The sequence below is a fragment of the Mycobacterium noviomagense genome, assembly GCF_010731635.1.
Taxonomy (GTDB): domain Bacteria; phylum Actinomycetota; class Actinomycetes; order Mycobacteriales; family Mycobacteriaceae; genus Mycobacterium; species Mycobacterium noviomagense.
Genome location: NZ_AP022583.1, coordinates 2,337,922 through 3,246,502, shown reverse-complemented (window position 1 = coordinate 3,246,502; position 908,581 = coordinate 2,337,922). Strand labels below are relative to the sequence as shown.

Below are 908,581 nucleotides of genomic sequence, written 5' to 3'. Positions count from 1 at the left end.
CTTTTTGACCTCGATGCGGATGGATCTGACCGTCACCGACTATCCCAACCGCACCGCACTCAACCGCTACATCAAAGGCTCAGCGGAAGCGATTGGCCTGCAGCTACTTCCGATCCTGGGCACCGTCGTCCCGGCTGATGAGGCCGCACCATACGCGGCCGCGCTCGGCACAGCTTTCCAGCTCACCAATTTTCTGCGCGACATCGACGAAGACCTTGTGCGCCAACGGGTTTACCTGCCCGCCGACGAGCTGGCCGCCTACGGCGTCGACCGTGAGGTGCTGATGTGGTGTCACCGCCACCGCCGCACCGATCCCCGGGTACGCCGCGCCCTAGCCGACCAGCACCACCGTACTCGACAGATCTACCGCTACGCGGCCGACGGCGTCGCGTTGCTTGCGCCACGCTCGCGACCTTGTGTGGCAACCGCATTGACGCTGTACTCGGAGATTCTGGACCGCATCGAGGCCAGCGACTTCGCGGTGTTCAGCCGACGCGCCACCGTCGGCACTGCCCGTCGGCTGCGGGTCGCCGGCGCCGGCCTGATCCATTCGTGGCAAGCTCGCGCCCTGCGACCAGCCGGCGCTAACCCACCAGGCAGCTCCTGATGGATCGGTGGCAATACCTACTCGTCCTTGCCGCATGTCTGGCGATCACGGCGCCGCTGGAGCTGTTCGGCCCCGGCGTGTACCGCCAACCAGGTCGGGTCGCCCGCGCGGTGCTACCCGTCGCCGCAGTGTTTTTACTGTGGGACGAGGCGGCAGTGGCCGCGCACGTGTGGACGTACAATCCCACGTACGTCCTCGGCGCCTTCGTCCCCGTGCATGTGCCGATCGAGGAGGTGCTGTTCTTCATCGTCATTCCGCTGTGCGCGCTGCTGACCTACAACGCGGTAAGCGCCATCCTGGACCGGGTCAACCGGCGATGATCGGCTATACCGCGCCCGCCGTCCTCGCGGTGCTCGCCGTGTGCACGCTCGAATTCGCCGTGCTGCACACCGGAATCTTCCGCCGCAGCGCCTACTGGTTGTCGATGCTGATCGTCTTTGGATTTCAGATCCTGGTCGACGGATGGTTGACCAAACTTCGTGCTCCGATCGTCATGTACGACGACCGCCACATCACCAGCCTGCGATTCCCGTTCGACATCCCGATCGAAGATTTCCTGTTCGGCTTCGCCCTCGTCACCGCCGTGCTGCTGCTCTGGGAGCGTCAACGTGCGCGCCGGTAACACCCGCCTTTCCCCCGCCGACGTGCCGGCCGCGTTCGACGCGGGCGCCGCAGCCTACGACCGGCTCGTCGACGCCAATCCCGAATACCATGCTCACCTTCGCCTTTCAGCACGACGGTTGCGGCTGCCCGACCGCGGCCGAGGGCTACGGCTCCTCGACGCCGGATGCGGCACCGGGGCATCGACGGAAGCACTGCTGACCGTCGCCCCGCACGCCGACATTGTCGCGGTCGACGCGTCACAAGGCATGCTCGACGCGGCGCGGGCGAAACAGTGGCCGCCGTCCGTGCGCTTCGTGCACGCGCCGGTCGAAGAACTTGCCGAACACGGCATCACTGGACCGTTCGACGCGATTTTCGCGGCATACCTCGTGCGCAACCTGGCCGACCCGGATAGTCAACTTCGGGCCTTCCGCACGCTGCTGCGAGCTGGCGGCACCTTGGCGGTCCACGAGTACTCGGTGCGTGACTCCCAGCGCGCTACGTGGGTATGGCATGCGGTGTGCTGGGGCATCATCATCCCCGCCGGCTGGTGGCGTACCCGCCACACGGCGCTGTACCGCTATCTATGGCGCAGCGTTTTGGGCTTCGATGGCGCATCTCGGTTCCGCGACAGGCTAATTGACGCGGGCTTCACCGCGGTGCACAGCGAAACGATGCCCGGCTGGGAAACCAACATCGTGCACACTTTCCTCGGGTATGCGCAATGACCGATCACCGTCGCCAGATTCATCCGGCGCCGCCCGGATTGACCAGTGCTGACGCGCTGCCGGCCCGGCCACGCGCTGTCGTGGTCGGCGCCGGCATCGCTGGGCTGGCCGCCGCTACCGGGCTCGCCGAACGCGGAATCCAGGTGGACATCGTCGAACGCGAGCACTACCTCGGCGGACGGGTCGGCGGCTGGACCGAGCAGCACGACGGCGCACACTGGCCGATGAACCGCGGATTTCACGCCTTCTTCCGCCAGTACTACAACTTGCGGGCGCTGCTGCGCCGCATCGACCCGCAGCTATCCATGCTCACCGCAGTTGACGATTATCCGCTCATCGACGGCGCCGGCCGCCGCGACAGCTTTCGCGGACTGCCCCGCACGCCTCCCTGGAATGCGATCGCATTTGCGTTGCGCAGCCCCACTTTTCGGCTGCGGAATCTGGCCCGGCTCAACGCACGGGCGGCGGCACCACTGGCCGCGGTGTCGGTGCCGGAGATCTATCGGCGGCTCGACCACCTCGACGCCGAAACGTTCCTCAAGGCCATCAACTTTCCTGACGCGGCACGCCATCTGGCCTTCGAGGTGTTCTCGCGCAGCTTCTTCGCCGACCCGGGTCAATTGTCGGCCGCCGAGTTGGCGACGATGTTTCATATCTACTTCCTCGGCTCCAGCGAGGGCCTGATTTTCGACGTCGCCAACGCGAACTTCGACACCGCCCTGTGGGCGCCGCTCCAGCGCTACCTCTCAGAGCAGGGTGCAGGATTTCGCCCGGGCACCAAGGTGACCAGCGTCGGCCGCCGCCAGGAGAACCGCTTTCGGGTGTATACCGATTCCGGGGAATACCTCGACGCCGACGCCGTCGTGCTGGCCACCGATGTGTCCGGTCTGCAGCAGATCGTCGCGGCGTCACCCGAACTCGGCGACGACGTGTGGCGGGCACGGATACGCAGACTGCGCACCGCGCCGCCGTTTGTGGTGCAGCGGCTGTGGCTTGACCGGCCGGTCGCTTCGCAGCGGCCTGCCTTCTTGGGGACCGCCGGCCATGAGCCGCTGGACAACATCAGCGTGCTGGAACGCTACGAGCGCGAAGCGGCCCGCTGGTCACAACAACATCGCGGCTCGGTTGTGGAGCTGCACTCCTACGCCGTGCAATCCACGGTGTCCGACAACAAGATGCTGCGGCAGCTGCACGCGATCTATCCGGAAACCGTGAGCGCACAGGTGGTTTGGCGAAAGGTGCTGAGCCGAAGCGATTGTCCGCTGTTCGCGCCGGGTACCCATGCTCACCGGCCGGGCGTGACGACACCGCACCCGGGCCTGGTGCTGGCCGGCGACGGCATCCGCATCGACCTGCCGGTCGCGCTGATGGAACGCGCGGCCACCACCGGATGGTCGGCCGCAAACCAGTTGTTGACGCAATGGGGACTCGCCGGCCACCCGCTGTGCACGGTTCCCAACCGGGGACGTTCGACGCTGCTGGGCCGGCTGGCCACTGGGGAAAGGCGGTGGAGCTGATGAACATCGGCGGTCACATGCGCCGGCGGTGGCCCAAAGACTGGCCCGTGCAACACCTTCCGAAGTCCGAGTGGGCCGCGCAGCGCCCGACATACGGCGACGCCCAACCGGCGATCATCGACGCCGCGCTGAACCGATCCCAGAGTCGGCCGACCGGCAACTGGTATGCGTTCGCAGCAAGTCGAGAAGTGCGCCACGGCCGTCCGTTCGGAACTCGCGTCGCCGGCGTCGAACTGGTCGCCTGGCGAGGAGACGATGACGGGCTGCATGTCGGCCCGGGGGCCTGTCCGCACTTGGGCGCCGATCTGGCCACCGCGACAGTGCGCGAGGGCGCGTTGGTCTGCCGCTGGCACGGGCTGACGCTGGACCCCCACGCAGAACGATGCGGCTGGAAGACCTTACCGAGTTACGACGACGGTGTGCTGTCGTGGGTGCGTCTCGACGACGCGGGCGGCGAGGCGCCGCTGGAGCAGCCGGTGCTTCCCGCTAGGCCCAGCGGCGACGTCCTGCACGCCGTCACACGGGTGGTCGGTGTCTGCGAGCCGCAAGACGTCATCGCCAACCGGCTCGATCCATGGCATGGCTCCTGGTACCACCCGTATTCGTTCACCCAGCTGAAGGTGCTGACCACTCCGACCGAGGAGGCCGACCAGTTCCTGGTCGCAGTGACGTTCCGCATCGGCCGCCTGGGCGTACCGGCCGTCGCCGAATTCACCAGCCCAGAGGCACGCACCATCGTCATGCGCATCGTGGACGGCGAAGGAACAGGCAGTGTCGTCGAAACCCACGCCACCCCAATCGGTTCCGACGCCACCGGCCGTTCCCGCACCGCAGTGATCGAAGCGGTGATCGCACGCTCCGACCGTCAGGGCTTTCGGCAGGCACGCCGGGCCGGCCCGCTGATCGCGTGGCTGATGCGCCGTGCCGCCGCCCGGCTCTGGCACGACGACTTGGCTTATGCCGAGCGGCGTTACCGGCTGCGTACCGGTGCAACCTAGCCGTGGCGCGACCACCGATGAACAAGCTGTATTGCGTCGTGGTCGGCGCCACCGTCGGCGTCCACTTCGCCTACTTGATCTATCTGCCGAGCGGCGGGTTCTTGGCGCTGCGTTGGCCGCGCGGCATCCTGCTGCATATACCGGCCGTCCTCTGGGGTGCCGGCGTTGTCGTCTTGGGCTTCCCGTGTCCGCTCACCCAGGTCGAGCAGTCGGCGCGCACGCGAGCCGGCATGAATCCCTTACCCGCGTCCGGTTTCGTCGACCGCTACATCGCCGGTGTGTGCTATCCCGCGAACCGCACCGGAATTGCGCAGTTGCTCGCCTTCGTGGCGGCCGGCGTCTCGTGGATCGTATTCGGCTGGAGCCACTTACGCCGAAAGTGCTAAAGCCCGCCGCTGGCGCCGCGTGAGGCAGCAACAGCCGCGCGGTGATCGACAATGCGGGACGGATAGTCCGGCGCCGCGTTCGGCTCGAGTTCCCACGGCCTGTGCACTTTCGCCGTGGTGATGTGGGCGAGTTCGGGAACCCAACGTCGCACATAGTCGCCGTTGGCGTCGAAGCGTTCGGCTTGCCGCACTGGGTTGAGCACGCGGTAGGGACGGGTATCGGTGCCGGTGCCGGCCACCCACTGCCAGTTCAGTTGGTTGTTGGCCACGTCCCCGTCGACAAGCAGGCTCATGAAATGTTGCGCGCCAAGGCGCCAATCCAACCGCAGCGTTTTGGTCAGAAAGCTTGCAGTGATCAGGCGAGCCCGGTTGTGCATCCATCCTTCCGCAGCTAGTTGGCGCATCCCGGCGTCAACGATGGGATACCCGGTCTGGCCCCGACACCACGCGTCGAACAGGGCGGGGTTGTGCTGCCAGCCGTCGTTATTGCCGCGGTAGTCTTTGCGAGCGGTGTCCGGCCGAGCGGCCAGCATCTGGGCATAAAAGTCCCGCCAAGCGATTTGGCGGATGAACGCCGCGCATCCCTCGGTCGAAGACCGGCTGCGATAGACAAGCTCGACCGGCGAGATGCACCCGAAGTGCAGATATGCCGACAGCCGCGACGTGGCGTCGGCGCCCAGGTCGTCGTGGTATCTGTGATACTCGTCGACCGGGGCCCCGAGCCATGTCTTCACCAGCCGCCTGGCAGTGGTTTCCCCGCCAACAGTCAATTTGGGCGATGCCGGGTGGGTACACAGTTGCCCTCCGGACGGAAGCGGCTCGCTTTGCGTGTCAACGACTTTCAGCCTCGACGGCGCAGGCAGCACACGGCGCGTAACGGCATGTAGCCATTTGCGGTAGTACGGCGTGAAAACCGAGAAGTGATCTCCCCCGGCCGGCGTCAGCTCACCCGGCTCGGACAAGGTGACGCTCGACGAGTGCACTTCGAGGCTGCATCTGTGCCGGGCGAGCCGCTCCCGCAACCGGTGTTCACGGCGCGCAGCATACGAGCTGACGTCGGACGCCACATGCACTTCGGTGATCGAGTGTTCCACCACAAGGCGCTCGACTTCGCTCACCACCGATCCGCGACGCACGATCAGACGTCCGCCACGGCGGCGTAGCTCGCCGTCGAGTTCGGCGAGGGCAGCGGCCAAAAAGTGGGCCTTGTTGGATGTCATATAGCTGCTGGACAGTATTGCTTCGTCGAGCACAAACACCGGGGCTATCCGCTCACCCGCCCGGTGGGCGGCACTGAGAACCGGATTGTCATAGACGCGCAGGTCTCTGGTGAACAATGCCATTGTGACGGCCATAGTGGTGCCCTTTCTGCGCAGGCGAGAAGCATTGCAGCGCGGTGCGTTACACCTCTGCGCGGTGCGTTACACCTCTGCGCGGTCTTTCAGCTGTGCGCCGGCCGCCGTGATGTCGCGGGCGATACCGCCGAAGATCACGTCACGAAACGGTGCTGACGCCGCCCAGAACGCTTCGCCGCCAAGGCCGTAGGGCTGGAAGAGCGCGCGCTGTCGGTAAATGCTTCCGCCCTTGCCGTCGTCGCCCACCGACAGCTCAAGCCATAGCCGACCTGGCAGCGGGACGTCTGCGCGCAGCCGCACCAGATGTGGCCGGTCGACGTGTTCGACGCGCCACCAATCCAGCGCCTCACCGGAATGCAGTCGGTGCGGATGGCGACGTGCCAACCTGATCCCGGCCATGCCGGCGACTCGGCCAAACCACCCTCGCAGTGCCCACGCCAACGGCGCCGCCGGCCAACCGTGGTCGGTGCCGATCGATTCGACGCCATGCCAGAGGGTGGCCGGATCGGCGTCGAGGCGGCGTTCGCACAGATGCGTGTGCAGCGACCCGCCGGCCCAGTGCGGATCGGTCGGCAGTGGCCGCGATGGTGATTCGGCGGCGTCGGGCCGAGACCAGCGGGTGTGCAGCTCACCGTCGCGCACGCACGCCAATGCGAGTTCTACCGCCTCTTCGTAGTGGGTCAGCCCGCCCGGCGGATCCGGAATGTATTCGGCGATGTCGTGGTCCGCGCACACGACGTCGTTTTCCAGCGACTCCATCAGTGACGCGGCCAGCATGCGCGGGATGGGAGTTATCAGGTTCACCCACTGCGAGGACAACCACGGCGTCAATACCGGTACTGGAAGCGCGATGCGGCGCTGCAGCCCCGCGATCGCGGCGTATTTGCCGATCATCTGGGTGTAGGTGAAAGTGTCGGGACCGCCGATGTCGAAGGACCGGTTCACTTCGGGCGGCAGTTCGGCCGCCTCCCTCAGGTAGTACAGGACGTCGCGGACCGCGATCGGCTGAACCCTGGTGCGCAGCCACCGCGGAGTGACCATCAGCGGCAGCCGTTCGGTGAGGTAGCGCAACATCTCGAAGCTCGCCGACCCTGCGCCGATGATCGCTGCCGCCCGCAGCTCTACGGTGGGGACTCCGGATTCCCGCAACAGCCGTCCGACTTCGGCACGCGACGCCAGGTGGTCCGACAGCCGCTGCTGGTCGGGGATCAGGCCGCCCACATAGACGATGCGCGACAGTCCGGCTGGACCGGCGACGCTGGCGACGGTCGATGCGGCTTGCGCGTCGAAGTCGACGAAGTCGGGCCGCAGCAGTGAGTGCACCAGATAGTAGAGAACCTGTTGGCCATCGAGCGCTCGTCGTACCTGAGCGCTGTCGGTGACGTCGCCTTCGATCACTTCGACGCGGCGGCGCCACGGCACGCGTTCGAGCTTTGCCGGCTGGCGGGCCATGACCCGCACCTCGTGTCCGGCCGCCAGCAGTTCGGGAACCAGGCGGGTGCCGAGGTAGCCGGTGGCCCCTAATATCACGCAGCGCATCGCTTCACTCCTCTGTTGGGTCGGGGACCGACTCGGGCGGGGCGGCGCGGTGTGCCCGGGGGCCGTGCATGCGCCGCTGCTCTTTGAGCTCTGCTTCGAAGACGTGGCGCCGGCCAGCCGTAAGTTGTTGCCGCACCAGCCTTTCCATGTCCCGAAAGCACCGGTAGTAGGCGTCGTCGTAGTCTTCGACGACCTGGAAACTCCACCTGCCTGGAAGCACGTTGCGGCCGATCAATTCTTCGCAGATGTGCTCGGCCGCCCGCGGGTGGCCCGCCTCGCGCAGCAGCTGCACGGCGTCGTCGAGCAGCAGGTCGGCACGGCCGGTGAGTTGATGAAAGGAGTAGAGGTGCCCGCGGGCCCGCTCGGTTGTCTCCAACGCCTCCGTCACCTTGCCCGCGGCACGGACCGCGGCGTCGTCCGCGCCGTCGGGACGCCCGCGCGCACCGCCGCGAGCTGAACCGTCTTCGTGCTGTGTCAGTGTTGGTCCTTCATGGGCAGCTTCCGCGCCCCATTGAGCGCTGCGATACGCACCGAGTGATGTATTTCAATAGCTTAATAGTTAAGATTGTGGTGTCAAATGCGGGGCGAAGGTACGCCATGGCATCGCGACACGACATGCTGTGTGGAATTACTGGCTGCGCTGGTCGTCCAGGGGATTCCGATACGCTGTTCGGCGTATCGGCGGAAAAGGATGCGGTGAGGTGACCAAGCGCGGGACTAACAATCCACCGCCGGGCCGAGCTGAGCTGGAGAAGCTGATGTCGGCCGATATGCGGGCGATCACCGCGCAGTCCGATCGCATAGGCCGGCACTTCGCGCGTCAACACGAGGTAAGCGGCGGCGACTTCCATGCGTTACTGCACATCATGGTCGCCGAAACAGCGGGAAAACCCTTGACGTTGGCACAACTGCGTGAACGCATGAACGTGACCCCTGCGGCGATTACCTACCTCGTCGACCGCATGATCGAGGCGGGTCACATCCGACGCGAACCTGACCCCGCGGACCGGCGAAAGTCGCTGCTTCGCTACGAAAACAGCGGTATGGCGTTGGCGCACGAGTTTTTCAGCCCGCTCGGCGCCCATCTGCGCGCCGAGCTCGCCGAGTTGCCGAACAGGGATCTGATTGCCGCGCACCGTGTGTTCATGGCGATGATCACCGCGATGTCGACGTTTGAAGACGAACTGCATGCAGAGCGTCGCGGATCGTCAACCGCGCAGCGGGCCGCTCCAAAAGCCAACAGAGGTCGCAAGATCACGCGGTGACGGCCCTATTCGGCAGCCGCCGTTCGCGTGGTCGAGCCGAGTAGGCGGTGCTCGATCAAGTGGGCTCCGCGAGCGACACCTCCGGTGGCGTGTAAACCGGCTGCCACCCGCCGTGCGCCGTCGCGCATCGTCATCGCCTCGTAAACCGCTGTGCGTAGCCGAGACGCGGTGAGCTTCTTCGCCGGCAGCCGGGTACCGCACCGAGCCACTTGCACCCGGCGCGCAACCTCCGCCTGATCACGCGCAAACGGCACAACGCAAACCGGCACACCGCGGTCCAGTGCCTTGAGCGTGGCACCCATCCCCCCGTGAGTGATGGCGCAGCAGGCGCGATCGAGCACCACGCCGTGCGGGACGAATCGGCACACGGTCGCATTGGACGGCGGATACAGCCGCGCTGGCACACCCGCGGGGAAGGTCGCGACGACGTGGACCGGGTCATCGGCCAGTGCTTGCAATGCGGTTTCCGCCAGCACCGTATCGGCCTGCTTGATCGACGACGTGGTAACCAGTACCAAGGGTCGATCGATGGCGGCGGCCCAGTCGTGCGCCCTGGTCGGCGTGGGCTCGAACGCGCACGCACCTATCAGGTGCACCGCGTCTCCCCAGCCAGGGTGCGGATACTCGAACGGTTCCCCACCGACAGCCAACACCAGTGGCGCGCGCCGCATCAATTCGTCAACCGTTTTGACGGCCGCCAAGCCTAAGTCCGCGCGAACAGCGTTGATACGCGGCAACATCGGTCCGTCGAACAGGTGCCTGACGAACGGGCGCATCGACGCGTCGCGGGCAGCACCGATGATTCCCGGCAGTGGGCGCAGTCCGGGGCCGAAGGGGGGTACGCCCGGAGACCGCAGATAAGGGGTGAACGGTGAAAACACCAACCAGGGGATGCCGGCTGCCTCCGCGACGGACATGGCGCCCCAGCAGTTCGCGTCGACGATCACCGCGTCGGGCCGCACCCGATCGATCGCAGTACGCAGATCCTCGACTTCCAACACCGCACGCCGGCAAAGCACGTCGATCGACATTTTCAACACGCCAAGAGCGCTGTGCGCCAGCCAGTCGCGGGCGACGACAGCTTCGATCTGCGGATCGACGGGCTCGGCGTGCAGTCCGCCTTGCCGAATCCTGCGCACCTCGTCAGCCATCGTGTACACGTGGACTTGGTGGCACCGCTGCGCGAGTTCGCACAGCAGCGCGTTGAGCGGAAAGAGATGGCCGACTGACGGTGAGCTGTATGCCAGGATTACTGCCATCGATCACCCGGCTTGTGGCGACGGCGCCAACGTCACACCGACATCGCGCAAGCCATGCAGATCCGGCGCGCCGCAGCCGTGCAGGCAGATCCGAAGCTCGTCGATGAAGCGATGCAACCAAGTCGTTGCGGCAGCGGCAGATTCAATCGCCGGGGCAAGAAGTGGCCGGGCAACCGCCACCACGTCTGCGCCCAACGCGAGCGCCTTGGCAGCATCCATACCGGTGCGGATGCCGCCGGAGGCAACAAGGGGGATAGCCGGCAGCGCTTGACGCACCTCCACGATCGCGCGTGCAGTCGGGATACCCCATTCGGCCAGGTCGGGGTAGCGGATCTCGCCGTAGCGGACGAACTGCTCGACCCGCGACCATGATGTGCCTCCCGCACCGGCGACATCGATGGCCGCCACCGCCGGCTCCCCGGCAGGACCCAGCAACTGGGCCACCGCATCGGCGCCTATCCCATGCCCAACTTCCTTGAGTAGCATCGGAAATCGGAGGTCGGCGGCGACGTCGCGCAACCTCTCGAGTGATCCCGAGAAATTGGTGTCGCCGTTGTACTGGACCGCCTCCTGCAACGGATTCGTATGCACGGCAAGTGCATCGGCGCCAACGCGGTCGAGCGCCTTCTCGATATCCGGCACCGCGCACTTCGTCAGTTGCGCTAAGCCGATATTGCCGATCAGCAAGATATCCGGTGCCAGATCGCGGACGGTGAAACTGGCTGCGGCCTGCTCACCGAGTGCGTTGTCGAGCATGATCCGCTGCGACCCGAGCATCATGCCGATTCCGAGCCGCTGCGCTGCTGCGGCCAGGTTGCGGTTGATCGTGGCCGACAGATCGGAGCCGCCGGTCATTGCGCCGATCAGTACCGGGGCCCGTAACCGCGCACCGAGAAAGTCGGTGGACAAATCGACCTGCGCCAGGCTGGTCTGGGTCAGCGCATTGTAGGGCAGCTGATAGCGCTCCAGCCCGGTCGTGACACCACGGTAGGAAACGTCGTCACCGAGGCACACGTCGATATGGCGTCGCTTCCGGGTGGGCAGTGCGGACTCGTCAAACGTCATGGCATCCGGTTTTGTCGCGGCAGCGGGCCGCCGTCGGGTTGCTGGTGCTCGGTGCATGGTGCTCTTTCGGTGAAGCCTGTTGACGTGGTATTGCCACCGACGCGACGGCTAATCACAATCGCTGCCTTTCGGGGTGCGACATCTCCACATCCCCGGAGGTCATTCAGTTGATTAATACTTAAGTAGCTGAAATAATAGCCCCTCGGGCAGACGCCGCACAAACAAAAGGCACCATGACGATGCGCACCTTGGGAGCAACAACGCTGGGCGTCGCTGCGGCCGCAGCGGCCGGCAGCATCGCCAGCCGCACGCATACATCTGCCTGGTACACGCGGCTGACCAAGCCTGCGTACGTCCCCCCAAGTGGTGTGTTCCCGATCGCCTGGACTTCGCTGTATGCCGACATCGCGGGAACCTCGGCGGTGGTCATTGACCGGTTGCGCACCGCCGGCCAACCTCGCAAGGCACGCCGCTACATCTCTGCGCTGGTCGTCAATTTGCTGCTCAACGCGGGATGGAGTTGGTTGTTTTTCCGCTACCGCCGACTCGGCTTGTCGGCGGTGGGCGCCGCTGCGCTGGCTCTCAGCAGCGCCGACTTGACCAAGCGCACCGCCGAGGCCGAGCCGCGGGCCGGGCTGGTGCTGTTGCCGTATCCGCTGTGGTGTGCTTTCGCCACCGTCATGTCCGCCCATACCTGGCGGCTCAACCGCTAGCGGGCAGCTTTTTTGCGTTCGATGTCGGCCAGCGCCGTCGCCAGTTCTGCACGCTGCGCCGCCGAGGTCTCCCACGCCAGCTGCCGATTCTTGACCACCTTGGCCGGTGCGCCGACCGCAATCGAGTAATCCGGGATGTTGCCCTTGACCACGGCGTGCGATCCGAGCACACACCCGCGGCCGATCGTGGTGCCGCGCAGCACGGTCACCTTCGCGGCTACCCAGGTGTCCGGCCCGATCCGTACCGGGCTCTTGACGATGCCCTGGTCTTTGATCGGCATCATGATGTTGTCCATCCGATGGTCGAAATCGCAGATGTAGCACCAGTCGGCCATCAGCACCGAATCGCCGATCTCGATATCGAGGTAGGTGTTGATGACGTTGTCGCGGCCAAGCACCACCTTGTCGCCGAACCGAAGTGACCCCTCGTGGGCGCGGATCGTGTTCTTGTCGCCAATGTGGACCCAGCGGCCGATCTCCAGCTGTGCCAGCTCCGGGGTGCAGTGAATCTCGACGTCTTTCCCGAGGAACACCATGCCGCGGGTGATGATGTGCGGGTTGGCCAGCTTGAATTTCAGCAGCCGCCAGTAACGCACGAGATACCACGGGGTCCACGCGCGGTTGGTCAATACCCACTTCAGCGATGCCATGGTCAGGAACTTGGCCTGTCGTGGGTCGCGCAGCATAGATCCCCGCCAGCGCCGATGCAGCGGTGCTCCCCACATGGTGGTCATGGCCGAAAAGCCTAGCCCGATGACGACGAGGGACGCACAGCGTCCCGAGGAGGAGTCGGCCCACCAAGCCTAGCCCGATGACGACGAGGGATCCGCGCCGCGGAGCCGGGCAATAGGGCATGACTAGAGCGGCACCCGCTACTCTCGGCACCGTGTTCTGGCGACTCCCCCGCCGTCGTACGACGAGCGTGCGGGTTATGGAGGCATATAACGCCATCTTTCGCCGTAGGGAGCGCAATCGCCGCGCACCGCGGGCCGTTGCGGTACTTGCGGTGATCACGCTCGCCGGGTGCGGCAACACCGACTCGTGGGTGGACGCCGCGCCCGCCCAGGGTTGGCCGGCCCAGTACGGCGATGCGGCCAACAGCAGCTACACCTCGAACGCGGGCGCCACGACGCTGGCGCTGCAATGGACTCGCTCGGTCAAGGGCAGCTTGGCGGCGGGTCCGGCGCTCAGCACGCGCGGTTGGCTGGTGCTCAACGCGCAAACCCCAAGCGGCTGTTCGCTAATGGAGTGGGAGAACACCGACAACGGCCGGCAACGCTGGTGCGTCCGATTGGTTCAGGGCGGCGACTTCGCCGGCCCCTTGTTCGACGGCTTCGACAACGTCTACGTCGGTCAGCCGGGGGCGATGCTGTCGTTCCCGCCCACGCAGTGGACTCGCTGGCGCGCCCCGGTTATTGGGATGCCTTCTACCCCAAGGCTTGTCGACGGAGGTCGGCTGCTCGTAGTCACGCACCTCGGCCAGGTCGTGGTGTTCGACGCGCATCGCGGCACTGTGGTCGGCAGCCCGCTCGATCTGGTGGACGGCGTCGACCCGACCGATCCGATCCGAGGGCTGACCGATTGCGCTCCGGCTCGGTCAGGCTGTCCGGTCGCGGCGGCGCCGGCCTTCGCCCCGTCTAGCGGGACAGTGGTGATCGGCCTGTGGCAGCCGGGCGCTAAGGCTGCGGTGCTGGTGGCGCTGAAGTACCACCCTGCGCAGAATCCGCTGTTGACCCGGGAATGGACCAGCGACGCAGTCGCCGCCGGGGTGCTGGCCAGCCCGGTGCTCTCCGCTGACGGGTCGACGGTTTACGTCAATGGCCGCGACGAGCGGCTGTGGGCGCTCAACACCGCCGACGGCAAACCGAAATGGTCTGTGCCGCTGCACTTTTTGGCCCAGACACCGCCCGCGGTGTCGCCGGGCGGATTGATTGTGTCCGGCGGCGGCCCCGACACCCGACTGGCCGCTTTCAAGGACGCCGGTGACCACGCCCAACCGCTGTGGCGCCGCGACGACATCAGCCCGCTGTCGTCGTCGAGCCTGGCCGGCGCAGGCGTCGGCTACACGGTGGTCACCGGTACTCCCGGCCCGGGCGCGCCGGGATTGTCGTTGCTGGTCGTCGATCCGGCCAACGGCCATACCCTCAACAGCTATCCGCTGCCCAAAGCCACCGGCTATCCCGTGGGCGTGTCGATCGGCCACGATCGCCGCGTGGTTACAGCTACCAGCGATGGCCAGGTTTACAGCTTCGCGCCGAAGTAGCGCCGCCTCATATCGTCAGCGCTTATACCGTCAGCGGCGGGACCGCGTTGCGCGGCACCCGCACCTGGCTGGCGCCGGCGGCCGGTGGCAGCAGTTCACCCGGTGCGAAGTAGAAGATCAGCTCGTCGTCGGTGATGGCGAAGTTCTGGTAGTGGGAAGAGTCTCGGCCCACGCCTGGTGGTACCGCCCCGCCGAGCCCGCTTTGGCGGCCCAACTCACGCTGCACGATCGGATAGATGCTGTCCAGCGGTTTGGCCCCGGGCACGAACAGCGTGTCGAACGTCACCGCCTGATGCCGGGTCAGGTCGTAGTTGAACCCCTTGTAGAAGGTCGACGGACGCGGGCCCCCGAGATCCTCGAACACCTTGAGCACCACGCTGCGGGTACGCGGCGGCTGGCCGGACTGGTACTGCTCGGAGGTGACGTCCATCTGGTACGGCACGTCGCGCGGCGCTGACGTCTGCGCCACGCTCACGAACCCGTCACGGTTCTGGGTGAGGAAATCGGTCATCGCCTGCTCGTCGGGATAGTCGGCCGGAAAGCTCATATTGACCGCGTAGGTGGGGTTGGACGCCTGCACCTGGCACATCTGGCCGTCGACGGTTCCGCCCAGGCTTGCGCACGGCGACTGCGCGCGCACCGCTGGGCCGACGCACCAGGTCACCAGCATCGCAGCAGCAAGCACCGCGGCCACTATCCAATTACGCATGCGTCGAATTATCCCCGCCAAGACAAAACGGCGTGAGCGCCGTCAGAAAAGCAACTGCCGCCAGCCTACCTGGGCGCTATCGCGAGGCACGACAAACGAACGCCGTCGCACTACCCGCAGACCCCGAGCCGATGCGGGTCACCACCACTGACAGCGGTTGGCTGCCGCCTAACCGCAGCCGACGCCGCAGCGCGTCAGGGTCCAGATCGACACCGCGCACCAGGATCTCCAACGGGCCGCAATCCCGTGCGGCCAGCGCATGCCGCAGCCGCTTCTTGCTGAACGGCAGCTGCTCGAGAACCTCGAAGCCACGGTGCCCGAAAGGCAGCTGGTCGCCGGAGAGATAGGCGATCTGTGAGTCGAGTTGCCACAGCCCGTGCCGGGCGCCGTAGTGGCGGACCAGGCCCGCGCGCACCACAGCGCCGTCGGGGTCGATGATCCACCGCCCGGCGGGCCGCACCGGGCAGTCGTCCGGCTCGGCATCAGTGATCTGCTCGCAGCGGTCAAGGATGCTGGCCCGGCGGCGCACCCCCGACTCGGCCAGCCCTGCCGACCACAGACAGGCTTCTCGCACGCTGCCGTCATACGACGTCACCTCGACCTCGCCGTCGAACTGTAAGCGGTCGAAATCGATTCCGGGAGAACACTTTACGACTAAATCCCGATCACGGTAGACGTCGAGCAGCTGATCGAGTGGGGGCCGGTAGTTGCGTGGGTCAAACCGCCGCCGACCGCTGTCGCGCCGGCTCGGGTCGACGACCACTGCGGTGTCGCGGGTCACCGGATGTAGCGCGTCGGCGCGGCACAGGTCGACCGCGTTCCCGAGGTTGTGCTGCGCCATCGCCAGCCGTACCGGGTCGATGTCGCTGCCCACCGCCCGCGGCGCCACGGCGCGCAGCGCAGCAAGTTCCGTCCCGATCGAGCACGTCACGTCGTGCACCACGCGACCGGCCAGCCGGCTAGCCCGGTGTTTCGCCACCGGGCCCGCGGTGGCCTGCTGCAGCGCCTCGTCGGTGAACAGCCAGGTCGACACGTCGCACAACCCGGCCAGCTTGGCTGTCGACCGGCGGCGCAGCAGGGTCGTCTCCACCAGCACCAGCGCGCGCTCGCCGAACCGGGCCCGCACCGCGGCGATATCTGCGACGCGGGTGGCCTCGGCGAACGCGTACCCGGCGACCGCTTGCAGCGCCGCGGCGCCCGATTCCGATCGCAGGTAGGCGACGTCGTCGAGCCCGAACTTCAGGACGGCTTTACCCCGGTGACCATGACGTTGTAGAACCAGCCCTTGGGCACCAGCCGGCGCCAGAGGTTGGCGTCCACCCAGCTCAGCGTTTTCCAGCCGGTGAACGCGAACTTGGCCCAACCCCAGCCCAGCCGGCCGGGCGGCACCGCCGCCTCGATGGTGCGCAGCGGCCAGCCCAGCATCGCTGCGCTGAACTCCTCGGTGGCGGTCTGAACTTGTACGGCGCCGGCGTCGACGGCCATCCGCTCGAGTTCGCCCGGTGTGAAGGTGTGTAGGTCGACGAGAGCTTCCAGCGCGGCGGCGCGTGAGGATTCGTCGAGTTCGGCTTGCGGGCGCCGCCAGCCGCCCAGGCCGGGCAACCTGGTGACGTTGGTGGTGATGCGCCAGGTCAGCGTGGATAACGTGCGAGCGTAGCGGTCGCCGACGGTGGTCGGCTCGCCGGCGAATACGAACCGCCCTCCTGGCCGCAGCACCCGGAGAGCCTCTCGCAACGACAGCTCGACTTCTGGGATGTGGTGCAGCACAGCGTGTCCCACCACCAAGTCGAATGTGTTGTCGTCGTAGGGAATGCCCTCGGCGTCGGCGACGCGGCCGTCGATCTCCAAACCCAGGGACCGCCCGTTACGGGTGGCGACCTTGACCATGCCCGGCGACAGGTCGGTGACCGAACCGCGCCGGGCAACCCCCGACTGGATCAGGTTGAGCAGGAAAAACCCTGTGCCGCAGCCTAACTCAAGCGCCCGGTCGTAGGGCAGGACGCGGATCTCCTCTTCTGGCACGACGGCATCGAAGCAGTGCCGCGCGTAGTCCACGCAGCGCTGGTCGTAAGAAATCGACCACTTCTCGTCGTAGTTCTCGGCCTCCCAGTCGTGGTAGAGCACCTGGGCCAGCTTGCTGTCGTGGCGGGCCGCCTCTACTTGTTCGGCCGTGGCGTGCGGCTGGGGCGACGGTTCGCCGGCGACTTTGGAACTCCTCGTCATGAGACGCCAGCCTAACCGTCGTCTTGGTGGCAGGTGCGGGCGAACACCTCCAGGTAGCGGCGCCGCTCAGCGGCGAGCCGTTCGGAGCGACTCAGCTCGAAGACGTCGTCGACGCCGGCTTTGGCAGCCGCCAGCGCGTGTGCCGGGCCTTCGACGAACCGGCCTGCCCACGCCGCGGCCGCGTCGTAGACGTCGTCGGGTGCCACCATCTCGTCGATCACGCCGAGCATCAACGCCTCTTCGGCGCCGAAGAAACGCCCGCTGTACACCAGTTCTTTGGCACGGCTGGGCCCAAGCGTGCGGGTCAGCCGCGCCATCGCCGCGCCATCGGGAATCAGGCCGGCCAGGATCTCGGTCGCCCCGAACTTCGCGTTGTCCCCGCTCACCCGCCAATCGGCGGCGAAGGCGAGGGTCAGGCCGGCGCCCAGCGCGTAGCCGGTGATCGCAGCGACAGTGGGCTTGGGTATGGCGCCGACGGCCTCGATAGCCTCGTGGCGCACCCGCGCCCAGGTCTCGGCCTCCTGAGGGCTCAGCGCCCGCAGCGCGGGCATGTCGTCGCCTGCGGAGAAGATCTCGTGGCCGCCGAACAGGATCACCGCCGCCACATCGTCGCGCCGGCCCAACTCGGCAGCCGCCGCAATGATCTCCCGATACACCTGGCGGGTCATCGCGTTGGTGGGCGGCCGCGACAACACCAGAGTGGCCACACCGGGATGGTCAGCCCCCAGGTAGACGCTGACGAACTCGCTCACGGCCACCGCCGGCCACGCGCCTGGTTGTAGCGATCGGAGTCGAAGAACTCGATTTCCCAGTTGTCGCCCTTGCGCGCCAGGTCTGGCTGTACGGGGACGATCCGGCGCTCGACCGCCAGCACCTCGGCGACGGTGTGACCGGCCAGCGAATCCAGTTGGGTCCAGGTCGGCGGTAGCAGGAAGGTGCGTCCGGCAGCGAAGTCCACGATGGCGGCCTCGGGCGTGGTCCAGCCGGCGCGGTCGGATTCGGTGTTTTCCCCGTCGGCGAGCTGCCCCTCGGGTAGCGCTGCGACGAAGAAGTAGGTGTCGTAGCGGCGGGTGCGTTCGGCTTCCGGGGTGACCCAGTTCGCCCACGGACGCAGCAAATCGGCGCGCAGCACCAGGTTTTCCCGTCGCAGGAAGTCGGCGAACGACAGCGTCCCGTCGGCCAGCGCGCGGCGCGATTCGCCGTACACCGAGGCGTCGCTGACGATGCCGTGCTTGTCGTCGACCGGCCCGGCGAACAGCACCCCGGATTCTTCGAAGGTCTCCCGCGCGGCCGCGCATACCAGCGCCTCGGCCAGGTCGGTCTCGATGCCGAACCGCTGCGCCCACCAGCTCGGTGCCGGCCCGGTCCAGGCGATGTCGGCGTTGCGGTCGCGGTCGTCCACGCCGCCGCCGGGAAACACCATGACCCCGGCCGCGAACTCCATCGCCGAGTGCCGCCGCATGAGGAAGACGGCGATGCCGTCTGGGGTGTCACGGACCAGCATGACGGTCGCGGCGGGCCGCGGTGTCAACGGAACGAACTGCTCGTCCGTCGGTGCGGTCATAAGTGTCTCCGGTGGGCTGCGCGGGCGCGGGTCCGCCGGGCGAAGTAGCGGCCGTCGATGACGTCCACGGCGATCGACTGGCCGAACGCCGCCGAAAGATTCTCGGCGGTAAGCACGTAGGGCAGCAAGCCCGCTGCGACCACCTGCCCTTCGGAGAGCAGCATGCAGTGGCTGAAGCCGAGGGGGATCTCCTCGACGTGGTGGGTGACCAGGACGAGCGCCGGGGCGTCGGGGTCGGCGGCCAGGTCGGTCAGCCGCGCCATCAGCTCTTCCCGCCCGCCCAAGTCCAGTCCCGCCGCCGGCTCATCGAGCAGGAGCAGCTCGGGGTCGGTCATCAACGCTCGGGCGATCAGCACGCGCTTGCGCTCACCTTCCGAGAGCGTGTCGTAAGTGCGGTCGGCCAGGTGTTCGGCGCCCAGACTCTCGAGCATGTCGATGGCACGGTTGTAGTCGACGTCGTCGTAGCGTTCGCGCCATCGGCCCAATACCGCATAGCCCGCCGAGACGACGAGGTCGCGCACCGCTTCGTCGCCGGGAATCCGTTGCGCCAACACCGACGAGCTCAACCCCACACGAGAACGCAGCTCGGTCATGTCGACCCGCCCCAGCCGTTCGCCGAGCACGTAGGCGACACCCGACGACGGGTGCTCGGCTGCGGCGGCGATCCGCAGCAGCGACGTCTTGCCCGCACCGTTGGGTCCGACGATCACCCAGCGTTCGTCGAGCTCGACTGCCCAGTCCACCGGGCCCACCAGAACACGTCCACCCCGGCGTAGCGAAACGCGTCTGAAGTCGATGAGCAGATCAGGGTCGACTGCGTCGCTTCCGGTTTCGGGCACCCGACCATCGTGCCGTACCCCCGGCGAGCAGACGCAAAAGGCCCCAATTTCCGCAGGAAATGGGGGCTTTTGCGTCTTTTCGCGGAACTATCCGCCGGGTCACCCGGCTATTCGGGCGGGATTTCGACCCGTCGCAACACGCCGTCGACCGCGTCGGCGGCCTCGATCTCGCCGCGGGTGACGCCCAGCAGAAACAGCACGGTGTCGAGGTAGGGGTAGCTCAGCGAGGCGTCGGCGACCTCGCGCAGTGCGGGCTTGGCGTTGAACGCCACCCCGAGGCCGGCCGTGGCCAGCATGTCGATGTCGTTGGCGCCGTCGCCGACGGCGACGGTCTGCTCCAGCGGCACCCCGGCCTGGTGCGCAAAATCCCGCAGCGCCTTGGCTTTTCCGGTCCGGTCGATGATCGGGCCGACCAGCCGGCCGGTGAGTTTGCCGTCGGCGATCTCCAGTTCGTTGGCGGCGACGAAGTCCAGCATCAGCTCGTGCGCGAGCGGTTCGATGATCTGCCGGAAACCCCCCGATACCACGCCGATGTGATAGCCCAGCCGCCGCAGGGTGCGCAGTGTGGTGCGTGCGCCGGGGGTCAGCTCCAGCTGCTCGGCGACTTCGTCGAGCACCTCGGCGGGCAGTCCCGCCAAGGTGGCGACCCGCTGCTGCAGCGACGCCGCAAAATCGAGTTCGCCGCGCATCGCTTGCTCGGTGATCGCCGCGACCGCGTCTTGAGCGCCCACCCGAGCGGCCAGCATCTCGATGACCTCGCCTTGGACGAGGGTCGAGTCGACGTCGAACACGATCAACCGTTTGGCGCGTCGCTCCAAGCTGTAGTCCTCGACCGCGATGTCGACGCCTTGCTCGAAGGCCACCTGCGTCAGCGCCGCCTGCAGCCGGCCCCCGACACCGGGCGGCACCGAGACACGCAGCTGCAGGCCGGTCACCGGGTAGTCCGAGACTCCGCGGATCACGTCGATGTTGACTCCCAGCGCGGCCACTTCGCGCGCCACCGCCCCGAACGCGTCGGCGGTGATGGGCCGGCCGAGTACGACGATGGTGTGCGTCGACGGTTCGCGGATGACCGGCAGGTCGTCGCTGCGCTCGATGGTGACGTCGAGACCCTTGGCGTGAACGGCGGCCTCGACTTCTTCCCGCAGCGCTTTGCCCTCGGCGGCTTCCAGGGTGGCGGACACCAGTACGCCCAGCGTCAACCGGCCGCGGATCACCACCTGCTCGACGTTGAGCAGCTCGACCTTGTGGCCGGCAAGCACCTCGAACAGCGCGGACGTCACACCTGGCTTGTCAACACCGGTGACAGTGATCAACACTGACACCTTCGGCGGTGTGCTCACCCCAGATTGCCGCCGCTGCAACGCATTACGTGCGAACGCTTACGTCGTCGGCTCGGGTGACGTCGCCGCCTTCGGGGCCGTGACTGCGGCCGATATGCGCTTCTGCACGCAGCCGCTCCACCATGTGCGGGTAGTGCAGCTCGAAGGCCGGGCGCTCGGAGCGGATGCGGGGCAGCTCGTAGAAGTTGTGCCGCGGCGGCGGGCAACTGGTGGCCCACTCCAGTGAGTTGCCGTAGCCCCACGGGTCGTCGACGGTGACCGGTTCGCCGTAGCGCCAGCTCTTGAAGACGTTCCAGGTGAACACGAGCATCGACGCGCCGAGGATGAACGCCCCGACGGTCGAGACGACGTTGAGCGGCTGAAACCCGTCGCTGGGCAGGTAGTCGGCGTAGCGGCGCGGCATGCCTTGGTCACCCAACCAGTGCTGCACCAAAAACGTGGTGTGGAAACCGATCAGGGTCAGCCAGAAGTGCAGCTTGCCCAGCCGCTCGTCGAGCAGCCGACCGGTCATCTTCGGGAACCAGAAGTAGATCCCGGCGAAGGTGGAGAACACGATCGTGCCGAACAACACGTAGTGGAAGTGCGCGACCACGAAATAGGTGTCGGTGACGTGGAAGTCCAGCGGCGGGCTGGCCAGCAGCACACCGGTCAGCCCACCGAGCAGAAACGTGACCGCGAAACCTATCGCGAACAGCATTGGGGTTTCGAACGTCAGTTGACCCTTCCAGATGGTGCCGATCCAGTTGAAGAACTTGATCCCGGTCGGCACCGCGATCAGATAGGTCATGAACGAAAAGAACGGCAGCAGAACAGCTCCGGTGGAGAACATGTGGTGTGCCCACACCGCCACGGACAACGCTGCGATCGACATCGTCGCGTAGACCAGCGTGGTGTACCCGAAGACCGGTTTGCGGGAGAACACCGGGAAGATCTCGGTGACGATGCCGAAGAACGGCAGCGCGACGATGTAGACCTCGGGATGGCCGAAGAACCAGAACAAATGCTGCCAGAGGATCGCGCCGCCGTTGGCCGGGTCGTAGATGTGGGCGCCCAGGTGTCGGTCGGCTGCCAACCCCATCAGGGCCGCGGTCAGCAGGGGAAAGGCAATGAGCACCAGGATAGACGTGATAAGGGTGTTCCACGTGAAGATCGGCATCCGGAACATCGTCATGCCCGGCGCGCGCATGCACACCACGGTGGTGATCATGTTGACCGCGCCGAGAATGGTGCCCAAGCCGGCGACTGCCAGTCCCATGATCCACAGGTCGGGACCGGCGCCCGGTGAGTGGACGGCGTCGGTCAGCGGCGTATAGGCGGTCCATCCGAAGTCGGCGGCCCCGCCCGGAGTGATGAATCCGGCCATCGCGATCAACGAGCCGAAGAGAAACAGCCAATACGAGAATGCGTTGAGCCGCGGGAACGCGACGTCGGGTGCGCCGATCTGTAAGGGAAGTACCAAGTTGGCGAACCCGAACACGATCGGTGTGGCGTAGAACAGCAGCATGATCGTGCCGTGCATGGTGAACAGCTGGTTGTACTGCTCGTTGGAGAGGAACTGCAGACCCGGTGCCGCCAACTCGGTGCGCATCAACAGCGCCAATAAGCCGCCGATGAAAAAGAAGACGAAGCAGGTGACCACGTACATGATGCCGATCATCTTGTGATCGGTCGTCGTGATCAGCCGGTAGACCAGGTTGCCCTTGGGACCCATCCGGGGCGGGAACGGACGACTGGCCTCCAGTTCTCCCAGCGGGGGCGCTTCGGCTGTCAAGGGCTCCTCCAAACATCCATCCGGGGCAGACGCCCCTGGGATCTTCCCTGGAATCCTAGCGTTCGATTAGGTCCGTGGCCGCACTGGTCCTACAAACCGTCGTAATGCCGTAATGCCCGGCCACCGTCGCAACGCTGCCGAACTGAACCGGTCGGCGCGGGCAGCCGGATGTTACCGTCGAGCCCGTGCTGTTCGGCCCTGTGCGACCCGGCGTTCTGCCGACCGCAGCTGCCGTGACGACAGCCGTCATGGTGACATTGTGTTCGAGCTGCAAGCCCGCGTCGCTGGGCGGCCAGCATCCGTCGTCGACCCGCTCCGTGATCACCAGCACCACCACCATCGCCGGGGCAGGGGTTCTGGGCAACCAGCGCCGGCCCGACCAGTCATGTGCGCCGCAACCGGCGCCGGCGGATCCGGGTCCCCCGACGCGGTCGGCGCCGAACGCCGCCGGCGTGAGCCCGGAGAAGGCCGACGTCCCCGCCGACCCGCAGCGCATCCTGGTGCTCTCCGGCGACCAGCTCGACGCGTTGTGCGCGTTAGGGCTGCAGTCGCGAATCGTCGCCGCCGCGCTGCCGGACGGCTCCTCGAGCCAGCCCTCCTACCTGGGCGGCGGCCTGCACCGGTTGCCCGGGGTGGGGCCGCGCAGTGCACCGGACGTGCCTGCCATCGCGGCGGCCAAACCGGACCTGATCCTCGGCTCGGTCGCCCTGACGCCGCACTTGTATCCGGCGCTGGCGGCGATCGCGCCGACGGTGTTCACGGGGCCGCCGGGCGCGGCCTGGGAGGACAACCTGCGTGGCGTCGGCGCGGCGACGGCCCGTGCGAGTGCCGCCGACACCATCGTCAAGGACTTCGCCGCTCACGCCGCCCAGACCGGCGCCGCGCATGACGCTGCTCACTACCAGGCGTCGATCGTCCAGCTGACCGACAGCACGCTGCGGGTCTACGGCGCCAACAACTTTCCGGCCAGCGTGCTCACCGCGGTCGGTGTCGACCGGCCGGCGTCTCAGCGGTTTACCGACAAGCCGTATATCGAAATCGGGACAAGCGATCTCGCTGGCTCAGCGGATTTCTCGGCGGCCGACGCCGACATCGTCTACGTGTCGTTTGCATCGCCGGCCGCCAAAGACCGCGCCCCGACCGTGTTCGACAGCAACCCGTGGCGCAAGCTGTCCGCCTACCGCGACAACCGGGTGTTCGTGGTGAACAACGAGGTGTGGCAGACCGGCCAGGGTGTCGTTGCGGCCCGCGGCATCGTCGACGACCTGCGTTGGGTCAACGCGCCCATCAACTGACAGGCGGCGTTCTGGCGGGTCCGTAACGTGGCGATGGGAGCGCGCCGCAGCCTGTGATGTTGCCCTCACGGCCAGGGAATACATAGCCTGCCTATGCTATTCTGGGTGACGTTGCCTCAAACACCAATTGCTGAAATTGACGCACTCAGAGGTTTGCCATGAGCACTGTTTCTGCCTACGCCGCGACGTCGCCGACCGATCCGCTGACCAAGACCACGATCACTCGCCGCGAACCCGGCCCGCACGACGTGGTGATCGACATCAAGTTCTGCGGGATCTGCCACTCGGACATCCACACCGCCAAAGGTGAATGGGGACAACCGAATTACCCGGTCGTGCCCGGCCACGAGATCGCCGGTGTGGTCAGCGCTGTGGGCTCTGACGTCACGAAGTACAAGGTCGGCGACCGCGTCGGCGTCGGTTGTTTTGTGGACTCCTGCCGCGAGTGCACCAGCTGCCTCGCCGGTCTGGAGCAGTACTGCAAGCCCGGAATGACCACGACCTACAACGCCATCGGCCGGGATGGCCAACCGACCCAAGGCGGATACAGCCAAGCGATCGTCGTCGACGAAAACTACGTACTGCGCATCCCCGACGCGCTGCCGCTCGACGCCGCGGCGCCGCTACTGTGCGCGGGCATCACCCTCTACTCACCGCTGCGGCATTGGAACGCCCGGCCCGGCAAGCGGGTGGCGGTCATCGGCCTAGGGGGCCTCGGCCACATGGGAGTGAAGCTCGGCAAGGCGATGGGTGCCGAGGTGACGGTGCTGTCGCAGTCGCTGAAGAAGATGGAGGACGGGCTGCGCCTGGGCGCCAGCGAGTACTACGCGACCTCCGATCGTGAGACCTTCCGCAAGCTGCGTGGCAGCTTCGACCTGATCCTGAACACCGTTTCGGCCAACCTCGATCTGGGCCAATACCTGAACCTGCTCGACGTCGACGGCACGCTCGTCGAACTGGGCATCCCGGAGCACCCGATGCCGGTGCCGGCCTTCGGCCTCGTGCTGATGCGGCGCAGCATCGCCGGGTCAAACATCGGCGGTATCGAAGAGACTCAGGAGATGCTGAACTTCTGCGCCGAGCACGACGTGCGGCCCGAAATCGAGGTCATAGAAGCCGACTACATCAACGAAGCCTACGAGCGCGTGTTGGCGAGCGACGTGCGCTACCGCTTCGTCATCGACACCTCAACGCTGTAAGGCTTCCGCTTGACAGGCCGCCTGTTCAGCTGGCCGTGGCACGGCCCGCGTCGTCGCCGGCCCGGGTGAGGTCGACACCTTGCAGCGGCCAGCCGGCGGCGGCGAGCGTGCCGGCGACGCGCCGGATGTTCTCCGGGCCCGCGTCATAGTGCGTCATGTCGGAGACAAACTCGGCGATGTCGTCGCTTTCGCCCGTCCCATCGGCGAGTGCTGCGGATCCCGGCGTGGTGATTTTCTGTACCACCTCGCGGACCTGATCCTCGGTCAGATCGGTGCCGCGCAACAGCGCCAGAAGCGGTACACGGTCGGGCCCCGGCACGCCATCGGGATAGCCCGTTTGTAGCCACTCCAACACCGAACTCAAAAACGACTCGCTCGCCATGTCACCAGTTTTCTGTCGCGTACTCACCAGCGCCACTGTGGCGGTGCATAATTGGCACAATTCACACGCCGTTCACAGCCGACGCGGCATGCCGCTGCTCCGCGATGTTCTAGAAGTCCCAGTCTTCGTCTTCGGTGACGACGGCCTTGCCGATCACATACGACGATCCCGAACCGGAGAAGAAGTCGTGGTTCTCGTCGGCGTTGGGGGATAGCGCCGACAGGATCGCCGGGTTCACGTCGGTCTCGTCGCGTGGGAACAGCGCCTCGTAACCAAGGTTCATCAATGCCTTATTGGCGTTGTAGCGCAAGAACTTTTTGACGTCTTCCGTCAACCCGACCTCGTCGTAGAGATCCTGGGTGTACTCCACCTCATTGTCGTAGAGCTCGAACAGCAGCTCATAGGTGTAGTCCTTCAGCTCGGCCTGCTTGGCGGCGTCCTCGAGCGCCAGCCCACGCTGGTACTTGTAGCCGATGTAGTAGCCGTGCACGGCCTCGTCACGGATGATCAAGCGGATCATGTCCGCGGTGTTGGTCAGCTTGGCCCGGCTCGACCAGTACATCGGCAAGTAGAAGCCCGAGTAGAAAAGGAAGCTTTCCAACAGCGTCGAGGCCACTTTGCGCTTGAGCGGCTCGTCACCCTTGTAGTACTGCATCACGATCTCGGCTTTGCGCTGCAAGTTGGGGTTTTCCTCCGACCAGCGGAACGCGTCGTCGATCTCGGCGGTCGAGCACAGTGTGGAGAAGATGTTGCTGTAGCTGCGGGCGTGCACCGACTCCATGAACGCGATGTTGGTGTAGACGGCTTCCTCATGCGGCGTCAACGCATCGGGGATCAGGCTGACCGCCCCGACGGTGCCTTGGATGGTGTCGAGCAGGGTCAGCCCGGTGAACACCCGCATGGTCATCTGCTTCTCGCCGGGAGTCAGCGTGCTCCACGAGGGGATGTCGTTGGATACCGGCACCTTTTCGGGCAGCCAGAAGTTTCCGGTCAGCCGGTCCCAGACCTCGGCGTCCTTTTCGTCTTGCAGCCGGTTCCAGTTGATCGCCGAAACACGGTCGATCAGCTTCACGTTGTCGGTCACCAGCACCCCACTTCACCAGGACATTTGTCTGCTGTGTTCAGGCCTCAAACACTACCCCTGGGGTGTGACAACTTGCTGCAGCACAACACCTTGTGTCGTGCGTATTTTGCGGCCGCGACAGCTAGTCGGCGACGGCAAGCTCCGCCCGCTCGCCCGGCGAGCCGACGCCTACCCCGAAGAACTGGTATTCGGCCGGTTTGAGCGAGCGGGTAGCTAACCAGTACTGCCACGTCATGCCGCTCCACAGTGTTCGGTTGACACCGTGCTCGTCGAGGTACCAGCTGCTGCAGCCGCCGGTGTTCCACACCGAGCCGGCCAGCTTGTGTTGCAGCTCCTCGTTGAACCGGTCCTGCGCGGCACGGGTGGGTGCCAGCGCCTGCGCGTCGAGTCGGTCGCAAGCCGCGATCGCCTCGGCGGCATAGTGGATCTGCGACTCGATCATGAACACCACCGAGGTGTGCCCCAGACCGGTGTTCGGGCCCAGCAGGAAGAACAGGTTGGGCATGTCGGCGACGGCGATCCCGCGGTGTGCGACGACACCCTCGCGGTTCCACCGGTCCACCAGGTCTTCCCCGCGGGGGCCCTTGACGTCGACGTAGGTGTAGGAGTCGGTGACGTGAAAACCGGTGGCATACACGATGACATCGACCGGGTGCTCGACGCCGTCGTCGGTGACGATACCGTCCGGGCTGATGCGCGTGATCCGTTCGGTGATCAGCGTCGTCTTCGGGTTAGCCACCGCTCGGTAATAGTTATTGCCGGAGTAGAGGATTCGTTTGCAGCCTGCGCGGTAGCGCGGCGTGAGCTTGCGGCGCAATTCCTTGTCGTGGACATTGCGCCGGATGTTCCACTTGCCGATCGCCTCGATAGCTCTCAGCAATCCGGGCTGCTGCGTCATCGCGTATCCGACGGTTTCCAGCCCCCAGTAGATGCCGGAACGTACCGCTAGACGCACGCCGGGGACGGTCGCGAATGCCTGGCGCAACGCGTTCGGAAGCGGAGCGAACGGCACTGGCACCACCCACGGCGGAGTGCGCTGATACACGTGCAACTGGGCGACCTCGTTGACAATCGCCGGGACGATCTGAATCGCGCTGGCACCGGTGCCGATCACCGCGACCCGCTTGCCCTTTAAATCGACGCTGTGATCCCACTGCGCCGAATGGAAAGCGGCACCGGCGAATTCGTCGATGCCGTCAATGTCCGGGAGGCGCGGGATGTGCAGCGCCCCGGCACCCGAGATGACGAACTGGGCCACGTACTCCTGTCCGGACTCGGTGAATACATGCCAGCGGTATTCGCCGTCATCCCAGTGCGCGCGGTCCACCAGCGAACCGAACCGGATGTAGCGGCGCAGCCCGTACTTGTCGGTGACGCCCTTGAGGTAGTCCAGGATCTCCGGTTGCGGGGAGAACAGCTTGCTCCAGGTCGCCTTCGGTTCGAACGAGAAGGAGTACAGGTGCGACGGCACGTCGCAGGCACAACCCGGGTAGCTGTTGTCGCGCCAGGTGCCGCCGACATCGTCGGCCTTCTCCAGGATGAGGAAATCTACGCCCTGCTTCTGCAGCGCGATGGCCATGCCAAGACCGGAGAATCCCGTCCCGATGATCAACGCGCGGGTGTGCACAGGCGGTGGTTGCGTGGCGGGCTGTGGCATCGGCTCGGCAACGGTCATGGCGAGTGGTCTTCCTGTTCAGGGTGTTGTTAGCGGCGAGCGCGTGAAGCGCCTTGCGACGCAAGTACCCGGTACCCGGGGTATCGGATGAGTGTTGCCGATCGCAGCAGCGATGTCAACGCCGGCTACCCCGCAGCGGAGTTGCGCGGCACCACGTGGTGGATCGGCAGGTCAGGGTCCATCGTGATGCCGAGCACCTCGGCGGTGCTGCTGATCACGCCCATCATGATCGTCGTCAGGTGCGCCACGAACTCGTCACGCGGCATCCGACGCGGGCTGTCCGGGCTGGGGCCCAGCCACCAGTCGGTTGCCGACTGGGCCGATCCGAACGCGGCGAATGCGGCCAGTTCGATCGCGGCGCGCTCGAGGTCCATTTCCCGAAGCTCGTTGTTGAACATCTCCGCCATCGCGAGCGTGATCTCACGACCTTCGTTGAGCGTCCGCATCGTCGCCTCGGACTGCTCGGGGAAGCGGCCCTGGATGAAGAACCGCAGCACGTTGGGATGCTGGTCGACGAGGTTGACGTACTCCTCGACCGCGCGGCGGACGACGTCGCGGGCAGAGTTGGTGGAGAAGTCGACCGAGGGGAAGATCGCCGCCCACAGCATGTCGCGCAGCCGTTCGCCGATCGCCTGGAACAAATCGGACTTGTCGGTGAAGTGGCGGTAGATCTTGGGCTTGGCGGTGCCGGCCTCCTCGGCGATCTCGCGCACGCTCACGTCGGGGCCTAACCGGTCGATGGCGCGGAAGGCCGCCTCGACGATCTCGCCGCGTACCTTCTTGCGGTGCTCGCGCCAGCGTTCGCTGCGCGCGTCGACCTTCACCCCAGGCTTCGCGCTCGGGGCGTGGGGTCGGGGAATTCTCACCACGTCAAGCACTTTACCGCGTTGCCGTCGCTGACCTGGGCAGACTGCCTGGTCTTCGGGACTCGCGACGCGTCGACGCGCTCCCCGAGTGTGAATTTGCCGACGCGACACGCCGTGAAACCGCCGTGAGGTTCACGCTCGGCCGGCGGGTCACAGCATGCAGGAGACGCAGCCTTCGACCTCGGTGCCTTCCAAAGCCATCTGGCGCAGCCGTATGTAGTACAGCGTCTTGATGCCCTTGCGCCAGGCGTAGATCTGCGCCTTGTTCACGTCGCGAGTGGTCGCGGTGTCCTTGAAGAACAGCGTCAGCGACAGCCCTTGGTCAACGTGCTGGGTGGCCGCGGCATATGTGTCGATGATCTTCTCGTAGCCGATCTCGTAGGCGTCCTGGTAGTACTCCAGGTTGTCGTTGGTCATGTACGGCGCCGGGTAGTAGACGCGCCCGATCTTGCCTTCCTTGCGGATCTCCACCTTCGACACGATCGGGTGGATCGAGCTGGTGGAGTGGTTGATGTACGAGATCGACCCGGTCGGCGGCACCGCCTGCAGGTTCTGGTTGTAGATACCGTGCGCTTGCACCGACTCTTTCAGCCGTCGCCAATCGTCTTGGGTCGGAATGCGGATGCCGGCGTCGGCGAAGAGTTGGCGCACCTTCGGCGTCTTGGGTTCCCAGACCTGGTCGGTGTATTTGTCGAAGAACTCACCCGTCGCGTACTTCGACCGCTCGAACCCCTTGAAATGGGTGCCGCGTTCGATCGCAATACGATTCGACGCCCGCAGCGCGTGGTAGAGCACCGTGTAGAAGTAGATGTTGGTGAAATCGATGCCCTCTTCTGACCCGTAGAAGATACGCTCGCGGGCCAGGTAGCCGTGCAGGTTCATCTGCCCCAACCCGATGGCGTGAGACTCGTTGTTGCCCTTCTCGATCGACGGCACCGAGTAGATGTGGGTCTGGTCCGACACGGCCGTCAGCGCCCGGATCGCCACCTCGATGGTCTGCGCGAAATCCGGCGAGTCCATCGTCTTGGCGATGTTCAGCGACCCAAGGTTGCACGAAATGTCTTTGCCCACTTTGGCGTACGACAGATCGTCATTGAAGTATGACGGCGTCGACACCTGCAGGATCTCCGAGCACAGGTTCGAGTGAGTGATCTTGCCCTCGATAGGATTAGCCCGATTCACCGTGTCCTCGAACATGATGTAGGGATAGCCGGACTCGAACTGCAGCTCGGCCAGCGTCTGGAAGAACTCCCGCGCCTTGATCTTGGACTTGCGGATGCGGGGGTTGTCGACCATCTCGTAGTACTTCTCGGTCACCGAGATGTCGGCGAACGGCACACCATAAACCCGTTCGACGTCGTACGGCGAGAACAGGTACATGTCCTCGTTGCGCTTGGCCAGCTCGAAGGTAATGTCGGGGATCACCACACCGAGGCTCAGCGTCTTGATGCGGATCTTCTCGTCGGCGTTCTCGCGCTTGGTGTCCAGGAAGCGGTAGATGTCGGGGTGATGCGCGTGCAGGTACACCGCTCCGGCACCCTGGCGCGCGCCGAGCTGATTGGCGTAGGAAAACGAGTCCTCCAGCAGCTTCATGATCGGGATGACGCCCGAACTCTGGTTCTCGATGTTCTTGATCGGCGCGCCATGCTCGCGAATGTTGGTGAGCAACAACGCAACTCCCCCACCACGCTTGGACAGCTGCAGCGCGGAGTTGATGGCCCGCCCGATGGACTCCATGTTGTCCTCGATGCGAAGTAAAAAGCAGCTCACTGGCTCGCCGCGCTGCTTCTTGCCCGAGTTGAGGAACGTCGGGGTGGCCGGCTGGAAACGGCCGTCGATGATTTCGTCGACCAGCTTCTCAGCCAGCGCGGTGTCGCCGGCGGCCAAGGTGAGCGCCACCATGCACACCCGGTCCTCGAAACGCTCCAGATAGCGCTTGCCGTCGAACGTTTTCAGCGTGTAGGAGGTGTAGTACTTGAACGCGCCCAGAAACGTCGGGAACCGGAACTTCTTGGCGTAGGCCCGGTCGAGTAGGGACTTGACGAAGTTGCGCGAGTATTGGTCGAGAACCTCACGCTCGTAGTAGTTCTCGCGGATCAGGTAGTCGAGCTTTTCGTCGTAATTGTGGAAGAACACCGTGTTCTGGTTGACGTGCTGCAGGAAGTACTGGTGCGCGGCTTCCCGGTCCTTGTCGAACTGAATCTTGCCATCGGCGTCGTACAGATTCAGCATCGCGTTCAGGGCGTGGTAGTCCGTTTCGCCCTGCGCCGGGCTGCGCCCGGCAGCAGCTACAGGCTCTGCAGCTGTGAGAGTCGGTGACACGTCTCGTCCTTCCAGAAGTCAGCCAGGCCCGCGCGGACGGCTTGGACGTCCTCGTCGGTTCCCATGAGTTCGAATCGGTAGAGGTAGGGAACGCCGCACTTGCGCGAGACCACCTCGCCCGCATAGCAGAATTCCGCACCGAAGTTGGTGTTGCCTGCTGCGATCACGCCGCGCAACAACGCTCGGTTGTGCTCGTTGTTCAAGAACGCGATGACCTGCTTGGGCACATAGCCGCCGTCGTTGATGTTGGGGGTCGCCCGACCGCCACCGTAGGTGGGCAGCACCAAGACGTAAGGCTGATCCACCTCGATGCGGCCATGCAGCGGTATGCGCGTGGCGGGGATACCGAGCTTCTGCACGAATCGGTGGGTGTTCTCCGACACGCTGGAGAAATACACCAGGCTGGACGACGGCACCGCAATCTCCTTACGCGGTGAGCGCGGCTCCCGCGAGCGCCTTGATGCGGTCGGGACGGAAACCGGACCAGTGCTCGTTGCCCGCCACGACCACCGGCGCCTGCAGGTAACCCAGGGCCATCACGTAGTCCCGCGCCTCGGAGTCCAGCGTGATGTCGACCGTCTGGTAGGCAATACCCTGCTTGTCCAGCGCCTTATAGGTGGCGTTGCACTGCACACATGCGGGCTTGGTGTACACGGTGATGGTCATCGGCGGTTCGGCTCCTCTGCAGAACGACTGGGCGGACTGGCAACTTCTTGGGCACTACCTCTGCACGGCTACTCGGCAGACCGTCAGACCCCGAAATCCCGGTGCCTCGCACCGCCGCGCTTATGACGCGCCGATACCGGATTTCCGGAACCTCACCAAGCTGGACCGGCGTGGCGAGCCTGGGGTCTGTCGGTCGCTCAAACACTACACCTAGTGGGTGACAATAAGAAGAGATACAAGATGTTCTGAACAACATTCGTGAAATTCCCTGGTCGTAAGCACAGTCAATGGTGCCGCGTCGGCGTGTCGTAGATCACAATTCGGGCCCACTGTGGCCGCATCATTGCCATGCCGACAGACTTACCACCTGCCACTGACATCGGCGGTGGTTAAGTCCTGGCCTGCGCGGCTACAGCAAAGCCGCCGGCGGGCCCATCGAGGCCCCCCGGCGGCTTCGTCACATCGGGTTAGCTCACTTCGGCGGCCAGCTTGCCCACCACATCGCGCACGTTGGACACCAGTTCGGCGTTCTCCCGCGGGTGCTTGCCATCAAGCGACTGGAACGGCACCGAGAGCTTGATCGCCTCGACGACGCGCGGCCCGGCAATCCCGAACGACTTGCGGGTCTCGTCGTGCGCCCACACCCCGCCATAGCGACCCAGCGACCCGCCGATGACCGCCAGCGGCTTGTCTTTCAACGCACTGTTGCCGAGCGGCCGCGACAGCCAGTCGATCGCGTTCTTCATGACACCGGGAATGCTGCCGTTGTATTCGGGCGTCACCACCAGGGCAGCGTCGGCGTCGGCAGCGGCGGCACGCAGCGCGGTCACCGAAGCCGGTACGTCGGCGTTGTCGATGTCCTCGTTGTAGAAGGGCAGCTCACCGAGTCCGTCGAACACGGTGACCGTGACGCCCTCGGGGGCGACCTCACTCGCCAGCTGCGCGATCTGACGGTTGACCGACGCCGCGCGCAGGCTTCCCACCAGTGCGAGCACCTTGATGTCCGACTTGCGATCCGACATGTGGTCCCTTTCCGTTGTTCCTACATCCTTGCACGACCGAACCGGACCGTGGTCCGATTTATTCCGGTCGCGCTACAGTGCAGAGGTGAGGCTCGTCGACCACACGCGTGAGCTGCCCGTTTCCGCGCCGCAAGAGCGCGGGGACGCGGCACGCAACCGCACCCTGTTGCTCGATGCGGCCCGCCGGCTGATCGCCGAACGCGGCGCCGACGCGGTGACCATGGACGACATCGCCGCTGCGGCCGGGGTGGGCAAGGGCACGGTGTTCCGGCGGTTCGGCAGCCGCGCCCGTCTGATGATGGTGCTGCTTGACGAAGACGAGCGCCGCCTCCAGGAGGCTTTCCTGTTCGGCCCGCCGCCACTGGGCCCGGATGCGCCGCCTCTCGATCGCCTGCTCGCATTCGGTCGCGAGCGGCAGCGCTTCGTCCATACCCACCACGCCCTGCTCTCCGCGGCCAGCCGCGACCCGCAGACCCGCCACAACGCGCCGGCAATGCTGCTGCTGTACACCCATGTCCGGATGCTGCTGGCCTCGGCTCAGAGCACGGGCGACCTGGATGCCCAGACCGACGCGTTGCTGGCGCTTCTCGACGCCGACTACGTCGAGCACCAGCTCAACGATCGCGGCCACACCGTCGCATCGTTGGGCGACGCGTGGGAAAGCCTGGCGCGCAAGCTATGCGGGCGGTGAGCACGGGCTGGGTGCTACACGTCGACCTCGACCAGTTCCTGGCAGCGGTCGAGTTACGTCGTCATCCCGACCTGGCCGGGCTGCCGGTCATTGTGGGCGGCAGCGGCGACCCGAACGAACCCCGCAAGGTCGTCACCTGCGCCTCGTATGAGGCCCGCGAATTCGGGGTGCACGCGGGCATGCCCTTGCGCACCGCGGCCCGGCGCTGCCCCGACGCCACCTTCCTGCCATCGGATCCAGCCGCCTATGACGCGGCCTCCGATCAAGTGATGGAACTGCTGCGCGACCTCGGCTACCCGGTCGAGGTCTGGGGCTGGGATGAGGCGTACGTCGGAGTGCCCGCAGGCACCGACGCTGTCGACGTCGCCGAACAGATCCGCACCGTCATCGCGGCCGAAACCGGGCTCTCCTGCTCTGTCGGAATCAGCGACAACAAGCAGCGCGCCAAAGTCGCTACCGGATTCGCGAAACCGGCCGGCATCTACCAGCTCACCGATGCCAATTGGATGGCCGTGATGGCCGACCGGCCAGTCGACGCGCTCTGGGGTGTAGGCCCTAAGACAGCGAAAAAGCTTGCCGGTCTTGGAATCACGACGATCGGCCAGCTTGCGAACACCCACGCTGAGCTGCTCACCTCGACCTTCGGGCCGCGAATCGGACTATGGCTTCTGTTGCTGGCCAAGGGCGGCGGCGACACCGATGTCAGCGCCGAGCCATGGGTGCCGCGATCCCGCAGCCACGTCGTCACGTTCCCGCGTGACATTACCGCCCGAGCAGAAATGGACTCCGTTGTAACCGAATTGGCGCGGCAAGCGCTGGCTGACGTGGTGGCCCAATCTCGCATCGTGACCCGAGTTGCCGTCACAGTGCGCACGTCGACGTTTTATACCCGCACCAAAATCCGCAAGCTCGATGCGCCGACCACCGACGCCGACATCATCGTCGCCGCCGCGCTGCGAGTGCTCGACCTCTTCGAACTTGACCGGCCGGTGCGGTTACTCGGTGTGCGCCTCGAACTACAGATGCCGCCGTAAGAGTGCCGTTCGAAACTGCGCTCAGGCCGCCCATCCTGCGCCCATGGCGACCAACGGTGCGAAAACCGCGCCGTCACCGCAGTTTCGGTGCGCTATGGAGCCGCCGATGGCCGCAGCGCGCGGGTAAAGACCACGTTCACTTGACGCATCGCGACGCTGTAGGGCCACCACGCCATCCGTTTGAACATATACAACGCGCGAATATCGGCGGACGTGTAGATCAGGAACCGGTTTTTCGCGACGCCGGCCAGGATCTTCTCAGCGGCTTTCTCCGGCGTCACGGCATGACCACTGAAGCGGTCCACCCAGCGCTTCACTCTGGGGTCGTCGCGGTCGACCCCCGCGATTTCGACCGTGTTGACCAGCGGGGTGTTGACCGCGCCCGGCACCACCACCGACACGCCGATACGGTGGCGGGCCAGATCGAAGCGCAACACTTCGGAAAGCCCGCGCAAGCCGTATTTGCTTGCGCTGTAAGCGGCATGCCAGGGCAAAGCAACCAGCCCGGCTGCCGAGGACACGTTGACCAGGTGTCCGCCGCGACCGGCCGCCATCATCGGCGGGATGAACGACTCGATCACGTGGATGGGACCCATCAGGTTGATCGCGACCAGCTTGCTCCACTGCTCATGGCTGAGCTGGTCGACCGTTCCCCACGCCGACACTCCCGCGATGTTCATCACGAGATCCATGCTCGGGTGCCGGGTGTGGATGTCGGCGGCGAACGAAGCGACCTCGTGATAGTCGGCGACATCCAGCGAGCGGTGTTCGGGCACCTGCGCACCCAGCGCGCGGGCGTCGGCCACCGTTTCGGCCAGACCCTCGGCGTTGCGGTCGGTCAGGTACAACTCGGCGCCCTGGGCGGCCAGCCGCAAGGCGGTCGCACGGCCGATGCCGCTGGCCGCGCCGGTGAGAAAGCACCTCTTACCCCCGAAATACCCGCGTGGCTCTGTTTGCGCCATGGCGGTAGACGATACCGGCGAAGCGCTAGTCGCCTGCCGGACCGCCCCACAAGGCGTTGAGCCAGAGCTGCTCGAGCACCCTGATGCCGCGCTGCACGTCGCGGTCAGGCCCCAAAAACGTTGCGTCGCCGGAGAGCATCAGCGCGGTTGTCGCCGCCAATGTGCGGACCAAGGCGGGGATATCGTCGCTGATCGGATGTGCGGTGCCGGCTTTGATCTCCTCCTCGACCACGCCGATGATCTGCGCGATCACCGAGTCGACCTGCTGATCGAGAATCTCGCGGATCTCGGCGTCTGTGTTGCGGGCCGCGTTGCACGCCGACATCACCGGGTCGTTATTCGCGTAGACCGCAGCGGCGCTGCCGACCATCCGTTTGGCAAAAGCCGCCGGCGACTCGTCGGGCCCTCGGGGCGCGAAGTAGTGGGTGAGTTCTTCGAGCTCGTGGGTGGCTTCTGCCAGGATCTGGGCGAGCACCGCGTATTTGGAGTCGAAATAGAAGTAGAAGCCGGAGCGGGCAACACCGGCGCGGTCGCTAATGGTGCTGACCGACAGTTCCGCGAAAGGCTTTTCCTCCAGTAGTTCACGCACCGCTTGCAGGATCGCCTGTCGCTGTTTGTCGCCCCTCCGTTGTGGAGTTGACGCGCCCCGGTTCCGGGAGCCCGCGGCGCGGCTGTCCTGCTGGGTGCTCACTCTTCGACGATGCACCACGGCGAGCCAAAAGAAAACTTGACAGCCGTCAAGTCTGGCCGAAAAGATGGGTGACAGTGACGGCTGCCACAAACCGGGTAAGGAGCGTCGATGGCGACCATCAGCACCCCGCATTATCTGCTCGATCAAGCCAAACGGCGGTTTACGCCGTCGATCACCAACTTTCCCGGCATGGGCGCCGTCGAACGCCGACTGCTGCGTACCGAGTTTCCGCAGAAGAAGCTCGCCGACCCACCCCCTGGCAGTGGGCTCAAGCCGGTCATGGGTGATGCGGGACTGCCGATTCTCGGCCACATGATCGAGATGATGCGCGGCGGACCGGACTACTTGTTGCACCTGTACAACACCAAAGGCCCTGTCGTGTACGGGGACTCGCCGTGGCTGCCGGCGGTGGCGGCGCTGGGCCCCGATGCCATCCAGACCATCTACTCCAACCGCAACAAGGACTACTCACAGCAGGGCTGGGTCCCGGTGATCGGGCCGTTCTTCCGCCGCGGCCTGATGCTGCTGGACTTCGACGAGCACCTGTTCCACCGGCGGATCATGCAGGAGGCTTTCGTCCGCTCCCGGCTGGTCAGCTATGTCGAGCAGATGGACAAGGTCGTGTCACAAGTGGTGGCCAACGACTGGGTGGCCAATGACGCGCGGTTTTTGCTGTATCCGGCGATGAAGGAGCTGACGCTCGACATCGCCTCGATGGTGTTCATGGGACACGAACCGGGCACCGACAAGGAACTGGTGACCAAGGTGAACAAGGCGTTCACGATCACCACCCGCGCAGGCAACGCGATCATTCGCACCAGCGTGCCGCCGTTCACCTGGTGGCGCGGCCTCAAGGCACGCGAGCTGCTGGAGAATTACTTCCGCGAGCGAGTCAAGGAACAGCGCGGGAAGAACGGCAACGACCTGTTGTCAGTGTTGTGCCAGACCGAGGACGAGGACGGCAACAAGTTCTCCGACGAGGACATCGTCAACCACATGATCTTTTTGATGATGGCCGCGCATGACACGTCGACGTCGACAGCCACAACGATGGCGTACCACCTGGCCGCCCACCCCGAGTGGCAGGACCGCTGCCGTGACGAGTCGGATCGGCTCGGCGACGCCCCGCTGCACATCGAAGCGCTCGAGAAGCTCGAATCACTCGACCTGGTGATGAACGAGTCGATCCGGATCGTGACACCCGTGCAGTGGGCCATGCGCCGGACGGTGCGCGACACCGAGCTGGTGGGCTACTACCTTCCCAAGGGCACCAACGTCATCGCCTATCCCGGGATGAACCATCGTCTGCCGGAAATCTGGACCGACTCGCTGAAGTTCGACCCAGACCGTTTCACCGAGCCACGCAACGAGCACAAGCGGCACCGCTATGCGTTCACGCCATTCGGTGGGGGCGCGCACAAGTGCATTGGGATGGTGTTCGGCCAGCTGGAGATCAAGACGATCCTGCACCGGCTGCTGCGCCAGTATCGGCTGGAGCTGCCCGGCCCGGGGTACAAGGCGAAGTGGGACTACGGCGGCATGCCGATTCCGATGGATGGCATGCCGATCGTCCTGCGGCCGCTCTAGGCGCGAACAGACGTAAAAGCACCCCAAAACGCCATTTCAAGGGTGCTTTTGCGTCTGCTCGGCACAGCTCAGCCGGTTGGCGCAGGCGATGACGGCCCGCAGCGCCGATTGCGTGCGATCGTCCGACCAGGCCATTGCCCACTCGGCGCGCAGTCCGTTGCTGCCGCAGATGAACGTTGCGGTGTGCTCGACGGACTGCACCTGGTGGAATCGCAGCATCTCCAACCTGATGCCGCGCTCGTGCAACATCGCGGTCAGCGCGGCCACCGGACCGCTCCCAGCGGCTGTCCACGTGCTGATGCGATCGCCGTCGGCGACAACGGCCCGGAAGTTGCGGGACTGCGGGCCCAGGCGGGTGGCCGGCCGCTCGGTGTCGATGCAGGCCCAGTGGCCCAGCCGGAGGGGACCGGAGCTTGGGCCAAATGTGTCGATGAAGCGCTCCCACGACATGACATCTGCAAGTTGGTTTACGCGTTGCTTGACGCGCCGTCTGCAGCCGCGGACACCTCTTGCAAAGCCTCTTGCAGGAGCCCGGTGACGGCGTCGGCGATCTCCCCCAACCTGGGCTCGTTGGTCACGTCGGCCATCAACTTGGGATGCATCGCGTCGACGATGACCGTATCCGGCGACTCGGGATCTCGGCGGACCACCACATTGCAGGGCAACAGCACCCCGATCTGCCGGTACAGGTTGACCGCCTGGAGCGCGAACTGCGGGTTGCAGGCACCCAGGATCAGGTAGTCCTCAATGTCTTCGCCAAGCTTGGCTTTCAGCGTGGCCTTGACATCGATCTCGCTCAGCACGCCAAAGCCATTGTGTGCCAGCGCTTCCCGGGTGCGTTTGACGGCGTCGTCGAACGAGGTGTGCAAGGTGGTGGATAACGCAATGCCCATGATCGGCTCCTCTCTTCTCCCATTGTGCTTCCAACTGCACATCGCTGGGGCCGCCGTCTTGCGCCAGCTCGGCCACCCCGATGGGCTCAGCGGTGTAGAACGGGCTCATGAGCCTCGTCAGCGCTCACGGCTCGGCGACGACGGCGGTGACCCACCGTGCATGAGCTGTCGCTGTGCCAAGCGATCGCCGGGGCGGTCAAGCCGTATGCCGACGGCCGCCACGTCGACGTCGTGCGCGTCAAGATCGGGGCGCTGCGCCAAGTGGTTCCCGAATCGCTGTCGTTTTGCTGGACGCTGGTCCGCGACTATGAGGACATGCCCGACGCCGAGCTGGAGATCGAGTTCGTCACCGCGGAGGTGCAGTGCCGTGGCTGCGGACTGCGGTCCGCGATCACGTCGCGGTGGTCACTGTTGTGCCCGCAGTGCGCCAGCGCCGACGTCGAGATATTGCGCGGAGACGAGTTCCTGGTGACGTCGCTGGACGTCTCGTGAAAGGTACGCGTCATGGGTAGGTTTCACCGGCACGACGACGGCACCGTGCATACCCATGAGCATGGCGATCACCCGCACGAGCACGGGGACCACAGCGAGTACGAAACCGGCTCTCAGCGCATCGAGGTGCTGGAGTCGATCTTCGCCGAAAACGACATCCGCGCCGGTTACAACCGAGAGGCGTTCGAGCGCAACGGAGTTCGAGCACTGAACCTGATGAGTTCCCCGGGCTCTGGCAAGACGACGGTGCTGGCCGCCACCCTCGACGAGTTCGCCGGCGAGATCGCCATCGGGGTCATCGAGGGCGACATCGCGACCGACCTCGACGCGGCCAAGCTCGGCGGCCGCGGCGCGCAGATATCCCTGCTCAACACCAGCAACGGGTTCGGCGGCGAGTGCCATCTCGACGCCCCCATGGTCAACCGCGCCCTGCAGAGCCTGGACCTCGCGCGCCTTGATCTGGTCGTCATCGAAAACGTCGGAAACCTGGTGTGCCCGGCGGAGTTCGACGTCGGCGAGCACGCCAAGGCGATGGTGTACTCGGTCACCGAAGGCGACGACAAACCATTGAAGTATCCGGTGATGTTCCGCGCGGTGGACGTGGTGTTGCTCAACAAGATCGACTTGGTTCCCTATCTGGACGTCGACGTGGACAGCTACACCGCCCACATCCACCAGGTCAACCCGACCGCGACCATCCTGCCGGTCAGCGCGCGCACCGGCGACGGCATGTCGGCCTGGTTCGGCTGGTTGCGGCGCTTCGCGGCAGGTGATTCGCCATGACGACCTCGCCGCGAAGACCCCGCATCCTGGTGGCCGGCATTGGCAACATCTTCCTCGGTGATGACGGCTTCGGTTCTGAGGTGCTGCGTCAGCTCCCGGGCCGGCTGGGGTCGGAGTCGGTACGGGTTACCGACTACGGAATCGGCGGCATGCATCTGGCCTACGACCTGCTGGAGGAATGGGACGCATTGGTCCTGGTCGACGCGCTGCCCAACCGCGGTTCCCCGGGCACCCTGCACGTCTTCGAGGCCGACCACGGATCGCTCGCGCCCACGCCGGGGCTCGACGCGCACAGCATGGACCCCGCGGCGGTGTTCGCGAGTCTTAACGCCCTCGGTGGGGTGGCCCCGAGGACTATCGTGGTGGGGTGTGAGGTCGCCGACGTCGCGGACGAGATGGGCCTGAGCGAGCCCGTGCGGGCAGCGGTGCCGGACGCGGTGGCGGCGGTCGAGTCGGCGGTGGCGATGCTCGTCGACGCAGCGGCGCGAGAGGTTTGACGGCGATGTGTTTGGGGATTCCCGGTCAAGTCGTCCGGATGCTCGACGGGTACGGGGACCAACTCGCGCTGGTCGATGTCGCGGGCGAGAACCGCAAGGTGAATGTGGGCATGCTGCCGGAGGAGACATTCGCGCCCGGCGACTGGGTGATCATCCACATGGGCTTCGTCGTCGAGAAGACCGACAGGGCTGGCGCCGAGCAGGCGATGGCCGGTTTGGAGTTGATGGGCCGCGGCGCCAGCGACCCGGACGCATTGGGCTAGAGCTTTAGCACTCTGCCGCAAGCAAACTCAGCAAGTCAGCAGCATGCAACCGGCGATCGGGCCGCCGCCCACCGCCACCGCGGCTACCTCTGGGCGCCTCGGCACCTGCCGCTGCTCGGCGTCACCGCGCAGCTGCAGACACGCCTCATGCAGCACCCAATAGCCGTGCATGCGCCCGGCAGATAACTGGCCGCCGTAGGTGTTCAACGGCAATTCGCCGTCGCGGGCGATCCGAGTGGCGCCCTCGACAAAAGGACCGGACTCGCCGTCGGCGCAAATGCCGAGGGCTTCCAGCCACGCAAACGTGAGAAAGGTGAACCCGTCATACAACTCGGCGAGTTTGACGTCGGAGGGCCTCAGGTCGGTTCGCGACCACATCTGCGCCGCAGCGTCGGCCGACGCCATCTTGGGATAGTCGTCGCGGTGGAACCAGCCACCGGCGCCGTTGGACCCGCCGATCGCGTCGACTGTCACCGGGCGGTGCGGGCAGTCGCGGGCATACTCGACGGCTGACACCACCACGGCGATCGAGCCGTCGACGGGCACGTCACAGTCGAACAGCCCGAACGGCGACGACACCGGCCGCGCCGCCAGATAATCGTCCATCGTCATTGGTTCGCGGTATACCGCACGCGGATTCAGCGCGGCGTTGCGCCTGCTGTTGATCGCGAGCCAACCCAGCTGCTCCTTCGTGGTTCCATACAGCTGCATGTGACGGCGGCAGTTCAACGCCAGCCAGTTCGCCGCCGAATATGCATGCGCCGCAACCAGTTCGCCCACATCGTCCATCGGACCGATGAGCGGTCGATCACCGTCGCCGTGCGATTCGACGATTCGCGCCAGCGCCGGGCGCGGCGCATTCGCCGATGACGGCGACGTGGGCACCGTGCCGCCGATCATCTGCACCGTCCGGTAGACCAGCACGTGGCGGGCCCGACCCTCGGCGACCGCCAGGCACGCCGACATCACCGGACTCAACAGCCCACCGGTGTCGAATCCGGTTCCGCAATCGGCTGGTTCGATGCTCAGCGCGGCGCTGACCTCGCCGACCGGCGTGTCGCCCAGCGTGGCGATGCCGTCGATGTCACGGGGCGTCAAGCCCGCGTCGTCGATCGCTTGGCGTGTCGCCTCCAGCGTCAGCTCAAGTCCGGGAATGCCGGTGCGGCGGCCGATTCGGGAGATGCCAACGCCCGACAGGATCGCGTCCTTCTCGAAATAGCGCATCAGCTCCGCCCGCCAAAACCCACGAAGGATCAAGCGTACTGTATTGGGCGTGTCGACCGAGCCGAGATCGTCGCCTCCCCCACGCATGCTTCCTGATGACCGCGCCTTGTGGGCACGCGACGGCGACGGGCAACTGCTGATCGAGTACTGCGAGCATTGCGCGCGCTGGATCCATCCTGCCCCCGGGCACTGCCCGCACTGCGGCGGCACCCTGATCGCCCGGCCGGTGTCTGGGCGCGGCACGGTGTTCACCTACACGGTGAACTTCCATCCGTACAACCCCGCTGTGCCGACACCGTACGTGATCGCCATCGTCGAGCTCGCCGAGCAGCCGGGACTGCGTCTGGCCACCAATATTGTTGACTGCGAACCTGACTCGGTGGTGTGCGGTTTGCCTGTCGAGGTCCGATTCGAGCAACACGGCACGGACGCCGACGCGAAGTTCATGCCGGTCTTCGCGCCGATCGAAGCGCGAGCAGACGCAAAAGCACCTGAAAACAGCTGATTTTTGGGGCTTTTGCGTCTGCTCGCGGGGCTACCGTCTACTTGATCAGCGGGTCGCGCGGCATCCCGAGAATCCGCTCGGCGATTTGATTGCGAGTCACCTCAGAAGTCCCGCCGGCGATCGCCATACCGCGGGCGCCCATCACCATTCGCGCGATCAGCCCGCCGGCACCTTCGGCCAGCGCGATGTCCGGGCCTAAGAGCGCCGATGCGATCGCGCCACCTTCAACCATGTGCTCGGCCAGCTTGAGCTTGGTGATGTTGCCTTCCGGCCCGGGACCCGCACCCTCGACGCTGCGGGCAGCGCGACGCAGGTTCAACAGCCGCAACGCCTGATCCTCGGCCAGGAAGGTGCCAACGCGAATAGCCGCGCCCCCCAAGCGGTCTGCGTGCTTTTGCGCCAATTGCACCAGCTGCGGTGCGAGGCCTTCGTAGAACGAGCCGCCGCCGCCGATGCTGACCCGCTCGTTGCCGAGCGTTGCCCGTGCCACGGTCCACCCGGCGTTGGGTTCGCCGACAACGTCTTCGTCGGGGACGAACACGTCGTTGAAGAACACCTCGTTGAATTCCGACCCACCGGTGATCTGGCGCAGCGGGCGCACTTCGACGCCGGGCGACTTCATGTCGATGATCATCGTGGTGATGCCGGCATGCTTGGGTGCGTCCGGATCGGTGCGCACGGTGGCTAACCCGCGACGGCAATACTGTGCGCCGCTGGTCCACACCTTCTGCCCGTTGACCTTCCAGCCCCCCTCGACCCGGGTGCCGCGGGTCTTGATGCCCGCGGCATCGGATCCGGCGTCAGGCTCGGAGAACAGCTGGCACCACACCTCGTCTTGGCGCAGCGCGGCAAGCGCGAATCGTTCGATCTGCGAATCGGTTCCGTGCTGGATCAGTGTCAGGATCACCCATCCGGTGATCGAGTAGTCGGGCCGCTTGATGCCTGCCGCACTGAACTCCTGCTCGATCACCAACTGCTCCACCGCATTGGCGGCGCGTCCCCACGGCTTTGGCCAGTGCGGCATGACGTAGCCAGTTTCGATGAGCTTCGCCAACTGTTCTTTTTTATCGAGCTTCGCGATTTCGGCGGCGTCGGCGCGGATCTGCTTGCGCAACTCCTCTGCTTCGGCCGGCAAGTCGAGGCTGTTGGCGCGGGTGACGCCAGCAGCGGTGCGGTCGAAGACATCTCGCGCGGGCGCGTCCCCGCCGAACAGCGCACGCACGGCCAGCGCCCGGCGCAGGTGCAGATGAGCGTCGTGCTCCCAGGTGAACCCGATCCCGCCGTGCACCTGAATATTGAGTTCGGCGTTGCGCGCGTAGGCCGGAAAGGCCAGCGCGGCAGCCACTGCCGCCATCAGCCGGAATTGCTCTTCGTCCTCGCCCGCGGCGCGGGCCGCGTCCCATACCGCGGCGGTTCCCGATTCCGCGCCCACCAGCATGTTCGCGCAGTGATGCTTCACCGCCTGGAAGGTCGCAATCGTGCGGCCGAACTGCTGGCGCACTTTCGCATAGTCGACGGCAGCGTCGACGCAATCCGCTGCCCCACCGACCGCCTCAGCGGCCACCAGCGCACGCGCACGCGCCAGCGCCGATTCGCGGGCCCCGGCCACAATGTCGTCGTCTCCGATGCGGACATCCTTCAACGTGACCCGCCCCGAACGCCGCGTGGGATCGGTGTTCTTGGGTACGTGCACCGACACGCCGTCGCGGCCGCGGTCCAGCAGCAGCACGTCGTCACCGGCGGCGATCAGCAGCAGGTCAGCCAGCCCCGCGCCCAACACGACGCCGGCCTCGCCGTTGGCGACCCCACCGTCGACCGCGACCTCGCCGTCCAAGCCGACGCCGGCAGTGACCGTTCCGTCGACCAGTCCCGGCAGCAGCCGCGCCTTCTGCTCCGCGCTCCCGGCATGCGCGATCACCGCCGAGGTGATCACTGTCGGCACAAACGGTCCCGGTGCCACCGCCCGGCCCAGCTCCTCGACCACCACCACCAGCTCGGGCAACCCGTAGCCGGACCCGCCGTGCTCCTCGTCGATGTGCAGGCCGAGCCAGCCCAGCTCGACGAGTTCCTGCCAGAACGGCGGTCGAGGTTCGTCGGCCGAATCGAGCAGGGCCCGCGCCGCCCAGCGTGCCTTTTGGGAAGTCAGGAACCCGCGGGCCACTTCGGCGAGTTCGCGATGGTCGTCGGTCAGTGCGATACCCATCAGGGCCCTCCTCGTGGCGGCGTGGGTTTGAGTGTACTTAGCTGGTTATGCCGCGAAGCAGAAGCCAGGGCTGTGATCCGGCAGATGATCACGACTGTGGCTTCTGTCCGGCGGTTACGAGATCACTTGGGCGCGAACCGTTGTCCCGCGTCGAGCCGCAAGCATTGTCCGTTGAGCATCGGGTTTTCCACGATGGCCGCAACCAACTTCGCAAACTCTTCGGGCCGGCCGAGGCGCTTGGGGAATGCGGCGTCTTTGGTCAGCGCGGTGGCATATTCGTCCGGAATGCCCTTGGTCAGCCCGGTCGCGAACAGGCTCGGCGCAATCGCCAGCGCCCGGATGCCCAGCGACCCGAGGTCGCGCGCCATGGTCAGGCACATGCCGGCGATGCCGGCCTTGGCCGCGGTGTAGGCGACCTGGCCGATCTGGCCCTCGAACGCCGCGATCGAGGCGGTGTTGATGATCACCCCGCGTTCTTCGTCCTCGGGTTCGTTCTTGCTCATGTGCCAGGCCGCCAACCGGCTGATGTTGAAGGTGGCGATGAGGTTCAGATCCACGACCGAACGGAAGGATTCGAGATCGTGCGGACCATCTTTGGTCAGCGTGCGCTTGGCGATGCCGCCGCCCGCCGTCGTCACGCTCACGTGCAGCCCACCGAGATCGTCGACCGCGGCTTGCAACGCCTTTTCGGTGCCGGCGAAGTCGGTGACGTCCACCGCATAGAACGGCCCGCCGAGCGCAGTGGCAACTTCCTTGCCGTCGGAACCCTCGCGATCGAGTATCGCGACGCTGGCGCCGCGCGCGGCCAGCAGTTCGGCGCTGGCGCGCCCCATGCCGGAGGCGCCGCCGATGACGACCACCTTCTTGCCGTTGATCTCCATTCAAACCTCCTTGTTTGATGTCGCCCCAGTCTCCTGCACGCTATCGCGGCCGTGCATGACGTTGTCGGCCAGCCGTGTAAAGCTGAGCTGTGCTGCTGATCGACGTGGCAGCCACGTCGCTGGACGTGGCCGGCGCATCCGCGCGCCGCGCCAAGGTCGCGCGCATCGCCGAGCTGCTCAACCGCGCCGCACCCGATCCCAGGCTGGTCGCGATCGTCGTCTCCTGGTTCTCCGGTGAGTTGCCCCAACGCCAAATCGGTGTCGGCTGGGCCGCTTTGCGCTCCTTGCCGCCACCGGTAGCGCACCCCGCATTGACCGTGGCCGACGTCGACGCCGCGTTCTCGGAGATCGGCGCGGTATCCGGTAAGGGATCACAAACGAGGCGGGCAGATCTCGTCGCCGCACTGTTCGCCGCCGCGACCGAGACCGAGCAGACCTTTCTGCGGCGGCTGCTGTCCGGTGAGCTGCGCCAGGGCGCGCTGGCCGGCATCATGGCCGACGCCGTCGCCACCGCCACCGGGATCCCGCCGCAGAAGGTGCGTCGCGCGGCGATGATGGGTGGGGATCTGCCCGCGGTGGCCGCAGCCGGCCTCACCGGCGGGACCGCAGCCCTGGACACCTTCACACTGCGAGTGGGCCGGCCAGTGGGCCCGATGCTCGCGCAGACCGCGACCGGCATTGCCGATGCGCTCGAAAGACTCGGGAGCACAGCGGTTTTCGAGGCCAAGCTGGACGGGGCCAGAGTCCAGATCCACCGGGCCGACGACGAGGTCACCGTCTACACCCGAAGCCTCGACGACGTCACCGCCCGGCTGCCCGAGGTGGTGGAAGCGGCGTTGGCGCTGCCAGTCAACGAGCTGATCGCCGACGGCGAGGCGATCGCACTACGGGCCGACAACCGGCCACAACCGTTCCAGGTGACGGCGTCCCGATTCGGACGCTCGGTCGACGTCGCGGCCGCCCGCGCCGCGCAGCCGCTGTCGGTGTTCTTCTTCGACGTATTGCGCTGCGACGGCACCGACCTGCTCGACGAGCCGACCAGTGACCGGCTCACCGCCCTCGACGAGATCGTGCCCGCGCGGCATCGGGTCGCTCGGCTGGTCACCTCGGATCTGTCCGCGGCCAGCGACTTCCTGGACGCGACGCTGGCCGCCGGCCACGAAGGGGTGATGGCCAAGTCGCCGGCCGCGCCATACGAAGCTGGCCGCCGCGGCGCGGCCTGGCTGAAGGTCAAACCGGTGCACACCCTCGACCTGGTCGTGCTCGCGGTGGAGTGGGGCTCGGGGCGGCGCCGCGGAAAGCTTTCCAATATCCATCTGGGCGCGCGTGACCCGGCCACCGGTGGCTTCGTGATGCTGGGTAAGACGTTCAAAGGGATGACCGACGCCATGCTCGAGTGGCAGACCCAGCGGTTCCTCCGGCTGGCAGCGGGTCCCACGGACGGTTACGTCGTGCCGCTGCGGCCCGAACAGGTCGTCGAGGTCGCGTTCGACGGAATCCAGGCCTCGCCACGCTATCCGGGCGGGCTGGCGCTGCGCTTTGCGCGGGTGCTGCGCTACCGCGACGACAAAGCCCCAGCCGAGGCCGACACCATCGAGACGGTCCGTGCCATGCACCAACGGCACACCTGAGTCGTCACTCGTCGGATAAGTCGCGTTAACTTTCCGCGGCCCTGCCGGTGCGAAGATCACCGGAAGCAAAAAGCTGCAGTGTCGTCGAGGGAGGCGCCGTGGCGGTACCGCCGGACGGAAAGCACAACGGACACCTTCACTACGTCCGCACCCATGCCCACCTGCCGCCCGTCGCCGTTATCGACCGCTCCCCCATCACCATCCGGCACAAGATCCTCTTCACGCTGATCGCCGCCGTCGGGGCCATCGCCTGGGCCCTCATCGCGTTCGTCCGCGGTGAGACGGTGAACGCGGTCTGGTTCGTGATCGCCGCGATCTGCACGTACATCATTGCTTTCCGCTTCTATGCGCGGCTGATCGAACGCAAGATCGTCCAGCCGCGCGACGACCACGCCACACCCGCCGAAATCTTCAACAACGCCACCGACTACATGCCGACCGACCGGCGGGTGCTGTTCGGTCACCATTTCGCCGCGATCGCCGGTGCGGGGCCACTGGTTGGTCCGGTGCTGGCCACCCAGATGGGCTACCTGCCCGGAGCCATCTGGATCGTCGTCGGTGCGGTGCTCGCGGGTTGTGTGCAGGACTACCTGGTGTTGTGGCTTTCCACTCGGCGACGCGGCCGGTCGCTGGGTCAGATGGCGCGCGACGAGCTCGGCGCGACGGGCGGGGCCGCCGCGCATCTCGGGGTGCTCGTGATCATGGTGATCGTGATCGCGGTGCTCGCGCTGGTGGTGGTGCGGGCGCTGGCGCAAAGCCCGTGGGGCGTGTTCTCGATCGCGATGACGATTCCCATCGCGGTTTTCATGGGTGTGTATCTGCGTTTCTTGCGACCGGGCCGGGTGTCGGAGGTGTCGCTGATCGGTTTCGGGCTGTTGCTGCTGGCGGTCGCCTCCGGCAACTGGATCGCCGAAACATCCTGGGGTGCAACGTTTTTGAACCTCTCCCCGGTGGCGCTGTCGTGGTTCATTGTGCTCTACGGTTTCGCGGCCTCGGTGCTGCCGGTGTGGGTGCTGCTCGCGCCGCGTGACTACCTGTCGACGTTCATGAAGGTCGGCACCATCGGGCTGCTGGCGATCGGCATCGTGGTCGCTCGTCCGGTGATGCAGGCGCCCGCGGTATCGCATTTCGCGGGGCGCGGCGACGGCCCGGTGTTCGCCGGCTCGCTGTTTCCGTTCCTGTTCATCACGATCGCGTGCGGCGCCTTGTCCGGATTTCACGCGCTGATCTCATCGGGAACGACACCGAAGCTGCTGGAGAAGGAAAGCCAGATGCGGCTGATCGGCTACGGCGGCATGATCACCGAGTCGTTCGTCGCCGTCATGGCGCTGATCACCGCGGCGATCCTCGACCAGCACCTGTACTTCACCATCAACGCGCCCGCAGCCCAGACCGGCGGCACCGCGAGCAAGGCCGCCCACTACGTCAACAGCTTGGGTCTCTCCGGAGGCCAGGCCACCGGGGAGCAGATCAGCGACGCCGCGGCCAGTGTCGGTGAGCGCTCAATCGTGTCGCGCACCGGGGGCGCGCCCACGCTGGCCTTCGGCATGTCCGAAGTGCTGCAGCGGGTATTCGGCGGCACCGGTCTGAAAGCGTTCTGGTACCACTTCGCGATCATGTTCGAGGCGCTGTTCATCTTGACCACCGTCGACGCCGGCACCCGCGTAGCGCGGTTCATGCTCTCCGACGGGCTGGGCAACCTGGGCGGTCCGCTGACCCGGCTGCGCGATCCGAGCTGGCGCCCGGGCGCGTTAATCTGCAGCCTGGCCGTCGTGGCGGCGTGGGGCAGCATCCTGCTGATCGGGGTGACCGATCCGCTCGGCGGCATCAATACGCTGTTTCCGCTGTTCGGTATCGCCAACCAGTTGCTGGCTGGGATCGCACTGACCGTGATCACCGTCGTCGTCATCAAGAAGGGCCACCTGAAGTGGGCGTGGATACCCGGGGCTCCGCTGCTGTGGGACCTGGCGGTAACGCTGACCGCGTCGTGGCAAAAGATTTTCTCCGCTGACCCAGCCGTGGGCTACTGGACTCAGCATTTCCAGTACGTCGCCGCTCAACGAGCCGGCAAGACGGCCTTCGGTTCGGCGAAGAACGCCCACCAGCTCGCCGAGGTCATCAGAAACACATTCATCCAGGGCACCCTGTCGATCGTGTTCGCGACAGTGGTGATCATCGTGTTCGTGGCCGGAGTCGTCATGGCGGGCAAGGCAGTCCGCGGCAACGGCAAACCGCCGAGTGAAGACGATCCGGTGGTGTCGAAAATTTTTGCGCCCTCGGGACTGATCATGACCGCTGGGGAACGAGAGGTGAAACGGCAATGGGACGCCCTGTCCTCGACCAGCGCATCGGGTGTCATGAGCGGAAGCTGACGGCCGCTGACCCTGCGCGACTCCGACTCTCCCGGCAAGCCATCACGCCGCGCTCAGGTAACACACAGGCAAACCCTGCCTGAACCGATCCGGCATGTCGGGTGCCGGCGCGCCGGTCGGGCAAGGCAAGATGGACGCGCGTGTGTTCCGTCGTGGGTGGGAAGTCTGCTTTGGTGCCATTAACGACCGACCGCAAAACCGAGGAGTTCAGGCGCGAATCACAGTCCGTAGTCGCCAGGCTCCTTCGACACATAAGCGGTCGACGCGCGGGATCGACCCAGCCCCCATCCGATGACACCGCCACGCCCCAAGATCGTCGACTGACCGTCGCGCGTCGCCTGGCGATCGCGACCTGGGCGCTGGTTGTGGTGTACCGCAGCTGTACGGCCGGGCTCGCATTCAACCGGGAGTGGCTGCTGGTCTACATCGCCACCGGACTGATCGCCGCGAGCATCGGGCGTCGCCGCAAGGTGCTGCTGGTGGTTCGCGACTGGCTGCCGTTCGCTGTCGTGCTGGTGCTGTACGACTTGAGTCGGGGCGCGGCGACATTGGTCGGGGCTCCTACGCTCTGGCAGCTGCAGCCCGCGATCGACCGATGGTTGTTCTTCGGGGTAATGCCCACCGTCTGGTTGCAGGAGCACCTCAAGATGCCGCAGCCACCCTGGTGGGAAGTGATCATCAGCACGGTCTACATGTCGTTTTTCGTCGTGCCGTACGTGGTCGCCGGGTTGTTGTGGCTGCGCGACCGCGACGACTGGAAAGCGTATACCTGGCGTTTTCTCACGCTGTCGTTTGCTGCGCTGGTCGTCTATGTCGTCTTGCCGGCGGCGCCGCCGTGGGCGGCGGCCCGCTGCACCGCCGGCGACGTCGCCGACGGCCCGTCCTACCCGGCCTGCATGTTCCGGCACCCGGCCGGTGTTCCCGATGGCGGGCTGCTAGGTGCCATGCACTTGAGCCAGCCCGGGGCCAACCAATTCGTGGAGCGAATCTCCACCCGCGGCTGGGGCACGCTGCATCTGCAATCGGCAGGGGTGCTGATCGACTCGGGACAGGCCAGTGTGAACCTGGTAGCCGCTATTCCGTCACTGCATGCCGGACTTTCGGCCATGGTGGCGTTGTTCCTGTGGCGCCGTGTCCGGTGGCGATGGCGGGCGCTGCTGGTGGCGTACGTGGTGACCATGGCGTTTGCCCTGGTGTACTCGGCCGAGCACTACGTCATCGACATCCTGCTGGGCTGGGCGCTCGCCGCGGTCGTGATGCTGGTATTCGGCAGGCTGGACGCGCGCCGGTCGAAAGCCTCAGCTGCCCCGGCCGCTGAATTCGACGAGCCAGCGGGCGATCTTGGCGGCGGCCTCACCATAGAACGTCCGGTAGACCCGGTCGGCGACGTAGCCGATGTGCGGAGTGGCGATCACGTTGTCCAGCGAGCGCAACGGGTGCCCGGGCGGCAGTGGTTCGATGTCGAACACGTCGAGTCCCGCGGCGGCGATCACACCCGACCGCAATGCCTCGACCAAGGCCTCCTCGTCGACGATTGGCCCCCGCGAGGTGTTGACTAGCACCGCTGTCGGCTTCATCAGCCCGAGTTCGGCAGCGCCCACCAGGCCGCGGGTGCGTTCGCTGAGCACCAGATGGATGGTGAGCACGTCGGCCCGGCTGAACAGTTGGTCCTTGGACACGTAGGTCACCCCGGCCTGTTCGGCGGCGTGCGGTGTCAAGTTGGTGCTCCACGCGATCACGTCCATGCCGAAGGCAGCGCCGACCCGCGCCACCCGCGTGCCGATCCTGCCCAGCCCGAGCACACCGAGCACCGCGCCGCCGAGCTGACGGCCAACCGAAGTCTGCCACCCGCCGGCACGCACCGACAAGGTCTCGTCGACGATCCGGCGAGCGGCGGCCAGGATAAGCGCCCAGGTCAGCTCGACCGTCGACTCGAGGTAGCCGCCGGTGGTGCTCACATAGATGCCGCGCTCTTCGGCGGCCGAGACGTCGATGGCCGCGTTGAACGGCCCGGTGGAAGCGATCATCTTCAGCCGCGGCAGCCGCTCGATGATGGTGCGGGGCAACGGTGTGCGCTCCCGCATGACGCAGACCACGTCGAATGGCGCCAGTCTCTCGACGACGGCATCCGGATCGGCCAGGTGATCGTGAAAGACGGTGATCTCGGCCACGGCCGCGACCGCCGACCAGTCGGCCATGGTCAGCGCAACGTTCTGGTAGTCGTCGAGGATCGCGACTTTCATGATGGTTAATCTTTCATGGCGACGTGGTCAATCACCGAATAAAATCTCAAAAATGAAGCCGCACAAGCATTCTGTTGCGCTGGTGATCAAGAACGACAACGCCGAGCTTCTCATCGTCGAACGTCCTGACGACGAGGACGGACCGCTTGCGGGGGTCTGGGGATTTCCGGCAACAACGCTAAGGGAAAACGAGACGGAGATCGAAGCTGCTCGTCGCATCGGACCCACCAAGTTGGGTGTCGAGGTAACGGTCAGCGCCAAAATCGGTGAACGAAGCGGGGAACGCGAGAGTTATACGCTGCACCTAAGTGATTACGAAGCAACGGTTTGCGAAGGACAGACACCCCACGTCCCGCAAAGCGATACAACCCTCACCCAGTATGCGGATCTCAAATACACCTCGGATCCAAGGGAACTGTTCGTAGCGGCTCAACGAGGATCCGAGTGCGCGCGAATCTACTTGCAGTCAATCGGTATCGATTGGTCTACTTTCCGCCGGTGATCTAGAAGAACGGGTTGCTGTTCGCCTGCCACTCGGCCTCCTGTGGGCGCGGCCCGTAGCGCTGGATGTAGTCCTCGTGCATCTTTGCGTCTTTCTGGCGTCTGATCGCATCCACCAGATTCGGGTCCAGGCCGTGCTGCGCCAGCCGGTGGCGGCGCCACACCTTGTTCAGCGCAAGCGAAACCAGCAGTGCCCAGACATAAATCGGCACCGTCATCTCCAAGTGCACATAGAGCGCGTTCTGGGCGGGCAGCAGCCAAAACGGGGCGAGAACCACAAACGGCGGTATCGCTGCGCGGACCATGAACCGGCGGACCGCTCCTTTACCGGCTAGATCGTGAGCGACCCACTCGCGCATCGAATCGGGAAGGCGTCGGTGCGTGTACGCGTATGCGATGTACTGCCGGGCGTTGGGTCGGGTGCTTGACGTGATGGCTCCTGGTAGGTGCGGGGGCGGCGAAGGCCGTCAAGCACCAAGCCTAGCGGCTTCGATGATCCGGAAGCGTTGCGCTTCATGTCGTGGTGTTGGCGATGGCGAGCTTCGAGCGGACATGCACCAGCGGCGCATTGGGATTGTTCGGTTGGGGAAGGGCCGCGACGGCGAAGTCGGCAATGGCGCCGGGGCGAAAGACGAGGCAGTACGTCGAACCGCCGTATTGGAAGTAACCGAGTTCGTCACCTTTGGCCAGGTGGTGACCCGGCGCGACGTGGTCATCGATGATGCACGACGAAACGTCCGACATACCGATCCCGACGAACGCCATGAGCCCGATGACCGGATCGTCATCTTCGATCAGGATGATCGCGCGTGCGGCGACATGCGCCAGATAGGCTTGGGAGACCGGCGGATTGACCGCTTCTTTGCCTTCGGTATCGGCCTCGGAGAAGTACGTTCCCGGCAGGTTGAACGCCCGCACGACTGTCCCGCCGACCGGACTGTGCCAACGGTGATAGTCGGTCGCGCTCAGAAACGCCTGGTATACGGTGCCGCCGGTGAACTGCTCAACGGACTCGTCGTTGCCGAGCATGTCCCGCAGCGAATACGGCTGGCTTTTGATCCAGAAGCGATCCTGTTGTTTGACGCCCATAGCGATGCGGTAGGGAGTGGACTCACAAGCGCTGACGACCACCTTGTCGTCGTCCGGCGAGGCGACCGGACGCTGGCCCTCCTTGAAGCGCCGGGTGAAGAAGTCGTTCCACGAGGCGAAGCCCCAGTGCTCGTCGGCCGGGTCGTACTGGAACTGCTCGATGCCGATTGCCTGTTGGGCCGCGGCGCATTTCCAGCCCGACGGCGAATCGTTGAGCACGTACAGCGAGTCGGCGCTATCGAGAAATGCGCACCACGCGTCGAGGATCTTCTTGAGCATCTCGTTGACCCGCGGATCGCGGTAGGCCGCGAACCCCGCGGGGGTGCCCATCGTCCAGTCGAGTATCGCGCCGAGTGGCGTCATCACCATGCTGTCGCCGAATTCCGGCGCCATCGTCAGCACCTCGTTGATCAGGCGCAGCATTTGTTCGACGCTCTGCAGATGACGCTCGCTGTACTGCCGCCCATGGGGCACCTCGGTGATCATCCGCTCGATGTACATGCGCACCAGGGGGTCGGTGGCGATCAACTCCTGAAATTCCGTGATCACGGGATGCAGCTTCGCGTCTGCGCCCCGCGCCTCTACCCGCTGCCGGTGACCGGTCAGCCATGACTCCAAGTCATCCTGTTCGGCCGGCAACCAGCCCGCGTTGCGCCGCACATCAAGACCATCAGAATCCATCGTCACAAGAACCAAACCTAGGCTCACGACGCGGCCGCCGACCGCCAGATCGCTCGAATGCACGCGGCCGGCGCCGCCGTCCACGGCGATGTCAAGTACTCAACATTTGGGCTGGGGTGCGTTATGACTGGAGCGGTGTTGGCGACGTCGAACCGCTCTTCGCCGCGCCGCTTTACCCATCGTTTTATAGGACGGGGACGGTTATGCGCCCGGAGTGGAGGGCCTGATGCGAGTTGGTTTGATGGTCGGTTCCGACAAGGAACGCGCCCGTGCCGATCGGTTGTACAAGCTCTTCGACGATGGAAAGCCGCCGAAAAGCCGAGGTTTCGCGTCCGTTGCCTGATGAGTGCCGAGCTCTTTGACGAGGCGCAGCCACGTCATCTCCCGGGCTCGCCCGTCGGCGAGCAGCTTGTCGGTCGCCTCCAGGACCAGGCGGTCCGCTCCGTCGAACTCGTCGCTGCCACGGGCGCGGGCGACGCCGGACTTCGGGATCGGCAAAGAATCCGGCAAACGGGCGCGCCCTCGTTTGACGTAGTTAAGTGGGTATCGCAGTTTGCCGAACCGCCCTATGCTCAGTGAATGCGCGACCGCGACACGATCGACTTTGAACTGCGGTTCATCGCTCTTGCGCGTCGATTTGTCCGTGAGCAGGGCGGTCAGCCGTCGTGCCGAGAGGCCGACGAGTTGCTCGACGAGCGCCTAGGCCACCGCGCGGACATGGTGGAGGCGTCGTCCGAAACCGCGGGAGTTGAAGCGTGTACGACTGAGGTTAGCGCCGACACCTGTTCGCAGTGCGACGAGACCGACGACGTCACGCGTGACGGATGTAAGCATGTGCTGCGCCGCTTCGGCACGCTCGCGGCGTTGCCACTGTCTCTCGCAGCCACCGCCGCCGTGTGGGCGGTGCCGTTCGCGGTCAACCACGCAGACTCAGCGGCGCAGCAGACGGTAGTCCCGCCGTCGGCCGCCGAGCCGTCCAACCCGGTTGCGCAGCAGACGGTACTCCCGCCGTCGGCCGAGCCGTCCAACCCGGTTGCGCAGCAGACCGTAGTCCCGCCCTCTGCCGAGCCGTCCAATCCAGTTGCGCAGCCGCCGGTAGTCCCGCCCTCTGCCGAGCCGTCCGACATCAGTGCGCAGCCGGCTGTAGTCCCGCCCTCTGCCGAGCCATCCAACCCGGTTGCGCCGAAAGCATCCGCTCCGCCGTATCGGATCCGCGACAGGGCGGTCATCGACGGGTCGAAACAGTACGAACCTGCCAGCCCGGCCGAGATACAGCAAACAATCCAGAATGCTCTCTCGGGTCTGCAAGCCATCCCTGGTCTCCAGGACATCCCCGGTCTGCAAGCCATCCCGGGTCTGCAGGGCATTCCAGGCCTGCCAGCTCTGCGAGGCGTTCCAGGCCAGTAGTAATCCCGGTCATTACGACACCCAGGCCGTGCAGAAGCCCGAACTGGCGTGGTATCGCAAACCGTTGGTTAGTGCGCTCGGCTGGTCACTGTGGACATTACCTGCGGGTTCCTGTGGAGCTAAGGGGCTCGAACCCCTGACCCCCACACTGCCAGGAGCGGGCAGGGGTGCTGACCAGGCACGATAGGTGCATTTTGGTGCTGTAGCGGTGGTAGTTGAGGGAGCGACTGTCGTCACAACTGTCGTCAGGACAGCGATGTTACGCGACCTCCTGAAATCTAGGCTGGTCCACACATCGCTTTCCGCGTGCTACGCGCGTAGTACGCTGGAACAGTGTTCGGCGAAGTGCTGTGGACCGAGGACTCCGAGGCCCACATCGCCCGCCACGGTGTCCAGCCTTCGGAAGTGGAGCAGGCGCTCTACGGCCGTCCACGGTTGAGCACCGCAGGACGCATGGGGACGACGTTGGTCTTGGGCACCAGCAACGAAGGACGGCACCTGTTGGTTGTCGTCGCTGAGGCCGCTGACGGTCGAGACTTCGTCGTCACCGCGCGCGACATGACTGACAGCGAGAAGCGCCTGTTCCGCGAGAAGGGGCAATGAGCATGAACCATGACGAGCTGAACGAACTCCGCGACTACTACGACAACACCGACGTCGCCAGCGAGTTCGCTGGCGCGGAACTGGACACCCGAACGACCGACGAGGTGATGGTCTCCACCTCGATCCGACTCCCCCAGTCGTTGGTCGACAAGGTGCGCAAACAGGCGGCGGTCCTGGGCATCCCCTCGACAACGCTGATGCGACAGTGGGTCATCGAGAAAGCGACAACCCCACCGCCCAATGCGGTGGTTTCCGTCGCCGAACTCGAGCGGTTCATTGCGGAACACAACCGACCAATCGCCTCTTAAATGATTCCCGACGACGAATACGAGTTCTACGCCCGCCCGAAAAACCAGGAACCCCAAGGACCAGGGCGCCGCCGGCTGACCGCCACCGTGCCCGTTCACTTCCCACCCGAGCTCCTGGAGCAGGTACGCGCTGCGGCCGCGGCAGAGGACCGCTCGGTCTCGTCTTGGATTCGCCGCGCAGTCGAGCGCGATCCGCCACCCGGCGTAGACGTCGAACACGTGACCAACGGATTCGCTGTTGGCTGTTGTTGACGATTCGCGATAGTGCCCGTTATCTGCTGTGCGCCAACCAATTCGACTATCTTTGACTGTCGTTGATTCCCGTTGAATCGCACCGATTCCCGCGCATATTCACCGAATAAACGCCGACCAAGTTCGTCCGCGAACCCTCGGAGCGAGCCGTCGGCGGGGTTCGTGACGTCGAACCCAGCCGATGAACGTACCGCATTGGCCAGTTCGATGCTCGCGCCATCGCTAACGCGCACAGCGCGATAGTAGAAGTTTCCAGGACCAATTTGACACACCACAAGCACTGACAGGGTCGTCCGGGCCATGACGGCGGGCTCATTTCCAGGATCGCAACGCGCACCTGGATAGCCGATGAAACCCAGATTGTCGGTATCGGGCAAGGTGTTAATCGCGTGAGGCGAGGTCGGAAGCGTGGCCAACCGGCTTGATCCGGCATCAGGGCTGGTACTGGCATCAGGGCTGCCACTCGGACTACCGCCGGAGTTTTCGCCGAAACTGAGCCATAGCGCTCCCAGGAATGCCCCGGTGAACATGGCTGCGGCCGCGGCAGTCAGCACGATCCGACCCGCCCCGAAACCCCTTCTCGGGTGGGGCGTTTCAAGTTCTTCGACGTCCTCTCTATATGGGGTGTAACCGGTTCCCTCTGGATCAGGCCAATATTGAGAGAATTGTTGAGTGGCCCGGGGTTGAGAGCGGCGACCAGCTGGCACCGTCGGGAGAGGCGCCGACGCGCCGATATCAGCGGTGCGGCCTGGCTCGCCCGAAGCGGCGCCTGGGTTGGTTCTCAGCGCGGCGCGTGCCGCTTCGGCAAGGCCCTTTGCGGTGGCGAAGCGTCGGTCGGGTTCTTTGGCCATACCAGCGGCGATCACGTCGTCCATTGCTGTGGGTATGCCGCGACGCTGTGCCGACGGTTTCGGGGGTGGGGTAGTCATGTGCGCCATTGCAACCTGCTCCGGGGTGGCGCCGGGGAAGGGCGGTTGACCGGTGAGGGACTGATAAAGCACGCACGCCAGGCCGTAAATGTCGGAGCTCGGTTTTATTTCTCCGGCACCGAATCGTTCGGGAGCCATGTAAGCCCAAGTGCCGATTGTCACCCCGGTGGGAGTTATTCCAGTTCCCCCGCGGCGCGAGCGATGCCGAAATCGATGAGATAGGCAAAGTCATCTTCGGCGACCAGGATGTTGGACGGCTTGAGGTCGCGGTGCACCAGCCCAACCTTGTGAGCGGCTTGTAGTGCCGAGGCGATCTGTTCGGTGATCCCGACTGCGCGGTCAGGGTCTATTGGGCCGTCACTGAGCAGTGTCTGGAGGTCCTCGCCGTTGACCAGCTTCATGGCCACATAGAGGCGACCCTCAATTTCACCGACGTCATAAATGGGCACTATGTGCGGGTGGTCCAGACGTGCTGCCGTGTGGGCTTCGCGGCGGAAACGGTGCTCGAACGTCGTGTCCTGGGCGAAATGCGGGAGCAGCATCTTGATCGCGACGATCCGGTCAATGACGCCGTCGTAGGCGCGCCACACCTCACCCATACCGCCCCGACCCAGCAACTCTACGAGGCGGTAACGTCCGAACGGCCTGCCCTCCACGTGAGCTGTCCCCCTGGAATGCGTTTGAGCAACACCATAAGCCGCGCCCGGGACCAACGCGGAAAAACAAAGGCACCGGTTATCCGCCGGTTTGCTCGGTGGTTGTTGAGGCTGCCGCTCATCTACCGCCTGCGGGAAGCTCGTTCGTCGCAAAATCGAGCGGGCGCGTGCACAGCACCACCAAACGGCTACACCAAAAAGGACAGCCACGAACCGGTAGTTTAAGGAGTAGCTTGCTACCTCTGAGGCTGGTAGGACCGGGACGACGGGCGGCATCCAGAAGCGGAAGTGATCCGGTCATGAAACGGCGCAAGATGCTGGGAGTTGCAGGCACGACCTACTTCAGCGAGGACGGCGAGTGGACGATCCTCACCCTAAAACCAGGTCAGCACCGTCTGTTTCGGAAGCAACAGCCCGTCGGTGACTTTCTGAAAAGTGCGGCTCGCGAAAAAGGACGCCGCTGAGGCGACGGATGCGTGACATCGATTTATCGCTTTAACCTGCAAGGTTTCGGGTGGAGCTAACGGGACTCGAACCCGTGACCCCCACACTGCCAGTGTGGTGCGCTACCAGCTGCGCCATAGCCCCGTGCAGTCGTGCCCATCGAAGCTACACCACAGCCCACAAGCGTTCAAAGTCGCTGGTCACGGCACTTCAGCCGATGACTTTGTCGACCACCTGCTGCGCCGCCTGCTGCACCTCGGCCAGATGGTCCGGCCCGCGGAAGGACTCGGCGTAGATCTTGTAGATGTCCTCGGTGCCCGAGGGCCTGGCGGCAAACCAGGCGTTGGCCGTCGTCACCTTCAGCCCACCCAATGGCGCGCCATTGCCGGGCGCGGCGGTCAGCTTCGCGGTGATTGGCTCCCCGGCCAACTCGGTCGCGGTCACCTGATCGGCCGAGAGCTTGGCCAGCCGAGCCTTCTGCTCCCGGTCGGCCGGCGCGTTGATGCGCGCATAGGTCGGCTCGCCGTATTTGCGCGCCAACTCTTGGTACCGCTGCGACGACGTCGCGCCGGTGACCGCCACCATCTCGGCTGCCAGCAGCGCCAAGATGATGCCGTCCTTGTCAGTCGTCCACACCGAGCCGTCACGGCGCAAAAACGACGCCCCCGCCGACTCCTCGCCGCCGAAACCGATCGCGCTTGTCAGCAGGGGTTCGACGAACCACTTGAACCCGACCGGCACTTCGAGCAGCTCCCGGCCCATCCCGGCAACGACCCGGTCGATGATCGACGAGCTGACCGCGGTCTTGCCGACCGCGAGGCTGGCCGGCCAGGACGGCCGATGGGTGTAGAGGTAGTCGATGGCCACCGCCAGATAATGATTGGGGTTCACCAGCCCGGCGTCGGGCGTGACGATGCCGTGCCGGTCGGCGTCGGCGTCGTTGCCGGTGGCGACCTGGTACGAATCGCGGTTGGCGATCAGCGAGGCCATCGCGTCGGGCGAACTGCAATCCATCCGGATCTTGCCGTCACTGTCCAGCGTCATGAACCGAAACGTCGCATCCACCAGCGGATTGACCACCGTCAGGTCAAGCCCGTGCCGGTCGGCGATCACCTCCCAGTAGTCCACGCTGGCCCCGCCCAGCGGGTCGGCGCCGATCCGCACTCCGGCGTCGCGGATCGCGCGGATGTCGACCACGTTTTGCAAGTCGTCAACATAGGCGTCCAGATAGTCGTGGCGCCACGCGCTGCGCAGTGCACGGGCCAACGGCACCCGCTTCACCCCCGACAACCCGTCGCGCAGAATCTCGTTGGCGCGCTTGGCGATTGCGTTGGTCGCCTCGCTCTCGGCCGGGCCACCGTTGGGCGGGTTGTACTTGAAGCCACCGTCGGCCGGCGGATTGTGCGACGGTGTCACGACGATCCCGTCGCCCAGGCCGTCGGCGCGGTCGCGGTTGTAGTTGAGGATGGCGTGGCTGATCGCCGGAGTCGGCGTGTAGCGGTCGGCAGAGTCGATCATCGCGACCACGTCGTTGGCGGCCAGCACCTCCAGCGCCGACACCCACGCCGGCTCGGAAAGAGCGTGCGTGTCGCGGCCGATGAACAACGGCCCGGTCGTGCCCTGCGCGGCGCGGTACTCGACGATGGCCTGGGTGATGGCCAGAATGTGGGCTTCGTTGAACGCGCCGTCCAGCGCAGACCCCCGGTGCCCCGACGTCCCGAACACCACCTGCTGCGCGACGTCGTTTGGGTCCGGTTCTTTTGTGTAGTACGCCGTCACCAGATGCGGCAGATCGACGAGGTCTTCGGGCTGGGCCGGCTGGCCGGCGCGCGGATGAGCCACCATGGTGTCAATTCTGCCCACCGTAGCGCGATAGGGTCCGGGGCGTCAGCACGCTCGGCCAGTGAAAGGAATCATTCAGTGGCAGGCCAGGATTACCGCGAGCTGGCGGCGATCTTTGCGGGCGGGGCGCTGGGCGCACTGACCCGCGCTGCGCTGAGCACCCTGGTGCCCGCAGACCCGACGCGGTGGCCGTGGCCGACGTTCGCTGTGAACATCGTCGGCGCATTCCTCGTGGCCTACTTCACGACCCGGTTGCTGGAACGGTTGCCGTTGTCGAGTTATCGCCGCCCGCTGCTGGGCACCGGACTGTGCGGTGGGCTGACCACGTTTTCGACCATGCAGGTCGAGATCCTGGCGATGATCGAGCACGGCAAGTACGGGCTGGCTGTCGGCTACGGCGTGGCCAGCATCGGACTGGGACTTCTGGCGGTGTACCTGGCCACCGCGCTGGTGCGCCGGGTGTCGGTGCGCGGATGACGGTCGCGGTCTGGGCCGGCGTGCTGGTCGTCGGCGGCGTCGGCTCGGTGCTGCGTTTCCTGGTGGACCGGGCGGTTGCGCGCCGGGTCGCGCGGTCGTTTCCGTTCGGGACGCTGACGGTGAATATCAGTGGCGCAGCGTTGTTGGGCATTGTCGGGGGCTTGGTGTTGAGCCCGCAGGCGGCCCTGCTGGCCGACACCGCGTTCATCGGCTCCTACACCACGTTTTCGACATGGATGCTGGAAACCCAGCGCCTGGGCGAAGAACGCCAGGTCTGGGTCGCGCTCGCCAACATTGTCGTCAGCGTCGCACTGGGCATGACTGCGGCGCTGCTCGGACAGTGGATCGGGAACCAGCCATGAGCGAGCCGTGCCTGAAGCTGACCACCTACTTCGGTGAGCGTCAGCGCGCCGTGTCCGACCGTCGCGGGTTTCTCGCCGACGCGATGCTCGATCTTTTCGGCGCCCGCGAGGTGGCAACCAGTGTGATGTTGCGCGGTATCAGCAGTTTCGGGCCACGGCATGTGTTGCGCACAGACGAATCGCTGAGCTTGTCCGAAGACCCGCCGGTGACGATCGCCGCCGTCGACGTGGAGTCGAAGATCACCGAATTAGTCGACGAGGTGATCGCGATGACCGCGCGCGGACTGGTGACCCTGGAGCGTGCCCGGTTCGCCACCGGCGACGTAGACGTGGCCAATGACTTCGACGAACCCGACGCCGTCAAGCTCACCGTTTATGTGAGTCGCCAGGAACGAGTCGCCGGGATGCCCGCCTACCGCGCGGTGTGCGATCTGCTGTATCGGCGTGGATTCTCCGGAGCCTCAGTGTTTCTCGGGGTCGACGGCACCGCGCACGGCGACCGCTACCGAGCCCGGTTCTTCAGCCGCAATGTCAATGTGCCGCTGATGATCATTTCGATCGGGACCGCGGCTCAGGCTTCGGCCGCGGTCGCCGAACTGTGCGCCACCATGCCCAAGCCGTTACTGACCGTCGAACGGGTTCGGGTGTGCAAGCGCGACGGAGCGTTGTTGGCGCGACCGCATCGGCTGCCCACGATCGACCCGCGCGGACGGCCCGTCTGGCAGAAGCTGATGGTGCACACCAGCGAAGCCACCGGGCACGGCGGTTTGCCGATCCACCGCGCACTGGTCCGCCAACTGCTGGAGTCGGGCATGGCCCGTGGCGCGACGGTGCTGCGCGGCGTCTGGGGATTTCACGGTGACCATGAACCGCACGGCGACAAGCTGTTCCAGCTAGGCCGGCGGGTGCCCGTGTGCACGATCATCATCGACAAGCCGGAGTGGATCGTCCGCAGTTTCGACATCGTCGACGAGTTGACGGCCAACCACGGACTCGTCACGAGTGAAATGGTTCCGGCGGTGGTATCGATCGACGGATCACGCCGCCCCGACGGTGTCCACCTTGCGAGCTACGACTACTGATTCGGCTGCGCCCGCAGCCGCGGTACGTCGTCGGGCGAACGCACCAGCGCGTACAGCGCCATCCGTCGATTTCGCATGTCGTGTTCGCCAAGGAATACGCAGCCGGCGCGCTCACAGAACCGGCGCCCCATCTGGTTGCGGTGGTCGGGGTCGAACATGATTCGGCGGCAGCGTGGTTCGTACTTCAGCACGCTCAACGCGAGGTGTGGCAGCAGGGATTGCACGATTCCCTTTTTCAAGACCCTCTCGTCCGGCACCGCGGCGTGTATGCCCACATCGTAGGGGTCGGCTTCGTAGCGCGTAGCGATGGAATCTTTTGCAGCCCAATAGATTTCGAAATAAGCTCCGTCTATTCCGTCGAGGCTGCCGATGAACGGCCGAGAATAGCTGCCATCGAGTTGAGCACGCAGGTAGCGATACCAACGCGACGTAGGCCAGGCAGATTCCCATGCATCGGCCAGCAGCGGTTGATTCATCCACTCGGCGATCATCTGGGCGTCGGCGTCAGGATCAGCGAGGCGCATAGCGAATGGTTCGGGCAGCTCGAGCGTGCTCGGCGGTGGTGGAAGGTTGCGGACCTCGTCGGGCAGGTCGTCGGTCAGTTCCCGCGGCAAGATTGGATCGGTCTCGGCCATATCAAGCAGCGAGCCTACCGAAGCCGGTGCTGGTCAACGGCGTCGCAGCAGCTTGGCCAGCACCGCCGCCTGACTCTCCTCCGGATTGCGGGTGGCGGTCACCAGCGTCACGGTTCCGCGCTTGGCCAGCTTGCGCAGTTCCGCCAGCGCGTCGCTGCCCTGCAGCTCTTTCTCGTAGCGCGAAGCGAACTCGTCGAAGCGTTCGGGCTTGTGGCCGTACCAGCGGCGCAGTTCATTCGACGGTGCGACATCTTTGAGCCAGGTACCCACCCGCGGATCGTCCTTGCGAAACCCTCGTGGCCACACCCGGTCGACCAAGACGCGTTGCCCGTCGTCAGCGCCCGGCTCGTCATAGACCCGCGCCACCCGAACACGGCTCTTGGCGCTCATGCGGCCAGCGTAACGCCGGGCGCAGCGACGGGTGGGCATGAATTGGACCCGCTCGAAGGCCCCACCAGCGCTTGAGAAAGCACTAGTGGGGCCTACAGGATTCAGTTAGGCACGCGGCGTTTGGCCGCGGGAGCCGGGACCCGCAACTCCTGCTGCGGTAGCCGTCTCTTTGCGCCGCATCAGTCCGGCGAGCCCACCCAATCCGAGCAGGCCGACCAGTCCCCACAGCCCGCTGTGGTCACTCTTCTGATTGTTTTGATTGTTGTCTTGTTGCGCGACTGTAGTCGTGGTAGACGACGGGACGGGCGCGCTCTGCAAGGCGGCATTTGCCACCCCGGCACCGCCGAACAACAGCGCCCCCGTAGCGGAAACGACAGCAATGGTCTTACGCATGAACATCCTCCAGGTAACAGGTAAGTAGGAGTGCCGGAATATCGATCGGACAGGTGGCTGGCCTTCCGGCACGGACGACAAAGAAGGCCCGAGTTCAAGGTCGAACGCACGTCGCTTGTACCCTGCGGCAACTTCTCGCAAACATCAGCGGCGACCGTTGGATCCCTGCAGGGCTGTCTATCCGCCGCCGCTCGCGGGAAGGTGTTTGGGCGCTTTCCAAGGCTGGGTATGCGGTGGCAGCGAGCGGTGCGCAGCCCATAGCACGTTCGTCAATTCCTGACTCTGGAGGTGTACCAGCATGGCCGAGATGATTGTCCAATCGCCTGAAGAGGTCATCGCGTTCCTCAAAGCGCAGCACAACCTCATCGAGGACATGTTCGACGAAGTGCTGCATGCCTCGGACCCGAAAGCGCGTGAGAAGCCGTTCATCACACTGCGTCAGTTGCTCGCTGTGCACGAAACAGCCGAAGAAATGGTGGTGCATCCCCGGGTGCGCCGCGAGGTGACCAAGGGTGACGCAATCGTCGATGCGCGGTTGCAAGAGGAGCACGACGCAAAGGAACTGCTGTCGAGCATCGAAAGCCTTGACATCACCTCACAAGAGTTCGTCGACGAGCTCAGCAAGCTGCGTGACGCAGTGCTCGAGCACGCCGAGCACGAAGAGACGGAGGAATTCCCGAAGTTGGAGCGGAAGCTCGACGCCGATGACCTCAAGCGGATGGGCACAGCGGTGCGAGCCGCTGAGGCCATCGCGCCAACGCGGCCGCACCCCGGTGTCGAATCGGCGAAGTTGAATCTCGCTGTCGGACCGTTCGCGTCGATGCTCGACCGCGCGCGTGACGTGATCCAGCAAGCCATCGGCTAGCCGATAGCGGTACCTGGCCGCCTCGACACACGCTAGCTTTTGCAGGTGGCCCTCATTCGCGCGCTGCAGCTGGCAAGGCTGAGTCGCCAACATCGGCAGGCCCAAGCAACCCATGGCTAACGACACGGTCAGGCTGACCGATATAGCGGTCCGGATTCCGGCTCTGTTGGTGGACGCGCCGGTAATCCTGCGCGGCGTCTTGACTGCCTTCTTGACTCGACCGTCGGCTAAGACCTCGATCGGCAAGGTCTTCCAGCACCGTGCGGCACGGCACAGCGGTGACGTCTTCATTCGATTCGAAGACGAAGTCGTGACCTACGGTCAGGCCAACGAAACCGCCAACCGGTACGCCGCCGTGCTCGCCGCGCGGGGAGTACAGCGCGGCGACGTCGTCGCCATCATCCTGGAAAACTCCCCTCTCACAGTGCTGTTGATACTCGCGGTGGTGAAATTGGGCGCGATCGCCGGGATGCTGAACTACCACCACCGCGGTAGCGTGCTGGCCCACAGCGTCGAGCTGCTGAAGGCCAAGGCACTGATCGGCGACGACACGCTACTCGAGGCCGTCGCCGAATCCGGCGCGAAAGTCGGCCAAACCATCAGCGCCGGCGAACTCGAACGGCTCGCCGCCGACGCGCCATCCGAGAATCCGGCAGTGACGTCGACGGTGCGTGCGGAAGAGCCGGCTTTCTACATCTTCACCTCCGGCACCACCGGCGCACCCAAGGCCAGTGTGATGACGCACTACCGGTGGCTTCGGGCGCTCGGCGGGTCCGGCGCCCTTGGCATGCGGCTGAAAAACAGCGACACGTTGTACTGCTGCCTGCCGCTGTACCACAACAGTGCGCTGACCGTCGGGGTCTCGGGGGTGCTCAGCGCCGGCGCCACACTCGCGCTGGGCCGCTCGTTTTCCGCTTCCCGGTTTTGGGACGAAGTACGCCGCTACGACGCCACCGCGTTCCTCTACATCGGCGAAATCTGCCGCTACCTGCTCAACCAGCCCGAAAAGGACAGCGACCACCGACATCGGGTCCGCGTCATCGGCGGCAACGGGTTACAGCCCGACATCTGGGAGGAGTTCGTCACCCGCTTCCACATCCCTCGAGTCTTCGAGTTCTACGGGGCAAGCGAGAGCAACACCGGTTTTGTGAACCTCTTCAACATCCCCAAGACCGCCGGCGTCTGCCCGACAGCGGTAGCTTTCGTCGAGTACGACCCGGAGACCGGCGACCCGGTTCGCGATGAGAGGGGCCGGGTGCGCAAGGTCCGCGGCGGCACGCCGGGGCTGTTGCTGAGCAAGGTCACCAAGAAGCAGCCGTTCGAGGGCTACACCGACGCCGAGGCGACTGAAAAGAAGCTGGTGCGCAATGCCTTTCGTGTAGGTGACGTGTGGATCAACACGGGAGATCTGATGCGTCCACAAGGTTGGCGCCACGCCGTGTTCGTCGACCGGCTCGGCGACACGTTTCGCTGGAAGGGAGAGAACGTCGCGACGACGGATGTCGAAGCGGCAGTGTCGAGCGACCCGACCGTCGAAGCAGTGACGGTTTTCGGGGTACAGGTGCCCGGCACCGACGGGCGCGCCGGGATGGCGGCGGTGGTGCCGAAGGAGGGTCAGTCGTTCGACGGTGCGTCGCTGGCTAAGACGGTGTACGAGCAACTGCCCAGCTACGCGATGCCGCTATTCGTGCGAGTCGTTGACTCGCTGGAGCACACACCGACGTTCAAGAAGAAAAAGGCCGATCTGCGCGAACAGGGCTACGGCCCCGACCTCACCGATCCGCTGTACGTGCTGGAAGGTCGCGACGAAGGCTATGTCCCCTACTACGACGAGTACCCCGGCAAAGTAGCGGCCGGCTCCCGACCGAAAAGCTGACGAACCGTCCACAGCTGCGCTCAGTTCGCGTCGATGCGGGCGGCGTGCTCCAGTTCGCGCAGCGCAGGTTCGATGCCGTCGGCCAATTCGTCTATGTCGTTTGCGATCTCAGGCGTGGTGACGAAACCGAAGTCCACCGATCCGCAGTAGCTGAAGCACGTGACGTTCAGCCCGACGTCCATGACCAGGGGACCGATCGGCACCAGCGTTTCCACCACGGCGCCGGCCATGTAAATCGGGAAATCGGGTCCTGGCACGTTGGAGACCACGAGGTTGATCGGGGCGACGTTTCGCCCGAGCCGGCTGGCGGTGTATGCCCGCGCTGCCAGTCCCAGCAGCCCGGGCGGAGTCGTCTCGGTCAAACCCATTATCTGGTGTGCCGTAAGGGCTTTCGCCATCGACTTGGCGCCCTGCGTGCTGGCATGGATGGCTTTCATCCGCTCACCCGGATCGGCCATATTGGTCGGAAGGCTGACCGTCATCGAGCTGATCTGGTTTCCGATATCGCTGTTCTCGCGGCGGGTGGACACCGGCACCTGGGCCAGCAGCGGCCGGTCTGGCAGCTCTTCTCGATCATCCAAGTAGCTGCGCATGGCTCCGCACACGATCGCCAGCACGACATCGTTGACCTTCACGGCGAAGGCGTCTTTGACCGCTTTGACGCGGTTCAGCGGCACCCTGCTGCCGCTGATGCGCCGGTGCGGCGATACCGGGGCGTTGAAGCGTGTGATCGGCGCGTCGAAATAGCGGGGCGGCTTGTTGTTCAGCCCACGCACCGCTAGCTGCTGGCGCGCAACCTGCTCGACCATGCGCATCATCCGATAAGGCGTCCGCACGGCGAGGTTGAAAAGCCCGCCGACCGCGCGGATTTCGAAGCGCGGGATGCCGATACCGACAAGCGAGTCCTTCGGCTCATCGGCGGGCGGGCGCGGTTCGGGGGTGGCGTCAAGCATGATTTCGCTGAGCCCGGCGCCGGAGACGCCGTCGATGAGGGCGTGGTGCATTTTGGTCAGGGTGGCCACTCGGCCGTGTTCGACGCCTTCGATGAACCACATCTCCCATAGCGGCCGGCCGCGATCCAATTTGTAGGACATCAACCGCCCGATCAGGTCGTCGAGTTCTTTGCGGCCGCCCGGCGGCGGTACCGCGATGCGGCGGATGTGGAAGTCGATGTCGAGGTCGGCGTCCTCAACAAACCATGGCCGGTCTAACCCCAGCGGTGCCCCGGCCACCCGATAGCGCAGCTGCGGCATTTCCGGCAGACGGCTGGCCAGTAGGTCGCGGACCGTGTCGAAAGAGAAGTCCGGGGCATCCGACGGATCGCAGATCATCAAGCCGCCGACATGCATATGCCAGCCCGGCGTTTCTGCAAACCAGAACGCCGCATCAGCGCTGCCAAGCCGTTTCATGTCCATAGCCTAGGGACGCGTAGCGGACACCGACGCGAATTCGCCATCGCCTGAAGGCCCGCTAAGTCGCGGACTCGTTTCGCTGATAGTCATTAGGCTCGGTGACATCCGATCTCTTGCCCGGCCGAAGCCGGGCAGTAGGGGGTGGAGATGGACGAGAGGGCCGAACACACGATCCCGTCGGCTTCTCCCTCGGGTCACCGGGGACGGGGGTTTTCGGATCAGCGGCGCGCCGTTACCGGTCCGCTGTGGCAGGCGCTGGGGCCGTTCACCCGGACCGGTGGTTTCTACGCGCGGTCCTGGGCTGACTACTTGGATCGTCAGCCTGGCGAGCTGCCCGTGGGACGACCCAGTATCACGCTGGCGGCTCAGGCGTTCCTCGACGAAATCGTGCTGCTGGGTTTTCACGTGCTGCGGTCGGCGCCCGACGCGCCGACACAAGAACGCATCCACCGCGAGGTGATCGCGGCACTCGACCTGTATGGCCAAAAGGGCTGGCTTGAGCATCCCGAGGGCTTTTTCCCCACACCCGCACCACCCAGCCGCGTGTCGATCAGTCCAGTGAACAGCCGCGGTCGCACCTACGAACGCATGGCCTTCGACAGCGAATATGAGCCGCATCCAGGAGAACCGGGGCGAGAACGCTGGCTTGGCTATGTCTCCAACAACCGCGTGTACGCCTTGATGCTGCGGCACAGCGAGCCCCGACCATGGCTCGTCTGCGTGCACGGCGCGGAAATGGGAAGGGCGGCACTCGACCTCACGCTGTTTCGAGCGTGGCATCTGTACTCCGACCTTGGCCTGAATGTCGTACTTCCGGTGCTTCCCATGCACGGCCCGCGCGCCCGCGGCCTACCGAAGGGCACCTCGTTCCCCAGCGCAGACGTACTCGACGACGTTCACGGTGTGGCGCAAGCGGTTTGGGATCTCCGGCGCCTGCTGTCATGGATCCGGTCACAGGGACCCGCCGCAATCGGGCTAAACGGCATCTCCCTCGGCGCCTACCTCACATCGCTGGTCGCCAGCCTCGATGGCGACCTGGCTTGCGCGATTCTCGGTGTTCCTCCCGTCGACCTGGTCGAACTGGTCAGCCGCCATACCGGCCTCAGCCACTACGACGCGCTCGCTCGAACGCTGGAACTGGCCAAGCCGATCGGCCGGATGATCTCTCCGCTTGCGCTGACTCCCCTGGTGCCCGAGCAGGGCCGCTTCATCTACGTCGGGATCGCCGACAGATTGGTACACCCACGCGAAGAAGCGACCCGGCTGTGGCAACACTGGGGCAAACCCGAGATCTGTTGGTACCCCGGCGGCCATACCTGGTTCTACCGCTCGCGGCCAGTACAGCGATTCGTGGACCATGCGCTGGCGCAGTCCGGGCTGCTCGACCGTTGAACGCAGCCGCCGCCCGTAGCCTGGTGACGTGAGCGTTGCACCGGATACAACCGTCGTCCTGCAGGACCGCTTCGCCCGCGAGTTGCCGGAGATGGGTGTGCGCTGGCAAGCCGAGACGCCTCCCGACGCGCAACTGCTGGTGCTCAACGAGCCGCTGGCCGCCCACCTCGGGCTGGACGCGGGCTGGCTGCGAACGCCTGACGGGCTGCGTTTCCTGGTGGGCAACCGGCTTCCCGCCGATGCCACTCCGGTAGCCCAGGCCTACGCCGGGCATCAATTCGGCGGCTACGCCCCGCGGTTGGGCGATGGTCGAGCCTTGCTTCTCGGGGAGCTGGTCGACGGCAACGGCGGCCTTCGGGACATCCACCTGAAGGGGTCCGGCCCGACGCCGTTCGCGCGTGGCGGTGACGGCCTGGCCGTCGTTGGACCGATGCTGCGCGAATACATCGTCAGCGAGGCGATGCACGCGCTGGGTGTTCCGACGACGCGATCGCTGGCCGTGGTGGCCACGGGGCGTCCGGTACAGCGCGAGACGCTACTGCCTGGCGCCTTGCTGGTCCGCGTCGCCAGCAGCCATCTGCGAGTGGGCAGCTTCCAGTACGCCGCGGCTACCGGCGACGTCGACCTGCTGCGACGCCTGGCCGATCATGCGATCGGCCGTCATCATCCGGGCGCCGCCGCAGCCGAGCGTCCCTACCTCGCACTGTTTCAAGCCGTCGTCGCTGCCCAGGCGTCACTGGTGGCGCGATGGATGCTTGTCGGGTTCGTCCACGGCGTCATGAACAGCGACAACATGACCATCTCCGGCGAGACCATCGACTACGGGCCCTGCGCCTTCATGGAGGCCTACGATCCCGAGACGGTCTTCAGCTCCATCGACTTTTGGGGCCGTTACTCCTACGGCAACCAGCCGGAGATGGCCGCGTGGAACCTGGCCCGATTAGCTGAAGCGCTTCTCCCGTTGATTTCGGACGACGTCGACGAGGCGTTCGCCCTCGCCGAGGAGGCATTCGGCGCATTCCGCCCGCAGTATCAGGCCGCCTGGTCGGTGGGCATGCGAGCCAAGCTGGGCTTTTCTGCGGACCTCGAGGCCGACGTCGTCGCAGCACTGGCCGACGAGTTGCTTCACCTGCTGCGGGAGAGCCACGTCGACTACACCTCGTTCTTCCGTCGCCTCAGCCAAGCGGGCCGCGCCGAGGCGGAACCCGTGCGCCGTCTATTCATCGACCTGGCTAGGTTCGACGGCTGGATGTCGCGCTGGCGAGCTCTCGAGCCGGACGTCGAGTTGATGGACCGCGTCAACCCGATCTATATCCCGCGCAACCATCTCGTCGAGGAGGCGTTGACCGCGGCCATGGCGGGTGATCTCGATCCCGTTCACCGACTCCTTGCCGCAGTGACCGCGCCCTACGACGAACGGCCGGGCCTGGAGCGGTATGCGTCCCTTGCCCCAGAGGATTTCGGCGCGTACCGAACGTTCTGCGGCACCTGACCATGCGAGTCGGCGCGCCAACAATGGTGTCGCTGGGTTAACCGTTGTAAGGACGATCGTCCGCGCAGAACAATGAATATGTGACTAGCCGCTGGCGGCGACCCGACACCGTCGTAACTGGTGTTAAGGGCAAAAGCCCTCAGCGCGCTGTTGGTCTGGCCATCCTGATCGCTGGGCTCCTTCTGATCCTGTCTGTCTTCCTGGAATGGGGCCGCATCGCGATCGGCGCTGAGTCACACAGCCTCGCGCAGGCGTCGGTGTCTGGGGCAGGAACAGTTTCGATCACGATGCCTCAGGATGACCCGGAGTTCGAGCGGTACGCCGCGAAGTCTCTTGAACACGTGGTGGGTCACGGCGGCTTGTGGGTGGCCATAATCGCTGTCTTGATTATCGCCGCCGGCGCCGCGTATCTGTGGCTGCCCCCACGCGAAGAGGCCGCTATCGCTGTCGCCCTGCTAGCCAGCATCGGTTCGGTTCTTTGCCTGGCGTCCGCGCTGAACGTACGGAGGATTTTCGGTGACGCCTTCGACGTGGCCGCAGCGCACTATTCTCTGGGCTACGGTTTGGCGCTCGCTTGCATCACGACGATAGTTCTTATCGCACTGGGTGTAGCGGGGTTAGTCTTGGAGCGTCCGGTGGCCCGATAGCTGCCATTTCGGCAGTTTGCTGCCCAAATAAGTAGTGAGCCGAAAATGTCGCGGTTAGTGCGAATCAGCAGGGGTAACGGTCGCGCACTCTTTTCATTCTGCAAACACATGGCATTTGCTGCTGTTTCATTCCAGGCGGCCGAGGCAATAGGTTGGGCCTGTCGGTTCCGTAGTTCCGACAAACGACAGGAGAGGAAACCATGCTCAAGAAGTTGCTGACGGGTGTTCTGGCAGCAGGCGCCATGGCAGTTCCGCTCGCGGCGGCGGCGTGGGCGGATCCACCGCCTAATCCAAATCCGCCCGCTGTGCCAGGGGGCAACGACCAGGGTCCGGCGAATCCCGCTGCGCCAGCGGGTCAGGGTACCAATGGACAGGGCCCGGTTTGCGTCGTCGGCATCAATCCTCCGGCCCCTGGGACTCCCGTCCAGGGCGCATCCGCGCAGGGCACTCCAGTCCAGGCGGCTCCCGGGGCGACGTGGCAGCAAGTCGCCACGCTGCAAGGTCCCGTCGCTTCGAACCTCGGGCTGCCCGCCGGACAGCAAATGAATGTGTTCTGCGCGCCAAGTGGATCGCAGAATCCGCAGAGTCAGCCGGCCGGCTACCAGCCGGGCCAGACGAACCCGGGTCAGAACCCGGCTCAGGGCCCGCAGAACCCAGCGCCGGGCCAGACCGGGCCGGAGAACCCAGCGCCGGGCCAGCAGTAGACCGTTCGCGCACAACAGAACAGGATTTGCCCCGTCAGCTTCGGTGAGGAGCTGGGCGGGGCGAATTCTGTTACCGACCAACGGGGTGCGACGAGGACCTAGTGTCCTGAGTCATTAATTCGTGGGTTCTTGTTAGTATGGGTGATGCCGTCACCGCATGCCGCGCAGATCGTGTTGACCAAGGATGAACGCGCCGAGTTGGAGAGCTGGGTGCGGCGGCGCAAGAGTGCCGCCGGGTTGGCCCTTCGAGCCAGGATCGTGCTGGCTGCCGCCGATGGTGGATCCAATGTCGAGCTTGCAGACAGGTTGGAATTGGATCGGAACACGATCCGCAAGTGGCGCAATCGGTTCGCAGAGAAGCGGTGCGACGGACTGCTCGACGAACCTCGACCGGGCCGGCCCCGGGTGGTGGGTGACGAGCAAATCGAGGTGCTGATCACCGCGACGTTGGAGTCCAGTCCAGCTGATGCCACGCACTGGTCGACCCGATCGATGGCCGAGCACCTGGGCCTGTCGCAGTCGATGGTCTCTCGGGTGTGGCGGGCCTTCGGATTGGCTCCGCACAAACAGGATTCGTGGAAGCTGTCCAGGACCCGCTCTTCGTCGCCAAGGTCCGCGACATCGTCGGGCTGTACCTCGATCCGCCGGAACGAGCGATGGTCTTGTGTGTGGACGAGAAGACCCAGATCCAGGCACTCAACCGCACCGCACCGGTTTTCCCGATGCTGCCGGGCACCCCGGCACGCGCCACCCACGACTACGTCCGTCACGGCACCTCGAGCCTTTATGCAGCCCTGGACCTCGCCACCGGCAAGATCATCGGCTCACTGCACGCCCGCCACCGCTCCCAGGAGTTCCTGGCGTTCCTCAAGAAGATCGACGCCGAGGTGCCCGCCGATCTGGACTGCCACGTCGTGCTCGACAACGCATCCACCCACAAGACGCCCGCGGTGAAGCGTTGGCTGACAAACCATCCGCGCTTTGTGCTGCACTTCACCCCAACCAGCTCATCGTGGCTCAACCTGGTCGAGCGCTGGTTCGCCGAACTGACCACCAAGAAACTGCGCCGCGGTGCCCACACCTCGGTGCGGCAACTCAATGCCGACATCCGCGCGTGGATCGAGAACTGGAACGACGACCCCAAGCCCTACGTCTGGACCAAGACCGCCGACCAAATCCTTGAATCCGTTGCCAACTACTGCAAACGAATTAATGACTCAGGACACTAGGCAAAGAGTTCCGGGTGTGCGGCGACGTACTGCTCGACCGTCTGCGCGGGTTGACCGGTGATGTGCTCGACGTCGTCGGTCGAGCGGTCGTACCGGTTCTCCTGATGTAGACGCGCCATGGCGGCCAGATGCTGCTGAACCAGGTCGGATAGCCCGGAGTTCCGCAGGTACTGGTGAACCCAGTCGTCGTGGGGGATGTCTTCGGCCGTGATCGGGCGGCCCAGCGCGTGGGAGTACTGCTCGGCCAGACCATGGATGTCAAGCTCCTGCGGACCGGTCAGACCGTAGACCTGCCCGGTCTTCGGCGGGGCGAGCAGGAGGGTAGCAACCACCCGCGCGACGTCGTCGGCGGCGATCGGCGAGGTGCGACCGGCGCCGAACGGCAGAGCAAGAACGCCGTGTTCGCGCACGGATCGCCTGGCCAGCACCGTGAACAGCGGACTGTCCAGTAACACGGTGGGACGCACATGCACAACCGGTAGGCCCGACCAGTTCATGATCTGCTCGGCGAGCCAGTACAGCCGGTGCGCACGAGACTCCTGGGTGCTCGTCAGTGTCATCTGCGCCACCGTCATCTGGGACATGTTGATGACCACCTCGACGGCGCCCAGTTCGCGAGCCGCGGCGCAGACAATCGCGGTTTCCTGCAGATACTCCAAAGAGACGCGAGTGTTGAACAAGATCCGCCTGATACCCCGCATCGCGTCGGCAACATGCCCAGAACTAGTGAGATCTGTGACCACGACTTCGGCCCCGAGTTCGCGAAGTCGACTGGCGCGGGCATCGTGGCGACGCACCACTACCCGCACCTGCTCACCGTTGCCCAGGAGCAGCTCGACAACCAGGTCGTTCACTCTGCTCGAAGCCCAAGCATCCCCCACGATCAGATACACACAGTGAACCTATCGACCGCTGGCTGAAGACACGTCCAAAACGGACGCGACCGTCGACCTACACAGTTGAGTGGTTCGGGCAGCGGCCGGTGCTCCGACGCTGTCCTGGCTCGATTAGCCAGACGTATGCTCCCCTGCATGAGCAGGCTCGCAACCGACGCACCCGTCTTGGTACGCGCGGAAGGGCAGGTGGCTCGCATCACCCTCAACCGACCGGAGAAACGCAACGCGCTCAGCCTCGAGCTGACGGAGGAATTGATCGCCAGGCTGCGCCGGCTCAGTGAAGATCCTGGCGTGCGGGTGATCGTCATCGACGCGGTAGGGCCGGTGTTCTCCGCGGGGCACGACTTGAGCGAGATGGTCGGCCGCGACGTCGCCTTTTACCAGCGCCTGTTCGAGGTATGCACCGACCTCATGGAGACTATTCACCGCCTGCCCCAACCGGTGATCGCGAAGGTCGAGGGAATGGCGACAGCGGCGGGCTGTCAGCTTGTCGCCGCCTGCGACCTCGCCGTGGCGACCCACGCAGCACGTTTCGCCACCCCGGGGGTGAAGCTCGGGCTGTTCTGCTCGACCCCGATGGTGCCGTTGTCGCGCGCGATCGGCAGGAAGCGTGCCCTGGAAATGTTGCTTACCGGCCAACCGATCTCCGCTGAGACCGCCCACGAGTGGGGCCTGGTGAATCGCGTGGTGCCTGCGGACTCGATTGACGACGAACTCGGCGCCATCGTCGACGCCATCGTGGCATCCAGCCCGCTGACCGTAGGGATCGGCAAGGAAGCGTTCTACGCGCAGATCGAGCTCGACGAACACCGGGCCTACGATCTGACGAAGGCGGTCATGGCCATGAACGCCCGCGCCGACGATGCCCAAGAGGGCATGTGCGCATTCCTTGAAAAGCGTCCAGCAACGTGGGCTCGACGCTAGCCGCCGTCAGTAGTGGTAGGTGTCCGAAGGCGCGGGCCGGTGAACCGGTTCGTCCTCGAACTCAGCAGCTTCGATCCCGTAGGCACGAGCCAGATCCAGGATCTTGGTGGCTCTGGCGATGCGCGGAAGATCGGACCCGTTGCGAATCTCTCCCCCGTCGCGTTCGAACTCAGCGAAAAACTCTTTGGCCCAGGCGATTTCATCCTGTGATGGGGATAGTCCGTCATTGACCACGGAACATTGGTCCGGAGAGAGGCAGATCTTGCCCGTCATCCCAAACTCCGCGGAGACAGCGGTCGCCTCGATCAATTTCAGCGGGTTGGAGCCGATAGTCGGCCCGTCGATGGCACTGGGCAGGTTGGCCGCCTTGGCGGCGATGGTGAAGCGTGAGCGGGCGTAAGCCAGCGTCGCCGGGTCTTCTCCGAAACCAGTGTCGCGGCGGAAATCGCCGATCCCGAACGCAAGCCGGAAAGTGCCCTTGGCGGAAGCGATCTCAGTGATGCGTTCCAGGCCCCGGGCTGTTTCGACCAGCGCCACGATTGGCACGTTAGGCAGTCGTTTCGCTGTCTCGGTCACATGGTCCACCGATTCGACCATCGCCAGCATCACCCCGCCGACCGAGGTGTCGGTCAGCATGCCGAGATCGTCCGCCCACCATGGGGTGCCGAAACCGTTGATGCGAACCCAATCGGTGTTTCCGGCGCGAAGCCAACGCGCCACGTGGTCGCGAGCTGCCGCCTTGTCCTTGGGAGCGACCGCATCCTCGATGTCGAGCACGACGATGTCCGCAGGAGAGCGCGCAGCGTCTTCGAACCGGTCGGGATGCGCGCCGTTGACCAATAACCAACTCCGGGCGAGAACCGGATCGATGCGTGAACCGACGCCAGTGGCGTCCGGCGCGGTGGTGTCGATCTGTTCGTACATCGAGTGATCTGCCGTCTCTTCGTTCGGTCGCGGTCTACCTGCTTCTATGCCACAACCGTAACGGCATCGCAAACCGCCTGATCCGCAGGTACCGCACCGACAGCACGAACGATGCATGAGTGTCGAGCGCACCGATTTCGACAACGCCGTCACAGCCGATCTCCTATCGTCGCTTCGTGAGGCGTCGAACGGTGCTCAAGGTGCCGCTGCTGCTGGCGGCAGGCCCGGTGCTGACCCGAGTCCCTCGCGCCGCCGCAGAGCAAAGCCGATGGTCGCCTGACCGGGCCAACCGCTGGTACCAAGCGCAAGGTTGGCTTGTCGGCGCGAACTACGTCACCTCTAACGCGATCAACCAGCTCGAGATGTTTCAGGCCGACACGTTCGACCCCCGCCGCATCGACACCGAGCTGGGCTGGGCCCAGATGCACGGGCTCAACGCTGTGCGGGTCTTCCTCCACGATCAGCTCTGGGCCCAAGACCAGCGAGGCTTCCAGAAACGTCTCGCGCAGTTCGTCACGATCGCGGCGCGCCACCGCATCAAACCACTCTTCGTCCTCTTCGACTCATGTTGGGATCCGTTCCCCAAGCCGGGGCGGCAGCGTGCACCAAAGCCCGGGATCCACAACTCCGGTTGGGTGCAAAGCCCAGGCGCCGAGCACCTCGATGACCTGGATTACCGCCGCACTCTGCTCAACTATGTCACGGGAGTGTTGAACCAATTCCGCACGGATGACCGGGTTTTGGGCTGGGATCTGTGGAACGAGCCCGACAATCCCGCGCGCGTGTATCGCAAGGTCGAGCGGAAAGACAAGCAGGAGCGTGTCGCCGACCTGCTTTCCCTGGCGTTCGGGTGGGCGCGTTCGGTTGATCCCTCTCAGCCGTTAACCAGTGGCGTATGGACCGGTGAGTGGGGAGATCCGCAGCACCGCAGCGAAATCGCGAACATTCAACTGGAGAACTCCGACGTCGTCACCTTCCACTGCTACGGCGAACCAGCGGCATTCGAGGGCCGGATCGCCGAATTGTCCCCTTTGGGACGGCCAATCCTCTGTACGGAGTACCTGGCTCGCACACTTGGCAGTACCGTCGACGGGGTTCTGCCAATTGCGAAGCGGCACAACGTCGCTGCGATCAATTGGGGTTTTGTCGCCGGGAAGACTCAAACGTACTTTCCGTGGGACTCCTGGGATCACCCGTACACGACAGTCCCGAAGCCCTGGTTTCAAGACTTGGTCCAGCCCGACGGACGGCCCTACCGGGACACCGAAATTCAAACGATCAGCAAGCTGAGCAGGCTCTGATGGCCGGCGAGGTCGTCGGTGGCCGCTACGAGTTGCGGGGCGTCCTGGGCCGCGGCGGCATGGCGGAGGTCCGCGAGGCGTGGGATCGCCGTCTGCGGCGGGTGGTCGCCGTCAAGCTGCTACATCCGGCCCTGACCGACGTGTCCGAGAAACGGCTGCGATTCGAGGCGGAGGCGCGGGCAGCCGGCGCACTTGCCAGTCCGCACATCGTGGTTGTGCACGACTGCGGCGAGCACAACGGCACTCCGTTCATCGTGATGGAGCGACTACCCGGTGCGTCACTGGCGGATGAGATCGCCCGAGGTCCGCTGCCGCAACCACTCGTGCGTGACGTGCTCGCCGACGTCCTGGCGGGGTTGGAGCTGGCACACGATGCCGGCATCCTGCATCGCGACATCAAACCGGGAAACATTCTGTTCAGCGGATCCGGTGGGGTGAAGGTCACCGACTTCGGCATCGCGAAGACCGCCGAGGCGGCTTACACCATGACGGGGCAGATCGTCGGCACGCTCGCCTATCTCAGCCCTGAGCGAGTGTCAGGACGGTCAGCGACCGTATCTGATGACATCTACGCCGTCGGTGTGGTCGGCTACGAGGCGCTGACTGGTCGCAGGCCGTTCATCCAGAAAGAGATCGGCGCGTTAGCGCATGCCATCCTGACCGAGCAACCGCCGCCGATCGCAACGCTGCGGCCGGATGTGAAGCCGGAATTGGCGGCCGTGATCGAACGCGCGATGGCACGCGACCCCGCACAGCGGTTCGGCAGCGCGCGGGAGATGCGCGCCGCCCTGTTGGGCGGTGAGCCGTTGACGGCGCCGCCGGCGCAGCGCGACATCCCGGTGCCGCCGCCCGACGTCCCGCCGCCCGTGCGGCCGCCCGACGTCCCGCCGCCGCCTGTGCGGCCCGCCACTAAGGTGCTTGACGCGCCGCTGCCGCCGCCGACCTACCCGCCGCCCACGCCGACTTACGCGCCGCTCATCACCCCTGCTCCGGCGACCAGTCGGGCGCGCAAACTGTGGGCAGCTGGCGCAGTTGTCGCCGCCCTCGTGCTTGCGGTGATCCTCCTCGCGCTCGGCCCGCCATCGTCGTCGCCGCCGACACCGGTAATCAACACCACGGCACCGGTTGCGACAACAACCACCACAACAACCACGACCACGACCCCGACGTTCGCCCCGGAGCCGCTACAGCCGGCGCCGCCGCGGCATCCCGGAAAGGGCAAGGGCAGGGGGCAGGGCGGCGACTGAGTCCGCTTGTGGTTGCATGGGGAATGATTTGGCGATTTGCCGGACGCTCTCTCGGGTCTCAGGACAGCCGACCAAGACCGACGAAGTCGTGGACAATTTGCACAGATCGATCCGTGCGCCGGTGCCCTAGCTGTTGCGACTGTTAAAACCTATTTGCGGCGTTGCTGGCCGTCAGGCTCTCGGTGGTCGTCGTCCCAGTCGACCCATTCGAGCAGAGGGGTCGTCGGCATGTTGCCGCGGATTGACGCCTCGAATTCAGGTTGTCCGTCTGTTCGCCGCGACCAGCTCGGGTCACCGCGATTGGCTCGAGATCGCCGGAAGCCCACTATCAGCAAGGTCGTCAAGCCGATCATTAGCCAAACAACGAGCAACACTTCGACCAGGGTTAACCACATATCATCGTCACCTATCTACCAAGCTGATCTGCCAATTCATCCCGTCGCGGATCCACCATTTAGTCCTACTCGTTTGCGTATCGTTTCGTTCTCTGTTCTTGACGCCGTCAATGGTCGAGCGGCTTGTATGAGCCGACAGTGATCTAGCCAGGGCTAATGGCCAGACCACACGCAGTCTGAAAAGACAACACGCGAGCGGAAATGACGTCCGTATCGTGAGGCCCATGGATGTGCCCTGCCCAAACCGACCCGATGAGGGCGCGGATGTCGTCAACCGCCGCCAGTTCCTCCGGCTGGCCGGCGGCATCAGTGTGGCGTCAGTGGTCAGCGCCTGCCCAAGTCAGGCACGTAGAGACTCTGCCTCGGCATCCACGAGCGCCTCGATGCAAGCCTCGACTCCGAATCACGCTGCAACGGCAACCGCTGCCAGCCAAACGCAAAGTCCGCCGCTAGCCCCCGTAACGTCGCCCCCATCCGCCCCGGCTACTACGTCGGTTCAGTTGTTATGCCGCGATGCCTGGGGCGCACGACCGGCCCGCGCCGGGGGACGGCGCCACACCATCACTCGTTTGACCCTGCACCACGAGGCCGTGGTCCTCGGCCAAAACAGCAACGCCCCAGAGCATTTGCGCAAGGATCAGCGATACCACCAAGACCAGCTGGGATGGATCGATATTGCCTATCACGTCGGCGTCGACCGCAATGGCAACATCTACGAACTGCGGAGCACCGAGATTGCCGGTGACACTGCGACGGACTACGACACAACAGGCCATTTCCTGGTCCTCTGCGAAGGAGACTTCGATCAAGAGGCCGTGCCGGACGCCCAGCTTCAGGGGGCAGCTCTCGCGTTCGCATGGGCCGCACAGAACTTCGGCGTCGCGACCGATACATTGGCGGGCCATCGAGACCTAGCCAAGACGTCATGCCCGGGTGCGAACCTCTATGCCCACATCTCCTCGGGCGACCTCAAGCGCCGCATCGACGATCTGCTTGCCGCTGGCCGGGTAGACCTCCAGCGCTTTTGCGGACCCGATGCTGCCGCAAGAGTCGCGGCTATCGAGGCGGGCAACTAACCATTCGCCCACCCCGGCAGGCGCCCGTCAAAAGGACCGCAATCGCGCCGTGCTACCACGCAGGAACTCAAGCGGCTCAACAACTCTCGGCCCCCAGGTGCCCACCGCGTCGAGCAACACGCGACGAGCCAGGAACCTCCGCTGGATGCGGCGTGCAGTCATTAACACGAGCAAGCTAATCGCGAGTCGGCCCAGCGCCACCCGACTCGTTCGCTTCTTCCAGGTCGAAGGCGTCGAGCCGGCGCGCCGGCCAAAGTAGTAGCCGACGCACAGTGCTGTTATCAGCGCGGACATCACCGCGAGCACTGTCATGGAAACGAGCGTCCTTCATCGCTGTCGCGAGAAAGTCACATGCGAGATACACCTCGGCTTAGAAATGACCGGCGCACAGGGTGATAACCGATCGGGCACGCCGCGTCAGCGGCCTCGAAACCGAGGCTCCCTCTTCTCTACGAACGCCCGCGCCGCTTCCCGGTGATCTTCTGTCAGGCCCGTATGGATGTGGTGTGTGACCTCAAGGTCCATGCATTCCTCGAGGCTGCCGTGGACCGCCCGGTTGAGGTTCTCTTTCATATAGCGGTAGGCGATCGACGGGCCCTCGGCTAACCTCCGGGCCCGTTCCATCACCTCTTTCTCGAGCTCATTGACCGGGAAAACGGCGTTGACCAAACCCAGCTTCTCGGCCTGGTCGGCGGTGAGCCGCTCCGAAAAGTAGTACAGCTCCTTGGCCTTCGCCGGGCCGACCAGTCGGGTCAAGAGCCAGGTTCCGCCATAGTCGCCGGCGAAGGCAACACGAGCGAAAGAGGTTGTGAATACGGCAGTTTCGGCCGCGTACCTGAGATCGCATGCCAGGGCGAGCGCGAGGCCGGCGCCGGCAGCCGGGCCGGGAATATGCGCGATGGTCGGTTTTGGCATCCGCCACAGCTTCCCGCTGGTCGCCTGCTGGTTCAGACGCTGCCGGTGAATCGCCACGTCGACCGGCACCGGCGGCGCGCCTGCAGAACTCCGGTCTGCCATGGCCTTCACGTCGCCCCCGGCCGAGAAGGCGCCGCCTGCTCCGGTCAGCACCACGCAACCCACCTCGTCGCTGAGTTCGACCTGGGCCAGGATGCGTCCCAACGCGTCGAGCATGTCGTTCGAGAAGGCGTTGCGCCGCGACGGCCGATTCATGGTGATCACAGCGACGCCGTCGTCCACCTCGGCCAGGAGGTCTTCGGTGCCGGTGTCAAGAGCCGTCATGGTGCCCGCACCACGAACCGCACCCCGCCGATCTCGGCGACCGGCCCGCTATCACTCGGCAGACCCGGCAAGCCTGGGCTCAACCAGATTTCGGTAATGCCTTCGGCCCGGCCGTCGACCGTCGAAATGAACCTTAAGGATTGGTCCGCCGCATCCAGCCGGACCTCGGCTGGTCCAGCGTCCACCTCGGCGTGGAGACCAAGAACCTGTGCCCACCGCTGGGCCGCTCCGGCCGGGTCTTTCACCTCGACCGTTATGCCGGCAATGCCGCCCGCCGGGTGATCAGGCGCTGTTCCGGTCCATGCCGGTCCCGCCCATCGCCACGAGTTGGTTGGCGACGCCCAGTCGAGGGACACGATCGCCCCCGGGATGTCCTTGGGGTGCAAGTGGGTGCCGGCAATGTCGTCGAGTTCGGCCTTCCACACGACCCGCACTCCCAGATCGGTCACCCGCCGGCGGGCGTCTTCGAGCGACGGCATCTGGAATATGGCCATGTAGCCGCTGTCGGATCCGCGACGGGCTAGATAACGCCCGGCAGTGGTGTCGGGTCGTACTGGAGAGACCACCTCCACGAAGGTGTCGCCCACGGGGAACACGGCGTTGACGAGGCCGAATTCTCCGACCCCTGGATCGTGGAACGGATTTGGCCAGCTGAACGTCTTTTGGAGAGCGGTGGCGGTCTTCTCGCAGTCATGGGCGACCAACGCCACCTGGCGTAGACGAGGACCGGGCAATAGGTCTGGCAAAGCACTCTCCCATGGCAGCGACGTACGACCACCGTACCCGGGCTCGAATTGAACGGGGCCCCTCTTACCAGGGCGCCCCAAATGAGTCGAACCATCCAGCGGCCATCTGTACAGCGGACCAATCCAACTGCTTTACCAGGCCGGTAGACGAACTGTTCGACGAATGCGGCGAACTGTACAAGCTGTGAGCACGGACGGGGCACGGGGCGGTAACAAAACCAGCTCGGGCGACGGAGGTGGGTTGCATGGCCCCAGCTCAATCCATCACGCTCAGCGTCATGCGCGATCGAGAAGCCATCGACTCAGAACTACGACTCCTGGCCGCCGTGCGCCGCTCAATTCGCGAGCATGGCATGGAGTCGGCTAGTCGACTCGTCGACGAATTGCTCGATGAACGCCTAGCAACTCGGGGACGGGTCGGCTAGGACGTGGCAGTGGATACCCTGGCCGCCTGTGACCGGTTGGCGTTCGTGGTGGAAGGCGAGATGGTTGCAGATGAGGCATGACACGATGGCCGGTATGCCTGAGCATCCTGGTTCAGCAATAAGCACCAGCGACACGCAGGCCGCCCTGCGCCAATCGCGGCGACTACCTGCTCTATGGGGCAAATACGCCAGGGTCCTCTTGACGGCCGGTGCCGAGGCTGAGGAGGCAGGCGTCGACGTTGCGCTCACTCCCAACGACGCCCGCGAGCTGGCGAGCGCACTACTCGCTGCTGGCGAAGCGTGGGGCGACGACGAAACTCATCGGACGCTAAGTAGCAATCCAAACCTGCCTATTGTGGCAGCCGCGTATTCCAGGCTAACCGCAGCCGTTGAAGATGGGGAAAACAACGGAGCTGAACAAATAAGGGTCGCCACACCCGACGTCGACGTTCTGCTTACTTTCGCGCAGATGCTCTACCAAGAGATAAAATCGCGCGCCTCAGAATCGGCGGAGAGCCATCACCTTTGCCCCCACTTGGAGAATGCGCCGTCATCGAAAACTGGTTTCTGTCATAGCGAACGCCAATAAGCAGTGTCGGCTTACTTGCGCACACTATGCCGACCGTCAACTGCGGAGTCTAGTGCCAACTGGACCACGCGCAATTAGGTGCCTATGGTGGCGCTAGCGTCTCAAGAAAAGGGGCTAAGAAGGGTGCCATGAAACAGCTCTGTGACGACATACGCGAATTCGCCGTTCAGGTCCGCCAGATCGGATTCTCCCTGAATGGGGGCGTGGGTGAATGGGAATGCCTCGACCTCAGTGAGCGCATGCTCGCGGCGGTAAAACAAGCTGAGAACAGAATGGTCAGCTAAATTCACCCCTGCTGGTGCCTAAGCCATCCGAAACACCAATCAGCCATTGCCAGCGCTGACCGGAGCTTCTCTCGTGGAGCTGCCGGGAATCGAACCCGGGTCCTACGGCATACCCTCAAGGCTTCTCCGTGCGCAGTTCGCTTTGCCCTTACTCGGATCTCCCGGTCTCGCGAACTAGCCGGGACGGCGATCCCAGTCGCTGTTTGGTGTCCCGCTAGGTTCCGCGACCGAACCTAGCGGTTGATCCCTCTAGCTGACGCCAGGATCCGGGTCGAGGGAGTTCCCGGTCTGACGGACTAGCTGTCGCTTAGGCAGCGAGAGCGTAGTCGCGCTGATGTGAATCGGCGCTTATTGAGTTGCAACGACGCTTACGGTGGTCTCTTGCCTGCACCGGCACGCTTCCCTTGATTCGATGCGCGAAGTCGAAACCGTTCAGCCCCATGTCTTCGTGCATCCCCGCCGACTTTCGGCAGGACATTCAATATTACGCAGGTTGTGCAACAACCGGCCAGCAAATATTCATCCGCACAGAGGCGTGGCTCAGATCACGTAGTTGATGTGCTCGACCACGCACGCCGCGACATCCTGGTCGCCGCCGAACTCGACGCCGTCGGTACTGCTGGTACGACCTCCCGCAAGCCGGGTGAACAGAAGGCCGTCGAGCCGGATCGTCGCCGTCGGCTGCTGGCCGCCGAAGTCGTCGACCAGCTGGCCCCGCCCGTTCACCGCCACCCGGATCGTGCGCGCCAGCGGCCCGGTCAGCTCGATCAGGATCCGCGACCCCTCAGGGGCCTTGCCGAGTTTGCCGACGACGTAGCCCATGCTCGCCGTCATCTCGTCAAGTGCCAGGCGCGCGGCCGGCCCGTGAAGGTCTTCATCGGACGCCGGTCGGTCCAGCGCGTCACGGATGTCCTGCTCATGCATCCAGCAGTCGAAGGTCCGGATCCGCATGAACCGCCCGTAACTATCCTTGCCGGCCGGTGTTGGGGTCACCGCGTTCCAGTCGTCCTCCGACATCTGCGACAGCATCTTGCGGCGATCGTTGGTCACCGCCACGAACCGCTCCCGTAGGGCAGCACCCGATTCCCCGCTGAGATGACGCACCCAGCATTCGTTCATCGCGCCGAAGTCGTTGCGGACGTGCTCCAGAGCAGCCACGTCGATGTCGGCCTCAGGTGTGGCAATCCCCATCAGCATCGATTCGGTGCCGATGAGGTGCGACACCACGGCACGCACGTTCCAGCCGGGCAGCGGTGTCGGCGCTTGCCAACCTGACTCCGGCAAGCCGTCCAGCAGTCGATCGATCGCATCCCATGCAGCGAAGAGACCCGACAGCAGATCGGACTTGTCCAGTTGGGTGACAGGGCGAGCAGGGCTGGTCACGAAGCTGATGCTAGACGGCCTCAGCTGGCGGCGATCATTGTCACCGACAACATGGCCAACACCATGCCGACCGCCTGCCAGCGGGTCACGCGTTCACGCAGGACGATGATGGCCAACACAACAGTCACCGCCGGATACAGCGAAATCAGAACGCTGGCCAGCGACAGCAGCGAGCCGTGCAGCGCCAGCAACATGGTGATATTGGCACAGGTGTCCAACAATGCTGCGGCCACCGCGAGCCGCATCGGTGTTCCCGACGGCAGGCGCAGGTGGCGGGTCATCGCGGCCACCACCAACACCAGCACCGTCGCCGATATTCGGGCGAAGACCAACGGCCAGAGCCGGCATTCCGCCGGCGCTTGGTGGATGAACACGAAGTTGAACCCGAAGGCTATCCCCGAGCCGATCGTCAGCCAAGCCACTTTGGTGGTGAACCGGTGCGGCCGGATGTCCTCGTCGGTAGCCTCTCTGCTCACCAACGTCACGGCCAGCATCGCCAGGATCACACCCGCCGAGGCGGCATGTCCCGGCCGCTCCCCCAGCGCCATCCCGACACCGACCGGTACGGCCGCATCCAGCACCGCCGCAAGAGGAGACACCACGGAGATCGGCCCCGATCCGAGCGCTGCGTAGAACCACCACGCGGCCACCCCCTGGCTGACCCCGCCGAGCACACCCCACAGCACAGCGCCGGGGTGGACGGGCCCGCCCACGATTGCGGCCAATGCGCAAAGCAGCACACCGGTGATCGGGTAAGACACCAGCACCACGCGAAGCGCGGCTACCCGCCGTGAGGCGATTCCGCCGGCAAAGTCGCTTACGCCGAAGCTGACCGCAGACAGCTGGGCGTACGCGGCCCCGATCAGCTCATGCCCTTTACGTGTCGACCCAACTCTCGCACCACTTCTCGTTGCGCGTCGCGGCGCGCCATGTCCTGTCGTTTGTCGTGCGCTCTCTTGCCGCGCGCCAGTGCGAGTTCCACCTTGACTTTTCCGTGGGAGAAGTACACCGACAGCGGCACCAGCGCGAGGTTACCATCTCTGATCTTGCCCACCAGATGGTCGATTTGGCGGCGGTGCAACAACAATTTGCGGTTGCGTCGGGGATCGTGGTTGGTCCAGCTTCCGTGGTGATACTCCGGGATATGCATGTTGCGCAGCCACACTTCGCCGTTGTCGACGGTGGCGAACGCGTCGACCAGAGACGCGTGCCCCTCCCGCAGACTTTTCACCTCGGTGCCGACCAGCGCGACCCCTGCCTCGAAGACTTCGAGAATCGAGAAATTATGCCGCGCTTTGCGGTTGGTGGCGATGATCTGTCTGCCGTCGCTTGCCTTTGCTCCGGGTTTCTTGGCCACCGCTACCGCCGCACATATACCCGCAGCGTGAGGTACGCCGTCACGCCGGCCATCCCCACGCCCACCAAGAACAGCCAGGGCGAGATGAAGATGATCCGGGCGTAGTCGATGGGGGCAATGAGGTTGGCTTGATAGAACTGGCTCAGCGCATTGTCCAAAAACCATGCGCGCACAACAATTAAACCAATCACCGCAATGGCGACGCCGACCGTCGCCGCTACCATAGCCTCCAGCAGAAACGGCAACTGGGTGTACCAGCGACTGGCGCCGACCAGCCTCATGATGCCCACTTCCGTGCGTCGCGTATAGGCGGCGACTTGGACCATGTTGGCAATCAACAACACTGCGCCGATCGCCTGCACCAGCGCCACCGCGAACGCGGCACTACTCAAACCGTCCAACACAGCGAACAACCGATCGATCAGCTCCTTTTGATTGAGCACCGAAAGCACACCGGGTTGGCCCTGCATCGCAGCATCAAAATCCTTGTGCTGCTCCGGATTCTCCAGCTTCACGATGAACGATGCCGGGAATGAATCCTTGCCCGCGACATCTTTGTATTGCGGGAATTTGCGGATCGCGTCGTCGTAAGCGTCGTCCCGGTTGAGAAACCGCACCGATTTGACGTCGTTGCGCGCTTCTATCTTCTCCCGCAACGCTTTACAGGCCGGGCTGGCACATGTGGGGTCGTTCGCGGAGACATCGTTGGTCAAGAACACCTGCGTCTCCACACGATCGAGGTAGATGTGGCGGGAGTCGTTGGCTAACTGCACAACCAGCAGACCGCCGCCGAACAGGCCGATGGAGATGGCGGTCGTTAAAATCATCGCGATCGTCATGGTGACGTTGCGACGAAGACCAGTGACGACCTCGTTGAACAGGAAGCTGAATCGCACTTAGCGATCCATCCCGTATACGCCGCGCTGTTCGTCTCGCACCAACCTGCCCAGCGACAGCTCGACGACACGCTGGCGCATCGAGTCGACGATGTGATGGTCGTGGGTGGCCATCACCACGGTGGTCCCGGTGCGGTTGATCCGCTCCAGCAAATCCATGATGTCCTTACTGGTCTCCGGGTCGAGGTTGCCGGTGGGCTCGTCGGCCAGCAGCACCAGCGGCCGGTTGACGAAGGCGCGCGCAATTGCGACGCGCTGCTGTTCGCCACCGGACAGCTCACTGGGCAGCCGGTTGGCTTTGCCGGAGAGGCCGACCATCTCCAGCACGTCGGGCACCACACGGTTGATCGTCTCGCGGCGCTTGCCGATCACCTCCAACGCGAACGCGACGTTTTCGTACACCGTCTTCTTCTGCAGTAGCCGGAAGTCCTGGAACACGCAGCCGATCACCTGCCGCAGGCTTGGGACGTGGCGGCCGGGCAACGCGTTGACGTGGAACTTCGACACCCGGATGTCGCCGGTCGTGGGTTTCTCCTCGGCCAGCAGCAACCGCATGAACGTCGACTTGCCGGAGCCAGAGGGGCCGATGAGGAAGACGAACTCACCCTTGTCGATTTTGACGTTGATGTCATCCAGCGCCGGGCGCGCCGACGCCTTGTACTGCTTGCTGACATGGTCAAGGGTGATCATCACGGCTCGCCAGTGTAGCGATGAGTTGCACCGCGACAGCCGGGCAAGCCCGGCTCACTCGACGGGGCGGTCACGGCAGCGGGATGGGCCCCGGCCCCGGCCCGGGTCCGGGCGGCGGTGGGCCGGGCGCTGGGCTGGGGCCTGGCGGTGCAGTGGTTGTCGGGGTGGGCGGGCCGAAAAGCGGCGGAAGCACGAACGGCGGCGGCGCCGGCGTCGAGGAAGGGGTGGTCGTGGTGGTGGGTGGCGGAGTCGTCGTCGGCGTCATGGTCGGCGTCTTGGTCACCGTCACGGTGGAAGGCGGCTGCTGCAACCTGCTGCGCGGCACCCACGTGTAGTTCGGGTCGGGCACGAACCCCGGCGGCACCACTTGCGTGGCCGGTACCTGCGCAGGTCTTTTCGGCGTCGGCTCGTACGTGTCGTGAAGCCACCACACCGCCAGGAACAGAAGGACCAAAGCCACGGTGGATGTGCGCACATGACCGCCGAACAAGTAGCCCGGCCAGCCCCGCTCCGCCTCGTCGCCGGCCCGCTTGAGCGCGTGCAGTGTGAAGTTCAAAGCTCTCGGCATCGCTAACTTCACCGGCTCTGCACCGCCCCCTGCGTCTCCTCCTCGGCGCCTTCGGCAGTCGACGGATGAACAATCGCGCCGACCATCCCCGGGTCGTTTGCGGCTCGGATCCCGGCGCGCGCCAGCGCGCGGACCACCAAAACACGTAATTCGCGGCCCGCTTGGAACTGCTTGCCGGGCAATGTGCGGGCCACCAAGCGCAGGGTCACCGTGTCGACCTCGATGCTCTCCACTCCCATCACCGTGGGCGGGTCAAGCAGCAACTCTCCCAGCACGGCATCATCGCAGGCGTGCTCACACTCCTGGCGCAATACATCGTTGACCTGGTTCAGGTCGGCGGTGGTGGGCACCGGGATGTCCACGACCGCACGGGCCCAATCCTTCGACAGATTCACCGACTTCACGATCTGCCCGTTCGGCACCGTGAATACTTCGCCATCGGGTGAGCGCAGTTTCGTCACTCGCAATGTGACGTTCTCGACCGTCCCGCTGGCGGGAGTGTTCGCCCCGGTGATTGTGAGCTCAACCAGATCGCCGAACCCGTACTGCTTTTCGGCGATGATGAAAAACCCGGCCAGCAAATCTTTGACCAGCTGTTGGGCGCCGAAGCCAAGCGCAGCGCCCAGCACCGTGGCCGGGGCCACCAGCCCGCGCACCGATAACTGCAGAATGTCGGCGATCTGGACAGCAACAGCCACCGCGATGAGCACGACGGCCACCCACGAAATCACCGCTGCCACTGCCTGCCGGTGTTTGGTGGCTTCCGACCGCACCAGCGCGTCGCTCTCGGTGAACCCGACGTCAAGGCGCTCGGTCACCTTTTGCGCCGCCCAGTTCACGAACCGGCCCGCCAATACAGCCCCGATCAGCAGCAGAACGATACGCAGACCCTGATTGAGAATCCAGTCACGGATGTCTGCCCGCCACAAGTCATGCCAGGGCTGCGCCGTCGATACCGCGAGAAGTGTGGTATCAGTCATCGCCTCTTTGGTTGCGCCACCGGATCCCCGCTTCCAGGAATCCGTCGATGTCCCCGTCAAGTACGGCCGTCGGATTGCCTACCTCATACTCGGTGCGCAAATCCTTCACCATCTGGTACGGGTGCAGAACATAGGACCGCATCTGGTTACCCCAGGAGCTGCCACCGTCACCCTTCAGCGCATCGAGCTCAGCGCGCTCTTCTAACCGCTTGCGCTCCAACAACTTTGCCTGAAGCACCCGCATCGCTGCAACTTTGTTCTGCAGCTGCGATTTTTCGTTCTGGCAAGTCACGACGATACCGGTCGGAAGGTGGGTAAGTCGAACGGCCGAGTCAGTGGTGTTCACCGATTGGCCGCCGGGACCGCTGGAGCGATAGACGTCGACGCGGATATCGCCTTCCGGAATGTCGATGTGGTCGGTGGTCTCCACCACCGGAAGCACCTCGACCTCCGCGAACGACGTCTGCCGGCGGTGCTGGTTGTCGAATGGGCTGAGCCGCACCAGCCGGTGGGTGCCCTGTTCGACCGACAACGTGCCGTACGCGTACGGCGCGTGCACGGCGAAGGTCGCGCTTTTGATCCCCGCCTCTTCGGCGTAGGACGTGTCGAACACCTCGACCGGGTAGTTGTGTTGCTCGGCCCAGCGGATGTACATCCGCATCAGCATCTCGGCCCAATCGGCGGCGTCGACCCCGCCGGCGCCGGAGCGGATGGTGACCAGCGCCTCACGTTCGTCGTATTCGCCGGACAACAGGGTCCGAACTTCCATGGCTTCGATGTCGGCGCGCAGCGCCTTGAGCTCGGCGTCGGCTTCCGCGAGGTTCTCGGCGCCGCCTTCTTCTTCCGCAAGCTCGTACATCACCGGCAGATCGTCTAGGCGGCGTCGGAGCTCTTCGACACGCCGCAGCTCGCCCTGAGCGTGCGACAACTCACTGGTCACCCGCTGTGCGCGGGTCTGGTCGTCCCACAATTTGGGATCGGACGCCTCGTGCTCGAGCTTCTCGATCCGGGTGCGCAGACCGTCGACATCGAGCACCCGCTCCACCGTGGTCAGCGTGGAGTCGAGAGCTGCGATATCGGCTTGACGGTCAGGATCCACAGCTGCTCACGTTACCGGCGCCCTAATCAGACGTGCGACTAGCGGGCCTACGCACGGGTAGCCGTTTAGCATCGGGCTGTATGCGCCCCTACCACGTCGCGATCGTCGGCTCCGGCCCCTCGGGATTCTTTGCCGCGGCATCGCTGCTGAAGGCCGCCGACTCCGCCGAGGACATCGACGTTGCGGTCGACATGCTCGAGATGTTGCCGACGCCGTGGGGTCTGGTGCGCTCGGGCGTCGCCCCCGATCATCCGAAGATCAAGTCGATCAGCAAACAGTTCGAAAAGACGGCCGAAGACCCGCGGTTTCGGTTTTTCGGCAACGTCGTGATCGGCGAGCACATCCAGGCCGCCGAGCTCGCCGAGCGCTACGACGCGGTGATCTATGCCGTCGGCGCGCAATCCGATCGAGCGTTGAACATCCCCGGTGAGCATCTGCCGGGAAGCATCGCCGCCGTCGACTTCGTCGGCTGGTACAACGCCCACCCGCACTTCGCGCAGATGGCCCCCGACCTGTCCGGTGCGCGCGCCGTCGTCATCGGTAACGGCAATGTCGCCCTCGACGTCGCCCGCATTTTGGTGAGCGACCCCGACGAGCTGGCGCAGACCGACATCGCCGACCACGCGCTGGAATCGCTGCGCCCACGCGGTGTCGAGGAAGTGGTGATCATCGGTCGGCGCGGTCCGCTGCAGACAGCCTTCACGACGCTGGAGCTGCGTGAGCTGGGCACTCTCGCGGCACTCCAAGGCGTCGACGTGGTGGTCGATCCCGCGGATCTGGAAGGCATCAGCGACGAGGACGCGGCCGCAGTCGGCAAGACGTGTAAGCAGAACATCGCGGTGCTGCGGGATTATGCGAGCCGTGACCACCGCCCGGGTCACCGCCGACTCGTGTTCCGGTTTTTCACCTCTCCTATCGAAATCAAGGGCGAGGGCAGGGTCGAGCGCATTGTGCTCGGCCGCAACGAGCTGGTGACCGACGACAGCGGTCGAGTGGTGGCCAAGGACACCGGCGCTCGAGAGGAATTGCCTGTCCAGTTGGTGGTTCGGTCGGTCGGCTATCGGGGTGTACCCACGCCCGGCCTACCGTTCGACGAGCGCAGCGGAACCATCCCGAACACCAACGGCCGGGTGGAAGGCAGCCGCAACGAGTACGTCGTCGGGTGGATCAAGCGCGGGCCGACCGGGGTGATCGGCACTAACAAGAAGGACTCCCAAGACACCGTCGACACGTTGCTCGCCGACCTGGCCGCGGCCCAGTTGGCTGACTTTCCAGAGGACCACGCCGACAAGCTCGCCGACTGGCTGCTGTCACGTCAGCCGAAGCTGATCACCGCCACGCACTGGCAGGCCATCGACCAACACGAGCGCTCGGCCGGCGAACCGCACGGGCGCCCGCGGGTCAAGTTGTCGAGCCTCGACGAGCTATTGCGGATAGCGCACGGGTGACGTTCGGGTCAGAGGACGGTGCTGACCTTCCGAAGCACTATTATTCCGCGGGTGCGTGCTACCCCTATGCCCGTGGACTACCTGGCGCAGATCAGTGTTACGTACTGAGCAAGGACCATCAGCGGCTGCGGCGGAACCAGCCGGTATCCGCCAGGCGGTACGGACCCTCAACCCCGGTTATTTCGCGCTGGTTATGGCCACCGGGATGGTGTCGATCGCGATGTATCACCACCGCGCCTATTCGGTCTCCGTTGCGCTGCTGTGGCTGACCGGCCTCGCTTATGTTGTCCTCGTCATCCTCAATGGCGTGCGAATCACATTCTACCGCAAAGATGTTGGCGAGGATTTGGGCAATCCCGGCCGGGCTTTCGGGCTCTTCACCTTCGTCGCCGCCACCGACGTGCTCGGTACCCGGCTCGCTGTCGACGCCCACTACCGGCTCGCCTTCGCACTGTTGGTCGTCGGCTGGCTCAGCTGGCTGGTCCTGGGTTACCTGGTGCCCTGGACGGCAGTGCTGCGGCATCGTCACCAGCCCGTGCTGCAGGCCGCGAACGGCACCTGGTTCATCTTCGTCGTCGCCAGCCAGTCCCTGGCCGTGCTTGCAGCCGTGGTGGAACCCGCACTCGGAAACGAACGCCGGGAATTGGCTCTGCTGGCAGTGTTTTCCTGGTCGGTCGGTGTGTTCCTGTACGGCGGTACCGGTGTCTTGGTCACCGCCCGCATGCTGCTCTACCCACTGCGGCCAGAAGACCTCAATCCGCAGTACTGGGTATCGATGGGGGCCACCGCAATTACCGTTCTCGCTGGTGCGCGCATCGTCGAGATGGCCAATGCGCCGATGGTCGCTGCTACCCGAGGCCTGATCGCCGGAACCTCGGTTGTCTTCTGGGCGTTCGGCACCTGGCTGCTCCCGCCGCTGGTTGCCGCCGGCTTCTGGAAACACATCATCCACCGCATCCCGCTGCGCTACGAAGCAGGACTGTGGAGTGTGGTGTTCCCGCTGGGTATGTACGGGGTCGGCGGGCACTACCTCGGGCGAGCCGACCATTTGCCGCTCGTCAAGCACATCAGCGACGTCGAGAGCTGGATTGCCTTGGGGGCGTGGGCGATTACGTTCCTTGCGATGTTGCACCACCTGGTGACCACCGTCGGCGGAGCGGCCCGCAAACGCGCTAAACAGAGGGTTGTTCGGGCGGGGCGAACGCCCACTTGTCCGGATTCCTCTGCGAGTACACCACGGGCAAAAGTTGACCCATCGTCGGCCACTTAGCGACGTTGACGACCATGCGCTGATAAACCGTGTGCTCGTTGACCGTCGGCCCGTTGATGACTCCGGTGATCGTGACGTACTGCTCACCGGTCGCATCAGGTCGCGGGCTGACGCCAGTCACCAGCAACGTGCCGCTCACTGCGTCTTGGCCCGGGCCGCGTCGCATGAACCGCGGCGCCAGCAACACCGCCAACGTCGCAATCAGCAAGAACAGCACACCGATTTCCCAGCCCACATGGCCATGGTAGGACTGCTGTCGTGAGGCGCACCGACGACGATTTGGCGGTGGCGTTGGCGCTGGCAGACCGCGCCGATGCGGTGACGCTGGCCCGGTTCGGCGCGCTGGATCTGCGGATTGAGACGAAACCAGATCTGACGCCGGTCACTGATGCCGATCGAGCGGTCGAATCCGAGTTACGAGAAGCGCTGGCACGCCAGCGGCCTGACGACAGCGTGCTAGGCGAAGAATTCGGCGGAGCAACGACTTTCAGTGGTCGGCAATGGATCATCGACCCGATCGACGGCACCAAGAACTTCGTGCGCGGCGTGCCGGTGTGGGCGACGTTGATCGCGTTGCTCGACGACGGGGTGCCGTCGGTCGGGGTGATCAGCGCGCCGGCGCTGCGGCGCCGGTGGTGGGCAGCTCGCGGTTTCGGCGCGTTCGCTGCCGCCGACGGCTCGCCGCCACGCCGCCTGTCGGTGTCCTCGGTGGCGGAGCTGGGGGCGGTAAGCCTATCGTTTTCCAGCCTGTCGGGATGGGCGCAGCTGGGTTTGCGGGAACGTTTCCTCGCACTGACCGACGCGGTGTGGCGAGTCCGCGCCTATGGCGACTTTTGGTCCTATTGCCTGGTGGCCGAAGGCGCCGTCGACGTCGCGGCCGAACCGGAGGTGTCGGTGTGGGACCTGGCCCCCCTGGACATCCTGGTGCGCGAAGCGGGCGGCGCGTTCACCAGTCTCGACGGCAGCGCCGGCCCACACGGCGGTAGCGCGGTGGCGACCAACGGCTTACTTCATGACGAGGTGCTGAACCGACTGCGCGCGTAATCTGGCGGCTGAGCACGCCATGAGTCACCCATTCACGATCGCGACGAAGCACTGGCACCGCCTCGACGACGGTCGGATTCAGTGCGACGTATGCCCGCGCGCCTGCAAGCTGCACGAGGGCCAGCAGGGACTGTGTTTCGTCCGCGCCCGCATCGATGATCAGATCAAGCTCACCAGCTACGGGCGCTGCAGCGGATTCTGCGTCGATCCGGTGGAAAAGAAGCCGCTCAACCATTTCCTGCCCGGTTCGGCGGTGTTGTCGTTCGGCACAGCGGGTTGCAACCTCGCCTGCAAGTTCTGCCAGAACTGGGACATCTCCAAGTCCCGCGAAGTCGACACCCTTGCCAGCCGGGCCACCCCCGACGACATCGCTCGGGTCGCCGGCGAATTGGGTTGTCGCAGCGTGGCTTTCACCTACAACGACCCGACGATCTTCTGGGAGTACGCCGCCGATGTCGCCGATGCCTGCCATGACCGCGGCATCAAAGCTGTTTCGGTGACCGCCGGCTACATGTGTCCGGCGCCTCGAGCGGAGTTCTATCGGCACATCGATGCCGCCAACGTCGATCTGAAAGCGTTCACCGAGGACTTCTACCGCAAAGTGTGCGTCGGGCACCTCGAGGACGTGCTCGACACCCTGCTCTATCTGCGCCACGAGACCGATGTGTGGTTCGAAATCACCACGCTGCTCATCCCCGGGCGCAATGACGGCGACGCCGAAATTGCCGCCGAGTGCGAGTGGATCCGCGAGAACCTCGGCATCGACGTGCCGGTGCACTTCACCGCATTCCACCCCGACTACAAGATGACCGACACGCCGCCGACCCCGGCGACCACCCTCCGTCGGGCCCGGTGCATCGCGCTTGATGCAGGCCTGCAGTTCGTCTACACGGGCAATATCCACGATGCCGAGGGCGGCACCACGTCGTGTCCCGGCTGCGGTGCGGCGGTCGTGGTTCGTGACTGGTATGCGATGCGGCATTACGCGCTGACCGATGAGGGCCACTGTCGAGCCTGCGGCTATCGGTTACCCGGCGTCTTTGACGGGCCGGCCGAAGGCTGGGGCCCGCGACGGCTGCCCCTCTGGGCCAGCCTGTCGCAGGTGTGAAGTAGTTAACAGTCCTCGCTATCTTACTCCGGAGTAAGATAGGGTTATCGCACTGGCCCCAACGACCGAGGCTGCTGACATGACCAACACGTCCACCACCAACGGCTCGCCGGCACGGCCCAAGAAAACCGGCCGCAAAACCGCCGTCGGCGAATACAAGCACAAGCGGACCGGCATCGATATCGCGCTGGGCCTGCTTACTCCGATTGTCGGCCAGGAGTTCCTGGACAAGTACAACCTGCGTGATCCGCTCAACCGGACGCTGAAATATGGTGTCAAGACCGGCTTTTCGGTTGCGGGTGCCACCAGCCGTCAGTTCAAGCGTGTCCAAGGCCTTCGCGGCGGCCCGACCCGGCTGAAGGCCAGCGGCAAAGACTACTTCGACCTGACCCCCGACGACGACCAGAAGCTGATTGTCGAAACGGTCGAGCAGTTCGCTCAGGAGATCCTGCGGCCTGCCGCAGCCGAAGCCGATGAGGCCGCGAAATATCCGCCGGACTTGATCGCGAAGGCAGCCGAGCTGGGCGTCACCGCGGTCAACGTTCCCGAAGACTTCGAGGGCATCGCCGCCCATCGCTCCAGCGTGACCAACGTCCTGGTGGCTGAGGCCCTGGCTTACGGCGACATGGGGCTGGCGCTCCCGATTCTGGCGCCCGGCGGCGTCGCTTCGGCGCTCACCCATTGGGGCAGTGCCGATCAGCAGGCCACCTATCTCAAGGAGTTCGCGGGCGAGAACGTCCCGCAAGCCTGCGTCGCGATCGCCGAACCGCAGCCACTATTCGACCCGACCAATCTGAAGACCACCGCCACGCGCACCCCGAGCGGCTATCGACTGAACGGGGTGAAGTCGTTGGTGCCGGCAGCCGCCGATGCCGAGCTGTTCATCGTCGGTGCGCAACTGAGCGGAAAGCCGGCCCTATTCATCGTCGAATCGTCCAGCAACGGTCTGACCGTCAAGGCCGATCCGAGCATGGGCATTCGCGCGGCGGCGTTGGGTCAGGTGGAGCTCGATCATGTGTCGGTGCCACTGAGTGCGCGGCTGGGCGAGGATGAGGCCACCGACGACGACTACGCGGAGGCGATCGCGCTGTCCCGGCTGGGCTGGGCGGCATTGGCGGTAGGCACCTCGCACGCCGTCCTCGACTACGTCGTCCCCTACGTGAAGGAACGCGAAGCATTCGGGGAGCCGATCGCCCGGCGGCAGTCGGTGGCGTTCATGTGCGCCAACATCGCCATCGAGCTCGACGGGCTGCGGATGATCACCTGGCGCGGTGCGGCACGCGCCGAGCAGGGCCTGCCGTTCACCCGCGAAGCAGCGCTGGCCAAGCGGCTCGGCGCCGACAAGGGCATGCAGATCGGCCTCGACGGCGTACAGCTGCTCGGCGGCCACGGCTACACAAAGGAACACCCCGTCGAGCGCTGGTACCGCGACCTGCGAGCCATCGGCGTCGCCGAGGGCGTCGTCGTCATCTAATTCGCGAGCGAAAGACCAATCATGGCAATCAATCTGGAACTCCCCCGCAAGATGCACTCGGTGATCGACAAGGCACATCAGGGTGCCGCCGAAATGATGCGGCCGATCGCCCGCAAGTACGACCTAAACGAACACGCCTACCCGGTTGAGCTCGACACGCTGGCCCAGCTGTTCATGGGCGCTGCCGAGTCGAACACGTTGGGGCTCACCGGCGCCGAGGCGTTCCGAGAGGGCGAAGGCAAGGAGGAAAAGCGCAACGGTCCCAACATGGCGGCGGTGCTGCAGACCATCGAAGCCAGTTGGGGCGACGCCGCGATGATGCTCTCGATGCCCTATCAAGGTCTGGGCAACGCGACCATCTCCGGCCTGGCCACCGACGAGCAGCTGCAACGGTTGGGCAAGGTCTGGGCGGCGATGGCCATCACCGAACCCGGGTTCGGCTCGGACTCGGCCGCGGTGTCGACAACCGCGAGGCTGGACGGCGACGAATACGTGATCAACGGCGAAAAGATCTTTGTCACTTCCGGTTCACGGGCCACCCACATCGTGGTCTGGGCGACGCTGGACAAGTCGAAGGGGCGCGCTGCGATCAAGCCGTTCATCGTGCCGCGCGAGCATCCGGGCGTCACCGTCGAGCGGCTGGAGAAGAAGCTCGGCATCAAGGGCTCCGACACGGCCACCATACGGTTCGATAATGTCCGCATCCCCAAAGAAAACTTGCTGGGCAGCCCGGAGATCGATACCAGCAAGGGCTTCGGCGGTGTGATGGAGACGTTCGACAACACCCGCCCGATCGTGGCCGCGATGGCCATCGGGATCGCCCGCGCCGCATTGGAAGAGCTGCGCAAGATCCTGACCGACGCCGGGGTGGAGATTTCGTACGACAAGCCCTGGCACGCCCAAAGCGCCCCCGCCGCTGAGTTTTTGCGGATGGAGGCTGACTGGGAAGCCAGCTATTTGTTGGCGCTGCGCGCGGCGTGGCAGGCCGACAACAGCATTCCCAACTCCAAAGAAGCGTCGATGAGCAAGGCCAAGGCCGGCCGGGTGGCCAGCGACATCACGCTCAAGGCCGTCGAATTTACCGGCACCACGGGCTATTCCGAGCAGACGCTGTTCGAGAAGTGGGCGCGCGACTCGAAGATCATGGACATCTTCGAGGGCACCCAGCAGATCCAGCAGCTGGTGGTCGCCCGCAGGCTGCTGGGCCTGTCGTCGTCGGAGCTGAAATAGCGCGAGCAGACGCAAAAGTCCCCGAATTTCGTTGAAATCGGGGGCTTTTGCGTCTGTTGGCGGCTCACTGGCCGACCTCAGGTTGCTCAGCAATCTCTTCAGTCGCTCCGGCAGGGATTGACGCCTTCTTGAACTTGATGTCGTATGTGATATCGCGCCGGAGGGCTCGGTCCGCTGCATCGCGGGTTATCCACAGCTCGACGGCAGGCGAGCAGATATGTCGGTCGTCCGACTTAGCATGCGGTCATGACTAACTGGATCAACACGGTCAGCCGTGACCATGTCGCACAAGGAGTGCGAGGTCGCTTCACACAGGCCAACCACGGCAAACCGCACATGCTGCGCAAGATGGCTCGTGGTGACTGGATCATCTTCTACTCACCGAAGACCGTCTACCCCGACGGTGAGCCGCTTCAGGCCTTTACCGCCATGGGCCGAGTCGCCGACGATGAGCCATATCAGGCGGAGATGACGCCCGACTTTCACCCGTGGCGCCGCAATGTCGACTTCCTCGAGTGCACCGAGACACCGATCCGGCCGCTGATCGACCAACTTGAGTTCATCGAAGACAAGGCTCGGTGGGGCTACAAATTCCGATTCGGGGTATTCAAGATCAGCGATCACGACTTGGAGGTGATCAGGTCGGCGATGACGGGCTTGTGAATGTCCAGGCTCCTTGAAGTCAGCAACACGCTGAGTGGCCTGTGTCGACAGCCCGTCGTGCGGATCAGGCGGCCGAACCCGGATGTATCAGCTCGTCAAGGTTCGGCAGCGGCCGCTGGCAAATTTTGCAGGCCTGCTGCCGCGGCAGGCCCAACAACCGCAAGATGTCTTCGGTGACCTGGTCGGTGGCCTCGGCGTCGTCACGCTCGGGCTCATCGTGTAGCAGTTGGGCCAAGCCGAGTAGCGCTCCGCCCACCACAGCTACGGCCAGCTGCGGGTCGCTGACCCGGAATCGGCCGGCCTCCGTCGCGGCAGCGATGTCGCGCCTGGCACGTGGTGCCAACCCTCGGTCTGAGCTGATCAGCGCCAGCCCGCTGTTCAGCAGGACCCGGCTGATGTCCGGACGGCGCCGAATCAATCGACCGGTTAGCCGGTAGCTCAGCGCAAAGGTTTCGGCCGGGTCCTCCATGGCAGCAGTTACGGCGTCCAGCATCGCTCCGTGCGCGTCGAGAACCTCGTTGAGCGCGACCTGGAAAAGTTGTTCCTTGCTTTCAAAGTGGTTGTAGAACGACCCAACGCCGACGTCGGCTGCGTGGCTGATGTCCTGCACCGGTACGTTGAAGCGGCCCGCGGCAATGAAGTCCTGTGCCGCCTGGATCAATGCGGCGCGGGTGCGCTGCTTGCGCCGCTCGAGACGATTGGGCGGTCGGCCATCCTCCCCCACGTGGACCTCCTGCCCCAGCGGTTCCCGCCGACTATCGACAGGGTACATCACTTCTGAACTTCTCTTCAAAATCTCTTGACTGAAGTCTAATTCTTAAGTGAAGATGGCTTCAGTTAGGAGGAGCCGAGATGACACGTCATGTCGACGTCCCTAAGGCCCTGCACAGTGAGCAGGGCGCGCGAAGGGGCGAACACCCCGGACGGTCGCTCAACCCTGTCATCAAGGTCCACGACCTGGCATGGCTCAAGTTCGAGAAATCTAACCTTCAACGCGCCGAATCGTTCGCGCGCGCATTCGGGTTCACCACGGTCTCACGGACACTCGACGAGCTGCAGTTGCGCGGCAGCGATGCCGGCACACCGTGCGTGATCATTCGCCGTGCTGCGCAGTCGCGATTCGTAGGGGCGGCGTTCAAGGCGCAAGACGAAGCCGACGTGCTGCGGCTGGCCAACACGACAGGCGCGCCGACCCGGCGATTGCCCGACGCCGTTGGCGGAGTGGCGGTGGACCTCGTCGACCCCAGCGGAATTCCCGTCCATGTAGTCGCCGGCACGCATGACCTCAACGCGCTGCCCGGGCAGCGGGCCCACGCCTTCAACTTCGGGTATGAGCGGCAACGCACCAACGCGACCCAGCGCCCGCCGCGTGAGCCTGCACGCGTGCAGCGGCTCGGTCATGTCGTGGTGCAGACCAACAAGTACGTCGAGGCCGTCAACTGGTATCTCGACAACCTTGGAATGATTGTCAGCGACTTCCTGTACTTCCCGGGTCAGCGTGACCGTGGGCCGGCGATGAGCTTCATCCGCTGCGACCGCGGCATGACCCCGGCCGACCATCACAGTTTGGCGATAGCGTTGGGGCCGGCCAACCGCTATATGCACTCGGCGTATCAGGTTTGTGACGTCGATGCGCTGGCGGCCGGCGGCGAGTACCTGAAAGACCTTGGGTACCACCGGTCCTGGGGTGTCGGACGGCATATCCAAGGTAGCCAGATTTTCGACTACTGGCGCGACCCCGACGGTTTCCTGGTCGAACACTTCAGCGACGGTGACATGTTCGACTGCACGGTCGAGCCGGGCTGGGCGCCGTTCACCGCCTCCGGGCTGGCCCAATGGGGGCCTGCGGCAACCAAGGACTTCCTCGGCATGAGCCCCAAATTCCTTCCGCACGAAGCGCGCTCGATTATCGGGGCGCTACGCGAAAACAACGAATTCGATTTCCACCGCCTGATCGGCCTGATGAAAGCAGCACACTCATGACCATTTCGATCCTGCGCACCGCCGATGGCTGGTGGGTTCAAACCGCCAAGGGTGCGGCCAAGATCGACACCACCGCTGCCACGACGAGGGAGTTGCTCGCTGAGCACTCCGCCATCGAAGCCGCTGCCCATGGCAGCGACACCGTGCCCCTCGAAAGCCTAAAGCTGCTTTCCCCCGTCACCAGCCCGTGCCGCGTGGTCGCCCAGATGACCAACTTCGTCTCCCATGTCAAGGACGCCGGCATGGACCCGAAAACCATTCCCCTGACCTTCTTTCGCAAAGCCTCGGGCTCGATCGCCGGGCCATTCGACGACATTGTGAAGCCGGACCATGTCCAATTTCTCGACTACGAAGTGGAGATCGGCTTGGTGATAGGCCGCGATATTCCAGTGGGCACGACGATCACCGCTGCCAACCTCTCCGACTACATCGTCGGCCTCGTGGTTACCAACGACGTCTCGGCGCGCGACATCCAGCTTCCGCAAACCCAGTTCTACGAAGCCAAGTCCTATCCGACCTTTACCCCGGTCGGTCCCGCGCTGGTGCTGCTGGACCCCGACGAGCTCAAGCGATTCGGCAACTTGCGGCTTCGACTACGCGTCAACGGACAAATCCGTCAAGACATGATCGTCGACGGCGACATGATCTATACGCCCCTGCAGGCGTTGCAAGCATTGACCCGGTTCCAGCGGCTCGACGCCGGCGATCTGATTTTGACCGGTACCCCGGTCGGCACCGCGCTCAGCGCACCAGCGAAACCGCTTCAGATCATCGCCTCGCTGCTGCCGCCCGCGCTGAAATGGAAGACGTTTTTCAAACGGCAAACCGACAATCCCAAGTACTTACACGACGGCGACGTCGTCGAAGCAAGCAGCGCCACTGACGACGGCGCCATCGACCTCGGTGCCCAGCGCACCATTGTGCGATTCGTGCAATGAGCACAGACTCGGATTCCCCGGCGTACAAGCACGCCGAAGTATCGGTGCCGGTGGTCATCGTCGGAGCTGGCCCTACCGGCGTCACCGCCGCAACGTTGTTGGCCCAGTACGGTATTCATTGTCTTGTCCTGGAGCGCTGGGATGACGTCTATCCGCAACCCCGCGCTGTGCACCTCGACGACGAGGTCTGTCGTATCCTTTCCCGGCTGGGCGTCTATGACGAATTCGCCGCCATATCCCGTCCGGCGATGGGCCTTCGGCTACTGGATCCCCACCTTGGAGTGCTCGCCCAATTTCACCGTGATCCGACCGAAAGCATCCACGGATTCCCGCAAGCCAACATGTTTGACCAGCCGGACTTCGAGGCGCTGCTGCGCAGGAACCTGAAGAACTTTCCCGCCGCCGCCATCAGAGGCCACTCCGAAGTCACCGATATCAGTCAGACCGAGTCCGGGCGGGTGCGGGTGACCTACGCCGACCGCGCCACCGGCAAAGGACACATCATCGATGCTGCTTACGTTTTGGGCTGCGATGGTGCAAACAGCGTCGTGCGTTCCTCGATCGGAGCCGCAATGCAGGATCTGCGGTTCGAGCAACGCTGGCTGGTCGTCGATGTGGCCACCGACATGGACCTCAATCAATGGGACGGCGTGCACCAAGTATGCAGCCCAGTCCGTGCCGCAACGTACATGCGAATCGGAGCGACCCGCTACCGGTGGGAATTCCGGCTGCTCCCCGGCGAAACAGCCGACGACTACCGCAGCTGCGCCGCCCTTCGGCGCCTGATCTCACCATGGGTCGGCCACGTACCCGACGATGGGCTCGAGCTTGTCCGAGTGGCCGAGTACACCTTCCGGGCCCAACTGGCGAACCGATGGCGTGACCGCAATGTTTTTCTTCTCGGCGATGCAGCCCATCTGACACCGCCGTTCATCGGCCAAGGGATGGGCGCAGGACTTCGCGACGCAATGAACTTGGCCTGGAAGCTCGCGGGCGTACTCCAGGGAAATTTTCCCGAGAAGGTATTGGATACCTATGAGCAAGAGCGGAAACCACATGCACGCATGTTGATCGGCCTAGCCCTCGGGATGGGTTGGGCCATGACGGCGGGCGGGCGCACAGGGGACGCGATCCGTCGCACCGTTGTTCCGCGCCTGCACCTGATTCCCGGCATGCGGACGCGGTTGCTCAAAAGCCGGACGCCAGCCCTGCGCAGATCCGCGTTCGTCGTCAAGGGGCGGCGACCGCGGCAGTTGGCGGGGACGCTATGCCCCAACCCCCTGATGCCGGAGGGCAGTCGACTAGATGCCCTGCTGGGCACCGGTTTCGCAGTGATCATGACAGCACAGTTCACCGCGCAACAGCGCGAACAGCTGCACCAACGCGGCGCGGTTGCCCTCACCGTGGATGCCGCTAGCGAGTTGGGCCGCTGGTTGCGGCACGGGCGTGCAACCGCAGCGATGATCCGCCCCGATCGCACCGTGATGGAGGCCGGTCGCCGAGTGTCGAGCCTGTGCGACGCTGTGCCGCGGTTCACGCCGGCTGTCAACGCAGAAAGGACAGGCTCGTGCTAATTCGCAAGAACGACAGCAAAGTTCCCGAATATAACGTCGACATCTATAGTCCACAGGCCATCGCCGATCCATACCCGCACTACGCGCAGTTACGCCAGATCGGACCCGTGGTGTGGCTGCCACATCAGCGGGTGTACGCACTGCCGCGCTACACCGAGTGCAAGGCCGTGCTGCGTGACGACAAGACCTTTCTGTCGGGAACCGGGGTCGCGCTGAATCCGATCAGCAACCGCCTGTCCCGCGGTACGACGCTCAACAGCGATGGGGTCGAACACGATCAGCGACGAAAGCGCCTCGCGCACCGGATGCTGCCGCGCGCACTGCGGGCAATCAGCGGCAGCGTTGACGCCATGGCGGCGGCGGTAGTCGATGCCGCGCTCGACAAGGGCCAGATCGACGGCGTCGACGACCTCGCGGCCGCGCTACCGCTGGCCGTGGTGCCCGACCTCATTGGCTGGCCCCGAGATCAACGCGGTCACCTTATCGACTGGGGTGGAGCCACTTTCGACGTCCTCGGGCCGCTCAACGGGCAAGCGATCAAAGCGATGCCCGGCGCGTTACGAATGCTGCGCTTCGCCCGCCGCGTCGTACGCGACCGCAGCGTTCTCGCGGGCAGCATGGCACATGAGTTGATTGCCGCCGCCGACGAAGGCAACCTCTCGCACGACGAATGTCCGCCGCTGATGGTCGACTACCTTGCCCCATCGATCGACACCACCATGAGCGCCATCTCCAACGCGTTGTATTTGTTCGCGAGGTATCCCGACCAATGGCAGCTGCTCAAAGGTGAACCGACGCTCATGGCCAACGCCATCAACGAAGTCATCCGCTACGACCCACCGCTGCGTGCATTCGCACGCCGCGTGGGTCAGCCGACCCAAATTGCCGGAGCCCGGATAGCTTCCAGCGCGCGAGTCCTCGTGATGTACGCCTCAGCCAACCGCGACGAACGCGAGTGGGATGATCCTGACGTCTTCGATATCCGCCGTGACGCGGGCCGACACCTCGCCTTTGGGCACGGCGCCCACGCCTGCGCCGGTCAAGGCCTGGCGCGCTTGGAGATGACAGCCATGCTGGGCGCGCTCATCGAGAGGGTGGACCGCATCGAGCTCACCGGCCCGCCAACATGGGCAATCAACAACATCATCCACCGCCACGAACGCCTACCGCTCAAGCTGATCGCCGCATAGCGATCACCTCTTCGATTGGAGACCCATGCACGTCGCATTCACCGTCATATCTGCATTCTTGGCGCTGGAGATGGCCGTAGCTGGGGCATCAAAGCTACTGCAGCTCAATGCTGTTCGGGCCAGTGCGGAGCATCTCGGCGTGAGCGTCGGCCTCCACCGAATGATCGGAGCAGCCGAGATTGCTGCCACAGCAGACTTATTGGCTGCAATCGCGTTTCCCGCACTGTCGGTCGTGATCGGCGCCGCGGTGTGCGGTCTCATGTTGGGCGCTGTCGCTTACCACATCAAAGCGCAAGACACGGTCTTCGTCATGCTTCCCGCCGTGCTGACCGCCGCGGCTGCTGTCGCCGTGGTGGCGCTGGCCACCGCCGCACCGAATGGATCGGTGTCAACGGCCCTGTAAGTGGCGAACCGTCGTAGATGTCAACCTGATGGGCACCTGGAATACCTGCGCGGCCGTGCTCCCCCACCTCGTCGAGCGCGGCGGCAGCATCGTCAACATCAGCTCGTCGGCAGGCATCAAGGGCACGCCGCTGCACACGCCGTACACCGCGTCCAAGCACGGCATCGTGGGCATGAGCCTGGCGCTGGCCAATGAGCCTGCCGCGCAAAATGTTCGGGTCAGCACGGCCCACCCGACCGGTGTCGCAACGGGAATGAAGCCCGAGTCGATACATCGGCTACTCGCCGAAGAGCGGCCCGATTTGGTGCCGATCTTCCTCAACGCCCTGCCCGCAGTCATGGCGGAGCCGATGGACATCAGCAATGCGGTGCTGTTTTTGATCTCCGACGAATCGCGGTATGTGACCGGTCTGCAGTTCAAGGTCGATGCCGGCGTCACGATCCGCTAGCGGCCGAAAGGCAAACATGACAACAGCCGAAACAGAACGCGCGGAGCGCGGCAGACGCCACTTCGCTGAGGTGATGACGTTTCCGCCGCCCGACGATGCCGACCTGACCGACAATGGCCTCATCGATTATGTCTTCGGCGAGATATGGTCACGCCCCGGGCTCAGCCGGCGGGATCGGCGTTTTGTCACGCTGCCATGCGTCGCAGCTGCCGACGCCCAGGAGCCCTTGGACCAGCACGTGTACGCCGCGCTCAACAGCGGCATGTGACCATCGCCGAAATACACGAGACCGTCACTGGCGCGGGCCGACCGCTCGCAAGGTGATCCAGTCGGCAGCCGAGAACTTGACGCCCGTGGTTGCCGAGCTTGGCGGCAAATCGGCCAACATCGTGTTTTGACGATGCCGACCTCGATGTTGCGGCGCAGCGGGCAGCTTTCCAGGGCCCGCTCGTTCAGTCCGGGCAGAGCTGCGCGTGCGCCAGCCGCGTGCTCGTGCAGGAATCGGTCTACGACGCCTTCATGGAGAAGTTCGTCGCCGTGATCCGATCCGCCACCGTCGGTGACCCGTTCGATCCCGCTGTCAGGTTCGGGCCGGTAATCAGCCAGGGCGCCGCCGATCGCATTCTTGCCGCGATCGACGAAGCCGTCGCCCACAAAGCTGGAGAGTTGGTATGCCGCGGCAAGAGGATTGGCGGCGACCTCGCCGGCGGCTACTACATCGAACCGACGGTGTTCGGTCGTGCCGACAACCCGTCTGCGCTGGCCCAAACCGAAACCTTCGGACCGGCCGTCGCGGTGATGAGATTCGGTGACGAAACCGAAGCGGTGCGAATCGCCAACGACACCGTGTACGGCCTGAACGCCTTCGTTCAGACGCGCGATCTGGGCCGCGCCCACCGGGTCGCACGCCAACTGCAAGCCGGCTCGGTGTGGATCAACCAGCTCAGCGACATTTCACCGCAGGGACGGTACGGCGGCTACAAGCAAAGCGGGTTCGGCCGCATCGGCGGCCTGGAGGGGCTTTATGAGTTCTTGCAAGTCAAGAACATTCGGATCGGAATGAGTTAGGTGTGGCGTCAGACGGTTAGGAAGAGACTTCGTAGCGGTCGAGATAGCGCCCGATGAACTCGCGAACCTCGTCATGGCCGCGCTCGATGCCGAGGCTCTGCTCGAGCAGCATGATCCGGGCGAGGCTCGTCAGGATCATCGACATCACCACCGGCGGGAACTCCGTCATATCGACACCATGCGCGCGCATGGCATCGGTCAGCGCTGCGGCCTCCAAGCCCCCGTACCGCTCGGCATACGCGGCGATCTCACTGCGAATTGCCTTGCGATGATTGGCCAAAGCCATGAACTCGAGCATCAACTGGGCACCCTGCGTGCTGTTGAGCCGCCACAGCTCGTGCAGCGGCTTGTCGCCGGCCAATGCCTGGCGCTGACGCTCCAGCGTCGCCTCTGCCCCGGCCCGCAGCACGGCCACAAACAGGTCATCCATGCTCGGGAAGTAGTAGTGCACCAATGCCGGCCGCACACCCGCCTTGGCTGCCACCCGGCGCGACGTCGCGGCGGCGTAGCCCTCTTCGATGATGGTCTCGGCCGTCGCCCGGATCAGCGCGCGCCGGGTCTCCGAATCGCGGGAGCCAACTCTTGACCGACGGGCCGCTGGGCTGCTAGACATGTGGTCAGCATAGTAATTGGGCGATCGCCCAAACAAGTGGGAGGAAAAATGGCGGGCCGCGTTGAAGGCAAAGTCGCGTTCGTCACCGGCGCGGCGCGCGGTCAGGGACGCAGTCACGCAGTCCGGTTGGCGCAGGAGGGCGCCGACATCATTGCGGTCGACATCTGCCAGGCGTTCGACCGCTCTCCGGCACCCGGCTCGACGCCCGAAGACCTCGCCGAAACCGCCGAGATGGTCAAGAACCTGGACCGGCGCATCGTCACCGCACAAGTCGATGCCCGCGACTTCGACGCCCTGAAGCACGCTGTCGACGGTGGTGTCGAACAATTCGGCAAGTTCGACATCATCGTCGCCAACGCCGGCATCGGCACCATGGGCGACAAACTGCACAAGGTCGACGAAGCGTTGTGGCAGGAGATGATTGACGTCAACCTCGGCAGTGTGTGGAAGACCGTGAAGGCCGGTGTTCCGCATCTGCTGGCCGGTGGCCGGGGTGGTTCGGTGATCCTGACCAGCTCGGTCGCCGGCCTGAAGGCCTACCCCTACATGGGCCACTACAACGTCGCCAAACACGGTGTCGTCGGCCTGATGCGCACGTTCGCAGTCGAGTTGGGCCCGCACTTCATCCGGGTCAACTCGGTGCATCCCACGCATACGGCCACCCCGCTGCTGCTGAATGAGGGCACCTACCGCGGCTTTCGACCCGACCTGGATAACCCCGGCCCAGACGACCTCGCACCCGTCTGCCAGACCTTTCACATCCTGCCGATCCCGTGGGTACAGGCCGAGGACATCAGCAACGCCGTGCTGTTTCTGGCCTCTGACGAATCGCGCTACATCACCGGCGTCACGCTGCCTGTCGACGCCGGAAGCTGCCTGAAATAAACACGCAGACAGAGGAACCCGTTATGACGATTGCCAACGACACCGAGGTCTACTACGACCCCTACGACGTCGACATCGTCGCCAATCCGTACCCGGTCTATGCCCGGCTGCGCGAGGAAGCGCCGATCTACTACAACGAGCGCTACGACTTTTGGGCACTTTCCCGGCACTCCGACGTGGAAAAGGCTCTGGCGAACTGGGAGACGTTCTCCAACAGCCGCGGCGACATCCTCGAACTCATCCAATCGGATTTCGACATGCCGCCCGGCGTGATGATGTTCCAAGACCCGCCGATGCACACCATGTTGCGTGGGCTGATGTCGCGGGTGTTCACCCCGCGGCGGATGGCGGCAATCGAGGACCAGATCCGGCGCTACTGCGTGCGATGCCTGGATCCGCTGGTCGGCGCGGACAGTTTCGACATCATCGCCGAACTGGCCTCGATGATGCCGATGCGGGTGATCGGCATGCTGCTGGGTATACCCGAAGAGGAGCAGATCACTGTCCGCGATGCCAACGACGCCAACCTGCGCACCCGGCCCGGCGCGCCGATGAAAGTGGCCGACCCCGATGCGATTGCGGACGGCCGGATTTACGCCGACTACATCGACTGGCGGGCCAAGAACGCTTCCGACGACCTGATGACCGCGCTGCTCAACGTCGAGTTCGAAGACGAGCACGGAGTGACGCGCAAGCTGACGCGCGACGAAGTACTGCGCTACACCCAGGTCGTCGCCGGAGCCGGCAACGAGACGACCGGCCGGCTCATCGGTTGGTTGGCCAAGGTATTCGCCGAGCACCCCGACCAGCGCCGCGACGTTTACGAAGACCGGTCATTGCTGACGCGCGCCGTGGACGAGACGCTGCGCTTCGAGCCGACCGGTCCGCACGTCGCACGTTGGATGGCAAGGGATTTCGAGTGCTACGACACCACCGTGCCGGCCGGCAGCGCGATGCTGCTGCTGTTCGGCGCGGCGAACCGCGACCCGCGCCGGTTCAGCGAGCCCGACACGTTCAACATCCACCGCAACGAGGGCGCGCACCTGACATTCGGTAAGGGTTTGCACTACTGCCTGGGGGCCAACCTGGCGCGCCTGGAAGGCCGAGTCGCGCTCGACGAATTGCTCAACCGCTGGCCGGAATGGGACATCGACTACGAGGCCGCAAAGCTGGCACCGACCTCGACGGTCCGCGGGTGGGAGCGCCTGCGGATCGTACTGCCGTGACGCGTGTTAGCGCCGCGTGATGGTCGACCTACCAGCGCGGCGGAGCAGCCGCTGGCCCGATTCCGTTAACCTGGTTCGGACTTCGTCGACGTCTACATCCGCCAAGGCATGGTTTCGCTTGCGCCAAAGACCTGCGATCATCACGGCTTCGATGTCAGCGATGCTGGCGTGTAGCCCCGCGGCGAGCGGGTCGTGCACGGGCCAGAGATTGAGCGCACGGGTATCGATGGCGACTAGGTCGGCCTGCATGCCTGGCTCGAGTCGGCCGACAAGATCGGTGAGGCCCAACGCTTTTGCGCCCTCGACGGTCGCCCACGATAGCGCCTGCTTGCACGTGATGGACGGCGTTGTCGACATCATGCCGGTCGCCTGGCGATGGCGGTCGTGGTCGAGGCCGCGCCGGTGGGCCAGCGCGATCCGGGCGGCGGTGAGGATTTCGCCGGACACTGCGGTTTCGGTATCGGTGCCCAACGATGGTGCCGCGCCGAGGCGCAGCAGTTGTCCTGTGATGGGCGAACAATGGCCGTGGCCGAGCTCGTTTTCCGGTGTCGTGGTAAAGGTGGCGCCCGCTTCCACCAGAGCGCTCGCCCAATCGTCGGTTAGACCTGCGCCGTGCACAATGTTGGAATGCGGTCCGAACAGTCCGGCCGCGCGCACCGCTTCCCACGCAGCCGCCGGTTGTCCGCCGCTTTGATGCAAAGACGCGAGGAGACCCCGCTCGTGTGCTGCACCCAAATCGGCTACTGCCACACCGGATGTTGAGTATTGCGGGCCGGCGATGGCCATCCCGAGGGTTAGCAACTTGTGCGCCCGGATGGACCCGTCGAGCAGTCGGTCGATCTCGGCGAGCGGATGGCCGACATCAGGGTCCCGGTTGGGTGTGCCGTGGAAGAAGACGGCGCGAATGCCGGACTTCTGCAGGGCTTCTATCGCCGCGTCGCTGTGCTCGGGCGTGGGGTTGGTATGACACCAGTCACCGAGTGTCGTGGTGCCGCAGTTGATTTGGTTGAGCGCACCTGCGAGATTGCCGATGTAGATGTCGTCGGGAGTGTAGTGCTGGGCGACGATACCGTGCATCCTGTGCAGGTATTCCAGCAGGGTCCAGTCGGCGCCCGCGAGACGCAGGGCGCTCTGCCAGGTGTGCAGGTGTGCATTGATCAGGCCGGGAATGACGATTCGCCCCGACAAATCGACGGTTTCCGCATCGGTCCGGTCGATTTGCTTACCGATTTCGGCAATGCGGTCGCCCTCGATGACGATATCGATACTTTCGGCGTTGGGCCTGCCCGGGGACATGGTGACCACCTGCGCCCCATGCAGCAACGTGCGGATCATGGGCGAGCCGCCTCAGGCCGGGTCCGACGCGCCCCACGGCACAGTGCCTGCAATCCAGTGGGTGATTCGCTCTTCCTGATCATTGCGATACAGGTGCCGTGGCGGCTGCGCGAACGTCGCGTAGGGCCGACAACGAATGACCACGCGGTCCTCCTCCTCGGCCATCGCCTCGACGACCGGGCGGCCTTCATCAGGTAGTGGCTGGCCCGACATCCGTCCGGCGACTGCCATCATCACATCCACGACCCGGTCGCGGTCGCGCTCGATCACCGCGTCGGCGTACACCTGCAGGTAGGCAAAGGGCCAACGTTCGTCTAGTACGCACAAACTCACCTTGCCGTCCTGAGCGATGACCCGAGCCTTGCCGCGTCCTCCCATTGTGGACACCAGCAACTCGTCATCGTCGGTGGGAATGTAGTACACGACCGACATGGCGGGACCATCGTTTTTGCGGCGGTAGCCGAAAACGCACGTGCGATGTGTGCGGACGAATTCGCGCCGCTCCGAAGGGAGCATCTCGCGATCTGTCGGAGCCGTGAATGGCTCCGTCGCAAGCGGTAACAGCATGAGCAGGTCCTTTCTGTATCTCATTCGCGGCCGGCGTGGCGACGCCGGGTGCCCGACATAATGGATACAGCGTTGTCGAAATTGCGGCGGCTGTCAAGAGCGGCAATACTGGGGCCGTGACAACCGCGCGCCACCGTGTAATCCCGAAAGACATCGAGGCTCGGCGCTCCCCCGGGCGCCCACCGGTCCCGGTCGATCGGATTGTTGATATGGCGCTACAGATCGTGGATGAGGAAGGCGCTGACGCGTTGTCGATGAGAACGCTTGCGCAGCGGCTCGAATCGGGGACGGCCACGCTCTATCGCCACTTCGGCAACCGGAGGGAATTGATCGCCCGGGTCGTGGACCGCGTGTTCGGCGAGGTGGAATTCAGCGCCGAAGAGCTTGCCGCAAAAGGGTGGCAGCTGGCGTGCGACTCGTTCGCGCAGGGCATGTTCGAGATGTTTCGCCGCCACCGCAACGTGACGCCCCTGCTGAGCGAGCAGGCGCCGATCGGCCCTAACGCCATGGCACAGCGCGAACGATTGTTAGCGGTCCTGCTCGACAACGGGTTCACACCGCAGCTCGCGGCGCGCTCATATGCAACCCTGGCCCGCTATGTGTTGGGCTTCGCCATCCAGCTCGCTGGTCACGAATTCGACGATGCCAAACTGACCAACCACATTGACATGCTGGACCCGCAGGCGTTTCCCGCGACCCTGACCGTGGCCGGCCATCTCCCTGTGCCGTTGGACGAAGAATTCGCGTTGGGACTCGAACTGATAATTGACGGGCTCGCCAAGATGCGTCGCAGCACAAGGCGATAGCGCATGCCTCTTTCTCGTAGCGGGTCGGATGGGTGCCGACATCAGGCGGCGATCGCATTTAGCTCGGCAACGGTGTCGTTGTCGAGCTCGATATCTGCGACCGCCATGTTCTCCTCGAGGTGTCGCACCGACGAGGTGCCCGGGATCAACAGCACGTTGGGCGCCACGTTGAGCGTCCATGCCAGGGCGACTTGAGCCGGCATGCAGCCCAGCCGGGCGCCCGCCCTCTTCACCAGATCATGGCCGAGGACCGGATTGTCCGGCGAAAACGCCGATCCGAGTGGGAAGAACGGCACGAACGCAATACCGCGCGCGGTGCACTCCTGCAGCACCGGGCCGGAGGACCGGTCGACAAGGTTGAAAGCGTTTTGCACACAAGCGATGTCAGTGCGCTCCAAGGCGTGCAGCAGATGCTCACGGGTGACGTTGCTCAGCCCGATCCCGTCGATCAAGCCTTCGTCGCGAGCGGCGATCAGCACCGAAAGCTGGTCGTCGAGGCGCTGATCCGGGCCCTCGCTGTCCATCAGGCGCAGGTTCACGACGGTCAGCCGGTCGACTGCAAGGGTGCGAAGGTTCGCCTCGATGTCGCGGCGCAGGTCGGCCGGGTCGAGAACCGGCAGCCACGCGCCGGCGTCGTCACGGCGACCGCCCACCTTGCTCACCAGCGCCAGGTTCTCCGGATACGGACACAGCGCCTCGCGGATCAGTTCGTTGGCGACTTTCGGTCCATAGAACTGCGCGGTGTCGATGTGGTCGACGCCGAGCTGCACCGCGCGCCGCAGCACGGCCAGCGCCTCGTCATGGTCTCGCGGCGGCCCGAACACCCCCGGGCCCGGCAACTGCATCGCGCCGAAACCGATGCGGGCCACCGAATACCGACCAAGCAGAAAGGAATCCATGCAATGAGGCTAGCGTCGAGCCATGGACACATTTCAGGCGCTTATGGCACGCAAGGACGGCGACCAGATTAGGACAACGGTGGAGACACTCACCGCAGCCGAGTTGCCGCCCGGCGATGTGACGATCCGGGTGCTGTATTCCAGCGTCAACTACAAGGACGCATTGGCGCTGACACCCGGCGGCGGTGTGGTGCGCGAGTATCCCGTCGTGCCGGGCATCGATCTGACTGGCGAAGTCGTCGAGTCGCAATCACCCGATTTCGCGGTCGGCGACGCCGTTCTGGCTCACGGGTACCAGATCGGTACCGGCCACCACGGCGGTTACGCCGAATATGCTCGGCTGCCCGCCGACCAGTTGGTGCCGTTGGGCGCGCTGAGCCCGTACGACGGCGCCGCTATCGGGACCGCCGGGTTCACCGCCGCGATGAGCGTGCAGGCACTGCAAGATTGGGGTGTCGCGACCGACGCGGGTCCCGTTGTGGTGACCGGCGCGTCGGGCGGGGTGGGGTCGATCAGCGTGGATCTACTCGCAGCCGCCGGCTATCAGGTGGTGGCGTCGACGGGTAAGGATCATGCGGCTGAGCGGCTGAAAGAGCTTGGTGCAACAGAGGTTATCGGCCGGCTGCCCGCCGACCCCGACGCGAAGCCGAGGCCGCTGGCCAAGGCGCGCTGGGCGGCCGGCGTGGACTGCGTGGGCGGCGCGACGCTAGCGGACGTGCTGAGTGCGGTGCACTACCACGGCGCGGTGGCCTGTAGTGGGCTGACCGGTGGCGCGGCGCTACACACCACGGTGATGCCGTTCATACTGCGCGGTATCGCGCTGCTCGGCATCGACTCGGTGCAGCTACCGATCGGCCCGCGGCGAGAACTGTGGGCGCGTCTCGGCGATTCGTTGCGTCCGCGTCATCTCGCGGCGATCACCACCGACGTCGACGTCAAAGACGTGGTCGGTGTGCTCGACCAGCTACGAGCGGGGACATTCTCGGGCCGGGCAGTGGTGCGGGTGACCGGCGGTTTTTAATGCACCAGCTGTTGCATGCAACGAGCGTTTCATGGAACAGCTGACGCATGGGCACATCAACACAGCGGGCTGGCGAATACCGCCGTCGTATGCGTGACCGCAAATACCGGCCGGTTCAAGTCTGGGTGCCCGACGTTCGGTCGGAGCGGTTTGCTGCAGAGGCACACCGCGAATCGCTGGCGCTTGCCGAAGCAGACCGGCAAAGCGACGACATGGAGTTTGTCGAGGCGATCTCTGAACTAGCCGACGACGAGTGAACCGTGGCGAGCTCTGGACCGCCTCTGGTGGCGTCTACGCCGCCCAACCTCGCCCGGCGCTGATTGCCCAAGATGACCTTGTTCTCTGCAACGGAATCGGTTGTCGTCATCTCGCTGACCACCACCGTGGTGGACGCGCCGATAACGCGCGTCGCGATACCCCTGTCGACCGGAATTGCCCAGCCCAGCTTTGCCATGGTCGACAAGATCACGACAGTTCGCCGCTCGAATCTTGGTGCGCGGATCGGTCGCGTACCTACGACGGTTATGGCGGACATCGAACGCTCACTCATGGTGTTCCTCGGCTTGGCGTCTTGAGCGGAGTCCGAAAGATGATCCTTGCAGGTGCACAAAAGAGAAAGTAACGTCACTTTCACTTCTACTTTTCGCCCCGAGCCGGAGCCGTCCATGGAATCCTTCGTCCACTTGCGCAAAGGCCGCACCCCGCGACGTCTGCACGCCGACCTCGACGGCCTCAAGGACGACGAGCTCGGCCGCGGCGGGTTCACCGGCCGGACCGCCAACCTGTACCGCCGCCACGACCCCACCGCCTAACCGTCATCGTGTTCATGCACCCGATCGGCGGCGGCGCCTACCTGCCGATGATCAACGCGTTGGGCCGGGCCGGACATCACGTCATCTACTGCAACAGCCGGTTTCGGGGCACCGACTCGGCGCTGCTGATGGAAAAAGTGGTCGAGGACCTCGGCAAGTGCATCAAGGATGCCAAGAAACGGCTGGGCTACCAGAAGGTGGTGCTGGCCGGCTGGAGCGGCGGTGGCTCGCTCTCGCTGTTCTACCAGCAGCAGGCCCAGGACCCCACGGTGACCTGCAGCCCGTCCGGTGACGGGCCCGACCTCACCCAACTGGACCTGCCCGCGGCCGACGGCATCATGCTGCTGGCGGCTCACATCAGCCGCCACGGCACGCTGACCGAATGGCTGAATGCATCCATCCTCGACGAATCCGACCCGAGCAACCGCGATCCCGAGTTGGACCTCTACAACCCGGATAACCCGAACCAACCGCCTTACAGCGAAGAATTCCTGGCGCGCTACCGGCACGCCCAGATCGAGCGCAACCGCCGCATCACGGCATGGGTGAAAGACAAGCTGTCAGAGCTCAAGGCAGCCGGGCGCCCGGATGACGAATTCTGTTTCGTCGTGCACGGCACCATGGCCGACCCACGCTGGCTGGATCCGAGCGTCGATCCCAACGAACGCACCCCGGGAAGCTGTTATCTGGGCGATCCTCAAGTGGTGAACATGAGCCCGGTCGGGCTGGCCCGCTTCTGCACCCTGCGCAGCTGGCTTTCGCAGTGGAGCTACGACGACGCCCACGGCGACGGCATCACGTGCGGATGTGACATCGCCGTGCCCGCGCTGGTCATCGGCAACCTTGCCGACGACGCCTGCACACCCAGCCACACCTGCCGGCTCTTCGAGGCGATCGGCCATCCAAACAAGGAGATGCACGAAATCCCGGGCGCCACGCACTATTACGCGGGTCCGGACCAGCGTGACAAGCTGGGCCAGGCCGTCGACATCATCAGCGACTGGCTAGCTCGCCACGACTTCGCGGAGACCCAATGAACCCAGCCGGCGCGCTGGACGGCATCCGGGTGCTCGAGCTCGGCACGTTGATTGCGGGACCGTTCGCCGGCCGACTGCTCGGCGACATGGGCGCCGAGGTCATCAAGGTGGAACCACCGGGGGCGCCCGATCCGTTGCGCACCTGGGGGCAGGCCGAACTCGACGGGCACCACTTCTTCTGGACCGTGCACGCCCGCAACAAGAAAGCCGTGACGCTCGACCTACGCAAAGACCGCGGACGTGAGCTGTTTCTCGACCTCGTCGAAAAGTCCGACATCGTGGTGGAGAACTTTCGGCCCGGCACTTTGGAGAAGTGGAACCTCGGCTATCAGGTTCTATGCGAACGTAACCCGGGCATCATCCTGGTGCGAGTATCCGGCTACGGGCAGACCGGCCCCGAGGCGCACAAGGCCGGCTACGCCTCGGTGGCCGAGGCGGCCAGCGGGCTGCGTCACCTCAACGGATTTCCCGATGGACCACCGCCGCGGCTGGCGTTGTCACTGGGCGACAGCTTGGCCGGGATGTTCGGCGCGCAGGGTGCGCTGGCGGCACTGTACCGTCGCAGTGTCAGCGGTCGCGGTCAGGTCGTCGACGTGGCACTGACCGAATCCTGTTTGGCCATCCAGGAATCCACCATCCCTGACTACGACGTCGGCGGGGTGGTGCGCGGGCCGTCGGGCACCCGGCTCGAGGGCATCGCGCCGTCCAACATCTACCGTAGCGCCGACGGCACGTGGGTGGTGATCGCGGCCAACCAGGACACCGTGTTCGTTCGGTTGTGCCAGGCGATGGGGCGACCGGACCTGGCCACCGACGACCGGTTCGCCACGCACGGCGCCCGCGGCCGCAACCAGGACGAACTCGACAAGATCATCGGCGACTGGGCCGGGCAGCGTCACCCGAACGATATCATCGAAACACTCAGCGCAGCAGGCGTTATCGCCGGTCCTATCAACACCGTCGCCGAAGTGGTCGAGGATCCCCAGCTGCGAGCCCGCGGAATGATTGCCGATCACTGGGATGAACGGGTCGAGAGATCCGTTTTGGGCCCCGGCATCGTCCCGGTGCTCTCCGAGTCGCCGGGCAGCATCCGCAACGCCGGCCCGGCACGGCCGGGACACCACAACGACGACGTCTACGGGGGCCTGCTCGGCCGGACCACTGAGGAGCTCGAACAACTGCGTGCCGAGGGGGTGCTATGAACCCACATGTCACCATTCGGGAAGTCGCGCTGCGAGACGGGCTGCAGATCGAGGCGCCAATCCCGTTGTCCGCCAAGCTGCAGCTGCTGGACGCGATAGCCGCCACCGGGGCGCGCGAGATCGAAGCCTGCGCGTTCGTGTCTCCATCGAAGGTGCCGTCGATGGCCGACGCCGCGGAGTTGGCCGCCGAACTACACCGCTTTCCAGGCATCGAGTTCTCGGCTTTAGTGGCCAGTCCCAACGGCGCCAAACGCGCTATGGCGGCCGGACTAAACGCGATCCAATACGTCGTGGCGGCCTCGGATGCGTTCAGTCACGCCAACGTCGGGCGCAGCAGTGCCGACGCCACCGCACAGATCGGCGAGATCGTCACGATTGCTCATGACGCCGGCGCCACCGCAGAAGTCATCATCGCCACCGCGTGGGACTGTCCGTTCGAGGGACCCACTGCGCTGCAGCGGGTACTCGACATCGCCACCACCGCCTGTGAGCAGTGCGTGGACCGGATCTCGATCGCCGACACCATCGGCACCACCACGCCGGGGCGGGTCAGCTCGCTGATGGCCGCGCTGCGTCCGCGGATCGGGACCACGCCGCTGGGCGGCCATTTCCACAACACTCGCGGTGCCGGGTTGGCGTGCGCCTACGCGGCCGTCGCAGCGGGTATCACCCGGCTGGATTCCTCGGTCGGCGGGCTGGGCGGTTGCCCGTTCGCGCCGGGCGCCACGGGCAATATCGCGACCGAGGACCTGGTCTATTTGCTCACCGATAGTGGTATCGATGTCGACATCGACCTGCACGCCGCCATCGCCGCAGCTGACGTTGCCAGATCACTTGTGGGCCACGACCTCCCCGGCGCACTGCTTCACGCCGGCGACCGGAAGCGGCAGTGATGGCCAGCGAGGCGCTGAGTTCCAAAGGTCGCCAAACTCGACAGGCGATCGAGCATGCGGCGCGCAAGCTATTCGCAGAGCGCGGCTTCCACGGAACGACGCTCGCCGACATCACGTCGGCAGCCGGAAAGTCTCCGGCGGTGTTCTACCGCTACTTCACCGACAAACAGGATCTGCTGGCCGCGCTAGCCGAGTCCTTTCTCCACGACGTGTTGGCGCCCGCACGGCTCTCGGTGCGCCTTCCCGACTCCCCGGACGACGCCGAATTTTTCACTTCGGTGGTCACCGGGTACTGGAACATATTCAAACAGAACATCGGCATCATGGTGGCCGTCGCCCAATTGGGCGCCACCCAGCAACGGTTCGCCGTGTTGCAGAACGAGTTCCGACGCTTCGGCATGGACATCGTCGCGGCGTCTGTGCGACGAGCACAACAACACGGCTACGGCAGCGAACTTCATCCGGACCACATCGCTGCCGCCATCGCGCTGCTGTTCGAGAACTTCACCGCGGTCGTCGTGGGCCCATCCGCCCTGGGCCTCCGAATCAGCGACGAAGAGGCCATCGCCACGCTGTCGACCATATGGAAAAAGACCCTCTACGGCGCCTGAGGAGGCCAGAAGTGGATTTCACGCTGCCCGAACATCTTCCGCGGCTGCTAGCCGACATCGATGCTTTCATCGAAGCCGAGATCGCTCCGCTGCAGGCCGAGCACATGCAGTACTTCGACCACCGGCGGGAGTTTGCCCGCACCGACTTCGACAACGGCGGCATTCCACGTCGAGCGTGGGAGGACCTTCTCGACGAGATGCGCCGGCGCGCCGACAAGGCCGGTTGGCTGCGCTACGCATTACCGTCCTCGCTGGGCGGCCGGGACGGCACCAACCTCGACATGGCCGTCATCCGGGAACACTTGGCGCACAAGGGCCTCGGCTTGCACAACGACTTGCAGAACGAATCGTCGATCGTCGGCAATTTCCCGCAAGTGATCATGATCGAGCGGTTCGGCACCGACGAGCAACGCCGCGAATGGTCCGAGGCGCTGATCACCGGGGAACGCTCGATGGCGTTCGGGCTCACCGAGCCGCAGCACGGTTCAGATGCCACCTGGCTGGAAACCCGGGCCGAGCGCGATGGCGACAGCTGGGTGATCAACGGCGCCAAACGCTGGAACACCGGCGTGCACCGCGCCACGCACGACCTGATCTTCGCCCGCACTTCCGGTGAGCCCGGACAGGCAACGGGCATCACCGCGTTCCTCGTGCCCACCAACACACCGGGTTTCACCGTGCCGTTCTACTGGTGGACATTCAACATGCCCAGCGATCATGGCGAAGTCGAACTCAGAGACGTCAGGATTCCCGCCGATGCTGTGCTCGGTGAGGTCGACCGCGGGTTGGACGTGGCACAGACGTTTTTGCACGAGAACCGGATTCGGCAGGCGGCCAGTAGCCTGGGTGCAGCACAATACTGCATCGACCGCGCCGCGGACTACGCCGGCAGGCGAACAGTGTTCGGCAAGCCGCTGTCGGTCCATCAGGCCGTGCAGTGGCCGCTGGCCGAACTGCACACTGAAGCCCAGATGGTGCGGCTGCTGGTGTACTACGCGGCCTGGCACTTAGACCGCGACCACCACCTGGAGGTGTCGGACAAGGTGTCGATGGCCAACTACCGCGCCAACCGGTTGTGCTGCGACGCCGCGGACCGCGCCATGCAGATCTTCGGTGGCCTCGGCTACAGCCGCCATGAGCCGTTCGAACACATCTACCGCCACCACCGCCGCTACCGGATCACCGAAGGTTCCGAGGAAATCCAGATCCGCCGAGTGGCGCAGCGGTTATTCAAGTTTGACAAGGCGCGTCGGTGACCACTGCGGAGCGGCTACAGGCCGCCCTGCCGGCTGTGCTGCGCCCTCTGCTCGGCGCTGACGTGGCGATCGAGAACTTGCGTGCACTGACCGGTGGCGCCAGCCGGAGCACTTGGGCTTTCGACGCCGTCACCCCTGCCGAACGCCGCTCGCTGATTTTGCGCACCGGGGCGACCGACGACGTGCATGCCGGCATGGAGCGCGAAGCGCGAGCCCAGGCGGCCGCGGCAGCGGACGGAGCTCCCGTCCCGCGAATCCTCGCTGCCACGGATTCACCCGCGGCGCTGGGCAATCCGTTCTTGATCTGCGAGGAGGTCAAGGGCGAGACGATTGTGCGGCGCATCGATCGTCAGCTCGACGATGCTGGCCGGGCCCGGCTGCTGCGCCAATGCGCCCACGCGCTGGCCGCCATCCACCGAGCCCACCCGAGCGATGCGGACCTCGATCAGCAAGACCAGCTCACGGAATGGCGGGCCCGGCTCGACGCGATGGCCGATACCACCGCGACATTCGAATGGGCATTTCGCTGGCTGGCCGCCCACCGGCCACCGCTGTCGCCTGCCCGCCTGGTGCATGGCGACTTCCGGATGGGCAACCTTATCGTCGACGGTTCCGACCTTGCGGCCGTTTTGGATTGGGAGCTAGTGCACATCGGCGAGGTGTACGAGGACCTGGCCTGGTTTTGTATCCGCGCCTGGCGGTTCGGCGCACCGGCAAGCCGCGGGGCCGGCGGGCTGGGCAGCATCGAAAGCTTCCTTTCGGCTTACGAAGAGGCCAGCGGCATGCCCGTCGACCGCGGACGTTTTCACTGGTGGCTAGTGTTGGCCACACTGCGCTGGGGAGTCATCTGCCGATACCAGGCACATCGTCACCTGAGCGGTCAAGTCCGCTCAGTAGAGCTGGCCACAATCGGCCGCCGGGTCTGCGAGACCGAGTGGGATCTGCTCGAACTGCTCGACCCCAGCGGCGCCGCCGATGCCCATCCCCCAGCGGCTGCCCGCGGATCGATACCGGCCCCGAACACCCTGTACGGCCGCCCCACAGCAGCCGAGCTGGTCGCCGCGGTCGCCGAGTTTCTCGAAACCGATGTCCGGCAAGCCACCACGGGGCAGGTCAACTTCCACGCCAGGGTCGCGACGAACGCACTGCGCATCGTCGAACGCCAATTACTTGTCACCGACGACTCTCCGCGAGCGACGATAGCGCAACTCGGCTTCGCCGATGAAGCCGAGTTGGCCACAGCCATCCGGGCCGGTGAGCTCGAGGAAAAGCCCCAGGCCGTGCTGTCGTGTCTGCGGACCATGGTACGGCATCGGTTAGCAGTCGCCCATCCTGGATACGACCAGCCTGACGAGAAGGGATAGGCGCAAGCCTGTGCCGAGATCAGTTACAGCGCAAGGTATTTGCGCGGTAGCACTCGACAAAGTCGCCGTAGCCACACGTTTCCGCCAACGCCAGCTCACCTTCGCGATCAGGCTCTTCGAGATCTTCCATCCACTGCCGAACAAGACCGGCACCAGTTTCACGTGCCGCCGGCGAGGCGTGCGGAACAGCGCGCAATCGGCTGAGGCGCCGGATGTACTGGTCGGCTAGTGTCAGCCGATGCACACCTGTCACCAAATCGATCGCCTCACCGGCCCATAACCGCACCATGCGCCGATAGGCGCAGATTTCTTCCGCCGGTAGACCGGCGGTACCGAGAACGAACCGTGCTTTGCCAAGCTCAGACAACAGCCCGGCGCGGCGCTGTTTCAGATTCTCGCGTGAGATCAACAAATCGGCTCCGATCCGACCCTCGGTAACCGGGGCGGGTGGTCGGCTCAGCAAGGGCGGATGTATCGCCGGACCGACGTCAACACGTGCCCAATCGCCGAAACTCTCTGCCCACAAGCCGAATTCGCCGATAGCGACGTTGAGCTCAGCCCGGTGACGGTCGAGGTGCGCAGCGAATTTACTCCGGCCCTTGGCGGCCATCAACTGCGATGCCTGGACGGCGGCCTGGGTGAACGCGCCGTGCGCCGCAACCAGTGCGCTGATCTGGTCGCGGCCGCGTTGCCTGCTGTCGATGTCGGTCACTGCTGCGTGTGCTGGTCCTTCGCGGTTGTGGCTTCCTGCGCGGCCAGCGCGCCGGCGGTGGCCTCGCAGCTATCGAGATCGAACTCTTGGATGTGGCTCAGCACATTATCGACGAGGGTATCCATCCCAGCGCGGGCTTCAACATCAGCGAGTCGCCCGACCGTGGTGTAGGTGGCCACCCGGCGTGGCAGAAACAGCTGGCAGCAGTCCTGGTCACGCAGGACAGAGATTTCGGCGGTGCCAATCTGTCGCGCTTCGTCGAGAATCTCCACCTTGTCGAAGGCAAGCAGCGGTCTCAGCACGGGCAGGCCGGCGGCTTCCTCGACGACGGCGAGGTTAGCCAGAGTCTGGCTGGACACCTGTCCCAGGCTGTCGCCGGTGACCAGAGCCTGCGCACCGACGCGGCGGGCCAGCGCATCCGCCACCCGCACGTACAGCCGACGCTGCGCCACGATCTGCGCTTCACCGGCACCACTGGTGGCCAGGGTGCGCTGGGCGCGACCCACGGCGGCCACGTACAACCGGGAGCCTGGCTGGAAACGGCTCAGCTGGCGTGCCAAGGCATACGCCTTGTAGGTCGAGGTCGCGTCGGTAAACGGCGCGCCGGTGCAGTGCAGGAAATCGCAGCGCAACCCCCGGCGCATCGCCCGATAAGCTGCGACCGGCGAATCGAATCCACCCGAAAGTAGCACCAGCGCACGGCCACTGGATCCCACAGGCAGGCCACCTTGGCCGCGATGTCGGTCTACGCCGAGGAAGATTTCCCGCCGGTCGACCTCTACCCCGAGCTCCACGTCGGGATGCTTCAAGTCGACCCGCCAGCCCAGTTCGGCGCATACTCGCGCGCCGATGCTTGCCGCCAACTGCTCCGAGGTCAACCCAAAACGCCTGTCGCGCCTTCTGCAGCGCACCGCAAAAGTGGGTGCAGGCGGATCTGCGTCGCGCTCACGGAGCAGCCGCACCGCCGCGGCTTCAGCCGCCGCAGCTGATTTGGCGACTCGCCATACCGGTTGAACGACACTGATGCCGATGACATCACGGGCCCGCTGCACCACTTCGGCGTGAGACAGCGGCGGCGCGGAGACCGCCAAAACACCGCTGCGCCGCCGTAATCGCACGCGCGGAGCTGTGTCGGTTCCGTGAGCCAGCGCATGCCGCAAGTTGCGCACCAGATGCCGCTCGAACCGCTGCTGATTACCACGCTTGAGCGCCAGCTCGCCGTACTTCAGCAACACGCACGGCTCGACGCGCAGCTGGGCCGCCGACGATGTTCCGCTAGCCACAACCGGCTCAGAAAAAGCGGACGTCATTCCTCCACAATGCCCGCAATCCGGACGATGTACACAGTAGGCATTTGCGCTCTCGGTTTAACCGCCAAGGCTATCTCCTCTGCGTGCCGCGCACGCACCACCGGCATGCCCGAGGCAATGTATACCGCGCCCGCTGCCACGCCGGCTCCGGGGTGAGGGTGGCCGCCCACGTACGCCGCGCAGCGCCACCGGTGGATGGGCCGCCGTGCCCACTTATGCCGCGCGAAGCCGTTCCCGACAGAGCGGTGCAGGCGGTCAGTGCTGTCGCGCTCACCGGACGAGCGGTGTAATGAGCGGAAGGCGCACCGAAACATGTTGGCGCGCTGAATGGTTCATTACCCAGATCCACCATCGGCCGGCCCACTGTTGGACCGGCCGGTAATAAACGGTGAAAACAGCTGAGCCGCTGAGCAATCCGCCGCCGGCAATACCCTGGTTCGCTGAGCGCACCAACGCCGACGGCGGCTCGGCTCGTCGCGCTGTGAACTGATCGCCTCCCCAACCTCCCGCAGCAGACGGGCCGTCCGCGCCTGCGCGCGGACGGCGACACTAAGCCGTGGGCCGAGGCGCCGCTTTAGGCGCTGATGGCCTGCTGGGCGGCGCCCGACTGGATGGCGATCTTGCGCGGCTTGGCCGCCTCGGCCACCGGGACCGTCAGCCGCAACACCCCGTCGGTGTAGTCGGCGCCGACGTGCTCGGTGTCCAGCTGGTCACCCAGGAACAGCTGCCGGCTGAACACACCGTGCGGGCGCTCGGCGGCCACCCAGTCATGACCCTCGTCACCTGCGTACGGGCGCTCGGCGCGCACCGTCAGCGCGCCCTGGTCGACGGTGACATCAATCGAGTCTGGCTTGATGCCCGGCAGGTCGAGCTCGACGACGAACTTGTCGCCTTCGCGCCAGACATCCATTGGCATCACCGCCGGACGCGTGGCGGTTCCGACCGGATTGCCCCATAGTTGCTGCGTCAGTCGGTCAAGGTCACGGAAGAGTGGATCAAACCTCAGCATGGCTATCACCTCCTCGTCGCTTCCGACGTAGATCTTGCTGTTGCCACCACAGAAAACCTCTCTTGCTGAGAGCATATTCCCTACCGCTGCCGGAGAACGGTGAAAATTTTTTGAGGATGAGGCCACGCCACCTCTGGCCGTTGATGCCCGAGCCAGCCGGGTCAGATAACGCCACGCGTTCGCCGACGGGTAGCGTCATGCTGCGCAGCTTTTGTCCCCGATCTCGTAGCGGCCGTGCCTGCCGAGCACGCCCTGACGACATTTAGGAGCTGCCATGCCCGCAGCCGACACCATCGCCGAGGTGGCCGATCAGCTGTTCGCAGCGATCGAAAGCAGCGACACGGCAGCGGTGGGTCGCCTGTGGAGCGACGACATCGCGGTCTGGCGGGTCGGCGCCAGCCGGGACCGCGACAAGGCGCGGGCGCTTCGTGTCATCGACTGGTTCGTCGGTGCGACGTCGGAGCGCCGCTACGAGATTCTGGACCGAGTGCTCTTCGACGGCGGGTTCGTCCAGCAGCACATCCTGCATGCCGCGGGCCGCAGCGGCGTGTCCATTGCCATGCGGGTGTGCATCGTGATCAAGGTAGGGGCAAATGGGCTCATCAGTCGCATCGACGAGTACTTTGACCCAGCCGAACTCGCTCCGCTGCTGCGTTAGGCTCGGCGACGATGCAGAGCGCGAAGCGCGATGGGGAGGAGCCGGGCAATTCAACCCGAGCTCGGCGACGATGCAGAGCGCGAAGCGCGATGAGGAGGAGCCGGGCAATTCAACCCGAGCTCAGGCCGCGCATAACAGGCCGCGCATAACAGGTAGGTGTTCATGACGACTCTGGAAACACTGCTGAGCGATCCCGACACGGCCGGCGTGTGGAACCTGGTACCCGAGCGGTCGGCCTTCACCTTCAAGATCAAAAACTTCTGGGGCCTGATGAGCGTCAAGGGCCGGTTCAACGATGTCAGCGGAGACGGCCAGATCACCAGCAAGGGCGCAGTCTTCGGGCGCCTGGACATCAAAGTTGCATCGCTGAGCACCGGCATCCGCAAACGCGACGAGCACCTGCGCTCGGCCGATTTCTTCGACGCCGAGCGCTTTCCGGCGATCAGCGTGGTCGTCACCGCTTTGCAACCGACCACCGGCAACGCAGCCGACCTGCGCGCCAGCTTGACCATCAAGGGCATAACCGCAGAGCTGCCACTGCCGGTCACGATCAGCGTGCTCGCTGACGGCTCGGTCCGGATCTCGGCGAAAACCCAGGTGGATCGGGCCCAGTTCGGGATGGACTGGAATCGGGTGGGCATGATCGGCAAGGCAGCGACGGCATCGGCCGACGCCGTCTTCGTGCGGGCCCCTTGACCACTGCCCCCGCCATCCCCGCCGGGCAGTACCATCTGCTCCGTGCCCGCTTCGACACCCGCTTCAACTGGGACCCTGCGGATCCTTGTCTACAGCGACAACGCCAATACGCGCGAAAAGGTGAGGTTGGCGCTGGGCAAGCGGCTGCATCCTGACCTACCTGAGCTGAGCTACGTCGAGGTCGCTACCGCACCGATGGTGATCCGGCATATCGACGCCGGCGGGATCGACCTGGCCATCCTCGACGGTGAGGCCACCCCGGAGGGCGGGATGGGAATCGCCAAACAGCTGAAGGACGAAGTCGCGCAGTGTCCACCGATCGTGGTGCTGATCGGACGCGCCGACGACGCCTGGTTGGCCAGTTGGTCGCGCGCGGAAGCCGTCGTCGCCCACCCGATCGACCCGATCGTGTTGGAGCGGACGGTGCTCGGGCTATTGCGCGCCCCGGCAGCCTGACCTGAAGCGCCGCGGTAGCCGATTCGCCTGCGGCCGTTGCGGTTTCGCCATCCCGCCACTGACGCCGGCGTAAATCACGGATCCCCGGGCAGCCTGCTCGTTTCAGCTACCGCAAGTTGTGTCAGAGGTCACAGCCAGACCCCTGAGCGGGGCGTCGCACAAGATCGTTAGGCTGTGGTTGACCTCACAGTCAGTGTCAAGGAAGACAACATCGAGGGAGAGCGACTTCGCAGGATGAATGTCTACACACCCATCCTGGTTCTGGGGGGGATCGCCACAGCCTTCGCGGTGTTCTCGGTGATCGTGGCATTACTGGTCGGCCCCACTCGCTACAACCGCTCGAAGCTTGAGGCATACGAGTGCGGCATCGAGCCACCCGAATCGGTTTCGGCGCGCACCACCAGCGGTCACCGGTTCCCGGTGAAGTACTACCTGACCGCGATGTTGTTCATCGTCTTCGACATCGAAATCGTGTTCCTGTACCCCTGGGCCGTCAGCTACGACGCGCTGGGGCTCTTCGCGCTTGTCGAGATGGTGGTGTTCGTGTTGACGGTGTTCGTGGCCTACGCCTACGTGTGGCGCCGCGGCGGCCTGACGTGGGATTGAGGTAAGACGTGGGCCTGGAAGAGAAACTGCCCAGCGGTTTCCTGCTGACTACCGTGGAAAAGCTGGCGGGCTACTTTCGCAAGAGTTCGTTGTGGCCGGCGACGTTCGGGCTGGCTTGCTGCGCGATCGAGATGATGTCGACGGCCTCGCCGCGGTTCGACATCGCTCGCTTCGGCATGGAGAGGTTCTCCGCGACCCCTCGCCAGGCCGACCTGATGATCGTCGCCGGGCGGGTCAGCCAGAAGATGGCGCCGGTGTTGCGCCAGATTTACGACCAGATGGCCGAGCCGAAGTGGGTGCTGGCCATGGGCGTGTGCGCATCCTCGGGGGGCATGTTCAACAACTACGCGGTCGTGCAGGGCGTGGACCACGTTGTCCCGGTGGACATCTACCTGCCCGGCTGCCCGCCGCGCCCCGAGATGCTGCTTTACGCAATCCTCAAGCTGCACGACAAGATTCAGGAAATGCCGTTGGGCGTGGACCGCGAGCGCGCCATCGCCGAAGCCGAAGAGGCGGCGCTGGCAGCCAAGCCCACCATCGAGATGCGCGGGCTGTTGCGATGAGCTCACCGGAACAAGACCCGCAGGAGGCGATCCGCCGCGCCGACGAAGAAGTGATCGACGTGCGCCGCGGCATGTTCGGTGTCTACGACACCCCAGACACCTCGGGTTACGGACGGCTGGTGCGCGCGGTCACGCTGCCCGGCAGCAGCCCGCGACCGTACGGCGGCTACTTCGACGAGGTGGTCGATGTGCTGTCGGCGGCGCTGAAAAGCAACGGCGTCGAATACACCGACGCGATCGAGAAAGTCGTGGTGTACCGCGGCGAGCTGACCCTGCACGTGCGCCGGGAGAAGCTAATACAAGTCGCCCAGCGACTGCGCGACGAGCCCCCGCTGCGCTTCGAACTCTGCCTGGGCGTCAACGGGGTGCACTACCCGCACGAGACCGGACGCGAACTGCACGCCGTCTACCCGCTCAAGTCGATCACCCACAACCGTCGCGTCCGGCTCGAAGTCGTTGCGCCGGAAAGTGACCCGCATATCCCGTCGCTGTTTTCGGTTTACCCCACCAACGACTGGCACGAGCGCGAGACCTACGACTTCTTCGGAATCATCTTCGACGGCCACCCGTCGCTGACCCGCATCGAGATGCCCGACGACTGGCACGGGTATCCACAACGCAAGGACTACCCGCTCGGCGGCATCCCGGTGGAGTACAAGGGCGCGAAGATCCCCCCGCCCGACGAACGGAGAGCCTACAACTGATGATCGAACCCACCGAGACAGTGTTGATGGCCGGCGGCCAGGATTGGGAAGAGGTTGTCCGGGCGGCCCGCGACGGAGATCCGGGCGACCGCATCGTCGTCAACATGGGACCCCAGCACCCGTCCACCCACGGCGTGCTGCGGCTGATCCTCGAAATCGAGGGCGAGACCGTCACCGAGGCCCGCTGCGGAATCGGCTACCTGCACACCGGGATCGAGAAGAACCTGGAATACCGCTACTGGACCCAGGGCGTCACGTTCGTGACCCGGATGGATTACCTGTCACCGTTTTTCAATGAAACCGCCTACTGCCTGGGTGTGGAGAAGCTGCTCGGCATCACGGATCAGATCCCGGAGCGCGTCAACGTCATCCGAGTGATGATGATGGAGCTCAACCGGATCTCGTCGCACCTGGTGGCATTGGCGACCGGCGGCATGGAACTAGGCGCGATGACCGCGATGTTCCTCGGCTTCCGGGAACGTGAACTGGTGCTCAACCTGTTCGAGTTGATCACCGGATTGCGGATGAACCACGGCTACATTCGCCCGGGCGGGCTGGCCCAAGATCTTCCGGACAACGCCGTTGACGAGATCCGCAAGTTTCTGGACCTGATGCCGCGTCGGCTGCGCGACCTCGAGGACCTGCTCAACGAGAACTACATCTGGAAGGCCCGCACCCAAGGCATCGGCTATCTAAACCTGGCCGGGTGCATGGCGCTGGGTATCACCGGGCCGATCCTGCGCTCCACCGGGTTGCCGTACGACCTGCGCCGCGCCGAACCGTATTGCGGCTACGAGAACTATGAATTCGACGTCATAACCGACGATGGTTGTGATGCGTACGGGCGCTACATCATTCGCGTCAAAGAGATGCATGAGTCGTTGAAGATCATCGAGCAGTGCCTGGATAAGTTGAAGCCCGGACCCATCATGGTCGAGGACCGCAAGATCGCCTGGCCCGCCGACCTGAAAGTCGGCCCCGACGGGCTCGGCAACTCGCCGGAGCACATCGCCAAGATCATGGGCAGCTCGATGGAAGCGCTGATCCATCACTTCAAGCTGGTAACCGAGGGCATCCGCGTGCCGCCAGGCCAGGTGTATGTCGCGGTGGAGTCGCCGCGGGGCGAGCTCGGCGTGCACATGGTCAGCGACGGCGGCACCCGCCCCTACCGGGTGCACTACCGCGATCCGTCGTTCACCAACCTGCAGGCTGTCGCCGCGATGTGCGAGGGCGGCATGGTTGCCGACGTGATCGCCGCGGTCGCCAGCATCGACCCGGTGATGGGCGGGGTCGACCGGTGACCGGCCCGCAAGGCGAGCCGGTGTTCCTCCAGCTGGGCCCTCCACCCGAAGAGCCCGGACAGTTCGTCGTGGAAGGCGCACCCGAGTCATATCCGCCGGAAGTCAAGGCACGGCTGGAGGTCGACGCCAAGGAGATCATCGGCCGCTACCCCAACCCGCGCTCGGCGGTATTGCCGCTGCTGCACCTGGTGCAGTCGGAGGACTCCTACCTGACGCCGGCGGGTTTGGAGTTCTGCGGCGAGCAGCTGGGGCTCACCGGCGCGGAAGTGGCTGCGGTGGCGAGCTTTTACTCGATGTATCGCCGCGGGCCCACCGGCGACTACCTGGTCGGGGTGTGCACCAACACCTTGTGCGCCATCATGGGCGGCGACGCCATCTTCGAGACGCTGGTCAACCACCTCGGCGTCCGCAATGACCAGACCACGCCGGACGGCAAGATCACGCTGCAGCATGTCGAATGCAACGCCGCGTGCGATTACGCGCCGGTGGTAATGGTCAACTGGGAGTTCTTCGACAACCAGACACCGGAGTCGGCACGCGAACTCGTCGACGCGCTGCGCTCCGGTAAACCGCCGACGCCCACTCGCGGCGCTCCGTTATGCCGCTTTCGGCAGACCGAACGCATCCTCGCCGGCTTTCCCGACCAGCGTCCCGACGAAGGTCAGGGCGGCGCCGGCGACGCCACCTTGGCCGGTCTGCGGGTGGCCAAGGAAAACGACATGCAGGCTCCGCCACCGCCTTCCGGGGACGGCCGCTGATGGCTATTTCCACGCCGTTGACCCCGGTGCTCACCCGCTATTGGGATGACCCGCAGTCGTGGACGGTGGAGACCTACCGCCGCCACGACGGCTACCGGGCCCTGCAGAAAGCGCTCGACATGGAACCCGACGCGGTGCTGCAGACCGTCAAGGATTCGGGGCTGCGCGGCCGCGGTGGCGCGGGTTTTTCGACCGGGACGAAATGGTCGTTCATTCCGCAAGGCGACGAAGGGCCGGCCGCCAAGCCGCACTATCTGGTGGTCAACGCCGACGAATCCGAACCCGGTACGTGCAAAGACATCCCGCTGATGTTCACTACCCCGCACGTGTTGATCGAGGGCAGCATCATTGCGGCGTACGCGATTCGGGCCAGCCACGCCTTCATCTATGTGCGCGGCGAAGTGGTTCCGGTGTTGCGCCGGCTGCAGAATGCCGTGGCCGAGGCATACGCCGCCGGGTTCTTGGGCCGCGACATCGCCGGTTCCGGCTACAACCTCGAGATGGTGGTGCACGCCGGTGCGGGCGCCTACATCTGCGGCGAGGAGACTGCGCTTTTGGACTCGCTGGAGGGCCGGCGCGGCCAGCCCCGGCTGCGCCCACCGTTTCCGGCAGTATCCGGGCTCTATGCGTGCCCCACGGTGATCAACAACGTCGAAACCATCGCCAGCGTGCCGCCGATAATCCTCCACGGTGTCGACTGGTTCCGGTCGATGGGCACCGAGAAATCGCCCGGCTTCACGCTGTATTCGCTGTCGGGTCATGTGACTCGCCCCGGGCAGTACGAGGCGCCGCTGGGCATCACGCTGCGTGAGTTGCTCGGCTACGCCGGCGGGGTGCGGGCCGGGCACCGCCTGAAGTTCTGGACACCGGGCGGATCGTCGACGCCGCTGCTTACCGACGAACACCTCGATGTGCCACTGGATTACGAAGGCATGGGTGAGGCCGGCTCCATGCTGGGCACCAAGGCGCTGGAGATTTTCGACGAGACCACCTGTGTGGTGCGTGCGGTGCGCCGCTGGACGGAGTTCTACCAACACGAATCCTGCGGCAAATGCACGCCGTGCCGGGAAGGCACCTACTGGCTGGAGCAGATATACAAGCGACTCGAAACCGGCAAGGGCACCCACGAGGATCTCGACAAATTGTCGGACATCTCCGACACGATCTTGGGGAAGTCGTTCTGCGCGTTGGGTGATGGCGCGGCCAGTCCGGTGATGTCGTCGCTGAAGTACTTCCGCGACGAGTACGTCGCCCACGTCGAGGGCGGCGGTTGCCCCTTCGACCCGAGAGAATCGATGCTCACGCCGAACGGAGAGAATGCGTGACGCGCGCTGAAACCGATAAAACCGTCGCCGAGACCGAGATGGTGACGTTGACCATCGACGGCAACGAAATCAGCGTCCCCAAAGGAACGTTGGTGATCCGCGCCGCCGAGCTGATGGGCATCCAGATCCCCAGGTTCTGCGACCACCCGCTGCTGGACCCGGTCGGCGCCTGCCGGCAATGCCTGGTCGAGGTCGAGGGCCAGCGTAAGCCGATGGCCTCGTGCACCACCGTCGCCACCGACGACATGGTGGTGCGCACGCAGCTGACTTCCGAAGCTGCCGACAAAGCCCAGCACGGGGTGATGGAACTACTACTGATCAACCATCCGCTGGACTGTCCGATGTGCGACAAGGGCGGCGAGTGCCCGCTGCAGAACCAGGCGATGTCCAACGGGCGCCCCGATTCCCGCTTCACTGACGTCAAGCGCACGTTCGCCAAGCCCATCAACATCTCGTCGCAGGTGCTGCTGGACCGCGAGCGATGCATTCTGTGCGCCCGCTGCACCCGGTTTTCCGACCAAATCGCCGGCGACAACTTCATCGAGATGTTGGAGCGCGGTGCGCTGCAGCAGGTCGGCATCTACGCCAACGAGCCATTCGACTCGTACTTTTCGGGTAACACCGTGCAGATCTGTCCGGTGGGCGCGTTGACCGGGACCGCCTACCGGTTCCGGGCCCGCCCGTTCGATCTGGTCTCCACCCCGAGTGTGTGTGAGCACTGTGCGTCCGGGTGCGCCCAGCGCAGCGATCACCGCCGCGGCAAGGTGATGCGCCGACTGGCAGGCGACGACCCGGAGGTCAACGAGGAGTGGAACTGCGACAAAGGACGGTGGGCATTCACCTACGCCACCCAGCCGGACCGGATCACTACTCCCCTGATCCGAGAAGGGGATTCGCTGGTCCCCGCGTCGTGGTCGCAGGCACTGGAGGCGGCAGTGCGGGGACTAGGCGCGGCCCGCGGACGCACCGGCGTCCTGGTGGGTGGCCGCATGACGTGGGAGGACGCCTACGCGTACGCCAAGTTCGCGCGAATCGCGTTGGGCACCAACGATATCGACTTCCGCGCCCGGCCCCATTCGAGCGAAGAGGCGCAGTTCCTGGCCGCCCGCATCGCCGGACGGCCTATCACGGTCAGCTACTCGGATCTTGAATCGGCGCCAGTCGTGCTGCTCGTCGGCTTCGAACCGGAGGACGAGTCGCCGATCGTGTTCCTGCGGTTGCGCAAGGCCGCCCGCAAAAACCGGGTACCGATATACGCCGTCGCCCCTTTCGCCAGCCGCGGACTGCAGAAGATGTCCGGCCGGTTGGTCAAAACCGTGCCCGGTGCCGAGAAGTCGGTGCTGGAGGGGCTCGCCGACGGTGAAGTCGGCGAGCTGCTGCGCAAGCCCGGCGCCGTCATCATGGCCGGCGAACGGCTCGCCACCGCTCCCGGTGCGTTGACCGCTGCGGCGCGGCTCGCCGACGCGACCGGCGCGCGGTTGGCGTGGATTCCGAGGCGGGCCGGCGAACGCGGTGCGCTGGAAGCCGGTGCGCTGGGCGGATTGCTACCCGGTGGTCGGCCGGTGGCTGACGACACCGCGCGGTCCCAGGTCGCAGCGGCCTGGCATGTCGACGAGCTGCCGTCGTCGCCGGGCCGCGACACCGAAGCGATACTGGGCGCTGCCGCTGACGGGACGCTGAGCGCGCTGCTGGTCGGCGGTGTCGAACCCGACGACCTGGCCGACCCGCAGGCCGTGCTGGCCGCGCTGGATGCCGCGGGTTTCGTCGTCAGCCTCGAGCTGCGGCACAGCGCTGTCACCGAACGCGCCGACGTGGTGTTCCCGATCGCACCGGCCGTGGAGAAGTCCGGCACCTTCGTCAACTGGGAAGGCCGCTATCGCGGTTTCCCGGTCGCGTTGGGCAACACCGGGGCGATCCCGGATCTGCGGGTGCTGGACAGGCTGGCCGACGAAATGGGTGTGGACCTGGGGCTGCCGACGGCCGAGGCGGCCCGCGACGAACTGGTTGCGCTCGGCCCGTGGGACGGCCAATTCGCCGCCGATCCCGACGTTTCCGCCGTCGAGCCACCGCAGCCGGACCAGGGCGAGGCTGTCTTGACCGGTTGGCGGTTACTCCTGGACCGCGGCCGCTTGCAAGACGGCGAACCGCACCTGGCCGGCACGGCTCGCATCCCGGTAGTGCGGCTCTCGGCGGAGACGGCGGGCGAAATCGGCGCAGCAGACTGGGATCTGGTCACCGTCAGCACCGAGCGCGGCGGGATCACGCTGCCGCTCGCGATCACAGACATGCCCGAGCACGTGGTGTGGTTGCCGCTGAATTCGCCGAATTCAGAGGTGCACCTGCAACTTGGCGTGACATCGGGCAGCGTCGTACAAGTCCGCGTCCGCGACGATGCAGAGCGAAGCGATGAGGAGGAGCGGCGCCAATGACCGGATTCGGGCATGACACCTGGTGGCTGATCCTGGCCAAGGCGATCGCCGTGTTCGTGTTCCTGGTGCTGACGGTGCTGGCGGCGATCCTGCTGGAACGTAAGCTGCTGGGCCGCATGCAGATGCGATACGGACCCAACCGGGTGGGTCCATGGGGATATCTGCAGAGCCTGGCCGACGGGATCAAGCTGGCGCTCAAGGAGGCAATCGTGCCCGCCGGCGTCGACCGCCCCGTCTACCTACTGGCACCGATCATTTCGACCATCCCCGCGATCACGGCATTTGCGTTCATCCCGTTCGGGCCGCAGGTGTCGGTGTTCGGGCACCGGACACAGTTGCAGCTGACCGATCTACCGGTGGCGGTGTTGTTCATCCTGGCACTGTCGGCAATCGGGGTGTACGGCATCGTGCTCGCCGGTTGGTCGTCGGGTTCCACCTACCCGCTGCTGGGCGGCGTGCGCTCCACCGCGCAGGTGATCTCGTATGAGGTCGCCATGGGTCTGGCGTTCGCGACCGTGTTCCTCTATGCCGGGACGATGTCGACATCGAAGATCGTCGCCGCACAAGACCGGGTGTGGTTCGTGTTCCTGCTGCTGCCGTCGTTCCTGGTCTACCTGGTGTCGATGGTCGGCGAAACTAACCGCGCCCCATTCGATCTGCCGGAAGCCGAGGGGGAGCTCGTCGCCGGCTTCCACACCGAGTACTCCTCGCTGACCTTCGCGATGTTCTATCTTGCCGAGTACATCAACATGACCACCGTGTCGGCGTTGGCCGCGACCCTGTTCTTCGGCGGCTGGCACGCGCCCTGGCCGCTGAACATGTGGGATGGGGCCAACAGCGGCTGGTGGCCAGTGCTGTGGTTCACCGCCAAGGTATGGACCTTCCTGTTCGTCTATTTCTGGTTGCGGGCCACGTTGCCGCGGCTGCGTTACGACCAGTTCATGGCGTTGGGTTGGAAGGTCCTCATCCCGGTGTCGCTGGTGTGGGTGCTGATCGCAGCGATCATCCGAACCCTGCGTAACCACGGCTATCCGCACTGGACCGCGACGCTGGTGATCGCCAGCGCGGTCGTCGCCGTGGCGCTGCTGACGTTGCTACGAAGACCGCTGTTCGGGTTGGAAACCCGCGAGCAGGACCGGGCGCGCATCGGCGCACCGCCCGAAAAGCCGGTCACCGAACCGGCATTCCCGACACCGCCGTTAGAAAGCAATGCGTTGGTCGCAGCGACCCAGGAGGATTCGAATGGCTAAATTCTGGGACGCCATCGCCGGATTCGGTGTCACGTTCGGCTCGATGTTCAGACGGCCGATCACCGAACAGTATCCGGAGCAACCCGGCCCAGTGGCGCCTCGCTACCACGGCCGCCATCAGCTCAACCGGTATCCCGACGGGCTGGAGAAGTGCATCGGTTGCGAGCTGTGCGCCTGGGCCTGCCCGGCCGACGCCATCTACGTCGAAGGCGCCGACAACACCGAACAAGAACGGTATTCCCCGGGCGAACGCTACGGGAGGGTGTATCAGATCAACTACCTGCGGTGCATCGGTTGCGGCCTGTGCGTAGAGGCCTGCCCGACCCGGGCGCTGACGATGACCAACGACTACGAGATGGCTGACGACAACCGAGCCGACCTGATCTACGAGAAGGATCGTCTGCTGGCCCCGCTGGAGCCGGGAATGACACCACCGCCGCACCCGCGGGCACCGGGCGCCACCGACATCGACTACTACCTGGGCAACGTGACCGCGGAAGGCTTGCGCGACAAGGAGAATGAGCGCCAACAGCAGCCGACGGGCGGGGTGCGGTGACCGCGCTGCTGGCCAGTGGACTGGCCACCGACGCGATTACGCGCACCTCTACCGGTGAGGCAGTGACCTTTTGGGTGTTGGGCGCGCTGGCGCTCATCGGCGCAGTCGGGATGGTGATGGCCGCCAACGCGGTGTACTCGGCGATGTTCCTGGCGATGACCATGATCATCCTGGCGGTGTTCTACATGGTCCAAGACGCGTTGTTCTTAGGCGTGGTGCAGGTGGTGGTCTACACCGGCGCGGTGATGATGCTGTTCTTGTTCGTGCTGATGCTGATCGGTGTGGACTCGGCGGAGTCTCTCGTGGAGACGCTGCGCGGTCAGCGGGTCGCCGCGGTAGCCGCCGGTGTCGGATTCGGCATCCTGCTGATCGCCGGCATCGGCGCTGCGACGACCCGAACCTTCGTCGGGCTGACCAAAGCCAACGCCGGCGGCAACGTCAACGGCCTGGCATCGCTGATCTTTTCCCGCTACCTGTGGGCATTCGAGCTCACCAGCGCACTGTTGATCACCGCAGCTGTCGGGGCGATGGTGCTCACGCACAAGGAGCGCTTCGAGCGGCGCAAGACTCAGCGGGAGCTGGCAATCGAACGTTTTCGCGCCGGCGCATACCCCACGCCGCTGCCAGGGCCGGGCGTCTATGCCCGCCACAACGCGGTAGACGTCGCCGCGCGGTTGCCCGACGGCTCACCGTCGAAACTGTCAGTGCCCCAAGTGCTTCAGCAGCGCACGGTCGGCTCGGGCGACGGTTCCGATTCGGACGGTGAGTCATGAACCCACTGAACTACCTCTACTTGTCGGCGCTGCTGTTCACCATCGGCGCCGCAGGTGTGTTGTTGCGGCGGAACGCGATCGTGATGTTCATGTGCGTCGAGTTGATGCTCAACGCCGTCAACCTTGCTTTCGTCACGTTCGCCCGGATGCACGGACACCTCGACGGGCAGATGATCGCGTTTTTCACGATGGTGGTGGCTGCCTGTGAAGTCGTCATCGGCTTGGCGATCATCATGACGATCTTCCGCACCCGCAAGTCCGCTTCGGTCGACGACGCAAATCTGCTCAAGGGGTAGGGCCACGCGATGACACATCTCACCTGGCTGCTCGTGGCACTTCCGGCGGCGGGTGCCGCGATCTTGCTGCTTGGCGGCAGGCGAACCGACCCCTTTGGCCATCTGCTGGGCTGCGCCGCCGCCGTCGCGGCGTTCGGGGTCGGTGTGGCGCTGCTCGCCGACATGTTCGGCCGGCCCGGTGACGATCGTGCGATCCACCAGAACTTGTTCAGCTGGGTGCCCGTCGGCGCGCTCCACATTGACTTCGGGCTGCAGATCGACCAACTGTCGATCTGCTTCGTGCTGCTGATCAGTGGCGTCGGGTCGCTGATCCACATCTACTCGATCGGCTACATGGCCGAAGACCCGGACCGCAGAAGGTTTTTCGCTTACCTGAACCTATTCCTGGCCGCGATGCTGCTGCTGGTGGTGGCCGACAACTACCTTGGGTTGTATGTCGGCTGGGAAGGTGTCGGCCTGGCGTCCTACCTGCTGATCGGCTTCTGGTATCAGCGGCCGTCGGCGGCCACCGCAGCCAAAAAGGCATTCGTGATGAACCGAGTCGGCGATATCGGGCTCTCGCTGGCCATGTTCGCCATGTTCGCCAACTTCGGAACCTTGTCGTTCACCGGGGTGTTTTCCGCTGCGCCGGGTGCCGGACGAGGCGTGCTAACCGCGATCGGGCTGCTGATGCTGCTGGGCGCATGCGCCAAGTCGGCACAGGTTCCGCTACAGGCCTGGTTGTTTGACGCGATGGAAGGCCCCACCCCGGTGTCCGCGCTGATCCACGCCGCCACCATGGTGACCGCCGGTGTGTATCTGATCGTGCGGTCCAATCCGCTGTACAACCTCTCCCCCGACGCTCAACTGGCCGTGGTGATCGTCGGGACGGTCACGTTGTTGTTCGGCGCGATCGTCGGCTGCGCCAAGGACGACATCAAGCGGGCGCTGGCGGCGTCGACGATCAGTCAGATCGGCTACATGGTGCTGGCCGCCGGCCTGGGCCCGGCCGGTTACGCGTTCGCGATCCTGCATCTACTCACCCACGGCTTTTTCAAGGCCGGCTTGTTCTTGGGATCAGGCGCTGTCATTCACGCCATGAACGACGAGCAGGACATGCGCCGCTACGGCGCACTGCGCGCTGCCCTTCCGGTCACCTTCGCCACCTTCGGGCTGGCGTATCTGGCCATCATCGGGGTGCCACCGTTTGCGGGCTTCTTCTCCAAGGACGCCATCATCGACGCGGCACTGGCCGACGGCCCGGTCCGTGGCCCGATTCTCGGCGGCGCCGCGATGCTGGGCGCCGGAATCACCGCCTTCTACATGACCCGGGTCATGCTGATGACGTTCTTCGGCGAAAAGCGTTGGGAGCCGGACGCGCATCCACATGAAGCGCCGGCGGTGATGACCTGGCCGATGATCCTGCTCGCCGTCGGCTCGGTGTTCTCCGGAGGCCTGCTGGTCCTCGGTGGCGGCCTGCGGAATTGGCTCGAGCCGATCGTCGGAGCGCATGAAGCCGGCCACCCCGTCCCGGTGTGGCTGACCAGCCTTGTGACGTTCATCGTCGTCGTGGTCGGCGCCGCGGTGGCTTATCGGATATTCGGCACGCGTCCGGTGCCGGCCGCGGCCCCCGAGAAGGTGTCGGCCCTGACCATGGCCGCGCGCCGAGACCTCTACGGCGACGCCTTCAACGAGGAGGTGTTCATGCGCCCGGGCGGGCACGTGACCGATGCGCTGGTCGAAATCGACAACAGAGGTGTGGATGGCTCGGTTCTCGGGTTGGCGGCGCTGGTGAGCCGGATCTCGGATGGGTTGCGGGGCTTGCAAACTGGGTTTGCCCGCAACTACGCGCTATCGATGTTCGCGGGCGCGGCACTGGTTGCCGCGGCGATCCTGGCGGTGCAGCTGTGGTGAACAGCAGCTTCCCCTGGCTGAGCGTGCTGTGGCTGGTGCCGCTGGTCGGCGCTGGGTTGGCGATCATCGTGCCGCCGGCGTGGCGGCAATTCGCAAAATGGCTCGGGCTGACTGTCGCCGTGGCGGTGCTGGCGCTGGCGGTTATCATCACCGTCGGCTTCCGACCCGGCGGCCAGCAGTACCAGTTCGTGGAAAAACACCCCTGGATACCGGCTTTCGGCGCCGGCTACACCCTCGGGGTCGACGGCATCGCGGTGGTGCTGGTGCTGCTCACCGCGGTGCTGGTGCCCCTGCTGATGCTCGCGGGCTGGCATGAGGGCAGTGAACGCTCCCGCGGTGTGCACGCCTACGTCGCGTTGACGCTGACCGTCGAGTCGATGGTGCTGATTTCGCTGATCTCGCTGGACGTGCTGCTGTTCTACGTGTTCTTCGAGGCCATGCTGATCCCGATGTACTTCCTCATCGGTGGGTTCGGTCACGGCGCCGGGCGCTCGAGGGCCGCGGTGAAGTTCCTGCTGTACAACCTGTTCGGCGGCCTGATCATGCTGGCCGCGGTGATCGGGTTGTACGTGGTGACAGCGCAACACATCGGCGGCACCTTCGACTTCCGCACGATCGTCGCCGCGGTGTCCTCAGGCCGCCTGGGTGTCGATCCTGCGGTGCTCAAGGCGCTATTCCTCGGGTTCATGTTCGCGTTCGCTGTCAAAGCCCCGCTGTGGCCGTTCCACCGCTGGTTACCCGACGCCGCAGTGGAGGCGCCTCCGGCCACCGCCGTGTTGATGATGGCGGTGATGGACAAGGTCGGCACGTTCGGCATGTTGCGCTATTGCCTGCAGCTGTTTCCTGACGCCTCAACCTATTTTCGTCCGCTGATCGTGGTGCTATCGGTGATCGGCGTGGTCTACGGCGCGATCGTGGCGATCGGGCAGACCGACATCATGCGGCTGATCGCCTACACCTCGATATCGCACTTCGGGTTCATCATCCTCGGCATTTTCGTGATGACCACCCAGGGGCAAAGCGGGTCGACGCTGTACATGGTTAACCACGGTCTGTCCACCGCTGCGGTATTCCTGATCGCGGGATTCCTGATCGCACGCGGTGGCACCCGCTCGATCGCCGACTACGGCGGTGTGCAGAAGGTGGCGCCGGTGCTTGCGGGAACGTTCTTGGTCTCGGCGCTGGCTACGCTGTCGCTGCCCGGGCTCGCGCCGTTCATCAGTGAATTCCTCGTGCTGCTGGGAACTTTCAACCGCTACTGGCTGGCGGCGGCATTCGGGTCCACCGCGCTGGTGCTTTCGGCGGTCTACATGTTGTGGCTCTACCAGCGGGTGATGAACGGGCCGGTGGCGCAAGGGAACGAACGGATCCGTGACCTGGTACCGCGTGAAGTCGTCGTCGTCGCACCGCTGATCGCGCTGCTGCTTATTCTGGGAATCTATCCGAAACCGGTGCTGGACATCATCAACCCCGCGGTCGGCCACACCATGGCCACCATCGGCCAGCACGATCCCGCCCCAAAGGTTCCGGTCACGGCGGTGCACGATCACAGAACAGCTGAAGGACCGCACCGATGAGTATGCCCACGCCCAGTGTCGAGTACTTCGCACTGTCCCCGATGCTGATCGTCTTCGGTGCAGCGGTGGTCGGTGTCCTGGTCGAGGCGTTCCTGCCCCGACGCTTCCGATATGCCAGCCAGGTGACGCTGGCGCTCGCCGGTCTGGTTGCCGCATTCGTCGCGGACGTCATGGTGGGCAGGAGGATTCCCGCTTCGGGTGAGACTGCGGTGATGCGGGCAGTGGCGATCGACGGCCCGACGTTGGTTCTGCAGGGCACGGTGCTGCTGGTCGCGATATTGGCCATCCTGTTCATCGCTGAGCGCAGTGCCGTCACGAACGCTCCCGTCGGCCCGGGCGCGGCCACGGTTGCGCAGCGTGCCGGATTGAATTTCTTCTCTCCGCAGGCATCCGCAGTACCCGACAGCGTGGCTGAGCGCCAAGCAATTCGGGCCGGGTTCGCCCAGACCGAGGTATTTCCGCTGACGATGCTGGCCGTCGGCGGCATGCTGGTGTTCCCGGCCGCCAACGACCTGTTGACCATGTTCGTCGCGCTGGAGGTGCTCTCGCTGCCGCTGTATCTGCTGTGCGGGCTGGCCCGGCATCGCCGCCTGCTCTCCCAGGAGGCGTCGGTCAAATACTTTCTGCTCGGCGCCTTCTCGTCGGCGTTCTTCCTCTACGGTGTGGCGCTGCTCTACGGTGCGACCGGCACGCTGACCCTGGCGGGTATCCGCGATGGGCTGGCCCAGCATCACGACAACTCAATGGCGTTGATCGGCGTCGGGCTGCTGGCGGTCGGCCTGCTGTTCAAGGTCGGCGCGGTGCCGTTTCACTCGTGGATTCCCGATGTCTACCAAGGCGCGCCGACCCCGATCACCGGATTCATGGCCGCAGCCACCAAAGTCGCCGCGTTCGGCGCGCTGATGCGGGTGGTGTATGTCGCACTGCCGCCGCTACATGACCAGTGGCGGCCGGTGCTGTGGGGCATCTCGATCCTCACGATGGCGGTCGGCACAATCACCGCGGTGAACCAAAACGACGTCAAGCGACTGCTCGCGTATTCCTCCGTCGCGCACGTCGGATTCATCCTCACCGGCGTGATCGCCGCTGTCCCATCTGGTGTCTCAGGGACGCTCTTCTACTTGGTGGCGTACAGCTTCAGCACGGTGGGCGCGTTCGCCGTCGTGGGATTGGTCCGGGGCGACGACGGCGACGAAGACGCCGACATGACCCGCTGGGGCGGGCTCGGACGCCGCTCCCCCATTGCCGGCCTGCTGTTTTCGATGTTTCTGTTGGCATTCGCCGGTATCCCACTGACCAGCGGCTTCGTCAGTAAGTTCGCGGTGTTCAAAGCCGCCGCCCAAGGCGGTGCGGTGCCGTTGGTGATCATCGGTGTGATCGCCAGCGGTGTCGCGGCGTACTTCTATGTGCGGGTGATCGTGCTGATGTTCTTCACCGATCCGCCCGCCGAAGCCCCGCACGTGGTGATCCCCGGGATATGGACCAAGGCAGCGATCGCGGTGTGCGCCGCGGTGACCGTGCTGTTGGGCATCTTCCCGCAGCCGCTGCTGGATTTGGTCGAGCGGTTCGCGCAGTTCGTGGGATGACAATGCCGACCCGGCAGTGGGTTCTCGTCGAGGACGACGGCGCGGTCCGCCTGCTGGCCATGAACCGCCCGGAAGCGCGAAATGCGTTGAATGTCGGGCTGATCGAAGCGCTCGATGCGGCGTTGTGCGAGGCTGACGCCGAGCCGTTGATTCGCGCGGTGGTGCTCACCGGCGTCGACCCCGCCTTTTGCGCCGGGGTGGACTTGAAGGAGGCCCAGCGCGAAGGCATGTCGTACTTCGAGCGCTACCAGACGCACAACTGCATCACCAAGGTGGCCGAGATGGCGACCCCGGTGATCGGGGCAATCAACGGCCCGGTTTTCACCGGAGGACTCGAAATGGCCTTGGGCTGCGACTTTTTGATCGCATCAGAACGCGCGGTGTTCGCCGATACCCATGTGCGTGTCGGCATCCTGCCCGGCGGCGGGATGACGGCCCGGCTGCCGCAGCTTGTCGGCGCGGCGATGGCGCGACGGCTCTCGATGACCGGCGAGGTGATCAACGCGGCCCGAGCCGAGCGGATCGGTCTGGTGACCGAAGTGGTGCCGCACGACCTGCTGCGCGCCCGCGCCGTTGAACTCGCTGCCCAGGTTGCGGAGGTGCCGGGGCCAACCATGGCCGCGCTCAAGGAAATCTACGCGACCGGCTCGGCCGCTGTCACCGGCCCGGCGCTTGCGGCCGAACAGGCTATCGCCGGCACGCAGCAGACGAACACCGCGGAGCTGGCTGCGCGTTACGCCGAGATCAGCGAGCGCAACCGCCGCCAGATTGGGCGCTAGCCGACGTCGAACAGTACGGGAATAGACGTCGGCGACCGGAACACCTGGCCCCGGATATGTGGATCGTCGCCGTCGGGGTCGAGGCGCAGGTTCGGCAACCGATCGAACAACAGGTTCAGCGCAACGCGCATTTCCAGCCGCGCCAGGTGCATCCCCAGACAGACGTGGACTCCGTGGCCGAAGCCGATGTGCGCCCGCGGCTGACGGAAGATATCGAAGCGATCCGGGTCGGGATACCGGTCCTCCTGCCGGTTAGCCGCGCCGAGCACGGGCATGACCGCCGAGCCGGCGGGGATCGACACACCTGCCAGCTCGGTGTCGCGCGTCGCGACACGGGTAATGGTGAGCAGTGGCGGCTCCCAACGGATCGCCTCCTCGATCGCCTGCGGAATCAACGACCGATCCGAGCGGACGGCATCGAGCTGATCTGTATTGGACAGCAGCGCAAGCAGCAGGTTGCCCAGCGAGCGATACGTGGTCTCGACACCAGCCGGCAGCAGCAGCCGCAGAAACGAGAAGATCTCCTCGTCTGACAGCCTCTCGCCGTCGATCTCGGCTTGGGCCAAGCCGCTGATCAGGTCGTCACGGGGCTCCTGTCTGCGATCGGCAAGGATCGGAATGAAGTACTCCCGCAATGCCTCTGACGCAGCGAGGCCCCGCTCGCGCTCGAACAGGATGCTGAGCAACGCCACGGACCAGCGCTGAAACTGCGGATAATCCTCGCGCGGCAAACCCAGGAGGCCGGCAATGATTTGAGTGGGGTACGGGAAGGTGAATTCGCTTCTCAGATCGGCATGTCCGCGATCGGCGAACCGGTCGATCAGCTGGTTGGCCACCTGTCCGACGAGTTCGTGCTCCCAGCGCGCCAATGCCTTCTGCGAAAAAGCTTTGGAGACAAGAGCTCTGTGGCGACCGTGCTCGGGCTCGTCCATTCCGAGCATGACATGTTTACCCAGCGCATCACCGAACGCGTCGATGATGATCGCGGAGGAGAACGTCTCGTTGTCCCGCAGCATCTGCTGGACCTCTTCGTGGCGGTACACCATGAAGACGGGCTTGGACTCTTCGTGCGGCATCGTCGAGGTGTCCAGGCGTTGCACGGGTTGTTCGCGCCGCATCAGGGCCAGCCCGGTGTATGGGTCCCGGACATCGCCGGACACCACGTCATCGAACTTCCCAAAGTCCTCGAGATCGTCAAACAGGTCCACTCTGCTGTCTCCTTCAGCCGGCGGGGTAGCCCACCGATTTGATCTCCGTGTATTGGTCGAACCCGGCCACGCCGTTCTGGCGGCCGATGCCGCTGTACTTGTAGCCGCCGAACGGTGTATCGGCGCCGTAGGGTGCGGCGCCTTGCGCGCCGATGAACCCGGCCCGTATCCGGCGAGCCACCGCCAACGAGTGCTCGACCGAACCCGACATCACGTTGCCGGCAAGGCCGTACATGCTGTCGTTGGCGATGCGGATCGCGTCCTCTTCGTCGTCGAATGGAATGACGGAGAGCACCGGCCCGAATATCTCTTCCTGTGCGATGGTCATCTTGTTATCGACGTCGACGAAAAGCGTTGGCTGCACCCAGAATCCCTTGTCGAATCCGGCCGGTGGCTCGGTGCCGCCGACGAGGCAGGTGGCGCCCTCGTCGATGCCTTTCTGGATGTAGCCGAGCACGCGCTTGCGCTGCTTGTCCGAAATTACTGGACCGCAGAGGGTTCCAGGATCCTGCGGGTCTCCCGGGGAGACGTTCTCGTACATCGCCTTGAGGTTGGCTACGCCTTCGTCATACCGAGACCGTGGCAGCAACAACCGGGTCGGGTTCGCGCAGCCCTGTCCGGCGTGCATGCACGGCGCGATGCCGATCGCACATGCCATCGCGAAATCGGCGTCCTCCAACACAATGGTGGCCGACTTGCCGCCGAGTTCGAGGAACAGGCGCTTCATCGTCGCTGCGCCTTTCTCCATGATGCGCTGCCCGACCACGGTGGAACCGGTGAACGAGATCAGGTCGACCTTGGGTGACAGCGTGAGTTCCTCCCCTACCAGGTGATCCGACGCGGTGACGACGTTGACCACACCGGCGGGGATGTCGGTGGATTCGGCGATCAGGCGCCCGAGCCGGGTCGCGTTGAACGGGGTGTCGGGGGCCGGTTTCAGCACGACGGTGTTGCCGGTGGCCAGCGCTTGGGCGAGCTTGTGGATGGTGACTTCGAACGGGAAGTTCCACGGCGTGATCGCGCCTACCACCCCCACTGGTTCGCGCCACACCTTACGGGTGGTCATCTGACCGGTCACAGCCACGAGCGCGTCGCCAAGATCGGTCTCCCAAGGGTATTCGTCGATCAGCTTGATCGGGTACCGCAGCGCATCGGCCAGTGGGGCGTCGAGCTGTGGCCCGTAGGTGATCGCGCGCGGGCAGCCGACCTCGAGGATGAGCTCTTCGCGCAACGCTTCCTTTTCGGCCTCGAGCGCTTCCTGGAACTGCTCGAGGCAGGCCTTGCGAAAACCGGGGCTGGTCGACCAGTCGGTTTCGTCAAACGCCCGCCGCGCCGCGTCGATTGCGCGGTGCATGTCCGCCTTCGACGCGTCGGCGACTTCGCCGAGCACCTCCTCGGTGGCCGGGTTGATGTTGGTGAACGTGCCGGCCTCGCCGTCGACGAGCTTGCCGTCGATAAGCATTCGCGACTCGAAGCGGACTTTCGTTGTGTCAGCCATGATGCTCACTCTCTTTCTCCGGCGTTGCGCAGGGCACCGGGGCGTGGGAGACCCATCGCCAGACGGGTCACATGAAAAAGTAGCCTGCCCGGCAGCACGCGGGTGGCGATCAGCAACATACGCGCATCGATGCCTATCGCGTGCCGCGCGAACGGGGCGCGCTCGTCGAGAACCTTGGCGAGCCGTCGCGCGAAGCGTTCCGGTGGGTTGGCAAGGACACGCATTGCTAGCCGACCGCGCCGATCGATCTTGGGATGGTGCGCGCCGTACGGGCCCTCGAAATCGCGATGGTCAGAAGTGCCAGCGTCGGTGATGATGTCGGTGTCGAACGTGCCGGCCACCACGACGGTGACGCCTAACCCGAACGGTGCGATTTCGCCGGCCAGCGATTCGGCCCACCTCTCCAAGGCGCCCTTTGCGGCGGAGTAGGCGGCGATCGAGGGCATGCCGCGGACACCGCCCTGGCTGGAGATCACCACGATCCGGCCGCGGCCGGCGGCCCGCATCGAGGGCAGCAATGCCTTGGTCAGCATCACCGGTCCGAAAACGTGGGTGGCAAACATCCGCTCCCACAGGTCCATCGGTGTTTCCTCAAGCATTCCCGCCGCCGATATCCCGGCATTGTGCACCAGCACATGAGGCGCCCCGACGGTCTCCTCCATCGTTTTGGCCGCGGCTGTGATCGATGCGGAGTCGGTGAGGTCGAGCTGCACGCCGACCAAACGTGGATCACCGGCGGGTGCGCCCGTTGCCGCCCGTAGTTTTTCGAGCCCGGCGTCGGGGGTGCGCATCGCTGCGACGACCCGCCAGCCTTGCTTGTAGAGTTGGACCGCGGACGCGAAGCCGAGGCCTCGCGACGCGCCAGTGATGACGACCGTAGGCGGCTCACCCATGGCCGGGCCCACACGGACCGCCGCCTGCGGGCGGCTCTACTTGCGGCCGCCCGTGAGGCTGTGCGCTCATCCACGTCGACCAGATGCCCACCGAGTATGGGCCGGGCGATCCTGCTTTCTCGTAAAACCCTTGGGGATCATAGACTTTGGCTTCTGGATAGGGCCACGGGCAGGCGACCGAGGTGGCGGTTCGGGTCCACTTGATGATGGCGAACCCGGTGCCGTAGCCGAAGTAGGCGATGTTGATGATCACGAACATCACCACGAACATGCCCAGCGTCGGGTGGCCGGCGAAGACGCGAACCCGTTGAGCGAGCTTTTCGGCAACTGTGCGGCCGGTGTCGTCGCGATACAGCAAGACACCCGCCGGAATCATCACGAATGTCACCATCACGGTTTCCCAGATGAACGGGAATTGGTATGTCTTGCCGGTGAATACCGAGCCGAACGGGATCACTTGGGAATAGATGTAAAAGCCGGTGCGCACCAGCGTGACCTCGAGCATCGCGTCGATCACTATCCCGACAGGCAAGATGATCGCCGCCAGACTGATCAGCGGGTGGCGCCAGACGAACGAGTCGAGGGGCCGACGCGCCTGGATCTTGCGCAGGATCCAGATTGCCGGGAAGTAAGGACCGAGGTAGAACATGATGTAGCCGATCACCAGGAACGGCTCCACCGTCGGTGACAGCGACACCAGGGGCCAATCTTCCGGCCAGTGCCACAGTTGCGGGTTGTAGACAGCGTAGGGCGACCAGTTCATGATGGGGTCCTGCCAGACGATCAGCGTCGTCACGATTCCCATCAGCAGTACGGGATGAGCGGGATGTCTGCGCCACGCCACCACGTAGACCGCGATGATGATCGACATCGAGATGATCGTGAAGATCTGAAACAGCCCCAGCCAATGGTGATAGCCGAATAGGGGTTCCACCGGTCGCGGAGCGCCAATGACGTTCGGATTTCGGATTCGTTCGGAGACAGCGCCTTTGCGCGCAAAGTACGCGACGACGGCGAGCACCACAACCGCGACGAAGACCCAGAAGACGGTCCAAACGGACCCCTTCTTCGGTTCGGCGGTCTGACGCGCGGTGGACGGCTGCGCCTGCTCGGTGGTCATTGGTCACTCCTCACCGAAGCGGGCGACAAGATGGGAGGTGACGCCGTCCGCGTCGAGTTTGCGGGCTACCAGGTAGCCGGCGCCCATCCAGGCCCGTCGTGTCCAGTTGCCAAACGAAACCCTGGTACCGGGTGCGCCGGAGGCGGCCGGCATCATCTTCACCCGCTCCAGTGCTTCTTTTACGCCCCTGGGGCTTAATGGATGTGCGTCGCTCAATGCACGCACTAACGTCATCGCGATGTCGCGGTTGACGACCGGCACGCACCACTCCGGGCGCCGACCGTAGGCCTCGTTGTATTCGTCGAGGAACTTCTGTCCCACCAGGTTGCCCTCGTCGTATTGGTCGATTCCGACCCAGCCCATGAATGCGTTCCACATGATCGGGTTGAGCCACGCGTTTTGGAACGCGGTACTGGTGAAGCGAGGCGGGTCCCAGTCCAGCGCTTCGAGGGCAGGGTTGATGAACACGATTCCGAATCCGAAGCCGCAGTGCACAATCGCCGGTGCTTTCGCTTCGTACAGTGTCCGTACCGCCTCCGAAATGTCTTGGCCTGTCTGCGCGATCGATGCCTCCGCCACGATGCGGATTCCCTTGCGCTTGCAGGCCTCGCGGAAGTTCGCCAGGTAGGTCTCGCCAACCAGTGACCGCTCCTTCAGCACACCGACCTCGGTGTGGCCGCCTTTGGCAAGCAGATCCGACCAGAAAATCGGCTCGTCTGTCAGCGATCCCATCGGGAAAGAGAAAAACCATTCTCCAAGCGCTGCGTCTGAGCCGGTGACGCTGATTGCCGGCACCTTGAAACGCTCCTCGATCGCCTCTCGCGTGGGAACCGCATTGTCCGTGATGCTCGGGCCGAAGATTGCCAGACAGCCCTCGTCGCACAGTTCGCCGTAAGCATCGATGACCGCCTTGACCGACCCCTTGGGTAGTCCTTCCACCTCCCGGTAGATGATTTCGATGGAACGGTCGAGCAGGCCGTGTTCGGTGGCTTGTTTGAAGACCAGGTCGAATGGCTGCGTCAAGTCCTCGAAGTACGTCTCCGGAAAGCCCTCGGGCAGCCGGAAGTCCATCAGGTAGCCGATCTTGATCGGCTCGGCGGTGCTCTCGTAGGACATCTGACCTCCGGGTCTCTGGCGGTCTGCGCAACGACTGTGCGGTACGACCTAATATTTGTTCTGACCCTAGCGGTGGCTGTGGCGACCGTCAATCATCGTCAACTGGGGTGGTCGCTCAGGTACACGTCGATCATCTCGACGAGCCCGCTCGACACCACGGAGTCGTCGGTGAGGGGCCCGGCGATCGCAGCGCGTGCGGCTTCGCGCAGGGTCAGTCCTTCGGCCACCAGCTGGCCCGCCGCAACGAGCACTCTCGTCGAGGCCACCTCGCGCAGCCCCGCGGTTTCCAGGCGGCGGATCGCCTGGCCCAACCGCACCAGCTCGGCAGCCTTGTCGTGGTCGATGCCAGCTTCGTGCGCCACGATCTTCTCCTCGACGTCCGGCGCGGGGAAGCCGAATTCGATCGCGACCATTCGTTGCCGCGTTGAGTCTTTGAGATCCTTGAGCACGCTCTGGTAGCCCGGGTTATACGACACCACAAGGCAGAATTCCGGCGCGGCGTCCAGTGTGATGCCGAGCCGCTCGATCGGGAGCTGACGGCGGTGATCTGCCAAGGGATGCAGGACGACGGTGGTGTCTTGGCGGGCCTCGACAACCTCGTCGAGGTAGCAGATCGCGCCTTCGCGCACGGCCCGCGTCAGTGGGCCGTCGACCCACTCCGTCTCGCCGCCTTTCAGCAGAAACCGCCCGACCAGATCCGCGGTCGTCAAGTCGTCGTGGCAGGCTACGGTGATCAGCGGCCGGTCCAGGTCATGCGCCATGGCTTCGATGAATCGAGTCTTGCCGCACCCGGTCGGTCCCTTGAGCACAATCGAAAGCCTCTGCCGGAAGGCAGCTTTGAAGATCTGCTCTTCGTTGCCGACGGGTACGTAGTAGGGTCGCGGTCCGCGCATTTCGCTACGCCACCCGCCGTCGAACATCAGCAGAGCCCAGCGCCGAGCGAAACAGCGGTCCGATGGCCTGACCGAGTTCCTCGAGCCGCGGAATAGTCGCGTGCGCGGCGCTGCCGAATACCCGCTGCAGGTCATCGACATTCGTACTGGCGCCGACCGTCAGGCACAGGCATCCGATGCCCCGGCGGCGGGCCTCGGCAAGCGCACGGTGCGCGTCGGCGGCGCCGTACACGCGTTCATAGCCGTGGTCGTACGCCAGACCGTCAGACAGCACGACCAGCAGCCGACGTGGCGTGCCGCCCCGGCTCTCCAGCACTGCGGCGCCGTGCCGGATCGCCGCCCCCAGCCTGGAGTACGCGCCTGGTTTCAGCCCGCTGAGTCGCCGCATCACCAGGGCGTCGAGGTTGTCGTCGAAGCGCTTCACCGGCATCAGGTGCACCGCCGAGCGGCCCTGCGAGTGAAAGGCATACAGCGCCACACGATCACCGAGATCATGGAGAGCAGACGTCAACGCAGCCGCCGCCGCGCGCTGTTGCGTGTGTACGGTCTCACCGATCGCGCCGGGCTCGGCCACCGAGCCGGAGACATCGAGCAAAAGCAGCGCGGCAAGGTCGCGGCGGCGGCGAAGGCTGTCGACGTACACTGCCTCGTCGGGGGCGGAGCCGGCCATCAGCTCCACGCGTTCTTCGACCGCGGCGTCGATATCGATGTCGTCGCCTTGAGGCTGTCGGTGGTACCGGTCCAGACCCAGCCCGAGGCGGGCGAGCGGTCGACGCACACCGTAACCGCCCCACATTCCCGTCGATGTGCTACCCGTAGGCAGCGGCTCCACCTCGTGCACCGTGCACCAGTCCGGCCGGTACCGGCGCCGGTAGATGTCCCATTCGGGATACTTTGTGCCGCCGGTTTCTTCCTCGGCCCCGTCCACCGCTGGCGCCATGCGGTTGGAGACGACGGCGCTGGCGCCACCTCGCGGAGTGGAGCGCTTCCGGTGCGTCGGGGTATCCGCCCCGGGCTGGCCGCCCTCACCCAGCCGGCGCACCGCACCGAGCATCTTCTGGAACAACCGGCCCAGCGCACCGCCGCCGCCGATCGGGCTTGAGAACATATCGACAGCGTTCCCGGCGTTGTCGTCGTCGAGTTCGGCGAGTACCTGGTCACGCTGCTGACGCGGGATGTGCTGGCCGGTCGTGTGCAATTTCTCCTTGAAAGCCAATAGTTTTCGCGCACGAATCTCTCCGAATACCATGGGCGGGTCGGCGATCGCCTCGCGGCTCCGCGCAGCGGCCAGCGACGCGGCGGGCGAATCGGTTCGCGCTGCGAGCTCCCGGTCGATCAGCGGGCGCACCGACAACGGCAGCAGATCCTCGTTTGTTGTCAGCGCCCGATGGCCTTCGATGGCCAAGTATCGCCGCGCCACCGCGGAGCGCCGGTTGAGCCTGCGCGTGATCGCAGGTTCGAGGCTTCCGGCTGCGAGCAGCGACGCCTGGATGGCTAGCGCTTCGAGCTGGAATCGGACGCTGGTGGCCGGGTCCAGGAAGATGAGGCTGCCGTCGGTCCAGGCCGGCTCGCCAGGCATGCCCGCTGCGACCTGCACCGTGCGGCCTGCGAGCGCGGAGGCAAGCAGGTTGAAGCGCCGCAGACTGTCTGCTTCTTCCACGGAGCCCTCTTCCGGCAGGGTGGCGTCTGGTTGACCAAATATCTGTTCCACCGTAGAGTTCGGCTTGGCCGCAGTCAAACGTGTGAGGCCGACAGGACACCGTGGATTTTTCATACCCTGCCGAAGTGGAGCACTTTCGCAATGAATTGCGGGCGTGGCTGTCTGCCAACCTGACCGATGACGTTGTGGCCGCGGGCCGCATGGGCGGCCGCGACGATGCTGCATTCGAGACGCTGCGGGCATGGAACGCGACGATCGCGGACGCAGGCTGGGCGGCCGTTTCTTGGCCGCGTGAGTACGGCGGTCGCGGCGCGACGGTGCTGGAGCAGCTCGTGTACGCCGAGGAGACAACTCGGGCACGGATGCCTGTCCCGCTCAACGTCATCGGGATCAACAACATCGCGCCGGCGATCATGCAGTACGGAACCGAGGAGCAGAAACGCACGCTGCTTCCCCGGATGGTTCGCGCCGACGATATTTGGTGTCAGGGAATGTCGGAACCTGAGGCTGGATCGGATCTCGCCTCGCTGCGTACTAAAGCGGTGCGGGTCGGAGACCATTTCGTGGTCAACGGTCAGAAGATCTGGACTTCGCTTGGGCACCGAGCTGATTGGTGCCAGCTGTACGTGCGTACCGACCCGGAAGCGCCGAAGCACAAGGGGATCTCATGCCTGATCGTCGACATGGCATTACCGGGCATTCAGGCCCGGCCTCTCGTGACCCTCACGGGAGAAGCCGATTTCGCCGAGCTGTTCTTCGACGATGTGCGGGTGCCGGCGGATGCGCTGCTCGGCCCGCAAAACCAGGGTTGGCAGGTCGCCACCACCACGCTCAGCCATGAGCGTGCCGGAGCAGCGCGGCTATACGCCGGATTGCAGGTGCAGCTCGAGGATCTGGTGGCCGATCTGGCGGGGATCGCGGTCAACGGCCGGCCGGCGCTGCAGGATCCCGTGACGCTGCGCCGCCTTGGAGAGCTGGCGGTGCGGACCAAGTACCTGGAAGTGCTTTGCCAGCGGTCGATTTCGGCGATGCTGCACGGTGGCGACGCCTTCGCGTCGGCCAGCCTGGCCAAGACGATATGGGGCGAGCTCGGGCAAGACCTTGCCGCACTAGCTTTCGACGTGCTTGGGCCCGTCGCCGCCAATGGTCGGTGGGCTGAGCGCCGGCTGGCCTCGCGCTCGCTCACGATTGCCGGCGGCACGACGCAGATCAACAAGAACGTCACCGCGCAACGCGTCCTGGGGTTGCCGCGCAAATGAACCTCGAGATGGGCGACGAGCAGCTGGCCCTTCGCGACACCGTGCGGCGGTTCCTTGCCGAAAAAGCCACGATCGCCGGTCACGTGCGCCCTCTACTTGATGATCCGACGGGCATGACATGGGACGTCTGGCGAGGCCTTGCCGACCTCGGAACCACAGGGCTTTTGGTGCCGCAACGGCACGGCGGTGCTGGCATGAGCATGGTGGAAGCCGGGATCGTCCTCGAGGAACTGGGTGCGGCGCTTTACCCGGGGCCTTGGCTATCGAGCGCAGTCGCGGCGACTCGTGCGCTGACCCGATTTGGCGCTGAGGAAGCCGCGCTCTTGGCCGGGATCGCGGCCGGCGCCACGATTGCCACGGTGGGCCCTTTGGACTTCGACCGATCGCTGCCGAGGGCCAGCGAGGAAGGCGGTCGGGTGGCGCTGCATGGCGAGATCGCCCAGCTACCGGACGCTGCCGCGGCACACGTGCTGCTGGTGCTGGGTAACGACCCCGACGGCACAGCGCTTTTCGCAGTGGAGACCTCCTCCCCCGGTGTCGCTGTAACACCGCAGCCGGGAATCGATCAGACCCGCAAGCAGTTCCGCGTCGCACTTGACGATGCCCCGGCGCAGCGTCTCGCCGTCGGCTCCCCGGATACGGTCGACGCGCTCATCGACGACGTGCTGATCGCCTCTGCCGCCGACGCGCTCGGCGCTGCCCATGCGGTCATGGATTCAGCAGTCGAATATGCCAAGGTGCGCAAGCAATTCGGCCAACCGATCGGTTCGTTCCAAGCGATTCAGCATCTGTGCGTCGACATGTTCGAAACCGTCGAGCTGGTACGTGGCGGTGTCATGCACGCGCTGTGGGCTGCCGACGCCGCTGAGTCCCACGAGCGGCACTTGGCCGCCGTGCGCGCCAAGGCATTCGCCTGCCAGCTGGCCTCCGTCGGCGACACCGCGATCCAGGTTTTCGGCGGTATCGGCTTCACCTGGGAGCACGATGCCCATCTCTATCTCAAGCGCCTTCTGAACTGGCAGTCGTTCCATGGCGGACCCGACCGCTACCTCGAGGAGGTCGGTGCGCAACTCGTACACCAATTGGCAAGGAGCAACGCATGATCAACTTCACCGACCAGGTCGCCATCGTCACCGGAGCAGGGCGAGGCCTTGGCCGGCTGTACGCGATCGAGCTGGCGCGCCGCGGCGCCGCTGTGGTCGTCAACGATCTCGGCGGAACCATGCACGGAGAGGGGTCGGACGCCACGGTCGCCGACCAGGTCGTCGAGGAGATCGAGCGGGCGGGCGGCACCGCAGTGGCGTCGCATGATTCGGTCGACAGCCCCGAAGGCGGTGAGACGATCGTGCGCGCCGCCCTCGACCGGTTCGGCCGCCTCGACGCGGTGGTGAGCAACGCCGGCATCTTCAACAGCATCCCGTTCGAGGAGCTGTCGCCTCAAGACTGGCGACGCATGCTCAGCGTGCATCTCGACGGCGGTTTTTATCTGAGCCAGCCCGCCTATCGGGTGATGAAGACCCAGGGCTACGGCCGGTTCGTGTTCATCTCCTCGTCCGGCGGGATGTTCGGCCAGCCACTCGAAGCGCATTACGCCGCGGCCAAAGCCGGCCTGGTCGGGCTGACCAACGTCATCGCGATCGAAGGCGCCGAGCACGGGATCCTGGCCAACACCGTGCTGCCGTTCGGGTTTTCCCGCATGGTCACCGAAACCGTCGGCGACGCGAAAGCGCTTGAAGAACTGGGCTTTCTGAAAGTCATCCAGCCTGAACTGGTCGTCCCCATGGTCGTCTTCCTGGCCAGCCGCGAGTGTGACCTCACTCATCAGAATTACTCCGCCTGTGCTGGGCGCTTCGCGCGGGTGTTCGTCGGGCTCGGCCAGGGCTGGCTCGCCGAGCCGGGAAGCAAACCGACCGTCGAAGACGTCGCTGAGCATCTGGCCGAGGTGTCGGCCACCGAACCGTTCACCGTGCCGGGATCGATTTTCGAGGAAGTCTTCGGCGTCTGCGAGCGGCTGGGAATCACTACGTAGTTACTGCGATCGCCTACCGGGGCTGGTTCGCTACACCGGGGAACAACTGTGCCGTGGGGCCGGCGGTCACCCAACCGGCCAGCTTGGTCACGAGATGAGGCGCGAAAACAGCTCCGTAGAGGACGTTTCCGATGACGACGACGGCGATGACGGACAGAACCGACGATTGAAGTCGGCTCGTCGACCTCTTGTCGGCCCACATTTCAATGACATTTCGTCCTTCGGAATCCGTCCGCCCAAGCAGGTAAGTGAAGACCATCATCTGCACGCCCATCGCCAGGGAGTCGTAGATCGGGTACTGGTGCTTGGTCCCTTCCCACAGTCCCAGCCCTGGGATCACACGGCCGTAGTAGAAGACGCCCAACCGGGCTCCCACGATCGCGTTGAAGAGGAAGGCCCAGCAGAACCCGACGACGAGCCCGACAGTAAGGAGCGTGGCGGGTCTGCGCCAGCGAAACTTCGCGCTCAACCATCGACCGAGCGTCGCGCCGATCACGGCGGGCAGCACGAAGTAGGAGATGTAGCCGATCGGCACGGACGAGGGCAGCCCGCCCCACGTCATGTTCAATGGCCACCACGACGGCATGCGAGGCAGCGCAGGGGGGAACTGCGCGTACATCGCCCAGTCGTAGGGGGCCTCGATCCACGAGAACGAGATCGCCGAGATGCACAGGAGCAGGAGTGGGTGCAGGCGGCGCTGGCGATAGCTCAGGTACACGCCAATTGCGACAAACGCGACGCCTCCGACGTAGGCGAAGCCGATCGCCGCCTTCAGCAGGGACGTCAACTCGGCGCTCATCGATCACGCTCTTGGCTCGGAGCACGACGTGCTTCCGGGTCGAAGTGTTGCACCAGACCGAATATCAGGACGATCAATCCGAATAGCGTGCCCAACATGATGACAGCGCCCACGGCCCGATCTCCCGACTTTGTTGACCAAATATCTGTTCCACAGTAAAGTCGCGCTCGTCGGACGCACAAGGAGCAGACACCATGAAAATGGACGACTTCATCCTGGTCTCCGTCGACGACCACCTCGTCGAACCCCCCGACATGTTCGAGGGTCACATCCCCGAGAAATACAAGGACGATGTGCCCAAGCTGATCCAGCGACCCGACGGCACGGACGCCTGGGTATTCGAAGGGCAGGAAGCGACCAATGTCGGTCTGAATGCGGTCGCTGGCCGCCCACCGGACGAGTACGGCGCCGAGCCAACCAAACTCAGCGAGATCCGCGAGGGCTGCTACAACATCCATGAGCGGATCCGCGACATGAACGCCAACGGTGTCGTCGCCGCGATGAACTTCCCGTCCTACCCGCAGTTCTGCGGTCAATATTTCGCTCGCGCAAAGGACAAGGGCCTCGGCCTGACGGTTCTGCGTGCCTACAACGACTGGCACATCGACCAGTGGTGCGGCACGTACCCCGGTCGCATGATTCCGCTCGCGCTGCCGCCGATCTGGGACCCGCAGTTGATGGCCGAGGAGGTGCGGCGGGTGGCCAAGAAGGGCTGCCACGCGGTGACGTTCTCCGAGAACCCGGAAAAACTCGGGTATCCCTCACTGCACAACCCGCATTGGGATCCGTTCTGGCAGGCCTGCAACGACGAGAACACGGTCGTCTGCCTGCACATCGGCTCGTCGTCGTCAGTAGTCATCACATCGATCGAGGCGCCAGTCGACACGATGATCACCCTGCAGCCGATGAGCATCGTCAACGCCGCCGCCGACCTAGTGTGGTCGCCGGTGCTGCGCAAGTTTCCCGACCTGAAGTTCGCGTTGTCCGAAGGCGGGATCGGCTGGATCCCGTACTTCCTCGAACGCATCGACCGCGTCTACAAGATGCACCGGGCCTGGACGCATCAGGATTTCGGCGACAAGTTGCCCAGCGATGTGTTCAACGAGCGGATCATCACCTGCTTCATCGACGACGGCTTCGGCATCGAGAGCCGCCACAAGCTCAACATCGACATGATCACGTGGGAATGTGACTATCCGCATTCCGATTCCACCTGGCCGGTCGCGCCGGAGACGCTGGCCATCTACCTCGACGGTGTGCCCGACGACGAGATCAACAAGATCACCCACGAGAACGCCATCCGGCTTTTCTCGTTCGACCTGTTCAAACACATCCCACGTGAGCAGGCCACCGTCGGCGCCCTGCGGGCGCAGGCCAAAGACGTCGACCTGGGTTACCGATCCTCCGCACGGCTCAAGAAGACCGGCACGGACACCGTGACAGTGCTGGACCTTGCCGCGAAGCTACCGACGTCGAACTGACTGCAGTCTCGTGGACATCGAGCACCTACTGACCGCAACCCGGTCGGCCCGAAAGTCGCTCGATCTGGATGCGCCCCTCGACCTCGGCGACATCCGTGACTGCCTTCGCATCGGATTACAGGCGGCCAACGGATCCAACCAACAGTCCTGGCGCTGGCTCGTGGTCACCGACCCCACGCTGCGCGAGAAGATCGCCGGGCTGTACCGCGACGCCTACCTGCTGCGGGTGGGCGGCCAGATGGTCGCCGAATTGGTGCCCGCCGACACCCCTGGTGGGCGTCTGATGTCGTCGACCGAGTGGCTCGTCGAGAACATGGCGAAAGTGCCGCTGCTCGTAATCCCCTGCTATGAACCATATTTGCCACGCATCGACGGCGACGAGTCGTTCCACCAGGCCACCCTGTACGGCTCGATCTTCCCGGCGGTGTGGAATTTCCAGCTTGCCCTGCATACCCGCGGTTACGGGACCTGCGTGACGACGCTGCACCTGCACCACGAGGACGCCGTCCGCGAGCTGCTCGGCATCCCGGACAGTTACGTGCAGGGGTGCCTCCTTCCGGTTGGCCGTCTGCGCCACGGCAAGACGTTTCACCCGGCACGTCGACGGCCACTCGAGGAGGTGGTCGCCGTCAACGGGTGGGACGGCCCGACCATTTAGACGTAGCACTGATGAACGTGTCAGGCGCCTTGACAGCAAACCCGACATAGCTACGGGGTTCGGGCGGCGCGTGCCCGTTCAGCGGGCGCACAGCGAGGTTACCCTCTGGTAGCGTAAACCAAAAGTTGGGTCGGCGTTTCGGCCCGACCAGGACGCAATCCGGCGCCGTGGAGGTGTTGTGGGGCTTCAGCAACCGGCCCGGGCTACGGTCTCCGCGAACCCTGCCCGCCTAGAGGCACGCGACAACAAGGTGCCGGTACGGGCTGGCCGCTCCCGCTCTGGGGCTGCCGGCAAGGATGCCGGAGGAGCCTACGACGACGGGACGCGGCGGACCGAAATCCTCCAGACCGCTGCTTCGTTGATCGCGTCTTCGGGCTTACGGACGTCGCTGCAGGAGATCGCTGACGCCGCGGGCATTCTTCCCGGAAGCCTGTATCACCATTTCGAGTCCAAGGAAGCGATCCTGGTCGAACTGGTCCGGCGATATCACGCCGATCTGGAGCGCATCGGCGAAATCGCCCACGACAGACTGGATGACCCCGGCTCGCGTCCGATCTCCGAACAGATCGTCGAGCTGGGTGCGGCGATCGCGCGGTGTGCCGTGCAGCATCGCGCCGCGCTGCAGATGTCGTTCTATGAGGCGCCGAGCGCCAATCGGGAACTCGTTGCACTCCTGCGGCAGCCACCCACCGCCGTGCAGGAGGCGATGCTGCAGACGTTGCGGGCCGGCAGGTGGAGCGGCTACATCAGAGCCGATATCGATCTGCCCACGCTGGCCGACCGCATTTGCCAGTCGATGATGCATGTCGGGCTTGACATCATCCGGCACACCGCTGTCGCCGACCAGGCCGCAGCGCTATTGTGCCGCATCATGTTGCAGGGGCTCGCAAGCCGACCGCCCAGTGACCAGGAATTGAACAATTCCAAGGCGTTTGCGGTCGCGGAAGAAGCCATCGAGACATGGGTCGAGGAGACTAAGTCTGAGGTCGACGACAAGGCCGCGTATGTCCGCGCGGTCGCGCGAGCCGAATTCGGCCGCAAAGGTTACGAAGTCACCACCATCAGAGACATCGCTTCGGCCGCTGGACTCGGCACCGGCACCGTCTACCGACTGATCGGCTCGAAGGACGAACTTCTCGCGTCGATCATGGAGTCGTTCGGCCACAAGGCCGGCGGAGGATTTGCCAGCGTCCTTCGCGCTGATGCAACACCCGTCGAAAAGCTCGACGCACTGACCTGGATCAACATCAATGCGTTGGACCGCTTCCCGGACGAGTGGAAGATCCAGCTGGCATGGATGCGCCAGTCTCCACCGGATACGCCCAATCCCGGCTTGTTGTTCACCATGCGGCTGCGACAACTCAAATCGTTGCTATCCGACGGGATTAGGTCTAAAGACATCCGCATTGACAGCCCCTCGCTCGAGATGCTCTCGCGCTGCGTCATGGACGTTCTGTGGATGCCCGAAAACATCGTTCGGACCCAGGGGAAACAGACCGCGCTGAGCCTTGCGCGCGACACGGTGGTGCGCGGAGTCGCCGAGCGCACGGGCTGAACGCCGAACCTATTGAAACCAAATATATGTTCCGCGTAGAGTGCTTTTGTGCTTCTGCAGTAGCCTCAGAGAGGAGAGCCATGACGGCCATCGATCAGTTCCGATACGACGGCAAGCGGGTGCTCGTCGTCGGCGGCGCCACCGGAATGGGCGCTGCCGCAGCCCAGACCGCGGCGGAGCTCGGCGCCCATGTGGTCGTGATGGACTACGCCCCGGTGCCGTACGAGGTTGCGCAAACGGTGCAGGTCGACCTGTCTGATCGCTCGTCGATCGACTCCGCTCTCGAGCAGGTCGACGGACCTGTCCACGCCATCTTCTCGGCGGCCGGCGTGGCGGACGGGCCGAAGCTGATGCGTATCAACTTCATCGGGCACCGGCATCTGATCGAGACGATGCTGGCCGATGGCCGACTCCCCCGCGGTTCGGCGATCTGCTTTATCTCATCTGTGGGCGGCATCGGTTGGGAAAGTGATTTGCCGCGGTTGCAGGAGTTCCTGGCGACACCCGACTACGAGTCGGCCGACGCCTGGGCGAAGGCCCATGAGCCGGAAGGGATCATCCACTACGGCTTCAGTAAGCAGGCGATCAACGCATACGTCGCGACAAAGGCGTACCCGTTCTTGGCCAAGGGTGTGCGCATCAACGCGATCTGCCCGGGCCCGACCGATACGCCGCTTGCCCGGGCGAATGCCGATCTCTGGCTGACCTTTGCCCAGGACTACCGGGATGCGACCGGCTGCGAGATCCACACGCCGCAGCAGATGGCCAACGCGATGGTTTTTTTGAACAGCGATGCCGCGTGCGGCATCAGCGGCGTCACTCTTCTCGTCGACAACGGTCACGTGATGTCGTCGCTTACCGGGTCGTGGGCGCCCGGTAAGCCGATCATCGACCTGATCATGGGGCGCGTGTCGCTGACGTAGCTGTTATCGGCGCGCGAGACGATCATGGAGTGGTTGTAAGCCGGGTCCCTCGAGCTGGTGAAGTAGCGCGCTGCGGCCGCAGACCGTCATCATCAACGCCGCTACCGGCCCCCGGATTTCCGCTCCCGTTCCCCAAGACCGGTCGATATCAATGGCACACAAGCGAATCCCGCACAGGAAGCCTATTGGCACGAAACCGAATCGCCATGGCTTTGTCAGGAAATCAAGCGCGAGCGCTGCGCGTTCCCGGTCTGGATTGAAGGCCATACCGAGCGGAATCCTGATGTCGCCACCATGCACCAATATGTCGGCCAACGGGTCAAGTGGTCCGAATACCGGTGGACTGACCCTGCGGTCAGCGTGGCACCGCAGTGCGGCGGCGATCCGTGTGGCTGGTAACTGCGCGCGCCGTCGCGCCAGCTCATCGATAGCGCGATCAAGACTCCCGCGTCGCAGAGCCATTCCCTGGAACGTCCAGAAGCTGTCAGTGCACACGCTGAGCAAATGTGCGCCAACCGTCTTGATGTCCCAACCTGCGCATAGGCTTGGCGTCGACAGCTGCGTATCGTTCAAGTCGTCGAGCAGCGTCGCCATCTGGCGCCGCTCGTCCGCGACTGCAGCGAACACAAGTTCACGATCGATTCGCATCGTGATTCTCGTGCGCCTATTCGACGGCGTGGCGGGGCAGAGTTAGCGGCAGGTCGAGCGAACTGAGCAGTCCCGCTGGTGCTTCCACCACGTAGGGAACGGCGTTGACGACGCGCGTTGCGGTAGCCGTCATCGCGCCCCGCCCGGCCCCGTGACCTTGGACATCGCCGAGCGTCATGGCACAGTGAATGTCGGGATCACCCTCGATGTCCACGCGGTAAGTGGCGTCGTGTTCGGAGCTCAACCAGTCGGGCGCCACGTCGCGGGCCATCCGGATGATGTGCTCGATCACAATTGCCTCCCGACCCTCGACAACGCCGGCAGCCCGGGTGCAGACCGCCCCACATGTCCCCGCTTTGATCGTGCCGAACGCGACTTCGATGTCCCGATCGGTCAACTGCCGCTCGAGTGAGCCGTGTAGCTCCTGCACTTTGACCCCGAGGCCGTCGGCGATCAGGTGTATCGGTGCGCTCCAAGCCATTTCGATGAACCCGGGCGTCTTCAGCATCGGTTCGAAATCAAGCGGCCGGCCGAACCCCATCCCGTCCATCATGACGCTGGCCACCGGGTAGTGGTCGTTAAGCGCCACCTCCGTCGCCTTGACGGCGCGGATTCTCTTCGACAGTGTCGTCAAAACCAGAGCCAGCTGGTCCGAACCGAACCCCGGGAAGATTCCGGATGCGTAGAACGAGGCCTCCCCGGACGTCGCCGCTTCTTGGAGCTGGTCGCGCCATTCGGCCGCAAAGTATGCCGGCGGGTAGACGAGACTTGTTGAGGTGGTTGACACAACGTTGATCCCCGCCTTGAGCAACCGCAGATAGTCGGGCACCGCGTCGGCATCGCGCTGCGGGCCGCTGGCGGCATACACGACGCAATCTGGCTGCAGCGCGATCAGCGCATCGGCATCGTTGGTCGCGGACACACCGATCGCCGGGCCGCCGGCCAGCTCGCCGGCGTCGCGCCCGACCTTCGCCGGGGAATGCACCCAGACCCCGACGAGCTGAAGGTCCGGCCGGCGCCGAATCGCGTCGATGGCGATGGAGCCGACACCCCCGGTCGACCAGACCACGACGCGAATGTGATTCACGGCCATCTCCCTCCCTCTGTTGTTGGCTTTCAGGCGTTCTCGTGCGCTTGTGCCGCTGCCGATGCGGCTCGCTCAAGGTATGGCCAGGCGAGGCCGGGCGGTAAGCCGCCGCACAGCGGTAGCAGTGGCAAGCTGCGGCCGCCACGCACATACTCGGTTGCTTCATCGGTCGTGAAAATGCGGTAAGGCCTTGGTGCGGCACGCAGTTCCTCCACAGTCTGGGCCCGGGAAATGCTTGCCACGGTGTCGTCGCCGTGCCGATATGCCGCCGCCGTCATTGCATCGTGAAGCAGATACGGTCCCAGCTCATTCCACGCGCCATCCACGTCGTCCGCGACGAACACAGCGGTCGGTGCGCTGCCGTCGGGGAACTGCGTAAACCCGGGCGCGTGTCCGTTGGCCCGGCATTGCGACTCATAAAGCTCTTTCAGTGCAGGGTTATTCGTCTGCGAAATGAAGCCAAGGCCGTGCTTCGCGGCGCGCTTGACGGCAGCCGGGCTGCCACCCGCGAGCATGATATTCGGGCCGCCGTTGGTGGCGCACCGCGGCGTCACGTGGATACGCCGGCCTTCGTGGATCACCGCCTCTCCCTTGAGCAGTTCGAGCAGCAAGGCCAGATTCTCGCCCGCGAGCCGCCCGCGTCGGCGCATGTCCACGCCGAAGTGCTCGTATTCTTCAGCCCGATGCCCAATACCGAACGCATAAGTGACGCGGCCGTTGCTGATGATGTCCAACACGGCCATCTCTTCGGCCAGCCGGACCGGATCCCAGAACGGGATAGGCACGGCGACAAGGATGATCGCTAGGCGCTCGGTCCGAGCAGCGGTCGCCGCGGCGAATATCAGCGGAGAGGGTAGATGTCCGTCGTCGGTGCCATGATGCTCGGAGAGCACCGCGACAATTGCGCCGCGTGTTGCTGCCCACGCGCACATCTCGATCGCGGCGGCGTAAAGATCGCTCGGCCGAGCACCTTTCTCAGGCGCCCGCATGTCGAACCTAAGCGTGAACATCAGTGTTGCCGATCGATTCGGATTGCTCCAAGCATTTCGCGTGTAGTCCCGCGAAAACACGCCGACTATAACCTAATTTTTGTTCAGAATGAAGCGCTCGAGGCGCGTCTCGGTAACAACCGGCGTAGTTATCGTACGAACGGCCGGGTCGCCAACACATAGATGGCGAATACGGCCAGCGGCGCCAACACGGGCAGCCACGGTAGTTGAAGCGGAAACGATACCGCGACCAACCCGACGAACGTAAACCCCACCGCGGCAATCATTGTCGGCGGTGTCATTGTCATCGCTGAGGCGCCTGGCCCGGGCGCGTGTCGCAGCACCAGATAGGCGGCAGCTGCCAGCCCGGACACAGCGACAACTACGGAGGATGGCTCGGTGAACGCGACTACCACCACGGTGAGTAACACCGCGAGCGTCGCAGCCGGGCGGAACACCATGCCTGCCATCACCGCCGCCACCGCCGCCATCGCGGCCACGAACGCCGGCCCCTGCGACCCGACAGCAATGCCCGCCACCATCAGCAGTCCGAAGACGGTCGAGAAGATACGGATCATCATGTCAGCGGGCCCGTACCGGGCGGCGGTGGTCAGGCACCGCGCGCATCGATTGATCCAACGTCTGATCCGGCCGCCAGGCCACCACGTCGACGCCGATCGTGGCCATATCGCGATACATGGCGGACCGCTGCAATGCCCACAAACGGGCGACCAGCGGGTCATCTAGATCCTGGAACGGCGCCCCCTGCAAGACATCGACGGCGACCACGACGTGCCCGCGCTTGCGCAAGTCGATCAGCGCCAGTGCGAATTCCGTGTCGAGCATCGTCGAAAACGCGACGACGATCGCACCGGGAGGCATCGCCGCCCGCGGCGCCAACGTTCCGCTGGTGGTTTCGAATCCATCACCTGCCGCCAGCACGGTGTCGAGGACACGATAGAACTGCCGCTGCCCGATATCGGCGCCGAGCCAGCGCGGTTGGCGTCCACCGAGTGCGACGATGCCGGCGCGGTCGCCGCTGCGCAGCGCGGTTTGCACGACCTGAGCCGCGCCTCGCGCGATTCGCTCGGTGGCCTCTGTTGCCGGTCCCGGAGGCTGCGGATAAGTGTCGATCAGGACCACAACATCTGCGGCCCGGTCGGTCAACCGTTGGGTCACATGCAGTCTGCGGCGGCGGGCGCTTACCGGCCAGTTGATCGTGCGCAGCTGGTCGCCCGGCACATAAGTGCGAATGTCGGCGTACTCGACGCCCGGGCCGATGTGCCGCGTAAGGTGGGTGCCCAGGCGATCAAGCAACTCGGTCTGCGGGATCGAGGTCGATTGTGGCGGTGCGACTGGGAAGACGATTACCTCGGCGACATCAACGGTTGCTGTGCCTGCGAGCAACCCACCGCGCGCCACCACGTCGACCCGCGCCCGGATCGGGTATTTGCCCCACCGGCTGGCCGACACGGCAACAGATTTCCGTTGACTCGATGCGTTTTCCAGAATGTCGAGCTGCATGCCATCGATGGTTAGAATGCTGAGATACACCGTGGCGCCATTTGATTCGGCAGTGACCCACACACTGAGCTGTACCTGTTCGGCTTCGAAGCATCGCTGTGAACCGGGTTGGGCGTGTGCGTTGACGTTGGGTACCCGAGGCTGCCAGCTAATGGAGCACAGCACGCCGATCAGCGGCGCAGCGAAGGCGATCAGCTGCCAACGTGAGCCGACTACCGCGGCCGCCAGTGCAAAGCCCGCACAACTGGCAATGGCTATGGTCAAAGGAGATGCGCGCCAACGCAGCTCGACATCACAGGTATTGGGTGCAGTCATTCAGTCGTCCCGCGTGCGCGCGGTACCGGCACCCGTCGCAGCAGCTCTTCGATGACATCGGAGCCTTGGATCTTTCGCACCCACATTTCGGGCCGCAGCGTAATCCGGTGTGCCATCGCAGGTACGGCGAGCGCCTTGACGTCTTCCGGTATCACGTAGTCGCGGCCCAACAGAAGCGCACGGGCACGGGAAAGTTGTACCAGATCGAGTTCGGCTCGTGGGCTAGCGCCGACGGCAACCTGCGGGTGATGCCGGGTGGCGTTGGCCAGCGACACCACATAGTGCAGGACGTCGTCATGCACGGTGACCTGTTCGACGGATTCACGCATGGCCAAGAGGTCGTGGGCGTCGACGACTTGATTGACTGTCGGCTCGGCCGACCCGCGTTCAAGGCGGCGGCGCAGCATAGAGGCTTCGTCGTGCTCAGAGAGGTAGCGAAGTTCCAGCCGGATGGCGAATCGGTCCAGTTGCGCTTCCGGGAGTGGATAGGTGCCCTCGTACTCAATCGGATTGTCAGTGGCCAAGACGATGAACGGGGTTGGCAGCTTGTGGGTTTCGCCGTCGATACTGACCTGGCCCTCGGCCATCGCCTCCAGCAGCGCCGCCTGCGTTTTGGGCGGGGTTCGGTTGATCTCGTCGGCGAGCAGAAGATTGGTGAAGATCGGTCCGGGCCGGAACTCGAAGCGACCGGACTGCATGTCGTAGATCGTCGAGCCGAGAAGGTCGGCCGGCAGCAGATCGGGTGTGAACTGTACGCGGGTGAAGGCCAGTCCCAATGCAGAGGCGAACGATCGGGCGATCAGAGTCTTGCCGAGGCCGGGAAGGTCTTCGATAAGGACGTGGCCACGCGCCAGGACTGTGGTGAGGATGAGCGTGAGTGCGGCCCGCTTTCCCACCACGACTCGCTGGATTTCGTCGAGCACCGCCTCGCAGTGCGCGGTGGTGGTCGCAGCCGGTCCCGCCAACCCTCCGGTCATGTCTGCTCCAAGCGTTGCAGAATTTCCTCCAGCGTCTCACGACCCGGCCCGGGCTGCTTAGCCCCGGCACGCGCGATGTTGTCCGGATTTACCCATCCCCACAGTTCCGGGCCGAAAAGCATTCTGCCGGCCGCCTGAAACGCTGCCCGATCTTTCGCTTGCCTTTGACCAGTGGCGATTTCGAATCTTCGGGCGAGGATGGGGCGAAGATGACGATCCCAGTCCAATCGGGTGGATTCCGACCAGCGAATCATGGTCTCGGTTCGAGTCAACCAGCTGCGTAGCGAGTTTCCGAACAGGTCGGCGCTGGGCTCGGCCGGTCGGGGTGAGATGTCGCGGCCTACGAACCGGCGGACAGAGAAGATGGCGAAAGCCGCAGCGGCGCCCGACGTCCACAGCACAAGCCGTCGGTCGTGCAACGCCAAGGCCAGCAGCTCTGTCCCTACGATGATGCAAATACTCGACACCACAATCTTTTTCATGCGGCGCTCCGCAACTCTGCCAGCACCAGCTGCAGCGCCTGTACAGCGACCTCTCGGTGCCTCTCGTTCATCACATGCGGACTGAACCGGGCCTCGGCGAACAGGTTTACCAACTGAGCGGCGTTGTCGGCATGCAGCGCGTGGTGGTCGACGGCTCGGGCCAGCACCTCCGTCGGGGTGTCGAATGCTTGCGGGACCGCATCGGGGAAGTGCGCAAGTTCGCCTTCCATCGCGGCATAGCAGGCGATGATCGCCTCCCGCGGTTCGCGGCTGAGATCTCCGATCTCAGCAAGGCCGAGTTCTGCTGCGCGCGCGAGAGTTTGGGCAGCCTTCGGCGCGGGTTTGGGAGGCTTCTCGGTCGGGACGAACGGCGCAGCGATGCGTCGTTGTCTGCGAAAGCCGAAAGCCGCGGCCGCCGCGAGCAGCACCACCAGCGTCACCGTCGACGCTGCGAGGTAGCCCAACACGTCGCGGCCCCCCTCATGCCGCGACGGCGGTGGGATGGTGCTGTTGGCGGGCGGCTTTGGCGTGCTCGACGGCTGCGGAGGTTGAGGGCCAAGCTGAACGGTGTCGTGGCCGGCGAGCAAACGCGTCAGCGCCCAAACGATCGCCAGCCACACGACGAGCACCGCCAGCGCTACCAGCACCACACGCCAGCTCGGCCGTCCCCTGCCACCACCGAGCGCGTCCGGCAGAGCGCCGGCACCGGTTGCCGTTTTGCGTGGCTCCTGCAACCGAGTGATCAGGGCGATCACCATGATCGCCAGGGTCACCGTGAGCAGCGCCATCACGATTACCATGCTGAGCGGGCTGCTCGTCTGACGGGGCGCGCGTCCATGCTCAGGGATGTATCCGCGCAACGACGCAGCGACGACCATCAAGAGCACGATCACGGCGACCGCGCGCCCTGTCGCCTTGTCACGCATTGGCACACCACTCAACCGGTTGCCTGACGCCGTTGCGGCATCGGCGTTGCCCCATACTTGCACGTCAGCTGTCTGGATTGCCAGCAAATAGTGGCAGTTGCCGGGCGGTGCGGTGGGGCTGCCGTCTAGCCGCGCTCGGCGATCTCGGCGAGGCGATCCAGCGACGCCCGCAGTTTATCCGGCGCTGTGCGGCGGGCGCGGGGAATGCGGTTGCGATCGGTCAGCTGCGTCCAGTCGTAGGTGTGAGTAACCCGCGTATGGGTTGTGTCGATGGGGTCGAGCTCCCAGCGCCACAGGTGTCCCGGTGGGCGGCGGCCCTTTTCGGCAGGGCGCCAGGCGATGCGCCGGCCCTCCTCGAACTCCACAACGTGGTTCTCGCGGACGCTGCCGAGGGTCAATTTCATGATGAATACGTCACCTAGGCGTCGGACACGCTGTCCGGGTGGGGCTTCGGCGAGGTTGTCGTTGCCATCCCACTGAGGTTGCTGAGACGGATCGGCGATCAACTCGAAAATTTCTTTCGCCGCCGCGGCGATCTCGCGGCTGGCACTCACCACACGAGGCACTTCGGCGTCATCGGCCATGGCCTGATCCAAGCACTGGGCTTCACGGGGCGCTTGCGCGGGAGTCGTGGATAGTAGCTTGCGGTACCGACACTTCTTCCTCTGTCTTCCTGTGACGGCGCGGGCTCGGCCGGGTTATCCACAATTGCGGGCTTGTCCACAACTTTTGTTTGACGACGTGCCGCCACCGGATATTTGTCCCCGGCGCTCCATAGCTTCGAGGCATGAGTCGACGGGTCAGCGCCGCGCAGGCACGGGAGCGGATCACTCCTGCTCTCGGCGTCATCGACGCTGCCCACGACGTTTTGCGTGACACGTCGTCGACAGTGGTGGGCAACAAATTCCGCGTCGACGTCGCCGAACGGTTGGAAACCCAACATCGCGTCAACCGCGGGCTGACGTACCGGTTCTTCGGCGAGCTCGCCGACCCGCCAGACGAGACCGGCGCGGTCCCGGCGGTGCGCGACATGCTGTGGGCGCGGCTGCGGATCACACCGAAAGAAATCACCCGCCGCTTCAGGCTCGCGGCGCGGATCCGACCTCGCCGCTCGCTGACCGGTGCCCCAATGCCGCCGGAGCTTCCCGAGTTAGAGGCCGCGATCCAGGCGGGCACCGTCGGCGAGGACCACATCCGCGCGGTGTGCCGAGCGGTCGACGAACTGCCCAGCTGCGTTTCGCCAACTGATGCGGCAAATGCTGAGCGCACGCTGGTTCAGCATGCAGCCAAACTCGACGCCGGCATCGTCGCCAGGTTAGGTCAGCGCATCGCCGACCACCTCAATCCGGACGGTCACTTCGACGACCACGACCGTGCCCGGCGCCGAGGGCTGCGCTTGAGCCCGCAGGGCGCGGATGGGATGTCACAGCTGAGCGGGCTGATCGATCCCCAGACTCGCGCCTATTTCGAAGCCATCGAAGCGGTGGTGCGGCCCGGCCGGCACCGACGCGAAACCGATCCGGAGCAGCGTGATCATCGGACCCCCGCCCAGCGCTGTCACGACGCGCTCAAACTCGGGCTGGAAGCCGCGATCTGCTCCGGCAAGTTCGGCTCGCACCGCGGCCATCCCGTCACTGTGATCGTCACGACCACGCTGGCCGAACTTGACCGGGCCGCCCACGCGGTGGCGGACCCGTCGATCCAGATGCCGGCGCCCGCACGCACCGGCGGCGGTTCTCGGCTGCCGATGCGCGATCTGATCCGTATGGCCGCCAAGGCAATTCACTACCTTGCGGTGTTTGACAACCACACCGGACGTCCGCCTTACCTGGGACGGCAAAGTCGGATCGGCCACTGCCGACCAGCGGCTGATCTGCTATGCGCGCGACCGCGGCTGCACTCATCCCAACTGTCTGGAACCGGGCTATCACTGCGAAGTTCACCATTCGCCGGACTGGGGCGGTCGGACCGATGCCGACAAGCTGTACTTCGGCTGCGGCTGCCACCACGGCATGGCAAGCCGCGGCGAGCGTCGCACGCAGGTCACCAAGAGTGGCCGACTGGGCTGGACCGACGGCACCGGTCCACCGGAGATCAACCATGCCCACCACCCCGAAGAACTTCTGCGGGGTGACCCCGACCCGCCCGACGGCGATGAAAAGTGGGCGGGCGCCTTAGCCTTTGGGCCGCCACACGCCGATGCGCCGTCAGCCCGAGGCGACGCTGTGCCGGTATGGCCGGAAGCTGCCGTCGAGAACCTGCAGATGTCCGGTTGTCCGCCCGGTGACCTGCTGAGCATCCACGAGCGCCAGGCGCACCGCTGCTTGCGCGAATTCGTCGGCGGAGGCCACCTCGTCGAAATCGCGGGCGTAATAGGCAAGCCCGGGGGTGAGGATCGGTTTCGACGGCGAGAGTGCATTCACGGCGATGTTGCGGTCCTGCAGGTCGAACGCCGCACATTGGGTCAGGTGCTCCAGCGCGGCTTTCGATCCACCGTAGCCGGGCAGCACGCCGCCGCTGCGGTCGCCGTACGGCCCGTCGCCGGGCAGCCGCGACGCGACAGAGGTGATGTTGATGATCGAGCCGAAGCCGGCGGCGAGCATGTCCGGGCACACCAACTGCATCAACTCGTAGGCAGCGAACACTGCGATCTCGAAATGCCGCCGATACGCGCCCAGCGGTGTGCCAAGGAACGGCGGCCAGTCCGGTTTGTCTGGGTCAGAAGCGGCGCGCATCGGTTTGGGGCGCGTCTCCTCCCCCGGTTTCGGCGGCCGGCCAGGAGCGGTGAATGCCGCGTTGTTGACCAGAATCGTGATGGGGCCCAAAGCTTCTCGGGTCTGGTCGACCAGACGGGCGATGTCGTCATGGTCCAGCAGGTCGGCGCGGACGGGCACCGCTCGCCCGCCGGCGGCCTCGATGTCGGCGACCGTCTCACCGATGGTGCCGGCGAGCCTGCCATCCCATACCTGCTCGGTACGCCCGACGACTGCGACCGCCGCGCCCTCGGCCGCGAGCGCCAACGCGATCGCACGGCCCAGTCCGCGGCTAGCGCCGGTGATGATCGCGGCGCGCCCGTCGAGTCACCCTGTCACCGGACTGACCCTACTGTGACGCCGTGGACGACGATTGCGCTCGTCTGGTCCACCCACGCGTCGTCGAGTTCTTCGTCCGGGCGCAGCAGCAGCCGCAACAGCGTCGCTCCCCCGATCAACTCGATCAGCCGGTCCGGGTCGACGTCGGAGTGCACCTCGCCACGCTCGACGCCGTCACGCAATCGTCGGCGCACAGCTGCGAACAGGTCGGCGAAGCGCGACATCACCCGCGCGTTGAGCTCTGCGTCGGCGGTCATGTCGGCGACCAGCCCGGGCAGCGCGGCACGCACCACCGGGCTGGTGAACACGTCACGCGTGGCCGCAATCATCGCTCGGACGTCAGCGGCCACATCGCCCGCCGGGGCGGCCAGCGCGGTGGGCGCTGCCGGGAACGCGGCCTCGTGCACCAGTTCGGCCTTGCTGGACCACCGGCGATACAGCGCTGTCTTGGTGGTTCCGGCGCGCTCGGCCACGGCCGCCAGCGTGAGGTTCGAATAGCCGATTTGCACAAGCAGTTCCGCGGTAGCCGCCAATATGGCAGCGTCGATACGTGGATCCCGGGGGCGTCCGGCGCCGGGGGCCTTGTCAACAGTGGACGGGTCTGCTTTCATAACGCTACCCACCGTATCGTAATTGCCTCGTCGAGGAGGCGTCTGTGCCAACTGAACCGGCTATCGACAACGTCAGCCGACTCCAACGCTCCAGCCGCGACATCGCCAGCCTGCCGGCGGTGCTGTCGCGCTGGCTGTCGACCGTACTGCCCGGCGGCGTGACGCCGGACGTCACCGTGGAGAGCGGTGTCGATGCGACGGGGATGTCGTCGGAGACCATCATCTTCACCGCGCGTTGGCAGCAGGACGGCCAGCCGATCGACCAGAAGCTGGTGGCCCGGGTCGCGCCCACCGCGGCGGACGTGCCGGTGTTCCCGTCGTATCGGCTGGACCACCAGTTCGAGGTGATCCGCAAAGTCGGCGAGCTCACCGACATCCCGGTGCCGCCGGCGCGCTGGCTCGAACCCACCGGCGATGTGCTGGGAACACCCTTCTTTGTGATGGACTACGTCGAGGGCCAGGTGCCGCCCGACGTCATGCCGTACACGTTTGGCAACAACTGGTTCGCCGACGCTCCCGCCGAACGGCAACGCGAACTGCAAGACTCGACCGTCGCCGTGTTGGCCAAGCTGCACTCGATTCCTATCGCAGACAAGACGTTTGAATTCCTGTCCAGCGGTGAGGGTACCGCGCTGCGCCGCCACTTCGACTGGGTGCGCTCCTGGTATGACTTCGCGGTCCCCGACATCGGCCGATCGCCGCTACTGGAACGCGCTTTCGATTGGCTGCAGGCGCGCTGGCCCGACGAGGCGGGGGGCGAGACCGTGCTGCTGTGGGGCGACGCCCGGATCGGCAACGTGCTGTATCGCGATTTCCGGCCGGTGGCGGTGCTGGACTGGGAGATGGTGACGCTGGGCCCGCGTGAGCTGGATGTGGCGTGGATGACCTTCGCGCACATGGTGTTTCAGGAACTCGCCGCTTTGGCGACGCTGCCGGGTCTGCCCGAAGTGTTGCGGGAGGACGACGTTCGCGCCACCTATCAGCAGCTCACCGGAGTCGAACTTGGCGACCTGCACTGGTTCTACGTGTATTCCGGCGTGATGTGGGCGTGTGTCTTCATGCGCACCGGTGCGCGGCGGGTGCACTTCGGCGAAGTCGAGAAGCCCGACGATGTCGAATCGCTGTTCTACCACGCTTCGCTGCTGAAACGCCTTATCGGAGAGGACGATTGATGCTCGGACCACTTGACGAGTTCCCGGTACATCAGCTTCCGCAGCCGATCGCGTGGCCGGGTTCGTCCGACCGCAACTTCTACGACCGCTCCTACCTCAACGCCCACGACCGCACCGGCGACATCTTTCTGATCACCGGAATCGGCTACTACCCGAACCTCGGTGTCAAGGACGCCTTCGTGCTGATCCGTCGCGGCGACACCCAGACCGCGGTACACCTCTCCGACGCCATCGACCAGGACCGGCTCAACCAGCACGTCGGCGGCTACCGGATCGAGGTGATCGAGCCGCTGCGGCAACTGCGGGTGATTCTCGAGGAAACCGAAGGCATCGCGGTCGATCTGACCTGGCGGGGCCTGTTCGACGTGGTCCAAGAACAGCCGCACGTGCTGCGCTCCGGTAACCGGATCACGCTTGACGCACAACGCTTCGCCCAGCTGGGCAGCTGGAGCGGCCGGATCGCCGTGGACGGTGAAGAGATCACCGTCGACCCCGCGACGTGGATCGGCAGCCGCGACCGGTCGTGGGGCATCCGACCGGTCGGCGAGCCGGAACCGGCGGGCCGGCCGGCCGATCCGCCGTTCGAGGGCATGTGGTGGCTGTACATGCCGATGGCGTTCGACGACTTCGCCGTCGTGCTGATAATTCAGGAGGAACCCAACGGGTTTCGCTCGCTCAATGACTGCACGCGGATCTGGCGCGACGGCCGCGTCGAACAGCTCGGGTGGCCTCGGGTCAGCACACGGTACCGGTCCGGCACGCGGACTCCGACCGGGGCGACGATCGAGGCAAGCACCCCCGACGGCACACCGGTGCGCTTCGACGTCGAATCCAAACTGCCGGTGCCGATCCACGTCGGTGGCGGCTACGGCGGGGATTCGGATTGGCTGCACGGCATGTGGAAAGGCGAGAAGTTCACCGAGCGGCTCACCTACGACATGACCGACCCGGCGATCATTGGGCGGTCAGGATTCGGGGTGATCGACCATGTGGGTCGCGCGCTGTGCCGCGACGGTGACGGCGAACCGGTCGAGGGCTGGGGGCTTTACGAGCACGGGGTTCTGGGCCGCCACGACCCGTCGGGCTTCAAAGACTGGCTGACGGTCGCGCCGTAGCGCGGCAAGGGGGCGAGCCGGCCAATCTGACTCAAGCGGCTTCCTCGGCCGCCGCGCGGCCGAAGACCATGTGGTCGTCGTCGACCGGGCGCAGCCGGTAGTCGAGCACGTCGCGCAGGAAGTCGTGGCTGACCACCCACGGCCGGCGAGTGCCCGACTTCGGCAGCACATCCAAAGCACGCAGCACGTAACCGGACTGCAAGTTCAACGTCGGCTGCTCGGGCATGTCGGCGTCGCCGAGGTGCGGATAGGCGCGGGTGTAGCCGTGAGAGTTCATGTACTCCAACAACTTTGCCACTGATTGTGCAGTCATGTCGGCGCCTAACGTCCAGGATGCGTTGACGTAGCCCACACACCAGGCTGCGTTGGGCACGTCCTCCAACATGTGTCGCTTGTAGACGAAGCGGTCGTGGGGGTTAATCTTTTCGCCGTCGAGGCTCAGCGTGATCCCGCCCAGCGCCTGCAGCTGCAGCCCCGTCGCGGTGATGATCACATCCGCGTCGAGGTGCCGAACGGACTTCAGCACGATGCCGGTGGCGTCCATGTGGTCGATGTGGTCGGTGACGACGTCGACCGCACCATCGCTGATCAACTTGTACAAATCGGCGCCCACCAGGAAGCACATCCGCTGGTCCCACGGGTTGTACGGCGGCCGGAAATGGGTGTCGATGTCGTAGCCCTCGGGGAGGTTGCGCTCGGCAATGCGGCGAAGGTGTCGCTTCATGACCTCCGGGGCGCGGCGCGACACCTCCCACAGCAGCACGGCGACAAGCGCGTTGCGCCAGCGCACAAGCCAGTGAGCAACCCTCAGTGGCAACCACTTTCGCATCGCGACGGCCGTCGGCTCCACCTTGGGCGCGGAGATCATGTACGACGGCGTGCGTTGCAGCATCGTCACGTGAGCAGCCTGCTCGCACAGCGCGGGAATCAGGCTGACTGCGGTGGCGCCGCTGCCGATCACCACGCAGCGCTTGCCGGTGCAGTCCAGTGACTCCGGCCAGTGCTGCGGATGCACCACCTCGCCGGTGAACTCCTCGATGCCGGGAAATGTTGGCGTGTAGGGGTTGTCGTAGTCGTAGTAGCCGGTGGCGAAGAACACGAACCGGCCGCGGTACGTCGTCTCGACACCGTCCTGTTCGGTCCGGATCGCCCAGGTGTCGGTACTCGAATCCCAGTCGGCGGAGCGCACGTAGGTGTTAAAGCGGATGTGCTCGTCGATGTGATGCTTGCGGGCGGTCTCGTCCAGGTACTGCCAAATGTGCTCACCGTCGACGATCATCTCCGGGCGGGTCCACGGCTCCCACGGGAAGCACAGTGTGTAGATGTCACTGTCGGACCGCACCCCCGGATAGCGGAACAGGTCCCACGTCCCGCCGAGACGCTCCCGTCGCTCCAGAATCACGAACCGAAGCTGTGGGTTGCGCTCCCGGATTCGGTAGGCGGCGCCAATCCCGGAGATCCCGGCACCGATGATCACTACGTCGAAGAACGGCTCGTCGGTCATCGAGAAACTCCCTCGCCCGAGTGGTGTCTGTACCTACCAGACTAAGTTCACATTCGACAGGAAGAGGTGGCGATGCGTGCAGTACAGGTTTCCCGGCTCGACGGCCCCGAGGCGGTGCGGGTAGTCGAGCTCGACGAGCCGGCCGGCGACGGCGCGGTCGTCGTCGACGTGTACGCGGCAGGTGTCGCGTTTCCCGACGCGCTCCTGACCCGCGGGCTCTACCAGCACAAGCCGGAGCTGCCGTTCGTGCCCGGCGCCGAGGCGGCCGGCGTCGTGCGCAGCGCACCCGCGGGAGCGCAGGTCAGCGCGGGTGATCGGGCGGCGGCGCTGACCATGCTCAGCGGCGGCATGGCGCAGGTCATCGCATTGCCGCCCGAGCAGGTGTTCCCGCTGCCGGACACGGTGTCGTTCGAAGCCGGCGCCGGGCTGCTGTTCAACGACCTCACCGTGCACTTCGCGCTGACCCAGCGAGGCCGGCTCAGCGACGGCGAGACGGTGTTGGTGCACGGCGCGGCCGGTGGCATCGGCACGTCGGCGCTGCGGCTGGCGCCCGCACTGGGCGCGGCGCGGACCATCGCGGTGGTCAGCACGCAGGACAAGGCCGATATCGCCCGAGCGGCCGGGGCCACTGACGTGGTGCTGGCCGACGGGTTCAAAGAGGCGGTGCGAGACATGACCGCTGGAAGCGGAGTCGACATCGTGGTCGATCCGGTCGGCGGTGACCGGTTCACCGACTCGCTGCGGTCGCTGGCCCCGGGAGGCCGGCTGCTGGTGGTGGGCTTTACCGGCGGCGACATTCCGACGGTGAAGGTGAACCGCTTGCTGCTCAACAACCTTGACGCGGTCGGCGTGGGCTGGGGCGCGTGGGCGATGTCGCATCCGGGTTATCTCGCGCACCAGTGGTCGCAGCTGCAGCCGCTGCTGGCGGCGGGCACGATTGCGCCGCCGCAGCCGGAGGTCTACTCGCTGCAGCGAGCCGCTGACGCGATCGCGGCGCTGGAAAACCGCAGCGCCAGGGGCAAGGTCGTGCTCAGAATGCGCGACTAGCGGACATGTCGCAGTGGAATGCAGACGTCGTGGTGGTCGGCGCTGGTTTCGCCGGCCTCGCCGCGGCCCGTGAGCTGACGCGTCGCGGTCTCGACGTGCTGGTGCTCGAGGGCCGCGATCGGGTGGGCGGACGCTCGCACACCGGGACCGTCGCGGGCGTACCCGTCGACCTGGGTGGCACCTTCGTCGGCCCGACCCAGGACACGGTGCTGGCGCTGGCCGCTGAGCTCGGAATTCCGACCGTGCCCACTTACCACGACGGCGCCAACCGGATCCGGTGGCGCGGGCGGGTCCGGTCGTATCACGGCACCATCCCGAAGCTCTCGCTGCCCGGACTTGTCGACATCGGCCGTGTGCGTTGGCAATTCGAACGGCTGGCACGCACGGTGCCGCTGGGCGAGCCGTGGACCGCCCAGCATGCGGCGCAGCTGGACGCCCAGTCGCTGGGCGGCTGGCTTCGTTCGGTGCGCGCCGGCACCACCGCACGTGACTTGCTGGCCATCATGTCCCGGGTCACCTGGGGTTGCGAACCCGACGAGGTGTCCATGCTGCACGCGGCCCGCTACGTCCGGGCTGCGGGTGGGCTGGACCGGCTGCTCGACGTCGAAGCCGGCGCCCAGCAGGACCGCTTCCCGGGCGGCACCCAGCAGATCGCCGACAAGGCGGCCGCCGAACTCGGCGAGCGCGTCGTGGTGGGCGCCCCGGTCCGCCGCATCGACCAAAACGATGCGAGTGTGACGGTCACATGCGAAAAGGGCCAAGCTGCAGCGCAATTCGCCATCTTCGCGATTCCGCCCGCTCATCGGGCGACGATCGAGTTCACTCCTTCGCTGCCCATCGAATACCAGCAACTGGCGACCTCTTGGCCGCAAGGGCGGCTGAGCAAGGCCTACGCCGCCTACCCGACACCGTTTTGGCGGGCCGACGGCTGCTCCGGGCAAGCCCTCTCCGACGAAGGCCCGGTGTTCATCACCTTCGACGTCAGCCCGCAGCCCGGTGGGCCGGGCATCCTGTTGGGCTTCGCCGATGCCCGCACCTTTGATCCGTTGCCGGCCGACGAGCGCCGCCGACGCGCGCTGGCCGGGTTCGCCGCGCTGTTCGGCGATGCCGCGCTGGAGCCGCTTGACTACGTCGATCATCGTTGGGGCGCTGAGGATTTCGCGGCAGGTGGGCCGACTGCGGCGGTGCCGCCGGGTTCGTGGACTCGCTACGGGGCGTGGTTACGCCGCCCGGTCGGGCGTATCCACTGGGCCGGCACGGAGACCGCCGACGAGTGGACGGGGTTTCTCGACGGCGCCGTGCGCTCCGGGCAGCGGGCAGCCGCCGAGGTAGCCGGGCGGCTATGAGCTGATCCGCCGTACCCCGCTGGCTTTTGCGGCCGCCGCGGCCAAGGTCCGCAGCTGCCGGTTGACCTCGACGGGGTGCTCGAGCATCGCGCAGTGGCCGCCGGGCAGTTCGACGAGGCCGACGAGATTCGGTGCGGTGCTTGCGATCCGGCGCGACTGGCTGATCGGGGTCAGCCGGTCGCGCTCGCTGCCAATCACCAGCGTCGGGACGGTCAGGCCGGTCAGGCTGATGTGCCGTCGTCCCAACGTGTCGGCGAGCATCCTGGCGCAGCCGCCTCTGGCTGCCGGTGGGGTGGCGGTGAACAACTCGTAGATCAGCGCCGCAACCGCTGGGTCGGCGTCGGCGCCGACCGCTAGCATCGCGATGAAGTCGCGGATCGGACCGCTCATCAAACTGGGCGCCGCAAAACCACCGAACGTGGCGATCAGGCGGCGGCCGGCCAGCACACGCGCCGCCGCAAGCTGTCGCGGGAACGGAACCAGGTTCACCTTGCGCACCAGATCCCCGGTCGTGGTGTTGATCAACGCAACTGCGTCGGCGCGGTGCTCGACCTTGTGGCGGTAGAGGTCGGACCAAGCGGCGATCGCGATACCGCCCATCGAATGCCCGGCGAGCACGGCACGCTCCCCCGGCGCCAGCGTGGCCTGCAGCACCGCCTCGACGTCAGAGGCGAGGTGGCTGAGGCTGTAACCGCCACGCGGAGGGGCCCCGCTGCGTCCGTGGCCGCGATGGTCGAAGGCGATCACCCGGTAGTCGGCGGCCAGGTCGGCGATCTGGTATCCCCACACCCGGATCGCGCAGGTGATGCCGTGCGCCAGCACGATCGGATAGCCGTCCGGCGGTCCGAACACCTGGGTGTGCAACCGGGTCCCGTCGGCGGCACGGACGTTCACGGTGCGGCTGGGCGGCAAGACCTCAGGCAGCGCACCGGGTGTGCTGCCCCGAGCCGATCGCCGAGTACTCATCGCCGCTCTCCTCGGATGCGGCGACGTTGCCGCACCTCGTGCCGGAAGTTTAGCCGGGTAACGCTGTGACAGGTGTTAGATCACCAAACGACCCGCCGACGCGAAACTTCCCGCAACAACCGGCTGCCAAACACCGCGCCGCGGCAAGGGATGCGTTTTGCCCAGCGGTGTGGCGGAAACCCACACCGGGTGACGCGCCGGGCCCGAGCCCGCTGACCGGCCTCGACAGACGCCGGAGGTATGTGATGCGGCACCCACGCAATTCACCGATCTCGCCGCCGCACGTGGTGGTCCTTGGGGACAGCGTGCTCGACGTGTGGCTGTCCGGGACGTGTCGGCGACTGTCCCGCGAAGGACCGGCCCCAGTCGTGGACGTCGAACAATCCCGTGTCCGTCCGGGCGCGGCAGCCAACACCGCGGCCAACCTGGCCGCGCTGGGCGCCCAGACCGAGATCGTGACGCTCATCGGCGATGACGATGTGGGCGTCTCATTGTGGCGCGAACTGCACCGCCACGGTGTCGGCACGGAGCATGCGGTGACCGCGGCCGGGCGCACGACGCCAAGCAAAAGCCGCGTCGTCGCCGCCAATCGCGTGCTGCTGCGCTTCGACCAAGGCGATCCGCCGTTGGCAGCGGCTGGGGAAGCCTTGGCCAATGGGCTCACTGCCGCGCTGGAGGCCGCGGACGCGCTGGTGATCTGCGACTATCGCAGCGACGTCGCGCATTCCCAGGTTTTCGCCGCAATCGATGCGATCCGCGACCGCCTGCCGCTGCTGGTCGTCGACGGCCACCGGCTGGGCGCGTGGCGGTCGGTGCGGCCCGATGTGGCGACGCCGAGCGCCGCGGAGTCGATGGCCCTGTTGCCCGACGCGAAAGCGGACGGTCAGTCGCGGGCCGACTTCGTCGTCGCGCACCGTGGCCAGCTGGCGGACGCGACCGGGGCGGGCACAGTCGTCGTCACCCTCGACAGCGAGGGCGTCGTGTTGCTCGACGGCGATCGCCCCCCGTACCGCACCTCCGCCCGACGTGCGCCGGAAGAGAACTGCGCCGGCGCGGGCGACACTTTCGCCGCGGCCATGACGCTCGGCCTGCTGCAAGGGATGTCGGCGGAGCACGCCACCGACTACGGCCAGCGCGCCGCCGACATCGTCACCACGCAACCGGGCACGTCGGTGTGTACCAAAGCCGAGCTCGACGAACGGATGGTCGCCGAAAGCGGTGCGCCTATTTCGTCGGATGAGTTGGCGCGCAGGGTCCTTCGCCACCGGAGTGCAGGGGACCGAATTGTGTTTACCAATGGCTGCTTTGACGTGCTGCACCGCGGCCACGTCGCCTATCTCAAGCAAGCCAGGCAGGCCGGCGACGTGCTGATCGTGGCAATCAACAGCGACGAGAGCGTGCGCCGACTCAAGGGCTGGATGCGACCGATCAACAACGAGATCGACCGGGCGGCGGTGCTCGGCGAGTTGAGTTGTGTGGACTACGTGACGGTGTTCGACGACGCCACACCGGCGTCGCTGATCCAGCGGCTGCGGCCCGACATCTACGTCAAGGGCGGCGACTACACCGCCGAAATGCTGCCTGAGGCACCAGTAGTGCGCGCCTACGGCGGCGAGGTTCGCACATTGGGTTACGTCGCCAATCATTCGACCACCGAGACGATTGCGCGGATCCGGGCGTCGGCCGACTGCTAAACCAACAAGTCGCGCAGCTCCTTCATCACCGCATCGGGTGAAATGTCGGACACGAACGAAGAATCGTGACTGCACGGGGCAGCAGACACACAGTCTCGGTCGCACACGGTGCAGCGGCTGGTCCACGACATCAACACCCGATCTCGCGAGCGTCCCAACGGCGCGTAATGAAAGACGTTGGGCAGCCAGAAGATTCCCACTGTTGCTGTGCCGACAGCCTTGGCCAAGTGACGAACTCCGCTGTCGTTGCCCACCAGCACGTCGCAGCGGGCCAATACTCCGCACAGCGCCGAAAGGTCCAGGTCGCTCAGCGTGACAACCGCATCGGCGTCCGCGCAAGGCACCGTTGCGCGCGCTCGCTCGGCGATCTCGCGCATCAGCTCCTGCTCGTGCGGTGTGCCGACGATGACCACTCGGGCGCCGTCGTTCACGCATTGGCTCACTACCGTCGCGAAATGCTTTGCCGGCCAACGGCGTCGAGCATCACGAGCGCCTGCGTGAACGGCCACCACCGGACCGGAAGACGACGGCATGACCTGTTCGGCGCGCTGCCGGTCGGCGTCGGTAACCGCGATCGACGGTTCCAGCGTGACAGGTGGCGCCCCGGCCAGCCCGGCGACTTCCAGCCAGCGCAATACCTCGTGCTGATAGAGCCGGTACGGAATCCATCGGGTGAGTGGCTCGGCGTCGTCAGCACGCGCTCCGACCGTCCATTTCGGGCGCAGGCTTTTGACAAAAGGATTCGACGATGCGCCGCCGCCGTGTAGTTGGACACCCAAGTCGATCGGGTGGCGTCGCATCCAGTCCCAGAACCTGTCCTGCTCCGGCGGGTAGCCGCCGTCGTTGGCGGGGTCGTAGATGCCAGGGACCTGCGGCAGGGGCAGCGCCCGGCTCACCGGCGACGGCCGGGTGGTCAGCAGTGCGGTATGCGGCGGCGCACACAGCAGCACCAGCTCGGCGTCGGGATAGGCAGCCCCCAGCGCCTCCATCGCGGGCACGGCCATCAGCAGATCGCCCAGCCCGCCGCCGCGCAGGACAGCGATCCGCCGAACATCAGGCCAGCGCTGTTCGATGGCCCCCACCGCCACCGTCGGCACCGGCACGCTCGCCCTCTTCCACTCCGACTGCGATTGATGTGGGGCGGTTACCCGACCCGCATCGCTCAGCAAACTCGATGACACGGCGGGCCTCTTCCCAGCATGGCGCCGACCTCGGCAAACGGCGGTTACAAGAGAGCCGACCTGGCTATTCTGCGTTTCGTCATGACACATCGGGCGGACGCCCAAGGCGATGCAAAAGCTCGTTCACGGGCGTCCGGGACGCAGCATCGTCGGTACCGCAGCCACTCCGTCGTGGTCGGTGCCAGGGTGCTCGCTGCGCTGACGTCGACTGTGGTGATCGTCGTGACGGGTATCGCGTGGAGCGCCTATCGCACCGCATCAGCTGGCATCACCACGTCCGACGCACTGGCCGGTGCACCGGAATCGACGGGGAGCGAGCAAAACATCCTGATCATGGGGCTGGATAGCCGACGAGACCAGCGAGGCCAACCCTTGCCGCCAGACATCTACGACGCGCTGCATGCAGGCGATGAAGATACCGGCGAGAACGACACCGATGCGCTGATCCTGTTGCATTTGCCGGCCGGAGACGCTCCGGCGACGGCGATCTCCATCCCGCGCGACGACTATGTCGACCTGGCTGGCTGCTCAGGGTCGGACTGCCGGGGCAAGGTCAAGGAGGCCTACCGGCTGGCCTACGAGGCCGTCATGGATGGCTCGGCCAACGCACACTCCGGCGCCCCCGGCGCGCACAGGCAAGATCCCGCGATGAAAGAACAAGCCGCGCGTGAGGCGGGCCGCAAAGCCGAGATCAGCACGGTCAGGCGTCTACTGCAGGTCCCGATCGACCACTTCATCGAGGTCACCCTGGTGGGGTTCTTTCAGATCGCCAAGGTGGTCGAACCCATCACGGTGTGCGTGAACCAGGACACCTCGGATCGTTACTACTCCGGAGCGGACTTTCATCGGGGCCGCCAGCAGATCAGTGCGGCGCAGGCGATGGCGTTCGTGCGGCAACGCCGCGACTCCGACAATGCGGCGTTCACCGACCTTGATCGGACGCGCCGCCAGCAGGCCTTCATCGCCTCGCTGGTAAGCGCGCTGCGCCGCAGCGGGGTGGTGTCCAACCCCGTGCGGCTGCACAGACTCTTCGAAGTCGCGAAGCAAAACGTGGCCGTCGACGCGGGCTTCGACCTTGAGGAATTCCTGCGCAACGCGTCGTCGCACCCAAGTCGACCGGTCGCGCTGTACACGCTTCCCGTCACGGATTTCACGGAAACCTCCGACGGTGAAGACGTCAATGTCATCGACGTTTCTGCTGTTCGCACCATCGTGCACAACCTGGTGGGCAACGATTCGCCACCGGCGGGCGCCTCGACAAGTGACAGCACGTCCGCGCTGCCCTCGGCGGGTGGCGTCAAGCTCGACGTCGTCAACGCCTCCGGAAAAGAAGGACAGGCTGCGGACCTGGAAAAGTCATTAGCCACAGGGCTTTTCACGGCCGGGTCGGTCAGCACCGCCCCGTCCACCAAGCAGAAAAGCTCGATCGCCTACGGGCCCGGCGCGAAGTCGGCCGCCGCCGACCTCGCGGACGAGTTGAACATCACGGCTACCGCCTCCGACACCGTCGCCCCCGACACCGTGCAACTGACCGTGGGAACGGATTTCAGCAGCTCTGACTACCCGAACAACACATCCACATCGCCGACCACAACCTCCGCAGAGCCTGTCAGCACGGTGCCCGCCACCGGCAGCGGCACACGAGAACCGACGCCTAACAACCTGACACGGATGACCGCCGATGACATTCCCTGCGTGAAGTGATATTGAAGGAATATGAAACATCTTGTGTTGAGCGCGATGCCTGCGGCCACTTTCACACTCGCGGCGGCGGTGATGATCTCGGCGGCACCTCTTGCCCACGCGCAAACCGATATTGAGAACAGCTGTAAAAGTTCCGGCGGCCAATACACGTCGGAGCAGGTACAACCTCACTGGGGTGCCGATCCCGTTCTCATCGAGACATGCTGCACCGGTGGTGCATCGGGGCAATGCACGACGTACCGCGACGGCGTGCCGGGGCCCACATACGGAGGCAGTTAGGCGGAAACGCCGATCCCTGCCGCACAGTGGCATTGACGCATTTATCCGGTTGAGTCGTTACAGATTGCTGATGGCTGTCTTCGCGACATAGTTGACGTCTTCGAACGCGTGGCTGGTCACCTCGAAAACGCAGGTCGTTGTAGTCGCCGTCGCTGTGCCGCCAGCTACCTTCGCAAGCCAGGCGTGGTCTGAACCTGCGTGGGCTTCGCCCAAACCTGGCGTAGCAATTTTGTTATGCATGTTTGTCCCAACTGTCGCATGGGTAACTCCAGTAACAGGGTCGGCCTGGCCGGCCCTCCACAACAACAAAGAAAGAGCGGAATGGAACATCCATATGAATACTGTCCTGTACTTCAGCCCCACGGGCCTCGCCTTTGAGACCCGTGCGTTCAGCAAGGCCGACATAGCTGATCTCGTTAACGACTGTGGCCTTGAAAGTCTGACCAGCACCGACGGACAATTCGACTTCTGGTTCACCCCCTCGACCCAGCGGTGCCAACGTCGGCCCAACCGTAGTGCTACTGAATTGCTCTTGGCGACAACCAGGTTCACGGCCAAAACAGTGCCGCTGCTCCGCGGCGGAGTGGTTGTCGCCACCCATGACTCAGACGGCGACCTCGACGGGCTCAGCTGGCAGCAGCTGGACCGTTTGGTTCAGCGCAGCCGCTCACTGACCAAGCGCGACGACCGGGTCCTCAACCGCCGGATCATGCGCGATCTTCGCCGCCAGCGCCGCCACATCGCTCAGTCCGCGGCCAGTCGCCAGCAGACGAGTGTGCATGGTACGCAGCCGGCTGGCCCGGTACTCATGTGGCACTGACACCCCCGGCCGCCTGATCTGCCAGGTCTGGCGGGCAGAGTGCTCCGAAGGGCATGAAAACAGCCCTCGGAGCGTTCTCCGAGGGCTGTTTCGTTTGGTAGCGGGGACAGGATTTGAACCTGCGACCTCTGGGTTATGAGCCCAGCGAGCTACCGAGCTGCTCCACCCCGCGTCGGTAAATGCAAGGTTACCGAAGACCCGCCACGGCGGCCAAATCCATCGCGCTAGGCCTGTCGGCGCGCCTGGCGAGAGTGCGCACAATGCCACGGTTTACGGCGTGTCGGCGTGCAGACACGCACGCTCGCGGAAAGGGGGCGGCTCGCTACTTGGTGTTGTTGAACTTGGTGATGGCGTCGTCGAGCCGCTGCAGTGCGGCGCCGTAGGCGGCGAAGTCGCCCTTCTTCTGCGCGTCGCGCGCCGCGCCGATCGCCGACTGGATCTCTTTGAGCGCGGCCGCCTTGGCCGCCGATAAGGTGCTGGCCCCGTTGGGTGACGGGGGCACGGCCGCCGCGGCCGGTGGTGGCGGGGCCGTCGGAAGGGAATCGGCGGGCGCCCGGGATCCCCCTGCCGGGCTGGGCGGCGCACCGGCGTCGGCCGGTGCGATTTCGGTCGCGGTGGCGCCTGCGCCCGGGCCGAATATCCCGGTGAGTGCGTCGCTGACCGTAGGCCCGTAGCCGACCTTGTCGTTGTACATCATCGCGACTCGGATCAGCCGCGGATACGACGAGGCGGCATCGCTGGCGCCCGGAGAGGCGTAGACCGGCTCGACGTACAGCAGCCCGCCCTGGGCCACCGGCAAGGTGAGCAGATTGCCCCAGCGGATGCGGTTTTGGTTGTCACGTCCGATCACGCCGAGGTCCTGCGACACCGCGGTGTCGGTGGTGATCGCGTTATTAGCCAGTTTGGGTCCGTTGACTTGTCCCGGGATGGTCAGCACGGTGATCTTGCCGTAGGTCGCCGGATCAGAGCTGGCACTGATGTAGGCGGCCAAGTAGTCGCGTTTGAACCGGTTCATCGCGCTGGTCAGCTGATACGACGCCGAATTGTCGCCTTTGGCAAGGTTTTTCGCGACGATGTAGTAGGGCGGCTGGTAGCTGCTCGCGGTCGGGTTCGGGTCCAGCGGCACGTCCCAGAAGTCCGACGTGGAGAAGAACGTCACCGGGTCGTTGACGTGGTATTTCGCCAGCAGCATCCGCTGAACCTTGAACAGATCCTCGGGATAGCGCAGGTGCTCGGCGAGGTCTGGAGTGATCTCGCTCTTGGGTTTGACGGTGCCGGGGAACACCTTCATCCACGCTTTGAGCACCGGGTCCTTCTCGTCCTGCGCGTAGAGCGTGACGGTGCCGTCGTAGGCGTCGACGGTGGCCTTCACCGAGTTGCGGATGTAGGAGACCTGTTTGTCGGGAGCAAGCCGGTTGAACGCCACCTCGTTGGAGTCGGCGGTCGCCGAGGACAGCGAGGTCAATTCCGAGTACGGGTAGTTGTCCAGCGTGGTGTAGCCATCGACGATCCACACCAGCCGCTTGTTGACGATCGCCGGATACACGCTGCTGTCGGCGGTCAGCCACGGCGCCACCGCTTCTACCCGCTGCGCGGGATCACGGTTGAACAAGATCCTGCTGTTGGAGCCGATCACGTTGGAGAACAGGAAATTACGTTCGGCGAACTTGGCCGCGAACACGCTGCGCGACAACCAGCTTCCGATCGGCACTCCGCCGGTGCCGGTATAGGTGTAGTTCTTGGTTTCGGTGTTGGTCTCGTAGTCGTATTCTCGGTCTTTGCCGTTCTTGCCGACGATCGCGTAGTCGGCTGCGGTGTTGGAGATCACCGGTCCGAAGTAGGTGCGCGGCTGGTCCAGCCGAGCCGGGCCGTCGGAGAGCACGGTGCCGTTGGCACCGACGACATTGACGAGAAACTCTGGGTAGCCGCCGTTTTGGTTGGGATCATTGGCAATACCGCGGACCGTGTTGGCCGGTGACGCGATGAACCCGTTGCCGTGCGTGTAGACGGTGTGCCGGTTGATCCAGTCCCGCTGGTTGTCGATCAGTCGGTCCGGGTTGAGTTCGCGGGCAGCGACGACGTAGTCGCGCAGGTTGCCGTCGCGGTCGACATAGCGGTCAATGGACAGCTGGTCGGGGAAGTAGTAGAAGTTCTTGCCCTGCTGGAACTGGGTGAACGCGGGGCTGACGATCGTTGGGTCGAGCAACCGGATGTTGGAGGTGGTGGCCCGGTCGGCCGCGACCTGCTGGGCGGTGGCCTGAGAGTCGCCGCTGTAGTTGCGGTAGCTGACGACGTCATCGGTCAGCCCGTAGGCCTGCCGCGTCGCGGTGATACTTCGGCTGATGTATTCGCTTTCCTTTTGCGCGGCATTGGGTTTGACGCTGATCTGCTCGACAATCAGCGGCCAGCCCGCGCCGACGATCAGGGAGGACAGCAGCAAGAGCGCCAGCCCGATCGCCGGGATCCGCAAGTCCCGCAGCGCGATCGCCGAGAACACGGCGGCCGCGCATATCAGTGCGATCGCCACCATGATCAGCTTTGCCGGTAGCACCGCGTTGATGTCGGTATAGCCCGCGCCGGTGAACGGCTTGCCGCCGCGGGTATGGGAAAGCAGCTCGTAGCGGTCCAGCCAGTAGGCCAGCGCCTTGAGCAGCACCAGCGCCCCGACTAGGCTCATCAGCTGGATCCGGGCCGAGCGGCTCAGCGCGCCAGTACGCCCGGCGAGCCGGATCCCGCCGAACACGTAGTGCGCCACCAGGTTCGCCACAAACGCGAGGAAAACGGCGACGAACAAATAGCTGAGCACCAGACGGTAGAACGGCAGCTCGAACGCATAGAAGCCGAGATCCTTGCCGAACTGCGGATCTCTGATCCCGAAGTCACCGCCGTGCAGGAACAGCTGAATCCGCACCCAGTAGGTCTGCGCGATGATCCCGGCCAACAAGCCGATCACCGCAGGGATGCCGATGGCGAGCACCCGCAGCCGCGTCATCACCACAGCGCGATACCGAGCCACCGGGTCGTTGCCGTCGCTGGGTACAAACACCGGCCGGGTGCGGTACGCGAGCGCCAGACCGCCGAACACTATCCCGCCGACCAATAGTCCGGCGACCAGAAACACCACCAGCCGGGTGACCAGCACGGTGGTGAACACCGAGCGGTACCCGAGTTCGCCGAACCACAACCAATCCACGTACCCGTCGATGAGTCGCGGCCCAATCAGCAGCAAGACGATGACAACAAGTGCGATCGCGATGAGTGTCCGGCTGCGCCGGGTCAGCTTTGGCATCCTCGCGGCGGGCCGCATCGCCACTAGCTACGCTCCCTGCTCGATGTTGACGGTGGCCGTCGGCGGTTTGGTGGATGGTCACAACTGTACGCACCCACGCGCGCGTCGTCGCCGGGCTAGCAGCTCGGCGGTTGGCCGCCCGTGGCCAGGGTGTGCAGCGCGTCCACTGCCTGACCCAGAGTGTCGACCTTCACCAGTTGCAGGCCGGGGAGGTTGTCGGCATTGGCCTCGTAGCAGTTCTTCGCCGGCACCAGAAAGACGCTCGCCCCGGCCTCGCGCGCGGCCACCATCTTGTGCACGATTCCGCCGATCGGGCCCACCTTGCCGTCGGCAGTGATCGTGCCGGTGCCCGCGACGAACTTCGAGTCGACCAGGTCTCCGGTCGTCAGCTTGTCGATAACGGCCAGGCTGAACATCAGCCCCGCCGAAGGGCCGCCGACGTTCGCGAGGTTGAAGTCGATAACAAACGGTGCCCACGGCGCGTCCAGCACCGCGACACCTAAAAAGCCGTACCCGCGACCTGGCTTGGAGCCCAACGTTATCCGCGCAACGCCTGCAGGCTCATTCTTGCGGCGGTAGTCGATCAGCACGAGCTGACCGGGTTTGGTGTTCTTCAGCATCGACGTGAACTGGTCCACGCTGGTCACCGGTGTGCCGTTGACCGCGTCGATCGCGTCGCCGGCCTTGAGTTTGCCCACCGACGGGCCGGGATCGGTGACCGCGGCAACAGTGACGGCCTGCGGGTACTTCAGGTAACCCAGTGCGGCGTACTCGGCGCTGTCCTCGGATTCCTTGAAGTCGGCGTTGTTCGCCTTGTCGACTTCTTCGCGTGACTTGCCAGGTGGGTAGACGAGATCGCGCGGCACCAGTTGCTCGCGTCCCGACAACCACAGCGTCAGCGCTTCCCCTAAGGTCAGCCCGTCGCGCTGGGACACCGTCGTCATGTTCAAGTGACCCGACGTCGGGTGCGTTTGGGTGCCCTCGATGTCGACCACCTGTTTGCCGTCCACTTCCCCGAGGGTGTCGAAGGTCGGACCGGGACCCAGTGACACGTAGGGCACCGTCACGACCGCGAGGAGCACACCGAACACCACGATCGGCACCAGCGCCACAATCAGCGTCAGAATCCGCCTGTTCACGTTGCTAACCCTAAAGGGGTCGGCTGAGTGGCCTGTTTTCTCGGCGGGCAGCGGTTCACTCACAGCGTGATGGCGGACGCGCACCGAGCGTCCCCGATGAGTAACGTTGAGGTCATGGCTGACCTGCCGTTCGGCTTCTCCGCCGGAGAAGACCCGGACCGCGACAAGGGGAAGAATGACCCCGAATCCGGCTCCGGCTCGTCTGACCCATTCGGTTTCGGCGGGAACTTCGACATGGCCGACCTGGGCCAGATCTTCACTCGCCTGGGCCAGATGTTCAGCGGTGCCGGCAGCGTGATGACGACCGGCCAGGCGGCCGGCCCGGTGAACTACGACGTGGCCCGCCAGCTCGCGAAAAGCTCGATCGGTTTCGTGGCGCCGATCCCGGCTGCCACGAACTCGGCCGTCGGCGATGCGGTGCATCTGGCCGAGACGTGGCTGGACGGGGTGACCGCCATCCCGGCGGGCACCACCAAGGCCGTCGCCTGGTCGCCCAACGACTGGGTGGACAACACGCTCGACACGTGGAAGCGGCTATGCGATCCGATGGCCCAGCAGATCTCCACGGTATGGGCGGCGGCGCTGCCCGAGGAAGCCAAGAATATGGCTGGTCCGCTGCTATCGATCATGTCTCAGATGGGCGGCATGGCGTTCGGCTCGCAGCTGGGCCAGGCGCTGGGCCGGTTGTCGCGCGAAGTGCTGACCTCCACCGATATCGGCCTGCCGCTGGGACCGAAGGGGGTCGCGGCGCTCCTGCCCGAGGCTATCGAGGCGTTCGCTGACGGCCTCGAGCGGCCGCGCAGCGAGATCCTCACGTTTCTGGCGGCGCGTGAGGCCGCGCACCACCGGTTGTTCAGCCATGTGCCGTGGCTGGCCAGTCAGTTGCTCGGCGCGGTCGAGGCCTACGCCAAGGGCATGAACATCGACATGGCGGGGATCGAGGAGTTGGCCCGCGACTTCAACCCGGCCTCGCTGACCGATCCGTCGGCTGTCGAGCAGCTACTCAACCAAGGAGTCTTCGAGCCCAAGACCACACCGGAGCAGGTGCAGGCGCTTGAGCGGTTGGAGACTCTGCTGGCGTTGATCGACGGCTGGGTGCAGGCGGTGGTGAGCGCGGCGCTGGACGACCGGATTCCCGGTGCCGCCGCGATCAGCGAGACGCTGCGCCGGCGTCGCGCCACTGGCGGGCCCGCCGAACAGACCTTTGCGACGCTGGTCGGCCTGGAGCTGCGGCCGCGCAAGCTGCGCGAGGCTGCCGCGCTGTGGGAGCGTCTGACGCAGGCCGCCGGTATAGACGCGCGCGACAAGGTATGGCAGCACCCCGATCTGCTGCCGGCATCGGAGGATCTCGACGAGCCGGCCGCCTTCATCGACCGGGTCATCGGCGGCGACACCAGCGGTATCGACGACATGCTCGCCGAATTCGAGCGCGGCATCGACGAGGGCCACGACGGCCCGGACGGCCCTGTGGACAACTGAGCGCCGGGTAGCGCCCGGCGTGACACAGTCAGCTGTGCCGCAATCGAACAACCCGCCGGCGTCGGTGTACGCGCTGGACCCGGCGATGCCGGTGCTGTTGCGTCCCGACGGTGCCGTGCAAGTGGGTTGGGACCCACGACGGGCAGTGCTGGTACGCCCGCCGCGCGGGCTGACGGCTGGAGGGCTCGCCGCGCTGCTGCGATCCATGCAATCGCGGATATCGCTGACCGAGCTGCAACGGCAAGCCGCCGACCACGGTCTGGCGGATGCCTACGAGCTTGCCGGGTTGATCGCCCAACTCGTCGGCGCCGGCGTGGCGACGCAGCGTCGCCCGCAACGCAGGGGACGGTCGCCGTCGATCCAGGTGCACGGCCGCGGGCCGCTGTCGGACCTGCTAAGTGAAGGTTTGCGCTGCTCGGGTGCGCGTATTCGGCGCAGCAGCCAGCCGCACGCGGCGCCGACCGCCGGGCGCACCGACCTGGTGGTGCTGTCCGACTACCTGGTCGCCGACCCACGGATGCTGCGCGATTTGCACAGCGACGGCGTCCCGCATCTACCGGTCCGGGTGCGCGACGGAGTGGGCCTGGTCGGTCCGCTGGTGATACCCGGGATGACCAGTTGTCTCGGTTGCGCGGACTTACACCGGCGTGACCGCGACGCCGCGTGGCCAGCGGTCGCCGCGCAGCTGCGTGACACCGTCGGCGCCGCCGATCCAGCAACGCTGATGGGCACGGCAGCGCTCGCGCTGAGCCAGGTCAACCGGGTGATCGGGGCCGTGCGCGGCATAGACCCGCCCGACCCAAGCCCACCGGCGGCGCTGAACGCGACGCTGGAATTCGATCTGAACGCCGGCTCGATTGTGGCGCGGCACTGGTCCAGGCACCCAATGTGTTCCTGTTGACATCCGTCGTTGCCAGATCGATGCCCTCGAGTTGACGCCCGTCATGGATGATGGATCTGTGACAGACATCAAACGTGGGCGCGCGGCCCGGAATGCGAGGCTGGCCGGCCTGTCGGTCGGCATCGCCGGCCGCACCGCGCTCGGGTTCGGCAAGCGACTGACCGGCAAGTCGCAAGACGAAGTCAACGCCGAGTTGATGGAAAAGGCCGCCAACCAGCTGTTCACCGTGCTAGGTGAGCTCAAGGGCGGCGCGATGAAGGCCGGCCAGGCGCTGTCGGTGATGGAAGCCGCGATCCCCGAGGAGTTCGGCCAGCCGTATCGCGAAGCGCTCACCAAACTGCAGAAGGACGCTCCGCCGCTGCCGGCCCACAAGGTCCATCGGGTGCTCGACGCGCAGCTGGGCACCAAGTGGCGCCAGCGATTCATCGACTTCAACGACACCCCGGTGGCCTCGGCCAGCATCGGGCAGGTGCACAAAGCGGTGTGGCACGACGGCCGCGAGGTTGCCGTCAAGATTCAGTACCCGGGTGCCGACGAAGCGTTGCGGGCCGACTTGAAGACATTGCGGCGCATGACCGGAGTGGTCAAGCAGCTTGCTCCGGGCGTGGACGTTCAAGGCATCGTCGACGAGCTGATCTCGCGCACCGAGATGGAACTGGACTATCGGCTGGAGGCCAACAACCAGCGCGCGTTCGCCAAGGCCTATCACGACGACCCGCACTTCGTGGTGCCGCACGTCGTTGCCAGCGCGCCCAAGGTGGTGATCCAGGAGTGGATCGACGGCATTCCGATGGCCGAGATCATCCGCAACGGCACAGTCGAACAACGCGACCTGATGGGCACCCGGCTGGCTGAGTTCACCTTCGACGCGCCGCGGCGCCTGGAGATGATCCACGGCGATGCTCACCCCGGCAATTTCATGTTGTTGGCCGATGACCGGATGGGTGTCATCGACTTTGGCGCGGTGGCACCGCTGCCCGGTGGTTTTCCCGTCGAGCTGGGTATGACGATCCGGTTGGCCCGCGAGAAGAACTACGACCTGCTGTTACCGACGATGGAGAAGGCCGGCTTTATACAGAAGGGTCAGCACGTGTCGGTGCGCGACATCGACGACATGCTGCGCCAGTACGTCGAACCGATCCAGGTCGAGGTCTTCCACTACACGCGCAAATGGCTGCAGCGGATGACGGCACGCCAGATCGACCAGTCGGTGACCCAGATCAAGACGGTGCGGCAGCTGGATCTGCCGGCCAAATTGGCGATCCCGATGCGGGTGATCGCGTCGGTGGGCGCGATCCTGTGTCAGCTGGACGCGCATGTGCCGATGAAGGCGCTGTCCGAGGAGCTGATCCCCGGCTTCGCCGAACCGGACACGGCAGTGGTCTAGCTTCGGCGTCAGGCGGCGACGACCTCCTTGCGCGGACGTCCGCGGGGCCGCTTGCTGCTCACAATCGTTCCGCGCTCGAGGATCTGACCGCCCCACACACCCCACGGCTCGGCGCGTTCCAGCGCCTCGGCCAGGCACCGACGCCGGATGGGGCAATGCGCGCAGAGCGCCTTGGCTCGCTCGAGATCGGCTGGGCTGTCGGCGAACCACAAGTCGGGGTCGCGATTACACGGCAACTCCGGCCGGGTCTCTTCGCCGACGGTCAGGGTCGACATGTGGGTTCACCTGCTTCCTGGTCGAGGTGGGTGTCTTGTCGGCAGATCCGGACCAGGTGGTGAGCGAAGAAGACAATGGCCACGGGATCTTTCGGGTCCGTGGCCAGCTGTACTGGTTAGCGGGTACTTACGTGAAGCCCCGACCCACGGACGGGTCGCTCGCGGCGGCGGTGCGACGCTTGCGCGCTGCCGCTGATGCGGCGACCGCGGTGGCGGGATGGGCGGCATGCAGGGCGCCGGGCGCGACTACGAACACGTCGCGGTTGATCATCGTGGCGCCCTCCTCTCCGGCATGCTTGACGCGCGCAGCGTCGTGAGTGTGGCTCGAGGCTAACCGGTAGCAGGCCTAACCGACAACCGATTTTCTGAGCTGGGGATTTGGTGGCGATTCTATTGGCTGCCGTTGCGGACTAGCTCCAGGACATCGGGCCCGAACTGCTCAAGCTTGCGGGCACCGATGCCGGGGATTGCGACCAGCGCCGCCTCGTCGGCGGGCCGCATCTCGGCGATCGCGGTCAGCGTGTTGTCGGTGAAGACGATATAAGCGGGAACCTTCATGTCCTTGGCGGTGCGCAGCCTCCAGTCCTTGAGCCGCTGCAGCAATGCCTCGTCGAGATCGCCGGGGCATGTCTCGCAACGACGTAACAGCACCGCCGCCGGGGTGGTCAGCACGCCATTGCAGATCCGGCACCGCGGCGCAGCACCGCGAGCCCGCCGCGGCTTGGCCGGCGTCGTGTCGGCATCCGTCTGCGGTGCGATGCCGTTGAGGAACCGCGACGGCTTGCGGCTCTGCCGCCCGCCGGGATTGCGGGCCCTCGCCCAGCTCAGCGCCAAATGCACACGCGCCCGGGTGATTCCCACGTAGAACAGTCGGCGTTCCTCTTCGACCGGTTCGCTATCGGCGCCGTGGGCCAGCGCATGCGAGATGGGCAGGGTGCCGTCGGTCAAACCGACCAAAAACACCGCGTCCCACTCCAGTCCCTTCGCGGCGTGCAGGGACGCCAGCGTGACGCCTTGCACCACCGGCGGGTGGCGGGCGTCGGCGCGCACGCGAAGTTCGGCCAGTAGACCCGGCAGATCCAGCTGCGGGCGTTGCGCCACCTCGTCGTCGACCAGTTCGGCCAGCGCGGTCAGGGCCTCCCAGCGTTCGCGGGCCCGCGTGCCGGCCGGTGGCTGCGCCGTGAGCCCTAGTGGTTCGAGCAGGCCGCGCACCAGCTGCGGCAGCTCGCCTTCAGCGCCGCGGTCCGCTGCTCGCTGCAGGGCCAGCAACGCCTGCTTGATCTCCTGGCGGCTGAAGAACCCTTCGCCACCGCGAATCTGGTACGGGATGCCCGCCTCGGTCAAAGCCTCCTCGTAAACCTCCGACTGCGCGTTGATGCGATACAGCACCGCGATCTCCGCAGCGGGCGTGCCGGCCTCGATGAGCTTCGATATCGACGCCGCCACTGCCGCGGCCTCGGCGACCTCGTCGGGGTATTCGTGAAACGACGGGCTGGGGCCGGGGTCGCGCTGCCCGGTCAAATGCAGCTTGCTGCCCGCCATCCGGCCGCGGGCCGCGGCGATCACCCGATTCGCCAGCGACACCACCTGCGGGGTGGACCGATAGTCCCGCTCCAGTCGGACCACGGTGGCTTCGGGGAATCGCCGCGAGAAGTCGAGCAGGTAGCGCGGCGTGGCCCCGGTGAACGAGTAGATGGTCTGGTTGGCGTCACCGACGACGGTCAAGTCGTCGCGATCGCCCAGCCATGCTGAGAGCACCCGCTGCTGCAGCGGCGTCACGTCCTGGTATTCGTCGACGACGAAGCAGCGGTAGCGGTCGCGGAATTCCTCCGCGACCGCGGCGTCGTTTTCGATGGCGGCCGCGGTGTGCAGCAGCAGGTCGTCGAAGTCGAGCAGAGCCACCCCGTCGCCGCGGGTCTTGAGGCTCTCGTAGGCCTCGTACACGGCCGCGACTTGCGCGGCAGACAGCGGGATGTCCCGGCCGGCCTGCGCCACCGCCGACGGGTACTGCTCGGGGCTGATCAGCGACGCCTTGGCCCACTCGATTTCGCCCGCGAGGTCACGCACGTCGTCGGTGGTGGTCTGCAGCCCGCTTCGGTTGGCGGCGCGGGCGACGACTGCGAACTTGGTGTCCAGCAGCTGCCAGCCCCGGTCTCCGACGACCCGCGGCCAGAAGTACCGCAGCTGGCGATGCGCGGCGGCGTGAAACGTCAGCGCCTGCACGGCACCGACCTTGGCGCCGGTCTGGGCGGCGGCGTCGAGTGCGCGCAGCCGCGAGCGCATCTCCCCCGCGGCACGCTGGGTAAACGTGACCGCCAGCACCTGGCCGGCAGCGACGTGGCCGTCGGCGACCAGGTGCGCGATCCGGTGGGTGATGGTGCGTGTCTTGCCCGTTCCGGCCCCGGCCAGCACACACACCGGTCCGCGCGGTGCCAGCACTGCCTCGCGTTGCTCGTCGTCAAGGCCGGCGATCAACGGGTCTGCAGTCACCGGCATGGTGTCCATCTTGGCAGCGGCCACCGACAAACCGGCGGCAGCGCCACGCCGCGGTCTGGAGTTGGTGCAATAGCGACGGCCTCATTTATGTTGGACCGGCTATGACTGATGCTCTTACGGCTCCGCTCACGATTTATACGACGTCGTGGTGTGGGTACTGCCATCGGCTCAAGACCGTGTTGAAGACTGCCGGCATCTCCTACGACGAGGTCGATATCGAACAAGACCCTGCAGCGGCGGAGTTCGTCGGTTCGGTCAATGGCGGCAACCGGACCGTTCCCACCGTCAAGTTCGCTGACGGGTCGACGCTGACCAACCCCGGTGTCGGCGAGGTCAAGGCCAAGCTCGCCGATCTGAGCGGTTAGCTCGTCAGTCCCGGGCTGCCCACGACTCGATGATCTGGCGGGCGATCGAAACCGACCCCGGCAGAAGGAGTTTGGACTCCGAAGCACTTGTCCAGTCACCGGCGTCCAGCGAATCGCGTACTTCGTCGCGGGTGAACCACTCGGCTTCGGCGATCTCGCCGTCGTTGAACGAGAACGATTGATCGGGGTCGCCGATGGCGTGGAAACCTACCATCAGCGAGCGCGGAAACGGCCACGGCTGGCTGCCCAGGTAGCGCACATCGCGCACAGTCAACCCGATTTCCTCGCGGACTTCTCTGACGACACAGAGCTCGAACGACTCGCCGGCTTCGACGAATCCGGCCAGCAACGAAAACCGGCGCTCCGGCCAGACCGCCTGGCGGGCGAGCACGGCGCGGTCCCCGCCGTCGTGGACGAGGCAGATCACCGCGGGGTCGATGCGCGGAAACTCCTCTTGTCCGGTGAGCGGGTTGATTCGGGCCCAGCCGCTCCTGGCGGGCTGGGTCGGCGTGCCGTCCACGGGCGAAAAGCGCGCGCTGTCATGCCAATTCAGCAATGCGGTGGCGCACGACACCAGCTGGGCGCTGAGGTCGTCGAACAGCTGCCCCCCTCGGCGCAGGTCGGCCACGCGTACGTCGGCGTCGTCGGGCGCCTGCAGCGGGCTCCGGATCGCCCAGACGTGGCGGCCGCCGTGGATGCGGCCGAGGAACACCGCATCGCGTGGCGGCTTGTCGCCCAGCGCGGTTGCTGCGTCGAAGAGCACTCGGCCGTTGGCGACGAGCACCTGATTGCGTGAATCGACCCGCAGCACAGCGGCTTCCGCCCAACCTGCAATGGCGGCTTGGACGTCGGTGCGCACGTGATCGGCTCGGTCGGCGCCCACTCGAGACAGCAGCGGAACGCTGCGCAGCTGAAAGTCGGCCACTAGTGACCCGCGCTGCGGATGTACAACAGCCGGTCGGTGGCCTCGATCGCGTCCACCTCGGGGGCGTCGACACGCAGCAGATTGCCGTCGCGAACCACGCCGAGCACGATGTCGCGCAGGTGCCGCGCCGACCCGCCCACCTCGCTCTGCTCGACTTCGCGTTCAGCGATAGCGAACCCCGCCTCCGGCGTGAGGAGGTCCTCGATCATTTCCACGACACTGGGCGTGGTCGTGGCGATGCCGAGCAATCGGCCGGCAGTCTCCGAGGACACCACCACCGAGTCCGCGCCTGATTGCTGCAGCAAGTGCTGGTTCTCGGCTTCCCGGATCGAGGCGACGACCTTGGCCTTCGGCGCGATCTCTCGCGCCGTAAGGGTGACCAGCGCGGCGGTGTCGTCACGGTTGGCGGCCACGACGATTGAGGCTGCATGCTGCGCCCCTGCTAAGCGCAGCACATCGGCTTTGGTCGCGTCACCGTGCACAGTGACCAGGCCAGCGGCCGACGCGTGGTCCAGGGCGGCTTGGTCGGTGTCGACGACGACGATGTCGCTGGGTGCCGCTTCGTCGCTGAGCATGGCGGCGACCGCGGTCTTGCCTTTGGTGCCGTAGCCGATGACGACGGTGTGGTTGCGCACTCTGCTCCTCCAACGCTGGATCTTCCATCCCTGCCGCGACCGCTCGGAGAGAACCTCGAGCGTCGTGCCGACCAACACGGCCAGGAACGCGATTCGCAGCGGCGTCATGACCACGACGTTGACCAGGCGGCTGTATTCGGTGATGGGCGTGATGTCGCCGTAACCGGTGGTGGACAGCGACACCGTGGCGTAGTACACGGCGTCCAGGAAGGTCAGCGGGCCGCCCTTCAGGTCGCGGTAGCCGCCGCGGCCCAGATAGACGATCACAGCGGCGGCGAGCAATACCACCACGGCGATGACGACCCGGCGCACGATGATGCGCACCGGGCTGACAGGGCTTTCCGGAATTCGCAACACGCCGACCAATGCATGCCCGGGTCGGGCGGTCAGCGTGTCATCGAGACCGGCCAACCTATCTTTCGCCATGGCCATCCGTCATCACCTGGCGCACGACACAAATGTAACCATGACACCTACACCGAGGTGTCGGTCACCAGCCCGGCCAGCTCCTCCGGTCCCGCCAGCACCTCCGGTTCGACGGTGACTCCGGTGCGCACGTAGTGGAAGGCCGCGCGGACCGCGGATTCCGGACAGCCCTGCAAGCCCGCCCACGCCAGCCGGTAGACGGCGAGCTGGACCGCGGCCTGCCGCATGGCCTCCGGCCCGTCCGGTGGTTCACCGGTCTTCCAGTCCACCACGGTGGCCCCACCATCTGGGTCGGCGAACACCGCGTCGATGCGGCCACGCACCACGGTCTCGCCGATGGCCATTTCGAACGGCACTTCGACCGCGACCGGGGTGCGCGCCGCCAACGGTGACCGGGTGAACGCCGCCTGTAACGCAGCCAGCTCCTCGGCGTCGGCCTGTGCGGCGCCAGTGTCGGCGCCTGGCAGGTCGTCGAGGTCGAAGAGCCGCTCAGCGCCGTAGAACCGCTGGACCCAGTCGTGAAATGCGCTGCCCAGCAAGGTATGTGGCTCGGGCCGTGCCGGTAGCCGCCGGGTCAGCCGCTGCCGCGCGGCGCTCGGGTTGCGGCCCAGCTCCACCACATCGCTGACCGACAACTGGTTGGGCAGCGCCGCAGCGGGTTGCTGCGGGTCGCGTGTCCGCTCGGCAAGCAGGGCATCGACGTCGGCCACCCACTGGGTGATGTCGGCGCCCGTCGGCGCGTCCGCTGACATCGCCGCGGCCACCAGCGCCGCTCCCCGCTCGACGTCGCGACGGCGCGCGCCCAGCGGGTCAGCGGGCCAGACTGCTTCAATCACCGTGTCGCGCAAGGGGTTCGGTTCTCCCGTGGCGGGTGGTGGGGCCCACTGTTCCACCACTCCGCAGGGCTCGCCGGCGGCGGCCGACCGGTCGACGACGTCCTTGAGTTCGCAGAGGAAGTCCGACGGTCCGCGTGGTTTGATGCCGGTCGCCCCCCAGTGATGGCCCGATACCAGCAGGGTGTCTTCGGCTCGGGTGATGGCCACATACAGCAGCCGACGCTCTTCGTCGACGCGGCGTTGCTCGAGTTGGCGGCGATGCGCGGAGATCGTGTCGGACAACTGCTTTCGGTTGGTGACGTCCGACGTGTCCAGGACGGGGACGCCGTGTGCGCCAGCCGACGCCCGGTCGCCGCGCAGCAGCGGCGGCAGGTCGGCGGGGTCGGTGAGCCAGGTGCGTGTCGACGCGGTGGAGGCAAACACGCCGGCCGACAGGTGCGGCACGGCCACCACCTGCCACTCCAAACCCTTCGCGGCGTGCACCGTGAGCACTTGGACGCGGTCTGCGGCGACGGTGAGCTGCGCGGGCGGTAATCCGTTTTCGACGACCGCAGCCGTATCCAGGTAGGCCAGCAGACCGGCCACCGAAGCCGGGCAGAGGGCCGGCGACGTGACGGCCCGCTCCGCATACGCCGAGACGACATCGGCGAACGCGTCGAGATGCTCGGCACCGGCCCACTCGGCGCGACTCGGCTGCAACGCGCGGGCCTCGCAGTCGACGCCCAGCACTCGCCGCACCTCGGCGACCAGCTCCGGTAGCGGGTGATCCAGGTGGCCGCGCAGTCCGGCCAGTTCGTCGGCCAACGCGAGGATGCGCTGATATCCGGGCGCCGAATACTCGCCGGCTGGGCCCGGGTCGCTGATCGCGTCGGCCAGGCATGCGCTGTCGGCATCGGGTCCGGACTCCGCGGCGAGCTGCTCGGCCGTCAAGGCCGGCCCGCGCTGCGGGTGGCCGCCAAGTTCTTGCGCGCGCCGCCACAACGCCGCGATGTCGCGGGCCCCGAGTCGCCACCGCGGACCGGTCAGCACCCGCATCGCCGCCGCCCCGGCGGTCGGGTCGGCAACCAACCGCAGCGTCGCCACCACGTCGGCCACCTCGGGAATGGACAGCAGCCCGGCCAGTCCTACCACTTCCACCGGGACGCCGCGGGCACGCAGCACATCGGCCATCGGCGCGGCGTCGGCATTGCGCCGGACCAGGACCGCGACGGTCGGCGCTGCAACGCCGCCGACGCGGCAGCGCTGGTAGAGGCGGTGCAGATGGTCGGCGATCCACTCGCGTTCAGCTTGCACGTCGGACAGCAAGGCGACGCGGACTGCGCCCGGCGGGGCGTCTGGGCGCGCGCGAAGGGCTCGCACGGCGACCGAGCGGCGCCGCGCTTCTGCGGAAACGGCGTTGGCCAAGTGAAGGATTCTCGGCGGGTTGCGCCAGCTTGTGCGCAACTCGAGGATCGGCGCGGGGCTGCCGTCGGATCGGGGAAAGTCGGTGGCGAACCGCGGCAGGTTGGTCGCGGAGGCACCGCGCCAGCCGTAGATCGACTGGATTGGGTCGCCGACGGCCGTCAGCGCCAGTTCGTCGTCGACCCCGCCACCGAACAGCGTCGACAACGCGACGCGCTGGGCGTGCCCGGTGTCCTGGTATTCGTCGAGCAGCACCACCCGATAGCGTTCGCGCAACTGCGCACCGACTTGGGGGAAGCTCGATGCCAGCCGCGCCGCTGAGGCCATCTGCAAACCGAAGTCGACCACCTTCTCGGTGAGCATCCGCCGGTGCAGCGCGTCAACCAGCGGCACCAACTCCGCGCGCTCGGTCTGCGTGGCCAGCAACCGCAACAGCCACTGACTGGGGCCCCGCTCCCGCTGGTATGGACCGGCCGGCAGGGTGTGAACCAGCTGTTCTAACTCCAGATGGGTGTCGCGCAGCTGATCGGTGTCGACGAGATGCTCGGTGAGCTGACTCCACAGCCGCAGCACCATCGCAGTTACTGCGGCCGGACTCTTGTCCGTGCGCAACTCGCCGCGGTAACCGCTGACCACGTCAAAGGCGAGCTGCCACAACTCGGTCTCGCTGAGCAGCCGGGAGTCGGATTCGACCGGCAGCAACAGGCCATGTTCGCGCAGCAGCGAACCGGCGAACGCATGGTACGTGCTGACCGCCGGTCCCGCGGTCGGCTCCTGGGCTGCCCGGCCTGCGGTTGCCATACCGACTCCGGCCAGCCGGGCCAGCCGCGACCGGACCCGGCGCAGCAGCTGACCGGCGGCCTTGCGGGTGAACGTCAACCCCAACACCTGATCGGGCGAGGCATAACCGTTGGCGACCAGCCACACCACCCGCGCGGCCATGGTCTCGGTTTTGCCCGCACCGGCCCCGGCGATGACCACCAGCGGACCCGGCGGCGCGGCGATCACCGCGGCCTGCTCGGCAGTCGGCTCCAAAAGACCTAGGGCACAGGCTAATTCGCTTGGACTGTAGCGCGGCGTCGGCGTCACTGCGGGCTCCCCAGATGTGCCGGGCAGCTGGGCCGTATCGGGCAGTGCGTGCAGCCGTCGTTGATCCGGGCGATGAACCGCGGGCCGGCTGTGGCCGCGGCAGCCTCGTGGACAAGTTTGCGCCAGTCCTCGCGCGTGGTCGGCGTGAGCGAATCCTGCTCGCGTTCGGTGGCGCCGTTGGGTCCGCTCCTGCCCAGGTAGACCAAGCGGGCGCCACCCGGCTCGTCGCCCTGGGCTACCAAGCCCTCGGCGATCGCCAGCTGATACATCGCCAGCTGCGCGTGCCGTTGCGCATCGTCCTTGCTGACCGGTGTCTTGCCGGTCTTGACGTCGACGATCACCAGCCGCCCGGCGGCGTCGCGCTCGATCCGGTCGACACGTCCGCGCAGCCGGACCCGAGCGCCGCCCTCTGTCTCGATGACGCCGTCGACGTCCACCTCGACACCGACCTCAGTCAGCTCCCGACGGCTCTGCGCCCGCCAAGCCAGGAACGTCTCGACCATCGCACGGTGGCGGGTCAGCTCGTTGGCCGAATACCACGGCGACTCGAATGGCAGGTGCTGCCAAGCCCGTTCGAGCTCGGCCAGCAGCTGCGCGTCGCTGCCGCCCGGTTCGGCGATCAGCGCGTGCAGCAGCGACCCGATGGTGGCGCCCAGATCGCGCGGGCCGGTTCCGCCGTGCCGCTCGGCCAACCAGCGCAGCGGGCAGTCGGCGAGCGTCTGCAGGCTCGACGGCGTCAGCGTGACCACGTGATCGTCGCCGCTGCACAGCGGCTGCTCCGTGCTGACGGGAATGAGGCCATACCACTGGACCGGGTCCGCGCCCGGCACACCAGCTTTGGCCAGCCGCGCCAATTGCCTTGCGGCGCTAGCACGTTCGACTTCGTCGACAGCACCATCCGGCGCGCACACCACGCCGCGCAGCCGGCCCACCACCGCCGACGCCGACAGCAGCCGCGGCGACGTCGCCGGCGTGAGGTCAAGATCATCCGTGGCGCATTGGGCCACTTCGAAGAAGAACGGCGACGGTAGTTCGGAGTCGGCTGCCGCGGCGACGTCGCCTGCTTCGGCGTCCACGGCGGTCACGACGAGCCGCCGACGGGCGCGACCCATCGCCGCCACCAGCAACCGGCGCTCGTCGGCCAGCAGCGGAGCCCATATCGAGACGTCCTGCCCGATACCGTCGATAACGTCGAGCAGCCGCTGGGTGGCCAGCACTCCGCCGCGTGGGATGGTGTTGGGCCACAAGCCATCTTGCAGGCCGGCGATGACGACCAGGTCCCACTCGTGTCCCAGCGCAGCGTGCGCGCTGAGCACACTGACCTGCTCAGCCGGTGCCCCCGGCTCGCGGCGGGCGGCGGGAAGCTGCAGACCGCAGACGTGGTCGACGAGCCCGCGCAGCGAGGCTCCAGCAGTTCGCGAGACGTACTCGCCGGTGACGTCAAACAGCGCCGTCACTGCATCGAGGTCCCGCGCCGCCTGAGCGCCGGCCGGGCCGCCGCGCTCAATTGCCGTCAACCACCGACGCTGCAGACCGGAGCGGTGCCAGGCCGCCCACAGCGTGTAGCACGGATCCTGGCCTGCCCGATGGCAGCGGGCGGCAGCACCAAGTACCGAGCGCACCCGGCGCAGCGGGCGCGCCTGCACCGCCGACAGCCGCAGCGGCTCGTCGCTCGTCAGCGCGGTCACCAGCAGGTCACCGAAGTCTGACTCCGAGCCGCCGCGGCGCAGCGCACGCCGCAGTGCGCGCAGCGACACCGGATCCACCCGCCCAATTGGTCCGGTCAACAGCGTCATCGCCTGGCTGGCGTCCAGGCCATCGGCCGTCGCTGCCAGCACAGTCAGCAGAGCCCGCGCCGCGGGCTGTTCGGGCAGCGAGCCGCCGATGGACGGCATCGCCACCGGGACACCGGCCCTGGCCAGCGCGTGCGGCAACGTCGCAGCAACCCGCGACACCGACCGGACGATGACCGCCATCTGTGACCACGGCACTCCGTCGATCAGGTGTGCGCGCCGCAAGGTATCGGCGATGATCGTGGCCTCCGCATGCGGCGAGGCCGCCAACTGTACTGCCACAGAACCGGAATCGGCGGCTGAGCCGGTGACCGTCCCGCCAACTCCTGCGGGAAGCCGGCGCGCGATCGCCGTGATCGCACCGGCCACGGCCGGAGCGCAGCGCTTCGACACCGTCAACCTCACCGACGGCGAATCGTCGGCCAACAATGCGGCCGGATCGGCACCGCGAAAACCGAACACCGCCTGGCTGGGATCCCCCGCGATCAACGCGAGATCCGCACCCGCAGCAAGCATTCGAACCAGCTGAGCCGCCTGCGGGTCGAGCTGCTGGGCGTCGTCGACCAGCAGCAGCCGAACCCGGGCGCGTTCAGCGGCCAGCAGCTGCGGGTCGGCGGCGAACGCGTCCAGGGCCGCTCCGACCAGTTCGGCTGCACCCAGCGCCGGAACCCTCGCTTGCGGGGCGGCTGTGCCGACCGCGGCGCGCAGCAGCATCACCTGCTCGTATTGTTGCGCGAATTGGCCGGCGGCCACCCATTCCGGGCGCCCGTGCAGCCGGCCCAGCCGCCGCAGTTGCACTGCATCGACTCCGCGTTCGGCGCACCGAGCCAGTAGATCGCGAAGCTCAGCCGCGAACCCGCCCGTGCCCAACGCCGGGCGTAACTGCGCCGGCCAGTTGACCATTGCTGCCGGCCCGTCGGCGATGTCACCGGCCAGCAGTTCCCGGATGATCGCGTCCTGTTCGGCATTGGTGACCAGCCGCGGCGGTGCATCACCGGCCCGCTGGGCGGCGAGCCGCAGCACCGCAAACGCATAGCTGTGCACGGTGCGCACCAATGGCTCGCGGGTCACCGCCGGTTGCCGGCCATCCGCGCGCGAGCGCAACAACGCGGCCGTCAATGCACTGCGCGTACGGATTCCGACTCGACCCGAACCGGTAAGCAGCAGAACAGATTCCGGATCGATCCCAGCGGCGATGTGCGCTACCGCGGCATCGACCAGCAGACTGCTCTTGCCGGTTCCCGGGCCGCCGAGCACACGCAACCGCCCACGCAGGCCAGGATGCAACGCCACCCGAGCCTCAACATCCCAGCGATCCATGCCGGCATGACACCACTGGGGTCTGACAAGTCAGGCCTGCGCGGCCAGCACTGCAGGTCAGGCGCATTCAGCGATGCCAGCGGACCGGCCCCGCCCACAATGGCGGCCGATCGTCGGGGTAGCCGATATGGGTGACCGTCACCGGCGCCGGAGGAGGGCTTTCCTCGACGGCATAGGTGCGGTCGTAGTCCGAGCGGCGACGCGGGTCACGCAACAACGCGTAGGCGGCCAGGATTTGGCGCAGCCGCTCATCGTCAGCTGAACTCGGTTGCGCCGAGCGCACATCGGGGTGATGCGCACGCAATTCCCGCCGGTAGGCGTGCGTGATTTCGTCTTGACTAGCGCTCGGCGATACACCGAGCACCGCGTATGGGTCCGTCATCTTCGGCCACCGCATCTTTTACCGCGCCGACGCAGGTGCGCAGGGTGGGCGCGCCTTCGGGTGCCATCGTATGCGCGCCCACCCTGACGTCTGTGCGGTCCGCAGCCAGAGCCACGCTCAGTGGCGGTGCGCACGCAGTCGTGCTGCGTCAGTCGCGCCTTGGGTACGTAGCAACATTCGCGGACGCACGAGTGTCACTGCGTGGGTTTTTAACCGTTGTAACCGTCCCAAACAGTCGGGGCATCACCTCCTCGAGTGTTTGTCAACCACTGCCGCGAACGCGCCGACCGGCGGGGGCGATCGCGGCCCACCCGCCGATGCGGCGCGTAAGCGGAGGCCGTCAGGCCTTGATCGCCGTGCGCTCGGCGTCGCGGTTGATCTCGATGCGGCGGGGCTTTGCCTTCTCGGCCACCGGGATGGCGAGCCGCAATACCCCGTCGTGGTAGCTGGCCTCGATTCTGTCGGTGTCGAGGTTCTCGCCAAGGAATAGCTGACGGCTGAACACCCCTCGTGGCCGCTCAGCCGACACCATCTCCCGGTTCTGGTCGAGGTCGGGTCGCTCGGCACGGACGGTCAGCACGTTGCGTTCCACGTCGAGGTCGAGCGAATCCGTGTTCACGCCAGGCAGATCGAACTCCACGATGAACTTGTCACCCTCACGCCAGGCGTCCATCGGCATGACCGCGGGCCGGGCCGCCGTACCGAGCACCTGCTGAGTCCAGCGGTCGAGATCCCGGAACGGGTCTGTGCGCATCAAAACCATATTTCACCTCCCAGATACAGCAGATGATCTATGTCTGCTGACATAGCTTTGTGATACCACGCATGGTATGGTTGCGCAAGTAGTAATAGCGTTTGATGTCGAGATGGAGAAGGGTTGACCGAGGACGCGTTACCCCGTTCCGCGCGCGGGGTGTACGGCATTTCGGTGATGTCCGAACTGTCCGGGATTGCGCCCCAGACGTTGCGGCTCTACGAGCGTCGAGGACTGCTCACGCCGTCTCGTACCGACGGCGGCGTGCGCCGCTACAGCGACGACGACTTGCGGCGTCTGGAGCGGATTTCTGAATTGGTCGCTCAGGGGGTGAACCTCGCCGGCATCGCACGCATACTCGACTTGGAGAACAGGAACAGTCAGCTCGAGTTCGATAACACCCAGCTCCAATCCGACAATGCGAAACTCAAAGCCGGCCGAAAGCGCGCGTCAGGCGCCACCGCAGGAAAGAAGGGGAGGAGGGATCATGGCGGAGGTCGAGAAGATCCTGCCGGTTGACGAAACACCTGAAGCCGACGCGATCGACCAGCACCGAACAGTTGATGTCGGCGACGAAATCGAGTTGGACACAGAGTATGTCGCAGACATCAGTGACCGGGAGGCCAACGAAGCCGACGTGATCGACCAAGCCACCATCGTGCCGCTGCCGGACGACGACGTGGGAAGCCAAGTGTGAAAACCTGCGATTGTGCTAGGCGTCGTCCTCGCCGGGGAAGTTGTTCGTGTGCTCGGCTGCTGCCCCAACTCGGTTGTCGCCGCTGAACAGGTGACCCCAGGTACTCAGCGCGACAGCGGCAGCCGCGTCGTCGACATCAGTGCTCAGTCCGTCCTCGGCGAGGGCGACCAACGCGTCAGCAAGGCTGAGTGGGTTGAGGCCGTGGTGCTTAGCCGTCTGCATGATTTCGACGAACGCCCGGTCAAGCCGGTACCGGCGTAAGGCGACGAGCACACCTTCGGCGGTGTCGAGAATCCGTGCGCCGGCCCGGCGTGTCTGCGGCGGCCGACGGTAGTCGCTCATCGATTCTCGCCTCCTTCGCGTCCGGATCGCCGGTGAACTGGTTTGCGCGGCAGGGCAATCAACATGGTCATCGCATGGCGGCCATGCACGCTTGCCACATATAACCTGTGCCCGTTGTCACATATTTCGCGGTCTGGTGGGCTCACTAACCCGGCCCGGTTCACGTCCTGCGCGCGGGCTGGCACGATCGACGCGTGACCGACGATCTTCATATGCACCAGTACGGCCCGCCGGGACCGGTGCAAGTCGTGGCACTACACGGCCTCACCGGGCACGGTCAGCGCTGGCAGCGGTTAGCCACTCACCACCTACCCGAGATCAGCATTGCCGCACCGGATTTGATCGGGCACGCCAGGTCGTCGTGGGCCGCACCGTGGACCATTGATGCCAATGTCAAGGCGCTGGGGGCCTGGCTCGACCAGCAGACCGATGGCCCCGCCGTGGTGGTCGGCCATTCGTTCGGCGGTGCGGTGGCGCTGCACCTGGCCGCCACCCACCCGGACAAAGTGGCGGCGCTTGTGCTGTTGGACCCGGCGATCGGCCTGGACGGCCAGTGGATCCGTGAGGTCGCCGAGGCGATGCTGGCCTCACCCGACTACTCCGACGTCGAGGAAGCGCGCGCGGAAAAAGCAACCGGCTCATGGGCCGACGTCGATCCAGCGCTGCTTGACGCCGAGCTCGAGCAGCACCTGGTGGCGCTGCCGGGCGGACGGTACGGCTGGCGGATCAGCCTGCCGGCGATGATGTCCTATTGGAGCGAGCTGGCCCGTGACATCGTCTTGCCGCCCAAGGGAACTGCGACGACGCTGATGCGCGCGACGTGGACCTCGCCGGCGTACGTCAGCGAAAAACTCATCAGGGCACTGCGCGGGCGGCTTGGGCCCGATTTCCGCCTGGTCGATGTGGAGTGCGACCACATGGTGCCGCTGGCCAAGCCCGCAGAAGTTGCCGCGGTGATCCGCGAACGGCTGGGCTGACCATGGCAGCGGTGACCGGCGAGCAGGTGGAGCGAGTGCGGGCGTTGGTCGCCGCGATTCCCGCTGGCAGGGTCGCCACATACGGCGATATCGCTTCTGCCGCAGAGCTTTCCAGCCCGCGCATCGTCGGTTGGATCATGCGCACCGACTCCGCCGATCTGCCCTGGCACCGGGTGATCACCGCCTCAGGTCGGCCGGCGCGGCATCTGGCTGCGCGGCAGCTGGAGCTGCTGCGCGCCGAAGGGGTGCTTGCAGTCGACGGCAGGGTCGCGCTGGAGGAGGTCCGTCACCGCTTTTAAAGCAGCAGCCGGACCAACGCCGCCGTGCGGGCCAGACCAGGGAATGCCGCCGCCGTCGACCGCGGGTGCAGCGCATGCACTGCCAACCGAAATATCAAGGCGCGCAACAACATCTGCGGCCACTCCGGCAGCGCATCCCATCGCTCGATGAGCCCGTCGTCGGCCTCCCCCCATGACAGCGCGTCAACCACAACCACACCCGCCGCCCATGATGCGGGCCGCCAGTACGGCGTGATGTCAGTGATGCCCGGGGCGGCCGTTCCCGCGAAAAGCACCGTCCCATAAAGATCCCCGTGCACCAGCTGGCTAGGGCTCTTGGTCGGTCGGCGCAATCCCGCAAGCTGGTTGATCAGGTCGATTGAGCGCTGGGTGTCGGCCGTCGCCGGGGCTATCCGCGCCGCAGGCGGCACTGAATGCAGTGGACGCTCCTCCCAGGCGGCACGGTCGGCGGCGATGAACACATCGACCTCCGCCCACGGCGCGGTCGGACCCTGGGTCAGAAAACGTGGACGTTCTAGTTTGCTGGTCGCCTCGTGTAACCGCACGGCCACGGAGACCACTTCGTCGTGGCGGGGCTCAGGCCTACCGGCGACGAACGTGTCGGCGCGCCAGCCGGACACCACATATCGGCCATCGGTCGAACGGACCGGACGGGCCAGGCGCACTCCGTCGACGAACAGCGTCTCGCGTACCCGGGCCGACCACGCCGCACGGGCGTGGTCGGCCACCATCGACAACACCACCTCGCCGCACCGCCAGCCGCCTTCCCAGCAGTCACCCAGCGGTACCGGGCGCACTCCACTTAGCCCGAACGCCGCCAAAACGTGCTCGGGCGGCCGCTCGACAGTCACAGGGTCAGGGTAACCGCGCTGACGACGGGTAATGCCGCTAGACACGACGCGCCAGCAACCTTGAGCCGCATCGTTACCGCGCTAAACACGATGGCCCGGCTCCTCCTTAGGCCGCTACGCGCCCTGCATCGTCACCGGATCAATACATCACCATGTCGGGCTGCATCTGCTTGGCCCACGCCACGATGCCGCCCTGCAAATGGACGGCGTCGGAAAACCCGGCCTTCTTCACCGCGGCCAACGCCTCAGCCGAGCGCACGCCAGTCTTGCAGTACAGCACCGGCATCCGGTCGTGCGGCAGCTTGGCCAGGCCCTCACCGGAATTGATCGACGACTGCGGGATCAGCTGCGCGCCGTCGATGTGGTTGATGTCCCATTCCACCGGCTCGCGCACGTCGATCAATGCGAACTTCTTGCCGGAGTCCATGAGCTCACGTAGCTCGCGTGGGGTGATGGCAGAGCCGGCGGCCGCATCCGTGGCGTCCGCGGACACCCCCCCGCAGAACTCGTCGTAGTCGATCAGCTCGGTGATCTTGGGCGTCGACGGATCCTTGCGGACGGTGATCGTGCGATAGCTCATCTCCAGCGCGTCGTACATCATCAGCCGGCCGAGCAGTGGCTCGCCGATCCCGGTGATGAGCTTGATCGCCTCAGTGCCCATAACCGACGCGATCGAGGCGCACAGGATGCCCAGCACACCGCCTTCGGCGCACGACGGCACCATGCCCGGCGGCGGCGCTTCGGGGTAGAGGTCGCGGTAGTTGAGGCCCCGGCCGTTGGGTGCGTTCTCCCAGAACACCGAGACCTGGCCTTCGAAGCGGTAGATCGATCCCCAGACATACGGTTTTTTCGCCAGCACCGCGGCGTCGTTGACCAGATAGCGGGTCGCGAAGTTATCGGTGCCGTCAAGGATCAGGTCGTATTGCTTGAACAGCTCGACGGCGTTGCCCGGCTCCAGCTTCGTCTCGTGAAGTCGCACCTGCACCAGCGGGTTGACCTCGGCGATCGAGTCGCGCGCGGACTGCGTCTTCGGTCGGCCGATGTCGGACACCCCGTGGATGATTTGGCGCTGCAGGTTCGATTCGTCGACGACGTCGTAGTCAACGATGCCGATGGTGCCCACGCCGGCGGCGGCCAGGTACAGCAGCGTGGGCGCTCCGAGCCCGCCCGCGCCGATCACCAGCACTCTGGCGTTCTTCAGCCGCTTCTGCCCGTCTACCCCGAGATCCGGGATGATCAGGTGGCGGCTGTAGCGCGCAACCTCCTCCCGGGTCAGCTCGGCTGCTGGCTCGACGAGCGGCGGCAACGATGTCGACACCGGATATCTCCTTGGTCTAACTTCTCAGGTCCGTCAGCCACAACCATCACAGCAGTTGTCTTGCTCGACGGCAAACAGATCAACCGTGCGCTGCCCGCGATGCTTCCCGCGGCCCACCCGCTAGGCGATCGGATAGGGCCAGGGGTTGAACCGGCAGGTTTTCCCGTCCGGTTTGACCCACTCGGGGTCGAACTTGGCCTCGTCGTTGTTGGCCGTGGAGAACGTCTGCTGCATCATCACCGGCGCTAAAGCGCCTTGCTTGTCGCAGGGCTCGTGGCGCTGGTAACCGATGGCGTGGCCGACTTCGTGGTTGATCACATACTGGCGGTAGGAACCAACGTCGCCTTCGAAGGGAACAGCTCCGCGGACCCAGCGTGCCTCGTTGATGAGGACCCGCGGCTGCGACTCCCTCCCGAACACCGGGTTGTAGCACGAGGTTTCCAGCGGAATCTCATAGCCGCAGCCATCGCGTATCGTCATCGGCGAGCTCAACGAGATCCGGAAATCGGGATTGCCGCTGTCGATCCGCACGAACGCGAATTGCGGATTGTGAGTCCAGCTCTTGGGATTGGCCAACGTCTCGTCGACCATCCGCACGAATGCGTCGTCGCCGCCGAACGTCGTGGTGTCGATCCCGTTCTCGACCTCGACCGTGTATCGGAACACCTTGGCCGTGCCCTGCCCCAATTGAGGCATGGTGCCGGGGACGATATGCCACGTCTTGTCACCGGCCGGGGTGAAAGGGCCGCCGGCTGGCAACAGCCCGGTCGGAAGATTGGCGTCGAACTCGGTCAGGCCGCGAGGAGGCGAGTCGATGATCGAGGTGCCCACCGCCCCGATCGTCGGCGGCCCCTGCGCCGGATCCTGCGAGGCAGGTGCGGGCGCACCGGTGCCGGTCACGGTCTGATACAGCACCACCACGGTGACGGCGGTCAGCACCGGCAGCGCGTACGCGCGCCAGCCGTAGGTGGACACAAAGCGACCCAGCCAAGTTTGTTTGCGCCAGCGGCGCTCCCTGTCGCGATTGGAGCGTGGCCGACCAGCGCCCCAGGCGAGCGGATCACGCTGAGCGCGCAGCGGTTCTCGCCACTCGTCGCGGAGGACGGGTACCCGAGTTCCCCCGTGCTGCGCCGAGTCGTAGGTCACTGCCCTAGGATGGCACAGCTACCGCGAGCTGGGCCTCTGGGCGCGCCCGTTAGGCGCCGGCGCACGGTGCTGCGCCGACGCCTAATCAGTCGCTGGCCGTCGGGAATTCGCGGGTCCGGTCGACCTGGGTAGTAGTGTCGATCGGACAAGCCGTGTGCGGCGACGCCGCCGTGATGTGGCCGACAACCCAGATTGAGGACTGATGAGCGATCTCGCGAACGCGACTGCACGGAGTAGCGCCGAACACGTCGACCGGTCACTGGGCAGCGGCGGGACGGCGAACCGCCGCGGTAACCGGCTTCCCCGCGACGAGCGGCGCGGACAATTGCTGATCGCCGCGAGTGAGATTTTCGTCGACCGTGGCTACCACGCGGCCGGCATGGACGAGATCGCCGACCGGGCCGGAGTGAGCAAACCGGTTCTCTACCAACACTTCTCCAGCAAGCTGGAGCTGTATCTAGCGGTGCTGCAACGGCATGTGGAGAACCTGGTGTCGAGCGTGCGCCAGGCGCTGCGGACGACCACCGACAACTACCAACGGTTGAGCTCGGCGGTGCAGGCATTCTTCGACTTCATCGAGCACGAAAATCAGGGCTACCGGCTGATCTTCGAGAACGACTACGTCACCGAGCCTCAGGTCGCCGCCCAGGTCCGGGTCGCTACCGAGTCCTGCACCGACGCGGTCTTCGACTTGATCAGCGCCGATTCAGGGCTGGATCCGCACAGGGCCCGGATGATCGCGGTGGGTCTCGTGGGCATCAGCGTCGACTGCGCCAGGTACTGGCTGGACGCCGATCGCCCGATCTCCAAAGAAGACGCGGTGGACGGCACGGTGCAGTTCGCCTGGGGCGGCCTGTCGCACGTGCCGCTCACCCGCTCGTAGCCGACTCCAGCCCGATCCCAAAGCCAACACGGCGCGACTCAGCGACACCGATCTCCACGTAGGCGATCTTTTCGGTGTTGATCAGGAATCGGCGGCCCCGCTCGTCGGCCAGGCTCAGCACGTCCGACTGCTTTGCTAATGCGGCGGTGACCAGTTCCTGGACTTCGTCGGGCGTCTGCGCGCTGGTGAAGACCAGCTCGCGCGGGCTGTCCGTGATACCGATCTTGACCTCCACGTCAGACGCCTCCGTTCGAGTTCACCGCAACTGCGTTCCCGCATGCAGGCTAGTGGAAGCACCACCGACCGCGCGCACCAGCCACTGACCGTCCGCGAAGCTCCAGCGGCGGCAACGTCACGCCGACACGCCCGCGCCGCGTCACAATCGGCAGCCTCCAGCCGATACCATCAGCATCATTAGCATCATTGATCACTCTGATACCAACGTCCACGACTACCCGGACGAGGAGATCTACGCCGGCGCCGACCACGACGCCGGCGTATTCGACCATCGCTGGCGGCCGATAGCCGCGATCGCCGGTGTTGTTCTGGTGCTCGCTGTGATCGCCACCGCGCTGATCCTCTACGGCGGTGACAGCACGTCGACCACAGCCACGGTGGGGCCGCCACCGACGCGGCATGTCATCGCCACACCGCCGCCAAGCATCCCGACGGCGGCGCCGCCGACGTCGCTCCCGCGCGAGACGGTGACGACCTTGACGCCGTCGGCCGCGCCCACCACGGCGCCGTCACCGGTCCCCACCGTAGAGCCCAGCCCGTCGTCGGAAGCCAGCCCGCCTGCGGTCAATCCACGCACGATCGTGTATTCGGTAACCGGGACAAAGCAGCCGTTTTTCGACCTGGTAACCGTCATCTACACCGATGCGCAGGGGTTGCCGCAGACAGACTTCGATGTGTCGTTGCCGTGGAGCAAGACCATCGTGTTGAACCCGGGCGTGCAGACAAAATCCGTCATCGCCACCAGCCTGGCCGGTCATCTCAACTGCGCGATCAACGACGCCGCCGGCCAGACGATCGCGGCCTCAACAAGCAACGCGATGATCGCCACCTGCGCACGTTAGACCGACGATGCCGCCCCGCTCGAGGCACCAGCCACCTGCGGAGCCTTTAGGTCAGCCCGAGTTCGCGCATCCGTTCGTCATGGGTGCGCTGCACACGGTCAAAGAATCCCGGAAGCTGGGTCAAGCCATCGGTTCCCGACACCACCAAGTCGACCAGCTCGTCATGCTCGGCCAGAACGTATTGGGCCTGGGTGATCGCCTCACCGAGCAGGCGGCGCGACCACAGCGCCAGTCGGCTGCGCTGTTTGCTGCTGCGGGTCACTGCGGCACGCACCTCGGCGACGACGAACTGCGAGTGCTCGGTTTCGGCCAGCGCCGCGCGTACCACGTCGGCGACTTCGTCGGGCAGCCCGTCGGCGATTTCCAGGTAGAAGTCGGCGGCCAGCGCATCACCGACATACGTCTTCACCAGCGCCTCCAGCCAGGTGCTCGGCGTGGTCAGCCGGTGGTAGTTATCGAGGGCCGACGCGAACTCCGCCATCGCGGGCACCACGTCGACGCCCCGGCTTTCCATGGCGTCACGCAGCAGCTCGTAGTGACCCATCTCCGCGGCCGCCATGCTCGCCATCGAAATCCGGCCGCGCAGGTTGGGCGCCATCTTTGCCTCCTCGGCGAGCCGGTAGAAAGCGGCGATTTCGCCGTAGGCGAGCACGGCGAAGAGCTTGTCGACGCCGGGATGGTCCGCGGAAAGCCGCGGCGACTGCGGATCGGCCGCCTGCTCGGCGCGCGAAGGCGAAGTCATGGCAACACTCTATGCGTGCTGGTGGCGACCCGCTGCGACCGGCTTCGCCGCCCTGGCGATCGCCACGAAGGCGTGCTGGTGGCGACCCGCTGCGACCGGCTTCGCCGCCCTGGCGATCGCCACGAAGGCGTGCTGGTGGCGACCCGCTGCGACCGGCTTCGCCGCCCTGGCGATCGCCTTCGCCGCGCCGACCGGACGGCGACAGGCGGGCGCCGCAACGCGCCAGCTATGATGGAAGTCGGTAGCGGCTGTACAGCTACCGAACGATTATGTGCGTGCATGCAGTTGGCCCGCCTGTGCAGCGCAGGGCCCGCGAATCGGCAACGTATTCGGAGTCAGAACCTCGTGCGCGCCCGGAACTCGACGAACCGCGACGAGATTTGACCGAACCTGACACCGAAAGGCTTATCGCCCACGCATGACACCCCTTGTCACACCCCATCTGACCTTTGCCACCCTGGGAGTTCGCGACGAAATCGTCCGTGCATTAACCGATCAGGACATCGAACGCCCTTTTGCCATCCAAGAACTCACCCTGCCGGTGGCCCTTGCCGGCGAGGACCTGATCGGCCAGGCCCGCACCGGCATGGGCAAGACCCTTGGGTTCGGCGTGCCGCTGCTCCAGCGCATCACCGCCACCGCCGGCGACTTGAGCGGCGTGCCTCGAGCGCTCGTTGTGGTGCCCACCCGCGAGCTGTGCCTGCAGGTCTCCGAAGATCTGGCCGCCGCCGCCAAATACCTCAGCGCCGATGACGGCCGGCCGCTATCGGTGGTGTCCATCTACGGCGGTCGTCCTTACGAGCCGCAGATCGAAGCGCTGCGTTCCGGCGCCGACGTTGTGGTGGGCACGCCCGGTCGGCTGCTCGACCTGGCCCAGCAGCGACACCTGCAGCTGGGCGGCCTGCGGGTGCTTGTGCTCGACGAAGCCGACGAGATGCTCGACCTGGGCTTCCTGCCCGACATCGAGCGCATCTTGAGCCAGATACCCGACGACCGCCAAGCGATGCTGTTCTCGGCGACGATGCCCAACCCCATCATCAAGCTGGCCCGCACGTTCATGAACCAGCCCACACACATCCGCGCCGAGGCGCCCGACGCCTCGGCGGTACACGACGCGACCGACCAGTTCGTCTACCGCGCGCACGCACTGGACAAGGTGGAGCTGGTCAGCCGAGTCCTGCAGGCCCGTGACCGCGGCGCCACCATGGTCTTTACCCGCACCAAGCGCACCGCCCAGAAGGTGGCCGACGAGCTGGCCGAGCGGGGCTTCGCGGTCGGCGCGGTGCACGGGGATCTGGGCCAGGTCGCGCGGGAAAAAGCACTCAAGGCCTTCCGCAGCGGCGATATCGATGTCCTGGTCGCCACCGACGTGGCCGCCCGCGGGATCGACATCGACGACGTCACCCACGTCATCAACTACCAGTGCCCCGACGACGAGAAGACCTACGTGCACCGCATCGGCCGCACCGGCCGCGCCGGGCGCACCGGCGTCGCGGTCACCCTGGTCGACTGGGACGAACTGGCCCGCTGGGCGATGATCGACAAGGCGCTGGGGCTCGGTTGCCCGGAACCGCCGGAGACGTACTCAAGCTCCCCGCATCTGTACACCGAGTTGGGCATCCCGGCCGAAGCCGGCGGCAGCGTCGGCAAGCCGCGCGCAACCCAGGGCAAGAGCAACGGATCCGCACCGCGGAACAGCAACAGGTCGCGGCGGCGCACTCGCGCCGGCAAACCGGCCAGCGGCCACCCGACGACCAACGGTGAGACGGCCGCCGAGACGCCCACCGGCGACGGCACGCACAGCGTCCGCCGCCGCCGTCGCCGGCCGCGCAAAGCGGCAAACGCCGCGCCCGTCAACTAAAGCGGCCGCCGCTGCCCGATGGTCAGACCCGAACGCCGCACCAAGGCCGACATCGTGGCCGCCGCGGCGATCGCGGTGGTCGTTGCGGTAGCCGCGGTGCTGATCTGGTGGACCAGCGACGCCCGGGCCACCATCAGCCGCCCGGCCGCCGTTCTGCCGCCCAATCCGACGCCTGCGCGGGCGGTCCCGGCGTCGCTGCGCCAACTCTGGACCGCGACCAGCACGAGCACCAGCCGCCCCGTGGTGGTCGGCGGTACGGTCGTCACCGCCGACAAGCGCACGGTCAACGGGCGCGACCCGGGCACCGGCGAGTCGCGGTGGACTTACGCCCGCGACAGCGATCTGTGCGCGGTGTCGTGGGTCTACCGCTACGCCGTCGCCGTTTACCGGGACGACCGCGGCTGCGGGCAGGTCAGCACCATCGACGCCGCGACCGGCCGGCGTGGACCGGCCCGCAGCAGCTACGCCGACCCTCACGTCACAGTCACGTCAGACGGCACGACGGTGCTGTCGGCCGGCAACACCCGGCTCGAATTGTGGCGGTCGGACATGGTGCGGATGCTGTCCTACGGCGAGATCGACGCGAGGCTCAAACCGTCATCGCACGGCGTGCACGCCGGATGCACGCTGACGTCCGCGGCAGCCAGCTCCGCGGCGGTATCCGTGCTCGAAGCCTGCCCCAAGGCCGCCGACCTGCGGCTTACCTTGCTGCGGCCGGCCAAAGAAGAGGACGAACCCGAGCAACGCTTCGTGCCCGAGCCTGGGATTGGCCCCAGGTCAGGTGCGCGGGTGCTGACCGTCTCAGACACCAACACCGCGGTATACCTGCCGTCACCGCAACCCAGGGTCGACGTCGTCGACGAGACCGGGGTCACGGTGGCGAGCACGCTGCTGCCCAAGCCGGCGTCGTCGAGTGCCATCTCCCACCCCGGCAACCTGGTGACATGGTGGACAGGCGATGCCGTGATGGTGTTCGACGCGGCGAACCTGACCTACCGCTACACCATTCCCGCAGCAGGCCAGGCAGTTCCGTTGGGGCCTGCGACGATGATGGCCGGCCGGCTGCTGGTCCCGGTCACCGACGGCATCGGCGTCTATGACCCGACCACCGGGACCAACGAGCGCTACCTACCAGTGAGCCGGCCAACAGGAACGTCGGCGGTGATCCCCGCCGTTTCCGGCACCAAGCTGATCGAGCAGCGCGGCGACACCGTGGTAGCGCTCGGCGGTTAAACCTCTGGGGTGAAGGTCGGCAGGGGCTTGCCGGACTTCCAGTGCTTGAGCAGCGCATGCGCCAACTCCCGGTAGGCCAACGCGCCCTTGTTCTTGCGCCCGGCCATCACGGACGACCCGGAGGCGCTGGCCTCGGCGAAGCGCACCGTCCGTGGAATTGGCGGACCGAGCACCGGCAAGTCGTAGCGGTCAGCGACGTCGAGCAGCACGTCACGGGTATGGATGGTGCGCGGGTCATACAGCGTCGGCAGCGCACCCAGCAGGCGCAGCCGGGGGTTGGTGATCTGCTGCACGTCGGCGACCGTGCGCAGGAACTGTCCGACGCCGCGGTGCGCCAGCGTCTCGCACTGCAGCGGCACGATCACCTCGTCGGCGGCGGTGAGCCCGTTGAGCGTAAGAACTCCCAGCGACGGCGGGCAGTCGACGATCACCACGTCGAACCGGTCGTTCAGCTTGTCCAGCGCACGCTTCAACGCATACTCGCGGCCCGCGCGCATCAGCAACATCGCCTCCGCGCCGGCAAGGTCGATGTTGGAGGGCAACAGCGTCATCCCCTCCGCGGTGTTGACCAGCACCGCGTCCGGTTCCACCTCCCCTAACAGCACTTCATGCACCGACACCGGGAGCTTGTCGGGATCGTGGCCGAGCGAAAAGGTCAGACAGCCTTGGGGATCCAGATCGACGAGCAGCACTCGCCGCCCGTCGTCGGCCATCGCCGCACCCAACGACGCCACCGTCGTCGTCTTGGCCACCCCGCCCTTCTGATTGGCGACCGCCAGCACCCTCGTGTCAGTCATATGGCGCCGCCCCTCCTCATCGCTTCGCTTTCGCATCGCGCATACGGGCCATCCTGGCATCTTCCCCGCTATGCCCGCGCGGCGATCGCAATGACTCTCAGGCAGAATCGGGCGACATGGGCGTCGAGGACCATCGGCTGGTGTTGCTGCGCCACGGCGAGACCGAGTGGTCGAAGTCCGGACAGCACACCGGCCGCACCGAACTTGAGCTGACCGAAGCCGGCCGCGAGCAAGCACAGGCCTTGAAGGAAACACTCGGCCGCCTTGGGCTGGACAACCCGATGGTGTTTAGCAGCCCGCGGCGGCGCGCTGTCGTCACAGCCGAGTTGGCCGGTCTTACCGTCGACGAGGAAACCGAGTTGCTCGCCGAATGGGATTACGGCTCCTACGAGGGTCTCACCACGGCGCAGATCCGCGAATCGCGCCCCGACTGGCTGATCTGGACTCAGGGTGCCCCCGACGGCGAAAGCCCTGCGCAAGTCAGCGACCGCGCTGACCGTGCTGTCGCGTTGGCGTTGCAGCACATGGAATCTCGCGACGTCGTATTTGTCGGACACGGCCACTTCTCTCGCGCGGTGATGGCCCGCTGGGTGGAGCTGCCGGTTGGTGACGGCCTCCGCTTCGCGATGAACGCCGGAGGCCTGGCGGTGTGCGGCTTCGAACACGGAGCGCGCCAGCTGGCGCGCTTGGACTGAGCAGCTATCGCGTATGGGTGGCCAGCCGTCGTTCGTGCTGTGCGGGCCGGACGGGGTGCTGGTCGCCGACGGGGTGGCCGGCAGCTACTCGGAGGTGTCGGCGGCGCAGGCGGCGCTGCGCACCGGTAACACCCGAATCATTGTGGGAGCGTTGCCATTTGACATCGGCCATCCTGCTGCGTTGCTAGCGCCGCGGAGCATACGGGATGTCGAAACGCTGCCCGACTGGCCGAGCGGTCCGGGGCCGGCGGTGCGGGTTGCTGCCGCGATACCGTCGCCCGAACAGCACCGCAGCCGGGTGCGACGGGCGCGCGACCAGCTCGCCGCGCCGGGTGCCGCGCTGAGCAAAGTGGTGCTGGCGCGAGCCTTGCGGCTGGTCGCGGACGCACCGCTGGACGCCCGGGTCATTCTGCGCCGGCTGATCGCTGCCGACCCCGCCGCGTTCGGCTACCTGGTCGATTTGACGCCGGCCGGCGGCCGCTATGCGGGTGCGGCGTTGGTCGGCGCCAGTCCTGAGTTGCTGGTGGCCCGCGACGGCGACCGAGTGACCTGTCGACCGCTGGCCGGCTCGGCGCCGCGCGCCGCCGACCCACGGCTCGACGAGGCAGCCGGCGCGGCGCTGGCGGGTTCGGCCAAGAACCGCCACGAACACCAGCTGGTGGTCGACACGATGCGTGGGGCGCTGCAGCCGTTGTGCCGCGAGCTGACAATCGCGCCGGCTCCCGAGCTGAGGCGTACCGCGACAGTGTGGCATCTAAGCACACCGATCAGTGGCCGGTTGCGTGACAGTGCAACGACTGCAATGGATTTGGCATTGGCACTGCATCCCACCCCGGCGGTCGGCGGGGTGCCTACCAAACAAGCGTGCGAGCTCATCGCCGCGCTGGAAGGAGACCGCGGTTTCTACGCCGGCGCCGTGGGCTGGTGCGACGCACGCGGCGACGGCCGATGGGCTGTGTCGATTCGCGGGGCGCAGCTGTCGGCTGACCGCCGCAGCGCGCTCGCGCATGCCGGCGGCGGCATCGTCGCCGAATCCGATCCTGATGAGGAAGTCGACGAGACCACTACGAAATTCGCGACGATCTTGACCGCGTTGGGAGTCGCGCAGTGACAGGGCGCATCCGGCGGGCCACACCGGCAGACACCGCCGACATCACCGGCATAGTCCATGAGCTAGCAGCCTTCCAGCACGTTGGCGATTTGTGTGTCGTCACCGAAAACCAAATGGCGGCAGCTCTTTTCGGCGATGCGCCAACAGTGCACGGCCACGTCGCAGAGGTGGATGGCGAGGTTGCCGCGATGGCGCTGTGGCTCACGAATTTCTCGACATGGGACGGCGTGGCGGGCGTGTATCTGGAGGATCTATACGTGCGCAGACGATTTCGCCGACGTGGCCTGGGTCGCGCGCTGCTGTCGGCGCTGGCACGCGAATGCCTCGACAACGGCTATACCAGGCTGTCGTGGGCGGTCTCGACTGGAATTCCGACTCGATCGCGCTGTACGAGGCGATCGGCGCGCGGGCCCAGCCGGAGTTGATCAGCTATCGCGTCTCGGGTCCGGAGTTGGCGGCGCTGGCCGAACCGCGCTGACCACCAGCCGCCCATCGTAGCGCGGGTGGACTGAACAGCAACACCAACGCAGTCACCGCCAACAGCGCCGCCGGCGCTCCGAACAGCGGCCGGTGCGAGCCCACCGCCAGATACCAGGCAACAGGCAGCACCAACAGCTGTGTGAAGACCGCGAAGCCGCGGCCCCCGCGCTTGCCGCGCAACAGCCCCCATCCGGCGGCCAGCACAGCAGCACCGATCAAAAAGAACCACACCGCGGTGCCAATACCGTTGACCACACGCTGGTCCGCTCCGGCGAGCGCCCGCACCACGAAGACAGCCGCGACAACCAGTCCCGCCGCGCCTTGTACGGCGACGATCAGTCCCGCCCCCCGCACAGTCGCAGGGGCCGGGCGCGCCTCCCGGTCGCCGGGCACCGTCACAGCGCCAGCGTAGCCACCCGTGGCGCCGGTGATTCCGACGATCCGGCGGTTAAGCTCTTGCCACATGCGTGCTGTGCTAATCGTCAACCCCACCGCGACCTCCACGACCCCCGCGGGCCGAGATTTGTTGGCGCACGCGCTGCGAAGTCGTCTTCAGCTGACGATCGAGCACACCACCCACCGCGGCCACGGCGGCGAAATCGCGCAGGCGGCCGCTGAAGCCGGCGTCGACCTGATCGTGGTGCACGGCGGCGACGGCACGGTGAGCAATGTGGTCAACGGCCTACTCGGACCGCCGGGCCCATTGCCGACCGGCCATGTGCCTGCGGTCGCGGTGGTGCCGGGCGGCTCGGCCAACGTCCTGGCCCGCGCGCTGGGCATCTCACCCGACCCGGTCGTCGCTACCAACCAGCTTCTCGGACTGCTCGACAAGCACGGGCATCAGCAGAACTGGCGCCGCATCAGCCTGATCGACTGCGGTGAGCGCTGGGCCGTGCTCAACGCCGGGATGGGCGTCGACGCCGAGGTGGTGGCCGCGGTCGAAGCTCAACGCGCGAAAGGCACCAAGGTCACCCCGCTGCGGTACTGGCGCGTGGCCATACCCACCACGGTCGCCTACGCGCGTCGCGAGCCGACATTGACGCTGCAGCTACCCGACCGCGAACCCATTTCGGGGGCGCATTTCGTTTGGGTGACCAATACCAATCCGTGGACATACAGCAACAACCGTCCGATGTGGACTAACCCGAACTGCACCTTCGAGACGGGGCTGGGTGTGTTCGCCCTCACCGGGATGAAGGTGATTCCGACGCTGAGATTGCTGCGTCAGATGCTGTCGAAGCGGCCGAAGCTGGAGGCCAAGCACCTCGTCCGGGACGACGACGCGGCGTGCCTGAAGGTCACTTGCAGCGGCCCGCCGATCGCGAGCCAGTTCGACGGCGACTACCTCGGCCTGCGTGAGGGCATGACGTTCCGGGCGGTGCCCGACGCGCTGGCCGTGGTCGCTCCACCCGCAGAAAAAGATTCTGACCTGCAGCGATAAGACGTCGCGCCGATCGTGGGCGCAGGTTAGCGTTCAGCGTAATACACCGGTTCGTGGGTTTTGCCAGCAGATCGTCGAAGTGAGATTGCCCACGTGCTGACGTGGGACTATTGACATCTGTTGTGCCTATGAAACGATCGAACGATCGCGTGCAACGGTACGGAAACTTTTGTTGTGCCCGCGTTAACAGCCGAAGAACATCTGTGCGCTCTGCTGCGCACATAGTGAGGAGTAACAACGTATGGATTGGCGCCACAAGGCGGTCTGTCGCGACGAGGATCCGGAGCTGTTCTTCCCGGTGGGGAACAGCGGGCCGGCGCTTGCGCAGATCGCTGACGCGAAACTGGTCTGTAACCGCTGCCCGGTGACCACGGAGTGTCTCTCCTGGGCTCTGGAGACGGGCCAGGATTCCGGCGTGTGGGGCGGAATGAGCGAAGACGAGCGGCGCGCGCTGAAGCGTCGTAACGCCCGGACGAAAGCACGAACCGGAGTCTGACCGAATTTCTCGGCATTGCGGCCTCGACAAATGTCGGGGCCGCAATATTGCGTGCCGGGTTATTGCGCTAACCGCGCGCGCCGACCGATCGGGACACGCAGCACCACGTCGGTGCCGCCGGTTGCCGCGGCCTGCATATGCAGTGACCCGTCCAGCTCGGCCGATACGAGTGTCCGCACGATCTGCAGGCCCAGCCGGTCTGAGGCCTCCAGGCTGAACCCGTTCGGCAGGCCACGGCCATTGTCGTGGACCACCACGTCGAGCCAGCGTGCGGAGCGCTCAGCATGAATAGTCACGCACCCCTGCCCGGCGTCCGGCTCGAAAGCGTGCTCGATCGAGTTCTGCACCAGCTCGGTGATCACCATGATCAGCGCGGTCGCCCGGTCGGAATCCAGCACTCCCAGCGCGCCGACCCGGTTGACCCGGATCGGCGTGTCCACGCTGGCCACGTCGTTCATGATGGGCAGGATGCGGTCGATCACCTCATCGAGGTTGACTTCCTCGTCCACCGACATCGACAGCGCGTCGTGCACCAACGCGATCGACGACACCCGGCGTACCGATTCCAGCAGAGCTTCGCGCCCCTCTGGGTTGGTCGTTCGGCGTGCCTGCAGCCGTAGCAGCGCGGCGACGGTTTGCAGGTTGTTCTTAACCCGGTGGTGAATCTCTCGAATCGTGGCGTCCTTGGACATCAGTGCGCGGTCTCGGCGCTTGACCTCGGTGACGTCGCGTATCAGCACCGCGGCACCAGCGGCCGACCCATGCACCACCAGCGGCAGCGTCCGCAGCAGTACGGTGGCTCCGCCGGCGTCCACCTCGATGCGCATGCTGGCGCCCCCGGCCAGCGAGTCGCGCACATGATCGGCCAGTTCCTGCGCTTCGAACGGATCGGAGATCAACGGGCGGGTGACCTCAATGAGGTTGTGGCCCTTCAACTCTGACGTCAGCCCCATCCGGTGGTAGGCCGACAATGCGTTGGGGCTGGCGTAGGAGACGACGCCCTCGTTGTCGAGGCGGATAAAGCCGTCACCGGCTCGGGGACTGGAGCGCGCCATCGCCACGTCGCCGACATTGGGAAACGTGCCCTCGGAGAGCATATGGACAAGATCAGCGGCGCAGTCCAAATATGCAGTCTCCAGCGGGCTGGACTTGCGGTTGGCCGCCAGAGCTGTTTGGTGTGTGAGCACCGCGACCACTTGTTCGCCGTAGCGCACCGGCACCGCTTCGACGTTCAGGCCGGTCTGCTGCCACGAAAAGTGTTGTCCCGCAGCGTTTTCGCGGCCGATAGTTCCGGACGTGAATGCCGCGGCGACCAGCGGCAGCTGCTCGGGCGCGACCACCGTGCCGACGGCGTCAGACAGCAGCACGGTGGGAGCGGTGTTCGGCCGGCATTGCGCGACGCACACCAGCGCGCCGTCATCACGGCGCACCCACATCAAATAATCGGCGAACGACAGGTCGGCCAGCAGCTGCCACTCGCCCACCACTGCGTGCAGGTGGTCGACGGCGCTACCCGGCAGCACAGTGTGTTCGGCAAGCAGGTCACCCAGAGTCGACATCTCTTACTCGCGAACAGGTCCGGTACAGCAGCTAGGAATGCGTCGGCGCCTAACTGATCACCGCGATGAGGTCCCCGGCCTGGATGACATCGCCCACCGACACGCTGACTTTGCTGACCGTGCCGGCGACTTCGGCTAGGACCGGGATCTCCATTTTCATCGACTCGAGCAATACCAGGGCGTCCCCCTCGCCGATTTGATCGCCCTCGTTGACCATGACTTCCAGCACGCTGGCCACGATCTCCGCCCGGACGTCCTCGGCCATCATCACCCCGTTCATCGCTAGCCGATGGTTGCGCAATCTCGCCGCTCCATCGAACCACAATCGATCGCCATCGGTGCGTTGGAGTGAGCCCAGCGCCGCCGGAGCCGCGAGAGTAAGCGAATCCGAAGGTTACTAAGCAAATCTATAGAGTTCGATCCGTGATCGTGTCGTGTTCCTGCTGTGACTATTGAGCTGAATCGTTACCAAAGTGATTTCTGTGTCGAAACCACCTTCTGCGGCTCAAGAGTGAGGAGTATCCGGATGTCCCTGAACACGCGTACGAACCCGCGGTCCCGCACCCCGCTGACCCGCGTCACCGCCGGTGTAGGACTCGCGCTGGCGACGGTCGGCGCGCTGACGTTCGGCAACGGAGTGGCCTCCGCCGCCCCCGCGCCTGTGCTGGTCGACGATCCCGCTCCGGCTCCCGTTGCGGACCCGACTTCCGCTGTCAACGCCGCCAACACGATCTTCGGCGTGCTGAATTCGCTGCTGAATTCGGTGCTGCCAGGTAGTGGTTCGCTCATTCCCTCAACCACTCCCGGCAGCTCGTTGTCGCCCGGCGACGGCAGCTACCCGAGCTCGTTATCGCCAAGCGGCGGCTACCCCAGTTCTCTGTCGCCAGGCGGCGGCTACCCCAGTTCGCTGCTGCCGGGCCAAACCCCTGCGCTGCCGGGCCAGACGAGCCCGTTAGTGCCAGGGCAGTCGCCCGCTTTGCCGGGGCAAACTAGCCCGCTCTCGCCGGGGCAAGGTACTGCCCTGCCAGGCCAAACCAGCCCGCTCTCGCCGGGGCAAGGTACTGCCCTACCGGGCCAAACCAGCCCGCTCTCGCCGGCTCAGACGCCGGCAGTGCCGGGCCAGAGCACCTCGCTCTCGCCGGTCCAGACCACGCCTGTCGTCTAGGCCGGTTGCAGCCGGCGACGACCGCAATGAAAGACTGGGCCGCACGTCAAAGCTGCAAGGAGGTTCCGGCATGGCCAAGCGTGGCCGCAAAAAGCGCGACCGCAAGCACAGGAAGGCCAACCACGGCAAGCGGCCCAACGCGGGCGGCTAGCCGCGGAAGATGGTGGTCCGGCTAATTTCCAGCCGCAGCCGCTCGAGCAGGTGCTCGGGGGCCTTCTCGCCTTTGCACTTGCGGGCTATCAGCGCTTTGATCCGCTCCTCGAGCCCGTAATGCCGCAGGCATTCGGGGCACGCCTCGAGGTGTTCCCGCAGCTTGTCCCGAGCTTCGGGGGTGCATTCGCCGTCAAGCAGCGTCCAGATCTCAGCGATCACTTGCCTGCAGTCGGCGTACATGTCCCGATCGCTGCCGCCACCCGAGCAGGAGGAGCCGCTCACGACGACACCTCCTCAGCTGCCTGATCACCGCGTATGAAGCCACGCTCTTTGGCCACATTGGCCAACAGTCCCCGTAGTTGGCGCCTGCCGCGGTGCAGCCGCGACATCACCGTCCCGATCGGCGTGTCCATGATTTCGGCGATCTCCTTATACGGGAATCCTTCGACGTCGGCGTAGTACACCGCCATCCGGAACTCTTCAGGCAATGCCTGCAGTGCTTCCTTGATCTCGGTGTCGGGTAGCGCCTCTAGGGCTTCCACCTCTGCTGAGCGCAGGCCGACCGACGAGTGCTCGGCGTTGGCGGCCAGCTGCCAGTCGGTGATTTCCTCGGTCGGATACTGCGCGGGCTGGCGCTGCTTCTTGCGGTAGTTGTTGATGTAGGTGTTGGTCAGGATGCGGTACAGCCAGGCCTTGAGATTGGTGCCCTCGCGGAATGACCGGAACCCCGCGTACGCCTTGACCATCGTCTCCTGAAGCAGATCCTCGGCGTCGGCCGGATTGCGGGTCAGACGTAACGCACCACCGTAGAGCTGGTCCAACAAAGGAATCGCGTCGCGCTCGAAACGCGCCGTCAGCTGTTCGTCGGTCTCCTCGGATCGGACGGGCCCCGACGGCTCGTCGATCTCCGGCATCTCCCGTTCGGTTGCGTCGTCGCTGTCGGCCATCTTGGTTCGCACAGTCCCTTCTGCCACGGTGTCACCGAAGAGCCCCGACAGCGACACCCGACGCTCGAGGCAGCGAGCCGGCTGCTCTTCTTCCAGCAGGCTCATCGCCGCTGACACCCGACGCCCCTCCTCCCAATCTAGAGGTTGTGACAGACAGACTGTTCTTCGGCGGCTCCGGCCTGGCCGCGAGCTGCGCCACCGATGAACCGCATCAATCAACAGCATTAAGCATTCCGCTATTTCCGGTGTCGTATTTGGCCTGAATCGCCCAAAGCCAGACCGCGGACCACTGGCCGTCAAAGCGGGGTTAGTGTGACGCCATGTCCCTCTCCGGTAAGACCATGTTCATCTCAGGTGCCAGCCGCGGAATCGGCCTGGCGATCGCCAAGCGCGTCGCACGCGACGGCGCCAACATCGCGCTGATCGCCAAGACCGCCGAGCCGCACCCGAAGCTGCCAGGCACTATTTACACCGCCGCCAAGGAGATTGAGGAGGCTGGCGGCAAGGCGCTGCCGATCGTCGGCGACATCCGCGACGGGGATGCGGTGGCCGCAGCGGTAGCCCAGACCGTGGAGCAGTTCGGCGGCATCGACATCTGCGTCAACAACGCGTCCGCAATCAACCTTGGATCCATCAAAGAGGTGCCGCTGAAGCGCTTCGACCTGATGAACGGCATCCAGGTGCGCGGCACCTACGCGGTGTCGCAGGCATGTATCCCGCACCTGACCGGCCGGGAGAACCCGCACATCCTGACGCTGTCGCCGCCGGTACTGCTCGATCCCAAGTGGCTCAAGCCGACGCCGTACATGATGGCCAAGTTCGGGATGACGCTGTGCGCGCTGGGCATGGCCGAGGAACTGCGCGAGGACGGGATCGCTTCGAACACGCTCTGGCCGCGCACGCTGGTGGCCACTGCCGCAGTGCAGAACCTGTTCGGCGGCGATGAGGCGATGGCGCGGGCGCGCAAGCCGGACGTGTATGCCGACGCGGCGTACGTCATCCTCAACAAACCCGCCACCGAGTTCACGGGCAACACCCTGTTCTGCGAGGACGTGCTGGTCGAGTCAGGGGTGACTGACCTGTCGGTCTACGACTGCACGCCCGGGGGCAACCTGCAGGTCGACCTCTGGGTGGAAACCGCCAACCCGCCCGGATACCGCGCGCCGTAACCAGCTTCGCCGCGAGCAGACGCGAAAGCACCCGACACGCCGGCCAGATGAGGGCTTTTGCGTCTGCTCGTCGAGACTAAAGCAGGGTCGGCTGTTCGGGTTGCGGCTCGGCCGGCTCGATCAGCTCGGGTCCGTTGTTGCGCACGTTGTTGACCAGGGTCGATATCTGGCGCATGCGGATGCCCCGCACGTCGGGCGGGGTTTCCAGCAGCTTGCGATCCGGCGGGGCGTCGGGGTCCAGCCACCGGTCCCAGTCGCTTTCGGCCACGACCAGCGGCATCCGGTCATGGATGCGGGCCAGCTCGCCGACCGCGTCGGTAGTGATGATCGAGCAGGTCAGCAATGGCGGCGCGTCTTCGGCAGGCTTCCACACTGACCACAGGCCCGCCATGAACAGCGGTTCGCCGTCTTCGCGGTAGATGAAATACGGCGTTTTGCGGGCTTTTTTGCCCGGCTCGCGATTGGCGTGCCATTCGAAAAATCCGTCCATCGGCACCAGGCACCGCTTGGATTTCGCGCTGGCGCGAAACGCCGGCGAGCTGGTGACTTTGTCGGCGCGGGCGTTGATCAGCTGCGGCCCCTTGGAATCTGGCGCGCCGTCGGGCCCCGGCTTGACCCACGGCGGAATCAGCCCCCAGCGCATCAGCCGCACTCGCCGCGTCGGTTCGTCCTCGGGCTCGTCGTGGCGACGAACCACGGTCGCGATCGTCGTCGTCGGCGCCACGTTGTAGTTCGGCGCGGTCTGTGCAGCGTCAGAGCCGGTGGCCTCGTCGATCGCCTTGATCTTCTCGGCCAGCTTCGCCGGATCGGTCGTCATCGCGAATCGTCCGCACATACCTTCCATAGTGCCGGGCCTATCCGCAGGACAGCCGCCGACAAGCCATGATGGAGCTGTGACCAGCCAGCTTTGGACGGCGCCCTGCACGCCCTCACCGGTGTCTGCGACCGTGACCGTGCCCGGCTCGAAGTCGCAGACCAACCGGGCTTTGGTGCTGTCGGCGCTGGCGGCCGCGAGCGGCCAGGGCGCCTCGTCGATCGGGGGCGCGCTGCGCAGCCGTGACACCGATTTGATGATCGGGGCGCTCACTACTTTGGGCGTGCACGTCGACGGATCCGGCACGGACCTGACCGTCAGCGGCGGGCTCGCCCCGGGTCCCAACGCCCGGATCGACTGCGGGCTGGCCGGGACGGTGCTGCGGTTCGTGCCGCCACTGGCGGCGCTGACCGACGCGACGGTGGAGTTCGACGGCGACGAACAGGCCCGCGCCCGGCCGATCGCGCCGTTGCTGACTGCGCTGCGCGGGTTGGGTGTCGACGTCGACGGCGACGGCCTGCCGTTTCGGGTGCGGGGCGCGGGCCAGGTCACCGGCGGCACGGTCCGCATCGATGCGTCCGCGTCGTCGCAGTTCGTGTCGGGCCTGCTGCTGTGCGCCGCTGCGTTCAGCGAGAGGCTCATCGTCGAGCACACCGGACCGACCCTGCCGTCGGCGCCGCACATCGCCATGACGGTGGCGATGCTGCGCCAAGCCGGGGTCGACGTCGACGATTCGACGCCGAATCGTTGGCAGGTGCGGCCCACCGCGGTGGCAGCTCGGCATTGGGACATCGAGCCGGACCTGTCCAACGCGGTTCCGTTCCTGGCGGCGGCCGTGGTCAGCGGCGGCGCCGTGCGAATCACCGACTGGCCGTCTATCAGCATCCAGCCGGCCGACATCATCCTGGATATCTTGAAGCGGCTTAATGCCGTTGTACTACAAGCGGCTTCGTATCTGGAGGTGCGCGGGCCGCGGGAGTACGGCGGCTTCGACGTCGACTTGCGCGAGGTCGGCGAGCTGACGCCGACGGTGGCCGTGCTCGCGGCGCTGGCCGCCCCAGGATCGGTGTCCAGACTCACCGGCATCGCGCATCTACGTGGCCACGAAACCGACCGGCTCGCGGCACTGAGCACCGAGATCAACCGGCTCGGCGGAAATTGCGAGCAGACACCCGACGGTCTGGTGATCACCGCGACCCCACTGCGCGCGGGCGTTTGGCATTCCTACGCCGACCACCGGATGGCGACAGCGGGCGCCATCGTCGGCCTTCGGGTAGCCGGGGTGGAGGTGGAAGACATCGGCACCACCGCCAAGACACTGCCCGGCTTTCCGCAACTGTGGGCCGACATGCTGCCCATTCAGGGGTCTTCGGCTTGAGGCCAGGCGACTTCGACGAGTCCGACGTCAAGGTCCGCCCCGGACGAGGCTCGCGCCCGCGCACGAAGGTCCGCCCCGAACACTCCGACGCGCAGCTGGCCATGGTGGTCAGCGTCGACCGCGGGCGCTGGCGGTGTGCGCTCGACGGCGATCCGGACCTTCGCGTCACCGCCATGCGGGCACGCGAGTTGGGCCGCACCCCGATCGTCGTCGGCGACGACGTCGACGTCGTGGGCGATCTGTCCGGGCGGCCGGACACCCTGGCGCGCATCGTGCGCCGCGGACCCCGGCGAACAGTGTTGCGACGCACCGCCGATGACACCGATCCCACCGAACGGGTGGTGGTCGCCAACGCCGACCAACTGATGATCGTGGTGGCGCTGGCCGACCCGCCGCCACGCACCGGCCTGGTGGACCGGGCGCTGATAGCTGCGTACGCCGGTGGGCTGCAACCGGTCCTGTGCCTGACCAAAACCGATCTCGCGCCGGCTGGGCCGTTCGCCGAGGAATTTGCCGACCTCGAGCTGGCCGTGGTCGCGGCCGGTCGCGACGATCCGCTGGATGCAGCGGTGGAGCTGCTTGCCGGAAGGCTCACCGTGCTGCTCGGCCACTCCGGGGTCGGCAAGTCGACTCTGGTCAATCGCCTTGTGCCAGAGGCGAACCGGGCTGTCGCTGAGGTGACAAACATCGGTAAGGGGCGGCACACCTCGACGCAGTCGGTGGCGTTGCCGCTACCGGGCGGCGGCTGGGTGATCGACACGCCGGGTATCCGCTCGTTCGGGTTGGCCCACATCGCACCCGACGACGTGCTGATGGCCTTTACCGATCTGGCAGAGACGATTCAGGACTGCCCCCGCGGATGCGGTCACATGGGACCACCCGCCGACCCGGAGTGCGCGCTGGACGCTCTCAGTGGACCCGCTGCGCGGCGTGTCGCCGCGGCCCGGCGGCTGTTGGCTGCGTTACGCGAGACATAGGCCGAGAGTGCGTGTTTGTACAGCGACGCGCCGCTCATGGCGTACAACTGCGCACGCTCGCGCGAAAGGGCTTTAGCTCGCCAGCGCGGTCAGGTCGGGGCGCCCGCCGAGCCGCTGCACGGTGGAACTGGCTGCGGCGACGGCCAACTCGCCGGCCGCAGGTGGCGGCGCATCTTTGCGCAGGGCGGCGATCAGGCCGGCGACAAACGCGTCGCCGGCGCCGGTGGGATCGACCACCTCAACTTTAGACAGCGGGAAGAGCCGGCTGCCGTCACGCCAGACGATCAGATCACCAGCGTCGGGGATGGCCACAGCGACCAACTCCGGTCCGGCGTCGAGCAATCGGCGGGCCCAATCCGTTGCGGCATCTTCCGAGTCGACGGCCTCACCGGCCATCAACTCGGCCTCCTTGGCGTCGGCGCGGATGACCTGCACCCATTCCATCAGCTCATCGCGGATGCTCTCCTCAGGAGCCCCGTCGGCCACCACTCGTGCTCCACGCTCGTGGGCGCGGCGGGCAGCCGCCAGCACGGTTTCAGGCGGCTGCTGCAGTTGCAGCGACACGATGTCGGCCCCCTCGAAGACAGCGGCTGACCGGTCGAGGTCGTCGACGGTGACCAACGAGCTGTCCGGGATGTCTTCCAACAGCCGCCGGTTGCCTGGTGCGTCGACCAGGTCGACCAGCAGTGCGGTGTCGCCCCGCTGGGCGACTCCGCGGATGTCGATGCCGTCGTCAGAAGCTTGTCGCAGCACCGCGGCTCCCGGCGGGTCGTCGCCGACCACACCGATCAGAGCGACCGGCACACCGAGTTGGGCGAGGCCAACCGCCTGATTGGCGCCCTTGCCGCCCAACATTTCGCGCCGCTCCACGACTGGCGCGGATCCGCCGCTCTCGGGCAATTCGGCGCAACGCAACACCAGATCACGGCCGATCTGGCCGACCACGACGACACTCATGGTGTCTGAGTGCCCGTCGTCGGCTCAGTTGACGCGCGGCACTCAGACGAGCACTCAGGCGGCCAGGTCGTCGCCGAGTTGGGCGGCGAGTGCCTTGGCACGCTTGCTCCGTCGCCAGCCCCGGACGGTGGCGATCGCGGTCTTCAGCCCGCGACGGCGACCGGTGGCCGGATCGGTGCCGCCGAAGCCCTCGAGCTCGGCGAACATCCGCTCGCTGCGAGTCTCCGGAGCGTTGTCGGCGGTGTCGCGCAGATATTTGTTCGGCAGCGACAGCTTGGCGATGGTCCGCCACGTCTTCGCGTACTGCAGCAGGAACGGGCCGGTCGTGTACGGCAGGTCGTACTTGTCGCAGACCTCACGCACCCGCACGGATATCTCGGCGAGCCGGTTGCTCGGCAGGTCGGGATACAGGTGGTGTTCGATCTGGTGGCACAGGTTGCCGCTCATGAACCGCATCACCGGCCCGGCGTTGAAGTTGGCACTGCCCAGCATCTGCCGCAGGTACCACTGCCCTTTGGACTCGCCGGCCATGTCGGTCTTGGTGAACTTCTCGGCTCCGTCGGGGAAATGCCCGCAGAAGATCACCGCATTGGACCACAGGTTACGGATCACGTTGGCCGCCAGGTTGGCCTTCAGCGTGGACATGTACGTCGCTTCCGGCGACAGGGAGGTCAGCGCCGGGAATGCGACATAGTCCTTGACGAGCTGCCGACCGGCCTTGCGCCCGAACTCATGGATCCGAGCCCGGGTCTCCTCCGGGGCCGCCCGGCCTTTGAAGATCTTGCCGAGCTCCACGTGCTGCAAGCCGACGCCCCATTCGAACGCGACCGCGAGCATCGTGTTGAATACCAGGTTGAACAGGTTGTGGCGCTTCCAGCGCTGGTCGCGGGTGACGCGCAGCAGACCGTAGCCGACGTCGTCGTCCATGCCGAGGATGTTGGCGTACTTGTGGTGCACGAAGTTGTGGTTGTACCGCCAGTGCTTGGAGGCCCCGAGGTTGTCCCACTCCCAGGTTGTCGAGTGGATCTCGGGGTCGTTCATCCAATCCCACTGGCCGTGCATGACGTTGTGGCCGATCTCCATGTTCTCGACGATCTTGGCCACACCCAGCGTTACTGCGCCTGCCCACCATGCCGTGCGTCGTGAGCTGGCGGCCAGCAACAGGCGACCGGCCACTTCGAGTGCGCGCTGCGCTGCGATGGTGCGGCGGATGTAGCGGGCGTCCCGCTCGCCGCGGGAATCTTCGATGTCCTGGCGGATTGCGTCCAGTTCGACGGCCAAGTTCTCGATGTCGGCATCCGTGAGATGGGCGAATACCTCGATGTCAGTGACGGCCATACATTGCCTTCCTGCAGTCGTGGACTCGCTGACCTACGCTATCGTAACCTACGAAACCGTAAGTTACCACCGGGTAGCGGCTAAGAATCGCTTAAATATCGAGGACGCAGTCACCGGACGCGGCCGAAACACAGGTCTGAACCCGCGTGCCGGGTTCGTGTTCCACCCCGGTCCTCAGGTCGCGGACGTGGCCGTCGGCCAGCGGGATCACGCACGATCGGCAGATGCCCATCCGGCAGCCGAACGGCATCTGCACACCCGCCCGCTCGCCGGCGTCCATCAACGACGTCGCCGCATCCGCCACAACGGTGCGACCACTACGGGCGAAGGTGACTGTCCCGCCCGCGCCGGCGGGCGCTGCCCGGGACACCGCGAACCGCTCCAAGTGCAGCCGCTCGGCCATACCCGCCGACGACCAGACCTTCTCCGCCTGGTTCAGCATGCCTTCAGGGCCGCACGCCCAGGTCTGCCGGTTCCGCCAGTCGGCCACTTCTTCATCGAGATGCGCGAGGTCGAGCCGGCCTTGGGTGCGAGTCGTGCGCAGCCGCAGCTGGTAGCCCTCGTGTTCGCGTTGCAGCTCGGCGAGTTCGGCGGCAAACATCACGTCGGATTCGGTCGGCGCCGAATGCAGGTGCACGATGTCGGTGATCTGGTCACGGCGCACCAGCGTCCGCAGCATCGACATGACCGGCGTGATGCCGCTTCCCGCGGTCAGAAACAGGATGGCCGGCGGCGCCGGGTTGGGCAGTACAAAATTCCCCTGCGGCTCGGCAAGCCGGACGATCGTCCCGGCCGCGACACCCTCAACGAGGTGGGTGGACAGAAAGCCTTCCGGCATGGCCTTGACGGTGATCGTCACCGTGCGCGACGCCGTCACCGGGCTTGACGTCAGCGAATACGACCGCCACCGCCAACGCCCGTCCACCAGCAACCCGATGCCGATGTACTGACCGGGCTGGTAGTCGAAGCTGAAGCCCCAGCCGGGTTTGATGACCAGGGTGGCCGAGTCGCGCGTCTCGCGGCGGACCTCGACGACCCGACCCCGCAGTTCGCGGGCCGACCACAGCGGGTTGGCCAGGTGCAGATAGTCGTCGGGCAACAGTGGCGTGGTGATCCTGGTGGCGATCCGGCGCAGCATGTTCCAGCCCGGATGTTTGTCCGCGCCGACGACGCTCGGCTGTTCAGTGTCGACGACGTCGGCGGTGATTTTCGCGATCTTCTTCTTCGTTGGTTCCATAGGAAGCTCCTGCTGACTGTGCGGCATGCGGCTTCCGCCCACCCGATTAACCTACGGTACCGTAACCTACGGCTCCGTATCCAGCTTGGCTACAGCAGCTCCAGCAGGAACGGCAGCTCCTGAGCGGCGTACCAGGCCAGATCGTGGTCCTGGGCGTCGCCGACCAGCAGTTCGGCATCCTCGTCGCCCAAGTCGGCGGCGTCGATGACCGCGATCGCCGCTCTCACAGCGGCTTCCGCCGCCGCATTGTCGACAAAAACGGCGACGACGTCATCGATGGCAACCGGTCCACCCAGCCGTACCACCGCGTGGTCGAGATCCGGGCGAAGCGTCGCATCGTCGACATCGGCGACCAGTACCGCGCGCCGAGGTGGCAACTCGTCGTCGGAGTCCTCGGAGCCGGTGGCCAGCAGCCGCAGCGAAGCCAGTGCGGCCTCGCGCAGCGCGACCTCGCCGAGTTCGTCGTCGTCACCCTCGGCATAGGACTCGCGCAGCGCCGGTGTGACCGCGAATGCGGTACCGTTGACGGGCCGCAGTGAACCGTCGGCGACCAACCGCTGCAGCATCGCCAGCGTCGCCGGGACGTAGACCCGCATCAGCTGACTGTAACGGCCTACCCGCGCTCGGCCAGCAACGTTGCGACGTGATCGTCGACATACCTCGACAATTCGCGCGGCGGACGCTGATAGTTGCCACTGAGCACCGGGCGGGCGGGCAGCTTCACTTTCGGCTTTTCGACTTCCTGGTAGTCGATCGTGGACAGCAGATGCGCCATCATGTTGAGCCGCGCGTGCCTCTTGATATCGGATTCCACGACATACCAAGGGCTGAGCGGAGTGTCGGTGTGCACCATCATTTCGTCTTTGGCGCGCGAATAGTCTTCCCATCGGTACAGCGATTCCAGGTCCATCGGGCTGAGCTTCCATTGCCGCACCGGGTCGTTCAGCCGCGCCTTGAACCGGCGCAACTGCTCGTCTTCGGACACCGAAAACCAGTACTTGCGCAGCAAGATCCCGTCTTCGATCAGCATCTGCTCGAAAATCGGTGTCTGGCGCAAAAACAGGGCATGCTCTTGCGGCGTACAGAAACCCATGACTTTCTCAACGCCGGCGCGGTTGTACCAGGACCGGTCGAAAAGCACGATCTCACCTTTGGCGGGCAGCTGCGCGATGTAGCGCTGGTAATACCACTGGCCGCGTTCGCGATCGCTAGGAGCGGGCAATGCGGCGATGCGCGCAACCCGGGGATTGAGGTATTCGGTGATCCGCTTGATCGTGCCGCCCTTGCCGGCTCCGTCGCGGCCTTCGAAGATCACTGCGATACGGGCGCCGGAATCGCGTACCCACTCCTGCAATTCCACGAATTCCGTTTGCAACCGGAACAATTCGGCCTCGTAGAGGTCGTCGGGAATTTTCGCCGCCTTGGGCTTCGCCTTCGCCTTGGCGGAATTCTTGCTCACACCAGCAAATGGTAGGTGCGTGCGTCGACTACTTTGCGGCTTCCAGCAATTCTTCGAGCGACTCAGCTAACAGCGACGGCAGCACGTCGACGTCGCTCATCGCCTCGCGGTCGGCGTTGATCCCGAAATACAGCATGCCGTTGTAGGACGTCACACCGATGGCCAGCACCTGGTTGTTCAGTAGCGGCGGAACTGCGTAGGTCTCCAGCAGTTTGGCCCCGGCGATATACATCTGCGACTGCGCGCCGGGCGCGTTGGTGATCAGCAGGTTGAACAACCGCGCCGACATGCTGGTGGCCACCCGAATCCCCATGGCGTGCAAGGTCGGTGGCGCGAAACCCGACAGGGTGACAATGCTGTGGGCGTCGACCAGGCTGGCCGCGGTGGGGTGCGACTCGGTGGCATGGGCGATCTGGGACAGCCGTACCACGGCGTTGCCCTCCCCCACCGGCAAGTCGATCAGGAACGGCGTCACCTGGCTGATCGCCTGGCCGGGGCTGGAGACGTCGAACTCGTCGTCGGGGTAGACCGACATCGGCGCCATCGCGCGGATAGCTGCGGGCGGGGCCACCACCTCACCACGCGACAGCAGCCAGTTCCGCAGTGCGCCGGCGATGACCGCCAGCACCACGTCGTTGACGTCGCAGTCATAGCGTGCCCGTATCGCGCGGTAGTCCTCGAGCCGCCCGCGAGCGACCGTGAACCGCCGGTTGCGCGACACCGGGGCATTGAGCGGGCTGCTGGGCGCCGTGCCGCGCGCGACCGTGCGCACGACGTTGACCAGCCGCCGGCCCACGTCGATCAACAGCCCCGAATTGGTTACCGCCTCGATAAGGCCGGAGCGGACGGCCTGCAGCTGAGCCCCGGGCCGCGACACCCAGTCGCCGATGGCGCCCAAGAGCAGACGGGTGGTGCCAGGGTCGCGGCCAGGTACCCAGAAGTCCTCGGGGAACGTCGGCGGCCGTCGCGTCCGGTCGGCGATGACGTGGCCGATCTCCAGGGCATTCATGCCGTTGATCAGTGCTTGGTGCGACTTCGTGTAGAGCGCGATGCGGTTCTTGGCCAGCCCTTCGACCAGGTACATCTCCCACAGCGGGCGGGACTTGTCCAACGGCCGGGCAGCCAGCCGGGCGATCAGCTCGTGCAGCTGCTCGTCGCTGCCCGGAGAGGGGAGCGCGGAGCGCCGGATGTGGTAGGTGATGTCGAAGTCACGGTCGTCGATCCACACCGGCCTGGCCAAGTTCATCGTGACTTCGCGGACTTTCTGCCGGTAGCGCGGGATTTGCGCCAGCCGCTGCTCGACGGTTTCCAGCAGCGTTTCGTAGCTCAGCCCGGTGCGCGGGCGCCGCAGGATCGACAGCGAGCCGACATACATCGGCGTGGCGGTGTTCTCCAGCCGATAGAAGGACGCGTCCGACGTGGACAACCGCGGCACAGCCCGTCCCCCTTGATGTTTCGTGCACTTCACCTACCGGTCGTCGCTCACCGTAACCGGCAGCTCAGGGGCTGTGCAGGGCGGGTACGCGGAAACGCCGATTGTGCGATGATCATCACACGCGGCGATCGCAAGCGTTGCGCAGCCAGGCGCAGCGGGTCGCCGCAACACAAACGTCTGCCACTCTCCAGCAGGCCTGCTCCTGTTCGACCGACCGCTGGAGGCTGCACTCTTGACCATTGATCTCGACCGCTGCGCTGCCGTCGTGCCCGTCGTCGACTACGAGCCGCCGCCGCGCGACGTGCAGCACTGCAGGCCGGTTTCCTCGGCGGCGCTGCGGCGTCCCGGCCTGCGGGCATCAGGCCGCTCAGCCGGCCACCACCCGGCAGCGGCGATGTCGCCGACGCTGCGGGCGGCGGCGGATTTCGCCGATGCAGCGCTACGCCGTGTACTGGAAGTCATCGACCGGCGCCGGCCGGTCGCCCAATTGCGACCGCTGCTGACACCGGGACTTGTCGAGTCGGTGCTCGCGCTCAGCCCCGGTTCGCCCCGGGGCCACGGGGCAGCGGTGCTGCGCCGGGTCCGGCTACAAGCCGTCGGACCGGACGACGCGGCGAACGCGGTCGAGGTGTTCGGCACCTACAGTCGGGGCCGGCGGGTACATGCCATCGCCTGCCGCGTCGAACGAGTGGCCGAGGGAAACGGCTGGCAAGTGGTGGCCTTGCACATCGGTTGACCGGCGCGCTCAACCTCCCGTCGGCTCCACGAACACGCGGCCCATCGCGAAGACCCCCCGCTGGGGGAAATAGAAGTCGGCCATGTGCGCTTGCTCGGCGAGTGGCCCGACCGGGCCGAGGTCCTCGCCTTCAACGACTGCGGTGCTTTCGGTGACACACCAGATCCGCAGCGGATTGGCATCGAAGTGCTGGCCGTTGGACGTCTGGCCGCTCAGCCTGAGCTTGCCGACGCCGAGAACTGGCCCCGCGACATGGCCCATGAGTGAGAGGAACGAACGCGAACGCCACAACCGGTCGGGCGTCGCGGACCCAATCAGATTCATTGCGCGAGTCACCGGCGTGGAGCCGAGCTGGATCGTCCAGTCGACCGCGGGGCCGTCGACGGTACGAATCCGCAACCGCCGCGGCGTTTCCCAATCCAGCCCGATCGATGCCAGTCGGTTGCGCTGCACGTCGGCACCGAAGTAGCGGCTACACGCGACGTCGCAGGGCGCCGACTCGTAGAACGTCCACCTGCCGGCCGGATCACGATGCCAGATGGACGTGAAGCCCGGGCCCACGGACGACGCGGTCCATCGGCGCAAACCGAGCACGTGCCCCGAACGAAAGGCCAAGCCCATCACTCCGTAACCGGAAACCCGCTCGCAGGTCGCCGCGGGCAGTATCGGATAGTCCTCGGCGTGGCGGGCGAACTCCGCGGGCTCGGTCATGTTGACGGTCGTAGTCATGCCCACGATGCTGCAGCGCGCGCGGCGCGGGCACATGAGGCGTTTGCCTCAAATCCTCGACGTAAAGGGCGGTTACCGCTTCTTCGCTGATTTCGGCGGCTTCGGTCCGCGGCCTTGCCGGCGTGCGGCTTCCCGTCGCTCGCGTCGACTACCGCCGCCAGGCACCCCGGCCGGCGCCTTCTGCGCGCCGCCATTGCGCTGCACTTGAGCCGACCCGTCCTCGGCCGGACCGGAATACGTCAAGGCGGGCGATTCGGTGTCAATACCCTTGGCGCGCACGGTGTTCGGGGCTGCTTCGCGGGCTCCGACGCCGACGCGCTGTTGCGCGGTGGCTGCCGCGGCGGTGGCGAACTCGGCAAGGTCTTCCGCATCTGCCACTGGTGCGGCCTCCGGTGCGGGCACCGGCTCGACCGCGACGTTGAACAAGAAGCCGACCGACTCCTCTTTCAACCCCTCGAGCATGGCTACGAACATGTCGTAGCCCTCGCGCTGGTATTCGACCAGCGGATCGCGTTGGGCCATCGCGCGCAGGCCGATGCCCTCTTTGAGGTAGTCCATCTCGTAGAGGTGTTCGCGCCACTTGCGGTCGATGACGTTGAGCAGCACGCTGCGCTCCAGCTGGCGCATCGCCCCGTCGCCGGCCAACGCTTCGATCTCCGCTTCCCTTGCGGCGTAAGCTCTTTCGGCGTCTTTGAGCAGCGCGTCCAGCAGTTCCTCGCGGGTGAGCTCTCCGGGCTCGCCGACCGCGTCGGGGTTGAACAGATCCTTGTGGTCAATGCCGACCGGATACAGCGTCTTCAGCGCATCCCACAGCTTGTCCAGATCCCAGTCCTCGGCGTAGCCTTCGGCCGTCGCGCCGTTGACGTAGGCGGTGATGACGTCGCGCACCATGTCGAGCGCCTGCTCTTTGAGGTTCTCGCCTTCCAGGATGCGGCGGCGTTCCTCGTAGATCACCTTGCGCTGCTGGTTCATCACCTCGTCGTATTTGAGGACGTTCTTGCGGACCTCGAAGTTCTGCTGCTCGACTTGGGTCTGCGCGCTCTTGATCGCGCGGGTCACCATCTTCGCTTCGATCGGCACGTCGTCGGGCAGGTTTAGCCGGTTGAGCATCGCCTCAAGGGCGGCGCCGTTGAAGCGGCGCATCAGTTCGTCTCCCAGCGACAGGTAGAACCGCGACTCGCCGGGGTCGCCCTGGCGACCGGAGCGACCGCGCAGCTGGTTGTCGATGCGCCGGGCCTCATGCCGTTCGGTGCCCAGCACGTAAAGACCACCGGCCTCGATCACTTCCTTGGCCTCTTTGGCGGCCTCGGCTTTGACAATGGGCAGCTCTTCGTGCCAGGCCTCTTCGTATTCGTCCGGGGTCTCCACCGGGTCGAGGCCGCGCTCGCGCAGCCGCTTGTCGGTGAGGAAGTCGACGTTGCCGCCGAGCACGATGTCGGTGCCGCGGCCGGCCATGTTGGTCGCGACGGTGACGGCACCGCGCCGGCCGGCCTCGGCGATGATGCCAGCTTCCTGTTCGTGGTATTTGGCGTTGAGGACGTTGTGCGGGATGCGGCGCTTCGTCAGCAGCCGCGACAGGTACTCCGACTTTTCGACGCTGGTCGTGCCGATCAGCACCGGCTGGCCCTTCTCGTAGCGCTCGGCGATGTCGTCGACGACCGCGAGGAACTTGGCTTCCTCGGTCTTGTAGATCAGGTCGGACTGGTCGGCGCGGATCATCGGCTTGTTGGTCGGGATGCTGACGACGCCGAGCTTGTAGATCTCGTGCAGCTCGGCGGCCTCCGTTTGCGCGGTGCCGGTCATGCCGGCGAGCTTGTCGTAGAGCCGGAAGTAGTTCTGCAGCGTGATGGTGGCCAGCGTCTGGTTCTCGGCCTTGATCTCGACGTGCTCTTTCGCCTCGATGGCCTGGTGCATGCCCTCGTTGTAGCGGCGGCCGTAGAGCACGCGGCCGGTGAACTCGTCGACGATCAGCACCTCGCCGTCGCGGACGATGTAGTCCTTGTCGCGGTGGAACAGCTCCTTGGCTTTCAGCGCGTTGTTGAGGTAGCTGACCAGCGGCGAGTTCGCGGCTTCGTAGAGGTTGTCGATGCCGAGCTGGTCTTCGACGAACTCGACGCCGATCTCGTGCACGCCGATGGTGCGCTTGCGCAGGTCGACCTCGTAGTGGACGTCCTTTTGCATCAGCGGGGCGATGCGGGCGAACTCGGTGTACCAGTTGGTGCCGCCCTCGGCCGGGCCGGAGATGATCAGCGGGGTGCGTGCCTCGTCGATCAGGATGGAGTCGACCTCGTCGACGATTGCGTAGTGGTGCCCGCGCTGGACACATTCCTCCAGCGAATGCGCCATGTTGTCGCGCAGGTAGTCGAAGCCGAACTCGTTGTTGGTGCCGTAGGTGATGTCGGCGGCGTAGGCGGCGCGGCGCTCGTCGGGGCCCATGCCGGCCAGGATCACGCCGACGCCCAGGCCGAGGAACCGGTGCACACGGCCCATCCACTCGCTGTCGCGTTTGGCCAGGTAGTCGTTGACCGTGACGATGTGGACACCCTGGCCGCCGATCGCGTTGAGGTAGGCCGGCAGCACCGAGGTCAGCGTCTTTCCTTCACCGGTCTTCATCTCGGCGACGTTGCCGAAGTGCAGCGCCGCCGCGCCCATCACCTGCACATGGAAGGGACGCTGGTCGAGCACTCGCCAGGCTGCCTCACGGGCCACCGCGAACGCCTCGGGCAGCAGGTCATCCAGGCTTTCCCCGTCGGCGTGACGCTTCTTGAACTCGTCGGTCTTGGCCCGCAGCTCGGCGTCGGTGAGCTTGGCGACGTCGTCGGACAAGGAGTCGACATAGTCGGCGACCCGCGCCAGGCGTTTGACCATGCGACCTTCACCAAGGCGCAGCAACTTCGACAGCACAGCTATGTCCCCTGTGGGTAGGCGGAGTTTCGGGCGTCCTCCATGGTAGGGGACGAGGTGGCGGTGTCCCCGATCCTCAGGCCAGCCGGATCAGGCCGTAGTCGTAGCCGCGCCGGCGGTAGACGACTGAGGGCTTATCGGTCTCCTTGTCGTGGAACAAGAAGAAGTCGTGGCCGACGAGCTCCATCTCATACAGCGCGTCGTCGACCGACATGGGTTTGGCGGGATGCTCCTTGACCCGCACGATCTGGCCGGGCTCGTGGTCGGTGACGGGGCCGTCGTGTGTGTGCGACGCCGTTTCCTCGGTGCTGAACGCCGCTTCGTCGTCGGTGAGCACCGGTTCGGGAGCGCGCGCCGTTCTAAGGGCGGGCGCCGCTTCGAGGGTGGGCGCCGCCGGGGCGACATCACACAACGCGACCGGGGTTTTGTCGCCGTAGTGGACTTTGCGGCGGTCTTTGACCCGTCGCAGGCGGTTCTCCAGTTTGTCGACGGCCGTCTCGAAGGCGGCGTAGAAGCTGTTAGCGCAGGCCTCGGCACGCTTCACCGGCCCCCGACCGCGAGCGGTGATTTCGACCCGTTGACACGACTTGCGCTGACGCCGGTTGGGCGCATGTTTGAGCTCGACGTCGAAAAGATAGATGGAACGATCGAGCCGCTCGAGGCGGGCGAGTTTCTGCGAGACGTAGACGCGGTAATGATCGGGGATCTCGACGTTGCGGCTCTTGACGACCACCTCAGCTCGGGGTGCCGGTTCGGCCTGCTCGTCTGTGTCGGCCAGTGCCTGGCCGGAATCCACGGTTTGCCTTGACATTCTTGACAACTCGTTTCTCTCGCGTCGCACGCGTTCGCGTGCCCGGCTTGCAGATGCGCGCCGACGGGGTTCACGGATTTCTATGCAGGCCGCCCGCCGGTGCAAGGGTGTCGAGGACTCACCTCCTACCGTTGTCGGCGACGTGGCGCTTGCTTCTCTAGATGAGCGCCGCCGTGAGGTGTTCACGGATGCTTGACCCGACCGTAGCCCGTGTTCAGGTCCCAGTGCCAGTCCTTTCGTCCACCTGTTGCAAGTTGTTCACGATTGACCCAGGCGCCCCAGCACGGGGTTATCAGGCAGCGGCGATCGCGAGCACCGCGGCGACCCGTACGCCCGCGGTTTGAAGGACCCGGACGGACTCGCGGGCGGTCGCGCCGGTGGTGACGATGTCGTCGACCAGTAGGACCTCGTGACGGGTCGGCAGCCGGTGACGCCGCAGCAGCACCCGGCCCGCGATATTGCGCTCACGTGCGCTGGTGCCCAGGCCAGCGGAGTCGCGGGCGAACTCCTTCATCCGCAATGCCTGCGTCACCGCGATGTCGGGATGGCCGGCGACTGCCGCGGCTGCCATGCGCGCGACGGGGTCACCGCCGCGGCGACGCGCTGCCGACTTGCGCGTCGGCGCGGGCACGATCGTCAATGGGCTGTCGACCATGCCCCAGGTGAGCAGTCGATGCAGTCCAACGGCGAGCGCGTGCGCCCAGGGTCTGATGAGGTCGGTGCGACCGTGCTCCTTCATCGCCACGATCGCCTGCCGGCGGGCACCGGCATAGCGGCCGAGCGCGAACACGGGCACCTGCGGGTCGACGCGCGGGCTCACTACGTGCGGCGCATCCGGGGCTACCTCCAGCTCCTTGGCGCATGTTTCACACCAGCGCGTCGACGGCGCGCCGCAGCCGCCGCATTCCAACGGGAGGAAAAGATCGAGCATGCGTGAAGTGTGATGGGGAGGAGTGACAGCCAGGGCAATATGGCACTCCCTGCCGATCTCTAGTACCGGAACCTGGCCACGCCCTCCCCGAATTGGAACACCGACAGCGGGTCTGCTGCGTGGACCGGCTATGCGCACCGTGTCCGCGGACGCCTCGGATGGCGGCCTTCTGGCAGCTGGTGCCGATGCACCCCGGGCCTTGCGTTGAAGGGCCGGCTATGGAGCCAGACTGCCCCGGTTGCTCGCCGGCGAGGCGGGTAGGGCCGGTGCTACCGGAGGCTAAACAGCGGCTTTCCTTCGGGATCAAGAAATGACGCGACGATGTCGTCGATGGTCGCGGTCACATACACCGACAGCCTCACCAGTCGGTCCGTTCCTGTCCACACGTCTCTGCTGGAGACTGCCACCACCGCGCCGGCAGAATCGATCAACGCCATCCGGTCCTCAACCCCTTCAAACGTGCGTGTGCCGAGGCTGAATCCGGGCGCTAGCTCGTCCCGAGACAGAGGCTCGCGCACGTCCGGCAGTCTGAGATGCTCCCTGACGGATGAGCCGAGATCCCCAAAAAAATACCTCTCGATCGTCTCGATCGAGGGCGCCGCTAAGACGAGATGCTCGGGGCCGCCGCGGTCTAAGTGCGTAATGACGAACCAGCCGTCGCCGTTTCGCCTGACCAAATATTGCAGCTGCCCGCCCTCTTTCCAGAACATCGGGCGCCCGTCTTCGGCCTCGGACAGCCGCCAACCGCCGCTGCGCGCCCACTCCTCCAGTTGCGTAGAAACCTCGATCCGCTTCGTCATTGCAATACGCCCCATTTCTTTCTCAGGTCTCTCACGCTCACTGGCTCACCGTCGGCGTTGAGTATTCGCACTTGTGGCGCGCCCCCGGGCTGGCCCAGCCCCGGTGCAACCTCGGACACTTCGATGCGCCAACCGTCGGGGAGGCGGTCGAGGCGGTAGGCGTTTCGAGGGTCGCCGAGGGAGTCGACGTGCATCGCGCGTTCCTCCCACGATGCCGGCATGCCGTCTTTCATAACCGCGAGATACGCGCCATCGTCCCCTCCGATGCGGTCCACCTGGTCGCCGAAGTATCTCTTGAATTGGTCGAGGTTGCTGAAAGCGACCTTTGTGTGCACTACTGCGCCGTCGTTGCCGGGGAAGTTGTACCAGTGCTCGCCATTCGGCCCCAGCTGATTGAATCGCTCTGCGTATTGCTGTTGGGTGTACGGGTGCCCTTGCGGGTCGCGGCCGAACGGCCCGTCCGGGTCTTTCATGATTTCGGCGACGTCAGGATTTATCCGGCTTGGGCCTGCCGGATTGTGGTCATAGTCCCAATGCTCGTCCAAGGGCTCGCCGTATTGCGGGTCAATGTCATCCTTATTGGGCAATCGCTCCCATCCCTCGCCCGAGGGCTCGTGGGAATGCAGCGGGTCATGTGCGTCACCGTGGTCGCCGCCTCCGCTGTGGCTGCCTTCGCCCCTACCGTCGGCGCCGTCTTCGCCGCCGTGATCACCGCCACCACCGTGGCCATCACCGCCATCAGAACCGCCAGCTCCGCCAGCTTCGGGTGGGGGCTCGTCGAAGGGGTGCACACCACCCGGATAGGAGTCAGGAATCGGCTTGTGGGGCGCTGATATTGGCGCGGATTGCGGTGAATGAGCGCCAGCCAGGCTCGGTTGGGCCGGGATGCTCTCGGGCGTGATCGGCGTGCGCGGCGCTGATGGCACCTCGGCGCCGGGTGCGAGCGACTGTTCAGCCGGCGCGGCGGCTGCAGGTACGGAATGTTGGCCTGGGGACGACGGGACCGGTTCATGCGCACCGTCCGGCGCCGAGGGTTGAGCAACAGTCGCCGGTTCGCGGGGGCCGATGGGCGGCTCGGCCCCATGTGGCGTTGTGGGCGCCGGCTCTTGCGGGCGCGTCGGGGTGGGCGGCTCCGCCCTAGGCGCGGGCGCTGGTTCGACGGGGCGGGGTGCCGGTCCAACCGGCGGTTCACCCTGTCCCGGCGGCAAACCCCCCGGGCGCCCACCAGCCGGCGGGTGGGTCTTGGGCAGATTGCTACCGACATTCTGAAGATCTTTCGTTAAAGCGTCGGAGGTCTTGCTGACATCACCTAATGCGCCGGTGGCCCGACCCATCTCCCCGGCCTCGCCCAGTGCGCGCCCACCGCGGCCAGCCGTCGTGGCGGTCTCGACCTCCTCAGCGGCCCTGCCGGCGGCGCCGGCCGCCTCGGTGCCCCGAGCCGCCGCGCCAGCTTCACCGAGACCGGGGACACCCAGCATCAGAAGGTCACCAATGTTTTCCCCGGCGCCCAAACCGGGCCGGTCACCGCGCCAATCATCGATGTGGAGCAGCCCCTTCGCGAGGTTAGGGCGCGCCTGCGGATCGAGCGCATCCACAATGGGAGCCGTCATCGGATCGCCCAACAACGGCAGCTCGGCTAGGCCCTTCCAAGTAGCCGCGGCGCCCTTGGGGTCGTAGCCGAACCGCAGCGGGTTCAGTGCCTGAACGCCTTGCGGCAGCCCAACAACGTCTTTGATGAGGCCCTCGCCGACGTTGGTGTAGATGTCGAAAGCCGTTGCCAGCGGGTTGCCGACGTCCTCACCCACAAAATGGGTGATCTCGCTGCGCATGTAGATCTGCAGACCGCGGACTAAACCGTCGAGCATCTGCATCCCCTGGCTTAGCTCCTGCTCGCGGGCCTGAGCCTCGCGCATGAGGTTGCTCAGCACCGCCTTGATGTCGTCGGCGATCTTTTTGACCTCGTCGAGCCCGTGGCCCTTGAAGACTTCTACCACCTCATGGAAAAGGCCCGACGGAGAGCCCAACCGGTGCAATAAATCCCGGATCGCATCTTGGGTTCGCTGCACCTGGTTGGCAAAATCGCCCAGACTCTTGGCCAGTTTGTCGCACTCTGCGCCGATACCGGCCATGTCGTCGCCAAGCTTGGAAAAAGCCTGCTGAATCAACCCGCCCTCAGGCATCTGCTGCGCGCCGACCACTGAATTAGGCCCGGCCAACGCATCTTTCGCGCCATGTAGCGCCGCACCGAACGTCCGCCAGCAACCCGCGGCAGCATGGATCTGCGCCGCATTTCCATTGGGCCACAAGTCGCCGACAAACGCTTCCACCACCGACCACAACAGCGGCTCAGGCACCCCGGGACCCAACGTCCCCGGCGCCCCCGGCGCCGCAAAGTCAGCCGGCTGTGCCGGTGGCGGCAACACATCGGCACCACCACCCAACGTCGAAGCAGCCTCCGCCTTGGAGTAATTCGACGCCCCAACCCGCACCTTGAATCCAACGCTGCGGCACGCATTAATCGCCGCTGCCGCCGCCTTCAACGTCGACTCTGCGGCGTCCTGGTATTTCAGTCCGAACACCTCACCGGCGGCGTCCTGACCCGTGTTCGCCCCATATCCGGCCGTCAACGCGCCTACCGCAGCAGCCAGACCGTCACCGACGGCGGACACTGCGGACCCGGCGCCGTCTAACGCAGCGGGATCAACGCCCAGCGGCGCCATCAGCTCACGACCACATGCCTACGTTCTTGGCCATGGCGCCCGTGTAGTTGGCGTGCGCGGTCTTGGCTGCACCTTGCAGCTTGGTCAACGCTTCGCGCATCATCGCCTCACCTCGGCTCCAATGCCGGTGCGCCTCCGCGTGCGCCGCAGCAGCCTCACCGGTCCAGGTGGCGTGCAGATTGCTTACCATTGAATCGATTTCGCTGAGCATGCTTTCGGCATAGCGCTGAAACTCGCTTATGTGCTCGACCGCTTCGGCCAACGCCTCGGGATCGACACGGAATGCCTCAGCCACCCTTGACCCCTCGCAGCGCGTGAGCTGAGGCCGACTCGTTGTGCTGGTAAGCCGTACCGGCTTTGCCGACCGCCTCCGCCAGAATGGACAATCCCAGCATCACCTCGCCGGCGCCGCGATGCCACAAGTCCCACGCCGAGGAATAGGCACGGCCAGACGTTCCCTGCCAACCCCCCAGCATCTCCCCGACCTGGCCATCCAGTTCGGCCAACCTGCTCCGCAGGGCCTCCGCAGCACCGCCCAGCGCCTGGGCGCAACCAGCCATCGCCGCCGGATCTACCCGCAAGATCCCATCGGAATCCACGCAGCAAAACTAACGATTCACCTCGTCGCCCACAACTCAGCCCGGCAGCACGGGCACCGCGCCGGGCACCGTGAACCCCGGCACGTCGTACCACATCTGTTCGTTTTCAGCGGCCGAGCCCGAAAGCTGGCGCACCCCACGAGGATCGGCGACATACACCGCCGACGGATTGGCCGCGATCATCCCCACCGGCGTCTGCAAACCCCTGCTGGGCGCATCGGAGTTGACGCCGTCGAGGTTGACATACGACACCGGATGCTGCGGATCGGTGCGACTCACCGCAAGGTCATCGCCGGTTCGCCACGACAACGACACCACCGACGACCCCAGCCCGAAGCCCAACCGACGGGGATACGTCAGCGCGAACTGGCCGGCCTGCGGCTGCTCCACGCTGGCCAGGATGACCTGTCCGGCAATCACCATCGCGGCGCGCGTCCCGTCCCGAGACAACTGCAGTTCGCTGATCGGACCGGGGAAGCGGCCGGATACCGCGCCCGAATCCACCGGGATGCGCGCGGGCTGACCGGACGCCGGTTCCTGAATGACCCGCAGATCGTTGTTGCCGTCCAGCACCACCCACACCGCGTCGTCGAGCGACCAGCTCGGCCGCGACATGCTGTGGCCGTCGGCGGACGGCACCGCCTCGCCGCCGAGATCGCCAATCCACAGTGTCGCCGCCATGTCGGGTGCGCCCGGCCGCTGCGTCACCACCGACGCCACCCGATGGCCGCCGCGGGACAACGCAGCCGCGGTTTGATCGGGCATCTGCCCGAACGCACCGGCCACCGGGGTGGATCGCTGACCGTCCAGCGACACCAGCGAGCCGCCCACCAAGCCGTGCACGCCCGCGCCGGCACCGTCGGCGACCCCGGGGTCGGTGGCGGCGACATCGGAGGTGGTCCACCCGTCGGTGAACCTGTCGTCCAACGCGGCGCCGTCCGTGTTGATCACATACGGGCCCTTGATGTCCGCCCGGGCCAAGGTCCAAATGATCTGTGCCGCAAGCAGTAGGCGGCTGTGCGGGTCGGTCGTGGACAAGCTTTCCAAATCGATCCGCGCGCCCCCGTAACCGCGGCCCACGCCGGTCTTGCCGCCGTCGGCCCGGGTCACCGGTCCACGCAGCCGCAACGGCGGCGAAAGCAAATTGCGCACCGCCCGGGCCATCTCCGGGCGCGGGCCGGCGATCACCTTCGAAACCAGTTCCGTAGCAAGCTGATCCGGGTCGGAGACGGCGACGTAGCGCGGGTCCGGGACCACAGTCTTTCCGGTCGGGTCGGCGAAGTAGAGCACGTTGCGCTTGTAGGTCGCCTGGAACTGCTGCCAGTCCAAGAACACGCCGTTGGGCAGCCGGTCGATACGCCAACCACCGGACGTCTTGACCAATTCGATCGGGCCGGGATCGGGCAATACACCCTCGGCAGTCTCGAACACTCCCATGTCCGACAGCGAGCCCAAGATGTCCGCCTTCATGTTGACCGAAACTCGTTCGGCACTACGGGTTTCCACAAATACGACGTGGTCGATCAGCAGCGAGCTACCCGCGTCGTCCCAGGCGTTGGACGCCGACTGGGTCAGAAATTGTCGGGCAGCCAGATGCCGGTTGGCGGGATCGGCGGTGGCCTTGAGGAATTCGCGCAGCAGCACGTCGGGGTCCATGCCCGGGGTCGGCTTGGGCAGGTTCGACGGCGCCGGCCGCGCAACCGTGCCGATGGCCTGCGGCGCCGACGACCTTGGGACAGCCGCACATCCGGCGAGTACCACGGCGACCACGGCCACGCTCAGCAGCGCCGCGAACCGGCGCATCACGCGCCCCTTTCGGCGTGCTCCCGCTGGCGGGGTGGGCGCTCGCTGCGTTCGGCCGCAATCGGTTTCATCGGCAACGGGCTGGTGGTGACCTTGTGACCGCGGACCAGCGGCAGCGTCAGCCGGAAGCAGGCGCCCTTGCCGGGTTCGCCCCAGGCCTCCAGCCGGCCCTGGTGCAGCCGAGCGTCCTCGACGCTGATCGCCAACCCCAGTCCGGTGCCGCCGGACCGCCGCACTCGGGACGGATCCGAGCGCCAGAACCGGCTGAACACCAGCTTTTCCTCACCAGGGCGCAGCCCAACGCCGTAGTCGCGCACGGTGACCGCGACGGTGTCTTCGTCGGCGGCCATCCGAATTCGCACCGGTTTGCGCTCGGCGTGGTCGATGGCGTTGGCGATCAAGTTGCGCAGGATGCGCTCGACTCGGCGCGTGTCGACCTCGGCGATCACCTCGCGAGGCGGTAGGTCCACGATCAGCTTTACACCGGCGTCCTCGGCCAAGTGGCCCACATTGGCCAGCGCACTGTTGACGGTCGCTCGCAGGTCCACCGACTCGACCGACAACTCGGCCACACCCGCGTCGTGCCGGGAGATCTCCAGGAGGTCGCTGAGCAGTGTTTCGAACCGGTCCAGCTCGCTGACCATCAACTCGGTGGAGCGCCGCAGCGCGGGGTCGAGATCGGCGCTGTGGTCGTAGATCAGATCGGCGGCCATCCGCACTGTGGTCAGCGGGGTGCGCAGCTCATGGCTGACGTCTGAGGTGAATCGGCGCTGCAGGTTGCCGAACTCCTCGAGTTGGGCGATCTGCCGCGACAGGCTTTCGGCCATGTCGTTGAACGACATGGCAAGCCGCGCCATGTCGTCTTCGCCGCGCACCGGCATTCGTTCGGACAGATGACCCTCGGCGAATCGCTCGGCGATCCGCGACGCCGACCGCACCGGCACCACCACCTGGCGAGAGACCAACCACGCGATGCCCGCGAGCAACACGAGCAGCACGACACCGCCGGTCGTCATAGTGCCGCGCACCAGCGAGATCGTGCTGGATTCGTTTGCCAGCGGAAAGATCAGGTACAGCTCCAGGTTGGTCACCCGCGACGGGGTCGGGGTGCCGATGATCAGTGCAGGCCCGGAGAAGCCTTCGGTGTGCACGGTGGCGTACTGGTAGGCGACCTGCCCCGCCTTGACGAAGTCACGCAGCGACGTCGGCACCTGATCGATGGGCCCGGCGGTGGTCGCGGCGCGCGGACCGTCGCCGGGGACGAGAAGGGCCGCGTCGAACGCACCGGCCAGCCCCGCGCCGGACGACGGGTCGGTTTTCGACGTCAACGTGTTGCGGGCCAGTTGAAGGCTGCTGTCCAGCGAGCGAGCCTCCTCGCCGCTGACGATCCCGCTAACCGTGTTGCGTGCCCGCTCGATCTGTTCGATGGCCGCGCGGACCTTCACGTCGAGCACTCGGTTGGTGACCTGGCTGGTCAGCACGAAGCCCAGCGCAACGATCACCGCGAATGACATTCCGAGGGTCAACACGATCACGCGCAACTGCAGCGAGCGGCGCCAGGCGACGGCTACCGCCCGGCTTAACGCACTCATACCGCGCATCAGCGGTGTCGAAGGCCCCCAACGACTCCGGATGCGTCGCCGCGAGCCCCACATCACAACTGCCGCTCTCCCCCGCAAGCCGGCCGGGCTCCCGATTCGTCACGCGGCCGTGCATCTGCACAGGCGCAGATCACGGAGGTCCGGCCTTGTAACCCACTCCTCGAACGGTCAGGACAACTTGCGGATTCTCCGGGTCCTTCTCGACCTTGGCCCGCAGACGCTGAACGTGCACGTTCACCAAGCGGGTGTCCGCTGGGTGACGGTATCCCCACACCTGTTCGAGCAGCACATCACGAGTAAACACCTGGCGCGGTTTGCGTGCCAGCGCGACCAGCAGGTCGAACTCCAGCGGGGTCAGCGAGATCTGCTCGCCGTTGCGAGTGACTTTGTGGGCTGGCACGTCGATGTCGACGTCGGCGATCGAGAGCATCTCGGCCGGCTCGTCGTCGTTGCGCCGCAGCCGCGCTCGGACCCGGGCCACCAGCTCCTTGGGCTTGAACGGTTTCATGATGTAGTCGTCGGCGCCTGACTCCAGGCCCAGCACCACATCCACGGTGTCGGTCTTGGCGGTCAGCATCACGATCGGCACCCCGGAGTCGGCCCGCAACACCCGACAGACGTCGATGCCGTTCATGCCGGGCAGCATCAGGTCCAGCAACACCAGATCGGGGCGCAGCTCACGGACCGCGGTGAGCGCCTGGCTGCCGTCACCGATGACCGCGGTATCGAAGCCTTCCCCCCGCAGCACGATAGTGAGCATCTCGGCCAGCGAAGCGTCGTCATCGACGACGAGAATCCTTTGCCTCATGGTGTCCATGGTGTCACCACATCGCGATAAAACTCAGCTATCACGCGGGCGTTTCTTCTCGCGGCTCACCCGGCGAGCAACGTGGCGGCCAACTTGCCAGGGTCGACGTCGGCGCCCACCACTTGCCAACGGCCACCCCAGCCCGCGGCGGCCAGCCCGGCGTACACCGCGCCGGTGCGCTGTTGAAGGTCGTCGTCGCGTTCATAGGCGTCGCGGTCGCGGCCCGCTTCCTGCACCGCCCGGTTGCGTGCCCGCTGCCTGGCAAGTTCAGCCGAAACATCAAGGAGCACTTGGCAATCCGGCACCGGAAGGTGCAGCCGGCCGTATTCGATGTCGTGCACCCAAGCGGCTACCTCACCGGTGGCGTCCTGATGCAGGCGGGCGGCGCTGTAGGCGGCGTTGGAGGCCACATAGCGATCGAGGATCACCACGTCGTAGTCGTCACGCAGCCTTTCGATCTGGGCTGCTGCCCCGGCGCGGTCCAGCGCGAACAGCATCGCCATCGCGTAGACGCTCGACGCGAGGTCGCCGTGCTGGCCGCGTAGCGCCTCAGCGGCGACGTCGGCCGGCACGGACTGCCCATAGCGCGGGAAGGCCAGCGTGGCCACCGACTTTCCGCCGGCCTCGAAGGCCGCTTGCAGGCCCCGCGACAGTGTTCGCTTGCCTGCGCCGTCGACCCCTTCGATCGCGATCAGCACGGCGCGAGCCTAGCGCGCTCGCTGGGCAGGCGAGCCTGCACTCATAACGTCGAGACTGCGTTCGTAGCGCGCCGGCGCGCGGCGAACGAGCCATCACCGCAGCGTCGACGCGGTGAACGCAGACTCGATAGGGAGCGCTCAGTAGCGGTAGTGGTCGGCCTTGTAGGGGCCGTCGACGTCGACGCCGATGTATTCGGCCTGCTCTTTGGTGAGTTTGGTCAGATGCCCGCCGAGCGCGGTGACGTGGATGCGGGCCACCTTCTCGTCGAGGTGCTTGGGCAGCCGGTACACCTCGTTGTCGTACTCGTCGTTCTTGGTCCACAGCTCGATCTGGGCGATCACCTGGTTGGAGAAGCTGTTGCTCATCACGAACGACGGGTGGCCGGTGGCGTTGCCGAGGTTGAGCAGCCGGCCCTCGGAGAGCACGATGATCGACTTGCCGCTGTCAGGGAAGGTCCACAGGTCCACCTGCGGTTTGATGTTGGTTTTCCTGGCACCGGAGCGTTCCAGCGCGGCCATCTGGATTTCGTTGTCGAAGTGGCCGATGTTGCCCAGTATGGCCTTGTCCTTCATCGCCCGCATGTGCTCGAGCGTGATGATGTCCTTGTTGCCAGTGGCGGTGACGACGATGTCGGCCTCGCCGATCACGTCCTCGACCGTCTTGACGTCGTAACCCTCCATCAGCGCCTGCAGCGCGTTGATCGGGTCGATCTCGGTGACGGTGACCCGCGCACCCTGGCCCGCCATCGATTCCGCGCAGCCCTTGCCGACGTCGCCGTAGCCGCAGATCAGCACCTTCTTGCCGCCGATCAGCACGTCGGTGCCGCGGTTGATGCCGTCGATCAGCGAGTGCCGGCAGCCGTACTTGTTGTCGAACTTGCTCTTGGTCACCGAGTCGTTGACGTTGATCGCCGGGAACGCCAGATCCCCGGCCGCGGCGTACTGGTAGAGGCGCAGCACGCCGGTAGTGGTCTCCTCGCTGACGCCCTTGACCGACTCGGCGATCTTCGTCCACTTGTTCTTGTCGGTCTCGAAGCGGTTGCGCAGCAGGTTCAGGAACACCTTGTGCTCGGTCGAGTCGTCCTCTTCGGCGGGCGGCACCACACCGGCCTTCTCGTACTGCATGCCGCGCAGCACCAGCATGGTGGCGTCTCCGCCGTCGTCGAGGATCATGTTCGCGGGCGCGGCGGCGCCCGCGATATCAGGCCACGTCAGCGCCTGCTCGCAAGCCCACCAGTACTCCTCGAGCGTCTCGCCCTTCCACGCGAAAACCGACGTGCCCTTGGGCTCCTCCGGGGTGCCGTGGGGGCCGACGACCACCGCGGCGGCGGCGTGGTCCTGGGTGGAGAAGATGTTGCACGACGCCCACCGGACTTCGGCGCCGAGCGCGGTCAACGTCTCGATAAGCACCGCGGTCTGCACGGTCATGTGCAGCGACCCCGAGATGCGGGCACCTTTGAGCGGCTGCACTTCGGCGTACTCACGGCGCAACGACATCAGCCCGGGCATCTCGTGCTCGGCGAGCTCGATCTCCTTGCGGCCGAAGTCCGCCAACGACAGGTCGGCGACCTTGTATTCGATGCCGTTGCGGACGTCGGTGCTCAGCGCGTTTTCGGTGGTCGTCATGGTCTGCACCCAATCCTCGTCGATTCAACTAGTTAGCTTGCATACACATTAGTCGTGATCCGGCGCCGCCATCATGCCGGGTCATTGCGCTTCTATGACGCCGTACCGTTCGGCAGCCGGGGTGAACAGCCGCGCCAGATCGGCGGCGACGTCGTGGTCGGCTTCCGGCGGCATCGAGACGTAGCTGATGGCCAGCCGCACGATCGCCCGAGCGAGTATTCCCGCGTCGTCTTCGCTTGCGTTGACCCAGCTGTGGATGAACGAAGACGTCAACCGGTCCGAGCAGTGCGTGATGATGGGTCCGCTGTCGGTGGTGATTAACTGGAGCAGATCGGGTTTGGCCACTCCGGACAACAGCGAGATCACCAGCGGGTCGGCGGCTGACTCGGTGAAAAACGCCCGAAAGCCCTCGAGAAACGCCGCGTAGATGTCGCCGACATTGTTGTAGATCGCGGCCTCGACGAGGTCCACCAGTCGATCCGCCAGCCGCAGCGCATACCCCTGCGCGAGGCCTTGCCGCGACCCGAACTCGTTGTAAATGGTCTGCCGGCTGATGCCCGCTTCGCGCGCCACGTCGGCCAGCGTGATGGCCGACCAGTCGCGGGTCAGCAGTAGTTCGCGCATCGCGTCGAGCACCGAATCGCGCAACAGGGCCCGTGACGCCTCGGCGTACGGGACCCGTTTCACATGCGCGAGGGTAGCTGTCATGAACGCGCGACTTCCACCATCTCGAAGTCGGACTTGGCGGCGCCGCAGTCCGGGCAGCTCCAGTCGTCGGGGATGTCGTCCCAGCGGGTGCCAGGCGCGATGCCGTCTTCCGGCCAGCCCAGCGCCTCGTCGTACTCGAAGCCGCACTGCACACACACGAACAGCTTGTAGTCGGTCATCTGCTTGCTCCTATCTTTTCGAAGTCGATCTTTTCCCGTACCCCGCAGTCGGGACAGCACCAGTCATCGGGGATCTGATGCCAGGGTGTGCCGGCCGGAAAGCCTTCCCGCTCAGCGCCTTTGGCTTCGTCGTAGACGTAGTCGCAGACCGGGCAGCGGTAGGCGGCCATCATGCTGCCGCCCCGTAACGGGCCAGCAGCTCCTGCCGGCGGCGGGGATGGACGTTGACGCGGGTGATGTCGCCGCCGTAGTGGGCCAGCACGCGGTGGTCCATGACCTTGCGCCACAGCGGCGGAACGTAGGTCAGCGCGATCATCGACGCGTAACCACTGGGCAGGCTGGGCGCGTCGGGGAAGCTGCGCAGCGTCTGGTAGCGCCGCGTCGGGTTCGCGTGATGGTCGCTGTGCCGCTGCAGGTGATACAGGAACAGGTTGGTCACGATGTGGTCGGAGTTCCAGCTGTGCTTGGGAGTGCAGCGCTCGTAGCGGCCGTTGGCCGTCTTCTGCCGCAGCAGCCCGTAGTGCTCGAGGTAGTTCACCGCTTCCAGCAGCGAGAAGCCGAAGACTGCCTGGATGACCACGAACGGGATGAGCGCCGGGCCGAACACCGCGATCAGCACGCCCCACAACACAACCGACATCAGCCAAGCGTTGAGCACGTCGTTCGACAGGTGCCATGGGCTTTTGTTCAGCCGCCGCAGCCGCTGGGCCTCCAGTCGCCAAGCCGAGCGCAGGCTGCCAAACACACTGCGGGGCAAGAACTCCCAGAATGTCTCACCGAAGCGGGACGATGCCGGGTCCTCCGGCGTGGCCACCCGTACATGGTGGCCACGGTTGTGCTCGATGTAGAAGTGCCCGTAGCAGGACTGGGCCAGCGTGATCTTGGACAGCCACCGCTCCAGCGACTCCTTCTTGTGGCCCATCTCGTGCGCCGTATTGATCCCGACCCCACCGAGCGTCCCCACCGTGAGTGCCAGGCCGATCTTGGCCGGCCAGCTGAGCGACCCCTCGAAGCCCAGCCAGCTCAGGTCCGACGCCGTGAACAGATATGCACCGACCACGACGCTCGCGTATTGGAACGGGATGTAGAGATAGGTGCAGTAGCGGTAATAGCGGTCGTTCTCCAGCCGCTCCGTGACTTCGTCCGGCGGGTTTTGCCCGTCGGGACCAAAGCGCAGGTCCAGCGCGGGCAAGACGATGTACAGCAGAATCGGACCGATCCAAAACAGCACTTGGGAGGCGGTCTGCCAGCCGGCCTGGTTCATTGCCCACACGATCGGCAGGGTCACCAGCAGCGCCGTCGGCGCGATCAACCCGAGCAGCCACAGGTAGCGCTTCTTGTCTTGCCACACCACCACGTCGGCATCGGCTTGCTTGGCCACGTCACCGGCCATATCGTCCACCCTCCTCGTGAGTCAGAGCACGTTGAGAATGGACAATACAGGTGATTGTGTCTTCTGACTAGACACAAAGCCATAGTTTGTATACGGAAGCTATGGCGCCGCCGGTGTCGGTTCGGGTTCCGGGCTGGTGTCGTCGCTGGGTGGCCGATTGGCCAGCACCGAGTGTTGGCGGCCGTAACCGAGATAGATGGCGACGCCGACGACCATCCAGACCGCGAATCGAATCCACGTCAATGCGGTGAGGTTGAACATCAGCCACAGGCACGCACACACCGACAGGACCGGCAGCAACGGCGACCACGGAACGCGGAAACCCCGCCGCAGCTCTGGACGTGTTCGGCGCAGCACGACGATCCCGGCCGACACCAAGACGAACGCGAACAGCGTTCCGACGTTGACCATCTCCTCGAGCTTGGCCATCGGGAACACTGAGGCCGCCACTGCGACAAGCACAGCGACCAGCACCGTGATCCGCACCGGCGTGCCGCGTGGTCCCGTCACAGCCAGTAGACGCGGCAACAACCCGTCTCGGGACATCGCGAACAACACCCGGCACTGGCCGAGCATCAGCACCATCACCACGGTCGTCAGCCCTGCCAGCGCCCCGATCGAAATGATGTGGGAAGCCCAACGCACTCCGTTTGCGGTGAAGGCGGTCGCCAGGTTCGCGTGCCGGCCATTGGGGGTGTCCCGCAGCTGGGTGTATCGAACCATCCCGGACAGCACCACCGAGACCGCGACGTAAAGCACGGTGACGATGCCCAGCGTGGCCAGGATGCCGCGCGGGACATCGCGGTGCGGATCCTTGGTCTCCTCGGCCATGGTGGCCACGATGTCGAACCCGATGAACGCGAAGAACACGATCGACGCGCCGGCCAACACTCCGTACCAGCCGTAGTGGCTGGTTTGCGCGCCGGTCAACAGCGACAACACCGATTGGTCGACACCGGTTCCGCCGTGCTCGGTTTCGGGCGGGGGGATGAACGGCGAGTAGTTGGCCCTCTTGATGTAAAAGGCCCCGACGATCACCACCAGCACCACCACCGAGATCTTGATAGCGGTGACGGCGGCGGAAAAGTGGGACGACAGTTTGGTGCCCAGCGCCAGCAGGGTCGCCACGAGCGCGATGATCACCAGCGCACCCCAGTCGAGGCTGTAAGGGCCGAAATTCACTGTCTCCTTGGCGAATCCGAACACCATTCCGAAATAGCTCGACCAGCCCTTGGCCACTACGGCCGCGCCGATGGCCAATTCCAGGACCAGATTCCAGCCGATGACCCAGGCCAAAAATTCACCGAAGGTGGCATAGGAGAAGGTGTAGGCGCTGCCCGCGACGGGCAGCATCGAGGCAAACTCGGCGTAGCACAACGCTGCGAGCCCGCAGGTGGCCGCGGCAATCAGAAACGATATCCATATCGCCGGGCCGGTGATGTTGCCGGCGGTCGACGCGGTGACGGTGAAGATGCCCGCGCCGATCACCACCGACACGCCGAACACGACGAGGTCCCACCAGGAGAGGCCCTTGCGCAGCTGGGTGCTCGGTTCGTCGGTGTCGGCGATGGACTGTTCGATTGACTTGGTGCGCCATCGACCGGCCATGAACCGGGACAGTACCGACTACTCTCCGAGCATGCGCGCCGAAAACACGCAGCGACATGCCGTCGTGATCGGCGCCAGCATCGCAGGATTGTGTGCCGCCCGGGTGCTGTCGGATTTCTACGACCGGGTGACGGTGTTCGAGCGCGACGACCTGCCGGGCGCCCCCGTCAACCGCACCGCGGTCCCGCAGGGCCGACACTTGCACTTGCTGATGGCCCGCGGGGCCCAAGAGCTGGACGACTTGTTTCCCGGTCTGCTCGCGGACATGGTCGCCGCGGGCGTACCCATGCTGGAGAACCGGCCCGATTGCATCTACTTCGGTGCCGCCGGACACGTGCTGGGGACAGGGCAAACGCTGCGTGAAGAGTTCACCGCCTACGTGCCGAGCCGGCCACATCTGGAATGGCAGATCCGGCGCCGGGTCGGCGGCATCGCCAATGTCGAGATCCAGAAACGCTCGGTCCGCGAGCCACGATTCGACGCTGCCGCGCAGCGGGTGACCGGGGTGCTGCTGAATTCGGGCACCGAGCCCGAATTTGTTCCCGCTGACCTGGTCGTCGACGCGACCGGCCGTGGCAGCAGGCTGCCGTTGTGGTTGTCGCAGTGGGGTTTTGCGCAGCCCCGCGAGGACGTGGTCGAGGTGGGCATCGGCTACGCGTCACACCAGTTCCGGATGCCTGACGGCCTGATTCGGGAGAAGGTTGTGGTTTGCGGCGCGTCTCGGCAGCAGCCGCTGGGCCTGGGCATGCTGGCCTACGAGGACGGCATCTGGATTCTCACTACCTTCGGTGTCGCCAAAGCCCAACCGCCACAGAGCTTTTCCGAGATGCGTGTGCTCGCCGAGAAGCTGCTGCCCGCACATTTTACTGCCGCGCTCGAGCAGGCCGAACCGGTCGGGGAGGTGGCGTTTCATCGCTTCCCGACCAGCAGATGGCGTCGCTACGACAAGCTGGACCGCTTCCCGGCGGGGATCGTACCGCTGGGCGATGCGGTGGCCAGCTTCGATCCGACCTTCGGCCAGGGCATGACGATGACGTCGCTGCAGGCCGCGCATCTGCGCCGCGCGCTGGTGCATGGCCCGCGCAGCAATGTGTCGCGCGAACTGAACCGGGCCACCGCCAAGTCCATCTATCCGGTGTGGCTGATGAACGCGGTCGGCGATCTCACCTTCCACCACGCCAGCGGGTCGGCGCCGTGGTGGTATCACCCGGTGGGTGAGCTGTTCGACCAGTTCCTCGGCGCCGCAGAAACGGATACTGTTCTCGCTGAATGGTTTTTGCGTCGGTTCTCGCTGCTCGACAGCCTCTACATGGTGCCGTCGCCCGCGCTGATCGGCCGCGCCGTCGGCCACAACATGCGGCTGTGGCTGGCCGAGCGCCGGCAGCAGTGGCGAGAGCGCTACCGCGACAGCGCGCGATCCAAGTCGGGCTCGAGGTAGATCACCCGCGCGGACGGCACCGCCGCGCGGATGTTGGCTTCGGCTGCGTTGATGGTGGCCGCGATGGTGGCCAGCTCGACCTGCGGTGCCACTGCGATCTTGGCGGCCACCAGCATCTCGTCGGGGCCGAGGTACTGGGTGCGAAGGTGGATCAGGCGATCGACGTGCTCAGTCGATTCCAGCGCCGATTGGATCGCGTGGATCTGTGCAGTGGTGGCGCCTTCGCCGATCAGCAGGCTATGCATCTCGACCATCAGGACTATTGCGATCAGGCCAAGTAGCACGCCGATGCCGACCGTGCCGATGCCATCCCACACCGGGTCGCCGGTTGCGATGGTTAACCCGACGCCGGCCAGCGCGAACATCAGGCCGACGAGTGCGCCGGTGTCTTCGAGCAGCACCACGGGCAGCTCGGGATTGCGCGAGTTACGGATAAAGCGCCACCAGCTACCGCTGCCTTTCAGCGGCCGCGACTCAACGATCGCCGTGCGAATACTGAAGGCTTCCAAGCCGATTGCGACCGCCAGAATTACCAGCGCCACCACGGGCGAGCTGAGATCGGCGGAGTGGGCGATCTTGTGGTAGCCCTCGTAGAGTGCGAACACCGAGCCGAGGGTGAACAGCACAAGTGCCACGACAAACGACCAGAAGTAGCGGCTACGGCCATGGCCGAACGGGTGCAGGGCGTCGGGCTGTTTGCGTGCGGCACGCTGACCGAACAGCAGCAGTGCTTGGTTACCGGTGTCGGCAACCGAGTGCACCGACTCGGCAAGCATCGATGAGCTGCCGGTGACCAGAAAGCCGACGAACTTGGCAGCGGCGATCCCGGCATTCGCCGCCAGGGCGGCCAGAATCGCACGGGTACTACTGGCGGGCGCCGCCGTCACAGGCCCACGGTGGCACAGAACAGCTTGCTCGGCTCGCGGGCGACCAGCCTGATCGGCCCGTCGTCAGCTGCCACCCAGGCCGCCATGCCGCGGTTGAGCGTCAACGCCCGGGATTTCCCGTGCACGGTTGTCGATCCTTCGGTGCACAGCAAGATCTGCGGGCCCTGGGAACCAGTGTGGCGCGACGGCGCGTCGACCTGGTGGCCGAGGTGTTCGCCATCGAGCGTCAGCACCGACGCCGCGAACTCGGTTGCCGGGGTGTCGTAGATGAGCTCGAGTCCGTCGCGGTGAACCGGCGGTCGCAGCTGTGCCTCCGTGGTCGGGTTGAAATCCAGTACCCGCAGCAACTCCGGCACGTCGACGTGCTTGGGCGTCAACCCGCCGCGTAACACGTTGTCGGAGTTGGCCATTACCTCGACCGCGACACCGCGCAGGTAGGTGTGCAGATTGCCGGCCGGCAGAAAGATCGCTTCACCGGGAGCGAGGCTGATGCGGTTGAGCAACAACGCCGCCAGGACACCGGCGTCGCCGGGATACTGCTCGCCGAGCTCCAAGACAGTCTTGGCTTCTGCGGCGAATTCCGTTGTCCCGGACGTGAGGTAGTGGATGGCGCCCTCGATCACCGCAGGTACCAACACGTCGATGTCGGGCTGTGGCGCGGTAATCCAGGTGGTGAACAACGCCCGCAATCCGTCGGCATCGGATTGGTCGTTGAGCAATTCGATGTAGGGGTCTAGGTCCGAGACGGCCAACGCCCGCAGCAACTCGATGGTGCGGCCCACCGGGCGGAACCCGGCCAGCGCCTCGAAGGGCTGTAGAGCCACCAGCAACTCGGGCTTGTGACGGTTGTCGCGATAGTTGCGGATCGGCGAGGAGACCGGAATACCGAGCCGCTCTTCGCGTAGGTAACCATCGATCGCCTGCTCGGCACTCGGATGGGCTTGCAGCGACAGCGGCTCGTCGGCGGCCAGCACCTTGACCAAGAATGGCAGCGCATCACCGAATCGGGCGCGGGCGGCCGAACCAAGTTGCCCCTCCGGATCGGCGACCAGCGCGTCCAGCAGTGAGCTCTCGCCGTTTTCGGTTTCCAGCCAGGCCGGGTCGGCCGGATGTGCGCCGAGCCAGAGTTCGGCCTCAGGATGGGCAGCCGGCACCGGCCGGCCGGTGAATTCGGCAATAGCGGTCCGCGATCCCCAAGCGTACGTCCGTATCGCGCCGCGTAGCAGTTCCACTGTCTGTGTATCCCCGGTTTATCCGCGCACCAGTCGCATGTAAACAGCAGCCATCTCCAGCCGGACAGCCAATATCGCCAGTTGCTGCTCGACACCGAGCCCGGTTGCCGCGCTGGCGGACGGCTCCTGCAAATCCGGAACATCCTCAGCGGCGACAAGGTCGACATCGAACCCGCCCACCCGTGCCGCCACCACCGTCCGCTCGGCGGCCAGCGTCAGCGCCAAAACCCGCAGCCGCTCCGGCAGCGGTCCGTCGATTTGTTCGTCGTGGAACAGCGCGTCCGCCGCATCGGGGAACCCTGCGTGCAGCGCCGCTACCGCGTCGGCAAGGCCGGTGGCGGCGACCACCCGGTGGGCGAAGCGCAGCAGGACCGACGAGCCATGGCGGGCCAGCGCCAACGTGGCAGCGCAGTCGCCCGCCAGCGCGACTCGGTGACCCGCCATGCGCTGGGCGAGCGCTTTGGCCGGGTTGGTGAACACTTCACGGGCCGCGCTGTTGCGTAGTGCTTCGCTGTCGAGTTCGTCGGCAAGCCGCGCCAAGTCGATTCCTAGGCTGGGGTCAACCCCGGTCAACACGCCCAGCCCGGCGGCCAGATAACGGCATAGCAGGAACTCGTCGGACACCGGTAGGCGGGGTTCCAGCACGGCGACCCGTCCAGCGGTCGTGTCGCGCAGCGGGCCCGAATAGGGCGCCGAGACAACCACCCGTGCGCCCCGGCGCACCCCGGTTGCTGCGGCCCCCACCAGTGCGGGATCGCCGGGATCGTCGCCGGCCACGATCAGTACATCGAGCGCCCCGATCCAGGGCGGCGCCTCGGCGGCTACGACGATCGGTTCGCCGGCCGAACCGCCCAACGCTGCGGCCAGCATGGCTCCGGCTGTCGCGGCGGTGCCGCGGCTGGCTACCCAGACGACCGTGCGGGGACGCTCTCCGCCGCGGATCGAATCCAGTGCGCCTTCGTCGCATGCGGCCGCGGTGGCCCGGACTTGCGCGCCGGCCATCGATGCGGCCCGCAGCAACCCCTCGCGGTCGGCGGCGATCAGGCCTTCGGTGTCGTCGAGGTCGATGGTGGCGCGGATGGCGTTCACGACACGACCTCCGGCTGGCCCGCGATCTGCGCGATTTCGGCGGCGATCTGCTGGACCACCGCCTCGACGTCTTCGGCGCAGCGGCCCTCGACGTTGAGCCGCAGCAGCGGCTCGGTGTTGGAGCTGCGCAAGTTGAACCAGCTGCCGTTGCCCAAGTCCACCGTCACCCCGTCGAGATGATCGATGGAGTGGATCCGGGTGCCGAACGACTTCAGCACGGCCTCGACATATACGGACGCGTCGATGGTGCTGGTCAGGGGGAAGTTGATCTCGCCGGAGGATGCGTAGCGTTGGTAGTCGGCGGTCAGCTGCGATAGCGGCCGCTCCTGCTCGCCCAGCGCGGCAAGCACATGCAGCGCGGCCAGCATCCCCGAGTCGGCGCCCCAGAAATCGCGGAAGTAGTAGTGCGCGGAGTGTTCGCCGCCGAAGATCGCGCCGGTGTCGGCCATCAGTGCCTTGATGTAGGAATGCCCGACCCGGGAGCGCACCGGTGTGCCGCCGCGTTCGACCACCAGTTCCGGCACGGCGCGCGAGGTGATCAGGTTATGAATCACGGTTGCGCCGATTTCCCGGTTGAGTTCACGCGCGGCCACCAAGGCCGTCACCGTCGACGGCGAGACCGGCTGGCCGCGTTCGTCGACGACGAAGCAGCGGTCGGCGTCGCCGTCGAAGGCCAGTCCGATATCGGCCCCGGTGTCGCGCACGTACGCCTGCAGATCGACCAGGTTGGCCGGGTCCAGCGGGTTGGCCTCGTGATGCGGAAACGAACCGTCGAGCTCGAAGTACAGCGGCAGCAACGTGATCGACTCGATGGGACCCAACACGGCCGGCGCGGTGTGGCCGGCCATTCCGTTGCCGGCGTCCACGGCGACCCGCAGCGGACGCAGGTCGGACAGGTCGACCAACGAGCGCAGGAACTCCCCGTAGTCGGCCAGCACATCGCGATCGGTGAGAGAGCCGGCGGCCCCGTGGTGCGCAGGAACACCGGCGATCAGTTCGTCGCGGATGGTGGCCAGCCCGGTGTCGGCTCCAACCGGCTTGGCGCCCGCGCGACACATTTTGATGCCGTTGTAGGCGGCCGGGTTGTGGCTGGCGGTGAACATTGCGCCGGGACAGTCGAGCAGGCCCGACGCGAAGTACAACTGGTCGGTGGACGACAGGCCGATGCGGACAACGTCGAGACCCTGCCGGCTCACCCCGGCGGCAAACGCAGCTGCCAGCGACGGCGAACTGTCCCGCATGTCATGGCCGACCACCACTTGGCGAGCCCCTTCGTCGCGCATCAGCCGCGCGAAAGCCGCACCGACATCGGCGGCCAGGGACTCGTCGATCTCGTCGCCCACCAGGCCGCGTACGTCATACGCCTTGATTACACGGTGGACAGCCGCAGCGGGCCGAGACATGACAGGGCTCCTGACGAAGGGACTCTTGGTCGCCAGCCTAACCGCTCTGGTCGGCCTCGCTGTACGTACGCCAGCGCGCTCGTCGCCGGCTACTCCGGCTGTTCGCGCGGTGGGTCTGGCAACACCCGCAGATGACCGCGACGGCGTCCGGTTCCGGTCGATGGCTGCGCGGTTGGGGCGAGCACGCCGGCACTGGGTACGCCGACGGGCGCAGCTGCATGGTGGCCGGCGGGATCGGAGAAGCCGTTGACCGGCGGACGGCTCGCTAGAACGCCGCGGCCCTCGCGCACCGCATCAGCAAGTGCCACCAAGTCGTCCTCGTCAGGGTTGATCGTCAGCGGTCCGGGATGGCGAACGAGTTCCCAGCCCCGCGGCGCGGTGATCCGGCTGGCGTGCCCGACGCAAAGATCCCACGAGTGCGGCTCTCTCGCGGTGGCCAGCGGACCGACGACCGCCGTCGAGTCCGAGTAGACGAACGTCAGCGTCGCCACCGCATAGTGCGGACACCCGGGCCGGCAGCAGCGACGGGGAGCAGTCACGGTCGAGAGGCTATCGCGCGCAAACGACCCCACAGTGCCGGACACGCGCATTCGGCTGGTCCACGATGTCCAACCGTTACCATCGGCGCGTGGGCGAATCCCCCGGCTCTCGGCGAGGCGGTCGGTCGGCACGCAGGTCGGCAACAAGCCGGGGCCGCGAAATGCGCGGGCCGCTGCTACCGCCGACAGTGCCGGGCTGGCGCAGCCGCGGCGAGCGATTCGACATGGCGGTGCTGGAGGCCTACGAACCCATCGAGCGCCGCTGGCAGGAGCGGGTGTCCGCGCTTGACGTGGCGGTTGACGAGATCCCACGCATGTGCCCGAAGGATCCCGACAGCGTGCAGTGGCCGCCCGAGGTCGTCGCCGACGGGCCCATCCCGCTGGCCCGGTTGATCCCGGCCGGCGTCGACGTGCGCGGCAATGCCACCAGGGCACGAATTGTCTTGTTCCGCAAGCCGATTGAGCGACGCGCGAAAGACACCGTCGAACTTGGCGAATTGCTGCATGAGATTCTGGTGGCTCAGGTGGCGACGTATCTCGACGTCGAGCCGACCGTCATCGACCCCACGATCGACGACGACTAGTCGCGCAGCGGGTCGTCCCCGCCGCTAGCCCCCGCGGCTAGCCGGAGCCGCTAGATTATGCCGCGCTTGAGGCGGCGGCGTTCCCGCTCGGAGAGGCCGCCCCAGATGCCGAAGCGCTCGTCGTGCGCCAGCGCGTACTCCAGGCACTCGGTGCGCACCTCGCAGCCCAGGCAGATCTTCTTGGCCTCGCGAGTGGACCCGCCCTTTTCGGGGAAGAACGCCTCGGGGTCGGTTTGCGCGCACAAAGCGCGGTCCTGCCACTGGTCGCGGCTCACCGGTTCCAGCGGAAATACTTCGGCCGCATCGGAAACCAAGCTCAAGTGGGGCCGTGACGCTGCCCCCGTCGTCGCCGACACGGCATTGGTGTGCGGTGTCCCTCCCACTACGCCCCGAAGGTGCTCATAGGACATGTCCGCCTCCTCACCGGATTCGTTGATGGTGAATGTCGCCACTCTTGTGATGTGTTGTGCGGCCAACTCTATTTCGAACAAGTGATCGAATCTCGGTCTGCGACACCGCAACCGGCCGGCCAACCGGGAAATGACACTGATGTGATTACACACGGGTTACTTGCCGCGGTCAAGCGCTGAAACGAAATTCCATATCATGTCGTGATCAAATTTCAGCGCCATTGTGTCGATTGCGGCCGCGGCGTGTCGAGCGGGTCGCCCCGTCCGCTCCCCTAGAACCGCAACCTTGCCGACCCGCGGACACCATCTCGCCGCCCCCAACTCGACTCCGGCTTCGGCTAGGTCCGCCGCGCGAACCGCATCGTCGCCGAGCGTACTGTCGTGCGATGTGAAGGTGACGGTTCTGGTCGGCGGAGTGGGCGGCGCCCGCTTCCTGCTTGGTGTGCAGCACTTGCTTGGCCTCGGCCAGTTCGCTCCGAGTGACCGCCCGACCGCCGAGCATGAGCTCACCGCCGTAGTCAACATCGGCGACGACGCGTGGATCCACGGGGTGCGCGTGTGCCCGGACCTCGACACCTGCATGTACACGCTGGGCGGCGGCGTCGACCCGCAGCGCGGCTGGGGTCGTCGCGACGAAACCTGGCACGCCAAAGAGGAACTGGCGCACTACGGTCTGCAGCCCGACTGGTTCCAGCTCGGCGACCGCGACCTGGGCACCCACTTGGTGCGCACCCAGATGCTGCGAGCCGGCTATCCGTTGTCTCAGGTGACAGCGGCGCTGTGCGACCGCTGGCAACCCGGCGCGCGCCTGCTTCCCGTCAGCGACGACCGCTGCGAAACCCACGTCGTCATCACGGACCCCGGCGACAACGCCCAGCGGGCCATCCACTTCCAAGAGTGGTGGGTGCGCCACCGCGCCCAGGTGCCCACCCACAGCTTCGCCTTCATCGGTGCCGAAAACGCCAGCGCTGCAACAGAAGTCGTGGACGCGATTGCCGACGCCGACGTGATCATGCTGGCCCCATCAAACCCGGTGGTGAGCATCGGTGCTGTCCTCGCCATTCCCGGCATCTGGGCAGCACTGCGCTCCACGACCGCTCCGGTGGTCGGCTACTCGCCGATCATCGACGGAAAACCATTGCGGGGCATGGCTTACGAATGCCTCTCCGTGATCGGGGTCAAATGCACGGCAGAGGCCGTGGGCCAACACTACGGGGCACGCCGCGCGACCGGAATCCTGGACTACTGGCTGGTCCACGAGGGTGACCACGCCGAAATCGACGGCGTCGCGGTGCGACCCACACCGCTGCTGATGACCGACCCCAAAGCAACAGCCGACATGGTGAGGGCCGGGCTGGAACTCGCAGGCGTGTCAGTATGAGCGACACGACGGCGGATCACGGCGCCGCGTCGACAGTCGAGATCATGCCTGTCACCGGGCTTCCCGAATTCCGCCCCGGGGACGACCTAGCCGCCGCGATCGCCGAGGCCGCGCCCTGGCTGTGCGACGGCGACGTGGTGGTCGTCACCAGCAAGGTGGTGTCCAAATGCGAAGGCCGCATTGTAGCGGCCCCGGAGGATGTCGAGGCGCGGGATGAACTGCGCCGCAAGCTGATCGACGACGAAGCAGTTCGCGTGCTGGCTCGCAAGGGTCGCACCCTGATCACCGAGAACCGGCTCGGGCTGGTGCAAGCCGCGGCCGGAGTGGACGGCTCGAATGTCGCTGCGGCCGAGCTGGCTCTGCTGCCCGTCGATCCCGACGCCAGTGCCGCGGCCTTACGCGCCGGACTGCACGAGCGGCTCGGCGTCACGGTCGCGGTGGTGATCACCGACACCATGGGCCGCGCGTGGCGAAACGGCCAGATCGATGCCGCCGTCGGCGCCGTCGGTCTGCCCGTGCTGCACAGTTACGCCGGAGCCGTCGACCCGCACGGTAACGAATTGGTAGTTACAGAAGTTGCGGTCGCCGACGAAGTCGCTGCCGCCGCCGATCTGGTCAAGGGCAAGCTCACCGCGATACCGGTGGCCGTGGTGCGCGGGCTGGCGATAACCGATGACGGCTCCACGGCGCGGCGGCTGATCCGCGCGGGCACAGAAGACCTCTTCTGGCTGGGCACCGCCGAAGCTCTCGAGCTCGGCCGCCAGCAGGCCCAGCTATTGCGCCGCTCGGTGCGGCAGTTCAGTCAGCAACCGGTGCCGCAGCAGTTGATCGAGGCCGCCGTCGCCGAAGCGCTGACCGCACCGGCGCCCCACCACACCCGTCCAGTGCGGTTCGTCTGGCTACAGGATCCGGCCCGTCGCACCCGGCTGCTTGATCGGATGCGCGACAAGTGGCGGGCCGACCTGCTCGGTGACCGCAAGCCCCCCGACGCCGTCGAGCGGCGCGTGGCACGCGGCCAAATCCTCTACGACGCACCCGAGGTCGTCATCCCGATGCTGGTTCCCGACGGCGCGCACAGCTACCCCGACGCCGCTCGCACCGCGGCCGAGCACACCATGTTCACCGTCGCGGTGGGCGCGGCCGTGCAGGCGCTGCTGGTCGCGCTGGCGGTGCGCGGCGTGGGTAGCTGCTGGATCGGCTCCACGATCTTCGCCGCCGACATCGTCCGCCAGGAGCTGGAGCTGCCGGGCGACTGGGAACCGTTGGGCGCCATCGCGATCGGCTACCCCCTGGAGCCGCTACAGCCCCGGCCTCCGGCGCCGCTGGACGGGTTGCTGGTGCGCAAGTGAGCGTCCGCGATTCCGCGATCGCACTCCTGACGCGTTGGCAAGCCCCTGACCCGGGCCAGGAGTCGCTGCGCCATGCGGTTCTGGCCTTCGTGCATGCGCGCGACGATGCCTGCCGCCGCGACTGCGTTCCCGGTCACGTCACCGCGTCCACGCTGGTGCTCGACGACGCCGGTGGCCAGGTGCTGCTCACCCTGCATCCACGGCTGGGCCGCTGGGTGCAGCTGGGCGGACACTGCGACGACAGCGACGACGACATCGTCGCCGCAGCGCTGCGGGAAGCCACCGAAGAATCGGGTATCGACGGCTTGAGCATCAACCCCGAGCTGGTGGCCGTCCACGTCCATCCGGTCACCTGCTCGCTGGGTGTGCCGACCCGTCACCTCGACCTGCAATTCGTCGCCCACGCGCCCGTGGGCGCGCCGATCGCGATCAGCGACGAGTCGCTGGACCTGCGGTGGTGGCCTGCCGATGCCCTACCCGAAAACGCCGACTATGCGCTGGCGCACTTGGTCGGCCGGGCGTCCAGTGGCCAGTTATGACACGCGAAACACGTTGCGGCGTGTCATAACTGGCCGTTCGGCGGCGAAAAGCCTAGACGTCGCTCGAGTAGCGGATCCCGCCGTCGGGGATGAATACCCCGGGCCACACCCGCGCGCCGCGCAGCAGCTCACAGCGCGCGCCGATGTCGGCGCCGTCCCCGATCACCCCGTCGCGGATCAACGCGCGCGGACCGATGCGGGCGCCGAAACCGACGATCGACCGCTCGATCACGCTGCCCGCCTCGACCCGCACCCCGTCGAAAATCACCGCGCCGTCCAACCGCGCACCGGGGCCGATCTCGGCCCCCCGCCCGACGACCGTGCCGCCGATCAACACCGCTCCCGGCGACACCGCGGCGCCGTCGTGCACCAACGACTCGCCGCGGTGCCCGTGCAGGGCAGGCGACGGCGCGATGCCGCGCACGAGGTCCGCTGAGCCGCGCACGAAGTCTTCCGGCGTGCCCATGTCACGCCAGTAGCTGGCGTCGACGTAGCCGCAGATTTTGACTCCGTCGGAGAGCAGCGCCGGAAACACCTCACGTTCGACCGAGACCTCACGGCCGCGCGGAATCCGGTCGATGATCTCCCGCGAGAACACGTAGCAGCCCGCGTTGATCTGGTCGGTCGGCGGATCCTGCGTCTTTTCCAAAAATGCTGTCACGATGCCGTTTTCGGTCGGCACACAACCGAATGCCCGCGGATCGGACACCCGCACCAAATGCAGGGTTACCTCGGCTTGATTGGCGCGGTGATACTCGAGCAGTTGGTGCAATTCGGCGCCAGAGAGCACATCGCCGTTGAACACCATCACGGTGTCGTGCCGCAGCCGCGAGGCGACGTTCGCGATGGCCCCGCCCGTGCCCAACGCGCGTTCCTCCGGCACGTACTCGATTTGCAGGCCCAGCTTGGACCCGTCGCCGAATTCCGCCTCGAACACCGCCGGCTGATATGAGGTGCCCAAGATGACGTGCTCGATGCCCGCCGCCGCGATCCGCGACAGCAGGTGAGTCAACAACGGCACCCCGGCGATCGGCAGCATCGGTTTGGGTGCCGACAGCGTCAACGGACGCAGCCGAGTGCCCTTGCCGCCGACCAGGACCACTGCATCGACTTGTGTCACCGTGCCCGCCGCCCTTCTGCAACTCTGCGTCGCGAGCTGCGCACCATCAGACGTTCGCGGGCCACCAATCCGGCCCGCATCAGCCACCGCAGCGGAGCCCGCCACCAACCCGGATGCCGATCGGCAAGGAATATATAGGTGCTTCGGTGATGGGCCGCCAAGCTGCTGGCCGGATCGCTGCCTGTGACGTGGCCCTTGTGATGCAGGACCTCGGCTGAGGGCACGTAGACGTTTTGCCAGCCGGCCTTCTGCAGCCGGTCGCCCAGGTCGACGTCCTCGAAGTACATGAAGTAGCGCTCGTCGAAGCCGCCGACCTGCTCGAACGCCGCGCGGCGCACCAGCAGGCAGGACCCCGACAACCAGCCCACCGGCCGCTCGGTGGGCTCGAGCCGCTCCTGGCGGTAGGCCGTCGACCATGGATTGTTGCGCCAGATCGGGCCGACGACGGCGTGCATGCCGCCGCGGACCAGGCTGGGCAGGTGACGCGCCGACGGGTACACGCCGCCGTCGGGATCCCGGATCAGCGGGCCCAGCGTCGCTGCGCGGGGCCAGCGCGCAGCCGCCTCCAACAACGCGTCGATGCTGCCGGGACCCCACTGCACGTCCGGGTTGGCCACCACCACCCACTCATCGGCGTCGCTGAGCCGGGCGATGGCACGGTTCACCGCGGTCCCGTAGCCGAGGTTGCCGCCGGTGTCGAACAGCCGCACGTTGGGATAACGCTCGACGGCGGCTTGCGGTGCGCCATCGGTGGAGCCGTTGTCGGCCATCAGGACGCTCACCGACCGGTCGGTGGCCAGCGACAGCGAGGCCAGGAAACGCTCCAGGTGCGGGCCCGGGGAATAGGTCACCGTCACGACCGGCAGCACGTCACTCACGGGGTAGAGGGTAACGGTCTGGAGGCGATCGCAAGCGCGGCGGAGCCGGGCGCAGCGGGTCGCCGACCGTCGGCCTGGAGGCGATCGCAAGCGCGGCGGAGCCGGGCGCAGCGGGTCGCCGACCGTCGGCCTGGAGGCGATCGCAAGCGCGGCGGAGCCGGGCGCAGCGGGTCGCCGACCGTCGGCCTGGAGGCGATCGCAAGCGCGGCGGAGCCGGGCGCAGCGGGTCGCCGACCGTCGGCCTGGAGGCGATCGCAAGCGCGGCGGAGCCGGGCGCAGCGGGTCGCCGACCGTCGGCCTGGAGGCGATCGCAAGCGCGGCGGAGCCGGGCGCAGCGGGTCGCCGACCGTCGGCCTGGAGGCGATCGCAAGCGCGGCGGAGCCGGGCGCAGCGGGTCGCCGACCGTCGGCCTGGAGGCGATCGCAAGCGCGGCGGAGCCGGGCGCAGCGGGTCGCCGACCGTCGGCCTGGAGGCGATCGCAAGCGCGGCGGAGCCGGGCGCAGCGGGTCGCCGACCGTCGGCCTGGAGGCGATCGCAAGCGCGGCGGAGCCGGGCGCAGCGGGTCGCCGACCGTCGGCCTGGAGGCGATCGCAAGCGCGGCGGAGCCGGGCGCAGCGGGTCGCCGACCGTCGGCCTATGCGCTCAATGCCGCGGCCAGCGCGTCGCGCCATCCCCGCAGCGGTGACAGCCCCGCTTGTACCGAGAACCGGTTGGATAGCGCGGAGTACGGCGGCCGGCGCGCCGGGCGCGGCATGTGGTCGCTTTTGACCGGCCGGACCCGATTCGGATCGGCGCCGAGCTCGTCGAAAATCGCGCGAGCGAGCTCGTAGCGTGTGACCGCGCCTTCGTTGGCGACGTGCAATACCGGCGAGTCTGCCCGCCCGTCGGCCACCTCCAGCAATGCCGCGCACAGGTCGGGGACATAGGTAGGCGACCCGGTCTGGTCGTCGACTACCTCCACGCTGCCGTCGCCCGCGGCCAGCCGGCGCATGGCGGCCACGAAATCTTTACCAGTCCCGCCGGTGTAGACCCAGGCGGTGCGCACGACGGTGGCCTGCGCCAGCGCCGCCCGCACGGCGAGTTCGCCGGCCAGTTTGGTCAGCCCATACACACTGAGCGGGCCGGTTTCGTCATCGGGCTCATACGGGCGCGGCGCGGAGCCGCCGAAGTCGCCGCTGAACACGTAGTCGGTCGAGATGTGGATCATGTCCGCGCCGACACGTGCACACGCCCGCGCGATGTATTCCGGGCCTGTCACGTTGACGGCGTGCGCGGTCGCCTGGTCGCTTTCCGCCCCGTCGACGTTGGTGTAGGCCGCGCAGTTGACCACCACGTCGCCGCGCTCGACGAACCGCTCCGCGGCATCGGGGTCGGTGATGTCCCACTGCGACGACGTCAGCGCCAACACGTCACGTCCTTGGCGGGTGGCCTCGGCCGCCAAATAGCTGCCTACCTGCCCACCGGCCCCGGGGATCACAATCCTGGCTGCAGTCAATTGCGCCGCTCCTCCTCATCGCTGCGCTCTGCATCGTCGCCGGCGGGGATCATCTGCGCCGCTCCTCCTCATCGCTGCGCTCTGCATCGTCGCCGGCGGGGATCATCTGCGCCGCTCCTCCTCATCGCTGCGCTCTGCATCGTCGCCGGCGCGCACGCTCCCGAGTCTGGCACGCCGATCCCGGCCTCCCCCGAAGACGGCTGTGACATAAGTAGTCTAAAGTGATGCCTGCGCAACGTGTGGTCCGCGCCGTTGCGACAGCGGCGGCCGTCGCCGTCGTTCTCGGAACCGGCGTGGCATGGAGCAAAGTCCGATCGTTCGAAGACGGCATCTACCACATGTTCGCCCCCTCGCTCGGCCAGGGCGGCGACGACGGTGCGATCGACATCTTGCTGGTCGGCATGGACAGCCGCACCGACGCGCACGGCAACCCACTCTCCAGCCAGGAGCTGGCGACGCTGCGGGCCGGCGACGAGACCGCCACCAACACCGACACCATCATCCTGATTCGGGTCCCGAACAACGGAAAGTCGGCCACCGCGATCTCGATTCCCCGTGACTCCTATGTCTCGGCACCCGGCCTGGGCAAGACCAAGATCAACGGCGTCTACGGCCAGGTCCGCGAAGAGAAGCGGGTGAGCCTGGTCGAATCGGGGATCTCCGAAACCGAGGCCGAAGCGCGTGGCACCGAGGCCGGCCGCGAAGCCCTGATCAAGACCGTCGCCGATCTCACCGGCGTCACCGTCGACCACTACGCCGAGATCGGGCTACTCGGCTTCGCATTGATCACCGACGCGCTCGGCGGCGTCGACGTCTGTCTCAAAGAGCCCGTCTACGAACCCCTTTCAGGCGCCGACTTTCCCGCCGGCTGGCAAAAGCTCAACGGCCCGCAGGCACTGAGCTTCGTTCGCCAGCGTCACGACCTGCCGCGCGGCGACCTGGACCGGGTGGTGCGCCAGCAGGTGGTGATGGCCGACCTGGCACATCGTGTGCTCTCCGGCAAGACGCTGTCGAGTCCCGCGACACTGGAGCGGCTGCAAGGCGCCATCCAGCGCTCGGTGGTGCTGTCGTCCGGGTGGGACATCATGGACTTTGTGAAACAGCTGCAGAAGCTGGCCGCCGGCAACGTCGCCTTCGCCACCATCCCGGTGCTCGACGAAGCCGGCTGGAGCGACGACGGCATGCAAAGCGTCGTGCGGGTGGACCCGCACCAGGTGCAGGAGTGGGTGGCCAGCCTGCTGCACGACCAGGACCAAGGAAAGACCGAGGAGCTGGCCTACAGCCCGGCCAAAACCACAGCCGACGTGCTCAACGACACAGACATCAACGGCCTGGCCGCCGCGGTGTCAAATGTCTTGGTAGCCAAGGGCTTTACCGCCGGAAACGTCGGCAACAACGAAGCCGCGCACGTGAAATCCAGCCAGGTGCGCGCCGCCAAGGCCGACGACCTGGGCGCCCAGCAAGTCGCCAAGGACCTCGGCGGATTGCCCGTGGTCGCCGATCCGGCGGTGCCGCCGGGATCGGTGCGGGTGGTGCTCGCCAACGACTACACCGGCCCGGGATCCGGCCTCGACGGCGGCGCGTCGGCGACACCGGCGGCCTCGTCGCATTCCGCAGCAGGGGCATCGAAGGACACCACCGCTCCCCCGCCGTCGCCGATTCTCACCGCGGGCGCCGATCGTCCCGAGTGCGTCAACTGACGTGACCAACCTCAGCGAGGCGATTCTCGAGCCGATGCTGCGCACCGACCCGGTCGGCCCGCGGATCACCTACTACGACGACGCCACCGGAGAGCGCATCGAGCTGTCGGGGGTGACCCTGGCGAACTGGGCCGCCAAAACCGGCAACCTGCTGCGCGACGAACTCGGCGCCGGGGCGGCCAGCCGGGTCGCGGTGTTGCTGCCGGCGCACTGGCAGACGGCCGCGGTCTGCTTGGGGGTGTGGTGGATCGGGGCCGAAGTGATATTCGGCGGCCGGGCCGACATTGCGTTGACCACAGCTGCTCGGCTCGACGAGGCCGACAGCACCGGAGCGACCGAGGTGGCGGTGTTGTCGCTGGATCCGCTCGGCCGCCCAGCGCCGGATCTGCCGGTCGGCGTCACCGACTACGCCACCGCGGTCCGGGTGCACGGCGACCAGATCGTCGCGGAGCGCCGTCCCGGCCCGGCACTTACGGGCCGCTCCGTGGACGAGGTGCTCGCGGACTGCCAAATACAAGCTGCGACAACGGGTTTGACATCCGATGACCGGGTGCTGTCGACGAAGTCGTGGACGACGCCCGACGATCTGGTCGACGGCTTGCTGACCGTCCTCGCCACCGGCGCGTCGCTGGTGCAGGTGGCCAATCCCGACCCGGCAGCGCTGCCGCGCAGGATCGAAACCGAGAAGGTCACCCGGGTTCTCGAGTGACGCGCGAAACCCTCGCCCATCCGGACGGCCCCCTGAATACATGTTGGTATCGCAATATTTCTATGTTAGCGTCGTGCGAAGGCGGGCTGAACTCAGCGAGAGAAAGGTTAAGCGATGGCGGTGCACGGGCTACTTGCGAAGGCGGCCACCACGGTAGTCACCGGGCTGGCCGGGGTGACTGCCTACGAGGCGCTGCGCAAAGCGTGGGCCAAGGCTCCGGTTCACGAGGCGGCGGTGACGGCCGCGGAGTGGGGCCTGCGGGGAACCCGGCGCGCGGAGGAAGCCGCCGAGTCGGCGCGCCTCAAGTTGGCCGACGTGATGGCCGAAGCGCGGGAACGCGTCGGCGAGGAGGCCCCGACCCCGGCCGTCAGTGCAGCCGACCACCACGAACATTGATTGCGGCCGATGACCGCAGCCGTCGATAGCGACCTGGTCGTCGTCTCCGACGCCGCCGGGCGGATGCGGGTCGAGGTCGCGTGGGTGCGCTCGAATTCCCGCCGCGCCGTTGCGGTCGAAGAGGCGGTGGCTCAACAAAACGGGGTGCGCGTCGTCCACGCCTACCCCCTCACCGGATCGGTCGTGGTCTGGTATTCCCCGAAGCGCTGTGAACGCTCGGCGGTGCTGGCAGCCATCAAGGAGGCCGCGCATACCGCCGCCGAGCTGATTCCGGCCCGCGCACCGCACTCGTCGGAGATCCGCAACGCCGACGTGCTGCGCATGGTCGTCGGCGGCGCGGCACTGGCCTTGCTGGGTGTGCGCCGTTACGTGTTCGCCCGCCCGCCGCTGCTCGGCCCGACCGGCCGGCTGGCCGCCACCGGCGTCACCATATTCACCGGCTACCCGTTCCTGCGCGGCGCGCTGCGATCATTCCGCTCCGGTCGCGCGGGCACCGACGCCTTGGTGTCGGCTGCGACGGTGGCCAGCCTGGTGCTGCGCGAGAACGTCGTCGCGCTCACGGTGCTGTGGCTGCTCAATATCGGTGAGTACCTGCAGGATCTGACGTTGCGGCGCACCCGGCGGGCGATCTCCGAGCTGCTGCGCGGCACCCAGGACACGGCCTGGATTCGCATGGCCGACGGGAACGAAGTGCAAGTGCCGATCGACACCGTGCAGATCGGCGACGAGGTGGTGGTCCACGACCATGTGGCGATCCCGGTGGACGGCGAGGTGGTCGACGGCGAGGCGGTCGTGGACCAGTCTGCCATCACCGGGGAAACGCTGCCGGTCAGCGTCGTCGTCGGCTCGACGGTGCATGCCGGTTCGGTGGTGGTGCGCGGACGGCTCGTGGTACGCGCCCGCGCGGTGGGCAGCCAAACCGCCATCGGGCGCATCATCACCCGCGTCGAGGAGGCCCAGCACGACCGTGCGCCGATTCAGACTGTCGGAGAGAACTTTTCGCGTCGATTCGTGCCCACATCGTTCATCGTCTCCGCGCTCACGTTGGCGATCACCCGAGACGTCCGGCGCGCGATGACGATGCTGCTGGTGGCATGCCCGTGCGCGGTGGGCCTGGCCACCCCGACCGCGATCAGCGCCGCGATAGGCAACGGCGCCCGCCGCGGCATCCTGATCAAAGGCGGCTCGCACCTCGAAGAGGCCGGCCGGGTGGACGCCATTGTCTTCGACAAGACCGGGACGCTGACCGTGGGGCGACCGGTGGTGACGAATATCGTTGCCATGCACGATGACTGGGAGCCAGAGCAAGTGCTGGCCTATGCGGCCAGCTCGGAGATCCACTCCCGTCATCCGCTGGCCGAGGCGGTGATCCGCTCGACGGAAGAACGCCATATCAGCATCCCGCCGCACGAGGAATGCGAGGTGCTGGTCGGCCTCGGCATGCGGACGTGGGCCGACGGCCGGACCTTGCTGCTGGGAAGTCCGTCGCTGCTGCAGTCCGAAAACGTCGCCGTATCACAGGAAGCGGCCGACTGGGTGGCCAGGCTGCGCCGGCAAGCCGAGACCCCGTTGCTGCTCGCGGTCGACGGCACATTGGTGGGTCTGATCAGTCTGCGCGACGAAATCCGGCCGGAGGCAACTGACGTGCTGAAGAAGTTGCGCACCAATGGAATTCGCCGCATCGTCATGCTCACCGGGGATCACCCTGAGATCGCCGAGGTGGTCGCCCGCGAGCTGGGCATCGATGAGTGGCGCGCCGAGGTCCTACCGGAGGACAAACTCGAAGTGGTGCGGCAGCTGCAAAGCGAGGGCCATGTGGTCGGGATGGTCGGCGACGGCATCAACGACGCCCCGGCGCTGGCGGCCGCCGATATCGGAATCGCCATGGGGCTGGCCGGAACTGACGTCGCCGTGGAGACCGCTGACGTCGCGCTGGCCAACGACGACTTGCAGCGTCTGCTCGACGTGCGAGACCTGGGCGCGCGGGCAGTGGAGGTCATCCGCCAGAACTACGGCATGTCGATCGCGGTCAATGCCGCCGGGCTGCTGATCGGCGCCGGTGGCGCGTTGTCACCGGTGCTGGCCGCGATCCTGCACAACGCGTCGTCGGTTGCGGTGGTGGCCAACAGTTCCCGGCTAATCCGCTACCGGCTGGACTAGTGGCAATCGCAAGCGCGGCGAAGCCGGGCGCAGCGGATCGCCACCAGAAGGAACAGGGTGCGATCGCAAGCGCGGCGAAGCCGGGCGCAGCGGATCGCCACCAGAAGGAGCAGGGTGCGATCGCAAGCGCGGCGAAGCCGGGCGCAGCGGATCGCCACCAGAAGGAGCAGGGTGCGATGGCAAGCGCGGCGAAGCCGGGCGCAGCGGATCGCCACCAGAAGGAGCAGGGTGCGATGGCAAGCGCGGCGAAGCCGGGCGCAGCGGGTCGCCACCATCATCTACGCGGTTCTGCGCTGCCGCCTCCAGTGAGGGAAATATCGTGAACTGCTCACCGACACCGGTTGCCTGCAGCGGTCGCAACACGGCCCGGTGATCGGCCACCACCGAAAAATCCAGCGCGCGCTCTCGGCAGCGCCGCTGGCCGCGCACCAATGCGGTGACGCCGGCAACCGACAGGAAATCGACCGCTGTCGCATCGACCAGAACCTGGCCCGCATCCGGGGTAGCGCGGCACGTTTCCCGCAGGGCGCACTCGAGTTGAGCGACGTTGCAAAGGTCGACATCCCCACGCAGGTGCAAGACGACCAAATCATTAACCGTTGTGCGTTCGACATGTAACGCTGACACAGGCTCCTCCGCTTGTCGGTGGTTCGAGAAACCGACGTCAGGGGCACCACGGTCGCGACAGCGCTGCAGCCGCAAAGCGTAGTTCGGCGATCGAGTACACCGAACGTCGCGGGCTGTGGTCTAACCGCATTTTCACCGTATCACTGTTCGACAACTGCACCTTGCGAGAACACGTAGCCTGGGCCAATGAATGAGGACTTGCACTCGTTGTCGCGAGAGCTGGCCGAGGTGGGCCGGCTCGTCGACGACGACGATGTGACCAGCGTGGTCGACCGGATGGTCAGACGCGCTGTGCGCACCATCCCTGGCTGTGAACACGCGACGGTGACCGTGGAGGTCAGCCCGGGAAAACTGGAAACCGTGTACGGCGGTGAGATCACCGCGCTGGCGCACACTGCGGACGAACCTCGCCCCTGGCCAGGCCCGATTCTGGACGCTGTGCGCTACCGCGAGCCGCGCCGAATCGAGGATGCCGAGACCGAACAGCGCTGGCCCGGGTTTCCGGAGCGGATGCGGCAGGCTGGGTTTCGCAGTTGCCTGGCATTGCCGCTACCGGCGTATCGCCGGCCGTCGGTTGGATGCACGCTGTTCTCGCCTCGCCCCAACCAGTTCACCGAGCACGTGATGGACCTGGTAATGCTGTTCGCTTTGCACGCCGGTACCACATTCGACAATGCCGCCCTCTACAACGATTCACGACAGCTGGTCGACCACTTGCATTCGGCGTTGGCCACGCGAGATCTGATCGGGCAGGCCAAAGGGCTGCTGATGCGCCATTACTCCTGTGACCCGGATGCTGCGTTCGATATGTTGCGGCGCGTTTCCCAGCATCGCAACGTCAAGATTCGGCATCTGGCCGCCGAGCTGGTCGAGGCGCACCGACAGGGCAGGCTCGAACCGTTGTTGCACACCTGGTTCGAGGAGCATCCCGACTTCGCAGCGGCGACCTAACGTCCGTCAGCAGCCGCAGTCGTCGCCGTGCCAGGAGCGCACACCCTGCCACACCGCGACCGCGGCGATCGTCAACCCGACCGCGGGGTCCAACCACCAACCGCCGGGCCACGCGGCGGTGACCACCAGGCCGACCAGCACCGCGGCCGCCTGCGCACCGCACAAGTGGTTCTGAATTCCTTCACCAGTGGTGGCCGCCGAACCCAGCATCGCGCCGAGTCGCTGCTTGGCCCGGCCCAGCATCGGCATCACCACCAACGCGGCGGCCGTCAAGACGATGCCGATCACCGACCGCTCAGCGTGATGCCCACCAAGCAGGTCGCGCACTGATTCAGCGGCGATGTAGGGGGCGGTCAGCCAAAACGACACCGCCACCCCGCGCTGGGCGCGTCGTTCGGCGGTCTCGGACAGCGTGCGCCACCCGGTGAACCGCCACAGCACCATCACGCTGGCCAGGGCCTCCGGCGCGCTGCCCAGCGCCCATCCGGTCAACGCGATAGACCCGACGGCAAGCCCTTGCCACAGCCCCAGCGCACCCTCGGCCAGCATCGCGGCCAGGCTGATCCACGCCAGCCGCCTGGCCCATCGCGCAGCCCTATGCCAGGCCGCATCCCGGGACGGCGCCGTCGGCGTGGCGAGCTCAGTGGGACGAGGGGTGGTCACCACGCGATAGTAAAGGCAGATCCGAGGGTCTCTCGACCGGCGCGCTCGGAGCAGCGCCTATCCGGTAGCCGGGCGCAGTGAGCCAGGTTTAGTACGCGCGGGGTATGGCCGAAACCGAGTTCGAAAAGTTTGACGACGCAGCTTCCGTGGAAGCGATCAGCGGCTCGAGCACCGCGGCGCACATGCCCCTTGCGTACGTAGACGTCTGTGCGCTGTGGAGTCGACCATGCGGCCGCGTCTTTCGACGGTCAGCAAATTTCTAGAATGTCACCGCACTGGCGTCGGCGCTGGCTACGCTTTTATTACGCGGTTTTCGGGGCTGCTCCAACAGGTTCGACAGGAGCTGACAATGACCGAGTACAAAAACCCAACCAAGCCCCAAAAGAAACAGGGTGCGCACGCACCAATCATGGAAATCTCCGGGAAGCGTCTTAAAGCCCGGGCAAGAAGCGCCCAGAACTTCGCAAACTTCTAAAGGCCGGGCATACGGCGTCGATCAAGGATTCCGACCGGCACTTCGCCTGGTCGGCCTCTGCCACCCTCCAGCACGACTGAGGAGGTCACAAATGAGGAGGTCACTAGTTGTGGCGACAATCGCTGGCACGAGTGCGCTAGCTATCTTCGCCGCTCTACCGGCAATTGTCATAGGAGTAGCCCGCGCCGACGAGTACTCCTTCTTGGAGGACATGGAGTCGGCTGGCTTCGTCAACCAAGGTGGGAACGGCGCCGAAATCGGGGTGGGCTACCACATCTGCGCGGAGATCGCTGCCGGCACATCGCCGTCGCAGGCTGCGCGCGAACTATGGCTGGACAGCCACTTAAACGAGTACGAGGCCGCACAGTTCGTGCGCATCGCGGTCCATGATCTCTGCCCGGAAACCGTGTGAGGTTGGTTAGCGAAGACTTGGCGTAGGACACACAAGCCACCGGCATAGCGAAGCTTCCAGGGCTTCACCGCACCGGCGGAGGTAGTAGTTCGCGCTCCGCTCCGCAAATCGTCGCTGCCCAAGCTTGCCGACCGGCATGAGAACGACGACAAATGCTTAGGCGATGAATCTGATTGCTGCGCTTGTCGTTAGGCTGACGACCATGGCGCGCACCGATAACGACACCTGGGACCTGGCAACGAGCGTGGGGGCCACCGCCACCATGGTGGCCGCGGGCAGAGCCCGCGCCACGAGAGCGGGACTCATCGACGATCCGTTCGCCGAGCCGCTGGTGCAGGCCGTCGGCATCGACTTCTTCACTCGTTGGGCGGCCGGCGAACTGGACGCCGCCGAAGTCGACATCGCCGACCACCCGTGGGGCATGCAGCCGATGACCGATCTGCTGGCCGCACGAACCCGGCTCATCGACACGTTCTGCGCCGATGCGGTGGCGGCGGGTATTCGTCAGGTCGTCATCCTGGCCTCGGGCCTCGACGCCCGCGGCTACCGGCTGTCGTGGCCGGCGGGAACGACCGTGTTCGAGATCGATCAACCGCAAGTCCTGGAGTTCAAGGCCACCACGGTGGCCGCGCTGGGCGCCGAGCCGACCGCCAACCTGCGGACGGTGCCGATCGATCTGCGACACGACTGGCCGTCGGCACTGCAGCACCCAGGGTTCGACGCCAACCGGCCGACGGCCTGGATCGCCGAGGGACTGCTGGCATTCCTGCCGCCGGAAGCCCAGGACCGCCTGCTGGACAACATCACTGCGCTGAGCGCCGGCGGCAGTCGGCTGGTCGCGGAGATCTTCTTGAACTCGCCGGAATGGCTGGAGGTCATGCACGCCGCAGCGCAGAAATGGTACGAGCACGGCCTGGACGCCCACATCGACGACCTCTGGTATTTCGGCGAGCGTCATGACGTCTCGACTTACCTGGACCAGCACGGCTGGCGCACCGTGCGCACCCGCTCCAGCCAGGTGTTGGCCGACAACGGATTACCAGTGCCGCCGCCCATCAACGGCGAGACCGAAAACTACTACTGCACCGCGGTGCGGGGCACAGACTGATGCCAAATTGCAACGCGCCCAAGCCACTTGACGGGTTTCGGGTGCTCGACTTCACCCAGAACGTGGCTGGTCCGCTGGCGGGTCAGGTGCTCGCCGACTTGGGCGCTGAAGTCATCAAGATCGAGGCGCCGGGCGGTGACGCTGCCCGGCAGATCACCGCTGTCCTTCCCGGACGCCCACCGCTGCCCACGTATTTCCTGCCCAACAATCGGGGCAAGAAATCGGTGACCGTCGACCTGGCCTCCGACGAAGCCAAGCAGCAGATCCTGCGACTCGCCGACACCGCCGACGTCCTGCTCGAGGCCTTTCGTCCCGGCGTCATGGAAAGACTCGGGTTAGGTCCCGACGAATTGCGTTCGCGAAACCCGAAACTCATCTATGCGCGGCTAACAGCCTATGGCGGCAACGGCCCCAACGGCGACCGGCCGGGAATCGACCTGATGATTCAGGCGGAGGCCGGCATGACCTCGGGGATGCGCACCCCCGATGGTAAGCCGCAGCTCATCCCGTTCCAGTTGGTCGACAACGCCAGTGGTCACGTGCTGGCCCAGGCAGTGCTCGCCGCTCTGCTCAACCGCGAACGACACGGCGTCGCCGATGTCGTCAGCGTGGCCATGTACGACGTCGCGGTGAACCTGCAAGCCAACCAGCTCACCATGCACCTGAACCGGCCCACCGGCCAGACCCCGGTTACTAAGCCAAAGCCGAAGGGGCGCAAAACTGTTGGCTTCGCCAGCCAGCCATCGGATGCGTTCCGCGCCGCCGACGGGTACGTCGTGATCAGCGCCTACACACCGAAACACTGGAAGCTGCTGTGCGAAACCATCGGTCGCCCGGACCTATTGCAAGACGAGAGGTTCCACGACCAGCGCTCGCGGTCCATCCATTTCGCGGAGCTGACCGAGGAGCTGGAATCCACCCTGACCACTAAGACGGCCGCCGAGTGGGTTGATTTATTGTGCGGCAGAGGGCTAATGGCATGCCTGGTTCACACCTGGAAGGAGGTCGTGGACACTCCGCTCTTCGCGGAAAACGATCTGGCGCTGCGCGTCGGCTCTGGTGAGGACACCATCACGGTGATCCGCACGCCGGCGCGGTACTCCACCTTCACCGCCGCCGCCACCGACCCGCCACCGGCGGTGGGTCAGAACAACGACGAATACCTCAACGCACCGTAGCCTCAGCGCAGCACGTGCCGTGACATCACCACGCGCTGAATCTGGTTGGTGCCCTCGTAAATCTGGGTGATTTTGGCGTCGCGCATAAACCGCTCGACCGGAAAGTCGGTGGTGTAGCCGGCACCACCGAACAGCTGCACGGCGGACTCCGTCACATCCATGGCGGTGTCAGAGGCAAAGCACTTCGCTGCGGCGGAGATGAATCCGAGATTCGGCTCGCCGCGTTCGGCGCGGGCGGCGGCGTTGTAGACCATGAGCCGGGCCGCTTCGACTTTCATCGCCATATCGGCGATCTCGAATTGCACACCCTGGAACTCCGAGATCGACTTGCCGAACTGCTTGCGGTCCTTGGTATAGGCAATCGTGGCGTCCAACGCGCCCTGCGCAATACCCACGGCCTGCGCACCGACGGTCGGGCGAGTGTGATCAAGGGTCTGCAACGCGGTCTTGAACCCTGTGCCGGGTTCACCGATGATCCGATCGCCCGGGATGCGGCAGTTCTCGAAGTACAGCTCGGTGGTCGGAGAGCCCTTGATGCCCATCTTCTTTTCCTTGGGCCCGATGGAGAACCCTTCGTCGTCCTTGTGCACCATGAACGCCGAGATACCGTTGGGGCCCTTGTCCGGATCGGTCACCGCCATCACGGTGTACCAGGTGGATTTGCCGCCGTTGGTGATCCAGCACTTGGTGCCGTTGAGAATCCAGTCGTCGCCGTCGGCTTTGGCTCGGGTCCGCATCGATGCCGCGTCGCTGCCGGCTTCGCGCTCACTCAATGCGTAGGACGCCATCGCCCCTTCCACCGCCAGTGACGGCAACACCTGCTTCTTGAGCTCCTCCGAGCCCTGCAGGATCAGGCCCATGGTGCCCAGCTTGTTTACGGCCGGGATCAGCGAAGCAGAAGCGTCGACACGCGCCACTTCTTCGATCACGATGCACGTCGCCACCGAGTCCGCGCCCTGTCCGCCGTACTCCTCTGGCACGTGCACCGCATTGAAGCCCGCCGCGTTCAGTGCCGACAGCGCCTCCTCGGGGAACCGGGACTGCTCGTCGACCTCGGCCGCGTACGGTGCGATCTCTTTTTCCGCCAGCGCGCGGATCGCCGCGCGCAGTTCTTGGTGTTCCTCGGGCAGTTGGAATAGGTCAAACGACGGATCTCCGGCCCACCGAGCCATGATGGCCTCCTTGCACTTCGACTTGATTGCCCGGCCCCTGCTCGGGCCGCTGTCCGGCCCGCATCATCAACCGAGCAGTGCTTGCTTTGCCCGGGCTATCCCTCGGGCTTGCTGCCCGGCCCGCATCGTCGCCGGGCTCTGCTTGATTGCCCGGCTCCTCCTCGGGCCGCTGCCCGGCCCGCATCGTCGCCGGGCTACCGGCCGGTAACTTTACCGTGCCGGCTTTTGAGGTCCGCATCCTTGGCTCGCACCGTCTGCGCCAACTGCTCCTGAAACGCCACGATCCGCGACCGCAACCCTGGATCGGAGCACCCCAGAATCCGCACCGCCAGCAGGCCCGCGTTGCGGGCACCGCCAATCGACACCGTCGCCACCGGCACCCCGGCAGGCATCTGCACTATCGACAGCAGCGAATCCAGGCCGTCCAGCCGGGCCAGCGGCACCGGCACCCCGATGACCGGCAGCGGCGTCGCCGAGGCCACCATTCCGGGAAGGTGGGCGGCGCCACCCGCGCCGGCGATGATCACCTCGATGCCACGGTCGGCGGCCCCGCGGGCGTAGTCGAGCATCAAACCGGGCGTGCGATGCGCCGAGACCACGCCGATCTCGAACGGCACCTCGAACTCGTCGAGCGCAGTGGCGGCGTCCTGCATCACGGACCAATCGCTGTCGCTGCCCATGATCACCCCGACCCGGGACGTGTTAGCCATCTGAGTCCCATCCGTCTTGCATTTAGCGCCGCTCCTCAGCATCGCTGCGCTCTGCGTCGCCAGCGAGCCACTGCCCGTGTGACAACCAGTGTGCCGCCAGGGCGGCGCGCTCACGAAGATTCGCCACGTCTGCAGGGTCGGAGCCCAGGAAGTTGACGTGCCCGATCTTGCGGCCGGGCCGCTCGCCCTTGCCGTAGAGGTGAACCCGTGCCTCCGGCATCCGCGCGAACAAATGGTGCAGCCGCTCGTCGACCGTCATCGTCGGCGTTTGCGCGGCGCCCAGCACATTGGCCATCACCGTCACCGGCACGGTGGCGTCGGTGTCGCCGAGCGGATAGTCCAGCACCGCGCGCAGGTGCTGCTCGAACTGGCTGGTACGGGCGCCATCCATAGTCCAGTGCCCGGAGTTGTGCGGCCGCATCGCCAGCTCGTTGATCAGTAACCGGCCGTCGGTGGTCTCGAACAGCTCGACCGCCAGTACCCCGACGACGCCCAGTTCGGCCCCGAGCCGTAACGCCAGGTGCTGCGCCTCGGCGCCGAGGTCGTCGTCAAGCTCGGGCGCCGGCGCGATGACCTCGACGCAGATGCCGTCGCGCTGCACGGTCTGCACCACCGGCCAGGCCGCGCCCTGACCGAACGGCGAGCGCGCCACCAGCGCGGCGAGCTCGCGACGCATCTCGACCCGCTCTTCGACCAGCACCGACACGCCGCTGGCCAAAAACTCGCCCGCGATGCCACGGGCTTGGGCCAAGTCGCCGGCCATCCGCACACCGCGGCCGTCGTAGCCGCCGCGCACCGCCTTGACCACGATCGGACCGCCGACTCGAGCGGCAAAGGCGTCAATCGCGTCCAAGTCGTCGAGGCGATCGACGCTGGCGTAGCGCGGCACCGGGGCGTCCAGCGCGGAAAGTCGCTCCCGCATCACGAGCTTGTTCTGGGCGTGCACCAACGCATGCGGCGGTGGTGCCACGTTGACGCCCTCGGCGACCAGCTTCTCGAGCAGCTCATTGGGGACGTGCTCGTGGTCGAAGGTCAGCACATCCGCGCCGGCGGCAACGCGGCGCAGGTCATCCAGGTCGGTGTGCGATCCGACAACCACGTCCGGGCTGACCTGAGCGGCGGGGTCGTCCGGCGCGGCGGCCAACACTCGCAGCGTCTGGCCCAGGGCGATCGCAGCCTGATGGGTCATCCGCGCCAGCTGGCCGCCGCCGACCATGGCGACCAGCGGTGCAGCGATGGGGGTACCGGGCACGCAATCATCGTGTCATGACCGGCTGAGCGGGGCATTTAGCGGCGTTAACACGCACCGCGACGCACCGGTGGCCCGCAATACGTAGACTGCGACATTGTGTCCTTTGCCGATGCCACGATCGTGCGGTTGCCGCGGGTGGTCCGGTCCTACGTCGAACGCCATCACGAACTGATCAAGTTCGTCATCGTCGGGGCCACCACGTTCGTCATCGACTCGGCGACCTTCTACACGCTCAAGCTGACCATTCTGGAGCCCAAGCCGGTGACCGCCAAGGTCATCGCCGGCATCGTCGCGGTCATCGCGTCGTACATCCTCAACAGGGAGTGGAGCTTCCGGCATCGCGGCGGCCGGGAACGCCACCACGAGGCGCTGCTGTTCTTCGCGTTCAGCGGGGTGGGCGTGTTGCTGTCGATGGCGCCGCTGTGGTTCTCGCACTATGTCCTGCAGGTGCGGGTGCCGACGGTGTCGCTGACCGTGGAGAACATCGCCGACTTCATCTCCGCCTACATCATCGGCAACCTGCTGCAGATGGCCTTCAGGTTCTGGGCCTTCCGGCGCTGGGTGTTCCCCGACGAGTTCGGTCGTAGCTCGGAGAAGGCTCTGGAATCGGCGCTGACCGCCGGCGGGATCGCCGAAGTCTTCGAGGACAACATCGAAGAAGGCGGCACCGTCACGCTGCTGCGTGCGTGGCGGTCGCGCCGCAACCGGTTCGCTCAGCTGGGCGATTCTTCGGATCCGAGTGTGTCGAAAACCTCGTGATACAGCAGCGCGTGCACTTGCCGTACGCGCGGAATGTCGTAGAACTCCAACGGCTCTTGTGACGCCGATTCGATGATCAGCGTGCCGGCGCGCAACATCCGGTCGACGATGCCGTGCCGGAACTCCACGCTGTTGATCCGGGCGAGCGGGATGTCGATTCCGCTGCGGGTCAGCACCCCGTGCCGATACATCACCCGCCGGTCGGTGATGACGAAATGCGTTGTCAGCCAAGCTAGGAACGGCCACAGCGTCAGCCACCCGACGACCACAAGCCAGATCGCCCAGATGACCGCGAAGATCACGTTCTTGGCGCTCGGATCCCAGTGCTTGGTGTTGATGAATCCGGCGACGAAGGACGCCAGACCGGTCGCCAGGATGATCACGGTGACCGCTCCGATCAGGCGCTTCCAGTGTGGATGGCGGTGCAAAACCACCTGCTCGCCGTCGGCCAGCACGTTGTCGGGGTAGCGCATCAGTGCGCGGCCCGCAGGTGGGTGATGTCGCCGGCCGATATCGCCACGGTCTGTCCACCGGTGTCGACCAGCAGCCGGCCCATCTCGTCGACGGCTTGGGCGATGCCGAGCACTTCACGGTCACCGGGCAACGTGGCCTTGACCCGGCGCCCTAGCGTCAGGCTGTGGCGCTGGTAGTCGGCGAGCAGTGCCGGGTCAGCGCCGGCCGCGGTGCGCCAAGCATCGATACGGCCAGCCAGCTCGCGAAGAATCCTGTGCGCCAACGTGTTTCGATCCGTCATCGATGACCCCAGCATCGCCAGCGAAGTCGCGGCCGGATCCGGTGCTTCGTCGGCGGTCAAGGTCACATTGAGCCCTAGCCCGATCACGATCACCGGCCCGGCGCCACCGACTTCGGTCAGGATCCCGGCCAGCTTGCCGTCGTTGACCAGCACGTCGTTCGGCCATTTCACGCCGGCCGTGACGTCGGCCACCGCGGCCAGTGCGTCGACCACCGCAAGCCCGGTCGCCAGGGGCAGCCAGCCCCACGCCGATCGGGCGACCGAGGCGCCGTTCACGCCGACCGACATCGCGATCTGCGCGCGGGGCGGTGCCAACCAGTGCCGGCCATGACGGCCACGGCCGGCGTTCTGGTATTCGGCGAGCAGCACACACCCGTCGATGTCTTCGCCGGCCGCCACGCGGGCCAGCAGATCGGCATTGGTAGAACCGGTTTCCTCGACGACGTCGAGCTGACGCCACGGCAGCCCCGGCCCGACCAAGCCGTCGCGCACGGCTGCGGCATCCAATGGCGGGCGGGGCATGTCGGTCCTCGAGGGTGAGCTCAGGGCTTCCACTGTGCGCTGACGGCGGAACTTTCGCAAAGATCCCGCCCTAGAAACGCACTCGACGCGATTAGGATCGCAATTTAAGGGACCGCTAAGATCGGCAGCCATGACGAGCGCTACCGATCACCACGCCGAACCCGCTGCCGAGCACACCGTCGACATCCACACCACGGTCGGCAAGCTGGCTGAACTGCGCAAGCGCCTCGACGAGACGCTGCACCCCGTCGGCGTCGAGGCCGTCGACAAGGTGCACGCCAAGGGCAAGCTGACCGCCCGCGAGCGCATCTACGCGCTGTTGGACGAGGGGTCGTTCGTCGAGCTCGACGCCTTGGCCCGGCACCGCAGCACGAACTTCGGGCTGGACGCCAAGCGTCCGCTCGGCGACGGTGTGGTCACCGGCTACGGCACCATCGACGGCCGCGACGTGTGCATCTTCAGCCAGGACGCCACCGTGTTCGGCGGCAGCCTCGGCGAGGTCTACGGCGAAAAGATCGTCAAGGTGCAAGAGCTGGCGATCAAGACCGGGCGGCCGCTGATCGGCATTAACGACGGGGCCGGCGCGCGCATCCAGGAAGGCGTGGTCTCGCTTGGCTTGTACAGCCGGATTTTTCGCAACAACATCCTGGCCTCCGGCGTGATCCCGCAGATCTCGCTGATCATGGGCGCCGCGGCGGGTGGCCACGTCTACTCCCCCGCCCTGACCGACTTCGTGGTGATGGTCGACCAGACCAGCCAGATGTTCATCACCGGCCCGGACGTGATCAAGACGGTCACCGGCGAGGACGTGACCATGGAGGAGTTGGGCGGCGCCCACACGCACATGGCCAAGTCAGGGACGGCGCACTACGTCGCGTCCGGCGAGCAGGACGCGTTCGACTGGGTTCGTGAACTGTTGAGCTACCTGCCGCCCAACAACTACGCCGATCCGCCGCGCTACGCCGTGCCGATTCCCGAGGGCGCCACCGAGGACAACCTCACCGCAGAGGACCTCGAACTCGACACGCTGATTCCGGATTCAGCGAACCAGCCCTACGACATGCATGAGGTGATCACCCGCATCCTCGACGACGATGAGTTCCTCGAAATCCAGAACGGTTATGCCCAGAACATCGTCGTCGGGTTCGGTCGCATCGACGGCCGCCCGGTGGGCATCGTCGCCAACCAGCCCACCCAATTCGCCGGCTGCCTGGACATCAACGCGTCGGAGAAGGCCGCCCGCTTCGTGCGGACCTGCGACTGCTTCAACATCCCGATCGTCATGCTGGTCGACGTGCCAGGTTACTTGCCGGGCACTAATCAGGAATACAACGGCATCATCCGTCGCGGCGCCAAGCTGCTCTACGCCTACGGCGAAGCCACCGTGCCCAAGATCACCGTGATCACCCGCAAGGCCTACGGCGGTGCCTACTGCGTGATGGGGTCCAAAGACATGGGCGCCGACGTCGCGGTGGCCTGGCCGACGGCGCAGATCGCTGTGATGGGCGCCTCCGGCGCAGTCGGATTCGTCTATCGCCAGCAGCTCGCCGAGGCAGCCAAGAACGGTGAGGACGTCGACGCGCTGCGGTTGAAGCTGCAGCAGGACTACGAGGACACCTTGGTCAACCCCTATATCGCGGCCGAGCGCGGCTACGTCGACGCGGTTATCGCGCCGTCGCACACCCGCGGCTACGTCGCGACCGCCCTGCGGCTGCTGGAACGCAAGATCGCCCAGCTGCCGCCCAAGAAGCACGGGAACATACCGCTATGAGTGAGTCGCACGACGGCCAAGGCCACGAGCTGCAGCACGACGGGCACGAGCCGCACATCGAGGTCGTCAAAGGCAACCCGACCGAAGAAGAACTCGCCGCGCTGATCGCGGTGCTGGGCACCGCAAGTGGCGGCCCAGCAGAGCCTGCGCGGCCCGAACGCAACATGTGGGGGCATCCCGTCGACAAGCTGCGGTACCCGGTCTTCAGCTGGCAGCGCGTCACGTTGCTGGAACGGGTCCACATGAAGCGGTGACCCGCTTGGTCCTGGGGTCCGCTTCACCGGGCCGGCTAAAGGTGCTGCGCCAGGCCGGCATCGAACCGCTGGTGCGCGTATCCGGTGTCGACGAGGACGCGGTCACTGCCGAGCTCGGCCCGAATGCCTCACCCGCGCAGGTTGTCTGCGCGCTGGCCCGCGCCAAGGCCGAGCGGGTTGCGGCCATCCTGGAGCCCGCGTTTGCAGCGGATTGCGTTGTGGTCGGCTGTGATTCGATGCTGCACATCGACGGCCGGTTGTGCGGCAAGCCAACTGCTGCTGACGAGGCGCGCCAGCAGTGGCAGGCTATCAGCGGCCGGTACGGACAGCTTTATACCGGTCACGCGATCCTGCGGCTGCTCGACGGTGAGTGCATTCAGCACGCCGACGAAACAGCCACTACCACAGTGCATTTCGGTGTACCCACCGCAGAAGAGTTGACCGCCTACATCGACAGCGGCGAACCGTTGCACGTGGCCGGCGGATTCACCATCGACGGCTTGGGCGGCTGGTTCGTCGACAGTATCGACGGCGACCCGTCCAACGTGATCGGCTTGAGTCTCCCCCTGCTGCGCCGGCTTCTGGGCCGCGTCGGATTGTCGGTCGCTGCACTGTGGCAACGGCGTTGATCGTGACCAGATCGCAATAGGACCGCAACACAACCGAAGCGGGGCGCCCCGAACGCGCTCGCGCGGTTATCCGGTCCTGCGCCCGACACTTGAGCGATGCCGGTGGAAGAAACCATGTGGGACATTCGGGTATCGCCCGATATCGACCGTTATGACGTGGCACGGCTTCGCGTGGCGCTGGCCGAGGCCATCTGCAGACAGTTAGCGCCAGGCAAGCGACTTCTGCGAGTGGTCACTTGGTCACCCAACGGCGGCGCATTGTTTCGGCCGGCGCGCGATGCTCAACGCTTCGCCGTGGCGTACGAAGTCGCGCTGAGCGTCTGAGGTAGTCCCGCCCCATCGCCGAGGCGCCAGTGTCGATCTCGGCGCTTGTCCTGCGGCTGGCCGTCGTGAGTAGGCTCAAGGTGTGCCGCTGCCAGAAGATCCCAGCCCCACACTCGCCGGCTACGCCCACCCCGAACGACTGGTCACCACCGACTGGCTGGCAGCCAATCTGGGCAGACCCGGCCTGGCGATTGTCGAGTCCGACGAAGACGTACTGCTCTACGACGTCGGCCACATCCCCGGCGCGGTCAAGGTCGACTGGCACACCGATCTCAACGACCCGCGAGTGCGCGACTACATCAACGGTGAGCAGTTCGCCGGGTTGATGAACCGCAAGGGCATCCACCGCGAGGACACGGTGGTGATCTACGGCGACAAGAGCAACTGGTGGGCAGCGTATGCGCTGTGGGTGTTCACGTTGTTCGGCCACCCGGACGTGCGGCTGCTCAACGGCGGACGCGACCTGTGGCTGGCCGAAGGCCGCGAAACCACCCTGGATGTGCCGAGCAAAACCTCCACCGGTTATCCGGTGGTGCAGCGCAACGACGGGCCGATCCGCGCGTTCAAGGACGACGTGCTCGCGTCGCTGGGTTCCCAGCCGCTGATCGACGTGCGCTCACCACAGGAGTACACCGGCGAACGCACGCACATGCCCGACTATCCGGAAGAGGGTGCGCTGCGCGGCGGCCACATTCCCACCGCGATCCACATCCCTTGGGGCAGAGCGGCCGACGAGAGTGGCAGGTTTCGCAGCCGCGAGGAGCTGGAGAAGATCTACGGCTTCATCAAGCCCGACGACAAGACGATCGTCTATTGCCGCATCGGTGAGCGATCCAGCCACACCTGGTTCGTGCTGACGCATCTGCTCGGCATCCCCGAGGTGCGCAACTACGACGGATCGTGGACGGAGTGGGGCAACACCGTGCGGGTGCCGATCGTGGCCGGCGAAGAACCGGGAGAAGTAGCGGTCCTATGAGCTTGCCCGCTCCGCTGGCTGAGGTGGTGTCCGACTTCGCTGAAGTCCAGGGCCAAGACAAGTTGCAGCTGTTGCTGGAATTCGCCAATGAGCTGCCGCCCATACCCGCCGATCTCCAAGAAGCGGCGATGGAGCCAGTGCCCGAATGCCAAACCCCGCTATTCCTGCATGTCGACGCCAGCAACCCGCAGCGCGTGCGGCTGCATTTCAGCGCGCCGGCCGAATCGCCCACGACCCGCGGTTTCGCCTCGATCCTGGCCACCGGTCTCGACGAACAACCGGCGGCCGACATCCTCGCGGTGCCGGACGACTTTTACGCCGACCTGGGCCTGGCGGCCTTGATCAGCCCATTGCGGCTGCGCGGTATGTCGGCGATCCTGGCCCGTATTAAGCGGCACCTCCGCGAGTCGAATGGGGCACTGGCTGATCCACCCGCCAGCCGCCGCTAAACTTCCCCCGGCATACTTGTAAGAAATTTTCTTAGAGACGCCGAACAGACCCTCAGACAGGAGGCGCAGTGCCTAGTCACGCCAGCTCGAAGATCGCCAAGGTACTCGTCGCCAACCGCGGTGAGATCGCCGTCCGGGTGATCCGCGCGGCCAAGGATGCCGGCCTGCCCAGCGTGGCGGTGTATGCGGAGCCGGACGCCGACGCGCCGCACGTCCGCCTGGCCGACGAGGCGTTTGCGCTTGGTGGTCAGACGTCGGCGGAGTCCTACCTGGACTTCGGCAAACTGCTCGACGCCGCCGCGAAGTCCGGTGCCAACGCGGTCCACCCCGGCTACGGGTTCCTTAGCGAGAACGCCGACTTCGCGCAGGCGGTCATCGACGCGGGCCTGATCTGGATCGGGCCCAGCCCGCAGTCGATCCGCGACCTCGGGGACAAGGTCACCGCGCGACACATCGCTGCGCGGGCTCAGGCGCCGCTGGTGCCGGGCACCCCGGACCCGGTGAAGGACGCCGACGAGGTGGTCGCGTTCGCCGAGGAGTACGGGGTGCCGATCGCGATCAAGGCCGCTTTCGGCGGCGGCGGTAAGGGCCTCAAAGTGGCCCGCACGATCGAGGAAATTCCGCACCTCTACGAGTCGGCGGTGCGCGAGGCGGTCGCAGCGTTCGGCCGCGGCGAGTGCTTTGTCGAGCGCTATCTGGACAAGCCGCGCCACGTCGAGGCGCAGGTGATCGCCGACCAGCACGGCAACGTGGTGGTGGCCGGTCTGCGCGACTGCTCGCTGCAGCGCCGCTACCAGAAATTGGTCGAGGAGGCGCCGGCACCGTTCCTCACCGACGCCCAGCGCAAGGAGATTTACGAAGCGGCCAAGCGTATCTGCAAGGAAGCCCACTACTACGGCGCGGGCACCGTGGAGTTCCTGGTCGGTCACGACGGGCTGATCTCGTTCCTGGAGGTCAACACCCGGCTGCAGGTCGAGCACCCGGTCACCGAGGAAACCGCGGGCATCGACCTTGTGCTGCAGCAGTTCAAGATCGCCAACGGCGAGAAACTCGACATCACCGAGGACCCGACGCCGCGCGGGCATGCGTTCGAGTTCCGCATCAACGGCGAGGACGCCGGTCGCAACTTCCTGCCCGCGCCGGGTCCGGTGACGAAGTTCCACCCGCCGTCCGGCCCGGGCGTGCGTGTGGACTCCGGCGTCGAGACCGGTTCGGTGATCGGCGGGCAGTTCGACTCGATGCTGGCCAAGCTGATCGTGTACGGCGCCGACCGCGAGGAGGCGCTGGCGCGGGCCCGCCGCGCGCTCGATGAGTTCGAAGTCGAGGGCCTGGCCACGGTGATCCCGTTCCACCGGGCGATCGTGCGCGACCCGGCGTTCATCGGCGACGAGAACGGCTTCTCGGTGCACACCCGCTGGATCGAAACCGAGTGGAACAACACGATCGAGCCGTTCACCGGCGGCGAGCCGCTGGACGAGGAGGACGCCCGGCCGCGGCAGAAGGTGGTCGTGGAGGTCGGGGGTCGTCGGCTGGAGGTGTCGCTGCCCGCCGACCTGGCGCTGTCCAACGGCGGCGGCTCCGAGAGCGGTGTTATCAGGCGCAAGCCCAAGCCACGCAAGCGCGGCGCACTGGCCGGTGCCGCGGCCTCTGGTGACGCCGTGACCGCCCCCATGCAGGGCACCGTGGTCAAAGTCGCCGTCGAAGAAGGCCAAGAAGTCAGCGCCGGTGATCTGGTCGTGGTCTTGGAGGCGATGAAGATGGAAAACCCGGTCACCGCGCACAAGGACGGCACCATCACCGGGCTCGCGGTTGAGGCCGGGGCCGCGATCACGCAGGGCACAGTTCTCGCGGAGATCAAGTAGCCGAGCCGGACATCGAGCCCCGTCCGGCGACCGATGCAGAGCGCAGCGATGGGGAGGAGCCGGACTTGGAAGCTATCGAGATCAACGCCGGGCGGTGGTACCTGCGGGCGCTGCATCTCGATGACTGGTCGTCGGACACCCGGTACACCTGGGCGATCTGTGAGGCGACGACGGGCCAATCGCTGGGCGAGGTAACGCTGAGCCCGGCGACTGGCGCCATCGATACCCGAGCAAGCGAGGGCCATACCGCAGCTGCAGCAGCCGCCGCCGACTCGGTGCGGCGGTTCGCGACCGCCGTCGTTCCTGGTAATCGGGGCAATCGCGGCGAAGGCGTTGTCGGCCCATCCCGGTCCGAGTAAGGTTTTTGGCAGGTTGAGTTCACAGCCGCCTGGACAACGTCAATGACGTGCAGGGAGGCGAACTCCCTGCCACGAAGGGGCAATCCTCTTAATTGACCCTCTTAATTGACGTGATCCACAGCACGAATTTTCGTCGACTGATGGAGTCACCTATGCCTGTCGTGAGGACCGCAGGGTCTGCGGGCGCGACTGCGGGCGCAGACGCCGCATTTCCGTCTCAACCCTGGGAAAACCGCACCGCGCGTTTTACCGTCCACTGGGGGCCGTCGGCCGCCGTGATCGCCGCGCACGGCGAGCTCGACGCCGCCAATGCCGGTCAGCTCGCCGATTACGTGCAGCGCTGCGCCGCCTTCTCCAAGCTGCTGGTCTTGGACCTCAGCGGCGTGGAATTCTTTGGGACAGCAGCGTTTTCGGCCCTGCACACGATCAATGTGCGCTGCGCCGGAGCCGAGGTGCGCTGGGCGGTAGTGCCCAGTCGCGCGGTTTCTCGGCTGTTGCGGATCTGCGACCCCGAGCACGCGCTGCCGATCGCGGAGTCAATGGATGCGGCGATGGCCGCCGCCGACGAACCGCGCCGCCTACTCCAGCTGGTCCCGCAGTCTCGCTAACGATTTAGCCAGCAGACGGGACACATGCATCTGCGAGATGCCGACCCGCTCGGCGATCTGGGTCTGCGTCATCGACTCGAAGAACCTGAGCACCAACACCGTCCGCTCCCGTTCGGGCAGCGCGTCCAGCAGCGGACGCAAGGCCTCGCGGTTTTCGATCCGCTCTAGGCCGGTGTCCACGTCACCGAGGGTGTCAGCGATGGCGCGGGCATCATCGTCCGCGCTGCCGCCGCCACCGCTGTCGATCGACAACGTGTTGTAGGAGCTGCCCGCAACCAGTCCTTCGACGATTTCCGTACGGTCCATGTCGAGTTCGTCTGCGAGCTCGGTGGCGGTAGGTGCTCGGCCCAGCCGTTGAGACAAGTCGGCGGTAGCAGTGCCGAGTCGCAAGTGCAGTTCCTTCAGGCGCCGCGGCACCTTCACTGACCAGCTGTTGTCGCGAAAGTGTCGCCGGACCTCCCCCATGATGGTGGGCACCGCGAACGACACGAAGTCCGAGCCGGCTTCGACGTCGAAGCGGACCACCGCGTTGACCAGCCCGACCCGCGCTACCTGAACGAGGTCGTCGCGCGGCTCGCCGCGGCCCTCGAATCGGCGGGCGATGTGATCGGCGAGTGGGAGGCAGCGCTCGACGATTTTGTCGCGCTGCCGCTGGAATTCCGGTGAGTTCGGTGGGAGGCTGGCCAGTTCACGGAACAGGTCGGGAACGTCGGCGTACTCATTCTGTCGTGAACCAGAACCGCCGACAGCTCGCGCTGTCACCTGGTGGAGCCCGCCCGTCGTGTGGTCAAGGTGATCCCGAATACGCCCCCGCCTTCCGGCTGGCTGCCGTCACGGAAGGTCTGTACGCCATCCGTCAGCGAAGTCAGGACATGCCAGCTGAAGCTACCGGGAGTCACCACGTCGTAGGTTTGACAGGTGGTCGACGCCTCCACCACGAGCTCGTCGTCTCGCGGGTCCACCACCAGCACCAACGTCGCCTCCGGTGTGGCTGAGCGAATCAACCTGGTACAGACCTCGTCGACCGCCAGCCGCAAGTCGGCCACCGCATCGAAATCGAGGTCTTCGAAGGTGCCAACCGCCCCGACCAGTGTGCGCAGCACTGCCAAATTCTCCAGCCGCGCAGCGACCCGGAGTTCGACCGCACGGTCGCCTCGTTGCTGCTTTTCGCCGCGCGCTTCTGCATCGGCCATGTGGTCTCCCAGCATTGTGTGACCGAGATTATCTCCAAGGCGGAGCCGGTTAGTCATGACCACCTCCGGGTATGCGGTCCGCATGGACGAGGCCGACACAACCGGCACGGCCCGCACGCGCAATCTTGGGCGCGTGGCGCTGATAGCAGTAATCACGCTGGTCGTCTTGATCCTGGTTGCGGTAGGTATCTATGTCATCGCGTTTGTGATTCTGTCCCCAATGATGGGCTGACCACGGCACTAGGACATAGCCGACCGCCTGCGAGTTCGTCATCGTGCACAGTTCATACCCGCTCACCGTCGTTTGTAACCAGTGATCCGGGCCGCAGTTTCGGCTAGGGCGGCCAGGGGAAAGGAGACACAGATGCCCGAACGCACCGACGAGACGCCCGTCGCCGACGCCGTCGAGCAGGACCAAGAAACCGCGCCGGAGCCAACCAGCCCGGCGCATGCCGACATTCCCATCGAGGTCCCCATGGAGGCCAATGCCATGGATTGGCAGGAACAACTGCATGAAGTCGTCGAGGATGACCGCGACGAGTATCGGTAATCGCCGGGCGATGTGTTTGCGGGCAGCCCGCGGTGGGAAATCTCGCTGACGGTCGGGGATAGCGGCTGCAGAGGAGGCCAAGATGTCGCAGGCACGTGACCGAAGCGTCGCGACCGTGTCGACCGCCTTCCACTCCGTAGCGTGCAGAACCGCGCGACGCTCAAGAAGAGGGCGAAAAGCTCGGTACGCCTACGCAAAGCCACGAGGGCGTGCCATTAACGCGGAAAGGAAGATACATGGGTGAGAACAGTGGCCCCGGCGAAGCCGTGCGGGGCATCGTTGAGGGCGTCAAAGGCCTGGTCAAAGAGGTCATAGGCACGGTCACTGGCCGCGACAACCTGTCCCAGGAGGGTCAGGCGCAGCAGGACAAGGCCAGGGCGCACCGCGATGCCGCCCGCAAGGAAGCCGAGGCTGAAAAGGCGCGCGCTGAGGCCAAAGCCAAAGAGCAACGCCAGAAGGCCACCCAACAGCGCGAGCAATAAGACCCGCCTGAAAGCAAAAGGCCCAGCCGATCGGCTGGGCCTTTTGGCGCTCGAAACACCCGGGATCAACCGCACGCCGCCGCCCCACTAAAACCGACGTTTTGATCGTTCAACGCTGCCGTAAAAGTGAGACCAAGACACCTAGGCTTAGTTGATATGAGTGGTGAGCTGAGGCAGATCCTGCTGCGGACTGTTGTGCTTCTGGCGTCCTGGGCGGTCGGATTGCTGGTGGCGGCGTGGGTGGTTCCGCGGGTTTTCCTGTCGGCCCCCGGGTTCATCGCTGCCGTAGTGATTTTCGCGGTCACGCAGGCCGTGCTGTCATGGTGGATTTTGAAGTTGCCGCGTGCATACGCCTCGCTGCTGCTGGGCAGCACCGGCTTGGCGTTGACGCTTCTCGCGCTGATTCTCGCCTCCGGATTTACTGACGGGCTGCGCATCAGCGGGATCGCGCCATGGGTGGCCGCGACGCTTGTGGTCTGGCTCGTGACAACGGTCGGAGCAGTTTTGCTGCCCGACGTGCTAATCCGCGACCAAGCCGGGGTCACGCGCCCGATTGCGCAACATGCGCCAAGTGACGAATAAGTAGCAAAATGGTCGTTATCTCGTCCGGCGACGGAGGGAGGCGTGGTGGGAGACATCCATCGAGATCCCATTGATCATTTCCGGACCACGCAACCGCATGCCGGGATCACGATGAAAGACAACCTCTTCTGGCCCGGCTTCATCCTGCTGGTCATCGCAGTACTGGGGGTGGTCAGCACGCTGGCCGCCGCCGCCTACCGCCATTACGAGTGGCTCCCCACGACGGTGCTGGTTGCGGTGCTGGGAACGGTCAACGGGGCGCTATGGCTGGTGTTGGAGCGTCGGCGCGTGCTCCGCATCGACGAAGAGTGGCGCGTGGAACGCCGGCCGGGGCAGCGCACTGTCTAACGGCGTAGCCGATGCCGGTCAGCCGGCAAGTGCTGGGCCCGCGATTGGCGGGACGCCCATGGTGAGCGTCAGCAACATCAGCATCAGCAAGAACCAGCCGGCGCCCTGCCAGGCCCACCAGGTGCCGCGGTCACGCCACACTCGGTAGGTGCGCAGAAACGCCCAGCCTCCTCCTGCCAATAAAATGACTGGCCCGCCGAAAGCCAACAGCGCCCGTTGCGGCGCCCCACACGCCGCGGTGTCCAGCGCCATCTGGCCTTTACAGGTGCTGACCCACAAAGCGGCCACGATAAGAAAACCGACGCCGGCCGCCGCCGCCAAAAGCGCAAACCGCACCGCCGCCTGGACCTCGCTGTCCTCTTGGCCGAGGCGGTCACCGGGTGAATGCTGCCGTGGGTTTTGCATGGTCGATCACTTGTCCTGCTGGATTGCTCTTACATCATCGTCTGATCCGGCGCATCAGTTACATCGCGCTGACGCCTCCTGGCCCTGACTGCTTAGAGCGCACATCGGATACCCGCCGGTTACCGCAGGTAAACCGTCCCGAGACCAATCAAGCGAGGTCCTCGAGCGCGTGGCGGACAGCGGCCACCGCCTGGTCGATTTCGGCACGCGATACCGTCAGCGCCGGGCGGAAACGCACGCTGTCGCAACCGCTGGGCAGAACGATCACCCGCCGCTGCCATAACCCGCGGATCAACTCGTCGCGGGCGGTGGTGGTCGGCACGCTGAACGCGCACATCAGCCCGCGGCCGCGGACGTCGAGCACTAAACCCGGAAACTCGGCGGCGAGTTCGTCGAGTCGGGCACGCAGATAGCGGCCGTGTTCGGCGGCGCGGGTGAACAGGCCGTCGGCCTCGATGACCTCGAGGATGCGCCGCGCCCGCACCATGTCGACGAGATTGCCGCCCCAGGTCGAGTTGAGCCGCCCGGGCACGCTGAACACGTTGTCGGCGATCTCGTCGACCCGCCGCCCGGCCATCACCCCGCACACCTGCGTCTTTTTGCCGAACGCCACCACGTCCGGCGCGACTTCCAGTTGCTGGTAGGCCCACGGGCTCCCCGTCAACCCGCACCCGGTCTGTACTTCGTCGAAGATCAGCAGCGCGTCGTATTCGTCGCACAGCTCGCGCATGGCGGCGAAGAACTGCGGCCGGAAGTGCCGGTCGCCGCCTTCGCCCTGGATGGGTTCGGCGATAAAGCAGGCGATGCCGTTCGGGTGCGCCTCGAACGCCGCCCGGGCCTGGCGAAGCGATTCAGCTTCCAGCGCCTCCATATCGGCCCCGGGCCGCACGAACGGCGCGTCGATGCGCGGCCAGTCGAACGTCGGGAAACGCGCCACGTTGACCGGCCGGGTATTGGTCAGCGACAGCGCATAGCCGCTTCGGCCGTGAAACGCCCCGCGCAGGTGCAGCACCCCGGTACCGAGCGCGGGGTCGATGCCGTTGGCCTCGTTGTGCCGGCTCTTCCAGTCGAACGCCACCTTGAGCGCGTTCTCGACCGCCAGGGCACCACCCTCGATGAAAAACAGATGCGGCAGCGCCGGGTCGCCCACGACGCGGGTGAAGGTCTCGACGAAGCGGGCCATCGGCACGGAGTACACCTCGGAGTTGCTGGGCTTGTTCACCGCGGCCTCGGCCAGTTCGGCACGGAACGCCTCGTCGTCGGCCAGCGCCGGATGGTTCATGCCCAACGCCGAGGAGGCGACGAACGTGAACATGTCGAGGTAGCGCCGTCCGTCGCGGGCGTCGACCAGATATGAGCCGGCCGAGCGGCGCAGGTCCAGCACGAAGTCGAAGCCGTCAAGCAGGATGCTGCGTGCCAGCAGATCGTGGACGCGGCCGGCTTCCAACTGTTGGTCCGTGCGCGCCAGAACAGTCATATCTGGATGATAGCTGGCCGGATATCGTAAAAATTACGGTACAACCTGCCGTCCACTGTAAAACGTCCGTAAAATGATCGTGCTGCGGGTTTGGACATTCGCGGTGGTCCGGATCCGTTGCAGCAGGTCCTCCAGCGCCCGCGCGGACTCGACGCGCACCAGCAGGATGTAGCTCTCCTCGCCGGCCACCGAATGGCACGACTCGATTTCCGTGAAGTGCTCGAGCAGGGCAGGCGCATCATCAGGTTGAGAGGGATCGAGAGGGGTGATGGCCACGAACGCCGACAGCATATTGCCCACCGCCTCGGGGTTGATCCGCGCCGAGTACCCCAACACCACACCCCGAGACTCCAGCCGACGCACCCGGGACTGCACCGCCGACACCGACAGCCCCGCGCTGGCAGCCAACTCCGAAAGCGTCGCCCGTCCGTTGACGACGAGCTCGCGCACCAGAGTCCGGTCGATGTCGTCGAGCTTGTCACCCATGGCCGGAGAGTATCCCAGCAGCGAGGCCCGATGAGCCGCTCCAAAAGGTTGGAAATATGGCAGCTGCGGGCGAGATTCGCCACCGCGCTGTCGGCGATGTACGGCGCAGAAGTTCCGGCTTACACCATGCTGGTGCGGGTAAGCGAGCAGGTCAACCGCGACTACCTGGCGCGCCATCCGGCCGCCGAGCGGCTGGGCTCGCTGGAGCGGGTCACCGCCGAGCGCCACGGCGCCATCCGGGTCGGCAGCCCGGCCGAACTCGCCGCAGTCGCCGACCTGTTCGCGGCGTTCGGCATGGTCCCAGTCGGCTACTACGACTTGCGTACCGCCGCGTCGCCAATCCCTGTGGTGTCCACCGCATTTCGCCCGGTCGACAACGGCGAGCTGGCGCGCAATCCGTTTCGGGTGTTCACGTCCATGCTCGCGACGCGGGATCGCCGGTTCTTCGCTGACGAGCTGCGCCGCCGGGTGGAGACCTTTGTGGGTCAGCGTCGATTGTTCGACCCGGCACTGATCGCCCGCGCTCGCCAGATCGCAGCCGACGGCGGATGCGACGCCCGCGAGGCTGACGAATTCGTGGCGCAAGCGGTGGCGGCGTTCGCGCTCTCCCCTGAGCCGATCGATCGTGATTGGTATGACGAGCTGTCGCGGGTGTCCGCGGTGGCCGCCGATATCGCCGGGGTCGCATCCACCCACCTCAACCACCTGACGCCGCGGGTGCTCGACATCGACGAGCTGTATCGGCGGATGACCGCCGGCGGCATCGCGATGATCGACACCATTCAGGGACCGCCTCGCACCGATGGCCCGCAAGTTCTGTTGCGCCAGACGTCTTTTCGAGCGCTCGCCGAACCGCGTCGGTTCCGGTTGGACGACGGGACCGTCATCGAGGGCACCTTGCGGGTGCGGTTCGGTGAGGTGGAGGCCCGCGGTGTCGCGCTGACGCCCAAGGGCCACCGACGCTATGACGCGGCGATGGCCGCCCCTGACCCAGCGCAGGTGTGGGCCCGGTACTTTCCGTCGACCGACGTCGAGATGGCTGCTCAGGGGCTGGCCTACTACCGCAGCGGCGACCCGTCGAAACCCGTTGTCTACGAAGACTTCTTGCCGGCATCGGCAGCCGGCATCTTTCGCTCCAACCTCGACAGCGACGCGGAGGCTGCCCAAGTCGCCGACGATTCCGGCTACAGCCTGGGATGGCTAACCGCCGCGATCGACCGACCCATCTACGACCCCTACGCACTGTACGAAGCATCCGCCCAGGAGACTGCCGCATGAGACTGCCCACCGCAGAAGATTTACGCGCCCGGGTACGCCAGGCGCTGGAGGCGATCGGCGCCGACGTGATCCTGGGTGCGCCGGGCCAGCCCGGCCTGCCGGCACGCACCCCAATCACCGGCGATGCGCTGTTCACCATCGCGCCCAGCACGCCCGCAGAGGTCGATCAGACCATCGCAGCTGGCGCACAAGCGTTTTCGACGTGGCGAGCCACCCCTGCGCCGGTACGCGGCGCGCTGGTGGGCCGCCTTGGCGAACTGCTGACCACACACAAGGCCGATCTCGCCACCTTGGTCACCGTGGAGGCCGGCAAGATCACCTCCGAGGCGGCAGGTGAGGTGCAGGAGATGATCGACATCTGCCAGTTCGCCGTCGGCCTGTCGCGCCAGCTGTACGGGCGCACCATCGCTTCCGAGCGTCCGGGACATCGGCTGCTGGAGACCTGGCACCCGCTGGGTGTGGTTGGGGTAATTACCGCATTCAACTTCCCGGTGGCGGTCTGGGCGTGGAACACCGCGGTGGCGTTGGTGTGCGGCGACACCGTGGTGTGGAAGCCCTCGGAGCTGACGCCGGTGACCGCGCTGGCCTGCCAGGCGCTGGTCGCCCGGGCGGCCGAAGATGTGGGCGCACGGTCCGCGGTCAGCGGCCTGCTGCTGGGCGGTCCCGACGTCGGCCAGCAGCTGGTGGACGACGAACGCATCGCGCTGGTGTCGGCGACCGGCTCAGTGCGGATGGGCCAGCAGGTCGGCCCCCGGGTGGCACGACGCTTCGGGCGAACGCTGCTCGAGCTCGGCGGGAACAACGCCGCGATCGTGACACCGTCGGCCGACCTTGAGCTGGCGGTGCGCGCCATCGTGTTCGCCGCGGCCGGCACTGCCGGGCAGCGCTGCACGACGTTGCGCCGGCTGATCGTGCACCGGTCGATCGCCGACGAGGTGGTGGAACGCGTCCTGGCCGCCTACCGGCAGCTGCGCATCGGTGATCCGTCGGCGCAGGGCACGCTGGTCGGGCCGCTGATCCACGAGAAGGCCTACGCCGACATGGTCAAAGCGCTGGAGCAGGCCCGCGGCGACGGCGGCGAGGTCGTCGGCGGTGAGCGCCACGGGCCACAGGGTGCGTATTACGTCTCGCCGGCACTGGTGCGGATGCCGGCGCAAACCGCGATTGTGGCAACCGAGACGTTCGCGCCGATCCTCTACGTGCTGATCTACGACGATTTCGACGACGCAATAGCGCTGAATAACGGCGTCCCACAAGGGCTTTCCTCGGCGATCTTCACCGCCGACGTGCAGGAGGCCGAGCGTTTCATCGACGAATCCGACTGTGGCATCGCCAACGTCAACATCGGCACTTCGGGGGCGGAGATCGGCGGAGCGTTCGGCGGCGAAAAGCAGACCGGCGGCGGGCGCGAATCCGGTTCCGATGCATGGAAGGCGTATATGCGTCGCGCCACCAACACCGTCAACTACTCGTCGCAGTTACCGCTTGCCCAGGGCGTGCGGTTCACATGAGCCTGTTCAGCCGCTAACCAGCCTCTAATCAGCGTCGCGGCCTTCGCGGCTGCGGTCATACGCGCGCCGCCTTAAAGAGGTCAGCCAGCCCGGCGCGAGCGTGACGTCGGGCGGCGCATTGATCGTGGGATCGAACAGCACGTCGTGCGACTCGTCGTCAGGCAGCAGCCGATTCACAGAAAGCACGGCCAACGGCTCGAATCGCCCTGTGCCGCAGGCTTGTTCGATATTGAACTCAATGCCACCCTGATCGATGTGCTTCCTGATGCTCTCCAACGACACGCCTGGCTCACCGATCTTGCTGCTCAGTTGCGCGCGGATCCACCAATACCGCTGCTCGTAGCACAGCGGCATCAGACTCGACATCGACGCCGACCACGAGGTGACCGGGTGCAACGCGATCCGGGCCAACCGCCCGGCACCCGCGGACGCCAACAGCACGTCCCAGCCGTTTGGCGGAAACACCGTGGGTGGCATCTTCCAGGCCAGCCCGATGATGTCGGGCAGCGCACCCGGAGTGCCGGCGCCCTTGGAGATGCGGGCGACGACGTCGCACGAGCGGATCGGCAGCCCCTGATCCGGCGGCGCCAGCCGTTCCAGCGAGCCGCCGGCCAGGACGCCGACCGGGTGAAACACCCGGCGATGGCGCAGGGCGGATCCCCACTTCAGGGGCACCGCGACGATGTCGGAGAGGTTCATGGCGGTTATGCCGGAACCATCGCGGTGTCGCGGTCCCACACGCGGTGCTTGGCAAGCACCGCGGCGAAGGCGTCGAAGAACTCGTCCGACATGCTGTCTTCGGCCGCCGTCGTCGACACAACACCCCTCGACGACACCACGTCCGCGCCGTCGGCGAGTTGCTCAGCCACCCCGGCTTTGCGCAGCAGATCGATTCCTGCGCCGAACGCGCCCACCGGCTTGAGGTGCTTGTATGCCTCGGTCACGAAGTTCACCGCATATCCGTCATTGGACAATGCGGCCACCGATTCCGGTCCGCACGGCACAATCACCGCGTCGTAGAGCACCGACGCCATGGTGTTGATCGCCCGGTCGACGGCAAGTTCGCCGCCCGACCCGCCGGTCAACGTGCCGCCACCGATCGGCGCCAGCACCTCGGGTATCGCGCCGCGTTCCCGCATCGCGCGAAGCAGCCGGTCCGTGCCACGCACGTCGACGCCGTCGGCCGCCAGCACGGCGATCTTGCGGCTTTCGATGCTGTCGGTGGCGGTGTTCAACTGCGAAAGTGCCGGGGAGGCCGGCATCTTGTCGTCGACCGGTTGCTCGTCGGGCACCGGCAGCCCCAGCTTGCCGGCGACTTGCGCGGCCAGCTCGTGGTCGACCAAGTTCAGCTGGTCGACCACCCGCGAGCGGATTTCGCGAGTCTCCACGTGGCCGAGCTCGAAGGCGAACGCGGCAACGATGTGCTCGGCTTCGACCGCCGACATGCTCTTCCAGAACATGCGGGCCTGGCTGTAGTGATCCTGGAAGCTCTTGGCGCGCTGCCGGATCTTGTGGCCGTCCACTTTTTCGGTGTAGTGCCGGAACACGTCTTCGTCGGCAAGAGCCGGGCAGCCCCCACCCACCGTGTTCTTGAAATAGCTGGATTGGCCTCGCGGAATGGCGATTTGGCCGTAGCCGTCGTGCTGGTTGTTGCGAACCTCGGCCACCGGCCGGTTGACCGGTAACTGGGCGAAGTTGGGGCCGCCCAGGCGAATCAGCTGGGTGTCCAAATAGGAGAAGTTGCGGAACTGCAGGAGCGGATCGTTGGTGAAGTCGATGCCGGGCACCACGTTGGCGGTGTGGAAGGCGACTTGTTCGGTTTCGGCGAAGAAGTTGTCCGGGTTGCGGTTGAGCACCATCTTGCCCACAGGGCGTACCGGAACCTGTTCTTCGGGAATGATTTTCGTTGCGTCGAGCAGGTCGAACTGAAACGAGAACTCGTCGCGCTCGGGCACCAGTTGCACCCCGAGCTCGTACTCCGGGTACTGGCCCGCCTCGATGGCCTCCCACAGGTCACGCCTGTTGAAGTCGGGATCCTTGCCGGCGACTTTTTGGCATTCGTCCCAGATCAGCGAGTGCACACCCAGCCGCGGCTTCCAGTGAAACTTCACGAACGTGCCCTCGCCGCGGGCGTTTACCAGCCGGAAGGTATGCACGCCGAAGCCTTGCATCATCCGGAAGCTGCGCGGCAGTGCCCGATCCGACATCAGCCACATGATCGCGTGCAGCGTCTCCGGCTGCAGCGACACGAAGTCCCACAGGGTGTCGTGCGCAGATTGCGCCTGCGGGATCTCGTTGTGCGGCTCCGGCTTGACCGCATGAACGAAGTCGGGGAACTTGATGCCGTCCTGGATGAAGAAGACGGGAAAGTTGTTGCCTACCAAGTCGTAGTTGCCTTGGTCGGTGTAGAACTTCGTCGCGAACCCGCGGACATCACGAACGGTGTCAGCCGAGCCGCGGGACCCGGCGACCGTGGAGAACCGCACGAACACCGGTGTTTGTTTGCCCGGCGTGGTCAAGAACTTCGCGACGGTGTAGTCGGCCAGCGAATCGTCGTAGGGCTCGAAGTATCCGTAGGCGCCCGCACCGCGGGCGTGTACCACCCGTTCGGGGATGCGCTCGTGGTCGAAGTGGGTGATCTTCTCCCGCGCGTGGAAGTCCTCCAGCAGCGTCGGCCCGCGCTCTCCGACGCTCAGCGCGTCGTCGGTGTGATCCACGCGAACACCCTGCTGCGTGGTCAGATACCCGCTCGCGCGGTCGACCCGATATTGGTCTAACTGCTCTTGCTTTGGGTTTTGGTCGTTAGTTGTCATCACGTCCCTCCGACACAGGAATTCCAAGCCTGGGTAACCCGTGGCGCAGTTCGACAAACGGAGTCCTCACCGAACGGCTCGACCGGGATATAACCTCACCTTTCTGGGTATGCCGCCGGGCACGCCGACGGACCGGAGAGGCTGCGATGAGCGAAGGCGTACAGACCGGCACGATCACCACGCAGGTGCCCGCTCGGCTGGACCGGCTGCCCTGGTCGCGGTTTCACTGGCGGGTGGTCGTCGGCTTGGGCGGTGTCTGGATCCTCGACGGTCTCGAAGTCACCATGGTGGGCAATGTCGCGGCCCGGCTGATCGAGCGGGGCAGCGGCATCCAGATCACCGCAGCACAGATCGGCGCCGCCGCGGCCTTCTACATCGCGGGCGCCTGCAGCGGTGCGCTGTTTTTCGGTCAGCTCACCGACCGCTTCGGTCGTAAGAAGCTCTTCATCGCCACACTGGCGATATACCTGGTCGCCACCGCCGCGACGGCTTTCTCTTTTGCGCCCTGGTACTTCTTCGTTGCGAGATTTTTCGCAGGCGCAGGCATCGGCGGGGAATACGCGGCGATCAATTCGGCGATCGACGAGCTGATTCCCGCGCGCCTGCGTGGACGTGTCGATCTGGCCATCAACGGCTCCTACTGGTTGGGATCGGCGTTGGGCGCCGCGGCAGCGTTGCTGTTTTTGAACACGTCCCTGTTTCCGCTGAACATCGGGTGGCGAATCGCGTTCGGCGTCGGTGCCGTGTTCGGGATAGCGGTACTGATCGTGCGTCGCAACGTGCCGGAAAGTCCGCGCTGGCTCTTCATTCACGGCCAGCAAGAGGAAGCCGAGCAGATCGTCGACGACATCGAGGCCGACGTCGAGCAGGAGAAGCACGAGAAGCTCCCGGAACCGGAGGGATCGCTGACCGTGCGCCAGCGCAAGGTCATCTCTTTCCGGGAGATCGCCAAGGTGGCCTTCACGCTGTACCCCAGTCGCGCGGTTTTGGGCCTGGCCCTCTTCATTGGGCAGGCGTTCCTGTACAACGGGGTCACGTTCAACCTCGGCACCTTGCTCAGCGGGTTCTACTCAGTGGCTTCCGGCATGGTGCCGGTGTTTTTCATCCTGTGGGCGCTCAGCAATTTCGCCGGGCCGGTGCTACTCGGGCCACTCTTCGACACGGTTGGGCGAAAACCGATGATCTCGCTGACCTACCTTGGCTCCGCCGCGGTGGCGGTCGTACTGGCCGGCATCTTCGTGAGCCAATTCGGTGGCGTCTGGACGTTTCTCGCTGTACTCATGGTGTGCTTCTTCCTGGCCGGTTCCGGCGCCAGTGCCGCTTACCTGACGGTCAGTGAGATCTTCCCGATGGAGACCCGGGCGTTGGCCATCGCCTTCTTCTATGCGGTCGGTACCGCGATCGGCGGTATCACCGGTCCGCTGCTGTTCGGCGACCTGATCGAATCCGGGAACCGGCATCAGGCCGCGCTGTCATTTCTGATCGGCGCGGCCGTCATGGCAATCGGAGGCGTGGTCGAACTGGTGCTGGGAGTCAAGGCCGAGGGTCAGAAACTGGAGGACCTTGCAATGCCGCTGACCACCGCGGAGGCTGCATGACCGCAGCGCCATGGCTATGTCGGCTCATGGGACATCGACCGCGTTTCCGTGTCGACGGCGCAACGATGTACTGGGAATGTGAGCGGGGGTGCGGCCAAGCCAGCGACAGTAAGACGTATGCGACGGCTGAGCAGGCACGCCGCTACGCCGCCGCCTTCGATCGGCGCGATAACAGCGAGTTGGGCAAAAGGGCACCGTTGATCGGGCTGCTGCCACTTCGGGTGTGGCGTCGACTCAACGGCCCGTCTACAAGCCGAACGCGCTCACCGCGCCGATTATGAACAGCGCGAATGCATTCGCACGCTGACTCGGCGCCGCTGGGGCCGGCGCTGACTGCTCAACACCGCGGCCGCCCTCCAGCTCACGCCTCACAGCGAGCCCGATGCGACCGATCTGACACCCGCCGCTTAATTGGGTGTTCCCATGCGGGCGGGGATGGTAAACGATGGTCGTTGAGTTACATGTGCTTTGAACGCTGGCCACATAGGCGGTAAGTGAGATCATCTTGGCATCACCAGGCACCCCCCGGTCGATGAGAAGCTCATTTCACGAGCAACTTTCGGCGCTAACGGAACAGCTCGCGGAATTGTGCGACTCGAGTGGTCAAGCGATGCGCCGCGCCACCGACGCGCTTTTGCAAGCGGACCTTGCTCTCGCGGAAAGTGTCATCGCCGGACATGACAAAATCGCCGCGGAAAGCGCTCAGGTCGACCAGACAGCGTTCCTGTTGCTCGCTCTGCAGTCACCGGTAGCCGCGGATCTGCGCGCAGTCGTCACCGCTATCCAGATCGCCGCCAACGTCGAGCGGATGGGCGGCCTGGCTGTGCATGTGGCCAAGATCGCCCGGCGACGTCATCCACAACATGCCGTGCCCGCAGAAGTCAGCGGGCACATCGCTGACATGGGTGATCTGGCTGTGGCATTGAGCGCTGGTGCGCGCGACGTGTTGCTGTCGCGCGACCCGAAACGAGCCTCCGAGATTCGCCACGACGATGACGCGATGGACGAGAAGCATCGCGAACTGCTGACGGTGCTTATGGACCGAGGGTGGACGCACGGTGTCGGTGCAGCCGTTGATGTCACCCTGTTGGGGCGGTTCTACGAACGGTTCGCCGACCACACCGTGCAGATCGCTCGCCGAGTCGTCTTTCAAGCAACCGGGCGGCACGAGCCGTATCGTAGCTGAGCAAGCGAAAATCTCTGCCGCACAACGGTTATGCTGTTCTCACGCGGCGGCTGGCGGCCTAGTGCAGATGGTTTGCTTCGTGGTCGCTAGCTGACTGGGTAGCGCGTCGGCGCACTTGTGCAGCGCGCTCGCGCGCCTGGCTGGCCGCTTCGTGGGTGCGTGCGGCCTGCTCGTGGATCTCAGCGGCACGCTCGTGGACGGCGGATGCTTGTTCGTGGCGTTGAGCAGAGGAGCGAGCGGCAGCTTCAGCACCGACCTGAGCCTGCGCGGCCCGTTGTGCGGCACGGTCGGCGTCTTCTTGGGGGACGGACTGTCCCGGTTCCACCTCGGCACCTTGGGCGGCAGGTTCGTGAGCTCCCGCGGCAGCGCGATCACCTGCGTTTTCAGGCATATAACCACGCTAGCCGAGGAATCGGGAACCGTCGACGTCTCTGAGCCCGAGGACCAATTGCGAAGGCACGCAATCAGATTGCTCGGAGCTAAGGATTAAGGCGAGACTCGGGCGGCACGAGCCGCCATTTCGTGCCTGCCGCCGAATCGTTCTTGCGCACCGCAACATTACAGAGCAGCTATCGATTTTGCCCCGTGCGAAGACTATGAAGTTCTGGCAAACACCGGTCAAGACCTGTGGTGTAAGTAACATCGGTCGCATGCGAGCGACACGGCGGCGGTTGTCCCCGGAGGACCGGCGTGCGGAGTTGCTGGCGCTGGGCGCCGAGGTGTTCGGCCAACGCCCCTACGACGACGTCCGCGTCGACGAGATCGCCGAGCGGGCCGGGGTGTCTCGGGCATTGATGTACCACTACTTCCCCGACAAGCGGGCGTTCTTCGCCGCCGTGGTCAAGTTCGAGGCGGAGCGGCTGATCGAGGCGACCAACCACTTGCCGCTGCCGGGCCAGACACTGTTCGAAGAGGTGCGCACCGGCGTGCTCGCGTACATGGGGTACCAGCAACAGCATCCGCACTCGGCATGGGCCGCCTATGTCGGCATCGGCCGCTCCGACCCGGTACTGCTCGGCATCGACGACGAAGCCAAGAATCGCCAGGTCGAACATGTCATGAGTCGGATCAGTGACATCGCGCACCCCGGCAGCGAGCTGGACCCCGAGGTCGAGCGCAATGTCCGGATGGTGGTGAACGGCTGGGTCGCGTTCACCTTCGAGCTGTGCCGGCAGCGCATCATGGACCCGACCAGCGACATCGGTGTCCTCAGCGACGCGTGTGCGCATGCGCTGCTCGACGCGGTGACGCGAATCCCGGGCATTCCTGCGAAACTGGCCGCGGTGATCGCGCCGGATCAGCGCTGACCTCGCGGGAGCGCACCGCAGACCCGTAGTTTTGCTGGCCGTCAATTTCAAATTAGACGTCTGTCGAATCGCTTGTTCGTAACATCGAAGTATGGAAGCGACAAGGCGGCGACTGTCCCCCAAGGACCGGCGCGCGGAGTTGCTGGCGCTGGGCGCCGAAGTGTTCGGCCAACACCCCTACGACGAGGTCCGCATCGATGAGGTAGCCGAACGGGCCGGCATATCGCGGGCGTTGATGTACCACTACTTCCCCGACAAGCGGGCGTTCTTCGCCGCCGTCGTCAAGTACGAGGCGGAGCGGCTGTTCGAGGCGACGGAGATCGCGCCGAATGCGGGTGACACCCTCTTCCAACGAGTCCGTGCCGGTGTGCTCGCGTACGTGGACTACTACCAGCGGCACCCGCGCGCAGCCTGGGCCGTGTATGTCCGCGCGGGCCGGTACGACCCAGTCCTGGTCGAGATTGACGACGCCACCAAGAAACGTCAGATGGAACGCGTTATGACCGCTGCCAACGCGTTGGTGCCCGGAGGGCTTGGAGACGGTCTGCACTCACAGGTGGAGCGTGACCTGCGGGCCACGGTCTACGGCTGGCTCTCGTTCACCTTCGAGATGTGTCGGCAGCGGATCATGGATCCCTCGATCGACGATGAGTATCTCGGCGACGCTTGTGCGCATGCGCTGCTGGACGCGATTGGGCGGGTGCCGGGCATTCCGGCCGAGTTGGCCGACGCGGTGGCGCCGGACAAACGCTGACCGGCTCACCCGGCTCCGGCTATGAAGGCCAGGCTCAGGCAGATCAGCACGCTGAGCGTCAAAAGTTCGCGCCACGGTCGCCACGGGTTGTCCTGGATCGCGTACGACATGGTCTTGATCGGTGACAGGGGCTCAGGCGCCGCCCGATCCGCGGGAACCGGCGCATGAAACTCGTGAAAGTACAGCTGAATCAGGGTGGCGCCGATCCAGATGCCGCCCAGGAAGCTCACGGCTTCGATTCCCCGCCACACCAACAGCGTCGCCAACACGATCGTGAACAGCAGCATCACGGTGTCAGACGTCGTGGTGGCTGAACGCCTGCCGTGGTAGCTCTTGTCCAGGGCGGCTCTGCGCCTGCGGTACGGCAGCGCAAAGAAGGCGAACTTCACAAGAGCGTGAACGCCGAGCACGGCGACGAGCACGGTCGTAATCGTGGTGCGCACGCAAACCCCTTCCCGACCCTGACTGAACGGTCGTTCAATATACTAAACCATTGTTTAGCACACGGGTCGGCCGACGTCGCGGCACTTGTCGGTGGTGATTGGCACGATGGCTAGGTGAGCGCTTCGCCGCCGACGGACCCGCTGGCCCGCTTTTCTCTCCCGACGCGGGAGTGGTTCGCCGGCACCTTTTCCGCGCCGACACCGGCGCAGGACGGCGCGTGGTCGGCGATCGCCGACGGCCACAACACGCTCGTCATCGCGCCAACCGGATCCGGTAAGACGCTGGCGGCTTTCCTGTGGGCCCTGGATAGCTTAGGCAGCCTGGCCAGCGCGGCCGGGCATGAACGCGTGCCAGGCACCCAGGTGCTCTACGTGTCACCGCTGAAGGCGCTGGCCGTCGACGTCGAGCGCAACCTGCGCGCTCCCTTGAGCGGGATAACCCGGGTCGCCCAGCGGCGAGGCATCCCCGTTCCTGAGATCAGCGTGGGCGTGCGATCCGGTGACACCCCGCCCGCGCGGCGCCGCCAGCTCATCGCACAGCCGCCGGACGTGTTGATCACAACGCCCGAGTCGCTGTTTTTGATGCTCACCTCGGCGGCACGGCAGACGCTCAGCGCGGTACGCACCGTCATCGTCGACGAGGTGCACGCCATCGCGGGCACCAAGCGCGGCGCACACCTGGCGTTGTCGCTGGAGCGGCTTGACCAGTTGCTGCCGCGGCCGGCGCAGCGAATCGGGTTGTCGGCGACGGTGCGTCCGCCCGAGGAGGTGGCCCGGTTCTTGTCCGGGCAATCGCCCACCACCGTCGTCGCACCCCCGTCACCCAAGACCATCGATCTGACGGTGGAGGTGCCGGTCCCTGACATGACCAACCTGGCGAACAACACCATCTGGCCCGACGTCGAGGCTCGCCTGGTCGAGCTGATCGAGGCGCACAACTCGACGATCGTGTTCGCCAACTCCCGGCGGCTCGCCGAGCGGCTTACCGCCCGGCTCAACGAGATTCACGCCGAACGCTACGGCCTGGAGCTGCCCGAGAGCGCCAACCGGCAGGTGGCCGGGGGTGCACCGGCCCAGTTGTTGGGCAGTGGCCAAACGTACGGTGCGCCAACCGTTCTGGCGCGCGCCCACCACGGTTCGGTCAGCAAAGAACAACGTGCTGCCGTCGAAGACGACCTCAAAACCGGCCGGCTCAAAGCCGTCGTGGCGACATCGAGCCTCGAGTTGGGCATCGATATGGGCGCGGTCGATCTGGTGATCCAGGTGGAAGCGCCGCCGTCGGTGGCCAGCGGCCTGCAGCGCATCGGCCGGGCCGGCCATCAGGTCGGCGAAATCTCGCAGGGCGTCCTGTTTCCCAAACACCGCACCGATCTGATCGGCTGCGCGGTTGCGGCCCAGCGCATGCTGGCCGGGCAGATCGAAACCATGCAGGTGCCAACCAACCCGCTCGACATCCTCGCGCAGCACACCGTGGCGGCGGCCGCGCTGGAGCCACTTGACGCCGACCGCTGGTTCGACACCGTGCGGCGCAGCGCATCGTTCGCCACGCTGCCGCGCAGCGCGTTCGAGGCGACACTGGATTTGCTCTCCGGCAAGTATCCGTCGACCGAATTCGCCGAGCTGCGACCACGATTGGTCTACGACCGCGACACCGGCACCCTGACCGCGCGACCCGGTGCGCAACGACTTGCGGTCACCTCCGGCGGAGCGATCCCCGACCGCGGGCTGTTCACCGTCTGGCTCGCTACCGAAAAGCCTTCGCGGGTCGGCGAACTCGACGAGGAAATGGTCTACGAATCCCGCCCGGGCGATGTCATCTCGCTGGGCGCGACCAGCTGGCGGATCACCGAGATCACCCACGACCGGGTGCTGGTGATCCCCGCGCCGGGCCAGCCCGCCCGGCTACCGTTCTGGCGGGGCGACGACGTCGGGCGTCCGGCCGAGCTGGGCCGCGCGATCGGCGCCTTCACCGGCGAGCTGGCCAGTTTGGACCGCAAGGCATTCGAAACGCGCTGCGCTGAAGTGGGTTTCGATGCTTTCGCCACCGACAACCTGTGGCGGCTGCTGGACGACCAGCGCAGCGCCACCGCCACGGTGCCCACCGACACCACGCTGTTGGTGGAACGGTTCCGCGACGAGCTCGGCGACTGGCGGGTGATCCTGCATTCGCCCTACGGGCTGCGGGTGCACGGCCCGCTCGCGCTGGCGGTGGGCCGGCGGCTGCGGACACGCTACGGCATCGACGAGAAGCCGACCGCCTCCGACGACGGCATCGTGGTGCGCCTGCCCGACACTGACTCGGGCGACAAGCCACCGGGCGCAGAGCTTTTCGTGTTCGACCCCGACGAGATCGACCCGATCGTCACCGACGAGGTGGGCGGTTCGGCGCTGTTCGCGGCGCGCTTCCGGGAATGCGCCGCCCGGGCCCTGCTGCTGCCGCGGCGACACCCCGGCCGCCGCTCGCCGCTGTGGCATCAGCGCCAGCGCGCCGCCCAGCTCCTCGACGTCGCCCGCAAATACCCCGACTTTCCGATCGTGCTGGAAACGATCCGCGAGTGCCTGCAAGACGTCTATGACGTGCCGGCGCTGACCCACCTGATGGCTGACATCGCTTCGCGGCGCGTACGGGTGAGCGAAGCCGAGACCGTCACGCCGTCGCCGTTCGCGGCTTCGCTGCTGTTCGGTTACGTCGGCGCGTTCATCTACGAAGGCGACAGTCCGCTGGCCGAGCGCCGCGCCGCCGCGCTGTCACTGGACACCACCCTGCTGGCCGAGCTGCTCGGCCGCGTCGAGCTACGCGAGCTGCTTGACCCCGACGTCATCGCCGCAACCGGCCGGCAGCTGCAGCACCTGTCCGCTGACCGGATGGCCCGCGACGCCGAGGCGGTGGCCGACCTGCTGCGGCTGCTGGGTCCGCTGGCCGAAGACGAGATTGCCGCCCGCGCGGGCGGGGCCGATGTCGGCGGCTGGCTGGAAGGCTTGCGGGCCGCCAGACGCGCGCTGACGGTATCGTTCGCCGGCGCGACCTGGTGGGTCGCGGTCGAGGACATCGGCCGGCTGCGCGACGGCGTGGGTGTCGCCGTGCCGGTCGGCGTGCCCAACAGCTTCACCGAGGTGGTCGCCGACCCGCTCGGCGAGCTGCTCGGCCGCTACGCGCGCACCCATACCCCGTTCACCACCGCCGACGCGGCCGCCCGATTCGGCCTGGGACTCCGGGTGACCGCCGACGTCCTGGGCCGGCTGGCCACCGACGGGCGTTTGGTGCGCGGCGACTTCGTCGCCGACGCCGCCGGCGACCAGTGGTGCGACACCGAGGTGCTGCGGATTCTGCGGCGCCGATCGCTGGCGGCGCTACGGGCGCAGGTCGAGCCGGTCAGCACCGCCGCCTACGCCCGCTTCCTGCCGGCGTGGCAACACGTCGGCGCCGAAACGACTTCCGGCATCGACGGGTTGGCGGCCGTGCTCGATCAGCTCGCCGGTGTACGCATGCCTGCGTCGGCGATCGAACCGCTGGTATTGGCGCCGCGGGTGCGCGACTACTCCCCCGCCATGCTCGACGAGCTGCTGGCCTCCGGCGAGGTGATGTGGTCCGGTGCCGGAACGATTTCCGGCAACGACGGCTGGATCGCGTTCCACGCCAGCGACACCGCGCCATTGACGCTGACCGTCGGTGCCGAGATCGAGTTCACCGACGCCCATCGCGCGATCCTGGACACGCTGGCGGGCGGCGGCGCGTTCTTCTTCCGCCAGCTCGGTGACGGCGCCGCTGAGCTGAAAGCCGCGTTGTGGGAACTGATTTGGGCCGGCTGGGTCACCGGCGACACGTTCGCGCCGGTGCGCGCGATGCTCTCCGGCGGCCCGGGCACCCGCAGGCGCGCCACACCGGCGCACCGGCACCGGCGGGCCCCACGGCTGAGCCGCTACAGCGTCGCGCACGCCCAGACCCGCGCCACCGATCCCACCGTGGCCGGCCGGTGGTCGGCGCTGCCGCCTCCCGAGCCTGACTCCACGCTGCGTGTCCACCACCAGGCCGAACTATTGCTGAACCGCTACGGCGTGCTCACCAAGGGCGCAGCTGCCGCCGAAGGCGTGCCGGGCGGATTCGCGACGCTGTACAAGGTGCTGACCGCATTCGAGGACGCCGGGCGCTGTCAGCGCGGCTACTTCGTAGAGTCGTTGGGCGGCGCGCAGTTTGCGGTCGCATCGACAGTCGACAGGCTGCGCGGCTACCTCGACAGCGTGGACCCCGAGCGGCCGCATTACCAGGCGGTGGTCCTGGCCTCGGCCGACCCCGCCAACCCCTACGGCGCGGCACTGCCCTGGCCGACCCGGGCCTCTGAAGACGAGGGCGCCGCACGTCCAGGTCGCAAGGCCGGGGCGCTGGTCGCGCTGGTGGACGGCGAGTTGGCGTGGTTTCTCGAGCGCGGCGGGCGCTCGCTGTTGAGTTTCACCGACGATTCCGAGGCCCACCATGCGGCTGCCGGCGCGCTGGCCGATCTGGTGGGTGCGCGCCGCGTCGATTCCGTCCTGGTCGAGCGGGTGAACGGTGTACCGGTGCTACAGCTGCGGGATTCGCCGATCCACGCCGCGCTTACCGCGGCCGGCTTCGCGAGCACACCGCGCGGATTGAGGCTGCGCTAGCGAATGCCTGAGGGCGACACGGTTTTTCACACCGCGGAGATACTGCGGCAGGCGCTCGCCGGTCGCAGTCTGACACGCTGCGACATCCGGGTGCCGCGATACGCCACCGTCGACCTGTCTGGGCAGGTGGTCGACGAGGTGCTCAGCCGTGGCAAGCACCTGTTCATCCGCGTAGGACCGGCCAGCATCCACTCACATCTGAAGATGGATGGCAGCTGGCGGGTAACCACCGGCCGCGCGCGAACCGATCACCGCGTCCGAATCATCTTGGCAGCAGGCGACATCCAGGCCATGGGTATCGACCTCGGTGTACTGGAGGTGCTCGACCGCGCCCACGACGGCGACGTGGTGGCCCACTTGGGACCCGACCTGCTCGGTGACGACTGGGATCCGCAAATCGCGGCCGCTAACCTGCTCGCCGAGCCGGACCGGCCGCTGGCCGATGCGCTACTCGACCAGCGGGTGCTGGCCGGGATCGGCAACGTCTACTGCAACGAGCTGTGTTTCGTCAGCGGGCATCTGCCCACCACTCCGGTACGCGAGATCAGCGACCCTCACCGCCTGGTATCGCGAGCCCGAGACATGCTGTGGGCCAACCGCTACCGCTGGAGCCGGTGCACCACCGGCGACACCCGGAACGGTCGGCAACTGTGGGTCTACGGGCGCGCCGGGCAGAGTTGCCGTCGGTGCGGCACGCCCGTCAACTATGACAACTCCAATGCGCGGGTGACGTACTGGTGCCCGGCCTGCCAACGTTGAACGCTCAAGGCGTGTCTGCCGCGTTAACGATCACGCCTGCGGGCTAGCCGGTGCGCCGCGGCATGCAATGATCGCAATGACACCGGCTTGGCTTGCCACCAGCCACCGCTCGCGCTTCAGCGTTGTGGAGAACTTCAGCGATGACGACGAACCAGGTCCGCGGCCTTGTCTTGGCGGCCGCGATGCTCGGCGTTGTGGGAGCAGTGGCGATTCCGAGCGCGCATGCCGACGCCGTGGACACCAACTTCTTGCAACCGCTGAAGGCCAAGGGCATCAATTCGCCTCCGCGCAATCCGCGATCATCGCCGGTCACGAGGTCTGCGATGAACTCGACCTCGGTAGGCAGCCGTCCGACGTCGCCTCCGACGTAATGAAGAACAGCAACCTGGACGACTACCACGCCGGGTTCTTCGTCGGCGTCAGCATCGCTGCGTTCTGTCCGAGATATTCCGGCTAAACGGTGACGGCGCCCGCGTGGCATGCATCCCGCGAACTGTGCGGCGCGCTGCGCGGTCATCCCGCGGATGGTGGCCGTTGCATCACTGTCCCCTTGAGTGCCCAGCGTTACAACGTGACTGAGCCGCCGCGTTCCAGCTCGATGATCCGATCGGCCATGCCGCGCCGCTGCATTTCACGGATGAAATCGCTTACGTCCCGCCCAGGTGCAGCCGACCGAGGTCGATACTGTCGAAACGCACGGGAATGTCGTCGAGCTCCTCGATAAGCAAGGTGTCCCCGGAGATGTAGAGCCGCCGCCGCGAGGAACCGTCAACCGGCCCGAACTCGACCATAGTGCCCATCACCGGTGGCAGCAGTCGATGTCCCCACACCGGCGCGTGCCGGCCGGGTAATGACGTCATCGCGACACTGGTGTCGCCTTTGGTGATGGCGTGCGATTGCCAGGTCGACATCCCGAGCGCTTCGCCGAACCCGCGTCGATGCAGCCGGTTAGCGGCGTGCGGCGTGGTCAGGATCGTCAACCCGTGGTCGAGACGCTGCTGCGCCACCCGGTCCCAGTGATCGCCGTGCATGTGCGACAAGACAATTGCATCCAGCGGCGGCAACTCCTCGACGCTCAGGGCAGGTTCCTTGCGGCGCTTGGACACCAGCCCGTAGCCGAGGTAGGCGTGCTGGCCGCGGTGCAGGAAGTTCGGATCGGTCAACAGCGTCACGCCGCCGGCCGCTATCAGCGTGGTCGCGTTGCCGACAAACGTCACCGTGATTTCCATACTGTCGGCTACCCCCGATCGTGCGGACGCAGCCGGATGAGTTGCTCGGTGGGGTTCGACGGCGCCGGAGAGACAGCGGCGATGGCCTGTTGGGCGATACTGCCCAGGTACAGCGCGCCGTCGTGTTCGCGGACGCCGGTCACCATGCGGTAGCCGCACCGGCGACCGCATGCCATCCGCGCGACCGCGGTTCCGTCGCGGTTGATCGCCAGCACCCGCGCCGTCGCCGCCGGCGCGTGGTTGACCGCACTCGCCGCGCGGCCGATGAGCCTGCGGGCCGGACGGGGGGTCCGCTGGGCCAAGCGCAGCGGCCGTATCCCAGTGACGGGTAGTGCTACCCAGATTCGTCCTAACGTACCGGTCGACAGGTTGTCGGGCAGGCCCGGCAATCGGTCGACCAGCACCTCGGATTCGCCGCAGCGCGGTCCGTGCAACCACACTCGGTGAATGCGTCCGGTTGCGGTTTCGGCGACCGCGACGAAGGATTCATCGTCAGCGAGCGCGACGCCGTTGGCGAACTCCAGGTGATCGAGCAAAACCTGAACTTCACCCGCCGGGTCGCGGCGCAGCAGCCGGCCGGTGGCGGTGCGTTCAATGACGTCGGTCTGGAAGGCCTCGAGCCCGTAGCGGCGCGAGGAATCGGTGAAGTAGATCGTTCCGTCGGCCGCGACAGCCGCGTTGTTGCAGAGCTTCATCGGCTCGCCGTCGACCGTGGTGACCAGCGACTCAATCGAATCGGCGGCGGGATCGACGCGCAGCAGGCCCCGCTGCGCATCGCAGACGATCAGCCGGCCGTCGGGCATCGCCTCGACGCCGAGCGGGCGACCGCCGGTGTCTGCCAGAACTTTGATGTCGGTCCCGTCTTTGGCGATGCTCAGCACCCGGCCGTCAGCGACGCCGGTGACCAACCGATCGTCGAGTACGGCAACGTCCTCCGGCCCGTCTCCATCTACCTCTAGTCGATACAGCTCAGGCGTCGGAATAACGGCCATGCTGCGATTTACCCGGCGTGGCAGCAGACCAACCGTCGGACACGAGACGAAGCGGGCGCCTGTCAGTGGGAGGTCGCGTAGGCGGCGGCGATCTCTGCGGCCAGCCCGGCGTTGTCCGCGATCAGCTGCTGGTTGACTGCGACGCTGCGCCCGTCGGTCAACTCTTCGACCAAGGCCAGGACGGCCGGGGTCACCGCCTGACCGGTGATCCCGGCTTGGTGGACCTGGCTGACCGCCTCGGCGACCACAGGCTCGATGTCGAGCTCGGGCTCCGGTGGGCGGCCCAGCAGCAGCCCGGCGGACCCGGTGAGCTCCCAGTGGATCGACGCCAGCTGTGCCGTCTCGGCGACGGTATCCACGCGTGCGGCTACCGAGGGGCCACCCTGGCTGCAGTAGAAGAGGGGGAGCGTGTCCGTTCGCCAGCCCAGGACCGGCACGTTCAGGGTCTCCAGCAGTTCTGCCGTCGCCGGAACGTCCAGGATGGCCTTGGCGCCGGACGACACCACCACCGCTGGGGTGCGGGCCAGTTGAAGCAGGTCACCTGAGATATCGAGGGTTTCGGCGAACCCGCGGTGCACGCCGCCGATCCCACCTGTGCCCATGAACCGGATGCCGAGCAGGCGGCAGATGGACAGGGTTGCGCCGACGGTGGTTGCGCCGAGCGTCCGCCGGGTCACACAGGCCGCAATGTCGCGCGCACCCGCCTTCTGCGCGTCGGCCCCGGCTTGGGTGAAGCGATCAAGTTCGGCAGCGCTCAGCCCGGCCCGAACGAAGCCGTCCACGATGCCGACCGTGCAGGGCACTGCACCGGCGGCGCGCACGCGCTGCTCCGCCTGCTGCGCGGCGAGCAGTCCACGTCCCTGCGAAAACCCGTGCGAGACCAGCGTGGTCTCCAGCGCGACCACCGGGCGACCCGAGCGCAGCGCGTCGGCGACTTCGTCGGCCACCCGCAGGACGTCTTCCGGCGGCCTCACAGGCCGAGCCCTCGCCGGCTGACAAACCGGCGCCGCAATCCGCTGACCGGGTCGTCGAATTCCAAGCGGTACGCCAACAACTGCAACGGCGTGGTGAAATCATCCGGTGCTACGTCGATGATCCTCGGATACAACGGATCCCCGTGGATCGGTATCACCAGCGACGCCATGTGCACCCGAAGCTGATGGGTGCGGCCGGTTCGCGGCGTCAACCGGTAGAGGCCGGTCGGCGAGACAAGCTCGATCAGCGTCTCGGCGTTCGGCTCACCCGGCTCCTCGATGGCCTGTAACTGCCTGCGCCGCTTGATGATTCGGCTGCGCACCACGCGAGGCAGAACCAGGGCAGGATCGACTGCGGCCCGAGCGAGATAGGTCTTGCGCACCGCACCGCGCGCAAACAGGGTCTGGTATGTGCCGCGCAGCTCGCGGCGGGTCGTGAACAACAGCACCCCGGCGGTCAACCGGTCCAGCCGGTGCGCCGGGCTCAGCTCCGCCAAGCCGAGTTCGCGACGTAACCGCACCAGCGCTGTCTGCGCGACGTGACGGCCCCGCGGCATGGTGGCCAAAAAATGTGGTTTGTCGACCACCACGATGTCGTCGTCTCGGTACAGCACCGGGATGTCGAACGGCACCGGCACTTCGTCGGCCAGGTCGCGATACAGGTACACACAGGCACCCGCCGGCAACACCGTCGTCTCGTCGACCACGACACCGTCAGCGGTAACAACCTGTCCGGCAAGGAGTCTCGCGCCGTCAACCGCTCCGAACCTTGCCGTCAGCTCGGCCAGCACAGGGCCGCCACGCAACCGCAATCGTGCGGGTCCGAGCCCGTCACGCACCGGCAACGGCGCCGGTCTCACGTTAACGGCACCGGTTCCAGAATTTCCGCGCGCGCCTCGGGAGCGGACGCGCGCAGGGCGTCCGCCGACGCGTCGTCGGGCTGGGTTTGCGACAGGATCTCCGCTTCCACCCGCGCGTTGTAGGTCTCGACCTCGCGGTCGATGTCCTCCTGGGTCCATCCCAGTATCGGCGCGACCACTTCAGCCACCTCGCGCGCGCAATCGACGCCGCGGTGCGGGTATTCGATGGAGATCCGCATCCGGCGCGCCAGGATGTCTTCCAGATGCAGCGCGCCCTCCACGGCGGCGGCATAGGCGGCTTCGACCTTGAGGTAGACCGGCGCGGCGCTGATCGGGTTCAGCAGCTCACGGCGACCGTCGGCCATCGCCAGCACCTCGCTGATCAGCGACCCGTAGCGGTCGAGCAGATGGCGCACCCGGTAGGGGTGCAGCCCGTTGAGCGCGCCGACATGTTCGGCCTGGTTGATCAGGGCGAAATAGCCGTCGGCGCCCAGCAGCCGCACCTTCTCGGTGATCGACGGCGCCACCCGTGCTGGAATGTATTGCGCCGCAGTGTCTATCGCGTCGACCGCCATCACCCGATAGGTGGTGTACTTGCCGCCCGCGATGGACACCAAACCCGGAGTGGGCACCGCCACGGCGTGCTCGCGCGACAGCTTGGACGTCTCGTCGCTTTCCCCGGCCAGCAACGGCCGCAGCCCGGCGTAGACGCCGTCGATGTCGTCGTGGGTCAACGGGATGGCCAGCACGGTGTTGACAGTGCTGAGGATGTAGTCGATGTCGGCCCGGGTGGCCGCCGGGTGCGCCAGGTCGAGGTTCCAGTCGGTGTCGGTCGTTCCGATGATCCAGTGGCTGCCCCACGGGATGACGAACATCACCGACTTCTCGGTGCGCAGGATGATCGCGACGTCGCTGACGATTCGATCCCGCGGCACGACGACGTGCACACCCTTGGAGGCTCGTATCTGGAATCGCCCGCGCTGTTTGGATAACGCCTGGATCTCGTCGGTCCAGACCCCCGTCGCGTTGACGACGACGTGACCGCGAACATCGGTGATCGCACCGTCCTCGGAGTCACGCACGCGTACCCCGGTCACCCGGTCGCCCTCGCGCAGCAAGGCGATCACCTGGGTCGAGGACCGCACCACCGCGCCGTAGTGGGCGGCGGTACGGGCAACTGTCAAGGTGTGCCGAGCGTCGTCGACCACGGTGTCGTAGTAACGGATACCGCCGATCAACGAGTTGCGCTTGAGACCAGGACAGAGCCGCAGAGCGCCGGCCCTGGTCAAATGCTTTTGCGGCGGAAGGGATTTGGCGCCGCCGAGCTGGTCGTAGAGCAGCATGCCCATAGCCACGTACGGTCGCTCCCACCAGCGCTTGGTCAGCGGATACAGAAACGGCAGCGGCTTGACCAGATGCGGCGCCAGCGTGGTCAGCGACAGCTCGCGCTCGTAGAGCGCCTCACGCACCAGGCCGAATTCCAGCTGCTCGAGGTAGCGCAGCCCTCCGTGAAACATCTTCGACGAGCGGCTGGACGTACCGGAAGCGAAGTCACGTGCCTCGACCATCGCCACTTTGAGCCCGCGGGTGGCTGCGTCCAGCGCGCACCCCGAGCCGACCACGCCGCCGCCGATGACTACGACGTCGAATTGCTCGGCGCCCAGCCGTTCCCAGGCTGAGGCACGTTGCTCCGGCCCAAGGATGGATGCCGGCCAAAATTGCCCGCTTCCCGGTGCGCTCACGGAACAGCACTCCTCGGTTACTCGTCAGTAGGACGCTGGCTCCCAAGGCTACCTGGACTCAGTCCAAATCGTCGTGCGCCATCAGCCGCCGGGCGGCCTCGGTGATCGAACCGGACAGCGACGGGTAGACGGCCAGCGTCTGCTCCAACTCGTTGACCGTGATCCGGTTTTGCACCGCTACCGCGATCGGCAGGATCAACTCCGATGCGATCGGCGCGACCACTACCCCGCCGATCACCACGCCGGTAGACCGCCGGCAGAAGATCTTGACGAAGCCGTGCCGCAGCCCGGACATCTTGGCCCGGGCGTTGGTCCGCAACGGCAGCATGATGGTCCGCGCCAGGACCGAGCCGTCGTCGATCATCGACTGCGGCACCCCGACGGCGGCGATCTCGGGCCTGGTGAAGACCGTCGCCGCCACGGTGCGCAGCCGGATGGGGCTGACCGCTTCGCCGAGCGCGTGGTACATCGCGATCCGGCCCTGCATGGCGGCGACCGATGCCAACAGCAGCAGGCCGGTGCAGTCGCCGGCGGCGTAGATACCGGGCACCGATGTGCGTGAGACCCGGTCCACGGTCAGGTAGTCGCCGCGCCCGAGCTCGATGCCGACCCGCTCCAAACCCAGCCCACTGGTGTTGGGAACCGAGCCGATCGTCATCAGGGCGTGGCTGCCTTCGACGGTGCGGCCGTCGGTCATGGTGACCAGCACTCCATCGTCGGTGCGGGTAACCGATTGGGCACGTGCGTTTTTCACCAGTTTGACGCCGCGTTCGGCGAACGATTCCTCCAGTACCAGTGCGGCGTCGGCGTCCTCGTACGGCAGCACGCGATCGCGGCTGGCCACCACGGTCACCGTCACCCCGAGTTCGGTGTAGGCGTTGACGAATTCGGCGCCGGTGACACCGGAACCCACCACGATCAGGTGGTCGGGCAGCGAGTCGAGGTCGTAGAGCTGTCGCCAGGTCAGGATCCGCTCGCCGTCAGGCTGGGCGGACGGCATGATCCGCGGGCTGGCACCGGTGGCGATCAGCACGACGTCGGCGTCGTGCACGCTTGTGGTGCCGTCGGGAGCGGTCACCTTGATGCAGTGACGGGCCAGGCCGGGGGTCGCGTCGACCAGCTCGCCGCGTCCCGCGATGACCTCGACACCTACGTTCAGCAGCTGCTGGGTGATGTCAGCGGACTGCGCGGCGGCCAGCGACTTGACGCGCTGGTGGATCTCGGTCAGCGAGATCTTGGCGTCCTCGATGTCGATGTCGAAGCCGAGCTGCGGGGCGCGCCGCAGTTCGGTGCGCACCCCGGTAGAGGCGATGAACGTCTTCGACGGCACGCAGTCGGCCAGCACCGCGGCGCCCCCGATGCCGTCGGAGTCGACGACGGTGACCTGGGCGTCGCGCGCCGCGGCGACCAGCGCCGCCTCGTAGCCGGCCGGGCCTCCGCCGAGGATCACAATGCGGGTCGCCACGGGTTCAACCTAACCAACTTGTCGGATAGGCGCCGCGCGGACGGGCGCCGTTTAAGCTTTCCCCGTGCCGCTCTACGCCGCCTACGGGTCGAACATGGATCCCGAGCAGATGGCTAAGCGTGCACCGCACTCGCCGATGGCGGGGACGGGCTGGCTGCACGGATGGCGGCTGACGTTCGGCGGCGAGGACATCGGCTGGGAGGGGGCACTGGCCACCGTTGTCGAGGATCCGGATTCCAAGGTGTTCGTCGTGCTCTACGACGTGACACCGGCCGACGAGAAGAACCTGGATCGCTGGGAGGGCTCCGAGCTCGGCATCCACAAGAAGATCCGCTGCCGGGTCGAGCGGATATCCTCCGACACCACAACCGATCCCGCCCTCGCGTGGCTGTACGTGGTCGACGCCTGGGAGGGCGGGCTGCCGTCGGCGCATTACCTGGGCGTGATGGCCGACGCCGCAGAGATCGCCGGTGCGCCCGCCGATTACGTGCACGACCTGCGCACCCGCCCCGCGCGAAACATCGGCCCCGGCACGTAGCGAGCACCCACCCTTTGCCGCGAGCGTGCGTGTCTGTACAGCGACACGCCGCGGTTGGACGGCATTCTCCGCGCCCTCGTGAGCGGATCACGCAGCCATGGCGCGCCCGAGCTGGATCTCGATCCGGCGGACCAACTCCCATGGCCGACGTCTGACGTCCTCGGCGACGATCGGCACCGCCACCCAATCCGCGTCTTGGAGCGCAGCTGTGCGCCTACGGTCCCGCAGGAAAGCCTCTGGCCCGCTGTGCCAGTCGACGCCGTCATATTCAGCGGCTACCCGGTACTCAGGCCAGGCGAAGTCGACCCGCCAAACCCGCTGGCCGTTGTCGACTATTTCGTACTGCAACACCGGCGCGGGCAAACCGCCGTCGATCATGACCAACCGGGCTTCGCTTTCCATGGGCGATTCTGCTTTTGGATTAGCCAGTGGAAGCAACCCCCGGACGGCGACGATGCCGCGCCGCCCGGACTGCGCGGCGACCGCTCTGCGCAAGTCGTCGGGGTCGCATGTACCGCTGCGCAAAGCAGCGTCCAGCGTTGCCAATGCGCGAGGTCGACGCAGGCTTCGGGCCACCTCGATCGCCGTCCACGCAGGCGTGGTAGCCGGCCGTCCGGCGACCATGGTCAGCGGTGCGCCCGTCGTCGATGCACGACCAAGCCGTCGGCCGACCGCAGTTGTTGGCGGCGTGGATTGAGCACATGCAAGTCAACAGTTTCCTCGGTGTCGAACCCGTACATAGCGGCTGCGGTGCCCAGGCATGCGGCAACGGGTGTGCCGGTAGCGAGATCCAGCCCGCGCAGCCGTAAACTGGTGTCAACGTCGCCGGCGGCATAGATCCCATACCAAATCTTCTGCAGCCCACCGTGATTCAGTTCTCTTTCCAGGCCGCGACGGGTCAGGAATGTCAGTGCCTGAGCGGACGTGACTACTCCGCCTTGCTCCCCGAGAAGCTGGGTGAGCTGTTGGTTCACGGCGGTAATCGTCGGTTCACCGGAGCCACCGCCGCGTTCACCTCGGATCCGCGATGGCCGATCTGTGCACAAAGCCGGCGCTGTGGATACTCCACGTACGCCGCGAGTGTGCGCAGATCGCCAGCCTCTGCGGCGTGTCGGCGTACAGACACGCACGCTCGCGCTAAGAGGAGCTAAGAGGAGCGGCGGCTAGAAGGCGGCGGCCTGCTCGACGATGTTGACCATGACCCGCACCCCGATCGCCAGCGCCCGCTCGTCGAGATCGAACGTCGGCTGGTGCAGGTCGAGCTGCGGGCCGCGGCCCGACCAGACGCCGAGGCGCGCCATCGCGCCGGGAACTTCCTCCAGATACCAGGAGAAGTCTTCGCCGCCGCCGGACTGGCGGGTGTCGGCCAGCACATCCGGGCCGACGGCTTCGATGGCGTGGGTGAGGATGCGCGTCGAGATCTCCTCGTTGACCACGGGCGGCACCCCACGGTGATATTGCAGCGTGTGCTCGATGCCCAGCGGCGACAGCAGCGCCGACACAGTCTCACGGATGATGCCCTCGAGGCTCTGCCAGGTATCCCGGCTGGCGGTGCGCACAGTGCCCGCCAGCACACCGGTCTGCGGAATCGCATTGGCCGCCGCGCCGGCGTTGACCGCACCCCACACCAAGATGGTGCCCTTGCGGGGGTCGATTCTCCGCGACAGCACACCGGGCACCCCGGTGATCAACGCGCCGAGCCCGTAGACCAGGTCCGCGGTCAGGTGCGGGCGGGACGTATGTCCACCGGGCGAATAGAGGGTGATCTCTAGCCGGTCGGCGGCCGACGTGATCGGACCCTGCTTCACCGCCACCTTGCCGACGGCAAGGCGCGGGTCGCAATGCAACGCGAAAATCCGGGTGACCCCGGTCAGCACTCCGGCCGCGATCGCGTCGATCGCCCCGCCCGGCATCAGCTCTTCGGCGGCCTGGAAGATCAGGCGCACGCCGACAGGCAATTCGGGCGCCGACGCCAACGCCAGCGCGGTGCCGAGCAGGATCGCGGTGTGCGCGTCATGTCCGCAGGCGTGCGCGACGTTGGGCATCGTCGACGAGTACGGGGCTCCGGTGCGCTCGGCCATCGGCAGCGCATCCATGTCGGCGCGCAACGCGATCCTGGGTTCGTGCTCCGGGCCGAAGTCGCAGGTCAAGCCGGTCCCGCCGGGCAGCACCTTGGGGTTGAGCCCGGCGTCGGCCAACCGCTCGGCGACGAACTGGGTGGTGGCGAACTCCTGGCGGCCCAGCTCGGGGTAGCGGTGGATGTGACGCCGCCACTCGACCAGCTCGTCGTGGTGGGCGGCCAGCCAGGACTCGGCGCTATCTATGAGACTCATGACGCCGCCCGCTGCTCACGAGCCGCCAGCACCCGGTCGCGTTGGGCCGGGGTTTCGGCGAGGCGAACTACCGTGCGGGCCAACATGATTGCGCCCTCCACGACTGCGCGGTCGGCGCTGGGCCCGACGGCCGCCTCGGCGAACGCGGCCTGGTGCACGGTGGCCCCGCCGGCGTCGACGCCGATCACCGGGTGAATGCCGGGGAGCACCTGGGTGACGTTGCCCATATCGGTGCTGCCCAACGGCAGGCTTGCCTCGATTTCGACCGGCAGTGGTTCGCGTCCGAGTCGGCGCATCTCGTCCCGGCATGCCTCGGCCAGCCACGGATCCGGCTTCAGCTCCGCGTAGGGCGGTGCCATGTCGTCGATCTCGTGCTCGCAGCCGGTTGCCAGCGCGCCGGCGGCGAAGCAGGACAGCACCCTGCCCCGCAACTCCTGCAGTGACTCGGAGTTGAGCGCCCGCATCGCGTATAGCAGGCTGGCCTGGCCGGGGATGACGTTGACTGCCTGGCCGCCGTCGGTGACGATGCCGTGCACCTGTTGCCCGGGCGCCAGCTGCTGGCGCAGCAGTCCGATGGCAACCTGGGCGACGGTCACGGCGTCGGCCGCGTTGATCCCCAGGTAGGGAGCGACGGCGGCGTGGGATTCCCGGCCCCGATAGCGGACGCTGACCTCTGCCAATGCCAGCGACCGTGCCGCTGCGATGTCCGCCGGCCCCGGATGCAGCATCACCGCGACTGCGACGTCGTCGAACACGCCGGCCTGCAGCATCAGGGCCTTGCCGCCGCCGGACTCCTCGGCCGGGGTGCCCAGCAGCGCGACCGTCAGGCCCAGGTCGTCGGCGACCTCAGCCAGCGCCAACGCGGTGCCCACCGCCGAGGCGGCGATGATGTTGTGCCCGCAGGCGTGCCCGATTCCGGGCAATGCGTCGTATTCGGCGCAGATTCCGACGACAAGTTGGCCACTGCCGAAGTCGGCGCGAAACGCCGTGTCCAAACCTCCGGCGCTTGCGGTGATCTCAAATCCTCGTTCTGCGACCAGTTTCTGTGTTTTGGCGCAGCTGCTGTGCTCGTTGAATGCCAGCTCCGGCTCGGCGTGGATCGCGTGGGAGAGCTCGACGATATCGCCGCCACGACGGCGCACCGCATCTTCGACGGCATCCAATGCGGTGGTGGGCATGCTCGCAGTCTAAGCTCGGCCGCTGTGACCGATGGTCCGCCCGATCCGGATGCACTGGCGAAGCGGGCGGCGCAGGTCATCGCCGAGCGCACCGGTGTCGCCGCGCACGACGTGGCGATCGTGCTGGGGTCGGGGTGGGCGCCGGCCGTCGCGGCGCTGGGCTCGGCAACCGCGGTGCTGCCCATGGCGGAGCTGCCCGGGTTCAGCCCGCCCACCGCCGTCGGGCACACCGGCCAGCTGCTGTCGATGCGCATCGGTAGCCACCGGGTGCTGGTGTTGGCCGGCCGCATCCATGCCTACGAAGGCCATGACCTGCTGCACGTGGTCCACCCGGTGCGCACCGCCTGCGCGGCCGGGGTCCACACGATCGTGCTCACCAATGCCGCCGGCGGGCTGCGCCCCGATATGCAGGTCGGCCAGCCGGTGCTGATCAGTGACCATCTGAACCTCACCGCGCGCTCGCCGCTGGTTGGGCCGCAGTTCGTCGACCTGGTCGACGCCTACGCGCCGCAGCTGCGGGAGCTGGCCCGCCAGGTCGACCCGACCTTGACGGAGGGCGTGTATGCGGGCCTGCCGGGGCCGCACTACGAAACGCCGGCCGAAATCCGGATGCTGCACATCCTGGGTGCCGACTTGGTGGGCATGTCGACGGTGCACGAGACGATCGCGGCCCGCGCAGCCGGGGCGCAGGTGCTGGGGGTATCGCTGGTGACCAATCTGGCAGCGGGCATCACCGGCGCCCCGCTCAGCCACGTCGAGGTGGTGGAGGCCGGGGCTGCCTCGGCGGCCCGGATGGGTTCGCTGCTGGCCGGCGTGGTGGCCCGGCTCTGACGGGAGCGCTGGTGACGCCCGAGGAGTGGATCGCACACGACCCCGATCCGGTGACGGCCGCCGAGCTGGCCGCCTATGAGCCCGGCGAGCTCGCTGCGCGGTTCGCCCGGCCGTTGAGGTTCGGCACGGCGGGTCTGCGGGGGCCGCTGCGCGGCGGACCGGACGCGATGAACCTGGCCGTGGTGCTGCGTGCGACATGGGCGGTGGCACAGGTGCTCAAAGAGCGTGGGGTGGCCGGCTCGCGGGTGATCCTCGGCCGCGATGCGCGGCATGGTTCAGCGCTCTTCGCTGTTGCTGCGGCTGAAGTCTTTGCTGCTGAGGGCTTTTCGGTAACGCTGTTTCCCGGCCCAGTGCCCACGCCAGTGGTCGCGTTCACCGTGCGACACAGCGGCGCGGCGGCTGGAGTACAGGTCACCGCGTCACACAATCCGCCGGGCGACAACGGGTACAAGGTGTACGGCGACGGCGGCCTTCAAATCGTCTCACCTACCGATTCCGCGATCGAATCCGCGATGGCCGCTGCTCCGTTCGCCGACCAGATCGCCAGAGCCCCAGTCGAACCCATCGACGACGCCATGGTTGACCGCTATATCGAGCGCACAGCCTGCCTGCGGCGCTCGTCAGGATCGGTGCGAGTGGCTTTGACACCGTTACACGGCGTCGGCGGCGCGGTCGCCGTCGAAACGCTGCACCGCGCCGGTTTCGGTGAAGTGCACACTGTCGGCGTGCAATACGCGCCGGACCCCAACTTTCCCACGGTCGCGTTTCCTAATCCCGAGGAGCCGGGCGCGACCGACGAGCTGTTGCGCCTGGCCGAGGACGTCGACGCCGATATCGCGATCGCGTTGGACCCTGACGCGGATCGCTGCGCGGTCGGTATACCCACGCCAGCGGGTTGGCGGATGCTGTCAGGTGACGAGACCGGTTGGCTACTCGGCGACTACATTTTGTCGCATACCGAATCTCCGCAGACTGCCGTGGTGGCCAGCACGGTGGTGTCGTCGCGGATGCTGGCGGCGATCGCCGCGCACTACGGCGCGCGCCACGTCGAAACGCTGACCGGGTTCAAATGGCTGGCGCGCGCCGACGCCGAGATGCCCGGGTTCAGGCTGGTCTACGCGTACGAAGAGGCAATCGGGCATTGCGTCGACCCTGCGGCCGTGCGCGACAAGGACGGCATCAGCGCGGCCGTGCTGGCCTGCGATCTGGTGGCGGCGCTCAAAGCGCAAGACCGTTCGGTGCTTGACGCGCTCGACGAGCTTGCCCGTCGTCATGGGGTCCACATGGGCGCGGCGGTGTCGCGCCCAGTGGCCGGGCCCGACGAAGCAGCCGGCGTCATGCAGCGACTGCGCACGAACCCGCCAAGCCACTTGGCTGGATTGACTGCTGCGACAACGGATTTAGTGCAGGCAGACAACACAACTGATGCACTGGTCTTCTTCGGCGCCGACGCCGACGTGTGGGCCCGGGTCGTGGTGCGACCGTCCGGCACGGAGCCCAAGTTGAAGTTCTACGTCGAGGCGGGCTGCCCGGCGGGCGAAGATCTTCAACGTGGTCGTGAGCGCGTGGGCACGCTGCGTGACGAACTCGTCGCCTCGGTGCAGCGCTGGTAGCTCAGCGTGGCCCGAACTGGCGATCACCCGCATCGCCGAGACCGGGGACAATGTAGGCGATTTCGTTGAGCCGTTCGTCGATGGCCGCCGTGTAGAGGCGCACGTTGGGTGCCGCATTCTCCAGCGCCGCCAAGCCTTCTGGTGCAGCGACGACGCAGAGCACGGTGATGTCTGTTGCACCGCGGCGCAGTAGCAAGCCGATGGTGTGGGCCATTGAGCCGCCGGTTGCCAGCATGGGGTCGAGCACGATCACCGGCTGGGCGCTCAGCTCGTCGGGCAGCGACTCCAGATATGGCACCGGCCGGTGGGTTTCCTCGTCCCGAACGACGCCGACGAATCCCACCCGGGCCTCGGGTATCAGCGCGTGAGCTTGATCGACCATGCCCAGACCAGCTCGCAGTACCGGCACCAGAAGCGGTGGTTTGGCAAGCCGCACCCCGGTGGCCTCGGCGAGCGGGGTGCGCACGTGGACCGTTTCGCTGGGCGCGTCGCGGGTGGCCTCGTAGACCAGCATCAGCGTCAAGTCGCGCAGCGCAGCACGGAACGCGGCGTTGTCGGTGCGTTCGTCGCGCAATGCAGTGAGCCGGGCGGCGGCCAGCGGATGGTCAATCACGTGCACTTCCACAAATGTTGACCCTAGCTGGGCGGCCACCGCGTCGAAATGGCCGGCAGAAATGCTCAGTTATTCACTTGCCTGGGTTGTGTGGCTGCCGGTGTAGCAAATGCAAAGGAAAACGCGCGCGGCGATTCGCGGGTCAGCTTCGTCACCGTGCATAAATGCGCTAGCAGCTGGATCGTCGGTTGATCTTGAAATACCTTCTCGCCTTTCATGATTTATGAAGTTGACACGCCGACCGCCATTAAGCGGGATGGTCAAACCGGTTCCTATACTTCCCGGCATGATTGGTCCCGGATCGCGTAAATCCATGGGATATCGAATCGCCGGACTGTGCGGCGCGTCGGCGTTCGTCGGCGCGCTGCTTCTCTTTGTGCCAGCGCACGTCGGCAAAGTGGCGCCGCCCGTGGACATCGCGGCGGCCACGATACCGACTCCCGCCCACGTCGTAATCGTGATGGAGGAAAACCACGACCCCGACGACGTCATCGGCAACACGTCGGCTCCGTACATCAACGCGCTGGCCACCAATGGCGCATATATGAGGCGAGCCTTCGCCGAAGCACACCCGAGCGAGCCGAACTACATGGCGTTATTCGCCGGGCGCACGTTCGACCTGATATGGGATTTCTGCCCGGTCAACGAAGGCAACACACCCAATCTGGGCGCTGAATTGCTTGCCGCCGGACTCACCTTCACTGGTTTCGCCGAAGACCTGCCAGCCGTGGGCTCAACCGTCTGTACATCGGGCAACTACGACCGCGCCCATGCGCCGTGGGTCAACTTCAGCAATGTTCCGGCATCCGACTCCGTGCCGTTCTCGGCATTTCCCGCCCCGGCCAATTACGCCAGCCTGCCGACGGTCTCGTTCGTCATACCCAACCTCGTTCACGACATGCACAGCGGCACGGTCGCTCAAGCCGATAGTTGGTTGCAGCAAAATCTGTCGTCGTACGCCGAATGGGCAAAGGCCAACAACAGCCTGCTCATCGTGGTGTGGGACGAGAGCAACGACTACTTCTTCCCCAACCGCATTCCGATGATCTTCTACGGCGCGAACGTCAAGCCCGGAACTTACGACGAGCAAATAAACCACTACAACCTGTTGTCGACCCTCGAGCAGATGTACGGGCTACCCAAGACGGGAAACGCGGCGAACGCTACTGCAATCACCGACATTTGGGGCAGCTAGCCGCTCGGTCGCATCAGGAGTCAACCCCCGACGCTCATCACGAGCTCCCGGATGCGATCAATTTCCATGCCGCTCACGGGCGCGTCCATACCCGGCGGCATGCTATAGCGAACTTATACTCGCCGCATGCGGCGCCGACCATGGCGAAAAGGCAAGGGACAAACAGTCTCGCTGTTCGGCATTTTGGCCGTCTTCGCCGCGGCCACATCATTACCCGCGCATTTAACCGGCACAGCGGCTCCGGTGAACTATGCGGCGGCAGCCATCCCGACTCCGGCGCACGTAGTGATCGTGGTCGAAGAGAACCGCTCGCAAGCCAACATCATCGGCAACAAGTCGGCGCCATTTCTGAACTCCCTTGTCGCCAACGGCGCAACGATGACGCAATCCTTCGCCGAAACGCACCCGAGCGAGCCCAACTACTTGGCGCTGTTCGCCGGCAACATGTTCGGATTGAAGGAAAACCGGTGCCCGGTCAATGCCGGCGCCGCGCCCAACCTCGGTTCTGAATTACTTGCCGCCGGCTACACCTTCGCCGGTTTCGCCGAAGACCTACCCGCTGTGGGCTCGCCGGCCTGCAGCGCAGGCAAATACGCCCGCAAGCATGTGCCCTGGGTCGATTTCAGCAACATCCCGCCGAACTACTCGCTGCCGTTCTCGGCGTTTCCCGCACCCTCGAATTACGCTAGTCTGCCGACGGTTTCGTTCGTCATTCCCAATCTCGACAACGACATGCACGACGGTTCGGTCGCTCAAGGCGACACGTGGCTGTACCAGAACCTATCCCCGTACGCCGCCTGGGCGAAGACCAACAACAGCCTGCTCATCGTGACCTGGGACGAAGACGACAACACCGCACGTAACCAGATCCCGACGATCATCTACGGAGCCAACGTCAAACCCGGCGCCTACCCCGAACCGATCAGCCACTACAGCGTGTTATCGACGCTCGAGCAGATGTACGGGCTGCCCAAAACCGGCTACGCTGCGAACGCTCCTGCCATCACTGATATCTGGGGAGCCTAAGGCCGGCCCGCGTCGCCCCGGTCGGCCCTCGGTCGGGCCGGACGGGCACTCGTCGTTATCCTGTGCCGCATGGCTGCTGAGCTGGTACCTATCCGACTAAGCCTGACCGTTGGCGACCGCTACACGCTGTGGGCGCCGCGCTGGCGCGACGCCGGGGACGAGTGGGAGGCGTTTCTCGGTAAGGACGAGGACCTCTACGGGTTCGAAACCGTCGCCGACCTGGCGGCCTTCGTCCGCACCGACACCGACAACGATCTGGTCGACCACCCGGCATGGAAAGACCTCACTCAGGCCAACGCCCACAAACTGAATCCGGCCGGTGACAAACAATTCGACCTGGTCACCGTTGAGGAACTCGTCGCCGAAAAGCCGACCGAAGAGTCGGTCAACTCCCTGGCGGCCACGCTCACGATCGTGTCGTCAATCGGTTCGGTCTGCGAATTGCCGGCAGTCAGCAAGTTCTTCAACGGCAACCCGACTCTGGGCACGCTGGCCGGCGGAATCGAGCACTTCAGCGGCAAAGCCGGGCTCAAACGCTGGAATGCGATCGCCGAGATCATCGGGCGAGGCTGGGACGACGTTCTGGCCGCAATCGACGAGATTGTGCGCACCCCGGATGTCGATGCCGCGGCCTCCGGGCGGGCCGCCGCCGAGTTGGCCGAACCTCCCGAGGATGACGACGAGGAAACCGTCAGCGACGAGGAGGAGACGGCGGTAGACGCCGGCGTCAGCGAGGAGAGCGAGGACGCGGAGGAGGCACCTGCTAGTGCCGAGGGTGTGGTGCTGGGTAGCGACGAGGACTTCTGGTTGAAGGTCGGCATCGACCCGATCCAGATCATGACCGGCGCCGGCACGTTCTATACGCTGCGCTGCTATTTCGACGACCGCCCGATCTTTCTGGGGCGCAACGGGCGCATCAGCGTCTTCAGCTCGGAGCGGGCACTGGCCCGCTATCTCGCCGACGAGCACGACCACGACCTGTCCGACCTGAGCACCTACGACGACATCCGCACCGCGGCCACCGACGGCTCGCTGGTCGTCGATATCACCGACGACAACGTCTACGTCTTGACGGGCCTGGCCGACGATCTGGCAGACGGACCCGATGCGTTGGACCGCGAGCAGCTCGACTTGGCCGTTGAGCTGCTTCGCGACGTCGGCGACTACGCCGAGGACAACACCGTCGACAAGGCTCTCGCTACCGACCGGCCGCTGGGCAAGCTGGTGGCGTATGTGCTCGAACCGGACTCGGTGGGCAAGCCCACGGCCCCGTATGCGCAGGCGGTAAGGGAGTGGGAGCAGCTGGAGCGGTTCGTGGAGTCGCGGCTAAGGCGCGAGTAGCGCCGCGAGCCGGCGACGACATTGAGCGTGAGCGTCGCGGCTAAGGCGCGAGTAGCGCCGCGAGCCGGCGACGATATCCGGAGCGCAGCGCAATCACCTAGGGCGACAAGGTAATTCGACTGCAAGCGCCCGTCGCGCCAGCGGCGAGTTTAGTCACTCGGCTCGGCTATATCCACATGCTTGCGGTTAACGTTCTGTGTCTATTTGAGCGTTTGACGGGCAATCCAGATTGCTTTTTACTGACCGCAGCGTTCGCAGGCGTCCCACATGGGCGCCCAGAGGTGGAGGTGCTCCGGTGGCGCTCAGAGGCGACCTGCTGCCCGATTGGCACGCTGCATGACACTGCCTGGCATTGGTCCACTACCGCTATCCGGGTTTCAACGCCCCGAGATGTTGCTGTTTGGCTTGGTGCCGCTTGCCCTGCTCGTCGTTTATCTCGTCGTCCAGGCGCGACGCCGACAGCGGCTGCGCCGGTTCACCGAGGCGAGCGTGCCACAGTCCTTCTGGCAGCACATTCCCATAGGGGTCGCGCTTGTCTGTCTGGCCCTGTTGACGGTGGCCCTGGCTACCCCCAGCCAGAGCATCCGAATACCCCGCAACCGCGCCGTCATCATGCTGGTGATCGACGTGTCGCAGTCCATGCGCGCAACCGATGTTCCGCCCGATCGCCTGAAGGCTGCCGAGCAGGCGGCCGGACAGTTCGCCAGTCAGTTGACGCCTGGCATCAACCTCGGCCTCGTCGCGTTCGCAGGGACGCCGTATCTCCTGGTGCCCCCGAGCGTGGACCATCAAACCACTCTGGACGCGCTGAACCATCTTCAGTTCGCCGACAGTACGGCGACCGGTGAGGCGATCTTCACGGCATTGCGTGCGATCGCGACCACAGCCTTGGTCGGCGGCGGTGGCCCGCCACCGGCCCGCATCGTGCTTCTTTCGGATGGCGGTGAGAACAAGCCGGGCGATCCGAACGATCCCCGCGGGGCCTACACGGCAGCGCGGCTCGCCAAGGATCACGGGGTGCCCATCTCCACGATCTCGTTCGGGACGAAAGGCGGCTCCATCGAGCTGGACGGGCAGCGCATGTCTGTCCCGGTCGAAACCGACCAGATGACGACGATTGCTCGGCTGTCGGGAGGGCAGACCTATACCGCCACCAACCTCAGCGAGCTCAATCGAAGTTACGACGCCATCCAGCAGGAAATCGGGTATCGCACGGTGCCGGGCCCAGCCACTGCCGGCTGGCTGCGCCTCGCGGTCATCACCGCCACGATCGCCACCGTGTTGGCGGTCCTGATCAACCGGCGGGTGCCCGCCTGATCCTCACGCCGGAATCCTGCGGTTCAACAGCAGCCCCGCCAGGACCGCGCCGGCCATGACGACAGCGCCCAGCAGGATCCACCCGGCGCTGGCGTCGCCACGCACGGTTTGAAAGCCGATCTGCTGCTGCAGCGTCGAGTAGACGTTCTCAAGCGCGTCCAGGCTGTCCGCGTGGAACGCTTGACCGCCTGTGATCCGACAGATCTGCTGCAGGGTTTGGTCGTCCACGGGAACCGGCAAGGTGGCGCCCTCGTAGACAACGGTGCCGTTGGGTGTGCCGAAGGAAATCGTGGAGATCTGCACGCCTTGCGCTTTCGCCGCTCGGGCGGCAGTGAAGGCGCCCTGCGGGTCGTTGGGGTTCATCGGTACGTTTTCGGCGCCGTCGGATTCCAGGACGATGCGCGCGGGCGGTGGGCCGGGGCCGCCGCCCATTACCGCGCCGACCGTGGCGATCGCCTGCAGCGCGGTGAAAATACCTTCTCCAGTAGCGGTTCTCGGCGCTGGCCGCAGGCCGTCGATCGCCGCCTTCACCGCGCCGCGGTCAGTTGTCGGAGCAACCAACAGCGTTGCAGTGGCTGCGAACTCCACCAAGCCGAGATTGATGCCCGGCGTCAACTCGTCAGTGAATTGCTTACCCGCGACCTGTGCGGCGGCCAGCCGACTCGGCGCGACATCGGTGGCAGCCATCGATTCGGAAACATCGATGACCAACATCACCACGGCACGGTTGAGCGGAACCCGGATGTCGTGAGTGGGCCCCGCCATCGCCGTCGTCAACAGCACCAACGATGTGGCCAGCAGCGCGGTCGGCACATGGCGCAAGCGACTCGGACGGCGGGGCGCGACGCTCTCCAACAGCTCCATGTTGGCAAATCGCAAAACCCGCCGACGACGGATCAAACGTCCTGCGACATAAAGCGCGACGAGTAACGGCACAACGAGCAGGAACAAGAAGAACCAGGCGTCTTGGAAGCCCGACAGTGTCAGCGGACCCAATAGCGGCAGCGTCATCGCCGTCAAGTACAAACGCGCATCGCTCGGCCGTCAAACGGTGGCGGCCCGGCGTCAGGCTTTGGCTGTTGTGCGCCGGCGATCCCGAGTTTCCGGACGACGGGCCAGTGGCAGCAGCCGATGGTCGCGGGTGAACACGCGACGCACCAGGCCGAGCGCAACCACGACCGTGGTCACCGCGACCGAGCCCAAGATCAAAAACATCACTACCGCCTGCACGAGCACAGCCTGCACCGGCGAAACCCCCGCAAGGATGAGCCCGGTCATCGCGCCTGGCAAGAACACCAGCCCGGTGGCTTTGGTGGTTTCGATCTGCGGAGAGACGGCCGACCGCAACGCCGTTCGCAGGTAGGGGGCGGCCGCCTGACGGTAGGGCTGACCGAGGGCCAGCCGCGCTTCGACCTCGTCGCGTTTGTCGCGAAGTTCGTCGACCAGACGGCGAGCCACCAAGACGGTGGCTGTCATCGAGTTGCCGATCATCATCCCGGCGATCGGCACCAGCGTGCGGGGCTGCAGTGGGAACACCCGCAGCCCGAATATCACTCCAAGCGTCACCACCGCCGCAGTGGCGAACGCGATGATGGCCAGCGGCGCCAGCCGCGGCACTTCTGGGGCCCGCCTGCGTGCGACGTCCCCCGCGTAGGCGACCATGCCCGCCGTCCACGCCCACGACCACCACAGCGAGCGACCCGGCTCGAACAGCAGCGCTAACGCGCTGCCCACGAGCAGCAACTGGACCAGCGCGCGGATGGCCGCCCACACCACCTGGCGCTCCAGCCCGAGGCGCTGCCACAGCGAGATGGCCGCCGCGAATCCGACTAACGCCAACGACGTCGCCAGACCAACCCATCCGACTTGACCGTTCACCGCATCACCTCCCCGTCTTCCGGCTTGGACGCCGCCGGTTGGATGCCTGTGCAGCGGCCTTTGTCGATATGGACGACTCTGTCGGCAATGCGCTCGGTCTGTGCCGAGTCGTGGGTGACCCACAGGGCCGGAATTCCCTCGTCGGCAAGGTCACGTACCGCCTGTTCGATCACCCTCGCGGCGGCGGCGTCGACCGCAGAGGTGGGTTCGTCGAGCAGCAGCACCTGCGGTTGGGCGGTGAGTGTGCGGGCCAGGCACATCCGTTGCGCCTCACCGCCGGACAGCGCGGTCGCGTCGCGGTCCAGCCATGATCCGGTCAGCGCTACCCGCGTCAACGTTTCGGTTATCTGAGCATCGGACGCGTTCGGGTCGGCGGCCCGTAGGTTGTCGGCGACGGTGCCGGGAAACGGGGTTGGACGCTGGAAACACATCCCGACCTGGCGTCGTAACCACAGCGGGTCTATTCCGGCAATATCGTTGCTGCGGAAGAGGACTCGGCCGCTGGTCGGCACCTCCAGTCGATTGCACAGTCGCAGCAATGTCGACTTGCCCGAACCTGATGGGCCGAACACCACCGTCACGCCCTGCCCTGGGATAGCCGCGGTGAATCGGTCCAGTGCGCGCACCCCTTTGCGCTCCACCACGACGTCGGAGAACTCGAATACCGCGTCCACATTCACCACTGCGCCTCCTGACCTGGGATCTGCAGCCGGCATTGACGATATCGACATCCCAGGCCTTTAGTCGGTCGCGGCGGTCTCGGGACGGATGTAGGAAGTTGGAGATGCTGATGTGGCCGCTGTGGCTGTTGGCTCGCTGAGCCGGCCGAGCGGAGCCGTGCCTGGATCGCCTCGTTGAGGTGTCGGCCGCCGTTTGCCCCGCTTCGTGATGAGAGAATTTCATACATGACAGAGGTCGCCGCACGAACCGCCGAAGCCATCGAGGCATTGCGGAATCATGGAGCCTTGTTCGCATACTTGCACGGCAGTCGAGCCACACATACTGCGCGCGAAACGTCCGATATCGATATCGCCGCGTACTTCGGCGGACGACGGCCGCAGGGATTCGACATTCTGTTACCGCCGGGCGTTGACTTGCTTGTGCTAGATGACGCTCCCCTCGAACTTGCCGGTCGAGTTGCCTTATTCGGGTCGCTGCTCTTCGAAACAGATCTCCGTGCCAGGGTGGTGTGGGAAGCGACGACACGCAAGATCTACCTCGACGAACTGCCACGAATTAACCGGGCTCACCGGGAATTCGCGGAAGCGGTGCGCCGTGGTCGATGAGGCTCGTGTCCTCCGACTGCTGCGTGGTATCACCGACGACCTGGAGTTTCTGCGTCGGGAATCCGCGGCCGAGCTGGCCCGCCGCGCCGACCCGATCTGGCTGCGGGGCGTCAAGTACACGTTCATCACGGCAATCGAAGCCTGCATCGACATCGCGCAGCATATTTGCTCGGCGCAAGGTTGGGGACCTCCAGCCGACAACGGCGATGCGATGCGGCTGCTGGGGAGTCACACAGTACTTACCGCCGATCTAGCCGATGCGATGCGCAAGGCCGTTGGATTTCGCAATGTCCTTGTACACGAGTACATCACGGTTTCGGACGACATCGTCACCGCCCGGCTCGAAAACCTCGGGGATATCGAACGATTCGTTGAGTCCATAGCAGCATTTGTTGCCGAGCCCACCAAACCCTAGCAGCGACGCCCTGTTGGAAGTGCTATCGCATGCGCTATCGCTTTGAGTGCGGGTGTCCGACTTCTGAAGTCCGATGTGGCTGATGCGGCTAGTGGGGTGCCATTGGCCACACCTATCCGATCAGGACCGCGTAGCGCGGCTTGATGATCTCGTCGATGATCGCCAGCCGCTCGTCGAAGCCGATGAACGCCGACTTCATCGCATTGATGGTGAACCGTTCCAGGTCGGTCCATCCGTAGCCGAATGCTTCTGCCAGCCGGTGCATTTCGCTGCTCATCGAAGTGTCGCTCATCAACCGGTTGTCGGTGTTGATGGTGACCCTGAACCGCGCCCGGGCCAGCAGATCGAACGGATGCTCGGTGATGCTGTCGACGACACCGGAATGCACATTGGAGCTGGGGCAGAGCTCCAGCGGAATTCGCTTGTCCCGCAAGATCGCAGCCAGCCGACCAAGCCGTACCGTGCCGTCGTCGTCGATGTGGATGTCGTCGACGATCCGGACCCCGTGGCCCAGCCGGTCGGCACCGCAGAAGGCGATCGCCTCGTGGATGGACGGCAACCCGAATGCCTCGCCGGCATGAATGGTGAAGCGAGCGTTGTGATCTCTCATGTACTCGAAGGCGTCCAGATGCCGGGCCGGAGGGTAGCCGGCCTCCGCGCCGGCGATGTCGAAACCAACCACGCCTTTGTCGCGGAACCTGATCGCCAGCTCGGCGATCTCTCGGGACAGCGCGGCGTGGCGCATCGCGGTGACCAGGCAGCGCACCGTGATCGTGCGGCCCTCAGCGGCTGCGGCCTTCTCGCCGTCGGCAAAACCGGCCAGCACCGCGTCGACCACTTCGTCGAACGACAGCCCACGATTGATGTGCAGCTCGGGAGCGAACCGCACCTCGGCGTACACCACGTTGTCGGCGGCCAAATCCTCCACGCACTCATAGGCCACCCGGTGCAGCGCTTCGGGGGTCTGCATCACCGCGACGGTGTGCGCAAACGGCTCGAGGTAGCGTTCCAGCGAGCCGCTGTAGGACCGGGTGTGAAACCACCGTCCCAGCTCGTCGATATCTGTGGCAGGCAGGTCGTCGTAGCCGATCTGGCCGGCGATGTCGAGCACGGTAGCCGGGCGCAGACCGCCGTCGAGGTGGTCGTGGAGCAGCGCCTTCGGCGCCTTGCTGATCATGTCCAGGGTCAGCGGTGTCGTCATGGTGTGATCCGATCAATGACCAGGGGCCGTTGGGGCGGCGGCGTGTCGGCGACGCTCCAGCCGCCGTCCAGCTCGGCCATGGCGGCGCCGAAGCGTTCCGGGGTGTCGGTGTATAGCGTGAACAGCGGCTCGCCGGCCGCGACCGGTTCGCCGGGCCGGCGGTGGATCCGGAGGCCGGCGCCGGGTTGCACCCGTTCGCCCGGGCGGGTCCTGCCCGCGCCGAGTCGCCACACCGTCATCCCTATCGCCATCGCGTCGATGTCGCCCATTGTGCCGCCCCGGTCGGCCGTCACGGTCTCCGAACACGCGCCCACAGGCAAGGGCGCCGCCAAGTCGCCGCCTTGTGCGGCGACCAGCGCGCGGAATCGATCCATCGCGGTACCGTCACGCAAGGTGGTTGCCGGATCGCGTGCGTCAAGCCCCGCGAGCTCGAGCATCTCGCTGGCCAGCGCGACGGTCAGCTGCACCACGTCGGGCGGTCCGCCGCCGGCCAACACGTCCAGGGCTTCGGCGACTTCCAGCGCGTTGCCGACGGCGGTGCCCAGCGGGCGGTTCATGTCGGTCAGCAGCGCATGGGTGGGCGTCTCGTGCGCTGCACCCAAGTGCACCATGGTCCGCGCCAACTCACGGCACAACGGTTCGGACTTCAGCAGCGCGCCGGAGCCCACCTTGACGTCGAGCACCAGTGCACTGGCGCCTTCGGCCAGCTTCTTGCTCATCACCGAGCTGGCGATCAGTGCAAGCGACTCAACCGTGCCGGTGATGTCGCGCAGCGCGTAGAGCTTGGCGTCGGCCGGCGCCAACCGGCCGGCGGCGAAGATGGCCGCGCCGACCTCGCGGAGCTGTTCGCGCACCTGGCCGCTGGGCAGGTCCGCAGTGAACCCGGCGATGGATTCCAGCTTGTCTAGGGTGCCGCCGGTGTGCCCGAGTCCGCGCCCGGAGGCCTGCGGCACCGCGGCCCCGCATGCGGCGACGACGGCCACCAGCGGCAGCGTGATCTTGTCCCCGACTCCGCCGGTGGAGTGCTTGTCCACGGTCGGCTTGCTGAGATCGCTGAAGTCGAGCCGCTCGCCGGAGGCCAGCATCGCCGCGGTCCACCGTGCGGTCTCGGCGTGGTCCATGCCGCGCAGGTAGATCGCCATCAGCAGCGCCGCCATCTGCTCCTCGGCGATCCGCCCGTGGGTGTAGGCATCGACGACCCAGTCGATGGCGGCGTCGGAGAGCCGGCCGCCGTCGCGCTTGGTCTTGATCACCGTGGGCGGGTCGAATGTGAAGCGGCTCACGGTTATTGGAGAGGGAGGTCGTCGGGGCCGAACGCGTCGGGCAGCAGGTCGCCGAGCCGACGGGGCCCGGCGGGATGGTCGATGAGCAGTTCGGGTCCGCCGTGCTCGAACAACACCTGCCGGCATCGCCCGCAGGGCATCAGCAGCGTCCCGCTGGCGTCGACACACACCAGCGCGAGCAGCCTGCCGCCGCCGGTCGAATGCAGGGCGCTCACCACGCCGCACTCGGCACAGAGACCTAGGCCATATGAGACATTCTCCACATTGCATCCGGTGACCACGCGGCGATCATCTACCAGTGCCGCCGCGCCTACCCGCAACCGCGAATACGGTGCATACGCTCGGTATGCCGCTTGGATTGCCTTGTCCCGCAGTGTATTCCAATCAATCTCGTCGGTCATGTCAGCGATGCCCGCCATGTTCTGAACGCATAGGGCAGCCCCGTCCAGCCGTCGATCAACCCAGAAGTCACCATAACGTTGCGGCCGATGCGGGTGCGCCTGGCTGCTTAGCCGTTATCCGACCCGACAAATTGGGTCTAGATTGAATTGCCCGGCTAGACACTGCGTGCCGATCGCAAGCGCGGCGAAGCCGGGCGCAGCGGGTCGGCACCATACTGGAGGGCTGATGACGACGACGTCTGCAGAGCCGGCACAGGGATCCTCGCGCCCGCGGGCGGTGCGAACCCTGTATCGCGGCGACCCCGGTATGTGGTCGTGGGTCCTGCACCGCATCACCGGGGCGACCATCTTCTTCTTCCTGTTCGTTCATGTGCTCGATACCGCGCTCGTGCGGGTGGGCCCGCAGACGTACAACGAGGTCATCGAGACCTACAAATCACCGATCGTCGGTCTGATGGAGCTGGGGCTGGTGGCGGCAGTCCTGTATCACGCGCTAAATGGCGTGCGGGTCATCTTGATCGACTTCTGGTGGCAAGGCACCCGCTACCAGCGGCTGATGCTGTGGGTCATCGGCGTCGTCTGGCTGCTGGTCATGGTTCCGGCCACGATGGTGCTTGCCATCCACTTCCTCGGGCGGTTCGGATGACCGCGCCCCAGCCCGCCCCGGTATTGACCCGCAACCACGATCGCCCCGCCGGCCTGGACAATCCGCGCGCACCCCGCCGGCGTTCAGGCATGCCCAATTTCGAGAAATACGCCTGGCTGTTTATGCGGTTCTCCGGCATCGTGCTGGTGTTCCTGGCACTCGGCCACCTGTTCGTGATGCTCATGTGGGACGACGGTGTGTACCGCATCGACTTCAACTACGTGGCCCAGCGCTGGCATTCGCCGTTCTGGCAGACCTGGGACCTGCTGTTGTTGTGGCTGGCACAGCTGCACGGCGGCAATGGGCTGCGCACGATCATCGACGACTACTCCCGCAAGGACTCCACCCGCTTCTGGCTGAACAGCCTGTTGGCGGTGTCGATGGTGTTCACCCTGGTGCTGGGTACCTATGTGCTGTTGACCTTCGACCCGAACATCTCATGATTACGCCGCCTCCTCCTCATCGCTTCGCTCTGCATCGTCGGCGGCGGTCATGATCCATCAACATCGCTACGACGTGGTCATCGTCGGCGCCGGCGGCGCCGGCATGCGGGCCGCGGTCGAGGCCGCACCCCGGGCGCGCACTGCCGTGCTGACCAAGCTCTACCCCACCCGCAGCCACACGGGCGCCGCCCAGGGCGGGATGTGCGCGGCGCTGGCCAACGTCGAAGAAGACAACTGGGAGTGGCACACCTTCGACACCGTCAAGGGCGGCGACTATCTGTGCGACCAAGACGCGGTTGAGATCATGTGCCGCGAAGCCATCGACGCGGTGCTGGACCTGGAGAAGATGGGGATGCCGTTCAACCGCACCGCGGAGGGGCGCATCGACCAGCGCCGCTTCGGCGGGCACACCCGCGATCACGGCAAGGCCCCGGTGCGCCGATCCTGTTATGCCGCCGACCGCACCGGCCACATGATTCTGCAGACGCTGTACCAGAACTGCGTCAAGCATGACGTGCAGTTCTTCAACGAGTTCTATGTGCTGGACCTGGCGCTTACCCAGACGCGCAGCGGGCCGGTGGCCACCGGGGTCATCGCCTACGAGCTGGCCACCGGCGACATCCACATCTTCCACGCCAAGGCCGTCGTGATCGCAACCGGCGGGTCGGGCCGGATCTACAAGACCACGTCCAACGCGCATACCTTGACTGGCGATGGCATCGGCATCGTGTTCCGCAAGGGACTTCCCTTGGAGGACATGGAGTTTCACCAGTTCCATCCCACCGGCTTGGCGGGGCTGGGCATTCTGATCTCCGAAGCCGTGCGCGGCGAAGGCGGCCGCTTGCTCAACGGTGAGGGCGAGCGCTTCATGGAGCGCTACGCGCCGACGATCGTCGATCTGGCGCCGCGTGACATCGTCGCCCGGTCCATGGTGCGCGAAGTGCTGGAAGGCCGCGGCGCCGGCCCGCACAAGGACTACGTCTACATCGACGTTCGCCACCTCGGCGCCGACGTGCTGGCGGCCAAACTGCCCGACATCACCGAATTCGCCCGCACCTATCTCGGGGTGGACCCCGTCAACGAGCTGGTGCCGGTCTACCCGACGTGCCACTACCTGATGGGCGGCATCCCAACGACGGTCACCGGACAGGTACTGCTGGACAACACCACAACGGTGCCGGGTCTGTACGCGGCCGGTGAATGCGCATGCGTGTCGGTGCACGGGGCCAACCGGCTTGGCACCAATTCGTTGTTGGATATCAACGTCTTTGGCCGCCGCGCCGGAATCGCCGCCGCCAATTACGCACGGGGCCACGACTTCGTCGAGCTGCCGCCGCAGCCGGAGGCGATGGTAGTCGGCTGGGTCGCCGACATCCTCTCCGAGCACGGCAACGAACGCGTCGCCGACATCCGGGGTGCGTTGCAGCAGACGATGGACAACAACGCCGCCGTGTTCCGCACCGAAGAAACACTCAAGCAAGCGCTCACCGACATCCATGCTTTGAAGGAACGCTATTCCCGAATAGCGGTGCACGACAAGGGAAAGCGCTTCAACAGCGATCTGCTGGAAGCCATCGAGCTCGGATTTCTGCTGGAGCTGGCCGAGGTCACCGTGGTCGGTGCCTTGAACCGCAAGGAATCTCGTGGCGGGCATGCCCGCGAGGACTACCCCAACCGCGACGACACCAACTACATGCGCCACACCATGGCCTACAAGCAGGGCAGCGATCTATTGTCCGATATTCGACTGGATTTCAAGCCTGTCGTGCAGACCCGCTACGAACCCAAAGAACGGAAATACTGATGGCCTTGATCGAGACCGGGCAAGCAGGCGACCCGCCGCTGCCGCCGGTCCCCGAGGGTGCGGTAATGGTCACCGTCAAGATCGCCCGCTTCAACCCTGAAAACCCCGACCAGTACGCCGATTCCGGCGGCTGGCAGAGTTTCCGGGTGCCGTGCCTGCCCAGCGACCGACTGCTGAACCTGCTGATCTACATCAAGAGCTACCTCGACGGCACGCTGACATTTCGGCGCTCGTGTGCGCACGGGGTCTGCGGCTCTGACGCGATGCGGATCAACGGGGTCAACCGGCTGGCCTGCAAGGTGCTGATGCGCGATCTGCTACCAAAAAAGCCGGGCAAGCAGCTCACCATCTCCGTCGAACCGATCCGCGGGCTGCCGGTGGAAAAGGACCTGGTCGTCGACATGGAGCCGTTCTTCGAGGCCTACCGTGCGGTCAAGCCGTATCTCGTGACCAGCGGTAACCCGCCGACGCGGGAACGCATCCAAAGCCAGGCCGATCGCGCCCGCTACGACGACACCACGAAATGCATTCTGTGCGCGGCCTGCACGACCAGCTGCCCGGTGTTCTGGCACGAGGGCAGCTACTTCGGGCCGGCGGCGATCGTCAACGCACACCGGTTCATCTTCGACAGTCGCGACGAGGCCGCCGCCGAGCGCCTCGACATTCTCAACGACGCCGAGGGGGTGTGGCGCTGCCGCACCACGTTCAACTGCACCCAGGCGTGCCCACGCGGCATCGAAGTGACCAAGGCGATCCAAGAGGTCAAGCGCGCGCTGATGTTCGCGCGCTAGTTGTGCGAACAGACGCAAAAGCCCCTATTTTGTGGCGAAATAAGGGGCTTTTGCGTCTGCTCGCGCCGCCTCCCCGGGTCCACGACATCGACGGGATTCTCGACGCCGCCGAATCGCTGGCGGCCGCAGCCGGGCCATCCGCTGTGACCATCCGCGCGGTGGCCACGGCAGGCGGGGTGTCTAACGGCGCGATCTACCACACCTTCGGCTGCCGGGCCGAGCTGTTGGCCCGCACGTGGCTGCGTGCGGCGCGCCGATTCCTCGCCACCCAACAGGCGCTCGTCGACGACTCACTGAGCCCGCGTGACGCCGTGGTCGCCGCAGCGGAGGCGCCGGCAGTTTTCGCCGAGCAGTATCCACAGTCGTCATCAGTGCTACTGGCAATGCGCCGCGAGGAATTGATCGGCGAGAATATTCGGCGCGAACTGGCGAGCGAAGTAGCGGCTACCCAGACCGAGCTCGTCGAGCTGATGGTCATGCTGGCGACCGCGGTGTGGGACCGCAAGGACGCTGCAGCGGTAGACGTAGTCACCACCTGCATCGTCGACCTGCCGACAAGCATCCTTTTGCAGCGCAACAGAATCCACAATCCAACCGCGATCGAGCATCTTCGCGCAGCCGTGCTGGCGGTGCTCGATGTCGGACCCGCTCCGGTGAAGCAGAAAAGGAGACCACGATGAAGCTCAACCATGACGGGAAGATCGCTGTGCTCGACCTCGGTGACGACGAAAACCGGTTCTCGCCAGACTTTCTCGATGAGTTCGACGCCCACCTCGACGACGTGGTCGGCGGCGGCGCGCAAGGACTCGTCACGACAGCTAGCGGCAAGTTCTACACCAACGGTCTCGACCTCGACTGGTTGATGGCGCACGGCGATCAGACGCAGCGGTATGTAAACCGCGTCCAGGGACTGCTCGCCCGAGTATTGACGCTCCCGGTGCCGACTGCAGCGGCTCTGCCGGGGCACGCATTTGGGGCGGGAGCAATGCTGGCACTCGCACACGACTTCCGGGTCATGCGCGCCGACCGCGGCTTCTTCTGCTTTCCCGAAGTTGACATCCGCATCCCGTTCACGCCCGGGATGGCGGCGCTGATCCAGGCCCGACTCACACCGCAGGCCGCGGTGGCCTCGATGACGACGGGGCGCCGGTTCGGCGGCACAGATGCCGAAGCGGTCGGCATCGTCGACGCCACCGCGCCCGAGGGAGCCGTCACGGCTGCGGCCGTCGAGATGCTCAAGCCACTCGAAAACAAAGACCAAGGCATTCTTGGTGCCATCAAGAACACGATGTTCGGGCCCGTCGTCGCGGCGCTCACCCAAGCCTGACCAGCCGCTCGTCACACTTTCGCGGGCTGGCTCGTCTGAAGGGTATGACACAGAAAACACGTATCGAACCATTGCCACCCAAGAAGGCCCCGCTGTGGGTCCGCGCCGCCTACCGCTACGCCAAGCGGCGGTTCGGCGAAGTGCCCGAGCCGTTCGCCGTCATCGCGCACCATCCGGGACTGCTGTTCGCCAACGCGGTCCACGAGACCGCGCTGGAACGCGCACCGCACAAACTGCCGGCGACTGTGCGTGAGCTGGCGGTGTATTGGACCGCCCGCACCGTCGGCTGCTCGTGGTGCGTGGACTTCGGGGCGATGCTGCAGCGCCTCGAGGGCCTGGATGTCGAACGGCTGAAGGACATCGACAACTACGCCACCTCACCGCGCTACACCGAGGACGAGAGGGCGGTGATCGCCTACGCCGACGCAATGACAACCGACCCGCATTCGGTCACCGATGAGCAGGTCGCCGACTTGCGGGACCGTTTCGGTGACGCCGGCGTGATTGAGCTGACGTATCAGATCGGCGTGGAAAACATGCGAGCGCGGATGTATTCGGCGCTCGGCATCACCGAGCAGGGCTTCAATTCCGGTGACCCGTGCCGGGTTCCGTGGATGATGGAGGTCGGCGGGGCGAACGAAACCCCAGCGCAGGGCTAAAGTGGCGGCATGCCGGTCTGGGAGCTGGGGTCGGGCCTGCTCATGGTTGCCGGCGGCTTTTCCGACCTTGCCGTGCACCATCACCCCGCGGTTCAGATCACCGTCGGCGGGCGCGGTCGGTTAACGGTTACCGGCGACGGCGATACGTACGACACGTGCCGGCTTGTCGTGATCGCCAGCGGAGCACGGCATGCGGTGCGCTCGGATGCGGAATCCGAAGCGTTAACGCTCTACCTCGGGCTACAGACACCGCACGGCATTGCGCTGAACACGTGGAGCCGCAGCCACGGTCAGCACCAAGGCATTTGGATCGTCGATGACGCAGAGGATCTGGCGAAGGCGGCAGTAGCGTCGCTGGACGCAGATGGTCCGCACGCCGCGGTTGAGCTTCTCGTCGACGGACTGTGCGCGATGGGTGACCGGGGCTCTGAGGGTCCTCGACCGGTTCACCCGCAGCTGCGGCAGGCGATCGAAGTGGTCTCGAGTCGCGTGCCTGATCGGGTCGACGTGACTTCGGCGGCGGGCGCGGTCGCGCTGTCACCCGACTATCTGGGACGGCTGTGCAAACAGCAGACCGGCGTTTCGTTCTCCGCCACGATCCGCTGCGAGCGGCTGGTTGCCGCGGTGAGCTACCTCCTCGATGGTTACTCGATCACCGACGCCGCCCATCTCGCTGGGTTTGCCGATGGATCGCACGCCAACAAGGTGTGCTGGGAAATGACCGGGGCAACCCCACGCGAACTCGCTGACGCGGTGCGCAAAACCCAAATCTGACGGATCCATACAAGTGCTCCGGTAGTGGTTGACCCACGCTTGGGCCATGCGCGCGATGTCACGATTCGAACGTAGCTTCTCTCGGTTCCCCAATGATCCGCTGCGCACGAAATGGCTTCGCCACCAGCCTGCGGTCGCGTCGCCGCGGCACGTCACGCAATTCGCTGCAGACAAGAGCACGGAGGAGTTCTGGTGTCATCGTTGAATATTGGTGCAAAAGCGAAAATCATCAGCGGCGTCTTCGCGTTGCCCACCCCGGTCCGGCGGTTCTTGGCTGGCCCGCCCTTGGGGATCGACGGGCAGGAAATGGCGCTCGACGCGCAGCTCATGATCCGACTCAAAAACCGTTCCAACTCCGATGTTTTCGACGGCCCGGTCAACGAGGCCCGTGCTCGATATGACGCGCTTCCCAGTATTATCGGCTACCAGTCACCGGCGCCCGTCGCGACGCGAGAGATCATCATTCCCGCCGCACCCGACGACATCCCGGCCACCCTCTATACCCCTGCAGACCTGCCTGAGCCGTCCGGGCTGCTCGTGTATACCCATGGCGGCGGCTTTTCTGTCGGCTCCCGGCTAAGCCACGACCCCGTCGCCCGCTATTTAGCGAGTCACGCCGGTGTCCGAGTGCTGTCGGTCGAGTATCGACGCGCACCCGAGCACCGATTCCCCGCCGCGGCGGACGACGCACTCGCCGCATACGAATACGCGCACGGCCACGCCGGAGATCTGGGCGCTGATCCCGACCGCATCGCCGTCGGCGGCGACAGTGCGGGTGGCAATCTCGCTGCGGTGACTGCACAACAGGCGGTGCGACGCGGTGGCCCGGTCCCCGCTTTTGCGCTGCTGATGTATCCGGCGACCGATCTGAGCACCCGCCGGCCGTCGCGCGACCTGTTCGCCGAGGGTTCGACCTTTACCGACCGCAATCTGCAGTGGGTGATAGCCAACTACGTACCTACGGGAACCGATTTGAAGGATCCGCGACTTTCACCGCTTCATGGTGATGTCACCGGGGTACCGCCGACCTATATCGCCAGCGCCGGTTTCGACCCGATCCGTGACGACGGCGAAGCTTACGCGGACAAGCTTCGCACTGCAGGAATCCCGGTGGCGTTGACTCGTCAAGCCGACCTACCGCACGGATTCCTCAACTTTGTCGGCCTGGGCGGCCGGTTCGCCGAAGCTGCAAGCGAAGCAGCCGGTGCACTGCGACTCGGCCTCGCGGTGTGTTCAGGACGGCCGGCCCAGCGGAGAGCCGGTGAACTTGTCGGGGTTCGCGATATCCCATAAGGCGCAGACTTTTCCGTCGCGCACCGTGATCGCGAGGATACGCGGCAGCATCTCCCGGTAACCTTCACCGCCGGGACTGCCCGCGGTGAAGACGCCCAGCTTGCCGTTGACGCGGGCCGGCTGATTCGCAGTGAAAAACGCGGGCCCGTAGCGACGCGCCAAGCCGAAGACGAACCGTGCCACCTTGTCGGCGCCGTGAATGACCTGAACCGCCGTCGGCGCCTTGCCATTCGAATCGCCGGTGAAGGTCACGTCCGGGTGCAGCAGCGACACCACCGCCTCCAGGTCACCGGCGGCCATAGCGGTCATGAGGCGACCGATCACCTCGTCGTGGGTCGGATCCGGCTCAGGCGGCGGCTCGGCGCCTGGCCCGTTCATGGCCCGCCTGGCCCGCGACGCCAGCTGGCGGGCCGCGGTCTCGCTGGTGCCCAGCACATTCGCCACATCGGTGAACGGCACCCCGAACCCGTCGTGCAGCACGAATGCGACGCGTTGATCGGGGCTGAGCCGTTCCAGCACCACCATCGCTACGTAGCGAGCGTCCTCGTTGGCGACCACCGTCGACAGCGGATCGGCGCTGTCGAAACCGGTCACTATGGGTTCCGGAAGCCATTGGCCCACATACGTTTCCCGGCGGTGCACCGCCGACCGCAACCGGTCAAGGGCCAGCCGGCTCACCACGGCGGTCAACCAGGCGCGCAGGTCGCGGATATCCGGGTCGTCGGTAGCGTTCCAGCGCAGCCACGCCTCCTGGACGATGTCTTCGGCGTCGCCCACCGTCCCGGTCAGCCGGTAGGCGACCGCCAGCAGATGCGGGCGCAGCGCTTCGAAGTCGTCCACCTGCTGAACCGAAGTCACGACCCGAGCGTAACGTTCGCGGAGATGACCTCAGACCTCTCCGCGACGGCGAACCGCCACTTGTGGGGCCATTTCGCGCGGCACGGCGCGGGCATCACCCCACCCGTCATCGCCCGCGGCGACGGCGTCACCATCTGGGACGACCGCGGCAAAAGCTACCTCGACGCACTCTCCGCGCTGTTCGTCGTGCAGGTCGGGCACGGCCGTGAAGAACTCGCCGAAGCCGCGGCGCGGCAGGCCGGCACGCTGGCGTATTTCCCGCTGTGGTCGTATGCCACCCCGCCCGCCATCGAGCTCGCCGAGCGTCTCGCGGACTACGCACCGGGCGATCTGAACCGGGTGTTTTTCACCAGCGGCGGCGGCGAGGCCGTCGAAACCGCCTGGAAGCTGGCCAAGCAGTACTTCAAGCTCACCGGCAAACCCGGCAAGTACAAAGTCATTTCGCGGGCTGTCGCCTACCACGGCACCCCGCAGGGCGCGCTGGCACTGACCGGTGTGCCGAAGTACCAGGCGCCGTTCGAGCCGTTGACGCCGGGCGCGGTGAAGGTGCCCAACACGAACTTCTACCGCGCACCCGAACCGCTGCGCTCCGACGTCAAGGCCTTCAGCCGGTGGGCCGCCGACCGGATCGCCGAAGCCATCGAGTTCGAAGGGCCCGACACCGTCGCCGCAGTGTTCCTAGAGCCCGTGCAAAACGCCGGCGGCTGTATTCCGCCGCCGCCCGGCTATTTCGAACGCGTCCGCGAGATCTGCGACGACTACGACGTGCTGCTGGTCTCTGACGAGGTGATCTGCGCCTATGGGCGCATTGGGTCGATGTTCGCCTGTGACGACTTCGGCTACGTGCCCGACATGATCACCTGCGCCAAGGGGCTGACGTCCGGCTATTCGCCGATCGGCGCGATGATCGCCAGTGACCGGTTATTCGAACCGTTCAACGACGGCACGACGATCTTCCCGCACGGCTACACCTTCGGCGGGCACCCCGTGTCGGCGGCGGTCGCACTGGCCAACCTCGACATCTTCGAGCGCGAACGCCTCAACGACCGCGTCAAGCACAACGCTGCCGCGTTGCGCGCCACCCTGGAGAAGCTCTACGACCTGCCGATCGTCGGAGACGTCCGCGGCGAGGGCTACTTCTACGCCATCGAACTGGTCAAAGACCAAGCGAGCCGGGAAACCTTCAGCGCCGACGAGCGCCGGCAGCTGCTTCCCCGACTGTCCTCGGCTCTCTTCGACGCCGGGCTATATTGCCGCATCGATGACCGCGGCGACCCGGCGATCCAGATCGCGCCGCCACTGATCAGCGGCCAGCCCGAGTTCGACACCATCGAATCGATCCTGCGCAGCGTCCTGACCGAAGCGCGGTGACCATGCCAGCTAGCTAGTCACTTGCGCAACACTAGCCACAACTCCGGGGAATTCCGCCGCTAATCGCCTACTCTGCTCAAACGATGGCTTTCCTACGATCCGCGTCATGCCTGGCAGCCGCGCTTTTTGTAGCGCCCACGGCGCTGGGTCTGCCCGTCGCGGCCGCCGAGCCGAATGCCGGACCGGCAGCTGACACCTGCCGGTACAAGGTCGCTACCCCACCCGCGGTCGACTCCTCGGAGGTTCCCAGAGCCGGAGATCCGCCGGCGCCGCTGCCGGTGCCCAGCTCGCCGGTCGGGGGCAATGCGCTGGGCGGCTGCGGCATCGTCACCGCACCCGATACCCCGCCGGTGCCCGGCGACATCTCCGCCGAGGCATGGCTGGTCGCCGACCTCGACAGCGGCGCGGTGATCGCTGCCCGCGATCCGCACGGCCGACACCGGCCGGCCAGCGTCATCAAAGTGCTGGTGGCCATGGCCTCGCTCAACGAGCTGAACCTCAACAAGGCCGTCGACGGCACCCCGGAGGACGCCGCCGCCGAGGGCACCAAAGTCGGCGTCGCGCCCGGTGGGCGCTACACCGTCAACCAGCTGCTGCACGGGCTGCTGATGCATTCCGGCAACGACGCAGCGCACGCGCTGGCCATGCAGCTCGGTGGCATGCAGGTCGCGCTGGAGAAGATCAACGTGCTGGCGGGCAAGCTCGGCGGGCGCGACACCCGCGTCGCCACACCGTCCGGCCTCGATGGACCCGGCATGAGCACTTCTGCCTACGACCTCGGACTGTTCTACCGCTACGCCTGGCAGAACCCGACGTTCGCCGACATCGTCGCCACCCGGACCTTCGACTTCCCGGGCCACGGTGATCACCCGGGCTACCAGCTGGAAAACGACAATCAGTTGCTCTACAACTATCCGGGCGCGCTGGGCGGCAAGACCGGCTACACCGACGACGCCGGGCAGACCTTCGTCGGCGCGGCCAACCGGGACGGCCGCCGGCTGGTGGCGGTCTTGCTGCACGGCACCCGCCAGCCGATCGCGCCGTGGCAGCAGGCGGCGCATCTGCTGGACTATGGGTTCGCCACCGCGCCGGGCACCCGGGTCGGCACGCTCATCGAGCCGGATCCCGCGCTCGTGGCACCCAAGCCCGATGCCGCTGCCGACGACGCCGGTGCCGCCTCCCGGGCGGCGGGGATCATGCCAGCCGCGGACGCTATGCCGGTGCGGGTGGGGGTAGCCGTTATCGGGACCATCATCGTGTTCGGCTTGATCATGGTGGCGCGGTCACTGAACCGTCGGCCGCAGCATTAAAGAGTGTCGAATAGGGCGCTGGCCGTCGGTCTCACCGCGGCAACCGTGGGCGTCATCTACGGCTATGACATTTCCAACATCGCCGGCGCGCTGCTGTCCATCACCGACCAGTTCCACCTGACGACACGACAACAAGAACTGATCACCACCGCGGTGGTGATCGGTGAAATCTTCGGCGCGCTCGGTGGTGGCCTGCTGGCCAATGCGATCGGGCGGAAAAAGTCCATGGTGCTGGTAGTGGCGGGCTACGCGGCCTTCGCGGTGCTGGCCGCGCTGTCGGTATCGGTGCCGATGCTGCTGGCGGCACGGCTGCTGTTGGGCCTGACCATCGGAGTGTCCGTCGTGGTGGTCCCCGTCTTCGTCGCCGAGTCGGCACCGGCCGCAGTGCGTGGTTCTCTGCTGGTGTCCTACCAACTAGCGACGGTCGTCGGCATCATCGTCGGTTACCTGGGGGCCTATCTGCTGGCCGGTTCACACAGCTGGCGATGGATGCTGGGACTGGCCGCCATGCCTGCCGCGGCGGTATTGCTGTTGATGCTGCGCCTGCCCGACACCGCCCGCTGGTATCTGCTCAGGGGACGCGTCGGCGACGCCCGCGAGGCGTTGCGGCGAGTGGAGCCAGACGCCGACGTGGAACACGAACTCACCGAAATCGCTTGCGCCCTAGAAGAAGAATGCGGCGGAGTGCTCGCGGAGATGCTGCGACCGCCGTATCGGCAGGCCACCATCTTTCTGGTTGGGCTCGGCTTTTTCATTCAGATCACCGGCATCAACGCGATCGTCTACTACAGCCCGCGGCTGTTCGAGGCAATGGGCTTTAACGGCAACTTCGCGCTGCTGGTGCTGCCGGCGCTGATTCAGGTCGCGGCCTTGGCCGCGGTAGTGATTTCGCTGGTTCTGGTCGACCGGCTAGGCCGCCGGCCGGTTCTGTTGTGCGGCATCACCGTGATGATCGCCGCCGACGCCATGCTCATGAGTGCCTTCGCTACAACCACCGGCGGTGCATCGATGTTGGGTTTCGTCGGTGTGCTGATCTTCACGATTGGCTTTACCTTCGGCTTCGGCGCCCTGGTGTGGGTATATGCGGGTGAGTGTTTGCCGTCCCGCATGCGGTCAATAGGCTCCAGCGCGATGCTCACCGCCAACCACGTGGCCAATGCGATTGTCGCCGGTGTCTTCCTGACGACGCTGCATTCACTCGGTGGTGCACGGACTTTCGGAGTATTCGGTGTGTTCGCGGTGGCCGCCTTTGCCTTCGTTTACCGGTTCGCTCCGGAAACCAAGGGCCGACAGCTGGAGGAGATCCGGCACTTCTGGGAGAACAGGGGTAAATGGCCCGCCGAGCCGGTCCGCGCGGAGACGAGTGAGCTGCCATGACTCTGATCGCCGCCGGCACAATGGTCCTCGACGGCCAGATCTGCCGCCCCGGCTGGTTGACGGTTTCAGGCCGACGAATCGGCGATTGCGGATGCGGTGCGCCGCCCCACCCACCAGATATCGATTACCCCGACGCCACCACCGTGGTTCCCGGCTTCGTCGATATGCATGTGCATGGCGGCGGCGGCGCGTGGTACACCGACGGGCATCCAGATGAGATTGCCTCCGCTGCAGGCTTTCACTTACGACACGGCACCACGACCACGCTGGCCAGCCTGGTCACCGCCTCGCCCGACGACTTGCTGGCAGCGGTTCGCGGGCTCGCCGAGGCGACCCGGAAAGGCGTCATCGCCGGCATCCACATCGAGGGGCCGTGGCTGAGCCGGGAGCGATGCGGGGCCCACGATCCCGGGCAGCTGCGCGATCCCGATCGCGCCGAGATCGACGCCGTGCTCGCCGCTGGCGACGATGCGATCCGGATGGTGACGCTTGCACCGGAACTTCCCGGCAGCGCCGCCGCAATCAGACGCTTCGTGGACGCGGGAACGGTTGTCGCCGTTGGTCATACGGATGCGACGTACGAGCAGACCCGGCAGGCCATTGCCGCGGGCGCGACGGTCGGAACGCACCTGTTCAATGCGATGCGCCCGCTGCACCACCGCGAGCCCGGCCCCGCGTTGGCGCTGTTGCAGGACCCGGGGGTGACGCTGGAGCTGATCGCCGACGGTGTTCACGTCCATCCTGCCTTGGTGCGTGGGGTGATCGAAGCCGCAGGAGCGGACCGGGTCGCGTTGGTCACCGATGCCACCGCTGCCGCCGGTTGCGCCGACGGCTCATTTCGGTTGGGAACCCAGGAGATCGACGTCGTCTCGGGCGTGGCTCATGTGCACGGAACGTCGACGCTTGCTGGCAGTACCGCCACGATGGACGGGCTTTTCCGCAATGTGGCGGGGCTGTCTTCCGACCCCGATGAGGGGCTGGCCGCCGCCGTGGCGATGACGTCGACCACGCCGGCTCGGGTACTCGGACTCGGCCATGTCGGCAGTCTGCGCAGCGGCATGGACGCCAATCTTGTTGTGCTCAGCCAGGTTTTGGAGATCAGCTCCGTCATGGTCAACGGCGGCTGGGTGAGCGATCAGGGATCACACTGGCCGCGCGCACAGCCGCCGAATTAGCGTTGGGCAGCACACATGCGACGTGCGTGCGACGACATGACAGGGCGGTGTGATGGCCATCAAACCGCATTGTGTGGTGTGCGGTTTCAGCAGCGATGCCGTGGGCACCGTCCAGTTCGCCGACTACGACCCCAACTGGCAGCCTCCCCCATACGTCGGCTGGTCGAATTCGCTTGGCGTCACCGCACCCCCGGGTGTCGGCCTGTTCTGTCGGTACCACCTCAAGCAGGCGCAAAAACTCCGTCGGCTCCCCGCCGAAGAGGCTGTCGCAAAAATGGGTCCACCGGGGCCAAGGCGAGTGCGGCAAACCGGGTGGCTCCGCAGACTATTCCGCTAGCCGGTCGTCACCGGTCGCGCCGGCGCACAAGCCGTGAAAGACCCAGCGCAGCAACAGCTCCCAGTCCCGCCGCAGTCAATGCCTGCCGAGCGCTTAGACCTTCGTCGGCCTGCACCCGCGGAGTGATCACCGCCGGAGCCGGCGGCGGCGCCGGCGCCGCCGCCGCGCGCACGTTGGCCGGCGACGTCGCCGCCCACGCGGTGGCGAACAGAACCAGCCGCGCGGTGATGTACGCGAACACCATCAAACCCAACACCGGACCGAACGCGGCACCGGCCGGACTGCGCAACACCGACCGCAAGTAGATCGACGCGAGCTGCTTGAACACTTCGAAACCAACAGCCGCCAGCAGCCCGGCCCGCATCGAGGCGGCGAAGCTGACCGGCTCCCGCGGCAGCCGGGCGATCATCCAGGTGAACAGCAGCCACGACACCAGCAGCGACATCAGCAGCGAAACGCCGCGCAAGATGATGTCCAGCACCAGGGCGTAGTGCAGCCCAAGCCAATCCAGCACCTTGGCCATCGGCGCAGCGTCAGCGAGTGCGGTCAGCGCGATAGTCGCCGCGATCGCCGCGAACGCGGAGAGCATCGCCACAAGATCGGACAACTTGGTGCGGACGAAGCCGGGCGATGTCACATGCTCAGCCCACATTGCACTGAGCGCCTCACGCAGATTCGCCATCCACCCCAGGCCCGCCCACGCCGACCCGGCGAGGCCGATGATTCCGACCGAACTGCGCGATGCGATCGCCGAGTTCATCGCCTTGATCAGCTGTTTGCCGAACTTGCCCGACACCGCGGTGCGGATTCGATCCTCGATGTCGGCCAGCAACTCCGGTTGGCGCGCCAGCACGAATCCGGCGAGCGCGAAACCAACCATCAACAAAGGGAATAGCGAAAAGATCGTGTAATAGGTCAGGCCCGCCGCGAAGAAATTGCCCTTGCGGTCGTTGTACCGCTGGTTGGCGCGCATGACGTGGTCGAACCACCCGTATCGCGCCCGCACCCGATTGAGGAGCCCTGGTTTGGCCGCGTCGCTCATGTGTGTCTAGGGCCGCGGCGGAAGGAAGCCGAGCCGGTCATAGACCCGCTGGACCGTTTTGCCCGCAACATCCTGGGCGCGCGCAGCGCCGGCGGACAGCACCGCCTCCAGTTCGGTTGGATCGCCCATCAGCTCCTCGACCCGATTCCTGATGGGCGTCACGAATTCGACGACGGCCTCTGCGGTGTCCTTCTTCAAGTCGCCGTAGCCGTGTCCCGCGTAGCGCTCGACAAGTGTGCCGACGTCGACACCTGTGACCGCGGACTGGATGGACAGCAGGTTCGACACCCCGGGTTTGGCGTCGAGATCGTAGCGGATCTCCCGCTCACTATCGGTTACCGCTGAGCGAATCTTCTTGGCCGACGACGCCGGATCGTCGAGCAGGCTGATCAACCCGGCGTCGGTGGCCGCCGACTTGCTCATCTTCGACGAGGGATCCTGGAGGTCGTAAATCTTGGCGGTCACCTTCGGAATGAGCACCTCCGGTACGACGAAGGTGCCCGGGAACCGGCTGTTGAACCGCTGCGCGACGTCGCGCGCCAGCTCCAGATGTTGGCGCTGGTCCTCACCGACCGGAACCAGTTCGGTGTCGTAGGCCAGCACGTCGGCGGCCTGCAGTACCGGATAGGTGAACAAGCCCACCGTCGTCGACTCGGCGCCCTGACGCGTCGACTTGTCTTTGAACTGCGTCATCCTCGACGCCTGACCGAACCCCGTGAAACAGCCCAGTACCCAGGACAGTTGGGTGTGGGCGGGTACATGGCTTTGCACGAAGATCGTGCTGCGGTCAGGGTCGATCCCCAGCGCCAGGTACTGCGCAGCGGTGATCAGCGTGCGGCGCCGCAACACCTCAGGGTCCTGGGGAATCGTGATCGCGTGCAGATCCACCACGCAGAAGAACGCGTCGTAGTCGTCCTGCAGCGCCACCCAGCGGGTCACCGCCCCCAGCGCGTTGCCGAGATGAAGCGAGTCGGAGGTGGGCTGCACGCCGGAAAAGACTCGGCGGGTTGGACTTGCGGTGCTCATGATGACTCGATCTTTTCACGCCGTCGCCGGCCCGCACTCCACACGCTTGCGATACCGCCGGTATCACCATAATGTCGCGGTCATGACGACTCGCGAGCCTATTCATCTCGGGTCGGGTGAACCCGTCCTGCTGCTGCACCCCTTCCTGATTTCGCAGATCGTATGGGAGACGGTGGCCCAGCAGCTGGCCGACACCGGCCGCTACGAGGTGTTCGCGCCGACGATGGCCGGCCACAACGGCGGACCCTACGCCGGCACCAGGTTCTTGAGCTCGGAAGTGCTGGCCGACCACGTCGAGCGCCAACTCGACGAGCTGGGCTGGAACACCGCACACATCGTCGGCAACTCGCTGGGCGGCTGGGTGGCGTTCGAACTCGAGAGCCGCGGGCGGGCACGCACCGTGACCGGCATCGCCCCGGCAGGTGGTTGGACGCGCTGGGCCCCGACAAAGTTCGAGGTGATCGCCAAATTCGTCGGCGGTATGCCGCTATGGGCGGCGGCGCGCTGGCTCGGGCCGCGTGCGTTGAAGCTGCCGCTCAGCCGCCGCCTGGCCACCCTTCCGATCAGCGCGTCACCCGACGGGGTCAGCGAAAGCGAGCTCCATGCGATCATCGACGACGTCGCGCATTGCCCGGCCTACTTCCAGTTGCTGGTCAAGTCGTTGCTGATGCCCGGCTTACTGGACTTGGCGCAAACCGCCGTGCCCGCGCACCTAGTGATCTGCGAGAAAGACCGCGTGTTTCCCGGGCCGCGATCCCACCGGTACTTCCGCGCGCAACTCCCCGAGGGCACCCGGGTGACCGAGCTTGACGGCGTCGGGCACATCCCAATGTTCGAGGCGCCGGGCCGGATCACCGAAGTCATCACCGACTTCCTCGACGAGTACTGCATTGCTGGCGAAAAGACGCAAAAGCCCCCATTTACTGCGTAAATACGGGGCTTTTGCGTCTGCTCGCGCTACCCGTTGAGCGCCTTCTCCAGGTTCTCGGCGATCGACCCGAGAAACTCCTCGCTGTTCTGCCACTGCTGGTGGGGACCGATCAGGATGGCCAGGTCCTTGGTCATCTGACCGTCCTCGACCGTTTTGACGACCACCTCTTCGAGCTTCTGCGCGAACTCGGTCACCTCCGGGGTGTCGTCCAGCTTGCCGCGGTGCTGCAGCCCGCGCGTCCAGGCGAAGATCGACGCGATCGGGTTGGTGGAGGTGGGCTTTCCCTGCTGGTACTGGCGGAAGTGGCGGGTGACGGTGCCGTGGGCGGCTTCTGCCTCCACCGTCTTGCCGTCGGCGGTCATCAGCACCGAGGTCATCAGCCCCAGTGAGCCGTAGCCCTGTGCGACGGTGTCGGACTGCACGTCGCCGTCGTAGTTCTTGCAAGCCCACACATAGCCGCCCTCCCATTTCAGGCAGGCGGCGACCATGTCGTCGATCAGCCGGTGCTCGTAGGTCAGGCCGGCGGCTTCGAACTGGTCTTTGAATTCCTCGTCGTAGATGCGCTGGAACTCGTCTTTGAACATGCCGTCGTAGGCCTTGAGGATGGTGTTCTTGGTGGACAGATATACCGGGTAGTTCTCTTGCAGCCCGTAGGCGAACGACGCCCGCGCGAAGTCCTGGATGGATCTTTTGAAGTTGTACATCCCCATCACGACGCCGCCGTCGTCGGGGATTCGCACCATTTCGTGCACGATCGGCTCGCTGCCGTCCTCGGGGGTGAAGGTCAGCGTGACGCAGCCGGGCCGGTCGACTTTGAAATTGGTTGCCCGGTACTGGTCACCGAACGCGTGACGGCCGATGATAATCGGCTTCTTCCAGCCCGGCACCAGACGCGGAATGTTCGAGATGATGATTGGCTCGCGGAAAATGGTGCCGCCCAAGATATTTCGAATGGTCCCGTTGGGTGATGACCACATGGTCTTGAGGTTGAATTCCTTGACCCTGGCCTCGTCGGGCGTGATCGTCGCGCACTTGACGCCGACGCCGTGCTTTTTGATGGCGTAGGCCGCGTCGATCGTCACCTGGTCGTCGGTGGAGTCCCGATTTTCGATCCCCAGGTCGTAGTAGGCCAGATTGATGTCGAGGTGCGGGAAGATGAGCATGTCCTTGATGAGCTTCCAGATGACGCGCGTCATCTCGTCACCGTCGAGCTCTACTACCGTGCCTTCGACTTTGATCTTGTATCCGCTGGACATGTCCCAACACTACAAGCGGGACCGGTATCAGCCTGCCGCCGCGAGTGCATTGTTGAATGTCTTACTCGGCCGCATCACCGCTGTGCTCAAGGTGGGATCGGGCGCGTAGTAGCCGCCGATGTCGACCGGTTTGCCCTGGGTCGCGTTGAGTTCGGCCACGATGACGTCTTCGTTCTCCGTCAACGCGTCGGCCAGAACTGCGAAGTGCTTCGCCAACTTCTTGTCGTCGGTCTGGGCGGCAAGTTCTTGCGCCCAATACATGGCCAGGTAGAACTGGCTGCCCCGGTTGTCTAGTTCGCCGGTCTTTCGCGACGGGCTCTTGTCGTTGTCCAGCAGTTTGCCGATCGCGGCATCGAGTGTCTTGGCCAGAATTTTGGCGTGCGCGTTTCCCGTCTTCGCGCCCATGTCTTCCAGGCTGGCGGCCAGCGCCAGAAACTCGCCCATCGAATCCCAGCGCAGGTGATTCTCCTCGACCAGTTGCTTGACGTGCTTGGGCGCCGAACCACCCGCACCCGTCTCGTACATGCCGCCGCCGGCCAGCAGGGGCACGATCGAGAGCATCTTGGCGCTGGTCCCAAGCTCCAGAATCGGGAACAGGTCGGTGAGGTAGTCACGCAGGATGTTGCCGGTCACGGCGATGGTGTCCTTGCCGCGGATGACGCGCTCGAGCGTGTAGCGCATGGCCCACACCTGCGGCATGATCTGGATCTCCAGGCCCTCAGTGTCGTGGTCCTTCAGGTAGGCCTTGACCTTCTTGCGCAGCTCGACCTCGTGCGGACGTTCGGTGTCCAGCCAGAACACCGCCGTCATGCCGGACAGCCGCGCGCGGGTGACGGCCAGCTTGACCCAGTCCCGGATCGCCGCGTCCTTGACGATCGGCATGCGCCAGATGTCACCGGCCTCCACGTTCTGCGTCAGCAGCACCTCGCCGGTGTCGAGGTCGACGATGTTGGCCACACCGTCCTCGGGGACCTCGAACGTCTTGTCGTGGCTGCCGTACTCCTCGGCCTTCTGAGCCATCAGGCCCACATTGGGCACCGTGCCCATGGTGGTCGGATCGAACTGGCCGTGCGTCTTGCAGAAGTTGATCATCTCCTGGTAGATGCGGCTGAACGTGGACTCCGGATTGACGGCCTTGGTGTCCTTGAGTTTGCCGTCGGCGCCGTACATCTGGCCGCCCGCGCGGATCATCGCGGGCATCGAGGCGTCCACGATCACATCACTGGGCGAATGGAAATTCGAGATTCCCCGGGCCGAATCGACCATGGCCAGCTCGGGACGGTGCTCGTGGCAGCGGTGCAAGTCGTCGACGATCTCGTCGCGTAGCGAGGCCGGCAGCGACTCGATCTTCGCGTACAGATCGGAGAGCCCGTTGTTGACGTTGACGCCCAGCTCGTCGAACAGCTTCTCGTGCTTGGCGAAGGCGTCCTTGTAGAAGACCTTGATCGCGTGGCCGAACACGATCGGATGGCTGACCTTCATCATCGTCGCCTTGACGTGCAGCGAGAACATCACGCCCGTCTCGTAGGCGTCCTCCATCTGTTGTTTGTAGAAGTCGCACAGGGCCTTGCGGCTCATGAACATCGAATCGATGATGTCGCCGTAACCCAGCGATACCTGGGGCTTGAGCACCAGCGTTTCACCGCGCTTGGTCACCAGCTCCATCTTCACGTTGCGCGGGCGGTCCAGCGTCATCGACTTCTCGCCGTGGTAGAAGTCGCCGTGCTTCATGGTCGCGACATGGGTGCGTGAGGCCATCGACCACTTGCCCATGCTGTGCGGGTGCTTGCGGGCGTAGTCCTTGACCGCCTTGGATGCGCGACGGTCCGAGTTGCCTTCCCGCAGCACCGGATTCACCGCGCTGCCGAGGACTTTGGCGTAGCGGTTGCGGATTTCGCTTTCCTGCTCGGTCTTCGGGTCGGCCGGATAGTCCGGGATCTTGAAACCCTTGTCCTGCAGCTCCCTGATGGCTGCGACGAGCTGCGGCACCGAGGCGCTGATGTTAGGCAGCTTGATGATGTTGGTGTCGGGCAGCTGCGTCAGCCGGCCCAGCTCACCCAGGTTGTCCGGGACGCGCTGCTCCTCGGTCAGGTAATCGGGAAACTCGGCCAGGATCCGGGTCGCCAGCGAGATGTCACTGAGCTTGACGTCGATGCCCGCCGGCTCGGTGAAGGCACGAATAATCGGCAGAAACGCATAGGTCGCCAGCATCGGCGCCTCGTCGGTCAGCGTGTAAATGATGGTCGGCCGCTCGGCGCACATGGTCCTTCTCCCGCGTTTCCAGTCGGATCTGATGGTGGCGAGTATCCCGCATGCCGTATCGGCAGCGCGGCGTAGCCGGGGACGGTGGCAGGGGATCGGCCTAATACGATAGGCTTCCTATGGGTCATGAGCGCCAGCGCCAAGCCCCGGCTTGCTGGCCGGCAACCCTCCAACCGCGGTGGGGTGCCCCGGGTGATGACCAGGTTGAGTAGCCACGACCGGCTACGCGGCAAGCGCGGGTCCGCCATGACGGGCCCCCTGAGTAGACAGGGATACCTGATGCGTACCCATTCGGGTTGGCCCATCATGTGGCCCCCCAGGCCTCGGGGTCGTTAACCCATCGCCACTGGCTGACGTCATCAAGTGATGGCGTCCAGGCGACTGCGAGCACGACACCTATCCGACTCCAGCAGAAAGCAGCCACATGAGCACCGACAGTGAACCCGACCCGACCGCGCACTGGTCGTTCGAGACCAAACAGGTCCACGCCGGGCAGCGGCCCGACTCGGTAACCAACGCCCGGGCACTGCCTATTTACCAGACCACGTCCTACACCTTCGACGACACCGCGCACGCCGCGGCCCTGTTCGGCCTTGAGGTTCCCGGCAACATCTACACCAGGATCGGCAACCCGACCACCGACGTCGTCGAACAGCGCATCGCCGCATTGGAGGGCGGGGTGGCCGCGCTGCTTCTGGCGTCCGGCCAGGCGGCGGAGACGTTCGCGATCCTGAATGTGGCCGGTGCGGGCGACCACATCGTGTCCAGCCCGCGGCTCTACGGCGGCACGTACAACCTGTTCCACTATTCGCTGGCCAGGCTCGGCATCGACGTGAGCTTCGTCGAGGATCCCGACGACCTTGATTCCTGGCAGGCCGCGGTGCGCCCGAACACCAAGGCGTTCTTCGGCGAGACCATCTCCAACCCGCAGATCGATGTGCTGGACACTCCCGGGGTCGCCGGGGTTGCCCACGACAATGGCGTGCCCCTGATCGTCGACAACACCATCGCCACCCCGTATCTGATTCAGCCGATCGCGCAGGGCGCCGACATCGTCGTGCATTCGGCCACCAAATACCTTGGCGGGCATGGCGCGGCGATCGCCGGCGTGATCGTCGACGGCGGCACGTTCGACTGGAGCGGTGACCGCTTCCCCGGATTCACCACCCCCGATCCCAGTTACCACGGCGTGGTCTATGCCGAGCTGGGACCGGCAGCGTTCGCGACCAAAGCCCGGGTACAGCTGTTGCGCGACTATGGATCGGCCGCCTCGCCGTTCAACGCGTTTCTGATCGCCCAGGGTCTGGAAACGCTGAGCCTTCGGATGGAACGCCACGTCGCCAACGCCCAACGTGTCGCCGAATTCCTGGCCGACCGCGAGGAAGTGCGATCGGTCAACTATGCGGGCCTACCGAGCTCGCCCTGGCACGAGCGGGCAAAAAAGCTGGCGCCCAAGGGAACTGGCGCCGTGCTGGCATTCGAGCTGGTCGGCGGCGTGGAAGCGGGCAAGGCGTTCGTCAACGCGCTGAAGCTGCACAGCCACGTCGCCAACATCGGCGATGTGCGCTCGCTGGTCATCCATCCAGCGTCGACCACCCACTCGCAGCTGACGCCGCAGGAGCAGCTGTCCACCGGTGTCAGCCCGGGACTGGTGCGGTTGGCGGTGGGCATCGAGGGTATCGACGACATCCTGGCCGACCTCGAACTCGGGTTCGCTGCGGCGCGGGCTTACCGAGATTCCGCCGGCGACCCGCAGGCCGTGGCAGCGTTTTGAGGACATCTGAGGTGACAATCTCCGAAGTGCGCACTCACACACTCCCCCCCGAAGGCGAAGTGGGGTTCGTCGACATCGGCCCGTTGACGCTGGAAAGCGGCGCGGTGATCGATGACGTCTCTATCGCCGTGCAACGCTGGGGCGAGTTGTCGCCCACACGTGACAACGTCGTGGTGGTATTGCATGCGCTCACTGGTGATTCGCATATCACCGGGCCTGCCGGTGCTGGCCATCCGACACCGGGCTGGTGGGACGGCGTGGCCGGCCCCGGCGCGCCCATCGACACCGACCGGTGGTGTGCTGTGGCCACCAACGTGCTGGGCGGCTGTCGCGGCTCGACCGGGCCCAGTTCGATTGCCCATGACGGAAAGCCTTGGGGCTCAAGGTTTCCGCGGATCACAATCCGCGACCAAGTGCAGGCCGACGTCGCTGCGCTGGCCGCGCTCGGCATCACGGAGGTCGCCGCTGTCGTCGGCGGATCGATGGGCGGTGCCCGGGCGCTGGAATGGATTGTCAGCCATCCCGATCAGGTCCGGGCCGGGCTGCTGCTGGCGGCCGGCGCGCGGGCAACCGCCGACCAGATCGGCACGCAGAGCACCCAGATCGCGGCCATCCAGGCCGACCCGTACTGGCAGGGCGGCGACTACTACGACAGCGGCCGCGAGCCGGTGGCCGGGCTGTCGATTGCCCGGCGCTTTGCGCATCTGACGTATCGGGGCGAAATCGAATTGGACACCCGTTTCGCCAACGACGCTCAGGGCGACGAGGATCCGGTGACCGGCGGCCGCTATGCGGTGCAGAGCTACCTGGAGCACCAAGGCAGCAAGCTGGTGGCGCGGTTCGACGCCGGAAGCTACGTGGCGTTGACCGAGTCGCTCAACAGCCACGACGTCGGCCGCGGCCGCGGCGGGGTCGATGCGGCGCTGCGCGGCTGTCCCGTCCCAGCGGTGGTCGCGGGGATCAGCTCCGACCGGCTGTATCCGCTTCGCCTGCAAGAGGAGCTGGCCGAGCTGTTGCCCGGCTGTACCGGACTGCACGTTGTCGACTCGATGTATGGGCACGACGGCTTTCTGGTGGAGTCCGAAGCTGTCGGCAAGTTGATCCGGCAGACACTCGAGCTGGCCGAAGGCGTGCGTGCCCGGTGACCCGCTCCAGGCAAGACCGCTCGCTGTCGTTTGGTTCAGAAGCGGCTGCCTACGAGCGGGGCCGCCCGTCCTATCCGCCGGAGGCAATCGACTGGCTGCTTCCGGGCGGTGCTCGCCACGTGCTGGACCTGGGTGCCGGTACCGGCAAGTTGACGACCCGGCTCGTCGAACGCGGGCTGGACGTGGTGGCCGTCGACCCGATTCCCGAGATGCTGGACGTGCTGCGCAAGTCGCTGCCGGACACCACGGCCCTCTTGGGCACCGCAGAGGAAATTCCCTTGCCGGACAACAGCGTCGACGCGGTGCTGGTCGCGCAGGCGTGGCATTGGTTTGATCCGGCGCGCGCAATTCCGGAGGTGGTTCGCATACTGCGCCCCGGCGGGAGGCTGGGACTGGTCTGGAACACCCGCGACGAACGGCTGGGGTGGGTGCGCGAGCTCGGGCGGATCATCGGCAGCGATGGCGATCCGGTCAGCGACCGTGTCGTGCTGCCCGATCCGTTCACCGACGTGGAACGTCATCGAGTCGAGTGGACGAATTACCTTACGCCGCAAGCACTTATCGATTTGGTAGCGTCGCGAAGCTACTGCATCACCTCGCCCGCCGATGTGCGCACCAAGACACTGGATCAGGTGCGCGAACTGCTGGCCACCCATCCGGCGCTGGCCAACAGCAACGGCCTTGCGCTGCCCTACATTACGGTCTGCGTCCGCGCGACCCTTTCGTGACTTACCGCGAGTGGCCACTTATTGCACGGTTTTTCGCGTCAGGCTCAAGTGATCGCTGCAACACCTTATCGGGAGGTGTTGGGGCCGAATGGGTTATCAGACGGGGTTTCGGGGTCATGGTGTTCATCTGAGCGTCGAGTCGGCGGCTTTGGTGCGGGAGGAGTTTTGGAGGGCTGTTGGATCGGGGTTGTCGCCGACGGCGGCCGCCACGGTGGCGGGGGTGGCGGGTACCACAGGCCGAAAATGGGCCAAGGCCGCGGGATATCAGACCAATAGCAAGCACCACGGCATCCGGTATTCGCAGCAGGTCAGGGACGTATTTTGGGAGGCGCTGCGGTCGGGTTGACCCGGCGCAGGCGGCGGTGGGTGCCTGCGTGTCGGAGCACACCGCGCGACGCTGGGTCGATCAGGCTGGCTACGTGCCCAGAACACCAGTTGTTGCTGATCTAGAGCCGGCCGCGGCGTCGCGGTTGTTGTCGTTTACCGAGCGGTGCCGACTCGAAGAGTTGCTGGAGGCGGGTTTCCCCAGGCCGACATCGCGCGGCTGTTACAGCGTGACGCCTCGACGATCAGCCGGGAAAAAGCTCGAGGAGCAACCAGCTGTGGCTACCGGGCCCGGGTCGGCCAAGACGTCGTGGATGCGGCCCGGCTCGCCCCAAGCCGCGCAAGCTGGAGTCCAACCCGGCCTTGTTGGGCGAGGTTGTGCAACGCTTGGAACAGCGGCACAGCCCCGAGCAGATCGCGGGCCGGCTGCGCGAAGATTTCCCCGACGATCCGGAGATGTGGGTGTCTCACGAGACGATCTATCAGGCCATGTATGTGCAGCCCCGGGGGGAACTGGCCCGCCAGGTCAAGGCCGCGCTGCGCACCGGCCGGACCCAACGGAAACCTCAGGGCCGCAGCACAATCGACACTCGGGGCCGGATCAAGGACATGATCAACATCAGTGAACGCCCGGCTGAGGCCGACGATCGTGCGATCCCGGGGCATTGGGAGGGCGACTTGATTATCGGCCAAAACCAGGCCTCCCAAATCGGCACCCTGGTCGAACGCACCACCGGGTTCGTGATGCTGCTGCACCTATCCGAGGACCGCAGCGCCGCCACCGTCGCTGAGGCGATGAGCGCGGCGATCCCGAAGATTCCCGAGGTTTTGCGTCGCTCGCTGACCTGGGACCAAGGCAAAGAGATGGCCTTGCACACCAAGATCACCGAGGCCACCGGGTTGCCGATCTACTTCTGCGACCCGCACAGCCCTTGGCAGCGCGGCACCAATGAGAACACCAATGGTTTGCTGCGCCAGTACTTCCCCAAAGGCACCGACCTGTCCTTTCACGGACCCGGGATCCTCGACAACGTCGCCGCCGAGCTCAACGCCCGCCCCCGCAAACGCTTCAACTGGCGCACCCCTGCCGAGGAACTCGATCGGCTACTCTCAGACCCGTCCGCATCTGTTGCAGCGACCGCGTGAATCCAAGCGCGAATTGCGTGCCATAAGTGGCCACTCGCCGGGCGAAACGTCAGAAGCTCAATCCCGAGAACATGACTCGGCCCGGGTCATACTTCTGCCGCACCGCGGTCAGCCGAGCCAGGTTCGGGCCGAAGTAGCGCGACGGGGGGTCATTGGCCTCCAGATAGTTGACGTAGCCGCCCACTGAATACGCGCGTACCGCTTGGTGTGCCGTCTGCAGCCAGCTGGTGGCCGCCGCTGGGTCACCGGATGTTTCGACGTACCACTGCACCAGCGCGGATTCCAGACGCCACGGAAAGGCGGTGGCCGCCGGTGCCACGCCCGCGAGCGCACCGTCGAGAGCATGCATGATCGCCAACATGCGGCCCGCGCCACGGGGGAAGGCGTTGACCGCCGATGCGATCCCCTGAGCTGCGCCCGCGTTGATGGTCGGGAAAACATCGGATCCGCCTACGTATCCGAGCGGCGACGGGTTGAGGTTCCCGACGGCCAGATACCTCACCAGGTCCAGGTAATTGAACGTGTGATTCTCGGTAGCGGTCGGTTGCATTCCGACGGCTGAAATGACGGCGCTCGCCACGCTCTTGCCCGACCCGGCCGGGCAAGTCGCCATGATTCGGCACTGCGTACCCATCGCGTCGGTGGTGCTGTCGGCCAATGCCCAACTGCTTCGGTCGGCGGTACGCAACCAGTTCTGCCAACCGACCAGGACCTGCGGGAATGACTGCGGCGGGAAGTTGAGGTTCACCACGTCGACGTCGCCGGTGGGGAACGTGGCGAAGCTCAGCGACGTCGTCACCCCGAAATTGCCGCCACCGCCGCCACGTAACGCCCAGAACAGATCAGGGTTGTTGGCGGCCGACGCGGTAACCGCCTGGCCGCTGGGCAGCACCACCGCGGCCGACGTCAATGCGTCACACATCAGGCCGGCATGTCGCGAATGCGCACCCAGTCCGCCGCCCAGCGCATGCCCGGCGGTGCCGACTGATGGGCAGGTACCGGTCGGGATGCCCCGGCCGGCCGCAGCCAGCGCCTGGTGCAGCGCGTACAGATCGGTCGCGGGTGTCACCGTCACCTGCCCGCTGGCGGCGTCGTAGTTGATACCCCCGGGCAGCTGACGCAGGTCGAGCACCATGGTCCCGTTTGCCGTGGACGCCCCCACATAGGAGTGCCCACCACTGCGCGGAGCGACTTTGAGGTTGTGCGCGGCAGCGAATGCCATTGCCTTCTGCACGTCGGCCGCCGACGTGGGAACCACCACCGCCGCCGGCGTCGAGCCGTTGTAATTTGTGTTGAAAACTTGCTTGGCCGTTGCGAATCCGCCGTCGTCCGGAGTCAGCACCTGTCCGCCGATTGCGGCCTTCAGACCGTCCAAGCCGGAAGACTTCGGGTCGGCGGTCGCCCGGACCGATCCGAAGACCGCGCCGGCCGCTAACGCTCCGGCAGCACCTCGCAGAAACGCCTGCCGGGAGATCTCACGCGCCATCGTCGGGCTCCCGCGATTGCGTCATGTCCGGCATTCTCAGCCACAACACGACAAAATCGCGGTGCCGCAAGATGTGTCGCTTGAAACGTGCGCAAACCGTTATACCAGCTGGCTACGGTAGCGTTCGGAGGGTCTTCGACGGCCGACTGCAGGGGGTTTCCGTGACGATGGACTCGGGTTTGTACGGGTTTCTCACTCTGCTCGCCCTTGCGCTTGCGCTAGTGTTTGCCGCCGTTGCTTCAGCGTTCGTCAGGCGGATGGAGCGCCGAGCACCTACCGCTATCAGCGAACAGATCGGGAGCGCCAAAGCGGTGATCAAGAAAGTGCGTAAACGCGAACCGCTGTCGCAGGATGAGCTGGATTACGCGAAACAAATTGTCGGTGATCGCAGTTCCTTGATGGCGTTCTGCATCCCCGGCGCTTTGTTCATGGTGGGATGCTTCTACGTGTTCGGCAGCCTTTACCACTTGCATGGAGCGACACCCTCCGAACGGACATTTCTCGGGGTGTTCCCGATGTTGGCTTCGATGAACTTCACCACTCAGCTTCTCCGCAGCGCACGGCTGAAACGGCGGCTGCAGAAGATGTCTTGACGCATCGCGATGCACGTGGTGCGTTCACCGGCGGACCGTAGTCGACGCCGTCGCGGTCGCGCTCCGACCGCGGTGCCGCTACTCTTTGCAGATCATATGTCCATTATGGACATGACCGTCTACTATCTGCATTGGCCTAGGCACGGGAGCGGGGAGAACACCATGCGCCCACCGAGATCCGAAAGGTGATCGAGTGAGCCCCCGTTCCCTCGGCAGGACCGTCTTGGCGCGAGTCTGGATGCCGTTGGTTGCGGTCGTTGCGGTCGGCGCGGGAGCAGCGGGTATGTGGAAGGTGCACCAGTTCTCTGCTCCGCCGCCCGTCATCACGGTCAATGGCCCGGCAGCGCCCGAGCAGACCACTCCCAAACAGCTCACCTACGAGTTGTTCGGTTCGGTCGGCGAAGGCGGGATGCTGGTCTATTTGGACATCGACGGACACCCGCATCGGGTTGACCTGACGACCTTGCCGTGGTCACACACCGAGACGACGACGCTCACGGTAGTGTCCGGCAGCATCTCCGCGCAGGTTCATGGTGGTCAACTCGGCTGCCGGATGCTGGTGAACGGCGTTGTCCGCGACCAGCAGTCCGACACCCATGCCGATGCGCATGTCATGTGCAGGGTGAAGTCCGCATGAGTGAGCCTCGGCCGAAGCGCCCCTTCATACCCAGAACGGTCCGGCTTCTCGCAATACCGATCATCGCTTTCTGGGCGCTTCTCGCGGTGTCGACGAACACCTTCATGCCGCAGGTCGAACGGGTCGCAGAGGAACTCGCGGGGCCGATGGTCCCGCACTACGCGCCGTCACAGCGGGCGTTGCTGCGCATCGGCGAGAAGTTCCACGAATCCAATTCGACCAACTTGACCATGCTCGTGTTGGAAGCCAACCGGCCGCTAGGCGATGTCGACCATCGCTACTACGACGATCTGGTGCGCCGGCTGAAGCGTGACCCCAAGCACGTGCAGTACGTCATGGACCTGTGGGGAAAGCCGATCACTGCGGCGGGGGCGCAGAGCGTCGACGGCAAGGCCGCATATGTGCTGCTGCGTCTGGCGGGCGACATCGGCCAGATGCAAGCGAATTACTCCGTTGCCGCGGTTCGCGATATCGTCGCCAAGGACCCGCCGCCACCCGGGCTCAAGGTCTACGTCAGCGGGGCGGCGCCACTTGCTTCAGACACGGTGGCTATTGCCAATTCGAGCCTGAACAACATCACGATCGTGACGATCATCCTGATCGTCACGATGCTGCTGCTGGTATACCGCTCGATCAGCACCCTGCTGGTGCCCTTACTCGGGGTTCTGATCGAGATGCTGGTCGCCAAGGGAGTCATCGCGACCCTCGGGCATCTCGGCTACATCGAGCTCTCGTCGTTCGCCGTGAACATCGTCGTCGCGCTGACGCTGGGAGCGGGAACCGATTACGGCATCTTCTTGATGGGCCGCTATCACGAGGCGCGGCAAGCCGGCGAAAGCCGGGAGGACGCCTTCTACATCGCGTACAAGGGTGTCACGCCGATCATCGTCGGCTCGGGCCTGACGATCGCCGGGGCCTGTTACTGCCTGACATTCGCGCGACTCAACTACTTCCACACCATGGGCCCGGCGGTCGCCATCGCGATGCTGTTCACCATCGCGGCGGCGCTGACGCTCGGCCCGGCCATCTTGACGGTGGGGAGCCTGTTCGGGCTCTTCGACCCGAGACAAAAGGCCAAGGCGACGTTGTATCGGCGGATCGGGGCGAGCGTGGTGCGCTGGCCGGTGCCGATCCTCGCAGCCAGTGCCGCCGCCGTGATGTTCGGGGCGGTCTTCGTGCCGACGTACCGGCAGAACTACGACGACCGTGCCTACCAGCCACACGACTCACCCGCCAATCAGGGTTTCGCGGCGGCGGATCGGCACTTCCCGAAGAGCAAGCTGTTCTCCGAGATGCTGATGGTCGAGACCGACCATGACATGCGCAACTCGGCTGACTTCATCTCATTGGACCGGGTGGCCAAGAGTCTGATTCGTCTTCCCGGTGTTGCGATGGTGCAAAGCATCACCAGGCCACTGGGCCGACCTTTGGAACATGCCACGATCCCTTACTTGTTCACCACGCAGGGCAGTGGCAACGGCCAGCAGCTCCCGTTCAACAAGCAGCAGAACGCGAATACGGACCAGCAGGCTCAGATCACGCAGCACAGTGTCGCGGTCTTGCGCAAGGAGATCGTCTTCTTCCAACGCATGTCCGACGAATTGCACAAGACGGTTCTCACGGTCGAGGATCTGCAACGGATCACCGAGGAGATGAACGAGGAGATCTCGAACGTCGACGATTTCTTCCGGCCGATCAAGAGCTATTTCTATTGGGAGCGCCACTGTTTCGACATTCCGATCTGCTGGGCGTTCAGATCGCTGTTCGACGGGCTCGACAACATCGACCACTTGGCTGCCGACATCAAGGACGCCAAAACATCCCTCGAAGCCGTCGACAGGCTACTGCCGCAAGTCATCACGCAACTGAAACTGACCGCCGACGACTCGGAGGCGTTAGCCGCCCTGTTGGTCAGCTCCTACGGCCAGGCGGCGCTGCAGTCCATCCAGACCGACCAGACATTCGACGACCTGGTCAATGTCGGGCTCGACTTCGACCGGTCCCGCAGCGATGACTTCTTCTACATCCCCCACGAGGGTTTCGACAACGACGACGTCAAGACCGGCATGCAGCTCATGATGTCGCCGGACGGCAAGGCCGCTCGGTTCATCGTCACCCACGAGGGCAACGCGATGGGCCCCGAAGGCGTGCAGCACGTCGAACAGTTCCCCACGGCGATAACCACGATCTTGAAAGAGACGTCGTTGGCCGGCGCGAGAGTTTATATCGGCGGTTCGGGATCCAACGACAAGGACATCAAGCAATACGCCGCATCGGATCTGCTGATCGTGGCGATCGCCGCCTTTGTGCTGATCTTCTTGATCATGCTGTTCCTGACGCGAAGTCTGATGGCGGCCTTGGTTATTCCCGGCACCGTGGCATTCTCGTACGCCGGGGCGTTCGGGCTCTCCATACTCGTCTGGCAGCACCTCATCGGCCTGCCCCTGCACTGGTTGGTGCTGCCGCTGACGTTCATCATCTTGGTGGCCGTGGGTTCGGACTACAACCTGCTGTTGATCGTCCGAGTCAAAGACGAACTTCACGCCGGGCTGAACACGGGTCTCATCCGCGCGCTCGGAAGCACCGGCGGTGTGGTGACGTCGGCGGGCTTGGTGTTCGCGTTCACGATGCTGGCAATGCTGACAAGCGATCTGCGAACCATCGGCCAGGTCGGTTCCACCGTGTGCATCGGCCTGTTGCTCGACACGCTGATCGTGCGCTCGTTCGTCGTGCCGTGCATCGTCAGAATTCTCGGGCCCTGGTTCTGGTGGCCAACACTGGTGCGGTCCCGTCCGCTAGCCCGCTACGGCCAATCAAGCTAATATGGCTATATTGGCTGTTTCGCCCCCTCCCGAGGAGACTTCCGATGACGACGTCGACGCTGACCTTCCGCAACCGCGACGGCAAGTTGGTCGACGTGCCGACGGTGCCCGCTAGCCGGTTCAAGAACCAGTTCGGCGCGGTCTTCGAGCAGGCCGCCGTCGACGGCGCGGTCGCGATCACCAAGCACGACACTCCGAAGGCGGTGCTGCTGTCGGTCGCCGAGTTCGAGGCGCTGACGAAATCGCGTGAGCCGGCGCTCGACGAGCTGAGCGAGCAGTTCGACGATCTGCTGGCACGCCTACAGCAACCGAAGGCCAAGGCAGCGCTGGCGTCGGCGTTCGACGCGTCACCGACGCAACTGGGGCGCTCGGCAGTGAAGGCGGCGCGCGCAAAGCGGCGTTGACCGCCACGTGGCACGCCTGTACGTGCTTGCTGGTGTCAACGGTGCCGGCAAGAGCAGCATCGGCGGTGCGACGATCCGCGCGTCCGGCGCCGACTACTACAACCCCGATGAGGCGGCGCGCGCACTACGTGCGGCATATCCCGGCATCGAGCCGGTCCGGGCGAACTCCCTGGCCTGGCAGCAGGGCAAGCGCCTGCTTCAAGAAGCGATTGACGAACGCCTGGATTTCGCCATCGAAACGACACTCGGCGGCAGCACCATGCTGCGGTTGCTCATGCACGCGGCTGCCCTCGGAATCGAAGTGCGCGTCTGGTACGTCGGGCTGCCCAGTGCCGAGGCACACATCGAACGCGTGCGTCAACGCGTTCGCGCCGGCGGCCACGATATTCCTGAAGCCGACATCCGACGACGGTACCGGCACAGCCGCCTGAATCTGGTGCGGTTGTTGCCAGCGCTCACCGAGCTGCGCGTCTACGACAACTCGGCAGACGCCGACCCCGCCGCCGGCCACGCGCCGCGGCCCGTGCTGGTGCTGCACGTCAAGCAGGGGCGGATCGTTAACCCCGATGATCTGTCGTCGACGCCCGAATGGGCCAAACCTATCGTCGCTGCCGCACTCAAACTCGAAAAATGAACCGTACGCAAACCTTTACCTCGCTGTGTTGCGAATGTGACGGCGGTACAGCACTGTTCATTGCAGTCGACGAGATGAGGAGCGGCCGATGCCGGCACTGCGGAACCGGCGCATGAGGATTTGTCTTGCGGCATGTGTAGGTATGGTCACGTCGGCGGCGGCATTGGCGGCGCCGGCACAGGCGAATCCGCTTGACGACCAATTCCTCTCGTCTCTGAGCAACGCCGGTGTCAACTACGGGGATCCGGGCGGTGCCGTGGCGTTGGGCCAGTCCGTCTGCCCGATGCTGGCACAGCCGGGTGGAACGTTCGCCGCGGCCGCGTCGAACGTCAGCGGCCATGGCGGCATGTCACCGGGGATGGCGCAGATGTTCACAAGCATCGCGATATCGATGTATTGCCCGTCGATGATGGCCTCGATCGCCAACGGCAATATGCCGAACCTGCCGCAAGTGCCGGGCATGCCAGGTATCTAGCGCGTTCCCAACGGGTCGATCGTCGCGGCGATGTAGCACATCGCAGCCCCCACCGTCGCGAGTGCGACGAAGTCAATTCCCTTGCTGCGCACGGCTAATAGCCCGGCCCGTTCGTCGGGCAGAATCAGCCGCAAAGCCGCGGCCAGCCCGACGCTGATGCCGATCAGCAGCGCACCGCGTCGCCAGAAGTTCAAGCCCGCCAACGCGAACGCTGCGACGAAGATCAGCACGACCACCAGGATGGGCCACTGCGCGGCCACGATCCTGTGGGTGTGGTCCCGCACGGTCACTGCGCGGCCTCGGCCAATTCGACGACGTTCGTCAACAAGAACGCCCGCGTCAACGGGCCCACGCCACCGGGATTCGGCGACACGTAACCGGCGACCTCCCACACCTCCGGATGCACGTCGCCGACCAGCCCGTCGTCGGTGCGGCTTACCCCGACGTCGACGACGGCGGCGCCCGGCCGCACCATGTCGGCGGTCACCAGGTGCGGTACACCCACCGCGGCCACGATGATGTCGGCTTGCCGGGTGAGCGCGGGCAGATCACGAGTCCCAGTGTGGCACAACGTAACTGTCGCGTTTTCGGTGCGGCGGGTGAGCAGTAGTCCCAGCGGGCGACCGACAGTCACCCCCCGACCGATTACGACCACGTGGGCGCCGGCGATCGGCACCTCGTAGCGCCGCAGCAGATGCACGATGCCGCGTGCGGTGCACGGCAGCGGCGCTGGAGTGCCGAGCACCAACCGGCCCAGGTTGGTCGGGTGCAGACCGTCGACGTCCTTGGCCGGGTCGACACGTTCCAACGCCGCGTTCTCGTCGAGCTGGTTGGGCAGCGGCAACTGCACGATGTATCCGGTGCAGTCGGAGTTGGCGTTGAGCTCGTCGATGGTCTCGTCGAGCTTGGCCTGGCTGATGTCGGCCGGCAGGTCGCGGCGGATCGAGGTGATGCCGACTTTGGCGGAATCAGAGTGCTTGCCGCGGACATAAGCGTGGGATCCGGGATCGTCGCCGACCAGGATGGTGCCCAGTCCGGGGGTGCGGCCCGCTGCGGTCAACGCCGCGACACGTTGTTTGAGGTCGACGAAGATCTCGTCGCGTGTGGTCTTGCCGTCCAGCCTGATCGCACCCACGCCTGACAGTGTGGCACGTGGGGCGACGGTGCCGATGATGGCGACCCGCTGCGCCCGGCTTCGCCGCGCTTGCGATCGCCATTTAGGCTGCCGCTATGCCTCCGGACGTGTTCGCCCCGGCCAAGCTCGGTCCGCTGACGCTGCGCAACCGCATCATCAAGGCAGCCACGTTCGAGGCCCGCACGCCTGACGCGCTCGTCACCGACGACCTGATCGAGTACCACCGGCTGCCGGCCGCCGGCGGGGTCGGGATGACGACCGTCGCCTACTGCGCGGTGTCCCCCGGCGGGCGCACGGGCGGCAACCAGATCTGGATGCGGCCCGAGGCGGTACCGGGGCTGCGCCGGCTCACCGAGGCCGTACACGCCGAGGGGGCGGCCGTGAGCGCACAGGTCGGCCACGCCGGCGCGGTCGCCGACGCGCGGTCCAACAAGGCCACGGCGCTGGCGCCGGTGCGATTCTTCAACCCGATCGCGATGAAGTTCGCCAAGAAGGCCAGCCGCGAAGACATCGACGACGTCATTGCGGCCCACGCCAACGCCGCCCGGCTGGCCGTGGACGCTGGCTTCGACGCCGTTGAAATCCATTTGGGCCACGGGTATCTGTGCAGTTCGTTCCTCAGCCCCATGATCAACCGCCGCGACGACGAGTTCGGCGGGTCGCTGGAGAACCGGGCCAAGGTGGCCCGGGGTGTGGTCACGGCCGTGCGTCGCGCCGTGGACGGTCAGATCGCGGTGACCGCCAAACTCACGATGTCCGACGGGATCCGCGGCGGCATAACCCTCGACGAGGCACTGCAGACTGCGAAATGGCTGGAGGAAGACGGCGGTCTGGACGCGCTCAAGCTGACCGCGGGCAGCTCACTAGTCAATCCGATGTACTACTTCCGTGGCGACGCCCCCATCAAAGAGTTCGCCAAGGTGTTCAAACCGCCGATGCGCTGGGGTGTGCGATTGATGGGGACGAAGTTCCTGCGCGAATACCCCTACCGCGACGCCTACCTGCTGCGCGACGCCAAGCTCTTCCGGGCCGAGCTGTCGATGCCGCTGATCCTGCTCGGCGGCATCACCAACCGCGAAACGATGGACCTGGCCATGGCGGAGGGGTTCGACTTCGTCGCGATGGCGAGGGCGCTGCTGGCCGAGCCCGATTTGGTCAACCGGATCCGCGCCGAGCGCTCCGTGCAGTCTGCCTGCATCCACTGCAACCGGTGCATGCCGACGATCTACAGCCGCACCCACTGCGTCGTGACCGGCGCGCCGGACTTGGTCACAACGCACTGACTCCGCTCGCTTCGGAACCTGCCGCAGCCCAACAGATACAGTGGGCCAAGTGAATCAACCGGCTACAGTTGGTGCGATGAGTCAAGCAGCGCCGCCCGTGCTGACCGTTCGGTACGACGGATCCCAACGGACGTTCGCGCCTGGCCATGACGTGGTCATCGGACGCGATCTCCGTGCGGACATGCGTATCACGCATCCACTGATCTCACGTGCGCATCTGCTGCTGCGCTTCGACCAGGGCAGGTGGCTGGCCATCGACAACGGCTCGTTGAACGGGACGTTCGTCAACGGCCGTCGTGTGCCGGTCGTCGACATCCACGACGGCCAAAGCATCAACATCGGCAACCCCGACGGACCGAGGCTGACCTTCGAGGTGGGACGGCACCAAGGCATGGCCGGGCGGCCCCCCCAGACCGCGTCGATGCGCGCCGTGCAGCCGTCCGGGGCTCCGCCGCGGTCCGCAGCTCCCCCGCCCCCGCGCCAGCCCGGCGGAGGCTGGCCGCCGCAGTCAGCGCCGGTGCGGTCGCATCCGGGCGGTCCGCCGCCGCACCAACCGATGTATCCGCCCGGCGGCGGGCAGCGTCCAGCAGCGTATGCGGGCAGCGGCGGGCATCCGCCTGCCTATCCGAGCAGTTCGCCGCAACCTGCGCCGGCCGGCCCTCCGAAGACTCAGATGGCCCCGGCCGCAAGCAAGCCGCCCGAGGTCTCCAACCTCGCGACCAAGATGATTCAGGCTTTCCGGCCCAGCGCAGCCGCGCCGGAGAAGCCAGCCGGTTCGCTCACCATCGGTCGCGCCACCGACAACGACATCGTCATCCAGGACGTCTTGGCGTCGCGCCATCACGCGTTTTTAATGCCCTCGCCGCTGGGCACCGAGATCCGGGATGCACGCAGCATCAACGGCACGTTCGTCAACGGGGTCCGGGTAGGCTCCGCGGTGCTGAACGAGGGCGACGTGGTCACGATCGGCAACGTGGACCTGGTTTTCACCGACGGCACCTTGGTGCGGCGCACCGAAGCCGCCGCTCGCACTGGCGGCCTCGAGGTCAACAGTGTGCACTTCAAGATCGACGGCAAAGAACTGATCGACAACATCTCGTTCACCGCTCGGCCCGGGATGCTGACCGCGATCATCGGCGGCTCGGGAGCGGGCAAGACCACGCTGTCCCGGCTGATCGCCGGCTATACCCGCCCCAGCCAGGGCTCGATCACCTTCGAGGGTCACGACATCCATCGCGAGTACGCGACCATGCGCAGCCGAATCGGCATGGTCCCGCAGGACGACGTCGTGCACCGCCAGCTCACCGTCAACCAGGCGCTGGGCTACGCCGCCGAATTGCGGCTGCCCCCCGACACCAGCAAGCAGGAGCGGGCCCAAGTCGTCGCCCAGGTGCTCGAAGAACTCGACCTGACCAAGCAGGCCGACACCCGGGTGGACCGGCTATCCGGCGGTCAGCGCAAGCGGGCGTCGGTGGCACTGGAACTGCTAACCCAGCCGTCGCTGCTGCTGCTCGACGAGCCGACCTCCGGGCTGGACCCAGCGCTGGACCGTCAGGTCATGCTCATGTTGCGCCAGCTTGCCGACGCCGGCCGCACAGTGCTGGTGGTGACCCACTCGGTGTCCTACCTCGACGTCTGCGACCAGATCCTGCTGGTGGCCCCGGGCGGCAAGACGGCGTTCTGCGGCCCGCCCGACCAGGTGGAGTCCGCCTTCGGAACCCGCAACTGGGCGGAAATCTTCGCCAAGGTGGGTGCCGACCCCGACGAAGCCAATCGCCGCTTCCTGGAGAGAGCCAAGCAACGGCATGAGCAGCCGGTGCGGGTCGCCGAAGAACCCGGAGACCTCGGCGAGCCGGTGCATACCGACGGGCTGCGCCAGCTTTCGACGGTTGCGCGACGCCAGGTTCGGCTCGTGCTGTCCGACCGTGGGTACACGGTGTTCCTGGCGGTATTGCCGTTCCTCATGGGCGCGCTCTCGCTGACAGTGAAAGGGCCCAAACCGGGACTTGGGTTTGCCGACCCAACAGGCCCCGCACCTACCCAGCCGCAGTACATCATGGTGCTGCTGAACATCGGGGCCGTGTTCATGGGCACCGCCTTGACCATCCGCGACCTGATCGGCGAACGCCCAATTTTCCGCCGAGAACAAGCGGTCGGCCTGTCCACCACCGCCTACCTGCTGGCCAAGGTCCTCGTTTTCTCCGTTTTCGCGACCATCCAGGCAGCGATCGCGACCATCATTGTTCGACTCGGCAAGGGCGCGCCCACGGCGCATCCGCCGTTCTTCGACAGCGCGACGCTGTCGCTCTTCCTCACCGTCGCCGCAACCTGTGTGGCGTCTGCGATGCTCGGCCTGCTGCTGTCTGCTCTCGCGAATTCCAACGAGCAGATCATGCCGCTTCTGGTGGTGTCGATCATGTCGCAGCTGGTGCTCTGCGGCGGGATGGGGATCCCGGTGACCGGCCGGTTCGGCCTCAACCAGCTGTCCTTTATCACGCCGGCACGCTGGGGGTTCGCGGCCGGGGCCTCGTCGATCGACTTCCCGCACCTGGTGAAAGTTCCGCAGGTGCCAACCGACGACAGGTGGTGGCAACACTCGAAGCACATCTACGTGTTCGACATGGCCATGCTCGCGGTGTTGTCGGTCGTCTACGCCGGCTACGTGCGGTGGCACATCCGGCTGAAGCGCTGACGCTCAAGCACTAAGGCTCAAGCACTAAGGCTGGTCAGCGCATACTCGCTGACGGCGATCAGCGCATCGGTCGCCGAGCGGCGGTCGCGGGCATCGATGTTGATGACCGGGATGTGCTCGGGCAATGCCAGCGCTTTGCGCACCTCGTCAACCGGATACCTTGGCGCGCCGTCGAATTCGTTGACCGCGATCAAGAACGGCAGCCCGCGGTGCTCGAAGAAGTCGACAGCGGCGAAGCTGTCCTCCAAGCGCCGGCAGTCCACCAGGATGACTGCGCCGATCGCGCCGCGGACCAAGTCGTCCCACATGAACCAGAACCGGCGCTGGCCCGGTGTGCCGAACAGGTAGAGCACCAGATCGTCGTCCAGGGTGATCCGGCCGAAGTCCATCGCCACCGTGGTGGTGCTTTTGGCCGGAGTGGCCTCGAGCATGTCGACGCCCGTGGAGGCATCGGTGACCATCGCCTCGGTGCGCAGCGGCATGATTTCCGAAACGGCACCCACGAACGTGGTCTTGCCGGCCCCGAACCCGCCTGCGATGACGATCTTCGTCGAGGCGGCGTTGCGCCTCTCAGAGTGCTCGTAGGCCACGGAGCGTCCTTCCTATCAATTCGCGGCGTTCGTCGTTGGTGGATTCGTCGTTCAGAGTCGGCCGTACCTGAAGGTAACCGGAGGTCACCAGATCACCGACCAGGACGCGCGCAACGCCCAGCGGCAAATCCAGCCGGGCCGAGATCTCGGCGACCGAAGGGCTTTTCACGCACAGTTGGACGATCCTTCCTCGCATGTCGTGGGGCGGCCAGTTGTGGAACAGGGCCGACTGCAGCGTCTGCACCGGCGCTTCCAAGGGAAGGTCGACGTTGGTGTTGGTGCGTCCAGCGGTCAGCGTGTACGGGCGGACCAGGCTCGCCTCATGTGCGCGTGGCGGTGGTTCGCGGCTGTCCATCGCGGCTCACGAGTGTAAGGGTGCCCGCCGCGACGACTGCACGACGCCGCCGACCCGTTCGACGAGGATGGCCATCTCGTAACCGATCTGACCGATGTCGCATGACGTCGCGGCCAGCGTCGCCAGATGCGAGCCGTCACCGACCCGCATCAGCAGCAGATAGCCGTTTTGCATCTCGACCACCGACTGCAGCACCTGTCCACCCTCGAACAGTTGGGCGGCGCCAGTGGCGAGGCTGGCCAGCCCGGAAGCGACGGCGGCCAGCTGGTCGGCGCGCTCGCGCGGGAGATGCTCGCTGGCGGCCATCAGCAGGCCGTCGACGGACACCAGCACTGCATGCGACACTCCGGGGACCTCGCGGGCGAAGTTGGACAGCAGCCAGTCGAGCGAGTTGTCAGACGACGGGTAGGTCATTCGTTTTCGGATCCTTCGGTTGTCTCACGGGCGTGCGACCGCCCTGCGCGTACACCGCCGAAGTGGCTGCTGATGGAGGCGCGGATCGCTTCGGGGTCTCGCGGCGCGGCATGATGCCGGCCGGAGTGAAATCCGCCGTTCGATGCTACCCCGTTGCGCTGCTCGCCCCCGCGGTGCTTGGGGAATTCGGCCGTCCCGTTGGCGGGTCTCGGCGCTGACGGGTCGGGCGCTGCGGCGCCGGGCACAAGGCGGGCGCCGGGTTCACGCACGGGAAGGCCATGGGCGGTGTGTGACTCGACGGGCACGTTGTCGACCTCGGCAGCCGCCGACCAGCCGTGGTCCCACACCGACTTCCAGTCCAGGTCGGGGCTGCGCGCAATGTCGTGCGGGTCGACGAGCCACTCCGAAAGCATCCGCTGGTAGATCACATCTTCCTCGGGCAGCCCTTTGGCGGGTGCCGGGATGGGTGCGGCGACGCTGTCGGTGTCGCGGGCGGCGGTGTCCGGAGGTTGGGGGCTGGTCGACGAGCGGCCCCACCAAGAAGCGGCGTCGTCGGGAACAGCAGGCGGTTCCTCGCTCGAAGGCCTCGCAACATCACCCGCAGCTCGCGACCGCGACGAGAAGTACGCCGAGGTGTTCGAAGCCGCTTCCGCTGCTGGCTGTTTCGGCGCCTCCTCAGCGCCGGTCTGCCACCACGGCTCGGACCCCTCACGTCGTGGTAGCCGCTCGGGCTCTGCACCGGCAGCAGGCGGGGCGGAGACGCCGGTGATGCCGCTGGAGCCGGGCTTCCGGCGCGGCAGCAGCGTGCCCGGCGATTCGCTCGCATACGACCCGTTGCGGTCGGACGGCTCGGCGAGCGCAGCAGTGCGTTCCGCATCGCGAGCACGGACAGCCCGCGCGGGCGGCGGCTCGCCCGCGGCTGGCGTCCGGGAAAACGCCACGCCCGTCCGGGCCCTGGGCGGGGCGCCACCTTCGCCGACCAGCACGTTCGGCGGAAGGTAGACCTCGGCCGTCGTACCGGAACCGTCGTCGGTCGCCGGGCCTCGCAGCCGAACCCGCATGCCGTGCCGATCAGCCAGCCGGCCCACCACGAAAAGACCCATGTGGCGGGCGTTGTCGGGGGTGACGTCACCGCCGGCGCGCAACCGGATGTTGGCGATCCGCCGGTCGCCGTCGGTCATGCCCAGGCCCGAGTCGACGATCTGGACCAGAACGCCGGCGTTGCCTTGCCGCACCGCGGAAACGCGCACCGGTGAGGCGGGCGGGGAGTAGCGCAACGCGTTGTCGATCAACTCGGCGAGCAGGTGGACGATGTCACCCGCGGCGGCACCGATGATGGTGCAGTCAGGCACTCTCGCGGTCTCCACCCGGCGGTAGTCCTCGACTTCGGAGATCGCGGCGTCGATCACCGTCGACAGCGGCAGCGGCCCGCGCTGCTCGCGGGTGATTGGCGCGCCGGCCAGCACCAGCAAATTGGCGCCGTTGCGGCGCATGCGCGCGGCCAGGTGGTCGAGCCGGAACAGGCTGTCGAGCCGGTCGGGGTCTTCCTCGTTGCGCTCCAGTCGGTCGATGAGCGACAGCTGCTGGTCGACCAGCGAGCGGTTGCGCCGCGACATGGTTTCGAACATGTCGTTGACCAAGAGCCGCAATCGAGCCTCGTCGCCGGCCAGCAGCAGCGCCTGGGTGTGCAGCTCGTCGACCGCGTGCGCGACTTGCCCGATCTCCTCGGTGGTGTACACCGGCAGCGGCTCGGGTCCGCGCTCGTCGCCGGCCCGCACCCGGGCGATCTCGCTTTCGAGGTCTTCGTGGGCGACCTTCAACGCGCTGTCGCGCAGCACCCGCAGCGGCTGGATCAGCGACCGCGCCACCAGCCACACGACCACCAGCGCAGCCACGATCGCGGCCAGCACCAGCACGGTGTCGCGGATGGCGGCGTCGCGGCGGTTGTTGGCGCGATCCTCCAGCGACTTGGTCACCGATGCGGTGGTGTCCTTGATCAGCTGTTCGGCGATCGCGTCGGTGGTCTGGATGGACTTGAGCAGTTCCGGATTGTTGACCACTGGGGTGGCGGGATTGGACATGAGCGCCATCCGGCGCACCATTTCCTGCTGCAGCGTTTTGGCCTGATTTGAGCCGACGCCTAGCACCTCGGCCATCCCGAACAGTGTCGACGGTTCGGTACCGGCCAGCGTGATCATCGAGGTGCGCAGCTCCGGTTCGGGGAGGTCGGCGCCGCGGGTGATGAGCAGCCGCTGCATCATCATCTGGCCGCGGGCCCCGATCGCGCGGCTCAAGCCCTGCGCTGCGGCCCGGATCTTCTCGTTGTCCACGCGCACCGATCCGTCGACCGCGTTTTCGGCCGTCAACAGAATGGGCGCATACATGGTCACCCGGTCCCGCAGACCGATGCTGTTCGACGCGATCCTGTCCAGCAGCGCCTGCCCGCCGTTCAACAGAGAGCCGACCCCGGTCCGCACGTCGGGGACCACGTCGGTGTCTGCCAGCCGCGCCTGCAGCTCGTATTTGCGCGCGTCGTAGTTCTTCTTGGCTCCCTCGACGTCGGAGCCCGTGGACATGGCGATCACCGCGACATCGAGCGCCGACATGTACTTGGTGATCGCGGGAACCACTTCGGCGCGGTCGGCGGCCAACCGCAGGTTATGGGCGTCGGTCGTCGCCGCATAGACGCGCAATCCACCGAAGCCCATCGCCAGCACCAGCGGCACCAGCGCGATCGCGAAGACTTTCCACCGGACCGGCCAGTTGCGCATCGACCACCGCGGCGGGCGTTTCTCAGGCGTGGGCTCCGCGGTGGGGGTATCTGGGTTGTTATCTAGACCGTCTTTGGGTGCCGGCGAAACCACCCTTTTCGGGTGGGCAAACATCGTCATCGGACCGCGGTCGTGCTACCGACCGCTCCGCTGACATACAGTGCTCGCGCGTCGTTCATAAGGCTTCCTGCTAATTGCGACGCCACCCCAGGGGCATACGGGTGGGCGAGATACGCATGGCAATTCGACGAGTATGCCAGCCTCGGGCCGCGGTTACCACAATTCTTACTGAACAACCAGAGTTCACCGGCGCACGCTCGGCACCGCAAACCGCGGTCGAGCAAACTGTCGGCGGTCGCCTGTCATGATCGACAGATGTTCCGGCTGATGTTCGTCTCGCCGCGCATCGCACCGAACACGGGCAACGCAATCCGCATGGTCGCGGCCACCGGCGCCGAACTGCATTTGGTCGAGCCGCTGGGCTTCGACCTGTCCGAACCCAAGCTCCGCCGCGCCGGGCTGGATTACCACGACCTGGCGTCTGTCAGCGTGCACGCATGTTTGGAGGACGCCTGGGATGCGTTGGCGGCGGAGCGGGTCTTCGCTTTCACCGCACATGCCACCACGGTGTTCACTGACGTCAGGTACCGACCCGGCGATGTGTTGATGTTCGGTCCGGAGCCCACCGGCCTGGATGCGGAGACACTGGCCGACGCCCACGTCACCGAGCGGGTGCGCATCCCGATGCTTCCCGGCCGGCGGTCACTGAACCTGTCCAACGCCGCGGCGGTCGCTGTCTACGAGGCGTGGCGCCAGCACGGGTTCGCGGGCGCCCGCTAGTTACCAGGTGTCCCAGTGCGTGACGGCCTCGGCGGGCAGCCGCTTGGCGGGTTTGAAGTCGATGCCCTTGGTGTAGGCGATCGGAAGCAGCGCGCCCTGGCTGTACTTGTCGTAAGGAATCCCGAGCACTTCGGCGGCCTGCTTCTCTCCGTCGCCGAGCAGGTGCAGCGTGGTCCAACACGAGCCCAGCCCGCGGGAGCGCAATGCCAGGCAGAAGCTCCAGATCGCCGGGAATAGCGACGCCCAGAATGACGCACTGAGCCCGAGCGGCGCCTGGTCGACCCGGCCTTCCAGGCACGGGATCAACAACACCGGCGCCTCGTGCATGTGCTCGGCGAGATAGGAGGCGGAGTCACGCACATGTGGCATGCGCTCACCGCGGGTGTCGCCCTCGGGGTATTCGGGTCCGGGCAGGCTGAGGTAGCCCCTGGCGTTGGCCAGGTAGATGTCGGCGATCGCCTTCTTCTTGTCTGGGTCCGTGACGAACACCCATTGCCAGCCTTGCGCATTGGAACCGGTGGGCGCCTGCAATGCGAGTTCCAGGCATTCCGTCAACACCTCTCGGGGCACGGGCTTTTCGAAGTCGAGGCGTTTGCGGACTGATCGGGTGGTGGTGAGGACTTCGTCGACGGACAGGTTCAAGGTCATGGGCGAAGACTACATTTGCGGCCATGCGCGGGTGTGGACGACGCCGACCGGGTAGACCGCCACAGGCGGCGAGCGGGTGTGTTTGTGCGCGACACGCCAGGAATTGGCGGCATTCTGCGCCCGCTCGCGACGGAATTACCGGAAGTCGCGGGACTTCGATCCCATCCGCAGTGTCAGCTTGGCCAGCCGTTCCGCCACGACAGTGACTGCGCCGCTGGCGTTTTGGACCTGGCCGCGGACCAGCAGTGCGGGCGCCGTCTGCGCCAGCTTGCGGTGCCGCGCCCATACCCCCGGCGTGCACAGCACATTGACCATCCCGGTCTCGTCCTCGAGGTTGAGAAACGTCACCCCTTGCGCGGTTCCCGGCCGCTGCCGATGCGTCACTGCCCCAGCGATCAACACCCGGTCACCGTCGGGCACGCGGGGCAGCTTCTCGGCGGGCAGCACCCCCAGCGCGTCGAGGTCAGCCCGCAAGAACTGGGTCGGATAGCTGTCCGGAGAGATACCGGTGGCCCACACGTCGGCAGCGGCCAGTTCCAGCTCGCTCATTCCCGGCAGTGTCGGGACGTGCGACGACGACCCGACACCGGGCAGTCGATCCGGCCGCTGGGTGGCCGCCGCCCCGGCCGCCCACAGCGCCTCGCGCCGGGATAGCCCGAAGCAGCCCAGCGCCCCGGCGGTGGCCAGCGCTTCGGTCTGCGGCACCGAAAGCTGCACCCGCGATGTCAAATCCAGCAGAGAAGCAAACGGGCCGTTGGTGTTTCGCTCCTCGACCAGCCTTTCGGCCAAGTCTTCTCCGATATGACGCACACCGGCCAGCCCGAGCCGGACCTCGCTGCCCGCGTTCTCCAGCGTGGCGTGCGCCAGGCTGGCGTTGACGTCGGGTCCATGCACCGTCACTCCGTGCCGGCGGGCGTCGGCCACCAATGACTGCGGTGAATAGAAGCCCATCGGCTGCGCGCGCAGCAGCGCCGCGCAGAACGCAGCCGGGTGGTGCAGCTTGAACCAGGCCGAGTAGAACACCAGCGACGCGAAGCTCAGCGCGTGGCTTTCCGGGAAACCGAAATTAGCGAAGGCTTCCAGCTTTTCGTACACCCGCTCGATCACCTCGTCGGGAGCGCCGTGCAGCGCGCGCATGCCGTCGTAGAACCGGCCCCGCAGCCGTCGCATCCGTTCCGCCGAACGCTTGGATCCCATGGCGCGACGCAGCTGGTCGGCTTCGGCGGCGGAAAACCCGGCACAGTCGACGGCAAGCTGCATCAGCTGTTCCTGAAACAGTGGCACACCCAACGTCTTTCGTAACGCCTGCTCCATCGACGGGTGGTCGTAGACGACCGGGTCGACGCCGTTGCGCCGCCGGATGTACGGGTGCACCGAGCCGCCCTGGATGGGCCCGGGACGAATCAGCGCCACCTCGACCACCAGGTCGTAGAACTCGCGCGGCCGCAGCCGCGGCAGGGTGGCCATCTGTGCGCGCGACTCCACCTGGAACACCCCGACGGAGTCGGCGCGCGCCAGCATCTCGTAGACCGCCGGTTCGGAGAGGTCGAGCTTGGCTAGGTCCACGTCGATGCCTTTGTGCTCGGCCACCAGGTCGATCGCGTAGTGCAACGCCGAAAGCATTCCCAGCCCCAGCAGGTCGAATTTCACCAAACCGATTGCGGCGCAATCATCTTTGTCCCACTGCAGCACGCTGCGGTTTTCCATACGCGCCCATTCCACCGGGCACACGTCGGCAATCGGGCGGTCGCAGATCACCATGCCGCCGGAGTGGATGCCCATGTGCCGCGGCAGGTTCTGGATCTGGGTGGCCAACTCAACCACCTGCTCGGGGATGTCCTCGATGTCGGGGGAATCGGCGAGCCCGTTCCAGTGGCTGATCTGCTTGCTCCACGCGTCCTGCTGACCCTGCGAGAAACCCAGAGCACGGGCCATGTCGCGCACCGCGATCCGCCCCCGGTAGGTGATGACGTTGGCGACCTGCGCGGCGTACTCCCGGCCGTATTTGTCGTAGACGTACTGGATGACCTTTTCACGCTCGTCGGATTCGATATCGATGTCGATGTCGGGCGGCCCGTCGCGGGCGGGCGACAAGAACCGCTCGAACAACAGCTCGTTGGCCACCGGGTCGACCGCGGTGACGCCGAGGGCATAGCAGACCGCGGAGTTGGCCGCCGATCCCCTGCCCTGGCACAAGATGTTGTTCTCCCGGCAGAACCGGGTGATGTCGTAGACGACCAGGAAGTATCCCGGAAACTTCAGCTGGGCAATGACATTCAGCTCGTGCTCGATCTGCGCGTAGGCCTGCCGGGCCCGCGCGTACGGCCCGTAGCGGTCGCGGGCACCGGCCATCACCAGCTCGCGCAGCCAGCTGTCTTCGGTATGCCCGGCCGGAACGTCGAACGGCGGCAGCTGTGGAGCGATCAGCTGCAGCCCGAAGGCGCATTGCTCGCCGAGTTCTGCTGCGGCGGTTACCGCCTGAGGGCACCACGCGAACAGCCGGGCCATCTCCTCCCCGGAGCGCAGGTGTGAGCCGCCCCGCGGGGCCAACCAACCGGCGGCCTCGTCGAGGGACTGCCGGGCCCGGATCGCGCCCATGGCCATTGCCAGCCGAGCGCGCGACGGCGCGGCGAAATGCGCGCCGGTGGTGGCGACCACGCCTACACCGAAACGCCGGGCGAGCGCGGCTAATGCGGCGTTGCGTTCGTCGTCAACGGGCGCGCCGTGATGCGTCAGCTCGATACTGACCCGCTGCGCCCCGAACCGGTCCACCAAGTCGGCCAGCGCAACCGCGGCCGCCTCCGGCCTGCCGTCGGAAAGCGCTTGGCGCACATGACCTTTGCGGCAACCGGTCAAGATGTGCCAATGGCCGCCCGCCGCGTCGGCCAGCGCGTCGAAGTCGAAGCGCGGCTTGCCTTTCTCACCGCCGGCCAGATGCGCCGCGGCCAGCTGCCGTGACAATCGTCGATAGCCTTCCGGGCCGCGGGCCAGCACCAGCAGGTGCGGGCCCGGCGGATCCGGTTCGTCGGTGCGGGCAACGGACCCCAAGGACAGTTCGGCGCCGAACACGGTAGCCACGTCCAGTTCTGCGGCTGCCTCGGCGAAACGGACCGCGCCGTAGAGCCCGTTGTGATCGGTCAGCGCGATCGCGCGCAGATCCAGCCGTGCAGCCTCTTCGACCAGCTCCTCGGGCGTGCTGGCCCCGTCGAGAAAGCTGAACGCCGAATGCGCGTGCAGCTCGGCGTAGGCGATCGACGAGCGGATGGTCCGCTCATCGGCCGGAGGCTCGTATGCGCCGCGCTTGCGTGACCACGGGCCGTCATCCACCGGGTCGCCCCCCAGTGGCATGCCGGATCGACGGGGCTTTCCCGCAAGCACCCGCTCCATCTCAGCCCAGCTCGGCGGACCATTGCTCCAGCCCACTCCATCAGTGTATCGAACTAACGTTCGAATGACGACCGTCTGGTTGGAGCGCAGCATGAATACCCATGCCGGCACTGCTGTGGGATCAGCACACCTGTCTGCCGCTGCGGCCAGACGCAGACATCTCGGAGCTGACGCGCTATCGCCGGCCCGGCGGCGTCTTCGTCTCGGTCAACGTCGGCTACGCACCTCAACGCCTCGACGATGTGCTGACTCTTCTCGACCAATTCCGTCGCGGTGTTCAAGCCCATCCCGACCTGACGCTTGCCGACACCGACGCCGTCGCGGATACCGACAAGATCACGGTGGCGTTCGACCTCGAGGACTGCGCGCCGCTGGACGGCGATCTCGCCAACCTTCGCCGGTTCGCCGAACTGGGTGTTCGCACCATGTTGCCCACCTACAACTACGCCAACATCGCCGGCTGTGGTTGCCTCGACACACACGACACCGGGCTCACCGGGTGGGGACGCACGCTGATCGCCGAGATGAACGCCGCCGATATCGTGCCCGACGGTTCACACTGCAGTATCCGCACCGGATTCGACATCTGCGAGACGACGACTCGTCCGGCCGTCTACAGCCACTCCTGCATGCGCACCATCTGGGACCATCCGCGCAACATCACCGACGACCAGGCGAAGGCCTGCGCGGCCACCGGCGGCGTCATCGGCATCACCGGCGTGGGCATCTTTCTCGGCCCGAACACCCCAACACTGGAGGCGATGACACGTCACATCGAGTACGCCCTCGAACTCGTCGGCATCGACCACGTTGGAATCAGCACCGACTTTTCTTTCGACCATGCCGATTGGTATGACGAAATCGCTGTCAAATCTGGGCTTTTCGACGAAAACTATACCCGCTGGGGCCCCATCCAATGGATGACGCCCGAGACGTTCATCGGGATCGGCCACCACCTTGCCGAGCGCGGCTGGGACGACGCCGACGTCGCCGCGGTGCTGGGCGGGAACTTCCGGCGCGTCGCGGAGCAGACCTGGCTGTCGCCGTGAAATGCCAACGGCATTGTGACGCAATCGACCACAGTTGTTTACACAATTTAATCTCGACGCCACCTGCCGGCTGGCTTACAGCGGAATACTCCTACGAAGATCGACGGCGGACGGCGGTGGCGGGCCATGGAGCATCTGGGAACGCTCGATGCAGGTTTCCTGATGGCCGAAGATTCCGACCGGCATGTGAGCCTGGCGATCGGCGGGATCGCAATCGTCGACGGCTCTCCGCCCGACGATAGAACGTTCAAACGCATTCTGGCAGAGCGCATCACGGCGATACCGCGATTTGTCCAGATGCTGCGGATGCAACCATTCGATGTCGGAGCTCCGGCGTGGGTTGAGGACCCGGACTTCGACCTGTCACGTCACGTCCGACGGATTGGAGTGCCCCGACCTGGAGACGACTCGGAACTGTATCGAGTGGTCGCTGATGTGTTGGAGCGCCGGCTGGACCGGGACCGTCCGCTGTGGGAATGTTGGCTCATCGAGGGCCTGGCAGGTAATCGGTGGGCGATCCTGATGAAAATCCACCACTGCATGGCCGACGGAGTTTCGGCGACGCACATGCTTACCCGGCTCTGCGACGATCTCGGCGAGGCGAATTCCGTCAACCGCGTCCGGCCCAAGTCGACCGGAGCAGCGCGTCCATACCTGCATGCGGTGCCCGAGCCAACGACGCCGAACATGGTCGAACGCCTCTGGCGCACAGCGACGTCCACCGTCAATGCGGCCAACCGAGTGGTGTCCGGCGCAGCGGAAATCGCCACCGGCCTCGTCCGGCCGACTGCCGGGTCCTCACTCGTCGGCCCGGTGACCACAATGCGGCGCTATCGCGCGGTGCGCGTCGGCCTTGCCGACGTCGAAAAGGTGTGCTGCAAGTTCGACGTGAGCGTCAACGACGTTGTGCTGTCCGCGATTACCGATGGCTTCCGGGAGGTTTTGCTACACCGCGGTGAGCACCCGCGCGCTGACTCGCTGCGGACGCTGGTGCCCGTCTCGATACGGTCTTCCGACGCGGTGCACCAACCAGGCAACCGCATCTCGGTCATGCTGCCCTATCTGCCCGTCGAGCAAGCCGACCCGATCCAGCAGCTGCGAATCGTGCACAGCCGGTTGACCCGGGCAAAACAGGGGGGCCAACGGCAAGCGGGAACGCTATTCGTGTCTGCGGCGAATTTCATTCCATTCATGGTGTCTTCGTGGGCGATCCGGCTGCTGACCCGGCTACCTCAACGCGGCATCGTGACCCTGGCTACCAACGTGCCTGGGCCGCGCCAGCCGTTGCGGATGATGGGTCATCAGGTGCTGCGCTTGATGCCGATCCCGCCGATCGCACTGCAGCTGCGTACCGGTGTCGCCGTACTGAGCTATGGCGAGGATCTGGTTTTCGGCATCACCGCCGACTACGACACCGGTCCCGACATCGACGAGCTCGCCGACGGCATCGCCCGCGCGGTGGAGCGTCTAGCAGCCGTGAGCGACGATTCGCTGCTGCTGTTCGCCGCCGAGTAGCCCACCTCACCGAGGGCCGGCGCCGACACGCCTTCCTCCTCCCCCGCTCAGACCGTGACACCGGCCTGACTAGCGTGGCGAACGAAGCGATCACCGAGGAAGGCTGTCAATGTCGGTCACCATCGACCCGCGTCGCCACGACGCGGTGCTGTTCCACCTCGAGAACTTGGCGGCCGACACCACGCTGACACTGCGACACCAACTGCGCCATGCGCGGGTCGGCACCGGCGACGTGACCGGACAACCGGAGCCCACAACCTTCGTCGATGCTGCCCACCGGCTGCAGGCGCGGCCGGGCCGGTGCGCGGTCGTGACGGCCACCCCCGTAGCTGTAGCAGCCGCCCGGTCTGGCGGATTCGCGCTGGTGATTGGTATCGACGCCGCCGGGGATGGTGAGGAACTGCGCCGCCACGGCGCCGACGCGGTGGTCAAAGGGCTGGGCGAGGTCAGCGTGCGCACCGGCGATCGGCGGATGTCGGAGCTTCCGGACGGGCTGCAGGCTCTGGACACTGTGGCGGCGCGACGTCCGGCGGTGTTCTTCGACTTCGACGGAACCCTTTCGGACATCGTCGACGACCCCGGCGCCGCGCAGCTAACTGATGATGCGGCCGAGGCGCTGAGATCGTTGACCGCGCAGTGTCCGGTAGCGGTGCTGTCCGGACGGGATCTCGCCGACGTGCGGCAGCGGATCGGTGTGCCGGGAATCTGGTATGCGGGCAGCCACGGTTTCGAGATGACCGGTCCCGACGGCGCACATCACCAAAACGAGGAGGCCGCCGCTGCCATCCCGGTGCTCGAGCATGCGGCCCGCGACCTTGGTGAACAGCTCAGCCAGGTCGCCGGTGTTGCAGTGGAACACAAGCGGTTCGGTGTTGCCGTGCACTACCGAAACGCGGCGCGCGATCGGGTCGGTGAGGTGATGGCCGCGGTGCGGGCCGCCGGTCAGCGCAGCACACTTCGGGTGACGACCGGGCGTGAGGTGATCGAGCTGCGGCCAAACGTGGACTGGGACAAGGGCAAGACGCTGCGCTGGGTGCTAGATCATGTCAGCGATGCCGAGTCCGCGCCACTGACGCCTGTCTATCTGGGCGACGACATCACCGACGAGGACGCATTCGACGCGGTGCGCGACGACGGCGTCGCAATCGTGGTGCGCCACACCGAGGATGGTGACCGCGCCACCGCCGCACAGTATGCACTGGACAGTCCGCAGCGGGTAGTGGTGTTCACCGAGCGGCTGGCACGCGACATCAGCGCGAACAACGAAAGGTTGGGTCAAGATCAGCTATGACGATCTGCCGGCGCCTGGGGTCTGTGGTGTCCATCCTTGCCGTGCTCGCGCTCGCCTGCTCGCCTAAGGGCAACCCCCCTGCCCCCGGGTGGTGGGGCGCTTCCCCTGATCCCGCCAAGGCCCAAGCGGTGATGATGATCGTCCGCGACACGATGTCGCAGGCGCACCTGAAGGCAGCGATCGTCCGAGTCACCGTAGACGGCAAGGAGATCGTCACCCAAGCGCTCGGCGAGTCCATGACCGGCGTGCCGGCCATGCCGAGCATGTTCTTCCGAAACGGCGCAGTGGCGATCTCCTACATCGCCACCCTGCTGCTCAAACTCGTCGACGAAAAGAAGCTGAGCCTGGACGACAAACTGTCCAAGTGGCTTCCCCAGATTCCCAACGCCGATCGGGTGACGTTGGGCCAACTTGCGCACATGACCTCCGGCTACCACGACTACGTGCTGGGAAACAGGGAGTTCAACGCGGCCCTGGCCGCCGACCCCTTCCGGCAATGGACGCCCGAAGAATTGGTCGGCTACGCCGTCAACAAGCCGTTGCTGTACGAGCCCGGGACCAACTGGAACTACGCCCACACCAACTACGTGCTGCTGGGCTTGGCGCTGGAAAAAGCCACCGGCCAGCAGCTGCCGAAGCTGTTGCACGACAAGGTGCTCGGCCCCCTCGCCTTGATCAACACCGCCAATTCATTCACCCCGGACATCCCGGTGCCCACCTTGCACGCGTTCAGCTCCGAACGTCGCAAAGCGCTCGCAATACCTTCCGGCACATCGTTTTACGAAGACTCCACCTACTGGAATCCCTCGTGGACAATGACCCGGGGCGCGGTTCAGACCACCAACATCTATGATCTGGAAGCCACCGCGGTCGGCGTCGGGTCGGGCAAGCTCCTTTCGCCGCAGTCGTATAAGGCGATGGTGTCCACGGACCTGCGTGGGCACACCACTGTGCCGCCGGGCTGCAGCACCTGCCGGGTGCAAGACAACGTTTACACCTACGGGCTCGGGATCGTGATCTCCGGGAATTGGCTGCTGCAAAATTCGATGCTCGCCGGACAGTCCGCGGTCGAGGGCTATCTGTCGTCGCAAAAGATCGCGATCGCAGTCGCAGTCACCTACCGTCCGGAGGCGTTCGACGACCAGGGCAACTACCGCAACGAGGCCGAGACGCTGTTCCGAAAGCTCGGCGCAGAGATGGCGCCGAACGACGCGCCGCCCGCGCGTTAGTCAGCTCTCCTTGTCTTTGTCCTCGTCTTTGCCCTTGTCTTCGTCTTCGTCGCTGTCTTTGTCCTCGTCTTTGTCTTCGTCTCGGTCCTTGGCGGGGACCAACTCAAGGGTGGCCCAGTGGCTCGGGGAGACGAAAACCGTCCACTTTCCTTCCTCACGTCCCATCTTGAGCACACCGGCTTCGACTTCCCACTTGGTGTTGTCGTCGTAGTCGGTCTCTTGTCCATCGCTGTAGGTGAGTTTGAACGCCATGATCCGCAGCCTGCCATGACGGTCCGCCGCAGGGGTGCGGAGCGGAAAAATTCGTTACTCCGCCAGGTATTCCACCGCGCCGTCGTCGAGCACTATCCGAGCGTCACTGCCGTCGGCGCCAGAAGCCTCGGTGCGGTACACCGCCTTGCCGGGTTCGGTGCGCCAGATCAAGGTGGTCAGGGTTTCGCCGGGAAATACCGGAGAGGTGAATCGGGCGGCGATAGCGGTGATCTTGGCGGCGTCGCCCTTGCCCAACTCCGCGACCAGGGCCCGGCCCGACACCCCGTAGGTGCACAGTCCGTGCATGATCGGCTTGGGAAACCCGGCCATCTCCCTGGCGAACCATGGGTCGCTGTGTAACGGGTTGCGGTCGCCGGAGAGCCGGTAGATCAGCGGCAGGTCCTCTCGGGTCGGCAAGGGGATTCGCGCGTCGGGCTCGCGGTCGGGAAATTCCGGCGCGGCCGGGCGCTGACCCGGCTCTCCCCCGAAGCCACCGGCTCCGCGGATGACAAGCGTGGTGAGCGTTTCAGCGACCAGCGTCTGTGAATCGGGATCGGTGCCCCGGCCGCGCAGCACCACGATCGCGTTTTTACCCTCGCCCTTGTCTTGGATGTCGGCCACTTCGGAAACCACGGACAATTTCCCCGCGGGTGGCAGCGGCGCGTGCAGCCGGATGGCCTGAGAGCCATGCAAGAGCATGGCCCAGTTGAACGTTCCGATCTTCGCCGCGGCACCGAAAGCGGGACAGCAGATCACCGCGTAGGTGGGCAGCACCTGCTGGGTGACGCCATGGCTGTTTTCCGTGGTGAAGGACAGATCATCGGTCCCGGCGCCGACACCGAGCGCGTAGAGCATGGTGTCGCGGTCGGTCCACTCGAACAGCATCGGCTCCGTCACCGCGCCGATGGCATTCGGGTCGATCGCCATGCGGGTCTCCTCTCGCTTGTGGGCGTCGCCCATCGCACGCCCCTGATCAAGGCCTCGTTGGTGTACCACGCCCATTTAGACACACCAACCGCACCAAACCCACCACATCGAGGCAGCCGGCAAGGCAGGCTATCGCCATGCCCAACCGCATCCGTACCGTCATCTGGAAGGCGGCGGCCGTACTGGCTGCGACCGTGGCCGTCGGCGCCTGTGGTAGTACACCGCAGCCGCGCACCATCACCCTGACCTTCGTCCGGCACGCTCAGTCCCAAAGCAACGCCGACAACATCATCAACACCGAGGTGCCCGGACCCGGCCTTACCCACGACGGCGAGGCGCAGGCTCAACAGATCGCCCACCAACTCGGCCGCAACGGGTACGACGGCATCTACGCCTCCACCATGGTCCGAACACAACAAACCGCTGCGCCGCTGGCCGACGAGCTCGGCAAGCACGTGCAGATCCTGCCCGGGCTGCGGGAGATCAGCGCCGGCTGGTTTGACGGCAAGCCGCAGTCAATGGCCAACTCGACGTACATGCTGGCGCCGAAGGACTGGCTGAAGGGCGATCGCAAAGACGGCATCCCCGGCTCGATCGACGGCAACCGATTCAACGATGAATTCACCGGGGCCGTGCAGAAGATCTATGACAGCGGCAACAGCAAGCCGGTCGCGTTCTCGCACGGCAACGCGATCATGGTGTGGACGCTGATGAACGTGAAAAACGGGCGAGACGACCTGCTGACCAACCATCCGCTGCCGAACATCGGCAAGGTCGTGATCACCGGCAGCCCATCCTCCGGCTGGACGCTGGTGGACTGGGACGGCATCCGCCAGTTCTAGTAGGCCAGCGCGGGCGAGGGCCGATCGCGTCACACGTTGTTGACGGCTCGTCGGCGAGCGGTCACGATGGCTTCCATGCGCTATGTCGTTACCGGCGGTACCGGGTTTATCGGGCGCCGGGTGGTGTCCCGGCTGCTGGCCACCCGAGCGGACGCCGAGGTATGGGTGTTGGTGCGCCGCCAGTCACTGAGCCGCTTCGAGCAGCTCGCCACCGAGTGGGGTGAGCGGGCCAAACCGCTCGTCGGCGACATCGCCGCGGCGGACCTCGATCTAACGGAACAGGCCATCGCCGAGCTGGGCGACGTCGACCATGTAGTGCACTGCGCGGCCATCTACGACATCACCGCTGGGGAGCCGGAGCAGCGGGCCGCCAACGTCGAGGGGACCCGCTCGGTGATCGAGTTAGCGCGCCGGCTCGATGCCACCTTGCATCACGTGTCGTCGATCGCGGTGGCCGGCGACTTCCGCGGCGAGTACACCGAAGCGGATTTCGACGTGGGTCAGCGGCTGCCGACGCCGTATCACCAGACGAAGTTCGAGGCCGAGCTGCTGGTGCGCTCGACGGCGGACCTGCGTTACCGCGTGTACCGTCCGGCGGTCGTGGTCGGTGATTCGCGCACCGGCGAGATGGACAAGGTCGACGGGCCGTACTACTTCTTCCCGGTACTGGCCAAGCTTGCTGCGTTGCCCCGGTTTACGCCGATCATGCTGCCGGACACCGGGCGCACCAACATCGTCCCTGTCGACTACGTGGTCGACGCGCTGGTTGCATTGATGCACGCCGAGGGTCGCGACGGGCAGACGTTCCACCTGACCGCACCGAAAACCATTGGGCTGCGCGGGATTTACCGCAGCGTCGCCGAGGCGGCCGGATTGCCGCCGCTGCGCGGGTCGCTGCCGCGCTCTGTCGCGACGTCGGTGCTCAAGGTGCGCGGCCGCGCCAAGGCGGTCCGCAACATGGCGGCCGCCCAACTGGGCATCCCCGGCGAGGTGCTCGACGTCGTGGACCTGAGACCCACGTTCATCTCCGACGAGACGCGAAAGGCCTTGCATGGCAGTGGGGTCGAACTACCCGAGTTTGCCTGCTACGCGCCCAGGCTTTGGCGGTACTGGGCCGAGCACCTCGACCCCGACCGGGCCCGTCGTGGCGACCCCGCCGGGCCGCTGGTCGGGCGGCACGTCATCATCACCGGTGCGTCCAGCGGCATCGGGCGCGCCTCGGCGATCGCGGTGGCCGCGCGGGGGGCGACGGTGTTCGCGCTGGCCCGCAATGCCGAAGCGCTCGACGAGCTGGTCGCCGAGATCCGCGCGGCCGGCGGGCAGGCGTATGCCTTCACCTGCGACGTCACCGACTCGTCATCGGTCGAGCACACCGTCAAGGACATCCTCGGCCGGTTCGATCACGTCGACTATTTGGTCAACAACGCCGGCCGGTCGATCCGCCGCTCGGTGGTCAACTCCACCGACCGGCTGCACGACTACGAGCGGATGATGGCGGTCAACTACTTCGGCGCCGTGCGGATGGTGCTGGCGCTGCTGCCGCACTGGCGGGAGCGCCGATTCGGCCATGTCGTCAACGTCTCGAGCGGCGGTGTGCAGGCCCGCAATCCCAAGTACAGCGCCTACCTGCCGACCAAGGCCGCGCTCGACGCGTTCGCCGAGGTGGTCGCCGCCGAGACGCTGTCGGACCACATCACGTTCACCAACATCCACATGCCGCTGGTGGCCACGCCGATGATCGCGCCGTCGCGGCGGCTCAACCCGGTGCCACCGATCAGCGTCGAGCATGCGGCGGCGATGGTGGTGCGCGCGCTGATCGAGAAGCCGGTGCGCATCGACACCCCGCTGGGCACGCTTTCGGAGGCCGGCCACTACTTCACGCCCAAGCTGTCGCGGCGGATCATGCATCAGATTTACCTCGGCTACCCGGATTCCGCTGCGGCGCTTGGGCTGGCGCCGCCGGAACCTGTTGCTGTTCGGCCATCGTCGCGGCGCAGGCCCAAGCGGCCGGTCCGCGCCGTCACCCGCATGCGGGCACTAAGGCCGGTCACAAGGCCGGTCAGACGGGCGGTGCGGTTGGTGCCGGGCGTGCACTGGTAACCCGCCAGGGTTTAGTTGGATCAGCTGGCAGGTACACCCGCGGCGTGGGTGATGATCCGATCGCAGCCGCCACCCGGGCGCTCACGTCGACGGGCGCGTACGTGATGCCGCCGTCGGATCTGACGAGCATCCTGGGCGTGGACGACGACGTATGGTCCCGGTTTTCCGCATATTGGGAGGACTTGGCACCGGACCGTTACGCGGCCGAATTGGGCCTGCGGCGGCTGCGCCGCTACGGCCGCTACAGGTTCACCGACGGGGTGGCGACGCCGATGTCCAACGGTGCGTTCGTGCAGCCGCAGGACTCGAATCCGCTTTACATCGACCGGGATCGCCACTTCGAGCCGCTGACCGACGCGTTCATGTCCGATCCGCTGGTTAGCCGGTTGCTGCGGCTGCTGGGCCGATTCGCGACGGCCCTCGACGACGCCGCGGAATGGGTCGCCAAAGTCCATCCGTTCCGGGTTCTGGCCTCCGCGGACGGCGAAGGGCAACCGACACCCGAAGGCTTACACCGCGACGGTGTCACGCTGGTCACCTCGCTTTTGGTCAGGCGGCATAATGCCGTTGGCGGCCAAAGCGCGGTGTTCGACTTCGCCGGTCAACCGCTGCTGGCGGCGACGCTCGCCGAGCCCGGGACGCTGCAGCTCGGCGACGACCGTCGCACCGTGCACGGTGTCTCGCCGATCCGGCCAGTGGACGTCGCCGAGCCGGCGCTGCGCGACGTCCTGGTGATCACGTTCGCTCCCGAGCCACCGGTATCGTCACCGAGGTGAACGCAGCCGCACCGGTTTTGGCCGACGTCGACACCGGCGTCGACGACGCCATCGCGCTGGTCTACCTGCTGGCCAGCCCGGCCACCGAACTGGTCGGCATCGCCTCGACTGGCGGAAACGTTGGCGTAGAGCAGGTTTGCGTCAACAACCTCGGTTTGCTGGAGCTGTGCGGCGTGAGCGAGATACCGGTGTCCAAGGGGGCCACGCAACCGCTGAGCTGCCCGATGTGCCCTCCAGGAAAGTCTCACGGGCCCAACGGTTTAGGGTATGCTGAGCTGCCGGCGAGCGATCGCCGGCTCACCGACCACGACGCCGCTACTGCCTGGGTCCGGGCGGCACACGCCCATCCCGGAGAGCTGATCGGCGTGGCCACCGGGCCGCTGACCAACCTGGCGCTGGCTTTGCGCGCCGAGCCGGCGTTGCCGACGCTGTTGCGTCGGCTGGTGATCATGGGTGGCGCCTACGACTACCGCGGCAACACCAATCCGGTGGCCGAGTGGAATATCAAGGTGGACCCCGAGGCGGCGGCCGAGGTCTTTGCCAGCTGGAACGTTGAGCCCCAACGGCTTCCGATCCTGTGCGGATTGGACTTGACCCGGCACATCGCGATGACACCGGAGATTCTTGCCCGGCTGGCGGCTGCCGCGGGCTCCTCGACGACGATGGTGATGAGCGCAGACGACGAACGCGGCAGCCGCTCGTCGGCCTCCAATCCGCTGATCCGGGTGATCGAAGACGCGATGCGGTTCTACTTCGAGGCCCACCTCGACTACGGCCACGGCTATCTGGCGCACCTGCACGATCCGCTGGCCGCCGCGGTCGCGCTGGACCCCGACCTGATACAGACGCAGCCGGCCACAGTGGACGTCGAGCTGACCGGGACATTGACCCGCGGCATGACGGTAACCGACTGGTCGGGCAGCTGGGGCCGAAAGCCCAACGCGCTCATCGGCGTCAGCGTGGACCCGGCGGCATTCTTCGACCGGTTCATCGACCGGGTTGGCCCGTTCGCGCGGCGGATCGGCGCTAAGCCTGCTTACTCGTAGATTCCCTCCAGGTACCACCGCCTTTGCCGGTAGCACAGCAGCAGCGCACGCTCGCTCTCCAGCAGTACCTGGGCGCGGGCGGTGCGCCCCCTGGCCTGCTCGGGATCCCACCACCGCTCGTCGACGGGCCAGGGCCCTGCCCACCACTGCAACCTGTCGTCACGACCGTGCGCGGTCAGCCGCGCCGGATCTGAAGAGAACACGCCCCGGCTGGTCACCCGTATCGGATTGCCTTGAGCATCAGCCAATTCCACCGGATCGTCGAGCAACACCGTGGGCGACGGCTCGGGCAGCTGACCGGGCCACGGCCGGTGCGGATCGGCGCGGGGCACCGGCTCGTCGCCCAGCGGCGTCAGCGTGATGCGTTCGGCTGGCCCGCGACCACCGGACAGCACCGGCACCTGCACCGCCTCCGGGCCGAGCAGCCCCTGCACCCGCACCAGCGCCCGGCGCGCTCGCAGCCGGTCCTCCTCACCGAGACCGCCCCAGAGCGGCAACTGCAGCGCCCCCGCCGACACCACCTCCACCGGCTGCAGCCGCAGCAGCGTCACCGGGGCGGTAGGCCGCTGCGCGGCGGTCCGATTGTTCAGCCAGCCGTCCAGCTGCCAGCGCACCCGGTCGGCGGTGGCATCTTCAGTCAGCGGCTCAGCGCAGCGCCACACACGTTGCAGCTCTTCGCCGTTGGCGGTGACGGCGTGAATGGCCAGCCGGGTGCATCCCACCCCGGCGGCCATTAACGTCTGGTGCAACGTGGCCGCCAGTGAACGCCCGGCGAAGGCCGCGGCGTCGACCCGGTCGATCGGCGGATCGCAGTGCAGCACGGCGTCGAGCTCCGGCGGCGGCTCACGCCCGGATGGCGCGCGCTCCGGCTCGCCGCGGGCGAACCGGTGCGCGGCCAGCGCGTCGGCGCCGAACCGGGAAACCACATCGGTGCGCGACAGTGCGGCGAACTGCCCGATAGTGCGAATTCCCATCCGCCACAACAGGTCCACGAGGTCTTCCCTTCCGGGACCGGACAGGCTGGGCTCGGTGGCCAGTTGGCGGATCGACAACGCTGACAAAAACCGCGCGTCTTCTCCCGGCTCCACGATCCTTCCCGCTCGCGCGGCGAAGACCGCGGTGGACAACTGGTCGGCGATGCCGACCTGACATTCGACGCCGGCCGCGGCCACCGCATCGATCAGCCGCTCGGCCGCCTGCTGCTCGGAGCCGAAATAGCGGGCCGCCCCGCGCACCGGTAAAACCACCAGTCCGGGCCGTAGCACCTCGGCGCGGGGCACCAGATCGTCCACCGCCGCGATCACCTTCTCGAATAAGCGGGCGTCGCGGTCGCAGTCCGCAGCGACGACATGCAGTTGCGGGCAGCGGGCTGCCGCCTCCCGCCGCCGCAGGCTGCGCACCACTCCCGCCGACCGGGCCGCAGACGAGCAGGCAATCACCCGATTGGCGAGGGTGACCGCGACTGGGGCCGTCGCGGGCAGGCCCGCGGCCCCCGCCGCAGCGACCGCAGGCCAGTCCATGCACCAAATCGCCAGTACCCGGGCGGACACCGAACCCGCCTCACCCGGTACGCGCCTTGAACGCGCGTCCCTGCGTGCGGACCTCGAGCCGAACCTTACTGATCCGCCCGAACCCGGGAGTGGCTGTGCCACAAGTGGTTTCGTAACCGCAGACCCGGGCGTCCAGACGCATCGACGCCCCATGCCAGTCGCCGTCGGTGACCAGCAGGGTGCAGCCTTTCTGGCGGGCGCGGGCCGTCACCGCCCGCGCCCGGGTCAACGACACAAAGCGCCCGCCCATACCGAGGACAACCAGGTCCATCCCGTCCATCAGCACTGCGGCGACCTCCACCGGATCGGTTCCGGGATCCGGGATCACCGCGAGCCGGCTCAGGTCCGCACCCATCTCCACAGCGGCCAGCAGCCCGATGTCCGGCTGACCGACGATGGCCGCGTTCCCACCGCCGGCCGTCACGGCGGCCACCATGTTCAGCAGCAGCGACCGGGCTCCCGAGACCACCGCCACCGTTCCGCGCGGCAACGCGGCAGGCAGCGTCTCGGCCAGCAGCTGCGGGACCGGCAGCGCGGTTTCCGACTCCGGTAGCAGCTCATCGGAATGGGCGTATCCACGTCGCCCGGCGCCAACTTTCCCGGACACCTCCGCGATCTGCCGGCGCAGCAGTTTCAGCTTCTCAACGCGGTCACCGTGCCGCTGGTCGAGGGCAAGAGCGCTCGTCATGATCTGCCCTCCTGGGCACGGTCGAACGGTCAACTGTGTTCGAATATATGTTCGATACAGTCGAGTAAACACCTCCCCCCCGACAAGGTCAAGCGGGCTCTGAGCAGATCCTCACGACATCGTTTTCGATTGCCCCACATGCCTCTTCGGCCTCGAAGATCACATCCGTCACTCGCGGGAGGCAATACCCGTTGTGCCCGCCTTTGAGCGATTAGGTCATCTAAGAATCGCTCGAAGGCGGGCACAACGCACACCCCCACCCCTGCCGAGACTGGTGTGACGGCTGCCGCCTCGCCGCCGAGCCTGCTACTCCCACTCGATCGTGCCGGGCGGCTTACTGGTGAGGTCCAGCACGACGCGGTTGACCTCGGCCACCTCGTTGGTGATCCGGGTCGAGATGCGCTCCAGCACGTCGTAGGGCACCCGGGTCCAGTCGGCAGTCATGGCGTCCTCACTCGACACCGGCCGCAGCACGATCGGATGCCCGTAGGTGCGGCCATCGCCCTGCACCCCGACCGAGCGGATGTCGGCCAGCAGTACCACCGGGCACTGCCAGATCTGGCTGTCCAGACCCGCCGTAGAGAGCTCCTCGCGCGCGATCGCGTCCGCGCGCCGCAGCGTGTCCAGCCGCGCCGCAGTGACTTCCCCGACGATCCGGATCGCCAACCCTGGTCCCGGAAACGGTTGGCGCGCAACGATTTCCTCTGGCAGACCTAACTCCCGACCGACTGCGCGCACCTCGTCTTTGAACAACAGCCGCAGTGGTTCGACCAGTTTAAACTTCAAGTCGCCGGGCAGCCCGCCGACGTTGTGATGGCTCTTGATGTTGGCGGTGCCACTGCCTCCCCCGGACTCGACCACATCGGGATACAGCGTGCCCTGCACCAAGAACTCGACTTCGGCCCCGCTACCGCACACCACGTCACGCACCGCGCCTTCGAAGGCCCGGATGAACTGCCGGCCGATGATCTTGCGCTTGCCCTCCGGGTTGGTCACTCCGGTCAGCGCGTCGAGGAATGTCGCCGCCGCGTCGACCGTGACCAGGTTGGCGCCGGTGGCGGCGACGAAATCGCGCTGCACCTGCGCGCGTTCACCCGCGCGCAGCAGCCCGTGGTCGACGAACACACAGGTCAACCGGTCACCAATGGCGCGCTGCACCAGCGCCGCCGCCACCGCCGAATCCACTCCACCGGACAGCCCGCAGATCGCGTACCCGTCGCCGATCTGCGCCCGCACCTGCTCGACGAGCGTTTCGGCGATATTGGCGGGCGTCCACTCCACACCGATGCCGGCGAACTCGTGCAGAAACCGGCTGAGCACCTGCTGCCCGTGCGGCGTGTGCATCACCTCCGGGTGGTACTGCACGCCTGCCAGGCGTCGGGCGCGGTTTTCGAATGCGGCCACCGGGGAGCCCGCGCTGGTGGCCACCACGTCGAAACCATCCGGCGCGGCGGTGACGGCGTCGCCGTGACTCATCCACACCGGCTGCGTCTCGGGCAGGTCGGCATGCAGATCGCCGCCGGTGACCGTCAATTCGGTGCGTCCGTACTCGCTGGTGCCGGTGCGCGCGACAGTGCCACCGAGAGTCTGCGCCATGGCCTGGAATCCGTAGCAGATGCCGAACACCGGGACGTCGAGATTGAACAGCGCCGGGTCGAGCTGCGGGGCGCCGTCCGCGTAGACGCTGGCCGGCCCGCCGGACAGCACGATCGCCTGAGGGTCGCGCGCCTTGATTTCTTCCACCGCGGCGGTGTGCGGGATCACCTCCGAGAACACCCGCGCTTCGCGCACCCGTCGGGCGATCAACTGGGCGTACTGCGCACCGAAGTCGACCACCAACACCGGCCGGGGTGATGCTGATTCCACCGGCTCAGTCTATGGGCGCCGCGACAACCAGCCGAGCCACTAAGCGGCGACTTGGTGTCGCGCGCGTGAAATCGCCGCCCAGGGATGCGTGGCATGGTGAAGTGGTATCGCCGCAACTGCGTCAGCCGGAAGTGAGGTTGCCTGTGCTGGGTTTACCGGAATCGGTGCACGCCTGTCTGTTCGACCTCGACGGTGTGCTCACCGACACCGCGAGCGTGCACACCAAGGCGTGGAAGACCATGTTCGACGCCTACCTACGCGAGCGTGCCGAGCGCACCGGCGAAAAGTTCGTGCCGTTCGACCCCGTCTCGGACTACCGGGAATACGTGGACGGCAAGAAACGCGAAGACGGGGTCCGGTCCTTTCTGTCCAGCCGCGGTATCGAGCTGCCCGAGGGAGAACCCGACGATCCCCCTGACGCCGAGACAGTGCACGGCCTGGGCAACCGCAAAAACGACGCCTTCCAAAAGACGCTTCACGACGACGGTGTCGAAGTGTTCGACGGGTCGCGACGCTATCTGGAGGCGGTCACCGACGCGGGACTGAAGGTGGCAGTGGTCTCCTCCAGCGCCAACACTCGCGACGTTCTCGAGGTCACCGGCCTCGACCGGTTCGTCCAGCAGCGAGTGGACGGCGTGACGCTGCGCGAAGAGCACCTGCCCGGGAAGCCGGCCCCGGACTCGTTCCTGCGCGCGGCCGAACTGCTCGGCGTCGAACCCAGCGCGGCAGCGGTGTTCGAGGATGCCCTCTCCGGCGTGGCTGCGGGCCGCGCCGGGCACTTCGGTTTCGTGGTCGGCGTCGACCGGCTCGGCCAAGCCGAGGACTTGCGCCGCAACGGCGCCGACGTCGTCGTCACCGACCTGGCCGACCTGCTGTAGGGCGCGGTCATGATCACTGAAGAAGCCTTTCCCGTCGAACCCTGGCAGGTGCGCGAAACCCGGTTGGACTTCAACCTGTTGGCGCAGTCGGAATCGCTGTTTTCCTTGTCCAACGGACACATCGGAATACGCGGCAACCTCGACGAAGGTGAGCCGCATGGCATTCCGGGCACCTATCTGAACTCGTTCTACGAAGTGCGGCCGCTGCCCTACGCCGAGGCGGGATACGGGTTCCCCGAAGCCGGCCAGACCATTGTCGACGTCACCAACGGCAAGATCATCCGGCTGCTGGTCGACGACGAGCCTTTCGACGTCCGCTATGGCGAATTGATCGACCACGAGCGAACTCTCGACCTACGGGCGGGAACACTGACCCGCCGCGCGCACTGGCGCTCGCCGGCGGGCAAGCAGGTGAAGGTGGTGTCGACCCGGCTGGTGTCGCTGACCCAGCGCAGCGTCGTAGCTATCGAGTACGTGGTCGAGGCCATCGACGAATTCTGCCGCGTCACATTGCAATCCGAACTGGTCGCCAACGAGGACCTGCCGGAGAGTTCGAGCGATCCGCGGGTGGCTGCGGTGTTGGACAATCCACTCGAGGCGGTCGAGCAGGACTGCTCCGAACAGCGGGCCATGCTGATGCATCGCACCCGGGCCAGCGGGTTGATGATGGCCGCGGCGATGGACCACGAGATCGAGGTCCCCGGCCGGGTCGAGTTCGACACCGACACACGTCCGGATTTGGCGCGCACCACCGTGATCTGCGGGCTGCGCCCCGGCCAGAAGTTGCGCATCGTCAAGTACCTGGCCTACGGGTGGTCGAGTCTGCGGTCACGTCCCGCGCTGCGCGACCAGGCGGTGGCGGCGTTGACCGGCGCACGTTACAGCGGATGGCAGGGCCTGCTGGACGCCCAGCGCGACTACCTCGACGGCTTCTGGGACAGCGCGGACGTCGAGGTCGAGGGCGACCCCGTCGTCCAGCAGGCGGTGCGGTTCGGGCTGTTCCACATCCTGCAAGCCAGCGCCCGGGCGGAAGTCCGGGCCATCCCGGGCAAGGGTCTGACCGGCAGCGGCTATGACGGCCACGCCTTTTGGGACACCGAGGGATTCGTGCTCCCCGTGCTCACCTATACCGCGCCGCACGCGGCAGCCGATGCGCTGCGGTGGCGAGCCGCGACACTGGACCTCGCCAAGGATCGCGCGGCCGAACTCGGCCTGGAAGGCGCAGCGTTCCCGTGGCGGACCATCCGGGGCCAGGAATGCTCGGGCTACTGGCCGGCCGGCACCGCCGCGTTTCACGTCAACGCCGATATCGCAATGGCATTCGAGCGCTACCGCATCGTCACCGGCGACCACGGGCTGGAAGAAGACTGCGGGCTGGAGGTCCTTATCGAGACCGCCCGGCTGTGGCGCTCGCTCGGACACCACGACCGGCACGGCGTGTGGCACGTCGACGGTGTCACCGGCCCCGACGAATACACCGCGGTCATGCGCGACAACGTGTTCACGAATTTGATGGCGGCACACAACCTGCGCGTCGCGGCTGAAGCATGCACCCGCCACCCCGAAAAAGCACGCGCCTTGGGGGTCAGTACCGAGGAGACCGCCACCTGGCGTGATGCGGCCAACGCCGCGCACATTCCCTACGACGAGGAGCTGGGCGTACACCAGCAGTGCGAGGGCTTTACCACGTTCGCCGAGTGGGACTTCGACAAGAACACCACGTATCCGTTGTTGTTGCACGAGCCCTACGTGCGCCTCTACCCGGCACAGGTGATCAAGCAGGCCGACCTGGTGCTCGCGATGCAGTGGCAAAGCCACGCGTTCACACCCGAACAGAAGGCCCGCAACGTCGACTACTACGAACGGCGCACAGTGCGCGACTCGTCGCTGTCGGCCTGCACGCAGGCGGTGATGTGCGCCGAAGTCGGGCACATGGAGCTGGCCCATGACTATGCCTATGAGGCGGCGCTGATCGACCTGCGCGACCTGCACCACAACACCCGCGACGGGCTGCACATGGCGTCGTTGGCCGGCGCCTGGACCGCGCTGGTCGCCGGGTTCGGCGGACTGCGTGACGACGAAGCGATCTTGTCACTCGACCCGCAGCTGCCTGATGCGATGGCGTGCCTGCGGTTCCGGTTGCGCTGGCAAGGCTGCCGGCTGACCGTGTGCGCCACCCACGACGACGTCACCTACACCTTGCGCGACGGGCCGGACGGCAAGCTGACGATCCGCCATGCCGGCGAAGAGCTCGAGCTCACCACCGAAGAGCCGACGACCGTCCCGGTGCGGGTCCGAGAACCGCTGCTGCCGCCGCCGCAGCAGCCGCCGGGCCGGGAACCGGTACACCGGCGCACCGTGGCGTCACGCCGACTGGCGATGCAGACAGGGCCGTCGCGAGCGGCTGAAGCCTGACGCACGATCCGGGGGTCAGTGCGGTTGGATGATCCGGGCCACTTCGGCACCCACCGCTTGCCGCAGCTCATCGTCTGCCATCTCTTCGATACCGGCAGCTGAGCGCAGGAACGGCTCGAATAACCGCCAACCCAGTTGCAGCGCAACGGCATTCGCGACAGCCAAGCGTGCCTCGCGGTCGCTGTCGTGGCGTGGCCGAACCTGATCCAGCAGCTGAGACACGCCGGGAAACCGGGTCTGCAGTTGCCCCGCCGGATAGCCGTCGAGCAATGCGCGGGCCATCACCCGCATGTGCCGGTCGAAAGCCTGCTCCACCTCGGCCGCCGGCGCACCGGTCTGTAACAACGTCGTCGTGGTCATGCCCAAGTGATCGAGCACCGCGCCAACCAACTGCTCCTTGGTGCCGAAGTGTCGAAAAACCAAGCCGTGGTTGACCTTTGACCTGGCGGCGATATCGCGGATCGACGTCGCGGTCGGACCGCGCTCAGCGAAGAGGTCAGCTGCGGCCGCCAGGATCGCCGCCGCAACCTGTTCCCGTCCCACCGGCATCTGGTCACGCGTTGACATCGCCGTAGTCATATGACTACAGTACCGTATGTAGTCAAGCGACTACACAACGGCGCAGCCAAAGGACCCAGCATGACCACTTCTCCGATTACCATCACCAAGCTCGGCAGCCGGATCGGCGCCCGAGTCGACGGCGTACGCCTGCGCGGTGACCTCGACTCCGCCGCGGTCGACACGATTCGCCGGGCACTGCTGGGCCACCGGGTGATCTTCTTCCGCGGTCAGCACCATCTCGACGACGCCGAGCAGCTGGCGTTCGCCCGGCTGCTGGGCACTCCGATCGGGCACCCGGCCGCGAAGTATCTCGCCGCCGAGAACGCGCCCGTCATCACCCCGATCAACTCCGAGTACGGCAAGGCGACCCGCTGGCATACCGATGTCACGTTTGTCGCGAACTATCCCGCCGCATCGATCCTGCGGGCCGTCGAGCTGCCCAGCTACGGTGGCTCGACGCTGTGGGCATCGACGGCCGCGGCCTACGCGGCGCTGCCCGAACCACTCAAGTGCCTCACTGAGAACCTGTGGGCACTGCACAGCAACCGATTCGACTACATAAGGGCCGAGGCGCTCAGCGAGGAACAGCGCGCGTTTCAGGAGGCGTTCGAAAAGCCCGATTTCCACACCGAGCATCCGGTGGTGCGGGTGCATCCGGAGACCGGCGAGCGCACGCTGCTGGCGGGGAATTTCGTGCGCGGGTTCGTCGGTCTGGACAGCCACGAGTCACATGTGCTGCTCGAGCTGCTGCAACGGCGAATCACCATGCCGGAGAACACGATCCGGTGGAATTGGGAGTACGGCGACGTCGCTATCTGGGACAACCGGGCCACCCAGCACCGTGCCGTGGACGACTACGACGACCAGCGTCGGCTCATGCACAGGCTCACGTTGATGGGCGATGTGCCCGTCGATGTGCACGGGCAGCCCAGCCGGGTGATCAGCGGAGCGCCCCTTCAGGCGATAGCAAGCTAGCCGGCCGAGCTGATCGGCTCGATCGGCAGCCACCGCAGCGCACCTGGCGCGTCGGCGGGCACCACCGGGTGTTTGGGCGCGATCGGCTCCAGCCGACGGTAGGGCTCATTCTGGCCGGGCCGCAGATCGTCCTGTCCCTTGTTGGGCCACAGCGAGGCAGCCCGCTCGGCCTGCGCGGTGATCGAAAGTGACGGGTTCACACCAAGATTCGCCGAGATCGCCGCGCCGTCGTGCACGGACAGCGTCGGATAGCCGTACACCCGCTGATACGGGTCGATGACGCCGTGTTCGGGGCTGTCGCCGATCGCAGCGCCGCCGAGGAAGTGCGCCGTCAACGGGATGTTGAACAGCTCGCCCCAGGTGCCGCCGGCGACACCGTCGATCTTCTCCGCGATGCGCCGAGTCACCCTGTTGCCGACAGGAATCCACGTCGGGTTGGGCTCGCCGTGACCCTGCTTGCTGGAATACCGGCGGCCGAACAACCCACGCTTGGTGAACGTGGTGATCGAGTTGTCCAGGTTCTGCATCACCAGCGCGATCAATGTCCGCTCGCTCCACTGGCGCACGTTGAGCAACCGCATGGTGCCGCGCGGATCTTCGCCGGCCTGCCGGATCAACTGTCGCCACCGCGGCACGTCGGTGCCTTCCGGGCCTGGCCCGTCGGTCATCAGCGTCTGCAGCAGCCCCATCGCGTTGGAGCCTTTGCCGTAGCGCACGGGCTCGATGTGGGTGTCGGAGCTCGGGTGGATCGACGACGTGATCGCCACCCCATGGGTGAGGTCGAGATCCGGTGAGACTTCGAGCTTTCCGGCACCGACGATGGATTCCGAGTTGGTTCGGGTGAGCACGCCGAGCCGCTCGGACAGCTTGGGCAGCTTGCCCTTGTCGCGCATCTTGAACAGCAGGTGCTGGGTGCCCCAGGTTCCGGCGGCCAGCACCAGGTGCGTCGCGGTGAACGTCTTCTTCTGCTTGCGCACCCAGCGGCCGGTGCGCACGGTCTGCACCCGCCATGTCCCGTCGGGCAGCTGCTCGAAGCCGGTGACCGTGGTCATCGGATGCACTTGGGTCCCAGCGCTTTCCGCGAGGTAGAGATAGTTCTTTACCAGAGTGTTCTTGGCGCCGTGCCGACAGCCGGTCATGCACTCGCCGACTTCGCGGCAGCCGGTGCGGGCTGGGCCCGCGCCGCCGAAATAGGGGTCGGGCACCGTCTTGCCGGGCGCTTTCTTGCCGTCCGGACCGAAGAACACCCCGACCGGAGTGGGCACCCAGGTGTCACCGAAGCCCATTTCGTCGGCGACCTCTTTGACGATGCGGTCGGCGTCGGTGAATGTCGGGTTGCGCACGACGCCGAGCATGCGCTGCGCCTGCTCGTAGTGCGGCATCAGCTCGGCGCGCCAGTCGGTAATGTGCGACCACTGCCGGTCGTTGAAGAACGGCTCCGGCGGCACGTACAGGGTGTTGGCGTAGTTCAGCGATCCGCCGCCCACGCCGGCCCCGGCAAGGATCATCACGTTGCGCAGCAGATGGATGCGCTGGATGCCGTAGCAGCCGAGCTTGGGCGCCCACAGGAACTTGCGCAAGTTCCAGGAGGTCTTGGCGAACTCGTGATCGGCGAACCGGCGACCAGCTTCGAGGACCCCGACGCGATACCCCTTCTCCGTCAGCCGAAGCGCGGTGACGCTGCCCCCGAAACCCGAACCGATGATCAAGACGTCGTAGTCAGGTTCCATCGGCCCAGCCTAACCTTCAGCTGCCGACGGTCAGCCCGACCTTCTGGAATTCCTTGAGGTCGCAGTAGCCGGCCTTGGCCATCGACCGGCGCAGCCCGCCGACGAGGTTCAGGGTCCCGAACGGATCGTCGGACGGACCGCCCAGCACCTGCCGCAGCGGCGCCCGCTCCCCGACCGCCACTTGCAACAGCGCGCCCCGGGGCAGCGACGGGTGCGCGGCCGCCGCGGGCCAGAACCACCCGTCACCAAGCGCCTCGGCGGCCTCGGCCAGCGGCGTGCCCAGCACCACCGCGTCGGCGCCGCAAGCGATGGCCTTGGCCAGGTCGCCGGAGGTGTGGATGTCGCCGTCGGCCAGCACATGCACGTAGCGGCCGCCGGTTTCGTCGAGGTATTCGCGGCGGGCGGCGGCTGCGTCGGCGATGGCGGTGGCCATCGGCACGCTGATGCCCAGCACTTCGTCGCTGGTCGTCACTCCCTGGGTGGAGCCGTAGCCGACGATGACGCCAGCAGCACCGGTGCGCATCAGATGCAGAGCGGTGCGGTGGTCGAGCACACCGCCGGCCACCACGGGCACGTCGAGCTCGGCTATGAAGGTCTTGAGGTTGAGCGGCTCGCCGTCGCTGGCCACGCGTTCGGCGGAGACGATCGTGCCCTGGATGACCAATAGGTCGATCCCCGCCGCCACCAGCGCCGGCGTGAGTGCCTGAGCGTTCTGCGGGCTGACCCGCACCGCGGTGATCACCCCGGCTTCGCGGATGCGCGCCACCGCCGCCCCCAGCAAGTCGGGGTCGAGCGGCGCGGCGTGCAGCTGCTGCAGCAGCCGGATGGCCGCCGACGGCTCGGGCTCTTTTTCGGCGGCTTCGATGACTTGGGCGATCTTGGCCTGATAGTCGGCATGCCGGCCGATCAGCCCTTCGCCGTTGAGCACCCCGAGCCCGCCCAGCCGGCCAAGCTCGATCGCGAACTCCGGGGACACCAGCGCGTCGGTGGGGTGCGAGACGACGGGAATCTCGAACCGGTACGCGTCGAGCTGCCACGCCGTCGAGACGTCCTTCGACGAGCGGGTGCGCCGGCTCGGCACGATGTTGACGTCGTCGAGTTCATAGGTGCGACGGGCTGTGCGGCCCATGCCGATCTCGACCATGTCACGCATGTGGGACCAATTCACCGCACGTAGTAGTTCGGCGCTTCGACGGTCATTGTGATGTCGTGCGGGTGGCTCTCTTTGAGGCCAGCCGCGGTGATCCGGACGAACTGCGCCTGCTGCAGCTGCTCGATCGTCATGGCGCCGGTGTAGCCCATGGCCGCGCGCAGCCCGCCGGTCAGCTGATGGATCACCGTCGACAGCGGCCCGCGGAACGGCACCCGGCCTTCGATGCCTTCGGGAACCAGCTTGTCCTCCGACAGTGCGTCGTCGGCGAAGTAGCGGTCCTTGGAGTACGACTTGCCCTCGCCGCGGCCTTGCATGGCGCCCAGCGACCCCATGCCGCGGTAACTCTTGTACTGCTTGCCGTTGACGAAGATCAGCTCCCCGGGAGCTTCGGCGGTTCCCGCCAGCAGCGAGCCCAGCATCGCTGTCGACGCACCCGCCGCCAGCGCCTTGGCGATGTCGCCGGAGTACTGCAGCCCGCCGTCGGCGATCACCGGCACACCGGCCGGGCCGCACACCGCGACGGCTTCCAGAATCGCCGTGATTTGTGGTGCCCCGACGCCGGCGATGACCCGGGTGGTGCAGATCGAGCCGGGCCCCACCCCGACCTTGACCGCGTCGGCGCCGGCCTCGACCAGCGCCGCGGCCGCCGACCGGGTGGCGACGTTGCCGCCCACGACCTCGACCCGGTCGCCGATTTCGGCCTTGAGCTTGCCCACCATCTCGAGCACCAGCCGGTTGTGGGCGTGCGCGGTGTCGACGACCAGCACGTCGACCCCGGCGTCGACCAGCGTCATCGCCCGTGCCCACGCGTCGTCGCCGACCCCGACCGCGGCGCCGACCAGCAGCCGGCCATCGCTGTCCTTGGTGGCGTCGGGGTGTTGTTCGGTCTTGACGAAGTCCTTGACGGTAATCAGCCCGGTCAGCCGGCCACGGCCGTCGACGATCGGCAGCTTCTCAATCTTGTGCCGCCGCAGCAGACCCAGGGCCGCATCGGCGGTCACGCCTTCCTGAGCAGTGATCAGCGGCGCCTTGGTCATCACCTCGGAGACCGGCTTGGACTGGTCGACCTCGAAGCGCATGTCGCGGTTGGTGATGATCCCGACCAGCGCGCCGGTGTCGTCGACCACCGGTAGCCCAGAGATCCGGAAGCGAGCGCACATCGCGTCGACTTCGGCCAACGTGTTGTCCGGCCGGCAGGTGACCGGATCGGTGACCATGCCGGCCTCAGACCGCTTCACGGTCTCGACCTGGCCGGCCTGTTCGGCAATGGACAGATTGCGGTGCAGTACGCCCATCCCGCCGGCGCGGGCCATCGCGATGGCCATCCGCGACTCGGTGACAGTGTCCATCGCCGAGCTGACCAACGGCACCTTGAGCCGGATCTTCTTGGTGAGCTGGCTGGAGGTATCCGCATTGGCGGGCACCACATCGGAGGCAGCCGGCAACAGCAGCACGTCGTCGAAGGTCAGCCCCAGCATCGCGACCTTGTGCGGGTCGTCACCACCGGTGGGCACCGCGTCTTCGGCCAGGCCACCGACGCGGGCGTAGGGGCTGGCGATCAGGTCGGCGCTGCCTTCGTACACGCCATGAGACATCGGCGGGGCCTCCTTATGCGGAGCGAGAAGCCCATCCTATCGGCTCAACCCCCTGCGGTGACGACGCGCGCCGCGCGGCATCGCGGCAGCTTGCTGCGGCCCGGCGGTTCCGCTGGCGCGATGGCAGCCACGCTGCGTAATGTGGAGGCGTGCGCGACTACCTACCACCGGGTTTGCCGCCCGACCCGTTCGCCGACGACCCCTGTGACCCCTCGGCGGCGCTGGATGCCGTCGAGCCGGGTGAGCCGCTGGACCCGCAGGAAAGGATGGCGGTGGAAGCCGACCTGGCCGACCTCGCCGTATACGAGGCTTTGTTGGCGCACAAGGGAATCCGCGGCCTCGTGGTCTGCTGTGACGAATGCCAGCAGGACCACTACCACGACTGGGACATGTTGCGCGCCAACCTGCTGCAGTTGTTGGTCGACGGCACTGTCCGCCCGCACGAGCCGGCCTACGACCCGGAACCGGACGCCTACGTCACCTGGGACTACTGCCGCGGATACGCCGACGCCTCGCTCAACGAGGCGACCTCCGACAGCGAGGGTTATCACGGGCGCCGCTGAGCGCTCGACGACATCTCCTGCGCGCTAAGCGCATCCGTGTAACTGCTACCCGCCCGCGCCCGGAACCGGCTGCGGACTGGGGGTGAGCACCGGGCTGGTAGCGGCAGCCGACGTCTGCGCCGCCGTGTCGCCCGCTTTGGGCACGCTGGTATTGGCGGAGGGGGCGGCCGACGGCGTCGCGGGTGTGACGCTAACTACTTGCGAAGGTGATTGCGCGGGCGCGGAATTCGGCGACGTGGTGCCCGCGGTCTGCTGGAGTGGCGACGACGGTGCAGACGTAGGCGACGACGACGCGGCCGGGCTGGTGCTCGGCGACGACGACGCGGCCGGGCTGGTGGTGGTCGCGTCGGTGGCCGATGGGCCGATGCTGGTGCTCGAGGTGGCTTCCGGCGGTGCCGATGCGGTGGTTGACGACGCCGCCGACACCGACGCCGAGACGGACGGTGAGCCTGTGCCGCTGGTTGGCGCAGAGCTGGGTGTCAGCGTCGCGTTCGGGTCGCGGGTCGCCACTTTGGCGTTCAGCTGGTTGACCTGATCGATCAGGCCCTGTTTGCGGTTGGAGTCGTTGACGGATTGCACGGTGCTACTGACCGCGGCCAGCTTGTCCTGCGCCTGGTCCCATTGGCCTTGCGCGATCATCTGTTGAACCTGTGCGAGTTCGGTCTTGGCGGCCAATTCGACCGCGTCGTCGTGGGCGGACGACGGCTCACCGAACAGCATGGTGTGCACCCCGTATAGCGCGTCGCCCGGATGAGCGGTACCCACCATCGCGCCAGACCCGCCGAGCGCCAACACTGCTGCGGCCACCGACCCGACCATCGCCAACGCGCGCCGGGTGCGCTGCCGAGCAGCCAGCCCGATCTGCAGCGCAACGGCGGCCTCCTCCTCGGAGACCAGCGCACTCGCCTCTGGCCAGCGCAGGTCGTCGCGCCACTCTTCGAGCAGCGCGGCCAGCACCTCGTCGTCGGGGTCGGCGACGTCGACCGACTCTCGGGTGGCCAGCGCGTCGAGGAACCGGTCGCTGCGGGCGATCGCCTCCAGCGACGGCTGGTCCGCCGGCGACCGACCGAAATCCGAGGTGAAATCAGACATAATCACGCCCCGCTGCGACGATCTCAGACTTCAGTCGGCTCAGCGCCCGATGCTGAGCCACCCGGACCGCTCCGGGAGTGGTGCCGACGGCGCTGGCAGTTTCCTCGGCGCTCAAGCCGACGACGACGCGCATGATGATGATCTCCCGTTGCTTCTCGGGCAGGACGTCGAGCAACTCGTTCATTCGGGCGACCGATTCCGCCTCGAGAGCTATCTGCTCAGGGCCGGCCTCGGCCGAGTGGGCTTCGGGAAGCTCTTCGGCGGGATAGGACAGATCGCGGCCGGCGGCGCGGTGCGCGTCGGCAACCTTGTGGGCGGCGATGCCGTACACGAAGGCCAGGAACGGGCGTCCCTGGTCCCGGTAGCGCGGCAGCGCCGTGATGGCGGCCAAGCACACCTCCTGAGCCACGTCATCCGCTGAAAGACCGCCCCGTTCCGCGGTACCGATCCGCCCGCGGCAGTATCGAACCACGATCGGCCGGATGGTCTCCAACACCTCTCGAAGCGCATCCCGATCGCCCGCCACAGCCTTGGCAACGACGGCGTCGAAACGCTCTCCGTCAATTGTCATCGGCCGCGGTCTCTCCAACGTTACGAACCGGACACATCCCGGCTTTGTTGCACAGATTGACGATAACGGCCGATCGGCGCTTCAACCGTTAAGGCGCGCACCAGGTTCCGCCGGCGTGGCGCACCCATTCCACGCAGGTTTCCCGAAGCTCACGCAGCTGTTGCGTTGTGTGCGTTGCGCTTTGGATGTCGAGCAGCAGGCAGGCCAGCGCCCAGCGCAGCGGCACCAAACCCAACCGGGCGGTCGCCTCCAGCGTGTCGTCACCGACTGTGCGGGCCCGATCGAGATCGCCGGCGCTGCACAGGGCCGCAGCCAACACCACGTCGCTCTTGGCGCGGTGCCGCGCCGACACGAAGCCACCGGCGTTTGCCAAGGCGACGGCCGCTTCGGCATGCCGTACCGCAGTGGCGCCCTCACCGGTCACCATCGCCAGCTCGGCCGCAACCCAGGCGTGGCGCACGGCCAAGCGCTGCACCGGAATCTCGGCTGCAGACAACACCTTGTCCGCCCGGGCCAGCAGCGTCTCCGCCGCGGCGAAACGCCCGAGCCCGAGGGCGTCGGCGGCCAGCCCGATCAGCGCGTCGGCAGTGGCCTCAGCGTCGTCACCGGCCACCGCCAAAGCCCGACCGTCCCAGTGCCGGGCGAGCGCATGCCAGCCGAGCTGGCGCAAAAACGAGCCCTGGGTGCTGTGCGCCAAGGAGGCCAGCCGCCCAGTGGGTGCGCTGCGCAGCAGCGCCGCGAGGTCGCTGTGGGCGCTACCGTAGCGACCTTGGCCGCCGGCGGCGACTGCGCGCAACCACCGTTGGTACGGTGTGGTCGCGGTCGGCAGCGGCCAGCAGCCGGGCCGGTCGCCGAACGCGGCGGCGCTCAAAGTTGACTCGGTCAATACATCGCGGCCAATATTCGCGGGACACATTAGTTAAAAGTTTGTGGTTTCTCGGTTACCGCAATATTAACCAGCTGACGCCGGTCGGCTTATAAATGGTTCGATACCGGTCGACCCGAAGTCGAAATACCAGCATCACCCGGCCCCTCATTAGCATGCTTGCACGGGTGAATGCATCACACGGATGAACGTGAAGTAAATTCTCAAGCTGCGGCAACGCATTCCGCGGGCCGCGCCGCTGTTGACTGGAATTCGGCTCCGCTCCTAGGTTATTCGTGCCGAGTTGTCATCGCCGACACCGCTCGAATCAGTTACATGGGTCATGCGTTCGCGTACGCGCTTACCCATGGACGTGTAGAGAGGGAATTAAATGCCACAGCCGGAGCAGCTACCTGGACCCAACGCCGATATCTGGGATTGGCAACTGCGCGGCCTGTGCCGGGGTGTCGACTCGTCGGTGTTCTTCCATCCCGACGGCGAGCGTGGCCGGGCCCGTCTGCAGCGTGAGCGTCGCGCCAAGGAGATGTGCCGACGCTGCCCCGTGATCCAGCAGTGCCGCGAGCACGCGCTCGCGGTCGCCGAGCCATACGGCATCTGGGGCGGGCTGTCGGAAACCGAGCGCGACATTCTGCTCAAGCGCGACATCGGTCGCCGCCGCACCGCCTAGCCGCCGCGCGCGCCGAGGCACAACCGCCCCGTTTGGCCGTTGACCCGGGGTCAGCCATGTACTGGTGCTTAGGTCGGGGTTGTGAAACCCCTCGTGATGTTGTTCCGCGACACGGTCGCGGTTCGGATAGTGGTTGCCGCCGTGCTCGGAGTTGCCGTCGCTCTGGCGGCGGGTAACACGGCCGGCTGGCGATTCGCGCTTGTCGGCTGGGTCGTTGCCGCCGGTGTCTATGTGGTGTGGACGCGGCTCACCCTTGGCGGAATGGATGCCGATCAAACCTGCGAATATGCAACCCGGGAGGACCCCACCCGGTGGGCATCCGACGCGGTCATCGTGTCGGCAAGCGTTGCGAGCCTGGGCGGAGTCGGTTACCTGGTGGCCGCCGCGTCGCGCTCAGTTCCCGGAGCCATCGAAGCCGCCATTGTCGGCATACTGACCGTCGCTGCATCCTGGTTCGCCGTGCACACATTGTTCGCCGTGCACTACGCGCGGCTCTATTACTCGGGCGAGCCGGGGGGAATCAACTTCCACGACTCGGAGCGACCCCGCTTCCGGGACTTCGCATATGTCGCCTTCACTGTCGGCATGACCTTTCAGGTGTCGGACACCGAGATCGGGTTGACGTCCATCAGGGCGACGGTGTTGCGCCATGCGCTGCTGTCGTATCTCCTCGGCGCGGTCGTCTTGGCGGTCACTATCAACCTGATCGCGGGACTGGGTTCGAAGTTGTGATGGAGGTGGTGGGCCGCAGTGAACGTCACGAATCTCTTTGCGCTGCACGGCAAGAGCGCTCTCGTGACCGGCGCATCCAGCGGTATCGGCAAACACGTGGCGCTGGCCTACGCGCAAGCCGGGGCGGCAGTGGCGATCACGGCGCGACGTCACGAGCCGCTGCAGGAAGTGGCCGCAGAGATCGTCGCCGGCGGCGGCAAGGCGATACCGATCACCTGCGACGTCACCCAGGCCGAGCAAGTAGCGCCCATGCTGAAGAGAGCTGACGACGAACTGGGCGGCATCGACATCGCGGTGTGCAACGCCGGGATCATCAACTTCAATGGCCTGCTGGACATGCCGCTGGAGGAGTTTCAGCGCATCCAGAACACCAACGTCAACGGTGTGTTCCTCACCGCCCAGGCCGCGGCGAAGGCCATGGTCGCCCGCCAACGCGCCGGGAGCATCATCACCACGGCGTCGATGTCCGGCCACATCATCAACACCCCGCAGCCGGTAGGCCACTACTGCACCTCGAAGGCCGCTGTCATCCACCTGACCAAGGCGATGGCGATGGAGTTCGCACCCCATAACATTCGGGTGAACAGCGTCAGCCCGGGATACATCCTCACCGAACTGGTGGAGCCCTACGCCGAATATCACGCGAAGTGGGAGCCGAAGATCCCGCTCGGGCGCCTGGGGCGGCCGGAGGAACTCGTCGGCGTCTATCTCTACCTCGCGAGCGACGCGTCGAGCTATATGACCGGTTCCGACCTCGTGGTCGACGGCGGCTACACCTGTTGGTGAATAACTGCCTAAGCCGCGGGGGCGAGACCGAAGACCCGTACAGCGGCTGACTTGCCTTTCAGCTCGTGACATCCGCGGTCGACCAGTCCGGGCGGTGGAGGATCCAGGGCGTCGAGGGTTTGGTTGGTGAGAAGAATTGTGTCGCCGGTGGTCTTGGTCAGCTGCTCGACGCGGGCAACGACGTTGACGGTGTCACCGATCAAGGTGAACTCGAGCTTGCTTCCGCCGCCGATGGTGCCTGCGATCACCACACCAGTATTGATCCCGATGCCGATTCGAAGCGCGCCGCCGAATCGCTCCGCGACGAGGCTATGGACCAACACAGCCGCCGACACAGCCGAGTCAGCATGCCGCACAAGATCATTCGGCGCACCGAAGACAGCAAGCGCGCCGTCGCCGAGGAACTTGTTGACATGGCCACCGGCCTCGACAACGGCCGGCACAACGATTTCGAAGAGGGCGTTGAGGCGGGCGACCGTGTCCTCGGCGGTGTTCGCCTCGGCGAATGGCGTGAAGTCGCGGATATCGACGAACATTACGGTCACCTGCCGGCGTTCACCCTTAAAGACGTCATCACCCTGTTGCAGTAACCGCGCTGCCAGGGCTGGGTCGACGTAGGTGCCGAACGCCGCCTGGAGTCGTTGCCGTTCGGCTAAACCGGCCTGCATGCGGTTGAACGAAGCGGTGAGCACGCCCAGGTCATCATCCTGAACCACCGGCAGACGCTGGCTGAAGTCACCGGCCGCAACGCGTTCCGTGCCTTCGTCGAGATCGCGAATCGGTCGAAGGGAAGCCGACAACGCAGTGCCCACGGTCAGCGGCAACCCGAGGCCAACCGTCAACACACATCCGATCGCGACGAAGAGCACAGGTTCTGCACGGGCCCGATCGAACACCGCCGTGACCATTGCGCCATAGACCGCGAACACGAACACGACCGCCAGCATGGACATGCTCGACCACGCGGCAAAGGTCGGACGAGCGCGGGGCAGTGAGTCACCGACCCCCGTATCACCGGCGATCGCGAGCCTGACTGTGCGCGCAACTGCTTCTGCGATGCTGTGCACCCCGGGCAGCAGCACGGCGACTCCGATTACGGCGCCCAGAATCCCGTATTGGGCGAGCCGCCATCCAGTCGCCCCGGCGATCGCACCGACCATGACCGACAACAGGCCGACCCAGACGGCGGCGGATACCAGCCCTTGAACAACGGCCGCGCGGGTCCAGGCGTAGGTGGCTTCCAGCGCCCCCACCCGATCGACCTCGTGGCCGGCCGCCCACTGTTCGACCAGGCGACTCGGCCCCGATCCGGGACGTACCACCACGTAGGCCAGCACCGGCACCGCGGCGACCGTGACGGCGGCCGCCGCCAGGTAGTCACTGGACTGCTCGACAGCAACGATGAGAAGCGACCAAACGACGTAGATCGGAAGTCCCACCGGGGCAGCGACGGCGCAGATCGCCCACGAATACCTCCCGCCGTGCCGATCCCACGCCCACTGCCAGATGCGGTCCATGCTGCGAGACGAAGTTGTCGTAGCCGTTAGCTGCGGCTCTTGGGTGCAGTTGGACGGAATCGAATGCCGCACTCGGCAACGGCCAACGCGAAACACCCCGGCGATAAACGGGGGTGTTTGGCGTTGGGTGTTTCTAGTGGTGATGGTGACCGTGCCCGGCCTGCTCATCTTCCTCGGCCGGCTTCTCAACCACAGCCGTCTCTGTGGTCCAAGATGTACCAATGCTCTCTGCACTCCCCGCGCGGGCTCTCATCGTGATCCGGCTCAGCCGGGTCACCGACTCATCTCGGATTGTTACCGGCGTCTTCTTACGACAGAGAGCGGCGGCAACCCAAGCTGGCAGGACTATCTGAGTAGTGCGGAGGCCCGTCAACGGCGCCCACCTACTTGGCGTGCCGCCAAGCAATCACGAAATTATCTGGCGGGGTGTGACTCTAGACTTTTCGCATGCCCAAGGACGGACGATTGCTCATCGTCCGTTTTTCACCATTCACCGCAGAGGGATGTACGAAAAACGCTCAGGACACCTTCGATGACGACCTCGATGAGGGGCGGCCGGGTCGATATGGCTTATCAACCAGCGGGATTATTGTGCCTACAGCAGAATCAGTCGATGATGCGATCATTCGTCTACGTTCGATCGTTCCCCTCAGGGGAAGGCACATCGCGCCAGTTTGGGCGGACGACCTGGAACATAGCGGCTGGGTCGTGGTCCCTGATATGCCGCCTGCGGCGCACTACTTGGTAGGGAAAGGTGACCTATCCGATATGCCCGACTTTACCGACCTAGCGCTAATCTGGGCTGACGCGAAGCGTGTATGCCCGACCTACAGAAGAGGAGGTGACCAGCGATGAGACGGCTTCAGATCGACATCAACCGGCGTAACCGCGCTGGGCAAACTCTCACGTCCTACGTAGGTCCGACCCCCGCCATTGGTGAACGAGTTGTCGTCTTTGAGCCCGAGGACGGCGTTTGCGCCGATGCTGTGGTCGCTGCTGTAAACCCCAACCGCTGTCTCGTTGCCCTTGACGTGGATTGGGACTCTATGCGGGATGACGTGCTCATGCGCCATGTCACTACGCTCACTGGCAGTGCGCTGCGTGCCGTGGTGCCGGTAGGCGTTCCAACCGGCGGAGCCACCAAAGGGGTTGCAGTGCTTGTCGACAACTGCTAGGAGCTTGCGTGAACCTGACGGTTCTACTCGCGGACTCCGCGCAGATAGATGCCAGCAACAAGGTCTCCGCGTTGGGGATGGGTTGGACTCATACCACTGCGCCGTCTCCCCCCATGGCTGTTGTTGGATTTGTGGAAATGGAGCAGAGCGACCTCCCGTTCATTCTTGGCATTCGAATGGAACTGCGGGATGCGGACGACACCCTCGTGACGATGGAAACCCCGGAGGGACCGCGTCCTGTGGTGATCGAAGTTCAAGCGCAGGGCAACCCCTTAGATGAGTCCCGCGCGGGCGAGCCCGTGCTGGTGCCTATCGCCGCTCAATTCGGTGCGGGCATGTTCACCAAACCGGGCGTATACGCCATCCACGTAACAGCGACTCGTGAGAAGGACGGCGAATCGGTCCACGGCATACGCGATTTCCTCGTTTTGCCGCCCGACACGGGCTCTGACGCGGGCGCAAAAGACTGAGACCCTCTGGCATCTACGCGGCAGTCAATCGCCAACTAGTCACATTCGAGATGCTCCTGGTCTACTCAGGAACCTAGATGGTCGAAAGTATGCGTGATTTCGTCTCGCTTTTTCGACAGCTCGTTCTCGATGTAGAAGGCGTTGGCCAGGGAGATGGCCAGGAGAATGCAGGCGACAACGCGGGCTGCTTTCGCGGCGCGCAAGAAGAACGCGAGAGCTACGGCACCGCCCACGACGGCAACCCCGGTCCAGACCGGTCCTGAACCGGTCATCAGGCTGACTGATTGCATCGACATGAATAGGCCGACGACAGCGAGGACGCCGACACCGATTGAAACAGCAGTCTTCCCGCTGCCGCTGGAGCCATTTGCCGGAGATGCTGCCAGCGGCAAGTTCGGCGCTGACGCTGGCTGAGGGGGTCCGCTCCAAGCGGTGCCGTTCCAGTAAATTTGCCGCCCAGGGTCCGACGGATCAGGGTACCAACCGGGTGAAGGAGATGGCGTGGTCACGCGGACAAACGGTACAACGGGCCACCGACGACATGCGCCGTTTTTGGCATGGCCACCTCGGGGCCAGAGAGGGGTCGGGATCCGGTGAAGGTCCCGACCCCCCTTCGTCAGTCATCAGTGAGCGTGACCGTGGCCGGCGTGCTCATCTTCCTCGGCGGCCGGCTTCTCAACCACAGCCGTCTCGGTTGTCAGCACCATCCGGGCCACCGATGCGGCGTTGAGCACCGCAGAGCGGGTGACCTTCACGGGGTCGACGACGCCCTCGGCGGCCAGGTCGCCGTAGGTCAGCGTCTCGGCGTTCAGGCCGTGCCCTTCCGGCAGCTCGCTGACCTTATTGACGACAACCGAGCCGTCCAGCCCGGCGTTGGCGGCGATCCAGTACAGCGGCGCGCTCAGCGCTTCGGAGAACACATCGACACCGAGGGCCTCGTCACCGGACAGCGACCCCCGCAGCTCGGCCAGCGCCTTACGGGCATGCAGCAGCGCGGTGCCACCGCCGGCGACGATGCCCTCCTCGACCGCGGCTTTGGCAGCCGCGACCGCGTCCTCGACGCTTTCCTTGCGCTCTTTGAGCGCGGTTTCGGTGGCCGCACCCACCTTGATGACGGCAACCCCGCCGGCCAGCTTGGCCAGGCGCTCCTCGAGTTTCTCGCGGTCCCAATCGGAATCGGTGGTCTCGATCTCGGCGCGCAGTTGCTTGGCGCGCTCGGCGATGGCCTCGTGAGTGCCGCCGCCGTCGACGATCACGGTGTCGTCCTTGCTGACCACGACTCGGCGTGCGGAGCCCAGTACTTCCAAGCCCGCCTCGCGCAGCAACAGTCCGACATCGGGGTCGACCACCTGGCCGCCGGTGACCACGGCAAGGTCCTGCAGGAAAGCCTTGCGGCGATCGCCGAAGTACGGCGCCTTGACCGCAACCGCCTTGAGCGTCTTGCGGATGGCGTTGACTACCAATGTCGACAGGGCCTCGCCTTCGACGTCCTCGGCGATGACCAGGAGCGGTTTGCCGGCCTCGGCCACCTTCTCCAACAGCGGCAGCAGATCCGGCAGCGAGCTGATCTTCTCGCGGTGCAACAGGATCAACGCGTCCTCGAGCACAGCCTCCTGCGCGTCGAAGTCGGTGACGAAGTACGCCGAGATGAAGCCCTTGTCGAAGCCCACACCTTCGGTGAATTCCAGTTCAGTGGATAGCGTCGAGGATTCTTCGACGCTGACCACCCCGTCATGGCCGACCTTGGTCATCGCCTCGCCGACCAGCTCACCGATCTGCTCGTCGCGCGACGACACGGTGGCAACCTGCGCGATGGCGTTCTTGTCCGACACCGGTGTGGCCGCTGCCAGCAATGCCTCCGACACCGCATCGGCGGCCTTGCTGATTCCCAAGCCCAGCGCGATCGGGTTGGCGCCGGCGGCCACCAGGCGCAGCCCACCCCTGATCAGCGCTTGCGCCAGCACGGTGGCGGTGGTGGTGCCGTCGCCGGCGACGTCGTTGGTCTTGGTGGCGACCGACTTCACGAGCTGGGCGCCGAGGTTCTCGAAGGGGTCTTCCAAGTCGATCTCACGGGCCACGGTGACACCGTCGTTGGTGACCGCCGGCCCGCCAAATGCCTTGGCCAGCACCACATGACGGCCACGCGGACCCAACGTCACCCGCACCGCGTCAGCGAGCTTGTCCACGCCGGTCTCCATGGCCCGGCGCGCGGTTTCGTCATACTCAAGCAGTTTGCTCATGGCTCAAATCCTGTCCCCGGCAATGTTGTAGCCGCCCCGGAAATCGCCCGCGGGTGTCGCGGGGATCGCCGGGGCGGGACAACGGTTTCTACTTGTTGACGATGGCCAGCACGTCGCGGGCGGAAAGGATCAGGTACTCCTCGCCGTTGTACTTGATCTCGGTACCGCCGTACTTGCTGAAGATGACGGTGTCGCCCTCCGACACGTCCAGCGGGATCCGCTTTTCGCCTTCCTCATCCCACCGGCCGGGGCCGACAGCCACGACCTTGCCTTCCTGCGGCTTTTCCTTGGCGGTGTCGGGAATGACCAGACCGGAGGCGGTCGTGGTCTCGGCCTCGATGGTTTGTACGAGGATCTTGTCCTCGAGTGGCTTGATGTTCACGCTCGCCACGATTAGAGCCCTCCACTTAGTTGGTAGCAGGTCCGGGGCGGCTGCCCCGGCCTGTCCGAATTACCAGGTGCTTCGGCATTCGTCCGTGCCCTCGCGTCGTCGTCGCGGGTGCCGACACAGGGATTGTCCGATTGCCATCTAGCACTCTATACACGAGAGTGCTAGCACTCAAGGCCGCCTCGCTGCTTCCTGCGGGCATGGGGCCGGGCGGGCCTGGCGTGCGCAGTTCGCAAGGTGCACCGCGGGTCGTCTCCCGGAAGGAAACCGCAGGCAGAGGGCGTAGCGGGCCATTTCCAAGGATTCGTCAAGGGCCAAATGCTAGTAATAACTCATGTTCCGCGGCATCTTCCACGCAACCCGCATCGCCGGCGTGGCCATGCTGTTCTTCCTGGCCGCCGCGGGGTTCGCCGGGGTCGGCAGCGGATTGGCCGAGGCCGACCCGAACGGCCAAATGTACGGTGACCCGCAGGCCGCCGCCCCCTACTGGCGCTACCAACACGGGCAAGACTGCGGCCTGATGTCCGCCGCCGACGTGATCGGCCAGCTCACCGGCAAAGAACCGTCCGAGACCGCCGTCGTGCTACGTGGGGTGTTCACCAAAAGCCAAGTCCACCATGGGGATATCTACCACTTCGACGGCACCTCGCCCCAAGATTTGGTCGTGCTGCTGGGCAAATACGGCATCCAGTCCAACCTCACGACCGGCAACACCATGCAGACGCTGGAGCAGGACCTAGCCGGCGGCCACAAGGTGATCGCGGGGGTCAACGCGGAAACTATCTGGAACTATCCTCCGGGCCAGGGTCAACGCACCAACGCCGACCACGCCGTCGTCGTGACCGGAGTCGACACCCGCAGCGACATCGTGCATCTCAACGACAGCGGCACCCCCAACGGCCGCGACGAACAGATCCCGATGGACACGTTCAGCCAAGCCTGGGCCACCGGCGACAACCTGCTGATCGTTACCCAACAAACCAGCGGCCGATAGCCGCGGGGCGTCAGCGATCAGGGCAGCTGTCCGCGTATCACGGGCAGGCCCGGATCGCTGGGGACGTCCAGCGGTGACGGCGATGCCCCCGCCGCCACCAGATGCGCCGCAAACGAAGCGATCATCGCGCCGTTGTCGGTACACAACCGCGGCCGGGGAATCCGCAACGTCAGGCCGGCCTCGCGGCAGCGCTGTTCGGCCAGTTCCCGCAGTCGCGAGTTGGCCGCGACTCCGCCGGCGATCAGCAGCGTCGACACACCGAGTTCGGTAGCGGCCCGCACGGCCTTCATGGTCAGCACGTCGGCGACCGCCTCCTGGAAGCCGGCGGCGATGTCGGCGGTGGCCACATCGGGGTGGCTCTCCACGTAGCGTGCGACCGCCGTCTTCAGGCCGGAGAAGCTGAACGCGTGCCGGTCGTCGTTGGGCCCGGTCATGCCGCGCGGGAACACGATTGCGTTGCGGTCACCGGTGCGGGCCAGGTCGTCGAGCACCTTGCCGCCCGGGTAACCCAGACCCAGCAGCCGCGCCACCTTGTCGTAGGCCTCGCCGGCGGCATCGTCGACGGTGCTGCCCAGCTCGACGATCGGCTCGCCCAGCGACCGCACGTGCAGCAGGTGGGTGTGGCCACCGGACACCAGCAGCGCCACGCACTCGGGCAGCGGACCGTGTTCGTAGACATCGGCCGCCAGGTGCCCACCGAGGTGGTTGACGGCGTAGAACGGCACCGCCCAGGCAGCCGAATATGCTTTGGCCGCAGCCACTCCCACCATCAGCGCGCCCGCCAGGCCGGGTCCGATGGTGGCCGCGACGACGTCCGGTTTGGACACGCCGCTAGCCGCTAACGCACGACGCATGGTCGGGCCGAGTGCTTCGAGATGCGCCCGCGACGCGATCTCCGGCACCACGCCGCCGAACCGGACATGTTCGTCGACGCTGGAGGCCACTTCGTCGGCGAGTAACGTCACGGTGCCGTCGTCGTCGAGCCGGGCGATGCCGACACCGGTTTCGTCACAAGAAGTTTCGATGGCCACAACGACGGTCATTGCGGGTCCCGCCGCATGGTGTAGGCGTCGGCGCCGCTGACGCGGTAGTACCGCCGGCGCAGGCCGACGTTGATGAATCCCACGCTGCGGTACAGCGCGATCGCCGCCTCATTGTCCGTGCGCACTTCGAGGTAAACAGGTCCGTCGGCGAAGCGCAGCAGCTCGTTCAGCAGCCGACGGCCGATCCCCCGGCCCTGGTACGCCGGGTCGACGCCGATGGTGTGCACTTCGTACTCGAAGGGCGGTTTGCGGCCCAGCCGAGCGATACCGCCGTAACCGACGAGGGTGTCGGCGCGGCGGGCGGCCACATAGTGATTGTGCTTGGCGGCCAGTTCCCGGGCGAAGGCCGCCACCGACCACGGATCGTCGCCTGGAAACAGCTCGGCCTCCAACTGCGCGCACCGCTCTGCGTCGGCGATGGTGAGCGCATCGACGGTGATCGGCTCGGCGTCGTGGGCTGTCACCGCGAGACCACCTGTGGTGCAAGTGCTTTGGCATCCGGACGGCGCAGGTACAACGGCAGCAGCGGCGCCGGGGGTTCCGACCAGTCGGCCACCGCGCGGACCAGGCCGCCCGGTGTCGGATACACCGGCTCACACCTCGGCAGGTCGAACAGCGCGGCATGCTCCGGCGAGCCCGCCACCGCCTGCGCCGTACCCGGGTCGACGTCGGCGGGCGCGTTGACCGCCGGACCGTCGACGCGAACACCGTCGCGGTAACGCGCCCAATAGATTTCGCGGCGACGGGCGTCGGTGACCACCAGCGTGTCGCCGCTGGTCTGTACGCCGATGGCGTCCAGGCTGCACACGCCGCGCACCGGGATGCCCAGCGCATGCCCGTAGGCGGCGGCGGTCGCCATACCTACCCGCAGACCGGTGAACGGCCCGGGTCCGCAGCCCACTACCACGGCATCGAGGTCGGTCATGCCGATCCCAGCGTCGGCCAACGCCGCCAGCACATTCGGGGTGAGCCGTTCGGCGTGCGCCCGGGAGTCGACGGTGACCTGACGAGCCAGCACCTCGAGCCGCTCACCAACGCGCCGCACGACGCCCGCGGTGACCGCTGGGGTGGCGGTGTCGAGGGCCAGCACCAGCAGGCCGGTCATGCGGCCCACCGCCAAGTCGCGATCCGTACATCGGAGTTGCTGACGCGCTCCAGCCGGATGTCGAGGTGCCGCTCGGATAGGCGTTCGGCGAGTCCCTCGCCCCACTCCACCACCACGATCGCCTCGTCGAGTTCGGTGTCCAGATCCAGCGAGTCGAGCTCAGCCAGCAGGTCGGCGCCGCTGTGATCCAGTAACCGGTACATGTCGACGTGAATCATCGCCGGAGCGCCAGCGCGCCGGGCGCGGTGCACTCGCGCGAGTACGAAGGTCGGTGATATCACCGGCCCGTCGACGTCCAGTGCGGCTGCGATTCCCTTGGCGAGCACGGTTTTCCCGGCACCGAGCGGGCCCGAGAGCACCACCACGTCCCCGGCGCGCAACTGCTGCCCGAGTCGCGAACCCAGCGCGACAGTGTCCTCGACGCTGGCAAGCGTCGCGGTGCCCGATCCCAGCTCAACCATTGCGGCGGGCTCGCTCACGCCACCTCCGAGTGAACGACTTCAGCCTGCTCGGCGGGTTGACTCGCTTGACGAGTCGGACCAACCCTTCGTTGACGACCTCCGGCTTTTCCAATTGCACCAAATGACCGGCGCCCTCGACGATGAGCAGTTCCGAATCCGGCAGCGCGCCGGCCATCTCGCGGGAATACTCGGCCGGCGTCAGCATGTCGCGATCGCCGCACGCGATCAGTGTCGGGATCTGCGCCAGTGTCGGCAGCGCCTCGGTCTCGTCCAAGGTTTCCAAGGCGTGCAGAAACTCCACCATCGTGGTGACCGGTGTGCCGTACATCATCTTCTGCGAGAACGCCACCACGCTCGGGCTGATCTTCTCGTCGCCGTAGGACGCCGCCACCAGGATCGGCTTGATCAGGGACCGCGCCGCTCGTCTTCCGCGATGCACCAGCTTGGGCGCCGAGCGGGCAGTGAACCGGACCGCTTCCAGCGCAGGGTTTTTCAGGATCTCCCCCAACAAGGATCGGGAAACCCCTTCGGCCGCCGAGGAAATCAACGCCGCGCCAACGATCCGGTCGCCGTAGTAGTGCGGGTACTGGCGCGCATGCGACAACACGGTCATGCCCCCCATCGAATGGCCAACCAGCACGACCGGCCCCCGCGGGGCGATCACCTGCAGCACGGTTTCCAAGTCCCTGCCGAGTTGGGCCACCGTGTAGGACTCGGGCGGGGCTTCGCCGGAACGGCCATGGCCGCGCTGGTCGTAGAAGATCATCCGGACCTGCGGGCCCCATTCGTCGCCGAGCCGCATGCGCTGAAAATGGAAGGCGGCCATGCGTAGGCAGAAGCCGTGAGCGAACACCACCGTCAGCGGCGCATCCACCGGCCCTGCCTCGCGCACCGCCAGCGGAATCCCGTCCGGGGTGGTCACCACGTAGCTGCGGTCGCTGTCCAGCGCCTCGAAATTCTCGCCGGCATAAGGGTCGTCGATGCCGGCGCGCTGCATCATCGAGCGAGCCACCGACACCGCGGCGATCGTGCTCACCGCCCCCAGTCCCGCCGCTCCGGCTAGCCATTGTGCCTTGCGCGCATGGCCTTCGTCGTCACCGCTCAACGGTTTGGGCCTCGCGGTAAGTTCGGGTGATGCGCCCTCGCGGGCCGGTCACCACCTCGTAGTGGATGGTGCCGAGCAGATCTGCCCAGTCCTGCGCCGTGGGTTCGCCGCCGGTGCCCGGCCCGAACAAGATCGCTTCGTCGCCCTCGGCGACGTCAAGCTGGCCGGGCCCAAGGTCGACGACGAACTGGTCCATGCAGATCCGCCCGACGCTGCGCCGCCGTTTGCCGTTGATCAGCACCTCGAGGCGCCCGCCCAGCATGCGGAACACTCCGTCGGCGTAACCGATGGGCAACAGCGCCAGATTGGTATCGCGGTCAGCGATGAATGTATGCCCGTAGGACACGCCCTCGCCGGCGCGGATCGAACGAACCAGCGCAACAGGGCATTTGACCGTCATCGCGGGAACTAGTCCCATATCACCACGCTCGGGGATAGGGCTGAGCCCGTAGACAGCGATCCCGGGCCGCACGATGTCGAACGCGAAATCCCGGCGGGTCAACGTCGCCGACGAGTTCGCCAGGTGGGCTACCTCGAACCGCACACCGGCGCTGTGCGCCTGGGCCAGCATGTCGCAAAACCGTTGATACTGAAGTTCATTGGTGGGGTGGTCGGGCTCGTCGGCATACACCAGATGCGACATGATGCCGTGCAAGTGGATGGCGTCCTCAGCGGCGGCTTGGCGCAGCGCGGTCAGGATGGCCGGGTATTGCGCCGCGCCGACGCCGTTGCGGTTCAAGCCGGTGTCGACTTTGACGGTCAGCGTCGCCGTGTGGCCGGTCCGGCGCACCGCGTCGAGCACTTCCTCGAGCTGGCGCACCGAGGACACCGCGATCTGCACGTCGGCGGTCAACGCCGGGGCGAAGTCGGTTCCGGGCCGGTGCAGCCACGCCAGCACCGGTGCGGTGATGCCGTCAGCCCGCAGTTCGAGCGCCTCGGCGATGGTGGCCACCCCGAGCTCGGTCGCCCCGGCCGCCAACGCGGTGCGAGCAGCCCGCGCGGCGCCGTGGCCGTATCCGTCGGCCTTCACGACGGCCATCACCTGCGCTGGTCCGGCGTGCTCGCGCAGCACCCGCACGTTGTGGGCGATGGCTTCGAGGTCCACCACGGCCTCGGCGATCAGGTCTTCGGACTTCGGGACCAAGGGAGTCGTCTGCATCGTCTCGATTGTCCCAGACCCGTGTGCCGGGCGGTCAGTGCGCGAAGTGCTGCTCGTCGAAGTGCCCGCCCGGTTTGAGTTTGTCCAGTGTGGCCAGCGCGGTCACGGTGTCGTCGTGCAGCGCCCGCGCCAGGTCCGCGGAGAGCCCTTCTCGCACCACAATGCGCAGGACAGACATGTCGGTGGCGTTGTCCGGCATGGTGTAGGCGGGCACCTGCCAGCCGAAGGTTCGCAGCTCGTGCGAGACGTCGAACTCGGTGTAGCCGCGGTCGCCGGCTAGCCGGAAGGCGAGCACCGGGATGGCCGACCCGTCGGAGATCAGCTCGAAGTGTTCGCCCGCGTCCAGCTGCGCTGCCAGCCAGCGCGCCGTCTGTGACAGCGACTGCATCACCTGGGTGTAGCCTTCGCGACCCAGCCGCAAGAAGTTGTAGTACTGCCCGACGACCTGGTTGCCCGGCCGCGAGAAGTTCAGCGTAAAGGTCGGCATGTCACCGCCGAGGTAGTTGACGCGAAAGACGAGGTCCTCGGGCAGGTGCTCGCGGTTGCGCCACACCACGAACCCGATGCCGGGATAGGTTAGGCCGTACTTGTGGCCGCTGACGTTGATCGACACCACCCGCGGCAGCCGGAAATCCCACACCAGATCTGGGTGCAGGAACGGCACCACGAAGCCGCCGCTGGCCGCGTCGACGTGCACGGGGACGTCCACACCGCCACCGGCAGCCAACCGGTCCAGCGCCGCGCAGATCTCGGCGACGGGTTCGAGCTCCCCGGTGTAGGTGGTGCCCAGGATGGCCACCACCCCGATGGTGTTCTCGTCGACCGCCTCCACGACCTGTTCGGGGGTGATGACGTAGCGGCCCTCCTCCATGGGCAGGTAGCGGGGTTCGACGTCGAAGTAGCGGCAGAACTTCTCCCACACCACCTGGACGTTGGAGCCCATCACCAGGTTGGGGGTGCGCTGCTTCCAGTCGGCGCCGACGCGCTGGCGCCATCGCCACTTCAGCGCCAGCCCGCCCAGCATCACCGCCTCGGACGACCCGATGGTCGATACCCCGATCGCGCTGTGCGGGTCGTCGTCGCGCAAGCCCTCGGCGTGGAACAAGTCGGCCACCATGCAGACGCAGCGCTGCTCGATGGCCGCGGTCGCCGGGTATTCGTCCTTGTCGATCATGTTCTTGTCGAAAGCCTCGGCCATAAGCGTCTCGGCCTCCGGATCCATCCAGGTCGTGACGAAGGTGGCCAGGTTCAGCCGCGAGCTGCCGTCGAGCATCAGCTCGTCGTGGATGAACCGGTAGGCCGCCTCCGGGTCCATCGATTCCTCGGGCAGCCGCAGCGCCGGTATCGGCGCGGTGAACAAGCGGCCGGTGTAGGCGGGGGCGATGGAGTGGGCAGGGACGGACGGATGGTGCGGCACGACGGATCCTTTCTCGGGCGCTACAGGCTGGCGAGGGCGCTTCGGATGTGCGGGATGATTCGCGACGCTGACGTGGGCGCGTACCCCGGGCCCGGGTCGGCGGCCGACAGGTTCGCCGCGCGGGCGTGCACGAATGCCGCGGCTGCGGCCGCGTCGCCTGCGGGAAGTCCCGCGGCCAGCAGCGCGCCGATCATGCCCGACAACACGTCACCGGATCCGGCGGTGGCCGCCCAGGATTGCCCGGCCGGGTTCAGGTAGACCGCGCCGCCGGGTTCGGCGATGACGGTGACGTTGCCCTTGAGCAGCACGGTGGCGCCGAATGCGTCTGCGAGCTTGCGGGTGGCGGCGATACGGTCCTCGCCCGGGGGGGCACCGGCCAGGCGCGCGAATTCGCCGGCGTGCGGGGTGAGCACCGTCGGTGCGTCGCGGCCTGCGACGAGGTCGGGGTGGGCTGCGAGCAGCGTCAGCCCGTCGGCGTCGACGATCACCGGCAGATCGGTGTCCAACGCGAACCACAGCGCGGCGGCTCCGGTTTCCTCGGTTCCCAGGCCCGGTCCCACCACCCAGGACTGCACCCGCCCGGCCGAGGCGGGGGTGGGCGATGCGATCACTTCGGGCCAATGGGCGAGCACCTCGTGATGTGCACTGCCGGCGTAGCGCACCATGCCGGAGGTTGCCGCGACCGCGGCCCCCGTACACAGCACGGCAGCGCCGGGATACGTCGACGAGCCCGCCAGGATGCCCGTCACTCCCTGGGTGTACTTGTCGTCGTGGGGTCCGGGCATCGGCCAACGCGCCTTGACGTCGGCGGCCTCGAAACCGAGTACATCGGCGTCGGGCAGGTCGAGCCCGATGTCGACCAACCGGACGCGGCCGCAGTCACCGAGCGCGTGCACGGGTTTGAGTCCGCCGAAGGTGACGGTCAGTGCGGCGTGCACGGCCGGGCCGGCGACGGCGCCGGTGTGCGCGTCGATGCCGCTGGGGATGTCGACGGCCACGACCGGGATTCCGGCGGCGTCGACGGCGGCGAACACGTCCGCGGCCGCCGGACGCAGCGCGCCCTTGCCGGAAATGCCCACCACCCCGTCGATGACCAGATCCGTTGTCGGCCCGACACTGTCGACGACGCGACCGCCCGCTTTCGTGAACGCCACCAGCCCCTTGCGGTGGGTGCGCTCGGGATTGAGCAACACCGCGTCGGCGGCGGCGCCGCGGCGGCGCAGAAAGGTCGCCGCCCACAGCGCGTCACCGCCGTTGTCGCCGGAGCCGACCACCGCGCACACCCGACGGCCGGCAACTCCGCCGGTGCGTGTGGTCAGCTCGCGGACGATCGCGGTGGCCAGTCCGAACGCCGCGCGTCGCATCAGTGCACCGTCGGGCAGGCTGGCCAGCAGCGGCGCTTCGGCCTCGCGGATTGTCTCGACGGAGTAGTAGTGCCGCATCACAGTCAGGATTCCATGCCATGCCGTGAGCCGCGGCCAGCTTGCGCGTTCAATCCCGAGGCGTACAGTCGCGTTCGACACAGTTAAATGAGCTAAGCACCACTCGTAAGGAGCGGACATGCCACGAACGGACAACGACACTTGGGATCTCGCCACCAGCGTGGGCGCCACGGCAACCGGAGTCGCGGTGGGCCGCGCCTTGGCCAGCCGGGGCCCCAACCCGTTGATTGATGACCCGTTCGCGGAGCAGTTGGTGCGCGCGGTCGGAGTGGATTTCTTCACCCGGCTGGCCAGCGGCGAACTGGATCCGACGGAAGTCGACGACAACGGCGAGTGGGGAATGCAGCGGATGAGCCAGATGATGGCCGTCCGCACCCGATTCTTCGACGACTTCTTCATCGACGCCGCCGCGCGCGGTATCCGTCAGGCGGTCATCTTGGCGTCCGGGCTGGATGCCCGCGCCTACCGGTTGCCGTGGCCGGCCGGAACCACCGTGTACGAGATTGACCAGCCGAGGGTTCTTGACTTCAAGACCGAGACGATGGCGGACCTCGGCGCTACTCCGACCGCCGACCGCCGCGCGGTAGCCGTCGATCTGCGCCATGACTGGGCGACCGCACTGAAAGGCGCCGGTTTCGACCCCACTCAACCGGCCGCGTGGAGCGCCGAGGGCGTGCTGCCGTTTTTGCCGCCCGACGCCCAGGATCGCCTGCTGGACAACATCACTGCGCTCAGCGCCGCGCACAGCCGGCTGGCCACCGAGAACATGGCCAACGCCGCGCAGGATGTGCCGACGATTGTGGATCGGATGCGGCAGGTTACCGACCGTTGGCAAGAGAATGGCTTCGACGTCGAGATGACCGATCTCTGGTATCCCGGTGAGCGGCAGGACGTGGTGGATTACCTCAATTCCCATGGCTGGGACGCGACGGCTACCCGGGCCGCTGATCTGTTTGTCGCTCATGGTTTTTCGGTGCACACCGCTGACGAAGAGGAGCAGGCAACGGTCGGGTCGCTGGCCTACGTCACCGCGACCCGCGGATAGCCGCCCGGCCCGCGAACCACCGTGCCGGATTCAACAGCGGGGCGTCGCGGCGTCGGGTCAGCGGGTAGCAGCACAGACCGATGGCGATCGCCGAGCAGTGGCCGATCCCGGTGAAGTCGGGGTTGGCGACGAATCCGGCGCCGTAGTAGACCACCACCGCGGCCAGGTAGCACCACTGCCAGGGCGGGGCGATGTGGTAGGTGAGCACCGCCATCACGCCGACCATGAAGTAGCTGACCCCGACGTCGCGGACGTGCACCATTCGTTCCGGCTCCAGGTGACGCTCGATTGCCAGATACAACAAGCCCTCGCTGACATACGTCGCGACGACATGCGCGGTGAGTCCCACTGCAAGCCAATGTATCTGGCCTAGCCACCGCTCGGCCGGCGCGACGAACAAGCTGAACAGCACCAGGCACGGTAACCACTTTCCGCCGTCGATCCAGAACAAGCTGGCGAACAACACGTAGAGCGGGTCGGTGCTCAGATGCGCAATGTTTGTGGAGCGGTGCACGAGCAATGTATGCAACTCGTGGCGGCTGAGCTGATGCTGGATGATCGTGGTGATCAGCAACACCGCGAGCCACAGATACGTCAGCGGCGCGCTACGGATGAACCGCCATGCGGCGGCCGGCCACGTCTTCACGGCGATGCCGGTGATCTCGTTCGTCTCACCCTTCTCCGCCTCTGTGTCTACGTATCCGTCCCAAGGTAGGTCCTTGATCAGTGATGACGTCCCGCGTATCGTATCGACCTATTCCGAAACTCTGAGTAGCGTAATCGACGGGAAGGATCGGGCTTGATGCGCAGCCGCTACGCCGGCCAACCGTTCACCACGCCCACCGCCGAGATCGCCGCCGCCCTAGAGCAGGTCAGCATCCCGACGCTGCTGCTCTCGCTGGTCCATATCACCGGTGACCCACGGTTCATCCGCGAATTCAAGCCGGCCGGGATTTTCCTCAACGAGGTCCAGGGCTTCATGTCGGAGGACGATAAGGCTCGCGCCCGCGCAGCTGCGCTGCCGGTGATCACCGACTACCGCGACCGTGGCTGCCCCGAACCCGCGCCGCTGCCCCGCGAACTGATCAAGGAAATGATGGACTGGGCCGTCTGCGAGACGGTGCCCGCCGACTACCTGCCGCTGCTGTTCGAGGAGCTCGACTTCGACGGCGTCGATCCGCGTCGCCCGGCGCCGCTCAAACCGGAGCAGGCCGCGGGGGTTCCGGTGATCGTCATCGGCTGCGGCGAGTCAGGGATCCTGGCCGGGATCCGGTTGAAGCAGGCCAACATTCCGTTCACTATTCTGGAGAAGAACCCCGGACCGGGCGGAACCTGGTGGGAGAACACCTATCCCGGTGCGCGTGTCGACGTCGCCAACCACTTCTACTGCTACAGCTTCGAGCCCAGCAACGACTGGACGCACTTCTTTGCCGAACAGCCCGAGCTCCGAGCGTATTTCACCGCGGTCATGAGTAAATACGGTATCGGCGAGCACGTGCGCTGGCAGACCGAGGTGCTTGCGGCGGACTGGAACGACGACGACGGCGTCTGGACGGTCAGCGCACGATCGCACGACGGCAACATCACCACTATGCGGGCCCGTGCCGTGATCACCGCCGTCGGGCAGCTGAACCGGCCCTACCTACCGGACTTCGACGGTGCAGACAGCTTCGCGGGGCCGTCCTTTCATTCCGCGGCCTGGGACCATTCCGTCGACCTGACCGGCAAGCGGGTGGCGCTGATCGGCGCGGGCGCAAGCGGTTTTCAGATCGCCCCGGCCATCGCCGACGCCGTCGAACACCTCACCGTCTTCCAGCGCACCGCGCAGTGGATGTTCCCGAACGCGATGTATCACGAGTCCGTCGGCGACGGGGTGCGGTGGGCGATGGATCATCTCCCCTTCTACGGTCGCTGGTACCGGTTCCTGGTGATGTGGCCGGGCGCCGATAAAGGTCTCGACGCCGCGCGGCTCGACCCGAACTACCCGAATCAGGACTATGCGGTCAGCGAGATCAATGCCGCCGCCCGGCTGATGTTCACCGACTGGATCACCAATCAGGTTGGGGACGACGAGGATCTGCTGGCCAAGGTGTTGCCGGATTATCCGGCCACCGGCAAACGCACACTGCAGGACAACGGTAGTTGGCTGAACACCCTGCGGCGAGACAACGTCGAACTGGTGCGTGCCGGTATTCAGCGCATTACTGAAAGTGGTGTCGTGACCATCGACGGCGTCACTCACGACGTGGATGTCATCATCTATGCCACCGGGTTTCGGCACACCGACGTGTTGTGGCCGTTGGCGATCACCGGGCGCAACGGCGTGAACCTGCGCAGCCTATGGGGACAGCGCCCCTACGCCTACCTCGGCATCACCGTTCCGGGCTTCCCTAACTTCTTCATGCTCTACGGTCCGGGCGCCCATCTCGCGCACGGCGGGAGCCTGATCTTCAACTCCGAATTGCAGATGCGCTATATCAATAGCTGTTTGGCGCACTTGGCCGAGAACGGCCTGCATTCCGTCGAACCGACTGCCCAGGCTGCCGCCGACTGGCATCGACGGACCCAAGCCGAGATCAAGAAGATGGTGTGGTCACATCCATTGGTCAAGCACTCTTACTTCAAAAACCCCGACGGCGAAATCCACACCGTTAGCCCGTGGCGGCTCAACGAATACTGGGCGGTGGTACGAGAACCCGATTGGTCACAGTTCTTGACGCGGGAAAGGGTGCCATGAGCGGAGTGGTCGTCACCGGAGCCGCATCCGGTATCGGCCGGGCGTGCGCCGAGGCACTGGTCGGCGACGGTCGACGAGTTGTCTTGTGGGACATCGCCAACGCCGTGCAGCAAGTGGCTGACGACATCGGGATGCCGGGCGCGGTCGTCGACGTCTGCGACGACGCAGCGCTTGCCGACGCCGTCGCCGCTGCCGCCACCGCGCTCGACGGTCTCGACGGCCTGGTGCACGCCGCTGGGCGTGTGCTCGCCGAACCCGTCGGCGCCTACACCGGCGAATCCTGGGACGCCATCCTCGACGTCAACCTGCGCGCACAGGCGATGCTGGTCCAGCTCATGCTGCCGCATCTGGAGGCATCTGCGCGCGCCGGCCGTTCACCAGCGGTCGTCGGCATCTCCAGCATCGAAGGGCTGACCGCCAACCCGTTTATCCCCGCCTACTGCGCGTCGAAGGCCGGCCTGCTCGGGTTGACCCGCTCAATGGCCGCGCAGCTGGGCCCCGCCGGAATCCGCGTCAACGCGGTGTGTCCCGGGTTCATCCACACCCCGATGCTGCAGATCGCGCTCGACGTCGAGGAAGTCCGAGCCGGTTTCGTTCGGGCGGCGCCGCTGGGCCGCATCGGTGAGCCCGCCGAGGTCGCGCAGGCGGTGGCCTTTCTGATGTCGCCGCGGGCGTCCTTCATCACCGGCACCCACCTTGTCGTCGACGGCGGCGTCACGTGCCGACACCCTTGAGCTTCACCGGGGCGACCGCTGGGCGGCCGCGACCTCGGGCCATCGGGTAGAAGCAGAGGCCGATAAAGATCGCAGCGAAATGCCCGACGGCAGTGAAGTTTACGTGCAGGATCAGCGGGACGGTGAAGACGGCGATCAGTATCACCAGATAACCCCAGCGCCAGGGCTTAGCGATGTGATAGGTCAGCACCGCCATCACGCCGACCATGAAGTAGCTGACCCCGATATCGCGGGCGTAGACGAGCTTCTCCGGCTCCAGGTGGTGCTGGATCGCCAGGTATAGCAGGCCCTCGCTGATGTACGTCGCGCCGATGTGTGCGGTCAAGCCTACAGTGAGCCAACGCAACTGACCAAGCCACCGCTCAGCCGGCGCGACAAACAAGGTGAAAAGCACCAAATACGGTGTCCAGTAGCGGCCGTCAATCCACAGCAGGCTGGTGAACAACACGTCCAGCGGATCCCGGGCCAAGTGGTAGAGGTTGGTCGAGCCGTGCACGAGCTCCGAGTGCAACTGCCGCCTGGTGAGATGGTGCGCAATAATGGTGGTGACGAGTAATACGGTCAGCCAGGCATAGGTCAACGGCGCGCTGCTAACCCAGCGCCACACAGCAGCCAGCCATAGTTTCAGCCGTCGCATGCCTGCACCGTCATTTCGCCGACACTGCAACTACATACACGACACGCCGAGCAACTCCGCAATGGTTGCAGTCTCGACGCGAGAATCACTCGACGGTGACGGACTTGGCCAGGTTGCGCGGCTTGTCGACGTCGTAACCGCGGGCCTGCGCCACCGAAGCGGCGAACACCTGAAGCGGGATGGTCGACAGTAGCGGCTGGAAAAGCGTTGAGACAGCCGGTATTTCGATCAGATGGTCGGCGAAGGGACGGACCGTGTCGTCGCCCTCCTCCGCGATGACGATGGTGACCGCGCCGCGGGTCTGGATCTCGCGAATGTTCGACAGCAGTTTGGCATGCAGCGTCGCAGAGTTCTTCGGCGACGGCATGACGACAATGACCGGCAGATCGTCCTCGATCAGCGCGATCGGCCCGTGCTTGAGCTCACCGGCAGCGAAACCCTCGGCGTGCATGTAGGCCAATTCCTTGAGTTTCAATGCGCCTTCCAGCGCTACAGGGTAGCCGACGTGGCGGCCCAGGAACAAAATGGTCGACGAGTTGGCGAATCGGTAAGCCAATTCGGCCACCGGCTTCATACCCGTGAGCACGCGGGCCACCAGCTCCGGCATCGATTCCAGCTCGCGGTACTCGCGCTCGACCTCGTCGGGGTATTTGGTGCCGCGAGCCTGCGCCAGCGCCAGCCCGAGCAGATAGTTGGCGGCAATCTGCGCCAGAAAGGTTTTCGTCGAGGCCACGCCGATTTCGGGTCCGGCGCGGGTGTAGAGCACCGCATCGCATTCCCGCGGGATCTGGCTGCCATTGGTATTGCAGATCGCGAGCACTTTGGCCTTCTGCTCTTTGGCGTGTCGCACCGCCTCGAGGGTGTCGGCGGTCTCACCGGATTGGCTGATGGCGACCACCAGCGTGCTGCGGTCCAGCACCGGATCGCGGTAGCGGAATTCGCTGGCCAGCTCGACTTCGACCGGCAGCCGGGTCCAGTGCTCGATCGCGTATTTGGCCAAGAGCCCGGAGTGATATGCGGTGCCGCAGGCCACCACGAACACCTTGTCGACTTCGCGCAGCTCCTGGTCGCTCAAACGCTGCTCGTCGAGCACGATCCGGCCGTCGACGAAATGTCCGAGCAGAGTGTCGGCCACCGCGGCGGGTTGCTCGGCGATCTCCTTGAGCATGAAGTACTCGTAGCCGCCCTTCTCGGCGGCCGAGAGGTCCCAGTCGATATGAAAAGGACGAGCTTCGCCGGTCAGGTCGTTGCCGTGGAAGTCGCTGATCCGGTAGCCGTCGGCGGTGATGACCACCGCCTGGTCCTGGCCCAGCTCGACCGCCTCGCGGGTGTACTCGATGAAGGCGGCCACGTCGGATCCGATGAACATCTCGCCGTCGCCGAGCCCGACCACCAGCGGGGTGGAGCGGCGTGCGGCGACGATGGTGCCGGGCTCGTCGGCGTTGGCGAATACCAGCGTGAAGTGGCCTTCCAGCCGGCGCAACACGGACAAGACCGAGGCAGTGAAATCGCCAGCAGTCGGTCCTTTCCGGTAGGCCTGCGCCACCAGGTGCACGGCGACCTCGGTGTCGGTGTCGCTGGCGAATTCCACCCCGGCGGCCTCCAACTCGCGGCGCAGCACCGAGAAGTTCTCGATGATGCCGTTGTGGACGACGGCGATCTTGCCGGCGACGTCGCGGTGGGGATGCGCGTTGCGGTCGGTGGGGCGTCCGTGGGTGGCCCACCGGGTGTGACCGAGGCCGGTACTACCGGTCAACGCTGCGGCGTCGGTGTCCTCGAGCGCCTTCTCGAGGTTGGCCAACCGGCCCGCGCGGCGGCGCACGGTGAGCTTGCCGTGCCCGTCGAGCAGGGCAATCCCGGCAGAGTCATAGCCGCGATACTCCATCCGGCGCAACGCGTCGACGATGACGTCGCAGGCCGACCGCTGCCCGACGTAGCCGACGATTCCACACATAGCCCATCAGGGTAATGCAGGCAGCCGGTTACCCCGGCCTGCGCACGGCTCCCACGGGCGATGCGGAAAGCGGCCGGCGCATGTTGGGCAGCGGATACGATCGCCCGGTCATGCCTGAAGACACGATTAATGGGATTCCCCGCGCGGATCCGCGCGCACGTCGTGCGGCATGGAAGCGCGCATTGTTGTCGCTGGTCGCGACCAAGCCCGGGGCTGCGGTGCACCGGGCGATCGCAGCCCCGCTGGACGCGGCGATCATGCGGGCAACACGCGGTCGCGTGAACCTGGGGGCAGGCGCGCTTCCGATGGTCGTCTTGACATCGACCGGCGCACGCAGCGGCCAGCGGCGCGAAACTCCATTGGCGTATTTCACTGATGAAGATGCCGTCATCCTGACGGCTTCCAACTACGGCGGCCAGCGGCATCCGAGTTGGCTCCACAACCTGCTTGCCCATCCGGAATGCGAATTGCACATCGGCGACCGCGGCGGCCGTTTCATCGCACAAGAGGTAACCGGCGCCGAGCGCGACCGGCTGTTTGCACTCGCCGCCGATCTTTACCCGGGCTACGCCAACTACGCCGAGCGGATAGACGGCATCCGGACAATCCGAATGATGCGGTTGACGCCCGGCGCATGACCACACCGCGCGGCGCTGGGATGCACCGCTGTGCCGCGGTCAGTAAAGGTAGTGCAGCCGCCCCCAAGAACGGCTGCACTAGTCCATCGCGGCGGTCGGCCTGGGCGAGCGGCCGTGCCGCCCGCCGTAAGTTAGTGCCCGCCGGGCCCGCCACCGGGGCCGCCAGGTCCGCCTGGTCCGCCATCGGGGCCAGGGCCGGGGCCGCCGTTGGGCTGCCAGTTGTCCGGGTGCCATGGGCCTTGACCGTGCCAGTGCGCCTGGTCGTGCGGGTCGCCGTCGTAATACCAGTCATCGTGGCAACGACCCCAGTCCCAGTTGTTACCCCAGCCTGGATCCCAGTACTGACCTGGGCACCAGTGATAATTCGGGAACGGTCCCGGTTGCGCCTGGGCCACGGCAGCGGAGCCCAAACCGGCGAGGCCGAAGCCGGCAGCAAGGACCGCTGCTGACGCGGCGATACATGTCGAATTTTTCATATGACACGTCTTCCCTGGAATACCCGATGCAAACCTGTGAGATCCCTGACAACCGCAAGGAGGACGCAGTGCCAAACGACGGTTTCCACCCCGACCTGCGGCCGAACAACCGGTCCACGCGTAAGCGCGTGCGCCATGTGAGGTCGTCGGAACTCGATGACGACACCTCGCAAAGCGAAGGCATGCACCGCTTCGCGGCGATCAGCGGGCGTACGGTCGGGTCCGAGAAGCTCTGGATGGGTGAGACGCACGTCGCCCCTGCGGTCGCTTCGGCCAACCATCACCACGGCGAATCCGAAACAGCGATCTTCGTGCGCAGCGGGCACCCAGACTTCGTCTTCCACGACGGCACAGGAGAAGTCCGGGTGTCGACGAATCCCGGCGACTACGTGTTCATCCCGCCGTATTTGCCGCACCGCGAGGAGAATCCGAGTCCGGACGAGCCGGCCGTGGTCGTCGTCGCTCGTAGCACACAGGAGGCAATCGTCGTCAATCTTCCAGAGCTCTACTCGCTGTAATCCAGCCGGTGTCGACCGTGCGCTAACGTCAACGCGTGGCCCGTACCCGCAAACTGTTCGCCGCCCTTACTCGTCGGGGCCCGCACCGTGTTCTGTGCGGTGATCTCGCTTTCGCCGGGTTGCCGGGCGTCGTGTACACGCCCGAATCGGGGCTGAATCTGCCCGGAATTGCGTTCGGCCACGACTGGCTGACCGGTGTTCACCGCTACTCCGACCTCCTGGAGCATCTGGCGTCCTGGGGCATCGTCGCTGCCGCTCCCGACACCGAGCGGGGATTGGCTCCCTCGGTGCTGAATCTGGCCTTCGACCTGGGCACTGCGCTTGACATCGCCGCCGGGGTGCGGCTCGGGCCCGGCGAGATCAGTGTGCATCCCACGAAGCTGGGGCTGGTGGGCCATGGTTTCGGCGGTGCCGCAGCGGTGTTCGCCGCGGCCGGCATGCCGGACAAGCCGAAGGCGGTTGCGGCGATTTTCCCGACCGTCACCAAACCGCCAGCCGAGCAGCCGGCGGCGACGCTGAAGGTGCCCGGCGTGGTTTTCAGCGCGCCCGGAGACGAGAAGACGTTGCAATCCAACGCTATCCAGCTTTCCCAGGTGTGGGGCAGCGCCACCTTGCGGGTGATCAGCAAAGCGAAGGCGCGCGGACTGGTCGAGGGACGCAGCCTGGCGACGGCGTTCGGGCTCGGCGGCCCACACCGCAAGACACAGAAGGCGGTTCGGGCGCTGCTGACCGGCTATCTGCTGCATGAACTCGGCGGTGACAAGAAGTATCGGGAGTTCGCCGATCCCGACGTGCAGCTGCCCAAGACCCAAGCCCTGCCGGTCGATGCCGCACCCGTGAGCCCAGAAGAGAAGATCGTCGCGCTGCTCAAGCCGTGAGCGCAGCGGCCAACCGGATGGGTGCTAGAAAGTCATGATGCGCCTTGGCATAACTCTGAACTACTCCGGCGGCTTCAAAGAAGCGGTCGGCCACGTCGTCGAGCTGGAAAAGGTCGGTGTCGACATCGCGCTTGTCGCCGAGGCGTATTCCTACGACGCAGTCAGCCAGCTCGGCTACCTCGCGGCAAAGACCAACAGCATCACGTTGGGCTCCGGAATACTGCCCATCTACACGCGCACTCCTACCCTGCTGGCGATGACCGCTGCCGGGCTGGATTACGTATCCGACGGCCGATTCCACTTGGGTCTCGGCACCTCTGGACCGCAGGTGATCGAGGGGTTTCACGGTGTCGAATTCGAAGCGCCGCTGGGCCGCACGCGTGAGGTAGTCGACATTTGCCGACGGGTCTGGCGGCGCGAACGAATCGACTACGCCGGCAAGCACTACCAGGTGCCGCTACCGCCGGATCGCGGAACAGGGCTGGGCAAGCCGCTGCATCTTATCAATCACCCTGTCCGCGAACGGATTCCGATTTCCATCGCCGCGCTCGGGCCCAAGAACGTCGAACTGACCGCGGAAATCGCCGAGGGCTGGCAGCCGATTTTCTTCTATCCGGACAAGGCCGAGTCGGTGTGGGGTACTGCCCTGAAAGCCGGCTACGCCAAACGGAATCCGCAACTGGGTCCACTGGACGTCATGGTCGGCGTGTCGCTGGCCATCGGCGACCACGTCGACGAGCGACTGGCCTGGGCCAAACCGCAGCTGGCTCTCTATATCGGTGGAATGGGCGCCAAAAACCGCAACTTCTACCACAACCTGGCCACCCGCTACGGGTTCGGCGAGGTGGCGAACCGGATCCAGGAGCTGTACCTGTCCGGCCGCAAAGACGAGGCCATCGCCGCCGTGCCGGACGAACTGGTGCGCGGTATTTCACTGGTCGGGCCGCGCGGATTCGTCGCTGAGCGCGTGGCGGCCTTCGCCGAGGCTGGGGCGACGACGCTGTTGGTGGCCCCCCTCACGGCTGACCGCGGTGAATCGGTGCGCTTTGTCGAGCAACTACGGGAGCTGCTGCCGAGCTGACGTGTCACTGCCCTGCCTGCGGTAAAGCGTCGGCAGCGATTTCACACGGGGTCGAGCCTTCCTCTTGCGGAGCCGGCGCCGTCGGCTCGGCGGGCGCCGGCGCGGCCGCCGGCTTATCGACCGGTGCAGCCGCGCCGGCCTGCCCACTCGGCGGCTCAGCGCCGTTCGGCGCTGCTGGCGGGATTGTGCCCTCCGGTTCTGGGACGCTGTCCTGGGCGCCTTCACCGGTATCAGTACCCGTACCGGTCTCCTGCGGCTCGGCGTCTTCGTCGGGCGTCTCCGCGGAGTCGTCGTCCGTGTCGTCCGGGTCGCCATCGTCGGTGTCAGCCGCGTCGGCAACCGGGTCGTCAGCGTCCAGGTCGTCGCCCAGCGGGTTGTCGGCGCCCAGTAGATCGTCGGGCCCTGAAGGACCGGCAAGCCCATCGGTCAGGGGACCCCACCAGACCACCGATCGCGTCGACGATCTGACCGGCCAGACCCACGAGGCCACCCAGCCCGCTACCCAACCCGCCTCCACCGCCAAGGCCGCCGAGCCCTCCTCCGCCACCGAGGCCGCCGAAATCGCCCGCGCCGCTCGACAGGCCGGCGGGATCAGCCAACGGGGCGTCCAACGCCGACGTCGGCGGCATGGGCGGCAGATCATCCAGCAGATCCGCCGGCGGGGCCGTCGGTATCGGCGGCGCCGGAGTCGCCGCAGCGGCCGGCATGGTGTTGTCGGGCGGCAACGGAGTCGCCGCAGCGGCCGGCACGGTGGTGGCGGGCGCTGGTGGGGCAATGGCAGCGGCGGGTTCAACCGGCGCGCTGGCCGTCGGCACCATCGGCTCATCCCATAGGTGTCTGTCGGCAAGACCGGCAGCGGCTTGGAGCCACACCGCTGGCGCAGCGGTCAACGCGTCGGTGACGGTGTCGTAGGACTTCTCCACCGAAGCCATCGCCGAGCGCATCGCGGTGAGCCAGTCGGTACGAATGTCGTTGTCTACATAGGGTTTTACCCGCCGCTCCACCATTTCATACGCGGCCGGCTGGTCGCCCACGCCGCTTGTCACCAGTTGTGCCGCCGGCAACCAGGCTGCCCGCTCGGTCAGCCGGCGGTCATCGATGTCAACGGCGGCCGCGACTTTGGCGTCGACCGTCTGCCACAGGTTGTCGCGCAAGGCCTCGCATCCTTGGGCGGCCGCTCGGATCGCGTCGACGACTGCGTTCGCTGAATTGCAATGCTGGCGCAGTGATTCCATCGCGGCGTCGGCTCCTGCTCCGTTCCACGCCGCAGCGAGGTAACTGAGTTGCGCGCGCTGCATGGCCAGCGCTTCTTCGATTTCGTGGACCGCTGCCCACAGGTTTGCGCAGTCGTCGTCAAGCGCGAACAGGTCGAGGCCGTCTTCGCTGTCGTACCAGTCGCGCACCTGGGAACCATGCGCGGTCAGGTCGGGATGCTGATAGCCCAGGGCATGGCAGGCCCACACGTAGTTTTGGGTGTGCTCCACCGCGGGCCGTCCCTCAGCAAGCCGACCCGAGACGTCAAACCGGCTCACGGGTCAGCCGATTCGGGCCGCGGCGCGCAGTTCGGCGTCGGCGTAGTGGTCGGCGGTGGCGCGCAGTGCGGCGGCGATCTCGACCGTCGCGCGTGACAACTGGCTGAGCTGCGCCGACACGCGATTCAGCGCACTGCGCAACGCGTCCCCGCGTGCGACATGGGCGCGGCCCGCGCGGGCGCCGCTAAAGGCCAAGTGTGCCATATGGTTACGGACTGCGCCGTCGATGATTTCTGCCGCGCCGTCAAACCGGTTAGCGACCGACCGCACCGCGGCGACGTCGATCCAGGTACGGCAATGTTGGTCCATACCCGCTACGACGCGCTAGTGACGCGAGCGGTTCCCGGTTAGGCGGTAACGGATTCGGCGACGCGCAAAGCAAGCCGACGAGCGACATCTTGGTCGGCCGCTTCCACCATGACACGGATCAGCTGCTCAGTTCCGGACGGACGCAACAGAATTCGCCCGGTATCGCCGAGTTCCTCCTCGGCTTCGCGCACCGCAGCCCGCACCTCCGGCGCCGCCACCGCGGCGGCCTTGTCGGCGACCTCGACGTTGATCAATACCTGCGGCAAGGTTTGCATCGCTGACGCGAGGTCCGCCAGCGACGACCGGGTTTGGGCCATCCGCGACATCAACCGCAGGCCGGTGAGGATGCCGTCGCCGGTGGTGGCCAGCGCGGGCATGACGATGTGGCCGGATTGCTCACCGCCGAGGCTGTAGTCGCCGGCCCGCAGTTCCTCGAGCACGTAGCGGTCGCCCACGCCGGTGGTACGCACGGTGACGCCGGCCGCGCGCATGGCCAGGTGCAGCCCGAGGTTGCTCATCACTGTGGTCACTAGGGTGTTGGCGGCCAGTTCGCCGGCCTCCTGCATTGCCAGTGCCAGCACCACCATGATGTGGTCGCCGTCGACGACCTCGCCGCTGGCATCGACTGCCAGGCATCGGTCGGCGTCGCCGTCGTGGGCCAGGCCGAGGTCGGCACCATGCGCCAGCACCGCCGAGCGCAGCGACTCCAGATGCGTCGACCCGCAGCTGTCGTTGATGTTGAGCCCGGTGGGTTCGGCGTTGATCGCGATGACGCGGGCGCCGGCGGCGCGATAGGCGCGCGGCGCCGCCACCGACGCCGCGCCGTGCGCGCAGTCGACGACAACGGCCAGGCCGTCGAGCCGGACGGTGCTGGCCTTGGCGAGGTGACGCAGGTAGCGCTCCAGTGCATCGTCAGCGTCGACCACGCGCCCGATGCCCGCGCCGACCGCGCGCAGCCCGGGCCCGGCCGCGACCAGTTCTTCGATCTCGTCTTCGGTGGGGTCGTCGAGCTTGTGACCGCCGGGGCCGAAGATTTTGATGCCGTTGTCGGGCATCGGGTTGTGCGATGCGGAGATCATCACGCCGAAGTCGGCGTCGTAGGCGCTGGTCAGATAGGCGACGGCGGGTGTTGGCAGCACTCCGGCCCGCAATGCGGTCACACCCTCGCTGGTCAGCCCGGCGATCACCGCGGCTTCCAGCATTTCGCCGCTGGCCCGCGGGTCGCGGCCCACCACGGCGACCGGCCGGCGGCCCGTGGCGGTGCTGGCCAGTCGCCGGGCCGCCGCAGCGCCCAGGGCGAGCGCCAGCTCAGCGGTCAACTCGCGGTTAGCCACCCCGCGGACGCCGTCGGTGCCGAACAGTCGACCCATGCGGACAAACCTCTCACATTTGACAGCCGTGCAACGGGCATACCCTTTTCTGGCCGCGAGTGTGCGTGTTTGTTCACCGACACGCCGAAATACGCGTACAACGATGCACGCTCGCGGCCAGACCGTGACCGATCAGCGCTTGCTGTACTGCGGAGCCTTGCGGGCTTTCTTCAGACCGTACTTTTTGCGTTCGGTGGACCGCGGGTCGCGGGTGAGGAAGCCGGCCTTCTTCAGCGCGGGCCGGTCGTCGGGCGAGACCAGGATCAGCGCCCGGGCGATGGCCAGGCGCAGTGCGCCGGCCTGGCCGGACGGGCCGCCGCCGCCCAGGTGGGCATAGATGTCGAAGCTGTCCACCCGGTCGACGGTCACCAGCGGAGCTTTGATGAGCTGCTGGTGGACCTTGTTGGGGAAGTAGTCCTCGAGGCTGCGGCCGTCGAGGTCGAATTTGCCGGTGCCGGGCACCAGCCGAACCCGAACGACGGCCTCCTTGCGTCGCCCGACTGTCTGGATGGGGCGCTCGAAGACGAACGAGTCGGCGGCCTTTCCAGGCGCCGGCGTCTCAGCAGCCGCGGTGTTGCCGGTGTCGGTCTCTGCCGTCTGGGTCATTGGGTCACCTGCTTGATCTGGTATGGAATCGGCTGCTGGGCGGTGTGGGGGTGTTCGGGACCCGCGTAGACGCGCAGCTTGCGCTTGATCTGGCGGCCGAGCTTGTTCTTGGGCAGCATGCCGACGATCGCCTTCTCGACGACCCGATCGGGGTGTCGTTGCATGAGGTCGCCGAGGGTGCGCTTGCGCAGCCCGCCGGGATAACCCGAGTGGCGGTAGACCGGCTTGTCCTGCAGTTTGTTGCCGCTGATCGCGACCTTGTCGGCGTTGACGACGATGACGAAATCGCCGCCGTCGACGTTGGGAGTGAACGTCGGCTTGTGCTTGCCGCGCAGCAGGGTGGCTGCGGCGACGGCAAGGCGGCCAAGCACCACGTCCGTGGCGTCGATGACATACCACGACCGCGTGGTGTCACCGGCCTTCGGCACGTATGTAGGCACAGCGCTTACTTGCCTTTCTCTCGGGTTGAATCCCGGTATGACCCGGGTGCCGGTCAGGCGTCGACGGGCGGGGTGCTCTCGGCGACCGACAGTGACCCGAGCCCCGGCAGACCGCACGCCAACCCAGCAGCTTACCGGCGCCCATCCGCGCAGGTCAAAACGCCGTGGCGGGGCAACCGGTGCTGCGCATGACTGTGTGGTCCCGACGGCTCCCCTCCATCGGGACCCACACAGGGTCTGTTGGGCCCTATCGCCTCCAAATGCTGGCCGCTTGGCGGTCGGCGCTCGCCACGTCGTCGGAGCCCGCCCGGACCGCGTTGCCGAGGTCGACCAGCATCTCGTTGAGCGCGGAAGCCGCTTGCTGCCACCTGAGCTGTTCGACGCGGTAGGCGGCAGCGGCTTCGCGGGTCCAGAGTTCTTGCAGTGGAGCGATCTGCGATCTCAGCTCTTCCAGGGCGGCGTTGAAGCGAGCTGCCGTGGTGTGGATCTCCTGGCGAACGCTGTATTCGATTTCGGCGAAGTTGTACGACAGCACGGGGTCCATGTTGATCGCCCTGACTCACAGGTTCCCGCCGGCGGTGGCGATGCGGTGAGCATGGCTCTCCCCGGCTTCGCGCAGCGTCGCCTCGTTGTAGCGGATGCTCTCCGCGATGCCGTGCAATGCGTGATACAGCTTCATCGATTCGGCGTTCCAGCGCTCGACCACCTCCTTGAAGCGGGTAGCAGCGAGCCCGCCCCACACCGACGGCGGCACGCTGCTGACCCGCCCGATGAACGCCTGCAGCATGCCGCGGATCTCTTCGTTGCAAGCTTCCGTTTTGGCGGCGACCGTGTGCATCAGGTTGAAGTCGGTGCTCAACGTGTTGGGCGTGCTCATACCATGTATGACTGCGTCGGCTCGGGTTCGGTTCCATGCGTCCGTATTTAGGCGGTCACCGCGTGGGCAGACCGCACGGCCTGCTCGCACACGTCGAGGATGGCCGCTGCCCCTCCGGCGCGGCTCTGGCAGCCGATGCTGATCCGCACGGGACCGTCAAGAAGCACTGTCCAGCGGATCTCGTGCCCGGGGCGAACTTCCCGATAAGTGACTGCGGGCCGCCCGGCGCTGGTTCCCGATGGGCTGAAGTCGATGAAGACACCCGACGGCTCGGCGTCGATAGCGCGCTTCAGCGATTCCGCAGCCGCAGTCAGCGTTTCGTGGCCAACCGGGGATTGCGTCACATGCAGCGCCACTTCCGGATCAGACGGCGACGTGAGCTGGACGCGCGCCGAGCCGGGCCCACCGACGACGCGCTCGACGCGCCATTGCGCGGGAACGCTCAGCGCTACCCGGCCCTCCACCAGAAACGTCGTCGGAATTGCGCCAGGTGGCGGCGCGCTGTGGCGGCTGACAATGCCGACAGCGAGCATCGCCCCGGACGCCGCCGCGGTCACGAGAACCGCTGCAGCGACACGTTTTCTGCGTCCCCATCCGCCTCGAGCCCGAGCCGGTGCGTCATCCTCCTCACGGACCGACAACGCCGCAACCGCAAGTTCCTTCAACCGCGCATCGTCGACCTGCACCACCGTCAGATCGGCACGGCTGCGGAGCAGGCCGTCAGCGATCATGCTGGCCAGCGTCGCGGCCCCGGCGATCGTGGTCGGTGCATCGATCACCGCGGTCGATGTCTTAGTTGCCATTCCGGCAATGGCCCGCGTGACCGACTCAGCAACTGTGTCCGGTTGGCCGCGGCGAGCTTCGGCGACGACCGCCGCGGCGGTGATGACGACGAAACGCTCAGCGATTTCGACGATCACCGGCGACTGGTCTGGTGACGCCTGGCTCAGCAACCACGACCGTGGCTGTACGACGACGCTGTCGGCCAGCTGCTGTGCCGCCGCGTTGACGACGTCGACCCGTGATGCCGCCCACCACGACGGATGCACGACGGCGACGCGGCATAAGGGTCCGCCGAGCACGGACTGCAGGACCGTGCGCCACAGCGAATCAACCGAGACCGGCTGGTCGTCGACCAGTACCACCTGGTCGTCTATCGCGTCCAGTGCGGCAGCCGCCATCGCGCCATCGAACGCTGGTGTGGCGCAATCCAATCGACGGACAGTCGCTGGCCCGGCTTCGATGATCGCAGGTGCGGTCACGGTGGCGGGCTCCAGGCGACCTGCACCTTTTGTGTGCGGCCGCGCGTGACCAGGGTGCCGCGCCCGGGTGGCAGCCGCGTCGGGCGGACGGAACCGATCAGTGGACCTTCTTCCGAGTCGGCGCTCATCATCAATCCCATGCAGCCCAGCTCGCGCAGCCCGGCCAGCAGTGGCTCGAACACGGCACGGGCCGCACCGCCACTGCGCCGGGCCACCAGCAGATGCAGCCCTAAATCGCGTGCGTAAGGCAAGAATTCGACGATCGTCGCCAGCGGGTTACCGGCAGCATTGGCAACCAGGTCGTAATCGTCGACGACAAGATATAGGTCGGGGCCTGCCCACCACGATCTGGCTCGTAACTGTTGCTGGGTGGCCTGCGGTGGAGGCATCCGGCGTTTCAGCACGGTCAGCAGTCCGGCAAGCAATCGTTCGAGCGCTTGTGCCGAAACAGCGTAGCCAGCAAAGTGTTCGGACTCGACAACGTTGAGCAGGCTGCGCCGGAAATCCACGATGACAACTCGAGCCTGCGCGGCAGTTTTGGTCCGCGTGATTTCGCGGCATAACGTGCGCAAAGCTGCGCTCTTGCCGCACTGGTTGTCCCCGAGGACCAGCAGATGCTGCTGCTGGCCGAAGTCGCATGGGCATGGGTGTAATTCGTGTTCCTCCAAGCCCAGCAGGATATGTTCGCGAAGTTCGTCGCTTGCTCGCTCGAGCAGGGCCTGATGCTCGACGTGGGCCGGCAAGAGCGGTACCGGCGCCGCACCGGCTTCTCCGTAGCGGCGTCGAAGCACCTCCCCCACCTGGACCGCGGCCTCGGCCAATCCCGTGCTCGACTGTATGCCATCGAGTCGTGGCAGCGCGATGACCATGTGCAGTCCGTCCGCCGTCAGGCCGCGGCCCGGTCTGTCTTTGGGTACCCGTTGCGCCTGTTTGCGATCCACTTCGGAATCTGCGGGATCACCTAGGCGTAACTCGATTCGGGCGCCGAGCTGATCCTTCAACCCGGGCCTGATGTCGGCCCAGCGTGATGCCGACACCACGACGTGTACACCAAACGACAAACCTTGAGCGGCAAGCGCGATGATAGATTCCTCCAGCACCGGGAACTCCTGGCGCACGACCGCCCAACCGTCGACAACCAAGAAGACGTCACCGAAACGATCACCAGCTGCCGTCGTCGGTTGCTCGCACCGCAGCCGTCGATACCTTGCCATCGATTCAATACCGCGCTCGCGGAACACAGGTTCGCGCCGTTGGATGATCGACTCCAATTCGGCCACCGTGCGCATCACCAGGTCGGGTTGGGCTCTGCCGGCCACCGACCCGACATGCGGAAGACACCGCATGGATTCCAGCGCCCCTCCGCCAAAATCCAAGCAGTAGAACTGCACCCGCCCCGGATCGTGCGTAGCGGCCAGCGCCACGATCAGCGCGCGCAGGGTCGTCGACTTGCCCGACTGAGGGCCGCCCACCACGGCGACGTTGCCTGCCGCCGCGGACAAGTCGACGGTCAACGGCGTGCGCTGCTGCTCGTACGGGCGATCCACGACGCCGATCGGGACAGTGAGATCTGACGATGCGGCATCGCCGACGGTAAGCCCAGCGGCGCGCAGCACACTGTCCAGTGCCGGCGCCGCCCCGAGCGGCGGCAGCCACACCTGGTGCGCGGCCGGGCCGCACCGCGAAAGCCCATCCACCACTGCCTGCAGAACAGTACGCGCAGACATCTGACCCACCCGGTCGACGTGCGTTGCGGTGACCGGTCCCATCGGCGCAGCAGTGAACACACGGACGACGGGCGTCCCGTGGCCGCCGCAGGATTCGCAGTGCACGGTGTCGGACCGACAGGGACCGGACACAAAGGCTGTCTGGAACCGGATGGATTCGGCGCTTGCTGTTTGCAGGAATCCGGCGCCGGGGATGTTGGGCAACTCGAAGGCATCTGGCTTCCCAAGGACTACCCGTGAGTCGTTGGCGGACAACGTTTTCAGGCATATCCGGTAGGAAAGGTGAGATTCCAGCCCGCGTAGTCGGCCCTCGTCGAGACGTTGGCTGGCCAGCAGCAAATGCATCCCCAAGGACCGGCCCAAACGGCCGATAGCGGCGAACGTTTCGGCGAAATCGGGGTGCTGGCGCAGCAACTCCGAATATTCGTCGACGATGATGAACAATGTCGGCAGCGCCGCCAATTGTGCACCCGCGCGGCGAGCATGCTCATAGGCATCGACGCTGACGAGGTTGCCTGCCCTCCTGAGCATTTGTTGGCGCCGGTTGATCTCGCCGGCCAGCGCGTCGCTCATCCGGGCAACCAGCGCCGCCTCGTCGGAGAGGTTGGTGATGACGGCGGCGACATGCGGGGCGCGCTCCAAGCCGAGAAAGGTTGCGCCGCCTTTGAAGTCAATCAGAACAAGGTTCAGTATCTCTGGTGAGTGCCGGGCCAACATGCCCAGCGCGACAGTGCGAAGCAGTTCCGATTTGCCTGAACCGGTAGCGCCGATGCACAGCCCGTGCGGGCCCATGCCCTGTTCGGCGGCCTCCTTGATGTCGAGTTCCAAGGGTGTCCCGTCGACCGTGGTGCCGATCGGAACACGAAGCCGGTCACGATAGTTCAGCGTGCGCCAATGGGCCGACGGGTCGAAGGCAAAGTCGTCGATGCCGAGCAGATGCTGCCAGCCCCGGCAGCCTGCCCGCGTGCTATCCCCACTCGATCGGTCGAGGCGGTAGGCAGAGAGCCGCTGGGCGCACACCAGCGCGTCGCCAGCATCGAGCTGATCAGGCTGGGCAACCACGTCATGCCGATCGGCCTCGCGCACGGTGACAGCTGTGGCGCTTACCCGCAGCCTGAGCTGCCCCGCATCGCCAGCCCCTACCTTCAGAACCGTCAGCCCGGGTGTTGCTGCCCGGCTCTCGATATCACCGTCCACGACCGCAACCACCAGGCGTTGGCCCAACAGGTCGCCAACCGCGGCATCGAGTTCGGCGAGGGTGCGATACTGCATTCGGGCCGGACCACCCTCGTCGCTGGCGTCCGGATGCTGGTTGTGCGGCAACCACTTGAGCCACTCCCAGTGGCATTGCATGGCGTCGCTGATTGCGGCCGGGATCAACAGCTGGTCCGGGGCGTGCAATACCGCCAGTTGACAGATCATCGCCCGCAGCAGCGCCCGTGCGTTAGCGGGATCCCCGTCGATGGTCACCGTCGGCGCTCCGCGTAGCCCGATTGATGCAGGCGCAGACGCGATCGTGGAATGCACGCCCAAGAAGCGGTGCAACGCGCTAACAGTGACCGGATCCATCCGCTCCGAAGGCTTGTCGGGTGGCACCAACCGACTGGCGATAGGACGGATTCCGGTGCCGATGCGCACCTGACCGAAGTCGGCGTCGGCAGGGCGGCGCTCCCACATCCGCGGTCCGCCGATCAGCGTCCACAGCGATTCGGGATCGGGATGACGCCACATCAACGAGGAGCATTGGGCCGCAGCGGTTTTGACCACCGATCCGCGGAGGCCGGACAAATAGCTCAGGTAGTCCGCACGGTCGCGGTCAAGCTCAGCGGTACGCCGGCTGTCACGTCCGGCCAGCGCCGTGATGACCGCGGAGATCAGCATCATCGCCGGGAAAGCCAGAAACACCGGATTGCGGCTGATCGCCGAGCGTGAACCGAATGCGGCGGCCATCATGCCGACCGTAGCGACGGCCATCACGACCGGCAACAGTCGAATCAGCAGGCTGTTTCGCGCTGGACCGGTAGGCGTCGGCGGCGGCGCAACCGTAATCTCGTCGGTGGAAAATGTCGGCGGCGGCAGCCGCGGCGCCAGCTCAAAATCCGTCGTGCTTGTGGTGTCGCACTGGCTCATCGCCGACCCTCCCCCGGTGAATCGCAGCCACCGTATGCAGGCGTCCAACCGCGGGCAAGTCACCTGTGGATGCAGGAACGCACCGGCTCATCCAACGCACTACCGTCTCGGCTCGGCGAAAACAACAAGCAAAAAGGGGACGATGGTGCCGGAGGCCAGCCTGTGCCGGGTTTCCGTGCACGCCGACGGCGTCAATGTCGATCTGGCTTTGCCGGCGACAGTTGCCGTCGCGACGCTTATCCCGTCGATCGTCGATGTCCTCGCGACCGCGGGTAGTCCCGGCGACCGCTCGGGCGCCGTCCGCTACCGGCTATCCCGTGTGGGCGGTCCGGCGCTTGCTGCGTCGAAGACATTAGCGCAGCAGCATATTCGCGACGGAACAGCTCTCGTCCTGACTCGCTCGGCCGTCGAGCTGCCACCACCGCGATTCGACGACGCCGCCGAAGCGGTGTCACGCACGCTCGACGGGGTTGCACCATCGTCGACCCGGCAAGCGGCACGGCTTACCGGTGCGCTGACGGCTGGCTGGCTGGCCACGATGGGCGACGTGGTGCTGATCCGCACCGTCAGCATTAACGATGCTCGGCATAGCGCCGGCGCAGCCGGCGTCGCTGGGATCGTCAGTTGCGCCGCTCTATTCGCGACGGCGGTCTCCCACCGCGTGTATGGAGATCGCATCGCGGCCATGACGCTGGGTCTACTGGCCACCGGATTCGCTGCAGTCGCAGGTTTATTGGCGGTTCCTGGCGGCCCCGCCGCACCGAACATGCTGCTTGCCACGATGGCTGCGGCCGTAACGTCGACGCTAGCACTCCGCGTAACCGGATGCGGCGCCGTGACGTTCACCGCGACAGCATGCTGCGCCATCGTCGCCGCCGCCACTGCACTGGCGGGTATTGTCACGGCCGCACCCCTACATACGCTTGTGCTGGCGCCTACCGTGGCATCGTTAGGGCTGCTCGAGTTCTCTGCGCGGCTGTCGGTAACGTTGGCAGGGTTATCGCCCCGGCTAGGGACAGACGACGCTGCCACGCCACCATCTCTGGACCCAGATCTGCTCTCGGCCAAGGCGATCCGCGCCGACGAGTGGCTGACCACTCTCGTCGCCTCATGGTCGGTAGCCGCGGCGACGGGCGCTGCGATCGAGGCGACGAGCGCCGGCATTCCGCGGACCGCCAGGATCGCATTCGCCGCGGCAACTGCTGCGGTGCTGTTGCTGCGGGCACGCGCGGAGGTCCATCTGGTAAGGCGTGTGGTGCTCACCGTGACTGGAACTGCCGCGCTTACCGCGGGTTTCGTGGCCGCGGCCGCGGTGGCACCGGGGTTGCCATGGATCCTCGGGGCAGCCGCCCTGCTCGCCGCCGCCGCGTTGTGCCTCGGGTTCGTCGCGCCGGCGGTCACGTGGTCGCCGACGGCGCGGCGGGGCATCGATCTGCTGGGGTACCTGGCGTTGGCCGCGATCGTGCCGCTGGCCTGTTGGCTGGGCGGGCTGTACGGGGCCGTTCGTGGCCTGAGCCTGCCATGAGCGCACGCGGCACGGGTAGCGCGATTTTCCTAACGCTGATCGCCTTTTATGCCGCATCACCCGCTCATGCGGTATCGCCGCCACCCATCGACGACAGTCGGTTACCGAAGCCGGCGCTGCCGGCGCCTCCACAGCCCACGGTGCAGCGCGAGCTGTGCAGTGTGCCGTCGGCCGAGCCTGGCTTGGGCGACATCGACAAGTCCGGACAGTTGGCGGGTCTCGACCTACCGCGGGTATGGGAGCTCACGCGTGGCTCCGGCCAGCGGGTGGCGATCATCGACACCGGCGTCTCGCCGCACCGGCGGTTGCCGGATATGGTCGCCGGCGGTGACTACGTGTCCACGGGCGACGGCACCCAGGATTGCGACGGCCATGGCACTATCGTGGCGGGAATCGTCGCAGCGCGGCGGGATCTCAAGGCTGCAGACCATTTCAGCGGTGTCGCACCAGAAGCCACCGTGATCAGCATCCGCCAGTCCAGCACCAAGTTCGGATCCGTCGCCAGCGGATCCAGCACAGGCGTCGGTGACGTGGACACGATGGCCAAGGCCGTGCGGACGGCCGCGGATCTGGGTGCAGCGGTGATCAACATATCGACGGTCGCGTGCATGCCGGCCGAATCCACCTTTGACGACAGGTCTCTCGGAGCCGCGCTGGCGTACGCGGTTGATGTCAAGAACGCCGTCGTGGTGGCCGCGGCAGGAAACACCGGCGGTGCGGGACAATGCCCGGCTCAGCCCCCGCAACCAACCTGGGACACCGTGGCGGTCGCGGTCAGCCCGGCGTGGTACGACGACTATGTCCTGACTGTGGGTTCGGTAAACGCGCAAGGCGACCCGTCGGCGTTCAGCATCGCCGGACCGTGGGTGGATGTGGCAGCCCCGGGTGAGGCCGTGACATCGCTCAGCCCTGTGGGTGACGGGATGGTGAATTCAATTGTCAGCCAAAGCGGCCCGGCACCGCTGTCCGGCACCAGTTACGCCGCACCCGTCGTCAGTGGACTGGCGGCGTTGATCCGATCGCGCTTCCCGACGTTGACCGCACGCCAGGTTATGAAGCGCATCGAGGCCACCGCACACCGCCCGCCCGGCGGATGGAATCCCGTCGTCGGCAACGGAGTCATCGACGCGATGGCGGCGGTCAGCACCGACGCGCCACCGACCACCACTACCCGCCCACCGCCGGAGAATCCGGTGGCGATTCCGGCACCTGCCGTGCCGCCAAGGCGCCACCGCACCGCCAGTCAGATCGCGGTCACCGGCGCGGCGATCTGCGTCGTGGTGCTTGCCGCGGCGGTGAGCACCGGCAGCGCGACCGCGAAAAGCCTACGGCGGTTTCGGTCTCCGCCCGCCGCCGGTAGCGACGACGACATCGCGTGCGACTGAGGCGTTTTGCCTACTGAGTTCCGGTCCCTCGGGCAACGTGGCCAGCACCGGCCACGGTGCAGCTACCGCCGCCGCAAGGCCGAGGGCGTGGGCCGCCTCGTCGTCGTGCACGGCGAACCGCACCCCGGTGTCGGCGACGAAATAGCGGGTGCCGCTGGGCGTCGGGTGACCGGATAGACCGGCGGGACGCACATAGGCGCTGCGGGCCGGCGGAACGTAGACCGCGTCCACAGCCGGCCCTTGTCCGTCGGCCTGCGCCAGCGCCACGGGCGCCTGCCCGGCTGGCACGGGAAGTCCGCCTGTCAAGAAATGAAGGTCGGCGTGACCGGAACCTGCCTGCGCCCATGCCAAGCAGAGCGTGGTCTCCTCGGCGCCCACGGGTGTTGGGGCCGAGCCGGGAAACGTGGCGACTGGCAGAGTATTGACAACGGCGCTGGCGCCGATGACATCCGGAGCCACCGAAACAATCGTGCGCGCGCCGTGTGAGTTGTTGAGGCGCAACAACTCTGCAGCGAGTGGGCCAATGCGCTGGACGCCGTCGCGCAAGACCACGTAGTACTCGTCGCTGTCGGCGCGGGCGATGCGGAGCACGCTGCCGACCGGGAATCCAGGAAGGGTTGCCGGTCCAGGCCCGCCAGCGCCCGGGATTCGCGGCGCAGTGATCGCCGGCACCTCCGGTACCGCATTCAACAACGACCGCGAAACAACGCGTGGCACAACACCGTCCAACCGCAGTGCTCGCACGATCGCCGGGTCGGCCATATCGAGCACGGCACGACGTCCGTTGTACAGCAGGTATGTCGGTGTACGGGATTCGGGTGTAGCCAGGATGGTCTGCTCGGCGGCCAGCCGGCGAGACAGCGGCCCGGCCGTGGAACCGACGACGACGGTGGTGCTCGATGGAGTCTCGCCACCCGTGTCGCATACCGCCCATCCTGATTCGCCGGCGCCCAGTGGTTCACCGACAAGCTCAGGAGCCCCCGGGATTCCGAGCAGGGGACCACGTTTGATGCGGCCGAGATCCACCTCGCGCACCGGGCGTGGATTGGTGTTCGACGCTGCGATCAGCTGAGCGGAAACCAAGTTCAGCACCGGGTGCCAGGTCTCGCCCATTCGCACGTAGAGTGCGCCGGACTGCTGACCCATGACGATCGGCGCACCTTCCAGCGCCGGGTGCGGCCGCATAAACGCAAGGACTGCGCACGCCGCGACGACGACGATCGCCAGCACACAGCCTAACGCGAATGAGGCCGTCTGGGCGCGCATCGGTTCGTCGACCGTATTGAGGTTGCGCCGCAGCAGCGCGCATTCAAGCCGGCGCAGCAGGAATCGATACCCGCTGACGTGCAGCCGCGTCGTCGGTTGCGATGCCATTGATTTTGCTCGGCTCCTTACTCGTGAGCTCTGCTCACTCGCCGTCGCCTTCGGTTCGCCCCCCCGCGCGCCGACTCGGCTTCACGATATGGGGACACCCGCAACGGCCGTCGCATCTTTCCACAGCACAGACGTCCGATCGGTTCAACTAAGCCTCATTCCCAGCGAACCGGTACCATCTTCGGCGTGCACAACCACGACTTATGCGCTCCACAGAACCGTCGACGGTCAGCGGGCCGCTGGGCCGGATTGGGCGCCGCCGCGGCGGTGGCCGCCGGCGTCGTGCTGGGCGCATCGAGCGCCATTTCAGCAACCGTGCCAACAGCATCCGCGGTCGATTGCCCCGATGTCGAAGTGATCTTCGCCCGCGGTACCAGCGAGCCGGCCGGGGTCGGGCGCGTCGGACAAGCTCTGGTCGACTCGCTGCGCCAGCAGACCGGACTCAACATCGACGCCTACGGCGTGAACTATCCCGCCGGCAAACTGCAGCTGGGCGGCGGCGATGGCGCCAACGACACCATCAAGCGGGTCAAAGACGTGGTCCAAGCCTGCCCGAACAGCAAGATCGTGCTCGGTGGGTACTCGCAGGGCGCATCGGTGATGGACATCGTCGCCGGCGTTCCCGTCGGTGGCGTGACCTGGGGTAGTTCGCTGCCCCCGCAATATGTCGACAACATCACCGCCCTTGCCACCTTCGGCAATATCGCCGACCGCTCGGGTACCCCGATTTCCAGCCAGAGTCAGCTGCTGGGGGCCAAAGCCATCGACCTGTGCAACCCGGGAGACCCGATCTGCCACGCGGGTCCCGGCAACGAGTGGAGCGACCACACCGACGGTTATGTGCCCACCTACACCACCCAGGCTGCGACGTTCATCGCGGCCAAGCTGCTAACCGCCGGACCGGGCTCGCTGCCCTGGCCCAGCGTGACCCCGGGCCCGGGGTCGCCGCTCGGCCCCGGATCGACCGCCGGTTCGGACATCGCGTCACGAACCGTCGTTCGGTAACGCGCCGGTCACAGCGCCCGATACATCGGGCATGAGGTTCCGCCCGGCCGCGGCGCTGTCCGGTCTGCTGATGTTTGTCGCACTGGCGGTGCCCGCGTTCACGTCGAGCCCGGCAGCCGCGGCGGCGTGCCCGGATGTCGAGGTGGTATTCGCCCGGGGCACCGGCGAGCCACCCGGCATCGGCAGTGTCGGCAATGCCTTCGTCAGTTCACTGCGCTCGCAGATGCCGGGCAAATCCGTCGGGACGTACGGGGTCAGTTACCCGGCCAGCTACAACTTCCTTGCGGCTACAACCGGCGCCAACGACGCCAGTGGACACCTCCAGGACATGGCCAACAAATGCCCGGACACCAAGCTGGTGCTCGGCGGCTATTCGCAGGGCGCCGCGGTGGTCGACATCGTCACCGCCGCGCCGGTGGGGGGCGTGGGCTTCACGCGGCCGTTGCCGCCCGACGTGGCTGATCATGTCGCGGCGGTCGCGGTCTTCGGCAACCCGTCGGATCATTTGGGCGGGGTCCTGAGCAGCCTGAGTCCGCAATACACGGCCAAGACCATCGACCTGTGCACCGGCGGTGACCCGGTCTGCTCGAATGGCAACACCTGGAGCGCCCACACCGGCTACGTGCCCACGATGACCACTCAGGCGGCGCGTTTCGTCGCCGCCAGGGTTTAGTCGTCCGTGCGTGAGCGCAGGTCGCGGGTGATCAGAACGCGCGCCTCGAGCTGGTCCTCGGGCGGATAGTCGACCCCGACCAGCGTCAAACCGTGCGCCGGCGCGGCCGCGAAGTCACTCGACCGGGACGTCACCTTCAACAGGTCGCGGCACCAGGCGGCGGTGCGCCGGTGTTCACCCACGGCCAGCAGCGCCCCGACCAGCGACCGCACCATCGACCAGCAGAACGCATCGGCGCTGACTTGCGCGGTGATCGCATACCCGTCGCGCGACCAGTCCAGCCGCTGTAGGTCGCGGATGGTGGTGGCGCCCTCACGCTGGCGGCAGAACGCGGCGAAGTCGTGTAACCCGAGCAGTTCTCGCGACGCCGCAGTCATCGCCTCGACGTCCAGCTCACGCGGCCACACCGTGACATAGCGAGCCTGGTCCGGCTCCGCACCGTAGGGGGCCGTGGTCAACCGGTAGATGTAGTGGCGGCGCAGCGCCGAAAAGCGGGCGTCGAAACCCTTTGGGGCTCGACTGATTTGGCGTACTCGGACATCGACAGGAAGAAACCGGCCGAGTCGCCGCACCAGCGGCAGGAATTCGGGTTCAGCGCGGCGCGGTGCACGCGGATAGGCATGGGGCAACGCCTCTGCAGGGACGTCGACATGAGCCACCTGTCCGGTGGCATGCACACCGGTGTCGGTGCGCCCCGCCGCATGTAGGCGCACCGGCGTCCGGAACACCGTCGACAGCGCCTCATCCAGCACACCGGCCACAGTGCGGTGACCGGCTTGCACCGCCCAGCCCGCGAAATCGGTTCCGTCATAGGCGATGTCGAGCCGAAGACGAACGTGCCCGCCACCGTCGTCGATGGCGGGCACGTTCATGACGTTGTCAGGACTCGTCGTCGGCCTGCTCAGTCGCTTCGGCTTCGGCAGCCGGGGCAACCTCCGCGCTTTCGGCCTCAGCGGCCTGGCCGCTATCGGCCTCCGCAGCATCCTCGCCGACCACTGCCTCCGGCTCCACCGCCGCTTGCGGTGCAGCCGCGGCCGCCGCTTCCTTCGACTCCGACTGCTTGCTCTTGGCCTGCGCCACCGCCACCCGCCGAGCCCGGTTGGCCTCTGCGGTTACCGTCTTCTCCTGCACCAGTTCGATCACCGCCATAGGGGCGTTGTCGCCCTTGCGGGGCTCGACCTTGATGATGCGGGTGTAGCCACCGTTGCGGTCGGCGAAGTGCGGACCAATCTCGGCGAACAGGGTGTGCACCACATCCTTGTCGCGGATCTTCTTGAGCACCTCGCGCCGATTGTGCAGCGTGCCCTTCTTGGCGTGGGTGATCAGCTTCTCCGCGTACGGCCGCAACGCCCGCGCCTTGGGCTCGGTGGTCTTGATCCGGCCGTGCTCGAACAGCGCGGTGGCCAAGTTGGCCAGAATCGCCTTCTGGTGCGACGACGATCCGCCGAGATGACGGCCCTTGGTCGGCTTGGGCATTGCAGACGCTCCTGTCTTGAATCAGAACGTGTTACAGCTGTTCGGTTTCGGCGTAGTCCTGGTCGTCGTAGCCGCTGTCGTTGGACCACGTGCCGGTGGCCGCGTCGTATCCGGCGACCTCCGACGGGTCGAAGCTGGCCGGGCTGTCCTTGAGCGACAGGCCCAACTGGTGCAGCTTGACCTTGACTTCGTCGATCGACTTCTGGCCGAAGTTGCGGATGTCCAGCAGGTCGGATTCGGTGCGCGACACCAGTTCCCCGACTGTGTGCACGCCCTCACGCTTGAGGCAGTTGTACGAGCGCACGGTCAGGTCCAGGTCGTCGATCGGCAGTGCAAACGAGGCGATGTGGTCGGCCTCGGCCGGTGACGGCCCGATCTCGATACCCTCGGCTTCGATGTTGAGTTCGCGTGCCAGCCCGAACAATTCGACCAGCGTCTTACCCGCTGAAGCCAGGGCATCGCGCGGGGTGATCGAGCTCTTGGTCTCGACGTCGAGGATCAGCTTGTCGAAGTCGGTGCGCTGCTCGACACGGGTGGCGTCCACCTTGTAGGTGACCTTGAGCACCGGCGAGTAGATGGAATCGACTGGAATGCGCCCGATTTCGGCGCCCGACGCCTTGTTCTGCACGGCCGGCACGTAGCCGCGGCCGCGCTCGACGATGAGCTCGACCTCGAGCTTGCCCTTGTCGTTGAGTGTCGCGATGTGCATGTCGGGGTTGTGCACCGTGACACCGGCGGGCGGCACGATGTCGCCGGCGGTGACCTCACCGGGACCTTGCTTGCGCAGGTACATGGTCACCGGCTCATCCTCCTCGGAGGACACCACTAGGCCCTTGAGGTTCAAGATGATGTCGGTGACGTCTTCCTTCACGCCGGGCACGGTGGTGAATTCGTGCAGCACGCCGTCGATGCGGATGCTGGTGACCGCCGCGCCGGGAATCGACGACAGCAGCGTGCGCCGCAGCGAGTTACCAAGCGTGTAGCCGAATCCCGGCTCCAACGGCTCGATGACGAACTGCGAACGGTTATCGGTGATGACCTCTTCGGACAGGGTTGGTCGCTGTGAGATCAGCATGGTGTTTTTCTATCTCCTTCTCGGCACCCGCTATTTGATGCCGTTAAGTCCGCACCGGGTGGTACGGAAGTATTACTTCGAGTAGTACTCGACGATGAGCTGCTCGGAAAGCGGAACGTCAATCTGCGCCCGCTCGGGCAGCTGGTGGATCAAGATGCGTTGCCGCTCCCCCACCACCTGCAGCCAGCTCGGGATCGGCCGATCACCGGCGGTCTCGCGTGCGATTTGAAACGGCACGGTGTTCAGCGACTTGTCCCGCACGTCGATAATGTCGTACTGCGAGACGCGGTAGCTGGGGATGTTGACCTTGACGCCGTTGACCAGGAAATGGCCGTGGCTGACCAGTTGGCGGGCGTGCCGGCGGGTCCGCGCCAGCCCGGCGCGGTAGACCACGTTGTCGAGCCGGCTTTCCAGGATCTGCAGCAGCTCCTCACCGGTCTTGCCGGGACGCCGCACCGCCTCTTCGTAATAGCGACGGAACTGCTTTTCCATCACGCCGTAGGTGAAGCGCGCCTTCTGCTTCTCCTGCAGCTGCAGCAGATATTCGCTTTCCTTGATCCGCGCGCGACCGTGCTGGCCGGGCGGATAGGGACGCTTCTCGAACGCCTGGCTGCCGCCGACGAGGTCGGTGCGCAACCGACGCGATTTGCGGGTAACGGGTCCGGTGTAACGAGCCATCGGTTCTTGTATCTCCTAGACGCGACGCCGCTTGGGCGGACGGCAACCGTTGTGCGGCTGGGGAGTGACGTCGGCGATCGCACCGACCTCCAGACCCGCGGCTTGCAGCGACCGGATCGCGGTCTCGCGGCCCGAGCCCGGACCTTTGACGAACACGTCGACCTTGCGCACCCCGTGCTCCTGGGCCTTGCGCGCGGCGTTCTCGGCAGCCAGCTGGGCAGCGAACGGTGTCGACTTACGCGATCCCTTGAAGCCGACGTGGCCCGACGACGCCCATGCGATGACGTTGCCCTGCGGATCGGTGATCGTCACGATCGTGTTGTTGAACGTGCTTTTGATGTGGGCCGCCCCGTGCGGGACGTTCTTCTTTTCCCGCCGACGGGTCTTTTGCCCCTTCTTGGGCCCAGCGGTGGTCTTCTTGGGTGGCATGGCTTACCTGGCCTTCTTCTTGCCGGCGATGGTGCGCTTGGGCCCCTTGCGGGTGCGCGCGTTGGTCTTGGTCCGCTGGCCGCGCACGGGCAGGCCACGACGGTGGCGCAGGCCCTGGTAGCAGCCGATCTCGATCTTGCGGCGAATGTCGGCCTGCACCTCGCGGCGCAGATCACCCTCGACCTTCAGGTTGGCTTCGATGTAGTCACGCAGCTTGGTGACCTGGTCGTCGGTGAGGTCCTTGGTGCGCAGGTCCCGGTCGATGCCGGTCGCGGACAGGATCTCGTTGGAACGGGTACGGCCGATGCCGTAGATATAGGTCAGGGCGACCTCCATGCGCTTATCGCGCGGCAGATCGACGCCGACAACTCGGGCCATGTGTGGCAATCCTCTTTCTTTGCGGAGGTCTGGTCCCAGTCCGTCCCGCCTATCGGCGGGGCCCGGCCTCCGTCCGGGCGAGATGAGCGGCCCATCCGCTCACAGGTACTGGGAGGTCTGCATTCAGTTGTCTATAGCGCTGGCTAGGGGCGCTTGCGATCGCCGCTCAGCCCTGGCGCTGCTTGTGGCGCGGATCGGAGCAGATCACCATGACCCGCCCGTGCCGACGGATCACCCTGCACTTGTCGCATATCGGCTTGACGCTCGGGTTCACCTTCACGGCTGTGTCGATCCTGTCCTGTCGTTTTCGTCGTTGACGTGGTGTTTCGGGCGCTGGTTACTTGTACCGGTACACGATGCGGCCCCGGGACAGGTCGTAGGGCGAGAGCTCCACCACCACCCGGTCCTCGGGCAGGATGCGGATGTAGTGCTGCCGCATCTTGCCGCTGATGTGGGCGAGCACCTTGTGGCCGTTTTCCAGCTCAATGCGGAACATCGCATTGGGCAACGGCTCGACCACTCGGCCCTCGACCTCGATGGCACCGTCTTTCTTCGCCATAAGCTTCCGGCGATCCTCCTAGATCAGTACGCCCGTTTGGATGCGAGCACGGGCACCGACTGCAAAACGTGAGCAGGGATCAGGAAGTTCCGCGAAATTCCAGCGCTGGACACGCAAGAGCCGGCACGGATGCCCGCACCAGCGTCCCAGGATACTCGCATCGGCGCGCTGGACCAAAATGACCGTCTCGGCGGCTCTACCGCCTGCGACCAGCGCGGAATACCGCTCGTGGGCTGCCGGGTTGGAGCAACCATGACCACTTCTGCTGACAGTAAGCCCAACCTCGGCCGGTTCGGATCGTTCGGCCGCGGTGTCACGCCCGAGCAAGCCAAGGAAATCGAGTCACTCGGCTACGGGGCCGTGTGGGTGGGCGGCTCGCCGCCGGCGGAGCTGGAGTGGGTGGAACCCATCCTCGAAAAGACGACGACGCTGCAGGTGGCCACCGGCATCGTCAACATCTGGACAGCGCCCGCCGACGCGATCGCCGAGTCGTTCCATCGCATCGACAACGCCTACCCGGGGCGCTTCCTCCTGGGCATCGGCGTCGGCCATCGCGAGGCGCATACCGAATACCGCAAGCCCTACGACGCGCTGACGCAGTATCTGGACCGGCTCGACCAGCACGGCGTGCCGGCCAACCGCCGGGTGCTGGCGGCGCTGGGCCCGCGAGTGCTGAAGCTGTCCGCGGAGCGCAGCGCGGGAGCACACCCCTACTTGACGACTCCGGAGCACACGGCACAAGCGCGCGAGCTGATCGGCCCGTCGGCGTTCCTGGCGCCCGAGCACAAGGTGGTGCTGACCACCGATGCGGATAAGGCGCGGGAGGTCGGGCGCAAGGCGCTCGACATCTACTTCAACCTCGCCAATTACCGCAACAACTGGAAGCGCCTGGGCTTCAGTGAGGACGAGATCACCCGCCCTGGCAGTGACCGCCTGGTCGACGCCGTGGTCGCCCACGGCACCACCGATGCCATCGCCGCTCGGCTCAAGCAACACCTCGAGGCCGGCGCCGACCATGTGCCCGTCCAGGTGCTCACGCGGGGCGACAAGTTGGTCGAGGCGCTCGCTGAATTGGCCGGACCGCTGGGGTTGACGGCGAAGGGCTGACCGCCTGGTTAGGGTTTGACCATGCGGTTGCTGGTCACCGGGGGCGCGGGTTTCATCGGCGCGAACTTCGTGCACAGCACGGTGCGCGAGCATCCCGAGGATACGGTGACCGTGCTCGACGCGCTGACCTATGCGGGCAGCCGCGAGTCGCTGGCCCCGGTCGAAGACGAGATCCGGCTCGTGCAGGGTGACATCACCGACTCCGAGTTGGTCTCTCGGCTGGTAGCCGAGTCCGACGCCGTCGTGCACTTCGCCGCCGAGACCCACGTCGACAACGCGCTGGCCCAGCCGGAGCCGTTCTTGCACACCAATGTCGTGGGAACTTTCACTATCCTGGAGGCGGTGCGGCGCCACGGCGTGCGACTGCACCACGTCTCCACCGACGAGGTCTACGGCGACCTAGCGCTCGATGATGCGCGACGGTTCACCGAATCCACGCCGTACAACCCGTCGAGTCCGTACTCCGCCACCAAGGCTGCGGGGGACATGCTGGTGCGGGCCTGGGTGCGTTCGTATGGGGTGCAGGCAACGATTTCGAACTGTTCCAACAACTATGGGCCATACCAGCACGTCGAGAAGTTCATCCCCCGCCAGATCACCAATGTGCTCACCGGGCGGCGGCCCAAGCTCTACGGCACCGGCGCCAACGTGCGCGACTGGATTCACGTCGACGATCACAACGACGCCGTCCGCCGAATTCTGGAACGGGGCCAGATCGGCCGCACATATCTGATCGGTGCCGAGGGCGAGCGAGACAACTTGTCGGTGCTGCGAATGCTGCTGCAGATGATGGGCCGCGATCCCGACGACTTCGACCATGTTGTCGACCGCGCCGGCCACGACCTACGGTATGCCATCGACCCCTCGCCGCTCTACGATGAGTTATGTTGGGCCCCAAAGCATACCGACTTCGAGGAAGGCTTACGTGCCACCATCGACTGGTATCGCGCGAACGAATCATGGTGGGGTCCACTCAAAGACGCCGTCGAGGCCCGATACAAAGAACGCGGTCAATGAAGGTACGTGAACTTGACATCCCCGGCGCGTGGGAGATCACTCCGCAGTTGCACGGCGATTCGCGTGGGATGTTTTTCGAGTGGCTCACCGATCATGAGTTCACTGCGTTCGCCGGTCACCGTCTCGACGTGCGGCAGGCCAACTGCTCGGTGTCGTCGGCCGGTGTGCTGCGGGGCCTGCATTTCGCCCAGGTCCCGCCGAGCCAGGCGAAGTACGTGACATGCCTGCACGGCTCGGTGTTCGACGTCGTCGTCGACATTCGCGTCGGCTCACCGACTTTCGGGAGGTGGGCCTCAGTTCTGCTCGACGATCGAGACCGCAGATCGGTGTACATATCCGAAGGCCTCGCGCACGGTTTTCTTGCGCTGCACGACAACTCGACGGTCATGTATTTGTGCTCGGCCGAATTCAACCCGCAGCGCGAGCACACCATCTGCGCCACCGATCCCGCGCTGGCGATCGACTGGCCGATGCCCGACGGCGACCTGCTGTTGTCGGATCGCGACGCCGCCGCGCCGACACTCGACGAAGTCGGCGCAGCCGGCCTGTTGCCCACTTGGGATGAGACTCAAGCGTTTATCGCCGGCTTGCGGGCCACTTAGAAGGGCGGTGGCTCGTTTGGGTCGCCGAATGGGGCTGCTCGGGCGAGGCGGTCGGCGCGGTTTTGGTTGCGTTCGGTGGTGATTCGTTGTGATCGTTGTTGGGCGCGGGTGCGCCGCCTGGTGGGCATCATCGCTGTGCGTTCACCGCAGCGGTCGTTGACCGGTGGCGCCGGTTCGGGCAGCTCGCCGTTGGGCACGCTCAGCGCGGGAAACAGGATGGCGCTGCCCGGGCTGGTGACGTAGGTGCGCCCATCCGGGAGCGTCCAGATCAGCGTGCCGTCAGCCAGCTGCTTATCACGCCAGCCCCAAAAAGTCTTGAGCAAGTGATGCTTTCGGCATAGCGCCTTCAAATTCGAGGGATGCGTGGCGCCACCATCGGCATAGGGGATGGTGTGGTCGATGTCGCAGTACACCGCCGGTTGACTACAGCCCGGAGCACGACAGGTCAGATCGCGGCAGCGCACAAACTCTGCCAGCTTGGCCGAGGCCACATACCCCGGTTCTGGTGGGGCATCCAGCGGATGGACTACCGGGCACAACCGCGCCGATTTGGCCAACTCGGCGATCACCTCGGCGGGGATCAGCCCGTCCGCACCGGCCATATACCCCGGCGTGGCCCCGGTACCGGCGACGGTGTCGTGCTGGGCGATGACGTGAATGACCGTGGTGTGCGGCCGGCGAGCACCCCGGCTTTGGCTGCAGTCGGGTTCACCGCAGGTGCAGGCCAGCCGATCCGCACCGGCCACCAGCGCATCGAGCGCATCGGCGCGCCGCTGCGCGCGGGTGCGCGGATCAGCCGCACACACCGTGGCCGCTAGCTCATCCAAACGCCGATCCAGCGCCCGCCCGGTGCTGGCGAACACATTGCCGTACACCTCGGCGATCCCGGACTGCAGTTCCGACACATCCAGGTAGCGGTCCTTGATTTCTTTTTTGGTGCGCCGCACCGCGTCCGGATCGTGGCGGGCCACAATGGCATCGACCCGCATCGCCAGGCTGGAGCGGCTCAACTACGGCCAGCGCGGTGCCCGGGCAGCAATCTGCGCGTCGACCGCGGCGAGGGCTGTGGGGTCGGTGATCAGCGTGGTGCGGTTGGCGATGGTGTTAAACATCGGGTAGTTGATGTCCCCGGCCACCAGGCATTCCCCGACTTTGGGCAGGCGTTCGCGCAGGATCAGCGCATCGGTCATATAGCCCGAGGCCGTCTTGGGCCCCACCCGCAGCGCCGCGGCCAACTCGCGGGCGATCTCATCCCACAAATCCGCCGCCCACTCGGGCTGCTCGCCATACTGGCGATCCCGCAACGCAATCAGGTCCGCCACCGCATTCAACCGACGGCCAGTGGCCTGGGCCTCACTGCGCGCCGCCGCACACACCTCATCCATCAACGCCACCGACTCCGCCGTCGCCGACAACACCATCGACTCGAACATACTTGCGATGGTAGTAGAAGGGGGTGACATTGAGCGGCTCGCGGCCCCGGAGTCGCGCGGTTGTGAACAAAGAGCCAACTGTGGACAGAGCAGCCGCTGCAGTGGGTAGACCATGGACGGAAGGAGACACCATGACCGTCAAGACTGAGCAACCACTCACCAATCTCCCGCTACGCGCCGGTCTTTGGGCGCTCACTCTCGTACAGTTCGCCGTGGGCATCCTGGCCACAGTGACGCCACGGTCCTTCTACGACCATGTTCCGTGGGTAGATCTCGCGCCGCCGTATGCCGAACACCTCATGCGCGACTTCGGGTCGATGAACCTCGCGTTGGCAGTGGTGTCACTGGTCGCCGCGATCACCATGGATCGACTGCTGGTTCGTACCATGCTGGCCGCCTATGTCGTGTTCGCCATCCCGCACCTGATATTCCACGTCACACACCACCAGCACTACGGCACTGGTGCAGCGGTCGGCGAAACGACTGCGCTCGTCGTCGCTGCGCTACTTCCCCTGGCGCTGCTGGCACTGACCTTTACTCGGCCCACGCCTCCACCACGCTGAGCGGTGATGCAGTCTGTACCACCCGCGTCATCCGAAACCCCGCCTGGATCAACAACATCCGATATTCCGCTGCAGTGCGCTCGCGCGAGCCCAGATTTAGCAGCATCTCCAAATCCGACCACTTCCCGGGAAAGTCACGATCGTGCTCGGGAATGACTAATTCGACCAGTAACACCGTGGTGCCGGGATGGGCTACCGAGCGCACATTGCGCAGGATCTGCACCGCCTTCTCGTCGGGCCAGTCGTGGACGATGTTCTTGAGGATGTATGCGTCTCCACCGTCGGGAACACAGTCGAAAAACGATCCCTCCGCTATAGATACGCGGTCGCAGACATCCTGCAATGTCTTCGGGGCGCTGCCGACCACCCATGGCAGGTCGTACAGGACGCCGCGTGAACTCGGTGCCGCCGCCAAGATGGCGGCTAAAAATTGGCCCTGGCCGCCGCCGACGTCGACGATCGCACGAAAAGCGCTGAAGTCGTAGCCCGCAACCACTGCCTCCGTTGTCAGCTCCGAAATACTCGTCATCGTCTGGTTGAAAAGGTCTGCGAGCTCGGGCCGTTCGGCGAAGTAGTCGAAGCTGGCTTTATCGCGCAACGCCGGAACGACGGAAGCTCCGGTTCGGATTGCATCCTCCAGCCGCGTCCAGCGTTCGCGCTGCTCCCGCGACCCGTAGAAGCGCGCCGCGCACGCCATCGACACCCGCGCATCAGAACGCAGCGTCTCGCCAAGCCAATTCAGCTCGTAGCGACCGTCACCGCGATGACGGAACACGCCGCGGCTGATCAACGCTCGCAGCAGGCGGTGCAGCGCGTCCGCGTCCGCGCCCACCTTGGCCGCCAACTCGTCGATAGTCAGCGGGCCGCCAGCAAAGGCATCGGCGACACCGAGTTCGGCCGCCACGGTGATCGCCTGCGACGTCCAGCCGGCAATGATCATCTCCATCATTGCTGCCGGCGCGGGGGTCAGGCGTTGATTGAGCCGATACAGACAGTGGCGGATCCGCTCGACACCACGAGCCACTTTGGCGGGCGGCACTTTCGACGCAGGACTCATCGCATCCATGCCGGTTTGACCGGCAGGCCATTTCGGTGACGGTATTCGGCAATGGCCTTGAGGTTATTGAGCTCCAGCCGATGGCCAGCGCCGAACATGTCCCAAAAGTCGCCGACCCACACCGGCCGTTGTGGCGGAGCGGTTTCCGGATAGGGGTTGTGGTCGTAAAACGGGTGATGGCAATTGGTCCACAGCACCACCGAACCCGGCTTGTCGAACACCACCTGCGCATCGATCACCCGCATCATGTAAATCATCCACAGATGCTTGCCCTGATCCCACGCGCAGTGATAGTCGACCGTGCGGGCCTGCTCGTTGGCTACCGTGCGCGTGTAGATCGTGGTCTCCGACCCCAGTCGGTCGTAGGCGAGCCACAGCCCCGGTTCGTCGGTTGGCGTGAAATCGCGCAGGCTGTACGTCCACTCTTCCAGGCTGCGGGTGTCGGCCATATATTCGAACAGCTCGTCCGGCGGGCAGTCGATGTAGTCGTTGACCGTGCAGTACTCGCCGAACACCTGGTCGTGCGGGTACACCGACCGCATCATCTCCATGATGATCGGAGTGGCCTTTTGCCTGGGGCTGGTCTCGATGCGAGTCACCCCGTCGATGGGTTCGCTGGTGCCGGCATGGTCGGCAATATCTTCAAGAGCTGGGAGCGACATCGGTCCGGTCTCCTTCGTGATTGGGATCTGGTGGCAATGGTTGAACCCGGCGACGTCCGTGACGTCACCGGGTATCGGCCCGGGCAATATCGCTGCGACCATCCTGCGCTTCCGGGGCATCTGCTCACCTAGGTCGCGACGATGCCTGCGGCATGTCCGCGACGCTGTCAGTAGCACGAGCCACAAGCGGCTTCGGTTCACCGCGGTCGGAGAATCGTCGAACTGATCGGGGGTCGGGTTCGTGTATCCAATACGACCGCCTTGCGGCGCGTTGCTCGCGCGGCCCCTGGCAGTCGATCGCTGAGGAGGCGTGGCCATGGTGGACCAGCTGGCGCGGTCCCGCCGCAGGACGTTCATCCGACGACGCACCACCCCGGATACGCCCGAGTGCGAACTGAGCATCGAACTGCGCAATGTGGTGCGCGAGTATCGGGTCGGCGGTCAATCGGTGCGCGCACTCGACAAAATCAGCCTGCAACTGCGGGGCGGGCAGTTCGTGTCGGTCGTCGGGCCGTCGGGGGCAGGCAAGAGCACCTTGCTGCATCTGCTCGGCGCCCTTGACTCCCCTGATTCCGGGTCGATCATCTTCGACGGCGAGGAGATCGGCCGCCTCAGCGACAAACAGCAATCGGAGTTTCGCCATCGTCGCGTGGGGTTCGTGTTCCAGTTCTTCAACCTGTTGCCGACTCTCTCAGCATGGGAGAACGTAGCCGTCCCGAAGCTGCTGGATGGTGTCCGACTGGGCAAGGTCAAACGGGACGCGATTCGGCTGCTGGACCGGGTCGGACTCGGTAACCGGAGCCAGCACCGACCCGCGGAACTGTCCGGCGGCCAGATGCAGCGGGTCGCGGTTGCGCGAGCATTGATGATGAACCCACCGCTGATCCTCGCCGACGAGCCAACTGGCAACCTCGATTCCGCAACGGGCGCTTCGATCCTCGCGCTGCTTGCCGAGGTGGCGCACGAAGACGGCAGCGGTCGGCTAGTCGTGATGGTGACGCACAACTCGGATGCTGCGGCGGCGACGGATCGGATGCTCACACTGCAGGACGGAAGGCTCGGTTCCGACGTGACGGTGGGCCGCAATGGATTCGCCCGATTCTGGGTCGATCACGGCCGGCGGCGACGAAATGGGTCCTCACGGTGATGAGCCCGGGCTCGGTGATAGCGGCCGCGGCGAGCCGGCTACGGCTGTTCAGTCTTCGCGAGCTCGCCGTACATCGTCGGCGCACCATCGCTTCGATCGCCGTAATGGCGGTGTCTGCAATGTACTTGGTCGCAGTGTTGGGCATCTTCGGGTCGATTACCGGATCGGTCAGCCGGCTGGCGGACGGGATTGCCGGCATCGCCGCGCTCGAGGTGTCGGGCGTTACCGATGCGGGATTTCCGGACACGATAACCGCCGATGTAGCCGCTGTTCCCGGCGTCGGGACCGCGGCACCAATGATACGGACGTCTGCGTCCACGCCGTCGGGGCCGGTTCTGCTGTTCGGTGCAGACGAGAAGAGCGCCGCCTTGCGCGGCGCGTTGAAAGATGTCGTCGGAGGGCAGCTAACCGCGCCATCCGGAGAGCCGAACGGTGTGCAGGTGGGGCCGGGTGTCGGCTATGCGAAAGGCGAGACGTTCCAATTGGGCTCGGGTCCGGTCAAAGTCACTGAGGTGCTGACGAGCAAGCAACTTGCCGATCTCAACGGCGGGCACTATGTCCTTGCCCCACTTGGGTTGGCACAGAACATTACCCACCGCCGTGGTCAGCTCGACTCGATACTGATCACTACCAAGCCGGGCACTGACCTTGCCACTGTTCGTTCCGCGGTCACCGCCGCCGTGAACGGTCGAGCAATCGTCGCCGACCCGAGTATGAGGGCGACTCGGGCCGGCGACGGTGTCAAGCTGATGAACTACATGTCCCTGATGGGCGCTGCGATTGCTTTGGTGGTGGGCGCGTTTTTGATCTACACCACGATGACCATGGCGATCACGCAGCGCCGGCCGGTCATCTCGATGCTGCGCGCGATCGGCGGCCAGCGCGCCACCATCGTGCGAGACATGCTCTTCGAAGCCGCGATTCTGGGAATGATCGGCGGAGTTATCGGATCCGGCCTCGGAGTACTCCTGGGCCGCAGTGCAATTGGCCGATTACCTCCGACGATGACCCAAGGGCTGGAAGCCCGCGTCGAGTACTGGTTGCCCAGCTACGCGATACCGGCCGCGCTAGCGGCGACCGTGCTCACCAGCGTGGCCGCGTCGACGATGGCTGCGCGGCAGGTGTACAAGGTTTCACCGATCGAGGCATTGGCGCCTGTCGGTGTTTCAGCGGCCGACCGCGTGCCCCGGTGGCTGCGGAGCATAAGTGGGGTCGGGGCCGTCGCAGTGTTCGCGGCGTCAGTGATACTCGCCTTCAGCAGGCACGGCACCTTCGCGTTCGCCGCCATATTTGCCTTGTTCTGTGCCGAGATCGCGTTTGGATTCGCGCTTGCCGCATCGATGGTCGACGTCACCGCCGCAACGGCCCGACTGTTCGGATCGGTCGGCGCACTCGCGGCAGCGACGATAGAACGCTCCCCACGGCGAGTCTGGGCCACAGTGATGACCGTGCTCATCGCGGTCGTTACCACTGTCGTGATCACCGGTACCAACGCCGACATGATCCGGTCGGCCCGTGGCATCTTCTCGCCGGTCGCGGATGTGGATGTGTGGGTAAGCGCAGATCCTCCCGACAGCTATCCCACCGATGCTCTGCCGCAAGGCCTTACCGCAAAGGTGGCCGCACTGCCGGGTGCAGCACATGTTGTGGAGGGTGCGCTCGGCTTCGCCGAGGTCGGTGGCACCCGCGTGCTGCTCGACGGGTTTTCCGCCCGGACCCACGATCCGCTCTATCGCGCGCTCGACGAACGGGTACGCAACGAGGTGCTGGCTGGCCGAGGCGTAGTGCTGACGCAGAATCTGGGCAAGACTCTTCACGTCCGCGCCGGCGACCAGCTTGCGCTGCAAACACCACACGGCCCGCGGCAGACGGCGGTGCTGGCCTTGGTGCCGTACTTCTCGACGGTGATCGGCGCGGTGGGGATCGGCCTCGATCGTTTGCGGGCCTGGTTCGACCGCCCGTCAGCCACAACATTGCAAATCTCCGCGACCGCCGGTGTGGATCACAGCCGCCTCCTGGCCGACGTCCGCCGCATAGTGCCCACGCCCAACTACGTGTACGACGGCCGGGTAGCCCTGGCAGGCCTCGAGGCGCCGCTGCATCAGAGCATGTTCATCGCCAACGCCGTCTGGATCATCGTCGTATTCGTCGCCGCGGTCGCGCTTCTGAACACCCTGACGCTCTCGGTACTCGAAAGGCGCCGCGAAATTGGTGTGCTGCGGGCAATGGGGTCCAGTCGGCGGTTCACGTTGCAGATGGTCCTGGCCGAAGCCGCGAGCATCGGGGTGATCGGCGGTGTCTTAGGACTTGTCTTCGGCCTGACCGACCAGTGGCTCTACAGCCTCGTCAGCGGCGACGTCATGAACTTCAACGTCGGTTTTCGGCCGAGCCCGATGGCCCTGGTCTTCGCTATCGGCGGGCTGGCGCTCAGCCTGCTCGGATCGGTGTCGCCCGCCCGACGCGCCGCGCGGCTGAACATCATCGAAGCTGTCAGCGTCGAGTGAGGCACGTGATCCGAGATCCATTCGGAACGGCGGGTATTCGTCGCGCATCAACGAGACATACACGGCCACCCGGTATCTCCATCGCACCATGCCCATGAGGAAGTCGAACATGCCCTGCGGCACCGTGCCGGTGAACAACAACCACACCGGGGCGATGACGCAAACCAGCTGCAGCAAGGGCTCCATCGCCCAGCACACGAGTATCTGAGGGAGTCCCAACAGCCACCACTTCACCAGCACCCCCCACCGACTGAGGTGCTGCGGGTAGTCGACCTCGAGATCGCCTGGGTAGTCGGGCCGAGACGCGAGCGTAAAAGGCGGGTACTTGTCGGTGGTGTTCATCGGAAATCGGTAATTCATCACTCGCCACGACCACCGCAGCACCCCGACGTTGAAGTCGAAAATCGGGCGCGGATACCGGCCGGTGAACAAGATCGTAACGCCCGCAACGACAGTCAGCAGCGGATACACCAAGTAGAGAAAGATCAATATGGGATAGTGCGGGGCGGCCAGCACGCACCACTTGACAAGCCAGAGCCAGCGCGAGGGCGCTTCGATCTCACCTCGTACACGTACGGGGTCATCCAGGTAATCCGTGGTCCTGTTCATGCGACGGGAGTGGTCGCCGCGGCGAGCTCTCGGCTGATCTCCGCAGACATTCGCCGATGACTTATCGAATGCAGAAACGTCGCCAGCACCCAGGTCATGAACCGGTCGGACATCATGCCGGCCGGTCGCAGCACGGACTCACTGCGGGACACCTGCAGCGTGGTCACCCAGGACACGGCCTGGACCTTGCGTCGCCGCGTGTTCTCGTACCAGCGCAGCGCCCTCGCGAGATCAGCGTTGCTGCAGTTCATTTCCCGCCGGCAATCCCAGAGCGCCTTACACAGCACCATCGTGTCGAGCAGCGCCTGATTGGCTCCCTGCGCAAGGGTAGGCGGCATCGTGTGTGCCGCATCGCCGAGCAACGTGACCGCACCGCGGCCCGGGCGGGGAATCGGATGCCGGAAATGTGGGAACGGCGAACGGGCCAGATCATCGTCGGTCAATGTCGCCAGTACACGATCGGCGAAGTGGGACCATCCCGTGAAATTCGCCCGGATCATGTCGATGGGACGGTGCGGTCTGACAAAGTCGGCCGACCACGGCAAGTCGAACCACCATTGCAGGGCGAAGCCGCCCGCCGGCCACAAGCCGAGATTTCCATGCTCGCCGATCATCATCAACGCGACGTGCTTGTCGGGGACCTCTGCAAGGTTGACCAGACCCTGCCAGCTGCACCAGCCCGTCGGCTGCGCCGGCCGGCCGCCGACGATGTCTCGAACCATCGAGTGCAGGCCATCCGCACCGATCAATACGTCTCCTTCGGCCCAGCTGCCGTCGTCGAATTCGACCCGCACTCCGTCGTCGCTGTTGACCACCCCGACCGCCCGGGAGTTGCACCGGATGCGTTCGGCCGGAAATCCATCCAGCAGCCGATAGAGCAAGACCCGCCGGGGGACCATCCGAACGGGTGCGCCGAGCCGGTCCACGATCGCGGTCAGGTCGAGGGTCGCGACCGGGCGGCCGCTAGCTGTTACGACCCGCACAGTGGACAGCAGCTGCCCGGCCCCGTCCATGTCAACATCCAGTTGCCGCAACACCGTCGCACCATTGGGCCAGATGGTCACCGCCCCGCCGCCGGCCATCACCTCCGGCCGCTGCTCGAAGACGGTGACGTCATGCCCATCGCGCAGTAATCCCCGGGCGACGGAAATACCGCCGACACCCGCACCGATGACGAGTACCCGAAGCGCGCGAGTTGAAATTGCATGCGGTATCGGCATCTCGACCTCCTGGTGCTAACACGCTCGAGGTCTACGAGAAGTTCACCGCCGCGCTACTCGTGTGTGGCGCGTCGGGTTCGCACCAGATACGCCGCCACCACGGCGACGGTCAGCAGCTCGGCCGCCACGCTGATCGCCGCATGCGGTGACGGCTGCCAGCCGCGTTCGGAGAAGCCGAAAATGCCGGTGGTTCGCGACAAGATGAACGCCACCAGAGCGCCGCCGGCTACAGCGGCCGCGGCCCCACGCAACCATGCCGGGCCACCCGCCAGGATCAGCAGCGCCACCGCGAAAGATACGCTCGCTTGGATCAGGAACGCGGTACCGATGGCGGGGATGTGGCGATAGCCATGCTCGTAAAGCAACGCGTGGACGAAGCCGCCGACGGCCAGCGACGCCGCAAGGCAGCTTCGAAGGGTAACGCCCGCCAAAGTCATTGCAGGCGCTGTCCTTTCAGCGCCAGAGCATGCTGCCCGGTGGTGTAGCTGACCTCACGGATGCCTAATGCGTCGCGCAGCTTGCCCGCCGGCAGGGTGACCGGTTTGGGGTCAGGTCCGTCGCCGGGATGCGGTAGCGGATAGGCGGTGGTGGTGCCGCTGTAGAAGGCGACGTTGCCTTCGGTCTTGGAGAAGACCTGGTGCACATGCCCGTTGAGACAGGTGACCGAAGAGAACCGCCGCAGATAGCTGAGCGCCTGCGCGGCGTCGTCGGTGGCCCAACCCCAGGCCGGGTACATCGCAAACAGCGGGATGTGGCTGAACACAATGACCGGGGTGTCGCTCGACAACCCCGCGACATCCTGTTTGACGAACTCCAATTGCTCGACGCCGAGGTGACCAAGTTTCTTCAGGTTCAACGTGTTGACCAAGGCGATTACGTGCACGCCGGCAATGTCGAAGCTGTACCACCCGTCGCCGCGGGTTCCGGCGCCAAATGTGCTTCGGTATTTCTGGCCGGCGTCGTCGACCGAGTCGTGTTCGCCGGGCACTGTGAACACGTGCGGTGTGCTCAGCCCGGTCATCATCTGCTTGACCCGGTCGAACTGCTCGGGGGTGGACAGGTGGGTGAGGTCGCCGGTGTGGACGACGAAATCCGGTGTGTAGCCGAGGTTGTTGAGGCGGTCGATGGCACGGCTGAACGAGTCGGCGACATTCGGATTGGCCGTACCGGAGAATCCGATGTGGCTGTCGCTGACTTGCGCGAATCGCACCGTGGGCCGGGCCTGCGTGCGCTGTGCTCCCGCCGAGCCCGCGACATGAGAGATGACCTCGCCGCCGACAACGGCTAGGCCGACCGCCGCGCCGAACCATGCGGTGTGACGGATGAGTTGACGGCGGCTCATCGGCTGCGGATCGCCTGTCATGGCGTCACCACCACGGTCCCGCGCATAAAGGGGTGGATCGAGCAGACGTAGTCGAAGGTGCCAGGGACGGAAAACGTGTGGGAGTAGCTGGCTTGCGCATCCATACCGGGTGAGTGAAACGAGCCGTCGCTTGCCGCCACGGTATGTGGCTCCTCGTCGTGATTGATCCAGGTGACGGTGCTGCCGGCGGCGACCGCCAGCTTCGCGGGCACGAAGGCAAAGTTGTCGATGCTGACCGCGTCGCCGTTCGCCGGCGCCGGCGGCCCGCTTGGCGACGCCGTGCCCGACGGTGCGCCCGGCATCGACGGCATGGCGCTCATGCCTGGCATCCCGGGCGTGGCACTGGTGCCCGACCCGAACGTCACTGACGGATGAGACTCGCGTTGCGAGGCCGAGCATCCGGCCAGCAGCAACACACCGGCTAGGAGCACGATGTGGGCTCGTGAAGACACGACAATCCACCTCCATGGTCGCGAGAACAGCCACGGGCTGCGGGATTCTTCGCCCACAGATACGGAGGGGGGTTACACGGCTTAGGCGGGCTCACCGGGCCGCAGTGGGGCGAAAACCTCGATTGCGCCGTTGATTTCGCGAACCATCAAGGCTGGCAGCGGTTTCGGAGCGATCGGCAATTGATGGCTGACCACCCGGCCGGTGGGTGCAAACGACGTGGAATGACATGGGCAGCGCAACTGGTCATCCGGGGCGTCGAACCACAGTCGGCAGCCCTGATGAGTGCACACTCCCGACACCGCTTCCGGTTTACCGTCGACCCGGCGGACGAATCCGATCACGCTGCCGAGGTCGAACGGGTGCATTTCCCCGTCGGCGACCTCAGAGCTGGCGGCCACCCGCATCCAACGCCCGTTGTTGGGTGTGAGCGCCTGGTCTGAGCCGCCGTACGTGTCAGCGGGGCGCCGGCCAATGGCGAATCGATCGATCGAGACGCCGGCCGCCGCGGAAACCGCCGCCGCTGCCGACGTCCCGAGTACGACCTGTCGGCGAGTAGCTCCGGACTTCCCCTGCGGTACGGCCTGCGGCGTTTCCTCGAGTTGCGCCTTCAGGCGCCGGTGCAGATCGGTGAGAAACTCCTGCCGCGGCGCATCACCGCCCATTCGAGCCGCAGTCAAGTCGATCGCCGTGCGGATCTGTGCCGCCTCGAAGTCGTCCGGCTGGAAGGGCTTTGGGCGGCGTCCCCTCAGCAGGTCGTCGACGTAGCGGCGCAACCTCCCCGCGTTCATGATCCGTCCTTCTCGCTCACGTGTGCCGCCAGCCGCAGTGCGCGATGTTGGAGCACTTTGGCGTTGCTGACGCTGATCCCGAGTTCGGCCGCCGATTCCTTGACCGAGCGGCCCTGCAAGAACCGCAATTCCAGGATCCGGCGGTATTGGTCGGGCAACGTCTGGAGAACCTTGGCAACGCGCTGGGGGGCGGTGCTGATCGCTTCTTCGCTGTCGGGTGGCTGTTCGATGTCCTCGATCGAGGTGATTTCACGTCCCAGCGTCTCGCGCCAGTGGGCGGCCAGCACGGTCCGCGCAGTGGCCCGCAGGTAGGCGCGCACCTCACCCACACTGGCGGACAACCGCAGCGGCCGCAGCGCCGCCAGAAATACCTCCGCGGTGAGGTCCTCGGCGTCGGCCCGGTTGCCGACGCGAGCGAAGATCGTCCGATACACCCAGGTCGCGTTGTCCTGATACACCGCCTCCCAGTCGGGGTAGCCGCCGTCGCGGACCACGCGCAGAGGTCGCGGGTTGACCGGGTCGCATGGTGCCGTCACCTATCGCCTGCCTTCTCACGACTGGTCGTCACCAGTCCATAGCGGGCCTGGTTACAGCCGACTCGACTTGCCAGCCGACCGAGGCGCTTACTAGGATATCCTAGTAAAAGCACTTCTCCTTACCCGAGGGCATCCATGACTGCACAGATTCCGCATTTCATCGACGGCCACCGCACGGCCGGGCAGTCGCAGCGCACGGCCGATGTGTTCAATCCCAACACCGGCCAGGTGCAGGCGACGCTGCCGATGGGCGGCAAAGCAGATGTCGATGCCGCAGTGGCATCGGCTGTCGAGGCGCAGAAGGGCTGGGCGGCGTGGAACCCGCAGCGCCGGGCGCGGATCATGATGCGGTTCATCGAGCTGGTCAACCAGCACACCGACGAACTGGCCGAGATGCTCTCGCTCGAGCACGGCAAGACCCTGGCCGACTCTCGTGGTGACATCCAGCGCGGCATCGAGGTCATCGAGTTCTGCATCGGCATCCCGCATCTGCTCAAGGGTGAATACACCGAAGGCGCCGGCCCGGGCATCGACGTCTACTCGATCCGCCAGCCGCTGGGTGTGGTCGCCGGCATCACCCCGTTCAACTTCCCGGCCATGATCCCGCTGTGGAAAGCCGGGCCAGCGCTGGCATGCGGAAATGCATTCATTCTCAAGCCATCCGAGCGTGACCCCTCGGTCCCGGTCCGGCTGGCCGAACTGTTCATCGAAGCGGGCCTGCCGCCCGGAGTGTTCCAGGTGCTGCACGGCGACAAGGAAGCCGTCGACGCCATCTTGACTCATCCCGACATCCAGGCGGTCGGGTTCGTCGGCAGCTCGGATATCGCGCAGTACATCTACGCGACCGCTGCCGCGCACGGGAAGCGCTCCCAATGTTTCGGCGGCGCCAAGAACCACATGATCGTAATGCCCGACGCAGACCTCGACCAGGCCGTCGACGCACTGATCGGTGCGGGATACGGAAGTGCCGGCGAACGCTGCATGGCGGTCAGCGTCGCGGTGCCGGTCGGCGAGTCGACCGCAGAACGGTTGCGCGGCAGGCTGGTTGAGCGCATCAACAACCTGCGGGTGGGCCACAGCCTCGACCCCAAGGCCGACTACGGTCCGCTGGTCACGGAGGCCGCGCTCAAGCGGGTGCGCAACTACATCGGCCAGGGCGTGGCCGCGGGCGCTGACATCGTGGTCGACGGGCGTGAACGCACCAGCGACGACCTGGCCTTCGGGGACGCGAACCTGGAGGGTGGTTTCTTCATCGGCCCGACGCTGTTCGACCATGTCACCCCGGAGATGTCGGTCTACACCGACGAGATCTTCGGGCCCGTGCTCTGCATGGTGCGCGCCCACGACTACGAAGAAGCGCTGCGGCTGCCGTCGGAGCACGAGTACGGCAACGGCGTCGCGATCTTCACCCGCGACGGCGACACCGCCCGCGACTTCACCTCACGCGTGCAGGTCGGCATGGTCGGTGTCAACGTGCCGATCCCGGTGCCGGTCGCCTACCACACCTTCGGCGGCTGGAAGCGCTCGGGCTTCGGTGATCTCAACCAGCACGGCCCGGCGTCGATCCAGTTCTACACCAAGGTCAAGACCGTGACGTCGCGCTGGCCGTCGGGCATCAAGGATGGCGCTGAGTTCGTCATTCCCACAATGAAATAACGCAACGATGGAATTCTTCGGTCTCGACGACGACGAGCGGGTGATCACCGAGACGGCGGCCGCGTTCGCCGAGAAACGCCTCGCCCCGTATGCGCTGGAGTGGGACGCAACCAACCACTTCCCGGTCGACGTGCTGCGTGAGGCGGCCGCGCTCGGCATGGCGGCGATCTACTGCCGCGAGGACGTTGGCGGCAGCGGGCTGCGCCGGCTCGACGGGGTGCGGATCTTCGAGCAGTTGGCCACCGGCGACCCCACGACGGCCGCGTTCTTGTCGATCCACAACATGTGCGCGTGGATGATCGACACCTTCGGCACCGAGGAGCAACGCAAAATCTGGTTGCCGCGGTTGGCGTCGATGGACGTCATCGCCAGCTACTGTTTGACCGAGCCGGGCGCCGGTTCGGATGCCAGCGCGCTCAGCACCCGCGCCGTCAAGGACGGTGGCGACTATGTGCTCGACGGTGTCAAGCAGTTCATTTCCGGTGCCGGCGCGTCGGATGTGTACGTGGTGATGGCGCGTACCGGCGGGGAGGGACCGCGCGGGATTTCGGCCTTCATCGTCGAAAAGGGCACTGCCGGGCTGAGTTTCGGTGCCCACGAGGAAAAGATGGGCTGGAATGCGCAGCCCACGGCCCAAGTGGTGCTGGACGGAGTGCGGGTGCCCGCCGATGCGATGCTGGGCGGCGCCGACGGCGAAGGCGCCGGCTTCTCGATCGCGATGCAGGGGCTCAACGGTGGGCGCCTCAACATCGCCGCATGCTCGCTCGGCGGTGCCCAGGCCGCCTTCGACAAGGCAGCGTCGTACCTGCTGCAACGGCAGGCGTTTGGCAACACGCTGATCGACGAGCCCACCATCCGGTTCACGTTGGCTGACATGGCCACCGCGCTGGAGACCTCGCGAATGCTGTTGTGGCGGGCGGCAAGCGCACTGGACGCCGACGCCGCCGACAAGGTCGAACTGTGCGCGATGGCCAAACGCTATGTTACCGACGCGTGCTTCGACGTGGCCGACAAAGCGTTGCAGCTGCATGGCGGCTACGGTTACCTGCGGGAGTACGGTCTGGAGAAGATCGTCCGCGACCTGCGCGTGCACCGCATCCTGGAGGGAACCAACGAAATCATGCGGGTGGTCATCGGCCGAGCAGAAGCCGCGCGTGTCCGCGCCACCGCATAGGAAGGCCACGGCGATGACTGATATTTCCAGGGTCGCTTTCCTTGGGCTGGGCCACATGGGCGGCCCGATGTCGACCAACCTGGTTGCCGCCGGCTATTTCGTCAGTGGCTTCGACCCGCTGTCCACCGCGGCGGCAGCCGCCACCAAAAACGGTGTCGCTGTGTTCGATTCCGCACCTGACGCCGCGGCCGATGCCGACGTGGTGATCACCATGCTGCCCAACGGCGACGTGGTCAAGCGCTGCTACGCCGAGATTCTGCCTGCTGCGCAGCGCGGCGCGCTGTTCATCGACAGCTCGACCATCTCGGTCAACGACGCCCGCGAGGTACATGCGCTGGCAGAGTCGCACGGCTTCGCCCAGCTCGACGCGCCGGTCTCCGGTGGGGTCCGGGGCGCGGTCGCCGGGACGCTGGCGTTCATGGTCGGTGGTGACGAATCGGCGCTGGAACGGGCAAGACCGGTGCTAGAACCCATGGCCGGCAAGGTCATTCACTGCGGTGCCGCCGGCGCGGGCCAGGCCGCGAAGTTGTGCAACAACATGGTGCTTGCCGTCCATCAGATCGTGATCGGCGAAGCCTTCGTGCTGGCCGAAAAGCTCGGGCTGTCAGCGGAGTCGCTGTTCGACGTCATCACCGGTGCGACCGGCAACTGCTGGGCGGTGCACACCAACTGCCCGGTACCCGGCCTGGTTCCGACGTCGCCTGCCAACAACGACTTCGAGCCGGGTTTCGCCACCGCGCTGATGAACAAGGACTTGAGCCTGGCGATGGACGCGGTGGCCTCGACCGGTGCAGCGGCGCCGCTGGGCAGCCACGCCGCCGACATCTACGCCAAGTTCGCGGTCGACCACGCCGACAAAGACTTCAGCGCGATCATCGAGATGCTGCGCCGCAGCTGAGTAAGCGCTTCCGGGCGATCCACCATCGCCGGTGCACCTCTCGGCAGCCCGCGGCCAGCAGCGGGTCGGCGCCGTCGTAGCCCGACCGTACGGCAGCCGCGCGACTGAATTCGCTGTCAGCGTCAGACGTGACGAGCAGAGCGGGCAGGCCGGCGGCGGTGGCCGCCCGCAACCCACGCGCTGAGCCCTCGACGGCAAGTGCGCTCTGCGGCGTTATTCCGAACTCCCACAACGCCAGGCGGTACAGCTCGACATCGCTGTCGGCTCCGTCCAGGTCGTCAGCGGTCACGATGGTCGCGACCAATCCTTCACCAACCAGTTGACGCACCAGGGTTTCCGCCCAGGTCCGCTCGCGGGCACTGACCACACCGACCCAGATGCCGGCGACGAACAAATTCATGACCAAGTCGATAAGACCGGCGCGCGGCACCAGATCGCCGTCGCGTCCGACGTCAGCCAGCGCGGCGTCCGCGTCGAAGATCACCGCACGCAAAGGTGCAACGTCAGCATCGACAGGACGGGCCCGATCCCACCAGAACGTCCGCCGTCGAAGGGTATCCGCCGGCATGGTCACACCAATAGCCTGGTCGCGCGCCGCTGGCGGAGCTTCCCCCATTAGGGGGATTCCGGGTGGCGATCTTGACTCGTCGTCCCGCGGGCGGCTCTATGGTGATGCCATGGCGGCTTTGGACACGGGTCAGGCCACCAAACCTGTTCGGCTGGTGCTTGTCGACGACCACGAAATGGTCATCGAGGGCCTCAAAGCAATGCTCGCCGCGTTCAAGGACCGCGTGCAGGTGGTCGGTCACGCGGTGGGCGCCGAACGCGCCATCAGCGTCATCGACAGCCTGCAGCCAGACATCGTGTTGTGCGATGTCCGCATGCAAGGTTCCAGCGGCCTGGACCTGTGCCGTGAGCTGCGCGAACGCGACCCGAACCGCAAGGTGGTCATGCTGTCGGTGTACGACGACGAGCAGTATCTGTTCCAGGCGTTGCGGGTGGGCGCGCGCGGCTATCTGTTGAAGAGCATCAGCAGCGACGAACTGGTGCGCCAACTCGAGTCGGTGCACAACGGGGAAACTGTGATCGACCCGGGAATGGCGGCCCGCGCGGCGGACACCGCCGCGCGGATGCAGCGTGACGAGTTCTGGCCCGGCGCGCGCCAAGGCCTGACCCAGCGCGAAAGCGAGATCCTGTCTTACATGGTGACCGGGCTGTCCAACCGCGGCATTGCCAACAAGCTCGTCATCGGCGAGGAGACGGTCAAAAGCCATCTGCGCTCGATCTACCGCAAGCTTGGCGTCAGCGACCGCACGGGCGCGGTGGCTACCGCGCTGCGGGAAGGGATCTACCAATGACCGGCCGCACCCGTCCGTCGAATGCGGTGCGCGATGTCGTCGGCGCAGACCGCGAGCTGGCCCTGCTGCGCGAACTCATTCAGGCAGCTTCCAGCGGGCCCGGCGTCGAACCGCTGGCAGCCGCGGCTGCGCGGATGATCACCGCGGCCACCGGAACCGACGTCTGTTTCGTGCATGTCCTCGACGACACCGACCGCTCACTGACGTTGGCCGGCGCGACGCCGCCGTTCGACGGCCAGGTGGGGAAGATCCGGTTGCCGCTGGGGTCCGGAATTTCCGGGTGGGTAGCCAGCCATCGCGAGCCGGTGGTGATCACCCACGACAAGGAAGCCGATCCACGGTACTTGCCGATCCAGTCGCTGCGCGGACGGGATTTCACGTCGATGGTGTCGGTGCCGATGGAAACCGACCCCGGGGGCTTGGTCGGGGTGCTCAACGTACACACCGTGGAGCGACGGGAATTCACCGACGATGACGTCGAGCTGCTGCGGGTCATCGGCCGGTTGATCGCCGGCGCATTGCACCAGGCCCGACTGCACCGGCAGCTCGTGGCTCGGGAACGCGCACACGAGTTGTTCGTCGAGCAGGTGATCGAGGCGCAGGAAATCGAACGGCGACGACTGGCCGGCGACATTCACGACGGCATCTCGCAGCGGCTGATCACACTGTCGTACCGGCTTGACGCCGCCGCGCGGGCCATCGGCCACGACGACCCGGCCGAAGCCTCTCACCATCTCGACGAGGCCCGCGAACTCGCCCAACTGACGCTGCAGGAAGCGCGCGCCGCGATCGGCGGGTTGCGCCCACCCGTTCTGGACGACCTCGGTTTGGCGGGCGGGCTGGCCAGCCTGGCGCGCTCGATGCCGCAGCTGGATCTGGAGCTCGACCTCTCCGATGCGCGGCTGCCGGAGCACATCGAGCTGGCGCTGTACCGCATCGCGCAGGAAGGTCTGCAAAACGTCGTCAAACACGCCGACGCCACCAGGACACGGCTGCGCTTCGTCGTCGACGACGATGTCGCGCGGCTCGAAATCGTCGACAACGGAATAGGTTTCGACACCTTCGAGAACCCGTTGGGCGGCGACGAGATGGGTGGCTACGGTGTGCTGTCGATGGCCGAGCGCGCCGAGCTGGTCGGCGGCCGGCTCAACATCCGTTCACGCCCCGGCACCGGCACGGCGGTGACGGCAACAATTCCACTGCCCCCGACTTTGGATTAGCGCTCAGAAGTCACCGGCGCCCCGCCGCAATGTTTCGATCGCCGACACCAGCGCCTGCGATTCGCCATCGGACATCCCGATGTCTGCGAACACCTGCTGGTTGAGGGTGACGGTGGCGTCCTCGACTGTCGAGCGGCCCAGCTCGGTGATCTGTACCAGCGTGGTACGACCGTCGGTTGGGTGCGGTATCCGCTGCACCAGCCCGTTGGCTTCCAGCAGGCGGATCGCGTGGGTGACGCTGGTGACGTGGACCTGCAAGCGGTCCGACGCTTTGGTGATCGGCAGCGCACCCGTGCGGCTGAATGCCAGCAGGCGCAGCAACTCGAAGCGGGAGAAGCTCAGGTCGTAGGGCCGCAACGCATTTTCCACCCGGGCCAGCAGGATCTGGTGGGCGCGCATCACCGACGTCACCGCGACCATGCCCTGCGCGACATCGCCCCATCCGGCGCGCTCCCAGTTGGCCCTGGCTTGCGCAATCGGGTCGCGGGTGTCGGATCGCTTGTCGGGTTCGTTGGCGGCCACGCCCTTTCTTACCGCACTTCGGCCCCCGATTCCCGCGACCCGGGACAATGCACTCGACCCAGTCGCGCGATTTCACGGACTGACGGAGGTAGCAATGCGCTGGCGCGGTGTTCATCACGTCGAATTCGCGGTATTGAACTACGACGATTCGCTCGAGTTCTACGATGGGATGTTCGGGTGGCTCGGGTATATGAGCTTTTCGACGCTGGACATCGAGTACCGCTCGACCTATTACATGGCTCGGTTCCCCGCTCCGCATAGCTACATCGGCATCCAGCCTGCCCGCTCAGGATCGAAGCTCACCCACGCCGACCAAGCGGTGGGTATCAACCACATCGCCCTGTGGGCCCGCAGCCGACACGAAGTGGACAGTTTCTATCGAGATTTCTTGGTGCCGAAGGGAATACGCGTGACCAATGAGCCGACGGAGTACCCGCACTACACGCCCGGCTATTACGCCGTGTTCTTCGACGATCCGATCAACGGCATTCATTGGGAGCTCGCACGTCTGCCGATCATTCCTTCTCCGCGCCAGGCCTGGCGGTCCTATCGCGCACTGCGTGATATCGCTTCAGAACGACCGGACTTACCGCATTCTGTTTCGCAGCTGGCCCGCCAGGCACGTCGAACGCTACCATCGCGGCACCCGCACTAACGCCGCGTCGCTTCTCTCACTTTCTTTTCCATCACCGACAACACCGCCAGGCTGGACGTGCGGCTGCCGACAGTGATCCGCGCGCCGCCATCCGAGTAGTACCGGACCTGCAACCCGCTGTCGGCCAGTACCTCGCGCCACGGCCGACCCCTCGACGGTAGGTACACGAAGTTCGCATGCGCGTCAGTGCTGTAGATCCCCATCGCGCTCAGCTGCTTTTGAAGGTAGCGTCGTTCGGCGGTGATCAGCCGAACTCGCTTCAGCAGTTCGCTTTCGGCGGCATAGGACGCCGCGACGGCGAGCAGCGCGGTGCTGGCTATGCCGAACGGCAACTGCTTGGTCCACAGCGCCCTGGTCAACTCCGGCGACCCGATTCCATACCCGATCCGCAGTCCGGCCAGCCCGTACGCCTTGGAAAACGTCCGCACCACCACAACATTGGGGAAGCGGGCCACCAACGCGGCAGCGTTGATCCGCTGTTCGGCCGCAGCGAATTCGACATACGCCTCGTCGAGCACGACGATGGTGTCGCGCGGTATCTGCTGCAGAAACCGCATCACCTCCACGGCGGACTCCATAGTGCCGGTCGGGTTGTGCGGGCGGCACAACACGACCACCCGGGCCGCGGCGGCAGCGTCGGCCAGCGCATCGAGGTTGTGGTGACCGTGCTCGTCGAGCGGAACCGTCACGGGGATCAGCCGCGCGATCGAAGCGATGATGGGATAACCGTCGAATGTCGGTGACGCCATGACCATCGTGTCACCCAGATAAGTCAGCGCCTGCAGCACGTGCATCACCACGCCCGTCGCGCCGGCGCCGAGCACCACCTGTTCCTCGGGCAGCCCGATGTGGTCGGCGATCAGACGACGCAGCCGCTGAGGCAGGAACTCCGGGTAGCGGTTGGCGGCGTCGATCGACTTGATCAACGCTTTGCGCACGGCCCGCAGCGGCGGAAACGGATTCTCGTTGAGCGACAAGGCAAAAGGATCGACCGCCTGTGGCAGTGCGCCGAGGATCTCGGCGGTGATCGAGTCCCTCTGCGCGGCCATGGTCATCAGCCGCGTCCGCCCCAGCGCAATGCCGCCGCACCGGCGAAGTCACCGGCGTGGGCGAAGGCGGCCATCAGCACCAGATCGCCGGCTTTGACCTGGCCGTCGGAGATGGCGCGATCCAGGTTGACCGGGATACCAGCGGCGAACAAGTTGCCGCACTCATCAAAGGTATCGACGTGTCTCGATTCTGGTATCTCGAGTGCCTCGCGCCAATTGCGCAGGAACACCCTATTGGGCTGGTTGGTGACGAGCAGGTCAACATTCTTGGACGCCAAGCCGATTCGATCGCAAACCGCTAAAGCGACCTCGGGGACCTCGCGGTTGCCGCGGGCCAGCACTTTGGTGATCTTGCTTTCAGTGAACCCGATGCAGCCCTCCCCCGGGCCGGGTTGCCACCATTTGCGGGGTGGGTCCGTGATGTACGTCATGTCACCGGAGTACTCACCATAAGTGCGGCACTCGACATCGAGGATCGGCGATTGGTCCGATAGCGTGACCAATCCGACCGCGGCGCCGTCACCGGGAACCGACGCCTGCGCCATGCCTCGCACACCGGGCTGGTCGAAGACCTGCCCGGCAGCGTTTTGCGCTATCGCGATCAGCGCGGTCCGTCCTTCGCCCGCAGCCAGCAGTTGACGAGCAACCTTGAGCCCCAACACGAATGCAGCGCACCCCCCGTTGTGCAGATCCAACACCCAGGACGGGCGCATGCCCAGCCGGTGCGCGATGCCGCCACCCGCACCATAGAACGGCATGTCCGGTAGCTGGGTGTGGGTGATCAACACGTCGACGTCGGCGATGAGATCCTCTCCGTGGCGTTGGACCAGCTTCTGCGCGGCGTGCTCGATCATGTCGATTGCGGTCTCGTCCGGGCCGACGTGGTGGCGGAACTTGGGCGCGCGGAACATCAGGTTGTCGCGCAATTCGTCGGATCCGGCGAACTGCGCGTAGTAATCGGCGCCTATCGGCTCACCCGGCAAATAGGTGGAGACGTCGATAAGACTTGCGGCGCGGGGTTGGCTCACGATGCCCTCATCTCATCCATGCCGGTGTTATCGGCAGGCCGTTGCGGTGGCGGAACTCCGCGATTGTCTTGAGGTTGTTCAGCTCCAACGCGTGTCCGGGGCCGAAGATGTCCCAGAAGTCGCCGACCCAGCCGGTTCGGTGTGGCGGAGCAGCCTCTGGATATGGGTTGCGGTCGTAGAAAGGGTGACGGCAATTGGTCCACAGCACAACCGAACCCGGCGTGTTGAGCACCACTTGCGCGTCGAGGACGCGCATCAGATAGATCATCCAGAGGTGCTTGCCCTGGTCCCACGCGCAGTAGTAGTCGACAGTGCGGGCTTCGGTGTTGGCATGCGTTCGGGTATAGATCTTGGTGTCCGGCAGCAGCCGGTCGTAGGCCAGCCACAGGCCCGCCTCGTCGGTGGGCGTGAAGCCGCGGAGGGTATAAGTCCACTCCTCGAGGCTGCGGGTGTCGGCCATGTAGCCGAACAGCTCGTCGGGCGGGCAGTCGACGTAGTCGTTGACCGTGCAGTACCGGCCGAAGATTTCGTCGTGCGGGTACACCGAACGCATCTTCGCCAGGAATTTCGGCGCGGTCGCCTCCAGTGGCGAGTTCTCGATACGGACCACTCCCTCGATCGGCTCGGTGCTGCCGGTGTGGGTGTAGATATCGTCAAGCGCTGGCAGCGACATCGGCGCGGTTCTCCTTTGTGGTCGGGCTTTCTTGGTTGACAGCGTGTCTGGTTGACGGAGCGCTGAGAAATGCTGCGAACGGCGGGATTTCGTCTGCTGCGCATTCCACGCTGACCACCGACGGCCCGTCGATGTCGAGCGCAGTGTGCATCGCCGCCGCCAATCCGTCTGCGTCGCGGACGTCGACCGACGGCAGTCCGGGGAACATCGCCGCCAGGCCGGCCCCCAACCGGCTGGGCGCAAACCGGTTGTAGCTGTACCGGTCGCCGTAAAACAGCTGTTCTCGGGTCACGCACATGGCGTGGGCGTTGTTGTTGAACAGCACGAACGTGATCGGCAATCGGTACTGCACAGCCGTGTGGACTTCCATGCCGTGCATGAAGAATGCTCCGTCGCCCGCGACCACCACGACCCGGCGCCCCGGCGACCGCCCCTTGGCACGGCCGAAGGCCATCCCGATCCCGGCGCCGAAGCTGTAGCCCATGCCACCCATGCCGAGCGCGACCAGGAACCGGCCCGCGCGTCGCACCGGCAGGTGGTGGATCGCCGCCGCCCCGGTGTTGCCGGCGTCGACGACGACGTCCACGCCGTCGGGCAACACCGCGTCGAGCGACGCCATGGCGTCGCGGTAGCGCACGCCTGGACCGTCGAACGCCGGCGGTGTCAGCTCGGTGTGCACCACCGCATCCGGCACCCGCACACCCGTCGGCCGCCCTCGACCGGATAGGGCAGCGGTCAGCATACGCAGCGACGCCCGCAAGTCCTCGGTGTGCACGTGAGTGCACGGAAGGTACGGGGGCGCCGACCCGATCGATACCACACGCGCAGCTGCCAGCGCGTCGTCGAGACCGGTGCGGGCGGTCACCGACAGCCGCGTACCCACCACCAAGCACAACGCACTTTTTGCGACCGCCTCGGCAACGCCGGGGTGGCCCATCACACCCGTCAACCCGAGCGTCGACGAGGAGCCCAATCCGGGTGTGCCGGCGACATCTTTGGCGTCGGGCACGCACGCCACTCGCGCGCGCAGAATTGCGCGCAGCCACTCCAGCTCGGAGCGGGCATCATCGCGAGCCACCTGCTCTCCGGCGATGATCGTGATCGGTCCGGTCACCTGACGCAGCGCGCGCGCTATCGGATGGGGATCACCGATAGCGCGCTGCGGCTCACGACCATATGCAGCGTAGCCGTTAATGCTGACGGTGGATTGCTGGATGTCCTTGGGCAACAACAATACTGCTGGCCCGCCAGTTCGCGCTGCGGCGAGGGCGGCGGGTAAGGCGGTGAAAATGTCGGCAGGCTTGCGCACCCGGTGGCAGAAAACTGACACTGCGGAAAACAGCGCCACGGCATCGAGGGACCCGTTGCGGCCGCTGGTGTCCTGAAAACTGCCGCGACCGTCCATCGTCGTCGCCGGTTGGCCCACCAACGCCAACACCGGTACCCGACTGGTCAGCGATTCCCCCAACCCGGGCACCAGATTCAGCGCTCCCCCACCCGACGTCGCCGCCACCACTCCCAATCTCGGCCCACTGCGGCTGTACCCATCAGCCATGGTCGCAGCGGAAAACTCATGCTTGGCCAGCACCGCGGTGATATCCGACCGGAAGTATGCGGCGTCGTAAAGATCTTCGATGTTGGCCCCGTCGACACCAAAGATGTAGTCGACCCCGGTTGCCGCGAGGCACTCGACGATGTGGTCAACCACTCGTTGCTTGCCTGGCATACGGGTTACACGACTAAGAGCTGGTTTCAGTTCACGGCGGATATCGCGAGTTGCGGTGAACCGCACGCAGCTCTGCACCGTATTACTGGGAAAGCAGCGGTAAGGAGTCGTGCCGATGATGACCACCGTCGTTGTCATCGGGGCGGGGCCGTCTGGGCTGGCTGTTACGCGCCAGCTCGAGCATCGCCACCAGATCAAGACGCTTGTCCTCGAAAGGGCTTCAACGCCTGCGATTGCCTGGCGCACCCGCTACGACGACTTTCGGCTCAATACAAGCGGTTTCTTGTCGCATCTGCCCGGACAACGGATTCCGGTGACGGCGGGCCGCTGGCCCACCAAAGAGGACATGGTCCGCTATTTCGACCGCTACGTGCGCACGCAGCACATCCGCCTTCAGCTCGGCTGTGAGGTGAACCGTGTCGAGCGTGCGGCGCAGGGCTGGCGACTCGACACCTCGGCGGGAGAGATCGAAGCAGCTGTGATCGTCTTAGCCACCGGCAACTACCGCACGCCCACGATCCCTAGCTGGCCGGGTCTTGGCCAGTACAACGGCCAGCTGGTTCACTCCGGCGAGTTCTGCAACGCGTGGCCTTATCGGGGACGCGACGTCCTGGTAGTCGGCGCCGGCAATTCGGCCGCCGACATCGCGGTGCACTTGGCCTACGACGGCGCGCGCAAGGTCTGGCTCGCTGTTCGCACACCGCCGCATCTGGTGCGGCGCGCCATCGGAGGAATCCCGTCGGATATCTTCCTCGAGGTCTTCGCGCGTGTGCCTGCACGCAAGGTTGACCCGCTGATCGATCGCGTCAATCGTCTCATGTGGGGAGACCTGTCGGACTATGGGTTTCACCGGCCGCCGCTCGGGTTGAAGGCGACGGTCGAACTGCGAGGCCGCATCCCCACCCTGGCTGACGAGCTCATCGGCACGGTGCGCGCGGGACGCGTGCAAGTGGTCGCGGCCGTGCAGGCTGTCGAATCTCGGCAGGTGATTCTCGCCGACGGCAGTTCGGTAGCGCCACAGGCGATTATCGCCGCCACCGGGTTCCGGCCGGATCTCGACGGCTTGGTCGGCCATCTCGGTGTGCTGGACGAGCGCGGCAACCCGCGCGGCGGCTTCGCGTCGCACCTCGGCGAGGGCATGTTCGCGATCGGATACGGGATTCCACCCAACGGTCCACTGCGCGCGATCCGCCGTGCCGCCACGCCACTGGCCCGCGATATCGCGGCCTATCTGTCAACCACACGTCATCGAATGAACATCGGGGTAACTCAATGACTTGCCTGCCCGCCGAAAAGACCTTCTTCCGCGGTGCAGCAGGCTACGAACTCGCCCGGCGGCAAACGGTGTGGAACGGCATTGTGCCAGAGCGTTTTCCGGACGTGATCGTCCAAGCGCGCGACGCCGACGACGTCGTCGCAGCGATCCGATACGCGCGCGACCACGACCACCAGGTCGGTGTGCGTTCGGGCGGGCACAATTGGTCGGCCAGCCACCTTCGTGACGAAGGCATGCTGCTCGATGTCAGCCGGCTGGACCACTGCAGCGTCGACGCCGACCAGATGACCGCGGACGTCGGGCCAGGAAAAGTCGCCAGCGTCTTTGCGACCGAGCTGGATTCGCAGGGCCTGTTCTTTCCCGCGGGCCATTGCGAAGGCATTTGCATGGGCGGCTACCTGTTGCAGGGCGGCTACGGCTGGAACAGCCCGATGCTCGGCCCGGCGTGTGAGAGCGTGCTGGGGCTGCAGGTCGTCACCGCCGACGGCGAACTGCTGTACTGCGACGCCGACAACCACCCGGATTTGTATTGGGCCGCGCGCGGCTGCGGGCCCGGCTTCTTCGGCGTGGTCACGGCGTTCACGTTACGGGTTCACCTGCGCCCGCCGGTGTGGGGCACCTGCCTGTACATGTACCCGATCGACGTCGCCGACGAAGTGTTCACCTGGGGACGCTCGATCGCTACGGAGGTCGACAAGGGCGTCGAACTGCAGATCCACACCGCGCGCAGCTTCCCCGGGGCGGGCCTAGACCAGCCTGGAATCACGATCGCCTCACCGGTTTTCGCCGGGTCCGAAGAGGAGGCTGTCAAAGCCCTTGCACCACTACGCACTTGTCCGGTCGCCGACAAAGCGATCGTCAGCCTTCCCTATGCGCCGACCACGTTGGCCAACTGGTACACCGCGGTGATGACGAATTATCCCAAGGGGCACCGCTATATCGCCGACAACATGTTCACGTCGGCGTCGGCCGAAGAGCTGCTGCCCGGCATCCGCGCAATCATCGAGACGATGCCGCCACATCCGTCGCACTTCATCTTCACAGGCTGGAAAACGTCTTCGGCTCGCGCGGACATGGTGTACGGCCTGGAAGACGAAATCTACTTGGCGCTCTACACGATCTGGAAAGATCCGGCCGACGACGACCGCTACCGCGACTGGGCCGCATCCAACATGGCCGCGATGTCGCACTTGGCGACGGGCATCTCGCTCGCCGACGAGAACCTCTGCCGACGCCCGGCGCGGTTCATCACCGAGCCCAACATGGCGCGCCTGGACGAAGTGCGCTCGACCTACGACCCCGACGGCCGGTTCCACCGCTGGATGACGCGCTGCTAATCCAGCTCACAGCGCGCGCTCCAGCAGCACGTGACCGGTGTCGGCCAAAACCACTTGTACGGAAGCGATTTGGTTTACCGGCGTCGCGATGCTGCCGGCTGGTGTCGCTGTATGACCTGGCTCTGCCACCCAGGTTGCCAGCTGGCTGCGGCTGCCGTCGCGGCGTACCACCACCATTGCCAATGTGTCGTGGTGTGCGTTAACCGGAGCCAGGCACACGCATTTCATCGCGATGAAGGTTCCCCATTGCTCGCCCGACACCGAGATCGTCGATGCCAGGTTTTTGGTTCCGACTTGCGCCATCGGCATTCCCGACGTGCTCGCCTGCGGCGGCGTGGGCGCGGATGTCGAGAAATGGCCCGCAACGCCGACGAACACACCGATCGCCAGCACCACAGCTGCGGCGGCGCTGGCCGCCCAGGTCATCACGCGGGAGCGGCGCCGTCGCCAACCGACCTTCGCCAGCAGTGTCGGCAGCATCTCGGCGGGCAGCGCAGGCGCATCGCCGGTGCGGTCGGCCTCGTCGATGGCCGCCAACTCGTCGCGGTCCAGCTGCGAGAGCAACGCCGGCATCCCGCTGAGTTCGGCGACGGCGCTACGGCATGACGGGCAGGCATCCATGTGCGCCTCGAATTCCCGCCGGTCGGACGGTGACAGTGAGCCCAGCACATAGGCGGCGTCCCACATCGCGTACTCGTGGTCGCCGGGAGCTTGGTCGCCGGGCCGGGCGCCGTCACCGGGCGGGCTCGGACCCCATAGCGTCTTCATCGTGTAACCCCCATCTTGTGCTGCGTCTGGTATTCGGAGCCGACCGCTGCGCGGATTGGATGTCGCGCAATCATCTGGTCACCCCCATCTCTTGCAAGGTCAGTCGCAGGGCCCGCACAGCGTAGTGCAGGCGCGACTTCACGGTGCCTTCGGCGATCCCGAGATCGGCGGCGATTTGCGCGGTGGTCCATCCCCCGTAGTAGGACCGGCAGATCACCGCGCGGTGTTCGGCGGAGAGCTGGGCGTAGGCATCGGCGATCAGCAGCCGGTCGAGCGCCGCGTTGACCTCGTCCGGTCCGGCCGGCTCGGGCGCCTTGTCCAGCGAATGGACTTCCGAGCGGGCCCGTGCGCTGCGGCTTTCGTCGATGATCAGGTTGCGGGCGACGGTGAACAGCCAGGCCCGTGCCGACCGCTCGGTGTCGCCGACGACCTCAGGATGCTGCCAGGCGCGCAGCAGCGTCTCCTGCACGACGTCTTCGGCGCGGGTCCGATCGCCTATCAGCCTCAATGCGTATCGCCATAAGGCCGCGGCGTGCTCGTCGTAGAGCGCCTTCATCAAGGCGGCTTCGGGAGCCGCCGGGCTGGCGACAGTAGGCACTTGCACCTCCTGGAGGTGACACGAATTCAGCGCCCGTCCGGTTCATACCGGCACACCAGCCACGGTTAGCCGAGAGTCAAGATGCGCGGCTCGTCCTCGGTCACCGCCACGGTGTGCTCCCAGTGTGCCGCACGCGATCCGTCGGCGGTAGTGACCGTCCACTGGTCGTCGAGTACCAGCGTTTTTCTGGTTCCCAGAGTCAGCATCGGTTCGATCGCCAGCACCGAGCCGGGGCCCAGTAGCGGGCCCCGGCCGGGAGCTCCTTCGTTGGGCAGGAAGGGGTCCATGTGCATTTGCCGGCCGATGCCGTGCCCGCCATAGCCCTCGACGATGCCGAAGGTGCAGCCATAGCGAGCCTCGGCGGAGTGGGTACCGGTTTCGATGGCATGCGATACGTCCGTCAACCGGTTGCCGGGCCGCATTGCAGCGATGCCGGCTTCCAACGATTCCTTGGTCGCCGCCGACAGCGCTTCGTCGGCCGGATTCAGCGTGCCGACGCCGAACGTCACCGCCGCGTCACCGTGCCAGCCGTCGAGGACTGCGCCGCAGTCGATGGACACCAGGTCACCCGGCGACAAGACCTCGGCCGCGGAGGGAATCCCGTGCACCACACGGTCATTGACGGACGCGCAGATCGACGCTGGATATCCGTGGTAGCCGAGAAACGACGGTGTGGCGCCGGCGTCGCGGATCACCGCTTCGGCGATGCTGTCCAGGCTCAGGGTCGACGCTCCGGGCGCCGCGGCCGCTTGGACCGCCCGCAGTGCGGCGGCCACCACGGCTCCGGCAGCGGCCATCGCGTCCAGCTCGCCGGCGCTGCGCTGTGGCACGACCTTGCGACTGCGCAGCCCCGCCAGGGCGATCATCGTTACTTTCCTAGCGCCTGCAGCGCGCGGGTGAACACTTCGTCGACGGTGCCGACGGCGTCGACCGTCTTCAGCTCGTGCTCTTGTTGGTAGTACTCCAGCAGCGGCGCGGTTTGATCGCGGTACACCTTCATCCGGTTGAGGATGACGTCGTCGTTGTCGTCGTCGCGGCCGCGGCCTTTGAGCCGTTCGAGCAGTACTTCCTCCGGTACCCGGAACTCCAGCACCGCATCGAGTTGGGTTCCTCGACGTTCGAGCATGTCGTGCAGGGCCTTGGCCTGGTCCAGCGACCGCGGGTAGCCGTCGAGGATGAAACCGGCGGCCGCGTCGGGCTCGTCGAGCCGCTGGTCGACCAGCTTGTTCGTCACTTCGGAGGGCACCAGGTCACCGGCGTCGAGGTAGCGCTTGGCCGCCATACCCAGCTCGGTGCCGTGGTCGATGTTTTGCCGAAACAGCTCGCCGGTGGAGATCTGCGGTACACCCAGTTTGTCGGCCAGCTTGACAGCCTGCGTGCCCTTGCCGGCCCCCGGCGGTCCCAGCAAAACAACTCTCACTTCAAGAACCCTTCATAGTTGCGCTGCATCAGCTGGCTTTCGATCTGTTTGACCGTATCCAAACCGACACCGATCATGATCAAAACCGCGGTACCGCCGAACGGCAAATTCTGCACCGTCCCGGTATTGCCGATCTGCAGGAAAAGGTTGGGCAGCACTGAGATCACGCCCAGGTAGATCGAGCCGGGCAAAGTGATCCGGCTCAGCACGAAGCGCAGGTAGTCCGCGGTCGGCCGGCCCGGCCGAATACCGGGGATGAACCCGCCGAACTTCTTCATCTCGTCGGCACGCTCGTCGGGGTTGAACGTGATCGACACGTAGAAGTACGTGAAAAAGATGATCAGCCCGAAGTAGATAGCGATGTAGACCGGATCGGCGGGATTGGATAGATAGTTGCCGACGAACTTGTCCCACCACGTGTTGCCCACTCCGCCGGCGCCGCTGCGGACGAGCTGCGTGATCAGGTGCGGGATGTAGATCAGCGACGAGGCGAAGATGACCGGGATGACGCCGGCCTGGTTGACCTTCAGCGGCAGATACGTCGACGTGCCGCCGTACATGCGTCGGCCCACCATCCGCTTGGCGTATTGCACCGGGATGCGGCGCTGGCCCTGCTCGACGAACACGACGCCGACGATGATGATCAGCGCCGCCACGCACACCGCGGCGAAAATCACCCCGCCCCGGCTGTCCAGGATGGACTTGCCCTCTGCGGGGATACGGGCGGCGATGCCGACGAAGATCAGCAGCGACATGCCGTTGCCGATACCGCGCTCGGTGATCAGCTCGCCCATCCACATCACCAGCCCGGCGCCTGCGGTCATGACCAGGACGATCACCACCAGGGTGAAGATGCTCTGGTCGGCCATGATGTCTAGGCTGCAGCCCTGCAGCAGGCCGCCGTTGGCCGCCAGCGCCACGATGCTGGTGGCCTGCAGGATGGCCAGCGCTATCGCCAGGTAGCGGGTGTATTGGGTCATCTTGGCCTGGCCGGCCTGGCCTTCCTTGCGCAGTTCTTCAAAGCGCGGGATCACCACGGTGAGCAACTGCACGATGATGCTGGCGGTGATGTAGGGCATCACGCCGACCGCGAACACGGTCAGCTGGAGTAGCGCGCCGCCGGAGAACAGGTTGATCAGCGAGTAGATCTGCGCGGCCTCACCGCCGCTGACCTGCGCGATGCACTTTTGCACATTCGGGTAGTTGATGCCGGGTGAGGGGATGGACGCACCCACCCGGTAGAGGACGACGATGCCGAGGGTGAACAGGATTTTCCGGCGCAGGTCGACTGTTCGCAGCGACGAGATGAAAGCCGAAAGCACTCTTCCTCCTGCGCAGCCGGGCTCTGGTCACGGCATGCCGACGGGCTGGTCGGGCCAGCATTGGGTTAAGTCTGCGTCACACGCCGAGCACCCGCAGGTCCCGACGTGCGGAGTCGCGCGTCAAACAGTCTACGAGAGTAACAGCGCCGGTAACGGTTGCCGGCAGCCTGGTGGACCGCCCTGTTGACCCGCGTGGCTGCAGTCAGGGAACGGGCGTACAGTTTCACTCGGGTAATTAACCTGGCTAAGTATTAGGCTTGCAACAGTCGCAAACGCCATAGGTTATGGAGGACGCGCATGGGCAATGCACGCTTCGACGGCGATACGTGGGATCTGGCCTCCAGCGTGGGAGCCACCGCCACCTTGGCGGCCACCGCTCGGGCAATCGCCAGCAGAGCGCCGAACGCCATAATCGACGATCCGCTCGCCGAACCGCTGGTCCGCGCAGTAGGTATCGACTTCTGCACCAAACTAGCCAGCGGTGAGCTGGAACCCAGTGATGTCAACGACGAGGCGGCACGGAGCATGCGGGCGATGACCGACTGGATGGCGGTGCGCACCAAATACTTCGACGACTTCTTCAGCCACGCCGCGCGCGCCGGCATCCGGCAGGCTGTCATCTTGGCATCCGGCCTGGATTCGCGCGCCTACCGGCTGCCGTGGCCCCCCGCAACCACCGTGTTCGAAGTCGACCAGCCGCAGGTGATCGAGTTCAAGACGACGACATTGGCCGGGCTGGGCGCGCAGCCGACGGCGGATCGCCGCACCGTGGCGGTCGACTTGCGCAGTGATTGGGCCACCGCGCTCAAGCAGGCCGGCTTCGACCCGACACAGCCGGCCGCCTGGATCGCCGAGGGACTGTTGGGCTATCTACCCGCCGACGTGCGGGAGAAGTTGCTCGACCAGGTCACCGTACTGAGCGTCCCGGGCAGCCGCTTCGCCACCCACTGGCTGCCCAACGTCAAGGAACTCGACGAGGACAAATTACAGCAGCGCATGCAGAACCAGTCCGGCTGGTGGCATGGCCTTGGCTTCGAGCTGGATATGACGGAGCTGATGTACCTGGGCGAACGGACCGACGTGGCCGACTACCTTGCGAGCAGGGGCTGGAAAATCACCGTCTGCAGCACCGCGGAGCTGCTGGACGAGCAGGGACTGCCTGCTATCGACGCCGAGGAGTTCACGTTTCCGGAAATGGTTTACCTCAGCGGTGAGCTGACACAGCGCTGAGACAGGGGCAGAGGAGGGCATATGGCACGCACCGACCGCGACAGTTGGGATCTCGCCTCCAGCGTGGGCGCGACGGCGACGATGGTCGCCGCCGCGCGGGCGCTGGCCACCGAGGAAACCAATCCGATCATCAACGACCCGTTCGCCGCGCCGCTGGTGCGGGCGGTCGGTGTCGACTTTTTCACCCGCATGGTCGACCACGAGATCACCCCGGAGGAAATGGCCGACGGCGCCGGGGGGGACATGGCGCGCGAGACCGATTCGATGGCAGTGCGCACCCGGTTCTTCGACGAATTCTTCCTCAACGCCGCAAACGCTGGTGTTCGCCAATCGGTGATCCTGGCCGCGGGGCTCGACTCGCGTCCATATCGGCTGGCATGGCCACCCGGCAGCATTGTGTACGAAGTGGACCAGCCGAAGGTCATCGAGTTCAAAACCGCCACTATGTCGGCGCTGGGCGCCGTCCCGACGGCGGAGCGGCGGACGGTCAGCGTCGATCTGCGGGAGGACTGGCCATCCGCGTTGCGCGCCGCTGGTTTCGACGCCAACCGACCGACGGCCTGGAGTGCCGAGGGTTTGCTGATGTACTTGCCGCCGGAAGCCCAGGACCGGTTGTTCGACAACATCACCGCGCTCAGCGTGCCGGGCAGCCAACTCGCGACCGAATATCACCCCGATAGCGGCGCGGCTGCGGCCGAACGCGAGCAGGCCGCCACCGACCGCTGGCGCAATCTGGGCTTCGGCGTCAACATGTCGGACCTGGTGTATGTCGGCGACCGAAGCCCTGTGGTCGACTATCTGAGCGCTCGGGGCTGGCAGGTCACAACCCGTACTCGTCAGGAGTTGTTCGCAGCCTATGGCCGCGAGTTTCCCGACTACGACGACGATGCGCTGGCCTCGTTCCGCAATGTCATCGCCGTTACCGCGACCCTCAGATAGGCCTCAGCGGATGGCACATACCAAACGGCATGACAACGACAGCTGGGATCTGGCGTCCAGCGTGGGCGCCACCGCTACCGCCGTGGCCGCCCGGCGGGCGCTGGCATCCAAGGGCCCCAACGCGTTGATCGACGATCCCTTCGCCGAGCCGCTTGTGAACGCGGTCGGCGTGGACGCCTTCATCCGGATGATGAACGGCGAGATCGAGCTGGCAGACGATGATCCCGCCTTCACGCCGCGGCGGTTGGCCGAGGGGATGGCGGTACGCACAAGGTTTTTCGACAAGTTCTTCACGGACGCCGCCGATGCGGGTGTGCGCCAAGCCGTCATTGTGGCCGCCGGGCTGGATACGCGGGCTTACCGACTGCCGTGGCCTCCCGGGACTGTGGTCTACGAGGTCGATCAGCCCCAAGTGATGGAATTCAAAAACCGGACGCTGGCCGGCTTAGGCGCGGTCCCGGCCGCCGACCGCAGACCAGTGGGCATCGACCTGCGTGATGATTGGCCCGATGCCTTGCTGCGCAGCGGCTTTGACCCGATACAACCGACAGCTTGGAGCGCTGAGGGATTACTGGCGTATTTGCCACCGGAAGCGCAGGACCGGTTATTCGACAACATCACCGCGCTCAGCGCTCGGGGCAGCCGCGTCGGCACGGGCTATGTCCCGGACATCCGCGAGCGCATCGCGAAACGGGGCGGAGAGGTCAGCGAGCGCTGGCGCCGGCTCGGACTGAATCTCAACTGGGCCGATTTGGTGTACGACGGCAAGCGTAACGACGTTGTGGAGTATCTGGCGAATTTGGGCTGGCGAACAACCGTGCGGGATACGCCGGAGCTCTATGCCGACAACGGTTTCGAGTTCCCGGAGGGCCAGACGATGGTCGCGTTCGGCGACATCAGATATGTCTTCGCCGAGTTCTGAATGCCATGCAGTAAGGAGTCTTTCGATGGCACGCATTGATAACGACACCTGGGACCTGGCCTCGAGCGTGGGAGTTACCGCCACCATGGTCGCGGCATCGCGCGCGATAGCTTCGCAGGGCCCTGATCCGCTGCTCGACGATCCGCTGGCCGATCCGCTGGTGCGTGCGGTGGGTCTCGAGCCGTTTGTCCGGTTGATCGACGGCGAGCTCGACGTCGACGATGACCCGTTGATGAACCGGAAGACCCGAACTGAGCGAATTACCGTCAGGACAAGGTTTTTCGACGACTTCTTCGTCAGCGCCGGTGAAGCGGGCCTGCGGCAGGCGGTGATCTTGGCCTCCGGCCTGGACACCAGAGCCTACCGGCTGCCGTGGCCGGCGGGCACGGTGGTCTACGAAATCGACCAGCCGGGTGTCATCGAGTTCAAGACCCGTACCCTGGCCGATCTCGATGCCACTCCGGCCGCCGAGCTGCGCGTGGTGGGCATCGACCTGCGTGACGACTGGCCAACAGCGTTGCGCCAGAGCGGTTTTGACGTAAACCAGCAGACAGCGTGGAGCGCCGAAGGGCTACTGCCGTATCTGCCGCCCGAGGCGCAGGACCGGCTCTTCGACCACATCACCACGCTCAGCGCGCCCGGCAGCAGGCTGGCCACCGAGCATTTTCCCGAGCGCAACGCCTTCTCGGACAAGCGGGCACAGCGTCTCACGGAACAGTGGCACCGCCTCGGCCTGGACCTCGACGTGTCCGACCTGTTCTACCTCGGCGAACGCAGCGTCGTCATGGAGTACCTGACCAGTCACGGCTGGCAGGTAACCGCCTATCCCGCGCGAGAGCTCCACGAGCGCAACGGGTTCGAATTCCCCGAAGACGTTCTGGCCGCCTTCGGTGAAATGAGCTACGTCAGCGCGGAGCTGCGCTAGACGTAGACGGTCGCCCGGCCAGCTCCAGAAATCTGCCGTAACGCTGTTGCATAGCGGTGGCCCAGGCCGGGTCCGGCTCGACGATGCGCTCGGTGGCGGCCCACCGCGCGGCGTCGGCTATCGACGATTCCAGGCCCACCGCCATCCGGCTGAGGAACGCCGAGCCCAGCGCCGCGCCCTCGGCCACCGCCGACACCTCCACCGGCCGGGCGGTGGCGTCGGCGATCGCCTGCAGCCACGGCTGGACCCGGGTGCCACCGCCGGCCGCCACGATGCGGCCAGTGGGCACTCCACTGAGCTCGAGGATCTGGCGGACAACGAACCCCGAGGCCTCGTAGGCAGCCCGGCGCAGCGACGCCGCGTCGTGGGTCAGATCCAGGCCGTCGAGTACGCCGCGACGATCCGGATCATGAAAAGGGGTGCGCTCTCCGCGCACATACGGCGACCACACCGGTACCCGCCACGGATCGACGGTCGATGGGTCTCCTTGTCCGACAAGGCGATCCACCCAGCCGAGGAACAGGCCGCCGGCGTTGCTCGCTCCCCCGATCTGGTACTTCCCCGCCGCTGTGTGCGGGATGGTCCACAACCCCGGAACCCGGCGAAATTCCGGGACCGTCGTCCACACAATCAACGTCGTGCCGCACAGCACGAGCACGTCGCCGTCATCGTCGGCCCCGGCCACGATCTGCTCGCATAGCGCATCAATCGCACCGACCGCCAACACGGCGCTGCTTTTACGCACCTGGCCGACGGCTGCGCCGGTCATCGCCACTCGGGGCATCTGGTGCACCGTGGCGCCGCAGTCGGCGCACGCATCGGTGCTCCAGCCGGTGCCGTCGAACAGGGGAAGGGCGGTGTAGGCGGTGGCGTGATCGACCACCGCTTCGCCGGCCAAGGCGTAGTTGGCCACCGCGGGCGCCGGCCAGTACCCGGCCGCCTCCGGCGCTTCGGCGGCGGTCCAGCGTAAGAACTCAACCGCTTCGCCAACCGGCGGAAGGGGTTCGTCGGGCGCCGCTGCCACGCGGCCCCGGCTGTCGCCGTACAGCAGGCCGGGCGTGATCGGTCGGCCACCGGAGTCGACGGCGGTCAGCGACGGCACCATCGCGGAGACGGCCACCGCTCGGGCGCTGGAATGGCCCAATCGATCGAGCGCTTCCAGCGGACCGCGCCGCCACGCCTCGTCGGCGTCGTGTTCGAGTCGGTCGGGTGCCGGCACTCGCAGCTGATGCGGCACACGCGTCCGGGCCACTACCCGGCCGTCCGCGTCGGCGGCCACGGCTTTGACAGCGGTGGTGCCGATGTCGATGCCGATTGTGACGTCTTTGCGTGACACGGGCGTCACCGTACGCCAGCATTGGCAATCGTGACGCGTGCTTTGGTGACGGCTCCTTTGCGCGGCGACGGGTTCGAGAAGCTGCGGCGGCTGGCCGACGTGGTGTACGACCCGTGGATCGACCAGAAGCCGCTGCGCATCTACACCGCCGAGCAGCTAGCCGTGCGGATTTCCTCGGTGGGAGCCGATGTTGTTGTGGTAGAAAGCGATTCGGTCGGCGGTCCGGTGTTCGAGCTAGGGCTGCGCGCCATTGCCTCCACTCGCGGCGATCCCAACAATGTCGACGTAGCGGGCGCCACCGCGGCCGGTATCCCGGTGCTGTTCACTCCTGCCCGCAACGCCGACGCGGTGGCCGAGATGACACTGGCGCTGCTCTTCGCCGCCACCCGCCACGTGCTGACCGCCGATGCTGACGTGCGGGCCGGACAAGTGTTCCGCGACGGCACGATTCCGTATCAACGGTTCCGGGCCTGGGAAATCGCCGGTTTGACCGCCGGCTTGGTCGGCTTGGGCGCGGTGGGGCGTGCGGTGAAGTGGCGGCTGTCTGGACTGGGGGTGCGGGTCATCGCCTGCGACCCGTACAACGACGATGCGCAGCACGGCCTCGACGAGTTGCTCGCCGAGGCCGACATCGTCTCGATGCACGCGCCGGTCACCGACGACACGGTGGGGATGATCGGCGCCAAGCAGTTCGCCGCCATGCGTGACCGCGTGGTGTTCCTCAATACTGCGCGGGCCCAGCTGCACGACATCGACGCGCTCGTCGACGCGCTGCGCAACGGCAAGGTGGCCGCAGCGGGTCTGGATCATTTTGCCGGCGAATGGCTGCCTGTCGACCATCCGCTGACGGGCATGTCGAATGTGGTGCTCACTCCGCATATCGGCGGGGCGACGTGGAACACTGAGGCGCGACAGGCGCAGATGGTGGCCGACGACCTGGAAGCGCTGCTGTCTGGCCGTAACCCTGCGCATATCCTCAACCCGGAGGTGCTGGCCTCATGAGATTCGTCGATAACCCTGAGGCCGCGGTGCTGGCCGCTGCCAAGGACATGCTGCGGCGCGGGCTGGTCGAGGGCACCGCAGGCAACATCTCGGCCCGCCGCGAGGACGGCAACCTGGTCATCACGCCATCGTCGGTCGACTATGCCGAGATGACGCTCGCGGATCTGGTGGTGGTCGACCCCGACGGCGGTGTGCTGCAAGCCGCCGACGGACGCTCCCCGTCGACGGAGATGAAGTTGCACCTCGCCTGCTACAAAGCTTTCGACGACATCGGCAGTGTGATCCACAGTCATCCGGTGTGGGCTACGATGTTTGCCATTGCGCACCAATCGATTCCGGCGTGCATCGACGAGTTTGCGATCTATTGCGGCGGGGACATCCGCTGTACGGAGTATGCAGCCTCCGGCACCCCCGAGGTCGGCCAGAATGCGGTCAAAGCGCTGGAAGGCCGGGCGGCCGCGCTGATCGCCAACCATGGCCTGGTCGCGGTCGGTCCGCGCCCCGACCGCGTGCTGCACGTCACCGCCTTGGTCGAGCGGACAGCGCAGATCGTCTGGGGTGCACGAGCTCTCGGCGGTCCAGTGCCCATCCCTGAGGATGTCAACGCCGGATTCGCCGGAATCTACGGCTATTTGCGGGCCAACCCGATGTAGCCGGCTCCTGCACCACCTACTCGGCAGCGACGTCAAGCAGCCGCAAGCCCTTTACCCTGTTGAAGTGCTTGCTGTTTCGCGTTGCGAAGGGCAAGTCGAAGTTCAGGCAAATGCCCGCCTGCAAGCAATCGGCAAGGCCGATGTCTTGACCGGCGGTTCGTAGTGTCGCGGCCACTTCGCCTGCGCGAAGTGCACTAGCCGGATCGAGCGGGAACGTCCGCGAACGCACGAGCCGAAGGATCTCCTCGCGGCGTGCGAGAAAATCCGTACCGACACGCAGTTCGAACGCAGTTATCGCGGTGAGACGCAGGCGATGGCTGACGATCAGCTCACGAACCAGCGACACTCCAGGTCCCTTGCCCCGGAGGAAGTCGATGACAAGGTCGGTGTCAACGACTACGAGGCTCGCCATCGACCTCTCACGTCGTCAATGCGAGAGCGGATCTCTTGTGCCTCCGACTCAGTGATTGCACCCTCGAGCCGCAAGAGTATGTCCACCTCATCCGTGCCCAGACTCGCGAGGTAACCATCTAGCGCTTCCTGGACGAGCACCGAGAAGCCACGTACTCCGCGGCGCTGGGCAATCGCACTGAGCGCGCGATGCTGCTCGTCAGTAATCTCCACCGTAGTCCGCATGCATGCATGCTAGCACATGTCTGAGCCGGGAAGTAACGGCGCAGATCCGCCCCTCCAACTACGTGGCGACGTGGCGTGGGTGCGTCGGAACAGCCGGCTGAAATAAGCCGGGTCGAAAACCCCTATGCGCCTGGCAATTTCGCTGACCGAGAGATCGGTTTCGGCCAGCAATTTGCGGGCCTCGGTCATGCGACGCTGGATGATCCACTCTTGCACGGTGCGACCGGTGCGACGGCGCACAAGTGTAGTCAAGTGTCCGGGTGTCATCCCGATCTCGCGGGCCACGTCACGCAGGGACAGCGGCTCGGCGTAGCGGCGCTCGATGACCGCGAACACATCGGCCAACAGTGGCTCACCGCTGCGTCGTAGATCCCCCACCACGTCGCCAGCCAGACGTGCGAGGTCGATAAGCAGCAGCGTGAGATGGGCAAGTGCCGCCTGCCGGTAGCCGTTTTGTCGCGCGGCCAGCTCGGTTTCGATCGACGCGATCATCATGTCCCATGCCGGTTGCCGTTCCGCCGGCACGTCCAAACACAGCAGGCCTCCGGATTGTCCGTGCAGGAACGGGAACAGCAGCGGGTGTGCCCGCCACGCCGGCCATGGCGATCGCCCGTCGCCGCCCAGCGCCGCCGGATCGAAGGACACGGCCACGCCACCGTCTATGCGGCCCACCTGTGCGGGGTCGATCACTTCCCCTGGTGCCACGACATATACAAGCCCGATCGGGCGCGCGTACCACAGCGCCGGGAAGTCGTGAATGTGGCGACCACGCACGCCCAGATCCTCGGTTGCGGCCCGGACCACCGACACCGGAGGTGTGTCCAGATCGGCTGGGTACGCATAGATGGGCACCCCGCCGCGGTGGCGGACCAGACGGGCTGCAGACGTCATGTCGCTTAAGTTAGTCCTACTTTAACCAAGGATCGCAAAATTCCTCAGGGGCTCAATGGTTCACCATAAGGGTATGACCGAACATCGTCCACATTCTGCCCTCATGGCCTTTGGTAAGCGCCACGATTACCTGCCCGGTGCCGGCAGGGACATTTTCCTTCCCGGGTACGACCTGATGGCCCGCCTCCTGGGCATGAATAAGGTTTACGAAGCACTCATTGCCCAGGCCGACCTCGCTGACGCCCATCGTGTGCTGGAGATCGGCTGCGGCACCGGCAATGTCAGTACCCGCGCTAAACGGGCCCATCCGACAGTAGAAGTGGTTGGGGCTGACCCCGATCCGCTGGCACTGCGTCGGGCGCAACGGAAAGCGCGTGGACTCACCGGCATCAGCTTCGGCCGTGCCTATGCTCAGAAGCTGCCCTATGCGGACGGCGAATTCGACCGGGTGCTGTCATCGATGATGCTGCATCATCTCCCCGACGACGCGAAACCCGACGCGGCAGCAGAAATCTTTCGCGTGCTGCGGCCCGGTGGCAGCCTGCACTTGGTGGACGTCGGCGGCGACATGAGCGCCCGTGACGGTCTCGCGGCACGCCGGATGATGCGCAGCCACCACGTTGCCGGCAACCTCGGCGACGCGATTCCGCGACTCCTGCGCACCGCCGGGTTCGACTGCAGCGAGGTGGCCAGCCATCGGCAACGCTTCACCGGCCGCCTCACCTACTATCGGGCCACCCGTCCGGCCTAGCGCTGGTCGAAGGCAACCTTGACTGCGCCACTTTCGCCCTGGTTGGCGATCGCGAGGAAGGCCTCCCGCCACTGCTCAAGGCGGAAGGTGTGAGTAAGCATGGGCCGCAAGTCAATACGGCCGCCGGCTACCAAGTCGACGTAGTGTTCGATCGCATGCTTGCGCACGCCGTCGACCTCCTCGACGCCGAAAGCGTTGGAGCCGACCCAGCTGATCTCCTTGAAGTACAAGGGGCTCCACTCCCAGCGCCCGGGTGCGTGAACGCCCGCCTTGACCAAAGTGCCGCGCGCCCGAAGGACCCGGACGCCGACTTCGAAGGTTTCCGGTTTGCCGACGGTGTCGTAAACCACGTCGATGGGCCCGGGAAACGCCATCGGTAGTCCTTGCAGCGGCTGGTACAGCCGGCCGCCGCCCCAGGCGACCAGCTCCTCGATCACCGCCAGGCGCGGCTCGTGGGCCAGCACTTTTGTGGCACCGAACCGGCGGGCCAGTTGTGCCTGAGCGTCGAAGCGCGCCACCACCGCTACCGCGACGTCGGGATACAGCGCCCGCAACAAAGCGACGGCGCACAATCCCAACGAACCGGCGCCGTACACCAAGACCCGGCCCGACGGAGGCGGCGGGTGGCGGGTGACCGCATGCAGCGACACCGAACATGGGTCAGCGAAGACAGCGAGCTCGTCGGGCACCGAATCGGGCACGGGAAACAGCATGCTGTCGTGGGCGGGCATCAGCTCGGCGTAGCCGCCGGTGACGTCGGCCGATACCCCGGTGTGGATGCCGGGTTTGATGTCGCCGTCACAGAAACTCCAGCACAAGCTGTAGTCGCCGGCTTGGCATGCGGCACAATGTGGTTCGATGCCACGCGGTCCGCACGACAGCCACGGGTTGAGCACTACGCGCTGTCCGACCTCCCGTCCTCGCGCCTTCGGCCCGACCGCCACCACGTCGGCGACCACCTCGTGACCCATGACTTGCGGGAAAGAGCAGAAGGCGGCCAGCGCGTTGTCGGTGTCGCCCTCGCCGAAGTCGAGCAGTATCTGCTTGGAATCCGACCCACAGATCCCGGTCAGCCGCGGCCGGGTGATCACCCAGTCGTCGTGCAGCAACCCAGGATTCGGGATGTCTTGCAGCGCAACCGGACTGTGGGCAAGGGCGTCCGCCGGGCCATCGAACGGCTCCGGTGGAACCCCGAAAACCAGCGCCTTCATCGACGTGCCATCGCGGCCGCGCCAGCGATGTAGGCGTCAATGCCGGCGTTTTTCGCGTCGACGACCGCCTTCATGTCCGGCAGATAGTGCTCGAAGCGGTCGCTGCCCAGCGCGGCGATGATGCCGTCGGCTACTTCCTGCGCCGGAACTTTCGGACCGCTGTAGAGCGGTTCCTCGTTGCCGGGCTGGTCCCAGATCTCGGTGTCGACGGGACCCGGCTGGATCAGCTTCACCGAGACTCCGGTGCCGTGCAGGTCGACGGCCATCGACTCGCTCCAGCCGCACAGCGCGAATTTGCTTGCGCAGTAAGCGGCTTCGTGGATGATCCCGAGCCGCCCGCCCACACTGGCCACGTTGACGATCGTGCTGGCGCCATGCTCCAGCATCCGGGGCAGCACGGCCAGGGTGAGCCGCATCGGTGCGAAGAAGTTGGTACGCATGACGGTCTCGACCTCGGCGGGATCCAAGGCGGTGACGGCCCGTCGCTTCGGGATGGCGGCGTTGTTGACCAGCACGTCAATACCGCCCAGGGTGTCCCACGCCTCCAGCGCCAGCTGGCCGACCGTCACAGTCTCGGCCAGGTCGGCCACCCACATCGTCGACGCCGACGACGTCGTCCGGCAATCGGCAAGGACCTCGGCGAGACGCTGCGAGCGGCGGGCGATCAGCCCCACCACCGCGCCCTGGGCGGCCATTCGCCGAGCCAGCGCGGCGCCCACGCCAGACGATGCCCCGGTGATCAGCACCCGTTTGCCCGCCACCACGTACCCCATGGCCAAAGCCTCGCGCGAGTGGCCAGTTATGACACGAATTTCGAGCTTGGATTCACGCGGTCGCTGCAACAGATGCGGACGGGTCTGAGAGTAGCCGATCGAGTTCCTCGGCAGGGGTGCGCCAGTTGAAGCGTTTGCGGGGGCGGGCGTTGAGCTCGGCGGCGACGTTGTCGAGGATCCCGGGTCCGTGAAAGGACAGGTCGGTGCCTTTGGGGAAGTACTGGCGCAGCAAACCATTGGTGTTCTCATTGGTGCCGCGCTGCCAAGGGCTGTGCGGGTCGCAGAAGTAGATCGGCAACCCGGTGGCCTCGGTGATCTTGGTGTGCAAGGCCATCTCTTTGCCTTGGTCCCAGGTCAGCGAGCGACGCAAAACCTCGGGAATCTTCGGGATCGCCGCGCTCATCGCCTCAGCGACGGTGGCGGCGCTGCGGTCCTCGGATAGGTGCAGCAGCATCACGAACCCGGTGGTGCGTTCGACCAGGGTGCCGATTTGGGAGGCCTGGTTTTGGCCGATAATCAAGTCGCCCTCCCAATGCCCCGGGATCGCACGATCGTCGGCCTCAGCCGGGCGTTCACTGATGTTGATCATGTCCTTGATCCGGCCCCGAGTGTCGATTGTGCTGCGGCCCTGAGGTTTCCGTTGGGTCCGGCCGGTGCGCAGCGCGGCCTTGACCTGGCGGGCCAGTTCCCCCCGGGGCTGCACATACATGGCCTGATAGATCGTCTCGTGAGACACCCACATCTCCGGATCGTCGGGGAAATCTTCGCGCAGCCGGCCCGCGATCTGCTCGGGGCTGTGCCGCTGTTCCAAGCGTTGCACAACCTCGCCCAACAAGGCCGGGTTGGACTCCAGCTTGCGCGGCTTGGGCGAGCCGGGCCGCATCGACGACGTCTTGGCCGACCCGGGCCCGGTAGCCACAGCTGGTTGCTCCTCGAGCTTTTCCCGGCTGATCGTCGAGGCGTCACGCTGTAACAGCCGCGCGATGTCGGCCTGGGGAAACCCGCCTCCAGCAACTCTTCGAGTCGGCACCGCTCGGTAAACGACAACAACCGCGACGCCGCGGCCGGCTCTAGATCAGCAACAACTGGTGTTCTGGGCACGTAGCCAGCCTGATCGACCCAGCGTCGCGCGGTGTGCTCCGACACGCAGGCACCCACCGCCGCCTGCGCCGGGGTCAACCCGACCGCAGCGCCTCCCAAAATACGTCCCTGACCTGCTGCGAATACCGGATGCCGTGGTGCTTGCTATTGGTCTGATATCCCGCGGCCTTGGCCCATTTTCGGCCTGTGGTACCCGCCACCCCCGCCACCGTGGCGGCCGCCGTCGGCGACAACCCCGATCCAACAGCCCTCCAAAACTCCTCCCGCACCAAAGCCGCCGACTCGACGCTCAGATGAACACCATGACCCCGAAACCCCGTCTGATAACCCATTCGGCCCCAACACCTCCCGATAAGGTGTTGCAGCGATCACTTGAGCCTGACGAGAATTTGCGTGCCATAAGTGGCCGCTCGGCGAACCAGAGAAATTCTTGTTACGTTGGCTAAGTAACGAGCGGAGGGTTGGAGATGGCGCGTACAGACAACGACACCTGGGACTTGGCCTCCAGCGTGGGGGCAACGGCAACGATGGTCGCGGCATCCCGCGCCATGGCAACCAAGGCCGAGCACCGGCTGATCGACGACCCATTCGCCGAACCGCTGGTGCGCGCTGTGGGTGTCGACCTGTTCACCCGCCTGGCGACCGGCGAGCTGAAGCCCGAAGATCTCGAGAACGGCGCCGGCACGAACCGGATGGCCGACAATATGGCGGTCCGCACCAAGTTCTTCGACGAGTTCTTCCTCGAGGCGACCAAGGCAGGTATCACGCAGGTGGTGATCCTGGCCTCGGGACTGGACTCCCGGGCCTACCGACTGCCCTGGCCGGCCGGCACCACGGTGTACGAAATCGACCAGCCGCAGGTCATCGAATTCAAATCCCGAACGCTCGCCGAGCTGGGCGCCAAGCCCACCGCCTACCGGCGCACCGTCGCCGTCGATTTGCGCGATGACTGGCCGGCGGCGCTACGCGCCGCGGGTTTCGACCCGGACAAACCGACGGCGTGGAGCGCCGAGGGGCTGCTGGGCTACCTGCCGCCGGACGCCCAGGACCGTCTGCTCGACACCATCACCGCGCTCAGTGCGCCGGGCAGCCGAATCGCCACCGAAAGCGCACCCAACCGGGACCCGGCCACCGAGGAACGAATGAAGGAACGGATGCGAAGCATTTCCGAGCGCTGGCGCGAACACGGACTGGATCTCGACATGACCGAGCTGGTCTACTTCGGCGACCGCAACGAGGCGGCGGCATACCTGGCCGACCATGGTTGGCAGATGAGCGGGAACAGCATCCGGGAACTCTTCGCGGCCAACGGGCTGCCGCCAATCGACGACGACGACGTGCCGTTCACCGACCGGCTCTACGTCAGCGGCACGCTCGGATAGGGTTCGCCAGTGGCACGAACGCATAACGACACTTGGGATCTGGCGTCCAGCGTCGGCGCGACCGCGACCATGATCGCCGCGGGCCGCGCCATGGCGACCAACCACGGCCTGATCGACGACCCGTTCGCCGAACCACTGGTCCGTGCGGTGGGTCTGGAGTTCTTCGTCAAGATGATCGACGGCGACATCGATTTTTCGGCGTTCGAGAACGCATCGCCGGAACGGATGCAGGCGATCATCGACGGGATCGCAGTCCGCACTAGGTTTTTCGACGACTATCTGGTCCACGCCATGAACGCCGGTGTGCGCCAGGCGGTGATCCTCGCTTCGGGGCTGGACTCGCGCGCCTATCGGTTACCCTGGCCGGCCGGAACGGTGGTATACGAGATCGACCAGCCGCAAGTGATCGACTTCAAGACGACCACACTGGCCGGTGTCGGCGCAGAACCCACCGCAACACGGCGCACGGTCAGTATCGACCTGCGTGCAGACTGGCCGACCGCATTGCGGGCTGCGGGGCTCGACGCCACCGCGCCGACCGCGTGGGTCGCCGAAGGCTTGCTGATCTACCTGCCGCCCGAGGCCCAGGACAGGTTATTCGACGACATCACCGCGCTCAGCGTGCCGGGCAGCACCATCGCCACCGAATATGTGCCTGGCATCAAGGATTTCGACGCTGAGAAGGCTCGCGAGCTGTCCCGTCCACTTCGGGAGCAGGGAGTCGACATCGACATGCCATCGCTGGTGTACGCCGGCGAACGCAACCACGTCGTCGACTATCTGGCCGCCAAGGGCTGGGGCGTGAGCACGGCGTCGCGCGCTGAACTGTTCGTGCACAACGGATTCAACGTCCCTGCACCCGAGGACGACGACCCGCTCGGTGAAATCTTCTACGTCAGCGGCACACTCGGGAGCTAGAAGCGGGTCTCCCCCGGCCACAGCAGGCTCACACCGCTCAGCGCTCGCTCACTTTGCTCGATGATCGCGGCCACCGACCGGCCCAGCAACGCGGCTACCGCGTCCGGCAGCGAAACTGCGGCCGGCTGCGAAGACGGACGAGGCCGCACGAAATCCCACAGCGACGAGCTCGGGTAGCTCAGAAGGCGCACGTCGGCGTCTTCGTCAAGGCCGGCCAGGATCTTGGCGCGACGCAACGCTGCGCGTAGTCCACCGAGTTCGTCGACCAAGCCGCGCTCGTGGGCGTCTTCGCCGGTCCAGATCCGGCCCCGAGCGACCGCATCCACTGCCGCCGTGCTCATTTTGCGGCCCTGCGCAACCCGCTGCACGAAGTCGGTGTAGCACAGGTCGGCTTCGGCCTCGACGAGGGCCTGCTGCTCCGGCGTGAACGGCGCATTGATGGACCAGGCGTCGGCATTGGCGTTGGTCCGCACGGCATCGAATCCCACACCGAGTTTGGTCTTCAGGTCACGGGCGATGAGTTTTCCGGTCACCACACCGATCGAGCCCGTGATGGTGCCGGGGTTGGCGACGATCGCGTCAGCTGCTACCGAAACGAGGTAACCGCCGGACGCGGCAATCGTTCCCATCGACGCCACCACCGGCTTGCCGCGATCGCGGGCTTTGTTGACGGCGCGCCATATGGTTTCCGATGCATTGACCGTGCCGCCCCGGCTGTCGACTCGCAGCACGATCGCCGACACCGAATCGTCGGCGGCCGCCTCACGCAGCGCGGCTGTGATGGTGTCGGCGCCGGCAGCGGAGGTGCCGAAGGGCAGTATCCGGTGCCCGCCGCGTCCGCTGACAATCGGTCCGGACACCGTGACGACGGCGACCGCGGGCTTGGGTTTGCGGCCCGGAACCGGCGGCACCGGCGGTGCCAGCCGCGGCCCGCCCATCCGGGCGTAGCGCGACAGGTATAGCCGGGGTGGCGCATTGTCGGCCGCGTCGGCGTCACCGGTTTCTGGTGATATCCCTTCTACGCCAATAAGTTCCGCGATGCGCGCGTAAGCTTCGTCGCGGAAGCCGATCCTGTCGACCAGGCCCGAGGTCACCGCGTCGTCTCGCAGTAGCGGCGCGCGGTCAGCCAGGGCGTCGACGGCTTCGGGGTCGATTTTGCGCGACTCCGCGACCGCTTGCCGCACCTGGCCGTACAGGCTTTCGATCAACCGAGTTTCCGCCTCGCGGTCGGCATCGGTGTAGCGGTCCTGGGTGAAACGGTTTGCCGCAGACTTGTATTCGCCCCTGGCCACGAACTGCGGCTCGATGCCGGCCTTGTCGAGCGCTTGCCGCAGGAACAGGGCGTTGGTGGCGAAACCGACCAGCCCGACCGTTCCCGCGGGCTGCATCCACACTTCGCTGAACGCCGATGCCAGGTAGTAGGACAACGTTCCCGGATAAGTCTCGGCCCACGCCAGCGACGGCTTGACCGCACTGAATGCTGCGATGGCCTCGCGCAATTCCTGGACCGGCCCGGGCGCCGCCTCTGGGAGCTGCACGCGGGCAACCAGTCCTGCCACCCGCCGGTCTTCGGCGGCGCGGTGGATTGCGGCCACGGCTTCGCGGAGTATCAGCGGTCGACCACCGCCACTGATCATCGCCAGCGGGTCAAAACCGCCGGTTTCCGGTGGCACGGATTGCAGGTCCAATTCGAGCACACAGCCATTCGGGACCCCGTGGTGGCGGGCGGTGTCGACGCGGCGGGCCAGGGCCCGCACGTCGTCGACCCCGGGAACGCCAGGCAGAAAGGTGAACATGGACCGAGCCTACCGACGTCTCGGACAGCGCTGACGGCTCCGGCCGTACGGTGGTGGGGTGAGGTTCTCGATCTCGATTCCGCAACTGGATGCCACCGGTTTCGACGGCGCCGGGCTGCGGTCCTATCTCGCCCGCGCCGAGGAGCTGGGTTTTGAAGGCGGCTGGGTGCTCGAGCAGATTGTCGGCAAGGCGCCGCTGCTGGCCCCGCTTGAGCTGCTGGCGTATTCGGCGGCCTGCACCGAACGGCTCCGACTGGGCGTCGCTGTCTTGGTCTCATCGCTGCATGATCCGCTGCAGCTGGCTGCCGCGGTGACTGCGGTCGACCGGCTCAGCCACGGCCGACTCGACGTCGGTGTCGCTCCCGGCGGCGGCTTTCGTCAGTTTTCGGCCTTCGGGGTCGACAAGGCGACGTTCGTGCGGCATTTCACCGAAGGCCTGCAGCTGATGAAGGCGGCTTGGTCAGACGAACCGAGAGTGACGTTTCACGGCCGGTTCCGTCAGGTCGACGACCTGCCCATCCAGCCCAAGCCGGTGCAGCGCCCGCATCCGCCGATCTGGTTCGGCGGTCAGGCACCCAAGGCGCTGGCCCGCGCGGTGCGCCACGGGGACGCCTTCCTCGGCGCCGGTTCGTCGACCACCGCGAACTTCGCCGAAGCGGTGAAGACAGTGCGCCACGAGCTTGACGAGCAGGGCAAGGATCCGGCGCAGTTTGCCATCGGCAAGCGGGTCTACCTCATGGTCGACGACGACGCGGGCCGGGCTCGCGAACGGGTGCTGGCGGGCCTGCGCCGTATCTACGGCACGATGCCGGGTGTGGAGGACGTGCCGGTGTCGGGCACGCCAGACGACGTCGCGGTTGGATTGCGTGAGGTCATCGATGCCGGCGCGCAGATGATCCTGCTCAATCCGGTCGGCGACGACGTCGCTCAAGACCGCAAGCAAATGGAACGCCTTGCCGCAGAAGTGATTCCCCAGCTGGTATAACCACCCCATGGTCCTCAAAGTCACCGTGTCGCCGGATTTGATCGGTGGAGACGTCGACGAGGGTTACGGCAAGGTCGCGGATGCCTTTCGCGCCAACTTCGCCTGCCGCCGCGAGGTCGGCGCGGCCGGGGCGGATACCGCGACGGCATCACCCAGGCACCGTGGCAGCAGGACACCCTGATCAACATGTTTTCGACCACGAAAGGTGTTGCGTCTCTTGCAGTTGCTGTCGCCGCCTCGCGCGGGCTCATCGCCTACGACGCCAGGGTCGCCGACTACTGGCCGGAGTTCGCGCAAGCTGGCAAGGCCGATGTAACCGTACGGCAGTTGTTGTCTCATCAGGCCGGGTTGCCCGCGCTGGATGCGCCGCTGCGGCTGGCCGACTTGACCGACCCGGACAGGGTGTCGGCGGTGCTGGCCGCACAGGCCCCGGCCTGGCCGCCCGGCACCCGGCACGGGTATCACGCCCTCACGTTGGGCTGGTATGAATCCGAGTTGATCCGCCACGCTGATCCGGGCGGCCGGACGCTGGGACGGTTCTTCGCCGACGAGATCGCCGGGCCGCTGGGACTGGACCTGCACATCGGTTTACCGGCCTCGGTGGACCGCGACCGCGTCGCGTATTTACACGGCCGGCCCCGCGCCGAGGCGCTCGCGCATCTCAACACGCTGCCGACGCGCCTGGCGCTGGCCCTGCTGAATCCCTTCAGCCTCATCAGTCGGGCCGCCAACCTGCCCAACGGCATCGACCCCACGCGCAGCGACTACAACCTCGAAGAGATGCGCACCGTCGAGATACCCGCCGCCAACGGATCGGCACGGCACGCCCGGTCGCGAAAGCCTACGGCTGCGTGGCTACCGGTGGTAGCGACATCGGTCTGACCTCAACCACTCTCGACGCGCTGACTCAGCCGGCGATCACGCCCAGCCGCGGACTACGAGACAAAGTGCTGCACGTTGATTCGGTGTTCTCGTTGGGTTACTGTAAACCCGTCCCGCACTTCTGCTTCGGGTCTTCCGACCGCGCTTTCGGCACTCCGGGGCTAGGTGGCTCGTTCGGGTTTCGCCGACCCGGACACCGGCATCGGATTCGGCTACGTGATGAACCGGTTGGGTTTTCACCTGTGGAGCGATCCACGAGAACTCGCGGTGCGCCAGGCGCTGTTCCGCGACGTGCTGGGCGCACGCCCGCAGACTTAGAGCTCGGTGACCGAGCCGCCAGCGGCGGTGATCTTCTCTCGGGCGCTGCCGCTGAACTTGTTCGCGGTGACGTCCACCTTGACCGTCAGCTTTCCGTCGCCGAGCACCTTCACGAGCGAGTTCTTACGAACGGCTCCCTTGGCCACCAGCTCGTCGACCCCCACGGAACCGCCCTCGGGGAACAGCCGGTTGATGTCACCGACGTTGACGATCTCGTATTCGGTGCGGAACCGGTTGCGGAAACCTTTCAGCTTGGGCAGCCGCATGTGGATCGGCATCTGCCCGCCCTCGAACGTCACCGGCACGTTCTTGCGGGCCTTGGTGCCCTTGGTGCCGCGGCCGGCGGTCTTGCCCTTGGAGCCGTCACCGCGCCCGACGCGGGTCCGTTTGGTTTTCGACCCGGGAGCGGGCCGCAGGTCATGAAGTTTGATGGTCACTTCTTATCCTCCACCGGGTCGACCTCGACGAGGTGGCGAACCACCGCGATCAGCCCGCGCGTCTGGGGGTTGTCGTCGCGGATCACCGAATGACGGATCCGCCGTAAACCCAAGGTACGCAAGCTTTCCCGCTGCTTCCAGCGGGCACCGATAGTGCTGCGCACCTGGGTGATCTTCAGCTGTGCCATGGTTACGCCGTTCCCTCACGCGCCGCACTCGCGGCCAGCGTTTCGCTTTCGCGCCGCGCCTTGAGCATGCCGGCCGGTGCGACGTCCTCGATCGGCAACCCGCGGCGAGCGGCCACCTCTTCGGGACGCTGCAGCAGCTTGAGCGCGGCCACGGTGGCGTGCACCACGTTGATCGCGTTGTCGCTGCCCAGCGACTTGGCCAAGATGTCACGCACGCCAGCGCATTCCAACACCGCGCGCACGGCGCCGCCGGCGATCACACCGGTACCCGGGCTGGCGGGACGCAACAGCACCACACCCGCTGCCGCCTCACCCTGCACGGGATGGGTGATGGTGCCGCCGATCAGCGGCACCCGGAAGAATCCCTTGCGGGCCTCCTCGACGCCCTTGGCGATCGCGGCCGGAACTTCCTTGGCCTTGCCGTAGCCGACGCCGACCATGCCGTTGCCGTCGCCGACGATCACCAGCGCGGTGAAGCTGAACCGCCGGCCGCCCTTGACCACCTTGGAGACGCGGTTGATCGCAACGACGCGTTCCAGGTAATTGCTTTTGTCGCCGTCCCGTTCGCGACCGCGGCCGCCGTCGCGGCTCCTGCGGCTTTCGCGGCCTTCGGCGCGTCCTTCACTACGGGGCGCACTGCCGGTATCCGGAGCGGCGCCCGCTGCAGTCGGCTGCTCCGTCATACTGCAGTCCTTCCAGTCTCGTTCGAAAAGCCAATCATCAGAACTTCAATCCGTTTTCCCGGGCAGCGTCGGCCAGCGCCGCGATGCGACCACCGTATTTGTATCCGCCGCGATCGAACACCACGGTCTCGATTCCGGCGGCCTTGGCCCGTTCGGCGATCAGCTGGCCGACCCGCACGCTGCGGGCCTTCTTGTCGCCCTCGACGCCGCGGACGTCGGCCTCGATCGACGAGGCGGCGGCCAGGGTGGTTCCGTTGAGGTCGTTCACCAGTTGCACGTGGATGTGCCGAGACGACCGGTGCACCACCAGCCGCGGACGCTCCGGGGTGCCTGAAATCTTCTTGCGCAGCCGCGCGTGCCGGCGCAGCCGGCTGGCCCGACGGGCGGCAGAGACGCTCTGTCCCACCAGTTTTCCCGGCGCGGTCCCCGATTGTGTTGCAGCCATGACTACTTACCTGTCTTTCCGACCTTGCGGCGCACTTGCTCGCCCTCGTAGCGCACGCCTTTGCCCTTGTACGGGTCGGGGCGGCGCAACCGGCGGATGTTCGCCGAGATCTGGCCGACCTTCTGCTTGTCGATCCCCGAGACCGAGAACTTGGTGGGCGACTCGACAGCGAACGTGATGCCTTCGGGCGCCTCGACCACCACGGGATGGCTGTAGCCCAAGGCGAACTCCAGGTTGTTGCCCCGCAGCTGCACGCGGTAGCCCACCCCGAAGATCTCCATCTTGGTGGTGTAGCCCTGCGTCACGCCGGTGACCAAGTTGGACACCAACGTGCGCGAGAGCCCATGCAGCGAGCGGCTGCGCCGCTCGTCGTCGGGACGGCTGATCACGATCGCGCCGTCGTCGTTGCGCGACACCGTGATTGGCTCGGCGACGGTCAGTGACAACGCACCCTTGGGGCCCTTCACCGACACGTTCTGGCCGTCGATCGTGACGTCGACGCCGGCGGGAATCGGAATCGGCTGCTTACCAATACGCGACATAGCCCAAGCTCCTCCTCACCACACGTATGCGAGGACTTCGCCGCCCACGCCCTGTCTGGCTGCCTGACGGTCGGTGAGCAGGCCCGAGGACGTCGAAATGATCGCCACGCCCAGGCCGCCGAGCACCCGCGGCAGGTTGGTGGATTTCGCGTAGACCCGCAGTCCCGGCTTGGATACCCGGCGTAAGCCGGCCAGGCTGCGCTCGCGGTTCGGCCCGTATTTGAGCTGGATGACTAGCGCTTTGCCGACCCGAGCATCTTCGACGCGGTAGTCGCTGATGTACCCCTCGGTCTTGAGGATCTCGGCGATGTTCGCCTTGATCTTCGAGTGCGGCAGCGTCACTTCGTCGTGGTACGCCGCATTGGCGTTGCGCAGACGCGTCAAAAAATCTGCGATCGGGTCCGTCATAGTCATCGAGCGCTACTCCTCTTCATCGCTGCGCTCTGCATCGTCGATAGCGCGGTCATGACAGCCGTGTCACCTTTCCCGCAGCGGTTCCCGATTCGGGCCTGCTGCGTTTCACCAACTGCTCTTCTGCACGCCGGGCAGCTCACCCGCGTGCGCCATCTCGCGCAGGCAGATCCGGCACAGCCCGAACTTGCGGTACACCGAGTGCGGGCGGCCGCATTTACTGCAGCGGGTGTAGGCCCGCACCTTGAACTTGGGTTTGCGCTGAGCCTTGTTGACCAGTGCCTTCTTTGCCATCTGTTCAGTTCTCCTTGAACGGGAAGCCGAGGGCCCGCAACAGCGCGCGTCCTTCCTCGTCGGTCGCCGCCGAGGTGACGACGCTGATGTTCATGCCTCGGGTCCGGTCGATGGTGTCCACGTCGATCTCGTGGAACACCGACTGCTCGGCCAGCCCGAACGTGTAGTTCCCGGAGCCGTCGAACTGCGCAGGCGACAAGCCGCGGAAGTCGCGGATACGAGGCAGCGCAATGGAAGTCAGCCGGTCCAGAAACTCCCACATGCGATCGCCGCGCAATGTGGCGCGCACGCCGATCGGCATGCCCTCACGAAGCTTGAACTGCGCGATGGATTTGCGGGCCCGCCGGATCTCCGGTCGCTGCCCGGTGATCAACGACAAGTCGGTGACAGCGCCGTTGATCATCTTGGCGTCGCGGGCGGCCTCCCCGATACCCATGTTGACGACAACCTTGACTACCGTCGGGATCTGCATCACGTTGCGGTACCCGAATTGCTTTTGCAGCGCGTCGCGGATCTCTTCGCGGTAGCGGACTTTGAGCCGCGGCTGAACCTTTTCTGCGGTCGTCATCAGATGTCCTTGCCGTTGCGCTTGGAGATGCGGACTTTCTTGCCGGTCTCCTCGTCGACCCGGTAGCCGATGCGGGTGGGCTTGCCGTCGGAGTCGACCACCATCACGTTGGAAACGTGGATGGGCGCTTCCTGGGTGACGATCCCGCCCGAGCGCGCGCCGCGCTGGTTGGTCGAGATGGGCGTGTGCTTCTTGATCCGGTTGACGCCCTCGACGAGCACTTTGTTCTTGGCTGGGTATGCCTTGAGCACCTTGCCCTTGGCGCCTTTGTCTTTACCGGAGATGACCAGGACGGTGTCGCCCTTGTGCACCTTCATCTACAACACCTCCGGGGCCAGCGAGATGATCTTCATGAAGCGCTTCTCCCGCAGCTCGCGGCCGACAGGGCCGAAGATGCGGGTGCCGCGCGGGTCGTTGTCGGGCTTGATGATCACTGCCGCGTTCTCGTCGAACTTGATGTAGCTGCCGTCGGGGCGGCGACGCTCTTTTGCGGTGCGCACCACCACGGCCTTGACCACATCGCCGCGTTTGACGTTGCCGCCGGGGATCGCGTCTTTGACCGTGGCCACGATGACGTCGCCGATTCCGGCGTAGCGTCGCGATGAGCCGCCGAGCACGCGGATGCACAAGATCTCCTTGGCGCCGGTGTTGTCGGCCACCTTCAGTCGCGATTCCTGCTGAATCACCAGATCTCCTCAATCCTGTCCCGGCCACTCCGCTGCATCCCTCGCTGCAACCGGGTTGAACATGTGCACGGCAGGCCGTGCCGTCCCGGTGGGCAGTGCCCACCAAAGACCTGGCGTGCGTGGTCTTCGTCGCCGAAAGGCACGCGGGGCCGTCACCTTGCGCCGGCCGAGGTCTGCCCACGGCAACCCCTAGAGTCTAGGTGACGACCTGCTCAGCGCCAAATTTTCCGCTAGCCGCTTAAGCTGGCGATCCTGCGGATATCGCCGAGGTGGTGAATGCCTTCGTGCATCGCTTGGCGGACGAGCCAACGAGCCGTGCGCTGCTCGTCGGGCAACCGGGTGATGACGCGGTCCCAGTCGCGATCTTTCATGCGGGCCACTTCCTCGCAGAACCCGGATGCGGCTGCTGCGAGCTCGGCCAGCGTGGCAGCGAGGTCGCAATCGTTGTAGCGGAACCGTCGCGCCCGTAAGTCATTGAACATCGGTTCGACTGCCGGGCAATCCTCCTTGCGCGCGCGGTGCAGCCGGATGGTGAAGCTCATGTACACGTCGCGCAGATGGCAGACGTATTCGGCGACCGACCATACCTGCGGGCTGGGGCGCCACCGCCGCGCCTCGGGGGGAATACCCAGGACGGCCTCACGCACCGCGGCCGGTAGGTCGGCGATCGCAGTGACGGCGTCGTCGACGCTGATCCGCTGGTAGACCATGTCGCACACATCGCAGGTGTGATCTTCGGCAGCGAGCTGCGGCAGCTCGAGGCGCATCTGGCTATCCTGCACCACCCAAAAGGCGAGGGCTCGTCGTCGTCGGTGCGGGTTGGGTCGGTCGAAGTAGCTGAGGCGTTTTTCTCGGTTGGCGATGCGGGCGTTGTGGTTGTGGCGGCGTTCGGTGGCGATGCGCTGGGCTCGGTCGTGGGCTCGGGTGCGCCGGCGTTTGGGCAGCATCGCCGTTCGGTCGCAGCAGTAGTCGGGTGGCGCCCCGGCTGCGGTGACTGGGCCATGCGGATTGAGGGCTAGCGAATGAGGCTAACTTCGATCGGCAGGTCTAAGTCCGCCCAAAAACGGTCGGCGGTCATAACGATCGGCGGCGTACTGCGGATGGCCAGGGCAAGGCAGCATCGGTCGCCGAGAGAGAGTTGTTGGCCGCCCGTGATAGCACGCAGAGCGCCGGCAAGCTCCGCGTCATCGGCGGTCACCGGTTCGATGGTGACACCAGCGGCGACCACAAGTTGGCGGACAGCAGAGGCGTCAATGTGCACGTCCACAAGTTTGCCGATCACCTCGGCAAGATTCGGCGTGCCAATGATCGATCCGGTCAGCGCCTGGGCGACCAGGTCGGCACCGGGCTCTTCGTGAACCAACGCCAGCAGCGCCGACGCGTCGAGAACGGTCATTTGTCGTGCGCCTCGGCGCGGCGCTCTGCGAGGAGCTCCTCCACGAGGGAACGATTCGGCGCCTTATCCCGGCCAAGTGCACGGAGTTCGTCGATCGCGTCTGCTGGCCTTTCCATGACGATCCGCAGTCCGTCAAGGCGGACGTGGACGCGATCACCCGGTGCTAGCCCAAGTGCCTCGCGTATCTCAGCAGGTATGACGAGTCGGCCTTGCTTGCCGAGCCGAAGTGTGGCATCCATGCATGAATTGTGCCACGTGCATCGTATTTGTGCCACACCTCGACGGTCCCCGTTTCATCGCGCGATCGACCACCGGCCATGACCGTGGCGCGCATTGCGGCGCTGACCCGGGGTTACTCTCTGTTCGATCCCGCCGCCACCCAGCGCCAGATCCAAGCCCTGGTCGCCCGGCTGCTCGCCATCACCACCCGCCAGGCTGGACCCACCGCCAAAGGGCAAGTCAACAAGCGCGCACGTTCACGTGAGGCAACAGGCCGACACGACAATAACCGCAGGTAACCGTCGCTCAGGACACGCAGCGGAATCCGATATGCGTCGTCGCGGTGTCCTGCGACTGGGGCGAGCGCGCGGCGGGCCGGTAGCGGTGGCAGTACTCCGGTGCGCACAGGTGAGAACCGCCCTTGAGCGTCTGATTGACGGAAGGATCGGCGGGGCCGCTCGGTGTGCAGCAGGCCTTAGGTGGCTGATCGAGCCGATGGTGGGCCCCGAATTCGGTGGTGGTCCACTCCCAGACGTTGCCGATCATGTCGAGCAACCCGAACCGATTCGGCGGGAAAGTTCCTACAGGCGAGGTCCCCGTCCAGCCCAGGGCGCCGTCGTTGCGGTACGGGAATCTGCCCTGCCAGGTGTTGGCCATCAATTGGCCGCCGGGCTTCTCCTCGTCGCCCCAGGCGTAGGTGGTGGAGGTCCCGCCGCGGGCCGCGTATTCCCACTCGGCCTCAGTGGGTAGCCGCCGCCCTGCCCACTGCGCGTAGGCCGCGGCATCGGGATAGGCGATCTGCACCACCGGGTGATCGGCCCGCGCGCCGACATCGCTGTCGGGTCCGAATGGGTGGCGCCAGCATGCGCCCGGTACCCAGTGCCACCACTGCCGCCAGTCGCGCAGGTCGACGGGACCCGACGTCGGGCGGAATACCAGCGCGCCCGGGACAAGGTCGTCGGGATTCGCACCGGGATACTGCGCGGGATCGATCGGTTGTTCCGCGACGGTCACATAGCCTGTGGCAGCGACGAATTCGGCGAATTGCGCGTTGGTCACCGGATGCCGTTCCATCGCAAACGGGGCCACGGAAGCAGTGTGGATGGGAGCTTCTTCGGGGTAGGAGCTCGTCGAGCCCATGCGAAACGCTCCGCCGGGCAGCTCAACCAGCTCGGTCAGCATGATTCAGGGTATGACAACTGCGAAGTCGGCCATCAGCGCGATTTTGGCCGCGTCGAAACCAAGCAGCCCGGTAGGCCCTTCCTGGTGGATGGCGACCAGATAGCCCTTCGTGTTGGTCCAGATATGAGCGATGCGGTCGGCGAAGGCGATTGCGCCTGACGATCCCCGGTACGTCCCGGTCAGCTGCTGGCTGCTGTACCCGCAGAAGGGCGCCGGGGTGATGGTTACTTCGGCACCGGCCTTCGATCGCATCATCGAGTCGTATTGGGCGAAGGCCGCGGCAGGCGTGAGGATCGTCGACGCGATAGTGACCTTTCCCGTCATGCCGTCCGGTCCTGCTAACGCCAGGGCCACGTCACCGTCGCCGGGGGTCGACGTCCAGCCGTCCGGCACGCTGATGGTGATTTTGGGCGCGGCCGGGTCGGCCACGGTGGCGGTGGTTGGCTTGCCGACAACGGTGGCCGGCGGTAAGCATTCCAGTGCATCGGGCGGTATCTGAGCGGGCAGCGTCGTCTCGACACCGGGAACGCCGGTAATTGGATCTGGCTGTGGCTGTCCAGCGCTCGTCGGGGAACTCGCCCCCGGCGCCAGAATCGCCGTGCCCCCAGTGGTTTTGACACAACTGGCCAAGGCGGCCGCCAGAAGGGCCGAGCAGAGCACGACACCCCAGCGCCTCGCCATCTCAGTCGCGCGAAAACGCCAGGGCTAGTTTGTTTCCGAGATCCGTGTAGGCAGCGCCAGAGAGGTCGACCGTGACGTGAGCAATCGCTCCGCCGGTGAACGCGAACGGCGCGTTGTAGCGGCTCGACACTCCGGAACCGCTGTTGCGTCCGACGCTAATCGCGGCCCCGGCTAAGCCAAATGTGCCGGGATGAGTCTTCATGTCCGGCAACGCCGCGACCGCGGTGTCGTCGATGTAGAGCGTGGATTCGCCCAGTGGGGTGTGGCTGTTTTCCACGGTGCCAGTCCGGACGTATTGGACGCCAAACAAGTGTCGGCCCAGCGGAACCGCGCCGGGTGAGGACACGATCTGCTCCTGTTCACCGAGGAAGTTGTAGACGTAGTGGAGCCGTCCGCCCTGGATGAACAGGACGTGTCCGCCGTGGGCACCGCCCTGTTTGAACAACACCCCTTCGGCACCGGTGGTGTCCACCGTCACCTCGGCCAGCACCGAGAATGACCGGCCGTGGATTTCGACGCCTGCCCCAATGCCGACGTCGGCGGTGTTGGGATAGTAAGTGTACGTGGACCGTTCGCCGGCCAGGTAGGGCCGCCAGCGCGACAACGTTTCCAGCAGGTTGAAATCCGCGAGCGGAAGCCCGTTGTATTTGGCGGCTTCGGAAAACCACAGCGCCTTCAGCTCCTCGAGCTTCTCGGGCTGCTCGGCGGCAATGTCGCGGCATTGGCTGCGATCGGCTTCGATGTGGAAGAGTTCCCAGCGATCAGCGTCGAAGTGCGACCAACCGGCGGGTGTGGCGGCGTGGACGGTGTTGGCGAACCAGCCGTTGTGCCAAATGCCCCGTGTGCCCAGCATGGTGTAGAACTGCGTTTCCTTGACCACGGCACTCGGATCTGCCAGGGCAGCTTTGAAACTGACGCCATCCAGCGGACGCTGGGCGATGCCTTTGACCGTCTCCGGCGGCGTGATGCCGAGAAGATCGTAGACGGTCGGGGTGATGTCGCAGACGTTGACGTAGTTGTCGCGCACCTCCCCGCGTACGGCAATCCCGTTGGGCCAAGAGATGATTGCTGTATCGGCGATGCCGCCCTCATGTGAGGCGTAGCGCTTGAACAACTTGTACGGCGTGTTGAACGCCATCGCCCACCCGATCGGATAGTGGTTGTAGGTCTCGGGCCCACCGAGCCGGTCGAAATATTTCAGGCTCTCTTCGACGGTGTCGATGTACCCGTTGAAGAACTTCGTCTCGTTCACCGAGCCGTTCGGTCCGCCTTCACCGCTGGCGCCGTTGTCGGAGATCACCACGATCAAAGTGTTGTTCAACTGCCCGGAGTCCTCGAGATAGTCGAGCACTCGGCCGATCTGAGCGTCGGTGTAGCTCAAGAAACCGGCGAACACCTCGGCCATCCGGGAAAACAATCTCTTCTCATCGGCGGCCAGCGAGTCCCAGGGCCGCACCGTGTCTTGCAGGGGCCACGGTTCGCCTTGCGGCCCTTTCACATCCAAATACGGATTAACAGGCGACAGTTCGGTATCCGGCGGCACGATGCCCATTGCCTTCTGTCGCTCCAGCACGATGTCGCGGTACTTTTCGTACCCCATGTCGAAGCGGCCGGCGTATTTGTCCGCCCATTCCTTGAACACATGGTGAGGGGCATGGCCTGCGCCGGGGCAGACATACGCAAACCAAGGCTTGTCGGGTGCGATCACCTTTGCGTCGCGAATGAACTCGATCGTCTTGTCGGCGATGTCCTTCGACAGGTGGTAGCCGTCTTCAGGACTAGCCGGTGGCGCCACCGGGTGGTTGTCGTAGACCAGATCCGGATACCACTGGTCGGTCTCCCCGCCCATGAAGCCGTAGAACCGCTCGAAACCTCGCGAAAGCGGCCAATTCCGTTTAGTCGAAGCCAGATTCGACTCCTCAAGCGGTGTGAGATGCCATTTGCCGACGCAGTAGGTGTTGTAGCCGCGCTCGGCCAGCACTTCGGAGAGCAACGCGGTGTCGACCGGGATGCGGCCGTTGCAGTTCGGAAAACCGTCGGTGAACTCTTCGATGGTGGCCATGCCCACTGTGGTGGCGTTGCGACCGGTCAGCAACGACGCCCGAGTCGGCGAGCACAGCGCTGTGGTGTGAAACTGCGACAACCGCACACCGTTGTCGGCGATTCTGCTCATGGCAGGCATGTCCACCAGCCCGCCGAAGCAATCCCATGTCGCTATCCCGACGTCGTCCCACACCACGTAGAGGATGTTCGGCGCGTTTTCCGGTGCGGTCGGTGCGGCGTATGGACCCCAATCCGGCTCGGAGTCACGGATATCCAGCCCGATCTTGCCCTGAAACTGCGTTGCCATCACCCGCTCCGTTCTTCTCGGTGCCGCGAGCCTATACCCGTCACATGTCGAATAGGGGTAGAACTCGGGCGCCCGGACGGCGCGCAGGTATGCCGTCTCGACCAGATAGCCGAGAACCAGCCGCAGTTCGGTCTTACTTGGCCTTTTCGAGGATCTCGACCAGCCGCCAGCGTTTGGTCGCCGACAGCGGACGGGTCTCCATCAGCGAGACGCGGTCGCCGATGCCGGCGACGCTGTTCTCGTCGTGTGCCTTGACCTTTTTGGTGGTGCGGATGATCTTGCCGTAGAGCGAGTGCCGCACGCGGTCCTCCAGCTCCACCACGATCGTCTTCTGCATCTTGTCGCTGACGACGTAGCCGATCGCGGTCTTGCGCCGGCCCCGCGGCTTCGGTGTACGCGGAGTGTGCTTGGGACCCTTTTCTTTCGGCGGCGCGGCATCTTTGGCAGCCGCCTTCGTCGGAGCGGCCTTCGACGCCTTGGTGGCGGCCTTCTTCGCTGGGGCCTTCGTGCCGGTCTTAGCCTCTGCCATTACGATTCCTCACCCCCGGGCCCGGACGCCAGACCCAGTTCTCGTTCGCGCAGCACGGTGTAGATGCGTGCGATCTCCTGACGCACGGTCCGCAGCCGACGGTTGTTGCTGAGCTGGCCAGTCGCCATCTGGAACCGCAAGTTGAACAGCTCCTCCTTGGATTCGCGCAGGCGCTCGACCAGCTCGTCGTCAGTGAGCTCACGCAGTTCGCCGGCGGAAACGCCCACTGCCATCAGAACTGCTCCTCTCGGGTCACGATGCGGGCTTTGATCGGCAACTTGTGTATTGCCCTGGTGAGCGCGGCCCGGGCGACGGCTTCATTGGGGTAGCTCAGCTCGAACAGCACCCGGCCCGGTTTGACGTTGGCGATCCACCACTCCGGTGAACCCTTCCCCGAACCCATGCGGGTCTCGGCGGGCTTTTTGGTCAGCGGGCGGTCCGGGAAGATGTTGATCCACACTTTGCCGCCACGTTTGATGTGCCGGTTGATGGCGATACGCGCGGACTCGATCTGCCGGTTGGTGACGTAGGCGTGCTCTAACGCCTGGATGCCGTAGTCGCCGAAGCTCACCGTGGTGCCGCCGCTGGCGATACCGCGCTGGCGGGGATGGTGCTGCTTGCGGTGCTTGACTTTGCGGGGAATCAACATGATTCAGCTCTCCGTGCTCTGCGTCTCGAGGGCCGGCTCAGCGGCCGCGGGAGCGGCAGCCTCCTCAGCGCCTGCGGCCCGTCCCGCCTCGGTGCTGGTTCCCGTCGTCCCTGCAGCGCCGCTACGACGTGGACGGGTACCCGACGGGCGCTCGCGGCGCGGACGGTCGGCGCCCGCTGCGGGTGCGGCCAACTCACGCTTGCCGCCGACGATGTCGCCTTTGTAGATCCACACCTTGACACCGATGCGCCCGAAGGTGGTCTTGGCCTCGTACAAGCCGTAGTCGATGTCGGCGCGCAGGGTGTGCAGCGGGACGCGGCCTTCGCGGTAGAACTCCGAGCGGCTCATCTCCGCACCGCCGAGGCGGCCCGAGCACTGCACCCGGATGCCTTTGACGTTGGGCTGACGCATCGCCGACTGGATGGCCTTACGCATCGCCCGGCGGAACGCCACCCGGTTGCTCAACTGCTCGGCAACCCCCTGGGCCACCAACTGTGCTTGGGACTCAGGGTTTTTCACTTCGAGGATGTTGAGCTGGACTTGCTTGCCGGTCAGCTTCTCCAGGTCGGCGCGGATCCGGTCGGCCTCGGTGCCGCGACGTCCGATGACGATGCCAGGGCGCGCGGTATGGATGTCGACGCGAACCCGGTCACGCGTGCGTTCGATCTCGACGTCGGCGATACCGGCGCGCTCGAGCCCGCTGGACAGCAGTCGCCGAATCGCGACGTCCTCCTTGACGTACTCGGCGTACTGCTTGTCGGCATACCAGCGCGACTTCCAGTCGGTGGTGATGCCCAACCGGAAGCCGTGCGGATTGATTTTCTGGCCCACTACTGCGAGCCTCCCTTCGCTTCCGAAGTCTCTGAAGAAGTCTGCGAAGTCTCGCTCGACTTCGTGGCGGATGCTTTCTTGGCGGGCGCTTTCTTCGCAGGCGCCTTGGCGGCGGTTGCCTTCTTTTCCGGCGCCTCTTTCGCAGGCGCCTTGGCGGGCGCTTTGGCGGCCGTCTTCTTGGCCGGCGCTTCCTTGGTGGCGGCCGCCTTACTGGCCTGGGCGCGGCGGGACCGCGACGACTGAGCGGCCCGCTGATCCTTGACCGGCCGGCTTTCCACCACCACCGTGATGTGGCTGGTGCGCCGGCGGATCCGAAAGGCGCGCCCCTGGGCCCGCGGGCGGATGCGCTTGGCGGTGGGACCGTCGTCGGCGTGGACGGTGGCCACCACCAGCGTGGTCGGGTCGAGGCCATTGTTGTTCTGCGCGTTGGCGGCAGCGCTGGCGATCACCTTGGCCACCGGCTCGCTGGCCGCCTGCGGCGCCCAGCGCAGGATGTCGAGCGCCTCGGCCACAGGCTTGCCGCGGACCAGGTCGATCACCCGGCGCGCCTTGCGCGGCGACACCCGAACGAACCGGGCTTTGGCGACCGCCGAGGGGAATTCGGTAGCGGTGGTCATCGGCGCCTGGCCTTCCGGTCGTCTTTGATGTGTCCCTTGAAGGTGCGCGTCGGCGCGAATTCGCCCAACTTGTGGCCGACCATCGCCTCGGTGATGAACACCGGCACATGCTTGCGCCCGTCATGGACGGCGAAGGTGTGGCCGACGAAGTCCGGAATGATGGTCGACCGGCGCGACCAGGTCTTGATGACCTGCTTGGTGTTCTTCTCGTTCTGCGCGTCGACCTTCTTGAGCAGATGGTCGTCGACGAACGGACCTTTCTTCAGGCTGCGTGGCATCGGCTACTCCTAGCGCGAGTGTTTCTTGCCGGTGCGCCGGCGTCGGACGATGAGCTTGTCGCTGGGCTTGTGCCGCCTGCGGGTACGGCCTTCGGGCTTGCCCCACGGGCTGACCGGGTGACGGCCACCGGAGGTCTTGCCCTCACCACCGCCGTGCGGGTGGTCCACCGGGTTCATCACGACACCGCGGACGGACGGGCGCTTGCCCTTCCACCGCATCCGACCGGCCTTGCCCCAGTTGATGTTCGCCTGCTCGGCGTTGCCGACCTCGCCGACCGTGGCCCGGCACCGCACGTCGACGCGGCGGATCTCACCGCTGGGCATCCGCAGCGACGCGTAAGTGCCTTCTTTGCCGAGCAACTGGATGCTCGACCCCGCCGAGCGGGCCAGCTTGGCCCCGCCCCCTGGCCGCAGCTCCACGGCGTGGATCAACGTACCGGCGGGGATATTGCGCAACGGCAGGTTGTTGCCTGGCTTGATGTCTGCGTTGGGTCCCGACTCCACCACATCACCCTGCGAAAGACCTTGCGGGGCAATGATGTAGCGCTTTTCACCGTCGAGGTAGTGCAGCAGCGCGATGTTGGCGGTGCGGTTGGGGTCGTATTCGATGTGCGCGACCTTCGCGTTGATGCCGTCTTTGTCGTTGCGGCGGAAGTCGATTACTCGATAGGCGCGCTTGTGCCCACCGCCGCGGTGGCGGGTGGTGATTCGTCCGTGCGCGTTACGCCCACCATGGCCGTGCAACGGGCGCACCAACGACTTCTCCGGGGTCGAGCGGGTGATCTCCGCGAAATCGGAGACGCTGCCACCGCGACGGCCAGAAGACGTCGGCTTGTACTTGCGAATTCCCATCTCTGCTAAGTCTTCCTATCCTCGGCTACGCCGGTGCCCCGAACAGGTCGATCGGCTTGCTGCCGGGCGCCAGGGTCACGATGGCGCGCTTGGTGTTCTTGCGCTTGCCGTAGCCGGTCCTGGTGCGCTTGCGCTTGCCTTGCCGGTTGGCGGTGTTCACCGACACGACCTTGACGGAAAAGATCTTCTCGATCGCGATCTTGATCTGCGTCTTGTTCGAGTCGGGGTGCACCAAAAACGTGTAGACGTTGTCGTCGATCAGCCCGTAGGACTTCTCCGAGATGACCGGCGCCAGGATGATGTCGCGGGGGTCGGTGACGGTCGCCATCAGGCCGAAACCTCCTCGGCGTTATTTCTGTTGGCGGCGATGTAGGCGTTGAGCGCCTCGACGGAAAACACCACGTCGTCGGCGCGCAGCACGTCATAGGTGTTGAGTTGGTCGGGCGCCAGGACATGCACATTCGGTAGGTTGCGCACGCTCTTGGCTCCGGTTTCGTCGCTGCGCCCGATGACCACCAGCACCTGCTTGCGATCGGTCAGCGTGGCCAGAAACGCCTTGGCGCTCTTGGTCGACGGGGTCTGACCCGACACCACTTCGGTGACCGCATGGATGCGGCCGTTGCGGGCCCGATCCGAGAGCGCGCCGCGCAACGCTGCGGCGATCATCTTCTTCGGGGTGCGCTGGCTGTAGTCACGGGGCTTGGGACCGTGCACGGTGCCGCCGCCGGTGAACTGCGGGGCCCGCACCGAGCCCTGCCGGGCACGGCCAGTGCCCTTCTGCCGGTACGGCTTTCGGCCGCCGCCGCGCACCTCGCCGCGCGTCTTCGTCGAGTGGGTGCCTTGGCGCGCGGCCGCCCGCTGCGCGGTGACGACCTGGTGCATCAGCGGGATGTTCACTTCGACGTCGAACAGCTCGGCCGGCAGTTCGACCGACCCCTCGGTCTTGCCGTCCGGCGTCTTGACGTCAACCTTGATGCCTGCCATTACTTTTCACCCTTTTTGATCGCGGTGCGCACCATCACCAGGCCACCTCGGCGCCCGGGGATGGCGCCCTTGATCAGCAGCACGCCGTTCTCGGCGTCGACCTTGTGCACCAACAGGTTCTGGGTCGTCACCCGGTCGTTGCCCATGCGGCCGGCCATCCGGGTGCCCTTGAACACCCGAGCAGGCGTGGCGCAACCACCGATCGAACCGGGGCGTCGGTGCACCGCCTGAGCGCCGTGGCTGGCGCCCTGCCCGCGGAAACCGTGCCGCTTCATGGTGCCGGCAAAGCCCTTGCCCTTGGACGTGCCGGTCACATCGACGTAGCTGCCGTCGGTGAAGATCTCGGCGGTCAACTCCTGGCCCACCTGATACTCGGCGGCCGCCTCCGGGTCGTCGAGCCGCAGCTCGGCCAGGTGCCGGCGCGGGTTCACACCCGCGGCGTTGTACTGACCGGTCAGCGGCTTGTTGACCTTACGGGGACTGATTTCGCCGTACGCCAGCTGGATGGCGCTATACCCGTCGCGCTCGGGGGTGCGGATACGCGTCACCACGTTCGGCCCGGCCTTGACCACCGTCACCGGGACAACCCGGTTGTTCTCGTCGAACACCTGCGTCATGCCCAGCTTGGTGCCGAGAATGCCCTTCCTCGCCATAGCTCTGCAGACTCCTACTGGATGTTGACGTCGACGCTGGCCGGCAGATCGATGCGCATCAGCGCGTCCACCGTCTTGGGTGTCGGGTCGAGGATGTCGATCAGCCGCTTATGGGTGCGCATTTCGAAGTGCTCCCGCGAGTCCTTGTACTTGTGCGGGGATCGAATGACGCAGTACACGTTCTTTTCGGTCGGCAGCGGCACCGGACCCACCACGCTGGCACCCGTCCGCACGACAGTCTCGACGATCTTGCGCGCCGAGGCGTCAATGGCCTCGTGGTCGTAGGCCTTGAGCCTGATGCGGATCTTCTGTCCCGCCACGCTTCTCCTACCTCACTCTTCCCATGTCCGGACCGTGTGCCCAGCGCGCCGATCGACTTTGGTCGATCCAGCGTCGCGCCGGATATTGCGCCGCTGTTTACCTGTCCTGGTCCACCGGTCCCCGCGCTCGGGTATGTCGCCCACGCGCAGCCTCGTTCGCGATCGAAATTCGTCGCGCTCCGAAGTTGGGACCGGACGCGCCCGTGCGGACGCCGGTCGGATGCCTGGCCAGGCGCGAACCCGGCGCAAGGCAACCTGAACAGTATGCCCTAGATCATGGTATCGGCCAAATCTTCGGCGGCCTGAGATCAGCGGTTTCTTACTCCCGAGTAAGGTACGTCACCATGACCGGTCCGAGCACTACATATCAGGCTTGGCGGCGCCTCTCTCGCCTGCCGGGCGGCACGCACCTGTTTTCGGTGGCGACGATGGCGCGGGTGCCGTATTTCGCCTCGATCCTTCCGCACGTGGTGCGTATGGAACCGGGCTTCGCGGAGGTCAAGGTGCCCAAGTGGTTTTTGGCCTACAACCACTTGCACACCGTGCACGCCATCGCATGCTGCAACGCCGCGGAGGTCGCCATGGGAATGCTCATGGAGGCCACCGTGCCGAGCAGTCATCGCTGGATCCCCAAGGCAATGAGCGTGCAGTACCTGGAGAAGGCGACGACGTCACTGCGGGCGCAGGCCTGCCTAGACCCGCCGGACTTCGCTGCGATCACCGACGGCGTCGACGTCGTGGTGCCGGTCAGCGTCACAGACCGCGACGGGACCGAAGTGGTGCACGCCGACATCACCACTTGGGTGACACCGGCGCCATAGAGCGAGCGTGCGTCAGCGGCATCGAGACTGCGGTGGTGGCGTCGAGGCTGCACACACCGCGCGTGTCGAGCACGATTGCGCGCCATGACCGCAGTCTCGGCGCCATGACCGCACTCTCGGCCGGGCCCGGCGAGCCCGTCAGCGCTTTCCCTTCAAGCTGGCCCAGAACGGGCATTGGTGCGACTCAGCGAAGTTGCTGACCACCCTGCTGCCGTCGGGCCGCAGCGACATGTAAGGGGTGTGCGCTGGGTCGCCGCCCAGCGACGGCCAGCCGGGTTGGCCGGCTGCCTTGGGTACGCCAGTGGTGACGAACTGCGTCCAGTAATCGATCATCTGACCGGACAGCTGGCGCTGAGCCGGGCTCAGCGGCGGCGCTCCACCGACCCCGAACAGGTACCGCAATTCCAGCGAATGGCTCGCACCAACCGGGAACGGCGCCCGGCGTAGCGGGTCAGGCGCCGGAGCCCCGCGGTCGTCGAACTCGTAGGCATACACCGGCGATCCCCGCCGCAGCGCCTCGGCCATTCGGTAAGCGACACAAGCGAATACGCCGTCGGTAACCGCGGCGGAGTAGGCGAGCGACACGTCGCCGACGTAGCGCTCAGGCGGATAGTGCGACACCACTGCCCGACCGTCGGGACCGAAAATGTCGGTCAGCACACGCGGATACTCCGCGGCCGTCATGGTGCGGCCCAGCCGCAGATACCGCAGCGCGGTGAACATCGTGAATTCGTCCTGGTTGGTGCCGATCAACACCGGAACCTTGGCTGCGCGGCCGGCGGCGATCGCCGCGACCGGGTCGACCGGCAGTATCGCCGTCCCGGTCGCCGGGCCCGACAACGAGTCGGAATCGCCGATACGCATATACCAGGGCGGCCGGGCCAGCTTCGTGGCGGGGAGCGTGCGCAAGCACTGCGCGGCGGTGCCCGGATCCGTGCATCCCACCGACGCCGCATAGTCCAGGCTGGTGCGCTGCTCCGTCGCCAGATCGGCCTGCGCCTGGCACGGCCCGCTTTGCATGATTGCCGCGCGGAACAGCCCCACCGATCCCGGTGCCACCAGGTGATCGCACACCGACATCGCGCCTGCCGATTCCCCGGCGATGGTCACTCTGGTCGGATCCCCGCCGAAGTCGGCGATGTTGTCTCGAACCCAACGCAGCGCCGCTTGCTGGTCGGCCAGACCGTAGTTGCCGACGTGATCACCCGCGCCGAGGGAAGGGTGGGCCAGGAATCCAAGCGTGCCCAGCCGGTAGTTGATCGTCACGACGACGATGTGGCCCTGCGACACCAGCCACCGCGAGTTGTAGATGTCGCCGCTGCCGTTGACGAAGCCGCCGCCGTGAATCCACACCATCACCGGGTGTTTCTCAGCGTGGGCCTTGAGCGGTGGGGTCCACACGTTGAGCGTCAGGCAGTCTTCGCCGGTCGCCTTTCGGCCGCGGCTTTCCTGCATGCATTGCGGACCCGGCTTACTGCCGTCCCGCATCCCGTGCCACGCCGCCGGAGGGCGCGGCGGCTGCCAACGCAGCGGTCCCACCGGGGGCGCCGCATACGGAATGCCTTGGAACAGCCGGTAATCCGCGGCGACCTGGCCACGAACCAAACCCAAAGCGGTGCGGACCACACCGGCGTCTGCCGGGCCCGTGCGATCCGGCACGGACTTTTGCCGTGGCGCGACGCCGCCGTGACCGCATGCCGCCACCAACATCGCGGTCAGCAACACCGCGACGGCCCCCATGCGTGGTAGTGCGATTCGCACGAAACCGAGCCTAGGACAAGGTAGGGCCAGCGGATCGACGCAAACCGCTGCCGCCGCGTCGCCCATCACTGACACTGATGACAGCCCGCGACGCGAGGAGTCCGATGAGCGCACCGATCATTGACGAAGCCGCGAAAGTCTTCGCCGATCCGACCGCCTACGCCGACGAGCCACGCCTGCACGCGGCACTGACTCATCTACGCGCCCACGCGCCGGTGTCGCTGGTCGACTGTCCGCCGTACCGGCCGTTCTGGGCAATCACCAAACACGCCGACATCATGGAAATCGAGCGGGCCAACAACTTGTGGATCAACGAACCCCGGCCGCTGTTGCAGACCGCGGAGAACGACGACATCGCGCGCGCCCAACTGGAGGCGGGTATGGGCCTGCGCACGCTGATCCACATGGACGACCCGCAGCATCGGGTGGTGCGCGCAATCGGCGCGGACTGGTTTCGGCCCAAGGCGATGCGGACGCTGAAGGTCCGTGTCGACGAACTGGCCAAGATCTACGTCGACAAGATGGTGGCGGCCGGCAACGAATGCGACTTCGTACAAGAGGTTGCCGTGAACTACCCGCTCTACGTCATCATGTCCCTGCTGGGCCTGCCGGAATCCGATTTCCCGCGGATGCTCAAGCTCACCCAGGAGCTCTTCGGCGGCGACGACGCTGAATTCAAACGCGGCAACACGCCCGAAGAGCAACTCCAGGTATTGCTTGACTTCTTCGGCTATTTCAGCGCTCTCACCGCTTCGCGACGTGAGCACCCAACCGAGGACCTGGCGTCGGCGATCGCCAATGCCCGCGTGGACGGTGAACCACTGTCGGACGTCGAGACCGCCTCGTACTACGTGATCATCGCCACCGCTGGCCATGACACCACCAGCGCGACCATCGCGGGCGGCCTGCAGGCGCTGATCGAAAACCCCGATCAGCGAGCGCGACTCACCGAGAACCTGAATCTGATGCCGCTAGCGGTCGAAGAGATGATCCGATGGGTCACGCCCGTCAAGGAATTCATGCGCACCGCCACCGAGGACACCGTCGTCCGCGGCGTGCCGATCGCGAAAGGGGAGTCGGTGTATCTGTCCTATGTTTCCGGCAACCGCGACGAGGAGGTGTTCGACGATCCGTTCCGCTTCGATGTCGGGCGTGACCCCAACAAGCACTTGGCTTTTGGGTACGGTGTACACTTCTGCCTTGGTGCCGCACTGGCCCGGCTGGAGGTGAACAGGTTCTTCACCGAGCTACTGCCGCGGCTGAAATCCATTGAGCCCAGCGGTGACCCGCAACTCATCTCGACCGTGTTTGTCGGTGGTCTGAAGCACCTGCCGATCCGCTATCAGTTGCGGTAATGCTCTTGCTTTGCTGGCGCTGCACGTAGAGGAATCCGTCGACCGCGGCGCGGGCACACTCGCGGTAGTCGAAATCGGGCAAGGTGCTCATGCGGCCCAATACCAGCGGGCCGATCAGCAGCGCGATCGCCTGGGAGCGGTCGATGTCACCCAGCTCGGCAGCCTCGGGGCTATCGAAGATGGCGTCGAACGGCGCCGCGTACTGCTGGGCAATGCGCTCGCGCAGGTTGCTGAGAGCAGGGCTATCAGGGGTCTGACGCGGTTCGGGCAACTGTTCTAGCTCACCGCCGAGCGCCATCCAGGACATCGCGGACAGCATGAAGGGCGCCTCAGCGATCAATTCCGCCTCTGCCAACACCAAGGCGATGAGCCGGTCGCGCAGCGAGCCCTCTTCAGGCGGCATCGGCGCCGGCGGGAGCAGGCTGTTGAATGCGGCTGCCAGCAAATCGTTTCCGCTCGGGAAGTGCCGATATAACGTCGCTCGGGCTACGTTGGCGCCGCGAGTGACCGCATCGATGGTCACCGCCCGGGGCCCGCCGGAGCGAAGCAATGCGGTGGCGGCTTCCAGCAAACGTGCGCGAGAACGGGCGGGGCGCGGATCGGTACTGCCTGTCGTGATCTGCACCACCTCCCGTTTGCGAACAAGACTATCCGTCTGCCACCGAGACGGTTAGTCTCAAAAGTGTCTCGGCGCCGAAGGGAGCGCGCCCATGCTCGATCTCCTGCCTCAGCTGACCAGGGTACTGGCGCGCCGCCCGGTCCTGCGCTCATAGGGGGTCGCCCTCGAATCTGGACGATGGGCGTGGCGTGCATGGGCGTATCCCTGGTTATCGCGTCGATGGTCGCGCTGAACACGGCGTTGGGGGATATTGCAGTGGCGACCTCGGCCACCCAGTCGCAACTCACGTGGGTGGTCGACGGCTACACCGTGGTGCTGGCCTGCCTGCTGCCCGCCGGGGCCATCGGCGACCGCTATGGGCGGCGTGGAGCTCTGCTTGTCGGCTTGGCCATCTTCGCAGTTGCCTCGGTGGTGCCGACTGTCTTCGCCAGCCCCCTGCCGATCATCGTGTCTCGTGCGGTCGCTGGCGCCGGCGCGGCGTTCATCATGCCCGCCACCCCGCTGCCCACCGGAACGACGAACGCACGAAAGCGGTGGGCATTTGGGCAGGTGTCGCCGGGTGCGGCGGCGTCATCGGCATGCTCGGATCCGGAACACTGCTGCATTTCCGGTCGTGGCAATCGACCTTCTGGGCTTTCTCTGGTTTTGCAGGGCTGATCTTCGTGTTGGCATGCACGGTGTCGTCATCACGCGACGAGGAGGCAACCCCGTTGGATTGGGTAGGCGCCGCTGTGATCGGCGCTGCTGTCGCGGTTTTCGTCCTCGGTGTAGTCCAAGCGCCGGCTCATGGATGGGGCGACCCGTTGGTCTGCGGGTGCCGTGCCGGCGGAGTCGTATTAGCAGTGATTTTCGGATTCGTCGAAGTGCGCCGGCGCCATCCCCTGCTCGATGTCCGGCTGTTCAGCAGACCGGACTTCGCCACCGGCGCCGCCACCATCACGACGTTCTTCATGGCGATGTTCGGCTTCTTTTTCGTGATGATGCAGTTCGTTCAGCTCGTGATGGGCTACAGCCCGATAAGACCGCCTTGGCCTTCACCCCGCTGATGCTGCCGATGTTGACGCTGTCCGCGTTGTCCCAGTGGTATCTACCGCGATTGGGGCTGCGGCTGGTGGTGTTCACCGGCCTGCTGCTGATCGCGGCAGGCTTCTTCTCAATGCGTGTCCTCGAGGTGCACTCGCCATATTGGGACATGGCCTGGCCGTTGCTCGTGATGAGCACCGGAATCGGCTTCTGCACCGCCCCAAGCACATCGGCGATCATGGCAGCGGTGCCTGATGAGAAACAGGGCGTTGCGTCGGCCGTCAACGACACCACCCGCGAAGTGGGGGCGGCGCTAGGCATCGCGCTGGCCGGGTCAATCTTGGCTGCGTGGTATGGACACATCGTCGCACCGCTTGTCGCAGGGTTTCCCGAATCGATCCGCGAGCCGGCTTCGCACTCATTGGCTCAGGCCCTCCAGATCTCCGAAAGACTTGGCCCGCAGGGCAGTCCACTTGCCGAGATCAGCCGCACTGCGTTTCAGCAAGCCATGGAGTCATCGTTTCTGGTACTGGCGATCATCATCGCAATAGCGGCACTGGTCATCGGCGCGTGGGCCCCCGGCCGCGACGTCCGCCACTACGGCTCGTCCGAACGCTATTGGACAAATTCGGCAGCCCGGTGCGCGAGCATCACGATGGTGGCGTGCGGTCCGCGGCTGGTGATTGCCGGAAGGATTGAGCCGTCGACCACCCAGAGGCGCTCGATACCTTTTACCCGACAACGATGGTCGACCACGGCAGCGGCGTCGTGCTGATCGCCCATCGGCGCACTGCCGCATAGATGTTGCGACGTCGACCATAACGGTTCGCCGACTTGCACGGCCGCGCCGGCTAGTTCAAGTGCAAGTTCGCTGCCCCGACGCAAAGCGGCGACGTCATCGGGCTCGCTGTCATAGCGTTGCTCGATGCGCGGGGACACAAGCGGATCGGCGGAGACCAGTGTGATGCGCCCGCGCGCGCGGGGCTGCATGAGCGCGACACCAATATGCGGCCAATCCGGGTGACCCTTTCCGCGGTCGCCGACCATCGCCACGAATCCTCCTGTGTATGGCCGTATTTCAATGTCATCGGCAGTGCTGAGGACCACTTCCAGCACCGCGCGCGACGGGACCACGGTCCAACTGGTGGGCAGCACCCATTCGGGGTGGTCGCTGCACTTCATCCCGACCGGCAGCGGTACCAGTACGCGCACGCCGACGGCCCGCAACATGGCCTCGTTGCCGATGCCCGAAAGCATTAATATGTGCGCTGATTCGATTGCCCCTGCGCACAAAACGATTCGATCAGCGGCTGCTGTAACGGGTCCGTCGGGCCCGATCGCATCGACGCCGACGGCGCGGGTGCCGGAAAACCGCAGCCGTGTCGCCCGTATTCGCTCTAAGAGCGTCAGGTTGGCCCGTTTCAGTGCGGGCAGCAGGAATCCGGCGCCTGACCCAGTGCGTACACCGTCGACGATGTTGAGCGGCACGGCACCCACGCCCGCGGGCATCCCGCAGCCGAGTCCGACGTCGTTGAGATCGTCGATCCACGAGAAACCGGCGTGCTGGGCTGCGGCTACGAACGATTCTGTGGTGCCGACTATTTCGTTCGTGCGCCGTACCGGGATGGGGCCGTTACGGCCGTGCGCTGGACTGTCGAAATCCAAGTCTGTCTCGATCGCACGAAAGTGGTCCAGTACATCGGCCCATCGCCATCCCGGCGCGGCGATCCTGTCGAAGTCACGTGGCAACCCACGGCAGAAGTAGCCGCCGTTGACCGCGCCCGAACCGCCGACAGTCGCACCGCGCACAATCGGCATTCGGCGAGCCGGCCGCTCGGTCAGCTGCGCATCGTAACGCCGGACGAGCGGGCTGGCTGCACCGATCGGCAACTGCAACCCGTTGGTCGTCTGCGACAGCAGATCGGGATCGGTAAGTCCTACACCGGCCTCTAATACCGTCACCGCGCATCCGGGGTCACGGGAAAGCCGTTCCGCTACTACAGATCCAGCACTTCCCGCACCCACGATCAGCACATCGCTGTGCGGGATGGCTGCGGTCAAGGCCGCCGTCAGGTCCGGATCTGCGGCTTGAGCGGGCCGAGGTTGCGCTCCCGCACCACCCCGCCCCACACACCGAGGCCGTAGGCCAGATCGTCGAGTCGCTTCAGCACTAGGTAGGGCAGCAGCCCTACCGGTTTGATGTCGCCGTCGCTGTCGATCTTGTGATTGGCCCAGTCCACGACCCCGTCGATGATCGCCGCGATGATCACCGCCCGTCGACAGTGCCGGGACACGATGGCAGCGGCCAGCGCGATAGGCCAGTAGTGCCGGCAAACGGCCGACGCCAATTGCAGCGCGGCTGACCACAACCCGCGTGCCGCGACGGCCACGACGTCCCAGATTTGCGTTTCGGCGCCGTGCATCTTCTTGGCTATGCGTCGGCCGGTGAGGGCAGCGACGGCCAGCGACGCCACGTACCCGATCGTCGAACCGATCGCCAGCAGGATCCACATCGCGAGCGCCGAACCGGAGATCACCAGCGGCGCTGTTTTGTCTGGGTGGCGAGCCGATAGCGGAGCCGCAGAGCTGCCGTAAAAGGCTTTGCGGGCAAGCCAATCCCGCAGCTGCGTGCGGTGGTCGTGCGCAACCAGCGCGATCGGCTCATAGCGCAGCCGGGCGCCGGATTCGACCAGGCGCCAGCACAAGTCGACATCCTCGCCCGCCCGTAGAGTCTCGTCGAACCCGCCGACCTCTCGGAGCGCTTTGGTCCGGCCGATGATTGCTGCGCTCGGGACATACGACACCGGCCCGTACGGGATCACCGGCGCTTCCCGCTGACCCAGGTCCAGGGACGAACGCACCGCTTCGTAGCGTGCGAGCAGATGGTCGCTTTGCGGCAGACCGACGATCCGCGGCGCTACGAGCGCGACGGTAGGGTCGCAGAAATGGCCGAGCAGGGCCTCCAGCCAGCCGCGGCGCGGTACCACGTCGGAATCCAGAAAAGCGACGAAGTCGGTCGAGCAAGCGGCTAGCCCGGTGTTGCGGGCGGCGGCCGGTCCTCTGCTCTGAGCATGACGCAGTACCTCGACATCCGCGCCCGTCCCGGCAAAGTCGTCTTGCTCGACGGGCACGGCCGAGCCGTCGTCAACGATGCTGATGTGCAGGCCACGCAGTGACGTCACAAGCCGTCGTAGGCCAGAAGCGTTGTCGCGCACCGGGATCACAACTGTCACGTCGCGGTGTGACGGCCCGCCCGCCGGACGGGGATGAGCCACGGTCGCGTCCAGCAGGGTCCGGGCCAGCTCGGCGCTGACCGCGTCATGGACCTTCAGTCGGCCACCGTCGAGCATGTCTCGGGCGGCCGGGGCCAATCGCAGCAGCCGCGTCGGGGATCCGCCGAGGAGGGCCGAGCCCTCGCCGAGTACCCGGACGCGGCGGTCGACTTGTACAGCGAACCCGTCTGGCAGCCGGCTCTGGGTCATGTCAGCATCCCGTCGGCGCCCGGAGCCCAATGCACGATCCGGCGCACACAGCCGTCGACCATTTCAGCAAGGATCCGCTCGCCCTCCGCGGCGGTCGCGGTTGTCGGGTCGCCCAATACCCCAGCTTCGCTGACGGCTGCGACCCCGCCGCGGCGCATCGACGGCAACAGCTCTGGCAACGGTGCACCGTTACCGGCGCGCAACCGGTCGGTCCGCACATCGGCTGGCGAAAGATGCAGCAGCACAGACGTTTCGGTGTGGCCTGCATGTGCGTCGGCATCATTGGCGGCGCACGGGCACCACCCGACGTTGCGCCCTTCGCTCCGCAGCCGGGTAACTGCCTGACGTAAAGCGGTCACGTTGCCACCGTGGCCGTTGACGAAGACAAGACGCTGGGCCCAGCAGGTGGCTGACCTGCCGTACTCCACCAGCAACGTGGTCAGCGCCTGGGTACCGATGGAGATGGTTCCGGCAAAGCTCTGGTGCTCGCCGGAGTCGCCGTACGCGATGGCCGGCGCCACCAGCCAGTGCGCCGCGTCTGGCAGCTGTGCAGCGAGGCGCGCGGCGGCATCGCGAGCGACCGCGGTCGCGATGCGGGTGTCGGTGTCCAGCGGGAGGTGGGGGCCGTGCTGTTCGGTGGACCCCACGGGGATAAGGACTGCTGGCAGCATGGTGTGTAGCTGGCTCGAGGTCAAGCACCCGAGTTCGGCGAGGACAGCCACTTGCCGATGGTAGGACGAATTCACCTGGCGTGCATCGGTTGTTGTTTCTCCGGACGGATTTTTTGCCGTCACCTCAGCCACGGCCGCCCCGTCCGCATCAGAATTCCCCCGCGACCGATCTGGAGGCCTAGCCGTCCCCGGTGGCGGGGACGCCGAGCGGACGGGAAAAACCCGGGGGGACCACGACGTCATCTGGGCCAATGTCGTGCACCGAGGCGTGACCGAGGCCCATCAACGCGCAGTCGATTCCAGCCCGAAGGATGTCGAGCACGTTCTCCACGCCCGGCTGGCCGGCCGCGGCCAGGCCCCACAGGTAGGCGCGGCCGATCATCACCGCACGGGCACCCAGCGCCAGCGCCTTGACCACATCGCTGCCGCGCCGGATACCGCCGTCCAGCAAGACCTCGATCTGGTCGCCTACTGCGTCGGCGATGGCGGGGAGCGCCCGAATGGTGGCCGGCGTACCGTCCAGGTTGTTGCCGCCATGGTTCGACACCGAGATCGCCGAAACCCCAATGTCCGCGGCTATTTTAGCGTCGTCGACCCGGATGACGCCTTTCAGCATGAACGGGCCGCCCCACAGTTCTCTCAGCCAGGCGATGTCCGCCCAGGTGGGTGGTGGAGTCGCCATCCATTCCCCGTAGGCGGCAAAGAACGGTGGACCGGGCTCGCCGGGCTTGGCCTGGTTGGGGACCCGCAAGTTCGGTGGACGCATGGTCTTGGCGTACTTCCACAGCCAGCCCGGCCGAGTGATCGCTTCCGGCGACAACCGCAGCATGGTGCGCATGTTCATCTCTTCGGGAATCTTCGGGCTACCCCAGTCGCGTCCGTGCGAGAACGTCCAGTCGGTGGTGACGATCAAGCCCACTGCGCCGGCTTGACGTGCCCGTTCCACCCGCTCGGCGATCGCGTCGCGGCCACCGAGCCAGTACACCTGGAAGAACAATTTGTCGCATGCCGCGATGACTTCCTCGATCGGTTTGCTCGCAAACGAGGACAACCCCATCGCGGTGCCGCGCGCCGCGGCCGCTCTCGCTACGGCGATCTCACCGTCCGGGTGCACCGCTTGCACACCGGTGGGAGAGATGATCACGGGCAACGAAATATGTTGCCCCATAACCGTTGTGGAAAGATCGCGCTTGCCCGCAGCACCGACGACGTGGGGCGCGAAACCAAGCTCGCTGAACGCCTCGACGTTGTCGGAGACGGTCACACCCTTTTCACTGGCGGCGACCAGCGATGAGTAGACCGATTTGGGCAGCCGGCGCTTGGCGCGCTGCTGCGCGATGGCAACCGTCTCAAACCAAAGATCGCGGGCCATGACTAGACCGGGCTCTCGTTGCAGAGGCGTTTCGGCGGGCGAGTGGTCAATGTCAGCGGCACCGGTCGGGAGCCTCGATGCGAGTGGTCGCCGGCAGGGCGCGGCTTGACGCGGTCGCCGGCCAGCGCGGCCACGCCGTAGCCCTGCACGCATTCCGGATCCGGTCCATCGATCGGCAGACCGGTGAAGAACTTGGCCGCCATGCAGCCACCCCGGCAGCTGTCGTAGTGGCCGCAGCTGCCGCACGCGCCGGCAGACTGCGGGTCGCGCAGCTCACGAAAAAGCGGAGCGTTCCTCCAGATATTGTCAAACCCGCTGTCGGACAAGATGTTTCCGGCAAGGAAGCGCTCATGGATGGCGAACGGGCAAGCGTACACGTCGCCGACCGGGTCGATCAAGCACACCACCCGTCCGGCCCCGCACATGTTGAGGCCGGCGAGCGCACCGGGAGCGCCCAGCCCGGACAGATGAAAGAACGAGTCGCCGGTCAGCACCCGTTTGCCCTTGGCGACCAACCAGCCGTAGAGCTGAATCTGCTGGTCGGCGGTTGGGTGCAGCTCGTCCCAGACATCCGCCCCCCGACCGGACGGGCGCAGCCGGGTAATTCGCAGCGTGGCGCCGTACCGGCTGGCCAGCGCGGCGAAGTCGTCGAGCTGGTCGACGTTGTGGCGGGTCACCACGACGGAGAGCTTGGCGTCGGAAAAGCCGGCCGCAGCAAGGTTTTCCAAAGCCCGCACCGCCATGGCGTACGAGCCGGGCCCGCGGATGGCGTCGTTGACTTCAGCGGTCGCGCCGTCGAGCGAAACCTGGACATCGACGTAGTCGCTGGCGGCCAACCGCGCGGCTACTTCGGGGGTGATCCGTACGCCGTTGGTGGAGAACTTCACTCCGACATGATGTGCGGTCGCGTAGTCCACCAATTCCCAAAAGTCCGGCCGTACAGTAGGTTCCCCGCCGCCGATGTTGACGTAGAACACCTGCATGCGTTCCAGCTCGTCGATGATGTCCTTGCATTGCTGCGTGGAAAGCTCCCGTGGATCACGTTTGCCCGACGACGACAGGCAATGCACGCACGCCAGGTTGCAGGCATAGGTCAGCTCCCAGGTCAGGCAGATCGGCGCGTCGAGTCCGCGTTCGAACTGCTCGACGAGCCGCGGAACAGCCGTGGTCATCGGGTCTCCCGCGCGACCAGCATGTTGGAGGTGGCGAGCACGCCCAGCGCGTGCAGGTAAGGGGCAAGCTCAGTGTCGTCGAGTCCGGCTGCGCGGCAGGCGGATCGGACGTCGGGGTGGTCACCCAGCGACTGCACCACCGCGAGCATGGTGTGGTTCTTCAGAAACGACAGCTTGCGGGTACCGAAGTGATACAGCAGCGCGCCGAATGGCTCGGGTCGAACCGCTACCTGCGGATGCAGTCGCCAGCCCAGATCGGGATCGAACCCCGCACGGGCCGGCGCGGGGGCGGGCACGGTCAGTAGACCCCGCACATGCCGTCGATGGACACCTCTTCTACCAGGGTCTCGGTGACGAGCTCGGTGTCGGTGTCGATCTCGTGTTCCATGAAGCCGCCTTCCTTAAAGACTCGACAAGTCGGGGTCGAGCTGGTCACAATCTTGGTCAGAATATGGCATCGAGTGCCGAAATGGAAGGGCGGGGTCTATGGTGCCTGAGTCCCGGGTGGGCCGGCGCCGCTCCACGACACCGCACCACATCTCCGACGTCGCGCTGCGGCTGTTCGCCGCCCGTGGTTTCGAGAACGTCAGCGTCGACGACGTCGCCCAGGCCGCCGGGATCGCCCGTCGCACGGTTTTTCGCTATTACGCCTCCAAGAACGCGATCCCCTGGGGGGACTTCGACGGCCATCTGCAGCAGTTGCGCGAACTGCTCGACCAGGTCGAACCCGAAGTGCCGCTGGGCGAGGCGTTACGGGCAGCGTTGTTGGCGTTCAACACCTTTGACGAGTCGGAGACCCTCCGGCACCGGCAGCGGATGCGGGTCATCTTGCAAACTGCCGAATTACAGGCCTACTCGATGACGATGTATGCCGGATGGCGCGAGGTCATCGCCGCGTTCGTGGCCCGCCGGTCGAACACCAAGACCACCGACTTGCTGCCCCAGACCGTCGCCTGGATGATGCTCGGCGTCGCGTTGAGCGCCTACGAGCACTGGCTGGACGACGAGTCGGTCTCGTTGCCACAGGCGCTTGGCGACGCGTTCGATGTCGTCGGCTCCGGCCTGGACCAGCCGGACCGGTGAGCGACATTGAGCACCTGCTGGCCACCCTGCGTTCGCAGGGTCGGACATGCGCGGCGCTGGGCTCCCCGATGTACGGGGACCTGCTCGACCGCGTGGCCGCCGATGTCCAGGCTGGCGGTGTCTTCGCGGCCGTGTTGTCGGGCCACGAAAACGACCCGGGTCGACTGGCGGTCCCTCTTCGACTGCTCGGCGGCCTGCACCGGCTGGTGCTCGACGGCCGCGCACCGGCGGTGCGCCGCTGGTACCCGAGCACCGGCGGCAGCTGGGACGCCGACGCGGCGTGGCCGGATATCACCACTACGGCCGCCGAGCACATCAGCCCGCTGCGGGCTGCCCTTGATCAACCGCCGCAAACCAACGAGGTGGGCAGGTCGGCTGCACTCATTGGCGGCCTGCTGATCCTGAGACGCCAATTCCCGCTGCCGGTAAGGCTTTTCGAAATCGGATCCAGTGCCGGGTTGAACCTACGCGCCGATCACTACCGCTACCGCTACCCCGGCGGTCAGTGGGGCCCGACCGACTCGCCGGTGATCATCGACGACGCCTGGCGCGGCAAACTGCCGCCTGCCGGTGCAGTGCCGATAACCGAACGGCATGGCTATGACATCGCGCCTATCGACGCCACTAGCCCCGAGGGCGAACTGGCGTTGCTGAGCTACGTCTGGCCCGACATGACCGTCCGCATGGACCGGTTGCGTGGCGCGATCAGCCTGGCCCGCAAGGTTCCTGCCAGGCTTCAGCGCAGCACCGCGGCGGACGCAGTCGCCGAGCTCGCCGTGGCCGACGGCGCGCTGACCGTGCTGTGGCATTCGATTACCTGGCAATACCTCTCCGCTGATGAGCAAAACGCGGTCCGTGCCGGTATCGATGCGGTCGCTGCCTGCGCGACGGTCCGCTCTCCGTTCGCGCATCTCATGCTGGAGCCGCAGCGCCGCACCCCCGATACTCCGCATGCCTTCTTGCTGCGGGTCCGCAGCTGGCCGGGCGGCGACGACCGGGTGCTGGCCGACTGCGCGCCGCACGGCCCGCCGGTGATCTGGGAATAACGTCGAAGAAGTTTTAACCCAGCACTTCTGAGATCGGCGCGGCCACAGCGATTTTGGCGCGTGTCTTCATGACCTTGCCGGGCATGCCGCCGCCGACGACTCCGGCCACGATGCCGTCGCGTTCGTAGTAGGCCAGGAATTTGCGGCCGTCGTCTTCGACCAGGTGCACGATGTCAGTGGCCTGCGGCTCGCCGAGGCATTGGATCTTGACGTCGTACTGGTCGCTCCAGAAGTAGGGGACGACCACGTGCGACGGCGCCTGTTGACCGAGCATGGCGGGCACCACGACCCTGGCTTGTTCGGCGACGTTGCTCCAATGTTCCACGCGCACTTGGTGTCCCATCGGGTTGCGCCAGGATGCGACGTCGCCCAGCGCCCATACGTTGGGTGCGCTGGTGCGTCCGGCCTCGTCGCAGATGACGCCGTTGTCGACTTTGATTCCGCTGCCGTTCAGCCACTCGGTGGCAGGCCGCGACCCGATGCCCACCACGACCAAATCGGCTGTCACTTCGGCGCCGTCGGTAAGTACGACGGAGTTGACATGGCCTTGACCGCGAACTTCGGCCACCGCGACTTCGGTGCGCACGTCGACACCCTCGGCGCGGTGCAGCCGCGCCACGAGTTCCCCGATCTGCGTGCCGAGCACCCCTGCCAGTGGGGCCGGCTGCGGCTCGACCAGCACAACGTCAACGCCAAGCCCGCGCAGGCTGGCAGCTACCTCGCAGCCGATGAAGCCGGCACCGACTACCACGGCGTGACGCGCTTCGGTTGCGTGCCTGCGCAGGGCGATGCTTTCGTCATAGAACCGCAGCACCCGGATGCCCTCGAGGTCGGGAAATGATGGGATGCGCCGCGGCACCAGGCCGGTCGCGATGACGAGCGCGTCGTAACCCAGCACGGTCCCGTCCTCGAGGGTGACCGTCTGTTCTGCGGTGTCCAGGCCGGTGGCGGCCGAACCGAGCCGCAGCGTGATGCCGTGCTCGTCGTAGAACTCGCGCGGCTTAAGAGTCACGTCGTCGACTTCGCTGCGCAGCACTTCCTTGGACAGCGGGGGGCGATCGTAGGGCAGATGAACTTCGTCGCTGACGATGGTGATCGGACCGGTGTAGTTGGCCCGGCGCAGTTGCTCGGAGGTGCGGGCCGCAGCAAGGCCGCCGCCGACGATCACTATTCCTTTTCCGGCTCCACGTCCGCCTGCGCTAGTGGTCACGTGCAGTTCATACACGATTGCGGCGCGGGACCGTTGGCCAGCCCGCGATATTGGCGGACGCCGTCAGTACTTCAGCACGCCTTTGTCGACGGGAATCTGGGCGCCCGACAGCGTGCCCGACCCGTCGCCGGCCAACCAGACTACGACGTCCGCTATCTCCTCGGGAGTCATAAATCCCTTGGGCTGCAACGGCATCGGCGGGAAGCTGTGTCGGTAGTTGGGATGCTTGGCCAGCAACTGGATCAGCGCGTCGGTCTCGATCATGGGCGTGTCGACCGAATACGGATGGATGGAGTTGACGCGGATGCCGAACTCACCGAGCTCGAGCGCCAGCGTGTTGGTCAGCCCGACGAGTCCGTATTTGGCAGCTGAATAATGACCGTTGCCCGGCGTGGCCTTGACGCCCGACGCTGAGCTGACCACCACGATGGAGCCGCCGTTGCCGGCCTCGATCATCGCGGGCACTACCGCGCGCAGGGTGCGCCAGGTGCCGGACAGGTTGACCCCGATGACGGTGTCCCATTGTTCGTCGGTGAGTTCCCAGACTCGGCCCCAGCTGAGGACGCCGGCGTTGGCCACCAGGATGTCGAGTCGGCCGAACTGCTCAACGCCGTCGTCCACCAGTTGCCGCAGTGCCTCGTCGTCGCGGATGTCGACCTCGCGCGCCAGCACTTTGCGCCCCTCGGCTTCGACGGCGCGCACGGTCTGCGCGAGGTCCTCCGGGGTGGCCGCCGGGTAGGTGATGGTTTCGGAAACCGGTGCGCAGATGTCCGACGCGATGATGTCGGCGCCTTCGCGGGCCAGCCGCGGGCCAGCCGCACCGCGTGCGCGCGTCCCTGGCCGCGAGCCGCACCGGTGATAAATGCCACTCGTCCCTGCAGCGTGCCGCCTACGCCAGCCATCGCCCGTCCTTTCGTCGGTCCGGGATCAGGCTAGCAGCGAAACTGAAACGTGTTCTAGCCGCGGGCCAGTTAGATCACGGCGATGATCGCGGCCCGCTTGCTGGCGTATTCCTGGTCGGTCACCGCTCCTGCGGCATGCAGCGATTCCAATTCCTGCAGCCGCTGGGCGATGGTCTGTTCCGGTGGCATGCCGCCCGGCGCGGTCGCGGCTGCGGGCGGCCCCGTTGCAGCCGTCGCCGTTTGCGCCTGCTGGGCCGCCGCGCGCCGAACCACCGTTTGAATCTGTTGGCGCAGAATGGGATTGGACCGAATGTCGACCATCCGGTTCAACGGAACGTTGTTGGCCTTGAGGATCTGCAGTATCTCCATCAGCGGTCCGGCCTGCCCGCTCAAGTCGTACGTCGTGTTGTCCTCGGCCAAGGTCAACTGTGCCGGCACCAGACCGTTGACCAAAGCGCTTCGCTCCCAATCAATCCGGTATTCCCGGGTGGCCGGGTCGACGAGCACCACCAACTTTCGGGAGGTGATGTTGCCGAGCCGGCTGACGCTGGCGATCACCCGGTCTTGACTGTCGAAAGGCTCGAAGCCGGCTCCAGCAATGTGTAGATCCAGTTTGACCAGCGGTTGCTCGTTGATACGCGTCCCGGTCTCGGTGATGCCCGTAATTTGAGCGAGCGCCAGCACTCCGCTTTGTTCGAGCGCGGCGGTTTTGGCGGCCGATTTGGCGCCGTAGTTGGTGAGCACGAGCGCGATCAGCACATCGGCAGCGGTGATCAGCAGACCGGCGTAGAACATCCACTTCATCAGGTCCATCTGGCCCAGTGCGAAGTACGTGAGCAAAAAGATCGGTCCGACCAGCCCGCCGCACAGCAGGACCATGAGCTGACATTTCAGGTACCGCCACCACATGGCTAGCTTGCCGAGCAGACGCAAAAGCCCCCGAAAATCCGAGATTTCGGGGGCTTTTGCGTCTGCTGGGGCAGAGAACTACTTGATGATCTTGGTCACCCGGCCGGCGCCGACGGTGCGGCCGCCCTCGCGGATAGCGAAGCGCAGACCTTCGTCCATGGCGACGGGCTGGATCAGCTTGACCTTGATCGTGGTGTTGTCACCGGGCATCACCATCTCGGTGCCCTCCGGCAACGTCACCACACCGGTCACGTCGGTGGTGCGGAAGTAGAACTGCGGACGGTAGTTATTGAAGAACGGAGTGTGCCGGCCGCCCTCGTCCTTCGACAGCACGTAGACCTGGCCCTCGAATTCGGTGTGCGGCGTCGTGGTACCGGGCTTGGTGACCACCTGGCCACGCTCGACGTCCTCACGCTTCACACCACGCAGCAGCAGACCGACGTTGTCACCGGCCTGACCCTGGTCGAGCAGCTTGCGGAACATCTCCACACCGGTGACGGTGGTCTTCGTGGTGGTCGGGCGGATGCCGACGATCTCGACTTCCTCGTTGACGTTGATCACGCCGCGCTCGACACGACCGGTGACCACCGTGCCACGGCCGGTGATGGTGAACACGTCCTCGACCGGCATCAGGAACGGCTTGTCGGTGTCGCGGACCGGGTCCGGAATCGACTCGTCAACCGCGTTCATCAGCTCGACGATGCTCTCCACCCACTTCGGGTCGCCCTCGAGCGCCTTCAGCGCCGATACGCGGATGACCGGAGCGTCCTCGTCGAACTCCTGGGCGGCCAGCAGTTCGCGGACCTCCATCTCGACGAGCTCGAGCAGCTCCTCGTCGTCAACGGCGTCGGCCTTGTTCAGCGCGACCAGGATGTAGGGCACGCCGACCTGACGGGCAAGCAGCACGTGCTCACGAGTCTGGGGCATCGGGCCGTCGGTGGCGGCGACCACCAGGATCGCGCCGTCCATCTGGGCGGCACCCGTGATCATGTTCTTGATGTAGTCGGCGTGGCCCGGGGCGTCGACGTGGGCGTAGTGCCGTTTTTCGGTCTGGTACTCCACATGCGCGATGTTGATGGTGATACCGCGCTGACGCTCCTCAGGCGCGTTGTCGATCTGGTCGAACGCCTTCGTCTCGTTCACGTCGGGATACTTGTCGTGCAGAACCTTGGTGATAGCCGCGGTCAGCGTGGTCTTGCCGTGGTCAACGTGACCGATGGTCCCGATGTTGACGTGCGGCTTCGTCCGCTCGAACTTCGCCTTCGCCACTTTTGTGTCCTCCTGGACTTGTTGGTGCTTGTAAAAGCAGTGTTGATGTGTTCAGTTGTGCCGCGGTAACGACGGGGAGCTTACTGGTTTACTGGCCCGTCGCCTTCGCGATGATCTCCTTCGACACCTGCGCCGGCACTTCGGCGTAGGAATCGAACACCATGGAGTAGTTCGCTCGGCCTTGAGTCTTCGACCGCAGGTCGCCGACATAGCCGAACATCTCCGACAGCGGCACGTGCGCCTTGACGACGCGTGTGCCTGCCCGCTCCTCCATGGCCTGGATCTGACCACGGCGGGAGTTCAGGTCACCGATCACGTCGCCCATGTAGTCCTCCGGGGTGAGGACTTCGACGGCCATGATCGGCTCGAGGATCACCGGCTGAGCCGCTGCGGCTGCTTTCTTCAGCGCCTGCGCGCCGGCGATCTTGAACGCCATTTCCGAGGAGTCGACCTCGTGGTAGGCGCCGTCTTCGAGCGTCACCTTGAGGTTCACCAGCGGATAGCCGGCCAGCACACCGTACTGCATGGCGTCCTGGGCGCCGGCGTCCACCGACGGGATGTACTCGCGTGGGATGCGCCCACCGGTGACCTTGTTCTGGAACTCGTAGGTCGCGCCGTCTTCGCCCTTGAACGGCTCGACGGTGATGATGACCTTCGCGTACTGGCCCGAGCCGCCGGTCTGCTTCTTGTGGACGTACTCGACATGCTCCACCTTGCGGCGGATGGTCTCCTTGTACGCCACCTGCGGCTTGCCAACGTTGGCCTCGACCTTGAATTCGCGGCGCATGCGGTCGACCAGGATGTCCAGGTGCAGCTCACCCATCCCGCCGATCACGGTCTGGCCGGTCTCTTGGTCGAGGTGCACCTTGAAGGTCGGGTCTTCCTCGGCGAGCTTCTGGATCGACGCCGAGAGCTTCTCCTGGTCGCTCTTGGTCTTGGGCTCGATGGCCACCTCGATCACCGGGTCGGGGAAGGTCATCGACTCCAGCACGACCTGGTCGTTGGGGTCGGACAGGGTGTCACCGGTGGTGGTGTCTTTGAGGCCGATCACCGCGTAGATGTGGCCGGCACTGGCCCGGTCGACCGGGTTCTCCTTGTTGGAGTGCATCTGGAACAGCTTGCCCAGGCGCTCCTTCTTACCCTTGGTGGCGTTGATGACCTGGCTGCCAGAATCCACCGTTCCGGAGTAGACCCGGATGTAGGTCAGCTTGCCGAAGAACGGATGCGTGGCGATCTTGAACGCCAGCGCGGAGAACGGTTCGTCGGTGCTCGCGTGGCGGACGACCTCCACGTCCTCGTGGCCGGGCGCGTGCCCGGTCGCCGGCGGCACGTCCAGCGGGGACGGCAGGTAGTCGACCACCGCGTCCAGCATCGGCTGCACACCCTTGTTCTTGAACGCGCTGCCGCACAGCACCGGGTAGATCTCGCTGGCGATCGTCAGCTTGCGGATCGCGGCTTTGATCTCGTCGACGGTGATCTCCTCGCCACCGACGTACTTCTCCAGCAGCTCCTCGTCGGTCTCGGCGACGATCTCCAGCAGCTTGGTGCGGTACTCCTCGGCGCTCTCGGCCAGTTCGGCCGGGATGTCGACGACGTCGTACTTCTCGCCGAGCTTCGTTTCGCCGCTCCACACCTTGGCGTTCATCTCGACCAGGTCGACGACGCCTTCGAACTCACTCTCGGAGCCGATCGGCAGCTGGATCGGTACCGCGTTGGCGCCGAGCCGCTCCTCCATCGTCTTGACGGAGAAGTAGAAGTCGGCGCCGATCTTGTCCATCTTGTTGACGAAGCAGATCCGCGGAACGTTGTATTTGTCGGCCTGCCGCCACACCTGCTCGGACTGCGGCTCGACGCCTTCCTTGCCGTCGAAGACGGCGACGGCACCGTCGAGCACGCGCAAGTTGCGCTCCACCTCGACGGTGAAGTCGACGTGGCCTGGGGTGTCGATGATGTTGAGCTGGTTGCCCTTCCAGAACGTGGTGGTGGCGGCGGAGGTGATCGTGATCCCCCGCTCCTGCTCTTGCTCCATCCAGTCCATGGTGGCGGCGCCGTCGTGCACCTCACCGATCTTGTAGTTGATACCGGTGTAGTAGAGGATGCGCTCGGTCGTCGTCGTCTTGCCGGCATCGATGTGCGCCATGATGCCGAAGTTGCGGACCTTGCTCAGGTCGGTCAGCACGTCCTTCTGTGCCACAGAAGTCTTCCCACTCTTTGTCGTTGCTTCTAGTTCGTCGTTCGCTGTTGTTGTCGTCACCGGCCTCGCTGCCGGTGCCTCTCACCAGCGATAATGCGCGAAGGCGCGGTTTGCCTCGGCCATCTTGTGGGTGTCCTCACGCCGCTTGACTGAGGCCCCGAGGCCATTGCTGGCATCCAAAATCTCGTTTGCCAGGCGCTCGATCATGGTCTTTTCACGACGTTGCCGGGAGAAGTTGACCAGCCAGCGCAGTGCCAGCGTGGTGGACCGATCCGGGCGCACCTCGACGGGCACCTGGTAGGTGGCACCGCCGACGCGCCGGCTGCGAACCTCCAGCGCTGGCCGGACATTGTCGAGAGCACGCTTGAGAGTGATGACCGGGTCGGTGCCGGTCTTCTCACGGGCATGTTCGAGCGCACCGTAAACAATGCGTTCGGCGAGCGATTTCTTCCCCTTCAGAAGAACTTTGTTCACCAGCTGGGTGACCAACTGCGATCCGTAGACTGGGTCGTTGACCAGCGGACGCTTGGGCGCGGGCCCCTTGCGCGGCATCAGCTCTTCTCCTTCTTGGCGCCGTAGCGGCTGCGAGCCTGCTTGCGGTTCTTGACGCCCTGGGTGTCGAGCGAGCCGCGGATGATCTTGTACCGCACACCGGGCAGGTCCTTCACCCGGCCGCCACGCACCAGGACCATCGAGTGCTCCTGCAAGTTGTGGCCCTCACCGGGGATGTAGGCGGTGACCTCAACCTGGCTGGTCAGCTTGACGCGCGCCACCTTCCGAAGTGCCGAATTCGGCTTCTTCGGGGTGGTGGTGTACACGCGGGTGCACACGCCACGGCGCTGCGGGCTGCCTTTCAGGGCCGCGGTCTTGACCTTGGCGATCTTGTCGCGACGACCCTTGCGGACCAGCTGCTGAATGGTTGGCATCTACCGGCTTCCTGTGTTGCGCTCTCGATTCAAGTCTGTGTACTGCAGTTATGCCCCGTTGCGGTCCCCCGCGGCCGGGAGTGTCGCATGCGCTTGCCCCGGAATTTCATCCGTTGCGTCGTGGACATGCGAATTGGCCCGGCGTGCGCGCCTTACCAGCGCCTTGAGCCGCCAGGCACGAGCAACCACAATACCCGCCGCTGGACGGGCAGGTCAAAGTGACGAAGAACGCCCGGTTTCCAGGTCACTTCCGGTCAGTCCGCTGCGCCGCTCCAGGCCGGCCGCCAGCCGCAACACCATATCGGAGAACACCACGTCGGTGTCGATGTCGTCCATGACGCCCGTCATTTCCAGCAGCACGAACCCGTGCAACGCCGACCAGAACTCCAGCGCCGCGTAAAACGCCTCTTCACCGTCGAGACCGTAGGACGACAACACCTCGATCACCGGCGCCGCCGCGGCCTTGGTTGCGGCGGTGTACTCGGGGTCGTCGCCGCCCAGCGGCATGCGGGTGAATGCCGCGTAGCGGCCCGGGTGGTGATGGGCATAGCTGCGGTAGGCGCCGGCCATTACCAGCACCGCGTCGTCGCGGGCCCGGCCCTCGCCCACCCGGTTCAGCATCGTGATGATGTCGTCGATGACCCGCATGCGCACCGTGCGGCGCAAGTCCTCCAGGCTGTCGACGTGGTTGTAGAGCGACGGGCCCTTGGTTCCGAGTTGGGTCGCCAACGCGTTGATGGTCAGCGCGTCCCAGCCTTCGCGGTCGAGGAAAGTCAGCGCGGCGTTGACGATGATCTCGCGGCTCAGCTTGGCCTGGCGCGCCGGAGTCCTGCCCGCCGAACGCGGGCGAGCGCCCGCTGATGGGGGGTGTTCCGGCTGAGCTGCCATGGTGATCGCCCTTCGGGTCGGGTCAGCCCTTCGATGGGATGCGAGGTCAGCAAAGAACTCTAGTCCGACGACGACGAGCGCCGGGTAGCGGCGCGAGGAGGAGTCGGACCAGTCAGATCCAGTCGACGACGACGAGCGCCGGGTAGCGGCGCGAGGAGGAGTCGGACCAGTCAGATCCAGTCGACGACGACGAGCGCCGGGTAGCGGCGCGAGGAGTCATTTAGGGGCGCTACGGCAGCTTGCGCCAAATGGACGAAGTCACCCATCGCCTTACGGGAGGAACGTAGGCTCAGGCGGTCAGAGCAGATGCTATGGCGAGAGGGGCTCGCGGTGAACTGGAGAACCGTCAGCAGCACGCTGGCTGTCTGCCCCGTCGCCATCCCGGCCGCGCTGGCCGTCGGTGCACCGGCCGCCCATGCCAAGAACGGGGACACGCACATCACCGGGCAGGGCGTCAATCAGACCGTGGATTGCAATGATTCGACGCTTTTGGTCGACGGCACCTCCAATACCGTCAACGCGTTGGGAACGTGCTGGGCCTTGACGATGATGGGCTCGGGTAACACCGTCGTCGCCGACACGGTCGTCAACGACATCACGGTCTACGGCTGGGACGAAACGGTGTATTACCACAACGGCGAGCCGGTTATCTGGGACCGCGGCCGCGAACTGGGGATGCCCAACCGCATCGGCAAGGTGCCGGCTTGAGCGCCACTACATCGACCAACACCCATTGATCAGCCGACGAATCGAGGAAGAATGCGCACCGTCCCTAGATTGGCAGCGGCGGCGCTTGTTTCGGCATTGTCGATCGTGCTTCCGGCCGCCGGGATTGCCGGATGCAGTCAGAAGAACAACACCGCGAACCCGTCAACCACAACCAGCAGCGCGGGAAGTTCCACCGCCCAGTTTCAAGTGGGCAACACGCTCAATTACGGATCGTTCGGGACCACCGCCGACCTCGACTGTGGGGACGGTAAATCGCTCAACGTCGGCGGCTCCAACAACACGCTGACCATCAAGGGCACCTGCTCATCGGTGAGCATCGGCGGCGCCGACAACAAGATCACCTTCGACAAGGTCGACAAGCTGCTCAGCGTCGTGGGCCTCAACAACACCGTTACCTACCACAACGGTGACCCGAAGGTGGAAAACCTCGGCTCGGGCAACACGATCAACAAAGGCTAGACGGCCGGGGTTCCGTGACGACCGGCGCCGGCGGCGAAGCGTCCCGCGCCTTCCATGGCCTCAGCGGAGACCCGGGAAATGCTGGCGAACTCGAAATCGAGCGCCTCGGGCTCCGGCAGGCCCCACTGATGCAATGCCGACAGCCGATCCGAGCGCATGCACTGTTGCGGCAACGCGGCCAGCTCGGCGGCCAGTTCTTCGGCGGCCTGACGTGATTGCCCTTTGGGCACAACGCGATTGGCCAGCCCGATCGCCAACGCTTCGTCGGCCTTGACGCCGCGGCCGGTCAGGATCATGTCCATCGCGCGACTGTGCCCGATCAGCCGCGGCAGGCGGACGGTGCCGCCGTCGATCAGGGGGACACCCCAGCGTCGGCAGAACACCCCGAACACGGCGTCTTCTTCGGCCACCCGCAGGTCGCACCACAGCGCGAGTTCCAGACCTCCGGCGACCGCGTAACCGCTGACCGCGGCGATCACCGGCTTGGACAACACCATCCGGGTCGGCCCCATCGGCCCGGGGCCGGTGCGGTGCACCGCGTTAGCCTCGGGAGTACCGAACGCCTTCAAATCGGCGCCGGCGCAGAACGTTCCGCCCTCTCCCCACAACACCGCCACCGAAGCGTCGTCGTCGCGGTCGAACTGCTCGAACGCTGCGAACAACGCAGCAGCCGTCGGGCCGTTGACGGCATTGCGGGCCTGCGGGCGGTTCAAGATCACCGTGGTCACCGGGCCGGTGTGCTCTACGCGTACCTGGTCGCTCATCTCGCCTCCGCAAGTTGGGTTTGGTCGCGCCGCCTCAGCAGCTCGGCGGCGAAGTCGTTGTAGGCGGCGCGGAGCCGGGCGCCGGGCCAATCGTCGGGCAGCAGCTCGTTCGGCAACACCGGATCGGTCAGCAGGTGCCGCACAATGGCCGCGGCCACTACGAACCGCCCGGGAATATCTGAGGCGGCGGACATCTCGTCGAGTAGGCGGTGCCCAGTTCGTGTCCAGCCGCTCAAGTCCCACAGAAGCTCGGCGAGCTCAGCGGGTGCGTCGTCGCGAGCCTTCAGGATCCTCACTCGCGCCCGGACCTTCGACTCCAGCTCTAGGTCGAGGTTGTCGGGGCGCATCCATACCCCTTCGCGTAGCTCGCCGAAGCGCTTGTCTTGCAATGTTGTACGCAATGCGGCACGGGTGCGTGCATCGTTTCCCACGCTGGTGACGACGACGGTGGTCCAGTACCCGCGCCACTGGCGCACCCGCGGGCTGATGGCCTCGTCCTGGCGCCGCTGCCGGGCCAGCAGCCGATCGGAGAGCCGGTAGCCGTCAGCGGACCGGACGAGGTCGCCGGCGCTGACCATCCGGGTCAGCGCGACCCGCAGCGTGGTGTCCTTGATACCGAAATCGCTGGTGAGCCTGATTAATTCGGCTGCAGTAGCCCAGGCGGGATGGGCACCCAACAAAACGGACAGCACCACTGAGCGGGCCGTCATGCGAGCCAACCCTTCCAGCATCGGCTACACCCCGGAAGCTTGACGGCCGTAATCGCCGAACGGCTCGTCACGGTGACGCACCGCCTCGCGGAAGCCGTGCTCGACGGCGTCGGCGACAAACGCATGGCCTTCGGGTGTATGCCGCGCGACGCCGTCGAAGACGGTGCTGACCATTCTGCTGGTCGCCACACCCTGTTGCAGCAGCGCCGAATTCAGCGCGAGCTTGACCATGACCAGCTGGTTGACCGGCACCGCGGCGATTCGCTCTACCAGCCGCTCGGTGCGCTCGTCGAGCTCGTCGGGTTCGGGCGCCTCGACTGCCAAGCCCCATTCCGCGGCCTGCTTGCCGGTGATGCAATCCCCGGTCAGCAGAAGGCGTTTGGCGCGCTGGTCGCCGAGCCGGTGCGCCCACATGCCGGCGGCAGGAACGCCCCACACCCTGGTCGGCGGGTAGCCGATCTTGGCGTCGGCGGCGGCGATGATCTGATCGGCGTGCAGAGCAATGTCGGTGCCGCCCGCCACGCAGTAGCCGTGGATCTTGACCACGGTGGGCTTATCGGCGTGCATCAGGCTGGAAAACCCGCGTACGAACCGGCTCATCATTTGATAGTCGATCATCGGGTCCCACGGCTGGTTCGGCAGATGGTTGATCGCCTGCGTCTTGCCGTCGAGGACCGTGCCCTTGTATGCGCTGCCACCGCCTGCCGATGCCGTCCGGTCGGCGTAGGCGCTCAGATCGAAACCGGCGCAAAACCCTTCACCGCGACCGGACACCAAGATGACGTGGACACCTGCGTCCAGGTCAGCCCGCTCGACCAGTGCCGAAAGTTCCAGCGGCGTATCGGCGATGATCGCGTTGCCCTTCTCCGGCCGGTTGAAGGTAATCCGCGCAACCCGATCGGTGACCTCGTAGGTCATCGTCTTGAGGTTGTCGAAGTCGACCGGCCTGATTGAGTGAGTCATCCTTTGACCAGCGCCCGCTCGAGGATCGGCGCAAGATCGAGACCCGTGGGCATGGTTCCGAACGCACCGCCCCACTGGCCGTCGAGGCGGGTGGCCAGGAACGCCTCGGCGACGGCTGGATGCCCGTGGCGCACCAGCAGCGAGCCCTGCAGCGCGAGGCTGATGTGTTCGGCGATGCTGCGGGCACGGTAGTGGATGGTCTCGTAATCGCCGAACTGCGGCTTGAGCTGCTCGACGTAGGCGTCCAACCGCCCGTCTTGGCCGGCGGTCTTGGCCAACTCAGCGAACAACACGTCGACGCATTCAGGCCGAGTTGCCATGGCGCGCAAGGTGTCCAGGGCGCTGACGTTGCCGGAGCCCTCCCAGATGCCCATCAGCGGCGCCTCGCGGTACAGCCGCGGCATCCCGGAGTCCTCGATATAGCCGTTCCCGCCCAGGCACTCCATCGCTTCGGCCGCATGCGGGGTGGCCCGCTTGCAGACCCAGTACTTGCTGGCCGCCAATCCGATTCGCCGCAGAAGCGTTTCCGTTTCGTCGCCCCGCACCGCGCTGTCGGTGGCGCCGGCCATCCGCATCGCCACGATCGTGGCGGCCTCGGCTTCGATAGCCAAGTCAGCCAAGACGTTTCGCATCAGCGGCTGGTCGATCAGGTAGGCGCCGAACGCCTTGCGGTGCTGGGCGTGGTGGATGGCGTGGGTGACGCCGGTGCGCATGCTGGTGGCGCTCGCCAGCGTGCAGTCCAGCCGGGTCAGGTTGACCATCTCGATGATGGTCGGCACGCCGCGGCCCTCCTCGCCGACCAGCCACGCGGTGGCACCGTCGTACTCGACCTCGCTCGAGGCGTTGGCGTGATTACCGAGCTTGTCCTTGAGCCGCTGCAACAACATTCGGTTGCGAGTGCCGTCGGGCAGCACGCGGGGCAGCAGGAAACATGACAAGCCACCCGGCGCCTGGGCGAGCACCAGGAGGATGTCGGACATCGGTGCCGAGGTGAACCACTTGTGACCGGTCAGGCTGTAGCTGCCGTCGGCGTTGCGGATGGCCTGGGTGGTGCCGGCCCGCACGTCGGAGCCGCCCTGCTTTTCGGTCATCGACATGCCCGCGGTGATACCGGCTTTCGTCGTGGGCACCGTGAGCTCCGGGTCGTATTCACGGCTGGTCAGCAGCGGCTCGTAGACGGCGGCAAGTTCGGGATTGTTGCGCAGCGCCGGGACGACGGCATAAGTCATCGAAATCGGGCACATATGACCGGGTTCGACATTCCACACGCCGGTCTTGGCGGCGCGGACGACGTGGGCGCCCGGTCTGTCGTCGGCCCACGGTGCGGCATGCAAGCCGTGCTGGATCGCCGTACGCATCAGCTCGTGGTAGGCGGGGTCGTACTCCACCTCGTCGATACGGTGGCCGTAGCGATCGTGCGTGTGCAGGATCGGGCGGTTGCGGTCGGCAAGCTCGCCCCAGCGCTGCGCTTCACGGCTGGCCGAAACGGCGCCGAGTTCGGTGACTTCGTCGAGGCCCCACTGTCCGCCTTCGCGGATCAGCGCCTCGACCAGCACCGGGGAGGACGCAGGATTGTAGTTCTCCAGCGGCGGAACCTGGTTGGTGACGACATGGGTGTCTGGCATGCGTTCAGTGTTACACTTTGCCGACAACCGCACAAGAGACGTAATACTGCTACCGGTGGTGGGCAGCGAAAAACTGCCAGAACGTCTCGGTGGCGTTGAGCGCATCCGACGGCGGGTCGAGGCCTAATGCGCGCTGTACGGCGGTAAACCCGCTGCCCGGCCATTGGTGGCCCGCGCCGTCGATGGTGATGAGGACGACGCTGCGGCCGTCGGGGCAATCGGCTGTGGACGTGGTCAGCGATCCGCGGGTATCGACGACTGCCGCCGGGCACCGGTCGACGTTGCGCCAGAACGCGCTGACGTCCGGGACGGGCGGACCGTTGATGCGCGCGGCGCCGTCGCCCTGTCCGCCGGTATAGCGGATGCGGGTGTCGGCGGTGCCGTGGATGTGCATGACCGATGTCGGATGTGGAGAGCGGCAGGCATCGAGTTGGGTGGCGGAGTCGGGGCCGATCGCGGCGAAGACGCCGGTGTTGCAGGCCAGCGTGTAGGCCATGATGCCGCCGTTGCTGATGCCCGTGGCATAGATGCGAGCAGCGTCGATGCCGACGTTCTTGGTCACGTCATCCACGGCCGCGGTAATGAAGCCGACGTCGTCGACACCCTCACGGGCGGGACGGCCACAGCAGCCGCCGCCGGTGTTCCACGCGTGGCCGACTCCGTCGGGGTAGGCCACCACGAATTTCGCGCTATCGGCCAATTGGTCCCAGCCGTAAGCTTTTTCGGCCTGTTCCGTGCTGCCGAAACCGCCGTGCAGCATGACGACCAGCGGGGCGGACGCGGGCAGCCCGCCTGGCTTGTAGACGCGATATGACCGGTTCAGCCCACCGACGCTGACGGTATGGACGCTGGTACCGTCCGGGAACTCGGGTGTCGCCGGTCTGGTCGGGAACACCGAACACCCCGACATCGCGACAAGCACACCGAGCAGCGCCGCAAGCCGAGCGACCACGGCGTCCTAGCAGACGTGGTCGCGGAGAAAGGCGATGTCGTCTTTGCGGCCCTCATCGGCCGTCTCGCAGACGACCGGCGCGCCAGCGGCTTTCACCACCGCCACCAGCAGTTCGGGATCGATCTTGCCGGTGCCGATGTTGGCATGCCGGTCCGCGCCCGAGCCCGCCGCGTCCCGGGAGTCGTTGCAGTGCACCAGATCGATGCGGCCGGTAATGGACTTGATGCGGTCGACGGCGTCGATGAGCGCCTCACCCGCCGCCCAGGCGTGGCAGGTGTCCAGGCAGAAGCCGATACCCGTGTCGCCGATGTCGTCCCAGAGGCGGGCGATGGTTTCGAAATGGCGGGCCATCGCGTGGTCTCCGCCGGCGGTGTTTTCCAGATAGACCGGGACGTCGGTCTCCAGCCGCTCCATCGTCTTGCGCCACCGCTCGCAGCCGGCAGCGATGTCGTCGTCGTCGGCGTGGCCGCCGTGCACGATCACTGCCGTGGCCGCGATGTCGGCGGCGGCGTCGCAGGTGTCCTGCAGGATCTTGCGCGAGGGGATCCGGATCCGGTTGTTGGCCGAGGCGACGTTGATCAGATACGGCGCATGCACATAGATCGGCAGGCTTGACGCTTTCAGCCGGTCAGCGTCGTCGCGCGGTCTGGGCTTCTTCCAGCTCTGCGGATTGCCGAGGAAGATCTGCACCAGGTCGGCGCCTTCGGCTTCGGCGGCGGCGAGCGGGTCCTTCGGGCTTACGTGCGAACCAATGAGCACGTCGGCCAGTCTACTTAGCGCGAGCAGCTGCCAGGGGGGCTTCGCCCCGCGGTGGAAGATGAAAATTAGCACTGGCCGTTCGGCTGGGTGGGTGGTTGCTTCGCGGGCCGGTGCGGGTTGACGCTTTAGGGGTGTTTCGGTGACCCCGTTGCGTCTGTGTTGCCGGTGAGCACGGCGAGCAGCTTGGTGGCTGGAGGGCACCCCCTGGTGGTTGTGCGGGGGCGGTGGATTGTTGCCTGTGAGCACGTGAGTGAGACTCCTGTTTTGTTTTCGCCCTCTCCGAAACACGCTCCAACACAAGATATCTGGACGGAAAGGGTGTGATCGGCCATGGAGGTGATCCATCCGCGGTGCGCGGGCATTGATGTGTCGAAGAAAGACGCGAAGGTCTGCGTTCGGGTTCAGGGCCGAGGGCGGCGTGGCACGTCGACAACGGTCAGTACGTGGGGGTCGACCACCGGCGAGATCCTGGCGTTACGCGAGCATCTGCTCGCTGAGCGGGTGTCCTGTGTGGTGATCGAATCCACCTCCGATTACTGGAAGCCGTTTTACTACCTACTCGAAGGCCAGCTGAACGTGATGCTGGTCAATGCCAAGGCGGCGCGCAATGTGCCCGGGCGCAAGACCGATGTCTCGGATGCGGCGTGGCTGGCCGATCTGGGCGCCCACGGGCTGCTGCGCGCCTCGTTTGTGCCGCCGGAGCCGATTCGGGTGTTACGCGATCTGACCCGGGCTCGCACCACCATCACCCGGGCGCGCACCAAAGAGATTCAGCGGCTGGAGAAGCTGCTCGAAGACACCGGAATCAAACTCTCCGCGGTGGCCTCCAACATCGTCGGAGTCTCCGGGCGGGCAATGCTAGAAGCGCTGATCGCCGGCCAACGCGATTCGGTGGTCCTCGCTGATCTGGCCAAACAACGGATGCGTCAAAAGATCCCAGCGCTCACCGAGGCGCTGCGCGGACGGTTCACCGAGCATCACGCCTTTATGGTGCGGTTGTATTTGGATCGCATCGATGCCCACACCGCCGATATCGCCCGCCTGGATGCACGCATCGAGGAGGCGATCGCTCCCTTTCGACCCATCCGGGAGTTGCTGATGAGCATCCCGGGCTGGTCGCGGCTGGTGGCCGATGTGTTCATCGCCGAAACCGGTGCGGACATGAGCGTATTTCCCACCGCCGCGCACCTGGCGTCGTGGGCCGGGTGGTGCCGGGCTGCGACGAGTCAGCAGGCCGGGTCAAATCGGGCGCCACCCGCCCGGGCAACCGTCACCTTAAAGCCGCGCTCGGCGTGGCAGCCCTGTCGGCCGCTCGCACCAAAGACACCTACTACAGCATCCGCTACCGGCGCATCGCCGGCCGGCGCCGGGCCGCCCAATCGCGCAGAGACAAAACCGCCGGTATGTCGATCGCCGGCCAGATCGCCCTAGTCTCCATCGAACACAAGATGCTCACCGACGCCTGGAACATGCTGACCAACGGCGCCTTCTACCGCGATCCCGGCCCCGACTACTACACCCGACACCAGCCCGGCAAAGCCAAGGCACGAGCCATCAAGCAATTGGAGAGCCTGGGATACAAAGTCACCCTCGAGCCACCCACCCAAGCCGCCTAACACCTAATGCCAGCGACTCATCAGCAAGGGGTCGCCTCATTTTCGAGTGAGACGCAAAAGCCCCTAATTCGGGTGGCGGAATGGGGGCTTTTGCGTCTGCTCAGCCAGCTAAGCGAGGCCTCAGCAACTGGGCGTTGATGCGCTCAACAAGCCCGATCGGGTCGCCGCGGACGTCATCGACGGTCATCGGAATGGTGGTCCAGCCGCATTCCTGGAGTCGGGCGGTTTTCAGCCGGTCGTGGAGCAAGGCGTCGCGACCCACGTGCCATTCCACACTGTCGTATTCGGCGACAACCATCGCTTCCGGCCAGGCGAAGTCCACACGCCAGAGTCGGCCGTAGTGGTCCACAATGCTGTACTGCAACTGTGGCACCGGCAATCCGCCGTCGATGAATACCAGTCGCGCCTCGCTTTCCATCGCCGACTCGGCGCGGCCATCGGCGTACCCAATCAATTCGCGGACTTTGACGATGCCGCGACGGCCTTTCTGCTCGTGTATCACAGCATGCAATTCGCCTGTGGTACAGGCCCCTACATGCAGGGCAGCGTCGAGCGTCGCCAGCGCGCGCGGTCGCCGCAAGGTCCGCGCGACTTCTACCGCCGTCCACGCCGGTCGTGCCCCGTGGAGTGGTGTAAGTAAAGCGGGCGTTTCGCCTGAGGCTCTGCGGTTGTTCACTATGCCGTGAGGGCTGCCGATGTGGCAACGTTCTGCTCGGGTTTGGTGGCGGGATTGAGCAGGGCGAGTGTGGTTTCGGAGAGGTAGCGTTTGTCGGCGACCTGCCATTCGTCGTGGGCCTCGACGAGCACCGAGCCGGCGAGCCGCAACAGTGCGGCGGGGTTGGGAAAGACTCCGACGACGTCGGTGCGGCGCTTGATCTCTTTGTTGAGGCGCTCGAGTGGATTGGTCGACCAGATCTTTTTCCAGTGCGGCACAGGGAAATCGGCGAATGCGGTGATGTCTGGGCCGGCATCGCGCAGCATCGTTTCGACTTTAGGAAATTGGCGGCCAAGCATGGTGGCGATGGTGTCGAGCTGCTCGCGCACGTGCTCGGCGTCGGGTTGGGCGAAGATGGTGCGGATCGCTGCGGCGACCATCTCCGCCGAGCCTTTGGGAACCTGAGCCAACAGGTTGCGCAGGAAATGCACCCGGCAGCGTTGCCAACTCGCGCCGATCAGGATCGCCTCGATGGCGTTGCGCAGTCCGGTGTGGGCATCGGAGATCACCAACTGCACCCCAGACAGACCCCGCGATTTCAGCGAGCGCAAAAACGCCGTCCAAAACGCGCCGTCCTCGGAATCGCCGACATCAAAACCCAGCACTTCGCGGCGTCCGTCGGCGGCGACCCCGGTCGCGATGACCACCGCTTGGGAGACCACGCGGTGGTTGACGCGGGCCTTGCAGTAGGTGGCGTCTAAGAAGATGTACGGGAATCGTTGATCGGCCAGCGGCCGATCCCGAAAGGCGGCGACTTCGGTGTCCAGATCAGCGCAGATGCGCGACACCTCGGATTTGGAGATACCGCTGTCGGCGCCCAAGGCTTTGACCAGATCGTCGACCTTGCGGGTGGAGGTGCCGTGCAGGTAGGCCTCCATGACCACCGCGAACAGGCACTGATCGACCCGGCGGCGCCGTTCCAGCAGCGCCGGGAAGAACGATCCGCTGCGGAGCTTGGGGATCCGCAGCTCCAGATCCCCGGCCACTGTGGAAAGCGTGCGCGGCCGTGAGCCATTGCGCTGGTTGGTGCGGGCTTCGCTGCGCTCGTAGGGGCCAGCGCCGATCACCGCGGTCAGTTCGGCGTCGATCAACGCCTGATAAATGGTTTCGGCGGCCTGCTTAATCCGGCCAGCGGCATCGGCATTGCGTAGTGCGTCCAACACCTCCAGCAAGGCAGACTGATCCAGGGCCATCGCGATGTTCCTCTCGGTAGTGATACTTGGCGGTTTCACCACAGAGACTCACGCGATGGCCCCCTCTACATCAGAACCGACACGCCGCCATTTCCACCACACCCAGGGACGTCAACTCCACGCCGGCCCTGTGGCAAGTCGAGCCTCGACTCGCCGCAGCGGAGCGCCGATTCGCTGATGCACCATCACGTTTGGCGACGGTCGCATCCGTACGCCTGGATCAAGCACGTGAACGCGCGACGTGCTCTCGATATCAAAGCCGTACAACGCTGCCGCTGTTCCCATACAGGCGACGATCGGCTGACGAGCCAACAGATCCAGTGCCGTCAACTTCAGCAGCACATCGGGCTCCCTGAACGTATAGACGCCATGACACACCCGAATGAGCTTGCCCATCTTGACTAATTCGGCCAAGCGTTTGCGGCTCATGACGTCGAGCAGCTGACGTCTGGTGAAGATGTCGTCGTCGAACATGCGGCGAATGGTGCCGTCGGCGCTCGCTGGTGGAAAGTCAGTGCTGGGGATGATGTGGTGAGCAGACGCAAAGGCCCCCGACACGCCGTGCGTGCGGGGGCCTTTGCGTCTCACTCGAAAATGAGGCGACCCCTTGCTGATGAGTCGCTGGCATTAGGTGTTAGGCGGCTTGGGTGGGTGGCTCGAGGGTGACTTTGTATCCCAGGCTCTCCAATTGCTTGATGGCTCGTGCCTTGGCTTTGCCGGGCTGGTGTCGGGTGTAGTAGTCGGGGCCGGGATCGCGGTAGAAGGCGCCGTTGGTCAGCATGTTCCAGGCGTCGGTGAGCATCTTGTGTTCGATGGAGACTAGGGCGATCTGGCCGGCGATCGACATACCGGCGGTTTTGTCTCTGCGCGATTGGGCGGCCCGGCGCCGGCCGGCGATGCGCCGGTAGCGGATGCTGTAGTAGGTGTCTTTGGTGCGAGCGGCCGACAGGGCTGCCACGCCGAGCGCGGCTTTAAGGTGACGGTTGCCCGGGCGGGTGGCGCCCGATTTGACCCGGCCTGCTGACTCGTCGCAGCCCGGCACCACCCCGGCCCACGACGCCAGGTGCGCGGCGGTGGGAAATACGCTCATGTCCGCACCGGTTTCGGCGATGAACACATCGGCCACCAGCAGCGACCAGCCCGGGATGCTCATCAGCAACTCCCGGATGGGTCGAAAAGGGAGCGATCGCCTCCTCGATGCGTGCATCCAGGCGGGCGATATCGGCGGTGTGGGCATCGATGCGATCCAAATACAACCGCACCATAAAGGCGTGATGCTCGGTGAACCGTCCGCGCAGCGCCTCGGTGAGCGCTGGGATCTTTTTGACGCATCCGTTGTTTGGCCAGATCAGCGAGGACCACCGAATCGCGTTGGCCGGCGATCAGCGCTTCTAGCATTGCCCGCCCGGAGACTCCGACGATGTTGGAGGCCACCGCGGAGAGTTTGATTCCGGTGTCTTCGAGCAGCTTCTCCAGCCGCTGAATCTCTTTGGTGCGCGCCCGGGTGATGGTGGTGCGAGCCCGGGTCAGATCGCGTAACACCCGAATCGGCTCCGGCGGCACAAACGAGGCGCGCAGCAGCCCGTGGGCGCCCAGATCGGCCAGCCACGCCGCATCCGAGACATCGGTCTTGCGCCCGGGCACATTGCGCGCCGCCTTGGCATTGACCAGCATCACGTTCAGCTGGCCTTCGAGTAGGTAGTAAAACGGCTTCCAGTAATCGGAGGTGGATTCGATCACCACACAGGACACCCGCTCAGCGAGCAGATGCTCGCGTAACGCCAGGATCTCGCCGGTGGTCGACCCCCACGTACTGACCGTTGTCGACGTGCCACGCCGCCCTCGGCCCTGAACCCGAACGCAGACCTTCGCGTCTTTCTTCGACACATCAATGCCCGCGCACCGCGGATGGATCACCTCCATGGCCGATCACACCCTTTCCGTCCAGATATCTTGTGGTGGAGCGTGTTTCGGAGAGGGCGAAAACAAAACAGGAGTCTCACTCACGTGCTCACAGGCAACAATCCACCGCCCCCGCACAACCACCAGGGGGTGCCCTCCAGCCACCAAGCTGCTCGCCGTGCTCACCGGCAACACAGACGCAACGGGGTCACCGAAACACCCCTAAAGCGTCAACCCGCACCGGCCCGCGAAGCAACCACCCACCCAGCCGAACGGCCAGTGCTAATTTTCATCTTCCACCGCGGGGCGAAGCCCCCTGGCAGCTGCTCGCGCTAGGGAACGCTACCGGTAGTCGCTGTAGCCGTAGTCGTCCAGCGGCACCGCGGCTCCGGTGGCCTGGCCGAAGTCCGGGCTGTAGTACTGATCCTCGTACGACGGGATCGTGTACGCGGCGGCCCGGGCCTCCTCGGTCGGCTGCACCTGGATGTTGCGGTAGCGGTTGATCCCGGTTCCGGCCGGGATCAGCTTGCCGATGATCACGTTTTCCTTCAGACCGTTGAGCTTGTCGCTACGGCAGTTGATCGCCGCGTCGGTCAGCACCCGGGTGGTCTCCTGGAACGACGCCGCGGACAGCCACGAGTCGGTGGCCAGCGACGCCTTGGTGATTCCCATCAGCACCGGGCGACCGGCGGCGGGCTCGCCGCCTTCGGCCACCACCCGCCGGTTCTCGGCCTCGAACTCCGCGCGGTCGATCAGCGAGCCGGGCAGGAACTCCGTCGAGCCCGAGTCGATGATGGTGACCCGGCGCAGCATCTGGCGGACGATCACCTCGATGTGCTTGTCGTGGATCGACACACCCTGCGCCCGGTAGACCTGCTGGACCTCCTTGGTGAGGTGGATCTGCACCTCGCGGGGGCCCTGCACGCGCAGCACCTCGTGCGGGTCGGCCGAGCCTTCCATCAGCTGCTGGCCCACCTCGACGTGGTCGCCGTCGGCGAGCACACGCTCGCTGCCGTCTTCGTGCTTGAACACGCGCAGCCGCTGACGCTTGGAGAGCTTGTCGTAGACCACTTCTTCGCCACCGTCGTCGGGGACGATCGTGATCTTGTAGAAACGCTCGCCCTCCTCGAGCCGGATACGTCCGGTGACGTCGGCGATCGGCGCCTTGCCGCGCGGCACCCGGGCCTCGAACAGCTCCTGCACCCGTGGCAGACCGCTGACGATGTCCTCACCGACACCACCCTGGTGGAACGTGCGCATGGTCAGCTGCGTGCCGGGCTCACCGATGGACTGCGCCGCAACGATTCCCACAGCCTCGCCGATGTCGACCAGCTTGCCGGTGGCCATCGAGCGCCCGTAGCAGGTCGCACACACACCCATCCCGGTCGCACAGGTGAGCACCGAGCGCACCTTCACGGACGTGATCCCGGCCGCCAACAGCGCCTCGATCTCTGGGTCGCCCAGGTCCCGGCCGCGTTCGACGATGACGTTGCCGTCCGTGTCGACCGCGTCGGTGCCCAGCGTGCGGGCGTACGCCGAGGTCTCGATGAACGGGTCGCGGATCAGCGTGCCGTCGGCTTGGCGCTCGGCCAGCTCGACGGTGATGCCGCGCTCCGTGCCGCAGTCGGCTTCGCGGACGATGACGTCCTGCGATACGTCCACCAGCCGGCGGGTCAGGTAACCCGAGTCGGCGGTACGCAACGCGGTGTCCGCCAAGCCCTTTCGCGCGCCGTGGGTGTTGATGAAGTACTCCAACACCGTCAGGCCCTCACGGAACGACGACTTGATCGGCCGCGGGATGAACTCACCCTTCGGGTTGGTCACCAGGCCCTTCATTCCGGCCAGCGTCCGGGTCTGGGTGAAGTTACCGGTCGCACCGGACTCCACGATCGTGATGATCGGGTTGTCGTCGGGGTAGTGCTCGCGGAGCGCCTGACCGACCTCGTCGGTGGCTTCCTTCCAGATCTCCACCAGCGCCTCGTTGCGCTCGTCGTGGTTCAAAGCACCGCGCTGGAACTGCTTTTCGACCTTGTCGGCCCGCTCTTCGTAGGCGTCGAGGATCGCTTGCTTGTTCGGCGGCACCAGCACGTCGGCCATCGACACCGTCACACCGGAGCGGGTGGCCCAGTAGAAGCCGGCGTCCTTGAGCTTGTCGACGGTCTGGGCGACCACAATCATCGGGTAGCGCTCGGCCAGGTCGTTGATGATGGTGGCCTGCACCTTCTTGTGCATCTGCTTGTTGACGAACGGATAGCCCTGCGGCAGCAGCTCATTGAACAGCACTCGGCCCAGCGTGGTCTCCGCCGTCCAGGCATCGCCTGCGCGCCAACCGTTTCGGCCGAACAGCTCGTCCTCGATTTCGACTGGCGGGCGCAGCTGGCTCAACCGCACCTTGATCTTGGCCCGCACGCTCAGGGCGCCGCGGTCCATCGCCATGATCGCCTCGGCCGGCGAGCTGTACACGCCGCTTTCCGGCGAATCCTTGCCAGCCGGCTGGTATTCGCCGGTGTCGCCGGGCACTTCGGTGGTGAGGTAGTACAGCCCGGTCACCATGTCCAGTCGCGGCATGGCCAGCGGCCGGCCCGACGCGGGCGACAGGATGTTGTTCGAGGACAGCATCAGGATGCGGGCCTCGGCCTGTGCCTCGGCGCTCAACGGCAGGTGCACCGCCATCTGGTCGCCGTCGAAGTCGGCGTTGAACGCCTCACACACCAAGGGGTGCAGCTGAATTGCCTTGCCTTCGATCAGCATTGGCTCGAAGGCCTGGATACCCAACCGGTGCAGGGTGGGTGCGCGGTTCAGCAGCACCGGGTGCTCGGCGATGACCTCTTCGAGCACATCCCACACCTGCGGACGCTGACGCTCCACCATCCGCTTGGCGCTCTTGATGTTCTGCGCGTGGTTGAGGTCGACCAACCGCTTCATCACGAACGGCTTGAACAACTCCAACGCCATCAGCTTGGGCAGGCCGCACTGGTGCAGCTTGAGCTGCGGGCCGACCACGATCACCGAACGGCCCGAGTAGTCAACACGCTTACCGAGCAGGTTCTGGCGGAACCGGCCCTGCTTGCCCTTGAGCAAGTCGCTCAACGACTTCAGCGGACGGTTGCCCGGCCCGGTGACGGGACGGCCGCGACGGCCGTTGTCGAACAGCGCGTCCACCGACTCCTGAAGCATCCGCTTCTCGTTGTTGACGATGATCTCGGGCGCGCCGAGGTCGATCAGCCTCTTGAGCCGGTTGTTGCGGTTGATGACCCGGCGGTACAGGTCGTTCAAGTCCGACGTGGCGAACCGGCCACCGTCGAGCTGCACCATCGGGCGCAGTTCCGGCGGGATCACCGGGACGGCGTCGAGCACCATGCCCATCGGCGAGTTGGACGACTGCTGGAACGCCGCCACTACCTTGAGCCGCTTCAGCGCACGAAGCTTCTTCTGGCCCTTGCCGCTTCGGATCACCTCACGCAGCGAGTCGGCCTCGGCCTCGATGTCGAAGGTCTCGATCAGCTTCTGGATCGCCTCGGCGCCCATGGCGCCGGTGAAGTACTCGCCGTAGCGGTCGACCAGCTCGCGGTAGAGGTTCTCGTCGACGATCAGCTGCTTGGGGGCCAGCTTGGTGAAGGTGTCCCAGATCTCCTGCAGCCGGTCCAGCTCACGTTGCGCACGGTCGCGAATCTGGCGCATCTCCCGTTCGCCGCCGTCGCGAACCTTCCGTCGCGCATCGGCTTTCGCGCCTTCGGCCTCCAGCTCGGCGAGGTCGGCCTCGAGCTTTTGGGCGCGGGCCTCCAGCTCGGCGTCGCGCTGGTCCTCGATCTGCTTGCGCTCGGTGGCCATCTCCGCCTCGAGCGTGGACAGCTCGTTGTGCCGCATCTCGTCGTCGACCTCGGTGATGACGTAGGCCGCGAAGTAGATGATCTTCTCGAGATCCTTCGGCGCCAGGTCAAGCAGGTAGCCCAACCGGGAAGGCACGCCCTTGAAGTACCAGATGTGCGTGACCGGTGCGGCCAGCTCGATGTGGCCCATCCGCTCGCGGCGCACCTTGGCGCGAGTCACCTCGACACCGCAGCGCTCACAGATGATGCCCTTGAAGCGCACGCGCTTGTACTTGCCGCAGTAGCACTCCCAGTCGCGAGTCGGTCCGAAGATCTTCTCGCAGAACAGGCCGTCCTTCTCCGGCTTCAGCGTGCGGTAGTTGATGGTCTCCGGCTTCTTGACTTCACCGTAAGACCATTGCCTGATGTCCTCCGCGGTGGCGAGGCCGATGCGGAGTTCATCGAAGAAGTTGACGTCTAGCACGTAACTCCCTTTCCCCTTGCGGGTTTAGTGACGAAATCGAAAGATCACGCTAAGTCTTCTACAGAGGCAGATTCGTTGCGCGACAAGTTGATTCCCAGGTTGGCGGCGGCGCGTTCCAGGTCCTCGTCTTCGCCTTCACGCAGCTCGATGGCCGCGCCGTCGCTTGAGAGCACCTCGACGTTGAGGCACAGCGACTGCAGCTCTTTGAGCAGCACCTTGAACGACTCGGGGATCCCCGGCTCGGGGATGTTCTCGCCCTTGACGATCGCCTCGTACACCTTGACCCGGCCGACGGTGTCGTCGGACTTGATGGTCAACAGCTCCTGCAGCGTGTACGCCGCGCCGTAGGCCTGCATGGCCCAGCACTCCATCTCACCGAACCGCTGACCACCGAACTGCGCCTTACCGCCCAGCGGCTGCTGGGTGATCATCGAGTACGGCCCGGTCGAGCGGGCGTGGATCTTGTCGTCCACTAGGTGGTGCAGCTTCATGATGTACATGAAGCCAACCGTCACCGGGTACGGGAACGGCTCACCGGAGCGCCCGTCGAACAGCACCGCCTTGCCGTCGCCGTCGACCAGCACCTCGCCGTCGCGGTTGGGCAGCGTGGCCGACAGCAGCCCCTGCAGCTCGGTCTCCTGGGCGCCGTCGAACACCGGTGTGGCGACGATCTTGTTGGGCTCGGCCTCCAGCAGCTCCTCGGGCAGCCTGGACGCCCAGTCCGGCACGCCGCCCGCGGTGTCGATCTTCCACCCGCTGTGCGCGCACCAACCCAGGTGCGTCTCCAGGATCTGGCCGATGTTCATCCGTCGCGGCACCCCGTGGGTGTTGAGGATGATGTCCACCGGGGTGCCGTCCGGCAGGAACGGCATGTCCTCGACCGGCAGGATCTTGCCGATCACACCCTTGTTGCCGTGCCGGCCGGCCAGCTTGTCGCCGTCGGAGATCTTGCGCTTCTGGGCCACGTAGACGCGGACCAGCTCGTTGACCCCCGCCGGCAGCTCGTCGTCGTCCTCGCGGGAGAACACCCGGATGCCGATGACCTTGCCGGACTCGCCGTGCGGCACCTTCAGCGAGGTATCGCGAACCTCGCGGGCCTTCTCGCCGAAGATCGCCCGCAGCAGCCGCTCCTCCGGGGTCAGCTCGGTCTCCCCCTTCGGGGTGACCTTGCCGACCAGGATGTCGCCGTCGCGGACCTCGGCGCCGATGCGCACGATGCCGCGCTCGTCGAGGTCGGCCAGCACTTCGTCGGAGACGTTGGGGATGTCGCGGGTGATCTCCTCGGCGCCCAGTTTGGTGTCGCGGGCGTCGATCTCGTGCTCCTCGATGTGGATCGAGGTGAGGATGTCCTCCTCGACGAGCCGGTTGGAGATGATGATTGCGTCCTCGTAGTTGTGGCCTTCCCACGGCATGATCGCGACGAGCAGGTTCTTGCCCAGCGCCATCTCGCCGTGCTCGGTGCACGGGCCGTCGGCGATCACCTGTCCCGCCTCCACCCGGTCGCCTGTGTCGACGATCGGACGCTGGTTGGCGCACGTGCCGTGGTTGGAGCGGGCGAACTTGCGCAGCCGGTAGGTGTGCCGGGTGCCGTCGTCGGCCATCACCGTGATGTAGTCGGCCGACACCTCTTCGATGACGCCGCTCTTGTCGGCGACGACGACGTCACCGGCGTCGATCGCGGCGCGCAGCTCCATCCCCGTGCCCACCAGCGGTGCCTCGCTGCGCACCAGCGGGACCGCCTGGCGCTGCATATTGGCACCCATCAGGGCCCGGTTGGCGTCGTCGTGCTCGAGGAACGGGATCATCGCGGTGGCCACCGACACCATCTGGCGCGGCGAGACGTCCATGTAGTCCACCTCGGAAGAGGACACGTACTCGACCTCGCCAGCCTTGCGGCGCACCAGAACTCGCGGCTCGGTGAACCGGCCGTTGTCGTCGATCGGCGAGTTGGCCTGCGCCACGACGTGGCGGTCCTCCTCGTCGGCGGTCAGGTACTCGATCTCGTCGGTGACCACACCATCGACCACCTTGCGGTACGGCGTCTCGATGAACCCGAACGGGTTGACCCGCGCGTACACCGACAGCGAGCCGATCAGACCGATGTTCGGGCCCTCCGGGGTCTCGATCGGACACATCCGGCCGTAGTGGGACGAGTGCACGTCGCGGACTTCCAGCCCGGCCCGCTCACGCGACAGACCACCGGGACCCAGCGCCGAGAGCCGGCGCTTGTGGGTGAGGCCGGACAGCGGGTTGTTCTGGTCCATGAACTGCGAGAGCTGGCTGGTGCCGAAGAACTCCTTGATCGCGGCGACCACCGGGCGGATGTTGATCAGGGTCTGCGGCGTGATCGCCTCGACGTCCTGGGTGGTCATCCGCTCGCGCACCACGCGCTCCATGCGGGACATACCGACCCGGATCTGGTTCTGGATCAGCTCGCCGACCGTGCGCAACCGCCGGTTGCCGAAGTGGTCGATGTCGTCGGTTTCCACCGGCACCTCGACGCCGCCGGGGACGGTCATCGTGGCGTGGCCCTCGTGCAGGCGGACCAGGTACTCGATGGTGGCGACGACGTCCTCCTCGGTGAGCGTCGTCGTGGTGGGTGCGTTCTCGGAGTTCAGGCCGAGCTTCTTGTTGACCTTGTAGCGACCCACGCGAGCCAGGTCGTAGCGCTTCTCCTTGAAGAACAGGTTCTCCAGGAGGGTCTGCGCGGACTCCTTGGTCGGCGGTTCGCCCGGGCGCAGCTTGCGGTAGATGTCCAGCAGCGCCTCGTCGGTGCCGGCGGTGTTGTCCTTCTCCAGCGTCGACATCATGATCTCGGAGAAGCCGAACCGCTCGGTGATCTGCTCGTTGGTCCAGCCCAGCGCCTTGAGCAGCACGGTTACCGGCTGGCGGCGCTTGCGGTCGATGCGCACCCCGACGGTGTCGCGCTTGTCGACGTCGAACTCCAGCCACGCGCCGCGACTGGGGATCACCTTGACGCTGTGCAGCGTCTTGTCGGTGGACTTGTCGATGGTCTCGTCGAAGTACACGCCGGGCGAGCGCACCAGCTGGCTGACCACGACCCGCTCGGTCCCGTTGATGATGAACGTGCCCTTCTCGGTCATCATCGGGAAGTCGCCCATGAACACCGTCTGGCTCTTGATCTCGCCGGTGTTGTTGTTGATGAACTCGGCGGTGACGAACAGCGGGGCCGCGTACGTCATGTCCTTGTCTTTGCACTCGTCGACGGGTGCCTTGACCTCGTCGAAGCGCGGGTCGGAGAAGGACAGCGACATCGAGCCGGAGAAGTCCTCGATCGGCGAAAGCTCGTTCAGCACTTCTTCGAGCCCACCGACCGGATTCTCTTCGCCGCGAGCGATAGCGGCCTCACGCCAATGCGGCGATCCGATCAGCCACTCGAACGAGTCGGTCTGCACGTCGAGCAGGCCCGGAACCTCGAGTGGTTCACGCAGCTTGGCGAAGGAAATTCGGTTGGGTGCTCCCGGAACGGAGTTGTAAGAAGAATTCTGAGTACCTGAGGGGTTTTTCTTGCTCTGGCGGGAGACTGCCAAGATGCATCCTTCCAGCACCTCGTGCGGCTCGCCGGTGTCGAACCTGTTCGCCGCGGTAACTATGTCGGTTCGGCTGGCGAACGATCCGACCGGATCTCCACGCACGCAACTAGATCGCTGAGCCAGAAATGGGACTCAGGCTAAGACCACGGTGTCAGGTAGCGGTGAGATGGGCAGGATGCAGCCAGCGCAACGTCCAACAATAGCGCAGGACTGCGCATTCCTCAACTACCGTGCACGAGCGGTATCCGCGTATCGGGCGCTGGCTGGCGTCTCGACCAATCGTGCACGCATGCTGCCCAACAGACTGACCCGTTTGCGCCCGTCCGTCAAGAGGTGACGCGCCTAGTTGTCGTGGAGTTTATTGAGGACTTTCCTTCCGGGCGGACGGCTGGCTGTCGGTTACTGCCGCTGCGCGGGCATCGTCGCGGTCTCTTCCTCGTCGCCGCGATGGCGGCCGCTGTCACGGTCGTAGTCCTGCCGCGAGCCCACGTCTTCGACGCCCTCGTTGCGGAACGATTCCAGGATCGCTTCTTGGGCATCCTTGGGCAGCAGGTGCAGGTTGCGCCGGACGCGCTCCTGGCGGCGCTTGACCGCCTTGCGCTCCGGCATGCCCGGCGTCGCGGTGATCTGCGGCGGCACACCCTCAAGCTCCTCGACACCACCGCCGTGGTGGCCGGCTTCGATGTGGGCCTGCTCCTCGGCCATGGTGGCCTCGTCCTTTTCCTCGGACATCCCGATCGGGCCGATGCGGCGGCCGTTGAGGAACTGGCGCACGACCGGCTCGTCGCTGGTCAACAACACTTCCCGAGGACCGAACATCACCAGCTTGCGGCGGAACAGCATGCCCATGTTGTCCGGGACGGTGCGGGCGATGTTGATGTTGTGGGTCACGATGAAGATCGTGGCGTCGATCTGGGCGTTGATGTCGATCAGCAACTGGCTCAAGTAGGCGGTGCGGACGGGGTCCAAACCGGAGTCCGGCTCGTCGCAGAGGATGATTTCCGGGTCCAGCACGAGCGAGCGGGCCAGGCTGGCGCGCTTGCGCATACCACCGGAAATCTCACCCGGGAACTTCTTCTCGTCACCGGCCATACCGACCATGGCCAGCTTCTCCATGACGATGTCACGGATTTCGCTTTCCTTTTTCTTGGTGTGCTCGCGGAGCGGGAATGCGACGTTGTCGTAGAGGTTCATCGACCCGAACAACGCCCCGTCCTGGAACATGACGCCGAACAGCCGGCGGATCTCGTAGAGCTCCTTGGCCGAGCACTCCGTGATGTCGGTGCCGTCGACGACGATCGAGCCGCGCTCCGGCTTGAGCAAACCGATCAGACACTTCAGGAACACCGATTTACCGGTACCGGATGGGCCCAGCAGCACACTGACCTCACCGGGGGGGACCTCCATGGTGACGTCTTCGAAGACTCTCGCGGGTCCGAAGGACTTGGTTACTCCCTCGACTTCAATAGCGGTACCCATGGGAAACCCTTCCTCCGACGTCGCTCCCCGCCACCTAGCCGTGGCCTGTGGTATGAGTCACTGTAGCGCACCCGGCTAAGCATTGCCTTAGGCCGCCACAAGCTTCCCACGCATCACCTATTCGGCGCCCAATTGCCGTGAAATCCCATCGGTACGCGCTGCGGCAGATGCACGGTGGCAACCGATTCACATGTCTGGGCGTCGAGGATCAGCAGTTGCCCCTCGTCGCTGCCGCGGTGGTGGCCGTAGCCCATCAAGATGCCGTTGTCTTCAGCGTCGCCTTGCGCACCGCCAGTCGGTGCTGGCACGAAGCACATCTCCCCGATCATCAGATCCGGGTCAAGAGGAGCGACGGTCGCGGACCCGGTCTGGTAGTCGTGCTTGTACAGCGAGGTGCGCATCGCCGACGCGCCACCAACCAAGTATCCGTCGTCCAGGCCCACGGTGTAGCCGAAGCGGTGCCGACGGCCGGTCAGAATCTCGTTGATTCGAGGGAACTCTTGCGAGCGGTCGTCCCATCGTTCCGCTGTCACCGACCCGGTTGCCAGGTTGACGGTCCAGCGATCCAAGGTCGGCCGGCTGTCTCCGGGTCCGCGCCGGTCACGCTCGAACATCCGGTCGTAGCGCACCACGTCGAGGACGAGGACTTCGGCGCCTTGGCGGGTTTCCGAGTACGCATTGACCGGGTGAAAGACGTAGCACGGTTCGATGTCGAACCACCGGATGTCGGCGTTGCTGCCCTCTCGTGGCATGACGCCAATTCGGGCCTGGTACTTCGGGTTCCACGCATACGGGTAGCGGTTGCCACCCTTCGGGTCGCGGTTGATCCTGGCCAAAATCGGGCTCGGCATCTGGACGCGCCCGATCAGCGACTGCAGCACCAGCCGGGCAGGTAAGCCAAGCCAGCGCGGAACGTTCGCCGGTAGCGCCTGCACCGGATCGAACGTCACCGGCAGGTCGTAGATGACGACGTATTTGTCGGTCAGCGAAAAGTCGTGGATCGCCGGCGACCCACCCACTTCGATGTCGACCGTGCGGCGTGCCCGTCCGTTCGTGTCGATCACCGAATACTGGACGGTGTTGCCGCGCGCGAAAGAATAGGAAACCGCGTGCAGCTCCCCGGTTTGCGGATCGCGGTGCGGGTGAGCGGTGTAACCGCCGGTCAGGGTGCCGTCGAAGTCGCACGTGCCGACGGTGTCGAGGTCTTCGGTGAGCTCGTAGTTGGCGGCGCCGCCTTCCACGAGCGCCAGCGTGCGGCCGGCGTGGGCGAGCACGCTCGTATTGGCGCCGAGGGACAGCATTCCGGCGCGCGGGCTAAGCCGAGTGGGCGCAGGCTCGCCGAGGACCTTGGCCACGCGCGGGCTTCGGATCCAGCGGTTGCGGTACCAGGCGGCCTTGCCGTCGCGCAGCGCCACGCCGTGAACCATGCCGTCTCCGCTGAACCAGTGGTAGGTCGCCGGGTCGACCTCGGCGACCGGATTCGGACCATTGCGCAGGTAGCGCCCGTCCAGGTAGTCGGGAATCTGGCCGGTGACCGGTAAGTCGGTGGCGGTCACTTCGGTGTGGACGGGCGCCAAGAAGCCCTGCAGGTACGGGTTGTCGGGCGCAGCGCTCTGACGGATCGGCGAAGCAGACGTAGCGGTCACAGGCACTCCTATAACGGTGGTATAACGATGTTATTGCACCGTAGACCGTCTGTGTAAGGATGTCAACGATGAGTTCGGCGAGTGAGCCCAGCGTGCGCGACAAGCTGCTGCATGCCGCTGTCGGATTGCTTGACGAACACGGCCCGGATGCGCTGCAGACACGCAAGGTGGCCAGCGCCGCGGGCACCTCGACGATGGCGGTGTACACGCACTTCGGCGGGATGCGTGGGTTGATCGCCGCCGTCGCCGAGGAGGGGTTACGTCAGTTCGACGCCGCGCTGGCGGTGCCGGAAACGCCGGACCCGGTCGCCGACCTGGTGGCCATCGGCATCGCCTATCGGCGGTACGCAATCGAGCGTCCGCATATGTATCGGCTGATGTTCGGCAGCACCAGCGCGCATGGCATCAACGCACCGGCACGCGATTTGCTTGCGCTGAGCGTGGCCGAGATCAGCGACCACTACCCGAGTTTTGCGCACTTGGTGCGGGCTGTGCACCGGTCGATGCAGGTTGGCCGGATTACCGCGGGGTCGCCTGACGACGACGCCGCGGTGGTGAGTGTGGCCGCCCAGGTCTGGGCGCTGATTCACGGGTTCGTGATGCTGGAGTTGGCCGGCCACTACGGGGCCGACGGTGCAGCAGTGGGCCCGGTGCTGGCCGCTGGAGCGTCCAATCTGCTTGTCGCCCTGGGTGATTCACCAGAGCAGGTGCAGCAGTCGCAGCGGGCGGCGATTCAGGTCGCCGCCCGCCGTTCGGGTCGACTTACTTGACGGTGACGGTGGCGCCGGCGGCCTCGAGCTTGCTCTTGGCCTCGTCGGCGGCCTCCTTGGCCACCTTCTCCAGCAGCGGCTTGGGCGCGCTGTCGACGAGGTCCTTGGCCTCCTTGAGGCCCAGGCCCGAGACGATCTCGCGGACCACCTTGATCACGCCGATCTTCTTGTCGCCAGCCGACTCCAAGATGACGTCGAACTCGGATTGCTCTTCGCCGGCTTCCTCGGCAGCCGCTGCGGCGCCGGGAGCGGCGGCCACGGCGGCAACCGGGGCGGCCGCGGTGACCTCGAAGGTCTCCTCGAACTTCTTGACGAAGTCGGAGAGCTCCAACAGCGTCATTTCCTTGAACGCGTCGAGCAGTTCGTCAGTGGACAGCTTTGCCATGGTGGGGGTCCTTCCTTATCTCTTATTGCGGTCTGGGGGTCTTGGGGTTATTCCGGGCTCTCTGCCGGGGCTTCGGCGGCGGGAGTTTCCGCGGGCGCAGGTGCGGGTGCGGCCTCTTTCTTTTCCTGCAGTGCGGCGGCAAGCCGGGCCACTTGCGATGCCGGCGCGTTGAACAGTCCGGCCGCCTTGGCCAGGTTGCCCTTCATCGCGCCCGCGAGCTTGGCGAGCAGCACCTCACGCGACTCGAGGTCGGCGATGCGCTCCACCTCGGCGACGGTCAACGGGTGCCCGTCCATGTAGCCGCCCTTGATGACCAGCGCCTTGTGCTCTTTGGCGAAGGTCTTGATGGCTTTGGCCGCATCGACCGGCTCACCGCTGACGAAGGCGATGGCAGTCGGGCCGACAAACAACTCGTCCAAGCCCTCGATGCCAGCCTCCGTGGCAGCGCGCTTGACTAGCGTGTTCTTGGCGACCGAGTAGGTGGCCGAGCTGCCCAGTGAGCGGCGCAGCTCGGCCAGGTTGGCCACCGTGAGGCCGCGGTATTCGGTGATCAGAGTCGCCGTCGAGGCCTTGAACTGCTCGGCGATGTCTGCAACGGCGGTGGCCTTCTCAGCCCTGCCCATGCATACCTCCTGAGGTGAAAGTCCTTGCAGGTCCACGGCTTTGACCGGACGGCCCCGGAAATGACGAACGCCCCGACGCAGGATGCGGTCGGGGCGCGAATGGTCGGCGTGCGCCGACCTGGTGGCCTCGTCCTCCTGCGTGGGCCGCCGGGATATCCCGGGCTTTCAACCGATTCCTCGGTGACCGACGGTCTTCGGTGGATCGGCCACCACAATAGCGTGGTCGCCGCCATCAGCCAAAACGGCGATCCCCGCTCAGAGCCCGGCGAGTATGGCCGCACCGATCAGACCGGCGTCGGCGCCTAGCTCTGCGGGCACTACGCGCAGCCCGGTGAGGTAGTCCAAGCCGGCGTGTTCGGCCAGCGCCGCGCGCAGCGGGTCGAACAGCAGCTGGCCCGCATTAGCCACTCCCCCGCCGATGACGACCCGGTCGAGGTCGCACACCGCCGCGACCGAGGCGATCATCGCCGCCAGCGCCTTAGCGCCGCGACCGAATGCCTGCCGGGCCACCGGATCGCCCGCGGAAGCGGCGTCCGCGAGGTGTTTGGCGCCTGCGTCCGGTGAGCCACGCCAGCCGTTGGCCCGCGCCCATCGGACCAGGGCCGGGCCGGCTGCCAGAGTCTCGACGCAGCCGCGGCCCCCGCAGGAACAGGGCTGACCGTCCGGGTCCACGACGACGTGGCCGACGTGTCCGGCGTTGCCGGTGCGGCCGGGGTAGCCGCTACCGTCGAGCACCAATCCGCCGCCCACACCGGTGGAAACCACGATGCCGAGGAGGAAACGTGCGCCGCGCCCGGCGCCGTGGCAGTGCTCAGCGAGGACCATGCACAGTCCGTCACCGGCCAGGCGCACGGGCACGTCGGGTACGACGGCCGCGACCCGATCGCGCAACGGGAAGCCGCGCCAGCAGGTGATGTTGATCGGGCTGACGGTGCCGCTGGGGACGTCGATCGGGCCGGCCGACGCTATGCCGACCGCGCGCACAGCACCGTCGGCCACGGTCATCGCGTCGGTGATCAGCTTCGCCACCGGAGTCCAAATATCTTCTGCGCGTGGCGAATTCGGTGTCGCAACGATGGCCGAATGTACTAGGGCACCGACGGGGTCGACGAGTCCGGCGGCGATAGTGGTGCCGCCGATATCGAGGGCGAGAGTGAGCATGTGATCAGTGCCGGTGGGTGTTGTCGGGTTGGCGCGGGTCGCCGGGGTGCTCGTAGCCCGGAGCCAGCTGAACGAGCGCGGCTCGGCGCTCGTCGAGCCACACCCGGAAGGCGCGGCGCCGCGCGGCGCCGCGCAGGTGTTCGGTGATCGCGGGCCGAACCTGCGCCAAAGGCGGGGCAACCAAGGCCGATGTGCGCCAGCCGTCACCGTCGCGTGGTGCTACAGCGAATCGCATCGGGTTGCGGGCGTGATAGTCGGCGACCTCCTCGTCGCTGACCTCCACCGCCGCGGTGACATACACGAACAGCGCGCGAGCCGTCGGGTCCCGCAACGCCGCCGCGGCGATGCTGCCGATCTCCAGCCGAGCCGACATGTCCGGCAGCACTTCCGCCTCGGTCGGGGCGTGCGCAGCGGTCAGGCCGAGAGCGTCGGCCTCGGCGGCGACTACCCGCTCGGTGACAATCAGCTGGGTCAGCCAGCGGCGCAGCTGGCGGCCTTCGCTGGTACCGCGCGCGGGGAGCGCGCCGGCCAGCGGACCGTCACGCAGCGCGCTTTCGCGTGCGTCGACCTCGTCGACACTGACCGGCACGCCGCCGACGGTCGCGGCAATCATCGGATCCTCACTTTCACCGCGAGTGAGTACAGCAGCCGCCCGGCACAGCCCACCCGGATCAGGGCCCACCACTTTCCGGCGGCAGCCGACAGCGGCGGGGTGACGTTGAAGCCAAGGGTGACGGTGCCGCGGGCAGGCAGCACGGCACCGCACGCCGCCGGGCCGATCCAGTCCCACGTTCCCCACGGGCTGATCAGATGCGCCTCGAGCGCGAGATCGGCGTGCGCGTCCGTGCCGACAGTGACGGTCAGGCGCGTCCGACCGCCGGCGGTGAGCTCGGCGTCGGCCGGCCCCTCGACGAGGTAGACCAGCCGCTGCTCAGCTGACGCATCCACAGCGACCGTGCAGACGTCTTCGACGACTTGCTGCCAGGCCCGGGGCAACTGCTCGCCGCTGAGTCGGAGTTGGGCGCGTATCGGGTAGAGGCCCGGCTCGGTGCCCGGCGGCATGGTCACGACCACGTCGGCTTCCCGGTATGCGCCGGGCCGCAATGTGAACGGCAGGCGCGCCGGGCTGGCCGCCCAGCCGTGCGGGCACAGCAGTGTGACGGTGCCGCACACAGCGGCATCGGTGCAGTCGCTGGCGGCGGTCAGCCGCAGCACCACCTCTGACCCCGGCTCGGCGGCGACCGTGTGCGGGTGCAGGTAAGCGACGGCGGGCAGCCCACCGAGCGGCGCCGGGCCGCGGTTGTGCAACCAATATCGCGCGTAAAGCGGCTGTGCCGCTTCGGTTTCCGGAGCCAGCGCGGCGTCGTCGGCGTCGAGCACCTTGGGGATGTCGAGGCGGGCCGTGACAGTGGCGATCTGGTAGCCATGCAGGGCGCTGGTGGGGCTGTGCGGCTGCGGGTTTTCCAGCAGGTCGGCCGCACACACGTCGGACACCGTGCCCACTGTCGAGCCGAGGACGACGTCGGTGTCGGTGCCGGCGGTTTCGACAAGCCGCACGGTGACGGTGCCGGGGTCAACGGGCTGCGCGCGTCCACGAGCGAGCGGGTTGCCGGCCGCCTTGAGCGCGCCGAGCTGTACCGCGCCGGCCGGCTCCAGGTGCAGCAGCGAGCCAGTCGGGGTCAGCCGGCCGGCGCCCTGTCCGCCCACGGCGAGCAGCGGATGGGAGAACTCCGCGCTACGGGCACAGATGCCGGCGCGCCGCCAGTCGCCGTTGTCGGCAACCAGCGCGTAGTCGAAGTCGTGCGTCCAGTGCTGGAGCTGGAAGGCGGAGCCGTCGGGAACGCTGCGGCGCGGCTCGTCGATCCAGATGCCCGACGGCCAGCCGGTGCAAGACCGCATCAACGCGGTGTGCAGGGTGCCGTCGGTCTCGACAGCGAAGCTGGGTACTCCTCGGTTCAGTAGCGCTATCGTGCGCGCCTCGAATGCTGGCAGCTGGGCGGGCACCTGCTGGGTGACGACGACCTCGGCATCGGCGAGGTCGTCGGCGAGCGCTGTGACCGCAGCGGCCAGATCGCAGTCGTCGCGGCCGGCGATCACCAGCACCGGCAGCGCCCGCGGATCGCGCAGGTCGGCGCCGGGCACCCAGGCTCTGACCAACGGCGCCGCCGCGGGCACCCAGACTCGGGCCCGACCGGTCTGACCCAACTGGCGGTCAAGCTCTGCGCTGTAGGACGGGTCGGCTGCGGCCAGCACCGCCTTGGTGAACACGTTGCGGTCCGGCCCGCCCAACGCGACGCGGGTGTCGGGCAGGTTGGAGTCGACGCCGAGATGACCGTAGCGGGGTTTGTCCGCGCCGCTGCAGGTGGCCGTGACCCCGGAGCGCACCAGCGCGACCATCAGCTCGCGCGCCAGCGGGCCCGATGCCGTCTCCGACGGCGACACCACCTCGGCCACCGACACCGCGCGCACGGCGTTGCCGACCCGGAGACGCAGCGCCGACGACAGCCCGAACCAGCCGTAGGCTGGGTTGTCCAACGTCCACGGATGCCGCGCGGTGTCCACCGAGCGCCCGTCGTCGTGCAGTAGCGCGAAGCCGCGGCCGACGACGGCGTCGCCGACCTCGCTGACTGGCATCGCGCCCGCAACCGGGCATGGCCAGCGCAGGCGCGCCAACCGATCAGCCCCGGTGAACTCGTCAACGCTGGTCCGGCAGTCCACCCGAGCGATCCCGCGCCACAGGGTCAGCGTCTGGGTGTAGTGCAGCAGCGTGCCGATGCGGCCGCGTATGACGAGCCGCTGGCCGACCGGGCACCTGTAGGCACGCACCTCCGCAGCTGTTTCCGACGAGCACACGACCGGGCCTCTAGGGAGCAGGTGCCACGGCCCTTCGCCGCCGGTCGGATGCGCCGGGTACTCCTCGTACAGGGCCAGCTCGTTGCCGACCCGGCCGGCGCCGATCAGCTCGTGACCGTCGTGAATCCAGGAGGACACCCCACCACCGCGGGCCGGGTCGACGGTCAGCCGGTAGTGCTCGTTGCCAATCACGTTGCCCGACAACGGCTCCCAGGCCGGTGGCTTACCGGGCACCACCCGATAGGCCCGCCACCCCTGCGACGGCACGTCGTGCGCCAGAAACGTCACCGAGCGTCCGTCGTGCTCGACGACCGCGGGCAGCGCAACACCGGCCGCGTCAACAATTCGCGCCGGCCCGTCGAGGCGGACGGTAACCACATCAGTTCGCTTGTGCGACAACGAGTTCCACACCACGAGATCACCGTCAACCGCACGGGACAATAGCGCTAGCGACCGATCCCGCACTGTGCGGCCCAGTTCCCACGCCTCGCGCCAGCCGGTGAGCAGGTCGAGGTAGACCTGGTCAGATTCCGAGCCGGTGATGGCGTCGTGGTGGGCGCCGTAGGCCAGCTGCACCCACGCCTTGGCCAACGCCGCCTGCGGATACCGCGCGCCGGTCAGCAGCGCAGCGAACACCGCGAACTTTTCCGCGTCCAGAACCGCGGTTTCGGCAGCCCGGTTGGCCTGTTTGGTGTCGATAAACGACACGTCCTTGCCGGTATAGATCGGGTTCATGTCACGCGTTTGCGGCGACGCCGCCAGCCGGCGAGCGTCCAGTTCGCCCCGCACTGCGGCGAAAAACTCGCGCGGCAGCGCGCACGCGAACCGCGGCCAGGTGTAACGGGCCGCCCAGTCGCGGTGAATCGCGGTGACCCACTTGTTCGGTGGCGTGTAGTCGGTGCCGACCGGCAGCAACACGTTGCGGGTCAGCGCGACCTGTTTGAGCTCCTCGAACAGTCGGTAGGTGGCCTGCTCTGCCTCGGCTAGCGACGTCGACTCGTCCATCCACCAGCCGGCCGAATAATGCGCGGGCATGTAGTGGGTGAGCAGCCCGCGCCCCGACGGCGCGATCCACTCGAACTCGCTGCAGAACTGCATGCCGGAAAGCCCTGTGTCGCTGTGCATCGGCCCCCACTGATGGTGTGGCCCGCGGGCCCACGAACTCGACGTCAGACCGGCGTCGGCGGCCATGCCGGGAAACTGCGGGTCGTGGCCGAACGCATCGAGCTGCCAAGCCGTAGCCGGCTCGGCGCCCAGCACGTCGCATTGAAAACCACGGCCGTTCACGAAGTTTCGGATCGTCGTCTCGGGACTGGTGAGGTTGGTGTTTGGCTCGTTGTAGGTGCCGCCCATGATCTCCACCCGGCCGTCTGCAATGAACCGCCGCAGATCGGCGCGGTCCTCGGGATGGCTGTCCCAGTACGGCTTGAGGTAGTCGACTTCAGCGAGCACGAACTTGTAGTCAGGGTCGCGGCGGGCCATCTCCAGATGCGCGTGGACGAGCTCGAAGCCGTTGGTCTGCCGGCAGCGTCCGGGCGGGTCTTCGCACCACACGCTGGTGTAGGCGCCCTGCGTGTTCCACCACACCGGGTCGTAGTGGAAGTGGCTGATCATGAACATCGTCCAGCCGGGTTCGGCCACGGTGAAGGTGAACTCCACCGCCGAATCGGCGGCCCATACCCGCGCACCATGCAAAGCGCCAACAATCGGCTCTGCCACTGCGACCGGGATTTCCACCACACCGTCACCGGCCGCCGCGACTGCCTCCCCGGCCAGGCCGTGGCCATCGACGCGGATCGGTGTCGGCTCGCTGCACCCGCCGTAGGTCGCCCGCACCACCTGCAGCGGCGCGTCGGGCGGCCCGACGAACAGCTCGGTGGACTCTGCGGAAAGCACCTGCATTCCCGCACTTTACGACCAGAACTCAGCGGCGCGAGACGTCGACGACCAGCGGGCGGTGATCGGAAATCGTCAGCTTGGCCGTCGACACATCGTCGGCGGTCAACATCCGGTCGTCGGTGAGGATGTGGTCGAGCTGACGTTCGGGTGCGTCGGCGGGAAACGTCGGCGCTGTTGCCAGCGGCCGCAGTCGTGACCAACGCTGCGGCGACGGCGGGGTCATGTTGAGGTCGCCCATCAGCACTCGCGGGCCGGGAAAGCCGCGCAGATCGCGGGTCAGCCGGCGCAGCTGGACCCGGTTCCAGCCGGGGACGAACGACAGGTGGGTATTGGCCACGGTCAGCGGGCCCACGTCGGTGTCCAAGCGCGCGATCACCGCGGCGCGGGGTTCTTCGTCGACGATCTGCACCCGCCCGGGCCCGGGCAGATACATCGGGAACTTCGCCGGGATTTGCGGCAGCCGCAGCACCTGCCAGGTCGTCGCCGGGAATCGCGACAGCAGCGCGATGCCGTACGCGGCAGTACCGGGCTGCTCGTCGCCGGTCGCGGCCATCCACGTCGCGCCCGGGGTGCCCGAGATCGCGGCGACGAACCGGTGGCTGACCGCGCCCATCGCCTCCACCGCGACCGCGGTCAGGTCGGCCATCGCCGAGCGCGGCTGCTCGCAGTCGACCTCCTGCAACGCCAGCACATCGGCGTCCAGCCGCCTCACGCAGTCGGCGAGCCGGTCCAGGTCCACCTCGCCGTCGTCGAGGTTGCGTCCGTGCAGGATGTTGAAGGTCGCCAGCCGCATGGGTACTACCTACCCACCATGACGAGCACCGGATCATCCGAGACTGCGGCGGAAGCGCGCAGTGACGACTTTCGTGAGGCGTTGCGACGCGCCGCGTCGGCGCTCAAGGCGCATGGCCCGGAGTTCGCGCTCGCGGGCAGCTATGCGCTGTGGGTGTTCGGCGGCCCGGAACCGGTGCACGACGTCGACTTCGCCGTCGCGGAGTCCGACGCCGACGCCGCGGCCATCACCTTGGCCACCGCCGGGTTCAGCATCGACCGCACGCCGGAGGACTGGCTGTTCAAGGCCTGCCTCGACGACGTGGTCGTGGACGTGCTGCACCGGATCAACGGGGTCCCGGTCGACGACGCGATGATCAAGTCCGCAAAGAGCTACGAGGTCTTGGCGATCCGCATGCCGGTGCTGTCACCGACCCAGGTGATGACCGAGAAGCTGTGCTCGTTGAATGAGCACCGCTGCGACTTTGCGACGTTGCTGCCCGCCGCGCGAGCCGTGCGCGAGCAAGTGGACTGGGACAAGGTGCGCGCAGACACCGCCGACAACGACTTCGCGGCGGCTTTTCTCGTGCTGACCGATCGGCTGGGCATTACTGTCTAGCTCACCATGCCTGCCCTCGCCCCACCCGTCGCCGACGAACGCCAGGCGCTACGGGAATACCTTGCCTATCACCAGAGTGCGTACTTTGCGGTGTCCTACGGTCTGACCGACGAACAGGCCCGCTCCACGCCAACGGTCAGCGCGCTGTCGATCGGCGGGTTGATCAAACATGCCACCGGCATGCAGCGGACGTGGATGGCGCGAGTCGCCGCCGCGCCCGAAGCCCCGCCGAAGGACACCCGCCCGTTCGAGGAAATCGCCAAGGAGTTCGCCGACCAGCACGTGATGCACCCCAGCGAGACGCTCGCCGGGCTGCTGAGCGCCTTCGAGGAGCAGAACGCTAAGACGCTGCACCTGGCGGAAACCGCCGCCCTCGACGCGGCGGTGCCCGTGCCGGAAGACATTCCGTGGTTTCCGAAGAACATCGGCGCCTGGTCGGTGCGCTGGGTGATCCTGCATGTGATCAACGAATTGGCCCGCCACGCGGGGCACGCCGACATCATCCGGGAAAGCATCGACGGCGCAACGATGTACGAGCTGATCGCCGCCCGTGAGAACTGGGAACCGCAGGCCTGGCTGACTCCGTGGCGGCCACGCGACGCGACGTGAGCGGCCCCGCGGCGCGACGTGAGCGGCCTCACGCCGATTGGGAGTTGACAGCGACCCTTTGGCACACTTGCTGGAATGACCACCAACCACCGCGAGGTAGCCAAGCTTGATCGGGTGCCCTTGCCGGTCGAGGCGGCCCGCATCGGCGCGACGGGGTGGCAGGCCACCCGGACCGCGGCCCGCGTCGTCACCAAACTGCCGGGCCGTGGTAGCTGGCAGCAGAAGGTCATCAAGCAGATGCCGCAGACCTTCGCCGACCTGGGGCCCACCTACGTCAAATTCGGGCAGATCATCGCGTCGAGCCCGGGCGCATTCGGGGAATCGCTGTCCCGCGAATTCCGCAGCCTGCTCGACGCGGTGCCACCCGCGAAACCCGCCGAAATACACAAGCTGTTCAAGGAGGACCTCGGCGCCGAGCCGTCGGAGTTGTTCGCCGAGTTCGATGAGGAGCCTTTCGCCTCTGCGTCAATCGCGCAGGTGCACTACGCCAAGTTGCACACCGGCGAAGACGTCGTCGTCAAGATCCAGCGCCCGGGCATCCGCCGGCGGGTAGCCGCCGATCTGCAGATCCTGAAACGCTTCGCGCAGCTCGTCGAGCTGGCCAAGCTGGGCCGGCGGCTATCCGCCCAGGACGTCGTCGCCGACTTTGCCGACAACCTCGCCGAGGAACTGGACTTCCGGCTGGAAGCACAGTCGATGGAGGCGTGGGTGTCGCATCTGCATACCTCGCCGCTCGGCAAGAACATCCGGGTTCCGACCGTCTATTGGAACTACACCACCGAGCGGGTGCTGACCATGGAGCGGGTGCAGGGCATCCGCATCGACGACGCCGCGGCTATCCGCAAAGCCGGGTTCGACGGCACCGAGCTGGTCAAGGCGCTGCTGTTCAGCCTGTTCGAGGGCGGACTGCGACACGGCCTGTTCCACGGCGACCTGCACGCCGGCAACCTCTACGTCGACGAGCAGGGCCGCATCGTGTTCTTCGACTTCGGGATCATGGGCCGCATCGAGCCGCGCACCCGCTGGCTGCTGCGAGAGTTGGTCTATGCGCTGCTGGTCAAAAAGGACCATGCCGCCGCCGGCAAGATCGTCGTGCTCATGGGCGCCGTCGGCACCGTCAAGCCCGAGGCGCAGGCCGCCAAGGACCTGGAAAAGTTCTCCACCCCGCTGACCATGCAAACGCTGGGCGAGATGTCCTACGCCGACATCGGCCGCCAGCTCTCGGCGCTGGCCGACGCCTACGACGTCAAGCTGCCCCGCGAGCTGGTGCTGATCGGCAAGCAGTTCCTCTACGTCGAGCGGTACATGAAGCTGCTGGCCCCAAAGTGGCAGATGATGTCGGACCCGCAGCTCACCGGCTACTTCGCCAACTTCATGGTCGAGGTCAGCCGCGAATACGACCCCGACAGCACCGGTGTCGCGCATGGCGGATGAGCCCCTGGCCGAAGCAGCCGCGCGGTCTGGCATCGCCCGCTCCGGCGATCTCGACATCTATTACGAGGACATGGGTCACCCCGACGACCCGGCCGTGCTGCTGATCATGGGGCTGGGCGCGCAACTGCTGCTGTGGCGCAAGGCGTTCTGCGAGAAGCTGGTAGCCGACGGGTTTCGGGTCATCCGTTACGACAACCGCGACGTTGGCCTGTCCACCAAATTCGATCGGCAAAAGGCCGGAGGATCCCGGACCGTTCGGATGATCAAGTTCTGGCTGGGTCTGCCCGCCAAGTCGGTCTACACGCTGGAAGACATGTCCGACGACGCCGCCGCGGTGCTCGACCACCTCGGTATCCAGCGAGCCCACATCGTCGGTGCCTCGATGGGCGGGATGATCGCGCAGATTTTCGCAGCGCGCTTTCCAGAGCGCACGCGGTCGCTGGCGGTGATCTTCTCCAGCAACAACCGGCGCTTCCTGCCGCCGCCGGCGCCGCGCGCCTTGATGGCGGTGCTCAAGGCGCCGCCACCCAGCTCGCCGCGGGAGGTGATCGTCGCCAACGCGGTGCGCGTCACCCGCATCATCGGTAGCCCGGCTTACCCGGCGCCCGAGGAGCGCATCCGCGCCGAGGCGATCGAGGGCTACGAACGCAGCTTTTACCCGTGGGGTGTACCGCGGCACTTCGGGGCGGTGCTGGCCAGCGGCAGCCTGGTCCGCTACGACCGGCGGATCAGCGCGCCAACGGTCGTCATCCATGGCAAGGCCGACAAGCTGATGCGGCCCTCGGGCGGGCGGGCGGTGGCTCGCGCCATCCGCGGGGCCCGCCTGGTGTTGTTCGACGGCATGGGTCATGAGCTGCCCGAACAGCTGTGGGATCGGGTGATAGGCGAGCTCAAGAGCAATTTCGCCAGGGCCGCCCAGGTCAGTTAGCATGCCTCGGATGGCAGACAAGCTGACCCCGCACTTCGAGGACGTGCAGGCCCACTACGACCTGTCCGACGAGTTCTTCGCGCTGTTCCTCGACCCAACCCGCACCTACAGCTGCGCGTACTTCGAGCGCGACGACATGACGCTGGAGGAAGCCCAGATCGCCAAGATCGACCTAGCGCTGGGCAAGCTCGGTCTGCAGCCGGGTATGACGCTGCTGGACGTCGGCTGCGGCTGGGGCGCCACGATGCGCCGGGCCATCGAGAAGTACGACGTCAACGTCATCGGCCTGACGCTGAGCAAGAACCAGGCCACCCACGTGCAGAAGACGTTCGACGACATGGACACACCCCGCTCCCGGCGGGTGCTGCTGCAGGGCTGGGAGCAGTTCGACGAGCCCGTCGACCGGATCGTGTCGATCGGCGCGTTCGAGCACTTCGGGCACGACCGCTACGACGACTTCTTCAAGATGGCCCATGAGGTGCTGCCCGACGACGGCGTGATGCTGCTGCACACCATCACCGGGCTGACCGGACCGCAGTGCGTCGAGCGCGGCATCCCGCTGACTTTCGAGATGGCCCGCTTCATCAAATTCATTGTCACGGAGATCTTTCCGGGCGGCCGGCTGCCCTCGATCGAAATGGTCGAGGAGCGCTCGGCTAACGCCGGTTTCACGCTGACACGTCGCCAGTCGCTGCAGCCGCACTACATCAAGACCCTCGAGCACTGGGCCGCAGCCCTGGAGTCGCACAAGGACGAGGCCATTGCGATTCAGTCCGAAGAGGTCTACGAGCGCTACATGAAGTATCTGACCGGCTGCGCGAAGGGATTCCGTACCGGCTACATCGACGTCAACCAATTCACATTGGAAAAGTGATTCACGGCATACCGAGTTTCAGGGCGGCAACGTAGGCGTCGGGTAGGGTTGCACGTCACTGCCCGACGTTTCGTGCGTGCACCAGCCACTGAACATCGACCAGGAGAACAAGACGACCATGTCTGACCAGCCGACTGGCACGACGAAGACGCGGACGCGCCCCGAAGACATCCAAGCCCACTACGACCTCTCCGACGACTTCTTCGGCCTGTTCCAGGACGCGACCCGGACATACAGCTGCGCCTATTTCGAGCGCGACGACATGACGCTCGAAGAAGCCCAGATCGCCAAGGTCGACCTGAACCTGGACAAGCTGGACCTCAAGCCGGGGATGACGCTGCTCGACGTCGGCTGCGGCTGGGGCACCACGATGAAGCGGGCCATCGAAAAGTACGACGTCAACGTCGTCGGACTGACCCTGTCGAAGAACCAGCGCGACCGCTCGCTGCGGGTTTTGGGCGAGGTCGACACCAACCGCTCACACCGCGTGTTGCTGCAGGGGTGGGAAGACTTCGACGAGCCCGTTGACCGGATCGTCTCCATCGAGGCCTTCGAGCACTTCGGTTTCGAGAACTACGACGACTACTTCAAGCGGTGCTTCAACATCCTGCCCGACGACGGGCGGATGACGATCCAGAGCAGCGTCGGGTATCACCCCTACAACCTGGCCGAGCGCGGAAAGAAGCTGACCTTCGAAGTCGCGCGGTTCGTCAAGTTCATCATCACCGAGATATTCCCGGGCGGCCGCATCCCGACTACCGAGATGATGGTCGAGCATGGCGAGAAGGCCGGTTTTATTGTGCCCGAGCCGCTTTCGCTACGGTCGCACTACGTCAAGACACTCACCATCTGGAGCGATTCGCTCGAAGCCAACAAGGACAAGGCCATCGAGATCACCTCCGAAGAGGTCTACAACCGGTACATGAAATACCTGCGCGGCTGCCGGGACTACTTCGCCGACGAGTGCCTCGACTGCAGCCTGGTCACCTACCTCAAGCCCGGAGCGGCGGCGTAACTTTCTCCGCGCTGCTGTCGGATTAGGACTGCGCCGTTCGTCGGAGAGGTAGAGAGTGGAACAGCGGGTTCCGCTCACTACCGGAGGTGACGACACATGCAGTACTTTGCCCTGTTGATCAGCCAGGAGGACTACCTCACGCCCGACGAGCGGGGCTCGGTGATGGCGGCATTCGAGAGCTTCCACGCCAAAGTCGGGTCAGCAATCCGGGCCGGCGATGCGCTCTTGCCGCAAGCGACGGGCGCCCAGATCACGGGTGGCCCGGACGCGCCGGTGGTCACCGACGGCCCGTTCGCCGAGTCCGCAGAGGTGGCCTGCGGCTACTACGTGTTCGAGGCCGAAAACCTTGACGACGCTCTGGCGTTCGCGCGCGACGTCCCCGTCGCCCAGTACGGCGCGGTCGAGGTTCGACCGACCTACCATACTTTCGATCCCGAGTGGTCACGCGCCAGCGGTGCGCAGTGGCTGGCGCTGCTGCTGGAGCCACCCGCATCTGCCAACGTCCCCGGCACACCTGAGTGGCAGGCGGAAGCGGCGCGGCACGGTGAATTCGCCACTGCCGCTGGGGATCACATCGTCGGCGGCGCGGCGCTGCATGAGCCGGCGACCGCGACGACGGTGCGTGTCCGAGATGGCGAGGTGCTGTTGACCGACGGGCCGTACCCGGAAAGCGCCGAGATCGCCACCGGTTTCTACCTGCTGTCCGCCGCCGACCGTGACGAGGCCGTCAAGCTCGCGTCACAGATCCCTGCGACGACGGTCGAGTTGCGCCAGCTTGCCGGAGTCTCTGGCCTTTAGCCACGCGAATGGCTGACCTGGACAGCGTCTTTCGGCGCGAATGGGGTCCGGCCGTGGCCACGCTCGCCCGCTGGTCCGGCGATCTCACCGTTGCCGAAGACGCTGTCCAGGAAGCCTGCGCCGAGGCGCTGCGGGCGTGGCCGCGCGACGGTGTTCCCGAGCATCCCGGCGGTTGGCTGGTGACGGTTGCCCGCAACCGCGCCCGCGACCGGCTGCGCCGCGAATCGGTGCGCCCCGGAAAGGAATTGGCAGCGGTGGTCGACGAGATCCGGGCCCGCACCGAGCACACCGATCCGCATCCGGTGCGTGACGACGAGCTGCGCATGATGTTCACCTGCGCGCATCCGGCGCTGGACCGGGCGTCGCAGCTGGCACTGACGCTGCGGCTGGTGTCCGGGCTGACCGTCGCCGAGATCGCCCGCGCGCTGCTGCAGACCGAGGCCGCGGTCGCTCAGCGAATCACCCGCGCCAAGAACAAGATTCGGCATGCCAACATCCCGCTGCGGGTGCCGCCGGCGGAGTTGCTGCCCGAGCGGACCCCGCATGTGCTCAGCTGCATCTACTCCGTTTTCACCGAAGGGTACTGGTCGACCGCGGGGCCCTCGGCGATACGAGACGAACTCTGCGACGAGGGTGTGCGGCTGGCAGGCGAGCTGTGCGCGCTGATGCCTGCCGAGCGTGACGCGCATGCGTTGGCCGCGCTCGTCCTACTTCATGATTCGCGGCGGTCGACCCGAGTGGATGCTAGCGGCGCGTTGGTGCCATTGGAGGAGCAGGACCGCAGCCGGTGGGATCGGGCGCGGATCGCCCGCGGCCTGGACCGGCTGCGCCTGGCCGAAGGATCGACCGGGCCGTATCTGCCCCAGGCGGTGATTGCGTCCCTGCACGCGACCGCCCCGTCGTGGGAAGACACCGACTGGCGGGCCATCTGCGCGGCTTACGACTGGCTGCTGCAGGTGACGAACTCGCCGGTGGTGCGGGCGAACCGCGCCCTGGCGGTGGGGCTGCGGGACGGGCCGGACGCTGGTCTGGCCGCGCTGGAAGAGGTGGCCGGCGATCCGCGAGTGGCCCGGATGGTGCCGTCGATCCGCGCCGATCTGCTGCGCCGCGCGGGCCGGCTTGGCGAAGCGCTCACTTGGTATCGAAAAGCCTTGGACGCCAACGGCTCCGAAGCGAGTCGCGAGTTCCTGCGCCGGCGCATCGCCGAATGCGGCGGCTAGTTTTTCTGTGCCCACCAGACGCAAAAGCCCCCGACACGCCGAGGATGAAGGGACTTTTGCGTCTGCTCGCGCTCGAGAAACTACACCTCCGCGAAGTTGCGGGTGACGGTCGGGTCGACCGGAATGCCCGGGCCGGTGGTCGTCGACATGGTGACCTTCTTCAGGTAGCGGCCCTTCGACGTCGACGGCTTGGCCCGCAACACCTCGTCGATCGCTGCGCCGTAGTTCTCCGCCAGCCGCTTCTCGTCGAACGAGGCCTTGCCGATGATCAGGTGCAGGTTGGCCTGCTTGTCGACCCGGAAGTTGATCTTGCCGCCCTTGATGTCGGAGACGGCCTTGGCGACGTCGTTGGTGACCGTGCCGGTCTTCGGGTTCGGCATCAGGCCGCGCGGACCCAGGATCCGAGCGATACGCCCAACTTTGGCCATCTGGTCGGGTGTGGCGATCGCGGCGTCGAAGTCCAAGAACCCGCCTTGGATTTTCTCGATCAGGTCGTCGCTGCCGACCACGTCGGCGCCGGCCGCCTCGGCCTCGGCCGCCTTCTCCCCCACGGCGAACACCGCGACGCGCGCGGTCTTACCGGTGCCGTGCGGCAGGTTGACCGTGCCACGGACCATCTGGTCGGCCTTGCGGGGGTCCACCCCAAGCCGGATGGCCACCTCGACCGTCGCGTCCTGGTTCTTCGACGACGTTTCCTTGGCCAGCTTGGCCGCTTCCAGCGGGGTGTAGACCCGGGTGCGGTCCACCTTCTCGGCGGCCGCGCGATATGCCTTGCTTTTCTTGCTCATTCGATATCCATCCGATCAATGGTTGTGGTGACGATGCGGGCCGAAGCTGGCCCTCCCACGGCTTGGGTGACTATTCGACGGTGATACCCATCGACCTTGCGGTGCCGGCGATGATCTTGGCGGCCGCGTCGATGTCGTTGGCGTTGAGATCGGCCTTCTTGGTCTCGGCGATCTCGCGCACCTGGTCCCAGCTGACCTTGGCCACCTTGTTCCGATGCGGCTCGGCGGAGCCTTTCTGCACGCCTGCGGCCTTGAGCAACAGCTTGGCAGCCGGCGGCGTCTTGAGCGCAAACGTGAAGCTGCGGTCCTCGTAGACGGTGATCTCCACCGGGATCACGTTGCCGCGCTGGTTTTCCGTGGCAGCGTTGTAGGCCTTGCAGAACTCCATGATGTTGACGCCGTGCTGGCCGAGCGCAGGGCCAACCGGCGGCGCAGGGTTGGCCTGCCCCGCCTCGATCTGCAGCTTGATCAGCCCGACGACCTTCTTCTTCGGGGCCATGTGTTCCTTCCGGGTTCTAGAGCTTGGAGACCTGGGTAAAGGTCAGTTCCACTGGTGTCTCGCGGCCGAAGATGGACACCAGCACCTTGAGTTTCTGCTGTTCGGCGTTGACCTCGCTGATCGTGGCGGGCAGCGTGGCGAACGGCCCGTCCATGACGGTGACGGACTCGCCGACCTCGTAGTCCACCTCGATGACCGGGCGCTCCAGCCCGCCCTCGCTGGCCGCGGCGGGGGCGCCGGCGGCGCCCTTGGCCGGCTTCTTCGCGGCCTTCTGCGGCAGCAGGAATTTCACGACGTCGTCGAGCGACAGCGGCGACGGACGCGACGTCGCGCCGACGAACCCGGTCACACCCGGCGTGTTGCGCACCGCGGACCACGAGTCGTCGGTCAAATCCATGCGCACCAGGATGTAGCCCGGCAACACCTTGCGGTTGACCTGCTTGCGCTGGCCGTTCTTGATCTCGGTGACCTCTTCGGTGGGCACCTCCACCTGGAAGATGTAGTCGCCGACGTCGAGGTTTTGCACGCGGGTCTCGAGGTTGGCTTTCACCTTGTTTTCGTAGCCCGCGTAGGAGTGGATGACATACCACTGGCCCGGCTTGCTGCGCAGCTCCGCCTTGAGCGCTTCGGCAGGGTCGAGCTCCTCGGCCGGCTCACCGGCCTCCGCTTCGGTCGCACCCGGCTCGGCAGAACCCGGCTCACCGGCAACAGGCTCACCGGCAACCTGCTCAGCCACGTCGGGCTCGGTTGCACCTACGTCGTCAGCCACCGCGTCGGGGTTGACGTCAGCCTCGACTGTTTGCAGGTCGACCGCTTCACCCGAGGGCATATCGCCGTCGAAGGTAGTCAAGGTTCTTCGTCCTCTCTAATAACTTTCTGCGGCCCTAGCCCTGCGGCCCTAGCCGAATACCAGCAGAACCAGCTTGGCCAGGCCAAAGTCCGCCAACCCGATCAGCGCCACCATGAACGCCAGAAACGCCAGCACCACCGATGTGTAGGTCATCATCTGCTTGCGGTTCGGCCAGATCACCTTGCGCAGCTCGGCAACAACCTGCTTGAGGTAGGCGAACACGAACGCGAACGGGTTGCGGGACGGCCCGGCCGCCTTCTTGGCGGTCTTGACCTTGGTGTCGGTACCGTCCTTGCCGAGCTCGACAGCCTCGGAAGCTTCCGCGCGCACCCGCGACCGCTTGCCGGTGGGCCGCTGCGGCCGCGTCACCACGGCCGTCCGGCCGCCGCGCCCTTCCTCAGTGTCGGTGCCGGCGTCGGCATCGACGCGCTCGTCGCTCACCGCCTGCTCCTTTGTTCGCCTCGTCGGTCTGCCCTATGGTCACCCTCCAGTGTCCACCATGACACGGATCCAGCAGGGGCGACAGGACTTGAACCTGCAACCTGCGGTTTTGGAGACCGCTGCTCTGCCAGTTGAGCTACGCCCCTTCGCGGTTGGTCGGCCAACCTGCGCTGCTGCGGGGCTCTACATCAGCGCCACTCCTCAGCATCGCATCGCTTAAGCCTCGTCGTCGGCGCGCATGGCGCGCGCGCCACCCGTCTTAGGACCGGACAGCGCGCTGGTGATGGGCAAACCCCGAGGTGCGAGTGTACATCGGAGCAGGTCTCAGGTACTAATCACGCAATCCGGACGACCTGCCCGGTTTCCCTGTCCCACTTGATCATGGCGGAGCCCTCGCCCTGCTGGCCCATCAGCGTGGTGTAAGCCTCCAGAACCAGTTCGCCGTCGTCGTTGGTGCACAGGTTTCTGGTGACGACGATGTCGGCGCCGAACCGCTCGTCCACCGAATGGATGTCCATCCGGGCCCACAGCTTGTCGCCGGCCTTGATCGGCTTGTGGTAGACGAACTTCTGGTCGACCTGCACGATCTGCATGGTTTCGTAGCCGGTGTCGACATGCCTGAAAAAGTCGTTCTGGACGAGTTTGGCGAAGATTGTCGCGAAGGTCAGCGGCGCGACGATGTTGTCGTAGCCGAGTTCGGCGGCCGCGTCCTCGTCGTAGCTGGCGGGGTCGTCGCACTTGATCGAGTTGGCGAAGGCACGGATTTGCTCGCGGCCCACGACGAAATAGTCCGGATACCGCCAGACCATCCCCCGGATGTCGGTTTTGATCGCGCTCACGGCTACGCCAACTTTGCTGAGGCGATGGCCCGGCCGAAGATCTTCTTGCCGCCAGTGGTCGCCGTCAACGCGATCGTCACCGACTTGCTCTCCGGGTCGACCGACTTCACCCGGCCGTTGAACACGAGCTCAGCGCCCTTGCCGTCGTTGGGCACGGGCACCACCGCAGTGAAGCGCACGTTGTATTCCGTCACCGCACCCGGGTCGCCGACCCATGACGTGACATAGCCGCCCCCAATGCCCATGGTCAGCATGCCGTGCGCGATCGCGGTGTCCAGACCCACGTGCTTGGCGATTTCGTCGTCCCAGTGGATCGGGTTCAGGTCGCCGGAGACTCCGGCGTAGTTCACGAGATCCTGGCGAGTCAGCGGATACACCTTCTCTGGAAGCTGATCACCCACCTTCACCGAGCTGAACTCACGCAGCGCCATCTGAAAAGCCCTCTTTTCCTTCTCCATCCGCACGACCCGCCAAGGTCGTGAAGGTCTCCATCACTATCTCCCCCGCGTCGTTGGTGCAGACGTTCTTGGTGACGATGATGTCGGTGCCGTGCGCCTTGCGCACCGAATCGACGTACACATCACAATGCAGCTTGTCGCCCGCCTTGATCGGCTTCACATACTTCACCATTTGGTCAACTTGGACGATCTGGGCGTCGTGTATGGCGATGTTCGCGTACTCGAAGAACGCCGATTGGGCTTGGTAGCCGAACACCGAGACGAACGTCAGCGGCGCGGGCAACCCGTCATAACCGAGCTCAGCGGCAGCCTTTTCCTCGAAGAATGCTGGGTCGTCGTGTTTGACGGCTGCTGCGTACTCGCGGATCTTTTCCCGCTCCACCTCGTAATGGTCGGGGTAGCGGAAATGCATCCCGACGATGTCTGCGGTCAATGGCACGGCTTTAGAACCTACCTGCTCAGGCGTACTGACAGTTTCAGGGTTGGCGCTACCGCGTTTCGCGGTGCGGCTGGTGCTTTCCGCAGTTCGGACAGAACTTCTTCAACTCCATCCGGTCGGGGTCGTTGCGCCGGTTCTTCTTGGTGATGTAGTTGCGGTGCTTGCACACCTCGCACGCCAAAGTGATCTTCGGCCGGATGTCAGTGCTGGAGGCCACGTCGTATCTCTTTCAGGAGGTCCGTTGTTGTCTTGTAGCGATGGCCGGACTCGAACCGGCGACCTAACGATTATGAGTCGTTCGCTCTAACCGACTGAGCTACATCGCCCCAGGGCCACATTGCCTTCATTATTGGGCCGCCAGCCTGCTCGGCGTCCGCCGAGCCCCCTAACGGAATCGAACCGTTGACCTTTTCCTTACCATGGAAACGCTCTGCCGACTGAGCTAAGGGGGCGCGGGCCCTAACCGTGCTGCGGGCCTAAAAGAGGGTACAGCCTGCTCCGCAGCGCGGCCAAACCATGAGCCGGCGCCGATGCGACAACGTCGGCCAGTCAGCAGGAAGCCACTCGCGAAGGTCGTCAGGTGTCGCTGGATCGCTGCGGGTGCAGCGCGCCAAGACCGAACGGGTCTTCCTCTTCCAGCGAAAGCTCTTCCTCGTCCGTTCCGCGGACGAGGGTCCGCAATGCAAGGTGGACGGCTTCCCGGGGACCGTGTACGTGATATCGGCGTATTGCCTCGTTGAGGAGGTCCTCATCAATCTGGATCTCATACTTCCGAAGCGCCATATTCAAACGATACCCACGTAATTCCGCAGTCAACCAGCCCTCGTGGCAAACAACCGGGGCGACTTCTCGTACCATCCGGCCAGTCCTAATCTTGAAGACGTGCCAGACACCGACCGGCTCTATTTCCGCCAATTGCTTTCCGGCCGCGACTTCGCGCCCGGTGACATGTTCGCGATGCAGATGCGCAACTTCGCCTACCTGATCGGCGACCGACAGACCGGCGACTGCCTGGTAGTCGACCCGGCCTACGCCGCCGGGGATCTGGTCGACGCGCTCGAGGCCGACGGCATGCACCTGTCGGGTGTGCTGGTCACCCATCACCACCCCGACCATGTCGGCGGCACCATGATGGGATTTCAACTCAAGGGACTGGCCGAGCTGCTGGAGCGCACCAGCGTGCCGGTCCATGTGAATACCCATGAGGCGCTGTGGGTTTCGCGTGTCACCGGGATCAGCATGAGCGACCTGACCGAGCACTTCCACGGCGACAAGGTGCAAATCGGCGACATCGAGATCGAGCTGCTGCACACCCCCGGCCATACGCCGGGCAGTCAGTGCTTCCTGCTCGACGGCCGGCTGGTCGCCGGCGACACGTTGTTCCTGGAAGGCTGCGGACGCACCGATTTTCCCGGCGGCGATTCCGACGAGATGTATCGCAGCCTGCAGCAACTGGCCAAGCTTCCCGGCGATCCGACCGTGTTTCCCGGCCATTGGTATTCGGCCGAGCCGAGTGCGTCGCTGTCGGAGGTCAAACGCTCCAACTACGTCTACCGCGCCTCGAATTTAGAGCAGTGGCGAATGCTGATGGGCGGCTGAACCCACCGGATTTACCTGCGGCAATGCCTCCCCAGAGCCTTTCCTTCCCCGTCAGCGAATGAGCCGGTGCTGTGATATAAGCGGAGGGTGGATTCGACGGGATGGATCCAGGACCGCTGGCACGACGTCATCAACGCGGGCTGGGGCACCTGGTTGGCGTGGGCCGCGTGGGCCGCATTGCTGCTCGGCGTGGTCGCGCTGGTCGACATCAACCGCCTGATCCAGCGCCGCAACCGGTTGACCGCGGAGCAGACCCGTCCGCACATCGCCATGTTCATGGAACCGCATGCCGCCGACTGGCATGTGATCGAGCTCGTGGTGCGCAACTTCGGTAAGACCGCGGCCTACGACATCCGGTTTTCGTTCACCAACCCCCCAACCGTCGCCGAGTACGAGAACGCCCACAACGGCTACGCCGACGTCGTCGAGCTGCAACTGCCCAGCGAACTGCCGATGCTCGCGCCCGGCCAGGAATGGCGCATGGTGTGGGACTCCGCGCTGGACCGCGCCGAGCTGGGCGACGCGATCGAGTCCCGCTTTTCGGGCACGGTGACCTACTACGACCGCCCCGAGCAGCCGCGCGGCTGGCGGTTTTGGCGCCGCCCGCGCCAACCGCTGGAAACCAATGTGGTGCTGGACTGGGATGCCCTGCCGCCGGTGCAGCGCATCGAGTTGATGACGACCCACGACCTGGCCAAGCGGGAAAAGCAGAAGCTCGAGCTGCTGCGCGGACTGCTGACCTACTTCCACTACGCGAGCAAGGAAACCCGCCCCGACGTGTTCCGCAGCGAGATCGAGCGCATCAACCGCGCGGCGCGCGAGACCCAGGATCGGTGGCGCACGCGACAGCTCGAGGAGCCCACCGATGTCAGCCTGCGGTGGGGCGAGGCGGAACAGGAATTGGGCAAGCACCACGGCCAGCGGGTCTAGATGAGCAGCATGGTCAGCTATCACTACGACGACCCGATCGCGGTCATCAAGATGGACGACGGCAAGGTCAACGCGCTGGGCCCGACTATGCAGCAGGCCCTCAATGAAGCGCTCGACAACGCCGACCGCGACGACGCTGGCGCTGTTGTGATCTCGGGCAATGATCGGGTTTTCAGCGGCGGATTCGACCTGAAGATCTTGACCTCCGGGCAGGTGGAGCCGGCTCTCGACATGCTCAAGGGCGGCTTCGAGCTGGCCCACCGGCTGTTGTCGTACCCCAAGCCGGTGGTGATGGCGTGTACCGGGCACGCGATCGCGATGGGCGCATTCCTGCTGTCCAGCGGAGACCATCGAATCGCCGCGCCGGCGTACAACATTCAGGCCAACGAAGTCGCGATCGGGATGACGATTCCGTACCCGGCGCTGGAGATCATGAAGCTTCGGCTGACGCCGTCGGCGTATCAGCAGGCGGTCGGCCTGGCCAAGACGTTCTTCGGGGAGACCGCGATCGCGGCCGGCTGGCTCGACGAAATCGTGCTGCCCGACGTGGTGCGCTCCCGCGCCGAGGAAGCCGCCCGCGAATTTGCGACACTTAGCCAGCGGGCCCACGCCGCGAGCAAGTTGCGGACACGCGCCGAGGCGCTGCAAGGCATTCGGGCCGGGATCGACGGAATGGCAGCCGAGTTCGGGCGGTAAACCGCCCAAGGTTTCGAATGCCCAGGTAGGGGTACGCATCCCCGCGTGGGGGCAATAGACCGGATCGCGGAACCCTGGGGCTCGCGCACCCCTTACGCACCGGGCACAACGTGGCCGCAGCGGATCGACTGCTACCTCGCCGACGGGATCACTCCGGAGGCTGTGGACCGGTGGGTGCAGTCGGCGGCCGTGTTGCACTCCAACGGCGACGGATTGGACATCGCGGTCAAAGACGGACGGATCGCCGGAGTCCGCGGTCGCGGTAACGACCGGGTCAACCACGGGCGACTGGACCCCAAAGATCTCTTCGGCTGGCAGGCCAACGCATCCGCTGATCGGCTCACCACCCCGCTGGTCCGCATCAAAGGGAAGTTGCAGCCGGCCGACTGGGACACGGCCATGGACCGGATCGTGGCGCGCAGCCGGGAACTGCTTGCCAGCCATGGCCCCAGCGCGATCGGTTTCTACACCACCGGGCAGCTGTTCCTGGAGGAGTACTACACCCAGACCGTCATCGCCCGCGGCGCGATCGGCACCAACCACCTCGACGGCAACACCCGGCTGTGCACGGCAACGGCTGCTGCGGCGCTCAAAGAGTCGTTCGCCTGCGACGGCCAGCCCGGGTCCTACACCGATGTCGACCACGCCGACGTGATCGCGCTGTTCGGCCACAACGTCGCCGAAACCCAGACGGTGCTGTGGGCACGCATGCTGGACCGGCTGGCCGGCGATCAGCCGCCCGCGATCGTGTGCGTCGATCCGCGGCTTACCCCGGTAGCCCGGCAGGCCACCGTGCATTTGGCGCCGCTGCCAGGAACCAATGTGGCGCTGATGAACGGAATCTTGCACGAGATCATCGCCCACGACTGGGTCGACCACGACTACATCGACACGCATACAATCGGTTTCGAGGAGCTGCGCAAACGAGTCGACGAGTACCCGCCGGAGCGAGCCGCCGAGATCTGCGGTGTCGACGCCGACGACATCCGACGTGCAGCGCAGGTGATCGGCACCGCCGAGCGGTTGTTGTCGACTGTGCTGCAAGGCTTTTACCAGTCGCACCAAGCCACCGCGGCCAGCGTGCAGGTCAACAACATCCACCTGATCCGGGGCATGCTCGGCAAGCCCGGCTGCGGTGTGCTGCAGATGAACGGACAGCCCACCGCGGAGAACACCCGGGAATGCGGCGCCGACGGGGACCTGCCCGGCTTTCGCAACTGGGCCAACGACGACCACGTCACCGATTTGGCGCGGGTGTGGAACGTTGAGCCGCACCAGATTCCGCATTATGGACCGCCGACGCACGCCATGCAGATGTTCCGCTTCGCCGAAGAAGGCACGCTGCAGATGCTGTGGGTGACCGGAACCAATCCCGCGGTGTCATTGCCGGAGCTGGCGCGGATCCGCGACATCCTGTCCCAGGAGCGGCTGTTCTTGGTGGTGCAGGACATTTTCATGACGGAGACCGCGGAGCTGGCCGACGTGGTGCTGCCCGCTGCGGCGTGGGCCGAGAAGACCGGCGCCTTCACCAACGCCGACCGCACGGTGCACCTGTCCGAAAAAGCCGTCGAGCCACCGGGTTCGGCGCGTAGCGATCTCGACATCTTCCTCGACTACGCCCGACGGATGGACTTCCGCGACAAGGACGGCCAGCCGCTGCCGGCGTGGACCGATCCGGAGTCGGCGTTCGAGGCGTGGAAGAAGTGCAGCGAAGGCCGCCCCTGCGACTACACCGGCCTGAGCTATGAGAAGCTGCGCGGCAGCAGCGGAATCCAATGGCCTTGCAACGCAGAGCATCCCGATGGCACCGAACGGCTGTACACCGACGGCAAATTCTGGGCGCACCCCGATTACTGCGAAACGTTCACCCGAGACCTGGTGACCGGAGCGCCGATGGAGCCCGATGAATACCGGGCCATGAACCCCTACGGCAAGGCGATCATCAAGGCGGCCCAATACCTGCCGCCGCACGAGGTGCCCAGTTCCGATTACCCGTTCGCTCTGGTCACCGGGCGCACCCTGTATCACTTCCACACCCGCACCAAAACGGCTCGGGCACCGCAACTTCAAGACGCCGCGCCCGAAGTGTGGGTGGAGGTCTCCGAGCGCGACGCCGATCGTCTCGGAATCGCCGAAGGCGACGCGGTCGAGGTGAGCACGCCGCGGGGCAGCGTCACGTGCGCGGCCCGGATCTGCGGCATCCGCGACGGCGTGCTGTTCCTGCCGTTCCACTACGGCTACTGGGACACCGACGGCGACCGAGGCCATCATCGCGCCGGTAACGAACTCACGCTCACCGACTGGGATCCGGCGTCCAAGCAACCGATCTTCAAGACGGCCGCCGCACAACTGCGCCGCCGGCGCCGCTTCCGCCGCGGCAACGGCGTCGTCGACCGCGCGCCGACCACCACCGCATCCGCTCCGGTCAACGGCCACGTGCCCAGCACGGCGGGAGGACCAGCGGCCACGGCGGCTGAACTCACGGCAACCGGAGGTCAGTCATGAAAATCAAACTGGCGCTTCGCGAGCTGCATCGCTCCGAACGCAAACTGGCTCACGAGCTCAACGTGGTGGCCACACGGCACCACAGCGACCAGGAGATCTATCACCTGGCGCGCGACTTGGCCGGCTGGTCGCAGGAGCACGTGCGCGAACTGGCCGAGCATGGCCACCACTACGGTCTGCGGCTGACGGCGCGCCCGCGGACCGGCGCGGCCACCGGGTTTCTGCAGACCCGCACCAGCGGCATGCTGCGCCACCGCCCCGAACCGGGTCTGCTGCTGGTCGCCGACCTGCGGCGCATCCACAAGCTGGCCGCAGCGGTGTCGGTGGATTGGGAACTACTGGGTCAAGTCGCCCAGGCCACCAAGGACGAGGAACTGTTGAGCCTGACCAAGCGCTGCCACCCAGAAACGCTGCGTCAAATGCGCTGGGCCAACGCGATGCTCAAAGAGCTGTCGCCGCAAGTGCTGACCAACTAAGCCCTCGCCTCCTCCCGCGGGCAAGTGTGGCACCCGCGCGTCACTGCGTCACTTCACCTCAGCGGCAACACTGGAGCGGTCGCCAGGTGAGCGGAAGCGGTCGAGGTACGCAGGCCAGTTCCATGTCGACAGAAACCGCTGTCCTGCCTCATAGCCGTTGTCGTACAGCGCTTCAAGGCTGGCCCGGGAGACATTGAAGTCGAAAATTCCGACATCCGATGTCGGTACCTCGATTGCACGAGCGCGGACCCAGGGCAGGTTGAGGTACGCCTGGTCGTGACCGACCAGCAAGGTGGTGATCAGGCTTTCCAACAGTGACGGCGGCCCCAGTAGACGCAGCGGGCGCAACGCCGGGACCACCTTGTGAATGCCACCGGTCAGCGTCGGGATCACGGTGATTCCGATGGTCGGCCAGCGCGGCCGTTTGCGGTCGGGCCGGTCGAAGGAATCGATCGGAAAGTTCGACAGCATGCCACCGTCCACCAGGGTGGAGGTTCGGCCCTCGGCGCTGGTCAATTTGACCGGTTGGTAGAAGAACGGAATGGCCATCGAGGCGCGAACCGCATCGGCCACCAGCTGCTCGTCGGGGTCCAGCCCGTACACACGCTGGTAATCCCACGGCAGCCGGACCAGCTGGCTTGTGGTCAGGTCGGCGACGGTGACCGCCAGCTTGTAGCGGCGCTCCTTGAGTATGTATTCGTCATCGAAAGCCAGGTCGCCGAACGTGGTGACGCCGAGGTTCTTCAGCTCGCCGCGAATCCAGTTGTAGGCGAAGTCGCCCCGGTAAAGGCCGCTGCCCGACAGCATCCCCCACGCCGGACCGACGATCGGAACGGGCCCGGCGTCGCGCCATTTGCGCAGCGGCACCGACAGCGCAAGCTCCTTGACCTCCTCGCTGGTCAGCTGGTCGCCCTTGGACGCGGCCGCCAAGATCGCCCCGACCACCGAGCCGGCCGACACCCCGGACACCCGCTGGACCGAATATCCGGCGTCCATGAGGGCGACGACGGCTCCTACCAGTCCGATGAATTTGACCCCGCCGCCGGAGAGGACGAGGTCGACCTCTTTTGGCTGCTGGCCCCTCGACCGATCGTTTGCCATGGCTGCCTTCCCGAGTGCCGTGCATCAACGTTTGGCGGATACCCATTCGTAGGGCAAGAATTTCCCGTCGAACGTCACCACGACACGATCACCTGACGGATGTGGCTTCTTCTGCAGGTCGACGCTGAAGTTGATGGCGCTCATGATCCCGTCGCCGAACTGCTCGTGGATCAATTCCTTTATCGCCAGCCCGTACACCTGCAGGGCTTCGTAGAAGCGGTAGATGGTCGGGTCGGTCGGTACCGTCGTGGGCAGCCCGCCGCGCATCGGCGCGGCCGCCAGCACCGGCACCACCGACTCGTCGAGGCCCAGCATTTCGACGAGCACCTTGGCCAGCTCGACCGGAATCGGATGCTGGCCCAGCAGCGCCGACGTGGTCCACACGACCGGCCTGCCGATGGCGTCGGCCAGCTCCTGCCAGGACAGGCCTTTTTCCAAGCGGGCGACCACGATCTGTTCGGTGATCTCATTTCTGGTCATGGACCCAGCATGGCACCGTCGGCGGCTCACGCCGGCTTGGTCGCCGTCACCAACCGTGTCGCCGCCCACGGTCCGCCGTACCACATGCGCCATCCGAGGTTGCGCCGCTGCACGTCGCCCCACCCGAGTTCGCGCAACTGCCGGGCATGCTGGCGGGTTTCCCATAGGTCCGCAATAGCCAGCCGGCCGCCCGGACGCAGCACCCGGACCGCCTCCATCAGAGCAAGACGGCGGCCGTCGCGGCTCGAAATGTTATGGATGGCAAGGCTACTCACGACCACGTCGAAGCTTTCGTCGGCGAACGGCAGCGCGGTCATGTCGGCGGTGCGCACCTCGACGCGGTCGGCGACGTTCTCCAGCTCCGCATTGATCATCGTGGCCGTCGGCGAGTTGTCGGTCTGGTCGGCGCGCCACAGGTCGATGCCGATCGCATGTCCGCACGGCAGCCGCTTGGCCGCGGCCAGCAGCACCGCGCCGCGTCCGCACCCCAGATCGAGCAGCGTTTCATCGCCGCGGAGGCGCAGCTGGTCGAGGATCTCGTCCCACACCGCGAACTTGCCCACCCGGGTCGCGTGCAGGTACAGCGCAGTGTTCGCGATCATCGTGACACCAGACGCCCCGGCCAGCGCAGCGACTGCCCGTCTACCGCGGGCAAGACTGACGCCGGCCCACAGCAGCAGGCCGGCGGATTCGACCGCGATACCGACGCCCTGCACGGGGGCGGACAGGGTGTGGAATGCCCCGTCGATTCCGTACTCGCCTTTGCGCGCGGCGGCTGCGCTCGAGGCCATGAGGTCACCAATGTCCGTGGTGGACGACCTCTTCGAACGGCCGCCGCTTCGGTTTGCGGATCGGGGTGAGCGGGCGATCGGCGGGATATCCGATACCGAGCAGGTACGCCACCAGATAGTCGTCGGGCACACCCAGAATCTGGCGTGCTCGTTCCTGGTCTCCCACCGAGGAATGCCCCGTGCCGATCCCGAGGTCCGTGGCCGCGAGCATCATCGCCATCGTCGCCTGACCGATGTCGTACTGGTCGGTGACCTTGCGGCGTTCGCTGGGCGGTTCCGGGATGACCAACGCGATCGCGGCCGCAGCCGAGGCGATATGACCGGCGCCCTGCCACACGGTGGACAAATCCTGCAGCTGCCCGCGGTCGGTGACGATCACGAAGTCCCATGCCTGGCGGTTTTTCGCCGACGGTGCCCGCCATCCGGCCTCGGCGATGCGGTTCAGGTCGGCTTCGGAAACCGGCTCCGGCCGGTACTGGCGTACATTGCGCCGGGCACAGATCGCATCCCAGGTCTCCATTTCGTCCTTCTCCGTTCTGCCTCGTGTTCGAGTGCCTCGATCGCGAGTTAGGTTGGTCGTCGACCATGGTGCCACCACCATCGACCGGCAACTGCGACCGCGGGCCGGTGTATTCCCGACCGTCGGGCCGTTCGGGGTTTGGCGCATGGTTTGCAGCGCCTGACCGAAAGTTTCCGGACGACTAAAGTTCACCGATCCGAAAACGTTGAAAACCGCTGCCGGCAATAGAATTTACCGGCGTACCTTTCGGGTGGCTATTTGCCGACTTTATCCGCAACGGAGGCGGCGTTGCGATGACCAAGAACGCCTCGCGCGACGGGGTTCGGTCCAACCGGCGCGTCGACAAGCCGCTCATTGTCACCAAACGCGGAAAGATCGCTCGGCTGGAGTCGAGCCTGACCCCGCATGAGGCGCAAATCGAGGACCTTGTCTTTCTGCGGAAAGTTCTCACAAAGGGCGACATTCCGTTCTTGCTGATCCGCGACCACAAAAACCGCCCGGTCCTCGCGATCGCCATCGAGCTGCGTCCAGCGGTCGAGCGCGAGTTGATTACCGCATGCGCCGCAGAGCCGATGTACGCTAAAACCGTTGATGCGCCTGGGCTTTCGCCCGTCTTGGTGGCCGAGGACGGGCTATCCACATCGTCTGATCCGCGCATCGTGCGGTTGTATCGGCGGCGGATCGCGCCAGGCGGTTTCCGGTACGGCCCCAGATTCGGTGTGGAGCTGCAATTCTGGGAATTCGAGAAGACCGCGGTCCGCGCTCCGGTGGAGAACTCGCTGACCCGTGCGGTGCTGCCGCGCGAAGAATTGGCACCGGCAACCGTAAAGCTTTACGGGTATAAGTGGCCGACGATCGCGGGAATGTTCGTCCCGCATACGAGTGACGTGACGTTCGACATCGACATGGTGTTCTCGTGGGTCGACGGTGGCGATCCGGAGTTCCGGGCACGCCGGGCGGCCCAGATGTCGCAGCATGTGGTCGGTGAAGGTGACGAGGCCGAAGCTCGCTTTCGCCAGATCGATGAGTTGAAGTACGCCCTTAGGTCGGTGAACATGTTCGCGCCGTGGGTGCGGCGGATCTTCATAGCAACCGACTCGATGGTGCCGGCATGGTTGGCCGAGCATCCCAAGATCACGATCGTTCGTGCGGAGGAACACTTTTCGGATCCGGCCGCGTTACCCACCTACAACTCCCATGCGGTGGAAAGCCGACTTCACCACATTCCGGAGCTGGCCGAACACTTCCTGTACTCCAACGACGACATGTTTTTCGGTCGGCCGGTCAAAGCCAGCATGTTCTTCTCACCGGGCGGCGTCACGAGATTCATCGAGGCCAAAACCCGAATCGGGCTCGGCGCCAACGATCCCACGCGCAGCGGTTTCGAGAACGCCGCCAGGGTGAACCGGCAGTTGCTGTTCGACCGGTTCGGACAGCTCATCACCCGCCATCTCGAGCACACTGCTGTTCCGTTGCGCAAGAGTGTGCTGAGCGAGATGGAACGGGAATTCCCAGAAGAATTCGCCCGCACGCAGGCAAGCGCATTTCGTTCGGCGACTGATATCTCGGTCACGAACTCCTTCTACCACTACTACGCGCTCATGACCGGACGCGCCGTCCAGCAAGAAAAAGCCAGGGTGCTCTACGTGGACACCACCACCCGCGAAGGTCTCAATCTGCTTGCGGCACTGCGGAAGAAGCGGGGCTATGACTTCTTCTGCCTCAATGACGGCAGCTTCCCGGAAGTCTCAGCGGCGGAGCGCACCCAACGGGTCACGCGGTTCCTCGAACGTTATTTCCCGATACCGGCGCCGTGGGAGAAGGTCACGGCTGACCTCGATCAGCCGGGATTCTCCGAGCCGACGACGTTGACGCCATCGACAGGCGCGTGAAGCGCGATTACGTTGCGGCTCAAAGAAACGAGCGCATGTATTCGAGAACCTCGTCGATCTTGGCGAAACCGCCGAGGTGGCTTTCACCTGCACGCAAGATGAGCTCGGCGTCCTGCAGGCGTGACACCGCCGCCTGGACGCCGGCTAGGGGCACCAGAGTGTCGGCGTCACCATGCCACCACCGCACCGGCACTTTCACGTCGGCCAACCGGAAACCCCAGTCCAGACCGAACAGGCGGGCGTCGTCGACCACGGCCTGGCAGCGACCATGGAAGACGTTGAGCATGTCGTCGACGAATATCGCCTCGATTTCGGGGTCGGCGAGCACCTGTCGGTCGTTTTCGGGCCAAACGCTGGCATAGGCCCGGTAGGCGTAATGCGCGACCGGAATAAGGGGTGCCAGCAGCCCGGTGCTCAGCGCCGCCAACGGCCGGCGCAGCCGCGACAGCGCCGGGGAGAAGCGGCGGGCAAGGTCGGTGATCCCGCCGGCCGTGGCATCTGCGCCCACGGTCGGGACGATGCCGTCGAGCACGGCTACGGTGCCCACGCGGGCGACCATCGGGGGCAGCGCGCCGCAGGCCAGCGCGAAGGGACCTCCGCCCGATAGGCCCACGACGCCCAGTCGCTCGGCCTCGAGCGCGTCGGCCAGCTCGACTATGTCGGTGACGCAGTCGGCCACGGCGGTGTAGCGGTGCGGATCGGACAGCCCGGAGCCCGGTCGCTCGACGACGACGACTCGCAGGCCGAGCCTCTCGGCGGCACGCCGACCATGTAGCGGGAACTGGCGTCGAGCGCCCAGCGTGCCGTGGAACCACAGCACCACCGCGCCTGAAGGGTCACCGAACTCGGCATAACCAACGCGGCGACCGCCGGCGAGGCGGAAACGACCTTCCGCGCGCGGCTTTTCGACTCGCGGCACCCCCAACGGGTGCCGCAGCGGGTAGGCGGCGCTAAGCCGCTTTGCTGAGCTCTTCTTCCAGCGCATCGATCACGTCGCGAAGCTCGTCGACCATCCAGTTGTCGATGCGGTCGCTGTACACCTCCAGCAGCGACCGGTAGTACCACAGGTGCTGTTGCGGGTCGTGAACATTGAACCGTTGCCACAGCTCGTCACCCAGGTCGCGGAAGTCACGCAGAATCGCGCGGGCGTTGTGCAGTTTGTCGGCGAGTGACACCAGAATGGCCTCGTCCGACGCCTCGCGCAGGCAGCGGAGGTAGTTTTCCTTGCGCTCCCGCCAGGGCGGCTTGGGTGTTTCGAAAGTGTCGCTGCATTCAGAGACGATCAACGCGACGTCGGGGCCGAACTTCCCCCGAATCTCGGCCAGTGTCGCTTCGCCACCCTGGTCTTCCACGGCGTCGTGCAGCAAGGCAGCGATGGCCTGCGTCTCGGTGCCGTCGGCTTCGATGACCAACCCTGCCACCGACAACAGATGGCCCAGATACGGGGTGGCGCTGCCCTTGCGGGTCTGGGTGGCGTGCTTCTCCGCCGCGTATTGCATAGCCTCGACGAACTTCTGCGTCAGCCGTGGCGACGCTGTCTGGCTGGTCATAGTCCTCCCCTCTCGACCATCTTTCGCCTCACTGTCGCACACGGCACTGACATCACCGCGAACCAGCCGTCGGTGTCGGTGCGGCGGTCTATCGTGGCACCGCTATGGCGCTTCATCTCCACCGTGCCGAGCGCACCGATCTACTGGCCGACAGGCTCGGTGCGTTGCTGGCGACCCCGCTGTCCGACCCGTTCGCCGAAGAGCTGTTGTTGGTCCCTGCCCGCGGCGTGGAGCGATGGCTCAGCCAGCGGTTGTCCCACGTCCTGGGCCGCGGTCGCGGCGACGACGGAGTATGCGCCGGTGTGGCTTTTCGCAGCCCGGGCTCACTGATTGCGCAGGTCACCGGCACCGTTGACGACGACCCGTGGTCACCGGAGGCGATGACGTGGCCGTTGCTGGAGGTCGTCGACTGCTCGTTGGACGAGCCGTGGTGCCGAACACTGGCGAAACACTTGGGGCACTTCGACACCGACACTGAAGCCGAGTTGCGGCGGGGCCGGCGGTATTCGGTGGCGCGACGGCTGGCCGGGTTGTTCGCGTTGTATGCCCGCCAGCGTCCGCAGCTGCTGGTCGACTGGCTAGAGGGCCGCGTGGACGGTGTGGACGCGGACCTGGCCTGGCAGCCGGAATTGTGGCGGGCGCTGGTGGCACGGGTGCCGGCCGATCCGCCGCATATCCGGCACCAGAAAACCGTGGCCCGGCTGCGCGAAGGCCCGGCGGAGCTGCCGGAGCGGCTGTCGCTGTTCGGCCACACCCGGCTGGCGTGCACCGAGGTGGAGTTGCTCGAGGCGCTGGCCACCCATCACCAGCTGCACCTGTGGCTGCCGCATCCCAGCGACGACCTGTGGCAGGCGCTGGCCCGTCTGCACGGCGGGGTATCGCGTGTCGAGGACGCCAGCCGGAGCGTTGCAAGGCACCCCCTTTTGGAAACCCTGGGCCGTGATCTGCGTGAGCTGCAGCGGGCGCTGCCGGCTGATGTCGCGTCCGACGAATTCATAAGCGCCACAACGCGGTCCGATACGTTGCTGGCTTGGCTGCAGTCGGATATCGCCGCCAACGCGGTGCGATCGGAGGGTCGCACCTTGGCTGAGCAGGACCGCTCAGTGCAGGTGCATGCCTGTCATGGTCCGGCGCGGCAGATCGACGTGCTGCGCGAGGTGCTGCTCGGCCTGCTGGACGACGACCCGACGCTGGAGCCGCGCGACATCGTCGTGATGTGCCCGGACATCGAAACCTATGCGCCGCTGATCGTCGCCGGCTTCGGGCTGGGTGACATTGCCGGGGAGAGCCACCCGGCACACCGCTTACGGGTCAGGCTGGCCGACCGGGCGCTGACCCGGACCAACCCGCTGCTCGCGGTCGCCGCCGAACTGCTCGGCATCGCCGGGACCCGCGCCACCGCCAGCCAGGTGCTCGACCTCGCCCAGATGCCGCCGGTGCGCGCCCGGTTCCGGTTCAGCGACGACGACCTCGACCAGATCACCGACTGGGTGCGCCAATCCAACATCCGCTGGGGATTCGACCCACGACACCGCCAGCCGTACGGACTCGACCGCATCGTGCACAACACCTGGCGCTTCGGGCTCGACCGCATCCTGACCGGGGTGGCGATGTCCGACGACTCGCAGGCCTGGCTGGGCACCGCGCTGCCGCTCGACGACGTCGGCAGCGACAAGGTAGGCCTGTCCGGACGGCTGGCCGAATATGTCGATCGTCTGCAACGTGTCGTCGAACGACTCAGCGGCGCAAAGCCGTTGACGGAGTGGCTGGATGCCCTGAGCCAGGGTGTCGAGATGCTGACCCGCAGCGACGACGCATGGCAGCAGGCCCAGCTGCAGCGCGAATTCGCCGATGTGTTGGCGCAGGCCGGTTCTCGCGCGTCGACGCTGTTGCGGCTGCCCGACATCCGCGCACTGCTGAGCGGCCATTTGGCGGGACGGCCGACGCGGGCGAACTTCCGCACCGGGACGCTGACGGTGTGCACCATGGTGCCGATGCGCTCGGTGCCGCACCGGGTGGTCTGCCTGGTCGGACTCGACGACGGCGTGTTCCCGCGGATCAACGCCCCGGACGGCGACGACGTGCTGGCCCGCTGTCCGATGACCGGTGAGCGCGACATCCGTTCGGAGGACCGGCAGTTGCTGCTCGACGCGATCTGCGCGGCCACCGAGACGCTAGTGATCACCTACACCGGCGCCGACGAGCACTCCGGTCACGAGCGACCACCCGCAGTGCCGCTGGCCGAGTTGCTCGACACGCTTGACCAGACCACGTCGCAGCCGGTGCGCGACCAGATCCTGATCAGGCATCCCCTGCAGCCGTTTGACCGCCGCAACGTCGCACCGGGGGCGCTGGTACCGGGCAGGCCGTTCACATTCGACCCCACTGCGCTCACCGCAGCCGCAGCTGCTACCGGGAAACGTTGTGCATCAAAGCCGTTCATCACTGAGCCGCTGCCGGCGCCGCCTGGCGACGACGTGATGCTTGCCGATCTCATGGAGTTCTTCAAAGACCCGGTCAAGGGATTCTTCCGCGCGTTGGATTACACGCTGCCGTGGGACGTCGACACGGTCAAAGACGCGATGCCGGTCGAAGTCGACCCGCTGGAGGAATGGACGGTCGGCGACCGGATGCTGCACGACATGCTGCGCGGCATGGACGCGGACACCGCGGCCCAGTTCGAGTGGCGGCGCGGCACTTTGCCGCCGGAGCGACTGGGCTGGCGCAAAGCCAAGCAGATTCGCGATCGCGCTGCCAACCTCGCCCGAGCCGCGCGATGCGAAAGGCAGGAGGAGCCGCGCGCTCAGGACGTCGCCGTCGACGTAGGCGCTGGTCGGCAACTTACCGGGACTGTCACAACAGTTTTCGGCGATCGCATCGTGGAGGTGACTTACTCGAAGCTGGGCGGCAAGCACCTACTCCAATGTTGGATCCAGCTGCTGGCGCTGGCAGCGCATGACCCCAGCCGCTGTTGGACCGCGCTGTGCATCGGACGACGCGACGAGGACGCCGACCGTATCAAAACCCAGACACTGTGGGCGCCCCATAACGCCCTCGACATTCTGCGCGACTTGATATCTCTCCATGACGCTGGTCGCCGGGAACCGATGCCACTGCCTATCAGGACATCATTCGCGTGGGCCAAGGCGCGCGACTCGGGCACCGATCCACGACGAGCCGCCGGCTACCGGTGGACGTCGTCGAACAGTTACAGCGGCGAGAACGAAGAGCCCGCCAACCAGATCGCCTTCGGCCGTAAAGCCAAACTCGATGTGTTGTTGGGCCCGCCACACCCGGGCGAGGAAATGCCCGGAGAGGATACCCGGCTGGGGGCGCTCGCCGCGCGGCTGTGGTCGCCCCTAATCGAGGCGACGAAGGGGCACAGCTGATGGATCGCTTCGACTTGTTGGGCCCACTGCCGAAAAACGGTTCCACCACGGTGCTGGAGGCCAGCGCCGGCACCGGCAAAACATTCGCGTTGGCCGGGCTGGTCACCCGCTACCTCGCCGAGACCCGCACCACGCTCGACGAGATGCTGCTGATCACGTTCAACCGCAACGCCAGCCGCGAGCTACGCGAACGGGTCCGCAGCCAGATCGTCGAGGCGCTGGCCGCGTTGGACGGTCGGGTGCCGCCGGACAGCGACCTGGTGCGCCATCTCGTGAGCGGCACCGACGAGGAACGCTGGGTTAGGCAGCGCCGGCTGCGTGACGCGCTGGCCAACTTCGACGCCGCTACTATCGCGACCACCCACGAGTTTTGCGGCCGGGTGCTGAAATCGCTTGGTGTGGCGGCCGATAGCGGCACCGACGCCACGTTGCAGGAAAGCCTCGATGACCTGGTCACCGAGATCGTCGACGACCTGTACCTGGCGCAGTTCGGGCGGCAGGAGGACGATCCGGTACTTACGTATAGGCAGGCGCTCGAGTTGGCTCGCGCTGTGGTGAACGACCCGTGCTCGCAACTCCGTCCTCGCGATCCCGACGAGGCCACCACGGCCCGAATCCGGTTGCGATTCGCCGACGACGTGAAAGCCGAACTCGAGCACCGCAAACAGCGGCTGCGCATCCTCAGCTACGACGACCTGCTGACCCGGCTCGCGAAAGCGCTTGAAGCAGAGGACTCTCCAGCCCGCGACCGGATGCGCCAGCGGTGGCGGATCGTGCTGGTCGACGAGTTCCAGGACACCGACCCGATCCAATGGAGAGTGCTCCAGTGCGCGTTCAGCGGACACACGACGCTGATCCTGATCGGCGATCCCAAGCAGGCCATCTACGGATTCCGCGGCGGCGACATCCATACCTACCTCAAAGCGGCGCGCACCGCCGACGCCCAATACACCTTGGGGGTCAACTGGCGCAGCGACAAGCCGCTCGTCGACAGCTTGCAGACCGTGCTGGAGGGTGCGGCGCTGGGCCACCCCGAGGTCGTCGTGCACGACGTCGACGCCCGCCACCACGGGCACCGGCTGGCCGGCGCACCGCACAATGCGCCGTTTCGGCTGCGCGTTGTCAAACGTCCGACGCTCGGCTATGACGACACGGACACCATCCCGATCGACACGCTGCGCCGCCACATTCCCGCCGATCTGGCCGGCGACATCGCGGCTCTGCTGGCCAGCGACGCCACCTATGACGGCCGTCGGGTCAAGGCCGGGGACATCGCGGTGATTGTCGAGCGGCACGACGATGCCCGCGCCTGCCGAGACGCCCTGGCCGATGCCGGCATCCCAGCGATCTACACCGGCGACACCGACGTGTTCGAATCCCAGGCCGCCAAAGACTGGCTGTGCCTGCTGGAGGCATTCGACGCACCGCACCGCAGCGGGGTTGTGCGCGCCGCCGCGTGCACGATGTTCTTCGGCGAGACGGCGGAAAGCCTTGCAGCCGAGGGTGACGCGCTTACCGATCGGGTGGCGGGCACGCTTCGAGAGTGGGCCAACCATGCCCGCCAGCGCGGGGTGGCGGCAGTGTTCGAGGCCGCGCAGCTGGCCGGCATGGGCCGGCGTGTGCTGAGCCAGCTGGGCGGCGAGCGGCACATGACCGACTTGGCGCACATCGCGCAACTGCTGCACGAGACCGCGCATCGGGAACGGTACAGCCTTCCGGCGCTGCGAGATTGGCTACGCCGCCAGTGCGACAACCGAACCCGAGTCAGCGAACACAACCGCCGCCTGGACAGCGATGCCGCCTCGGTGCAGATCATGACCGTATTCGTGGCGAAGGGTCTGCAGTTTCCGATTGTGTATTTGCCGTTCGCGTTCAACCGCAATGTCCGTAAGGACGACATCCTGCTCTATCACGAGGAGGACGAGACGCGGTGCCTGTTCATCGGCGGCAAGAACGGCCCTGATCGTAGCCGTGTCGAGCAGCTGAACCGGCTGGAAGAGGCGCGCAACAACATCCGGGTCACCTACGTCGCGCTAACGCGGGCGCAGTCGCAGGTGGTGGCGTGGTGGGCGCCGTCCTGGGACGAGCGCAACGGCGGGCTGTCGCGTTTGTTCCGCGATCGCCGCAAGGGCCAGGCCGAAGTACGCGACAGGTGCGAGTCGGCCATTACCGACGACGAAGCGTGGGCGGTGTTCACACAGTGGGAAGTCGCGGGCGGGCCGTCGGTGGAGGAATCGGTCATCGTCTCCTGTGCTGCCCCGGAATTATCTGCTGCGACTGAGAATTTCGCAGTGCGACACTTCCACCGTGCAATCGACACCAGCTGGCGGCGGACCTCGTATTCGGCGCTGGTTCGCGACGCGGAGCCCCTCGGTGTAGCGAACGAGCCAGAAGTGGGGATCCGCGACGACGAAGTAGAAGGCGTGGTCGTCACCGCTTTAGGCGACGGTGCCGATATCGCCTCGCCGCTGGCCGGGATGCCGTCCGGCGCGACGTTCGGGTCACTCGTGCACGCTGTGCTCGAGACCACCGATCCCGCGGCGCCCGACCTGGCCGCCGCACTCGAGGATCAGGTTCGACGACACTTGGCGTGGTGGCCGGTTGAGGTTTCCGCCGCTGAGCTGGCCGCCGCACTGGTCCCGATGCACGACACGCCGCTGGGGCAGTTGGCAGGCGGGCTGACCCTGCGACAGATCGAGCCGCGAAACCGGCTGCGCGAGTTGGACTTCGAGATTCCATTGGCTGGCGGTGATCTGCGCGGCGCGGTGCCGGACGTGTCGGTGTCCGATGTGGGTGAGCTGCTGCGGCGACACCTACCCCTCGATGATCCGCTGGCCCCGTACGCCGAGCGGCTGACCTCGCCAGCGTTGGGCGCCCAGTCGTTGCGCGGATACCTAGCCGGCTCCATCGACGTGGTGTTGCGGCTCCCCGACCCGCGCTATTTGGTGGTTGACTACAAAACCAACCACCTGGGCGACACCGCAGCCGATTACAGCCACACACGGCTCGCCGAGGCGATGTTGCACTCGGACTATCCGCTGCAGGCGCTGTTGTATGTAGTTGTGCTGCACCGGTTTCTGCGCTGGCGACAGTCCGGGTACGACCCGGCCGCGCATCTCGGCGGGGTGCTGTATCTGTTCGTGCGCGGCATGTGCGGTGCCGATACGCCAGTGCTCGACGGCCATCCGACCGGAGTGTTCAGCTGGCGGCCGCCGGCCGAGCTTGTGGTGGCGCTCTCCGATCTTCTCGACGCCGGGAGGCGCGCCGCATGAGCGTCGTCGAGACCGAAGTCGCCATCAGCGCAACCGGTGTGCTGCGCACGTTCAGCCAGGCGGGTGTTCTCGAGTTTTCGGATGTGCACGTGGCGCAGCGGCTCTGCGAGCTGGGCGGCGAACCCGACGAGCGGGTGGCCTTGGCGGTCGCGCTGCTGGTGCGGGCGCTGCGGGGCGGCTCGGTGTGCCTCGATTTGTCGACGCTCGCCGCCGCGATCGACATTGACGGCGTCTCGTGGCCGGACGCAGCGGAGTGGCTGGCGGCAGTGCGGGCAAGCAAGCTACTCAGCGACCCGCCGGTGCTGCATCTCTACGACGACAGGCTGCTGTACCTGGACCAGTACTGGCGCGAAGAAGAGCAGGTGTGCGACGACCTGCTGGCGTTGCTGGAGTCCAAGCAGACAGTCGAAGTGCCCGCCTTCGAGCGACTTTTCCCGCCCGGGTACGAAGAACAGCGGCAGGCAGCGGAAATCGCGTTGTCACAATCCGTGACCGTATTGACCGGTGGCCCGGGCACAGGCAAGACCACCACGGTCGCGCGGCTGCTGGCACTGCTGGCGGAGCAGACGGAGCTCGCGGGGTCGTCGCGGCCGCGAATTGCGTTGGCGGCGCCGACGGGCAAAGCGGCGGCGCGACTGCAAGAGGCGGTGGCGGTCGAGGTGGCCGAGCTCGACTCCGCCGATCAGACGCGGCTGGGTGAGCTGCAGGCAATGACAGTGCACCGGCTGTTGCACATGCGGCCGGGATCGTCGTCGAGATTTCGGCACCATCGCGGAAACCGGTTGCCGCACGACGTGATTGTGGTCGACGAGACGTCGATGGTGTCGCTGACGCTCATGGCGCGGCTGCTGGAGGCGGTGCGCCCCGAGGCGCGACTGATCCTGGTCGGCGATGCCGATCAGCTGGCCTCGGTGGAAGCCGGTGCGGTCCTGGCCGATTTGGTGGACGGGCTGTCAGCCCGTGATGACGTACGGGTGGCGGAGCTGAGGACCGTGCACCGGTTCGGCAAGTCGATCGGCTCCTTGGCCGATGCCATCCGGGTCGGTGACGCCGATGGTGCAGTGGCGTTGTTGCGGTCGGGCGACGACCACATCGAGTTCATCGAGGACGATGACCCGAGCGAACGTTTGCGTTGTGTCGTGGTGGCACATGCACTTCGGGTGCGCGAGGCGGCGCTGTTAGGAGCCGCCGACGAGGCGCTGGCGACGCTGGGCGAACATCGGCTGTTGTGTGCGCACCGGCAGGGTCCATACGGCGTGCAGCACTGGAACAGGCAGGTCGAGAAGTGGCTTTCCCACGAGACGGGTCAGCCGCCGTGGTCGGAGTGGTATGCGGGGCGGCCCCTGATCGTGACGGCGAACGACTACGGGTTGCGGGTCTACAACGGCGACACCGGCGTGGTTGTCGCCGGATCGGACGGGTTGAGGGCGGTGATCGCGGGCGCCACGGGGCCGCTCGACTTTGCGAGCAGCCGACTCAGCGACGTCGAGACCATGCACGCGTTGACGATCCACAAATCCCAGGGCAGCCAAGCTGCTGAAGTGACTGTGCTTCTGCCGCAGGAGGATTCGCCGCTGTTGACCCGGGAATTGTTCTATACCGCGGTGACTCGCGCCAAGCGAAAGGTGCGAGTTGTCGGGTCCGACGCCGCGGTGCGGACTGCGATCGGGCGGCGGGCAGTGCGGGCAAGCGGATTGGCCCGGCGGTTGCACGCTTCTGCCTGACCGAGCCGACGGTTTCTGCACTGCTCCGCACGGATGTGTCTGCTGGGTAGGAGTCGTAAACTCTGCGCATGGAACCGCACCATGACACAAGCGAGCTCTAGTCGCGACGCGCCGTGTTCTACTGCCTGGGTCAACACGGTTAGCAAAGTACTAACCCCGGCGCTGTCCATGGCCAACAACACCACGTCCTCGCCCCGGAACTCGGGAGCGAGTTCGGCACGGATGACGTTCATAGGTAATTACTTCTCCTAGGTTGATCGGCGATAGTGCTGATGATATCCATGAGGTGGGCAAGCGAATCATCTTCAGACGTCGCCTTTGTCAACCGCACGAATTCGCCCAATGATGTTGGTGATTAAGGGCGTGTGCTTGCCGATGTGCCGTTTACTAACAAGCACCATCCGATCGCCAGCCCATTGATAAAGCGCCAAGCCCTGCCTACGCTCACCAAATGACACTTCCGTCGCCATCGGCCGGGTCGGTCGCCGTGGTCACCGGCGCATCGTCAGGCATCGGCGAAGAATTCGCCCGTCAACTCGTGGCCCGCGGTTACCGCGTCGTCGTCACTGCCCGCCGGGAAGACCGGCTGCAGAAGTTGTGTGCCGAACTCGGCGGCGACCAGCACGCCGTCGCGGTCGGTACCGATCTGGCTGTCCCGCAAGACCGCGACCGGCTGGCCGAACGAATCGACGAGCTGGGCGCTCAAGTCGACATCCTCGTCAACAATGCCGGCCTTGGTATCTACACCAAGTTCGGTGCCGAAGGCCGCGACAAAGAACTGCAGATGCTGCGCGTCGACGTCGAGGCGGTGGTGGACCTGATGCTGCGCTACCTGCCCGGCATGGTCGATCGGGGTCGCGGCGCGATCATCAACCTGTCATCGGTGACGGGATTCCAGCCGGCCCCGTACAACGCCGGCTATGCCGCCGCCAAAGCGTATGTGCTGTGGTTGTCGGAGGCGGTGCATGCCGAAGTCGCTGACAGCGGTGTGACGGTCACCGCCGTCTGCCCCGGGCCGGTGCCGACGGAGTTTCAGGCGGCCAACGACGCCGATTTCTTGGTCAGCCGGATGCCGTCATTCGCGCAGGTTCCCCCCGAACGGGTCGTCGCCGATGCGCTGAAAGCCGCCGAGCGTGGTCGCGCATCGGTAGTGCCGGGAGCGCCACACGTGCGAGCGTTCCTGGAATCCTCCCGATTCATACCGGCTCCTTTGGCGGTACCGGTCGTGGCCCGCATGTACAAGCGGTAACGGGGACATCAGCCAGTTACCCTGGCCCAGTGAGCAATAAAGTCTCCGGCGGGGTCGTGCACAAGCTGCCCGCAGACCTGCGCGAGGCGCTGATCGCCAACTCCACGGCACTGGCCGCCTGGAACGACATCACCCCCTTGGCCCGCAACGAGTTCATCTGCTGGGTCGAGGACGCCAAGCAGGAGAAGACGCGACAACGCCGCATTCGCCGGACCCAAGAGGAACTGGAAGAAGGCATGCGCCGACCGTGCTGCTGGCCGGGGTGCAAGCATCGGGAGCGCACCGGCAAGCCTTGACCATGCCGTATGGGACGCTGAGCCTGCCGCGTTACCGTGTGCGCTGGGCGGAGACGAACAGGTTCTGCGGCACGCCGTCCTCGACCTCTTTCGGGGGCTTGCGGCCGTAGCCGGCCATCAGCTCCGGTGAGGGCGTGACCGTCACGTCCCAGCCGTGGCGGCGCAACCACTCGCCGACGTCTTCGCGTTCCTCGAAGTACCACAGCTCATCGGTGCGGGGCACCTCGCGCTGCGGGTCGGCCTTGGCCATCAACGCCCGCACCCGGTCCATCCGCGCACGCCGCGTTGCGCGGGTCTCGGGGGCCATGAAGTTCGGCCCCAGCGCCTCGACAGCGATCCGGCTACCGGTTACGGTCAGGCTCTGCACCCGTTCGAACAGCAGGTCTTGGGCCGCTGCTGGCAGATACGGCAGCAGTCCCTCAGCTGACCATGCGCTTGGTGCCGAGGCGTCAAAACCGGCCTGCCGCAATGCCTCTGGCCAGTCCTGACGCAGGTCCACGGGAACCTCGACCCGGTTGCACGTCGGCTCGGCGCCGTGGTTCCGCAATGTCGAGGACTTGAACTCCAAGACCCTGGGCTGGTCGAGCTCGAAGACCGTGGTGCCGTCGGGCCACGGCAACCGCCACGAGCGCGCGTCCAGGCCGGCCGCCAAGATCACCGCCTGACGGATGCCCGCGCGCGTGGCGTCGACGAAGAAGGCGTCGAAAAACGCGGTGCGGCAAGCCATATAGTCGACCATCGACCGCATGTGCAGGGGCAAATCGGGTTCGGCTTCGACGACCTCCGCGGGCAGCTCAGGAGCGAGGTGCCAGTTCCACACTCCGTCGCCGGCGGCGTCGAGGAAAACCCGCGCGAACGGATCACGGATGAGCGGGTTCTCGCTCTCGGTTTCCGCCGCGCGGGACGCGGCCACGCCGAGCGCCGTCGCACCCACACTCTCGGTGATCTCCCAGGTGTCGTTCTCGGTTCTCGCCACGCCTAGCTCCTCCCAGTCAGCGCCACTCTACGTGAGTCGCGGATGTGAAGGCGCCGTGGGAACCGGGGCTTCGTTCTCTGGATTGCGCCGACGACTCGCACGCCGCTGCTACGGATTGACTGTTGTGCACCAGGAACCGTTTCTGATGCACGTGTTCGCTGGCGAGCAGCGCCGTCACTGCTCATCCCCAAGCGGCGCACGTCCTCCGACGTCACGGCGGTGCCGACGCTCACCACAGGCAAGTCCGTCCGGGGGTCTATGGAGACCGCGACAGCACTGCCGGTTCCGAGTCCGCGCCGAACGAGGTAGGCGACTGTTTCGTTCAATGTGCAGCGCGTCCCGCGATCGCGAGCGCTTGTTTGTGCAAGTCGTCGGGAAAATTGATTGTGGTACGCATACCCACTTTTCCATCGCTGCATCGATGCAGCCACCGGCCGGGAGACGACGAGCGCCGATGCGGAACAATCGCGGTCAGCATGGTCGACAACGACGGTTCCCCACCGACATCGCGACGACGCCACATTGTGCGGCTCGCGGTGTTCGTCGCCTTCCTTATCGGAATGTTCTATCTGGTAGCCGTCAGGCGGGTCATCGATGTCGAGGAGGTGCGGCGCTGGGTCTCGGCGACGGGGCCGGCGGCGCCGTTGACCTACGTCGTGGTGTCGGCCGTCCTCGGCGCGTTGTTTGTGCCGGGCCCGATTCTTGCCGCTGGCAGCGGCTTTCTGTTCGGCCCGTTGCTGGGCATCGTCGTGACGTTGGGTGCGACGGTGGGGTCCGCGGTGGTCGCGAGCCTGATCGGCCGTCGGGCCGGCCGAGACAGCGTGCGGGTTCTGCTGGGTACTCAACGCGCCGACCGCATCGACGCGCTGATCGAACGAGGCGGATTGTGGGCGGTCGTCGGTCAACGCTTCGTTCCCGGCATCTCGGATGCGCTCGCGTCTTATGCGTTCGGGGCGTTCGGAGTTCCGTTGTGGCAGATGGCCGTCGGCGCGTTCATCGGTTCGGTGCCGCGCGCGTTCGTCTACACCTCGCTCGGCGCATCGATCGCGGACCGCTCGCCTGCGCTCGCCTACGCAGCGATTGCGGTGTGGTGCGCGACCACCATTGTCGGCGTGTTCGCCGCGCGGCGCGGATATCAGAAGTGGCGTGGGCAGGCCAGCCGCGCTGAGGAGAGCGGCCACACCGTCGACCACCATGACCGCAGCTGAGCGGGGCGGAGGCTCCTCAGTTTGCGGCGTCGGCGTGGTGGCCCGCTGGCTCATCCGTGCAGGGCGGATGGGATCCCGGTGTGCCCGAAATCGTCACCTTTCCACAGCAGCGGCTCACGTAGGTCGAGCGCCAGCGCGTATGAGAAGCATCCACTGAAGTTCAAGCCAGCCGGGTGGCCGCTGCCTTCGCCGAAATCCGCGTAGGCCTGTCGCGCCAGGCGGGCCTGACGCTCGGTCACCGGCTCGACCACGAACTGGCCCTCCTGCAGAAGCTCCTCCAAACCTCTGCTGATAATCGGATCGCGCTGCAAGTCGAGTACGATCCCGCATTCGAGATAGGTTGCCGCGGAAAGTCTTCTTACATCTGCGTCAGCAATGGCCTGAGCGTAGACCGCAGCATCGTCCTCTCCGGTAAGTATCGCGATGATCGCCGACGTGTCGGCGATCACGCAGGTAGCCCGCGTTCGTCATACAGCAACGCTGCATGGTCCACCCGCTCGGCCTCCGGGCTCATACGGCTGGCGGTCTTATGGCCGATGGCCAACAGCCGCAGCGCAAGATCGTCTTTTTGCAGTCTGGTCAAACGCTCGTTGACCGCAGTGGCTACTGCTTGCGCTTGCGACTCCCCTGTGATCCTCGCGATTTGCTGGACCTTCTCGTGAATAGACGAATCTTTGATGTTCAGCGCCATGCGGTACCTTTCTACCTGACCGATGGTACCGCTGTCTGCCAGATGACAAGCGATGCTTCCAGGACGGGAAAGATCACAGCTGACTCACCAGTCCTGTGAGTCCCGCGGAGGAGGATTAGGTGCTTTACCGACGTCCGCGAAGCTGCCGAGATGGCCAAGCAGCTGGGCGCTGCCGACGAGGATGCGCTGGAATCTGACGACCCGAAAGTTGCTGCGGCACCGAATGAATTCATCCGCGACTACGAGACCCGGTGGCTCGATCAGCCGATCCCCGCGCTCGCCGGCCACACCCCACGGCAGGCCGCCGATGACCCGACCCGGCGCGGCGACCTGATCAAGCTGCCGAACAGTTTCCCCGCCAGCGGCGGCGCGCCCGGGCGGATGGACGTCGATCGGCTGCGTTCGGCGCCCGGACTGTAGCGTCGGGCAGGTTGTCCGATAGCCGTCACACATGTCACACCGCTCACGCCCTAGACCTAACATGCGAAATGCCCGCCTCTGCGCGAGTTCGGCGTAGCAGTGGCACTGCTCGCCGCCCTGGCGTCGATGATCGCGGCGACCACGGCGTACTTGTCAAGACAGCAAAGCCCGTGCCGGAGCTGGTCGACTTGTTCGAGGACAAGCGTTAAGCCGGCTTCGATCGCCAAGCCGGTGACTGCGCCCGTTCGGGAGCTACCTGGCTGGATTAGGCTCTGTCCCTTGCCTTTGCAGGCAGCACAAGGCATCGTACCTGTCGAAAACGCGGCAATGAGGTCAGCCCGAACTGAGCGCCTTACGCCTTCTGGAATTGGCGATTGTGGAACGATCGCGATTGAGCTTCTTCGGCGTCCGCACCGGCGGATATTCGATCGGTCGGACATCCAATGTCAGGCCGACTGGCGCGAGCATGTTGACCAGCGCGTCGAGGCTGAACTTGTTGATCTTTCCGTTCACCAGATCCGAAATGCGGGGCTGGCTCACATGAAGACGCCTGGCAGCCTCGCTCTGTGTCCAACCTTCTTCTTTGATTCGCTGTTCGATAGCGATCATCAGCATGCCGCGCGCGGTCAGGTTGGCCGCCTCCTCTGGAGTGTCAGTCAGGTCGTAAAACACGCTGTCAGCCATGTATTGCCTCTCGATAGCGCTTCTTGGCGAGACCAATATCTGTCTTCGGTGTCCTCTGCGACTTCTTCGTGAAGACGTGAAGGACGCAAATCGTCCCGTGGAGCTTCGCGACGTAAATAAGCCGCACAATGCCATCGGCGTCCTGAACTCGTATCTCGTACGCACCGGGGCCCACGGCACTAATCGGTTTGTAGTTGTTGGGCATCAGCCCCATTTGCAAGCGAAGCAGCTGCTGACCGAAGGCGTTTCGGATGGCCGGACGTTGCTCGCGGGTGTCTTCCCGAGTTGTCCAGCCATCTGACTGGCTTCAGGTCGATAGCCATCTTATATCAATGCTGATATAGATGCGACCAAGGCCCCAGATAACCTCGGCAACACCGCCGGGCAACATGCTGCCCGAGACCTAGCCCTGGATGAACCATCTGCACTCGAAACATGACCGCATTCAAGCGTCGACCACCGACAGGTGACCACGGCTACATCAGCCCCCGGCGGATGCGCGATGTCGTCAACAGCAAGCGGCAAACAAATGCCAGCTGTCATGCTCGCTGCCCTGAGCACGCGTTTCTGCGCAATGCGAATCAGTGGCCACCAACGTACGTGGTCGTCGGCGTTCTACCCACCACTGCCGTACAGACGCAAGGCTTGGGCTGCCGCCGTCGCGACTGCGCCACGCAGATCGGTGATCGGTGTGCTGCCCCGCACGTGGATGGCGTTCGACAGCAGAATGACATAGGTATCGGAGCCTGGGTCCATCCACAGCGAGGTCCCGGTAAAGCCGGTGTTGCCAAAGCTTCCGACGGGAAAGATCCGGCCTCGCGGCATCGAGTAGGCCGTGTCGATATCCCAGCCGAAGCCGAACAGGTTCTGTCCGTTGATCGCTGGATAGTGGAGCCTGCTTCGGTCCGCCTGGTTGGCTGCATCGACTTGGCCGGGTGTATGTCCGGGCTGCTCCGGAGTCGTCATCAACTCCAAAGTCGCTTGTGTCAGAGGAAAGTTGCTCGGGCGACCCGCAAGCCGATCAAGCAGCGCCTGCGCATAGATGCCGACATCGTGCGCCGTCGAGAACACACCGGCATGCCCGGCCACTCCCCCCATGCGGCGCGCCGTGGGGTCATGCACCGTACCCCGAAGCAGCGCATCGTAATCGGGATTCTTGCCCGGATCGGCTCTGTTTTCCTCATCACGTGCCGTCGGTGCGATGCGCGACAACAGACTTACGCTCCACGTCCCCGCGGGACAAGGCCCCCGCATTCGCCCGGCGGGAGCCCAGGCAATCGCCGCCCCTCTGATCTTGTGCGGACCACACGCTTTGGTCGGCGGAAGATAGCGACTCTCGCGCATCCCAAGCGGCGCAAAGACATTGCGCTGCACGTAGACGTCTTCCGGCTCACCGGTAACTTTCTCGAGCAGCGCGCCCAGCAGAATGTAGTTGATGTCGGAGTAGCGGAAACCCATACCGGGACTTGACTGCAACGGCGCAGTGAGCGCGCGGTGAATGCCTTCTGATTTGTCGGCTCGCTCCAGTCCCCAGGGATCTGCGAGGTTGACGTCGACCGCTTCACCTGACGTCTGCGTCAGCAACATGCGAACCGTCACCTGCGCCCGCTGGGGATCGTTGCCCGTGTTGAAGTCAGGCAAATACTTCTGCACGGGATCGTCGACGGCAACCTTGCCTTGTTCGTATAGCTGCATGATCGCGGTCGCCGTTGCGAGGCACTTGGTCAACGACGCGATATCGAAGATGGTGTCCTCGGTCATCGGCTCCGCCGGTGCCGGCGAGCCGTCGAGACCCGGTTCGCCGGCAAGCTTGCGCGAGCCATACGCCCGACGGAAGACGACCTCGCCGGCGTGCCCAACCACCACCACAGCGCCTGGCAGCCGTTGTGCCGCAACAGCATCGTTCATCAGCTTGGACACGGCCGGGAAGTCAGGCGTGGGAGCCGCGTCTGGCGCCTGGGTTTCGTGCACGACCGCCGGGGGCGCTGCATTGGTGGGTGCCGCGGCCGGCGTCTGCGTGGCCTGCGCGACATCGCCTACCGCTGGGTGCTCAACATAGCCACTGGAAGGCGCCGCGGCCAATACAAGCAAGACACCTGCAACAGCAAAGGCCATGCGCACGAACCACTTACGGGCCGAGCCGCGTCGGCCCGTCCGGGCTGAAGGAGAGCCGTTGCCGATAACTACCTGCGCCAGCGTAGCCGAACGCACCCTGTTCTTATGCCGGGGCTGGCCAACCTGCGACACCCGGGCAGACAACGATCACTCGGCGGGCTCTCGATCAGCCGGTGGTGTGGACGATCAGCACATCGATCTTGGCCTTACTGGCCAGAGCCCCGGGGATCGAGAACACCCGTCCGACGATCGCCGATCGCGCGTTGAGCCCCACATTGCCGACCACCAGCAGATCGGCCCCGACCTCCTCGGCCAGGTCCACGAGCGCCTGGACCGGAGCATCTTGAATCGGCCGGTCCTCGATGTCTTTGGCCCCCGCCGCCTTGGCGCGATCGCGGGCATCGCGCAACATCTCGTAGATCGGCGCGGCGCCGCTCACCAGGTAGCTTTCCTCGCGCAGGACATCGGCCGCGCGCGGGTCCTCTTTGGGCGGAGAGTAGCCGGTCGCAATGATGAGCTTGGCGTTCGACTCGGCAGCAATCTCGCCCGCGCGCTCGACAGCACGCAGTGACGACTCCGAGCCATCAGTGCCGACCACCACAGTCTGATAGGCCGTCATCTGCCCTCCGCAGCGTCGTTTGGGTGCCTACCGCAGACACTAACGCTCCACGGCATTCGGACCGGACAATTCGCGTAATGCATGCGGCGCTACCCAACCTGCTGGAACCGTGCAACCGTCGCGCCGGCCACCCTGCCGAACCAGTACGGGAAATCCCCAGAAACCGTAGCCTGTGGTGCTGTGCCGGTGGCTGCTCGGGCGTTGTCTGCGATGTTCGCGGTGCTGCTGGTCGGGGTGGTTGCTGGCGGGACCGCGCACGCCGAGCCGACTACTGCCGAACCCGGCGCCAGACTGGTGGGCTGGGACACCTACCGCCGACTGGATCGGTTGCCGTATCTGAGCGCCGATACCCAGACCTTGCAGGTGTCGAGCTTCGATCGCAGCGGCGGTGATTTCGACGTCTCCACCGGTAACCGCAACGGCACCGGCGGGTGTCTGGCGCCCGGCGGCGCAGGGTGTGTCATCGCCGAGGATCGCGGTGCCGGAGAGGTGGATTCGATCTGGTTTACCCGCGACGGCGGCAATGTGCGCGCGATCGGGACGATCCGCGTCGAGCTGGACGGGCAGACGGTGATCGACGCACCCTTGCAATCGGTGGTCGACGGCGCGCTGGGTGCGCCGTTCGTGTGGCCGCTGGTGGCCAACGCCGCGCAGTCGCCGGGCGGCGTGTACATCAAGGTGCCGATGCCGTACCGGACGTCGATGCGGATCAGCGTCGCAGCGAATTTGGAGTACTACCACGTCGACTATCGCCAGTTTTCCAGCGGTGCCGGGGTGACCACGTTTTCGGCCGCCGACCCCGCGCTCGACGTGCTGGCCACGCTGCGCGCCGCGGGCACCAGCGACCCGAAACCGGCCGCACGCACCGCGACGCATATCCATCGGGCTGTCGAGCTTGCTGCCGGTGCTGGGCAGACGATCGCGGAATCGTCTGGGCCCGGTCTGGTTTCGGCGCTGCACCTGTGGCTGCCAGAACCGGCGGATCCACTTCTGACCGGGTTGCGGCTACAGATCGAGTTCGACGGCCACACCACAGTCGACTCGCCGCTTGGGGAGTTCTTCGGCGCCGGGCTGGGCGCCACCAGCGTGCGCTCGCTGATGTTCGCCGCGATCCCGCAACCCGGCGGCGCGTTGGCGTTGTCGGCTTGGTGGCCAATGCCGTTCGCCCGCACGGCGCGCGTCACGCTGCTCAACACGACCGGCAATCCTGTAGCGGGGATCGACAGCGATGTCGCGATCGCACCCGACCCGCAGTGGGGGCCCGCGCTGGCCAGTGGCCGCGCCGGCTACTTCACCGCACGCTCGCATACCGGGCCGACGACCCCTGGCCAGGACTGGGTGTTCGCCGATGAACATGGGCACGGCAAATTCGTCGGCGTCAGCCACACCATCCGTGGTGCACCGATCAAAACGTCGTTCAGCGACGCCGCCCCGTACTTTCTCGAGGGAGCCGAACGCGTCTACACCGACGGTGCCGCGTCGCCGCAGTGGTATGGCACCGGCACGGAGGACTTCTACGAGGGCGGCTGGTACTTCAAGGGCGGCACGCACTTCAGCGATCCGCTCACCGGCCAACCCGATCAGCGCACGGCGGCCGGTGGATGTGCGGGCTACTGTGTGGCCGCCTATCGGTTGATGTTCGCCGAGGCTATCGACTACCACTCGGCGCTGCGGTTCGGCATCGAGCATGGGAAACGCAACATGGTCGAACCTGATTACAGCTCAACGGCTTTCCTGTACACCCAACCGGACGACACCGTTGCTCCCAGCGACGACGTCAACCCCGGCGATCCGATCGGCCGGCTGCTGCACGGCTACACCGACGACGCCGCCGCCGACCAATTGCTGGTCAGCGAGTATGAGGGCAGCGACGACAACCGCCCGATCGTCGGACTGGTCCGCAGCACCACCGCTGCGATCACGTTCGACGTCGCGGTCCGTCCGGACAACCACGGCCTGCTGCTACGCCGCACGTCGGACCAAGCAAACGGATTTCAATCAGCAGACGTTGCGGTCGACGGTGTGCGCGCCGGGACGTGGTTGCAGCCGCGCAGCAACAGCATTCATCGTTGGCTGGATGACACCTACCTGGTGCCAGAGTCGCTGACCGCGGGCAAATCCCGCATCACGGTCACGCTGAGGCCGACCGCTCACTCGCCGCCCTGGACGGCCAGCCGCTACCACGTAGACACACTGACGGGGCTGTCCGATCCGCGACAGTGAAGCGGCTCAGCTACGTGGTGAGCCGGAGCCGCTCGACTGGTTGCCCCGTCATTTGTGCTATCAGTTCAAAGTCCTTGTCCAAAGCCAGAACTGTCAGACCAGATATTTCGGCGAGGGCGGCGACGAGAAGATCCGGGACCGATGGTCCACGATGCTTACCACGATCGGCCAGCAGCAACTGCACCTCAACCGCGCGATCTTCTACTGCTGGGGTGAGGTACTGCACTGGCATCAGGGCAAGTGGCGGTGAGACGGACTCAGTGTGTGCTTCGGCCGCGCTTCGGAACGTTCGACCCGCTGGCTACACGTGAACTATTGCTGCATGGCTGCTTAATAAAGTCGCGTTTCTGGAGCAACAGGAGAGTCGTATCACAGGTTCTCGATGACCAAATGACCCTGAGTTTTTGCAAGTCGCGCCGCCGCTAGACGGCGCACGGCCGCGACCGCGGCCAAACCCGGGGCCACAGGCTCTAAAAAAGGCGGACTCATTCATCGGGGGCACGCCACCAGCGCCTCGGCGAGCGGCTGAGCGGAAGGCGATGCGCTGCAGGCGTTTACGGAGTCGATGGCGCTGTTTGTCAAAATGAGCCGCATTGACAGGCGCGTCACGTCTCTCACACCGGTCACGTCACCGGACCACTAGGCGAAATCTCTGCCTAATAGCGGCTTCAGCGACAAGCTGGTGTGAGCAGCGTTGGTGGTCACTCGCTCGCACGTGGATCAAGCTGCTGAACCTGCGATGGATGGCGAACGTCGACGAGATCGCCAATGATCTGAAAGTCGCCGGTGTTGTGGGTGAGGAGAGGCACGCCCTGAATGTTCGCGGTGGCAGCGATTACGAGATCGATTGAGCGGCGCCGGGGCTGGCCGCCCCGGTTACTGACGGCGGCTGACAGCCGACTCCACTCTCGCGCGATCTCGACCGTGATCGGAAACGGGTCAAACGCCGATTCGATTGCGCCCAGCCGCTCGGTACGAAGCGCCCGTTCATCATCGTCGCTGGTGACAAGGACACCAAAATGGAGTTCGGCAATCGAAGCGACGCTTATCGCGGCCTGGACGTGCGAGGGCGGTTCGTCTCCGATCAGCACCGAGGTGTCAAGGACCGCGCGCATCCGCTACTCGAACGGGTTGACGATCGAAGCTGGGAACCGCTCAAGGTCTGCCCCAAGCGTTTTCGGGGCCGGGCCATGCCAGACCGCGCGCAACGCCGGCCCGCTGACCCATCGCCTGTGCATGGCTGGCCCAAGCTGCGCCACCGGCCGGCCTGCAACGGTGATCGTGATCTCCTCGCCTGCTTCTGCTCGGCGCAGCACCTCGCCGACGTTGTTGCGCAGTTCTTTTTGCGGAATGGTCGCCATAGGGCCCATGGTAGCAGAATTGCTACCATGGGCGTGCCACTTGCCTGCGCATCACGGGAGCGTTCCTACCGTCTCTGGTGAACGGCGGCTGCTTCAGCAGAGCCTGTTCGTTAACGCGAACTGCCAAGCACGGCTAGCTGACGACATAGCCCAGCTCAGCAACGATCTTCAGCGGGGGTTGCTCAGAAGCATTGATGGACGCTAAGAGTCACTGATCGGCGCGTATTTCAACGCATCCCGTACGAGGTGTGGCCGGCCCGCAGAACCACATCAAATCTCGGCACATACGGCGTCTACGACATATTCAAAGTTCACTGCGGCGGAAGGGATGTGGGATGAGAAGGCTACGGCTCATGTTTTGAGATGTTGCCGGTGCGAAGCCGCGGCGACGCGGATGGCTGGCCTGGATTGTGCCGGCGTGGTGATTCTGGCCGGATAGTCCACCCGGTATCCGACGCGGGCGGAGATTTCGGCTTAGCGTGCTGTTCGCTGCCACGGCCAGGTCATCAGGGCCCACACGACGAGGATGAGCACGGCCGCCGTCAGGATGTACACCGGCCACGGGCCCAATGCGTCCAATAGGGATGCAGTGCGGGGCTTTCCGTTGAGGAAGCCGTAATTGGTTCCCGCGATGCTGTTGAACGTGAAGGTAGCTGCTGCCCAGCCAACGGTGACTATGACCGCGAAGCGGTAGCTGCGCCAGGTGGGCCGTCTTCTGCGACCCCACGTGAGATAGATGGCTGCCCAGACGACAAGCAGGTGAATCGCCCAGAACCCGAGGAACTGGTAGTTGGGGAAATCCGGGCTCTTTAGAACCGGTGAGATCAACGCCTGGGTGCTCAACGTCAGACCCCAGTAGTAGGTGAGTGCGAAGGCCCAGTGTCGCTGCGACCACAGCGCGTAGGCGGCCGCGACGGTCGCAAGATCGGTCAGGCGAAGTGGGACCGACTCGCTGATGGTCGGCGGCACCAGTGAATAGACCAGCATCACGCCGTAGATCGCGGCCGTCACCGCCCCAAGGATGCGGCCCAGGCGCCGGGCTTGCGATTCGGTCTGCGAGCGTCCGACCCAGACGAGAAGCGCTGAACCGACCGCGAACACGGCGATGACAGCCCAATACGACGGGCCGTACGCCGTGAACTCTCGTTGCGCCAAGAACAGTCCCATCAACTCCGCCGTTCGGTAATTGCCTAGTCAGGGTGATCCAATTGTCGCCTCCGAACCGACCATGACCGTCGGTACGGCTGCGGCCTTGAACGTTTCGTTGCGCCCCGGGCGGCGCATCATGGAAGGGTGCGGATCGGCGTTGGGGTTTCCACCGTGCCCGGTGGGCGGAAGGCCGCGGTGGAAGCTGCGGAGCTGGCGCGCGACGGGCTCGCCGGTAAGGCGCCGTCGCTGGCGGTGCTGTTTGCGTCGTGGTCGCACAGCGACGAGGCGGTGGGCATTCTCAACGCGGTGCAGGAGACGGTCGAGCCGCCGGCATTGATCGGGTGTGTGGCCCAGGCGGTGGTCGCCGACAGGCGGGAGATGGAGAACGCGCCCGCGGTGGCGGTCTGGCTGGCGTCCGGCCTGCCCGCCGAGACGTTCGAGTTGGACTTCGTCGCCACCGGTTCGGGTGGCCTACTCACCGGGTACCGGTTCGAGCCGGCCGGGAACGATTTGCACGTGTTGCTGTCGGACCCATACACCTTCCCGTCGCATCTGCTGGTCGAGCACCTGAATAAGGACCTGCCCGGAACGACAGTGGTGGGCGGTCTGGTCAGCGGCGGGCGGGCATCCGGCGAGACCCGGCTGTTTCGCGACCGGCACGTGCTCAGCTCCGGGCTGGTGGGCGTGCGCCTGCCGGCCAGGCAGGCGATCCCGATTGTGTCGCAGGGTTGCCGGCCGATCGGCCACCCGTACATCGTCACCGGCGCAGAAGAGGACGTGGTCACCGAGCTGGGCGGCCGCTCGCCGCTGCAGCGGCTGCGGGAGATCGTCGAGGAGCTGCCGCGCGGCGAGCAGGAGGTAGTCAGCCGCGGCGTGCAGATTGGGATCGTCGCCGACGAGCACCTGACGGCTCCGGGCCAGGGTGACTTCATCATTCGCGGGCTGCTGGGCGCCGATCCCGCATCCGGGGCGATCGAGATCGGCCAGGCTGTCCCGGTCGGCGCCACCGTGCAGTTTCAGGTGCGTGACGCGGTGAGCGCCGACAAGGATCTGCGGCTGGCTGTCGAGCGGGCCGCCGCCGAGGCGCCCGGGCGTCCGGTCGGCGCGCTGTTGTTCGCCTGCAACGCGCGCGGGCGACGGATGTTCGGGGTGGCCGACCACGACGCGTCGACCATCGCCGAACTGCTTGGCGGGATTGCGCTCGCCGGTTTCTTCGCCGCCGGGGAAATCGGCCCGATCGCAGGTCGCAACGCACTGCACACATTTACCGCCTCGATGGCGTTGTTCGTCGACGACGCGAAATGAGCTGGTGCACCGGCTCATTGGCGCGCGCGTCACAACTGTCACCCAGCCATCGCTGGGGATCCAGTATGCAAAGTGCCCGGCTACGAGCGATTTTTCATCGGCAAGTACCCGCATTAGTCGCGGCAAAGCTCGCGAGAGCCTTTGGCTATCAACGCATCAAAGTGTTGGAAAACGCCGTTGAGAACGGTATCGCTAAGACAGGCACCGCTCGGGAACCATCGCCAGAGCTAATCTTTCGCTCGCTGTCCCGCCTCGTTGGGATCGTCCCCTCCACCCTCGCCCGGCGACGGTTCGCCGACGAGCCGACTCAAGACAGAGGCTCCCGGGATGCTGGACATGGCCTTGGACACGTCGTTGCCCGCGGCGACAAGCGCTTCCAGCTGCGGCAGTAAACGGTCCATGGTTCGAACCATGGGGTCGGCGAGCGCCATGTACCTTTCCGCGCGGTCGATTGTCGCGTTGAGGCGCTCGGTCGCGACCGCGAGATTCTCCAGTAAATCCGGCAATTGCGCAGCAATCTGAACCGACGCACGCGGGATACGCATAGTACCGCTGGCGACCGCTTGCGCCGTCTCCACAGCAGATTGCGCGGCAGATTTGTTGTCGCTCTGGCGCACACCCTTCGAGCTGGCCATATCACTAATCTTGCCGTACACCGACCAAGCTGTCATTGCTTTGCTGCTAGCTGACAGGCGGGACCGCGATCGGCTGGCCGGTCTTTCACAGCACTACAGCCTGATTGCGGAGGCACCCAGAGATTGCGGCTAACTTTCGAGAGTCTCGAAACTCGTCTGTTTCCAGACAAACTGGGCACGACGGCAGCATGCCGGTGTCACCGGTTCGTCTGCACCGCAAGGTTTTTGCGGTCGTCGAGGGAAACGCGAGTACAGTAGCTCCGGTGGCTATCGCCTCGTCCAATGAGCGGATGATCGCCGGCGTCGCCGCCGCGTCCGTCTCACTCGGGGTGGCCCAGCTGGTGGGCATCCCGTTCGGCGCAGGGGCCGATGCCCGTACTGCGATCGGCTCAGTGGTCGTCGACCTGACACCGGGGCCCATCAAAGAGTGGGTGATTCAGACCCTGGGCTCTCTGGACAAACTCTTCCTGGCCGTCGTCGTGCTGGTGGTGATCGCTACGATCGCTGCAATCGCCGGGACCCTCGAGACTCGGCGCCGCCCGCTCGGCAGCGCCGCGATCGCCGCGGCGGGCATTCTGGGATGCATCGCAGTGCTGTCCCGGCAGGGTGCGACAGCACTCGACACGATCCCCACCGTCGCCGGTGCTGCCTGCGGCGTGGCGGCCCTACGCTTGCTCACCCGTCGGTTCTGGGCCGGCCCCGGAGATCCGGAAGACAGAGCCGACCACGACGAGCCGGATGCCGGCAGGCGCAGGTTGGTCATGTTCGGATTGCTCGGATTCGGACTAGTGAGTGGCGTGGTGGGTGCGGCCATGACGCGGTTGGTGCATTCGGTGGCTGCTGACCGCAACAGCTTCGCGCTTCCCCACCCCCGCACATCGGCACCACCAATATCTCCTGATGTGCAACCGAAAGGCGTTGCGCTACCGAGCTTTGTCACCGCCAGCGCCGACTTCTACCGGGTGGACACCGCACTCAGTGTTCCCCAACTCAGCCAGAGCGACTGGCGGCTGCGCATTCACGGCATGGTGGACCGCGAAGCCACCTACAGCTTCGACGACCTCGCCCACTTCGACGTCGTCGAAACGGTGACGACGCTAACCTGCGTGTCGAACCCCGTTGGCGGCAACCTTATTTCGACGGGCGTCTGGACAGGCTACCGGTTGGCTGACCTGCTGGCAGTGGCCGGTGTGCACGCGGACGCCGATATGGTGCTCTCCACATCGATCGACGGGTTCACCGCCGGCACGCCAGTGCAGGCGCTCACCGATGGCCGCGACGCGCTCCTGGCGGTCGGCCTCAACGGGCAGCCGCTGCCGATCGAGCATGGCTACCCCGCCCGGCTGGTAGTAGCCGGACTCTACGGGTACGTGTCAGCCACCAAGTGGGTCGTCGAGATGGAGCTGACCCGCTTCGACAGAGCAAAGGCGTACTGGACACGGCAGGGCTGGGCACCGCGTGCACCCGTCAAGACCGAGTCACGGATCGACGTGCCGAAAAGCGGTCAGAAGGTGCCGATGGGGCCGGTGGTGTTTGGCGGCGTCGCGTGGGCACAAAACCGTGGCGTGCGGGCCGTGGAGGTCCTCATCGACGATGGCGTATGGCAGCCCGCGCAACAGGGCGCGAGCTATTCCAACGAGACGTGGCGGCTGTGGAGCTTCCCCTGGCACGCGAAAAGCCCTGGTAAACACACCATCACCGTGCGCGCCACCGACAACACCGGCGCTACCCAGACGGAACATCGGGTGGGTAGCGTCCCGGACGGCGCCACCGGCTGGCACACGGTGGACTTCACCGTGGCCGAGACATGAGCACTATTTCGACGACAGTTTGCGCCAACTGAACACCGCAACCACGATGCCGATCACCACCGTGATCGGACCAATGATCGACCAAGTCGTGGTGTTGCTCATCGGGCTACCACCAAGCACTCCGAAGCCCTGGAGCGCCCATATTAGACCGAATACTGCGATGATCAGCCCGACCGCGAATGTAACGACGAAAGCCCTTCTCATATAGGGGATGCTATGCGCATCAGCGGTAATCGCGCAGAAGCTTCCGTGTGCGGGCACGGCCGCCGTCGGATGCGTCGAAGGGATAGCCGACGAACTCGTCGACACCGGCGTCGTGCAGCTCGTCGATCCGTTGCGTCACTGACTTTTCGTCGCCGATAAGCGCTGCATCCTGGGGGTCGCGGTACCCCTCGCGATCGAGCATCGCGCGGTATGACGGCAATTGCCCATAGACCGCGAACTGCTCTGCGGCTCGTGCGCGGAGGGCGTCGACGTCATCTGTGACCGCTATGGGCAGCGAGGCGGCTACCTGCACCTCGCCCTCCGAGCGACCCGCTTCCGCGGCGGCGCGATGAAGTGTCGGGCCGACGTGTTCAGCCAAGGTCTTGGGTCCGGTCATCCAGGTAACCGTCCCCGCACAACGTCGGCCCGTCAGCCGCAGCATCTGCGGGCCCAGCGCTGCGATGTGTACCGGCGGCGCAGGCGCGTTGGGGATACGTATTTCCCGCGGGTTGTCACGGTTTCACCGGTCGCGTTGGCCGCCTTTCCATTGAGGAGCGGCAGAAGGCCATCGAGGTATTCACTGAGTCGGCGCACAGGCTTGTCCCAAGGAATACCCCACATTCCCTCGGAGACCATGCGGTGGGTCATGCCCAACTTGAGTATGAAGCGACCACCGGAGATCAAGCTGAGCGTGAGGGCGCGCGCTGCGCCAACAACATAGGGTACTGATTCTGAATCGGCAGCACACCGGTTGCTACCTCGATCGCGTCCAACTTCCCGCAGCTCGACCGCGAGCACCGTCAACACATCGGCTTGCCAGGGCATCTGCGAAACCCATACGCGCGCCGGAATCCCTCATCCCGCAGCTGCGCCAGTTCCGTTACAAAGTCATCGACCAGCGACCGGCTCGGGTCCTCGCCGAGAAAGCAATTCACGCTGATTCGCATTGATCCTCCAATCCTCTGACGCCGCGTCGGCGCGCTCAGTTCACAATGGCCGAGCGCCGAGGCTCGTTCAGCCGATTTCGCCGATCAGCTCCATCGTTGGATGAGCACACCGACACCGGCCGGCGAGGCCCGGCTACGGCTGGCCCGTCGCAACGGGCAATCCGAGCTCGGCTGCTCGAGCGGCGAGTTTGTCGTCGAAGGTGGCGATCGCGGCGTTGTACTGTTCCGCGCTGTAAAGCACGCAGCAGTCCGGCATCTTCAAACTGGTTGTAGCGCGCAACTCACCGAGACGGCGAGCAGCGCTGGCCGGAAGTTCCAGGCTCTCGATCTGCAACCGCGCCAGCAGCTGGTGAAGCCGGTCGGCTTGTGCGGCCCGGGCGGCACCGACGTAGACCTCCGCGAGGGTGATCACGCTGGCGGCGAACGACTCTGCCGCGTGCGCCGCGAGCAGTGCGGTGGCTTCGGCGTGGTGGGCGTCGGCTGGCTCGAAATGACCGATCAAAATGCTGGCATCGAGAATGATCACTCGGGCCAGTCCTCACGCAGCTCCCTGAGATAGGCACTTCCGAAGACGCCGGCCAGCGCGCCACTGGTATTTTCGACCGCTCGGCGGCGTGCGCGAGTGCCTGCAGCATCGTTGTGGGCGAGGGTATTCCGACCAACCAAGATGAGTTGGCGCAGTAGCGCGCCCGGCTTGTGGGCAAGGTCGGGCCAGGTGCGGCGGGCGATCTCCAGTGCGTTCCTGATCTCGTCGGTCTCGGTGATGGCGTGGCGCCGGCGCTGGGTCGGCATCGTCATAGTGTAACACCCACCTGATCGGTGTAACACTTCCCCGAGCATGGTCAGAGTGCGCCCCGAGCTTGCGAGCACGCCGCACGATGTCAGTCACCGCGGCTACATTTCGGTCATGAAGCGCTCCTCGCGTCATCGCAGCACCGCACCGGGTGTCGCAGTCTTCTTCGCCGTGCTCCTGATCATCGGGCTGATCGTGAAGTTCTTCTGGTCGTTGATCGCGGCGGCCGCGGTGGCCGGGCTGTTCTTCGCGGCCCGCGCCGTTGTCCGCAAGTGCGTGAGCGCCGGGCTGGTGCCGCCCGCGAGGCAGAGGAAATCGCGTACCGCGCAGACCGCCAAAACCAATGGGCTCGGCGCGGGGACAGCCGAGGTACCTACGGCGTCGCGGGCGCCGAGCTGATGCGCTCGATCGCACCCGAGCCGCCGCCACTGACCCCCGACGCGGACGACTCGGAAATCAAGATCGCCGCCGTCGCCGACACCAAAGACGGATTGGCCAAGCTGCTCGCCGACAAGACGCCGGGATGGCGCTGGGCGGCGTTCGCCTCGGTGCTGGTGCTGCGGCGCGCGGCAGTGCAGTCGCGGCTGCGCGATTGTCGGCTCGGCTATTCCCCTTCGACACGTCTTCGCGCATACAGCGGCTTGGAGGTCGGGCGGTTCGTTACCGAGTGCATGGAAGAAATGGTCCAGTTGGTTGGCCAGGTCGAAGCGTTCATGCTCACGCCCGCATTCATGGAGGTGTTCGGAAGTCGCACCGATGAAAGCACCGCTGACGCCGACGGCATCGTGCAGGTGGCCAACCGGCTGATGGATTATCACGACCGCTTCCTCGAGTTAGCCGAGCACTGCCGCGATTTCGCGGTGCCGTCGCAGTACACGGAGCTGATGCGCGACGTGGGCGAGCTGGTGAACATACCGCTCGACTCCTACTGCACGTTCATCGACGACTTCGTCGAACGCATCGGTGAGATGCCGGAGCTGATGCGCTACGGACGGGGCACCATCGAAGCCGATCCTGTCGTGCTGCATATGTCTGTCGATGACCGGCTGCTGAAGCGAATCACCCAACAGCTACGGACAGCTGCCAAGTCTTGACCGCCTAGCCGCCACCGCGGTAAAGAGGCAGGGCCGCGGGCTACCGCCATCGCCACCTCACCGCGCAGGTCCGAGATCGGTGCACTGCCGCGCAGATGGATGGCGTTGCTGAGCAGAATGACATTAGGACAAGGCTCTGTGGCTAGTCGTGCAGCTACGGCTGGATGCTCTCCAGCCAGAGACGCTTGCCGAATCCTCCTCGTTCGCTGCGTTTGCGTTGCGCCGCATCGAGAATGCTGCCGAAGCTGGCGCCCTGGTCACCGGCAATCGCGGTGAGGACTTCGACGATGTCGGCGGCCTCATCGATGACGGCCTCAGGGGTCGACGCGGCGAAGAGCTCGTCAACCTCTTCACGCAACTTGTCGTGCAGCGCTTCTCGGTACTGGCCCGGGCGCAGGGTCTTCACATGAGGTGTGCGCCCAGAGGCCCGGATAAGGTCGGGCACTTTGTCACGAACGAGCTTGCCCACTTTGTCACTCTTCCTCGCAATAATGCTGTGGTGCAGTTGTATCTCGCCGCTCCGACATCGACGTTGCGCCGTGGACGGTGACACGGCCGACCCGCTTCTGCTCGGGCAGCGGGTAGTCGCCATCCTGGAGACCGGCCTGCGAACGGCCACCTACAAGCTGGCCACGTTGATGGCGTTGATCGACCACTGCGTCGAGAACATGCCCGAGCGGCCCGCCGATGTTCTGCCGGTGCCGATTCCCGATCTAGCGCATCGCGTGCTGGAGATCTACTGGCCGCAAGTGCGCCCATTCGACGGCCATGAATTGCGCCAATCCACGCAGCCGCGTGCACGGATCCTCATCGCCACCAATGCGTTACGTGAGGCAGCCGGGGTTAGAGGCACCGCTCTGTCGGTGGACATCGCCAGGCTACGGGCGCCCGCCGCATACCGAAGCGCCATCGAAGAGATCACCCTGTGCCTTGCGCAGCAGCCGCTGCATCGGCTGCAGAAACTTCCCGGCTCTTCGACGAGTGATTCCTTTCTGTACGACGACTCATTCCTCCACGACCACGTCTCGCGGTCGACGCTGCGCGCCCATGGCGACGCGATCGAACTCAAACCCGGTGTTGCGCATGGTCTTGCCCGGCTCGCTGGGCTGCTCAAGGCGGCGCTGGAGATCATGTGGGTCGACGATGTGCGACGGATGAACAAGTTTCTTTACGCTGAGGTGCCCGACGTCGCGGGCCATCTGTTCGGTCGTGAACGCACCGATCTGGCAGCAGTCCGCGGGCCGTTCAAGGAGGCGTACGGGCCGCACTGCTTTTACTGCGGCGCGCATCTGCCGGTGAACAATCCGGTCGACCATGTGCTCCCGTGGTCGCTAGTCGGTATCGACGGCTTGGCCAATCTGGTGCTCGCGTGCGCCCGTTGCAATGGTGACAAGAGTGGCGCGCTGCCGGCGGTGTCGATCGTCGACCGGGTGCTCGACCGGGACCGAGAGGTGCTGGAGCAGATCGCGGCCGAGATTCAGTGGCCGACGCAGCGCGACCGTGTCGTGGCCGCCGCGCGAGGCATCTACCGCGCGCAGCCCGCCGGCGTCCCGACATGGACAGGTTACAAGCAGAGCGAGCGGCTCGATATCAGCTTCCCACCGTCATGGACGTGATCCATATTTGTGCTAAGACGGTTCAGCGCGAATCAACTCGAGGACAATCGGGCGGCTCGAGCGGATGACGACATCAGGGAACTGTGCCAGCAAAGCACATACAAAGGCGGAGCGCTTCACGTTCAGCTCGTTGAGCAGCTGACTGTGAGTCAACTCGCCCTCCCGGCGGAGATGTTCCCACGCGGCAACAATCATCCATGCGGGAACCATCTGTGGGCCGGTCCCCCGACGGTCCGAGCGCAAGGTCTCAACAGAAAGCCCTGAACGGTCGATCGACACGATGCGGTTTGGACGCTTGTTGCTGACTGTCGGTATCTCGTCGCCAGGTTCGACCACCGACCGCACAAGATCTAACAACTCATCGCCAAGTTCGATTGTTTTCCCGTATTCGGTCATTTCCCTCCGGCCGGGGTTGAACATGAATCGCGTGCTGCCTACCTTCCCTGGGTGATGCGCCACCCGGGTCACCATTGCCCGTCGGCTCAGGTCGGGCGAACAGCCGCTCACGCTCCGCAGCGATGACTTCACGGGCGAGCTCAGCCTCAGAAATGTCGAAAGCTTCCGGTGCACTTTCCGCCGTTTCGCTGACGCGCGCGAACTCCTCGAACAACTCGCTCTTGCGGGCCAGGATTTCACGGATCCTCTGGTCGACGCCATCTTCGGACAAGAGACGATGGACTTGTACCGATGCCAGCTGACCCATGCGCCTCGCGCGTGCGATAGCTTGCCATTCCATAGTTGGCTTCAGCTGTGGCTCGCAGATGACGACCACGGAGGCTGCTTGGATGTTTAAGCCGACGCCGCCCGCGACGACTTGGGCGACAAGCACCGCACCGTGCCCGGCAGCAGAGAAATCGTCAATCATCGTCTGCCGCTTGATCGGAGGAACAGAGCCCGTCAACGGACCAAACACCTTACCGGGCAATACGCGAACAACATGGTCTAGGACACTGCGGAAGTAGGAGAAGACGACGACCCGTCGACCGTTGTCCTCGGCCTCTTCAACAATCTCGTTGAGCCGCTGCATCTTTATCGACTTGCTGCCCTGAATTATCGCCGCTTGGCGCATCGCCATGAAGTTTCCTGCTGCCACCGCGTCACGATAGGCAGCACGATCCTCGTCGGACAGCGCAAGCCATTCGTCGACCTCAACCAAGTCAGGTAACTCGGTTAACACATCTTCCTGATTGCGGCGCAGGTACGCTGGCGCCACCTGGCGCCGAAACTTCCTCGGAGCAAGCTCGTTGGCGTCGACCAGAAGCTCTGGCCGTAGATAGCTCACCAGATTGCGGAATTCGTCTATCCGATTCTCCAAGGGCGTTCCAGTGAGTAGTACAGCGCGCTCGCACGAGTTCACCAGCGAGACCGAATTCCGCGTACGCACTGCATCAGGATTCTTGATGTAGTGTGCTTCATCGATTACGACGCAGGCCAAATCATCTAGGCCGGTGGCGTTTTGATGGAGCCAGGGAAGAGTTTCGAAGGTCGTAATCGCAACGCCGCCGTTGCGCATCCAGCTCCTTGCAGACGCCGCACGATCCACCCCGTGGAGGCGATGTGCGCGCAATGTGGATTTGGATGAGACCTCTCGAACCCAGTTGGTGACAACAGCGGCTGGGCATATCACTAGAAAGTGGTGGAGTCCTTTCGCTCGCACGTGAGCAACGACTGCAAGCGCCTCCACCGTCTTCCCCAAGCCCATCTCGTCGCCAATGATCACTTTGCGTTGCACCAGCGCGAAGCGCGCACCGAAGCTCTGATAGCCACGTAACGAAGCCGACAGGTACTCGGTCTTGAGTTCAAGAGCACGAACAGCCTGGACGATTTCGTCCGGGAGGTCGCCATGAACCTTTTCCGCGTCCTCAGTGATGAAACCCAGCTCGGCAAGCAGAGCGAAGTAATCAGCCGGTCGAGCGAGAAAGTCATCCCACGGGTCGCACGCCATCGCCGGCCCCTGCTCCTCGGAGATCCGTTGGGCGCGATCCACAACTGTGTCGATTGACTTGCAGAGTTCCTTAACCGACCAGTACGGCGCGCAAAATACGACCGCGTGAGTCACCGGCCGATCGATCGATTTGGCAAGTGCATTGAGCTCGTGAGCGAGGTCGAGCTCGGCTGTACCGCCGATGCTCTTGCGGACTGCATCCCATACCCGCAGGCGCCGCAACAGCTCGGTCGCCTCGGTGGTCCGGTTCTTGATGTCAATGCGTGCGGGCATCTCATCATAGGTTGTTTGCCACAGGGTCTGCGCAGCGCCACGGATACGGGTGGCGAGCGTTGGGCCGATACCCGGCAGGTTCTCCAGCCATCTGTACTCCATCACCGCTTTTACCGTGGACAGCCCGGCGTCAGTCAAGGGCCCGATACGGATCTTGTCCCTGGTCGCCTCCTTGAGGCGGTCAACCGCCATGTCGGCAAGGAAACGTTCGGTCTCTGCCCGGCGGACCGTATTGCCCGCGTCGATCGCCGCGGCGCGGCAGCGGGCTTCTTCTGCGGCGGCTCCCTGAAGCTTTGCGATCGCTTGGCCTAGTCCTGCGAAAACACTGGCGGGGATCACCTCAGCGGAGCCGCCGAGGTCGGCGAGCCGGCGAGCCAAACCTACTCGGTCCGCCAGTGCATCGGCGACCGAGGTTTGGCCTGCGACCGCCTTGTCGTCCTGGCGGGGGAGGCGCCTAAGTTGCTCGGGAATGCCGCTGCTGAAGAACCAGTCCCGATATTTGGTAAGGAATTCGACGGCTTGGTGACCCTGATCCCGCCTGCCGCTGCCGCTGAAGAACCGTTGGGCGGTGGTGACGGCCTTTACGTCGTGCAGCGCGGCGGCAACGTCCCCGGTGAGCTGCGCAAGCGCCCGGTCAAGGCCTTTTGAGAGGGGCGCGAGGTTTGCGTGGCGCGCGATGTCGCGTAGCCTCTCCGCGTCCTTGGCCCGAAGCAGCATCACCCGCCACGCGACCTTGTCCCTGTGGCGAATCTCGATGACCGCGTGGCGAAGGGCCGCTTCAGCGGCGTCCGCTGTTTTGGTGACTTCGGCTCGCTCGGCACGGACAGCGCTTGCCAGCATGACCCAACCGGACAGCACCTTAGTCATGGCGCGTAGCTGCTGCCGTTCGTCGCGCTTCATTGACCTCACTTCGCACGGGAAAATGGTCCGCAGACTAGCGGCCCGTCCCGACAATGGCACAAGCGTCCCCATTTGTCGGGGTTATCGACTAACGTGGTGCGGCTATCGATGGGGGAGGGTCAGAATGCTTCTGGAAGAACTCAAGCCGGGGCTGCGTATCGACGGGCTCATCCCGGCTGAAGTCGTAACGGTCATTGCTGCGCAGTGGCATGGGACCGAAGCGTTAGAGCTGACCTACAAGACCACTCCGGGCGCGCTGGGGCAGCAGGTAGTGTTCCGAAGAGACCAGGACAAACTCAGCATCGCGCAGTCCGGCAGCCGCCCCTTCGACGCGAACGCTTCGGACTTCAAGCTGGTGGCCGAGGCCCAGCGCATCACCCTGGCCGGGTTGTTCGACCCGATGCTGGCGGTCGCCACCAGCGACGTCCGCCCACTTCCGCACCAGATCCGGGCGGTCTACGGCGAACTGCTTCCCCGGACACCGCTGCGGTTCCTGCTCGCAGACGACCCCGGCGCCGGCAAGACCATCATGGCCGGCCTGTACATGAAGGAGCTGGTCCTGCGCGACGACGTCAAACAGTGCCTGGTCGTTGCCCCGGGCGGGCTGGTCGAGCAGTGGCAAGACGAGCTGTTCTTCAAGTTCGGGCTGCGCTTTGACCTGCTGACCAATCAGCTCATCGACGCCAACGTCAACCTCAACGTTTTCGACACCAACCCGCTGCTGATCGCCCGGATGGATCAACTGTCGCGCAGCGAGGAGCTGCAGGCTCAACTCAAAGACACCGAATGGGACCTGGTGATCGTCGACGAAGCGCACCGGATGGGCGCCCACTACTTCGGCGGCAAGCTGGAAAAGACCAAGCGCTTTCAGCTCGGGGAGCTTCTCGGCTCGATCACACGCCATCTGCTGCTGATGACGGCCACACCGCACTCGGGTAAGGAGGAGGACTTCCAGCTGTTCTTGACTCTGCTGGACCGCGACCGCTTCGAGGGCAAGAACACCAAGACCGCCGACACCAGCGGGATCATGCGCCGCATGGTCAAAGAGGATCTGCTCACCTTCGACGGCAAGCGGCTGTTTCCGGAGCGCATCGCCGAGACAGTGCCCTACGAGCTGACCGCCCTGGAATACGACCTCTACGAGCAGGTCACCGCCTACGTGCGGGAAGGGATGAACCGCGCCGACCGGATCGGCGGCAAACGCAAGAACACCGTCGGGTTCGCGCTGACCGTGTTGCAGCGCCGCCTGGCATCCAGCCCGGAGGCCATCTACAAGAGCCTGGTGCGCCGCACTGAGCGGCTGACCCGCAAAAAGCAGGAGATCCTCAACGGCACCTACGTCGAGAACGAACCCAGCATCAATCTCGAGAGCCTCGATGCCGACGAGTACAACGCCGAAGAGGTCGAGGAACTCGAAGAAGAGTTGCTCGACGCGGCCACAGCTGCCCAGACTGTCGACGAACTCGACGCCGAGCTGCGCGAACTTGCCGCACTCACCAAGGTCGCCAAGCAGGTCCGCGATCTGGGGACCGACCGCAAGTGGACCGAGCTGAGCAAGATCCTGCAGGACCACGCGCTGACCACCGACAAGAACGGATGGCCGCGCAAACTCATCATCTTCACCGAGCACCGCGACACCCTCGACTACCTGACCGGCAAGATCCGCTCACTACTGGGCAAACCCGATGCCGTGCAGGCGATTCACGGCGGGGTCCGCCGCCGCGACCGCCGCCAGATCACCGAGGAGTTCACCAAGAACCGCGACTGCCAGATCCTGCTCGCCACCGACGCCGCCGGCGAGGGCCTCAACCTGCAGGCCGCACACCTGATGGTCAACTACGACCTGCCGTGGAACCCCAACCGCATCGAGCAACGCTTCGGCCGCATCCATCGCATCGGCCAAGAAGAGGTGTGCCGGCTATGGAACGTGGTGGCCACCAACACCCGCGAAGGCGACGTATTCGCCCGACTCCTGGAAAAAATCGAGGAACAGCGCAAAGCTTACGGCGGCAAGGTTTTCGACGTGCTCGGCCAGGCGTTCAGCGAGACACCGCTGCGCGATCTGCTCATGGAAGCGATCCGCTATGGCGAACTGCCCGAGGTCAAGGCCAAGATGCATCAAGTCATCAACGAACGCGTGGCCGAGGGACTCAAGGAAGTGCTCGAGGAGCGAGCCCTGGCCACCGACCACCTCGCCGAAGCCGACCTGGCCACCCTGCGAGCAGCGATGGACGAGGCCCGCGCCCGCCGGCTACAGCCGCACTACATCGAGCTGGCATTCAAAGCGGCGTTCACCCGGCTGGGCGGTCGCATCGCCAAACGTGAACGCGGCCGCTACGAGATCGCCAACGTGCCCGCGCATATCCGCGCCAGCAAGCACGGACCGATCGCCACCCGATACGACCGGGTGACCTTCGATCTCGCCTACGTTGAATCCGAAGAATTGACGCGTGCTGATCTGCTCGCGCCTGGGCACCCACTGCACGACGCGGTGATGGACGAGGCCGTCCGAACGCTCGGCGGCAGGCTCAACAGCGGAACCGTGCTGGTGTCTTCGACGTTGGAGGAGCCGCAGCTGCTCGTCGGGGTGATCGAGGAGGTCGCCGACGCTACTGGGGCGGCGGTGTCGCGGCGCTTCGGCTACGCCTACGTCGACAGCTTCGGCACCGTCACGCCCGCTGGGCCGGCGCCGTATCTGGACTGTGTCGCCGCGCCGGACACGCCGGTTGTCGCCGCGGCGCGTCAACTGCCGTGGCTGGCCGAGGGCGAGGACAAAGCAACCAGTTGGATCATCGCCAACCAGCTTCCCGAGTATCTCGCCGAGGTGCAGCCCCGACGCTCGGCCGAGCTGGGGAAAACGCGTGAGTTGGTCACCAAACGGCTTGAAGGCGAACGGGACCGGCTGCTTCTGGATGCGGCGGTCGCGGCCGAAAGGGAGCGGGCGGGCGAGAAGCCGAAGGAGTCTTCGGAGAGTCTCAACCGCAAAGCGGTCGAATTGGACATGCGGCTGCGCAAACGCCTGGAACTGCTCGACCAACAGGCACTGATGTCCACCAAACCGCCACACATCTTGACTGCGGCCCTGGTTTTGCCGCTGAGCATGCTGGAAGCCGATGTCCCGTCGGCGGCACCCATCCATGCCACGGAGACTAAAGAGGTTGAGCGCCGCGGTGTCGAACTAGTGCTCGCCCGCGAGCGTGAACTCGGTCGCAAACCGGTCGAACAGCCCTTCGCTAACAAGGGTTTTGATGTTCTGTCCACCGCGCCCAATGGCGACACCTACCGCATCGAAGTCAAAGCCCGCCTCGACGGCGCCAAGGACTTCTTCGTCACCCACAACGAAGTCATGGTCGGCAAGAACGCCGTTCCGCGTTACCGGCTAGCGCTGGTACACGTTGATCCACGTGGACCGCAACACGATCAAGTCCGTTACTTGGATGACCCGTTCGCCACCACCGACCTCGGCGACTTCGAAGCCACCGGCATTCGGGGCGACTGGGACAAGACCTGGGCCAAGGGAAGAGAGCCGTTCTGATGACTGAGCTCTATAAGCGCAAATTGATCGAGGTGGCGCTGCCGCTGGAGGCGATCAACCGAGAGTCCGCCCGCGAGAAGTCAATTCGTCACGGGCATCCCTCGACACTGCACCTATGGTGGGCGCGCCGGCCATTGGCGGCGGCCAGGGCGGTGCTTTTCGCCCAACTCGTGGACGACCCATCCGCTCACCCGGAGGAGTTCCCCACAGAGGGGCTGCAACGCAAGGAACGTGAACGGTTGCACTCGCTCATCGAGCGACTTGTCGTGTGGGAGAACACGCGCGACGAGAAACTGCTCGCCGAAGCCCACGCGGAGATTGTTAAGTCCTGTGACGGAAACCCACCGCCGATCCTCGACCCGTTCGCGGGCGGGGGCACCATTCCCCTGGAGGCTCAGCGTCTCGGATTGAAGGCCCACGCATCGGATTTGAACCCAGTCGCTGTCCTGATTAACAAGGCGCTCATCGAGATCCCGCCCAAGTTCCGCGACCAGCCGCCGGTGTTCCCAGGCCTCGCCGAGTCCGAGATCCGTTCATGGAAAGGCGCAGAAGGCCTCGCTGCAGACGTGCGCGCATACGGTCAATGGGTCCGCGACGAGGCCGAACGCCAGGTTGGGCACCTCTATCCTCAGGCAATACTTCCGGACGGCTCGAAGGCGCCAGTGGTCGCATGGATTTGGGCCCGGACTGTGAGGTGTCCGAATCCCCCATGCGGTATACGTATGCCATTGGTGCGATCCTGGTGGCTTGCCAAGAAGAAAGGGAAGGAAGCCTACGTCGTTCCAACTGTGGCTGCGGGCGCCGTAAGGTATAGCGTCGAAAATGATCCGAAGGCGGCGCCGACTGCCGATCAAGACGGTACGGTAGGTCGAACCGGGGCGAGGTGCATCTCCTGTGGAGCTGCCGTGCCGCTGAAGTACATCAAGGCCGAAGGCCGCCTTGGGCGGTTGGGTTCGGACTTAATGGCGTTGGTAGCGCAAGGTCCTCATCAACGCATATACCTACCGCCTTCGCCCGAAGACGAGGCGTGCGCAAACGTCGCCGTACCATCTGAAGTGCCTGAGGGAGAGGTGTTCGACTGGCCCGGCTGCATCAATGTGTACCGGTATGGCATGACAAAATTTTCGGATTTGTTCACACCTCGGCAGCTGACGGTTCTATGCACGTTGAGCGATGTCGTAGTTGAAGCCCGCGAGGTTGTGCTCCGCGATGCAATCGCGGCAGGTCTGCCCATGGGGGACCGTATTGAGATTGGCGGGACTGGCGCTGCGGCATATGCCGACGCGGTCATGACCTACCTTGGAATGGCGGTCAGCAAGTGTACGAACGTGACGTCTTCGATCACGAGTTGGATGAGTGATAGAGGCGCATTTCGCGAGGTATTTGCTCAACAAGGTATATCACTTCGCTGGGACTACGCCGAGTCGAATCCACTCGGTACAAGCGGCGGTTCGTGGCTTACCGTGATCGACAAGGCCGCAAAGGTGATCTCAACGCTTACAGCTGGGCCAGTACCGCAAGTGATTCAAGCGAACGCCGTATCCGCATTCAAAGGTGGACCGCTACTATCGACCGATCCGCCATACTATATAAATATTGGCTACGCAGACGTGTCGGATTTTTTCTACGTCTGGCTGCGACGCGTTCTACGCGCCACATGGCCTAAATTGCTTGCAACAATGCAAGTTCCGAAGACAGACGAGCTCGTAGCCAACCCATTTAGACACGGCGGTAAAGATGCGGCGCGCAATTTCTTTGAAGAAGGGTTCAAACGCGTGTTTCAGGTGGCACGTCACCATGCCTTAACTGACTTTCCAATTGCGGTTTTCTACGCCGTGAAGCAGGCGGAAGCGTCCGGGGAGGGCATGGAGTCGGCTGGCTGGGAAACGATCCTCGAGAGCATGATCCATTCTGGTTGGATGATCACGGCTACTTGGCCTATGCGGACCGAAGGCAGTGGTCGTTTGATGGCGAAAGATCAGAATGCACTTGCCTCGTCGATCGTTCTCGCTCTAAGGCCACGGCCAAGTGGTGCGCCCGTCATCGATCGCCGGGAATTCATTGCGGCCGTGCAGGAGGAGCTTCCCGGAAGGTTGCGGGAGCTCCAACTTGGTGCAGTCGCGCCGGTGGATCTGCCGCAGGCGGCGATTGGACCTGGCATGGCAGTTTTCTCGCGCTATACCTCGGTTCTGGAGGCTGACGGCTCGAGGATGACGATTCGGTCTGCGTTAGCCCGCATCAACGAAATCCTTGATCATGTGCTTAACGAACAGGAAGGCGACTTCGTCTCGACTACACGATTCGCGATCGCTTGGTACCGCCAGCATGGCTATGGCATAGGCAAGTTCGGCGATGCCGACAACCTGGCGCGCGCTCGCAACACGAGCGTTGACGGCATGGCCCGGGACGGAATCCTCACCTCTCGTGGGGGGAAGGTCCAACTAATCAAGCCCGCTGACTTGAGTTGGGATTACGATGTCGTCGCCGACTCCCGCGTCAGCAACTGGGAAGTCCTGCACCATGTGATCAAGGTTCTCGAACGAGACGGCATTGCGGCAGCCGGTGACTTCTTGGGTACCGCGCTAAGGCGAGCCGACAGCATTGTCGATGCCGATCTCGTAAAGGAGCTGGCTCACTTGCTTTTCCGCATCGCGGAGGGAAACGGCTGGACTAAGGATGCTTTGAGTTTCAACAACCTCGTGACGAGCTGGCCCGAAATCCTCGATATCACCCGCAGCGATGTGAATGAACACCTAAACACCCAAAGCTCATTCGACTTCAATGAAGAGGACGACTGACATGGCACTGAGCAACCGTGAACGCATCGACCGGATGTTCCAGGCGATGGCGCCAGCGTTGGACGACTTCATCGCATCGGTAGTCGGCCAAGCGAATCCAGCACTGGGCGCCGAGTGGACAAAGCTCGTCCACGGCAAGGATATCAAGAACGGCGCCCCTGCCAACAAGACCTATGACCCGCTCGACCCGCAGGTGCAGCTGAGGATGCTGACTGAAAGCAACATCACCGGCGGCTTCCAAAAAGGGTGGTACCCGTTCAATCAAGCGCTAGGTCGGGCGGGCGAGTCGTTCGCGATCGAGTTGCGTGAGGTACGAAACACGCTGGCGCACAACGGTACATTCACCGACGACGACGCCTACCGTGCCCTCGACACCGGTGAGCGCCTGCTCAGACTCATCAGCGCGACCACCGAGGCCGACGAAGTACGCAACATCCGGCTCAACCTTCGCCGCGTGACCGCGGACAAAGACGACAAGAAGTTCCTCAAGGCAGCGGTCGACAATCCTGAGGCCGCGGGCCTCAAACCGTGGCGCGAGGTCCTTCAGCCCCACGACGACGTCGCGACCGGCAACTTTGCCGCCTCCGAGTTCGCCGCCGACCTGTACAAGGTTGCCTTCGGCGGCGAACAAGACTCCGGCTATGCCAACCCGGTCGAATTCTTCCGGCGAACCTATCTCACCGAGGGTCTGACCGACCTGATTAGTCGGGCGGTGCGCCGACTGTCCCGTGACGACAACGCGCCGCCGGTGATCAACCTGCAAACCAACTTCGGGGGCGGCAAAACCCACTCAATGCTCGCGCTGTGGCATGTCGCCTGCGGTCTCCCCGTCGGCGACTTCCCCCAAGAGACCCAGGACCTGCTGAGCACCAACGGGTACACCGGCGCGAAGGTGAATCGGGTCGCGATCGTCGGCAACCACTTCAGCCCGTCCGGTGTGGCCAAGAACGATGGCACCAAGGTCAACACCATCTGGGGTGAGCTGGCATGGCAGCTCGGCGGACCAGAAGCGTACGAGCTTGTCGCCAACGCCGATACCAACCGCACTCACCCCGGGGATGTGCTACATGAGCTACTGGCCAGGTATGCCCCCGCTGTCATCCTGATTGACGAGTGGGTCGCCTACGCCCGCTCGTTGGTCGGGCGCGACGATCTGGCCGGCGGGACGTTCGACGACCAATTTACCTTCGCCCAAACATTGACCGAGGCAGCCAAGGGCACTTCCGGTGTGCTGCTGGTGATTTCGATACCGGCATCGGAGAGCGGCGACAGCACCGACAAGATCGCCGCAGGCAACGCCGAGGAGGTTGGCGGTGCTCACGGCCTGGAGGCGCTCAAGCGGCTGCAGAACGTCGTTCGGCGTGTTGCCGACCAGTGGCGTCCGGCGTCATCCGCCGAGGCCTACCAGATTGTCAAGCAACGACTGTTCAAGCAGCCCGACGCTGCCGCCTTGGCGTCGATCGGCGCCACCGCGCGGACCTACGTCGAGATGTACCGCAAATACACGGACGACTTTCCGCGGGAATCCAGGGATCCCGCCTACGAAGAGCGGATCAAGCGCACCTACCCGATCCACCCCGAGCTGTTCGACCGGCTCTACGAGGAATGGTCATCCCTGGAACGCTTCCAACGCACCCGTGGAGTGCTGCGGCTAATGAGTACGGTCATTCATGCCCTGTGGGCCGGGGAGGATGCCTCACCGTTGATCATGCCCGGCTCCATCCCGCTGGCGACTGCGAACGTCAACGCCGAACTGACTCAGTACTTGCAAGATTCATGGAAGGCGATCATCGACGCTGACGTCGATGGGCCCAACTCTGAACCCGCACGAATCGACAAGGAAAAGCCCTTGTTCGGCCAGCGATCACTGACCAAACGCCTTGCCCGTACTGTGTTTTTCGGGGCGGCTCCGACAATCGGCTCGGCGCACAAGGGTTTGGAGACCCAGCGAGTCTTCCTGGGCACCGCGATTCCCGGTGATGTGCCCGGCAACTTCCACTCGGCGCTGACCCAGCTCGGTGACCGCGCCACCTACTTCTACTCCGGCTCGGGCAAGTACTGGTATGACTTGCAGGCCAACATCACCCGCACCGCCAAAGACCAGGCCGAGCGGCTGCACAAGGAAGACGTGTGGGCCGAAATCGTTCGCCGATTGCAAAGCCAGGCGCGTACTCGCGGCGATTTTGCCGGAGTGCACGTCTGCCCGGAGACCAACGCCGACATCCCAGACACCGACGAGGCCCGCCTGGTGATCCTTCATCCGAAAGTGGCGCACAAGCGGGGAACCGAGTCAGCGGCAAAGGACTTCGCAAAGAATGCTACCGAGCACCGCGGCAGCGCCAACCGTACCAATCGCAACATGGTGGTCTATCTCGCAGCCGATGAAGCGCGACTCGAAGAACTCGAATCCGCGGCGCGGGATTACCTGGGGTGGAACCACGTTCTGATCAATGAGGCCGACCTCGACCTCACCACCAACCAGAAGAACCAGGCCACCCAACGGCGGGGACAAGCCGACCAGACCGTCACGTCGCGGTTGTTGCAAACATTCACTTGGGCGCTAGTTCCCGCCCAACCCGATCCGGGGGCGCCGTTCGTGATCCGAGAAACCAAAATCGAGGGTCAGTCCGAGTCGCTCGCCGAACGCGTCTCACGTCGCCTCGGCAGTGACGGTGATCTTTCGACGCGCCAGGCTGCAGCGACCATCCGGCTGGCCATCAACAAGGTGCCCCAGATTTGGAAAGACGGGCACGTATCTCTCGGGTCGCTATGGGCTCTGTACTGCCAGTACCCCTACATGCCCCGATTGCGCGACCGACGCGTGCTCGACGAGGGCATAGTGGATATGCCGATGCTCTGGCAGACTGACGCCTTCGCGCTGGCAACGTGTTTCGACGAGGCGGCGGGGCGCTACATCAGCCTGTGGACGCCGGACGACAAGGGTGCCGCTCCGCCCGCGACCGACTCTCTCCTCATCGTGCATCCGGAGATCGCCGTGAAGCAGCGGGAGGCCGAAGCGCCAGCCCCCGAAGCTCCGAAGGAACACGAGCCTGGCCCGATACCAACCCCCCGACCCGACATCGCCTTTCCACCGGCGAAGACTCGTTTCTACGGCGTGAAGACACTTAGCCCGGACAAGATAGCTCTGGACTTCAAAAACATCGCCGAGGAGGTCATCGCGCACCTCCGCGATGAGGGCACCGACCTGGTGGTGAAGATCGAGATCGAGGCAACCGCCGCCGTCGGCTTCGAAGAAAGCAAAATCCGTACTGTATCCGAAAACGCCAAAACGCTGAAGTTCGATCAGTCGGGCTTCGAAGAAAGTTAGCTGCCGAGAGATTGTCAGCACTGATCACCTGTCCGCCTACACTGCTGGGGTTGGGGGGCCCAGCTTCTCAAGCAGAAGCCGCTTCGCAGTGCTGACGTAGCAGCTCATCGGGCGGTCTAGACATCTCAGATCAAGGAACGTTTGGGGGCGCATCGGCATCGGCGTGGTACACACACGCCGCCACTGTTCGAGCAGGTCGACGAACGCCTTTGGCATCCGGTGCTCACAAACCCCTTCGAATACCTGCAATTCGTGGTAGATAAGGATGCCCGGCGACCTTACGTTCGCGCCGAGCTGTCCCGCACGCAACTTGATGTCGACATCCGCGGACACAGTCGCCGGGATGCCGGCGTTGGGCACCACCACCAATGGCACATACACCGTCTCTTCGTCGAATGTGCATCCTTCCCAGCCATGTTCGACCAGTAGCTTCACCGTGGATCGCAACTGCTCGAATTTTTTATTGACGAACGTGTCCTCCAGGTCGGCCTGGTAATCCTCGGGGTCGGAGAATCCCTGCGCCGCCTTCTCATCGAGCCAGTGATTGGTTGCTTCCACCAGAAGGCAGGTTTTCCCACACACCAGCACCCAGTCACATACCGAAGGGGTATAACCGCCCTTCGTCCAAGCCTGTTGCATTTGGGCTTCAGTGATCAGCGTGATTGCCGGGCGACCGCGACGCATCGCCCGGCGGAGCAAATAGCCGACGCTAGCCTCGAACACGTAGTTCATCGCCAGACTGAACTGCTGACCGGGAAGTGTCTTCTCCATGCCGAAATCGAAGAAGGTCTGCCAGTACAGCTGCGAGCCGCAAAACCGATCTAACACCCAGGCGGGTCGCAGCACCATGTACTCATCGGCAGCGATCTCGATCAACGGCCGTTCAGTGAAGGTGTATCTCCGGTGGGCAAGAAATCCCTTCGCGCGCTCTTTCGCTAGCCGCTTGCGGTACTCCTTGATCGGCAACGCTGCCGACGACTGCAGCAAGCCAAGAGCCGCGGGATCGAGTGAACTCTCCAGTGAGCTAGCGCTGACCGCCACGTCACCTGCCTTCGTGCAATCCCACAACAGCAGGCCCATTCGAATTACTTCGCGCAGAGGCGCTTTCGTAGCGTTCAGAAATGCTTCCTCAGGCGTATCGCCGATGAGGTCATGTGGCGCCGATTCCGGCCACCTTTTGAACCAGGTATCATACGTGTCACCCAGAACGAGCTGGGGCACGGTAGTCGCAGTGGTCTGCATCCGGGCGAACTCCGAGAGCATCTGGCGCCGTAACTCCTGCAAAACTAGGTTGTCATCGACGGCCATCGCCTCGTTGTATTTCGCGAGTTCCTCCTCACTGGGCGGCCAGGACGTGAAAAAGTCCGGACGGTCCTGAGCCTCCTGATCGCCGTTGATGGACAGCACAAGGTGAACTAGATCAGCTGTCCCCAAGGCATCGAGGCCGTCACTCGGGTCAGCGTCGGTGCACCACTCAATCACTTCACGGATCAGCTGATTCAGTGCCGGCGGCGGCATCAGCCGACTGCCCTTCCTCAAGGCTTGCTTGACCTTGTCGCCAAGATCCGCGCTTAAGCCGTCGCTGAACCGCTTCTCGAATGCAGCCTCGCGCGAATACAGCGCTTCCGCGTCTAAGGCGGCGTACGTAGAGCAGACCAACTGCAGTGAAGGCAGCAACGCATACCCGCCCAGAATCTCTTTACGGCGGGCCTCATCGAGGTGTTCAACGTCGATGCTTGTTGCGGTGATGCACTGCGCCCCGAGATCCATCGCGACCAGCTTTAGGAAGGCCTCGTACTGTTCCTGAGAGGCAAACCATGGTGGGGCTTGTTTCGGAGGAAGACCTCCCACGCCGCTATTATCCCAAGCGGACATTCAGACCTGCCTCCTTGAGTTTCTCAGTTTACCCGCCACTGCGGGCCCAACTCCTCGACCTCGTCCGTGCGGCGGGAGCGGGTAACGACGGGGCTTGGTCAAAACCCTGGGTAGGAAGGTCAAATCATTGGCGCCGCTGATCGGCAGCATGAGTGACTATCAGGATCATCGTGAAGGTTTTCTGGTGGATTCTGGGGGCGGCAGCCTTGACTGGTTTGTTCTTTCTCGCGTACGCCCTCGCGCGCGAGGATTGCACCGGTAGCCGCCATCGCCCGCTGTCACGCCGAAATCGCCGCGGTGCGGAGGCACAACACTCGGTGGGTGTTGCCGGGCGACGATCTAGGACGCCACTCGCCGGGCTTGAAGGGCCCTAGCCCGCCGCCGATCATCTCGACGGGCTGACCGGGACCAAGCGGTCGCGCGAATTCGTAGCCAGCGCCCAGAGCGTCGCCGGCGGCGGTGCCCAGCAGGGCACCGCAGGCTCGGTCGCGTTGTGCTGCAGTCGATTCCATATGTGTCCCCTTAAGCGTTGGTGGATAGGGAAGGATCCGGCGCGCGCCCGAGCAGGCGGGTCAAGGCGTCTACCGATGCCTGCAGGCTTGGTGGCCATTCGGCCTGCCAGATGCGCAGCGGGATGTCAGCGAGCGGGTCGAACCGACTGGCCAGCCGCGGGTACTCCCGTGTGCGCCACTCGCGCAGCCGCTCGTCGCCCTTAGCAAACGCCACCAGCCGGGCGATCTGCTCCTCCTGAACCTCGGGCGGAGCCCCACCGCGGACTCCGATCCCGTTCATCAGGCTGTGCCGGCCAAGGGCGAATGGACGGCCGCTATATTCCGGTTCAAGACTTGCGATCACCGCGTTGACCCGACGGCAGTTCTCGCAGGCAAGCCACGACCAGCGCGACGTGCCACCGGCTGTCGCCCGAAAGCAGATGATGCACAGATCTTTTGCACGCGAAACATCGCAACCCTTCCACCGCTCGGGCACATCCTCGTGGCGGCACGACTGCCACCTGCCGCCCACGGGACCACGTAGGCCGCCGCATGGAATGTGCACGGACAACTCGGCAATGCGGGCGCGCAGCGCGGCATCTGCTGCACTGAGATTCCGCTCGGCCATGGCAGTACTCCTGTTGCCAGGCCCCCGCTGCGGGAGGCGCTCTTGCCGAACACCTGTTGGTGTCGGCCGCTTCGTCATCCGAGCCACCCACGAGCGTGGGGTTGGCGTGCCGTCCAGTCGGAGCTTGGCGACGGCATCTCGTGAAGCTGACTGAATGTTAGCGCACCGGACCGACACGTCGGTTCCAGTTCAGGCCCTGCCGTCCGCGGCCCCGTGGTCGTAGCGTCCGTTGAGTAGCGCGGACACCGTGGCCGGCCGCCACCGGCGGCCTTTGGGGGTGCGCTGACCCGCCGAGTTCAGAACTCGCGCGGTGGCCACTTGTGTGACGCCGCAGTCGTGCACCAACCAACGGACGTAGCGCTTCAGCATCGGCTGGCGCTGCGCCCACGGCGCTGTTGGCGCCGGAAGCACCGGCGGCCAAGCGCTTTCCGTTCGCGGAGCGGCCTCGGTGCCGGCACCGGCGGGAACTCGTCGCACCGCCGCCATGACCGGTGAAGGGGCAACGGCGGCGACAAGGGCCAGTTCGATTTCCCGCCCAAGGCTTTCGACTCCCGCAGCCGCGAGAGCCGCATTGTCGAGGTCGTCGACAGCCTGAACTTCTCGTCGCAGCGCAATGTCGACTTCGCTGTACCCGCCAGTGGCCGGGCACGGCGCGAGTTCCCGACCGAACCGAACATTGAGGCCATGACGCTGCAGCACCAGACTCAGCCGTCGCCAGTGCTGCTCACGTCCGAAATCCGGGCCAGGGAAAGGTAGCCAGATGTCCATGCGGTCCGCAATTGCCCGGCCCAACGCCGACACAACCGCATCGACCTGCGTCAGATCGTCGTTCGACGCTGCCTCTCCCGGGGAGAACGAGAAGTCCTCGGCGATGGCGCACGCCTGCTGCGCCGCAAGTTCGGACATGTCATCGCGGTGCCGCACAGTGTCATGGTCACCGAGCAGAATGACCTGAGATTGCGCCGGTGAATGGTCCCGAAAACGCGGCATGGCTACCTCCCGATGTCAGAGCCTCCATTTGGAGGCGCTCTTACCGGCACCGGTCGGTGCCGGTCGCTTCGTCATCCGAGCCACCCACGAGCCTGGGGTTGGCGCGCCGTCCAGTCGGAGCTTGGCGACGGCGTCTCATGAAGCTGGCACAAAGGTAACGCGGGGCACCGACAACTTCGGTTGCTCAGCCCGACAGCACCGACGCCACCGTTCCGGATAGGTACTTCAGCCCTGTAGTCGACAGTTGTGCCTCGTCAACCAAATACTTCCAACTCGGCTCCCGCTCGCCGAACTCGCCATGCGGGTGCATGAGTTGCTCGGGTGCAGCTGGCATCCCGAGGATCGGATCAGGGGTCGAGAACATCAGATCGCGATGAACCCGAGCTCTTCGGCGACCTTTCGTTGGGCCTGGTCGCGCGATGCGAACGCCTTGGGCTCGCCGCGATCCAGCAGCGGTGGAACAACGATTGCGGCGACGGCCAAGTGCCACGCATCCATCGCTCGCAGCCCATGTCGGCGAACAAGTTCAAGAGCGTGCTGTTCAACCTGGTCTTGTGGCGCGGCGAGGACGATCACAGGGCCGGTGAGGTCCGCGTCCAGCAGCGCGAGCAGCCCCTTCTCATCGCCGCGGCCGCCGCGCGCGGCGCGGACCAATGCGCCCGAAACTTCGATCCTTGTCCAGGTCCCCGTGACGGTGGCGATCTCTGGGTCGCCGAGCAGCGCGATTGCCTGCTGGTGTCCATCCTCATCGACAAGGTAAGCGCGAGCCAGAACCGAGGAGTCCAGGTAGGCGATCACAACCGCTCGCGCTCTTGCGCAAGCAACCGATCAATTTGCGGGCCAAGGCCGCGTGTCGACTCGATAATGCGCTGTCGCCTGGTTGCGCTCACGGGGCGAGCGTCGACGGTGCGCAACGTGCCTGCTGCTGCTGCGGCGGCGCGTAATTGGGCTCGCCGGTCGCCGCTGTCGGCGTCGGCCGCGGCGTCGAGGATCTCGGTCGCCAGCGCGTTCACGCTACGCATTTCACGCGCGGCACGAGCGGCCAGCCGCCGGTGCAGCTCTTCAGGTATTCGCAGTAGCAGCTGCTTCATGATACTGATGCTATCACTTTGAAGGCTGTGATAGCGCCATCCGGTACTGGTCAAAGTGCCAATTCGCAACGCCCGCCGTCAGCCTGCCCAGATCCGAAGTGGTGTGCAGTTAGCAAGCCGGTCGAAGTCCTCGTCGGCATGCAGAAGCGGAGCACCGGTACGCACGCAAGGAGCGGCGATCAAACAGTCGAGAGTCTTACGGATAGTCACGCCGGCGCGCCGCGCCGCGCGATACAACTTTGCCGCGAGAACAAAATCATCAAGATCCTTCAGGCGAAGGATGGGGAAGGCACGCAGATGCTGTTCCACTAGGGCCGCCTCCCGATCCGACCGCAGCCCCTGCAGAGTTTCGGTGAGGACGACGTCGGTGAGCGCGACAGGTTCTCCTGATTCAATGAGCTCAACGCAACGCTGGGCATGCGGTGTGGGGCTGTCGTTCAGGACGTCGATCCACACGCTGGTGTCGACGACGATCACGAGCGGCCGCGACGACTCTCGGCCAGGTCGCCGTCCCAGTGCACCTTCCCCCGTAGGTCTAGGACGCCGATCTGGCGATGCCGGGCGACAAGTTCGCGCAGCGCCAGGTTCACCGTGTCGCGCTTCGTCCGGGTCCCGACCAGGCGCTGCGCCTCCCGCAGGACGTCGTCGTCGATGTCAATGTTCGTCCGCATACACATCAGCATACACCAGTCAGTGTGTAAGTACCCGACGATGGAGACGTCAAGAGCCACGCACGGAGTTGCCCGCACCGAACGACGGTGGTGCGGACGACTCGGCAGTGCCCCACGCTGTGTTGGGAACCGTGGACAGCGAGAACGCCACATCGCCGCCGGTGCCGATGATCGACTCTGGAAGATAGGTCTGATCGGTGGGCCGGCCGTCGATGTTGAGGCCGCTAATGTGTTTCAGCCCGTTCGATGCTCCCGACGCCGATATCCGAATGAATTTCCCTGTGGGGAGCGCGATTTCGGCGCGATCGAAGAGCGGCGTATTCACCGTGAGGACCGCAGTCCCCGGCGTGATCGGGTATAGGCCAAGCGCCGCCCACACGTACCAGCTCGACATCGCGCCGAGGTCGTCGTTGCCCGGCTCCCCGTCAGGCGTCGGCCCGAAAAGCTCCTTGCGCACCCGATCCACCGTCTCCTGCGTCTTCCACGGCTGCCCGACGTAGTTGTACAGCCACGGCACCGCAAAGCTCGGCTCATTGCCAATCCACATATACGGGTCGTCCGGCCCCGCATTCAGCTCCGTCGTAAAGCTGTCCAGCCGCTGGGCCGCCGCGTCGCGTCCGCCCAGCGCGCCCACTAGGCCGGCGACGTTCTGCGGCACCATCCACGTGTATTGCGCCGCATTGCCTTCCTCGAACCCGTCTTGTCCGAAATCTGAAGTCGGTCCCGATGATCCAGGCCACGGAAGGAAAACACCATCGGCGCTGCGCGGCGTGATCAAACGGGTCAACGGGTTGAACACGTTGTGCCAGTACTGCGCCCTGTTCTGAAATTCCGCGCCAACCACAGGCTCGCCCAACGCATCAGCGAATCGCGAGATGGCGAAGTCGTCGACCGACCACTCCAGGGTGATCGAGGCCCCGTCGATCCCATGATCGGCGCGGAACTCCTCGGTCTGCGGCGCATAGCCGTGCTCCAAATAGGTAGCGATTCCCGGCCGCTCCATGTAATCGCCCCGCCCCGCACCGCCGTCAGTCGCCGCCTTCAGCATGAAGTACAGGGCCGCTTTGACGTCAAAGTCTTTGGCCCCGAACGTGTACAAGTTGACAAGAAGCGGCACCACGCTGTCTCCGCTCATCTCGCCCGTCGCCGAATTCGCCAGCGCCCACCGCGGCAACGACCCGCTCTGCCTGGCGTCGGTCACCAACGATTGCGCCATATCGCTGGCCCGCTCCGGGAACAGCAGCGCCTGCAACGCTGCCAGGCAGCGATAGGTATCCCAGTCCGAGAAGTTCGCGTACTGCGTGTGCCCGCGCGCCACCGTGCGCACCACGCCGTCGAACCCGAGATAGCGCCCGTCCGAATCGTCAAACATGTTGGGATGCAACAACGAATGGTAGAGCGCGGTGTAGAACGTCTTCACGTCGTCACTGTTGCCCCCGGCCACCGAGATCCGGGACAGCGCGGCGTTCCATTGGCTCGACGCAGCCGCGCGCACGTCGTCGAAGCTCCCGCCGCCCTCGGCGGCCAGATTCGCCCTCGCTCCGTCGACACTCACGTACGACAGCGCGGTCCGCACCTGCAGCACCGAACCAGGCGGAAACTCCACCCATCCCCCGCTCCACCGCGAATCCGCGCTGCGCGCCCCGGGAAACACCGAGTCGCCGTCGTAGGTGCCGAACGAGGTGAACGGCCGGCTGAACGTCATCGCGAAATACACGGTGTAGGTGTTGTTCTTGCCGCAGAAGTCGCCGGTGGTCGCCGACCCGGTGATCGTCGTGTTGTCCTCGCCGATCCGGATGCTCGCCGCGGAGTTGCCCGCCAGCGACCCGCCGGTGCGCACGTGAAAAAGCGCCGGCCGACCGTCGCTCGGATACCGGAACCGCCCCACGCCGGTGCGGGTGGTGGCGGTCAGCTCCGCCGTCACCCCGGTGTCGGGAAACCGCACCGTGTAGTAGCCCGGCACGCCCACCTCGGTGTCGTCGTGGGCGATCCTCTCCCAGGCCCACCAGGGCTGCTCGCCGATCGGCGTGGTGGTCGGCAGCATCGGGATGTCGCCGAACGCGTTGCAGCCCACCGAGGCGTGGGTCATGGAAAACCCGGTCGAGCGCTCATTGTCGTGGTCGTAGCCCGCGTAGGTGTCGGTGGTGTCCGGCGAGTACTGCACCATCCCGAACGGCACCGAGGCGCCGGGGAAGTTGTTGATTTCCCCGCCCTCCTCGCTCGACCCGGTGCCGATGAGCGTGTCGACGTGCCCGGCCGGGTTCGTCACGAACGCGGGCTCCTCGGCCTTCGCCGCCACCGGAGCACCGGCCACCATCCCGCCGACAAGCGCCGCCGCTACGAAAGCGATCAGCGGCCTTCGTAACGGCATAGCTGTCTCTTACTGCATCGCCGTCCTGTTCGGTGGGTTTTCGCGACGCGCGGATGCATGGCCGTCGCGAGAAGTCAGTGTGCGGATGACGTAATCGTCGCGGCTTCGGACTCCGGTGCTTCACCGAATCGGGCTAGTACCAGCGCTCCGGCCACTGCTATCGCGAATCCCGCGACGACCATCCAGCCCAGGCCTTCGCGGGTGCGATCACCGAGCCACAGCACGCCGACCAGCGCCGGCGGGACCGTCTCACCGATGACCATCCCAGCGACGGCCGTGGTCACCGATCCGCGGCTCAAGGCAGATGTCAGCAGCAGAAACCCCGCGGCCCCGCCCGCGATCACCGCGTAGACCGCCGGGTTGGTGTAGAAGCTGGCGTTGGTGGGATCGATCGGATCGACCAGGCGCACGCCGATCTCGACGACACCGAAACCGCCCCCGGCGCCGAGCCCCAGAAACAGTGCGCGCGGCCGCTCGCCCAATCGGCCTGCGGCTGCGCCGGCGACGAATACCGCGCCGACCACGCCCAACAACGCCCAGTCAAGTCCAGCCGGGCCATGCCCGGAACCCTCCGGTCCGGCGGCCAGCCCGAGCATGCCGAGGCCCACACAGACCACGGCCACCGCCGTCCACTCGACCGATGACAGCCGCGCCGACAGCACCCAGGCGGCCACGATCGCGGTGACTGCCAGCGAGGCGGCCAGCGCCGCGCCGACCACGTAGATCGGCACCAACCGCAGCGCGACCACCTGGCACAGAAAACCCAGCGTGTCAAGGGCAAAGCCCGCGACATAGCGCCACTGCCGGACCGCGCGCAACAGCAACGCCGCGTCGACACCCGAGCCGCTGCCGGCTTCCACCGATCGCGTCGCCACGGCTTGCAATACCGTCGCGGCGCCGTAACACACCGAGCAGCCCAGAGCCAGCAGCAAGCCGATCAGCACCCTCCGACGATACGAGACAGCTCAGCCGGCTGCGGAGTGGACTTCTGGAGCGCGCGCCGGCGGCGATGACTGCGGCTACATACACTGACCGATCACGCTGGTACACGTCGTCGCGATGCGGGAAGATGCGGGCCATGGGTTGTGGCATCCCCAGCGGCTGGTCGGTCAGCTCACCGGCCTGCGCCAGGAAAGCCTGGACACGCTGGGGCGACCCGCCGACACGCTGCAGGAGCAGGCGACGGCGTTCCTCGACGAGCAGGAGTTGGTCCGGTGACGCGGTTGTGGCGTGATGAAGAACCTGCGGCGGAATCCGCTGGATCGCTGGGCGCGACGGCGTTGGCGTGGCTGCCGGCCGGCGACTACGAGCATGCGCTACAGCTGTGGCCGGAGTTCGCCGCAAGCGATCTGGTGACCGGACCCGACGGGCCGTTGCCGCATGCGCTGTATTGCCGTGCGCTGCAACAAAAGTTGGTCGAGTTTGCTGAGGCCGGCTTCCCGGGGCTGGCGGTCGCGCCGGTGCGGGTGGAGCCGTTTACCGCGTGGTGCGCCGAGCAGGGCCAACGACCTGATTCGGCAGAGGCCCGCGCCGAGTATGCCGCGCACCTGACCGCGCAGGGCGACCCCGGCGTGACCCCCTGGCCGCCGAGCCGCAATGATCCATGCTGGTGCGGGTCCGGGCGCAAATATAAGAAGTGTTGCGCCGCACCGCGGTTCGTCGATGCCCATCCACCACGATGAAGACCACTCGCTTGCGGATAGTGATGTGCGACGTCGAGCCTGCGGTGGCCCGGGTGATCGACGTGCCCGCCTCGGCGACCTTGCCCGAGCTCCATGATCTGCTGCAGGCTGCGATCGGCTGGACCGATTCCCATCTGCACCAGTTCGTCACGGCTGAGGCCACTTACGGCATGGAGATTCCGGGCCAAGACGTGTGGCCAGAAGATCAGCGTAATGAGGAGGGCGCTCTGCTGGCCGATCTCGGCGCCCAGTTTGAGTATCTCTACGACTTCGGCGACGGCTGGACCCATGCCATCGAGGTGCTCGGGCCAGGGGACTCGGCACCGGGCTGCGTGGACGGCTACGGCGCCTGCCCGCCCGAGGACTGCGGCGGGCCAGGCGGGTATGCCGAACTGCTCGACACGCTCGCCGACGCCAGTCACCCCGACCACGAGCGCATGCGCAGCTGGGTCGGCAACCGGCTACGTCCGTTCGACCGTGCCGCGACTGATCAAAGGGTGCGCCGAGTCGTCGGCGAGGTGCCCGACAGTGTGCGGTTACTCTTCGACCTCGTTGCCGACGGGGTCAAGCTCACTCCGGGCGGGCGGCTGCCCCGAAACGTGGTGCGGGCCATGCAGCAGCACCGCCCAGGCTGGCATCCGCTGGGAAGTCCCGCCGCCACCGAGGACGACCTGTGGCCGCTGGTGATGCTGCATCATCTGCTGCGCCACGTCAGGCTGCTGCGGCTGCGCCATGGTGTGCTCGCCCCGACCCGGGCCGCCAGCGATGACCTGGCCGTGGTGCGCCGACTACGTTCTGCGTTCGAGCCCAATACTTTTGGCACTGAGATCATCGAGCTGACCATCGGCGCCCTGGCTGCGCATGGCCCCCTGCCGCTTGCCGAACTAGCCACGCGGGTGCATGAGTTACTCGGGTGGGGCTGGCAGCGCGACGGTCAAGCCGTCACCGAATCTGACGTAAGGCTTGCGATCGCCCAGCAGGCCAACACTATGGAGGGACTCGACCTGCTTGACAACAGCAACTGGGGCGACTGGACGGCCGGCCCGTCGTCCCTGTCGCTGCTCCCCCGCGCCAGCATGCTCGCCGACATCTGGGCGAACGACTAGTCATGAAAACAGCGCGGCAGCGAAAGAAGGTGCCCGCCTGCAGGCACCTCGCGGGTCTTGTTTCAGAGCATGTGGAGTCGCGGTTGCCGCCTGCGACAATCCCGACGCGCCGTCGTTGATAGCCCAGTTCGCGCCGGCAGCGCCGAATGCACTACATACACTGACCGATCGTGGGCATTTTGTTCGGGTACGCGCCGTGGGTCCTCTATTGGGTGCTTGTCGGCAACATTCCTTTCACCGTTGCCGTGCTGGTGGCGCTGGCGATCGCGGTCGCCGCGCTGGTGGTCAGGCGCGGCGTACTCCAATTGGGCGCAGTGGCAACGTTTTTGGTGCTGACTGTTCTGACGTTGATCCTGGGCCAAGTGTTCTTGGAGCGGTGGATCCTGCCGCTGAGCAATGCCGGGATCGTCCTGGTGGCGCTGAGCAGCGTGGTGATCGGCAAGCCGTTCATGCGGGAATTCGCCGGGGCCGACCTGACCACTCGATTGGCCAACACCGATTTGTTCGCCCGGGTGACCACGCTGTTGACCTGGTTCTGGGTCGCCGTGTTCGCCGCCATGACGGTGTCGTCGTCGATCCCGCCGATTATGGATGCCGACGCATCGATCCTCGAGCGCAAGACACCGCTGTCGTTCCTCGGCTACTGGCTGATCCCGTTCGCGCTGCTGGGCCTGGCGGTGCTCGCGTCGCGAATCTTGCTCGACAGGATGACCGCCGGGGCAGACGACGTCGTCCGCAAAACCTCGTTCGTGGCCTACAGCGAAGCCACCATCGACGAGCTGTACTACCTGGCCCAAGAACACGCCAACCGCGAAGTCGGTCCAGGCCAGGTGGCCTACGAGGTCAAGGTCGGCGCCAAGGGAGAGCCGCTGACGGGCGACGAGTCTCGGCTGTCGTGGCCTTCCACCTACAAAGTGCGCCAGCGGCGCCGCTAGGACAACATGACTATCGTCACGCCGGCCCCGGGAAAACCCAACGTGCTGTTGGGCCGGTTCGACATCGCCGAGCTGGGTTATATCGCCGAGGAGTTCTTCGTTTCCGGCACCGCGTCGTCGTATCGCCCCGCTGCGAAGTTGCGGCCCGGCGGGCGGTGGAGCGTAACGCCGTTGGCGACAGCGGATTACACGACGCGGATCGTGGTGCTCACCCCCGCCGACCCGGCGACGTTCAACGGCACAGTGCTGGTCGAGTGGCTCAACGTCAGCGGCGGCATCGACGCTCCAGCGGTGTGGTTCATGGCCCACCGCGAAATCGTTCGCTCCGGCTACGCCTACGTCGCTGTCTCGGCCCAGCAGGTGGGCATCCAGGGCGGTGTGACCCGGGGCGGCTTCGACATGTCACTGAAAACCCAAGACCCGACACGGTATGCGCCCCTGCACCACCCGGGCGACGCGTTCTCCTATGACATGTATTCGCACATCGCTGCGCTGGTCCGCGGACGCAACGACGTACTGCGCGGGTTGGCTCCCGAACATGTTGTGGCGCTGGGAGAGTCGCAGTCCGCTTTCTTCCTGACCACCTACGTCAACGCCATAGACCCGCTCGCCCGGGCGTACGACGGCTTCTTGATCCATTCCCGATTCGCCCCCGCCGCGCCGCTGGACGGCACCTCGATCTTCGACACCGAGCAACCCCGGATGCCTCAGGCGGTGGCCTTCCGCCCCGACCTCGGGGTTCCACTCATAACCGTCATCACCGAAACCGACCTTGTCGGTGGACCCGAGACGGGCTACTACCTGGCCAGGCAGCCCGACGGCGAACACCTGCGCATCTGGGAGATTCCCGGCACCGCGCATGCCGACAACTACACGATCCAAGTGGCGCCGATCGACACCGGTTTCGCGCCGCTGGACGAAATCGTGGCGGCCTACGCGCCCACCCATATGCTGATGGGCCAGCAGCTGTCGCACGCGATCAACTTCGCCCCGCAGCATCACTACGTCGTGCAGGCCGCGCTGGCCAGGTTGTGCGAATGGGTCGGCACCGGCGAGCCGGCGCCCAAAGCCCCGCGCATTGCGTTGACCGAAACCCAGCCGCCCCAGCCGGTTCTGGATTCGAACGGGCTCGCGCAGGGCGGCGTCCGAACCCCGTGGGTCGACGTACCCGTCGCCCGTACAACGGGTTTCGGCACTGACGAGACCGCGATGTCCGATCTCTTCGGGTCGGGTGAATTTTTCGATGCCGCCACTCTGCGCCGGCTCTACCCCGGCGGCGTCGCCGATTATCTGCAGCGCTTCACGACGGCGCTTGACAGCGCAATCCAATCGGGGTTCATCCTGGCGGCCGATCGCGATGAGATCCTGCAGATCGCCGCCGCCACCTACCCGGACGGATCGTGAAACTATGCGAGTTGATGGGCGCGACATCACCGTGTCCGGCAACTTGCTGCAACCACTGACCCGGCGTACCAACGACATCCTGCGGCTGGTGCTGGCGGCGGTGTTCGTCGCGGTGGTGATCGCGAGCTCGCTGATCACCCGGCCGCGGTGGGTGCAGCTGGAGAAGTCCATCTCGCAGATCGTCGGCGTGCTCTCCCCCACCCAGTCGGATCTGGTGTACCTGCTGTACGGCCTGACGATCGTGGCGTTGCCGTTCGTGATCCTGATCGGGCTGATCGTGTCCCGGCAATGGAAACTGCTTGGCGCGTACGCGGCCGCCGCGGCAATCGCCTTCGTTGCGCTGTCGATCAGCGGCAGGCACATCGCCGCGCCGAATTGGCATTTCGACTTCTCGGAGCGGTTGTCGACGCTGCCGTCGCAGTTTCTCGACGACCCGCGCTGGATCGCGATGCTGGCGGCGGTGCTGACTGTGTCGGGGCCGTGGCTGCCGGCGCGGTGGCGACACTGGTGGTGGGCGCTGCTGTTGGCGTTCGTGCCGATCCATCTGGTGGTCAGCGCGATCGTGCCGGCCCGCTCGTTGCTGGGGTTGGCGGTGGGCTGCTTCATCGGCGCGCTGGTGGTGCTGGTGGTGGGGACACCGGCTCTGGAGGTGCCGCTAGATGGCGCGGTGCGGGCGATGGCTCGGCGCGGGTTCGTTGTCTCGGGGCTGACGGTGGTGCGACCGGCCGGGCCTGGGCCGCTGGTGCTTTCGGTCGATTCCGAGCAGCCGGCGATGATCGAGCTGTACGGTCCGCATCAGCGCAGCGGTGGTGCGCTGCGTCAAATCTGGCGAAAGCTTCGATTCCGCTCCGCCGAGACCGCGCCGTGGCAGGCCTCGCTGCGCCGCGCCGTCGAGCATCGCGCACTGATGACGATAGCCATCGACGATCTGGGTGTGGCCAACACGTCGACCATCGCCGTCGCCGCGCTCGATCGCGGTTGGACTTTGTACGCGCACAAGCCTGTTCGTGGCGCGCCGATCGCCCAATGCGCGACGGCGACGCCGGTTGCCCGGGTGTGGGAGGCGCTGCGAAGCCTGCACGAGCAGCAGATCTCGCACGGTGATCTGCGCGGCAAGGAAATCACGGTCGACGACGGCGCGGTGCTGTTCGGCGGTTTCGGCGGCGCCGAGTACGGGGCCACCGACGCCCAGCTGCAATCCGACATCGCCCAACTCCTGGTGACCACCTCAGCGCTCTACGACGCGCAATCGGCGGTGGGCGCGGCGATCGACACGTTGGGCAAAGACGCGGTGCTGGCCGCGTCGCGTCGGCTGACCAAATCAGCTGTGCCCAAACGCATCCGCGAGTCGGTGACCGACGCGCGACCCATCATTGCCGCCAGCCGGGACGAGGTGATGCGTCAAACCGGCACCGATCAGCTCAAGAGCGAAACGATCACCCGGTTCACCCCCGCCCAGCTGATCCAGTTGGTGCTGCTCGTCGCGCTGGTCTACGTCGCCTACCCGTTCATCAGCACCGTGCCGACGTTCTTTTCCGAGCTGCGGACCGCGAACTGGTGGTGGGCGCTGCTGGGGCTGGCGGTCTCGGCGCTGACCTATGTCGGCGCAGCGGCAGCATTGTGGGCCTGCGCCGACGGGCTGGTGAGCTTTCGCAGCTTGTCAATCATGCAGGTGGCCAACACGTTTGCGGCGACCACCACCCCGGCCGGCGTCGGCGGGCTCGCGCTGTCCACCCGGTTCCTGCAAAAAGCCGGTGTCGGCACACTGCGGGCGACCGCGGCGGTGGCGCTGCAGCAGTCGGTGCAAGTCATCGTCCATGTCGTGTTGCTGGCCATCTTCAGCACCGCCGCGGGCGTCGGCACCGACCTCTCCCATTTCGTCCCCAGCGCCACGGTGCTCTATCTGATCGCGGGCGCGGCGCTGGGCATCGTCGGTACGTTCGGGTTCATCCCCAATCTGCGGCGCTGGCTGGCGACGGCGGTGCGCCCGAAGCTGACGGAGGTCAGCCGTGACCTGGTCGAGCTGGCCCGCGAGCCGAAGCGGCTGGCGTTGATCGTATTGGGCTGTGCCGGAACGACTCTCGGGGCCGCCCTGGCGCTGTTGGCCAGTGTCGAGGCGTTCGGCGGGCACGTCACGTTCGTCACCGTCACGGTGGTGACGATGGTCGGCGGCACCCTGGCCTCGGCCGCGCCCACTCCCGGTGGTGTCGGCGCCGTCGAGGCCGCGCTGATCGGTGGGCTGGCCGCCTTCGGTGTGCCTGCGGCCGTCGGGGTGCCGTCGGTGCTGCTGTACCGGATGCTCACGTGCTGGTTGCCGGTATCCGTCGGCTGGCCGGTGATGCGCTGGCTCACCAGGAACGAGATGATCTAATCGTGAGCCACCGCCGCATGTGCGGCCATCTGCTTGAGCATGTCGTCGTGGATGATGTCGATCCGTGAGCGGGCTTCGGCGCACACCAGTGGGTCGCGGATCACGGTGAGCTGGTTGTCCTGTCGGGATTCTCCGCCCGCGGACCAGTTGGTGGAGCAGGTCACCACATCGACCCCGTCGATGATCACCATCTTCAGGTGCATGATCGCCGACTTCTCACTGTGGCCGAACGCAATGCTGTTGCCGGTTTTGTCGTTCAGCCATGGCGCCAGCAGATCGCGCTCGGCGACTCCTTTGGCTTGCGTGGAGTCCAGACTCATTTGCACATAGATGTTTGGTTCTTCAGCTTGGACTGCAGGACCGAATTCAGCTGCGGGTCGTCGTAGCCGTACATCGCCACGACGAGGCTCTTGGCGGCCGAGGTCAGCAACGCCGCGAGCGCGTCGTGCACGCGGTCGACCGGGCTGTAGAACGTGCGGGTGGTGTCTGGGTAGCCGGGCGGAAAGGGCGCGGCTTTGTACTGGTCCAGCTCAGACAGCGAATCAAGTGCCATGGCAAGGTGCTCCTCTATAACGCTGGCGTCATCCAGTCCGCCGGGTCGGCGCTGCGCTGTTGCTGCTCGGTGGTCAAGTCGGGTAGATAGCTCGCGTCGGCGCGCCGGCGCACCAGCACACTCGGATGCACCAGCGCATCGGCGGGCATCGGTCGATGCCGGCGCCCAACCAGATACCACAGCTTTCCGTTGTGATGGATTGGTGCGGTAGCGAAGTCATCAGTCACCGCGCACTGCTGCCGGTAAGCCGCGGCGTCGATCGCCAGCTCGCCGACCACCCCGTCAACGATCCACTTCAGCGCGATAGTGGCCAGCCGATGATCGGGCATAAACGTGCCGCCCACGTCGGCGTGAACGCCGGCGAACCACCGCTCCTCGAGCCCGTTCGGGTGGCGTTCGACGAGGTATTCGCGGTACGGACGGCGGCGCTCGTCGATGGAGACGGCGTGGCGGATGCGTGCCACGTTGGGCAGCGACCGCGTGTACGGCCACCGCAGGCTGCCGAACCGCAGAAAGCCCGCCGCCTTGACGGTGTCCCACAGACCCACATACGCGACCGGCACCGCGTAGTGCCACACCTGCGTCGGGTTGTTTTGGTGCACGGTCGCAAACAGCGGCTCGTTGTCCGTGCGCCAGCAGAACGCGCGGGCAAACTCGCCCCAGTGCGCGTACTCGTCTTTGGTGAAATCTCGATTGATCGCGTACTTTTCGACCGCATACGGCAGCAGGTTCTCCGAACCGGGCCGCATCAGGCCGGGACGCAGCAGCATGCCGGCCACTGCGCGGGCGGTGTAGGCACCGCGGCTGAAGCCGAAGATGTAGATCGCATCGCCCGGGCGCCAATGGTGCATTACATACCGATACGCCTCTGCCACATTGTCTTTCAGCCCGACGCCGAATGCCCGCTCGTACAGCAGCGACATGGTCCCTGACGCCAGCGTCCCCACGCCGGGGTCATAGTAGGTCAGCTGACTGCCGGGATCTTTGTTCTCGAGCATCTCGAACAGCTTGGCGACGTTGGTGAGATTGCCGGCTCCGATTTGGTTGGCAGTGCCGTCGAAGCAGAGGACGATGCGCTTGCCCCGCGGTGACTCAATCTGCTCGGTCATCGTCCGGCCCTCGCGTTCAACGCCCGGTGCGCCCCACTCTACGGTGGCCGACCTCGCGGTGTGGGGTCTTTGGCACCGATGGGTTGAGGCCGGCCGAGCGTTACCCAGACGGGTCGACAAGGTCGCGGAAGCTGTGCGCCGGCTGGACAGATGCGCCCATGCTGCGGATCCGGCCGGCCAATGTGCGGTCCGAGGTGACGACGCAGATCTCCTGCGGTTGGGCGTCGACGCTCACCAACCGGACGATCTCGTCGTCGGCCGAGTTCGCCGCTGCCCTGGGCGCATATGCCACCTCGATCGCCACCGAGTCGATCCGGGCCGACGGCGGCTGCTCGAACACCAGCGTCACCTGGTCGCCGTTGGCCGACGCCCAGCGGTCGAGGCTGTCCACCAGCGCCACCATCGCGCCGCGGCGGTCCTGCCACCAGCCGTCGGGTCGAGTCCCGATCACGTTCATGCCGTCGACGATCCAGCGCACAAACCAACGGTACGGCCGACCCTGGTCGGAGGCGGCGCCGCGGTCCTTGGCAGACTATGGCCCCATGGCACAGATAACCTTGCGTGGTAATCCGATCAATACAGTTGGCGAGCTTCCGGCCGTGGGATCCCCCGCTCCGGCGTTCACCCTGACCGGCACCGACCTCGGCGTCGTCAGCAGCGAACAGTTCCGCGGTAAGCCGCTCTTGCTCAACATCTTTCCCTCGATCGACACCCCAGTCTGCGCGACCAGCGTGCGGACCTTCAACGAGCGCGCCGCCGGGCAGGGCCTGTCGGTGCTGTGCGTGTCCAAAGACCTCCCGTTCGCGCAGCAGCGATTCTGCGGCGCAGAGGGAATCGAGAACGTCACAACCGCCTCGGCGTTCCGCGACAACTTCGGCGACGACTACGGCGTCACCATGGTCGACGGTCCGATGGCCGGGCTGCTGGCGCGGGCCATTGTGGTGATCGGTCCCGACGGCAACGTCGCGCACACTGAACTGGTGCCCGAGATCGCGTCGGAGCCCAACTACGACGCAGCGCTGGCCGCACTGAGCTCCGCGGTGTAGTTACAAGCGCTGCGCAGAAACGAACAAACTGCGCGGCGCAGTGTCCTCGATGTCGGGCGGCCGCCGGTCGTAGCGGGCCATCAAGTCCTCGGCCGGCACCACCGATACCTCCCAGCCGTGGTGGCGCAACCAGTCGCCGACGTCTTCGCGCTCCTCGAAGTACCACAGCTGCTGGATGTCGGGGATGTCGCGCTGCTCGCCAATTTTGGCTACCAGCGCGCGGATTCGCTGCATCTGCTCGCGCTGTTTGGCGTGGGCGTCCCCGTCCATGAAGCCCGACCCCGGCGCCTCGGCCGCGATCCGGCTGCCCGGGACAGAAAGCGCTTGCACCCGCGCGAACAACAACTCCTGGGCCGCTGCCGGCAAGAACGGCAACAGCCCCTCGGCCGACCACACGCTGGGCGCTGTCGCGTCAAACCCAGCCTGCCGCAACGCTTCCGGCCAGTCGTGGCGCAGATCGACGGGAACATCGACCACGTTGGCCGTCGGCTGGTCGCCGCGTTCTTGCAACGTCGACAACTTGAACTCGAGCACCTTGGGCTGGTCGAGTTCGTAGACCGTCGTGCCGTCCGGCCACGGCAACCGCCATGCCCGTGAATCCAGACCCGCGGCCAGGATCACCACCTGCCGCACACCGGCGCTGGTGGCGTCGAGGAAGAAGCTGTCGAAAAACGCCGTGCGAACGGCCATGTAGTCCACCATCGACCGCATCCGCAGCGGCAGGTCGGGTGCTTCCTCGACGATCTCGGCAGGCAGCTCTGGCGCCGAGAACCAATTCCACATCCCCTCTCCGCGGCGTCGAGGAACACCCGCGCGAATGGATCATGGATCAGCGGATCGTCACTGTCGGTTTCCGCGGCGCGCGCCGCCGCCACACCGAGCGCCGTCGCACCCACACTTTCGGTGATCTCCCAGCTGTCGTTCTCGGTTCTTGCCACGGTGGCCACAGTACGCCGAGGATCTGGGTACCTGTTTCGATTGTTTCAATTCTGGGCGCTTGTGTTAGGCTGAGGCATGCCTACCGCCGTCGCCCCGCTCGCTCGCCAGGTCGCCGAACGCGCGCGCAAAGACTCCCGGTTCGCCGAGGTGCTCGACGCCATCTTGGAAGCGCCGACGGCGCCGCAGGGAACACTGGAACGCATCGCCGCCGCGAGCCTCAACGTGGAGCGACGCGGCGCCCTGGTGCGCGAGTTCGTCGAGGGCTCGCTGCCCACACCGAAAGTGCAGACGCGGTTGAGGCTGGGTTCGCCGCAGGCCGTGCACCGGCTGCGCAGCCGAGGCAAACTGCTGGGGTCCGCGGTCGGCAACCAAACATGGTTTCCCGCATGGCAATTCGACAACGACCGGCTGCGGCCTGATCTGCCGCGGATTCTGGAGTTGTTGGCGCGCTTCACGTCGGACCCGGTGGCCGCCGACCGGGTCATGCGTCTACGGCACGACGAGCTGGGCGGATCATCGATCGCCGAGGCGCTGCGCCGCCCGAAGACCGCCGAGACCGCGTGGCGGATGCTGGCCGCTGTCGGTGCCTGAGCTGCCCGCCGGCTACCGGGCGCGTCTGCCCACCGCGCGCCCCGTCGGCCTGCGCCGGCGCCGCGTCGCTGCCGGCACCGAACTGTGGCGCGTCGACGCCACCGCACCCGCGGAGTGGACCTGGGACGGCTTTTCCACGCCGCGCTTTCGCTTCGACCCCGAATCCGGCTTATTCCGAACGCGATACGCGGCCAGCGCACACGTCGGCGCATTCCGCGAGCGCTACTGGCCGACGGGACTGGTGATCCCGGCCGACCACGCCAGCCACCACCTGGTGCGACTGGTCGCCGCCCGGCATCTGCGCGTGCTCGACCTGCGCACCGAGGCCAACCTCGATGTCCTCGGCATCGACGACCAGATCAGCACCGGCCAGCATCCCGACGTGTGGGACACGTGTCATCGGCTCGCCGACGCCGTCCGGCGGTGGTGGAGCGACCTGGACGCCATCGTCTACCGGCCGCGCACCACGCCGAAGACCTCGGCCAACTTCGCGTTCTTCGCCCCTGACGCGTTCACAACCGAGTCGTGCCCACTGGCCGAGCGCGCCGATGTGCTGGTCGCCCTGGTGTTGCGCCACGGATTTACGGTCAGCTGGCACCTCGGCGACGCGTAGAAGGCCTACCGTGTTGGCATGGCAGAACAGTCTCCAGCGGTCACCGAATCGCACCCACCACAACCTGTACTTCGTGTTGTCAATCCCGTCCTGCGGTCACTGTTGCGCACTCCGCTCATGGGGCCGGCCCGCAAGCAGCTGATGGTGCTGAGCTTCACGGGACGAAAAACCGGGCGGCAGTACTCAATTCCGGTGAGCGCGCACCGGATTGACAACATTCTCTACGCCCTGACCAGCGCGCCGTGGAAGCACAACTTCCGCGACGGCGCCGACGCCCAGGTCGTCCTCGACGGCAAGACGACTGCTATGCGCGGTGAGCTGATCCAAGACCGCGGAGTGGTCGCCGACCTCCATCGGCGCTGCGCGGAGTCCTACGGCCCCAAGAACGCCCAGCGCATGATGGGACTGAAATTCCGCGATCAGGGAATCCCGTCGCTCGACGAATTCGCCGAGGCGGTCGACCGGCTGAAGCTGGCTGCTGTCCGGTTGACGCCCGCTTAGGTCAAAGTTGGTGGCGCAGTCGCTCGACGAGGGTGAGCAGCCGCGCGTAATGCGAGCCGGCCCAATAGATCTGCCCGCAGTCCGTGCAGCGGCTGAACTCGTCGTAGTAGCGGCGGGTCAACGGCTCGAGCTGGCCGATCACTTCGTCCTTGGTGACGCTGGCAAGTTTGCCGTTGCAGCGCACGCATCGGGTTAGCGGGGCCAGCCGCTGACGCAGATCCAGTCGCCGAATAACTTCCAATATCTGTTCTTCCGGGTCGTCGGCGCGGATGAACAGGCCGTGGGTGATGGCGCGACGCTTCAACAGGCCTCGGTCTCGGGTCAGCAGGATCCGCTGCTGGGCCAAGCTGATATCGGCCAGGCTCTGATCGTCGGCGTCGCTTGACCACCACACGTCGAAGCCCAGCACTCGCAGCAGGCGCGCGAGCCGACCGAGGTTGACGTCGACGACGAAGCGGGGCTCGCGCAGCGGCACTGGGCGCAGCCTTGTTGTCGCTGCGATGTCGAGCGCTTCGAACATCGGGTAGGCGGCAATGCGATCGCCCGTCATCGGGCGGTGGGCGAAGTCGACCGGTTCGCCGTTCACCAGAATGAGGTCGACCTCGGTATGCGGAATTCCCATTGCCTCGAGCACGTCCTTGACCGTCTGATGACTCCGGAACGGGCGGCGCATGGTCATGGCCCGGGGGTCCGGACCGAGGAAGTCGTTGAGCTCGGCGTAGGCCCGGACATCGACATAGCCGACCATGCCTCATGGTCTCGCGTGGGATCGGCGACGCGCAATCAAGTGGTCATTGCCGCAACGATTTATCTGGGCTGGTCGCTTCGCAACTCCATCATGCACCTCTGATACACAACCCAGTCACCAGTGCTGGCAAACTTTTTTGAGTTCGGCCGCCTCTCGGACCCATATGGCCTAGTGCCCGCCTTCAAGCGATTTGACCGTCTCGAATCGCTCGAAGGCGGGCAAACACCATATTGGTTACCTGGCAGCCTGATTCATCACAGCAAACACGCGCCCTGGGCGGCATAGGTTCGGGTGACCACCGGCCAGGGGTGGCCTGCGGCGGTCACGGCCCGTCGCAGCTCCCCCATGACCGCGTCCGCCCGGGCTTCAGGCACCAACGCGATCACGCAGCCGCCGAACCCTCCGCCGGTCATCCGAGCGCCTAACGCACCCGCACGCACGGCAACGTCTGCGATCAGGTCGATGTGCTCGGTGGTGATTCGGAAGTTGTCACGCATGGAAACATGTGAGGCGGTCATGATGCGGCCGGCTTCAACGAAGTCCGATTTGCCCAGTGCGGCAACGAAATCCATCACCCGCTGGTTCTCGGTCAGCACATGACGGGCGCGGCGTGCGTTGACTGGGTCGCTGATCGCGGCCAGCGCCGCAACATCGGTGACCTCCCGCAGCGACGACACTTGCAGATCCGCGGCTGCACGCTCACACGACGCCCGCCGTGCCGCGTATTCTCCGCCGACGTTGCTGTGCCGGGCCCGAGAGTCGATCAGCAGCAACGCGACACCGCGCGCGTCAGGGTCGAACGACACCGGCCGGACGGTCAGATCCCGAAAGTCGATCAACAGCGCCGTGGACGGCTCCCCAAACAGGGCAGCCAGCTGGTCGAGCAAACCCGTTGGCGCGCCGACATATTCATTTTCGGCGCGCTGCGCGAGCCGTGCCTGCTCGATCCGGTCGATCGACACGCCTGCGGCCGACGTCAAAGCACCCAGCACCGCGCACTCGAGCGCCGCCGACGACGCCAGGCCCGAGCCAATCTCGACGTCGCTGCTGATCGACATCGTGCCACCGGGCACCGCGTAGCCCGCGGCGCGCATCGCCCAAATCACCCCGGCCACATAGCCGGCCCAGCCGCACACCTCTCCGGCAACGGTGCCCAGCGGAATCCGCACCGAGCCCTGCGCGCGGTCGCTGCTCACAGTGATCGCGTCACCCCGCTCCGGCGCGAACGTCACCACCGTGCGTTGCGGCAGCGCGATCGGCAGCGCCAAACCGCTGTTGTAGTCAGTGTGTTCGCCGATCAGGTTGATCCGCCCCGGCGCGGCGTATCGGACCGTCATGCAAGTTCTCGCAGCCGCTGGGCCACGTCTTCGGGCGTCACGTCGCTGATAAACGCATCCATCGCCGACTCGGACGCGGCCAAGTACTTGAGCGCAACCGCGCTGCGGCGGATCGACATCAGCTCGACGTGGAAGTAACCCTCCCGCTGAGCGTCCGTGTCGGCGAACTGGTGTAGCGCCGACATATACGGCAGCGGTGCAGAATACATCCGGTCGAACCGGCGCAGCACGTCGAGGTAGACCTGCGCGAAATCGTCCAGTTCCCCCGGCTCGAGCTCAACAACATTGTGCACGAACCTATTCGGATAGATGTGCACCTCCACCGGCCAGCGCGCAGCGAACGGCACGAACGCGGTAAACAGATCGGTGCGCGCGATCACCCGGCTGCCGTCGGCCAGCTCCCATGCCAAGAGATCCGCAAAGAGGTTGCTGCCGTTAAGTTTTCGATGCTCGTCAGCCTGGCCCAGCATAGCGGAGGTGCGCGGGGTCAGATACGGATAGCCGTAGATCTGGCCATGTGGATGGGACAGCGTCACCCCGATCTCCTCACCGCGGTTCTCGAAACAGAACACTTGCTCGATCCCGGGCCGGGCCATGAGATCCGCGGTGCGCTGCCGCCAAGCGTCGACGACGAGCCGGGCGTGCGCCGGCTCCAGGTCCGCGAACGAGCCGGTGTGGTTGCTAGAGAAGCAGATCACCTCGCAGCGGCCGTGCCCAGGTGCGGACGCGAAACCCTCGGATACCCGAAGCGCCGACTCGCCCTCGCCCGACAGGCTCGGGAACCGGTTTTCGAAGACGACGACGTCGTAGTCGGGCGCAGGCACCTCGCTGGTCATCCCGGTCGGACCCGGGCACAGCGGGCACTGATCGGGCGGCGGCTTGTACGTGCGGTCTTGGCGTAGCGCCGCGATGATCACCCACTGCCCGGTTGTCCGGTCGAACCGCAGCTGCGACTGGCACGGCTGGCGGGGCGGCAGTGGCCGGCGATCTGCGACCGGCGAAGGGGTGTGGCCGGGCAGCGAAAAGAACAGCAGCTCGCGCCCGTCGGCCAGCTTGGCTCGCGTCGGCGCCGTCACGAACTGGAACCCTAACCGGCATCGTCGTCGCCGTGGGACACCATGGATAAGGAAAGGAGGCGATCACCCGTGGCTGGCCGGTACCTCGCGCATGAGCACGACGTTGCCGCCACCCGACACCACCGGCCGCTAACCGCTCTCCTGGTGCGCGCACAGAACTGGGTGATCGGCTCGGATCCCGGGTTGTTGCGGCTGCGGATGGCCAGCCGCACCACGGCCGCATTGGCCTGCGCCCTGGCGATCCTCTATGTCCTGACCAAGGCCACCGGGCAGCCCGTCACCGTCGCACTGCTCGGGGTGCTGATCACCATGGTCTCGGGGCGGGCCGTCAACGAGCCGGATCCACGACAGCAGAAGATCACGATGGCGCTGCTGCCGCTGCCCGCCGCGCTGGCCGTCACCACCGGCACATTGCTTGCACCGCACAAAGTGGTCAGCGACATCGTGTTCGTCGCAGTTGTGTTTGCCGCCGTCTACATCCGCCGCTTCGGGCCACGCGGACGAGCGCTGGGGATGGTCATGTTCATGGCCTACTTCTTCACGCTGTTTCTGCGGGCCAAAGCCGCCGAACTGCCCTGGCTGATCGGGGCCATCATGGTGGGCACCGCGTGCAGTTTCGTGATCACCACCTACGTGCTGCCCGACCGACCCGAACGCGTGCTACGAGCGGCCATGCGATCGCTGCGGGCGCGAATGGCCATCGTCGTCGACACCACCGCCGAAGCGATTGCGGCCGGCCGGCTCGACGAACGACGACGCCGCCGACTGCGCGTACGCATTGCCCGGCTCAACGACACCGCGTTGATGGTCCAAAGCCAGATCGAAGACAAAGTCAACCCAGCCCCGCTGTGGCCCGGAATCAGCGGCGAGGACCTGGCGCTATGGCTGTTCGACGCGGAACTCACCGTCGAGCGGGTCGTCACCGCCGGGGCACGAGTGGCCGACGCCGGGCCCGAAATACCCGCCGCCACCCGCGCCGAACTGGCCGCAGCGCTCAGGCAGCTGGCCAGGGCCATCCGGCTGCCGCAGCAGCCCGAGGGACTGCGACGCGTCGCCGACCTGGCCCAGCAGCTGCTCAATCGGCACTCCACCGACGACGACGCCCTGATACGTCGCCTCGGTCTGGCCGTAATCGCCACTGCCACAGCGGCTTCCGAAGTCCGCGCCATGGTCGACCGCGCCAGCAGCGCGACCCCGGCCGCGCCGCCAGCCAGAGAAGAGCCGCAGCAGCGCACCGGTCTGCGGCCAACCACCCGCCAAGCCATCCAAGTGGCCGTGGCTGCGTCATTGGCGATCGTCGTCGGCGAGTTCGTCTCCCCCGCGCGCTGGTATTGGGCGGTGATCGCCGCATTCGTGATCTTCGCCGGAACCAACACCTGGGGCGAAACCCTCACCAAAGGCTGGCAGCGGCTGCTGGGCACCGCGCTCGGTGTGCCCTGCGGCATTTTGATCGCCACGCTGGTGTCCGGCAACCGCGCCGTGTCGCTGCTGCTGATCTTCGTGTGCCTGTTCTGCTCGTCCTATTTCATGCGGGTCACCTACAGCCTGATGACCTTTTGGATCACGACGATGCTTGCGCTGCTGTACGGGCTGCTCGGCCAGTTCACTTTCGACTTGCTGTTGCTGCGCATCGAGGAGACCGCGATCGGTGCCGTCATCGGCGTCGCGGTGGCGATCCTGGTGCTGCCGACCAACACCCGAGCAGCGATCAGTGATGACGGTCACACCTTCTTGACGACGCTGTCCGAGCTGATCGAGGTATCAATCGCCAGTCTGTTCGGCGGCAAACAAGCGACAAACCCTACCGATAAGGCGCGCGAACTCGACCGCAACCTGCAACAGTTCCGGACCACCGCCAAGCCGATGCTCGCCGGCCTGGCCGGCCTCTCCGGGCGGCGCAGTATCCGGCGGGCGCTTCGGGTGCTTGCGGCCTGCGACCGCTACGCACGAGCCCTCGCCCGCAACAGCGAACGCTACGGCGACCCTTCGCCTGAGCTGGTGGATGCCGTCACCTCGGCGGCCGAGCAGATGCGTCGCAACATCGAGGCGTTGGATGCCGTCCCCGACCAGCCGGCCACTGTCGCCCCCGCGACCGACTTCCTCGACACCGCGGAAGGCCTCGTTTGCCAGCAGGACCGCGATCCCGAGCCAGGCTCCGATGCCCGCAGGCTGCTGTCCGCGCTACATGCTTTGCGGCAAATCGACCGCGCCGTCGTCACCGAAGCCGTCGACCTGGGCGCTCACGAAGGCACGAGACTGCCGCGCTGAGGGCGGTGACGTTTGCGGAGTGCCCGAATTGGCTACTGGACGAGTTACTGGCACTGATTCGGGACAGTGCAGGCGATCCGTGGAGGGCAAGTGAGCGCCTATCAGACGCTGGTGGTCGGGACAGACGGCTCGCCGACGTCGCTGCGCGCGGTCCAGCGTGCAGCCGAAATCGCGGCCGAGTCGAACGCCAGGCTGATCATTGCGACGGGACACTCCTCGAGCTCATCGGCCGAGCACAAGTCGTCCGCGATCTTGCGTGAGGCCAGCGACCGCGCCAGGGCGGCCGGGGCGAAGAACGTCGAGCAGCAGTCGATCCGGGGCTCTCCGGCACATGCGCTGGTGGACCTGGCGCATCAGGTCAAGGCCGATCTGCTCGTCGTCGGCCGGGTAGGACTGGACCCGATCATCGGCCGGTTGGCGTCGGTTCCCGGCAACGTCTCACGCAGGGCCCAAACCGACGTCCTGATTGTCAACACCACGGCCTCAACTAGCTAAATTGTTGCGCCACTTCGGTGAAGCCGCTGGTTCCTCGGCTTCCTGCTGGCTGCTGCAGAGTAGTGGAGACTAATTCCATGAACGACGCCCCGAGGGGTACCGTGCGCCGCTCCGCTGAAGGCGCACTGCTGGTGCGCGAATTCCGCGGCGAAGAGCTGGGCTGGAAGCTGGTGCCCTCCGAGTCGGAACACTGCGTGTTCTTCGTCGATCGGGAGGTCGACCCGACCTGGCTGGACTGGCCGATCATCTGGTGCCCCGATGCCTCGTTCCACGAACAGGACAACATCCGCCGCGCCCGCGGCGGTCGCCCATGAACCCTGGCCGGCGCAGGTAGCCGCCAGGCAGCACACCCGTTACTTTTTGAGGACACATTGCCGCGTAGTGGCGTGTGTCATTTGGCGTCGTCGCGGGTAGCCGCGATGATTTCTCTTATGTTGTTCGAGCTTGCGAGGTCGCTTGTGCTTTTGCGGATTCGAGCGCGCGGCATTCGTCGACCTCGGACAGGCACTGCGCGGCCAGGCGATGGTGACATGGGGCATCGCGGCGATACTGCGGCGAGGACCGGCCCGCTACCGGTGCCGGACGCCACAATGCCGTAGCGGTCCGGTTACCGACCGTGCACGGCGGGGTATGCCGTGACCGCCGGCTCGCATCGATGGGGGCCGCTGCCCAAAGATCTACGTCAGTGAAAGCGATATGACGGAACCTCACGAAGCCCAACCGAGCCACGATCAGCAGCTGGAAGACATCGTCGATCAGCTCGACGAGAAGGTCGCCGACGAACGAGAAGCCGAAGGTGTTCCCGGCAAACCCAGCGACCGCGAACAGGCCGCTGTCCGCGGCTCGGAGAACTCGGAGAACGAACCGCCGGATTAAGCGCTCGGCTGTGAGGCGGCGATGTCGGACTGCTCGCTGGTGGCGATGAAGTCCTCGATCAGCTCGACGACCTCTGTAGGCGCTTCCACCTGCGGGAAGTGACCGACATCGGGCAGCAACTCGAGTCGCGCGTCGGTGCGTGCTTCGTGTGCGGCGTGCGCGTGGTCGACGGGAATGATGTTGTCCTTCTCACCCCAGATCGCCATGACCGGTAGCTCGGCGCGCAGCTGCAGCCGGTTCAGCGCGCTGACCGCCTGCCCGCGGTAATCGACCACGGATCGCAGCGTCCGCAGGAACGACTGCCGTGTCGGCCGATCCGACAACGATGAGTAGGCGCTCCACAACTCGGCGCCGCGAGGCGAATGAATGCCCGCGCCTCGCAACCATGACCGCAGCTTGTTGCCTACGGTGAGCACCGGCGTCGGCGCAATCACCGGCAAAATCAGCTCCGCCCCAGGGGCTGAGAGCAGCCGCAGCACCCATCCGACATCCGGGCCAAGGCCCCCGCTGCTAATCAGGATCAACCGCTTGACGTAGTCGGGGTGCTGGTAGGCGAACTGCATCGCGACCCCGCCACCCAGCGAGTGACCGACCACGGTGGCGTGCGCGATGCCGAGCTCGTCGAGGAAATCACGCAGCCAGACCGCAAATGCGCCCAGCGAGTAGTCGCCCCGGGGTTTCGCCGACTCGCCGTGGCCCAACAGGTCCGGGGCGATCACCCGGTATTTCTTCGCCAACTGCGGCAGCACTGACCGCCAGGTGGCTGAGCTGCCCGCCATGCCGTGGATCAGCAGCAGCACTTCCCCGCCGCCGGCGTCGCGGTAAGCCACCCGATCGCCGTGCAGTTCCAGATACTTCAATTCGTTCATTGATTCCTTACCCCTCGGCGCCTCAGCGTCTCAGCTGCGGCTGTCGTGGCAGAAAACCCTAGGTCTGCTTCTAGGGGATTAGATGCGACTCGCGGTCTCCAGGATAGGAGAGCCGCGACAGGGTCCAGGATAGCGGCGGCGTTACGCGGGTCGGATGAGCAGGCCGGTGGGCGGGGCGGCGCGCCGCGGGAGCGCGAGCGGCGCGTCACCGGGAGAGATTCGTCCGAGCACGTGCGGTCCGGTGAGCAGCGGCACCTGGTGGCAGGCGAGGAACCCGATCAGCGCCATCAGGTAGGCCTCCTTGGCCTGCGCGGGCAGGCCGCGTTCGTCGCTGAGAGTCAGCGGGAGGCGGCGTTGGAGCGCGGCGTGCAGGGCCGGGTTGCGGACGCCGCCGCCGGAGGCGACGACTTCGGCGGGCGCGTACGCTGCCAGCGCGTCGGCGACGGTGATCGCGGTCAGCTCCGTCAGGGTCGCCAGCAGGTCCTCGGGCGAGAGATCGGGTAGCTCGCCGAGGTGGAAGTGCTCGCGGCCGGTCGATTTGGGCGGCGCGAGCGCGTAGTACGGGTCGTCGAGCAGGTCTTCGAGTAGCGCCGCGTCCGGCTCGCCGCGGGCGGCGAGCCGGCCGTCCTTGTCTTGCGGCTGGCCAGTTGTGCGACGAGCGGCCTCGTCGAGCAGGCAGTTACCGGGGCCGGTGTCGAAAGCGATTGGCGGGCGGCCGGGGCGGACGATCGTCACGTTCGCGATCCCGCCGAGGTTGAGCGCCGCGCGCGTGTGGTCACCCCGCAGCCACAGGTCGTCGAGGATCCCGGCGAGCGGGGCGCCGTGGCCGCCGGCCGCGATGTCGCGGGCGCGGACGTCGGAGACGACCGGCAGCCCGGTCGCCTCGACGATCCACGCAGGTTGTCCGAGCTGCAGCGTCCCCATCGCCTTGCGGTCGTGTACCCAGTGGTGGACCGTCTGCCCGTGGCTGACGACGAAGTCGGCGGGCAGCAGCTCGGTGGCGAGCTCTGCCGAAGCCTGCCCGATCAGCTGGTCGAGCTGACACAACTCGGCCGCCGTCGTCGGGCCCAGCGAGGCGTGCAGCCGCGCGCGGACCTCGTCCGGCCACGGCCGTTCGATATGACGCAGCGGCGACATCGCGACGGCGGCGCCGTCCCACTCGAACTCCGCCACCGCCGCGTCGAGGCCGTCCATCGACGTCCCCGACATCAACCCGATGACTTTCATTGGCGGAGCGCGTCGCGCACGCGTCCCCGCGCCCGGTCGAGCCGGACGGCGGCCTCGGCCGCGTCGACGCCCGCGAGCAGCGAGACGATCGCGGTCTTGGCATGACCGCCTGCGGCGGCGAGCGCGGCGGTCGCGGTCTGCTCGTCCACGCCAGCCACGTCGCGCACGATCCGCACTGCGCGGCGGCGAAGCTTCGCGCTGGTCGGGCGCACGTCGACCATCCGCGGTCCGTAGGCCTTGCCGAGCGCGATCATCACGCTCGTCGAGAGCGTGTTGAGTACCACCTTCTGGGCGGTCCCCGCGGTCAGCCGCGTGGAGCCGGCAAGCACCTCGGGACCGGTCAGCAGCTCGATCACCACGTCGGCAGACGCCTCGCTAGCCGGGTTGTTGACGATCACTACAGTCAGCGCGCCCACCCGGCGCGCGTGCTCGAGCGCCCCGAGCACATATGGCGTGCGGCCCGACGCCGTGATTCCGACGAGCGCATCGGCGGCGGTCAGGTCGGCGAGAGCGGCGGGGTCGAACGCATCCTCGGCGCCCTCGATCGCCTGAGTCAGGGCCGCCAGGCCGCCGGCGATCACGCCGCGCACGAGGTCGGTGCCGAACGTCGGCTTGCACTCGGTCGCGTCGAGCACGCCGAGCCGCCCGGACGTGCCGGCGCCGGCGTAGATCAGGCGACCACCGCTTTGAAGGCGCGCGGCAATCGCCTCGGCCGCCACGGCGATCTGCGGGACCGCCGCCGCCACTGCGCCGTGCGCCTCGCCCTCGGCGGCGACGAGCAGCGCGACTATTTCGGCGATCGGCCGCGCGTCGAGGTCGTCGAGATCGGGCCGCACCGACTCGGTGGCAAGGGCGTCCAGCGCTTGCGGAACAAGGGTTTTGGGTGCCGCCTGCACCCGAATCACATGCGGCTCGTGGATCGCCCCTAGTCGCAGCGCGCCGTCGAGCGCGTCGCCGGCGGCCGGGACGAGATCGAGGTGGTTGCGTAGCGCCTCATATCCAGCGAGCCCGCCGACCATCGCTACCGGTCCATCCCCGACCGCGCGGGCGGTCGCGGCAAGCGCCTGGGCGGCGGCGCTGACGATCTTTCGGGCCGCGTCGTCCTTCGCAGCGAGGATGTCGGGCGCGAATGCCGCGAGCGCGGAGGCATCGGTGAGCTGCCGGGGCCAGGTCTCCGGCGCGCCGAAGCGAGCGCGGGCGGCGTCGAGCAGGGTGGTGGACGGGCCGCGACCGTCGTGGGCGCGGAGTGCCGCGCGCAGCCCGGCGGCGCCGATCCACGCGCCGCCGCCCTCGTCGCCCAGCCACGGGCCCCAGCCGTCGGCGGTCCGCAGTGCGCCGCCCGCGCCGATCGCGAGCGCCACGACGCCGGTGCCCGCGATCAGAACGACCCCCGGCTTTCCGTCGAGCGCGCCCGCGTGCGCGATCACGGCGTCGCTGGTCACCGCAACTCGCTGCACGCGCAGTGAGATCAAAAGCGCTTCGCCCAGCGCGCGCGCCGCGTCCGGCGCCGCCAGCGCCCCGGCGGCGCCCACGATCACCTCGTCAATCTCCTCGGCGGGGCCGAGCCGCTGCGCGACGGCGAGGATCGCCACCTCTGCGGCCCGCACTCCGCCTGGCGCCGCGAGCCCCGGCGCGCCCACGCCCTCGGCCCTTCGGCCGCCTGCCGCGGCCCGGCAGGACGTCTTGCCGAGGTCGACGGCCAGGATCACCGCACTCAACCTTTCATGAAGGGCGACAAGTTAGACGTTCTGCTAGCGGGCGGCGGTTTTCGCGCTGAGGTATGTGACGATTCCCTGGGTGACCGCGGTGGCGTATTTTGCTCGCCCGTCGGGGCTTTTCATCTGAGCGGCTTCGTCGCTGTTCTTCATGTTGCCGAGCTCGACGAGTATCGCCGGGTACTGGGCCAGGTTCAAGCCGGCGAGATCTGCCCGGCCGTACAGCCCGTCGGACCCGAGGTAGGTGGACGGTTGCATGCCCGACGCGACAAGGGAATCGCGCATGGTGGTCGCCAATTGCACGGCTGGTCCGGACTGGGCGTCGTTCAATGGGGGGCTTGAGTAACAGACGTGGAATCCTTGACCGGCCGCCGGTCCACAGTCGGCGTGGATGCTGATGATCGCGTCGGGTTGCATAGCGTTGGCCATTGCGGCGCGTTCATCGATGCAGGGCCCAACAGAGTTGTCGTCGTCCCGGGACAACTGTGTGCGGACGCCAAACTGGTTGAGCGACTTGCGGATTCGTGCAACAACGTCCCAGTTGAATGCATGTTCCGGGTAACCGTCGTCGGTGGCGGTGCCCATCGTGTTGCAGTCTTTTGTGCCGCCGCGGCCGTTGGGGACTTGCCGGGTCAGGGAGCCGTCGTCCACACCGTTGTGACCCGGATCGAGGAAGACGGCCCTGCGCCCAGCTCGCGGCTTGCCGCGCCCACGCTGCGGAGCAGCATCACGCACGGCGGGATAGTAACAAGCAGTGCAAATTGCGCTACACGCCGTCCATCTGCCAGCGGTTCGCAATCTCGGTGGTTCAAGATAGCTGTAGTGGGTGGGAAGGCAGTCGGATCCGGCAACCGGAGGACGCGTGCGGCGAACTGCACGCGGTCTCGGTTGACGCGCGATCGCGGGCATCGCTCCCGCGTAATGGGTTACGGCGTGAGGCTGCTCGTCGCCGCGATCACGTTGGCGCTGGTCGCCTGCTCACAGTCGGCCCGGCCCTCGACCGCACCGACGTCGAGGGCCACTCCCTCCGCGGCAGCGGCCACGCATCCGCCCGTGCCGCAGCGGCGGCTGGCATCGGACCCCGTGCAACTTGCCGACGACCTTGTTGCCGACGAGCAGGCGCTGCGCGATCCGTCGTCGTCGGAGGCGGTGCTGATCGGGGCGGCGCGCCGCCAACAAGCGGCCTACCGCGCCCTCGGACGGCATCCGGAGTGGGACCCGATCGCGCGTCCGCGAATCCCACCCTCGCTGCTCGGAACCTACGACCGCAATGTCGACGCGCGTCGGCAGCTCACCGCGATGAGCACGGGCCAAGAAAAAGACACGCTGCCCCCGTGGCGGATCGCCCCGCCGGCGCCGGCCGGCGAGCTGCTGGGCTACTACCGCAAGGCGGAATCGGCGTCCGGCGTCGGCTGGCCCTATCTCGCCGCAATCAATCTGATCGAGACCGGCTTCGGCCGCATCGTTGGCGCAAGTGACGCCGGCGCACAAGGCCCCATGCAATTCCTACCTTCCACCTTTGCCGCCTACGGCGAGGGCGGCGACATCTTCTCGCCACACGACAGCGTCTTGGCGGCCGGCCGCTACCTCGCTGCTAATGGCTTCGCCGACAACCGCGATTACGCGCTGTACCGGTACAACAACTCGAGCCAATACGTGCAGGCGGTCAACGACTACGCAGCGGTGCTCGCAGCAGATCCCGCTGCGTTTGCCGGGTACTACCGCTGGGACGTCGATTACAACACCACGGCCGGTGACGTCGTCCTACCTATTGGTTACTGCGCGACCGCACCGATTCCCGTCGCGGACTACCTGGCGACCCACCGACCCTAAACTTCGCATCATGCGCGTTCTTGTCACCGGCGGTACGGGATTTGTCGGTGGCTGGACCGCCAAGGCCGTTGCCGATGCCGGACACTGCATCCGGTTCCTGGTGCGAACTCCCGCGAAGCTGAAGACATCCGTCGCCCAACTCGGCGTTGACGTGTCGGACTTCGTCGTTGGCGACATCTCCGACCGCGACTCGGTACGGGCGGCGTTGCGCGGTTGTGACGCGGTCGTGCACAGCGCTGCCCTGGTGGCGACCGATCCACGCCAGGCTTCCGAGATGATCAGCACCAACATGGCGGGCGCCCGAAACGTCCTCGGCCAGGCCGTGGAGTTGGGACTGGATCCCATCATTCACGTCTCGAGCTTTACCGCGCTATTTCATCCTGGCTTGCAGACGCTGACGGCGGATCTGCCGGTTGTCGGTGGAACAGACGGATACGGGATCTCCAAAGCACAAGTCGAGATTTATGCTCGTGGGCTTCAGGACGCCGGCGCCCCGGTCAACATCACTTATCCCGGCATGGTTCTCGGTCCGCCTGTTGGCGACCAGTTCGGTGAGGCCGGCGAGGGCGTGAAGGCGGCGCTGCGAATGCGTGTGATTCCCGGGCGGGGTGCGGCATGGTTGGTCGTCGACGTCCGCGATGTCGCCGCACTGCACGTCGCACTGTTGGAGGCCGGGCGTGGACCGCGCCGCTACACCGCGGGCGGTCATCGCGTTCCGGCGACCGAGCTCGCGAAGCTGCTCGGCGAAGTCGCCGGGATTTCGATGATGGCGGTGCCGGTTCCCGACACCGCGCTGCGTGTTGCGGGGGCACTACTGGATCGTGCGGGGCGGTTCTTGCCGTTCGACACGCCGTTCACCTCGGCCGGGATGCAGTACTACACCCAGATGCCGGAGTCCGATGACTCGCCGAGCGAGCGAGAACTCGGCATCACCTACCGGGACCCGCGCGCTACCTTGTCCGATACGGTCGCGGCCCTTCGCGGCGTGACCCGCTAAGGGGCGGGACGACTGCTCGATCTGCGGACGCTTTGCCGACGGTGAAAACTCTGAAACCGCTTGGCATGCGCCCAGATAGCCTTCGACCTTGGTGGCAGGTCCAGGATTCGAACCTGGGTAGGCATACGCCGACGGATTTACAGTCCGCTCCCATTGGCCGCTCGGGCAACCTGCCGGATGTGTTACGTCTAGCAGAGTACAACGGGGAGGTAATCCGGACGCAAACCGATGGGAAGGGGACGAATCCAATGGCGGATTCATCGTTCGACGTGGTCAGCAAGGTAGATCGCCAGGAGGTCGACAACGCCCTCAACCAGGCCGCCAAGGAGCTGGCCACCCGGTTCGACTTCCGCGGCACCGACACCAAGATCGCGTGGAAGGGCGACGACACCATCGAGCTGACCAGCTCCACCGAGGAGCGCGTCAAGGCGGCCGTCGACGTCTTCAAGGAGAAGCTGATCCGCCGCGACATTTCGATGAAGGCCTTCGAGGCGGGCCAACCGCAGGCCTCCGGCAAGGCCTACAAGGTGACCGGCACCATCAAGCAGGGCATCTCCAGCGAGAACGCGAAGAAGATCACCAAGCTGATCCGCGACGAGGGACCCAAGAACATCAAGACCCAGATCCAGGGCGACGAGGTACGCGTCTCCAGCAAAAAGAAGGACGACCTGCAGGCCGTCATTGCCATGCTCAAGAACGCCGATCTCGACGTGGCTCTGCAGTTCGTCAACTATCGCTGATGTTCGTGCGCTTCGTGCGGCTGCTGCAAGCGCACGAATCGCACGTAAGATGGTGCCTATGACCACCGTGGAAGACCTCACCGTCGCAGCGCGCCGCGTGCGCGAGAGTGCTCAAGCCGTGGGCGCGGCGCTGTCCGCGGTCGCGGTCTACACCGAACCCGCCATCACCCGGGCCGTGCAAGCCGAACACAATCTCTACGCACGGATCGAGGCGGAGTTCGGCATGCTGACCAGCACCCAAGCCGGTGAGCGGATGGGGTCGCGGTCGCGTGCCCCGCGCAATCTCGCCACCAGCGCGCACCGCAACAAACAGCTGGTTGCCGTGCGCAAGGGCAACTACCTTGCCTACCCGGGGTTCCAGTTCGGCCCAGACGGACAGCCCCTGCCGGCGATAGGCCGCCTTCGCGAGATCGCGGAAGCCAATGACTGGTCCGAGGCCGGCCTGGTGCAGTGGCTGTGCTCGCCGACGACGTACTTCGACGGAGACCGACCCGTCGACAACCTCGCTGAGGATCCGGACCGCGTGGTCGCAGTGGCGGCGGACGACCTGGCCATCGAGTGGTGAAAGGGCCGCCCAGCCCCTTCAAGCCGACCATCGACATCTTGCGCAAGGGGCACCTGCTCTACCGCGTCTTCACCGCGAGCCGCGCCGCCACCGAGTTCAACCCGGGCGTCGGCGCCCCGACCCGGTTCGGGTTCTTCGGTGACCCCGTCCTACCGATCATGTACGCGGCCGACACCGAAGAAGCGGCCATCGCCGAGACGCTGCTGCACGACATCCCGGTCGAAGGGGGCGTCCTGCCCTTCGACAAGTACTCCACCAAAGCACTCGCCCGCCTGGAAGTAACCCGCGACCTGCGCCTGGCTGTCCTCCACGGCATGGCGTTACGGCGCCTCAAGGTCAGCCCCGAAGATGTCACGTCAAGCCCGGCCTCCACCTACCCGACCACCGTTGTATGGGCCGAAGCGGCACACGGTATCGGCGTGGACGGCATGGTGTGGGTGTCGCGACTGTGCAATGACACCAAGGCGTACGTCTTCTTCGGCGATCGGTGCGCTGAGAAAGGGGGAGCGTTCGCTCAGGACCTCTCCTACGCGCGCATCTTCGCCAGCGCCGCCGACCAGATCTGGCTCATCGACCATTGCGCACCGTTGCACGTCGACGTCCTACTCGAGCCGTCGTAGTCACTCTGGCCCAATCAACCGGTGGGTGCCTAATCTGATGGACATGACTTCCCTGGACGCCCACGCCGCCGATGCGCCCGAGGACTTCGACGTCGTCATCATCGGCGCCGGCATTTCCGGGATCGGCGCCGCCTACCGCATCACCGAGCGCAACCCCGGCATCCGCTACGTGATCCTGGAGCGGCGCGAGCAGATCGGCGGCACCTGGGACCTGTTCCGCTACCCCGGGGTGCGCTCGGACAGCAGCATCTTCACGCTGTCCTTCCCCTACGAGCCGTGGACCCGCAAAGAAGGCGTTGCCGACGGGGTGCACATCCGCGAATACCTGACCGCGACCGCACACAAGTACGGCATCGACCGCCACATCCGGTTCAACAGCTATGTGCGCGCGGCTAATTGGGATTCTGACACGGACGCGTGGACGGTCACCGCCGAGCAGGGCGGCGCTTCGAAAACCTACCGCGCCCGGTTCGTGTTCTTCGGGTCCGGCTACTACAACTACGACGAGGGCTACACGCCGGACTTTCCCGGCATCGAGCAGTTCGGCGGCAGCGTCGTCCACCCGCAGCATTGGCCCGAGGACCTCGACTACACCGGCAAGAAGATGGTGGTCATCGGCAGCGGGGCGACGGCGATCTCGCTGATCCCGTCGCTGACCGAGAAAGCGTCAAAAGTCACCATGCTGCAGCGCTCGCCGACCTACATGTTCTCGGCCTCGAGGTACAGCCCCTTCTCCGATCTGCTGCGAAAAGTATTGCCGCGCAAGGTCGCACACCAGATCATCCGGATGCGCAACGCGTTGCTGGAAGGGGCGATCTGGTTTTTGTCCCGCAAGACACCCGCTTTCATGAAGTGGTGGATCCGCCAGATCGCGATCCGTCACCTGCCGGACGGCTACGACGTCGACACCCATTTCAAACCGCGGTACAACCCGTGGGACCAGCGGCTGTGCCTGATCCCGGACGCCGACCTCTACGTCGCGATCAGCGAAGGCCGCGCCGAGGTGGTCACCGACCACATCGATCACTTCGACGCCACCGGCATCGTGTTGAAGTCCGGCGCGCATCTGGACGCCGACATCATCGTCACCGCGACCGGGCTGCAGTTGCAGGCGCTCGGCGGGGTGACTGTGTCTTTGGATGGCGTGGAGATCAAGCCGCAGGACCGCTTCGTCTACAAGGCCCACATGCTCGAAGACGTGCCCAACCTGTTCTGGTGCGTGGGCTACACCAACGCCTCCTGGACGCTGCGAGCCGACATGACCGCCCGCGCGACAGCAAAGTTGCTGGCATACATGCGCTCCCGCGGCTACACCCACGCCTATCCGCACCGCGGCGACGAGCCGATGCCGGAGAAGCCGTCATGGGACATCCAGGCCGGCTATGTGCTGCGCTCGTTGCACGCGCTGCCCAAGTCCGGCACCAAGCGGCCGTGGAACGTGCGGCAGAACTACTTCGCCGACGCCCTGGACTACCGGTTCGACCGGATCGACGAGGCCATGGTGTTCGGGCGTGCCGGGGAACGGGTGTCGGCGGCGTCCTAGTCTGCGTGCCGACTTGCTGCCGCAACGCTTCCGACTTCTGCGCTTCGGCGCCCCACCAGGTACCAGGTGTGCATGACGCCCTTTCCTTTGACTTCTACGTCACCTCGCTCCTCGAAGAGGAAGTCGTCCTTGAGCCGTTCGTAGACGTCCTGCGGTACCTGAATGCGGCCTTCGTTGTCTGTGGATTCCATGCGTGAGGCGACGTTGACCGCGTCTCCCCATACGTCATAGAAGAATCGTCGCGCGCCCACCACGCCGGCGACCACCGGGCCCGCGGCCAGCCCGATCCGCAGCGGAACCGGTCGCCCTTGCGGGTCGCGCAGGTCCGCCACCGCGTCGGCGATATCGAGCGCCAGGTTGGCCAGCGCCTGCAGATGGTCCGGCCGGGGCGTGGGCACGCCGCTGACGACCATGTACGAATCCCCGCTGGTCTTGACCTTTTCCAAGCCGTGGCGCTCGACCAGGCGGTCCAAACTGGTATACAGCTGATTCAGAAAGTCGACCAGCTCGGCCGGATTGGTGGCACTGGCCCACTGGGTAAATCCGGCGATGTCGGCGAACAGAATAGAAGCGTCGTCGTACTTGTCGGCGATGATCCTGGCTTCAGGGTTCTTCAACTGCTTTGCGATGCTGGCGGGCAGGATATTGGCCAGCAACGACTCGGATCTCTGGTACTCCAGCTCGATGACTTCTTCGGCACGGGTGATCTCGCGCAGCGCGTACCAGACTGTCGCGACCACCATCGCGCAAGCCGCTACCGATGCGAATGCGAAATTCACCGTGACGGCCCAGTGTGGGCGAATTCCGGTGTCGTAGGGAACAATGATCAGCAGGATCACCGCGAGCGCAGCGCCGACGGCCGCGACAACCGATGCGAGCACGATGTGTTCATCGCCGAGCAGCAACACCACAAGGGGCGCCGTGACCAGGAAGTAGAACTGCAGGCCGGAGCCGGTGCCTACCGTCCAGCAGACGATAAAGATGGTCAGGTAGACGCATCCGAAGAAGGTCACCGGTGCGGCGAACTCACCGAAGCGGTGGAGCACGGGGACCAACGCGAAAATCACCGCCGGGAGGAGGTAGCTGATGGCGACACGCTCGAGCCCTTGTCCCGTGACCAGCCCAAAACCGATTCCGAAGCCCGCGGTGAGGACCGCCGCTAACAATGTCGCGAAGTTGAGCACCCGCAACCGGCGCACGACCCGTTGGCTGTAATGCTGGTCGCGTACCGGCACGGTGGGGCTCCAAAGAAGCCCCGCGATGCGTTTAGACCGCCGAAGCGGACCCCCTGGCCGCATCGCTGGCGCGCTTTTGGCTTTGCCCGCCATCCTCACAGCTTACTTATTGACACATTGTCAGGATTCCAAATCGTCGATGGCGGAAAACTTTCCCTGCCTGGTTGCGATACCTCCAGCGACGCCGTCGCAACCGCTGTTCGCGAACTGTCAGTAAACGCCCGGCCTCGGCAATACGCTGATCGCCATGGCACCTGCTATGCGCGAACCGAAAGTCGTCGTCTTGGGGGGTGGTTCCTGGGGAACGACCGTCGCGTCCATCTGCGCGCGTCGGAGCCCGACGCTGCAGTGGGTGCGCTCGAAGGAAGTCGCCGAGGACATCAACGACAACCATCGCAACACCCGCTATCTGGGTGACGAAGTCGTGCTCAGCGAGACGCTGCGGGCCACCACCGACTTCTCCGAGGCCGCCAACACCGCCGACGTCGTCGTCATGGGCGTGCCGTCACACGGCTTTCGCGATGTGCTCATCGAGCTGGCCGCAGAGCTACGCCCCTGGGTACCCGTGGTCTCGCTGGTCAAGGGTCTCGAGCAGGGCACCAACATGCGGATGTCGCAAATCGTCGACGAAGTACTGCCCGGGCATCCGGCCGGCATTCTGGCCGGCCCGAACATCGCGCGCGAAGTCGCGGAGGGGTATGCGGCCGCGGCAGTGTTGGCGATGCCCGACCACCACCTGGCCGCCCGACTCGCCGAGCTTTTCCGCACCAAGCGATTCCGCGTGTACACCCTCGACGACGTGCTCGGTGTCGAGATGTGCGGAGCGCTGAAGAACGTCTACGCGATCGCCGTCGGCATGGGCTACTCGCTCGGCATCGGCGAGAACACCCGCGCCTTGGTGATGGCCCGCTCGGTGCGCGAGATGTCCAAGCTCGGCGAGGCCATGGGCGGGCAGCGCGACACCTTTGCCGGGCTGGCCGGGATGGGCGACCTGATCGTCACCTGCACCAGCCAGCGCAGCCGCAACCGCCACGTCGGCGAGCAGCTGGGTGCCGGCAAACCGATCGACGAGATCATCTCCTCGATGAACCAGGTCGCCGAGGGCGTCAAAGCCGCCAGCGTGATCATGGAGTTCGCCGACAAGTACGGGTTGAACATGCCGATCGCCCGCGAGGTCGACGCGGTGATCAACCACGGCTCGACCGTCGAGCAGGCCTACCGCGGCTTGACCGCGGAACCTCCGGGACACGAGGTACACGGCGCCGGGTTTTAACAAACCGACTTGTTTGTATGCGTTTCCTATGTGCGGGCCGGTCCGTTTGCCGCGGTGTGGAGCCGATAAATAAGCTGGCGCAGAGCAATTGAGCGTCGACCCTGCGTGGTGTTGCTCACAGTATCAGTAACAGCTTGTGCGCGAAGGGTTTAACTTCGCTGCAATCTTATAGGTAGTGAGAGGTTAACCAGGAGCTGTACGCTGCACGCTGATCATGTTGCTACGGGTTGGGGAGTTGGATGATCGTCATAGTCGCTGCCGTGATTGGGACACTGTGACTTTTGGTCCGTCGTGGAAGCGGTCGGCCAGCGCCCTCGCCGTTGCGGTATGCGTGTTGTTTGCGGTCATTGGGTACGGCCTTGCGCGGGCCGATCGAGCCGCCGCTGCAGCACCGCAGCCCGTGTTGATATCAGCGAGCGCCGCCAACGTCGACGACGAGCGCCCTGAACACCATGTCGAACACGCCGGTTCGCCGCGACTGCACAGCGCACTTCACGTCGCGGTGCTGCACCGCACTCGACCCTCCACATGGTCGCCTGCGGCGCAATGGAATTGGTGGACCGCGTCACTGGCGTCCTGGGCTACAGACTCCTTGCTTGGCGCGGCCGGTTCATGTGCGCCTGTCATGTCCCTTTGCGGCCGAGAACGCTTGACCCAGTTCTGCATCGCCCGGCACTGATCGCTGCGCTGTGACGCAGCGTTCCCAGTAACCACTTCGGCCTGCACCGTTTGGCGATTCGTGCTGCGGGCCGCCCATCTGCCGAGCCATCTGGAAAAGTAAAGGGCGACCACACTTTATGACCGAGCAAACCACGCACGAGATAGGGCGCGTCGAGCCGATCGACACGCCCACTGCTACCAGCTCGCGGCTCCGCAAACGTCGGTGGCGGCGTCGCGCTGACAAGGGCAGGACGGCCGTGGGCGAGTTGTTCGACAGCGAGGCGCGGTTGTCATGGGTCCTTGCTTGGCTGGCGGGGCTTGTGGGCGCCGTGGCGTTCACCCACTCCGCCGGCTACTTCGTGACGACCGCCACCGCCAATACGCAACGCGCAGTGGCGGGTTTGTTCATCGGTGACCCCTGGCTGTCGATTTCCGCGACACTACTGGTGTCGTGCTTCCTGGCCGGCGTGATCGTCGGGTCGTTGTGCCGCAGGCGCATCTGGAGAGCGCATCCGCACGGGCCCACTCTGCTCACCACTATTTGTCTCTCGATCGCGACTGTCGGCGACGTCATGCTGCAGGGCTGGTCGGCGGGTCCTGTCGCCTTTCTGCCAATCCTGGTGATTGCCTTCGGTATTGGTGCTTTGAACACCACCTTCGTCAAGAACGAGGAAGTGTCGATACCGCTGAGCCACGTGACGGGGACGATAGTGAAGCTGGGTCAAGGCATCGAGCGACACATCAGCGGCGGATCAGCTGCCGACTGGCTGGGACACTTCCTGCTCTTTGCCAGCTTCGTCGCGGGCGGACTGACCGGCGGGTACATCTGCTCGGCAGTCAGCGGTTCGCAGCTGCTGGCGGCCGCCGCCGTTGTCTGTGCGATGACGACCGCATACACCTACTTCTACGCCGACCGCCCTGGTGTGGTGAAGTAGTTACATTTGAAGCGACTGTCATGGACCGTAGTGCTCCCGCTGCTGGCCCTGGTCGCCCTCGCAGTCACCTGGGGCAGCGAGATCGGTTGGATAGCGGCCGTCGTCGAAGGCGTGCTGCTGGCGGGTGCGGTGCTGGCCGCGGTGCACCACGCCGAGGTGGTCGCGCACCGAGTCGGTGAGCCGTTCGGATCGCTGGTCCTGGCAGTGGCAGTGACGACCATCGAGGTGGCGCTGATCGTCACTTTGATGGCGTCCGGCGGTGACAAGTCGGCGACGCTGGCGCGGGACACGGTGTTTGCTGCGGTGATGATCACCACGAACGGCATCGCCGGCTTGTCGCTGTTGATCGGTTCGCTGCGGTACGGCGTCACACTTTTCAACGCCAACGGCAGCGGGGCTGCGCTGGCCACAATCACCACGCTGGCCACCCTCAGCCTGGTGCTGCCGACCTTCACCACCAGCCACCAGGGCCCCGAGTTCTCGCCCAGCCAACTTGTCTTCGCCGCGATCGCCTCACTCGGGCTGTATCTGTTGTTCGTCTTCACCCAGACCGTGCGGCACCGCGACTTCTTTTTGCCGGTGACACAAACTGGCGAGGTCGACGATGACAGCGAGCATGCGGAGCCGCCGAGCACGCGGTCGGCGCTGACGAGCCTGGCGCTGCTCTTTGTGGCGTTGGTTGCGGTGGTAGGGCTGTCGAAAATGGAGTCGCCCATTATCGAGCGGGCGGTGACGGCGGTCGGGTTCCCGCAATCGTTCGTCGGTGTGGTGATCGCCACGCTCGTGTTGCTGCCCGAGACGCTCGCGGCCGCGCGCGCGGCGCGGCGTAATCGCATCCAAATCAGTTTGAATCTCGCCTACGGCTCCGCGATGGCCAGCATCGGGCTCACGATCCCGGCGATCGCGCTGGCTTCAATCTGGTTGAGCGGCCCATTGCTGCTGGGCCTCGGCCCCACGCAGTTGGTGCTGCTGGCGCTGACCGTTGTCGTCAGCGTGTTGACGGTGGTGCCCGGCCGGGCCACCCGGCTGCAGGGCGAGGTGCATCTGGTGCTGCTGGCCGCGTATATGTTTCTGGCCGTGGTGCCGTAGTCACAGTGGCCACAGCAGCACCTTTTGCGACCATTAGGTGCTTCTAGCCTCGCGCCATCTCCTCAAGCCGGCGGATCCGGTCGGCGATCGGCGGGTGCGTCGAGAACAGCGAGCCGATCCGCTCACCGCTGCGGAACGGGTTGGCGATCATCAGGTGCGCCTGGCTGGCCAGCTGCGGCTCCGGCGGCAACGGGGCCGCCTCCACGCCGCCGCTGATCTTGCGCAGCGCCGACGCCAACGCCAGCGGGTCACCGGTCAGCACCGCCCCGGACTCGTCAGCCTGGTACTCCCGCGACCTAGATACCGCCAACCGCACCACCGTCGCCGCGATCGGTCCGAGCAGCGAAACTAGCAGCAGTGCAAAGGGATTGGGGCCGTCCTCTCGGTCTCCACCGCCGAACATGCCGGCGATCATCGCGAAGTTGGCCAGCGCGGTGATCACCGACGCCAATGCGCCCGCCACACACGAGATCAGGATGTCGCGGTTGTAGACGTGGGAGAGCTCGTGGCCGAGCACGGCGCGCAGCTCTCGTTCGTTGAGGATCCGCAGGATCCCGGTCGTGCAGCACACCGCGGCGTTGCGTGGGTTACGACCCGTGGCGAACGCATTGGGTGCGTCGGTGTCGCTGATGTAGAGCCGCGGCATCGGCTGATGCGCGGCGGTGGCCAGCTCGCGCACGATCCGGTACATCACCGGCGCCTGCACCTCCGACACCGGTACGGCGTGCATCGCGCGCAACGCCAGCTTGTCGCTGTTGAAGTACGTGTACACGTTCATCCCGACGGCGAACAGCACCGCCAGCAGCAACCACGTCCTGCCGAATAGGCCGCCGACGAACACGATCAGCGCCGACATGCCGACCAGCAGTGCGAACGTCTTGAACGTGTTGTGATGCGGATGCCAGGTCATCAGCTCCTCCTCTACACACGCTGGTTAAACGTCCGGGGCCAGTCAGCAGGTTCCGAACCTAACCGTGCCGGTTGACGGTGTAGTCGACCAGCGTGGCCAGGGCCTGGCGGCCCGCGACGTCAGGCAGCTTGGCCAGCTCGTCACGAGCCTGCGCCGCGTACCGGGCCACGGTCTGCTTGGCCTTGGCCATGCCCGGCGACGCCCGCAGCAGCCGCAACGCCTCGGCCAGCACCGCGTCGTCGTGGACCGGGCCGGCCAGCAACTCGCGCAGCCGATCGGCCTCCGGCCCCCTGTCCTGCAGCGCGTACAGCACGGGCAGCGTGTGCACGCCCTCACGCAGATCGGTGCCGGGCACCTTGCCGGACTCGTCGGGGTCGCTGTCGATGTCGATGATGTCGTCGGAGATCTGAAACGCCGTGCCGACGATGCCGCCCAGCCGGCTCAACCGCTCGATCTGGTCGTCGTCGGCGCCGGAGAACGTCGCACCGAACCGTCCCGCAGCCGAGATCAGGCACGCAGTCTTTTCGTGCACCACCTTCAGATAGTGCTCGATGGAATCCACACCCTCGGCCGCGCCGCGCGTTTCGCGCATCTGCCCGGTAACCAGTTGCGCGAACGTCTCCGCGATCACCCGCACCGCGTCGGGACCCAACAACGACACCAGCCGCGAGGCCGTCGCGAATAGGTAGTCGCCGGCCAGGATCGCGATGTTGTTGCCCCAGCGCGCGTTGGCACTTTGCGCGCCCCGGCGCAGCTGCGCCTCGTCCATCACGTCGTCGTGATACAGCGTCGCCAGATGCACCAGCTCGATCACCGCACCGGCGATCGTCACCTCCCGCGCCTCGGGATTGGGACCGAGTTGAGCCGACAGCACCGTGAACAACGGCCGAAACCGCTTGCCACCGGCCTCGAACAGGTGCAGGACAGCCTCGGTCAGCAGGTCGTCGCTGCCGCGCAGCTCGGTCTCCATCAGCTGCTCGATGCGGTCGACCCCGTCGCGCACGCTCGCGGCGAACGCGGCATCGCCGAAGTCGAAGCCCGCCACCACAGTCGCCGGAGTCCTCACGGCACCAACATACTGGTGAGCATGCGCAGCAGAGCCGACGTGGTCGTGGTGGGCGCCGGACCGGCCGGATCCGCGGCGGCCGCCTGGGCCGCGCGCGCCGGTCGCGACGTGCTGGTCATCGACTCGGCCAGCTTCCCCCGCGACAAGGCCTGCGGCGACGGGCTGACCCCGCGCGCGGTCGCCGAGCTGGAGCGGCTGGGCTTAAGCGACTGGCTGGACGCCCGTATTCGGCACCAGGGCTTGCGGATGAGCGGGTTCGGCGGCGAGGTGGAGGTGGCGTGGCCCGGTCCGTCGTTCCCCGCGACGGGCAGCGCGGTGGCCCGCATCGAACTCGACGACCGGATCCGCAAAGTGGCCGAGGACTCCGGGGCGCGGATGCTGCTTGGGGTGAAAGTTATTGGCGTCCACCATGATTCGCGTGGGCGCGTCTGGTCGGTGGTGCTGGCCGACGGCAGCGAGGTCGGCTGCGCCGAGCTGATCGTCGCCGACGGAGCACGCTCACCGCTGGGCCGCGTGCTGGGCCGGCGCTGGCACCAGGAGACGGTGTACGGCATCGCCGCTCGCGGTTATCTGGCCACGCCCCGCAGCGACGAACCGTGGCTGACGTCACACGTGGAGGTACGGTCCCCCGACGGCGCCGTGCTGCCCGGCTACGGCTGGATCTTCCCGCTGGGCAACGGCGAGGTCAACATCGGCGTCGGCGCACTGTCGACCTCCAAACGGCCCGCTGAGCTGGCGTTGCGGCCGCTGATGACGTATTACGCCGACCTGCGCCGCGACGAGTGGGGGTTTGTCGGACAACCGCGGGCGATGTCGTCGGCGCTGCTGCCGATGGGCGGCGCGGTGTCGGGAGTGGCCGGCCCGAACTGGATGCTGATCGGCGATGCCGCGGCCTGCATCAACCCGTTGAACGGGGAAGGGATTGACTACGGGTTGGAGGCCGGGCGGCTGGCTGTCGAGCTACTGGGGTCCGGTGATTTGTCGCGGGCGTGGCCGACCGTGCTGCAACAGCACTACGGCCGCGCGTTTTCGGTGGCGCGGCGGCTGGCGCTGCTGTTGACGTTCCCACGGTTCTTGCCGACGACGGGACCGCTTGCGATGCGTTCGACGACGCTGATGAACGTTGCGGTGCGTGTAATGGCCAATCTGGTCACCGACCACGACGCCGACATGGTGGCGCGGATATGGCGCGGTGGCGGCGTGCTGTCACGGCTGGTGGACCGTCGAAAGCCGTTCACGTGAGTGTGGTGAGCAGACGCAAAAGCACCCCAAAACCTTTGGTTTAGGGTGCTTTTGCGTCTGCTCGCCCTTTGTGGGCGGCGTGCAGCGCGACGATCCCGCCGGTCAGATTGCGCCACCGCACGCCTGACCACCCGGCCTGTGAAATGTGCTGCGCCAGCGCGGCTTGGTCCGGCCACGCCCGAATCGACTCGGCCAGATACACATACGCCTCCGGATTGCTCGACACCGCACGCGCAACGCGCGGCAGCGCCTGCATCAGGTACTCCTTGTAGACGGTGGCGAACAGCGGGTTGGTCGGCGTGGAGAATTCGCACACCACCAGCCGTCCCCCCGACCTCGTCACCCGGGCCATTTCGCGTAGCGCCGCCTGCTGGTCGACGACATTGCGCAGCCCGAAACTGATGGTGACAGCGTCGAATACGCCGTCGCCGAACGGCAGCCGGGTCGCATCACCGGCGACCTTCGGCACCAACCGGGCACGGCCTTCCCGCAGCATGCCGACCGAAAAATCCACCGCCACACACCATGCGCCGGACTTGGACAGTTCCGCCGTCGAGACTGCCGTGCCGGCAGCCAGATCCAGCAGGCGCTCGCCGGGCCCAACCCGCAGCGCGGCGCGGGTAGCGCGGCGCCAGTAGCGGTCTTGGCCCAGCGACAGCACGGTGTTGGTCAGGTCGTAGCGGCGCGCGACCCCGTCGAACATCGACGCAACGTCATGGGGGTCTTTGTCGAGGGAGGCGCGGCTCACACTGCCGACGCTACCCGCCCAGCGCCGATGCGGGCCGCGCAGCGGCCCGAGGAGAAGCTGGGCAATTAAGCCGCTGCGGCCTCCCGGCGGGTTTGCAACACCGCCCCGTAGTGGCCGAGCAGCTCGTCACAGATAGCCGGCCAGCTGCGGTGCAGCACACTACGTCGAGCGGCCGCCGAATAGCGTGGTCGCTCGTCGATAACGTGCGCGACGGCGGTGCCTAACCGCGCCTCGAATTCGTCCACCGGCAGCAGCAGCCCGGTGCGCCACGGGGTGACCAGATCGCGCGGTCCGCCGGCGTCGGGGGCGATGACCGGCAGCCCCGACGCCAGCGCTTCCTGCACGGCTTGGCAAAACGTCTCGTGCTCACCGGTATGCACGAAGACGTCCATGCTGGCGTACGCCGCGGCGAGTTCCTCGCCGTACAAAGCGCCGGTGAAAACCGCTGTCGGCATTGCTGATTCAAGTTTGGCGCGATCGACCCCGTCACCCACGACGACGAGCTGCACCGAGTGGTCGCGCGCCAGCGCCGCGAGCCGGTCGGCACGCTTCTCAGGAGCCAGCCGGCCCACGAAACCGACAATCGGCTTGCCCTCCGGTGACCAGCGACGCCGCAGCGCCTCGTCGCGCCCCGACGGCGCGTAACGAATCACGTCGACACCGCGTGCCCATTGATACACCCGCGGCACCCCGTGCGCTGCAAGCGATTCCATCGCAGAGGTGGACGGCGCCAAGGTCCGGTCGGCGTGGCGGTGCAGGTGACTGATCCAGGCCCATGCCGCCCGCGATGCCAGGCCCAGGCCGTAGCTGGACGCGAAACCCGCGACGTCGGTTTGGAATACCGCCACCGTCGGCACTCCAAGGCGACGCGCAGACTGCAATCCGCCGTAGCCGAGCAGCGCCGGCGACGCCAGATGCACCACGTCCGGGCCGAATCCGCGCAGCACCCGCACCATTCGGGGTAGCGGCACACCGAGCGGCAACGACGTGATCTTCGGGAACATCCGTGACGGCGCCCGATGCACGCGGATTCCGTCATAGATGCGATCTGCGCGGGGTTGGCCGGGCGGGTTGTCGGGCGCGATCACCAGAGCTTCATGCCCGGTGCGGCGCAAATGCTCCAGAATCCTCACAACTGAGTTGCTGACGCCGTTGACATTGGGCAAAAACGACTCGGCGACGATCGCAACGCGCACGCCTCTACCATGTCAGCGCTGCTTGTCGATAAGGTTGCCGACGGGCATACGGGGCGCGAAATCTGATCTGCACCGGGAAAGGGGCGACTCATGCGCTACTGGTGCAGCTTGCTGGCGGTGTTTTTGCTGGCGTGCGCCGGATGCACCCGCGAGGTCGCCGGAACTGCCCAGGTCGACCGCCACCACCCGGGCACCGTGATCAGCGCCGACGGGTACGGCGTGGTGGTCGGATTCCCCAACGCCCCCGTGCAGCTGGAGACCTTTATCGAGCCGCAATGCCCGCATTGCGCGGAGTTCGAGTCGGCCTACGGCGACAAGCTCGCCGGCTACATCAGTAGCGGCCGGCTGGTATTGACGTATCGACCGCTGACTTTCATCGACGGCGCCAAGGACAACCACTACTCGGCCCGGGTCAGCAATGCGCTGTTTGTGGTGGGTCGCGCGGCGATTTCGGCGAGCGCCTACCAGGAATTTGTGCAAACCCTTTACAAGCACCAAGATTCCCGCGGCGACGGGCCCAGCAATGACGGAATCGCGGACATGGCCCGCGATAGCGGCGTTTCCGACGAAGTGGCCGCACGGATCGCGGCCGGGGATTCCGGAGTCGACGTCGCTGCGATGGACGAAGCCAACACCACTCGACTCAACAGTGCCGAACCCGACGATCCAGGCACCCCAACGGTTTACGACCTGAAAGCCAGACAGGTCGTCGACCTTCAAGACCCTGGCTGGCTCGACAACCTGTTCAGGTCCGCGTGACGGTCCAGTCGCTTCTCCACCAGCGCAATGGAAACCAGTGCGACTCCGGCGATCAACCAGCCGACCACCGCGATGGATCCTGCCGGAATGATGGCCAGCTTGGCGTTGCGGTGCTGCACCCGAACCAGGTTCGGGTCTCGCTTGTTGTATTCGACGTAAATGCGCATGCCCGTTGACAATTCGGACGGGTAGAGCACGCCGAGTTCCGGGCGGTAGGTCACCCGGTCGGGTGTGACGAACTCGATCGTGGAACGACGCGGCCCGGCGCTGAGCACCTCGGCCTGCGCGACGCCCATATTGTGCTCGATGGCGATGTCGTTTCGCCACGCCCCGGCCACCAGCAGGACCGACTGCAGCGTCACGAGACCGGCCAGAACCAGCACCGCGACCCGGGCCCACCGCAGGATGCGTCGCCTCCACGTGTCGGGCACGTCGCCGTTGAGACCGTGAATGAGCAAGCGCCACACGGCTTTCGGGTCGATCACAGGGCTGCCTTGATGGCGGCGTGCAGTTGGCGCAGTGACGACCGGTCGGCCTTGACTTCTAGCACCCGCATTCCGGGGTTGGGTTCGTCGAGGGCGGCCCCGAGTTCGTCGACCTCGATCTGGCGGCTCTCGACGTGGTAGGCACGGCAGAGCGCACCGACGTCGACGTCGTGCGGGGTGCCGAAGACCCGCGACGACACGTCGGAGAACCTGGGGTCGCCCTGCTCGAGTAGTTCGAAGATGCCGCCGCCGTTGTCGTTGGACACCACGATGGTCAGCTCTCGCGGTGTCGGCTCGGTGGGCCCGATCAGCAGCCCGGAGCTGTCGTGGACGAAAGTCAGGTCGCCGATCAGCGCGACGGTGCGGCCGTCATGAGCAAGCGCCGCACCGATCGCGGTGGACACGGTGCCGTCGATACCGGCGACGCCGCGGTTGGAGCGCACCTTGATGCCGTGCGGGTTGAGCCCGACCAGCGCCGCGTCGCGCACCGGGTTGGACGCGCCCAGCACCAGTTGATCGCCGGGTCGCAGCGCGTCGGCCACCGCGGCGGCGACATGCAGGCCGGTGGTCAGCGGGTGGGCTTTGAGCTGGCTGCGGACCGCGTCGACGGCGTGCCGGTTGAGCTCGGCGCAGCGGCGCAGCCAGGCCGGGTTGGGTGTGCCGGTGGTGACGGCGCGGGTGCCGGTGGCCTGCGAGTTGCCCGACACGTCGGGCCAGCGCGGGCCGGTGGTGAGCGCGTAGACCGGCACCGACGGATCGGCCAGCAGCGCCGACACCGGGCGGTGCAAGGTCGGGCGGCCCAGCATGATCACCTGCTTCGGGTGCAGCAGCGGCAGTGTCATCGGGTGCAGGGGGTTGGCGGCCGGCGGTGCGGTGGGCTCGGCGACGGTCGGCAACTCGGCCAGGTTGGGGTGGGTGCCGGCGCCGTGACCGGCGATGACGGCGGTGTCTTTGCTCAGGTCGATGTCCAGCGGCTGGTCGAACGTGACCGCCGGGGTGTAGGTCCACGGTTTGCCGCCCGGCCGACCGGGCGGGGTGGCGGCCTTGGCCGGATCAGGTTCGGGGTCGGGCACCAGCGGTTCGCGCAGCGGGATGTCGAACTGCACGGGGCCGGCGTTGGCGGTGCGAGCGCCGGTGGCGGCCGCCAAGACCCGGCAAGTGGCCGATCGCCAGGTCGCGTTGAAGGCGTCCATGCGCTCGGGCGCGTCCTCGGCGAGCCCCAGGCTGATCGTGGCGCGCACCTGAGTACCGAAGTAGCCCAGCTGCTCCATGGTCTGGTTGGCGCCGGTGCCGAGCAGCTCGTAGGGCCGGTTGGCCGACAGCACGATCAGCGGCACCCGCGCGTAGTTCGCCTCGACCACCGCGGGACCGAGGTTGGCCACTGCGGTGCCTGACGTCATCGCCACACAGACCGGCGCTTGGGCACTGATGGCCAGCCCGATGGCCAGGTAGCCGGCGGTGCGCTCGTCGATGCGGACGTGCAACCTCAGGCGACCGTCGCGGTCGGCGTCTTGCAGCGCGAAGGCCAGCGGCGCGTTGCGTGAGCCCGGGCACAACACCACGTCGCGCACGCCACCGCGGATGAGCTCGTCGACGACCACCCGGGCCTGCGTCGTCGAGGGATTCACCAGTCCAGACTAGCCAGCGCGCTTAAGCGGCCCCGCCGGCGAAGAACTGCAGCGCGGCGTCGTTGACCGCCTTGGGTTGCTCGAGAAACCCGAGGTGGCCGGCGTCGGCAATTTCCAGGTAGCGACCGTTGGGAATGGCGTCGGCAACTTCGCGGCACAGATGCGGCGGGGTGACCAGGTCGTCGCGGAAACCAATGACCAGAACCGGCGCGGTGATGCTCTGGTAGGCGGGCAGCCGGTTGTTCCGCGGCGTGATCTCGAGCTGGCTGCGCGATCCCCGAGTGGGTTTGCTCGGCCACATGGTGAACATGCTGATCCAGTCGGCGACGGCCGCGTCGTCGTTCAGCGTTTTGGGCGAAAAGCTTTCCAGCAGGCGGATTTTCGCGTCGTAGGCGGCCGGTAGCTGGATGCCGGAGGCGAACAGCTCGGCTTCGGCGGTATGGAAGAAGTCGCGGGTGCGGTCCAGGCGGCCGCGGGTGCACATCAGCACCGCCTTGCTGACCAGGTCGGGGCGGCCCAGCATGAGTTCCTGTGCGATGAACGCGCCCATCGACGCTCCGACGATCCGCACGGGAGCGGCATCCAGCTTTTCGATCAGCGCCGCGGTGTCGCCGACCATGGTTTGCGTGGTGAATCCCTCGGCGTTCTCGGTAGCGCCCACTCCCCGGTTGTCGAAGGTGATGACGCGATAGCCGGCCGCCAGGAACGCCGGAGCCTGATGCAGATGCCAGGTGCGTCCAGCACCGCCGTGGCCGGCGATGAACAGCACGGGCTCGCCGTTTCCGCGGTCGTCGTAAGCAAGGTTGATCACCCCGACGAACCTACTGGCCCCGACGGGCCCGCGAGGCGCCGCCACCATCCAACGCGCCCGGCGATCGCAGCGTCCAGCGCAAACCGGCGGTCGAGCCCGTGCTCAAGCATCACCAGCAGGGCGAGAAACACCATCACGTAAATGATCGAGGTTCCGATGTCGGTGGAGCCGTGCCGATAAGGCCCGCCAAAACCTTCGGCCGTGGCCCAGATCAACAAGCTGTAGAGCGCGCCGCCGATGTAGAGCACGCGGCGGGCGATCCCGAGGATGAGCGCAATAGCGATCAGCGTCTCGGCAAGTGCGATCAGCACCGCCCACAGGCCCGGCGACGAGCGTTCCAGGCGCAGCCAGAACTCGAACCACGGCGAAAGCCAGTGCGGCTCGGCGGCCGCTTTGGTGACCATCCTTGACACGAAGGTGGCACGGAATCCGGGCAGCCACTTCAGCCACGCGGCGATCGCCCAGATCACCCCGAACGCGATCCGCACCGCCGCCGTTGCCCACCCATTGCTCGGACTGGATAGAGGGCGGTTTTCAGCTCCACCTGTTTCGGACATGAGTCCTGAGCGTGGTGGATGTCTTTCCCGTCAGTCAACCTGGCGGCTCCGCAGCAAGGCGGGATGGTACGAGCGCCTGCTTGCGCCGCGAGCGGGCGCCACTGAGAGCCCGCTCCCACAACAGCAGCGTCGCCGCTTTGAGCTGGGCTGGTTTGGCTAGATCCCTGGCCATCAAAGCGGTGGCGGCCGCCTTGGTGGGCGCCGACGCCTTGGACATGTGGCCGGAATCGAACGGCGGCTGCGGGTCGTATTCCATGGACAGTTGGATGACCTTCGCGCGGTTTTCCCCACCGATCTGCCCGGCCAGCCACAACGCCAGATCGACGCCCGCCGACACGCCCGCACAGGTGACGATGCGCTCGCCGGATTGCACGATGCGTTGGTCGCCAACGGGGATGGCGCCAAGAGCCTTCAACGCGCTGAGCGCCATCCAGTGCGACGTCGCTCGCTTGCCCTGCAGCAGGCCCGCAGACGCCAGGATGATCGACCCGGAGCACACCGACGCCGTCCACGTCGCTGTCTGATGGGCCTGACGCAACCACGCCAACAGCTTTTCGTCGCGCGCGTGCTCGACCGACGTCATACCACCGGGCACCAAAATGATGTCGGGAGAAGGTGTTTCGGCGAACGAATGCGTTGCGCCGACGACCAGCACGCCGGAGTCCGCGGTGATCGGGCCGGGCTCGTGCCACACGAAGCGGACTTCGGCTTTGGGCAGCCACCGCAACACTTCGTAGGGGCCGATGAAATCCAGCGCGGTAAAGCCGGGATACAGCACGATCGCGATCTGCATGGTTCTCCTGTGGTCAGGCGAAGGTCTTGCGGTACTGGTCGGGGGACACACCGATGCGCCGAACGAAGTTGCGCCGCATGGATTCTGATGTTCCGAAACCGCAGCGAGCGGCGATGGCCACGACGGTGTCGTCGGTTTCTTCCAGCTGCCGGCGCGCGGCGTCGATGCGGATACGTTCGACGTAGGCGCCCGGAGACTCGCCCACTTCGTCGGTGAAGAGCCGGGCGAAATGCCGCGGGCTCATCCCGGCCCGGCGGGCCAGCTCGGTAATGCTGTGGGCGCCGCCCGGCTGCGACTCGATCACTTCCTGCACCTGGCGAATCGGTTTGCGCCTGGCGCGCGGCATCCACACCGGGGCGGCGAACTGTGTCTGGCCGCCCGGGCGGCGCAAGAACAGCACGAGCCAGCGGGCCACGGTCTGGGCGACGTCCGTGCCGTTGTCGTCTTCCACCAGCGACAGCGCGAGGTCGATGCCGGCGGTGACGCCTGCGGCGGTCCAGACCTTGGGGCCGCTGCGGACGAAGATCGGCTCGGGGTCGACGGTGACGGTCGGGAACTCCCGCTGGAGTTGGTCGGCATAGGCCCAGTGGGTGGTGGCTGTGCAGCCGTCGAGCAGTCCGGCTTGCGCGGCCATGAAGGCGCCGGTGCAGACGCTGACGATGCGGCGGGCGCTGTTGGCGATGGCCTCGATCCAGGCGATGAGCTGCGGCTCCTGACGTGCGGCGTGCACTCCACGGCCGCCGGGCAGCACCACGGTGTCGACGGGCTCTTGCGGGTCGGGCAGCGCGGTCGTGCCGAACGTGAGGCCCGTTCGGGTGGCCACCGGATGCCCGTCGGCCGATACCAGCACCGGCTGGTAGCCATCGCGGCCATTCGCAGCCAGACAGGTGGAGGCCGCGCTGAACACTTCGAACGGCCCGACGACGTCCAATGCCTGGATGCCGGGGAAGCCGAGAATCACGACGGAACGGGTCACGGATTCAGTGTTGGGGATGGACCGCTATGGCGTCTACGACACGTAGCCCACAGATTAGGACATGGCCAGCAGTGGATAGCAGGCCTTGACCCGGTCGATCCACCACTGCCGCCGTTCTGTCGGGGCGGCCAGCGCCTGCAGGCGGTCGGGGTCGGGTTGCGTTCGCGCGACCGGTAGATAGCCGTCGTGCGGCGTCATCGGCTCGGCGACATCCTCGACGAACAACCCGCCGGTGCCCAGCCCGCACGCGTGGCGCAGTTGCGGCAGTGCGGCGGCGGCGGCTAATCCGGCGGCGATCCCGACCGCCGAATCGAGCGCGCTGGAGATCACAACCGGGATGTCGATCTGCTCCGCGATGTCGAGCAGGGCCGAAATGCCGCCCAGCGGAGCCACTTTCAGCACCGCGACGTCGGCGGCTTTCGCGCGGACCACGCGTAGTGGGTCGTCGGCCTTGCGGATGCTCTCGTCGGCGGCGACGGGCACGTCGATGCGGCGCCGTAGTTCGGCGAGCTCGTCGACAGTGCGGCAAGGTTGTTCGAGGTATTCCAGCGGGCCGCTCGCGGTAAGTACTTTCGTAGCTTCAACGGCCTGCTCGATGGTCCAGCCGCCGTTGGCGTCGACTCGCACGTTCGGGATTAAGGCTCGGACGGCTTCGACGCGGGCGACGTCGTCGGCCAGAGTCTGCCCGGATTCGGCGACCTTGACCTTGGCGGTGCGCGCGCCCGGGAAGCGAGCCAAGACCTCGGGCACTTGGGCGGCGGTTATCGCCGGCACGGTGGCGTTGATCGGGATGCTGTCGCGTCGCGGCGGTGGCGTGGGCTGGTAGGCCGATTCGATCGCGCAGGCCAGCCAATGCGCGGCCTCGTCCGGCCCGTACTCGAGGAAGGGACCGAATTCCCCCCAGCCGGCCGGGCCCTCGATCAAAGCCAGTTCGCGGGTGGTGATCCCGCGGAAGCGCACCCGCATCGGCAGCGCGACGACATGCAGGCGCTCCAGGACGTCTTCCAGAGGGGCCGGGGACATGCATCTCATCGTGCCGCGCGACGAGAAATGGCGCCTCGCCGAGTCGATTGTGGTGAGCCATCCCAACGAAGGAGATAGCGATGCGCTACATGATGATCATGCGGTCCACACCCGAGGCGCAGGAAGCCGCCAAGGACGTGCCGTTCGACGAGATCCTGACCGCGATGGGCCGCTACAACGAGTCGATGATGGAGGCCGGGGTGTTGCTGGCCGGTGAGGGTCTGGCCGGACCCGAGGAGGGCTTTTTCGTCGACTTCAGCTCAAACCCGCCGGCGGTCAAAGACGAGCCGTATTCCGGTGAGCTGTTCAACGGGTTCTGGATCATCGGGGTCTCGTCGAAGGACGAAGCTGTCGGCTGGGCGACGCGCTGTCCGGTGGGACCGGGGGTCACGCTGGAGGTTCGGCGCGTGCATGAGAACGAGGAGTTTCCGCAGAACAACGAGTATGTCCAAAGGAAATCCAGCGGCGAGCTGAGCTGGCGAAATAGCCGATTTTCGGGAGGGGCTCGGCTCATTCTGTAACACGTTCTAGTCTTGCGTGCATGAGTGACGAGCTGGAGCTGCTGCGCAACCCCACCCACAACGGGCATCTGCTGGTCGGCGCTTTGAAGCGTCACCGTGACAAGCCGGTGCTGTTCCTCGGTGATACCACGCTGACCGGCGGCCAGATGGCCGACAAGATCAGTCAGTACATCCAGGCCTTCGAGGCGCTGGGCGCCGGCACCGGCGCCTCCGTCGGGCTGTTGTCGCTGAACCGACCCGAAGTCCTGTTGATCATCGGCGCCGGCCAGACCCAGGGTTACCGGCGCACCGCCCTGCATCCGCTCGGTTCGCTCGACGACCACGCCTATGTGCTCTCGGATGCCGGGATCAGCTCGCTGATTATCGACCCGAACCCGATGTTCGTCGAGCGGGCGCTGGGGCTGCTGGAGCGGGTCGACTCGCTCAAGCAGATCCTGACCATCGGCCCGGTGCCCGATGTGTTGAAGCAAGTGGCCGTCGACTTGTCCGCCGAAGCCGAGAAGTACCAGCCGCGTCCGCTGGTGGCCGCCGACCTGCCACCGGATCAGATCATCGGGCTGACCTACACCGGCGGTACCACCGGCAAACCCAAGGGCGTCATGGGCACCGCGCAGTCGATCTCGACCATGACGATGATCCAACTCGCGGAGTGGGAGTGGCCCGAAGAGCCGCGGTTCTTGATGATCACTCCCCTATCGCATGCCGGGGCCGCGTACTTCCTGCCGACGCTGGTCAAGGGCGGGGAGATGTATGTGCTGCCGAAGTTCGACCCGGCTGAGGTTCTGAAAACCATTGAGGAGAAGCGGATTACGGCGACCTTTGTGGTGCCGTCGATGCTGTATGCCCTGATGGACCACCCGGATTCGCACACCCGTGACCTGTCGTCGCTGGAGACCGTCTACTACGGGGCTTCTGCGATCAACCCGGTGCGGTTGGCCGAGGCGATCCGCCGGTTCGGCAAGATCTTCGCCCAGAACTACGGTCAGTCCGAGGCACCGATGGCCATCACCTATCTCGGGAAAAAGGATCACGACGAGAAGCGGCTGACGTCGTGTGGACGCCCGACGCTGTTCGCGCGGGTCGCGCTGTTGGATCTCGACGGCAGGCAGGTGCCGCAAGGAGAAGTCGGCGAAATCTGTGTCAGCGGACCGCTTTTGGCGGGTGGCTACTGGAACTTACCTGACGAGACGTCGAAGACCTTCAAAGACGGCTGGCTGCGCACTGGCGACATGGCCCGCGAGGACGAGGACGGGTTCTACTACATCGTCGACCGGGTCAAGGACATGATCGTCACCGGCGGGTTCAACGTGTTCCCCCGCGAGGTGGAGGACGTGGTCGCCGAACATCCCGCTGTGGCGCAGGTATGTGTGGTCGGAGCGCCGGACGAGAAATGGGGCGAAGCCGTCACAGCGGTGGTGGTGCTGCGGCCCGATGCCCCTCGCGACGACGATGCGATTGAGGCGATGACCGCCGAGATCCAGGCCGCGGTCAAGGAACGCAAAGGTTCGGTGCAGTCCCCCAAACGGGTCGTCGTCGTCGACTCCCTGCCGGTGACCGCGCTGGGCAAACCAGACAAGAAGGCGGTGCGCGCGCAGTTCTGGGAGGGCGCCGAGCGGGCCGTCGGCTAAGGCGGCGGTTCACGCACTTCGGCCCTCAGCGCCAGCACGCGTTGGTGTATCCGGTATTCGGTGCTCCGCGGCATCGAGCCGGGGCCGTACTGACCGCGCCCGAGCCGGTACACCCTGTCGCGTCGCACCTCCCAGCGCAACGCGTCCGATACCGACTTCGGGGCGGGGCTGGCAACGTCAAAGCCCTGCGAGGTCAGCGCTTCGACGAGGTCGCTAATCGACGCGCGCCCGTGGTGGAATAAATGCATCGTCAGTACATAGCGCAGCTCGATTCCCCGGAGCCGCCGCAGACCGTTCATCCCCCGACCGTCGCATGTCGGTATGACAGCCTGGCTACTGTGACAGGCATGCCCACAACTGATCGCATCCGACCGCCGTGGTGGCTCAAGCCGATGAACAAAGTTTTCATCCGAATGTCGCGGCTGGGTCTGCGATTCGGCGGCGAAGGCCCGGTGGTGTTGACGGTTCCCGGTCGCAAGTCCAGGTGCCCGCGCTCGACACCCGTCACTCCGATGACGGTGGACGGCGAGGAGTACGTCGTCGCCGGGTTCCCGGGCGCCGATTGGGTCGAGAATGTTCGCGCTGCCGGCGAGGCGACGGTGACCCGCGGCCGCCGCTGCGAGCGGGTGCCTACCGGCGTGAAGTTCACGAAACGCGCCGGGCTGGTTACCGACGGACGCCCCGATGAGTTCGAGGCACTCGCCGGACGTTGCGCCGTATTCCGCCTGGAATCAGTGGGGGCCGAATACCGTTGACTGCCAATTCTTTCCATGCCGACGCCTGGCGGGTGGTCGACGGATTCGCCGACCTGAGCGACATCACCTACCATCGCCACGTCAGCGATCCCACCGTGCGGGTGGCGTTCAATCGCCCAGAGGTGCGTAACGCGTTCCGCCCGCATACCGTCGACGAGCTGTACCGGGCGCTGGACCATGCCCGGATGTCGCCCGACATCGGCGTCGTACTGTTGACCGGCAACGGGCCGTCACCCAAAGACGGTGGCTGGGCGTTTTGCTCCGGCGGCGATCAGCGCATCCGCGGGCGCAGCGGCTACCAGTACGCCTCCGGCGAGACCGCCGACACCATCGACACTGCACGCGCCGGTCGGCTGCACATCCTGGAGGTGCAGCGGCTGATCCGGTTCATGCCCAAGGTCGTCATCTGCCTGGTGAACGGATGGGCGGCCGGCGGCGGGCACAGCCTGCATGTCGTGTGCGACCTGACGCTCGCCAGCCGCGAGCACGCCCGCTTCAAACAGACCGATGCCGACGTCGGCAGCTTCGACGGCGGTTACGGCAGCGCGTATTTGGCTCGCCAGGTGGGCCAGAAGTTCGCGCGGGAAATCTTTTTCTTGGGGCGCACCTACACCGCCGAGCAGATGCACGCGATGGGCGCGGTCAACGCCGTCGTCGACCACGCCGAGCTGGAGTCGGTGGGGCTGCAATGGGCATCCGAGATCAACGCGAAATCCCCCCAGGCGCAACGGATGTTGAAGTTTGCTTTCAATCTGCTCGACGACGGGCTGGTGGGCCAGCAGCTGTTCGCCGGGGAGGCAACACGTTTGGCGTACATGACCGACGAGGCCGTCGAGGGCCGTGATGCGTTCCTGCAAAAGCGGCCCCCGGATTGGAGCCGGTTCCCGCGGTATTTCTGAGGCCGGTGCTGAGTCTGTGGGGATGCACTGTGTGCCCGCCTCGGAGCGATTATTAGCTATGCTAATCGCTGCGAGGCGGGCACACTAGGTAATCCCTCGGAGCAGCGACTCCTGTGACATATGTGACCACCTGGTCATCTGGCGCAGCTCCTAGACTGCGAGTTCATGAGCAAAAGTCCGATGCGCCGCATGCGCGAGGCATTCGCACTGGCCGGAATGCGCCCTCCGATCGCCGAGCAGCTGCTGCTGACCCGGCCCGCGACCAAACCGGTCGACCTCGACGGCAAACGAATCCTGCTCACCGGGGCATCGTCGGGCATCGGGGAAGCCGCGGCCGAAGAATTCGGGCGCCATGGCGCCACCGTGGTCGCCGTCGCGCGGCGCAAGGACCTTCTCGACGCGGTGGTCGACCGGATCACGCAAAAAGGCGGATGCGCGATCGCGATTCCGTGCGACCTGTCGGATATGGACGCCGTGGACGCCCTGGTCGCCGACGCCGAGCAGCGCCTGGGCGGAGTCGACATCCTGGTCAACAACGCCGGCCGCTCCATCCGCCGCCCGCTGGCAGAGTCCCTGGAACGCTGGCACGACGTCGAGCGAACCATGGTGCTCAACTACTACTCGCCGCTGCGGTTGATCCGCGGCATCGCGCCCGGGATGCTCGAGCGCGGTGACGGCCACATCATCAACGTCGCGACGTGGGGTGTGTTCAGCGAGGCGTCACCGCTTTTCTCGGTATACAACGCGTCAAAGGCTGCGCTGTCGGCGGTCAGCCGCGTCATCGAAACCGAATGGGGCACAAAGGGAGTCCATTCGACGACGCTGTACTACCCGCTGGTGACCACACCGATGATCGCGCCGACCAAGGCCTACGACGGAATGCCTGCGCTGACGCCGCGCGAGGCCGCCGAATGGATGGTGACCGCGGCACGCGTCCGCCCCGTCCGAATCGCGCCGCGCATCGCCGTCGCCGCCAGAGCACTGGACACCGTCGGCCCGCGCTGGGTCACCGCGCTGATGAAGCGCCAGCGCATCCAGCCCGCCTCCTGAGCAGGCTGTGGAATCCCAAAACCGCGCGACGCCGCAACGTGATAGACACGATAGATGGAGATCCTGGCCAGCCGAATGCTCTTCCGGCCAACGGACTATCAGCGCTCGCTAAGTTTTTACCGCGACCAGATCGGCCTTGCGATCGCCCGCGAATATGGCGCTGGCACAGTCTTTTTCGCGGGCCAGTCACTGATCGAACTGGCCGGCTACCCGACCTCAGAACGCTACCCGGGCCCGTTCCCCGGCGCACTGTGGCTTCAGGTGCGCGATATTCACGCCACCCAAGCGGAGCTGCAAAGCAGAGGCGTGCCCATCACCCGCGAGGCGCGTCGCGAGCCGTGGGGGTTGCTCGAGATGCACGTGACCGACCCTGACGGCATCACGCTGATCTTCGTGCAGGTACCCGGCGATCACCCGCTGCGCCGCGACACCAGGCGCAACCCGCTAGGTGAACCCGAGGGGAACAGCTGACAACAAGTCGAGACATTCCAATGACTCTTTTCCGCATTCGTTCGACAAACCGGCGCCCCGCGCCCCAGAATTGGCGCCGTGATGCCTTGTGAGTCTTGACTTGTTCTTCCTGATCATCGTGGTGATCACAGCACTCGCGTTCGACTTCACCAATGGGTTTCACGACACCGGCAACGCCATGGCCACCTCCATCGCCAGCGGCGCGCTGGCGCCGAGGGCGGCGGTGGCGCTTTCTGCCGTGCTGAATTTGGTAGGCGCGTTTCTGTCGACGGCCGTCGCCGCGACGATCGCCAAAGGTCTAGTCGACGGGCATCTGGTGACGCTGGAGCTGGTTTTCGCCGGCCTCGTCGGCGGTATCGTCTGGAACCTGCTGACCTGGCTGCTGGGCATTCCGTCCAGCTCCTCCCATGCGCTGATCGGCGGCATCGTCGGCGCCATGATCGCCGCGGTCGGCGGGCACGGGGTGATCTGGAGCGGCCTGGTGTCCAAGGTGATCATCCCGGCCATCGTGGCGGCGGCGCTGGCCATCCTGGTCGGGGCAGTCGGCACCTGGTTGGTCTACCGCCTCACCCGCGGGGTCCCCGAGAACCGCAGCGAACAGGGCTTCCGCCGCGGCCAGATCGGGTCGGCCGCATTGGTGTCGCTGGCCCACGGCACCAACGACGCGCAGAAGACGATGGGCGTGATCTTCATGGCGCTGATTTCCTATGGCGCGGTGAGCAAGTCCACCACCCTGCCGCCGCTGTGGGTGATCGTGTGTTGTGCCGTGGCGATCGCGGCCGGAACCTACTTCGGCGGCTGGCGCATCATCCGGACCATGGGTAAGGGGCTGGTGGAGATCAAGCCGCCGCAAGGCATGGCCGCCGAGTCGTCATCGGCAGCGGTCATCTTGCTGTCCGCGAGTTTCGGCTATGCGCTGTCCACCACGCAGGTCGCCACTGGGTCAGTTCTGGGCAGCGGGGTAGGCAAGCCCGGCGCCGAGGTGCGCTGGGGGGTGGCCGGCCGGATGGTGACAGCGTGGCTGTTCACGCTGCCGTCGGCGGGCATCGTCGGTGCGATCACCTACGTCATCGTCCACGCCATCGGCGGCTACGTCGGGGTACTCGTCGGCTTCGCGCTGCTGTCGGCGGTTTCACTGGCAATCTGGCTGCAGGCTCGCAAGGTGCGCGTCGACCACACCAACGTCAACCACGAGTGGGAAGGCAGCCTGACGGCAGGCCTCGACTCGGCGTCACCGCCCCGGGATTCCGATGTTGTGAAGCCACCACCGGCCGATACCCGGCCTGACAGCGACACCATCCCTACGACTACCACTCCAGCCTCATGAGTACGTGGTTCAACTACACCGCGACCTTGAAGATTCTGGTCTTCAGCCTGGTGGTGGGTGCGGGGCTGCCGGCGCTGTTCGCTGTCGGGATTCGACTAAGTGCTGTCGGTGCCGGCGTGAGCGGCGGCGGCCACGCCGTTGCTGTAAGGCGCCCGGTAGTGACTGTGCTCAGCTGGGCGATCTTCGCACTGGTGCTCGCGGCCGTCGTACTCGGCGTGCTGTTCATCGCACGTGAATTCATCGCGCACCACACAGGGTGGTACATCCTGGGCGCGCCTCGACCCCACAACGCGAAGTAGCATCGGCTGGTGGCGTGCTTACGGCATTCTGACGGCCCCGGCGGAAGTTGACGGACTGTGAACCGATTCCTCACCTCGATCGTCGCCTGGCTGCGCGCCGGCTATCCAGAAGGCGTGCCGCCGACCGACTACTTTCCGCTCCTGGCTCTGCTGTCACGACGGCTGACCAACGACGAGGTGAAGGCCGTCGCCAATGAACTGATGGAGCGCGGCGAGTTCGACCACATCGATATCGGTGCCACGATCACCCAATTCACCGATGACCTGCCGGCCGCCGAAGACATCGAGCGGGTGCGGGCGCGGTTGGCTGCCAAGGGCTGGCCGCTCGATGACGTCCGCGAGGGCGAGGGCCGCGGATAGCCGTTCTGCGCGCAGTCGCCGCTTCGCCGGGCTCCGCGGCGACGTCTTTGCTGCCCGCATTGGAAAGCGTGCTCACCGGCCGTGAACCCGCGCTGGTCCCGGTGCGCGCCGGAGACACGTTGCCCGCGTTGCGGATCGGCGAGGAGATCGACGACGACATCGCGCTGGTGGTGACGACGTCGGGAACCACCGGCGCGCCCAAGGGCGCGATGCTGACGGCCGGCGCGCTGAGAGCCAGTGCATCGGCCACTCATGCTCGTCTGGGCGGTCCCGGCCGCTGGCTACTGGCGCTGCCGCCGTATCACATTGCCGGCGTGCAGGTGCTGGTGCGCAGCGTACTGGCCGGCACGGTCCCCGTCGAGCTGGACGTCTCGGCAGGTTTCGATGTCACCGAACTACCCAGTGCAGTAATGCAATTGGGGTCAGGTCGGCGATATGCGTCGTTGGTCACCGCCGAACTGGCCAAGGCGCTGGCCGACCAGGCGGCGACCAGTGCCCTTGCCGAATTGGACACCGTGCTTATCGGCGGCGGTCCCGCACCGCGACCGGTCCTGGATGCCGCTGCGGCGGCCGGTATTTCGGTGGTGCGCACCTACGGGATGAGCGAGACTGCGGGCGGCTGTGTCTACGACGGTGTCCCGCTCGAAGGGGTGCGGCTGCGGATCGCGGACGACGGGCGCATCGTGGTCGGCGGCGCGACGCTGGCCAAGGGCTATCGCAACCCCGTCGATCCCGACCCATTCGCCGAGCCGGGCTGGTTCTACACCAACGACGTTGGCTCGCTCGATGATTCGGGGCGGCTCAGCGTGTTCGGCAGAATCGACGAGGCCATCAGCACCGGTGGGTTGACCGTGCTTCCGCAACCGGTGGAGGCTGCGCTGTTGACCCATCCGGCGGTGCGCGACTGCGCAGTCTTCGGGGTTGACGACGAGCGGCTGGGGCAACGGGTGGTTGCTGCGGTCGTCGTGCGCCAAGGGTGCATCGCGCCGACGCTGGACGCGCTGCGTACTCATGTCGCGCAGGCACTCGACGTCACCGCAGCACCGCGCGAGTTGCATATCGTCGACGTCTTGCCGATGCGCGGTATCGGAAAGGTGGACCGGCAGGCGTTGGCGCGCCGCTTCGGTGACGACTCGTGAGCGACCTCGGTGGCGAGGTCGGCGGCGGGGATGGGCTGGATCAAGGCGTCCGGGACACGTACTTCGTCGCCGACCGTCATCGACGCTGTGATCGCGTCGGCGAACTCCGCGAACTGGGTGGCACGCACGATCGAGTAGGGGAGGTCCGATTGTTCGACGAGCTTCTCCTGGGCGACCTTCGCCCGCATGTACCCGCTATCGGGTAGCTCGTCGCAACCGACGATCGACACCACGACGTAGTGTTTAATGGCTGCGGCCTTCGCGGCGGCCACCCTGTGCCACCGATCACGACGATCTTCATAACTTTTCTTTCCGAATCTCATCCGGGCGTCGGAAGCCGGTGAGCCTATGCTCGCGCAATCCGATCAACCTAAGCCAATAGGTTCACGATCAAGCCGACAAACCATTTGAGTGCTAAAAAGCAAGTTCTGGCTCTTCGGATAGCGAACGACGAGAAAAGGAGCCTTGCGCTGGATCTGAGCAAACTCTCGACGATCGGGCAGCGATTCGAGAGGTCACGTGTTGGCGAGGCAGCAATCAGCTGCTTGGTCGTCCTCGTGCTGGTCACCGGCGTGGTGTGGAGCCTGCCCGATGCCGAAGTCAAGCGGCGGCTTATGCCGGTGCTGCAGCCGGTCGCGTCGGCAACTGGTCTAGAGCAGAACTGGCGGATGTACGCCCCGGAACCGTTGCGGCGCCTTGAGTACGTCGAGGTGCGTGTCACAATGGCCGACGGTGCGCAACGGGTGTGGACAAACCCGCGCGGTGACCGTGTGGTGGGAGCGTTTTCGTGGTATCGCTGGCAGAAGGCCAAAGAAAATCTAGTACGCCAGCCTGCTAGTCGAATTGGCTTGGCGCACTGGGTTGTTCACCGGCTCACCGGTCGCGGAGAGCGCCCGGTACGAGTGCAGATGACTTTGCGTACCGAATTGCTCCCGCCGCCGGGTGCCGATGGGCCGCGCACCACTGGCACGGAAATTCTTTACGACGAGACCTTGACCGGCCAGTCATGAGCGAACCGGAAGCCCGTCAGGGGCCGTGGGTGGCCGCAGCCGAAGTCTGGCGGAGGTTTTGGTTCCGACCGCAACCTGCCTACACCCTCGGTCTGGTCAGGATCGCGTTCGGCGCCTTGGCGTTGGGCTGGACGCTCTCTTTGCTGCCTGATCTGTATGAGCTGTTCGGCCCGAACGGGATCCAGCCGCAACAGCCCGGAGGAAGTTTTCAGTGGGGGGTTTTCGCAATCTGGAACAGTGACCGCGCATTGCTTGTCGGATGGGCGGTGCTGCTGGTTGCCTCACTCGCGCTGACGATCGGGTGGCGCAGTCGATTGGCGGCACTCGGCGTGTTTGTGCTGATCTTGTCGTTCCAACACCGCAACCCGTGGGTATGGAACTCCGGCGACCTCCTCGTTCGCCTTGAGGCGCTGTTCCTTGCCCTTTCGCCGTGCGGCGCGGCGTTGTCGCTCGACCAGCGACGCAGCACTGGAATGTTCTGGTCGGCACAGCAGCGCCCACAGTGGCCACTTCGATTGATGCAACTGCAGGTGTCGCTGATCTATTTGGCGTCGGTGTCGAGCAAGCTCAACGGCAGCGCCTGGCCCGAGGGCACAGCTGTGTCCTACGCGCTGCGATTGCAAGACATGCTGCTGATCCCCGCCTCGCATTGGTTGGCCAATAACGCGCTGCTGATGAACGCCGCCACGTGGGGCACGCTCGCCGTTGAGTTGTCGGTTGCGATCTTTGTGTGGAACCGCCGCTTACGACCATGGGCGCTGGCTGCGGGGGTGATCATGCACATCTCGATCATGATGGCCATTGCGGTTGGCTTTTTCAGCTTGGCGATGTTCGTGCTTTATCTCGCGTTCGTTCCTCCTGAGACGGTGCAACGTCTTCCGCGCAGCACCAAACACATGGTAACGAAGCTGCTTCCCGGGCGCTGGCGGCGTAATCGATTACGGCACAGCGGAATACATCAAAGCGAGGGGCGCGTCGAAGCGGGCAGTTCCCGTGGCGAACTCGATTACCAAACCGAAGCCGGCAATGGTACTGACCGCTTGGGTGTAAACATCACCGGGCAAAGGCCAACGCCATGAGCGCTGGTCCGCGGAATTAGTGGTGACCACCGCTCGTTGTGCCGCCGCCGGTCGTGCCGCCACCCGTCGTGCCGCCGCCCGTTGTACCGCCGCCCGTTGTGCCGCCGCCGCTCGTGCCGCCGCCGGTCGTGCCGCCGGTCGTACCGCCGGTGGTCCCACCACCAGTCGTACCGCCAGTCGTTCCACCGCCCGTTGTGCCGCCGCCGGTCGTGCCGCCACCAGTCGTACCCGCGGTAGTGCCGCCCGTGGTGCCGCCGCCGGTAGTACCTGCAGTCGTTCCGCCAGTTGTTCCACCGGTAGTGCCCGCGGTCGTGCCGCCGGTAGTTCCCCCGGTGGTGCCGGCTGTAGTTCCCCCGGTGGTGCCGGCGGTCGTGCCACCGGTCGTACCCGCAGTCGTCCCGCCCGTCGTGCTATTGGGCGGCGGGGGGTTGATCGGAATCGGGATCGGAATGGGGATGGGCACCGGGTTGTAAGCCGGTGGTGGCGGCGGCGGCGCGACGGGTGCCTCCGGCGGTGCTTGCTCGACCGGAGGAGCAGCCGGCGCTCCGCCAGGTACTTGCTGAGGAGCGGGACCAGAGACACCCTGCGGGGCGCCGCCATCCGGAGCCGCCGGCATCTGTGGCGCCTGCGCGGGCGGCGACGGGGGTGCACTGGGCGCTGGCAGCACCGGCATGAAGTTCCCCGGTACCGGCTTCTGCTGCGGTTTCACAACCTGCTGCGGTTGAGTGGCCGCGGTCGGGCGAATGCCGATCGTTACCGCGACGGCCAACGCCGCACAGCCGGCAACCACGATGCCGCCGACGGTGCTGCCAACCAGCAACGCGCGCCCCACCGGTGGTGGCGCCGCTTCCGCCTCGTCCTCGTCGCCGGCGTACTCCATCGGAAGCAATCCCGAATCGTCGTCCGCCATCGAGTAGGCCAACGCCGCGCCTGAACCCGTTGCGTCCTCCGCGGAGTCCATCATGGTCGCGTCCCCCGCCAGCATCCCCGCCATGGTCGCGTCCCCCGCCGGCATCCCCGCCATCGTCGCGTCCTGGGCCGGCATCCCCGCCATGGTCGCGTCCGCCGCCGGGATCCCCGCCATGGTCGCGTCCTGAGCGGTCATCGCCGCCATCGTCATGTCTTGCGCCGGCATCGCGCCGTACGTCGTCGCCGCCGACTCCGCCGCTATCGCCGCGCCGCGCGCAATCGCGAACTCCGGATTCTCCGGCACCGCCACCGGCAACGCCGACGTGGCTCGAAGTTCGTCAGCCACGGCCGAGACATCCGCGGACTTGCCGATCAGGTAGACATCGCTGGCCGCTCCCGGCTGTTCACGCAGCCGGCCAAGCAACGCGCCGGCCGCCGTCACCGGGTCCAAGCCACGCAATGGCTTGGCGCCCACAGCCCTCGTTGCAGCGTCGTCACCGCCGATCAACGACAGCATCGCCGTGTCATCGTTGACCAGAAGCACGCCATGCTGTCCCTCGCCGCGAGAAACGTTGCGCACCAAAGCTGTTGCCGCCTCCGGCTCGGACAGCAACGCGACGTTCTGGACACCTGAGTCGTCGAGCGCTCTTCTCAGGTCACTGGCTCGGCGTTGATCTGACCAACACAGCCGAGTACCTACCAGCCGATGGCCTTGGCCGGAAAGCGACCGATGTGTGCCGACGACCGTTTCCGTCAACCTGCGAATGGGATCCGACGACACGTCGACCACCGACTGATCGATCACCGCGCCGCTGTCGGCGCCAGACCCGACAAGCGCTACCCGGGCAACCGGACCGGCGACCGCGACACCCAGAGCTACGTCCATCGCGGTTCTCCTCTCGCGGAAGTGCGCATGACATCGGCACGTTTTCCGCCGATCGCTCGCACTAAATCACCGGCCGCCCGCGGCAATGTGTGATCATCATTAGACTGCGATAACTTCGGCAGTATCTGTCTTTCGGCCGACAAACTCCCCTGTCCGCGCAGATTGGACCAGCATATCGGCACTGCTCGGGGCCGTCTCGATGAGCGGTATGTTCACACACTCTCTGCGCAACCGCGACCGGAGGTGTTAACTGAAGCCACACCCGTTGCGCAAAACCACTGTCACATCACAGGGGGAACCTGGTGAGCGAAAGCCGCGGGGACACGCCTAGCGACCGCTTCGGCGCCCAACCGCGGATTGCCCGCCCCCATAGCCGGCAACCAGGGCCCGAGGAACAGCACCAGTCCGACCAAGCCGGAGCGACACAAGTCATTCGCACCCAAAAAATGTCGCCACCAAGTCAGCGACCGCTCGTGGCGCGTGAGTCGACGCGGCGGTGGAACATCGGCCGCGACGTTGTCGCCGCCGTGCTATTGGTGATTGCGCTGTTCGTACCGTGGAACCTGTACTTCGGCGGCGGCATCCCCAACGGCCACGGCGGCGCGTTTGTACTGCTGATCGCGGCCACCGTGCTGTCACTGGGAGCGATCGCGGTCACCTATGCCGGGCCGTGGAGGCTATTCGGCTCGCGTTTCAATCCGGTGGTGGTTGGCCGGTTGCGTGCTTGGCTCAACGCCCCATACGGGCTGCTGGTCTTCGGCGTCGTCGTGTTCGAGGTGGTCCAGACGGTTAGATACGGCGGCAGCGCCAACGTGCCGAGCGGCGTGGGCCCAGGCGCATGGCTGGGGATCGCCGGCTCATTATTGAGCGCTCAACCCGTGATCACCGGCACCGCAACGGACGACATGAAGTTTCGCCGCTGGCTACAGTCTGCCCGAATCGTCGGTTACGCCTCGATCGCCCTTGCGTCCCTTAGCTTTTTGTTCAACCTCTTCTGGCGGGTGAAAAGTGCTCTACCAGGCTCGAGCGGTTCTGGATTCGGTAAGCAGAATGTGGCGATCATTGCGACCGCGGTGATTTACGGCGTCGTCGCGTTGGTGGCAGTTGTCGTGGCGTCGCGGTGGATCCTTCGCCGCAGCAGGGTATCTCGCCTCGCAATCATCGCGCTCGGAGCCTCGACTCTACTGGCCGGACTGATCGTCTGGAGCCTGCCCATTGGCCGTGACATCGACGGATTCCACGGCATCGCCCAGAACACGTCCACCGCAGGGGTCGGCTTCGAGGGTTATCTGGCCTGGACGGCGGCAGCGGCTATTTTCGCGCCGCTGATGCTGCTGATGACCATGACGGCCAGCCAGGCCGACGTCTGGCGGGCCGCAGCGCGAACGGGCTTGCTGCTCATCGTGGTATGGTCCGTTGCTTCTGTGGTGATGCGGGTCACCGACATCGTGGTTTCACTGAGCCTGAAGCTGCCCTACTCGCCGTACAACAGCGCGGCCACCGCCGCGTTCGACCTTGTCACCGCGGTAATTGCGGTGTGGATTTACATCAATTTGCTCAACCGCGCTCTGCCTGCGGTCCTGATCACCTCGGCGTGCGCAGTTCTGGTGGTGCTCACCGTTTCTCGTATCGTGGTCGGCATCGCGCTGGCGCCCCGGGTGGCGGGTGCCTCCGCGGGGGCCGCCAATCCGATCTATGGCAACAATCTCGCGCAACAGATCACCAGTACCTTCGACGTCGTGCTCTGCCTACTGGCGGTTTGCGTCCTGGTCGTAGCTGTCGTGACCGGGCGGTCCGCGCCAACGACCCGCAGGCCGACTCGCACTGCTGCCCCCGCATCGGACGCGAAGACGACGCGACTGGAAACCGGGCAGGCCGAGACAACCAAGTTGGCAGGCGGTGGTGCCGCGCAGCGGTCACCCAAACCGCGGATCCATCGTCCGGCCCAAGACTCCTCGCAGCAGACAAGTGCTGACAAACCCAAGATTTATCGGGGACAAGAAGATTCAGGCGACGGCGGCCGGACGTGACGTTACTGTAAGGCAAGTATGCGGAATGCCCCGACGGTCGCCGACCCGTACACCAAATGTGCGCTGAGGTCCTTGGCCAGCGTTTGAACGTCGTATTCCCACATCGGCTTATACAGCTTGGCAGGCACCAGCACAGCGTAGGACTGCAGCCAAACACCCGTACCGAAAGCGGGCCCCTGCCAGAGGCGGAAAGGCATTGATCCACCTATCAGCCCAAAGACCGCACCCCATCCCACTCCGGTGGACCAGTGCACGACGTTGTTGACCAGACGTGCGCATGTCGGCGGCAGCTCGCTGTCAAACACAGCCTCGATCAACCGCTTGCCGAACCGCGCCGGCGCCGGAGCGTCGTCCCAGCTGTCCAAACCGGCCGACGATTCCCACGGGGCAAACCCGGCGTCGCCGCCGCTGCGTCGGTAGCGGCGGTACCACAGCAGATCCATGGCCAGGGTGCCCACGGCGCCGGCTGCTGCGCCTCGCAGCACCGCCCCCAGCGGCGTCATCGGAGTCCGGCCATGCATTCGCACACCCTAGCCTGCGGTGCCCGCTACGACAGGTCGAACGGCAGGTCGGCACCGGTATGCGGCGGGCATTGCGTGCACGTCAGGTCGGGTGACACCTGATCGATCGCCTCGTGCACCAGCTTTTTGAACGGCTCGATGTACTTTTCGAATTCGCTGAACACCTCGACGGCTTTGACGCCGCCGCCGGCGTCGATACCAGCGTCCAGGTCCGTGACTAAAGCTATTGCGGCGTAACATATTTCGAGTTCGCGCGCGAGGATCGCCTCTGGATAGCCCGTCATGTTCACCAGAGTGCATCCGGCCGAGGCATACCAGCGGCTTTCCGCGCGGGTGGAGAACCGGGGACCCTGGATCACCACCATGGTGCCGCCGTCGATCACGCCGGGCAGGCTGGTGGCTGCCGCCCGCAGTATCGGGCAGTACGGGTCGGCGAAGCTGGCGTGCACGCCGCCGGATTCGAAATACGTATCGGCGCGCCCGTGGGTGCGATCCAGTAGCTGGTCGGGCACCACCACCGTGCCCGGCCCGTATTCGGGCGTCAGGCTACCGACCGCGCACGGCGCGAAGACCCGTCGCGCCCCGACCTTGCGCAGCGCCCACATGTTGGCCCGATACGGCACCGTGTGGGCTGAGTATTCGTGGCGTGCACCGTGGCGCGGCAGAAATGCGACTTCATGCTCGCCGACTGCGCCCACGGTGATCGGGGCGCTGGTCGCACCGAATGGGGTGTCCACATCGATGGTGCGCGCGTCGGCGCCGAAAAACGTATAGAAGCCGCTGCCTCCGATCACTGCCAGCATTCGCTCATTGTGCCGTGGAAGGATCGAGCCGTGGCAACCGTCAGTCAGTGGTGCGCGGGGGCGCGGCCGCGCACCCTGCCCAACGCCGTCGCGCCGGTGATCGCCGGCACCGGTGCTGCGGCCTGGCTGCACGCCACCGTGTGGTGGAAAGCCGTGCTGGCGTTGGCCGTCGCGGTGGCGATGACCGTCGGAGTCAACTTCGCCAACGACTACTCCGACGGCATCCGCGGCACCGACGACGAGCGGGCCGGTCCGGTTCGGCTGGTGGGTTCGCGGCTGGCGGCGCCGCGGTCGGTCCTGGCGGTGGCCGTGGTGAGTTTGAGCGTCGGCGCGGTGGCCGGCCTGGTGCTGGCGGTGACCAGTGCGCCGTGGTTGATTGTGGTCGGTGCGTTGTGCATCGCCGGCGCGTGGCTGTACACCGGCGGCTCAAAACCCTACGGCTACGCGGGTTTTGGCGAAGCAGCGGTGTTCGTGTTTTTCGGTCTGGTCGCGGTGTTGGGCACCCAGTACACCCAGGCGTTGCGGGTGGACTGGGTAGGCGGGGTGCTGGCGGTGACGACGGGTGCGCTGTCGTCGGCGGTGCTGGTGGCCAACAACTTGCGAGACATTCCCACCGATGCACAGTCTGGCAAGAACACACTCGCGGTGCGGCTCGGCGATGCCAGGACGCGGGTGCTGTACCAGGGCCTGCTGGCCGGGGCCGGCGTGCTGACGGTGGTGTTGATGCTGGCGACGCCGTGGTGTGCCGCAGGGTTGGTCGGCTTGCCGCTGGCGCTGCGGGCGCTGCGGCCGGTGCGATCCGGCCGAAACGGGCGCGAGCTGATTCCGGTGCTACGCGACACCGGACTGGCGATGCTGGTCTGGGCGATCGCCGTGGCGGCCGCGCTGGGATTAGCCGGCTGAGGTACCGGTCCAGTACTCGACGAACCGACCGTCGGCGAGGCGCAGGATGTCGTTGCCGAAGAACACCGTGATCGCCTCGCCACTCTTGCCGCGACCACGCCACCGTGCCGCCACCAGTTCGCCGTCGACCAGCGGCCGCACCTCGATGTCGAACGTCAACTCGTCGAACATCTGAAGGGTTTCGTCGATGATCGACTGCAGCTCAGCCGGGCCGTGCACGTCGCGGCTCGGCCAGTGCCCGACGAAGTCGTCGGCGACAACCTCAGCTGCGCTGGGCTTGCCTGCCCACAGTTCATAGATCCATCGGTGATACAGGTCGCGTGCGTCGGTCATAGCGCCAAGGTAGCCAGGTGTGCGTGTCGAGTCTGCGGCCACCGTATCCGCTCTGCGCTGACAGCGTGGTCCGCCGGCGCGGCGACGCCATGGACGCAGACTGGACGAAAAACCGGCCGCAATCGCCGGCGTCATGAAACGCTTACAGCCCCGTCATTATTCGGGTGGGGCGTCGCCGCGCAGTCGCGCGCGTATCTGCTCGCGGTCGCGGCGGCGCCGCTCGCCGACGATCGCCAACCCGGCTGTGGCGCGGCGGCGCAGCGGACTGAAAACCCATATCCCCAAAGGCATTCCGAGAACCAGCGCGAACAACACGGCGACGACCACCGGGAATTCGCGCACCCCCAGCAGTCGCGCCGCGCAAAAGATCACCACGCTGAGCACGACCACCAACGCCACCCGTGCCACGGCGTAAAGCACCACGTCTACCGCCACACGGCGGGTCGAGGTCGGTCCTTCTGCCACGATCCGAGCGTACGGCGCAGGTATATTCGGATAAAGGAGGTGTTGATGCTCTACCTGCTCCTCGTCCTGGTGTTGGGGACGCTGATCTACATCGGCTGGCGCGCGGCCCGCTCTCAGGTCAACCGGCCCAAGACACGTGTGATCGGACCCGACGACGACCCCGAATTCCTGTGGCGGTTAAGCCACGGCGACAACAACCCGCGTTAGCCGACCGGCCCCTGCGCTAGATGAAATGCGAGGTGGGCCGCCGCTGGTCGCTGGGGAAGCCGTCGGCGACAACGGCGGCCAGTTCGATAAGCGCCTCGCGGGTTTCCCGCTTCAATCGCTCCAGGTAGATCTCAGCGCCCTCTTCCAGATGCGGGTCGAACGGTATTAACCGCACCGCCCGGCAGCGCCGCGAGAAGTGATCGACCACCTTCTGCATGTCGACCTTGCCTGAGCGCGGCCGCACCGCATTGATCACCGCAATCGACTCGCGCACCAGGTTCCCGTGGCCGTGCGCGTCCAGCCAATCCAGCGTCGCCGAGGCGCTGCGCGCGCCGTCGATCGACCCCGAGCTGACCACGATCAGGGTGTCGGCCTTGGCCAGCACCGCCGACATCGCCGAGTGCAACAGCCCGGTGCCACAGTCGGTGAGCACGATGCCGTAGAAGCGCTCCAGAATGTCCAGGGTGCGGGTGTAGTCGTCAGCGCTGAACGCCTCCGACACCGCGGGATCGGTTTCCGACGCCAGCACCTCCAACCGGCTGGGACCCTGGTTGGTGTAGCTGCGCACATCGCTGTAGCGCTGGATGCCCTCAGCGTCGCGCAGCAGGTGGCGCACCGTGGCCGGTGTCTCCAACGGCACCTTCTGGCTGAGCGTGCCGCGGTCGGGGTTGGCGTCGACGGCCACCACCCGGTCACCGCGGATCGAGGCGAATGTGGCTCCCAGGCAGGCGCTGATGGTGGTCTTGCCCACCCCGCCCTTCAGCGACACCACCGCGATCCGGTAGCAGCCCCGCAGCGGCCGGTTGGCCTGGACCACCAGGTCGTTGTAACGGGTCACCCGCGGGCTTTCCCCGACGTTGATCAAATGCCCCGACAAGAGGTAGAGCCACCGGCGCCAGCCCTCCGACGGTGGCGGTTTGACCTGCCGCAACAGCATGCTGGTGGACAGGTCCGGATACGGTGACGGCGGGGCGTGCCCCGGCCGGTACTGCGTGTCCACCGACGTGTCGGGTGCGCCGCCGTAGTAACCGTAGGCAGTCGGCTCGCCGGATGGTGGCAGCCCTCGGTCCGGCGTCACCGGAGTGGCAGCCCACGCTCGCGGCTGCGCGACCGTCTGCGGCGGCGGCACTGCGCGCGTCTGGGCCTCGCTGAACCGGCGCTGGGTCCGGAAGCCGGCGAAAGCCTTGGTCTCCGCGTCGCTGGTCTTGGGGTCGGGTTCGCCGGGATGCTGCTGCGGAGGCAGCTGTGTCGTGGGCTGATCTTCGCGGTGACCAGATCCCCCGACGTCCTGCGTTGGATGGTCAGACACGTGCTCTTCCCCTCGTTGCAGTACTCGGGTCGCTTGTCTCGAACATGTCGCTTGTCTCGAACATATCGCAGCGCCCGACCGACCCCCCGGGATGTGTAATCAGCTCACACCTGCGTACGAGTGCAAACCTACCGTCACCAGGTTAACGAAGAAGAGGTTGAAGACCATGGCCACGAAGCCGACCGCGTTGATCCAGGCCGCCTTCCTATCGCGCCATCCCGCCGTCGACCTGGCATGCAGGTAAGCCGCATACACCACCCACGCGACGAACGACACAGTTTCTTTGGGGTCCCATCCCCAGTAGCGGCCCCAGGCTTCTTCGGCCCAGATCGCGCCGAAGATCACGCCGAAACCGAAGACCGGGAAGGCGAAGATCGTGGTGCGGTACGCGATGCGGTCCAGGGTCTGCGCGTCGGGCAGCCGCCGCACAATGCGCGTCCACGCGCCCGGGGCATCCGGCTCACCGAGCCGCGACGTCTTGAGCAGAAACAGGATGCTGGCCACGCCGGCGACCAGGAACACCCCGGAACCGAGGCTGACCACCGACACGTGGATCGGCAGCCAGTAGGACTGCAGTGCCGGCATCACCGGAGCCGCGTTGGCGTACAGCCAGCGCCCGGACACGGTCAGCAGGATCAGCACCGGCAGCAGCAGGAACACCCACAGCGGGCGGTGCTGCGGGCGGCGCAGCACGACCGCGCCGGCCACCAGCGCGCAGAAGCACGTGAGGTTGATGAACTCGTACATGTTGCCCCACGGCACCCGCAGGGTGGCCAGGCCGCGCAGCACCAGGCAGGTCAGCAACAGCGCGATGCCGACGTAAGCCACCGCCAACCCGGCCCGCCCGACGCGTTCGTCGACGGGTCGTTGTGCCGCGGCTTCGACGACGCCGGGGGTGGCGCTGTCAGCGGAGACGGCGCCGGCTGTGACGAGTTCGGGGGCCTTGCGGGTGCGGGTGTAAGCGAGTTCGACGGCGAGCAGCAGCAGCGCGACCACCAGCGCGACCACCGCCGAGGTGAAGGCCCAGTCGGAGTAGCGGGCCAACGCGACGTCGACGTGCAGTGTGTTCATCTGGAGTCCCTTCCGGGGGCGCCGACGGGCTCACGGGACGGGTGAGCTGTTGTTGGTTGGGGCAACCCGGCCAGCAGCCGCGACGTCAACCGCTCGAACTCGTCGCCCCATCCGGCGTTGTCGGTGCGCGCCAACCCGCCGACCTCGACGTTCACCGTACCCGGGTCCGCGGGCACCGCCCGGACCCATACCCGGCGCCGGCGCACCAGCAGCGACACCAGCAGCCCGGCCATCATCGTGGCCGCGAAGACCAACACCCACACCTGGGCCGGGTCGTGGGAGACCTGCAGGTTGATGAACGGCACGGCGCCGTCGAAGCGGACGACGGTGCCGTCGTCGAGGTCGACTTGTTGGCCGGCGCGCAGGTTCACCCGTTGCACCTTGGTCAGCCGGTGCTGCTCGATGAGCCGCGGGTCCAGGCTGTACAGCGACTGCGGCCGACCGGTGTCCAAGCCGGTGTCGCCGCGATAGATGTCGACGGCCACGGCGGGGGCGTTGAGCGCGGGAAAGCTCGACGACAGCAGGGTGCCCTCGAGCTGGGCGGTGGGCGCGAGCAGGCCCTGGATCGCGATCTGGTGGTTGTGGCGCTGGCGCGGGTCGGGGTAGGCACCGGCCGGCGGGTCGATGCGGGCAACCCCGGACGACAGCAGCGTCAGCGGGTTGTCGGGCCGCCACTGCATGGTCGAGGTTCGGGTCTGCCCGTCCGGGAAGGTCACGGTGAAGGTGGGCGCATAGCCGTGGCCTTGCAGGTACACGCGGTCGCCGCCCACCCGTAGCGGGTGGTTGACCTGCAGCCGGTAGGGCCGCCAGCTGTTGGTGGCCAGGTCGCGCCCGGTCTGGTAGTCGAGGTCGGCGGCGAACGAGGTGGCTTGGCCGGACGGCAGGTAGTGGGCTTGAAAGTCGTTGACGCGCACGCAGATTGGGTGCAGGGAGGTCCCGTCGACGCTGTTGCCGGCGCGGAAGGAGTCGAACGCCGCCGGGGACGCCGAGCAGAAGCCGGGGCCACCGTCGGCGATGACGATCACGTTGCCCTCGTAGCCGAACAGCTTGCCGACGGCCACTGCGACCAGCAGGCCCAGCAGCGCGAAGTGGAAGACGATGTTGCCGAACTCGCGCAGGTAGCCCTTCTCCGCGGAAACCTCTGTGGCCCCGCCTGATCGGCGGATTTCCCTGCGCCAGCCGCGCAGCCTTGCCGCCATCGCCGCGGCCACGGTGTCGGGTTCGCCGGCGACCGTGGCGCTTGCATGCTTGGGAAGCCGAGCCAGGTTGCGCGGCGCGGCCACCGGTGTGGCGCGCAGGCTGCGGACATGCTCGATGGTCCGCGGGGTCAGGCAGCCCACCAGCGACACGAACAGCAGCACGTAGATGGCGGTGAACCAGAAGCTGCCGAAGACGTTGAACATCTGCAGCCGATCCAGCCACGGCCCGAGCAGCGGGTGGGCGGCCAGATAGTCGTCGACCTTGCCGGCGTTGAGGTTTCGCTGTGGCAGCAGCGCGCCGGGGATCGCGCCGAGGGCCAGCAGGCACAGCAGCACCAGCGCGGTCCCCATCGACGTCAGCGCGCGCCACATGTTGCGGGCTGTGGCGAGCAGACGCAAAAGTGCGCCAAAACGTGCCGTTTTGGGTGCTTTTGCGTCTGCTCGCGCCACTAGACCGGCAACCTCACGTCGGACACCAGCGCGTCGCGCAGCCACGAGACGAAGTCGTTCCAGGCACCGGTGACCAGCGCCGCGCCGACCGCGACCAGCAGCACGCCGCCGAAAATCTGGATGGCCCGCGTGTGGCGGCGCAGCCAGCCCAGCCCGGCCACCGCGGACGCCGACCCGAACGCCAGCAACACGAACGGGACACCGAGACCCAGGCAGTAGGCGATCACCAGCACGATGCCGCGCGCCACGTCGGCGCCCTGGGTGGCCGAGGCGACGGTGATCACCCCGGTCAGCGTCGGGCCCAGGCACGGTGTCCAGCCGAGCGCGAATACCGCGCCCAGCAGCGGCGCCCCGGCGACCGTCGACAGCTGCCGCGGCGTGAAGCGGGCTTGGCGCTGCAGGGCCGGGATCAAGCCAACGAACACCAGCCCCATCACGATGGTCACCACTCCCCCGACCCGCTGCAGCAGCAACTGGTTACTAATCAGCGTGGTGGTCATGCCCAGTACGGCGACGGTGCCCAGCACGAACACCGCGGTGAACCCGGCGACGAACAACGCCGCCGAGCCGGCTACCCGCCAGCGCGCGGCCGGCGGGGCTTTGACCGCGCCGGGTTGTTCTTCGACCCCGACCACCGCGGCCAGGTACGACAGGTATCCGGGCACCAGCGGCACCACGCACGGCGAGGCAAACGACACCAGTCCCGCCAAGACGCACACCGCCAGCGCCAGCACCAGCGGCCCGGCGGCGGCGATGTGCGCAAACCCGGTCATTGCGGTCCCGGTGTGGTCTGTTGTTCGGCCGCGACTCGCTGCACCACGGGCTGCAGGTCCTCGGCCAGCAGTTCTCGGAGGAACACCGCGGCCACTCGGTGCTGGCGGTCGAGCACCAGCGTCGACGGGATGACGGTGGTCGGGTACTTGCCGCCGAACGCGAGCATGGTGCGCATGGCCGGGTCGTAGATCGACGGATAGGTCACCGCATGGTCTTTGACGAAATCCTGGGCCGCCTGCCGGTTGTTGTCGCGGACGTCGATGCCGAGCAGGGACACGCCTTGGCTACGGGTGGCGTCATACACCCGCTGCAGTTGGCTGGCCTCGGCGCGACATGGCCCGCACCACTGCCCCCAGATGTTGATGACGACGACCTTGCCGGGAAAGTCGTTGAGCGACAACGTGTGTGAGGGATCCATCAGATCGGGCCCGGTGACTGGGCCGGGTCGACCGCGATGGTCGGGCGGGTCGTAGAAGAGGTCGGTTTTGCCGCCTGGGGCAACAAATTCGAAGGTGCCGCCCTGGGCGACCGCGTCGTCGCCACGGGCGCAGCCGGCGAGCAGGCCGACTGCCACGGCCGCCGCGACGGCCAGCCGCAGCATGCTCAACACCCCGCCGGTTGCCAATACTCGACGTCGAGCAAGCGGTCGCCGTCATAGACCAGGGTGGTGATTGACGCGATTGCGCATTCTCGCCGGCGCGGGTCGTGCCAAAGCCGCCTGCCGGTCAGATGCTGCCGCAGCGTCCAGATCGGCAGTTGGTGGCTGACGCACACCGCCTCATGCCCGGCGGCGCGGGCGCGCGCCTTGTCCACCGCGGTCGTCATCCGGGCTGCGATCTGCCGGTAGGGCTCACCCCACGACGGCTTGAACGGGTTGCGCAGTTGCCACCAGACTCGCGGATCCCGCCATGCGCCGTCGCCGGGCGAGACGCGCTTGCCTTGAAGGAAATTCGTCGATTCGATGAGGTCGCCGTCGGTGTCGACGGGCAGGGCGTGGCGGGCAGCGATCGGTGCCGCCGTCTCCTGGGCGCGCTCGAGCGGAGAGGCGATCACGGCGACGATGTCGTGGTCGGCGAGCGCATCGGCGACGGCCTGCGCCTGCTGCTTGCCCTTGTCGGACAAGTGGAATTCGGCCAGCCGACCATAGAGGACGCCGGTGGGGTTGTAGACCTCGCCGTGGCGGACCAAGTGGATTCGGGTGTGTTCGGCCATCAGGGTTTTGGCTCCTCGGCGGCGGCGTGGGCGGCGGCGGGCAGGGCGTCGGCGATCCGGTCGAACGCCGCGTCGTCGAGCGCGGCCGAGACGAACCATGTCTCGAACGCGCTGCAGGGCGGATACACGCCAGCGTCTAGTAGGGCGTGGAAGAACGGCGGGTACCGCCAGGTTTGGCTGACCCGCGCGGACGCGAAATCGGTTACGGGTTCGTCGGCGAAAAATACGCTCAACATGTTGCCAGCTCTCGGAATTTGATGCGGCACATCGGCTTTGGTCAGTGCTTCGGACAGCAGCCCGGCCAGCCGGTCGGCGTTGGCGTCCAGCGCGGCATAGACCGCGTCGTCGGCGGCCCGCAACGTCGCCAGTCCGGCCGCGGTCGCTACCGGGTTCCCGGACAGCGTGCCGGCCTGATACACCGGCCCCAGCGGTGCCAGCCGTTCCATCACCTCGGCGCGCCCGCCGAACGCGGCAGCGGGCAGCCCGCCGCTCATCACCTTGCCGAACGTGAACAGGTCGGCCGTCACCGGATCGATTCCGTACCAACCACTTCGGCTGACCCGAAAACCGGTCATCACCTCGTCGACGATCAGCAGCGCGCCGTGCTCGGCGGTGATCGTGCGTAGTTTTGCGTTGAATCCGGCTGCGGGCGGGACCACGCCCATGTTGCCCGGGCTGGCCTCGGTGATCACTGCGGCGATCTCGTCGCCGAACCGGTCGAATGTCTGCTGCACGGCGTCGAAGTCGTTGTAAGGCAAGACGATTGTGTCTGCTGCGGTGGCGCCGGTGACGCCGGGCGTAGACGGAAGCCCGAGCGTCGCCACCCCGGAGCCGGCGTCGGCGAGCAATGCGTCGACGTGTCCGTGGTAGCAGCCGGCGAACTTGACGATCTTGGCGCGGCCGGTGAACCCGCGGGCCAGCCGGACCGCGCTCATCGTGGCTTCGGTGCCGGAGTTGACCATCCGGATCCGCTCGACCGCGGGCACCCGGCTGATGATCTCGGTGGCCAGCTCGGTTTCCGCGGGCGTCGGCGCCCCGAACGACAACCCGCCGGCGGCGGCTTTCTGCACGGCGTCGACCACCGCCGGGTGCGCGTGGCCCAGGATCATCGGGCCCCAGGAGCAGACCAGATCCACATAGCGGTTGCCGTCGGCGTCGGTGAGCCAGCAGCCGCTCGCCTCGGTGATGAACCGGGGCGTGCCGCCGACCGCCGTGAACGCGCGCACCGGGGAGTTCACTCCGCCGGGAATGACGGCACAGGCGCCGTCGAACAGCATCGCGGAAACCGCCGTTTCTGCGGCCACCCGGTCAGTACTACCCACGACGACTAGTGTCCCAGCTGCCGCGATGCGCTCCACTACGGGGTGTAATAGTGCAGCACTGCCCCGGCGCTCCGCCGTTGCCACAATCGACTGGTGACCCGGCAATCGGCCAGCGCGATCGCGTTAGCCAAGGTGGACGCCGTCCGCGACGACCCGGGCGGGCGGCTTGCCCTGATGCGGAAGTCGTATCGGGTGCCGTCGCACGTGGACCGCGGCTATTTGCCCTACCGTCAGGCCGCATCAGCTTTCATGAAATGGCAGTTGCGGCGTGGGCTGCTCAATCCGCCCGACTCACCGACGCCGGGGAGTCCATGGTGGCGCGCGATGAACGAACGGCTCTTGCACGACGGCTGCGAAGCCCGTGCCCTGGCCTTCGGAAGTCCCGGGTCTCCGAGTTCACCGACGGTCTCCGCGTGGCTGGAGTTCATCCGACATCCGAGCGCTGGGAGTTGGTACCGGGCACACAACATGAGCGTCGTCAGCGCGTACCTCGAACACGAACAGCTGGCGGCTGCCGAGAGCCGCGTGGAACGCTTCTTCATCAACCTGGTGCTGGTCCGGGTGCTGTACACCCACGCGCTGGTCGCCGCGCCGCGACTGGCGCTCGGATGGCTCGCCCCTGCCGGTCGGCTCCTCGGCGACCCCCGGCTGGGTATCACCGGCATCTTCCTGTCCCTCTCGCGGGTGCTGCCGGATCGCTACCCATTGGGTGAGGACGTCACACCGTTCATCGAGGCCGAACACGGCTTCGGGCACCTGCTCGACATCGGAATCATCGAGCCAAGAGCGCGTCGCCTTTACCACTGGTCCGCGGATGAACTCGGCATTGCGGACCTGCGGCGGTTCATTTGCGACGGAACGCCCTGCTACGCCTGGCCGGCCGCGGATCGGCAGCCATGGCATCCGCAACCGTCGCGGTTAGCGCAGTGGTCGCGCAGGCTGGTGCCGCTCAGTTCGTCTGGGTGAGCGCGAACACCGGATGGTCGGCAGGTTCGGGCAGCTTCTGGAAGTACCCCTCGACGACCTTGCCGGCCTTTTTCTGGTAAGCCGCCAGTATCGGCTGGCGGTCCGAGACAGGTGTTTCGGCGGCGATGTACTTCGTGGTTCTACTGGCAAAAGCACTCCTGGACGGCGCCGCTCAGAGGATCATCGGCTCATGGCTGTAACCGATCCGACGTTTTACCGCAGCCCGGCGGCCGCTGTCGCCGCCGCGCCCGAGCGGTTGGCTTATGTTGCTGCGTTCGACCCGGCCCGAACGAGAAACGATGCGCTTGCCGTAGTCGACTGCGATGCCGGCTCATCGAGCTATGGCAGCGTGGTCGGCTGGGCCGAACTTCCTTCGGCCGGCAACGAACTGCACCACTTCGGGTGGAACGCATGCTCGAGTGCGCTGTGTCATGAGGGCCATGCCGGCCACCACGAATTGGAGCGCCGCTACCTCGTCGTGCCCGGCATCCGCTCGTCGGACACCTTCGTGCTCGACACCAAGCCGGACGCGATGCACCCGAAGGTGATCCACACGATCGAGGCGAGTGAGCTTGCCGCCAAAGCCGGATACTCGCGTCCACACACGGTGCATTGCGGACCTGACGGCATCTTCATGTCCGCCCTCGGCGGCGCGAACGGCAGTGACGGCCCCGGCGGCGTCGCGCTGATCGACCACGACACGTTCGAGGTGATCGGGCCGTGGGAGGCCGACCACGGGCCGCAGTTCTTTTCCTACGACGTGTGGTGGCATCTGCGCCACGACACCGTGGTGACATCGGAGTGGGCAACGCCGTCGATGCTCGAGAGCGGGCTCAATCCCGACGATCTGCTCGGCCGCAAGTTCGGGCATCACCTGAACTTCTGGAGCATGTCCGGGCGCAAGCTCACCCAGCGCGTCGACCTGGGTGATCAGCACCAAATGGTGCTCGAAGTGCGGCCTGCTCACGACCCGACCAAGGCGTGGGGCTTCGTCGGCGTGGTGATCAGTGTCGAGGATCTGTCGGCGTCGGTGTGGCTGTGGCACAGGGCCGGCGATCGGTGGGCGGTCGACAAAGTCATCACGATCCCGGCCGAGCCCGCCGACCCCAGCAGCCTGCCACCCGCTTTGCAACCGTTTGGCGCGGTGCCGCCGCTGGTCTCGGACATCGACCTTTCGGTCGATGATCGCTGGCTCTACGTATCATGCTGGGCGACAGGAGAACTCAAGCAATACGATGTCAGCGACCCGTTCCACCCGCGCGAGACGGCGTCGGTGCGGCTCGGTGGGATCGTGCGACGCCAGCCGCACCCCTCGGCGCCGGACATGCCCCTGCGCGGCGGCCCACAAATGGTCGAGGTCAGCCGCGACGGCCGGCGGGTGTACTTCACCAACTCGCTGTACGGGGCGTGGGACGAGGTGTTCTACCCCGACGGCGTCGGTGCGTGGATGGCCAAGCTCGACGCCGACGTCTCTGCCGGCGGTCTGGTGCCCGACACCCGCTTCTTCCCGCACAGCGACGAGTTTCGCGGGCTGCGGGTGCACCAAGTGCGGCTGCAGGGTGGTGACGCGTCCAGCGATTCGTACTGCTTTACGAATTAGCGCCTTAGTCGGCTTCCGGCACCAGGGCGGGTTCTGCGCGATCCATCGGTTGCCCGGTCCGTCGTCGCCACCATTTGTCGCCGAAGTACACCACGACCACCACCGTCCAGGAGAGCAGGCTCAGCCAAAACTGGTCGCGCGCATCGTGATCGAACGCCATTTGCACCAGCACTGCGACGATCGCTGCCAATGTGAGAATCGACAGCGCGGGAAACAGCCACATCTTGACCGGCAACTTCTCCGGCGGCGTGTTCCGGCGTAACACGATCTGCGACAACGCAATCAGCAAGTACACAAACAACACGATCGCGCCCGACGAATTGAGCAGGAAGATGAACACCGTGCCCGGCGCGATCCATGCCATAAGGACGCAGCCGAAGCCCACCAGCGACGAGCACACGATTGCGACGTACGGCACGCCGCGGCGGCTGACCTTCAACAGTTGGGCCGGCGCCTCCCGGCGGGCGGCCAGCACGAACAACATCCGCGACGAGGTGTAGAGCCCTGAGTTCAAACAGGACAGCACCGCGGTGAGCACGATCGCGTTCATGGTGTGAGCCGCGCCCGGTATTCCCATGTGCTTCAACGCCGCAACATACGGCGAAGCCCCGACCTCGACCGAATTCCACGGCAGGATCACAACGAGTAGAAAGACCGAGCCGACGAAGAAGATCGCGATGCGAGCCGCGACCGCGTTTGTTGCCCGCTGAATGACCCGCTTCGGGTTGGGTGTTTCGCCGGCGGCGATGGTTGCCACTTCCGCACCGACCATCGAGAAGATCACCACCACGATGGCCGCGAAGACGCCGTGGGCGCCATGCGGAAACATCCCGCCGTGAGCGTTCAGGTTGGAAGCGTCAAGGTGCCGGTGGGGCCACAGCCCCACCACGAATAGCGTGCCGAGAGCCAGGAAGCCGACGATGGTCGCGACTTTGATTCCGGCGAACCAGAATTCGAATTCACCGAACGACGACACCGAGAACAGGTTCGTCGTCGTCATCGCCAGCATGAGAACCAGCGACACCAGCCACAGCGGAAGATGGAACCAGTAGGTCATGACTTTCGCGCCGGCGACCGCCTCGAAGCCGACGACGATCACCCAGTAGTACCAATACAGCCAGCCCACCGAGAAGCCGGCCCAGCCGCCCAACGCTTTTCGCGCGTAGTCGGCGAACGATCCGGTCGAGGGGTTGGCGGTGGCCATCTCGCCGAGCATCCGCATCAACAGGATGATCAGCACTCCGCACAGTGCATAGGTCAAAAATGCGGCGGGGCCCGCGGTTCGGATGACGACACCGGATCCGACGAAGAATCCGGCGCCGATGACACCGCCGATGGCGATCATCGTCAGCTGGCGCTGCGAAAGCCCTTGATGTAGTTGGGGCTTTGAAGCGCCGTCTGGCCGTCGACTAGACGGTCCTGGCGCGGGCAGCATGACGGGACGCTAGCACTTGGGGATCCGGCGCGCGACCGGCAACGCCGAGGCGGGCACTCACACCGGCACCGCGCGCAACGCCGCGGGAAGGCTGGGCAGGAAGTGCTGGGTGGCGAATGCACGAACGTCGTCGGCGGTGTCGAGCCGTTGGCGACTCGGCAGCAACAACACCATCGCCGCGTAGCGCAAGATGGTGTCAGCCAGCTCGTCGACAGCTTGAGCACCGATCCGCTCGGCGAATCCGTCCGGGAAGATCACCTGCAGCGCGGCGGCCATCCGCTCCACCGCGGCGCCGTAGTGCTGGCGGGCAAGCTCGAGCATCAGCCCGGGTTCGTCGGCGATCACCCGGGTCAGCACCCGGTGCTGGCGGAACCGCATGATCGACAGGGTGAACGCCTCGACGTAGTAATTCGACTGCGGCGGACGGTTTTTCAGCTCTTCGGCGATGTCGGCGAAGAGGACGGCGTTCTCGCGGTCGATGACGGCTGCGACGAGCTCGTCACGGTTGGCGAACCGGCGGTAGATCGTGGTTCGGCTTATCCGGGCGCGCCGGGCCACGTCGTCGAGCGCGACCCGGCGAAAGCCGTGGCGCTCGAACTCGACGACGGCTGCGTCGAGGATGGCTTGGGTGGCGGGATCAGCCCCGGGCGTACCCGGCACGGGCAAACCTGTTGTAGCGCAGCCTCATCGGTAGATGCTCCCACAGCCAGTTGACCGGCCGCGACCGGCATATCGCGGCGAAGCGTTGGTAGCGGCGTTCCTGCCGTTCGCTCCACGGCAAGCCCAGCAGCTCGCGGGCCCGCGGCGGCAGGCCGCCGGTGGTCAGGAACGCCGCGACCGGGTCGAACACGATCGCCACCATCCGCCACAGCCACGGGGGCACCGCCTTGGGACATGGGAATCCCTTGGTGACATACCCGACACCGTATTTGGCTGTCGGGTGGGCGACCACGACGTGGTCGAGCATGTGGTCCCAGTAACGTTCGAACTCGGCGTAGTCGGCCGGCATCGGGCGCTGGCTGACCCCGTAGCGGCGATACCAGGTCTTGGACTCGCGGTAGATCTGTTCCTTTTCGGCACGGGCGAGCCGCTTGACGAAGGTGTCGGCGAAGTAGAGGACCTGCTCGACGAACGTGGCGTGGGCCCAGTAATAGATCTCCGGATCCAGTGCGTGGTAGCGCGTGCCTTCCGGCATCTGGCCTTTGATGTCGTGGTGAAAGTCCCGCACCTGCTGGCCGGGGTGGTCGTCGTCGGCGCCGTAGACGGTCATGAAGATCGGCGGCAGCGAGCGTTTGACCCGCGCGGCGGTGTCGGAGAAGAACACCGAATGATCCAGGACGCCTTGGCCGAGTTCGGCCAGCATGTTCTGCAGCACCGCTGGCCGTGGCCCGATCAGGAACATGCGGTTGTCGCCGAAGTAGCGCCACACCAGCGACTCCGGCCCGAGCGGCAAGGCGTCCTCGTCGTGGCCGGTGGTCTCGGCCCCTGAAAACTCGAAAAGCTCAGTCACTGCAACAGTGTTACATATTTCGAACTTTGTACCAATCCCGGGGTAGTGCGAGCAGCTGGCCGACGGTCACGGTGTCATAACTGATCCGGCGTGCCATTGCGGGCAGCGCTCTGCGCCCCGGCATGATCACGCTCATGCCCCAGCTGAGCCGCCGCGCCGCACTGCGTCTGGGCATCGGCGCCGTCGCGGGCGCGACGGCCACCTGGGCGGTGAACGCGCTGCTGGACCCAGGCGAAGCCGCCACTTCTCCCTCGCCGTTCGAGCCGGTGGCGGGCGCCACATCGCCGACGCGGCTGTCCGGCTCGTTCGTGTCGACGGCGCGGGGCGGCATGACAACCAACTGGGTGATGGCGCTGCCACCTGGTCCCACCGGGCCGCTGCGGCCGGTGATCGCGTTGCACGGCAAGGACGGCAACGCCAACACCGTGATCGACCTCGGCGTCGAAGACGTGCTGGCCCAGCTGGTCAAGGCAGGGCACCCCGGGTTCGCGGTGGTCGGCGTCGACGGGGGCAACACCTACTGGCATCGGCGCGCCGACGGGCACGACTCCGGAGCGATGGTGCTGGGCGAGCTGTTGCCGATGCTGGCGAGCAAAGGGCTGGACATCTCGCGGGTAGGGTTTCTCGGCTGGTCGATGGGCGGCTACGGCGCGCTGCTGTTGGGCGCCCGGCTCGGCCCGGCACGCACGGCCGGGATCTGCGCCGTCAGCCCCGCGCTGTGGACGACATACAGCGCCAGCACCCCAGGGGCGTTCGACAGCTACGACGACTGGGTGCGCAACAACGTGTTCGGCCTGCCGGCGCTGGCCTCGATCCCGATCCGGGTCGACTGCGGCACCAGCGACCGGTTCTGCCCGGCCACCCGGCAATTCGTCGCTCAGCTGCGGACACCCCCGTCCGGTAGCTTCTCTGCGGGCGGGCATGACGTATCGTTTTGGCGCGAGCAACTGCCGGGGGAGCTGACCTGGCTGGCCTCATAAAGCCGGGGACGGGCGCCGCGGCGCCATCACTTCGAGAACAATGACACCCACGCCGGACCGGCCACGAAGGTGGTGACATTGCCGCAGACCGACACGATCAGCCGGCGCCACGCGCTCGAGCCGGCGCGGCGCGAACGGAAGCCGGGATTTCGCCTCGATATCGAGGGTCTGCGCGCAGTGGCGGTGGTCGCCGTAGTGCTGTTCCATGCCGACGTGCCCGGCGTCAGCGGCGGGTATGTGGGTGTCGACGTCTTCTTCGTGATCTCCGGGTTCCTGATCACCGGAATGCTGTGGCGCGAAGTGACCGCGGCGGGGACCGTTCGGTTGGGCCGCTTCTACGGGGCCCGCGCCCGACGGTTGCTGCCGGCTGCGGCGACGGTCGGCGTGGCCACCGCGATCGGCTCGGCGCTACTGCTGCCGCCGCTGCAGGCTCGAAGCGTCATCGGGGACGGCATCGCCAGCGCGCTGTATGTCGGCAATTACCGCTTCGCTGTCCACGGCACCGACTATTTGGCCGCCGACACCCCGCCGTCGCCGTTTCAGCACTATTGGTCGCTGGGGGTGGAAGAGCAGTTCTATCTGCTATGGCCGGCGTTGATCATCGGGACGGCGTGGCTGATCCGCCGGCCCGGTGTCCGGGCGCCGTCGAGGCTGAACCCGTATCTGGTGGTGCTGCTGGTTGTGGCGGCGGTGTCGTTCGCCGTGGAGCTGGCCTGGACGCACACGTCGCCGCCGTGGGCGTTCTTCTCGCTGCCGACCCGGGCCTGGGAGTTGGCGGCAGGCGGTTTGGTGGCGCTTTCGGCCGGGCAGTGGCGGAGACTGCCCGCGCTGCCCGCGGCGATCGCGGGATGGGGCGGGCTGGCGCTGATCCTGCTGACCTGCCACGTGCTGGGTGCGGCCACGCCCTACCCGGGGACCGCTGGGCTGCTGCCGGTGCTGGGCACGGCGCTGGTGATCGGCGCCGGATGCGCCGAAAGCCGGCTGGGCGCCGGTCGGGTGCTGTCGCTGCCGGGGATGCGCGCGATCGGGCGGGTGTCCTACTCCTGGTACCTCTGGCACTGGCCGGTGCTGCTGCTGATGCCGCCGCTGCTGGGTTCGGCTTCGGGCTTGGCGGGCAAGCTCGCGGCGGTGATCGTCTCCGCCGGGTTGGCGGTGCTGACGCTGCACCTGGTCGAGAACCCCGCTCGTTTCGTCGCTCCCATCCGCCGATCGGCGGCCCGCAGCCTGGCGCTCGGCGCGGCGGCCACCGCGGTCGCCGTCTGCGCCGGCGTAATCCTGCTGATCCTCGTGCCGGTTCCGGTCGGTCGCGGGATGGCGGCCGCGGCACCGAAGATCAGCGTGACGACGCCGCCGGCGGCGAGCCCTGTCGACCCCCGTGACGCGGCCGTGCAGCAGGGGTTCGCGCAGGCGCAGGCTGCGGTCGCCGCGTCGGCCGGCCTCAAAGCGGTGCCGTCGAATCTCACCCCGCCGCTTGCCGAAGCGCCGGCCGACAAGCCGGCGGTGTTCGTCAACGGCTGCGTGCGCTCGTGGCGGGATGTCGGCCAAAGCGAATGCGCCACAGGCGATCTTGCGTCGCCGACCACCGTGGCGCTGGCCGGCGATTCGCATGCCGCGATGTGGAACCCGGCCTTGGCGCAGCTCGCCGAGCAACGGCACTGGCGGTTGGAGACGCTGGGCAAGGTGACCTGCCCGCTGATGGACCTGCCGATCACCAGCCCGTATCTGGGCCGCCAGTACACCGAATGCGAGCAGTGGCGCGCCGACATCATGGCCCGGCTACGGGCCGAGCATCCACGGCTGATCGTGGTGAGCATGTCGCGGCGCTACGGCGCGGACTTCGGCTTTACGTCCTACGACCCGGCATGGATCGACGGCATCACCCGCATGGTGGCACAGCTGCTCGCGACGGGCGCGAACGTGCTTGTGCTAGGGCCGATTCCCGACCCGCATTCGACGGTGCCGACCTGCCTGTCGGCTCACCTCGATGACGCCACCGCGTGCTCGCCGCCGCGGTCGAGTGCGGTCAACGACGCCGGCATCGCCGCGGAACAGGCGGCAACGACCGCCGGCGGCGGCCGCTACGCCGACCTGACCGAGCTGTTTTGCACCCGTGAGCGCTGCCCGGCGATCGTCGGCAACGACCTGGTGTACCGCGACGACAACCACGTGACGATCGAGTACGCGCAGACGCTGGCACCGGTGATCGGCGCGCTGGCCGACCGCGCTTTGGCCGGCCGCTGAACGTTATTCGTCGCTTTTCTGCGCTCGCCGCAGCCGGGCGGCGCCGACGACGGCGAGCACCCCGGCGACGGTGGCCAGCAGCAACGTCAACAGCAACAGCGGAGGATCGTAGACCACCGACGTGGTGACGGGCTGGCCCTCGGCGACTGGGGCGACCTGCACGGTGGATCGGACCTGCGACCAGCTCAGCGCGCAACCCAGGACTGCGGCGCAAGCGATTGCGAGTTCTGTGACCGCGCGACTGCGGGCACTCACCACTTCGACCCGGCGTCGTCGCCGTGATCTTGCGGGTCGTCGAACCCGTCGGGGCCGACGCGCTCCTCGACCAATGGCGTGAGCGCCGCGCGCAGGTGCCGGTGCCGTCGTGCCCAGGCCTGTGCGATGCGCCCGTGGGTGAGCTTGAGACCGATGCCGACCCGGCCGCGTGGCACCCCGACCAGCTCCCCAAGTGCCCGCGCTGTCTGCCAGCGCTGCAGCGGTTCCCCGGAGTCCGGCGCATGCTCCGCTTCCGGATAGACCTTGACGATCTCGGCCACGTTGATGGTCTCGGTGCCTTGGCGCAGGGTCTGTTCGGTCAAGTCGACTGAGGTATGGATACGAGCCGCTTTGACCTGTATGGCAAGGAATCCGGACACCAGTACCAAAAAGACCAGCGGGACCACTACCTGCCACCCGTAGCCGGCGGATTTCTCGATGAACAGCATGGCCAGCGCCGTGGCAGGACCGGCCAACACCCAGTACCAGGTGGCGCCGGGCTCGTAGAACAACCGCTTGGGTTCGCGATCGGTGCCAGATTGTTCGGCTGCGCTCATGGTTGGCTCAGCGTAACGCCGGTGCCGGTGCCGCGGAGTAGGCAGGCCACCTCGTTGCGACGTGCTGCAGCTGAAGCTCGGATCCTATTCACCGAGTGAAGTAGTTGTGGGCGTCTCGGCGGTGCAGCAGCACAACACCGCCGGCGATCAACACCGAGCCCACGATGCCGCTCACCGCGCAAACCACGGCCACGACCGGTGGCCACTCCCCGCTGAACAACCGGCTCACCACGTAGACGACGGTGGCCACCCCACCGCCGGTCAGCAGGGTGCGGGCCCAGCGATACCCGGCGCGCATCAGCAGCAGAAACGTTACGACGATCACCAGCACAACGGCCGTGAGCAACCCGGAGGCGGCGTAAAGCACCGGCGACCCGTGACCGATGTGCGAGGCGAGCATGTCCACGACATAGCCGACCACCAGCAGCGGCAGCGCGGTCAGCCACAGCCAAAAGCCGGTATCGACGTCCACCGGACGCGAAGGCCGCTCGGGCGGGGTCGGCGCACCGGGCGGGGTGGGGCCCCCGGGTGCACCAGGAGGTGTGGGCCATCCGGGCGGTCCGGGCGGCGTACCCGGCCAGCGTGGCGGCTCCGGCGGCGACGAGGGGCCCTGCGGGTCCGGAGGCGACGACGGACCATGCGGGTTTGGAGGCGACGACGGGCCATGCGGCTCAGGCGGAATCGACGGCTCATGCGGTGCCGGCGGCTCCGGCTCATGCGGGGCTGGCGGCTCTGGCCACCGCTGCGGATCCGTCACGACAGCCAGGCCACCGCCTCAGCGGCCCAATACGTCAGCACGATGTCGGCGCCGGCTCGCCGGATGCTGGTCAGCGACTCCAGCACGGCGGCGCGCCGGTCGATCCACCCGTTGGCGGCCGCCGCCGAGATCATCGCGTACTCCCCCGACACCTGGTAAGCGGCCACCGGCACCGGCGAAATAGCCGCCGCGGCGGCCACGACGTCGAGGTAGCCCATCGCGGGTTTGACCATCACGATGTCGGCGCCCTCGTCGAGGTCTAGCTCCACCTCGCGCAGCGCCTCGCGGGCGTTGCCGGGCTCCTGCTGATAAGTGCGGCGGTCACCCGACAGGCTCGAGCTCACCGCCTCACGGAACGGGCCGTAAAACGCCGACGCGAACTTGGCCGCATACGCCAGGATCACCACGTCGGTATGGCCGGCGGCGTCCAGGCCGTCGCGGATCGCGGCCACCTGACCGTCCATCATCCCGCTCGGCCCGACCACATGAGCACCCGAATCAGCTTGCCGCACAGCCAGTTCCGAATATCTGGCCAAGGTGGCGTCATTGTCAACCCGCCCTGAGGCGTCCAGGACACCGCAGTGCCCGTGGTCGGTGAACTCGTCCAGGCACGTATCGGCCATCAGCACGGTGGCGTCCCCGAGATCCTTGGCCAAATCGCGCAGCGCGGCATTGAGGATGCCGTCCGGGTCGGTCCCGACCGACCCCGACGCGTCCTTGTCCTCGTCGCGCGGAACGCCGAACAGCATCAGCCCGCCCACTCCGGCCGCCACCGCGGCGGCGGCGGCGGCCCGCAGCGACTCGCGGGTGTGCTGCACGACGCCGGGCATCGAGGCGATCGGGCGGGGCTCGTCGATGCCGTCGGCGACAAACATCGGCAGCACCAAATGCCTTGGCTCCAGCGAGGTTTGGGCTACCAGCCGACGCATCGCCGGAGTCGAGCGAAGCCGACGCGGACGCTGCCGCGGGTATGCGCCCGCGTTCATCGCGCGCCTCCATGGCCGCGAGCGTGCGCAGAATGCCAGCGCCGACGGCGTGTCGGTGTGCAAACACGCACGCTCGGCCGCCCGGCAACCACTAGCGCCTGCGGCTCTTCTTACGTGGCGGTGGCAGCGCGCCCTCGGCGCGCAGCCGGGCGGCATGCTCGGCCAGCGCATCGACCAAGGGACCCACCGCGGCGGTCTCCGGCTGCACGTCGACCCGCAGGCCGAACTCCGCGGCGGTTTCGGCCGTCTTGGGTCCGATGCAGGCGACGATGGTCCGCGCGTGCGGCTTGCCGGCGATCCCGACCAGGTTGCGCACGGTCGAACTCGACGTGAAGCACACCGCGTCGAAACCACCGGTCTTGATCATTTCGCGGGTCTCCGCCGGCGGCGGCGCAGCCCGCACGGTGCGATACGCGGTGACGTCCTCGATCTCCCAGCCGCGTTCCCGCAGTCCCTCGGCCAGTGTCTCGGTGGCGATGTCGGCACGCGGCAGCAATACCCGGTTCACCGGGTCGAAAACGCTGTCGTACGGCGGGAATTCGTCGAGCAGGCCCAGCGACGACTGCTCGCCCGAGGGCACCAGCTCGGGGCTGACCCCGAACGCGCGGACCCGGTCGGCGGTGGCCTCGCCCACGCAGGCGATCTTCACCCCGGAGAACGCGCGGGCGTCGAGCCCGAATTCGCCGAACTTCTCCCACACCGCGCGCACGGCGTTGGTGGAGGTGAACACCACCCACTGGAAGCGGCCGTCGACCAGGCCCTTGACCGCCCGTTCCATCTGCGCGGGGCTGCGCGGCGGCTCGACCGCGATGGTCGGCACCTCGATCGGCAGCGCGCCGTAGGACGCCAGCCGTTCGCTCATCTCGCCGGCCTGGTCTTTGGTCCGGGGCACCAGCACCGTCCAGCCGTACAGGGCGCGGCTTTCCCACCAGTTGAGCTTGGCGCGGTTGGCGACGGTCTTGCCGATCGTCGCGACCAGCGGGCCGGTCAGCGGCCCGGCCGGATCGGCGCCGCCCAGAACGGCCCCGTCGGTCAGCGCATGCAGCGTGGTCTCCACCGAGCGCTGGGTGCAGGTGGTGCCGGCTGCGGTGACGACGCACGGCGTCGATTCGGCCAGCCCGTAGTCGATCAGGGTGCGCGCCGCGTCGGTCAGGTGCGAGGCGGTGGCTTGCAGGATCAGCGGCCCCGGGGCGGCGGCCAGCGCCGCCCAGTCCACGTCGCCGCGCACGTCGGCGACGGTGTGCGACGAGCCCAACGGCAGGCCCGCGTACGTCGGCACCGCGGCGCTGGCGGCCAGCCCGGGCACGATCTCGAACTGCAGATGCGCCCGTGCCACGGCGTTGACCTCGCTGATCACCGCATCGACTTCCAGCGGATCACCGCTGACCAGCCGCACCACGTCGGCTCCGGAACGGGCCTCGGCGATCAACGTCTTGGCTACCTCGGCGGGTTCACCCAGCGCGGGCCGGATGTCGGGTCCGACCGACACGACCGCCGTCGGGGCCTCGGACTCGGTGGCCCCTGCGGCGTCGGCCGGCGCCGGCCCGGACACCGGCGGCAGCTCGGTGCCGATCATCGCCTGTACCGCCTCCGGCACGTCGGCGTCAGTGAACACCAGGGCGGCGTTGGCCAGCACGCTGGCCGCCCGCGTCGTCAACAGGCCCGGGTCTCCGGGGCCTGAGCCCACAAACATAATGCGGCCCGGCTTCGGCTTACGCCCTCGCACGCTCACTTGCTACTCCCCGTTGCTTCCTCGCACGGCTGCTCTCACCGCGCGCCCGACATGAGTTCCCGTGCACCCAGCGCGAACAGTTCCGCGGCCACCGAGAGCCCAAGCTCTCGGGCCCGATCGGGACTGCCGATACCGGACGCGCGGATCACGTCGGATCCGTCCAGCGCCGCCACGCAGCCGCGCAGCGACAGCTCCTCGAAGACGCGGCCGTCCTCGTCGATGGACTCGACCACCTCGGCGATCGCACCCACCGGTGCGGAGCAACCTGCCTCCAGCTCGGCCAGCAGAGCCCGCTCCGCGGTGACCGCGGCGCGGGTGTCGGCGTCGTCGAGCTCCGCCAACAGTGCCGCCAGCTCCGTGTCATCGGCACGGCACTCGACGGCGAGCGCACCTTGAGCCGGCGCCGGCAACATCTGCACCGGCTCCAACGTCTCGGTGACGTCGTCGAGGCGGCCCAACCGGGCCAGACCGGCCCGGGCCACCACGACTGCGTCAAGATCACCGCTGCTTACCCTGCTCAACCTGGTATCTAGGTTGCCTCGTAGGGGGCGGATTTCCAAACCGAGACCCAATGCTCTAAGCTGCGCGGCCCGCCGCGGGGACGAGGTGCCCACCACGGAGCCGCTCGGCAACTCGGCCAGCACCCGCCCATCGCGGGCCACCACGGCGTCCCGTGGGTCTTCACGCGGCGGTATCGCTGCCACCACGAACCGCGGGTCGTCGGCCGTGGGCAAATCCTTGTGCGAGTGCACGGCGGCGTCGACGCGGCGCTCCTCGATGGCCTCGCGCAACGCAGTGGTGAACACACCGACCCCCAGGGTGGCGATGGGTTCACTGGACCGGTCGCCCTCGGTGGTGATCGTCACCAACTCCGCGGCGTGGCCATTGGCGACGAGGGCGTCGCGGACGGTACCGGCCTGAGTGGTGGCCAACCTGCTGCCCCGGGTGCCTATCCGGATCACGTCAGCCCAACGGCTACTCGGCAGACGCGGGTCGGCCACCGGTGCCCCCCGCGCGGGTGGTATCGGCTTCGAATTCACTTGTCACGTCGAGTAATTCGCCTGCGGTGGCGACTGCGTCGACTGCTGTCTGATCGAGTTCGAAGAGCTCGCGCAGCGCCTCGGCGTAGCTGTCGCCGCCGGGCGCGCTGGCCAGTTGCTTGATCCGCACGGTGGGCGCGTGCAGCAGCTTGTCCACCACACGCCGCACGGTGCGGGCAACCTCGTCGCGCTGGGCGGCGTCAAGCCCCGGGAGCCGGTTTTCCAGGCGCAGCAACTCGGCGTCGACCACGTCGGCGGCCCGTTGGCGCAGCGCGGTCACCGTCGGGGTGACCTCGGCCATCCGCTGGCCGGCCAAGTACGTGGCCACTTCGGCAGCGACGATGTGGCGGGCGGCCTCGGCGTCGGCGGCCGCCGCGCGCGCCGAGGGCTCGCGCTGCACGCGCTCCATGTCGACGACCCACACGCCCGGCAGCCCGGCCACCGCCGGGTCGACGTCGCGGGGCATGCCGAGGTCGCAGATGACCAGCGGCTGGGCATTTTCGTCGCGGTGGGCAGCGGCCAGGGCGTGGTAGACGTCGGCCAGCGACACCACTGGGCGCACCGCCCCGGTGCAGCTCACCACGACGTCGGCGCCGGCCAGCGCGACGGGCAGCCGGTCAAGTCCCATCGCTTCGGCTGCGGTGCCCGCCTCGCGGATCTTGCGGGCCAGCCGCTGCGCCCGCGGCAGCGAGCGGTTGACGACGTGGACGTGTCCGATACCGGCGCGGGTCAGATGTCCCGCGGACAGTGCGCCCATGGCGCCGGCGCCGATCACCGCGGCGGTCTTGCCTCTCAGGTTCCCCAGCTTGCTGTCGGCCATACCCAGCGCGACCGACACGACCGACGCGCCGGCGGCGTCGATCGCGGTCTCGGAGTGCACCCGCTTGCCGACCGCCAGCGCGCGCTGCGCCAGCTCGTGCAGCACGCGGCCCACTGTGCGGTTGGCTTCGGCGGTGGCATAGGCCCGTCGCACCTGACCAAGCACCTGCTGTTCGCCGACCACCGCCGAATCCAGGCCGCTGGCCACGGCGAACAGATGCTCGACGGCGGCCTCGCTGTAGCGGACGTAGGCGTATTTGGTCAGGTCGCCCAGCGACATACCGGAGTGGTCGGCGAGCACCTGCCCGATCACCGCCAAGCCGCCGTGGAAGGCGTCCACCACGGCGTAGACCTCGACCCGGTTACAGGTGGACAGCACCATCGCCTCGGTCACCAGCGGCGACTGCAACACCCTGTCGGTGATCTTGATCTGGTCGGATTCGTCAGTGCTCAGCTGTTCTAGAACCGAAACCGGCGCACTGCGGTGTGAAACCCCGAAGAGCAGGACGCTCACGGCAGCATCACCTGGCCTGCTCCCTTGCTTTCGCCAACGAACTGCCTTCTACGGTAAACGGCTAACAGTTGTGCTACCAAATTTGCTTGGTGCTCACCACGGTCAAGCCAAATCTGCACGCAGGCGGTCCTCGTCGACCTCCCAATAGCTGTGCTCACGGCCGTCGAGCAGGACCACCGGCAACCGGTCGCCGAACTCCGCGCGCAGCCCGGGATTGCCGGCCGCCGCGGCCGCGTCGACGTCTGTCGCGGCAAGCTCGAAGCCCAACTCGGTGGCGAGGTCGGCGAGCTGGTCGTACACCCGTGCACAGATCAGACAGCCGGCCCGGGTCAGCAACTCCACGCGGTGACGGCTCACCGCACCAGTGTGGCACCGCTAACGCTGACACCCGGTGTACACGCAGGCCAGATAGGGTTGAAGCGACTATGCGCCAGGGGCGAAAGGAGGTTGATGGTGGCTTCCGGTGATTCAGGCAGCGCAGGTTCTGGCCATGTCGACCTCGAAGCGCTGGGTGGGGACGCCAGCGCCCAGCGCGCCCTCGACGAGCTGCGCGCCGACACCACCGCCGAAATCCCGCCGCAGCCGCCCGTCGACCTGACCGCGGCCGCATTCTTCGACGTCGACAACACCTTGGTGCAGGGCTCGTCGCTGCTGCACTTCGGTCGCGGGCTGGCCGCGCGCAAGTACTTCACCTACCGCGACGTGCTCGGGTTCGTCTACGCCCAAGCCAAGTTTCAGCTCATCGGCAAAGAGAACAGCGACGACGTCGCCGCGGGCCGGCGCAAAGCGCTGGCCTTCATCGAAGGTCGCTCGACTGCCGAGCTGGAGGCGCTCGGTGAGGAGATCTATGACGAGATCATCGCTGACAAGATCTGGCCGGGCACCCGTGAGCTGGCCCAGATGCATCTCGATGCCGGCCAGCAGGTGTGGCTGGTCACCGCTACCCCGTACGAGCTGGCGATCACCATTGCCCGCCGGCTGGGGTTGACCGGCGCGCTGGGCACCGTCGCCGAATCGGTCGACGGGGTGTTTACCGGCAGGCTGGTCGGCGAACTGCTGCACGGCATGGGCAAGGCCCATGCTGTGCGTTCGCTGGCTATCCGTGAGGGCTTGAACCTCAAGCGGTGCACCGCCTACTCCGACAGCATCAACGACCTGCCGCTGTTGTCGCTGGTCGGCACGGCGGTCGCGGTCAATCCCGATCCGCAGCTGCGGGCGCTGGCGCGGGAACGGGGATGGGAGATCCGCGACTTCCGCACCGCTCGCAAGGCGGCCCGGATCGGGGTGCCGTCGGCGCTGGCGCTCGGGGCGGCCGGCGGTGCCCTCGCTGCGGCCGTGTCGCGTCGCCGCGAGCGCGGGTAGCCGCGCGAGAGGCGCACCGACCGCGATCAGCCCCGTGTCGCGTCGCCGCGAGCGCGGGTAGCCGCGCGAGAGGCGCACCGACCGCATGGCGTCACAGCGGCACTCACGCTGATAAGCTGCGCCGCTGAGCCCTAATGTGAGCGGAGAGTAAGCAGCGGCAATGACAGTTCCCGTTGAAGCCAAAGAACTCATCGGTAAGCACTACCGCCACCACGACTACTTCGACGTCGGGCGGGAAAAGATTCGCGAATTTGCCCGTGCCGTCATGAACGACCACCCCGCGCACTTCAGCGAGGACGCCGCCGCCGAGCACGGCTACCCCACGCTGGTGGCCCCGCCGACCTTCCTTGCGATCGCCGGCCGACGCCTCCAACTGGAGCTGTTCACCAAGTTCGACATCCCGATCAATATCGCGCGGGTGTTCCACCGTGACCAGAAGCTGAAGTTTCACCGCCCGATCCTGGCGCACGACCGCTTGTTCTTCGACGCCTATCTGGACTCGGTCATCCAGTCCCACGGCACGGTGATCGCCGAAATTCGCAGCGAAGTCACCGATGCCGACGGGAAAGCCGTAGTGACCAGCGTCGTCACCATGATCGGGGAAGCGGCTGGTCAGGAGGCCGACGCTGCGGCGACGGCGGCGGCAATTGCGTCGATTCGCAGCGGGGCTTAGGGTCGGCCGCTATGAAACAGGGGGCTACCGATCCGACGCGCGATCTCACGCCGCACTTCGAGGACGTGCAGTCGCACTACGACCTCTCCGACGACTTCTATCGGCTCTTTCTCGACCGAACGCAGACCTACAGCTGCGCCTACTTCGAGCGCGACGACATGTCGCTGGAAGAGGCTCAGTTCGCCAAGATCGACCTGTCGTTAGGCAAGCTCGGCCTGCAGCCCGGTATGACGTTGCTTGACATCGGATGCGGTTGGGGCGCAACGCTTTTGCGTGCTATCGAGAAGTACGACGTCAATGTGATCGGGCTGACCCTGAGCAAGAACCAGGCCGCGCACGTCGAGCAGAAGTTCGCCGAGTCGGGCAGCGCGCGCTCCAAGCAGGTCCGGCTGCAGGGCTGGGAGCAGTTCCGTGAGCCGGTGGACCGGATCGTGTCGATCGGGGCGTTCGAACACTTCGGCCGGGACCGCTATGACGACTTCTTCAAGATGGCCTACGAGGTGCTACCGCCCGACGGGGTGATGCTGCTGCACACCATCATCAAGCCGGCCGACGACGAATTCGCCGCGCGAGGACTGCCGGTCACCATGAGTCACCTGCGGTTCTTCAAGTTCATCATGGACGAGATCTTCCCAGGCGGAGATCTGCCGCAGGCGGTGGTGGTCGAAGAACACGCGACCAAAGCGGGCTTCACGCTCACCAAGAAGCAGCAGCTGCGCCTGCACTACGCGCGCACGCTGGACACCTGGGCGGCGAACCTGCAGGCCCGCAAGGACGAGGCGATCGCGGTCCAGTCGCAAGAGGTCTACGACCGCTACATGAAGTACCTGACCGGTTGCGCCGATCTGTTCCGCGACGGCTACACCGACGTCTGCCAGTTCACTTTGGTCAAGCCGGCCTAGCCCGCGAGAAGACGCAAACGTCTCCAATTGCGGCCAAATGAGGGACTTTCGCGTCTGTTCGGCCGAGGAAATCAGCCGAAGAACATGTTGCGGCGCCCGGCCAGCAACCGATACAGCGTCTGCTGGATGGTCTCGCGCACGTAGTCGGTCAGCTCGAAGGTGACCATCGGGTCGTCGGCGTCGCCGGCGTCGTAGTCCTCGGTCGAGATCGGCTCGCCGAACGCGATGTACCACTTCGACGGCAACGGCACCATCCCGGCCGGCCCGGCCAGCGGAAAGAGCGGCGTGACCGGGAAGTAGGGCAGGCCGAACAGCCGCGCCAGCAGCTTGACGTCGGCCATCATCGGGTAGATCTCCTCGGAGCCGACGATCGAGCACGGCACGATCGGCGCCTTGGTGCGCAGCGCTGCCGACACGAACCCGCCGCGGCCGAATCGCTGCAGCTTGTAGCGGTCCTTGAAGCGCTTGCCCAGTCCTTTGTAGCCCTCCGGGAACACCGCGGTGAGCTCGCCGGACGCCAGCAGCCGGTGCGCGTCGGTGGCGCAGGCCATGGTGTGGCCGGCCTTGCGGGCGGTCTCGCCGATCACCGGAAGGTCGAACACCATGTCGGCGGCAAGCAGCCGCAAGTCTCGCTTGGCCGGGTGCTCGTCGTGGACCGCGATCGAGGCCATCAGCCCGTCGAACGGCAGCACCCCGGCGTGGTTGGCCACCACCAATGCGGCACCGGTGGTGGGCAGGTTCTCGATGCCGCTGACTTCGACCCGAAACCATGACCGGAAGAAGAACCTCAGCAAAGGCCGCACGATCGCGTCGTTGAAGTGTGGATCGAACCCGAATTCGTCGACGCTGTAGTCACCGAGCAGCCGCTGGCGCATGAACCCGGCGACGGCGCCGACCCGCTGGGCCAACTCGGTGGTTGGCTCCTGCGCCTCGGCAGCGGCGCTGCGGCGGCGCTGATCGATCTCACTGACGACGGCGGCGATCTGCTCGGCCGACGCGCGGGTGTCGGGATCGGAGAGCAGCGAGGGATGCCGACGTGACGACGCGGTGCGCTGGCCGGCGCGGCGCTGTGCCGCTGCACGACTCGGATTCGTGTGCAGCGGAATCACTTTCGCCTTGGAATCGCCCGCCACGATATTTACCCTCCCCCCACCCTTAAAACACTCGTGACCGACTGCTCAAACCGCTGGGCTGCCGACACGGCCCGACCCTCCAAGGAGCGTACCAACTCGGGTTTGATAATGGGAGACAGAGCTCGCCCACGAATGTAGTCGTCGAACGCTTCGGCTGTCGTCCACTTCGGCTGGTATTCAAGTTCTTTACGCATTCTGGTCGTGTCCATCACCCGACCGAAGCTCAGGTAGGCGAGTTGTTCGCGGTTGATTTCGGTGTAGCGATTAGCCCGTCTCAGCGAATCGAGCGCCCACAGCCCGAATCCCGGCACCGGCAGCGGGATGCGTCCTGCCCGCCGAATGGCCTGCGAAAGCATGACGATGCCGTCAGCGCCGATGTTGAATGTGCCGGGCCGTCCGGCCAGTGCGGCACGCTCCAGCGCGCCCAGCGCGTCTTGCTCATGCAGCAATTGCAGGCGCGCGTCGCGTCCCACAATGGTGGGCACCAGCGGTCCGGCCAGGTAGCGCGAGAGCGTGGTATCCATGGCGGGCCCAATCATGTTGGCCAACCGCAGGATGGTGACCGCGATGTCGGGCCGGCGCCGGCCCAACCCGCGCGCGTAACCCTCGATATCGATGCTGTCCTTGGGGAAACCCTGGCGGAAGGGGCGCCGGCTACTGCTGTCCTCGGTGAACACCACCGGGTCGTGTGCGCTGGAGCCGTAGACCTCCGAGGTGGACTTCAGCACGACGCGGCGCACCGACGGCGCCTTCTGGCAGGCCGCGAACAACTGCATCGCGCCCATCACGTTGATTTCCTTGAGCGCCGCGCCGCCGCCGGATCGCGGCGCAAACGAGGCCGCTGCCGCGTGCACCACGGTGTCGACGTCGCCGTTTCGAATCACTTTGGCGATAAAGGGGTTGCGGATGTCTGCGCGGACGAACTCGGCTCGGCCCATCCGGCGCAGCATGTCCTTGCTGGGCGCGATCGCGTCGACCGCGATGACCCGATTGATCAACGGGTTTTGCGCCAGCCGAGCAGTTAGGTAGCCGCCCAGGAACCGGCACGCGCCGGTGACCAGCACGACTTTCGGATAGTGCACGGTGTCGCTGCCCGCGCCATTTTTGGTGCCTGCGTCTCGGTCCATTCGGTTACCTGTCGGGGTGCCAGTGTGACCGTCCGCCGAATCCACTCCGTTAGCCTAGCGGGCCAGAGATACCACGGCGTTACTGCAGAGTGAAGCTGCGCGCGCGGGGAGTTTACTTACCGAGTTTTCTGCGTTGCACCCGCGTGCGACGCAGCAGCTTGCGGTGCTTCTTTTTCGACATCCGTTTGCGCCGCTTCTTGATTACTGAACCCATGACCCCGCTATCTCAGTCCGCCTGTGCCGACAAGTGAAATGACCCGCACACTGTACCGGCTGGCGGCATGCAGCAGAAATCCGGCGGGGCCACCGGTGAAAGCGACCGGCCGAGTACCGAGGCGGCGCTGGGATCAGCCGGCGTCGAAGTAAGAAGTTTCCAGCATGTCGTGCACGGCCTTGGCGTGCACCCGGAAGGAGCGCCCGACCCGTACCGCCGGCAGCTCGCCGTTGTGCACCAGCCGATAGACGGTCATCTTGCTGACCCGCATCAGCGCCGCCACTTCGGCCACTGTGAGAAATTGAGTTCTTGGCTGCTGGGTGTCGGAGGAACCGGTGTCCCGTGCCGATTTACCGCCAGCTGAATCCCGCGCCGATGGCCCGTTTATAGACGTCATCGCAACCCAATCAGTCAGGCCCGTGCAGTCCCACCGGCTTCCCCTCCGCTGGCACCCACACGTGCATACAGAGAGGAGAATAGCGGGACTAGTGGGGTTATTGCGACGGGTGTGGGAAAATCTATGGAAATTGCCGAATTACTCTGATGTGATTCTTAGCTGTTCAGCGCGGGTTTTCGCAGCCTGCACCGCCCCATCGACCGCTGCCCGGAAACCGCCGCGTTCCAATTCGCGCAGCGCAGCAGCGGTGGTGCCGCCGGGCGAGGTGACCGTGGCGCGCAGCTGTGCCGCGGTGGTATCCACCCGCAAGTCGCTGGGGGCATCGTCAGCGCCTCGACGCTCTTGGTGCATCCGCTCCAGGAGCATCGCCGCCGATCCGGCCATCGTCTGCGCCGCCAGCTCGGTGGCCACTGGGCGGCTCAACCCGACCCCGACGCCAGCGTCGACCAACGCTTCGACCATCAGGAAGAAATACGCGGGTCCGGAACCGGACACCGCGGTCACCGCGTCCAACTGGTTCTCGGAGACAGTGAGCACGCCGCCGACGGAGTCGAACAGCGCGGAGACCTCTTCTAGTTGTTGCGGTGTGACGAAGCGGCCCTTGGCCAGCGCGCTCACTCCGGCACCGACCAGCGACGGTGCGTTGGGCATCGCTCGGACGACGGGTGTGCCGGCCGGTAGCCGCGATTCGAAGTAGCCGATGGTGACGCCCGCTGCCACAGTCACGAAAACCTGGTCGCCGGAATCGCTTTCGGCCTCGGCGGCCGCTTGAGCGATTTGGCCGATCACCGATTCGACGTCGGCGGGTTTGACGGCGACGATGACGAATGTCGCGCTCTGCACGGCATCGGTCACCGAGGTCACCAGCACCGAGTAGGTCTCGGCGAGGTACCGGGCCCGATCGGGAATCCGTTCGGCCACCACCAGGTCTTTGACCTGCCTGCCGGCCCGCAACAGCCCGGACAGCAACGCTTCGCCGATACTGCCGCCGCCGATGATCGCGATTCTGGCCACGGGTCAAAGCATGGCAGACCCGGGCCCGCGGGCTACTTCGCGGGCGGCACCATTGCCAGCTGGCGGGTCTGCACGACGATGCGGCCCTCGCAGTCGACGACGAGGTGGTCTTCGTCGAACCAGTCCTGTCCGATCTGCAGGCAAGTGCAGATCACTCGCAGCCAACCGTCGGCCGGCAGCCCCCGCAGGTAGGCGGTGAGCTGCACCGTCGGCGCCCAGCCCGTACGCCCGACCGCGAAACTCACCGGCGCCGACACGTCGCCGCACATCAGCGCGAACAGCACGTCGGGGGCGGTCCCGCGCGGGCGCACCCACATCTGGATCAGCGGGGGCCGCCCGTCGGTGGGTTCCAGCGTCGACACGTCCGGGCGCACGTCGCAGCCTTCGGCCAGGTGCACCAGCCCGGCCATCGGGTGGCCGGGGCCGATCGGCGCGATATCGGGAGGCGGCTCGGGCGTCATCAGCTCCACCACCGGGTTCGCCGACAGCAGCGGTGGCACCAGATGCTCGGGTTCGCCGAGAGTGACCACCGCGTGCACCGCGGTGCGTTTACCCTGGGTGAGCTCGACGTCGACCACGCTGATGCGCCGGCCGCGCTTGCGGATCGAGGTGATCAGCCGCATCGGCCCCGGATCGGGCGCCCACAAAAAGCTGCCCGACACCGCGACCGGTTGCGCGGAGTCCCCGTGAGTCGTGCGGGCCGCGTTGGCGCACAACGCGAGCATGGCCCCGCCGTGCACCTTAGGGCCGATGGTCCAGTGCTTGTTGAGCTCCCCCTCGAAAACGCGACCGTTGGCTGAATTGCCACTGACGTCGCGTAGTTGCATCGCGGTGGTGAACAAGCTCATCGGATTCCTTCAAAAGTCAGCGCAGCAGGTATGTCCGGGCGAACTGCAACGACTCCGCGAGCATCGCCTGTCGCTCGTGTATCGACCGGGCACTCGAGGTCGACACCTCGAGGATGACGTGGCCGGCGAAGTCGCCGGCGGCCAGCATCTGGCATACCTCGACAGTGGGCTGGGTGCCCCGCCCCGGAACCAGGTGCTCGTCGACCGGCAGCCCATTGCCGTCACACAGGTGCAGATGCACCAGGCCTGAGCCCATGCGCCGCGCCATCTCCAGCGCGTCGGTGTGCGCCGTCGCGGTGTGGGACAGGTCGAGCGTGTAGTGAGCATGGTTGCCGTCCAGGGGGTCGTAGGACGGCGCGAACGCCGAGATCGCCGGGCCCGGACCGCCGCCGCGCCTGCGCATCCGTTCCGTCAACTGCTCGGCCCGAAAGAAGCGGTCCGCGCGGAACGGGAACATGTTCTCCACCGCGACCATGACGTCGCTGGACTCCTCCAGTGCGGCGACCTGCTCGCTGAACCCCTCGGCGTAGCGGCGCTGCCAGCGAAACGGGGGATGCACGACGACGGTGTGCGCCCCGAGTTGCTCGGCGGCCCGCACGCTGCGCTCCAGCTTGGGTATCGGGTTGGCGCCCCAGACTCGCTGGGAGATCAGCAGGCATGGTGCGTGCACAGACAGCACGGGAACGCCATAGCGCTCCGACAGCGTCTCCACCGCGTCGATGTCCTGGCTGACCGATTCGCCCCACACCATCAGCTCGACGCCGTCGTAGCCCAGTTTGGCCGCGTACTCGAAAGCGGCCTCGGTCCTCAACGGATAGACCGAGGCCGTCGAGAGACCGACCTTGATGGCTGGGCGCACTGGTTCTGGCGGCGCTACCCGGACTGCAACAGTGCCAGCGGCCCCAGCGTGACCAATGCCCCTACCGCCACTGCGATCAACGTGCTGCCGATGTCCTCGGTCTTGCGGACCACCCGGACCCCGACCACGAGGCCGAGGATGACCAGCACCGACAGCACCAGCGCCACGATGTTGTTCCACCGCCAGAGCTGGTCGAAGGCGATGAACAACCCGGCCCCGAACGCGACCGCCAGAATCGACTGGAAGACCACCAGCCCGCCGTGCAGCAACGCCTCGGTCTTGTTCGTCCAGGCGTAAGCGGGCTCGGCGTGCTTGTCGGCCTCGGCGAGGTCGGAGATGTCGGCGTAGTCCTCGTCGAGCTCGTCGGTGTCCAGCAGTTCAGCCGATCCGGTGTCCTCGTCGATGGTCTTGCCGCCGGGCAGCCCGTCCGCTCCGTGCAGGTAGGACCGCACGTAGGCGGAGTCCTCGGTGGCCGGCTCGGCTTCGCGCACCTCGGTGTCCATCACGTCCACCGGGATCTCGGCGTAGTCGTCCAGCGGGTCGGGGCTCATCCGCTCGGCACCGGAGTGGGTTTCGGCACCTTCGTGGGCGGCGTCGACGCGCCCAGCTTTGCGCAGCGGCCGAGGGTAGTGGCCGCGCTCTGGTCCGGAGTCCGGCGGTGACAGCGGCGGAGACTCGGGCCAGCGCGGCTCGGGTTCCGACCAGTACGGGGCGCTGGACCGGTCCTCGTCCTGTTTGTCGGGGACTGGCTCGGCGACCGGGTTGGCCGCCTCGGTGCGCAGGGCACCAGTGGTGGGTTCCGCTTCGTCGTGGCGGTGCTCGTCCCTGACGACGGGGATTTCGCCCGTCAGCTCGGCGACGGTCACCGCAGCGCTGTTGTGGCGCCGACGGCGACGACGGCCGGCGGGGGGCGGGGCGCCGATGGTGCCGTTTTTGGCCAGCAACTCGGCAACCGAGATCGGCCGAGTGTTGGAGCTCTCTTGTGGTCCAGTCATCGTGTGTCGCCTCTCGATCGGTCAACCGCGACCCGATCAACTTGCTGGCTTCCAGCATCCCGCACAGAAGTCTCCACTAGGGCGGTTCCGTCGGCTTCACTGTCAAGTTTGCGCAAGATGAGACCTTCGCGCAGTGCCCATGGGCAGATGTCCACCGTTTCAATCGACAGCGCTCGCATACTCGCCTCCGCCACCAAAGCACCCGCCACGATCTGCGGCGCCCGCTCGGCACTCACTCCTTCCAGTTCCGCACGGTCAGCGGTCGTCATCCTAGAGATGAAAGATATGAGTTGTCTGAGGCCGTTGGCGGTCAGCGTCCGTTTGACCCGGGGTCCGGCGGCCGACGGCGCCGCGCCAGTGAGGCGAGCCAACGAGCGAAATGTCTTCGACGTTGCTACGGCCAGATCGGGGCTGCCGGCTTTCAGCACGATCGCGCTGGGTTCGGCCAGCTCGTTGTCGAGCCAATCGCGCAGCATAGCCACGCGGCGCCGACCCGGCGGGTCGTCGGGCAGCCATTCCCGGGTCAGCCGCCCGGCGCCCAGCGGCAACGACAGCGCGACGTCGGGTTCCTCGTCGACGCCGCTGGAGATCTCCAGCGAGCCGCCGCCGATGTCGAGGTTGATGATCCGCCCGGCGCTCCAGCCGTACCAGCGGCGCACCGCCAGAAACGTCAGCCGCGATTCGTCCACGCCGCGCAGCACCTGCAGCTTGACACCGGTCTCCTTGCGTACCCGCTCCAGTACGTCGTCGGAGTTCTTGGCGTCGCGGACCGCGGAGGTGGCGAAGGCCATCAGTTCGGCGCAGCCGGAGCTGGCCGCGATCTTGGCGAATTCGTCGATGGTGGAAATCAGCTTGTCGGTCCAGCGGCGGTTTATTTTGCCGGAGCTGTCGATGGTCTCCGCCAGCCGCAACGTGGCCTTGGTGGAACTCATCGGTGTCGGATGGCCGCCGCGGCGGGCATCTACCACCAACAGGTTGACCGTGTTACTGCCCACGTCGAGCACGCCTAATCGCACGAGACAACATTACGTGGCGTCTGGGCAGGTGACGGCGTGAGGAGACGCCCGGCGACTCGGCGCGGCGCGTGACGTTGAGCCAGAGCGATTTTGCTCTACGGTGGACAGCGTGGCAGCCTCTCAGCCGGACCACCCCGGCGAGGTCGAACTGGACTTCACCCGCGAATGGGTGGAGTTCTACGACCCCGACAATCCCGAGCACCTGATCGCCGCGGACCTCACCTGGTTGTTGTCGCGCTGGACGTGTGTGTTCGGCACGCCGGCCTGCCAGGGCACGGTGGCTGGCCGTCCCAATGACGGGTGCTGCTCGCACGGGGCGTTTTTGTGCGACGACGACGACCGCGCCCGGCTCGACGACGCGGTGACGAAGCTGACCGACAAGGAATGGCAGTTCCGCGAGCAAGGCGTGGGCCGCAAGGGTTATCTCGAGCTCGACGAGCACGACAATGAACAGCAGTGGCGCACACGTAAATACAAGGGCGCGTGCATCTTTTTGAATCGGCCGGGGTTCAAGGGCGGCGCCGGCTGCGCGCTGCACATCAAAGCGCTCAAGCTCAAAGTGGCGCCGCTGACCATGAAACCCGACGTCTGCTGGCAGTTGCCGATCCGGCGCAGCCAAGAGTGGGTGACCCGGCCCGACGGCAGCGAAATCCTCAAGACCACGATCACCGAGTACGACCGCCGCAGCTGGGGTCCCGGCGGCGCCGACCTGCACTGGTTCTGCACCGGCGACCCCGCCGCCCATGTCGGCGCCAAGCAGGTGTGGGAAAGCCTGGCCGACGAACTCACCGAACTGATCGGCGAGAAGGCTTACGCGGAATTGGCGGCAATGTGTAAGCGGCGCAACAAGTTAGGGCTCATCGCCATACACCCGGCCACCCGCGCGGCGGAATAGCTTCGACTGTGCTGTCGCGGATCAGGTGTCACATCTGACTCACGGGCACTGGCCACGGGCCAGGGCAGTCGACCGGAGGTGACGCTGTGGACGACCGCTTCCGATCCGCGGCCGCCCCCCGCTGGCGAGGCAAGCCCGGGCGGTTGGAAGTCTGGTACGCCACGTTGTCTGATCCGACGACCCGCGCCGGGCTGTGGGTGCATTGCGAAACGGTGGCGCCGGTGACGGGCTCCTCGTACGGGCACGGCTGGGCCACCTGGTTCCCGCCCGACGGCTCACCGCGCACCGAGCGGTTCGGGCCACAACCCGTCGAGCCGGCAGCCGGACCGGCGTGGTTCGACGCCGCGGGAGTGCGGGCGGCATTCGAAGAGCTGTCCGGCCGCGCCGGATCGCTGGCATGGGAACTGCGCTGGAAGGACACCGGGGCGCCGCTGTGGACCTTTCCGCGGGTGGCGTGGGAGCGCGAACTGCTGCCCGGGGCGCAGGTGGTACTGGCCCCGACCGCTCAGTTCACCGGCGCGCTTACGGTCACCGACGCCAGCCATCGGCTTGACGGGTGGCGCGGCGCGGTGGCGCATATCTACGGGCACGGCAATGCCAAACGCTGGGCCTGGCTCCACGCCGACCTCAGCAACGGCGATGTGCTGGAGGTGGTCACCGCGGTGTCGCACAGACCAGGCCTGCGCAGGCTGCCGCCGATGGCGTTCATCCGGTTTCGGGTCGACGGAAAAGACTGGCCGCCAAGCGGTTTGCCGTCGCTGCGGATGCGCACGACGTTAGGTGTGCGGCACTGGCAGCTCGAGGGCCGCATCGGCCGACATGATGTGCTCATCCTGGTTGATCAGCCGGAAATCCGTTGTGTGAGTTTGCAATACACCGACCCCGACGGCGCCACCGCGATCTGCACCAACACCGAGCAAGCCGACGTCTACGTCGAAGTCGGCGATCGGCGTTGGTCGGTGCTCGGCACCGGCCACGCCGAAGTGGGATTGCGGGGCGCAGAAGCGCCCGCGCCCGGGGAGCGATGAATTAGTCGACAGCGAGCCTCAAAGCCGAGCTGTTAGAGATGATTTTCGAAGACGACGCGCTACTAGCGCGCCTGATATCCAGCGGACTCTTGCACGACGGCTACCACCCAAATGTGACTGTCACCCGCGCCTGAACTTCAGCCGCCCGCGAGCATGTCCTTCCACCCGTCCTCACCGGTGTGCGCCGAGTTTCTCAGCAGATATTTGACCCCATCGGATCTGGCCACCTCGCCGCTGGCTGGGTTGTAGATCGCCGCAGGAGCCACGCTCGGCGTATACACACACGGATTGGGCTGCTGCCCGTTGCACTGGACGGTGCCCGATCCCGGCCGCTGCAACGGATCGCTCACCGGCGGCGGCGTTCCGGGCACCTTGTCGGCGGGTGCCGGGTTGAGGCCGTTGTTCACCGACGGTGCCGGTATCACCTGGCCGGGGGTGACGGGCTGATCGCAGCGCGCACCGGGCGCGGGGCAGTTGCGGATCTGGTTGGGGTCGCCGTACCACGGGTTAGTTCCCAGTGGCACATACGGTTTCGGGTCACGACACTCCCGCGGTGTGGCAGCGCGCTTGCCCGGCACGTCGACGCATGGGTAGTTGCGCGCGCCGCGTACCGCGTTCGCGGGCGTATCTTTCGGGATCTTGCAGTACGTTCCGGCCGGTAACGGCGCAACGCTGGTGTCGGCCGGCGATCGCCACTCCGACGGCGGCAGGAACCCGGTTAGGCACGGCGGCGGATTGTTGAACGCAAAGTTGAAGTCCATGATCACCGACCCCGGGGTTCCCATCAGCGCGGTCTGGGCGATCGAGGCGATCTCGGGCAGGAACACCAGCAATTGTTCGGCGTTCTTGTTGTAGCGCTTGAGCATGTCGGCGACGATTTCGAGGTTGGCCAAAGTCTGCGGCAGCGATTCGCGGACGTCGCCGAACACGTTGGTAACCTGATCGGCGGTCGGCGCCGCTTGGGCCAGGATACGTTGCACGCTCGAGTCGTTCTGGGCGATCTGCGCGGCCAGGGTGTCCAGGTTGTGCGACCAGCGGTCGATCTCGTCGCTCGAGTCGACCTGGCTGTCCAAGATCGGCGCCGAGTGCTCGATGATGTCGTCGACGTCGGCGATGTTGGTCTTGAAGTCACCGGCGATGGCCTGGGTGGAGTCGACCAGCCGTTGCAGTGCCGGGCCCAATCCCCCGACTGCCCTGGCTGTCTCGTTGAGGAGCGACGCGATCTTGTCCTTCGGCAGCGCCGACAGTCCGCGGTTGGCGGCATCGAGTGCCGGGCCGATTTCACTGGGCACGCTCCCCTTGGTGATCGTCTGTCCGGGCGAGAAGAACTTGCCCGGGTTGCCTGACGACACCAGGTCGAGGTACTGCTCGCCGACCGCCGACACCGAGTGCACGTTGGCCGACGCGTCGATCGGGATCTTGTAGCGATTGTCGATGCTCAGTGTGGCCCTGGCGCCGCTTTCGGTCGGCTCGACTTTGGTGACCTTGCCGATCTGGACTCCACGGTAGGTCACATTGGAGGTCCGATACAAGCCGCCCGACGCCGGCAGGTCGGCAGTCAGCGTGTATTGGCCAATGCCGAGAAGGCTTGGGACACGCAAGTAATACCAGCCCAGCGTCACCAGTGCGATCACCGTCAGGATTGCGAAGACGATCAACTGGTTGCGGATAAAGCGTGTCAGCATCGGACTACTCGCCCCGCTCCACTGGCGCGTCGGCCGGGTTGGGCGTGAACCGAACGTCAGGAATCATCGTTGCCGGATCGCGGCCCCACGACTGCTCGAGGGCACGCAAACCCCCCGAAAATCCCGTGCCGCTGAAGACCGCGTTGTCGATCGTGCTCAGCGTCAAATCGAACGTCCCGGAAATGTTGATGTAGTCGCCGCGCACGATTTTCGGCAGGGCGTCCATCGTGAACGGCGGGGAAAGCAGCAGGTTCAGGGACTGCACGAGATAGGGTGCGGAGCGCCCGAGCTGTTTGAGTGGGCGCTGCAACGACTGCAGGTCTTGGTGCAGATTGTCCTGGGACGCCGACAGTGCCTGATCGGCGACATCGCTGATTCGCCCGATGGCATCGATCGCGTCGGCGAACAGGTCGCGCCTTTCCGCGAAATGCTTGGCCAGCGGCGGGAATTCGGTCAGCACACGATCCACCGTGGCTGCGCGTCTGCCCGCATACGCCAGCAGCCGGTTGGTGGAGTCGATGGCGCGGGCAATGTCCTCGCGCTGGCGGTTGAGCTCCCTGGTGAACGTGTCCAGCTTGGACAGGAAATTCCGAATCTGGGCGGCCCGCCCGTTCAGGATGTTGTAGACCTCGTTTTGCACGACTTCGAGATTGGGGATGCCGCCGCCGCGCAGCACGATGGCCAGGCTGGCCAGTGTCTGCTCGATGGAGGGATAGGCCGAGGCGTGCTTCAGCGGAATGATGTCGCCGTCTTTCAGCAACTGCGGCGACGGGTTGCGTGGTGCGGCCAACTCCACGTGCTGAGAACCAAGCAAGCTGGTCTGCCCGATCTTCGCGGTGGCGTTCTTGGGCAGCTGCACATTCTTGTCGAGCCTGAGCGTGAGCGTAGGGACCCAGTTCTTCAGCTCGATTTTGCGGACGGTGCCGACAAAGACGTCGGACACCAGCACCCGGCTATTCCCGTTGAGCGCCAACGTGTTCGGCATCTGCACGTAGACGGTGTAGGAGCCGGCAGCGGTGCCGGGGCCACCGGGGATCGGCACATTCGCGATGCCGCGCCACCCGCACGAGCTCAGCACCAGCCCAGCCATCAGAAGCACCAGCACCCGCCAAACCCGCTGTCGGGCCCAGGCGATCACGAGCCCGGTCCTGCCGATGTTGCGGCTTCAGCCGGCAGGGCGGGCGGGCCGGCTGTCGGCGAAGGCAGGGGCTGCGGGTACCACGGTGGCGGCAGCGGGTTGTTTTGGTCATACGCGTTCGGTGGTCCGGGCATGGTGCGACCGGGCGGTGGAGGTGTGATGTCCGGGCCACCCATGAGCTCCGCCAACGACTCTGGTGTCAACATGTTCGCGGTGGCCGGCTGTACTCGAACGCCTTGCATGCCCGCAGCGACGATCCAGCCCGGCTCGGAGTTGCGGTGTGACCACGGGGTATCCCGCGCGAAGATTCCGGGGACGGTGGTGTCCTTGTACCCGGGGGGCGGCTGCAGCCGCGGTTCGGAGTAGGCGATGTTCTTGGGCAGCGTGTCGGCGGTGGTGAACAAGTTCAGCCCGAACGGGAAGTAGTTGAACTTGATCGCATCGAGAATCGGTGCCAGGTACTGCGCACACAGTTCGGCGGAATCTTGGTAGCCGAGCCGGCTGCCGGCCTGAATTGCACTGCAGAAGAACTGCATTGGGTTCGCGAAATTGACCAGCGTCGGAACCTCGGTGAGCCCGCCATGCGCCGGCTCGTAGCTGGCGAGCACGTTCGCGGCCATGTGAGGCAGCACGTGCAGTCCGGTCTCAAGGCCGTCCCTCGGCGTGGGCTGCACGAGTGCGGTCGTCGTCTCGGCGAGGTTGTCGACGTCGCGGGTCAGCACCTCGCGGTTCTCGGCGAAAAAGTCGCGGGCCGTGGACAGCAGGGTGTCGGTCTGTTGTACCGCGCTGGCGATCGCGTGGTCCGAGCGGGTCAAGCTGGTGGTGAACCGGGCGAGGTCGCGGTTGAGAGCGACGAACCGCTTGTCGTCTTTATGCAGTGCATTGACGAACGACGCCAGGCTGTGCAGAGCGCCGAAGAAGTCGCCGCGGCCCTCGTTCAACGTGGTCAATGCCGCGGACAAGTTGGTCAATGTGGTGTTGATCCGCTCGCCCTTGCCGGCCAGCCCGTCGGCGAACGACTCGACGATGTCGCCGAACGGGCCCTTGGGCTGGTCTTTCGTCGGACCGAGCTCCGAGATGATATTGGTGACCTGGTTGCGCAGGTCGTCCCACTCCACGGGCGCCTGGGTGCGCTCGATGGGGATCACCGCGTTGTCGGCGAGTATCGGGCCGCCGTGGTAGGGCGGTTCGAGCTGGATTGTGCGTGACGCCACCAGGCTTGGGTTGAGGATCACCGCCGAGGCGTTGGCCGGCACCTTGTACTTGTTCTGGTAGTGGAACGTCACTTTCATCTTGTCACCGGCCGGCTCGATGCTGTCGACGGAACCGACTCGCACGCCCATGATTTGGACTTTGTCACCGGAATACAGCGCATTAGCCCGCGGGAAGTATGCCACCACAGTGTTGTTCGTTATTTTGCGGTAGAGCTGCCAACCCGCAAGCGCCACAACGAAACCGACCACCAATACGAGCGATGCCACGATCACGAACGTCCGCGACACCTGCGGCAGCCGCAGCTGACGGATATCGAAAATAGTGCTCATCGGCTACCTCCGGTCCCGTCTGGCGTGATGAACGGAGCTGGGAGTTGCGGACCCGGTCCAGGCGGTGCCGGCGGCCCCGGAGGCAGCGGCGCCGGTGGCGGAGCCGGCCCTGCCACGGGTGCCAGTGGTTCGGTGCGTGCTCCCGGCGGCGCGTTGGGGGGCAACGGGACCGCTGTGCCCGGAACGTCCGGAGGTCGCTCGCCCGGCCGTCCGGCGATCGGGATGCCGGGTGTCGGCGGCTGGCCGTTGGGGTTCGGGGTGGAGGTCTGGACGTCGGGCGGCGCCAGTTCCGGGCCGGACAACGCACCGAAGGGGCCCTGGTTCTGGTCAATACCGGCGCACGGCAACGGGTTCCACGGCCGCGGCAGTTGATCCGGCGGCGGCGTGTACGAGCACGGCGATCCGGGTGGGACGGCCGGTCCCGGATGATCCGGGGTGCCTTCCAGCACCGGCGGCGCCGGTGGCGGCGCTCCGTTGGGGAACCGGGTGCCGTTGGGGGCCGGCCACCGAAACGCCGGCAGTCCGGCGTTGCGCCAGAACTCCTCGGGGTCGATACCCCGCTTCTTGAACGCCGCATCGACCCACGGCTGCAAGATCTGGTACGGCAGCAGGTTGGCGATCATCACCTTGAAGTAGGGGCCGGAGCTGACCGCCTCGCTGAGCGCTGCGGTGTAGTTGCGCAGGCTGACCAGTACGGCGACGAGGTCGTCTTTGTGCTTGGTCAGCATGTCGGTGACGACACGCAGCTGCTCGAGCAGATGGTGCAGGTTCGGGTTGTCGTGGATGAGCCCTTGCAGTTGCGTCGAGAACCGGGAGATGTTGCCTAGCAACGCGTCGATGGCTCGACCGCGTTCGTTGAACGCGGACAACAGGCTCTGCGTGTTGACCAGCAGCCGGTCGAACTGTTCGCTGCGGTCGCCGAGAACCCGGGCTACCTTTCTGGCTTGGGCGACAAGGTGTTTGATGTCCTCGTCGCGTTTGCCGATGGTGTCGGAGAACCTGGCGACCCCGTCGAGCGCAGCGCTCAGGTGTGGGTAGGTCTCGTCGATGGTGTCCGACAGGACATTCAGCGACCGTTTGACGGTATCGATGTCCCACCCGCCGGCTGCCTTGGTGACGTCGAAGAATGCGTCGTAGATCTGATACGGCGTGGTGCTTTGGCCCAGCGGCAACGCGGCTCCCGGCCGCAGCTTCTGCGTGCCTCGCGGTTCCACCTCGAGCACCCGCTTACCCAGGATGGTGTCGGTCTTGATCGCCAGCCGGCTTTCGGTGCCGATGGTGTGGGTTCCGGTCGAGAACTTGACCGTGATGTGATCGTCGTCGATGGCGACCGCCTCAACCTTGCCGACGTCCTTGCCGGCGATGCGGACCTTGTCGCCTTTGCCCACTCCCCCGGAGTCGCTGAACTGCCCGTAGTAGCTGGGCTGGGCGAAAAGCATCGGGACGCTGGTAAAGCTTTGGCCCACACCAATTGTCAGCGCTGCCATGACGATGGCCATTGCCCCTATGCGGGCCCGATTGGTGGGTTCTAGCGTTCTCATTGCCGCGTGCACCTGCCCGTGGGCTGCTGGAAGAGCCTGATCGTGCGCACCGGGCCGCCCGGTTGCAGCCCGTTGACCTTGATCGACAAGTCGCACAGGTAGAAGTTGAAGAAGTCGCCGTAGATACCTCCGGTGCGTCCGATCAGGTTGAATGCCTTCGGCGTCTTGGTCAGCAGATCGTCGAGCTTGTCGCGCTGGTCGATGAGCGGCTGGGCGATGGTTTCCAGATAGCCGACGGTGCTGTGCACCAGTGCGCGGTTGTCGGCCAGCAGGTCGGCCACCGTTCCGGCGGCATTGCTGATGTGCGCGGTGGCGGACGCCAGCGGATCGGCCCGGTCTTTGAGACCAGTGATCAGTTTCTCGACGTCGTCGACGGTCTGGTCGAACTGGTTGCGGTGCTTGACCGTGGTGTCCAGCAAGGTGTTCAGGTTGGTGATCACCTCGCCGATGGCCTGATCTCGCTCGGCGAGATGGGAAGTCAGTTGGGCGGTCTGGTCGAGGATGTCGCTGATGGTTCCGCCTTGCCCCTGGAAGACGGTGATGATCGCGGACGCGATGCTGTTGACCTTGTCCGGGTTCAGAGCCCGAAACAGCGGTTTGAAACCACCGATCAGCGCGTCGAGGTCGAGCGCCGGTTGGGTGCGCGACAACGGGATCAACCCGCCCGGCGGCAGGATGCGGTCAGCCCCTTCCCCCTGGCCACGGTCGAGTTCGATGTAGCGGTTGCCGATCAGATCCTGGTAGCGGATCTGCACGGTCGTCGATTGATACAGCCGCAGCGAGCGGTCGACGGCAAATTCGACGCGTATCCGCCGATCCCCGTCGACCAGGTCGACCTTTTTGACCTTGCCGACTTCGACACCGAATGCGCGGACGAACTGACCGGCCCGCAGTCCGCTGGCATTGCTGAATTCCGCTGCATAGCTGTCGGTCTTCTCGAATCGCAGCTGACCGAAAACAATGATGATCACGACGGTGAGCAGCACCTGTACCGACGCGATGGCGGCGAGTCGAACGACCGTACCGTTGAGTTTCATGGGTTGATGGTGTTCTCCCCGTACTGGCGCCCCCACATGTATTCGATGCCGAGGGGCTGGTTGAGCTCGAAGTGGTTGTACGCAGCGATGCTGTTGCCGGTGTCCATCACCAGATACGGCGCGGGCCAGAGGTCACGGGTGATGGGCTGCCAGCATCCGGGTGCGCCGCCCGGTCCGCCCCTGGCGTTCGTCCGCGGCAGGTTGTCGGGATAGACATACGGGTTCTCGGCGCCGGCGAGCGCCGCACCGAGCTGCGCGGCGTACCTGTTGCCGCTCTCCACCGCAGTGATTTTCGGGACGAGATCGGCGATGTTGCGGATGGTGCAGAAGATTTCAGGGCTGTAGGTGTCCAGCAACCGGGCGGTAGCCGCCAGATCGGCGACAACACGGACCAAATAGGGCTGGCTTCGTTTGAGTATCTGCTCGCCGGTGTTACCGAACCCGACCGACGCCAAAAGAGCCGCGTCCAAATCACTTTGCTGATGGGTGAGGGTGCGCGCGGTGATCACCGCGTTGTCGAAGAAGTCGAAGAGGTCGGGTGCGGCGTTCGCATAGGTATCAGTCAGAGCGGCGAGCTGTCGGATGTCGTGTCGGATGGCCGGCATCCGCGCATTGACGTCGTCGAGGATGGCGTTACCCTTGACGATCGACGACCCGAACTTGTCGCCCAACCCGCTCAACGCGTCGGCTGCCGCGCTGAGCGTCAAGTTCACCTTGACCGGGTCGACTTTCTCCGCGATCTGGGTAATTGTCTCGAACAATGTGTTGAACTCGGTCGTCACCGATCTCGCATCGATCACATGCTTGGGCGTGATCCGTTGTGGGGTAGGGTTTTTCGGTGAGCTGAACGACACGTACTTGTTGCCGAAAACGGTGGTGGCGACGATCTTGGCGTTGACGTTGGCCGGAATCAGCTTGACGTACTTCGGGTTCACATCGAGCGACAACTTGGCGGAGGGTTGGCCGTCATGCTCCACTTCGGAGATGTCGTCCACCCGACCGATACTCACGCCGTTATAGGTGACCTTTGCCCCGCGATCCATCACCAGGCCCGCGCGCGGGGCCAACATCGTCAATCGCGTCTTGGCGGTGAACTCACCCCGAAACTGCGCATAGGTCAACGCAAGTACGAGCGCACACACCGCGAACAACCCCACTCCCGCCAACTTATTGGGCCACCTGCGCGGACTGCGTTGCGTCGTCGGCGTCGTCATAGCGGCTACACGGTGAGGTTGAAATTCGGATCGACGCCGTAGAGCGCCATGGAGGTCAGCAACACGACAATGACCGTGGAGACGAGCGAGAAACGCATCGACCGGCCGACAGCCTGCCCCACCCCGACAGGGCCGCCGGTGGCGTTATACCCGTAGTAGCAGTGGGTGATCATCACGATGACCGCCATGACGATGACTTCGGCACCCGACCACACCGCGTCCTCGGTGCGCAGGAAGGTGCGGAAGTAGTGCTCGTAGGTGCCCACGGACTGCCCGTAGAACAGCGTGGTGACGGTCTGGCCCGACAGGAACGACATGACCAGCGCCATCGCGTACAACGGCACGATCACCACCAGCCCCGCCACTACTCGAGTCGACACCAAAAAGGCAACCGATTTGATGCCCATCACCTCAAGGGCGTCGATCTCCTCGCTGATGCGCATGGCGCCCAATTCCGCTGTGGCACCGGCGCCTACCGTCGCCGCCAGCGCGATGCCTGTCACGACCGCGGTCACCACACGCACGTTGGCCAGTGCGGCGAAAAACCCGGTGAATGCTTCCACACCGATGTTGCCCAGCGATGCGAATCCCTGGATGGCGATCAGTGAACCGCCCGAGAGCGTAGTGAATCCGATGATGGCGACGGTGCCGCCGATCACGGCCATCGCGCCGGTGCCCATGCCGATTTGGGCGATCAGCCGCAGTGTCTCGGTGCGGTATCGGCGTAGCGCCCACCCGATCGACCAGGCGCCCGCGACAGCGAAGCGGGCGAGGTTTCCGGCCTCGTCGAGCACGTGGGATGCGCCGCCGACGTAGCGGCTGAAGGTCGCGACAGTGCGCGGGTAACGGGCCCGGACAACCGTAGCCGCTGATATTTGGGCCATGTCAACGCCCCGTGCCGAATCGCACGCCGATGGTCGTCAGCACCACGTTGACCGCGAACAATGCGAGCACGCACAACACCAGCGTCTCGTTGACCGCAGTGCCGACGCCCTTGGGACCGCCCTTGGTGGTCAGGCCGCGGTAGCAGCCCACCAATCCGGCGATCAGCCCGAACACCGCGGCCTTGATCGTTGCGATGACCACTTCCGGCAAGCCGGTGATCAGCGTCAACGTGGCCAAGTAGGCGCCGCCGGAGACGTTTTGGATCTCGACGCCGAAAAAGAAGCCACCGACCAAACCGATGGTGATGACGGTGCCGTTGAGCAGTGTGGCGACGACGGTTGACGCGATCACGCGCGGCGCGACCAGCCGGTAGATCGGGTCGATGCCGAGCACCTCCATCGCGTCGATCTCCTCGCGGATGGTGCGCGCACCCAGGTCGGCGCAGATCGCCGTCGACCCGGCCCCGGCAATTACCAGCACCGTGGTCAGCGGTCCCAACTGAGTAACCGCACCCAACGCTGCGCCAGCGCCCGAAACGTCAGCGGCGCCAAACGCAGCCAGCAGCGTGTTGAGCGTGAAGATGATGAGCACGGTCAGCGGAATCGACACCGCGATGGTGGGCAACAACGCGACCCTCATGATGAACCAGCACTGGTCGATGAACTCGCGCCACTGAAATGGCCCGCGCAACAATGCTTTTCCGGTCAGCACGCACATGCGGGCGAAGCCGCCGACCACTCCCAGCGGGGTCTGGAGTTGGTCGCGGACGTAATCGGTGAGCCGGGTCGGTGTCGCCGTCGTCACCGGTGTCTCCGCGCCGCGAGACCGCAACGGCCGCCTGGTGATTCGGGCCATGCGTTCTGTTGAGGCACCCGCTTTGCGCCGGCCTCATGAAGCACGAAGGAAAAAAGTCGGTGTGATAACGGATCCATCACGGATCACACTATGCAACAAAAGTAACTTAGGTCACACCAGACACGCGCTAAGTTTATCGGCATTCCTCGATCACGACGGTGCCGTCATCGTGGTGGAACCGCGTCGCAGGCCAGGCTATCCCTCGAGCTTGTAGCCCAACCCCCGCACCGTCACCAAATGGACGGGATTCGCGGGGTCGGCTTCGATCTTGGAGCGCAGCCGCTTGACGTGGACATCGAGTGTCTTCGTGTCGCCAACGTAGTCCGCGCCCCACACCCGATCGATCAGCTGACCGCGGGTAAGCACCCGACCGCTGTTGCGCATCAGGTACTCGAGCAGGTCGAACTCCTTGAGCGGCAAGGTGATCTGCTTGCCGTTCACCGAGACGATGTGCCGTTCGACGTCCATCCGCACTGGGCCGGACTCCAGCACGCCATCGGTGACTTCGGAGTCGTCGTCGCCGCCGCGGCGCAGCACGGCGCGGATCCGGGCGATCAACTCGCGGGCCGAGTACGGCTTGGTCACATAGTCGTCGGCGCCCAGCTCCAGGCCGACTACCTTGTCGATCTCGCTGTCGCGGGCGGTGACCATGATCACCGGCACGCTCGAGCGAGCGCGCAGTTGCTTGCACACGTCGGTGCCGGACATACCCGGCAGCATCAAGTCGAGCAGGACGATGTCGGCGCCGGCCCGGTCGAACTCGGCCAGTGCCGACGGTCCGTCGGTGACAACCGTGGCCTCGAAGCCCTCCCTGCGCAGCAAGAACGCCAGGGGATCGGCCAGCGACTCCTCGTCCTCAACGATCAGCACGCTAGTCATTGGCGCCACTCCTCCTCATCGCTTCGCTCTGCATCGTCGTCGGCGCGAGTCATTGGCGCCACTCCTCCTCATCGCTTCGCTCTGCATCGTCGTCGGCGCGAGTCATTGGCGCCACTCCTCCTCATCGCTTCGCTCTGCATCGTCGTCGGCGCGAGTCATTGGCGCCACTCCTCCTCATCGCTTCGCTCTGCATCGTCGTCGGCGCGAGTCATTGGCGCCACTCCTCCTCATCGCTTCGCTCTGCATCGTCGTCGGCGCGAGTCATTGGCGCCACTCCTCCTCAGCAGGGATCATCGGCGTAGTTCTTCCTCTCGTTGGGGCCGCGTGGGCCGCTTGTCGCGCCCCGCTGGTTCATTGGTTTGGTCGTCGTTGTCCTCGTAGGCCGGGATCGACAACGTGAACGTCGACCCCGTTCCCGGCTGACTCCACAGCCCGATGCTGCCGTTGTGGTTGGCCGCGACGTGCTTGACGATGGCCAACCCCAGCCCGGTGCCGCCGGTGGCGCGCGAGCGCGCCTTGTCGCCGCGGAAGAACCGCTCGAAGACCCGCTCCTGGTCTTTGCGCGCGATGCCGATACCGCGGTCGGTGACGGCGATCTCGACGTTGTCGCCGCGGCGACGACGGCTGATCGACACCAGCGACCCCCGCGGCGAATAAGCGATCGCGTTGGACACCAGGTTGGCCAGCGCGGTGACCAGCAAGCTTTGGTTGCCCAGCACCCGCAAGCCGCTGGGCGAGTCGGTTCGCACCTGGATGTCGGCGTTGTCGGCGGCGACTTTGTGACGTGAAATCGCTTCGGCCACAACGGTATCGACGTCGACATCGGTCAGGTCGGGCAACCGCTCTGCGCCCTGCAGCCGGGACAGCTCGATCAACTCACCGACCATGTCGCCCAGCCGGTTGGCCTCGACAAGCACCTTCTCGCCGAAGCGGCGCACGGTCTCCGGGTCGTCCGCTGACGCCAGCAGGGCCTCGGCGAGCACGGCCATGGCGCCGACCGGGGTCTTGAGTTCGTGGCTGACGTTGGCCACGAAGTCGCGGCGGGTCGCCTCCATCCGGGCATACTCCGACTGGTCGTAGACGAAGACGACGGCGAACCGACGATCTTCCTCGCTGAGCAGCCGGGCCTGCCCGTGCACCGCCAGCCCGGAGCGTCCCGGCGCGGTCCGCTTACTAGGTGAGATGTCGAACTCGATATCGTCGCCGATCTCCAGTACCCGCTGCGCCGCCCGCCACGCCTCGTCGTCGAGTTGGCGGTCGTGCACCAGACCCAGTTCGCGGGCCTGGTCGTTGAGGTAGACCACGTCGCGATGCGTGTCGACCACCGCGGTTCCCACCGGAGACAGCGCGACGATGCGCTCCAGCATCTGCGAGACGGTGATCCCGGCCCATTCGGCGGCCACCCGCCGCCGGCGCTCGACGACTCGTGCTGCCAGCCGGGCCCCCGCGGTAATACCGACGCCCAATGCCAGCGAAGACAACACCCCGGCCAGCAACAGGGCCGAGAACACAGTCACATAAAAATCGTACAAACCCTGATGAACTTCGCCCCAGCAGCGCGCGGCCAAAATCGAACATCTCACATGCTGCGGCGCAGGTGTTCCACCGCTGTTCATGCGATGTTTGCCGAACCGTCGTCTCAGCCTTGCACCGAGTGGCCAGTTATTGCACGGTTTCGGTTCGATCGCGTGTCATAACTGGCCACGGCATGAGTTAGCGGGCGCCTTGGCTGGCAACGGCAGCCGCACCCGCGGCGGCCGCCTCCGGGTCGAGGTAGCTGCCGCCTGCCACCACCGGTTTGAGGTCGGCGTCGAGGTCGTAGCGCAGCGGAATGCCGGTCGGAATGTTCAGCCCGACGACCTCCTCGTCGGACATGCCGTCCAAATACTTCACCAGGGCCCGCAGCGAATTGCCGTGCGCGGCGATCAACACCGTCTTGCCGAACCGCAGGTCCGGCACGATGACGTCGGTGAAGTACGGCAAGAACCGCGCCACCACGTCGGCCAGGCACTCGGTCAGCGGGCCACCGCCGATGTCGGCGTAGCGGGGATCGCTGTCCTGGCTGAACCGGCTGCCCTTCTCGATCGGCGGCGGCGGCGTGTCGTAGCTGCGCCGCCAGGCCATGAACTGCTCCTCGCCGTAGCGCGACTTGATGTCGGACTTGTCCAGCCCCTGCAGCGCGCCGTAGTGGCGTTCGTTGAGCCGCCAACTGCGGTGCACCGGAATCCAGTGCCGGTCGGCGGTGTCCAGCGCCAAGTTCGCGGTGGTGATCGCGCGGCGCAGCAGCGAGGTGTAGACGACGTCCGGCAGCAGGTTGTGCTCGACCAGCAGCTTGCCGCTGCGCACCGCTTCGGCGCGGCCCTTGTCGGTCAGGTCGACGTCGACCCAGCCGGTGAACAGGTTGCGCGCGTTCCAGTCGCTTTCGCCATGCCGCAGCAGCACCAGCGTGCCAGCGTTTTGCATGCCGGCAAGTCTCTCACGAACGCTGGTCCGAACCGTCCTGACGGTCTTCCTCGTCGATGAGGTGGGCAAACGCCTGCAGGTTCTTCAACGACTCACCGCGGGACACCCGCCACTCCCACTCTTTTTGGATCGATGAGCGAAAACCCAACTCCAGCAACGTATTGAAGTCCGAGTCCACCGCCTCGAGCACCTGCCCGAGCACCCGGTCGAGCTCATCAACATCGACCGAGGCCAACGACATGTGGCCGATCAGGTAGATGTCGCCGACATTGTCGAGGGTGTAGGCCACCCCGTAGAGCCGGCGGTTGCGTTGCAGCAGAAACCGGTAGACGCCCTCATGGTTCTCGTCCGGCTTGCGGCACACGAACGCCTCGACCCGCACCGAATGCTCGCCGATGCTCAAGATCGTGTTGGTCTTGAGTTTGCGCTCCCCGGGCAGCTCCACGATCAGCCCCGGCGGCCCGCCGTGCGCGCCTGCGTGCCGGCTGAAGGTCAGGTGGCTGGCGCCCAGCGCGTCCTCGATGACCTGCTGCACGTGGCTGATGGGCGCGGCTTCCGATGTGCCGTTGCCATCGTCGGCGGGGCGGCTCACGCGCCCACCCCTCTCGGTGCCGCCCAGTGTCGGGCCCGTCGCGCCGATGCCAACCCGCGCACCGGGCGCCGCCGCGTCCCCCGGAATTCGCTGATTGCGCGCTGATAGCTGGCCAGCAGCGCGTCGACGGTGTTGTCCCAGGAAAACGTCGCCGCATGCTGGACTGCTGAGCGGCTCATCGCGGCGCCGACCCGCAGCAGCTGCTCGATCGCGTCGGCCCACCGGTCGACGTCGTGGCCGGACACCAACGTTCCGCTGATCCCGTCGCGCACCGCCACCGGCAACCCGCCCACCGCGGCCGCCACCACCGGCGTCCCGCAGGCTTGCGCCTCCACGGCAACCAACCCGAACGACTCCGAATAGCTCGGCACCGCAACCACGTTTGCGGCCTGAAACAACCGGACCAGATCCTCGCGGTCCTGGGGCGGCAGGAACGTCACCCGGTCGGTGATACCCAGTTCCTCGGCCAGGCGAACCAACCCGTCCGGGGCGGCCAGACCGCTGCCCGACGGTCCGCCGGCCACCACGATGCGCACCCCCGGCAGCTTGGCGGCGGCGCGCAACAAAATGTCGGGCCCCTTCAGTGGCTGGATACGGCCCACGAAGGCAACGACATGTTCGTCGAGCGGAAGCCCCAGCGCGGCCCGCGCCGCGCGGCGATCACCGGGACGGAACACGTCGAGGTCCACGCCGGGATGGGCCACGTCGATCCGCGCCGGGTCGGCGCCGTGCAACGAAACCAGTTGCGCGGCTTCGGCATCGGTGTTGACGATGAGCCGGTCGGCCTCGTCGACCACCTGTTGCTCACCGACCGTGCGCAGCGGTGGCTCGGGGGTATCGCCGTCGGCCAGGGCCGCGTTCTTCACGGCTGCCAGCGTGTGCGCGGTGTGCACCAACGGCACCGCCCAGCGGTCGCGGGCCAGCCAGCCGACCTGACCGGACAGCCAGTAGTGCGAGTGCACGATGTCGTAGTAGCCCGGCTCGTGGGCGGCCTCAGCGCGCAACACCCCGGCGGCGAACGCGCACAGCTGGGTGGGCAGGTCGTATTTGTCGAGGCCTTCGAACGGTCCGGCCACCACGTTGCGCACCAGCACACCCGGTGCTACCCGCACAGTCGGCGGATCGGTCGACGCCGTGGCCCTGGTGAAGATCTCCACCTCGACGCCGCGGCGGGCCAGGTGCAGCGCTGTTTGCAGCACGTAGACGTTCATCCCGCCGGCGTCGCCGGTGCCCGGCTGAGCCAGCGGGGAGGTGTGCACCGACAGCACCGCCACCCGGCGCGGATCGTTCAATCGGGAAACTTCGAGCCGGGGCAGTTCGCTGTTCCGCACACCGCCATCTTTGCAGTACCGCCAGCGCCGCCCCGACGCCGCAGGTCACGCCGACGTGTCGCGAGCAGCAGCACCCGCCACCCCCAGCGGCGACCCATACGCGCCGCCAGTGGGTGAGTTCTGGGCGCGTCGCATTGCGCCCAGCGGATCGGCATAGAGCCCGCCCAGCGAGACGATCCCGGCGCCGGCCTCCTGCACCCGGTTGCCGAACGCGGTGACCCGGATATCGCGTGCTGGCAGCACCGAGCGGTCGGCGAACGCCGCCTCGACGTGTTGCATGCCTTCGGGGTATTCGGTGAACGCCTGGCCGCCTACCACCAAGTCGTCGGGATTGAGCAGATCGCGCAGCAACGCCACCGCTTCACCGAGCACCCGAGCCCGCTCGACCAACAGCTCTTGGGCCTGTTGGTTGCCGTTGCGCGCCGCCCGCACCAGCTCCGTGATCGCGCTGGCCGGCCCACCGGTGCGGGCCGCCGGCAGAATGCGCAGCCGGCGAGCCGCGGCCAGCACCGCTTCGTCGCTGACCGTGGATTCCAGTTGCCCGGACCCGCCCAGCAGTTCAGAGTCGGCCGGCAAGTTGGCGATGGTGCCCGGACCGCTGGCCGGGCTGTGCACTCCGCCGCCGATCACCAGCGCATACCCCACCGTTTCGCGGGCGTAGACGTACAGGCTGGTCGACGAGTTCGGCGCGAATCGGCGCATGCCGAGCAGTAATTCGGCACCGGCCATTGCGTCGACGTGGGACGCCACCGACACCGGCAGGCCCAGCACCTCGGCCAGCACCGGTCCTACCGGCGCCTGGCGCCACCCCAGCCGCGGATGGTCGACATGGCCGGTGGCGCCGTCGACCACACCGCCGATGGCCACCCCCACCCACAGCGGGCGCCGCCGATGCCAGCGCCGCAGGTAGCGGCGTGCCCCGTCGGCCAGCGACGCCAGCGCAGGACCCTGCGCCGATCGCGGTGTGGGCGTCTCGACAGCATCGAGGGTGCGGCCCAAGAGGTCGGTGGCCACGATGCTGGTGGTGCGCGCCCCGATGTGGATGCCCAGGGTCAAAAACGGCTCGTGGTTGACCTCCACGGGCACGCGGGGGCGCCCGATGGCGCCGGCGACGGCCAAGTCGGCGCGTTCACGGAGGAGGCCGGCGTCGAGCAGCGCGATGACTTGGCGGTTGACCGTCGCGATGCTCAGCGCGGTGACAGTGGCGATGACGTCGCGACCGATCGGGCCGCGCAGCCGCACCGCCCGGAAAACCGATGCCGCGGCGGCGTCGGACAGGTGCAGCGACGGCGCGATGACGTTGTGCCGGGAACGCAGCGCGGGCTTACGGGTGTGCGAATGGGTGCTGAGTGAGGTCGAGCGCACGGGGTGTCCTTGTCGAGTTCCGGTGGCGGGCCTGGCCACACCAGCGTTGGGTTGTGGTCGCTCAGGAGGCGCAGACTGCGCGGCAACAACACGCACAGTCTGCGTAGAGACACAGCCCCAGCACGGCACTCAGGTACACACGGGGAAATTTAGCACGGTTATCTAGAGTTGGTCAGATGACGACACCAGAGGCGGACAAGCGGGTTGCGGTGGTCACCGGCGCCAGCTCCGGAATCGGTGCAGCAACCGCGAGAACCCTTGCAGCACAAGGGTTTCACGTAGTAGCGGTGGCGCGTCGCGCGGAGCGGGTCGCCGCGCTGGCCGACGAGATCGCAGGCACCGCCGTGATCGCCGATGTGACCGACGACACAGCGGTGGACAAACTGGCGCGGGGGCTGAGCCGGGTCGACGTGCTGGTCAACAACGCCGGCGGCGCCAAAGGATTGGAGCCCGTCGCCGACGCCGACCTCGAGCAGTGGCGCTGGATGTGGGAGACCAACGTGCTTGGCACGCTGCGGATGACCCGGGCGCTGCTGCCCAAGCTGATCGACTCCGGCGACGGGCTGATCGTCACCGTCACTTCTGTTGCCGCTTTCGAGGTCTACGACGGCGGTTCGGGCTACACATCGGCCAAGCACGCACAAAGCGCACTGCACCGCACGCTGCGCGGCGAGCTGCTCGGAAAACCGGTGCGGCTCACCGAGATTGCGCCCGGCGCGGTGGAAACGGAGTTCTCATTGGTGCGCTTTGCCGGCGACCAGCAGCGCGCTGATGCCGTCTACGCCGGCATGACACCGCTGGTCGCCGAAGACATCGCCGAGGTGATCGGCTTCGTGGCGTCCCGGCCGCCGCACGTCAACATCGATCAGGTGGTGATCCGGCCCCGCGATCAGGCCAGCGCTACCCGCCGGGTCGCACGCTAGGCCGCGTCGTGGTGGGCGTACCTGACAGCGTGGGGGCGGTGCTCGGCGTCGCGGGAGCGGTTCGCGGCATCGCCGCGGGCGATCGATTGGTTCCCGTCGGCGCGGGCAGCGCCGACATGCTCGTCCACGTGTCCCAATCCACGGCCCAGTCCCAGATGTCGCCGTCGGAGTACGACAGCTGGATGGAGCTGCCAGTCACCTCGACCGGGTCGCCGTAGATCGCGCTGCTGTAGTACTGCTCGGCGTCCGACGTCGACAGGTTGATGCAGCCGTTGGTGACGTTCGTATTGCCTTGCGCTCCAGCGCTCATCGGGTTGGCGTGGATGAATTCGCCGTTGTTGGAAATCCGAACCGCCCAGCGCTCGTGGACATTGCTGTAACCCGCGGCCGGGTTGGACATGTAGAAGTCGGCGTATTTCTCGCTGACGACGTGGATTCCGTTGCGGGTGACGTTGCGCGGCTTGTCGGCTTCGCCGTAGCTGCACGGGAAGTCCATGATGACGCCTTCGTCGCGGATCACCTGGATACGGTGCGAGGTGACCTCGGCCTTGACGATCTGGCGCCGCCCGATCTGGAAGTTCAGGCTCATGTCTTGCTTGCCGTACGCGCCGTCGCCGAATGCCAATCCGTACAGCTTGGCGTCGACGTTGACCTTGGTGCCCGGCGGGTAGTACTCGCGGGTGCGCCAGTGCACCCGCGATCCCTGCGCCTCGTCGGGCAGCCACGCCCAACAGCCCTCCACGGGTGGGTCGGTGGTGACGGTCAGGGCCCGCTCGACCGCGGCCTTGTCGGCAATCGGCGCGTCGAACTGGATGATGATCGGTGCCGCGATCCCGACGGTCTGCCCGTCGGCGAGTTGGAAACCGCCGTCGATGACCTTCTTTGGCGTCAGCGTGCTGAAGCGGCCGGCTATTGGGACGGCCTTGCCGTCGTGGCCGACCACCGAGCCGCTCCAGGTGTAGGTCGCGTCGTAGCCGAGTGGCTCGGTGATCGTGAAGACGGTGCGGTCGCGGTTGAGCGCGCCTGCGACCACCTTGCCGGCGGAGTTCTTCAGCACCACATGCTGAAACCAGCCGTCGCGGACTTCGACGCTGACCGGTGCGGTGGGCACGATATTGCGGGTGGCGTCGACGGGATGAAACGTCAAACTGGGCGCCGGCGGTGCTTTGGGCTTTGCGGATTCTTTGCTGGCACCACCGAAGCAGGCGGCGAGCACGTTCGGTGCGAACATCCCCATCGCAAGCGTCGTCAAAGCCCGACGCCGGGTGATGGGCGGCAGGGCGCGGGGTGTGCTCACGGCAGACAAAGATACCGGGGATAAGGGCCGGTTCCGGTCAGCCGCGCTACAGAACGCAGCCGACCAGCACCGGTTCTGGCGTGAGTGTGATGCCAAACACATCGCGGACACCGTCGCGCACGGTGCGGGCGAGCGCCACCACGTCGGCGGCGGTGGCGTGACCGCGGTTGGTCAAAGCAAGCGCATGCTTGGTCGACAGCCGGCAGGGGGCGCCATCTTCAGCGGGGTAGCCTTTGCTGAATCCGGCTTGCTCTACCAGCCAGCCGGCGGCCAGCTTGATCCCGCCCGGCGCCGGCCAGTGCGGCACCGGCCGATCGGCTTCGTTGGCCAGCCTTTGGTAAACATCTTGCGCGACAACGGGATTGGTGAAAAACGATCCCACACTCCAGGTGTCATGGTCGGCGGCGTCGAGCACCATGCCTTTGCGTCTGCGCAAGTTCAGCACCGCTTGGCGAACCGCTGTCGGGTCGGCTCGGTCGCCGATGGCTACGCCCAGCACTGTGGTCAACTCGCTGTAGCGCAGCGGCGCGCTGCGGCCTGCGGCGTCCAGCGCGAATTCGACCTCCAAGGCGACCGCCGCCTCCGAATGCTTGAGCACGCTGGTGCGGTAGCCGAAGCGCAAGTCTCGCCCCGGCACCCAACGCACCTCGCCGCTGCGCCGGTCCAGCAGCTGAACCCGGGTGATGGTGTCGGCCACTTCCGCGCCGTACGCGCCGACGTTCTGCACCGGGGTGGCGCCGGCCGAGCCGGGGATACCGGACAGGCACTCCAGCCCGCCCAGCCCGTGCTGTATGGACGCCACGACGACGTCGTCCCACACCGCGCCGGCCTCAGCGAGCAGGGTGTTGCCGTCGATGCTGATGCGGTTATTGGCCAGCCGCACGACGGTCAGGTCGGTCAGGTGGTCGGCGATGACCACATTGGAGCCCCCGGCCAATACCAGCAGCGGCTCAACACGTTCGGCGTCCAACTGCCGCAGCACCGCGACCACCTGCTCGGTGCTGGTGCAGGTGATGACGCGACGCGCGACCGGGCCGATCCGCAGCGTGGTCAGCGGCGCCAAGGCGACCGCCTCGGCGACGTGAGCACCGGCGAACCGCGAACCGACACCGCCCCGTTTCATGGGCCTTGACGGTAGCCTGACCTGCTATGCCGCGTTCATTCGACATGTCCGCCGATTACGGCGGCACCGTCGAACAGGTTCATCAGGCGTTCAGTGACGAGAACTATTGGCTGGCCCGACTGGCCGATTCCGGTGCCGATGACGCCACCCTGGACTCGATGCAGGTGGGCGATGACGGCAGCATCGACGTGATCACTACCCAGGTTTTGCGCAGCGACCGGCTGCCGGGGCTGGTCACCCAGTTTCACCGCGGCGATCTGTGTATCCGGCGGGAGGAGACGTGGGGCCCGGTCACCGGCGGCAGCGCGCACGCGACCGTCACCGGGTCAATCCTCGACGCGCCGGTTGGGCTGACTGGTACGGCAGTGCTGGCGCCGCTGCCCGAAACCGGCGGGGCGCGGTTGACCTTTCGGGCCACCGTCGAGGTGCGCATCCCGCTGGTCGGCGGCAAGATCGAAAATTTCATCGGCAGCCAACTGGTCGAGTTGCTGATCGCCGAGCAGCGATTCACCACGATGTGGATCAGTGAGAACGCCTGACGGTTGCGCTGTGGTGCATACGGCCCTCGCCGACGGGGCGACCCGCTGCGCCCGGCTCCGCCGCGCTTGCGATCGCCCAACACCAACCGGGGCGACCCGCTGCGCCCGGCTCCGCCGCGCTTGCGATCGCCCAACACCAACCGGGGCGACCCGCTGCGCCCGGCTCCGCCGCGCTTGCGATCGCCCAACACCAACCGGGGCGACCCGCTGCGCCCGGCTCCGCCGCGCTTGCGATCGCCCAACACCAACCGGGGCGACCCGCTGCGCCCGGCTCCGCCGCGCTTGCGATCGCCCAACACCAACCGGGGCGACCCGCTGCGCCCGGCTCCGCCGCGCTTGCGATCGCCCCTAGGCTGGCAATCATGCGGATTGCCTTGGCGCAGATCCTCAGCGGCACCGATCCGGCAGCCAACCTGCAGCTTGTGCGCGAGTACAGCAGCCGGGCCGCCGACGCCGGCGCGACCTTGGTGGTGTTTCCAGAAGCGACCATGTGCCGCTTCGGCGTCCCGTTGGGCCCGATCGCCGAGCCGGTCGACGGACCGTGGGCCGACGGGGTGCGCCGGATCGCAGCAGATGCCGGCATCACGGTGATCGCCGGGATGTTCACTCCCGCCGGCGACGGGCGCGTCACCAACACGCTGATCGCGGCGGGACCGGCCACCGACGCCGTCTACCACAAGATCCACCTGTACGACGCTTTCGGCTTCACCGAGTCACGCACCGTCGCCCCGGGCCGCGAGCCGGTGGTGATCACCGTCGACGGCGTCGGCGTGGGATTGACCACCTGCTACGACATGCGGTTTCCTCAGCTCTACATCGAGTTGGCCAGCCGCGGTGCCCAACTGATCACGGTCAGCGCGTCATGGGGCTCAGGTCCGGGGAAGCTGGAGCAGTGGACGCTGCTGGCCCGGGCCCGCGCACTGGACTCGACCAGTTACGTCGCCGCAGCGGGGCAGGCCGACTCGGGCTCGACCGACTCCAAGGCCCCGCTGGGTGTGGGCGGCAGCCTGGTGGCATCGCCATTCGGCGAGGTCGTAGCGGCCGCGGGCCCGCAGCCGCAGCTGGTGCTCGCCGACGTCGATCTCGACACCGTTGCCGCGGCCCGCGACACGATCGCCGTGCTGCGAAATCGGGCCGCCATCCCCCACCTCGATAAGGCAGAATCGCGCGGGTGACAAATCCGCAAGGGCCGCCACACGAGGACCCGTCGGAGTGGGCCCGCCCAGCAAGCGAGAGTCCGGCTGAGGAACCCGCGGCACCGTCCGAGGCGCCAACCGGGCAAATGCATCCCGGTGAGCATCAGCCTCCAGGCGATCGCACGGAGCCGGTCCCGGGACAGTCCGAGCCACCTCCGAGCGGGCCGACGCAGCCGACCCAGCCGACACAGGACTACCCGGCAGCGCCTCCCGGCCAGCCGACGTACCCGCAGGACTACCCGGCTGCACCCCCGCCCGGCCAGGCGCCGTACCCACAGGATTACCCGGCTGGCCCGCCGCCTGGTCAGCCGCCGTCGGAGGGCACGTCAGCACCCGTGAAAACCAAGCGCCGCTTCCTGCGCGACCCGCTGTCGATCGTTCTGGCTGTCGTAATCGTGGTGGCGCTGCTGATCGCCGGCGTTATCGGAGCCGAGTTGTATGCACGCCACCGCGCCGACAGCGTGGTCGCCGCGGCCACTCAATGCGTCGTCCAGGACAAGGTGAGCGTGTCGTTCGGCCCCACCCCGTTCCTGCTGCAGCATCTGACCGGCAATTACCGCGATATCTCGATAAAGACGGCGGGCAACCAAATCCGCAGCGCCAAGGGCATGAAGGCCGATATTCACATCGACAAGGTCGATCTGAACGGCAACGCCAATTCCAAGGGCACCATCAGCGCACTCGACGCCAACGTCACCTGGTCGTCAGAAGGCATCAAGCAAACGGTGCAAGACGCTGTCCCGTTCCTGGGTGGCCTGGTCAATACCGTGACCACCAACCCGGCTGACGGCACGGTCGAGCTCAGGGGTGCACTGGGTCTGGGCAGTGTCACCGTCAAGCCGCAGGTCGCGAATAACGGGTTGTCGCTGCAGGTGGTCAAGGTGACGGCGCTGGGTACCACCGTGCCGCACGAGACCGCGCAGGCAGCGCTGGACACCTTCGCGTCCAGCCTGACCAACGACTATCCGCTCGGTGTTCACGCCGACAGCGTGCAGGTCACCAACGACAGTGTGGCAGCGCACTTTTCGACGCGCAACGCATCGATTCCACCCGGCGAATCGGACCCCTGCTTCGCCAAGCTGTAGACCTCATAGACTTCGCTCAGTTCAATAAGGCACAATCGCGCTGGTGACGAATCCGCAAGGGCCTTCCGGCGGCGACCCCTCGGAATGGGCGCGCCCGACCACCCCTGGTCCGCAACCCCCGCCTCCGCCGTCGCAGTCGCCAACCCAGCGGATTCCATATCCCGGCCGCCCCCAGGAGCCGCGCCGTCCGCAGGAGCCGCGCCGCCCGGCCGGCCCTCCGCCGCGTCAACCCGGACCGCCGCCGTCGTCCCGGCCACAGCAGCCCGGACCGCCCCCGCCTCCGCCGCAGCAGCAGCCTGGCCGCCCGCCTACCCAGCAGCCGCGCCAGCCCGGTCCCGGGCCAGAGGGGTCCGACCAGGCCACAACGCGGCTGTCCATGCAACCCGAGTCGAAAGACAAGCCCGTGAAAACCCACCGCGGCTTCTTCCGCAACCCCACGGCCATCATGCTCACCCTGGTCACCGTGCTGGCGTTGGTCCTGGCCGGGCTCATCGGCGCCGAGCTCTACACTCGGCACGCCGCCGACAGCAAGGTGACCAACGCGGTGCAGTGCGAGGTGCAGGACTCCGCGAACGTGTCGTTCGCCGCGGCACCGCCGGTGCTGTGGCAGTACATCACCGGGCACTACACCCGCATCTCCGTACAGACGGCGGGCAATCAGGTGCGCAGCGCCAAGGGCATGAAGATCAGCCTTGACATCCGCGATGTGCGGCTGGCGAACTCCGGGACCTCCAAGGGCACGATCGGGTCGATCAACGGCACCATCACCTGGTCGTCGGACGGGATCAAGGACTCCATTCAGGACGCCATCCCGGTGATCGGCAGCCTGGTCACCAGCAAGGTCACCACCAACACCAGCGACGGCACCGTCCAATTGAAGGGCTTGCTGGACAGCGCCACCGTCAAGCCGCAGATCGCCAACAACGGGCTGTCGCTGCAGGTGGTCGAATTGAAGGCGCTCGGCTCGAAGATGTCGACCGATACGGTGCAGAAGAACCTCGACGACCTGACCTCGAAAGCGACCCAGAACTATCCGTTAGGCATCCACGCCGACAGCGTGAAGGTCACCGATTCCGGTGTGCAGGCGACGTTTTCAAGCCAAAACGCCACCATCCCGGCGTCGTCGTCGCAGCCGCAGACCGGTCAAGACTGCTTCGGCAGCCTCTGACACCTTCAGCGCAGTCCGTCGAGCACCGCGCGGGTGCCCGACAACCCCAGCCGGGTGGCGCCCGCCTCCAACATGGCCAGCGCGTCAGTAGCGGTGCGGATGCCGCCGCTGGCCTTGATCCCGAGCCGCCCGCCGACGGCGTCGGCCATCAGCGCCACGGCGTGCACCGACGCGCCGCCCGCGGGATGGAACCCGGTGGAGGTCTTGACTAAATCGGCGCCGGCTTCCGCGGCGGCGCGGCACACCTGCACTAACGTGTCGGCGTCGCGCAGCCTCAGTAGCGCTGCGGACTCCACGATCACCTTGAGCACGGCAGCCGGCACCGCCGCGCGCACCGCAGCGACGTCGGAGCGAACCGCGGCAAAATCACCGGCCAGTGCGGCGCCGATGTCGATGACCATGTCGACCTCGCTGGCGCCGGCAGCCACCGCCAACTCCGCTTCCTGCGCCTTGACTGCGGACAGGTGCTTGCCCGACGGAAAACCGGCCACCGCGGCGACCCGCACACCGGCGCCGATCGCGATCGGCACCATTGACGGCGAAACACACACCGCATACGCGCCGAGCTCGGCGGCTTCGGCGGCGACGGCAGCCACGTCGGCCGCAGTCGCCTCGGGTTTGAGCAGGGTGTGGTCGACCAGGCCGGCCAGTTCCTTGCGGGTGAGCGGAGCCCGCACTACAGCGGCTCTTCGGGGCCGCCGGGATTGCAGCCGGACGCGAGCATCGTGGTGTCGTCGACCACTGGCCGCCACGGCTCGAGGTTCCAGCTGACCTTGCCGGGCTGCGCCAGCTCGGCCAACTGCCAGTGGCAGACGAACTGCGCGTGCATGCTGGCGCTGTTGGCGTCGGGGGCCAGCGCAAGCACCTCGCTCCAGGCCTCATCGGGGTCGGCCTCCCGGATCGCCGCTGCGCGGCCCGACGGCGTCGGGTAGACCCGCAGGCTGGACAGGTTGCCCCAGTGCACCCATTCGGTGTGGTCCACGAACGGCGGCGTCACCCCTGTGCTGGAATCGGCCGATGCCGAGGCAGCGCCCAGCAGCGCCACGCCTGTCGCCGCGGCGACGGCGATCACGGCTCGCATGCCGCTAGTGCGATTTACCTTGAATTTCAAGCAATTTCGGCCGGACATCAACCAGGTAGACCCCCGACGCGCAGGCCGCGATCGCCATACCCAGGACGCCCAGCAGCCATGCGAGCGGCATGGCAGCGCCCAGGATCAGCAGCCAGACCGGCTTGGTCAGCTTCTCCGCGGCGGTGTAGGCGTCGGGACGCTGCATTGCCGCATGCACAAACGCGTACAGCGTCGTCATCAGTACGCCGATCAGCAGGATGACCAGGACGGTATGCACAAGGCTCACGCCGTAAGCCTATGCGGGTTGTGTCACAGACGTCGACTCCGAGCCGCCTCGGCGAGGCGACCCGGAGTCGAGTGTGTTGTTGACCCGCCGCTGCCACAGCGGGCAGCGGCCGAAGCGAATTACTTCTGGGTGACCTTCTTGGCCGGCGCCTTCTTGGCCGGCGCCTTCTTGGCCGCGGTCTTCTTGGCCGGAGTCTTCTTTGCCGGCGTGCTTTTGGCGGGCGTCTTCTTGGCCGCCTGCTGCTTCTTGGGCAGCTCGATACCAACCAGCTTGGCGGCGCGCTCACCGACCGCGCGGGTCTGCGACGCGACCGTGCCCAGCGCCTCCTGGGTCAACTCCACCGCCTGGTCGACATAGCCCTCGGCGCGCGCCGACGCCTCATCGAAGCGACCTTGGCTGCGCAGCCGCTCGAGAGCGAGCTCGCCGCGCTCGACCAGCTCGTTGTACCGGCTGGTCGCGGCCTCGAGGTAGCCTTCGGCGGCCGAGCGCAGCTCATCCGCGGTAAACCGCCCACGCAGCTCGCGCAGCTGCTCGCGCAGTTGCTCGGGCAGCTCCTCGCGCCGCTTGGCCAGACGGGCGCGGCGCTCCTCGACCCGGCTGCGGGTGTCGGTGCGGGTCCCTTCGGCGCGTTCGCGCAATTCAGCGAGCAAGTCGTTGACCGTGGCCAAAGCCAGGTCGGCGGCGCCCAATGCCGCGAGTAACGGCGCCCTCAGATCGTCAGCGGTCGGGTTCTCGGCCATGTTGTTTCCTTTCATGGGTCGTTCGGAGGATCGTTTCACGGAACGGTTTTCCTAGATGCGGTTAATTACCGCCTGATCGGGAGTTAGGCAGGCGCAGGCTCCTCACGTGCGGCTTCGTTTTGCTGGGCTTCGTTCTGCTGGACGAACGACGTGTAGATGTCGAGCAGGACCTGCTTTTGCCGCTCGGTGATCGCCGTGTCGGTGATGATGGCGTCTCGCACCTCGCTGGTCTCACTGGGCTCGAGAATCCCAGCCCGTACGTAGAGAACCTCGGCGGAGACCCGCAGTGCCTTGGCGATCTGGTTCAGCACATCCGCGGACGGTTTGCGCAACCCGCGCTCGATCTGGGACAGATACGGGTTGCTGACACCGGCCTTCTCGGCCAGTTGCCGCACCGATACTTGCGCCGCCTCACGCTGCGCCCTGATGAAACTGCCGATGTCGGCCGCGGCGGTGGACACCACTGCGGCAAGCTTCTCCTCCTGCGGCATTGGTGAACTCCCTTAGTCGGTCGGTGCGACGACACCACCGTACGGCCTAGTGCTAACTATTGCAAGCACTGTTAGCACTGCTCAGAAAAGGAGTTGGGCGACCGTGTAGATCAACAGCCCGGCCAACGCACCCACCACCGTGCCGTTGATCCGGATGAACTGCAAGTCGCGGCCGACGTGCAGCTCGATGCGTCGGCTGGCTTCCTCGGCGTCCCAGCGTTCGATGGTGTCGGTGATGATCGTGGTGATCTCCACCCCGTACTGCGAGACCAGGTGTTGTGCGGCCCGCACGATCCAGTTGTCGACCTTGTCGCGCAGGTCGGCGTCGTCGCGCAGCGATTCACCGATGCGGATGACGGTGTCGGTGATGCGGCTCCGCAGTGCGCTGGATGGGTCGTCGACACCCTCGAGCACCAGCCTTTTCAGCGTCTTCCACGCCGTCGCCGCGGCATTGGTGATCTCGTCGCGGGCCATCAGCTGTTCCTTGACGGCCTCGGCGCGGGCAATGGTGGCCGGATCGTGCTGCAGGTCCTCGGCGAAGTCGAACAAAAACCGGGTCGCCGAGCGGCGCAGTTCGTGATTGGGGTCGCGGCGCACTTTGTCGGTGAAGTCCATCAGCTCGCGGTGGATGCGGTCGCCGACCAGATGGTCGATGAACCGCGGCGACCAGCTCGGGGAGTCGCGCTCGACCACCCGCTGGATGACTTCGCCGGCGTTCAGTGACCAGTGGAAGGCCCGGTCGGCCAGCAACTGGATCAACGCTTCCTGGCGGTTTTCGGCCAACAAGGTGGCCAGCACCCGGCCCACCGGCGGACCCCACTGGGGTTCGGCGATGCGCTTGATGATCATGCGGTCGATGACGTGCTGGACGTCGTCGTCGCGCAGCAGCTCCACCAGTACCCGCAGCACGGTCGCCGTCTCGGCGGCCACCCGCTGCGCGTGGTCGGCTTGGGAGAGCCACTTGCCGAGCCGGCTGGGAATTTGAGCGTCCCGCAACTTCGATTCGACGACCGGCGGGGACAGGAAATTCTCCCGCACAAAAGTCCCGAGGCCCTCGCCGAGCTGGTCTTTTTTGCGTTTGATGATCGCGGTGTGCGGGATCGGAATGCCGAGTGGATGCTTGAACAGCGCGGTGACGGCGAACCAGTCGGCCATCGCGCCGACCATGCCGGCCTCGGCGGCCGCGCGAACGTAGCCGATCCAGGCGGCGGCCGAACCGCCGGCCTGCGCCCACCGGCAGCCCAGAAACACCACGCTGGCGCCGACCAGGAAACTCAGCGCCACGACCTTCATCCGGCGTAGCGCGCGGCGCCGCTGCGCGTCGGCCTCGCCATCGGCTCCGACGAACGATTCGGCGAACGAAACACCGGCCCGGCGTGCCGGGCTTGTCATCGGCTGCGCATGGGCCGCCGCTAGCTCTGGCCGATACGGTTCGGGGGCCACCAGACCATCATCCGCTATCCGGCCGCGGTGATTCCTAGTCGCGTCGTCGCCAAGGCGCCGGTTACTGTAACCGCCCCTTGGCCACATGAAGGAAACCCGTCGTAGAAACCCGTAGTATCGAGGCGTCTAGTGAATGGGAATCGGCGATAGTGGCGCAACATGCTCCGGCGGGGACCGTCAAAACTGATGGTCGAAAACGGCGCTGGCACCGGCACAAGGTGGAGCGCCGCAACGAGCTGATCGACGGCACCATTACCGCGATTCGCCGCCACGGCCGCTTCCTGAGCATGGACGAGATCGCCGCCGAGATCGGGGTCTCCAAGACCGTGCTGTACCGCTACTTCGTCGACAAGAACGATCTGACGAGTGCGGTGCTGATGCGCTTCGCGCAGACAACGCTGATCCCCAACATGGCCGCAGCGCTGTCGGCGAACATGGACGGCTTCGATTTGACCCGCGAGATCATCCGGGTCTACGTCGAAACGGTCTCCGCCGAGCCGGAACCCTATCGGTTCGTGATGGCGAACAGTTCGCCCAGCAAGAACAAGGTGATCGCCGACTCCGAGCGAATCATCGCCCGCATGCTCTCGGTGATGCTGCGCCGCCGTATGCAAGAGGTGGGGATGGACACCGGCGGGGTCGGACCGTGGGCCTACATGATCGTCGGCGGCGTGCAGCTGGCCACCCACTCCTGGATCTCGGATCCGCGGATGAGCAAAGAGGAATTGATCGACTACCTCACCATGCTCAGTTGGAGCGCGCTCTGCGGGATTGTGGAGGCCGGCGGGTCTCTGGAGAAGTTCAACGCCCAACCGCACCCCGCGCCGATCGTGCCGCCGCGGCGTGAGAACCTCGATGCCTGAGCTGACGGCCCGTTCGCGACTGAAGTCGTGGGCCTACGCGCTGCGCACCACCAACCCGCCCCCGGACGGACCGGTTGACACGATCACCCGCTGGATCGTCGTCACCCGGGCGGCGGTGCTGCCCATGACCGTGGTTGCCGGTCTGGTCGCTGCGTTGCTGGCCGTCGGCAAGCCCGGGTTGGACTGGCGCTGGCTGGTACTGGCCATCGTGGGAATCACGTTGGCGCACATAGCCAACAACCTGATGAACGACCTTTACGACACCCAGGTCGGCACCGACAGCGAGAGCTACCCGCGGGCGCTCTACGCGCCGCACCCGGTGCTCTCGGGGCTGGTCAGCCGCCGGACCCTGCTGCTGGCGATCGCTGTCGTCAACCTGGCGGACCTGGTGATCCTGGTGGTGCTGAGCTTGGCCCGCGGCTGGCCGGTACTTGCGTTCGCGCTGAGCGGGTTCATGCTGAGCGTCGCGTACACCGCGCCGCCGCTGCGGCTCAAGAAGCGCGGGCTGGGCGAGCCGGACGTCTTCGTCGTCTGGGGGCCGTTGATGGTGTGCGGCACGTACTACTCGGCGGTGGGCACGGTCGGCTGGAACGTGCTGCTGGCTTCGCTGCCTTACGGGCTGCTGTGCACGACGGTGTTGATGGGCAAGCACATCGACAAAATCCCGTACGATCGGCCGCTCGGGATCCATACGCTGCCGGTCGTGCTCGGCGCAGCGCGCGCACGCGTTGTGACGCTGGCCATGATGGTCGGTTTCTATGTGCTGGTCGCGGTGGCGGTGGCGGTCCGCGCAATGCCGTGGCCGGCGTTGACCGTTGTTCTGGCGCTGCCACGAATGCTGAAGGTCTGGCCGTATTTTCGCCAGCCGCCACCTGACCAGCCGCCCGCGAACTACCCCGTCTGGCCGCTGTGGTACGCCGCGCTGGCCTGGGTGCACGTCCGCCTGGCGGGCGCCTTATTGGTGCTTGGCCTGGCCGTGGGCGCTATGCTGAGCGCGGTCTAATGACCGCTACGGGATTGTTGCCTTCACACCCGGGCCGTGTCGGCGACGAGAGGCGACCCGCAATTTATCTAGCATGCAACGAAGGCATCGAGCCGTCATGACGCTGTCGGCAGAAAGGCTCCCACCGCTCATGTCCGTGCCGCTGACCCCGTTCTTCGAGGACGTGCAGGCTCACTACGACCTATCCGACGATTTCTTTCGCCTGTTCCTCGACCGCACGCAGACGTACAGCTGTGCGTACTTCGAGCGTGACGACATGACGCTGGAGGAGGCCCAGCTCGCCAAGATCGATCTGGCGCTGGGCAAGTTGCGTTTAGAGCCCGGGATGACGCTGCTCGACATCGGCTGCGGCTGGGGCGCCACCATGCGACGGGCCATCGAGAAATACGACGTCCACGTCCTCGGGCTGACGTTGTCGGAGAACCAGGCCGCCCACGTGCAGGCGATGTTCGATGAGATGGATACCCCGCGCTCCCGCCGGGTGTTGGTGGATGGGTGGGAGAAGTTCCACGATCCCGTCGACCGGATCGTGTCGATCGGTGCGTTCGAGCATTTCGGCCACCCGCGCTACCCCCGCTTCTTCCGGATGGCCTACGACGCATTGCCGGCAGACGGCGTGATGCTGCTGCACACCATTACCCGGCCCCCGTTGTCCGAGGCCAGAAAGATGGGCTTGGGGCTGACCCGCGAAATCGTCGAGTTCGCCAAGTTCATCCTCGAGGAGATTTTCCCCGGCGGATGGCTGCCATCGATCCCGATCGTCGAGGAGCACGCCCGCAAGGCCGGCTTCACCGTCACCCGGATCCAGTCGCTGCAGCCGCACTATGCGCGGACCCTGGACATGTGGGCGGCTGCGCTGGAGGCCAATAGGGACCAAGCGATTGCTCTGCAATCCCAAGAGGTCTACGACCGCTATATGAAGTACCTGACCGGCTGCGCGCAACTGTTCCACGACGGGTACACCGACGTCGACCAGTTCACGCTGGAGAAGTAGTCCGGACCCAAAGACATCAGCGCCAATCGCCGGGCGTATCAGTGGGTCAGCGGACGGCTTGGTCCGGGCCCTTGACGAGGGTGAACTGCCCGACCTCCGTGATGCCGCGGCGGAAATTGTCAGCGCATCCGGTCAAATAGCGCATGTATCGCTCGTAGACCTCTTCGGACTGGATGGCAATGGCTTCGGTCTTGTGGGCTTTCAGATTCTCAGCCCACATATCCAGGGTCCGTACGTAATGCGGATTCATCAGCTGGGTTTCCTCGGTTGAAAAGCCGGCCTTCTGGGAGTATTCGACGACGTCTTCCGCCGCTGGCACTGCGCCGCCCGGAAATATCTCTCGCGCAATGAACTGCCAAAACCGCAGGTCGGCCATCGTAATTTTGATGCCCTTCGGACCCCAGTAGCTGGGCGGGTGAGTAAATATCGTCTCCAACACCATTCGGCCGTCGTCGGGCATAACCCGGTAGGCCGTCTCGAAGAATGGTGCCCAGCGGGCTTTTCCGAACGCCTCGAACGCCTCGATGCTGACGATCCTGTCCACCGGCTCGTCGAACTGCTCCCAACCTTGCAGCAGGACCCGCCTGCTGCGCGGGCTGTCCATTTGGTCGAACATCCGCGCCACGTGGGCCCGCTGGTTTTTGGACAGCGTCAAACCAATGACGTTGACGTCGTATTTTTCGATCGCCCGTCGCATCGTCGAGCCCCAGCCGCAACCGATGTCCAGCAACGTCATTCCGGGCTCGAGGCCCAGCTTGTCCAGCGCCAGGTCGATTTTGGCGATCTGCGCCTCCTCCAGCGTCATGTCGTCACGCTCGAAGTAGGCGCAGCTGTACGTCTGAGTCGGGTCCTGGAATAGCCGGAAGAACTCGTCCGACAGGTCGTAATGCGCCTGCACGTCCTCGAACGGCGGGGTCAAAGTCTGCGTGTCACTGGATGTCTTGGTCACTGTTCGTCCTGTGGGCACTGGTGATCCGGTCACAATTCAGACGTCGCCCCGGATTCCCCCCGAGTTGACGCCTGTGCAACTAAGAATACGACCTGAGTGTGCCACGACAACACCGCAGTCCGGGAATGCCGCGCCATGCGATTTCAGCGAAGCCGAGAAACGAGGGTTGTCGCTGGTCTGGTCGCGTGTTGTCGTCCGCCCGCGGCAGGAAAGTTCGCCACCGACAGGGGTGTCAGTACTGCCCGAAGACCAAGGCGACGTTGAAGCCGCCGAAGCTGAACGAATTGTTGATCGCGTATCTGTAGTCGCCGAGGCGCGGCTCCCCGGTGACCACGTCCAGGTCGATCTCCGGGTCGAGATTGCGCAGGTTCAGCGTCGGCGGGATAACACCGTCGCGCAGTGCCAGCACGGTCAGAATCGACTCCACGGCGCCTACAGCGCCGATCGAATGGCCGAGCGCCGCTTTCGGTGCGTAGACCGCTGGACGGTGGGCCCCCAACGCGTTGTTGATCGCCTTCGCTTCGGCAAGATCGCCAATCACGGTGCCGGTGGCATGCGCATTGACGTGGTCGATGTCGGCGGCCGTCAGCCCGGCAAGTTCAATGGCTCGCGTCATCGCTTGCCCGGCCCGTTCACCACGGGGATCGGGCGCCACGATGTGGTAGCCGTCGGACGTGATGCCGGCGCCCATCAGGCGCCCAAGAATGTTGGCGCCGCGGGCTTTCGCGTGGTCCTCGGTCTCTACCACCATCATCGCGCCGGCCTCGCCGAACACGAACCCGTCGCGGTCTTTGTCGAACGGGCGACACGCACCTTCTGGATCGTCGTTGTTCGTCGACAGCAACTCCATGCGAGCGAACGCCGCGATGGGGATGGCCTCGATTCTGGTCTCGATGCCGCCGCAGATCGCGATGTCGGCCTCGCCGAGCACGATCTGCCGCCAAGCTTGAGCGATGGCCTCGGCGCCGGAGGCGTCGGCCGACACCGGGGTGAGGATCCCGGCCCGGGCCTTGTGTTCCAGCCCCACCCAAGCGGCCCCCGAGTTGGGCATCATCATCAGCACGCCCAACGGGTTGACGGCCTTCATACCGCGTGCGCGGATGTCGTCGTAGCCGAAGACCATCTCCTCGGTCGAACCCATCCCGGTGCCGATGGCCACCATCAACCGGTTCGGGTCGACCTCCGGTGAACCCGCATTCGCCCAGACCCGCCGGCCAAGGACCGTGGATATCTTCTGCAGAAACAACATTCGGCGCAGCTCGATACGGGTCAACTCTTGGTCGAAATCCTCCAGCAGGTGCCCGCCGATGCGCACCGGCGCGTCGAATTGCTCGACAAACGGGTCGTTAAGCTTGCGGATTCCGCTCTGCCCGTCGAGCAGCTTTTTCCAGGTGCTGTCAGCATCGGTCGCCAGCGCGGTCGTCATCGCGACGCCGGTGACCACTATGTTGGGGAAACCATTTCCTGTCGAGAGCGCCGCCATAGCGTTGCTGCTTCCTTTCCTCGACGGCCCATCCCAGTTACCCAATTACCCACGAGGAGTACGGATCAAGCCTAAACCGACGGCATTGTGCCGGGGCGCAACGACAGCAGGACATATGACCCGGCGTTGGTGATTGCAGGCATCCGACGTGGGCGTATATCGTCGGCGCCTATGGGGACTGAATCGCCGCGAACCGCCGAACTGAAGCCGAACGTCGATCACATCCAGTCGCACTATGACCGGTCGAATGAGTTCTTCAAGCTCTGGCTGGATCCGTCTATGACGTATAGCTGTGCCTATTTCGAGCGCGACGACATGACGCTCGAAGAGGCGCAGATGGCAAAGATCGATCTGGCGCTGGGAAAGCTGCGCTTACAGCCGGGCATGACGCTGCTCGACATCGGCTGCGGCTGGGGCTCGACCATGCGTCGCGCGATCGAGAAATACGACGTCAACGTGATCGGGCTGACGCTGTCGGAGAACCAGCTGGCGCACAACAAGCAGAAGTTCGCCGAAATGGAGAGTCCGCGCCGAAAAGAGGTGCGGCTGCAGGGCTGGGAGGAGTTTAACGAGCCGGTGGACCGCATTGTGTCCCTCGGGGCCTTCGAGCACTTCGCCGACGGTGTCGGCACCTATGAGCGCTACGCGGACTTTTTCAAAATGTGCTACAACGTGCTGCCCGACGACGGGGTGATGCTCCTGCACACGATTGTGTTGCCCTCCGCCGAGGAAGAAAAGCAGCTCGGGCTCAAGCGGACGATGTCGCTGATGCGGTTCATCAGCTTCATCCGCAAAGAGATCTACCCCGGCGGCCGGTTGCCGATGATCGAGGTTGTCGACAAATATGCGACCGAGGCCGGTTTCACCATCAGCCGCCACCACCGGATCGGGAAGAACTACGTCCGAACGCTGGACACCTGGGCCAAGGGGCTGGAAGCGAACAAAGACAAGGCCATCGAGCTCAAGGGCGAGCAGACGTACGAGACCTTCATCAAGTACCTGACGGGCTGCCGGGAGCTGTTCCGCGAGGGCTACACCGACGTCTGCCAGTTCACCATGGAGAAGAAAGCCGCTTAAGCCTCGTCGCTTTAGGCGGCAACGGGACTCAGTACGAGTAGAAGCCCTGACCGGATTTCTTGCCGAGCAGACCGGCCTCGACCATGCGCACCAGCAACGGCGGTGACGCGTACTGCTGCTCCTTGAATTCCTCGAACATCTTGTCCGCAATCAGTTTTAACGTGTCCAGGCCAACCAAGTCCGAGAGCCGCAGCGGGCCCATCGGGTGCGAGAGCCCAGCGACCACCGCCTTGTCGACGTCTTCTGCTGTGGCGAACCGGTTTTCGACCATCCGGATCGCCGACAACAAAAACGGCACCAGCAATGCGTTCACTACGAAGCCCGACCGGTCGGAGCAGCGCACCACCTGCTTGCCCAGCACGGTGCTGGCAAATTCCTCAGTGCGCTCAGCGGCTTGGTCGTCGGTGACCAGGGTGCAGACCAGCTCCACCAACGGCAGCACCGGGACCGGGTTGAAGAAATGCAGGCCCAACACTCGCTGAGGGTTCTTGGTGGCGGCGGCCAGTTTCATGATCGGGATGCTGGAGGTGTTCGACGCCAGCACCGCGGCGGGATCGGTGATGACCCGGTCCAATTCGGCGAAAATCTCGGCTTTGACGACCTCGTCCTCGATGACGGCTTCGATCACCAGTTGGCGGTCGGCCAGCTCTTTCAGATCCGTGGTGAAGGTCAGCTTCTCGATCGCGCCGTCACGCTCGCGCTCGGTGATCTTGCCCGCGCTGACACCACGCTCCAGCGATTTCACGATGCGGCTGCGGCCGGCAGTGACCAGCGCGTCGGTGGTCTCGAAGACCAGCACGTCGACACCTGCGCGTGACGATACTTCGGCGATGCCGGCCCCCATTTGGCCGGCGCCAATGACACCTACTCGTTCGATTGACACGTCACTCATTCTCGACTATCCCGCGCGAACAGACGCAAAGGCCCCACATTTCGGCACGAAATGGGAGCCTTTGCGTCTGGTCGGCGACTTAGAACTGGTGTTCCTCGGTCGAGCCGGTCAGCGCGGTCGTCGACGAGCTGGGGTCGACGGTGGTGGCGATGCGGTCGAAGTAACCGGCACCCACCTCGCGCTGGTGCTTGGTCGCGGTGTAACCGCGCTCCTCGGCGGCGAACTCGCGCTCCTGCAACTCGACGTAGGCGCTCATCTGGTTGCGGGCGTAGCCGTAGGCCAGGTCGAACATCGAGTAGTTCAGCGCGTGGAAGCCGGCCAGCGTGATGAATTGGAACTTGAAGCCCATCGCGGCCAGCTCCTTCTGGAACTTCGCGATGGTCGAGTCGTCGAGGTGCTTCTTCCAGTTGAACGACGGCGAGCAGTTGTAGGCCAGCATCTGGTCCGGGTACTCGGCCTTGACCGCCTCGGCGAACTGCTTGGCGACCTCCAGGTCAGGAGTGCCGGTCTCCATCCAGATCAGATCAGCGAACGGCGCGTAGGCCTTGGCCCGCGCGATGCAGGGCTCGATACCATTCCTGGTGCGGTAGAAGCCTTCTCGCGTGCGTTCGCCGGTGATGAACGGGCGGTCGCGCTCGTCGACGTCGGAGGTGATCAAGGTGGCCGCCTCGGCGTCGGTGCGCGCAATGATCACGGTGGGCACGTCGCACACGTCCGCAGCCAGCCGCGCCGACGTCAACGTCCGGATGTGCTGCTGGGTCGGGATCAGCACCTTGCCGCCCAAGTGGCCGCACTTCTTCTCCGACGCCAACTGGTCCTCCCAGTGGGTGCCCGCCGCACCGGCGGCGATCATCGCCTTTTGCAGCTCGTAGACGTTCAGCGCACCGCCGAAGCCGGCCTCGGCGTCGGCGACGATGGGCGCCAGCCAGTTCTCCACCGACTTGTCACCCTCGACCTTGGCGATCTGGTCGGCACGCTGCAGCGCGTTGTTGATGCGACGCACCACCTGCGGCACCGAGTTGGCCGGGTACAGGCTCTGGTCGGGGTAGGTCTGCGCGGCGAGGTTGGCATCACCGGCCACCTGCCAGCCGGAGAGGTAGATGGCCTTCAGGCCAGCCCGCACCTGCTGCACGGCCTGGTTGCCGGTCAAGGCGCCCAGCGCGTTGACCCACTCGAGGTCGTGCAGCTGGTTCCACAGCACCTCGGCGCCGCGGCGGGCGAGCGTGTGCTCCTCGACGACGCTGCCCTGCAAAGCCACCACATCGGCCGCGGTGTAGCTGCGGGTGACGTCCTTCCAACGCGGATTGGTGTCCCAGTCGTGCTGGATCTGCTCCGCGCTCTTGGGCGTGCCAACGGTAGACATCAGTCAGGTGCTCCTTCTTCTGTTTTGATCAGCTGGCGGGCCCCGGCGTTCCCAGGATTGTTAACTCGCCAGCAAGCTCCTCAGCTTGTTAAGCCGACGATGGCACAGCTTAGCTCCGCAGGTCCACCGCTTGCAGTTGCCAACTTTGGCCACAACTCGGTCACTTTTTGCAAATCCTGCGAAGGCTGCTGATAACTGAACCGGTTCAGTAGCTACCGGCCAGTAACCCTAAACTGCAGGTCAACCCATTTGTTGGTAGGTCGACGCGGAGCCTGCCGAGTGGCTACAGCGGGAAGATCGACGCGACGGCTTTGACCTCGTCGCCGACGGCATACGTGAGCGTTGTAACAGTTCGATCGGTCAGTCCGGGACCGAATCGGTCGGTCCAACCGGGCGGGTGCACATGGGAGATGATCTCCAGCTTGTCACCCAAAGCGACGGGGGCATTGTGTTCGATGGTCACCCGCAGCGGCGCCTCGAGCAGCTCGGGGTGGCCGGACAGGTAGTCCTCGATCACGCTCCAGTACACCGCGTTGTTCATGTGGTCGAACAGGTCGATGTCGGTGAAGCGCACCGGATACTCGTGAATCTCCAGCGCGTCGTCGCGGCTTCCCGCGGTCAGATAGGCCTTCCACCGCAGCCGCTCGATGTCGGTCGTGCGGCGCAGGCCGGCCAGGAAGTCGTCGGCGATCCGCGCCGGGCCCTGAGTCTCCCGGTTGATATTGATCCAGAAGGCCTCGGACTCCATCAACCCGCCCTTGCGCCCATCTATGCGGACCCGCATTTCGCACCACCGGTTCGACGTGCCCGAGCACCAGCGCCGCAGCCGCAGCATGTCCTGGAACATAATCGGTCGGATCAGGTCGATCATGGTGCGGCGCACGATCCACAGCGGGTGGGTCTCCTCAAAACCCAACTCGCGCAGGTGATCTTGGCCGATGTCCTGGATGTGGCGGGTGGCCGCATCGAAGCGCAGTCGCCCCTCGCGGTCGATGTCGGCGACCCGCAGCGGCCATTCCCGTTCGAAGACGTCGGGATGGCCGTCCGGCACCGGCATCATCACTTTGTCGAGGCTCAACGCTGTACTCCCCTGTTACTTCCCCGCACGTTCCTGCGAATCATGCCAAACGAGCTAGCTGCGGAGCCAATCGACGCGGGCATGCCAAGCCTGCGAATCTATCCTTCGCAACCGGGTACGCTGGCCGGGTGACCAAGACGTTCGTCGGCTCACGGGTCCGTCAGCTGCGCAACGAGCGCGGGTTCAGCCAGGCCGCGCTGGCGCAGATGCTGGACATCTCGCCGAGCTACCTCAACCAGATCGAGCACGACGTGCGGCCGCTGACCGTGGCGGTGCTGCTGCGGATCACCGAGGTATTCGGGGTGGACGCGACGTTCTTCGCCTCTCAGGACGACACCCGGCTGGTCGCCGAGCTGCGTGAGGTGACGATGGACCGCGACCTGGATGTCGACGTCGACATGACCGAAGTCGCCGAAATGGTCAGCGCCCACCCGAAGCTGGCCCGCGCCATGGTCAACCTGCACCGGCGCTACCGGATCACCACCGCGCAACTCGCGGCTGCCACCGAGGAGCGCTACTTCGACGGCAGCGGCAGCGGGTCGATCACCATGCCGCACGAAGAGGTGCGCGACTACTTCTACCAACGCCAGAACTATTTGCATGAGCTCGACACCGCCGCCGAGGATCTGACTATCCGGATGCGCATGCACCGCGGCGACCTGGGCCGGGAGCTGGCTCGCCGGCTCACCGATGTGCACGGCGTGCACATCAACAAGCGCATCGATCTCGGCGACACCGTGTTGCACCGTTTCGACCCCGAAACCAAAACCCTGGAAATCAGCACGCACTTGTCGCCGGGCCAGCAGGTGTTCAAGATGGCCGCCGAGCTGGCGTATTTGGAATTCGGTGACCTGATCGACGCCATGGTCGAGGAAGGCAAGTTCACGTCCGAAGAATCGCGCAAGCTGGCCCGGCTGGGGCTGGCCAACTACTTCGCGGCTGCGGCGGTGTTGCCCTATCGGCAGTTCCACGACGTCACCGAGAACTTCCGCTATGACATCGAACGGCTCTCGGCGTTCTACGGTGTCAGCTACGAGACCATCTGCCACCGGCTTTCGACTTTGCAGCGGCCGTCGATGCGGGGGGTGCCGTTCTCGTTCGTCCGCGTCGACCGGGCCGGGAACATGTCAAAACGTCAGTCCGCCACGGGTTTTCACTTCTCCTCCAGCGGCGGCACCTGCCCGCTGTGGAACGTCTACGAGACTTTCGCCAACCCGGGCAAGATCCTGGTCCAGATCGCCCAGATGCCCGACGGCCGCAACTACATGTGGGTGGCACGCACCGTGGAGCGACGGGCCTCACGGTATGGTCAGCCCGGCAAGACGTTCGCGATCGGTCTGGGCTGCGAGCTTCGCCACGCCCACCGGCTCGTCTACTCGGAAGGACTGGACTTGTCGGGAGACAACGCGACGCCGATCGGCGCGGGCTGCCGGGTGTGCGAACGCGACAACTGTCCGCAGCGGGCTTTCCCGGCACTGGGCCGCGCACTGGATCTCGACGAGCACCGCAGCACGGTGTCTCCCTACCTGGTGACACCGGCGTGACGGCGCAAGTGGGCCGCATCCCGTCGGGCGGTTTGCGCGACCTCGGGCTAATCAACTGGGTGCTAGCGAAATTCGGTGCGCGCACCGTCAGCGCTCCAGAAATGCACCTGTTCACCACGCTGGGTCAGCACAAGCGGCTGTTTTGGCTGTGGCTGCCGTATTCGGGTGCCCTGCTGCGGGGCCGGCTGCCGGCCGTCGACACCGAGCTGGTGATCCTGCGCGTCGGGCATCTGCGGTCCTGCGAATACGAGCTGCAGCATCACCGCCGGATGGCCCGCCGCCGCGGGCTGGATGAACAGACGCAAGCGGCGATCTTCAACTGGCCGGCGCCGTCCGAGCGGCTCACCGCCCGGCAGCAGGCGCTGCTGAAGGCCACCGACGAGTTCATCACCAACCGCTCGATCAGCGACGACGTATGGCAGCAGTTGTCCGACCACCTCGATCGGCGTCAACTCATCGAATTCTGCATGCTCGCAGGGCAATACGATGGTTTAGCTGCCACCATGTCGGCCCTCAATATCCCGCTGGACCATTCTCAGTAAAGCGTCATCGCCCTGGATCGTGTCACGCGTTGTGGCTCGGTTCACTCGCCAAAATCGTTCGGGGACAAGCATCGTCTGGATGTTGTAGTGCCGCATCTGCGATGGGTAGCGCCCCAACGCCTCACCGCACTGGCGAAAGAACCTCTAAGCAGCTATTTCCAGGCTTTCTGGGCTCGGTAGTTGACTACCCTGATCGGTGCGAAGGGTGATCTGCACCGTTTTGGTGCTGCCGCTCGGGTCAAGGACGGTCAGCGTGATCCCGGCGCCGGGTGCCTTGGAATGCACCGCGGCCGCAAGCGCACCAGCGTTGGCGATCGGTTGGTCGTCGAGTTTGGTGACCACGAACCCAGCCGCCAGTCTCGCCCCTGCCGCGGCACCGTTGCTGTTCACCGCGGTGATCTTGGCGCCGTCGGCATTCGAAATGTTGGTGATGTCTGAGTTGCTGGTCGCACGCAAACCGAGGAAACCGTGCGTTGCGTGGCCTGTGGCTATCAGCTCGTCGGCAACGCGCCTCGCCTGATCGACCGGAATGGCAAAGGAGAGACCATACGCACCCTCATTCCCGGACGAGTTGACTCCGATGAGCTCGCCGCTCAGATTGACCAGGGCGCCACCAGAATTCCCATGACTTGTTGCCGCATCGATTTGGATCGCCTGGTACAGCGACCCCTCTTCGAAGATCGGACGGTGCAGAGCACTGATGATGCCCTCGCTGACCGTGCTTTGGAAACCTTGTGGTGACCCGATGGCTACCACTTGTTGGCCTACGTCAAGGTTGGCCGACGAGCCGAATGAGATCGGGGTGAGCCCAGAAACGCCGTGAATTCGGACCACGGCGATGTCGAGGATCGGGTCGCTGCCGACGACAGTGAATTGAGCTTTACGGCCGTCGTTGAGGGTCACGAGATTTTCTCGTTGACCGGCAGCGCCCACCACCTCGGGATTAGTCAGGACATGGTTATTGGTCAGGATCAGCCCGTCGGAATTCACGATGATGCCCGAGCCTTGTTCGGACCTGACGTCGAAGCCCCGGGTCGTGTCCTGATGGACTACCGTCATCTGCAGCATTACCACGCTCGGCAGCACTTTGGCGGCGACTTGCTCGACAGACATCGCCCGGTGGGCGCGAATTGGTATGAAGTTCTCTGCGGTCACAACAATGGCTCCACCGACGACCGCAGACAGCACTGCCATCGCCGCGATAGTGATGATTTCTGGCAGCCGCGACTTCCGGGTTCGGGATGGTCGCCCGTCAAGGCTCAGCGTCTTGTCTGGCGACGGCTCTGCCGGACGGTCGGCGTTCGGAGTCGCGGATTCTATTGATGGTTCCTGGTCTGCGTTCTCGTCAGGCCCGAGGTGATCTTTCGACTGCCGTTCGGCGAATCCACGAATAATAGCGAAGAAGGAACGGCCTCTTCGTCTAACGCGACCAGCCCATCTCATGCGGGACCCCGTGCGGGTGGTGGCGCACCGGGGTGGGGTTCGTTCAGCGGCGGGCGCGGCGGAGAAGACCCCTTTGGTCCGCCGGACTGCGGGGTATGGACCGTCCCGGTAAATGTGCCGTTGATATATGTATTGCAGTCCGTGCTGCCGTCGGAAAAATGCCAGCAGCAGTACTCTATACCGTTGCCGGCATCGACATAATCGCCGCCGTTCTGGTTGCAGCTGTCTTCGACCGCCGTGGCGTTGGCGGTCGGTGCGGTGAGCGTCCCGCCGAGGGCAATGGTCCCCACCGCAAGGACGGTGGCGGGAAGCAGCCACAGACGCGCCGCGACGCCCCCGGCAGTCAGTGATGTGTTCATGCACATATCGAAGCGCCGTCTCATGGTGTCTGCTTGTTGCTGGATTAACGCAGCTTGCTGCGCCACGTCTTGACACTGGCTCCGGCCGCCCGCACCGCATCCAGTGCCTCCCCTGGTTTTTGGGTGGGCCACGTAAAAATCGTCGACCGCCCGGGGTCGTTGGCGCATGAGGCATCTGCCTCATCTACCCCAACGATCGTGACCACTCAATGCGTGGGCCCCGGTAGACGAAGCATTCCGAACGCTGCTGAACGGACCTCCTTCGGCACAACGACTTCCGGATAGGCTGAGGTCGAATTCGTTGCCGCCAGCCGTAGTTGCCTGTCCCGGAAGCAGAATTTTCCGTAGTGTGCGAGATTTGGCCTTTCCACCGCACACGCGCACCGGCCGCTATGCGTTGCGGTTCGCGCTGGACCGTCCCTGAGATTCTGCGGCCATGGCGTCAGCTAGCTCGGCGCGGGAACCGATGCCCAGTGTCTGGTACACGCGGCGCAGGTGGCACTCGGCGGTCTCTGGGCTGAGAAACCGTGCGGCGGCGGTATCCCTCGTTGTCTTGGTGGCGCCGAGCATCTGCGCGGTGCGTAGCTCATGTGCGGTCAGTGCGGTCAGGTAGCCGGTCGGCCCCGGCTGTATGTGCTCGACGGTCGCGTCGAGTTCGTGCGCAGCGGTGTCGGCCCACCGCCGGGCGCCGAGTCTTTCGAATACGGTGCGGACCTGGCGCAATTGCTGCCGAGCCGCTATCCGGCTGCGTCGGCGGCGCACCACGGCGCCACGCGAGCCGGGAGCGAGCGCCTCGGTTACCCGGATTCGGCGCCGCTGCCATCGGTGCAACGGTCAAGAGTTGCAGAAACCACGCACAGAAACCGAAATTGCAGCTCTCACCTAACTGAGGCAAATGCCTCATGCGCGCACAGACGCATCCGGTACAACATCGGCATTACAGCAACGGCCGAAGGCCCCGTCACGACCGGTGCACGGCGGCAATCCCGGGCGCTTTCGATCGCAATAGCGCGAAAGTGGCTGAGCGTACGCGCCCGCGGCACCTGAAACCACACAAACTCACCGGCCCACCACCGGGCCGCTGGTGGAAGGAAACGCAGATGTCACCCCCGCCCCGTGGTGAATCCGCCGCGGCGATCTTCTTGGGCCCTCCTTCGGTCGGGATCCTTGGACAGCGAAATCGTGTCCACAAGCGAACTCTTTGACCCGAGCAAAGCGCATATCGGTGCTGCGCGCCACCCGCCGCGGAAAGAAACATCGGCGATCCCCGACTGGCGCCCGCAGTCATCGCTACGCGCGCGCATTGCGCAGCACCAAAGACCGTGTCCTTCACTGGCAATTGTCCGCGGCCCTCGGGTGTTGCGTGTTTCTGGGGCTGCAGGCGCCTGCCCTCGGGATCAATTGGTGGTGGGCCCTGGTGAGCGGACTCGCTGCAACACTTGCTTACTTCATTTTCTATTCGCTGTTGGGGCGGCGGTTGGCCTACTCGCGCGCAGCGCGAGCAGAGAAATTGGCTCGACAAGTCTCACAACAGGTTCGGCCGACGACAACTGAACGATCTCACCCGACCTACATCAAAGGAATCCACCATGACCGCGCCACATGCACCGATCAACGCCGCCAACTACAATCGCCTCTTACTGCTGACAGCGCTCGCCGTCACTGCCGTCGGCAATCTCTGCCTCGGAGCCGGGAGCGCACATGCCGACGAAGTTCGACCAGGGCTCACGTGCGACGACAGCTTCGGAGTTTTCACGTGCAATAACACCACTGACGCCGACTACACAGTTCTGCAGACAAGAGACTGCGCCGGCGGCAGCTGGACGACAACCGATTACACCACCACCTACGACTCGAAGGGTCACTCGTCATCGACACCCCACACCGTTGTGCACAGCGCCGAACCCCATCAGTCCTTCGCCACGGTTTTTGTGCCGGCACACAACAGCGGCTCGGGAATCAACGGCTGCGATTACGAAACCAGCCATATTGCGTATTCCATCCAAACCGCGCCGCCACCAGCGCCATAGCACGAAATCCCGGAGTTCGCTTCCACCAAGCCATGGCCAAGTCTGGACTGGGCAGACTCGGGACAGAGGGATGCCCCAACAACACCGCCAACCAGGCTTCGGGCGCCCCGGAAACAACCCGTAGGTCAATCACCCACTCCTCACAACGCAGTGAACACTCTGGTCGGGGAACTGCTTAGACAATTATAACGAAATTCCCTGAGCCACAACGATCCCGAGCGACTCAGAACGCGAACTCGATCCCGACGCTGGGCTCGTAGATTCCATTCGACGCCAGCGTCGGGCCTGTCACGGGTGCAGAGGAACCTGGTTAGATGTGTGGGGAGCGCGGCCCGCCGCCTGTGCTGTTGAGCCATCGCCCCCGGGCGACGCTCCTAGGGTAGTCGTGCGCCGGGTGGCGGAGTGGGGCGCTCGGCGGGCGGCCTGGGGCCAACGGACTGGCTGGGGCCGGTATCGCCCCCGGGCGGAGCGTTATGTGTCGCTGTGTATATGTACGTGCCATCCTCGTAGATGTCGCACCCGGTCTGACCGGGAATATCGCAACAACTTGTGTACGTGTGTCCGTTCCGAGTCACAGTCGACCAATTGCCGCCCGCCGCCACACATCCCTCCTGGGTCCCTGTTCCGGGGTCAGCACCAGCGGCCGGCGCCGTTAGAGTGATCATTACGCGGACCGCAACAGCGCCTGCAGCGATCAGCAATCCGGCAGTCGGCTGTTTCATGGTCTCATCTCCCTCAGGCGAGGCGGCCCACTGTGGTGGACTGTTGCTCAATGCCACTGCTCCATATCCGTACTGATGGTCGTACGGTTTGGTCTGCGTCGCATGAGGCATCTGCCTCAAATCACGTGCGTTGATGTGGCTTTTAGTCCAGAGTCGTAACGGCGGGCACCGACTAGAAGGCAGGGTGGTACTCGATCTCGTCGCCGACACAGACCGGGGGCGCCGATGTCGCTGCTGTCGCTGCTAAGAGCGGTTCGCCAGGGCGCTGAACGCAATTAGGTTGGAGCACTCGAACTTCGCTGGCGCGCAACCCTTTCCGATACGGACGCCCAAATGCATTGAGTCACGAGTGTCCTGGCAGCGGGCCGGGGCCAACCGGCCGAGGGCGCGGAACGGGAGCGGTTGTGGTTTCCGGTGGCGCTTGCCGATACGTTCCCTGGTATTCGCCGTCCAGGTACTGGTCGCAGTGCTGCCCATAGAGGTCGTAGTAACAACAGGTCGAATATGTATGGCCGTTTTGATCGGTTCCCGTGTTGTACGTCCCGCCCTTAGCGCCACAGATCTGTTGGATCTCCTGCTCACTGAGCGCGTGGGCGGAGGGCGCGATCAGGAAATTCGACGCGGCAAACCCCAGTACTGCGGTGAAGATCCCGCCGGCTAACACAAGCCGATGCGCATACCCGCAATGACCGGGATCCTTGGTCCATCCCATGGCCGTCATGGCGACTCCATTCCAGTTCCGATACCCAACAGGCTGGCAAGGCACCGGCTCGGTGGCACTCGCCATCGAGCCGGGCCTCTGCCGCGCGATGTGTCGCCGGTTTAGTCGGGTTGGTGGCACCCCTCCCTGGCCATCTCGGCTATGCAGGTGCCTCCGGGGCTAGGGTCACCGGGATCGTTGCCCGTCTGGACCGGGCCCGGATTTTCCCCTGTGTCGCTGCTTCCTTGATAGCCCTCGGTACCGCCGACGGTGCCTCCGGGGCCTGGGCAGGGAATTGGTTGCCTATGTGGCCCAAAACACGGACCAAGTGCGGTAACGGTCGAGCCGGGCACGGTCGAAGGCGCGTGGCCAACCTGGATGGTGCCGCCGAGGCCCAGTGCGGCGGCCACGCCCAGCGTGCCGACCGCGGCCAGCGCGACACGTCTGCCCATGGGGATCGGCTTTGGCACGCGCGGGATCGGGTAAGGGATTCTATCAGAGGTGTGGATGGTGGTCATAACATGCTCCTTCCGTAGTGCGGTGGCCCGGTGCTCTGAGAACCAGAAGCAGCCACTCCGCCGTTGCTCCTATTACTGCTCTCCGAATGCTCTAACCATCCGGCTTCCGTTCGCATGGGGCATTTGCCTCAAATCAGGTCAGTAAGGTGGCTTTAGTACCCACGGGTTGGTGTGGTACCTCTAAACGGTGGTACCGGCGACACCACCACCGGATCCGGTGACCCCCCTAGTTATGTCGCTGCCCCGCGAACAGGCACGGTGGTGATGGTGTCTCGGCCTGAGTTCGGCTGCTGTCCCGTGCGCAGACGCGCGTAGAAAGTCGTGCCGGTGGGCGTTTCTCACCGCGTTGCTCAGGCCAATACGACGGACTGGCCGCGACGTTGTCAGCCCTCGAGCTTCCGCTAGACCACCCGCATCACATGTAGGTGGCGCTCAGCACACCCAACGTCAACGCGACCGGAAGAACCGGTAGCGCAAACGCAAACGCCGCCCACGGATAGTTTCGCCGCTCGCGTAGTCGCCACCCCCACCACCCGGCGCAGACCGCCAGCACGACCGACAAGATCAGCACCACCGAGCTCCAGCTGGTCACCGTCGCGGTGGCCTCTCCGATCGAAATCGCCACCAGCCAAGCGATATAGCCGATGATCACCCCGGCGACGACACCGATAATCGTCGCGCCGCGATTCGAGCCGCCGCCAAACAACATCAGAAGTTGATCATGTGGCCGACCAGACCGTGGAAGCATTCTTGCAGTGCCTCCGACATCGTCGGATGGGTATGAACGTTGCGCGCCAACTCATTTGCGGTCAGGTCCCACTTCTGCGCCAAGGTTAGCTCGGGCAGCAGCTCCGAGACGTCGTGCCCGATGAGGTGACCGCCGAGCAGCTCCCCGTACTTGGCGTCGGCGACCAGCTTGACGAAGCCGCTGGCGTCGCCCAGACCGTGCGCTTTTCCGTTGGCGGTGAACGGGAACTTGGCGACCTTGACGTCGTAGCCCTCGTCGCGGGCCTGCTGCTCGGTCAGCCCGAAGCTGGCGACCTGCGGCTGACAGAACGTCGCGCGGGGCAGCATCCGGTAGTCGCCGAGCGGCAGAGTCTCTGCGCCGCCGATGGTTTCGGCTGCCACCACCCCCTGTGCTTCGGCGACGTGCGCCAGCTGCAACAGCCCGGTGACGTCGCCGATCGCGTAGATGTGGCTCACGTTTGTGCGCATGTACTCATTGATGCCGATGGCCTTGCGATCGGTCAGCGCCACCCCGGCCTTGTCCAGTCCGTAGCCTTCGACGTTGGGCGCAAAACCGATGGCCTGCAGGACTTTTTCGGCCGTCAGCTGCTGGGACTGGCCGTCCTTGCTTACGGTGACGCTCACCTCGGTGCCGTTGTCGTCGATCGCCTCGACCTTGGTGCCGGTGAGGATCTTGACGCCCAGTTTTTTGAACTGCTTCTCGATTTCCTTTGACACGTCGGCGTCTTCGTTGGGCAGCGCCCGCGGCAGGAACTCGACGATGGTCACGTCGACGCCGTAGTTGGACAGCACGTAGCCGAACTCCATGCCGATCGCGCCGGCGCCGGCGATGATGATCGACTTGGGCAGCTCCCGCGTCATGATCAGCTCTTCGTAGGTGACCACGTTCGCCGACAGCGATGTGCCCGGAACAAGCCGCGTGCTGCTGCCGGTGGCGATGATCGCGTTGTCGAAGGTGACCGTCTCGGTGCCGCCGTCGTTGAGATCAACCGAGAGCGAGTTGGGGTCAGTGAAGCTGCCGTAGCCGTGGATTTCGGTGATCTTGTTCTTCTTCATCAAGAAGTGCACACCGGCGACCCGGCCCTCTGCCACCTTGCGGCTGCGGTCGAAGGCGATGCCGTAGTCGAACGTCGCCTCGCCGCTGATCCCGAAGGTCTTGGCTTCGCGGGTGAAGATATGCACGAGTTCGGCGTTGCGCAGCAACGACTTGGACGGGATGCATCCAACGTTGAGGCAGACGCCGCCCCAGTATTTCGGCTCGACGACTGCGGTGTTCAGCCCGAGTTGCGCGGCACGAATGGCCGCGACGTACCCGCCGGGACCGGCCCCGACAACGACGACGTCATAGTGAGTCACGTGCCCACCCTAACGGGCGAGGCTTGAGGACAGGTCGGGCGATGTGCCCTAGTACGGGATGATCCCGACCAGGCAGTGCGGCATGCGCTGGCAGTAGTAATAGCCGTACAGCGGTGCGGCGGCAGCGAACGAGGCGAACAGTGCCGACATCACTGCGATGGCCAACGCCGACAGCAGCGGCCGGTCCTGCACCATTGCCAGCATCAGACTGCCGACCGTGCACACCACGACGTAGACGAGAACGACGAAAACCGCCGGCGTCTTATCGATCGAGTGGTACCACCAGTAGAACAAGCCCAATCCGATCGGTGCCGCGACAACCCAGACCGCGGCGACCAGCAGGACGAACTTCCACCACTTCAGGAAGTAGTACCGCCCGGGTACGGCGACCGGCTGCGCAGGCGCCTTGATGGGCTCGGAAGGCGACGACACCGCGGGAATCGGTTCCAGCGGCGGGAAATCGCCCGTCGTCACCGTCGTCTGCGAGCCAGTCACCGGCGCAGCCTCAGCGTGTCGACCGCTGTTGGTCGCCTCTGAAGCGTCGGGAGATTTCAGCGGCTGGGAAAACGCGCCGGTGTCGAAGCTGGGCGTGTACGGCTCAGTCTTGGGCTGTGATTCGTCGTCAGCCACCGGATACCACCCGCATTGCGACGAGCAGGCCGAACCATCCCGGTGCCAGCGCGAGAACGAACGCGCCGAGGGCCGTCACCCATCGATGCCTGGCGAACACGACCGCCAAGAGCCCGACAACGCTGGGCACTCCGACCACCAGCGCGATGACGACGTCCGGCCGGACCCGCGCATGGATCCACACCATGACCGCTGTTCCTGCAAGCACACCGACGGCAATGCCCGCCAGCATGGTGCTTGCCAGCAGCCAGGAACGCGGAAGCGGAATCACGCCTTACGACCTTACTGCTGAGTTTTGGGCTAGCGCGGCACGTGCCCGGCGCGCCTCGCGGGTACCGAACACGCATCGGCGGCTTCGGCGACGACCGGGCCGCGCGACGGCGGGCGCTGCCCGCGCTCGTAGTCGCTGCCGCTGATCACCGGCGCGGCGTCCAGCAACGCATTCTCGCTGTCGCTGAAGGCGCGGCCGCGGGACAAAAACCGCATCCCCTCCGGTGCCTCCAGGCTGAACCCGCCGCCGCGGCCGGGCACCACGTCGATGACAAGCTGGGTGTGCTTCCACGTCGCAAACTGTGGCCCGGAGATCCACACCGGCACGCCGTCGCCGACGTCGAGCACACCGAGCAGCACGTCGCGGTCACCGACCAGGAAGTCGCCCTGCGGATAGCACATCGGCGATGACCCGTCGCAGCAGCCGCCGGACTGGTGGAACATCACCGGGCCGTGGCGGTCCATCAGCTGTTCCAGCAGTTCGGCGGCAGCCGCGGTGATCACCACCCGGGGCGGCGGGGTCATGGCGCCGCTCCTCCTCCCTTTTTCTGATCGCACCGCCCTGTCTATCGTCGTCGGCGCGGTGTCCATCAGAAGAAGCCTTGCGCCTTCTCGGAGTAGGACACCATCAGGTTCTTCGTCTGCTGGTAGTGGTCGAGCATCATCTTGTGGTTCTCCCGGCCGATGCCCGATTGCTTGTACCCCCCGAACGCCGCGTGCGCGGGGTAGACGTGGTAGCAGTTGACCCACACCCGGCCGGCCTGGATGTCGCGGCCGGCCCGGTAGGCGACGTTGCCGTCGCGGCTCCAGACCCCAGCACCGAGCCCGTAGAGGGTGTCGTTGGCGATGCTGATGGCGTCGTCGTAGTCCTTGAACGACGTCACCGCGACGACGGGTCCGAAGATCTCCTCCTGGAAAATCCGCATCTTGTTGTGGCCGGTGAAGATCGTCGGCTGCACGTAGTAGCCGCCGGACAGGTCGCCGCCGAGTTCGGCGCGCTCGCCGCCGGTGACGATCTTGGCGCCCTCGCTCTTGCCGATCTCGATGTAGGACAACACCTTTTCCAGCTGGTCGTTGGAGGCCTGCGAGCCCAGCATGGTCTCGGTGTCCAGTGGGTCGCCCTGCCGGACGGCCTTGGTGCGGATCGCGGCGAGTTCCAGGAACTCGTCGTAGATGGCGGCCTGGATCAGGCTGCGCGACGGGCATGTACACACCTCGCCCTGGTTGAGGGCGAACATGGTGAAGCCTTCCAGCGCCTTGTCCTGGAAATCGTCGTGGGCGGCCATCACGTCGGAGAAGAAAATGTTGGGGCTCTTGCCGCCGAGTTCCAATGTGACCGGGATGAGGTTCTGGCTGGCGTACTGCATGATCAGCCGGCCGGTGGTGGTCTCCCCGGTGAACGCGACCTTGGCGATCCGGTTGGACGATGCCAACGGCTTGCCGGCCTCGGCGCCAAACCCGTTGACCACGTTGACGACTCCGGGCGGTAGCAGGTCGGCGATCAGCGACACGAGATACAGCACCGACGCCGGGGTCTGCTCAGCGGGCTTGAGCACCGCCGCATTACCGGCGGCCAGCGCGGGGGCCAGCTTCCAGGTGGCCATCAAGATCGGGAAGTTCCACGGGATGATCTGCCCGACCACTCCCAGCGGCTCGTGGAAGTGGTAGGCGACGGTGTCCTCGTCGATTTGGGAGAGCGTGCCCTCCTGCGCCCGGATCGCGGCGGCGAAATACCGGAAATGGTCGGCGGCCAACGGGATGTCGGCGGCCAGCGCTTCGCGGACCGGCTTGCCATTGTCCCACACTTCGGCCAGCGCGAGCGCCTCGCGGTTGGCGTCGATGCGATCGGCGATCTTGCCCAGGATCGCCGCACGCTCGGCCGGAGCGGTCTTGCCCCACTTCGGCGCCGCGGCGTGGGCGGCGTCGAGCGCCTTGTCGACGTCGGCGTCGTCGGAGCGCGGCACCTCGCAGAACGGTTGGCCGGTTATCGGCGTCGGGTTTTCGAAGTAGCGGCCGTGCACAGGAGGCACCCACTCGCCGCCGATGAAGTTGCCGTAGCGGGATTCATAGGACATCAGCGCCCCGGCGGAGCCAGGACGTGCGTAGACGGTCATCGAATCAGCTCCTCATCTTTGCGTGACAAACCTCACAGTACCGCTGCGGCCGCCCGTACAGTCAGCCTCGGAGGCCGCGGAAACGGAGGTGGCGCGAATGCCTGAGGCCAACACGGCCGAGGAATCCCTGCGGCAGTGGAGCGCGGTTGCATCGGCTTGGGACAGGTACAGCGACCGCCTGTTCAAAGACGTGCGTTCGGTGTCAGAGTGGCTCGTCGACCAGGTCAATCCACAGCCGGGCCAGACGGTGCTCGAGCTGACGGCGGGTACGGGGGAGACCGGGTTCCTGGCTGCGGGCCGGCTCGATGCCACCGGCCGGCTCATCAGCAGTGATTTCGTGCCCGCGATGGTCGAGGCGGCTCGTCGCCGAGCCGGCGAGCAGGGTTTGGACAACGTCGAGTGCCGCGTCCTCGACGCGCAGCAGATCGATTTGCCCGACGACAGCGTGGACGGCGTTATGTCGCGGTTCGGGATGATGCTCGTACCGGCGCAGCAACGGGCGATCGCGGAGATCCGGCGTGTGCTGCGGCAAGGCGGCCGGTGCGCTTATGCGACATGGGGACTACCAGAGCACAACCCGTGGATCTTCCAGATCGTCGCGGCGCTGCTGCAGAACGGCGTCACACCACCCGGCGACCCGTTCGCACCGGGAGGCATCTTCTCGCTCGCCACACTGGACAGCAACCGTGCGCTCGCAGCCGGTGGCGGCTTCACGGACATCACCGTCGAAGAGCTCCCCGGCACAATGGTGTTCGACGGTCCGGACGACTACTGGACTCACGTCACCGAGGCCGCAGGGCCCGTGGCCACACTGGTCGCCTCACTGGACGCCGAGCAGGTCACCGCCATCCGCGCCACCCTCGACCCGTCGCTGGCGCCGTTTGACCATGACGGCGCGCTTGAACTACCCTGGCTGGCCGCCGTCACCAGCGCCGCCTGACAGTCCGGCTCTTGGCCGCGGCCAGAATGACGTCATGACCGACGATCCGTATCTCTGGCTGGAAGACATCACCGGCGACGACGCACTGAACTGGGTGCGCGCGCGCAACGACCCCACCGTGGCCGAGTTCGGCGGTCCCGATTTCGAGCGGATGCGCGCCGAGGCGCTCGAGGTGCTCGACACCGACGCCCGCATCCCCTACGTGCGACGCCGTGGCGAGTTCCTCTACAACTTCTGGCGCGACGCCGCCAACCCGCGCGGGCTGTGGCGGCGCACCACGCTGGAGAGCTACCGTACCGACAACCCGGACTGGGATGTGCTGATCGACGTCGACGAGCTGGGCCGCGTCGACGGCGAGAAGTGGGTGTGGGGCGGCGCCACCGTCATCGAACCCGACTACACGCGGGCGCTGATCGGGCTGTCCCGCGGCGGCTCGGACGCGGCGGTGGTTCGCGAATTCGACATGGTGTCAATGTCGTTCGTGTCCGACGGGTTTGTGCTTCCCGAGGCCAAGACATACATGACCTGGGCCGATCCCGATACTGTTTTGCTGGGCACCGATTTCGGCGAAGGCTCGCTGACCGAATCGGGGTATCCGCGCATGGTCAAGCGGTGGCGGCGCGGTCAGCCCCTGGCCGAGGCGCAGACGCTGTTCGAGGGATCGCGCAGCGACGTGCTGGTGGCGGCATCGGTCGACCGCACCCCCGGTTTCGAGCGCACGCTGTTGCGGCGGGCCATCGACTTCTTCAACGACGAGGTCTACGAGCTGCGCGGCCTCCGGGACAACCCAGAGCTGATCCGCATCGACGCGCCCACCGACGCAACCGTGTCGGTGCACCGGCAGTGGTTGCTGATCGAGCTGCGCACCGACTGGTTCACTGGCACCGTGTCGTATACCGCGGGCTCGCTGCTGGCCGCCGACTATGAGCAATTCCTTGCCGGCACAGCGCCGTTGCAGGTGGTGTTCGAACCCGACGAGCACACCTGCCTGCACCAGTACGCGTGGACCCGCGACCGACTTTTCGTCGTCACACTGGCCGACGTGGCCAGCCGGGTCGAGACCGTCACACCGGGCAGCTGGCAGCGCACACCGGTGCCGGGCCTGCCCGCCGCCACCAACACGGTCATCGCCGCCGTTGACGACACCGGCGACGAGTTCTTCCTTGACTCCAGCGGATTCGACACCCCATCGCGGCTCTTGCGGGGTACCGCCGACGGGTCGCTGCGGCAGATCAAGTCCGCACCCGCATTCTTCGACGCTGATGGCCTCGATGTCACCCAGCATTTCGTGGCATCCGAGGACGGCACCTCGATTCCGTACTTCGTCGTGCGTCCCCGGGATGCTTGCGGGCCGACGCTGCTTTCGGGCTACGGCGGGTTCGAGGTGGCGCGCACTCCCGGGTATGACGGCGTGCTGGGCCGGCTGTGGCTGGCCCGTGGCGGCACCTATGTGCTGGCCAACATCCGCGGCGGCGGCGAGTACGGACCGCGTTGGCACACCCAGGCGATGCGCGAGGGCCGGCAATTGGTGGCCGAGGACTTTGCCGCGGTGGCAAGGGATTTGGTGGAGCGCGGCATCACCACCGTGGACCAACTCGGTGCCCAAGGCGGCAGCAACGGCGGGCTGCTGATGGGCATCATGCTCACCCAGTACCCGCAGCTGTTCGGTGCGCTGGTGTGCCAGGTGCCGCTGCTGGACATGCGCCGCTTCCACCTGCTGCTGGCTGGTGCATCATGGGTGGCCGAATACGGCGATCCCGACGATCCCGCCGCGTGGGAATTCATCTCGAAATACTCGCCGTACCATCATGTTTCGTCAGACGTGCGCTATCCACCGGTGTTGATCACCACGTCGACGCGCGACGACCGGGTGCATCCCGGGCATGCCCGCAAGATGACCGCCGCACTGGAAGCCGCCGGGCAGCGGGTCTGGTACTACGAGAACATCGAGGGCGGACACGCCGGCGCCGCCGACAACGCGCAGATCGCATTCAAAGCGGCGCTCTGCTTCTCGTTCCTATGGCGGATGCTGGGCAACAAGCATTGAACCTCCGGGCCTTGCCGACCGTCTCACCAATAAGAAGTCGAGGAGGTCGAGATGAGTTCCTTACTGGTGGCCTGCCTGTCGGTAGGGCTCCCGGTAGCGGGCCTTGGCCTGGTGGAGCTGCAGGCGCGTCTTGAACGATGGGATCAGCAACGCCATGCCGAGGACTAACCTCAAGCCATGACCGTCACCACAGTCGACGCCGGACCTCAGCAGGTAAGCCGCTCGGTCGAGGTCGCCGCGCCGGCCCGCGAGTTGTTCGCCATCGTCGCCGATCCGCGCCGCCACCATGAGCTTGACGGTTCGGGCACGGTCGGAGCGAACATCCGCGGACCCGAGCGACTAGGACCGGGCGCGCGGTTTTCCACCAAGATGAAGATGTTCGGGATGCCTTATCGGATCACCAGCACGGTGACCGCGTTTGAACCCGATCGGCTCATCGAATGGCGCCATCCCGTCGGCCACCGCTGGCGATGGGAGTTCAGCCCGATCACCCCCAGCAAGACGCGGGTCACCGAAACGTTCGACTATCACGACGCCGGACCGGTCAAAAACGCGTTCAAGTACTACGAGCTGACCGGCTTCGCCAAGCGTAACGCCGCCGGCATCGAGGCCACGCTGCGCCGACTTGCAGACCGCTACAGCGCCTGACGTGGTTTCAGTTGCCGCATGGAATCCAGGCGTGATCGACCACTCCTGCTTGGGTATTAGGTGTTTATGGGTGAGTTCACAGGGTCAATCGCAGTCGACTGGGACGGCGAGGCACTTTTCCGCTATCTGTCCGATGTCAGCAACTTAACCGACTACTTTCCGCGCCTGACGTCCGCTGAGCCGGGACCAGGCGACGAGGTCACGACCACAGCCAATCTGCCCGAGGGCGGAGTGGTCAGTGCCGACGGCTGGTTTCGAGTCAACGAGGATGCCCGGCGAATCGAGTGGGGTGCCGTCGGCACCAACGACTACTCCGGCTATCTGCATGTAACCGAGTCTCAGGACGGTTCACTGGTCGAGCTGCACCTGCACACCACCCGCGCCGCAGACGATGATGCGGACGTCCAACATGACATTGACGAAACGTTGAGGAACATCAAACGGCTTGCCCAACACCGCGGCGCTGTCTCGTAGCCTCGCTCCTCCGCGAAGAGTGCCGGTCGCGGCCGACGTTGGAGTGCAAAGACGTCCGCCGGGGCGGCTACCGCTCGATGACCGGGACGGTCCCCGCCTGGGCAGCGACCTCGACGCATTGCTGCCCGTGGTGCCCTTCGCGACCGCGACACGTCGGCCGCGTTCTACGACCACGTCAAGGCGCGCGTTCTACGGGCTGGTGGTGCGAGTGCTGCGCGATTCGGGGTACAGCGAAGAGACCACGCAGGAGGTCTACCTGGAGGTGTGGCGTGGCGGATGCTGTCCGAATTGCCGCTGACTTGCCACAAAGAGTTACGCCCTGCGCAAACCGCCCACCATCGCGGTGAGCGCCCCGAACACCACCAGCGCGCCTCCGGCGACCAGCGTCAGGTCGAGCCAATGGTGCAGGCTGCCTTCGGCGTAGCCAACCATCGCGTCGGCGACTCGGCGGACGTCCCCGCTTGCGTGGTCGAGCGCATCGTCGATGTGACGGCGGGCGACTTCGATTCCCGCATACCCAACTGCACCAACCATCAGCGCTGAAACTCCGAGGCTCGCCAACGCCCTACCGCGGCTGCGGGCCGCTGCCAGCGTCAGCACCGCGAATGTCCCCGTCAGCACCGTCGCCGCCAGACTCACCCACGCCCCCCACGTGGTAAGCGGATGTAATTCGCCGGGCCGCAACGCCTTCGGCGCAGAAACCGTCAACGGCACGGTCACCGTGGCGGGCAAATACACGTCGTAGTCGGCCAGCATCTGCCGAAATGCCGTGTCGTTCAACATGGGAGCCAGGTCGACCACCCACGGGTCAGGGCCGGACTGGGTGCCGGCGAACGCCCAACTATGCGCGATGCGGTTGGCCTGCGCGAACTGTGACGGAAACGACGGACCGGCGGTGTAGGCCGATGCGACACCATGCACCCGTGCCGCATCGACACGGCTGCCGTGTTCGCTGATCAGCGCGGTCGCCTTGTTAGCGAGCTCTTCCGCCACTGCCGCACGCAGCTGCGGATCAGTCGCCGCTTTCTGGGCCATGCCCGTATAGCCGTTGGCGTCAATGATGTTGCGCTGCGCCCAAACCCCTGGAACCGCTACCGCCAGTGCAATGGTGGCGAGCAACCACAACAGCACCGTCGCAACGAATCGCACTCCTATGTGGCAGTTCTGGTGGGTTTGGCGGGTTTGGCGGCTCTGGCGGCGCGACGCGGACCCGCAAGCGCCAGCCGGGTCATCATCCGGTTCATCCGGGCCAGCGTCTTCAGCGAATTGTTGTAGTAGGCAAAGCCGCCGCCGACGCTGGTGCGCGGCACCACTACGGTTTCGGCGCGGCAATACTTGCGCAGCCCCTCGACGCCGCCGAACCGCGCCCCGATGCCCGATGCCTTCCACCCGCCCATCGGAGCGGTGGTGCACATCAGGTTACTGATCACGTCGTTGATGTTGACAGCACCGCAATCAAGTTGCAGCGCAATGTCTTTCGCACGTTCGACATCGCGCGAGAACACCGATGCGCTCAACCCGTACGGGCTGGCGTTGGCCAGCCGGATCGCCTCGTCGACCGTGGCGACCTTCATGATCGGCAGCGTGGGCCCGAACGTCTCCTCGGTCATGCAGGCCATTGAGTGGTCGACGTCGACCAGCACGGTGGGCAGGTAAAAGCTGCCCGGCCCATCGGCGCGCCGGCCGCCGGTGAGTACCTGCGCCCCTTTGGCTTTCGCGTCGGCGACATGTCGCTCGGTGACCGCCAGTTGCGATTCGTCGATCAGCGCGCCGAAGTGGCCTTCGCCGGCGCCCACGTGCAAGGCCTGCACGTCGCGCACCACCGCGTCGACGAACCGCTGGTATACCGGCTCGAGTACGTAGACACGCTCGACCGACACACACGTCTGCCCGGCGTTGAACATCGCTCCCCACACCGCGGCGTGGGCGGCCAGCTCGACGTCGGCGTCCTCCAACACGATCATCGGGTCCTTGCCGCCCAGCTCGAGGCTGACCGGCGTCAACCGGCGTGCGGCTCGCTCCATCACTTTGCGCCCGGTCGCGGTAGACCCGGTGAACTGGATGAAATCGACGCTGTCGACCACAGCTTCGGATACCGCGCGGGCACCTTGGGCGATCCCGAACACATCGGGCGCACCGGACTCCCGCCAGCCGCGCCGCAGCAGCTCCGCGGTCAACGGGGTGCGCTCCGACGGTTTGAGCAGCACCGCGCAGCCGGCCGCCAACGCGCCGATCGCGTCCATCAGTGCGTTGGCCACCGGGTAGTTCCACGGCGCGATGATGCCGACGACCGGCCGGGGCCGGTAGTGGATGGTGATCTTCTTGATCGCCAGGAACGGCAGCGCGGCCGGACGTCGCGCGGGCGCCAGTGCCTTCTCCATCGTCTTGATGTAGTAGGCCAAGATCATGATCAGCAGCGGCACTTCTTGGCCCGCGTCGACCGCCGATTTGCCGGTCTCCTTGATCAGCAGCTCCTCGATTTCGCTGCGATGCTCGCCGAGCCACACCGCGAAGCGGGCCAGCGCCGTGGCGCGCTCCTTCGCGCCGTGCTGTTCCCATTCCCGTTGCGCCGCCCGCAGTTCAGCGGTGATGGCGGGCACATCGGAGGGATCGGTCCAGCGGACTTCTCCGGCCACGGCCCCGGTGGCCGGGTTGAGGATGGTGCCAGTACCGGAGAACTCGGGCGTGGTCGGTGGCTGTGTGATGGCGGTCATAGCCGCCATGCTAGCCGGGCTCGACAGGTGTCAAGTCCGCCGGTGCGCGATACCGAGGACGTAGGCGGCCTGGCCGAGGTGTTGGGCGCAGTCGTCGATGACGCTGACCAGCCGCACACTGGCCGTCACCGGCGGGTCCCAATGCTCGTCGACGACGCGGGACAGCTCGGCGCCGCTGATGCTGGCGATGTATTCCAACGTCAGCTTGTGCACCGCGTGGTAGTAGCCGGCCAGCTGCTCGGCAGAGGCGCGCACTTTGGCCACGTCTTCGGGACTGTGCCCATAGCCCGTGTCGTCGCGCGGCAGGTCCAAGCCGAACCGGTCTACCCAGCCGTCGCGCGTCCACACCTGCTCGACACCCGCGATGTCGGCCACTTGGACGTCCTGCACGCGCGCGCTGTGCCAGATCAGCCAGGCGATGCTGTTGGCGTTGGGGCTGGGCCGGTAGAAAGCCTTGTCGTCGGTCAGATCGTCGGTGAGCTCGTCGACGTGTTCGATCAACCGGGTGAACGCATCACGCAGCAATTCCTGGGCAGCAGCAGCGTCATCGGCCATAGGTGCCGACCCTACGCGCCGTGGAAGACCGCTTCGACGTTGTTGCCGTCGGGATCGCGGACGAACGCGCCGAAGTGACCGGGGTGGTATTCCGGCCACAGCCGCGGCGCATGCAGCGACTCCGCGCCAAGACCCATGGCGGCGTCATAGAAGCCGCGCGCAGCGTCTTCGTCGGCGGCGGCGAACGCGATGTGCGTTTCCCGGTTCGGGCCCATGCCGGCGCCCTGGGCGATCCAAAACGTCGGGTGTCCGTCGCCGCCATAGCCGATGGCTTCGCCGAAGTCCATCTGCCGCGTATAGCCGAGCACGCCGAGCACCGTGTCGTGGAACTACTGGGCTTTGGGGTAGTCGGCACAGTTGATGCCGAAGTGGTCGAGCACGGGGTTTGGCCTGGCATGAGCCACCGACACAGTCGTAGATTATTTAGATGACCTACGACCTGGTGATCCGCAATGGCAGCATCGTCGACGGGTTAGGCGGCGAACGGTATATCGGGGACGTCGCCGTCAAAGACGGCGTCATCGTCGCCGTGGGCACGGTGGACGGCTCCGGTGCCCGCGAGATCGACGCGACCGGGCTGTTGGTTACCCCGGGCTTCATCGATCTGCACACCCACTACGACGGTCAGTCCATCTGGTCGGACCGGCTGAACCCCTCGTCGGCGCATGGGGTGACGACGGTGGTGATGGGCAACTGCGGCGTCGGCTTCGCTCCCTGCCGTCAAGAAGACCACGAGGTGCTGGTCGACGTGATGGCCGGCGTCGAGGACATCCCGGGCGTGGTGATGACCGACGGACTGCCGTGGACGTGGGAAACCTTCCCGCAGTATCTCGATTCGCTGGAGTCGCGACAGCGTGATATTGATGTGGCCGCCTACCTGCCGCATTCGCCCCTGCGTGTGTATGCGATGGGTGAGCGCGGCGCCCAGCGCGAGCCCGCCACCGCCGAGGACCTGGCGAAGATGCGGGCGCTGGCCAAGGAAGCCATGGAGTGCGGGGCGCTGGGTTTCGCGTCGTCGCGGCTGATGATCCACAAGACGGCGAGCGGCTCGCCGATCCCGAGCTATGACGCTGCGCGGGAAGAGATTTTCGAGATCGCCCAGGGCGTCGTCGACGGCGGCGGCGGGCTGATCCAGTTCGTCCCCGACGTGCCCGCCGGCGGGTATCAGCCAGTGCTGCAGCAGGTGTTCGACGTCGCCGAAGACGTCGGCCTGCCGGTGACGTTCACGCTGGCGATCGGAAACGCCGGCGACCCGATGTGGCCGGACGCCATCACGATGATCGAGAAAGCCAACGCGGCGAGCAGTGACGGTCCGCGCTGTACCGCGCAGCTGCTGCCGCGGCCCATCGGGCTGATCATCGGGCTGGAGCTCAGCGCCAACCCGTTCGTGCTCTACCCCAGCTACCGCGAGATCGCCGAGCTGCCGCTGCCCGAGCGAGTGGCCGAGATGCGTAAACCCGAAGTGCGGGAACGGATTCTGGCTGACAAGCCAGGGCAGGGACATCCGCTGATGTATCTGGCGCAGGCCTGGGACTGGATCTTCCCGCTGGGCGACGACCCCAACTACGAGCCCCGGCGCTCCGACAGCATTGCCGCGCGGGCTCGGGCCCGCGGGGTGCGCCCGATCGAGGAGGCGTACGACCGGCTGCTCGACGACGACGGGCACGCCATGCTGCTGGTCACGACCAGCAATTTCGAGAACTATTCGCTGGATACCGTCGGCGAGTTGCTGCGCCGCGACGACGTGGTGCTAGGGCTCGGCGACGGCGGGGCTCATTACGGGATGATCTGCGACGCAAGCTATTCGACGTATTTCCTGACGCACTGGGCGCGTGATCGCGCGTCCGGGCGGTTCAGCGTGCCGGACGCCGTCCGCCGGCTGACGTCGGTGCCGGCCCGAGTCGCCGGGCTGGCCGACCGCGGCCGCATCGCCGTCGGCTACAAGGCCGACCTCAACGTCATCGACCACGCGCGGCTGCGGCTGGACAAGCCAGTGATCACCTACGACCTGCCCGCCGGCGGGCGTCGGCTCGACCAGACCGCCGACGGGTATGTGGCGACGGTCGTGTCGGGCGAGGTGATCGCCGAAAACGGTGTGCCCACCGATGCGCGGCCGGGTCGGCTGGTGCGCGGCCGGCAACCCGCACCCGCGGCCTAACCGTTGCGCCGCGACACTGCGGTTTCGTACGCGACACGCCGCAACGGTGTACAAATCCGCAGAGTCACCACGTCTTTGGGCAACCACGGGCAGTTAGTGCACTTTCGACGCGTTGAAGGACTACTCGCGGCGTGCGATGCACCATGCCACTGGTCACTCTTACGATCGCCCACCTAAGCTCGTCGAGCCTAGCCGAGCGCTCGACATCCCATGTCCGCTGCTTGGGATTGGTCCAGTGGTGGGCACCTTCGAAGTCGACGCCGACACGGTATTCACGCCAGCCCATGTCGATGCGTCCGACCACATACCCGTATTCGTCGCATACCTCGATCTGGGTCTCCGGGCGTGGAAAACCCGCTTGCACCAGACAAAGTCGCGTCATCGACTCGTACGGCGACTCAGCGCCGCCATCAACCAACATCAGCGTGCGGCGTAACTGAGCCTGGCCACGAACGCCAGGATGCCGGGCGGCAACTGCTTCTATGTCGGCGACGTTGACGTCGGTGGCGTTCATCAACGCATCGATGCGCTGCACACCGTCGACAAGCGGCAACCGCCTACCCACGTCGAATGCGGTGCGCGCCGGCGTGGTCACGGTCATCCCGGCGACCGTCTGGGTTTCGCCGGGCGCAATCGTGTCAGCGTGGACCACCAGCAGCGGTGGTGTGCGCTGGTTGCTATGGACTAATTCCGCGGGCAGGCCCGGCTCCACCCACTGAGCACCGAGCACTGTCTGGGCCGACAAGCCTGCGAGCACTCCCCGTCGCCGCGACCACAGCCACGCTGCCTGCGCTCGCTGCAGCGCTGAAACTTCCGCTTCCCGCGGGGCATACACGCCCGGGTAGACCGGGCGGTAAAACCGCCGCAACTCCCGGACAGTCAGCAAGCCGGCGTCCAAGGCCTCGGCGCCGCGGAATGGCCAGGCGACTTCCCCCACGGCCGGAGCATGACTGCGCCCCACCAAAGCCGCATACAGTTATCCACATGAGCGCAGTGGATCTCGACCGGCTGGCCGACGCCCTCGGCAACTACGGGTTCGCCTACCTGATCACCGTCAACGACGACTACCGCGTGCGCGCGGTGGAAATCGAGCCGGCCTTCGACGGCCAGGTCTTCGACATCGGGCCCGTCGGCGGACACACCCGCGCCAACCTGTCCCGGCACGGCACCGCCACCCTGGTATGGCCGCCCCGCGACCCGGGCGAGTACTCGCTGATCGTCGACGCCGACACCGAAACGCCCGTCGACCCTGACGCCACCGATCCGGTGAAGATGGCGCCCACCCGGGCGCTCCTGCACCGGCCGGCCGCAGGCGACTCTCCGACGTGCGCGCGCGGTCACACCTACGACTGCGTGATCTTCAAAGCCTCGTCGTCGGCAACCGCGTAGCAACGGAAAAGCCCGGCCCCCAAAGGGAACCGGGCTTTTCCGGCTTTTCCGATAGGACTCAGAAGTCCATGTCGCCCATGCCGCCGGCGCCAGGAGCAGCTGCCTTCTCCTTCTCCGGCTTGTCGGCGACGACGGCCTCGGTCGTCAGGAACAGCCCCGCGATCGATGCCGCGTTCTGCAGCGCCGAACGGGTGACCTTGACCGGGTCGGCAACGCCGGCCTTGAGCAGGTCCTCGTACTCGCCGGTCTGCGCGTTGAGACCGTGACCCGCCGGCAGGTTGCGCACCTTCTCGGCGACAACCCCGGGCTCCAGACCTGAGTTGAACGCGATCTGCTTCAGCGGAGCCTCCAACGCCACCTTGACGATGTTGGCACCGGTGGCCTCGTCGCCCTCGAGCTTGAGCTCGTCGAGCGCCGGAGCCGCCTGCAGCAGCGTCACACCACCACCGGCGACAATGCCCTCCTCGACGGCGGCCTTGGCGTTGCGCACCGCGTCCTCGATGCGGTGTTTGCGCTCCTTGAGCTCGACCTCGGTGGCGGCACCGGCCTTGATCACCGCAACGCCACCGGCCAGCTTGGCCAGCCGCTCCTGCAGCTTCTCGCGGTCGTAGTCCGAGTCGCTGTTCTCGATCTCGGTGCGGATCTGGGCCACCCGACCGGCGATGGCGTCGGAATCACCGGCACCTTCGACGATCGTGGTCTCGTCCTTGGTCACGACCACCTTGCGGGCGCGGCCCAGCAGCGACAGGTCGGCATTCTCCAGCGTGAGGCCGACCTCTTCGCTGATGACCTGGCCGCCGGTGAGGATCGCCATGTCCTGCAGCATCGCCTTGCGGCGGTCACCGAAGCCGGGTGCCTTGACCGCCACCGACTTGAAGGTGCCGCGGATCTTGTTGACGACCAGGGTGCTCAAAGCCTCACCCTCGACGTCCTCGGCGATGATCAGCAGCGGCTTGCCGGACTGAATGACCTTCTCCAACAACGGAAGCAGGTCTTTGATCGCCGACACCTTCGAGCTGACGAGCAGGATGTACGGGTCCTCGAGGACGGCTTCCTGACGCTCGGCGTCGGTGACGAAGTAGCCCGAGATGTAGCCCTTGTCGAAGCGCATACCCTCGGTGAGCTCGAGCTGCAGGCCGAAGGTGTTGGACTCCTCGACGGTGATCACGCCCTCGTTGCCGACCTTGTCCATCGCCTCGGCGATCAGGTCACCGATCGACTGGTCGCCCGCGGAGATCGCCGCGGTGGCCGCGATCTGCTCTTTGGTCTCGACCTCCTTGGCGCCCTTGAGCAGCGTCTCGGTGACCTTCTCGACGGCCTTCTCGATGCCCCGCTTCAGACCCAGCGGGTTGGCGCCGGCCGCGACATTGCGCAGGCCTTCTTTCACCAACGCCTGGGCCAGCACGGTGGCCGTCGTCGTGCCGTCACCGGCGACGTCGTCAGTCTTCTTGGCGACTTCCTTGACCAGCTCGGCGCCGATCTTCTCGTACGGGTCCTCCAGCTCGATCTCCTTGGCGATGGACACTCCATCGTTGGTGATCGTGGGAGCGCCCCACTTCTTCTCCAGGACGACGTTGCGGCCCTTGGGCCCCAACGTCACCCGTACCGCGTCCGCGAGGCTGTTCAGGCCCCGCTCGAGGCCCCGGCGGGCCTCCTCGTCGTACGCAATTATCTTGGCCATTGCGAAGTGATTCCTCCGGATCGGGGATGACACGTCCTGGCCGGGTGCAGTGCCCGCGACGGACGACCAGTATCTCGGTCTCACCGTCCCGACCTAGCACTCACCGGTCGCGAGTGCCAAGTCATTCTTAGCACTCGCCCATGCCGAGTGCAAGAACGGGCGGCGCCCAAACCGCCGGTTCTGTCGACGTCGAACCGGCCGGCTCAGGGCAGGTCGAGCAGCTGTTCGTAGAAACCGCCGAAGCGGCGGGCCGGGTCGATCAGATGGATCTCGAGGATCCAGTGACAGACCCGACCGTGGGGATCCGTGCGCCTCATCGGCTTGTCCGACCCAGGCGTGATGTACCACTGCGCTCCGTTACCGACGATCTTTCTGTGCGGAAACTCGCCGAGGAGATGACCGGCGATCGGGCTGCCCCATTCGAAACCTTCGTCACGAGCCACCTGGACGACGTGATCGAAAAGCTCGGCGCCGGTGACGTACGGGACAGCGTCGAAGTAGTCACGCCCGGCTTGCCACACCCGCGGCAGGGCATCGCGAATGGCCAACTTGAAAGGATCGTCGTTCAAAACGAAGGTGCGCCCGAAGTCGGCTTCCCACTCCTCGAAGACCGGCCCGAGGTCCAAGAACACGATGTCGCCGTCGCCGATCACCCGATCCGGCGGGTGCTCGGGGAAAGGTTCCAGAGTGTTCTCGCCGGCCCTCACAATGCGCCGATGCCAGTGGCTTGTCACTCCGAACATCTCCGCCGCCAAGTCGCGGATCTCGTCGGACAACTGCCGCTCGCCGACACCGGCGCGAACCATCTCGCGACGCTCGATCTCGTCGAACAGTTGCGCCGCCTTGTGTTGTGCATCGAGAAGCCGTTTCGCGCGCACACTTTCGTCGAGGACCGGCTTGTCCACGCCGACGATGCTACGGCCCGGGGATGCCCGGCAGCCGGTCCGGCAGACTGGAGCGATGTCCCTTGTCGTGCCGCCGTATCCCCAACCCCGCTACCTCGACGACGAGCCGGAAGTCAGCGCCTGGCTCAAGCGTGCGGACGAACCACCGGACTACGAGACCCCCGGCGTCGAATACCACTACTTGGCCAACCAGCAGGCCACCGCCGGCGACTACGGCCTCTACCGCGTCAATATCGCCCCGGCCGCCGGCGGTCCCGGCCCGCATTTCCACCGGGCGATCTCCGAGGCCTTCTTCGTGCTGTCCGGGACGATGAAGCTCTACGACGGCAACGACTGGGTGGACGGCCATCAAGGCGACTTCCTCTATGTGCCGCCCGGCGGGATCCACGGCTTTCGCAACGAGGCCGACGACCCGGCGTCGATCTTGATGCTGTTCGCGCCGGGCGCTCCGCGCGAAGCGTACTTCGAAGGCTTCTCGGCATTGGCCGACATGACGGACGAAGAACGCCGGGAGTGGTTCATCCTGCACGACAACTTCTGGGTCCAGTAGCCACACTGCGCGTCCTGCGAAGATGCATGCCCCGATGTCCTTGCCCTACAATGCATCTCGATCAGAGGGGGGTTTCGGGTGCGGGCAAACGATGCGCCCAGCACCCGAGCATTGCGGGGCTGGCAGCGGCGGGCGTTGGTGCGGTATCTGACCGCAAAGCCGCGCGACTTCCTGCTGGTCGCTACTCCCGGAGCGGGTAAGACCGCGTTTGCTGGCTCTTCGTGAATGAGAGTGCACCGGTGGCTGGCGGATATCCACGTGAAGACGTCGTGTCGCTGAGCTGAGGTGGGACCTCGGCGGGTGACGATTCGGGTTCCTACACTCGCCCACCACCGCACCGAGGTGACCCGTGCCTGAGGCTACCGCCTGCCCACCGTCTGTTGTTGCCGACACGATCATGCGCACCATCGAGTTGGGCGTGACGATCACCGATGCCGCCGTTGATGAGAAACAGACGACCATCTTTTGCGCGCCGGTGACCCGCAATCCGCGTTGCCCGGACTGCGGGCATGACGGCAGCTACCGCGACACGATTACTCGACCGTTGACCGATCTGCCGGTGGCCGGCTATCCGCTGGTGTTACACGTGGCGGTGCCCAGATACCGCTGCACCACGGCCGAGTGCGGCCGTACGGTGTTCAATCAGGATCTGGGCCAGCTGGCCGCGCCACGCGCCTCGACGACACGCCGGTGTGCTCGGTATGTGTTGCGGCGGTTGATGGTTGATCGCACCACCATCTCAGCGATCGCCGCCGAACTGGGGGTGTCCTGGCATACCGTCAGCTCCATCGCGATGCGCGCCGTCGAGGCGTTGGTGGCCGCTGCCGGGCCGGAGCGGCTGAGCGGGGTGCGGGTGATCGGGGTCGACGAGCACCGCTGGGCACCCCGACGAATCGGCCCGGAAGGCTTTGTCACGCTGATCATCGACCTCACCGCGGTGCACGACAAGACGGGTCCGGCGCGGCTGCTCGACATGGTCGAAGGACGATCAGCGACCGCGCTGGCCTCGTGGCTGGCCGCCCAACCCGCCGAGTTCGCCCAGGGTATTGAGGTGGTGGCGATGGACGGGTTCGCCGGCTATAAGACCGCGGCCGCGGCGGTGGTGCCCGATGCGGTCACGGTGATGGACCCCTTCCACGTCGTCGCGTTGGCCGGGGCCAAGCTGGATTTGATCCGCCAGCGCATCCAGCAGCAGACACTTGGGCGGCGTGGCCATACCGGGGATCCGCTGTATGGGATCCGGCGCATCGCCCGCACCCGCACAACCCTTCTCTCGGCGCGCCAACACCACAGCTTGACCGGGGTGCTCGACGCCGACGAGCACATCGCTGTCAAGGTCGCCTACGTGATCTACCAGAAGATCATCGCCGCCTACGCCGACCCCAACCGCCGCCGCGGCAAGCAAGCGATGACCAGCTTGATCGACTCGATTCGCCGCGGCGTGCCCGCCGGGCTAGAAGAGATAGCCCAACTCGGCCGCACCCTGTGGCGCCGCCGCCATGACATCCTGGCCTTCTTCGACCACCACGCCTCCAACGGACCCACCGAAGCCATCAACGGCCGCCTAGAAGCCCTGCGCCGCAACGCCCTTGGATTCCGCAACCTTGTCCACTACCGATGGCGATCACTGCTGCACAGCGGCGCACTCCACACACTCGTCAATGCACTGTGAATTACGAAGAGCCCGTTTGCTCTGCGCATCGCCGCAGAACTACTGGCCGACCGCAGCGTCGACACGATCACAGTGGTGGTGCCCACCGAACACCTCAAGACACAGTGGGCGCTGGCAGCGGCCGCCGACGGACTCGCACTGGATCCGCGCTTCAGCAACGCCGCTGCGCACACCTCCTCCGAATACCACGGCATCGTCGTCACCTATGCCCAAGTCGCCAGCCACCCGCCCCGCCATCGGGTGCGCACCGAAAGCAGGCGCACCCTGGTGATCTTCGACGAGATCCACCACGGCGGCGACGCCAAAAGCTGGGGCGACGCCACCCGGGAAGCGTTCAGCGACGCCACCCGGCGGCTGGCGTTGACCGGCACGCCTTTTCGCAGCGACGACGCCGCTATCCCGTTCGTCGACTACGCGCCCGACGGCGACGGCCTGCTGCGGTCGGTGGCCGACCACACCTATGGGTATGCCGAGGCGCTGGCCGACGGCGTGGTGCGCCCGGTCGTGTTCCTGGCCTACTCCGGGGAGGCCCGGTGGCGAAACAGCGCGGGCGAAGAGCACGCCGCGCGGCTCGGCGAGCCGCTGACCGCCGAGCACACCGCCCGGGCATGGCGCACGGCGCTCGACCCGGCCGGCGAGTGGATGTCGGCGGTCATCTCCGCCGCCGATACCCGGCTGCGGCAGTTGCGCGACAACGGAGTTCCCGACGCCGGCGGCATGGTGATCGCCTCCGACCACAAGGCCGCGCGCGCCTACGCCGGATTGCTGACCACGATCACCGGCGAGGCGCCGACCGTGGCACTGTCCGACGACCCGAAATCCTCAGACCACATCTCGCAGTTCGCTGCCAGCACCAGCCGCTGGCTGGTCGCGGTCCGCATGGTGTCCGAGGGAGTCGACGTGCCGCGGCTGGCCGTCGGAGTCTACGCCACCAGCGCATCGACTCCGCTGTTCTTCGCGCAAGCCATCGGCCGGTTCGTGCGCTCGCGCCGCCCGGGCGAAACCGCCAGCATCTTTCTGCCCTCGGTGCCGCCGCTGCTGCGGTTGGCCAGCGAGCTGGAGGCGCAACGCGATCACGTTCTCGGCAAGCCACACCGGGATGCACTCGGCGACGAGTTGACCGCCGCCAACCGCCACCGAACCGAGCCGTCCGAGACCGGCAACGGGTTTACCTCGCTGGGCGCGGACGCCGAACTGGACCAGGTCATCTTCGACGGCGCCTCGTTTGGAACCGCAACCCCAGCTGGCAGCGACGAAGAGGCCGACTACTTGGGGATCCCCGGCCTGCTGGACGCCGAGCAGATGCGAAACCTGTTGCGGCGCCGCCAGGAAGAGCAGCTCGCCAGGGCGACCGCGAGCGGCGCGGCATCCGCGCCGGTTGCGCCACACCGGCGGCTGCACCAACTGCGCCGCGAGCTCAACCAGCAAGTCGCGCTGGCGCACCACCGCACCGGCAAGCCGCACGGCTGGATCCACAACGAGCTGCGCCGAATCTGCGGTGGGCCGCCGGTGGCCGCGGCGACCAGCGATCAGCTCAAGGCGCGCATCGAAGCCGCGCGGAAACTGACCGCCTAGCACAATCGGGGCCCAGCCTGCCCGTGCCCGCGGCTCGGCTCGTCGCCGAGTGGTCGGTATCGTCTCGGCCATGGGCGCTAACGGCAAATGGTCCGCCGCCGACGTGGCGGACCAGAGCGGCCGCGTCGCGATCGTCACCGGCGCCAACACCGGAATCGGCTACCACACCGCCGCGGTGCTCGCCCAGCGGGGCGCGCGCGTCGTGCTGGCGGTACGCGACCTGGAGAAGGGCAACGTCGCGCTCGCGAAAATCGTCGCTGCCAGTCCCGGCGCCGACGTCACGCTGCAAGAGCTCGACTTGTCTTCGCTGGACTCGATCCGTGCCGCTGCCGAAGCGCTGCGCCGCGCTTACCCGCGCATCGATCTGCTGATCAACAACGCCGGCGTGATGTATACGACCAAGCAGCTCACCCGCGACGGCTTCGAGCTGCAGTTCGGCACCAACCATCTGGGCCACTTCGCGCTGACCGGGCTGGTGCTCGACAACCTGCTGAAAGTCCGCGGGTCGCGAGTGGTGACGGTGAGCAGCAACGCGCACCGCTTTCGCGCGTCGATTCACTTCGACGACCTGAGCTGGGAGCGCCACTACGACCGGGTCGCCGCCTACGGGCAGTCCAAGCTGGCCAATCTGCTGTTCACGTACGAACTGCAGCGGCGGCTGGCCGCGAAGAAGGCGCCCACGATCGCCGTGGCCGCGCATCCAGGTAGCTCCAGCACCGAGCTCACCCGCAACCTGCCCATCGTGCTCAAACCCGCCGTCGCCGTGTTCGGGCCGCTGGTGTTTCAAAGCGCCGCGATGGGTGCGCTGCCGACACTGCGGGCGGCCACCGATCCCGACGCGCAGGGCGGCCAGTACTACGGCCCCGACGGTTTCGCCCAGCAGCGTGGATATCCCAAGCTCGTGGAGTCCAGCGGGCAATCCCACGACGAAGAGCTGCAGCGCAGATTGTGGGCCGTGTCCGAAGAGCTCACCGGCGTCACGTTCCCAGTCTGATGCCCGGTCTGATGCGGTCAGTCGAGGAACACCAGCGCGTCGTCGCCGACCTGATCACCGCCCGGCGCGCCACCGCCACCGGGCTCGCCGAAGCGCTGGGCCTGGTCCTGGCCGACGACGTCGCCGCCCCGCTGTCGCTGCCGGTGTTCGACAACTCCGCGATGGACGGCTACGCGGTGCGGGCCGACGACATAGCCTCGGCGGCGTCGGATAACGCCGTGAAACTGCCTGTGGCCGAAGACATTCCGGCCGGGCGCACCGACATCCCGACACTGCAGCCAGGCACCGCGCACCGCATCATGACCGGTGCTCCGATGCCGGCCGGGGCCACCGCCGTGGTTCCCGTGGAGAACACCGACGCCGGCACCGAGACGGTGGCGATCTACGCGCCCGCCCCGGAGGGTCGCCACATCCGCCGCGCCGGTGAGGACGTCACCGCGGGCACCACGGTGCTGCGAGCCGGGCAACTGGTCACCCCCGCGGTGGTCGGGCTGGCCGCGGCGCTGGGGTTGGCCGAGCTGACCGTGCTCCCGCGGCAGCGGGTGCTGGTGATCTCCACCGGATCGGAGCTGGTGTCGCCAGGCACGCCGCTGCGGCCGGGCCAGATCTATGAATCCAACGCGGCAATGCTGGCCGCCGCGGTCCGCGACGCCGGCGCCAGGGTCGTCGCCACCCCGACCGCCGGCGACGACGTCGCGCAGTTCGCCGCGGTACTCGATCGCTACGCCGCCGAGGCCGACTTGATCATCACCAGCGGCGGGGTCAGCGCGGGTGCCTACGAGGTGGTCAAGGACGCGTTCGGCCGGGCCGGCGACCAAGGCGTGGAGTTCGTCAAGGTGGCGATGCAGCCGGGGATGCCGCAGGGCGTCGGCCGGGTGGCCGGCACGCCGATCGTCACGCTGCCGGGCAACCCGGTCAGCGCGCTGGTGTCCTTCGAGGTGTTCATCCGGCCCGCGCTGCGCACCGCGATGGGGCTGCCCGCTGCGGATCGGCCGCGCCGGTCGGCGGTGCTCACCGAGACGCTGACCTCGCCGAGCGGCAAGCGCCAGTTCCGTCGCGGCGTGCTCGACGCCGCCGCGGGCACCGTCACCAGCTACGGCCCGCCGGCCTCGCACCATCTGCGCTGGCTGGCGTCGGCGAACTGCCTGCTGGACATCCCCGCGGAAGTCACCGAGATACCGGCTGGATCGCAGGTGGAAGTTTGGGACCTGTCGGCTCCGTAAGATGACCGCGTGGCACGACGCCCCCGCCCCGCCGGAGACGACCTGAAATCCGGCCCGCAGCGCCTCCTCGCGTTGCTGCGCTCGACGATTCCACCGGTGCACCGGGCCGGTCTGCCGTTCATCGGCGCGGGGCTGGCAGTGGCCGTGGCGGGACGCCGTCACCGCTGGGCGCGCCGGACGGGGTTGCTGACCGCCGGCGCCTGCGCGGGGTTGTTCCGTCATCCGCGGCGAGTGCCGCCCACCCGGCCGGGTGTCGTCGTCGCGCCCGCCGACGGGTTGGTCTGCCTGGTCGACACCGCGGCTCCGCCCGCCGAACTCGGCCTACCCGACGCGCCGCTACCCCGGGTCAGCGTCTTCCTGTCGCTGCTCGACGCCCACGTGCAGCGGGCGCCGGTCAGCGGCGAGGTGGTCGACGTGCAACACCGGCCAGGCCGCTTCGGCTCGGCCGACCTGGCTGCGGCCAGCGAACACAACGAGCGCACCAGCATGCTGCTTCGCACCGAGAACGGTGCACAGATCGTCGTCGTGCAGATCGCCGGGCTGCTTGCCAGGCGCATCGTCTGTGACGCGCAGGCCGGCGACAAGCTGTCGATCGGCGACACCTACGGCTTGATCCGGTTCGGTTCGCGACTGGACACCTACCTTCCCGCGGGAGCCGAGCCGCTGGTCAGTGTCGGGCAGCGGGCCCTCGCGGGTGAAACCGTGCTGGCCGAACTGTGATCACCGCCAAGCCCCGCGGCAGGCCGTCGGTCAACCTGCGCATCCTGCCCAGCTCGATGAGCGTGCTGGCGATCTGCGCGGGCCTCACGTCGATTCGGTTCGCGCTGCAAGGCCAGCCGCATGCCGCGATGGCGCTGATCGTCGCGGCCGCCATCCTCGACGGGCTGGACGGGCGGGTGGCGCGCTTCTTCGACGCCGAGTCGCGGATGGGCGAGGAGATCGACTCGCTGGCCGATGCGGTGAACTTCGGGGTGGCGCCGGCGATGGTGGTCTACGCATCGCTGCTGTCCGCATCGCCCGCGGGCTGGGTGGTGGTGTTGTTGTATGCGGTGTCGATCGTGCTGCGGCTGGCGCGGTTCAACGCGCTGCTCGACGACGCCACCCTGCCGGCCTACACCCGGGAGTTCTTCGTCGGCATGCCCGCCCCGGCCGGTGCGATCGCGGTGCTCGGGCCGCTGGCCGCCAAACTGCAGTTCGGCGGCGGCTGGTGGAGTTCCCCGTGGTTCGTCTGTGCCTGGGTGGCAGCGTGTTCCCTGCTGGTGGTCAGCCGGCTCCCTATGAAGAAGATGCATGCGGTTGCGGTGCCGCCGAACCTGGCCGCGCTGCTGCTGGCGGTGTTGGCGATCGTCGCCGCGGCCGCATTCCTGTTTCCCTACGTGTTGGTCATGGTGGCCATCGCGGCCTACCTGTGCCACATCCCGTTCTCGGTTCGCAGCCACCGCTGGCTGGCCGAGCATCCCGAGGTCTGGGGCGAGCGGCCCAAGCAGCGGCGCGCCGTGCGCCGGGCGATCCGCCGGGCCCAGCCCAACCGCCGCTCCATGGCGCGGCTGGGCCTGCGCAAGCCAGCCGGCCGGACATGACGCCCCCACGGCTGACGCTGACCGCTCGGCTGAACACCTCGCCGGTGGACTCCCGGCGCGGAGTCGTCAGGCTGCACCCGAAAGCTATTGCCGCCCTTGGCATTCGGGAATGGGATGCGGTGTCGTTGACCGGGTCGCGGACGACAGCGGCGGTCGCCGGCATAGCGGGAGCAGACACGCCGGTCGGCACGATCCTGCTCGACGACCTGACGCTGTCCAATGCCGGACTGCGCGAGGACACGCAGGTGATCGTCGCCGCGGTGACCGTGTATGGAGCGCGGTCGGTGACGCTGAGCGGCTCACCGCTGACCACCCAGTCCGTCGCCCCGGCCACGCTGCGGCAAGCCCTGCTGGGCAAGGTGCTCACAGTCGGCGACGCGGTATCGCTGCTGCCCCGCGATCTCGGGCCCGGCACCTCGGCTTCTGCCGGCAGCCGAGCGGCTGCCACTGCGCTGGCATCGGCAGTCGGTATCAGCTGGACCTCCGAGCTGCTCACCGTCACCGGCGTCGACCCGGCCGGGCCGGTGAGCGTGCAGCCTAACTCGTCGGTGAGCTGGGGAACCGGTGTGCCGGAAGCCGCCCAACAACCAACCGTTCGCCCCGTCAGCGTCGACGACCTCAAGGGCATGCACGCGCAGGCGGCCAAGCTGACCGAGTGGCTCAAGCTCGCGCTCGACGAGCCGCACCTGTTGCAGACCCTGGGCGCCGACGCCCGGCTCGGCGTGCTGGTGTCCGGTCCTGGGGGCGTGGGCAAGGCGACGCTGGTGCGCGCGGTATGCGGCGGTCGCCGGCTGGTGGAGCTGGACGGCCCGGAGGTCGGCGCGCTGGCCGCCGAAGACCGACTCAAAGCGGTGACGTCCGCGACCGCATCCGTCCGCGACAACGGCGGAGTCCTGCTGATCACCGACATCGACGCGCTGTTGCCAGCCGCCGTCGAGCCGGTGGCCACCTTGATCCTGGCCGAACTGCGCGCGGCGATCGCCACCCACGGTGTGGCGTTCATCGCCACCTCCGCCGTGCCGGACAACCTCGACACCAGGCTTCGGGGACCCGATCTGTGCGACCGGGAGCTCGTCGTTCCGCTGCCCGACGCCGCCACCCGCGCCGCACAACTGCAGGCGCTGCTGCAGTCGGTTCCGACAAGCAACCTCGACTTCGACGAAATCGCCAGCCGCACACCGGGATTTGTCGTAGCCGACCTGGCCGCATTGGTGCGTGAGGCCGCGCTGCGGGCAGCGGCGCGAGCCAGCGCCGACGGTAAACCGCCGGCCCTGACCCAAGACGACCTGATGGGCGCCTTGCAAGTGATCCGGCCGCTGTCCCGCTCGGCCGAAGAGGTGGCGGTCGGCAGCATCACGCTCGACGACGTCGGCGACATGGCCGACACCAAACAGGCGCTGACGGAGTCGATGCTGTGGCCGCTGCAGCACCCCGACACCTTCGCCCGGCTCGGCATCGAGCCGCCGCGCGGGGTGCTGCTCTATGGCCCACCGGGCTGCGGCAAGACGTTCCTGGTGCGCGCACTGGCCAGCACCGGGCAACTGTCCGTGCACGCCGTGAAAGGCTCCGAGCTGATGGACAAGTGGGTGGGCAGCAGCGAGCGAGCTGTTCGTGACTTGTTTCGCCGGGCCCGTGATTCGGCGCCCTCCCTGGTGTTCCTCGACGAGGTCGACGCGCTGGCGCCGCGGCGCGGCCAAAGCTTCGACAGCGGTGTCAGCGACCGGGTGGTGGCCGCGCTCCTGACCGAGCTCGACGGCATCAATCCGCTGCGCGACGTCGTCGTGCTGGGCGCCACCAACCGACCGGAGCTGATCGACCCCGCGCTGCTGCGACCGGGGCGGTTGGAGCGGCTGGTGTTCGTTGAGCCGCCGGACGCCGCGGCGCGCCGCGACATCCTGAGCACCGCGGGCAAGTCGATCCCGCTGGCCGCCGACGTCGACATCGACACCCTGGCCGCCGAGCTCGACGGCTACAGTGCCGCAGACTGTGTGGCCTTGCTGCGGGAGGCCGCGCTCGCCGCGATGCGACGCTCCATCGACGCCGCCGACGTCACCGTCGACGACGTGGCGGCCGCGCGGGAAAAGGTCCGGGCCTCACTGGATCCGCTTCAGCTCGAGTCGCTGCGCGCATTCGCCGCCTCGCCGTAGCTCACCAGCAGCGCGCGCGCCGCCACCGCGACGTCGTTCTCCCCATACAGCTCCTCCGCGAAAGCTCGGCCCCGGCTGATGCAGCGAACAGCTTTGTGCGCCAACGCATACACTGATCTCCAATTCAACCCGACATTCGGCCGGGCCGGTAGACTGCCGAGCAGTCAAGGCCAGAACCGACAGCGACAGCTGGGACATCACCGAAGGCGTCGGCGCCACAGCGCCGGGCGTGGCGCGCACCGCGGAATCGGAATGCGAGTGCACGCTGTTCACCGACCCATACCCGTAATCGTTCATCGATGCTGCCGCCGAACGGGGTCGGCAGCCTCCGTCATCAGGACGATGGCCGAGCGGCTACGAGCGATCGGCGGATACGCCGCGGCGCGGATCAAGTGGTTCGACGAGTACTTCATCGCCGGCGCCAACGGCATCCAGCAGGTGGTCGTTCTGGGCGCGGGCCTGGATACCCGCGCCTGGGGGCTGCCGTGGGTGGACGGCACTGTCGTCTACGAGATCGACCAGCCCAAAGTGCTGCGGTTCAAGTCCGACACGCTGTCGAGGCGCGGCAGTCAACCCGCCGTCGACTACCTCGCGGTCCCGGTGGATCTACGGCAAGACTGGCCGAAGACATTGCGCGGGGTGGGTTTTGACCCATCGGCAGCGACGGCATGGTGTGCCGAAGGGCTGATCCCGTATTTGTCGGCGGCCGACCAGGATCTGCTGTTCGAGCGGGTCGCCGGTCACAGCGCGCCGGGCCGCCGGTTGGCCGTGGACACGTTCAGCGCCAGCTTTTTCGACCCCGAATACCTGAAGCGCCGCAGCGAGAAGATGCGCCGGCTACGCGAGGCGAGCGAGGCCAACATGTCGCCGGCGCAAGACTTGTGGTTCATCGAAGGCCGACTGGCAGTCCTCACTCCGAGAGCTGGAACTCCACCATCGCCGTGACGGAATCCACGGCGTCGCCCAGAGCCGCCAGCCGCTGCGCAGCCGAGGGCGCCGACAGCACAGCGTAACGGTCGGCCGGGCCGATCGGTAGCCGAGATGCCAAGGCGTACAGTCGCTCACCGACATCGCGGGGTCCGTGCTCCCCATAACCCAACACCGTCTCGCGGTCAGCGGGCGGCGCGCCACGAGCGGTGGCGACTCGTTCGAACAGCGCCACCACCCGATCTTCGAGCTCACGCAACTGGATCTCGCTGACCGGATCGCCCGGCTCGTCGGGCCAGACCTGCACGACCGCCCGCGGGTAGGGGTCGTCGGGCAGCCAGTCGCACACCCGGATCCGCTCACCCACCCGGCACCGCAGACCGTAGCGATCCGCGCCCAAATCGATGCACTGCACAATGCCGGCCAGCGCGCCGACGTCGCACCGGGTGTCACCGCCGCCGACCTCGCGGCCACGGGAGATCAACACCACACCGAAGCACGGATCGTCCTCGCGCATGCAGTCGCGCACCAGCGCGACATAGCGCGGCTCGAAGATCCGCAACGGCAGGTCATCGCCGGGCAGGAACGCCGATTCCAGCGGAAACATCGGCACCTCAACGGGTTCCGTGCCGAGGGCCATCAGATGTCCAGCTCGCCAATCAGCGCGTCGACCACTGCCCGCAAGTCACCGTCGTGCTCTTCGGCAACGCGGCGCTGCCGCTGATAAGAGGCCCCCACCCGGGGGATGTCGGCGACCGCAGCCAGCTCGTCGGCGCAGTGCAACGACTTTGCCACCGGCTCCAAGCGGTTGAGCACATCGACCAGGTCGTCGGTGACCAGGCGTTCGTTGCTGTTGGCGTCGAGGATGATGATCGCGTCCAGGCCGTAGCGGGCCGCGCGCCACTTGTTCTCTTGCACATGCCAGGGCGGCATGTTCGGCAGCGTCTCGCCGGCTTCGAGCCTGCGGTCCAAATCGACTACCAGACAATGCGTCAACGCCACCAACGCGGCCAGCTCACGCAAGTTGGGCACCCCGTCGCAGACGCGCACCTCGAGTGTGCCTTTATGGGGTGAGGGCCTGATGTCCCACCGAATCTCGTCCATGTGGTCGATGATTCCGGTCTTCTTCTGGTCGTAGACAAAGCCTTCGAACTCGGCCCACTTCTGAAAGTGAAACGGCAGACCGGCGGTGGGCAGCTGCTGAAACATCATCGCCCGGTTGCTGGCATACCCGGTGTCCTCGCCGCTCCACCAGGGTGAAGACGCCGAGAGTGCCAACAGGTGCGGGTAATACTGCAGCAGGGCCGTCATGATCGGCATCACCTTGTGCGCCGAGGAGATTCCGACGTGCACGTGCACGCCCCAGATCAGCATCTGCCGGCCCCACCACTGGGTGCGCTTGATCAGCTCGGCGTAGCGAGGCGCGTCGGTGAGCTTCTGGGCGGACCACCGGGCGAAGGGGTGAGCGCCCGCGCAGAACAGCTCCATGCCGCGCTCGCGCACGATTTTGCGCGCGGTTTGCAAGGTGCAGCGCAGATCGTCCATCGCCTGCGCAGTGGAGTCGCAGATGCCGCTGACGACTTCGACGGTGTTGCGCAGTAATTCCTTGTGCACTCTTGGGTTTTCGCCGATTTCGGCGATGACCGCGGTGGCTTCGTTGCTCAGGTCTCGGGTCTGAGCGTCGACGAGCGCGAACTCCCATTCCACGCCGACGGTCGGTCGGGGTGACCCGGCGAAGTCGATACGGCAGGCTGACCTGCTGGCCGGCGGCCTAGCCGGTACTAATGACACCGCACGCCACCCGCTTGCCGGCGTCGCCGGTGGACATGGTCATGGCATCGGGACCGGGTGCGCCGTTGACCTGTGTATAGCGCTCCGCCGGGATGTTGGCGAAGTTGTCGGGGCCGGCGTGGATGATGATCGCTGTCTTGGCGCCGGACATCAGGTCCTGCTTGGTGAACGCGTCGGTGGTGGTCACCAGTAGCGCCGCCCCATCCTTGCGCACCTGCAGCGACGTGAGGTCACCGCTTTCCGGCGACCCGGTGTGCCCGGGCGCCTGGAAATGTCCGCCGGCGGAGAGGAAGTCGCCGGGCGGACCGCCGGTGGGTGCGACGGAGTTGGCCTCGCATTTGCCCACCGAGTGGATGTGCAGGCCGTGGAATCCCGGAGTCAACTGGCCCAGCCCGGTCGTGCGCACCGTGATGGTGACGTACCCGTTGTCGAATTCGAACTGGGCGTCGGCGACCTTGGTGCCGTCGGGTGCCCGCAACCGCGTGGTGATGGTCTCGGGTGGCACCGGTCCCCCTTCGGGGGGTGTGTTCACCGGCGCAGGGCTTCCGTGCCACACCGACGGAGTGGTGCCGGGCGTGCTCGCCGGGGGTTGGTTCGGGGTGCACGCACCCAACAGCGCAACGGGGACGGCGAGCGCCCCGAACGTCGTTGCGGCAGCAACTGTGCGGGTTTTCGCGGGCTTGACCATAGCGAGAGCCTATCGCCTCGCCGCCCCAGATGGGGTTAGCCCGCGACTGCCACGATGACGCCCGGCGGTTGATCCGCGACGGCGGCGATACGTGGCTTGACCGGCGCATTCAACTGTTTGCCGATCGCATCGGCGGTGTCGCGCTCGCCTGCGGCGTTGCCGAAGTACACCGTGGTGGCCGCGACGTCGGGCAGTGAGAGATTGCCGACCTCGGTGACGTTGAACCCTGCGCTTTTGAGTTGGTCTGCGGTGCGCCCGGCCACACCTTCTTGCCCGGAGATGTTGTAGACCCGCACATCGGAGCGGTGCACGGCCGATGCGCCTTTGGCAGGGGCAGGCGTGCTCGTCGTCACAGTGGACACCGGCGTCGAGTCGTCGTCATCGGAGCTCCCGTGAGAGCCCATCGCCTGCAGTCCGACCAGCAGGAAGATCACACCGAGGAACAGCAGCACCATCACCATGGCGCGCAGGGGCAATCCTGAGGAGTCCGGAACGCGTTCGTTCATCGAGCCAACTGTATCCAGCGGTGCCCGCAACGGCGCAAATACAGGTGCAGCGTCAGGTGACCTCGAAACCCAGCCGCCGCGCGGCGCGGGCCTTTTGCCGACTGGCGCGCAGCCGGCGCAGCCGTTTCACCAGCATCGGGTCGGCCGCCAACGCCTCGGGCCGGTCGATCAGGGCGTTGAGAACTTGGTAATAGCGTGTCGCTGACATCGAGAACAACTCTTTGATGGCTTCTTCTTTGGCCCCCGCGTATTTCCACCATTGGCGTTCGAATGCCAAGATGTCATGTTCGCGGCGGGTCAGGCCATCGGCGATTTCGGAGTCGTCCCCCGATCGATTTGCCCGCGCCATGGCGCTGTCCATATCGCTTCCCCTGGACCCTTCCGGCGAATTCCCAAATGGCTTGAATGTCTTTATGAAGTGGCATGCTTCGGCGATATTCAACCACGCCCTCAACTGTTGGCCGGTAACCCAGGCCCGCGAGTCGGGCCACTTCTAGACGAATAAGCTTGCCGAGCATGGCCGTCGTACCCATTCGTATCGTGGGCGATCCAGTCCTGCATACCCCGACCAGCCCGGTGCCGGTCGGCCCCGACGGCTCGCTGCCCGCCGATCTGCCGGAATTGATCGCCACCTTGTACGACACCATGGAGGCCGCCTACGGGGTGGGCTTGGCCGCCAACCAGATTGGCGTCGGGCTGCGTGTGTTCGTCTACGACTGCCCCGATGAGCGTGGGAAATCCGCCCGCCGCCGTGGCGTGATCATCAACCCGGTGCTGGAAACGTCTGAAATACCAGAGACCATGCCCGATCCCGACAACGACGACGAAGGCTGCCTGTCGGTGCCCGGGGAGTCGTTTCCGACCGGACGCGCGAAATGGGCGCGGGTCACCGGACTCGACGCCGACGGCAATCCGGTGACGGTGGAAGGCACTGGGCTGTTTGCGCGGATGCTGCAGCACGAAACCGGACACCTGGACGGATTCTTGTACCTGGACCGCTTGGTCGGCCGACACGCCCGCGCCGCCAAGCGCGCGGTCAAAGCGCACGGCTGGGGTGTACCAGGACTGTCCTGGACACCGGGCGAGGGGCCCGATCCGTTCGGTCACTGATGCTTTCCTGGCCTGATCTGGGAACGCGGGTGACGGTGCGCTACCGCCGGCCCCCCGGGTCGGTGCCGCCGCTGACCGACGCGGTCGGTCACCTGCTGCAGATCGACCCGGTGGTGCGGGTCCGCACGAAAACCGGCGTGGTGCAATTCGCGCCCGCCGACGCGGTGGCGTTGCGTGTGTTGACGGACGCGCCGGTGCGCACCTCGCAGATCCGCTCGCTCGAGCACGCCGCGGCTTTCGCGTGGCCGGGCGTCGAGCAATCCTGGCTGGACGGCTGGCTGCTGCGCGCCGGCCACGGCGTCACGTTGGCAGCGAATTCTGCTGTGCCGCTTGATGTTTCGGCTAACACCAATGCCATCCCCGCCATCGTTGACTGGTATGGCCGGCGCGGGCTGACACCGCGACTGGCCGTCCCGGATCGCCTGCTGCGGCGGCCCGTCACCGGTGGACAGCCGCGCCGGATGCTGGTGCGCGACGCCCACGTAACCGATCTCGACCCGTCCGTGTCGCTGGTGTCCCGCCCCGACGACGACTGGCTGCGGCTCTATGACCGCCCGGTGCCGATCGACGTGCTGACCGCGATTCTCGACGGCGAGTTGACGTTCGGCAGATGGGCGGATGAAGCGGTCGGCCGCGCTGCGATGACGGCAGCGCCCGACGGCACGCGATGGGTCGGCTTGTCGGCGCTACGCATCGCGACCGACCGGCACGCCACGGCGTTGTGCGAAGCGCTGCTGTCCTGGGGCGCAAGCCGCGGAGCAACCCGTGGCTATATCCGCCTCAGCGACGAGGCAACGATCCTCGCCGGCGTAATCGAATCGCTTGGTTTTCGGCTGCACCACCGCAGCCGCTACCTGACCGTCACAGCGGGGCTAGGGTCGGGCCATGCCTGACGACCCGCTGCGGTTGGCAACGTGGAATGTCAATTCGATTCGCACGCGCCTGGATCGGGTGCTCGACTGGCTGCGCCGCGCCGACGTCGACGTGCTCGCGATGCAGGAAACCAAGTGCGCCGACGACCAGTTCCCCACCTTGCCGTTCTTCGAACTCGGCTACGAGGTGGCGCACTGCGGGTTCAACCAGTGGAACGGCGTCGCGATCGCCTCGCGGGTCGGCCTCGACGACATCGAAGTCGGCTTCGCCGGACAGCCCACCTGGAGCAGCAACCCCACCGCCACGGCCGCGGCCGAGGCACGCGCACTGGCCGCCACCTGCGCCGGTGTGCGGGTGTGGAGCCTCTACGTTCCCAACGGCCGCGCCGTGGGCGATCCGCACTACACATACAAGCTGAATTGGCTTGCCGCCCTGCGGGATACAGCCGAAGGGTGGCTACGCGACGACCCGTCGGCGCAGATCGCCCTAGTCGGTGACTGGAACATCGCCCCCACCGACGACGACGTGTGGAGCGTGGAGTTCTACCGGGGCTGCACCCATGTCTCCGAGCCCGAACGCAAGGCGTTCAACGCCATCGTCGACGCCCAATTCACCGATGTGGTACGACCTTTCGCGCCCGGACCGGGCGCCTATACCTACTGGGACTACACCTCGCTGCGCTTCCCAAAGGGACAAGGGATGCGTATCGACTTCATCCTTGCCTCCCCCGCACTGGCGGCACGGGTCGTCGACGCGCAGATCGTCCGCGATGAGCGCAAAGGCAAAGCACCGAGCGACCATGCACCGGTAATGGTGGATTTGCGCCGTGATTAAGACGTATTGTCGAAATACCGGCGCGTTGGCTGGCAGCCTGCTGTGCATCTTCTGCGTATTTGCTTGCTGCGAGACTCGCGATTTAGAGATATTGGACAGAATCTTGCTGTTCCCGGCAGGACGGCCCGTTAGCGGGTATAGCGTGACGAACCGTTCTGCAGGGGGATCAGCAGGGGTCAGGGAGTCATGATGGGTGTCGGCGACGCGGTACGCGGCGTAGGTCGAACGGTGGGTCGCGCGGCAAATGCAACCACGATGGCCGCGGGCGCGGTGGGCGGCGCCGCGGTCAACGGTATCGTCGGCGCGGTGAAAGGCGCCGCGGAAGGAGCCCAGCGCGGAGCGGCCAGCGGTAGCACCTCCACCCCTGCGGCGGCATTGACCTTGGGCGCGTTGGGCGCCACGGGCCTGGTCGCATGGCCGTTGGTGCTGGCGGTCGGCGGGGCCGCCCTGGTGCTGCGACAGCTGAACCGGCAGTCCGGCGCGACGGCAATCGGCCCGCCGACGAAGGCTGCGCCGGCCAAGTCGAATGCATCCGCAGCTTCCGAACCTGCCAAGAAAGCGTCCCAGCCAGCCAAAAAGCAGACGACCTCCAAGGCCGCAAAGGCCCCCGCCAAGCGCTCGCGCAGTGGCCAGTCCCGTGGCAGGCAGTAGTCCAAAGGACATTGAGTAGCGATTGAGTACCGTCGGATCCGTGGCAAGATCCACGCCGCTGCGCGCGGTCGCGATGGGAATACAGGCAACGTCAGCGCTCGTCGGCGCGTCGGTTAACACGGCAACCACCACCGCGACGTCGCTGGCATCAACCAGCTTCGAGATCGCCACCATGCCGGTTCGCGAAGGGGCCAAGGTGCTCTCGCGGGGGCTTTCCGGCTCGACCCTCACTCGGCACTGCTGGCAAGGCGACACCCGCGCCTGGATCGAGGTGCACGGGTTAGCCGGTCCCGACGGAGACGAACTCGGAAAGCTCGTGCTCGACGAGGTCACCGCCCAGCCCGGGGTGACGGCCGCCAGGCTGAACCGTCCGTTGTCGCGGGTCGTCGTGGACATCGACGGCGAGCAGGCGTCGCTGCGCGACCTGTGCCGCGCGGTCGAGGACGCCGAAGCGCGGATGGCAACCGCCGCCAGGCCGGCGCGGACGGCCGACAAGCAGGCTGGCCGTCGAACCCCGCCGTCGTCGAAGGGCCTGCCCGGCGACGATCTTGTGCTGGCCACCCGCGCGGCGCTGGTCAGTGCCCACGTGGTCGGCTTGGGCGCCGCATTGGCCGGCCAGGTGCTTCGCGTGCCGCGGCTGCCGACCATTTTCGACGCGGCCGTGGTCGCCGTCGACTACCAGCCGTGGCTGCGCCGGCTGCTCGAGGACCGTATCGGCCACTACGCGACGGACAACGTGCTGGCGCTGGCTCATACCGTCGCCCATGTCGTCACCCGCTCGCCGGCGTCGCTCGCGGTGGACTTGGGAACGGAGACTCTCAGGGCGGCCGAATCCCGCGCTGCGGCGCGCGCCTGGAGCCGCCAAGAACCGGAGTTGGCCCGGCATGCCGAGCAGCAGACCGTCCACCCGGCGGCGCGCCCGGTGCCGCGGCCGGCGGGCTTTGTAGACCGTCATGCCCGGGCCAGCGCGCTCGTGCAGGTGGCCGCCGCCGCAGTGGCTGGGGCGGCTACCCGCAGCATCGACATGGCCGCCACCGCGACGCTGGTGACCGCGCCCAAGGCCAGCCGCACCACCCGGGAGTCGTTTGCCGCCACGCTGGGGCAGGGATTGGCCGACCGGCACGCGGTATTGCCGCTGCGCCGGGAAAGCCTGCGCACGTTGGATCGGGTGGACGCGCTGATCGTCGACCCCCGGGTACTGTGCACCGACCGGTTGCGAGTGGTGCGGGTCCGTGGCTCCGACGAAGACGAGATCCCTGCGGCCTGGACCCGCGCCCAGGCCCTGCTCGACGACGCCGACCTGAGTCCCGGCTGGCACCGCGTGCCCGCCACGTCGCGGCAGCGAGCCCCGCGCGACGTCGAGGCGCTGATCTGCCCCGCGCACGACCCGCTGGCCTCCGGCATGGTCACCGAGGCGCGCCATTCCGGGGTCGAGCTGATCTCGGTCGACACCGAGGATCTCGGCGAACTGCGCCCGGCGTTCGACGAGATTCAGCCGATCGGCAACGGGTCGGTCGACGATGCGCTGGCCGCCGCGGTGGCCGCGTGCCAACGCAACGGCCGCACCGTCGCGGTGTTGTCTTCGGCTGCAGCCCAAGCACTTTCATCCGCCGACTTGGCGCTGGGTGTCATGCCGGCCGACGAAACCCAGCCGCCGCCGTGGCATGCGGACTTGATACTGCCCGACCTCGCGGCCGCCTGGCGGGTGTTGCACGCGCTTCCGGCCGCCAAGGCGGCGACCCGGCGCGGCATGGAAATCGCCGCCGGCGCTTCGGCTTTGGGGGCGCTGTTCATGCTGCCCGGCGTGCGGGGCCGCGGGCCCGGCCCGGTGACCACCGGCGCCGCGGCCGGTCTGCTGTCCGGCTACCTGTTGGCCCGCCGGGTGGTTTCGGCGCCCACCCCGATTCCCGCACCCGTCCACGAGTGGCACGCGATGTCGGTCGAGCAGGTGCGCAAAATATTGCCGCCCCCCGAAGAAGCAGCGGAGCCGCGCCACGGGCCGATGGCGACGCGTGCGCTGGCCACCGCCCAGCGTGGCGCTCAGGTGACCGGAACACCGAGCCGGGCGGTCTGGCAGTTCCTCAAGGCGGTGCGGGCCGAATTGTCCGACCCGCTCACCCCGGTCCTGGCGCTGGGCTCGGCGGCCAGCGCGGTGCTCGGGTCGCCCGTCGACGCGGTGATGGTCGGTTCGGTGCTGACCGGAAACTCGATCCTGGCGGCCAGTCAGCGGCTGCGCGCCGAGAACCGGCTGAATCGGCTGCTGGCGCAACAGGTTCCGCCGGCCCGCAAGGTCCGCACTGAAGCAGACGGAACGCCGGTCTACACCATGGTGCCTGCCGAGCAACTGCGGCCCGGCGACGTGATCGAGGTACGCACCCACGAGGTGGTACCTGCCGACGCGCGGCTGATCGAGGAAGAAGACCTCGAGGTCGACGAGTCGACGCTCACCGGCGAATCACTGTCGGTGCCCAAGCAGGTCGACCCCACACCCGGCGCCGACCTGGCCGAGCGGCGCTGCATGCTCTACGCCGGGACCACCGTGGTGGCAGGCACCGGCGTTGCGCTGGTGACCGCGGTCGGGCCGGAGACCCAGGTGCGGCGCGCCGCCGAACTGGTATCCGGCGACCTTCCCGAAATCGGGCTGCAGCACCAGCTCAGCCAGCTCACCAACCGGGCGTGGCCGATCAGCGCCACCGGCGGCGCTCTGGTCAGCGCGCTGGGGTTGTTGCGCCGCAGGGGATTACGCGAAGCGGTGGCCAGCGGCATCGCCGTCACGGTGGCCGCGGTGCCCGAGGGCATGCCGCTGGTGGCCACCCTCGCCCAGCAGGCGTCGGCGCGGCGGCTGACCAACTTCGGTGCGCTTGTGCGGGTGCCACGCTCGGTGGAGGCGCTGGGACGCGTCGACGTGGTGTGCTTCGACAAGACCGGGACGCTCAGCGAGAACCGGCTGCGGGTGGCGCAGGTCCATACCGTCGACGGCTACTCGCAGGAAGAGGTGTTGCGGTGCGCCGCGCACGCCGCCCCGACAGTCAACGGCGGCCCGCAGATCCACGCCACCGATGTCGCGATCACGGAGGCGGCGCTGGCCGTCAACGGTTCACACCCGGCGGGCGAGCCCGACGCGCATCTGCCGTTCCGCTCCGGCCGGTCGTTCTCGGCCTCGGTGACCGATGACGAGCTGACCGTCAAGGGGGCACCGGAGGTGGTATTGGCCCGCTGCCGAAACGTCGGCCCCGGCATGGACGACACGGTCCGTCAGCTGGCGGCCAGCGGACTGCGGGTGATCGCGGTAGCGCGCCGGCAGCTCAACCAGGGACAGATGCGAGCCGTCGACGACGACCCCGACGATGCGATCGCCGACTTGTGTGCCGGCGAGTTGTCGTTGGTCGGGCTGCTCGGGCTCTCCGACACCCCGCGGCCCGAGGCCAAGGGACTACTCGCCGATCTGCGCGAACGCGACGTGGCCATCCGGCTGATCACCGGCGACCACCCGATCACCGCCGCGGCGATCGCCGCGGAGCTGGGCATGCCGGTGTCGCTGGATCAGGTCATCAGTGGTTCGGAGTGGGACGCGATGTCGCGCAAGGGCCAGGAGCATGCGGTCGCCGAGCGTGTGGTGTTCGCCCGGATGTCGCCGGAGAACAAGGTGCAGATCGTCCAGACCCTGGAGCGCACCGGTCGGGTGTGCGCGATGGTCGGCGACGGCTCCAACGACGCCGCCGCGATCCGGGCCGCCACCGTCGGTATCGGGGTGGTGGCGCGCGGCAGCGACCCTGCCCACACGGTCGCCGACGTCGTGCTGACCGACGCCCGCATCGAAGCGCTGCCGCAAGCCATCGACGAAGGCCGCGAACTGTGGCGGCGCGTGCAGGCCGCGGTGTCCGTGCTGCTCGGCGGCAACGCCGGCGAGGTGGTGTTCGCCATCATTGGCAGCGCGATCACCGGACAGTCGCCCCTGAACACCCGTCAGCTGCTGCTGGTCAACATGTTGACCGACGCGCTGCCGGCGGCGGCCCTCGCGGTGAGCCCGACGACCAGCGCCGGCAAGCCCGGCACCCGCGGCCTCGACGAGCGCGCGCTGTGGCGCGCCGTCGGTGTTCGCGGGGCGACGACCGCGGCGGCGGCCACCGCGGCGTGGGCGATGGCGAGCGTCACCGGACGGCCGCAGCGGGCATCGACCGCGGCGCTGGTCGCGTTGGTGACGACTCAGCTGGGCCAGACGTTGTTGGATTCGCACGCCCCGCTGGTGGTGATCACCGCCGGCGGCTCGCTGATCGTGATGGGGACGTTGATCAGCATCCCTGGCGTCAGCCAGCTGCTCGGCTGTACACCGCTGGGTCCAGTCGCGTGGGCGCAGGCGCTGGGTTCGGCGACCGCCGCAACCGCCGCGGTGGGTGTGCTAAACCGCCTCGTCGCTGGTCAGCGAGCATCAGGGCCAGAGCAGCCGTCGATTCCGGCTGAGCCGACGAGCGATCGCTCTGCACGACGTCCACGACGCCGAAACGCCACCCCAGCGCGTACAAATGCACCAGGGGAACAGTCAGCAGCGCGCCCACCGCTGAAACTAGCGGGTCGGCCAGAGCATCCGTCGTCGCCATACGTCCGACAGTGACCGGAGCACCCGGCTCGACGGCAAATCCTTAGTTACCGAAAGGCGAATCATGGTTGAAAGGAAGTCGCGGCGCAGTACATCGCAAAGTGAGGCGGTCGAACAGATACGCCGCGGTGAGTCGTTCATGGTGAATGTTCCCGTGGTGGGCCAAGTAGAAGTTCCGCGGCCCGAGCAGCTGGCCTACTACGGCGGCTTGGCGGCGCTGGCCATGTTCGAGCTCATCGACTGGCCGGTCGCCCTGGTCATCGCCGCCGGACACATCATGGCCAGTAACCACCACAACAAGCTCCTCGAGCAGCTCGGCGAAGCGATGGAAGAGGTCTGACGCTACCGCTGCGCCGCGTGGTCGAACCGCAAGGTGATCCGAGTGCCGTGCGCGCTGCGGACGGTGTCGACGTGGTCGGCGAGTCCGTTGATCAGGGTGAGACCTCGACCGCCCTGCTGATTGCGCAGGCTGGCCGCGGAATCACCCGACCACTGACCGGAGTCGCTGACGGTCGCGGCCACGGTGTCACCGCGCAGGAACGCCTCGATGGACACCGTTCGGCGGGCATCGCAGTGGCTGCCGTGCTCGATCGCGTTGGTGACCGCTTCAGCGGTCGCCAACACGATGTCGTGCTTGCGGCTCGGGTCGACACCGATGCCGGTCAGCCAGCCGCCCAGCTGCAGGCGTGCCTCGCGGATGCGTGACGGCTCAGCGGGCAGCACGGTGGCCATGCTCCGCGCGGTGCTGTGGCGCGGCCGCAGCGCCAGCAGCACGACGTCGTCGGTGTAGCCGCCGGGCGGGCACATCCGCTCAAGCAGCTGCGCACAGATATCGCCCACCGGCCGGTCCGCGCAGTGCGCAACCGCCTGCCGCAGCCGAGCGAATCCGTGGTCGAGCGTGTCACCGGGACGTTCGATCAGCCCGTCGGTGTAGAGCAGGATCAGGCTGCCGGGCGCCAGCTCGGTCTGCGCCGGACTGTAGGCGGCCGGGATCGCGCCTGCGGCCACCGGCGGACGTCGACCGGCCTGCAAGAAAACCGGCGGACCGTCCGGCGGTACCAGCAGCGGATAGGGATGGCCAGCGCTGGTGTAGCTGAGTGTGGCGGTCCCGATATCGCTGTCTGCGTCGACGACGGCGTAGGTGACCGTCGCGCACCGCCCACCCTCAACCGTCGCCGCATAGCGGTCCAAGACGCCCAGCACCGCTGCAGGATCGGAATGGGTGAGGGCCGTTGCCGCCACTGCGGCGCGCAGCCTGCTCATCACAATCGCGGCGGATAACCCGTGTCCGACCACGTCTCCGACAGATATGCCGACCCTGCCGGGGCGGTCGAGCGGGGTGACCAGGTACCAGTCGCCGCCGACCCGCATCGCCTCCGCCGCCGGCTGGTACACGGCCGCAACCACTGCAGCCGTCTGCCCACGGTCGAGGTCGAGAAGTTGTTCTTGAAATTCGACGGCGATATGGCGCTCCCGCTCCAGGGCGCAAATCCGGTCGAGCGCCGACTGGGTGTGCTGGGCCATCCGAGCGAACAACTCGAGCTCGACCGGGTCGAACTGCCGCGGGGTTGCCCACAGCAACCCCAGCGAGCCGATGACGCGACCACCGTGATCGCGCAACGGCTGGCTGACGCAGGCGCGGACACCGCTTTCGGTTTGCTGCACGACGTGCTGATATCGCGCGGGCAGAGCGAAGGTGTCGGGGATGATCATCGGCTCGCCGGTCTTGATGACGTCGACCGGCACCAGCGGCGCGTCCAACGACGCCACGTGGTAGCGGTCGCGGTACTCCGCGGGAACCGCACCGGCGAATTCGAATCGCACAATCTTCGCTTGCCGGTCGAGTACACCGAGCGAGATCACCGCGGGAGCCTCGGATCCACCGAGCGATAAACCAGACAGCGCTTCGAGGATTTCGGCTACCGAGTCGGCGGACTCCAGCGCCGTGTCGAGTTCGGCCAATGCGGCGGCCCGTCGCACCTCGGCTTCCCGCTGTCGCTGACTCGCGCGCTCACGGGCGGCCGCCGACAACCGCGCCGCGAGCCGATCGATGAGCTCCTGGGAGCGGAAGGGTTTGGGCAGGTAGTCATCTGCGCCGCCGGCGTAGCCTTCGCTGACCGCTTCGGCGCCGGCCCGGGCCGACAACATCAACACCGGAGTCGCCGCCAGCTCCGGATCGGCGCGAATCGCGGCAACGAAGCTGAACCCGTCCATCTCCGGCATCATCACGTCAGTCACCACCGCATCCGGGCGGAGCTCGCGGGTGGCGTTCAACGCCGATTTGCCGTCGGCGACGAAAACCGTGTCCCAGTGCGGGGATAGCACGCGCTGCAGATGAGCGCGCATGTCGGCGTTGTCGTCGGCGACCAGGACCAGCTCGCGGCGTCGCTCCGAGGATCCGTCGGGCAGCCGGGCTCCCGCCAGCCACTGGCTTGCCTCCACGACGTAGGGGTTGTCCTCGAGCCCGGCAGGCACATGCTCCACGGGTCTGCTGTCGAGCGACAGGGGCAGCCAAATGGTGACGGTGGTGCCGCCGTCCGGTTCGCTGTCGATCTCCACGGTTCCGTGCAGCAGCTCGACGAGCCCGCGCACCAGCGACAAGCCGATCCCGGTGCCCTCCACGCTGCGTCCGCGGCCGGTGTCGGCGCGAAAGAAGCGCTCCCCCAGCCTTTTCAGGTCGTCCTCGGCGATACCGACACCGGTGTCGCGGATGCTGATGCGGCACCCTTCCGAGTCGCTGCGCGCCTCGACCGAAATCGTGCCCTGCATCGTGTATTTCACCGCATTGGACAGCAAGTTGAGGATGATCGTCTCCCACATGTCCGGGTCGATGTCGGCCAGCACCGGCGGGCAGTCGATCACGAGGTCAAGTCCGGCGCGCTGGCAGAGTTCGGTGAACGACGAGGCGATGTTCGCGGTCAGTGCGCCGACGTCGGTGCACACCAGCCTTGCGGCGGCCCGGCCGGCTTCGATCCGGGAGAAATCGAGCAGGGAGTCCACCAAGCGCCGCAGTCGCTGGGCATTACGCCGGGCCGTGCTGAGCCGCTCGGCGAGCACGCTTTCCGGCTCGGCTTCGGCCAACGCATCCTCGAGCGGCCCAAGCAGCAGGGTCAGCGGCGTGCGGAACTCGTGGCTGACATTCGTCAAAAAGGCTGTCTTGGCGCGGTCGAGTTCGGCTAGCGCTTCGGCTCGCTGTCGTTGCTGCTCGTACGAAACCGCCGAGGCCAAAGCAGAGGAGAGCTGGTCGGCGAGTAGTTCGCAGAAACCGCGGTATTGGGTGTCGAACCGCAGACGCGGATTCAGTCCGATCAGCAACGCCCCGGCCGTCGCCTCCTCACCCACCGGCAACACAAGCGCCTGCTCAGGGCAGTCGTCGCCCAATGCGCCAATGCCGGGAATCACCGCTGCGACGTCGTCGATGACGTGCGCTTCACCGCGCGATCGCCCCGTCGGATGGAACTCGGTCACCGCCGCCAGAGAGCTCGGCAACAACGACCGCACCGAAGATGTCGTACCCCGTAGCGTGATGTCCCCGCTCTGCGGGTCGCTGACGTAGACGGCGACAAACGCCAGATCGGCGGGTTGCTCGGCGCACACCGCAACCGCGGCGGCCACCGCGTCGTCGATCGTTCGGGTCTCCATCACCGCAGACCCGACCGCGTTGAGCACCTGCATGCGGCGTTGGCTCAAGACCCGCTCGGTCGTCTCGCTGACCGCCGCAAATACGCCGTGTACCTTGTCATCTCCCAGCAGCGGGCCGTAGCTGAAGGTGAAGCGCCGTTCTTGCCGGCGGCCACCGGTGACGATAGGCAGCATCAAGTCGTCGGACCAGGTGGCCTTCCCGGTGGCGATGACACTGTCGAGCATGGGCCCGATCTGGTCCCAGATGTCCCACCACACTTCGCGGCCGCGCCGCCCGAGCGACGCCGGGTGACGGTCACCGAAAATCGGAACGTAGGCGTCGTTGTAGACCAAGAACAGATCCTGCGGCCCCAGCCAGAGCACGATCGGAAACCGCGAAGTCAGCGTCGTCGCAACCATGGTGCGCATCTCGACGGGCCAGTGCTCAGGGGAGCCCAATGGGTGTGCAGCCCAATCGAATTCGGCGAACCGACGTCCCATCTCGCCACCCAGCGCGACCGCCGCGGCAAGGTCGGCCGGCAAGGCGCCGGGCCGGCTCATGCTTGGTTGTCGGGTTCGGGTGAGCGCAGCGCGTCGTCGAGCGTGGGATAGACGTCGAGCACCCCGTCCAGGTTTGTCACCTCGATAGGGCGCACCACCTCGGCGTGGTTGGCCACGAGACGAACCGATGTCCCTGCGGCGGCGCCTTGGTCGTGACAGTTGAGCACCGCGTTCAGGCCGGCACTTCCGAAGAAGGTCACCGCCTGCAGGTCGACGACGAGCAGCCGAGCCGGGTGCGTGGAGGCTAGGTTCAGCGCGGTTGTCAGCTCGGTGACGAGGTCGCCGACGGTGCCAGAGTCGATGTCGCCCTTGACCCGTACCACGATCCCGTCGTCGTCATGCTCACGGTGGACCGTCAACGCTTCCATTGCTTTCGCCTCGGCTCCTTCCAGCCGGCCCTAAGACCATGTGTGCAGGGTCCGGTCGAGAGACAAGGCGCGGTGCCCGATCCGCCGTCTTCGCCGTACAAGATGATTCAGAGCCTAACCCGGGGTCAGGTCCAGTTGGTAGGGACCGTCGCCGTTACTTAGCAGGCTCGGACGCGATGCGCTCGTGGACCGTCAGCAGCAGGTGGTCGAACTGGGTTTGCACCGCTGAGGACGTGGGCACCAGGGTGACCACTTCAGAGACCAGCTGCCTTGCCAGCACCCGCAGTTTGGTGTTGGTCTCCTGCGAGCGCCACTGCAGGATGCGGAAGGCCTGGTCGGCGCTGATCCGATAGATGGCCATCAGCATGCCCTTGGCTTGCTCGATCACCGCCCGGGCTTCCAGCACATCCGGCAAGGCCTCGTCGAGAACCTCCTGACGGGTCTCGTCGCGGGTCTCGTCGAAGACGTCGGTGAGGTCGATGTAGTAGCCTTCCGTGCCCACCACTGTGCCGTTGTCGTCCAGCATCCGGTCGGCCACCACGATCGCGTCGTGCACCTTGCCAGCGGTGTCGATAAAGCGGTGACGACTGGAGAACGACGCCTGCGACTGCAGTGCGTAGTCCAGAAGCTCCTGGACGTGCGCGCGATCGTCGGGATGCTTGTGCGACAACATCAGTTCGGTCGTCGGCTGCACCGACCCGGGCTCGTAGCCGTGCATCCTTGCCACCTCGTCGGACCACTCCCAACGCTGGCCGATAAACCAAAAGCGGAAGGCACCGACGTTCAGGTTCTCGCCGGCGACAGACGCCATCGCCGCGGTTACGGGTTTGCCGTCCGCCGGTGCGCCCGCGCTATTGGGCTTGTGTTGCACGTTGGCGATCATCCCACGCCGGGCACTTGGCAGCCACAGCTTCCAGGCTCCGATTGGTCCGGATCATCGGGGTGTGCACTGCTGTCGTGCTGCGCTAGCGTGGACACCATCACATCCACGCGGGAGCGCACGCCGAGTGCGCTGAGAGGACGGCTGGGGCCGTCGACCGTCCGAACCTGACCGGGTAATGCCGTCGTAGGGAGATGCTCATGACCTCTGTTTCAGTCGACCCGTCCGTCACCACCGGCCCGATCGCCGGCAGCAGCAAGACCTACCGCGAGGTGGAGGGGGTTCCCGGCGCCCGGGTGCCGTTCCGGCGGGTGCACCTGTCCAACGGCGAGCATTTCGATCTCTACGACACCTCCGGTCCCTACACCGATCCCGACGCGGTGATCGACGTCCACCGCGGGCTGCCGCCGCGCCCAGGCGTGGTGCGTGACCGTGGCACCCAGCTGCAGCGTGCCGGCGCCGGGGAAATCACCGCCGAGATGGCGTTCATCGCCGCCCGCGAAGGCATGCCCGCCGAGCTGGTGCGCGACGAGGTGGCCCGCGGGCGCGCGGTCATCCCGGCCAACCACAACCACCCCGAGAGCGAGCCGATGATCATCGGCAAGGCGTTCGCGGTGAAGGTTAACGCCAACATCGGCAACTCGGCGGTCACCAGCTCGATCGCCGAAGAGGTCGACAAGATGGTGTGGGCCACCCGCTGGGGCGCCGACACGATCATGGACCTGTCCACCGGCAAGGACATTCACGAGACCCGCGAGTGGATTCTGCGGAATTCGCCGGTGCCGGTCGGCACGGTGCCGATCTATCAGGCGCTGGAGAAGGTCAAAGGCGACCCCACCAAGCTGACGTGGGAGATCTACCGCGACACCGTGATCGAGCAGTGCGAGCAGGGTGTGGACTACATGACCGTGCACGCCGGGGTGCTGCTGCGGTATGTGCCGCTGACGGCCAAGCGGGTCACCGGCATCGTCTCGCGCGGCGGGTCGATCATGGCGGCCTGGTGTCTGGCACATCACCGGGAGTCGTTCCTGTACACGCACTTCGAGGAGCTGGCCGACATCTTCGCCCGCTACGACGTGACGTTCTCGCTGGGCGACGGGCTGCGGCCCGGCTCGATCGCCGACGCGAACGACGCCGCCCAGTTCGCTGAGCTGCGCACCTTGGGCGAGCTGACCAAGATCGCGAAAGCCCGTGGCGCACAGGTGATGATCGAAGGTCCGGGGCACATCCCGATGCACAAGATCGTAGAGAACGTGCGGCTGGAAGAAGAGCTGTGCGAGGAGGCCCCCTTCTACACGCTGGGCCCGCTGGCCACCGACATCGCCCCGGCGTACGACCACATCACCTCGGCGATCGGCGCTGCGATCATCGCGCAGGCCGGTACCGCGATGCTGTGCTACGTGACCCCCAAGGAGCACCTGGGCCTGCCGGACCGCAAGGACGTCAAGGACGGGGTGATCGCCTACAAGATCGCCGCGCACGCCGCGGACCTCGCCAAGGGCCATCCGCGCGCCCAAGAACGCGATGATGCTTTGAGCACAGCGCGTTTCGAGTTCCGGTGGAACGACCAGTTCGCGTTGTCGTTGGACCCTGACACCGCGCGCGAGTTCCACGACGAGACACTGCCCGCCGAGCCGGCCAAGACCGCGCACTTCTGCTCGATGTGCGGGCCGAAGTTCTGCTCGATGCGCATTACGCAGGATGTCCGCGACTACGCCGCCGAGCACGGACTCGACAGCGAGGAAGCCATCGAAGCGGTATTGGCCGAAGGGATGGCCGAGAAGTCACGCGAGTTCGCCGAGCACGGCAACCGGGTGTATCTCCCGCTCGCGTGAGTTTCCTGCCGCTGCCACCGCCGGGTGAGACGCCGCGGCGGGTGCTGACAATCGCCGGCTCTGACTCCGGTGGCGGCGCTGGCCTGCAGGCCGACATCCGCACCTGCGCCCTGCTCGGCGTGCATGCGCTCTGCGCGGTGACCGCGGTGACGGTGCAAAACTCGGTCGGGGTCAAGGGTTTTCACTTGGTCCCTGAGGGCGTCATCACCGCCCAGATCGAGGTGGTGTCCCACGACATCGGGTTTCAGGCAGCCAAGACCGGCATGCTGGCATCACCCGAGATCATCGGAGCCGTCGCTGCGGCCTGGCGCGACCACAGCCCGGATGTGCCGCTGGTGGTCGACCCGGTATGCGCGTCGATGCACGGTGATCCATTGTTGGAGCCCAGCGGGCTGGAAACGCTTCGCGCCGAACTGTTTCCGCTGGCGACGCTGGTCACCCCGAACTTGCACGAAGTCCGCTTGCTGGTCGATATCGACGTCGTCGACGCGAAGTCGCAACGAGAGGCGGCCCGTGCCCTGCATGCGCTGGGAGCCCAGTGGGTGCTGGTGAAGGGCGGACACCTGCGGCCGTCGGAGTCCAGCACCGATCTGCTGTTCGACGGCAACGACTTTCACGAGTTCAACTCACCGCGCGTGGATACCAGCCACGACCACGGCGCGGGCGACACCCTGTCGGCCGCTGTGGCCTGCGCGCTTGCACACGACTACCCGGTTCCCGACGCCGTCGCGTTCGGCAAGCAATGGGTCACCGAGTGCCTGCGCGCCGCTTATCCGCTCGGGCACGGCCACGGCCCGGTGTCGCCGCTGTTTCGGCTGTCATGAATCTCGAGCGCATCGCCGGTGTCGCGCATGAACCCGACGGTGAGACGACCGGTGTGGTGGTGTTGACCCACGGTGCCGGCGGAAGCCGGGAATCGCCGCTACTGCAACAGGTTTGCCAGGAGTGGGCGCGGCGCGGGTGGCTGGCGGTGCGCTACAACCTGCCCTACCGGCGGCGCCGGCCGACGGGCCCGCCGTCGGGCTCGGGCGGCGCTGACCGCGCCGGGATCGTCGAGGCGATCGAGGTGTGTCGCGGCCTCGCCAACGGGCCGTTGATCGCCGGCGGGCATTCCTACGGCGGGCGGCAGACCTCGATGGTGGTAGCGGACGGTTCGGCACAGGCGGACCTGCTGATGCTGTTCTCTTATCCGCTGCATCCGCCGAGCAAGCCGGAACGTCTGCGCATCGAGCACCTGTCCGCGATCGCGGTGCCGACGGTGTTCACCCACGGCACTTCCGACCCGTTCGGCACACCCGACGAGATACGCGCTGCCGCCGCATTGATACCCGCGCCGACACAGGTCCTCCAGATCACGGGCGCCCGACACGACCTGCGCTCGAAAACCGACGACGTGCCCGCGCTCGCGGTCGACACGGCCCTGCAGCTACTGCGGGCCTGAGCACGGGGGGCACCTGGAGGTGCCGGTGGGCGGCGGCGGGCCCGCAGCGCAAGCGTCCCCGGCCAACAGCACTACCGTGTCGGGTGGGAGGCAGTGCCGCTGCCCGGCGTCCGGGAGGTGCGCCGGCTCGCCAGCGCCGAGAACCGTTGCCGCCGTTGCGGATCGCTCCGCCGCGTCGCCCACCGGACGACTTAGGCGTTGACGGCTTCCCGCTGGGCGGTCGTGTCGCCGACGGGCTGGTGCCCGTTGCCGTGCGCGACGGTGATCTTCCGTGGCTTGGCCCGCTCGGCGACGGGGATGTCCAGCCGCAAGACGCCATCGTGGTAGGAGGCCTCGATCCGGTCGGTGTCGAGGTTTTCGCCGAGTACCAACTGGCGGCTGAACACTCCTCGGGGCCGCTCGGCGGCCAGCATCTCGTGGTTCGGGTCGACGCCCGGGCGCTCCGCCCGCACCGTCACCACATTGCGCTCGATCCCGAGGTCCAGCGAGTCTTCGTTGATGCCCGGGAGGTCGAACTCGACGACGAACTTGTCACCCTCCCGCCACGCGTCCATCGGCATAGCGGCTGGGCGGGCGGCGGTGCCCGGTAGTTGCTGGGTGAGGCGGTCCAGCTCCCGGAACGGGTCCGTACGCATCAGCATCATGGTCACCCCTAGCTCTATCTGAGGTCCGGTGCGGCATAAATCTATGTCGCAGAATACAGATTTGATATAGCACTGATGCGAAAGCAGTGCAAGTGTGGTAAATAGGTTTTCTGTGAGGGATTCCAACGGTGCTGCCATGAGCGATCAGCCCGTGCCGGGGGGTGTGCCTGCCCCCGATCAGGGCGTGTACGGCATCTCCGTGGCCGCTGAACTTTCCGGGGCGGGCACGCAGTCCCTGCGGCTCTACGAACGCCATGGCCTCGTCACACCGGCCCGCAGTGAGGGCGGTACCCGCCGCTACAGCGCGGACGATTTGGTTCGGCTGCAGCGCATCACCGAGTTGGTCGCCGCTGGCGTCAACTTGGCAGGCATCGCACGCATTTTGGACCTAGAAGACGACAACGCCGCCCTGCGCGCCGCCAACATGCGGCTGAAATCAGACAAGCGCAGCCGCACCGCCGGCTCGAAGACGCATCAAAGCAAGACGGCCCAGGACAAAAGTTCCAGCGCCTAGAAGGCGGCACGCAGCTGGCTTGAGCTTCTTGCCGGTACCGCGGGTTCTGTATAGTCGCGTCATGGATTCACCGCAGTATGACTTCGTCATCGTTGGCGCAGGCTTCGGCGGCATCGGCGCGGCCATCCAGCTCAGGCGCCTCGGATACGACAACATGGTCATCCTGGATCGTGAGGCGGATCTCGGGGGAACCTGGCATGTCAATCGCTATCCCGGCCTTGCCGTCGACATCCCCTCGACGACGTATTCGTACTGGTTCGAACCCAATCCGTATTGGTCGCGGTTGTTCGCGCCGGGCCACGAGCTCAAGCAATATGCCGAACGGGTTGCCGACAAGCACGACGTACGCCGGTACATGCGGTTCAACACGACGGTCGAAGGAGCCCGTTGGGACGAGGACGTGAAGTTGTGGCGGGTCGCTTTGGCGGGCGGTGAAACCTTGACCACTCGCTTTTTGATCACCGCAACCGGCTTCTTGTCACAGCCCCACATGCCGGATATCCCTGGCATCGCCAGCTTCGACGGCAAGATCATCCATACCACCGCCTGGGATGACAGCTACGAGTTCACGGGTCGTCGGGTTGCGATCATCGGCACCGGCGCGACCGCTGTGCAGCTGATCCCCGAACTGGCCAAACAGGCCGCCGACCTGACCGTCTACCAGCGCACCGCGATCCACGTCGTCCCCAAGATCGACTTCAGCATCCCGCCCTGGCTGCAGAAGGTATTCTCCCGGGTGCCGTTGGTGCACCGAGCCTTCCGGCTGGTGACCGACACGCTTTTCGAGCTGGGGACGGTCACCGCCGTGCTGCACTACCGGCAGTTTCGGCGGCTGAACATCGCCGCGGCGGACCTGGCGAAGATCAACCGGTTCATCTCGGTGCGTGACAAGGAGCTGCGCCGCAAGTTGACGCCCGACTACGACTTCGGCTGCAAGCGGCCGACGTGGTCCAACAGTTACTACCGCACCTTCACCAAACCGCACGTGCACCTGGAGACCAACAGCATCGAGCGGATCGAACCCGACGGTATCGTCACCGCGGACGGCCACACGACCCAGATCGACACCCTGGTCCTCGCGACGGGATTCGATCTGTGGGACGCCAATTTCCCGGCTATCGAGGTGATCGGCCGGCAGGGCCGAAACCTCGGAAAGTGGTGGCGGGAGAACAGGTTCCAGGCCTACCAAGGGGTGTCGATCCCGTATTTCCCCAACTACCTCAGCCTGGCCAGCCCGTTCGCCTTTTCCGGCTTGTCGTTCTTCAACACGATGGAATACCAGATGCGGCACATGGACCGGCTGTTCGGTGAAGTCAAGCGCCGGGGCGCAACAACGTTCGAGGTCACCGAAGAAGCCAACGCGCGTTTCCTGGACCGGATGACCAAGGCGCTCGACAACTCGGTGTTCTACCGCGGCAACTGCGCCACGTCGCGGTCCTACTACTTCAACCACCATGGCGAGGCCACCCTGTTGCGACCCACATCGAGGCGCAATGCGGTCCGGGAAGGGTCGCGATTCCCGCTGAGCGACTACGCGATCGCCTAGGAGGACCGATGTCGAGGAGAAGTAGGCGCGTCGCATGGTTCTCCGGTTTGGCTTTGGCCGGTGCTGGGCTGACCCACTTCGCCAGCCCGCAGTTGTGGGAACCGATCGTCAAGCCGGTGTTCCCGCGCCGCACCCGCCGTCATATCTACACCAACGGCGGAATCGAGACGGTGCTGGGCCTGGGTTTCAGCAACCCAAAGACTCGGAGCCTGACGATCGTCGGGTTGATCGGCTACGCCGGGTACCTGGTCGGTAGCGTTATCCGCAACCGCCAAACAGCGTAGCCTGCATCAGTTTTCGTACACACGCCTGCGCGTATGCCGACTCGTCGGAGCCGGTGTCGGTCAAGTCCTCGTAGTGGACCAGCCGTCCAAGGTCGACCACCAACGCCATCGCGCCATGCACCAAAAACCGTGCCTGGGTTGCGGTCACCAATCCGCGTGTGGCAGTCAGCAGCCGCACCCAGGAGTCGATGGTCGATCGCTGGACGTTGCGCAGCAACTCCTGGTCGGCCGGTGACAGGTTGACCCGCTCGGTGTAGTAGATCGAGGCAAGCTCCGGGTTGGCGAAAGACGTTGCCACGTAAGCCTCGATCAGCAGGTTCAAAACGTCGCGCGGTTCGCCGAGGCCGTCCATGGCTGCCGCCAGCTGGGCGGAGACCCGGTCGGCGGCGCGGCGAAGACCGGTCGACAAAATCTCGGACTTGCCGGAGAAGTACCGGTAGATGCCGGATACCGGGATGCCGACGGCCGCGGCGATCTGCGCCATGCTGGTCTCGGGGTATCCACGGTCGTGGAACAACACCATCGACGCGTGGAGCAACGCCTCGTAGACCCCGGCGTCCGAGGAGAAGATGCGCGGTGCCGCCGGCCGCTTGAGGACGTCTTTCGGGCGGGGGAGCTTCGCGGCCAGCACCGCCGTGGCGGCGGCGGCGATGACCTCGCGGATCTGGTCAGACGGCAGCCGTACGCGGTGGTCGACGATGCTGCCAATGACGCTGAGCAATCCCGACGACAGTGTCCAGCGCTCTCGAGAGCTCAGTGACGGCCGAATCGCGGTGAGCGGCCGCTGAATTCGACGGTTGACCACCCGCAATTGGTCCATCAGCTGCGCCTCGTCGTCGCCATGCAGGTAGCGTGCGTGCCACCGGTACAGCCCACCGGACTGCCGGTTCAGCAAAGTCACGTCGATCAGCGCGTGGATCAATCGGTCCAGTGTCGCCGTCGGGTCGGCATCGACCGGTTCATTGTCAACGAAGTCGGTGCAGTCGACGAGTTGTTGGCCGAGATTCAGGACGGCACCGCGGAACAGGTCGTATTTGTTCGCGTAGTGCCGGTACAGCGCGGCCGCGGAGATGCCCACCTCAGCGGCGATCGCCTCCATGCTCACCGCGTGATAGCCCAGCACGCTGAACGACTCCGCCGCCACGCGGGCGATCTGAGCCTTGCGGTCCTTGGGTCGCCGCCGAACGACGGGTGGCCCGGTGGCGGCGCGAGTGGTAGGCATCGCCATACCCTAACCCGGCGATTGATGCCGCGAAGACCTACCGCAAGGTCAGAATGACTATTAACATAAATGGATGCTTGCGTGGCATGGCAGGGGTTCTGCGCCACGCGCGGACGTGCTAGAGACCCGTCGGAGGAACGGCCATGCTGGAGAAAGTTCGCCGAGCTCTCAGCTTCCAGCTCACGATCGCCGAACTGATCGGCATCGCGTTGATCCTCGGAACGCCATACCTGCTGATCGGCGTGATCTGGTCGACCACCCATACCGAGCATTTGCACCACATGCACGGCATCGATCTGGCGGTATCGTTCCTCGGTTCCATCGTGTGCTGGCCGGTGCTGTTGTTTGCCAATGTCTGCATGACATGAGTGCCGACGCCACGGCAGCGTACGGGTAGCGGCGTATCGAGATTCACATCGTTCGTTGGAAGGAGGCATGTGCGCGATCGTCAATTGCTGGCCGGTCTGGTCGGCGCACTGCTGGTCGCGTTAGGCCTCATGGCCCTGTGGTGGCCGGTCTACATCGACCAGTACGACCAGTACGGCGTTCAGATCAGCTGCGGCAGAGGGTTTAGCGCCGGTATCTCACCGGATGCTCTCGCCGGCCCTGACGGCCACCACGTCGTCGAGCGGTGCGGCACCGCGCTGCTCCTGCGTCGCGTCTGGGCGATCCCGGCCGCGATCGCCGGATGGGTGCTGGTCACCGGTTTCCTGATCGCCTGGGTGCACCACCAACCGAAACCGGAGGAGGAACCTTCGCGCGCCTAGCCGGGAACGTCGGTCGTCCTCGATGCGTTGTGCCTACTTGAGCGTCTGACGACTAACGAGGCAAGGACACCGCAATGCAACTAGGCGTGCATTTCATCGATTTCCTACCCGGCGATCCAGCGAAGCTTGGCCCGACGCTGGCGGCAACAGCGCAGGCCGCAGAGCAAGGCGGCGCGACGACGTTCACGCTGGCAGATCACTTCTTCCAAATGGAAACCGTTGGGCGGGCTGACGATCCATTTCTCGAGGGTTACACGTCCCTGGGCTTTCTGGCGGGGCAGACTCAGACGATCACACTGACCATGCTGGTTACCGGGGTCACGTATCGCTATCCGGGATTGCTGGCGAAAACGGTCAGCACTTTAGACGTGCTTTCGCAGGGTCGCTCGATGCTCGGAATCGGGGCGGCATGGTACGAGCGTGAGCACTTAGCGCTCGGTGTCCCGTATCCGCCGGTGCGTGAGCGCTTCGAGATGCTGGAGGAGGCGCTGCAAATCTGCGCTCAGATGTGGAGCGACAACAACGGGCCCTACGAGGGCAAGCATTATCGGTTGGCCGAGACAATCTGTGTGCCGCAACCGATTCGGCTTCCTCCAGTCCTGATCGGCGGGTCCGGCGAGAAGAAGACATTGCGGCTGGTTGCCCAGTATGCCGATGTGTGGAACAGCACAGTGTCCGACGTCGACGAGCTCATACACAAGATCGACGTGCTGAACCGGCATTGCGGCACGGTCGGCCGGGATCCTGCGCAGATCCGAAAGACCGTAGGGCTGCTCAACGACCCGTTCGCTGATATGCCGGCGTACCTGAGGACCGTCGAGCGCTACGCCGAGTTGGGTGTCGATTTGATCAATGTCGGTCCGCTGCCCGGCAACCCCGATCCCGTCGGGTTTGTGCGCCGCCTCGGCGACGAGTTGGTGCCCAAGCTGCGTGAAATCAGTTGACGCAGCCGGCGAGCATCTGGTTTCTCCGTAGCCCGTAAGTCGGCAGCGTGATTTGTCGGGCCACCGTGGCATACTCGCACGCATGTTCGATGAGGCGGCGCGGGCGGAGGTGATTGCTCGCTTTGACGAGCTCTTCGAGCGCCGGCATCCCTCGACCACGCGCGAGTCGGCGGCGCTTATCGATCAGATCTGTGCCTCGGCGCGGGCCGAAAATCGGGCCGCGGCCGCGCAGTTGGTCGCCATTGGTGAGTTGTTTGGCTATCGGCTATCCCGCTGCTCGGAGACCGAAGACTGGGCCATCGACACCGAAGAAGCGGTGAGCGCCGAGGTGGGCGCCGCGTTGCGGATCAGCCGCGGGCTCGCGGGCAGTCGGCTGCGCTATGCGCGGGCCATGCGGGAGCGGCTACCCAAGGTGGCCGCGGTGTTTGAAGCCGGCGAGATCGGGTTGCGGCTGTTTCAGACCATCGTGTTTCGCACCGATTTGATCACCGACCCCGCGGTGCTGGCCGCCGTCGACGCCGAGCTGGCGATCCAGGTGGCGCGCTGGCCGTCGCTGACCCAGGGCCGGCTGGCCGGACAGATCGACAAGATCGTCGCTGCAGCCGATGCCGACGCGGTGCGCCGGCGCAAGCAGTACCAGAACGATCGGGAGGTCTGGATCGGCGCTGAGGTGGAGGGCACCGCCGAGATTCACGGCACCTTGTTCAGCACCGACGCCCAGGCGCTGGACCAGCGGCTGGACACGTTGGCGGGCACGGTGTGCGCGCACGATCCGCGCACCCGCGCCCAGCGCCGCGCCGACGCGCTGGGGGCGTTGGCGGCCGGGGCGGATCGGTTGGGGTGTCGCTGCGCGCGCCCCGATTGTGTGGCCGGGGATCGGCGGCCCGCCTCGCCGGTGGTGGTTCATGTGATCGCCGAACAGGCCACCATCGCCGGCACGGCAAGCGAGCCCGGGGCGCTGGTCGGCGCCGAGGGGCTCATCTCCCCGGAAATGGTGGCCGAACTAGCCAAGTCGGCCAAGCTGGTGGCGCTGGCTCATCCCGCTGATGCCCCACCCGAGCGCGGCTATGCGCCGTCGACGGCGCTGGCCGATTTTGTGCGGTGCCGGGATTTGACCTGCCGCTGGCCGGGCTGCGACCGCCCCGCCTTCGACTGCGACCTGGATCACACGATCCCCTATGCCGCGGGCGGGCCCACGCATGCATCGAACCTCAAATGTTATTGCCGCGCGCATCATTTGGTGAAGACGTTTTGGGGCTGGCGCGACCAGCAGCTGCCGGATGGCACGCTGATCGTGACCGCGCCGAGCGGGCACACCTATGTCACTACCCCGGGCAGCGCGCTGCTGTTCCCGAGTCTGTGCCGGCCCACCGGCCAACCGCCGGTGCCGCCAGCCGAGCCGCCGGCTAACTACTGCGCCGAGCGCACGGCGATGATGCCCAAGCGCCGGCGCACCCGAGCCCAAGACCGAGCCCAGCGCATCGCCACCGAACGCCGCCACAACCACAACGCCCGCATCGCCAACCGAGAAAAACGCCTCAGCTACTTCGACCTCGGACCCGCCCCGCCCGCAGCCGACGACGACGATCCACCACCGTTTTGAGTAGATTCGGCGAATTTACAAGAACCCACACCCCTACGGGCGCACTTGCTTTCGATTCCGCTTGTCGTGGGGCGGCACGCCGTTGACGCCGTCGATGGACTGTGCGTACGTGCCGACGGCGAACGCGACGCCGCCGCCCATGATTCCCAACGCATCCCGGTTCACCTTGTCCACGGTGTCGCGGGCAGTGTGGTAGTTGGGGTCGAAGGCCACCCCGGCCTGGCCGCCCCAGAGCCGCGCCTGCACAGGGGTTTTCGTCTGCGACGAACCGGTCGTCATGCCGCCGATCGGCACACCCGCAACCAGGAAGGGGCTGTAGTCGCTCTGGGTGCCCAGCGGCAGATCCTCAGGCCGCTTGCCGGCCAGGTTCAGATAGGCCGCCAGCGTGCGTTCGATACCGGCCGAACCGGCGGGCACGTCCTGCGGCGCGACACCCGGGCCGGGGGACGACTGGTCTCCGTCGTCGGTGAAGAAGCCGGCGTTCGGCGAACCGAGCATGTCGAAGTTCAGATACAGCGCGATGTCGTTGAGTTCGTCGCGGCGCAAGCCGAAGACGTAGTCCAGCGAACCGTTCAGCCCTGACTCCTCCCCACCCCAGAACGCGAAGCGCACTGCGTTCGTCGCCTGCGGTGACGGGCCCAGTTGCAGCGCGGTCTCCAGCACTGCGGCCACCCCGGTGGCGTTGTCGTTGATGCCCGGCCCCTCGTGAACGCTGTCCAGGTGCGCGCCCACCACGACGACATCGTGGCTGGAGCCGGTCTTGGTCTGCGCAAAGACATTCCGCGACGTGACCTTGACGGTGGCGGTGTCGAGCGTGAGCCGCACCGGCCCGGCGGTGTCGCGCAGTGCGGACGCCCCGTCAGCGCCGACGACCGCGACCGGCACGGTCAGCTGGTTGTAGTAACCGGAGTTGAACAGCTTGGGCGGCGCGCCCTGGTTTCCGGGCTCGCTGACGACGACCACCGCGGCGGCACCTTTGGCCAGCGCGGCTTTTTGCTTGTCGACCACCGTGCAGCCGCTGTCGTCGACGACGGCGATCGCAGCCTTCGGGACAGTGCCCGGGTAGTCGCTCGCGGCACACCCCGCCGCTTTGATCGGCCGCACCACCGGGGCCGTTATCCCGCCGGGCGGTGTACGCACCAGCAGCGACGCCTGATCAACGGCGTAGTTGCGCCCGTCCACTGTCAGCGTCGGTTGTCCCGGCGCAGCCGTGTACAGCCGGTCAAACTGCGGCGTCGATACAGCGAAACCCTTGTCGCGCAGCGTTTTTACGACGTAGTCAACACTGGCGTCAAAGCCTCGCGTGCCCTCGGCCCGATTCCCCTTGTTCGCGTTGGCGATATCCTGCAGGGCGCGCAGGTGGTCGAACATCGCATCCACGGTTACCTTGGCAGCCAACGCATCACCCAAGCGCGGCGGCGCAGGCTGCGACGACGAGCACCCCGCCAGCAGGACGACCGTCAACACCAAGGCCGCACCCGCCGGCCGAATCATGGCGTGGTGACGACGTGGCGGGTGCGGTCATCCCGGACCGGAATACCGTTGCGCCCGCTCAGATCCTGCGCGTACAGGCCGACCGCATAGGCAACGCCGCCACCGAGGATGCCCAGTGGCGTGCGGTTGATCTGATCCAACGTGTCGGTTTTCTTGTGGTAGTTAGGGTCGAACGGCTCGCCGGCCGTACCGCCCCACAGCTTGGCTTGCTCGTCGGACATCTTGTTTTCAGCGCCGGAGAACAGTCCCCCCGACGGGACACCGGCCCGGGTGAATCCGTCGTAGTCGGACCGGCCGTCGAACGACGTGTCCTGCGCGGTCTTGCCGACCGACTTCAGGTAGCCCACCAGCGAGCGCTCGATACCCGCTGAACCCTCTGGAACCACCGGGTTACCCCGCTGGTCCGCCGGCAGCGATTGGTCCCCGTCGTAGGTGAAATAGCCGGGATTGGGCGAGGCCAGCATGTCGAAATTCAGATACAGCGCAATGTCTTTGAGCCCCTCGACATCCAAAGACTCGACGTACTTACGCGACCCGATCAACCCGAGTTCCTCGGCACCCCAGAAAGCGAACCGCACCGTATTGTGTACTTTCGGCGAATTACCCAGCTGCAGAGCGGTTTCCAGAACAGCAGCGACCCCGGAGCCGTTGTCGTTGATGCCGGGGCCCTCCGGCACGCTGTCAAGATGTGCGCCGGCCATCACCACGTCGGCGGTCGAGCCGGTCTTCGTCTGGGCAATGACATTGCGAGCCCGCAGGTCCTGGGTGTTCGCATTGAGTTTGACAGTCGTCGGTCCGGGCTGGGCACGCAGCGCCGCCCCGTCGCCCTTGGTGACACTGACCACCGGGATCTTGACGTCGGTGTGCTCGCCCAGGGTGCCGCCCATCTCCTTCTCGTCGACGTTGTCGGCCACGATCAGCGCCACCGCACCGCGCTGCACGACGGCGTCTTCCTTCTGCGAGAACGGGCACGTGCCACGATCCACCAACACCACAGCGCCTTGCACCGGCAACCCGTCGTAGTCGGAGGCGGTGCAGCCGGGACTGTCATCGGCGGGCGCGGGCACCAGCGGCCCGCTCACTCCGTCCGGCGGAGTGGGCAAGCTGAACTGCACAGCATGCGCCTCGACGGTCTTGCCGTCCACCGTCACCGATCCCGGGTCGGCGTGAAAAACGCGGGCGGTGAACTCTGGGGTCTGCACGTCGAAGCCCTTGCCGCGCAACGTATTAGCCACATAGTCGACACTGGCGTCATAACCGGGGGTGCCCACCGCGCGGGTGCCGTTGTTGGCATTGGCGATGTCTTGCAGTTTCGACAGGTGCGCCATCATCGCGTCGGTGGTGACCCGGCCACGTAACCCCTCGCCGAACTGGACTCCGGCGGGTTTCTCACGTGCCGGCTGAGAAGTGCTCGCCGCGCCCCCGCATCCGGCGACAAAAAGCACAAGGACCGCAACCGCTGAAAGCACCGCCTTCGATGTGTTTTTCACGGCGACCACGTTAGACGGCTCAAGCGTCTCGGCGGCCAGCAGGACCGGCGCCAGTCAGCACGCGTCCGCAACGGGCCGCGGATATGCTTCGACGCGGACGTTTTCCAATTCGAGCAGTTCAACCAGGCGCGCGAGCACGCACTGGTCGGTCCGCAGGACAACCCGCCGGCCCTCGGCGCCGGCCTGCTCGTCCAACGTCATCAGCTCGCGGTGCGTAACGAACTCCAGACCTCGCGCGTCGACGATCACCTCGTGGCCGGCCGCCAGCGGCCAGATCCGTTGTAGCGCGGACATAAACGCCTCGCTGTCGGCGGCGTCGATTTCACCGGCCAACCCGAAGTCCATCCCGAGTTGGGCATAAAGCCGGAAGCTGACCGTGCCGCGGCCGACCAACGGATGCAAGCACACCATCTGCTTGGCCGTCTCCCCCAACAGTGTCAGGTTGTAAGCGCACAACGCCGAGAACGGCAGCACCGCCATCTTCTGGTCGACGAGATATTCCAGGCGGCTGAACGCGGCGCGCTGCTCGGGTTCACGCGCCAATACCGCCGCGTCGACCACCCCACGGCAGCCACTGCAGCCCATGGCGACCACGTACTCCATCGCGGCGACGCCGGCAGCCACCGTCGCCTCGGGGTCGACCACGTCGGTGCCAGGCACAAACATGTAGTGCTCGTCGACCGGCGTCACCGCGATCTGACCTGACCTGACCGCGTCGCCGAACCCCATCTCCTGCAATTCCGCGCGTAACGCCGCACGGCCGCTGTCGCGCGCGTACAGGATCCGCTGGTTGCGCGACAGGCCATCGGCGATGTACTCCGCGGCGCGAGCCAGAAATTCCGACTGGTCCCGATACCCCCACCCCACGTGGCCGAACGGGGTGAGGCCTGCAGCGGAGGTGAGCACACCCTGCTGGCGCATCACGGGACATCGCCCTTCGAGAACCGGTCAAGCCGCAGATAAGCGTGAATGGTGGCGATGTTGACCAGCGCCTCGTGCTGGACGCATGCGGGGTATTCGACCTCGCTGCGCTCGGGCCACACCGATTCACCGATGAGGTGCACCGACCGGTTGGGATGCCCCTGCATTAAGTCAGCCACCAGCCCGAGGATTCGGCCGGGATCGCGGCCTGCCTCGGTGATGTCCGTCATCGTCAGGTTCACAGTCACATCCCCCGCCGGCGCGCCAAACGCATCCTGCAGCAACGCGATCTTGTTTCCCGGTAGTGCGACCAAGACCGGCTCGGCCTTACTCAACCATCCGGATATCAGCGGCACCAGGGAATTGAGATATTCGCGCTCTGAGCGGTCGAAAAGCGCCGTGTGCACGACGTCGTGGACGGGGGGCGTAGTCCTGTCGGAGGTTTCATCCAGCAACCGGGTCCCCAATCGCCGAGTCAGGCGTCACAGCTCTGCCACGAAGATCGCACCGGTGATGCGCCCTGCACCCGTACGTTGGTCAACTCGAGCAGCTCCGCGACTCGGGCGACGATGCACTGGTCGGTTTGCAGCACCACTTGGCGGCCCTGTGCGCGGGCGTAGTCGTCGAGGGTGCGCAGCTGCGTGTGGGTGATGAAGGAAAGCCCGTGCGCGTCGATGACGATGGTGCCCTCGCCCAGCAGCGGCCAGGTTCTGCGCAATGCCGCGGTGAAGGCGTCGTCGTTGGCCGCGTCGATTTCGCCGACCAGCACGAAATCCACGCCGGGCTCGGCGAACATGCGAAAGCCCACCTCATCTGGGCCCACAAACGGGTGCAGGCACAATAACTCCGCCGCAGCCCGACCCAGACCGTTGACGTCGTAGGCGCACAGCGCCGAAAACGGCAGAACCGGCATCCTTTGGTCGATGAGAAACTCGAAGGCCGCCCATGCGTCGCGCTGCTCGGGTGTGCGCGTCAGCTCGATCGCGTCGTTCACCGTGCACAAGCCGCGGTAGCCGTCGGCGATCGCTTGGTCGGTCGCCTCGACGCGTTCGGCCACCGTCGCTTCAGCGTCCACGACGTCACTATCGGGATAGAACTCGTAGGAGTCCTCTACCGGCATCACCCGGATCCGCCCCGACCGCAGCTGCTCGTCGAAGCCGAGGTCGGCCAGTTCAGCGCGCAAGGCTTCGCGGCCGGCGTTACCGACGTACTCGATGCGCTGGTCGCCGCGAAGGGCGCCGACAATGCATTCGGCGGCGCGGGCACCGAAGTCGTCCCGGTCGCGATATCCCCAGCCCAGGTGAGCGAACGGGACAAGGTCCACGGCCGAGGTGACCACGCCGTGGCGGCGCATCAAGAGGCGTCCTCGGCGGGCCGGTCCAGGCGCAGAAACACCTGGATCGTCGTGCCGGCCGGGGTGGCGTGAATACGCACCAGGTCGGCCAGTGCATTGACGACGAACAGCCCGCGCGGGCTTTTCCCGTCCCCGTTCGGCGGGCGTCGCCCAGCCAGCGGGTCGTCGAGGATTCCCGTGTCGCGAGCCTCGCAGACCAGATATCCGCTGTGTTCCCAGAAGGCAAGCCGGCATGTCCCGTCGCCGTGCTGCAGGCTGTTGGTGGCCAGCTCGGTGATGATCAGTTGCAGGTTGGCGATGCTCTCTGCCGCCATGCCGAGCAATCGGCCGTACCGGCTGCCCTGCTGGCGAGCGGCGCTGAGATTCGCCAATTCCGAGACCGTGTACGTCACCGCGGCCGGGCTCGTCGTCAGCGGTTCGTTACAGCGCTGCAGGGCGACGTCGAATGCATAGTCAGCGCTGTGCTGATAGGAACCGTCCACGCAGATCAGTGGGTGGGTGGTCCGGGCGTCCGCCAACACGCCCTCGGCCAGTTGGGAGGCGTCGTACAGGCAAACCGCCGTCGCCCGGTGCCCGTCGAGCGCGAGGTTCACCAACGCCTCATGCTGCACGCAGGCGGGGTATTCGACCGCCGTGCGACCGGCCCACACCGGTTCGCCGATCAACCGCACCGGCCGATGCCGATGCCGCTCCACGAACGCACCCGCCACACCCAGCAGCCGGCCCGGATTACGGCCCACGTCGGCCATGTCGGCCAATGTCACCTCGGTGTCGTCGGCCGCGGGTCCTAACGCCTCGGACAGCGCTGCCAGCTTGTCGCCCGGTACCGCCACCCATACCGGCTCATAGTTGTTCAGAGCTTCGCTGACGGACCTCACCACGAAATCCAGATACTGCTGCTCTGACCGATAGAACAGCGCCGAGTGCACAAAGCCGGCGTCGTGAGCCGGTGTACTCGCGGTCATGTGGTGGCTCCACTTGGTAGCGCTGCGCAGAGCCAGCAAGTTGGCTCCGGCCGGGGCCTACCCGGTGTGACGGCAGCTTAATCAGAGGCGCGCGCGTCCATTGTCCCTGCCCACATGTGCAGTAACCCGGTCGGAGACCGCGCGCATACCCGCGGCGTTGGGGTGAAACGGCGCCGGCCGCCACGGCAGCGGCAACACCGCGCCGACGGTCCAGGGGTCCTGCGACCAGGCGTGGTGTTCGCGGCTGGCCTGCCCCGCCCGCACCAATTCGCAGCCGCTGGCCTGTGCAGCTGCTGCGGTGGATTCCTCCAAGCGGGCGGCGACGTGACGGCCCAGGTCGGCGTCGGCCCTCGACAGGGGCGCGGCTTTTTGCCCGTCCGGCGGCAGCAGCGTGAGGTAGTCGATGAAGAGCACCCGCGCGTCCGGGGCCCGCCGGCGCACCGCCGCACCGACCGCGCGTAGCGAGTCGCCGACGTGGCCAAGCGCCTCGTTGCGGGCGTCGCGGTCGAGCAGGCCACCGATCTTCGGGATGAGCCGGGCAGGGACGGGCAGGGAGGCGGCCATCAGCAGCGGGACATAGCCGACGTCATTGCCACCGATGGTGATTGTCACCAGCGCTTCCGAACCGTTGAGCGCCTCGATCTGCGGCGGTGCCCCGCGCTGACGTTCGGAGAGGATATTGGCGGTGGTCGCGCCGGAAAACGTCACATCGACCAGATCGAGGTTCAGGCGCTGGGCCACCAGATGCGGATAGTTGCGGGCCGATCGGCCCGAGCCCCACGGAGCGCCCTTGGCACGCGGCTGGATACCTGGACCGGCTGCCATCGAACTGCCCAGGGCCACATAGCGTTTTGTCATCGGTTGATGGCTCGGCTCCTTGCTCGTAAGCTCCACTTACTCGCCGTCGCCTTCACAGGGGCGGGCTGGACGCATGCGCCCAGAACCGTTTCGGGATGCGCCCCGCGCGGCGGGCCAGGTAGCCGGCGGCGACGGCGGCGGCCATCGCGGCGGCCATGGCGGGCGGGTCGGCGGCCCGGGTCACCGCGCTGGCCAGCAGCACCGCGTCGCAGCCCAATTCCATTGCGAGTGCGGCATCGCTGGCGGTGCCGATGCCGGCGTCGAGCACGACCGGAACACCCGCGGCTGCGACGATCATCTCGATGTTGTGGGGGTTGGCGATGCCCAGCCCGGTGCCGATCGGCGAGCCCAGCGGCATCACCGCCGCGCAGCCAGTGTCCTCCAGTCGCTTGGCCACCACCGGGTCGTCGTTGGTGTAGGGCAGAACCACGAAGCCGTCGTCCACCAATTGTTCTGCGGCCCTGACTAATTCAACGGGATCGGGCAGCAGGGTGCGCTCGTCGGCGATCACTTCCAGCTTGATCCATTCGGTGCCCAGCGCCTCGCGGGCCAGCTGCGCCGTCAACACCGCCTCCGCGGCGCCGCGGCAGCCGGCGGTGTTGGGCAGCGGGGTGATGCCGAGCCGGTTCAGCAGATCCAGCATCCCGGTGCCGCCCTCGGCGTCGACGCGGCGCATCGCAACTGTCGTCAACTCAGTGCCCGACGAGACCAATGCCTCCTCGAGCACCGCGAGGTTGGTCGCCCCGCCGGTGCCCATGATCAGCCGGGAGCTGAAGCTACGGCCGGCGATCGTCAGTTTCTGGTCAGCCACCCTGCACCGCCGTCACCACCTCAAGCCGTGCGCCATCGGAAAGTGTTGTCTGCCAGTCGTTTCGGGGGAGCACGGCTTGGTCCAGCGCGACCGCGATACCGCGGTCGGGGTAACCCAGGGTCTGCAGCAGCGCCGCGACCGTGGTCTGTTCGTCGACCTCGACCTGTTTCTCGTTGACCAGCACCATCATGGGTGTGCTCCGATCGGAACCAGTTCGGACGCAATCTGTTCGGCGGTCCAGGGCGCCAGTAGGAAACCGTTGCGCCCGTGGCCGGCCGCCACCAGCGTACGTTCGTCAAGACGCTGCACGAGCGGCTGGTTGTCGGGCGTCATCGGCCGCAAACCGGCGCTACATTCGGCCAGCTCGTATTCGCCGAGGGCCGGCAGCACCGCGCAGGCGTCGTCGAGCAGATCTCGCACGCCCGAGACGACCGGTGCGGTGTCGCGGCCGCGCTCGTACTGTGTGGCGCCGACAACGACACCGTCGGGGCGCGGCACCAGGTACACCTGCCGACCGTGCACGCGAGCCCGGATCACCCGCTGCGGCACCGGCATGCAGCCCTTGCGCCAGCGAAGCCGCAGTACCTCGCCCTTCACCGGCCGGATCGGGAGGCCGGGCCACAACGCCGGGGCGTCGATGCCGTTGGCGATCACGACCGCGTCGGGCTCGACGTCTGAGAGGTCGCGTACCGGCGGCGCCCACTGCACGCCCAGCCGCTCGCATGCCGCTGCCAGCCCGGCCAACAGGGTGCGGTTGTCGACCGCAAGCTCGGTGGGCGCCCGAAAACCATGCCGAATACCTTGCGCCAGAAGCGGTTCCACGTCGCGGGCGGCCGACTCCCACACCACTGGGTGGCCTTGCGCGGCCAGCCAGTCGGCGACGGTGCGCAGCTCGGCGGCGTCGGCGGAGTCGACGGCCACCACCAGCGATTCGCGCGCGGTGATCACCTGCGCCGGCAGCCCGTCCAGGTAGTCGCCCTGGTGCCAGAGCCGCAGCGACTCCAAACCCAGCTGCAGCAACCGTTCTTCGCCGGGCCAGCCTTCGCTGTGTGGGGCGAGCATGCCTGCGGCCACCCACGACGCGCCGGGTTCACCGCTGCGATGCACCCGCACCGACCAGCCGGCCTGGGCGGCTCTGCGCGCCACCGACAGGCCGATGACGCCGCCGCCGATCACGGCCAGCGATCCGAGTGACATTTCCTTGCGCTCCCTTCGCCGGCATCATCCGGATCAGGTCGAACGGTAAGGGCAGGCGCGCCCACTCTCAGACCCCGTTCCTGGGACTCCCGTGATTCGTCAGCTTTCCACGCTAGCGGCTAGCGTCGCGGTGTGCACGAAGCTTCCAAGCGGCTGGCTACAGCCAGGCTCTACCTGTGCACCGACGCCCGCCGCGAGCGCGGCGACTTGGCCGAGTTCGCCGATGCGGCCCTGGCCGGCGGTGTCGACATCATCCAGCTGCGCGACAAAGGCTCGGAAGGTGAGCGGCGGTTCGGCCCGCTGGAGGCGCGCGACGAGCTGGCAGCGCTGGAGATTCTCGCCGACGCGGCACGCCGCCATAGCGCCTTGGTGGCGGTCAACGACCGCGCCGACATCGCCCGCGCCGCCGGCGCCGACGTACTGCATCTGGGCCAACGCGATTTGCCGTTGTCGGTGGCCCGGGAGATAGTGCGGCCCGGCGCCCTGGTCGGCCGCTCCACCCACGACGTCGATCAAATCGCGGGCGCCGTCACCGACGACGTCGACTACTTCTGCGTCGGCCCGTGCTGGCCGACTCCCACCAAGCCCGGCCGGCGGGCGCCTGGCCTGCAGCTGGTGCGGGCCGCGGCGGAGTTGGCCGGCCAGAAGCCGTGGTTTGCGATCGGCGGCATCGACGAGGAGCGGCTGCCGCAGGTGCTCGAGGCCGGCGCCCGGCGGGTCGTGGTGGTGCGGGCGATCACCGCGGCCGGCGACCCGGCGGCGGCGGCCCAACGGCTCAGTTCGGTGCTCGCAGCAGCGCGCTGATCCGGTCACTCAGCTGAGAGGGTGCATGATCTGGCGGGCCCGGCATGCACCAGACGAAGACGCCCGGCTCGACCTGCACCGTGCATGGGAGCTGCACCCGCCGCTCGTCGCTGTCATGCAGCGGCACGGTGGCCGCCGCGGTGCGCAAGCGCTGCCAGCTGGCGGCAAACCCCGGATGCAGGGGCAGGTCGGCCACGTCCTCTTCGGCGACCCAGCGCAGCTCGGCGCTTTCGCCGTTCGGGGTGGTGTAGAGCAACTCGTCGGCGTCGGCGACGACCGTGGTGTAGGTCCAGTGAGCACCCCTGGCGCCGAAAACCTCGGCGGTGACGACCGCCCCACGCACCGCGACGCGCTCGGCGGGCAAGCCCGCCTCCTCCGAGGCTTCCCGGACCGCGGTCTGCTCGGGCGTCTCATGGCTGTCGCGGGCGCCACCGGGCAGGCCCCAGGTGCCGCCTTGGTGACTCCACCAAGCTCGATGCTGCAGCAGCACGGCCGGTGTGCCGTCGGGGCGCGGCGCGCGCAACAATAGACCGGCCGCACCGTAGCGTCCCCAGTAGCGGACGCCGCTGTCGGAGATCACCCATCCGTCACCGTCGCCGCGCACGGAGCCAGGATATTCGCCCGGCGACGATGCGGGCCGCTTAGATGGCCGCGCGCTAGACACATCTATCGGCAAGCCACACCGTCAGCGACTTCGGCTCTTAGACTTCGCTTATATAGTTCGTTTCAGTTAATTTGGGGATCGGCCGAAAGATGATGGGGTCGGAACAGACGTGACCGTTGAGTTGGCGCACCCGTCGACCGAGCCGTTGGGGTCGCGGTCGCCGACTGAACCAGCTCACCGGCGTTGGTGGTTCATCTCGACCACACCAGGTCGCATCCTGACCATCGGCATCATCTTGGCGGCGCTGGGCGGTGCGACCGCATTTGCGACCTCGACGACCATCAACCACCGCCAACAGGCGCTGTCCACGGTGCTCAACCACACCGAGCCGCTCGCCTTCGCCGCCGGCCGGCTCTACACCACGCTGTCGGTGGCCGACGCCGCAGCCGCGACCGCGTTCATCGCTCAGGCCGAGCCGCGCGCCGTGCGCCAGCGCTACGAGCAGGCCATCACCGACGCCGCAGTCGCGGTGACCCGGGCGTCCAGCGGGCTGACCGACGAGCCGCTGGGCACCTGTGACCGCGGCGAGTCGGGGGTGCTGTTGTTGGGCCGGATCAACGCCGAACTGTCCGTTTACACCGGATTGATCGAGATCGCCCGCACCAACAACCGGGCGGGTAACCCCGTCGGCGCATCGTATCTGTCGGAGGCGTCGGCGCTGATGCAGTCGATGATCCTGCCCGACGCGCAATGTCTTTACCAGGCGACGTCGGCGCGGGTGGACAGCGAAACCACGGCGTCGACCCAGATTCCTGCCCCGGTGATCCTCATCGTGGCCACCACTGTGCTGTTCGGCGCGTACTCACACCGCTGGCTGGCCCGGCGCACCAAACGGCGGATCAACCCGGGTCTGGTCGCCGGCGCGCTGGCGATTCTCGTTATGGTGATTTGGGTGGGGACGGCGCTGACAATTTCCACGACAGGCAGCCGCAATGCGAAAAACACTGCGGCAGAATCGCTTAAGACGATCACGAACCTTTCGATCACCGCCCAGCAAGCGCGTGCCGACGAGACGCTGTCCTTGATCCGCCGCGGCGACGAAGATGTTCGCAAGCAGTCCTTCTATCAGCGCATCGCCAGCATGCACAAACAGCTCGCGGAGTACCTGTCGCGCCCCGACGCCGTGGACAAAACCGACCTGCAAGGCGCCGACCAGTTGCTGGCCCGGTGGCGGCAGGCCAACGACCGGATCAACACCTACATCGCGGTCGGCAACTACCGGGCCGCCACCGAGGTGGCGTTGGGCCATGGCGAAGACGACTCCACCCCGGCGTTCGACAAGCTCGACGAGGCGCTGGGCAAGACCATGGAGCAGAGCCGCGACCAACTGCGTACCGACATCCTCAATGCGCGACGCGGGCTGTCCGGCGCCACGGTGGGCGGCGTGGTGCTCAGCTTGAGCGCTGCGATCGCGGTCGCGCTGGGTCTGTGGCCCCGGCTGAACGAGTACCGGTGATGACGCCCATGCCCAAGATCCCGTGGAACGCCCTGGCGGCGGCACTTGCCGCCGGGACGGTGCTGGCCGGCTGCGCGCACCCAGCGCCGCCGGTGGCGATGTCGGTGCCGACACTGCCGCCGCCCACGCCGGCCGGGATGCAAGAGTTGCCGCCCCAGCCGCCCAGCCCGCCGAAGAGTTCGCGGAACGACTGCGACCCGACCGCGAGCCTGCGCCCCTTCCCCACCAAGGAAGAAGCCGACGCCGCCGTGGAGGGCATCCGCGCCCGCGGCCGGCTGATCGTCGGGCTCGACATCGGCAGCAACCTGTTCAGCTTCCGCGATCCCATCACCGGCGAGATCACCGGCTTCGACGTCGACATCGCCGGCGAGGTCGCGCGCGACATCTTCGGCACCCCGACTGCTGTCGAGTACCGGATTCTGTCGTCGGACGAGCGCATTACCGCACTGCAGAAGTCGTTGGTCGACATCGTCGTCAAGACCATGACGATCACCTGCGAGCGGCGCAAGCTGGTCAACTTCTCCACCGTCTACCTGGACGCCTATCAGCGCATCCTGGCACCGCGTGACTCGTCGATCGTCAAGCCGTCCGACTTGCCCGGCAAGCGGGTCTGCGTGGCCAAGGGCACCACGTCGCTGCGACGGATCCGTGAAATCGCGCCGCCCCCGATCATCGTGTCGGTCGTCAACTGGGCCGACTGCCTGGTCACGCTGCAGCAGCGGCAGGTCGATGCCGTCAGCACCGACGACTCCATCCTCGCCGGGCTGGTCTCGCAAGATCCCTACCTGCACATCGTCGGCCCCAACATGGACACCCAGCCCTATGGCATCGGCATCAACCTCAACAACACCGGGTTGGTCCGCTTCGTCAACGGCACGCTGGAACGCATCCGCCGCGATGGAACCTGGAACACGTTGTACCGCAAATGGTTAACGGTGTTGGGTCCGGCGCCGGCCCCGCCCGCCGCGAGGTATGTGGACTGATGGGCGAGCCGATGGACAACGAACGCGAGGAGCAGCAGCGCCTCCCCGACGAGGGCCCGGGCACCCAGCCTGCGGACGTGCTCGCCGACTCGGCTTCGGTGCGGCGCGCGATGTCCACCCAGGCCATTTTCCGTCCGGATCTCGACGACTCGGAGCGCACGTCGGTGCGCACTGTCGAAACCGAACCGCAGGAACGGCTGCCCGCCACCGCGACTCGGACGGTGCCGCCGGTGCGAAAGCTGGGCGGTGGCCTGGTGGAAGTGCCGCGAGTGCCCTACACCGATCCGCTCGAAGCGCTGATGACCGATCCGGTGGTACCGGAGTCTCGGCGGTTCTGCTGGAACTGTGGCCGCCCGGTCGGCCGATCCGGACCGGACGGCGAGTCGCCCTCAGAGGGATGGTGCCCGTACTGCGGCAGCCCGTATTCGTTTCTGCCGCAACTGAACCCGGGTGATATCGTCGCCGGCCAGTACGAGGTCAAGGGATGCATCGCGCACGGCGGGCTGGGCTGGGTGTACCTGGCGTTCGACAAAAACGTCAACGACCGTCCGGTGGTGCTCAAAGGCCTGGTGCATTCCGGCGACGCCGAGGCGCAAAAGATCGCCATGGCCGAACGGCAGTTCCTGGCCGAAGTGGTGCACCCGTCGATCGTGCAGATCTTCAACTTCGTCGAGCACCCGGACCGGCACGGCAACCCCGTCGGCTACATCGTGATGGAGTACGTCGGCGGGCAATCGCTCAAGCGACGCAAGGGCGACAAGCTCGCGGTGGCCGAAGCGATCGCCTACATCCTCGAAATCCTGCCTGCCCTGGGCTATTTGCATTCGATCGGCTTGGTGTACAACGACCTCAAGCCGGAGAACATCATGCTGACCGAGGAGCAGCTGAAACTGATCGACCTCGGCGCGGTGTCGCGGATCAACTCGTTCGGCTACCTCTACGGCACGCCCGGCTACCAGGCGCCGGAGATCGTGCGGACCGGCCCGACTGTGGCCACCGACATCTACACGGTCGGACGCACGTTGGCCGCGTTGACGTTGAACCTGCGCACCCGCAACGGCCGCTACGTCGAGGGACTGCCCGACGACGACCCGGTGCTGGAGAAGTACGACTCGTTCGGCCGGTTGCTGCGTCGCGCCATCGACCCCGATCCACGGCGGCGGTTCAGCAGCGCCGAGGAGATGTCCGGGCAGCTGATGGGCGTGCTGCGCGAGGTGGTCGCCCACGACACCCGGGTGCCGCGTCCCGGGTTGTCGACGATCTTTTCCCGCTCCCGTTCGACATTCGGCGTGGACCTGCTGGTCTGCCACACCGACGTGTATCTGGACGGCCAGGTGCACTCGGAGAAGCTGACCGCCAAGGAGATCGTCACCGCGCTGCAGGTGCCGCTGGTAGATCCGGCCGATGTCGCCGCCCCGCTGCTGCAGGCCACCGTCCTTTCGCAGCCCGTGCAGACCCTGGATTCGCTGCGCGCCTTCCGGCACGGCTCGCTGGACGCCGAGGGCATCGACCTGTCGGAGTCGGTCGAGCTGCCGCTGATGGAAGTGCGTGCGCTGCTTGACCTCGGCGACGTCGGCAACGCCACCCGCAAACTCGACGACCTAGCCGAACGCGTCGGCTGGCGCTGGCGGCTGGTGTGGTATCGCGCCGTGTCGGAGCTGTTGACCGGCGACTATGACTCGGCCATCAAGCATTTCAGCGAGGTGCTGGACACCTTCCCCGGTGAGCTGGCGCCCAAGATGGCGCTGGCGGCCACCCACGAACTGGCTGGCAACCCCGACGGGGAGAAGTTCTACCGGACGGTGTGGCAGACCGACGACGGAGTGATCTCGGCGGCGTTCGGTCTGGCCCGAGCACTCTCGGCGACCGGCGACCGAGCGGGCGCGGTGCGCACCCTCGACGAAGTACCCGCCACCTCAAGGCATTTCACGACCGCGCGGTTGACCAGCGCGGTCACGCTGTTGTCGGGTCGATCGCAGAAAGAGATCACCGAAGAGGAGATCCGCGACGCGGCGCGGCGGGTGGAGGCTTTGCCGCCCACCGAACCTCGGGTGCTCCAGATCCGCGCATTGGTGCTGGGCACGGCGATGGACTGGCTGGAAAACCACGAGGCCAGCACCAACCACATTCTGGGTTACCCGTTCACCCGACACGGTTTGCGGCTCGGGGTCGAAGCGTCGCTTCGGGCCCTGGCGCGAGTTGCGCCCACGCAGGCGCACCGCTACACCTTGGTCGACATGGCCAACCGGGTACGCCCCGCCAGCACGTTCTGATTGCGCTGATTGCGCGAGCAGCTGCCAGGGGGGCTTCGCCCCGCGGTGGAAGATGAAAATTAGCACTGGCCGTTCGGCTGGGTGGGTGGTTGCTTCGCGGGCCGGTGCGGGTTGACGCTTTAGGGGTGTTTCGGTGACCCCGTTGCGTCTGTGTTGCCGGTGAGCACGGCGAGCAGCTTGGTGGCTGGAGGGCACCCCCTGGTGGTTGTGCGGGGGCGGTGGATTGTTGCCTGTGAGCACGTGAGTGAGACTCCTGTTTTGTTTTCGCCCTCTCCGAAACACGCTCCACCACAAGATATCTGGACGGAAAGGGTGTGATCGGCCATGGAGGTGATCCATCCGCGGTGCGCGGGCATTGATGTGTCGAAGAAAGACGCGAAGGTCTGCGTTCGGGTTCAGGGCCGAGGGCGGCGTGGCACGTCGACAACGGTCAGTACGTGGGGGTCGACCACCGGCGAGATCCTGGCGTTACGCGAGCATCTGCTCGCTGAGCGGGTCTCCTGTGTGGTGATCGAATCCACCTCCGATTACTGGAAGCCGTTTTACTACCTACTCGAAGGCCAGCTGAACGTGATGCTGGTCAATGCCAAGGCGGCGCGCAATGTGCCCGGGCGCAAGACCGATGTCTCGGATGCGGCGTGGCTGGCCGATCTGGGCGCCCACGGGCTGCTGCGCGCCTCGTTTGTGCCGCCGGAGCCGATTCGGGTGTTACGCGATCTGACCCGGGCTCGCACCACCATCACCCGGGCGCGCACCAAAGAGATTCAGCGGCTGGAGAAGCTGCTCGAAGACACCGGAATCAAACTCTCCGCGGTGGCCTCCAACATCGTCGGAGTCTCCGGGCGGGCAATGCTAGAAGCGCTGATCGCCGGCCAACGCGATTCGGTGGTCCTCGCTGATCTGGCCAAACAACGGATGCGTCAAAAGATCCCAGCGCTCACCGAGGCGCTGCGCGGACGGTTCACCGAGCATCACGCCTTTATGGTGCGGTTGTATTTGGATCGCATCGATGCCCACACCGCCGATATCGCCCGCCTGGATGCACGCATCGAGGAGGCGATCGCTCCTTCGACCCATCCGGGAGTTGCTGATGAGCATCCCGGGCTGGTCGCGGCTGGTGGCCGATGTGTTCATCGCCGAAACCGGTGCGGACATGAGCGTATTTCCCACCGCCGCGCACCTGGCGTCGTGGGCCGGGTGGTGCCGGGCTGCGACGAGTCAGCAGGCCGGGTCAAATCGGGCGCCACCCGCCCGGGCAACCGTCACCTTAAAGCCGCGCTCGGCGTGGCAGCCCTGTCGGCCGCTCGCACCAAAGACACCTACTACAGCATCCGCTACCGGCGCATCGCCGGCCGGCGCCGGGCCGCCCAATCGCGCAGAGACAAAACCGCCGGTATGTCGATCGCCGGCCAGATCGCCCTAGTCTCCATCGAACACAAGATGCTCACCGACGCCTGGAACATGCTGACCAACGGCGCCTTCTACCGCGATCCCGGCCCCGACTACTACACCCGACACCAGCCCGGCAAAGCCAAGGCACGAGCCATCAAGCAATTGGAGAGCCTGGGATACAAAGTCACCCTCGAGCCACCCACCCAAGCCGCCTAACACCTAATGCCAGCGACTCATCAGCAAGGGGTCGCCTCATTTTCGAGTGAGACGCAAAAGCTCCTAATCCGAGTGGGTTTCGGGGACTTTTGTGTCTGTTCGGGCTCGTCAACTCGCGACCAGCTTGACCACCTGGTCGTTGCCGTAATCGCTGACGTAGATGTTGCCCGCGCCGTCCACTGCCACACCGTGGGTGTAGTTGAGCTGGGGAACCGGCAGCACAACCTGTTTGGTCGCCCCCGCGTTCAATCTCACCACCCGACTGCCGTCGGTGACATAGAGGCTATTGGACTGGTCCACCGCTAAACCGGATGGATCCCTCAGGCTGGTGAACGGCAGTACGGTCTGGCTGGTTGATCCAGTCGCCAGCTTCAACACCCGGTTGTTGCCGGTATCGGCGACGTAGACGCTGCCGTCCTTGTCCACCGCCACACCCTTGGGACGTTCAAGGTCGCTGAACGGCAGCACCGTCTGGGTGGTCGACCCCGCGGCCAGTTGCACCACCCGGTCGTTGCCGGTGTCGACGACGTAGACACTCCCGTCTTTGCCCACCGCCAATCCTTCCGGGCGCTTCAGGCCGTTGAACGGCAGCACGGTCTGGCTGGTGGACCCCGCGGCCAGTTTCACCACGCGATCGTTGTCGGTGTCGCCGACGTAGACGCCACCGTCCTTGTCTACTGCCAAGCCGTACGGTTCCTTGAGGTTGATGAACGGCAGCACGGTCTGCCTGGTGGAGTCGGGCGGCAGCTTTACCACCCGGTCGTTTTCGATGTTGCTCACGTAGACGCTGCCAACCGCGTCCACCGCCACTCCCTCCGGCCCGGTCAAGCCGGTGAACGGCAGAATGGTGGCCCGATAAGCCGTCGGTGCGGGTTTCGTTGACCCGGGCAGTTGGCCGTGAGTGGCTGCGAGCCGCCAAACGACGATGCCGGCGGCCGCGAGCACCAGCACCACCATCACGGCGAGGGCCAGCGTCAGCAGCGCCGAGCGCTGCCACGTCGGCTCGGCGACCTCGTCGGCGTAGGACTCGGAGTAGAAGTCCTGGTGCGAATCCGCGTAGGGGTCCGCCTCGGGAACCTGCTCCGAAACGCATTGCGGTGGCCGCCGTTTGGCGGCCACCGCGGCGAAGTCGCTGGCCCGCCCAACCATCGTGGGCTGCTCTGCAACCGCGTCGGCCGAGAGCGCCTCGCGGGCTGCATGAGCGAGGTCGCCCGCGGTCGCGTACCGGTGCTGCGGATTCTTGGCCATGCCCCGCGCGATCACCGCGTCGAAGCGGGGTGAAACCGCTTGCGGACGAACCAGGCTCGGCTTGGGCGGCGCTGCGGTCAAGTGGGCCTTGATTACTTGGCCCACCGTCGTCGCAGCCGGGTAAGGGCGGTCGCCGGTCAGCAGTTCGGTCAGCACGCAGGCAAGCGAATACACGTCGGCCCGGGTGCTGGGCAGCGCGTTGTCGAAACGCTCCGGTGCGGTATACGCATACGAGCCAGCTGTCGGTCGCTGCGCGCACAATTCCGGGTCGGCGACGCCGAACCCCAGGAGGTAGGCGACGTCGTCGTCAGTGACGAGGATGTTCTCCGGTCGGACGTCCCGGTGGATCAACCGATGGGCACGGGCGGCATCTAGGGCTGCGGCAACCTGTCCGACGATCGCCACCGCCCGCTGCGGGCTCATCGGGCCGAACGTGGACAGCAGCGACCGCAGCGTCTCACCGCGTGTCAACGGTGTCGCGACGTAGCAGACACCGTCGATCTCACCCCAATCGTGAACGGGGATGAGATGCGGGTCAGTGGTCCGCGCGACGATGGCCAACTCGGTGACGAACCGCTGGCGATCGACGCCGGGCGGCAGCAGGGTAAGCGCGACCGTGCGGTTGTTGGCGGTGTCGAGGGCCTGGTAGAGCCGGCCTACGCCGGTCTGGGCGAGCAGTGCCCGAACCTCATAGCGCCCCAGTCGGGTTCCGACACGCCGGTCGTCAAGCTCGTCAGCCATCGCCTTGCCCGATCGCTTGCACGCAGTCTCGAGCGATGGCCAGTTCTTCGTTGGTCGGGATTACCAGCACGGTGACGGTCGAGTTGTCTGCGGAGATCCGCCGCGCCTCGGTGGCCGCGGCAGTATTGCGGTGCTCGTCGAGTTCGATGCCGAGGCCAGCCATCCCGGCCAGCGCATCGCGGCGCACCTGCGCGGCGTTTTCGCCGATGCCGGCGGTGAACGTCAGCACGTCGGTGCGGCCCAGCACCGCAAGGTACGCGCCGATGTATTTGCGCAGCCGGTGGATGAACACGTCATAGGCCAATTGTGCTGTATGGTCGCCTGATTCGATCATTTCGCGCAATCGTCGGAAGTCCTGTTCACCGGCAATACCCAGCACCCCGGAGCGGTGGTTGAGCATGGACTCGATGTCCTCGACGCTCATCTGCGCTGACCGGTACAGGTAGCTGATGATGCCGGGATCGATGTCACCGCTGCGGGTTCCCATCACCAGGCCCTCCATCGGGGTCAGTCCCATCGACGTCTCGACCGGCCTTCCAGCGGCGATCGCCGACGCCGACGATCCGTTACCCAAATGCAGCACAATCTGATTCAAACTATCCAGCGGTTTGCCCAGGAAAGCGGCGGCCTGCTCGCTGACGTACTGGTGCGACGTGCCGTGAAATCCGTAGCGGCGGATCCGCCACTTTTCCGCGACCTCCCGGTCGATGGCATACGTCGCGGCCGCCGCGGGCAGGTCGTGGAAAAACGCGGTGTCGAACACTGCGACATGCGGCACGTCGGGCAGCAGTCGGCGCGCCACTTCGATCCCTTGCACCGCGGGCGGGTTGTGCAGCGGCGCCAGCGGCGCGAGTTCCTTCACCTTGGCGATCAAGGCCTCGTCTATGACGGTGGGCCGGTAGAACGTCTTGCCTCCGTGCACCACCCGGTGGCCCACCGCGACCAGACCACAGTTGTCCAAGTCAATGCCGGCCTGCGCGAACCGGTCGAACGCCAAATGCAGTGCCGCCTCGTGGTCGGCGACCGGCGAGGAGCGCTCCCCGATCTGCTCGACGATGCCGTCTATCCGCGACTTGCCTGAATCAGGTTCGAGCAGGCGGTATTTCAGCGATGACGAACCGGAGTTGATCACCAGCACGACGGACTCAGTCATGGGTGCCCTGGGCTTGGATCGCAGTGATGGCGATGGTGTTGACGATGTCTTCGATCAGCGCGCCACGGGATAGGTCGTTGACGGGTCTGTTCAGGCCCTGCAGCACCGGGCCGATCGCGATCGCACCGGCGCTGCGCTGGACGGCCTTGTAGGTGTTGTTGCCGGTGTTGAGGTCGGGGAAGATCAGCACCGTCGCCCGGCCGGCCACGGGCGAGTCATGCATCTTGGTGGCCGCCACTGACGGGTCCACCGCGGCGTCGTATTGGATCGGTCCCTCGACCAGCAACTGCGGCGCCCGGCTTCGTACCAATCGTGTTGCGGTCCTGACCTTGTCGACATCGGCGCCAGCACCGGATTCGCCGGTGGAGTACGACAGCATCGCCACCCGGGGCTCGATTCCGAACTGCGCGGCGGTGCGGGCGGAGCTGATTGCAATGTCGGCGAGCTGCTCGGGCGTCGGATCGGGAACGATCGCGCAGTCGCCGTACGCCAGCACTCGATCCGGTAGGCACATCAGGAAAATACTCGACACCGTGGAGACACCTGGTGCGGTTCGGATGATTTCGAACGCCGGACGCACGGTGTGCGCGGTGGTGTGCGCAGCACCTGACACCATGCCGTCGACGATGCCGTTGTAGACCAGCATGGTGCCGAAATACGAGACGTCGCACATGATCTCCCGGGCGTGTTCCACGGTCACGCCTCTGCCCTTGCGCAATCGCGCATATTGGGCGGCGAACTGGTCGCACAACTCACTCGACGTCGGATCGATTACCGCGGCATCGTCGAGGTTGGCGCCGAGTTCGGCTGCTCGCGACCGGATTCGGTTCTCGTCACCGAGGATGGTCAGCTGGGCCACTTTGCGCTGGAGCACTCGCCCGGCCGCTTTGAGAATGCGGTCGTCGTCGCCTTCGGGCAGCACGATGTGCTTGCGATCCGCGCGCGCCCGCTCTCGCAGCTGGTAGGTGAACATCTGCGGTGTGGTGACCGTCGGAATCGGGATGGCCAGCTGCGCCAACAGGTCCGACACGTCGACGTGGCGTTCGACCAACGCCAGCGCGGTGTCGATCTTGCGCTGCGATCCCACGGTGACGCGGCCGCGCGCCGACGCCACGGCGCTGGCCGTGTCGAACGTGCCCAGCGTGGTGGCGATCATCGGCAGCCGCAACCGCAGCCCTGCCACCAACGCCGCGATCGACGGGTGCAGCTGGAACCCGCCGTTGAGGATCATGCACGACAGCGACGGAAACCCTTCGGCCGCATGGGCGCTGGCTACCGCCAGCACAACGTCGGAGCGGTCACCAGGCGTGATGACCGCAGCACCCTCGGAAAGCCGTTCCAGCACATGCTCGGCGATCATCCCGGCGACCACCACCCCCATCACTTCGCGTCCCATCAGCGCGGGATCACCGCTGACCAGGTTTCCGTTCACCGCCTGCTGCAGATCGGCCACCGTGGGCGCCACCAGCAACGGCTCGTCAGGCAGCGCATACGTCCGCGGGGTGAATCGGGCGAGCGCCTTGGCGACCGCGCGAAGTTGCGAGGGCTCACAGCGGTTCGCCACTACGGCCGCGGTGTGGGCGTGCTGCTCGGCCAGCTCGGCCAGACAGACCTCGACCAGGTGCGCGACGTCGTCGGCGCTGCGGCCTTTGGCCCGCACCACCAGCAGCACCGGTGCGCCGAGGTTGGCCGCGATGCGTGCGTTGACCGACAGCTCGGCGGGGCTGGTGACGTCGGTGTAGTCGCTGCCCACGACCATCACCGCGTCGCACTGGTCGGCCATCGCGTGGTAGCGCTCGACGATGTCGGCGATCGCGGCGTCGCCGTCGGCGTGCAGCTGCTGGTAGGTCACGCCGACACAGCGCTCGTATGGCAGGCCGGCGCTGGCATGTGTCAGCAGGAGCTCGAGGATGTAGTCGCGATCATCGACTCGCGGCGACCCGCCGCGCCCGGCTTCGCCGCGCTTGCGATCGCCGCGGCCCGACCGGACTATGGGCCGGAACACCCCGACCTTGGGGACGGTCGCGGTCAGTCGGTGCAGGACGCCCAGCGCGATCGTCGACTTGCCGGTGTCTCCCTCGGGCGCGGCGATGTAGATGCCAGACACATCAGGCCAGCCGCCGCAGCCTCGGTGCCAGGTCCTTTTCGAAGAGCTGCAGGAAGCGGCGCTGGTCGTGGCCCGGTGCGTGGAACACCAGGTGGTTGAGTCCCCATTCGACGTATTGGCCGACCTTCTCGACCGCCTCGTCGGGATCCGACGCGACGATCCAGCGTTTGGCGACCTGCTCGATCGGCAGCTCGTCGGCGGCCTTCTCCATCTCGATCGGGTCGTCGATGGAATGCTTCTGCTCGGCGGTCAGCGACAGCGGCGCCCAAAACCGGGTGTTCTCCAGCGCCAGCTTCGGGTCGGGGTCGTAGGAGATCTTGATCTCGATCATCTTGTCGATGTCGTCGACATTGCGATCGGCGGCCTTGGCCCCCTCCTGCACCGCCGGCATCAGCTTCTCGCGGTACAGCTCCTCGCCCTTGCCGGAGGTGCAGATGAACCCATCGCCGGCGCGTCCGGCGTATTTGGCCACGGCCGGGCCGCCGGCGGCGACGTAGATCGGCACTCCGCCCTCGGGCACGTCGTAGATCGAGGCGCCCTTGAGGTGGTAGAACTCGCCGTCGAAGTCGACGCGGTCGCCGCGCCACAGCTCGCGCATCAGCCGAACCGCCTCGCGCAACCGGGCGAACCGCTCCTTGAACTCCGGCCAGGCGCCCTCGTAGCCGGTGGCGATCTCATTCAACGCTTCGCCGGTGCCGACCCCCAGGAAGATCCGGCCCGGATAAAGGCAGCTCATGGTGGCGAAGGCCTGGGCGACGACCGCGGGGTTGTACCGGAAGGTCGGGGTGAGCACCGAGGTGCCCAACTGGATCTTCTTCGTGCGCTCGCCGACGGCGGTCATCCACGACAGCGAGAACGGGGCGTGCCCACCCTTGTGGCGCCACGGCTGGAAGTGGTCGCTGACGGTGGCGCTGTCCATGCCGTGGGCTTCGGCGGCGACTCCGAGTTCGACGAGTTCGCGCGGCCCGAATTGTTCTGCCGACGCTTTGTATCCCAGTTTCAGTTCAGCCACCAGTCTTTTCTACTCCCTGTTTTTGGCGGGCGACCCGCTGCGCCCGGCTTCGCCGAGCTTGCGATCGCCATACTGGTCGGGCGGGCGACCCGCTGCGCCCGGCTTCGCCGAGCTTGCGATCGCCATACTGGTCGGGCGGGCGACCCGCTGCGCCCGGCTTCGCCGAGCTTGCGATCGCCATACTGGTCGGGCGGGCGACCCGCTGCGCCCGGCTTCGCCGAGCTTGCGATCGCCCGGTGCCTAAACTCGCGGGCATGGCACCGGTGCTCACAAATGTCACCGACATCGTGCACCTCGCCCAGGGGGAAGCGGTCAACTGGCTGATCGTCCGCGACGACAGCGGGGTCATGCTGATCGATTCCGGCTACCCCGGTGACCGCGACGACGTGCTGGCCTCGCTGCGCCAGCTTGGCCACCAGCCGGGCGACGTGACGGCGATCTTGCTGACGCACGCCCACATCGACCACTTGGGCTCGGCCATCTGGTTCGCCAAAGAGCACGGCACCCCGGTGTATTGCCACCCCGACGAGGTCGGGCACGCCAAGCGTGAGTATCTGCAACAAGCCTCCCCGGTGGACGTCGCCTTGCGGATCTGGCGACCCCGGTGGGCGGTGTGGGGTGCGCATGTGGTGCGCAACGGCGGTCTGATCCGCGACGGCATCCCGACCACACAACCGTTGACCACCGACATCGCCGCCCAGCTGCCCGGCCACCCGATGGCCATCCCCACCCCGGGGCACACCAGCGGGCACTGCTCGTATGTGGTCGACGGTGTGCTGGCCAGCGGCGACGCCCTGGTCACCGGGCATCCGCTGCTGCGCCGCAGCGGTCCGCAACTCCTGCCCGCGGTGTTCAGCCACAGCCAGAACGACTGTGTCCGCAGCCTTGCCGCGCTGGCGCTGCTGGAGACCGAGATCCTGGCGCCCGGCCACGGCGACCTGTGGCGTGGCCCGATCCAGGAAGCCACCGGGAAGGCCGCGGCGCTGGCCCGCTAGTGACCCGAACCCGCACCGCCCGGCACATTCGCGCTGACCGCGCGACGATTTTTCACGCGCTGGTCTCGGCGGACGCCATCGCCAATTGGCGGGTGCGGACGGGATGACGGCCGTGGTGCACAGGTTCGAGCCCCGCGTCGGCGGTGCGTTTCGCGTCTCGCTGACATACAACTCGGCGGACCAGCCGGGCAAGACCGCCGGACCGACCGACACCTATCACGGCCGTTTCGTCGAACTGGTGCCCAACGAGCGGGTGGTCGAAGAGCTCGAATTCGAAACCGCGGACCCTGCGCTGCGCGGCGTTGATGCAGATGACGACAACGCTCGTGGGGCAGCTGACGGCACGGACGTGGTCGTGCTGCACGACGGCTTGCCGCCAGGAGTTTCAGCTGCGGACAACGAGCTCGGTACCCGGATGGCGCTCGACAAGCTCGCCGCGCTCGTGGAGTCGATCGGTACCCGTTAAGCGCCGATCAATACGTCACAATTCGATCACGCTTACTGTCACGATTTGTTAAGTATCGAGCGCGTACTCTAAGAAAATCGCCCTGAGTTACGGCAAAACTCGCGCTTTTGCCGGTAACGCTTGTCCAGCAGCGGTTTTCGTTGCCGTCAGCGACCGGTAGCCGCCGAGTGTCTCGCGTACGTTGGCTGTCGGGTCGGGGGATCTGTGACCGAATGTGCAACGTAAAGGAACAAGCAAGCATGAAACCCAGTGGTATGACCATGCGCAGCCAAGCCGTCGGCATCGCTGCGACCGCCTGTGTACTCGGGGGTCTGGCGGCGACCACCATGGCGGCACCGAGCGCCTCTGCTGCGCCCGACTGCAGCCCGGCCGCGGTGAACAACACCGTCAGCTCCTCGACGGATCAAGCGCGCCAATACCTCGACGCGCATCCGGACGCCAACGCGGCGGTGACATCAGCGTTCAGTCAGCCGCGTCCCCAGGCGGCGGCCAACCTGCGTAGCTACTTCACCGCCCACCCGCAGGAGTACTACGACCTGCGGGGCATCTTGGCGCCGATCGGTGACACGGAGCGCCAGTGCAACACCACCGCATTGTCGCCCGACCTGCAGTCGGCCTACAACGAATTCATGGCCGGCTAACCGGCGCCAACCCGAGATGATCGCGCAGGGTGGTGCCGCTGTATTCGGTACGGAACACGCCGCGTTCCTGCAACAGCGGCACCACCTTGTCGACGAATTCGTCTAGCCCGTGCGGCGTCGACAGGTTCTCGGCCTCGGCGACCTCGCCCAGCACGAACGTGGCAGCCAGAAAAACCTTGAGCGCGTTAGGGTCTCGTCCGCATGACGCGGCCCGGCGCCTGACGTCGAAGTAGTAGCGCTGGGCGTCGTCTAGCGTCGAGTGCAACGTGAACACCGCGTCGGCGTAACGAGCGCCGATCGCGTGGCCCGAGCGCGACGCCCAGTTGCAGCGGCGCGCTCACGGCAGCCACTTTTCGAACGCGATGGGTTCAAACGGCCCCCAGGACGGCAGCGGCTCGTCGAGGCGGGTGTAGCCGCTGGCTTCATAGAGAGCCTCGGCCTCCGGCTGCCGATTGCCGGTGATCAGGTACACCCGCCGGTATCCGCGCGCAGCGGTCTCGTCCTCGAGCGCCGCCAGCAGCGCCTTGGCGTAACCGCGGCGGCGATGCGCGCGATCGGTCCAGATCCGCTTGAATTCGACGGTCTGAGCGTCGTAGCGGCGAAACGCCCCACCGGTGACCGGCATGTCGTCGACCACGCCGATCACCAAACCGCCGTCGGGCGGCGCCAACTCGCCGGACGGAACCCGCAGCCACGTCAGGTGGGTTTGCGGCGTGCCGCCATAGCGCTGAGCGTATTCGACGGCCAGCTCGGCCAGCAGCGGCTGCGCCAGCGGATCATCTTGGCCGGCCGACACGAACCGCAGTCGGCCCGCCGCGGTGGACTGCAGCGGTTGGGACATCACTCAACTGTCTAACGCCTACCGGCCGCGCGCATTCCGAGCTTGCCCCACACGCACCGCGGTGACATACGAGCTCGCGACCGGCGCGTCGGCCCGCTGGCCGCGCCACAGGCCGGGCAGACCGGTGATGCCGCACACGTCGGCCAGCGTGGTGTCGACCGTCTCCCAGCCGTGGCCGGCCAGGTACTCGGCGACGTCGTTGTGCTCGCCCGGGAAGGTCAGCTTGCTCATGTCGATGCCCAGGCCGTGTTGTCGCCATCGGGCAGCCAGGGCAGGGTCGTAGCCGGCCTGCGCCTGGCTTGCGCCGTGGTCGGCGGCGAACCGGCTGCCGGCGGCGCTGAGCGCAGTGATGTTGTCGAGCAGGCGATCCTGGGCGTCGGGCGGTAGCAATCCGATCAGCAACCCTTCGGCGATCCACGCACTGGGCCGGCTGGCGTCGAAACCGACTCGCCGCAGCGCCGCGGGCCAGTCCTGGCGCAGATCGACGCCCACCGCGCGGCGGTTGGCCGTCGGCGCGGCGCCGAGTGAGCGCAGGGTCTGGGTCTTGAACTCGATCACGTCCGGCTTGTCGAGTTCGTACACCGTGGTGCCGGGCGGCCACCACAGCCGATAGGGGCGGGCATCGAGCCCGGAGGCCAGAATCACCACTTGGCCGATGCCCGCGATCCCGGCATCGGCGCAAAAACCGTCGAAGAAACGGGTGCGCACGGCCAACAGGTCGGTCATCGTCCCGAACACGAAATCGTCGCCGAGGTCGGCTATGTCGAGCTCGCCGTCCGCTAGCCGGGTGAAGAAGTCGATCCCGACGGCACGGACCAACGGGTCGGCGAACGGATCGCTGATCAGTCCGCGCTTGGTCGCCACCGCGCGGGCTGTCGCCGCCAGGGTCGCCGTGGCTTCGACGCTGGTGGGGTTCCACGTGTCGTCGTCAGTGCGCGCCATCTCGCTCCCGTCACGCGTCGGAGTGGCGCCGCACCACCGCGGCCGCGGCCCGCCACCCCAGCAGCAGCACCGCGGTGACCGCTGCGGCCACCGCGACAAAGCTGGCGGCCACACCGGCCCCGGTAACTTTGCGCAACAGCATGCCGACCGCCACCGTGCACAGCCACACGACGACCCCCGTCGGGGCCAGTGCGGTCGGGCGTCGCCAGGCCCGCGAGATCAGCCAGCCCACGACCGTTCCAGTCAGAAACGGCCACGCCGTCGTCGCGACGCCTGCCAGGTCGAGCCCTTCGTCGTGGCTGCGGCGGCCGAGCGCGCAGAACACCAGCACGCAGCCGACATCGAAGCCCAGCCACGGCGCACGTTGCATGCCGTGACAGTACCTGCCACCTTGATCTCGCGAGCATGACGAATGTAGCTTCGGCACGAATGAATGCCGATTCACCCAGATGCCGATGACCGCCAAACTCGCCCTCGTGACGGGCGCAGGCTCGGGTATCGGCAAGGCGATCGCGTTGGGATTCGCCGCTCAAGGCGATCGCGTCGTCGCCGCCGACATCGACGAAGCGGCCGCCGAGGCTACTGCCAAGGAGCAGCCGGACCTGATCACCGCGCTGCCGGTCGACGTCGCCGACCGTAAGAAGGTGGACGTGTTGCGTGACCGGACACGGGCCGAAGTCGGGGTGCCCAATGTCGTGGTCAATGCCGCGGGGTGGGATCGCATGCTTCAATTCATCGAAGCCACAACAGAATTCGCCGAGAAAGTAGTCGCTATCAACTACCTGGGGCCGGTGCACGTGTGCAGCGCGTTCCTGCCGGGAATGATCGAGGCCGGCGGCGGTGGGCGGGTAATCAACCTCGCCAGCGACGCCGGCCGGGTGGGCAGCGCGGGCGAAACCATCTACGCCGGCGCCAAGGGCGGGGTGATTGCGCTGACCAAGTCGCTGGCCCGCGAGATGGCGCGTCACCAGATCACCGTGAATTGCGTGTGCCCGGGCCCGACTGACACTCCGCTGTTCGCGGCGATGCCCGAGAACCTGAGAGAGGCGCTGATCAAGGCGATCCCGTTTCGGCGGCTGGCGCGCCCGGACGAGGTGGCGGCGCCGGTGCTGTTCTTCGCCTCCGATGCGGCGTCGTTCATTACCGGGCAGGTCCTGAGCGTCAGCGGCGGACTTACGATGGCCGGGTGACTAGCTTCGACCCCATCGACCCGCTCAGCCTGGACGCGTCGCTGTCCAGCGACGAGATCGCGGTGCGCGACACCGTCCGACAGTTCTGCGCCGAGCACGTCGCTCCGCATGTCTCCGACTGGTTCGAGATCGGCGACCTGCCAGTGCGCGACCTGGCGAAAGGCTTCGGCGAGCTGGGCCTGCTCGGCATGCACTTGCACGGGTACGGGTGCGGGGGCGCGTCGGCGGTGCACTACGGGCTGGCCTGCCTGGAGCTGGAAGCCGCCGACTCCGGTATCCGCTCTTTGGTGTCGGTGCAAGGATCGCTGGCCATGTTCGCGATCTGGAACTACGGGTCCGAAGAACAAAAACAGCAGTGGCTGCCCGGGATGGCGGCCGGTGAACTGGTCGGCTGCTTCGGGTTGACCGAACCCGACGTCGGATCCGACCCGGCGGCGATGAAAACGCGCGCGCGGCAAGACGGTTCGGACTGGGTGCTCAACGGGCGCAAGATGTGGATCACCAACGGCACGGTCGCCGACGTGGCGATCGTCTGGGCCGGCACCGACGACGGCATCCGCGGCTTCATCGTCCCCGCCAATACCCCGGGCTTCAAAGCCAACACGATTCACCACAAGCTGTCGCTGCGGGCGTCGATCACCAGCGAATTGGTGCTCGACGACGTGCGGCTGCCTCAAGAATCATTGCTGCCCAAGGCGACTGGGCTTCGCGGGCCGTTGGCATGCCTGTCAGAGGCGCGCTACGGGATCGTGTGGGGAGCGATGGGCGCGGCGCGCTCCGCCTGGCAGGCGGCGCTCGATTATGCCACTCAGCGCACGCAGTTTGGCCGGCCGATCGCCGGATTCCAGCTGACCCAAGCCAAACTCGTCGACATGGCCGTCGAACTGCACAAGGGCCAGTTGTTGGCGCTGCATCTGGGCCGGCTCAAAGACAGCGCCGGGTTGCGGCCCGAGCAGGTGAGCTTTGGCAAGCTCAACAACACCCGCGAGGCTATCGAGATCTGCCGCACGGCCCGAACCATTCTGGGGGGCAATGGGATATCGCTGGAGTATCCGGTGATCCGGCACATGGTCAACCTGGAGTCGGTACTCACCTACGAAGGCACGCCAGAGATGCACCAGCTGGTACTGGGCCAGGCCTTCACGGGTCTGGACGCCTTCCGATGACACTGACCTACACCGCCGAGCATCACCAGTTCCGGGAACTGGTGCGGGATTTCGTGCAGCAGATTGTGCTTCCCGCCCACGAGAACTGGGAACACGCCGGGTGTTGGGACCGATCGCTGTTCACCGAGGCCGGAAAGCTCGGCCTGCTGGGCTTCCCGGTGTCCGAGGAGTTCGGCGGCCCGGGCGTCGACGACTTCCGCTACCACGTGATCCTCATCGAGGGGCTGCAGCGGGTCGGTGCGGCGGCCGAGGCTGTCGCATTCTCGCTACAGAACGACATAGTGCTGCCGTACCTGACTGAGCTGACCACGGCCGAGCAGAAACAGCGGTGGCTGCCCGGTGTGGTGACCGGTGAGACGGTGCTGGGCATCACGATGACCGAGCCGGGCGTCGGCAGCGATCTGGCGGGAATCCGCACGACGGCGGTCCGCGAGGGCGACCACTACGTGGTCAACGGTGCGAAGACCTTTGTCTCCCACGGTCAAAACGGTGACCTGTTCGTCGTGGCGGTACGCACCTCGCCCGACCGGCACAAGGGGCTGTCGCTGCTGGTCATCGACGCCAACACACCGGGTTTCAGCCGTGGCCGCAATCTGCAAAAAATTGGGCTGCACGCCCAGGACACCAGCGAGCTGACCTTCACCGACATGCGCGTACCCGTTGAGAACCTGCTCGGCGAAGAGGGCCGGGGCTTTTACCAGTTGATGGAAAATCTTCCGCAGGAGCGGCTTTCGTTGGCGGTAGGTGCGGTCGCGGCGGCGGAGGGAGTGCTGGCCCAGACGCTAGACTACGTCCGGCAGCGGCGAGCTTTCGGCACGCCGATCGCCAGTTTCCAAAACACCCAATTCGTGCTCGCCGAGCTGGCCACCGAACTCGACGTCGCTCGAACGTATCTCGACGATTGCATCGCCGAGCACCTGGCCGGCGAGCTGACCGCCGCGCGGGCAGCCCGGCTGAAGTGGTGGACAACCGAGCTGCAGGTTCGCACCGCCGACCGCTGCCTGCAATTGCACGGCGGCTACGGCTACATGCGCGAATACCCGGTGGCGCGGGCTTTCGTCGATGCCCGCATCCAGACCATCTACGGCGGCACCACCGAGATCATGAAGACCATCATCGCCAAGGATCTGGGCCTGTAGATGGCCACCGATTACGCTGACCTTGCGGTCGAGGAGGCGGTGCGCACAGCCAGGGGGTGAAGGAGGATCTGCTGCTGCTGGCCACGATCGTGCGGATCGAGGACGCGTTTCGTGAGCAGCTAGCCCCCGGTCATGGCGGCCGCCGGCGAGGATCCCGTCGAGCAGTTGGCCACCGGTATCCGTCCCCTAGATCGAGATCGTTGACGAGAACCTGGACGCGGTGGTGCTGACCTACCGGGGAAGCTTCACCTGGATGCCGCCGGGCGCGCCCAGACCAAGGAGTTGGAAATCGTCACCGCAGCACCGCTGCGCCCAGCGATCGAGGCCTGCATCGCCGCCGCCGTTCCGCGACATCGACGTGGATCTGGCGGTGTTCGAGATCATGCTGCTCGCACATGGATGGGCGTTAAAGCACAGGCATTTCCGGCCGATCTACACCCTCGACGAGTACGTCTGGTCGCAGACCCGCCATGTGCTGGGCGCGTATCGCCAAATGACCGGCGCGCAGGCTACCCGCAACTATTCGACGAGACCCACAGACAGCACGGCCGCCGACAAGGATCAGCACCGTTACGCATCGTCACCGAGCAGCAGCGAACGAACCAGCCGACGGGGTCCGAAGGGACGGAGCATCTCGCTGGCTGGGCGCGGCCGCACCCGGTGCGGCCACCAGAACCAGCGCCCGAGCAGCGACGCGATCGACGGAGTCATCAGCGAGCGCACCACCAGGGTATCGAACAGCAGGCCCAGGCCCATCGTGCTGCCGGCCTGACCGATCGAGCGCACGTCGCTGGCGACCATGGACATCATGGTGAAGGCGAATACCAGGCCCGCCGCGGTGACGACCTGCCCTGTTTCGCCCACCGAGCGGATAATGCCGGTCTTTAATCCAGCGCCTATTTCCTCCTGGAACCGCGAGACCAGCAGCAGGTTGTAGTCCGATCCGACTGCCAGCAGAATGATCAACCCGAACAGGGGGGCGATCCAGTTGAGATCCACGCCCAACAAGTATTGCCAGACCAGAACCGACAGGCCGAAGGCAGCGCCCAGCGATAGCAGCACCGTGCCGACGATTGCCACAGAGGCAACCAGAGCCCGGGTGATCATCACCATCACGACGAATATCAGGGTCACGGCGGCTATTGCCACGATCAGGAGGTCGTAGTGTGAGCCGGACTGGATATCGCGGTAGATGGCGGCGGTCCCGGTGAGGTAAAACCGGGCGCCGGTTAGCTTTGTTCCCTTCACCGCTTGGTGCGCGGCGGTCAGTTCCGGCATGACCGCAGAAATACCCGCTGGGGTTGCCGGGTCGGTGTCGTGGGTGATGATGAAGCGCGCGGCGGTGCCGTCAGGTGACAGAAAAAGTTTCAGACCGCGCTGAAAGTCGGGGTTGTCGAACGCCTCCGGTGGCAGGTAGAAATCGTCGCCACTCCTGGAGGCGTCGAAGGCCTCGCCCATTGCGCTGGCAGTGTCTGTCATCCGCGACATTTGGGTGACGAGGCCGGAGAAGCTGCTGTGCATGGTCAGCAAGCTGCCCCGCATGGATTTCGCGACGGCGATGATGGGCGGGAACTGTCGCATCATCTGCGGCAGCACGGTGTCGATGTTGTTCACGTCCTTCAGCAGCGCTTTCATGTCGTCGCTGAATTTGTCGACCCCGTCGATCGCCTCGAACACCGACCGCGACGCCCAGCAGACCGGAATGTCATAGCAGTGCGGCTCCCAGTAGAGATAGCTGCGCAACGGCCGCGCGAAATCGTCGAAATCCGCCAGATGATCCCGCATCTCGTCAAGCGTGGCCTTCATCTCCTGCATGTCGCCGAGCATGTGATGAGTCGTGTTGCTCATCTGGCCCATTAGGCTGTACATGCGTTCCATCGACGCGATCATGGTGCCGAGATCGTTGCTCATTGTGAGCATGTCGCTCATCCGGTCTCTCATGAACTGCAGATTCTCGCGTATCGGAATCGATTGAGCACTGATTTGGAAAGGTATTGACGTGTGCTCGATGGGCCCACCCAGCGGACGGGTGATGCTTTGCACCATCGCGATTCCCGGTGCACGAAAGATATCCTTGGAAAGCCTGTCTAAGATGATCATGTCGCCGCTATTGCGCCTTTCGACCATGAGGATGTCGGGATTCATCGTGGCAGCGTTGAAATGACGCCCTGCAGCCGCATATCCGACAGCCGAGGCCAGATGCTGGGGGATGTAGAACCGATCGCTGTAGCTGACCTTCATGCTCGGCATGATGAGGATCCCGACGAGGGCGACGGCCAGCGAGGCGGCAAGCACCGGCTCGGGCCAGCGCACGGCAGCGGTGCCGATGCGCCGCCAGCCGCGAGTCTTGGTCAGCCGCTTGGGTTCCAGCAGGCCGAAGCGGCTGGCCACGGTGACCACGGCGGGCGCCGCGGTCAGTGCGCCCGCGATAACCACGAGCAGGCCCAATGCCGATGGAATACCTAACATCTTGTTATACGACAGCCGCGCCAGGTACAGGCAAAAAGTGGCACCTGCGATCGTCAGTCCCGAGCCCAGGATGACGTGGTAGGTGCCGCGAAACATGCTGTAGTAGGCCCTTTCCCGGTCTTCGCCGGCTTGGCGCGCCTCGTGGTAACGCCCGATCAGGAATATCGCGTAGTCAGTTCCCGCCGCAATGGCCAGCGACGAGAGCATCGCGACGACGAAGGTCGAAAATCCGAGTAGGTCGTAGTGTCCGAGAAGCGCGACGAGCCCCCTGGCCGTGCCCATCTCGAAGCCGACCATGACGAGAACGAGCAGCACCGTGCTGATGGAGCGGTAGGTGATGAAGAGCATGGTCATGATGACCACGCCGGTGACGCCCATCATTTTGAACATGCTTTTGTCGGCAGCTTCGTTCATGTCCGTTGTCAGCGGCGCCGGGCCGGTGACGTAGACTTTGACGCCTTCCGGCGGTGCTGACCGGTCGACGATGTCGCGTACCGCTTTGACGGACTCGTTACCCAGGGTGCTGCCTTGGTTGCCGGCCAAATTGAGTTGGACATAAGCGGCTTTGCCGTCTCGGCTCTGGACGCCGGCGGCGGTGAGTGGGTCTCCCCACACGTTGTGGACGTGCTGCACGTGTTTGTGATCGCTCTGCAGCTCTTTTACCAAACCGTCGTAATAGCGGTGCGCCTGCTCGCCGAGTTCGTTGTCGCTTTCCAGGACAACCATCGCGATACTGTCGGAATCCGACTCGTGAAACTTCGCGCCGATGCGTCGCGCGGCAATCTCTGCCGGGGCATCTTTGGGCGACGCGGTCACCGCATGCTTTCTCGCGACCGATTCGATCGGCGGCACAAGCACATTCAGGGCCACGGTCAGGAGCAGCCAGGCGAGGATGATCGGCACTGCGAACGTGCGGACCGCTCGCATGAGTCTCGGTCGCGGGTTCTCGTTGCCGCTCATGCGACTTTCACCAGGCAGGAGGTTTGGGCGTGGTGTCCGGCCGAGGATTGCTCGTCTTTGACCTCACCGTCCACCGTGATGCGGCACCCGATGTTGTCGCTGTTGCCCTGCGCGACCACGTTCGCCATTACCGCCGGCACCGTCGTCGTCAGCGTGTAAATCCAAGGCAGGCCAACGAAGTTCGCCTGTTCCGGCTGGACATTTTTGTTCAAGTAGGTCACGGTCCCGGTTGTTTCAGTGGGCCCGTACACCTCGTAGGTCACCCGCTTGACATGAGACGGCACCAGTGGCTCGGCGCTGCTTTCGGTCGCCGAAAAGATTTGGTCTGCGCCGAAAAAACCGCGGAGTCGCACGACGGCGACACCACCGAGGACAACCGCCACCACAACGACCAGCGGTACCCAAACTCGCTTGAAAAATCCGGGCATCGAACGTTTCCCTTCGCTGACGCCTCGGCCCAGTCGCGTAGTAGTTTCAGACCCCTACCGCTGCGGACAAAAGGGCCGTCGGCCTTACCGGCTAGAAGTTGCGAGTAGCAATTGGGCCTCTTCAGGCCGCAGATCCGGCATCGCACGGCACGGCACATCAGCGACGCTGCGCACCAGGCGTCGACGGTGGCCCCTGGTGGGGGCGTTGCAGGGCGGCGAATTCGGGCGCCGACGCCACAGTCACCACGGCGTCGAGCAGCGCGCGCCCGTCGTCTCGAGTGGGAAGCGCCGTCAGCACTGGCCCGAAAAATCCCCTGCCCTCGACTGCCATGATCGGACTACCGCCACTGCCGCCAAGCGCATCCTGACTGCGTTGATGAGCCGCCTTCACGGCGTCATCCCACGTCGGGTCATCGAGCGCGCCGACCAGCGCCGGACTGCGGCCCGACTCCGCCAGCGCCTCCTTGACCATGGCGTCAGTCCAGTCCGCGTGGCTGTGGTGCATGCGGGCGCTCAACGCTTCGTAGAGCTTGCCGAAGGCGCTGGGCGCATCTTCGTCTGTCGCGGCGACGCAAACTCTGCCTACCCGACGGGACCACTCCAGTTTGATACGCTGCGCCGGCGCTACGTCGCGACCGTCGTTGAGCACCGCCAGCTCATCTGCCGCAGTGCGACACGGCGACCGGTGCCGCTGACTGCATCCAGCAACCAACGCGATGTTACCCAGGCAAATGGGCATATCGGGTCGACGTAGAGATCGATCGACGTCATCGCATTTCCTCGGCAAGCGTGCTTATCGCGGCCTGCAGTTGCCCTGTCGCTTGTTCGGCGACGGACCACAACCCCGGGTTCTCGACGAACTGGACCATCAGCTGGGTGTTCATTGCCTCGATCACGTAACGTTCCATCGATTCCCCCAGCTTGTCTTTGCGGGTCGCCTGCACGTCAATCTCAGTCAGGGCTCCGACGCCGTTGTCCTTCAACACTTCTCGGGTTCTTTCCATTTTACCGAAGTCGGTTGTGCCGGTGGACGCACTTGTAACGGTGACCATGATTTTTTCCCCTCTCCTGGTTTTGGTTGCATGCGGAACGTCAGTAAATGGCGTGGCGAGGGCTGTCCCACGTTGCGGTCGCTGCCACCTCCTCGCCGGGCATATGCTGCTCTAATGTGCCCACTATACCCGCCGGGGTATCGTCTGGGTTGCGACCGGCATCGGCACCCGCCGAACGCACTGATACCGCCGAGCTATCGCCCGGGAAACCTGACATAAATTAAGTGACCGCGTGTCGTTTAGTTCGGCGGCTTCCAGGACAGGCTATAGCTCAAGTGAGACAGCAACTTTCGCTGATCGCCGGAACTGGCGTTCGGTTCCGCTGCCGCGGGGCTGAATGGCTTATCCCCGCGGCTGCCGGAGTCCTCGAGAAGCTGGTTCACCTCAGCCTCACAGCCCATCGTCGACTGCGGTTCGAAGCGTCAAGGTTGTTATACCTTCGCTTTGTCACTCAGCGCGCTGATCGCGGCCTGGAGTTTCGCCGCGGCTTGGTCGGCAATATCCTGAAGCCCGGGCTGGTCAGCCACCCGAACCATAATCTGCGGGTCCATCGCCTCGACCAGGATGGTGTCGCCCGCGTCGGCGGCATCGGTTCGCACCACCACGTTGCACGGCAACAACTGCCCGATCTGCCGATCCACATCCAGCGCGCGATGCGCCAGCGCCGGATTGCAGGCACCGAGTATCAGGTAGTTCTCCATGTCCTCCCCGAGCTTCTGTTTCAGCGTGGCTTTGACGTCGATCGTGGTCAGCACGCCGAAACCCTGATCGGCCAGCGCTCTAGTGATCTGCTCGACCGCCTCCTCGAACGAGGTGTGCAGCGTGGCGGTCAGTCGTGTTTCCATTGCTTGTCCTTCCTCCAATTTCGAATACCGCATCAATTGCGATCCCTCACCGAGGATTACGCCAGCGCCAGGAACAACTTTTCAAGTTCGGCCTCCGTCAGTGTGGGCGGGCCGGCTTTCCTGCTGCCCGCGATGCACTGCCGGAGACCTGATGCGACGATCTTGAACCCAGCCCGGTCGAGGGCACGCGACACCGCCGCAAGCTGCGTCACGACCTCCTTGCAATCACGGCCCTGCTCGATCATCGCGATCACCCCGGCCAGTTGCCCATGAGCGCGTCGCAGCCGATTAAGCACCGCGGCAATGCTTTCCTCATCGCTATCGATCATTTTGTCCTCCAAAATCCAGTCGGCATCGCCAATAGTACCCCCGGGGGTATGGTGACGTCACTGAGCGCCGTCTGATCCGGCCAGCATCGCTGGAATACCCCCGCGGGTATTGGTATTCTACTGGTCATGAGTGATCACACTTGCTACCAGGACGTACTCAACGACCTCCATCCCCAACACCGCGCGCTGCGCAAGATCATCCCTGACGTCTACCAGGGCTTCGCCGAGATGAGCAACGGCGCGCTGACTCCGAGAGCATTGGACAGGAAAACCAAAGAGCTCATCGCGATGGCCATCGGTGTCGTAGCCGGCTGCGACGGGTGCATCGCCTCGCACGCCCAAGGGGCCGCGCGCGCTGGGGCATCCAAGGAAGAAGCGGCCGAAGCCATTGGTGTCACGTTTCTCATGCACGGTGGGCCGGCCACAATTTACGGCGCCCGCGCCTACGACGCGTTCTGCGAATTCGCCGACGCGAAGGCGGGACCGGGCTCACCCGAGTGAGCAGCTTCAGCAAGACCGGAAGACCGAAAACTGCGAGTCCCCCGACCTTGATCACTTCATGCGGCGTTCGGCCGCTGAACGTTAGCGTTTAGGTCCGGAACGCGCGAAGCTGCGGCAGCAGGTCCCTTGCAGCCCATTCGACCCTGTCGAGGGTGGCGGTTCGCCCATCGGCGCATGTTCACGGTAAAATGCGCTGTCTTAGCCGTTGCCGCACTTGTCGCAGATCGCTAACATCTGTAACCCCCCGATGTCTGGGGCCGATGACCGGGGTATCGGATTTCCGAGTCGGCCGCGCCGACGAACGTCGCAGTGACCCCGCGGATTAACGGGAAGCGCGAAATGCTCCACACAACCACTAGCCCCGGAGATTGATTTGGTTTTGCCGCCGCGGCGGGCGGATTGCCTTCTATCGCAAGCGACTCACCTAACTACTGTGCGGCATGGGTTGCGGGTTTGTCATCGAGCGTGAATCCCCAAGAGCTGTTGGCCTCGGCAAGTTCGAAACCTTCAGTGCCGGCTTCGCCGGACTGCCCCGAGGCGCCAAACGTTCCGGAGTCGGCGATGTAGGCGTGTCCGAGCTTTTCCGCCCCGGGCAGCGTTCCCGGCGGGAAGTTGTTGTCGATGGAGGCAAGCGCGGCTTCGAACATCTTCTGGTGAGCGATCTCGCGGGTCATCAGGAAGGTCAAGGTGTCCTTGACGCCGTTGTCATCGGTGAGTTTGATCAGCCGCTCGTAGACAAGCTTGGCGCGAGCCTCAGCGGCAATATCGGAACGCAGGTCGGCCGTAGGTTCGCCGATGGTGTCGACATAGGCGGCGGTGAACGGTGTGCCCTCGGAGTCGGTCAGACGCGCCCCTCCACCGCCCAGGACGTTGGTTCCGCTGTTGAGCGCGAAAGCGGCGTGGTCGGGCAGTTTGCCGTCGAGCAACTCACCGAGGTAGCTGCCCTCGACCTGGTCCACCAACTCGGAGGGAGACCCCTTGAGCAGCAACGACAGCATCTGAGCGACCATCTCCAGATGAGATAGTTCCTCGGTGGCGATGTCGAGCAACATGCTGCGGCGCGGACCGTCGTTCTCGTTCCAACCTTGGAGGAAGTAGCGCAGCGCCGCGGCGAGTTCCCCGTTGGGTCCACCGAACTGCTCAAGCAGCATCTTGGCGAACTCCGGATTCGGCTCATCGGCGTGAACCGTATACATCATTTTCTTGTTGTGCAGAAACACCGGCTTAATCCCTTTCACCCAGCGACTATGGAAACGGAGCAGGGCTTATTGGCTCGGCGAAGCCCTCTCCCCGGACCCTCATTCCCGCGAAGGATCATCGCCAAACTCGCACGCACACCTGATACTCGGGGGTCTCTGGTAGGTGACGCAGGTTGACTCCGTGGTGGACACTCTGGCCAGTGGCCGCCGCGCCGAGGCGCTGCGCGATGTGTGCCGCACGGAGCCTTGCTGACCGGATACATTGTTTGCCAACGCATTCGGCTTGGTGAACGACAGGGGCCAGTGGACTATCTCCGTTTAAACGCCCGGGCATGTGCATGGGTGACACACCGGGGCACCGCGGTGGTGATGGTTTCGGCGGTATGGAGGATCTCAGGCTCAACGCCATCCAATAGGCGGTGCGCGACGTTCCGGCTCACCTCCCAACCGACATGGCCGACGCGGCGGCGATTCCCCATCCCAGCGCCGTAGTGGCGCCATGACAGATCAGCTTTTTGATGACACTTTCGATTCCAGCGACCATGGCGCTGCCCCAAATAACCAGTGCCACACCTTCTTGACCCCGACTCACACTCGCCGTAGCCGACCGCATCGGCCGCGACGTCGCTGACGCGCTGGCGCCACGAATCCCGGAAATGCGCAGCTTCACGTGGCTGGCGCGAGCCGCCTGAACGACGACCGCGCTACTCAGGGCTGCATCTGGATGTGCGTTTGCCCGTCCGTGTAGGTGACGGTGCCGTGCTGGAAGGTCTGCTGCCAGCCGCCGGGAATCTCCTGCTGGTCGGCGGTCGGGTAACCCAGCGGGCCGGCCGGGCCGCCGTAGTCGTTCCTCCAGAGGTCGCGGATGGCGCCCAGCACGACATGCGCACCGGTCTGCGGAGTCCAGTAGATTCCGCCGCCCTCGAACTTGCTGTAGCGGCCACCGCCCGGGCCGGGTTGCTCGTTGCTGATCGGCGACCCCAGCGGGCTGTTCGACGCGCCCACTTCGTTGTATTTCTGCAGGATCGCGCCCTGCAGGAGGAACTTGCCGGACGTGGCTGCGAACCACTGGGTGGTGACGCCGGCCGCGCTGGTCGGACCGGTCGGGTCTGGAGCGCTCGAGCAGCCGGCGGCAACGATTCCCGCGATCGCCATCACAACCGCCAGGCGGCTGACAATCATCTGGGCTTCTCCTGTGCGTCGACGGCTCGAGTGCTGCGCGCGGCGGTGCGCCGCCCCCCGGGCAAGCGGTCGACGAAGCGGCCCAGGCGCGCGACGGTGTTGTCGAGCGGGTCCACGATGTCGGTGAGGCGTTGCAAGGTGGGCAGAATCTGCGCCACCGACTGTATTTCGGACGTAAGACGTTCGGCCTGGGTGTCGATGCCCTGCGCGGCTTTGGTCAGGCCGGTGATTTCTCGGGCGATCTCGGCGGAATTGCGGTCGATTCCCTTCGCGCTTTTGCTCAGGTCGGCGAGATTCTCTGCGATGTACTGGGCTGAGCGGCGCAGCTCGGCGATATCGTCGAGGGCTCGATCGGCGCGGTCGATCAGGCGCCAGCGCAATGACACGGCGCAGCGTCACCTGCGCCGAGTGCGCTGTCCAGGCGACCACCGACCGTGGGTCGGTCAGCGCGAGCTGCATGGATCCAGTGCCCTGGGCCATCGCGGTGTCTCCGTTCGAAGTCAATAGAACGCGACCGTAGCATTTCCGCGCGGATCAATACAACGGTGCCGTAAAATTGCGGACATGCCCGTGCAGGAGCGCCCGCGCCGCAAATACGCACCGCGGCTCTCACGCGAGGCGCGCCGCGCGCAACTGCTGGATGCCGCGCTGGACGTGCTGGCCGGTTGTGAGCTGCACGAGCTCGCCATGGAGACCGTCGCCGCCGCGGCCGGCATCGCAAAACCCGTGGTGTACACCGTCTTTCGGACGAAAACGGAGTTGGTCGCAGACCTCTTGGCCCGCGAACACCAGCGCGGCATCGCCCAGATCGCCGCGGCGATGCCGACCGATCTGACGACACTGGGGCCGGCCGGCGCCTACGCCGCGTCCATCACGGCGTTTCTGCAATCCGTGCTGGCCAACCCGACGCGCTGGCGACTGATCCTGACCGCACCAGACAGCGCCCCCCGCGCCTACCGCGACTCGCTGCGCGTCACCCGCTCAGCGATCTTGGCGCAGGCCGAAGACCTGGCACGCGCCGCGACCGCGCTGATGCCGCAACTCGCCGGGGTCGATCCGCATTTGCTGGCCCACACGCTGCTGTCATTCGCCGAGATGCTGGGACGGCTCGCGGTGCGCCATCCCGAGACCTATCCGCGTGAGCGGCTGGAGAACTTCGTCGCGATGTTGACCGGGTCGCTGACACCGAAGGCCTCTACCACGTAGCCGGTACCAGAGGTACGCCACGACACAGCGGTGTCGTCAAGTGCCGACGCCCCAGTGAAATACGCGAAAGATCACCCGGGCGGGCGCGGGCTGCGCTCGTTGAGCAGGTCGATGACTTGTGCGGCGAGTTGCTCGATGTCGGCGTTGGTGGTATCGAGCACAAGGTCGGGGTGATCGGGCGGCTCGTACGGCGCATCCACACCGGTCAGACCGGCGAGCTGGCCGCTGCGCGCCCGCGCGTACAGACCTTTGGGGTCGCGCTTTTCGCATTCCGTCAGCGGCGTGGCGACATAGACCTCGATGAAGGGCAGCTTGGCGGCGTCGTTGAGGGCGCGGGCGATCTCGCGGTCAGACTTGAGCGGAGAGACCAGTGACGCCAGCGCGACCACGCCGGCGTCGGCCAGCAGTCTCGTCAAATGCCCGACCCGCCTGATGTTTTCAGCACGGTCGCCCGGTGAGAAGCCCAGGTCGTCGGACAGGCCGTGGCGCAGGTTGTCGCCGTCTAGCAGGTAGGCCACCCGTCCGGATTCGACCAGCGCGCGCTCCACTGCTACCGCGATGGTCGACTTGCCCGATGCGGGCAGTCCGGTGAACCAGATCGTCGCGCCTGGCTGTCCAGTGGCGCGCCAGCGGTAGGTGCGGTCCAACGCCGATGGGTGCCAGCGGATGTCGGTGCGCGGATGTGCGCCCGGCTTGATCTCCCGTGCCTCCAGGATGGTGCCCGCGCCGACGGTGTCGTTGGTGGACTCGTCGATCAAGATGAACGCGCCGGTATCCCGGTTGTCGGCGTAGGCGTCGGCAACGACGACCGAGCTGGTCCGCAGTGTGACGGTGCCGATGTCGTTGAGCGCCAACTCAACCGGTCCGTCGAGCTCGTCCAGCGTCTCCGGGTCCACCCGGGAGTGCAGCGCCTGCACAGTTGCCCGCACGGTCTTGGTGGTCTGCTTGAGAGCCAGCCGGTCGCCGGCTCTCAGCGGGGTGTCGACGAACCAGCAGACCGTCGCATCGAGCTCTCGGGCCAGCACCGGGGGCACTGCGTCGTCGACTGCGCTGATCAGCACGTCACCGCGACCCACGTCGATGTCATCGGCCAGCTCGATCGAAACCGACAGCGGCGCAACGGCTGTCGTGCGGTCGTCGTCGAGGGTGTCCAGCGCGGTCACGGTCGAACGGGTGCCGGCGGGCAGCGACACCACCGGATCGCCCACGCTGAGCGTGCCGGCCGCGAGCCGGCCCGTGTAGCGGCGGCGGACCTCAACGGTGGGTCGCGAAACCCACTGGACGGGCAGCCGCAGCCGTGACGCCTCGGCCTGCGGGGCGGCCAACTCGACGCTCTCCAGGTATTCCAGCAGTGTGGGTCCGCCGTACCACGGTGTGTTCCCGGAGCGGTGCACGACGTTGTCACCGAGCTTGGCCGCGATCGGGATCACCGTGATCTCCACGTCGCCGAGGCGGGCCGCCATCTGGCGCAGCTCGTCCTCCACCTCGGTGAACCGCACCTGGTCGAAGTCGACGAGGTCCATCTTGTTCACCGCCGCGACAAGGCTCTTGATGCCCACCAGGTTCGCGATCCAGGCGTGCCGGCGGGTCTGGCGCAGCACCCCGGCGCGGGCGTCGACCAACAAGATCGCCACGTGCGCGTTGGATGCGCCGGTGAACATGTTGCGGGTGTAGCGCTCGTGACCGGGCGTGTCGGCCAGGATGTAGCTGCGCGTGTCGGTGGAAAAGAACCGGTACGCGACGTCGATCGTGATGCCCTGTTCGCGTTCGGCGCGCAGGCCATCGGACAGCGCGGCCAGGTCGGCGACGCCGTCGTCGCCGGTGACGGCCGCCAAGTGATCCAGCGGCAGGCTGTCGGTGTCGTGCAGCAGCCGCCCGATCAGGGTGCTCTTGCCGTCGTCCACCGAGCCGGCAGTGGCGATGCGCAGTAACTGGCGCGTTATTCCCTTGGGCGGCAGGGTTTTTTCAGCGCCTGTCATCAGAAGTAGCCCTCGCGCTTACGGTCTTCCATCGCGGCGGCGGAAGTGCGGTCGTCGGCGCGGGTTTCACCGCGCTCAGACACCGTCGCGGCTGCGATCTCGGCGATGACCCCGTCGATGTCGGTGGCGCGTGAGCGCACCGCACCGGTGATGGTCAGGTCGCCGACGGTGCGGTAGCGCACCCACTCCACCGCGGAGCTCTCCCCGGGTCCCGGCTTGGCGTACTCGGACACCGCCAGCAGGATGCCGTCGCGTTCGAATACCTCACGTTCGTGGGCGTAGTAGATGGATGGCAGCTCGAGGTCTTCCAGCTGGATGTAGCGCCACACGTCGAGCTCAGTCCAGTTGCTCAGCGGGAACACCCGCACCTGCTCGCCCTTCTTGATCCGGCCGTTGTAGAGCGACCACGGCTCCGGGCGCTGCGCACGAGGATCCCACTGGCCGAACTCGTCGCGGAAGCTCAGGATCCGCTCCTTGGCGCGAGCGCGCTCCTCGTCGCGGCGGGCACCGCCGAAGGCCGCGTCGAAGCCGCCGGCTTCCAGCGCGTCGAGCAGGGTGCGGGTCTGCGCCCGGTTGCGCGAGGCTCCGGGTCCGGGGTCTGGCACGCGGCCGCTGTCGATGGATTCCTGCACCGAGGCGACGATGAGCTTGTGCCCATGGCCGGTGACCCTGCGGTCGCGGAACTCGATCACCTCGGGAAAGTTATGGCCGGTGTCGACATGCATGACCGGGAACGGCAGTGGCAGCGGGCGAAATGCCTTCTCCGCCAAGCGAAGTAACGTAATCGAGTCTTTGCCGGCTGAAAACAGGAGCACCGGCCGCTCCAGCTCGGCGACGACCTCGCGGATGATGTGCACCGCTTCGGCTTCCAAAAGCCGCAGTTCGCCGACGCGCCGCGCGTCCGTCGGCGCGGTTGAGAGGACCGCTGGCTGGCTGTTCGGCATCAAGAAAGACTAACCAAAGCGAAATACCAGCGCAGAAATGGCTTACGTTCACGGTGAGCAAAACTCTGTCTTGGGTATACGCAGTTCACAAATGCGGGAGAAGGTGGCGGGCTAGGCGATGAACCCGATAGAGCGGGCTGCTCGTGGCTTCGACGGGTGGCAGCAGCGACATCCGGTGGTCGGGTTCCCGATCGCGGTGGTCAAGAAGTTCGGCGACGACCAAGCGGGCTATCACGTGTCGCTGTTGGCCTACTACGGCTTCGTCGCGGCGTTTCCGCTGCTGCTGGCACTGACCGCGATCGTCGGCGTGGTACTGCGGTCACACCCGAAACTGCAACAGCACCTGGTGAATTCGGCGTTCGCCGAGTTTCCGATCGTCGGTGGCCAAATTCACCAGCAGCTCGGTGTGGAGCACTTCGGCAACACGTTCACGCTGACTATCGGCATCCTGGGCTCACTCTACGGTGCGCGGGGATTCGCCTACTCGCTGCAGAACACGCTCAACACGCTGTGGGCCGTTCCCAAAGTGGACTGGCCCGGCTTTCCGCACCGGTATGTGCGCACCGTCGCGACACTGCTGGTCCTAGGACTCATCGTCGTGGTCACCGGGGCCTCGAGCGCCGCGGCGGTCAAAGCGGCATCCTTGGGCTTCGGCGCCTGGCAGGCACGCACGGTCAGCTTCGTCGTGGGCAGCGCCTTGGGGACGGCGTTCTTCCTGGTGCTGTTTCGTGCCTCGGCCGCCAAGCAAGTGGTCACCCGGGCCATGATTCCCGGCGCCGCGATCAGCGCCGTGGGCTGGCAGCTACTGCTCACCGCGGCCGGCGACATCGTCACCCACCAGTTGCGCCACGCCCAGGCCGTCGCCGGCTTCTTCGGCGCGGTGCTCGGGCTGTTGGCGTGGCTGGCGCTGCAGGCGACGGTGATCGTCTACGCAATCGAAATCGATGTCGTGCGTACCAACCACTTGTGGCCGCGCAGCATCGTTCAGCCACCGCTGATCGCGGCCGACAAGGCGTACTACAGCCAGGCGCTTCGCACCGAAACGCGCCGTCCCGAACAGCGGCTAGATATCGCCTACGAAGCCGCCGAGCAGGACGAAGAGTCACCGACCGGATAACCGTCCCACCGCGAACTTGACACCTGTAAGTTCCTGCCCATGGACAAGATCAGCGGCAAGACCGTCGTCATCACTGGCGCTGCGCGCGGCATTGGCTACGCCACCGCCAAAGCGCTGCTGGCCCGGGGTGCGCGGGTGGTGATCGGCGACCGCGACGTCGACGTGCTCGAAAAGGCCGTCTCCGGCCTCGCCGGTCTGGGCTCGGTGTCGGGTCATCCGCTCGATGTCACCGACCGCGAGTCGTTCGCGGCGTTCCTCGACAAGGCCCGCGCCGACGGAGGCGGGCACATCGACGTGCTGATCAACAATGCCGGGGTGATGCCGGTCGGCCCCTTCCTGCAGCAGTCGCAGGAGGCGATCCGTTCGGCGATCGAGGTCAACTTCTACGGCGTGCTCAACGGTTGCCAGCTGGTGTTGCCCGAGATGGTGCAGCGCCGCAGTGGACACGTCGTCAACATCGCCTCGCTGGCCGGCATGGTGGCGGTGCCAGGGCAGGTCGTCTACGCCGGCACCAAGTTCGCGGTGGTGGGTCTGTCCACCGCGTTGGCCGACGAGGTCGCCCCGCACGGTGTAACCGTCAGCGCGGTGCTGCCCACGTTCACCAATACCGAACTGATCTCCGGCACCCACCCCAGCGCCGCGCAGAAGCCGGTGGCGCCCGAGGACGTCGCCGCGGCCGTGGTCAAGCTGCTCGGCAAGCCCAAAACCCAAGTGTCCGTGCCCAGTTCGGGCCGTTACATCGCCACCGTGGCCCAGCTGCTGCCGACCCGGGGCCGCCGCTGGCTGAACAGAAAGACGGGCAACGACACGGTATTCCTGCACGTCGACAGCAGGGCACGGCAGGCGTACGAGGACCGCGCGCAACACGCGATCGGCGTCGTCGAGCACAACGATTAAGCGTCGGCCAGCTGTCGAGTCACTGAATAACTCCGCCTGAACTGCGGTGACTGGCATAGCCTCGTGGCATAGCGATCAAGTGGGGCGGAGGCTCGGAGATGACCGACGTAAATCCTCACGCGTACAACACCGCATGGCAATTCCGCGCAGACGCCTGGTGCCGGCTCGAAGAAGCCAGCGAGCGGTTGTCGACCGCCGCGGCCCGCGGACGCGATCCGGCGCCGAGCA

883 protein-coding genes, 6 tRNA genes, 1 other RNA gene, 43 pseudogenes and 4 riboswitches (2 of these 937 running past the window's edge) are annotated in these 908,581 nt (G+C 66.0%); of the genes and pseudogenes, 409 read left to right on the top strand and 524 right to left on the bottom strand.

Features of this window, described 5'->3' with window-relative positions; translation table 11 throughout:
• The 7 genes in view from G6N15_RS15320 to G6N15_RS15290 are tightly spaced (at most 2 nt apart) and all read left to right on the top strand, a layout consistent with a single transcriptional unit that may run on beyond the window.
• Positions 1–607, top strand: the 3' portion of a protein-coding gene (locus G6N15_RS15320) for a phytoene/squalene synthase family protein (protein WP_083088818.1). It extends 350 nt beyond the left edge of the window; only the last 607 of its 957 coding nucleotides appear in the window; its start codon lies off the left edge, out of view; it ends in the stop codon at positions 605–607.
• Positions 604–927: a lycopene cyclase domain-containing protein gene (locus G6N15_RS15315; protein WP_083088817.1), complete on the top strand. Its 324-nt coding sequence runs from the start codon at positions 604–606 to the stop codon at positions 925–927. Before G6N15_RS15320 ends, G6N15_RS15315 begins: the two co-directional genes overlap by 4 nt.
• A complete protein-coding gene (locus G6N15_RS15310; protein ID WP_083088816.1) occupies positions 924–1,229 on the top strand; it encodes a lycopene cyclase domain-containing protein in 306 nt (101 codons plus the stop codon). Before G6N15_RS15315 ends, G6N15_RS15310 begins: the two co-directional genes overlap by 4 nt.
• Positions 1,216–1,938, top strand: a complete 723-nt coding sequence (locus G6N15_RS15305) for a class I SAM-dependent methyltransferase (protein ID WP_083088815.1) — start codon at positions 1,216–1,218, stop codon at positions 1,936–1,938. The genes G6N15_RS15310 and G6N15_RS15305 overlap by 14 nt, the downstream gene beginning before the upstream one ends.
• Positions 1,935–3,455, top strand: a complete 1,521-nt coding sequence (locus G6N15_RS15300) for an FAD-dependent oxidoreductase (protein ID WP_083088814.1) — start codon at positions 1,935–1,937, stop codon at positions 3,453–3,455. Before G6N15_RS15305 ends, G6N15_RS15300 begins: the two co-directional genes overlap by 4 nt.
• On the top strand, positions 3,455–4,453 hold the full coding sequence (locus G6N15_RS15295; protein ID WP_083088870.1) for a DUF5914 domain-containing protein: 999 nt from the start codon (positions 3,455–3,457) through the stop codon (positions 4,451–4,453). The genes G6N15_RS15300 and G6N15_RS15295 overlap by 1 nt, the downstream gene beginning before the upstream one ends.
• Positions 4,454–4,455: 2 nt before the next feature.
• A complete protein-coding gene (locus G6N15_RS15290; RefSeq protein ID WP_408632410.1) occupies positions 4,456–4,839 on the top strand; it encodes a DUF2784 domain-containing protein in 384 nt (127 codons plus the stop codon).
• On the opposite strand, the gene G6N15_RS15285 is transcribed toward G6N15_RS15290, so the two are convergent.
• From G6N15_RS15285 to G6N15_RS15275, 3 genes are all read right to left on the bottom strand, one after another.
• The gene (locus G6N15_RS15285) at positions 4,836–6,194 is read right to left on the bottom strand and encodes a cryptochrome/photolyase family protein (protein WP_179961753.1); all 1,359 of its coding nucleotides are present in this window, start codon (positions 6,192–6,194) and stop codon (positions 4,836–4,838) included. The genes G6N15_RS15290 and G6N15_RS15285 overlap by 4 nt on opposite strands.
• 66 nt (positions 6,195–6,260) lie before the next feature.
• The gene (locus G6N15_RS15280) at positions 6,261–7,733 is read right to left on the bottom strand and encodes an SDR family oxidoreductase (RefSeq protein WP_083088812.1); all 1,473 of its coding nucleotides are present in this window, start codon (positions 7,731–7,733) and stop codon (positions 6,261–6,263) included.
• Positions 7,734–7,737: 4 nt separating this feature from the next.
• Complete coding sequence (locus G6N15_RS15275; protein ID WP_163748093.1) at positions 7,738–8,121, bottom strand: hypothetical protein; 384 nt, start codon at positions 8,119–8,121, stop codon at positions 7,738–7,740.
• Positions 8,122–8,434: 313 nt separating this feature from the next.
• On the opposite strand from G6N15_RS15275, the gene G6N15_RS15270 reads away from it, so the two are divergent.
• Complete coding sequence (locus G6N15_RS15270) at positions 8,435–8,998, top strand: MarR family winged helix-turn-helix transcriptional regulator (protein WP_083088342.1); 564 nt, start codon at positions 8,435–8,437, stop codon at positions 8,996–8,998.
• A 5-nt stretch (positions 8,999–9,003) separates the two neighbouring features.
• Here the strand turns inward: G6N15_RS15270 and G6N15_RS15265 are convergent, their stop codons facing one another.
• Positions 9,004–10,257: a glycosyltransferase gene (locus G6N15_RS15265; protein WP_083088343.1), complete on the bottom strand. Its 1,254-nt coding sequence runs from the start codon at positions 10,255–10,257 to the stop codon at positions 9,004–9,006.
• 3 nt (positions 10,258–10,260) lie between these two features.
• Positions 10,261–11,322, bottom strand: coding sequence for a type 2 isopentenyl-diphosphate Delta-isomerase (gene fni, locus G6N15_RS15260; protein ID WP_083088344.1), 1,062 nt, complete (start codon positions 11,320–11,322; stop codon positions 10,261–10,263).
• A gap of 233 nt (positions 11,323–11,555) precedes the next feature.
• Between fni and G6N15_RS15255 the strand changes: the two genes are divergently transcribed.
• The gene (locus G6N15_RS15255) at positions 11,556–12,035 is read left to right on the top strand and encodes a TspO/MBR family protein (RefSeq protein ID WP_083088345.1); all 480 of its coding nucleotides are present in this window, start codon (positions 11,556–11,558) and stop codon (positions 12,033–12,035) included.
• Here G6N15_RS15255 and G6N15_RS15250 read toward each other — a convergent pair.
• Positions 12,032–12,769 carry an acyltransferase gene (locus tag G6N15_RS15250; RefSeq protein ID WP_083088346.1) on the bottom strand — a complete coding sequence of 246 codons (738 nt, stop codon included), beginning with the start codon at positions 12,767–12,769 and terminating at the stop codon, positions 12,032–12,034. The genes G6N15_RS15255 and G6N15_RS15250 overlap by 4 nt on opposite strands.
• A 197-nt stretch (positions 12,770–12,966) precedes the next feature.
• Here G6N15_RS15250 and G6N15_RS15245 point away from each other — a divergent pair, with 197 nt between their 5' ends.
• Entirely contained in the window at positions 12,967–14,298 is a 1,332-nt protein-coding gene (locus G6N15_RS15245) for a PQQ-binding-like beta-propeller repeat protein (protein ID WP_083088347.1), read from the top strand.
• Between the two features lie 22 nt (positions 14,299–14,320).
• On the opposite strand, the gene G6N15_RS15240 is transcribed toward G6N15_RS15245, so the two are convergent.
• The 8 genes from G6N15_RS15240 to ctaD all read right to left on the bottom strand — a co-directional run bounded on the left by G6N15_RS15240 (position 14,321) and on the right by ctaD (position 22,747).
• Positions 14,321–15,007, bottom strand: a complete 687-nt coding sequence (locus G6N15_RS15240; RefSeq protein WP_083088348.1) for an esterase — start codon at positions 15,005–15,007, stop codon at positions 14,321–14,323.
• Between the two features lie 76 nt (positions 15,008–15,083).
• Positions 15,084–16,289 (bottom strand): class I SAM-dependent methyltransferase, encoded by a 1,206-nt coding sequence (locus G6N15_RS15235; RefSeq protein ID WP_232070475.1) that lies wholly within the window; start codon positions 16,287–16,289, stop codon positions 15,084–15,086.
• A complete protein-coding gene (locus G6N15_RS15230) occupies positions 16,247–17,230 on the bottom strand; it encodes a class I SAM-dependent methyltransferase (protein WP_083088349.1) in 984 nt (327 codons plus the stop codon). The genes G6N15_RS15235 and G6N15_RS15230 overlap by 43 nt, the downstream gene beginning before the upstream one ends.
• 11 nt (positions 17,231–17,241) lie before the next feature.
• A complete protein-coding gene (locus tag G6N15_RS15225; protein WP_083088394.1) occupies positions 17,242–17,982 on the bottom strand; it encodes an enoyl-CoA hydratase in 741 nt (246 codons plus the stop codon).
• Positions 17,979–18,794: an NUDIX hydrolase gene (locus G6N15_RS15220; protein ID WP_083088350.1), complete on the bottom strand. Its 816-nt coding sequence runs from the start codon at positions 18,792–18,794 to the stop codon at positions 17,979–17,981. The genes G6N15_RS15225 and G6N15_RS15220 overlap by 4 nt, the downstream gene beginning before the upstream one ends.
• A complete protein-coding gene (locus tag G6N15_RS15215; protein WP_083088351.1) occupies positions 18,791–19,633 on the bottom strand; it encodes an ABC transporter ATP-binding protein in 843 nt (280 codons plus the stop codon). Before G6N15_RS15215 ends, G6N15_RS15220 begins: the two co-directional genes overlap by 4 nt.
• Before the next feature lie 107 nt (positions 19,634–19,740).
• A complete protein-coding gene (serB, locus tag G6N15_RS15210) occupies positions 19,741–20,976 on the bottom strand; it encodes a phosphoserine phosphatase SerB (protein ID WP_083088352.1) in 1,236 nt (411 codons plus the stop codon).
• Between the two features lie 25 nt (positions 20,977–21,001).
• The gene (ctaD, locus tag G6N15_RS15205) at positions 21,002–22,747 is read right to left on the bottom strand and encodes an aa3-type cytochrome oxidase subunit I (protein WP_083088395.1); all 1,746 of its coding nucleotides are present in this window, start codon (positions 22,745–22,747) and stop codon (positions 21,002–21,004) included.
• 185 nt (positions 22,748–22,932) lie between these two features.
• Between ctaD and G6N15_RS15200 the strand changes: the two genes are divergently transcribed.
• Positions 22,933–24,042, top strand: coding sequence for an iron-siderophore ABC transporter substrate-binding protein (locus G6N15_RS15200; RefSeq protein ID WP_083088353.1), 1,110 nt, complete (start codon positions 22,933–22,935; stop codon positions 24,040–24,042).
• A 158-nt stretch (positions 24,043–24,200) separates the two neighbouring features.
• On the top strand, positions 24,201–25,241 hold the full coding sequence (locus tag G6N15_RS15195; protein WP_083088354.1) for an NAD(P)-dependent alcohol dehydrogenase: 1,041 nt from the start codon (positions 24,201–24,203) through the stop codon (positions 25,239–25,241).
• A 25-nt stretch (positions 25,242–25,266) separates the two neighbouring features.
• On the opposite strand, the gene G6N15_RS15190 is transcribed toward G6N15_RS15195, so the two are convergent.
• The 8 genes from G6N15_RS15190 to G6N15_RS15155 form a co-directional block, all read right to left on the bottom strand.
• Positions 25,267–25,623 (bottom strand): DUF3349 domain-containing protein, encoded by a 357-nt coding sequence (locus G6N15_RS15190; protein WP_083088355.1) that lies wholly within the window; start codon positions 25,621–25,623, stop codon positions 25,267–25,269.
• A gap of 109 nt (positions 25,624–25,732) precedes the next feature.
• Positions 25,733–26,707 (bottom strand): class 1b ribonucleoside-diphosphate reductase subunit beta, encoded by a 975-nt coding sequence (gene nrdF / locus G6N15_RS15185; RefSeq protein ID WP_139797874.1) that lies wholly within the window; start codon positions 26,705–26,707, stop codon positions 25,733–25,735.
• Between the two features lie 121 nt (positions 26,708–26,828).
• Positions 26,829–28,382: a flavin-containing monooxygenase gene (locus G6N15_RS15180; RefSeq protein WP_083088356.1), complete on the bottom strand. Its 1,554-nt coding sequence runs from the start codon at positions 28,380–28,382 to the stop codon at positions 26,829–26,831.
• Between the two features lie 125 nt (positions 28,383–28,507).
• Positions 28,508–29,251: a TetR/AcrR family transcriptional regulator gene (locus G6N15_RS15175; RefSeq protein WP_083088397.1), complete on the bottom strand. Its 744-nt coding sequence runs from the start codon at positions 29,249–29,251 to the stop codon at positions 28,508–28,510.
• A 147-nt stretch (positions 29,252–29,398) separates the two neighbouring features.
• Positions 29,399–31,570: a class 1b ribonucleoside-diphosphate reductase subunit alpha gene (gene nrdE / locus G6N15_RS15170; protein WP_083088357.1), complete on the bottom strand. Its 2,172-nt coding sequence runs from the start codon at positions 31,568–31,570 to the stop codon at positions 29,399–29,401.
• Entirely contained in the window at positions 31,537–31,992 is a 456-nt protein-coding gene (nrdI, locus tag G6N15_RS15165) for a class Ib ribonucleoside-diphosphate reductase assembly flavoprotein NrdI (RefSeq protein WP_139797875.1), read from the bottom strand. The genes nrdE and nrdI overlap by 34 nt, the downstream gene beginning before the upstream one ends.
• A 4-nt stretch (positions 31,993–31,996) precedes the next feature.
• Complete coding sequence (locus tag G6N15_RS15160; protein WP_083088359.1) at positions 31,997–32,236, bottom strand: redoxin NrdH; 240 nt, start codon at positions 32,234–32,236, stop codon at positions 31,997–31,999.
• A 467-nt stretch (positions 32,237–32,703) separates the two neighbouring features.
• On the bottom strand, positions 32,704–33,258 hold the full coding sequence (locus G6N15_RS15155) for an NAD(P)H-dependent oxidoreductase (protein ID WP_083088360.1): 555 nt from the start codon (positions 33,256–33,258) through the stop codon (positions 32,704–32,706).
• A gap of 85 nt (positions 33,259–33,343) precedes the next feature.
• On the opposite strand from G6N15_RS15155, the gene G6N15_RS15150 reads away from it, so the two are divergent.
• Entirely contained in the window at positions 33,344–33,949 is a 606-nt protein-coding gene (locus G6N15_RS15150) for a TetR/AcrR family transcriptional regulator (protein ID WP_232070245.1), read from the top strand.
• Complete coding sequence (locus G6N15_RS15145; RefSeq protein WP_083088362.1) at positions 33,937–34,983, top strand: DNA polymerase IV; 1,047 nt, start codon at positions 33,937–33,939, stop codon at positions 34,981–34,983. Before G6N15_RS15150 ends, G6N15_RS15145 begins: the two co-directional genes overlap by 13 nt.
• Before the next feature lie 92 nt (positions 34,984–35,075).
• On the opposite strand, the gene G6N15_RS15140 is transcribed toward G6N15_RS15145, so the two are convergent.
• Together G6N15_RS15140 and G6N15_RS15135 are read right to left on the bottom strand one after the other, a co-directional pair.
• Positions 35,076–35,945 (bottom strand): SDR family oxidoreductase, encoded by an 870-nt coding sequence (locus tag G6N15_RS15140; protein WP_083088363.1) that lies wholly within the window; start codon positions 35,943–35,945, stop codon positions 35,076–35,078.
• Between the two features lie 25 nt (positions 35,946–35,970).
• Entirely contained in the window at positions 35,971–36,636 is a 666-nt protein-coding gene (locus G6N15_RS15135) for a TetR/AcrR family transcriptional regulator (protein ID WP_083088364.1), read from the bottom strand.
• A 108-nt stretch (positions 36,637–36,744) separates the two neighbouring features.
• On the opposite strand from G6N15_RS15135, the gene G6N15_RS15130 reads away from it, so the two are divergent.
• Positions 36,745–38,223, top strand: coding sequence for a cytochrome P450 (locus G6N15_RS15130; RefSeq protein ID WP_083088365.1), 1,479 nt, complete (start codon positions 36,745–36,747; stop codon positions 38,221–38,223).
• A 36-nt stretch (positions 38,224–38,259) separates the two neighbouring features.
• On the opposite strand, the pseudogene G6N15_RS15125 reads toward G6N15_RS15130, so the two are convergent.
• Together G6N15_RS15125 and G6N15_RS15120 are read right to left on the bottom strand one after the other, a co-directional pair.
• Positions 38,260–38,694, bottom strand: a pseudogene (locus G6N15_RS15125) (homocitrate synthase); the annotation flags it as partial.
• Positions 38,691–39,116, bottom strand: a complete 426-nt coding sequence (locus G6N15_RS15120) for a DUF302 domain-containing protein (RefSeq protein WP_083088366.1) — start codon at positions 39,114–39,116, stop codon at positions 38,691–38,693. The pseudogene G6N15_RS15125 and the gene G6N15_RS15120, both read right to left, overlap by 4 nt.
• A gap of 156 nt (positions 39,117–39,272) precedes the next feature.
• Here G6N15_RS15120 and G6N15_RS15115 point away from each other — a divergent pair, with 156 nt between their 5' ends.
• Genes G6N15_RS15115 through G6N15_RS15100 form a run of 4 tightly spaced genes read left to right on the top strand, consistent with a single transcriptional unit; the run spans position 39,273 to position 41,151 of the window.
• Positions 39,273–39,608, top strand: coding sequence for a hydrogenase maturation nickel metallochaperone HypA (locus G6N15_RS15115; RefSeq protein ID WP_083088367.1), 336 nt, complete (start codon positions 39,273–39,275; stop codon positions 39,606–39,608).
• A 12-nt stretch (positions 39,609–39,620) separates the two neighbouring features.
• Entirely contained in the window at positions 39,621–40,391 is a 771-nt protein-coding gene (gene hypB / locus G6N15_RS15110) for a hydrogenase nickel incorporation protein HypB (RefSeq protein WP_083088368.1), read from the top strand.
• A complete protein-coding gene (locus G6N15_RS15105) occupies positions 40,388–40,888 on the top strand; it encodes a hydrogenase maturation protease (RefSeq protein WP_083088369.1) in 501 nt (166 codons plus the stop codon). The genes hypB and G6N15_RS15105 overlap by 4 nt, the downstream gene beginning before the upstream one ends.
• Before the next feature lie 5 nt (positions 40,889–40,893).
• Positions 40,894–41,151 (top strand): HypC/HybG/HupF family hydrogenase formation chaperone, encoded by a 258-nt coding sequence (locus tag G6N15_RS15100; protein ID WP_083088370.1) that lies wholly within the window; start codon positions 40,894–40,896, stop codon positions 41,149–41,151.
• Between the two features lie 27 nt (positions 41,152–41,178).
• Here G6N15_RS15100 and G6N15_RS15095 read toward each other — a convergent pair whose 3' ends face one another.
• Positions 41,179–42,375 (bottom strand): thiolase family protein, encoded by a 1,197-nt coding sequence (locus G6N15_RS15095; protein ID WP_083088398.1) that lies wholly within the window; start codon positions 42,373–42,375, stop codon positions 41,179–41,181.
• A gap of 85 nt (positions 42,376–42,460) precedes the next feature.
• Between G6N15_RS15095 and G6N15_RS15090 the strand changes: the two genes are divergently transcribed.
• Positions 42,461–42,880 carry a Zn-ribbon domain-containing OB-fold protein gene (locus G6N15_RS15090; RefSeq protein ID WP_083088371.1) on the top strand — a complete coding sequence of 140 codons (420 nt, stop codon included), beginning with the start codon at positions 42,461–42,463 and terminating at the stop codon, positions 42,878–42,880.
• A 37-nt stretch (positions 42,881–42,917) separates the two neighbouring features.
• Here G6N15_RS15090 and G6N15_RS15085 read toward each other — a convergent pair whose 3' ends face one another.
• Together G6N15_RS15085 and G6N15_RS15080 are read right to left on the bottom strand one after the other, a co-directional pair.
• Complete coding sequence (locus G6N15_RS15085; RefSeq protein ID WP_083088372.1) at positions 42,918–45,083, bottom strand: acyl-CoA dehydrogenase; 2,166 nt, start codon at positions 45,081–45,083, stop codon at positions 42,918–42,920.
• 122 nt (positions 45,084–45,205) lie between these two features.
• A complete protein-coding gene (locus tag G6N15_RS15080) occupies positions 45,206–45,964 on the bottom strand; it encodes an SDR family NAD(P)-dependent oxidoreductase (protein WP_083088373.1) in 759 nt (252 codons plus the stop codon).
• A gap of 89 nt (positions 45,965–46,053) precedes the next feature.
• Between G6N15_RS15080 and G6N15_RS15075 the strand changes: the two genes are divergently transcribed.
• From G6N15_RS15075 to G6N15_RS15065, 3 genes and pseudogenes are all read left to right on the top strand, one after another.
• On the top strand, positions 46,054–47,595 hold the full coding sequence (locus G6N15_RS15075) for an ATP-dependent DNA ligase (RefSeq protein WP_083088374.1): 1,542 nt from the start codon (positions 46,054–46,056) through the stop codon (positions 47,593–47,595).
• 98 nt (positions 47,596–47,693) lie between these two features.
• On the top strand, positions 47,694–49,967 hold the full coding sequence (locus G6N15_RS15070; protein ID WP_083088375.1) for a carbon starvation CstA family protein: 2,274 nt from the start codon (positions 47,694–47,696) through the stop codon (positions 49,965–49,967).
• 251 nt (positions 49,968–50,218) lie between these two features.
• Positions 50,219–51,271, top strand: a pseudogene (locus G6N15_RS15065) (phosphatase PAP2 family protein); the annotation flags it as partial.
• Here the strand turns inward: G6N15_RS15065 and G6N15_RS15060 are convergent.
• Positions 51,266–52,210 (bottom strand): D-2-hydroxyacid dehydrogenase family protein, encoded by a 945-nt coding sequence (locus G6N15_RS15060; RefSeq protein ID WP_179961751.1) that lies wholly within the window; start codon positions 52,208–52,210, stop codon positions 51,266–51,268. The pseudogene G6N15_RS15065 and the gene G6N15_RS15060 sit on opposite strands and share 6 nt — an antisense overlap.
• 52 nt (positions 52,211–52,262) lie before the next feature.
• On the opposite strand from G6N15_RS15060, the gene G6N15_RS15055 reads away from it, so the two are divergent.
• The gene (locus G6N15_RS15055; protein WP_083088377.1) at positions 52,263–52,712 is read left to right on the top strand and encodes an NUDIX hydrolase; all 450 of its coding nucleotides are present in this window, start codon (positions 52,263–52,265) and stop codon (positions 52,710–52,712) included.
• Between the two features lies 1 nt (position 52,713).
• Here G6N15_RS15055 and G6N15_RS15050 read toward each other — a convergent pair whose 3' ends face one another.
• Together G6N15_RS15050 and G6N15_RS15045 are read right to left on the bottom strand one after the other, a co-directional pair.
• Entirely contained in the window at positions 52,714–53,145 is a 432-nt protein-coding gene (locus G6N15_RS15050) for a DUF5313 domain-containing protein (protein WP_083088378.1), read from the bottom strand.
• Positions 53,146–53,224: 79 nt separating this feature from the next.
• Positions 53,225–54,481: a phosphatidylserine decarboxylase family protein gene (locus G6N15_RS15045; RefSeq protein ID WP_083088399.1), complete on the bottom strand. Its 1,257-nt coding sequence runs from the start codon at positions 54,479–54,481 to the stop codon at positions 53,225–53,227.
• Between the two features lie 226 nt (positions 54,482–54,707).
• Here G6N15_RS15045 and G6N15_RS23300 point away from each other — a divergent pair.
• From G6N15_RS23300 to G6N15_RS15020, 5 genes and pseudogenes are all read left to right on the top strand, one after another.
• Positions 54,708–54,815, top strand: a pseudogene (locus G6N15_RS23300) (LLM class F420-dependent oxidoreductase); the annotation flags it as partial.
• A gap of 245 nt (positions 54,816–55,060) precedes the next feature.
• Entirely contained in the window at positions 55,061–55,888 is an 828-nt protein-coding gene (locus G6N15_RS15035) for a hypothetical protein (protein ID WP_083088380.1), read from the top strand.
• Positions 55,889–56,221: 333 nt separating this feature from the next.
• Positions 56,222–56,491, top strand: coding sequence for a hypothetical protein (locus tag G6N15_RS15030; RefSeq protein ID WP_083088381.1), 270 nt, complete (start codon positions 56,222–56,224; stop codon positions 56,489–56,491).
• Entirely contained in the window at positions 56,488–56,799 is a 312-nt protein-coding gene (locus G6N15_RS15025; RefSeq protein WP_083088382.1) for a hypothetical protein, read from the top strand. The genes G6N15_RS15030 and G6N15_RS15025 overlap by 4 nt, the downstream gene beginning before the upstream one ends.
• Positions 56,800–57,051 (top strand): YlcI/YnfO family protein, encoded by a 252-nt coding sequence (locus G6N15_RS15020; RefSeq protein ID WP_083088383.1) that lies wholly within the window; start codon positions 56,800–56,802, stop codon positions 57,049–57,051.
• 875 nt (positions 57,052–57,926) lie between these two features.
• Here the strand turns inward: G6N15_RS15020 and G6N15_RS23615 are convergent.
• Positions 57,927–58,118, bottom strand: a pseudogene (locus tag G6N15_RS23615) (serine/threonine-protein kinase); the annotation flags it as partial.
• Between the two features lie 35 nt (positions 58,119–58,153).
• The gene (locus G6N15_RS23610; protein WP_169922524.1) at positions 58,154–58,579 is read right to left on the bottom strand and encodes a serine/threonine-protein kinase; all 426 of its coding nucleotides are present in this window, start codon (positions 58,577–58,579) and stop codon (positions 58,154–58,156) included.
• 356 nt (positions 58,580–58,935) lie between these two features.
• Between G6N15_RS23610 and G6N15_RS15010 the strand changes: the two genes are divergently transcribed.
• Positions 58,936–59,100, top strand: a complete 165-nt coding sequence (locus G6N15_RS15010; protein WP_163748089.1) for a hypothetical protein — start codon at positions 58,936–58,938, stop codon at positions 59,098–59,100.
• A gap of 51 nt (positions 59,101–59,151) precedes the next feature.
• Here G6N15_RS15010 and G6N15_RS15005 read toward each other — a convergent pair.
• Positions 59,152–59,224 (bottom strand) — tRNA-Ala (locus G6N15_RS15005).
• 66 nt (positions 59,225–59,290) lie between these two features.
• A complete protein-coding gene (gene pgm, locus G6N15_RS15000) occupies positions 59,291–60,925 on the bottom strand; it encodes a phosphoglucomutase (alpha-D-glucose-1,6-bisphosphate-dependent) (RefSeq protein ID WP_083088384.1) in 1,635 nt (544 codons plus the stop codon).
• Between the two features lie 75 nt (positions 60,926–61,000).
• Between pgm and crcB (G6N15_RS14995) the strand changes: the two genes are divergently transcribed.
• From crcB (G6N15_RS14995) to G6N15_RS14985, 3 genes are read left to right on the top strand one after another with little or no spacing between them, the layout of a single operon-like run.
• The gene (crcB, locus tag G6N15_RS14995) at positions 61,001–61,399 is read left to right on the top strand and encodes a fluoride efflux transporter CrcB (protein ID WP_163748088.1); all 399 of its coding nucleotides are present in this window, start codon (positions 61,001–61,003) and stop codon (positions 61,397–61,399) included.
• Entirely contained in the window at positions 61,396–61,761 is a 366-nt protein-coding gene (crcB, locus tag G6N15_RS14990; protein WP_083088385.1) for a fluoride efflux transporter CrcB, read from the top strand. Before crcB (G6N15_RS14995) ends, crcB (G6N15_RS14990) begins: the two co-directional genes overlap by 4 nt.
• Positions 61,758–62,843, top strand: coding sequence for a DUF190 domain-containing protein (locus tag G6N15_RS14985; RefSeq protein WP_083088386.1), 1,086 nt, complete (start codon positions 61,758–61,760; stop codon positions 62,841–62,843). Before crcB (G6N15_RS14990) ends, G6N15_RS14985 begins: the two co-directional genes overlap by 4 nt.
• Here G6N15_RS14985 and G6N15_RS14980 read toward each other — a convergent pair.
• The 3 genes from G6N15_RS14980 to G6N15_RS14970 all read right to left on the bottom strand — a co-directional run bounded on the left by G6N15_RS14980 (position 62,837) and on the right by G6N15_RS14970 (position 64,261).
• Positions 62,837–63,478: a GNAT family N-acetyltransferase gene (locus G6N15_RS14980; protein ID WP_083088387.1), complete on the bottom strand. Its 642-nt coding sequence runs from the start codon at positions 63,476–63,478 to the stop codon at positions 62,837–62,839. The genes G6N15_RS14985 and G6N15_RS14980 overlap by 7 nt on opposite strands.
• A gap of 33 nt (positions 63,479–63,511) precedes the next feature.
• A complete protein-coding gene (locus G6N15_RS14975) occupies positions 63,512–63,868 on the bottom strand; it encodes a DUF488 domain-containing protein (RefSeq protein ID WP_083088388.1) in 357 nt (118 codons plus the stop codon).
• A gap of 105 nt (positions 63,869–63,973) precedes the next feature.
• A complete protein-coding gene (locus G6N15_RS14970; protein ID WP_083088401.1) occupies positions 63,974–64,261 on the bottom strand; it encodes a WGxxGxxG family protein in 288 nt (95 codons plus the stop codon).
• Positions 64,262–64,559: 298 nt separating this feature from the next.
• Between G6N15_RS14970 and G6N15_RS14965 the strand changes: the two genes are divergently transcribed.
• Positions 64,560–65,126: a hemerythrin domain-containing protein gene (locus G6N15_RS14965; RefSeq protein WP_083088389.1), complete on the top strand. Its 567-nt coding sequence runs from the start codon at positions 64,560–64,562 to the stop codon at positions 65,124–65,126.
• Positions 65,127–65,238: 112 nt separating this feature from the next.
• Entirely contained in the window at positions 65,239–67,002 is a 1,764-nt protein-coding gene (fadD6, locus tag G6N15_RS14960) for a long-chain-acyl-CoA synthetase FadD6 (protein ID WP_083088390.1), read from the top strand.
• A gap of 20 nt (positions 67,003–67,022) precedes the next feature.
• On the opposite strand, the gene G6N15_RS14955 is transcribed toward fadD6, so the two are convergent.
• Positions 67,023–68,411 (bottom strand): WS/DGAT/MGAT family O-acyltransferase, encoded by a 1,389-nt coding sequence (locus G6N15_RS14955; RefSeq protein ID WP_083088402.1) that lies wholly within the window; start codon positions 68,409–68,411, stop codon positions 67,023–67,025.
• A 150-nt stretch (positions 68,412–68,561) separates the two neighbouring features.
• Here G6N15_RS14955 and G6N15_RS14950 point away from each other — a divergent pair, with 150 nt between their 5' ends.
• The 4 genes and pseudogenes from G6N15_RS14950 to G6N15_RS14935 all read left to right on the top strand — a co-directional run bounded on the left by G6N15_RS14950 (position 68,562) and on the right by G6N15_RS14935 (position 73,878).
• Entirely contained in the window at positions 68,562–69,806 is a 1,245-nt protein-coding gene (locus tag G6N15_RS14950; protein ID WP_232070244.1) for an alpha/beta hydrolase family protein, read from the top strand.
• Positions 69,807–69,834: 28 nt separating this feature from the next.
• Entirely contained in the window at positions 69,835–71,298 is a 1,464-nt protein-coding gene (locus G6N15_RS14945) for a protein adenylyltransferase SelO (protein ID WP_083088391.1), read from the top strand.
• A gap of 80 nt (positions 71,299–71,378) precedes the next feature.
• Complete coding sequence (locus G6N15_RS14940; RefSeq protein ID WP_083088392.1) at positions 71,379–71,945, top strand: hypothetical protein; 567 nt, start codon at positions 71,379–71,381, stop codon at positions 71,943–71,945.
• 848 nt (positions 71,946–72,793) lie between these two features.
• Positions 72,794–73,878 (top strand): annotated as a pseudogene (locus tag G6N15_RS14935) (IS630 family transposase).
• Here G6N15_RS14935 and G6N15_RS14930 read toward each other — a convergent pair.
• Positions 73,875–74,732, bottom strand: coding sequence for an NAD(P)H-binding protein (locus G6N15_RS14930; protein ID WP_232070243.1), 858 nt, complete (start codon positions 74,730–74,732; stop codon positions 73,875–73,877). The pseudogene G6N15_RS14935 and the gene G6N15_RS14930 sit on opposite strands and share 4 nt — an antisense overlap.
• A gap of 177 nt (positions 74,733–74,909) precedes the next feature.
• Between G6N15_RS14930 and G6N15_RS14925 the strand changes: the two genes are divergently transcribed.
• Entirely contained in the window at positions 74,910–75,698 is a 789-nt protein-coding gene (locus G6N15_RS14925; RefSeq protein ID WP_083090001.1) for an enoyl-CoA hydratase, read from the top strand.
• A 6-nt stretch (positions 75,699–75,704) separates the two neighbouring features.
• On the opposite strand, the gene G6N15_RS14920 is transcribed toward G6N15_RS14925, so the two are convergent.
• Positions 75,705–76,622 carry an HpcH/HpaI aldolase/citrate lyase family protein gene (locus G6N15_RS14920; RefSeq protein ID WP_083090000.1) on the bottom strand — a complete coding sequence of 306 codons (918 nt, stop codon included), beginning with the start codon at positions 76,620–76,622 and terminating at the stop codon, positions 75,705–75,707.
• A 176-nt stretch (positions 76,623–76,798) separates the two neighbouring features.
• Between G6N15_RS14920 and G6N15_RS14915 the strand changes: the two genes are divergently transcribed.
• From G6N15_RS14915 to G6N15_RS14905, 3 genes are all read left to right on the top strand, one after another.
• Entirely contained in the window at positions 76,799–77,923 is a 1,125-nt protein-coding gene (locus tag G6N15_RS14915; RefSeq protein ID WP_083089999.1) for a glycoside hydrolase 5 family protein, read from the top strand.
• Positions 77,923–79,170, top strand: a complete 1,248-nt coding sequence (locus G6N15_RS14910; RefSeq protein ID WP_083089998.1) for a serine/threonine-protein kinase — start codon at positions 77,923–77,925, stop codon at positions 79,168–79,170. The genes G6N15_RS14915 and G6N15_RS14910 overlap by 1 nt, the downstream gene beginning before the upstream one ends.
• Positions 79,171–80,065: 895 nt before the next feature.
• Positions 80,066–80,641: an N-acetylmuramoyl-L-alanine amidase gene (locus G6N15_RS14905; protein ID WP_264019266.1), complete on the top strand. Its 576-nt coding sequence runs from the start codon at positions 80,066–80,068 to the stop codon at positions 80,639–80,641.
• Between the two features lie 27 nt (positions 80,642–80,668).
• On the opposite strand, the gene G6N15_RS23290 is transcribed toward G6N15_RS14905, so the two are convergent.
• The 3 genes from G6N15_RS23290 to G6N15_RS14895 form a co-directional block, all read right to left on the bottom strand.
• Positions 80,669–80,953 carry a hypothetical protein gene (locus tag G6N15_RS23290; protein WP_083089995.1) on the bottom strand — a complete coding sequence of 95 codons (285 nt, stop codon included), beginning with the start codon at positions 80,951–80,953 and terminating at the stop codon, positions 80,669–80,671.
• 105 nt (positions 80,954–81,058) lie between these two features.
• Positions 81,059–81,838: an enoyl-CoA hydratase-related protein gene (locus G6N15_RS14900; protein ID WP_197910667.1), complete on the bottom strand. Its 780-nt coding sequence runs from the start codon at positions 81,836–81,838 to the stop codon at positions 81,059–81,061.
• 38 nt (positions 81,839–81,876) lie between these two features.
• The gene (locus G6N15_RS14895) at positions 81,877–82,626 is read right to left on the bottom strand and encodes a VOC family protein (protein ID WP_139798057.1); all 750 of its coding nucleotides are present in this window, start codon (positions 82,624–82,626) and stop codon (positions 81,877–81,879) included.
• Positions 82,627–82,871: 245 nt separating this feature from the next.
• Between G6N15_RS14895 and G6N15_RS14890 the strand changes: the two genes are divergently transcribed.
• Both G6N15_RS14890 and G6N15_RS14885 read left to right on the top strand, forming a co-directional pair.
• Positions 82,872–83,051 (top strand): hypothetical protein, encoded by a 180-nt coding sequence (locus G6N15_RS14890; protein ID WP_083089992.1) that lies wholly within the window; start codon positions 82,872–82,874, stop codon positions 83,049–83,051.
• Positions 83,052–83,145: 94 nt separating this feature from the next.
• Positions 83,146–83,640, top strand: a complete 495-nt coding sequence (locus G6N15_RS14885) for a hypothetical protein (protein WP_139798056.1) — start codon at positions 83,146–83,148, stop codon at positions 83,638–83,640.
• 355 nt (positions 83,641–83,995) lie between these two features.
• On the opposite strand, the gene ssrA is transcribed toward G6N15_RS14885, so the two are convergent.
• The 9 genes from ssrA to prfB all read right to left on the bottom strand — a co-directional run bounded on the left by ssrA (position 83,996) and on the right by prfB (position 90,897).
• Positions 83,996–84,364, bottom strand: a transfer-messenger RNA (tmRNA) gene (gene ssrA, locus G6N15_RS14880).
• A gap of 100 nt (positions 84,365–84,464) precedes the next feature.
• Complete coding sequence (locus G6N15_RS14875; protein WP_083089991.1) at positions 84,465–85,307, bottom strand: maleylpyruvate isomerase family mycothiol-dependent enzyme; 843 nt, start codon at positions 85,305–85,307, stop codon at positions 84,465–84,467.
• A 20-nt stretch (positions 85,308–85,327) separates the two neighbouring features.
• The gene (locus G6N15_RS14870; protein ID WP_179961830.1) at positions 85,328–86,173 is read right to left on the bottom strand and encodes a DMT family transporter; all 846 of its coding nucleotides are present in this window, start codon (positions 86,171–86,173) and stop codon (positions 85,328–85,330) included.
• The gene (smpB, locus tag G6N15_RS14865; protein WP_083089989.1) at positions 86,170–86,664 is read right to left on the bottom strand and encodes an SsrA-binding protein SmpB; all 495 of its coding nucleotides are present in this window, start codon (positions 86,662–86,664) and stop codon (positions 86,170–86,172) included. Before smpB ends, G6N15_RS14870 begins: the two co-directional genes overlap by 4 nt.
• A 2-nt stretch (positions 86,665–86,666) precedes the next feature.
• Positions 86,667–87,560, bottom strand: a complete 894-nt coding sequence (ftsX, locus tag G6N15_RS14860) for a permease-like cell division protein FtsX (protein ID WP_083089988.1) — start codon at positions 87,558–87,560, stop codon at positions 86,667–86,669.
• Positions 87,561–88,250 (bottom strand): cell division ATP-binding protein FtsE, encoded by a 690-nt coding sequence (ftsE, locus tag G6N15_RS14855; RefSeq protein ID WP_083089987.1) that lies wholly within the window; start codon positions 88,248–88,250, stop codon positions 87,561–87,563.
• A gap of 70 nt (positions 88,251–88,320) precedes the next feature.
• The gene (locus G6N15_RS14850) at positions 88,321–88,818 is read right to left on the bottom strand and encodes a hypothetical protein (protein WP_163748085.1); all 498 of its coding nucleotides are present in this window, start codon (positions 88,816–88,818) and stop codon (positions 88,321–88,323) included.
• An 8-nt stretch (positions 88,819–88,826) separates the two neighbouring features.
• Positions 88,827–89,798, bottom strand: a complete 972-nt coding sequence (locus G6N15_RS14845) for a mechanosensitive ion channel family protein (RefSeq protein ID WP_083086085.1) — start codon at positions 89,796–89,798, stop codon at positions 88,827–88,829.
• A complete protein-coding gene (prfB, locus tag G6N15_RS14840) occupies positions 89,791–90,897 on the bottom strand; it encodes a peptide chain release factor 2 (protein ID WP_083086088.1) in 1,107 nt (368 codons plus the stop codon). The genes G6N15_RS14845 and prfB overlap by 8 nt, the downstream gene beginning before the upstream one ends.
• Positions 90,898–90,977: 80 nt before the next feature.
• Between prfB and G6N15_RS14835 the strand changes: the two genes are divergently transcribed.
• Together G6N15_RS14835 and G6N15_RS14830 are read left to right on the top strand one after the other, a co-directional pair.
• Positions 90,978–92,345, top strand: coding sequence for an FAD-dependent oxidoreductase (locus G6N15_RS14835; protein ID WP_083086090.1), 1,368 nt, complete (start codon positions 90,978–90,980; stop codon positions 92,343–92,345).
• 94 nt (positions 92,346–92,439) lie between these two features.
• Positions 92,440–93,615: a tellurite resistance/C4-dicarboxylate transporter family protein gene (locus G6N15_RS14830; RefSeq protein ID WP_083086092.1), complete on the top strand. Its 1,176-nt coding sequence runs from the start codon at positions 92,440–92,442 to the stop codon at positions 93,613–93,615.
• Here G6N15_RS14830 and G6N15_RS14825 read toward each other — a convergent pair.
• Positions 93,518–93,850, bottom strand: a complete 333-nt coding sequence (locus G6N15_RS14825; protein ID WP_083086093.1) for a hypothetical protein — start codon at positions 93,848–93,850, stop codon at positions 93,518–93,520. The two genes, G6N15_RS14830 and G6N15_RS14825, sit on opposite strands and share 98 nt — an antisense overlap.
• Before the next feature lie 23 nt (positions 93,851–93,873).
• Between G6N15_RS14825 and hisN the strand changes: the two genes are divergently transcribed.
• From hisN to G6N15_RS14800, 5 genes are all read left to right on the top strand, one after another.
• Positions 93,874–94,659, top strand: coding sequence for a histidinol-phosphatase (hisN, locus tag G6N15_RS14820; protein WP_083086094.1), 786 nt, complete (start codon positions 93,874–93,876; stop codon positions 94,657–94,659).
• Between the two features lie 19 nt (positions 94,660–94,678).
• Positions 94,679–95,767 (top strand): AmmeMemoRadiSam system radical SAM enzyme, encoded by a 1,089-nt coding sequence (gene amrS / locus G6N15_RS14815; RefSeq protein ID WP_083086095.1) that lies wholly within the window; start codon positions 94,679–94,681, stop codon positions 95,765–95,767.
• Between the two features lie 79 nt (positions 95,768–95,846).
• Positions 95,847–97,241, top strand: a complete 1,395-nt coding sequence (locus G6N15_RS14810; protein WP_083086096.1) for an acyl-CoA dehydrogenase family protein — start codon at positions 95,847–95,849, stop codon at positions 97,239–97,241.
• Between the two features lie 21 nt (positions 97,242–97,262).
• On the top strand, positions 97,263–98,471 hold the full coding sequence (locus G6N15_RS14805) for an acyl-CoA dehydrogenase family protein (RefSeq protein ID WP_083086097.1): 1,209 nt from the start codon (positions 97,263–97,265) through the stop codon (positions 98,469–98,471).
• Positions 98,472–98,717: 246 nt separating this feature from the next.
• Positions 98,718–99,134, top strand: a complete 417-nt coding sequence (locus G6N15_RS14800) for an EVE domain-containing protein (protein WP_083086098.1) — start codon at positions 98,718–98,720, stop codon at positions 99,132–99,134.
• Positions 99,135–99,198: 64 nt separating this feature from the next.
• Here G6N15_RS14800 and G6N15_RS14795 read toward each other — a convergent pair whose 3' ends face one another.
• Entirely contained in the window at positions 99,199–99,858 is a 660-nt protein-coding gene (locus G6N15_RS14795; RefSeq protein ID WP_372506534.1) for a TetR/AcrR family transcriptional regulator, read from the bottom strand.
• 128 nt (positions 99,859–99,986) lie between these two features.
• Here G6N15_RS14795 and G6N15_RS14790 point away from each other — a divergent pair, with 128 nt between their 5' ends.
• From G6N15_RS14790 to G6N15_RS14755, 8 genes and pseudogenes are all read left to right on the top strand, one after another.
• On the top strand, positions 99,987–101,117 hold the full coding sequence (locus tag G6N15_RS14790) for a VOC family protein (RefSeq protein WP_083086103.1): 1,131 nt from the start codon (positions 99,987–99,989) through the stop codon (positions 101,115–101,117).
• Positions 101,114–102,055, top strand: coding sequence for a fumarylacetoacetate hydrolase family protein (locus tag G6N15_RS14785; RefSeq protein WP_083086105.1), 942 nt, complete (start codon positions 101,114–101,116; stop codon positions 102,053–102,055). The genes G6N15_RS14790 and G6N15_RS14785 overlap by 4 nt, the downstream gene beginning before the upstream one ends.
• Entirely contained in the window at positions 102,052–103,629 is a 1,578-nt protein-coding gene (gene mhpA / locus G6N15_RS14780) for a bifunctional 3-(3-hydroxy-phenyl)propionate/3-hydroxycinnamic acid hydroxylase MhpA (RefSeq protein ID WP_083086107.1), read from the top strand. Before G6N15_RS14785 ends, mhpA begins: the two co-directional genes overlap by 4 nt.
• On the top strand, positions 103,629–104,819 hold the full coding sequence (locus G6N15_RS14775; protein WP_083086399.1) for a cytochrome P450: 1,191 nt from the start codon (positions 103,629–103,631) through the stop codon (positions 104,817–104,819). Before mhpA ends, G6N15_RS14775 begins: the two co-directional genes overlap by 1 nt.
• 25 nt (positions 104,820–104,844) lie before the next feature.
• Complete coding sequence (locus tag G6N15_RS14770) at positions 104,845–105,222, top strand: DoxX family protein (protein ID WP_083086110.1); 378 nt, start codon at positions 104,845–104,847, stop codon at positions 105,220–105,222.
• A pseudogene (locus G6N15_RS14765) lies at positions 105,221–105,670 on the top strand (SDR family oxidoreductase); the annotation flags it as partial. The gene G6N15_RS14770 and the pseudogene G6N15_RS14765, both read left to right, overlap by 2 nt.
• A gap of 16 nt (positions 105,671–105,686) precedes the next feature.
• Positions 105,687–105,932, top strand: a pseudogene (locus G6N15_RS14760) (carboxymuconolactone decarboxylase family protein); the annotation flags it as partial.
• A gap of 40 nt (positions 105,933–105,972) precedes the next feature.
• Positions 105,973–106,738, top strand: a pseudogene (locus G6N15_RS14755) (aldehyde dehydrogenase family protein); the annotation flags it as partial.
• 16 nt (positions 106,739–106,754) lie between these two features.
• Here the strand turns inward: G6N15_RS14755 and G6N15_RS14750 are convergent.
• Positions 106,755–107,351 (bottom strand): TetR/AcrR family transcriptional regulator, encoded by a 597-nt coding sequence (locus G6N15_RS14750; RefSeq protein ID WP_179961750.1) that lies wholly within the window; start codon positions 107,349–107,351, stop codon positions 106,755–106,757.
• A 48-nt stretch (positions 107,352–107,399) separates the two neighbouring features.
• Between G6N15_RS14750 and G6N15_RS14745 the strand changes: the two genes are divergently transcribed.
• Together G6N15_RS14745 and G6N15_RS14740 are read left to right on the top strand one after the other, a co-directional pair.
• Positions 107,400–108,236: a mycofactocin-coupled SDR family oxidoreductase gene (locus G6N15_RS14745; protein ID WP_083086112.1), complete on the top strand. Its 837-nt coding sequence runs from the start codon at positions 107,400–107,402 to the stop codon at positions 108,234–108,236.
• A gap of 23 nt (positions 108,237–108,259) precedes the next feature.
• Positions 108,260–109,462 carry a cytochrome P450 gene (locus tag G6N15_RS14740; RefSeq protein WP_083086114.1) on the top strand — a complete coding sequence of 401 codons (1,203 nt, stop codon included), beginning with the start codon at positions 108,260–108,262 and terminating at the stop codon, positions 109,460–109,462.
• A gap of 6 nt (positions 109,463–109,468) precedes the next feature.
• Here the strand turns inward: G6N15_RS14740 and G6N15_RS14735 are convergent, their stop codons facing one another.
• Entirely contained in the window at positions 109,469–110,797 is a 1,329-nt protein-coding gene (locus tag G6N15_RS14735) for an amidohydrolase family protein (RefSeq protein WP_083086115.1), read from the bottom strand.
• Between the two features lie 12 nt (positions 110,798–110,809).
• A complete protein-coding gene (locus G6N15_RS14730; RefSeq protein WP_083086405.1) occupies positions 110,810–111,364 on the bottom strand; it encodes a pyridoxamine 5'-phosphate oxidase family protein in 555 nt (184 codons plus the stop codon).
• A gap of 209 nt (positions 111,365–111,573) precedes the next feature.
• Between G6N15_RS14730 and G6N15_RS14725 the strand changes: the two genes are divergently transcribed.
• Positions 111,574–112,170 carry a TetR/AcrR family transcriptional regulator gene (locus G6N15_RS14725; protein ID WP_083086117.1) on the top strand — a complete coding sequence of 199 codons (597 nt, stop codon included), beginning with the start codon at positions 111,574–111,576 and terminating at the stop codon, positions 112,168–112,170.
• Positions 112,171–112,211: 41 nt separating this feature from the next.
• Here the strand turns inward: G6N15_RS14725 and G6N15_RS14720 are convergent, their stop codons facing one another.
• Positions 112,212–113,069 (bottom strand): oxidoreductase, encoded by an 858-nt coding sequence (locus G6N15_RS14720; protein WP_083086120.1) that lies wholly within the window; start codon positions 113,067–113,069, stop codon positions 112,212–112,214.
• Between the two features lie 22 nt (positions 113,070–113,091).
• Here G6N15_RS14720 and G6N15_RS14715 point away from each other — a divergent pair, with 22 nt between their 5' ends.
• The 10 genes and pseudogenes from G6N15_RS14715 to G6N15_RS14670 all read left to right on the top strand — a co-directional run bounded on the left by G6N15_RS14715 (position 113,092) and on the right by G6N15_RS14670 (position 121,265).
• Complete coding sequence (locus tag G6N15_RS14715; protein WP_083086122.1) at positions 113,092–114,090, top strand: acrylyl-CoA reductase family protein; 999 nt, start codon at positions 113,092–113,094, stop codon at positions 114,088–114,090.
• Between the two features lie 47 nt (positions 114,091–114,137).
• Complete coding sequence (locus G6N15_RS14710; protein WP_083086125.1) at positions 114,138–114,347, top strand: antitoxin MazE-like protein; 210 nt, start codon at positions 114,138–114,140, stop codon at positions 114,345–114,347.
• 72 nt (positions 114,348–114,419) lie between these two features.
• Positions 114,420–114,665: a type II toxin-antitoxin system PemK/MazF family toxin gene (locus G6N15_RS14705; RefSeq protein ID WP_232070240.1), complete on the top strand. Its 246-nt coding sequence runs from the start codon at positions 114,420–114,422 to the stop codon at positions 114,663–114,665.
• Positions 114,666–114,755: 90 nt separating this feature from the next.
• Positions 114,756–114,899 (top strand): annotated as a pseudogene (locus G6N15_RS14700) (homogentisate 1,2-dioxygenase); the annotation flags it as partial.
• Between the two features lie 2 nt (positions 114,900–114,901).
• Positions 114,902–115,939: pseudogene (locus G6N15_RS14695) on the top strand (alpha/beta fold hydrolase); the annotation flags it as partial.
• Positions 115,936–117,141 carry a CaiB/BaiF CoA transferase family protein gene (locus G6N15_RS14690; protein ID WP_083086128.1) on the top strand — a complete coding sequence of 402 codons (1,206 nt, stop codon included), beginning with the start codon at positions 115,936–115,938 and terminating at the stop codon, positions 117,139–117,141. The pseudogene G6N15_RS14695 and the gene G6N15_RS14690, both read left to right, overlap by 4 nt.
• Positions 117,138–118,034 carry a hydroxymethylglutaryl-CoA lyase gene (locus tag G6N15_RS14685; protein ID WP_083086131.1) on the top strand — a complete coding sequence of 299 codons (897 nt, stop codon included), beginning with the start codon at positions 117,138–117,140 and terminating at the stop codon, positions 118,032–118,034. The genes G6N15_RS14690 and G6N15_RS14685 overlap by 4 nt, the downstream gene beginning before the upstream one ends.
• Entirely contained in the window at positions 118,034–118,645 is a 612-nt protein-coding gene (locus tag G6N15_RS14680; protein ID WP_083086134.1) for a TetR/AcrR family transcriptional regulator, read from the top strand. Before G6N15_RS14685 ends, G6N15_RS14680 begins: the two co-directional genes overlap by 1 nt.
• An 11-nt stretch (positions 118,646–118,656) precedes the next feature.
• A complete protein-coding gene (locus tag G6N15_RS14675; protein ID WP_083086137.1) occupies positions 118,657–119,901 on the top strand; it encodes an acyl-CoA dehydrogenase family protein in 1,245 nt (414 codons plus the stop codon).
• A complete protein-coding gene (locus tag G6N15_RS14670; RefSeq protein ID WP_083086139.1) occupies positions 119,898–121,265 on the top strand; it encodes a phosphotransferase family protein in 1,368 nt (455 codons plus the stop codon). The genes G6N15_RS14675 and G6N15_RS14670 overlap by 4 nt, the downstream gene beginning before the upstream one ends.
• 19 nt (positions 121,266–121,284) lie before the next feature.
• Here G6N15_RS14670 and G6N15_RS14665 read toward each other — a convergent pair whose 3' ends face one another.
• The 3 genes from G6N15_RS14665 to G6N15_RS14655 form a co-directional block, all read right to left on the bottom strand.
• Entirely contained in the window at positions 121,285–121,977 is a 693-nt protein-coding gene (locus tag G6N15_RS14665) for a hypothetical protein (protein ID WP_139797732.1), read from the bottom strand.
• Entirely contained in the window at positions 121,974–123,230 is a 1,257-nt protein-coding gene (gene thiI, locus G6N15_RS14660; protein WP_179961828.1) for a tRNA uracil 4-sulfurtransferase ThiI, read from the bottom strand. The genes G6N15_RS14665 and thiI overlap by 4 nt, the downstream gene beginning before the upstream one ends.
• A gap of 631 nt (positions 123,231–123,861) precedes the next feature.
• Positions 123,862–124,296, bottom strand: coding sequence for an Hsp20/alpha crystallin family protein (locus G6N15_RS14655; protein WP_179961749.1), 435 nt, complete (start codon positions 124,294–124,296; stop codon positions 123,862–123,864).
• Positions 124,297–124,570: 274 nt separating this feature from the next.
• Here G6N15_RS14655 and G6N15_RS14650 point away from each other — a divergent pair, with 274 nt between their 5' ends.
• From G6N15_RS14650 to G6N15_RS14565, 18 genes are all read left to right on the top strand, one after another.
• Positions 124,571–124,954, top strand: coding sequence for a nuclear transport factor 2 family protein (locus tag G6N15_RS14650; protein ID WP_083086145.1), 384 nt, complete (start codon positions 124,571–124,573; stop codon positions 124,952–124,954).
• Between the two features lie 162 nt (positions 124,955–125,116).
• Positions 125,117–125,650 (top strand): YceI family protein, encoded by a 534-nt coding sequence (locus tag G6N15_RS14645; protein WP_083086147.1) that lies wholly within the window; start codon positions 125,117–125,119, stop codon positions 125,648–125,650.
• A gap of 42 nt (positions 125,651–125,692) precedes the next feature.
• Positions 125,693–126,106 (top strand): Rv3143 family two-component system response regulator, encoded by a 414-nt coding sequence (locus G6N15_RS14640; RefSeq protein WP_083086150.1) that lies wholly within the window; start codon positions 125,693–125,695, stop codon positions 126,104–126,106.
• A gap of 234 nt (positions 126,107–126,340) precedes the next feature.
• Positions 126,341–126,712 carry an NADH-quinone oxidoreductase subunit A gene (locus G6N15_RS14635; protein ID WP_083086416.1) on the top strand — a complete coding sequence of 124 codons (372 nt, stop codon included), beginning with the start codon at positions 126,341–126,343 and terminating at the stop codon, positions 126,710–126,712.
• An 8-nt stretch (positions 126,713–126,720) separates the two neighbouring features.
• Complete coding sequence (locus G6N15_RS14630; RefSeq protein ID WP_083086153.1) at positions 126,721–127,275, top strand: NuoB/complex I 20 kDa subunit family protein; 555 nt, start codon at positions 126,721–126,723, stop codon at positions 127,273–127,275.
• Entirely contained in the window at positions 127,272–127,979 is a 708-nt protein-coding gene (locus G6N15_RS14625; RefSeq protein ID WP_083086156.1) for an NADH-quinone oxidoreductase subunit C, read from the top strand. Before G6N15_RS14630 ends, G6N15_RS14625 begins: the two co-directional genes overlap by 4 nt.
• On the top strand, positions 127,979–129,280 hold the full coding sequence (gene nuoD, locus G6N15_RS14620) for an NADH dehydrogenase (quinone) subunit D (protein WP_083086159.1): 1,302 nt from the start codon (positions 127,979–127,981) through the stop codon (positions 129,278–129,280). The genes G6N15_RS14625 and nuoD overlap by 1 nt, the downstream gene beginning before the upstream one ends.
• Positions 129,277–130,038 (top strand): NADH-quinone oxidoreductase subunit NuoE, encoded by a 762-nt coding sequence (gene nuoE, locus G6N15_RS14615; protein WP_083086162.1) that lies wholly within the window; start codon positions 129,277–129,279, stop codon positions 130,036–130,038. The genes nuoD and nuoE overlap by 4 nt, the downstream gene beginning before the upstream one ends.
• Positions 130,038–131,363, top strand: coding sequence for an NADH-quinone oxidoreductase subunit NuoF (gene nuoF, locus G6N15_RS14610; protein ID WP_083086165.1), 1,326 nt, complete (start codon positions 130,038–130,040; stop codon positions 131,361–131,363). Before nuoE ends, nuoF begins: the two co-directional genes overlap by 1 nt.
• A gap of 38 nt (positions 131,364–131,401) precedes the next feature.
• Positions 131,402–133,792 (top strand): NADH-quinone oxidoreductase subunit G, encoded by a 2,391-nt coding sequence (locus G6N15_RS14605; RefSeq protein WP_139797742.1) that lies wholly within the window; start codon positions 131,402–131,404, stop codon positions 133,790–133,792.
• Entirely contained in the window at positions 133,789–135,042 is a 1,254-nt protein-coding gene (nuoH, locus tag G6N15_RS14600; RefSeq protein WP_083086171.1) for an NADH-quinone oxidoreductase subunit NuoH, read from the top strand. Before G6N15_RS14605 ends, nuoH begins: the two co-directional genes overlap by 4 nt.
• Complete coding sequence (gene nuoI / locus G6N15_RS14595) at positions 135,002–135,598, top strand: NADH-quinone oxidoreductase subunit NuoI (protein ID WP_372506535.1); 597 nt, start codon at positions 135,002–135,004, stop codon at positions 135,596–135,598. The genes nuoH and nuoI overlap by 41 nt, the downstream gene beginning before the upstream one ends.
• Positions 135,599–135,606: 8 nt before the next feature.
• Positions 135,607–136,371: an NADH-quinone oxidoreductase subunit J gene (locus G6N15_RS14590; RefSeq protein WP_139797743.1), complete on the top strand. Its 765-nt coding sequence runs from the start codon at positions 135,607–135,609 to the stop codon at positions 136,369–136,371.
• Positions 136,368–136,667 (top strand): NADH-quinone oxidoreductase subunit NuoK, encoded by a 300-nt coding sequence (gene nuoK, locus G6N15_RS14585; protein ID WP_083086179.1) that lies wholly within the window; start codon positions 136,368–136,370, stop codon positions 136,665–136,667. The genes G6N15_RS14590 and nuoK overlap by 4 nt, the downstream gene beginning before the upstream one ends.
• Positions 136,668–136,676: 9 nt before the next feature.
• Positions 136,677–138,560: an NADH-quinone oxidoreductase subunit L gene (gene nuoL / locus G6N15_RS14580; RefSeq protein ID WP_083086181.1), complete on the top strand. Its 1,884-nt coding sequence runs from the start codon at positions 136,677–136,679 to the stop codon at positions 138,558–138,560.
• A complete protein-coding gene (locus G6N15_RS14575) occupies positions 138,557–140,137 on the top strand; it encodes an NADH-quinone oxidoreductase subunit M (protein ID WP_083086418.1) in 1,581 nt (526 codons plus the stop codon). Before nuoL ends, G6N15_RS14575 begins: the two co-directional genes overlap by 4 nt.
• Positions 140,134–141,723 carry an NADH-quinone oxidoreductase subunit NuoN gene (gene nuoN / locus G6N15_RS14570; protein WP_083086184.1) on the top strand — a complete coding sequence of 530 codons (1,590 nt, stop codon included), beginning with the start codon at positions 140,134–140,136 and terminating at the stop codon, positions 141,721–141,723. Before G6N15_RS14575 ends, nuoN begins: the two co-directional genes overlap by 4 nt.
• On the top strand, positions 141,720–142,502 hold the full coding sequence (locus G6N15_RS14565; RefSeq protein WP_083086186.1) for an enoyl-CoA hydratase: 783 nt from the start codon (positions 141,720–141,722) through the stop codon (positions 142,500–142,502). The genes nuoN and G6N15_RS14565 overlap by 4 nt, the downstream gene beginning before the upstream one ends.
• Here G6N15_RS14565 and G6N15_RS14560 read toward each other — a convergent pair.
• The 7 genes from G6N15_RS14560 to G6N15_RS14530 all read right to left on the bottom strand — a co-directional run bounded on the left by G6N15_RS14560 (position 142,499) and on the right by G6N15_RS14530 (position 150,890).
• The gene (locus G6N15_RS14560) at positions 142,499–143,710 is read right to left on the bottom strand and encodes a cytochrome P450 (protein ID WP_083086188.1); all 1,212 of its coding nucleotides are present in this window, start codon (positions 143,708–143,710) and stop codon (positions 142,499–142,501) included. The genes G6N15_RS14565 and G6N15_RS14560 overlap by 4 nt on opposite strands.
• Positions 143,711–143,723: 13 nt before the next feature.
• Complete coding sequence (locus tag G6N15_RS14555) at positions 143,724–145,208, bottom strand: aldehyde dehydrogenase family protein (protein WP_083086422.1); 1,485 nt, start codon at positions 145,206–145,208, stop codon at positions 143,724–143,726.
• Positions 145,209–145,213: 5 nt separating this feature from the next.
• On the bottom strand, positions 145,214–146,101 hold the full coding sequence (locus G6N15_RS14550) for an SDR family oxidoreductase (RefSeq protein WP_083086419.1): 888 nt from the start codon (positions 146,099–146,101) through the stop codon (positions 145,214–145,216).
• Positions 146,094–147,221 carry a spirocyclase AveC family protein gene (locus G6N15_RS14545; RefSeq protein ID WP_083086191.1) on the bottom strand — a complete coding sequence of 376 codons (1,128 nt, stop codon included), beginning with the start codon at positions 147,219–147,221 and terminating at the stop codon, positions 146,094–146,096. Before G6N15_RS14545 ends, G6N15_RS14550 begins: the two co-directional genes overlap by 8 nt.
• 3 nt (positions 147,222–147,224) lie before the next feature.
• Positions 147,225–148,337: an ABC transporter substrate-binding protein gene (locus G6N15_RS14540; RefSeq protein ID WP_083086193.1), complete on the bottom strand. Its 1,113-nt coding sequence runs from the start codon at positions 148,335–148,337 to the stop codon at positions 147,225–147,227.
• A 98-nt stretch (positions 148,338–148,435) separates the two neighbouring features.
• On the bottom strand, positions 148,436–149,230 hold the full coding sequence (locus tag G6N15_RS14535) for a CbbQ/NirQ/NorQ/GpvN family protein (protein ID WP_139797733.1): 795 nt from the start codon (positions 149,228–149,230) through the stop codon (positions 148,436–148,438).
• Between the two features lie 4 nt (positions 149,231–149,234).
• Complete coding sequence (locus G6N15_RS14530; protein WP_232070239.1) at positions 149,235–150,890, bottom strand: nitric oxide reductase activation protein NorD; 1,656 nt, start codon at positions 150,888–150,890, stop codon at positions 149,235–149,237.
• A gap of 101 nt (positions 150,891–150,991) precedes the next feature.
• Here G6N15_RS14530 and G6N15_RS14525 point away from each other — a divergent pair, with 101 nt between their 5' ends.
• Genes G6N15_RS14525 through G6N15_RS14515 form a run of 3 tightly spaced genes read left to right on the top strand, consistent with a single transcriptional unit; the run spans position 150,992 to position 154,178 of the window.
• Positions 150,992–152,149: an acyl-CoA dehydrogenase family protein gene (locus tag G6N15_RS14525; protein WP_083086425.1), complete on the top strand. Its 1,158-nt coding sequence runs from the start codon at positions 150,992–150,994 to the stop codon at positions 152,147–152,149.
• Complete coding sequence (locus G6N15_RS14520) at positions 152,146–153,252, top strand: acyl-CoA dehydrogenase family protein (RefSeq protein WP_083086200.1); 1,107 nt, start codon at positions 152,146–152,148, stop codon at positions 153,250–153,252. The genes G6N15_RS14525 and G6N15_RS14520 overlap by 4 nt, the downstream gene beginning before the upstream one ends.
• Positions 153,249–154,178 (top strand): SDR family NAD(P)-dependent oxidoreductase, encoded by a 930-nt coding sequence (locus G6N15_RS14515; protein WP_083086202.1) that lies wholly within the window; start codon positions 153,249–153,251, stop codon positions 154,176–154,178. Before G6N15_RS14520 ends, G6N15_RS14515 begins: the two co-directional genes overlap by 4 nt.
• 13 nt (positions 154,179–154,191) lie before the next feature.
• On the opposite strand, the gene G6N15_RS14510 is transcribed toward G6N15_RS14515, so the two are convergent.
• Positions 154,192–154,977: a spirocyclase AveC family protein gene (locus G6N15_RS14510; RefSeq protein WP_083086204.1), complete on the bottom strand. Its 786-nt coding sequence runs from the start codon at positions 154,975–154,977 to the stop codon at positions 154,192–154,194.
• A gap of 194 nt (positions 154,978–155,171) precedes the next feature.
• Between G6N15_RS14510 and G6N15_RS14505 the strand changes: the two genes are divergently transcribed.
• The 4 genes from G6N15_RS14505 to G6N15_RS14490 all read left to right on the top strand — a co-directional run bounded on the left by G6N15_RS14505 (position 155,172) and on the right by G6N15_RS14490 (position 159,594).
• Positions 155,172–156,458 (top strand): amidohydrolase family protein, encoded by a 1,287-nt coding sequence (locus tag G6N15_RS14505; RefSeq protein WP_083086206.1) that lies wholly within the window; start codon positions 155,172–155,174, stop codon positions 156,456–156,458.
• A 10-nt stretch (positions 156,459–156,468) separates the two neighbouring features.
• The gene (locus tag G6N15_RS14500) at positions 156,469–157,116 is read left to right on the top strand and encodes a nitroreductase family protein (protein WP_083086208.1); all 648 of its coding nucleotides are present in this window, start codon (positions 156,469–156,471) and stop codon (positions 157,114–157,116) included.
• Positions 157,117–157,366: 250 nt separating this feature from the next.
• Positions 157,367–158,671 (top strand): TetR/AcrR family transcriptional regulator, encoded by a 1,305-nt coding sequence (locus tag G6N15_RS14495; protein ID WP_083086428.1) that lies wholly within the window; start codon positions 157,367–157,369, stop codon positions 158,669–158,671.
• A gap of 80 nt (positions 158,672–158,751) precedes the next feature.
• Positions 158,752–159,594 carry an SDR family oxidoreductase gene (locus G6N15_RS14490; RefSeq protein WP_083086211.1) on the top strand — a complete coding sequence of 281 codons (843 nt, stop codon included), beginning with the start codon at positions 158,752–158,754 and terminating at the stop codon, positions 159,592–159,594.
• A 3-nt stretch (positions 159,595–159,597) separates the two neighbouring features.
• On the opposite strand, the gene G6N15_RS14485 is transcribed toward G6N15_RS14490, so the two are convergent.
• From G6N15_RS14485 to G6N15_RS14445, 9 genes are all read right to left on the bottom strand, one after another.
• Positions 159,598–160,236: a maleylpyruvate isomerase family mycothiol-dependent enzyme gene (locus G6N15_RS14485; RefSeq protein WP_083086430.1), complete on the bottom strand. Its 639-nt coding sequence runs from the start codon at positions 160,234–160,236 to the stop codon at positions 159,598–159,600.
• A gap of 22 nt (positions 160,237–160,258) precedes the next feature.
• Entirely contained in the window at positions 160,259–161,320 is a 1,062-nt protein-coding gene (locus tag G6N15_RS14480; protein WP_372506537.1) for an NAD(P)H-dependent amine dehydrogenase family protein, read from the bottom strand.
• A gap of 38 nt (positions 161,321–161,358) precedes the next feature.
• Positions 161,359–162,339 carry an LLM class flavin-dependent oxidoreductase gene (locus G6N15_RS14475; RefSeq protein ID WP_083086216.1) on the bottom strand — a complete coding sequence of 327 codons (981 nt, stop codon included), beginning with the start codon at positions 162,337–162,339 and terminating at the stop codon, positions 161,359–161,361.
• A gap of 128 nt (positions 162,340–162,467) precedes the next feature.
• Entirely contained in the window at positions 162,468–162,899 is a 432-nt protein-coding gene (locus tag G6N15_RS14470; protein WP_083086219.1) for a hypothetical protein, read from the bottom strand.
• Position 162,900: 1 nt separating this feature from the next.
• Positions 162,901–164,157 (bottom strand): DUF58 domain-containing protein, encoded by a 1,257-nt coding sequence (locus G6N15_RS14465; protein ID WP_083086220.1) that lies wholly within the window; start codon positions 164,155–164,157, stop codon positions 162,901–162,903.
• On the bottom strand, positions 164,154–165,122 hold the full coding sequence (locus G6N15_RS14460; RefSeq protein WP_139797745.1) for an AAA family ATPase: 969 nt from the start codon (positions 165,120–165,122) through the stop codon (positions 164,154–164,156). The genes G6N15_RS14465 and G6N15_RS14460 overlap by 4 nt, the downstream gene beginning before the upstream one ends.
• A gap of 8 nt (positions 165,123–165,130) precedes the next feature.
• Entirely contained in the window at positions 165,131–165,616 is a 486-nt protein-coding gene (locus G6N15_RS14455) for a hypothetical protein (RefSeq protein WP_083086222.1), read from the bottom strand.
• Positions 165,613–166,542, bottom strand: a complete 930-nt coding sequence (locus G6N15_RS14450) for a DUF4129 domain-containing protein (RefSeq protein WP_083086223.1) — start codon at positions 166,540–166,542, stop codon at positions 165,613–165,615. The genes G6N15_RS14455 and G6N15_RS14450 overlap by 4 nt, the downstream gene beginning before the upstream one ends.
• Before the next feature lie 125 nt (positions 166,543–166,667).
• Positions 166,668–167,126 carry an SRPBCC family protein gene (locus tag G6N15_RS14445; protein ID WP_083086224.1) on the bottom strand — a complete coding sequence of 153 codons (459 nt, stop codon included), beginning with the start codon at positions 167,124–167,126 and terminating at the stop codon, positions 166,668–166,670.
• 203 nt (positions 167,127–167,329) lie between these two features.
• On the opposite strand from G6N15_RS14445, the pseudogene G6N15_RS14440 reads away from it, so the two are divergent.
• A pseudogene (locus tag G6N15_RS14440) lies at positions 167,330–168,698 on the top strand (13E12 repeat family protein); the annotation flags it as partial.
• 51 nt (positions 168,699–168,749) lie between these two features.
• Here G6N15_RS14440 and G6N15_RS14435 read toward each other — a convergent pair.
• The gene (locus tag G6N15_RS14435; RefSeq protein ID WP_232070469.1) at positions 168,750–169,604 is read right to left on the bottom strand and encodes an SDR family NAD(P)-dependent oxidoreductase; all 855 of its coding nucleotides are present in this window, start codon (positions 169,602–169,604) and stop codon (positions 168,750–168,752) included.
• 26 nt (positions 169,605–169,630) lie between these two features.
• Positions 169,631–170,245 carry a TetR/AcrR family transcriptional regulator gene (locus tag G6N15_RS14430; protein ID WP_083086225.1) on the bottom strand — a complete coding sequence of 205 codons (615 nt, stop codon included), beginning with the start codon at positions 170,243–170,245 and terminating at the stop codon, positions 169,631–169,633.
• A gap of 44 nt (positions 170,246–170,289) precedes the next feature.
• Between G6N15_RS14430 and G6N15_RS14425 the strand changes: the two genes are divergently transcribed.
• The gene (locus tag G6N15_RS14425) at positions 170,290–171,417 is read left to right on the top strand and encodes a phosphotransferase family protein (RefSeq protein WP_083086228.1); all 1,128 of its coding nucleotides are present in this window, start codon (positions 170,290–170,292) and stop codon (positions 171,415–171,417) included.
• Positions 171,417–172,532, top strand: a complete 1,116-nt coding sequence (locus tag G6N15_RS14420; protein WP_083086230.1) for a hypothetical protein — start codon at positions 171,417–171,419, stop codon at positions 172,530–172,532. Before G6N15_RS14425 ends, G6N15_RS14420 begins: the two co-directional genes overlap by 1 nt.
• Positions 172,533–172,563: 31 nt before the next feature.
• Here the strand turns inward: G6N15_RS14420 and G6N15_RS14415 are convergent, their stop codons facing one another.
• The gene (locus G6N15_RS14415; RefSeq protein ID WP_083086232.1) at positions 172,564–174,036 is read right to left on the bottom strand and encodes a flavin-containing monooxygenase; all 1,473 of its coding nucleotides are present in this window, start codon (positions 174,034–174,036) and stop codon (positions 172,564–172,566) included.
• Positions 174,037–174,108: 72 nt separating this feature from the next.
• Here G6N15_RS14415 and G6N15_RS14410 point away from each other — a divergent pair, with 72 nt between their 5' ends.
• Both G6N15_RS14410 and G6N15_RS14405 read left to right on the top strand, forming a co-directional pair.
• Positions 174,109–175,083 carry an NADPH:quinone oxidoreductase family protein gene (locus G6N15_RS14410; protein ID WP_083086235.1) on the top strand — a complete coding sequence of 325 codons (975 nt, stop codon included), beginning with the start codon at positions 174,109–174,111 and terminating at the stop codon, positions 175,081–175,083.
• A 5-nt stretch (positions 175,084–175,088) separates the two neighbouring features.
• Positions 175,089–176,429 carry a flavin monoamine oxidase family protein gene (locus G6N15_RS14405; protein WP_083086237.1) on the top strand — a complete coding sequence of 447 codons (1,341 nt, stop codon included), beginning with the start codon at positions 175,089–175,091 and terminating at the stop codon, positions 176,427–176,429.
• On the opposite strand, the gene G6N15_RS14400 is transcribed toward G6N15_RS14405, so the two are convergent.
• On the bottom strand, positions 176,424–177,395 hold the full coding sequence (locus G6N15_RS14400; RefSeq protein ID WP_083086240.1) for an alpha/beta fold hydrolase: 972 nt from the start codon (positions 177,393–177,395) through the stop codon (positions 176,424–176,426). The genes G6N15_RS14405 and G6N15_RS14400 overlap by 6 nt on opposite strands.
• A gap of 245 nt (positions 177,396–177,640) precedes the next feature.
• On the opposite strand from G6N15_RS14400, the gene rfaE2 reads away from it, so the two are divergent.
• Positions 177,641–179,089, top strand: coding sequence for a D-glycero-beta-D-manno-heptose 1-phosphate adenylyltransferase (rfaE2, locus tag G6N15_RS14395; protein ID WP_083086243.1), 1,449 nt, complete (start codon positions 177,641–177,643; stop codon positions 179,087–179,089).
• On the opposite strand, the gene G6N15_RS14390 is transcribed toward rfaE2, so the two are convergent.
• Positions 179,086–180,192, bottom strand: a complete 1,107-nt coding sequence (locus G6N15_RS14390; RefSeq protein WP_232070238.1) for a glycosyltransferase family 9 protein — start codon at positions 180,190–180,192, stop codon at positions 179,086–179,088. The genes rfaE2 and G6N15_RS14390 overlap by 4 nt on opposite strands.
• Before the next feature lie 159 nt (positions 180,193–180,351).
• Between G6N15_RS14390 and G6N15_RS14385 the strand changes: the two genes are divergently transcribed.
• Entirely contained in the window at positions 180,352–181,974 is a 1,623-nt protein-coding gene (locus G6N15_RS14385) for an LCP family protein (protein WP_083086248.1), read from the top strand.
• A 613-nt stretch (positions 181,975–182,587) separates the two neighbouring features.
• Positions 182,588–183,073, top strand: coding sequence for a hypothetical protein (locus G6N15_RS14380; protein WP_083086253.1), 486 nt, complete (start codon positions 182,588–182,590; stop codon positions 183,071–183,073).
• Between the two features lie 95 nt (positions 183,074–183,168).
• On the opposite strand, the gene G6N15_RS14375 is transcribed toward G6N15_RS14380, so the two are convergent.
• From G6N15_RS14375 to G6N15_RS14365, 3 genes are all read right to left on the bottom strand, one after another.
• Positions 183,169–183,245: transfer RNA gene (locus G6N15_RS14375), tRNA-Met, on the bottom strand.
• A 150-nt stretch (positions 183,246–183,395) separates the two neighbouring features.
• Complete coding sequence (locus G6N15_RS14370; protein WP_083086255.1) at positions 183,396–186,386, bottom strand: UPF0182 family protein; 2,991 nt, start codon at positions 186,384–186,386, stop codon at positions 183,396–183,398.
• A gap of 92 nt (positions 186,387–186,478) precedes the next feature.
• The gene (locus G6N15_RS14365) at positions 186,479–187,501 is read right to left on the bottom strand and encodes a YlbL family protein (RefSeq protein WP_083086257.1); all 1,023 of its coding nucleotides are present in this window, start codon (positions 187,499–187,501) and stop codon (positions 186,479–186,481) included.
• Between the two features lie 96 nt (positions 187,502–187,597).
• Here G6N15_RS14365 and G6N15_RS14360 point away from each other — a divergent pair, with 96 nt between their 5' ends.
• The 3 genes from G6N15_RS14360 to G6N15_RS14350 all read left to right on the top strand — a co-directional run bounded on the left by G6N15_RS14360 (position 187,598) and on the right by G6N15_RS14350 (position 191,268).
• Complete coding sequence (locus G6N15_RS14360) at positions 187,598–188,980, top strand: zinc-dependent metalloprotease (RefSeq protein ID WP_083086432.1); 1,383 nt, start codon at positions 187,598–187,600, stop codon at positions 188,978–188,980.
• 85 nt (positions 188,981–189,065) lie between these two features.
• Positions 189,066–189,881, top strand: a complete 816-nt coding sequence (locus tag G6N15_RS14355; RefSeq protein ID WP_083086434.1) for a cyclodehydratase — start codon at positions 189,066–189,068, stop codon at positions 189,879–189,881.
• A gap of 43 nt (positions 189,882–189,924) precedes the next feature.
• Positions 189,925–191,268: a macrolide-binding ATPase MABP-1 gene (locus tag G6N15_RS14350; RefSeq protein WP_083086259.1), complete on the top strand. Its 1,344-nt coding sequence runs from the start codon at positions 189,925–189,927 to the stop codon at positions 191,266–191,268.
• Between the two features lie 8 nt (positions 191,269–191,276).
• Here the strand turns inward: G6N15_RS14350 and G6N15_RS14345 are convergent, their stop codons facing one another.
• From G6N15_RS14345 to G6N15_RS14335, 3 genes are all read right to left on the bottom strand, one after another.
• Positions 191,277–191,543 (bottom strand): WhiB family transcriptional regulator, encoded by a 267-nt coding sequence (locus tag G6N15_RS14345; RefSeq protein WP_083086261.1) that lies wholly within the window; start codon positions 191,541–191,543, stop codon positions 191,277–191,279.
• 127 nt (positions 191,544–191,670) lie between these two features.
• Entirely contained in the window at positions 191,671–191,814 is a 144-nt protein-coding gene (locus G6N15_RS14340; RefSeq protein ID WP_163748083.1) for a hypothetical protein, read from the bottom strand.
• Between the two features lie 119 nt (positions 191,815–191,933).
• Positions 191,934–194,039: an ATP-dependent DNA helicase UvrD2 gene (locus G6N15_RS14335; protein WP_163748081.1), complete on the bottom strand. Its 2,106-nt coding sequence runs from the start codon at positions 194,037–194,039 to the stop codon at positions 191,934–191,936.
• 101 nt (positions 194,040–194,140) lie between these two features.
• Between G6N15_RS14335 and mrx1 the strand changes: the two genes are divergently transcribed.
• Entirely contained in the window at positions 194,141–194,404 is a 264-nt protein-coding gene (gene mrx1, locus G6N15_RS14330) for a mycoredoxin Mrx1 (protein ID WP_083086263.1), read from the top strand.
• A gap of 4 nt (positions 194,405–194,408) precedes the next feature.
• On the opposite strand, the gene nudC is transcribed toward mrx1, so the two are convergent.
• The 6 genes from nudC to G6N15_RS14300 form a co-directional block, all read right to left on the bottom strand.
• On the bottom strand, positions 194,409–195,329 hold the full coding sequence (nudC, locus tag G6N15_RS14325) for an NAD(+) diphosphatase (protein WP_083086265.1): 921 nt from the start codon (positions 195,327–195,329) through the stop codon (positions 194,409–194,411).
• On the bottom strand, positions 195,329–196,396 hold the full coding sequence (locus tag G6N15_RS14320) for a potassium channel family protein (protein ID WP_083086267.1): 1,068 nt from the start codon (positions 196,394–196,396) through the stop codon (positions 195,329–195,331). Before G6N15_RS14320 ends, nudC begins: the two co-directional genes overlap by 1 nt.
• A gap of 41 nt (positions 196,397–196,437) precedes the next feature.
• Positions 196,438–199,716 (bottom strand): ATP-dependent helicase, encoded by a 3,279-nt coding sequence (locus G6N15_RS14315; RefSeq protein ID WP_163748079.1) that lies wholly within the window; start codon positions 199,714–199,716, stop codon positions 196,438–196,440.
• Complete coding sequence (locus tag G6N15_RS14310; RefSeq protein ID WP_083086271.1) at positions 199,713–202,829, bottom strand: ATP-dependent helicase; 3,117 nt, start codon at positions 202,827–202,829, stop codon at positions 199,713–199,715. The genes G6N15_RS14315 and G6N15_RS14310 overlap by 4 nt, the downstream gene beginning before the upstream one ends.
• Before the next feature lie 67 nt (positions 202,830–202,896).
• Complete coding sequence (locus tag G6N15_RS14305) at positions 202,897–203,211, bottom strand: J domain-containing protein (protein ID WP_083086438.1); 315 nt, start codon at positions 203,209–203,211, stop codon at positions 202,897–202,899.
• A 340-nt stretch (positions 203,212–203,551) separates the two neighbouring features.
• A complete protein-coding gene (locus G6N15_RS14300; protein ID WP_083086273.1) occupies positions 203,552–203,974 on the bottom strand; it encodes an Hsp20/alpha crystallin family protein in 423 nt (140 codons plus the stop codon).
• A gap of 114 nt (positions 203,975–204,088) precedes the next feature.
• On the opposite strand from G6N15_RS14300, the gene G6N15_RS14295 reads away from it, so the two are divergent.
• Complete coding sequence (locus G6N15_RS14295; RefSeq protein ID WP_264019264.1) at positions 204,089–204,484, top strand: MerR family transcriptional regulator; 396 nt, start codon at positions 204,089–204,091, stop codon at positions 204,482–204,484.
• Positions 204,453–204,662 carry a hypothetical protein gene (locus G6N15_RS14290; protein WP_083086276.1) on the top strand — a complete coding sequence of 70 codons (210 nt, stop codon included), beginning with the start codon at positions 204,453–204,455 and terminating at the stop codon, positions 204,660–204,662. The genes G6N15_RS14295 and G6N15_RS14290 overlap by 32 nt, the downstream gene beginning before the upstream one ends.
• Before the next feature lie 15 nt (positions 204,663–204,677).
• Here G6N15_RS14290 and G6N15_RS14285 read toward each other — a convergent pair whose 3' ends face one another.
• Positions 204,678–205,004: a hypothetical protein gene (locus G6N15_RS14285; protein WP_083086278.1), complete on the bottom strand. Its 327-nt coding sequence runs from the start codon at positions 205,002–205,004 to the stop codon at positions 204,678–204,680.
• 194 nt (positions 205,005–205,198) lie between these two features.
• On the opposite strand from G6N15_RS14285, the gene G6N15_RS14280 reads away from it, so the two are divergent.
• On the top strand, positions 205,199–205,981 hold the full coding sequence (locus G6N15_RS14280) for an alpha/beta fold hydrolase (protein WP_083086280.1): 783 nt from the start codon (positions 205,199–205,201) through the stop codon (positions 205,979–205,981).
• 2 nt (positions 205,982–205,983) lie between these two features.
• Entirely contained in the window at positions 205,984–206,280 is a 297-nt protein-coding gene (locus G6N15_RS14275) for an MGMT family protein (RefSeq protein WP_083086283.1), read from the top strand.
• On the opposite strand, the gene G6N15_RS14270 is transcribed toward G6N15_RS14275, so the two are convergent.
• From G6N15_RS14270 to G6N15_RS14260, 3 genes are all read right to left on the bottom strand, one after another.
• Complete coding sequence (locus G6N15_RS14270) at positions 206,277–207,131, bottom strand: TIGR02569 family protein (RefSeq protein WP_083086285.1); 855 nt, start codon at positions 207,129–207,131, stop codon at positions 206,277–206,279. The genes G6N15_RS14275 and G6N15_RS14270 overlap by 4 nt on opposite strands.
• Before the next feature lie 139 nt (positions 207,132–207,270).
• Complete coding sequence (moeZ, locus tag G6N15_RS14265) at positions 207,271–208,449, bottom strand: adenylyltransferase/sulfurtransferase MoeZ (RefSeq protein ID WP_083086288.1); 1,179 nt, start codon at positions 208,447–208,449, stop codon at positions 207,271–207,273.
• Positions 208,450–208,569: 120 nt separating this feature from the next.
• The gene (locus G6N15_RS14260) at positions 208,570–209,595 is read right to left on the bottom strand and encodes a DUF3152 domain-containing protein (protein WP_083086290.1); all 1,026 of its coding nucleotides are present in this window, start codon (positions 209,593–209,595) and stop codon (positions 208,570–208,572) included.
• Positions 209,596–209,797: 202 nt separating this feature from the next.
• Here G6N15_RS14260 and G6N15_RS14255 point away from each other — a divergent pair, with 202 nt between their 5' ends.
• Positions 209,798–210,478, top strand: a complete 681-nt coding sequence (locus G6N15_RS14255; protein WP_083086292.1) for a TetR/AcrR family transcriptional regulator — start codon at positions 209,798–209,800, stop codon at positions 210,476–210,478.
• Here the strand turns inward: G6N15_RS14255 and G6N15_RS14250 are convergent.
• Positions 210,465–210,713, bottom strand: a complete 249-nt coding sequence (locus tag G6N15_RS14250; RefSeq protein ID WP_083086294.1) for a DUF3107 domain-containing protein — start codon at positions 210,711–210,713, stop codon at positions 210,465–210,467. The genes G6N15_RS14255 and G6N15_RS14250 overlap by 14 nt on opposite strands.
• A gap of 175 nt (positions 210,714–210,888) precedes the next feature.
• On the opposite strand from G6N15_RS14250, the gene G6N15_RS14245 reads away from it, so the two are divergent.
• On the top strand, positions 210,889–211,557 hold the full coding sequence (locus tag G6N15_RS14245; protein WP_083086299.1) for an MmpS family transport accessory protein: 669 nt from the start codon (positions 210,889–210,891) through the stop codon (positions 211,555–211,557).
• Positions 211,558–211,603: 46 nt separating this feature from the next.
• Here G6N15_RS14245 and G6N15_RS14240 read toward each other — a convergent pair whose 3' ends face one another.
• Complete coding sequence (locus tag G6N15_RS14240; protein WP_083086301.1) at positions 211,604–212,299, bottom strand: ferritin-like fold-containing protein; 696 nt, start codon at positions 212,297–212,299, stop codon at positions 211,604–211,606.
• On the opposite strand from G6N15_RS14240, the gene G6N15_RS14235 reads away from it, so the two are divergent.
• From G6N15_RS14235 to G6N15_RS14225, 3 genes are all read left to right on the top strand, one after another.
• Complete coding sequence (locus G6N15_RS14235) at positions 212,298–212,531, top strand: hypothetical protein (protein WP_163748077.1); 234 nt, start codon at positions 212,298–212,300, stop codon at positions 212,529–212,531. The genes G6N15_RS14240 and G6N15_RS14235 overlap by 2 nt on opposite strands.
• Positions 212,532–212,717: 186 nt before the next feature.
• A complete protein-coding gene (locus G6N15_RS14230) occupies positions 212,718–214,160 on the top strand; it encodes a DEAD/DEAH box helicase (protein ID WP_083086304.1) in 1,443 nt (480 codons plus the stop codon).
• An 18-nt stretch (positions 214,161–214,178) separates the two neighbouring features.
• Positions 214,179–215,393 carry an Rv3212 family protein gene (locus G6N15_RS14225; protein WP_083086306.1) on the top strand — a complete coding sequence of 405 codons (1,215 nt, stop codon included), beginning with the start codon at positions 214,179–214,181 and terminating at the stop codon, positions 215,391–215,393.
• Here G6N15_RS14225 and G6N15_RS14220 read toward each other — a convergent pair.
• Positions 215,390–216,190, bottom strand: coding sequence for a ParA family protein (locus G6N15_RS14220; RefSeq protein WP_083086308.1), 801 nt, complete (start codon positions 216,188–216,190; stop codon positions 215,390–215,392). The two genes, G6N15_RS14225 and G6N15_RS14220, sit on opposite strands and share 4 nt — an antisense overlap.
• 116 nt (positions 216,191–216,306) lie before the next feature.
• Between G6N15_RS14220 and G6N15_RS14215 the strand changes: the two genes are divergently transcribed.
• From G6N15_RS14215 to G6N15_RS14205, 3 genes and pseudogenes are all read left to right on the top strand, one after another.
• Positions 216,307–216,885 carry an acid phosphatase gene (locus G6N15_RS14215; protein ID WP_083086310.1) on the top strand — a complete coding sequence of 193 codons (579 nt, stop codon included), beginning with the start codon at positions 216,307–216,309 and terminating at the stop codon, positions 216,883–216,885.
• Between the two features lie 13 nt (positions 216,886–216,898).
• Positions 216,899–217,996 (top strand): isochorismate synthase, encoded by a 1,098-nt coding sequence (locus tag G6N15_RS14210; RefSeq protein ID WP_083086312.1) that lies wholly within the window; start codon positions 216,899–216,901, stop codon positions 217,994–217,996.
• Positions 217,993–218,474, top strand: a pseudogene (locus G6N15_RS14205) (N-acetyltransferase family protein). The gene G6N15_RS14210 and the pseudogene G6N15_RS14205 overlap by 4 nt, the downstream one beginning before the upstream one ends.
• On the opposite strand, the gene G6N15_RS14200 reads toward G6N15_RS14205, so the two are convergent.
• Positions 218,426–218,869 (bottom strand): hypothetical protein, encoded by a 444-nt coding sequence (locus G6N15_RS14200; RefSeq protein ID WP_083086443.1) that lies wholly within the window; start codon positions 218,867–218,869, stop codon positions 218,426–218,428. The pseudogene G6N15_RS14205 and the gene G6N15_RS14200 sit on opposite strands and share 49 nt — an antisense overlap.
• Positions 218,870–218,939: 70 nt before the next feature.
• Here G6N15_RS14200 and G6N15_RS14195 point away from each other — a divergent pair, with 70 nt between their 5' ends.
• Together G6N15_RS14195 and whiB1 are read left to right on the top strand one after the other, a co-directional pair.
• Complete coding sequence (locus G6N15_RS14195; RefSeq protein ID WP_083086314.1) at positions 218,940–219,917, top strand: diacylglycerol/lipid kinase family protein; 978 nt, start codon at positions 218,940–218,942, stop codon at positions 219,915–219,917.
• Between the two features lie 241 nt (positions 219,918–220,158).
• On the top strand, positions 220,159–220,413 hold the full coding sequence (gene whiB1 / locus G6N15_RS14190; RefSeq protein WP_083086317.1) for a transcriptional regulator WhiB1: 255 nt from the start codon (positions 220,159–220,161) through the stop codon (positions 220,411–220,413).
• A gap of 59 nt (positions 220,414–220,472) precedes the next feature.
• Here the strand turns inward: whiB1 and G6N15_RS14185 are convergent, their stop codons facing one another.
• Complete coding sequence (locus G6N15_RS14185) at positions 220,473–221,972, bottom strand: sensor histidine kinase (protein WP_083086319.1); 1,500 nt, start codon at positions 221,970–221,972, stop codon at positions 220,473–220,475.
• 49 nt (positions 221,973–222,021) lie between these two features.
• On the bottom strand, positions 222,022–222,237 hold the full coding sequence (locus tag G6N15_RS14180) for a biotin/lipoyl-binding carrier protein (protein WP_083086445.1): 216 nt from the start codon (positions 222,235–222,237) through the stop codon (positions 222,022–222,024).
• Positions 222,238–222,498: 261 nt separating this feature from the next.
• On the opposite strand from G6N15_RS14180, the gene G6N15_RS14175 reads away from it, so the two are divergent.
• The gene (locus G6N15_RS14175; RefSeq protein WP_139797737.1) at positions 222,499–223,137 is read left to right on the top strand and encodes a hypothetical protein; all 639 of its coding nucleotides are present in this window, start codon (positions 222,499–222,501) and stop codon (positions 223,135–223,137) included.
• A gap of 70 nt (positions 223,138–223,207) precedes the next feature.
• Positions 223,208–223,288: a 50S ribosomal protein bL37 gene (locus G6N15_RS23835; RefSeq protein ID WP_139797746.1), complete on the top strand. Its 81-nt coding sequence runs from the start codon at positions 223,208–223,210 to the stop codon at positions 223,286–223,288.
• On the opposite strand, the gene rsrA is transcribed toward G6N15_RS23835, so the two are convergent.
• A complete protein-coding gene (rsrA, locus tag G6N15_RS14170; protein WP_083086324.1) occupies positions 223,285–223,530 on the bottom strand; it encodes a mycothiol system anti-sigma-R factor in 246 nt (81 codons plus the stop codon). The two genes, G6N15_RS23835 and rsrA, sit on opposite strands and share 4 nt — an antisense overlap.
• Positions 223,531–223,568: 38 nt before the next feature.
• Positions 223,569–224,204, bottom strand: coding sequence for a sigma-70 family RNA polymerase sigma factor (locus tag G6N15_RS14165; protein WP_163748330.1), 636 nt, complete (start codon positions 224,202–224,204; stop codon positions 223,569–223,571).
• Between the two features lie 353 nt (positions 224,205–224,557).
• On the opposite strand from G6N15_RS14165, the gene G6N15_RS14160 reads away from it, so the two are divergent.
• Positions 224,558–225,406 carry an SDR family oxidoreductase gene (locus G6N15_RS14160; RefSeq protein WP_083086329.1) on the top strand — a complete coding sequence of 283 codons (849 nt, stop codon included), beginning with the start codon at positions 224,558–224,560 and terminating at the stop codon, positions 225,404–225,406.
• A gap of 76 nt (positions 225,407–225,482) precedes the next feature.
• Here G6N15_RS14160 and G6N15_RS14155 read toward each other — a convergent pair whose 3' ends face one another.
• Positions 225,483–226,241 (bottom strand): SOS response-associated peptidase, encoded by a 759-nt coding sequence (locus tag G6N15_RS14155; RefSeq protein WP_083086448.1) that lies wholly within the window; start codon positions 226,239–226,241, stop codon positions 225,483–225,485.
• A gap of 58 nt (positions 226,242–226,299) precedes the next feature.
• On the opposite strand from G6N15_RS14155, the gene aroA reads away from it, so the two are divergent.
• Together aroA and rsgA are read left to right on the top strand one after the other, a co-directional pair.
• Positions 226,300–227,598 carry a 3-phosphoshikimate 1-carboxyvinyltransferase gene (gene aroA / locus G6N15_RS14150; protein ID WP_139797738.1) on the top strand — a complete coding sequence of 433 codons (1,299 nt, stop codon included), beginning with the start codon at positions 226,300–226,302 and terminating at the stop codon, positions 227,596–227,598.
• Positions 227,595–228,575 (top strand): ribosome small subunit-dependent GTPase A, encoded by a 981-nt coding sequence (rsgA, locus tag G6N15_RS14145; RefSeq protein WP_083086334.1) that lies wholly within the window; start codon positions 227,595–227,597, stop codon positions 228,573–228,575. Before aroA ends, rsgA begins: the two co-directional genes overlap by 4 nt.
• Positions 228,576–228,647: 72 nt before the next feature.
• Here the strand turns inward: rsgA and G6N15_RS14140 are convergent, their stop codons facing one another.
• The 6 genes from G6N15_RS14140 to G6N15_RS14110 form a co-directional block, all read right to left on the bottom strand.
• Entirely contained in the window at positions 228,648–229,532 is an 885-nt protein-coding gene (locus G6N15_RS14140) for a ribokinase (protein WP_083086336.1), read from the bottom strand.
• Positions 229,533–229,586: 54 nt separating this feature from the next.
• Positions 229,587–230,870 carry a fatty acid desaturase family protein gene (locus tag G6N15_RS14135; protein ID WP_083086339.1) on the bottom strand — a complete coding sequence of 428 codons (1,284 nt, stop codon included), beginning with the start codon at positions 230,868–230,870 and terminating at the stop codon, positions 229,587–229,589.
• 91 nt (positions 230,871–230,961) lie between these two features.
• A complete protein-coding gene (locus tag G6N15_RS14130; RefSeq protein ID WP_083086342.1) occupies positions 230,962–232,107 on the bottom strand; it encodes a ferredoxin reductase in 1,146 nt (381 codons plus the stop codon).
• 89 nt (positions 232,108–232,196) lie between these two features.
• Entirely contained in the window at positions 232,197–232,706 is a 510-nt protein-coding gene (locus G6N15_RS14125) for a DUF6912 family protein (RefSeq protein WP_139797747.1), read from the bottom strand.
• 14 nt (positions 232,707–232,720) lie between these two features.
• Positions 232,721–233,566, bottom strand: a complete 846-nt coding sequence (gene ppk2, locus G6N15_RS14120) for a polyphosphate kinase 2 (protein WP_083086347.1) — start codon at positions 233,564–233,566, stop codon at positions 232,721–232,723.
• 28 nt (positions 233,567–233,594) lie between these two features.
• Complete coding sequence (locus G6N15_RS14110; protein ID WP_232070468.1) at positions 233,595–234,941, bottom strand: WS/DGAT/MGAT family O-acyltransferase; 1,347 nt, start codon at positions 234,939–234,941, stop codon at positions 233,595–233,597.
• A 292-nt stretch (positions 234,942–235,233) separates the two neighbouring features.
• Between G6N15_RS14110 and G6N15_RS14105 the strand changes: the two genes are divergently transcribed.
• Positions 235,234–235,737, top strand: a complete 504-nt coding sequence (locus G6N15_RS14105) for an Rv3235 family protein (protein WP_139797739.1) — start codon at positions 235,234–235,236, stop codon at positions 235,735–235,737.
• A gap of 9 nt (positions 235,738–235,746) precedes the next feature.
• Here the strand turns inward: G6N15_RS14105 and G6N15_RS14100 are convergent, their stop codons facing one another.
• From G6N15_RS14100 to G6N15_RS14015, 18 genes are all read right to left on the bottom strand, one after another.
• Complete coding sequence (locus G6N15_RS14100; protein ID WP_232070235.1) at positions 235,747–236,466, bottom strand: hypothetical protein; 720 nt, start codon at positions 236,464–236,466, stop codon at positions 235,747–235,749.
• 72 nt (positions 236,467–236,538) lie between these two features.
• The gene (gene secA / locus G6N15_RS14095; RefSeq protein WP_083086354.1) at positions 236,539–239,370 is read right to left on the bottom strand and encodes a preprotein translocase subunit SecA; all 2,832 of its coding nucleotides are present in this window, start codon (positions 239,368–239,370) and stop codon (positions 236,539–236,541) included.
• A 76-nt stretch (positions 239,371–239,446) separates the two neighbouring features.
• Complete coding sequence (gene hpf / locus G6N15_RS14090) at positions 239,447–240,166, bottom strand: ribosome hibernation-promoting factor, HPF/YfiA family (protein WP_083086357.1); 720 nt, start codon at positions 240,164–240,166, stop codon at positions 239,447–239,449.
• A 307-nt stretch (positions 240,167–240,473) separates the two neighbouring features.
• The gene (locus G6N15_RS14085) at positions 240,474–241,112 is read right to left on the bottom strand and encodes a ComF family protein (protein ID WP_083086359.1); all 639 of its coding nucleotides are present in this window, start codon (positions 241,110–241,112) and stop codon (positions 240,474–240,476) included.
• Between the two features lie 269 nt (positions 241,113–241,381).
• Positions 241,382–241,912, bottom strand: a complete 531-nt coding sequence (locus G6N15_RS14080; RefSeq protein ID WP_083086361.1) for an Imm61 family immunity protein — start codon at positions 241,910–241,912, stop codon at positions 241,382–241,384.
• Positions 241,909–244,632 carry a WXG100-like domain-containing protein gene (locus tag G6N15_RS14075; RefSeq protein WP_083086364.1) on the bottom strand — a complete coding sequence of 908 codons (2,724 nt, stop codon included), beginning with the start codon at positions 244,630–244,632 and terminating at the stop codon, positions 241,909–241,911. The genes G6N15_RS14080 and G6N15_RS14075 overlap by 4 nt, the downstream gene beginning before the upstream one ends.
• Positions 244,633–244,636: 4 nt before the next feature.
• Entirely contained in the window at positions 244,637–244,927 is a 291-nt protein-coding gene (locus G6N15_RS14070) for a WXG100 family type VII secretion target (RefSeq protein WP_083086367.1), read from the bottom strand.
• Positions 244,920–245,231 (bottom strand): WXG100 family type VII secretion target, encoded by a 312-nt coding sequence (locus tag G6N15_RS14065; RefSeq protein WP_083086369.1) that lies wholly within the window; start codon positions 245,229–245,231, stop codon positions 244,920–244,922. Before G6N15_RS14065 ends, G6N15_RS14070 begins: the two co-directional genes overlap by 8 nt.
• 36 nt (positions 245,232–245,267) lie before the next feature.
• The gene (gene lpqB / locus G6N15_RS14060) at positions 245,268–247,034 is read right to left on the bottom strand and encodes an MtrAB system accessory lipoprotein LpqB (RefSeq protein ID WP_083086371.1); all 1,767 of its coding nucleotides are present in this window, start codon (positions 247,032–247,034) and stop codon (positions 245,268–245,270) included.
• Entirely contained in the window at positions 247,034–248,692 is a 1,659-nt protein-coding gene (gene mtrB / locus G6N15_RS14055; protein ID WP_083086374.1) for an MtrAB system histidine kinase MtrB, read from the bottom strand. The genes lpqB and mtrB overlap by 1 nt, the downstream gene beginning before the upstream one ends.
• Positions 248,693–248,765: 73 nt before the next feature.
• Positions 248,766–249,452: a two-component system response regulator MtrA gene (mtrA, locus tag G6N15_RS14050; RefSeq protein ID WP_083086376.1), complete on the bottom strand. Its 687-nt coding sequence runs from the start codon at positions 249,450–249,452 to the stop codon at positions 248,766–248,768.
• A 56-nt stretch (positions 249,453–249,508) separates the two neighbouring features.
• Positions 249,509–250,141 (bottom strand): dTMP kinase, encoded by a 633-nt coding sequence (locus tag G6N15_RS14045; protein WP_083086379.1) that lies wholly within the window; start codon positions 250,139–250,141, stop codon positions 249,509–249,511.
• 138 nt (positions 250,142–250,279) lie between these two features.
• Positions 250,280–251,767, bottom strand: coding sequence for an adenosylhomocysteinase (gene ahcY / locus G6N15_RS14040; protein WP_083086382.1), 1,488 nt, complete (start codon positions 251,765–251,767; stop codon positions 250,280–250,282).
• An 81-nt stretch (positions 251,768–251,848) separates the two neighbouring features.
• Entirely contained in the window at positions 251,849–252,475 is a 627-nt protein-coding gene (gene alkX / locus G6N15_RS14035) for a TetR family transcriptional regulator AlkX (protein WP_083086385.1), read from the bottom strand.
• Positions 252,472–252,654, bottom strand: a complete 183-nt coding sequence (locus tag G6N15_RS14030) for a rubredoxin (protein ID WP_083086388.1) — start codon at positions 252,652–252,654, stop codon at positions 252,472–252,474. Before G6N15_RS14030 ends, alkX begins: the two co-directional genes overlap by 4 nt.
• Positions 252,651–252,824 (bottom strand): rubredoxin, encoded by a 174-nt coding sequence (locus G6N15_RS14025; protein WP_083086453.1) that lies wholly within the window; start codon positions 252,822–252,824, stop codon positions 252,651–252,653. The genes G6N15_RS14030 and G6N15_RS14025 overlap by 4 nt, the downstream gene beginning before the upstream one ends.
• Positions 252,824–254,047, bottom strand: a complete 1,224-nt coding sequence (locus G6N15_RS14020) for an alkane 1-monooxygenase (RefSeq protein ID WP_083086455.1) — start codon at positions 254,045–254,047, stop codon at positions 252,824–252,826. The genes G6N15_RS14025 and G6N15_RS14020 overlap by 1 nt, the downstream gene beginning before the upstream one ends.
• A 99-nt stretch (positions 254,048–254,146) precedes the next feature.
• Positions 254,147–255,655, bottom strand: a complete 1,509-nt coding sequence (locus tag G6N15_RS14015) for an amino acid permease (RefSeq protein WP_083086390.1) — start codon at positions 255,653–255,655, stop codon at positions 254,147–254,149.
• A gap of 31 nt (positions 255,656–255,686) precedes the next feature.
• Between G6N15_RS14015 and G6N15_RS14010 the strand changes: the two genes are divergently transcribed.
• A complete protein-coding gene (locus G6N15_RS14010; RefSeq protein WP_083086457.1) occupies positions 255,687–257,093 on the top strand; it encodes an FAD-dependent oxidoreductase in 1,407 nt (468 codons plus the stop codon).
• Here the strand turns inward: G6N15_RS14010 and G6N15_RS14005 are convergent.
• From G6N15_RS14005 to G6N15_RS13985, 5 genes are all read right to left on the bottom strand, one after another.
• Positions 257,054–257,980 carry a cation diffusion facilitator family transporter gene (locus G6N15_RS14005; protein WP_083086393.1) on the bottom strand — a complete coding sequence of 309 codons (927 nt, stop codon included), beginning with the start codon at positions 257,978–257,980 and terminating at the stop codon, positions 257,054–257,056. The two genes, G6N15_RS14010 and G6N15_RS14005, sit on opposite strands and share 40 nt — an antisense overlap.
• Positions 257,977–259,212 (bottom strand): mannose-6-phosphate isomerase, class I, encoded by a 1,236-nt coding sequence (gene manA, locus G6N15_RS14000; RefSeq protein WP_083086396.1) that lies wholly within the window; start codon positions 259,210–259,212, stop codon positions 257,977–257,979. The genes G6N15_RS14005 and manA overlap by 4 nt, the downstream gene beginning before the upstream one ends.
• 18 nt (positions 259,213–259,230) lie before the next feature.
• Complete coding sequence (locus G6N15_RS13995) at positions 259,231–260,301, bottom strand: TobH protein (protein WP_163748073.1); 1,071 nt, start codon at positions 260,299–260,301, stop codon at positions 259,231–259,233.
• A complete protein-coding gene (locus G6N15_RS13990) occupies positions 260,298–261,704 on the bottom strand; it encodes a phosphomannomutase/phosphoglucomutase (RefSeq protein ID WP_083087143.1) in 1,407 nt (468 codons plus the stop codon). The genes G6N15_RS13995 and G6N15_RS13990 overlap by 4 nt, the downstream gene beginning before the upstream one ends.
• Before the next feature lie 89 nt (positions 261,705–261,793).
• Entirely contained in the window at positions 261,794–262,243 is a 450-nt protein-coding gene (locus G6N15_RS13985; protein ID WP_197910666.1) for a DUF3499 domain-containing protein, read from the bottom strand.
• A gap of 161 nt (positions 262,244–262,404) precedes the next feature.
• On the opposite strand from G6N15_RS13985, the gene G6N15_RS13980 reads away from it, so the two are divergent.
• On the top strand, positions 262,405–262,827 hold the full coding sequence (locus G6N15_RS13980; RefSeq protein WP_083087141.1) for a metallopeptidase family protein: 423 nt from the start codon (positions 262,405–262,407) through the stop codon (positions 262,825–262,827).
• 50 nt (positions 262,828–262,877) lie between these two features.
• Here the strand turns inward: G6N15_RS13980 and G6N15_RS13975 are convergent, their stop codons facing one another.
• Positions 262,878–263,237, bottom strand: coding sequence for a WhiB family transcriptional regulator (locus G6N15_RS13975; RefSeq protein WP_083087158.1), 360 nt, complete (start codon positions 263,235–263,237; stop codon positions 262,878–262,880).
• A gap of 388 nt (positions 263,238–263,625) precedes the next feature.
• On the opposite strand from G6N15_RS13975, the gene cofD reads away from it, so the two are divergent.
• The 3 genes from cofD to G6N15_RS13960 are packed head-to-tail and all read left to right on the top strand — an operon-like array spanning position 263,626 to position 266,506.
• A complete protein-coding gene (cofD, locus tag G6N15_RS13970) occupies positions 263,626–264,618 on the top strand; it encodes a 2-phospho-L-lactate transferase (RefSeq protein ID WP_083087140.1) in 993 nt (330 codons plus the stop codon).
• A complete protein-coding gene (locus G6N15_RS13965) occupies positions 264,615–265,967 on the top strand; it encodes a coenzyme F420-0:L-glutamate ligase (protein ID WP_083087139.1) in 1,353 nt (450 codons plus the stop codon). The genes cofD and G6N15_RS13965 overlap by 4 nt, the downstream gene beginning before the upstream one ends.
• Positions 265,964–266,506: an NUDIX hydrolase gene (locus G6N15_RS13960; RefSeq protein WP_083087138.1), complete on the top strand. Its 543-nt coding sequence runs from the start codon at positions 265,964–265,966 to the stop codon at positions 266,504–266,506. Before G6N15_RS13965 ends, G6N15_RS13960 begins: the two co-directional genes overlap by 4 nt.
• A 52-nt stretch (positions 266,507–266,558) precedes the next feature.
• Here the strand turns inward: G6N15_RS13960 and manB are convergent, their stop codons facing one another.
• The 4 genes and pseudogenes from manB to G6N15_RS23830 form a co-directional block, all read right to left on the bottom strand.
• Complete coding sequence (gene manB, locus G6N15_RS13955; protein ID WP_083087137.1) at positions 266,559–267,626, bottom strand: mannose-1-phosphate guanylyltransferase; 1,068 nt, start codon at positions 267,624–267,626, stop codon at positions 266,559–266,561.
• The gene (locus tag G6N15_RS13950; protein ID WP_083087136.1) at positions 267,623–268,504 is read right to left on the bottom strand and encodes a glycosyltransferase family 2 protein; all 882 of its coding nucleotides are present in this window, start codon (positions 268,502–268,504) and stop codon (positions 267,623–267,625) included. The genes manB and G6N15_RS13950 overlap by 4 nt, the downstream gene beginning before the upstream one ends.
• Positions 268,505–269,138: 634 nt before the next feature.
• Positions 269,139–269,999 (bottom strand): dTDP-4-dehydrorhamnose reductase, encoded by an 861-nt coding sequence (gene rfbD / locus G6N15_RS13935; RefSeq protein WP_232070234.1) that lies wholly within the window; start codon positions 269,997–269,999, stop codon positions 269,139–269,141.
• A gap of 66 nt (positions 270,000–270,065) precedes the next feature.
• Positions 270,066–270,208 (bottom strand): annotated as a pseudogene (locus tag G6N15_RS23830) (hypothetical protein); the annotation flags it as partial.
• 12 nt (positions 270,209–270,220) lie between these two features.
• Here G6N15_RS23830 and G6N15_RS13930 point away from each other — a divergent pair.
• The 4 genes from G6N15_RS13930 (at position 270,221) to ctpC (ending at position 274,964) form a co-directional block, all read left to right on the top strand.
• Complete coding sequence (locus G6N15_RS13930) at positions 270,221–271,699, top strand: LCP family protein (protein WP_139797785.1); 1,479 nt, start codon at positions 270,221–270,223, stop codon at positions 271,697–271,699.
• Positions 271,700–271,733: 34 nt separating this feature from the next.
• Complete coding sequence (locus tag G6N15_RS13925) at positions 271,734–272,408, top strand: TIGR03089 family protein (RefSeq protein ID WP_083087157.1); 675 nt, start codon at positions 271,734–271,736, stop codon at positions 272,406–272,408.
• Between the two features lie 114 nt (positions 272,409–272,522).
• Positions 272,523–272,804 (top strand): DUF1490 family protein, encoded by a 282-nt coding sequence (locus G6N15_RS13920; protein ID WP_083087133.1) that lies wholly within the window; start codon positions 272,523–272,525, stop codon positions 272,802–272,804.
• A 9-nt stretch (positions 272,805–272,813) separates the two neighbouring features.
• The gene (gene ctpC, locus G6N15_RS13915) at positions 272,814–274,964 is read left to right on the top strand and encodes a manganese-exporting P-type ATPase CtpC (protein ID WP_083087132.1); all 2,151 of its coding nucleotides are present in this window, start codon (positions 272,814–272,816) and stop codon (positions 274,962–274,964) included.
• Here the strand turns inward: ctpC and G6N15_RS23825 are convergent.
• Entirely contained in the window at positions 274,941–275,591 is a 651-nt protein-coding gene (locus tag G6N15_RS23825) for an STAS domain-containing protein (protein ID WP_372506511.1), read from the bottom strand. The two genes, ctpC and G6N15_RS23825, sit on opposite strands and share 24 nt — an antisense overlap.
• Before the next feature lie 186 nt (positions 275,592–275,777).
• Here G6N15_RS23825 and G6N15_RS13905 point away from each other — a divergent pair, with 186 nt between their 5' ends.
• Entirely contained in the window at positions 275,778–276,542 is a 765-nt protein-coding gene (locus G6N15_RS13905) for a GAF and ANTAR domain-containing protein (protein WP_083087131.1), read from the top strand.
• A 6-nt stretch (positions 276,543–276,548) separates the two neighbouring features.
• On the opposite strand, the gene G6N15_RS13900 is transcribed toward G6N15_RS13905, so the two are convergent.
• A complete protein-coding gene (locus G6N15_RS13900; RefSeq protein ID WP_083087156.1) occupies positions 276,549–277,205 on the bottom strand; it encodes a cation transporter in 657 nt (218 codons plus the stop codon).
• 584 nt (positions 277,206–277,789) lie between these two features.
• Here G6N15_RS13900 and G6N15_RS13895 point away from each other — a divergent pair.
• The 3 genes from G6N15_RS13895 to G6N15_RS13885 all read left to right on the top strand — a co-directional run bounded on the left by G6N15_RS13895 (position 277,790) and on the right by G6N15_RS13885 (position 280,378).
• The gene (locus tag G6N15_RS13895) at positions 277,790–278,092 is read left to right on the top strand and encodes a DUF732 domain-containing protein (protein ID WP_163748069.1); all 303 of its coding nucleotides are present in this window, start codon (positions 277,790–277,792) and stop codon (positions 278,090–278,092) included.
• A gap of 202 nt (positions 278,093–278,294) precedes the next feature.
• Positions 278,295–279,200, top strand: coding sequence for a class I SAM-dependent methyltransferase (locus G6N15_RS13890; RefSeq protein ID WP_083087155.1), 906 nt, complete (start codon positions 278,295–278,297; stop codon positions 279,198–279,200).
• A complete protein-coding gene (locus G6N15_RS13885) occupies positions 279,200–280,378 on the top strand; it encodes a CaiB/BaiF CoA transferase family protein (RefSeq protein ID WP_083087129.1) in 1,179 nt (392 codons plus the stop codon). Before G6N15_RS13890 ends, G6N15_RS13885 begins: the two co-directional genes overlap by 1 nt.
• A 2-nt stretch (positions 280,379–280,380) precedes the next feature.
• Here G6N15_RS13885 and G6N15_RS13880 read toward each other — a convergent pair whose 3' ends face one another.
• The 3 genes from G6N15_RS13880 to G6N15_RS13870 form a co-directional block, all read right to left on the bottom strand.
• Positions 280,381–281,550: an acyl-CoA dehydrogenase gene (locus tag G6N15_RS13880; RefSeq protein ID WP_083087128.1), complete on the bottom strand. Its 1,170-nt coding sequence runs from the start codon at positions 281,548–281,550 to the stop codon at positions 280,381–280,383.
• Positions 281,551–281,744: 194 nt separating this feature from the next.
• The gene (gene purE / locus G6N15_RS13875) at positions 281,745–282,302 is read right to left on the bottom strand and encodes a 5-(carboxyamino)imidazole ribonucleotide mutase (RefSeq protein WP_372506512.1); all 558 of its coding nucleotides are present in this window, start codon (positions 282,300–282,302) and stop codon (positions 281,745–281,747) included.
• A complete protein-coding gene (locus G6N15_RS13870) occupies positions 282,283–283,512 on the bottom strand; it encodes a 5-(carboxyamino)imidazole ribonucleotide synthase (RefSeq protein ID WP_083087126.1) in 1,230 nt (409 codons plus the stop codon). Before G6N15_RS13870 ends, purE begins: the two co-directional genes overlap by 20 nt.
• 96 nt (positions 283,513–283,608) lie before the next feature.
• On the opposite strand from G6N15_RS13870, the gene G6N15_RS13865 reads away from it, so the two are divergent.
• Positions 283,609–284,271, top strand: a complete 663-nt coding sequence (locus G6N15_RS13865; protein ID WP_083087125.1) for a GtrA family protein — start codon at positions 283,609–283,611, stop codon at positions 284,269–284,271.
• On the opposite strand, the gene G6N15_RS13860 is transcribed toward G6N15_RS13865, so the two are convergent.
• Together G6N15_RS13860 and G6N15_RS13855 are read right to left on the bottom strand one after the other, a co-directional pair.
• Positions 284,226–284,744 (bottom strand): PH domain-containing protein, encoded by a 519-nt coding sequence (locus G6N15_RS13860; RefSeq protein WP_083087124.1) that lies wholly within the window; start codon positions 284,742–284,744, stop codon positions 284,226–284,228. The two genes, G6N15_RS13865 and G6N15_RS13860, sit on opposite strands and share 46 nt — an antisense overlap.
• A complete protein-coding gene (locus G6N15_RS13855) occupies positions 284,744–285,547 on the bottom strand; it encodes a biotin--[acetyl-CoA-carboxylase] ligase (RefSeq protein WP_083087123.1) in 804 nt (267 codons plus the stop codon). The genes G6N15_RS13860 and G6N15_RS13855 overlap by 1 nt, the downstream gene beginning before the upstream one ends.
• A 130-nt stretch (positions 285,548–285,677) precedes the next feature.
• Between G6N15_RS13855 and G6N15_RS13850 the strand changes: the two genes are divergently transcribed.
• The 9 genes from G6N15_RS13850 to G6N15_RS13810 all read left to right on the top strand — a co-directional run bounded on the left by G6N15_RS13850 (position 285,678) and on the right by G6N15_RS13810 (position 292,779).
• Positions 285,678–287,318: an acyl-CoA carboxylase subunit beta gene (locus G6N15_RS13850; protein WP_083087122.1), complete on the top strand. Its 1,641-nt coding sequence runs from the start codon at positions 285,678–285,680 to the stop codon at positions 287,316–287,318.
• Positions 287,315–287,572: an acyl-CoA carboxylase subunit epsilon gene (locus tag G6N15_RS13845; RefSeq protein ID WP_083087121.1), complete on the top strand. Its 258-nt coding sequence runs from the start codon at positions 287,315–287,317 to the stop codon at positions 287,570–287,572. Before G6N15_RS13850 ends, G6N15_RS13845 begins: the two co-directional genes overlap by 4 nt.
• The gene (locus G6N15_RS13840; RefSeq protein WP_083087120.1) at positions 287,569–288,201 is read left to right on the top strand and encodes a nucleoside triphosphate pyrophosphatase; all 633 of its coding nucleotides are present in this window, start codon (positions 287,569–287,571) and stop codon (positions 288,199–288,201) included. The genes G6N15_RS13845 and G6N15_RS13840 overlap by 4 nt, the downstream gene beginning before the upstream one ends.
• A gap of 96 nt (positions 288,202–288,297) precedes the next feature.
• The gene (locus G6N15_RS13835) at positions 288,298–288,525 is read left to right on the top strand and encodes a hypothetical protein (protein ID WP_232070231.1); all 228 of its coding nucleotides are present in this window, start codon (positions 288,298–288,300) and stop codon (positions 288,523–288,525) included.
• An 82-nt stretch (positions 288,526–288,607) separates the two neighbouring features.
• Complete coding sequence (locus G6N15_RS13830) at positions 288,608–289,501, top strand: sulfurtransferase (protein WP_083087119.1); 894 nt, start codon at positions 288,608–288,610, stop codon at positions 289,499–289,501.
• Positions 289,498–289,950: a SufE family protein gene (locus G6N15_RS13825; RefSeq protein WP_083087118.1), complete on the top strand. Its 453-nt coding sequence runs from the start codon at positions 289,498–289,500 to the stop codon at positions 289,948–289,950. Before G6N15_RS13830 ends, G6N15_RS13825 begins: the two co-directional genes overlap by 4 nt.
• Before the next feature lie 68 nt (positions 289,951–290,018).
• The gene (locus tag G6N15_RS13820) at positions 290,019–291,812 is read left to right on the top strand and encodes an acetyl/propionyl/methylcrotonyl-CoA carboxylase subunit alpha (protein WP_083087117.1); all 1,794 of its coding nucleotides are present in this window, start codon (positions 290,019–290,021) and stop codon (positions 291,810–291,812) included.
• Between the two features lie 65 nt (positions 291,813–291,877).
• Positions 291,878–292,171, top strand: coding sequence for a hypothetical protein (locus G6N15_RS13815; protein WP_083087116.1), 294 nt, complete (start codon positions 291,878–291,880; stop codon positions 292,169–292,171).
• Between the two features lie 152 nt (positions 292,172–292,323).
• Complete coding sequence (locus tag G6N15_RS13810; RefSeq protein WP_083087115.1) at positions 292,324–292,779, top strand: STAS domain-containing protein; 456 nt, start codon at positions 292,324–292,326, stop codon at positions 292,777–292,779.
• On the opposite strand, the gene G6N15_RS13805 is transcribed toward G6N15_RS13810, so the two are convergent.
• Entirely contained in the window at positions 292,750–293,541 is a 792-nt protein-coding gene (locus G6N15_RS13805; protein ID WP_083087114.1) for an RNA polymerase sigma factor SigF, read from the bottom strand. The two genes, G6N15_RS13810 and G6N15_RS13805, sit on opposite strands and share 30 nt — an antisense overlap.
• On the bottom strand, positions 293,538–293,972 hold the full coding sequence (locus G6N15_RS13800; protein WP_083087153.1) for an ATP-binding protein: 435 nt from the start codon (positions 293,970–293,972) through the stop codon (positions 293,538–293,540). The genes G6N15_RS13805 and G6N15_RS13800 overlap by 4 nt, the downstream gene beginning before the upstream one ends.
• 82 nt (positions 293,973–294,054) lie before the next feature.
• Here G6N15_RS13800 and G6N15_RS22765 point away from each other — a divergent pair, with 82 nt between their 5' ends.
• The 5 genes from G6N15_RS22765 (at position 294,055) to usfY (ending at position 295,934) form a co-directional block, all read left to right on the top strand.
• Positions 294,055–294,204: a hypothetical protein gene (locus G6N15_RS22765; protein ID WP_170295377.1), complete on the top strand. Its 150-nt coding sequence runs from the start codon at positions 294,055–294,057 to the stop codon at positions 294,202–294,204.
• Between the two features lie 132 nt (positions 294,205–294,336).
• Positions 294,337–294,522 (top strand): hypothetical protein, encoded by a 186-nt coding sequence (locus tag G6N15_RS13795; protein ID WP_083087113.1) that lies wholly within the window; start codon positions 294,337–294,339, stop codon positions 294,520–294,522.
• 236 nt (positions 294,523–294,758) lie between these two features.
• On the top strand, positions 294,759–295,004 hold the full coding sequence (mbp1, locus tag G6N15_RS13790; protein ID WP_083087112.1) for a microaggregate-binding protein 1: 246 nt from the start codon (positions 294,759–294,761) through the stop codon (positions 295,002–295,004).
• A gap of 156 nt (positions 295,005–295,160) precedes the next feature.
• Positions 295,161–295,586, top strand: coding sequence for a hypothetical protein (locus G6N15_RS13785; RefSeq protein WP_083087111.1), 426 nt, complete (start codon positions 295,161–295,163; stop codon positions 295,584–295,586).
• Positions 295,587–295,631: 45 nt separating this feature from the next.
• A complete protein-coding gene (gene usfY / locus G6N15_RS13780) occupies positions 295,632–295,934 on the top strand; it encodes a protein UsfY (protein WP_179961746.1) in 303 nt (100 codons plus the stop codon).
• 18 nt (positions 295,935–295,952) lie between these two features.
• On the opposite strand, the gene G6N15_RS13775 is transcribed toward usfY, so the two are convergent.
• The 3 genes from G6N15_RS13775 to G6N15_RS13765 form a co-directional block, all read right to left on the bottom strand.
• Positions 295,953–296,339 (bottom strand): hypothetical protein, encoded by a 387-nt coding sequence (locus tag G6N15_RS13775; protein WP_083087110.1) that lies wholly within the window; start codon positions 296,337–296,339, stop codon positions 295,953–295,955.
• 148 nt (positions 296,340–296,487) lie between these two features.
• Positions 296,488–297,816, bottom strand: a complete 1,329-nt coding sequence (gene lat, locus G6N15_RS13770) for an L-lysine 6-transaminase (RefSeq protein WP_083087109.1) — start codon at positions 297,814–297,816, stop codon at positions 296,488–296,490.
• Between the two features lie 33 nt (positions 297,817–297,849).
• A complete protein-coding gene (locus G6N15_RS13765; RefSeq protein ID WP_083087108.1) occupies positions 297,850–298,302 on the bottom strand; it encodes an Lrp/AsnC family transcriptional regulator in 453 nt (150 codons plus the stop codon).
• A 30-nt stretch (positions 298,303–298,332) separates the two neighbouring features.
• On the opposite strand from G6N15_RS13765, the gene hglS reads away from it, so the two are divergent.
• A complete protein-coding gene (hglS, locus tag G6N15_RS13760; protein ID WP_083087107.1) occupies positions 298,333–299,580 on the top strand; it encodes a 2-oxoadipate dioxygenase/decarboxylase in 1,248 nt (415 codons plus the stop codon).
• Positions 299,577–301,091: an L-piperidine-6-carboxylate dehydrogenase gene (amaB, locus tag G6N15_RS13755; RefSeq protein ID WP_083087106.1), complete on the top strand. Its 1,515-nt coding sequence runs from the start codon at positions 299,577–299,579 to the stop codon at positions 301,089–301,091. The genes hglS and amaB overlap by 4 nt, the downstream gene beginning before the upstream one ends.
• A 24-nt stretch (positions 301,092–301,115) precedes the next feature.
• Here the strand turns inward: amaB and G6N15_RS13750 are convergent, their stop codons facing one another.
• Positions 301,116–301,790, bottom strand: a complete 675-nt coding sequence (locus tag G6N15_RS13750; RefSeq protein ID WP_083087151.1) for a phosphodiesterase — start codon at positions 301,788–301,790, stop codon at positions 301,116–301,118.
• 5 nt (positions 301,791–301,795) lie between these two features.
• Positions 301,796–303,904, bottom strand: a complete 2,109-nt coding sequence (locus tag G6N15_RS13745; RefSeq protein ID WP_083087105.1) for a catalase — start codon at positions 303,902–303,904, stop codon at positions 301,796–301,798.
• Between the two features lie 146 nt (positions 303,905–304,050).
• Between G6N15_RS13745 and G6N15_RS13740 the strand changes: the two genes are divergently transcribed.
• Together G6N15_RS13740 and phoU are read left to right on the top strand one after the other, a co-directional pair.
• Positions 304,051–305,502, top strand: a complete 1,452-nt coding sequence (locus tag G6N15_RS13740) for an MFS transporter (protein WP_083087104.1) — start codon at positions 304,051–304,053, stop codon at positions 305,500–305,502.
• 532 nt (positions 305,503–306,034) lie between these two features.
• Positions 306,035–306,688 carry a phosphate signaling complex protein PhoU gene (gene phoU, locus G6N15_RS13735; protein ID WP_083087102.1) on the top strand — a complete coding sequence of 218 codons (654 nt, stop codon included), beginning with the start codon at positions 306,035–306,037 and terminating at the stop codon, positions 306,686–306,688.
• 58 nt (positions 306,689–306,746) lie between these two features.
• Here the strand turns inward: phoU and G6N15_RS13730 are convergent, their stop codons facing one another.
• Positions 306,747–307,079, bottom strand: a complete 333-nt coding sequence (locus G6N15_RS13730; protein WP_083087101.1) for a hypothetical protein — start codon at positions 307,077–307,079, stop codon at positions 306,747–306,749.
• A 259-nt stretch (positions 307,080–307,338) separates the two neighbouring features.
• Here G6N15_RS13730 and G6N15_RS13725 point away from each other — a divergent pair, with 259 nt between their 5' ends.
• Complete coding sequence (locus G6N15_RS13725; RefSeq protein WP_083087150.1) at positions 307,339–307,995, top strand: TetR/AcrR family transcriptional regulator; 657 nt, start codon at positions 307,339–307,341, stop codon at positions 307,993–307,995.
• A 91-nt stretch (positions 307,996–308,086) separates the two neighbouring features.
• Positions 308,087–308,749 carry a TetR/AcrR family transcriptional regulator gene (locus G6N15_RS13720; RefSeq protein ID WP_083087100.1) on the top strand — a complete coding sequence of 221 codons (663 nt, stop codon included), beginning with the start codon at positions 308,087–308,089 and terminating at the stop codon, positions 308,747–308,749.
• A gap of 5 nt (positions 308,750–308,754) precedes the next feature.
• Here the strand turns inward: G6N15_RS13720 and G6N15_RS13715 are convergent, their stop codons facing one another.
• On the bottom strand, positions 308,755–309,192 hold the full coding sequence (locus tag G6N15_RS13715) for a hypothetical protein (protein ID WP_083087099.1): 438 nt from the start codon (positions 309,190–309,192) through the stop codon (positions 308,755–308,757).
• 114 nt (positions 309,193–309,306) lie between these two features.
• Between G6N15_RS13715 and G6N15_RS13710 the strand changes: the two genes are divergently transcribed.
• From G6N15_RS13710 to G6N15_RS23275, 4 genes are all read left to right on the top strand, one after another.
• Complete coding sequence (locus tag G6N15_RS13710) at positions 309,307–313,833, top strand: ATP-dependent helicase (protein WP_083087098.1); 4,527 nt, start codon at positions 309,307–309,309, stop codon at positions 313,831–313,833.
• A 3-nt stretch (positions 313,834–313,836) separates the two neighbouring features.
• The gene (gene nei2, locus G6N15_RS13705; RefSeq protein ID WP_083087097.1) at positions 313,837–314,592 is read left to right on the top strand and encodes an endonuclease VIII Nei2; all 756 of its coding nucleotides are present in this window, start codon (positions 313,837–313,839) and stop codon (positions 314,590–314,592) included.
• 140 nt (positions 314,593–314,732) lie between these two features.
• Entirely contained in the window at positions 314,733–314,963 is a 231-nt protein-coding gene (locus G6N15_RS13700) for a hypothetical protein (protein WP_232070523.1), read from the top strand.
• Positions 314,891–315,049 carry a DUF732 domain-containing protein gene (locus G6N15_RS23275; RefSeq protein WP_232070466.1) on the top strand — a complete coding sequence of 53 codons (159 nt, stop codon included), beginning with the start codon at positions 314,891–314,893 and terminating at the stop codon, positions 315,047–315,049. Before G6N15_RS13700 ends, G6N15_RS23275 begins: the two co-directional genes overlap by 73 nt.
• Positions 315,050–315,156: 107 nt before the next feature.
• On the opposite strand, the pseudogene G6N15_RS13695 reads toward G6N15_RS23275, so the two are convergent.
• The 6 genes and pseudogenes from G6N15_RS13695 to G6N15_RS13670 form a co-directional block, all read right to left on the bottom strand.
• Positions 315,157–315,821, bottom strand: a pseudogene (locus tag G6N15_RS13695) (MBL fold metallo-hydrolase).
• A gap of 8 nt (positions 315,822–315,829) precedes the next feature.
• The gene (locus G6N15_RS13690; RefSeq protein ID WP_083087096.1) at positions 315,830–316,813 is read right to left on the bottom strand and encodes an SMP-30/gluconolactonase/LRE family protein; all 984 of its coding nucleotides are present in this window, start codon (positions 316,811–316,813) and stop codon (positions 315,830–315,832) included.
• Positions 316,814–316,875: 62 nt separating this feature from the next.
• Complete coding sequence (locus G6N15_RS13685; RefSeq protein WP_163748067.1) at positions 316,876–317,787, bottom strand: pseudouridine-5'-phosphate glycosidase; 912 nt, start codon at positions 317,785–317,787, stop codon at positions 316,876–316,878.
• A complete protein-coding gene (locus G6N15_RS13680) occupies positions 317,784–318,647 on the bottom strand; it encodes a pseudouridine synthase (protein WP_083087094.1) in 864 nt (287 codons plus the stop codon). Before G6N15_RS13680 ends, G6N15_RS13685 begins: the two co-directional genes overlap by 4 nt.
• Positions 318,644–320,389, bottom strand: a complete 1,746-nt coding sequence (locus G6N15_RS13675; protein WP_083087093.1) for a glycerol-3-phosphate dehydrogenase/oxidase — start codon at positions 320,387–320,389, stop codon at positions 318,644–318,646. The genes G6N15_RS13680 and G6N15_RS13675 overlap by 4 nt, the downstream gene beginning before the upstream one ends.
• Before the next feature lie 58 nt (positions 320,390–320,447).
• Positions 320,448–321,854: an NAD(P)H-quinone dehydrogenase gene (locus G6N15_RS13670; protein ID WP_083087092.1), complete on the bottom strand. Its 1,407-nt coding sequence runs from the start codon at positions 321,852–321,854 to the stop codon at positions 320,448–320,450.
• Between the two features lie 64 nt (positions 321,855–321,918).
• Here G6N15_RS13670 and G6N15_RS13665 point away from each other — a divergent pair, with 64 nt between their 5' ends.
• Positions 321,919–322,392, top strand: coding sequence for a gamma-glutamylcyclotransferase (locus G6N15_RS13665; protein WP_083087091.1), 474 nt, complete (start codon positions 321,919–321,921; stop codon positions 322,390–322,392).
• 87 nt (positions 322,393–322,479) lie between these two features.
• On the opposite strand, the pseudogene G6N15_RS13660 reads toward G6N15_RS13665, so the two are convergent.
• From G6N15_RS13660 to G6N15_RS13650, 3 genes and pseudogenes are all read right to left on the bottom strand, one after another.
• A pseudogene (locus G6N15_RS13660) lies at positions 322,480–323,366 on the bottom strand (hypothetical protein).
• Between the two features lie 189 nt (positions 323,367–323,555).
• A complete protein-coding gene (locus G6N15_RS13655; protein ID WP_083087090.1) occupies positions 323,556–324,725 on the bottom strand; it encodes a M20 family metallopeptidase in 1,170 nt (389 codons plus the stop codon).
• Positions 324,722–325,903 (bottom strand): M20 family metallopeptidase, encoded by a 1,182-nt coding sequence (locus G6N15_RS13650; RefSeq protein ID WP_083087089.1) that lies wholly within the window; start codon positions 325,901–325,903, stop codon positions 324,722–324,724. The genes G6N15_RS13655 and G6N15_RS13650 overlap by 4 nt, the downstream gene beginning before the upstream one ends.
• 24 nt (positions 325,904–325,927) lie before the next feature.
• Between G6N15_RS13650 and G6N15_RS13645 the strand changes: the two genes are divergently transcribed.
• Positions 325,928–326,734: a purine-nucleoside phosphorylase gene (locus G6N15_RS13645; RefSeq protein WP_083087088.1), complete on the top strand. Its 807-nt coding sequence runs from the start codon at positions 325,928–325,930 to the stop codon at positions 326,732–326,734.
• Positions 326,735–326,745: 11 nt separating this feature from the next.
• A complete protein-coding gene (locus tag G6N15_RS13640; protein WP_083087087.1) occupies positions 326,746–328,347 on the top strand; it encodes a phospho-sugar mutase in 1,602 nt (533 codons plus the stop codon).
• Between the two features lies 1 nt (position 328,348).
• On the opposite strand, the gene upp is transcribed toward G6N15_RS13640, so the two are convergent.
• Positions 328,349–328,972, bottom strand: coding sequence for a uracil phosphoribosyltransferase (gene upp, locus G6N15_RS13635; RefSeq protein ID WP_083087086.1), 624 nt, complete (start codon positions 328,970–328,972; stop codon positions 328,349–328,351).
• Between the two features lie 301 nt (positions 328,973–329,273).
• Here upp and G6N15_RS13630 point away from each other — a divergent pair, with 301 nt between their 5' ends.
• From G6N15_RS13630 to G6N15_RS13615, 4 genes are all read left to right on the top strand, one after another.
• Positions 329,274–330,155 carry an alkaline phosphatase family protein gene (locus G6N15_RS13630; protein ID WP_083087085.1) on the top strand — a complete coding sequence of 294 codons (882 nt, stop codon included), beginning with the start codon at positions 329,274–329,276 and terminating at the stop codon, positions 330,153–330,155.
• 126 nt (positions 330,156–330,281) lie between these two features.
• Positions 330,282–331,181 (top strand): alkaline phosphatase family protein, encoded by a 900-nt coding sequence (locus tag G6N15_RS13625; RefSeq protein WP_083087084.1) that lies wholly within the window; start codon positions 330,282–330,284, stop codon positions 331,179–331,181.
• Between the two features lie 69 nt (positions 331,182–331,250).
• Positions 331,251–332,522 (top strand): protein export chaperone SatS, encoded by a 1,272-nt coding sequence (satS, locus tag G6N15_RS13620; RefSeq protein WP_083087083.1) that lies wholly within the window; start codon positions 331,251–331,253, stop codon positions 332,520–332,522.
• A 336-nt stretch (positions 332,523–332,858) separates the two neighbouring features.
• Positions 332,859–333,839, top strand: coding sequence for a VWA domain-containing protein (locus G6N15_RS13615; RefSeq protein ID WP_083087082.1), 981 nt, complete (start codon positions 332,859–332,861; stop codon positions 333,837–333,839).
• A 3-nt stretch (positions 333,840–333,842) separates the two neighbouring features.
• Here G6N15_RS13615 and G6N15_RS13610 read toward each other — a convergent pair whose 3' ends face one another.
• The 3 genes from G6N15_RS13610 to G6N15_RS13600 are packed head-to-tail and all read right to left on the bottom strand — an operon-like array spanning position 333,843 to position 336,433.
• Positions 333,843–334,850 carry a VWA domain-containing protein gene (locus G6N15_RS13610; protein ID WP_083087081.1) on the bottom strand — a complete coding sequence of 336 codons (1,008 nt, stop codon included), beginning with the start codon at positions 334,848–334,850 and terminating at the stop codon, positions 333,843–333,845.
• A gap of 54 nt (positions 334,851–334,904) precedes the next feature.
• Positions 334,905–335,717 (bottom strand): ABC transporter permease, encoded by an 813-nt coding sequence (locus tag G6N15_RS13605; RefSeq protein ID WP_083087080.1) that lies wholly within the window; start codon positions 335,715–335,717, stop codon positions 334,905–334,907.
• Positions 335,714–336,433, bottom strand: coding sequence for an ABC transporter ATP-binding protein (locus G6N15_RS13600; protein WP_139797782.1), 720 nt, complete (start codon positions 336,431–336,433; stop codon positions 335,714–335,716). Before G6N15_RS13600 ends, G6N15_RS13605 begins: the two co-directional genes overlap by 4 nt.
• A gap of 189 nt (positions 336,434–336,622) precedes the next feature.
• Here G6N15_RS13600 and G6N15_RS13595 point away from each other — a divergent pair, with 189 nt between their 5' ends.
• Entirely contained in the window at positions 336,623–337,003 is a 381-nt protein-coding gene (locus G6N15_RS13595) for a nucleotidyltransferase domain-containing protein (RefSeq protein ID WP_083087078.1), read from the top strand.
• Positions 336,993–337,418, top strand: a complete 426-nt coding sequence (hepT, locus tag G6N15_RS13590; protein WP_083087077.1) for a type VII toxin-antitoxin system HepT family RNase toxin — start codon at positions 336,993–336,995, stop codon at positions 337,416–337,418. The genes G6N15_RS13595 and hepT overlap by 11 nt, the downstream gene beginning before the upstream one ends.
• 112 nt (positions 337,419–337,530) lie before the next feature.
• Here the strand turns inward: hepT and G6N15_RS13585 are convergent, their stop codons facing one another.
• The 3 genes from G6N15_RS13585 to G6N15_RS13575 are packed head-to-tail and all read right to left on the bottom strand — an operon-like array spanning position 337,531 to position 340,303.
• A complete protein-coding gene (locus G6N15_RS13585) occupies positions 337,531–338,619 on the bottom strand; it encodes an adenosine deaminase (RefSeq protein WP_083087076.1) in 1,089 nt (362 codons plus the stop codon).
• Positions 338,616–339,902 (bottom strand): thymidine phosphorylase, encoded by a 1,287-nt coding sequence (locus G6N15_RS13580; RefSeq protein WP_083087075.1) that lies wholly within the window; start codon positions 339,900–339,902, stop codon positions 338,616–338,618. The genes G6N15_RS13585 and G6N15_RS13580 overlap by 4 nt, the downstream gene beginning before the upstream one ends.
• A 2-nt stretch (positions 339,903–339,904) precedes the next feature.
• Positions 339,905–340,303 carry a cytidine deaminase gene (locus G6N15_RS13575; protein ID WP_083087149.1) on the bottom strand — a complete coding sequence of 133 codons (399 nt, stop codon included), beginning with the start codon at positions 340,301–340,303 and terminating at the stop codon, positions 339,905–339,907.
• A 226-nt stretch (positions 340,304–340,529) separates the two neighbouring features.
• On the opposite strand from G6N15_RS13575, the gene sdhC reads away from it, so the two are divergent.
• The 9 genes and pseudogenes from sdhC to G6N15_RS13530 all read left to right on the top strand — a co-directional run bounded on the left by sdhC (position 340,530) and on the right by G6N15_RS13530 (position 348,040).
• Positions 340,530–340,949 carry a succinate dehydrogenase, cytochrome b556 subunit gene (gene sdhC, locus G6N15_RS13570; RefSeq protein WP_083087074.1) on the top strand — a complete coding sequence of 140 codons (420 nt, stop codon included), beginning with the start codon at positions 340,530–340,532 and terminating at the stop codon, positions 340,947–340,949.
• The gene (locus G6N15_RS13565; protein WP_083087073.1) at positions 340,946–341,392 is read left to right on the top strand and encodes a succinate dehydrogenase hydrophobic membrane anchor subunit; all 447 of its coding nucleotides are present in this window, start codon (positions 340,946–340,948) and stop codon (positions 341,390–341,392) included. Before sdhC ends, G6N15_RS13565 begins: the two co-directional genes overlap by 4 nt.
• 49 nt (positions 341,393–341,441) lie before the next feature.
• Positions 341,442–343,196: a succinate dehydrogenase flavoprotein subunit gene (sdhA, locus tag G6N15_RS13560; RefSeq protein ID WP_083087072.1), complete on the top strand. Its 1,755-nt coding sequence runs from the start codon at positions 341,442–341,444 to the stop codon at positions 343,194–343,196.
• The gene (locus G6N15_RS13555; RefSeq protein WP_083087071.1) at positions 343,196–343,987 is read left to right on the top strand and encodes a succinate dehydrogenase iron-sulfur subunit; all 792 of its coding nucleotides are present in this window, start codon (positions 343,196–343,198) and stop codon (positions 343,985–343,987) included. Before sdhA ends, G6N15_RS13555 begins: the two co-directional genes overlap by 1 nt.
• A 50-nt stretch (positions 343,988–344,037) precedes the next feature.
• Entirely contained in the window at positions 344,038–344,667 is a 630-nt protein-coding gene (locus G6N15_RS13550) for a TetR/AcrR family transcriptional regulator (RefSeq protein ID WP_232070229.1), read from the top strand.
• The gene (locus tag G6N15_RS13545) at positions 344,664–345,314 is read left to right on the top strand and encodes an enoyl-CoA hydratase-related protein (protein WP_083087070.1); all 651 of its coding nucleotides are present in this window, start codon (positions 344,664–344,666) and stop codon (positions 345,312–345,314) included. The genes G6N15_RS13550 and G6N15_RS13545 overlap by 4 nt, the downstream gene beginning before the upstream one ends.
• Before the next feature lie 32 nt (positions 345,315–345,346).
• Positions 345,347–345,973, top strand: a pseudogene (locus G6N15_RS13540) (carboxymuconolactone decarboxylase family protein); the annotation flags it as partial.
• A gap of 9 nt (positions 345,974–345,982) precedes the next feature.
• A complete protein-coding gene (locus tag G6N15_RS13535; RefSeq protein ID WP_083087068.1) occupies positions 345,983–346,747 on the top strand; it encodes a helix-turn-helix transcriptional regulator in 765 nt (254 codons plus the stop codon).
• Between the two features lie 192 nt (positions 346,748–346,939).
• The gene (locus G6N15_RS13530) at positions 346,940–348,040 is read left to right on the top strand and encodes an alpha/beta hydrolase (RefSeq protein WP_232070228.1); all 1,101 of its coding nucleotides are present in this window, start codon (positions 346,940–346,942) and stop codon (positions 348,038–348,040) included.
• Here the strand turns inward: G6N15_RS13530 and G6N15_RS13525 are convergent.
• Positions 347,981–348,898 (bottom strand): sigma-70 family RNA polymerase sigma factor, encoded by a 918-nt coding sequence (locus tag G6N15_RS13525; protein ID WP_083087066.1) that lies wholly within the window; start codon positions 348,896–348,898, stop codon positions 347,981–347,983. The genes G6N15_RS13530 and G6N15_RS13525 overlap by 60 nt on opposite strands.
• Positions 348,899–348,922: 24 nt before the next feature.
• On the opposite strand from G6N15_RS13525, the gene G6N15_RS13520 reads away from it, so the two are divergent.
• From G6N15_RS13520 to nagA, 4 genes are all read left to right on the top strand, one after another.
• Positions 348,923–350,269 (top strand): aspartate aminotransferase family protein, encoded by a 1,347-nt coding sequence (locus G6N15_RS13520; protein ID WP_083087147.1) that lies wholly within the window; start codon positions 348,923–348,925, stop codon positions 350,267–350,269.
• An 83-nt stretch (positions 350,270–350,352) separates the two neighbouring features.
• Positions 350,353–351,579, top strand: a complete 1,227-nt coding sequence (locus G6N15_RS13515; RefSeq protein WP_083087065.1) for a D-alanyl-D-alanine carboxypeptidase family protein — start codon at positions 350,353–350,355, stop codon at positions 351,577–351,579.
• 3 nt (positions 351,580–351,582) lie between these two features.
• Positions 351,583–352,956 (top strand): sugar porter family MFS transporter, encoded by a 1,374-nt coding sequence (locus G6N15_RS13510; RefSeq protein ID WP_232070227.1) that lies wholly within the window; start codon positions 351,583–351,585, stop codon positions 352,954–352,956.
• Positions 352,953–354,131 (top strand): N-acetylglucosamine-6-phosphate deacetylase, encoded by a 1,179-nt coding sequence (gene nagA, locus G6N15_RS13505; RefSeq protein WP_083087064.1) that lies wholly within the window; start codon positions 352,953–352,955, stop codon positions 354,129–354,131. The genes G6N15_RS13510 and nagA overlap by 4 nt, the downstream gene beginning before the upstream one ends.
• A 344-nt stretch (positions 354,132–354,475) precedes the next feature.
• On the opposite strand, the gene yhjD is transcribed toward nagA, so the two are convergent.
• Positions 354,476–355,510: an inner membrane protein YhjD gene (yhjD, locus tag G6N15_RS13500; protein ID WP_083087062.1), complete on the bottom strand. Its 1,035-nt coding sequence runs from the start codon at positions 355,508–355,510 to the stop codon at positions 354,476–354,478.
• Between the two features lie 6 nt (positions 355,511–355,516).
• Positions 355,517–356,536, bottom strand: a complete 1,020-nt coding sequence (gene trpS / locus G6N15_RS13495; protein ID WP_083087061.1) for a tryptophan--tRNA ligase — start codon at positions 356,534–356,536, stop codon at positions 355,517–355,519.
• Positions 356,537–356,663: 127 nt separating this feature from the next.
• Between trpS and G6N15_RS13490 the strand changes: the two genes are divergently transcribed.
• Positions 356,664–357,467: an alpha/beta fold hydrolase gene (locus G6N15_RS13490; RefSeq protein WP_083087145.1), complete on the top strand. Its 804-nt coding sequence runs from the start codon at positions 356,664–356,666 to the stop codon at positions 357,465–357,467.
• Between the two features lie 26 nt (positions 357,468–357,493).
• On the opposite strand, the gene G6N15_RS13485 is transcribed toward G6N15_RS13490, so the two are convergent.
• Complete coding sequence (locus tag G6N15_RS13485) at positions 357,494–358,723, bottom strand: NADP-dependent isocitrate dehydrogenase (RefSeq protein WP_083087060.1); 1,230 nt, start codon at positions 358,721–358,723, stop codon at positions 357,494–357,496.
• A gap of 27 nt (positions 358,724–358,750) precedes the next feature.
• Positions 358,751–360,985, bottom strand: coding sequence for an NADP-dependent isocitrate dehydrogenase (locus G6N15_RS13480; protein WP_083087059.1), 2,235 nt, complete (start codon positions 360,983–360,985; stop codon positions 358,751–358,753).
• Between the two features lie 122 nt (positions 360,986–361,107).
• A riboswitch (SAM riboswitch) is annotated at positions 361,108–361,227 on the top strand.
• 182 nt (positions 361,228–361,409) lie between these two features.
• Between G6N15_RS13480 and G6N15_RS13475 the strand changes: the two genes are divergently transcribed.
• From G6N15_RS13475 to G6N15_RS22760, 5 genes and pseudogenes are all read left to right on the top strand, one after another.
• Positions 361,410–362,759 (top strand): bifunctional o-acetylhomoserine/o-acetylserine sulfhydrylase, encoded by a 1,350-nt coding sequence (locus G6N15_RS13475; RefSeq protein WP_083087058.1) that lies wholly within the window; start codon positions 361,410–361,412, stop codon positions 362,757–362,759.
• Positions 362,760–362,770: 11 nt separating this feature from the next.
• Positions 362,771–363,904 (top strand): homoserine O-acetyltransferase MetX, encoded by a 1,134-nt coding sequence (gene metX, locus G6N15_RS13470; protein ID WP_083087057.1) that lies wholly within the window; start codon positions 362,771–362,773, stop codon positions 363,902–363,904.
• The gene (locus G6N15_RS13465; RefSeq protein ID WP_083087056.1) at positions 363,901–364,632 is read left to right on the top strand and encodes a class I SAM-dependent methyltransferase; all 732 of its coding nucleotides are present in this window, start codon (positions 363,901–363,903) and stop codon (positions 364,630–364,632) included. The genes metX and G6N15_RS13465 overlap by 4 nt, the downstream gene beginning before the upstream one ends.
• An 88-nt stretch (positions 364,633–364,720) precedes the next feature.
• Positions 364,721–364,978, top strand: coding sequence for a hypothetical protein (locus G6N15_RS23270; protein ID WP_163748060.1), 258 nt, complete (start codon positions 364,721–364,723; stop codon positions 364,976–364,978).
• 189 nt (positions 364,979–365,167) lie between these two features.
• Positions 365,168–366,102, top strand: a pseudogene (locus tag G6N15_RS22760) (IS30 family transposase); the annotation flags it as partial.
• A gap of 49 nt (positions 366,103–366,151) precedes the next feature.
• Here G6N15_RS22760 and G6N15_RS13450 read toward each other — a convergent pair.
• On the bottom strand, positions 366,152–367,588 hold the full coding sequence (locus G6N15_RS13450; protein ID WP_083087823.1) for an FAD-binding oxidoreductase: 1,437 nt from the start codon (positions 367,586–367,588) through the stop codon (positions 366,152–366,154).
• A 167-nt stretch (positions 367,589–367,755) separates the two neighbouring features.
• On the opposite strand from G6N15_RS13450, the gene G6N15_RS13445 reads away from it, so the two are divergent.
• The 6 genes from G6N15_RS13445 to G6N15_RS13420 all read left to right on the top strand — a co-directional run bounded on the left by G6N15_RS13445 (position 367,756) and on the right by G6N15_RS13420 (position 373,153).
• A complete protein-coding gene (locus G6N15_RS13445) occupies positions 367,756–368,181 on the top strand; it encodes a hypothetical protein (RefSeq protein ID WP_083087824.1) in 426 nt (141 codons plus the stop codon).
• Positions 368,182–368,419: 238 nt separating this feature from the next.
• Complete coding sequence (locus G6N15_RS13440) at positions 368,420–368,818, top strand: MmpS family transport accessory protein (RefSeq protein ID WP_083087825.1); 399 nt, start codon at positions 368,420–368,422, stop codon at positions 368,816–368,818.
• Positions 368,815–371,640 carry an MMPL/RND family transporter gene (locus G6N15_RS13435; RefSeq protein WP_083087826.1) on the top strand — a complete coding sequence of 942 codons (2,826 nt, stop codon included), beginning with the start codon at positions 368,815–368,817 and terminating at the stop codon, positions 371,638–371,640. The genes G6N15_RS13440 and G6N15_RS13435 overlap by 4 nt, the downstream gene beginning before the upstream one ends.
• Positions 371,641–371,684: 44 nt before the next feature.
• The gene (locus tag G6N15_RS13430) at positions 371,685–372,044 is read left to right on the top strand and encodes a type II toxin-antitoxin system Phd/YefM family antitoxin (RefSeq protein WP_083087827.1); all 360 of its coding nucleotides are present in this window, start codon (positions 371,685–371,687) and stop codon (positions 372,042–372,044) included.
• Between the two features lie 7 nt (positions 372,045–372,051).
• The gene (locus tag G6N15_RS13425) at positions 372,052–372,678 is read left to right on the top strand and encodes an AAA family ATPase (protein WP_232070226.1); all 627 of its coding nucleotides are present in this window, start codon (positions 372,052–372,054) and stop codon (positions 372,676–372,678) included.
• A gap of 88 nt (positions 372,679–372,766) precedes the next feature.
• Positions 372,767–373,153 carry a DUF732 domain-containing protein gene (locus tag G6N15_RS13420; protein ID WP_083087828.1) on the top strand — a complete coding sequence of 129 codons (387 nt, stop codon included), beginning with the start codon at positions 372,767–372,769 and terminating at the stop codon, positions 373,151–373,153.
• Here G6N15_RS13420 and G6N15_RS13415 read toward each other — a convergent pair.
• Both G6N15_RS13415 and G6N15_RS13410 read right to left on the bottom strand, forming a co-directional pair.
• The gene (locus G6N15_RS13415; protein ID WP_083087829.1) at positions 373,150–373,443 is read right to left on the bottom strand and encodes a DUF3017 domain-containing protein; all 294 of its coding nucleotides are present in this window, start codon (positions 373,441–373,443) and stop codon (positions 373,150–373,152) included. The genes G6N15_RS13420 and G6N15_RS13415 overlap by 4 nt on opposite strands.
• Positions 373,440–374,288 carry a bifunctional methylenetetrahydrofolate dehydrogenase/methenyltetrahydrofolate cyclohydrolase gene (locus G6N15_RS13410; RefSeq protein WP_083087830.1) on the bottom strand — a complete coding sequence of 283 codons (849 nt, stop codon included), beginning with the start codon at positions 374,286–374,288 and terminating at the stop codon, positions 373,440–373,442. Before G6N15_RS13410 ends, G6N15_RS13415 begins: the two co-directional genes overlap by 4 nt.
• Before the next feature lie 95 nt (positions 374,289–374,383).
• Here G6N15_RS13410 and G6N15_RS13405 point away from each other — a divergent pair, with 95 nt between their 5' ends.
• Positions 374,384–375,571: an NADH:flavin oxidoreductase gene (locus G6N15_RS13405; RefSeq protein WP_083087831.1), complete on the top strand. Its 1,188-nt coding sequence runs from the start codon at positions 374,384–374,386 to the stop codon at positions 375,569–375,571.
• A 76-nt stretch (positions 375,572–375,647) separates the two neighbouring features.
• Positions 375,648–378,263 carry an ATP-binding cassette domain-containing protein gene (locus tag G6N15_RS13400; RefSeq protein ID WP_083087832.1) on the top strand — a complete coding sequence of 872 codons (2,616 nt, stop codon included), beginning with the start codon at positions 375,648–375,650 and terminating at the stop codon, positions 378,261–378,263.
• 17 nt (positions 378,264–378,280) lie between these two features.
• Here G6N15_RS13400 and G6N15_RS13395 read toward each other — a convergent pair whose 3' ends face one another.
• The 4 genes from G6N15_RS13395 to G6N15_RS13380 are packed head-to-tail and all read right to left on the bottom strand — an operon-like array spanning position 378,281 to position 382,513.
• Positions 378,281–378,853, bottom strand: a complete 573-nt coding sequence (locus G6N15_RS13395; protein WP_083087833.1) for a GTP-binding protein — start codon at positions 378,851–378,853, stop codon at positions 378,281–378,283.
• Positions 378,834–379,208 carry a DUF742 domain-containing protein gene (locus G6N15_RS13390; protein WP_083087834.1) on the bottom strand — a complete coding sequence of 125 codons (375 nt, stop codon included), beginning with the start codon at positions 379,206–379,208 and terminating at the stop codon, positions 378,834–378,836. The genes G6N15_RS13395 and G6N15_RS13390 overlap by 20 nt, the downstream gene beginning before the upstream one ends.
• Before the next feature lie 6 nt (positions 379,209–379,214).
• Complete coding sequence (locus tag G6N15_RS13385; RefSeq protein ID WP_083087835.1) at positions 379,215–379,622, bottom strand: serine protease inhibitor; 408 nt, start codon at positions 379,620–379,622, stop codon at positions 379,215–379,217.
• Positions 379,619–382,513, bottom strand: a complete 2,895-nt coding sequence (locus G6N15_RS13380; RefSeq protein WP_232070225.1) for an ATP-binding protein — start codon at positions 382,511–382,513, stop codon at positions 379,619–379,621. Before G6N15_RS13380 ends, G6N15_RS13385 begins: the two co-directional genes overlap by 4 nt.
• Positions 382,514–382,768: 255 nt before the next feature.
• Between G6N15_RS13380 and G6N15_RS13375 the strand changes: the two genes are divergently transcribed.
• On the top strand, positions 382,769–383,233 hold the full coding sequence (locus G6N15_RS13375; RefSeq protein WP_083087836.1) for a tRNA (cytidine(34)-2'-O)-methyltransferase: 465 nt from the start codon (positions 382,769–382,771) through the stop codon (positions 383,231–383,233).
• On the opposite strand, the gene G6N15_RS13370 is transcribed toward G6N15_RS13375, so the two are convergent.
• The gene (locus G6N15_RS13370) at positions 383,234–383,881 is read right to left on the bottom strand and encodes a nitroreductase family protein (protein ID WP_083087837.1); all 648 of its coding nucleotides are present in this window, start codon (positions 383,879–383,881) and stop codon (positions 383,234–383,236) included.
• 135 nt (positions 383,882–384,016) lie between these two features.
• Positions 384,017–387,304 carry an error-prone DNA polymerase gene (locus G6N15_RS13365; RefSeq protein ID WP_083087885.1) on the bottom strand — a complete coding sequence of 1,096 codons (3,288 nt, stop codon included), beginning with the start codon at positions 387,302–387,304 and terminating at the stop codon, positions 384,017–384,019.
• A 65-nt stretch (positions 387,305–387,369) separates the two neighbouring features.
• Between G6N15_RS13365 and G6N15_RS13360 the strand changes: the two genes are divergently transcribed.
• From G6N15_RS13360 to G6N15_RS13345, 4 genes are all read left to right on the top strand, one after another.
• A complete protein-coding gene (locus tag G6N15_RS13360; RefSeq protein WP_083087838.1) occupies positions 387,370–388,317 on the top strand; it encodes a dipeptidase in 948 nt (315 codons plus the stop codon).
• Positions 388,318–388,443: 126 nt separating this feature from the next.
• Positions 388,444–389,832 carry a WS/DGAT/MGAT family O-acyltransferase gene (locus G6N15_RS13355; RefSeq protein ID WP_083087839.1) on the top strand — a complete coding sequence of 463 codons (1,389 nt, stop codon included), beginning with the start codon at positions 388,444–388,446 and terminating at the stop codon, positions 389,830–389,832.
• Between the two features lie 109 nt (positions 389,833–389,941).
• Entirely contained in the window at positions 389,942–391,123 is a 1,182-nt protein-coding gene (gene otsB / locus G6N15_RS13350; RefSeq protein ID WP_083087840.1) for a trehalose-phosphatase, read from the top strand.
• A complete protein-coding gene (locus G6N15_RS13345; protein WP_083087841.1) occupies positions 391,120–392,352 on the top strand; it encodes a serine hydrolase domain-containing protein in 1,233 nt (410 codons plus the stop codon). Before otsB ends, G6N15_RS13345 begins: the two co-directional genes overlap by 4 nt.
• Here the strand turns inward: G6N15_RS13345 and G6N15_RS13340 are convergent, their stop codons facing one another.
• Entirely contained in the window at positions 392,353–392,604 is a 252-nt protein-coding gene (locus G6N15_RS13340; RefSeq protein ID WP_083087842.1) for a hypothetical protein, read from the bottom strand. It abuts the gene before it with no gap.
• 54 nt (positions 392,605–392,658) lie between these two features.
• Positions 392,659–393,531, bottom strand: coding sequence for a MaoC family dehydratase (locus tag G6N15_RS13335; RefSeq protein ID WP_083087886.1), 873 nt, complete (start codon positions 393,529–393,531; stop codon positions 392,659–392,661).
• Positions 393,532–393,668: 137 nt separating this feature from the next.
• On the opposite strand from G6N15_RS13335, the gene G6N15_RS13330 reads away from it, so the two are divergent.
• The 4 genes from G6N15_RS13330 to G6N15_RS13315 all read left to right on the top strand — a co-directional run bounded on the left by G6N15_RS13330 (position 393,669) and on the right by G6N15_RS13315 (position 398,295).
• A complete protein-coding gene (locus G6N15_RS13330; protein ID WP_083087843.1) occupies positions 393,669–394,373 on the top strand; it encodes a histidine phosphatase family protein in 705 nt (234 codons plus the stop codon).
• Between the two features lie 75 nt (positions 394,374–394,448).
• Complete coding sequence (locus tag G6N15_RS13325) at positions 394,449–396,473, top strand: SDR family oxidoreductase (RefSeq protein WP_083087844.1); 2,025 nt, start codon at positions 394,449–394,451, stop codon at positions 396,471–396,473.
• A 104-nt stretch (positions 396,474–396,577) separates the two neighbouring features.
• A complete protein-coding gene (locus tag G6N15_RS13320) occupies positions 396,578–397,249 on the top strand; it encodes a 2OG-Fe dioxygenase family protein (RefSeq protein WP_083087887.1) in 672 nt (223 codons plus the stop codon).
• Positions 397,246–398,295, top strand: coding sequence for a nucleoside hydrolase (locus tag G6N15_RS13315; protein WP_083087845.1), 1,050 nt, complete (start codon positions 397,246–397,248; stop codon positions 398,293–398,295). Before G6N15_RS13320 ends, G6N15_RS13315 begins: the two co-directional genes overlap by 4 nt.
• Here G6N15_RS13315 and G6N15_RS13310 read toward each other — a convergent pair.
• The 3 genes from G6N15_RS13310 to guaA form a co-directional block, all read right to left on the bottom strand.
• Positions 398,286–399,815, bottom strand: a complete 1,530-nt coding sequence (locus G6N15_RS13310; RefSeq protein WP_083087846.1) for a DNA polymerase Y family protein — start codon at positions 399,813–399,815, stop codon at positions 398,286–398,288. The genes G6N15_RS13315 and G6N15_RS13310 overlap by 10 nt on opposite strands.
• Before the next feature lie 40 nt (positions 399,816–399,855).
• On the bottom strand, positions 399,856–400,533 hold the full coding sequence (locus G6N15_RS13305; RefSeq protein ID WP_083087847.1) for a hypothetical protein: 678 nt from the start codon (positions 400,531–400,533) through the stop codon (positions 399,856–399,858).
• Positions 400,534–400,839: 306 nt separating this feature from the next.
• Positions 400,840–402,399 (bottom strand): glutamine-hydrolyzing GMP synthase, encoded by a 1,560-nt coding sequence (guaA, locus tag G6N15_RS13300; RefSeq protein ID WP_083087848.1) that lies wholly within the window; start codon positions 402,397–402,399, stop codon positions 400,840–400,842.
• Between the two features lie 101 nt (positions 402,400–402,500).
• Between guaA and G6N15_RS13295 the strand changes: the two genes are divergently transcribed.
• Positions 402,501–403,277 carry a beta-phosphoglucomutase family hydrolase gene (locus tag G6N15_RS13295; RefSeq protein ID WP_372506544.1) on the top strand — a complete coding sequence of 259 codons (777 nt, stop codon included), beginning with the start codon at positions 402,501–402,503 and terminating at the stop codon, positions 403,275–403,277.
• 9 nt (positions 403,278–403,286) lie between these two features.
• On the top strand, positions 403,287–405,692 hold the full coding sequence (locus G6N15_RS13290; RefSeq protein ID WP_083087850.1) for a glycoside hydrolase family 65 protein: 2,406 nt from the start codon (positions 403,287–403,289) through the stop codon (positions 405,690–405,692).
• A gap of 15 nt (positions 405,693–405,707) precedes the next feature.
• Here the strand turns inward: G6N15_RS13290 and G6N15_RS13285 are convergent, their stop codons facing one another.
• A complete protein-coding gene (locus G6N15_RS13285) occupies positions 405,708–406,271 on the bottom strand; it encodes a TetR/AcrR family transcriptional regulator (RefSeq protein ID WP_083087851.1) in 564 nt (187 codons plus the stop codon).
• A 60-nt stretch (positions 406,272–406,331) separates the two neighbouring features.
• Here G6N15_RS13285 and G6N15_RS13280 point away from each other — a divergent pair, with 60 nt between their 5' ends.
• Entirely contained in the window at positions 406,332–407,228 is an 897-nt protein-coding gene (locus G6N15_RS13280; RefSeq protein WP_083087852.1) for a TauD/TfdA dioxygenase family protein, read from the top strand.
• Here G6N15_RS13280 and G6N15_RS13275 read toward each other — a convergent pair.
• Genes G6N15_RS13275 through guaB form a run of 3 tightly spaced genes read right to left on the bottom strand, consistent with a single transcriptional unit; the run spans position 407,225 to position 411,706 of the window.
• Positions 407,225–408,958, bottom strand: coding sequence for a GMC oxidoreductase (locus tag G6N15_RS13275; RefSeq protein ID WP_083087853.1), 1,734 nt, complete (start codon positions 408,956–408,958; stop codon positions 407,225–407,227). The genes G6N15_RS13280 and G6N15_RS13275 overlap by 4 nt on opposite strands.
• A gap of 16 nt (positions 408,959–408,974) precedes the next feature.
• On the bottom strand, positions 408,975–410,102 hold the full coding sequence (locus tag G6N15_RS13270; RefSeq protein WP_139797852.1) for a GuaB3 family IMP dehydrogenase-related protein: 1,128 nt from the start codon (positions 410,100–410,102) through the stop codon (positions 408,975–408,977).
• A gap of 20 nt (positions 410,103–410,122) precedes the next feature.
• Positions 410,123–411,706, bottom strand: coding sequence for an IMP dehydrogenase (guaB, locus tag G6N15_RS13265; RefSeq protein WP_083087854.1), 1,584 nt, complete (start codon positions 411,704–411,706; stop codon positions 410,123–410,125).
• A gap of 149 nt (positions 411,707–411,855) precedes the next feature.
• On the opposite strand from guaB, the gene G6N15_RS13260 reads away from it, so the two are divergent.
• Positions 411,856–412,269: a DUF5319 domain-containing protein gene (locus tag G6N15_RS13260; RefSeq protein ID WP_083087855.1), complete on the top strand. Its 414-nt coding sequence runs from the start codon at positions 411,856–411,858 to the stop codon at positions 412,267–412,269.
• 45 nt (positions 412,270–412,314) lie between these two features.
• Here the strand turns inward: G6N15_RS13260 and G6N15_RS23535 are convergent, their stop codons facing one another.
• The 3 genes from G6N15_RS23535 to G6N15_RS13245 all read right to left on the bottom strand — a co-directional run bounded on the left by G6N15_RS23535 (position 412,315) and on the right by G6N15_RS13245 (position 414,848).
• The gene (locus G6N15_RS23535; protein ID WP_083087856.1) at positions 412,315–413,361 is read right to left on the bottom strand and encodes an anti-sigma-D factor RsdA; all 1,047 of its coding nucleotides are present in this window, start codon (positions 413,359–413,361) and stop codon (positions 412,315–412,317) included.
• Complete coding sequence (locus tag G6N15_RS13250) at positions 413,354–413,932, bottom strand: sigma-70 family RNA polymerase sigma factor (protein WP_083087857.1); 579 nt, start codon at positions 413,930–413,932, stop codon at positions 413,354–413,356. The genes G6N15_RS23535 and G6N15_RS13250 overlap by 8 nt, the downstream gene beginning before the upstream one ends.
• An 88-nt stretch (positions 413,933–414,020) precedes the next feature.
• Positions 414,021–414,848 carry a tetratricopeptide repeat protein gene (locus G6N15_RS13245; RefSeq protein ID WP_083087858.1) on the bottom strand — a complete coding sequence of 276 codons (828 nt, stop codon included), beginning with the start codon at positions 414,846–414,848 and terminating at the stop codon, positions 414,021–414,023.
• Between the two features lie 340 nt (positions 414,849–415,188).
• Between G6N15_RS13245 and G6N15_RS13240 the strand changes: the two genes are divergently transcribed.
• The 3 genes from G6N15_RS13240 (at position 415,189) to G6N15_RS13230 (ending at position 417,003) form a co-directional block, all read left to right on the top strand.
• Positions 415,189–415,485: a WhiB family transcriptional regulator gene (locus G6N15_RS13240; RefSeq protein ID WP_083087859.1), complete on the top strand. Its 297-nt coding sequence runs from the start codon at positions 415,189–415,191 to the stop codon at positions 415,483–415,485.
• 96 nt (positions 415,486–415,581) lie between these two features.
• A complete protein-coding gene (locus tag G6N15_RS13235) occupies positions 415,582–416,217 on the top strand; it encodes a DUF1345 domain-containing protein (protein ID WP_179961827.1) in 636 nt (211 codons plus the stop codon).
• An 18-nt stretch (positions 416,218–416,235) separates the two neighbouring features.
• Complete coding sequence (locus tag G6N15_RS13230) at positions 416,236–417,003, top strand: SDR family oxidoreductase (protein ID WP_083087861.1); 768 nt, start codon at positions 416,236–416,238, stop codon at positions 417,001–417,003.
• A gap of 8 nt (positions 417,004–417,011) precedes the next feature.
• Here the strand turns inward: G6N15_RS13230 and G6N15_RS13225 are convergent, their stop codons facing one another.
• Positions 417,012–418,520, bottom strand: a complete 1,509-nt coding sequence (locus G6N15_RS13225) for an adenylate/guanylate cyclase domain-containing protein (protein ID WP_083087862.1) — start codon at positions 418,518–418,520, stop codon at positions 417,012–417,014.
• A gap of 1,183 nt (positions 418,521–419,703) precedes the next feature.
• On the opposite strand from G6N15_RS13225, the gene G6N15_RS13220 reads away from it, so the two are divergent.
• Complete coding sequence (locus G6N15_RS13220; RefSeq protein WP_083087863.1) at positions 419,704–420,165, top strand: hypothetical protein; 462 nt, start codon at positions 419,704–419,706, stop codon at positions 420,163–420,165.
• A 65-nt stretch (positions 420,166–420,230) separates the two neighbouring features.
• On the opposite strand, the gene G6N15_RS13215 is transcribed toward G6N15_RS13220, so the two are convergent.
• The 3 genes from G6N15_RS13215 to groES form a co-directional block, all read right to left on the bottom strand.
• The gene (locus tag G6N15_RS13215; protein ID WP_083087864.1) at positions 420,231–420,674 is read right to left on the bottom strand and encodes a DUF2510 domain-containing protein; all 444 of its coding nucleotides are present in this window, start codon (positions 420,672–420,674) and stop codon (positions 420,231–420,233) included.
• Positions 420,675–420,788: 114 nt separating this feature from the next.
• On the bottom strand, positions 420,789–422,405 hold the full coding sequence (gene groL, locus G6N15_RS13210) for a chaperonin GroEL (protein ID WP_083087865.1): 1,617 nt from the start codon (positions 422,403–422,405) through the stop codon (positions 420,789–420,791).
• 88 nt (positions 422,406–422,493) lie between these two features.
• On the bottom strand, positions 422,494–422,796 hold the full coding sequence (gene groES / locus G6N15_RS13205) for a co-chaperone GroES (protein WP_083087866.1): 303 nt from the start codon (positions 422,794–422,796) through the stop codon (positions 422,494–422,496).
• A gap of 331 nt (positions 422,797–423,127) precedes the next feature.
• Between groES and G6N15_RS13200 the strand changes: the two genes are divergently transcribed.
• Positions 423,128–423,787 (top strand): C39 family peptidase, encoded by a 660-nt coding sequence (locus G6N15_RS13200; protein WP_083087867.1) that lies wholly within the window; start codon positions 423,128–423,130, stop codon positions 423,785–423,787.
• A 17-nt stretch (positions 423,788–423,804) separates the two neighbouring features.
• Here G6N15_RS13200 and tsaD read toward each other — a convergent pair whose 3' ends face one another.
• From tsaD to G6N15_RS13160, 8 genes are read right to left on the bottom strand one after another with little or no spacing between them, the layout of a single operon-like run.
• Positions 423,805–424,830: a tRNA (adenosine(37)-N6)-threonylcarbamoyltransferase complex transferase subunit TsaD gene (gene tsaD / locus G6N15_RS13195; RefSeq protein ID WP_083087868.1), complete on the bottom strand. Its 1,026-nt coding sequence runs from the start codon at positions 424,828–424,830 to the stop codon at positions 423,805–423,807.
• The gene (rimI, locus tag G6N15_RS13190; RefSeq protein ID WP_083087869.1) at positions 424,827–425,294 is read right to left on the bottom strand and encodes a ribosomal protein S18-alanine N-acetyltransferase; all 468 of its coding nucleotides are present in this window, start codon (positions 425,292–425,294) and stop codon (positions 424,827–424,829) included. The genes tsaD and rimI overlap by 4 nt, the downstream gene beginning before the upstream one ends.
• A complete protein-coding gene (tsaB, locus tag G6N15_RS13185; protein ID WP_083087889.1) occupies positions 425,291–425,935 on the bottom strand; it encodes a tRNA (adenosine(37)-N6)-threonylcarbamoyltransferase complex dimerization subunit type 1 TsaB in 645 nt (214 codons plus the stop codon). The genes rimI and tsaB overlap by 4 nt, the downstream gene beginning before the upstream one ends.
• On the bottom strand, positions 425,932–426,396 hold the full coding sequence (tsaE, locus tag G6N15_RS13180; protein WP_083087890.1) for a tRNA (adenosine(37)-N6)-threonylcarbamoyltransferase complex ATPase subunit type 1 TsaE: 465 nt from the start codon (positions 426,394–426,396) through the stop codon (positions 425,932–425,934). Before tsaE ends, tsaB begins: the two co-directional genes overlap by 4 nt.
• Positions 426,389–427,501 carry an alpha/beta fold hydrolase gene (locus tag G6N15_RS13175; RefSeq protein ID WP_083087870.1) on the bottom strand — a complete coding sequence of 371 codons (1,113 nt, stop codon included), beginning with the start codon at positions 427,499–427,501 and terminating at the stop codon, positions 426,389–426,391. Before G6N15_RS13175 ends, tsaE begins: the two co-directional genes overlap by 8 nt.
• Positions 427,491–428,660, bottom strand: a complete 1,170-nt coding sequence (gene alr, locus G6N15_RS13170) for an alanine racemase (RefSeq protein WP_083087871.1) — start codon at positions 428,658–428,660, stop codon at positions 427,491–427,493. Before alr ends, G6N15_RS13175 begins: the two co-directional genes overlap by 11 nt.
• A 34-nt stretch (positions 428,661–428,694) precedes the next feature.
• Complete coding sequence (locus G6N15_RS13165; protein ID WP_083087872.1) at positions 428,695–430,077, bottom strand: glutamate decarboxylase; 1,383 nt, start codon at positions 430,075–430,077, stop codon at positions 428,695–428,697.
• A gap of 20 nt (positions 430,078–430,097) precedes the next feature.
• Entirely contained in the window at positions 430,098–431,519 is a 1,422-nt protein-coding gene (locus G6N15_RS13160) for an NAD(P)H-hydrate dehydratase (RefSeq protein ID WP_083087891.1), read from the bottom strand.
• A gap of 118 nt (positions 431,520–431,637) precedes the next feature.
• Between G6N15_RS13160 and G6N15_RS13155 the strand changes: the two genes are divergently transcribed.
• Positions 431,638–432,564: a class I SAM-dependent methyltransferase gene (locus tag G6N15_RS13155; RefSeq protein ID WP_083087873.1), complete on the top strand. Its 927-nt coding sequence runs from the start codon at positions 431,638–431,640 to the stop codon at positions 432,562–432,564.
• Here G6N15_RS13155 and G6N15_RS13150 read toward each other — a convergent pair.
• The gene (locus G6N15_RS13150) at positions 432,545–433,216 is read right to left on the bottom strand and encodes a rhomboid-like protein (RefSeq protein WP_083087874.1); all 672 of its coding nucleotides are present in this window, start codon (positions 433,214–433,216) and stop codon (positions 432,545–432,547) included. The genes G6N15_RS13155 and G6N15_RS13150 overlap by 20 nt on opposite strands.
• A gap of 150 nt (positions 433,217–433,366) precedes the next feature.
• Here G6N15_RS13150 and G6N15_RS13145 point away from each other — a divergent pair, with 150 nt between their 5' ends.
• Both G6N15_RS13145 and G6N15_RS13140 read left to right on the top strand, forming a co-directional pair.
• The gene (locus G6N15_RS13145) at positions 433,367–435,301 is read left to right on the top strand and encodes an NAD(P)/FAD-dependent oxidoreductase (RefSeq protein WP_083087875.1); all 1,935 of its coding nucleotides are present in this window, start codon (positions 433,367–433,369) and stop codon (positions 435,299–435,301) included.
• Positions 435,298–436,035 carry an SDR family NAD(P)-dependent oxidoreductase gene (locus G6N15_RS13140; RefSeq protein WP_083087876.1) on the top strand — a complete coding sequence of 246 codons (738 nt, stop codon included), beginning with the start codon at positions 435,298–435,300 and terminating at the stop codon, positions 436,033–436,035. The genes G6N15_RS13145 and G6N15_RS13140 overlap by 4 nt, the downstream gene beginning before the upstream one ends.
• Here the strand turns inward: G6N15_RS13140 and G6N15_RS13135 are convergent.
• Positions 436,016–436,672, bottom strand: coding sequence for a rhomboid-like protein (locus G6N15_RS13135; protein WP_083087877.1), 657 nt, complete (start codon positions 436,670–436,672; stop codon positions 436,016–436,018). The genes G6N15_RS13140 and G6N15_RS13135 overlap by 20 nt on opposite strands.
• A gap of 85 nt (positions 436,673–436,757) precedes the next feature.
• Positions 436,758–438,626 carry a glutamine--fructose-6-phosphate transaminase (isomerizing) gene (gene glmS / locus G6N15_RS13130; RefSeq protein WP_083087878.1) on the bottom strand — a complete coding sequence of 623 codons (1,869 nt, stop codon included), beginning with the start codon at positions 438,624–438,626 and terminating at the stop codon, positions 436,758–436,760.
• A gap of 110 nt (positions 438,627–438,736) precedes the next feature.
• Here glmS and G6N15_RS13125 point away from each other — a divergent pair, with 110 nt between their 5' ends.
• A complete protein-coding gene (locus G6N15_RS13125) occupies positions 438,737–439,264 on the top strand; it encodes a nitroreductase family deazaflavin-dependent oxidoreductase (protein ID WP_083087892.1) in 528 nt (175 codons plus the stop codon).
• 131 nt (positions 439,265–439,395) lie between these two features.
• On the opposite strand, the gene G6N15_RS13120 is transcribed toward G6N15_RS13125, so the two are convergent.
• Complete coding sequence (locus G6N15_RS13120; protein WP_083087879.1) at positions 439,396–439,740, bottom strand: hypothetical protein; 345 nt, start codon at positions 439,738–439,740, stop codon at positions 439,396–439,398.
• Between the two features lie 68 nt (positions 439,741–439,808).
• Between G6N15_RS13120 and G6N15_RS13115 the strand changes: the two genes are divergently transcribed.
• The 3 genes from G6N15_RS13115 to G6N15_RS13105 are packed head-to-tail and all read left to right on the top strand — an operon-like array spanning position 439,809 to position 442,217.
• The gene (locus tag G6N15_RS13115; RefSeq protein WP_232070224.1) at positions 439,809–440,258 is read left to right on the top strand and encodes a cupin domain-containing protein; all 450 of its coding nucleotides are present in this window, start codon (positions 439,809–439,811) and stop codon (positions 440,256–440,258) included.
• Between the two features lie 35 nt (positions 440,259–440,293).
• Positions 440,294–441,136, top strand: coding sequence for a dienelactone hydrolase family protein (locus tag G6N15_RS13110; RefSeq protein WP_083087881.1), 843 nt, complete (start codon positions 440,294–440,296; stop codon positions 441,134–441,136).
• A 37-nt stretch (positions 441,137–441,173) separates the two neighbouring features.
• Positions 441,174–442,217 (top strand): LLM class F420-dependent oxidoreductase, encoded by a 1,044-nt coding sequence (locus tag G6N15_RS13105; protein WP_083087893.1) that lies wholly within the window; start codon positions 441,174–441,176, stop codon positions 442,215–442,217.
• A gap of 4 nt (positions 442,218–442,221) precedes the next feature.
• On the opposite strand, the gene G6N15_RS23605 is transcribed toward G6N15_RS13105, so the two are convergent.
• The 10 genes from G6N15_RS23605 to eccCa all read right to left on the bottom strand — a co-directional run bounded on the left by G6N15_RS23605 (position 442,222) and on the right by eccCa (position 452,470).
• The gene (locus tag G6N15_RS23605; RefSeq protein ID WP_163748063.1) at positions 442,222–442,665 is read right to left on the bottom strand and encodes a hypothetical protein; all 444 of its coding nucleotides are present in this window, start codon (positions 442,663–442,665) and stop codon (positions 442,222–442,224) included.
• Entirely contained in the window at positions 442,565–443,749 is a 1,185-nt protein-coding gene (locus tag G6N15_RS13095) for a hypothetical protein (RefSeq protein ID WP_163748062.1), read from the bottom strand. The genes G6N15_RS23605 and G6N15_RS13095 overlap by 101 nt, the downstream gene beginning before the upstream one ends.
• Before the next feature lie 3 nt (positions 443,750–443,752).
• Positions 443,753–444,058 (bottom strand): type VII secretion target, encoded by a 306-nt coding sequence (locus G6N15_RS13090; protein WP_083088219.1) that lies wholly within the window; start codon positions 444,056–444,058, stop codon positions 443,753–443,755.
• Between the two features lie 38 nt (positions 444,059–444,096).
• The gene (glmM, locus tag G6N15_RS13085) at positions 444,097–445,428 is read right to left on the bottom strand and encodes a phosphoglucosamine mutase (RefSeq protein WP_083088220.1); all 1,332 of its coding nucleotides are present in this window, start codon (positions 445,426–445,428) and stop codon (positions 444,097–444,099) included.
• A gap of 132 nt (positions 445,429–445,560) precedes the next feature.
• Entirely contained in the window at positions 445,561–446,034 is a 474-nt protein-coding gene (gene rpsI, locus G6N15_RS13080; protein WP_083088221.1) for a 30S ribosomal protein S9, read from the bottom strand.
• The gene (gene rplM, locus G6N15_RS13075; RefSeq protein WP_083088222.1) at positions 446,031–446,474 is read right to left on the bottom strand and encodes a 50S ribosomal protein L13; all 444 of its coding nucleotides are present in this window, start codon (positions 446,472–446,474) and stop codon (positions 446,031–446,033) included. The genes rpsI and rplM overlap by 4 nt, the downstream gene beginning before the upstream one ends.
• 247 nt (positions 446,475–446,721) lie before the next feature.
• On the bottom strand, positions 446,722–447,024 hold the full coding sequence (locus G6N15_RS13070; RefSeq protein ID WP_139797868.1) for a WXG100 family type VII secretion target: 303 nt from the start codon (positions 447,022–447,024) through the stop codon (positions 446,722–446,724).
• 9 nt (positions 447,025–447,033) lie between these two features.
• Positions 447,034–447,351, bottom strand: a complete 318-nt coding sequence (locus tag G6N15_RS13065; RefSeq protein ID WP_083088224.1) for a WXG100 family type VII secretion target — start codon at positions 447,349–447,351, stop codon at positions 447,034–447,036.
• Between the two features lie 47 nt (positions 447,352–447,398).
• Entirely contained in the window at positions 447,399–448,628 is a 1,230-nt protein-coding gene (locus tag G6N15_RS13060) for a type VII secretion-associated protein (protein ID WP_372506545.1), read from the bottom strand.
• Positions 448,610–452,470: a type VII secretion protein EccCa gene (gene eccCa, locus G6N15_RS13055; protein ID WP_083088225.1), complete on the bottom strand. Its 3,861-nt coding sequence runs from the start codon at positions 452,468–452,470 to the stop codon at positions 448,610–448,612. The genes G6N15_RS13060 and eccCa overlap by 19 nt, the downstream gene beginning before the upstream one ends.
• 145 nt (positions 452,471–452,615) lie before the next feature.
• On the opposite strand from eccCa, the gene eccD reads away from it, so the two are divergent.
• Positions 452,616–453,995 (top strand): type VII secretion integral membrane protein EccD, encoded by a 1,380-nt coding sequence (eccD, locus tag G6N15_RS13050; protein WP_232070223.1) that lies wholly within the window; start codon positions 452,616–452,618, stop codon positions 453,993–453,995.
• The gene (gene mycP / locus G6N15_RS13045) at positions 453,992–455,380 is read left to right on the top strand and encodes a type VII secretion-associated serine protease mycosin (protein ID WP_083088227.1); all 1,389 of its coding nucleotides are present in this window, start codon (positions 453,992–453,994) and stop codon (positions 455,378–455,380) included. The genes eccD and mycP overlap by 4 nt, the downstream gene beginning before the upstream one ends.
• Here mycP and eccB read toward each other — a convergent pair.
• Positions 455,321–456,754, bottom strand: a complete 1,434-nt coding sequence (gene eccB / locus G6N15_RS13040; protein ID WP_083088228.1) for a type VII secretion protein EccB — start codon at positions 456,752–456,754, stop codon at positions 455,321–455,323. The two genes, mycP and eccB, sit on opposite strands and share 60 nt — an antisense overlap.
• Before the next feature lie 249 nt (positions 456,755–457,003).
• Between eccB and G6N15_RS13035 the strand changes: the two genes are divergently transcribed.
• Both G6N15_RS13035 and G6N15_RS13030 read left to right on the top strand, forming a co-directional pair.
• A complete protein-coding gene (locus G6N15_RS13035; protein ID WP_372506546.1) occupies positions 457,004–457,759 on the top strand; it encodes a cutinase family protein in 756 nt (251 codons plus the stop codon).
• A gap of 70 nt (positions 457,760–457,829) precedes the next feature.
• A complete protein-coding gene (locus G6N15_RS13030) occupies positions 457,830–458,432 on the top strand; it encodes a cutinase family protein (RefSeq protein WP_232070463.1) in 603 nt (200 codons plus the stop codon).
• Here G6N15_RS13030 and truA read toward each other — a convergent pair.
• The 8 genes from truA to infA all read right to left on the bottom strand — a co-directional run bounded on the left by truA (position 458,429) and on the right by infA (position 463,027).
• On the bottom strand, positions 458,429–459,304 hold the full coding sequence (gene truA, locus G6N15_RS13025) for a tRNA pseudouridine(38-40) synthase TruA (protein WP_083088231.1): 876 nt from the start codon (positions 459,302–459,304) through the stop codon (positions 458,429–458,431). The genes G6N15_RS13030 and truA overlap by 4 nt on opposite strands.
• Before the next feature lie 7 nt (positions 459,305–459,311).
• Positions 459,312–459,908 (bottom strand): 50S ribosomal protein L17, encoded by a 597-nt coding sequence (gene rplQ / locus G6N15_RS13020; protein ID WP_083088232.1) that lies wholly within the window; start codon positions 459,906–459,908, stop codon positions 459,312–459,314.
• Positions 459,909–459,939: 31 nt separating this feature from the next.
• Positions 459,940–460,983: a DNA-directed RNA polymerase subunit alpha gene (locus G6N15_RS13015; RefSeq protein WP_083088233.1), complete on the bottom strand. Its 1,044-nt coding sequence runs from the start codon at positions 460,981–460,983 to the stop codon at positions 459,940–459,942.
• 72 nt (positions 460,984–461,055) lie between these two features.
• Complete coding sequence (rpsD, locus tag G6N15_RS13010) at positions 461,056–461,661, bottom strand: 30S ribosomal protein S4 (protein ID WP_083088234.1); 606 nt, start codon at positions 461,659–461,661, stop codon at positions 461,056–461,058.
• Between the two features lie 15 nt (positions 461,662–461,676).
• Positions 461,677–462,090 carry a 30S ribosomal protein S11 gene (rpsK, locus tag G6N15_RS13005; protein ID WP_083088235.1) on the bottom strand — a complete coding sequence of 138 codons (414 nt, stop codon included), beginning with the start codon at positions 462,088–462,090 and terminating at the stop codon, positions 461,677–461,679.
• A 3-nt stretch (positions 462,091–462,093) separates the two neighbouring features.
• A complete protein-coding gene (rpsM, locus tag G6N15_RS13000) occupies positions 462,094–462,468 on the bottom strand; it encodes a 30S ribosomal protein S13 (RefSeq protein WP_083088236.1) in 375 nt (124 codons plus the stop codon).
• Between the two features lie 166 nt (positions 462,469–462,634).
• Positions 462,635–462,748 (bottom strand): 50S ribosomal protein L36, encoded by a 114-nt coding sequence (gene rpmJ / locus G6N15_RS12995; RefSeq protein ID WP_003879483.1) that lies wholly within the window; start codon positions 462,746–462,748, stop codon positions 462,635–462,637.
• Positions 462,749–462,805: 57 nt separating this feature from the next.
• The gene (gene infA / locus G6N15_RS12990; protein WP_003418601.1) at positions 462,806–463,027 is read right to left on the bottom strand and encodes a translation initiation factor IF-1; all 222 of its coding nucleotides are present in this window, start codon (positions 463,025–463,027) and stop codon (positions 462,806–462,808) included.
• Between the two features lie 252 nt (positions 463,028–463,279).
• Between infA and G6N15_RS12985 the strand changes: the two genes are divergently transcribed.
• The 3 genes from G6N15_RS12985 to rfbC are packed head-to-tail and all read left to right on the top strand — an operon-like array spanning position 463,280 to position 465,753.
• Positions 463,280–464,134 carry an LLM class F420-dependent oxidoreductase gene (locus G6N15_RS12985; protein ID WP_083088237.1) on the top strand — a complete coding sequence of 285 codons (855 nt, stop codon included), beginning with the start codon at positions 463,280–463,282 and terminating at the stop codon, positions 464,132–464,134.
• A gap of 21 nt (positions 464,135–464,155) precedes the next feature.
• A complete protein-coding gene (gene rfbB, locus G6N15_RS12980) occupies positions 464,156–465,151 on the top strand; it encodes a dTDP-glucose 4,6-dehydratase (protein WP_083088238.1) in 996 nt (331 codons plus the stop codon).
• Entirely contained in the window at positions 465,148–465,753 is a 606-nt protein-coding gene (gene rfbC / locus G6N15_RS12975) for a dTDP-4-dehydrorhamnose 3,5-epimerase (protein ID WP_083088239.1), read from the top strand. Before rfbB ends, rfbC begins: the two co-directional genes overlap by 4 nt.
• Here rfbC and G6N15_RS23820 read toward each other — a convergent pair.
• Positions 465,750–467,186, bottom strand: a pseudogene (locus tag G6N15_RS23820) (HNH endonuclease signature motif containing protein). The gene rfbC and the pseudogene G6N15_RS23820 overlap by 4 nt on opposite strands.
• 131 nt (positions 467,187–467,317) lie before the next feature.
• Between G6N15_RS23820 and G6N15_RS12965 the strand changes: the two are divergent.
• Complete coding sequence (locus G6N15_RS12965) at positions 467,318–467,749, top strand: hypothetical protein (protein ID WP_083088240.1); 432 nt, start codon at positions 467,318–467,320, stop codon at positions 467,747–467,749.
• On the opposite strand, the gene G6N15_RS12960 is transcribed toward G6N15_RS12965, so the two are convergent.
• The gene (locus G6N15_RS12960; protein WP_083088272.1) at positions 467,721–468,806 is read right to left on the bottom strand and encodes a methyltransferase; all 1,086 of its coding nucleotides are present in this window, start codon (positions 468,804–468,806) and stop codon (positions 467,721–467,723) included. The two genes, G6N15_RS12965 and G6N15_RS12960, sit on opposite strands and share 29 nt — an antisense overlap.
• Positions 468,803–469,468, bottom strand: coding sequence for an SRPBCC family protein (locus tag G6N15_RS12955; RefSeq protein WP_083088273.1), 666 nt, complete (start codon positions 469,466–469,468; stop codon positions 468,803–468,805). Before G6N15_RS12955 ends, G6N15_RS12960 begins: the two co-directional genes overlap by 4 nt.
• A gap of 394 nt (positions 469,469–469,862) precedes the next feature.
• On the opposite strand from G6N15_RS12955, the gene G6N15_RS12950 reads away from it, so the two are divergent.
• On the top strand, positions 469,863–470,615 hold the full coding sequence (locus G6N15_RS12950; RefSeq protein WP_083088274.1) for an ABC transporter ATP-binding protein: 753 nt from the start codon (positions 469,863–469,865) through the stop codon (positions 470,613–470,615).
• Positions 470,615–473,119 carry an FtsX-like permease family protein gene (locus G6N15_RS12945; protein WP_083088275.1) on the top strand — a complete coding sequence of 835 codons (2,505 nt, stop codon included), beginning with the start codon at positions 470,615–470,617 and terminating at the stop codon, positions 473,117–473,119. Before G6N15_RS12950 ends, G6N15_RS12945 begins: the two co-directional genes overlap by 1 nt.
• A gap of 3 nt (positions 473,120–473,122) precedes the next feature.
• Here the strand turns inward: G6N15_RS12945 and G6N15_RS12940 are convergent.
• From G6N15_RS12940 to G6N15_RS12910, 7 genes and pseudogenes are all read right to left on the bottom strand, one after another.
• Positions 473,123–473,728: pseudogene (locus G6N15_RS12940) on the bottom strand (DUF4389 domain-containing protein); the annotation flags it as partial.
• The gene (locus tag G6N15_RS12935; protein WP_083088241.1) at positions 473,725–474,948 is read right to left on the bottom strand and encodes an FAD-dependent oxidoreductase; all 1,224 of its coding nucleotides are present in this window, start codon (positions 474,946–474,948) and stop codon (positions 473,725–473,727) included. The pseudogene G6N15_RS12940 and the gene G6N15_RS12935, both read right to left, overlap by 4 nt.
• Positions 474,949–475,001: 53 nt before the next feature.
• On the bottom strand, positions 475,002–475,385 hold the full coding sequence (locus G6N15_RS12930) for a hypothetical protein (protein WP_232070222.1): 384 nt from the start codon (positions 475,383–475,385) through the stop codon (positions 475,002–475,004).
• Positions 475,382–476,311, bottom strand: a complete 930-nt coding sequence (locus tag G6N15_RS12925; RefSeq protein ID WP_083088242.1) for a metallophosphoesterase family protein — start codon at positions 476,309–476,311, stop codon at positions 475,382–475,384. The genes G6N15_RS12930 and G6N15_RS12925 overlap by 4 nt, the downstream gene beginning before the upstream one ends.
• A complete protein-coding gene (locus tag G6N15_RS12920) occupies positions 476,308–476,763 on the bottom strand; it encodes a cupredoxin domain-containing protein (RefSeq protein ID WP_232070221.1) in 456 nt (151 codons plus the stop codon). Before G6N15_RS12920 ends, G6N15_RS12925 begins: the two co-directional genes overlap by 4 nt.
• A gap of 81 nt (positions 476,764–476,844) precedes the next feature.
• A complete protein-coding gene (locus tag G6N15_RS12915) occupies positions 476,845–477,552 on the bottom strand; it encodes a QcrA and Rieske domain-containing protein (protein WP_083088243.1) in 708 nt (235 codons plus the stop codon).
• Entirely contained in the window at positions 477,549–478,088 is a 540-nt protein-coding gene (locus G6N15_RS12910) for an RNA polymerase sigma factor (RefSeq protein WP_083088244.1), read from the bottom strand. The genes G6N15_RS12915 and G6N15_RS12910 overlap by 4 nt, the downstream gene beginning before the upstream one ends.
• A gap of 135 nt (positions 478,089–478,223) precedes the next feature.
• Here G6N15_RS12910 and G6N15_RS12905 point away from each other — a divergent pair, with 135 nt between their 5' ends.
• From G6N15_RS12905 to mmsB, 3 genes are read left to right on the top strand one after another with little or no spacing between them, the layout of a single operon-like run.
• Positions 478,224–479,744, top strand: coding sequence for a CoA-acylating methylmalonate-semialdehyde dehydrogenase (locus tag G6N15_RS12905; RefSeq protein ID WP_083088245.1), 1,521 nt, complete (start codon positions 478,224–478,226; stop codon positions 479,742–479,744).
• Between the two features lie 7 nt (positions 479,745–479,751).
• Positions 479,752–480,918, top strand: coding sequence for an acyl-CoA dehydrogenase family protein (locus G6N15_RS12900; protein ID WP_083088246.1), 1,167 nt, complete (start codon positions 479,752–479,754; stop codon positions 480,916–480,918).
• Positions 480,919–480,940: 22 nt separating this feature from the next.
• On the top strand, positions 480,941–481,816 hold the full coding sequence (gene mmsB, locus G6N15_RS12895) for a 3-hydroxyisobutyrate dehydrogenase (RefSeq protein WP_139797870.1): 876 nt from the start codon (positions 480,941–480,943) through the stop codon (positions 481,814–481,816).
• Here mmsB and G6N15_RS12890 read toward each other — a convergent pair.
• Positions 481,791–482,384 carry an HAD family hydrolase gene (locus tag G6N15_RS12890; protein WP_083088278.1) on the bottom strand — a complete coding sequence of 198 codons (594 nt, stop codon included), beginning with the start codon at positions 482,382–482,384 and terminating at the stop codon, positions 481,791–481,793. The genes mmsB and G6N15_RS12890 overlap by 26 nt on opposite strands.
• 109 nt (positions 482,385–482,493) lie before the next feature.
• On the opposite strand from G6N15_RS12890, the gene G6N15_RS12885 reads away from it, so the two are divergent.
• Entirely contained in the window at positions 482,494–483,174 is a 681-nt protein-coding gene (locus G6N15_RS12885) for a response regulator (protein WP_083088248.1), read from the top strand.
• Entirely contained in the window at positions 483,171–484,394 is a 1,224-nt protein-coding gene (locus G6N15_RS12880) for a GAF domain-containing sensor histidine kinase (protein WP_083088249.1), read from the top strand. The genes G6N15_RS12885 and G6N15_RS12880 overlap by 4 nt, the downstream gene beginning before the upstream one ends.
• Positions 484,395–484,397: 3 nt before the next feature.
• Here G6N15_RS12880 and G6N15_RS12875 read toward each other — a convergent pair whose 3' ends face one another.
• Positions 484,398–484,916: a MarR family transcriptional regulator gene (locus G6N15_RS12875; RefSeq protein WP_083088250.1), complete on the bottom strand. Its 519-nt coding sequence runs from the start codon at positions 484,914–484,916 to the stop codon at positions 484,398–484,400.
• 94 nt (positions 484,917–485,010) lie between these two features.
• Here G6N15_RS12875 and G6N15_RS12870 point away from each other — a divergent pair, with 94 nt between their 5' ends.
• Positions 485,011–485,571 carry a VOC family protein gene (locus G6N15_RS12870; RefSeq protein ID WP_083088251.1) on the top strand — a complete coding sequence of 187 codons (561 nt, stop codon included), beginning with the start codon at positions 485,011–485,013 and terminating at the stop codon, positions 485,569–485,571.
• On the opposite strand, the gene G6N15_RS12865 is transcribed toward G6N15_RS12870, so the two are convergent.
• From G6N15_RS12865 to G6N15_RS12850, 4 genes are read right to left on the bottom strand one after another with little or no spacing between them, the layout of a single operon-like run.
• Complete coding sequence (locus tag G6N15_RS12865; RefSeq protein ID WP_083088279.1) at positions 485,568–486,620, bottom strand: pyridoxal phosphate-dependent aminotransferase; 1,053 nt, start codon at positions 486,618–486,620, stop codon at positions 485,568–485,570. The genes G6N15_RS12870 and G6N15_RS12865 overlap by 4 nt on opposite strands.
• A 5-nt stretch (positions 486,621–486,625) precedes the next feature.
• Positions 486,626–487,648: a 3-oxoacyl-ACP synthase III family protein gene (locus tag G6N15_RS12860; RefSeq protein ID WP_083088252.1), complete on the bottom strand. Its 1,023-nt coding sequence runs from the start codon at positions 487,646–487,648 to the stop codon at positions 486,626–486,628.
• A 7-nt stretch (positions 487,649–487,655) separates the two neighbouring features.
• On the bottom strand, positions 487,656–488,321 hold the full coding sequence (locus G6N15_RS12855; RefSeq protein WP_083088253.1) for an SRPBCC family protein: 666 nt from the start codon (positions 488,319–488,321) through the stop codon (positions 487,656–487,658).
• The gene (locus tag G6N15_RS12850) at positions 488,302–490,047 is read right to left on the bottom strand and encodes a thiamine pyrophosphate-binding protein (protein WP_083088254.1); all 1,746 of its coding nucleotides are present in this window, start codon (positions 490,045–490,047) and stop codon (positions 488,302–488,304) included. The genes G6N15_RS12855 and G6N15_RS12850 overlap by 20 nt, the downstream gene beginning before the upstream one ends.
• 115 nt (positions 490,048–490,162) lie before the next feature.
• On the opposite strand from G6N15_RS12850, the gene G6N15_RS12845 reads away from it, so the two are divergent.
• Both G6N15_RS12845 and G6N15_RS12840 read left to right on the top strand, forming a co-directional pair.
• The gene (locus tag G6N15_RS12845) at positions 490,163–491,323 is read left to right on the top strand and encodes a flavin-containing monooxygenase (RefSeq protein WP_232070220.1); all 1,161 of its coding nucleotides are present in this window, start codon (positions 490,163–490,165) and stop codon (positions 491,321–491,323) included.
• A complete protein-coding gene (locus G6N15_RS12840) occupies positions 491,320–492,660 on the top strand; it encodes an FAD-binding oxidoreductase (protein WP_083088255.1) in 1,341 nt (446 codons plus the stop codon). Before G6N15_RS12845 ends, G6N15_RS12840 begins: the two co-directional genes overlap by 4 nt.
• 6 nt (positions 492,661–492,666) lie before the next feature.
• Here the strand turns inward: G6N15_RS12840 and G6N15_RS12835 are convergent, their stop codons facing one another.
• The 5 genes from G6N15_RS12835 to secY all read right to left on the bottom strand — a co-directional run bounded on the left by G6N15_RS12835 (position 492,667) and on the right by secY (position 496,768).
• Complete coding sequence (locus tag G6N15_RS12835) at positions 492,667–493,428, bottom strand: anti-sigma factor family protein (protein ID WP_083088256.1); 762 nt, start codon at positions 493,426–493,428, stop codon at positions 492,667–492,669.
• Positions 493,429–493,498: 70 nt separating this feature from the next.
• Positions 493,499–494,026 (bottom strand): sigma-70 family RNA polymerase sigma factor, encoded by a 528-nt coding sequence (locus G6N15_RS12830; RefSeq protein ID WP_264019282.1) that lies wholly within the window; start codon positions 494,024–494,026, stop codon positions 493,499–493,501.
• 65 nt (positions 494,027–494,091) lie between these two features.
• Positions 494,092–494,892, bottom strand: coding sequence for a type I methionyl aminopeptidase (map, locus tag G6N15_RS12825; RefSeq protein WP_083088258.1), 801 nt, complete (start codon positions 494,890–494,892; stop codon positions 494,092–494,094).
• Between the two features lie 2 nt (positions 494,893–494,894).
• Positions 494,895–495,446 (bottom strand): adenylate kinase, encoded by a 552-nt coding sequence (locus G6N15_RS12820; RefSeq protein WP_083088259.1) that lies wholly within the window; start codon positions 495,444–495,446, stop codon positions 494,895–494,897.
• Positions 495,443–496,768 carry a preprotein translocase subunit SecY gene (gene secY / locus G6N15_RS12815; protein ID WP_083088260.1) on the bottom strand — a complete coding sequence of 442 codons (1,326 nt, stop codon included), beginning with the start codon at positions 496,766–496,768 and terminating at the stop codon, positions 495,443–495,445. Before secY ends, G6N15_RS12820 begins: the two co-directional genes overlap by 4 nt.
• Positions 496,769–497,065: 297 nt before the next feature.
• On the opposite strand from secY, the gene G6N15_RS12810 reads away from it, so the two are divergent.
• From G6N15_RS12810 to G6N15_RS12795, 4 genes are read left to right on the top strand one after another with little or no spacing between them, the layout of a single operon-like run.
• Positions 497,066–497,998 carry an SAM-dependent methyltransferase gene (locus G6N15_RS12810; RefSeq protein ID WP_083088261.1) on the top strand — a complete coding sequence of 311 codons (933 nt, stop codon included), beginning with the start codon at positions 497,066–497,068 and terminating at the stop codon, positions 497,996–497,998.
• A gap of 21 nt (positions 497,999–498,019) precedes the next feature.
• Positions 498,020–498,937 (top strand): class I SAM-dependent methyltransferase, encoded by a 918-nt coding sequence (locus G6N15_RS12805; protein WP_083088262.1) that lies wholly within the window; start codon positions 498,020–498,022, stop codon positions 498,935–498,937.
• Positions 498,938–498,947: 10 nt separating this feature from the next.
• Positions 498,948–499,859 (top strand): class I SAM-dependent methyltransferase, encoded by a 912-nt coding sequence (locus G6N15_RS12800; protein ID WP_083088263.1) that lies wholly within the window; start codon positions 498,948–498,950, stop codon positions 499,857–499,859.
• A 25-nt stretch (positions 499,860–499,884) separates the two neighbouring features.
• The gene (locus tag G6N15_RS12795; RefSeq protein WP_083088264.1) at positions 499,885–500,784 is read left to right on the top strand and encodes a class I SAM-dependent methyltransferase; all 900 of its coding nucleotides are present in this window, start codon (positions 499,885–499,887) and stop codon (positions 500,782–500,784) included.
• On the opposite strand, the gene G6N15_RS12790 is transcribed toward G6N15_RS12795, so the two are convergent.
• A complete protein-coding gene (locus G6N15_RS12790) occupies positions 500,765–502,120 on the bottom strand; it encodes a xylulokinase (RefSeq protein ID WP_083088281.1) in 1,356 nt (451 codons plus the stop codon). The genes G6N15_RS12795 and G6N15_RS12790 overlap by 20 nt on opposite strands.
• 21 nt (positions 502,121–502,141) lie before the next feature.
• On the opposite strand from G6N15_RS12790, the gene G6N15_RS12785 reads away from it, so the two are divergent.
• The gene (locus G6N15_RS12785; protein WP_139797869.1) at positions 502,142–503,122 is read left to right on the top strand and encodes an NAD(P)-dependent oxidoreductase; all 981 of its coding nucleotides are present in this window, start codon (positions 502,142–502,144) and stop codon (positions 503,120–503,122) included.
• A complete protein-coding gene (locus G6N15_RS12780; protein ID WP_083088266.1) occupies positions 503,119–503,775 on the top strand; it encodes an L-fuculose-phosphate aldolase in 657 nt (218 codons plus the stop codon). The genes G6N15_RS12785 and G6N15_RS12780 overlap by 4 nt, the downstream gene beginning before the upstream one ends.
• A gap of 16 nt (positions 503,776–503,791) precedes the next feature.
• Here G6N15_RS12780 and G6N15_RS12775 read toward each other — a convergent pair whose 3' ends face one another.
• Together G6N15_RS12775 and G6N15_RS12770 are read right to left on the bottom strand one after the other, a co-directional pair.
• Complete coding sequence (locus G6N15_RS12775) at positions 503,792–504,187, bottom strand: type II toxin-antitoxin system VapC family toxin (protein ID WP_083088267.1); 396 nt, start codon at positions 504,185–504,187, stop codon at positions 503,792–503,794.
• 233 nt (positions 504,188–504,420) lie between these two features.
• Positions 504,421–505,302: a helix-turn-helix transcriptional regulator gene (locus G6N15_RS12770; RefSeq protein ID WP_083088269.1), complete on the bottom strand. Its 882-nt coding sequence runs from the start codon at positions 505,300–505,302 to the stop codon at positions 504,421–504,423.
• A gap of 73 nt (positions 505,303–505,375) precedes the next feature.
• On the opposite strand from G6N15_RS12770, the gene G6N15_RS12765 reads away from it, so the two are divergent.
• Complete coding sequence (locus G6N15_RS12765; protein ID WP_083088282.1) at positions 505,376–506,053, top strand: class I SAM-dependent methyltransferase; 678 nt, start codon at positions 505,376–505,378, stop codon at positions 506,051–506,053.
• On the opposite strand, the gene G6N15_RS12760 is transcribed toward G6N15_RS12765, so the two are convergent.
• The 4 genes and pseudogenes from G6N15_RS12760 to G6N15_RS23245 form a co-directional block, all read right to left on the bottom strand.
• Positions 506,050–507,264 (bottom strand): zinc-dependent alcohol dehydrogenase, encoded by a 1,215-nt coding sequence (locus G6N15_RS12760; protein WP_083088270.1) that lies wholly within the window; start codon positions 507,262–507,264, stop codon positions 506,050–506,052. The two genes, G6N15_RS12765 and G6N15_RS12760, sit on opposite strands and share 4 nt — an antisense overlap.
• The gene (locus tag G6N15_RS12755; RefSeq protein WP_083088283.1) at positions 507,261–508,025 is read right to left on the bottom strand and encodes an SDR family NAD(P)-dependent oxidoreductase; all 765 of its coding nucleotides are present in this window, start codon (positions 508,023–508,025) and stop codon (positions 507,261–507,263) included. The genes G6N15_RS12760 and G6N15_RS12755 overlap by 4 nt, the downstream gene beginning before the upstream one ends.
• Positions 508,026–508,089: 64 nt before the next feature.
• Positions 508,090–509,240: pseudogene (locus G6N15_RS12750) on the bottom strand (IS30 family transposase).
• Positions 509,213–509,470, bottom strand: a complete 258-nt coding sequence (locus tag G6N15_RS23245; RefSeq protein WP_163748060.1) for a hypothetical protein — start codon at positions 509,468–509,470, stop codon at positions 509,213–509,215. The pseudogene G6N15_RS12750 and the gene G6N15_RS23245 overlap by 28 nt, the downstream one beginning before the upstream one ends.
• A 135-nt stretch (positions 509,471–509,605) precedes the next feature.
• On the opposite strand from G6N15_RS23245, the gene G6N15_RS12740 reads away from it, so the two are divergent.
• Entirely contained in the window at positions 509,606–510,520 is a 915-nt protein-coding gene (locus G6N15_RS12740) for a class I SAM-dependent methyltransferase (RefSeq protein WP_083090061.1), read from the top strand.
• Between the two features lie 9 nt (positions 510,521–510,529).
• The gene (locus G6N15_RS12735; RefSeq protein WP_083090060.1) at positions 510,530–511,438 is read left to right on the top strand and encodes a class I SAM-dependent methyltransferase; all 909 of its coding nucleotides are present in this window, start codon (positions 510,530–510,532) and stop codon (positions 511,436–511,438) included.
• Here the strand turns inward: G6N15_RS12735 and sppA are convergent.
• Complete coding sequence (sppA, locus tag G6N15_RS12730; protein WP_083090059.1) at positions 511,435–513,234, bottom strand: signal peptide peptidase SppA; 1,800 nt, start codon at positions 513,232–513,234, stop codon at positions 511,435–511,437. The two genes, G6N15_RS12735 and sppA, sit on opposite strands and share 4 nt — an antisense overlap.
• 58 nt (positions 513,235–513,292) lie before the next feature.
• Between sppA and G6N15_RS12725 the strand changes: the two genes are divergently transcribed.
• On the top strand, positions 513,293–514,219 hold the full coding sequence (locus tag G6N15_RS12725; protein WP_083090058.1) for an LLM class flavin-dependent oxidoreductase: 927 nt from the start codon (positions 513,293–513,295) through the stop codon (positions 514,217–514,219).
• A gap of 7 nt (positions 514,220–514,226) precedes the next feature.
• Positions 514,227–515,419, top strand: a pseudogene (locus G6N15_RS12720) (serine hydrolase domain-containing protein).
• Here the strand turns inward: G6N15_RS12720 and rplO are convergent.
• From rplO to G6N15_RS12655, 13 genes are all read right to left on the bottom strand, one after another.
• Entirely contained in the window at positions 515,416–515,856 is a 441-nt protein-coding gene (rplO, locus tag G6N15_RS12715) for a 50S ribosomal protein L15 (protein ID WP_083090057.1), read from the bottom strand. The pseudogene G6N15_RS12720 and the gene rplO overlap by 4 nt on opposite strands.
• Complete coding sequence (gene rpmD, locus G6N15_RS12710; RefSeq protein ID WP_083090056.1) at positions 515,853–516,044, bottom strand: 50S ribosomal protein L30; 192 nt, start codon at positions 516,042–516,044, stop codon at positions 515,853–515,855. The genes rplO and rpmD overlap by 4 nt, the downstream gene beginning before the upstream one ends.
• A 2-nt stretch (positions 516,045–516,046) precedes the next feature.
• Positions 516,047–516,727 carry a 30S ribosomal protein S5 gene (rpsE, locus tag G6N15_RS12705; RefSeq protein ID WP_083090055.1) on the bottom strand — a complete coding sequence of 227 codons (681 nt, stop codon included), beginning with the start codon at positions 516,725–516,727 and terminating at the stop codon, positions 516,047–516,049.
• A 37-nt stretch (positions 516,728–516,764) separates the two neighbouring features.
• Entirely contained in the window at positions 516,765–517,133 is a 369-nt protein-coding gene (rplR, locus tag G6N15_RS12700; RefSeq protein WP_083090063.1) for a 50S ribosomal protein L18, read from the bottom strand.
• 41 nt (positions 517,134–517,174) lie between these two features.
• Positions 517,175–517,714 (bottom strand): 50S ribosomal protein L6, encoded by a 540-nt coding sequence (gene rplF, locus G6N15_RS12695; RefSeq protein WP_083090054.1) that lies wholly within the window; start codon positions 517,712–517,714, stop codon positions 517,175–517,177.
• 15 nt (positions 517,715–517,729) lie between these two features.
• Positions 517,730–518,128: a 30S ribosomal protein S8 gene (gene rpsH / locus G6N15_RS12690; RefSeq protein WP_083090053.1), complete on the bottom strand. Its 399-nt coding sequence runs from the start codon at positions 518,126–518,128 to the stop codon at positions 517,730–517,732.
• A 105-nt stretch (positions 518,129–518,233) separates the two neighbouring features.
• A complete protein-coding gene (locus G6N15_RS12685) occupies positions 518,234–518,419 on the bottom strand; it encodes a type Z 30S ribosomal protein S14 (protein ID WP_083090052.1) in 186 nt (61 codons plus the stop codon).
• 4 nt (positions 518,420–518,423) lie between these two features.
• On the bottom strand, positions 518,424–518,987 hold the full coding sequence (gene rplE / locus G6N15_RS12680; protein WP_083090051.1) for a 50S ribosomal protein L5: 564 nt from the start codon (positions 518,985–518,987) through the stop codon (positions 518,424–518,426).
• The gene (rplX, locus tag G6N15_RS12675; RefSeq protein ID WP_083090050.1) at positions 518,987–519,304 is read right to left on the bottom strand and encodes a 50S ribosomal protein L24; all 318 of its coding nucleotides are present in this window, start codon (positions 519,302–519,304) and stop codon (positions 518,987–518,989) included. Before rplX ends, rplE begins: the two co-directional genes overlap by 1 nt.
• On the bottom strand, positions 519,305–519,673 hold the full coding sequence (gene rplN, locus G6N15_RS12670) for a 50S ribosomal protein L14 (protein ID WP_023370951.1): 369 nt from the start codon (positions 519,671–519,673) through the stop codon (positions 519,305–519,307).
• 230 nt (positions 519,674–519,903) lie between these two features.
• The gene (locus tag G6N15_RS12665) at positions 519,904–520,620 is read right to left on the bottom strand and encodes a DinB family protein (RefSeq protein ID WP_232070217.1); all 717 of its coding nucleotides are present in this window, start codon (positions 520,618–520,620) and stop codon (positions 519,904–519,906) included.
• A 68-nt stretch (positions 520,621–520,688) separates the two neighbouring features.
• A complete protein-coding gene (locus tag G6N15_RS12660) occupies positions 520,689–521,069 on the bottom strand; it encodes a type II toxin-antitoxin system VapC family toxin (protein ID WP_083089137.1) in 381 nt (126 codons plus the stop codon).
• Entirely contained in the window at positions 521,066–521,308 is a 243-nt protein-coding gene (locus G6N15_RS12655; protein WP_083089138.1) for an AbrB/MazE/SpoVT family DNA-binding domain-containing protein, read from the bottom strand. Before G6N15_RS12655 ends, G6N15_RS12660 begins: the two co-directional genes overlap by 4 nt.
• 78 nt (positions 521,309–521,386) lie before the next feature.
• On the opposite strand from G6N15_RS12655, the gene G6N15_RS12650 reads away from it, so the two are divergent.
• On the top strand, positions 521,387–521,587 hold the full coding sequence (locus G6N15_RS12650) for a hypothetical protein (protein WP_083089139.1): 201 nt from the start codon (positions 521,387–521,389) through the stop codon (positions 521,585–521,587).
• A 7-nt stretch (positions 521,588–521,594) separates the two neighbouring features.
• Here the strand turns inward: G6N15_RS12650 and G6N15_RS12645 are convergent, their stop codons facing one another.
• The 14 genes from G6N15_RS12645 to rpsJ all read right to left on the bottom strand — a co-directional run bounded on the left by G6N15_RS12645 (position 521,595) and on the right by rpsJ (position 531,214).
• The gene (locus tag G6N15_RS12645) at positions 521,595–522,470 is read right to left on the bottom strand and encodes a formylglycine-generating enzyme family protein (RefSeq protein ID WP_083089140.1); all 876 of its coding nucleotides are present in this window, start codon (positions 522,468–522,470) and stop codon (positions 521,595–521,597) included.
• A 3-nt stretch (positions 522,471–522,473) separates the two neighbouring features.
• A complete protein-coding gene (locus G6N15_RS23240) occupies positions 522,474–523,130 on the bottom strand; it encodes a hypothetical protein (protein WP_232070216.1) in 657 nt (218 codons plus the stop codon).
• A 22-nt stretch (positions 523,131–523,152) separates the two neighbouring features.
• Positions 523,153–525,501: an arylsulfatase gene (locus G6N15_RS12635; RefSeq protein ID WP_083089141.1), complete on the bottom strand. Its 2,349-nt coding sequence runs from the start codon at positions 525,499–525,501 to the stop codon at positions 523,153–523,155.
• Positions 525,502–525,634: 133 nt separating this feature from the next.
• Entirely contained in the window at positions 525,635–526,030 is a 396-nt protein-coding gene (rpsQ, locus tag G6N15_RS12630; protein WP_083089142.1) for a 30S ribosomal protein S17, read from the bottom strand.
• Positions 526,030–526,263, bottom strand: coding sequence for a 50S ribosomal protein L29 (rpmC, locus tag G6N15_RS12625; RefSeq protein WP_083089143.1), 234 nt, complete (start codon positions 526,261–526,263; stop codon positions 526,030–526,032). The genes rpsQ and rpmC overlap by 1 nt, the downstream gene beginning before the upstream one ends.
• On the bottom strand, positions 526,263–526,679 hold the full coding sequence (gene rplP, locus G6N15_RS12620; protein WP_083089144.1) for a 50S ribosomal protein L16: 417 nt from the start codon (positions 526,677–526,679) through the stop codon (positions 526,263–526,265). The genes rpmC and rplP overlap by 1 nt, the downstream gene beginning before the upstream one ends.
• Positions 526,680–526,682: 3 nt before the next feature.
• Positions 526,683–527,510 (bottom strand): 30S ribosomal protein S3, encoded by an 828-nt coding sequence (gene rpsC / locus G6N15_RS12615; protein ID WP_083089145.1) that lies wholly within the window; start codon positions 527,508–527,510, stop codon positions 526,683–526,685.
• Positions 527,510–528,127: a 50S ribosomal protein L22 gene (gene rplV / locus G6N15_RS12610; RefSeq protein ID WP_083089146.1), complete on the bottom strand. Its 618-nt coding sequence runs from the start codon at positions 528,125–528,127 to the stop codon at positions 527,510–527,512. Before rplV ends, rpsC begins: the two co-directional genes overlap by 1 nt.
• Entirely contained in the window at positions 528,124–528,405 is a 282-nt protein-coding gene (gene rpsS / locus G6N15_RS12605; RefSeq protein WP_083089147.1) for a 30S ribosomal protein S19, read from the bottom strand. Before rpsS ends, rplV begins: the two co-directional genes overlap by 4 nt.
• A gap of 9 nt (positions 528,406–528,414) precedes the next feature.
• Entirely contained in the window at positions 528,415–529,257 is an 843-nt protein-coding gene (rplB, locus tag G6N15_RS12600; RefSeq protein WP_083089148.1) for a 50S ribosomal protein L2, read from the bottom strand.
• A 25-nt stretch (positions 529,258–529,282) separates the two neighbouring features.
• Positions 529,283–529,585 carry a 50S ribosomal protein L23 gene (gene rplW, locus G6N15_RS12595; protein ID WP_083089149.1) on the bottom strand — a complete coding sequence of 101 codons (303 nt, stop codon included), beginning with the start codon at positions 529,583–529,585 and terminating at the stop codon, positions 529,283–529,285.
• Positions 529,585–530,241, bottom strand: coding sequence for a 50S ribosomal protein L4 (gene rplD, locus G6N15_RS12590; protein WP_083089150.1), 657 nt, complete (start codon positions 530,239–530,241; stop codon positions 529,585–529,587). The genes rplW and rplD overlap by 1 nt, the downstream gene beginning before the upstream one ends.
• On the bottom strand, positions 530,241–530,894 hold the full coding sequence (rplC, locus tag G6N15_RS12585) for a 50S ribosomal protein L3 (protein ID WP_083089151.1): 654 nt from the start codon (positions 530,892–530,894) through the stop codon (positions 530,241–530,243). Before rplC ends, rplD begins: the two co-directional genes overlap by 1 nt.
• Positions 530,895–530,908: 14 nt before the next feature.
• Positions 530,909–531,214, bottom strand: a complete 306-nt coding sequence (gene rpsJ, locus G6N15_RS12580; RefSeq protein WP_003873519.1) for a 30S ribosomal protein S10 — start codon at positions 531,212–531,214, stop codon at positions 530,909–530,911.
• Between the two features lie 344 nt (positions 531,215–531,558).
• On the opposite strand from rpsJ, the gene G6N15_RS12575 reads away from it, so the two are divergent.
• A complete protein-coding gene (locus tag G6N15_RS12575; RefSeq protein WP_083089152.1) occupies positions 531,559–532,035 on the top strand; it encodes a hotdog fold domain-containing protein in 477 nt (158 codons plus the stop codon).
• A gap of 138 nt (positions 532,036–532,173) precedes the next feature.
• Here the strand turns inward: G6N15_RS12575 and G6N15_RS12570 are convergent, their stop codons facing one another.
• Positions 532,174–533,775, bottom strand: a complete 1,602-nt coding sequence (locus G6N15_RS12570; protein ID WP_083089153.1) for a carboxylesterase/lipase family protein — start codon at positions 533,773–533,775, stop codon at positions 532,174–532,176.
• A 125-nt stretch (positions 533,776–533,900) separates the two neighbouring features.
• On the opposite strand from G6N15_RS12570, the gene G6N15_RS12565 reads away from it, so the two are divergent.
• Positions 533,901–535,151 carry a cytochrome P450 gene (locus G6N15_RS12565; RefSeq protein WP_083089154.1) on the top strand — a complete coding sequence of 417 codons (1,251 nt, stop codon included), beginning with the start codon at positions 533,901–533,903 and terminating at the stop codon, positions 535,149–535,151.
• Here G6N15_RS12565 and G6N15_RS12560 read toward each other — a convergent pair.
• Entirely contained in the window at positions 535,090–535,779 is a 690-nt protein-coding gene (locus G6N15_RS12560) for a TetR/AcrR family transcriptional regulator (protein WP_372506490.1), read from the bottom strand. The two genes, G6N15_RS12565 and G6N15_RS12560, sit on opposite strands and share 62 nt — an antisense overlap.
• Positions 535,780–535,947: 168 nt before the next feature.
• Between G6N15_RS12560 and G6N15_RS12555 the strand changes: the two are divergent.
• A pseudogene (locus G6N15_RS12555) lies at positions 535,948–537,388 on the top strand (MFS transporter); the annotation flags it as partial.
• A gap of 20 nt (positions 537,389–537,408) precedes the next feature.
• On the opposite strand, the gene mftG reads toward G6N15_RS12555, so the two are convergent.
• The 7 genes from mftG to mftA form a co-directional block, all read right to left on the bottom strand.
• Positions 537,409–538,854 carry a mycofactocin dehydrogenase MftG gene (gene mftG, locus G6N15_RS12550; RefSeq protein ID WP_083089176.1) on the bottom strand — a complete coding sequence of 482 codons (1,446 nt, stop codon included), beginning with the start codon at positions 538,852–538,854 and terminating at the stop codon, positions 537,409–537,411.
• 8 nt (positions 538,855–538,862) lie between these two features.
• A complete protein-coding gene (gene mftF, locus G6N15_RS12545) occupies positions 538,863–540,275 on the bottom strand; it encodes a mycofactocin biosynthesis glycosyltransferase MftF (protein ID WP_083089155.1) in 1,413 nt (470 codons plus the stop codon).
• Positions 540,272–541,021, bottom strand: a complete 750-nt coding sequence (gene mftE, locus G6N15_RS12540; protein ID WP_083089177.1) for a mycofactocin biosynthesis peptidyl-dipeptidase MftE — start codon at positions 541,019–541,021, stop codon at positions 540,272–540,274. The genes mftF and mftE overlap by 4 nt, the downstream gene beginning before the upstream one ends.
• Positions 541,022–541,124: 103 nt before the next feature.
• Positions 541,125–542,318 carry a pre-mycofactocin synthase MftD gene (gene mftD, locus G6N15_RS12535; protein WP_083089156.1) on the bottom strand — a complete coding sequence of 398 codons (1,194 nt, stop codon included), beginning with the start codon at positions 542,316–542,318 and terminating at the stop codon, positions 541,125–541,127.
• 2 nt (positions 542,319–542,320) lie between these two features.
• Positions 542,321–543,490, bottom strand: a complete 1,170-nt coding sequence (gene mftC / locus G6N15_RS12530) for a mycofactocin radical SAM maturase (RefSeq protein ID WP_083089157.1) — start codon at positions 543,488–543,490, stop codon at positions 542,321–542,323.
• On the bottom strand, positions 543,487–543,804 hold the full coding sequence (mftB, locus tag G6N15_RS12525) for a mycofactocin biosynthesis chaperone MftB (RefSeq protein WP_197910665.1): 318 nt from the start codon (positions 543,802–543,804) through the stop codon (positions 543,487–543,489). The genes mftC and mftB overlap by 4 nt, the downstream gene beginning before the upstream one ends.
• Positions 543,789–543,878, bottom strand: a complete 90-nt coding sequence (mftA, locus tag G6N15_RS12520) for a mycofactocin precursor MftA (RefSeq protein WP_083089159.1) — start codon at positions 543,876–543,878, stop codon at positions 543,789–543,791. The genes mftB and mftA overlap by 16 nt, the downstream gene beginning before the upstream one ends.
• A 98-nt stretch (positions 543,879–543,976) precedes the next feature.
• Between mftA and mftR the strand changes: the two genes are divergently transcribed.
• Together mftR and G6N15_RS12510 are read left to right on the top strand one after the other, a co-directional pair.
• Entirely contained in the window at positions 543,977–544,573 is a 597-nt protein-coding gene (gene mftR, locus G6N15_RS12515) for a mycofactocin system transcriptional regulator (protein ID WP_139797956.1), read from the top strand.
• Positions 544,570–545,619 (top strand): DUF2332 domain-containing protein, encoded by a 1,050-nt coding sequence (locus tag G6N15_RS12510; protein WP_083089160.1) that lies wholly within the window; start codon positions 544,570–544,572, stop codon positions 545,617–545,619. The genes mftR and G6N15_RS12510 overlap by 4 nt, the downstream gene beginning before the upstream one ends.
• A 13-nt stretch (positions 545,620–545,632) precedes the next feature.
• On the opposite strand, the gene G6N15_RS12505 is transcribed toward G6N15_RS12510, so the two are convergent.
• The 8 genes and pseudogenes from G6N15_RS12505 to G6N15_RS12470 all read right to left on the bottom strand — a co-directional run bounded on the left by G6N15_RS12505 (position 545,633) and on the right by G6N15_RS12470 (position 553,917).
• The gene (locus tag G6N15_RS12505) at positions 545,633–546,844 is read right to left on the bottom strand and encodes an NAD(P)/FAD-dependent oxidoreductase (protein ID WP_163748057.1); all 1,212 of its coding nucleotides are present in this window, start codon (positions 546,842–546,844) and stop codon (positions 545,633–545,635) included.
• A 48-nt stretch (positions 546,845–546,892) separates the two neighbouring features.
• Positions 546,893–547,731 (bottom strand): annotated as a pseudogene (locus G6N15_RS12500) (mycofactocin-coupled SDR family oxidoreductase).
• 69 nt (positions 547,732–547,800) lie between these two features.
• Positions 547,801–548,640: an SHOCT domain-containing protein gene (locus G6N15_RS12495; protein WP_083089162.1), complete on the bottom strand. Its 840-nt coding sequence runs from the start codon at positions 548,638–548,640 to the stop codon at positions 547,801–547,803.
• 78 nt (positions 548,641–548,718) lie between these two features.
• The gene (tuf, locus tag G6N15_RS12490) at positions 548,719–549,909 is read right to left on the bottom strand and encodes an elongation factor Tu (RefSeq protein ID WP_083089163.1); all 1,191 of its coding nucleotides are present in this window, start codon (positions 549,907–549,909) and stop codon (positions 548,719–548,721) included.
• 88 nt (positions 549,910–549,997) lie between these two features.
• Entirely contained in the window at positions 549,998–552,103 is a 2,106-nt protein-coding gene (gene fusA / locus G6N15_RS12485) for an elongation factor G (RefSeq protein ID WP_083089164.1), read from the bottom strand.
• Between the two features lie 81 nt (positions 552,104–552,184).
• The gene (rpsG, locus tag G6N15_RS12480; RefSeq protein ID WP_083089165.1) at positions 552,185–552,655 is read right to left on the bottom strand and encodes a 30S ribosomal protein S7; all 471 of its coding nucleotides are present in this window, start codon (positions 552,653–552,655) and stop codon (positions 552,185–552,187) included.
• A complete protein-coding gene (rpsL, locus tag G6N15_RS12475; RefSeq protein ID WP_007167812.1) occupies positions 552,655–553,029 on the bottom strand; it encodes a 30S ribosomal protein S12 in 375 nt (124 codons plus the stop codon). The genes rpsG and rpsL overlap by 1 nt, the downstream gene beginning before the upstream one ends.
• 213 nt (positions 553,030–553,242) lie before the next feature.
• On the bottom strand, positions 553,243–553,917 hold the full coding sequence (locus G6N15_RS12470) for a TetR/AcrR family transcriptional regulator (RefSeq protein ID WP_083089166.1): 675 nt from the start codon (positions 553,915–553,917) through the stop codon (positions 553,243–553,245).
• Between the two features lie 330 nt (positions 553,918–554,247).
• On the opposite strand from G6N15_RS12470, the gene G6N15_RS12465 reads away from it, so the two are divergent.
• Both G6N15_RS12465 and G6N15_RS12460 read left to right on the top strand, forming a co-directional pair.
• Positions 554,248–554,625: a DUF3060 domain-containing protein gene (locus G6N15_RS12465; RefSeq protein ID WP_139797957.1), complete on the top strand. Its 378-nt coding sequence runs from the start codon at positions 554,248–554,250 to the stop codon at positions 554,623–554,625.
• Between the two features lie 51 nt (positions 554,626–554,676).
• On the top strand, positions 554,677–555,105 hold the full coding sequence (locus G6N15_RS12460; RefSeq protein WP_083089168.1) for a DUF3060 domain-containing protein: 429 nt from the start codon (positions 554,677–554,679) through the stop codon (positions 555,103–555,105).
• Here the strand turns inward: G6N15_RS12460 and G6N15_RS12455 are convergent.
• From G6N15_RS12455 to G6N15_RS12430, 6 genes are read right to left on the bottom strand one after another with little or no spacing between them, the layout of a single operon-like run.
• Positions 555,102–555,869: a crotonase/enoyl-CoA hydratase family protein gene (locus G6N15_RS12455; protein ID WP_083089169.1), complete on the bottom strand. Its 768-nt coding sequence runs from the start codon at positions 555,867–555,869 to the stop codon at positions 555,102–555,104. The two genes, G6N15_RS12460 and G6N15_RS12455, sit on opposite strands and share 4 nt — an antisense overlap.
• On the bottom strand, positions 555,866–556,588 hold the full coding sequence (locus G6N15_RS12450; RefSeq protein WP_139797960.1) for a PaaX family transcriptional regulator C-terminal domain-containing protein: 723 nt from the start codon (positions 556,586–556,588) through the stop codon (positions 555,866–555,868). Before G6N15_RS12450 ends, G6N15_RS12455 begins: the two co-directional genes overlap by 4 nt.
• Before the next feature lie 15 nt (positions 556,589–556,603).
• Entirely contained in the window at positions 556,604–557,542 is a 939-nt protein-coding gene (locus G6N15_RS12445) for a crotonase/enoyl-CoA hydratase family protein (RefSeq protein WP_083089170.1), read from the bottom strand.
• On the bottom strand, positions 557,539–559,167 hold the full coding sequence (locus tag G6N15_RS12440) for an acyl-CoA dehydrogenase family protein (protein WP_083089171.1): 1,629 nt from the start codon (positions 559,165–559,167) through the stop codon (positions 557,539–557,541). The genes G6N15_RS12445 and G6N15_RS12440 overlap by 4 nt, the downstream gene beginning before the upstream one ends.
• Positions 559,168–559,216: 49 nt before the next feature.
• On the bottom strand, positions 559,217–560,119 hold the full coding sequence (locus G6N15_RS12435; protein ID WP_083089172.1) for an extracellular catalytic domain type 1 short-chain-length polyhydroxyalkanoate depolymerase: 903 nt from the start codon (positions 560,117–560,119) through the stop codon (positions 559,217–559,219).
• A gap of 6 nt (positions 560,120–560,125) precedes the next feature.
• Positions 560,126–560,878: a deoxyribonuclease IV gene (locus G6N15_RS12430; protein ID WP_083089173.1), complete on the bottom strand. Its 753-nt coding sequence runs from the start codon at positions 560,876–560,878 to the stop codon at positions 560,126–560,128.
• A gap of 330 nt (positions 560,879–561,208) precedes the next feature.
• Here G6N15_RS12430 and G6N15_RS12425 point away from each other — a divergent pair.
• Positions 561,209–562,494 (top strand): annotated as a pseudogene (locus G6N15_RS12425) (IS110 family RNA-guided transposase).
• A gap of 100 nt (positions 562,495–562,594) precedes the next feature.
• On the opposite strand, the pseudogene G6N15_RS12420 reads toward G6N15_RS12425, so the two are convergent.
• From G6N15_RS12420 to G6N15_RS12385, 8 genes and pseudogenes are all read right to left on the bottom strand, one after another.
• A pseudogene (locus G6N15_RS12420) lies at positions 562,595–563,107 on the bottom strand (hypothetical protein); the annotation flags it as partial.
• Positions 563,108–563,169: 62 nt separating this feature from the next.
• Positions 563,170–564,402: an IS256 family transposase gene (locus G6N15_RS12415; protein ID WP_083090143.1), complete on the bottom strand. Its 1,233-nt coding sequence runs from the start codon at positions 564,400–564,402 to the stop codon at positions 563,170–563,172.
• 114 nt (positions 564,403–564,516) lie between these two features.
• Positions 564,517–564,876, bottom strand: a pseudogene (locus tag G6N15_RS12410) (hypothetical protein); the annotation flags it as partial.
• A 160-nt stretch (positions 564,877–565,036) separates the two neighbouring features.
• Positions 565,037–566,325, bottom strand: a pseudogene (locus G6N15_RS12405) (IS110 family RNA-guided transposase).
• Between the two features lie 321 nt (positions 566,326–566,646).
• On the bottom strand, positions 566,647–570,597 hold the full coding sequence (locus G6N15_RS12400) for a DNA-directed RNA polymerase subunit beta' (protein WP_083088334.1): 3,951 nt from the start codon (positions 570,595–570,597) through the stop codon (positions 566,647–566,649).
• Positions 570,598–570,641: 44 nt separating this feature from the next.
• Positions 570,642–574,148, bottom strand: coding sequence for a DNA-directed RNA polymerase subunit beta (gene rpoB / locus G6N15_RS12395; RefSeq protein ID WP_139797872.1), 3,507 nt, complete (start codon positions 574,146–574,148; stop codon positions 570,642–570,644).
• Between the two features lie 402 nt (positions 574,149–574,550).
• Positions 574,551–575,630, bottom strand: coding sequence for an ABC transporter ATP-binding protein (locus G6N15_RS12390; RefSeq protein WP_083088333.1), 1,080 nt, complete (start codon positions 575,628–575,630; stop codon positions 574,551–574,553).
• A 113-nt stretch (positions 575,631–575,743) separates the two neighbouring features.
• Positions 575,744–577,252 (bottom strand): carotenoid oxygenase family protein, encoded by a 1,509-nt coding sequence (locus G6N15_RS12385; RefSeq protein WP_083088340.1) that lies wholly within the window; start codon positions 577,250–577,252, stop codon positions 575,744–575,746.
• 83 nt (positions 577,253–577,335) lie between these two features.
• On the opposite strand from G6N15_RS12385, the gene G6N15_RS12380 reads away from it, so the two are divergent.
• Entirely contained in the window at positions 577,336–578,046 is a 711-nt protein-coding gene (locus G6N15_RS12380) for a TetR/AcrR family transcriptional regulator (protein WP_083088332.1), read from the top strand.
• On the opposite strand, the gene rplL is transcribed toward G6N15_RS12380, so the two are convergent.
• The 6 genes from rplL to G6N15_RS12350 form a co-directional block, all read right to left on the bottom strand.
• Positions 578,039–578,431: a 50S ribosomal protein L7/L12 gene (gene rplL, locus G6N15_RS12375; protein ID WP_083088331.1), complete on the bottom strand. Its 393-nt coding sequence runs from the start codon at positions 578,429–578,431 to the stop codon at positions 578,039–578,041. The genes G6N15_RS12380 and rplL overlap by 8 nt on opposite strands.
• A 47-nt stretch (positions 578,432–578,478) precedes the next feature.
• Positions 578,479–579,054 carry a 50S ribosomal protein L10 gene (gene rplJ, locus G6N15_RS12370; RefSeq protein ID WP_083088339.1) on the bottom strand — a complete coding sequence of 192 codons (576 nt, stop codon included), beginning with the start codon at positions 579,052–579,054 and terminating at the stop codon, positions 578,479–578,481.
• Between the two features lie 255 nt (positions 579,055–579,309).
• Entirely contained in the window at positions 579,310–580,215 is a 906-nt protein-coding gene (locus tag G6N15_RS12365; protein WP_083088330.1) for an ROK family protein, read from the bottom strand.
• 4 nt (positions 580,216–580,219) lie between these two features.
• The gene (locus tag G6N15_RS12360; protein WP_083088329.1) at positions 580,220–580,828 is read right to left on the bottom strand and encodes a DUF7158 domain-containing protein; all 609 of its coding nucleotides are present in this window, start codon (positions 580,826–580,828) and stop codon (positions 580,220–580,222) included.
• Positions 580,825–584,970: a glycoside hydrolase family 38 N-terminal domain-containing protein gene (locus tag G6N15_RS12355; RefSeq protein ID WP_083088328.1), complete on the bottom strand. Its 4,146-nt coding sequence runs from the start codon at positions 584,968–584,970 to the stop codon at positions 580,825–580,827. Before G6N15_RS12355 ends, G6N15_RS12360 begins: the two co-directional genes overlap by 4 nt.
• A gap of 22 nt (positions 584,971–584,992) precedes the next feature.
• Positions 584,993–585,760 (bottom strand): endonuclease/exonuclease/phosphatase family protein, encoded by a 768-nt coding sequence (locus G6N15_RS12350; protein WP_083088327.1) that lies wholly within the window; start codon positions 585,758–585,760, stop codon positions 584,993–584,995.
• 18 nt (positions 585,761–585,778) lie between these two features.
• Here G6N15_RS12350 and G6N15_RS12345 point away from each other — a divergent pair, with 18 nt between their 5' ends.
• From G6N15_RS12345 to G6N15_RS12310, 8 genes are all read left to right on the top strand, one after another.
• Positions 585,779–586,357, top strand: coding sequence for a nucleotidyltransferase (locus G6N15_RS12345; protein ID WP_083088326.1), 579 nt, complete (start codon positions 585,779–585,781; stop codon positions 586,355–586,357).
• A 6-nt stretch (positions 586,358–586,363) separates the two neighbouring features.
• Complete coding sequence (locus G6N15_RS12340) at positions 586,364–586,966, top strand: DinB family protein (RefSeq protein ID WP_083088325.1); 603 nt, start codon at positions 586,364–586,366, stop codon at positions 586,964–586,966.
• 75 nt (positions 586,967–587,041) lie between these two features.
• Positions 587,042–588,400, top strand: coding sequence for an ABC1 kinase family protein (locus G6N15_RS12335; protein ID WP_083088324.1), 1,359 nt, complete (start codon positions 587,042–587,044; stop codon positions 588,398–588,400).
• Positions 588,390–589,328 carry an alpha/beta fold hydrolase gene (locus G6N15_RS12330; RefSeq protein ID WP_083088338.1) on the top strand — a complete coding sequence of 313 codons (939 nt, stop codon included), beginning with the start codon at positions 588,390–588,392 and terminating at the stop codon, positions 589,326–589,328. The genes G6N15_RS12335 and G6N15_RS12330 overlap by 11 nt, the downstream gene beginning before the upstream one ends.
• Before the next feature lie 10 nt (positions 589,329–589,338).
• Positions 589,339–590,202 carry a cyclopropane mycolic acid synthase MmaA2 gene (gene mmaA2, locus G6N15_RS12325; protein WP_083088337.1) on the top strand — a complete coding sequence of 288 codons (864 nt, stop codon included), beginning with the start codon at positions 589,339–589,341 and terminating at the stop codon, positions 590,200–590,202.
• Between the two features lie 118 nt (positions 590,203–590,320).
• Complete coding sequence (locus G6N15_RS12320; protein WP_083088336.1) at positions 590,321–591,217, top strand: cyclopropane mycolic acid synthase family methyltransferase; 897 nt, start codon at positions 590,321–590,323, stop codon at positions 591,215–591,217.
• A 96-nt stretch (positions 591,218–591,313) separates the two neighbouring features.
• Positions 591,314–592,015: a YciI family protein gene (locus G6N15_RS12315; protein WP_083088323.1), complete on the top strand. Its 702-nt coding sequence runs from the start codon at positions 591,314–591,316 to the stop codon at positions 592,013–592,015.
• Between the two features lie 8 nt (positions 592,016–592,023).
• Positions 592,024–593,235 (top strand): RNA polymerase sigma factor, encoded by a 1,212-nt coding sequence (locus G6N15_RS12310; RefSeq protein WP_083088322.1) that lies wholly within the window; start codon positions 592,024–592,026, stop codon positions 593,233–593,235.
• A gap of 80 nt (positions 593,236–593,315) precedes the next feature.
• On the opposite strand, the gene rplA is transcribed toward G6N15_RS12310, so the two are convergent.
• The 12 genes from rplA to G6N15_RS12250 form a co-directional block, all read right to left on the bottom strand.
• Positions 593,316–594,023, bottom strand: a complete 708-nt coding sequence (rplA, locus tag G6N15_RS12305) for a 50S ribosomal protein L1 (RefSeq protein ID WP_083088321.1) — start codon at positions 594,021–594,023, stop codon at positions 593,316–593,318.
• Between the two features lie 70 nt (positions 594,024–594,093).
• Positions 594,094–594,522 (bottom strand): 50S ribosomal protein L11, encoded by a 429-nt coding sequence (gene rplK / locus G6N15_RS12300; protein ID WP_083088320.1) that lies wholly within the window; start codon positions 594,520–594,522, stop codon positions 594,094–594,096.
• A 16-nt stretch (positions 594,523–594,538) separates the two neighbouring features.
• Positions 594,539–595,372 carry a transcription termination/antitermination protein NusG gene (gene nusG, locus G6N15_RS12295; protein ID WP_083088319.1) on the bottom strand — a complete coding sequence of 278 codons (834 nt, stop codon included), beginning with the start codon at positions 595,370–595,372 and terminating at the stop codon, positions 594,539–594,541.
• Positions 595,373–595,420: 48 nt separating this feature from the next.
• Positions 595,421–595,813: a preprotein translocase subunit SecE gene (gene secE / locus G6N15_RS12290; protein WP_083088318.1), complete on the bottom strand. Its 393-nt coding sequence runs from the start codon at positions 595,811–595,813 to the stop codon at positions 595,421–595,423.
• A 73-nt stretch (positions 595,814–595,886) separates the two neighbouring features.
• Positions 595,887–595,959: transfer RNA gene (locus G6N15_RS12285), tRNA-Trp, on the bottom strand.
• Positions 595,960–596,148: 189 nt separating this feature from the next.
• Positions 596,149–596,652 (bottom strand): (3R)-hydroxyacyl-ACP dehydratase subunit HadC, encoded by a 504-nt coding sequence (gene hadC, locus G6N15_RS12280; protein WP_083088317.1) that lies wholly within the window; start codon positions 596,650–596,652, stop codon positions 596,149–596,151.
• A gap of 2 nt (positions 596,653–596,654) precedes the next feature.
• On the bottom strand, positions 596,655–597,083 hold the full coding sequence (gene hadB, locus G6N15_RS12275) for a (3R)-hydroxyacyl-ACP dehydratase subunit HadB (protein WP_083088316.1): 429 nt from the start codon (positions 597,081–597,083) through the stop codon (positions 596,655–596,657).
• Complete coding sequence (gene hadA, locus G6N15_RS12270; RefSeq protein ID WP_083088315.1) at positions 597,070–597,549, bottom strand: (3R)-hydroxyacyl-ACP dehydratase subunit HadA; 480 nt, start codon at positions 597,547–597,549, stop codon at positions 597,070–597,072. The genes hadB and hadA overlap by 14 nt, the downstream gene beginning before the upstream one ends.
• Before the next feature lie 49 nt (positions 597,550–597,598).
• Entirely contained in the window at positions 597,599–597,766 is a 168-nt protein-coding gene (gene rpmG / locus G6N15_RS12265) for a 50S ribosomal protein L33 (RefSeq protein ID WP_083088314.1), read from the bottom strand.
• Positions 597,767–597,801: 35 nt separating this feature from the next.
• Positions 597,802–597,875: transfer RNA gene (locus G6N15_RS12260), tRNA-Met, on the bottom strand.
• Positions 597,876–597,928: 53 nt separating this feature from the next.
• A tRNA-Thr gene (locus tag G6N15_RS12255) sits at positions 597,929–598,001 on the bottom strand.
• Positions 598,002–598,125: 124 nt separating this feature from the next.
• The gene (locus G6N15_RS12250) at positions 598,126–598,332 is read right to left on the bottom strand and encodes a type II toxin-antitoxin system VapB family antitoxin (protein ID WP_083088313.1); all 207 of its coding nucleotides are present in this window, start codon (positions 598,330–598,332) and stop codon (positions 598,126–598,128) included.
• A gap of 165 nt (positions 598,333–598,497) precedes the next feature.
• Here G6N15_RS12250 and G6N15_RS12245 point away from each other — a divergent pair, with 165 nt between their 5' ends.
• The 5 genes from G6N15_RS12245 to G6N15_RS12225 all read left to right on the top strand — a co-directional run bounded on the left by G6N15_RS12245 (position 598,498) and on the right by G6N15_RS12225 (position 603,755).
• Positions 598,498–599,148 carry an MBL fold metallo-hydrolase gene (locus G6N15_RS12245; RefSeq protein WP_232070457.1) on the top strand — a complete coding sequence of 217 codons (651 nt, stop codon included), beginning with the start codon at positions 598,498–598,500 and terminating at the stop codon, positions 599,146–599,148.
• A gap of 87 nt (positions 599,149–599,235) precedes the next feature.
• Positions 599,236–600,078, top strand: coding sequence for a hypothetical protein (locus G6N15_RS12240; RefSeq protein WP_083088312.1), 843 nt, complete (start codon positions 599,236–599,238; stop codon positions 600,076–600,078).
• Positions 600,079–600,774, top strand: coding sequence for a crotonase/enoyl-CoA hydratase family protein (locus tag G6N15_RS12235; RefSeq protein ID WP_083088311.1), 696 nt, complete (start codon positions 600,079–600,081; stop codon positions 600,772–600,774). It abuts the gene before it with no gap.
• Positions 600,775–600,819: 45 nt separating this feature from the next.
• Positions 600,820–603,279 (top strand): molybdopterin oxidoreductase family protein, encoded by a 2,460-nt coding sequence (locus G6N15_RS12230; protein WP_083088310.1) that lies wholly within the window; start codon positions 600,820–600,822, stop codon positions 603,277–603,279.
• The gene (locus tag G6N15_RS12225) at positions 603,276–603,755 is read left to right on the top strand and encodes a hypothetical protein (RefSeq protein WP_083088309.1); all 480 of its coding nucleotides are present in this window, start codon (positions 603,276–603,278) and stop codon (positions 603,753–603,755) included. The genes G6N15_RS12230 and G6N15_RS12225 overlap by 4 nt, the downstream gene beginning before the upstream one ends.
• A 48-nt stretch (positions 603,756–603,803) precedes the next feature.
• On the opposite strand, the gene G6N15_RS12220 is transcribed toward G6N15_RS12225, so the two are convergent.
• Genes G6N15_RS12220 through G6N15_RS12205 form a run of 4 tightly spaced genes read right to left on the bottom strand, consistent with a single transcriptional unit; the run spans position 603,804 to position 606,647 of the window.
• Positions 603,804–604,856 carry a patatin-like phospholipase family protein gene (locus G6N15_RS12220; RefSeq protein WP_083088308.1) on the bottom strand — a complete coding sequence of 351 codons (1,053 nt, stop codon included), beginning with the start codon at positions 604,854–604,856 and terminating at the stop codon, positions 603,804–603,806.
• 24 nt (positions 604,857–604,880) lie between these two features.
• The gene (gene cynS / locus G6N15_RS12215) at positions 604,881–605,336 is read right to left on the bottom strand and encodes a cyanase (RefSeq protein WP_083088307.1); all 456 of its coding nucleotides are present in this window, start codon (positions 605,334–605,336) and stop codon (positions 604,881–604,883) included.
• A 26-nt stretch (positions 605,337–605,362) separates the two neighbouring features.
• Positions 605,363–606,127, bottom strand: a complete 765-nt coding sequence (locus G6N15_RS12210; RefSeq protein ID WP_083088306.1) for a class I SAM-dependent methyltransferase — start codon at positions 606,125–606,127, stop codon at positions 605,363–605,365.
• A gap of 4 nt (positions 606,128–606,131) precedes the next feature.
• Positions 606,132–606,647 carry a nitroreductase family protein gene (locus G6N15_RS12205; protein ID WP_083088305.1) on the bottom strand — a complete coding sequence of 172 codons (516 nt, stop codon included), beginning with the start codon at positions 606,645–606,647 and terminating at the stop codon, positions 606,132–606,134.
• A gap of 293 nt (positions 606,648–606,940) precedes the next feature.
• Here G6N15_RS12205 and G6N15_RS12200 point away from each other — a divergent pair, with 293 nt between their 5' ends.
• The gene (locus G6N15_RS12200) at positions 606,941–608,539 is read left to right on the top strand and encodes a stealth family protein (RefSeq protein WP_083088304.1); all 1,599 of its coding nucleotides are present in this window, start codon (positions 606,941–606,943) and stop codon (positions 608,537–608,539) included.
• 19 nt (positions 608,540–608,558) lie between these two features.
• Here G6N15_RS12200 and G6N15_RS12195 read toward each other — a convergent pair whose 3' ends face one another.
• Positions 608,559–609,524, bottom strand: a complete 966-nt coding sequence (locus tag G6N15_RS12195; protein ID WP_083088303.1) for an alpha/beta fold hydrolase — start codon at positions 609,522–609,524, stop codon at positions 608,559–608,561.
• Positions 609,490–610,089 carry an HD domain-containing protein gene (locus G6N15_RS12190; protein WP_083088302.1) on the bottom strand — a complete coding sequence of 200 codons (600 nt, stop codon included), beginning with the start codon at positions 610,087–610,089 and terminating at the stop codon, positions 609,490–609,492. The genes G6N15_RS12195 and G6N15_RS12190 overlap by 35 nt, the downstream gene beginning before the upstream one ends.
• Positions 610,090–610,193: 104 nt before the next feature.
• Here G6N15_RS12190 and recC point away from each other — a divergent pair, with 104 nt between their 5' ends.
• The 5 genes from recC to G6N15_RS12165 all read left to right on the top strand — a co-directional run bounded on the left by recC (position 610,194) and on the right by G6N15_RS12165 (position 620,019).
• Positions 610,194–613,478, top strand: a complete 3,285-nt coding sequence (gene recC, locus G6N15_RS12185; protein WP_083088301.1) for an exodeoxyribonuclease V subunit gamma — start codon at positions 610,194–610,196, stop codon at positions 613,476–613,478.
• Positions 613,478–616,750: an exodeoxyribonuclease V subunit beta gene (recB, locus tag G6N15_RS12180; RefSeq protein ID WP_083088300.1), complete on the top strand. Its 3,273-nt coding sequence runs from the start codon at positions 613,478–613,480 to the stop codon at positions 616,748–616,750. The genes recC and recB overlap by 1 nt, the downstream gene beginning before the upstream one ends.
• Positions 616,747–618,474: an exodeoxyribonuclease V subunit alpha gene (recD, locus tag G6N15_RS12175; protein WP_083088299.1), complete on the top strand. Its 1,728-nt coding sequence runs from the start codon at positions 616,747–616,749 to the stop codon at positions 618,472–618,474. Before recB ends, recD begins: the two co-directional genes overlap by 4 nt.
• 451 nt (positions 618,475–618,925) lie before the next feature.
• On the top strand, positions 618,926–619,723 hold the full coding sequence (locus tag G6N15_RS12170) for an SDR family NAD(P)-dependent oxidoreductase (protein WP_083088298.1): 798 nt from the start codon (positions 618,926–618,928) through the stop codon (positions 619,721–619,723).
• A 29-nt stretch (positions 619,724–619,752) separates the two neighbouring features.
• The gene (locus G6N15_RS12165) at positions 619,753–620,019 is read left to right on the top strand and encodes a YdeI/OmpD-associated family protein (RefSeq protein ID WP_083088297.1); all 267 of its coding nucleotides are present in this window, start codon (positions 619,753–619,755) and stop codon (positions 620,017–620,019) included.
• Between the two features lie 31 nt (positions 620,020–620,050).
• Here G6N15_RS12165 and G6N15_RS12160 read toward each other — a convergent pair whose 3' ends face one another.
• Positions 620,051–620,995, bottom strand: coding sequence for a class I SAM-dependent methyltransferase (locus tag G6N15_RS12160; RefSeq protein WP_083088296.1), 945 nt, complete (start codon positions 620,993–620,995; stop codon positions 620,051–620,053).
• Between the two features lie 188 nt (positions 620,996–621,183).
• Positions 621,184–621,392, bottom strand: a pseudogene (locus tag G6N15_RS23600) (antitoxin); the annotation flags it as partial.
• A 79-nt stretch (positions 621,393–621,471) separates the two neighbouring features.
• On the opposite strand from G6N15_RS23600, the gene G6N15_RS12155 reads away from it, so the two are divergent.
• Positions 621,472–622,203 carry a TVP38/TMEM64 family protein gene (locus G6N15_RS12155; RefSeq protein WP_083088295.1) on the top strand — a complete coding sequence of 244 codons (732 nt, stop codon included), beginning with the start codon at positions 621,472–621,474 and terminating at the stop codon, positions 622,201–622,203.
• Between the two features lie 50 nt (positions 622,204–622,253).
• On the opposite strand, the gene G6N15_RS12150 is transcribed toward G6N15_RS12155, so the two are convergent.
• Both G6N15_RS12150 and G6N15_RS12145 read right to left on the bottom strand, forming a co-directional pair.
• Positions 622,254–622,652, bottom strand: coding sequence for a type II toxin-antitoxin system VapC family toxin (locus tag G6N15_RS12150; RefSeq protein ID WP_083088294.1), 399 nt, complete (start codon positions 622,650–622,652; stop codon positions 622,254–622,256).
• Positions 622,649–622,894 (bottom strand): type II toxin-antitoxin system VapB family antitoxin, encoded by a 246-nt coding sequence (locus tag G6N15_RS12145; RefSeq protein WP_083088293.1) that lies wholly within the window; start codon positions 622,892–622,894, stop codon positions 622,649–622,651. The genes G6N15_RS12150 and G6N15_RS12145 overlap by 4 nt, the downstream gene beginning before the upstream one ends.
• A gap of 117 nt (positions 622,895–623,011) precedes the next feature.
• On the opposite strand from G6N15_RS12145, the pseudogene G6N15_RS12140 reads away from it, so the two are divergent.
• Positions 623,012–623,314, top strand: a pseudogene (locus G6N15_RS12140) (hypothetical protein); the annotation flags it as partial.
• A gap of 333 nt (positions 623,315–623,647) precedes the next feature.
• Here G6N15_RS12140 and G6N15_RS12135 read toward each other — a convergent pair.
• From G6N15_RS12135 to G6N15_RS12120, 4 genes and pseudogenes are all read right to left on the bottom strand, one after another.
• Complete coding sequence (locus G6N15_RS12135) at positions 623,648–623,998, bottom strand: helix-turn-helix domain-containing protein (protein ID WP_083088291.1); 351 nt, start codon at positions 623,996–623,998, stop codon at positions 623,648–623,650.
• Positions 623,991–624,254: pseudogene (locus G6N15_RS12130) on the bottom strand (type II toxin-antitoxin system RelE/ParE family toxin); the annotation flags it as partial. The pseudogene G6N15_RS12130 and the gene G6N15_RS12135, both read right to left, overlap by 8 nt.
• 359 nt (positions 624,255–624,613) lie before the next feature.
• Positions 624,614–626,113, bottom strand: coding sequence for a serine hydrolase domain-containing protein (locus G6N15_RS12125; RefSeq protein ID WP_083088289.1), 1,500 nt, complete (start codon positions 626,111–626,113; stop codon positions 624,614–624,616).
• Between the two features lie 166 nt (positions 626,114–626,279).
• Positions 626,280–626,732, bottom strand: coding sequence for a universal stress protein (locus tag G6N15_RS12120; protein WP_083088288.1), 453 nt, complete (start codon positions 626,730–626,732; stop codon positions 626,280–626,282).
• Between the two features lie 210 nt (positions 626,733–626,942).
• Between G6N15_RS12120 and G6N15_RS12115 the strand changes: the two genes are divergently transcribed.
• The gene (locus G6N15_RS12115) at positions 626,943–628,955 is read left to right on the top strand and encodes a glycoside hydrolase family 172 protein (RefSeq protein ID WP_083088287.1); all 2,013 of its coding nucleotides are present in this window, start codon (positions 626,943–626,945) and stop codon (positions 628,953–628,955) included.
• Positions 628,956–628,965: 10 nt separating this feature from the next.
• Here the strand turns inward: G6N15_RS12115 and G6N15_RS23235 are convergent.
• From G6N15_RS23235 to G6N15_RS12095, 4 genes and pseudogenes are all read right to left on the bottom strand, one after another.
• Positions 628,966–629,208 (bottom strand): annotated as a pseudogene (locus tag G6N15_RS23235) (VapC toxin family PIN domain ribonuclease); the annotation flags it as partial.
• A gap of 448 nt (positions 629,209–629,656) precedes the next feature.
• Positions 629,657–630,046, bottom strand: coding sequence for a PIN domain-containing protein (locus G6N15_RS12105; RefSeq protein ID WP_232070214.1), 390 nt, complete (start codon positions 630,044–630,046; stop codon positions 629,657–629,659).
• A gap of 27 nt (positions 630,047–630,073) precedes the next feature.
• Positions 630,074–630,316 (bottom strand): type II toxin-antitoxin system Phd/YefM family antitoxin, encoded by a 243-nt coding sequence (locus G6N15_RS12100; RefSeq protein ID WP_083088285.1) that lies wholly within the window; start codon positions 630,314–630,316, stop codon positions 630,074–630,076.
• 474 nt (positions 630,317–630,790) lie between these two features.
• Positions 630,791–631,483, bottom strand: coding sequence for a YwaF family protein (locus G6N15_RS12095; RefSeq protein WP_083088284.1), 693 nt, complete (start codon positions 631,481–631,483; stop codon positions 630,791–630,793).
• Between the two features lie 126 nt (positions 631,484–631,609).
• On the opposite strand from G6N15_RS12095, the gene G6N15_RS12090 reads away from it, so the two are divergent.
• Complete coding sequence (locus G6N15_RS12090) at positions 631,610–632,770, top strand: FIST signal transduction protein (RefSeq protein ID WP_163748055.1); 1,161 nt, start codon at positions 631,610–631,612, stop codon at positions 632,768–632,770.
• Positions 632,771–632,997: 227 nt separating this feature from the next.
• Here G6N15_RS12090 and G6N15_RS12085 read toward each other — a convergent pair whose 3' ends face one another.
• Entirely contained in the window at positions 632,998–633,405 is a 408-nt protein-coding gene (locus G6N15_RS12085; RefSeq protein ID WP_083088693.1) for a hypothetical protein, read from the bottom strand.
• A 290-nt stretch (positions 633,406–633,695) separates the two neighbouring features.
• Here G6N15_RS12085 and G6N15_RS12080 point away from each other — a divergent pair, with 290 nt between their 5' ends.
• A complete protein-coding gene (locus tag G6N15_RS12080; protein ID WP_083088701.1) occupies positions 633,696–635,216 on the top strand; it encodes a molybdopterin-dependent oxidoreductase in 1,521 nt (506 codons plus the stop codon).
• A 3-nt stretch (positions 635,217–635,219) separates the two neighbouring features.
• On the opposite strand, the gene G6N15_RS12075 is transcribed toward G6N15_RS12080, so the two are convergent.
• From G6N15_RS12075 to G6N15_RS12060, 4 genes and pseudogenes are all read right to left on the bottom strand, one after another.
• A complete protein-coding gene (locus tag G6N15_RS12075; RefSeq protein WP_083088692.1) occupies positions 635,220–635,420 on the bottom strand; it encodes a hypothetical protein in 201 nt (66 codons plus the stop codon).
• A 19-nt stretch (positions 635,421–635,439) separates the two neighbouring features.
• Positions 635,440–636,367: pseudogene (locus G6N15_RS12070) on the bottom strand (TIGR03564 family F420-dependent LLM class oxidoreductase).
• 133 nt (positions 636,368–636,500) lie between these two features.
• The gene (locus G6N15_RS12065) at positions 636,501–636,893 is read right to left on the bottom strand and encodes a type II toxin-antitoxin system VapC family toxin (protein ID WP_083088691.1); all 393 of its coding nucleotides are present in this window, start codon (positions 636,891–636,893) and stop codon (positions 636,501–636,503) included.
• Positions 636,890–637,159 (bottom strand): hypothetical protein, encoded by a 270-nt coding sequence (locus tag G6N15_RS12060; protein ID WP_083088700.1) that lies wholly within the window; start codon positions 637,157–637,159, stop codon positions 636,890–636,892. The genes G6N15_RS12065 and G6N15_RS12060 overlap by 4 nt, the downstream gene beginning before the upstream one ends.
• Before the next feature lie 115 nt (positions 637,160–637,274).
• Here G6N15_RS12060 and G6N15_RS23230 point away from each other — a divergent pair, with 115 nt between their 5' ends.
• Together G6N15_RS23230 and G6N15_RS12055 are read left to right on the top strand one after the other, a co-directional pair.
• Positions 637,275–637,559 (top strand): hypothetical protein, encoded by a 285-nt coding sequence (locus G6N15_RS23230; protein WP_232070213.1) that lies wholly within the window; start codon positions 637,275–637,277, stop codon positions 637,557–637,559.
• Positions 637,559–638,254 (top strand): hypothetical protein, encoded by a 696-nt coding sequence (locus G6N15_RS12055; protein WP_232070212.1) that lies wholly within the window; start codon positions 637,559–637,561, stop codon positions 638,252–638,254. The genes G6N15_RS23230 and G6N15_RS12055 overlap by 1 nt, the downstream gene beginning before the upstream one ends.
• Positions 638,255–638,408: 154 nt before the next feature.
• Here G6N15_RS12055 and G6N15_RS12050 read toward each other — a convergent pair whose 3' ends face one another.
• The gene (locus G6N15_RS12050; protein WP_083088690.1) at positions 638,409–638,723 is read right to left on the bottom strand and encodes a nucleoside triphosphate pyrophosphohydrolase; all 315 of its coding nucleotides are present in this window, start codon (positions 638,721–638,723) and stop codon (positions 638,409–638,411) included.
• A 70-nt stretch (positions 638,724–638,793) separates the two neighbouring features.
• Between G6N15_RS12050 and G6N15_RS12045 the strand changes: the two genes are divergently transcribed.
• Positions 638,794–639,870 carry an HNH endonuclease gene (locus tag G6N15_RS12045; RefSeq protein WP_232070211.1) on the top strand — a complete coding sequence of 359 codons (1,077 nt, stop codon included), beginning with the start codon at positions 638,794–638,796 and terminating at the stop codon, positions 639,868–639,870.
• A 12-nt stretch (positions 639,871–639,882) separates the two neighbouring features.
• Here G6N15_RS12045 and G6N15_RS12040 read toward each other — a convergent pair whose 3' ends face one another.
• Both G6N15_RS12040 and G6N15_RS12035 read right to left on the bottom strand, forming a co-directional pair.
• Positions 639,883–640,266 (bottom strand): hypothetical protein, encoded by a 384-nt coding sequence (locus G6N15_RS12040; protein ID WP_083088688.1) that lies wholly within the window; start codon positions 640,264–640,266, stop codon positions 639,883–639,885.
• Positions 640,229–642,988: a DEAD/DEAH box helicase gene (locus tag G6N15_RS12035; RefSeq protein WP_083088687.1), complete on the bottom strand. Its 2,760-nt coding sequence runs from the start codon at positions 642,986–642,988 to the stop codon at positions 640,229–640,231. The genes G6N15_RS12040 and G6N15_RS12035 overlap by 38 nt, the downstream gene beginning before the upstream one ends.
• A gap of 124 nt (positions 642,989–643,112) precedes the next feature.
• On the opposite strand from G6N15_RS12035, the gene G6N15_RS12030 reads away from it, so the two are divergent.
• The 3 genes from G6N15_RS12030 to G6N15_RS12020 are packed head-to-tail and all read left to right on the top strand — an operon-like array spanning position 643,113 to position 652,649.
• Positions 643,113–646,523: a helicase-related protein gene (locus tag G6N15_RS12030; protein ID WP_083088686.1), complete on the top strand. Its 3,411-nt coding sequence runs from the start codon at positions 643,113–643,115 to the stop codon at positions 646,521–646,523.
• Positions 646,523–649,321, top strand: a complete 2,799-nt coding sequence (locus G6N15_RS12025; protein WP_083088685.1) for a DUF1156 domain-containing protein — start codon at positions 646,523–646,525, stop codon at positions 649,319–649,321. The genes G6N15_RS12030 and G6N15_RS12025 overlap by 1 nt, the downstream gene beginning before the upstream one ends.
• A 1-nt stretch (position 649,322) precedes the next feature.
• Positions 649,323–652,649, top strand: a complete 3,327-nt coding sequence (locus G6N15_RS12020; RefSeq protein ID WP_083088684.1) for a DUF499 domain-containing protein — start codon at positions 649,323–649,325, stop codon at positions 652,647–652,649.
• Positions 652,650–652,685: 36 nt separating this feature from the next.
• Here G6N15_RS12020 and G6N15_RS12015 read toward each other — a convergent pair whose 3' ends face one another.
• The 11 genes and pseudogenes from G6N15_RS12015 to G6N15_RS11965 all read right to left on the bottom strand — a co-directional run bounded on the left by G6N15_RS12015 (position 652,686) and on the right by G6N15_RS11965 (position 661,710).
• Positions 652,686–654,524: a hypothetical protein gene (locus G6N15_RS12015; protein WP_083088683.1), complete on the bottom strand. Its 1,839-nt coding sequence runs from the start codon at positions 654,522–654,524 to the stop codon at positions 652,686–652,688.
• 278 nt (positions 654,525–654,802) lie between these two features.
• Entirely contained in the window at positions 654,803–655,036 is a 234-nt protein-coding gene (locus tag G6N15_RS12010) for a hypothetical protein (RefSeq protein WP_372506551.1), read from the bottom strand.
• 10 nt (positions 655,037–655,046) lie between these two features.
• Entirely contained in the window at positions 655,047–655,643 is a 597-nt protein-coding gene (locus G6N15_RS12005; protein ID WP_083088682.1) for a hypothetical protein, read from the bottom strand.
• A gap of 33 nt (positions 655,644–655,676) precedes the next feature.
• A riboswitch (SAM riboswitch) is annotated at positions 655,677–655,789 on the bottom strand.
• A gap of 43 nt (positions 655,790–655,832) precedes the next feature.
• Positions 655,833–656,633, bottom strand: coding sequence for a hypothetical protein (locus tag G6N15_RS12000; protein ID WP_083088681.1), 801 nt, complete (start codon positions 656,631–656,633; stop codon positions 655,833–655,835).
• 31 nt (positions 656,634–656,664) lie between these two features.
• Positions 656,665–656,776, bottom strand: a riboswitch (SAM riboswitch).
• Positions 656,777–656,817: 41 nt separating this feature from the next.
• The gene (locus tag G6N15_RS11995) at positions 656,818–656,997 is read right to left on the bottom strand and encodes a hypothetical protein (RefSeq protein WP_083088680.1); all 180 of its coding nucleotides are present in this window, start codon (positions 656,995–656,997) and stop codon (positions 656,818–656,820) included.
• Positions 656,997–657,431: a type II toxin-antitoxin system VapC family toxin gene (locus tag G6N15_RS11990; protein WP_083088679.1), complete on the bottom strand. Its 435-nt coding sequence runs from the start codon at positions 657,429–657,431 to the stop codon at positions 656,997–656,999. Before G6N15_RS11990 ends, G6N15_RS11995 begins: the two co-directional genes overlap by 1 nt.
• Complete coding sequence (locus tag G6N15_RS11985) at positions 657,428–657,724, bottom strand: toxin-antitoxin system HicB family antitoxin (RefSeq protein WP_083088678.1); 297 nt, start codon at positions 657,722–657,724, stop codon at positions 657,428–657,430. The genes G6N15_RS11990 and G6N15_RS11985 overlap by 4 nt, the downstream gene beginning before the upstream one ends.
• 78 nt (positions 657,725–657,802) lie before the next feature.
• A complete protein-coding gene (gene vapC / locus G6N15_RS11980; RefSeq protein ID WP_163748053.1) occupies positions 657,803–658,201 on the bottom strand; it encodes a type II toxin-antitoxin system VapC family toxin in 399 nt (132 codons plus the stop codon).
• Entirely contained in the window at positions 658,198–658,395 is a 198-nt protein-coding gene (locus tag G6N15_RS11975) for a type II toxin-antitoxin system VapB family antitoxin (protein ID WP_083049906.1), read from the bottom strand. Before G6N15_RS11975 ends, vapC begins: the two co-directional genes overlap by 4 nt.
• Positions 658,396–658,459: 64 nt before the next feature.
• Positions 658,460–660,766, bottom strand: a pseudogene (locus G6N15_RS11970) (GH92 family glycosyl hydrolase); the annotation flags it as partial.
• A gap of 74 nt (positions 660,767–660,840) precedes the next feature.
• Positions 660,841–661,710 (bottom strand): DMT family protein, encoded by an 870-nt coding sequence (locus tag G6N15_RS11965; RefSeq protein WP_179961742.1) that lies wholly within the window; start codon positions 661,708–661,710, stop codon positions 660,841–660,843.
• Positions 661,711–661,825: 115 nt separating this feature from the next.
• Here G6N15_RS11965 and G6N15_RS11960 point away from each other — a divergent pair, with 115 nt between their 5' ends.
• The 6 genes from G6N15_RS11960 (at position 661,826) to G6N15_RS11935 (ending at position 668,264) form a co-directional block, all read left to right on the top strand.
• Positions 661,826–661,984, top strand: a complete 159-nt coding sequence (locus G6N15_RS11960) for a hypothetical protein (protein ID WP_163748051.1) — start codon at positions 661,826–661,828, stop codon at positions 661,982–661,984.
• Positions 661,981–662,448, top strand: coding sequence for an SEC-C metal-binding domain-containing protein (locus G6N15_RS11955; protein ID WP_083088676.1), 468 nt, complete (start codon positions 661,981–661,983; stop codon positions 662,446–662,448). Before G6N15_RS11960 ends, G6N15_RS11955 begins: the two co-directional genes overlap by 4 nt.
• Positions 662,445–663,554, top strand: coding sequence for a plasmid pRiA4b ORF-3 family protein (locus G6N15_RS11950; RefSeq protein ID WP_083088675.1), 1,110 nt, complete (start codon positions 662,445–662,447; stop codon positions 663,552–663,554). The genes G6N15_RS11955 and G6N15_RS11950 overlap by 4 nt, the downstream gene beginning before the upstream one ends.
• Positions 663,555–663,724: 170 nt before the next feature.
• On the top strand, positions 663,725–664,489 hold the full coding sequence (locus G6N15_RS11945) for a hypothetical protein (RefSeq protein WP_083088674.1): 765 nt from the start codon (positions 663,725–663,727) through the stop codon (positions 664,487–664,489).
• A 6-nt stretch (positions 664,490–664,495) separates the two neighbouring features.
• Positions 664,496–665,893 carry an alpha/beta hydrolase domain-containing protein gene (locus G6N15_RS11940; RefSeq protein WP_083088673.1) on the top strand — a complete coding sequence of 466 codons (1,398 nt, stop codon included), beginning with the start codon at positions 664,496–664,498 and terminating at the stop codon, positions 665,891–665,893.
• A gap of 4 nt (positions 665,894–665,897) precedes the next feature.
• Positions 665,898–668,264: a lysylphosphatidylglycerol synthase transmembrane domain-containing protein gene (locus tag G6N15_RS11935; protein ID WP_083088672.1), complete on the top strand. Its 2,367-nt coding sequence runs from the start codon at positions 665,898–665,900 to the stop codon at positions 668,262–668,264.
• On the opposite strand, the gene G6N15_RS22960 is transcribed toward G6N15_RS11935, so the two are convergent.
• From G6N15_RS22960 to G6N15_RS11920, 4 genes are all read right to left on the bottom strand, one after another.
• Positions 668,261–668,584: a phospholipase D-like domain-containing protein gene (locus G6N15_RS22960; RefSeq protein WP_197910663.1), complete on the bottom strand. Its 324-nt coding sequence runs from the start codon at positions 668,582–668,584 to the stop codon at positions 668,261–668,263. The two genes, G6N15_RS11935 and G6N15_RS22960, sit on opposite strands and share 4 nt — an antisense overlap.
• Positions 668,581–668,817, bottom strand: a complete 237-nt coding sequence (locus tag G6N15_RS22955) for a hypothetical protein (RefSeq protein ID WP_197910662.1) — start codon at positions 668,815–668,817, stop codon at positions 668,581–668,583. The genes G6N15_RS22960 and G6N15_RS22955 overlap by 4 nt, the downstream gene beginning before the upstream one ends.
• A 14-nt stretch (positions 668,818–668,831) precedes the next feature.
• Positions 668,832–669,926: a DUF2235 domain-containing protein gene (locus tag G6N15_RS11925; protein ID WP_083088671.1), complete on the bottom strand. Its 1,095-nt coding sequence runs from the start codon at positions 669,924–669,926 to the stop codon at positions 668,832–668,834.
• A 100-nt stretch (positions 669,927–670,026) separates the two neighbouring features.
• Positions 670,027–670,404: an NYN domain-containing protein gene (locus G6N15_RS11920; protein WP_169922530.1), complete on the bottom strand. Its 378-nt coding sequence runs from the start codon at positions 670,402–670,404 to the stop codon at positions 670,027–670,029.
• A 64-nt stretch (positions 670,405–670,468) separates the two neighbouring features.
• On the opposite strand from G6N15_RS11920, the gene tpx reads away from it, so the two are divergent.
• Positions 670,469–670,972, top strand: coding sequence for a thiol peroxidase (tpx, locus tag G6N15_RS11915; RefSeq protein WP_083088697.1), 504 nt, complete (start codon positions 670,469–670,471; stop codon positions 670,970–670,972).
• On the opposite strand, the pseudogene G6N15_RS11910 reads toward tpx, so the two are convergent.
• Positions 670,973–671,910: pseudogene (locus tag G6N15_RS11910) on the bottom strand (class I SAM-dependent methyltransferase).
• A gap of 76 nt (positions 671,911–671,986) precedes the next feature.
• Between G6N15_RS11910 and G6N15_RS11905 the strand changes: the two are divergent.
• Genes G6N15_RS11905 through G6N15_RS11895 form a run of 3 tightly spaced genes read left to right on the top strand, consistent with a single transcriptional unit; the run spans position 671,987 to position 673,616 of the window.
• A complete protein-coding gene (locus G6N15_RS11905; RefSeq protein ID WP_083088669.1) occupies positions 671,987–672,502 on the top strand; it encodes a hypothetical protein in 516 nt (171 codons plus the stop codon).
• Complete coding sequence (locus tag G6N15_RS11900) at positions 672,495–673,115, top strand: RES domain-containing protein (protein WP_139797908.1); 621 nt, start codon at positions 672,495–672,497, stop codon at positions 673,113–673,115. Before G6N15_RS11905 ends, G6N15_RS11900 begins: the two co-directional genes overlap by 8 nt.
• Before the next feature lie 18 nt (positions 673,116–673,133).
• Positions 673,134–673,616 carry a hypothetical protein gene (locus tag G6N15_RS11895; protein WP_083088668.1) on the top strand — a complete coding sequence of 161 codons (483 nt, stop codon included), beginning with the start codon at positions 673,134–673,136 and terminating at the stop codon, positions 673,614–673,616.
• 1 nt (position 673,617) lies between these two features.
• Here the strand turns inward: G6N15_RS11895 and G6N15_RS11890 are convergent, their stop codons facing one another.
• From G6N15_RS11890 to galT, 3 genes are all read right to left on the bottom strand, one after another.
• Positions 673,618–674,364: a Mut7-C RNAse domain-containing protein gene (locus G6N15_RS11890; RefSeq protein WP_083088667.1), complete on the bottom strand. Its 747-nt coding sequence runs from the start codon at positions 674,362–674,364 to the stop codon at positions 673,618–673,620.
• Positions 674,365–674,618: 254 nt separating this feature from the next.
• Positions 674,619–675,701 carry a galactokinase gene (locus G6N15_RS11885; protein ID WP_083088666.1) on the bottom strand — a complete coding sequence of 361 codons (1,083 nt, stop codon included), beginning with the start codon at positions 675,699–675,701 and terminating at the stop codon, positions 674,619–674,621.
• Positions 675,698–676,777: a galactose-1-phosphate uridylyltransferase gene (gene galT, locus G6N15_RS11880; RefSeq protein WP_083088665.1), complete on the bottom strand. Its 1,080-nt coding sequence runs from the start codon at positions 676,775–676,777 to the stop codon at positions 675,698–675,700. The genes G6N15_RS11885 and galT overlap by 4 nt, the downstream gene beginning before the upstream one ends.
• A 162-nt stretch (positions 676,778–676,939) precedes the next feature.
• Between galT and G6N15_RS11875 the strand changes: the two genes are divergently transcribed.
• The 4 genes from G6N15_RS11875 to G6N15_RS11860 all read left to right on the top strand — a co-directional run bounded on the left by G6N15_RS11875 (position 676,940) and on the right by G6N15_RS11860 (position 680,416).
• Positions 676,940–679,045, top strand: a complete 2,106-nt coding sequence (locus tag G6N15_RS11875) for an FUSC family protein (protein ID WP_083088695.1) — start codon at positions 676,940–676,942, stop codon at positions 679,043–679,045.
• A 90-nt stretch (positions 679,046–679,135) separates the two neighbouring features.
• Positions 679,136–679,540 (top strand): universal stress protein, encoded by a 405-nt coding sequence (locus G6N15_RS11870; RefSeq protein ID WP_083088664.1) that lies wholly within the window; start codon positions 679,136–679,138, stop codon positions 679,538–679,540.
• A 77-nt stretch (positions 679,541–679,617) separates the two neighbouring features.
• The gene (locus tag G6N15_RS11865) at positions 679,618–679,854 is read left to right on the top strand and encodes a hypothetical protein (RefSeq protein ID WP_139797907.1); all 237 of its coding nucleotides are present in this window, start codon (positions 679,618–679,620) and stop codon (positions 679,852–679,854) included.
• 382 nt (positions 679,855–680,236) lie between these two features.
• On the top strand, positions 680,237–680,416 hold the full coding sequence (locus tag G6N15_RS11860) for a hypothetical protein (protein WP_083088662.1): 180 nt from the start codon (positions 680,237–680,239) through the stop codon (positions 680,414–680,416).
• Here the strand turns inward: G6N15_RS11860 and G6N15_RS11855 are convergent.
• The 5 genes and pseudogenes from G6N15_RS11855 to G6N15_RS11840 all read right to left on the bottom strand — a co-directional run bounded on the left by G6N15_RS11855 (position 680,413) and on the right by G6N15_RS11840 (position 684,962).
• On the bottom strand, positions 680,413–681,285 hold the full coding sequence (locus tag G6N15_RS11855; protein ID WP_083088661.1) for an alpha/beta fold hydrolase: 873 nt from the start codon (positions 681,283–681,285) through the stop codon (positions 680,413–680,415). The two genes, G6N15_RS11860 and G6N15_RS11855, sit on opposite strands and share 4 nt — an antisense overlap.
• 141 nt (positions 681,286–681,426) lie before the next feature.
• A complete protein-coding gene (locus G6N15_RS11850) occupies positions 681,427–682,512 on the bottom strand; it encodes an anhydro-N-acetylmuramic acid kinase (RefSeq protein ID WP_083088660.1) in 1,086 nt (361 codons plus the stop codon).
• A complete protein-coding gene (murQ, locus tag G6N15_RS23815; protein WP_372506557.1) occupies positions 682,509–683,372 on the bottom strand; it encodes an N-acetylmuramic acid 6-phosphate etherase in 864 nt (287 codons plus the stop codon). Before murQ ends, G6N15_RS11850 begins: the two co-directional genes overlap by 4 nt.
• Positions 683,373–683,495: 123 nt before the next feature.
• Positions 683,496–684,221 (bottom strand): annotated as a pseudogene (locus tag G6N15_RS23810) (BadF/BadG/BcrA/BcrD ATPase family protein); the annotation flags it as partial.
• Positions 684,222–684,263: 42 nt separating this feature from the next.
• Positions 684,264–684,962: an Rv3717 family N-acetylmuramoyl-L-alanine amidase gene (locus G6N15_RS11840; RefSeq protein ID WP_232070209.1), complete on the bottom strand. Its 699-nt coding sequence runs from the start codon at positions 684,960–684,962 to the stop codon at positions 684,264–684,266.
• A gap of 186 nt (positions 684,963–685,148) precedes the next feature.
• On the opposite strand from G6N15_RS11840, the gene G6N15_RS11835 reads away from it, so the two are divergent.
• Positions 685,149–686,060, top strand: coding sequence for a lytic transglycosylase domain-containing protein (locus G6N15_RS11835; RefSeq protein WP_163748049.1), 912 nt, complete (start codon positions 685,149–685,151; stop codon positions 686,058–686,060).
• A 10-nt stretch (positions 686,061–686,070) separates the two neighbouring features.
• Entirely contained in the window at positions 686,071–687,057 is a 987-nt protein-coding gene (locus G6N15_RS11830; protein WP_083089901.1) for an SDR family NAD(P)-dependent oxidoreductase, read from the top strand.
• An 89-nt stretch (positions 687,058–687,146) separates the two neighbouring features.
• Here G6N15_RS11830 and G6N15_RS11825 read toward each other — a convergent pair.
• Positions 687,147–687,232, bottom strand: a tRNA-Tyr gene (locus G6N15_RS11825).
• A 73-nt stretch (positions 687,233–687,305) separates the two neighbouring features.
• Between G6N15_RS11825 and G6N15_RS11820 the strand changes: the two genes are divergently transcribed.
• Genes G6N15_RS11820 through G6N15_RS11805 form a run of 4 tightly spaced genes read left to right on the top strand, consistent with a single transcriptional unit; the run spans position 687,306 to position 690,525 of the window.
• Positions 687,306–687,797 (top strand): YajQ family cyclic di-GMP-binding protein, encoded by a 492-nt coding sequence (locus G6N15_RS11820; protein ID WP_083089902.1) that lies wholly within the window; start codon positions 687,306–687,308, stop codon positions 687,795–687,797.
• A 58-nt stretch (positions 687,798–687,855) separates the two neighbouring features.
• Positions 687,856–688,362 carry a hypothetical protein gene (locus G6N15_RS11815; RefSeq protein WP_083089903.1) on the top strand — a complete coding sequence of 169 codons (507 nt, stop codon included), beginning with the start codon at positions 687,856–687,858 and terminating at the stop codon, positions 688,360–688,362.
• Entirely contained in the window at positions 688,359–688,982 is a 624-nt protein-coding gene (locus G6N15_RS11810) for an RES family NAD+ phosphorylase (protein ID WP_163748046.1), read from the top strand. The genes G6N15_RS11815 and G6N15_RS11810 overlap by 4 nt, the downstream gene beginning before the upstream one ends.
• Positions 688,983–689,025: 43 nt before the next feature.
• Positions 689,026–690,525 (top strand): flavin-containing monooxygenase, encoded by a 1,500-nt coding sequence (locus tag G6N15_RS11805; RefSeq protein ID WP_139798041.1) that lies wholly within the window; start codon positions 689,026–689,028, stop codon positions 690,523–690,525.
• Here G6N15_RS11805 and G6N15_RS11800 read toward each other — a convergent pair.
• Complete coding sequence (locus G6N15_RS11800) at positions 690,522–691,853, bottom strand: adenylate/guanylate cyclase domain-containing protein (RefSeq protein WP_083089906.1); 1,332 nt, start codon at positions 691,851–691,853, stop codon at positions 690,522–690,524. The two genes, G6N15_RS11805 and G6N15_RS11800, sit on opposite strands and share 4 nt — an antisense overlap.
• A 154-nt stretch (positions 691,854–692,007) precedes the next feature.
• Here G6N15_RS11800 and G6N15_RS11795 point away from each other — a divergent pair, with 154 nt between their 5' ends.
• The 3 genes from G6N15_RS11795 (at position 692,008) to G6N15_RS11785 (ending at position 695,717) form a co-directional block, all read left to right on the top strand.
• Positions 692,008–693,033: an NAD(P)H-dependent glycerol-3-phosphate dehydrogenase gene (locus G6N15_RS11795; RefSeq protein ID WP_083089907.1), complete on the top strand. Its 1,026-nt coding sequence runs from the start codon at positions 692,008–692,010 to the stop codon at positions 693,031–693,033.
• Between the two features lie 797 nt (positions 693,034–693,830).
• The gene (locus G6N15_RS11790) at positions 693,831–694,628 is read left to right on the top strand and encodes a YoaK family protein (protein WP_083089908.1); all 798 of its coding nucleotides are present in this window, start codon (positions 693,831–693,833) and stop codon (positions 694,626–694,628) included.
• 6 nt (positions 694,629–694,634) lie between these two features.
• The gene (locus tag G6N15_RS11785; RefSeq protein ID WP_083089909.1) at positions 694,635–695,717 is read left to right on the top strand and encodes a calcium:proton antiporter; all 1,083 of its coding nucleotides are present in this window, start codon (positions 694,635–694,637) and stop codon (positions 695,715–695,717) included.
• A gap of 43 nt (positions 695,718–695,760) precedes the next feature.
• Here G6N15_RS11785 and htpX read toward each other — a convergent pair whose 3' ends face one another.
• Both htpX and grcC1 read right to left on the bottom strand, forming a co-directional pair.
• A complete protein-coding gene (htpX, locus tag G6N15_RS11780) occupies positions 695,761–696,627 on the bottom strand; it encodes a zinc metalloprotease HtpX (RefSeq protein ID WP_083089910.1) in 867 nt (288 codons plus the stop codon).
• 58 nt (positions 696,628–696,685) lie between these two features.
• Positions 696,686–697,693, bottom strand: a complete 1,008-nt coding sequence (gene grcC1 / locus G6N15_RS11775; RefSeq protein WP_083089911.1) for a nonaprenyl/(2E,6E)-farnesyl/geranylgeranyl diphosphat synthase — start codon at positions 697,691–697,693, stop codon at positions 696,686–696,688.
• Positions 697,694–697,714: 21 nt separating this feature from the next.
• Here grcC1 and menJ point away from each other — a divergent pair, with 21 nt between their 5' ends.
• Positions 697,715–698,935 (top strand): menaquinone reductase, encoded by a 1,221-nt coding sequence (gene menJ, locus G6N15_RS11770; protein ID WP_083089912.1) that lies wholly within the window; start codon positions 697,715–697,717, stop codon positions 698,933–698,935.
• 40 nt (positions 698,936–698,975) lie between these two features.
• On the opposite strand, the gene G6N15_RS11765 is transcribed toward menJ, so the two are convergent.
• Positions 698,976–699,683, bottom strand: a complete 708-nt coding sequence (locus tag G6N15_RS11765) for a demethylmenaquinone methyltransferase (RefSeq protein WP_083089913.1) — start codon at positions 699,681–699,683, stop codon at positions 698,976–698,978.
• A gap of 65 nt (positions 699,684–699,748) precedes the next feature.
• The gene (locus tag G6N15_RS11760) at positions 699,749–700,879 is read right to left on the bottom strand and encodes a glycosyltransferase family 4 protein (RefSeq protein WP_083089914.1); all 1,131 of its coding nucleotides are present in this window, start codon (positions 700,877–700,879) and stop codon (positions 699,749–699,751) included.
• A gap of 90 nt (positions 700,880–700,969) precedes the next feature.
• Here G6N15_RS11760 and G6N15_RS11755 point away from each other — a divergent pair, with 90 nt between their 5' ends.
• On the top strand, positions 700,970–701,638 hold the full coding sequence (locus G6N15_RS11755) for a thioredoxin domain-containing protein (RefSeq protein WP_083089915.1): 669 nt from the start codon (positions 700,970–700,972) through the stop codon (positions 701,636–701,638).
• Here G6N15_RS11755 and G6N15_RS11750 read toward each other — a convergent pair.
• The 7 genes from G6N15_RS11750 to G6N15_RS11720 all read right to left on the bottom strand — a co-directional run bounded on the left by G6N15_RS11750 (position 701,596) and on the right by G6N15_RS11720 (position 707,911).
• Positions 701,596–702,123, bottom strand: coding sequence for a DUF3592 domain-containing protein (locus tag G6N15_RS11750; RefSeq protein ID WP_083089916.1), 528 nt, complete (start codon positions 702,121–702,123; stop codon positions 701,596–701,598). The genes G6N15_RS11755 and G6N15_RS11750 overlap by 43 nt on opposite strands.
• The gene (menD, locus tag G6N15_RS11745; protein ID WP_163748043.1) at positions 702,120–703,751 is read right to left on the bottom strand and encodes a 2-succinyl-5-enolpyruvyl-6-hydroxy-3-cyclohexene-1-carboxylic-acid synthase; all 1,632 of its coding nucleotides are present in this window, start codon (positions 703,749–703,751) and stop codon (positions 702,120–702,122) included. Before menD ends, G6N15_RS11750 begins: the two co-directional genes overlap by 4 nt.
• A 22-nt stretch (positions 703,752–703,773) precedes the next feature.
• A complete protein-coding gene (locus G6N15_RS11740; RefSeq protein ID WP_083089217.1) occupies positions 703,774–704,562 on the bottom strand; it encodes an alpha/beta fold hydrolase in 789 nt (262 codons plus the stop codon).
• A complete protein-coding gene (locus tag G6N15_RS11735) occupies positions 704,559–705,050 on the bottom strand; it encodes a DoxX family membrane protein (protein WP_163748041.1) in 492 nt (163 codons plus the stop codon). The genes G6N15_RS11740 and G6N15_RS11735 overlap by 4 nt, the downstream gene beginning before the upstream one ends.
• Before the next feature lie 103 nt (positions 705,051–705,153).
• Positions 705,154–705,912, bottom strand: coding sequence for a DJ-1/PfpI family protein (locus tag G6N15_RS11730; RefSeq protein ID WP_083089215.1), 759 nt, complete (start codon positions 705,910–705,912; stop codon positions 705,154–705,156).
• Positions 705,913–705,925: 13 nt separating this feature from the next.
• Positions 705,926–706,888, bottom strand: a complete 963-nt coding sequence (locus tag G6N15_RS11725; RefSeq protein WP_083089214.1) for a GlxA family transcriptional regulator — start codon at positions 706,886–706,888, stop codon at positions 705,926–705,928.
• 54 nt (positions 706,889–706,942) lie between these two features.
• Positions 706,943–707,911: an o-succinylbenzoate synthase gene (locus G6N15_RS11720; RefSeq protein ID WP_083089223.1), complete on the bottom strand. Its 969-nt coding sequence runs from the start codon at positions 707,909–707,911 to the stop codon at positions 706,943–706,945.
• A gap of 80 nt (positions 707,912–707,991) precedes the next feature.
• Here G6N15_RS11720 and G6N15_RS11715 point away from each other — a divergent pair, with 80 nt between their 5' ends.
• Positions 707,992–708,432, top strand: coding sequence for a YciI family protein (locus G6N15_RS11715; RefSeq protein WP_083089213.1), 441 nt, complete (start codon positions 707,992–707,994; stop codon positions 708,430–708,432).
• 20 nt (positions 708,433–708,452) lie between these two features.
• The gene (fadD8, locus tag G6N15_RS11710; protein ID WP_083089212.1) at positions 708,453–710,060 is read left to right on the top strand and encodes a fatty-acid--CoA ligase FadD8; all 1,608 of its coding nucleotides are present in this window, start codon (positions 708,453–708,455) and stop codon (positions 710,058–710,060) included.
• Here the strand turns inward: fadD8 and G6N15_RS11705 are convergent.
• Positions 710,057–710,359, bottom strand: a complete 303-nt coding sequence (locus tag G6N15_RS11705; protein WP_083089211.1) for a hypothetical protein — start codon at positions 710,357–710,359, stop codon at positions 710,057–710,059. The two genes, fadD8 and G6N15_RS11705, sit on opposite strands and share 4 nt — an antisense overlap.
• A 48-nt stretch (positions 710,360–710,407) precedes the next feature.
• Between G6N15_RS11705 and G6N15_RS11700 the strand changes: the two genes are divergently transcribed.
• From G6N15_RS11700 to menE, 8 genes are all read left to right on the top strand, one after another.
• Positions 710,408–710,815: a nitroreductase family deazaflavin-dependent oxidoreductase gene (locus G6N15_RS11700; RefSeq protein ID WP_083089210.1), complete on the top strand. Its 408-nt coding sequence runs from the start codon at positions 710,408–710,410 to the stop codon at positions 710,813–710,815.
• Positions 710,812–711,714 (top strand): 1,4-dihydroxy-2-naphthoyl-CoA synthase, encoded by a 903-nt coding sequence (locus G6N15_RS11695; protein WP_083089209.1) that lies wholly within the window; start codon positions 710,812–710,814, stop codon positions 711,712–711,714. Before G6N15_RS11700 ends, G6N15_RS11695 begins: the two co-directional genes overlap by 4 nt.
• Positions 711,715–711,879: 165 nt before the next feature.
• Entirely contained in the window at positions 711,880–712,764 is an 885-nt protein-coding gene (locus G6N15_RS11690) for an SDR family oxidoreductase (protein ID WP_083089208.1), read from the top strand.
• A gap of 54 nt (positions 712,765–712,818) precedes the next feature.
• Positions 712,819–713,235, top strand: coding sequence for a VOC family protein (locus tag G6N15_RS11685; protein WP_083089207.1), 417 nt, complete (start codon positions 712,819–712,821; stop codon positions 713,233–713,235).
• A gap of 88 nt (positions 713,236–713,323) precedes the next feature.
• Positions 713,324–714,562: an inorganic phosphate transporter gene (locus tag G6N15_RS11680; RefSeq protein WP_083089206.1), complete on the top strand. Its 1,239-nt coding sequence runs from the start codon at positions 713,324–713,326 to the stop codon at positions 714,560–714,562.
• Entirely contained in the window at positions 714,559–714,861 is a 303-nt protein-coding gene (locus tag G6N15_RS11675) for a hypothetical protein (RefSeq protein ID WP_083089205.1), read from the top strand. Before G6N15_RS11680 ends, G6N15_RS11675 begins: the two co-directional genes overlap by 4 nt.
• A gap of 57 nt (positions 714,862–714,918) precedes the next feature.
• Entirely contained in the window at positions 714,919–715,221 is a 303-nt protein-coding gene (locus G6N15_RS11670; protein ID WP_083089204.1) for a DUF3349 domain-containing protein, read from the top strand.
• Positions 715,222–715,289: 68 nt separating this feature from the next.
• Positions 715,290–716,360, top strand: a complete 1,071-nt coding sequence (gene menE / locus G6N15_RS11665) for an o-succinylbenzoate--CoA ligase (protein WP_232070455.1) — start codon at positions 715,290–715,292, stop codon at positions 716,358–716,360.
• Here the strand turns inward: menE and G6N15_RS11660 are convergent.
• Positions 716,360–716,632: pseudogene (locus G6N15_RS11660) on the bottom strand (SDR family oxidoreductase); the annotation flags it as partial. The gene menE and the pseudogene G6N15_RS11660 overlap by 1 nt on opposite strands.
• Before the next feature lie 273 nt (positions 716,633–716,905).
• Here G6N15_RS11660 and G6N15_RS11655 point away from each other — a divergent pair.
• Both G6N15_RS11655 and G6N15_RS11650 read left to right on the top strand, forming a co-directional pair.
• Positions 716,906–717,370 carry a hypothetical protein gene (locus tag G6N15_RS11655; RefSeq protein ID WP_139797966.1) on the top strand — a complete coding sequence of 155 codons (465 nt, stop codon included), beginning with the start codon at positions 716,906–716,908 and terminating at the stop codon, positions 717,368–717,370.
• Positions 717,367–718,449 (top strand): HTTM domain-containing protein, encoded by a 1,083-nt coding sequence (locus tag G6N15_RS11650; protein ID WP_083089201.1) that lies wholly within the window; start codon positions 717,367–717,369, stop codon positions 718,447–718,449. Before G6N15_RS11655 ends, G6N15_RS11650 begins: the two co-directional genes overlap by 4 nt.
• A 16-nt stretch (positions 718,450–718,465) precedes the next feature.
• Here G6N15_RS11650 and G6N15_RS11645 read toward each other — a convergent pair whose 3' ends face one another.
• On the bottom strand, positions 718,466–720,244 hold the full coding sequence (locus G6N15_RS11645; protein WP_139797965.1) for a hypothetical protein: 1,779 nt from the start codon (positions 720,242–720,244) through the stop codon (positions 718,466–718,468).
• Between the two features lie 446 nt (positions 720,245–720,690).
• On the opposite strand from G6N15_RS11645, the gene G6N15_RS11640 reads away from it, so the two are divergent.
• Positions 720,691–722,274 (top strand): DUF7937 domain-containing protein, encoded by a 1,584-nt coding sequence (locus G6N15_RS11640; protein WP_275998889.1) that lies wholly within the window; start codon positions 720,691–720,693, stop codon positions 722,272–722,274.
• Positions 722,275–722,276: 2 nt separating this feature from the next.
• Here the strand turns inward: G6N15_RS11640 and G6N15_RS11635 are convergent, their stop codons facing one another.
• Together G6N15_RS11635 and G6N15_RS11630 are read right to left on the bottom strand one after the other, a co-directional pair.
• The gene (locus G6N15_RS11635; protein WP_139797964.1) at positions 722,277–722,795 is read right to left on the bottom strand and encodes a hypothetical protein; all 519 of its coding nucleotides are present in this window, start codon (positions 722,793–722,795) and stop codon (positions 722,277–722,279) included.
• Positions 722,796–722,821: 26 nt separating this feature from the next.
• On the bottom strand, positions 722,822–723,598 hold the full coding sequence (locus G6N15_RS11630; RefSeq protein ID WP_083089196.1) for an S-methyl-5'-thioadenosine phosphorylase: 777 nt from the start codon (positions 723,596–723,598) through the stop codon (positions 722,822–722,824).
• A 30-nt stretch (positions 723,599–723,628) separates the two neighbouring features.
• On the opposite strand from G6N15_RS11630, the gene G6N15_RS11625 reads away from it, so the two are divergent.
• Positions 723,629–724,501: a 1,4-dihydroxy-2-naphthoate polyprenyltransferase gene (locus G6N15_RS11625; protein ID WP_083089195.1), complete on the top strand. Its 873-nt coding sequence runs from the start codon at positions 723,629–723,631 to the stop codon at positions 724,499–724,501.
• Here G6N15_RS11625 and G6N15_RS11620 read toward each other — a convergent pair.
• Positions 724,490–724,834: a nuclear transport factor 2 family protein gene (locus G6N15_RS11620; protein WP_083089194.1), complete on the bottom strand. Its 345-nt coding sequence runs from the start codon at positions 724,832–724,834 to the stop codon at positions 724,490–724,492. The genes G6N15_RS11625 and G6N15_RS11620 overlap by 12 nt on opposite strands.
• A gap of 156 nt (positions 724,835–724,990) precedes the next feature.
• Positions 724,991–725,299: a DUF4229 domain-containing protein gene (locus G6N15_RS11615; protein WP_083089193.1), complete on the bottom strand. Its 309-nt coding sequence runs from the start codon at positions 725,297–725,299 to the stop codon at positions 724,991–724,993.
• Positions 725,300–725,344: 45 nt separating this feature from the next.
• Here G6N15_RS11615 and G6N15_RS11610 point away from each other — a divergent pair, with 45 nt between their 5' ends.
• Positions 725,345–725,506 carry a hypothetical protein gene (locus G6N15_RS11610; protein WP_139797963.1) on the top strand — a complete coding sequence of 54 codons (162 nt, stop codon included), beginning with the start codon at positions 725,345–725,347 and terminating at the stop codon, positions 725,504–725,506.
• A 16-nt stretch (positions 725,507–725,522) separates the two neighbouring features.
• Here the strand turns inward: G6N15_RS11610 and G6N15_RS11605 are convergent, their stop codons facing one another.
• The 7 genes from G6N15_RS11605 to hemL all read right to left on the bottom strand — a co-directional run bounded on the left by G6N15_RS11605 (position 725,523) and on the right by hemL (position 732,798).
• A complete protein-coding gene (locus G6N15_RS11605; RefSeq protein ID WP_083089192.1) occupies positions 725,523–726,815 on the bottom strand; it encodes a MinD/ParA family ATP-binding protein in 1,293 nt (430 codons plus the stop codon).
• Positions 726,816–726,914: 99 nt separating this feature from the next.
• Entirely contained in the window at positions 726,915–727,886 is a 972-nt protein-coding gene (gene ccsB, locus G6N15_RS11600; RefSeq protein ID WP_083089191.1) for a c-type cytochrome biogenesis protein CcsB, read from the bottom strand.
• Complete coding sequence (locus tag G6N15_RS11595; protein WP_083089222.1) at positions 727,883–729,457, bottom strand: cytochrome c biogenesis protein ResB; 1,575 nt, start codon at positions 729,455–729,457, stop codon at positions 727,883–727,885. The genes ccsB and G6N15_RS11595 overlap by 4 nt, the downstream gene beginning before the upstream one ends.
• Before the next feature lie 77 nt (positions 729,458–729,534).
• On the bottom strand, positions 729,535–730,308 hold the full coding sequence (locus G6N15_RS11590) for a cytochrome c biogenesis CcdA family protein (protein ID WP_083089190.1): 774 nt from the start codon (positions 730,306–730,308) through the stop codon (positions 729,535–729,537).
• A complete protein-coding gene (locus G6N15_RS11585; RefSeq protein ID WP_083089189.1) occupies positions 730,305–730,910 on the bottom strand; it encodes a TlpA disulfide reductase family protein in 606 nt (201 codons plus the stop codon). The genes G6N15_RS11590 and G6N15_RS11585 overlap by 4 nt, the downstream gene beginning before the upstream one ends.
• A gap of 2 nt (positions 730,911–730,912) precedes the next feature.
• Positions 730,913–731,521, bottom strand: coding sequence for a histidine phosphatase family protein (locus G6N15_RS11580; protein WP_083089188.1), 609 nt, complete (start codon positions 731,519–731,521; stop codon positions 730,913–730,915).
• The gene (hemL, locus tag G6N15_RS11575; protein WP_139797968.1) at positions 731,521–732,798 is read right to left on the bottom strand and encodes a glutamate-1-semialdehyde 2,1-aminomutase; all 1,278 of its coding nucleotides are present in this window, start codon (positions 732,796–732,798) and stop codon (positions 731,521–731,523) included. The genes G6N15_RS11580 and hemL overlap by 1 nt, the downstream gene beginning before the upstream one ends.
• A gap of 138 nt (positions 732,799–732,936) precedes the next feature.
• On the opposite strand from hemL, the gene G6N15_RS11570 reads away from it, so the two are divergent.
• Entirely contained in the window at positions 732,937–733,809 is an 873-nt protein-coding gene (locus G6N15_RS11570) for a hypothetical protein (protein ID WP_232070205.1), read from the top strand.
• Positions 733,810–733,999: 190 nt separating this feature from the next.
• On the top strand, positions 734,000–735,409 hold the full coding sequence (locus G6N15_RS11565; RefSeq protein ID WP_083089185.1) for a selenium-binding protein SBP56-related protein: 1,410 nt from the start codon (positions 734,000–734,002) through the stop codon (positions 735,407–735,409).
• A 4-nt stretch (positions 735,410–735,413) separates the two neighbouring features.
• On the opposite strand, the gene G6N15_RS11560 is transcribed toward G6N15_RS11565, so the two are convergent.
• Genes G6N15_RS11560 through G6N15_RS11550 form a run of 3 tightly spaced genes read right to left on the bottom strand, consistent with a single transcriptional unit; the run spans position 735,414 to position 738,354 of the window.
• Complete coding sequence (locus G6N15_RS11560) at positions 735,414–736,844, bottom strand: amino acid permease (protein WP_083089184.1); 1,431 nt, start codon at positions 736,842–736,844, stop codon at positions 735,414–735,416.
• 57 nt (positions 736,845–736,901) lie between these two features.
• Positions 736,902–737,504, bottom strand: a complete 603-nt coding sequence (locus G6N15_RS11555; protein WP_083089183.1) for a TetR/AcrR family transcriptional regulator — start codon at positions 737,502–737,504, stop codon at positions 736,902–736,904.
• Positions 737,482–738,354 (bottom strand): oxygenase MpaB family protein, encoded by an 873-nt coding sequence (locus G6N15_RS11550; protein WP_083089182.1) that lies wholly within the window; start codon positions 738,352–738,354, stop codon positions 737,482–737,484. The genes G6N15_RS11555 and G6N15_RS11550 overlap by 23 nt, the downstream gene beginning before the upstream one ends.
• Before the next feature lie 134 nt (positions 738,355–738,488).
• On the opposite strand from G6N15_RS11550, the gene G6N15_RS11545 reads away from it, so the two are divergent.
• Both G6N15_RS11545 and G6N15_RS11540 read left to right on the top strand, forming a co-directional pair.
• Positions 738,489–739,334, top strand: coding sequence for an alpha/beta hydrolase (locus G6N15_RS11545; protein ID WP_083089221.1), 846 nt, complete (start codon positions 738,489–738,491; stop codon positions 739,332–739,334).
• Between the two features lie 96 nt (positions 739,335–739,430).
• Complete coding sequence (locus G6N15_RS11540) at positions 739,431–741,575, top strand: acyltransferase family protein (protein WP_232070454.1); 2,145 nt, start codon at positions 739,431–739,433, stop codon at positions 741,573–741,575.
• A gap of 3 nt (positions 741,576–741,578) precedes the next feature.
• On the opposite strand, the gene G6N15_RS11535 is transcribed toward G6N15_RS11540, so the two are convergent.
• The 8 genes from G6N15_RS11535 to G6N15_RS11500 form a co-directional block, all read right to left on the bottom strand.
• On the bottom strand, positions 741,579–741,830 hold the full coding sequence (locus tag G6N15_RS11535; protein ID WP_083089220.1) for a hypothetical protein: 252 nt from the start codon (positions 741,828–741,830) through the stop codon (positions 741,579–741,581).
• Positions 741,827–742,387, bottom strand: a complete 561-nt coding sequence (locus tag G6N15_RS11530; protein ID WP_083089181.1) for a DUF3093 domain-containing protein — start codon at positions 742,385–742,387, stop codon at positions 741,827–741,829. Before G6N15_RS11530 ends, G6N15_RS11535 begins: the two co-directional genes overlap by 4 nt.
• Before the next feature lie 88 nt (positions 742,388–742,475).
• Positions 742,476–742,808 (bottom strand): hypothetical protein, encoded by a 333-nt coding sequence (locus G6N15_RS23805; protein WP_163748313.1) that lies wholly within the window; start codon positions 742,806–742,808, stop codon positions 742,476–742,478.
• 332 nt (positions 742,809–743,140) lie between these two features.
• A complete protein-coding gene (hemB, locus tag G6N15_RS11520; protein ID WP_083089825.1) occupies positions 743,141–744,130 on the bottom strand; it encodes a porphobilinogen synthase in 990 nt (329 codons plus the stop codon).
• A 91-nt stretch (positions 744,131–744,221) separates the two neighbouring features.
• Positions 744,222–745,823: a bifunctional uroporphyrinogen-III C-methyltransferase/uroporphyrinogen-III synthase gene (locus G6N15_RS11515; protein WP_083089826.1), complete on the bottom strand. Its 1,602-nt coding sequence runs from the start codon at positions 745,821–745,823 to the stop codon at positions 744,222–744,224.
• 74 nt (positions 745,824–745,897) lie between these two features.
• Positions 745,898–746,824, bottom strand: a complete 927-nt coding sequence (gene hemC / locus G6N15_RS11510) for a hydroxymethylbilane synthase (RefSeq protein ID WP_083089842.1) — start codon at positions 746,822–746,824, stop codon at positions 745,898–745,900.
• 13 nt (positions 746,825–746,837) lie between these two features.
• Positions 746,838–748,235 carry a glutamyl-tRNA reductase gene (locus G6N15_RS11505; RefSeq protein WP_083089827.1) on the bottom strand — a complete coding sequence of 466 codons (1,398 nt, stop codon included), beginning with the start codon at positions 748,233–748,235 and terminating at the stop codon, positions 746,838–746,840.
• Between the two features lie 102 nt (positions 748,236–748,337).
• Positions 748,338–748,592 carry a glutaredoxin family protein gene (locus G6N15_RS11500; protein ID WP_083089828.1) on the bottom strand — a complete coding sequence of 85 codons (255 nt, stop codon included), beginning with the start codon at positions 748,590–748,592 and terminating at the stop codon, positions 748,338–748,340.
• A gap of 93 nt (positions 748,593–748,685) precedes the next feature.
• On the opposite strand from G6N15_RS11500, the gene G6N15_RS11495 reads away from it, so the two are divergent.
• The 3 genes from G6N15_RS11495 (at position 748,686) to G6N15_RS11485 (ending at position 751,172) form a co-directional block, all read left to right on the top strand.
• The gene (locus G6N15_RS11495; RefSeq protein ID WP_083089829.1) at positions 748,686–749,597 is read left to right on the top strand and encodes an HAD family hydrolase; all 912 of its coding nucleotides are present in this window, start codon (positions 748,686–748,688) and stop codon (positions 749,595–749,597) included.
• 160 nt (positions 749,598–749,757) lie between these two features.
• Entirely contained in the window at positions 749,758–750,270 is a 513-nt protein-coding gene (locus G6N15_RS11490; protein ID WP_083089830.1) for an FAS1-like dehydratase domain-containing protein, read from the top strand.
• An 11-nt stretch (positions 750,271–750,281) separates the two neighbouring features.
• A complete protein-coding gene (locus G6N15_RS11485) occupies positions 750,282–751,172 on the top strand; it encodes a cyclopropane mycolic acid synthase family methyltransferase (RefSeq protein ID WP_083089831.1) in 891 nt (296 codons plus the stop codon).
• Positions 751,173–751,243: 71 nt separating this feature from the next.
• On the opposite strand, the gene G6N15_RS11480 is transcribed toward G6N15_RS11485, so the two are convergent.
• From G6N15_RS11480 to G6N15_RS11440, 9 genes are all read right to left on the bottom strand, one after another.
• A complete protein-coding gene (locus tag G6N15_RS11480; protein WP_083089832.1) occupies positions 751,244–752,305 on the bottom strand; it encodes a lysophospholipid acyltransferase family protein in 1,062 nt (353 codons plus the stop codon).
• Between the two features lie 5 nt (positions 752,306–752,310).
• Entirely contained in the window at positions 752,311–753,432 is a 1,122-nt protein-coding gene (locus tag G6N15_RS11475) for an SDR family oxidoreductase (protein WP_083089833.1), read from the bottom strand.
• 112 nt (positions 753,433–753,544) lie between these two features.
• Positions 753,545–753,646 (bottom strand): 30S ribosomal protein bS22, encoded by a 102-nt coding sequence (locus G6N15_RS11470; RefSeq protein ID WP_003402602.1) that lies wholly within the window; start codon positions 753,644–753,646, stop codon positions 753,545–753,547.
• A 133-nt stretch (positions 753,647–753,779) separates the two neighbouring features.
• Positions 753,780–754,043 (bottom strand): helix-turn-helix domain-containing protein, encoded by a 264-nt coding sequence (locus tag G6N15_RS11465; RefSeq protein ID WP_048889595.1) that lies wholly within the window; start codon positions 754,041–754,043, stop codon positions 753,780–753,782.
• A 138-nt stretch (positions 754,044–754,181) separates the two neighbouring features.
• Entirely contained in the window at positions 754,182–755,057 is an 876-nt protein-coding gene (proC, locus tag G6N15_RS11460) for a pyrroline-5-carboxylate reductase (RefSeq protein ID WP_083089834.1), read from the bottom strand.
• A 32-nt stretch (positions 755,058–755,089) separates the two neighbouring features.
• Positions 755,090–755,905 carry a thioesterase family protein gene (locus G6N15_RS11455; protein ID WP_083089835.1) on the bottom strand — a complete coding sequence of 272 codons (816 nt, stop codon included), beginning with the start codon at positions 755,903–755,905 and terminating at the stop codon, positions 755,090–755,092.
• 16 nt (positions 755,906–755,921) lie between these two features.
• Positions 755,922–756,764 (bottom strand): sugar phosphate isomerase/epimerase family protein, encoded by an 843-nt coding sequence (locus G6N15_RS11450; protein ID WP_083089836.1) that lies wholly within the window; start codon positions 756,762–756,764, stop codon positions 755,922–755,924.
• Positions 756,765–756,778: 14 nt separating this feature from the next.
• The gene (locus G6N15_RS11445; protein WP_083089837.1) at positions 756,779–757,759 is read right to left on the bottom strand and encodes a hypothetical protein; all 981 of its coding nucleotides are present in this window, start codon (positions 757,757–757,759) and stop codon (positions 756,779–756,781) included.
• Entirely contained in the window at positions 757,756–758,775 is a 1,020-nt protein-coding gene (locus tag G6N15_RS11440; RefSeq protein WP_083089838.1) for a Ppx/GppA family phosphatase, read from the bottom strand. Before G6N15_RS11440 ends, G6N15_RS11445 begins: the two co-directional genes overlap by 4 nt.
• Positions 758,776–758,875: 100 nt before the next feature.
• On the opposite strand from G6N15_RS11440, the gene G6N15_RS11435 reads away from it, so the two are divergent.
• A complete protein-coding gene (locus G6N15_RS11435; RefSeq protein WP_083089839.1) occupies positions 758,876–759,670 on the top strand; it encodes a hypothetical protein in 795 nt (264 codons plus the stop codon).
• 86 nt (positions 759,671–759,756) lie between these two features.
• Positions 759,757–760,698 (top strand): hypothetical protein, encoded by a 942-nt coding sequence (locus G6N15_RS11430; protein WP_083089840.1) that lies wholly within the window; start codon positions 759,757–759,759, stop codon positions 760,696–760,698.
• Between the two features lie 137 nt (positions 760,699–760,835).
• Here the strand turns inward: G6N15_RS11430 and G6N15_RS11425 are convergent, their stop codons facing one another.
• The 14 genes from G6N15_RS11425 to G6N15_RS11360 all read right to left on the bottom strand — a co-directional run bounded on the left by G6N15_RS11425 (position 760,836) and on the right by G6N15_RS11360 (position 777,227).
• Complete coding sequence (locus G6N15_RS11425) at positions 760,836–762,383, bottom strand: virulence factor Mce family protein (RefSeq protein WP_083089841.1); 1,548 nt, start codon at positions 762,381–762,383, stop codon at positions 760,836–760,838.
• A 4-nt stretch (positions 762,384–762,387) separates the two neighbouring features.
• On the bottom strand, positions 762,388–763,473 hold the full coding sequence (locus G6N15_RS11420) for a virulence factor Mce family protein (protein ID WP_083089843.1): 1,086 nt from the start codon (positions 763,471–763,473) through the stop codon (positions 762,388–762,390).
• Positions 763,474–763,517: 44 nt separating this feature from the next.
• Positions 763,518–765,065: a virulence factor Mce family protein gene (locus G6N15_RS11415; protein ID WP_163748038.1), complete on the bottom strand. Its 1,548-nt coding sequence runs from the start codon at positions 765,063–765,065 to the stop codon at positions 763,518–763,520.
• Positions 765,062–766,606: a virulence factor Mce family protein gene (locus G6N15_RS11410; RefSeq protein WP_083090094.1), complete on the bottom strand. Its 1,545-nt coding sequence runs from the start codon at positions 766,604–766,606 to the stop codon at positions 765,062–765,064. Before G6N15_RS11410 ends, G6N15_RS11415 begins: the two co-directional genes overlap by 4 nt.
• Positions 766,603–767,643: a virulence factor Mce family protein gene (locus G6N15_RS11405; protein ID WP_083090093.1), complete on the bottom strand. Its 1,041-nt coding sequence runs from the start codon at positions 767,641–767,643 to the stop codon at positions 766,603–766,605. Before G6N15_RS11405 ends, G6N15_RS11410 begins: the two co-directional genes overlap by 4 nt.
• A complete protein-coding gene (locus tag G6N15_RS11400; RefSeq protein ID WP_083090092.1) occupies positions 767,640–768,857 on the bottom strand; it encodes an MCE family protein in 1,218 nt (405 codons plus the stop codon). Before G6N15_RS11400 ends, G6N15_RS11405 begins: the two co-directional genes overlap by 4 nt.
• 5 nt (positions 768,858–768,862) lie before the next feature.
• Positions 768,863–769,741, bottom strand: a complete 879-nt coding sequence (locus G6N15_RS11395; RefSeq protein ID WP_083090091.1) for an ABC transporter permease — start codon at positions 769,739–769,741, stop codon at positions 768,863–768,865.
• Position 769,742: 1 nt separating this feature from the next.
• The gene (locus G6N15_RS11390; RefSeq protein ID WP_372506559.1) at positions 769,743–770,459 is read right to left on the bottom strand and encodes an MlaE family ABC transporter permease; all 717 of its coding nucleotides are present in this window, start codon (positions 770,457–770,459) and stop codon (positions 769,743–769,745) included.
• Positions 770,460–770,792: 333 nt separating this feature from the next.
• The gene (regX, locus tag G6N15_RS11385; RefSeq protein ID WP_083090090.1) at positions 770,793–771,476 is read right to left on the bottom strand and encodes a two-component sensory transduction protein RegX; all 684 of its coding nucleotides are present in this window, start codon (positions 771,474–771,476) and stop codon (positions 770,793–770,795) included.
• Positions 771,477–771,766: 290 nt separating this feature from the next.
• Entirely contained in the window at positions 771,767–772,993 is a 1,227-nt protein-coding gene (locus tag G6N15_RS11380; protein WP_083090040.1) for a sensor histidine kinase, read from the bottom strand.
• 196 nt (positions 772,994–773,189) lie between these two features.
• A complete protein-coding gene (locus G6N15_RS11375) occupies positions 773,190–773,939 on the bottom strand; it encodes a phosphoglyceromutase (RefSeq protein ID WP_083090036.1) in 750 nt (249 codons plus the stop codon).
• 13 nt (positions 773,940–773,952) lie between these two features.
• On the bottom strand, positions 773,953–774,483 hold the full coding sequence (locus G6N15_RS11370; RefSeq protein ID WP_083090039.1) for a type III secretion system chaperone family protein: 531 nt from the start codon (positions 774,481–774,483) through the stop codon (positions 773,953–773,955).
• A gap of 44 nt (positions 774,484–774,527) precedes the next feature.
• Positions 774,528–775,862 carry a D-inositol-3-phosphate glycosyltransferase gene (mshA, locus tag G6N15_RS11365; RefSeq protein ID WP_372506552.1) on the bottom strand — a complete coding sequence of 445 codons (1,335 nt, stop codon included), beginning with the start codon at positions 775,860–775,862 and terminating at the stop codon, positions 774,528–774,530.
• A gap of 45 nt (positions 775,863–775,907) precedes the next feature.
• Complete coding sequence (locus G6N15_RS11360; RefSeq protein WP_083090035.1) at positions 775,908–777,227, bottom strand: ROK family protein; 1,320 nt, start codon at positions 777,225–777,227, stop codon at positions 775,908–775,910.
• Between the two features lie 176 nt (positions 777,228–777,403).
• On the opposite strand from G6N15_RS11360, the gene G6N15_RS11355 reads away from it, so the two are divergent.
• Positions 777,404–778,150, top strand: a complete 747-nt coding sequence (locus tag G6N15_RS11355) for an SDR family NAD(P)-dependent oxidoreductase (RefSeq protein WP_083090034.1) — start codon at positions 777,404–777,406, stop codon at positions 778,148–778,150.
• On the opposite strand, the gene G6N15_RS11350 is transcribed toward G6N15_RS11355, so the two are convergent.
• Both G6N15_RS11350 and G6N15_RS11345 read right to left on the bottom strand, forming a co-directional pair.
• Positions 778,128–779,456, bottom strand: a complete 1,329-nt coding sequence (locus G6N15_RS11350) for a L,D-transpeptidase (protein WP_372506553.1) — start codon at positions 779,454–779,456, stop codon at positions 778,128–778,130. The two genes, G6N15_RS11355 and G6N15_RS11350, sit on opposite strands and share 23 nt — an antisense overlap.
• A gap of 37 nt (positions 779,457–779,493) precedes the next feature.
• A complete protein-coding gene (locus tag G6N15_RS11345; RefSeq protein ID WP_083090033.1) occupies positions 779,494–780,570 on the bottom strand; it encodes a UDP-N-acetylmuramate dehydrogenase in 1,077 nt (358 codons plus the stop codon).
• A gap of 26 nt (positions 780,571–780,596) precedes the next feature.
• Here G6N15_RS11345 and G6N15_RS11340 point away from each other — a divergent pair, with 26 nt between their 5' ends.
• The 4 genes from G6N15_RS11340 (at position 780,597) to G6N15_RS11325 (ending at position 784,558) form a co-directional block, all read left to right on the top strand.
• Positions 780,597–781,109, top strand: coding sequence for a DUF2505 domain-containing protein (locus tag G6N15_RS11340; protein WP_083090032.1), 513 nt, complete (start codon positions 780,597–780,599; stop codon positions 781,107–781,109).
• A gap of 362 nt (positions 781,110–781,471) precedes the next feature.
• Entirely contained in the window at positions 781,472–782,284 is an 813-nt protein-coding gene (locus tag G6N15_RS11335) for a carbon-nitrogen hydrolase family protein (RefSeq protein WP_083090031.1), read from the top strand.
• The gene (locus G6N15_RS11330) at positions 782,281–783,390 is read left to right on the top strand and encodes an LmeA family phospholipid-binding protein (protein WP_083090030.1); all 1,110 of its coding nucleotides are present in this window, start codon (positions 782,281–782,283) and stop codon (positions 783,388–783,390) included. The genes G6N15_RS11335 and G6N15_RS11330 overlap by 4 nt, the downstream gene beginning before the upstream one ends.
• Before the next feature lie 43 nt (positions 783,391–783,433).
• Positions 783,434–784,558 (top strand): LmeA family phospholipid-binding protein, encoded by a 1,125-nt coding sequence (locus G6N15_RS11325; protein WP_170295376.1) that lies wholly within the window; start codon positions 783,434–783,436, stop codon positions 784,556–784,558.
• 5 nt (positions 784,559–784,563) lie between these two features.
• Here G6N15_RS11325 and deoC read toward each other — a convergent pair whose 3' ends face one another.
• From deoC to G6N15_RS11295, 6 genes are all read right to left on the bottom strand, one after another.
• Positions 784,564–785,235, bottom strand: coding sequence for a deoxyribose-phosphate aldolase (gene deoC, locus G6N15_RS11320; RefSeq protein WP_083087751.1), 672 nt, complete (start codon positions 785,233–785,235; stop codon positions 784,564–784,566).
• A complete protein-coding gene (locus G6N15_RS11315) occupies positions 785,235–785,639 on the bottom strand; it encodes a DUF2599 domain-containing protein (protein WP_083087752.1) in 405 nt (134 codons plus the stop codon). The genes deoC and G6N15_RS11315 overlap by 1 nt, the downstream gene beginning before the upstream one ends.
• Before the next feature lie 4 nt (positions 785,640–785,643).
• Positions 785,644–785,868, bottom strand: a complete 225-nt coding sequence (locus G6N15_RS11310) for a DUF2516 family protein (protein ID WP_232070452.1) — start codon at positions 785,866–785,868, stop codon at positions 785,644–785,646.
• Between the two features lie 167 nt (positions 785,869–786,035).
• The gene (locus G6N15_RS11305) at positions 786,036–786,656 is read right to left on the bottom strand and encodes a heparin-binding hemagglutinin (RefSeq protein ID WP_083087814.1); all 621 of its coding nucleotides are present in this window, start codon (positions 786,654–786,656) and stop codon (positions 786,036–786,038) included.
• Positions 786,657–786,739: 83 nt separating this feature from the next.
• Positions 786,740–787,147, bottom strand: coding sequence for a helix-turn-helix domain-containing protein (locus G6N15_RS11300; protein ID WP_083087753.1), 408 nt, complete (start codon positions 787,145–787,147; stop codon positions 786,740–786,742).
• Positions 787,148–787,228: 81 nt separating this feature from the next.
• Positions 787,229–788,539: a DUF445 domain-containing protein gene (locus G6N15_RS11295; RefSeq protein ID WP_083087754.1), complete on the bottom strand. Its 1,311-nt coding sequence runs from the start codon at positions 788,537–788,539 to the stop codon at positions 787,229–787,231.
• A gap of 200 nt (positions 788,540–788,739) precedes the next feature.
• Here G6N15_RS11295 and G6N15_RS11290 point away from each other — a divergent pair, with 200 nt between their 5' ends.
• The 3 genes from G6N15_RS11290 (at position 788,740) to pcaA (ending at position 791,450) form a co-directional block, all read left to right on the top strand.
• The gene (locus G6N15_RS11290; RefSeq protein ID WP_083087755.1) at positions 788,740–789,453 is read left to right on the top strand and encodes a TetR/AcrR family transcriptional regulator; all 714 of its coding nucleotides are present in this window, start codon (positions 788,740–788,742) and stop codon (positions 789,451–789,453) included.
• Positions 789,446–790,456 carry a prenyltransferase gene (locus G6N15_RS11285; protein ID WP_083087756.1) on the top strand — a complete coding sequence of 337 codons (1,011 nt, stop codon included), beginning with the start codon at positions 789,446–789,448 and terminating at the stop codon, positions 790,454–790,456. Before G6N15_RS11290 ends, G6N15_RS11285 begins: the two co-directional genes overlap by 8 nt.
• Before the next feature lie 130 nt (positions 790,457–790,586).
• Entirely contained in the window at positions 790,587–791,450 is an 864-nt protein-coding gene (pcaA, locus tag G6N15_RS11280) for a cyclopropane mycolic acid synthase PcaA (RefSeq protein WP_083087757.1), read from the top strand.
• Positions 791,451–791,496: 46 nt separating this feature from the next.
• Here pcaA and G6N15_RS11275 read toward each other — a convergent pair whose 3' ends face one another.
• Positions 791,497–792,399, bottom strand: coding sequence for a cyclopropane mycolic acid synthase family methyltransferase (locus G6N15_RS11275; protein WP_372506554.1), 903 nt, complete (start codon positions 792,397–792,399; stop codon positions 791,497–791,499).
• A gap of 232 nt (positions 792,400–792,631) precedes the next feature.
• The gene (locus tag G6N15_RS11270; protein ID WP_083087758.1) at positions 792,632–793,882 is read right to left on the bottom strand and encodes a KasA/KasB family beta-ketoacyl-ACP synthase; all 1,251 of its coding nucleotides are present in this window, start codon (positions 793,880–793,882) and stop codon (positions 792,632–792,634) included.
• Between the two features lie 171 nt (positions 793,883–794,053).
• Here G6N15_RS11270 and G6N15_RS11265 point away from each other — a divergent pair, with 171 nt between their 5' ends.
• Positions 794,054–794,959: a cyclopropane mycolic acid synthase family methyltransferase gene (locus G6N15_RS11265; RefSeq protein WP_083087759.1), complete on the top strand. Its 906-nt coding sequence runs from the start codon at positions 794,054–794,056 to the stop codon at positions 794,957–794,959.
• A gap of 28 nt (positions 794,960–794,987) precedes the next feature.
• Here the strand turns inward: G6N15_RS11265 and G6N15_RS11260 are convergent, their stop codons facing one another.
• From G6N15_RS11260 to G6N15_RS11250, 3 genes are all read right to left on the bottom strand, one after another.
• A complete protein-coding gene (locus G6N15_RS11260; RefSeq protein WP_083087760.1) occupies positions 794,988–795,851 on the bottom strand; it encodes a 3-hydroxybutyryl-CoA dehydrogenase in 864 nt (287 codons plus the stop codon).
• A 79-nt stretch (positions 795,852–795,930) separates the two neighbouring features.
• Entirely contained in the window at positions 795,931–797,214 is a 1,284-nt protein-coding gene (gene aceA / locus G6N15_RS11255) for an isocitrate lyase (protein WP_083087761.1), read from the bottom strand.
• A 283-nt stretch (positions 797,215–797,497) separates the two neighbouring features.
• A complete protein-coding gene (locus tag G6N15_RS11250; RefSeq protein WP_083087762.1) occupies positions 797,498–798,292 on the bottom strand; it encodes an acyl-[acyl-carrier-protein] thioesterase in 795 nt (264 codons plus the stop codon).
• A 128-nt stretch (positions 798,293–798,420) separates the two neighbouring features.
• Here G6N15_RS11250 and ramB point away from each other — a divergent pair, with 128 nt between their 5' ends.
• On the top strand, positions 798,421–799,836 hold the full coding sequence (gene ramB / locus G6N15_RS11245) for an acetate metabolism transcriptional regulator RamB (protein WP_083087763.1): 1,416 nt from the start codon (positions 798,421–798,423) through the stop codon (positions 799,834–799,836).
• Complete coding sequence (locus tag G6N15_RS11240; protein ID WP_083087764.1) at positions 799,833–800,378, top strand: carboxymuconolactone decarboxylase family protein; 546 nt, start codon at positions 799,833–799,835, stop codon at positions 800,376–800,378. The genes ramB and G6N15_RS11240 overlap by 4 nt, the downstream gene beginning before the upstream one ends.
• Before the next feature lie 144 nt (positions 800,379–800,522).
• Here G6N15_RS11240 and G6N15_RS11235 read toward each other — a convergent pair whose 3' ends face one another.
• From G6N15_RS11235 to G6N15_RS11225, 3 genes are all read right to left on the bottom strand, one after another.
• On the bottom strand, positions 800,523–801,566 hold the full coding sequence (locus G6N15_RS11235) for a S1C family serine protease (protein WP_163748036.1): 1,044 nt from the start codon (positions 801,564–801,566) through the stop codon (positions 800,523–800,525).
• A gap of 251 nt (positions 801,567–801,817) precedes the next feature.
• Positions 801,818–802,246, bottom strand: a complete 429-nt coding sequence (locus G6N15_RS11230; RefSeq protein ID WP_163748034.1) for a hypothetical protein — start codon at positions 802,244–802,246, stop codon at positions 801,818–801,820.
• Positions 802,247–802,570: 324 nt separating this feature from the next.
• Positions 802,571–803,011: a helix-turn-helix transcriptional regulator gene (locus G6N15_RS11225; protein WP_139797840.1), complete on the bottom strand. Its 441-nt coding sequence runs from the start codon at positions 803,009–803,011 to the stop codon at positions 802,571–802,573.
• Between the two features lie 758 nt (positions 803,012–803,769).
• Here G6N15_RS11225 and G6N15_RS11220 point away from each other — a divergent pair.
• Positions 803,770–804,210, top strand: coding sequence for a hypothetical protein (locus tag G6N15_RS11220; RefSeq protein WP_083087767.1), 441 nt, complete (start codon positions 803,770–803,772; stop codon positions 804,208–804,210).
• Between the two features lie 1,065 nt (positions 804,211–805,275).
• Here G6N15_RS11220 and G6N15_RS11215 read toward each other — a convergent pair.
• The 7 genes from G6N15_RS11215 to exaC all read right to left on the bottom strand — a co-directional run bounded on the left by G6N15_RS11215 (position 805,276) and on the right by exaC (position 811,267).
• Positions 805,276–805,653 carry a hypothetical protein gene (locus G6N15_RS11215; RefSeq protein WP_139797841.1) on the bottom strand — a complete coding sequence of 126 codons (378 nt, stop codon included), beginning with the start codon at positions 805,651–805,653 and terminating at the stop codon, positions 805,276–805,278.
• Between the two features lie 912 nt (positions 805,654–806,565).
• The gene (locus tag G6N15_RS11210; RefSeq protein ID WP_083087768.1) at positions 806,566–806,859 is read right to left on the bottom strand and encodes a hypothetical protein; all 294 of its coding nucleotides are present in this window, start codon (positions 806,857–806,859) and stop codon (positions 806,566–806,568) included.
• The gene (gene lpdA / locus G6N15_RS11205) at positions 806,859–808,253 is read right to left on the bottom strand and encodes a dihydrolipoyl dehydrogenase (RefSeq protein ID WP_083087769.1); all 1,395 of its coding nucleotides are present in this window, start codon (positions 808,251–808,253) and stop codon (positions 806,859–806,861) included. Before lpdA ends, G6N15_RS11210 begins: the two co-directional genes overlap by 1 nt.
• A 48-nt stretch (positions 808,254–808,301) precedes the next feature.
• Positions 808,302–808,883, bottom strand: coding sequence for a hypothetical protein (locus G6N15_RS11200; protein ID WP_083087770.1), 582 nt, complete (start codon positions 808,881–808,883; stop codon positions 808,302–808,304).
• Positions 808,876–809,154 carry a putative holin gene (locus G6N15_RS11195; RefSeq protein WP_083087771.1) on the bottom strand — a complete coding sequence of 93 codons (279 nt, stop codon included), beginning with the start codon at positions 809,152–809,154 and terminating at the stop codon, positions 808,876–808,878. Before G6N15_RS11195 ends, G6N15_RS11200 begins: the two co-directional genes overlap by 8 nt.
• Before the next feature lie 29 nt (positions 809,155–809,183).
• The gene (locus tag G6N15_RS11190; protein ID WP_083087772.1) at positions 809,184–809,678 is read right to left on the bottom strand and encodes a DUF779 domain-containing protein; all 495 of its coding nucleotides are present in this window, start codon (positions 809,676–809,678) and stop codon (positions 809,184–809,186) included.
• A gap of 65 nt (positions 809,679–809,743) precedes the next feature.
• Positions 809,744–811,267, bottom strand: coding sequence for an acetaldehyde dehydrogenase ExaC (exaC, locus tag G6N15_RS11185; protein WP_083087773.1), 1,524 nt, complete (start codon positions 811,265–811,267; stop codon positions 809,744–809,746).
• Positions 811,268–811,364: 97 nt separating this feature from the next.
• Between exaC and G6N15_RS11180 the strand changes: the two genes are divergently transcribed.
• The 5 genes and pseudogenes from G6N15_RS11180 to G6N15_RS11160 form a co-directional block, all read left to right on the top strand.
• Positions 811,365–812,207, top strand: coding sequence for a class I SAM-dependent methyltransferase (locus G6N15_RS11180; RefSeq protein ID WP_139797842.1), 843 nt, complete (start codon positions 811,365–811,367; stop codon positions 812,205–812,207).
• A 34-nt stretch (positions 812,208–812,241) separates the two neighbouring features.
• Positions 812,242–814,254, top strand: a complete 2,013-nt coding sequence (locus G6N15_RS11175) for a prolyl oligopeptidase family serine peptidase (RefSeq protein ID WP_083087775.1) — start codon at positions 812,242–812,244, stop codon at positions 814,252–814,254.
• A gap of 177 nt (positions 814,255–814,431) precedes the next feature.
• On the top strand, positions 814,432–814,902 hold the full coding sequence (locus G6N15_RS11170; protein WP_083087776.1) for an SRPBCC family protein: 471 nt from the start codon (positions 814,432–814,434) through the stop codon (positions 814,900–814,902).
• Positions 814,903–814,968: 66 nt separating this feature from the next.
• A complete protein-coding gene (locus G6N15_RS11165; RefSeq protein ID WP_083087777.1) occupies positions 814,969–815,376 on the top strand; it encodes an SRPBCC family protein in 408 nt (135 codons plus the stop codon).
• A gap of 97 nt (positions 815,377–815,473) precedes the next feature.
• Positions 815,474–815,647, top strand: a pseudogene (locus G6N15_RS11160) (RNA polymerase subunit sigma); the annotation flags it as partial.
• Between the two features lie 41 nt (positions 815,648–815,688).
• On the opposite strand, the gene G6N15_RS11155 reads toward G6N15_RS11160, so the two are convergent.
• The 4 genes and pseudogenes from G6N15_RS11155 to G6N15_RS11140 form a co-directional block, all read right to left on the bottom strand.
• The gene (locus G6N15_RS11155; protein ID WP_083087778.1) at positions 815,689–816,525 is read right to left on the bottom strand and encodes a hypothetical protein; all 837 of its coding nucleotides are present in this window, start codon (positions 816,523–816,525) and stop codon (positions 815,689–815,691) included.
• Between the two features lie 2 nt (positions 816,526–816,527).
• On the bottom strand, positions 816,528–818,099 hold the full coding sequence (locus tag G6N15_RS11150; protein WP_372506555.1) for an aldehyde dehydrogenase family protein: 1,572 nt from the start codon (positions 818,097–818,099) through the stop codon (positions 816,528–816,530).
• 21 nt (positions 818,100–818,120) lie between these two features.
• Positions 818,121–818,645, bottom strand: a complete 525-nt coding sequence (locus G6N15_RS11145; protein ID WP_083087780.1) for a mycothiol transferase — start codon at positions 818,643–818,645, stop codon at positions 818,121–818,123.
• Between the two features lie 11 nt (positions 818,646–818,656).
• Positions 818,657–819,025 (bottom strand): annotated as a pseudogene (locus tag G6N15_RS11140) (VOC family protein).
• A 47-nt stretch (positions 819,026–819,072) separates the two neighbouring features.
• Between G6N15_RS11140 and G6N15_RS11135 the strand changes: the two are divergent.
• Positions 819,073–820,803, top strand: a complete 1,731-nt coding sequence (locus G6N15_RS11135) for an N-acyl-D-amino-acid deacylase family protein (RefSeq protein WP_083087781.1) — start codon at positions 819,073–819,075, stop codon at positions 820,801–820,803.
• A gap of 64 nt (positions 820,804–820,867) precedes the next feature.
• Here the strand turns inward: G6N15_RS11135 and G6N15_RS11130 are convergent, their stop codons facing one another.
• The gene (locus tag G6N15_RS11130; protein WP_083087782.1) at positions 820,868–821,740 is read right to left on the bottom strand and encodes an endonuclease domain-containing protein; all 873 of its coding nucleotides are present in this window, start codon (positions 821,738–821,740) and stop codon (positions 820,868–820,870) included.
• Between the two features lie 47 nt (positions 821,741–821,787).
• Between G6N15_RS11130 and G6N15_RS11125 the strand changes: the two genes are divergently transcribed.
• The gene (locus tag G6N15_RS11125) at positions 821,788–822,192 is read left to right on the top strand and encodes a hypothetical protein (protein ID WP_083087783.1); all 405 of its coding nucleotides are present in this window, start codon (positions 821,788–821,790) and stop codon (positions 822,190–822,192) included.
• 58 nt (positions 822,193–822,250) lie between these two features.
• Here G6N15_RS11125 and groL (G6N15_RS11120) read toward each other — a convergent pair whose 3' ends face one another.
• Both groL (G6N15_RS11120) and G6N15_RS11115 read right to left on the bottom strand, forming a co-directional pair.
• Complete coding sequence (gene groL, locus G6N15_RS11120) at positions 822,251–823,873, bottom strand: chaperonin GroEL (RefSeq protein ID WP_083087784.1); 1,623 nt, start codon at positions 823,871–823,873, stop codon at positions 822,251–822,253.
• A 203-nt stretch (positions 823,874–824,076) separates the two neighbouring features.
• Positions 824,077–824,778: a M24 family metallopeptidase gene (locus G6N15_RS11115; protein ID WP_083087785.1), complete on the bottom strand. Its 702-nt coding sequence runs from the start codon at positions 824,776–824,778 to the stop codon at positions 824,077–824,079.
• 55 nt (positions 824,779–824,833) lie between these two features.
• Here G6N15_RS11115 and G6N15_RS11110 point away from each other — a divergent pair, with 55 nt between their 5' ends.
• From G6N15_RS11110 to G6N15_RS11065, 10 genes and pseudogenes are all read left to right on the top strand, one after another.
• Positions 824,834–825,328: a cupin domain-containing protein gene (locus G6N15_RS11110; protein WP_083087786.1), complete on the top strand. Its 495-nt coding sequence runs from the start codon at positions 824,834–824,836 to the stop codon at positions 825,326–825,328.
• Between the two features lie 78 nt (positions 825,329–825,406).
• Positions 825,407–825,553 (top strand): hypothetical protein, encoded by a 147-nt coding sequence (locus tag G6N15_RS11105; protein WP_163747863.1) that lies wholly within the window; start codon positions 825,407–825,409, stop codon positions 825,551–825,553.
• A gap of 172 nt (positions 825,554–825,725) precedes the next feature.
• Complete coding sequence (locus tag G6N15_RS11100) at positions 825,726–827,000, top strand: ISL3 family transposase (protein WP_083087787.1); 1,275 nt, start codon at positions 825,726–825,728, stop codon at positions 826,998–827,000.
• A gap of 6 nt (positions 827,001–827,006) precedes the next feature.
• Positions 827,007–828,575 (top strand): annotated as a pseudogene (locus G6N15_RS11095) (DEAD/DEAH box helicase); the annotation flags it as partial.
• Between the two features lie 70 nt (positions 828,576–828,645).
• Positions 828,646–829,569 (top strand): SDR family NAD(P)-dependent oxidoreductase, encoded by a 924-nt coding sequence (locus G6N15_RS11090; protein WP_083087816.1) that lies wholly within the window; start codon positions 828,646–828,648, stop codon positions 829,567–829,569.
• Positions 829,570–829,580: 11 nt separating this feature from the next.
• On the top strand, positions 829,581–830,792 hold the full coding sequence (moeA, locus tag G6N15_RS11085) for a molybdopterin molybdotransferase MoeA (RefSeq protein ID WP_083087817.1): 1,212 nt from the start codon (positions 829,581–829,583) through the stop codon (positions 830,790–830,792).
• 9 nt (positions 830,793–830,801) lie between these two features.
• The gene (locus G6N15_RS11080; RefSeq protein ID WP_083087789.1) at positions 830,802–831,512 is read left to right on the top strand and encodes a phosphatidylserine decarboxylase; all 711 of its coding nucleotides are present in this window, start codon (positions 830,802–830,804) and stop codon (positions 831,510–831,512) included.
• Positions 831,512–832,372: a CDP-diacylglycerol--serine O-phosphatidyltransferase gene (pssA, locus tag G6N15_RS11075; protein ID WP_083087818.1), complete on the top strand. Its 861-nt coding sequence runs from the start codon at positions 831,512–831,514 to the stop codon at positions 832,370–832,372. The genes G6N15_RS11080 and pssA overlap by 1 nt, the downstream gene beginning before the upstream one ends.
• Positions 832,369–834,519 (top strand): AAA family ATPase, encoded by a 2,151-nt coding sequence (locus G6N15_RS11070; RefSeq protein WP_083087790.1) that lies wholly within the window; start codon positions 832,369–832,371, stop codon positions 834,517–834,519. Before pssA ends, G6N15_RS11070 begins: the two co-directional genes overlap by 4 nt.
• A 342-nt stretch (positions 834,520–834,861) precedes the next feature.
• Positions 834,862–835,464: an SAM-dependent methyltransferase gene (locus G6N15_RS11065; protein WP_232070203.1), complete on the top strand. Its 603-nt coding sequence runs from the start codon at positions 834,862–834,864 to the stop codon at positions 835,462–835,464.
• On the opposite strand, the gene G6N15_RS11060 is transcribed toward G6N15_RS11065, so the two are convergent.
• Genes G6N15_RS11060 through G6N15_RS11040 form a run of 5 tightly spaced genes read right to left on the bottom strand, consistent with a single transcriptional unit; the run spans position 835,430 to position 838,792 of the window.
• Positions 835,430–836,086: an LON peptidase substrate-binding domain-containing protein gene (locus G6N15_RS11060; RefSeq protein ID WP_083087791.1), complete on the bottom strand. Its 657-nt coding sequence runs from the start codon at positions 836,084–836,086 to the stop codon at positions 835,430–835,432. The genes G6N15_RS11065 and G6N15_RS11060 overlap by 35 nt on opposite strands.
• Positions 836,086–837,237, bottom strand: a complete 1,152-nt coding sequence (locus G6N15_RS11055) for a glutamate--cysteine ligase (RefSeq protein WP_083087792.1) — start codon at positions 837,235–837,237, stop codon at positions 836,086–836,088. The genes G6N15_RS11060 and G6N15_RS11055 overlap by 1 nt, the downstream gene beginning before the upstream one ends.
• Positions 837,218–837,925, bottom strand: a complete 708-nt coding sequence (gene sodC, locus G6N15_RS11050) for a superoxide dismutase[Cu-Zn] (RefSeq protein ID WP_083087793.1) — start codon at positions 837,923–837,925, stop codon at positions 837,218–837,220. The genes G6N15_RS11055 and sodC overlap by 20 nt, the downstream gene beginning before the upstream one ends.
• Positions 837,926–837,960: 35 nt before the next feature.
• Complete coding sequence (locus G6N15_RS11045) at positions 837,961–838,431, bottom strand: LytR C-terminal domain-containing protein (protein WP_083087794.1); 471 nt, start codon at positions 838,429–838,431, stop codon at positions 837,961–837,963.
• 52 nt (positions 838,432–838,483) lie between these two features.
• Positions 838,484–838,792 carry a DUF3263 domain-containing protein gene (locus G6N15_RS11040; RefSeq protein WP_083087795.1) on the bottom strand — a complete coding sequence of 103 codons (309 nt, stop codon included), beginning with the start codon at positions 838,790–838,792 and terminating at the stop codon, positions 838,484–838,486.
• Positions 838,793–838,947: 155 nt separating this feature from the next.
• Here G6N15_RS11040 and G6N15_RS11035 point away from each other — a divergent pair, with 155 nt between their 5' ends.
• The 5 genes and pseudogenes from G6N15_RS11035 to G6N15_RS11015 all read left to right on the top strand — a co-directional run.
• Positions 838,948–839,541 carry a peptide deformylase gene (locus G6N15_RS11035; RefSeq protein ID WP_083087796.1) on the top strand — a complete coding sequence of 198 codons (594 nt, stop codon included), beginning with the start codon at positions 838,948–838,950 and terminating at the stop codon, positions 839,539–839,541.
• Positions 839,541–840,434, top strand: a complete 894-nt coding sequence (locus G6N15_RS11030; RefSeq protein ID WP_083087797.1) for an N-acetylglutamate synthase, CG3035 family — start codon at positions 839,541–839,543, stop codon at positions 840,432–840,434. The genes G6N15_RS11035 and G6N15_RS11030 overlap by 1 nt, the downstream gene beginning before the upstream one ends.
• Before the next feature lie 7 nt (positions 840,435–840,441).
• Entirely contained in the window at positions 840,442–841,248 is an 807-nt protein-coding gene (locus tag G6N15_RS11025; RefSeq protein WP_179961825.1) for an exodeoxyribonuclease III, read from the top strand.
• A 186-nt stretch (positions 841,249–841,434) separates the two neighbouring features.
• Positions 841,435–841,899, top strand: coding sequence for a hypothetical protein (locus G6N15_RS11020; RefSeq protein ID WP_169922517.1), 465 nt, complete (start codon positions 841,435–841,437; stop codon positions 841,897–841,899).
• A 73-nt stretch (positions 841,900–841,972) separates the two neighbouring features.
• A pseudogene (locus G6N15_RS11015) lies at positions 841,973–846,235 on the top strand (HAD-IC family P-type ATPase); the annotation flags it as partial.
• Here the strand turns inward: G6N15_RS11015 and G6N15_RS23800 are convergent.
• Positions 846,207–846,497 (bottom strand): Rv1535 domain-containing protein, encoded by a 291-nt coding sequence (locus G6N15_RS23800; protein ID WP_372506560.1) that lies wholly within the window; start codon positions 846,495–846,497, stop codon positions 846,207–846,209. The pseudogene G6N15_RS11015 and the gene G6N15_RS23800 sit on opposite strands and share 29 nt — an antisense overlap.
• 63 nt (positions 846,498–846,560) lie before the next feature.
• Here G6N15_RS23800 and G6N15_RS11010 point away from each other — a divergent pair, with 63 nt between their 5' ends.
• Positions 846,561–846,836: a hypothetical protein gene (locus G6N15_RS11010; RefSeq protein WP_275998892.1), complete on the top strand. Its 276-nt coding sequence runs from the start codon at positions 846,561–846,563 to the stop codon at positions 846,834–846,836.
• A gap of 2 nt (positions 846,837–846,838) precedes the next feature.
• On the opposite strand, the gene G6N15_RS11005 is transcribed toward G6N15_RS11010, so the two are convergent.
• From G6N15_RS11005 to G6N15_RS10995, 3 genes are all read right to left on the bottom strand, one after another.
• Positions 846,839–850,678: a SpoIIE family protein phosphatase gene (locus tag G6N15_RS11005; RefSeq protein WP_083087801.1), complete on the bottom strand. Its 3,840-nt coding sequence runs from the start codon at positions 850,676–850,678 to the stop codon at positions 846,839–846,841.
• Positions 850,675–851,046, bottom strand: coding sequence for an STAS domain-containing protein (locus tag G6N15_RS11000; RefSeq protein ID WP_083087802.1), 372 nt, complete (start codon positions 851,044–851,046; stop codon positions 850,675–850,677). Before G6N15_RS11000 ends, G6N15_RS11005 begins: the two co-directional genes overlap by 4 nt.
• A gap of 154 nt (positions 851,047–851,200) precedes the next feature.
• On the bottom strand, positions 851,201–851,857 hold the full coding sequence (locus tag G6N15_RS10995) for a PAS and ANTAR domain-containing protein (RefSeq protein ID WP_232070451.1): 657 nt from the start codon (positions 851,855–851,857) through the stop codon (positions 851,201–851,203).
• 169 nt (positions 851,858–852,026) lie between these two features.
• A riboswitch (TPP riboswitch) is annotated at positions 852,027–852,136 on the top strand.
• Between G6N15_RS10995 and thiC the strand changes: the two genes are divergently transcribed.
• The 3 genes from thiC (at position 852,127) to G6N15_RS10980 (ending at position 855,202) form a co-directional block, all read left to right on the top strand.
• Positions 852,127–853,761 (top strand): phosphomethylpyrimidine synthase ThiC, encoded by a 1,635-nt coding sequence (gene thiC, locus G6N15_RS10990; RefSeq protein WP_083087820.1) that lies wholly within the window; start codon positions 852,127–852,129, stop codon positions 853,759–853,761. Its footprint overlaps the riboswitch before it by 10 nt.
• Positions 853,758–854,585 (top strand): bifunctional hydroxymethylpyrimidine kinase/phosphomethylpyrimidine kinase, encoded by an 828-nt coding sequence (thiD, locus tag G6N15_RS10985; protein ID WP_083087804.1) that lies wholly within the window; start codon positions 853,758–853,760, stop codon positions 854,583–854,585. The genes thiC and thiD overlap by 4 nt, the downstream gene beginning before the upstream one ends.
• A complete protein-coding gene (locus G6N15_RS10980; RefSeq protein ID WP_083087805.1) occupies positions 854,582–855,202 on the top strand; it encodes an alpha/beta hydrolase family protein in 621 nt (206 codons plus the stop codon). The genes thiD and G6N15_RS10980 overlap by 4 nt, the downstream gene beginning before the upstream one ends.
• A gap of 191 nt (positions 855,203–855,393) precedes the next feature.
• Here the strand turns inward: G6N15_RS10980 and G6N15_RS10975 are convergent, their stop codons facing one another.
• Positions 855,394–855,843: an Hsp20/alpha crystallin family protein gene (locus G6N15_RS10975; protein WP_083087821.1), complete on the bottom strand. Its 450-nt coding sequence runs from the start codon at positions 855,841–855,843 to the stop codon at positions 855,394–855,396.
• A gap of 139 nt (positions 855,844–855,982) precedes the next feature.
• On the opposite strand from G6N15_RS10975, the gene G6N15_RS10970 reads away from it, so the two are divergent.
• The 3 genes from G6N15_RS10970 to G6N15_RS10960 all read left to right on the top strand — a co-directional run bounded on the left by G6N15_RS10970 (position 855,983) and on the right by G6N15_RS10960 (position 858,190).
• Positions 855,983–856,360, top strand: coding sequence for a MerR family transcriptional regulator (locus G6N15_RS10970; RefSeq protein WP_083087806.1), 378 nt, complete (start codon positions 855,983–855,985; stop codon positions 856,358–856,360).
• Positions 856,361–856,421: 61 nt separating this feature from the next.
• Entirely contained in the window at positions 856,422–857,906 is a 1,485-nt protein-coding gene (locus G6N15_RS10965; RefSeq protein ID WP_083087807.1) for a flavin-containing monooxygenase, read from the top strand.
• Between the two features lie 8 nt (positions 857,907–857,914).
• Positions 857,915–858,190: a hypothetical protein gene (locus tag G6N15_RS10960; protein WP_083087808.1), complete on the top strand. Its 276-nt coding sequence runs from the start codon at positions 857,915–857,917 to the stop codon at positions 858,188–858,190.
• Here G6N15_RS10960 and G6N15_RS10955 read toward each other — a convergent pair.
• Entirely contained in the window at positions 858,165–859,412 is a 1,248-nt protein-coding gene (locus tag G6N15_RS10955; protein ID WP_232070396.1) for a TetR/AcrR family transcriptional regulator, read from the bottom strand. The two genes, G6N15_RS10960 and G6N15_RS10955, sit on opposite strands and share 26 nt — an antisense overlap.
• Positions 859,413–859,555: 143 nt before the next feature.
• Between G6N15_RS10955 and G6N15_RS10950 the strand changes: the two genes are divergently transcribed.
• The 4 genes from G6N15_RS10950 (at position 859,556) to G6N15_RS10935 (ending at position 862,726) form a co-directional block, all read left to right on the top strand.
• A complete protein-coding gene (locus G6N15_RS10950) occupies positions 859,556–859,780 on the top strand; it encodes a hypothetical protein (protein ID WP_083087810.1) in 225 nt (74 codons plus the stop codon).
• 69 nt (positions 859,781–859,849) lie between these two features.
• Positions 859,850–860,179: a hypothetical protein gene (locus G6N15_RS10945; RefSeq protein WP_139797843.1), complete on the top strand. Its 330-nt coding sequence runs from the start codon at positions 859,850–859,852 to the stop codon at positions 860,177–860,179.
• A 74-nt stretch (positions 860,180–860,253) separates the two neighbouring features.
• Complete coding sequence (locus G6N15_RS10940; protein WP_083087811.1) at positions 860,254–861,123, top strand: LLM class F420-dependent oxidoreductase; 870 nt, start codon at positions 860,254–860,256, stop codon at positions 861,121–861,123.
• Positions 861,124–861,205: 82 nt separating this feature from the next.
• Positions 861,206–862,726 carry an HNH endonuclease signature motif containing protein gene (locus G6N15_RS10935; RefSeq protein WP_163748032.1) on the top strand — a complete coding sequence of 507 codons (1,521 nt, stop codon included), beginning with the start codon at positions 861,206–861,208 and terminating at the stop codon, positions 862,724–862,726.
• A gap of 33 nt (positions 862,727–862,759) precedes the next feature.
• Here G6N15_RS10935 and G6N15_RS10930 read toward each other — a convergent pair whose 3' ends face one another.
• From G6N15_RS10930 to thiO, 10 genes are all read right to left on the bottom strand, one after another.
• Complete coding sequence (locus tag G6N15_RS10930) at positions 862,760–864,220, bottom strand: M28 family peptidase (RefSeq protein ID WP_083089946.1); 1,461 nt, start codon at positions 864,218–864,220, stop codon at positions 862,760–862,762.
• Positions 864,217–865,719 (bottom strand): M28 family metallopeptidase, encoded by a 1,503-nt coding sequence (locus tag G6N15_RS10925; RefSeq protein WP_083089947.1) that lies wholly within the window; start codon positions 865,717–865,719, stop codon positions 864,217–864,219. The genes G6N15_RS10930 and G6N15_RS10925 overlap by 4 nt, the downstream gene beginning before the upstream one ends.
• 45 nt (positions 865,720–865,764) lie before the next feature.
• Positions 865,765–866,631 (bottom strand): MEDS domain-containing protein, encoded by an 867-nt coding sequence (locus G6N15_RS10920; protein ID WP_083089948.1) that lies wholly within the window; start codon positions 866,629–866,631, stop codon positions 865,765–865,767.
• The gene (locus G6N15_RS10915; protein WP_163748030.1) at positions 866,631–867,086 is read right to left on the bottom strand and encodes an MEDS domain-containing protein; all 456 of its coding nucleotides are present in this window, start codon (positions 867,084–867,086) and stop codon (positions 866,631–866,633) included. The genes G6N15_RS10920 and G6N15_RS10915 overlap by 1 nt, the downstream gene beginning before the upstream one ends.
• A gap of 20 nt (positions 867,087–867,106) precedes the next feature.
• Positions 867,107–867,985, bottom strand: a complete 879-nt coding sequence (locus tag G6N15_RS10910) for an MEDS domain-containing protein (protein WP_083089950.1) — start codon at positions 867,983–867,985, stop codon at positions 867,107–867,109.
• Positions 867,985–868,950, bottom strand: a complete 966-nt coding sequence (locus G6N15_RS10905) for an anti-sigma factor RsbA family regulatory protein (RefSeq protein ID WP_083089951.1) — start codon at positions 868,948–868,950, stop codon at positions 867,985–867,987. Before G6N15_RS10905 ends, G6N15_RS10910 begins: the two co-directional genes overlap by 1 nt.
• An 81-nt stretch (positions 868,951–869,031) precedes the next feature.
• Positions 869,032–869,808 carry an SGNH/GDSL hydrolase family protein gene (locus G6N15_RS10900; protein ID WP_083089952.1) on the bottom strand — a complete coding sequence of 259 codons (777 nt, stop codon included), beginning with the start codon at positions 869,806–869,808 and terminating at the stop codon, positions 869,032–869,034.
• Between the two features lie 52 nt (positions 869,809–869,860).
• Entirely contained in the window at positions 869,861–870,619 is a 759-nt protein-coding gene (gene thiG / locus G6N15_RS10895; protein ID WP_083089953.1) for a thiazole synthase, read from the bottom strand.
• Positions 870,612–870,809 (bottom strand): sulfur carrier protein ThiS, encoded by a 198-nt coding sequence (thiS, locus tag G6N15_RS10890; protein WP_083089954.1) that lies wholly within the window; start codon positions 870,807–870,809, stop codon positions 870,612–870,614. The genes thiG and thiS overlap by 8 nt, the downstream gene beginning before the upstream one ends.
• Positions 870,806–871,816, bottom strand: coding sequence for a glycine oxidase ThiO (gene thiO, locus G6N15_RS10885; RefSeq protein WP_083089959.1), 1,011 nt, complete (start codon positions 871,814–871,816; stop codon positions 870,806–870,808). The genes thiS and thiO overlap by 4 nt, the downstream gene beginning before the upstream one ends.
• A gap of 132 nt (positions 871,817–871,948) precedes the next feature.
• Here thiO and thiE point away from each other — a divergent pair, with 132 nt between their 5' ends.
• Positions 871,949–872,620, top strand: a complete 672-nt coding sequence (gene thiE / locus G6N15_RS10880; RefSeq protein ID WP_083089955.1) for a thiamine phosphate synthase — start codon at positions 871,949–871,951, stop codon at positions 872,618–872,620.
• Here thiE and G6N15_RS10875 read toward each other — a convergent pair.
• Positions 872,592–873,224 carry an NUDIX hydrolase gene (locus G6N15_RS10875; protein WP_083089956.1) on the bottom strand — a complete coding sequence of 211 codons (633 nt, stop codon included), beginning with the start codon at positions 873,222–873,224 and terminating at the stop codon, positions 872,592–872,594. The two genes, thiE and G6N15_RS10875, sit on opposite strands and share 29 nt — an antisense overlap.
• 169 nt (positions 873,225–873,393) lie before the next feature.
• Here G6N15_RS10875 and glnX point away from each other — a divergent pair, with 169 nt between their 5' ends.
• The 4 genes and pseudogenes from glnX (at position 873,394) to G6N15_RS10855 (ending at position 879,604) form a co-directional block, all read left to right on the top strand.
• Positions 873,394–874,740: a protein kinase G-activating protein GlnX gene (gene glnX, locus G6N15_RS10870; protein WP_083089957.1), complete on the top strand. Its 1,347-nt coding sequence runs from the start codon at positions 873,394–873,396 to the stop codon at positions 874,738–874,740.
• Positions 874,740–875,723 (top strand): glutamate ABC transporter substrate-binding protein, encoded by a 984-nt coding sequence (locus G6N15_RS10865; RefSeq protein ID WP_372506556.1) that lies wholly within the window; start codon positions 874,740–874,742, stop codon positions 875,721–875,723. The genes glnX and G6N15_RS10865 overlap by 1 nt, the downstream gene beginning before the upstream one ends.
• Before the next feature lie 11 nt (positions 875,724–875,734).
• On the top strand, positions 875,735–877,996 hold the full coding sequence (locus G6N15_RS10860) for a serine/threonine-protein kinase PknG (protein ID WP_372506563.1): 2,262 nt from the start codon (positions 875,735–875,737) through the stop codon (positions 877,994–877,996).
• A gap of 324 nt (positions 877,997–878,320) precedes the next feature.
• A pseudogene (locus G6N15_RS10855) lies at positions 878,321–879,604 on the top strand (IS110 family RNA-guided transposase).
• 108 nt (positions 879,605–879,712) lie between these two features.
• Here the strand turns inward: G6N15_RS10855 and G6N15_RS10850 are convergent.
• From G6N15_RS10850 to fgd, 4 genes are read right to left on the bottom strand one after another with little or no spacing between them, the layout of a single operon-like run.
• Complete coding sequence (locus tag G6N15_RS10850; protein WP_083089931.1) at positions 879,713–881,593, bottom strand: serine/threonine-protein kinase PknD; 1,881 nt, start codon at positions 881,591–881,593, stop codon at positions 879,713–879,715.
• A complete protein-coding gene (locus tag G6N15_RS10845) occupies positions 881,586–882,746 on the bottom strand; it encodes an acetate kinase (RefSeq protein WP_083089932.1) in 1,161 nt (386 codons plus the stop codon). Before G6N15_RS10845 ends, G6N15_RS10850 begins: the two co-directional genes overlap by 8 nt.
• Positions 882,739–884,853, bottom strand: a complete 2,115-nt coding sequence (pta, locus tag G6N15_RS10840; RefSeq protein ID WP_083089933.1) for a phosphate acetyltransferase — start codon at positions 884,851–884,853, stop codon at positions 882,739–882,741. The genes G6N15_RS10845 and pta overlap by 8 nt, the downstream gene beginning before the upstream one ends.
• 1 nt (position 884,854) lies before the next feature.
• A complete protein-coding gene (gene fgd, locus G6N15_RS10835; protein ID WP_083089934.1) occupies positions 884,855–885,865 on the bottom strand; it encodes a glucose-6-phosphate dehydrogenase (coenzyme-F420) in 1,011 nt (336 codons plus the stop codon).
• 254 nt (positions 885,866–886,119) lie between these two features.
• Here fgd and G6N15_RS10825 point away from each other — a divergent pair, with 254 nt between their 5' ends.
• The 3 genes from G6N15_RS10825 to G6N15_RS10815 all read left to right on the top strand — a co-directional run bounded on the left by G6N15_RS10825 (position 886,120) and on the right by G6N15_RS10815 (position 887,967).
• On the top strand, positions 886,120–886,860 hold the full coding sequence (locus G6N15_RS10825; protein ID WP_083089935.1) for an MBL fold metallo-hydrolase: 741 nt from the start codon (positions 886,120–886,122) through the stop codon (positions 886,858–886,860).
• Positions 886,861–886,963: 103 nt separating this feature from the next.
• Positions 886,964–887,326 carry an SRPBCC domain-containing protein gene (locus G6N15_RS10820; protein ID WP_197910686.1) on the top strand — a complete coding sequence of 121 codons (363 nt, stop codon included), beginning with the start codon at positions 886,964–886,966 and terminating at the stop codon, positions 887,324–887,326.
• Positions 887,327–887,565: 239 nt separating this feature from the next.
• Positions 887,566–887,967, top strand: coding sequence for a heme-binding protein (locus tag G6N15_RS10815; protein WP_083089936.1), 402 nt, complete (start codon positions 887,566–887,568; stop codon positions 887,965–887,967).
• Here the strand turns inward: G6N15_RS10815 and G6N15_RS10810 are convergent.
• The 4 genes and pseudogenes from G6N15_RS10810 to G6N15_RS10795 form a co-directional block, all read right to left on the bottom strand.
• Positions 887,954–888,283, bottom strand: a pseudogene (locus G6N15_RS10810) (LLM class flavin-dependent oxidoreductase); the annotation flags it as partial. The gene G6N15_RS10815 and the pseudogene G6N15_RS10810 sit on opposite strands and share 14 nt — an antisense overlap.
• A gap of 21 nt (positions 888,284–888,304) precedes the next feature.
• The gene (locus tag G6N15_RS10805; protein WP_083089937.1) at positions 888,305–888,808 is read right to left on the bottom strand and encodes a GNAT family N-acetyltransferase; all 504 of its coding nucleotides are present in this window, start codon (positions 888,806–888,808) and stop codon (positions 888,305–888,307) included.
• An 18-nt stretch (positions 888,809–888,826) separates the two neighbouring features.
• On the bottom strand, positions 888,827–889,750 hold the full coding sequence (locus G6N15_RS10800; RefSeq protein ID WP_083089938.1) for an SAM-dependent methyltransferase: 924 nt from the start codon (positions 889,748–889,750) through the stop codon (positions 888,827–888,829).
• A gap of 10 nt (positions 889,751–889,760) precedes the next feature.
• On the bottom strand, positions 889,761–890,120 hold the full coding sequence (locus tag G6N15_RS10795; RefSeq protein WP_083089939.1) for a DUF3054 domain-containing protein: 360 nt from the start codon (positions 890,118–890,120) through the stop codon (positions 889,761–889,763).
• Positions 890,121–890,205: 85 nt separating this feature from the next.
• On the opposite strand from G6N15_RS10795, the gene G6N15_RS10790 reads away from it, so the two are divergent.
• The 4 genes and pseudogenes from G6N15_RS10790 to G6N15_RS23210 form a co-directional block, all read left to right on the top strand.
• Positions 890,206–890,940: an SDR family NAD(P)-dependent oxidoreductase gene (locus G6N15_RS10790; protein ID WP_083089942.1), complete on the top strand. Its 735-nt coding sequence runs from the start codon at positions 890,206–890,208 to the stop codon at positions 890,938–890,940.
• A complete protein-coding gene (locus G6N15_RS10785; protein ID WP_083089940.1) occupies positions 890,937–892,106 on the top strand; it encodes an acyl-CoA dehydrogenase in 1,170 nt (389 codons plus the stop codon). Before G6N15_RS10790 ends, G6N15_RS10785 begins: the two co-directional genes overlap by 4 nt.
• The gene (locus G6N15_RS10780; RefSeq protein WP_083089941.1) at positions 892,103–893,245 is read left to right on the top strand and encodes an acyl-CoA dehydrogenase family protein; all 1,143 of its coding nucleotides are present in this window, start codon (positions 892,103–892,105) and stop codon (positions 893,243–893,245) included. Before G6N15_RS10785 ends, G6N15_RS10780 begins: the two co-directional genes overlap by 4 nt.
• Positions 893,246–893,298: 53 nt before the next feature.
• A pseudogene (locus G6N15_RS23210) lies at positions 893,299–893,773 on the top strand (TetR/AcrR family transcriptional regulator); the annotation flags it as partial.
• A 42-nt stretch (positions 893,774–893,815) separates the two neighbouring features.
• Here the strand turns inward: G6N15_RS23210 and G6N15_RS10775 are convergent.
• The 6 genes from G6N15_RS10775 to G6N15_RS10750 form a co-directional block, all read right to left on the bottom strand.
• Positions 893,816–896,674: an MMPL/RND family transporter gene (locus tag G6N15_RS10775; RefSeq protein WP_163748028.1), complete on the bottom strand. Its 2,859-nt coding sequence runs from the start codon at positions 896,672–896,674 to the stop codon at positions 893,816–893,818.
• On the bottom strand, positions 896,671–897,102 hold the full coding sequence (locus G6N15_RS10770; protein ID WP_083089725.1) for an MmpS family transport accessory protein: 432 nt from the start codon (positions 897,100–897,102) through the stop codon (positions 896,671–896,673). The genes G6N15_RS10775 and G6N15_RS10770 overlap by 4 nt, the downstream gene beginning before the upstream one ends.
• Before the next feature lie 157 nt (positions 897,103–897,259).
• On the bottom strand, positions 897,260–897,751 hold the full coding sequence (locus tag G6N15_RS10765; protein WP_308203558.1) for a mycothiol-dependent nitroreductase Rv2466c family protein: 492 nt from the start codon (positions 897,749–897,751) through the stop codon (positions 897,260–897,262).
• A 118-nt stretch (positions 897,752–897,869) separates the two neighbouring features.
• Entirely contained in the window at positions 897,870–898,154 is a 285-nt protein-coding gene (locus G6N15_RS10760; protein ID WP_083089726.1) for a hypothetical protein, read from the bottom strand.
• A 431-nt stretch (positions 898,155–898,585) separates the two neighbouring features.
• Complete coding sequence (locus G6N15_RS10755) at positions 898,586–898,999, bottom strand: DUF302 domain-containing protein (protein ID WP_083089727.1); 414 nt, start codon at positions 898,997–898,999, stop codon at positions 898,586–898,588.
• 56 nt (positions 899,000–899,055) lie between these two features.
• On the bottom strand, positions 899,056–899,328 hold the full coding sequence (locus G6N15_RS10750; protein ID WP_083089728.1) for a metal-sensitive transcriptional regulator: 273 nt from the start codon (positions 899,326–899,328) through the stop codon (positions 899,056–899,058).
• A gap of 126 nt (positions 899,329–899,454) precedes the next feature.
• Here G6N15_RS10750 and G6N15_RS10745 point away from each other — a divergent pair, with 126 nt between their 5' ends.
• Positions 899,455–899,829, top strand: a complete 375-nt coding sequence (locus G6N15_RS10745; protein ID WP_083089729.1) for a carboxymuconolactone decarboxylase family protein — start codon at positions 899,455–899,457, stop codon at positions 899,827–899,829.
• Positions 899,830–900,257: 428 nt separating this feature from the next.
• On the opposite strand, the gene G6N15_RS10740 is transcribed toward G6N15_RS10745, so the two are convergent.
• The 3 genes from G6N15_RS10740 to G6N15_RS10730 form a co-directional block, all read right to left on the bottom strand.
• Positions 900,258–901,067, bottom strand: a complete 810-nt coding sequence (locus tag G6N15_RS10740) for a manganese catalase family protein (RefSeq protein WP_197910685.1) — start codon at positions 901,065–901,067, stop codon at positions 900,258–900,260.
• Between the two features lie 669 nt (positions 901,068–901,736).
• Entirely contained in the window at positions 901,737–902,210 is a 474-nt protein-coding gene (locus G6N15_RS10735; protein WP_232070395.1) for an LGFP repeat-containing protein, read from the bottom strand.
• Positions 902,207–902,596 (bottom strand): hypothetical protein, encoded by a 390-nt coding sequence (locus G6N15_RS10730; RefSeq protein WP_232070394.1) that lies wholly within the window; start codon positions 902,594–902,596, stop codon positions 902,207–902,209. The genes G6N15_RS10735 and G6N15_RS10730 overlap by 4 nt, the downstream gene beginning before the upstream one ends.
• A gap of 178 nt (positions 902,597–902,774) precedes the next feature.
• Here G6N15_RS10730 and G6N15_RS10725 point away from each other — a divergent pair, with 178 nt between their 5' ends.
• A complete protein-coding gene (locus G6N15_RS10725) occupies positions 902,775–903,416 on the top strand; it encodes a TetR/AcrR family transcriptional regulator (protein ID WP_083089730.1) in 642 nt (213 codons plus the stop codon).
• 71 nt (positions 903,417–903,487) lie between these two features.
• Here the strand turns inward: G6N15_RS10725 and cysC are convergent, their stop codons facing one another.
• A complete protein-coding gene (cysC, locus tag G6N15_RS10720) occupies positions 903,488–905,395 on the bottom strand; it encodes an adenylyl-sulfate kinase (RefSeq protein ID WP_083089731.1) in 1,908 nt (635 codons plus the stop codon).
• A complete protein-coding gene (gene cysD / locus G6N15_RS10715; RefSeq protein WP_083089732.1) occupies positions 905,395–906,339 on the bottom strand; it encodes a sulfate adenylyltransferase subunit CysD in 945 nt (314 codons plus the stop codon). Before cysD ends, cysC begins: the two co-directional genes overlap by 1 nt.
• Positions 906,340–906,457: 118 nt before the next feature.
• Between cysD and G6N15_RS10710 the strand changes: the two genes are divergently transcribed.
• The 3 genes from G6N15_RS10710 to G6N15_RS10700 all read left to right on the top strand — a co-directional run.
• Positions 906,458–907,456 carry a YihY/virulence factor BrkB family protein gene (locus tag G6N15_RS10710; RefSeq protein ID WP_083089733.1) on the top strand — a complete coding sequence of 333 codons (999 nt, stop codon included), beginning with the start codon at positions 906,458–906,460 and terminating at the stop codon, positions 907,454–907,456.
• A 39-nt stretch (positions 907,457–907,495) separates the two neighbouring features.
• Positions 907,496–908,353 (top strand): SDR family oxidoreductase, encoded by an 858-nt coding sequence (locus G6N15_RS10705; protein ID WP_083089734.1) that lies wholly within the window; start codon positions 907,496–907,498, stop codon positions 908,351–908,353.
• Between the two features lie 98 nt (positions 908,354–908,451).
• Positions 908,452–908,581, top strand: partial view of an aminotransferase class I/II-fold pyridoxal phosphate-dependent enzyme gene (locus G6N15_RS10700; protein ID WP_083089735.1) — the 5' portion only. 2,771 nt of this gene lie beyond the right edge of the window; only the first 130 of its 2,901 coding nucleotides appear in the window; the start codon lies at positions 908,452–908,454; its stop codon lies beyond the right edge, outside the window.

What these genes read in the sequence shown, in the direction of transcription:
- G6N15_RS15310 (WP_083088816.1), top strand. Translation starts at nt 924, where the DNA reads ATGATCGGCTATACCGCGCCCGCCGTCCTCGCGGTGCTCGCCGTGTGC.
- G6N15_RS15300 (WP_083088814.1), top strand. Translation starts at nt 1,935, where the DNA reads ATGACCGATCACCGTCGCCAGATTCATCCGGCGCCGCCCGGATTGACC.
- G6N15_RS15295 (WP_083088870.1), top strand. Translation starts at nt 3,455, where the DNA reads ATGAACATCGGCGGTCACATGCGCCGGCGGTGGCCCAAAGACTGGCCC.
- G6N15_RS15285 (WP_179961753.1), bottom strand. Translation starts at nt 6,194, where the DNA reads ATGGCCGTCACAATGGCATTGTTCACCAGAGACCTGCGCGTCTATGAC.
- G6N15_RS15280 (WP_083088812.1), bottom strand. Translation starts at nt 7,733, where the DNA reads ATGCGCTGCGTGATATTAGGGGCCACCGGCTACCTCGGCACCCGCCTG.
- G6N15_RS15265 (WP_083088343.1), bottom strand. Translation starts at nt 10,257, where the DNA reads ATGGCAGTAATCCTGGCATACAGCTCACCGTCAGTCGGCCATCTCTTT.
- fni (WP_083088344.1), bottom strand. Translation starts at nt 11,322, where the DNA reads ATGACGTTTGACGAGTCCGCACTGCCCACCCGGAAGCGACGCCATATC.
- G6N15_RS15255 (WP_083088345.1), top strand. Translation starts at nt 11,556, where the DNA reads ATGACGATGCGCACCTTGGGAGCAACAACGCTGGGCGTCGCTGCGGCC.
- G6N15_RS15250 (WP_083088346.1), bottom strand. Translation starts at nt 12,769, where the DNA reads ATGACCACCATGTGGGGAGCACCGCTGCATCGGCGCTGGCGGGGATCT.
- G6N15_RS15245 (WP_083088347.1), top strand. Translation starts at nt 12,967, where the DNA reads ATGGAGGCATATAACGCCATCTTTCGCCGTAGGGAGCGCAATCGCCGC.
- G6N15_RS15240 (WP_083088348.1), bottom strand. Translation starts at nt 15,007, where the DNA reads ATGCGTAATTGGATAGTGGCCGCGGTGCTTGCTGCTGCGATGCTGGTG.
- G6N15_RS15230 (WP_083088349.1), bottom strand. Translation starts at nt 17,230, where the DNA reads ATGACGAGGAGTTCCAAAGTCGCCGGCGAACCGTCGCCCCAGCCGCAC.
- G6N15_RS15220 (WP_083088350.1), bottom strand. Translation starts at nt 18,794, where the DNA reads ATGACCGCACCGACGGACGAGCAGTTCGTTCCGTTGACACCGCGGCCC.
- G6N15_RS15195 (WP_083088354.1), top strand. Translation starts at nt 24,201, where the DNA reads ATGAGCACTGTTTCTGCCTACGCCGCGACGTCGCCGACCGATCCGCTG.
- G6N15_RS15190 (WP_083088355.1), bottom strand. Translation starts at nt 25,623, where the DNA reads ATGGCGAGCGAGTCGTTTTTGAGTTCGGTGTTGGAGTGGCTACAAACG.
- G6N15_RS15180 (WP_083088356.1), bottom strand. Translation starts at nt 28,382, where the DNA reads ATGACCGTTGCCGAGCCGATGCCACAGCCCGCCACGCAACCACCGCCT.
- G6N15_RS15160 (WP_083088359.1), bottom strand. Translation starts at nt 32,236, where the DNA reads ATGACCATCACCGTGTACACCAAGCCCGCATGTGTGCAGTGCAACGCC.
- G6N15_RS15155 (WP_083088360.1), bottom strand. Translation starts at nt 33,258, where the DNA reads ATGTCGGATCGCAAGTCGGACATCAAGGTGCTCGCACTGGTGGGAAGC.
- G6N15_RS15145 (WP_083088362.1), top strand. Translation starts at nt 33,937, where the DNA reads ATGCGGGCGGTGAGCACGGGCTGGGTGCTACACGTCGACCTCGACCAG.
- G6N15_RS15140 (WP_083088363.1), bottom strand. Translation starts at nt 35,945, where the DNA reads ATGGCGCAAACAGAGCCACGCGGGTATTTCGGGGGTAAGAGGTGCTTT.
- G6N15_RS15130 (WP_083088365.1), top strand. Translation starts at nt 36,745, where the DNA reads ATGGCGACCATCAGCACCCCGCATTATCTGCTCGATCAAGCCAAACGG.
- G6N15_RS15120 (WP_083088366.1), bottom strand. Translation starts at nt 39,116, where the DNA reads ATGGGCATTGCGTTATCCACCACCTTGCACACCTCGTTCGACGACGCC.
- hypB (WP_083088368.1), top strand. Translation starts at nt 39,621, where the DNA reads ATGGGTAGGTTTCACCGGCACGACGACGGCACCGTGCATACCCATGAG.
- G6N15_RS15105 (WP_083088369.1), top strand. Translation starts at nt 40,388, where the DNA reads ATGACGACCTCGCCGCGAAGACCCCGCATCCTGGTGGCCGGCATTGGC.
- G6N15_RS15100 (WP_083088370.1), top strand. Translation starts at nt 40,894, where the DNA reads ATGTGTTTGGGGATTCCCGGTCAAGTCGTCCGGATGCTCGACGGGTAC.
- G6N15_RS15095 (WP_083088398.1), bottom strand. Translation starts at nt 42,375, where the DNA reads ATGCGCTATTTCGAGAAGGACGCGATCCTGTCGGGCGTTGGCATCTCC.
- G6N15_RS15090 (WP_083088371.1), top strand. Translation starts at nt 42,461, where the DNA reads ATGCTTCCTGATGACCGCGCCTTGTGGGCACGCGACGGCGACGGGCAA.
- G6N15_RS15085 (WP_083088372.1), bottom strand. Translation starts at nt 45,083, where the DNA reads ATGGGTATCGCACTGACCGACGACCATCGCGAACTCGCCGAAGTGGCC.
- G6N15_RS15080 (WP_083088373.1), bottom strand. Translation starts at nt 45,964, where the DNA reads ATGGAGATCAACGGCAAGAAGGTGGTCGTCATCGGCGGCGCCTCCGGC.
- G6N15_RS15060 (WP_179961751.1), bottom strand. Translation starts at nt 52,210, where the DNA reads ATGAAAGTCGCGATCCTCGACGACTACCAGAACGTTGCGCTGACCATG.
- G6N15_RS15055 (WP_083088377.1), top strand. Translation starts at nt 52,263, where the DNA reads ATGAAGCCGCACAAGCATTCTGTTGCGCTGGTGATCAAGAACGACAAC.
- G6N15_RS15045 (WP_083088399.1), bottom strand. Translation starts at nt 54,481, where the DNA reads ATGGATTCTGATGGTCTTGATGTGCGGCGCAACGCGGGCTGGTTGCCG.
- G6N15_RS15035 (WP_083088380.1), top strand. Translation starts at nt 55,061, where the DNA reads ATGCGCGACCGCGACACGATCGACTTTGAACTGCGGTTCATCGCTCTT.
- G6N15_RS15025 (WP_083088382.1), top strand. Translation starts at nt 56,488, where the DNA reads ATGAGCATGAACCATGACGAGCTGAACGAACTCCGCGACTACTACGAC.
- G6N15_RS15020 (WP_083088383.1), top strand. Translation starts at nt 56,800, where the DNA reads ATGATTCCCGACGACGAATACGAGTTCTACGCCCGCCCGAAAAACCAG.
- G6N15_RS23610 (WP_169922524.1), bottom strand. Translation starts at nt 58,579, where the DNA reads ATGGGTGAGGTGTGGCGCGCCTACGACGGCGTCATTGACCGGATCGTC.
- G6N15_RS15010 (WP_163748089.1), top strand. Translation starts at nt 58,936, where the DNA reads ATGAAACGGCGCAAGATGCTGGGAGTTGCAGGCACGACCTACTTCAGC.
- pgm (WP_083088384.1), bottom strand. Translation starts at nt 60,925, where the DNA reads ATGGTGGCTCATCCGCGCGCCGGCCAGCCGGCCCAGCCCGAAGACCTC.
- crcB (WP_083088385.1), top strand. Translation starts at nt 61,396, where the DNA reads ATGACGGTCGCGGTCTGGGCCGGCGTGCTGGTCGTCGGCGGCGTCGGC.
- G6N15_RS14985 (WP_083088386.1), top strand. Translation starts at nt 61,758, where the DNA reads ATGAGCGAGCCGTGCCTGAAGCTGACCACCTACTTCGGTGAGCGTCAG.
- G6N15_RS14980 (WP_083088387.1), bottom strand. Translation starts at nt 63,478, where the DNA reads ATGGCCGAGACCGATCCAATCTTGCCGCGGGAACTGACCGACGACCTG.
- G6N15_RS14975 (WP_083088388.1), bottom strand. Translation starts at nt 63,868, where the DNA reads ATGAGCGCCAAGAGCCGTGTTCGGGTGGCGCGGGTCTATGACGAGCCG.
- G6N15_RS14970 (WP_083088401.1), bottom strand. Translation starts at nt 64,261, where the DNA reads ATGCGTAAGACCATTGCTGTCGTTTCCGCTACGGGGGCGCTGTTGTTC.
- G6N15_RS14965 (WP_083088389.1), top strand. Translation starts at nt 64,560, where the DNA reads ATGGCCGAGATGATTGTCCAATCGCCTGAAGAGGTCATCGCGTTCCTC.
- fadD6 (WP_083088390.1), top strand. Translation starts at nt 65,239, where the DNA reads ATGGCTAACGACACGGTCAGGCTGACCGATATAGCGGTCCGGATTCCG.
- G6N15_RS14955 (WP_083088402.1), bottom strand. Translation starts at nt 68,411, where the DNA reads ATGAAACGGCTTGGCAGCGCTGATGCGGCGTTCTGGTTTGCAGAAACG.
- G6N15_RS14950 (WP_232070244.1), top strand. Translation starts at nt 68,562, where the DNA reads ATGGACGAGAGGGCCGAACACACGATCCCGTCGGCTTCTCCCTCGGGT.
- G6N15_RS14925 (WP_083090001.1), top strand. Translation starts at nt 74,910, where the DNA reads ATGAGCAGGCTCGCAACCGACGCACCCGTCTTGGTACGCGCGGAAGGG.
- G6N15_RS14920 (WP_083090000.1), bottom strand. Translation starts at nt 76,622, where the DNA reads ATGTACGAACAGATCGACACCACCGCGCCGGACGCCACTGGCGTCGGT.
- G6N15_RS14910 (WP_083089998.1), top strand. Translation starts at nt 77,923, where the DNA reads ATGGCCGGCGAGGTCGTCGGTGGCCGCTACGAGTTGCGGGGCGTCCTG.
- G6N15_RS23290 (WP_083089995.1), bottom strand. Translation starts at nt 80,953, where the DNA reads ATGACAGTGCTCGCGGTGATGTCCGCGCTGATAACAGCACTGTGCGTC.
- G6N15_RS14890 (WP_083089992.1), top strand. Translation starts at nt 82,872, where the DNA reads ATGGCCCCAGCTCAATCCATCACGCTCAGCGTCATGCGCGATCGAGAA.
- G6N15_RS14885 (WP_139798056.1), top strand. Translation starts at nt 83,146, where the DNA reads ATGCCTGAGCATCCTGGTTCAGCAATAAGCACCAGCGACACGCAGGCC.
- ftsE (WP_083089987.1), bottom strand. Translation starts at nt 88,250, where the DNA reads ATGATCACCCTTGACCATGTCAGCAAGCAGTACAAGGCGTCGGCGCGC.
- G6N15_RS14850 (WP_163748085.1), bottom strand. Translation starts at nt 88,818, where the DNA reads ATGCCGAGAGCTTTGAACTTCACACTGCACGCGCTCAAGCGGGCCGGC.
- G6N15_RS14845 (WP_083086085.1), bottom strand. Translation starts at nt 89,798, where the DNA reads ATGACTGATACCACACTTCTCGCGGTATCGACGGCGCAGCCCTGGCAT.
- G6N15_RS14835 (WP_083086090.1), top strand. Translation starts at nt 90,978, where the DNA reads ATGCGCCCCTACCACGTCGCGATCGTCGGCTCCGGCCCCTCGGGATTC.
- amrS (WP_083086095.1), top strand. Translation starts at nt 94,679, where the DNA reads ATGAGTCACCCATTCACGATCGCGACGAAGCACTGGCACCGCCTCGAC.
- G6N15_RS14810 (WP_083086096.1), top strand. Translation starts at nt 95,847, where the DNA reads ATGACCAACACGTCCACCACCAACGGCTCGCCGGCACGGCCCAAGAAA.
- G6N15_RS14805 (WP_083086097.1), top strand. Translation starts at nt 97,263, where the DNA reads ATGGCAATCAATCTGGAACTCCCCCGCAAGATGCACTCGGTGATCGAC.
- G6N15_RS14800 (WP_083086098.1), top strand. Translation starts at nt 98,718, where the DNA reads ATGACTAACTGGATCAACACGGTCAGCCGTGACCATGTCGCACAAGGA.
- G6N15_RS14790 (WP_083086103.1), top strand. Translation starts at nt 99,987, where the DNA reads ATGACACGTCATGTCGACGTCCCTAAGGCCCTGCACAGTGAGCAGGGC.
- G6N15_RS14785 (WP_083086105.1), top strand. Translation starts at nt 101,114, where the DNA reads ATGACCATTTCGATCCTGCGCACCGCCGATGGCTGGTGGGTTCAAACC.
- mhpA (WP_083086107.1), top strand. Translation starts at nt 102,052, where the DNA reads ATGAGCACAGACTCGGATTCCCCGGCGTACAAGCACGCCGAAGTATCG.
- G6N15_RS14770 (WP_083086110.1), top strand. Translation starts at nt 104,845, where the DNA reads ATGCACGTCGCATTCACCGTCATATCTGCATTCTTGGCGCTGGAGATG.
- G6N15_RS14750 (WP_179961750.1), bottom strand. Translation starts at nt 107,351, where the DNA reads ATGTCTAGCAGCCCAGCGGCCCGTCGGTCAAGAGTTGGCTCCCGCGAT.
- G6N15_RS14745 (WP_083086112.1), top strand. Translation starts at nt 107,400, where the DNA reads ATGGCGGGCCGCGTTGAAGGCAAAGTCGCGTTCGTCACCGGCGCGGCG.
- G6N15_RS14740 (WP_083086114.1), top strand. Translation starts at nt 108,260, where the DNA reads ATGACGATTGCCAACGACACCGAGGTCTACTACGACCCCTACGACGTC.
- G6N15_RS14735 (WP_083086115.1), bottom strand. Translation starts at nt 110,797, where the DNA reads ATGATCCGCACGTTGCTGCATGGGGCGCAGGTGGTCACCATGTCCCCG.
- G6N15_RS14730 (WP_083086405.1), bottom strand. Translation starts at nt 111,364, where the DNA reads ATGCTGTTACCGCTTGCGACGGAGCCATTCACGGCTCCGACAGATCGC.
- G6N15_RS14725 (WP_083086117.1), top strand. Translation starts at nt 111,574, where the DNA reads ATGGCGCTACAGATCGTGGATGAGGAAGGCGCTGACGCGTTGTCGATG.
- G6N15_RS14720 (WP_083086120.1), bottom strand. Translation starts at nt 113,069, where the DNA reads ATGGATTCCTTTCTGCTTGGTCGGTATTCGGTGGCCCGCATCGGTTTC.
- G6N15_RS14715 (WP_083086122.1), top strand. Translation starts at nt 113,092, where the DNA reads ATGGACACATTTCAGGCGCTTATGGCACGCAAGGACGGCGACCAGATT.
- G6N15_RS14710 (WP_083086125.1), top strand. Translation starts at nt 114,138, where the DNA reads ATGGGCACATCAACACAGCGGGCTGGCGAATACCGCCGTCGTATGCGT.
- G6N15_RS14705 (WP_232070240.1), top strand. Translation starts at nt 114,420, where the DNA reads ATGACCTTGTTCTCTGCAACGGAATCGGTTGTCGTCATCTCGCTGACC.
- G6N15_RS14690 (WP_083086128.1), top strand. Translation starts at nt 115,936, where the DNA reads ATGAACCCAGCCGGCGCGCTGGACGGCATCCGGGTGCTCGAGCTCGGC.
- G6N15_RS14685 (WP_083086131.1), top strand. Translation starts at nt 117,138, where the DNA reads ATGAACCCACATGTCACCATTCGGGAAGTCGCGCTGCGAGACGGGCTG.
- G6N15_RS14680 (WP_083086134.1), top strand. Translation starts at nt 118,034, where the DNA reads ATGGCCAGCGAGGCGCTGAGTTCCAAAGGTCGCCAAACTCGACAGGCG.
- G6N15_RS14655 (WP_179961749.1), bottom strand. Translation starts at nt 124,296, where the DNA reads ATGCTGAGGTTTGATCCACTCTTCCGTGACCTTGACCGACTGACGCAG.
- G6N15_RS14650 (WP_083086145.1), top strand. Translation starts at nt 124,571, where the DNA reads ATGCCCGCAGCCGACACCATCGCCGAGGTGGCCGATCAGCTGTTCGCA.
- G6N15_RS14645 (WP_083086147.1), top strand. Translation starts at nt 125,117, where the DNA reads ATGACGACTCTGGAAACACTGCTGAGCGATCCCGACACGGCCGGCGTG.
- G6N15_RS14635 (WP_083086416.1), top strand. Translation starts at nt 126,341, where the DNA reads ATGAATGTCTACACACCCATCCTGGTTCTGGGGGGGATCGCCACAGCC.
- G6N15_RS14625 (WP_083086156.1), top strand. Translation starts at nt 127,272, where the DNA reads ATGAGCTCACCGGAACAAGACCCGCAGGAGGCGATCCGCCGCGCCGAC.
- nuoD (WP_083086159.1), top strand. Translation starts at nt 127,979, where the DNA reads ATGATCGAACCCACCGAGACAGTGTTGATGGCCGGCGGCCAGGATTGG.
- nuoF (WP_083086165.1), top strand. Translation starts at nt 130,038, where the DNA reads ATGGCTATTTCCACGCCGTTGACCCCGGTGCTCACCCGCTATTGGGAT.
- G6N15_RS14605 (WP_139797742.1), top strand. Translation starts at nt 131,402, where the DNA reads ATGGTGACGTTGACCATCGACGGCAACGAAATCAGCGTCCCCAAAGGA.
- nuoH (WP_083086171.1), top strand. Translation starts at nt 133,789, where the DNA reads ATGACCGGATTCGGGCATGACACCTGGTGGCTGATCCTGGCCAAGGCG.
- nuoI (WP_372506535.1), top strand. Translation starts at nt 135,002, where the DNA reads ATGCGTTGGTCGCAGCGACCCAGGAGGATTCGAATGGCTAAATTCTGG.
- nuoK (WP_083086179.1), top strand. Translation starts at nt 136,368, where the DNA reads ATGAACCCACTGAACTACCTCTACTTGTCGGCGCTGCTGTTCACCATC.
- nuoL (WP_083086181.1), top strand. Translation starts at nt 136,677, where the DNA reads ATGACACATCTCACCTGGCTGCTCGTGGCACTTCCGGCGGCGGGTGCC.
- nuoN (WP_083086184.1), top strand. Translation starts at nt 140,134, where the DNA reads ATGAGTATGCCCACGCCCAGTGTCGAGTACTTCGCACTGTCCCCGATG.
- G6N15_RS14565 (WP_083086186.1), top strand. Translation starts at nt 141,720, where the DNA reads ATGACAATGCCGACCCGGCAGTGGGTTCTCGTCGAGGACGACGGCGCG.
- G6N15_RS14555 (WP_083086422.1), bottom strand. Translation starts at nt 145,208, where the DNA reads ATGGCTGACACAACGAAAGTCCGCTTCGAGTCGCGAATGCTTATCGAC.
- G6N15_RS14550 (WP_083086419.1), bottom strand. Translation starts at nt 146,101, where the DNA reads ATGGGTGAGCCGCCTACGGTCGTCATCACTGGCGCGTCGCGAGGCCTC.
- G6N15_RS14545 (WP_083086191.1), bottom strand. Translation starts at nt 147,221, where the DNA reads ATGACCACCGAGCAGGCGCAGCCGTCCACCGCGCGTCAGACCGCCGAA.
- G6N15_RS14540 (WP_083086193.1), bottom strand. Translation starts at nt 148,337, where the DNA reads ATGTCCTACGAGAGCACCGCCGAGCCGATCAAGATCGGCTACCTGATG.
- G6N15_RS14535 (WP_139797733.1), bottom strand. Translation starts at nt 149,230, where the DNA reads ATGCGCGGACCGCGACCCTACTACGTACCCGTCGGCAACGAAGAGCAG.
- G6N15_RS14520 (WP_083086200.1), top strand. Translation starts at nt 152,146, where the DNA reads ATGAACCTCGAGATGGGCGACGAGCAGCTGGCCCTTCGCGACACCGTG.
- G6N15_RS14515 (WP_083086202.1), top strand. Translation starts at nt 153,249, where the DNA reads ATGATCAACTTCACCGACCAGGTCGCCATCGTCACCGGAGCAGGGCGA.
- G6N15_RS14510 (WP_083086204.1), bottom strand. Translation starts at nt 154,977, where the DNA reads ATGAGCGCCGAGTTGACGTCCCTGCTGAAGGCGGCGATCGGCTTCGCC.
- G6N15_RS14505 (WP_083086206.1), top strand. Translation starts at nt 155,172, where the DNA reads ATGAAAATGGACGACTTCATCCTGGTCTCCGTCGACGACCACCTCGTC.
- G6N15_RS14490 (WP_083086211.1), top strand. Translation starts at nt 158,752, where the DNA reads ATGACGGCCATCGATCAGTTCCGATACGACGGCAAGCGGGTGCTCGTC.
- G6N15_RS14475 (WP_083086216.1), bottom strand. Translation starts at nt 162,339, where the DNA reads ATGTTCACGCTTAGGTTCGACATGCGGGCGCCTGAGAAAGGTGCTCGG.
- G6N15_RS14470 (WP_083086219.1), bottom strand. Translation starts at nt 162,899, where the DNA reads ATGATGATCCGTATCTTCTCGACCGTCTTCGGACTGCTGATGGTGGCG.
- G6N15_RS14465 (WP_083086220.1), bottom strand. Translation starts at nt 164,157, where the DNA reads ATGACTGCACCCAATACCTGTGATGTCGAGCTGCGTTGGCGCGCATCT.
- G6N15_RS14455 (WP_083086222.1), bottom strand. Translation starts at nt 165,616, where the DNA reads ATGAAAAAGATTGTGGTGTCGAGTATTTGCATCATCGTAGGGACAGAG.
- G6N15_RS14450 (WP_083086223.1), bottom strand. Translation starts at nt 166,542, where the DNA reads ATGCGTGACAAGGCGACAGGGCGCGCGGTCGCCGTGATCGTGCTCTTG.
- G6N15_RS14445 (WP_083086224.1), bottom strand. Translation starts at nt 167,126, where the DNA reads ATGGCCGATGACGCCGAAGTGCCTCGTGTGGTGAGTGCCAGCCGCGAG.
- G6N15_RS14430 (WP_083086225.1), bottom strand. Translation starts at nt 170,245, where the DNA reads ATGAAAGCAGACCCGTCCACTGTTGACAAGGCCCCCGGCGCCGGACGC.
- G6N15_RS14420 (WP_083086230.1), top strand. Translation starts at nt 171,417, where the DNA reads ATGCTCGGACCACTTGACGAGTTCCCGGTACATCAGCTTCCGCAGCCG.
- G6N15_RS14415 (WP_083086232.1), bottom strand. Translation starts at nt 174,036, where the DNA reads ATGACCGACGAGCCGTTCTTCGACGTAGTGATCATCGGTGCCGGGATC.
- G6N15_RS14410 (WP_083086235.1), top strand. Translation starts at nt 174,109, where the DNA reads ATGCGTGCAGTACAGGTTTCCCGGCTCGACGGCCCCGAGGCGGTGCGG.
- G6N15_RS14405 (WP_083086237.1), top strand. Translation starts at nt 175,089, where the DNA reads ATGTCGCAGTGGAATGCAGACGTCGTGGTGGTCGGCGCTGGTTTCGCC.
- G6N15_RS14400 (WP_083086240.1), bottom strand. Translation starts at nt 177,395, where the DNA reads ATGAGTACTCGGCGATCGGCTCGGGGCAGCACACCCGGTGCGCTGCCT.
- rfaE2 (WP_083086243.1), top strand. Translation starts at nt 177,641, where the DNA reads ATGCGGCACCCACGCAATTCACCGATCTCGCCGCCGCACGTGGTGGTC.
- G6N15_RS14385 (WP_083086248.1), top strand. Translation starts at nt 180,352, where the DNA reads ATGACACATCGGGCGGACGCCCAAGGCGATGCAAAAGCTCGTTCACGG.
- G6N15_RS14380 (WP_083086253.1), top strand. Translation starts at nt 182,588, where the DNA reads ATGAATACTGTCCTGTACTTCAGCCCCACGGGCCTCGCCTTTGAGACC.
- G6N15_RS14360 (WP_083086432.1), top strand. Translation starts at nt 187,598, where the DNA reads ATGAGTAACGTTGAGGTCATGGCTGACCTGCCGTTCGGCTTCTCCGCC.
- G6N15_RS14355 (WP_083086434.1), top strand. Translation starts at nt 189,066, where the DNA reads ATGCCGGTGCTGTTGCGTCCCGACGGTGCCGTGCAAGTGGGTTGGGAC.
- G6N15_RS14350 (WP_083086259.1), top strand. Translation starts at nt 189,925, where the DNA reads ATGGATGATGGATCTGTGACAGACATCAAACGTGGGCGCGCGGCCCGG.
- G6N15_RS14345 (WP_083086261.1), bottom strand. Translation starts at nt 191,543, where the DNA reads ATGTCGACCCTGACCGTCGGCGAAGAGACCCGGCCGGAGTTGCCGTGT.
- G6N15_RS14340 (WP_163748083.1), bottom strand. Translation starts at nt 191,814, where the DNA reads ATGATCAACCGCGACGTGTTCGTAGTCGCGCCCGGCGCCCTGCATGCC.
- G6N15_RS14335 (WP_163748081.1), bottom strand. Translation starts at nt 194,039, where the DNA reads ATGCCGGTGACTGCAGACCCGTTGATCGCCGGCCTTGACGACGAGCAA.
- mrx1 (WP_083086263.1), top strand. Translation starts at nt 194,141, where the DNA reads ATGACTGATGCTCTTACGGCTCCGCTCACGATTTATACGACGTCGTGG.
- G6N15_RS14320 (WP_083086267.1), bottom strand. Translation starts at nt 196,396, where the DNA reads ATGGCCATGGCGAAAGATAGGTTGGCCGGTCTCGATGACACGCTGACC.
- G6N15_RS14310 (WP_083086271.1), bottom strand. Translation starts at nt 202,829, where the DNA reads ATGGATCGCTGGGATGTTGAGGCTCGGGTGGCGTTGCATCCTGGCCTG.
- G6N15_RS14305 (WP_083086438.1), bottom strand. Translation starts at nt 203,211, where the DNA reads ATGACGGACCCATACGCGGTGCTCGGTGTATCGCCGAGCGCTAGTCAA.
- G6N15_RS14300 (WP_083086273.1), bottom strand. Translation starts at nt 203,974, where the DNA reads ATGGTTTTGATGCGCACAGACCCGTTCCGGGATCTCGACCGCTGGACT.
- G6N15_RS14290 (WP_083086276.1), top strand. Translation starts at nt 204,453, where the DNA reads ATGGCGGAGGTCGAGAAGATCCTGCCGGTTGACGAAACACCTGAAGCC.
- G6N15_RS14285 (WP_083086278.1), bottom strand. Translation starts at nt 205,004, where the DNA reads ATGAGCGACTACCGTCGGCCGCCGCAGACACGCCGGGCCGGCGCACGG.
- G6N15_RS14275 (WP_083086283.1), top strand. Translation starts at nt 205,984, where the DNA reads ATGGCAGCGGTGACCGGCGAGCAGGTGGAGCGAGTGCGGGCGTTGGTC.
- G6N15_RS14255 (WP_083086292.1), top strand. Translation starts at nt 209,798, where the DNA reads ATGAGCGATCTCGCGAACGCGACTGCACGGAGTAGCGCCGAACACGTC.
- G6N15_RS14235 (WP_163748077.1), top strand. Translation starts at nt 212,298, where the DNA reads ATGGCAACACTCTATGCGTGCTGGTGGCGACCCGCTGCGACCGGCTTC.
- G6N15_RS14240 (WP_083086301.1), bottom strand. Translation starts at nt 212,299, where the DNA reads ATGACTTCGCCTTCGCGCGCCGAGCAGGCGGCCGATCCGCAGTCGCCG.
- G6N15_RS14230 (WP_083086304.1), top strand. Translation starts at nt 212,718, where the DNA reads ATGACACCCCTTGTCACACCCCATCTGACCTTTGCCACCCTGGGAGTT.
- G6N15_RS14225 (WP_083086306.1), top strand. Translation starts at nt 214,179, where the DNA reads ATGGTCAGACCCGAACGCCGCACCAAGGCCGACATCGTGGCCGCCGCG.
- G6N15_RS14220 (WP_083086308.1), bottom strand. Translation starts at nt 216,190, where the DNA reads ATGACTGACACGAGGGTGCTGGCGGTCGCCAATCAGAAGGGCGGGGTG.
- G6N15_RS14215 (WP_083086310.1), top strand. Translation starts at nt 216,307, where the DNA reads ATGGGCGTCGAGGACCATCGGCTGGTGTTGCTGCGCCACGGCGAGACC.
- G6N15_RS14210 (WP_083086312.1), top strand. Translation starts at nt 216,899, where the DNA reads ATGGGTGGCCAGCCGTCGTTCGTGCTGTGCGGGCCGGACGGGGTGCTG.
- G6N15_RS14195 (WP_083086314.1), top strand. Translation starts at nt 218,940, where the DNA reads ATGCGTGCTGTGCTAATCGTCAACCCCACCGCGACCTCCACGACCCCC.
- whiB1 (WP_083086317.1), top strand. Translation starts at nt 220,159, where the DNA reads ATGGATTGGCGCCACAAGGCGGTCTGTCGCGACGAGGATCCGGAGCTG.
- G6N15_RS14185 (WP_083086319.1), bottom strand. Translation starts at nt 221,972, where the DNA reads ATGTCGACTCTGGGTGACCTGCTTGCCGAACACACTGTGCTGCCGGGT.
- G6N15_RS14180 (WP_083086445.1), bottom strand. Translation starts at nt 222,237, where the DNA reads ATGGCCGAGGACGTCCGGGCGGAGATCGTGGCCAGCGTGCTGGAAGTC.
- G6N15_RS14175 (WP_139797737.1), top strand. Translation starts at nt 222,499, where the DNA reads ATGTCCCTGAACACGCGTACGAACCCGCGGTCCCGCACCCCGCTGACC.
- G6N15_RS23835 (WP_139797746.1), top strand. Translation starts at nt 223,208, where the DNA reads ATGGCCAAGCGTGGCCGCAAAAAGCGCGACCGCAAGCACAGGAAGGCC.
- rsrA (WP_083086324.1), bottom strand. Translation starts at nt 223,530, where the DNA reads ATGTACGCCGACTGCAGGCAAGTGATCGCTGAGATCTGGACGCTGCTT.
- G6N15_RS14165 (WP_163748330.1), bottom strand. Translation starts at nt 224,204, where the DNA reads ATGCCGGAGATCGACGAGCCGTCGGGGCCCGTCCGATCCGAGGAGACC.
- G6N15_RS14160 (WP_083086329.1), top strand. Translation starts at nt 224,558, where the DNA reads ATGTCCCTCTCCGGTAAGACCATGTTCATCTCAGGTGCCAGCCGCGGA.
- G6N15_RS14155 (WP_083086448.1), bottom strand. Translation starts at nt 226,241, where the DNA reads ATGTGCGGACGATTCGCGATGACGACCGATCCGGCGAAGCTGGCCGAG.
- G6N15_RS14140 (WP_083086336.1), bottom strand. Translation starts at nt 229,532, where the DNA reads ATGAGTGTCGTCGTGGTCGGCCAGATCGGCCGTGATCTGGTGTTGCGT.
- G6N15_RS14135 (WP_083086339.1), bottom strand. Translation starts at nt 230,870, where the DNA reads ATGGCCGTCACTGACATCGAGGTATTCGCCCATCTCACGGATGCCGAC.
- G6N15_RS14130 (WP_083086342.1), bottom strand. Translation starts at nt 232,107, where the DNA reads ATGGAACCAACGAAGAAGAAGATCGCGAAAATCACCGCCGACGTCGTC.
- G6N15_RS14110 (WP_232070468.1), bottom strand. Translation starts at nt 234,941, where the DNA reads ATGTATGTCGGCTCGCTGTCGATCCTGCGGCGCCCGCGCACCGGGCTG.
- G6N15_RS14100 (WP_232070235.1), bottom strand. Translation starts at nt 236,466, where the DNA reads ATGACTACGACCGTCAACATGACCGAGCCCGCGGAGTTCGCCCGCCAC.
- G6N15_RS14085 (WP_083086359.1), bottom strand. Translation starts at nt 241,112, where the DNA reads ATGCTCGATCTTTTCCTCCCGTTGGAATGCGGCGGCTGCGGCGCGCCG.
- G6N15_RS14080 (WP_083086361.1), bottom strand. Translation starts at nt 241,912, where the DNA reads ATGACGAAGCGGATCGAGGTTTCTACGCAACTGGAGGAGTGGGCGCGC.
- G6N15_RS14075 (WP_083086364.1), bottom strand. Translation starts at nt 244,632, where the DNA reads ATGGCGCCGCTGGGCGTTGATCCCGCTGCGTTAGACGGCGCCGGGTCC.
- lpqB (WP_083086371.1), bottom strand. Translation starts at nt 247,034, where the DNA reads ATGCGCCGGTTCGCGGCGCTGCTGAGCGTGGCCGTGGTCGCCGTGGTA.
- mtrA (WP_083086376.1), bottom strand. Translation starts at nt 249,452, where the DNA reads ATGGACACCATGAGGCAAAGGATTCTCGTCGTCGATGACGACGCTTCG.
- ahcY (WP_083086382.1), bottom strand. Translation starts at nt 251,767, where the DNA reads ATGACGACCACCGAAAACGCGCTGAGCACCGACGTCCGCAACGGCATC.
- alkX (WP_083086385.1), bottom strand. Translation starts at nt 252,475, where the DNA reads ATGACAGCTACCCTCGCGCATGTGAAACGGGTCCCGTACGCCGAGGCG.
- G6N15_RS14030 (WP_083086388.1), bottom strand. Translation starts at nt 252,654, where the DNA reads ATGACCGACTACAAGCTGTTCGTGTGTGTGCAGTGCGGCTTCGAGTAC.
- G6N15_RS14025 (WP_083086453.1), bottom strand. Translation starts at nt 252,824, where the DNA reads ATGGCCGCCTACCGCTGCCCGGTCTGCGACTACGTCTACGACGAAGCC.
- G6N15_RS14020 (WP_083086455.1), bottom strand. Translation starts at nt 254,047, where the DNA reads ATGGCCGGTGACGTGGCCAAGCAAGCCGATGCCGACGTGGTGGTGTGG.
- G6N15_RS14015 (WP_083086390.1), bottom strand. Translation starts at nt 255,655, where the DNA reads ATGGCCGGTCGATGGCGCACCAAGTCAATCGAACAGTCCATCGCCGAC.
- G6N15_RS14010 (WP_083086457.1), top strand. Translation starts at nt 255,687, where the DNA reads ATGCGCGCCGAAAACACGCAGCGACATGCCGTCGTGATCGGCGCCAGC.
- G6N15_RS13990 (WP_083087143.1), bottom strand. Translation starts at nt 261,704, where the DNA reads ATGTCTCGGCCCGCTGCGGCTGTCCACCGTGTAATCAAGGCGTATGAC.
- G6N15_RS13980 (WP_083087141.1), top strand. Translation starts at nt 262,405, where the DNA reads ATGCGCGGGCCGCTGCTACCGCCGACAGTGCCGGGCTGGCGCAGCCGC.
- G6N15_RS13975 (WP_083087158.1), bottom strand. Translation starts at nt 263,237, where the DNA reads ATGTCCTATGAGCACCTTCGGGGCGTAGTGGGAGGGACACCGCACACC.
- G6N15_RS13965 (WP_083087139.1), top strand. Translation starts at nt 264,615, where the DNA reads ATGAGCGACACGACGGCGGATCACGGCGCCGCGTCGACAGTCGAGATC.
- G6N15_RS13925 (WP_083087157.1), top strand. Translation starts at nt 271,734, where the DNA reads ATGCTGCGCACCGACCCGGTCGGCCCGCGGATCACCTACTACGACGAC.
- G6N15_RS13920 (WP_083087133.1), top strand. Translation starts at nt 272,523, where the DNA reads ATGGCGGTGCACGGGCTACTTGCGAAGGCGGCCACCACGGTAGTCACC.
- ctpC (WP_083087132.1), top strand. Translation starts at nt 272,814, where the DNA reads ATGACCGCAGCCGTCGATAGCGACCTGGTCGTCGTCTCCGACGCCGCC.
- G6N15_RS13905 (WP_083087131.1), top strand. Translation starts at nt 275,778, where the DNA reads ATGAATGAGGACTTGCACTCGTTGTCGCGAGAGCTGGCCGAGGTGGGC.
- G6N15_RS13890 (WP_083087155.1), top strand. Translation starts at nt 278,295, where the DNA reads ATGGCGCGCACCGATAACGACACCTGGGACCTGGCAACGAGCGTGGGG.
- G6N15_RS13885 (WP_083087129.1), top strand. Translation starts at nt 279,200, where the DNA reads ATGCCAAATTGCAACGCGCCCAAGCCACTTGACGGGTTTCGGGTGCTC.
- G6N15_RS13880 (WP_083087128.1), bottom strand. Translation starts at nt 281,550, where the DNA reads ATGGCTCGGTGGGCCGGAGATCCGTCGTTTGACCTATTCCAACTGCCC.
- purE (WP_372506512.1), bottom strand. Translation starts at nt 282,302, where the DNA reads ATGCTGAGGAGCGGCGCTAAATGCAAGACGGATGGGACTCAGATGGCT.
- G6N15_RS13860 (WP_083087124.1), bottom strand. Translation starts at nt 284,744, where the DNA reads ATGCGCTACCCCGACAACGTGCTGGCCGACGGCGAGCAGGTGGTTTTG.
- G6N15_RS13855 (WP_083087123.1), bottom strand. Translation starts at nt 285,547, where the DNA reads ATGCCCCGCCCGCCATTGGATGCCGCAGCCGTGCGCGACGGCTTGGTC.
- G6N15_RS13850 (WP_083087122.1), top strand. Translation starts at nt 285,678, where the DNA reads ATGACGAGCGCTACCGATCACCACGCCGAACCCGCTGCCGAGCACACC.
- G6N15_RS13845 (WP_083087121.1), top strand. Translation starts at nt 287,315, where the DNA reads ATGAGTGAGTCGCACGACGGCCAAGGCCACGAGCTGCAGCACGACGGG.
- G6N15_RS13835 (WP_232070231.1), top strand. Translation starts at nt 288,298, where the DNA reads ATGCCGGTGGAAGAAACCATGTGGGACATTCGGGTATCGCCCGATATC.
- G6N15_RS13825 (WP_083087118.1), top strand. Translation starts at nt 289,498, where the DNA reads ATGAGCTTGCCCGCTCCGCTGGCTGAGGTGGTGTCCGACTTCGCTGAA.
- G6N15_RS13810 (WP_083087115.1), top strand. Translation starts at nt 292,324, where the DNA reads ATGCCTGTCGTGAGGACCGCAGGGTCTGCGGGCGCGACTGCGGGCGCA.
- G6N15_RS13800 (WP_083087153.1), bottom strand. Translation starts at nt 293,972, where the DNA reads ATGGCCGATGCAGAAGCGCGCGGCGAAAAGCAGCAACGAGGCGACCGT.
- G6N15_RS22765 (WP_170295377.1), top strand. Translation starts at nt 294,055, where the DNA reads ATGGACGAGGCCGACACAACCGGCACGGCCCGCACGCGCAATCTTGGG.
- G6N15_RS13795 (WP_083087113.1), top strand. Translation starts at nt 294,337, where the DNA reads ATGCCCGAACGCACCGACGAGACGCCCGTCGCCGACGCCGTCGAGCAG.
- mbp1 (WP_083087112.1), top strand. Translation starts at nt 294,759, where the DNA reads ATGGGTGAGAACAGTGGCCCCGGCGAAGCCGTGCGGGGCATCGTTGAG.
- G6N15_RS13785 (WP_083087111.1), top strand. Translation starts at nt 295,161, where the DNA reads ATGAGTGGTGAGCTGAGGCAGATCCTGCTGCGGACTGTTGTGCTTCTG.
- G6N15_RS13775 (WP_083087110.1), bottom strand. Translation starts at nt 296,339, where the DNA reads ATGCAAAACCCACGGCAGCATTCACCCGGTGACCGCCTCGGCCAAGAG.
- lat (WP_083087109.1), bottom strand. Translation starts at nt 297,816, where the DNA reads ATGACTGTTCTGGCGCGCACGGACCAACAGTTGGAAGCCGGCCGCGTC.
- G6N15_RS13765 (WP_083087108.1), bottom strand. Translation starts at nt 298,302, where the DNA reads ATGGGTGACAAGCTCGACGACATCGACCGGACTCTGGTGCGCGAGCTC.
- hglS (WP_083087107.1), top strand. Translation starts at nt 298,333, where the DNA reads ATGAGCCGCTCCAAAAGGTTGGAAATATGGCAGCTGCGGGCGAGATTC.
- amaB (WP_083087106.1), top strand. Translation starts at nt 299,577, where the DNA reads ATGAGACTGCCCACCGCAGAAGATTTACGCGCCCGGGTACGCCAGGCG.
- G6N15_RS13750 (WP_083087151.1), bottom strand. Translation starts at nt 301,790, where the DNA reads ATGAACCTCTCCGACATCGTCGCGGTGCCCCTGAAGTGGGGATCCGCC.
- G6N15_RS13745 (WP_083087105.1), bottom strand. Translation starts at nt 303,904, where the DNA reads ATGACAACTAACGACCAAAACCCAAAGCAAGAGCAGTTAGACCAATAT.
- G6N15_RS13740 (WP_083087104.1), top strand. Translation starts at nt 304,051, where the DNA reads ATGAGCGAAGGCGTACAGACCGGCACGATCACCACGCAGGTGCCCGCT.
- phoU (WP_083087102.1), top strand. Translation starts at nt 306,035, where the DNA reads ATGAGAAGCTCATTTCACGAGCAACTTTCGGCGCTAACGGAACAGCTC.
- G6N15_RS13730 (WP_083087101.1), bottom strand. Translation starts at nt 307,079, where the DNA reads ATGCCTGAAAACGCAGGTGATCGCGCTGCCGCGGGAGCTCACGAACCT.
- G6N15_RS13725 (WP_083087150.1), top strand. Translation starts at nt 307,339, where the DNA reads ATGCGAGCGACACGGCGGCGGTTGTCCCCGGAGGACCGGCGTGCGGAG.
- G6N15_RS13720 (WP_083087100.1), top strand. Translation starts at nt 308,087, where the DNA reads ATGGAAGCGACAAGGCGGCGACTGTCCCCCAAGGACCGGCGCGCGGAG.
- nei2 (WP_083087097.1), top strand. Translation starts at nt 313,837, where the DNA reads ATGCCTGAGGGCGACACGGTTTTTCACACCGCGGAGATACTGCGGCAG.
- G6N15_RS13700 (WP_232070523.1), top strand. Translation starts at nt 314,733, where the DNA reads ATGACGACGAACCAGGTCCGCGGCCTTGTCTTGGCGGCCGCGATGCTC.
- G6N15_RS13690 (WP_083087096.1), bottom strand. Translation starts at nt 316,813, where the DNA reads ATGGCCGTTATTCCGACGCCTGAGCTGTATCGACTAGAGGTAGATGGA.
- G6N15_RS13655 (WP_083087090.1), bottom strand. Translation starts at nt 324,725, where the DNA reads ATGAGTCTCATAGATAGCGCCGAGTCCTGGCTGGCCGCCCACCACGAC.
- G6N15_RS13650 (WP_083087089.1), bottom strand. Translation starts at nt 325,903, where the DNA reads ATGCCCACCACCGCATTGGATGCCGTCGAAGATGCGGTGCGCCGTCGT.
- G6N15_RS13630 (WP_083087085.1), top strand. Translation starts at nt 329,274, where the DNA reads ATGGGATATCGAATCGCCGGACTGTGCGGCGCGTCGGCGTTCGTCGGC.
- G6N15_RS13625 (WP_083087084.1), top strand. Translation starts at nt 330,282, where the DNA reads ATGCGGCGCCGACCATGGCGAAAAGGCAAGGGACAAACAGTCTCGCTG.
- satS (WP_083087083.1), top strand. Translation starts at nt 331,251, where the DNA reads ATGGCTGCTGAGCTGGTACCTATCCGACTAAGCCTGACCGTTGGCGAC.
- G6N15_RS13615 (WP_083087082.1), top strand. Translation starts at nt 332,859, where the DNA reads ATGACACTGCCTGGCATTGGTCCACTACCGCTATCCGGGTTTCAACGC.
- G6N15_RS13610 (WP_083087081.1), bottom strand. Translation starts at nt 334,850, where the DNA reads ATGACGCTGCCGCTATTGGGTCCGCTGACACTGTCGGGCTTCCAAGAC.
- G6N15_RS13600 (WP_139797782.1), bottom strand. Translation starts at nt 336,433, where the DNA reads ATGCCGGCTGCAGATCCCAGGTCAGGAGGCGCAGTGGTGAATGTGGAC.
- G6N15_RS13595 (WP_083087078.1), top strand. Translation starts at nt 336,623, where the DNA reads ATGACAGAGGTCGCCGCACGAACCGCCGAAGCCATCGAGGCATTGCGG.
- G6N15_RS13585 (WP_083087076.1), bottom strand. Translation starts at nt 338,619, where the DNA reads ATGACGACACCGCTGACCCTGGACATGATCAGCAAGGCGCCGAAGGCG.
- G6N15_RS13575 (WP_083087149.1), bottom strand. Translation starts at nt 340,303, where the DNA reads ATGACCGACGAGATTGATTGGAATACACTGCGGGACAAGGCAATCCAA.
- sdhC (WP_083087074.1), top strand. Translation starts at nt 340,530, where the DNA reads ATGACGACGACGTCTGCAGAGCCGGCACAGGGATCCTCGCGCCCGCGG.
- G6N15_RS13565 (WP_083087073.1), top strand. Translation starts at nt 340,946, where the DNA reads ATGACCGCGCCCCAGCCCGCCCCGGTATTGACCCGCAACCACGATCGC.
- sdhA (WP_083087072.1), top strand. Translation starts at nt 341,442, where the DNA reads ATGATCCATCAACATCGCTACGACGTGGTCATCGTCGGCGCCGGCGGC.
- G6N15_RS13555 (WP_083087071.1), top strand. Translation starts at nt 343,196, where the DNA reads ATGGCCTTGATCGAGACCGGGCAAGCAGGCGACCCGCCGCTGCCGCCG.
- G6N15_RS13545 (WP_083087070.1), top strand. Translation starts at nt 344,664, where the DNA reads ATGAAGCTCAACCATGACGGGAAGATCGCTGTGCTCGACCTCGGTGAC.
- G6N15_RS13535 (WP_083087068.1), top strand. Translation starts at nt 345,983, where the DNA reads ATGCCGGTCTGGGAGCTGGGGTCGGGCCTGCTCATGGTTGCCGGCGGC.
- G6N15_RS13520 (WP_083087147.1), top strand. Translation starts at nt 348,923, where the DNA reads ATGACCTCAGACCTCTCCGCGACGGCGAACCGCCACTTGTGGGGCCAT.
- G6N15_RS13515 (WP_083087065.1), top strand. Translation starts at nt 350,353, where the DNA reads ATGGCTTTCCTACGATCCGCGTCATGCCTGGCAGCCGCGCTTTTTGTA.
- nagA (WP_083087064.1), top strand. Translation starts at nt 352,953, where the DNA reads ATGACTCTGATCGCCGCCGGCACAATGGTCCTCGACGGCCAGATCTGC.
- yhjD (WP_083087062.1), bottom strand. Translation starts at nt 355,510, where the DNA reads ATGAGCGACGCGGCCAAACCAGGGCTCCTCAATCGGGTGCGGGCGCGA.
- trpS (WP_083087061.1), bottom strand. Translation starts at nt 356,536, where the DNA reads ATGAGCACCGCAAGTCCAACCCGCCGAGTCTTTTCCGGCGTGCAGCCC.
- G6N15_RS13485 (WP_083087060.1), bottom strand. Translation starts at nt 358,723, where the DNA reads ATGTCCAGCGGATACAAGATCAAAGTCGAAGGCACGGTAGTAGAGCTC.
- G6N15_RS13480 (WP_083087059.1), bottom strand. Translation starts at nt 360,985, where the DNA reads ATGTGCGCCGAGCGGCCGACCATCATTTACACGCTGACCGACGAGGCG.
- G6N15_RS13475 (WP_083087058.1), top strand. Translation starts at nt 361,410, where the DNA reads ATGAGCACCGACAGTGAACCCGACCCGACCGCGCACTGGTCGTTCGAG.
- G6N15_RS23270 (WP_163748060.1), top strand. Translation starts at nt 364,721, where the DNA reads ATGGGTTATCAGACGGGGTTTCGGGGTCATGGTGTTCATCTGAGCGTC.
- G6N15_RS13450 (WP_083087823.1), bottom strand. Translation starts at nt 367,588, where the DNA reads ATGGCGCGTGAGATCTCCCGGCAGGCGTTTCTGCGAGGTGCTGCCGGA.
- G6N15_RS13445 (WP_083087824.1), top strand. Translation starts at nt 367,756, where the DNA reads ATGGACTCGGGTTTGTACGGGTTTCTCACTCTGCTCGCCCTTGCGCTT.
- G6N15_RS13440 (WP_083087825.1), top strand. Translation starts at nt 368,420, where the DNA reads ATGCCGTTGGTTGCGGTCGTTGCGGTCGGCGCGGGAGCAGCGGGTATG.
- G6N15_RS13435 (WP_083087826.1), top strand. Translation starts at nt 368,815, where the DNA reads ATGAGTGAGCCTCGGCCGAAGCGCCCCTTCATACCCAGAACGGTCCGG.
- G6N15_RS13430 (WP_083087827.1), top strand. Translation starts at nt 371,685, where the DNA reads ATGACGACGTCGACGCTGACCTTCCGCAACCGCGACGGCAAGTTGGTC.
- G6N15_RS13420 (WP_083087828.1), top strand. Translation starts at nt 372,767, where the DNA reads ATGCCGGCACTGCGGAACCGGCGCATGAGGATTTGTCTTGCGGCATGT.
- G6N15_RS13405 (WP_083087831.1), top strand. Translation starts at nt 374,384, where the DNA reads ATGCCTCCGGACGTGTTCGCCCCGGCCAAGCTCGGTCCGCTGACGCTG.
- G6N15_RS13400 (WP_083087832.1), top strand. Translation starts at nt 375,648, where the DNA reads ATGAGTCAAGCAGCGCCGCCCGTGCTGACCGTTCGGTACGACGGATCC.
- G6N15_RS13390 (WP_083087834.1), bottom strand. Translation starts at nt 379,208, where the DNA reads ATGGACAGCCGCGAACCACCGCCACGCGCACATGAGGCGAGCCTGGTC.
- G6N15_RS13385 (WP_083087835.1), bottom strand. Translation starts at nt 379,622, where the DNA reads ATGACCTACCCGTCGTCTGACAACTCGCTCGACTGGCTGCTGTCCAAC.
- G6N15_RS13380 (WP_232070225.1), bottom strand. Translation starts at nt 382,513, where the DNA reads ATGACGATGTTTGCCCACCCGAAAAGGGTGGTTTCGCCGGCACCCAAA.
- G6N15_RS13375 (WP_083087836.1), top strand. Translation starts at nt 382,769, where the DNA reads ATGTTCCGGCTGATGTTCGTCTCGCCGCGCATCGCACCGAACACGGGC.
- G6N15_RS13370 (WP_083087837.1), bottom strand. Translation starts at nt 383,881, where the DNA reads ATGACCTTGAACCTGTCCGTCGACGAAGTCCTCACCACCACCCGATCA.
- G6N15_RS13360 (WP_083087838.1), top strand. Translation starts at nt 387,370, where the DNA reads ATGCCGGCACTGCTGTGGGATCAGCACACCTGTCTGCCGCTGCGGCCA.
- G6N15_RS13355 (WP_083087839.1), top strand. Translation starts at nt 388,444, where the DNA reads ATGGAGCATCTGGGAACGCTCGATGCAGGTTTCCTGATGGCCGAAGAT.
- otsB (WP_083087840.1), top strand. Translation starts at nt 389,942, where the DNA reads ATGTCGGTCACCATCGACCCGCGTCGCCACGACGCGGTGCTGTTCCAC.
- G6N15_RS13345 (WP_083087841.1), top strand. Translation starts at nt 391,120, where the DNA reads ATGACGATCTGCCGGCGCCTGGGGTCTGTGGTGTCCATCCTTGCCGTG.
- G6N15_RS13340 (WP_083087842.1), bottom strand. Translation starts at nt 392,604, where the DNA reads ATGGCGTTCAAACTCACCTACAGCGATGGACAAGAGACCGACTACGAC.
- G6N15_RS13335 (WP_083087886.1), bottom strand. Translation starts at nt 393,531, where the DNA reads ATGGCGATCGACCCGAATGCCATCGGCGCGGTGACGGAGCCGATGCTG.
- G6N15_RS13330 (WP_083087843.1), top strand. Translation starts at nt 393,669, where the DNA reads ATGCCCAACCGCATCCGTACCGTCATCTGGAAGGCGGCGGCCGTACTG.
- G6N15_RS13325 (WP_083087844.1), top strand. Translation starts at nt 394,449, where the DNA reads ATGCGCTATGTCGTTACCGGCGGTACCGGGTTTATCGGGCGCCGGGTG.
- G6N15_RS13320 (WP_083087887.1), top strand. Translation starts at nt 396,578, where the DNA reads ATGCCGCCGTCGGATCTGACGAGCATCCTGGGCGTGGACGACGACGTA.
- G6N15_RS13310 (WP_083087846.1), bottom strand. Translation starts at nt 399,815, where the DNA reads ATGGACTGGCCTGCGGTCGCTGCGGCGGGGGCCGCGGGCCTGCCCGCG.
- G6N15_RS13305 (WP_083087847.1), bottom strand. Translation starts at nt 400,533, where the DNA reads ATGACGAGCGCTCTTGCCCTCGACCAGCGGCACGGTGACCGCGTTGAG.
- G6N15_RS13290 (WP_083087850.1), top strand. Translation starts at nt 403,287, where the DNA reads ATGATCACTGAAGAAGCCTTTCCCGTCGAACCCTGGCAGGTGCGCGAA.
- G6N15_RS13285 (WP_083087851.1), bottom strand. Translation starts at nt 406,271, where the DNA reads ATGACTACGGCGATGTCAACGCGTGACCAGATGCCGGTGGGACGGGAA.
- G6N15_RS13280 (WP_083087852.1), top strand. Translation starts at nt 406,332, where the DNA reads ATGACCACTTCTCCGATTACCATCACCAAGCTCGGCAGCCGGATCGGC.
- G6N15_RS13275 (WP_083087853.1), bottom strand. Translation starts at nt 408,958, where the DNA reads ATGGAACCTGACTACGACGTCTTGATCATCGGTTCGGGTTTCGGGGGC.
- G6N15_RS13270 (WP_139797852.1), bottom strand. Translation starts at nt 410,102, where the DNA reads ATGGTCGAGATCGGCATGGGCCGCACAGCCCGTCGCACCTATGAACTC.
- guaB (WP_083087854.1), bottom strand. Translation starts at nt 411,706, where the DNA reads ATGTCTCATGGCGTGTACGAAGGCAGCGCCGACCTGATCGCCAGCCCC.
- G6N15_RS23535 (WP_083087856.1), bottom strand. Translation starts at nt 413,361, where the DNA reads ATGTCTGATTTCACCTCGGATTTCGGTCGGTCGCCGGCGGACCAGCCG.
- G6N15_RS13250 (WP_083087857.1), bottom strand. Translation starts at nt 413,932, where the DNA reads ATGACAATTGACGGAGAGCGTTTCGACGCCGTCGTTGCCAAGGCTGTG.
- G6N15_RS13245 (WP_083087858.1), bottom strand. Translation starts at nt 414,848, where the DNA reads ATGTGTCCCGCGAATATTGGCCGCGATGTATTGACCGAGTCAACTTTG.
- G6N15_RS13240 (WP_083087859.1), top strand. Translation starts at nt 415,189, where the DNA reads ATGCCACAGCCGGAGCAGCTACCTGGACCCAACGCCGATATCTGGGAT.
- G6N15_RS13235 (WP_179961827.1), top strand. Translation starts at nt 415,582, where the DNA reads ATGTTGTTCCGCGACACGGTCGCGGTTCGGATAGTGGTTGCCGCCGTG.
- G6N15_RS13225 (WP_083087862.1), bottom strand. Translation starts at nt 418,520, where the DNA reads ATGGACCGCATCTGGCAGTGGGCGTGGGATCGGCACGGCGGGAGGTAT.
- groL (WP_083087865.1), bottom strand. Translation starts at nt 422,405, where the DNA reads ATGAGCAAACTGCTTGAGTATGACGAAACCGCGCGCCGGGCCATGGAG.
- G6N15_RS13200 (WP_083087867.1), top strand. Translation starts at nt 423,128, where the DNA reads ATGTTCCGCGGCATCTTCCACGCAACCCGCATCGCCGGCGTGGCCATG.
- tsaD (WP_083087868.1), bottom strand. Translation starts at nt 424,830, where the DNA reads ATGACCGTCGTTGTGGCCATCGAAACTTCTTGTGACGAAACCGGTGTC.
- tsaB (WP_083087889.1), bottom strand. Translation starts at nt 425,935, where the DNA reads ATGACCGGCCTGCTGGTGCTGGCCCTCGACACCGCCACCCCAGCGGTC.
- tsaE (WP_083087890.1), bottom strand. Translation starts at nt 426,396, where the DNA reads ATGGTTGAGCTGGGATCGGGCACCGCGACGCTTGCCAGCGTCGAGGAC.
- alr (WP_083087871.1), bottom strand. Translation starts at nt 428,660, where the DNA reads ATGCAGACGACTCCCTTGGTCCCGAAGTCCGAAGACCTGATCGCCGAG.
- G6N15_RS13160 (WP_083087891.1), bottom strand. Translation starts at nt 431,519, where the DNA reads ATGCGGCACTACTACTCCGTCGAGACAATCCGCGAGGCCGAAGCGCCG.
- G6N15_RS13155 (WP_083087873.1), top strand. Translation starts at nt 431,638, where the DNA reads ATGCCACGAACGGACAACGACACTTGGGATCTCGCCACCAGCGTGGGC.
- G6N15_RS13145 (WP_083087875.1), top strand. Translation starts at nt 433,367, where the DNA reads ATGCGCAGCCGCTACGCCGGCCAACCGTTCACCACGCCCACCGCCGAG.
- G6N15_RS13140 (WP_083087876.1), top strand. Translation starts at nt 435,298, where the DNA reads ATGAGCGGAGTGGTCGTCACCGGAGCCGCATCCGGTATCGGCCGGGCG.
- G6N15_RS13135 (WP_083087877.1), bottom strand. Translation starts at nt 436,672, where the DNA reads ATGCGACGGCTGAAACTATGGCTGGCTGCTGTGTGGCGCTGGGTTAGC.
- glmS (WP_083087878.1), bottom strand. Translation starts at nt 438,626, where the DNA reads ATGTGTGGAATCGTCGGCTACGTCGGGCAGCGGTCGGCCTGCGACGTC.
- G6N15_RS13125 (WP_083087892.1), top strand. Translation starts at nt 438,737, where the DNA reads ATGCCTGAAGACACGATTAATGGGATTCCCCGCGCGGATCCGCGCGCA.
- G6N15_RS13120 (WP_083087879.1), bottom strand. Translation starts at nt 439,740, where the DNA reads ATGAAAAATTCGACATGTATCGCCGCGTCAGCAGCGGTCCTTGCTGCC.
- G6N15_RS13105 (WP_083087893.1), top strand. Translation starts at nt 441,174, where the DNA reads ATGCGCCTTGGCATAACTCTGAACTACTCCGGCGGCTTCAAAGAAGCG.
- G6N15_RS13090 (WP_083088219.1), bottom strand. Translation starts at nt 444,058, where the DNA reads ATGGACCAACATTGCCGTACCTGGATCGACGTCGCCGCGGTGCGGTCG.
- glmM (WP_083088220.1), bottom strand. Translation starts at nt 445,428, where the DNA reads ATGGGTCGACTGTTCGGCACCGACGGCGTCCGCGGGGTGGCTAACCGC.
- rpsI (WP_083088221.1), bottom strand. Translation starts at nt 446,034, where the DNA reads ATGACCCAGACGGCAGAGACCGACACCGGCAACACCGCGGCTGCTGAG.
- G6N15_RS13065 (WP_083088224.1), bottom strand. Translation starts at nt 447,351, where the DNA reads ATGAGCACGCCCAACACGTTGAGCACCGACTTCAACCTGATGCACACG.
- eccCa (WP_083088225.1), bottom strand. Translation starts at nt 452,470, where the DNA reads ATGAGCCAGTGCGACACCACAAGCACGACGGATTTTGAGCTGGCGCCG.
- mycP (WP_083088227.1), top strand. Translation starts at nt 453,992, where the DNA reads ATGAGCGCACGCGGCACGGGTAGCGCGATTTTCCTAACGCTGATCGCC.
- eccB (WP_083088228.1), bottom strand. Translation starts at nt 456,754, where the DNA reads ATGGCATCGCAACCGACGACGCGGCTGCACGTCAGCGGGTATCGATTC.
- G6N15_RS13030 (WP_232070463.1), top strand. Translation starts at nt 457,830, where the DNA reads ATGTTTGTCGCACTGGCGGTGCCCGCGTTCACGTCGAGCCCGGCAGCC.
- truA (WP_083088231.1), bottom strand. Translation starts at nt 459,304, where the DNA reads ATGAACGTGCCCGCCATCGACGACGGTGGCGGGCACGTTCGTCTTCGG.
- rplQ (WP_083088232.1), bottom strand. Translation starts at nt 459,908, where the DNA reads ATGCCCAAGCCGACCAAGGGCCGTCATCTCGGCGGATCGTCGTCGCAC.
- G6N15_RS13015 (WP_083088233.1), bottom strand. Translation starts at nt 460,983, where the DNA reads ATGCTGATCTCACAGCGACCAACCCTGTCCGAAGAGGTCATCACCGAT.
- rpsD (WP_083088234.1), bottom strand. Translation starts at nt 461,661, where the DNA reads ATGGCTCGTTACACCGGACCCGTTACCCGCAAATCGCGTCGGTTGCGC.
- rpsK (WP_083088235.1), bottom strand. Translation starts at nt 462,090, where the DNA reads ATGCCACCCAAGAAGACCACCGCTGGGCCCAAGAAGGGGCAAAAGACC.
- rpsM (WP_083088236.1), bottom strand. Translation starts at nt 462,468, where the DNA reads ATGGCCCGAGTTGTCGGCGTCGATCTGCCGCGCGATAAGCGCATGGAG.
- infA (WP_003418601.1), bottom strand. Translation starts at nt 463,027, where the DNA reads ATGGCGAAGAAAGACGGTGCCATCGAGGTCGAGGGCCGAGTGGTCGAG.
- G6N15_RS12985 (WP_083088237.1), top strand. Translation starts at nt 463,280, where the DNA reads ATGACCACTTCTGCTGACAGTAAGCCCAACCTCGGCCGGTTCGGATCG.
- rfbB (WP_083088238.1), top strand. Translation starts at nt 464,156, where the DNA reads ATGCGGTTGCTGGTCACCGGGGGCGCGGGTTTCATCGGCGCGAACTTC.
- rfbC (WP_083088239.1), top strand. Translation starts at nt 465,148, where the DNA reads ATGAAGGTACGTGAACTTGACATCCCCGGCGCGTGGGAGATCACTCCG.
- G6N15_RS12965 (WP_083088240.1), top strand. Translation starts at nt 467,318, where the DNA reads ATGACCGTCAAGACTGAGCAACCACTCACCAATCTCCCGCTACGCGCC.
- G6N15_RS12960 (WP_083088272.1), bottom strand. Translation starts at nt 468,806, where the DNA reads ATGAGTCCTGCGTCGAAAGTGCCGCCCGCCAAAGTGGCTCGTGGTGTC.
- G6N15_RS12955 (WP_083088273.1), bottom strand. Translation starts at nt 469,468, where the DNA reads ATGTCGCTCCCAGCTCTTGAAGATATTGCCGACCATGCCGGCACCAGC.
- G6N15_RS12945 (WP_083088275.1), top strand. Translation starts at nt 470,615, where the DNA reads ATGAGCCCGGGCTCGGTGATAGCGGCCGCGGCGAGCCGGCTACGGCTG.
- G6N15_RS12935 (WP_083088241.1), bottom strand. Translation starts at nt 474,948, where the DNA reads ATGCCGATACCGCATGCAATTTCAACTCGCGCGCTTCGGGTACTCGTC.
- G6N15_RS12930 (WP_232070222.1), bottom strand. Translation starts at nt 475,385, where the DNA reads ATGACTTTGGCGGGCGTTACCCTTCGAAGCTGCCTTGCGGCGTCGCTG.
- G6N15_RS12925 (WP_083088242.1), bottom strand. Translation starts at nt 476,311, where the DNA reads ATGACAGGCGATCCGCAGCCGATGAGCCGCCGTCAACTCATCCGTCAC.
- G6N15_RS12915 (WP_083088243.1), bottom strand. Translation starts at nt 477,552, where the DNA reads ATGAACGCGGGGAGGTTGCGCCGCTACGTCGACGACCTGCTGAGGGGA.
- G6N15_RS12905 (WP_083088245.1), top strand. Translation starts at nt 478,224, where the DNA reads ATGACTGCACAGATTCCGCATTTCATCGACGGCCACCGCACGGCCGGG.
- G6N15_RS12900 (WP_083088246.1), top strand. Translation starts at nt 479,752, where the DNA reads ATGGAATTCTTCGGTCTCGACGACGACGAGCGGGTGATCACCGAGACG.
- G6N15_RS12890 (WP_083088278.1), bottom strand. Translation starts at nt 482,384, where the DNA reads ATGCCGGCGGATACCCTTCGACGGCGGACGTTCTGGTGGGATCGGGCC.
- G6N15_RS12885 (WP_083088248.1), top strand. Translation starts at nt 482,494, where the DNA reads ATGGCGGCTTTGGACACGGGTCAGGCCACCAAACCTGTTCGGCTGGTG.
- G6N15_RS12880 (WP_083088249.1), top strand. Translation starts at nt 483,171, where the DNA reads ATGACCGGCCGCACCCGTCCGTCGAATGCGGTGCGCGATGTCGTCGGC.
- G6N15_RS12870 (WP_083088251.1), top strand. Translation starts at nt 485,011, where the DNA reads ATGCGCTGGCGCGGTGTTCATCACGTCGAATTCGCGGTATTGAACTAC.
- G6N15_RS12865 (WP_083088279.1), bottom strand. Translation starts at nt 486,620, where the DNA reads ATGGCCGCGCAGAGGGACTCGATCACCGCCGAGATCCTCGGCGCACTG.
- G6N15_RS12855 (WP_083088253.1), bottom strand. Translation starts at nt 488,321, where the DNA reads ATGTCGCTGCCAGCGCTTGACGATATCTACACCCACACCGGCAGCACC.
- G6N15_RS12850 (WP_083088254.1), bottom strand. Translation starts at nt 490,047, where the DNA reads ATGCCAGGCAAGCAACGAGTGGTTGACCACATCGTCGAGTGCCTCGCG.
- G6N15_RS12845 (WP_232070220.1), top strand. Translation starts at nt 490,163, where the DNA reads ATGATGACCACCGTCGTTGTCATCGGGGCGGGGCCGTCTGGGCTGGCT.
- G6N15_RS12840 (WP_083088255.1), top strand. Translation starts at nt 491,320, where the DNA reads ATGACTTGCCTGCCCGCCGAAAAGACCTTCTTCCGCGGTGCAGCAGGC.
- G6N15_RS12835 (WP_083088256.1), bottom strand. Translation starts at nt 493,428, where the DNA reads ATGAAGACGCTATGGGGTCCGAGCCCGCCCGGTGACGGCGCCCGGCCC.
- map (WP_083088258.1), bottom strand. Translation starts at nt 494,892, where the DNA reads ATGATCGCCCTGGCGGGGCTGCGCAGTCGCAAGGTCGTGCCACAGCGC.
- G6N15_RS12810 (WP_083088261.1), top strand. Translation starts at nt 497,066, where the DNA reads ATGGGCAATGCACGCTTCGACGGCGATACGTGGGATCTGGCCTCCAGC.
- G6N15_RS12805 (WP_083088262.1), top strand. Translation starts at nt 498,020, where the DNA reads ATGGCACGCACCGACCGCGACAGTTGGGATCTCGCCTCCAGCGTGGGC.
- G6N15_RS12800 (WP_083088263.1), top strand. Translation starts at nt 498,948, where the DNA reads ATGGCACATACCAAACGGCATGACAACGACAGCTGGGATCTGGCGTCC.
- G6N15_RS12795 (WP_083088264.1), top strand. Translation starts at nt 499,885, where the DNA reads ATGGCACGCATTGATAACGACACCTGGGACCTGGCCTCGAGCGTGGGA.
- G6N15_RS12780 (WP_083088266.1), top strand. Translation starts at nt 503,119, where the DNA reads ATGAGATTCGTCGATAACCCTGAGGCCGCGGTGCTGGCCGCTGCCAAG.
- G6N15_RS12775 (WP_083088267.1), bottom strand. Translation starts at nt 504,187, where the DNA reads ATGGCGAGCCTCGTAGTCGTTGACACCGACCTTGTCATCGACTTCCTC.
- G6N15_RS12770 (WP_083088269.1), bottom strand. Translation starts at nt 505,302, where the DNA reads ATGACGTCTGCAGCCCGTCTGGTCCGCCACCGCGGCGGGGTGCCCATC.
- G6N15_RS12765 (WP_083088282.1), top strand. Translation starts at nt 505,376, where the DNA reads ATGACCGAACATCGTCCACATTCTGCCCTCATGGCCTTTGGTAAGCGC.
- G6N15_RS12760 (WP_083088270.1), bottom strand. Translation starts at nt 507,264, where the DNA reads ATGAAGGCGCTGGTTTTCGGGGTTCCACCGGAGCCGTTCGATGGCCCG.
- G6N15_RS23245 (WP_163748060.1), bottom strand. Translation starts at nt 509,470, where the DNA reads ATGGGTTATCAGACGGGGTTTCGGGGTCATGGTGTTCATCTGAGCGTC.
- G6N15_RS12740 (WP_083090061.1), top strand. Translation starts at nt 509,606, where the DNA reads ATGGCGCGTACAGACAACGACACCTGGGACTTGGCCTCCAGCGTGGGG.
- sppA (WP_083090059.1), bottom strand. Translation starts at nt 513,234, where the DNA reads ATGTTCACCTTTCTGCCTGGCGTTCCCGGGGTCGACGACGTGCGGGCC.
- rpmD (WP_083090056.1), bottom strand. Translation starts at nt 516,044, where the DNA reads ATGGCACAGCTGAAGATCACCCAGGTGCGCAGCACTATCGGTGCCCGC.
- rpsE (WP_083090055.1), bottom strand. Translation starts at nt 516,727, where the DNA reads ATGACGGAGCAGCCGACTGCAGCGGGCGCCGCTCCGGATACCGGCAGT.
- rplF (WP_083090054.1), bottom strand. Translation starts at nt 517,714, where the DNA reads ATGTCGCGTATTGGTAAGCAGCCGATTCCGATTCCCGCCGGCGTCGAC.
- rpsH (WP_083090053.1), bottom strand. Translation starts at nt 518,128, where the DNA reads ATGACTATGACGGACCCGATCGCAGATTTTTTGACGCGTCTGCGCAAC.
- G6N15_RS12685 (WP_083090052.1), bottom strand. Translation starts at nt 518,419, where the DNA reads ATGGCAAAGAAGGCACTGGTCAACAAGGCTCAGCGCAAACCCAAGTTC.
- rplE (WP_083090051.1), bottom strand. Translation starts at nt 518,987, where the DNA reads ATGACGACCGCAGAAAAGGTTCAGCCGCGGCTCAAAGTCCGCTACCGC.
- rplX (WP_083090050.1), bottom strand. Translation starts at nt 519,304, where the DNA reads ATGAAGGTGCACAAGGGCGACACCGTCCTGGTCATCTCCGGTAAAGAC.
- G6N15_RS12665 (WP_232070217.1), bottom strand. Translation starts at nt 520,620, where the DNA reads ATGCTGCCCAAACGCCGGCGCACCCGAGCCCACGACCGAGCCCAGCGC.
- G6N15_RS12660 (WP_083089137.1), bottom strand. Translation starts at nt 521,069, where the DNA reads ATGACCGTTCTCGACGCGTCGGCGCTGCTGGCGTTGGTTCACGAAGAG.
- G6N15_RS12655 (WP_083089138.1), bottom strand. Translation starts at nt 521,308, where the DNA reads ATGGATGCCACACTTCGGCTCGGCAAGCAAGGCCGACTCGTCATACCT.
- G6N15_RS12650 (WP_083089139.1), top strand. Translation starts at nt 521,387, where the DNA reads ATGACCGTGGCGCGCATTGCGGCGCTGACCCGGGGTTACTCTCTGTTC.
- G6N15_RS12645 (WP_083089140.1), bottom strand. Translation starts at nt 522,470, where the DNA reads ATGCTGACCGAGCTGGTTGAGCTGCCCGGCGGAGCGTTTCGCATGGGC.
- G6N15_RS12635 (WP_083089141.1), bottom strand. Translation starts at nt 525,501, where the DNA reads ATGGCAACGCAGTTTCAGGGCAAGATCGGGCTGGATATCCGTGACTCC.
- rpsQ (WP_083089142.1), bottom strand. Translation starts at nt 526,030, where the DNA reads ATGGCAGAGGCTAAGACCGGCACGAAGGCCCCAGCGAAGAAGGCCGCC.
- rpmC (WP_083089143.1), bottom strand. Translation starts at nt 526,263, where the DNA reads ATGGCAGTGGGCGTTTCCGCCGGCGAACTGCGTGAGCTCACTGACGAC.
- rplP (WP_083089144.1), bottom strand. Translation starts at nt 526,679, where the DNA reads ATGTTGATTCCCCGCAAAGTCAAGCACCGCAAGCAGCACCATCCCCGC.
- rplV (WP_083089146.1), bottom strand. Translation starts at nt 528,127, where the DNA reads ATGACCACCGCTACCGAATTCCCCTCGGCGGTCGCCAAAGCCCGGTTC.
- rpsS (WP_083089147.1), bottom strand. Translation starts at nt 528,405, where the DNA reads ATGCCACGCAGCCTGAAGAAAGGTCCGTTCGTCGACGACCATCTGCTC.
- rplB (WP_083089148.1), bottom strand. Translation starts at nt 529,257, where the DNA reads ATGGGAATTCGCAAGTACAAGCCGACGTCTTCTGGCCGTCGCGGTGGC.
- rplW (WP_083089149.1), bottom strand. Translation starts at nt 529,585, where the DNA reads ATGGCGACCGTCACCGACCCCCGCGACATCATCCTGGCGCCGGTCATC.
- rplD (WP_083089150.1), bottom strand. Translation starts at nt 530,241, where the DNA reads ATGGCAGGCATCAAGGTTGACGTCAAGACGCCGGACGGCAAGACCGAG.
- rplC (WP_083089151.1), bottom strand. Translation starts at nt 530,894, where the DNA reads ATGGCGAGGAAGGGCATTCTCGGCACCAAGCTGGGCATGACGCAGGTG.
- G6N15_RS12575 (WP_083089152.1), top strand. Translation starts at nt 531,559, where the DNA reads ATGACCGGTCCGAGCACTACATATCAGGCTTGGCGGCGCCTCTCTCGC.
- G6N15_RS12570 (WP_083089153.1), bottom strand. Translation starts at nt 533,775, where the DNA reads ATGGGGGCCGTCGCGGTGTTGCTGACCGCGATGTTGGTGGCGGCATGC.
- G6N15_RS12565 (WP_083089154.1), top strand. Translation starts at nt 533,901, where the DNA reads ATGAGCGCACCGATCATTGACGAAGCCGCGAAAGTCTTCGCCGATCCG.
- mftF (WP_083089155.1), bottom strand. Translation starts at nt 540,275, where the DNA reads ATGACCCAGAGCCGGCTGCCAGACGGGTTCGCTGTACAAGTCGACCGC.
- mftD (WP_083089156.1), bottom strand. Translation starts at nt 542,318, where the DNA reads ATGGCCCGCGATCTTTGGTTTGAGACGGTTGCCATCGCGCAGCAGCGC.
- mftC (WP_083089157.1), bottom strand. Translation starts at nt 543,490, where the DNA reads ATGACCACGGCTGTTCCGCGGCTCGTCGAGCAGTTCGAACGCGGACTC.
- mftA (WP_083089159.1), bottom strand. Translation starts at nt 543,878, where the DNA reads ATGGAACACGAGATCGACACCGACACCGAGCTCGTCACCGAGACCCTG.
- mftR (WP_139797956.1), top strand. Translation starts at nt 543,977, where the DNA reads ATGGTGCCTGAGTCCCGGGTGGGCCGGCGCCGCTCCACGACACCGCAC.
- G6N15_RS12495 (WP_083089162.1), bottom strand. Translation starts at nt 548,640, where the DNA reads ATGTGGTGGCGGTACCTGAAATGTCAGCTCATGGTCCTGCTGTGCGGC.
- rpsG (WP_083089165.1), bottom strand. Translation starts at nt 552,655, where the DNA reads ATGCCGCGCAAGGGGCCCGCGCCCAAGCGTCCGCTGGTCAACGACCCA.
- rpsL (WP_007167812.1), bottom strand. Translation starts at nt 553,029, where the DNA reads ATGCCAACCATTCAGCAGCTGGTCCGCAAGGGTCGTCGCGACAAGATC.
- G6N15_RS12470 (WP_083089166.1), bottom strand. Translation starts at nt 553,917, where the DNA reads ATGGCAGCTCAGCCGGAACACCCCCCATCAGCGGGCGCTCGCCCGCGT.
- G6N15_RS12460 (WP_083089168.1), top strand. Translation starts at nt 554,677, where the DNA reads ATGCGCACCGTCCCTAGATTGGCAGCGGCGGCGCTTGTTTCGGCATTG.
- G6N15_RS12455 (WP_083089169.1), bottom strand. Translation starts at nt 555,869, where the DNA reads ATGAGCGACCAGGTACGCGTAGAGCACACCGGCCCGGTGACCACGGTG.
- G6N15_RS12445 (WP_083089170.1), bottom strand. Translation starts at nt 557,542, where the DNA reads ATGACTCACTCAATCAGGCCGGTCGACTTCGACAACCTCAAGACGATG.
- G6N15_RS12440 (WP_083089171.1), bottom strand. Translation starts at nt 559,167, where the DNA reads ATGCCAGACACCCATGTCGTCACCAACCAGGTTCCGCCGCTGGAGAAC.
- G6N15_RS12415 (WP_083090143.1), bottom strand. Translation starts at nt 564,402, where the DNA reads ATGGCCCTGGATCAGTCTGCCTTGCTGGAGGTGTTGGACGCACTACGC.
- G6N15_RS12390 (WP_083088333.1), bottom strand. Translation starts at nt 575,630, where the DNA reads ATGGGTACCGCTATTGAAGTCGAGGGAGTAACCAAGTCCTTCGGACCC.
- G6N15_RS12380 (WP_083088332.1), top strand. Translation starts at nt 577,336, where the DNA reads ATGTCAACGATGAGTTCGGCGAGTGAGCCCAGCGTGCGCGACAAGCTG.
- rplL (WP_083088331.1), bottom strand. Translation starts at nt 578,431, where the DNA reads ATGGCAAAGCTGTCCACTGACGAACTGCTCGACGCGTTCAAGGAAATG.
- rplJ (WP_083088339.1), bottom strand. Translation starts at nt 579,054, where the DNA reads ATGGGCAGGGCTGAGAAGGCCACCGCCGTTGCAGACATCGCCGAGCAG.
- G6N15_RS12365 (WP_083088330.1), bottom strand. Translation starts at nt 580,215, where the DNA reads ATGCTCACTCTCGCCCTCGATATCGGCGGCACCACTATCGCCGCCGGA.
- G6N15_RS12360 (WP_083088329.1), bottom strand. Translation starts at nt 580,828, where the DNA reads ATGATTGCCGCGACCGTCGGCGGCGTGCCGGTCAGTGTCGACGAGGTC.
- G6N15_RS12355 (WP_083088328.1), bottom strand. Translation starts at nt 584,970, where the DNA reads ATGCAGGTGCTTTCCGCAGAGTCCACCGAGCTGTTCGTCGGGCCGCCC.
- G6N15_RS12350 (WP_083088327.1), bottom strand. Translation starts at nt 585,760, where the DNA reads ATGCGGCTGGCGACCTTCAACATCCTGCACGGACGCAACCTCGACGAC.
- G6N15_RS12345 (WP_083088326.1), top strand. Translation starts at nt 585,779, where the DNA reads ATGACGAGCACCGGATCATCCGAGACTGCGGCGGAAGCGCGCAGTGAC.
- G6N15_RS12340 (WP_083088325.1), top strand. Translation starts at nt 586,364, where the DNA reads ATGCCTGCCCTCGCCCCACCCGTCGCCGACGAACGCCAGGCGCTACGG.
- G6N15_RS12335 (WP_083088324.1), top strand. Translation starts at nt 587,042, where the DNA reads ATGACCACCAACCACCGCGAGGTAGCCAAGCTTGATCGGGTGCCCTTG.
- G6N15_RS12330 (WP_083088338.1), top strand. Translation starts at nt 588,390, where the DNA reads ATGGCGGATGAGCCCCTGGCCGAAGCAGCCGCGCGGTCTGGCATCGCC.
- mmaA2 (WP_083088337.1), top strand. Translation starts at nt 589,339, where the DNA reads ATGGCAGACAAGCTGACCCCGCACTTCGAGGACGTGCAGGCCCACTAC.
- G6N15_RS12320 (WP_083088336.1), top strand. Translation starts at nt 590,321, where the DNA reads ATGTCTGACCAGCCGACTGGCACGACGAAGACGCGGACGCGCCCCGAA.
- G6N15_RS12315 (WP_083088323.1), top strand. Translation starts at nt 591,314, where the DNA reads ATGCAGTACTTTGCCCTGTTGATCAGCCAGGAGGACTACCTCACGCCC.
- G6N15_RS12310 (WP_083088322.1), top strand. Translation starts at nt 592,024, where the DNA reads ATGGCTGACCTGGACAGCGTCTTTCGGCGCGAATGGGGTCCGGCCGTG.
- rplA (WP_083088321.1), bottom strand. Translation starts at nt 594,023, where the DNA reads ATGAGCAAGAAAAGCAAGGCATATCGCGCGGCCGCCGAGAAGGTGGAC.
- rplK (WP_083088320.1), bottom strand. Translation starts at nt 594,522, where the DNA reads ATGGCCCCGAAGAAGAAGGTCGTCGGGCTGATCAAGCTGCAGATCGAG.
- hadB (WP_083088316.1), bottom strand. Translation starts at nt 597,083, where the DNA reads ATGGCGCTGCGTGAGTTCAGCTCGGTGAAGGTGGGTGATCAGCTTCCA.
- G6N15_RS12250 (WP_083088313.1), bottom strand. Translation starts at nt 598,332, where the DNA reads ATGGCGCTTCGGAAGTATGAGATCCAGATTGATGAGGACCTCCTCAAC.
- G6N15_RS12245 (WP_232070457.1), top strand. Translation starts at nt 598,498, where the DNA reads ATGTTCGCGATGCAGATGCGCAACTTCGCCTACCTGATCGGCGACCGA.
- G6N15_RS12235 (WP_083088311.1), top strand. Translation starts at nt 600,079, where the DNA reads ATGAGCAGCATGGTCAGCTATCACTACGACGACCCGATCGCGGTCATC.
- G6N15_RS12225 (WP_083088309.1), top strand. Translation starts at nt 603,276, where the DNA reads ATGAAAATCAAACTGGCGCTTCGCGAGCTGCATCGCTCCGAACGCAAA.
- G6N15_RS12220 (WP_083088308.1), bottom strand. Translation starts at nt 604,856, where the DNA reads ATGGCAAACGATCGGTCGAGGGGCCAGCAGCCAAAAGAGGTCGACCTC.
- cynS (WP_083088307.1), bottom strand. Translation starts at nt 605,336, where the DNA reads ATGACCAGAAATGAGATCACCGAACAGATCGTGGTCGCCCGCTTGGAA.
- G6N15_RS12210 (WP_083088306.1), bottom strand. Translation starts at nt 606,127, where the DNA reads ATGGCCTCGAGCGCAGCCGCCGCGCGCAAAGGCGAGTACGGAATCGAC.
- G6N15_RS12205 (WP_083088305.1), bottom strand. Translation starts at nt 606,647, where the DNA reads ATGGAGACCTGGGATGCGATCTGTGCCCGGCGCAATGTACGCCAGTAC.
- G6N15_RS12200 (WP_083088304.1), top strand. Translation starts at nt 606,941, where the DNA reads ATGACCAAGAACGCCTCGCGCGACGGGGTTCGGTCCAACCGGCGCGTC.
- G6N15_RS12195 (WP_083088303.1), bottom strand. Translation starts at nt 609,524, where the DNA reads ATGCGCTGGAAGAAGAGCTCAGCAAAGCGGCTTAGCGCCGCCTACCCG.
- G6N15_RS12190 (WP_083088302.1), bottom strand. Translation starts at nt 610,089, where the DNA reads ATGACCAGCCAGACAGCGTCGCCACGGCTGACGCAGAAGTTCGTCGAG.
- recC (WP_083088301.1), top strand. Translation starts at nt 610,194, where the DNA reads ATGGCGCTTCATCTCCACCGTGCCGAGCGCACCGATCTACTGGCCGAC.
- recB (WP_083088300.1), top strand. Translation starts at nt 613,478, where the DNA reads ATGGATCGCTTCGACTTGTTGGGCCCACTGCCGAAAAACGGTTCCACC.
- recD (WP_083088299.1), top strand. Translation starts at nt 616,747, where the DNA reads ATGAGCGTCGTCGAGACCGAAGTCGCCATCAGCGCAACCGGTGTGCTG.
- G6N15_RS12170 (WP_083088298.1), top strand. Translation starts at nt 618,926, where the DNA reads ATGACACTTCCGTCGCCATCGGCCGGGTCGGTCGCCGTGGTCACCGGC.
- G6N15_RS12155 (WP_083088295.1), top strand. Translation starts at nt 621,472, where the DNA reads ATGGTCGACAACGACGGTTCCCCACCGACATCGCGACGACGCCACATT.
- G6N15_RS12145 (WP_083088293.1), bottom strand. Translation starts at nt 622,894, where the DNA reads ATGGCGCTGAACATCAAAGATTCGTCTATTCACGAGAAGGTCCAGCAA.
- G6N15_RS12135 (WP_083088291.1), bottom strand. Translation starts at nt 623,998, where the DNA reads ATGGCTGACAGCGTGTTTTACGACCTGACTGACACTCCAGAGGAGGCG.
- G6N15_RS12125 (WP_083088289.1), bottom strand. Translation starts at nt 626,113, where the DNA reads ATGGCCTTTGCTGTTGCAGGTGTCTTGCTTGTATTGGCCGCGGCGCCT.
- G6N15_RS12120 (WP_083088288.1), bottom strand. Translation starts at nt 626,732, where the DNA reads ATGACGGCCTATCAGACTGTGGTGGTCGGCACTGATGGCTCGGAGTCG.
- G6N15_RS12115 (WP_083088287.1), top strand. Translation starts at nt 626,943, where the DNA reads ATGTTCGCGGTGCTGCTGGTCGGGGTGGTTGCTGGCGGGACCGCGCAC.
- G6N15_RS12100 (WP_083088285.1), bottom strand. Translation starts at nt 630,316, where the DNA reads ATGGCGACCATTCCGCAAAAAGAACTGCGCAACAACGTCGGCGAGGTG.
- G6N15_RS12095 (WP_083088284.1), bottom strand. Translation starts at nt 631,483, where the DNA reads ATGGGACTGTTCTTGGCGCAACGAGAGTTCACGGCGTACGGCCCGTCG.
- G6N15_RS12085 (WP_083088693.1), bottom strand. Translation starts at nt 633,405, where the DNA reads ATGGCCAGCTCGAAGGGTGTGCGCCAGAGCGACAACAAATCTGCCGCG.
- G6N15_RS12080 (WP_083088701.1), top strand. Translation starts at nt 633,696, where the DNA reads ATGATCGCCGGCGTCGCCGCCGCGTCCGTCTCACTCGGGGTGGCCCAG.
- G6N15_RS12075 (WP_083088692.1), bottom strand. Translation starts at nt 635,420, where the DNA reads ATGAGAAGGGCTTTCGTCGTTACATTCGCGGTCGGGCTGATCATCGCA.
- G6N15_RS12060 (WP_083088700.1), bottom strand. Translation starts at nt 637,159, where the DNA reads ATGCCGACCCAGCGCCGGCGCCACGCCATCACCGAGACCGACGAGATC.
- G6N15_RS23230 (WP_232070213.1), top strand. Translation starts at nt 637,275, where the DNA reads ATGAAGCGCTCCTCGCGTCATCGCAGCACCGCACCGGGTGTCGCAGTC.
- G6N15_RS12055 (WP_232070212.1), top strand. Translation starts at nt 637,559, where the DNA reads ATGCGCTCGATCGCACCCGAGCCGCCGCCACTGACCCCCGACGCGGAC.
- G6N15_RS12040 (WP_083088688.1), bottom strand. Translation starts at nt 640,266, where the DNA reads ATGACCGAATACGGGAAAACAATCGAACTTGGCGATGAGTTGTTAGAT.
- G6N15_RS12035 (WP_083088687.1), bottom strand. Translation starts at nt 642,988, where the DNA reads ATGAAGCGCGACGAACGGCAGCAGCTACGCGCCATGACTAAGGTGCTG.
- G6N15_RS12030 (WP_083088686.1), top strand. Translation starts at nt 643,113, where the DNA reads ATGCTTCTGGAAGAACTCAAGCCGGGGCTGCGTATCGACGGGCTCATC.
- G6N15_RS12025 (WP_083088685.1), top strand. Translation starts at nt 646,523, where the DNA reads ATGACTGAGCTCTATAAGCGCAAATTGATCGAGGTGGCGCTGCCGCTG.
- G6N15_RS12020 (WP_083088684.1), top strand. Translation starts at nt 649,323, where the DNA reads ATGGCACTGAGCAACCGTGAACGCATCGACCGGATGTTCCAGGCGATG.
- G6N15_RS12015 (WP_083088683.1), bottom strand. Translation starts at nt 654,524, where the DNA reads ATGTCCGCTTGGGATAATAGCGGCGTGGGAGGTCTTCCTCCGAAACAA.
- G6N15_RS12010 (WP_372506551.1), bottom strand. Translation starts at nt 655,036, where the DNA reads ATGGAATCGACTGCAGCACAACGCGACCGAGCCTGCGGTGCCCTGCTG.
- G6N15_RS12005 (WP_083088682.1), bottom strand. Translation starts at nt 655,643, where the DNA reads ATGGCCGAGCGGAATCTCAGTGCAGCAGATGCCGCGCTGCGCGCCCGC.
- G6N15_RS12000 (WP_083088681.1), bottom strand. Translation starts at nt 656,633, where the DNA reads ATGCCGCGTTTTCGGGACCATTCACCGGCGCAATCTCAGGTCATTCTG.
- G6N15_RS11995 (WP_083088680.1), bottom strand. Translation starts at nt 656,997, where the DNA reads ATGTTCTCGACCCCTGATCCGATCCTCGGGATGCCAGCTGCACCCGAG.
- G6N15_RS11985 (WP_083088678.1), bottom strand. Translation starts at nt 657,724, where the DNA reads ATGAAGCAGCTGCTACTGCGAATACCTGAAGAGCTGCACCGGCGGCTG.
- G6N15_RS11975 (WP_083049906.1), bottom strand. Translation starts at nt 658,395, where the DNA reads ATGCGGACGAACATTGACATCGACGACGACGTCCTGCGGGAGGCGCAG.
- G6N15_RS11960 (WP_163748051.1), top strand. Translation starts at nt 661,826, where the DNA reads ATGCGGGAAGATGCGGGCCATGGGTTGTGGCATCCCCAGCGGCTGGTC.
- G6N15_RS11950 (WP_083088675.1), top strand. Translation starts at nt 662,445, where the DNA reads ATGAAGACCACTCGCTTGCGGATAGTGATGTGCGACGTCGAGCCTGCG.
- G6N15_RS11940 (WP_083088673.1), top strand. Translation starts at nt 664,496, where the DNA reads ATGACTATCGTCACGCCGGCCCCGGGAAAACCCAACGTGCTGTTGGGC.
- G6N15_RS11935 (WP_083088672.1), top strand. Translation starts at nt 665,898, where the DNA reads ATGCGAGTTGATGGGCGCGACATCACCGTGTCCGGCAACTTGCTGCAA.
- G6N15_RS22960 (WP_197910663.1), bottom strand. Translation starts at nt 668,584, where the DNA reads ATGAGTCTGGACTCCACGCAAGCCAAAGGAGTCGCCGAGCGCGATCTG.
- G6N15_RS22955 (WP_197910662.1), bottom strand. Translation starts at nt 668,817, where the DNA reads ATGGCACTTGATTCGCTGTCTGAGCTGGACCAGTACAAAGCCGCGCCC.
- G6N15_RS11925 (WP_083088671.1), bottom strand. Translation starts at nt 669,926, where the DNA reads ATGACCGAGCAGATTGAGTCACCGCGGGGCAAGCGCATCGTCCTCTGC.
- tpx (WP_083088697.1), top strand. Translation starts at nt 670,469, where the DNA reads ATGGCACAGATAACCTTGCGTGGTAATCCGATCAATACAGTTGGCGAG.
- G6N15_RS11905 (WP_083088669.1), top strand. Translation starts at nt 671,987, where the DNA reads ATGCCTACCGCCGTCGCCCCGCTCGCTCGCCAGGTCGCCGAACGCGCG.
- G6N15_RS11895 (WP_083088668.1), top strand. Translation starts at nt 673,134, where the DNA reads ATGGCAGAACAGTCTCCAGCGGTCACCGAATCGCACCCACCACAACCT.
- G6N15_RS11890 (WP_083088667.1), bottom strand. Translation starts at nt 674,364, where the DNA reads ATGGTCGGCTATGTCGATGTCCGGGCCTACGCCGAGCTCAACGACTTC.
- G6N15_RS11885 (WP_083088666.1), bottom strand. Translation starts at nt 675,701, where the DNA reads ATGACGGTCCGATACGCCGCGCCGGGGCGGATCAACCTGATCGGCGAA.
- G6N15_RS11865 (WP_139797907.1), top strand. Translation starts at nt 679,618, where the DNA reads ATGAACGACGCCCCGAGGGGTACCGTGCGCCGCTCCGCTGAAGGCGCA.
- G6N15_RS11860 (WP_083088662.1), top strand. Translation starts at nt 680,237, where the DNA reads ATGACGGAACCTCACGAAGCCCAACCGAGCCACGATCAGCAGCTGGAA.
- G6N15_RS11855 (WP_083088661.1), bottom strand. Translation starts at nt 681,285, where the DNA reads ATGAACGAATTGAAGTATCTGGAACTGCACGGCGATCGGGTGGCTTAC.
- G6N15_RS11850 (WP_083088660.1), bottom strand. Translation starts at nt 682,512, where the DNA reads ATGAAAGTCATCGGGTTGATGTCGGGGACGTCGATGGACGGCCTCGAC.
- G6N15_RS11835 (WP_163748049.1), top strand. Translation starts at nt 685,149, where the DNA reads ATGGGTTACGGCGTGAGGCTGCTCGTCGCCGCGATCACGTTGGCGCTG.
- G6N15_RS11830 (WP_083089901.1), top strand. Translation starts at nt 686,071, where the DNA reads ATGCGCGTTCTTGTCACCGGCGGTACGGGATTTGTCGGTGGCTGGACC.
- G6N15_RS11820 (WP_083089902.1), top strand. Translation starts at nt 687,306, where the DNA reads ATGGCGGATTCATCGTTCGACGTGGTCAGCAAGGTAGATCGCCAGGAG.
- G6N15_RS11815 (WP_083089903.1), top strand. Translation starts at nt 687,856, where the DNA reads ATGACCACCGTGGAAGACCTCACCGTCGCAGCGCGCCGCGTGCGCGAG.
- G6N15_RS11805 (WP_139798041.1), top strand. Translation starts at nt 689,026, where the DNA reads ATGACTTCCCTGGACGCCCACGCCGCCGATGCGCCCGAGGACTTCGAC.
- G6N15_RS11800 (WP_083089906.1), bottom strand. Translation starts at nt 691,853, where the DNA reads ATGGCGGGCAAAGCCAAAAGCGCGCCAGCGATGCGGCCAGGGGGTCCG.
- G6N15_RS11795 (WP_083089907.1), top strand. Translation starts at nt 692,008, where the DNA reads ATGGCACCTGCTATGCGCGAACCGAAAGTCGTCGTCTTGGGGGGTGGT.
- G6N15_RS11790 (WP_083089908.1), top strand. Translation starts at nt 693,831, where the DNA reads ATGACCGAGCAAACCACGCACGAGATAGGGCGCGTCGAGCCGATCGAC.
- htpX (WP_083089910.1), bottom strand. Translation starts at nt 696,627, where the DNA reads ATGACCTGGCATCCGCATCACAACACGTTCAAGACGTTCGCACTGCTG.
- menJ (WP_083089912.1), top strand. Translation starts at nt 697,715, where the DNA reads ATGCGCAGCAGAGCCGACGTGGTCGTGGTGGGCGCCGGACCGGCCGGA.
- G6N15_RS11755 (WP_083089915.1), top strand. Translation starts at nt 700,970, where the DNA reads ATGCGCTACTGGTGCAGCTTGCTGGCGGTGTTTTTGCTGGCGTGCGCC.
- G6N15_RS11730 (WP_083089215.1), bottom strand. Translation starts at nt 705,912, where the DNA reads ATGCAGATCGCGATCGTGCTGTATCCCGGCTTTACCGCGCTGGATTTC.
- G6N15_RS11720 (WP_083089223.1), bottom strand. Translation starts at nt 707,911, where the DNA reads ATGTCCCCGGCCCCTCTGGAAGACGTCCTGGAGCGCCTGCATGTCGTC.
- G6N15_RS11715 (WP_083089213.1), top strand. Translation starts at nt 707,992, where the DNA reads ATGCGCTACATGATGATCATGCGGTCCACACCCGAGGCGCAGGAAGCC.
- fadD8 (WP_083089212.1), top strand. Translation starts at nt 708,453, where the DNA reads ATGAGTGACGAGCTGGAGCTGCTGCGCAACCCCACCCACAACGGGCAT.
- G6N15_RS11705 (WP_083089211.1), bottom strand. Translation starts at nt 710,359, where the DNA reads ATGAACGGTCTGCGGCGGCTCCGGGGAATCGAGCTGCGCTATGTACTG.
- G6N15_RS11700 (WP_083089210.1), top strand. Translation starts at nt 710,408, where the DNA reads ATGCCCACAACTGATCGCATCCGACCGCCGTGGTGGCTCAAGCCGATG.
- G6N15_RS11690 (WP_083089208.1), top strand. Translation starts at nt 711,880, where the DNA reads ATGAGCAAAAGTCCGATGCGCCGCATGCGCGAGGCATTCGCACTGGCC.
- G6N15_RS11685 (WP_083089207.1), top strand. Translation starts at nt 712,819, where the DNA reads ATGGAGATCCTGGCCAGCCGAATGCTCTTCCGGCCAACGGACTATCAG.
- G6N15_RS11675 (WP_083089205.1), top strand. Translation starts at nt 714,559, where the DNA reads ATGAGTACGTGGTTCAACTACACCGCGACCTTGAAGATTCTGGTCTTC.
- G6N15_RS11650 (WP_083089201.1), top strand. Translation starts at nt 717,367, where the DNA reads ATGAGCGAACCGGAAGCCCGTCAGGGGCCGTGGGTGGCCGCAGCCGAA.
- G6N15_RS11645 (WP_139797965.1), bottom strand. Translation starts at nt 720,244, where the DNA reads ATGGACGTAGCTCTGGGTGTCGCGGTCGCCGGTCCGGTTGCCCGGGTA.
- G6N15_RS11640 (WP_275998889.1), top strand. Translation starts at nt 720,691, where the DNA reads ATGTCGCCACCAAGTCAGCGACCGCTCGTGGCGCGTGAGTCGACGCGG.
- G6N15_RS11635 (WP_139797964.1), bottom strand. Translation starts at nt 722,795, where the DNA reads ATGCATGGCCGGACTCCGATGACGCCGCTGGGGGCGGTGCTGCGAGGC.
- G6N15_RS11630 (WP_083089196.1), bottom strand. Translation starts at nt 723,598, where the DNA reads ATGCTGGCAGTGATCGGAGGCAGCGGCTTCTATACGTTTTTCGGCGCC.
- G6N15_RS11620 (WP_083089194.1), bottom strand. Translation starts at nt 724,834, where the DNA reads ATGACCGACGCACGCGACCTGTATCACCGATGGATCTATGAACTGTGG.
- G6N15_RS11610 (WP_139797963.1), top strand. Translation starts at nt 725,345, where the DNA reads ATGCTCTACCTGCTCCTCGTCCTGGTGTTGGGGACGCTGATCTACATC.
- ccsB (WP_083089191.1), bottom strand. Translation starts at nt 727,886, where the DNA reads ATGAACACACTGCACGTCGACGTCGCGTTGGCCCGCTACTCCGACTGG.
- G6N15_RS11595 (WP_083089222.1), bottom strand. Translation starts at nt 729,457, where the DNA reads ATGTGGCGCGCGCTGACGTCGATGGGGACCGCGCTGGTGCTGCTGTGC.
- G6N15_RS11590 (WP_083089190.1), bottom strand. Translation starts at nt 730,308, where the DNA reads ATGACCGGGTTTGCGCACATCGCCGCCGCCGGGCCGCTGGTGCTGGCG.
- G6N15_RS11585 (WP_083089189.1), bottom strand. Translation starts at nt 730,910, where the DNA reads ATGCTGCGGCTGGCCGTCGCGGCGGCCGTGGCAGTCGGCCTGCTCGCC.
- G6N15_RS11580 (WP_083089188.1), bottom strand. Translation starts at nt 731,521, where the DNA reads ATGGCCGAACACACCCGAATCCACTTGGTCCGCCACGGCGAGGTCTAC.
- hemL (WP_139797968.1), bottom strand. Translation starts at nt 732,798, where the DNA reads ATGCTGTTCGACGGCGCCTGTGCCGTCATTCCCGGCGGAGTGAACTCC.
- G6N15_RS11565 (WP_083089185.1), top strand. Translation starts at nt 734,000, where the DNA reads ATGGCTGTAACCGATCCGACGTTTTACCGCAGCCCGGCGGCCGCTGTC.
- G6N15_RS11560 (WP_083089184.1), bottom strand. Translation starts at nt 736,844, where the DNA reads ATGCTGCCCGCGCCAGGACCGTCTAGTCGACGGCCAGACGGCGCTTCA.
- G6N15_RS11545 (WP_083089221.1), top strand. Translation starts at nt 738,489, where the DNA reads ATGCCCCAGCTGAGCCGCCGCGCCGCACTGCGTCTGGGCATCGGCGCC.
- G6N15_RS11530 (WP_083089181.1), bottom strand. Translation starts at nt 742,387, where the DNA reads ATGAGCGCAGCCGAACAATCTGGCACCGATCGCGAACCCAAGCGGTTG.
- hemB (WP_083089825.1), bottom strand. Translation starts at nt 744,130, where the DNA reads ATGAACGCGGGCGCATACCCGCGGCAGCGTCCGCGTCGGCTTCGCTCG.
- G6N15_RS11515 (WP_083089826.1), bottom strand. Translation starts at nt 745,823, where the DNA reads ATGTTTGTGGGCTCAGGCCCCGGAGACCCGGGCCTGTTGACGACGCGG.
- G6N15_RS11495 (WP_083089829.1), top strand. Translation starts at nt 748,686, where the DNA reads ATGGTGGCTTCCGGTGATTCAGGCAGCGCAGGTTCTGGCCATGTCGAC.
- G6N15_RS11490 (WP_083089830.1), top strand. Translation starts at nt 749,758, where the DNA reads ATGACAGTTCCCGTTGAAGCCAAAGAACTCATCGGTAAGCACTACCGC.
- G6N15_RS11485 (WP_083089831.1), top strand. Translation starts at nt 750,282, where the DNA reads ATGAAACAGGGGGCTACCGATCCGACGCGCGATCTCACGCCGCACTTC.
- G6N15_RS11475 (WP_083089833.1), bottom strand. Translation starts at nt 753,432, where the DNA reads ATGGACCGAGACGCAGGCACCAAAAATGGCGCGGGCAGCGACACCGTG.
- G6N15_RS11470 (WP_003402602.1), bottom strand. Translation starts at nt 753,646, where the DNA reads ATGGGTTCAGTAATCAAGAAGCGGCGCAAACGGATGTCGAAAAAGAAG.
- G6N15_RS11465 (WP_048889595.1), bottom strand. Translation starts at nt 754,043, where the DNA reads ATGACGTCTATAAACGGGCCATCGGCGCGGGATTCAGCTGGCGGTAAA.
- G6N15_RS11455 (WP_083089835.1), bottom strand. Translation starts at nt 755,905, where the DNA reads ATGAGCTTGTTCACCACCGCGATGCAACTACGCGACGTCAGTGGCAAT.
- G6N15_RS11445 (WP_083089837.1), bottom strand. Translation starts at nt 757,759, where the DNA reads ATGACTGGACCACAAGAGAGCTCCAACACTCGGCCGATCTCGGTTGCC.
- G6N15_RS11425 (WP_083089841.1), bottom strand. Translation starts at nt 762,383, where the DNA reads ATGCTGACACGCTTTATCCGCAACCAGTTGATCGTCTTCGCAATCCTG.
- G6N15_RS11420 (WP_083089843.1), bottom strand. Translation starts at nt 763,473, where the DNA reads ATGGCTGGGCTGGTGCTGAGCTCGTGCGGGTGGCGCGGCATCGCGAAT.
- G6N15_RS11415 (WP_163748038.1), bottom strand. Translation starts at nt 765,065, where the DNA reads ATGAGCACTATTTTCGATATCCGTCAGCTGCGGCTGCCGCAGGTGTCG.
- G6N15_RS11410 (WP_083090094.1), bottom strand. Translation starts at nt 766,606, where the DNA reads ATGAGAACGCTAGAACCCACCAATCGGGCCCGCATAGGGGCAATGGCC.
- G6N15_RS11405 (WP_083090093.1), bottom strand. Translation starts at nt 767,643, where the DNA reads ATGAAACTCAACGGTACGGTCGTTCGACTCGCCGCCATCGCGTCGGTA.
- G6N15_RS11400 (WP_083090092.1), bottom strand. Translation starts at nt 768,857, where the DNA reads ATGACGACGCCGACGACGCAACGCAGTCCGCGCAGGTGGCCCAATAAG.
- G6N15_RS11395 (WP_083090091.1), bottom strand. Translation starts at nt 769,741, where the DNA reads ATGGCCCAAATATCAGCGGCTACGGTTGTCCGGGCCCGTTACCCGCGC.
- G6N15_RS11390 (WP_372506559.1), bottom strand. Translation starts at nt 770,459, where the DNA reads ATGTGCGTGCTGACCGGAAAAGCATTGTTGCGCGGGCCATTTCAGTGG.
- regX (WP_083090090.1), bottom strand. Translation starts at nt 771,476, where the DNA reads ATGACTAGCGTGCTGATCGTTGAGGACGAGGAGTCGCTGGCCGATCCC.
- G6N15_RS11375 (WP_083090036.1), bottom strand. Translation starts at nt 773,939, where the DNA reads ATGCAAAACGCTGGCACGCTGGTGCTGCTGCGGCATGGCGAAAGCGAC.
- G6N15_RS11355 (WP_083090034.1), top strand. Translation starts at nt 777,404, where the DNA reads ATGACGACACCAGAGGCGGACAAGCGGGTTGCGGTGGTCACCGGCGCC.
- G6N15_RS11345 (WP_083090033.1), bottom strand. Translation starts at nt 780,570, where the DNA reads ATGAAACGGGGCGGTGTCGGTTCGCGGTTCGCCGGTGCTCACGTCGCC.
- G6N15_RS11340 (WP_083090032.1), top strand. Translation starts at nt 780,597, where the DNA reads ATGCCGCGTTCATTCGACATGTCCGCCGATTACGGCGGCACCGTCGAA.
- G6N15_RS11335 (WP_083090031.1), top strand. Translation starts at nt 781,472, where the DNA reads ATGCGGATTGCCTTGGCGCAGATCCTCAGCGGCACCGATCCGGCAGCC.
- G6N15_RS11315 (WP_083087752.1), bottom strand. Translation starts at nt 785,639, where the DNA reads ATGCGAGCCGTGATCGCCGTCGCCGCGGCGACAGGCGTGGCGCTGCTG.
- G6N15_RS11310 (WP_232070452.1), bottom strand. Translation starts at nt 785,868, where the DNA reads ATGACGACGCTGTACGCGTTTGTGCATGCGGCAATGCAGCGTCCCGAC.
- G6N15_RS11305 (WP_083087814.1), bottom strand. Translation starts at nt 786,656, where the DNA reads ATGGCCGAGAACCCGACCGCTGACGATCTGAGGGCGCCGTTACTCGCG.
- G6N15_RS11300 (WP_083087753.1), bottom strand. Translation starts at nt 787,147, where the DNA reads ATGCCGCAGGAGGAGAAGCTTGCCGCAGTGGTGTCCACCGCCGCGGCC.
- G6N15_RS11295 (WP_083087754.1), bottom strand. Translation starts at nt 788,539, where the DNA reads ATGACAAGCCCGGCACGCCGGGCCGGTGTTTCGTTCGCCGAATCGTTC.
- G6N15_RS11285 (WP_083087756.1), top strand. Translation starts at nt 789,446, where the DNA reads ATGCCTGAGCTGACGGCCCGTTCGCGACTGAAGTCGTGGGCCTACGCG.
- pcaA (WP_083087757.1), top strand. Translation starts at nt 790,587, where the DNA reads ATGTCCGTGCCGCTGACCCCGTTCTTCGAGGACGTGCAGGCTCACTAC.
- G6N15_RS11270 (WP_083087758.1), bottom strand. Translation starts at nt 793,882, where the DNA reads ATGGCGGCGCTCTCGACAGGAAATGGTTTCCCCAACATAGTGGTCACC.
- G6N15_RS11265 (WP_083087759.1), top strand. Translation starts at nt 794,054, where the DNA reads ATGGGGACTGAATCGCCGCGAACCGCCGAACTGAAGCCGAACGTCGAT.
- G6N15_RS11260 (WP_083087760.1), bottom strand. Translation starts at nt 795,851, where the DNA reads ATGAGTGACGTGTCAATCGAACGAGTAGGTGTCATTGGCGCCGGCCAA.
- aceA (WP_083087761.1), bottom strand. Translation starts at nt 797,214, where the DNA reads ATGTCTACCGTTGGCACGCCCAAGAGCGCGGAGCAGATCCAGCACGAC.
- G6N15_RS11220 (WP_083087767.1), top strand. Translation starts at nt 803,770, where the DNA reads ATGACCGCGCCACATGCACCGATCAACGCCGCCAACTACAATCGCCTC.
- G6N15_RS11215 (WP_139797841.1), bottom strand. Translation starts at nt 805,653, where the DNA reads ATGACGGCCATGGGATGGACCAAGGATCCCGGTCATTGCGGGTATGCG.
- G6N15_RS11210 (WP_083087768.1), bottom strand. Translation starts at nt 806,859, where the DNA reads ATGTTGTTTGGCGGCGGCTCGAATCGCGGCGCGACGATTATCGGTGTC.
- G6N15_RS11190 (WP_083087772.1), bottom strand. Translation starts at nt 809,678, where the DNA reads ATGACCCCGCCGCCCCGGGTGGTGATCACCGCGGCTGCCGCCGAACTG.
- exaC (WP_083087773.1), bottom strand. Translation starts at nt 811,267, where the DNA reads ATGACCGTCTACGCACGTCCTGGCTCCGCCGGGGCGCTGATGTCCTAT.
- G6N15_RS11180 (WP_139797842.1), top strand. Translation starts at nt 811,365, where the DNA reads ATGCCTGAGGCCAACACGGCCGAGGAATCCCTGCGGCAGTGGAGCGCG.
- G6N15_RS11175 (WP_083087775.1), top strand. Translation starts at nt 812,242, where the DNA reads ATGACCGACGATCCGTATCTCTGGCTGGAAGACATCACCGGCGACGAC.
- G6N15_RS11170 (WP_083087776.1), top strand. Translation starts at nt 814,432, where the DNA reads ATGACCGTCACCACAGTCGACGCCGGACCTCAGCAGGTAAGCCGCTCG.
- G6N15_RS11165 (WP_083087777.1), top strand. Translation starts at nt 814,969, where the DNA reads ATGGGTGAGTTCACAGGGTCAATCGCAGTCGACTGGGACGGCGAGGCA.
- G6N15_RS11150 (WP_372506555.1), bottom strand. Translation starts at nt 818,099, where the DNA reads ATGGCGGCTATGACCGCCATCACACAGCCACCGACCACGCCCGAGTTC.
- G6N15_RS11145 (WP_083087780.1), bottom strand. Translation starts at nt 818,645, where the DNA reads ATGGCCGATGACGCTGCTGCTGCCCAGGAATTGCTGCGTGATGCGTTC.
- G6N15_RS11135 (WP_083087781.1), top strand. Translation starts at nt 819,073, where the DNA reads ATGACCTACGACCTGGTGATCCGCAATGGCAGCATCGTCGACGGGTTA.
- G6N15_RS11125 (WP_083087783.1), top strand. Translation starts at nt 821,788, where the DNA reads ATGAGCGCAGTGGATCTCGACCGGCTGGCCGACGCCCTCGGCAACTAC.
- groL (WP_083087784.1), bottom strand. Translation starts at nt 823,873, where the DNA reads ATGGCCAAGATAATTGCGTACGACGAGGAGGCCCGCCGGGGCCTCGAG.
- G6N15_RS11110 (WP_083087786.1), top strand. Translation starts at nt 824,834, where the DNA reads ATGTCCCTTGTCGTGCCGCCGTATCCCCAACCCCGCTACCTCGACGAC.
- G6N15_RS11100 (WP_083087787.1), top strand. Translation starts at nt 825,726, where the DNA reads ATGCGCACCATCGAGTTGGGCGTGACGATCACCGATGCCGCCGTTGAT.
- G6N15_RS11090 (WP_083087816.1), top strand. Translation starts at nt 828,646, where the DNA reads ATGGGCGCTAACGGCAAATGGTCCGCCGCCGACGTGGCGGACCAGAGC.
- moeA (WP_083087817.1), top strand. Translation starts at nt 829,581, where the DNA reads ATGCGGTCAGTCGAGGAACACCAGCGCGTCGTCGCCGACCTGATCACC.
- G6N15_RS11070 (WP_083087790.1), top strand. Translation starts at nt 832,369, where the DNA reads ATGACGCCCCCACGGCTGACGCTGACCGCTCGGCTGAACACCTCGCCG.
- G6N15_RS11065 (WP_232070203.1), top strand. Translation starts at nt 834,862, where the DNA reads ATGGCCGAGCGGCTACGAGCGATCGGCGGATACGCCGCGGCGCGGATC.
- G6N15_RS11060 (WP_083087791.1), bottom strand. Translation starts at nt 836,086, where the DNA reads ATGGCCCTCGGCACGGAACCCGTTGAGGTGCCGATGTTTCCGCTGGAA.
- sodC (WP_083087793.1), bottom strand. Translation starts at nt 837,925, where the DNA reads ATGGTCAAGCCCGCGAAAACCCGCACAGTTGCTGCCGCAACGACGTTC.
- G6N15_RS11045 (WP_083087794.1), bottom strand. Translation starts at nt 838,431, where the DNA reads ATGAACGAACGCGTTCCGGACTCCTCAGGATTGCCCCTGCGCGCCATG.
- G6N15_RS11040 (WP_083087795.1), bottom strand. Translation starts at nt 838,792, where the DNA reads ATGGACAGCGCCATGGCGCGGGCAAATCGATCGGGGGACGACTCCGAA.
- G6N15_RS11035 (WP_083087796.1), top strand. Translation starts at nt 838,948, where the DNA reads ATGGCCGTCGTACCCATTCGTATCGTGGGCGATCCAGTCCTGCATACC.
- G6N15_RS11030 (WP_083087797.1), top strand. Translation starts at nt 839,541, where the DNA reads ATGCTTTCCTGGCCTGATCTGGGAACGCGGGTGACGGTGCGCTACCGC.
- G6N15_RS11020 (WP_169922517.1), top strand. Translation starts at nt 841,435, where the DNA reads ATGATGGGTGTCGGCGACGCGGTACGCGGCGTAGGTCGAACGGTGGGT.
- G6N15_RS23800 (WP_372506560.1), bottom strand. Translation starts at nt 846,497, where the DNA reads ATGGCGACGACGGATGCTCTGGCCGACCCGCTAGTTTCAGCGGTGGGC.
- G6N15_RS11010 (WP_275998892.1), top strand. Translation starts at nt 846,561, where the DNA reads ATGGTTGAAAGGAAGTCGCGGCGCAGTACATCGCAAAGTGAGGCGGTC.
- G6N15_RS11005 (WP_083087801.1), bottom strand. Translation starts at nt 850,678, where the DNA reads ATGAGCCGGCCCGGCGCCTTGCCGGCCGACCTTGCCGCGGCGGTCGCG.
- G6N15_RS11000 (WP_083087802.1), bottom strand. Translation starts at nt 851,046, where the DNA reads ATGGAAGCGTTGACGGTCCACCGTGAGCATGACGACGACGGGATCGTG.
- G6N15_RS10995 (WP_232070451.1), bottom strand. Translation starts at nt 851,857, where the DNA reads ATGGCGTCTGTCGCCGGCGAGAACCTGAACGTCGGTGCCTTCCGCTTT.
- thiC (WP_083087820.1), top strand. Translation starts at nt 852,127, where the DNA reads ATGACCTCTGTTTCAGTCGACCCGTCCGTCACCACCGGCCCGATCGCC.
- G6N15_RS10980 (WP_083087805.1), top strand. Translation starts at nt 854,582, where the DNA reads ATGAATCTCGAGCGCATCGCCGGTGTCGCGCATGAACCCGACGGTGAG.
- G6N15_RS10975 (WP_083087821.1), bottom strand. Translation starts at nt 855,843, where the DNA reads ATGCTGATGCGTACGGACCCGTTCCGGGAGCTGGACCGCCTCACCCAG.
- G6N15_RS10970 (WP_083087806.1), top strand. Translation starts at nt 855,983, where the DNA reads ATGAGCGATCAGCCCGTGCCGGGGGGTGTGCCTGCCCCCGATCAGGGC.
- G6N15_RS10965 (WP_083087807.1), top strand. Translation starts at nt 856,422, where the DNA reads ATGGATTCACCGCAGTATGACTTCGTCATCGTTGGCGCAGGCTTCGGC.
- G6N15_RS10960 (WP_083087808.1), top strand. Translation starts at nt 857,915, where the DNA reads ATGTCGAGGAGAAGTAGGCGCGTCGCATGGTTCTCCGGTTTGGCTTTG.
- G6N15_RS10955 (WP_232070396.1), bottom strand. Translation starts at nt 859,412, where the DNA reads ATGCCTACCACTCGCGCCGCCACCGGGCCACCCGTCGTTCGGCGGCGA.
- G6N15_RS10950 (WP_083087810.1), top strand. Translation starts at nt 859,556, where the DNA reads ATGCTGGAGAAAGTTCGCCGAGCTCTCAGCTTCCAGCTCACGATCGCC.
- G6N15_RS10940 (WP_083087811.1), top strand. Translation starts at nt 860,254, where the DNA reads ATGCAACTAGGCGTGCATTTCATCGATTTCCTACCCGGCGATCCAGCG.
- G6N15_RS10935 (WP_163748032.1), top strand. Translation starts at nt 861,206, where the DNA reads ATGTTCGATGAGGCGGCGCGGGCGGAGGTGATTGCTCGCTTTGACGAG.
- G6N15_RS10930 (WP_083089946.1), bottom strand. Translation starts at nt 864,220, where the DNA reads ATGATTCGGCCGGCGGGTGCGGCCTTGGTGTTGACGGTCGTCCTGCTG.
- G6N15_RS10920 (WP_083089948.1), bottom strand. Translation starts at nt 866,631, where the DNA reads ATGCGCCAGCAGGGTGTGCTCACCTCCGCTGCAGGCCTCACCCCGTTC.
- G6N15_RS10910 (WP_083089950.1), bottom strand. Translation starts at nt 867,985, where the DNA reads ATGCGCCGCCACGGCGTGGTCACCTCGGCCGTGGACCTTGTCCCGTTC.
- G6N15_RS10905 (WP_083089951.1), bottom strand. Translation starts at nt 868,950, where the DNA reads ATGACCGCGAGTACACCGGCTCACGACGCCGGCTTTGTGCACTCGGCG.
- G6N15_RS10900 (WP_083089952.1), bottom strand. Translation starts at nt 869,808, where the DNA reads ATGACAAAACGCTATGTGGCCCTGGGCAGTTCGATGGCAGCCGGTCCA.
- thiS (WP_083089954.1), bottom strand. Translation starts at nt 870,809, where the DNA reads ATGATGGTGCTGGTCAACGAGAAACAGGTCGAGGTCGACGAACAGACC.
- thiO (WP_083089959.1), bottom strand. Translation starts at nt 871,816, where the DNA reads ATGTCACTCGGATCGCTGGCCGTGATCGGCGGCGGCGTCATCGGCCTG.
- G6N15_RS10865 (WP_372506556.1), top strand. Translation starts at nt 874,740, where the DNA reads ATGACGCCCATGCCCAAGATCCCGTGGAACGCCCTGGCGGCGGCACTT.
- G6N15_RS10860 (WP_372506563.1), top strand. Translation starts at nt 875,735, where the DNA reads ATGGACAACGAACGCGAGGAGCAGCAGCGCCTCCCCGACGAGGGCCCG.
- G6N15_RS10850 (WP_083089931.1), bottom strand. Translation starts at nt 881,593, where the DNA reads ATGGCTGACGAGCTTGACGACCGGCGTGTCGGAACCCGACTGGGGCGC.
- G6N15_RS10845 (WP_083089932.1), bottom strand. Translation starts at nt 882,746, where the DNA reads ATGACTGAGTCCGTCGTGCTGGTGATCAACTCCGGTTCGTCATCGCTG.
- G6N15_RS10825 (WP_083089935.1), top strand. Translation starts at nt 886,120, where the DNA reads ATGGCACCGGTGCTCACAAATGTCACCGACATCGTGCACCTCGCCCAG.
- G6N15_RS10820 (WP_197910686.1), top strand. Translation starts at nt 886,964, where the DNA reads ATGACGGCCGTGGTGCACAGGTTCGAGCCCCGCGTCGGCGGTGCGTTT.
- G6N15_RS10815 (WP_083089936.1), top strand. Translation starts at nt 887,566, where the DNA reads ATGAAACCCAGTGGTATGACCATGCGCAGCCAAGCCGTCGGCATCGCT.
- G6N15_RS10805 (WP_083089937.1), bottom strand. Translation starts at nt 888,808, where the DNA reads ATGTCCCAACCGCTGCAGTCCACCGCGGCGGGCCGACTGCGGTTCGTG.
- G6N15_RS10800 (WP_083089938.1), bottom strand. Translation starts at nt 889,750, where the DNA reads ATGGCGCGCACTGACGACGACACGTGGAACCCCACCAGCGTCGAAGCC.
- G6N15_RS10795 (WP_083089939.1), bottom strand. Translation starts at nt 890,120, where the DNA reads ATGCAACGTGCGCCGTGGCTGGGCTTCGATGTCGGCTGCGTGCTGGTG.
- G6N15_RS10790 (WP_083089942.1), top strand. Translation starts at nt 890,206, where the DNA reads ATGACCGCCAAACTCGCCCTCGTGACGGGCGCAGGCTCGGGTATCGGC.
- G6N15_RS10780 (WP_083089941.1), top strand. Translation starts at nt 892,103, where the DNA reads ATGACACTGACCTACACCGCCGAGCATCACCAGTTCCGGGAACTGGTG.
- G6N15_RS10775 (WP_163748028.1), bottom strand. Translation starts at nt 896,674, where the DNA reads ATGAGCGGCAACGAGAACCCGCGACCGAGACTCATGCGAGCGGTCCGC.
- G6N15_RS10770 (WP_083089725.1), bottom strand. Translation starts at nt 897,102, where the DNA reads ATGCCCGGATTTTTCAAGCGAGTTTGGGTACCGCTGGTCGTTGTGGTG.
- G6N15_RS10760 (WP_083089726.1), bottom strand. Translation starts at nt 898,154, where the DNA reads ATGGTCACCGTTACAAGTGCGTCCACCGGCACAACCGACTTCGGTAAA.
- G6N15_RS10755 (WP_083089727.1), bottom strand. Translation starts at nt 898,999, where the DNA reads ATGGAAACACGACTGACCGCCACGCTGCACACCTCGTTCGAGGAGGCG.
- G6N15_RS10750 (WP_083089728.1), bottom strand. Translation starts at nt 899,328, where the DNA reads ATGATCGATAGCGATGAGGAAAGCATTGCCGCGGTGCTTAATCGGCTG.
- G6N15_RS10745 (WP_083089729.1), top strand. Translation starts at nt 899,455, where the DNA reads ATGAGTGATCACACTTGCTACCAGGACGTACTCAACGACCTCCATCCC.
- G6N15_RS10735 (WP_232070395.1), bottom strand. Translation starts at nt 902,210, where the DNA reads ATGATTGTCAGCCGCCTGGCGGTTGTGATGGCGATCGCGGGAATCGTT.
- G6N15_RS10725 (WP_083089730.1), top strand. Translation starts at nt 902,775, where the DNA reads ATGCCCGTGCAGGAGCGCCCGCGCCGCAAATACGCACCGCGGCTCTCA.
- cysC (WP_083089731.1), bottom strand. Translation starts at nt 905,395, where the DNA reads ATGACAGGCGCTGAAAAAACCCTGCCGCCCAAGGGAATAACGCGCCAG.
- cysD (WP_083089732.1), bottom strand. Translation starts at nt 906,339, where the DNA reads ATGCCGAACAGCCAGCCAGCGGTCCTCTCAACCGCGCCGACGGACGCG.
- G6N15_RS10710 (WP_083089733.1), top strand. Translation starts at nt 906,458, where the DNA reads ATGAACCCGATAGAGCGGGCTGCTCGTGGCTTCGACGGGTGGCAGCAG.
- G6N15_RS10705 (WP_083089734.1), top strand. Translation starts at nt 907,496, where the DNA reads ATGGACAAGATCAGCGGCAAGACCGTCGTCATCACTGGCGCTGCGCGC.